This window comes from Micromonospora sp. NBC_01796, assembly GCF_035917455.1.
Classification (GTDB): domain Bacteria; phylum Actinomycetota; class Actinomycetes; order Mycobacteriales; family Micromonosporaceae; genus Micromonospora_G.
Window position 1 is genome coordinate 6,687,610 of sequence record NZ_CP109078.1, and the last position, 922,746, is coordinate 7,610,355.

At 71.0% G+C, this 922,746-nt stretch carries 753 protein-coding genes, 1 tRNA gene, 1 pseudogene and 3 riboswitches (2 of these 758 cut by a window edge); of the genes and pseudogenes, 371 read left to right on the forward strand and 384 right to left on the reverse strand.

The window, feature by feature from the left end; all coding sequences use genetic code 11:
- On the reverse strand, positions 1 to 197 hold the beginning of the coding sequence (eccCa, locus tag OIE47_RS29995) for a type VII secretion protein EccCa (RefSeq protein WP_326563281.1). 3,769 nt of this gene lie to the left of the window's left edge; the window shows 197 of its 3,966 coding nt (coding positions 1–197); its start codon is at positions 195 to 197; its stop codon lies beyond the left edge, outside the window.
- Positions 198 to 421: 224 nt separating this feature from the next.
- Here eccCa (OIE47_RS29995) and eccD (OIE47_RS30000) point away from each other — a divergent pair, with 224 nt between their 5' ends.
- The 14 genes from eccD (OIE47_RS30000) to OIE47_RS30065 all read left to right on the forward strand — a co-directional run bounded on the left by eccD (OIE47_RS30000) (position 422) and on the right by OIE47_RS30065 (position 33,811).
- On the forward strand, positions 422 to 1,819 hold the full coding sequence (gene eccD, locus OIE47_RS30000; protein ID WP_326557879.1) for a type VII secretion integral membrane protein EccD: 1,398 nt from the start codon (positions 422 to 424) through the stop codon (positions 1,817 to 1,819).
- Positions 1,820 to 1,824: 5 nt separating this feature from the next.
- The gene (gene eccB, locus OIE47_RS30005; protein WP_326557880.1) at positions 1,825 to 3,225 is read left to right on the forward strand and encodes a type VII secretion protein EccB; all 1,401 of its coding nucleotides are present in this window, start codon (positions 1,825 to 1,827) and stop codon (positions 3,223 to 3,225) included.
- Between the two features lie 73 nt (positions 3,226 to 3,298).
- Positions 3,299 to 3,595: a hypothetical protein gene (locus OIE47_RS30010; RefSeq protein WP_326557881.1), complete on the forward strand. Its 297-nt coding sequence runs from the start codon at positions 3,299 to 3,301 to the stop codon at positions 3,593 to 3,595.
- A 73-nt stretch (positions 3,596 to 3,668) separates the two neighbouring features.
- Positions 3,669 to 3,965 carry a WXG100 family type VII secretion target gene (locus OIE47_RS30015; RefSeq protein WP_326557882.1) on the forward strand — a complete coding sequence of 99 codons (297 nt, stop codon included), beginning with the start codon at positions 3,669 to 3,671 and terminating at the stop codon, positions 3,963 to 3,965.
- An 80-nt stretch (positions 3,966 to 4,045) separates the two neighbouring features.
- Positions 4,046 to 4,369 carry a hypothetical protein gene (locus OIE47_RS30020; RefSeq protein WP_326557883.1) on the forward strand — a complete coding sequence of 108 codons (324 nt, stop codon included), beginning with the start codon at positions 4,046 to 4,048 and terminating at the stop codon, positions 4,367 to 4,369.
- Positions 4,370 to 4,461: 92 nt separating this feature from the next.
- Complete coding sequence (locus OIE47_RS30025; RefSeq protein ID WP_326557884.1) at positions 4,462 to 6,801, forward strand: hypothetical protein; 2,340 nt, start codon at positions 4,462 to 4,464, stop codon at positions 6,799 to 6,801.
- 20 nt (positions 6,802 to 6,821) lie between these two features.
- Positions 6,822 to 7,259 carry a YbaB/EbfC family nucleoid-associated protein gene (locus tag OIE47_RS30030; protein WP_326557885.1) on the forward strand — a complete coding sequence of 146 codons (438 nt, stop codon included), beginning with the start codon at positions 6,822 to 6,824 and terminating at the stop codon, positions 7,257 to 7,259.
- Positions 7,256 to 7,597, forward strand: a complete 342-nt coding sequence (locus OIE47_RS30035; protein ID WP_326557886.1) for a hypothetical protein — start codon at positions 7,256 to 7,258, stop codon at positions 7,595 to 7,597. Before OIE47_RS30030 ends, OIE47_RS30035 begins: the two co-directional genes overlap by 4 nt.
- Positions 7,598 to 7,648: 51 nt before the next feature.
- Complete coding sequence (locus OIE47_RS30040; RefSeq protein ID WP_326557887.1) at positions 7,649 to 25,114, forward strand: WXG100-like domain-containing protein; 17,466 nt, start codon at positions 7,649 to 7,651, stop codon at positions 25,112 to 25,114.
- A complete protein-coding gene (locus OIE47_RS30045) occupies positions 25,114 to 26,187 on the forward strand; it encodes a hypothetical protein (RefSeq protein ID WP_326557888.1) in 1,074 nt (357 codons plus the stop codon). The genes OIE47_RS30040 and OIE47_RS30045 overlap by 1 nt, the downstream gene beginning before the upstream one ends.
- Positions 26,188 to 26,308: 121 nt before the next feature.
- Positions 26,309 to 29,455, forward strand: a complete 3,147-nt coding sequence (locus OIE47_RS30050; protein ID WP_326557889.1) for a hypothetical protein — start codon at positions 26,309 to 26,311, stop codon at positions 29,453 to 29,455.
- Positions 29,452 to 32,745, forward strand: coding sequence for an AAA family ATPase (locus tag OIE47_RS30055; RefSeq protein ID WP_326557890.1), 3,294 nt, complete (start codon positions 29,452 to 29,454; stop codon positions 32,743 to 32,745). Before OIE47_RS30050 ends, OIE47_RS30055 begins: the two co-directional genes overlap by 4 nt.
- A gap of 179 nt (positions 32,746 to 32,924) precedes the next feature.
- Complete coding sequence (locus OIE47_RS30060; RefSeq protein ID WP_326557891.1) at positions 32,925 to 33,506, forward strand: sigma-70 family RNA polymerase sigma factor; 582 nt, start codon at positions 32,925 to 32,927, stop codon at positions 33,504 to 33,506.
- Between the two features lie 89 nt (positions 33,507 to 33,595).
- Positions 33,596 to 33,811 carry a zf-HC2 domain-containing protein gene (locus OIE47_RS30065; protein ID WP_326557892.1) on the forward strand — a complete coding sequence of 72 codons (216 nt, stop codon included), beginning with the start codon at positions 33,596 to 33,598 and terminating at the stop codon, positions 33,809 to 33,811.
- A 20-nt stretch (positions 33,812 to 33,831) separates the two neighbouring features.
- On the opposite strand, the gene OIE47_RS30070 is transcribed toward OIE47_RS30065, so the two are convergent.
- The 4 genes from OIE47_RS30070 to OIE47_RS30085 form a co-directional block, all read right to left on the reverse strand.
- The gene (locus OIE47_RS30070; protein WP_326557893.1) at positions 33,832 to 35,616 is read right to left on the reverse strand and encodes a ricin-type beta-trefoil lectin domain protein; all 1,785 of its coding nucleotides are present in this window, start codon (positions 35,614 to 35,616) and stop codon (positions 33,832 to 33,834) included.
- 142 nt (positions 35,617 to 35,758) lie between these two features.
- Positions 35,759 to 36,514 carry an ABC transporter permease gene (locus OIE47_RS30075; RefSeq protein ID WP_442792196.1) on the reverse strand — a complete coding sequence of 252 codons (756 nt, stop codon included), beginning with the start codon at positions 36,512 to 36,514 and terminating at the stop codon, positions 35,759 to 35,761.
- Between the two features lie 104 nt (positions 36,515 to 36,618).
- The gene (locus OIE47_RS30080; protein ID WP_326557895.1) at positions 36,619 to 37,638 is read right to left on the reverse strand and encodes an ATP-binding cassette domain-containing protein; all 1,020 of its coding nucleotides are present in this window, start codon (positions 37,636 to 37,638) and stop codon (positions 36,619 to 36,621) included.
- A gap of 92 nt (positions 37,639 to 37,730) precedes the next feature.
- Entirely contained in the window at positions 37,731 to 40,895 is a 3,165-nt protein-coding gene (locus tag OIE47_RS30085) for a BTAD domain-containing putative transcriptional regulator (RefSeq protein WP_326557896.1), read from the reverse strand.
- 158 nt (positions 40,896 to 41,053) lie between these two features.
- Between OIE47_RS30085 and OIE47_RS30090 the strand changes: the two genes are divergently transcribed.
- The gene (locus tag OIE47_RS30090) at positions 41,054 to 41,872 is read left to right on the forward strand and encodes an SAM-dependent methyltransferase (protein ID WP_326557897.1); all 819 of its coding nucleotides are present in this window, start codon (positions 41,054 to 41,056) and stop codon (positions 41,870 to 41,872) included.
- A gap of 222 nt (positions 41,873 to 42,094) precedes the next feature.
- Entirely contained in the window at positions 42,095 to 44,536 is a 2,442-nt protein-coding gene (locus OIE47_RS30095) for a M14 family zinc carboxypeptidase (protein ID WP_326557898.1), read from the forward strand.
- 75 nt (positions 44,537 to 44,611) lie between these two features.
- Here the strand turns inward: OIE47_RS30095 and OIE47_RS30100 are convergent, their stop codons facing one another.
- Together OIE47_RS30100 and OIE47_RS30105 are read right to left on the reverse strand one after the other, a co-directional pair.
- Positions 44,612 to 45,346: an HD domain-containing protein gene (locus OIE47_RS30100; protein ID WP_326557899.1), complete on the reverse strand. Its 735-nt coding sequence runs from the start codon at positions 45,344 to 45,346 to the stop codon at positions 44,612 to 44,614.
- A gap of 29 nt (positions 45,347 to 45,375) precedes the next feature.
- On the reverse strand, positions 45,376 to 46,029 hold the full coding sequence (locus tag OIE47_RS30105; protein ID WP_326557900.1) for a phosphoribosylanthranilate isomerase: 654 nt from the start codon (positions 46,027 to 46,029) through the stop codon (positions 45,376 to 45,378).
- A gap of 262 nt (positions 46,030 to 46,291) precedes the next feature.
- Between OIE47_RS30105 and OIE47_RS30110 the strand changes: the two genes are divergently transcribed.
- A complete protein-coding gene (locus OIE47_RS30110; RefSeq protein WP_326557901.1) occupies positions 46,292 to 47,215 on the forward strand; it encodes a serine hydrolase in 924 nt (307 codons plus the stop codon).
- Here the strand turns inward: OIE47_RS30110 and OIE47_RS30115 are convergent.
- Positions 47,202 to 48,554: a benzoate/H(+) symporter BenE family transporter gene (locus tag OIE47_RS30115; RefSeq protein ID WP_326557902.1), complete on the reverse strand. Its 1,353-nt coding sequence runs from the start codon at positions 48,552 to 48,554 to the stop codon at positions 47,202 to 47,204. The genes OIE47_RS30110 and OIE47_RS30115 overlap by 14 nt on opposite strands.
- A 172-nt stretch (positions 48,555 to 48,726) precedes the next feature.
- On the opposite strand from OIE47_RS30115, the gene OIE47_RS30120 reads away from it, so the two are divergent.
- Together OIE47_RS30120 and OIE47_RS30125 are read left to right on the forward strand one after the other, a co-directional pair.
- Positions 48,727 to 49,296, forward strand: coding sequence for a helix-turn-helix domain-containing protein (locus tag OIE47_RS30120; RefSeq protein ID WP_326557903.1), 570 nt, complete (start codon positions 48,727 to 48,729; stop codon positions 49,294 to 49,296).
- A 70-nt stretch (positions 49,297 to 49,366) separates the two neighbouring features.
- Positions 49,367 to 50,833, forward strand: coding sequence for an SDR family NAD(P)-dependent oxidoreductase (locus tag OIE47_RS30125; RefSeq protein ID WP_326557904.1), 1,467 nt, complete (start codon positions 49,367 to 49,369; stop codon positions 50,831 to 50,833).
- A 106-nt stretch (positions 50,834 to 50,939) separates the two neighbouring features.
- Here OIE47_RS30125 and OIE47_RS30130 read toward each other — a convergent pair whose 3' ends face one another.
- From OIE47_RS30130 to OIE47_RS30165, 8 genes are all read right to left on the reverse strand, one after another.
- A complete protein-coding gene (locus OIE47_RS30130; RefSeq protein ID WP_326557905.1) occupies positions 50,940 to 51,191 on the reverse strand; it encodes a hypothetical protein in 252 nt (83 codons plus the stop codon).
- 207 nt (positions 51,192 to 51,398) lie between these two features.
- A complete protein-coding gene (locus tag OIE47_RS30135) occupies positions 51,399 to 51,698 on the reverse strand; it encodes a hypothetical protein (protein WP_326557906.1) in 300 nt (99 codons plus the stop codon).
- 51 nt (positions 51,699 to 51,749) lie between these two features.
- Complete coding sequence (locus OIE47_RS30140; RefSeq protein WP_326557907.1) at positions 51,750 to 52,520, reverse strand: DUF427 domain-containing protein; 771 nt, start codon at positions 52,518 to 52,520, stop codon at positions 51,750 to 51,752.
- A gap of 141 nt (positions 52,521 to 52,661) precedes the next feature.
- Entirely contained in the window at positions 52,662 to 55,445 is a 2,784-nt protein-coding gene (locus tag OIE47_RS30145) for a discoidin domain-containing protein (protein ID WP_326557908.1), read from the reverse strand.
- Positions 55,446 to 55,525: 80 nt separating this feature from the next.
- Positions 55,526 to 58,225, reverse strand: coding sequence for a laminin G domain-containing protein (locus tag OIE47_RS30150; protein ID WP_326557909.1), 2,700 nt, complete (start codon positions 58,223 to 58,225; stop codon positions 55,526 to 55,528).
- On the reverse strand, positions 58,222 to 59,058 hold the full coding sequence (locus tag OIE47_RS30155) for a carbohydrate ABC transporter permease (RefSeq protein ID WP_326557910.1): 837 nt from the start codon (positions 59,056 to 59,058) through the stop codon (positions 58,222 to 58,224). The genes OIE47_RS30150 and OIE47_RS30155 overlap by 4 nt, the downstream gene beginning before the upstream one ends.
- Positions 59,055 to 59,963 carry a carbohydrate ABC transporter permease gene (locus tag OIE47_RS30160; protein WP_326557911.1) on the reverse strand — a complete coding sequence of 303 codons (909 nt, stop codon included), beginning with the start codon at positions 59,961 to 59,963 and terminating at the stop codon, positions 59,055 to 59,057. The genes OIE47_RS30155 and OIE47_RS30160 overlap by 4 nt, the downstream gene beginning before the upstream one ends.
- Before the next feature lie 87 nt (positions 59,964 to 60,050).
- Positions 60,051 to 61,319, reverse strand: a complete 1,269-nt coding sequence (locus OIE47_RS30165; protein WP_326557912.1) for an ABC transporter substrate-binding protein — start codon at positions 61,317 to 61,319, stop codon at positions 60,051 to 60,053.
- Positions 61,320 to 61,525: 206 nt separating this feature from the next.
- Between OIE47_RS30165 and OIE47_RS30170 the strand changes: the two genes are divergently transcribed.
- Entirely contained in the window at positions 61,526 to 62,554 is a 1,029-nt protein-coding gene (locus OIE47_RS30170; protein ID WP_326557913.1) for a LacI family DNA-binding transcriptional regulator, read from the forward strand.
- Positions 62,555 to 62,800: 246 nt separating this feature from the next.
- The gene (locus tag OIE47_RS30175) at positions 62,801 to 64,474 is read left to right on the forward strand and encodes a CocE/NonD family hydrolase (protein ID WP_326557914.1); all 1,674 of its coding nucleotides are present in this window, start codon (positions 62,801 to 62,803) and stop codon (positions 64,472 to 64,474) included.
- Positions 64,475 to 64,543: 69 nt separating this feature from the next.
- Here OIE47_RS30175 and OIE47_RS30180 read toward each other — a convergent pair whose 3' ends face one another.
- On the reverse strand, positions 64,544 to 65,746 hold the full coding sequence (locus tag OIE47_RS30180) for a monooxygenase (RefSeq protein WP_326557915.1): 1,203 nt from the start codon (positions 65,744 to 65,746) through the stop codon (positions 64,544 to 64,546).
- Between the two features lie 193 nt (positions 65,747 to 65,939).
- Positions 65,940 to 67,250 carry a D-arabinono-1,4-lactone oxidase gene (locus OIE47_RS30185; protein WP_326557916.1) on the reverse strand — a complete coding sequence of 437 codons (1,311 nt, stop codon included), beginning with the start codon at positions 67,248 to 67,250 and terminating at the stop codon, positions 65,940 to 65,942.
- Positions 67,251 to 67,500: 250 nt separating this feature from the next.
- On the opposite strand from OIE47_RS30185, the gene OIE47_RS30190 reads away from it, so the two are divergent.
- The 3 genes from OIE47_RS30190 to OIE47_RS30200 all read left to right on the forward strand — a co-directional run bounded on the left by OIE47_RS30190 (position 67,501) and on the right by OIE47_RS30200 (position 70,416).
- The gene (locus OIE47_RS30190) at positions 67,501 to 68,064 is read left to right on the forward strand and encodes a general stress protein (RefSeq protein WP_326557917.1); all 564 of its coding nucleotides are present in this window, start codon (positions 67,501 to 67,503) and stop codon (positions 68,062 to 68,064) included.
- Between the two features lie 229 nt (positions 68,065 to 68,293).
- Positions 68,294 to 69,484, forward strand: coding sequence for a glycosyltransferase family 4 protein (locus OIE47_RS30195; RefSeq protein ID WP_326557918.1), 1,191 nt, complete (start codon positions 68,294 to 68,296; stop codon positions 69,482 to 69,484).
- Positions 69,485 to 69,552: 68 nt separating this feature from the next.
- On the forward strand, positions 69,553 to 70,416 hold the full coding sequence (locus OIE47_RS30200; protein WP_326557919.1) for a TylF/MycF family methyltransferase: 864 nt from the start codon (positions 69,553 to 69,555) through the stop codon (positions 70,414 to 70,416).
- 77 nt (positions 70,417 to 70,493) lie between these two features.
- On the opposite strand, the gene OIE47_RS30205 is transcribed toward OIE47_RS30200, so the two are convergent.
- Genes OIE47_RS30205 through OIE47_RS30215 form a run of 3 tightly spaced genes read right to left on the reverse strand, consistent with a single transcriptional unit; the run spans position 70,494 to position 75,381 of the window.
- Positions 70,494 to 70,754 (reverse strand): acyl carrier protein, encoded by a 261-nt coding sequence (locus OIE47_RS30205; RefSeq protein WP_326557920.1) that lies wholly within the window; start codon positions 70,752 to 70,754, stop codon positions 70,494 to 70,496.
- A complete protein-coding gene (locus OIE47_RS30210; RefSeq protein WP_326557921.1) occupies positions 70,751 to 73,843 on the reverse strand; it encodes a non-ribosomal peptide synthetase in 3,093 nt (1,030 codons plus the stop codon). The genes OIE47_RS30205 and OIE47_RS30210 overlap by 4 nt, the downstream gene beginning before the upstream one ends.
- Positions 73,840 to 75,381: a class I adenylate-forming enzyme family protein gene (locus OIE47_RS30215; RefSeq protein ID WP_326557922.1), complete on the reverse strand. Its 1,542-nt coding sequence runs from the start codon at positions 75,379 to 75,381 to the stop codon at positions 73,840 to 73,842. Before OIE47_RS30215 ends, OIE47_RS30210 begins: the two co-directional genes overlap by 4 nt.
- Before the next feature lie 387 nt (positions 75,382 to 75,768).
- On the opposite strand from OIE47_RS30215, the gene OIE47_RS30220 reads away from it, so the two are divergent.
- The 4 genes from OIE47_RS30220 to OIE47_RS30235 all read left to right on the forward strand — a co-directional run bounded on the left by OIE47_RS30220 (position 75,769) and on the right by OIE47_RS30235 (position 80,392).
- Positions 75,769 to 77,208 (forward strand): condensation domain-containing protein, encoded by a 1,440-nt coding sequence (locus tag OIE47_RS30220; RefSeq protein ID WP_326557923.1) that lies wholly within the window; start codon positions 75,769 to 75,771, stop codon positions 77,206 to 77,208.
- A gap of 216 nt (positions 77,209 to 77,424) precedes the next feature.
- Positions 77,425 to 78,591 (forward strand): MFS transporter, encoded by a 1,167-nt coding sequence (locus tag OIE47_RS30225; RefSeq protein ID WP_326557924.1) that lies wholly within the window; start codon positions 77,425 to 77,427, stop codon positions 78,589 to 78,591.
- Positions 78,592 to 78,679: 88 nt separating this feature from the next.
- Complete coding sequence (locus OIE47_RS30230; protein WP_326557925.1) at positions 78,680 to 79,288, forward strand: hypothetical protein; 609 nt, start codon at positions 78,680 to 78,682, stop codon at positions 79,286 to 79,288.
- A gap of 57 nt (positions 79,289 to 79,345) precedes the next feature.
- Positions 79,346 to 80,392: a zinc-dependent alcohol dehydrogenase family protein gene (locus OIE47_RS30235; protein ID WP_326557926.1), complete on the forward strand. Its 1,047-nt coding sequence runs from the start codon at positions 79,346 to 79,348 to the stop codon at positions 80,390 to 80,392.
- Positions 80,393 to 80,485: 93 nt separating this feature from the next.
- Here OIE47_RS30235 and OIE47_RS30240 read toward each other — a convergent pair whose 3' ends face one another.
- A complete protein-coding gene (locus OIE47_RS30240) occupies positions 80,486 to 81,073 on the reverse strand; it encodes a TetR/AcrR family transcriptional regulator (RefSeq protein WP_326557927.1) in 588 nt (195 codons plus the stop codon).
- Between the two features lie 54 nt (positions 81,074 to 81,127).
- On the opposite strand from OIE47_RS30240, the gene OIE47_RS30245 reads away from it, so the two are divergent.
- Together OIE47_RS30245 and OIE47_RS30250 are read left to right on the forward strand one after the other, a co-directional pair.
- Positions 81,128 to 81,655 carry a GNAT family N-acetyltransferase gene (locus OIE47_RS30245; protein WP_326557928.1) on the forward strand — a complete coding sequence of 176 codons (528 nt, stop codon included), beginning with the start codon at positions 81,128 to 81,130 and terminating at the stop codon, positions 81,653 to 81,655.
- A 199-nt stretch (positions 81,656 to 81,854) separates the two neighbouring features.
- Positions 81,855 to 83,477 (forward strand): amidase family protein, encoded by a 1,623-nt coding sequence (locus OIE47_RS30250; protein WP_326557929.1) that lies wholly within the window; start codon positions 81,855 to 81,857, stop codon positions 83,475 to 83,477.
- Positions 83,478 to 84,000: 523 nt separating this feature from the next.
- On the opposite strand, the gene OIE47_RS30255 is transcribed toward OIE47_RS30250, so the two are convergent.
- Positions 84,001 to 85,002, reverse strand: a complete 1,002-nt coding sequence (locus OIE47_RS30255) for a phosphotransferase (protein WP_326557930.1) — start codon at positions 85,000 to 85,002, stop codon at positions 84,001 to 84,003.
- Between the two features lie 32 nt (positions 85,003 to 85,034).
- Positions 85,035 to 85,679: a hypothetical protein gene (locus tag OIE47_RS30260; RefSeq protein WP_326557931.1), complete on the reverse strand. Its 645-nt coding sequence runs from the start codon at positions 85,677 to 85,679 to the stop codon at positions 85,035 to 85,037.
- Between the two features lie 262 nt (positions 85,680 to 85,941).
- Here OIE47_RS30260 and OIE47_RS30265 point away from each other — a divergent pair, with 262 nt between their 5' ends.
- Positions 85,942 to 87,795 (forward strand): discoidin domain-containing protein, encoded by a 1,854-nt coding sequence (locus OIE47_RS30265; RefSeq protein ID WP_326557932.1) that lies wholly within the window; start codon positions 85,942 to 85,944, stop codon positions 87,793 to 87,795.
- 65 nt (positions 87,796 to 87,860) lie between these two features.
- On the opposite strand, the gene OIE47_RS30270 is transcribed toward OIE47_RS30265, so the two are convergent.
- Positions 87,861 to 88,850, reverse strand: a complete 990-nt coding sequence (locus tag OIE47_RS30270) for an acetylxylan esterase (RefSeq protein ID WP_326557933.1) — start codon at positions 88,848 to 88,850, stop codon at positions 87,861 to 87,863.
- 231 nt (positions 88,851 to 89,081) lie between these two features.
- On the opposite strand from OIE47_RS30270, the gene OIE47_RS30275 reads away from it, so the two are divergent.
- Positions 89,082 to 89,873 carry a putative protein N(5)-glutamine methyltransferase gene (locus OIE47_RS30275; RefSeq protein ID WP_326557934.1) on the forward strand — a complete coding sequence of 264 codons (792 nt, stop codon included), beginning with the start codon at positions 89,082 to 89,084 and terminating at the stop codon, positions 89,871 to 89,873.
- Here OIE47_RS30275 and OIE47_RS30280 read toward each other — a convergent pair.
- A complete protein-coding gene (locus OIE47_RS30280; protein ID WP_326557935.1) occupies positions 89,857 to 90,765 on the reverse strand; it encodes an FAD:protein FMN transferase in 909 nt (302 codons plus the stop codon). The genes OIE47_RS30275 and OIE47_RS30280 overlap by 17 nt on opposite strands.
- Before the next feature lie 220 nt (positions 90,766 to 90,985).
- Here OIE47_RS30280 and OIE47_RS30285 point away from each other — a divergent pair, with 220 nt between their 5' ends.
- From OIE47_RS30285 to OIE47_RS30300, 4 genes are read left to right on the forward strand one after another with little or no spacing between them, the layout of a single operon-like run.
- Entirely contained in the window at positions 90,986 to 91,732 is a 747-nt protein-coding gene (locus tag OIE47_RS30285) for a response regulator transcription factor (protein WP_326557936.1), read from the forward strand.
- A 22-nt stretch (positions 91,733 to 91,754) separates the two neighbouring features.
- Positions 91,755 to 93,233 (forward strand): HAMP domain-containing sensor histidine kinase, encoded by a 1,479-nt coding sequence (locus tag OIE47_RS30290; protein WP_442792197.1) that lies wholly within the window; start codon positions 91,755 to 91,757, stop codon positions 93,231 to 93,233.
- 45 nt (positions 93,234 to 93,278) lie between these two features.
- Complete coding sequence (locus tag OIE47_RS30295) at positions 93,279 to 95,492, forward strand: glycosyltransferase family 39 protein (RefSeq protein ID WP_326557938.1); 2,214 nt, start codon at positions 93,279 to 93,281, stop codon at positions 95,490 to 95,492.
- 15 nt (positions 95,493 to 95,507) lie between these two features.
- Positions 95,508 to 96,731, forward strand: coding sequence for a bifunctional glycosyltransferase family 2/GtrA family protein (locus tag OIE47_RS30300; protein WP_326563282.1), 1,224 nt, complete (start codon positions 95,508 to 95,510; stop codon positions 96,729 to 96,731).
- A gap of 286 nt (positions 96,732 to 97,017) precedes the next feature.
- Here OIE47_RS30300 and OIE47_RS30305 read toward each other — a convergent pair whose 3' ends face one another.
- Positions 97,018 to 97,965, reverse strand: coding sequence for a helix-turn-helix domain-containing protein (locus OIE47_RS30305; protein WP_326557939.1), 948 nt, complete (start codon positions 97,963 to 97,965; stop codon positions 97,018 to 97,020).
- Positions 97,966 to 98,066: 101 nt separating this feature from the next.
- Between OIE47_RS30305 and OIE47_RS30310 the strand changes: the two genes are divergently transcribed.
- Positions 98,067 to 99,110 (forward strand): saccharopine dehydrogenase family protein, encoded by a 1,044-nt coding sequence (locus OIE47_RS30310; protein WP_326557940.1) that lies wholly within the window; start codon positions 98,067 to 98,069, stop codon positions 99,108 to 99,110.
- 316 nt (positions 99,111 to 99,426) lie between these two features.
- Here the strand turns inward: OIE47_RS30310 and OIE47_RS30315 are convergent, their stop codons facing one another.
- A complete protein-coding gene (locus OIE47_RS30315) occupies positions 99,427 to 100,446 on the reverse strand; it encodes an ABC transporter ATP-binding protein (RefSeq protein WP_326557941.1) in 1,020 nt (339 codons plus the stop codon).
- Entirely contained in the window at positions 100,427 to 101,428 is a 1,002-nt protein-coding gene (locus tag OIE47_RS30320) for an ABC transporter ATP-binding protein (protein WP_326557942.1), read from the reverse strand. Before OIE47_RS30320 ends, OIE47_RS30315 begins: the two co-directional genes overlap by 20 nt.
- Positions 101,429 to 101,675: 247 nt before the next feature.
- Between OIE47_RS30320 and OIE47_RS30325 the strand changes: the two genes are divergently transcribed.
- The 8 genes from OIE47_RS30325 (at position 101,676) to OIE47_RS30360 (ending at position 111,958) form a co-directional block, all read left to right on the forward strand.
- Positions 101,676 to 102,884 (forward strand): dipeptidase, encoded by a 1,209-nt coding sequence (locus OIE47_RS30325; RefSeq protein WP_326557943.1) that lies wholly within the window; start codon positions 101,676 to 101,678, stop codon positions 102,882 to 102,884.
- Complete coding sequence (locus OIE47_RS30330) at positions 102,885 to 104,471, forward strand: ABC transporter substrate-binding protein (RefSeq protein ID WP_326557944.1); 1,587 nt, start codon at positions 102,885 to 102,887, stop codon at positions 104,469 to 104,471. It begins immediately after the preceding gene.
- Positions 104,472 to 104,476: 5 nt separating this feature from the next.
- The gene (locus tag OIE47_RS30335; RefSeq protein WP_326557945.1) at positions 104,477 to 105,442 is read left to right on the forward strand and encodes an ABC transporter permease; all 966 of its coding nucleotides are present in this window, start codon (positions 104,477 to 104,479) and stop codon (positions 105,440 to 105,442) included.
- The gene (locus tag OIE47_RS30340; RefSeq protein WP_326557946.1) at positions 105,439 to 106,332 is read left to right on the forward strand and encodes an ABC transporter permease; all 894 of its coding nucleotides are present in this window, start codon (positions 105,439 to 105,441) and stop codon (positions 106,330 to 106,332) included. Before OIE47_RS30335 ends, OIE47_RS30340 begins: the two co-directional genes overlap by 4 nt.
- Positions 106,333 to 106,337: 5 nt before the next feature.
- Complete coding sequence (locus OIE47_RS30345) at positions 106,338 to 107,504, forward strand: M24 family metallopeptidase (protein WP_326557947.1); 1,167 nt, start codon at positions 106,338 to 106,340, stop codon at positions 107,502 to 107,504.
- A gap of 42 nt (positions 107,505 to 107,546) precedes the next feature.
- Complete coding sequence (locus tag OIE47_RS30350; protein ID WP_326557948.1) at positions 107,547 to 108,392, forward strand: alpha/beta fold hydrolase; 846 nt, start codon at positions 107,547 to 107,549, stop codon at positions 108,390 to 108,392.
- A complete protein-coding gene (locus tag OIE47_RS30355) occupies positions 108,382 to 109,377 on the forward strand; it encodes an Lrp/AsnC family transcriptional regulator (protein ID WP_326557949.1) in 996 nt (331 codons plus the stop codon). Before OIE47_RS30350 ends, OIE47_RS30355 begins: the two co-directional genes overlap by 11 nt.
- A gap of 358 nt (positions 109,378 to 109,735) precedes the next feature.
- Positions 109,736 to 111,958, forward strand: coding sequence for a hypothetical protein (locus tag OIE47_RS30360; protein WP_326557950.1), 2,223 nt, complete (start codon positions 109,736 to 109,738; stop codon positions 111,956 to 111,958).
- 57 nt (positions 111,959 to 112,015) lie between these two features.
- Here the strand turns inward: OIE47_RS30360 and OIE47_RS30365 are convergent, their stop codons facing one another.
- Positions 112,016 to 112,456, reverse strand: coding sequence for an ATP-binding protein (locus tag OIE47_RS30365; RefSeq protein ID WP_326557951.1), 441 nt, complete (start codon positions 112,454 to 112,456; stop codon positions 112,016 to 112,018).
- A 281-nt stretch (positions 112,457 to 112,737) separates the two neighbouring features.
- Here OIE47_RS30365 and OIE47_RS30370 point away from each other — a divergent pair, with 281 nt between their 5' ends.
- The 3 genes from OIE47_RS30370 (at position 112,738) to OIE47_RS30380 (ending at position 116,241) form a co-directional block, all read left to right on the forward strand.
- Positions 112,738 to 113,955 carry a PP2C family protein-serine/threonine phosphatase gene (locus tag OIE47_RS30370; RefSeq protein ID WP_326557952.1) on the forward strand — a complete coding sequence of 406 codons (1,218 nt, stop codon included), beginning with the start codon at positions 112,738 to 112,740 and terminating at the stop codon, positions 113,953 to 113,955.
- Between the two features lie 157 nt (positions 113,956 to 114,112).
- Positions 114,113 to 114,997 (forward strand): 2-hydroxy-3-oxopropionate reductase, encoded by an 885-nt coding sequence (locus OIE47_RS30375; protein ID WP_326557953.1) that lies wholly within the window; start codon positions 114,113 to 114,115, stop codon positions 114,995 to 114,997.
- Between the two features lie 11 nt (positions 114,998 to 115,008).
- Positions 115,009 to 116,241, forward strand: coding sequence for a pyruvate kinase (locus OIE47_RS30380; protein WP_326557954.1), 1,233 nt, complete (start codon positions 115,009 to 115,011; stop codon positions 116,239 to 116,241).
- A 25-nt stretch (positions 116,242 to 116,266) separates the two neighbouring features.
- Here the strand turns inward: OIE47_RS30380 and OIE47_RS30385 are convergent, their stop codons facing one another.
- Entirely contained in the window at positions 116,267 to 117,562 is a 1,296-nt protein-coding gene (locus OIE47_RS30385; RefSeq protein ID WP_326557955.1) for a molybdopterin molybdotransferase MoeA, read from the reverse strand.
- Between the two features lie 229 nt (positions 117,563 to 117,791).
- Here OIE47_RS30385 and OIE47_RS30390 point away from each other — a divergent pair, with 229 nt between their 5' ends.
- Both OIE47_RS30390 and fdhD read left to right on the forward strand, forming a co-directional pair.
- Positions 117,792 to 119,162, forward strand: a complete 1,371-nt coding sequence (locus tag OIE47_RS30390; protein WP_326557956.1) for an MFS transporter — start codon at positions 117,792 to 117,794, stop codon at positions 119,160 to 119,162.
- Between the two features lie 61 nt (positions 119,163 to 119,223).
- Complete coding sequence (fdhD, locus tag OIE47_RS30395) at positions 119,224 to 120,081, forward strand: formate dehydrogenase accessory sulfurtransferase FdhD (RefSeq protein ID WP_326557957.1); 858 nt, start codon at positions 119,224 to 119,226, stop codon at positions 120,079 to 120,081.
- 68 nt (positions 120,082 to 120,149) lie between these two features.
- Here fdhD and sucD read toward each other — a convergent pair whose 3' ends face one another.
- Entirely contained in the window at positions 120,150 to 121,037 is an 888-nt protein-coding gene (gene sucD / locus OIE47_RS30400; RefSeq protein WP_326563283.1) for a succinate--CoA ligase subunit alpha, read from the reverse strand.
- Positions 121,038 to 121,042: 5 nt separating this feature from the next.
- The gene (gene sucC, locus OIE47_RS30405) at positions 121,043 to 122,221 is read right to left on the reverse strand and encodes an ADP-forming succinate--CoA ligase subunit beta (RefSeq protein ID WP_326557958.1); all 1,179 of its coding nucleotides are present in this window, start codon (positions 122,219 to 122,221) and stop codon (positions 121,043 to 121,045) included.
- 264 nt (positions 122,222 to 122,485) lie between these two features.
- On the opposite strand from sucC, the gene frc reads away from it, so the two are divergent.
- From frc to OIE47_RS30430, 5 genes are all read left to right on the forward strand, one after another.
- A complete protein-coding gene (gene frc, locus OIE47_RS30410) occupies positions 122,486 to 123,715 on the forward strand; it encodes a formyl-CoA transferase (protein ID WP_326557959.1) in 1,230 nt (409 codons plus the stop codon).
- 67 nt (positions 123,716 to 123,782) lie between these two features.
- The gene (locus OIE47_RS30415) at positions 123,783 to 125,951 is read left to right on the forward strand and encodes an acetate--CoA ligase family protein (protein ID WP_326557960.1); all 2,169 of its coding nucleotides are present in this window, start codon (positions 123,783 to 123,785) and stop codon (positions 125,949 to 125,951) included.
- Positions 125,952 to 126,228: 277 nt separating this feature from the next.
- Positions 126,229 to 127,635 (forward strand): Nramp family divalent metal transporter, encoded by a 1,407-nt coding sequence (locus OIE47_RS30420; protein ID WP_326557961.1) that lies wholly within the window; start codon positions 126,229 to 126,231, stop codon positions 127,633 to 127,635.
- Position 127,636: 1 nt separating this feature from the next.
- Positions 127,637 to 128,215: a hypothetical protein gene (locus OIE47_RS30425; protein ID WP_326557962.1), complete on the forward strand. Its 579-nt coding sequence runs from the start codon at positions 127,637 to 127,639 to the stop codon at positions 128,213 to 128,215.
- Positions 128,212 to 129,249 carry a TerC family protein gene (locus tag OIE47_RS30430; protein WP_326557963.1) on the forward strand — a complete coding sequence of 346 codons (1,038 nt, stop codon included), beginning with the start codon at positions 128,212 to 128,214 and terminating at the stop codon, positions 129,247 to 129,249. The genes OIE47_RS30425 and OIE47_RS30430 overlap by 4 nt, the downstream gene beginning before the upstream one ends.
- A 7-nt stretch (positions 129,250 to 129,256) precedes the next feature.
- Here OIE47_RS30430 and OIE47_RS30435 read toward each other — a convergent pair whose 3' ends face one another.
- The gene (locus OIE47_RS30435; protein WP_326557964.1) at positions 129,257 to 129,463 is read right to left on the reverse strand and encodes a hypothetical protein; all 207 of its coding nucleotides are present in this window, start codon (positions 129,461 to 129,463) and stop codon (positions 129,257 to 129,259) included.
- A gap of 1,186 nt (positions 129,464 to 130,649) precedes the next feature.
- Here OIE47_RS30435 and OIE47_RS30440 point away from each other — a divergent pair.
- Positions 130,650 to 132,377 (forward strand): thiamine pyrophosphate-binding protein, encoded by a 1,728-nt coding sequence (locus OIE47_RS30440; RefSeq protein WP_326557965.1) that lies wholly within the window; start codon positions 130,650 to 130,652, stop codon positions 132,375 to 132,377.
- A gap of 195 nt (positions 132,378 to 132,572) precedes the next feature.
- Here OIE47_RS30440 and OIE47_RS30445 read toward each other — a convergent pair whose 3' ends face one another.
- The 5 genes from OIE47_RS30445 to OIE47_RS30465 all read right to left on the reverse strand — a co-directional run bounded on the left by OIE47_RS30445 (position 132,573) and on the right by OIE47_RS30465 (position 139,250).
- A complete protein-coding gene (locus OIE47_RS30445; protein ID WP_326557966.1) occupies positions 132,573 to 133,328 on the reverse strand; it encodes a GntR family transcriptional regulator in 756 nt (251 codons plus the stop codon).
- 335 nt (positions 133,329 to 133,663) lie between these two features.
- Entirely contained in the window at positions 133,664 to 135,397 is a 1,734-nt protein-coding gene (gene gcl, locus OIE47_RS30450; RefSeq protein WP_326557967.1) for a glyoxylate carboligase, read from the reverse strand.
- A 50-nt stretch (positions 135,398 to 135,447) separates the two neighbouring features.
- Entirely contained in the window at positions 135,448 to 136,284 is an 837-nt protein-coding gene (locus tag OIE47_RS30455) for a hydroxypyruvate isomerase family protein (protein ID WP_326557968.1), read from the reverse strand.
- Between the two features lie 108 nt (positions 136,285 to 136,392).
- Complete coding sequence (locus OIE47_RS30460; protein WP_442792003.1) at positions 136,393 to 137,934, reverse strand: aldehyde dehydrogenase family protein; 1,542 nt, start codon at positions 137,932 to 137,934, stop codon at positions 136,393 to 136,395.
- Between the two features lie 320 nt (positions 137,935 to 138,254).
- The gene (locus OIE47_RS30465) at positions 138,255 to 139,250 is read right to left on the reverse strand and encodes a 2-dehydropantoate 2-reductase (RefSeq protein ID WP_326557969.1); all 996 of its coding nucleotides are present in this window, start codon (positions 139,248 to 139,250) and stop codon (positions 138,255 to 138,257) included.
- Positions 139,251 to 139,489: 239 nt separating this feature from the next.
- Here OIE47_RS30465 and OIE47_RS30470 point away from each other — a divergent pair, with 239 nt between their 5' ends.
- Positions 139,490 to 140,311, forward strand: coding sequence for a TrmH family RNA methyltransferase (locus tag OIE47_RS30470; protein WP_326557970.1), 822 nt, complete (start codon positions 139,490 to 139,492; stop codon positions 140,309 to 140,311).
- Between the two features lie 110 nt (positions 140,312 to 140,421).
- Here the strand turns inward: OIE47_RS30470 and OIE47_RS30475 are convergent, their stop codons facing one another.
- The 3 genes from OIE47_RS30475 to OIE47_RS30485 form a co-directional block, all read right to left on the reverse strand.
- Positions 140,422 to 141,579: an NAD-dependent formate dehydrogenase gene (locus OIE47_RS30475; RefSeq protein WP_326557971.1), complete on the reverse strand. Its 1,158-nt coding sequence runs from the start codon at positions 141,577 to 141,579 to the stop codon at positions 140,422 to 140,424.
- Positions 141,580 to 141,756: 177 nt separating this feature from the next.
- Positions 141,757 to 142,734: a LysR family transcriptional regulator gene (locus OIE47_RS30480; RefSeq protein WP_326557972.1), complete on the reverse strand. Its 978-nt coding sequence runs from the start codon at positions 142,732 to 142,734 to the stop codon at positions 141,757 to 141,759.
- A 112-nt stretch (positions 142,735 to 142,846) separates the two neighbouring features.
- On the reverse strand, positions 142,847 to 143,713 hold the full coding sequence (locus OIE47_RS30485; protein WP_326557973.1) for an NmrA family transcriptional regulator: 867 nt from the start codon (positions 143,711 to 143,713) through the stop codon (positions 142,847 to 142,849).
- An 80-nt stretch (positions 143,714 to 143,793) separates the two neighbouring features.
- On the opposite strand from OIE47_RS30485, the gene OIE47_RS30490 reads away from it, so the two are divergent.
- Complete coding sequence (locus OIE47_RS30490) at positions 143,794 to 144,738, forward strand: AraC family transcriptional regulator (protein ID WP_326557974.1); 945 nt, start codon at positions 143,794 to 143,796, stop codon at positions 144,736 to 144,738.
- 180 nt (positions 144,739 to 144,918) lie between these two features.
- On the forward strand, positions 144,919 to 146,322 hold the full coding sequence (sthA, locus tag OIE47_RS30495) for a Si-specific NAD(P)(+) transhydrogenase (RefSeq protein WP_326557975.1): 1,404 nt from the start codon (positions 144,919 to 144,921) through the stop codon (positions 146,320 to 146,322).
- An 8-nt stretch (positions 146,323 to 146,330) separates the two neighbouring features.
- On the opposite strand, the gene meaB is transcribed toward sthA, so the two are convergent.
- Genes meaB through OIE47_RS30510 form a run of 3 tightly spaced genes read right to left on the reverse strand, consistent with a single transcriptional unit; the run spans position 146,331 to position 151,383 of the window.
- Entirely contained in the window at positions 146,331 to 147,311 is a 981-nt protein-coding gene (meaB, locus tag OIE47_RS30500; RefSeq protein WP_326557976.1) for a methylmalonyl Co-A mutase-associated GTPase MeaB, read from the reverse strand.
- An 8-nt stretch (positions 147,312 to 147,319) separates the two neighbouring features.
- On the reverse strand, positions 147,320 to 149,527 hold the full coding sequence (gene scpA / locus OIE47_RS30505; protein ID WP_326557977.1) for a methylmalonyl-CoA mutase: 2,208 nt from the start codon (positions 149,525 to 149,527) through the stop codon (positions 147,320 to 147,322).
- The gene (locus OIE47_RS30510; protein ID WP_326557978.1) at positions 149,527 to 151,383 is read right to left on the reverse strand and encodes a methylmalonyl-CoA mutase family protein; all 1,857 of its coding nucleotides are present in this window, start codon (positions 151,381 to 151,383) and stop codon (positions 149,527 to 149,529) included. Before OIE47_RS30510 ends, scpA begins: the two co-directional genes overlap by 1 nt.
- A gap of 224 nt (positions 151,384 to 151,607) precedes the next feature.
- On the opposite strand from OIE47_RS30510, the gene OIE47_RS30515 reads away from it, so the two are divergent.
- The 6 genes from OIE47_RS30515 (at position 151,608) to OIE47_RS30540 (ending at position 158,023) form a co-directional block, all read left to right on the forward strand.
- Positions 151,608 to 152,474 (forward strand): alpha/beta hydrolase, encoded by an 867-nt coding sequence (locus OIE47_RS30515; RefSeq protein WP_326557979.1) that lies wholly within the window; start codon positions 151,608 to 151,610, stop codon positions 152,472 to 152,474.
- 179 nt (positions 152,475 to 152,653) lie between these two features.
- Positions 152,654 to 153,688 carry an extracellular catalytic domain type 2 short-chain-length polyhydroxyalkanoate depolymerase gene (locus OIE47_RS30520; RefSeq protein WP_326557980.1) on the forward strand — a complete coding sequence of 345 codons (1,035 nt, stop codon included), beginning with the start codon at positions 152,654 to 152,656 and terminating at the stop codon, positions 153,686 to 153,688.
- Between the two features lie 174 nt (positions 153,689 to 153,862).
- Complete coding sequence (locus OIE47_RS30525; RefSeq protein WP_326557981.1) at positions 153,863 to 154,735, forward strand: ABC transporter ATP-binding protein; 873 nt, start codon at positions 153,863 to 153,865, stop codon at positions 154,733 to 154,735.
- A gap of 82 nt (positions 154,736 to 154,817) precedes the next feature.
- Complete coding sequence (locus OIE47_RS30530) at positions 154,818 to 155,834, forward strand: aliphatic sulfonate ABC transporter substrate-binding protein (RefSeq protein ID WP_326557982.1); 1,017 nt, start codon at positions 154,818 to 154,820, stop codon at positions 155,832 to 155,834.
- Positions 155,831 to 156,661, forward strand: coding sequence for an ABC transporter permease (locus OIE47_RS30535; protein ID WP_326557983.1), 831 nt, complete (start codon positions 155,831 to 155,833; stop codon positions 156,659 to 156,661). Before OIE47_RS30530 ends, OIE47_RS30535 begins: the two co-directional genes overlap by 4 nt.
- A 114-nt stretch (positions 156,662 to 156,775) precedes the next feature.
- Positions 156,776 to 158,023 (forward strand): esterase-like activity of phytase family protein, encoded by a 1,248-nt coding sequence (locus OIE47_RS30540; protein ID WP_326557984.1) that lies wholly within the window; start codon positions 156,776 to 156,778, stop codon positions 158,021 to 158,023.
- A 104-nt stretch (positions 158,024 to 158,127) separates the two neighbouring features.
- On the opposite strand, the gene OIE47_RS30545 is transcribed toward OIE47_RS30540, so the two are convergent.
- Both OIE47_RS30545 and OIE47_RS30550 read right to left on the reverse strand, forming a co-directional pair.
- A complete protein-coding gene (locus OIE47_RS30545; protein ID WP_326557985.1) occupies positions 158,128 to 158,838 on the reverse strand; it encodes a carbonic anhydrase in 711 nt (236 codons plus the stop codon).
- A gap of 245 nt (positions 158,839 to 159,083) precedes the next feature.
- Positions 159,084 to 159,614: a TrmH family RNA methyltransferase gene (locus tag OIE47_RS30550; protein WP_326557986.1), complete on the reverse strand. Its 531-nt coding sequence runs from the start codon at positions 159,612 to 159,614 to the stop codon at positions 159,084 to 159,086.
- 189 nt (positions 159,615 to 159,803) lie between these two features.
- Between OIE47_RS30550 and OIE47_RS30555 the strand changes: the two genes are divergently transcribed.
- A complete protein-coding gene (locus OIE47_RS30555; RefSeq protein WP_326557987.1) occupies positions 159,804 to 160,793 on the forward strand; it encodes an endonuclease/exonuclease/phosphatase family protein in 990 nt (329 codons plus the stop codon).
- A 27-nt stretch (positions 160,794 to 160,820) separates the two neighbouring features.
- Here the strand turns inward: OIE47_RS30555 and OIE47_RS30560 are convergent, their stop codons facing one another.
- The 9 genes from OIE47_RS30560 to OIE47_RS30600 form a co-directional block, all read right to left on the reverse strand.
- A complete protein-coding gene (locus tag OIE47_RS30560) occupies positions 160,821 to 161,999 on the reverse strand; it encodes a low temperature requirement protein A (RefSeq protein WP_326557988.1) in 1,179 nt (392 codons plus the stop codon).
- 92 nt (positions 162,000 to 162,091) lie between these two features.
- Complete coding sequence (locus OIE47_RS30565; protein ID WP_326557989.1) at positions 162,092 to 163,366, reverse strand: enolase C-terminal domain-like protein; 1,275 nt, start codon at positions 163,364 to 163,366, stop codon at positions 162,092 to 162,094.
- 60 nt (positions 163,367 to 163,426) lie between these two features.
- The gene (locus OIE47_RS30570; protein ID WP_326557990.1) at positions 163,427 to 164,302 is read right to left on the reverse strand and encodes an NAD-dependent epimerase/dehydratase family protein; all 876 of its coding nucleotides are present in this window, start codon (positions 164,300 to 164,302) and stop codon (positions 163,427 to 163,429) included.
- A 79-nt stretch (positions 164,303 to 164,381) separates the two neighbouring features.
- Entirely contained in the window at positions 164,382 to 164,693 is a 312-nt protein-coding gene (locus tag OIE47_RS30575) for a DUF2470 domain-containing protein (RefSeq protein WP_326557991.1), read from the reverse strand.
- The gene (locus tag OIE47_RS30580; RefSeq protein ID WP_326557992.1) at positions 164,690 to 165,895 is read right to left on the reverse strand and encodes a M20 metallopeptidase family protein; all 1,206 of its coding nucleotides are present in this window, start codon (positions 165,893 to 165,895) and stop codon (positions 164,690 to 164,692) included. Before OIE47_RS30580 ends, OIE47_RS30575 begins: the two co-directional genes overlap by 4 nt.
- A 136-nt stretch (positions 165,896 to 166,031) precedes the next feature.
- Complete coding sequence (locus OIE47_RS30585) at positions 166,032 to 167,330, reverse strand: low temperature requirement protein A (RefSeq protein WP_326557993.1); 1,299 nt, start codon at positions 167,328 to 167,330, stop codon at positions 166,032 to 166,034.
- Between the two features lie 119 nt (positions 167,331 to 167,449).
- Complete coding sequence (locus OIE47_RS30590; protein ID WP_326557994.1) at positions 167,450 to 169,057, reverse strand: MFS transporter; 1,608 nt, start codon at positions 169,055 to 169,057, stop codon at positions 167,450 to 167,452.
- Positions 169,051 to 169,746: an SDR family oxidoreductase gene (locus OIE47_RS30595; RefSeq protein WP_326557995.1), complete on the reverse strand. Its 696-nt coding sequence runs from the start codon at positions 169,744 to 169,746 to the stop codon at positions 169,051 to 169,053. Before OIE47_RS30595 ends, OIE47_RS30590 begins: the two co-directional genes overlap by 7 nt.
- A gap of 107 nt (positions 169,747 to 169,853) precedes the next feature.
- Entirely contained in the window at positions 169,854 to 171,104 is a 1,251-nt protein-coding gene (locus OIE47_RS30600; protein WP_326557996.1) for a glycosyltransferase, read from the reverse strand.
- A 231-nt stretch (positions 171,105 to 171,335) separates the two neighbouring features.
- Here OIE47_RS30600 and OIE47_RS30605 point away from each other — a divergent pair, with 231 nt between their 5' ends.
- The 3 genes from OIE47_RS30605 to OIE47_RS30615 all read left to right on the forward strand — a co-directional run bounded on the left by OIE47_RS30605 (position 171,336) and on the right by OIE47_RS30615 (position 174,810).
- Positions 171,336 to 172,994: an FAD-dependent oxidoreductase gene (locus OIE47_RS30605; protein WP_326557997.1), complete on the forward strand. Its 1,659-nt coding sequence runs from the start codon at positions 171,336 to 171,338 to the stop codon at positions 172,992 to 172,994.
- Positions 172,991 to 174,457, forward strand: coding sequence for an ATP-binding protein (locus tag OIE47_RS30610; RefSeq protein ID WP_326557998.1), 1,467 nt, complete (start codon positions 172,991 to 172,993; stop codon positions 174,455 to 174,457). Before OIE47_RS30605 ends, OIE47_RS30610 begins: the two co-directional genes overlap by 4 nt.
- Before the next feature lie 77 nt (positions 174,458 to 174,534).
- Positions 174,535 to 174,810, forward strand: a complete 276-nt coding sequence (locus tag OIE47_RS30615; protein ID WP_326557999.1) for a DUF2087 domain-containing protein — start codon at positions 174,535 to 174,537, stop codon at positions 174,808 to 174,810.
- Positions 174,811 to 174,834: 24 nt separating this feature from the next.
- Here the strand turns inward: OIE47_RS30615 and OIE47_RS30620 are convergent, their stop codons facing one another.
- Positions 174,835 to 175,761: an LLM class F420-dependent oxidoreductase gene (locus tag OIE47_RS30620; protein ID WP_326558000.1), complete on the reverse strand. Its 927-nt coding sequence runs from the start codon at positions 175,759 to 175,761 to the stop codon at positions 174,835 to 174,837.
- Positions 175,762 to 175,936: 175 nt separating this feature from the next.
- On the opposite strand from OIE47_RS30620, the gene OIE47_RS30625 reads away from it, so the two are divergent.
- The 5 genes from OIE47_RS30625 (at position 175,937) to OIE47_RS30645 (ending at position 180,518) form a co-directional block, all read left to right on the forward strand.
- On the forward strand, positions 175,937 to 177,448 hold the full coding sequence (locus OIE47_RS30625) for an MFS transporter (RefSeq protein WP_326558001.1): 1,512 nt from the start codon (positions 175,937 to 175,939) through the stop codon (positions 177,446 to 177,448).
- Positions 177,438 to 178,058, forward strand: a complete 621-nt coding sequence (locus tag OIE47_RS30630; RefSeq protein ID WP_326558002.1) for a TetR/AcrR family transcriptional regulator — start codon at positions 177,438 to 177,440, stop codon at positions 178,056 to 178,058. Before OIE47_RS30625 ends, OIE47_RS30630 begins: the two co-directional genes overlap by 11 nt.
- A 110-nt stretch (positions 178,059 to 178,168) precedes the next feature.
- Positions 178,169 to 178,789: a cyclodeaminase/cyclohydrolase family protein gene (locus OIE47_RS30635; RefSeq protein WP_326558003.1), complete on the forward strand. Its 621-nt coding sequence runs from the start codon at positions 178,169 to 178,171 to the stop codon at positions 178,787 to 178,789.
- Positions 178,786 to 179,643 carry a bifunctional 5,10-methylenetetrahydrofolate dehydrogenase/5,10-methenyltetrahydrofolate cyclohydrolase gene (locus OIE47_RS30640; RefSeq protein ID WP_326558004.1) on the forward strand — a complete coding sequence of 286 codons (858 nt, stop codon included), beginning with the start codon at positions 178,786 to 178,788 and terminating at the stop codon, positions 179,641 to 179,643. The genes OIE47_RS30635 and OIE47_RS30640 overlap by 4 nt, the downstream gene beginning before the upstream one ends.
- Before the next feature lie 281 nt (positions 179,644 to 179,924).
- Positions 179,925 to 180,518 (forward strand): hypothetical protein, encoded by a 594-nt coding sequence (locus OIE47_RS30645; RefSeq protein WP_326558005.1) that lies wholly within the window; start codon positions 179,925 to 179,927, stop codon positions 180,516 to 180,518.
- A gap of 354 nt (positions 180,519 to 180,872) precedes the next feature.
- On the opposite strand, the gene OIE47_RS30650 is transcribed toward OIE47_RS30645, so the two are convergent.
- Positions 180,873 to 181,256: a hypothetical protein gene (locus OIE47_RS30650; RefSeq protein ID WP_326558006.1), complete on the reverse strand. Its 384-nt coding sequence runs from the start codon at positions 181,254 to 181,256 to the stop codon at positions 180,873 to 180,875.
- A gap of 124 nt (positions 181,257 to 181,380) precedes the next feature.
- On the reverse strand, positions 181,381 to 182,589 hold the full coding sequence (locus OIE47_RS30655; RefSeq protein ID WP_326558007.1) for an aminotransferase-like domain-containing protein: 1,209 nt from the start codon (positions 182,587 to 182,589) through the stop codon (positions 181,381 to 181,383).
- Between the two features lie 204 nt (positions 182,590 to 182,793).
- Here OIE47_RS30655 and OIE47_RS30660 point away from each other — a divergent pair, with 204 nt between their 5' ends.
- Positions 182,794 to 183,399, forward strand: coding sequence for a response regulator transcription factor (locus OIE47_RS30660; RefSeq protein ID WP_326558008.1), 606 nt, complete (start codon positions 182,794 to 182,796; stop codon positions 183,397 to 183,399).
- 123 nt (positions 183,400 to 183,522) lie between these two features.
- Positions 183,523 to 184,125: a response regulator transcription factor gene (locus tag OIE47_RS30665; RefSeq protein WP_326558009.1), complete on the forward strand. Its 603-nt coding sequence runs from the start codon at positions 183,523 to 183,525 to the stop codon at positions 184,123 to 184,125.
- Positions 184,126 to 184,208: 83 nt separating this feature from the next.
- Here the strand turns inward: OIE47_RS30665 and OIE47_RS30670 are convergent, their stop codons facing one another.
- Both OIE47_RS30670 and lanKC read right to left on the reverse strand, forming a co-directional pair.
- The gene (locus OIE47_RS30670) at positions 184,209 to 184,337 is read right to left on the reverse strand and encodes a SapB/AmfS family lanthipeptide (protein ID WP_326558010.1); all 129 of its coding nucleotides are present in this window, start codon (positions 184,335 to 184,337) and stop codon (positions 184,209 to 184,211) included.
- Between the two features lie 16 nt (positions 184,338 to 184,353).
- Complete coding sequence (gene lanKC, locus OIE47_RS30675; protein ID WP_326558011.1) at positions 184,354 to 187,026, reverse strand: class III lanthionine synthetase LanKC; 2,673 nt, start codon at positions 187,024 to 187,026, stop codon at positions 184,354 to 184,356.
- 158 nt (positions 187,027 to 187,184) lie between these two features.
- Between lanKC and OIE47_RS30680 the strand changes: the two are divergent.
- Together OIE47_RS30680 and OIE47_RS30685 are read left to right on the forward strand one after the other, a co-directional pair.
- A pseudogene (locus OIE47_RS30680) lies at positions 187,185 to 187,277 on the forward strand (integrase); the annotation flags it as partial.
- 103 nt (positions 187,278 to 187,380) lie between these two features.
- Entirely contained in the window at positions 187,381 to 188,430 is a 1,050-nt protein-coding gene (locus tag OIE47_RS30685; RefSeq protein ID WP_326558012.1) for an NAD(P)/FAD-dependent oxidoreductase, read from the forward strand.
- Between the two features lie 130 nt (positions 188,431 to 188,560).
- Here OIE47_RS30685 and OIE47_RS30690 read toward each other — a convergent pair whose 3' ends face one another.
- Positions 188,561 to 188,767 (reverse strand): hypothetical protein, encoded by a 207-nt coding sequence (locus OIE47_RS30690; RefSeq protein ID WP_326558013.1) that lies wholly within the window; start codon positions 188,765 to 188,767, stop codon positions 188,561 to 188,563.
- 114 nt (positions 188,768 to 188,881) lie between these two features.
- Between OIE47_RS30690 and OIE47_RS30695 the strand changes: the two genes are divergently transcribed.
- Entirely contained in the window at positions 188,882 to 189,775 is an 894-nt protein-coding gene (locus tag OIE47_RS30695) for a 1-aminocyclopropane-1-carboxylate deaminase/D-cysteine desulfhydrase (RefSeq protein WP_326558014.1), read from the forward strand.
- A gap of 50 nt (positions 189,776 to 189,825) precedes the next feature.
- Here OIE47_RS30695 and OIE47_RS30700 read toward each other — a convergent pair whose 3' ends face one another.
- Genes OIE47_RS30700 through OIE47_RS30710 form a run of 3 tightly spaced genes read right to left on the reverse strand, consistent with a single transcriptional unit; the run spans position 189,826 to position 193,191 of the window.
- Positions 189,826 to 191,058 (reverse strand): LCP family protein, encoded by a 1,233-nt coding sequence (locus OIE47_RS30700; protein WP_326558015.1) that lies wholly within the window; start codon positions 191,056 to 191,058, stop codon positions 189,826 to 189,828.
- Between the two features lie 55 nt (positions 191,059 to 191,113).
- Positions 191,114 to 192,193, reverse strand: coding sequence for an MraY family glycosyltransferase (locus tag OIE47_RS30705; protein WP_326558016.1), 1,080 nt, complete (start codon positions 192,191 to 192,193; stop codon positions 191,114 to 191,116).
- Positions 192,190 to 193,191 (reverse strand): NAD-dependent epimerase/dehydratase family protein, encoded by a 1,002-nt coding sequence (locus OIE47_RS30710; RefSeq protein WP_326558017.1) that lies wholly within the window; start codon positions 193,189 to 193,191, stop codon positions 192,190 to 192,192. Before OIE47_RS30710 ends, OIE47_RS30705 begins: the two co-directional genes overlap by 4 nt.
- 220 nt (positions 193,192 to 193,411) lie before the next feature.
- Here OIE47_RS30710 and OIE47_RS30715 point away from each other — a divergent pair, with 220 nt between their 5' ends.
- Both OIE47_RS30715 and OIE47_RS30720 read left to right on the forward strand, forming a co-directional pair.
- A complete protein-coding gene (locus OIE47_RS30715; protein WP_326558018.1) occupies positions 193,412 to 194,374 on the forward strand; it encodes an NAD-dependent epimerase/dehydratase family protein in 963 nt (320 codons plus the stop codon).
- A 79-nt stretch (positions 194,375 to 194,453) separates the two neighbouring features.
- Positions 194,454 to 195,047 (forward strand): pentapeptide repeat-containing protein, encoded by a 594-nt coding sequence (locus OIE47_RS30720; protein ID WP_326558019.1) that lies wholly within the window; start codon positions 194,454 to 194,456, stop codon positions 195,045 to 195,047.
- A 43-nt stretch (positions 195,048 to 195,090) separates the two neighbouring features.
- Here OIE47_RS30720 and OIE47_RS30725 read toward each other — a convergent pair whose 3' ends face one another.
- Complete coding sequence (locus OIE47_RS30725; protein ID WP_326558020.1) at positions 195,091 to 196,353, reverse strand: nucleotide sugar dehydrogenase; 1,263 nt, start codon at positions 196,351 to 196,353, stop codon at positions 195,091 to 195,093.
- Between the two features lie 199 nt (positions 196,354 to 196,552).
- Positions 196,553 to 198,049, reverse strand: a complete 1,497-nt coding sequence (locus OIE47_RS30730; protein WP_326558021.1) for a protein kinase domain-containing protein — start codon at positions 198,047 to 198,049, stop codon at positions 196,553 to 196,555.
- A 275-nt stretch (positions 198,050 to 198,324) separates the two neighbouring features.
- On the opposite strand from OIE47_RS30730, the gene egtA reads away from it, so the two are divergent.
- From egtA to OIE47_RS30775, 9 genes are all read left to right on the forward strand, one after another.
- Complete coding sequence (egtA, locus tag OIE47_RS30735; protein WP_326558022.1) at positions 198,325 to 199,557, forward strand: ergothioneine biosynthesis glutamate--cysteine ligase EgtA; 1,233 nt, start codon at positions 198,325 to 198,327, stop codon at positions 199,555 to 199,557.
- A complete protein-coding gene (egtB, locus tag OIE47_RS30740; protein WP_326558023.1) occupies positions 199,554 to 200,879 on the forward strand; it encodes an ergothioneine biosynthesis protein EgtB in 1,326 nt (441 codons plus the stop codon). Before egtA ends, egtB begins: the two co-directional genes overlap by 4 nt.
- A gap of 49 nt (positions 200,880 to 200,928) precedes the next feature.
- Positions 200,929 to 201,678, forward strand: a complete 750-nt coding sequence (gene egtC / locus OIE47_RS30745) for an ergothioneine biosynthesis protein EgtC (RefSeq protein WP_326558024.1) — start codon at positions 200,929 to 200,931, stop codon at positions 201,676 to 201,678.
- Positions 201,675 to 202,640, forward strand: coding sequence for an L-histidine N(alpha)-methyltransferase (gene egtD, locus OIE47_RS30750; RefSeq protein ID WP_326558025.1), 966 nt, complete (start codon positions 201,675 to 201,677; stop codon positions 202,638 to 202,640). The genes egtC and egtD overlap by 4 nt, the downstream gene beginning before the upstream one ends.
- 252 nt (positions 202,641 to 202,892) lie before the next feature.
- On the forward strand, positions 202,893 to 203,480 hold the full coding sequence (locus OIE47_RS30755; RefSeq protein ID WP_326558026.1) for a TMEM165/GDT1 family protein: 588 nt from the start codon (positions 202,893 to 202,895) through the stop codon (positions 203,478 to 203,480).
- A gap of 79 nt (positions 203,481 to 203,559) precedes the next feature.
- Complete coding sequence (locus tag OIE47_RS30760; protein WP_326558027.1) at positions 203,560 to 203,943, forward strand: DUF1622 domain-containing protein; 384 nt, start codon at positions 203,560 to 203,562, stop codon at positions 203,941 to 203,943.
- Positions 203,944 to 203,951: 8 nt separating this feature from the next.
- Positions 203,952 to 204,251 (forward strand): hypothetical protein, encoded by a 300-nt coding sequence (locus OIE47_RS30765; protein ID WP_326558028.1) that lies wholly within the window; start codon positions 203,952 to 203,954, stop codon positions 204,249 to 204,251.
- A gap of 136 nt (positions 204,252 to 204,387) precedes the next feature.
- Positions 204,388 to 204,612: a hypothetical protein gene (locus OIE47_RS30770; RefSeq protein WP_326558029.1), complete on the forward strand. Its 225-nt coding sequence runs from the start codon at positions 204,388 to 204,390 to the stop codon at positions 204,610 to 204,612.
- A 177-nt stretch (positions 204,613 to 204,789) separates the two neighbouring features.
- Positions 204,790 to 206,322: a polysaccharide biosynthesis tyrosine autokinase gene (locus tag OIE47_RS30775; RefSeq protein WP_326558030.1), complete on the forward strand. Its 1,533-nt coding sequence runs from the start codon at positions 204,790 to 204,792 to the stop codon at positions 206,320 to 206,322.
- Here the strand turns inward: OIE47_RS30775 and OIE47_RS30780 are convergent.
- Positions 206,303 to 206,917 carry an arsenate reductase/protein-tyrosine-phosphatase family protein gene (locus OIE47_RS30780; protein ID WP_326558031.1) on the reverse strand — a complete coding sequence of 205 codons (615 nt, stop codon included), beginning with the start codon at positions 206,915 to 206,917 and terminating at the stop codon, positions 206,303 to 206,305. The genes OIE47_RS30775 and OIE47_RS30780 overlap by 20 nt on opposite strands.
- A 278-nt stretch (positions 206,918 to 207,195) precedes the next feature.
- Between OIE47_RS30780 and OIE47_RS30785 the strand changes: the two genes are divergently transcribed.
- The 6 genes from OIE47_RS30785 (at position 207,196) to OIE47_RS30810 (ending at position 212,878) form a co-directional block, all read left to right on the forward strand.
- A complete protein-coding gene (locus OIE47_RS30785) occupies positions 207,196 to 208,971 on the forward strand; it encodes a DUF4012 domain-containing protein (RefSeq protein WP_326558032.1) in 1,776 nt (591 codons plus the stop codon).
- Positions 208,972 to 208,985: 14 nt separating this feature from the next.
- Positions 208,986 to 209,585 (forward strand): hypothetical protein, encoded by a 600-nt coding sequence (locus OIE47_RS30790; protein WP_326558033.1) that lies wholly within the window; start codon positions 208,986 to 208,988, stop codon positions 209,583 to 209,585.
- 178 nt (positions 209,586 to 209,763) lie between these two features.
- Entirely contained in the window at positions 209,764 to 210,231 is a 468-nt protein-coding gene (locus tag OIE47_RS30795; protein WP_326558034.1) for an HAD domain-containing protein, read from the forward strand.
- Between the two features lie 144 nt (positions 210,232 to 210,375).
- On the forward strand, positions 210,376 to 212,007 hold the full coding sequence (locus OIE47_RS30800) for a sodium:solute symporter family protein (protein ID WP_326563285.1): 1,632 nt from the start codon (positions 210,376 to 210,378) through the stop codon (positions 212,005 to 212,007).
- A gap of 14 nt (positions 212,008 to 212,021) precedes the next feature.
- Positions 212,022 to 212,348, forward strand: a complete 327-nt coding sequence (locus OIE47_RS30805; protein WP_326558035.1) for a hypothetical protein — start codon at positions 212,022 to 212,024, stop codon at positions 212,346 to 212,348.
- A gap of 98 nt (positions 212,349 to 212,446) precedes the next feature.
- Positions 212,447 to 212,878 (forward strand): PPOX class F420-dependent oxidoreductase, encoded by a 432-nt coding sequence (locus OIE47_RS30810; protein WP_326558036.1) that lies wholly within the window; start codon positions 212,447 to 212,449, stop codon positions 212,876 to 212,878.
- 50 nt (positions 212,879 to 212,928) lie between these two features.
- On the opposite strand, the gene OIE47_RS30815 is transcribed toward OIE47_RS30810, so the two are convergent.
- The gene (locus OIE47_RS30815; protein ID WP_326558037.1) at positions 212,929 to 214,224 is read right to left on the reverse strand and encodes a cytochrome P450; all 1,296 of its coding nucleotides are present in this window, start codon (positions 214,222 to 214,224) and stop codon (positions 212,929 to 212,931) included.
- A gap of 629 nt (positions 214,225 to 214,853) precedes the next feature.
- On the opposite strand from OIE47_RS30815, the gene OIE47_RS30820 reads away from it, so the two are divergent.
- The 7 genes from OIE47_RS30820 to OIE47_RS30850 all read left to right on the forward strand — a co-directional run bounded on the left by OIE47_RS30820 (position 214,854) and on the right by OIE47_RS30850 (position 222,484).
- Positions 214,854 to 215,651, forward strand: coding sequence for an inositol monophosphatase family protein (locus tag OIE47_RS30820; RefSeq protein WP_326558038.1), 798 nt, complete (start codon positions 214,854 to 214,856; stop codon positions 215,649 to 215,651).
- A 148-nt stretch (positions 215,652 to 215,799) separates the two neighbouring features.
- Complete coding sequence (locus tag OIE47_RS30825) at positions 215,800 to 218,172, forward strand: glycoside hydrolase family 95 protein (protein WP_326558039.1); 2,373 nt, start codon at positions 215,800 to 215,802, stop codon at positions 218,170 to 218,172.
- A gap of 129 nt (positions 218,173 to 218,301) precedes the next feature.
- On the forward strand, positions 218,302 to 218,508 hold the full coding sequence (locus tag OIE47_RS30830; RefSeq protein ID WP_326558040.1) for a hypothetical protein: 207 nt from the start codon (positions 218,302 to 218,304) through the stop codon (positions 218,506 to 218,508).
- A gap of 85 nt (positions 218,509 to 218,593) precedes the next feature.
- Positions 218,594 to 218,899 (forward strand): hypothetical protein, encoded by a 306-nt coding sequence (locus tag OIE47_RS30835; protein ID WP_326558041.1) that lies wholly within the window; start codon positions 218,594 to 218,596, stop codon positions 218,897 to 218,899.
- Positions 218,900 to 219,177: 278 nt separating this feature from the next.
- Positions 219,178 to 219,747, forward strand: a complete 570-nt coding sequence (locus OIE47_RS30840) for a MerR family transcriptional regulator (protein ID WP_326558042.1) — start codon at positions 219,178 to 219,180, stop codon at positions 219,745 to 219,747.
- A gap of 218 nt (positions 219,748 to 219,965) precedes the next feature.
- The gene (locus OIE47_RS30845; protein WP_326558043.1) at positions 219,966 to 221,600 is read left to right on the forward strand and encodes a P-loop ATPase, Sll1717 family; all 1,635 of its coding nucleotides are present in this window, start codon (positions 219,966 to 219,968) and stop codon (positions 221,598 to 221,600) included.
- Between the two features lie 320 nt (positions 221,601 to 221,920).
- Positions 221,921 to 222,484 (forward strand): NUDIX hydrolase, encoded by a 564-nt coding sequence (locus tag OIE47_RS30850; RefSeq protein ID WP_326558044.1) that lies wholly within the window; start codon positions 221,921 to 221,923, stop codon positions 222,482 to 222,484.
- Here the strand turns inward: OIE47_RS30850 and OIE47_RS30855 are convergent.
- The gene (locus OIE47_RS30855; RefSeq protein ID WP_326558045.1) at positions 222,481 to 223,674 is read right to left on the reverse strand and encodes an XRE family transcriptional regulator; all 1,194 of its coding nucleotides are present in this window, start codon (positions 223,672 to 223,674) and stop codon (positions 222,481 to 222,483) included. The two genes, OIE47_RS30850 and OIE47_RS30855, sit on opposite strands and share 4 nt — an antisense overlap.
- A 228-nt stretch (positions 223,675 to 223,902) precedes the next feature.
- On the opposite strand from OIE47_RS30855, the gene OIE47_RS30860 reads away from it, so the two are divergent.
- From OIE47_RS30860 to OIE47_RS30870, 3 genes are all read left to right on the forward strand, one after another.
- Entirely contained in the window at positions 223,903 to 224,199 is a 297-nt protein-coding gene (locus tag OIE47_RS30860) for a hypothetical protein (RefSeq protein WP_326558046.1), read from the forward strand.
- 53 nt (positions 224,200 to 224,252) lie between these two features.
- Positions 224,253 to 224,549, forward strand: coding sequence for a DivIVA domain-containing protein (locus OIE47_RS30865; protein ID WP_326558047.1), 297 nt, complete (start codon positions 224,253 to 224,255; stop codon positions 224,547 to 224,549).
- 151 nt (positions 224,550 to 224,700) lie between these two features.
- Complete coding sequence (locus tag OIE47_RS30870; RefSeq protein ID WP_326558048.1) at positions 224,701 to 224,940, forward strand: hypothetical protein; 240 nt, start codon at positions 224,701 to 224,703, stop codon at positions 224,938 to 224,940.
- 89 nt (positions 224,941 to 225,029) lie between these two features.
- On the opposite strand, the gene OIE47_RS30875 is transcribed toward OIE47_RS30870, so the two are convergent.
- The gene (locus OIE47_RS30875) at positions 225,030 to 225,431 is read right to left on the reverse strand and encodes a YciI family protein (protein ID WP_326558049.1); all 402 of its coding nucleotides are present in this window, start codon (positions 225,429 to 225,431) and stop codon (positions 225,030 to 225,032) included.
- A 236-nt stretch (positions 225,432 to 225,667) separates the two neighbouring features.
- On the opposite strand from OIE47_RS30875, the gene OIE47_RS30880 reads away from it, so the two are divergent.
- The 15 genes from OIE47_RS30880 to OIE47_RS30950 all read left to right on the forward strand — a co-directional run bounded on the left by OIE47_RS30880 (position 225,668) and on the right by OIE47_RS30950 (position 243,175).
- Positions 225,668 to 227,671 (forward strand): beta-galactosidase, encoded by a 2,004-nt coding sequence (locus tag OIE47_RS30880; protein ID WP_326558050.1) that lies wholly within the window; start codon positions 225,668 to 225,670, stop codon positions 227,669 to 227,671.
- A 35-nt stretch (positions 227,672 to 227,706) separates the two neighbouring features.
- A complete protein-coding gene (locus OIE47_RS30885) occupies positions 227,707 to 228,483 on the forward strand; it encodes a DeoR/GlpR family DNA-binding transcription regulator (protein ID WP_326558051.1) in 777 nt (258 codons plus the stop codon).
- A gap of 80 nt (positions 228,484 to 228,563) precedes the next feature.
- Positions 228,564 to 229,499 carry an alpha/beta hydrolase family protein gene (locus OIE47_RS30890; RefSeq protein WP_326558052.1) on the forward strand — a complete coding sequence of 312 codons (936 nt, stop codon included), beginning with the start codon at positions 228,564 to 228,566 and terminating at the stop codon, positions 229,497 to 229,499.
- Between the two features lie 131 nt (positions 229,500 to 229,630).
- On the forward strand, positions 229,631 to 230,797 hold the full coding sequence (locus tag OIE47_RS30895) for an acyl-CoA dehydrogenase family protein (RefSeq protein ID WP_326558053.1): 1,167 nt from the start codon (positions 229,631 to 229,633) through the stop codon (positions 230,795 to 230,797).
- Positions 230,794 to 231,873, forward strand: a complete 1,080-nt coding sequence (locus OIE47_RS30900) for an acyl-CoA dehydrogenase family protein (protein WP_326558054.1) — start codon at positions 230,794 to 230,796, stop codon at positions 231,871 to 231,873. The genes OIE47_RS30895 and OIE47_RS30900 overlap by 4 nt, the downstream gene beginning before the upstream one ends.
- Before the next feature lie 120 nt (positions 231,874 to 231,993).
- Positions 231,994 to 232,848, forward strand: coding sequence for an ABC transporter ATP-binding protein (locus OIE47_RS30905; RefSeq protein WP_326558055.1), 855 nt, complete (start codon positions 231,994 to 231,996; stop codon positions 232,846 to 232,848).
- A complete protein-coding gene (locus tag OIE47_RS30910; RefSeq protein WP_326558056.1) occupies positions 232,845 to 233,570 on the forward strand; it encodes an ABC transporter ATP-binding protein in 726 nt (241 codons plus the stop codon). The genes OIE47_RS30905 and OIE47_RS30910 overlap by 4 nt, the downstream gene beginning before the upstream one ends.
- Positions 233,571 to 233,618: 48 nt before the next feature.
- The gene (locus tag OIE47_RS30915) at positions 233,619 to 234,497 is read left to right on the forward strand and encodes a branched-chain amino acid ABC transporter permease (protein WP_326558057.1); all 879 of its coding nucleotides are present in this window, start codon (positions 233,619 to 233,621) and stop codon (positions 234,495 to 234,497) included.
- Entirely contained in the window at positions 234,494 to 235,576 is a 1,083-nt protein-coding gene (locus OIE47_RS30920; protein ID WP_326558058.1) for a branched-chain amino acid ABC transporter permease, read from the forward strand. The genes OIE47_RS30915 and OIE47_RS30920 overlap by 4 nt, the downstream gene beginning before the upstream one ends.
- 83 nt (positions 235,577 to 235,659) lie before the next feature.
- Positions 235,660 to 236,952, forward strand: a complete 1,293-nt coding sequence (locus tag OIE47_RS30925) for an ABC transporter substrate-binding protein (RefSeq protein WP_442792004.1) — start codon at positions 235,660 to 235,662, stop codon at positions 236,950 to 236,952.
- A gap of 582 nt (positions 236,953 to 237,534) precedes the next feature.
- A complete protein-coding gene (locus tag OIE47_RS30930; protein ID WP_326563287.1) occupies positions 237,535 to 239,394 on the forward strand; it encodes an ABC transporter ATP-binding protein in 1,860 nt (619 codons plus the stop codon).
- Between the two features lie 89 nt (positions 239,395 to 239,483).
- Entirely contained in the window at positions 239,484 to 240,266 is a 783-nt protein-coding gene (locus tag OIE47_RS30935; protein ID WP_442792198.1) for an SDR family oxidoreductase, read from the forward strand.
- On the forward strand, positions 240,263 to 241,282 hold the full coding sequence (locus OIE47_RS30940; RefSeq protein ID WP_326558060.1) for a phosphotransferase family protein: 1,020 nt from the start codon (positions 240,263 to 240,265) through the stop codon (positions 241,280 to 241,282). The genes OIE47_RS30935 and OIE47_RS30940 overlap by 4 nt, the downstream gene beginning before the upstream one ends.
- A complete protein-coding gene (locus OIE47_RS30945) occupies positions 241,282 to 242,499 on the forward strand; it encodes an acyl-CoA dehydrogenase family protein (RefSeq protein ID WP_326558061.1) in 1,218 nt (405 codons plus the stop codon). Before OIE47_RS30940 ends, OIE47_RS30945 begins: the two co-directional genes overlap by 1 nt.
- A gap of 64 nt (positions 242,500 to 242,563) precedes the next feature.
- A complete protein-coding gene (locus OIE47_RS30950) occupies positions 242,564 to 243,175 on the forward strand; it encodes a TetR/AcrR family transcriptional regulator (RefSeq protein ID WP_326558062.1) in 612 nt (203 codons plus the stop codon).
- Positions 243,176 to 243,193: 18 nt separating this feature from the next.
- Here the strand turns inward: OIE47_RS30950 and OIE47_RS30955 are convergent, their stop codons facing one another.
- From OIE47_RS30955 to OIE47_RS30965, 3 genes are all read right to left on the reverse strand, one after another.
- Entirely contained in the window at positions 243,194 to 244,174 is a 981-nt protein-coding gene (locus tag OIE47_RS30955; protein WP_326558063.1) for a LysR family transcriptional regulator, read from the reverse strand.
- A 28-nt stretch (positions 244,175 to 244,202) separates the two neighbouring features.
- A complete protein-coding gene (locus OIE47_RS30960) occupies positions 244,203 to 244,937 on the reverse strand; it encodes an SDR family oxidoreductase (protein WP_326558064.1) in 735 nt (244 codons plus the stop codon).
- 222 nt (positions 244,938 to 245,159) lie between these two features.
- The gene (locus OIE47_RS30965; RefSeq protein ID WP_326558065.1) at positions 245,160 to 245,927 is read right to left on the reverse strand and encodes an alpha/beta fold hydrolase; all 768 of its coding nucleotides are present in this window, start codon (positions 245,925 to 245,927) and stop codon (positions 245,160 to 245,162) included.
- A gap of 68 nt (positions 245,928 to 245,995) precedes the next feature.
- Here OIE47_RS30965 and OIE47_RS30970 point away from each other — a divergent pair, with 68 nt between their 5' ends.
- A complete protein-coding gene (locus OIE47_RS30970; RefSeq protein ID WP_326558066.1) occupies positions 245,996 to 248,788 on the forward strand; it encodes a helix-turn-helix transcriptional regulator in 2,793 nt (930 codons plus the stop codon).
- A gap of 114 nt (positions 248,789 to 248,902) precedes the next feature.
- On the opposite strand, the gene OIE47_RS30975 is transcribed toward OIE47_RS30970, so the two are convergent.
- From OIE47_RS30975 to OIE47_RS30990, 4 genes are all read right to left on the reverse strand, one after another.
- Entirely contained in the window at positions 248,903 to 249,694 is a 792-nt protein-coding gene (locus OIE47_RS30975) for an ABC transporter permease (protein ID WP_326558067.1), read from the reverse strand.
- The gene (locus OIE47_RS30980; protein ID WP_326558068.1) at positions 249,691 to 250,644 is read right to left on the reverse strand and encodes an ATP-binding cassette domain-containing protein; all 954 of its coding nucleotides are present in this window, start codon (positions 250,642 to 250,644) and stop codon (positions 249,691 to 249,693) included. Before OIE47_RS30980 ends, OIE47_RS30975 begins: the two co-directional genes overlap by 4 nt.
- 302 nt (positions 250,645 to 250,946) lie before the next feature.
- On the reverse strand, positions 250,947 to 251,807 hold the full coding sequence (locus OIE47_RS30985; RefSeq protein ID WP_326558069.1) for a DUF4097 family beta strand repeat-containing protein: 861 nt from the start codon (positions 251,805 to 251,807) through the stop codon (positions 250,947 to 250,949).
- A gap of 84 nt (positions 251,808 to 251,891) precedes the next feature.
- Positions 251,892 to 252,443 carry a hypothetical protein gene (locus OIE47_RS30990; protein WP_326558070.1) on the reverse strand — a complete coding sequence of 184 codons (552 nt, stop codon included), beginning with the start codon at positions 252,441 to 252,443 and terminating at the stop codon, positions 251,892 to 251,894.
- Between the two features lie 370 nt (positions 252,444 to 252,813).
- Here OIE47_RS30990 and ahcY point away from each other — a divergent pair, with 370 nt between their 5' ends.
- Entirely contained in the window at positions 252,814 to 254,274 is a 1,461-nt protein-coding gene (gene ahcY / locus OIE47_RS30995) for an adenosylhomocysteinase (RefSeq protein ID WP_326558071.1), read from the forward strand.
- A gap of 46 nt (positions 254,275 to 254,320) precedes the next feature.
- On the opposite strand, the gene OIE47_RS31000 is transcribed toward ahcY, so the two are convergent.
- On the reverse strand, positions 254,321 to 255,070 hold the full coding sequence (locus OIE47_RS31000) for an MBL fold metallo-hydrolase (protein WP_326558072.1): 750 nt from the start codon (positions 255,068 to 255,070) through the stop codon (positions 254,321 to 254,323).
- A gap of 150 nt (positions 255,071 to 255,220) precedes the next feature.
- On the opposite strand from OIE47_RS31000, the gene OIE47_RS31005 reads away from it, so the two are divergent.
- The 4 genes from OIE47_RS31005 (at position 255,221) to OIE47_RS31020 (ending at position 260,186) form a co-directional block, all read left to right on the forward strand.
- A complete protein-coding gene (locus OIE47_RS31005; RefSeq protein ID WP_326558073.1) occupies positions 255,221 to 255,694 on the forward strand; it encodes a VOC family protein in 474 nt (157 codons plus the stop codon).
- A gap of 479 nt (positions 255,695 to 256,173) precedes the next feature.
- Positions 256,174 to 257,610, forward strand: a complete 1,437-nt coding sequence (locus OIE47_RS31010; RefSeq protein ID WP_326558074.1) for an endo-1,4-beta-xylanase — start codon at positions 256,174 to 256,176, stop codon at positions 257,608 to 257,610.
- Positions 257,611 to 257,708: 98 nt separating this feature from the next.
- A complete protein-coding gene (locus OIE47_RS31015) occupies positions 257,709 to 259,028 on the forward strand; it encodes an SGNH/GDSL hydrolase family protein (RefSeq protein WP_326558075.1) in 1,320 nt (439 codons plus the stop codon).
- Positions 259,029 to 259,037: 9 nt separating this feature from the next.
- Positions 259,038 to 260,186: a hypothetical protein gene (locus OIE47_RS31020; protein WP_326558076.1), complete on the forward strand. Its 1,149-nt coding sequence runs from the start codon at positions 259,038 to 259,040 to the stop codon at positions 260,184 to 260,186.
- Between the two features lie 72 nt (positions 260,187 to 260,258).
- On the opposite strand, the gene OIE47_RS31025 is transcribed toward OIE47_RS31020, so the two are convergent.
- Complete coding sequence (locus OIE47_RS31025) at positions 260,259 to 262,319, reverse strand: glycosyl hydrolase family 28-related protein (RefSeq protein WP_326558077.1); 2,061 nt, start codon at positions 262,317 to 262,319, stop codon at positions 260,259 to 260,261.
- Between the two features lie 312 nt (positions 262,320 to 262,631).
- Between OIE47_RS31025 and OIE47_RS31030 the strand changes: the two genes are divergently transcribed.
- From OIE47_RS31030 to OIE47_RS31040, 3 genes are all read left to right on the forward strand, one after another.
- Positions 262,632 to 263,906: a M48 family metalloprotease gene (locus OIE47_RS31030; RefSeq protein WP_326563288.1), complete on the forward strand. Its 1,275-nt coding sequence runs from the start codon at positions 262,632 to 262,634 to the stop codon at positions 263,904 to 263,906.
- A 184-nt stretch (positions 263,907 to 264,090) separates the two neighbouring features.
- Positions 264,091 to 264,879 carry a hypothetical protein gene (locus tag OIE47_RS31035; protein ID WP_326558078.1) on the forward strand — a complete coding sequence of 263 codons (789 nt, stop codon included), beginning with the start codon at positions 264,091 to 264,093 and terminating at the stop codon, positions 264,877 to 264,879.
- A 155-nt stretch (positions 264,880 to 265,034) separates the two neighbouring features.
- Positions 265,035 to 268,133 (forward strand): GH92 family glycosyl hydrolase, encoded by a 3,099-nt coding sequence (locus OIE47_RS31040; RefSeq protein WP_326558079.1) that lies wholly within the window; start codon positions 265,035 to 265,037, stop codon positions 268,131 to 268,133.
- Positions 268,134 to 268,184: 51 nt separating this feature from the next.
- Here OIE47_RS31040 and OIE47_RS31045 read toward each other — a convergent pair whose 3' ends face one another.
- From OIE47_RS31045 to OIE47_RS31055, 3 genes are read right to left on the reverse strand one after another with little or no spacing between them, the layout of a single operon-like run.
- Positions 268,185 to 269,081 (reverse strand): ADP-ribosylglycohydrolase family protein, encoded by an 897-nt coding sequence (locus OIE47_RS31045; protein WP_442792005.1) that lies wholly within the window; start codon positions 269,079 to 269,081, stop codon positions 268,185 to 268,187.
- Positions 269,082 to 269,112: 31 nt separating this feature from the next.
- Complete coding sequence (locus OIE47_RS31050; protein ID WP_326558081.1) at positions 269,113 to 269,463, reverse strand: transcriptional regulator; 351 nt, start codon at positions 269,461 to 269,463, stop codon at positions 269,113 to 269,115.
- The gene (locus OIE47_RS31055; RefSeq protein ID WP_326558082.1) at positions 269,460 to 270,161 is read right to left on the reverse strand and encodes a hypothetical protein; all 702 of its coding nucleotides are present in this window, start codon (positions 270,159 to 270,161) and stop codon (positions 269,460 to 269,462) included. Before OIE47_RS31055 ends, OIE47_RS31050 begins: the two co-directional genes overlap by 4 nt.
- A gap of 243 nt (positions 270,162 to 270,404) precedes the next feature.
- Here OIE47_RS31055 and OIE47_RS31060 point away from each other — a divergent pair, with 243 nt between their 5' ends.
- Genes OIE47_RS31060 through OIE47_RS31070 form a run of 3 tightly spaced genes read left to right on the forward strand, consistent with a single transcriptional unit; the run spans position 270,405 to position 272,221 of the window.
- A complete protein-coding gene (locus tag OIE47_RS31060) occupies positions 270,405 to 271,046 on the forward strand; it encodes a hypothetical protein (protein ID WP_326558083.1) in 642 nt (213 codons plus the stop codon).
- Positions 271,047 to 271,076: 30 nt separating this feature from the next.
- Positions 271,077 to 271,769 carry a RibD family protein gene (locus tag OIE47_RS31065; protein ID WP_326558084.1) on the forward strand — a complete coding sequence of 231 codons (693 nt, stop codon included), beginning with the start codon at positions 271,077 to 271,079 and terminating at the stop codon, positions 271,767 to 271,769.
- Complete coding sequence (locus OIE47_RS31070) at positions 271,766 to 272,221, forward strand: dCMP deaminase (protein ID WP_326558085.1); 456 nt, start codon at positions 271,766 to 271,768, stop codon at positions 272,219 to 272,221. Before OIE47_RS31065 ends, OIE47_RS31070 begins: the two co-directional genes overlap by 4 nt.
- A 29-nt stretch (positions 272,222 to 272,250) precedes the next feature.
- Here OIE47_RS31070 and OIE47_RS31075 read toward each other — a convergent pair whose 3' ends face one another.
- From OIE47_RS31075 to OIE47_RS31100, 6 genes are read right to left on the reverse strand one after another with little or no spacing between them, the layout of a single operon-like run.
- Positions 272,251 to 272,904, reverse strand: a complete 654-nt coding sequence (locus OIE47_RS31075; RefSeq protein WP_326558086.1) for a GTP cyclohydrolase II — start codon at positions 272,902 to 272,904, stop codon at positions 272,251 to 272,253.
- A 38-nt stretch (positions 272,905 to 272,942) separates the two neighbouring features.
- Positions 272,943 to 273,977, reverse strand: coding sequence for a lysylphosphatidylglycerol synthase transmembrane domain-containing protein (locus OIE47_RS31080; protein ID WP_442792006.1), 1,035 nt, complete (start codon positions 273,975 to 273,977; stop codon positions 272,943 to 272,945).
- Between the two features lie 34 nt (positions 273,978 to 274,011).
- Positions 274,012 to 274,836 (reverse strand): class I SAM-dependent methyltransferase, encoded by an 825-nt coding sequence (locus tag OIE47_RS31085; protein ID WP_326558088.1) that lies wholly within the window; start codon positions 274,834 to 274,836, stop codon positions 274,012 to 274,014.
- Positions 274,833 to 275,924: a glycosyltransferase family 4 protein gene (locus tag OIE47_RS31090; RefSeq protein WP_326558089.1), complete on the reverse strand. Its 1,092-nt coding sequence runs from the start codon at positions 275,922 to 275,924 to the stop codon at positions 274,833 to 274,835. Before OIE47_RS31090 ends, OIE47_RS31085 begins: the two co-directional genes overlap by 4 nt.
- Entirely contained in the window at positions 275,921 to 276,319 is a 399-nt protein-coding gene (locus OIE47_RS31095) for a 6-pyruvoyl trahydropterin synthase family protein (protein ID WP_326563289.1), read from the reverse strand. Before OIE47_RS31095 ends, OIE47_RS31090 begins: the two co-directional genes overlap by 4 nt.
- Positions 276,320 to 276,324: 5 nt before the next feature.
- Entirely contained in the window at positions 276,325 to 277,302 is a 978-nt protein-coding gene (locus OIE47_RS31100) for a zinc-dependent alcohol dehydrogenase (RefSeq protein ID WP_326558090.1), read from the reverse strand.
- 93 nt (positions 277,303 to 277,395) lie between these two features.
- Between OIE47_RS31100 and OIE47_RS31105 the strand changes: the two genes are divergently transcribed.
- The 4 genes from OIE47_RS31105 to OIE47_RS31120 all read left to right on the forward strand — a co-directional run bounded on the left by OIE47_RS31105 (position 277,396) and on the right by OIE47_RS31120 (position 281,760).
- A complete protein-coding gene (locus tag OIE47_RS31105) occupies positions 277,396 to 278,265 on the forward strand; it encodes a CDP-alcohol phosphatidyltransferase family protein (protein ID WP_326558091.1) in 870 nt (289 codons plus the stop codon).
- A gap of 136 nt (positions 278,266 to 278,401) precedes the next feature.
- The gene (locus OIE47_RS31110) at positions 278,402 to 279,070 is read left to right on the forward strand and encodes an HAD family hydrolase (RefSeq protein ID WP_326558092.1); all 669 of its coding nucleotides are present in this window, start codon (positions 278,402 to 278,404) and stop codon (positions 279,068 to 279,070) included.
- 21 nt (positions 279,071 to 279,091) lie between these two features.
- On the forward strand, positions 279,092 to 280,858 hold the full coding sequence (locus OIE47_RS31115) for a sulfatase (protein ID WP_326558093.1): 1,767 nt from the start codon (positions 279,092 to 279,094) through the stop codon (positions 280,856 to 280,858).
- A gap of 95 nt (positions 280,859 to 280,953) precedes the next feature.
- On the forward strand, positions 280,954 to 281,760 hold the full coding sequence (locus OIE47_RS31120) for an alpha/beta fold hydrolase (protein ID WP_326558094.1): 807 nt from the start codon (positions 280,954 to 280,956) through the stop codon (positions 281,758 to 281,760).
- 28 nt (positions 281,761 to 281,788) lie between these two features.
- Here the strand turns inward: OIE47_RS31120 and OIE47_RS31125 are convergent, their stop codons facing one another.
- On the reverse strand, positions 281,789 to 283,228 hold the full coding sequence (locus tag OIE47_RS31125; protein WP_326558095.1) for a family 43 glycosylhydrolase: 1,440 nt from the start codon (positions 283,226 to 283,228) through the stop codon (positions 281,789 to 281,791).
- 105 nt (positions 283,229 to 283,333) lie between these two features.
- Between OIE47_RS31125 and OIE47_RS31130 the strand changes: the two genes are divergently transcribed.
- Complete coding sequence (locus OIE47_RS31130; RefSeq protein ID WP_326558096.1) at positions 283,334 to 283,483, forward strand: hypothetical protein; 150 nt, start codon at positions 283,334 to 283,336, stop codon at positions 283,481 to 283,483.
- 87 nt (positions 283,484 to 283,570) lie between these two features.
- Here OIE47_RS31130 and OIE47_RS31135 read toward each other — a convergent pair whose 3' ends face one another.
- The 4 genes from OIE47_RS31135 to OIE47_RS31150 all read right to left on the reverse strand — a co-directional run bounded on the left by OIE47_RS31135 (position 283,571) and on the right by OIE47_RS31150 (position 287,888).
- Complete coding sequence (locus OIE47_RS31135; RefSeq protein WP_326558097.1) at positions 283,571 to 284,584, reverse strand: LacI family DNA-binding transcriptional regulator; 1,014 nt, start codon at positions 284,582 to 284,584, stop codon at positions 283,571 to 283,573.
- A gap of 104 nt (positions 284,585 to 284,688) precedes the next feature.
- Positions 284,689 to 285,534, reverse strand: coding sequence for a carbohydrate ABC transporter permease (locus OIE47_RS31140; protein ID WP_326558098.1), 846 nt, complete (start codon positions 285,532 to 285,534; stop codon positions 284,689 to 284,691).
- On the reverse strand, positions 285,531 to 286,538 hold the full coding sequence (locus tag OIE47_RS31145; RefSeq protein WP_326558099.1) for a carbohydrate ABC transporter permease: 1,008 nt from the start codon (positions 286,536 to 286,538) through the stop codon (positions 285,531 to 285,533). The genes OIE47_RS31140 and OIE47_RS31145 overlap by 4 nt, the downstream gene beginning before the upstream one ends.
- A 57-nt stretch (positions 286,539 to 286,595) precedes the next feature.
- On the reverse strand, positions 286,596 to 287,888 hold the full coding sequence (locus tag OIE47_RS31150) for an extracellular solute-binding protein (RefSeq protein WP_326558100.1): 1,293 nt from the start codon (positions 287,886 to 287,888) through the stop codon (positions 286,596 to 286,598).
- A 252-nt stretch (positions 287,889 to 288,140) separates the two neighbouring features.
- Here OIE47_RS31150 and OIE47_RS31155 point away from each other — a divergent pair, with 252 nt between their 5' ends.
- From OIE47_RS31155 to OIE47_RS31175, 5 genes are all read left to right on the forward strand, one after another.
- Complete coding sequence (locus tag OIE47_RS31155) at positions 288,141 to 289,772, forward strand: glycoside hydrolase family 43 protein (RefSeq protein WP_326558101.1); 1,632 nt, start codon at positions 288,141 to 288,143, stop codon at positions 289,770 to 289,772.
- Between the two features lie 338 nt (positions 289,773 to 290,110).
- Entirely contained in the window at positions 290,111 to 291,304 is a 1,194-nt protein-coding gene (locus tag OIE47_RS31160) for an endo-1,4-beta-xylanase (RefSeq protein ID WP_326558102.1), read from the forward strand.
- A 79-nt stretch (positions 291,305 to 291,383) separates the two neighbouring features.
- Complete coding sequence (locus OIE47_RS31165; protein ID WP_326558103.1) at positions 291,384 to 292,433, forward strand: polysaccharide deacetylase family protein; 1,050 nt, start codon at positions 291,384 to 291,386, stop codon at positions 292,431 to 292,433.
- 109 nt (positions 292,434 to 292,542) lie between these two features.
- Entirely contained in the window at positions 292,543 to 293,250 is a 708-nt protein-coding gene (locus tag OIE47_RS31170) for a polysaccharide deacetylase family protein (RefSeq protein WP_326558104.1), read from the forward strand.
- 61 nt (positions 293,251 to 293,311) lie between these two features.
- Complete coding sequence (locus tag OIE47_RS31175) at positions 293,312 to 294,751, forward strand: hypothetical protein (protein WP_326558105.1); 1,440 nt, start codon at positions 293,312 to 293,314, stop codon at positions 294,749 to 294,751.
- A gap of 26 nt (positions 294,752 to 294,777) precedes the next feature.
- Here OIE47_RS31175 and OIE47_RS31180 read toward each other — a convergent pair whose 3' ends face one another.
- Complete coding sequence (locus OIE47_RS31180; protein ID WP_326558106.1) at positions 294,778 to 295,434, reverse strand: response regulator transcription factor; 657 nt, start codon at positions 295,432 to 295,434, stop codon at positions 294,778 to 294,780.
- Positions 295,431 to 296,597 (reverse strand): histidine kinase, encoded by a 1,167-nt coding sequence (locus tag OIE47_RS31185; protein WP_326558107.1) that lies wholly within the window; start codon positions 296,595 to 296,597, stop codon positions 295,431 to 295,433. Before OIE47_RS31185 ends, OIE47_RS31180 begins: the two co-directional genes overlap by 4 nt.
- Before the next feature lie 117 nt (positions 296,598 to 296,714).
- On the opposite strand from OIE47_RS31185, the gene OIE47_RS31190 reads away from it, so the two are divergent.
- A complete protein-coding gene (locus OIE47_RS31190; RefSeq protein WP_326558108.1) occupies positions 296,715 to 297,635 on the forward strand; it encodes an ABC transporter ATP-binding protein in 921 nt (306 codons plus the stop codon).
- A complete protein-coding gene (locus OIE47_RS31195) occupies positions 297,632 to 298,618 on the forward strand; it encodes an ABC transporter permease subunit (RefSeq protein WP_326558109.1) in 987 nt (328 codons plus the stop codon). Before OIE47_RS31190 ends, OIE47_RS31195 begins: the two co-directional genes overlap by 4 nt.
- 46 nt (positions 298,619 to 298,664) lie before the next feature.
- On the opposite strand, the gene metE is transcribed toward OIE47_RS31195, so the two are convergent.
- The 4 genes from metE to OIE47_RS31215 all read right to left on the reverse strand — a co-directional run bounded on the left by metE (position 298,665) and on the right by OIE47_RS31215 (position 306,280).
- Entirely contained in the window at positions 298,665 to 300,929 is a 2,265-nt protein-coding gene (gene metE, locus OIE47_RS31200) for a 5-methyltetrahydropteroyltriglutamate--homocysteine S-methyltransferase (RefSeq protein WP_326558110.1), read from the reverse strand.
- Positions 300,930 to 301,047: 118 nt separating this feature from the next.
- Positions 301,048 to 301,265: riboswitch (cobalamin riboswitch) on the reverse strand.
- Positions 301,266 to 301,364: 99 nt separating this feature from the next.
- Positions 301,365 to 302,384: a ribonucleotide-diphosphate reductase subunit beta gene (locus tag OIE47_RS31205; protein ID WP_326558111.1), complete on the reverse strand. Its 1,020-nt coding sequence runs from the start codon at positions 302,382 to 302,384 to the stop codon at positions 301,365 to 301,367.
- Between the two features lie 32 nt (positions 302,385 to 302,416).
- Positions 302,417 to 304,795, reverse strand: coding sequence for a ribonucleoside-diphosphate reductase subunit alpha (locus OIE47_RS31210; RefSeq protein WP_326563290.1), 2,379 nt, complete (start codon positions 304,793 to 304,795; stop codon positions 302,417 to 302,419).
- A gap of 143 nt (positions 304,796 to 304,938) precedes the next feature.
- Positions 304,939 to 305,174: riboswitch (cobalamin riboswitch) on the reverse strand.
- Between the two features lie 188 nt (positions 305,175 to 305,362).
- Positions 305,363 to 306,280 (reverse strand): oxidoreductase, encoded by a 918-nt coding sequence (locus OIE47_RS31215; RefSeq protein WP_326558112.1) that lies wholly within the window; start codon positions 306,278 to 306,280, stop codon positions 305,363 to 305,365.
- Between the two features lie 98 nt (positions 306,281 to 306,378).
- Here OIE47_RS31215 and OIE47_RS31220 point away from each other — a divergent pair, with 98 nt between their 5' ends.
- Both OIE47_RS31220 and OIE47_RS31225 read left to right on the forward strand, forming a co-directional pair.
- Entirely contained in the window at positions 306,379 to 306,945 is a 567-nt protein-coding gene (locus tag OIE47_RS31220) for a TetR family transcriptional regulator (RefSeq protein ID WP_326558113.1), read from the forward strand.
- A gap of 158 nt (positions 306,946 to 307,103) precedes the next feature.
- Complete coding sequence (locus tag OIE47_RS31225; protein ID WP_326558114.1) at positions 307,104 to 308,264, forward strand: low temperature requirement protein A; 1,161 nt, start codon at positions 307,104 to 307,106, stop codon at positions 308,262 to 308,264.
- Positions 308,265 to 308,320: 56 nt separating this feature from the next.
- Here the strand turns inward: OIE47_RS31225 and OIE47_RS31230 are convergent, their stop codons facing one another.
- From OIE47_RS31230 to OIE47_RS31240, 3 genes are all read right to left on the reverse strand, one after another.
- Positions 308,321 to 309,535 (reverse strand): FUSC family protein, encoded by a 1,215-nt coding sequence (locus OIE47_RS31230; RefSeq protein WP_326558115.1) that lies wholly within the window; start codon positions 309,533 to 309,535, stop codon positions 308,321 to 308,323.
- An 81-nt stretch (positions 309,536 to 309,616) separates the two neighbouring features.
- On the reverse strand, positions 309,617 to 311,008 hold the full coding sequence (locus tag OIE47_RS31235) for a glycosyl hydrolase family 18 protein (protein ID WP_326558116.1): 1,392 nt from the start codon (positions 311,006 to 311,008) through the stop codon (positions 309,617 to 309,619).
- A gap of 161 nt (positions 311,009 to 311,169) precedes the next feature.
- The gene (locus tag OIE47_RS31240) at positions 311,170 to 312,228 is read right to left on the reverse strand and encodes a hypothetical protein (RefSeq protein ID WP_326558117.1); all 1,059 of its coding nucleotides are present in this window, start codon (positions 312,226 to 312,228) and stop codon (positions 311,170 to 311,172) included.
- A 266-nt stretch (positions 312,229 to 312,494) separates the two neighbouring features.
- Between OIE47_RS31240 and OIE47_RS31245 the strand changes: the two genes are divergently transcribed.
- From OIE47_RS31245 to OIE47_RS31255, 3 genes are all read left to right on the forward strand, one after another.
- Positions 312,495 to 313,409, forward strand: a complete 915-nt coding sequence (locus tag OIE47_RS31245) for an EamA family transporter (RefSeq protein WP_326558118.1) — start codon at positions 312,495 to 312,497, stop codon at positions 313,407 to 313,409.
- A gap of 135 nt (positions 313,410 to 313,544) precedes the next feature.
- Complete coding sequence (locus tag OIE47_RS31250) at positions 313,545 to 314,522, forward strand: NAD(+)/NADH kinase (protein WP_326558119.1); 978 nt, start codon at positions 313,545 to 313,547, stop codon at positions 314,520 to 314,522.
- Between the two features lie 68 nt (positions 314,523 to 314,590).
- On the forward strand, positions 314,591 to 316,969 hold the full coding sequence (locus tag OIE47_RS31255) for an ATP-binding protein (protein WP_326558120.1): 2,379 nt from the start codon (positions 314,591 to 314,593) through the stop codon (positions 316,967 to 316,969).
- 155 nt (positions 316,970 to 317,124) lie between these two features.
- Here OIE47_RS31255 and OIE47_RS31260 read toward each other — a convergent pair whose 3' ends face one another.
- Complete coding sequence (locus OIE47_RS31260) at positions 317,125 to 318,003, reverse strand: alpha/beta hydrolase (protein ID WP_326558121.1); 879 nt, start codon at positions 318,001 to 318,003, stop codon at positions 317,125 to 317,127.
- Positions 318,000 to 318,653 (reverse strand): GNAT family N-acetyltransferase, encoded by a 654-nt coding sequence (locus tag OIE47_RS31265; RefSeq protein ID WP_326558122.1) that lies wholly within the window; start codon positions 318,651 to 318,653, stop codon positions 318,000 to 318,002. The genes OIE47_RS31260 and OIE47_RS31265 overlap by 4 nt, the downstream gene beginning before the upstream one ends.
- A 149-nt stretch (positions 318,654 to 318,802) precedes the next feature.
- Between OIE47_RS31265 and OIE47_RS31270 the strand changes: the two genes are divergently transcribed.
- Both OIE47_RS31270 and OIE47_RS31275 read left to right on the forward strand, forming a co-directional pair.
- A complete protein-coding gene (locus OIE47_RS31270) occupies positions 318,803 to 319,756 on the forward strand; it encodes a GntR family transcriptional regulator (protein WP_326563291.1) in 954 nt (317 codons plus the stop codon).
- Positions 319,757 to 319,925: 169 nt separating this feature from the next.
- Entirely contained in the window at positions 319,926 to 320,714 is a 789-nt protein-coding gene (locus tag OIE47_RS31275; RefSeq protein ID WP_326558123.1) for an alpha/beta fold hydrolase, read from the forward strand.
- On the opposite strand, the gene OIE47_RS31280 is transcribed toward OIE47_RS31275, so the two are convergent.
- Together OIE47_RS31280 and OIE47_RS31285 are read right to left on the reverse strand one after the other, a co-directional pair.
- Positions 320,701 to 321,354, reverse strand: a complete 654-nt coding sequence (locus OIE47_RS31280; RefSeq protein WP_326558124.1) for a response regulator transcription factor — start codon at positions 321,352 to 321,354, stop codon at positions 320,701 to 320,703. The genes OIE47_RS31275 and OIE47_RS31280 overlap by 14 nt on opposite strands.
- Positions 321,351 to 322,571, reverse strand: coding sequence for a sensor histidine kinase (locus OIE47_RS31285; protein WP_326558125.1), 1,221 nt, complete (start codon positions 322,569 to 322,571; stop codon positions 321,351 to 321,353). Before OIE47_RS31285 ends, OIE47_RS31280 begins: the two co-directional genes overlap by 4 nt.
- Before the next feature lie 223 nt (positions 322,572 to 322,794).
- Between OIE47_RS31285 and OIE47_RS31290 the strand changes: the two genes are divergently transcribed.
- On the forward strand, positions 322,795 to 323,733 hold the full coding sequence (locus OIE47_RS31290; protein WP_326558126.1) for an ABC transporter ATP-binding protein: 939 nt from the start codon (positions 322,795 to 322,797) through the stop codon (positions 323,731 to 323,733).
- Complete coding sequence (locus OIE47_RS31295) at positions 323,730 to 324,602, forward strand: ABC transporter permease subunit (protein ID WP_326558127.1); 873 nt, start codon at positions 323,730 to 323,732, stop codon at positions 324,600 to 324,602. Before OIE47_RS31290 ends, OIE47_RS31295 begins: the two co-directional genes overlap by 4 nt.
- 94 nt (positions 324,603 to 324,696) lie before the next feature.
- Here OIE47_RS31295 and OIE47_RS31300 read toward each other — a convergent pair whose 3' ends face one another.
- From OIE47_RS31300 to OIE47_RS31325, 6 genes are all read right to left on the reverse strand, one after another.
- A complete protein-coding gene (locus OIE47_RS31300) occupies positions 324,697 to 325,353 on the reverse strand; it encodes an amino acid ABC transporter permease (protein ID WP_326558128.1) in 657 nt (218 codons plus the stop codon).
- Positions 325,353 to 326,033 (reverse strand): amino acid ABC transporter permease, encoded by a 681-nt coding sequence (locus OIE47_RS31305; protein ID WP_326558129.1) that lies wholly within the window; start codon positions 326,031 to 326,033, stop codon positions 325,353 to 325,355. The genes OIE47_RS31300 and OIE47_RS31305 overlap by 1 nt, the downstream gene beginning before the upstream one ends.
- Before the next feature lie 4 nt (positions 326,034 to 326,037).
- A complete protein-coding gene (locus OIE47_RS31310) occupies positions 326,038 to 326,943 on the reverse strand; it encodes a transporter substrate-binding domain-containing protein (protein WP_326558130.1) in 906 nt (301 codons plus the stop codon).
- A gap of 28 nt (positions 326,944 to 326,971) precedes the next feature.
- Positions 326,972 to 327,697, reverse strand: a complete 726-nt coding sequence (locus OIE47_RS31315; protein WP_326563292.1) for an amino acid ABC transporter ATP-binding protein — start codon at positions 327,695 to 327,697, stop codon at positions 326,972 to 326,974.
- A 102-nt stretch (positions 327,698 to 327,799) separates the two neighbouring features.
- Positions 327,800 to 330,466 (reverse strand): M14 family metallopeptidase, encoded by a 2,667-nt coding sequence (locus OIE47_RS31320; protein ID WP_326558131.1) that lies wholly within the window; start codon positions 330,464 to 330,466, stop codon positions 327,800 to 327,802.
- 463 nt (positions 330,467 to 330,929) lie between these two features.
- Positions 330,930 to 332,075 (reverse strand): MalY/PatB family protein, encoded by a 1,146-nt coding sequence (locus tag OIE47_RS31325; RefSeq protein ID WP_326558132.1) that lies wholly within the window; start codon positions 332,073 to 332,075, stop codon positions 330,930 to 330,932.
- A 132-nt stretch (positions 332,076 to 332,207) separates the two neighbouring features.
- On the opposite strand from OIE47_RS31325, the gene OIE47_RS31330 reads away from it, so the two are divergent.
- Both OIE47_RS31330 and OIE47_RS31335 read left to right on the forward strand, forming a co-directional pair.
- Positions 332,208 to 332,771 (forward strand): SigE family RNA polymerase sigma factor, encoded by a 564-nt coding sequence (locus OIE47_RS31330; RefSeq protein ID WP_326558133.1) that lies wholly within the window; start codon positions 332,208 to 332,210, stop codon positions 332,769 to 332,771.
- Positions 332,764 to 333,966, forward strand: coding sequence for a hypothetical protein (locus OIE47_RS31335; protein ID WP_326558134.1), 1,203 nt, complete (start codon positions 332,764 to 332,766; stop codon positions 333,964 to 333,966). The genes OIE47_RS31330 and OIE47_RS31335 overlap by 8 nt, the downstream gene beginning before the upstream one ends.
- 75 nt (positions 333,967 to 334,041) lie before the next feature.
- Here the strand turns inward: OIE47_RS31335 and OIE47_RS31340 are convergent, their stop codons facing one another.
- From OIE47_RS31340 to OIE47_RS31350, 3 genes are all read right to left on the reverse strand, one after another.
- Positions 334,042 to 335,160, reverse strand: coding sequence for a hypothetical protein (locus OIE47_RS31340; protein ID WP_326558135.1), 1,119 nt, complete (start codon positions 335,158 to 335,160; stop codon positions 334,042 to 334,044).
- Positions 335,161 to 335,361: 201 nt separating this feature from the next.
- The gene (locus tag OIE47_RS31345; RefSeq protein WP_326558136.1) at positions 335,362 to 336,153 is read right to left on the reverse strand and encodes an MBL fold metallo-hydrolase; all 792 of its coding nucleotides are present in this window, start codon (positions 336,151 to 336,153) and stop codon (positions 335,362 to 335,364) included.
- The gene (locus tag OIE47_RS31350; protein ID WP_326558137.1) at positions 336,150 to 336,965 is read right to left on the reverse strand and encodes an alpha/beta hydrolase; all 816 of its coding nucleotides are present in this window, start codon (positions 336,963 to 336,965) and stop codon (positions 336,150 to 336,152) included. Before OIE47_RS31350 ends, OIE47_RS31345 begins: the two co-directional genes overlap by 4 nt.
- 182 nt (positions 336,966 to 337,147) lie before the next feature.
- Here OIE47_RS31350 and OIE47_RS31355 point away from each other — a divergent pair, with 182 nt between their 5' ends.
- Positions 337,148 to 339,943, forward strand: a complete 2,796-nt coding sequence (locus OIE47_RS31355; RefSeq protein WP_326558138.1) for an ATP-binding protein — start codon at positions 337,148 to 337,150, stop codon at positions 339,941 to 339,943.
- Here the strand turns inward: OIE47_RS31355 and OIE47_RS31360 are convergent.
- Positions 339,929 to 340,360: a YchJ family protein gene (locus tag OIE47_RS31360; RefSeq protein ID WP_326563293.1), complete on the reverse strand. Its 432-nt coding sequence runs from the start codon at positions 340,358 to 340,360 to the stop codon at positions 339,929 to 339,931. The two genes, OIE47_RS31355 and OIE47_RS31360, sit on opposite strands and share 15 nt — an antisense overlap.
- A gap of 114 nt (positions 340,361 to 340,474) precedes the next feature.
- Positions 340,475 to 341,734, reverse strand: coding sequence for a glutamate-cysteine ligase family protein (locus tag OIE47_RS31365; protein WP_326558139.1), 1,260 nt, complete (start codon positions 341,732 to 341,734; stop codon positions 340,475 to 340,477).
- Positions 341,735 to 342,335: 601 nt separating this feature from the next.
- On the opposite strand from OIE47_RS31365, the gene OIE47_RS31370 reads away from it, so the two are divergent.
- The gene (locus tag OIE47_RS31370) at positions 342,336 to 345,497 is read left to right on the forward strand and encodes a non-ribosomal peptide synthetase (protein WP_326558140.1); all 3,162 of its coding nucleotides are present in this window, start codon (positions 342,336 to 342,338) and stop codon (positions 345,495 to 345,497) included.
- The gene (locus OIE47_RS31375) at positions 345,494 to 351,049 is read left to right on the forward strand and encodes a non-ribosomal peptide synthetase/MFS transporter (protein ID WP_326558141.1); all 5,556 of its coding nucleotides are present in this window, start codon (positions 345,494 to 345,496) and stop codon (positions 351,047 to 351,049) included. The genes OIE47_RS31370 and OIE47_RS31375 overlap by 4 nt, the downstream gene beginning before the upstream one ends.
- Before the next feature lie 4 nt (positions 351,050 to 351,053).
- Here the strand turns inward: OIE47_RS31375 and OIE47_RS31380 are convergent, their stop codons facing one another.
- Positions 351,054 to 351,998: an aldo/keto reductase gene (locus OIE47_RS31380; RefSeq protein WP_326558142.1), complete on the reverse strand. Its 945-nt coding sequence runs from the start codon at positions 351,996 to 351,998 to the stop codon at positions 351,054 to 351,056.
- Between the two features lie 159 nt (positions 351,999 to 352,157).
- Here OIE47_RS31380 and OIE47_RS38085 point away from each other — a divergent pair, with 159 nt between their 5' ends.
- Positions 352,158 to 352,238 (forward strand): putative leader peptide, encoded by an 81-nt coding sequence (locus OIE47_RS38085; protein ID WP_357012022.1) that lies wholly within the window; start codon positions 352,158 to 352,160, stop codon positions 352,236 to 352,238.
- Between the two features lie 119 nt (positions 352,239 to 352,357).
- A complete protein-coding gene (locus tag OIE47_RS31385) occupies positions 352,358 to 354,811 on the forward strand; it encodes a M14 family zinc carboxypeptidase (RefSeq protein WP_326558143.1) in 2,454 nt (817 codons plus the stop codon).
- Between the two features lie 100 nt (positions 354,812 to 354,911).
- On the opposite strand, the gene OIE47_RS31390 is transcribed toward OIE47_RS31385, so the two are convergent.
- The 11 genes from OIE47_RS31390 to OIE47_RS31440 all read right to left on the reverse strand — a co-directional run bounded on the left by OIE47_RS31390 (position 354,912) and on the right by OIE47_RS31440 (position 367,538).
- The gene (locus tag OIE47_RS31390) at positions 354,912 to 355,832 is read right to left on the reverse strand and encodes a glutathione S-transferase C-terminal domain-containing protein (protein WP_326558144.1); all 921 of its coding nucleotides are present in this window, start codon (positions 355,830 to 355,832) and stop codon (positions 354,912 to 354,914) included.
- Between the two features lie 96 nt (positions 355,833 to 355,928).
- Positions 355,929 to 356,441, reverse strand: coding sequence for a GNAT family N-acetyltransferase (locus tag OIE47_RS31395; RefSeq protein ID WP_326558145.1), 513 nt, complete (start codon positions 356,439 to 356,441; stop codon positions 355,929 to 355,931).
- A 75-nt stretch (positions 356,442 to 356,516) separates the two neighbouring features.
- Positions 356,517 to 357,497, reverse strand: coding sequence for an ABC transporter substrate-binding protein (locus tag OIE47_RS31400; RefSeq protein WP_326558146.1), 981 nt, complete (start codon positions 357,495 to 357,497; stop codon positions 356,517 to 356,519).
- A 58-nt stretch (positions 357,498 to 357,555) separates the two neighbouring features.
- Entirely contained in the window at positions 357,556 to 358,329 is a 774-nt protein-coding gene (locus OIE47_RS31405; RefSeq protein ID WP_326558147.1) for an amino acid ABC transporter ATP-binding protein, read from the reverse strand.
- Entirely contained in the window at positions 358,326 to 359,336 is a 1,011-nt protein-coding gene (locus OIE47_RS31410; protein WP_326558148.1) for an amino acid ABC transporter permease, read from the reverse strand. Before OIE47_RS31410 ends, OIE47_RS31405 begins: the two co-directional genes overlap by 4 nt.
- Positions 359,337 to 359,710: 374 nt before the next feature.
- Entirely contained in the window at positions 359,711 to 361,396 is a 1,686-nt protein-coding gene (locus tag OIE47_RS31415) for an ABC transporter ATP-binding protein (protein ID WP_326558149.1), read from the reverse strand.
- A complete protein-coding gene (locus OIE47_RS31420; protein ID WP_326558150.1) occupies positions 361,393 to 362,322 on the reverse strand; it encodes an ABC transporter permease in 930 nt (309 codons plus the stop codon). The genes OIE47_RS31415 and OIE47_RS31420 overlap by 4 nt, the downstream gene beginning before the upstream one ends.
- A complete protein-coding gene (locus OIE47_RS31425; protein WP_326558151.1) occupies positions 362,319 to 363,281 on the reverse strand; it encodes an ABC transporter permease in 963 nt (320 codons plus the stop codon). Before OIE47_RS31425 ends, OIE47_RS31420 begins: the two co-directional genes overlap by 4 nt.
- A gap of 37 nt (positions 363,282 to 363,318) precedes the next feature.
- Positions 363,319 to 364,950: an ABC transporter substrate-binding protein gene (locus tag OIE47_RS31430; protein WP_326558152.1), complete on the reverse strand. Its 1,632-nt coding sequence runs from the start codon at positions 364,948 to 364,950 to the stop codon at positions 363,319 to 363,321.
- Positions 364,947 to 366,392 carry an NtaA/DmoA family FMN-dependent monooxygenase gene (locus tag OIE47_RS31435; protein ID WP_326558153.1) on the reverse strand — a complete coding sequence of 482 codons (1,446 nt, stop codon included), beginning with the start codon at positions 366,390 to 366,392 and terminating at the stop codon, positions 364,947 to 364,949. The genes OIE47_RS31430 and OIE47_RS31435 overlap by 4 nt, the downstream gene beginning before the upstream one ends.
- Positions 366,393 to 366,431: 39 nt before the next feature.
- On the reverse strand, positions 366,432 to 367,538 hold the full coding sequence (locus OIE47_RS31440) for an LLM class flavin-dependent oxidoreductase (protein ID WP_326558154.1): 1,107 nt from the start codon (positions 367,536 to 367,538) through the stop codon (positions 366,432 to 366,434).
- A 261-nt stretch (positions 367,539 to 367,799) separates the two neighbouring features.
- Here OIE47_RS31440 and OIE47_RS31445 point away from each other — a divergent pair, with 261 nt between their 5' ends.
- The gene (locus OIE47_RS31445; RefSeq protein ID WP_326558155.1) at positions 367,800 to 369,131 is read left to right on the forward strand and encodes a M20/M25/M40 family metallo-hydrolase; all 1,332 of its coding nucleotides are present in this window, start codon (positions 367,800 to 367,802) and stop codon (positions 369,129 to 369,131) included.
- 4 nt (positions 369,132 to 369,135) lie between these two features.
- On the opposite strand, the gene OIE47_RS31450 is transcribed toward OIE47_RS31445, so the two are convergent.
- Complete coding sequence (locus OIE47_RS31450) at positions 369,136 to 370,257, reverse strand: LLM class flavin-dependent oxidoreductase (RefSeq protein WP_326558156.1); 1,122 nt, start codon at positions 370,255 to 370,257, stop codon at positions 369,136 to 369,138.
- Positions 370,258 to 370,443: 186 nt separating this feature from the next.
- On the opposite strand from OIE47_RS31450, the gene OIE47_RS38090 reads away from it, so the two are divergent.
- The 13 genes from OIE47_RS38090 to OIE47_RS31510 all read left to right on the forward strand — a co-directional run bounded on the left by OIE47_RS38090 (position 370,444) and on the right by OIE47_RS31510 (position 382,153).
- Entirely contained in the window at positions 370,444 to 370,566 is a 123-nt protein-coding gene (locus tag OIE47_RS38090; protein WP_442792007.1) for a putative leader peptide, read from the forward strand.
- A gap of 111 nt (positions 370,567 to 370,677) precedes the next feature.
- A complete protein-coding gene (locus tag OIE47_RS31455; RefSeq protein WP_326558157.1) occupies positions 370,678 to 371,883 on the forward strand; it encodes an LLM class flavin-dependent oxidoreductase in 1,206 nt (401 codons plus the stop codon).
- A gap of 38 nt (positions 371,884 to 371,921) precedes the next feature.
- On the forward strand, positions 371,922 to 373,298 hold the full coding sequence (locus OIE47_RS31460) for an NtaA/DmoA family FMN-dependent monooxygenase (protein ID WP_326558158.1): 1,377 nt from the start codon (positions 371,922 to 371,924) through the stop codon (positions 373,296 to 373,298).
- On the forward strand, positions 373,295 to 374,380 hold the full coding sequence (locus tag OIE47_RS31465) for an LLM class flavin-dependent oxidoreductase (protein WP_326558159.1): 1,086 nt from the start codon (positions 373,295 to 373,297) through the stop codon (positions 374,378 to 374,380). Before OIE47_RS31460 ends, OIE47_RS31465 begins: the two co-directional genes overlap by 4 nt.
- Before the next feature lie 5 nt (positions 374,381 to 374,385).
- Positions 374,386 to 375,522, forward strand: a complete 1,137-nt coding sequence (locus tag OIE47_RS31470; RefSeq protein WP_326558160.1) for an LLM class flavin-dependent oxidoreductase — start codon at positions 374,386 to 374,388, stop codon at positions 375,520 to 375,522.
- Between the two features lie 97 nt (positions 375,523 to 375,619).
- Positions 375,620 to 376,108, forward strand: a complete 489-nt coding sequence (locus OIE47_RS31475; RefSeq protein WP_326558161.1) for a flavin reductase family protein — start codon at positions 375,620 to 375,622, stop codon at positions 376,106 to 376,108.
- Positions 376,109 to 376,236: 128 nt separating this feature from the next.
- Positions 376,237 to 377,307 (forward strand): ABC transporter substrate-binding protein, encoded by a 1,071-nt coding sequence (locus OIE47_RS31480; RefSeq protein WP_326563294.1) that lies wholly within the window; start codon positions 376,237 to 376,239, stop codon positions 377,305 to 377,307.
- Positions 377,304 to 378,137 carry an ABC transporter ATP-binding protein gene (locus tag OIE47_RS31485; RefSeq protein ID WP_326558162.1) on the forward strand — a complete coding sequence of 278 codons (834 nt, stop codon included), beginning with the start codon at positions 377,304 to 377,306 and terminating at the stop codon, positions 378,135 to 378,137. The genes OIE47_RS31480 and OIE47_RS31485 overlap by 4 nt, the downstream gene beginning before the upstream one ends.
- A complete protein-coding gene (locus OIE47_RS31490) occupies positions 378,127 to 379,011 on the forward strand; it encodes an ABC transporter permease (RefSeq protein ID WP_326558163.1) in 885 nt (294 codons plus the stop codon). Before OIE47_RS31485 ends, OIE47_RS31490 begins: the two co-directional genes overlap by 11 nt.
- Before the next feature lie 28 nt (positions 379,012 to 379,039).
- Positions 379,040 to 379,543 carry an RrF2 family transcriptional regulator gene (locus tag OIE47_RS31495; protein ID WP_326558164.1) on the forward strand — a complete coding sequence of 168 codons (504 nt, stop codon included), beginning with the start codon at positions 379,040 to 379,042 and terminating at the stop codon, positions 379,541 to 379,543.
- 11 nt (positions 379,544 to 379,554) lie between these two features.
- Entirely contained in the window at positions 379,555 to 380,325 is a 771-nt protein-coding gene (locus OIE47_RS31500) for a sulfite exporter TauE/SafE family protein (protein ID WP_326558165.1), read from the forward strand.
- Between the two features lie 422 nt (positions 380,326 to 380,747).
- Positions 380,748 to 380,909, forward strand: a complete 162-nt coding sequence (locus OIE47_RS31505; RefSeq protein WP_326558166.1) for a hypothetical protein — start codon at positions 380,748 to 380,750, stop codon at positions 380,907 to 380,909.
- Positions 380,909 to 382,153 (forward strand): YeiH family protein, encoded by a 1,245-nt coding sequence (locus OIE47_RS31510; protein WP_326558167.1) that lies wholly within the window; start codon positions 380,909 to 380,911, stop codon positions 382,151 to 382,153. Before OIE47_RS31505 ends, OIE47_RS31510 begins: the two co-directional genes overlap by 1 nt.
- Positions 382,154 to 382,258: 105 nt before the next feature.
- Here the strand turns inward: OIE47_RS31510 and OIE47_RS31515 are convergent, their stop codons facing one another.
- The 5 genes from OIE47_RS31515 to OIE47_RS31535 all read right to left on the reverse strand — a co-directional run bounded on the left by OIE47_RS31515 (position 382,259) and on the right by OIE47_RS31535 (position 387,753).
- On the reverse strand, positions 382,259 to 383,644 hold the full coding sequence (locus OIE47_RS31515) for an MFS transporter (RefSeq protein ID WP_326558168.1): 1,386 nt from the start codon (positions 383,642 to 383,644) through the stop codon (positions 382,259 to 382,261).
- A gap of 145 nt (positions 383,645 to 383,789) precedes the next feature.
- A complete protein-coding gene (locus tag OIE47_RS31520) occupies positions 383,790 to 385,982 on the reverse strand; it encodes a xanthine dehydrogenase family protein molybdopterin-binding subunit (RefSeq protein WP_326558169.1) in 2,193 nt (730 codons plus the stop codon).
- Positions 385,979 to 386,974 carry an FAD binding domain-containing protein gene (locus OIE47_RS31525; RefSeq protein WP_326558170.1) on the reverse strand — a complete coding sequence of 332 codons (996 nt, stop codon included), beginning with the start codon at positions 386,972 to 386,974 and terminating at the stop codon, positions 385,979 to 385,981. Before OIE47_RS31525 ends, OIE47_RS31520 begins: the two co-directional genes overlap by 4 nt.
- A gap of 4 nt (positions 386,975 to 386,978) precedes the next feature.
- Positions 386,979 to 387,470 carry a (2Fe-2S)-binding protein gene (locus OIE47_RS31530; protein WP_326558171.1) on the reverse strand — a complete coding sequence of 164 codons (492 nt, stop codon included), beginning with the start codon at positions 387,468 to 387,470 and terminating at the stop codon, positions 386,979 to 386,981.
- Between the two features lie 160 nt (positions 387,471 to 387,630).
- Positions 387,631 to 387,753 carry a 50S ribosomal protein L36 gene (locus tag OIE47_RS31535; RefSeq protein WP_326558172.1) on the reverse strand — a complete coding sequence of 41 codons (123 nt, stop codon included), beginning with the start codon at positions 387,751 to 387,753 and terminating at the stop codon, positions 387,631 to 387,633.
- A 180-nt stretch (positions 387,754 to 387,933) separates the two neighbouring features.
- On the opposite strand from OIE47_RS31535, the gene nhaA reads away from it, so the two are divergent.
- Complete coding sequence (gene nhaA, locus OIE47_RS31540; RefSeq protein ID WP_326558173.1) at positions 387,934 to 389,823, forward strand: Na+/H+ antiporter NhaA; 1,890 nt, start codon at positions 387,934 to 387,936, stop codon at positions 389,821 to 389,823.
- Between the two features lie 57 nt (positions 389,824 to 389,880).
- Here nhaA and OIE47_RS31545 read toward each other — a convergent pair whose 3' ends face one another.
- Complete coding sequence (locus tag OIE47_RS31545; RefSeq protein ID WP_326558174.1) at positions 389,881 to 392,820, reverse strand: CHAT domain-containing protein; 2,940 nt, start codon at positions 392,818 to 392,820, stop codon at positions 389,881 to 389,883.
- Positions 392,821 to 392,882: 62 nt separating this feature from the next.
- On the opposite strand from OIE47_RS31545, the gene OIE47_RS31550 reads away from it, so the two are divergent.
- Positions 392,883 to 393,281 (forward strand): hypothetical protein, encoded by a 399-nt coding sequence (locus OIE47_RS31550; RefSeq protein ID WP_326558175.1) that lies wholly within the window; start codon positions 392,883 to 392,885, stop codon positions 393,279 to 393,281.
- An 832-nt stretch (positions 393,282 to 394,113) separates the two neighbouring features.
- Here OIE47_RS31550 and OIE47_RS31555 read toward each other — a convergent pair.
- The 4 genes from OIE47_RS31555 to OIE47_RS31570 form a co-directional block, all read right to left on the reverse strand.
- Positions 394,114 to 395,976, reverse strand: a complete 1,863-nt coding sequence (locus OIE47_RS31555; RefSeq protein ID WP_326558176.1) for a hypothetical protein — start codon at positions 395,974 to 395,976, stop codon at positions 394,114 to 394,116.
- Between the two features lie 12 nt (positions 395,977 to 395,988).
- Entirely contained in the window at positions 395,989 to 396,849 is an 861-nt protein-coding gene (locus tag OIE47_RS31560) for a protein phosphatase 2C domain-containing protein (protein ID WP_326558177.1), read from the reverse strand.
- 150 nt (positions 396,850 to 396,999) lie between these two features.
- A complete protein-coding gene (locus OIE47_RS31565) occupies positions 397,000 to 397,677 on the reverse strand; it encodes a vWA domain-containing protein (protein WP_326558178.1) in 678 nt (225 codons plus the stop codon).
- Between the two features lie 104 nt (positions 397,678 to 397,781).
- Complete coding sequence (locus OIE47_RS31570) at positions 397,782 to 398,789, reverse strand: Acg family FMN-binding oxidoreductase (protein WP_326558179.1); 1,008 nt, start codon at positions 398,787 to 398,789, stop codon at positions 397,782 to 397,784.
- A gap of 255 nt (positions 398,790 to 399,044) precedes the next feature.
- Here OIE47_RS31570 and OIE47_RS31575 point away from each other — a divergent pair, with 255 nt between their 5' ends.
- The gene (locus OIE47_RS31575; protein WP_326558180.1) at positions 399,045 to 399,683 is read left to right on the forward strand and encodes a response regulator transcription factor; all 639 of its coding nucleotides are present in this window, start codon (positions 399,045 to 399,047) and stop codon (positions 399,681 to 399,683) included.
- 22 nt (positions 399,684 to 399,705) lie between these two features.
- Here OIE47_RS31575 and OIE47_RS31580 read toward each other — a convergent pair whose 3' ends face one another.
- The 3 genes from OIE47_RS31580 to OIE47_RS31590 all read right to left on the reverse strand — a co-directional run bounded on the left by OIE47_RS31580 (position 399,706) and on the right by OIE47_RS31590 (position 403,162).
- Positions 399,706 to 401,436: a GAF domain-containing sensor histidine kinase gene (locus tag OIE47_RS31580; protein ID WP_326558181.1), complete on the reverse strand. Its 1,731-nt coding sequence runs from the start codon at positions 401,434 to 401,436 to the stop codon at positions 399,706 to 399,708.
- 67 nt (positions 401,437 to 401,503) lie between these two features.
- Positions 401,504 to 402,499, reverse strand: a complete 996-nt coding sequence (locus tag OIE47_RS31585) for an Acg family FMN-binding oxidoreductase (protein WP_326558182.1) — start codon at positions 402,497 to 402,499, stop codon at positions 401,504 to 401,506.
- 90 nt (positions 402,500 to 402,589) lie between these two features.
- Entirely contained in the window at positions 402,590 to 403,162 is a 573-nt protein-coding gene (locus tag OIE47_RS31590) for a hypothetical protein (RefSeq protein ID WP_442792008.1), read from the reverse strand.
- 167 nt (positions 403,163 to 403,329) lie between these two features.
- On the opposite strand from OIE47_RS31590, the gene OIE47_RS31595 reads away from it, so the two are divergent.
- Positions 403,330 to 403,764 carry an MmpS family transport accessory protein gene (locus OIE47_RS31595; protein WP_326558183.1) on the forward strand — a complete coding sequence of 145 codons (435 nt, stop codon included), beginning with the start codon at positions 403,330 to 403,332 and terminating at the stop codon, positions 403,762 to 403,764.
- A 35-nt stretch (positions 403,765 to 403,799) separates the two neighbouring features.
- Here OIE47_RS31595 and OIE47_RS31600 read toward each other — a convergent pair whose 3' ends face one another.
- The 5 genes from OIE47_RS31600 to OIE47_RS31620 all read right to left on the reverse strand — a co-directional run bounded on the left by OIE47_RS31600 (position 403,800) and on the right by OIE47_RS31620 (position 410,275).
- On the reverse strand, positions 403,800 to 405,551 hold the full coding sequence (locus OIE47_RS31600; RefSeq protein ID WP_326558184.1) for an ABC transporter ATP-binding protein: 1,752 nt from the start codon (positions 405,549 to 405,551) through the stop codon (positions 403,800 to 403,802).
- An 85-nt stretch (positions 405,552 to 405,636) separates the two neighbouring features.
- Positions 405,637 to 407,370, reverse strand: coding sequence for an ABC transporter ATP-binding protein (locus OIE47_RS31605; protein ID WP_326558185.1), 1,734 nt, complete (start codon positions 407,368 to 407,370; stop codon positions 405,637 to 405,639).
- Between the two features lie 5 nt (positions 407,371 to 407,375).
- A complete protein-coding gene (locus tag OIE47_RS31610; protein ID WP_442792009.1) occupies positions 407,376 to 408,239 on the reverse strand; it encodes an ABC transporter ATP-binding protein in 864 nt (287 codons plus the stop codon).
- Between the two features lie 3 nt (positions 408,240 to 408,242).
- Entirely contained in the window at positions 408,243 to 409,310 is a 1,068-nt protein-coding gene (locus OIE47_RS31615) for a FecCD family ABC transporter permease (protein WP_326558186.1), read from the reverse strand.
- Entirely contained in the window at positions 409,310 to 410,275 is a 966-nt protein-coding gene (locus OIE47_RS31620) for a FecCD family ABC transporter permease (RefSeq protein WP_442792199.1), read from the reverse strand. The genes OIE47_RS31615 and OIE47_RS31620 overlap by 1 nt, the downstream gene beginning before the upstream one ends.
- A 234-nt stretch (positions 410,276 to 410,509) precedes the next feature.
- Here OIE47_RS31620 and OIE47_RS31625 point away from each other — a divergent pair, with 234 nt between their 5' ends.
- Positions 410,510 to 411,541 (forward strand): iron-siderophore ABC transporter substrate-binding protein, encoded by a 1,032-nt coding sequence (locus tag OIE47_RS31625; protein ID WP_326558188.1) that lies wholly within the window; start codon positions 410,510 to 410,512, stop codon positions 411,539 to 411,541.
- A 2-nt stretch (positions 411,542 to 411,543) separates the two neighbouring features.
- Positions 411,544 to 412,473, forward strand: a complete 930-nt coding sequence (locus OIE47_RS31630; protein WP_326558189.1) for a siderophore-interacting protein — start codon at positions 411,544 to 411,546, stop codon at positions 412,471 to 412,473.
- Between the two features lie 63 nt (positions 412,474 to 412,536).
- Here OIE47_RS31630 and OIE47_RS31635 read toward each other — a convergent pair whose 3' ends face one another.
- Positions 412,537 to 413,481 carry a methionyl-tRNA formyltransferase gene (locus tag OIE47_RS31635; protein WP_326558190.1) on the reverse strand — a complete coding sequence of 315 codons (945 nt, stop codon included), beginning with the start codon at positions 413,479 to 413,481 and terminating at the stop codon, positions 412,537 to 412,539.
- Between the two features lie 139 nt (positions 413,482 to 413,620).
- Between OIE47_RS31635 and OIE47_RS31640 the strand changes: the two genes are divergently transcribed.
- From OIE47_RS31640 to OIE47_RS31650, 3 genes are all read left to right on the forward strand, one after another.
- Positions 413,621 to 414,973: a lysine N(6)-hydroxylase/L-ornithine N(5)-oxygenase family protein gene (locus OIE47_RS31640; RefSeq protein WP_326558191.1), complete on the forward strand. Its 1,353-nt coding sequence runs from the start codon at positions 413,621 to 413,623 to the stop codon at positions 414,971 to 414,973.
- 141 nt (positions 414,974 to 415,114) lie between these two features.
- Complete coding sequence (locus OIE47_RS31645) at positions 415,115 to 435,607, forward strand: non-ribosomal peptide synthetase (RefSeq protein WP_326558192.1); 20,493 nt, start codon at positions 415,115 to 415,117, stop codon at positions 435,605 to 435,607.
- Positions 435,604 to 435,819 (forward strand): MbtH family protein, encoded by a 216-nt coding sequence (locus OIE47_RS31650; protein ID WP_326558193.1) that lies wholly within the window; start codon positions 435,604 to 435,606, stop codon positions 435,817 to 435,819. Before OIE47_RS31645 ends, OIE47_RS31650 begins: the two co-directional genes overlap by 4 nt.
- A gap of 86 nt (positions 435,820 to 435,905) precedes the next feature.
- Here OIE47_RS31650 and OIE47_RS31655 read toward each other — a convergent pair whose 3' ends face one another.
- Positions 435,906 to 439,733: an nSTAND1 domain-containing NTPase gene (locus OIE47_RS31655; protein WP_326558194.1), complete on the reverse strand. Its 3,828-nt coding sequence runs from the start codon at positions 439,731 to 439,733 to the stop codon at positions 435,906 to 435,908.
- A 151-nt stretch (positions 439,734 to 439,884) separates the two neighbouring features.
- On the opposite strand from OIE47_RS31655, the gene OIE47_RS31660 reads away from it, so the two are divergent.
- The gene (locus OIE47_RS31660) at positions 439,885 to 440,631 is read left to right on the forward strand and encodes a hypothetical protein (RefSeq protein ID WP_326558195.1); all 747 of its coding nucleotides are present in this window, start codon (positions 439,885 to 439,887) and stop codon (positions 440,629 to 440,631) included.
- A 159-nt stretch (positions 440,632 to 440,790) separates the two neighbouring features.
- Positions 440,791 to 441,987 carry a low temperature requirement protein A gene (locus tag OIE47_RS31665; RefSeq protein WP_326558196.1) on the forward strand — a complete coding sequence of 399 codons (1,197 nt, stop codon included), beginning with the start codon at positions 440,791 to 440,793 and terminating at the stop codon, positions 441,985 to 441,987.
- Positions 441,988 to 442,006: 19 nt separating this feature from the next.
- On the opposite strand, the gene OIE47_RS31670 is transcribed toward OIE47_RS31665, so the two are convergent.
- Both OIE47_RS31670 and OIE47_RS31675 read right to left on the reverse strand, forming a co-directional pair.
- On the reverse strand, positions 442,007 to 442,486 hold the full coding sequence (locus tag OIE47_RS31670; protein WP_326558197.1) for a hypothetical protein: 480 nt from the start codon (positions 442,484 to 442,486) through the stop codon (positions 442,007 to 442,009).
- Between the two features lie 106 nt (positions 442,487 to 442,592).
- Positions 442,593 to 443,006 (reverse strand): ribosomal maturation YjgA family protein, encoded by a 414-nt coding sequence (locus OIE47_RS31675; RefSeq protein WP_326558198.1) that lies wholly within the window; start codon positions 443,004 to 443,006, stop codon positions 442,593 to 442,595.
- 288 nt (positions 443,007 to 443,294) lie between these two features.
- On the opposite strand from OIE47_RS31675, the gene OIE47_RS31680 reads away from it, so the two are divergent.
- Positions 443,295 to 444,467, forward strand: coding sequence for an alanine--tRNA ligase-related protein (locus OIE47_RS31680; RefSeq protein ID WP_326558199.1), 1,173 nt, complete (start codon positions 443,295 to 443,297; stop codon positions 444,465 to 444,467).
- Between the two features lie 130 nt (positions 444,468 to 444,597).
- Positions 444,598 to 446,289 (forward strand): NB-ARC domain-containing protein, encoded by a 1,692-nt coding sequence (locus OIE47_RS31685; RefSeq protein ID WP_326558200.1) that lies wholly within the window; start codon positions 444,598 to 444,600, stop codon positions 446,287 to 446,289.
- A gap of 15 nt (positions 446,290 to 446,304) precedes the next feature.
- Here OIE47_RS31685 and OIE47_RS31690 read toward each other — a convergent pair whose 3' ends face one another.
- From OIE47_RS31690 to OIE47_RS31705, 4 genes are all read right to left on the reverse strand, one after another.
- Complete coding sequence (locus OIE47_RS31690) at positions 446,305 to 446,790, reverse strand: winged helix-turn-helix transcriptional regulator (protein ID WP_326558201.1); 486 nt, start codon at positions 446,788 to 446,790, stop codon at positions 446,305 to 446,307.
- 83 nt (positions 446,791 to 446,873) lie between these two features.
- Positions 446,874 to 447,389: a 2'-5' RNA ligase family protein gene (locus OIE47_RS31695; protein ID WP_326558202.1), complete on the reverse strand. Its 516-nt coding sequence runs from the start codon at positions 447,387 to 447,389 to the stop codon at positions 446,874 to 446,876.
- Between the two features lie 36 nt (positions 447,390 to 447,425).
- Positions 447,426 to 448,379, reverse strand: a complete 954-nt coding sequence (locus OIE47_RS31700) for an ion transporter (protein ID WP_326558203.1) — start codon at positions 448,377 to 448,379, stop codon at positions 447,426 to 447,428.
- A gap of 116 nt (positions 448,380 to 448,495) precedes the next feature.
- On the reverse strand, positions 448,496 to 451,402 hold the full coding sequence (locus OIE47_RS31705) for an AfsR/SARP family transcriptional regulator (protein WP_326558204.1): 2,907 nt from the start codon (positions 451,400 to 451,402) through the stop codon (positions 448,496 to 448,498).
- Positions 451,403 to 451,625: 223 nt separating this feature from the next.
- On the opposite strand from OIE47_RS31705, the gene OIE47_RS31710 reads away from it, so the two are divergent.
- Positions 451,626 to 452,096: a PLAT/LH2 domain-containing protein gene (locus OIE47_RS31710; RefSeq protein ID WP_326558205.1), complete on the forward strand. Its 471-nt coding sequence runs from the start codon at positions 451,626 to 451,628 to the stop codon at positions 452,094 to 452,096.
- A gap of 168 nt (positions 452,097 to 452,264) precedes the next feature.
- Positions 452,265 to 453,233: an FAD-dependent oxidoreductase gene (locus tag OIE47_RS31715; protein WP_326558206.1), complete on the forward strand. Its 969-nt coding sequence runs from the start codon at positions 452,265 to 452,267 to the stop codon at positions 453,231 to 453,233.
- Here the strand turns inward: OIE47_RS31715 and OIE47_RS31720 are convergent.
- Positions 453,146 to 454,117 carry a hypothetical protein gene (locus OIE47_RS31720; RefSeq protein ID WP_326558207.1) on the reverse strand — a complete coding sequence of 324 codons (972 nt, stop codon included), beginning with the start codon at positions 454,115 to 454,117 and terminating at the stop codon, positions 453,146 to 453,148. The two genes, OIE47_RS31715 and OIE47_RS31720, sit on opposite strands and share 88 nt — an antisense overlap.
- 342 nt (positions 454,118 to 454,459) lie before the next feature.
- On the opposite strand from OIE47_RS31720, the gene mmsA reads away from it, so the two are divergent.
- From mmsA to OIE47_RS31740, 4 genes are all read left to right on the forward strand, one after another.
- Positions 454,460 to 456,007, forward strand: coding sequence for a multiple monosaccharide ABC transporter ATP-binding protein (mmsA, locus tag OIE47_RS31725; protein WP_326558208.1), 1,548 nt, complete (start codon positions 454,460 to 454,462; stop codon positions 456,005 to 456,007).
- Positions 456,004 to 457,302, forward strand: a complete 1,299-nt coding sequence (gene mmsB / locus OIE47_RS31730) for a multiple monosaccharide ABC transporter permease (RefSeq protein WP_326558209.1) — start codon at positions 456,004 to 456,006, stop codon at positions 457,300 to 457,302. Before mmsA ends, mmsB begins: the two co-directional genes overlap by 4 nt.
- Before the next feature lie 63 nt (positions 457,303 to 457,365).
- Entirely contained in the window at positions 457,366 to 458,463 is a 1,098-nt protein-coding gene (locus OIE47_RS31735) for a sugar-binding protein (RefSeq protein WP_326558210.1), read from the forward strand.
- Between the two features lie 172 nt (positions 458,464 to 458,635).
- Positions 458,636 to 459,427 carry a maleylpyruvate isomerase family mycothiol-dependent enzyme gene (locus tag OIE47_RS31740; protein ID WP_326558211.1) on the forward strand — a complete coding sequence of 264 codons (792 nt, stop codon included), beginning with the start codon at positions 458,636 to 458,638 and terminating at the stop codon, positions 459,425 to 459,427.
- A gap of 159 nt (positions 459,428 to 459,586) precedes the next feature.
- On the opposite strand, the gene OIE47_RS31745 is transcribed toward OIE47_RS31740, so the two are convergent.
- Both OIE47_RS31745 and OIE47_RS31750 read right to left on the reverse strand, forming a co-directional pair.
- Positions 459,587 to 459,964: a DUF3037 domain-containing protein gene (locus OIE47_RS31745; protein WP_326558212.1), complete on the reverse strand. Its 378-nt coding sequence runs from the start codon at positions 459,962 to 459,964 to the stop codon at positions 459,587 to 459,589.
- Positions 459,961 to 460,719: a HipA family kinase gene (locus OIE47_RS31750; protein ID WP_326558213.1), complete on the reverse strand. Its 759-nt coding sequence runs from the start codon at positions 460,717 to 460,719 to the stop codon at positions 459,961 to 459,963. Before OIE47_RS31750 ends, OIE47_RS31745 begins: the two co-directional genes overlap by 4 nt.
- A gap of 95 nt (positions 460,720 to 460,814) precedes the next feature.
- Here OIE47_RS31750 and OIE47_RS31755 point away from each other — a divergent pair, with 95 nt between their 5' ends.
- On the forward strand, positions 460,815 to 461,303 hold the full coding sequence (locus OIE47_RS31755; RefSeq protein WP_326558214.1) for a GNAT family N-acetyltransferase: 489 nt from the start codon (positions 460,815 to 460,817) through the stop codon (positions 461,301 to 461,303).
- 50 nt (positions 461,304 to 461,353) lie between these two features.
- Here OIE47_RS31755 and OIE47_RS31760 read toward each other — a convergent pair whose 3' ends face one another.
- The 5 genes from OIE47_RS31760 to OIE47_RS31780 all read right to left on the reverse strand — a co-directional run bounded on the left by OIE47_RS31760 (position 461,354) and on the right by OIE47_RS31780 (position 466,897).
- Complete coding sequence (locus OIE47_RS31760; protein WP_326558215.1) at positions 461,354 to 462,406, reverse strand: LLM class flavin-dependent oxidoreductase; 1,053 nt, start codon at positions 462,404 to 462,406, stop codon at positions 461,354 to 461,356.
- 153 nt (positions 462,407 to 462,559) lie between these two features.
- Complete coding sequence (locus tag OIE47_RS31765) at positions 462,560 to 463,579, reverse strand: SEC-C metal-binding domain-containing protein (protein WP_326558216.1); 1,020 nt, start codon at positions 463,577 to 463,579, stop codon at positions 462,560 to 462,562.
- 114 nt (positions 463,580 to 463,693) lie between these two features.
- Positions 463,694 to 464,770 (reverse strand): alcohol dehydrogenase catalytic domain-containing protein, encoded by a 1,077-nt coding sequence (locus OIE47_RS31770; RefSeq protein WP_326558217.1) that lies wholly within the window; start codon positions 464,768 to 464,770, stop codon positions 463,694 to 463,696.
- Positions 464,767 to 466,185, reverse strand: a complete 1,419-nt coding sequence (locus tag OIE47_RS31775; RefSeq protein WP_326558218.1) for an aldehyde dehydrogenase family protein — start codon at positions 466,183 to 466,185, stop codon at positions 464,767 to 464,769. Before OIE47_RS31775 ends, OIE47_RS31770 begins: the two co-directional genes overlap by 4 nt.
- Before the next feature lie 46 nt (positions 466,186 to 466,231).
- Positions 466,232 to 466,897, reverse strand: a complete 666-nt coding sequence (locus OIE47_RS31780) for a TetR/AcrR family transcriptional regulator (protein WP_326558219.1) — start codon at positions 466,895 to 466,897, stop codon at positions 466,232 to 466,234.
- 104 nt (positions 466,898 to 467,001) lie between these two features.
- Here OIE47_RS31780 and OIE47_RS31785 point away from each other — a divergent pair, with 104 nt between their 5' ends.
- From OIE47_RS31785 to OIE47_RS31805, 5 genes are read left to right on the forward strand one after another with little or no spacing between them, the layout of a single operon-like run.
- Positions 467,002 to 468,150 carry an acyl-CoA dehydrogenase family protein gene (locus OIE47_RS31785; RefSeq protein ID WP_326558220.1) on the forward strand — a complete coding sequence of 383 codons (1,149 nt, stop codon included), beginning with the start codon at positions 467,002 to 467,004 and terminating at the stop codon, positions 468,148 to 468,150.
- Positions 468,151 to 468,183: 33 nt separating this feature from the next.
- The gene (fabG, locus tag OIE47_RS31790) at positions 468,184 to 468,942 is read left to right on the forward strand and encodes a 3-oxoacyl-ACP reductase FabG (protein ID WP_326558221.1); all 759 of its coding nucleotides are present in this window, start codon (positions 468,184 to 468,186) and stop codon (positions 468,940 to 468,942) included.
- A gap of 28 nt (positions 468,943 to 468,970) precedes the next feature.
- Positions 468,971 to 470,143 carry an acyl-CoA dehydrogenase family protein gene (locus OIE47_RS31795; RefSeq protein WP_326558222.1) on the forward strand — a complete coding sequence of 391 codons (1,173 nt, stop codon included), beginning with the start codon at positions 468,971 to 468,973 and terminating at the stop codon, positions 470,141 to 470,143.
- A complete protein-coding gene (locus OIE47_RS31800) occupies positions 470,140 to 470,604 on the forward strand; it encodes a MaoC family dehydratase (protein WP_326558223.1) in 465 nt (154 codons plus the stop codon). The genes OIE47_RS31795 and OIE47_RS31800 overlap by 4 nt, the downstream gene beginning before the upstream one ends.
- Positions 470,601 to 472,154, forward strand: a complete 1,554-nt coding sequence (locus OIE47_RS31805; RefSeq protein ID WP_326558224.1) for a long-chain-fatty-acid--CoA ligase — start codon at positions 470,601 to 470,603, stop codon at positions 472,152 to 472,154. Before OIE47_RS31800 ends, OIE47_RS31805 begins: the two co-directional genes overlap by 4 nt.
- Positions 472,155 to 472,175: 21 nt before the next feature.
- Here OIE47_RS31805 and OIE47_RS31810 read toward each other — a convergent pair whose 3' ends face one another.
- Positions 472,176 to 472,583: a VOC family protein gene (locus OIE47_RS31810; protein WP_326558225.1), complete on the reverse strand. Its 408-nt coding sequence runs from the start codon at positions 472,581 to 472,583 to the stop codon at positions 472,176 to 472,178.
- 119 nt (positions 472,584 to 472,702) lie between these two features.
- On the opposite strand from OIE47_RS31810, the gene OIE47_RS31815 reads away from it, so the two are divergent.
- On the forward strand, positions 472,703 to 473,359 hold the full coding sequence (locus tag OIE47_RS31815; protein WP_326558226.1) for a hypothetical protein: 657 nt from the start codon (positions 472,703 to 472,705) through the stop codon (positions 473,357 to 473,359).
- Positions 473,360 to 473,620: 261 nt separating this feature from the next.
- Here the strand turns inward: OIE47_RS31815 and OIE47_RS31820 are convergent, their stop codons facing one another.
- Positions 473,621 to 474,274: a DUF1345 domain-containing protein gene (locus OIE47_RS31820; protein WP_326558227.1), complete on the reverse strand. Its 654-nt coding sequence runs from the start codon at positions 474,272 to 474,274 to the stop codon at positions 473,621 to 473,623.
- A gap of 35 nt (positions 474,275 to 474,309) precedes the next feature.
- Entirely contained in the window at positions 474,310 to 474,582 is a 273-nt protein-coding gene (locus OIE47_RS31825) for a DUF2795 domain-containing protein (protein WP_326558228.1), read from the reverse strand.
- Between the two features lie 171 nt (positions 474,583 to 474,753).
- On the opposite strand from OIE47_RS31825, the gene OIE47_RS31830 reads away from it, so the two are divergent.
- The 5 genes from OIE47_RS31830 to OIE47_RS31850 all read left to right on the forward strand — a co-directional run bounded on the left by OIE47_RS31830 (position 474,754) and on the right by OIE47_RS31850 (position 477,681).
- The gene (locus tag OIE47_RS31830; RefSeq protein ID WP_326558229.1) at positions 474,754 to 475,158 is read left to right on the forward strand and encodes a DUF2267 domain-containing protein; all 405 of its coding nucleotides are present in this window, start codon (positions 474,754 to 474,756) and stop codon (positions 475,156 to 475,158) included.
- A gap of 139 nt (positions 475,159 to 475,297) precedes the next feature.
- The gene (locus OIE47_RS31835; RefSeq protein WP_326558230.1) at positions 475,298 to 475,972 is read left to right on the forward strand and encodes a hypothetical protein; all 675 of its coding nucleotides are present in this window, start codon (positions 475,298 to 475,300) and stop codon (positions 475,970 to 475,972) included.
- Positions 475,973 to 476,058: 86 nt separating this feature from the next.
- The gene (locus OIE47_RS31840; RefSeq protein ID WP_326557045.1) at positions 476,059 to 476,658 is read left to right on the forward strand and encodes a sulfite oxidase-like oxidoreductase; all 600 of its coding nucleotides are present in this window, start codon (positions 476,059 to 476,061) and stop codon (positions 476,656 to 476,658) included.
- On the forward strand, positions 476,628 to 477,392 hold the full coding sequence (locus OIE47_RS31845) for a ferredoxin reductase (RefSeq protein WP_326558231.1): 765 nt from the start codon (positions 476,628 to 476,630) through the stop codon (positions 477,390 to 477,392). The genes OIE47_RS31840 and OIE47_RS31845 overlap by 31 nt, the downstream gene beginning before the upstream one ends.
- Before the next feature lies 1 nt (position 477,393).
- Positions 477,394 to 477,681, forward strand: coding sequence for a DUF6510 family protein (locus OIE47_RS31850; RefSeq protein ID WP_326558232.1), 288 nt, complete (start codon positions 477,394 to 477,396; stop codon positions 477,679 to 477,681).
- Positions 477,682 to 477,714: 33 nt separating this feature from the next.
- Here OIE47_RS31850 and OIE47_RS31855 read toward each other — a convergent pair whose 3' ends face one another.
- Positions 477,715 to 478,452 carry a hypothetical protein gene (locus OIE47_RS31855; protein WP_326558233.1) on the reverse strand — a complete coding sequence of 246 codons (738 nt, stop codon included), beginning with the start codon at positions 478,450 to 478,452 and terminating at the stop codon, positions 477,715 to 477,717.
- A 610-nt stretch (positions 478,453 to 479,062) separates the two neighbouring features.
- On the opposite strand from OIE47_RS31855, the gene OIE47_RS31860 reads away from it, so the two are divergent.
- Positions 479,063 to 479,779, forward strand: coding sequence for a hypothetical protein (locus OIE47_RS31860; RefSeq protein WP_326558234.1), 717 nt, complete (start codon positions 479,063 to 479,065; stop codon positions 479,777 to 479,779).
- Complete coding sequence (locus OIE47_RS31865; protein WP_326558235.1) at positions 479,776 to 480,966, forward strand: 4-hydroxybenzoate 3-monooxygenase; 1,191 nt, start codon at positions 479,776 to 479,778, stop codon at positions 480,964 to 480,966. The genes OIE47_RS31860 and OIE47_RS31865 overlap by 4 nt, the downstream gene beginning before the upstream one ends.
- Here OIE47_RS31865 and OIE47_RS31870 read toward each other — a convergent pair.
- Positions 480,948 to 481,940: a methyltransferase domain-containing protein gene (locus tag OIE47_RS31870; RefSeq protein ID WP_326558236.1), complete on the reverse strand. Its 993-nt coding sequence runs from the start codon at positions 481,938 to 481,940 to the stop codon at positions 480,948 to 480,950. The genes OIE47_RS31865 and OIE47_RS31870 overlap by 19 nt on opposite strands.
- A 190-nt stretch (positions 481,941 to 482,130) precedes the next feature.
- Here OIE47_RS31870 and OIE47_RS31875 point away from each other — a divergent pair, with 190 nt between their 5' ends.
- The 3 genes from OIE47_RS31875 to OIE47_RS31885 all read left to right on the forward strand — a co-directional run bounded on the left by OIE47_RS31875 (position 482,131) and on the right by OIE47_RS31885 (position 485,728).
- Positions 482,131 to 483,285 (forward strand): nucleotide disphospho-sugar-binding domain-containing protein, encoded by a 1,155-nt coding sequence (locus OIE47_RS31875; protein WP_326558237.1) that lies wholly within the window; start codon positions 482,131 to 482,133, stop codon positions 483,283 to 483,285.
- Positions 483,286 to 483,474: 189 nt separating this feature from the next.
- Entirely contained in the window at positions 483,475 to 484,719 is a 1,245-nt protein-coding gene (locus OIE47_RS31880) for a phosphatase PAP2 family protein (RefSeq protein ID WP_326558238.1), read from the forward strand.
- Between the two features lie 46 nt (positions 484,720 to 484,765).
- Positions 484,766 to 485,728, forward strand: coding sequence for an alpha/beta hydrolase (locus OIE47_RS31885; protein WP_326558239.1), 963 nt, complete (start codon positions 484,766 to 484,768; stop codon positions 485,726 to 485,728).
- A gap of 23 nt (positions 485,729 to 485,751) precedes the next feature.
- Here OIE47_RS31885 and OIE47_RS31890 read toward each other — a convergent pair whose 3' ends face one another.
- Both OIE47_RS31890 and OIE47_RS31895 read right to left on the reverse strand, forming a co-directional pair.
- Positions 485,752 to 487,479, reverse strand: coding sequence for a DEAD/DEAH box helicase (locus tag OIE47_RS31890; protein WP_326558240.1), 1,728 nt, complete (start codon positions 487,477 to 487,479; stop codon positions 485,752 to 485,754).
- Positions 487,480 to 487,680: 201 nt separating this feature from the next.
- A complete protein-coding gene (locus tag OIE47_RS31895) occupies positions 487,681 to 489,129 on the reverse strand; it encodes a M20/M25/M40 family metallo-hydrolase (RefSeq protein ID WP_326558241.1) in 1,449 nt (482 codons plus the stop codon).
- Between the two features lie 119 nt (positions 489,130 to 489,248).
- On the opposite strand from OIE47_RS31895, the gene OIE47_RS31900 reads away from it, so the two are divergent.
- The gene (locus OIE47_RS31900; RefSeq protein ID WP_326558242.1) at positions 489,249 to 490,556 is read left to right on the forward strand and encodes an NAD(P)/FAD-dependent oxidoreductase; all 1,308 of its coding nucleotides are present in this window, start codon (positions 489,249 to 489,251) and stop codon (positions 490,554 to 490,556) included.
- A gap of 4 nt (positions 490,557 to 490,560) precedes the next feature.
- Here OIE47_RS31900 and OIE47_RS31905 read toward each other — a convergent pair whose 3' ends face one another.
- Positions 490,561 to 491,385: a spermidine synthase gene (locus OIE47_RS31905; RefSeq protein WP_326558243.1), complete on the reverse strand. Its 825-nt coding sequence runs from the start codon at positions 491,383 to 491,385 to the stop codon at positions 490,561 to 490,563.
- Between the two features lie 174 nt (positions 491,386 to 491,559).
- Between OIE47_RS31905 and OIE47_RS31910 the strand changes: the two genes are divergently transcribed.
- Positions 491,560 to 492,855 carry an ROK family transcriptional regulator gene (locus tag OIE47_RS31910; RefSeq protein WP_326558244.1) on the forward strand — a complete coding sequence of 432 codons (1,296 nt, stop codon included), beginning with the start codon at positions 491,560 to 491,562 and terminating at the stop codon, positions 492,853 to 492,855.
- Between the two features lie 168 nt (positions 492,856 to 493,023).
- Entirely contained in the window at positions 493,024 to 494,205 is a 1,182-nt protein-coding gene (locus OIE47_RS31915) for a ThuA domain-containing protein (protein WP_326558245.1), read from the forward strand.
- An 82-nt stretch (positions 494,206 to 494,287) separates the two neighbouring features.
- On the opposite strand, the gene OIE47_RS31920 is transcribed toward OIE47_RS31915, so the two are convergent.
- Positions 494,288 to 495,268: a DUF2267 domain-containing protein gene (locus tag OIE47_RS31920; protein WP_326558246.1), complete on the reverse strand. Its 981-nt coding sequence runs from the start codon at positions 495,266 to 495,268 to the stop codon at positions 494,288 to 494,290.
- A gap of 166 nt (positions 495,269 to 495,434) precedes the next feature.
- Here OIE47_RS31920 and OIE47_RS31925 point away from each other — a divergent pair, with 166 nt between their 5' ends.
- Positions 495,435 to 495,755 (forward strand): hypothetical protein, encoded by a 321-nt coding sequence (locus tag OIE47_RS31925; RefSeq protein ID WP_326558247.1) that lies wholly within the window; start codon positions 495,435 to 495,437, stop codon positions 495,753 to 495,755.
- 102 nt (positions 495,756 to 495,857) lie between these two features.
- On the opposite strand, the gene OIE47_RS31930 is transcribed toward OIE47_RS31925, so the two are convergent.
- Positions 495,858 to 496,694 (reverse strand): aldo/keto reductase, encoded by an 837-nt coding sequence (locus tag OIE47_RS31930; protein ID WP_326558248.1) that lies wholly within the window; start codon positions 496,692 to 496,694, stop codon positions 495,858 to 495,860.
- Positions 496,695 to 496,901: 207 nt separating this feature from the next.
- Between OIE47_RS31930 and OIE47_RS31935 the strand changes: the two genes are divergently transcribed.
- The gene (locus tag OIE47_RS31935) at positions 496,902 to 497,348 is read left to right on the forward strand and encodes a response regulator (RefSeq protein ID WP_326558249.1); all 447 of its coding nucleotides are present in this window, start codon (positions 496,902 to 496,904) and stop codon (positions 497,346 to 497,348) included.
- Positions 497,349 to 497,535: 187 nt separating this feature from the next.
- Entirely contained in the window at positions 497,536 to 498,081 is a 546-nt protein-coding gene (locus OIE47_RS31940; RefSeq protein ID WP_326558250.1) for an ATPase, read from the forward strand.
- A gap of 24 nt (positions 498,082 to 498,105) precedes the next feature.
- Here the strand turns inward: OIE47_RS31940 and OIE47_RS31945 are convergent, their stop codons facing one another.
- The 3 genes from OIE47_RS31945 to OIE47_RS31955 all read right to left on the reverse strand — a co-directional run bounded on the left by OIE47_RS31945 (position 498,106) and on the right by OIE47_RS31955 (position 501,363).
- On the reverse strand, positions 498,106 to 499,017 hold the full coding sequence (locus tag OIE47_RS31945; protein ID WP_326558251.1) for a hypothetical protein: 912 nt from the start codon (positions 499,015 to 499,017) through the stop codon (positions 498,106 to 498,108).
- 322 nt (positions 499,018 to 499,339) lie between these two features.
- Positions 499,340 to 500,632 (reverse strand): MFS transporter, encoded by a 1,293-nt coding sequence (locus OIE47_RS31950; protein WP_326558252.1) that lies wholly within the window; start codon positions 500,630 to 500,632, stop codon positions 499,340 to 499,342.
- The gene (locus OIE47_RS31955; protein WP_326558253.1) at positions 500,629 to 501,363 is read right to left on the reverse strand and encodes a Clp protease N-terminal domain-containing protein; all 735 of its coding nucleotides are present in this window, start codon (positions 501,361 to 501,363) and stop codon (positions 500,629 to 500,631) included. Before OIE47_RS31955 ends, OIE47_RS31950 begins: the two co-directional genes overlap by 4 nt.
- A gap of 109 nt (positions 501,364 to 501,472) precedes the next feature.
- Between OIE47_RS31955 and OIE47_RS31960 the strand changes: the two genes are divergently transcribed.
- Entirely contained in the window at positions 501,473 to 502,423 is a 951-nt protein-coding gene (locus OIE47_RS31960; RefSeq protein WP_326558254.1) for an endonuclease/exonuclease/phosphatase family protein, read from the forward strand.
- Between the two features lie 112 nt (positions 502,424 to 502,535).
- Here OIE47_RS31960 and OIE47_RS31965 read toward each other — a convergent pair whose 3' ends face one another.
- Positions 502,536 to 502,955 (reverse strand): OsmC family protein, encoded by a 420-nt coding sequence (locus tag OIE47_RS31965; protein WP_326558255.1) that lies wholly within the window; start codon positions 502,953 to 502,955, stop codon positions 502,536 to 502,538.
- A gap of 151 nt (positions 502,956 to 503,106) precedes the next feature.
- Here OIE47_RS31965 and OIE47_RS31970 point away from each other — a divergent pair, with 151 nt between their 5' ends.
- The 7 genes from OIE47_RS31970 (at position 503,107) to OIE47_RS32000 (ending at position 512,482) form a co-directional block, all read left to right on the forward strand.
- Positions 503,107 to 503,775 (forward strand): copper resistance protein CopC, encoded by a 669-nt coding sequence (locus OIE47_RS31970; RefSeq protein ID WP_326558256.1) that lies wholly within the window; start codon positions 503,107 to 503,109, stop codon positions 503,773 to 503,775.
- A 574-nt stretch (positions 503,776 to 504,349) separates the two neighbouring features.
- Positions 504,350 to 504,439: a K(+)-transporting ATPase subunit F gene (kdpF, locus tag OIE47_RS31975; protein WP_326558257.1), complete on the forward strand. Its 90-nt coding sequence runs from the start codon at positions 504,350 to 504,352 to the stop codon at positions 504,437 to 504,439.
- Positions 504,440 to 506,095 (forward strand): potassium-transporting ATPase subunit KdpA, encoded by a 1,656-nt coding sequence (kdpA, locus tag OIE47_RS31980; protein WP_326558258.1) that lies wholly within the window; start codon positions 504,440 to 504,442, stop codon positions 506,093 to 506,095.
- A 23-nt stretch (positions 506,096 to 506,118) separates the two neighbouring features.
- Positions 506,119 to 508,305 (forward strand): potassium-transporting ATPase subunit KdpB, encoded by a 2,187-nt coding sequence (gene kdpB / locus OIE47_RS31985; protein ID WP_326558259.1) that lies wholly within the window; start codon positions 506,119 to 506,121, stop codon positions 508,303 to 508,305.
- On the forward strand, positions 508,305 to 509,186 hold the full coding sequence (locus OIE47_RS31990) for a potassium-transporting ATPase subunit C (RefSeq protein ID WP_326558260.1): 882 nt from the start codon (positions 508,305 to 508,307) through the stop codon (positions 509,184 to 509,186). Before kdpB ends, OIE47_RS31990 begins: the two co-directional genes overlap by 1 nt.
- A 46-nt stretch (positions 509,187 to 509,232) precedes the next feature.
- Positions 509,233 to 511,776, forward strand: a complete 2,544-nt coding sequence (locus OIE47_RS31995) for a sensor histidine kinase (protein ID WP_326558261.1) — start codon at positions 509,233 to 509,235, stop codon at positions 511,774 to 511,776.
- Between the two features lie 22 nt (positions 511,777 to 511,798).
- Positions 511,799 to 512,482 carry a response regulator gene (locus OIE47_RS32000; RefSeq protein ID WP_326558262.1) on the forward strand — a complete coding sequence of 228 codons (684 nt, stop codon included), beginning with the start codon at positions 511,799 to 511,801 and terminating at the stop codon, positions 512,480 to 512,482.
- Positions 512,483 to 512,509: 27 nt separating this feature from the next.
- Here the strand turns inward: OIE47_RS32000 and OIE47_RS32005 are convergent, their stop codons facing one another.
- From OIE47_RS32005 to OIE47_RS32040, 8 genes are all read right to left on the reverse strand, one after another.
- Positions 512,510 to 513,112, reverse strand: coding sequence for a hypothetical protein (locus OIE47_RS32005; RefSeq protein WP_326558263.1), 603 nt, complete (start codon positions 513,110 to 513,112; stop codon positions 512,510 to 512,512).
- Positions 513,109 to 513,633, reverse strand: coding sequence for a hypothetical protein (locus OIE47_RS32010; protein WP_326558264.1), 525 nt, complete (start codon positions 513,631 to 513,633; stop codon positions 513,109 to 513,111). Before OIE47_RS32010 ends, OIE47_RS32005 begins: the two co-directional genes overlap by 4 nt.
- 2 nt (positions 513,634 to 513,635) lie before the next feature.
- On the reverse strand, positions 513,636 to 513,968 hold the full coding sequence (locus tag OIE47_RS32015; RefSeq protein ID WP_326558265.1) for a hypothetical protein: 333 nt from the start codon (positions 513,966 to 513,968) through the stop codon (positions 513,636 to 513,638).
- Positions 513,965 to 514,459, reverse strand: coding sequence for an Asp23/Gls24 family envelope stress response protein (locus OIE47_RS32020; RefSeq protein WP_326558266.1), 495 nt, complete (start codon positions 514,457 to 514,459; stop codon positions 513,965 to 513,967). The genes OIE47_RS32015 and OIE47_RS32020 overlap by 4 nt, the downstream gene beginning before the upstream one ends.
- Positions 514,460 to 514,522: 63 nt before the next feature.
- Positions 514,523 to 514,723: a hypothetical protein gene (locus OIE47_RS32025; RefSeq protein WP_326558267.1), complete on the reverse strand. Its 201-nt coding sequence runs from the start codon at positions 514,721 to 514,723 to the stop codon at positions 514,523 to 514,525.
- Between the two features lie 131 nt (positions 514,724 to 514,854).
- Positions 514,855 to 516,315, reverse strand: coding sequence for an MFS transporter (locus OIE47_RS32030; protein ID WP_326558268.1), 1,461 nt, complete (start codon positions 516,313 to 516,315; stop codon positions 514,855 to 514,857).
- Positions 516,296 to 516,532 carry a hypothetical protein gene (locus tag OIE47_RS32035; RefSeq protein WP_326558269.1) on the reverse strand — a complete coding sequence of 79 codons (237 nt, stop codon included), beginning with the start codon at positions 516,530 to 516,532 and terminating at the stop codon, positions 516,296 to 516,298. The genes OIE47_RS32030 and OIE47_RS32035 overlap by 20 nt, the downstream gene beginning before the upstream one ends.
- 213 nt (positions 516,533 to 516,745) lie before the next feature.
- The gene (locus OIE47_RS32040; protein WP_326558270.1) at positions 516,746 to 518,620 is read right to left on the reverse strand and encodes a S8 family peptidase; all 1,875 of its coding nucleotides are present in this window, start codon (positions 518,618 to 518,620) and stop codon (positions 516,746 to 516,748) included.
- 484 nt (positions 518,621 to 519,104) lie between these two features.
- Here OIE47_RS32040 and OIE47_RS32045 point away from each other — a divergent pair, with 484 nt between their 5' ends.
- Positions 519,105 to 520,220, forward strand: coding sequence for a geranylgeranyl reductase family protein (locus tag OIE47_RS32045; RefSeq protein WP_326558271.1), 1,116 nt, complete (start codon positions 519,105 to 519,107; stop codon positions 520,218 to 520,220).
- A 34-nt stretch (positions 520,221 to 520,254) separates the two neighbouring features.
- Here the strand turns inward: OIE47_RS32045 and OIE47_RS32050 are convergent, their stop codons facing one another.
- From OIE47_RS32050 to OIE47_RS32070, 5 genes are all read right to left on the reverse strand, one after another.
- Positions 520,255 to 520,968, reverse strand: a complete 714-nt coding sequence (locus tag OIE47_RS32050) for a hypothetical protein (RefSeq protein ID WP_326558272.1) — start codon at positions 520,966 to 520,968, stop codon at positions 520,255 to 520,257.
- A complete protein-coding gene (locus tag OIE47_RS32055; protein WP_326558273.1) occupies positions 520,965 to 521,384 on the reverse strand; it encodes a hypothetical protein in 420 nt (139 codons plus the stop codon). Before OIE47_RS32055 ends, OIE47_RS32050 begins: the two co-directional genes overlap by 4 nt.
- Positions 521,381 to 522,184: a hypothetical protein gene (locus OIE47_RS32060; RefSeq protein WP_326558274.1), complete on the reverse strand. Its 804-nt coding sequence runs from the start codon at positions 522,182 to 522,184 to the stop codon at positions 521,381 to 521,383. Before OIE47_RS32060 ends, OIE47_RS32055 begins: the two co-directional genes overlap by 4 nt.
- 46 nt (positions 522,185 to 522,230) lie before the next feature.
- Positions 522,231 to 522,551, reverse strand: a complete 321-nt coding sequence (locus OIE47_RS32065; RefSeq protein ID WP_326558275.1) for a hypothetical protein — start codon at positions 522,549 to 522,551, stop codon at positions 522,231 to 522,233.
- 72 nt (positions 522,552 to 522,623) lie between these two features.
- On the reverse strand, positions 522,624 to 523,400 hold the full coding sequence (locus OIE47_RS32070; RefSeq protein ID WP_326558276.1) for a hypothetical protein: 777 nt from the start codon (positions 523,398 to 523,400) through the stop codon (positions 522,624 to 522,626).
- A gap of 178 nt (positions 523,401 to 523,578) precedes the next feature.
- Between OIE47_RS32070 and OIE47_RS32075 the strand changes: the two genes are divergently transcribed.
- Positions 523,579 to 523,776, forward strand: coding sequence for a hypothetical protein (locus tag OIE47_RS32075; RefSeq protein ID WP_326558277.1), 198 nt, complete (start codon positions 523,579 to 523,581; stop codon positions 523,774 to 523,776).
- Positions 523,777 to 523,880: 104 nt separating this feature from the next.
- Here the strand turns inward: OIE47_RS32075 and OIE47_RS32080 are convergent, their stop codons facing one another.
- Positions 523,881 to 525,683 carry a bifunctional metallophosphatase/5'-nucleotidase gene (locus tag OIE47_RS32080; protein WP_326558278.1) on the reverse strand — a complete coding sequence of 601 codons (1,803 nt, stop codon included), beginning with the start codon at positions 525,681 to 525,683 and terminating at the stop codon, positions 523,881 to 523,883.
- A gap of 173 nt (positions 525,684 to 525,856) precedes the next feature.
- Here OIE47_RS32080 and OIE47_RS32085 point away from each other — a divergent pair, with 173 nt between their 5' ends.
- Together OIE47_RS32085 and OIE47_RS32090 are read left to right on the forward strand one after the other, a co-directional pair.
- Positions 525,857 to 526,417 (forward strand): lipoyl domain-containing protein, encoded by a 561-nt coding sequence (locus tag OIE47_RS32085; protein WP_326558279.1) that lies wholly within the window; start codon positions 525,857 to 525,859, stop codon positions 526,415 to 526,417.
- Positions 526,418 to 526,695: 278 nt separating this feature from the next.
- On the forward strand, positions 526,696 to 527,322 hold the full coding sequence (locus tag OIE47_RS32090) for a hypothetical protein (protein ID WP_326558280.1): 627 nt from the start codon (positions 526,696 to 526,698) through the stop codon (positions 527,320 to 527,322).
- Positions 527,323 to 527,434: 112 nt separating this feature from the next.
- Here OIE47_RS32090 and OIE47_RS32095 read toward each other — a convergent pair whose 3' ends face one another.
- Both OIE47_RS32095 and OIE47_RS32100 read right to left on the reverse strand, forming a co-directional pair.
- Positions 527,435 to 527,962: an LURP-one-related/scramblase family protein gene (locus tag OIE47_RS32095; RefSeq protein ID WP_326558281.1), complete on the reverse strand. Its 528-nt coding sequence runs from the start codon at positions 527,960 to 527,962 to the stop codon at positions 527,435 to 527,437.
- A 71-nt stretch (positions 527,963 to 528,033) separates the two neighbouring features.
- Entirely contained in the window at positions 528,034 to 529,218 is a 1,185-nt protein-coding gene (locus OIE47_RS32100; protein ID WP_326558282.1) for an erythromycin esterase family protein, read from the reverse strand.
- A gap of 77 nt (positions 529,219 to 529,295) precedes the next feature.
- Here OIE47_RS32100 and OIE47_RS32105 point away from each other — a divergent pair, with 77 nt between their 5' ends.
- The 3 genes from OIE47_RS32105 (at position 529,296) to OIE47_RS32115 (ending at position 531,530) form a co-directional block, all read left to right on the forward strand.
- Positions 529,296 to 529,982: a MerR family transcriptional regulator gene (locus tag OIE47_RS32105; RefSeq protein ID WP_326558283.1), complete on the forward strand. Its 687-nt coding sequence runs from the start codon at positions 529,296 to 529,298 to the stop codon at positions 529,980 to 529,982.
- A 143-nt stretch (positions 529,983 to 530,125) separates the two neighbouring features.
- Positions 530,126 to 530,554 carry a hypothetical protein gene (locus OIE47_RS32110; RefSeq protein WP_326558284.1) on the forward strand — a complete coding sequence of 143 codons (429 nt, stop codon included), beginning with the start codon at positions 530,126 to 530,128 and terminating at the stop codon, positions 530,552 to 530,554.
- Positions 530,555 to 530,903: 349 nt separating this feature from the next.
- Positions 530,904 to 531,530: a hypothetical protein gene (locus tag OIE47_RS32115; RefSeq protein ID WP_326558280.1), complete on the forward strand. Its 627-nt coding sequence runs from the start codon at positions 530,904 to 530,906 to the stop codon at positions 531,528 to 531,530.
- Positions 531,531 to 531,595: 65 nt separating this feature from the next.
- Here the strand turns inward: OIE47_RS32115 and OIE47_RS32120 are convergent, their stop codons facing one another.
- Together OIE47_RS32120 and OIE47_RS32125 are read right to left on the reverse strand one after the other, a co-directional pair.
- Positions 531,596 to 532,255 (reverse strand): nucleotidyl transferase AbiEii/AbiGii toxin family protein, encoded by a 660-nt coding sequence (locus OIE47_RS32120; protein ID WP_326558285.1) that lies wholly within the window; start codon positions 532,253 to 532,255, stop codon positions 531,596 to 531,598.
- Positions 532,252 to 532,596 carry a hypothetical protein gene (locus tag OIE47_RS32125; RefSeq protein WP_326558286.1) on the reverse strand — a complete coding sequence of 115 codons (345 nt, stop codon included), beginning with the start codon at positions 532,594 to 532,596 and terminating at the stop codon, positions 532,252 to 532,254. Before OIE47_RS32125 ends, OIE47_RS32120 begins: the two co-directional genes overlap by 4 nt.
- 448 nt (positions 532,597 to 533,044) lie before the next feature.
- Here OIE47_RS32125 and OIE47_RS32130 point away from each other — a divergent pair, with 448 nt between their 5' ends.
- On the forward strand, positions 533,045 to 533,857 hold the full coding sequence (locus OIE47_RS32130) for a hypothetical protein (protein ID WP_442792200.1): 813 nt from the start codon (positions 533,045 to 533,047) through the stop codon (positions 533,855 to 533,857).
- A 93-nt stretch (positions 533,858 to 533,950) separates the two neighbouring features.
- Here the strand turns inward: OIE47_RS32130 and OIE47_RS32135 are convergent, their stop codons facing one another.
- The 6 genes from OIE47_RS32135 to OIE47_RS32160 all read right to left on the reverse strand — a co-directional run bounded on the left by OIE47_RS32135 (position 533,951) and on the right by OIE47_RS32160 (position 539,158).
- The gene (locus OIE47_RS32135) at positions 533,951 to 535,117 is read right to left on the reverse strand and encodes a S1 family peptidase (protein ID WP_326558288.1); all 1,167 of its coding nucleotides are present in this window, start codon (positions 535,115 to 535,117) and stop codon (positions 533,951 to 533,953) included.
- A 104-nt stretch (positions 535,118 to 535,221) separates the two neighbouring features.
- The gene (locus OIE47_RS32140) at positions 535,222 to 536,199 is read right to left on the reverse strand and encodes a magnesium transporter CorA family protein (protein WP_326558289.1); all 978 of its coding nucleotides are present in this window, start codon (positions 536,197 to 536,199) and stop codon (positions 535,222 to 535,224) included.
- Entirely contained in the window at positions 536,196 to 536,642 is a 447-nt protein-coding gene (locus OIE47_RS32145) for a hypothetical protein (RefSeq protein WP_326558290.1), read from the reverse strand. The genes OIE47_RS32140 and OIE47_RS32145 overlap by 4 nt, the downstream gene beginning before the upstream one ends.
- 8 nt (positions 536,643 to 536,650) lie before the next feature.
- The gene (locus OIE47_RS32150; protein ID WP_326558291.1) at positions 536,651 to 537,751 is read right to left on the reverse strand and encodes a molybdopterin-dependent oxidoreductase; all 1,101 of its coding nucleotides are present in this window, start codon (positions 537,749 to 537,751) and stop codon (positions 536,651 to 536,653) included.
- Between the two features lie 46 nt (positions 537,752 to 537,797).
- Positions 537,798 to 538,499, reverse strand: a complete 702-nt coding sequence (locus OIE47_RS32155) for a TIGR04282 family arsenosugar biosynthesis glycosyltransferase (protein ID WP_326558292.1) — start codon at positions 538,497 to 538,499, stop codon at positions 537,798 to 537,800.
- A complete protein-coding gene (locus OIE47_RS32160; protein WP_326558293.1) occupies positions 538,496 to 539,158 on the reverse strand; it encodes a glycosyltransferase in 663 nt (220 codons plus the stop codon). The genes OIE47_RS32155 and OIE47_RS32160 overlap by 4 nt, the downstream gene beginning before the upstream one ends.
- Before the next feature lie 163 nt (positions 539,159 to 539,321).
- Between OIE47_RS32160 and OIE47_RS32165 the strand changes: the two genes are divergently transcribed.
- From OIE47_RS32165 to OIE47_RS32175, 3 genes are all read left to right on the forward strand, one after another.
- Positions 539,322 to 540,710 carry a hypothetical protein gene (locus OIE47_RS32165; protein WP_442792010.1) on the forward strand — a complete coding sequence of 463 codons (1,389 nt, stop codon included), beginning with the start codon at positions 539,322 to 539,324 and terminating at the stop codon, positions 540,708 to 540,710.
- Positions 540,711 to 540,928: 218 nt separating this feature from the next.
- Positions 540,929 to 541,555 (forward strand): carbonic anhydrase, encoded by a 627-nt coding sequence (locus OIE47_RS32170; RefSeq protein WP_326558294.1) that lies wholly within the window; start codon positions 540,929 to 540,931, stop codon positions 541,553 to 541,555.
- Between the two features lie 7 nt (positions 541,556 to 541,562).
- Positions 541,563 to 541,760, forward strand: coding sequence for a hypothetical protein (locus OIE47_RS32175; RefSeq protein ID WP_326558295.1), 198 nt, complete (start codon positions 541,563 to 541,565; stop codon positions 541,758 to 541,760).
- A gap of 42 nt (positions 541,761 to 541,802) precedes the next feature.
- On the opposite strand, the gene OIE47_RS32180 is transcribed toward OIE47_RS32175, so the two are convergent.
- A complete protein-coding gene (locus OIE47_RS32180) occupies positions 541,803 to 542,954 on the reverse strand; it encodes an SRPBCC domain-containing protein (protein ID WP_326558296.1) in 1,152 nt (383 codons plus the stop codon).
- A gap of 98 nt (positions 542,955 to 543,052) precedes the next feature.
- Between OIE47_RS32180 and OIE47_RS32185 the strand changes: the two genes are divergently transcribed.
- Positions 543,053 to 544,354: a hemolysin family protein gene (locus OIE47_RS32185; RefSeq protein WP_326558297.1), complete on the forward strand. Its 1,302-nt coding sequence runs from the start codon at positions 543,053 to 543,055 to the stop codon at positions 544,352 to 544,354.
- A gap of 146 nt (positions 544,355 to 544,500) precedes the next feature.
- Positions 544,501 to 544,644 carry an amidophosphoribosyltransferase gene (locus OIE47_RS32190; RefSeq protein WP_326563298.1) on the forward strand — a complete coding sequence of 48 codons (144 nt, stop codon included), beginning with the start codon at positions 544,501 to 544,503 and terminating at the stop codon, positions 544,642 to 544,644.
- A gap of 3 nt (positions 544,645 to 544,647) precedes the next feature.
- Here the strand turns inward: OIE47_RS32190 and OIE47_RS32195 are convergent, their stop codons facing one another.
- Positions 544,648 to 545,319 (reverse strand): hypothetical protein, encoded by a 672-nt coding sequence (locus OIE47_RS32195; RefSeq protein WP_326558298.1) that lies wholly within the window; start codon positions 545,317 to 545,319, stop codon positions 544,648 to 544,650.
- Between the two features lie 133 nt (positions 545,320 to 545,452).
- Here OIE47_RS32195 and OIE47_RS32200 point away from each other — a divergent pair, with 133 nt between their 5' ends.
- Entirely contained in the window at positions 545,453 to 545,653 is a 201-nt protein-coding gene (locus OIE47_RS32200) for a hypothetical protein (protein WP_326558299.1), read from the forward strand.
- Between the two features lie 39 nt (positions 545,654 to 545,692).
- Here OIE47_RS32200 and OIE47_RS32205 read toward each other — a convergent pair whose 3' ends face one another.
- The 4 genes from OIE47_RS32205 to OIE47_RS32220 all read right to left on the reverse strand — a co-directional run bounded on the left by OIE47_RS32205 (position 545,693) and on the right by OIE47_RS32220 (position 548,424).
- Entirely contained in the window at positions 545,693 to 546,193 is a 501-nt protein-coding gene (locus tag OIE47_RS32205) for a hypothetical protein (protein WP_326558300.1), read from the reverse strand.
- Between the two features lie 2 nt (positions 546,194 to 546,195).
- A complete protein-coding gene (locus OIE47_RS32210) occupies positions 546,196 to 546,405 on the reverse strand; it encodes a phosphatidylethanolamine-binding protein (protein ID WP_326558301.1) in 210 nt (69 codons plus the stop codon).
- A gap of 81 nt (positions 546,406 to 546,486) precedes the next feature.
- The gene (locus tag OIE47_RS32215) at positions 546,487 to 547,428 is read right to left on the reverse strand and encodes a universal stress protein (RefSeq protein WP_326558302.1); all 942 of its coding nucleotides are present in this window, start codon (positions 547,426 to 547,428) and stop codon (positions 546,487 to 546,489) included.
- Between the two features lie 108 nt (positions 547,429 to 547,536).
- Positions 547,537 to 548,424, reverse strand: a complete 888-nt coding sequence (locus OIE47_RS32220; protein ID WP_326558303.1) for an alpha/beta hydrolase family esterase — start codon at positions 548,422 to 548,424, stop codon at positions 547,537 to 547,539.
- Between the two features lie 159 nt (positions 548,425 to 548,583).
- Here OIE47_RS32220 and OIE47_RS32225 point away from each other — a divergent pair, with 159 nt between their 5' ends.
- On the forward strand, positions 548,584 to 548,880 hold the full coding sequence (locus OIE47_RS32225; protein WP_326558304.1) for a hypothetical protein: 297 nt from the start codon (positions 548,584 to 548,586) through the stop codon (positions 548,878 to 548,880).
- 24 nt (positions 548,881 to 548,904) lie between these two features.
- On the opposite strand, the gene OIE47_RS32230 is transcribed toward OIE47_RS32225, so the two are convergent.
- The gene (locus OIE47_RS32230; protein WP_326558305.1) at positions 548,905 to 549,600 is read right to left on the reverse strand and encodes a GNAT family N-acetyltransferase; all 696 of its coding nucleotides are present in this window, start codon (positions 549,598 to 549,600) and stop codon (positions 548,905 to 548,907) included.
- Here OIE47_RS32230 and OIE47_RS32235 point away from each other — a divergent pair.
- The 9 genes from OIE47_RS32235 to OIE47_RS32275 all read left to right on the forward strand — a co-directional run bounded on the left by OIE47_RS32235 (position 549,563) and on the right by OIE47_RS32275 (position 562,557).
- On the forward strand, positions 549,563 to 550,303 hold the full coding sequence (locus tag OIE47_RS32235) for an SAM-dependent methyltransferase (protein ID WP_326558306.1): 741 nt from the start codon (positions 549,563 to 549,565) through the stop codon (positions 550,301 to 550,303). The two genes, OIE47_RS32230 and OIE47_RS32235, sit on opposite strands and share 38 nt — an antisense overlap.
- Before the next feature lie 502 nt (positions 550,304 to 550,805).
- The gene (locus OIE47_RS32240; RefSeq protein WP_326558307.1) at positions 550,806 to 552,053 is read left to right on the forward strand and encodes an acyl-CoA dehydrogenase family protein; all 1,248 of its coding nucleotides are present in this window, start codon (positions 550,806 to 550,808) and stop codon (positions 552,051 to 552,053) included.
- A gap of 35 nt (positions 552,054 to 552,088) precedes the next feature.
- Positions 552,089 to 553,762: an ABC transporter substrate-binding protein gene (locus OIE47_RS32245; protein WP_326558308.1), complete on the forward strand. Its 1,674-nt coding sequence runs from the start codon at positions 552,089 to 552,091 to the stop codon at positions 553,760 to 553,762.
- Positions 553,762 to 554,718: an ABC transporter permease gene (locus OIE47_RS32250; protein WP_326558309.1), complete on the forward strand. Its 957-nt coding sequence runs from the start codon at positions 553,762 to 553,764 to the stop codon at positions 554,716 to 554,718. The genes OIE47_RS32245 and OIE47_RS32250 overlap by 1 nt, the downstream gene beginning before the upstream one ends.
- The gene (locus tag OIE47_RS32255; RefSeq protein WP_326558310.1) at positions 554,715 to 555,599 is read left to right on the forward strand and encodes an ABC transporter permease; all 885 of its coding nucleotides are present in this window, start codon (positions 554,715 to 554,717) and stop codon (positions 555,597 to 555,599) included. Before OIE47_RS32250 ends, OIE47_RS32255 begins: the two co-directional genes overlap by 4 nt.
- The gene (locus OIE47_RS32260; RefSeq protein ID WP_326558311.1) at positions 555,599 to 557,263 is read left to right on the forward strand and encodes an ABC transporter ATP-binding protein; all 1,665 of its coding nucleotides are present in this window, start codon (positions 555,599 to 555,601) and stop codon (positions 557,261 to 557,263) included. The genes OIE47_RS32255 and OIE47_RS32260 overlap by 1 nt, the downstream gene beginning before the upstream one ends.
- Before the next feature lie 70 nt (positions 557,264 to 557,333).
- Positions 557,334 to 558,767: an LLM class flavin-dependent oxidoreductase gene (locus tag OIE47_RS32265; RefSeq protein ID WP_326558312.1), complete on the forward strand. Its 1,434-nt coding sequence runs from the start codon at positions 557,334 to 557,336 to the stop codon at positions 558,765 to 558,767.
- Positions 558,764 to 560,593: an ABC transporter ATP-binding protein gene (locus OIE47_RS32270; protein ID WP_326558313.1), complete on the forward strand. Its 1,830-nt coding sequence runs from the start codon at positions 558,764 to 558,766 to the stop codon at positions 560,591 to 560,593. The genes OIE47_RS32265 and OIE47_RS32270 overlap by 4 nt, the downstream gene beginning before the upstream one ends.
- Complete coding sequence (locus OIE47_RS32275) at positions 560,590 to 562,557, forward strand: ABC transporter ATP-binding protein (protein WP_326558314.1); 1,968 nt, start codon at positions 560,590 to 560,592, stop codon at positions 562,555 to 562,557. Before OIE47_RS32270 ends, OIE47_RS32275 begins: the two co-directional genes overlap by 4 nt.
- Positions 562,558 to 562,569: 12 nt before the next feature.
- On the opposite strand, the gene OIE47_RS32280 is transcribed toward OIE47_RS32275, so the two are convergent.
- The 3 genes from OIE47_RS32280 to OIE47_RS32290 are packed head-to-tail and all read right to left on the reverse strand — an operon-like array spanning position 562,570 to position 565,126.
- Positions 562,570 to 563,316, reverse strand: coding sequence for an ABC transporter ATP-binding protein (locus OIE47_RS32280; protein ID WP_326558315.1), 747 nt, complete (start codon positions 563,314 to 563,316; stop codon positions 562,570 to 562,572).
- Entirely contained in the window at positions 563,283 to 564,149 is an 867-nt protein-coding gene (locus OIE47_RS32285) for an ABC transporter permease subunit (RefSeq protein WP_326558316.1), read from the reverse strand. Before OIE47_RS32285 ends, OIE47_RS32280 begins: the two co-directional genes overlap by 34 nt.
- Positions 564,146 to 565,126, reverse strand: a complete 981-nt coding sequence (locus tag OIE47_RS32290; RefSeq protein WP_326558317.1) for an aliphatic sulfonate ABC transporter substrate-binding protein — start codon at positions 565,124 to 565,126, stop codon at positions 564,146 to 564,148. The genes OIE47_RS32285 and OIE47_RS32290 overlap by 4 nt, the downstream gene beginning before the upstream one ends.
- Positions 565,127 to 565,582: 456 nt before the next feature.
- Between OIE47_RS32290 and ssuE the strand changes: the two genes are divergently transcribed.
- Together ssuE and OIE47_RS32300 are read left to right on the forward strand one after the other, a co-directional pair.
- The gene (gene ssuE, locus OIE47_RS32295; RefSeq protein ID WP_326558318.1) at positions 565,583 to 566,134 is read left to right on the forward strand and encodes an NADPH-dependent FMN reductase; all 552 of its coding nucleotides are present in this window, start codon (positions 565,583 to 565,585) and stop codon (positions 566,132 to 566,134) included.
- A gap of 50 nt (positions 566,135 to 566,184) precedes the next feature.
- Complete coding sequence (locus tag OIE47_RS32300) at positions 566,185 to 567,354, forward strand: LLM class flavin-dependent oxidoreductase (protein WP_326558319.1); 1,170 nt, start codon at positions 566,185 to 566,187, stop codon at positions 567,352 to 567,354.
- Positions 567,355 to 567,433: 79 nt separating this feature from the next.
- Here OIE47_RS32300 and OIE47_RS32305 read toward each other — a convergent pair whose 3' ends face one another.
- Complete coding sequence (locus tag OIE47_RS32305; RefSeq protein WP_326558320.1) at positions 567,434 to 568,204, reverse strand: GNAT family N-acetyltransferase; 771 nt, start codon at positions 568,202 to 568,204, stop codon at positions 567,434 to 567,436.
- Positions 568,205 to 568,554: 350 nt separating this feature from the next.
- Here OIE47_RS32305 and OIE47_RS32310 point away from each other — a divergent pair, with 350 nt between their 5' ends.
- The 11 genes from OIE47_RS32310 to OIE47_RS32360 all read left to right on the forward strand — a co-directional run bounded on the left by OIE47_RS32310 (position 568,555) and on the right by OIE47_RS32360 (position 576,221).
- Positions 568,555 to 569,196 carry a CDP-alcohol phosphatidyltransferase family protein gene (locus tag OIE47_RS32310; RefSeq protein WP_442792011.1) on the forward strand — a complete coding sequence of 214 codons (642 nt, stop codon included), beginning with the start codon at positions 568,555 to 568,557 and terminating at the stop codon, positions 569,194 to 569,196.
- Complete coding sequence (locus tag OIE47_RS32315) at positions 569,193 to 570,122, forward strand: DUF881 domain-containing protein (RefSeq protein WP_326558321.1); 930 nt, start codon at positions 569,193 to 569,195, stop codon at positions 570,120 to 570,122. Before OIE47_RS32310 ends, OIE47_RS32315 begins: the two co-directional genes overlap by 4 nt.
- The gene (locus OIE47_RS32320; protein ID WP_121161327.1) at positions 570,119 to 570,451 is read left to right on the forward strand and encodes a small basic family protein; all 333 of its coding nucleotides are present in this window, start codon (positions 570,119 to 570,121) and stop codon (positions 570,449 to 570,451) included. Before OIE47_RS32315 ends, OIE47_RS32320 begins: the two co-directional genes overlap by 4 nt.
- Before the next feature lie 10 nt (positions 570,452 to 570,461).
- Entirely contained in the window at positions 570,462 to 571,472 is a 1,011-nt protein-coding gene (locus OIE47_RS32325) for a DUF881 domain-containing protein (protein WP_326558322.1), read from the forward strand.
- Positions 571,473 to 571,535: 63 nt separating this feature from the next.
- On the forward strand, positions 571,536 to 571,916 hold the full coding sequence (gcvH, locus tag OIE47_RS32330) for a glycine cleavage system protein GcvH (protein WP_326558323.1): 381 nt from the start codon (positions 571,536 to 571,538) through the stop codon (positions 571,914 to 571,916).
- 210 nt (positions 571,917 to 572,126) lie between these two features.
- The gene (odhI, locus tag OIE47_RS32335; protein ID WP_121161321.1) at positions 572,127 to 572,579 is read left to right on the forward strand and encodes an oxoglutarate dehydrogenase inhibitor Odhl; all 453 of its coding nucleotides are present in this window, start codon (positions 572,127 to 572,129) and stop codon (positions 572,577 to 572,579) included.
- Positions 572,580 to 572,635: 56 nt separating this feature from the next.
- Positions 572,636 to 573,343: a transcriptional regulator FtsR gene (ftsR, locus tag OIE47_RS32340; protein ID WP_326563300.1), complete on the forward strand. Its 708-nt coding sequence runs from the start codon at positions 572,636 to 572,638 to the stop codon at positions 573,341 to 573,343.
- 212 nt (positions 573,344 to 573,555) lie between these two features.
- Positions 573,556 to 574,020, forward strand: a complete 465-nt coding sequence (locus tag OIE47_RS32345) for a bifunctional nuclease family protein (RefSeq protein ID WP_326558324.1) — start codon at positions 573,556 to 573,558, stop codon at positions 574,018 to 574,020.
- A gap of 186 nt (positions 574,021 to 574,206) precedes the next feature.
- Positions 574,207 to 574,806, forward strand: a complete 600-nt coding sequence (locus OIE47_RS32350) for a MerR family transcriptional regulator (RefSeq protein ID WP_326558325.1) — start codon at positions 574,207 to 574,209, stop codon at positions 574,804 to 574,806.
- Positions 574,807 to 574,890: 84 nt separating this feature from the next.
- Entirely contained in the window at positions 574,891 to 575,565 is a 675-nt protein-coding gene (locus OIE47_RS32355; RefSeq protein ID WP_326558326.1) for a SanA/YdcF family protein, read from the forward strand.
- Between the two features lie 179 nt (positions 575,566 to 575,744).
- Positions 575,745 to 576,221, forward strand: coding sequence for a group I truncated hemoglobin (locus tag OIE47_RS32360; RefSeq protein ID WP_326558327.1), 477 nt, complete (start codon positions 575,745 to 575,747; stop codon positions 576,219 to 576,221).
- 55 nt (positions 576,222 to 576,276) lie between these two features.
- On the opposite strand, the gene mgrA is transcribed toward OIE47_RS32360, so the two are convergent.
- Both mgrA and OIE47_RS32370 read right to left on the reverse strand, forming a co-directional pair.
- Positions 576,277 to 577,278: an L-glyceraldehyde 3-phosphate reductase gene (gene mgrA / locus OIE47_RS32365; RefSeq protein WP_326558328.1), complete on the reverse strand. Its 1,002-nt coding sequence runs from the start codon at positions 577,276 to 577,278 to the stop codon at positions 576,277 to 576,279.
- Between the two features lie 51 nt (positions 577,279 to 577,329).
- The gene (locus OIE47_RS32370; RefSeq protein WP_442792012.1) at positions 577,330 to 577,776 is read right to left on the reverse strand and encodes a winged helix-turn-helix transcriptional regulator; all 447 of its coding nucleotides are present in this window, start codon (positions 577,774 to 577,776) and stop codon (positions 577,330 to 577,332) included.
- A gap of 246 nt (positions 577,777 to 578,022) precedes the next feature.
- A riboswitch (glycine riboswitch) is annotated at positions 578,023 to 578,119 on the forward strand.
- A gap of 76 nt (positions 578,120 to 578,195) precedes the next feature.
- Between OIE47_RS32370 and gcvP the strand changes: the two genes are divergently transcribed.
- Positions 578,196 to 581,018, forward strand: coding sequence for an aminomethyl-transferring glycine dehydrogenase (gene gcvP, locus OIE47_RS32375; protein WP_326558330.1), 2,823 nt, complete (start codon positions 578,196 to 578,198; stop codon positions 581,016 to 581,018).
- Positions 581,019 to 581,172: 154 nt separating this feature from the next.
- On the opposite strand, the gene OIE47_RS32380 is transcribed toward gcvP, so the two are convergent.
- Entirely contained in the window at positions 581,173 to 581,373 is a 201-nt protein-coding gene (locus OIE47_RS32380) for a DUF5999 family protein (RefSeq protein WP_326563301.1), read from the reverse strand.
- Between the two features lie 123 nt (positions 581,374 to 581,496).
- Here OIE47_RS32380 and OIE47_RS32385 point away from each other — a divergent pair, with 123 nt between their 5' ends.
- Positions 581,497 to 582,735 (forward strand): chorismate-binding protein, encoded by a 1,239-nt coding sequence (locus OIE47_RS32385; RefSeq protein ID WP_442792013.1) that lies wholly within the window; start codon positions 581,497 to 581,499, stop codon positions 582,733 to 582,735.
- 28 nt (positions 582,736 to 582,763) lie between these two features.
- Here the strand turns inward: OIE47_RS32385 and OIE47_RS32390 are convergent, their stop codons facing one another.
- The 9 genes from OIE47_RS32390 to OIE47_RS32430 form a co-directional block, all read right to left on the reverse strand.
- The gene (locus OIE47_RS32390) at positions 582,764 to 583,648 is read right to left on the reverse strand and encodes a nitroreductase/quinone reductase family protein (RefSeq protein WP_326558332.1); all 885 of its coding nucleotides are present in this window, start codon (positions 583,646 to 583,648) and stop codon (positions 582,764 to 582,766) included.
- A 346-nt stretch (positions 583,649 to 583,994) separates the two neighbouring features.
- On the reverse strand, positions 583,995 to 585,020 hold the full coding sequence (locus OIE47_RS32395) for a cation diffusion facilitator family transporter (RefSeq protein WP_326558333.1): 1,026 nt from the start codon (positions 585,018 to 585,020) through the stop codon (positions 583,995 to 583,997).
- A gap of 142 nt (positions 585,021 to 585,162) precedes the next feature.
- Positions 585,163 to 586,200 (reverse strand): aldo/keto reductase, encoded by a 1,038-nt coding sequence (locus tag OIE47_RS32400; RefSeq protein ID WP_326558334.1) that lies wholly within the window; start codon positions 586,198 to 586,200, stop codon positions 585,163 to 585,165.
- Positions 586,201 to 586,223: 23 nt separating this feature from the next.
- Positions 586,224 to 587,573, reverse strand: coding sequence for an LLM class flavin-dependent oxidoreductase (locus OIE47_RS32405; protein ID WP_326558335.1), 1,350 nt, complete (start codon positions 587,571 to 587,573; stop codon positions 586,224 to 586,226).
- A 22-nt stretch (positions 587,574 to 587,595) separates the two neighbouring features.
- Positions 587,596 to 588,333 carry an ABC transporter ATP-binding protein gene (locus OIE47_RS32410; RefSeq protein ID WP_442792014.1) on the reverse strand — a complete coding sequence of 246 codons (738 nt, stop codon included), beginning with the start codon at positions 588,331 to 588,333 and terminating at the stop codon, positions 587,596 to 587,598.
- Positions 588,309 to 589,175: an ABC transporter permease gene (locus tag OIE47_RS32415; RefSeq protein ID WP_326558336.1), complete on the reverse strand. Its 867-nt coding sequence runs from the start codon at positions 589,173 to 589,175 to the stop codon at positions 588,309 to 588,311. Before OIE47_RS32415 ends, OIE47_RS32410 begins: the two co-directional genes overlap by 25 nt.
- Before the next feature lie 4 nt (positions 589,176 to 589,179).
- Complete coding sequence (locus tag OIE47_RS32420; protein ID WP_326558337.1) at positions 589,180 to 590,247, reverse strand: ABC transporter substrate-binding protein; 1,068 nt, start codon at positions 590,245 to 590,247, stop codon at positions 589,180 to 589,182.
- Complete coding sequence (locus tag OIE47_RS32425; RefSeq protein ID WP_326558338.1) at positions 590,244 to 590,759, reverse strand: flavin reductase family protein; 516 nt, start codon at positions 590,757 to 590,759, stop codon at positions 590,244 to 590,246. Before OIE47_RS32425 ends, OIE47_RS32420 begins: the two co-directional genes overlap by 4 nt.
- A gap of 250 nt (positions 590,760 to 591,009) precedes the next feature.
- Complete coding sequence (locus OIE47_RS32430; protein ID WP_326558339.1) at positions 591,010 to 591,129, reverse strand: putative leader peptide; 120 nt, start codon at positions 591,127 to 591,129, stop codon at positions 591,010 to 591,012.
- A 238-nt stretch (positions 591,130 to 591,367) separates the two neighbouring features.
- Between OIE47_RS32430 and def the strand changes: the two genes are divergently transcribed.
- The gene (def, locus tag OIE47_RS32435) at positions 591,368 to 591,877 is read left to right on the forward strand and encodes a peptide deformylase (RefSeq protein WP_326558340.1); all 510 of its coding nucleotides are present in this window, start codon (positions 591,368 to 591,370) and stop codon (positions 591,875 to 591,877) included.
- A 20-nt stretch (positions 591,878 to 591,897) separates the two neighbouring features.
- Here the strand turns inward: def and OIE47_RS32440 are convergent, their stop codons facing one another.
- On the reverse strand, positions 591,898 to 592,668 hold the full coding sequence (locus OIE47_RS32440) for a sulfite exporter TauE/SafE family protein (protein ID WP_326558341.1): 771 nt from the start codon (positions 592,666 to 592,668) through the stop codon (positions 591,898 to 591,900).
- A gap of 195 nt (positions 592,669 to 592,863) precedes the next feature.
- Between OIE47_RS32440 and OIE47_RS32445 the strand changes: the two genes are divergently transcribed.
- Positions 592,864 to 593,643 carry an endonuclease/exonuclease/phosphatase family protein gene (locus tag OIE47_RS32445; protein ID WP_326558342.1) on the forward strand — a complete coding sequence of 260 codons (780 nt, stop codon included), beginning with the start codon at positions 592,864 to 592,866 and terminating at the stop codon, positions 593,641 to 593,643.
- Positions 593,644 to 593,772: 129 nt separating this feature from the next.
- On the forward strand, positions 593,773 to 596,409 hold the full coding sequence (locus OIE47_RS32450; RefSeq protein WP_326558343.1) for an Hsp70 family protein: 2,637 nt from the start codon (positions 593,773 to 593,775) through the stop codon (positions 596,407 to 596,409).
- Positions 596,410 to 596,430: 21 nt separating this feature from the next.
- On the opposite strand, the gene OIE47_RS32455 is transcribed toward OIE47_RS32450, so the two are convergent.
- From OIE47_RS32455 to OIE47_RS32480, 6 genes are all read right to left on the reverse strand, one after another.
- Entirely contained in the window at positions 596,431 to 597,429 is a 999-nt protein-coding gene (locus OIE47_RS32455; protein ID WP_326558344.1) for a tyrosine-type recombinase/integrase, read from the reverse strand.
- A 643-nt stretch (positions 597,430 to 598,072) separates the two neighbouring features.
- Positions 598,073 to 598,654 (reverse strand): dihydrofolate reductase family protein, encoded by a 582-nt coding sequence (locus OIE47_RS32460; RefSeq protein ID WP_326558345.1) that lies wholly within the window; start codon positions 598,652 to 598,654, stop codon positions 598,073 to 598,075.
- Positions 598,655 to 598,846: 192 nt separating this feature from the next.
- Complete coding sequence (locus tag OIE47_RS32465; protein WP_442792015.1) at positions 598,847 to 601,231, reverse strand: ATP-binding cassette domain-containing protein; 2,385 nt, start codon at positions 601,229 to 601,231, stop codon at positions 598,847 to 598,849.
- Between the two features lie 487 nt (positions 601,232 to 601,718).
- Positions 601,719 to 602,129 carry a VOC family protein gene (locus OIE47_RS32470; protein WP_326558347.1) on the reverse strand — a complete coding sequence of 137 codons (411 nt, stop codon included), beginning with the start codon at positions 602,127 to 602,129 and terminating at the stop codon, positions 601,719 to 601,721.
- Between the two features lie 5 nt (positions 602,130 to 602,134).
- On the reverse strand, positions 602,135 to 602,584 hold the full coding sequence (locus OIE47_RS32475; RefSeq protein WP_326558348.1) for a helix-turn-helix transcriptional regulator: 450 nt from the start codon (positions 602,582 to 602,584) through the stop codon (positions 602,135 to 602,137).
- A gap of 245 nt (positions 602,585 to 602,829) precedes the next feature.
- Positions 602,830 to 603,828, reverse strand: a complete 999-nt coding sequence (locus OIE47_RS32480) for an ArsR/SmtB family transcription factor (protein ID WP_326558349.1) — start codon at positions 603,826 to 603,828, stop codon at positions 602,830 to 602,832.
- 59 nt (positions 603,829 to 603,887) lie between these two features.
- Here OIE47_RS32480 and OIE47_RS32485 point away from each other — a divergent pair, with 59 nt between their 5' ends.
- Entirely contained in the window at positions 603,888 to 605,096 is a 1,209-nt protein-coding gene (locus OIE47_RS32485; protein ID WP_326558350.1) for an MFS transporter, read from the forward strand.
- Positions 605,097 to 605,151: 55 nt separating this feature from the next.
- Here OIE47_RS32485 and OIE47_RS32490 read toward each other — a convergent pair whose 3' ends face one another.
- Positions 605,152 to 605,880 carry an SDR family oxidoreductase gene (locus tag OIE47_RS32490; protein ID WP_326558351.1) on the reverse strand — a complete coding sequence of 243 codons (729 nt, stop codon included), beginning with the start codon at positions 605,878 to 605,880 and terminating at the stop codon, positions 605,152 to 605,154.
- A gap of 132 nt (positions 605,881 to 606,012) precedes the next feature.
- Between OIE47_RS32490 and OIE47_RS32495 the strand changes: the two genes are divergently transcribed.
- Together OIE47_RS32495 and OIE47_RS32500 are read left to right on the forward strand one after the other, a co-directional pair.
- Positions 606,013 to 606,489 (forward strand): peroxiredoxin, encoded by a 477-nt coding sequence (locus OIE47_RS32495; RefSeq protein WP_326558352.1) that lies wholly within the window; start codon positions 606,013 to 606,015, stop codon positions 606,487 to 606,489.
- An 88-nt stretch (positions 606,490 to 606,577) separates the two neighbouring features.
- A complete protein-coding gene (locus tag OIE47_RS32500) occupies positions 606,578 to 607,303 on the forward strand; it encodes a hypothetical protein (protein ID WP_326558353.1) in 726 nt (241 codons plus the stop codon).
- Between the two features lie 68 nt (positions 607,304 to 607,371).
- On the opposite strand, the gene cydB is transcribed toward OIE47_RS32500, so the two are convergent.
- A complete protein-coding gene (gene cydB, locus OIE47_RS32505; RefSeq protein WP_326558354.1) occupies positions 607,372 to 608,367 on the reverse strand; it encodes a cytochrome d ubiquinol oxidase subunit II in 996 nt (331 codons plus the stop codon).
- A 14-nt stretch (positions 608,368 to 608,381) separates the two neighbouring features.
- A complete protein-coding gene (locus OIE47_RS38095) occupies positions 608,382 to 609,917 on the reverse strand; it encodes a cytochrome ubiquinol oxidase subunit I (RefSeq protein WP_442792016.1) in 1,536 nt (511 codons plus the stop codon).
- A 159-nt stretch (positions 609,918 to 610,076) separates the two neighbouring features.
- Between OIE47_RS38095 and OIE47_RS32520 the strand changes: the two genes are divergently transcribed.
- On the forward strand, positions 610,077 to 610,862 hold the full coding sequence (locus tag OIE47_RS32520; protein ID WP_326558355.1) for a lysophospholipid acyltransferase family protein: 786 nt from the start codon (positions 610,077 to 610,079) through the stop codon (positions 610,860 to 610,862).
- 12 nt (positions 610,863 to 610,874) lie between these two features.
- On the opposite strand, the gene OIE47_RS32525 is transcribed toward OIE47_RS32520, so the two are convergent.
- Both OIE47_RS32525 and OIE47_RS32530 read right to left on the reverse strand, forming a co-directional pair.
- Positions 610,875 to 611,411, reverse strand: coding sequence for a LuxR family transcriptional regulator (locus tag OIE47_RS32525; RefSeq protein WP_326558356.1), 537 nt, complete (start codon positions 611,409 to 611,411; stop codon positions 610,875 to 610,877).
- Positions 611,408 to 613,966 carry a helix-turn-helix transcriptional regulator gene (locus OIE47_RS32530; protein ID WP_326558357.1) on the reverse strand — a complete coding sequence of 853 codons (2,559 nt, stop codon included), beginning with the start codon at positions 613,964 to 613,966 and terminating at the stop codon, positions 611,408 to 611,410. Before OIE47_RS32530 ends, OIE47_RS32525 begins: the two co-directional genes overlap by 4 nt.
- 205 nt (positions 613,967 to 614,171) lie before the next feature.
- On the opposite strand from OIE47_RS32530, the gene OIE47_RS32535 reads away from it, so the two are divergent.
- From OIE47_RS32535 to OIE47_RS32545, 3 genes are read left to right on the forward strand one after another with little or no spacing between them, the layout of a single operon-like run.
- The gene (locus tag OIE47_RS32535; protein ID WP_326558358.1) at positions 614,172 to 615,725 is read left to right on the forward strand and encodes a dynamin family protein; all 1,554 of its coding nucleotides are present in this window, start codon (positions 614,172 to 614,174) and stop codon (positions 615,723 to 615,725) included.
- Positions 615,722 to 617,590 carry a dynamin family protein gene (locus tag OIE47_RS32540; protein ID WP_326558359.1) on the forward strand — a complete coding sequence of 623 codons (1,869 nt, stop codon included), beginning with the start codon at positions 615,722 to 615,724 and terminating at the stop codon, positions 617,588 to 617,590. Before OIE47_RS32535 ends, OIE47_RS32540 begins: the two co-directional genes overlap by 4 nt.
- 5 nt (positions 617,591 to 617,595) lie before the next feature.
- Positions 617,596 to 618,348 (forward strand): hypothetical protein, encoded by a 753-nt coding sequence (locus OIE47_RS32545; RefSeq protein WP_326558360.1) that lies wholly within the window; start codon positions 617,596 to 617,598, stop codon positions 618,346 to 618,348.
- Positions 618,349 to 618,370: 22 nt separating this feature from the next.
- Here OIE47_RS32545 and OIE47_RS32550 read toward each other — a convergent pair whose 3' ends face one another.
- Together OIE47_RS32550 and OIE47_RS32555 are read right to left on the reverse strand one after the other, a co-directional pair.
- Positions 618,371 to 618,910, reverse strand: coding sequence for a hypothetical protein (locus OIE47_RS32550; RefSeq protein WP_326558361.1), 540 nt, complete (start codon positions 618,908 to 618,910; stop codon positions 618,371 to 618,373).
- Between the two features lie 103 nt (positions 618,911 to 619,013).
- Positions 619,014 to 619,772 (reverse strand): class I SAM-dependent methyltransferase, encoded by a 759-nt coding sequence (locus tag OIE47_RS32555; RefSeq protein WP_326558362.1) that lies wholly within the window; start codon positions 619,770 to 619,772, stop codon positions 619,014 to 619,016.
- A 120-nt stretch (positions 619,773 to 619,892) separates the two neighbouring features.
- Here OIE47_RS32555 and OIE47_RS32560 point away from each other — a divergent pair, with 120 nt between their 5' ends.
- The 3 genes from OIE47_RS32560 to OIE47_RS32570 all read left to right on the forward strand — a co-directional run bounded on the left by OIE47_RS32560 (position 619,893) and on the right by OIE47_RS32570 (position 622,882).
- On the forward strand, positions 619,893 to 620,672 hold the full coding sequence (locus OIE47_RS32560) for a glycerophosphodiester phosphodiesterase (protein ID WP_326558363.1): 780 nt from the start codon (positions 619,893 to 619,895) through the stop codon (positions 620,670 to 620,672).
- 43 nt (positions 620,673 to 620,715) lie between these two features.
- Entirely contained in the window at positions 620,716 to 622,101 is a 1,386-nt protein-coding gene (locus tag OIE47_RS32565; RefSeq protein WP_326558364.1) for an MFS transporter, read from the forward strand.
- A 64-nt stretch (positions 622,102 to 622,165) separates the two neighbouring features.
- A complete protein-coding gene (locus OIE47_RS32570; protein ID WP_442792017.1) occupies positions 622,166 to 622,882 on the forward strand; it encodes a thymidine kinase in 717 nt (238 codons plus the stop codon).
- Positions 622,883 to 622,897: 15 nt separating this feature from the next.
- On the opposite strand, the gene OIE47_RS32575 is transcribed toward OIE47_RS32570, so the two are convergent.
- Positions 622,898 to 623,353, reverse strand: coding sequence for an Rv0361 family membrane protein (locus OIE47_RS32575; protein WP_326558365.1), 456 nt, complete (start codon positions 623,351 to 623,353; stop codon positions 622,898 to 622,900).
- Between the two features lie 64 nt (positions 623,354 to 623,417).
- On the opposite strand from OIE47_RS32575, the gene OIE47_RS32580 reads away from it, so the two are divergent.
- Positions 623,418 to 623,786: a GntR family transcriptional regulator gene (locus tag OIE47_RS32580; protein ID WP_326558366.1), complete on the forward strand. Its 369-nt coding sequence runs from the start codon at positions 623,418 to 623,420 to the stop codon at positions 623,784 to 623,786.
- Here the strand turns inward: OIE47_RS32580 and OIE47_RS32585 are convergent.
- A complete protein-coding gene (locus OIE47_RS32585) occupies positions 623,776 to 624,603 on the reverse strand; it encodes a hypothetical protein (protein WP_326558367.1) in 828 nt (275 codons plus the stop codon). The two genes, OIE47_RS32580 and OIE47_RS32585, sit on opposite strands and share 11 nt — an antisense overlap.
- 225 nt (positions 624,604 to 624,828) lie before the next feature.
- On the opposite strand from OIE47_RS32585, the gene OIE47_RS32590 reads away from it, so the two are divergent.
- Both OIE47_RS32590 and OIE47_RS32595 read left to right on the forward strand, forming a co-directional pair.
- Entirely contained in the window at positions 624,829 to 626,535 is a 1,707-nt protein-coding gene (locus tag OIE47_RS32590; RefSeq protein ID WP_326558368.1) for an acyl-CoA dehydrogenase family protein, read from the forward strand.
- A gap of 163 nt (positions 626,536 to 626,698) precedes the next feature.
- Positions 626,699 to 627,901 (forward strand): outer membrane protein assembly factor BamB family protein, encoded by a 1,203-nt coding sequence (locus tag OIE47_RS32595; protein WP_326558369.1) that lies wholly within the window; start codon positions 626,699 to 626,701, stop codon positions 627,899 to 627,901.
- 5 nt (positions 627,902 to 627,906) lie between these two features.
- Here OIE47_RS32595 and OIE47_RS32600 read toward each other — a convergent pair whose 3' ends face one another.
- The gene (locus tag OIE47_RS32600; protein ID WP_326558370.1) at positions 627,907 to 628,914 is read right to left on the reverse strand and encodes a tyrosine-type recombinase/integrase; all 1,008 of its coding nucleotides are present in this window, start codon (positions 628,912 to 628,914) and stop codon (positions 627,907 to 627,909) included.
- Between the two features lie 78 nt (positions 628,915 to 628,992).
- On the reverse strand, positions 628,993 to 629,529 hold the full coding sequence (gene soxR, locus OIE47_RS32605; protein WP_326558371.1) for a redox-sensitive transcriptional activator SoxR: 537 nt from the start codon (positions 629,527 to 629,529) through the stop codon (positions 628,993 to 628,995).
- A 107-nt stretch (positions 629,530 to 629,636) separates the two neighbouring features.
- Here soxR and OIE47_RS32610 point away from each other — a divergent pair, with 107 nt between their 5' ends.
- The 3 genes from OIE47_RS32610 to OIE47_RS32620 all read left to right on the forward strand — a co-directional run bounded on the left by OIE47_RS32610 (position 629,637) and on the right by OIE47_RS32620 (position 631,649).
- Positions 629,637 to 630,245: an NADPH-dependent FMN reductase gene (locus OIE47_RS32610; protein ID WP_326558372.1), complete on the forward strand. Its 609-nt coding sequence runs from the start codon at positions 629,637 to 629,639 to the stop codon at positions 630,243 to 630,245.
- A gap of 79 nt (positions 630,246 to 630,324) precedes the next feature.
- Positions 630,325 to 630,825: an ArsR/SmtB family transcription factor gene (locus tag OIE47_RS32615; RefSeq protein WP_326558373.1), complete on the forward strand. Its 501-nt coding sequence runs from the start codon at positions 630,325 to 630,327 to the stop codon at positions 630,823 to 630,825.
- Between the two features lie 26 nt (positions 630,826 to 630,851).
- Positions 630,852 to 631,649 (forward strand): M23 family metallopeptidase, encoded by a 798-nt coding sequence (locus tag OIE47_RS32620; protein WP_326558374.1) that lies wholly within the window; start codon positions 630,852 to 630,854, stop codon positions 631,647 to 631,649.
- A gap of 54 nt (positions 631,650 to 631,703) precedes the next feature.
- Here the strand turns inward: OIE47_RS32620 and OIE47_RS32625 are convergent, their stop codons facing one another.
- The 4 genes from OIE47_RS32625 to OIE47_RS32640 all read right to left on the reverse strand — a co-directional run bounded on the left by OIE47_RS32625 (position 631,704) and on the right by OIE47_RS32640 (position 634,166).
- Positions 631,704 to 632,165 (reverse strand): SRPBCC family protein, encoded by a 462-nt coding sequence (locus tag OIE47_RS32625; RefSeq protein ID WP_326558375.1) that lies wholly within the window; start codon positions 632,163 to 632,165, stop codon positions 631,704 to 631,706.
- The gene (locus OIE47_RS32630) at positions 632,162 to 632,533 is read right to left on the reverse strand and encodes an ArsR/SmtB family transcription factor (protein ID WP_326558376.1); all 372 of its coding nucleotides are present in this window, start codon (positions 632,531 to 632,533) and stop codon (positions 632,162 to 632,164) included. The genes OIE47_RS32625 and OIE47_RS32630 overlap by 4 nt, the downstream gene beginning before the upstream one ends.
- Positions 632,534 to 632,611: 78 nt before the next feature.
- On the reverse strand, positions 632,612 to 633,673 hold the full coding sequence (locus OIE47_RS32635) for a hypothetical protein (protein ID WP_326558377.1): 1,062 nt from the start codon (positions 633,671 to 633,673) through the stop codon (positions 632,612 to 632,614).
- A 28-nt stretch (positions 633,674 to 633,701) separates the two neighbouring features.
- A complete protein-coding gene (locus OIE47_RS32640) occupies positions 633,702 to 634,166 on the reverse strand; it encodes a MarR family winged helix-turn-helix transcriptional regulator (RefSeq protein ID WP_326558378.1) in 465 nt (154 codons plus the stop codon).
- A gap of 155 nt (positions 634,167 to 634,321) precedes the next feature.
- Between OIE47_RS32640 and OIE47_RS32645 the strand changes: the two genes are divergently transcribed.
- The 10 genes from OIE47_RS32645 (at position 634,322) to OIE47_RS32690 (ending at position 647,145) form a co-directional block, all read left to right on the forward strand.
- The gene (locus tag OIE47_RS32645) at positions 634,322 to 635,407 is read left to right on the forward strand and encodes an epoxide hydrolase (RefSeq protein WP_326558379.1); all 1,086 of its coding nucleotides are present in this window, start codon (positions 634,322 to 634,324) and stop codon (positions 635,405 to 635,407) included.
- A 282-nt stretch (positions 635,408 to 635,689) separates the two neighbouring features.
- Positions 635,690 to 637,282, forward strand: coding sequence for a hypothetical protein (locus tag OIE47_RS32650; RefSeq protein ID WP_326558380.1), 1,593 nt, complete (start codon positions 635,690 to 635,692; stop codon positions 637,280 to 637,282).
- A gap of 158 nt (positions 637,283 to 637,440) precedes the next feature.
- The gene (locus OIE47_RS32655) at positions 637,441 to 638,757 is read left to right on the forward strand and encodes an O-antigen ligase family protein (protein ID WP_326558381.1); all 1,317 of its coding nucleotides are present in this window, start codon (positions 637,441 to 637,443) and stop codon (positions 638,755 to 638,757) included.
- A complete protein-coding gene (locus OIE47_RS32660) occupies positions 638,729 to 640,228 on the forward strand; it encodes a polysaccharide biosynthesis C-terminal domain-containing protein (protein ID WP_326558382.1) in 1,500 nt (499 codons plus the stop codon). Before OIE47_RS32655 ends, OIE47_RS32660 begins: the two co-directional genes overlap by 29 nt.
- Positions 640,225 to 641,364: a polysaccharide pyruvyl transferase family protein gene (locus OIE47_RS32665; RefSeq protein WP_326558383.1), complete on the forward strand. Its 1,140-nt coding sequence runs from the start codon at positions 640,225 to 640,227 to the stop codon at positions 641,362 to 641,364. The genes OIE47_RS32660 and OIE47_RS32665 overlap by 4 nt, the downstream gene beginning before the upstream one ends.
- The gene (locus tag OIE47_RS32670; RefSeq protein ID WP_326558384.1) at positions 641,364 to 642,527 is read left to right on the forward strand and encodes a glycosyltransferase family 4 protein; all 1,164 of its coding nucleotides are present in this window, start codon (positions 641,364 to 641,366) and stop codon (positions 642,525 to 642,527) included. The genes OIE47_RS32665 and OIE47_RS32670 overlap by 1 nt, the downstream gene beginning before the upstream one ends.
- Positions 642,524 to 643,354 carry a glycosyltransferase family 2 protein gene (locus tag OIE47_RS32675; RefSeq protein ID WP_326558385.1) on the forward strand — a complete coding sequence of 277 codons (831 nt, stop codon included), beginning with the start codon at positions 642,524 to 642,526 and terminating at the stop codon, positions 643,352 to 643,354. The genes OIE47_RS32670 and OIE47_RS32675 overlap by 4 nt, the downstream gene beginning before the upstream one ends.
- Positions 643,351 to 644,547 (forward strand): glycosyltransferase, encoded by a 1,197-nt coding sequence (locus tag OIE47_RS32680; RefSeq protein WP_326558386.1) that lies wholly within the window; start codon positions 643,351 to 643,353, stop codon positions 644,545 to 644,547. The genes OIE47_RS32675 and OIE47_RS32680 overlap by 4 nt, the downstream gene beginning before the upstream one ends.
- A 74-nt stretch (positions 644,548 to 644,621) precedes the next feature.
- Positions 644,622 to 645,890 carry a DUF1800 domain-containing protein gene (locus OIE47_RS32685; RefSeq protein ID WP_326558387.1) on the forward strand — a complete coding sequence of 423 codons (1,269 nt, stop codon included), beginning with the start codon at positions 644,622 to 644,624 and terminating at the stop codon, positions 645,888 to 645,890.
- Position 645,891: 1 nt separating this feature from the next.
- Positions 645,892 to 647,145, forward strand: coding sequence for a DUF1501 domain-containing protein (locus OIE47_RS32690; RefSeq protein WP_326558388.1), 1,254 nt, complete (start codon positions 645,892 to 645,894; stop codon positions 647,143 to 647,145).
- Between the two features lie 35 nt (positions 647,146 to 647,180).
- Here OIE47_RS32690 and OIE47_RS32695 read toward each other — a convergent pair whose 3' ends face one another.
- Positions 647,181 to 648,860, reverse strand: coding sequence for a right-handed parallel beta-helix repeat-containing protein (locus OIE47_RS32695; RefSeq protein WP_326558389.1), 1,680 nt, complete (start codon positions 648,858 to 648,860; stop codon positions 647,181 to 647,183).
- A 286-nt stretch (positions 648,861 to 649,146) separates the two neighbouring features.
- Between OIE47_RS32695 and OIE47_RS32700 the strand changes: the two genes are divergently transcribed.
- Together OIE47_RS32700 and OIE47_RS32705 are read left to right on the forward strand one after the other, a co-directional pair.
- The gene (locus OIE47_RS32700) at positions 649,147 to 650,457 is read left to right on the forward strand and encodes a type VII secretion protein EccE (RefSeq protein WP_326558390.1); all 1,311 of its coding nucleotides are present in this window, start codon (positions 649,147 to 649,149) and stop codon (positions 650,455 to 650,457) included.
- Positions 650,454 to 651,887: a hypothetical protein gene (locus tag OIE47_RS32705; RefSeq protein WP_326558391.1), complete on the forward strand. Its 1,434-nt coding sequence runs from the start codon at positions 650,454 to 650,456 to the stop codon at positions 651,885 to 651,887. The genes OIE47_RS32700 and OIE47_RS32705 overlap by 4 nt, the downstream gene beginning before the upstream one ends.
- Before the next feature lie 74 nt (positions 651,888 to 651,961).
- Here OIE47_RS32705 and eccCa (OIE47_RS32710) read toward each other — a convergent pair whose 3' ends face one another.
- On the reverse strand, positions 651,962 to 655,933 hold the full coding sequence (eccCa, locus tag OIE47_RS32710; RefSeq protein ID WP_326558392.1) for a type VII secretion protein EccCa: 3,972 nt from the start codon (positions 655,931 to 655,933) through the stop codon (positions 651,962 to 651,964).
- A gap of 159 nt (positions 655,934 to 656,092) precedes the next feature.
- Here eccCa (OIE47_RS32710) and eccD (OIE47_RS32715) point away from each other — a divergent pair, with 159 nt between their 5' ends.
- Positions 656,093 to 657,499: a type VII secretion integral membrane protein EccD gene (gene eccD / locus OIE47_RS32715; protein ID WP_326558393.1), complete on the forward strand. Its 1,407-nt coding sequence runs from the start codon at positions 656,093 to 656,095 to the stop codon at positions 657,497 to 657,499.
- Positions 657,500 to 657,506: 7 nt separating this feature from the next.
- Positions 657,507 to 658,910 (forward strand): type VII secretion protein EccB, encoded by a 1,404-nt coding sequence (eccB, locus tag OIE47_RS32720; RefSeq protein ID WP_326558394.1) that lies wholly within the window; start codon positions 657,507 to 657,509, stop codon positions 658,908 to 658,910.
- An 85-nt stretch (positions 658,911 to 658,995) separates the two neighbouring features.
- On the opposite strand, the gene OIE47_RS32725 is transcribed toward eccB (OIE47_RS32720), so the two are convergent.
- Together OIE47_RS32725 and OIE47_RS32730 are read right to left on the reverse strand one after the other, a co-directional pair.
- Positions 658,996 to 660,240: a S8 family serine peptidase gene (locus tag OIE47_RS32725; RefSeq protein WP_326558395.1), complete on the reverse strand. Its 1,245-nt coding sequence runs from the start codon at positions 660,238 to 660,240 to the stop codon at positions 658,996 to 658,998.
- A gap of 24 nt (positions 660,241 to 660,264) precedes the next feature.
- A complete protein-coding gene (locus OIE47_RS32730) occupies positions 660,265 to 660,816 on the reverse strand; it encodes a hypothetical protein (RefSeq protein WP_326558396.1) in 552 nt (183 codons plus the stop codon).
- 151 nt (positions 660,817 to 660,967) lie between these two features.
- Here OIE47_RS32730 and OIE47_RS32735 point away from each other — a divergent pair, with 151 nt between their 5' ends.
- Positions 660,968 to 661,471: a hypothetical protein gene (locus OIE47_RS32735; RefSeq protein ID WP_326558397.1), complete on the forward strand. Its 504-nt coding sequence runs from the start codon at positions 660,968 to 660,970 to the stop codon at positions 661,469 to 661,471.
- Here the strand turns inward: OIE47_RS32735 and OIE47_RS32740 are convergent.
- The 16 genes from OIE47_RS32740 to OIE47_RS32815 form a co-directional block, all read right to left on the reverse strand.
- On the reverse strand, positions 661,443 to 662,216 hold the full coding sequence (locus OIE47_RS32740; protein WP_326558398.1) for a hypothetical protein: 774 nt from the start codon (positions 662,214 to 662,216) through the stop codon (positions 661,443 to 661,445). The genes OIE47_RS32735 and OIE47_RS32740 overlap by 29 nt on opposite strands.
- Before the next feature lie 19 nt (positions 662,217 to 662,235).
- The gene (locus tag OIE47_RS32745; protein WP_326558399.1) at positions 662,236 to 662,994 is read right to left on the reverse strand and encodes a hypothetical protein; all 759 of its coding nucleotides are present in this window, start codon (positions 662,992 to 662,994) and stop codon (positions 662,236 to 662,238) included.
- 1 nt (position 662,995) lies between these two features.
- Positions 662,996 to 663,772 carry a hypothetical protein gene (locus OIE47_RS32750; protein ID WP_326558400.1) on the reverse strand — a complete coding sequence of 259 codons (777 nt, stop codon included), beginning with the start codon at positions 663,770 to 663,772 and terminating at the stop codon, positions 662,996 to 662,998.
- A 1-nt stretch (position 663,773) separates the two neighbouring features.
- Entirely contained in the window at positions 663,774 to 674,444 is a 10,671-nt protein-coding gene (locus tag OIE47_RS32755; protein ID WP_326558401.1) for a toxin glutamine deamidase domain-containing protein, read from the reverse strand.
- A 55-nt stretch (positions 674,445 to 674,499) separates the two neighbouring features.
- Entirely contained in the window at positions 674,500 to 675,159 is a 660-nt protein-coding gene (locus OIE47_RS32760) for a hypothetical protein (protein ID WP_326558402.1), read from the reverse strand.
- Positions 675,160 to 675,244: 85 nt separating this feature from the next.
- On the reverse strand, positions 675,245 to 676,213 hold the full coding sequence (locus tag OIE47_RS32765; RefSeq protein ID WP_326558403.1) for a hypothetical protein: 969 nt from the start codon (positions 676,211 to 676,213) through the stop codon (positions 675,245 to 675,247).
- 10 nt (positions 676,214 to 676,223) lie between these two features.
- Positions 676,224 to 676,577 (reverse strand): hypothetical protein, encoded by a 354-nt coding sequence (locus OIE47_RS32770; RefSeq protein WP_326558404.1) that lies wholly within the window; start codon positions 676,575 to 676,577, stop codon positions 676,224 to 676,226.
- Complete coding sequence (locus OIE47_RS32775) at positions 676,561 to 676,983, reverse strand: YbaB/EbfC family nucleoid-associated protein (RefSeq protein ID WP_326558405.1); 423 nt, start codon at positions 676,981 to 676,983, stop codon at positions 676,561 to 676,563. The genes OIE47_RS32770 and OIE47_RS32775 overlap by 17 nt, the downstream gene beginning before the upstream one ends.
- 88 nt (positions 676,984 to 677,071) lie before the next feature.
- Positions 677,072 to 677,944 (reverse strand): SseB family protein, encoded by an 873-nt coding sequence (locus OIE47_RS32780; RefSeq protein ID WP_326558406.1) that lies wholly within the window; start codon positions 677,942 to 677,944, stop codon positions 677,072 to 677,074.
- 48 nt (positions 677,945 to 677,992) lie between these two features.
- Positions 677,993 to 679,069: an SMI1/KNR4 family protein gene (locus OIE47_RS32785; protein WP_326558407.1), complete on the reverse strand. Its 1,077-nt coding sequence runs from the start codon at positions 679,067 to 679,069 to the stop codon at positions 677,993 to 677,995.
- Positions 679,066 to 679,674 (reverse strand): hypothetical protein, encoded by a 609-nt coding sequence (locus OIE47_RS32790; RefSeq protein ID WP_326558408.1) that lies wholly within the window; start codon positions 679,672 to 679,674, stop codon positions 679,066 to 679,068. The genes OIE47_RS32785 and OIE47_RS32790 overlap by 4 nt, the downstream gene beginning before the upstream one ends.
- Complete coding sequence (locus OIE47_RS32795) at positions 679,671 to 681,701, reverse strand: hypothetical protein (protein ID WP_326558409.1); 2,031 nt, start codon at positions 681,699 to 681,701, stop codon at positions 679,671 to 679,673. The genes OIE47_RS32790 and OIE47_RS32795 overlap by 4 nt, the downstream gene beginning before the upstream one ends.
- Positions 681,702 to 681,710: 9 nt before the next feature.
- Positions 681,711 to 682,706 carry a hypothetical protein gene (locus tag OIE47_RS32800; protein WP_326558410.1) on the reverse strand — a complete coding sequence of 332 codons (996 nt, stop codon included), beginning with the start codon at positions 682,704 to 682,706 and terminating at the stop codon, positions 681,711 to 681,713.
- 168 nt (positions 682,707 to 682,874) lie between these two features.
- On the reverse strand, positions 682,875 to 683,159 hold the full coding sequence (locus tag OIE47_RS32805; protein WP_326558411.1) for a WXG100 family type VII secretion target: 285 nt from the start codon (positions 683,157 to 683,159) through the stop codon (positions 682,875 to 682,877).
- A gap of 56 nt (positions 683,160 to 683,215) precedes the next feature.
- Positions 683,216 to 683,548, reverse strand: coding sequence for a WXG100 family type VII secretion target (locus OIE47_RS32810; RefSeq protein WP_326558412.1), 333 nt, complete (start codon positions 683,546 to 683,548; stop codon positions 683,216 to 683,218).
- A 399-nt stretch (positions 683,549 to 683,947) separates the two neighbouring features.
- A complete protein-coding gene (locus OIE47_RS32815; RefSeq protein ID WP_326558413.1) occupies positions 683,948 to 684,820 on the reverse strand; it encodes a class I SAM-dependent methyltransferase in 873 nt (290 codons plus the stop codon).
- Between the two features lie 911 nt (positions 684,821 to 685,731).
- Between OIE47_RS32815 and rox the strand changes: the two genes are divergently transcribed.
- Positions 685,732 to 687,159, forward strand: coding sequence for a rifampin monooxygenase (gene rox / locus OIE47_RS32820; RefSeq protein WP_326558414.1), 1,428 nt, complete (start codon positions 685,732 to 685,734; stop codon positions 687,157 to 687,159).
- A gap of 13 nt (positions 687,160 to 687,172) precedes the next feature.
- On the opposite strand, the gene OIE47_RS32825 is transcribed toward rox, so the two are convergent.
- The 3 genes from OIE47_RS32825 to OIE47_RS32835 form a co-directional block, all read right to left on the reverse strand.
- Positions 687,173 to 687,622, reverse strand: a complete 450-nt coding sequence (locus OIE47_RS32825; RefSeq protein ID WP_326558415.1) for a hypothetical protein — start codon at positions 687,620 to 687,622, stop codon at positions 687,173 to 687,175.
- Positions 687,592 to 687,879, reverse strand: coding sequence for a hypothetical protein (locus OIE47_RS32830; protein WP_326558416.1), 288 nt, complete (start codon positions 687,877 to 687,879; stop codon positions 687,592 to 687,594). The genes OIE47_RS32825 and OIE47_RS32830 overlap by 31 nt, the downstream gene beginning before the upstream one ends.
- 98 nt (positions 687,880 to 687,977) lie before the next feature.
- Positions 687,978 to 688,640, reverse strand: coding sequence for an HAD family hydrolase (locus OIE47_RS32835; protein ID WP_326558417.1), 663 nt, complete (start codon positions 688,638 to 688,640; stop codon positions 687,978 to 687,980).
- A gap of 244 nt (positions 688,641 to 688,884) precedes the next feature.
- On the opposite strand from OIE47_RS32835, the gene OIE47_RS32840 reads away from it, so the two are divergent.
- Positions 688,885 to 689,817 (forward strand): SDR family oxidoreductase, encoded by a 933-nt coding sequence (locus OIE47_RS32840; protein WP_326558418.1) that lies wholly within the window; start codon positions 688,885 to 688,887, stop codon positions 689,815 to 689,817.
- 106 nt (positions 689,818 to 689,923) lie between these two features.
- Here OIE47_RS32840 and OIE47_RS32845 read toward each other — a convergent pair whose 3' ends face one another.
- Together OIE47_RS32845 and OIE47_RS32850 are read right to left on the reverse strand one after the other, a co-directional pair.
- Entirely contained in the window at positions 689,924 to 690,829 is a 906-nt protein-coding gene (locus OIE47_RS32845; protein WP_326558419.1) for an aldo/keto reductase, read from the reverse strand.
- A 144-nt stretch (positions 690,830 to 690,973) separates the two neighbouring features.
- Entirely contained in the window at positions 690,974 to 692,149 is a 1,176-nt protein-coding gene (locus OIE47_RS32850) for a macrolide family glycosyltransferase (RefSeq protein WP_326558420.1), read from the reverse strand.
- A gap of 205 nt (positions 692,150 to 692,354) precedes the next feature.
- Between OIE47_RS32850 and OIE47_RS32855 the strand changes: the two genes are divergently transcribed.
- The 3 genes from OIE47_RS32855 to OIE47_RS32865 all read left to right on the forward strand — a co-directional run bounded on the left by OIE47_RS32855 (position 692,355) and on the right by OIE47_RS32865 (position 694,596).
- Positions 692,355 to 692,897, forward strand: a complete 543-nt coding sequence (locus OIE47_RS32855; RefSeq protein ID WP_326558421.1) for a pyridoxamine 5'-phosphate oxidase family protein — start codon at positions 692,355 to 692,357, stop codon at positions 692,895 to 692,897.
- 21 nt (positions 692,898 to 692,918) lie between these two features.
- Positions 692,919 to 694,049 carry a hypothetical protein gene (locus OIE47_RS32860; protein ID WP_326558422.1) on the forward strand — a complete coding sequence of 377 codons (1,131 nt, stop codon included), beginning with the start codon at positions 692,919 to 692,921 and terminating at the stop codon, positions 694,047 to 694,049.
- Between the two features lie 205 nt (positions 694,050 to 694,254).
- Positions 694,255 to 694,596: an RNA polymerase-binding protein RbpA gene (locus tag OIE47_RS32865; protein ID WP_326558423.1), complete on the forward strand. Its 342-nt coding sequence runs from the start codon at positions 694,255 to 694,257 to the stop codon at positions 694,594 to 694,596.
- 82 nt (positions 694,597 to 694,678) lie between these two features.
- Here the strand turns inward: OIE47_RS32865 and OIE47_RS32870 are convergent, their stop codons facing one another.
- The 9 genes from OIE47_RS32870 to OIE47_RS32910 form a co-directional block, all read right to left on the reverse strand.
- On the reverse strand, positions 694,679 to 695,200 hold the full coding sequence (locus OIE47_RS32870) for an FxsA family protein (RefSeq protein WP_326558424.1): 522 nt from the start codon (positions 695,198 to 695,200) through the stop codon (positions 694,679 to 694,681).
- A gap of 64 nt (positions 695,201 to 695,264) precedes the next feature.
- A complete protein-coding gene (locus tag OIE47_RS32875) occupies positions 695,265 to 696,044 on the reverse strand; it encodes a polyprenol monophosphomannose synthase (RefSeq protein ID WP_326563304.1) in 780 nt (259 codons plus the stop codon).
- Positions 696,045 to 696,070: 26 nt separating this feature from the next.
- Positions 696,071 to 697,783, reverse strand: a complete 1,713-nt coding sequence (lnt, locus tag OIE47_RS32880; protein WP_326563305.1) for an apolipoprotein N-acyltransferase — start codon at positions 697,781 to 697,783, stop codon at positions 696,071 to 696,073.
- 542 nt (positions 697,784 to 698,325) lie between these two features.
- On the reverse strand, positions 698,326 to 699,666 hold the full coding sequence (locus OIE47_RS32885; RefSeq protein ID WP_326558425.1) for a glutamate mutase L: 1,341 nt from the start codon (positions 699,664 to 699,666) through the stop codon (positions 698,326 to 698,328).
- Positions 699,663 to 700,091, reverse strand: coding sequence for a hotdog domain-containing protein (locus OIE47_RS32890; RefSeq protein WP_326558426.1), 429 nt, complete (start codon positions 700,089 to 700,091; stop codon positions 699,663 to 699,665). The genes OIE47_RS32885 and OIE47_RS32890 overlap by 4 nt, the downstream gene beginning before the upstream one ends.
- Entirely contained in the window at positions 700,091 to 700,861 is a 771-nt protein-coding gene (locus OIE47_RS32895; RefSeq protein ID WP_326558427.1) for an OAM dimerization domain-containing protein, read from the reverse strand. Before OIE47_RS32895 ends, OIE47_RS32890 begins: the two co-directional genes overlap by 1 nt.
- Positions 700,858 to 702,465, reverse strand: a complete 1,608-nt coding sequence (locus OIE47_RS32900) for a lysine 5,6-aminomutase subunit alpha (protein WP_326558428.1) — start codon at positions 702,463 to 702,465, stop codon at positions 700,858 to 700,860. The genes OIE47_RS32895 and OIE47_RS32900 overlap by 4 nt, the downstream gene beginning before the upstream one ends.
- A gap of 32 nt (positions 702,466 to 702,497) precedes the next feature.
- Positions 702,498 to 704,066, reverse strand: a complete 1,569-nt coding sequence (locus tag OIE47_RS32905) for an amidohydrolase (RefSeq protein ID WP_326558429.1) — start codon at positions 704,064 to 704,066, stop codon at positions 702,498 to 702,500.
- Positions 704,067 to 704,070: 4 nt separating this feature from the next.
- Positions 704,071 to 705,102 carry a zinc-binding alcohol dehydrogenase gene (locus OIE47_RS32910; RefSeq protein WP_326558430.1) on the reverse strand — a complete coding sequence of 344 codons (1,032 nt, stop codon included), beginning with the start codon at positions 705,100 to 705,102 and terminating at the stop codon, positions 704,071 to 704,073.
- 138 nt (positions 705,103 to 705,240) lie between these two features.
- Here OIE47_RS32910 and OIE47_RS32915 point away from each other — a divergent pair, with 138 nt between their 5' ends.
- Complete coding sequence (locus OIE47_RS32915; RefSeq protein ID WP_442792018.1) at positions 705,241 to 706,656, forward strand: KamA family radical SAM protein; 1,416 nt, start codon at positions 705,241 to 705,243, stop codon at positions 706,654 to 706,656.
- A gap of 63 nt (positions 706,657 to 706,719) precedes the next feature.
- On the opposite strand, the gene OIE47_RS32920 is transcribed toward OIE47_RS32915, so the two are convergent.
- Entirely contained in the window at positions 706,720 to 706,914 is a 195-nt protein-coding gene (locus OIE47_RS32920) for a CsbD family protein (RefSeq protein WP_326558431.1), read from the reverse strand.
- Positions 706,915 to 707,063: 149 nt separating this feature from the next.
- Here OIE47_RS32920 and OIE47_RS32925 point away from each other — a divergent pair, with 149 nt between their 5' ends.
- Positions 707,064 to 707,639 (forward strand): histidine phosphatase family protein, encoded by a 576-nt coding sequence (locus tag OIE47_RS32925; protein ID WP_326558432.1) that lies wholly within the window; start codon positions 707,064 to 707,066, stop codon positions 707,637 to 707,639.
- A 7-nt stretch (positions 707,640 to 707,646) separates the two neighbouring features.
- Here OIE47_RS32925 and OIE47_RS32930 read toward each other — a convergent pair whose 3' ends face one another.
- The 3 genes from OIE47_RS32930 to OIE47_RS32940 all read right to left on the reverse strand — a co-directional run bounded on the left by OIE47_RS32930 (position 707,647) and on the right by OIE47_RS32940 (position 709,885).
- On the reverse strand, positions 707,647 to 708,102 hold the full coding sequence (locus tag OIE47_RS32930; RefSeq protein ID WP_326558433.1) for an Lrp/AsnC family transcriptional regulator: 456 nt from the start codon (positions 708,100 to 708,102) through the stop codon (positions 707,647 to 707,649).
- 167 nt (positions 708,103 to 708,269) lie between these two features.
- Positions 708,270 to 709,325 (reverse strand): methyltransferase, encoded by a 1,056-nt coding sequence (locus tag OIE47_RS32935; protein WP_326558434.1) that lies wholly within the window; start codon positions 709,323 to 709,325, stop codon positions 708,270 to 708,272.
- Between the two features lie 173 nt (positions 709,326 to 709,498).
- A complete protein-coding gene (locus tag OIE47_RS32940) occupies positions 709,499 to 709,885 on the reverse strand; it encodes a MerR family transcriptional regulator (RefSeq protein ID WP_326558435.1) in 387 nt (128 codons plus the stop codon).
- A 138-nt stretch (positions 709,886 to 710,023) separates the two neighbouring features.
- Between OIE47_RS32940 and OIE47_RS32945 the strand changes: the two genes are divergently transcribed.
- Positions 710,024 to 710,971, forward strand: a complete 948-nt coding sequence (locus OIE47_RS32945; RefSeq protein WP_326558436.1) for an alpha/beta hydrolase family protein — start codon at positions 710,024 to 710,026, stop codon at positions 710,969 to 710,971.
- 8 nt (positions 710,972 to 710,979) lie between these two features.
- On the opposite strand, the gene ptsP is transcribed toward OIE47_RS32945, so the two are convergent.
- The 13 genes from ptsP to OIE47_RS33010 all read right to left on the reverse strand — a co-directional run bounded on the left by ptsP (position 710,980) and on the right by OIE47_RS33010 (position 722,329).
- The gene (ptsP, locus tag OIE47_RS32950; protein WP_326558437.1) at positions 710,980 to 712,635 is read right to left on the reverse strand and encodes a phosphoenolpyruvate--protein phosphotransferase; all 1,656 of its coding nucleotides are present in this window, start codon (positions 712,633 to 712,635) and stop codon (positions 710,980 to 710,982) included.
- On the reverse strand, positions 712,628 to 712,912 hold the full coding sequence (locus OIE47_RS32955; RefSeq protein ID WP_326558438.1) for an HPr family phosphocarrier protein: 285 nt from the start codon (positions 712,910 to 712,912) through the stop codon (positions 712,628 to 712,630). Before OIE47_RS32955 ends, ptsP begins: the two co-directional genes overlap by 8 nt.
- Before the next feature lie 36 nt (positions 712,913 to 712,948).
- Positions 712,949 to 713,989 carry a zinc-dependent dehydrogenase gene (locus OIE47_RS32960; protein ID WP_326558439.1) on the reverse strand — a complete coding sequence of 347 codons (1,041 nt, stop codon included), beginning with the start codon at positions 713,987 to 713,989 and terminating at the stop codon, positions 712,949 to 712,951.
- Complete coding sequence (locus OIE47_RS32965) at positions 713,986 to 714,444, reverse strand: PTS sugar transporter subunit IIA (protein WP_326558440.1); 459 nt, start codon at positions 714,442 to 714,444, stop codon at positions 713,986 to 713,988. Before OIE47_RS32965 ends, OIE47_RS32960 begins: the two co-directional genes overlap by 4 nt.
- Complete coding sequence (locus tag OIE47_RS32970; protein WP_326558441.1) at positions 714,437 to 714,745, reverse strand: PTS lactose transporter subunit IIB; 309 nt, start codon at positions 714,743 to 714,745, stop codon at positions 714,437 to 714,439. The genes OIE47_RS32965 and OIE47_RS32970 overlap by 8 nt, the downstream gene beginning before the upstream one ends.
- Before the next feature lie 36 nt (positions 714,746 to 714,781).
- On the reverse strand, positions 714,782 to 715,951 hold the full coding sequence (locus OIE47_RS32975; RefSeq protein ID WP_326558442.1) for a PTS mannitol transporter subunit IICB: 1,170 nt from the start codon (positions 715,949 to 715,951) through the stop codon (positions 714,782 to 714,784).
- A 130-nt stretch (positions 715,952 to 716,081) separates the two neighbouring features.
- The gene (gene pfkB / locus OIE47_RS32980) at positions 716,082 to 717,026 is read right to left on the reverse strand and encodes a 1-phosphofructokinase (RefSeq protein ID WP_326558443.1); all 945 of its coding nucleotides are present in this window, start codon (positions 717,024 to 717,026) and stop codon (positions 716,082 to 716,084) included.
- Positions 717,023 to 717,784: a DeoR/GlpR family DNA-binding transcription regulator gene (locus OIE47_RS32985; protein ID WP_326558444.1), complete on the reverse strand. Its 762-nt coding sequence runs from the start codon at positions 717,782 to 717,784 to the stop codon at positions 717,023 to 717,025. The genes pfkB and OIE47_RS32985 overlap by 4 nt, the downstream gene beginning before the upstream one ends.
- Positions 717,785 to 718,083: 299 nt before the next feature.
- Complete coding sequence (locus OIE47_RS32990) at positions 718,084 to 718,881, reverse strand: class I SAM-dependent methyltransferase (RefSeq protein WP_326558445.1); 798 nt, start codon at positions 718,879 to 718,881, stop codon at positions 718,084 to 718,086.
- A gap of 79 nt (positions 718,882 to 718,960) precedes the next feature.
- Positions 718,961 to 720,082, reverse strand: coding sequence for an AI-2E family transporter (locus tag OIE47_RS32995; RefSeq protein ID WP_326558446.1), 1,122 nt, complete (start codon positions 720,080 to 720,082; stop codon positions 718,961 to 718,963).
- Between the two features lie 89 nt (positions 720,083 to 720,171).
- Entirely contained in the window at positions 720,172 to 721,392 is a 1,221-nt protein-coding gene (locus OIE47_RS33000) for an RNA polymerase sigma factor (protein ID WP_326558447.1), read from the reverse strand.
- On the reverse strand, positions 721,389 to 721,727 hold the full coding sequence (locus tag OIE47_RS33005; RefSeq protein ID WP_326558448.1) for a YciI family protein: 339 nt from the start codon (positions 721,725 to 721,727) through the stop codon (positions 721,389 to 721,391). Before OIE47_RS33005 ends, OIE47_RS33000 begins: the two co-directional genes overlap by 4 nt.
- 17 nt (positions 721,728 to 721,744) lie before the next feature.
- The gene (locus tag OIE47_RS33010) at positions 721,745 to 722,329 is read right to left on the reverse strand and encodes a dihydrofolate reductase family protein (RefSeq protein WP_326558449.1); all 585 of its coding nucleotides are present in this window, start codon (positions 722,327 to 722,329) and stop codon (positions 721,745 to 721,747) included.
- A gap of 250 nt (positions 722,330 to 722,579) precedes the next feature.
- Between OIE47_RS33010 and OIE47_RS33015 the strand changes: the two genes are divergently transcribed.
- A complete protein-coding gene (locus OIE47_RS33015) occupies positions 722,580 to 723,050 on the forward strand; it encodes a hypothetical protein (protein WP_326558450.1) in 471 nt (156 codons plus the stop codon).
- A 42-nt stretch (positions 723,051 to 723,092) separates the two neighbouring features.
- On the opposite strand, the gene OIE47_RS33020 is transcribed toward OIE47_RS33015, so the two are convergent.
- Positions 723,093 to 723,803, reverse strand: a complete 711-nt coding sequence (locus OIE47_RS33020) for a hypothetical protein (protein WP_326558451.1) — start codon at positions 723,801 to 723,803, stop codon at positions 723,093 to 723,095.
- Positions 723,804 to 724,309: 506 nt separating this feature from the next.
- Here OIE47_RS33020 and OIE47_RS33025 point away from each other — a divergent pair.
- The 3 genes from OIE47_RS33025 to OIE47_RS33035 are packed head-to-tail and all read left to right on the forward strand — an operon-like array spanning position 724,310 to position 728,804.
- A complete protein-coding gene (locus OIE47_RS33025) occupies positions 724,310 to 725,254 on the forward strand; it encodes a 3-oxoacyl-ACP synthase III (RefSeq protein ID WP_326558452.1) in 945 nt (314 codons plus the stop codon).
- Complete coding sequence (locus OIE47_RS33030; RefSeq protein ID WP_326558453.1) at positions 725,251 to 727,824, forward strand: alpha/beta fold hydrolase; 2,574 nt, start codon at positions 725,251 to 725,253, stop codon at positions 727,822 to 727,824. The genes OIE47_RS33025 and OIE47_RS33030 overlap by 4 nt, the downstream gene beginning before the upstream one ends.
- Complete coding sequence (locus OIE47_RS33035) at positions 727,821 to 728,804, forward strand: NAD-dependent epimerase/dehydratase family protein (protein ID WP_326558454.1); 984 nt, start codon at positions 727,821 to 727,823, stop codon at positions 728,802 to 728,804. Before OIE47_RS33030 ends, OIE47_RS33035 begins: the two co-directional genes overlap by 4 nt.
- Positions 728,805 to 728,842: 38 nt before the next feature.
- On the opposite strand, the gene OIE47_RS33040 is transcribed toward OIE47_RS33035, so the two are convergent.
- A complete protein-coding gene (locus OIE47_RS33040; protein WP_326558455.1) occupies positions 728,843 to 729,172 on the reverse strand; it encodes a hypothetical protein in 330 nt (109 codons plus the stop codon).
- Positions 729,173 to 729,243: 71 nt separating this feature from the next.
- Positions 729,244 to 729,387, reverse strand: a complete 144-nt coding sequence (locus OIE47_RS33045) for a hypothetical protein (RefSeq protein ID WP_326558456.1) — start codon at positions 729,385 to 729,387, stop codon at positions 729,244 to 729,246.
- A 33-nt stretch (positions 729,388 to 729,420) separates the two neighbouring features.
- On the opposite strand from OIE47_RS33045, the gene OIE47_RS33050 reads away from it, so the two are divergent.
- Positions 729,421 to 732,753, forward strand: a complete 3,333-nt coding sequence (locus OIE47_RS33050) for a BTAD domain-containing putative transcriptional regulator (RefSeq protein ID WP_326558457.1) — start codon at positions 729,421 to 729,423, stop codon at positions 732,751 to 732,753.
- A 24-nt stretch (positions 732,754 to 732,777) separates the two neighbouring features.
- Here OIE47_RS33050 and OIE47_RS33055 read toward each other — a convergent pair whose 3' ends face one another.
- The 6 genes from OIE47_RS33055 to OIE47_RS33080 all read right to left on the reverse strand — a co-directional run bounded on the left by OIE47_RS33055 (position 732,778) and on the right by OIE47_RS33080 (position 741,283).
- Positions 732,778 to 734,898, reverse strand: coding sequence for an alpha-glucuronidase (locus OIE47_RS33055; RefSeq protein ID WP_326558458.1), 2,121 nt, complete (start codon positions 734,896 to 734,898; stop codon positions 732,778 to 732,780).
- Entirely contained in the window at positions 734,895 to 736,928 is a 2,034-nt protein-coding gene (locus OIE47_RS33060) for a beta-galactosidase (protein ID WP_326558459.1), read from the reverse strand. The genes OIE47_RS33055 and OIE47_RS33060 overlap by 4 nt, the downstream gene beginning before the upstream one ends.
- Positions 736,925 to 737,614: a DUF624 domain-containing protein gene (locus OIE47_RS33065; protein WP_326558460.1), complete on the reverse strand. Its 690-nt coding sequence runs from the start codon at positions 737,612 to 737,614 to the stop codon at positions 736,925 to 736,927. Before OIE47_RS33065 ends, OIE47_RS33060 begins: the two co-directional genes overlap by 4 nt.
- A gap of 59 nt (positions 737,615 to 737,673) precedes the next feature.
- Positions 737,674 to 739,308 carry an ABC transporter substrate-binding protein gene (locus tag OIE47_RS33070; protein ID WP_326558461.1) on the reverse strand — a complete coding sequence of 545 codons (1,635 nt, stop codon included), beginning with the start codon at positions 739,306 to 739,308 and terminating at the stop codon, positions 737,674 to 737,676.
- A gap of 74 nt (positions 739,309 to 739,382) precedes the next feature.
- Positions 739,383 to 740,306 carry a carbohydrate ABC transporter permease gene (locus OIE47_RS33075; protein WP_326558462.1) on the reverse strand — a complete coding sequence of 308 codons (924 nt, stop codon included), beginning with the start codon at positions 740,304 to 740,306 and terminating at the stop codon, positions 739,383 to 739,385.
- Entirely contained in the window at positions 740,303 to 741,283 is a 981-nt protein-coding gene (locus tag OIE47_RS33080; RefSeq protein WP_326558463.1) for an ABC transporter permease, read from the reverse strand. Before OIE47_RS33080 ends, OIE47_RS33075 begins: the two co-directional genes overlap by 4 nt.
- 805 nt (positions 741,284 to 742,088) lie before the next feature.
- On the opposite strand from OIE47_RS33080, the gene OIE47_RS33085 reads away from it, so the two are divergent.
- The 6 genes from OIE47_RS33085 (at position 742,089) to OIE47_RS33110 (ending at position 762,990) form a co-directional block, all read left to right on the forward strand.
- A complete protein-coding gene (locus OIE47_RS33085) occupies positions 742,089 to 755,231 on the forward strand; it encodes a hemopexin repeat-containing protein (RefSeq protein WP_326558464.1) in 13,143 nt (4,380 codons plus the stop codon).
- Positions 755,232 to 755,259: 28 nt separating this feature from the next.
- Positions 755,260 to 757,719, forward strand: a complete 2,460-nt coding sequence (locus OIE47_RS33090) for a hypothetical protein (protein WP_326558465.1) — start codon at positions 755,260 to 755,262, stop codon at positions 757,717 to 757,719.
- A 349-nt stretch (positions 757,720 to 758,068) separates the two neighbouring features.
- Complete coding sequence (locus tag OIE47_RS33095; protein WP_326558466.1) at positions 758,069 to 758,800, forward strand: NPP1 family protein; 732 nt, start codon at positions 758,069 to 758,071, stop codon at positions 758,798 to 758,800.
- 206 nt (positions 758,801 to 759,006) lie between these two features.
- The gene (locus tag OIE47_RS33100) at positions 759,007 to 760,392 is read left to right on the forward strand and encodes a hypothetical protein (RefSeq protein WP_326558467.1); all 1,386 of its coding nucleotides are present in this window, start codon (positions 759,007 to 759,009) and stop codon (positions 760,390 to 760,392) included.
- A gap of 85 nt (positions 760,393 to 760,477) precedes the next feature.
- Positions 760,478 to 761,731: an AAA family ATPase gene (locus tag OIE47_RS33105; protein ID WP_326558468.1), complete on the forward strand. Its 1,254-nt coding sequence runs from the start codon at positions 760,478 to 760,480 to the stop codon at positions 761,729 to 761,731.
- Complete coding sequence (locus OIE47_RS33110; protein ID WP_326558469.1) at positions 761,728 to 762,990, forward strand: vWA domain-containing protein; 1,263 nt, start codon at positions 761,728 to 761,730, stop codon at positions 762,988 to 762,990. The genes OIE47_RS33105 and OIE47_RS33110 overlap by 4 nt, the downstream gene beginning before the upstream one ends.
- Positions 762,991 to 763,188: 198 nt before the next feature.
- Here OIE47_RS33110 and OIE47_RS33115 read toward each other — a convergent pair whose 3' ends face one another.
- From OIE47_RS33115 to OIE47_RS33125, 3 genes are all read right to left on the reverse strand, one after another.
- Positions 763,189 to 764,766: a pectate lyase family protein gene (locus tag OIE47_RS33115; RefSeq protein WP_326558470.1), complete on the reverse strand. Its 1,578-nt coding sequence runs from the start codon at positions 764,764 to 764,766 to the stop codon at positions 763,189 to 763,191.
- A gap of 113 nt (positions 764,767 to 764,879) precedes the next feature.
- Positions 764,880 to 766,700 carry a right-handed parallel beta-helix repeat-containing protein gene (locus tag OIE47_RS33120; protein ID WP_326558471.1) on the reverse strand — a complete coding sequence of 607 codons (1,821 nt, stop codon included), beginning with the start codon at positions 766,698 to 766,700 and terminating at the stop codon, positions 764,880 to 764,882.
- 30 nt (positions 766,701 to 766,730) lie between these two features.
- The gene (locus OIE47_RS33125) at positions 766,731 to 768,095 is read right to left on the reverse strand and encodes a pectate lyase (RefSeq protein ID WP_326558472.1); all 1,365 of its coding nucleotides are present in this window, start codon (positions 768,093 to 768,095) and stop codon (positions 766,731 to 766,733) included.
- Positions 768,096 to 768,426: 331 nt separating this feature from the next.
- On the opposite strand from OIE47_RS33125, the gene OIE47_RS33130 reads away from it, so the two are divergent.
- On the forward strand, positions 768,427 to 770,598 hold the full coding sequence (locus OIE47_RS33130; protein ID WP_326558473.1) for a sigma-70 family RNA polymerase sigma factor: 2,172 nt from the start codon (positions 768,427 to 768,429) through the stop codon (positions 770,596 to 770,598).
- 57 nt (positions 770,599 to 770,655) lie between these two features.
- Here OIE47_RS33130 and OIE47_RS33135 read toward each other — a convergent pair whose 3' ends face one another.
- The 3 genes from OIE47_RS33135 to OIE47_RS33145 form a co-directional block, all read right to left on the reverse strand.
- A complete protein-coding gene (locus OIE47_RS33135) occupies positions 770,656 to 771,951 on the reverse strand; it encodes a M1 family metallopeptidase (RefSeq protein ID WP_326558474.1) in 1,296 nt (431 codons plus the stop codon).
- Between the two features lie 26 nt (positions 771,952 to 771,977).
- Entirely contained in the window at positions 771,978 to 776,003 is a 4,026-nt protein-coding gene (locus tag OIE47_RS33140) for a Pls/PosA family non-ribosomal peptide synthetase (RefSeq protein WP_326558475.1), read from the reverse strand.
- 340 nt (positions 776,004 to 776,343) lie between these two features.
- A complete protein-coding gene (locus OIE47_RS33145) occupies positions 776,344 to 781,332 on the reverse strand; it encodes a carbohydrate-binding protein (protein WP_326558476.1) in 4,989 nt (1,662 codons plus the stop codon).
- A 238-nt stretch (positions 781,333 to 781,570) separates the two neighbouring features.
- On the opposite strand from OIE47_RS33145, the gene OIE47_RS33150 reads away from it, so the two are divergent.
- Both OIE47_RS33150 and OIE47_RS33155 read left to right on the forward strand, forming a co-directional pair.
- Positions 781,571 to 782,791 (forward strand): MFS transporter, encoded by a 1,221-nt coding sequence (locus OIE47_RS33150; protein ID WP_326558477.1) that lies wholly within the window; start codon positions 781,571 to 781,573, stop codon positions 782,789 to 782,791.
- Between the two features lie 142 nt (positions 782,792 to 782,933).
- Positions 782,934 to 784,442, forward strand: a complete 1,509-nt coding sequence (locus tag OIE47_RS33155) for a phosphoesterase (RefSeq protein WP_326558478.1) — start codon at positions 782,934 to 782,936, stop codon at positions 784,440 to 784,442.
- A 302-nt stretch (positions 784,443 to 784,744) separates the two neighbouring features.
- Here the strand turns inward: OIE47_RS33155 and OIE47_RS33160 are convergent, their stop codons facing one another.
- From OIE47_RS33160 to OIE47_RS33175, 4 genes are all read right to left on the reverse strand, one after another.
- Positions 784,745 to 785,143, reverse strand: a complete 399-nt coding sequence (locus OIE47_RS33160; RefSeq protein ID WP_326558479.1) for a hypothetical protein — start codon at positions 785,141 to 785,143, stop codon at positions 784,745 to 784,747.
- Between the two features lie 281 nt (positions 785,144 to 785,424).
- A complete protein-coding gene (locus OIE47_RS33165; protein ID WP_326558480.1) occupies positions 785,425 to 786,798 on the reverse strand; it encodes an SDR family NAD(P)-dependent oxidoreductase in 1,374 nt (457 codons plus the stop codon).
- 154 nt (positions 786,799 to 786,952) lie between these two features.
- Positions 786,953 to 787,025: transfer RNA gene (locus OIE47_RS33170), tRNA-Glu, on the reverse strand.
- 65 nt (positions 787,026 to 787,090) lie between these two features.
- Positions 787,091 to 788,269 carry an epoxide hydrolase family protein gene (locus tag OIE47_RS33175; protein WP_326563307.1) on the reverse strand — a complete coding sequence of 393 codons (1,179 nt, stop codon included), beginning with the start codon at positions 788,267 to 788,269 and terminating at the stop codon, positions 787,091 to 787,093.
- A gap of 82 nt (positions 788,270 to 788,351) precedes the next feature.
- Here OIE47_RS33175 and OIE47_RS33180 point away from each other — a divergent pair, with 82 nt between their 5' ends.
- Positions 788,352 to 789,329, forward strand: a complete 978-nt coding sequence (locus OIE47_RS33180) for a helix-turn-helix transcriptional regulator (protein WP_326558481.1) — start codon at positions 788,352 to 788,354, stop codon at positions 789,327 to 789,329.
- 121 nt (positions 789,330 to 789,450) lie between these two features.
- On the opposite strand, the gene OIE47_RS33185 is transcribed toward OIE47_RS33180, so the two are convergent.
- On the reverse strand, positions 789,451 to 790,116 hold the full coding sequence (locus OIE47_RS33185; protein ID WP_326558482.1) for a response regulator transcription factor: 666 nt from the start codon (positions 790,114 to 790,116) through the stop codon (positions 789,451 to 789,453).
- Positions 790,113 to 791,237 (reverse strand): sensor histidine kinase, encoded by a 1,125-nt coding sequence (locus OIE47_RS33190; protein ID WP_326558483.1) that lies wholly within the window; start codon positions 791,235 to 791,237, stop codon positions 790,113 to 790,115. The genes OIE47_RS33185 and OIE47_RS33190 overlap by 4 nt, the downstream gene beginning before the upstream one ends.
- 222 nt (positions 791,238 to 791,459) lie before the next feature.
- Here OIE47_RS33190 and OIE47_RS33195 point away from each other — a divergent pair, with 222 nt between their 5' ends.
- On the forward strand, positions 791,460 to 792,455 hold the full coding sequence (locus tag OIE47_RS33195; RefSeq protein WP_326558484.1) for an NAD(P)-dependent alcohol dehydrogenase: 996 nt from the start codon (positions 791,460 to 791,462) through the stop codon (positions 792,453 to 792,455).
- 27 nt (positions 792,456 to 792,482) lie between these two features.
- Here the strand turns inward: OIE47_RS33195 and OIE47_RS33200 are convergent, their stop codons facing one another.
- A complete protein-coding gene (locus tag OIE47_RS33200; RefSeq protein ID WP_326558485.1) occupies positions 792,483 to 793,571 on the reverse strand; it encodes a hypothetical protein in 1,089 nt (362 codons plus the stop codon).
- A 445-nt stretch (positions 793,572 to 794,016) separates the two neighbouring features.
- On the opposite strand from OIE47_RS33200, the gene OIE47_RS33205 reads away from it, so the two are divergent.
- Complete coding sequence (locus OIE47_RS33205; RefSeq protein ID WP_326558486.1) at positions 794,017 to 796,608, forward strand: M64 family metallopeptidase; 2,592 nt, start codon at positions 794,017 to 794,019, stop codon at positions 796,606 to 796,608.
- Positions 796,609 to 796,700: 92 nt separating this feature from the next.
- Here the strand turns inward: OIE47_RS33205 and OIE47_RS33210 are convergent, their stop codons facing one another.
- On the reverse strand, positions 796,701 to 797,282 hold the full coding sequence (locus OIE47_RS33210; protein ID WP_326558487.1) for a hypothetical protein: 582 nt from the start codon (positions 797,280 to 797,282) through the stop codon (positions 796,701 to 796,703).
- On the opposite strand from OIE47_RS33210, the gene OIE47_RS33215 reads away from it, so the two are divergent.
- Positions 797,246 to 798,442 carry a hypothetical protein gene (locus OIE47_RS33215; RefSeq protein ID WP_326558488.1) on the forward strand — a complete coding sequence of 399 codons (1,197 nt, stop codon included), beginning with the start codon at positions 797,246 to 797,248 and terminating at the stop codon, positions 798,440 to 798,442. The genes OIE47_RS33210 and OIE47_RS33215 overlap by 37 nt on opposite strands.
- Positions 798,443 to 798,491: 49 nt before the next feature.
- The gene (locus tag OIE47_RS33220) at positions 798,492 to 799,190 is read left to right on the forward strand and encodes a DUF6193 family natural product biosynthesis protein (protein WP_326558489.1); all 699 of its coding nucleotides are present in this window, start codon (positions 798,492 to 798,494) and stop codon (positions 799,188 to 799,190) included.
- Between the two features lie 85 nt (positions 799,191 to 799,275).
- On the opposite strand, the gene OIE47_RS33225 is transcribed toward OIE47_RS33220, so the two are convergent.
- Positions 799,276 to 799,827: a hypothetical protein gene (locus OIE47_RS33225; protein WP_326558490.1), complete on the reverse strand. Its 552-nt coding sequence runs from the start codon at positions 799,825 to 799,827 to the stop codon at positions 799,276 to 799,278.
- A 69-nt stretch (positions 799,828 to 799,896) separates the two neighbouring features.
- On the opposite strand from OIE47_RS33225, the gene OIE47_RS33230 reads away from it, so the two are divergent.
- On the forward strand, positions 799,897 to 800,760 hold the full coding sequence (locus OIE47_RS33230) for a LysR family transcriptional regulator (RefSeq protein ID WP_326558491.1): 864 nt from the start codon (positions 799,897 to 799,899) through the stop codon (positions 800,758 to 800,760).
- A 54-nt stretch (positions 800,761 to 800,814) separates the two neighbouring features.
- Here OIE47_RS33230 and OIE47_RS33235 read toward each other — a convergent pair whose 3' ends face one another.
- From OIE47_RS33235 to OIE47_RS33255, 5 genes are all read right to left on the reverse strand, one after another.
- On the reverse strand, positions 800,815 to 801,708 hold the full coding sequence (locus OIE47_RS33235; RefSeq protein WP_326558492.1) for a hypothetical protein: 894 nt from the start codon (positions 801,706 to 801,708) through the stop codon (positions 800,815 to 800,817).
- The gene (locus tag OIE47_RS33240; protein ID WP_326558493.1) at positions 801,705 to 802,796 is read right to left on the reverse strand and encodes a hypothetical protein; all 1,092 of its coding nucleotides are present in this window, start codon (positions 802,794 to 802,796) and stop codon (positions 801,705 to 801,707) included. The genes OIE47_RS33235 and OIE47_RS33240 overlap by 4 nt, the downstream gene beginning before the upstream one ends.
- On the reverse strand, positions 802,793 to 803,239 hold the full coding sequence (locus OIE47_RS33245; RefSeq protein ID WP_326558494.1) for a DUF4188 domain-containing protein: 447 nt from the start codon (positions 803,237 to 803,239) through the stop codon (positions 802,793 to 802,795). Before OIE47_RS33245 ends, OIE47_RS33240 begins: the two co-directional genes overlap by 4 nt.
- A complete protein-coding gene (locus OIE47_RS33250) occupies positions 803,236 to 804,774 on the reverse strand; it encodes a phenylacetate--CoA ligase family protein (protein WP_326563308.1) in 1,539 nt (512 codons plus the stop codon). Before OIE47_RS33250 ends, OIE47_RS33245 begins: the two co-directional genes overlap by 4 nt.
- A 215-nt stretch (positions 804,775 to 804,989) precedes the next feature.
- The gene (locus OIE47_RS33255) at positions 804,990 to 806,951 is read right to left on the reverse strand and encodes a sigma-70 family RNA polymerase sigma factor (protein ID WP_326558495.1); all 1,962 of its coding nucleotides are present in this window, start codon (positions 806,949 to 806,951) and stop codon (positions 804,990 to 804,992) included.
- A gap of 130 nt (positions 806,952 to 807,081) precedes the next feature.
- Here OIE47_RS33255 and OIE47_RS33260 point away from each other — a divergent pair, with 130 nt between their 5' ends.
- Positions 807,082 to 809,595 (forward strand): S8 family peptidase, encoded by a 2,514-nt coding sequence (locus OIE47_RS33260; protein ID WP_326558496.1) that lies wholly within the window; start codon positions 807,082 to 807,084, stop codon positions 809,593 to 809,595.
- Positions 809,596 to 809,666: 71 nt separating this feature from the next.
- The gene (locus OIE47_RS33265) at positions 809,667 to 810,545 is read left to right on the forward strand and encodes a hypothetical protein (protein WP_326558497.1); all 879 of its coding nucleotides are present in this window, start codon (positions 809,667 to 809,669) and stop codon (positions 810,543 to 810,545) included.
- Between the two features lie 118 nt (positions 810,546 to 810,663).
- Here the strand turns inward: OIE47_RS33265 and OIE47_RS33270 are convergent, their stop codons facing one another.
- Positions 810,664 to 811,125 (reverse strand): ATP-binding protein, encoded by a 462-nt coding sequence (locus tag OIE47_RS33270; RefSeq protein ID WP_326558498.1) that lies wholly within the window; start codon positions 811,123 to 811,125, stop codon positions 810,664 to 810,666.
- A 201-nt stretch (positions 811,126 to 811,326) separates the two neighbouring features.
- Between OIE47_RS33270 and OIE47_RS33275 the strand changes: the two genes are divergently transcribed.
- Together OIE47_RS33275 and OIE47_RS33280 are read left to right on the forward strand one after the other, a co-directional pair.
- The gene (locus OIE47_RS33275) at positions 811,327 to 811,755 is read left to right on the forward strand and encodes a hypothetical protein (RefSeq protein WP_326558499.1); all 429 of its coding nucleotides are present in this window, start codon (positions 811,327 to 811,329) and stop codon (positions 811,753 to 811,755) included.
- 215 nt (positions 811,756 to 811,970) lie between these two features.
- Positions 811,971 to 815,324, forward strand: a complete 3,354-nt coding sequence (locus tag OIE47_RS33280) for a CHAT domain-containing protein (RefSeq protein ID WP_326558500.1) — start codon at positions 811,971 to 811,973, stop codon at positions 815,322 to 815,324.
- 63 nt (positions 815,325 to 815,387) lie between these two features.
- Here OIE47_RS33280 and OIE47_RS33285 read toward each other — a convergent pair whose 3' ends face one another.
- Together OIE47_RS33285 and OIE47_RS33290 are read right to left on the reverse strand one after the other, a co-directional pair.
- Entirely contained in the window at positions 815,388 to 815,888 is a 501-nt protein-coding gene (locus OIE47_RS33285) for a hypothetical protein (protein WP_326558501.1), read from the reverse strand.
- The gene (locus tag OIE47_RS33290; protein WP_326558502.1) at positions 815,881 to 816,027 is read right to left on the reverse strand and encodes a hypothetical protein; all 147 of its coding nucleotides are present in this window, start codon (positions 816,025 to 816,027) and stop codon (positions 815,881 to 815,883) included. Before OIE47_RS33290 ends, OIE47_RS33285 begins: the two co-directional genes overlap by 8 nt.
- Positions 816,028 to 816,320: 293 nt before the next feature.
- Between OIE47_RS33290 and OIE47_RS33295 the strand changes: the two genes are divergently transcribed.
- On the forward strand, positions 816,321 to 817,505 hold the full coding sequence (locus tag OIE47_RS33295) for a lactonase family protein (RefSeq protein WP_326558503.1): 1,185 nt from the start codon (positions 816,321 to 816,323) through the stop codon (positions 817,503 to 817,505).
- A 126-nt stretch (positions 817,506 to 817,631) separates the two neighbouring features.
- On the opposite strand, the gene OIE47_RS33300 is transcribed toward OIE47_RS33295, so the two are convergent.
- Positions 817,632 to 818,174, reverse strand: coding sequence for a hypothetical protein (locus OIE47_RS33300; protein ID WP_326558504.1), 543 nt, complete (start codon positions 818,172 to 818,174; stop codon positions 817,632 to 817,634).
- A gap of 84 nt (positions 818,175 to 818,258) precedes the next feature.
- Here OIE47_RS33300 and OIE47_RS33305 point away from each other — a divergent pair, with 84 nt between their 5' ends.
- Positions 818,259 to 818,861, forward strand: a complete 603-nt coding sequence (locus tag OIE47_RS33305; protein WP_326558505.1) for a CGNR zinc finger domain-containing protein — start codon at positions 818,259 to 818,261, stop codon at positions 818,859 to 818,861.
- A 32-nt stretch (positions 818,862 to 818,893) separates the two neighbouring features.
- Here OIE47_RS33305 and OIE47_RS33310 read toward each other — a convergent pair whose 3' ends face one another.
- From OIE47_RS33310 to OIE47_RS33320, 3 genes are all read right to left on the reverse strand, one after another.
- Positions 818,894 to 821,200: a low temperature requirement protein A gene (locus OIE47_RS33310; RefSeq protein WP_326558506.1), complete on the reverse strand. Its 2,307-nt coding sequence runs from the start codon at positions 821,198 to 821,200 to the stop codon at positions 818,894 to 818,896.
- A gap of 142 nt (positions 821,201 to 821,342) precedes the next feature.
- On the reverse strand, positions 821,343 to 821,882 hold the full coding sequence (locus OIE47_RS33315; RefSeq protein WP_326558507.1) for a cupin domain-containing protein: 540 nt from the start codon (positions 821,880 to 821,882) through the stop codon (positions 821,343 to 821,345).
- A 33-nt stretch (positions 821,883 to 821,915) separates the two neighbouring features.
- Positions 821,916 to 824,222, reverse strand: coding sequence for an LLM class flavin-dependent oxidoreductase (locus OIE47_RS33320; RefSeq protein ID WP_326558508.1), 2,307 nt, complete (start codon positions 824,220 to 824,222; stop codon positions 821,916 to 821,918).
- 103 nt (positions 824,223 to 824,325) lie between these two features.
- Between OIE47_RS33320 and OIE47_RS33325 the strand changes: the two genes are divergently transcribed.
- Together OIE47_RS33325 and ligD are read left to right on the forward strand one after the other, a co-directional pair.
- On the forward strand, positions 824,326 to 824,862 hold the full coding sequence (locus tag OIE47_RS33325; protein ID WP_326558509.1) for a MarR family winged helix-turn-helix transcriptional regulator: 537 nt from the start codon (positions 824,326 to 824,328) through the stop codon (positions 824,860 to 824,862).
- Between the two features lie 116 nt (positions 824,863 to 824,978).
- Positions 824,979 to 825,956: a non-homologous end-joining DNA ligase gene (gene ligD / locus OIE47_RS33330; RefSeq protein WP_326558510.1), complete on the forward strand. Its 978-nt coding sequence runs from the start codon at positions 824,979 to 824,981 to the stop codon at positions 825,954 to 825,956.
- A gap of 34 nt (positions 825,957 to 825,990) precedes the next feature.
- On the opposite strand, the gene OIE47_RS33335 is transcribed toward ligD, so the two are convergent.
- Together OIE47_RS33335 and OIE47_RS33340 are read right to left on the reverse strand one after the other, a co-directional pair.
- Positions 825,991 to 826,719, reverse strand: coding sequence for a class I SAM-dependent methyltransferase (locus tag OIE47_RS33335; protein ID WP_326558511.1), 729 nt, complete (start codon positions 826,717 to 826,719; stop codon positions 825,991 to 825,993).
- 87 nt (positions 826,720 to 826,806) lie between these two features.
- Positions 826,807 to 827,637 carry a sigma-70 family RNA polymerase sigma factor gene (locus tag OIE47_RS33340; protein WP_326558512.1) on the reverse strand — a complete coding sequence of 277 codons (831 nt, stop codon included), beginning with the start codon at positions 827,635 to 827,637 and terminating at the stop codon, positions 826,807 to 826,809.
- Positions 827,638 to 827,715: 78 nt separating this feature from the next.
- On the opposite strand from OIE47_RS33340, the gene OIE47_RS33345 reads away from it, so the two are divergent.
- Both OIE47_RS33345 and OIE47_RS33350 read left to right on the forward strand, forming a co-directional pair.
- Positions 827,716 to 828,171, forward strand: a complete 456-nt coding sequence (locus OIE47_RS33345; RefSeq protein WP_326558513.1) for a carboxymuconolactone decarboxylase family protein — start codon at positions 827,716 to 827,718, stop codon at positions 828,169 to 828,171.
- Between the two features lie 110 nt (positions 828,172 to 828,281).
- Positions 828,282 to 829,448, forward strand: coding sequence for an FG-GAP repeat domain-containing protein (locus OIE47_RS33350; protein WP_326558514.1), 1,167 nt, complete (start codon positions 828,282 to 828,284; stop codon positions 829,446 to 829,448).
- Between the two features lie 224 nt (positions 829,449 to 829,672).
- On the opposite strand, the gene OIE47_RS33355 is transcribed toward OIE47_RS33350, so the two are convergent.
- The 6 genes from OIE47_RS33355 to OIE47_RS33380 all read right to left on the reverse strand — a co-directional run bounded on the left by OIE47_RS33355 (position 829,673) and on the right by OIE47_RS33380 (position 840,171).
- On the reverse strand, positions 829,673 to 831,031 hold the full coding sequence (locus OIE47_RS33355; RefSeq protein WP_326558515.1) for an extracellular solute-binding protein: 1,359 nt from the start codon (positions 831,029 to 831,031) through the stop codon (positions 829,673 to 829,675).
- Between the two features lie 25 nt (positions 831,032 to 831,056).
- The gene (locus tag OIE47_RS33360) at positions 831,057 to 833,900 is read right to left on the reverse strand and encodes a caspase, EACC1-associated type (protein ID WP_326558516.1); all 2,844 of its coding nucleotides are present in this window, start codon (positions 833,898 to 833,900) and stop codon (positions 831,057 to 831,059) included.
- Between the two features lie 53 nt (positions 833,901 to 833,953).
- A complete protein-coding gene (locus OIE47_RS33365) occupies positions 833,954 to 834,385 on the reverse strand; it encodes an effector-associated constant component EACC1 (RefSeq protein ID WP_326558517.1) in 432 nt (143 codons plus the stop codon).
- 96 nt (positions 834,386 to 834,481) lie between these two features.
- Positions 834,482 to 835,378, reverse strand: coding sequence for a hypothetical protein (locus OIE47_RS33370; RefSeq protein WP_326558518.1), 897 nt, complete (start codon positions 835,376 to 835,378; stop codon positions 834,482 to 834,484).
- Between the two features lie 172 nt (positions 835,379 to 835,550).
- Positions 835,551 to 839,423, reverse strand: coding sequence for a phosphodiester glycosidase family protein (locus tag OIE47_RS33375; RefSeq protein ID WP_326558519.1), 3,873 nt, complete (start codon positions 839,421 to 839,423; stop codon positions 835,551 to 835,553).
- Positions 839,424 to 839,640: 217 nt separating this feature from the next.
- Entirely contained in the window at positions 839,641 to 840,171 is a 531-nt protein-coding gene (locus OIE47_RS33380) for a F0F1 ATP synthase subunit B (RefSeq protein ID WP_326558520.1), read from the reverse strand.
- Positions 840,172 to 840,494: 323 nt separating this feature from the next.
- Between OIE47_RS33380 and OIE47_RS33385 the strand changes: the two genes are divergently transcribed.
- Positions 840,495 to 840,845, forward strand: a complete 351-nt coding sequence (locus tag OIE47_RS33385) for a DoxX family protein (RefSeq protein WP_326558521.1) — start codon at positions 840,495 to 840,497, stop codon at positions 840,843 to 840,845.
- Between the two features lie 25 nt (positions 840,846 to 840,870).
- Here OIE47_RS33385 and OIE47_RS33390 read toward each other — a convergent pair whose 3' ends face one another.
- Positions 840,871 to 841,686: an SAM-dependent methyltransferase gene (locus OIE47_RS33390; RefSeq protein ID WP_326558522.1), complete on the reverse strand. Its 816-nt coding sequence runs from the start codon at positions 841,684 to 841,686 to the stop codon at positions 840,871 to 840,873.
- Positions 841,687 to 841,975: 289 nt separating this feature from the next.
- Here OIE47_RS33390 and OIE47_RS33395 point away from each other — a divergent pair, with 289 nt between their 5' ends.
- Positions 841,976 to 846,154 carry a CHAT domain-containing protein gene (locus tag OIE47_RS33395; protein ID WP_326558523.1) on the forward strand — a complete coding sequence of 1,393 codons (4,179 nt, stop codon included), beginning with the start codon at positions 841,976 to 841,978 and terminating at the stop codon, positions 846,152 to 846,154.
- A 90-nt stretch (positions 846,155 to 846,244) separates the two neighbouring features.
- Here OIE47_RS33395 and OIE47_RS33400 read toward each other — a convergent pair whose 3' ends face one another.
- Positions 846,245 to 846,454, reverse strand: a complete 210-nt coding sequence (locus OIE47_RS33400) for a hypothetical protein (protein ID WP_326558524.1) — start codon at positions 846,452 to 846,454, stop codon at positions 846,245 to 846,247.
- Between OIE47_RS33400 and OIE47_RS33405 the strand changes: the two genes are divergently transcribed.
- The 8 genes from OIE47_RS33405 (at position 846,447) to OIE47_RS33440 (ending at position 857,030) form a co-directional block, all read left to right on the forward strand.
- Positions 846,447 to 846,638, forward strand: coding sequence for a hypothetical protein (locus OIE47_RS33405; RefSeq protein WP_326558525.1), 192 nt, complete (start codon positions 846,447 to 846,449; stop codon positions 846,636 to 846,638). The two genes, OIE47_RS33400 and OIE47_RS33405, sit on opposite strands and share 8 nt — an antisense overlap.
- Before the next feature lie 108 nt (positions 846,639 to 846,746).
- The gene (locus OIE47_RS33410; RefSeq protein ID WP_326558526.1) at positions 846,747 to 847,991 is read left to right on the forward strand and encodes a sugar efflux transporter; all 1,245 of its coding nucleotides are present in this window, start codon (positions 846,747 to 846,749) and stop codon (positions 847,989 to 847,991) included.
- A 480-nt stretch (positions 847,992 to 848,471) separates the two neighbouring features.
- On the forward strand, positions 848,472 to 852,866 hold the full coding sequence (locus OIE47_RS33415; protein WP_442792019.1) for a S8 family serine peptidase: 4,395 nt from the start codon (positions 848,472 to 848,474) through the stop codon (positions 852,864 to 852,866).
- A gap of 284 nt (positions 852,867 to 853,150) precedes the next feature.
- Entirely contained in the window at positions 853,151 to 853,291 is a 141-nt protein-coding gene (locus tag OIE47_RS33420; protein ID WP_326558527.1) for a hypothetical protein, read from the forward strand.
- A gap of 77 nt (positions 853,292 to 853,368) precedes the next feature.
- Positions 853,369 to 854,064, forward strand: a complete 696-nt coding sequence (locus OIE47_RS33425; RefSeq protein ID WP_326558528.1) for a hypothetical protein — start codon at positions 853,369 to 853,371, stop codon at positions 854,062 to 854,064.
- A gap of 136 nt (positions 854,065 to 854,200) precedes the next feature.
- Positions 854,201 to 855,490, forward strand: a complete 1,290-nt coding sequence (locus OIE47_RS33430) for a sensor histidine kinase (protein WP_326558529.1) — start codon at positions 854,201 to 854,203, stop codon at positions 855,488 to 855,490.
- The gene (locus tag OIE47_RS33435) at positions 855,478 to 856,137 is read left to right on the forward strand and encodes a response regulator transcription factor (RefSeq protein WP_326558530.1); all 660 of its coding nucleotides are present in this window, start codon (positions 855,478 to 855,480) and stop codon (positions 856,135 to 856,137) included. Before OIE47_RS33430 ends, OIE47_RS33435 begins: the two co-directional genes overlap by 13 nt.
- Before the next feature lie 188 nt (positions 856,138 to 856,325).
- Positions 856,326 to 857,030 (forward strand): hypothetical protein, encoded by a 705-nt coding sequence (locus tag OIE47_RS33440; protein ID WP_326558531.1) that lies wholly within the window; start codon positions 856,326 to 856,328, stop codon positions 857,028 to 857,030.
- Between the two features lie 173 nt (positions 857,031 to 857,203).
- On the opposite strand, the gene OIE47_RS33445 is transcribed toward OIE47_RS33440, so the two are convergent.
- The 3 genes from OIE47_RS33445 to OIE47_RS33455 form a co-directional block, all read right to left on the reverse strand.
- On the reverse strand, positions 857,204 to 858,337 hold the full coding sequence (locus tag OIE47_RS33445) for a right-handed parallel beta-helix repeat-containing protein (RefSeq protein ID WP_326558532.1): 1,134 nt from the start codon (positions 858,335 to 858,337) through the stop codon (positions 857,204 to 857,206).
- 469 nt (positions 858,338 to 858,806) lie between these two features.
- Positions 858,807 to 860,048, reverse strand: coding sequence for an RNA polymerase sigma factor (locus tag OIE47_RS33450; RefSeq protein WP_326558533.1), 1,242 nt, complete (start codon positions 860,046 to 860,048; stop codon positions 858,807 to 858,809).
- A complete protein-coding gene (locus tag OIE47_RS33455; RefSeq protein ID WP_326558534.1) occupies positions 860,045 to 860,407 on the reverse strand; it encodes a YciI family protein in 363 nt (120 codons plus the stop codon). Before OIE47_RS33455 ends, OIE47_RS33450 begins: the two co-directional genes overlap by 4 nt.
- Before the next feature lie 179 nt (positions 860,408 to 860,586).
- On the opposite strand from OIE47_RS33455, the gene OIE47_RS33460 reads away from it, so the two are divergent.
- Positions 860,587 to 861,042: a DUF6069 family protein gene (locus OIE47_RS33460; protein ID WP_326558535.1), complete on the forward strand. Its 456-nt coding sequence runs from the start codon at positions 860,587 to 860,589 to the stop codon at positions 861,040 to 861,042.
- 43 nt (positions 861,043 to 861,085) lie between these two features.
- Here OIE47_RS33460 and OIE47_RS33465 read toward each other — a convergent pair whose 3' ends face one another.
- The 3 genes from OIE47_RS33465 to OIE47_RS33475 form a co-directional block, all read right to left on the reverse strand.
- Entirely contained in the window at positions 861,086 to 862,021 is a 936-nt protein-coding gene (locus OIE47_RS33465) for a hypothetical protein (protein ID WP_326558536.1), read from the reverse strand.
- 2 nt (positions 862,022 to 862,023) lie between these two features.
- Positions 862,024 to 863,100, reverse strand: coding sequence for a WxL protein peptidoglycan domain-containing protein (locus OIE47_RS33470; RefSeq protein ID WP_326558537.1), 1,077 nt, complete (start codon positions 863,098 to 863,100; stop codon positions 862,024 to 862,026).
- 70 nt (positions 863,101 to 863,170) lie between these two features.
- Positions 863,171 to 864,691: an HtaA domain-containing protein gene (locus OIE47_RS33475; RefSeq protein WP_326558538.1), complete on the reverse strand. Its 1,521-nt coding sequence runs from the start codon at positions 864,689 to 864,691 to the stop codon at positions 863,171 to 863,173.
- Between the two features lie 215 nt (positions 864,692 to 864,906).
- On the opposite strand from OIE47_RS33475, the gene OIE47_RS33480 reads away from it, so the two are divergent.
- Genes OIE47_RS33480 through OIE47_RS33500 form a run of 5 tightly spaced genes read left to right on the forward strand, consistent with a single transcriptional unit; the run spans position 864,907 to position 869,366 of the window.
- On the forward strand, positions 864,907 to 865,743 hold the full coding sequence (locus tag OIE47_RS33480) for a hypothetical protein (RefSeq protein ID WP_326558539.1): 837 nt from the start codon (positions 864,907 to 864,909) through the stop codon (positions 865,741 to 865,743).
- Positions 865,740 to 866,774: a heme/hemin ABC transporter substrate-binding protein gene (locus OIE47_RS33485; protein ID WP_326558540.1), complete on the forward strand. Its 1,035-nt coding sequence runs from the start codon at positions 865,740 to 865,742 to the stop codon at positions 866,772 to 866,774. The genes OIE47_RS33480 and OIE47_RS33485 overlap by 4 nt, the downstream gene beginning before the upstream one ends.
- Entirely contained in the window at positions 866,771 to 867,880 is a 1,110-nt protein-coding gene (locus OIE47_RS33490; RefSeq protein WP_326558541.1) for a FecCD family ABC transporter permease, read from the forward strand. Before OIE47_RS33485 ends, OIE47_RS33490 begins: the two co-directional genes overlap by 4 nt.
- Positions 867,877 to 868,695 carry a heme ABC transporter ATP-binding protein gene (locus OIE47_RS33495; RefSeq protein WP_326558542.1) on the forward strand — a complete coding sequence of 273 codons (819 nt, stop codon included), beginning with the start codon at positions 867,877 to 867,879 and terminating at the stop codon, positions 868,693 to 868,695. Before OIE47_RS33490 ends, OIE47_RS33495 begins: the two co-directional genes overlap by 4 nt.
- Entirely contained in the window at positions 868,695 to 869,366 is a 672-nt protein-coding gene (locus OIE47_RS33500; protein ID WP_326558543.1) for a biliverdin-producing heme oxygenase, read from the forward strand. The genes OIE47_RS33495 and OIE47_RS33500 overlap by 1 nt, the downstream gene beginning before the upstream one ends.
- Positions 869,367 to 869,397: 31 nt before the next feature.
- On the opposite strand, the gene OIE47_RS33505 is transcribed toward OIE47_RS33500, so the two are convergent.
- The gene (locus OIE47_RS33505; RefSeq protein WP_326558544.1) at positions 869,398 to 870,087 is read right to left on the reverse strand and encodes an alpha/beta fold hydrolase; all 690 of its coding nucleotides are present in this window, start codon (positions 870,085 to 870,087) and stop codon (positions 869,398 to 869,400) included.
- Positions 870,088 to 870,267: 180 nt separating this feature from the next.
- Here OIE47_RS33505 and OIE47_RS33510 point away from each other — a divergent pair, with 180 nt between their 5' ends.
- Entirely contained in the window at positions 870,268 to 870,993 is a 726-nt protein-coding gene (locus OIE47_RS33510) for a hypothetical protein (RefSeq protein WP_326558545.1), read from the forward strand.
- Positions 870,994 to 871,154: 161 nt separating this feature from the next.
- Here the strand turns inward: OIE47_RS33510 and zwf are convergent, their stop codons facing one another.
- Positions 871,155 to 872,657: a glucose-6-phosphate dehydrogenase gene (gene zwf, locus OIE47_RS33515; protein ID WP_326558546.1), complete on the reverse strand. Its 1,503-nt coding sequence runs from the start codon at positions 872,655 to 872,657 to the stop codon at positions 871,155 to 871,157.
- A 436-nt stretch (positions 872,658 to 873,093) separates the two neighbouring features.
- On the opposite strand from zwf, the gene OIE47_RS33520 reads away from it, so the two are divergent.
- Positions 873,094 to 873,648 (forward strand): GNAT family N-acetyltransferase, encoded by a 555-nt coding sequence (locus tag OIE47_RS33520; RefSeq protein WP_326558547.1) that lies wholly within the window; start codon positions 873,094 to 873,096, stop codon positions 873,646 to 873,648.
- On the opposite strand, the gene OIE47_RS33525 is transcribed toward OIE47_RS33520, so the two are convergent.
- Positions 873,630 to 874,889: an MFS transporter gene (locus OIE47_RS33525; protein WP_326558548.1), complete on the reverse strand. Its 1,260-nt coding sequence runs from the start codon at positions 874,887 to 874,889 to the stop codon at positions 873,630 to 873,632. The two genes, OIE47_RS33520 and OIE47_RS33525, sit on opposite strands and share 19 nt — an antisense overlap.
- A gap of 129 nt (positions 874,890 to 875,018) precedes the next feature.
- On the opposite strand from OIE47_RS33525, the gene OIE47_RS33530 reads away from it, so the two are divergent.
- The 3 genes from OIE47_RS33530 (at position 875,019) to OIE47_RS33540 (ending at position 878,753) form a co-directional block, all read left to right on the forward strand.
- Positions 875,019 to 875,969 (forward strand): LysR family transcriptional regulator, encoded by a 951-nt coding sequence (locus OIE47_RS33530; RefSeq protein WP_326558549.1) that lies wholly within the window; start codon positions 875,019 to 875,021, stop codon positions 875,967 to 875,969.
- A 370-nt stretch (positions 875,970 to 876,339) separates the two neighbouring features.
- Positions 876,340 to 878,100: a M28 family peptidase gene (locus tag OIE47_RS33535; protein ID WP_326558550.1), complete on the forward strand. Its 1,761-nt coding sequence runs from the start codon at positions 876,340 to 876,342 to the stop codon at positions 878,098 to 878,100.
- A gap of 95 nt (positions 878,101 to 878,195) precedes the next feature.
- On the forward strand, positions 878,196 to 878,753 hold the full coding sequence (locus tag OIE47_RS33540; RefSeq protein WP_442792020.1) for a GNAT family N-acetyltransferase: 558 nt from the start codon (positions 878,196 to 878,198) through the stop codon (positions 878,751 to 878,753).
- 86 nt (positions 878,754 to 878,839) lie between these two features.
- On the opposite strand, the gene OIE47_RS33545 is transcribed toward OIE47_RS33540, so the two are convergent.
- The gene (locus OIE47_RS33545) at positions 878,840 to 879,544 is read right to left on the reverse strand and encodes a hemerythrin domain-containing protein (RefSeq protein WP_326558551.1); all 705 of its coding nucleotides are present in this window, start codon (positions 879,542 to 879,544) and stop codon (positions 878,840 to 878,842) included.
- A gap of 159 nt (positions 879,545 to 879,703) precedes the next feature.
- On the opposite strand from OIE47_RS33545, the gene OIE47_RS33550 reads away from it, so the two are divergent.
- Complete coding sequence (locus OIE47_RS33550) at positions 879,704 to 880,369, forward strand: TetR/AcrR family transcriptional regulator (protein WP_326558552.1); 666 nt, start codon at positions 879,704 to 879,706, stop codon at positions 880,367 to 880,369.
- Positions 880,370 to 880,378: 9 nt separating this feature from the next.
- On the opposite strand, the gene OIE47_RS33555 is transcribed toward OIE47_RS33550, so the two are convergent.
- The 6 genes from OIE47_RS33555 to OIE47_RS33580 all read right to left on the reverse strand — a co-directional run bounded on the left by OIE47_RS33555 (position 880,379) and on the right by OIE47_RS33580 (position 886,539).
- Positions 880,379 to 881,290 (reverse strand): MerR family transcriptional regulator, encoded by a 912-nt coding sequence (locus tag OIE47_RS33555; protein WP_326558553.1) that lies wholly within the window; start codon positions 881,288 to 881,290, stop codon positions 880,379 to 880,381.
- Between the two features lie 248 nt (positions 881,291 to 881,538).
- Positions 881,539 to 882,474 (reverse strand): oxidoreductase, encoded by a 936-nt coding sequence (locus OIE47_RS33560; protein ID WP_326558554.1) that lies wholly within the window; start codon positions 882,472 to 882,474, stop codon positions 881,539 to 881,541.
- Between the two features lie 131 nt (positions 882,475 to 882,605).
- Complete coding sequence (locus tag OIE47_RS33565; protein WP_326558555.1) at positions 882,606 to 883,085, reverse strand: GNAT family N-acetyltransferase; 480 nt, start codon at positions 883,083 to 883,085, stop codon at positions 882,606 to 882,608.
- A 53-nt stretch (positions 883,086 to 883,138) separates the two neighbouring features.
- Positions 883,139 to 884,278: an acyl-CoA dehydrogenase family protein gene (locus OIE47_RS33570; protein ID WP_326558556.1), complete on the reverse strand. Its 1,140-nt coding sequence runs from the start codon at positions 884,276 to 884,278 to the stop codon at positions 883,139 to 883,141.
- The gene (locus OIE47_RS33575; protein ID WP_326558557.1) at positions 884,275 to 885,387 is read right to left on the reverse strand and encodes a M24 family metallopeptidase; all 1,113 of its coding nucleotides are present in this window, start codon (positions 885,385 to 885,387) and stop codon (positions 884,275 to 884,277) included. Before OIE47_RS33575 ends, OIE47_RS33570 begins: the two co-directional genes overlap by 4 nt.
- 45 nt (positions 885,388 to 885,432) lie before the next feature.
- Positions 885,433 to 886,539: a DUF4037 domain-containing protein gene (locus tag OIE47_RS33580; RefSeq protein ID WP_326558558.1), complete on the reverse strand. Its 1,107-nt coding sequence runs from the start codon at positions 886,537 to 886,539 to the stop codon at positions 885,433 to 885,435.
- A 36-nt stretch (positions 886,540 to 886,575) separates the two neighbouring features.
- On the opposite strand from OIE47_RS33580, the gene OIE47_RS33585 reads away from it, so the two are divergent.
- Both OIE47_RS33585 and OIE47_RS33590 read left to right on the forward strand, forming a co-directional pair.
- Positions 886,576 to 887,556, forward strand: a complete 981-nt coding sequence (locus OIE47_RS33585; RefSeq protein WP_326563311.1) for an aldo/keto reductase — start codon at positions 886,576 to 886,578, stop codon at positions 887,554 to 887,556.
- Between the two features lie 73 nt (positions 887,557 to 887,629).
- Complete coding sequence (locus tag OIE47_RS33590) at positions 887,630 to 888,550, forward strand: 5'-3' exonuclease (protein ID WP_326558559.1); 921 nt, start codon at positions 887,630 to 887,632, stop codon at positions 888,548 to 888,550.
- Positions 888,551 to 888,563: 13 nt separating this feature from the next.
- Here OIE47_RS33590 and OIE47_RS33595 read toward each other — a convergent pair whose 3' ends face one another.
- Both OIE47_RS33595 and OIE47_RS33600 read right to left on the reverse strand, forming a co-directional pair.
- Positions 888,564 to 889,343, reverse strand: a complete 780-nt coding sequence (locus OIE47_RS33595; RefSeq protein ID WP_326558560.1) for an MHYT domain-containing protein — start codon at positions 889,341 to 889,343, stop codon at positions 888,564 to 888,566.
- 181 nt (positions 889,344 to 889,524) lie between these two features.
- A complete protein-coding gene (locus tag OIE47_RS33600) occupies positions 889,525 to 892,326 on the reverse strand; it encodes a DEAD/DEAH box helicase (RefSeq protein WP_326558561.1) in 2,802 nt (933 codons plus the stop codon).
- 86 nt (positions 892,327 to 892,412) lie between these two features.
- Here OIE47_RS33600 and OIE47_RS33605 point away from each other — a divergent pair, with 86 nt between their 5' ends.
- Complete coding sequence (locus OIE47_RS33605) at positions 892,413 to 893,189, forward strand: HAD family hydrolase (protein ID WP_326558562.1); 777 nt, start codon at positions 892,413 to 892,415, stop codon at positions 893,187 to 893,189.
- A gap of 75 nt (positions 893,190 to 893,264) precedes the next feature.
- On the opposite strand, the gene OIE47_RS33610 is transcribed toward OIE47_RS33605, so the two are convergent.
- The 6 genes from OIE47_RS33610 to OIE47_RS33635 all read right to left on the reverse strand — a co-directional run bounded on the left by OIE47_RS33610 (position 893,265) and on the right by OIE47_RS33635 (position 898,014).
- Positions 893,265 to 894,188 carry a YegS/Rv2252/BmrU family lipid kinase gene (locus OIE47_RS33610; RefSeq protein ID WP_326563312.1) on the reverse strand — a complete coding sequence of 308 codons (924 nt, stop codon included), beginning with the start codon at positions 894,186 to 894,188 and terminating at the stop codon, positions 893,265 to 893,267.
- 116 nt (positions 894,189 to 894,304) lie between these two features.
- Complete coding sequence (gene tatC, locus OIE47_RS33615) at positions 894,305 to 895,237, reverse strand: twin-arginine translocase subunit TatC (protein ID WP_326558563.1); 933 nt, start codon at positions 895,235 to 895,237, stop codon at positions 894,305 to 894,307.
- An 18-nt stretch (positions 895,238 to 895,255) separates the two neighbouring features.
- The gene (gene tatA, locus OIE47_RS33620; protein ID WP_326558564.1) at positions 895,256 to 895,555 is read right to left on the reverse strand and encodes a Sec-independent protein translocase subunit TatA; all 300 of its coding nucleotides are present in this window, start codon (positions 895,553 to 895,555) and stop codon (positions 895,256 to 895,258) included.
- Positions 895,556 to 895,758: 203 nt separating this feature from the next.
- Entirely contained in the window at positions 895,759 to 896,007 is a 249-nt protein-coding gene (locus OIE47_RS33625) for a hypothetical protein (protein WP_326558565.1), read from the reverse strand.
- A gap of 10 nt (positions 896,008 to 896,017) precedes the next feature.
- Entirely contained in the window at positions 896,018 to 896,998 is a 981-nt protein-coding gene (locus OIE47_RS33630) for a helix-turn-helix transcriptional regulator (protein ID WP_326558566.1), read from the reverse strand.
- Between the two features lie 20 nt (positions 896,999 to 897,018).
- Complete coding sequence (locus OIE47_RS33635; protein WP_326558567.1) at positions 897,019 to 898,014, reverse strand: helix-turn-helix transcriptional regulator; 996 nt, start codon at positions 898,012 to 898,014, stop codon at positions 897,019 to 897,021.
- A 106-nt stretch (positions 898,015 to 898,120) separates the two neighbouring features.
- Between OIE47_RS33635 and OIE47_RS33640 the strand changes: the two genes are divergently transcribed.
- Together OIE47_RS33640 and OIE47_RS33645 are read left to right on the forward strand one after the other, a co-directional pair.
- Positions 898,121 to 899,077 (forward strand): cation diffusion facilitator family transporter, encoded by a 957-nt coding sequence (locus OIE47_RS33640; RefSeq protein ID WP_326558568.1) that lies wholly within the window; start codon positions 898,121 to 898,123, stop codon positions 899,075 to 899,077.
- A 51-nt stretch (positions 899,078 to 899,128) separates the two neighbouring features.
- Complete coding sequence (locus tag OIE47_RS33645) at positions 899,129 to 900,214, forward strand: DUF3866 family protein (RefSeq protein WP_326558569.1); 1,086 nt, start codon at positions 899,129 to 899,131, stop codon at positions 900,212 to 900,214.
- 15 nt (positions 900,215 to 900,229) lie between these two features.
- Here OIE47_RS33645 and OIE47_RS33650 read toward each other — a convergent pair whose 3' ends face one another.
- From OIE47_RS33650 to rfbA, 3 genes are all read right to left on the reverse strand, one after another.
- A complete protein-coding gene (locus OIE47_RS33650; protein ID WP_326558570.1) occupies positions 900,230 to 900,436 on the reverse strand; it encodes a hypothetical protein in 207 nt (68 codons plus the stop codon).
- Between the two features lie 56 nt (positions 900,437 to 900,492).
- Positions 900,493 to 901,851, reverse strand: coding sequence for a Pup--protein ligase (gene pafA / locus OIE47_RS33655; protein ID WP_326558571.1), 1,359 nt, complete (start codon positions 901,849 to 901,851; stop codon positions 900,493 to 900,495).
- Between the two features lie 102 nt (positions 901,852 to 901,953).
- A complete protein-coding gene (gene rfbA / locus OIE47_RS33660; protein WP_326558572.1) occupies positions 901,954 to 902,814 on the reverse strand; it encodes a glucose-1-phosphate thymidylyltransferase RfbA in 861 nt (286 codons plus the stop codon).
- A gap of 147 nt (positions 902,815 to 902,961) precedes the next feature.
- Between rfbA and rfbD the strand changes: the two genes are divergently transcribed.
- The gene (rfbD, locus tag OIE47_RS33665; RefSeq protein WP_326558573.1) at positions 902,962 to 903,852 is read left to right on the forward strand and encodes a dTDP-4-dehydrorhamnose reductase; all 891 of its coding nucleotides are present in this window, start codon (positions 902,962 to 902,964) and stop codon (positions 903,850 to 903,852) included.
- A 107-nt stretch (positions 903,853 to 903,959) separates the two neighbouring features.
- Complete coding sequence (locus OIE47_RS33670) at positions 903,960 to 905,009, forward strand: glycosyltransferase family 2 protein (RefSeq protein WP_326558574.1); 1,050 nt, start codon at positions 903,960 to 903,962, stop codon at positions 905,007 to 905,009.
- Between the two features lie 26 nt (positions 905,010 to 905,035).
- Here OIE47_RS33670 and prcA read toward each other — a convergent pair whose 3' ends face one another.
- From prcA to OIE47_RS33710, 8 genes are all read right to left on the reverse strand, one after another.
- Complete coding sequence (gene prcA / locus OIE47_RS33675; RefSeq protein ID WP_326558575.1) at positions 905,036 to 905,872, reverse strand: proteasome subunit alpha; 837 nt, start codon at positions 905,870 to 905,872, stop codon at positions 905,036 to 905,038.
- 73 nt (positions 905,873 to 905,945) lie between these two features.
- Positions 905,946 to 906,785 (reverse strand): proteasome subunit beta, encoded by an 840-nt coding sequence (gene prcB, locus OIE47_RS33680; protein WP_326558576.1) that lies wholly within the window; start codon positions 906,783 to 906,785, stop codon positions 905,946 to 905,948.
- Between the two features lie 172 nt (positions 906,786 to 906,957).
- Positions 906,958 to 907,173: a ubiquitin-like protein Pup gene (locus OIE47_RS33685; protein ID WP_326558577.1), complete on the reverse strand. Its 216-nt coding sequence runs from the start codon at positions 907,171 to 907,173 to the stop codon at positions 906,958 to 906,960.
- 172 nt (positions 907,174 to 907,345) lie between these two features.
- On the reverse strand, positions 907,346 to 908,638 hold the full coding sequence (locus tag OIE47_RS33690) for an acyltransferase family protein (RefSeq protein ID WP_326558578.1): 1,293 nt from the start codon (positions 908,636 to 908,638) through the stop codon (positions 907,346 to 907,348).
- A gap of 91 nt (positions 908,639 to 908,729) precedes the next feature.
- On the reverse strand, positions 908,730 to 910,247 hold the full coding sequence (gene dop / locus OIE47_RS33695; RefSeq protein ID WP_442792021.1) for a depupylase/deamidase Dop: 1,518 nt from the start codon (positions 910,245 to 910,247) through the stop codon (positions 908,730 to 908,732).
- A 167-nt stretch (positions 910,248 to 910,414) separates the two neighbouring features.
- Positions 910,415 to 911,212 carry a glycosyltransferase family 2 protein gene (locus OIE47_RS33700; protein WP_326558579.1) on the reverse strand — a complete coding sequence of 266 codons (798 nt, stop codon included), beginning with the start codon at positions 911,210 to 911,212 and terminating at the stop codon, positions 910,415 to 910,417.
- On the reverse strand, positions 911,209 to 911,556 hold the full coding sequence (locus OIE47_RS33705) for a DUF2304 domain-containing protein (RefSeq protein ID WP_326558580.1): 348 nt from the start codon (positions 911,554 to 911,556) through the stop codon (positions 911,209 to 911,211). Before OIE47_RS33705 ends, OIE47_RS33700 begins: the two co-directional genes overlap by 4 nt.
- Positions 911,556 to 913,190, reverse strand: coding sequence for a DUF2142 domain-containing protein (locus OIE47_RS33710; protein WP_326558581.1), 1,635 nt, complete (start codon positions 913,188 to 913,190; stop codon positions 911,556 to 911,558). The genes OIE47_RS33705 and OIE47_RS33710 overlap by 1 nt, the downstream gene beginning before the upstream one ends.
- An 85-nt stretch (positions 913,191 to 913,275) precedes the next feature.
- Between OIE47_RS33710 and OIE47_RS33715 the strand changes: the two genes are divergently transcribed.
- Positions 913,276 to 913,761, forward strand: a complete 486-nt coding sequence (locus tag OIE47_RS33715) for a GtrA family protein (protein ID WP_326558582.1) — start codon at positions 913,276 to 913,278, stop codon at positions 913,759 to 913,761.
- A 73-nt stretch (positions 913,762 to 913,834) separates the two neighbouring features.
- On the opposite strand, the gene arc is transcribed toward OIE47_RS33715, so the two are convergent.
- Positions 913,835 to 915,616: a proteasome ATPase gene (gene arc, locus OIE47_RS33720; protein ID WP_326558583.1), complete on the reverse strand. Its 1,782-nt coding sequence runs from the start codon at positions 915,614 to 915,616 to the stop codon at positions 913,835 to 913,837.
- Positions 915,617 to 915,797: 181 nt separating this feature from the next.
- Here arc and OIE47_RS33725 point away from each other — a divergent pair, with 181 nt between their 5' ends.
- Positions 915,798 to 916,094 carry a ferredoxin gene (locus OIE47_RS33725; RefSeq protein WP_326558584.1) on the forward strand — a complete coding sequence of 99 codons (297 nt, stop codon included), beginning with the start codon at positions 915,798 to 915,800 and terminating at the stop codon, positions 916,092 to 916,094.
- Positions 916,095 to 916,156: 62 nt separating this feature from the next.
- On the opposite strand, the gene OIE47_RS33730 is transcribed toward OIE47_RS33725, so the two are convergent.
- From OIE47_RS33730 to OIE47_RS33740, 3 genes are read right to left on the reverse strand one after another with little or no spacing between them, the layout of a single operon-like run.
- Complete coding sequence (locus OIE47_RS33730; protein ID WP_326558585.1) at positions 916,157 to 916,729, reverse strand: hypothetical protein; 573 nt, start codon at positions 916,727 to 916,729, stop codon at positions 916,157 to 916,159.
- Positions 916,730 to 916,766: 37 nt separating this feature from the next.
- Positions 916,767 to 917,750: a tRNA (adenine-N1)-methyltransferase gene (locus OIE47_RS33735; protein WP_326558586.1), complete on the reverse strand. Its 984-nt coding sequence runs from the start codon at positions 917,748 to 917,750 to the stop codon at positions 916,767 to 916,769.
- The gene (locus OIE47_RS33740) at positions 917,747 to 918,838 is read right to left on the reverse strand and encodes a site-2 protease family protein (protein WP_326563314.1); all 1,092 of its coding nucleotides are present in this window, start codon (positions 918,836 to 918,838) and stop codon (positions 917,747 to 917,749) included. The genes OIE47_RS33735 and OIE47_RS33740 overlap by 4 nt, the downstream gene beginning before the upstream one ends.
- A 165-nt stretch (positions 918,839 to 919,003) precedes the next feature.
- On the opposite strand from OIE47_RS33740, the gene OIE47_RS33745 reads away from it, so the two are divergent.
- From OIE47_RS33745 to OIE47_RS33760, 4 genes are all read left to right on the forward strand, one after another.
- On the forward strand, positions 919,004 to 919,915 hold the full coding sequence (locus OIE47_RS33745; RefSeq protein WP_442792022.1) for a RecB family exonuclease: 912 nt from the start codon (positions 919,004 to 919,006) through the stop codon (positions 919,913 to 919,915).
- A gap of 99 nt (positions 919,916 to 920,014) precedes the next feature.
- Complete coding sequence (locus OIE47_RS33750) at positions 920,015 to 921,313, forward strand: sensor histidine kinase (RefSeq protein ID WP_326558587.1); 1,299 nt, start codon at positions 920,015 to 920,017, stop codon at positions 921,311 to 921,313.
- Between the two features lie 73 nt (positions 921,314 to 921,386).
- A complete protein-coding gene (locus OIE47_RS33755) occupies positions 921,387 to 922,094 on the forward strand; it encodes a response regulator transcription factor (protein ID WP_326558588.1) in 708 nt (235 codons plus the stop codon).
- A 177-nt stretch (positions 922,095 to 922,271) separates the two neighbouring features.
- Positions 922,272 to 922,746, forward strand: the 5' portion of a protein-coding gene (locus OIE47_RS33760) for an ABC transporter ATP-binding protein (protein WP_326558589.1). 302 nt of this gene lie beyond the right edge of the window; the window shows 475 of its 777 coding nt (coding positions 1–475); it begins with the start codon at positions 922,272 to 922,274; the stop codon falls past the right edge of the window.

A 922,746-nucleotide genomic window follows, 5' to 3' on the forward strand; every position in this document is an offset into this window, starting at 1 on the left:
ATGCCGCCCATGGCGACGACCAGCAGTCCGGCCATCATCCAGGTCATCGGCCCGCCCCGGGACGGGCCGACGAACATCAGCATCATCACCCCGGACATCAGCATCATCGGCAGGAACGTCATCGCGCCGCGCAACCCGCCCGCCTGGATCTCGGGCAGCTCGGGCGGCTCCTGGAGGCTGATCTCGCCGGAGGGCATCTCCGGCCCGTTGCGTCGGGCCGGACGCCGGAACACGACCGTGGTCACCGCTGGATCACCTGTCCGTGGGGTCGGGCCCCGCGCGTGGGGCCGGCGCGCCCTACAACGTCCCGACACCGGTGTCGGGTCAACCGGTCGGGGAAAAACCTCGGCCGTCGGTCAACCGGTCGGGAAAAAACCTTGATCGGTGGTGAACCGACGCGCGGGCGGTCCGTAGTGAGGGCGTGACCATCGTCGCCAGTGGAGAGATGTGTCGGTTGGTCGTGTGTGGACCGGACCGGCAGGTCGAGGTTGCCGTACCGGCCCAGGTGCTGGTCGCCGACCTACTGCCGGCGCTGCTGCACCACCTCGGCGAGAACCTGGCGGACACCGGCCTGCTGCACGGCGGCTGGGTGTTGCAGCGGCTCGGGGCGCCGCCGTTCGACGAGGACGGCACGGTCGCCTCGCTCGGCCTGCGCGACGGCGAGGTGGTCCACCTCCGGCCCCGGTCGGAGCAGATCCCCCCGGTCGACTTCGACGACCTGATCGACGGGATCGCCACCGGGGTGCAGTCCCGCGCCGGCCGGTGGCGTCCGGAGATGATCCGCTGGGCCGCGCTCGGCCTGCTCGCAGTCCTGTTCGGGGTCGGGTGGGCGGTGCTGGCGCTGACCGGTCCGCCGACCCCTCGGGCACTGACCGCCGGTGGTCTCGCGCTGGCCTGCCTGGTGACCGCGTTCGCGGTCACCAGGGCCGGCGGGGACCGGGTGTTCGGCCTGGTCTGTGCGTTCGCCGCGATCGGGTACGCCGGGCTCGCCGGCTGCCTGGTGCCGGACCTCGACCACACCGGGATCGGCGTACGGCTGGCCGGGCCGGAGCTGTTCGCCGGCTCGGTGGCGGCGCTCGCGGCGGCCAGCATCGGACTGGCCCTCGTCGGGTGGGCCGGTCCGCTCTTCGCCGGGATCCTCACCACCGGGCTGTTCGCCGCCGGTGGGGCCGCGCTGGCCGCGTTCGTACCGCTGGCCGCCGACCGGGCCGCGGCGGTGGTCGCGGTCGCCGCGACCGTCGCCGGCACCGCCGCCCCGATGCTCGCGTTCCGCCTCGCCGGTCTCCGGCTGGCACCGCTGCCGACCGAGCCGGAACACCTCCAGGAGGAGATCGATCCGGAACCGAGCGAACCGCTGCTCGCCCGGACCGCTGCCGCCGACCGCTACATGACCGGGCTGTACGCCGGCCTGGCCTTCGTGGTCGGGATCGCCCTGGTCCTGGTGGGTGCGGCGGGCGGCTGGGCGTCGATCACGTTGGTGCTGCTCGTCACCCTGGTCCGGGTGCTGGCCGCCCGGCCGATGAACAGCGGATGGCACCGGTTGGCGATGGCCGCCCCGGCGGTCGCCGGACTGGTCGCGGTCACCCTGGAGGCGGCGGTCACCGCGCAACCCTGGCCCCGGCTGCTGGTGCCGGTCGCGCTGGTGCCGCTCGGCACCGTACTGCTGATGGTGGTGGCCCGGATCATGCCGGGGCGCCGGATGATGCCGTACTGGGGTCGGATCGGTGACCTGAGCCAGACCGTGGCCACGGTGGCGATGTTCCCCGTCCTGCTGGCCGTGCTCGACGTGTACCGCTACGCCCGGTCGTTGGGGGGCTGAGCCGGATGCAGTCGCGTCGGGACCAGGTGCAGGCCCAGTCGTACGTGTTGGGGCGGTTGACCTCCGCGTTGGTGGCGGCGGAGCCGGAGGCGGCGGAGAACCCGCACCGCCGGCTCCTGATCGGCACCGTCGCCGGTACGTTGATCGCCGCACTGGTGGTCGCCGGCTTCGCCGTGTACGGCTTCCTGCGGCCGGGCGGCGCGACCAGTTGGCGCAAGCCGGGCACGGTGGTGGTCGAGAAGGAGACCGGCAGCCGGTACGTCCTCGTCGACGGTCGGCTGCGCCCGGTGCTCAACTACAGCTCCGCCCTGCTCCTGTTCGGCAAGAAGCCGGCGATGACCACGGTCTCCGCGACCTCGCTCCGGTCGGTCCCGAGGGGACAGTCGGTCGGCATCGTCGGCGCGCCCGACACACTGCCCGCACCGACCGCTCTTGCCGGCACGACCTGGACCGTCTGCGCGGTGGCCGGACGTGATGCCGCCGGCACCCTGGCCACGGCCACCACCCTGACGGTCGACCGGACCCCGTCCGGCCCGGTGCTCGGCCCGGACCAGGGCGTGGTCGCCCAGGCGCCCGGCGGGGAGACCTTCCTGGTGTGGCGGGGCCGCCGGTACGCGCTGACCCAGACCTGGCTGAGCCGGGTCTTCGGCTACGACGGGTCACCGGCCCCGGTCGAGCCGGGCTGGCTGGACCAGCTCCCGGTCGGTTCGGACATCGGGCCGGTGGTGGTGCCCGGCCGGGGCGAGCCGGGACCGGTCGTCGACGGCACGCAGACCCAGATCGGTCAGCTCTTCGTGGCCCGGATCGCCGGCACCGCCGAGCGGCACTACCTGCTCCAACGGGACGGGTTGAGCCAGCTCACCCCGACCGGGGTCGCGGTGGTGTCGAGCGACCCCGAAACCGCACGGGCGTACGGGTCGCGTCCGGTCGTACCGACCGAGCTGACCGCCGCGGCGCTGGCCGGACTGCCGGCGTCGAAGGAGCCGGTGCTCCCCGGTGACCTGCCGGAAACGCCACCGGCGGTGGCACCCGCCGGACCGGGCCGGGTCTGGTGCGTACGCCACGGCGATCCGAGCGGCGTGGTCCGGCTGACCGCCGAGTCACCGCTGCCCCCCGGCGCGGTCGCGGCCGGCGACGGAGCGGGGGTGACCCGTACCGCCGGGACCGCCACCGCGGTGGCGTTCGCGGCCGGCGTCGGCGGCCTGGTCCGGCTGGGCCGGCCCGGTCAGGCGCCCGGCACGACCTACTTCGTGGTGACCGACGCGGGGATCAAGTATCCGCTCGCCGATCCCTCGGTGGCCCAGGCCCTGGGTTACCCCACCTCGCTCGCGGCGACGGTGTCGCCGGCGCTGCTGGAGCTGCTGCCGACCGGGCCGCTGCTCGACCCCCAGCGGGCGCGGGGGTGACCGACACGGCCAACCGGTCCGGCAGCACCGAGTCCAGCAACAGCCAACCGAACGGTACGAGAGGACGTGTGTGATGACCCAGCCGAACGAGGTAGACGAGGAAAGCATCCGGCAGCTGCTGGCGGCGTTCGAGGTCGCGATGGCCGACTGCAACGCGGCCGACCGGAGCGTCGACGCGGTCTCCGGCTCGACGCCGTGGCACGGCGAGGCGGCCGTCCGCTACATGCAGGAGCTGCAGAACTGGCGCGGCGGCCTGGCCCAGGTACGCAACGGCCTGGAGCAGCTGCGTGCCTCGATGACCCAGCACCTGCAGGTCTCCAGCAACGCGGAAATGGAATCGGCGTCGCACGCCAAGTGGTACCAGCCCTGATCCGTCCCGCCGGCGCCCCCGCCGGCATCCCTGTCGACGACGAGCATTTGTGACGAGCAGCGAGGAGTGACGCATGGCGACCTACGGCCTCAACCCGGACGGCCTGCTGGCCAGCGGTGAGGAACTGCGCGGGGTGACCCGGTCGATCGAGCAGGCGCTGGCCGACCTCGACCAGGTGGTCAACAGGTTCATCACGGCGAACGTGGGTAACACCGCGAGTTCGTACCAGACGGCGCAGAACACCTGGCACCTGGGCATGGGCCAGATGAACGCCGCCCTCAACTCGGGTGCCTCCGCGATCGACCAGATCCGGGACACGTACCAGGTCGCGGACACCCAGGGCGCGGCCCTGTTCGACGGCTCGATCTAAGCCCTCAACGGCCGGGTGGACACGAGCGGGCCGTCCGCCCGGCCGGATGTCGACGTTGAACTTCCCCCAGGAGGTGGATCATGGCGATCAGTGTTGACGAGGCGTTCCTGCGCCGGGTAGCGGCGGAGAACACACTGCTCGGGGGCGAGGCTCCCGGCGCGGCGAACGGGCCGATCGACGCGTTGGTCATCAAGCCCGGACACCAGAACTTCGTGGTGGGACAGGCACTCTCCACCGCGATCAAGCAGCAGGGCGGTGTGGTCAAGCAGCGGCTCAACCAGCTCGGTCTGCTCTTCACCACCCGTGGTCAGCAACTGCGCGGATTCGTCGACACGACCGACGACGTCGAGTCGCTCAACGACATGACGGTCGCCGAGTTCCGCGCCCGGATCCCCAACTTCTAGCCCGTACGAACCCGCCGGCACCGGGCCGGTCGAACCGGCCGACGTGGCCGGGCCGGCCGTCCCGGCACCGGTGACCTCCGAGAGGATGACCCATGACCCAGCCATCACCGGGAATGAACTGGGTGCCGGCGCTGAAGGACATCCTGGGCGCGGACGACGACGTCGACCCGACCCGGATCACCAGCCCCGCATGGGTCCAACTGGACACCTCGTACTGGATCTCGGCGGACATCCGGTACAACACCGAGGGGTCCCATCAGCGGCCCTGGGACCACTGGATGCCCGGCGACCCGGCCCACGCCGGGTGGAACCGGATCACCCTCTACCGCAAGCGCAACACCGACACGCTCGAGAACTTCCAGCTCATCCGTGGCTGGATCTCGTTCTACGAGGGTGGGGAGACCGGCCCGGCCCGGCAGGCCCAGATGTTCGTCGCGATGAGCGACGAGACGACCTCGGGGATCATGAGCAACGCGTTCCTGGACCCGCAGAGTCTCTACGACGCCGCGCACCTGTTCTACGAGGTGACGAACTGGCTGATGAACACGGGCCAGCCGAAGGTGCAGGCGTTGGTCGGGGAGATCGACCAGGAGGCGAACGGGTTCGAGGGCTCGGCCGCGGACGCGTTCATGTTCGCCATGGAAGACATCAACCGGACGATGCTCTACCTCAAGGAGAACATCACCGAGCCGGACGACTGGATCGAGTTCATCAACGGCAGCGGTGACGCGGTCGGCACCTTCAAGACCGCGATGGTCGACGCCTGGGCAGCCTTCAAGGAGTACCGGTTCTACGACCCCAACTGGCTGATCGGGCAGCTCGTGAAGTCGATGGAGCAGCAGGTCGACGCGTACGACGCCTCGGTCAAGTTCCCCGGGTTCTTCACCGGCGGCGACACCACCGGCGGGTACGACGAGGTGTGGAACTTCGCCTTCCCCGACCAGGGCATGCCCGGACCGTACGACCTGATGCAGCCGGCCGCGTGGGAGCAGCTCAACACGGACACCAAAACCCAGTGGATCAACGAGCTGAACACGTTGAACGCGGCGTCGCTGGCCGCGACCAAGGCGTTGATGGACAACTTCGCCACCACCACCGACAAGCTGCAACGGGTGATCCCGGACCTGTACCGGGGCACCTTCTACGTGCCGCCGCCGGATCCGACGCAGATCCCGCCACCGGGCGGTGGTGACGGGAACTTCGGCATCAACACCGGCGGCAACAACGGCGGCGGTGGGGGCGGCGGCGAGGGCGGTATCGACACCTCGGGTCTCGGCAGTGGCGGCGGTGGGGGAGGCGGCGAGGGCGGTATCGACACCTCCGGTCTCCGCAGTGGCGGCAACACCGGTGGCGGCGGCTCGGAGTTCGACCCGTCGTCGGTCGGCGGCAACCAGTTCGCGTCCGGGTCCAACTCCGGCGGCAGCTCGGGTGGGATCGACACCTCCGGCCTCGGCGCCGGTCCCGGCGGAATCGACCCGTCGGGTGTCGGCGGGGGGACCTCGATCGGTGGGATCAGCGGCGGCTCGAACTCCGGTGGCCTGAACCCCGGTGGCGGTGGAACGTCGATCGGTGGGATCGGCGGCGGCTCGTCCGGCGGTACGGGCGCCGGTGCCGGCGGCGGCGGGATCACCATTCCCGGTCTGGGCAGCGGCGGCTCGTTCACCGGTGGCGGCAGCAGCGGTTCGGTCGGCGGTGGCGCCGGACAGAAACCGCCCGGCTCGGGCCTGGGCCTGGGTTCCGGTTCCAACTCCGGCTCCGGCTCGGGTGGCTCCGGCTCCGGTTCCGGCTCCGGTTCCGGGTCCGGCTCCGAGGAGGGCGCCGATGGCGGACTCGGCAGCGGCGGCTGGTCGGGCATCCCCGGCCTCGACGATCCGAGCCTCGGCGGCGGCTCGTACCCCGGCAGCCAGTTCCCCTCCCAGATCGACCCGGGCAATCTCGGCTCCGGCAACTTCCCCTCGGCGGGCTCGGTGGTCGGACCGCTCGGCACCCCACCTCCCGGATACGCCGGCGCCGGAGCGCTCAACGGTCTCGCGACGAGCGGCGGCGGACTACCCGGCGGAGGTGGCTTCAACGCCGGTGGTTACGGCCTGGAGAACCTCCCCGGTGCGATCCTCCCGCCCGCTGCCGGTGCGAACGGTGCCAACGGCGCGATGGGCGGCATGGGCGGGATGCCGTTCATGCCACCGATGGGCGGCATGGGTGGCATGGGCAGTCCCGGCAACGGTGACAACAAGGAACGCGAGCGGACCACCTGGCTGGCCGAGGAGGAGGAGGTCTGGGGCACCGACCCGGACTGTGCACCGGCCGTCGTCGGGCGTGACGACGGCTCCGAGTACGACCAGTCCGAGACCCAGACCCGGCAACCGGCCCCGACCCGCGGCCCCCGGTCGCCGTACGGGCCCTCGCGGGGCACCACCCGCGGACGTTCCTGAGCGAGAGGAGTACCGCAACCATGTCCAGCCCGTTGCACAACCAGATCGAGCAGGCGTACGCCGAACTCGAACGCAGCCAGGCCGCGCTCGCCGGGGTGCAGGAGGAACTCGCGGGCGCCCAGACCACGGTCACGTCCAAGAACCGGGCGATCACCGTCACCGTGGACAGCCGTGGCGACCTGGTCGACATCAAGTTCCTCACCCGGTCGTACCGGACGATGCCGTCGGCCGAACTGGCCACCCTGCTGATCGAGACGATCGCCGAGGCGCGGACGAAGGCGCAGGCGGCGGTGGCGGCGACGTTCCAGTCCGTACTGCCGACCGGCATGTCCGCACTGGACATGATCAACGGCACGGTCGACTTCGAGGAGATGATGCGGGAGGCGATCCGGATCGCGAACGAGCCGTTCCCCGGTGACGAGCCGACCGAGCAGCCGAAGCCGGGAGGCGGCAGGTGACCGAGCCGATCATCTCCGCCGACACCGCCCGGCTGCGGGCCGAGGCGTTCGCCAGCTACCTGGAGCACATGAAGGGGGTGGTGGACGAGTTCGACGCGGAGCGGGCCGCGAACGCCCCGGTGGTGCTCAGCGTCCGGGGCGAGGTGGACGAGGCGATCGTCAAGGACCTCGACCGGGACCTGCCCGAGACGCTCTACGTCCTCACCGGGCTACGGGACCTGTCCCTGGGTGACGGTTCGCGGGTGGAGGAGCTGCGGGTGCTGCTGGAGTCGTACGAGGCGGGCAACGTCGACACCGCCGGTAGCTGGGGCGGCGACGGACCGAACCTGTCGCTCTGACGGGTGGGTGACGGACGGACCCGGCACAACGGACGGAGGTGAGCTGGCCGGATGGCGATCGAGGCGTCGGACCAGCTTGCCGGCTTCCTCAAGTGGGTCTCGGGGGAGGACTTCCCGGGGGCCAACGAGGATCGGCTGTTCGGGATGTCCCGTGCCTACTACGGGGCGGCCGACGGGGTGGAGGCCGCGATCCCGTTGCTCGTCAGTGCCGTGGAGTCGATCCGCGAGGGGGTGTCCGGCCAGGCCGACGAGGCGTTCGTCGAGTCGATGCGGGCGTACGTCGACGAGGAACCCGGCTTCCTCGCCGCCGCCGGCCTGCACATGCGCAAGCTCGGGGCGAAGAGCCAGACCAGCGGCACCCAGGTGCAGTACGTCAAGATGACCCTGATCGGCGCGATCATCCTGCTGCTGATCGAGTTCGCGGTCGCGCTCGCCTTCTCGTTCTTCAATCCCGGTGCGGCGCTGAACTGGCTGGCCGCGCGGGTGGCCATCTTCCGCTTCCTGGTCCGTACGCTGCTCGGGCGCCTGCTCATGCACGTGGTGATGAACCAGATCATCGGTATCGGTCTGCAGGTGCTGCTGGACCTGATCGTGCAGCGGTTGCAGATGGCGATGGGCACCCGCGACCACATCGACACGTCGCTGACCCGGCAGGCGGCGATCGCGGGCGCGGTGGGCGGTGCCATCGCGACGGTCCTCGGCCCGGCCGCGAACCGGATCTTCCGCCGGTTCGGTGGCGAGGTCGCCGACGCGGTGGTGGACAACATTCCCACCCCGAAGCCGCCACCGAAGTCCTTCCTCGACGCCCTCATGACCCCGGCGCCCAAACCGACGGCCCGGCAGGCGGTGGTCGAGGCGGCCGAGGAGCTGGTGGTCGAGGCCGGCACCGAGGTTCTCGCCGAGGGCACGGTCAACGCCATCAACGGCGAGGGCTTCAAGGTGACCGGCGCCGCGGCCACCTCCGGGATCCTGTCTGCCGGCGCCAGCATCGCCGGCACGAACGTCGGCAACGCGATCCGGCCGGGTCCGGACGACGGACCGAACGCCGACGGCACCGACCAGCCGACCAAGTCCACCCCGACGGACGTGCCGACCCCGGTGGTCACCCCCGGCGGTCCGCCGCCGGGCAGCCCCGGTGGGGGTCCGCCGGGTGGTCCCAAGGGCGGGTCCAACGATCCGGGTACGCCAACCGACGGCGGTTCCGAGGGTCTGACCGACTCCGACCCGGTCACCTCGACGCCGACTCCCGTCGGTGCCGTTCCGGGTCCCGCGCCGACCAACGGCCCCGCGCCCAGCTCCCCGGCGCCGACAACGGGTTCGGGTACGCCGTCGAGCGGCCCCGACGCACAGGACAGCCCGACCCCGAACGGCCCGACCCCCGTCGGCCCTCTGTCGGACGGCTCGATTTCCAACGGCGCACTGCCCAACGCGCCGACCCCCAGCACTCCGCTGTCGAGTGCGCCGACGTTCGACGGCCCGCTGTCGAACGGTCCGGCACCCTCCCTTGCGGCCGCGTCCGCCGACGGGTTCGGCCCGACGGTCGGTGGCGGCGACTCCCAGGGTCCGGTCACCACCGGCTCGTTCACCTCGTCCGCCTCGACCCCGCCTGCCGTGTCGTCGGGTTCCCCGGTGACCGGGGCGCCCACCCCGACCAGCGTCACCACCGGCGCCTCCTCGACGGCCGCCACCAACGGGGTCGGCGGCTCCACCGGCCCGACACCGGTCACGTCGAGCGCCGTGTCGAGCAGCACGACAGCCGCCGGTATGAACAGCACCCCGGCGGTGAACCCCACGAGCACCACCCCGACCAACACCAACACTCCGACCACCTCGACCGGCGCCACGCAGACCGGCGCGACGCAGACCAGCACCATGCAGACCAGCCCCACGCAGACCAGCACCACCTCCACGAGCACCGCGGCCACGCCCAGCGGCACCGCGTCCAGCACCACGCCCAACGGGTCCGCCGCCCGGACCGGTCCGGCGCCGATCAGCTCCAGTGCACTCAGCTCCAGCACCACCGTGCCCGGTGCGGTCGGCTCCAGTACGGCCGGTGTCGATTCGGCGGCCCCGCGCCCCGCGACCACCAAATCGACATCCACCGGCCCGACATCCACCGGCCCGTCGGCCACCACCCCGACACCCACCGGCCCCACCCGGGTCAGTTCCGCGGTTGTCAACCAGAACCCCGACCCCGACCCGACCTCGGTGAGCAACCCGGCTGACCGGATCCCCGTCCCACGGACCGAAGAATCGTCGACCCCGGTCGAGATCCCACCGTCTGTAACCGACCAACCGACGCTGACACCTCCCGCGCCGCCGACCACCCCTTCCACTCCCGGCGTGACGGGCGCGGACGGCCGTCGGGGACCCGTGCGGCATCGGCCCGGGAACGCCCGCGAGCGTCGGGCATGGAACCGGCTGCACCGGCGTTTCCGGCCGGGGACCGTCGGTCCCGTCCTGCCCACTGTCCTTCGCGGACCCGTGCCGGTCACCCTCGCGGGTAAGGCCCGGCCGGCCGGGCCGGCACGGGCGGTTGACCTGACCCGGGGCGCGGACGGCACCTGGTACGCCGACGGCGTACCCCTGATCGTGCGGCCGGTGCCCGGCGGACGTGCCGGTGTCGGGCTGCTCTCCGACGCCGACTTCGAACTGGTCCGGGGCAGGCCGCTGCCGGACGGCGACGGTGCGGCGGTGCTGGTGCACGGCGCGGGTGACCTGGTCCGGGCTGCCGTGCGGCAGGCCGACGGTACGACCGGAGCGGTGCTGCTCGACCCCGACCAGGTGGCCCGGATCGTGGCCGAGGTGACCCCGCCGGACGTGCCGCTGGTCCTGGTCGCCTGCGAGCAGGGAGCACTCGCCGGCGGGTTCGCCCAGCGCCTCGCCTCGGCCCGGGGTACGGACGTGCTCGCCGCCTCGGGCGACGTGATCGCCGGCAGCGACGATTCCTCGGACAATCTGGTCACGGTCGGTGGCGATCCCTGGTTGCTGTTCGTCCCCGAGGGGCTCGGCGGCGAGGGCTGGGACGTGCTCAACGACGACGTCGACGAGCTGGCGCGGCCCTTCGACGGGATCACCGCGATCGACGGCGACGGCCGTGGGCCGGGTCTACGGCTCGGCCGCGGTCCGTCGACCAACCAGGAGGCGTCGACGTCGAACTCCGGGACGGCGGCGAAGGCGAAACCGCCGCCCTGGACCAGATTCAAGGCCCCGACCAGTGCCGAGAGGACGCCCGGAATCCCGGCGAAGACGCCGGTCCTCGCGGCCGGTCCGGCGACCGAGGCAACGCCGGCCGCCCCGCTGCCGGACATCTCCGCCGAACTCGGTGTCTACCACCGACGTCCGGAACTGCTCTCCGAGGTCGACGGTCCGGCCGACGTCGACCGGCTGGTCAACGACCTGCGGCGGGCGGTACAAGGGCAGGTACGGGCGCGGGTGTCCAACCATCTGGCCCGGATCACCTACGGCGGCCGGCAGGCGATCTCCGTCGACACGACCGCGATCGAAGAGGCGCTGCGTACGGATCTCCAGTCGTTCTTCACCACCGGCGGACGGACGTTCGACGTCCGGGACGGCTGGCGACGGTGGCACTCCGTCACCATCGCACCGACCCGGTTCACCGACACCCAGCAGTGGGTGGACCAGAGCGCGGACAAGGCCAAGTACGACACCCGCAACGACGCGAATGTGGCACTCAAGGACACCGCGACGGCCGGGGACAGCCTCGCCCTCGGACTGGGCGCCTCGATCGGCGGCAGGTTCGGGCCCGGTGGCGCCCTCTCCGGCGATCTCGCGTTCGCCCGTGCGGCCGAGACCGCCGAGTCGAGCGGCACCCTCTCCGACTCCCGCAACGTCCGCAGCGGCGCCGGTTCCCACCTGGTGCTGGCCTCGGTCCAGTTCACGGTGACGGTGGACCGGGCCGGCCGACCACCGGCGACCTCACCCCCGCTGCACGAGAACGGTGCCGACCACCGGCGGCGGATGGCCACCCACCCGCCACCGCCGGGCGGGCCGGTGGCGACGGTCGCCTTCCGGGCGCTGGACGACATCGCCCGGGCCACCCACACCGCCCGCCCCGTCAGCTCCCGGCAGGGCCGGTTCGACGTGTCCACCCTGGTGGAGAGCCTCTATCCGGTACGGATCGAGGACGCCCGGTTGGATCGGCGGGATCCGCACGGCAACCGGGTCGACACCCCGACCAGGACCTGGAACGTCACGGCCGAGGACATCCTGCAACAGCTCAGACCGACCGGTACGGTCGGCGAGGGCAGCATCGGCCGGGAACAGGTACGGGCGCTGCTGACCGAGTCCAGCGTGCTGGGACAGGTGCCGCTGGCGCTCGAAGGCTCGGTGCACTCGCCGCTGGTGCTCAGCTCGTCGCGCCGGCAGGCGGTGGCCCTGGAGCTGAGTTCCGAGGTCACCGAGATGGAGGTGCTCGAGGACGTCGCGAAGTCGTCGTTCCGGTGGCAGCCGGGGGTCACGTCAGTCGGCCGGCAACAGCACGTCAGTTCCGTCGGCGGGGGTGGCAGCGGGGCGTTCCGATGGGGATTCGGGTTCGCGTACATCCAGGCCCGGTTGAGCGCGGGGTTCCGGCGCAACACCACCACCAGCGTCAAGCAGAGCAGCACCGCCCGGACCGGGACCGAGTTCAAGGACGTGAAGAACGTCCTCGCCCGGGTGCAGGTCCGGCTCACCATCGACGCGTCGACCCGGGTCAACGCGTTCCAGCGGCCGTTCCGCCGGTCTCCGCACCCGGTCGTGGTCGAGCTGACCATCCTGGCACGACTGCCGCGCGACAAGGCCGAGCAACTGCTCGCCGGACCGCCGCCGGCCGACGACAGCGCCACGCCCGGGGGTGACCGTAAGGGCAAGGGCAGGAGGTTACCGGAGGAGACCGCCGGCAGGGCGGTGCTGGACGCCGTACCCGAGGCGCTGTCCGAGGCCGAGGGCAGCGACGAGGTGATGAACTCGGACTCCGAGGCAGAGACCGCCCCCGATCCACTGCCGCCGCCGTGGGCCAAGACCGGTGGCAACTCCGTGCCGTACGGGATGAGCAGGTTCCGGGAGCTGCACGGCCGTACGTCGACGCTGGTCAGGGGCCTCGGCGGCGGTTTCCTGCCCCGGTTCCGGACCGGTGGGGCGGTCAAGGCGATGGGGTTCGTGAGCTCCGCGAGCGAGCGGCAGAAGAACCAGTCCGAGCTGGACCGGGTGCTTTCCGTACCGGCGCTGCGGCAGAACTACACCGCCCTGCTCAACGGCGGGGTGGCGGCGGTGCTGACCCGGACGAAGTTCTGGCACTCGCGGCACGTGGTGGTGCACGTCACCGCACGGCACACCCAGGATCTCACCTACTCCGGGGTGGAGAAGGGCGTCGCGGTACGGAACTTCCAGTCCAACAGCGAGCAGGACGGTGCGGCGGCGGGCGCACAGTGGCGGGCGGCGTTGGCGGTCGAGGGCGGGTTCATCGGGCGGTTCCCGGGGCCGAAGGCGAGCGCGGCGGTGATGCCCGGCGGGGCGGTGGAGGGACAGCGGCGCTGGGCGCAGCAGGGCGGGGTGAAGACGACCGGCCAGGAAACCGCCCTGCACGGCGGTACGCCCGACTCCCAGCGCTTCGACGGTGAGCTGGAACTGGTCGTCACGGTCTACACGTACAAGAAGCGAATCGGACGCAACCCGCGGGCCCGGCTGGGGATCGGGCACCGGGCCGGACCGTTGACCCCGGCCACCGCACCCGCCGAGGAGTGGGACCTCGACCGGATACAGGTCGGCGACCGGCAGCTCAACCAGTACCGGCTCACCACCACCAAGCCGGTGAGTGTGCTGTTCGCGAAGAGTGCGATCCCCCGTCAGGATCTCGGCGACCTCCAGGTGAACCGGGTGGATGCCGTCGACGGGGACCGGCTCCCGCTGCGTCGGCGTGCCAAGGCCGACCTGTCGACCCTGCGCGACTTCGTGGACCGGCCGGCACCGGCACCGCCGCCCCAGCCGCAGGCCCAAGCCCAAGCCCAGCCTCAGCCGCCTCAGCCGCCGCCGCTCGCGGTGTCGGACTGGCGGTTCGTCGAGGCGATGCCGGGCAGCAGGGAACTGATGGAGCTTGCCCAGGAGACGGTCCTGGAGACCCAGCAGTACGAGGAGGGTGTGTCGCGACGTCAGCTCGGCGGGCTGCGGGGCGACGTGACGCTGGTCGAGGGGATGCCGGTCTGGGCCGAGATGGTGGATCGGTTCTCCACCACCCAGCAGGTCGCGAACCTGGGACCGATGACCGAGCAGCAGTGGGACCTGGAGCCGATCACCACCGAGGCCGACGGTGGGCGGCTGAACGTGTCGGTCGCGGCCCGGCTGGTCCGGCCCCGGCTGGCGCCGAACCTGTCCGAGGTCACCACCGAGAACGCCCCCGGTGGCGGGGTCCAGGTGTGGGGAACCCGGACCACGGAGAACCAGATCCAGGGCCGGGTCCAGTTCGGCGTGTCGGGCCGGGAGACGAGCAAACCGGAGGACAAGTTCGGCGGCGGTGGCACCGCGTCCGGGGGTTACCAGCGGATTCTCTACTCGAAGATGACCCGGCACCGGAAGAAGGTGAGCGGGTTCATCGAGCGGAACGTCAACAACCGGAAGGCCAGGACCCGGTCGTACCTGGTGGTGGCCGACCTGCGGGCCAGCGTGGTCGCGGAGGTGACGAATCCGGCGGACATGCCGAAGTCGCTGCTGCCGGAGCCGTTCCAGCCGGCGAGTTGGGAGCACCACAAGACGGTGACCCGCAGCGCGGTGATCGAGAACGCCGTCTACCTCTGGGTCAGCGAGGACGAGGCGATCCGGCTCGGTCTGATCACCCAACCGGGACATCCGGCGGTGCCGGAGACCATCGCGGAGGAGGTGGCCGACCAGGACTTCGTGCTGCCGCCCGGGCGCTCACCCGGCCTGGGACTGCAGACGTTCCACCAGGTGCCCTCACTGGTCCGACCGGCGATCGACGCCCTCCGGGCGATGGTCGCCCGACCGAACCCGCATCCGGTCTTCAACCGGATTCTGGCGACGCTGACCGGGATGGGGCTGGCCGATCCGATGCTCAACCGGCGCCGGCTGCTCAACGTACTGTCCCGGACCGGGTTCCCGAGGCACTGGGCGGCGCTGTTCGACGGTGGGGTGTCGCTGCTCTACCCGGAGACCGGGAAGGTCAGCCAGCGGCTGTTCGACATCCGCCTGGTCGCCGTCGCCGACCAGCCGCCCGAACTGGTCCGCTTCGTGGCCGACCACAACGACATCGACGTACGGACGGTCGGCGTCGGCGGCCAGGGCAGGACGGTCCGCAGCGGCCGTGGCGACGCGCTCTTCACGAACGTGGCCGGCTCGGCGATCCTGAACCCGGACGGCAAGCCGGTGGCGTTCGGGGCCGGACACCAGTACGGCTACGGCTCGCTCGTGCTCAGCTCGAACACCTCGGAGTCGGAGAACCGGACCACCGACATCAGTTCCGGCCGCGGGGTCAAGGCCAGGACCCGGCTCCGGCCCCGGTTCGAGATCCGGATCTACTACCGGGGTCGACCGGTACGCGGTGGAGTCGTCTCCTTCCAGGCGCCCGTCACGGTCGACCGTTGGGCCACCAACCTCCGGATCCGACCGACCGGGACAGCCGCCAGACCGCCCGCGGAGCCCGGCGATCCGGGCGCGTACCAGTTGCCGAGCGACCAGTTGCCCGCCCCGCAACTGCGGACCGGTCGGCTCCGGGCGCCGGGGTGGCGGCAGCGCAACGGGATCCTGGTGCCACCCCGGTTCGCGCCGGAGGACCTCGACGGCGCCCAGGTGCTCCAGGACGCGGTGAACGGCCTGCTCCAGGGGGTGTCGAACCGGCTGGCCGAGGCCGGCTTCGCCGGAGCCCACCAGGTGCACCAGGGGCTGACGCCGGAGCTCCTGCTGCCGAACGCGAGTGACCTGCTCGCCGAGCTCGGGCTGGAGCTGCCCGAGGTGCCGAGCACCGACCTGTCGATGAAGGGGGCGGTGGTCCGGGTCCGGCTGGTGCCGGTGGCGGTCCGGCTCGCCGGGGTCGACGCCGGGGTGTACCGGGAACACGTACAGCAGGCGACCGGTTCCTCGGGCAGCGGCTCGAACGCGTTGACCCAGTCCACCCAGGCGCCACGGATCCTGCTCGGCCGGGGTTACCTGGGCGACCCGTACCAGGCGTTGGAGACCGGTGGTGCGGGTCCGTCCACCGGCGAGACCGCGGCGGTCGCCTCCGGCGAGGAGGGCGGGTCGACCGGGTTCGGCAACGTCAAGCCCGAGGGTCCGTCGGCGGCGGTCGCGTACGTCTGCCAGCCGGTGGTGGAGGTGATCCTGCCGGAGCGGGTACGGGTCCTGCTGCCCGCCCGGCAGCGCATCGGCCGTCCGGTGGATCCGGTGACCGTTGTGCTCCGGATGGGCCTGGACGATGCCCGCCAGGTGCTCGCCATCGACGACAGTGATGCCGTACGGCCGGGAATGCGGGCCGCCTTCGACCAGATCGTGGCCCACGACGGGCTGCTGCACGCTGCCGGTGAACGTTTCGTCGCGGCGACCGACGCCGAGGAGGCGGCCAGGTACCGGCTGCAGAGTGTCCAGGAGCCCCGTCTGCGCGACCGGCCCATGGAACGGGAGGAGGTGGTCGACGCACGCGCCGAGGCCACCACCGAGTGGGAGGCGGCGGTCGAGAAGCGGGAGCGGGCCGAGGCCGTCTGGTGGGACCTGCTCCGGACCCACTCGCAGCTGCTCGACGACTTCGAGGCGACGTACGTCGGGGTACCGCACCGGATCGCGGACCCCGTGGTGGAGACCGACGGCGACAGTGACAGCGATGGTGGTGACGACCCGCCACCGGCCACCCGCAACACGCCCGCGATCCTGCCCGCCGTGCCGGAGGATGACGGTGCCGCCGCCGACACGGTCGAGGTCCGCCGGCCGCCGAGCAAACTGTCACCGTTCCAACGGCGGCGCACCGAGCGGCTGACGGACGCCGTCGTGCGGCCGAACGCCGGCCCGCTCCCGGTCGACACCGGCCGCCTGGCCCGGCTCAGGCAGGAGGCCGAGGCGGCGCTCCGGCAGGACGCGCCCGCGAAGGCCGTCGAGCCCGACGTCGCCGAACCGAAGGTAGAGCCGAAGGCCGAGCCGAAGGTTGAGCCGAAGGCCGAGCCGAAAGCCGTCGAGACCGGCGTTGCCGCGGCGAAGGTCGAGCCGAAGGCCGCCGAGACCAGGGTTGCCAAGCCCAGGAAGGGCCGGCCGAAGGCGGGCGTCGAGCGGGTGCGGACGTTGTGGCGGCCGGACCGCAAGCCCGGTCCCTCGACCGTCACCCCCCTGGCGGCGGCCGTCCCGACCCCGCTCGGCCCCGTGTCCGGCAGCGGCACGACGGTGACCAGCCCGACGGTGACCAGCCCGACGACGGTGACCAGCACGACGATGGGCGATCAGGGTTCCGCGATCGTGTCACCGACGGACCTTGCACCGGCCGCGCCGGTGCGGGTGACGGAGTTGGTCCGGGACAAGGCCGGGACCTGGTACGCCGACGGCAAACCCCTGGTCGTACGGCGACCGCCGGGTGAACGGGCCGGAGTGGCGCTGCTCTCCGACGCCGACTGGGAGCTGGTACGCAACCGGTCGCTACCGTACGGGTCCGGGGGTGCCCTGCTGGTCCACGGCGCGGGTGGTTTCGTCGCGGCGCCGGTGCGGCTGGGCGACGGCACCACCGGCGAGGTACTGCTCACCCCGGAGCAGGTGTCCCGGATCGTCACCCCGCTGGTGCCGCCGGAGGTGCTGCTGGTCCTGGTCGCCTGCCGATCGGACGAACTGAGCGGCGAGTTCACCCAGGGCCTGGCGTCGGCGCGCGACGGGGACGTGCTCGCCGCGTCGGGGGACGTGGTCGTCGGGTCCGACTTCCATCCCGGCAAGGTGCTCAGCATCGGGGGCAGTTCCTGGTCGCTGTTCACCCCGACGGTCCTGGGCGAGCAGGGGTGGGACACCCTCAACGACTTCGACGGACAACCGATCCCGTTCGACGGCATCGTCGCCGAGGACGGCGACTCCCGCGGCACCGGGCTGCGCCTCGGACGCAAGCCGAAGGCGTCCACCTCCGCCACCGTCCCGTCGGCGTCGACCTCGGCTCCGGCGGGTACCCCGGCAACCGCCGCCCAACTCGGCCGCTACCACTCCAATCCGGAGCTGCTGTACGAGGTGGACGGGGCGTCGGACCTCGACCGGCTGGTGACGGACGTGACCGAGGCCGTACGGCAACGGGTACGGGACCGGGTCCGCCCCCGGTACGCCCGTGCCACCTGGGGCGGCCGGCAGGGGATCTCGGTCGACACCACCGCGATCGAGGCGGCCCTGCTGCAGGACCTCCAGTCCTTCTTCACCACCGGCGGCCGGACCTTCGACGTCCGGGACGGCTGGCGCAACTGGCACAGCGTCACCATCACCCCGAGCCGGAACACGACCGGCCAGCGCTGGGTGGACCAGAGCGCGGACAAGGCGAAGTTCGACACCCGCAACGACTTCACCTCCGTGCAGCGGGACACCGCGACCTCCGCGGACAGCCTCGCCGTCGGCGGCGGCTTCACCATGGCGAGCCGGTTCGGGCCCGGTGGCGGGTTCTCCGCCGAGGCGGCACTCGCCCAGGCCGCGGAGTCGAGCGAGAACACCTCCTCGCTGTTCGACTCGCACAACGTACGCAGCGGCGGCGGGTCGAACCTGGTCCTGTCGTCGGTCGAGTTCACCGTCACGGCCGGGCGGGTGGGGACCGTACCGCAGACGGCACCGCCATTCCACCGGGCCGCCCCGGCGTTACCGGTGCCGGCGGTGTACCCGCCGGCACCACCGGTGGTGACCGCGCAGATCGGGTTCCGGGCGGTCGAGGACATCGCCAGGGCCGACGCGCCGGTCGGCGTCAGCCGGGCCGGTGGCGACTTCGACGTCCCCACCCTGGTGGAGAACCTCACCCCGGTACGGGTGCTGGACGCGGCGGTCCGGCAACCCGACGGCCAGTGGGGTGTGCGTCGCACCTGGAACCAGGTGGCCGAGCAGGTCCTGCAACGCATCAGGCGGACCGGCACCGTCGACCCGGGCAGCACCAGCCGGGACCAACTGCGCTCGCTGCTCACCGAACCGAGCCTGCTGGGACAGCTACCGCTCGCCCTGGAGAGCCCGGCGAACTCGCCGCTGCTGCTCAGCCCGTCCCGACGGCAGGCGGTCTCGGTCCAGATGCAGTCCCGGGTGACCGACTTCGAGGTGCTCGCCGACGTCAAGAAGTCGTCGTTCCGCTGGCAGCCGGGAGTCACCGACAACGGGCGGCAACAGCACGTGAGCATGGTCGGCAGCGGCGGGAGCGTGGTGCCGATCCGATGGGGATTCGGCCTGGCCTACATCCAGCTCCGGCTGTCGGCCGCGTTCCGCCGCAACACCACCACGACGGTCAGGCAGAGCACCACGACCCGTACCGGCACCGAGTTCAAGGACATCGAGAACGTCCTGGCCAGGGTGACGTTCCGGGTCACCATCGATCCGAGCACCCGGGTCAACACGTTCCAGCACTGGTTCCGGCGCCGGACCGGCGTCCGTCCGGTCGAGCTGGAACTGACCGTGCTCGCCCGCCTGCCCAAGGACAAGGCGGCCCTGCTGATCAGCACGGTCCAGCCGGCCGGCACCGCGGCCACCAGCGGCAGCGGGCCGGGGCAGCCGACCGGCACGGCCGCCACCGGGAACCGCAACGGCAAGGCGCGGGCGGTACGGCAGGACCCCGACCCCGATCCGGACCAGCTCCGGCGCCCACCGCCGTACGCGCTCTTCGGCGGGCACGCGATGCCGTACGGGATGAGCAGGTTCGCCGCGGCTCAACGGCGTACGACGGCTCTGATCGGGCAGATCGGCGGCGGGTTCCTGCCGCGTTACCAGGGTGACGGTGTCGTACGCCGGATGGGTTTCTCCACCTCGGCGAGCGAGCGGCAGAACAACCAGACCGAACTGGACGGCGTGCTGTCCATGCCGGCCCTGCGGCAGAACTACACCGCGATGCTCAACGGTGGGGTGACCGCGACCCTGACCAGGACCAAGCAGACGTACTCCCGGCACATAGTGGTCCACGTCGCCGCCCGGCACCCGCGACAACCGACGTACGCGGGGGAGGAGCCCAACGTCGCGGTCCGTAACTTCCAGTCGAGCAGCGAACAGGACGGTTCGGCGGCCGGGGCGCAGTGGCGTGCCGCGGTCGCGGTGGAGGGTGGGTTCATCGGGCGGTTGCCCGGCCCGAAGGTGAACACCTCGCTCTCCCCCGGTGGCGCGCTCGAGTTCCAGCAGCGCTGGGCCCGGCAGAGCGGCATCGAGGTGACCGGCCAGGAAACGTCCCTGCACGGCGGTACGCCCGACTCGCAGCGCTTCGAAGGTGACCTGGAACTGGTCGTGACGGTCTACTCGTACACCGTCGGGTTGGGCCGGGACCGGCGGGCGCTGCTCGGGCTCGGCCGGCGGGCCCGGCGGATCGAACACAACCTGGTGCCCGGCTTCACCCGGCTGGCGCAGACGGTACCTGTCGGCGACGAGCAGATCCCGCAGTACCGCCTCACCGACACGCACCCGGTGAAGGTCCTGCACTCGCGCAGCGCGCTACCGAGCCGTGACGTCGACTATCCCGTCTCCGTGGCCGAGCGGGAGAGTCGACCGCTGGCCCGGCAGACCCGCACCGACATCTCCGCGTTGCGGCAGTTCGTCGACCGGCCGACGGGGACCGCCCCGGCGCCGGCGCAGGCGACCTCGGCGCCTCCGCGTCCTGAGCCGGCGTGGGACTGGCGGTTCGTGGAGGCGATGCCGGGCAGCGCCGAGGTGTTCAACCTGGCCGAGCAGGCGGTGCTCGACACCCAGCGGTACGCGCCGGACCTGGCCTCCAAACGCAAGGTCGGCGGGCTGCGCGGCGACGCCGCGTTGGCTCGCGGGATGCCGGTCTGGGCGGACCTGGTCAACCGGCTGTCGAACTCCCGGCAGATGGCGAACCTGGGCACGATGACCGAACGGCAGTGGGACCTGGAGCCGTTGACCACGGACACCGACGACGGTCGGCTGGACGTGTCGATCGTGGCCCGGATGACCCGCCCCCGACTCGTGCCGGTGGGCGGCGAGATCAGCACGGAGAACGCCCCCGGCGGCGGGGTGCAGGTGTGGGGCAGCCGGACCCGCGAGCGGCAGTGGCTGGGCCGGATCCAGTTCGCGCTCGGGCTGCGCAAGCCCGGCAAGGTGGAGGACAAGGCCGGTGGTGGCGGCACCGGCACCGCCGGCTACCAGCACGTCTTCCGTTACCGGATGAGGCGCTGGCGGGAGAAGGTGAGCGGCTTCATCGAGCGCAACATCAACAACCGCAAGGGGCAGGCCCGTACCTTCCTGGTGGTGGCCGACCTACGGGTGTCGGCGGTGGCCGAGGTGACCCACTCGGCCGACTTCCCGGCCGCGCTGGTGCCGAGCGCGATCCAGCCGGACCGCTGGCAGAACCACAAGACAGCCGAGCGCAGCGCGGTGATCGAGAACGCGGTCTACCTGCGGGTCACCGAGGAGCAGGCCGCGGCCATGGGCCTGCTCGACGGACCCGAAGGGCCACTGAAGCCGCCGCCACCCGGCCCGTCCAGCATCCGCCACGACGCCGATCCGGCGCTCGCCCTGCCGGCCGCCCGGTCTGCGGGGCTGGGTCTGCAGACCTTCTACCAGGTCCCGTCCCTGGTCCGCCCGGCGATCGACGCCCTGCGGGAGGCGGAGGCGGACCCGAACGCGGCGCCCCTGGCAGCGCCGATCCTGGCCGCACTCAACGGCACCGCACTGGCGGACCCGATGCTCAACCGTCGCCGGATGCTCAACCTGCTCTCGCCCAAGGGCGTACGGCGCAACTGGGCGGCCCTGTTCGACGGCGGAGTCTCCCTCATCCACGCCGACACCGGCGCTTTCAGTCAACAGCTCTACGACGTCCGGCTGCACGCGACGCTCAACGACCCGATCGAGTTCGACCGTTTCGTGGCCAACCACGACGACATCGACGTACGCATGGTCGGCGCGCGGGGTGCGGGCAAGCTGATGCGGCGCGCCCGTGGCTGGGCGGTGTACTTCAGCGCCCTCGCGTCGGGCGTCATGAATCCGGGCGCGAAGCCGCCGGATCCGAAGGCGCCGGATGATCCGAATGCCGGCGGGGCCGGCGCGCTCGGCGGCGGCTACCAGTACAACACCGGGAACCTGACCGCCAGCACGAACTTCAACGAGTCCGAGCGACGCACCGTCGACATCAGCTCCGGGCGCGGGGTGAAGGCACGGATCCGCCTCAACCCCCACTTCGAGATCCGGATCTACCACCGGGGTCGGGCGGTGCCGGCGAACACGATCACCTTCCGGGAGCAGGTGACGGTCGACCGGTGGGCCGGGGACCTGCGCAGTGCCGCCCGGAACCGGCCGCCGGCCGCCATCGAGGGGCCGGGCGCGTACCCGCCGCAGGCCCGTCCGGGGGTCGAGCCGGGCTGGCAGGAACGGGACGGACTGCTGCTCCCACCCCGGTTCACCCCGGAGGACCTGAGCGGCGCGGCCGAGGTGCAGCAGGCCGCGGCGGAGCTGATGGCCGACGCCGCGCGCCGGCTCCGGACGGCCGGTTATCCCGGCGCCCAGCAGGTGCAGCAGGCGCTCACCCCGGAGATCCTGCTCCCGAACGCGCGGGCGCTGCTCTCGACCGAGGGGCTGGTGCTGCCGGAGCTGTCGAGCGCGGAAGCCTCGATGCAGAAGGCGAAGATCACCGTACGGCTCGAACCGGTGGCGGCCCGGCTGGCCGGGGTGGACTCCGGTGTGTACCGGGAACACGTCGAGCAGTCCGGCGACGGCATGGGCAGCGGCTCGAACGTACAACACCAGTCGATGCACGCTCCCCGGATCGTCGGCGGGCGCGGGTACATCAACGACCCGTACCAGCCGATGGAGACCGGTGGCGCGGGTCCGTCCAGTGGTGAGACGGTGGCGAACGCGGCGGGGGAGGAGAACTCGGCGACCGGGTTCGGCAACGTCAAACCCGAAGGCCCGTCGGCCGCCGTCGCGTACGTCTGCCGCCCGGTGGTGGAGGTGACGCTGCCCGGCAAGTGGTCCCGGCCACTGCGGATCCGGCACCGCAGCAACGAGGACACGGCGGATCCGGTGGTGACCGTCGTGCTGCGGATGGGGCGCGACGACGCACGCCGGGTACTCGGCATCGACAACGGGGCACCGGTCAGGGTGCACGACGACTTCGACGAGATCGTGGCGAACGAGCAGCAGCTCAAGACTGAGGCGGACGACTTCGTGGAGGCGGGTGAGGCCGAGGCCGCCGCCCGGTTCGCGGTACTGGAGCGTCGGCTGCACGACGGGCAACCCGACGACGATCTGGACCAGGCGTGGGTTGCGGCGGTCCGGAGACGGGAGGTGGCCGAGGCGACCTGGTGGGAGACCGCCCAGCGGCACTACCGATTGCTGGACGCCTTCCAGGCCGGTTCCGTCGCCGTACCGTCCGCCCCGGCGCCCACCGCGCCACCGCTTCCCTCGAAGCCCGATTCGTCGACCCCGACCATCTCCAAGCCCGCGTTTGTCGTCCCGCCACTGCTCCCGTTCTCCGACGAACACGGGGGACCACTGGGGACGCTGTCGCTACCTCCGATTCAGGAGGACGACCCGGAGGTGCCCGTCCCGGCGCCGAAGCCGACGTTCAACCTCGACCTGGAACCCCCCGCCCCTAAGTTCCCCGACCCCGAGCCCTTCGACCCTGCGCTTCTCGACCCCGAGCCCTTCAAGCCTGCGCTTCTCGACCCCGAGCCCTTCGAAGCTGAGCCGGAGACGTCGGCGCCCGCCCCGCCGGTGGTGTTCTCCGGACCCTCCACGTTGCCGCTCCACTCGGTCCTGCCATTCCCCGCCGTCCTGCCGCTTCCGTTGCTCGGAGCCGAGTTCGCCCCGGTGGCCGAGGAGCCGGTTGTCGCTCCCGAGGTCGGCCCCACTCCCGCCCTCGCCGACACGGATCTCGACCATGAGTACGGGGTGGTGGTTGATCCGAAGCGGGTGAAGCCGTCGGAGCTGGCTGATGGTGTGGTTCGGTTGAATCCGATGTGGTATCGGTTGGAGGATTTCAAGCCGGCGTTGTTGGAGCGTTTGGGTGCGCGGTGGCATTACGTGGTGGATGTGGATGGTGGTATTCGGGTGGGGTCGGAGGAGATTTTGACGGTTGTGGAGGATGGGGAGTGGGAGCGGTTGGTTGAGGGGATGCGTTCGGTTGGTTCGGAGTTGACGGTTGATGAGGTGAAGGGTTTGTTGGATGGTCAGGGTCATCCGACGATTGCTGCGGGTTTTGCTGGTGGTGGTGGGGCTAGGGTGGCGCGGGCTCGGATCAGTGGTGAGTTCGGGTGGAATGCGGTGTTGGGTCGTTGGGAGGTGAATGACAAGTCGGGTCGGTATATGAGTGACAAGGTTCGGCCGGATCTGGATCCGGTGGAGATTGCTCGTTGGTTGGACAATGTTGCCCGTCGGTTGAGTGAGAGGTTCGGCGTCGAGGTTCATCCGGTGCTGCTGAAGCATGCGGAACCGGCGGCGCCGCCGGTGGCGAAGGTGGCCCCGCCGGTCGAGGTCGAGGTCGTGGATTTGGACCATGAGTACGGGGTGGTGGTTGATCCGAAGCGGGTGAAGCCGTCGGAGCTGGCTGATGGTGTGGTTCGGTTGAATCCGATGTGGTATCGGTTGGAGGATTTCAAGCCGGCGTTGTTGGAGCGTTTGGGTGCGCGGTGGCATTACGTGGTGGATGTGGATGGTGGTATTCGGGTGGGGTCGGAGGAGATTTTGACGGTTGTGGAGGATGGGGAGTGGGAGCGGTTGGTTGAGGGGATGCGTTCGGTTGGTTCGGAGTTGACGGTTGATGAGGTGAAGGGTTTGTTGGATGGTCAGGGTCATCCGACGATTGCTGCGGGTTTTGCTGGTGGTGGTGGGGCTGAGGTGGCGCGGGCTCGGATCAGTGGTGAGTTCGGGTGGAATGCGGTGTTGGGTCGTTGGGAGGTGAATGACAAGTCGGGTCGGTATATGAGTGACAAGGTTCGGCCGGATCTGGATCCGGTGGAGATTGCTCGTTGGTTGGACAATGTTGCCCGTCGGTTGAGTGAGAGGTTCGGCGTCGAGGTTCATCCCGTACTGCTCAAGCACGCCGAACCGGCCGCCCCGCCGGCGCTGGAGCCTGTTCCGGCGATCGTGCCCGAGGACCCCGCCCCGGTTCCCCAGGTTCCCGAAACGGCTCCGGCCCCGCAACTGCCGGTGACCGGGGGGACCGCGGTCGGGGTCGGCCGACTCACCGATGCGATCATCCGTCCCTACGCCGGCCCGCTCCCCGGGCGGCCGGTGCTCATGGCCGAACTGCGCGACCGGGTCACCGCCGCCCTCAACAGCGGCCTGGGCGAGGAGTACGCCGCCCAGTTGGCAGTCAGGATCGCGGCGGCCCACGGCGTCACCCACCAACCCACCGAACTTCATGGAGATCAGTGATGAGTCAGAGCAGCCGGTCGGCGGCCTTCCACCACCTGTTACTGCGGGTCGACAGCACCCTGCCCGACGAACTCGTCGCCGAGGCCCGTACCTGGCTGGCCGACGGGATGCTGGTCGACGTCGCCCAGGCGGTCGTCTTCACCGCCATGACCAGTCGCGTCGCGCTCAGCCCGGCCGACATCGCCCTGCTCCGGGAGACGCTCGGCGAGACCGGTGGCGACACCGACCCGCTGGCGGAGATCGAGACCGCCACGGCCGAGGTCATGCCGCTGTACGGACTCGCACCGGTCGGCCCGGAGGTGCTGGCCGAACACGGCGAGCTGATCCCGTACAACGTCGATCTGACCCGGTCGGACGGCGGCCCGGCGGGTCCCGACGAACTGGATGCGGCACTGACCGGCGCCGTCGGTGACGCGGCCGGGCCGGTCGCCCTGTGGCGCTGCTGGCGTTACCCGGCGCTGGACACCCAGTGGCCGCCGGCGAAGCGGATGTACCTCGTGTACGCGGCCGACGGCGACAACCTGCCCGGCATCACCGCCCGCCTCCAGCGCGTCCTGTCCGACGCGGGTGAGATCGATCCCCTGGTCACGGTGTTTGCCGACGCGGACACGCTGCCCATGTTCCAGCGCACCGCGCTCGGCTTCGCCGCGCTGCTCTGGACCGCCCAACCACAGCCCGAGATCCGTATCGCCCGGCTGCTCGAGCCGGACACGGCCGACCGTGCCGAGGAGTCGCTCGATCCCGACGAGCGGGACGGGGTCCTGCGTTACCTGGCACAGGGCGTGCCGCTCGTGATCACCACGACCCTGTTCGACGACGCGGTGGACCCGGCACGCGGCGCGTCCGTGCCGATGAGCTTCCGCACCGACGGGACGTGGGTCTGGAGCGACGCCGTCGCGTACTACCTGGACCAGCACGGGTTGGCGCCGACGGCGGACTTCACCGCGCACATCCGGAGCGGGCGGTACACCGTGCCCGAGGTCGACGTGCTGAGCCTGCACCGGGCACTGGCCGCCGTACAGGCACCGTTCGGCGCACACGTGGCGGACCCGGTCGGACTGGTGACCGGATGACCCCCGGATCACCGTGAACCGGACCGGCGTGGCGTGCGTAGTGCAGGCGACCGGGCAGTGAACAGCGCCGTCCGCCCTGAACGGCCGGTCGGACCAGGGCCATGCGGGAAGGGGCGGTCCGGTGATCTCAGAGCGCGCCACGGCCCCGGCCGTCGGGTCGGTGATCGCCGCGCTTACCGGTGACGCGCTCCTGCTGCGTACCGCCGCCGACGACCCGGCGCCGATGATCCGGCTCACCGCCGCCCTGCCGGTCGAGCCCGACCGGGTCACCGTGCTCAGCACCCCTGCGGTGACCGCCCTCCCGGATCTGTCCACGCTGCTGCCCGAACTCCTCGCCGAGCACCTCGGCGGGAGCGCAGCCGGGATCCGCCTGCTCTGCCTCGGCACGTACGCCGAGCCGGTGGCAGTGGATCTCCTGGTCCGCGACCTCGCGGACCGGATCGGGCAGGAGGTCGTCCTGCCGTTGGATCCGTGCAGCGTTGACGACGGCGGGCAGCCCGGAACGCTCACCGGTGGGCGGGAGTGGCTCAGCTGCGCGCCGGGCGGGACACCGGTTCCGGAACCGGAATGGCCGCCACGACCACCGGCACCGATGCCCACCCCGGCGACGAGCGGGGACGCCACCACGGCCCCCGTCGTGAGCGCGGACCTGACAACAGCCCCCGTCGTGAGTGCTGAGCCCACGACAGCTTCCACTGCTGACACCGGCGTGGACATGGGCGCGACCACGATCCCGACCGCGAGGGTGAACGCGGATCGACGGGCTGAGCCGCCCGCCGACGCCTCGGTGTTCCGGCGTCCCGGCATCGGGCAGCTGGCCGGCCCATCCATCCCTCGCTACCTGCCCTATGGCGGCAACCGGCGCCGACCCGGCACGACAGCGGCACCGCAGGTCAATCTGACGGCAGCACCGCCGAACGGTGCGGCGGCACCGCCGGTCAACGTGACGGTAGCACCGCCGAACGGTACGACAGCGGCGCCGCTGCCGGGCAGGGCCGCAGTGGTACCCGCCGTCGACAGCCCTGTCCCGGTGGCGGTGGCCGCATCGGAGCCGCAGGTTGCCGGACGGTCCACACCGGCCGGCTGGTCGTTCCTGGCCGAGGACGCGCCTACGGTCGGGATGCCGCTGGCGGCGGGCTTCCTGGTGGAGGTCGAGATCGGGGCGACCGGGTTCCGGGTGGCCGGCCGGCCCGTTCCGCCCACCGGCCTGGCGAAGCTGATCGTGGCAGCCAAGCGTGGGTCGACCCGGCCGGTGGTCCTGCTCAGTTCGGGCACGTTCCCCGGCGGTCCGGCCGCTGACCTGCTCTTCGGTGGACTCGCGGACGCACTCGGCGGGACCGTGTACGTCGCCGACGCGGCCGTGTCGGTGACCGCGCACGGGTTGCTCGTCACGGAGGGGCAGTTCCGGCGGTGGGCGCCGAGAACCGCCACCCCACCAGCGGGTCCACGTCACCGGACGGTCGGACGTGTTCTTCCCGTGCCGGCCGGAACGCGACGTCGTCCGGGCAGCCCGACGGCGGCCGTGCCCGTACCACCGGGAGCGGCCGTGCCCGAGGCGGCTGCGCCCGGGGCGGCCGAACCCGAGCCGGACGGTTCCGGGGCGGTTGTGCCCGAAGCGGACGGTCATGAGACGGCCGTACCCGAGGCGGGCGAGATCGGGTCGGCGGTCGAAGTCCCGGCGGCAGCGGCGGCGTCGGGCGAGGGTCGCGCCGGGCCGGACCGGGCGGAATCGGGACAGCACCCGTCGAGGCTGCCCGAGCCGGTCAACGTGGACACGAGCCCGGTGCTCGCGGCAGGCCCGGCCATGGCCGAGCCGGTGCCGGTCGAATCCGTGGCTCTGCTGGACTCCGCCCGTTGGCGCGACACCCCACCCGCACTGGAGGTGCCGCGGATGATGCACCCGGCGGGACCTCTTCCGGTTGTCCCCGTGCCCGATGCCGCAGCACCGCCGCAGGCATCACCTCCGACCGTCCCGCTGCCGGCCGCGCCGGTTGCGTACACCGGTGCTGCCCGGACCGAGACGCAGGCGGCGGCGCGCAGTCAACCCCCGCCGGACCGGGACACTCCCGCGACACCGTTTCCCGGTGGCGTCGGTTTCGGCGATCCGGGAAGCCCGGCCCTTGTCGAGTCGGTAAGCCCGGCCCTTGTCGAGTCGGGGAGTCCGGGGCTTGTCGACGGGCGGACCGGCCACCAGGCGCCCTCTCCATACGGTGTCGACCAGCGGCAGCCGGCCGGCGCGGGCAGTCCGGCGGGCGCGGTCACCGGGGCCGAGGCCGTGGGTGGGCCGCCCGCACCCGCGGAGCCGGAAGTCGAGGCCACCGACGACCGGGCCAGCATCGGTCACGCGCAGCACATGATCACGGCGACGCCGGTGGGGTTGGGGCAGCCCGGCCACGAAACCCGGCCGGCGGCGGTGGTGCCGGCGCCGTTCTGGCTCACCGAGGAGGCCTGGGACCCTGCCGACCGCGGACGCCTGCGGGACGCCCTCAACGGACGGTACGACGCACACGTGCGGGTCATCACCCGGACCCTGGCCGAGGAGCCGGGCATGCGTGCCGCCGGTGCGTCGGCCGAGATGATCGCCGGGCTGGTCGCGTTGCGGGCGTACCACGACGGTGAGCGGGAGGCGGTGAACCGGGAGCTGCGGACCGGGGGTCAGGTCGAAGATGGTCCGGCCGGCAACGGCGGACCGGGGGAGCGGGCCCGGCTGCTGGCCCGTGGCGCCGTGCACGGGCTACGCCGGCTACCCACCGTGCTCGGGCCCGTCTACGCGTCGGCCCAGCTACCGCCGCCGGCACTCGCCGGCTACCGGCCGGGTATCGAGGTGGTCGAACCGGCCTTCGTCGACGTCGACCTCGCCGCCGCCCCGGCGTCCGAGGCGACCGTCCAGTTCGTCATCTGGTCCGCCAGCGCCCGCCGGCTCGACCGGATCAGTCCCGGTGACACGGCCGCCGCCCTCTTCCCGCCCGGTAGCCGGTTCGCGGTTCTCGCGGTCGACCGTCCGGACGACGACCAGGAGCCGATCCGGGTGCTGCTGCGGGACCTGGCCGGGCAGGGCGTACGCGGCGACCGGGGAGTGGACCGGCTGCTCGACCGGCTGCGCGCCGCCCGTACGCAGGCCACGGCGGTCAACCGGCCCCGAATCCTGGAGTTCGCCCCCGGGCTCGACCCGTCGGGTCAGGTTTTTGCCATCCCGTCGCAGCTCGTCCCGTCCGGCGCAGCCGACGGGCGGTCACCGACCGGGCACAGTGGAGGTACGCGATCGTGAGCCAGGACATGCTGTCGGTCTCCCAGCACGATCCCACCTGCCCGTCCAGGATCTCGGACGCGCTGGCGGCGGCCGCGCCGGGCGCCACCATCGTGGTGCAGCCGGGGACCTACCGGGAGCAGTTGCGGCTCACCGGCGACGTGACCCTGGTCGCCGAGGACGGTCGGGGCACCGTCACCGTCCAGGCCGACGGCGGTGTGGCGGTGTTCGTGGGAGGCGGTTCGGCCACAATGCGCGGACTGGCGGTCACCGGCGGCAGTGACCGGTTCCCGGCGGTGCAACTCGGTGGTGGCACGTTACGGATGACCGGCTGTGACGTACGCGCCGACGGGATCGTGGCCGTACATGCCGTGGCCGGGCGGCTGGAGATGGACGATTGCGCGGTGACCAATCCGACCGGCGCCGGGTTCCTGGTCGAGCAGCAGGGCGCCGGAACGATCGGCAACACCGCGATCACCGACATCGGCGGCGCCGCGATCGTCATCGCCGCCGGCGCCGATCCGGAGTTCCTGGGCTGCACCGTGTCCGGGGTCCGTGGCGCCGGGGTGCTCTCCACCCGTGGCGGCCGGGGCACCGTACGCGGGTGCGAGATCAGCGCGGTCGACGGCCCGGCGGTCGCGGTCGAGGAGGAGGGTGCGATCCGGGTCGTGGACACCGTCGTCCGGGACACCCCCGGCTCCGGGCTGGTCGCCATCGACGGCAGTCCGATCCTGGAGGACTGCGAGTTCCGTGGCATCGGCGGACACGGACTGGTCTGGTCCGGTCGGGCCGCCCCGGAACTGCACCGCTGTCGGGTGACCGGCACCGGGGGCCACGGTGCCTTCCTGCTCGACGCCGCGGCCGGTCTGCTCGACGGGTGCGAGTTCGCGGAGACGGGCGCGGCGGCGGTAGCGCTCACCGGCACCGCCTCGCCCCGGGTCGAGGGGGGCCGGATCGTCGGCGGTGACGGGGTGGCACTGCTCCTCGACGGGTCGGTGACCGGCGAGGTCACCGGCACCGAGGTGCGGGGCGGCACCACCGGGGTCCTGCTCCGGTCCGGAGCCGACCCGCAGCTCACCGGTCTGACCATCGAGGGCGCCACCGAGTACGGCTTACAGTCCGTCGACGGCGGCCGGGGAACCGTACACCGACTCAGCGTGACCGACTGCGCCGAGGCGGCGATCCGGGTCGGCGCCGAGGCAACGCTCGTCATCGACGACGCGAACCTGCGGGGTGGCCGGGTCGGGCTGCTCGTCGCGGCCGGCGGCACCGCCACCGTGACCTCCTCCGACCTCGGCGAGGCGCACGACGCGGGGGTGACCGTCGAGGGGACCGGCGAGGTCACCCTCCGGGACACCCGGGTGCACCATCACGGCGGTCCCGGCGTCCGGTTCGCCGCCCGGTCGCGGGGACGGCTGGACCGTTGCGAGGTCTTCGACAACGCCGGTGACGGCGTGTGGGTGGACACGGCCGAACCGGTGTCGATGACCGGGACGACCGTTCGGGGCAACGGCGGCCAGCAGGTGCGCCACGGCGTACCGAACGGGTCACCGGAGCCCGTCCGGGCCGACGCGGACGAACCGCAGCGACCGGAGCCGGGCGAGCCGGCCGCGGACCCGGTGCCGGCCGAGCGTGCCGCCGAGGACCCGGTCACACCGTTGCTGGCCCAGTTGCACGCGCTGGTCGGGCTGGCCGGGGTCAAGCAGGAGGTCGCGACCCTGGTCGGCCTGCACCGGATCAGCGCCCGCCGCAGCGCCGCCGGACTGCCGATGCCACCGATGTCGCGGCACCTGGTCTTCGCCGGAGCACCCGGCACGGGCAAGACCACGGTGGCCCGGCTCTACGGGCAGATCCTGGCCGCGCTGGGTGTCCTGCCGGGCGGGCCGCTCGTCGAGGTCGCGCGGGCCGACCTGGTGGCCGAGCACATCGGTGGGACCGCGGTGAAGACGACGCAGAAGTTCACCGAGGCGATCGGCGGGGTGCTCTTCCTGGACGAGGCGTACGCGCTCGCCCCGGTCGAGGGCGGGTCCGGCCACGACTTCGGTCGGGAGGCGATCGACACCCTGGTCAAGCTGATGGAGGACCACCGGGACGAGGTCGTGGTCGTGGTGGCCGGCTACTCGCCGCAGATGCGTACGTTCCTGGCGTCGAACCCCGGCCTGGCGTCCCGGTTCTCCCGGACGGTGGAGTTCGACAGCTACACCACCGACGAGCTGGTGACGATCGTCGAGCGGCTGTGCAGCACCCACCACTACGCCCTGGAGTACGACACCCGGCTGGCCCTGGCCCAGCTCTTCGACACGATGCCCCGGACCGAGTCGTTCGGCAACGCCCGGGTGGCCCGGCGGGTGTTCGAGGAGATGATCGGGCGCCAGGCGTACCGGCTGTCGGAGGCGGGGGCGTCCTCCGGGGTCGAGCTGGCCCAACTGCTGCCCCAGGACCTGGGTGCCGCGGCCGCCTCGGCGGTGAGCGCCGGTGCGCCCCGCGCGGCCGAGGTGGACGCCCTGCTGTCCCAGCTCAACAACATGATCGGCCTGGCCGGGGTGAAGCGTGAGGTGTCCGACCTGATCGACCTGCTGGCGAACGTACGGGCCCGGGTACGGGCGGGTCTGCCGGTCCCGCCGGTCTCCCGGCACCTCGTCTTCTCCGGCCCGCCCGGTACGGGCAAGACCACCGTGGCCCGCCTCTACGGGCGGCTGCTGACCGCACTGGGTGTGCTCAGCGGTGGGCAGTTGGTCGAGGTGGCCCGCGCCGACCTGGTCGGCGAGTACGTCGGCCACACCGCGCACCGTACGCGGGAGGCGTTCGACCGGGCGCGTGGCGGAGTGCTGTTCATCGACGAGGCGTACACCCTCGCCCCGGCCGACAGTCGCAACGACTTCGGTCGGGAGGCGATCGACACGCTGGTCAAGTTGATGGAGGACCACCGGGACGAGGTGGTGGTGATCGCGGCCGGTTACGACCAGGAGATGGCCGCGTTCCTGGCCGCGAACGCCGGTCTCCAGTCGCGCTTCACCCGACACATCCACTTCGTCCACTACCAGGCCGACGAGCTGGTGGCGATCTTCGAGGGGCTGGCGCGGGCGAGCGGCTACGAGTGCCCGGGTGACACCCTGGTGGCGCTGCGGGCCCACTTCGAGCGGGTGCCGACCGGCCGCTCGTTCGGCAACGGCCGGTACGCCCGACAGTTGCTCGACGAGGCGGTGACCCGGCAGGCCGGACGGCTCCGGTCGGTCGCCTCGCCCAGTGTGGACGACCTGCGGATCCTGCGCGTTTCGGACGTCTCGCCAACGGTGGGCGCCAATGTCTGAGGACTGATCGGACACATCGGACGGCCCGAAAAGCCTTGCCACACACCAACATTCATCTTCAAGACATTCATGTGTTTCCTTTCCTCCACCGTCGGTCAGACCGGGCAACGCAACGTGGCGGCAGTCGTCGGGCGCTCCGCTCGACGGCGGTGGCGTGGGGAGGCAACTCGGTGGTTGCGGTGTGCAATGAGACGGGCGCGGCGGTGTCGTCCTCGACCGGTCGGGACATCGCCGATCCGTCCCGGCCGGACCGGCGTCTCACCGATGCCCGGATGGCGGTCCTGTACGAGACGCACTCAGACCCGCTCTTCCGTTTCCTGCTGCGGCTGACGCTGGGCGCCCGGCACCTGGCCGAGGACCTGCTCCAGGAGACCATGGTGCGCGCCTGGCGGAGCATCGACGTGCTCGCCGCGGATCAGGAGTCCCAGCGCCGGTGGCTGTTCACCGTGGCCCGGCGGATCGCCATCGACGCCGCCCGCGCCCGGCAGGCCCGGCCGACCGAGGTGGGGGTCGTCGACATGTCTCGGCTGCCGGCGACCAACGACGCGATGGAGGGCGTGGTCGCCGCGCACACCGTACGCGAGGCACTGCCGAAGCTGAAGCCGGAGCACCGTACGGTCCTGATCGACCTGTACTTCCGTGGCCTGTCGACCGGCGAGGTCGCCGCCCGGCTCGGTATTCCGGAGGGCACGGTGAAGTCGCGCGCCCACTACGGCCTGCGGGCGCTGCGGGCGGCCGTCGGGTCGACCAACGCCGACTGACCGTGCCCCGGCGGCCCGCCGGGTCGGGTCCTAATCTTGGGGTGACAGCACCGCGTGGTGCCCTCCATCCGAGCAGATCCGGCGGATCCATGACCGACCTCGACCCCGCGCACCCGGACCCGAACCACCCGGCCGGGCTCTACCTCCTCGGCGCCCTCGACGCCGACGCCGAGGCCGCCTTCGAACGGCACCTCGCCGGGTGCGTCTCCTGCCAGGACGAGTGTGACCGGCTCGGGCCGATGGTCACCGCGTTCGGGCGGCTCGACGCCGACGAGGTCATCAACGGGGAGCCGCCGACCGGGTGACCAGACCCGGCTTCCGGGCGTCAGCCGCGCCACCACTTCTGGTTGGCGTCACCGCTGCACTCCCAGAGCTGCAACCGGGCACCGTTGCCGGTGTTCCAGTCCTGTACGTCGACGCACTTGTCGGCCAGCTTGTTGACCAGGTCGTGGGCGCCGTTGAGGGTGAACCGCTGCGCCGGGCCCCCGTTGCAGACCGCGAGCTGGACGGTGGTGCCGTTGGCGGTCGACGCCCAGGCCGCGTCCATGCACTTGCCGAACGCCCGCACACTGCCGTCGGCCGCGAACGTCCACCGCTGGTTCGCCGACCCGTTGCAGGACCAGAGCCGCAGCGGTGATCCGTCGGCCGAGCCGGACGCGTCGATGCACTTGTCGACGTACCCGTGGATCGTGACCCCGGACGGCGCCGGCTTGGTTGTCGTCGGCGCGGGTTTGGGCGGGTTCACCGGCGGATTCGGCGCCGCCGGGGGTGGCGGTGCGGCCGGCGGTGGCGCGGCCGCGACCGGTGGCGCCGCCGGGGGTACGGCCGGTGGTGCCCCGGGCGGTGCGGCCCCGGCCGGCGGTGGTGCCGGTGGCGGCGCGGATCCGGCCGGTGGTGGCACCGCCGGGCTGCCGGGACGGGGCAACTGCGCCCCGGCCGGTGGGCCACCCAACCGCGGGTCGTTGGCGTAGTGGTCGGCGTAGGCGAGCACCATCGCGGTGTGTTCGCGCAGGCCCGGCGAGTCGGGCAGGCCGCCGGCCTGCTGGACCACGGCGCTACCCCAGTGGTACGCGGCCAGCGCCATCGGGTACGGGTCCGTCCCGATCCCGGACAGCTCGCGGGTGAGCACGCACATGGCCTGACCGAGCGCGGGGATCGCGGCGTCGGGGTCCCACGGGGAGGCGGTCGGGGGCGCGTACCGGGCCCAGGTCTGCGGCAGGAACTGGGCGACCCCCTGGCCGCCACCGGCGCTGAGCAGGTTCGGGTTGAAACCGGAGGACGCCATCAGCTGGGCCGCGACCCGGGCCGGGGTGACCGTGGCGCAGACCTGCCCGGCGGCCAGCACCAGGGGCAGGTAGCCGTCCGGCACCGGGATCGGGGCGGTGCCCGCGGTGGGCACCACCCCGACGGCGCGGGGAGTGGGACCCGGGCTGCCGGCGGTGAGGTCGGGCTGCCGCTCGTACCAGGTCGCGTACGCGGCCACGGTGTCGACGTACCCGCGCGCCGCCGCCGGCACCCCGCCCGCCGCCCGTACGGCCGGCAGCCCCGACCGGTACGCGGCCAGCGCCAGCCGCCACGGGTCCCCGTCGACGCCGGCCCGGCGTACCTGTCCGACCAGGTCGCACATCTGATGGGCGAGGGCGAAGATGTTGGCGTCGGTGTCCAGCCGGGGCGCCCTGGGCCACGGGGCCCAGTCCTGCCATGCGCTGTCGGTCAGCGCGGCGATGCCGGCCCCGCCCGAGGAGTCCGCCCGCAGGTTCACCTCGAACCCCGACGCTGCCATCAACTGTGCCGCCACCCTCGCCGGGGTCAACGCCGGGCAGGACAGTGCGGCGGCCGCGATCGTCGACACCTGCGCCACCGGAACCGGGCTGGCCGCGCGGCCGGACTCCTGCGCGGTCGCGTCACCGAAACCGGAGCCGGCCGCCACCGCACACACCCCGACCAGTCCCGGTACGGCGGTGACCGCGACCGCCCGGCGCAGCCGCAGACCGAGCCGCAGGTGCCGTACGGGCAGCCGACCCGCCCCGGCCCTGGCCCACCGGGCGACGGCGGCCACGCCCCGCCCGCCGAGGCGTCGTACGGCTCCGCCGCCAGCCGTTGCCCGCACGGGCACCTCCCTCACTCACCCGGACCCGAACCCCACAACGGCCCGCACCCGCCACCGGTTCACCGCCACCGCCACCGGCCCCGGACTCGGGGCGTCGGTGGCGGTGGATGCTGGCGACCCAGGCGCCAGTAGCGGCCGACCCCTAGCGGCTCAGGCGCCGGTAGCGGCGGACCGCCAGCGGAGCGAAGACCGCGATGAGCAACAGCGGCCAGCAGACGGCCAGCAGCACCGGGTGCTGGGCGACGAACGAGTCCCCACCGAGGCCGGGGTTGCCGAACAGGTCGCGGGCCGCCGCGACGGTGGACGAGAGCGGGTTCCAGATCGAGATCGCGCCGAGCCAGTCCGGCATCAGCTCCGGTGCCACGAAGACGTTGGAGAGCGCGGTGAGCGGGAAGGCGAGCGGGAACACGATCACGGAGACCGTCTCCGGGTTGGGCACCACCAGCCCGAGGTAGATCCCCAGCCAGGTGAGCGCGACCCGGAGCAGCAGGATGAGCGCGACCGCGAGCAGCGCGTCGGCCCACCCGTTGCGCCACTGCCAACCCACCAGCAGGCCGCAGACGACCAGGGTGGACATCTCCAGCAGGGCGCGCAGCAGGTCCGCCACGCTCCGGCCGGTGAGCAGCGCGGACCGGCTCACCGGCATCGACCGGAACCGGTCGACCACACCCTTGTTGACGTCGGTGGCGATGCCGGTGGCGGTCGCGCCGAGGCCGTACAGCATGGTCATCACGAAGACGCCCGGCAGCAGGAACTCCCGGTACCCGCCACCGCCCGGCACCGCCATGCCGCTGCCGAAGACGTACCCGAAGACCAGCACGAACATGATCGGGAGGGAGAAGTAGAGGATGAGTTCCTCCGGTGCCCGGACCACGTGCGTCATGTAGCGCCCGGTCATGGCGCGGGCGTCGGAGACCGCCCAGCGCAGCCGGGTCGACGCGGTCGGTGCCGGCTCCGCGCCGGTCAGTACCGGTGCACCGGTACGGGTGTCCACCATCGTGTTCATCGCCGATCAGCCCCGTTTCCGCTGGTGGAAGCACTGGTCGCGGTGCCCGTGGAGCCACCGGTGGGTGGGCTCGTGGAACCGCCGGTGAGATGCAGGAACGCCTCGTCGAGGGTGGGTCGCCGCAGGCCGATGTCCTCGACCGAGACGCCCGCGTCGACCAGTGCCCGCATCACCTCGGCGAGCGCGGCGACCCGATCGGTCACCGGGGCGCTGAGCCGCCGGGTCTCCGGGTCGCGGTCCGGGGTCGTGGCGCAGACCCGCCCGACGATCCCGGCGGCGATGTCCAGCTCGGCCACGTCGTGCACGACCACCTCCACCCGGTCGCCGCCGATCTTCGACTTCAGCTCGTTCGGGGTGCCCTCGGCGACCACCCGACCGGAGTCGACCACCGAGATCCGGTCGGCCAACTGGTCCGCCTCCTCCAGGTACTGGGTGGTCAGCAGCACTGTGGTCCCGTCCCGGACCAGGTCCCGTACGGCGTCCCAGAGGCGGTTGCGGCTGCGCGGGTCCAGGCCGGTGGTCGGCTCGTCGAGGAACAGCACCTCCGGGGTCCGGATCAGGCTGGCGGCGAGGTCGAGCCGGCGGCGCATCCCGCCGGAGTACTCACCCGCCGATCGGCCGGCCGCGTCGGCGAGCCCGAACTGCTCCAGCAACTCGTCAGCCCGGCGCCGGGCCTGGCGTGGGCCGAGGTGGTGCAGCCGGCCGAACAGGGTCAGGTTCTGCCGGCCGCTGAGGATCTCGTCGATGGCGGCGTACTGGCCGGTGAGTCCGATCCGGCCGCGTACCCGGGCGGCCTGGCGGGTGATGTCGAGTCCGGCCACCTCCGCCCGGCCGGCGTCGAAGCTGAGCAGGGTGGCGAGGATCCGTACCGCCGTGGTCTTGCCGGCGCCGTTCGGCCCCAGCAGGCCGTACACCGTGCCGGCGGGCACGGCCAGGTCGAAGCCGTCGAGCGCCCAGTTGGGGCCGTACCGTTTGCGCAGCCCCTCGGTCAGGACCGCTGGTCGTGTTGTTGTCATGACCCCGAGCCTGGAGCCCCGCGCTGACCGGTCACGCACCGGCGACTGACGGTCACGCACCGGTGACTGACGGGGCCCGCCGGGGCGGTGCGTCAGTGGCCGGCGAGGACCCGGAGCGCCTGGTCGCGGCCGAGTGCCGTGCCCCGGACGAAGGCCGGTTCGTACGCCGCGTCCCCGAGGACGGCTCTCGTACGGTCGGCGATCCGGGTGAGTTCGGCGGCTCCGGCGACCGTGACGTCGCGCAGCACCCGGTCGACCGCGCCGAGCAGCAGCGCGGCCCGGGTCGGGTCGGTCCCGCCCAGGTCGAGCCGGACCAGGCCCTCGACCGCCTCGCCCAGCGGCGGCAGGCTGTCGAGCACGAGCGTGCCGGTCAACGCCCGCGCGTAGAAGTCGCGTGCGACGCCGACACCGTCGGTCACCTCGGCTATCCGCCCGAGCATCACCAGCAGGTCCAGCCGGGTGCCGGCGGCGGCGAACCACCCCTGCGGACACTCCGTCAGCGCGGCCTCGCACAGCTCGCGGGCCTCGTCGAGGTCACCGCGTCGGCGGGCGATCTCGCCGAGACCGAGCCGGGACGCGGCGGCGAGTTCGAGCGCTCCCGCCTGCCGGGCGAGCTGTCCGGCCCGGACGAAGTCGGCGTACGCACCATCCAGGTCGTCGGCCTGGATCCGTACGTTGCCTCGGGTACGCAGCAGATCCGAGATGTCCACGGTCGAACCGAGCTGTTCGGCCAGCGGCAGCGCCTCGGCCAGCGACGTCAGGGACGACGCGTGGTCGCCGCGCGCGGCGGTCAGTTCGGCCGTGGTGGCGAGCGCCAGCACGGTGCCCCACCGGTCACCGATCGCGCGCAGGCCCTCCAACCCTCGGGCCATTGCGGCCTCGGCCGGCTCGGCCTGCCCGGAGAACAGCCAGGTCAGGCCCAGACCGATCGAGGTCAGCGCGCGTGCCCACGGGTCCGAGCCGAGCAGCCCGCCCTCGTCGATCATCGCGAGCATCGCCTCGGTGCTGTCCGCCGGTGGCCCGGACGCCATCGCGGACAGGAAGAGCAGGAAGGGCTGACGGGGTGGCCGACCCAGGGCACGCAGCACCCACTCGGCCGCGTTCGACCCGGTCGGCGGCTGATGCCGGGTGAACCCGCCCAGCGCGGCGTTCAGCAGGCAGAGGGTGTGCTCCTCCTCGAGTCCTCGCGGTGGCTCGGTGCCGACCGTCCGGAGCACCTGTTCGGCCAGGACCGTGGCCTCGCCGCGCAGTCCGCGTACCCACCAGTAGAAGGACAGGGCCGCGACCAGCCGGAGCGCGGGGGCGGGGTCGGTGCCACCGGTGCTACGGCGCAGGGCGGCGTGCAGGTTGTCCCGTTCGGCGTCCAGCCGCCGGAGCCAGTCCAACTGCTCCGACCGGCGCAGGTGCGGGTCGGCGGTTTCCGCGAGGTCCAGGAAGTAGGCCGTGTGCGCCCGGTGCAGCAGGTCGACCTCACCGGCCTCGGCGAGCCGCTCGGCCCCGTACGCGCGCACGGTGTCCAGCATCCGGTAGCGCCCGTCGTGCGCCTCGACCAGGGACTTGTCGACCAGTTCCGCGAGGACCTCGACCACGTCGTGGCCGGGCATCCCGCAGACAACCTCGGCGGACTCCACGGTGGCGCCGCCGGTGAAGACGGTCAGCCGGCGGGCCAGCATCCGTTCGGTCGGGTCGAGCAGGTCCCAGCTCCACTCGACCGCCGCCCGCAGCGTCCGGTGGCGCGGCAGGGCGGTCCGGCTGCCCCGCGACAGCAGCCGGAACCGGTCGTCGAGCCGGGCCGCGATGTCCGCGACCGGCAGGGTCCGCAGCCGGGCGGCGGCCAGCTCGATCGCCAGCGGCAGCCCGTCGAGGGTACGGCAGATGCGCAGTACGGCGTCGAGGTCGGCGGCGCCGAGATCGAAGTCCGGTGCCACGTCGACGGCCCGTTCAGCGAAGAGTCGTACGGCCGGGTAGTCGCGGGCGTCGGCCGGTGTGGTCCGCTCCGGTGGCAGCGCGAGCCCGGTGACCGGGCACAGTGCCTCCCCGGTGAGTCGCAGTGGTTCCCGGCTGGTGGTGAGGATCCGCAACCGGGGGCAGGCGTGCAGCAGTCGGGCGGCGAGCCGGGCGGCCTCGGCGACGACATGTTCGCAGTTGTCCAGCACCAGCAGCACCGGGCGGTCGGTGAGCGCCGCCACCAGCCGTTCGGTGGTGACCTGCCGGTGCTCGGCCGGGGTCCGCAGTCCCGCGTCCCGCAGTCCGAGTGCGGTGAGTACGGCCTGGGCCATGTTGGTGCCGGGGCTCACCACGGCCAGTTCGACGAAGCAGACCTCACCCTCCTGCCGGCCGGCGGCCTCGATCGCCAGCCGGGTCTTGCCGGCGCCACCCGGACCGGTGAGCGTGACCAGTCGGGCCTCGCCGAGCAGCTTGCCGACCCGACGCAGTTCCTCGTCCCGGCCGACGAAGCTGGTGAGCTGGCCGGGCAGCCCCGGCCGGGCGGTCGGTGCCGGTGTCGGCGGCTGATCCGCCCGGAGGACCGAGAGGTGTACGGCGACCAGGTCGGCCGAGGGGTCGGCACCGAGTTCGTCGGCGAGCGTACGGCGGGCGTCCTCGTACGCGGCCAGTGCCTCGGCGGGTCGGCCGGCGGCGTACAGCGCCCGCATCAGCAGCCCGCGCAACCGTTCCCGCAGCGGGTACGCGGTGACCAGTTCGCGCAGTTCCCCGATCGGCGGCGCCCGGTCGGGGAGCCCGAGTTCGGCGTCGACCCGGTCCTCGACGGCATCGAGTCGCAGTTCGTCCAGGCGTGCCGCGTGCGCCCGACCGGCCGGGGTGTCGGCGATGTCCGCGAGCGGTTCGCCCCGCCAGAGGGCGAGTGCCTCCCGGAGCAGGGCGGCGGCCTCGGTCCGGTCGCCCGCGGTGAGTGCCCGGCGGCCGGCGGTGGCGAGCCGGTCGAACCGGTGCGCGTCGACCTGTTCGGGGTCGACCGCGAGCCGGTAGCCGGTCTGGTGGAACTCGACCAGCGGGTGCGCCGGGTCCGGGCCGGGCAGTGCCTGGCGCAACCGGGAGACCTGTGACTGGAGGGCGTTCGCGGCGCCGTGCGGCGGGTTCTCGCCGTAGAGACCGTCGATGAGCCTCGGTACGGGCACCACCCGGCCGGCGTCCACCAGCAGGAGGGTGAGCAGGGCGCGCAGGCGGGTGCCGCCGACGGTGACCTCTTCCCCGTCGGTCCGCAGTACCCGGGTCGGGCCCAGGATGCCGTACCGCATGGCACCCATTGTCGCCCACCGGGACGCGGCGGTTGCGCTGGCCGTGGTCGCGACGGCGCAGGTCAGGCTCGGCCGGTCGATCGGAGTTGCCGGCAAACCTCCATCACGTCTACTTTGCAGCGATCTTCCGTCGGCCCCTGTGTGAGGAGTGCGGCCCCATGACCGAGACCTCTGGTTCCACCGTCGAACCGCCCAAGATCGACCCGAGCGTCTCCCATTCGGCCCGGATCTGGAACTTCTGGCTGGGCGGCAAGGACAATTTCGCGGTGGACCGGCAGATCGGGGAACAGTTCCGGGATCTGTTCCCCGACATCGTGCCGATCGCCCGGGGGTCGCGGGAGTTCCTGTCCCGGGCGGTGACCTATCTGGCCGGCGAGGTGGGCATCCGGCAGTTTCTGGATGTCGGGACCGGGTTGCCGACGGTCGACAACACGCACGACGTTGCCCAGCGGGTGGCGCCGGAGTCGCGGATCGTCTACGTCGACAACGATCCGATGGTCCTGTCGCACGCCCGTGCGCTGCTCGCCGGCACTCCCCAGGGGGTGACCGAGTACGTCGACGCCAGCCTGCACGACCCGGACCGGATCCTGGCCGCGGCGAGGCGCGCGACCCTGGACTTCGACCAGCCGGTGGGGCTGATCCTGATGAACATCCTGGGCCACGTCCCCGACCTCGACGAGGCCCGGTCGATCGTGCGCCGGCTGATGGCGGCGCTGCCCGCCGGCAGTCATCTCGTGGTCGCCGACGGCACCAACGTGGTCGACGGTGCGGCATTCGAGTCCGCCATTGCGGTGTGGAACGCGAGTGGTTCGTTGCCCTACCACCTGCGTACGCCGGCCGAGATCGGGACGTATTTCGACGGATTGGAGTTGGTCGAACCGGGCGTGGTGTCGTGCCCGCTGTGGCGGCCCGATCCGACCGATCCGACACCCCGGCGTCCGGTCGATGAGTTCGGTGCGGTGGGTCGCAAGCCGTAGCCCGCCGGGCACGCCGGTGCAGGTGGGCGGCTGGTCGGGCCGGTGCGTACGCGATCTTGGGCAGATGCCGCTGAATCGGGGACAAGTATGTCAATATCTGACGTTCCTCGGCCGGTATTGACGAAGATCCGTAAGGGGCAAAGACTGGCGCCCGCACTTACGTGTGGCGCCGGGTCGAAGCCCGTACCCGGCCCGAACACGCTCGCTTCTGGAGGACCTCGGATGAGGAGTTCCCACCTGGGCAGGGTCGGCCGGATGGCGGCCCTGCTCGCCCTGCCGGTCGCCCTCGCGCTCAGCGCCGGCCCGGTCGGCGCACAACAGTCCCAGCCGGACGGGCAGGTCGTACCCGACCGACAGTCCAGCACCGAGCAGAACGGGGTCGCGCTGATGCGCGTCGTCGTGCCCGGCCAGGCGGACCTGGACCGGCTCAACGACCTCGGCGTCGACCTCGCCGAATACAAGAAGCCGGTCGACGACGGCCTCGAGGTGCACGCCGTACTCAGTCCGGAGGAGACCCAGCAGCTTCGTGAGCTGGGCTTCGACGTACGCGACGCGATCTCGGACCAGACCGACTTCGCGGAGAACAAGGCCGAGCGGCAGGCAGCCATCGCCGCGGCGGCGGTCGACGCGGACGAGATCGACAAGCTCACCCCGCTGCGCGCGGAGTGGTTCACCAGCATCGACGACCAGCGTTTCATCTCGGTCGAGGTGAAGTCGAGCGCGATCGACGCCCAGACGAGCCTCACCGTCACCTGGGACAAGGGCAAGGGGACCCCGGCCGGCTCCGGCGGTACGGCGACCATGTCCCGGTTCACCGACGCCGGCCAGTACATGTACCACCGGTTCAACAGCCCGATCCCGGTCACCGACGCGCCGGCCACGGCGACCATCACCAGCAACCGGGGCGGCACCGTCACGGTGCCGGTGAAGAAGTGGCTGGGTGCGAAGGTCAAGGCGCCGAGCAAGCACTACCTCTCGGACTTCGTCGACCACTACATGGACCCGACCGAGATCACCAACCGGATCACCACGCTGGGCCGGGAGTTCCCGAAGATCGCCGAGGTGATCGACCTGCCGAACCTGACCAACGGCTACCGCCGTGCGGCGCAGGCGCAGTTCGGCACCGATGCGGCGAGCACGCTCTACGTCAGCTCGAAGGCGTACGGCTCCGAGGGCGGCAACGGTCTGACCGTCGCACTGGTGAAGCCGGAGGCTGCCTCGGCGCCGCTCGGTGTCGTGGTGACCGGCCGCAACGTCGTGGTCAACCTGGCCACCGACGGCTCGGCCGCGGTCAGCAGCACCGCCAAGCAGGTGGTCGACGCGCTGAACGCCGACACCGGGGTGTCCGCCCTGCTCACCGCCGCGACCTACCGGGGCAACGCCGGGGCCGGGCTGGTCTCGGCCGCGCCGGCCGCGACGCTCACCGACGGACTCAAGGCGCCGGCGTACGTCTCGCGTGACCCGTTCCAGATGAAGGCGCTGCGGATCGGCAAGAAGCGGGACGGCTCGAAGGTGGGTGTCTTCCTCTACTGCCAGGAGCACGCCCGCGAGTGGGTCACCCCGATCACCTGTGTGGAGACCGCCGAGCGGCTGCTGCGCAACTACGCCACCAACGAGCAGACCCGCAAGCTGGTCGACGGCCTGGACATCTTCATCCTGCCGGTGGCCAACCCGGACGGCGCGCACTACAGCTTCTACGATTTCAACTCGCAGCGCCGGAACATGACCAACCACTGTACGGAGACCAACTCCGACCCGGGCCGGCGCAACTCCTGGGGCGTGGACCTGAACCGGAACTTCTCCGTCGGTTCGGTGTTCGACGGCTACTCGGGTGCCTCGACCACCTGCACCGGCGACACGTTCGCCGGACCGGCCGAGCTGTCCGAGCCGGAGGCGCGCAACGAGGTCTGGCTGACCAACCAGTTCCCGAACATCAAGTTCGCCATGAACACCCACTCGTACGGTGGGTACTTCATGTGGCCGCCGGGGGCGTACAAGACCGCCGGGCGGGAGCTGCTGCCGTCGCCGGACTTCGGCACCGAGAACTACTTCTGGGACGCCTCCACGCACGTGCTCAAGGCGGTCCAGTCCTACCGGGGCACGGCGGTGTGGCCGGGTCGTACCGGCCCGGTGCCGGACGTGCTGTACTCGGCGGCCGGTAACAGCGCCGACGAGCACTGGTTCAACCGGGGCATCATCGGCTGGGACTTCGAGGTCGGGTCCGACATGTACGACCCGGCGACCGGCCGGTTCAACGCGGTCGGTTTCCAGCCGCCGTTCGCCGAGGGGCACGAGGAGGCGATGGAGTTCGCCGCCGGGCAGATCGCCATCCTCGAGGTCGCCCAGGCGTACGCCGCGGACAAGACCGACCCGGTCTCGACGCTGACCGTACGGGACAAGGGCGTCGGCTCGAAGGTGTTCAGCTTCAAGATCGACGAGCCGGCGAACATCTACTACACCCTGGACGGCAGCCGGCCGACCCTGAACTCGACCCGGCTCACCTCGGCCGGGATGCGTGAGGGCGCGCAGGAGATCACCATCAACGCGAAGACCACGGTGAACTGGTTCGCCGTCGACATCGCGGGCAACATCGAGAACAACTACCAGCCCACCGGCACCCGCAACAACTACAAGACCCAGACGCTCTACGTACCCAAGCAGTAGCCCCACCGGGGATGTACGCGGTGGCCGCCGACCCTCGGGTCGGCGGCCACGTCGCGTTCGGGGCGGAACCGGGCGTCAGGCGCTGGGTGCCGGTTGGTCGAGGATCGCGCTGAAGCGTTCCTCGGCCAGGTCGAGCTGTTGGAAGATGTGCTGCTTCACCCGGTGCGACAGTGGCGTGTCCGGGCGGCCGATCAGCTCCCGGAACACCGGCACCAGCGGCCGGTACTTGGTGGCGGACGAGGTCACCTTCGGTCCCACCGTGTGGATCACGCCGACGCCGTTGTCGGTGAAGTCCGACACCTTGATCACCCGTGCCCAGGGCTCCCGGTCGAGGCTGGCCGCGACGTGCTCGCGGTACTGGACGTACCGGTCCCGGTCGGGGGTGAACGTCGGGTTGGTGACGGCGGCGACCAGGCAGGCGACCCGGTCACCGAACCGCCGGGCCAACTCGGCCAGGGCGGCCGGAGTCGGGTCGGCGGCCCCGTCGGCCGAGCCGCCGGCCAGTTCCGCCGGGTGGTCCTCGACCGAGTCGTGCAGCATCCCGGAGACGACCACGTCCACGTCGTCCACGTCGTAGTGGTGCAGCAGCCGGATGCTCACCCGCAGCAGGTGGTTCAGGTACGGCTCGCGAACCCGTCGGTCGTCCCGGTGCAGTTCGCTGGCGAGGTCGAGGGCGGCGGTCAGCCGATCCCGGTCGGCCGGGTCGAACCGTTGGATCTCCAGCCGGAACCTCTCCCGGAGTCCGGCCTCACCGTGGATCTCGGTGATCGCGTGCATCGGCATGCTGGCGAGGTACGCGGGAAACTCCATGCCGCTACTTATATCGGATCCCAGCAAGATCAGCTTTGTTCGGCACGCGCCCGGGTGGCCGCCAGGAACTCCCGGATCAGCGCCGGGTCCTTCACGCCCCGGCTCACCTCGACGCCGCTGGAGACGTCGACGCCCCACGGCCGCAGCGTGTCGATCGCGGCGGCGACGTTGCCGGGGTGCAGGCCACCGGCGAGCAACCAGTGCCCGTCCGGTACGTCGCGGTCGAGGGTGTCCCAGTCCCAGGCGGCCCCGGAACCGGGCTGCGGCGAGTCCACGATCAGCAGGTCCTCGCCGAGCGCGCCGCACCGTAGACCGGCCGGGCCGCCGGGGGAGGTGCCCCGGATCAGCGGCAGGCCCAGGTCCCGCAGCGCCGCGTAGTGGCTGGCCGGCTCGTCGCCGTGCAGTTGGATCGCCCGTACGCCGGACTCGGCCACCGCGGCCCGGACCGCCTCGACCGGCTCGCCCCGGAACACCCCGACGGTCAGTACGCCCGCCGGAACCGACCGCGCCAGTTGGGCCGCCTGCGCCGGGGTCACCTGCCGGGGGCTGGCGGTGAGGACGAACCCCACCGCGTCCGCGCCGGCCCCGACCGCGGCCTCGACGTCCCGCTCGGTCCGTAGCCCGCAGACCTTGACGAACATCCGATCCCGCCCCTCCGCGTCCGGCCAGTGCTGCGGCGCCATTCTCGCGGGCGGGGCCGGAGCGCCTCGCCCCGGGATCGCCGTCCGGCGCGTCGTGGCCTCCCACGCGGTGGGGCGTACGCCGTAGGGGTGAGGTGAAAGTCGTACATCTTCTGTTTTATCCGAATAATGCTCAACTGTAGCGGCGAGTGCCTTCGGGCTGTGTCCATCGCGATATCCGAGCCTGCCATGCAACTTCCCACCGCCTCGGTCACGTCATCGTCCTGCGCTGACCGAGGGGTCAGCGGCGCGATAGGGGAGATCGATGGAAGCTGGAACAAACCGGTCACGGCGCGGCGGCCTGTCGCGCCGACAGGCGATCACTTCGGCCGCGCTCGCCGCCGCCGGTCTGGGAGTGCTCGGCACCGGGTTGGTCCTGCGCCTCCCACAGGCCGCCGGTGAGGCCGGGCCGGGCGCGAACACCCCCAGCCCGACCCCGAGCCCCACCCCGGACCTGCTGGCCGAGGCGCAGACCCGGATCGAGGCGTACGTCGCCGCGCTGGGTGAACGGATCACCCTGGCCGTACGCGACCAGGTGACCGGCACCGAGTTGACCGTCGGGACCCGTGCCTTCCAGACCGCCAGCATCGTCAAGGTCGACATCCTCGCCGCCCTGCTCCTGCGCGCCCAGGAGAAGGGCGAGCAGCTCACCGCCACCGACCGGCAGCGGGCCCGCCCGATGATCGTGATCAGCGACAACAACGCCGCCTCCGCGCTCTACCAGAAGATCGGCAAGGTCGCCGGCCTCACCGCCGCCAACCGGACGCTCGGCCTGGTCGAGACCAAGCCCAACGTGCACTGGGGCATGACCACCACCACCGCCGCCGACCAGGTACGCCTGCTCGCCGCGATCACCGCCACCGACAGCCCGCTGGCACCGGCCAGCCGCGCGATGATCCTCGACCTGATGGGCCAGGTCGACAAGACGCAGCGGTGGGGTGTTCCCGCCGCGGCGACCGCGCAGACCACCGGGGTCTACGTGAAGAACGGCTGGGTGCCGGACGACGCGAACGGCAACCGCTGGGAGGTCAACAGCATCGGCCGGCTGGTCGAGCCCGGACACGACTGGCTGGTCGCCGTACTCTCCGACAACCACGTGAAGCTCCAGGACGGGACCGCGATGGTGGAGAAGGCGGTCACGTACGCCCTCGGCGAGCTGCGCGAACTGCCGGCCGTCACGATTCCCTGACCCCCTGCCGGGGCAGCGCGGTCGCCGTCCCGTCACCCCCGCCCGGTGACGGGTCGGCGCTCGGACCGACCGGGTTCGCCGCCGGTGGGTCGGCCGGGTCTTTCGCCCTCGGGTCGGCCGGTTGGTCGGCCGGGTCCGTCGCGCTCGGGTCGGCTGGTTGATCGGCCGGGTCTCGCGCCGGTGGCTTGGCGGGCCGGCGGTGCAGTAGGACGAACAGGCCGCCGGCCAGTAGTCCCCAGAAGGCGGCGCCCAGGCCGAGCACGGTGATCCCGGACGCGGTCACCAGGAAGGTCACGACGGCGGCCGGTCGTCCCTCGGGTTCGGCGACCGCCGCCGCGATCGCCGCGCCGAGGGCGCCGAGCAGGGCCAGCCCGGCGACCGCCTCGACCAGCACCGGCGGCGAGAGCAGCACCACGGCCGTGGCCAGTCCGGACCCGAGCCCGAGTACGAGCTGGCTGCCCCCGGCGGTGACCGAGGCGATCCACCGTCGGCGCGGGTCGGGGTCCGCGTCCGGTCCGGCGGCGAGGGCGGCGGTGATCGCCGCGAGATTGACCGCGTGCCCGCCGAGCGGTGCGGCGAGGGTGCTGGCCAGCCCGGTGCCGACCAGGACCGTACGCAGGGGTGGCCGGTAACCGAACCCGGCCAGCACCGCCATGCCGGGCACGTTCTGGCTGGCCATGGTGACCAGGAACAGCGGCAGGGCCAGGCTGACCGTCGCCGCCCAGGTCCACGTGGGGGCGGTGAACGCGATGGTGGGGCGCAGGTCCGCGCCGGCCAGCCCGCCGGGCGGTGCGGTCCACACGATCGCCACCACGGCGACCGCGAGTGCCGCCGGTACGGCCCACTGCCGGGCGTAGCGGCTGAGCACGGCCCAGGTGACGACGATCGGCGCGGCCATCAGCGGCACCTCGACCAGGGCGCGTACCGGGGCGACGCAGAGATCGAAGAGCACCCCGGCCAGCATCGCGCTGGCCACCGGCACGGGGATCGCCGCGACCGCCCGGCCCAGCACCGGGATCAGGCCCGCCGCGATGACGAGCAGGCCGCAGAGGGCAAACGCGCCGACCGCGGCGGCGAATCCGCCCGGTACGGAACCGGTGGAGATCAGCAGGGCGGCTCCCGGTGTGGACCAGGCGATGCTGATCGGCATCCGGTGACGTACCCCGAGCCAGATCGCGACCAGGCCCATGGCCAGGCAGAGGGCGAGCAGGCCGGAGGCGGCCTGGCGTTCGTCGGCGCCGACCGCACGGAGGGCGGCGAGGACCACCGCGAAGGTGCTGGCGAAGCCCACCAGTGCGGTCAGCACACCGGCCAGGACCGGTTGGAGCAGGCGGTTCATCGGTGCCTCCCACCGTCGATCTCGATGCCACCGGCGCGGTCGGTCCGGCGTTCGGAGTCGCGTCGTCCGCGGCCATCCCGACCGTTCCGTAACCCGACCGTTCCGTAACCCGACCGTTCCGTAACCCGACCGTTCCGTAAACGGAACGCATCGGGATCTGGAGAATAGCGGCATGGACTCAACCGTGGTCGAGCCGGGCGGCGCCGGGGTGGGGCACCGGCTGCGCGAACTCCGCGAGGCACAGGGCCTGTCGCTGTCCGCCCTGGCCCGCCGGGCCGGCATCGGCAAGGCGACGCTCTCCGGGCTGGAGGCGGGCACTCGCAACCCGACCCTGGAGACGCTCTACGCGGTGACCGCGCAGCTCGGCGTACCCCTGGCGGCGGTGCTCGCAGGCAGGGCCGACCCCGAGGGCGGGACACCCCCGGTCGTACGCGGTCGGGCGGTGGTCGCCACCCTGCTCGAGGTGTTCGAGGAGGCGTCGGTCACGTACGAGCTGTTCCGGCTGCGGGTCCTGCCCGGACCGGCGCAGACCTCACCCGCGCACCACGACGGGGTGACCGAGCACATCACCGTCTTCGCCGGGGTGCTGCGCGCCGGACCGCTGGACGCCCCGCTGGTCGCCGGCCCCGGCCAACACGTCTCGTGGCGGTCCGACGTACCGCACGGCTACGCCGCCGCCGGTCCGGACGAGGTGCAGGCCAGCCTGCTGATCCGCTACCCGCGCCGACCCGGACCGTCCTGACTGCGGCCGGGTCCGCGTAGAGTTCCGGGATCATCGGTGAAACATCCAAGGTACGGAGCGGTAGCGCGGCATGACGGTAAGTGAGCAGAGTGGGGCCGGTGTGGCACCGGCGGGGATCGATCCGACGGATCTGGAGACCTGCCTGCGTGTGCTCGCCGAGGTGGACACCCTGCCGGTGGACCATCCGGACGCGCTGCGGGTACGGCTGGCCACCGCGAAGATCTTCAAGAGCGTGAAGGAACGCCGCCGCAAGGAACGCCAGCAAGCGGTCACCGAGGCCGACCGGGCGGTCACGGCCGCCACCGCCACCGGGGCGCCCGGACGCATCGACGACGAGACCAAGGGTCTGCCGCTGGTGTCGGCGACCACGGACGCGCCGTTGGCCGGAACCCTGCAACGGCCCAGGGCCTGCTACATCTGCAAGGAGCGCTACCGCGAGGTGGACGCGTTCTACCACCAGCTCTGCCCATCCTGCGCGGCGATGAACCGCAGTCGGCGCGACGCGCGTACCGACCTGACCGGGCGGCGGGCGCTGCTCACCGGCGGCCGGGCCAAGATCGGCATGTACATCGCGCTGCGGCTGCTCCGCGACGGTGCCCACACCACCATCACCACCCGGTTCCCGAACGACGCGGTCCGCCGGTTCTCCGCCATGCCGGACAGCGACCAGTGGCTGCACCGGCTCCGGATCGTCGGGATCGACCTGCGTGACCCCGCGCAGGTGGTGGCGCTGGCCGACTCCGTCGCCGCCCAGGGCACGCTGGACATCCTGATCAACAACGCCGCGCAGACCGTACGTCGCTCACCCGGCTCGTACGCGCACCTGGTCGCCGCCGAGTCGGCACCGCTGCCGTCCGGGCCGCTGCCGGAACTGGTCACCTTTGGCCACCACGGTATCGGCGCGGCCGCGCTGACCGCCGCGCTGCCCCAGCAGCGCCATGCGCTCGCCCCGCACGAGCTGACCGCACTCGCGCTGACCAGCGGTTCCGCCTCGCTGGACCGGGTCGCCGCCTCGACCGCGATCGACGCGGGCGGTCTCGCACCCGACCTTGACGCGGAGAACAGCTGGTCCCGGCGGGTGCACGAGGTCGACGCGGTCGAGCTGCTCGAGGTGCAACTCTGCAACGTCACGGCGCCGTTCGTGCTGGTCAGCCGGCTGCGCCCGGTGATGGCCGCGGCCCCCGCCCGCCGCAAGTACGTGGTGAACGTGTCGGCGATGGAGGGCCAGTTCGGTCGCGGCTACAAGGGTGCCGGCCACCCGCACACCAACATGGCGAAGGCCGCGTTGAACATGTTGACCCGTACCAGCGCGGCCGACATGCTCACCGAGGGCATCCTGATGACCAGCGTGGACACCGGCTGGATCACCGACGAACGCCCCCACCCGGTCAAGGCCCGCCTGCACGACGAAGGCTTCCACGCACCGCTCGACCTGGTCGACGGCGCCGCCCGAGTCTACGACCCCATCGTCCGCGGCGAACTAGGCGAAGACCTCCACGGCTGCTTCCTCAAGGACTACACCCCCTCAGCCTGGTAACCCCGCCCCCGACCATCGCACTGATGTAGAGAAAGAGTGGCTACCCGTCGTGGGATAGCCACTCTTTCTCTACAAGAGGGGTTTTGCTACGAGCGAGGGGTGGGGGTCAGGGGAGGGGGCGCTTGAGGTGGTAGCGGTGCACCTCGAACGTGCTCTCCTGGTTGTTGATGTCCTCGGCCGCCGAGACCAGCTCCCACCCCTGCGCGCCGACCCGGTTCAGGTGTGAGATCGCGGTGTCGCCGAAGGCGGACACGTCCTGTCTGGAGCCGTCCGGGCCGTACCAGATGTAGGTCAGATCCAACCTCCGGCCCTCGCCCACCCGACGCCGGACCAGCAACGCGTACTCCCATTTGACCATCCGTCCATTATGGCCGGTATCCGGCGGGTGATCGCCAGCCCCATGGCGGTAGGGTCGGGCCTCCGACAATCCTTGCCGGATGTGTCGGTCTTTATCGGTATGAACCACCAGGTCGATCGGGGTGCAGCCAGGGACGGAGGCGCGATGCCCCGGCCACCAGGGCAAGCGCGAGTACGGTGATCACGGCCTGGCCGATCCGCCCCGGCGTCACTCCCGGCGCCGGATCGAGCACGTAGTTGGCGTACCCGTTCGCGGCGGCGTCGCGGCACTACCCAGCACCAGTCCGGCGGCCCGGCGGGCGGCCAGCAGGGCGGCGGCCAGCGGGTCGAGCACGGTCAACGAGACGAAGTAGACGGTCAGCCACACCGGCAGCCCCGGATACGGGTCGGTGCCCCCGGTAGCGAGCTGGAACAGGTGCGCCATCGTGCCGTACGCGAAGACCACGACGGTGGCTCCGACCGCGACCCGGATCCGACCCGGCACCCCCGACCACCGACGACCTCGCATCCCGACCAGTCTGCGTCACCGGGTCCAGAGGCCGGGTGGTGAGGTGAGCGGTCAGGAGAAGTGGGTCTTCGGGCGGGGGAGCCGCTCGCCGTCGACGACCACGTCCACCTTCTCGTTGTAGAAGGCGATCAGCCCGGCGATCGGGATCAGTTGCCGGGTCGGGAAATCGTACGCCCAGGCCAGGTCGGGGTGGACCGTGTCGCCCATCCGCACCGACCAGTAACCGCTGGTCCTGCCCTTGTACGGGCACTGGGTGACGGTGTCCGTGGGCACCAGGTGGTCGAAGTCCACCTCGGTCCGGTTGAGGTAGTAGCGGGTCGGCAGGCCGGTCTCGAAGACCAGTACCGGCGACGACGACTCGGCCAGGACCAGGCCGTCGAGTTCGATCCGTACGGTTCGGGTCGACCGGAGCGCGTCGACCCGGACGTACGGGTTGCGCGGGTGGACGAAGATCTCCTCGTCCTCCTCGAACCAGGAGTCGAGGGCATCCCAGTCGAACCGGACGGTCCCGTCCAGCCCGGCGAGTACGTCACCGGCGTAGACCCAGGCCGAGTCCGGGCGGGAGATCGAGCCGGCGCGCAGCCCGTGCCGGTGCGCGGTCCCCCGGCGCAGCCGCTCGGACCGCTGCTTGTCGACCAGCAGCCCGTCCTGCACGTCGGCTCGCGGCAGGTAGAACTGCGGATAGAACGGCCACTCCCAGACGTACAGGGCGTGGGTGGTGTCCAGGACGACCCGGCCGCCGAGCATCGCGCGTACCCGACGGGGCACCGGCTCGATGTGGTCGACCGGGACGATCATCTGCGGGAAGTCAGGCACGGGCACGGCCAGCCGATCTCGGGGCGCCGACGAATGTCCTGCTCACGATACCCGCGCGGGCGGGGTGTGGGCGGACGCTTGGGCGTACCCGGGGATGGGCCGGACCGCACCGGTACGCCCGACGACGGGGCGTACCGGTGCCGCCGGTCAGGGCGCGGTGATCCGGTACGTGGCGCCCGCCTGGGTGGCGAACGTGATCACGTTTCCGCTGACCGTGTGGCTCACCGTGCCGCCACCGACCTGGTTGACCACGATCGTCTGTCCCGGCCAGGGGTGTTGCAGCCGTACGGTCCGGCCGGCCTCACTGGTGATGTCGACGTAGGTGACCCGACCGCCCTGGAACGCGCTCGACACCACCAGCGCGTCCTTCTCCCGCAGCTTCACGAAGCTGGCGTCCCGGTTCGTCGGCCAGACCGGGAACAGCCGCAGCACCCCGCCGTCGCTCTGCAACAGCAGGTTGTTCACCGCCTCGGTCGCGCCCGCCTTCTCCAGGCCGTGCACCCCGTCCCGGATCCGCAGGTTCGCCACCATCTTGGTGCTGATCTGGTTCCTGAGCTGGTCGACCAGGCTCTGCGCCGGGTAACCGACCCGGGCCGCCTGGGTGAAGACCTTCGGGAAGCTGTTGTCCTGGCCCCACGAGTTCATCGCGTTCAACGTGTTGATCGCGATCTGCCGGTCGGCGGCCGGCGAGTTGATGCCCAGGACCTCGCCGGGGTGGATGAACTCCAGGTTCACCGTGTTGTCGCCCGGCCGGATGTTGCGGGTGTCCGGCCCGGTGATCGTCCCCGGATCGGCGAGCGCGAAAACCGTCTGGCCGTTGTACGTCGTCGTCGGGGTGGCCGGCAGACGGTCCCGGATCTGGGTCCAGGTGGCCCGGTCACCGGCGTCCACCCCGAGCGTCACGCTCGCCTCGACCAGGGAAGAGAACAGGTACTTCAGCAGCCCGATGTCCGGACTCGGGTTACGCGACCAGGTGCCCTCGTGCGGCCCGGCGTACAACCGGTACCGCTGGGTGGCCGCGTCGTACTCGAGGTAGTGGGTGAAGAACGCGGCGACCTCCTTCAGGAACGGGTACGCCTTACCGGACAGGAAGTTCCGGTCCTGGGTGTAGTCGTAGTACGCGATGAACTGCGACGCGGCGAACAGCGAGTTCGCCACCTGCTGGTGGTAGTTGTCGTCGGCGGTCGCCCCGAACGGTGCGATCCCGACCGGGAAGAGCAGCCCGCTGGGTACTCCACCGCTCGGGAACCGGCTGTTGACGTACGTCGGGTTGACCCGGCGCAGGTCCTGCTGGGCGCGGCGCCGAGCCTCCGGCACGTACGCGAGCAGCAGGTCCGTGTACGGCAGCGCGAGGTCGGCCCGGTTGCTCGAATAGGTGCCGTAGAAGTTCGCCATGAAGTTGTAGTTGAGGTGCATGTCGCCGTTGAACATCGGATAGTCCGTGGTGGCCCAGATCCCGTACAGGCCCGGCGCGGTCTTGCCGGCCCGGCTGGACGAGCCGAGCAGGTACTGCGAGCCGTAGTAGAACCGTTCGAGCACCTCGTCGTTGAGGTCGACGTACGACCGCAGCCAGTACTGCTTCCACCAGTCGAGGTGCTGGTTGTAGAGGGTGCCGAGGCTGGCGGCGCTCTGCCCGTCGACGAGTCCACGGGCGGCCGGGGCCGGGTCGGCCGGGTTCTGCCCGCCACCGGCGACCCCGGTAACGAGCTGGATCGTCTGGCCCGGTTGCAGGTTGAAGACCTGGGTCGCGGTGGCGCCGCTCACCGTGGGTGCGCCGACCGGGCCGGTGCCGACCAGGCGGGTGGCCAGCGCGGCCCGGGACACCCAGCGGGAACCGCTCGGGGTGGTCCGGTTGGCCCAGGTGGTGCTGCCGGTGACGCCGGCGGTGTTGGTGAAGCCGGGCTTGGCGTCCTGCGAACCGGCCCAGGTCTGGGCCCGCAGCTGGGTGGCGGTCGAGCCGAGCGACTGGATCTGGGTCACCATGATGTTGTCGTTCGCGGCGGTCCAGGTTCTCATCGACACCGGTACCCCGCCGATGGTCATCGACGTGGTGATCTCCCCGGTGAGGGTGTTCTGCTCCTCCAGGAACGGCCCGGACGGTACGGGCGGCGCCGAGCCGGGGGCGTACAGCTCGAACTGACCGATCCGGGCGCGCGGGTTGTTGGTCGAGTCGGGCGTCGTACCCTGGGTCGGCTCGCTCAGGGTGACCCGGACGTAGCGGGCGCTGACCGAGGAGATGGTCCGGTCGGTGAGGCTCGCCGTGTTGTTGGTGACGGTGTCCACCGTGGTCCAGGTCGAGCCGTTGCCGACCTGGACGACGAAGTTCTTCGAGTTGTTGGCGGTCTCGTTCGGCCGGGCCGCCCCGTCGTGCCGGATCACCCAGCGGCCGATGGTCCTGGCCGAGCCGAGGTCGAGGGTGAGCGTCTGCGGCTTGCCGACGTCGGAGACCCAGCCCTCGTAGCCGGCGGCCCACTGGCCGTTCACCGCCCGGCTCGGCGGGAAGCTCGGGTGGCTGGTGGTCGCCGTGGCGGTGGCGCCGAGGGCGAGGTTGCCCGACGGCGTGGCGGTGACCGGCGCGATCGTCACCCCGCCCAGCGCCACCAGCGACGGGTTCGGGTTACCGGCCCAGAAGTTGCCCTTGGACAGGTAGAAGGTCTTGTAGCCGTCGCCGCCGCCGGAGGTGACGCCGATGTCGCCGTTGCCGAGCAGTGCGGTGTTCGGCATCGTCCGCGACACCGACTCGCTGTACGCCTGGTTGGTCCAGCGTCCCTTGACGCCGCCGAGCAACTGCTGGATCTCGGCCCACTGCTGCTCGGGGGTGGGTGGTGCCGCCTGGGCCGGGGCGGGTGCCACCACGAGCGTGCCGACGACGGTGACGAGCAGGGCTGTGGAGAGGGCCCTGCGGCACCGCTGTTGTCGTTTGCTGGTCACGGAATGTCCTTTCTGGGACGGGCGGGGGTCTTCCGTGTCCACCGGTGGCCGAATGCGGAACAGCGCCGGACCGCTGGGGTCTAGGGCTGCGCGTCCGCGGGCGATCGGACCGGCGCGACGTTGAGGTTGGACAGGACGCCGACACCCGGACGGTGGCGGGTGGTGGGTTCGGCGTCGGTGCCGAGGTCGGCGAAGGTGGGCTCGAAGTCGAACAGGGCGGCCAGGACCGCCTCGGCGGTGGCGGCACCGGCGATCGAGTCGCGGTTGGAGACCCCGCGTTCGGCCACCCGTACCCGGATGTCGGTCGGATCCCGGTCGAGGATCTCCATCGCCTGCCCCCACAGCGCCCCGGACGCCGACTCCGGGGTCAGCCGGAGCAGTCCGATGGCGAGGTCGGGGCGGCCGAGCCGGGCGAGCCCGTGCGCGGTCACCCCCGGCCAGGCGCCGAACGCCCCGCCGGCCCCGTGGTCCGGCCGGTCGGAACTCTCCGCGACCGGATCGTCCTTGGCCAGCGCCCGCATCCAGGTCCCGGTGAGCAGGTGCCCGGTGACGAAGTCGACCATCTCCCGGCGCCGGGTCGGGCCGAGTTCGGCGTGCAGCGCCGAGGCGACCAGCCCGAAGTCGAGGCTGTGGCCGATGGTCTCGGTCCGGTCCGGATGCCGGACCGACCACCGGCCCCCGTCGACGTACAGGTCGAGGACGGCGGCGGCGAGCGTCTCCGCCTCGCCCTGCGCCCGTGCCGCGTCGTCGGGTCGACCGCGCAACCGGTACAGGCCGGCGAGGGAACGCATCATCGTCACGTAGCCGGCGTTGAGGGAGGCGATCACGTTGATGTAGTTCGGTACGCACTCCAGCACCCGCCAGGCGTCGTCGCCGAAGTCGGCCAGCACGCCGCCGGTGGCCGTACGACGCCGGTCCCGCCAGCCGTACGCGAGCCGCTCCACGTGGTCTGCGACGGTCGCCGAACCCGCCCTCTCGTCGAGGAATCCCAGGTCACCGGTGACGCAGACGTAGTGTTCGACCAGCCGGAACAGGGACAGGTCGGTGGACGCGTACTCGTTGCCCAGCGGGCCGCCCCGCCGGGTGTCGAAACCGAACGAGTCCCGGTACGGCCCGCCCAGCGCCCGCAGCAGCCACGCCCTGAGCCCGACCGGTTCGAGCAGCGCGTACATCCGGCTCCACTCGCTGTGGTCCCAGTAGAACGTGGTGGTCGGGCCGAGCCGGGGTCCGCCGGTCAGGAAGACCGGTTCGGTCGGGCTGGCGTTCAGGTTGCGCATGTAGAGCACGAGCAGGGCGCCCATGTAGTAGGCGCGGCCGAGCTGCGGGTCGTCCGCCCGGAAGGTGGGCAGGTGCCCGCTGAAGTCGCCGTTGTCGGGGGTGAACATGTTGCGCCAGTGCCGGCGTATCCCGTACTCGGTCTCGGCCATCGTCTCGTCGAAGGTCGCCGCGGCACCGCGGGCCGCCCCGGTCACCTCGGCCGGGTCGGTGCCGTAGGCGCAGACCACCCCGAGGGTGCGGGTCTCGCCGGGTGCGAGCGCCAGGGACCAGGTCGCCCGCGCACCCGCGCCGGTGACGCTCAGGTCGCCGGGCGCGGTCGAGAAGGCGTACGCCGCCCGCGCGGCCGAGTGGGTGTCGGCGGTGACCGCGACCCCGTCGGTGATGGTGGTGCCCCAGCGCCGGGACCGCGACCAGTGTTCGGTGGTGGTCGCGACCGGGGTGCCGTCGAGCAGCAGGGTGACCCGGTGGTTGGTGAGCAGGACGGCGATCCGGTGCCAGGCGCCGGTCACCAGCGGGGTGTCGGCGTGCTCGACCTCGCCGGAGATGCCGAACCAGAGCCCGTCGGCGTCGATGCCGAGTTGGAGCGAGTCCGGGTGGTTGCCGTGGGTGAGGATGACACCCGGCTCGGTCAGCGTGTCCGGCCGGAACTCGAAGCTCAGTACCAGGCCGTCGCGCAGTTCGAAGCCGTCCAGGTCGACCCGGGTGGTCGGCTCCAGCTCGACCGGGTCGGCGAACTCGAAGACCGTACCGCCGTCGGCCGGGCCGCAGTGCAGGTTCCGGATCCCACCACGGGCCGCGTCCCGGTGCGGGTAGACGGTGTCCTCGCTGACGTGCCGGGGCAGCTCGTACTGCATCAGCATCGGCGCCCGGTCCTCGTCGCGCTGGATGCCGGGCAGGCGGGGGCGGCCGAGACGGACCCGCCGGGGGCCGGGGCCGAGCAGGTACGGCGCCCCGTCCCGGGCCGGGCGGGTGGCGTCCCGGATCCGTTCCAGGGTGATGAAGTCGTGGTGGTCGCCGTTGGTCCAGGGCACGTCGTAGAGCCAGCCCCAGCCCACCTCGGTCGCCGTGAGCAGCGCGAACAGGTCCTGGGTGACCGTGTACGTGGCCGCCGAGTCCTGCTCGTTGGTGACCTGCACCCGCCAGAGCAGCAGGTTTCGCGACAGCGCCATCCGGGTGTCGGTGCGTACGGACACCCGCTCGCCCCGGTGCTCCCGCTGAACGCCCCACGGCTTCCACCGGAAGCGCTGGGCGTCCGGCACGACGCCGTCCACCCGCAGTACCCCCGTGTGGTAGCCGAACGAGTACGGCGGCGCGGCCAGCCAGGACAGTGAGGTCAGGTCGTGGTTGACGTGCCCCTGCCCCTGTTGGTTGCGCAGCGAGGGCAGGTGGGCGAGTTCGGCGGCGTCGACCCACTCGCCGGCCACCTCGTCCAGGTCCGGTACGCCCACCGGCAGCGTGCCGTCGTCCCGTACGCGACGGGTGGGTTGCGCGGTCGTGGTCACTTGGTCGACCCCGCGGTCAGGCCGGCGATGAACTGCTTCTGCACGGCCAGGTAACCCAGCACTGGGACGATCGCGGCGAGGAACATGATGCCGAACAACTGCCCGTAGTCCACGGAATACTGTCCAATCGTCAGGTACAGGCCGGTGGTGATGGTCTGACCCTGCAACGGGCCGAGAATGAAGAGCGGGTTCAGGAAGTCGTTCCAGATCCAGAGCGACGAGAAGATCGCCACCGTCGCGGTCGCCGGCCGGACCAGCGGCATCACGATCTGCCACCAGATCCGTACCCCGCCGGCCCCGTCCAGGCGGGCCGCCTGGATGACCTCCTCCGGCACGGAGCGCATGAATCCGACGTAGACGAAGACGGCGAAGGAGAGGTAACCGCTGCCCAGGTTGGACAGGATCAGGCCGGGGTAGCTGTGGTCGAGACCGACCCAGGTGAGGATCTTGATGGTGGGTAGCAGGATCACCTGCGGCGGAACCATCAGGCCCGCGGCGAGTGCGGTAAGCACCAGCGCCCGCGCCCTGGTCCGGCGTCGGGACAGGTAGAAGCTGAAGGCGGCGGCCAGCGGGATCAGCAGCACCACCGAGCAGACGACGGTGATCAGTGAGTTGCGCAGGCCGAGCTGGATCAGGTTGTCCGGCCGGCCGAGCGCGGTGCTCAGGTTGTCGATGGTCGGCGGGATCGGCAGCGACGCCGGGCTGCGCAGGATGTCCGGCTGGGCCTTGAACGCGTTGACGATCATCAGGTAGATCGGCGCGACGAAGACCAGGATGACGGCGGCGGCGACGAGCACGCGTATCCGGGGTCGGAGCCGGCGGATGGCGGTCACAGGTTCACCTCTCGGCGGCGCAGCACGTTGGTCACCGACAGCGCGATCACCGCGGAGAGCAGGAGCAGCACCATCGCGACCGAGGAGGCGTACCCGAACCGGTCGGAGGTGAAGGCGAGCTGCACGATGTAGAGCGCGGTGGACTGGGTGGAGTTGGCCGGACCGCCGCCGGTCAGTACGGCGATCACGTCGTAGAGCTTCAGCACGGTGATCAGCGAGATGGTGACGCTGATGGTGGTTCCTGGGGCGATCATGGGCCAGATGACCCGGGTGAACCGCTGCCGGCGGTTCACCCCGTCCAGGGCGGCCATGTCGTGCAGTTCCAGCGGGATGTTCTGCAACGCGGCGAGGTAGACCACGGTGGTGAAGCCGGTGAGGATCCAGGCGACGACGACCCCGATGGAGAACAGAGCCGCGTTCGGGCTGCCCAGCCAGGCGAACGGTTCGTCGATCAGCCCGAGTCGTTGCAGGACGTGGTTGAGCAGCCCGTCCTGGGTCAGGATGGTCTGCCACACGAAGCCGACGATCACGCCGGAGAGGACCTGGGGCAGGAAGGCGACCGTACGCATCACCCGGTAGCTGAGCGTGGTCCGGTTGAGCATCATGGCGAACAGCACGCCGACGGCGTTCGCCGCGACGGTCACGCCGACGGCCAGGATGAGGGTGAAGACGAGGCTCGCCCGGAGCTGGGTGTCCCCGACCGCCTCGCGGTAGTTGTCCAGGCCCACGAAGCTGCTCGTGGCCCGCAGCGGGTTCTCGTTGGTGAAACTGCTGCGCAGGCTGAGCAGAAGCGGCAGTACGAGAAAGCACACGTACAGTCCGAACGCGACCGCGGCTATGGCGAACAGCCCGCGGTTCTCCCGGCGTACTCCGCCGCGCCTGCGTGCTCGACTCGTCCGAGTCAAGATGTCACTTCCTTAGCCCGGGTCGGGGTCCGGCGAGGAACCCCGACCCGGTTGGTCCGGTTGCCGGTGAGGGATGGTCGGGGGCGACTACTTGGTCGCGGTGTCCCAGGCCTTGTCGAGCTTGGTGAGTTCGCCCTTGACGTCGGAGCTGGTGAACAGCGCCTGGCTGGCGGCGTAGAAGTCGTTGTTGACCCCCGGCGGCAGCGCGTCGTCGTTGGTGGCCCAACTGATCGAGCTAACCTTGGTGTTCTCGTCGGTGACGTACCTGTACGAGTCCTTGAACACCTGGGTCACGGTCACCCCGTAGTCGTCCAGGGTCTTGTCCTTGAGCATCGGGAAGGCGCCGTCACCCTCGATCAGGGCCTTGAGGTTCTTCGGGTCCAGCGACCAGGCCTGGGCGAACTTGGTGGCGCCGGGGATGTCCCTGCTCTTGGCGCTGATCGCCATCGAGCCGCCGACGGTGAACGGGATGACCAGTGAGCCGTCGTCGGTCGGCCACGGGAAGACGCCGAAGTTGTCCGCCGTCTCCTTCGGCACCGAGCCGAGGAACCAGCTACCCATCGGGTACATGGCGGACTTGCCGCCGGTGAACCGGGTGATCGAGTCGGCGTACTTCACGCCGAGGGCGCCCTTGTCGAAGTACCCGTTGCCGACCAGGGTGCGGTACTTGTCGACCGCGGTGACGACGTTGTCGTCGGTGAACTTGACCTTGCCGGCGTACCGGTCCTGGAGCCAGTTGGGGTTCTTGCCCAGCACGTCGGCGCTGATGATGCCGACCAGCGGCATGCCGGCCGCGAACGGGTCGGCGCCGCCCAGCTCGATCGGGTTGACCCCGGCGGCCTTGAGCTTGTCGCAGACGGCCAGGAACTCGGCCCAGGTCTTCGGCGGCTGCACCCCGGCCCTGGTGAAGAGTTCCTTGTTGTAGAAGACCTGGGGGATGACCTGGGAGTTGGTCGGTGGGATGTAGACCTTGCCCTTGAGCGCGTTGCCCTCGGGCAGCAGGAAGTTGGCGTTCACCCAGGTCTGGTCGTACGGCTGGAGCAGGCCGGCGCCGACGAAGTTCGCCGGGGTGATCGACTGGAGCAGGTCGGGGAACTGGCCGGAGGCCTGGAGCTGCTTGGCGTACGCGTCCCGGTCGGTGTTCGGCGAGGTGATCCGATTGATCTTCACGCCGGGTGCCTGCTGCTGGGCGGAGGCGATCGAGTCGTTCCAGAAGGTGGACGTGAGGCTGGGCGTCTCGAACGTCAGGTAGGTCAACGTGCTCTCGCCGCCGCCGCTGCTGTCGCTGCTGGAGCAGGCGGTGGTGAGGGCGAGCGCGCCGATGAGGCACGCCGCCAACAGGGGCTTGCGTATCAAGGAGGTCCTCCTGGCGATCATGGTGGGGGGTGCTGGAGTACCAGGCTGGCTCGCGGGGCAGACCCCGGGAGGGTTCCAGGGTGGCGGGTTGAGATAACGTTATCCCGAGGATAGGAAGTTTCCGGGGCGTGTCAAGACTGTTGCTCTGATCGAAACTGAGCAGGTGCGGCACCGCAGTCCGCAGGGCGAGAGGGAGAATCACGGCGATGACTGAGCGTATGGCACAGGACACCGCCGGGCACCGCCGCCGCAAGCGGCCGACCATGCGGGACGTGGCCCGGGAGGCCGGGGTGGCACTGCGTACCGTCTCGCGGGTGGTCAACGGTGACCCGACCGTCGGTCCGCACCTGGTCAGCCGGATCCGGGCGGCCATCACCGCGCTCGACTACGAGCCCGACGAGCGGGCCCAGCAGTTGCGCCGGGGGGTCAGCGGGACCATCGGGGCGGCGGTCCGCAACCTCGCCGACGCCCACCCGGTGCTCAGCGCCGTCGACCAGGCGGCGCGGGCCGCCCAGCTCACCGTCCTGGCGATGTCGACCGAGGACGAGGAGCAGCGCGAGCGCGAGGCGGTGATGTCCATGTGCCGCCGCCGGGTGGACGGCATCATCCTGGAGCCGATCAGCGTCACCCACCAGTACCTGGCCGCGGAGGTCGCGGCCGGAATGCCGCTGGTCGCGGTGGACCGGCCGACCGGTGGGCTGGCCGCCGACACCGTGCTCTCGGACAACGCCGGCGGCATCGGCCTGGCCTTCCGCCACCTGGTCCAGCACGGTCACCAGCGGATCGCCTACATCGGCGACCACGAACGGATCTTCACCGGCCGGGAACGGGCCGCCGCCTTCCGGGCCTGTGTCACGGCGCACGGCGGCCCGCTGGACGGCATGGTGCACCCCGGCGCACTCGAACCGGCCCGGATCGCCGCCGCGCTGGAGACCGCCCTCGGTGGCCCGGCGCCGGCGACCGCGCTGATCACCGGCAACGCCACCGCCACGGTGGAGGTGCTCCGGCGGCTCGGCGCCGACGCCGGCCGGCTCGCCCTGGTCGGCTTCGACGACTTCCTCCTCGCGGACCTGCTCCGCCCGGCACTCACCGTGGTGGCGCAGGACAGCGCCGCGATCGGGCGGACCGCGATAGAGCTGCTCCTGGCCCGGTCCGCCGACCCCTCCCGGCCGGTACAGAGCGTGACCGTGCCGGTGGAGTTGATCCCGCGCGGTTCCGGCGAGCTGCGCCCGTAGCCGCAACGGGGTCCCTGTCCGGGTCCGGGACCGGGTCGTAGGCTGGCCCCCGTGCCCCCGCCCCGAACGCCGCAGTGCAACCTCCGCGCAACCGGCCGGAGCCGGACGGGAGGACCGTCGGACGACCGGCGGGCGATCCGATCGTGCAGGCACCTCGGAACGGGTTCTAGATAACGTTATTCCCACGGTCCGGACTCGCGCGGTCGCCGCCCGCCCCGGACCCGTACCTCCGGAAGGGACGGATCCATGGAAGACGTCCGGATCGAGTTCGACGTAACCGCCGGGATGCGCGACGGCACCGTCCTGCGCGCCGACGTCTTCCGGCCCGCGCAGGGCGGCCCGTGGCCGGTGCTGCTCGTCCGGACGCCGTACAACAAGCAGGATCCGGGCATCTTCGCCGGACTCAACCCGCTCGCCGCCGTCCGTCGCGGTTACCTGGTGGTCATCCAGGACACCCGTGGGCGGTACCGGTCCGAGGGGGAGTGGGAGCCGCTGCGCCACGAGCAGACCGACGGGTACGACTCCGTACGCTGGGCCGCGACCCTGCCCGGCGCGAACGGCCTCGTCGGCATGTACGGCCCCAGCTACCTGGGCAACGCCCAGTGGATGGCGGCGGCCGGAAAGCCACCGGAGCTGACCGCCATCGCACCCGCCTTCACCTGGTCGGAGCCCTTCGACGGGCTGTTCGGCCGGGGCGGGGCGATCGAACTCGGTCTCGGCGGCAACTGGTCGCTGCAACAGGGCGCGAACCAGCTCGGCCGCCGGTTCCGCGACGCTCCCGGTGAACGTGACCGACGACTGGTCGCCCTGGTGGCCGAGCTCGACTCGCTGGCCGACGGCGGATACTGGGAACTGCCCGCCGACGCGTTCCCGGCCTTCGCCCGGCACGAGGTCCCCGACCTGGGCTACCAGCGGGCGCTGTCCGACCCGGAAGCGGTGGCCTCCTGCCGGGTGTCCGACAAGTACGACCAGATCGACCTGCCCACCCTCAACATCGGTGGCTGGTACGACGTCTTCCTCCAGGGCACCCTGGACAACTACGCCGCGATGGCCGCCGCCGGTAGGCCCGCCCGGTTGGTCGTCGGACCGTGGTCGCACCGCAGTCAGGGCGGCCACCAGCAGGGCGAGGTCAACTTCGGGCTGGCCGCCAACGAGCGCAGCCTCGACCTGCGGACCACCCTGACCGACCTGCAGCTCGACTGGTTCGACCGGTGGCTGCAGCCGGACCGCCCGGTCGGACCGGAACAGCCGGTGCGGCTGTTCATCACCGGCGTCAACCGGTGGCGGGACGAGCCGCAGTGGCCGTTGGCCCGAGCGGTGGACACGCCCCTGTACCTCGGCCCGGACGGGACCCTCCGCGACGAACCGTCCGGACCCGAGACCGCGCCGGACACGTTCCGGTACGACCCCGCCGACCCGGTCCGTACGCACGGCGGTCAGATCCTGATGGCCGGCGAGTATCCGCCCGGCCCGTTCGACCAGGACCGGATCGAGCGCCGGGCGGACGTGCTGGTCTACACCGGCGCTCCGCTCACCGACGACCTGGAGGTGACCGGGCGGATCCGGGTGGCGCTGGTCGCCGGGTCGACCGCTCCGGGGACCGACTGGGTGGCCCGGCTCTGCGACGTCGACCCGGACGGCGTCTCCCGCAACCTCACCGACGGGATAGTCCGGGTTCGCGCCGAGCCGGGGGAGCCGGGGGAGCACGAGATCGACCTGTGGTCGATCGGGCACGTCTTCCGCCGTGGGCACCGGGTGCGGGTCCAGGTGACGTCGAGCAACTTCCCGCGCTGGGACCGCAACCTGAACAACGGCGGGACCGGAACGGCGATGATGGTCGCGGACCAGACCGTCTACCACGACGCGACCCGACCGTCCCGGATCATCCTGCCGGTGGTACCGCCGGCGGACCCGAGCTGAGTGCCGAGCCCGTGCCCGAGCCGGGTGCAGCCGACTCGGGCACGGTGATCTACGGGGTGGACGGGATGACTAGACGGGCCGGGACGTGACGATGATGCCGATGCACATCTCGTCGCTGGTGCCCTCGCCCCAGACCACGTAACGCGGCGGCAGGGGCTGCAACTGGGGTATCTGGCGCCGGAGGTTCGCGTCGTGGGTACAGGTCACCCGGTACCTGTCGCCCGCCTTGACGGCCACCGGGGCGACCAGGGGCTGGATCGCCTGCGAGTCGAAGTCGTACGCGGGAATGTCGAGCAACGTACGCGCCTGCGGGGTGTCCGGGTTCAGCTCCACCTTGATCGACCGTCCGAGCAGGTGCATGTGCCCGGCGAGGGCGTACAGCGTGGCGGGTTTGCGGATCTCCTGGTCGCAGTGCTGGGTGGCCCCGGCGACCGGAGCCCGCCCCCCGTTGCAGTACGTGTTGAGCTCGTCGACCGCCGCCCCGGCGGCGTCACCGAACCGGGACCTGACGTCGGCTACGGCGGCCTGCCGTTCGCAGAGCGGCCCGGACTCGCCGTCGGCGCACGGCAGCTCGACCGGTGCCGAGATCACGTCGGTGGTCAGCGACACGAAGTTGGCTCCGCCGTCGGTGAGCCGCAGCCGGATCCCGGACCGGTCGGAGCCGACCGCACCGGCCTGCGCACCGAGCAGGTTGTAGTGGACCTGCATGACGAGCTGGCTGCCGGGTGTCATCGGATAACCGAGGTCGGGCGCGAGCAGCGTCTCGTTCGCGCCGGGCGCCCAGTGGGCCACCCAGGCCAGGTCGTCTCCGATGCCGCTGTTGCCGAAGCAGGTCCAGCCCTCGCCCGGCGTACTGTCGTCCAGTTCCCGGGCCTCCTTCGCGCTCTGCGGGCCGACCCGGAAGAAGATCGCGTGGTGGACGAGTTCGGTGTTCTGGGGCAGGAACTGGCTGCCGGTCAGGAAGGCCGGGTTGGTCAGCCCCGGATCGACCAGGAAGCACCGGTACTCGTCGGTGCCGCCGTTGGGGGCCGCGGGCGTGTACGGCCGGGGCATGGACAGGTTGACGAAGCGCTCCCCGTCGCGCAGCGGGGCCGCCGCCGGTGGGTCGAAGCGGCTGTCGTGCCCACCGTGTCCGGCACCGCTGGGCGAGGGCTTTCCGGCGCCGGATTCGCCGGGCCCGGGACTCAGCGAACAGGACGTGATCAGCAGGAGTACGGCACCGAGTAGGGCGGCTGTGCCGAGGGAGCGCTGGACAGGTCGGACGATTTCCATGGCTGCCTCCGGTCGGGCTGGGGAATCCGTTCAAACGGATCAGGCACCACCCGCTGTGAGCGGGCTATGTCGCTCTGTGACCGGGCGCCAGCGTACCGGGCGGACATTAAGGGAATCTCCGGCGACACTTTCGATGTCGTACATCGGACAAAGCGGGGGATAAAAGCGAGTTTTTCCCATGTATTGATCGGCGTTACAGGTCCGAGGGGAAGTACCGGTCCGTCAGTGCGTTGTGGAACGTGCCGGTGGGGTCGTAACGATCGCGCAGCCGGCGGAAGTCATCCCAGCGCTCGTAGAGGTCCCGCACCACCTCCGGCTCGGTGCCGAAGAGCTTGCCCCAGTGCGGTCGCGCCCCGTACGGCGCCAGCACCTCCTCGATCGCGGCCAGCACCGGGGTCACCGCCGGGGTGTCCTTGACCCAGGTGAAGTGGACGGCCACACTCTCCCGCCGGTAGCTCGGGCTCAGCCACAGGTCGTCGGCGGCGATCGTACGGATCTCCGAGATCTGCAGCACCGGTGCGATCAGGTGCCGGATCGTGGCCAGGGCGTCCAGTGCGGACCGGGCCTCGGACCGGGGCACCAGGTACTCCGACTGCAACTCCTCGCCGCTGCTCGGGGTGAACTCCAACCGGAAGTGCGGCAGCCTCGCGTGCCACGGACCCGGTACGCCGAGTTGCTCGGTGCAGTTCACCGCGGACACGCCCGGCACCGGGTGCAGGGGCTCGTCGGCCAGGGTCGCCCCGTACCAGACCGGCGGTACGGCCGCCGCGTCGAACCCGTCGACCCGGAGCTTGCGCCAGACCTGGTTGATCCGGTCACCGGTCCAGTCGGTGAACAGGCTGACGCTGTACCCGCCGCCGAGGATCTCGTCGAAGTGCTCGCGCAGCAGTTCGCCGGGCAGGTCTCGGTAGACGTACTGGCGCAGGTCGTAGGTCGGCTCGATGGCCAGGGTCAACGCGGTGACGACGCCGAGCGAGCCCAGCCCCACCACCATGCCGGGGAAGTCGGCACCGTCGGCGTTCCGGCTGACCGTGACCAGCTCACCGTCGGCGGTGACCAGTTCCATCGCGGAGACGGCGGTGGCCAGACCACCGTTGTGCTCACCCGAACCGTGGGTCCCGGTGGCGCACGCCCCGGCGACCGAGATGTGCGGCAGCGAACCGAGGTTGTGCAGGGCGTAGCCCTCGGCGTACAGGCGGGCGGCCAGCTCGCCGTAACGCATCCCGGCGCTGACCGTGACGGTCCGGCGCTCCGGATCGATCTCCGCCCGCTCCGGCAGACCGGCGACCGAGACGAGATCCCCCGGGGTGTCCGCGATCCGGTTGAACGAGTGGGCGGTGCCGAGGGCGCGTACCCGCTCGCTGCCGGCGACGATCCGCCGCAGTTCGGTCACCGAGGAGGGGCGGTGGAACCGCCGGGCGCCGAACGTTATGTTGCCGGCCCAGTTGGTCCGGGGTCCGCTCGCCGGGTCTGGCGTCGGGGCGGCTGTCGGTGCGGGCGTCATCGGCGGTCCTGTCTGCGCGCGGTGGACCGGCCCCGCCGAGGTGGAGCCGGCGTGTGCCGCCAGGGGGCGCGGCGGCACACCGTACCAAGATTGCCCCGTGCACAGGTGCGCGCCAACCTGGTCGGTGACACGATCACCGGGCGGATCGGATGGCCGGGGCGAGACCGGCACATCCGGGGGCGCCGGCTACACCGCCGGTGCCGGGAAACCGTGTACGACCCTGATCGACATCCCTCGAAAGAAGGCAATGATGACCACACCCTCGACTCCCGGAGCCGGCGACCTGCCACCCGGACCCACCGGCAAGCCGGTGCTCCCCGCGGCCGGCGGTGCCGTACCCGAGTTGGCGCCACCCACGGTGACCGTGGCGACGTACCCCGACTACGCCTCGGCCCAGCGCGCCGTCGACTACCTGTCCGACAGCGGGTTCCCGGTCCAGCACACCGCGATCGTCGGCACCGGCCTGCGGCTGGTGGAGAACGTCATCGGCCGGCTGACCACCGGCCGCGCGGCGTCGGCCGGTGCGGCCAGCGGCGCCTGGTTCGGTCTGTTCATCGGGCTGCTGTTCGGCATCTTCAGCAGTTCGGGCTGGCTCGGTGTGCTGATCGCCTCGGTGGTCATCGGCGCGGTCTGGGGCGCGATCTTCGGCGCGAGCGCGCACGCCATGACCCGTGGCCGGCGTGACTTCACCTCGCGCAGTTCACTCCAGGCCGAGCAGTACGGGATCGCGGTCGACGCGGAGCACGCCGAGGAGGCCCGTCAGCTCATCGTCCGGCTGAACTGGCGTTCCAGCGAGTCCGGCTCGGCCGGTTAGCCCGCTCCGCCCGTACGCCCGACACACCGGGGCCGCGCGACCGGAACGGTCGCGCGGCCCCTTCGTGTCCCGGCCCCGGTCTGCCCGGCCGGACCGCTCCCCGGCTCGGATCCGCGAGCCCAATTGTCGTGTTGCGTGGTTTTGTGCGTGTCAGGTGGTTCATAGTGATTTGGGAAATATCGGGAGCGCCCTGACCGCCACCTCCGAGCATTTCGAAAGGCAACCCACCATGCACGTCCTGATGACGGCGGCGGGCAGACGTACCGAGCACTGGACCGAACTGTTCGCCGCGCTCTGTGACCGGCCCGAGGTCACGCTCACGGTGCTCGCGGCCGACGTCTCGGCGTCGACCCACCGGCGCCTGGACCGGTTGGCCCGGTTACGACCGAACCTGCGCTACCACCTGGTGTCGCACCTGCTGGGCGAGCACCGGACCGGGCACCTGGCATCGGGGCTGTTCCGACCGGGAACCGGCCGGCGGCTCGGCGGCCGGCACCCGGACGTCGTACACGTCATCGGGGAGGCCACGTACCTGACCAGCTGGCAGGCCATCCGGATGCGGCAGCGACACTGGCCCACCGCACCGCTCACCCTGTACGCGGCGCAGAACGTCGTGACGCGGTTCCCGGTGCCGTTCCCGCGACTCGAACGGCAGGCGTACGACAGCATCGACCACGCCTTCCCGATCACTCCGGCGGCGCTCGGGGTGCTGCGCGCCAGGGGATACCGGGGGCCGGCGACGATCGTCCCGCTCGGGGTCGACACCGCCCTGTTCCGGCCCCGTCCGGCGACCCGACCGCAGGCGCGACGGTTCACCGTGGGTTTTGTCGGCCGGCTGGAGCCGTACAAGGGCGTGCACGACCTGCTCCGGGCCGTGGATCTGCTCGACTGCGACCTGCTGGCGGTCGGCGGCGGCAGCCTGTATCCGGAGATCGAGCGGACCGCCGCCCGTCGACCGGGCCGGATCAGCCTCGCCGGCTGGACCGACCACGCCGACCTGCCGGAACTGTTGTCCCGGATGGACGTGCTGGTCCTGCCCTCGATCGAGGTGATCCGGCGCGGCCCGCTGCGGTGGACCGGTGTCCCGCAGCGGGAGCAGTTCGGCCGGGTGCTGCTGGAGGCGATGGCGTGCGGCGTACCGGTCGTCGGCAGCGAGGTGGGCGAGATCCCGTACGTGATCGGCCCTGCCGGTCTGACCTATCCCGCCGGTGACGTGGTGGCCCTGGCCGACCGGCTCGCCGCGCTGCGTGACCATCCCGACCTCGCCCGACAGTTGGCCGGCCGGGGGTTACGCCGGGCCACCGACGAGTTCAGCTGGGCGGGAACCGCCGATGGCATGTACCACGTCTGGCAGGAGTTGACCGGCGCCGGGCGGCAGTTGGCCACCGCCCGAGGACCCGATCGGCCCACCGGGCCGTGACCACCCGGCGGTGGCGACCGCCGCGCGACAACCAGTACCGCAGAAGACATCTCAGCGAAGGAACGACGATGACCGATTTCCTGTCCCCGGCGCAGGTCGCCGAGCCGACCACCGACGATCCCCGTCAGCTCTACCTCGACCTGCTCAAGAAGACCCTGACCCGGTACGCCTTCGGGGAGACCTGGACCCCGTTCCAGCCCCGCCGCCGGTCGTTGCGGGGGGCGGTGTACCGCCGGGGCCAGCGGTTGCTGCACCAGCGGGGGATGGAGTTGGTGCTCCGCTTCCCGTTCGACGCGCAGGCGCGCGAGGTCGGCCGGGACTGCCCGCCGGACGCGGAGACCATGATCGGCCTGCACCGACTGGACAACCTGGAGCACTGCGTACGGGACGTGCTCGAACGCGGCGTGCCCGGTGACCTGATCGAGACCGGGGTGTGGCGTGGCGGCGCCTGCATCTTCATGCGCGCCATGCTCAAGGCGTACGGGGACCACGACCGTACGGTCTGGGTCGCGGACTCGTTCCGTGGCCTGCCCAAACCCGACCCGCGCCGGGTCGAGGACGTCGAGGACGCACTGTGGAGCGTGCCCGTCCTGGCGGTGTCGATGGACCAGGTCAAGGGCAACTTCAGCCGGTACGGACTGCTCGACGACCAGGTCGGCTTCCTGCCCGGATGGTTCAAGGACACCCTGCCGACGGCACCCCTCGACCGGATCTCCGTGATGCGCCTCGACGGCGACCTCTACGAGTCCACCGAGGTGGCGTTGCGGTCGCTCTACCCGAAGCTCTCCGTCGGCGGGTACGTCATCATCGACGACTACCACGCCGTACGCGGCTGCCGCCAGGCCGTCGACGACTTCCGCGCCGAGTTCGGCATCACCGACGAACTCCGCCAGGTCGACTGGACCTGCCGCTACTGGCAACGCACCCGCTGACCAGCGCCGACGGCGCCGCCGCCCCGTCGATCTAGGGCAAATACGTGTGGTCGGAGATCAACAAGCGCGTATTTGCCCTAGGTCGACGAGCGCTGCGGGGTGAGTTGGGCGGCGAGGTCGTCGAGGGTGTTGAGGCCACGGCCGGTGCCGGAGAGGTCCAGCTCGACGTCGTACTCGTTCTCGATCGCGTCGATGAGCCGGAGCAGGCCCAGCGAGTCCACGCCCAGCGCGACCAGGGAGGCGCCGCTGACCAGCACGTCCTCGGTCCCGACCGCCCCGTCCGTGACCTCGTGGATCAGCTCGGCCAGCCGTCGGCGCAACCCGTCGTCCCCGGTCATCGTGGCGCCCCCGAACGTCGTACGAACTCGGCGATCTCCCCGATCGTCGGGGTGTCGAAAAATACGTCCAGCGGCACCTCCACGCCCAGGTGCTGGTGGATCCGGCCGCTGATCCGGGTGATCGTGAGCGAGTGACCGCCGAGGTCGAACAGGTCCTCGTCCAGACCGATCTCACCGATCTGGAGCACGTCCTGCCAGATCACCCGGATCCGCGCCACGACCTCGTCGGTGTCGCCGTCGGCCTCGGCCTCGGCGTCGGTCGGCGCGATCTGCGGGGTGGTGGCGCGTTCACGGGCCGGCTCGGGCAGCGCGGCCCGGTCCAGTTTCCCGTTCGGGGTGAGCGGCAACCGGTCCAGGAACACCCACGCGTTGGGCAGCATGGCGGCGGGCAGCGTCCGCGCCAGGTGCGTACGCAGTGTCGCCGGTTCGGGTGGGGCGCCCCTGGGCACCACGTACCCGACCAGCCGCGCCTCGGTCCCGTCGGCTCCGTCACCACGCAGCAGTACGGCCGCCGCGACGACGTCCGGATGTGCCGACAGTCCCGCCTCGATCTCGCCCAGCTCGACCCGGTGCCCACGGATCTTCACCTGCTGGTCGGCCCGTCCGACGAAGTCGAGCCGACCGTCCGGCAGCCGGGTGACCAGGTCACCGGTGCGGTAGAGCCGCGCCGACCCGGCCCCGAACGGGTCGGGCAGGAAACGTTCGTCGGTGAGGTCGGGTTGGCGCAGGTAGCCGTCGGCCACGCCCCGACCACCGAGGTACAGCTCGCCCGGCACGCCCACCGGCAGCGGACGCAGGTGGTTGTCGAGCACGTACGCGCGGACGTTGGGCAGCGGTCGGCCGATCGTCACCCGGTCCGGGTGCTCGGGCAGTTCGGCGACGGTGGCGTAGATCGTCGCCTCGGTCGGCCCGTACCCGTTGAACAGGCGGGTGGTCCGACGCCGCAGCTCACGGGCGAGCGGCAGCGGCAGCGCCTCGCCTCCGGCGAGTGCCACGACCGGGAACCCCGGTTCCCGGCCGAGGCCCGCCTCGAGCAGGACCCGCCACCCGGACGGGGTCGCCTGGACGTGGGTGATCTCCTGGTCGCGGATCAGCCGGCAGACGGCCGCGCCGTCCGCGGCGTGGGTGTTCGACGCGACCACCACCCGGGCGCCGGTCACCAGCGGCAGGAACACCTCGACGGCGGAGATGTCGAACGACAGCGAGGTCAGCCCGAGCCAGCGGTCGGCGGGTTCACCGCCGAGCAGGTCCCGCAGGCCGAGCAGCAGGTTCGCCAGGGCGTCGTGGCGGACCGCGACGCCCTTCGGTCGACCGGTCGAGCCGGAGGTGTAGAGCACGTAGGCGACGTCGCCCGGACCGGGCCGGGGTCCGGTCTCGGGGACCGTCGGGTCGGCGGGGTCGAGGTCGTCGACGGTGAGCACCGGTAGGTGCGGATCGAGCGCGGCGGCGGCCGACGCGGTGGCGATGACCAGCGCAGGGTCCGCGTCGGCGAGGATCATCGCCTGCCGGGTGGGCGGGTAGACCGGGTCGACCGGCACGTATCCGGCGCCGCAGCGGAGCACCGCGAGCAGCGCCGCGACCGCCTGCCACGACCGGTCCAGGCAGACCGCGACCAGCCGGCCGGCACCGATTCCCCGCCCGCGCAACACCGCGGCGAGCCGGCCGCTGGTCGCGTCGAGTTCGGCGTACGTCAGCCGCCGGTCCCCGTCGACCACCGCGACCACGTCCGGGCGTTGCCGAACCTGGGCGGCGAAGAGCGCGGGGACAACCGCGTCGGCGGGGTAGTGGCGCTCGGTGCTGTTCCACCCGTGCACCAGATCCGACAGCTCACCGGGCGGGAGCAGGGGCACGGTCGGCATCGGCCGGTCCGGGTCGTCGACCACCGCCGACAGTACGGTCCGCAGGTGCGCCCCGATCCGGTTGACCGACTCCCGGTCGATCGCGGTCGGGCTGTGCTGGAGGCTGACGGTGACCGCGTCCGGACCGTCGACGATCTGTACGTGCAGCGCGTTGCGGGCCGTGTCGTTGAACATCGTCCACTCGACCGTGGTGTCCGGAACGGCGAAGTCCGGGGCGGGGCCGCGCCGCCGGTAACCGACCGACACCGGGGTCAACGCCGGAGCCGGGCGCAGCCCCCCGACCGCCTGCGCGAGCGGTACGTGGCGGAACCGGTACAGGTCGCGTACGCCGGTCCGGACCGCCCGCGCGTAGGCCCGGAACGTGGCCTCCGGTGCCGGCGGGTGCACCGGCAGTTCGTTGACGAAGAGCCCGACCTGCCCGGCGGTCGCGGCGGTACGGGTGGACAGCGCCACGCCGACCGGGAGGTTCGGGTTGCCGTACCGGTCCAGCAGGGTGTGCACCGCGGCGAGCAGCAGCTCGAAGCGGGTCACGCCGATGTCGTTGGCGGCACCGTCGACCCGGGCGACGAGGTCCGGGTCGAGTACGAATTCGACACTGGCACCGGGCTCGGCGGCGGTCGGCACCCGGTGCAGGCCGGGCAGCAGGACATCGCCGGGTGCCGACCACCGGGCGGCCCAGTGTTCCCGGGCACCGGCGAGATCGGCGGTGACCCGGTGCTGCTCGGCCGCCGCGTGCCCCGCGTACGGGTCGGGGGCGGGGCCGAAGTCGACCGGCTGGCCATCGACCGCCGCGCGGTACGCCGACGCCAGTTCGCCGAGCAGCACGTCCTTGGACATCCCGTCGAAGACCAGGTGGTGGGCGGTGACCAGGAGGAGGTGCTCGTCCGGTGCACCGGACAGCAGGGTGAACCGGGCCAGGGGTCCCCGGCGCAGGTCGAACGGTCGAGTGAGTTCCGCGCGGATCCGCCCGTCGGAAAGCTCGCCGGTGGTCAGCGCGAGTTTCTCCACGGCGGGGACGAGCCGGGGTACGCCCTCGGGGTCGGGTTCGACCGCCGTGCTCAGCACCTCGTGCCGGCCGATGACGGCGGTGCACGCCTCGGTCAGCGCGTGGCGGTCGAGCCCCGCCCCGAACCGGACGCCGAGCGCCAGGTGGTACGCCGTGCCGGCCACTCCGGCCTGCTCGGTGAACCAGACGGCGTGTTGGGCGTACGTCGTCGCAGCGGTGTTCACGGGCCCTCCGAGGGGTGGCGGTGCGGGGTCGTCCGGGTCTGTTCGAGTTGGCCGACCAGTTGGCGTTTGAGCACCTTGCCGGCCTCGTTGCGGGGTAGCTGGTCGAGCACCAGTAGGCGGGTCGGAAGCTGGTAGTCGGCGAGTCGCGTGGTGAGGAAGGCGCGCAGCGCGGGCAGGGAGAGGTCGGCGGCCGGGGTCTGCGGGTGGGGGACCACCACGGCGGCCACGGTGCTGCCGAGCACCGGGTGCGGGATTCCGACGACGGCGGTCTCCGCGATCCCGGTGTGCTCGTACAGAGCGGCTTCGATCTCCAGGGTGGAGATCTTGAACGCGCCGGACTTCACCACGTCCTCGTGCCGGTCGGCGAGGTAGAGGTAGCCCTCGGCGTCCATCCGTCCGACGTCGCCCATCCGTACCCACTCGCCGTGGAAGGTCGCCCGGCTGGCCTGCTCGTCCCGGTAGTACGCGCGCGGGTGCCGGCACCGCAGCCAGACCTGCCCGGTGGCGCCCTCGGGCAGGGGGCGCCCCTGCTCGTCGGCGATCATCAGGGCGCCCGCGGCGGCCCGGCCGACGGCGTCCGGGCGGGCCGGGTTGAAGATCATCGTGGTCTGTGCGGGCGCCGCCTCGGTCGAGGTGTAGTAGTTGACGATCACCGCGTTCGGGAACGCGGTGGCGAGCCGGGCGGCGACCGCCGGGGCCAGCGGCGCGGCCGTCGACCCGATCAACTGCACCCCGGAGGTGTCCCGTCCGCCCAGCGCACCGGAGTTGAGCAGCTCGATCGCCATCGACGGGACGACAAAAACCGTTCCGGTGCCGGGGGATCCGATCAGCCGGGCGAACCGGGCCGGGGTGAACTGCGGCAGGGTCAACGCGGTCGGCTTGGCGGTGAGCGCGTTGAACAGCATCGTCTGGGCGGCGTTGGTGCCGATCGCGAACGCGTGCAGGAACCGCTCGGAGTGCGCCAACGCCAGCCGTCGGGGATGGCTGGGTGCGGCCACGGTCAGGTTCGCGTGGGTCGCCCCGACACCCTTCGGCCGGCCGGTCGTCCCGGAGGTGTAGAGGATCTGGGCCAGGTCCCCGGGACGTACGACGGGGCCGGGGTGCGGTTGTGGTGCCGCCGTACCGGCCGCGACCAGTTCGGCGACGGTGGCGACCCGTACCGGCGCTGCTGCCGGCGTCGTACCGGGGCCGTGGATCAGGGTGGTGGCCGCGCAGTGCTCCAACGCCTGCCGTACCTGGGTGGCGGCGAGCCGGTCGGAGAGGGGAACGGCGACCCCGCCGGCACGCTGCACCCCGCAGTACGCGACCGCGAAGTCCACCCAGTCCGGTGCACCGAAGAGCAGCCCGACCCGGTCACCGGCACCCAGTCCGCGTTGCCGGAGTGCGGTGGCCACCGCACTCGCGCCCGCGTCCCATTCGGCGAAGGTGAGCGTCGCGACCTGGTGCACCTCGATCGCCACCCGGTCCGGATGCACGGCCGCCCGCCAACTCAACACCTCGGGTACGGTCCGGCCGGCGGATGCGCCGTCGTTTGTCACGCGGTGTGCCTCAATTCGACGAAGACGCCAGAGGGCCTCCCCGTGTCACGGCCGCATCGTTGGTCTGTTGGTCGGTCAGCGGTTCGCCGTACCGTCGCTCAGTGTTAGGTCGGCGTTCCGATTCGCAGTGTGCCCGCTGCGGCCGGTGGCGGGGATCGGCCGAACGGGGCAGCGGATTGGAACCGAAACACTGATGCCCTCCACATAGGACGAATTCGCCGGGAACGCGCTTTCCTTTGTCTGCGCGCACGAGCAGGGGAGCGGCACCCGGCGGCGGAACCGGCCGCTGGCGATAACATCTGGCACCGGACGATCCCGTGCCGCAGCCACCCGTGGCCGTCACGCACCGACCGTCCGGGCCGTACGGAAACGTCGTTGGAGGAGCGCATGAGGCGGGTGGCGGAACCGGTCGGCTCCGAGTCGGAGCACCTGGTCCACGCCGACTTCACCGGCGGTCGTGCCGGAACCGCGCCGGTGACCTGGGGCCAGCGTTCCATGTGGTGGACCATGGACGACTTCCGGTCACGCAACAGTTTCCTCAACCTCTGCCGGGTGGTGACCGTGCCCCGGCGCTCTCCGGCGGACGTACCGCACGTGGCCGAGGTGATCGGCACTCTGGTCACCCGGCACGAGTCACTGCGGACGCGGGTACGCCCCGTCGACGGCGAGCTGCGGCAGGAGGCGTACGCCTCCGGGCGGCTACCGCTGCTCGTGGTCGACGCCGACGCCCGGCGTACCGATGACCCGGACGGGCCCGACGACGACGGCGCCGGGCTCGCCGCCCAGGTGTGCGAACGGCTGGGCCGCGTTCCGTTCGACCACACCGAGGAGTGGCCCCTGCGGGTGGCCCTGGTGGTGGTCGGCGGCCGGGTACGCCGGATCGTGCTCGTGCTCAGCCACTCCACGGTGGACTTTCACGCCACCGAGACCGTGCTGCGCGACCTGCGCCTCCTGCTGGTACGCGGCAGGATCGACACCCCGCCGGGCCTCCAGTCGATCGACCTGGCCCGCCGGGAGGCCGGGGCGCAGCGCCGTCGCTCGGACCGGGCGATCTCCTACTGGACCAAGCAGTTCGGGAGCCTGCCGGAGGGTGGGTTCGCGGCGACCGGCCCGGCGCACACCCCTCGGTACCGGGGACTGACGATGGTCTCCGAGGCGGTCGACCTGGCCAGCCGGATGATCGCCGCCCGGCACCGGGTCAGCACCTCCACCGTGCTGCTCGCCGCGACCGCCGCGCTGACCGTCGGCGGGGACGAAGCCCTCCGCTGCGGGCTGGTCAGCATGGCGAACAACCGTTTCCAGCCCGGACACGACGACGCGGTGGCCAAGCTCAACCAACTCGCCCTCATCGCCGTCGACCTCGCCGACCGGCCGTCCTTCGCCGGGCTGTTGCCCCGGGCCGGGCAGGCCGCGATGGACGGTTACCGGCACGCGTACTACGACCCGCCCGCGATGCGGCGCGCCTTCGGCGAACTGGGGCTCGACTACCTCACCATGCTCGGCCCGTACTGCCTGGTCAACGACATCCGGCTGCCCGGCGATCCCGGTGCCGCCGGCCCGGATCTCGACGAGCGGGCGCTGCGGGCGACCCTGACCCGGACCACGCTCACCTGGTCCGAGCCGGCGAACAAGTTCGTCTGGCGGTGCCGCCTCCAGATGGTCGACGCGCCCCGCGCGGTCGGCCTCGTCCTCACCATCGACACCTGTTACCTGCCGCCGGACCGGGCCGTGGCGCTGCTGCACGACATGGAGGAGCTGCTGGTCCGGGCGGCGGTCGATGAGGTCCCGTGGCCCTGGCGGCCGGGTGGGGGAGTGGCCACGCCCTGACCCCGTCGGGCGGGGCACCGTTCACAATCCCGGCCACCGGTTCGCCACGACCGGCGGCTAGGTTGAGCTGATGCATGATCGTCTCGGGCCGGAGATCCCGGCCGGTCCGGCGGGCCGGCGGTCGCGGGGCCCGAACCGGTGGCGGGGCCCGAACCGGTGCCGTTGGCCGAAGCGAGGGCGCGGCCCGAAGCGGTGGCGCCGTCGACCCGGCCGCCGGTGACGATCCGCTCCCTCGGGCCGACCGTCTACCTGCCGACCGTCATCTACAGCCTCGGACAGGGCGCGGTCGCCCCGGTGGTCGTACTCTCCGGCACCGCCCTCGGCGCCTCGGCCAGCGCCGCCAGCGTCCTGGTCGGCCTGATCGGCGTCGGGCAGATCGTCGGCGCCGTACCGGCGGGAGCGTTGATCGCCCGGATCGGCGAGCGGCCGGCGATGGTCTGGTCCACCGCCCTGGTGGTGCCGGCACTGCTCGCCTGTGTCTTCGCCACCTCCGTCTGGACGCTCGGTGTCGCGGTGGCCGGGATCGGGCTGGTCGGCGCCGTCTGGGGAGTGGCCCGGCAGGCGTACGTCACCGAGGTGGTGCCGTACGAGCTGCGCGCCCGTGCCCTGTCCACCCTCGGCGGGGCGGGCCGGATCGGCGCCTTCATCGGCCCCTTCGTCGGGGCGGCGACGATGACGGTGGTCGGCACCGACGGCGCGTACTGGGTGCACGTGGTCGCCGCCACCGTGGCGGTGACAGTGCTGCTCGTCCTGCCCGCCCTCCCGGTCGACCGGGCACCCGGTACGGCACCGGCGAAGGTCCGTACGCTCGCCGTCGTCCGCGACAACCTCGCGGTGCTGCGGACCCTGGGCCTCGGGGTCCTCCTGGTCGGGGCCCTGCGCGCGTCGCGCCAGACGGTGATTCCGCTGTGGGGAGCCCACCTCGACCTGGACCCGGCGACGCTCAGTCTCGTCTTCGGGGTCTCCGGCGCGGTCGACATGCTGCTGTTCTATCCGGCAGGGCGGGCGATGGACCGGTGGGGGAGGCGGGTCGTCGCGATCCCGTCGATGTTCCTGCTCGGGCTGGCGCACGCGCTGCTGCCGCTGGCCACGACCGTTGTCGGCCTCGCGGCGGTGGCGATGCTGATGGGGCTGGGCAACGGCCTGAGCAGCGGACTGATCATGACCCTCGGCGCGGACGTGTCACCGGTGGTCGGCCGGGCTCAGTTCATCGGTGCGTGGCGGCTCTGCGCGGACCTCGGCAACGGCGGCGGGCCGCTGCTGATCGCCGCGGTACTGACGATCGGGCCGCTGACCGCCGCCGTGTTGACCATGGCCGGGGTGGGTGCGGCGGCGGTCGCCGTGCTGCACAGGTGGACCCCGAGACCGGCGGTGGTCGACTAGGTTGCCCCGTAGTGGTCGACGAATCCGCCTCGCGGCCGGGCGGTCGGTACAGGCATGCTGAGCCGACCACCGACGGGGGAGGCGTGGCGTGCAGCGTGACCATGTGGTGTTACGAGCCCGATCAGCGATGGCCGTACTCCTGGCCACCGTCCTGGTCGGGGCCGGCTGCGCCGACCGGGACGAGCCGGGTCCGGACCGGCAGACGCGCGTCGACCAGGCGTTGCAGCGGTACGCGGACGGGGCGCTCGGGAAGGATGGCGTCTCGACGACGCCGACCCGGCACCTGCTCGCCGGCACCGACGAACTCGCCGGCGGCACCGAGGTCACCCTCTGGGTGACCGACCCCGTGGCGAGTTCCGAAACCACCCCTCGCTGTTACTACCTCGACCTGGAGGAGCAAAGTGGCTGGGTCAGCGGGTTCGGTGGCTGCGGCGGCACCGACGACCAGGTCACGCTCAACCGGAGCAACGAGATCGTGTTCGGCACGGTCGGCCGGTGGCCCGCCGCCACCGTCCGGATCAGCAGGGGCGGCCCGTCGACCGACATCACCGTGACCGGCGGCTGGTTCCTGGTGCCGAGCGGGCTGACCGGCGTCAGCGACAGCAGCTACTCGATCGAGCTGGTCGACGCCGACGGCCGGACCATCTGCACCGTACGGAACCTGACCCCACCGGCGAGCGTCACGCCGGTGACCTGAACCATCCCGCCCAGGTCACCGCCCCGGCAGGGAAGGGGCCTGTGCGAGGATGCGGCCGTGCGAGCGGTGGTGTTCGAGGAGTTCGGTGGCCGGCCCGAGGTCCGTACGGTGGCGGATCCGTCCCCGCCGGTCGACGGCGTCGTGGTACGGGTCGAGGCGACGGGGTTGTGCCGCAGTGACTGGCACGGCTGGCAGGGCCACGATCCGGACATCCGCCTGCCGCACGTGCCGGGTCACGAGTTCGCCGGCGTGGTCGCCGAGGTCGGTGCCGGGGTGTCGGGAGTACGGGTCGGCGACCGGGTCACCGCCCCGTTCGTCTACGGCTGTGGCCGGTGCGTCGAGTGTCTTGCCGGACAGCAGCAGGTGTGCGCGTTCCAGACCCAGCCCGGCTTCACCCAGTGGGGCTCGTACGCCGACTACGTCGTGGTGGACCACGCGGCGGTCAACCTGGTTCCCCTGCCCGACGAGGTGGACTACCGGGTCGCGGCGGCGCTCGGCTGCCGGTTCGCCACCGCCTTCCGGGCCGTGGTGAGCCAGGGCCGGGTGGCGGCCGGCGAGTGGGTGGCGGTCTTCGGCTGCGGTGGTGTGGGGCTGTCCGCTGTCATGATCGCCGCCGCGAGCGGAGCCCGGGTGGTGGCCGTGGACCTGGCCGAACCGGCCCTGGCACTGGCTCGCGAGTGCGGTGCCACGGCCACCGTGAACGTCGCCGGACTGGCCGGACCGGCGCAGGTCGCCGAGGCCGTACGCGACCTCACCGGTGGGGGCGCGCACCTGTCGGTGGACGCGCTCGGCAGCCACGACACCTGCGTGGCCGGCATCCGGAGCCTGCGCCGTCGGGGGCGGCACATCCAGGTCGGGCTGCTGCCGGCCGTACTCGGTGCCCCGGCCCTGCCGATGGACCTGGTGATCGGCGCCGAGCTGGAGGTACGCGGCAGCCACGGGATGGCCGCGCACGCGTACCCGGCGCTGCTCGGTCTGATCACCGGCGGGGTGCTGGACCCGGCCCGCCTGGTCACCGGTGCGATCGGCCTGGACCAGGCTCCCGAGGCACTGTCCACGATGGACCGTCCCGGTGCCGCAGGCATCCGCCTGATCGAGCCCTGACCATCCGCATTGTCGGGCTCCAGAGGTGAGATTATCGGCGGCCCGACCCGGTAAAAGGCGGTCACCGGGTGACGGGCCAGGCTGAGGGGCGGCTCAGGCCAGGCCGAGGAAGAGCAGGGTGTCGTCGAGCATGGACCGCTGGGTCGAGGGCGGGTAGCGGTCCGGGTCGGCGGAGGCGAGCGCGGCGGCCCCTTCGAGCATGGCGACGAGCGTGGCCGCCGTGTTTCCCACCCGCCGCTCGGGCCACTCCGGCGCGGCGGCCCGGACCAGTCGCTCCACCCGCCCCAGCCAGGCCCGGTTGTTGGTCCGGTGCAGGGCGATGAGTTCCTCGTCCCCGACGGCGGCGGCGAGGAAACCCACCCAGACGATGCTCTCGGTCCGGGTCTGGTCGTCCAGGGCGAGCCCCTGCTGGAGGACGGCCCGCAGCGCCTCCACCGGACCGGTGGCGTTCGCCTCCAGTGACTCGACCCGCGCGCGAGTCCGTTCGTGTAGCAGGTGACGGGCGTGCAGCAGCAGCGCCCGGCGGTTCGGAAAGCGGTGCATCACCAGGCCGGTGGTACAGCCGGCCGCGGCGGCGACGGCGCGGATGGTCAGGCGTTCGAGCCCCTGGAGGGCCAGTACGTCCCAGACGGCGCGCGACAGCAGGGCTTCCTGCGCCGGCTTGTCCGCAGTACGTGACATTCGTGGGCTCCCATCGTCCATCCGTAACGGCTGTTACCGTAACATCTGTTCTGCATGGGAACGCTTGTTGGTATCGAACAGGGGGCGCGGGTGTCGGCGGGATGGACCATCGAGGTGCGGCCGTGGGACGACCCGGTTGGTGTGGCCCTGCGGGCGCGGCAACGGGCGGAACTCGACGCCCGTTACGGCACCGACGACCATGAACCGGGGCAGGCGCCGTCGGCCGACGACATCGCGCTTTTTGTCGTCGCCCTCGACGCGACGGACGGCCCGGCGATCGGCTGCGGTGCGTTGCGGCAGCTGGACCACGGCTCGGCAGAGATCAAACGGATGTACGTCGATCCGTCCGCGCGCGGCACCGGCGTCGCCACGGCTCTGTTGCGCGCCCTGGAGGCGGCTGCCGTGCAGCGGGGATGGCTGACGCTCCGGCTGGAGACGGGCACCGCCCAGCCGGACGCCCGGCGCTTCTACGAGCGCGAGGGTTACCGGCAGATCGAGGCGTTCGGCAGCTACGTGGGTGCGGACCTGTCGGTCTGCTACGAGCGTCAACTCGTCGCCACGGGTCGCTCCTCCCACCGGTAGCCCGGACGGCGTTCTCCACAGTGGAGCGAGCGGGAACCCGTACGGGTAGGCGAAATCGTTTACCGCGTGGCAATCTGTCCGACGCGAGCCCAAAACAGCGGGGCCGTGTCCTTCTTCTAGATCCACAACGTCTCGAGATCCACTCCGCGCCCGGCCTCCCCCACACGGCCGGGCGCGGCCTCATCGAAGGGTCGTACTGGTGCATCAACCCCTTGCGCTACCCCGGCGGCGACGCCTGTCCCGGCTCGCCCTGCTCACCGCGGCCCTCGCCGCGGTCGCCGCGCTCGTCGCCACCTCGGTCGGTGCGCCCACCGAGGCGACCAACCGCGACCGCCCGTTCCCGATCGACCTGGAGCGGGCCAGCATCCCGCAGTTGCGCGACGCCCTGAACGCCCGCCGGGTCACCTCCGAGGAACTGGTCCAGGCGTACCTGGAGCGGATCCGGGCGCTGAACAGCAACGGTCCCGGCCTCAACGCGGTCCGGGTGCTCACCCGCGACTCGGTCGAGCAGGCCCGCCAGGCCGACTCCGACCGGCGCAAGGGCCGGGCCCGGGGACCGATGCACGGCATCCCGGTGCTGGTGAAGGACAACATCGACGTCAAGGGGCTGCCGACCACCGCCGGGGCGTTGGCCCTGGCCGACTCGTACCCGTCGAAGGACGCCTTCCTGGTCACCCGGTTGCGGGCGGCCGGGGCGATCATCCTGGGCAAGACCAACCTGACCGAGTTCGCGAACTTCACCACCAACGGCATGCCGTCCGGCTACAGCGGGCTCGGCGGCCAGGTGCTGAACCCGTACGACGTGAGCCAGACGCCGAGCGGTTCCAGTTCCGGTTCGGGCTCCGCCGCCGCGGCGGCGCTCGCCGCCGTCACCATCGGCACCGAGACCTCCGGCTCGATCCTCAGCCCGTCGGCGGCGAACTCGCTGGTCGGGGTGAAGCCGACGGTCGGCCTGGTGAGCCGGACCGGGGTCGTCCCGATCGCGGCCAGCCAGGACACCGCCGGACCGATGACCCGTTCGGTGTACGACGCAGCCGCGCTGCTCACCGCGCTGACCGGCATCGACCCGGAGGACCCGATCACCTCCACCAGCAGCGGGGTGGTCGGCACCGACTACACCCGCGCGCTGTCCACGACCGCGTTGCAGGGTAAGCGGATCGGTGTGGCCAGCACCCCGACCGGCAACCAGGGCGTGCTGTTCAACGAGGCGCTGGACGTGATCCGGGCCCAGGGTGCCGAGGTCGTGCCGGTCACGGTTGCCACCGGTGGCCTGCCGCCGGGCATCCTGGACTACGAGTTCAAGCGGGACCTGAACGCGTACCTGGCCCGGCTGCCGCGCAGCGCGCCGATGAACACCCTGGACGACGTGGTCCGGTACAACCTGGCGCACGCCGCCGAGGGGACGATCAAGTTCGGTCAGACCCAGCTCGTCACGTCGAACAACATCGACCTGACCGACCCGGTGGCCAAGGCGGCGTACGAGACCAACCGCGACACCGGCATCGCCGGCGCGCGGGACCGGATCGACTCGGTCCTGCGGGCGCAGACCCTCGACGCGATCGTCTTCGTCGGCAGCGGTTCGGCCGGCATCGGCGCCCGCGCCCAGTACCCGTCGGTCGCCGTTCCGATCGGGTACGACCCGGCGAACGGCCGCCCGGTCGGCCTGTCCTTCCTGGGTACCGCCTACACCGAGGCGTCCCTGCTCGCCCTCGCCTACGACTACGAGCAGGCCTCGAAGAAGTGGCTCCCGCCGTCCGAGGTGAACCCGTCACTGTTCCGGTGCAGCTCCCTGGAGCGCCGCGCCTCGAACTGCGCCCCGTGACCTGACCGGCGGTCGCCCTACCCCGGCCCCGTCGACACCCACCCGGTGTCGGCGGGGCCGAGCCCTGCCCGCCTCGGCACCAGCCCTGCCCGCCGACGGCGGTCACCTGTTTATGACGTACATCAAAGACGATGTAAATACATCGTCTTTGATGTAGAGAAAAACCGCGCATTGTCGATTCCGCCCGGCCGCGTGGGACTCCCGCGCCCGCCACAAGGGAGGATCCGAGCGCGGACAGCAGTCCGTTTCGGTGTACTTACAGGCGGGGTGAGTAGATGAACGTCGAGATGTGGATCCGCGCGCTGAAAGCCGCTCGGGCGCATCGGCGGCGCCATCGGTTCCGCCGCCGCTGCCACCCTCTGGTCCGTCGGCGGGTGGACTGCCGTGACGATCGCCGGCATGGTGTTGAGCTGTTTCGCGCTCACCGTGTGGGTGGCCGGACGCCGCGGCGCGCTCGTCGTGGCGGAGCGGGGATGAGCGCATGCGAGATCCGCACTCCCCGGTCTCTTCACGTCTCCCCGCGTCAGGCGCCGAGGTGGGTGACCAGGCGGTGCAGAAGTTCCCACGACTGGTCGTCGTCGGCGGTCCCGGTGTGCGGCCGGCGGAAGCGGTCGACGTCGACCGCGAGGTCGGACAGGTCCCAGCGGATCCGGTACAGCTCCAGCAGTTCGGGCAGCGGCGTGACACCGGTGATGTCGGCGTACGCGTCCAGGATCGAACCGTCGCCGGGGTCGAGGTTCCAGAGGTCCCGTTCCGGCGGTGCGACGAGGGTCGTCTCCCAGTCGATGAGCCGCCAGCCGTCGGGGGTCAGCATGGTGTTGCCGGGATGCGGCTCCCCGTGGGTCAGCACCGCACGGTCCGGCTGCGCGCGGCAGGCCAGCACGAGTTCGTCGTACCGCGCGAGGAGGTGCCGGATCGGCGCCGCGTTCTCGGTCAGCAAGACCGAGGTGCGGTGGGCATAGGGACCGTGGGTGTCCAGGTCGCCGTCCGCGCGGAGACCCGATTCCAGGGCGTCCCGATGCGGTACGGCGAAGTCGTCGGCCATGGCGCGACGGCGGATCGAGTCCGGAGCGGAGTGCACCGCGACGACGAGATCGAGCAGGGCTCTGCGGTGGTCGGGTGCGGAGAACTCGCCCCAGGAGAAGCTCTGTCCATTCACATACGTGTAGAGCGCGAGCCCGAACCGGTCGGAGAGCCGGGCCAGTGGCTCGCCGCTGCGGGTCGGCTCCGGTGCCACGACGATCGGGGTGCCATGGTCACGCAGGGCACGTGCGGCGCCGAGTGCGGCCCGGAGCCGGTCGAACGCGACCTCCGGTGACTCGTCGTGCGTGTGCCGCTTGGTCTCCAGTTCGTCCACGTTGACGAACCAGCGGGCGCCCTCGGTGTCCTCGACCTCCCAGTGATGGCTGCCCCAGCCGACCGGCCGGTAGGCGACCGAGGTGGCGGCCAGGCCCCAGGCGTCGCCCAGCGTTGCCATCAGGGCATCTTCGGTCAGGTCGACCGGCGGGGTGAGCACGGTCCCCACCCTAGGATCGTCCGCCGACGTCCGACATCGAATTACCCGACGTCGCCGCCCAGGTAGGTCAGCTCGACCAGGCGGAAGGTGTGCGGCCCGGTCGCGTCGGCGGCGAACTCGTGCTGCCCGCCCGGCGCGAGGTAGTGGACGCCGTCGGTGTCCGGGTGGGAAAGGCCGATCACCACGACCGGAACGTCGCCCGCCTGCCACCGGTGGCGGGTGCCGGGCTCGACCTCGACGCCCCGGACGCGTACCTCGTCGTCGGCGAAGACCTCGGTCGGGATGAGACCGCCTGTCGCGGGCCGCGCGGGGGAAACGACCGGATCGGGTACGCCGGACGCCTCCTCGCCGAGGTCGAGCAGCTCGACGATCCGGTTGCGGTAGTTCGCCTCCCCGTGGTTGGTGAGCATGTGCACGGGCGAGACCGGCCGGTGCACCACCCCGCCCACCTGCTCGGACAGGAACCGGGCCGGGCTGCCGTCGAGCCAGTCCATCCGGCAGGGTGAGGTCTCCAGGTTCAGCACCACGTACGGGTTGTAGTGCAGGTGCCAGGGCTGTGACTCGCCCGGCGCGAGCCGGACCTCCCAGACCCGTACGCGGGGGTTGACCAGCAGTACCCGCTGGCCGATCTCGCCCAGCACGACCGGCTGGCCGTCCGGGGCCTGCACGATGCTTCCTGCGCTCACGTCGAGGTCCTCACTGCCGGGGTACGGGCGCGCCCATCATCGCCCACGCCCCGCTCGAAGATCCAAACAGGTACGGCCGCACCCGTTCGGATTGACGGACATCGCTTCTGGTGTAACGATTCCTGATACCGGCCGGAAATGGTCGCGTAATTCGAGTTACTCGAATTACAGAAGTGGCAATCGGATGGCGATCGGCGCGTCGTCCACATTCACCGCACCATGAAAGCTCCTTTACCCGTCGAGTGAAGGGTCGTACGCAATCATGCACAGGAACATCGGCGGTCTGCGCCGCCGGACGGTCGTGGCCGCGCTGACCGCGGGCGTCGTGGCGCTCACCTCGTTCGTACCCGGTGTGGCCGTCGCCGCCCCGGCCGACGGTCCGGCCCCGGCCGGCGACGTCGGCGCCCAGGTGGCCTGGAACCTGCTCTACTCCGAGGACTTCTCCACCCCGGTCAACCCGGGCAACGCGCCCTGGGTCCGGGAGACCTACGCCAACCCGTTCGACACGATCATGGACGACTCCGGGCAGTGGTACCGCAACGACTACGGGCCGGACTGGAACACCGCGTTCAATTCCTTCAACACGTACCGCAAGGAGTTCCCGGTCGGGCAGAACGGCTGGCTGACCGCGTCGCTGTCGGCCCGCGACTGGGACAAGAACGGGGTCATCGAGGCCCCGCCGTCGATCACCACCCAGGCCCAGGGTGGCGGCAACGTAGCCGTCCTGAACGTGCCCGACCATACCGGTGGGGCGATCTTCCGGCCGACCAACAAGCTCCCGTCGCAGTACCGCATCGAGTACAAGCTGAAGACCATCGACTTCGGCGGCAAGCGCAACGGCTCGATCGAGTACGGCGGCCGGGTCAACGGCTACAGCACCTCCGGCTGCAAGACCCAGCACCCGTGGGGAGAAGGGTCGAACAGCCCCGGCTGGTCCGGTGACGCCTCCGCACCGTACTGCGAGTGGCAGGACGTCCGCTCCGGCCCGTACGGCTACAACGGCTTCCATTTCCTGTCCATCGTGGACTTCGCCAACCCGGCCCCCCGGAACAACCACTTCTGGCACTACCGCCGCAAGGTCCTGATGGACTCCTTCTCCCAGCACCCCGACCGGGTCGGCAGCGGCACCGGTGGCCGGGTCTGCAACTCCAACACCAACCAGTACTACAACTACCGGGACGGCAACTTCAACACCGTCAACATGTGGATCAGCGGCCTGCCGAACTGGAACCCCGGACCGGGGGGACTCGCCGGCAACTCGCAGTGGTTCATGACCAACTGCTCCGGCGGGGTCGCCGAGCAGCAGCTCTCCTCGGCCGCCGAGTTGCAGCCCGAGCTGATGCCGAACGAGTTCTACACCTTCGCCATCGAGCGCGACGCCACCGGTTACGTCCTGGAGGCCAGCGGCAACTTCGCCCGGGTCGGGCAGAAGACGATCCGGTTCCACCGCCCGTTCATCGTCAACAACGCCCCGATCTGGCACTACAACACCGAGCCCGGCGAGTACGACGGGCGGTTCAACAACAACCTGGTGCAGAACGACAACAACGGCAGTACGACCTGGGCGAACCAGTGGCCGGCCGGCTCGGCGTACCCGGACTACTTCGTCATCGGCGACCTCTACACCAACGTGTACGAGGGCAGCGCCAGCCTGACCGACATCCGCCTCTACACCCCGGCGCCGCCGACCACCACCAACCTGGCGCTGAGCAAGCCGGCCACCGCCGACAGCCAGTGCGCGACCGCCGAGGCACCGGCCAAGGCGGTCAACGGAAGCTGGACCGGCGGCAACTCCGACAAGTGGTGCTCGCTCGGTACGTCCAAGTGGCTCCGGGTGGACCTCCAGTCCAACCAGCAGGTGGGTCGGTTCGTGGTCCGGCACTCCGGTGCCGGCGGTGAGAAACCGGCCTGGAACACCCGTGACTTCGACCTCCAGACCAGTACGAACGGCACCACCTGGAGCACGGTCGCGTCCGTACGCGGCAACACCGCCGACGTCACCACGCACACCTTCACCCCGGTCACGGCCCGGTACGTCCGGGTGAACGTGCTGACGCCGACCAGCGACAGTGACCGGGCGGCTCGGATCTTCGAGCTGGAGGCGTACGCGAGCTGACCGGCCGTTGCCGCCGGGAGCGACCGTCCCCGGGTGCGGTCGAGCAGACCGCACCCGGGCCCCGGTCAGCTCGCCGGGGCCGCGTCGCCGAGCAGGTCACGCAGCCAGCGGAGCTGGACCTGCTGCTGGAAGGCGGCGCCGCCCTCGTGCCCGTTGTACGGCCACACGCTGATCTCCTTGGCCGCCCCCGCGTGGTGGTTGAACGCGGCGAAGACCGTCGACGGCGGGCAGACGGCGTCCATCAGCGCCACCGAGTAGAGCGCCGGGGCGTCCGCCCGCGCGGCGAGGTTCACCCCGTCGAAGTAGCTCAGCGTGGCGAACACCTGTTCCACCCGGTGCCGGTGCGTCTTCAGGTAGGTCACCAGCTCGCCGTACGGCTGGGCGTCGGTGATCTCGGTGGCCCGCCGGTGGTGGCAGAGGAACGGCACGTCCGGCATGACCCCGGCGAGCCCCTCGGCCAATCCGCTGACCGCGATCGCGATCCCGCCACCCTGGCTGACCCCGGCGACCACCACCCGGTCCGGGTCGACCAGGGGGTGTGACCGGGCCGCGTCGACCGCCCGGACCGCGTCGGTGAAGACCCGCCGGTAGTAGTAGGTCTGCGGGTCGGCGATGCCCCGGGTCATGAATCCGGGGGTCTGCGGACCGCCGGCCGGGTCGGGGTCGGCGGTGTCGCCCACCATCGAGCCGGCGCTGCCCTGCCCACGGGTGTCCATCACCAGGTGCGCGTAACCGGCGGCGCTCCAGTTCAGCCACTCGTGCGGCAGCCCGCGTCCCCGGCCGTAACCGAGGTACTCGACCACGCACGGCAGTGGGCCGGTGGCGTGCCGGGGGACCAGGAACCAACCGCGTACGGGCTGTCCGGCGAAACCGGGGAGGGTCACGTCGTACACCCGCACGGTGGCCAGCCCGGCGTCGTACGGCTCGAACCGGGCCGGGGTCTGTGTCGTCCTGGCCTCGGCCAGCGTCCCGGCCCAGAAGGCGTCGAAGTCCTCCGGCTCGGTACGGGTGGGCAGGTAGTCGCGCAGTTGCTCCAGGGGCCAGTCGACCAGCATGAGGGGCGGTCCTTTCGCGTACGCGCCGTCGCCGGTGACCACCCCCGCCGTCGGCCGAGGAGGAACGGAGGGTAACGTTGCCGTCCTCAGTTCGCTGCTGCCCCGAGGAGGTGGGACCGATTCTCGTCACGAACGGCGGGTGCTCCCACCGGGCGGCGCCATGGGCTTTCTTGATCTAGGTCGAGCCATGGTAACCGCGGGAGCGCCCACAGGCGTCCCGAAGGGTCAGACATGTCGACTTCCCCATCCACCCCGGCGCTGAGCCGGACCGCCATCATCCGTACGCTGCGCGCCGCCGGTTGTGTGTTCGCCGAGGACGAGGCGCAACTGCTCATCGACGCCGCTCCCGAGCCGGCCACCCTCCGGTCGATGGTGCAACGGCGGGTCGCCGGACTACCGCTGGAACACATCGTCGGCTGGGCCGACTTCTGCGGACTGCGGATCGCCGTCGACGCGGGGGTCTTCGTGCCGCGCCGACGTACCGAACTGCTCGTACGCCGGGCCGTGGCGCTCTCCCCACCGGCGGCGACCATTGTGGATCTGGCCTGCGGAACGGGTGCGGTGGGGCGGGTGATCGCCGACCGTGTCGACGGCGTCTCCCTGCACGCGGCGGACATCGAGCCGGCCGCCGTACGGTGCGCCCGGCGCAACCTCGAGCCCGTCGGTGGCCGGGTGTACGCCGGTGACCTCTACGACCCGCTGCCGGTCGCGCTGCGCGGTCGGGTCGACGTGCTGGTGGCCAACGTCCCCTACGTGCCCAGTGCGGCGGTCGACCTGCTGCCGCCGGAGGCACGTATCCACGAGCCGCTGGTGGCGCTCGACGGTGGGGCCGACGGACTCGACGTGCTGCGCCGGGTCGCCGCCGGCGCCCCGGAGTGGCTCGCCCCGGGTGGGCACCTGCTGCTGGAGACCAGCGTGGACCAGGTCGACGCGGCCCTCGCCGCGCTCGCCGGGGCCGGGCTCACCCCGGGGATGGCCGGCGACGACGAACTACACGCCACGGTGGTCATCGGCCGCTGCTGACCACCCGCACCCCGGCCGGAGCATCCATGCTGCCGACCGCCGGCACGCCGACGAGGGCGCCGGTCGTCTCGACGGTGCCGTCCAGCGCGACCAGGCGGGCGGGTGCACCGAGCCCGGCCAGCCACGCTCCGGCGCCCGCGCCACGGACCAGCGCGGCGAGGCTCAACGCCTTCGCCGTGACCGGGTCGGCCGCCGCCACCGTGACGTCCCGCCAGACGGGTGCCGGTGGCAGCCCGGTGCGCGGATCGACGATCGGCCGGGCCGGGCCGCGGCCGGTGGTACGCGTGTTCGCCAGTGCACCACCGGCCAGCCCGAGGGTGGTCCCGCCGATCGGCACCCGCCAGCCGTCCGGCGGTGTCGGGCCGGCGGTGGCCACACAGCCGCCGAGCGCGACCAGTACGCCGTCACCGGTGCGTGCCGCGAGCAGGTTCGCGCACCGGCGCGCGGTCACCGCCCGTGCGGTCGCGGTCAGGTCCAGCAGCACCGGCGCCGGTACGGTCAGCGAACCGTCGCCCAGTGCCACCCGGCGCCAACCGTCCCGTACCGGGGCCGGGCGCAGCGAGGATCCGCACACCGGGAGCCACGGGCCGCGGTCCGAGCGGGACAACCGCAGCAGGGCGGCGCCCACCGTCGGGTCCACGTCACCGTCGGTCAGCTCGGCGGCGGCGAGGGCGGCGGCGACCAGCTCGGCGAGGCGTGCGCTGATCCGTACCGGCGTGCCGGCGGCGCGGTGCACCCGGGACAGCTCACTGCCACCCCACCGGTGCCCGTGGGTCCGGTTCAGGGCGGCGAGTTCCGCCGTGACCAGCCGACGGGCGATCCGGGACGCTTCCGTCCCGGTCACCACCACCCGTACCTCGGTGCCGCGATCCGACCAGCGTGCTTCCGCCATGGTGCCCTCCCGGTTGTCGCCCGAACCACCCCGTCACCGTCGCCGGGCCTGCTGAACTGCTCGTATGTCGCACCTGTGGGTCCGCTGTGTAAGCCCCGCGTCGTCCGGGTGGTGAGCCGGCCCCGTCGGCGTCACCGGGGTACGCCCCGACGGTGGCTTACACAGCCGGCACACAGGTTCCGCCGAGGTGGGGCACAGCGGCCGACGGCAGCATGGACGGATGACGACGGACGCGCGACCCTCCGGCCGGCAGATCGAGCTGCGGCGTCCCGACGGCGAGCCGGTCCGGGTGCTGGTCGTGGACGACGAGACCGTGCTCACCGACCTGCTCTGCATGGCGCTGCGCTACGAGGGCTGGGACGTACGCAGCGCGGAGACCGGCGTGGCCGCGGTCCGGCAGGCGAAGCGGTTCCAACCGGACGCGGTCGTGCTCGACGTCATGCTGCCCGACCTGGACGGACTCGAGGTGCTCCGGCGGTTGCGCGGGCACGCCCCGGCCATGCCGGTGCTCTTCCTCACCGCGCGGGACTCGGTCGAGGACCGGATCGCCGGGCTCACCGCCGGCGGCGACGACTACGTGACCAAGCCGTTCAGCCTGGAGGAGGTGGTGGCCCGGTTGCGGGGGCTGATGCGGCGCGCCGGGGTCGGTGTCGCCACCCAACCCGACGCGGTGCTGGTGGTCGGTGACCTGACCCTGGACGAGGAGAGCCACGAGGTACGCCGCGCCGGGCAGCTCATCCCGCTCACCACGACCGAGTACGACCTGCTGCGTTATCTGATGCGCAACCCGCGCCGGGTGCTGAGCAAGGCGCAGATCCTGGACCGGGTCTGGAACTACGACTTCGGTGGCCAGGCCAACATCGTCGAGCTGTACATCTCGTACCTGCGCAAGAAGATCGACGCCGGTCGGGAGCCGATGATCCACACCCTCCGGGGAGCGGGTTATGTCCTCAAGCCCGCCGGTTGAGTCGTCCGCGCTGCGCCGACGGCTGACTGGCTGGTCGTTACGGGCCCGGCTGGTCGCCGCCGTGGTCGCGTTGCTCGCGGTGGTCTGTGTGCTGATCGGCGCCGCCACCACCATCGCGTTGCGCCACTCGCTGATCAAGCAGCTCGACCAGCAGCTCGCCACCGTCGCCGGACGCGCGGGCGGCTCGTTGAACGGCCCGCCGAACGGCCGTCCGCCCGGTGTCCCGTCCGGCTCGGGGAACCCGTTCGGGCCGGGGGACCCGTTTCCGCGCGGACAGCCGATCGGCACCCTGACCGCCGTGGTCGAGGACGGTGAGGTCGACTGGGCCGTCACGCTGCCGGCGGACACCAGCACCGAACGGGAGCCGGTCCCGGCCGCGCAGGAGCCGACGCTCGCGGGTCTGCCGGCCGACGGCGAGCCGCGTACCCGTGCCCTCGGTGACCTGGGCGACTACCGCCTGGTCGCCCGGGAGATGCCGGGCGGCGAGGTGATCGTCACCGGTCTCCCGCTGACCGAACTGGAGCAGACCGTCTGGCAGATGATCGGCATGGAGGCGGGTATCGCAGCCGGCGGACTGCTGCTCGCCGGCACCGCCGGGGCGCTGATCGTGCGGGTCTCGCTGCGCCCGCTGCGCCGGGTCGCGGCCACCGCCGGCCGGGTCGCCGAACTGCCGCTGGACCGGGGCGAGGTGGCGCTCGCCGTACGGGTGCCGGCGGGTGACACGGATCAACGTACCGAGGTGGGCCAGGTCGGGGCGGCGCTCAACCGGATGCTCGGTCACGTCGCCGCCGCGCTCGCCGCCCGCCAGGCCAGCGAGACCCGGGTACGGCAGTTCGTCGCCGACGCCAGCCACGAGCTGCGTACGCCGCTCGCCGCGATCCGGGGTTACGCCGAACTGACCCGCCGGGGCCGGGACCCGGTGCCACCCGACATCGCGCACGCGCTGCGCCGGATCGAGTCGGAGGGGACGAGGATGACCGCCCTCGTCGACGACCTGCTGCTGCTCGCCCGGCTCGACGCGGGGCGTCCGCTGGCCGTCGAACCGGTCGACCTCAGCGCGCTCGCGGTCGACGCGGTCAGCGACGCGCACGTGGCCGGACCGGACCACCGCTGGCGGCTCGACCTGCCCGACCGGGCGGTCTGCGTGGACGGCGACCCGGCCAGGCTGCACCAGATCCTGGCGAACCTGCTGACCAACGCCCGTACGCACACCCCGCCGGGGACCACGGTCACCACGAGCCTGACCGAGGTCGGCCCGGACGGGGTCGCGCTCACCGTGCTCGACGACGGTCCGGGCATCCCGCAGGCGTTGCAGGGCGAGGTCTTCGAGCGGTTCGCCCGTGGGGACGGGTCGCGCTCCCGGGCCGTCGGCGGGACCGGGCTGGGGCTGGCGATCGTGTCCGCCGTGGTCGAGGCCCACCGGGGTACGGTCACCCTGACCAGCCGTCCGGGGCACACCGCGTTGACCGTACGGCTGCCGCGACTCACAGCGGACACATAGGCCACTCACCGGATCGACCTAGCCGGCCCGTCGAATCTAACCGGCATGACCCGATCAGAGACCCTGCCGACGACCGCGGCGCCCGACGTACCCGAAACCGCGCCGGGTGAAGCGGACCGGGCCGTGACCGAGCCCGCCGTACCCCGGTCGCAGGCCTGGGTACGGCTCGCGCTGGCCGCCCTGCTGCTCGCCACCGCCCTGCTCTACCTCTGGGGACTGGGCGCCTCCGGCTGGGCGAACTCGTTCTACTCGGCCGCCGCCCAGGCCGGCTCGGCGAGCTGGAAGGCACTCTTCTACGGCTCCTCGGACGCGGCCAACTCGATCACCGTGGACAAACCACCGGCGGCGATGTGGCTGATGGCCCTGTCCGTACGGATCTTCGGCCTGAACTCCTGGGCGATCCTCGTCCCGCAGGCGCTCGCCGGGGTCGCCTCGGTCGGTGTCCTCTTCGCGACCGTCCGACGCTGGTACGGCCCGGCCGCCGGCCTGCTCGCCGGTACGGTCCTCGCGCTCACCCCGGTCGCCACCCTGATGTTCCGGTTCAACAACCCCGACGCCCTGCTCGTCCTGCTCCTGGTGCTCGCCGCCTACACCTGCGTACGGGCGATCGAGACGGCGGCGACCCGGTGGATCGTGCTGGCCGGGGTGCTGGTCGGCTTCGGTTTCCTGACCAAGATGCTCCAGGCGTTCCTGGTGGTCCCGGTCTTCGCCGGGGTGTACCTGCTCGCCGCGCCGACCGGGGTGTGGCGTCGGATCGGGCAGCTCCTGCTCGCCGGGCTCGGCCTGGTGGTGGCCGCCGGGTGGTGGGTGGCGGTCGTCGAACTCGTACCGCCGAGCGCCCGGCCGTACGTCGGCGGGTCGCAGGGCAACAGCATCCTCGAACTGACCCTCGGCTACAACGGGTTGGGTCGGATCACCGGAGAACAGCCGGGCAGTGTCGGTGGCGGCGCCGGTGGTCCGGGCGGTCCGGGCGGCGGGGGCGGCATCTGGGGCAGCACCGGATGGCTGCGGCTGTTCGGTAACGACATCGCCGGACAGGTCGGCTGGCTGCTGCCGGCCGCGCTGCTGTTGCTGGTGGTCGGGCTGGTGGTCGCCGGACGGGCGCCGCGTACGGACCGGGGCCGGGCCGGGTTCCTGATCTGGGGTGGCTGGCTGCTGGTCACCGGGGTCACCTTCAGCCTGATGCAGGGCATCTTCCACGCGTACTACACGGTCGCGCTGGCGCCAGCGGTGGCCGCCCTGGTCGGCATGGGCGCCACCGTGCTGTGGCGACTGCGCCGGCATCGGGCGGCGCTGCCGGTGCTCGCCCTGGTGCTGGCGGTCACCGCCGGCTGGTCCTGGGTCCTGCTCGGCCGGAGCCCGCAGTGGCAGTCGTGGCTGCGGCCCACCGTGCTGGTCGCCGGACTCGTCGCGGCGGTGCTGCTCGCCCTGCTGGGCTGGCTGACCGCGCGGGTGACGGCGGGCCGGGCCTCCCGCTGGGCCGCTGCCGGAGTGCTGGCCCTCGGCCTGCTCGCCGCGCTCGCCGGACCGCTCGGTTACTCGCTCGACACCGCGGCGACCGCGCACGCCGGGGCGATCCCGTCGGCCGGGCCCTTCGTCGCGGCTGGCGGGTTCGGCGGCCGGGGTGGTCCTCCGGGCGGCGGGCGGATGCCCGGCGGCCCGTTCCCGGATGGCGCGAACCAGGGTGCCTTCCCCGGTGGCGGTGGTCCGGTCGGGGGCAACCAGGGTGGTTTTCCGGGTGGCAACCAGGGCGGCTTCCCCGGCGGTGGGAACCCGGGCGGTGCCGTTCCCGGTGGTGGGAACCAGGCGATACCCGGTGGTGGCAACCAGGCGTTTCCCGATATGCCGGGCGGCGCCGGACCGCGCGGCGGTGGACCCGGTGGCGGCATGGGTGGGCTGCTCGACGCCCGTACGCCGAGCGCCGAGATGGTCGCGTTGCTGAAGCAGGATCGGGACCGGTACACCTGGGTCGCGGCGACGGTCGGCTCGAACAACGCCGCCGGTTACCAACTCGCCACCGGTGACCCGGTGATGCCGATCGGCGGCTTCAACGGCAGCGACCCGTCGCCGACGCTCGCCCGGTTCCAGGAGTACGTACGGGCGGGGGAGATCCACTACTTCCTGGGTGGCTCGGGCTTCCGGGCCAACGGCGGCAGCCAGGACGCCCAGGAGATCGCCACCTGGGTCTCGGAGAACTTCACCGCCACCACCGTTGACGGAACCACCGTCTACGACCTGAGCACCGGCCGGGAGGACTGAGCCGTGACGCCCTCCATCGCCCCGTCATCGCTGCGCGAGCACCGGACACCCGAACGGCCCGTCGCCGTACTGGACGTGGTCATCCCGGTCTACAACGAGGAGACCGACCTCGCCCCGTGCGTACGGCGCCTGCACGCGTACCTGAGCGAGTCGTTTCCGTACCCGTTCCGGATCACGATCGCGGACAACGCCAGTGTGGACGGCACCCTCGTGGTGGCCCGTGAGCTGGCGGAGGTGTTGCCGGGTGTCGACGTACTCCATCTCGACCGCAAGGGTCGCGGCCTGGCGCTGCGGTCGGCCTGGTCCGGGTCGGACGCCCCGGTCCTGGCCTACATGGACGTCGACCTCTCCACCGACCTGGCCGCACTGCTGCCCCTGGTGGCACCGCTGATTTCGGGCCACTCGGACCTCGCCATCGGGACCCGGCTCGGGCGTGGGTCCCGAGTGGTCCGGGGCGCCAAGCGGGAGATCATCTCGCGGGGATACAACCTGCTGCTGCGCGGAACCCTCGCCGCCCGGTTCTCCGACGCCCAGTGCGGCTTCAAGGCGATCCGTCGCGACGTCGCCGACCGGCTGCTGCCGCTGGTACGCGACACCGGCTGGTTCTTCGACACCGAACTCCTGGTGCTGGCCCAGCGGGCCGGGCTGCGCATCCACGAGGTCCCGGTCGACTGGGTCGACGACCCGGACAGCCGGGTCGACATCGTGCCCACCGCCCTGGCCGACCTGCGCGGCATCTGGCGCCTGGCCACCGGGGCGATACCCCTGACCGAAATACGCGCCCAGCTCGGCCGAGCCCCGCTTACCGCCCCGACCGGGGCGATACCGGCCGGTCTGCCCCGGCAACTGCTCCGGTTCGCCGCCGTCGGGATCGCCAGCACCCTCGCCTACATCGCGCTGTACGCGTTGCTCCGTACCGGAATCGGCGCCCAGCGGGCGAACCTGCTGGCGCTGCTCGTCACCGCCGTGGCGAACACCGCCGCGAACCGGCGGCTCACCTTCGGTATCAGCGGCCGACGCCACGTCGCCCGGCACCACCTGCAAGGGTTGCTGGTGTTCGCCGTCGGTGTCGGTCTGACCAGCGGCACGCTCGCCCTGCTGCCCCGCCTGGTCGCCCATCCACCGCGCTCGGTGGAGCTGTTGGTGCTGGTCGGTGCGAACCTGGTCGCGACGGTCGTGCGGTTCCTGCTGCTGCGGATCTGGCTGTTCCACCACCGACCGACGAGTGTCAGCCCCTGAGGCTGGGGCCCGCCCGGCAACGCGGACAGCGAACTCCGTTGACCGGCGACGGCCCTGGACGATCTCGACAGCGACCCGGTCGATTCCTCGCGCTACCGTGCCGTCAGGACGCGCTGTGATGGGGCTACTTTTCGGAATCGAATGATCTTGCGGTTCAGGGCGGATGGACGGCGGCGCGGGTGACCGCGGCTGCTCTCTTGTTGCCGGTCAGCCGGGCGCTCCCGCAAAGGCTGGTGGCCCTCTGGCTGCGGAGGCGGCCGAGAGCCGTCAAGGCGAGGACGCAGCCTCACGCCCGGAACGTGCGGCGGTAGGCGTCCGGCGGTACGCCGATCGTGCGGTGGAAGTGGCGGCGCAGTGTCGTCGCCGTGCCCATGCCTGCGGCCGAGGCGACGGTGTCGACGCTGTCGTCCGTGGCCTCCAGCAGCTCCTGCGCGCGGCGGATCCGCTGCGTCAGCAGCCACTGCAGCGGGGTGGTGCCGGTTACCGAGTGGAAGTGGCGGGCCAGGTGGCGCGAGCTCATGTTCGCCTGGCGGGCCAGGTCCTCCACGGTGAGCGGCTGGTCCAGCCGCCGCATCACCCAGGGGAGCAGCTCGGCCAGGGGATGGCCGTCCTGGGCGGGCACCGGTGTGGTGACGAACTGGGCCTGGCCACCGGCCCGGTGGGGCGGCACGACCAGGCGGCGGGCGACCACGTTGGCGATCGCCGGGCCGTGGTCGCGGCGGATCAGATGCAGGCACAGGTCCATCGCTGCGGCCTTGCCCGCAGACGTGAGCACGCTGCCGTTGTCGACGTAGAGCACGTCCGGGTCGACCTCCACCCGGGGATAGCGCGCGGCCAGTTCGTCGGTGTGGGCCCAGTGCGTGGTCGCGCGCAGCCCGTCCAGCAGACCGGCGGCGGCGAGCACGAACACGCCCGTGCACAGGGAGACGACCCGCGCGCCCGAGTCGTGGGCCGCGCGCACCGCCTCGACCAGGTCGGCCGGCGGGTCCTCGTCGACGTCGGCCAAGGCGGGGACGATCACGGTGTCGGCGTGCGCCAGCCGGTCGAGCCCGCAGTCCGGCTCGAGCAGGAACCGGCCGACCCGGACGGCGTGCGTGCCACACACCCTGACGTCGTACCAGGGGCCTGGCAGGGCCGCCGGGGCGGAGCCGAAGACCTCGTAGGCCAGGGCCAGCTCGAAGTGCAGCATCCCGTCGGTAGCGGCGACCGCGACGGAGCGCGGGACAGAACTCATGTCGGGAATTGTACGGGTCGTGTCGTTCCGGACACTGGCACCGATGGGCCAACGAGGACAGGATTCCCGTAGTGGATCACTTCGAGCACACGGGAGCAGACATGGGATCAGGTCGGAACGTGGCGGTGTTCGGCGCCTACGGGCACACCGGACGGTTCGTGGTCGCGGAGTTGCGCGAGCGCGGATACGTCCCGCTGCTCCTCGGTCGCGACCCGGGCAAGCTGCTGGCACTGGCACAGGCCCAACCGGGGCTCGATGCGCGGCAGGCGTCGGTCGACGATCCGACCTCGCTCGACCGCGCGCTGATCGGCGCGGCCGCCGTGATCAACTGCGCCGGGCCCTTCGCCACGACCGCCGCCCCGCTGGTCGAGGCGGCGCTGCGCGCCGGCATCCCGTACGTCGACGTGGCGGCCGAGATCGAGGCGAACCTTGACACGTTCGCGCACTTCGCGGAGCGCGCCCACGCCGCGGGCACCGTGGTGGTCCCGGCGATGGCCTTCTACGGCGGCCTCGGCGACCTGTTGGTCACCACCGCGATGGGCGACTGGACGGCGGCGGACGAGGCGCACATCGCCTATGGCCTGAGCAGTTGGCACCCCACCGCCGGGACGCGTGTTGCGGGCGCGGTCTCGGGGCAGCGACGGGGTGGCCGCCGTGTCCGCTACACCGGCGGACGGCTGGAGTACCACGACGACGCTCTGCCGACCCTGGAGTGGCCCTTCCCGGCTCCGCTCGGCCCCCAGAGCGTCATCGGAGAGTTCACCATGGCCGATGTCGTCACCATTCCCAGCCACCTGGCGATCCCGGAGGTGCGCACCTACATGACCGCCAAGGCGGCCGCGGACCTGTCCGCTCCTGACACCTCGGCACCGACCGCCGTCGACGAGCGCGGCCGCTCCGGGCAGACCTTCGTCGTCGACGTCCTCGTCCGCTCCGGCGGCACGGAGCGCCGCGTGGTCGCCGCCGGTCAGGACATCTACGCCATCAGTGCGCCGCTCGCGGTGGAGGCCGTCGACCGCATCCTCAGCGGCCGGACCAGGACCACCGGCGTCGCCTCCGCGGGCGCGGTCTTCGACGCCCCGGACTTCCTCCGCGCCCTGTCCTCGCACCTCTCGCTGCACGTCCCGCTCGACACGCGCGCCTGACCGGCGACCCGTGCCGGGATCCGGGCCGTGGTCAGGGCGGCCACTCCGCCAACTCGGCCGCGAACGGACAGCGCCCACGACGCACCCGAAAGGTAGGTCCGAGCTCCGCAAGATCATCTGAGAAGTGGTCCGGACTCCGAAACGTTCGAGCGGACAGGACAGTGCCCAACCGCCGCATTGTTGATCTTGGCCCGGTTGGGGCAGCAAGATATGCCGTGAACGCGGCAAGGAACCCACGGTAGAACTCGCGGTGGTGGTGCACCGCCGACCGGCCGCTGAGGAGGACCGGCCGGCCGGCGGCGAGTGGGGCGCCCGGTCAGCCGACGGTTGTCGCCGCGGCCTGGGCCTCCTCGGCGAAGTGGCAGGACACGGTCCGGTCCGAGGCGTCCTCGAGCCGCCGGGCGACCGGCTGCTCGGCGGAGCACCGGTCCTGGGCGAACCGGCAGCGGGTGTGGAACCGGCAGCCGGTGGGCGGGTTGGCCGGGCTGGGCGGATCGCCGATCAGCATGATCCGGTCGCCGAGCTTGCGCCGGTTGCGGTCCACCACCGGGGCCGCCGACAGCAGCGCCTGGGTGTACGGATGGGCCGGGTCGTCGTACACGGTGGTGGTGTCGCCGAGTTCGGCGAGCCGACCCAGGTACATCACCGCGGTCCGGTCCGCCACGTGCCGGACCACCGAGAGGTCGTGCGCGATGAACAGCAGGGCGATGTTCATCCGCCGTTGCAGGTCTCGCAGCAGGTTGACGACCTGTGCCTGGACCGACATGTCGAGCGCGGAGACCGGCTCGTCGCAGACCAGCACCTCGGGGTCGAGGGCGAGCGCGCGGGCGATGCCGATGCGCTGGCGCTGTCCGCCGGAGAACTGGTGCGGGTAGCGGTGCATCAGCTCGGGTGCGAGGTTGACCAGGCTGAGCAGTTCGGCGACCCGGTCGCGGCGGGCCGCGTCGTTGGTCACCTGCTTGTGTACGACCAGCGGTTCGCCGATCAGCTCGAGCACGCTCATCCTGGGGTCCAACGAGGTGTACGGGTCCTGGAAGACCATCTGCACCTGCCGGCGCAGCAGCCGCCGGTCGCGTCCCCGTACCCGGGCGACGTCCCGGCCGTGGATCTCGATGCTGCCGGAGTCCGGCCGTTCCAGTCCGACCAGCATCCGGGCCAGCGTCGACTTGCCGCACCCGGATTCGCCGACGATGCCGAGGGACTCGCCCGCGTGCAGCCGCAGGCTCACCCCGTCGACCGCGCTGACCCGTGACTTGCGCATCCCGGACCGACCGGTGGCGAAGGTCTTGTGCAGGTCCCGGGCGTCGAGCACCAGGTCACCCGGAGACGGTGGCATGGAGCACCTCCTCGCTGCGGTGGCAGGCCGCGGTACGGCCGGCGGAGACGACGGTGAGCGCGGGGCGCTCGGTACGGCAGCGGTCGACCACCCGCGCGCAGCGGGGGTGGAACGGGCAGCCGTCGGGCTGGTGGGCCGGGCTGGGCGGGCTGCCGGGAATGGCGTACAGCTCCTGGCCCCGGTGTTCGGCCTGGGGGACCGAGCGCAGCAGCGCCTCGGTGTAGGGGTGTGACGGCCGGTTGAGCAGGTCGTCGGCGCTGCCGGCCTCGACCACCCGGCCGGCGTACATGACCATCACCCGGTCGGCGACCTCGGAGACCACACCGAGGTCGTGGGTGATCAGCAGGACCGCCATGTTCAGGTCGCGGCGCAGCTCGTCGAGGAGTTCGAGGATCTGCGCCTGCACGGTCACGTCCAGCGCGGTTGTCGGCTCGTCGGCGATGACCAGTTCGGGGCGGAGCGCGATCGCCATCGCGATCAGGATGCGCTGGCGCATGCCGCCGGAGAACTGGTGTGGGTAGTCGTCGACCCGGCTGGACGGGGCCGGGATGCCGACCTGGCCGAGCAGCTCGATCGCCGACGCCCGCGCCTGCTTGCGGGACACCTGCCGGTGGGTGCGGAACAGTTCGCCGAGCTGGTCGCCGATGGACAGCACCGGGTTCAGCGCGGAGAGCGCGTCCTGGAAGACCATGCTCATCCGGTTGCCCAGGACTTCCCGGCGTTGCCGCTGGGGCAGCGTGAGCAGGTCGGTGTCGCCGAGCCGGAGCCGGTCGGCGGTGACGGTCGCGTTGGGAGCGGAGAGCCCCATCATGGCGCGGGCGGCGGCCGACTTGCCGGACCCGGATTCGCCGAGCAGTGCCACCAGTTCGCCGGGTGCCACGTCGAGGTCGACGTCGACGACGGCGGGGACGGGTCCACGGCGGGTGCCGAACGTTACCGAGAGGCCGCGTACGTGCAACGCGGCGTCGGGCGGGTGACGCATGTGTTTCCTCCCGGTAAATCAAGTGGACGCTTCTGCCCGTAGATAGCTCAATGGCTAGCTGTTCTGCCCGTTCTTCTTTTGCATCTTGACTTCCGTGCCGGATTATTGCAAGCCTTGCATGGGTCGCCCCGGCCGCGGATTTTCCGGCCGGAGCGGCGACCGCATCGCGACATCACCAATCGGCAGTGCAACGACACGGAGTGTCACCGAAAGGCGGCATTCCGGGGTCACGAAGAAAGGGGCTTTGATGCTTGACAGCGCAAAGCGATACACCGGTTACACCGCGTATGACTACCTTGAGCCGGGCAAGGACTACAAGATCTTCAAGTACGCCGAGCAGATCAGCCGCGTACCCGCCTACCAGGGGCTGGAGCTGTCGGACAGCCAGCGGGAACGGACCGTTCGGCTACTCACCGACGAGATCGTGATCTCGCTGCACGACCACGTCCAGGTCTTCCCCGAGGACATGGGCCAGCTCCGCGAACACATCCGGCAGGGCCGCGAACCCACCGGCTACCAGGGTCTGGCGCGCTCCGGCATGACCGCGGTCTTCGACAACGGCATGGACGGCACCTGTTGCATCTCCAGCGACGCCGGCTGGAAGTACCAGGACGTTCTGTTCGACCTCGGCGTACGCATGGCCGACCTGGCCCACCAGGACTACGTCATCAAGGCCGAGTCGCTGCGCGACATCCACCGGGCCCACGAGACCGGGCGGCTGGCCCACGTCTTCGCGCTCGAGGCGGCCACCCCGATCGAGAACGAGGTCGACCGGCTCGACGTGCTGTACGGCTTCGGCGTACGGCAGATCGGGATCGCCTACTCCGAGGCCAACTACCTCGGCAGCGGGCTCAAGGAGCGGGGCGACGGCGGGCTGACGTACTTCGGCGAGCGGGCCGTGGAACGGATGAACAAGCTCGGTTTCGCCATCGACATCTCGCACTCCGGTGACCGCACCGCGCTGGACGTCATCAACTACTCCAAGAAGCCGGTCCTGATCACCCACTGCGGTTCGCGCGAGGTCTGGCCGACCAACCGGATGAAGCCGGACGCCCTGATCAAGGCGTGTGCCGAGCGCGGCGGCGTGATCGGGATCGAGGCGGCCCCGCACACCACCCTGTCCGAGGCGCACCCGAACCACTCGCTCGAGTCGGTGATGGACCACTTCACCCACCTGGTCGACAAGATCGGAATCGACCACGTGACGTTCGGCCCGGACACCCTCTTCGGTGACCACGTCGGCCTGCACACGGCCTTCTCGGGCAACCTGTCCATCTCCCAGGCGCACGGCCATGTCGAGCACCCGAAGGTGGAGTACGTCGACGGCCTGGAGAACCCGGCCGAGTGCTTCTACAACATCATCGGATGGCTGGTCAGCCACGACTACTCGGACGACGAGATCCGCAAGGTCGTGGGCGGCAACACCATCCGCGTACTCGAGGAGGTCTGGGTCTAGATGCGTGTTCGTACACCCCTCATCGCGGTCTCCGCCCTTGCGCTGGCGGCCACGGTTGCCGCCTGCGGACCGTCCGCACCGTCGAAGACGGCCGACGGCGGCACCGACGCGACACTCACCATCGCCACCACCACCGACGTGGTCAACTTCAACCCCCTGGTCGGCAACAGCCGTACCGACAACTGGATCACCAGCCTGATGTACCCCCGGCTGCTGACCATCGATGCCAACGGCGCCAAGCAGCCCTACCTGGCCAAGTCGTTCGGTTACACCAACCCGACCACCGGCTTCTACGAGCTGCGTGACGACATGAAGTGGAGCGACGGCAAGCCGGTCACCGCCAGCGACGTCGCGTACACGATCAACGCGATCCTGAAGGACAAGCCGGCCGGCAACACCACCTACGGCCAGCTCGTCAACGTCGACTCCGCCTCGGCACCGTCGCCGACGCGGGTCGAGCTGAAGCTCAAGACCCCGGACTCCACCGTGGTCAGCGAGGCCGGGTTCTGGATGAACGTGGTCCCGCAGCACGTCTTCGAGCCGGCCGGCAGCGTGGCGAACTTCCCCAACAACAGCAACTGGGTCAGCGCGGGACCGTACAAGCTGACCAGCTTCGCCAAGGGGCAGAACTACACCCTGGAGCGGGTCACCCCGTACCCGTTCGCGCCGAACGGCACCCCGACCGTGGCGAAGATCGTCTACCGGGTCTACCCGGACGTCAACACCGAGATCCTCGCGCTGAAGAACGGCGACGTGGACCTGATCGCCAACGCCCTGCCGCCGGCCCAGGTGAAGAACCTCCAGGGCGCCAGCGGGATCAAGGTCGAGGAGGTGCCCGGCCTCGGCTACGCGCACATGACGTACAACATGAAGCGCAAGCCGCTGGACAACGTCAAGGTCCGCCAGGCGTTGGCGCACACCGTCGACTACAACGCGATCCGTTCGGTGGTGCTCCAGGGCCAGGCGGTCAGCACCGGCTCCAGCCCGATCCCGCCGGTGCTCAAGGAGTTCGTCGACCCGTCGCTGGAGGAGTACAACTTCGACCCGAACCTGTCGAAGCAGCTCCTCGCCGAGGCCGGTTACGGACCCGGTAAGACCCTCACGCTGTCGATGATCTACTCCCTGCAGGACGCGGTCACCTCCCAGTGGGCGACGATCGTCAAGGACGACGCGGCCAAGGCCGGCATCACCATCAACCTGCAGGGCATGGACCGCAACACGTACCTGGCCAAGACGGCCGCCGGTGAGTACGACATCTACGCGGGCAACTTCGCCATCATGGACGACCCGACCACCAACATGGCGCTGACCTACCTGCCCGGCGGTGCGATCAACTACTCGCTGGTCGACGACCCGGCGTTGAACGAGCTGATCACCAAGGCGCAGGCCAGCACCGACAAGGCCGAGCAGAAGTCGCTTGCGCAGCAGGCCGCCAAGCTGGTCCACGCCAACGTGTACGACAACGTGATGTACATGCAGAACCTCTACTTCGCCCACAGCGACAAGTGGAGTGGTTTCGTGATCAAGCCCAGTGAGCTGCTCTCCGTGGTGGATCCGCAGTCCCTGGCCAACGTGACGAAGAGCTGACGCCGATGCCTCAGGTTGTCCGATTCGCGGTGCGCAGACTGGGCAGGGGAGTGCTGACCCTGTGGTTCGCTGCCACGGTCACCTTCCTTCTGCTCCGGCTGCTGCCGGGTGACCCCGCGCTGGCGGTGGCCAGCCCGAACATGACTCCGGAAGCGCGCCAGATCCTGCTGCACCAGTACGGTCTGGACCAGCCGCTGCTCGCCCAGTACGGCAAGTACCTGTGGCAGCTGCTGCACGGCAACCTGGGGATCTCGTTCACCCAGCAGATCTCGGTCACGGACGTGCTCCTGGAGCGCCTGCCGTGGACCCTGCTGCTGACCATCTCGTCACTCGTGGTGACGGTCGCCGTCGGCATCCCCCTGGGGGTGCTGGCGGCGACCCGCCCACGCGGCCTGCTGGACCGTCTGGTCCAGGTGGGCGGCGTGACCGGGCAGTCGCTGTTCGTCCCGAGCGTGGGCATCTTCCTGCTCTTCGTCTTCGGGCTGCAACTGCACTGGCTGCCCATCGGCGGCGCGTACAGCCCCGGGATCTACGGCGCCGCCTGGTACGGCGACGTCGCCCTGCACCTGATCCTGCCCTGCTTCAGCCTGGTCCTGGTGCAACTCGGCTCGTACGTGCTCACCCTGCGCTCCACCCTGATCGAGTCCCTGGGCGAGGACTACTGCGTGCTCGCCCGAGCCAAGGGACTGCCCAACCGGAAGGTGGTCTGGAAACACGGGCTGCGCAACGCGCTGCTGCCCACCACCACCCTGGTCGGCCTGCAACTCGGCTTCCTGGTCGGCGGGGCGGTGTTGACCGAGACGGTCTTCGCCTACCCGGGCATCGGCCGGGGTATCTACGAGGCGGTGACCCAGCTCGACTTCCCGGTCCTCCAGGGTGCGTTCGTACTGCTGGCCGCCACCGTCGTGGTCGCCAACGTGCTGACCGACCTGGCCTACGGACTGCTCGACCCGAGAGTGAGGACGGCATGACCACCGCGGCCACCGCACCCGTCGGCCCACTGGAGACCGTCGTCACCGACCAGGTCACCGCGGCCCGAGCCACCTGGTCGGCGTTCCGTCGCAACCCGCTCGGCCTGGCCTCGGTCGCCATCCTGGCCGTACTCGTGATCGTCGGGATCTGCGCGCCGCTGATCACCGACTCCCCGTCCGGGTACGGCGACCAGGTGCTCCAGGCCCCGTCCGGGGCGCACTGGTTCGGCACCGACAACCTCGGCCGGGACATCTTCGCCGAGGTGGTCTGGGGAGCCCGACTCAGCATCGTGATCGCCGCGCTCTCCTCCGCGCTCGCGATCGTGATCGGCGTGCTCGTCGCGGTCCTCGGTGCCTACTTCCCCCGGGCGGACACGATCATCGGCACCATCGTCGACCTCTGCCTGTCCCTGCCGGTGCTGCCGCTGATGATCCTGGTCGCGGCGCTGGCCGGGCCGAGCCTGGTCACCCTGGTCCTGGTCATCGCGTTCTTCTCCTGGCCCGAGGTGACCCGGGTGGTCCGGTCCCAGGCACTGTCGGTGGTCCGGTTGCCGTACATGGACGCGGCCCGGCTGACCGGCGGGTCACATGTCTGGATCATCCGCAAGCACCTGCTGCCCGCGGTCGCCCCGGTGATCGTGGTGTCGGTGGTGCTGACCGCGTCGCGGGCCGTACTGTCCGCGGCGGGCCTGGCCTTCCTCGGCCTCGGCGACCCGAACAGCTGGTCCTGGGGTCGGATCCTCTACGAGGCCCAGCAGTCCGGTGCGATGTCCAGCGCCTGGTGGACCACCCTCTTCCCGTCGCTGGCCATGCTCGCCCTGGTGGTATCGGCCACCCTCATCTCCATCGCCTACAACGACGCTCGCAACCCCCGTACCCGGGAGGACTAGCAACGATGCTGGAAACCCAACGGTTGTCGCCCACCTTCTACACCGCCCTCCAGGACGACCTGCGTGCCGAACTGGCCAGTGCGGGTCTCGACGCGATGCTCGCCGACGACCCGGAGGACGTCGCCTACCTGACCGGCTTCTTCCACCACCCCGGCGAGCGGCCGGTCGCGGTCCTGCTCCCGACCGACGGAACCACCCGGCTGCTCCTGCCCGAACTGGAACGCGAGCACGCGCAGGCCCAGCACAGCGCGGCCGAACTGGTCGCCTATCCGGAGTTCCCCGGACTCCGTCCCCAGTTCAGCTACCTCGCCCCGGTCACCGGCCGGATCGGGTACGCGGGCAGCATGAGCGTGGACCGGCTGGCCCAGATCACCGCCGCCTTCCCGGGCGCCACGATGATCCGTACCGATCTGGTCACCCGGGCCCGTTACCGCAAGCGGCCGGAGGAGATCGCCCTGCACGCGGAGGCGGCCCGGATCACCGACCTGATGCTGGCCGCCGGCCGTACCCTGATCGAGGATGCCGTCGCGGGCGGCGGTGAGCTGCCCAGCGAGGCCGAGTTGGCCGACCACATCACCACCGTCGGCACCCGCACCATGTACGCCGAGCACGCCGACGTGGTGGTGGTCTCGCCACTGGCCGGCGGGCTCGTCTACGCGGGTCCGAACAGCGCCCGCCCGCACGCCCTGCCCTCGGGTTACCGGCTGCGTCCCGGTGACACGTTCATGCTCTCCCTCGGCTGCGCGGTCGGCGGCCGGTTCGTCGAGGGGGAGCGGACGTTCATCCTCGGTGAACCCACCGCCGACCAGCGTCGTTACTACGAGGCGGTACGGCAGGCGCAGCAGACCGGCGGCGAGGCGCTGCGCCCCGGCGTGCTCTGTTCGCAGGCGAACACCGAGTGCCTGGACGTGATCCGGGCCGCCGGACTGGGCGAGTACCTGCGGCACCGGCAGGGCCACGGCATCGGGCTCGGTATGCACGAGCCACCCTGGCTCGCCGACGGCGACGACACCCCGCTCGAGGTCGGCATGGTGGTCTCCAACGAGCCCGGCATCTACATCCCCGGCCACGCCGGCTACCGCATCTCCGACTCGATGCTGATCACGCAGGACGGCGCCCGGCCGTTCACCTCGTACCCGCGTTCCCTCGACGACGTGGTCGTCGCGCTCTGAGCGTGACGCCCCGGCGGATGCTCCAGTAGGAAAGGAAAGACAGTGCGGCTGAACATCAACGGCAATGAACTAGAGGTCGAGGTCTTCGGCGCGGACGACGCGCCGGTCCTGATCGCCCACCACGGCGCCCCCGGTCTCGGCTCGCGGTCCGAGCCCAGAGCGACCTTCAGCCCGTTCGCGGACACCTTCCGCGTGATCGTCTTCGACGCCCGCGGTTCCGGCGTCAGCGAGGGCAACGGCCCGTTCAGCCACGAGCAGTGGGTGGCCGATGTGGACGGCCTGCGCGAGTGGGCCGGTGTGGAGCGGTTCGTGATGGCCGGCGGCTCGTACGGCGGTTTCATCTCGATGGAGTACGCCATCCGCCACCCCGAGCGGGTACGCGCGCTGGTGCTGCGGGACACCTCGGCCGACCACGAGAACGACAAGGCGGCCCGGCACAACGCCGAAACCTCCACCCGGGTCACCATCGACCTGGAGAAACTCGACCGGATCAACACCGGCCAGACCCGTGACGACGCGGACCTGCGCGACTGCTGGCAGGAGATCCTCCCGCTGTACGACCACGTGTACGACCCCGCGAAGGTGGCCGAGCGGGTCGAGGCCACCCCCTATCGCTACGAGACGCACAACTACGCGTTCTCGGTCAACATGCCGAACTACGACATCAAGTCGCAGTTGCACCGGATCACCTGCCCGACCCTGGTCACCGTCGGCCGGGACGACTGGATCACGCCGGTGGCGAGCAGTGAGGTAATTGCATCCCTGATTCCGGACGCTAGGCTCGTCGTGTTCGAAAAGTCGGGCCACTCGCCGCAGATCGAAGAGGCGCAGCGGTGGCGGCAGGTGGTACGGGACTTCCTCCACGAGATTGGCGCCGATGAGCAGTAGTACCGACCATCTCGACGATCTCGACCGGCGGATCATCGCCGCGTTGCAGAGCGACGGTCGGGCCAGCTGGACGGAGATCGCGGAACTCTCCGGCAGTTCGGTCGCGACCGTCGCCCGGCGCGGCCAGCAACTGCTGCGCGAGGGAGTCGTCCGGGTCGCGGCGATCCCCGGCAACAACCACGCCGGGGCGGCGGACCTGTTCGTCCTGCGCATCACCTGCGAACCCGGTACGCAGATGGAGGTGCTCGCCGAACTGGTCCGCCACACCGACCTGCGCTTCCTCAGCCTGGTGACCGGCCCGTACGACATCCTGGCCGAGCTGAACCTGCGCCGGGAGGAGTCGTTGCAGGCCCGGATCGTCGAGCGGATCCTCGCCATCGAAGGCGTACAGCGCTGCGACACCGACCTGACCCTGCACGTCTACAAGGTGTCGCACGACTGGAGCCGGCAGTTGCTCAGCGACGCACCGCCGGAGGAGGTCGCCGAGGCACACCAGTGCGACCCGAGCCACTTCGACGCGGTCGACCGCCAGATCATCGACCTGATGCGCGAGGACGGCCGGTCCAGCTTCCGGACCGTCGCCGCCGAGGTGGGGCTGAACGAGAGCACCGTACGGCGGCGGTTCGAGACCCTGCTCGGTCGTGGCTGCATCCTGGTCACGACCCTGGTCCCGGCCCCGGCCCTGGGCTTCGAGTCGGAGATCGTCCTCAACATCACCGTCGCCCCGCCGTTCCTCGACTCGGTGGCGCGGACCCTGTCCCGCTACCGCGGCGTCCGGTACGTGGCGGCGATGCTCAGCAACAACGCGCTGATGTGCGAGCTGATCCTGCCGACCACCCAGGACCTGTTCCAGTTCACCACGAACACCCTCGGCCGGATGGAGGGCGTACAGGGGTGGACCGCGAGCGTGGTGCTGCTCGTGTTGCGTCGCGGCTTCGTCGAGACGCCCTGGTGGCGGGGGAGCATCGAGACCGCGCAGCAGTGAGCACCACCCGCTCCGGGGCCACGACGCGCTGAGCCCTGGTGCGGGAGCCGTCCCCCGAAACCGCCACCCAGGCCCGCTGTCTCGACCGATCGAGGTAGCGGGCCGGTTGCGCTCCGGGGTCTTTTCCGTGTTCGGGCTGGTCATGCCGGGCGCCGCCGCCGAGGCCGATCCGGCGATGGTCACCGCGGGCCTTACCCGGTCGATCGGGGCAGGGGACGGGGTCTATGTTGTGGGGGCGTTTCGGGTGGTTCGGCGCGCTTGCGGCGCCCGACGTCGCGCCCACCGGACCGGTGCCGGCACGACCCGACCATCGCCCGGCCGGCAGCGGTCGAGCCCCGATGAAAGGAAGCGCAACCCCATGTCTGGAGTCCAGGGCCGGCACTGGCAGGGCGAGTCGGCGAACGCGTCACCGACCGGGCGGGGCGGCGAGACCGGCCTTCGGGAGGTTGACGGCCCGCCACCGGAGGAGGACGCCGACCTGGCCGCCGCCGTACGCTCCACCACCAGGATGCGTACCGCCTTCTACGTGGTGGTGCTGCTCATCGCGCTCGGTGGTCAGGTGTCCGGTGCGATGGAGGCGCTGGCCATGCCCTGGTACGTGGCCCTCCCGGCGGTCGGCGCGCTGGAACTGGGCGGCATGGTGGTGCTGGCCAACGCGGACGTACGTCGGCGGTTGGGCGAGCACGCCACGCTCTCGAGGTTGCTCTCCGCCGCCATCGCCGGGGGAGCGGTGGCGTTCAACTGGTTGGCCCACGACAACCACCTCGAAGGCGGCTTCTACGGCGGCATGTCGCTGCTGGGCTACCTGGTGTGGTTGATGAACACGGAGAACAAGCGCCGCGACCGGTTGCGGGCCAAGCGCCAGTTGCCGCCGACGCCGCCGGCGTACGAGGTGGTCGGGCACTGGCTCCGGCACCCGATGCTGACCCGGCGGGCCCGGTCGCTGGCGAAGGCGGCGCCGGGGCTGGGCCTGTACGGTTCGCTCGACGCGGCCCGCGTGCAGGTACGGACCGAGCGCCGACAGGCCGCCCTGTCCAAGGTGCTGCGCCGCAAGATCAGGCGGGCGCTGGACGGCACCACCGCGGACATCGCGGTGGCCGTCTACGACCTCGACGAGATCGCCCGCCGGTTGGCCGAGCGCGCCGACTACGACGGGTTGACCGCGCTCATCGCGGCGGACCTCGCACCCGCCCGCGTGCTCGCCGGGAACCTGCCGGCCAACCGCCGCCGGTGGCGACGCCGCCGGTCGACGACGGTCGACGCCGCCGCGCTCGCCTCGGCCGGCCAACTGCTCACCGACGCCCTCTCGGCGCCGGTCCCGATGAGGTCCGCCCCGGACGCCCGGTCGATTCCGGGTACGCCGCACGGCGACGCCGACACCCGCTCGATCACCGGTACGCCGTCCGGGGAGCTTGCCACCCGCCCGATGCCGGTCCTGTCCGGCGACGATGCCGACACCCGTCCGATCACGGGTAAGCCGTCCGACCCCGACGCGCCGGACGCGTCCCGGGACGACGAGGGGTACCGACCCGGCGATCCGGAGTCGATCACGGTGGCCGGGCGGGTGGCCCGGACCGGTGAGCGGATCGAGCCCGTGGCCGAGCCGATCCACCACGTTGATCCGGTGCCCGCGCGAGTTGCCCGGGCGGCCGTGCCCCGGCAGCGGTCGGGGTCGCACGACGACCTGCCGGACGAGCGCCCCACCCCGGTGTCCGACCAGCCCGTCCCGGCGGCCACCGCGTTCGCGGACGAGGGCGTGACCCGGTCCGATCCGGAGCGCAACGGGGCGGTCGACCAGGGGGACCGGACGGAGTCGGGTCGCCCGCGATGGGACGCGCTGACCGCCGAGGTGAGCGCCATCTTCTCGACGGCCCAGGCCCAGCGCCGGACCGCCCGGACGGCACCCGACCGCGAGACGGCCGCCGGTCGGACGGCAACCGATCGGGAGATGGCGTCCGGTCGGACGGCAGCGGATCGCGAAACGGCAGCGGACCGGGAGACGGTGGCGTCCCGGGCCGCCGCCGAGCGGGAGGCCACGCCCTCGCGTACGGTGGCGGCGCGGGAGGCGTCCGGGCGTACCGGGTCCGAGCGGCGGTCGGTCTCGGCGCGCATCGGCACCGAACGGGAGACGGTATCCGCCCGGGTGGTGGAGGCGGGGGAACGGGCACCGGAGCCGGCGACGCAGGTCGAGCCGGAGCAGGGGCCGGCGGCCGTACCGCTGCTGGAGCGTCCGCTGCCGGACCTGGTTGCCGCGGCGGCGACCCGTACCCTTCCTCCGTCGCAGGTCAGCTCGTTGCCGACGGCCGGGCCGGTACGACCGGCGCGGGGTGTGGCGGCGGTGCCGTCCGGCTCGGAGGGCTCACTCCGGGCCCGGGTCTACGGTCTGCTGGACGAGGAGGTGGCGGCGGACGACGATCGGGAGAACTCCGCCCTGACCGATCTGGTGGTGAACCAACTGGGGTTGACCCCGGCCGAACGCGCCACCGCCGGGAAGTACGTCAGCCGCTGGCGCGGTGACGTGGGCGCCGGACGCCGTACCCGGACCGCCGAGCGGCGTCTCGGATCGGTGCCGGGCCAGTAACCCCGCACCGGTACGGAGACAGCCGGTCCCGCACCGCCGCAGGAGGTGGACCGGGGTCTAGGACGTACGCGGCGCGAGGGCGGCACCGATCCGGACCGTGGTGCCGCCGATGGTGCTGTCGATCGAGAGCGTGTCGGTCGTCTGCTGGACGATCCACAGACCCATGCCACCGTCGGGCGAGGGGGTCGGCCGTTCGCTGCGGTTGAGGTATCTGGCCGCGGGGAAGCCCGGACCGTGGTCGCGGACCTCGCAGACCAGGTCGGCGGTCTCCCACAGGCGCAACTCACCGCTGCCGCCGCCGTGACGGACAGCGTTGATCATCACCTCGTTGACGGCCGTGACAAAATCCGCGGCCTTCTCGGCGCTCAGTCGGCAGCGGCGGATCACGGCGTCGACCGCGTGGCGCACCTCGGTGAACCGCTTCGCGTCGAATGTGGATACGAGGAGTAGTTGCCTGATGCCGTAAAGTGGCGTGTCGGGTGGGGGATGCCCGGTCACGGGAGTCCCTTTCTGAACCTGGTTCGACCGCTGGCACGCGCCTGGTTCCGAGCCGTCGGGGCAGGCCGGGATACCCGGAGGCCGGGCGGAATGCTGAGCTGGTGTGCCATTCGTGTGCGGCAACGTTCGGGTCTGGAAGCGCGGCCGGCCCTGACCTCACCGGAACTGCTGTGGATTCCTCCGATCGTGGCGGCGAAGGCTGGGTAGATGGATGCTACCGCCGCCCGCGCTTCGGCGTCGGGGGCGGCCGGCGACCGGTCGGGTGCGACTAGGCTCATCCCGTGATCGAGGCAGGTGACACCGGTAACGCCGAACGGTTGCGTCGCATTGAGGCGGTGACCGACGCGGCGCTGTCCCGGCTCGACGTGGAGCAGTTGCTGGAGGAACTGCTGAGTCGGGTACAGGAGCTCCTGGAGGCCGACACCGCGGCGATCATGCTGGTCGACCCGCATGCCCGGGAGTTGGTGGCGACCGCGGCGAGGGGCCTCGAGGACGAGATTCGTCAGGGTTTCCGGCTCCCGATCGGTCAGGGCTTCGCCGGACGGGTCGCGCGGGACCGGCAGCCCGTCGTGATCGAGCGCGTCGAGCGGGCCGACGTGGTCAGTCCGGTGCTGCGGGACAAGGGCGTCCGCTCGTTGCTCGGCGTGCCGATGCTCGCGGGCAAGGACCTCGTCGGGGTTCTGCACGTCGGTACCCGTACGGTGCGCCACTTCACCCAGGATGACATCCACCTGCTGCAACTCGTGGCCGACCGGGCCGCGTTGGCGTGCCAGGCGCGCCTGGGCAACATCGACCGCGCCGCCGCACTGGCCCTGCAGCGAAGCCTGCTTCCCGCGCGCCTGCCGAACGTGCCCGGTGTCGACACCGCCGCCCGGTACGTGCCGGGCCACCAGGCCGGCATCGGCGGCGACTGGTACGACGTGTTCACCCTTCCGTCGGGGTGGCTCGGCATGGTCGTGGGCGACGTCTCCGGACACGGGCTGGCCGCGGCCGTGGTGATGGGACGGCTGCGCAGTGCGCTGCGCGCGTACACCCTGGAGTGCGACGATCCGGCCGACGCGCTGACCCGCCTCGACCGCAAGGTCCACCATTTCGAGACCGGCAACCTCGCCACCGTCCTGTACGCCATGATCAGCCCGGAGCGGGATCGGATCCACATCTCGCTCGCCGGTCACCTGCCACCCATGGTGGTGAGCCCGGGACATCCGGCCAACCTCCTGACCCTGCCCGTCGACCCGCCGTTGGGCATCGGGCGACCGCAGCACCGCCGTACCACCGTGGTCGACTTTCCGCCGGACGCGGTCCTCGTCTGCTACACGGACGGCCTGGTCGAGCGCCGTGACGAGCCCATCGACGTCGGACTCGACCGGCTCCGTGCCGCCGTCGTGCCCGGTTCCGCCGAGGATGTCTGCGTCGCCGTCATGTCGACGCTCGGTGTCGACCAGCCCGCCGACGACATCGCCCTGCTGACCATCCGCCGTCACCCGTCCCTCGGGTAGCCACCCCGCACCGTCGCAGCCAGCGGTCCACCCATGACCGTACGTCCAACGCGTCCTTGACGGGCCTCCATACTGCATACAGAATCCTATGGGGTGCCCGGATGGCGTCCCGTCGCGGCGGCAGTGAGACCTGGAGCAACGTGAGGAGATCGCTGATATGACACGCGTGGGTTTCATCGGCCTCGGCATCATGGGCGGCCCGATGGCCACCAACCTGGTCAAGGCCGGTTTCGACGTGATCGGCTACGACTTCAGTCCGGCGCGTACCGACGCGCTCGCGACCAGCGGCGGACGGGCCGGCGGTGGCATCGTCGAGGTGGTCCGGGAGTCCGACGTGGTCATCACGATGGTGCCCGACTCGCCGGACGTCGAGGCGGTGGCCCTCGGCGCGGACGGCCTCCTCGCCAACGCCCGTCCGGGTCAGCTCTGGATCGACATGAGCAGCGTCTCGCCGAAGACCGCCCAGGGGGTCGCCGAGGCGGCCAAACCCTACGGCGTACGGGTGCTCGACGCCCCGGTCAGCGGCGGTGAACAGGGGGCGGTCGAGGGAACCCTGTCGATCATGGTTGGTGGGGACGCGGCCGACTTCGAGGCCGCCCGCCCGGTCCTCGAGGTGGTCGGTGCCACCATCGTCCACGTCGGGCCGCACGGCTCCGGCCAGACCGTCAAGGCGGCGAACCAACTGATCGTCGCCGGCACGATCGAACTCGTCGCGGAGGCGATCGTCTTCCTCGAGGCGTACGGGGTGGACACCGAGGCGGCGGTCCGCGTACTCGCCGGGGGTCTGGCCGGCAACCGGATCCTGGACCGGAAGGCGGCCGGCATGCTGGCCCGGCAGTTCCAGCCCGGATTCCGGATCGACCTGCACCACAAGGACATGGGCATCGTCACCTCCGCGGCGCGCGAGGCCGGGGTGGTTATCCCGCTCGGTGCGGCGGTCGCCCAGCTCCTCGCCGCGCTGAAGGCACAGGGGCACGGGGGTCTCGACCACTCCGCGCTGCTGAAGGTGGTCGAGCAGCTCTCCGGTCGTACGTCGGGCTGAGGCCGCCCCCGATGGCCCGCCGCGCGAAGATCGTCTGCACCCTGGGGCCCGCGTGCGCCGCACCGGACCGGCTGCGGGACCTGGTCGAGGCCGGGATGGACGTGGCCCGGATCGACCTCGACCACGGCACCCCGGCCGGGCACGCCGCGGCCTACCGGCTGCTCCGGGAGACCGCCGCCCGGGCCGGCCGCACCGTCGGTGTCCTCGCGGACCTGCGCGGTCCCCGGCTCACCTTCGGGCGTCCCGCGACCGGGAGCGCGTTCACCGAGCAGCTCACCGCGGACCTGCGGTTCGTCCTCGGACTCGGGGTGGACCTGGTGGCGCTCTCCGCCGTCGGCTCACCCGAGGACGTCAAGGTCGTCCGCGACCTGATGGACGGGTACGGGGTGCGCCGGCCGGTGTTGGCCAAGCTCGACACCCCGTCGGCGGTACGCCACCTCGACGACCTCGTCGCCGCCTTCGACGGGCTGGTGGTGGCCCGTGACGACCTCGGGGTGGAACTGCCGCTGGACGAGATACCCCTGATCCAGAAGCGGGCCATCCGCCGCTGCCGGGAGCTGGCGAAACCGGTGATCGTGGCCGGACAGCTCCTCGACTCGATGGTGGAGCAGCCCCGGCCGACCCGGGCCGAGGCCTCCGACGTGGCCAACGCCGTGCTCGACGGCGCGGACGCGCTGCTGCTCGGCGCCGAGACCGGCATCGGGGCGTTCCCGGTGCCGGCGGTGCGGATGATGGCGCAGATCCTCGGTACGGCCGAGGCGAGCGCCCCGGCCCGCCGCCCGCCCTTGCGGGTCGGGGCGGCCACCAACGTCGACGCGATCGCCGAGGCCTCGGTCGAGGTGGCCGAGTCGCTCGGGGTGAAGGCGATCTGCTGCTTCACCCGCAGCGGTGCCACCGCCCGGCAGTTGGCCCGGCACCGGCCGGCCGTACCGTTGCTCGCCTTCACCCCGGACCCGGACCTGCCCGCGCGGCTGGCGCTGACCTGGGGCGTGGAGACGTTCGGTGTGCCGGTGGTCGTGCACACCGACGAGATGGTGCACCACGTACAGGACGTGCTGCTGTCGCTGCCCCGCTTCGAGGTGGGCGACCTGGTGCTGATCGTGGCGGGCAGCCCGCCGGGACTGCCCGGGTCGACGAACACCATGCGCCTGCTCCGCCTCGGTGACCGGGTCCTCGCCCGGCCACCGCTTCCCGCCTCGGTACCCCTCCGACGCCCGGCCCCGCGCCCCGAACCCGTCCCCTGACCATCCCGTCGCCGGGCTCCGGCCGCTACGCCTCCGCGCCAGCGGCGGCGGGCAGCCGGTCCCCGCTCCGGCCGGTCCCACCGGCAGCGACACCGGCAGCGGCAGCGTCGGAAGGCAGCGCCACCGGCTGGGACGGATCGGGGGCGGCGAGCACCGGTACGGTGACCGCCTCGGCGCCGGGCAGGGCGAGCAGTTCCACCTCGGCGCCCTGCCAGCCCGGCGGTACGACCGCCAGGGCGTGCGCCTCGGCCGCGCCCCAGAGCAGTCCGGGGCGGTCGTGACCGACCGGAACCACCACCGAGCCGACCCGCGCGACCGGTACCAGCCGGGTGTCCCGGTCGAGCACCTTCACCGGTCCGGTCAGCCGGGCCGTCACCGGGGGCCGGTCTGCGCGGCCGGCGAGCCGACCGAGCAGCGGGGCGAGCAGGGTGAGCCCGGCGACGAGCGCCGCGTACGGGTTTCCGGGCAGTCCGATCACCGCCCGCCCGTCCGTCAGCGTGGCGAGCAGTTGCGGGTGGCCGGGCCGGCACGCCACCCCGTGCACCCGGACCAGCGCCGACACCGCCTCCAGGGCGGTGCGGAGATGGTCGGCGGCACCGACAGAGGTGGCCCCGCACACCACCGTCACGTCGGCACCGGGCCGGCGGATCGCCTCGACCAGGGCGGCCCGGTCGTCGGTCACCCGTACGGTCCAGGCGATCTCGCCCCCGGCCGCGTGCACCAGGCCGGGCAGCAGCGGGCCGATCGCGTCCCGGACCCGTCCCGGTGACGGCAGCCCGGCGGAGAGCAGTTCGGCGCCGGTGACCACCACCCCGACCCGGGGCCGGCGGAACACGGCGAGCCGGTCGTGCCCGAGGCTCGCGGCGAGACCGAGCAGTGCGGGGGTGACCAGGCTGCCGGCCGGCAGTACCTGCTCACCGAGGGGACAGTCGTCGCCTCGGCGGCGGATGTGCCGGCCGGTCTCGATCTCGCCGTGCATCCGGTCGGCCCGGCACCGGGCCCGCTCGTACGGCAGGACCGCCTCGGCCCCGGCGGGGACCAGGGCGCCGGTGGCGATCTCCACCGCGGTGCCGGGGCGCAGCGGGTCGACCGGGGTGGGGTCCCCGGCGAGCACCCGCCCGACCACCCGCCACGGGCCGGTGCCGGCCACGGCGTACCCGTCCATCGCGGCGGCGTCGTACGCCGGCAGCGGGGAGAGGGCCACCAGTGGTGCGGCGAGGGTGGCGCCGAGCGCGTCGGTCAGTGCGACGTCGATCCGGTCCAGCGGGCTGCCGGCCGCCCGGGCGATCCGTCGGGCCTCGGGCCAGCCGATGGTGCTCACGACCGGGTCTCCCGGTCCTGCAACTGGCTCATCAGCGTCCCTCGCAGTCTTCCGGTCGGTTGCCGGGCCGGCCAGTCCATCGTGCCCGACCCGAGGGGCGGAAATCGATTGATCCTGGACAGCCGTGCGTCGCTGGTAGACACTAGTGCACGTAACATACAGTATACAATGGCCGACGACCGGGGGTTCCTGACGCGCGGCCGCACGGTGACAGGTGGAGGTGCCAGTGATGCCGGACGCCAGGAACGCCGTTCCCACGCGGGAGGTACGCGACGTGTACGGGCGCCGCTACCGCGTCGGGGAGACCGACTTCGACCTGATGGGACGCTCACGCGCCTGGATGCTCCGGCTGTCCTGGGCCTCGATGCTGGCGATCAGCCTGTTCCAGTACGGCTTCGGCGCCGCGATCCCGGCCCTCGTCCGGGCCAACGGGTGGACCCTGTGGGAGGCGTTCACCGTACTGGCGGTGTGGATCGTCTGCCAGGCGGGCACCGCGCTCCCGGCGGTCTGGCTCTACCGGCGGGTCCGGGTCCGGCTCGCCGTACCGATGCTGACCGGTGCGACCCTGGGCCTGGTCGCCCTCGTCACGCTCGGGCACAGCCGGGACCTGACCACGGTGCTGCTGGGCTACTCGGTGCTCGGCGGGATCGGCACCGGGCTGGTCTACCTGACCTGCATCGCCACCGTCAGCGAATGGTTCCCCGAGCGGAGCGCGACCATGGTCGGCGTGGTCAGCGGAGCCTTCGGTTACGGGGCGATCCCGTTTGTCGTCGTCGCCGCGTACGCGCTGGGACCGGTGAACCTTCCGGTGGTCCTGGACACCACGGCGGTCGCCGTTTTTGCCGTGGTCGCGGTCAGCGGACTGCTGCTGCGCAAGCCGCCCCGGCACTGGTGGCCGGCGCACCTCGACCCGCAGCGGTGGGCGGTCGACCGACGGCTCAACCGCAGCATCCCGAACAACATGCCCGCCATGCGTCCCTACTCGCCCCGGGCGGCGGTCCGCAGTGGGATGCTGCCGGTGATGTTCCTCCTCGTCGTGCTGACCGCCGCGATGGCCCTGTTCGACATCGCGTACCTGGTCGGGTTCGCCCACCACCGGGCAGACCAGCCGTTCCTGGTCGTCGCCTCGATCGGCGTACTGGCCGCCGCCACCGGGGTCGGCCGGGCGGTCACCAGTTCGCTCTCCGACCGGCTGGGTCGCCGCCGTACGCTCGGGCTCGCCCTGGCGATCGGGGGAGTGGCCCAGTTCGGCCTGCTCGCCGCCGTACAGGCGGAGCAGGTGGTGGCGGTGGTGGCGTTCGCCGGACTCGCCGGCGCGGGCACCGGCGCCGGATACTCTCTGCTGGTCAGCCTGGTACGCGACTGGTTCGGCGGCGAGGCGACCCTGCTGAACTACGGCATCGTCTACACCGGCAAGGTCGTCGGCGGGCTGGTGGGCATCGGGTTCGCCGGACTGGTGATCGGCACACCCGGCGCCATCGCGGCGTTTGTCGTGGCTGGCTGTCTGGGGCTGGTCGGCGCACTGTTGACGAGCGGGATGCGGCAACCGGGCCGGCCGACGCTGTCGGTCCTGCCCCGACTGCGTCCCGACGAGTACTGATCGGGCGGGCCGCCGTCGCGCCCCGCCGGAGTGGATACGAAGCGATGATGGGTGGTGGCAGATGGGACGCGTGACAAGCCGACGTCGTGTGGTGCGGGTGGTCGACGGAACGGTCACCGAGCCGGTGGACACGCTGGTGGCCGAGGAGCCGCTGGAGATCCGGGTCAACGGGCGGGCGCTCACCATCACCATGCGTACGCCGGGCGACGACTTCGACCTGGCCGCGGGGTTCCTGGTGAGCGAGGGCGTGGTGCAGCGCTCCGAGCACGTCGCCGGGATCCGCTACTGCGCCGGGGCGACCGACGACGGGGTCAACACGTACAACGTGGTCGACGTGGTGCTCGGCGCCGGGGTGCCGGCGCCGGACCCGTCCCTGGAGCGCAACTTCTACACCACGTCCTCGTGCGGGCTCTGCGGCAAGGCCAGCCTGGACGCCGTGCGTACCACCGCGGCCTGGTCGGTCGCGGAGGATCCGCTCCGCGTCACCCCGGAACTGGTCGCCGAACTGCCCGACCGGCTGCGCGCCGCGCAGCGGGTGTTCGACCGTACCGGCGGGTTGCACGCCGCCGGGCTGTTCGACACCGCCGGCCAGCTTCTCTGTCTGCGCGAGGACGTCGGCCGGCACAACGCCGTCGACAAGGTGGTGGGCTGGGCGTTGCGCTCCGGTCGGGTGCCGCTGCGCGGCACGCTGCTGCTGGTCAGCGGCCGGGCCTCGTTCGAACTGGTGCAGAAGGCGGTGATGGCCGGCGTACCGGCGCTCGCCGCGGTGTCGGCGCCGTCCTCGCTCGCGGTCGATCTCGCCGAGGACTCGGGCCTCACCCTGGTCGGTTTCCTGCGCGGTTCGTCGATGAACGTCTACACCGGCGCGCACCGGCTGGGGCTCGTCGACCGGGCGCCGGCCGCCGGCGCACTGTCCTGACCACGGGTACGACCACAGCCTCCCGTCCTCCCCCGCGCATCAACCGGGGGAGGACGGGAGTTCGCGTCTTAGCGGGTGGCCATCCGGGACAGCAGCGTCTCGCGCATCAGCCGGGCGGTCTCCGACGGTGTCCTGCCCACCCGTACCCCGACCGCCTCCAGTGCCTCCTGCTTCGCCGCGGCGGTGCCGGACGAGCCGGAGACGATGGCGCCGGCGTGTCCCATGGTCTTGCCCTCCGGTGCGGTGAAGCCGGCCACGTAACCCACCACGGGCTTGGTGATGTGGGCCGCGATGTACTCCGCGGCCCGTTCCTCGGCGTCGCCGCCGATCTCCCCGATCATCACGATCGCGTCGGTCTCCGGGTCGTCCTGGAACGCCTGGAGGCAGTCGATGTGGGTGGTCCCGACGATCGGGTCGCCGCCGATCCCGACGCAGGTGGAGAACCCGAAGTCGCGCAGCTCGTGCATGAGCTGGTAGGTCAGCGTGCCACTCTTGCTGACCAGTCCGATCCGCCCCCGTTCGGTGATGTCGGGCGGGATGATGCCGGCGTTGGACTGTCCCGGGCTGATCAGGCCGGGACAGTTCGGGCCGATGATCCGGGTCCGGTTGCCGGCCGCGCACGCGTACGCCCAGAACGTGGCGGTGTCGTGCACCGGGATGCCCTCGGTGAGCACGACGACCAGGGCCAGTTCGGCGTCGATCGCCTCGATCACCGCGGCCTTGGCGAACCGGGGCGGGACGAAGACGACCGAGGTGTCGGCCCCGGTGGCCGCGACCGCCTCGGCGGTGCTGTTGAAGACCGGAATCCCGTCGACCTGCTGGCCGCCCTTGCCCGGGGTGACCCCGGCGACGATGTTGGTGCCGGCGGCGACCATCCGCCGGGTGTGCTTCGTGCCCTCGGTGCCGGTGATGCCCTGGACCAGTACGCGGCTGGATTCGGTCAGGAAGATTGCCATCGCTGTCATGCCCCCTTGGTGGCGAGTTGGGCGGCGAGGCGAGCCGCACCGTCCATCGTGTCCACGGTCCGTACGCAGTCGAGTGCGGCGGCGGTGAGGATCCGTCGACCCTCCTCGGCGTTGTTGCCGTCCAGGCGCACCACCAGCGGCTTGGTGATCTGCGCACCGTCGCGGGTGAGCAGCTCGATCGCCTGCAGGATGCCGTTGGCCACCGCGTCGCAGGCGGTGATGCCGCCGAAGACGTTGACGAAGACGCTGCGCACCGCCGGGTCGCCGAGGATGATCTCCAGTCCGTTCGCCATCACCTCGGCCGAGGCGCCACCGCCGATGTCGAGGAAGTTGGCCGGCTTCACCCCGCCGAACTCCTCGCCGGCGTACGCGACCACGTCGAGGGTGCTCATCACCAGGCCGGCGCCGTTGCCGATGACCCCGACCTCGCCGTCGAGCTTGACGTAGTTGAGGTGCTTCTCGGCCGCCAGTGCCTCCAGCGGGTCGGCCGCGGCGGTGTCGACGAACTCCGCGTGCCCGGGGTGGCGGAAGCGGGCGTTGTCGTCCACGGTGACCTTGCCGTCGAGGGCGCGTACGGACCCGTCGGCCAGCTTCGCCAGCGGATTGATCTCCACCAGGGTCGCGTCCTCCGCCTGGAACACCGTCCAGAGCCGGACCAGCACGTCCCGTACGCCGTCGTGCACGTCGGACGGCAGGTTGGCGTCGACGCAGAGTCGGGTGGCGGTCTCGGCGGTGACCCCCTCGGCGGGGTCGATCGGCAGCCGGATCAACGCGTCCGGGTTCTCCACCGCCACCTGCTCGATCTCCATCCCGCCCTCGCGGGACACCATGGCGAGAAACGATCGGTTGGACCGGTCGAGCAGCAGCGAGACGTAGTACTCGTCGGCGATGTCGCTGGCCTCGGTGACCAGCACCCGGCCGACGGTGTGTCCCTTGATGTCCATGCCGAGGATCGCGCTCGCCGTGTCGTACGCCGAGTCCGGGCCGTCGGCCAGCTTGACCCCGCCGGCCTTGCCCCTGCCCCCGGTTTTCACCTGGGCCTTCACCACGACCCGGCCGCCGATCTCGGCGGCGGCCTCGCGGGCCTGTTCGGCGGTGTCGGCCACGCGGTACCTACCCACAGGTACGCCGTGTTTGGCGAACAGATCCTGTGCCTGGTGCTCCAACAGATCCACAGAGGGCCTCCCTCTCCTTGACCTTCGTGGTGGTGGCGTCCGAGTCGAGGTCCGCGGAGGGTCAACCGGAATTCGTTTTGCTACCCCCTAGACACCCCGCTGTTACATGCGCCACGATATTGCCTACCCCATACGGTATGCAATCCCCGAGGGCGCGGAGGGTGCCGATGATCCGACGGTCGGCCCGGACCCGCGCGGAGCACACCTCGGGTCTGAATCCCCTGATCAGCAACACGTGGCGTGTCACGTACAGGAGGTTGGCTCATGGGTAAGGCACTGGAGGGCATCCGCGTCCTCGACATGACACACGTGCAGTCCGGTCCCTCGTCCACACAGATCCTGGCGTGGCTGGGCGCCGACGTCATCAAGCTGGAGGCACCGGGAACGGGTGACATCACCCGCGCCCAGCTGCGCGACCTGCCCGGTGTGGACAGCCTCTACTTCACGATGCTCAACGCCAACAAGCGGAGCATCACGCTGAACATGAAGAGCGAGCAGGGCAAGGAGATCTTCACCTCGCTGGTGTCCGGCGTGGACATCCTGGTGGAAAACTTCGGGCCCGGTGTGGTGGAGCGCTTCGGCTTTCCCTGGGAACGGCTGCAGGAAATCAACCCCGGCCTGGTCTACGCCTCGATCAAGGGCTTCGGACCGGGCCGCTACGCCAACTTCAAGGCGTACGAGGTGATCGCCCAGGCGATGGCCGGCTCGATGAGCACCACCGGCTTCGAGGGTGGCCCGCCGACCGCCACCGGCGCCCAGATCGGCGACTCCGGCACCGGCATCCACCTGGTCGCCGGCATCCTCGCCGCGCTCTACCAGCGCACCAACACCGGCCGGGGTCAGCGGGTCCAGGTCGCCATGCAGGACGCGGTGCTCAACCTGTGCCGGGTGAAGCTGCGCGACCAGCAGCGGCTGGCGCACGGACCGCTGGGGGAGTACCCCAACGAGAACTTCGGCGACGAGGTGCCGCGTTCGGGGAACGCCTCCGGCGGCGGACAACCCGGCTGGGCCGTGCGCTGCGCACCGGGCGGACCGAACGACTACATCTATGTGATCATCCAGCCGGTCGGCTGGAAGCCGATCACGGAACTGATCGGCAAGCCGGAGCTGGCCGACGACCCGGCCTGGAACACCCCGGCGGTACGGCTCGCCAAACTCGACAAGGCCTTCGCGCTGATCGAGGAGTGGACCGAGAAGCACACCAAGTGGGAGGTCATGGAGAAGCTCAACGCCCACAACATCCCGTGCGGGCCGATCCTGTCGACCAAGGAACTGATCGAGGACACCACCCTGGCCGAGCTCGGCTCGGTGGTCGAGGTCGAGCACCCCGAGCGGGGTGCCTACAAGACCGTCGGCAACCCGATCAAGCTGTCCGACTCGACCGTCGAGATCGAGCGGTCCCCGCTGCTCGGTGAGCACACCGTGCAGGTCCTCGGCGAGCTCGGTTACGACGAGAGCCAGGTCGCCGAACTGCGTACCGCCGGTGTGATCTGACCATCCCGCTGTTCACAGGCGTCCGCCGCGACCGGCGGTGCGTTCGGTCCGAAGGAGAGACGAGGAAATGTCAGATAACGCAACCAGCTACGACCGCGAGGCGGTACGCCGGGTTCTCGACCAGGTCCGGGCCGAGGGCCGCGACTCGCTGACCGCGCCCGAGGGTCGGCTGGTCGTCGAGGCGTACGGCATCGCGACGCCCCGGGAGGGGCTGGCCGAAAGCGCCGACGAGGCGGTGACCCTGGCCGGGCAGATCGGCCTCCCGGTGGTGCTGAAGATCGTCTCGCCGGACATCCTGCACAAGACCGAGGCCGGCGGCGTCCTGGTCGGGCTGAAGACGCCGGCCGAGGTCGCCGACGGCTTCCGGACCATCGTGGACAACGCCAAGGCGTACCGGGCCGACGCCCGGATCGTCGGGGTGCAGGTGCAGCAACTGCTCACCTCCGGCCACGAGGTGATCGTCGGCACGGTGACCGACAAGACCTTCGGCAAGGTGGTCGCGTTCGGGCTCGGCGGCGTGCTGGTCGAGGTGCTCAAGGACGTGACCTTCCGGCTCGCCCCGGCCGACCACGAGACCGCGCTGTCGATGATCGACGGGATCGCCGCGGCCGAGATCCTGCGCGGCGTACGCGGCGCCGAGCCGGCCAACCGCGAGGTCCTGGCCGGGCTCATCCAGCGGCTGTCCGACCTGGTCACCGACTTCCCCGAGCTGGCCGAGGTCGACCTCAACCCGGTCCTGGCGACCGCCTCCGGCGCGACCGCGGTCGACGTGCGGATCCTGGTCGACGACGAGGCCGCGAAGACGCCGGAACGGTTCTCCGAGGAGGAGATCCTGGCCAGCATGAACCGGATCATGCGGCCCGCGGCGGTCGCCGTGATCGGTGCCTCCGCCGAAACCGGCAAGATCGGCAACTCGGTGATGAAGAACCTGGTGAACGGCGGCTACCAGGGCGAGATCTACCCGATCAACCCTAAGGCCGACGAGATCCTGGACCGCAAGGCGTTCAAGAGCATCGCCGACGTACCCGGCCCGGTGGACGTCGCGGTCTTCGCCATCCCGGCGAAGTTCGTCCCGCAGGCACTCGAGGAGGTCGGCGCCAAGGGTGTCGCCGGGGCGATCCTGATCCCGTCCGGCTTCGGCGAGACCGGCAACCACGAGCTGCAGGACGAGGTCGTGGCCATCGCCCGCCGGCACGGCGTACGCATCCTCGGGCCGAACATCTACGGGTACTACTACACCCCGGAGAACCTCTCCGCGACCTTCTGCACGCCGTACGACGTCAAGGGTGGCGTCGCCCTCTCCTCGCAGAGCGGCGGGATCGGCATGGCGATCCTCGGCTTCAGCCGGTCCGCGAAGATGGGCGTCTCCTCGATCGTCGGCGTAGGGAACAAGGCCGACATCGACGAGGACGACCTGCTGACCTTCTTCGAGACCGACCCCAACACCCAGTTGATCGCGATGCACCTGGAGGACCTCAAGGACGGCCGGGCCTTCGCCGAGACCGCCAAGCGGGTGTCGAAGACCAAGCCGGTGCTGGTTCTCAAGGCCGGCCGGACCGACCAGGGTGCCAAGGCCGCCAGCTCGCACACCGGCGCACTCGCCGGCAACGACAAGGTGTACGACGACATCCTGCGGCAGAGCGGCGTGATCCGCGCCCCCGGCCTCAACGACCTGCTCGAGTACGCCCGCGGCATCCCGCTCCTGCCGACCCCGCAGGGCGAGAACGTCGTCATCATCACCGGCGCGGGCGGTTCCGGCGTACTGCTCTCCGACGCGTGCGTCGACAACAGCCTGCGTTTGATGGAGATCCCCCCGGATCTCGACGAGGCGTTCCGCAAGTTCATCCCGCCCTTCGGCGCGGCCGGCAACCCGGTGGACATCACCGGCGGCGAACCGCCGTCGACCTACCGGAACACCATCGCGCTCGGCCTGTCCGACCCCCGGATCCACTCGCTGATCCTCGGTTACTGGCACACCATCGTCACCCCGCCGATGGTCTTCGCCGAACTGGTGGTCGACGTGGTCGAGGAGTTCCGGGCCAAGGGCATCCACAAGCCCGTCGTCGCCTCGCTCGCCGGCGACGTGGAGGTCGAGCAGGCAAGCGAGCACCTGTACCGGCACGGGATCGTGGCCTACCCGTACACCACGGAGAAGCCGGTCGCCGTACTCGGTGCGAAGTACCGCTGGGCCCGGGCCGCAGGCCTCGTCGGGGCCGACCCGAGCACCGGCGGCTGATCCGAGAAGACCCGCGGCACCGGTCTTGCCGAGGGGAAACCTGCGACAGCGACCGCTGCGCGGCCAGGAGGCGAACAGGACATGACGTCGGGGTCTGGTTCCGTCCCCCAGACCCCCCAGCCACTAGGTCCCGAGGAGGTCCAACGTGGACGCTTCAAACGATCCTGCCCCCCGTCCCCAGGGGGGAAGTGCCACGGCCCCACCCAGCACCACCACGTCCATCCCCACACCCCGGTCCGGCGAACAACGCGTCTGGCGGGCCGGCAAGCTCGAACCGATGCCGATCCGGGAACTGCCGGACGCACCCCCCTCCGTCCACCTGCTCGGCCCCACCGTGTTCCTCGTCGCGCTCGGCGTGGGCATGGGCGAGGCGTACATGTGGCCCCGACTGGTCCTGGTCTTCGGCCCGGAGATCCGGTGGCTGTTCCTCATCGGTGTGACCCTCCAGGCGTTCGTGATGCTCGAGATGGCCCGGTACGCCATGGCCACCGGCGAGAGCATCTTCTTCGGCGCCGCCCGGGTGTTCAAACCACTGATGTGGTTCTTCTTCGGGGTCGCGATCCTGGTCTACATCTGGCCGGGCCATCTGTCCACCGGCGCCGCCGCCTTCGAGGAGGTGAGCGGCGTACCCTGGGTCGTCACCGCGTGTATCGGCCTGATCCTGGTCGGCATCCTGTTCAGCCTCGCCTCGGTGATCTACCCCCTGCTGGAGAGCCTGCTCGGCATCCTGATCGGGGTACTGGTGGTCGGCACCTCGGTGGCGGCCTCGCTGGTCGGTCAGTGGAGCGACGTCACCGCCACCCTCGGCGGCATGTTCCGGTTCGGCTACCTGCCGGACGAGGCGATGTCGGCGGCCTGGTTCCCGGTCCTGGTCGGCGCGATCGCGTTCGCCGGACCGTCCGGCATGCAGCAGATGTGGTACACGCTGCACCTGCGTGACTCGGGTGCCGGCATGGGCGCGCACATTCCGAAGATCCGTGGACTCCGGTCGGCGGGTGCGGAGGACGAGATGCCGTCGCGCGGGTTCATGTTCGACACCGACAACCCGGCCGAGATGCGCAAGTGGAAGGGCTGGCGCAAGTGGGTGACCTTCGACGCGGTGCTGCTCTTCTGGGGCATCACGATGCTGGTCACCATCTCGTTCACCGTGTTGGCCCAGACCGCGGCGCGGGAGAGTCCCAACGTCGCCGGCCTGATCCGCGACGGTGACCGGGAGGTCGCCCTGACCGCGATGGCGGACGCCTTCGCCTCGGCCGGCGCGCCGGTGCTGCGCGGCATCTTCCTCGGCTTCATCGCGCTGATCGGTCTGAACGCCACGCTGGGTCTGTTCGACTCGTTCTCCCGTGGCCAGGCGGACATGAGCTACCACTTCATCCGTGGGGCGAAGAAGTTCGGCATGTCGAAGCTCTACGCCGGCTTCCTCTGGGGCGTGATCACGTTCGGGATCCTGATCCTGCTGTTCGGCCCCGCCGACGGTCCGGGCGCGATCCTCGACGTACTGGCCTTCCTGTCCACGTTCGCCATGGGCACCTACTGCGTGGTGCTGCTCCTGGTGAACAACCGGATGCTGCCCAAACCGATCCGCCCGGGGATCGTGCAGAACCTGGTCATCGGGTTCGGTGCGGTGTTCTACCTGGGCATGTTGGTCTACAGCCTGGTCCGGTTCGGCGTGGTGGTGGGTTGAGATGACCACCAAGCGGATGAGAGATCTCGGTCAGATCGCGATCCCCGGCGCCGGTATCGGGGCCAGCGCCGGACTGGCGGCACTGGGACTCGCCCTGATCGTGGGCCAGCCGATCGGCTGGGCGGTGGCCACCGGTGTCGCCCTCGGCCTACCGCTGGCGCTGCTCGGCGGCGGGTTCGGCGCACTGCTCGGGGCGAGGATCATCACGCCCGGGGTGTTCGCGCCGGCCGGGCTCTACTGGTTCGTCGGCTTCCCGGTGGCCAGACTCGTCCACGAGGTGCTGGCCGGTCTGCTGATCGCGGGCCGGCCGGCGCTGCCGCCGGACGTGCTCGGTTTCCTCGCCTACCAGGCGATGATCAGTCTCGGGTTCGCCATCGGGTTCAGTTGGCTGCACGAGCGGTTCGCACCGGGCTGGCTGCGCCGGATCGCGCCGGACAACCCGCCCGCCGACCGGCTGTACGGCTTCTACGTCCAACACGCGCAGGCGCAGTGGCAGGCGCGGGAGAACCGGCGGCGCGACCGCGGCGCCGGGCAGGGGTTGGGCCGGCTGATCCGGCCCCGGACCGGAGGTAGGGCATGAATCTGCCCGGCTGGGTGTGGGCGGTGACGATCATCGCCTTCATCGTGATGATCGCGATCGACTTCTACCTGGTGGCCCGCAATCCACGCGACCCGTCCTTCCGGGAGTGCGTGACGTGGGTGAGCTTCTACATCCTGGCGGCGGTCGCCTTCGGCCTGGTCCTGACCGGGACGGCCGGCGCCACGTACGGCGGGCAGTTCTTCGCGGGTTGGCTCACCGAGTACTCGCTCAGTGTCGACAACCTGTTCGTGTTCGTCATCATCATGAGCCGGTTCGCGGTGCCGGTGCAGTACCGGCAGAAGGTGCTGCTCATCGGCATCGTGATCGCGCTGCTGCTCCGGGGCGTCTTCATCGCCGCGGGGGCCCAGGCGATCACCCGGTTCGACTGGCTCTTCTACCTGTTCGGCGCGTTCCTGGTCTACACCGCGATCAAACTGGTCGGGCCGCAGCAGGAGGACGAGTTCTCGGAGAACGTCGCGCTGCGTACGGTCCGCCGGGTGCTCCCGACGACCGAGTCCTACCACGGCGCGTCGGTGTTCGCCCGGATCGACGGTCGGCGGATGGTGACCCCGATGCTGATCGTCATGGTCGCCATCGGTACCACCGACCTGCTGTTCGCGCTCGACTCCATTCCGGCGATCTTCGGCCTGACCCAGGAGCCGTACCTGGTCTTCACCGCGAACACGTTCGCGTTGATGGGCCTGCGGCAGCTCTACTTCCTGATCGGTGCCCTCCTGGACCGGCTGGTGTACCTCAGCAAGGGGCTGGCGCTCATCCTCGCCTTCATCGGCGTGAAGCTGGTCCTGGAGGCACTGCACCACGACGGTGTCGGGTGGGCGCCCGAGGTGCCGATCCTCGTCTCACTCGGCGTCATCCTCGGTACGCTGCTGGTCACCACGGTGGCCAGCCTGTTGAAGACCCGGCGGGACGGACGACGGGCGGCAGAACCCGCCGCCGTCCCGGCCGGTGGTGCTACGGACGACGATCAGCCACGGGCTCCGGAAGTCGCCATGGCGGAACGTGATGCGTCCTGATCGGTTGTCACAACTTTACGAGGTCGTCCTCGGTGTGCTCGTTGAGCAGCCGTGCGATCTCCTCGTCGGTCGGCCGGGTGGCTCGCCGCTGGGATTCCAGGGCGAGCGCCAGGCCGAGCCCGAGAGTACGACCGTCGGCGTTGAATCCACGCGGGAGGTTGAGCCCGCGCTGGATCCGGTTGAGGAAACGTTGGAACTCTCCTTGGGTTGCCATGACCTCTTCACCTCGTCGGTTATAGGCGTTCCCGTGGGACGACGCCCCGCGGGAGGGTGCGTACCGGCTGCGCGTCCAGGGCTGGGTGCCGCGTTGCTCCCAGCGGGACGGGCGCGTCTGCTCGATGTGGTCGCCGAGGGTCCGAGCTGGCAGGCTCGGGCCCTCCGGCGTCCCGGTGATGGCCGGGGTGTGCCGCCCGGTACCGGATTCGGCCCGGCGGCTGGTTGCGGTCACCTCGGAGGTGGGGGCTCCCAGGTGCGGTCCGGGGCGCGACGCGCCGGACCGGGGTCGGCCCGTCCTCGGCGCTGATTCACCGGTGCGGGCCGTCCATGGTGGTGCGGGGGTTCGAGGACGGTGCGTGGTCGTCGGTTGGTACGGCTCCCCGTGTCGGTGCCGGGTGTTGGTGTCCCGGCCCGTCGTGGGGGAGAGGATTCCGTTCACCGCAGACCTGCTTCGTTGGCTCGATTCCCGTGGGCCTGGCTCCAGCATACAGGCTTTTGTATGCAAAGTTTGATCCAGTGACCAAGGCCACGACCCCGCCGACCGGGCACCGCCGGGTTCCCGGGTGGACCGGCGACGCCCGCGCGCTTCCTCCGGGACGGCCGCCGGTGGCCGAGCTGCTCCGCTACTCGCGGTGAGGTCCATGCCGGACACCTCGGCGGTCGTTCGGTTGTAGATCCAGCTCCGTGCCGTCAGGGCTGGTGCTTCGGGGTCGAGGGAAGGGGGAGCGTGCGAGCTGAGCGTGATCCGCTTCCGGTAGCCGCCGTCGAGGCGTACGGGGAGGGGCGGGTGCCGCTCCGGCGGAAAACCTGCCGCTACCCCCTAGACACCCCGCTGTTACATGAGCCACGATATTGCCTACCCCATACGGTATGCAATCCTCAGGGTGGCGGAGGAAGCCCATGACTCGTCAGCGACATCGAGCCCGTGCCGCGACCACCGCCGGCGCCACATTTCACCCGCGATCCGTGCCGCCCGGCCCGTCCCGGCCGTCGGCGCGCGACCGTGCCCACCCGTGGACAGGGGAGGTTGCCCTGGTCGAGCAGCCGATGTGGAGCCGTGCGCCGAGCGCGCCCGCCGCGCCGCGCCCGCACGCGTCCCGGAGCAGTTTTCCAGCCCAACACCGCCGGACCCGCCGCATCCGTGCACGCAGGTCTCCGGTGGCGACTCAAGGGAGTTGAGAAACATGGTTCAGACCGCGAGGGAATCCGCCGTGGACCCGATCCTGGCCGAGCCGAGTCGCGACCCGGAGCGGATCTCCGGTGGACACCTGGTGGCCAAGGCGCTCAAGGCCGAGGGCGTCGACGTCATCTTCACGCTCTGCGGTGGCCACATCATCGACATCTACGACGGTTGTGTCGACGAGGGCATCGCGGTGGTCGACGTACGGCACGAGCAGGTCGCCGCGCACGCGGCCGACGGTTACGCGCGGGCCACCGGCAAGCCGGGGTGCGCGGTCGTCACCGCGGGACCCGGCACCACCGACGCCGTCACCGGTGTGGCGAACGCGTTCCGGGCGGAGAGCCCGATGCTCCTGATCGGCGGTCAGGGCGCGCTCAACCAGCACAAGATGGGGTCACTGCAGGACCTGCCGCACGTCGACATGATGACGCCGATCACCAAGTTCGCCGCCACGGTGCCGCACACCGCCCGCGCGGCCGACATGGTCTCGATGGCGTTCCGCGAGGCGTACAACGGTGCTCCGGGCCCGTCCTTCCTGGAGATCCCGCGCGACGTGCTCGACGCCGAGGTGCGCCTGTCCGACTGCACCATCCCGCAGCCCGGTCGCTACCGCGCCTCGACCAAGAGCATCGGTGACCCGGCGGCCATCCAGCAGCTCGCCGACATCCTGGTCAAGGCCAAGAAGCCGACCGTGCTGCTGGGCACCCAGGTCTGGACCGCGCGGGGCAGTGACGCCGCGATCGACTTCGTCCGGACGCTCAACATCCCCGCGTACATGAACGGCTCGGCGCGCGGCACGCTGCCGCCCGGCGACCCGCACCACTTCCACCTGTCGCGGCGGTACGCGTTCAACAACGCCGACGTCATCATCATCGTCGGCACCCCGTTCGACTTCCGGATGGGCTACGGCCGGCGGCTGCCGAAGAACGCGACCGTGGTGCAGATCGACCTGGACTACCGCACCGTCGGCAAGAACCGCGACATCGACCTCGGCCTGGTCGGCGACCCGGGTGCGATCCTCGCCGCGGTGGCCCAGGCCGCGTCCGGCCGGATCGACAACGGCGCCGCGGGCCGCAAGCCCTGGTTCGCCGAGCTGCGGGCCGAGGAGACCGCGGCGTACGAGAAGCGGCTCCCGCGCCAGCTCTCCGACGCCAGCCCCATCCACCCGCTGCGGCTGGCCCACGAGATCAACGAGTTCCTCACCGAGGACTCGATCTACATCGGCGACGGCGGCGACATCGTGACCTTCTCCGGTGGCGTGGTGCAGCCGAAGTCGCCGGGACACTGGATGGACCCCGGTCCCCTGGGCACCCTCGGCGTCGGCATCCCGTTCGTGCTCGCCGCGAAGTACGGCCGGCCGGACAAGGAGGTCGTCGCGCTCTTCGGCGATGGTGCCTTCAGCCTCACCGGGTGGGACTTCGAGACGCTGGTCCGGTTCAACCTCCCGTTCGTCGGCGTGGTCGGCAACAACTCGTCGATGAACCAGATCCGCTACGGCCAGGCGCAGAAGTACGGCGCCGCCCGTGCCCGCGTCGGCAACACCCTGGGCGACGTCCGCTACGACGAGTTCGCCCGGATGCTCGGCGGGTACGGCGAGGAGGTGCGCAACCCGGAGGACATCGGCCCGGCCATGCAGCGGGCCCGGGAGTCCGGGCTCCCCTCGCTGATCAACGTCTGGGTCGACCCCGACGCGTACGCCCCGGGCACCATGAACCAGACCATGTACAAGTAAGGGCCGTTCCGGCCCGGAATCGGAATAGTGGTCCGGGTGGGATTGGCCGGACCGGCGTCGACCGGCGCGGCGGGAGCCGTACCGGTCGACGCCGGCGTGTGTGCGGGATGGACTCCGATCCTCCGGCCGAAGCGTCCAACGCAGATACCCGCCACCACCCGACGAGGGGTGGTGACGGGTACCGGTCGTTGTCGGTCAGGCCAGAGCCTCCCGCTCAGCGGCCTCCTTGCGCCGCTTGTGGTAGCTCTCCCGGGTCCGTTCGGTGTGCCGGCGCATCATGTCGCCCGCGCGCTTGCCGTTGCGGCTGGCGATGACCTCGATCAGGGCCGCGTGCTCGTCCCAGGCCTCCCGGCCGCGTGACCGCGCGATCGGCAGGTAGTACCAGCGCACCCGGCGGTCCACCAGCGCGATCAGCTCGGCCAGCACGTTGTTGCCCGACATCGACACCACGTACGCGTGCAGGGCGGCGTTCGCGGCGACCATGCCCTCCTGGTCGTCGTCGCTGAGCGCCTTCTCACCGGCGCGCTGCAGGCCCCAGAGATGCTCGATGTGCTCCGGGGTGGCCCCACGCGCGGCCAACCGGGCAGACTCGGTCTCGAGCAGCGTACGGGCGGCCAGGAGCTGGTCCGCCTCGGCCTCGGTCGGCACGTGGACGAACGCGCCGAGAGCGGGGCGCAGGTCGACCCAGCCCTCGCTGTGCAGCCGTTGCAGCGCCTCGCGTACCGGTTGCCGGCTCACTCCGAGCTGGGCGGCCAGCTCGTTCTCGACCAGGTGCTCACCCGGTTGCAGCTCCCGGTTGATGATCATCTCGGCGATCACGTCGTAGACCGCCTGGCGCAGGGGTGCGGGACGCTCCAACGGCTGGCGTACGGCCCGAGCCTCGGCTCGTGCGGCGGCGAGCCGTCGTCCACCGCTGGCGGCGGCTGGCGGGCTCGAGTCCCAGTCCGTCATGGAAACCTCCGGCTCTGTTGGATCGATCGGACGCTACGCCGCCCGAATGTGTTCATAGCATACAGTCGCCGAGATGCAATGGTTCTTCGCGCTTGCGGCGAGCCTGGGCTGCGTCGATGCGCTGGCAGCGCCGACGGCTGTGCCCGTACGTGTTCGGGTAACCGCCGGCGCACGTCCACGGGGGTGGACGTGCGCCGGGTGCCGGCGGCCGACCGGGGCGGGTCGGCGGTCCGGCGGGCAGCGCGGTCCCCGCTCGGGTGCCGCGGGCCGCGACGCCCGCGGGTGCCGGGACCGGCCGCCGGATGGGATCGGGCAACCGGTTGGGAGCGGACCGGTCAGTCGGCGCTCGCCTGCGCCGGCACGCTCTCGGGCACCGGCTCGTACTCGTTGACCTTTGCGATGGAGAGGCCGTGTGCGGTGTTCGCCTCACGTTCGACCATCACCTCGACCAGCACCGGTCGGCTGGTCCGCCTGGCCTCCTTGCTGGCCCAGGCGAGCGCGTCGCCGATCTCGCCCGGCTCGGTGACCCGGCGACCGGAGCAGCCGTACGCTTCCATGATCTTGACGTTGTCGGTGCCGTACTCGTCGTAGTGGATGTCCACCTCGAAGTTCATGCCGTAGCCGATCTCGGCCTGCCGGATCAGGCCGAGATACTCGTTGTTGAGCATCACCAGCACGAACGGCACGTTGTACTGGGCGGCGACGGCGAGCTCCTCGACCAGGAACTGGAACGAGTAGTCGCCCACCACGCCGACCACCTCGGCGTCGGGTCTGGCCGACTTGACCCCGATCGCGGCCGGGATCTCCCAACCGAGCGGCCCGGCCTGGCCGCAGACCTGGTAGTGCCGGGGCTTGAAGACGTTCTGGAACTGCCCGGACCAGATCTGGTAGAGCCCGATCGCGGTGACGAAGTACGTCTCCGGACCGAAGAACTCGTTGATCTCCCGGAAGACCCGGGGTGCCTTGATCGGCACCGAGTCGAAGTCGTCCCGACGGGTCAGTGTCCGGCGCAGCGTACGCACCCGCGACACCCACTGCCCACGGTCGACCTCGGCGCCGCGGCGCCGGACCGCGTCGAGCAGTGCCGCCAGGAACGCGCCGGTGTCCGACACGACACCGAGGTCCGGGCCGAACACCTTGCCGATCTGGGTGGGCTCGATGTCGACGTGGATGAACTTCCGGTCGCCCCGGTAGGTCTCCAGGTCACCGGTGTGCCGGTCACCGAACCGGGCGCCGAGCGCGAGCACCAGGTCGGACTCCAGGAAGGACGCGTTGCCGTAGCGCTGCGTGGTCTGGATCCCGGTCATCCCGGCGAACAGGTCGTGGTCCTCCGGCAGCGAACCCTTGCCCATCAGGGTGACCTGGACCGGGATGTTCAGCGTCTCGGCGACCTCGCGCAACAGGTCGGTGGCCTCGCCGAGGATGACCCCGCCACCGGCCAGGATGAGCGGGCGCTCGGCGGCCAGCAGCAGGTCCAGGGCGCGTTCCACCCGTGGCGGGTGCGGTTCGACCCGGGTGACCGGCAGCGGGGCGTCGATGGTGGCGTCCCACTCGATCTCCTGGCGTTGCACGTCCAACGGCAGGTCGATCAGGACCGGGCCGGGGCGCCCGGACCGGGCGATCCGGAACGCCTCCCGGAAGATCCAGGGTGCCTGCGCGGCCTCCTTCACCTGCACCGCCCACTTGGTCACCGGCTTGGCGATCTCGACGATGTCCACCGCCTGGAACGCCTCCTGGTGCAGCTTCGTGGTGGGCGCCTGCCCGGTGATGCAGATCATCGGGATGGAGTCCGCCTGCGCGGTGTAGAGCCCCGTGATCATGTTGGTCCCGGCCGGGCCGGAGGTGCCGATGGCGACACCGACCCGCCCGTTGGTACGGGCCCAGCCGTCCGCCATGTGGGTGGCGCCCTCCTCGTGCCGGACGATGAGGTGCCTGATGTCGCTGTTCTTCAACGCGGCGTACAGCGGCAGGATGGCGGCGCCGGGACAGCCGAACGCGATGTCCACGCCCTCCGATCTGAGCACGGTGACCACCGCTTCCATGCAGGGGATCTTGGCCATAGTTTCCATACCTCTCGAATGGGCGGGGGAGACGCTCGGCTGTGGACGGACGGTGGCGGTCAGAGCCGGGCCGACGAACGGCGTTCCCGGGGAAGCCACCCGAAGCTGTCCGCGCTCGGCCCGAGCGGCTTGTACTCACAGCCCACGTAGCCGCGGTAGCCGGCCCGTTCGAGCTGGGCGAGCAACCCGTCGAGGTCGAGCTCACCGGTGCCGGGCTGGTTGCGTCCCGGCGCGTCGGCGATCTGTACGTGACCGATGTGGCCGGTGTGGGTGGTGATCACCTTTTCCAGGTCCTCACCGTTGCTGGCCAGGTGGTACAGATCGCAGAGCAGCCGTACGTTGTGCTGCCCGGAGCCGACCCGTACCCGGTCGATCACCGCGCGCACGTCGGTGGCGGTGGCCAGCGGGTAGGCCGGGTTCTGCGCGCTGTTCAGCGGTTCGAGCAGCACGATCGCGCCGGCACCGGCGGCTGCCTCGGCGGCCAGCGCCAGGTTCTCCGCCGCCAGGTCGTCCTGCTCGGCCGGATCGACCCCGTCGACCCGGTTGCCGTACAGCGCGTTCAGGGCCCGGCAGCCGGTCGCCTCGGCGATCCCGACCGCCGAGGCGATGTTGGCCCGGAACCGGGCCGAGTTCGCCGGCTGGGAAAGCAGACCGCGGTCGCCGGCGGGCATGTCACCGGCGTCGAAGTTCAGCCCGACGAGCCGTACCCCGGCGTGGTCGAGCGCGTTGAGGAAGGCCGTGACGTCGCGGTCGGCCGGGACCGGCTCGGCGAACGGCCACCAGAACTCGACCGCGTCGAAACCGGCCGCGGCGGCCGCCGCCGGCCGTTGGAGCAGCGGAAGTTCGGTGAACAGGATGGAGAGGTTCACGTCGAACCGGAGGTCGTGTGCCGTCATGCGCGGGAACTCCTTGCGGACCGGGCCGGTGGGCCGGCAGATGGGGGTGGACCGGTGCCGCCGCCCGCGCCGGTCGCGACGGCACGGGCGGCGGCTGGCGGTGGGGACTCACACCGCCGGATACCGGGCGTGCGAGGGGAAGTTGCCATACAACCGCTCGTCGGCGGGTCCCTCGGTGACCGCGTGGACGAGCAGCGCGCCGCCGACGAAGGCGCCCCGCCAGGACGCGCCCTTGCCGCCGAAGACCTCCTGCCGGTCCCCGCGCGAACGGGGCCGGTTGACGCCGACCTTGAACGCCTGGAGTTCGGCGCCGAGCCGGTACGCGGTCGCCTCGTCGTCACAGGCGATCGAGGCGACCAGCGCCCCGTTGCTGGCGTTCATCGCGGCCAGCAGTTCCGCCTCGGTGTCGACCAGCACGATGGTGTCGACCGGCCCGAACGGCTCGGCGTGGAACAGCGGCGAGGACGGCGGTGGGGCCAGGATCGCCGTCGGCGGGAGGTACGCCGAGGTGTCCTGACCCGGCAGGAAGCTCCCGCTGTCCAACGAGCCCCGGTAGATCGGTACGCCGCCCTTGTCGATCGCCTCGTTCACCGCGTCGTTGAGCTCCTTGACCTTGGCGTCCTTGATCAGCGGGCCGAAGTCGAGCTCGGGGAAGTCCTCCTGACCGGGCTCGATCGCCAGCGGGTGCCCGAACCGCACCCCCCGCACCGCGGGCAGGTACGCGTTGAGGAACCTGTCGAACAGCGACCGCTGCACCACGTACCGGGGGTAGGCGGTGCAGCGCTGCTTGGCGTACTCGAAGGACTTGCGGACGTTGGCGGTGAGCAGGTCCCAGTCGGTGAACTCCCACACCCCCCAGCAGTTGAGTCCCTCCTGTTCGAGGACGTGCCGCTTGTCCGAGTCGACCAGTCCGGCGGCCACCTGGCCACCGACGTCGCGACCGCCGACGAAGAAGACGCAGCCGATCTCCGGCGCGGCGACCAGGACCGAGGAGAGTTCCGCGCCGCCGCCGCTGATCAGGGTGAACGGCAGTCCGTGCCGGGCGGCGATGGCCACGGCCAGGGTCAGGCAGCTCACCCCGCCGTCGGAGGGTGCCTTGGCGATCACCGCGTTTCCGGCGAGCGCCTGGACCAGCATCGCGTGCACGATGACGCTCATCGGGTAGTTCCAGCTCGCGATGTTGCTGATCGGCCCGGCCAACGGGGTCCGCCCGTCGAGCATGTCGTCGATCTCGTCGACGTACCAGCGGACCCCCTCGATGCACCGGTCGACGTCGGCCCGGGCCAGCCGCCAGGGCTTGCCGATCTCCCAGACCAGGAGCAGGGCGAGCAGGTCACGGTGCTCCGCCAGAGCGTCCAGGGTGGTGCCGACCCGCGCCTTGCGTTCGGCCAGCGGCAGGGCGGACCAGGTTCGGTGGGTGTCGAGTGAGGCCCGGACCGCGGCGGTCGCGGTTTCCCCGGTGACCCGGGGCGGGCCGGCGATGGGCGTCCCGTCCACGGGGGAGGTGGCCAGGGCGGGCACACCGTCGGGTTGCCACCGGCCATCCCAGTAGTTGCAGAGGCGGCCGTCGAGGAACGCCTCGGGCGCCACCGTCCGGCAGCGGGCATAGACGTCTGGCCAGGCGGTGCCAGGCTTGAGGATCAGGGGCACGGGAGCCTCCAGGGCGTCGGGTGTCCTGCGAAGGTGCTGGCGGGCCGGGTCGCGTCAGGCGTCTGGTACGCCGAGGACGCCGGCGTCGCGCCGCTGGCTGGCCGGCACCGGATCCCGGTGTGCACGGCTGGAGCCAATCGGCGTACTGCATACAGTATGCTGTTCGTGGATCCAGTGCAAGCTTCCCGTGCCGGACAACAGCTTCTGGCGTGCGGTTTTGTACCCGTCCCGGTGGCGGATCGACCGCACCGGTCCATGTGGAGCGATGATGCGGGGTTCGCCGGGGGCGAGGCCGGGTCCCGCGACAGGCGGCCGGTGGATCAGGCCGCGGTGGGTACCGCCGCCCGCCGGGCCACGGACCGGGCCAGCAGATCGGTGGCGGCGTACACGGTACGGAGGGTGGGTGCCGGGGCACTGGTGATGTCGGCCATCTCCACCACCGCCGCGACGATGGCGTCCAGTTCCAGTTCCTTGCCCGCCTCCAGGTCCTGCAACATGGAGGTCTTGTGGTGGCCGACCCGCTGCGCACCGTCGATCCGCTTGGCGATGGAGATCTCCGGATTGCTGCCCACCCGGGCGGCGATGTCCAGCGTCTCCTCCATCATCTGCGCGACCACCTGACGGGTGCCGGGGTTCTCGCAGATCTCGATCATCGTGGCCCGGGTCAGGGCGCTGATCGGGTTCAGTGAGACGTTGCCCATCAACTTGATCCAGATGTCGTCCCGCAGCCGGGGTTCGACCGGGCACTTCAGGCCACCGGCGATCATCGCGGCGCTGAACTCCGTACAGCGTCGCGAGATGGTGCCGTCCGGTTCCCCGATCGAGAACCGGGTGCCCTCCAGGTGGCGGATCACCCCGGGTGACTCGATCACGGTGGCCGGATAGACCACGCAGCCGATCGCCCGCTCCGGTTCCATCACCGCCGAGGTCTGGCCGTCCGGATCCACCGCCTGGATGCGCTGGTTCTCGTACGGCCCGTCGAGCTTGTGGAAGTACCACCACGGGATGCCGTTCTGGGCCGCGATGAGCGCGGTCTGCGGCCCGAGCAGGGGAGCGAGCAGCGGCCCCGCCGAGGCGTAGGAGTGTGCCTTGAGCCCCAGGAACACGTAGTCCACCGGGCCGACCGCGGCGGGATCGTCGGTGGCGTGCGGATGTGCCGAGAAGTCCCCTCGGGGACTGAGGATCCGGACTCCGTTCTGTTGCAGGGCGGCCAGGTGCGCACCGCGGGCGATCAGGTGAACGTCCACTCCGGCGCGGCAGAGGGCCGCGCCAACGTAGGCGCCGATGGCGCCTGCTCCGAGCACTGCGACTCGCACGGGCTGCTCCCTTCGAGCGCACACAAAAAGACCAGGCTTCTGTATGCGTTATGGGGAGTACAGTATGCAATAGGGGTTCGTCACTGACAAGCCTCGACGACCAGCGCCCGGAACGGGCGCCGGTGACGCCTTGCCGCGTACGGCCCGCTGTAGGGTCTGCCTCTGACGACATGCCGCCACCCGACGCACCCAGCAGGGACGCGGCCGGGGGCGGGTGGCGAGGAGGGTTGTTCCACAGCGTGGCGAAGACGTTGAAGATCACCAGCAGGAACGCGAGCTACCAGCAGTGGCAGGCGTTGCTGACCAACCGCACCAAGCGCCAACGGGCGGGCGAGTTCCTGGTCCAGGGCGTACGACCGATCACCCTCGCGGTGCAGTACGGGTGGACCATCCGCGCCCTGCTCCACCCGTACGGCCAGGGGTTGTCGAGGTGGGGGCGGGACCTGCTCGACCAGGTCGACGCCACCCGCGTCCTGCTCGCCCCGGAGCTGATGCGCGAACTCGGCGGCAAGGACGACGAGTCACCCGAGATGCTCGCCGTGGTGGAACTGCCCGAGGACCGGCTCGATCGGCTGCCCGAGCGGGCCGACCTGCTGGTGGTGGTCTTCGACCGGCCGACCACGCCCGGCAACATAGGCACGCTGGTCCGGTCGGCGGACGCGTTCGGGGCCACCGGAGTGGTGATCACCGGACACGCGGCCGATCCCTACGACCCGAAGGCGGTCCGGGCCAGCACCGGTTCGCTGTTCGCCACCCCGGTGGTCCGGGTCGCCACCCACCGCGAAGTGGTCGACTGGGTGAGCGACCTACGCGTCCGGGACCTCCCGGTGGAGATCGTCGGCACCGACGAGCACGGTGAGGTCGACGTCGCCGACTACGACCTCACCGGGCCGAGGGTGGTGCTCGTCGGCAACGAGACCCACGGGCTCAGCGCCGCCTGGCGGGACGCGGCCGACCGGACCGTCCGGATCCCCATCACCGGTGCCGCCAGCTCCCTGAACGCGGCGGCGGCCGGGACGGTCGTCCTCTACGAGGCCGCCCGCCAGCGGGCACGGAGGTAACCGGGCTCGGCGCGACGGGCGGCGGCACGGTGCAGTGAACGCCCTCGACGGCGCAGGCCGGCGGGGGGACCACCGGACTACGCCGTCACGGGGCGGTACGGCGCGGGGGACTACGCCGCGCTGTACGAGTGCTGGCCCGTCCCGGCCAGACTCCCGCCGTCCACGATCAGGTACTCGTCCCGGATCGGCCGACCCTGGAAATAGGACTCCAGGATCTCCCGGGTGCCGGCGGCGTAACGTGCCTGCGCCGACAGGGTGGTGCCGGAGGTGTGCGGCGTCATGCCGTGGTGCGGCATCGTCCGCCACGGGTGGTCGGCCGGCGCTGGCTGCGGGTACCAGACGTCGCCCGCGTAGCCGGCGAGCTGGCCGGACTCCAGGGCACGTACCACCGCGTCCCGGTCGACGATCTTCCCACGGGCGGTGTTGATCAGGTACGACCCGCGCCGCATCTTGCCCAGCAGCGCCTCGTCGAACATGTTCTCGGTCTCCGGGTGCAACGGGCAGTTGATCGTCACCACGTCGCAGACCCGGACCATCGACTCCGCGTCCGGGTGCCAGGTGAGGTTCAGTTCCGCCTCGATCTCCGGGGCGAGCCGGTGCCGGTCGGTGTAGTGCAGCGCGACGTCGAACGGCTTGAGCCGGCGCAGCACCGCCAGACCGATCCGGCCGGCGGCGACCGTACCGACGGACATCGCCTCCAGGTCGTACGCACGGGCCGAGCAGTCGGCGATGTTCCAGCCGCCGTCGCGTACCCACTGGTGCGAGGGGAGGTAGTTGCGGACCAGCGCCAGGGTCATCATGACCACGTGTTCGGCCACGCTGATGCTGTTGGAGTAGGTCACCTCGGCGACCGTGATGCCCCGGTTGATCGCGGCGGTCAGGTCGACGTGGTCCGAGCCGATGCCGGCGGTCACGGCCAGCTTCAGGTTCGGCGCCTTCGCGATCCGCTCCGCCGTCAGGTACGCCGGCCAGAACGGCTGGGAGATGACGATCTCGGCGTCGGCGAGCTCCCGCTCGAAGGTTGAGTCGGGGCCCTCCTTGTCCGAGGTGACAACGAGGGTGTGGCCCAGCGATTCGAGATAGGACCGCAGTCCGAGCTCACCGGAGACACTGCCGAGCAGCTCACCCGGCGTGAAGTCGATCTTCTCCGGGCTCGGTACGGTCTGACCGCCGGGGTAGTGGTTGATCTGCGGCACGCTGTCCCGGGCGTAGGAACTCGGGTATCCGGTGACCGGGTCGTCGTAGAGCACGCACAGCACTTTCGCCATGAGCGGTTCCTCTTCTCATTGCGATTGGGACGGACGGCGGTCCGGAAATGGAGAGGGCAGTAGGAATGTCGCCCCGTGGTGGGTGGATTTCCGTGGCCGCTTCCTGAACACTTCCCAGCCTGCGCCGCGTACGCGCCGGTCACAATGAGCAGTTCCCGAACGGCCGATCGGCGGAACCTATCGAGACAGGTCGGTGCCGTCGTCGGCGACGAAGGTCGATCCGGTGGCCGCGAAGGTCCCGGCGGGGACCAGGTCGTCCAGGCTGCGTTGCAGGTCGAGGCCCTCCGCGACGTGCAGCAGCGCGCTGGCCACCAGCGGGGGAGGGTCGCGGTCGAGCACGACCAGCCCGACGGTGCTGGTCGCGGTCGGTCCGGTCAGCGGCAGCACCCGGGTCCCCGGTGGCACCCCGAGCAGGCAGAGCCAGGCCTGCGGGATCACGCTCGCCCAGCGCCCACCGCGTACGTGCGAGCAGAGGGTGGAGATCGAGTTGGTCTCCATCCGTGGAGTCACCGTCACCCCGGCCCGGTGGAACAGTCCGTCGAGGATGCGTCGGTTCTGCATGTCCGGGGTGAGCAGGCACAGCGGTAGCCGGGCCACCTCGGCCCAACCGACCTCGGATCGGCCGGCGAAGTCGCCGTTCTCGCTGGTGAGCAGGAGGTAACGCTCGTCGTAGAGGGGTACGGTCCGGAAGCCGGTCAGCGGTTCGTCGGTCAGATAGGTGAGTCCGGCGTCGAGTTCGAAGTCGGTCAACCGGCGCAGGATCTCGTCCGAGGTGAGCGACAGCACGGTGAGGCTGGTCCCCGGATGGCGGTCGCAGAACGGGCCGGTGAGCAGGGAGACCGGTGGCAGCGAGGCCGGTACGGCGCCCAGGCGCAACTGTCCGGTCAGGCCCTCGTGACTGGTCCGGCCGAACTGGGCCAGTAGCTGTTCCCGGTCGGCGAGCACCCGCCGGGACCAGGCGAGCAGTTGCTCGCCCTCCGGGGTGAAGCCCTCGAAGCGGTTTCCCCGTCGTACCACCGCCACGCCGAACTCGGCCTCCAGCTTGCGGATGCCGTCGGACAGGGTGGGCTGGCTGACCCAGCACGCTGCCGCCGCCCGTCCGAAGTGACCTTCCCGGGCGAGCGCGGTGAGGTATTCCAGGTGCCGCAGAAACACCGTGTACCAACCCCTCGGTGTGCCGGTGGTGCGCCGCAGTAAGCATGGCACCACCGGCGCCCCCGATCCGTCATCAGTTCAAGCAGGGGTGCGATCGCCCCGAGAGCACGGCTCAGTCTCCGGTCCCGGCGTCCCAGACGCCGGTGTGGGCGGTGTCGCGGACGTAGTCGCGGAAGTCCCTCGGTGCCCGCCCGAGCGCCCTTTGGACGCCGTCGGTGGTGGCGGCGTTGCGGCCGTCGAAGAGGGCGGTGAACAGGTCGGCGACGAATCCGGCCTCCTCGACCGGCACACCGGCCCGCACCATGCTGGCGGCGAACTCTTCGGTCGTGACGGGCTCGTACCGCACGGATCGACCGGAGGCGGCCGCGACCTCGGTGACCGCCTCGGCGAAGGTCAGGGAGTGTGGTCCCGAGACCTCGTAGACCTGCCCGGCATGGCCCTGCTCGGTGAGGGCGGCGGCTGCGACGTCGGCGACGTCCTCGGCGTCGACGAACGGCTCGGCCACGTCGCCGGCGGGGACGGCGACCAGGCCGCTGCGGACCGGCCCGAGCCAGAACGCCTCGCTGAAGTCCTGGTTGAACACCGAGGAGCGCACCACGGTCCACTCCCACGGAAAGCTCCGCACCACCTCCTCGCAGCGCTGCGCCATCGGCTCGTTCCGCCCCGACAGCAGCACCACCCGTCGGACTCCCAGCCCGGTCGCGAGGTCACCGAAGGCGGTGATGTCGTCGGCGGCCTGGGGTGCGCCGATGTCCGGGAGGTAGGCCAGATAGACGGCGTCGACGTCTGCGAGGGCGGCGGCCCAGGTCTCGCGGTTGGACCAGTCGAACGGCGGGTCGCCGGCCCGCGAGCCGACCCGAACGGGACGGCCTCGATCGGTCAGCCGCTGCACCACGCGGCGACCGGTCTTACCGGTTCCGCAGGTGACGAGGGTCAGTCGCGGGTGCGGTGTGCTCTGTTGCTGTGAGTGGAGGTTCATGCATCCAGTGAAGTCTCACCACGCTGGAGTCTCCATGGTCAAGGGCCTCGAATACATGCGTACGCGTCTAGGCTCGGTGAATGGATGCGTTGACGCGCCTGCTCGATGGGCCACGGGGCGGTGGGGCGTACCTGGTGCGGGCACGGATGGAGCCCCCGTGGGGTGTGCGGATTCAGGATCGGGCGCCGGTCGGTCTGATGGCGGTGCTCCAGGGCACGGCGTGGGTCTCGGACCACACGGGGGAGTCGGTGGCCCTGCGGCAGGGCGACGTCGCGGTGCTCCGCGGACCGGACGAGTTCACGGTCGGCGACGACCCCTCGACCCGGCCCCAGGTCATCCTCCACCCGGGACTGCGTTGCACCAGTCACGACGGGGAGGAGATCACCGACCGGTTCACCCTCGGCCCGCGTCTGTGGGGGAACAGCGCGGGTGGCTCGACCACCCTGTTGCTGGGCTGCCAGCAGCTGCGCGGCGAGGTCAGCAAGAGGCTCCTCGCCGCGCTGCCGACGATGCTCACCCTCCCCGAGGCAGAACTCGACCCTCCGTTGATTCCGCTCCTGGCCGACGAGATGACCAAGGACGGCCCCGGCCAGGGTGCCGTGCTCGATCGGCTCTTCGATCTGGTCTTCGCCGCCGTCCTGAGGACGTGGTTCTCCCGGGACGTGGCGCAGGGACCTGCCTGGTACCGGGCGTACGGCGATCCCGTCGTCGCCCGCGCGCTGCGGCTGCTGCACGACGAACCCGCCCGCCCGTGGACCGTCGCCCGCCTCGCCGCGTGCGTCGGTGTCTCCCGGGCGGCCCTGGCGAAGCGGTTCACCGAGACCGTCGGCGAGGCGCCGATGGCCTACCTGACCGGGTGGCGCCTTGCCCTGGCGGCGGACCGCGTGCGCGACCGGGACGCCACCCTGGAGGCGGTGGCCCGTGAGGTTGGTTACGGCAGCGGCTTCGCCCTCAGTGCCGCGTTCAAACGGGAACGCGGCATCAGTCCCAGGGAGCACCGCGCTCGGATGACCAGGACAACCTGAACGTCGCGGGCGACTCGAACGGGCGCTGCCGCCTTCGTTCCGTAAAATCTAGCCTCCTAGGACGCTTTAGGGGTGGTGCGTCCGGCCACCCGAGGCAGAAGTGCGCCGGTCGGGGCGACAGGCGAGAGTCGTTCGCGTACGGCATAGGCAATAGAAACCTGATCTTGAAAGACTGTAGCGGTGTATGACTTCGATCTCCTCGTAATCGGCTCCGGTCCGGGTGGACAGAAGGCGGCGGTCGCGGCGGCGAAGCTCGGCCGGCGGGTCGCCGTCGTCGAGCGCGTCGACATGGTCGGCGGCGTCTGCATCAACACCGGAACCATCCCGTCGAAGACGCTGCGTGAAGCCGTCCTCTACCTGACCGGCCTCAGTCAGCGCGAGACCTACGGCCAGAGCTACCGGCTCAAGGACGACATCACGGTCGCCGACCTCGCCGCCCGTACCCAGCATGTGATCCGGCGCGAGATCGACGTCATCCGCAACCAGCTCTCCCGCAACCGGATCCGGCTGATCGGGGGGACCGGTCGGTTCGCCGACCCGCACACCATCACGGTCACCGACCACAACGGACGCGAGTCGTCGGTCACCGCCGCGAAGATCGTGATCGCGGTGGGCACCCGTCCGGCGAGACCGGCCGGGGTCGCGTTCGACGAGCGTACGGTGGTCGACTCCGACGGCATCCTCAACCTCGAACAGGTCCCCAACTCGATGGTGGTGGTCGGCGCGGGCGTGATCGGGATCGAGTACGCCTCGATGTTCGCCGCGCTCGGCACCAAGGTCACCGTGGTCGAGCGACGCGACCGGATGCTCGACTTCTGCGACCTGGAGATCGTCGAGGCGTTGAAGTACCACCTGCGCGACCTCGCCGTCACGTTCCGGTTCGGGGAGGCGGTGGCGTCGGTGGAGCGGCACCCGCGCGGCGCGATCGCCGTACTGGAGAGCGGCAAGCGGATCGCGGCGGACACGGTGATGTACTCCGCCGGGCGGCAGGGCACCGCCGACGCCCTGTCACTGGAGAAGGCCGGACTGAGCGCGGACTCGCGGGGGCGGATCAAGGTCGACGAGTGGTTCCGCAGCGACGTACCGCACATCTACGCGGTCGGTGACGTGATCGGCTTTCCCGCGCTCGCCTCGACCTCGATGGAGCAGGGCCGGCTGGCCGGACACCACGCCTGCGACGAGCCGGTACGGGAGCTGTCCCAGCAGCAGCCGATCGGGATCTACTCGATCCCGGAGATCAGTTTCATCGGACGGACCGAGGACGAGCTCACCGCAGCCCGGGTGCCGTTCGAGGTGGGCGTCGCCCGCTACCGGGAACTCGCCCGGGGACAGATCATCGGTGACTCGTACGGCATGCTCAAGCTGCTGGTGTCCCCGTCGGACCGGAGCCTGCTCGGGGTGCACATCTTCGGCACCGACGCCACCGAGCTCGTACACATCGGACAGGCGGTGATGGGCTGCAACGGCAGCGTCGACTACCTGGTCGACGCCGTGTTCAACTACCCGACGCTGGCCGAGGCGTACAAGGTCGCCGCGCTCGACGCGATGAACAAACTGCGGCACATCGCCCAGCTACCGCAGTGAGCGGTGGTTCAGGCGCGGCCGGTGAAGGCGGCCAGCAGGCGCTCGGCGGCGAGGGTCGGGGTCAGGCTGCCGTCGAGGACCCGGCGTTCGAGTTCCGGGGCGAGCGCGGTGACCGCCGGGTGTTCCCGCAGCTCGTCGAGCAGGCCCGTCCGGACCATCGCCCAGAGCCAGCCGACCTGTTGGCGACGACGTCGGGCGGCGAACTCACCCGAGGCGTGCAGGGTCTCCTGGTGCCGGACCAGTTGCTGCCACACCTCGGTCAGGCCGGTGCCCTCCAGCGCGCTGCAGGTCAGTACGGGTGGTTGCCAGCCGGCTTCGCCCGTACGCAGCAACCTCAGCGCCCCGCCGAGTTCCCGGGCGGCGGCACGGGCGTCGTTGGCATGCGGGCCGTCCGCCTTGTTGACCGCGATCACGTCGGCGAGTTCGAGGACACCCTTCTTGATGCCCTGGAGCTGGTCGCCGGTCCGGGCCAGGGCGAGGAGCAGGAACGAGTCGACCATCTCGGCGACCGTGGTCTCGGACTGCCCGACCCCGACGGTCTCGACCAGGACCACGTCGTAACCGGCGGCCTCCACCACGACCATCGCCTCACGGGTCGCCTTGGCGACGCCGCCGAGGGTGCCGGCGGTGGGGGAGGGACGGACGAAGGCGGCCGGATCGGTGGCGAGCCGGGTCATCCGGGTCTTGTCGCCGAGGATGCTGCCGCCGGTACGGGTGGAGGACGGGTCGACCGCCAGCACCGCAACCCGGTGTCCCGCCCCGGTGAGATGGCTGCCCAGCGCGTCGATGAAGGTCGACTTGCCGACCCCCGGTACCCCGGTGATCCCGACCCGGCGGGTGTTGCCCGCGTGCGGGGTCAGCGCGACCAGGAGTTGCTGGGCCAGCGCCCGGTGGTCCGGGCGTCGCGACTCCACCAGGGTGATCGCCCGCGCGATCCAGGCGGGCGCACCGGCGAGCACCCCGGCGGTGTAGTCCTCGACGTCCGGCATCGATCGCGTCATGCGACGGTCGGGTGGCCGAGTCGCTTGGAGAGTTCGGTGAGCAGGTCGAGCGCAGCGTCGGGGATGACGGTTCCGGGCGGGAAGATCGCGGTGGCACCTGCGGCCCGGAGGGTGTCGAAGTCCTGTTCGGGGATGACTCCACCGACGATGATCATGATGTCGGAGCGGCCGAGCGCGGCGAGTTCGTCGCGCAGCGCCGGTACGAGCGTGAGGTGTCCGGCGGCGAGGGAGTTCACGCCGACGATGTGGACGTCGGCCTCGACCGCCTGCCGGGCGACCTCGGCCGGGGTCTGGAACAGCGGGCCCACGTCGACGTCGAAGCCGAGGTCGGCGAAGGCGGTGGCGATGACCTTCTGCCCCCGGTCGTGCCCGTCCTGGCCCATCTTCGCCACCAGGATGCGGGGCTGGCGACCCTCGGCGTCGGCGAACGCGGCCGTGGCGGCCCTGGTCTGCTCGACGGCGGTGCTGTCGCCGGCCTCGTTCCGGTACACACCGGTGATCGTACGGATCTGCGCGGTGTGCCGGCCGTAGACGTCCTCCAGCGCGTCGGAGATTTCCCCGACGGTGGCCTTCGCGCGGGCGGCGTCGACGGCGAGGGCGAGCAGGTTGCGGCTCAGGTCCCCCTGCCCGGCGGGGCCGGCGGCAGCGGCCCTGCGCAGGTTGTCGAGGGCGGCGGCCCACGCCTGCGGGTCACGTTCGGCGCGCAACCGGCGGAGCTTGTCGACCTGCTCGGTCCGTACGGCGGTGTTGTCGACGCGGAGGACGTCGATGGGTTCGTCGGTGGCCGGCCGGTAGGTGTTGACGCCGATGACGGGCTGCCGCCCGGAGTCGATCCGCGCCTGGGTACGGGCCGCCGCCTCCTCGATCCGCAGCTTGGGGATGCCGGCGTCGATCGCGGCGGCCATCCCACCGGCGGCCTCGACCTCCCGGATGTGCTCCCAGGCGCGGGTGGCGAGGTCGTGGGTGAGGCGTTCGACGTAGGCGCTGCCACCCCAGGGGTCGATGACGCCGGTGGTCCCGGATTCCTGGGCGATGACGAGCTGGGTGTTGCGGGCGATCCGGGCGGAGAAGTCGGTGGGCAGGGCCAGTGCCTCGTCCAGGGCGTTGGTGTGCAGGGACTGGGTGTGGCCCTGGGTGGCGGCCATCGCCTCGACGCAGGTACGGATGACGTTGTTGAACACGTCCTGGGCGGTCAGCGACCACCCCGAGGTCTGGCAGTGCGTCCGCAGCGACAACGACTTCGGGTTCTTCGGCTCGAACTCGCGGACCAGTTTGGCCCAGAGGAGCCGGGCGGCGCGGAGCTTCGCGACCTCCATGAAGAAGTTCATGCCGACGGCCCAGAAGAACGACAGTCGCGGGGCGAAGGCGTCGATGTCCAGCCCGGCGGCCCGACCGGCGCGCAGGTATTCGATGCCGTCGGCGAGGGTGTACGCGAGTTCGAGGTCGGCGGTCGCCCCGGCTTCCTGGATGTGGTAGCCGGAGATGGAGATCGAGTTGAACCGGGGCATCCGGGTCGAGGTGTAGGCGAAGATGTCGGAGATGATCCGCATCGACGGTCCGGGCGGGTAGATGTAGGTGTTGCGGACCATGAACTCCTTGAGGATGTCGTTCTGGATCGTCCCCGAGAGTTGTTCCGGTGCCACACCCTGTTCCTCGGCGGCCACGATGTACAGCGCGAGGATCGGCAGGACCGCGCCGTTCATGGTCATCGACACGCTCATCCGGTCCAACGGGATCCCGTCGAACAGCTCCCGCATGTCGTAGATGGAGTCGATCGCCACCCCGGCCATGCCGACGTCACCGACGACCCTGGGGTGGTCGGAGTCGTAACCCCGGTGCGTCGGCAGGTCGAACGCGACCGACAGCCCCTTCTGCCCGGCGGCCAGGTTCCGCCGGTAGAAGGCGTTCGACTGCTGGGCGGTGGAAAAGCCGGCGTACTGGCGGATCGTCCACGGCTGGGTGGTGTACATCGTCGGGTACGGCCCGCGCAGGAACGGGGCGATGCCCGGGTACGTGCCCAGGAAGTCCAGTCCCTCGAGGTCGGCGGCGGTGTACAGCGGGGGGACGGTGATCCCCTCCGGGGTCTCCCAGGCCAGCGCCTCGGCTTCGGTGCCGGTCTGGTCGCGTACGGCGTCGTGCCACCGGTCCGGGTCCACGGTGGGATCCGGTGTGCCGAGTTCCAGGTTGGAGAAGTCCGGGATCATCACGCCACCCCCAGGTCACGTAGCGTCGTTTCGATTACCCGTACGGCGTCGCAGCCCGTGTACAGGTAGGAGTCCACCCCGTCGTGTTCGCCGGGTGGGCCGGCCAGCCAGATCCGTTGTGCACCCGCGGCGGTCAGCGCCGCCGCGACCGGTGCGGCCAGTGTCGCGTACGCCTTGTCGGTGCCGCAGAGGCAGGCGACGGTGGCTCCGCTGGCGGTGAAGGCGGCGGCGATCTCGTCCGCGTCGGTTGCCGGGCCGCTGCGTGTCGTGGTGATCCCACCGGCGGCGAAGAGGTTCGCCGCGAACGACGCCCGACCGGTGTGCGCGGCGATCGGGCCGAGGGTGGCCAGGAACACGGTCGGCCGGGTGCCGGTGTCCGTGGTGTGGGTGTCGGCCCGGTCGCGTAGGTCCTCGAACAGTTCGGCGTACCGGTGCCGGGGCAGGCCGCCCCCGACCGGTGCCGGTGCCGGGGAACGGACCGGACGGCGCTCCTCCAGGTTGGGGAACTCGCTGACACCGGTGATCGGATCCCGCCGGTGGGCGAGGTTGTCCGTACGCCGGTCCCAGGTCGTGGCGAGCCGGTCGGCGACCAGCCCGCTGGCCAGGGCGGCGGAAAGTCCACCGGCGCGCTCGATCTCGGTGAACCACGCCCAGGCGGCGTGGGCGAGGTCCTCGGTCAGGCGTTCGACGTACCAGGAACCCCCGGCGGGGTCGACGACCCGGCCGACGTTGGCCTCGGCCAGCAGCAACGACTGGGTGTTGCGGGCGATCCGGCGGCTGAATCCGTCCGGAAGCCCGAGTCGGGAGTCGAACGGTGCGACGGTGACCGCGTCCGCACCGCCGACCCCGGCGGCGAAGCAGGCGAGGGTGGTCCGGAGCATGTTCACCCAGGGGTCGCGGGCGGTCATCATCGCCGCCGAGGTGACCGCGTGCTGGCGCTGGGCGCCGGCGGCCGGAACACCGCACACCTCGGCGACGCGGGCCCAGAGCCGCCGGGCGGCGCGCAGCTTCGCGATGGTGAGGAACTGGTCGGCGGTGGCCGCGTAGCGGAACTCCACCTGGCCGAGGGCGGTGGCGGGGTCGAGACCGGCGTCGGTCGACGCCCGCAGGTAGGCCACGCCCGCCGCGATCGAGCACCCGAGTTCCTCGGCGTCGCTGCCACCGGCGTCGTGGAAGACGGTCGCGTCGACGGTCATCGCCCGCAGGCCGGGGTGGTCCGCCGCGCACCGGGCGGCGAGGGCGGCGGCGGGTCGCAGGTCGGCGACGTCACCGGTACGGGCCTGCCAGCCGAGCGGGTCGGCGCCCAGGTTGCCGCTCAGTTGCGCCGGTGCGAGGCCTGCGTCGGAGGCGAGCGCGAACAGTGCGGTCGCCGCCTGTTCGGTCGCGGGGCCGGCGTCCAGCACCAGCCCGACCAGGTCGAGGTAGACCCCGTCGAGTGCCGCCGGCAGCGCTGCCGGGTCCAGGCCGCCCGGTCCGAGGGCCAGCCAGATCGAGGTGCCGCCGTTTTCCAGGTCGGCCAGGATCGCCTCGTTGGTGGCGGCCGGATCCGGATCGGTGTGCCGTTGCCGGATGTCCCAGCCCGACCGGACCGGTCCGGTCGGTTGTCCACCGCGGGTGAACGGCCACAGTCCGGGCAGGCCGGCGGGTGCCGGGGCGTCGGTGGCGGTGTGCAGGGGCGCCACGCGGATGCCGTCGTACGTGGTCCGGCCCAGTAGCTCGTCGACTGCCTCGGGGGCGGTGTTCTCGTCGGCCGCGCCACTCTTGCGCAGTACGGCGAGCGCCAGTTCCTGCCACTGGGCCAGCGTCGCGGGTGCGAAATCAGCGGCCAGGCTCGGCTCTCCTGGTGACCGGGTCATGAACGGAGACTAAGGGTGGTGCCCGGCGGGCCGCTCACCGGTGGGCCTCCCGGCGGTCTCGGATCGTGCCAGTCCGGTGCTGTTCATCCGGATTGTCCTGTTCCTGGCGTCGTTCCCTGCTCGGGAAGGCATGGATCGCGGTACGGGATTGGCGGGTCCGGCGGCGGGTAAGCGGCCCGCGGCGTTCGTCCACGCGTACGCACGCGACCTGCCAGGAGGGGAACATGAGCAGCAGTCCCGCCGATCGCAGCTCGGCCGACACCATCGTGCTGATCCACGGGCTGTGGATGACACCACGCAGTTGGGAGCAGTGGGTCGACCACTACTCCGCCGCCGGCTTCCGTGTGCTCGCGCCGGCCTGGCCGGGAATGGAGGGGGAGGTCGAGCAACTGCGCCGGGACCCGTCGCCGATCGCGAAACTCAACGTCACCAGGATCGTCGACCACTACGACCGGATCATCCGGGACCTGGACCGGCCGCCGATCATCATGGGTCACTCCTTCGGCGGGTCGTTCACCCAGATGCTGGCCGACCGGGGCCTCGGTGCCGCCGCCGTGGCGATCGACTCCGCGCCGGTCAAGGGCGTGCTGCGGGTGCCGTTCTCGTCGCTGCGGGTCGCGCTCCCGATCCTGCGCAGTTTCGGCAACCGGCGCCGGGCGGTGCCGCTGAGCCCCGAACAGTTCCACTACGCCTTCACCAACACGATGAGCCGGGAGGAGTCCGATCGGGTCTACGGGCGCTATCACGTACCCGGCGCCGGGGGAGTGCTCTGGGAGAGCGCGCTGGCGAACCTGAACCCGAGGTCGGCGATCCGGGTCAACTTCGCCAACAGCGACCGGGCCCCGCTGCTGTTCATCGCCGGTGGCGCCGACCACGTCGCGCCGCCGGTACAGAACAAGTCGAACGCCGGCCGTTACCGCCGGTCCAGGGCGATCACCGGCTACCACGAGTTCCCCGGCCGAGCCCACTTCACCCTCGGGCAACCGGGCTGGCAGGCGGTCGCCGACTACGCGCTCGAGTGGGCGGTCGAGGCCACCGCCTCGCACAAGCCGGAGTACCAGCGCCAGCCGGCACCGGTGGCGGGTCAGTAGCGGCCACGGCTCTCACACCACGCGCGTCCCGATGTCCGTCGGGGCGCGCACTGGCGTGCGACCACACTCGTACGCGGTGAGACATGTCACGTACGACGGTGTCGGGGCGACCGATGCGCTCCTAGCCTCGGTGCACGCCGCGCCCCACCGCCGGCGTCTTCCCATCAGGAGGGCGTCCCATGAGGTTCCTCGTACGCACCGTCACGGCCGCTGCCGTGGCCCTGTCCCTGCTCGTCCCCGGCCCCGCCCCGGCCCTGGCCGCCGCCGACCCGTACACGAAGACGCCGGTCGCCGGCTCGCTCGGCACGTACCAGGTGTCCGGGGTGTACGTCGCCGGGGTCTCGTCCGGCGGATACCTGGCGACCCAGTTGCAGGTCGCCTACTCCGGCCGGATCAAGGGGGCGGCGATCTTCGCCGCCGGGCCGTACTACTGCGCCCAGAACAACGTCAGCCAGGCCCTGTACGCCTGCGCCGACAACACCCTGCCGACGTACCTGACCAATCTGGAGGCGTACACCCGGACCTGGGCGGCGTACGGCTGGGTCGACCCGGTCAGCCGGCTGTCCGGGCAGCCCGTCTACGTCTACCACGGCAACAACGACACGGCGATCAGGAAGTCCGTCACCGACGACCTGGTCCGCTACTACCAGCACTTCGGCGCCAGTGTCCAGTACGACAGCGGCTCGTCCGCCGGTCACGCCTGGGTCACCCCGTACGGCACCGGGGCCTGCACCGCGACGGTGTCACCGTTCCTCAACGACTGCGGTACGGACCCGCAGAACACCTTCCTGCGCAAGCTGCTCGGCTCGGTCAGCGCACCGAACACCGGCCCGCTCGGCGGCACCCTGACCAGCTTCAACCAGAGCACGTTCGCGGTGAACGGGAACGCGGCCGGGTTGAGCATGGGCGGGACCGGGTTCGCGTACGTGCCGTCGAGTTGTGCGTCCGGGCAGTCCTGCAGGCTGCTGGTCGCGCTGCACGGCTGCCAGCAGGGCTACAACAGCGTCGGTACGGCCTTCGTGGACCGCGCCAACCTCAACCAGTACGCCGACACCAACCGGCTGATCGTGCTCTACCCGCAGGCCACCGCCTCGGCGGTGAACCCGAACGGCTGCTGGGACTGGTGGGGTTACCTCGGCAGCACCGCCTATCCGATCAAGGGCGGGCCGCAGTTGGAGACCGTGATGAACATGGTGCGCCGGCTCGGCGGCTGAGTCGCCGGACAGCCCGTGGAACCGTACGTCGATGCGGAACCCGGCCCTAGCCTACTCAACCGATAGGAATTATCGGTAAGGTGTGCGGGTCAGGTTCCGCATCGGGCGCAGCAGGGCTGCCCCCGGTGCCGCCGGGGCGTCGTCGGCGCCAGGGGAGGGGTCACGGTGTCGATCGTGGAGCGTCCGGTACCGGCGTCGGCCTCCACCAGCCGACCGCCGCTCACCCGACCCGCGCCCGTACGGCTGGCCCGGATCGGACGCGCGTTCGGACGCGGCACCGGCCGCCGCGTTGTGTTGCGGGACGTCACCCTCGACGTCGCGGCCGGCGAGGTGGTGGCCCTGCTGGGCCCGTCCGGCTGCGGGAAGTCGACCCTGCTGCGGCTCGTCGCCGGACTCGACCGGGCCACCGAGGGCCTGGTCGAGGTGGACGGGCGGGAGGTGCACGGGGTCGAGTCACGCACCGCCGTGGTGTTCCAGGAACCCCGCCTGCTGCCCTGGCGGACGCTGACCCGCAACGTCGCCTTCGGACTGCCGAGCGGTACCGGCCGGGCCGAGGGGCGGGCCGAGGTGAGCCGCCTGCTTGCCGTCATGGGCCTGTCCGAGTTCGCCGGGCACCGCCCCCGGCAGATCTCCGGTGGCATGGCCCAACGCACCGCCCTGGCCCGCGCCCTGGCCCGTCGCCCGGGGGTGCTGCTGCTCGACGAGCCGTTCGCCGCCCTGGACGCGCTCACCCGGCTGCGCATGCAGGACCTGGTCGACGACGTGCAGCGGGCTGCCGGTACCACCGTGCTCCTGGTCACCCACGACGTCGACGAGGCGCTGCAACTCGCCGACCGGATCGTCCTGCTCGGCCCGTCGGAGCCCGGTACGGCGGACGCGGCCGAATCCGGCTCGACCATCCAACTGGTGATCGACGTGCCGGTCGTCCGCCCACGCGACCGCGCGGACCCCGTCCTGACCTCGCTACGCGCCGAGTTGCTGGACCGCCTCGGCGTGCCCCGGCGTACCGGTGCCGCCGTCGGCGGCGAAGCGATCCCGTCGAGCTAGCGACCACCGGCGTCACCGACCGCCGTAGAACGTCACCCGGCCGGCACCGGCCGGGTGGTCCCCCTCACCGAAGGAATCCCCTGTGCGAAAAGTTACCGGCGTCCCGGTCCGGGTCGCGCTCGCGATGACCGCCGTGGTGGCCCTGTTGACCGGCTGCGTGGCCGGCGAGGACTCCGGGTCCGACACCCCGGACGGCACCGGGGTCGCGCTGCGGCTCGACTACGCGTACTGGAACCCGGAGAGCCTCGTGCTGCGGGACCAGAAGTGGCTGGAGACCGAGCTGGCCGACAAGCGCGTCTCGGTGACCTGGCAACTCTCCGCCGGCAGCAACAAGGCCAACGAGAACCTGCGCGCGGCGGTGATCGACATCGGTTCCACCGCCGGGGTGGCCGCGCTCGTCGCCCGGGCCAACGGCTCGCCGATCAAGACGGTCGAGGTCTTCAGCCAGCCGGAGTGGGCCGCGATCGTGGTGGCGAAGAACTCGCCGATCGCCTCGGTGGCCCAGCTCAAGGGCCGCAAGATCGCCGCGACCAAGGGCACCGACCCGTACTTCTTCCTGCTCCAGGCGCTCGACCAGGCGGGCCTGAAGCCGTCGGACGTCACGGTGGTCAACCTTCAGCACGCCGACGGCAAGACCGCCCTCGAACGCGGTGACGTCGACGCCTGGGCCGGGCTCGACCCGCACATGGCACAGAGCCAGGTCGACGCGGGCTCCAAGCTGATCTACCGCAACCTCGACTTCAACACCTACGGGGTGCTCAACGCCCGCGAGGACTTCATCGCCGCGCACCCCGAACTGGTGCAGGCGGTGGTCAACGCCTACGAGCGGGCCCGTGCCTGGCTCACCGAGCACCCCGACCAGGCGGTCGAACTGCTCGCCCGGGAATCCAAGGTCTCCGCCGAGGTGGCCCGGGTCGTCCTCGCCGAACGGACCCGGCTCGCGGTGGACCCGGTGCCCGGGGCGGCGCAGCGGCAGGTCTTCGAACGGGTACTGCCGATCCTGGTCGCCGACGGCAACGTACGCAGCGCCGACGAGGCCCGTACCGCGCTGGACTCGCTGCTCGAACCGAGGTTCGCCCAGGACCGGGCCAAGCCGTGAGCGTGGCGCCGGTCCGGTCCGCCCCGGCGTCACCGCCGGCACCGGCCACGTCCCGCCCGGCCCGGTCCGGCATCCGCCGGCGGCTGCTGCACGCCGGGGCCGGCCTGCTGGTGCCGCTCGCGCTGCTCGCGACGTGGCAGGCGGTGGTCGCCGCGCACGTGTACGCGCCGGCCCAACTGCCCCCGCCGTACGACGTGGTGCTGGCGCTGCGTGAACTGCTCGGCCGGGGCGAGCTGTGGCACCACGTCGCGATCAGCACCCAGCGGGTCCTGATCGGGTTCGTCCTCGGCAGCGGGGCCGGTCTGGCGCTGGGCGGCCTGGTCGGGCTCTCCGCGCCGGTGCGGGTCCTGCTCAGCCCGACGGTGCAGGCACTGCGGGCGATCCCGTCCCTGGCCTGGGTGCCGCTGCTGCTGCTCTGGCTGGGCATCGGCGAGACCCCCAAGGTCGTGCTGGTGGCGATCGGGGCGTTCTTCCCGGTCTACACCACCGTCGCGTCCGCGCTGGCGCATGTGGATCCGCACTTCATCGAGGTCGGCCGGGCCTACGGTCGCACCGGCGTACGGCTGCTCGGCACCGTGCTGCTGCCGGCCGCGACCCCGCCGGTGCTCGCCGGCCTGCGGCTGGCGATGGCCCAGTCGTGGCTGTTCCTGGTCGCGGCCGAGCTGATCGCCTCCTCGATGGGCCTGGGTTTCCTGCTCATCGACAGCCAGAACACCGGCCGTACCGACGTGATCCTGCTGGCGATCCTGATGCTCGCCCTGCTCGGCAAGCTCAGTGACACCCTGCTGGCCCTCGCCGAGCGGCGGCTGCTCGCCGGGCGGAGCTGACCGGGACCGACGGGTGGTCCGGGGGCACGGGTCGCTGCCCGTGCCCCCGGATCATTGATTGATCGACAATTCCTGGTCAACCGTGGTTCAACCGGGACGCCTACCGTGCCGCCCATGACAGCTACCGCTCGACGGCTCGGGCTCGGCCTCGGTATCGGCGCGTTGACGCTCGCCGTACTCGCCGTGCCCACCGCCGCGGCCAACCTCATCGGGGCCGACCGCACCGAGGTCAACCTCACCGGGCAGGGTGGATCGGCGAAGCCGTTCCACCAGGCCACGCTCACCAACTTCGCCGCACTGCCGGCCATGTCCTTCGTACCGGCCAGCGAGCCGTCCGGGTCGCTGCTCGGCACCGCCCCGGTCAACGGGGTCGTCGCGCCCTTCGCCGACCAGCCGGTGCAGGGCTTCAGCGGCGTGCAGCGCAACGCCGACGGCACCTTCGACGTACTCACCGACAACGGCTTCGGCAACAAGGCCAACAGCGCCGACTTCGTCCTGCGGATCCAGCGGATCGCGCCGAGCTTCGGCACCGGATCCGTCGACGTCCTCGGCGGTCTGAACCTGACCGACCCGAACGGGCTGGTGCCGTTCGCGCTGACCCGTCCGGACCGGGTGCTCACCGGCTCCGACTTCGACATCGAGTCGATGGTCAAGGCCAAGGACGGGTCGTACTGGCTCGGTGACGAGTTCGGCCCGTATCTGCTGCACTTCGACCGGGCCGGTCGCCTGGTGCAGGCACCGGTGCCACTGCCCGGCGTACGGGCCCCGGAGAACCCGGCGGGCCAGCCGAACCTGCCGAGCAGCAAGGGCTTCGAGGGCATGGCGCTCGCCCCGGACGGTCGTTCGCTCTACCCGCTGCTGGAGGGAACCGTCGCCGGTGACCCGGCGGGTGCGCTGCGGCTGTACCAGTACGACCTGACCGCCGGCCGGTACACCGACAACTGGTGGACCTACCAGCTCGACTCGCCCGGCAACGCCATCGGCGACGCGATCAGCGTCGACAACAACCGGATGCTGATCATCGAGCGGGACAACGGCGAGGGTGCCTCCGCCCTGTTCAAGAAGATCTACCTGATCGACCGGCGGGACCGGGACCGGGACGGCAAGGTCGACAAGACCCTCGTCGCGGACCTGCTCAACATCAACAACCCGCACAACATCGGCGGCTTCGGGTCGGTGTTCCGGTTCCCGTTCACCACCATCGAGGGCCTGGTCATCCTGGACGACCGGACGCTCGGTGTGCTCAACGACAACAACTTCCCGTCGTCGAACGGGCGTACGCCGGGCAAGCCGGACAACAACGAGTTCATCACCATCCGGTTGAGCGCGAACCTCGACGCGGACAAGCGCGTACTGCCGTAACCACCGGACGATCCAAAGGTGCCCCGGCCCGAGAGTTGCGGACCGGGGCACCTTGCCGTCGGCGGTCGGGGGGAGCCGGGCCGACGGTGGTCGTACCGGAAGGATCAGCCGAGCAGGGTGACCTTGCCGTTGTCGAGGTCGTAGCGGGCACCGACGACGCCGAGGGCGCCCTCGTGGACCTTCTCCCGGACGATCTCGCTCTGGTCGAACAGGGCCTGCACCTGGGCGAGGACGTTGGCCTTCACCGCGGCCTCGACCACGTCACCGGGGCCGCCCACCAGGGGCTCGACCACCGGGCGCAGCGCCTCGACGATCGTGCCGATGTGGCCGGGGGCCTCACCGCCGTTCTCGATCGCGTCGACGGTGGCGGAGATGGCGCCGCACCGCTCGTGGCCGACGACCACGATCAGCGGGACGCCGAACTCCTCGATCGCGAACTCGATGCTGCCGAGCAGCAGGTCGTCCACGATGTTGCCGGCGACCCGGTTGTCGAACAGGTCACCCAGGCCCTGGTCGAACAGGATCTCCGGGGAGACGCGGGAGTCGGCGCAGCCGAGGGTGATCGCGAACGGGTGCTGTCCGCTGGCCAGTTCGTGCAGGTCCTTCAGGGACTGGTGCGGGTGCCGGGCCTCGCCCTTGTAGAAGCGCTTGTTGCCGGCGATGAGCCGGTTCAGGGCGGTGGTGGGGGTGGGTGCGGGCGGCTCGGTCGGGTGGGCCGAAGCCGGGGTGGCGAGTCCGAGGACGCCGGCCACGCCGGCGGCGGTGAGACCACCGGCGGCGAGCACCGAGCGGCGGGACACGGTCTGCGAAGACAAGGGGTGTCTCCTCGTGGTGGGAACGAACGGGGAAGAGGAAGGGCTCTCGCCGGCGGGTGACCCGTGACCCGGTGAGGACCCCGCAGATATTGCGCCCACCGGCCGACCTCGCGAAACCCCGATTTCGTACGGCCGAGCAAGTCGATCGAGGCGACCTGCGCAAAGACGCCCAGTCAGAAACCTGACAGTGATCTGGACGACGACCGGGCGGCACCGGCGAGTGCCGTCGTCGATGCCGTCGGTGATCAGATCAGGCCGGCGAGCTTGTAGAGGACCAGCGAACCGGCCACCGCCACGTTGAGGCTCAGCCCGCTGCCGACCATCGGGATCTCGACAACCGCGTCGAGGGCGTCCAGGGCTTCGGCCGGGATTCCGGTCGACTCGTGACCGAGGAGCATCACCGTACGGCGACGGGCGGTGGGCAGGTCCGCGAGCCGGACCGCCTCCTCGGCCAACTCCACGCCGAGGATGTGCGAGCCGCGGGCCCGTTCGGTGGCCAACCAGCGCAGCGGGTCGCCGACCCGGTGCACACAGGTCGGGCGGCGCAGGGTGTTGCCCCTGTCCATCGCCCGGTCCACCCAGCCGAACGGCGGTACGGCCAGGCACGCGCCGACCGCGTCGCAGGTGCGCAACAGGGTGCCGAGGTTCGCCTCGTGCATCGGCCAGAGCGGGGCCGCGATCAGATGTCCCCAGCAGCGGTGGGATCGGGGACGGCGGACGGCACGCAGGTCGGTACGGGAGCGGATCCGGACGCTCGGCCGGTTCTCCGGCCTCATCCGACGGTGGCGGACCCGCCACTTCGGTTGTCGTTCACATGGGACGTGCTTCGCGGCGCACGCGGGCCATCGACGGGGATACCGAGTCGAGCATAGCGGGCCGCGAGCCGGCACGACCCTCCCGGCCGCTGCCGGTGCCGGTGCCGGACGGGTCGCGGGCAGCGGCCGGGCATCGGTTACCCTCGTCCGGTGTCCGGGGCGGATCGTCGGTCGGCCGGCGTCCGCGCGGTTGCCGTACTCGGTGTGCTGCTACTGCTGGTGGCGGCGGTCGCCGGACAGGCGCTCGTCCGGCCCGGCCCGCCTCGGGCGGAGGTCGAGCCGGCGCCGGGGGTGCGGGCGTTCTGCCCGGAGGCGGGCCGGGGGCCATGCGCCGAGCTGGGCGGGTTGGATGGCGCCGTCGACCGCCGCGATCCGGACCTGCCCTCGGCGCCGCCCGAGCAGGTTCCGTTCGGGGTGCTGCAACTCAACCTCTGCAACAGCGGTTTCGCCGGCTGTTACGCGGCGCTCAACAACGGTAGAGCGGTCGAGGAGGCGTACGCGACGATCACGGCGCTGCGCCCGCAGGTCGTGACCCTCAACGAGATCTGCCGCGACGACGTGGCAACCGCACTGCACCCGGCGATGGTCCGCAACTTCCCGGACGACCAGGTCTTCTGGGCGTTCCAGCCGGCGGGTGACCTGCCCGACGGTGCGCGGCCCTACCGGTGCCGCAACGGCGACGAGTACGGCATCGGGATCCTCGGCCGGGTGCCGTCGGCGCACACCGACGCCGTGTCGGTGTTCAACGGCCTCTACCCCGACCAGGGCGGCTACCCGGACGAGATGCGGGTATGGCTCTGCGTCGCCGCTCCCGGCGCCTACTACGCCTGCACGACGCACCTGACGTACATCTCGCCGTCGATCGCGATGCGGCAGTGCCGACGACTGCTGGACGTCGAGCTGCCCGCGATGCGGGCGACGGTCGGATCGGCCGCCCCGGTGGTGGTGGCGGGTGACTTCAACCTCGCCTCCGGCGGCTCCCCGGACGTCCGGGACTGTGTCCCCGCCGGCTACCACCACACCGGCGACGGCGGCGTCCAACAGCTCATGACCAGCACCGATCTCGGCGTGCCGGAACCGCGTTCGCACCCGATGCAGCACACCGACCACCCCGGCTGGTTCGTCGGCTTCCAGCCCTGACCACTCAGGCGTCCGTCACCGGGCCTGTCAGGCGTCCGCCACCGGGCCCCGGTCCAGGTCCTCCGGGGTGCCGCGGTCGGGTCCCTCGGCGGCACTCGCGTCGGGACCCTGGTCGTCCCCGGAGTCACCCCGCAGGAGGCGCCGGTTCATCTCCTCCGCCGCGCCGAGCCCGGCCACCACCAGGGTCAGCAGCCCGAGCGCGGCCAGCGCCGGCAGCAGGGCGGTCAGCGGCAGCAGGGCCAGGCAGCCGACGCTCGCCCCGACCCGCCGCCAGGTGATCCTCCGGTGGATCCGCCAGTCGGTGTAGGCGAAGGTGGCGAGGAAGAGGGCGCAGCCGCCGAAAAGCAGCCCCGCCTCGCCCCCGTGCAGCGGCTCGACCGGTCCCATCACCACGTGGCCCAGGCCGTCGGCGATCGCGATGATCGCCAGGCTGAACGGCACGTGCCCGTACACCAGGATCGCCCGCCGCAGGGTTGCCTGGTCGTCGGCCCGCTCCAGCGCCGACCGGAAGGCCCGTACGCCGTAGCCGAAGTAACACCACCACAGCGCGCAGACCAGGGCGTACGCGGCGGCGATGGCGGTCAGCCGGATGTTGGTGAGTGATTCGTTGACGGCCACCGCCCCGAGCTGGATCACGGACTCGCCGATCACCAGCATGATCAGTAGTCCGTAGCGGTGCGCGTAGTGCCGGGACTGCACCCGGATCTTCCCCACCGTCATCCGGGCCAACCAGGGACTCGACACGTCGATGACGGCGGCGACCGCCCAGAGCACGATCCGGGCCGCCCCCTCCAGCGCGGCGCCGGTCAGCAGCAGCGGGGCGGTCACCAGGACCACCCCGTGCGGACCGAGGACGAAGGCCCGCCACCGCGGTCGGCTGCGCAGCGTCACGATGCCGAGCAGGATGCGGCCGGACAGGGCGAGGCAGACGAAGGACAGACCGCGTTCGCCGTACGCCTCGGGGATGGTCATGGCCAGCAGCAGACTGTCGAAGCCGAGGGCGAGGATCACCGCCCGGCCCCGGGCCATGCCGACGTCCTGCTGGTCGGTGTAGAGGACGACCCCGCCCCAGACCCAGTAGACGGTGATGAAGAGGATCAGGACCTTGCCGATCCCCGCCCAGCTGTGCTCGTCGTGCAGCAGGTGGGAGAACTGGGTGAGGGCGAAGACGAAGGCCAGGTCGAAGAAGAGCTCCTCCCAGGTCACCCACTTATCCGCCGGCCGGCGCTCCACCGCCACACCATACCGAGCGCCTGACCAGGGCAGACCCGCTTCGGGCCCGGTCGATCCTCATTCGCTCAGGGCGCCTCGATGCCGCCATCGGGGCGGCGCACCCGCGCCGACCAGCGTTCGTGCTGGAGGGTGACCGGCGGGTACTTCGCCGCGGCCCGCTCGTCCAGCTCGATTCCCCAGCCCGGCGCGTCGTTCGGGTAGAGGTAGCCGTCGCGGGTGACCAGGGTGCCGGGAAAGACCTCCCGGGCGGCGTCGTTGTACTCGTGCCCCTCCTGGATACCGAACGCGGGCGTGGTGACGTCGAGCGCCACGTTCGCCGCCGCACCGATCGGGGAGACGTCGGCCGGTGCGTGCCAGGCGGTCTTCACCCCGGTCAGCTCGCAGAGCGCCACCAGCTTCCGGGTGGGGGTCAGCCCGCCGACCGCGGTGATGTGCAACCGGAGCAGGTCCACCCCGCCGCCGAGGACCAGCCGGGTGGCGTCCGCGACCGAACTGACCTGCTCACCGACCGCGATCGGCACCGGTGAGTCTGCGCGGACCTGCGGCAGCCGGTCGTACTCCTCGGGTGCGACGACGTCCTCCAGGAAGAACAACCGGTACGGCTCCAGCGCGCGGGCCAGCAGCACCACCTGCTTCGGCGTGAGTCGGCTGTGTACGTCGTGCAGCAGCTCGACCTCCTCGCCCAGCTCGGCACGGGCGGCGGCGAACAGGGCCGGGGTGGTCCGCAGGTACTGCTGGACGTCCCAGCCGTCCGGGTACGGCTGCCCCGGATACCCACCGCCGACCGCCGGAGCGCCGTACGCGCCCAGGCCCGGCTGACCCACCTGGAGGCGGATGTGCCGGTAGCCGGCCGCCATGAACTCCCGCGCCTGGTCCAGGGTTTCCGCCACGGTGGCCCCGCCCGCGTGGATGTAACACTGGGCGGCGGTGCGTACCCGCCCGCCGAGCAGTTCGTAGACCGGCATCCCGGCCCGTTTGCCGGCGATGTCCCACAGGGCCAGGTCCACCCCGGCGAGCGCGTTGTTCGTCACCGGACCGTTTCGCCAGTACGACGAGAAGTGGACCATCCGGAAGATGTCCTCGATGTCGGCCGGGTGCCGGCCGATCAGCATCGGGGCCACGTGCTGCTCGATGGTGGCGACGACGGCGGTGAAGCGTTGGGTGAAGGTGGCGCAACCGAGTCCGTACAGGCCGGGTTCGTTGGTGTCGATCCGGACCACCACCAGCGGCGGGCCCTCGGGTGCGGTGACGATCGCCCGTACCCGGGTGATCCGCAGGCCGCCCCGGGCCGGCCAGGGCGCCTGGGTCTCGGGCAGTACGGGCAGTTCGGCCTCGGTCATCGATCCTCTTCGGCTCGTACGGGCACGCCGATCAGCCGGCGGTGCGGTGGGGGTGCCCGGTCAGGGCAGGAGTGCCGGATCGGCGACGAAGCGGTGTTCCGCCTCGAAGCCCAGGACGTCGCGGGCGGCCTGGACGTCGATCGCCGAGGTCCGTCCGGGCAGTTTCGCCCGCCGGGGCACGTCGGGGTGGTACCGGTCGAGCAGCTCCTCGGTCGGGAACGGGGCGAGGATGTCGTCGGCGGCGACGAAGAGCACGTGCGCTCCCGGCCCCGGCCGGGTCAGCCCGAGCCAGCAGGCCCGCGCGGCGTCGCGTACGTCGAGGTAGCTCCAGAGATCCTTTGCGCCGGAGCCCGGGTCCTGGGCGAACTCGGCGGCCCGGCGGGCCAGCCGGTCGTCGTGCTGGCCGACGAAAGGCAGCCGGAGCGCGACGACGCTGCCACCGTGGCGGTGGGCCATCATCTCGGCGGTCGCCTCGTCGGTCTGCTTGCTCAGCGCGTACGCGTCGGTCACCTGCAACGGCAGCCGCTCGTCGACCGGCACGTACGCGGGATGCAGGTCGACGTCGGCCCAGGGCAGGCCGGTGACGGAGAAGCTGGACGCGATCACCGCGCGCCGTACCCCGGCCCGGCCGGCCTCCTCCAGCACGGCGAAGGTCGCCCGGGTGTTGCGGGTGAAGACCGCCTGCGCGGTGTCCAGGTGCGGCGCCGGGATCGCGGCCAGGTGCACCACGGCGTCCACTCCCGCCAGCGCGGCGCGGACGATCTCCGGATCCCCGGCGTCGCCGACCACCACCCGGTTCGCGGCCAGGTCGTCGGCGGCCTCCAGGACGAGTGCGGTCGCAGGTACTCCCCGGTCGGCGAGGTCGGCCAGGACCGCGCGGCCGATCAGTCCGGCGGCGCCGGTCACCAGGACCCGTTGCGGAACTGCACTGGTCACGTCTGTGGTGCCTTTCGCTGGGCGGTGCGGTCCCGGTTCCACCGTGGAGCGGGCCGAGCGGTCGGGATCGGGGCGGGGACTATTCTCCGCCCCTCGGCTCGATGCCGAGCGCGTGGCACGCTTCCCGGTACATCCGGACCACCTCCCGGCGTACCTCGGCGCGTTCGGTCAGCCGGCCCCGGAACGGGATCCGGACCGGCACGATGATGCCGTCGACGGCGGCGTCGAACTCGATGCCGTCGGCGTCCAGGCCGCTGACCCGGGCACCGGTCGCGGCCGGTTGGCCGCCGAGGGTACGGCAGATGAGCAGCGAGTCGTCGGCGTGGTCGTCGTTCATGTGCCGCCCGATCGCGGCGACCACCTCCGGGCCGAAGACGTCCGTGTCGCTCATGCCGCCGTCCCGTCGGTCGCGGCCAGCCGGCGGGCGGCGAGTTCGGCGAGCAGGGCGGCCCCGTCGGCGAGGACGCTGTCGTCGAACGCGGCCCGGGGGGAGTGGTTGCTCGGTGCGGTCTTCGGGTCGTCGCCGGCGCAGGCGCCGAGGAAGACGTACGCCCCCGGCACCAGGTCCAGTACGCGGGAGAAGTCCTCGGAGCCGGTCATCGGGTTGGTCAGATCCTCGAACCGATCCGGGCCGAACACGTCCCGTACGGTCGCCGCCGCGAACTCGTGCTCGGTGACGTCGTTGACCGTCGCCGGGTACTCCTGCTCGAACCGGACCTCGACCCGCATCCCGTGCGCGGCGGCGATGTGCTCACAGAGCGCGACCGCGTACTCGCCCGCCTGCGCGTTCGTGGCGGAGGAGAAGCTCCGTACGGTCGCCTCGAAGTTCGCGTCGTCCGGGATGATGTTGCGCCGGGTGCCGGCCTGGAACACCCCGACGGTCAGCACCACCGGGTCGAACACGTCGAACCGTCGGGTGACCATGGCCTGCAACGCGGTGACCATCTCGGCGGCGACCGGGATCGGGTCGAGCGTGTGGTGCGGGGTGGAGCCGTGCCCACCGGCGCCGACGACCCGGACGAACAGTCCGGCGGAGGCGGCCATCAGCGGACCGGGCCGGGAGGAGAAGACACCCCGGTCGAGGGTGCCGGAGAGCACGTGCAGCCCGTACGCGGCGGTGACCGGCCGGCCGGCGGCGCTCAGCACCCCCTCGGAGATCATGTGGCTGGCGCCGTCGAACCCCTCCTCGCCGGGCTGGAACATGAACACCACGTCGCCGGCCAGTTCGTCGCGCCGGGCGCTGAGCAGCCGGGCGGCCCCGACCAGTCCGGCGGTGTGCAGGTCGTGGCCGCAGGCGTGCATGACCCCGTCGTGCCGGGAGGTGTAGGGCAGGCCGGTGTTCTCGGCGACCGGTAGGGCGTCCATGTCACCCCGGAGCAGCACCGCCGGGCCGGGGCGACCGCCGCGCAGCACCGCGGTGATCGAGGTCAGGTCGGTCCCGGTGCTGATCTCCAGCGGCAGCGGGGCGAGCGCGGCGAGCACCCGTTCCTGGGTCCGCGGCAGGTGCAGACCGATCTCCGGGATCTGGTGCAGCTCCCGGCGCAGTGCCGCCAACTCGTCCTGCAGTGTCGCGGCGTCCTCGCGCAGGCCCATCTTCTCCCCATCTCCGCCGCCGACGGGCACCGGTCCGACAGATGCGCCGGTGCCGGGCAGCTCACCGGTCGAATCCTAACGACCTTGGAGCGCGATGCGCCCGTACCGATCACGGGAGCCTGCACACGGGCCGTCGTCACCGGTGCTGGCGGCGCCACGCGGTCTCCCGGGCCTCGCTCGCCAGACGTTCCTCCAGCACGGCTTCCCGGATGCTGCGCCGGGAGCCGGCGAGCAGGACGAGTTCGCTGCCGACCAGCGCGACGCTGACCGCGGCCAGCAGCCCCAACGCCACCAGTCCGGGCACGTTGATGGCGAGCGGGATCAGCGCGGCGGTCAGGATGACCGCACCGACCCGGGTCCAGGTCACCGTGCCGAGCATGCGCAACTGGAAACCGAGGTGGCCCAGCAGGTAGAGGACCATGCCGCCGTACAGCAGGGTGACGGCGATCGGATGCATCGGGCCGTGGGCGATCTTCGGGTCGCCGATGTGCTTGAGTGCCTCCTTGCCGCCGAGCGACAGCAGCATCAGCCCGGCGATCATCGGCAGGTGCAGGTAGATGTAGGCGTCCCGGGCGAGCATCACCCGTTGGAGCCCGTGCGCGGCGTGCAGCGCCTGCTCGGCGGCGAGCGCCACGATGTCGAAGTACGCCCACCAGAGGGCGGCGGTCACCACGATGCCGAGGACCGCGGCGATGACCAGCGGCCAGGTGATCGGATGGGGGAGTTGGGTGCCGCCCACCCCGACCGAGATGATCAGCTCGCCGAACGCGACCAGCAGGATCAGGGAGAACCGTTCGGCCCAGTGGTCGGCCGAGGCGATCCGCCAGCCGCGCGGGGCGCCCAGGTATCCGGACCCGTACTCGACCACGATGGCGAGCATCCAGAAGCCGATCTGGGTCCAGGTACGGGCCGACCCTTCCGGCAGGTGCGGCGGCACCAGGGCGGCGAGCAGCAGGAACGCGGTGGAGACCACGATCGTCAGGCTCACCCGGGGGAGCTGTGCACGCAGCAGCGGCTGATCGACGGCGACGTGCCACTGCAACACCACGAACAGGATCCGGATCACGAAGTAACAGCAGGCGAAGACGAGTGGCCCGGACAGGCCGCCGGGGATGTCGACGAAGGCCTCCGAGATGGTCAGCGCCACCACGAAGATCGCGGCCATGACCGTGAACAGCACCGCCGGCACCATTCCCTCGCTGGCCCGGATCGAGTTGCCGGCCCAGGCGTAGGCGATCCAGCACCACCAGAGCAGCGAGATGATCAGCAGGGCGTGCAGCAGTCCGATGCCGGTGAGGTTGTCGGTGGTCGCCCGGGCGATGTTGAAGAAGGCGTAGACGAAGACCAGGTCGAAGAAGAGTTCCAGGCGGTTGACCCGGGTGCCCTCCCCGGCGGCCCGGATCCGCAGCGGTCGCCGCGCCTCTCTCTTGCCCACCCCGCGAGTCTGGCAGCCTGTACGCCGCGAATATGGCGTCTTGCCCGACTCGCTCCGAGCCGACCTCGCTTACGGCGCGTCCGCGTTCCCAGGCTCACCGCGCTCCGGGCCGGTCCCGCTTACGAGCCGGCCTCGGTGGGGAGCAGGTGGCGTACCTGCGGGGGGCCGTCGGCGAGCGCCACCGCCCGCCGCTCCGCCTCCCGGTCCGTACCGGTCAACCGGCCGCCGTGCTGACGCAGGTGCTCGTCCCAGGAGGGGAGCTGGTAGACCTCGACGAAACACGCCGGGGACTCGCCCTCGCGGTACAGACCCCACCGGGTCGCACCGGTACGCTGCCGCGAGCCCCGTACCAGTTCCATCGCGTCGACGAACTCCGTCTCGTGCTCGGCCCGCACCACGTACGTCACCAGGATCACCACCGGTCCGATCCGCGGATCGGGTTCGTGGGTCAGCCGCAGGGCCGGCCAGTACGCCTCCGGGTCCTGGTTGTTGCCGCGCAGGTCCGGCAGGGGCCACAGCCGTACCGTCACCGCGCCGAGCACCATCAGCACCGCCGCGGCGAGGTGCGCGACGACCAGTCCGGCCATGTCGCCGACCACACCCCAGGCCAGGGCGCCGACCGCCTGCCCACCGGCGAAGACCACCTGGTAGACCGCGAGCCCTCGGGCGCGTACCCAGCCGGGCAGGTAGAGCTGGATCTCCGCGTTCAGGTTCGACAGCACGGTCACCCAGGCCAGCCCGGCCGGGACCAGCGCGATCAGCACCACCGGGAGGCTCGACACGAGCGCCACCACGACCAGCGCCAGGCCGTAGAGCAGGCCGGCGGTGAGCAGGAACTGGCCGGCGGTCAGGTGCACCCGTACCCAGGGCAGGATCACGCCACCGGCGATCGCGCCGACACCGAGGGCGGCGAGGAGCACTCCGTACCCGCTGGAGTTCAGGTGCAGTTGCCGGTTGGCCACCAGCGGCAGCAGCGCCCACAACGCGCTGCCGGGTACGAGGAACAGCAGCGCCCGCAACAGCAGTCGGCGGACCACGGGGGAGTGGCGGACGAACCGGCCACCGGCGCGCAGGGCGGCGGTGAACCGCTCCGGCACCTCGACCGCGCGTGCGTGGTCCGTACGCCAGCGCAGCAGCGCGAACCCGAAGACGAGTACGGTGATCGCGTTGATCGCGAAGACCGGCGCCACACCCGCTCGGGCGATCAGCAGTCCGGCGATGGCCGGGCCGATCGACCGGGCCGCGTTGACGCTGATCGAGCCGAGTGCCGAGGCGGACTGCAACTGGTTGCGGGGCACCAGTTCGGGGATGATCGCCGCCCAGCACGGCAGCGTCAGCGCCTGCCCGACCCCGATCGCGAAGGTGAGGGTGAGCAGCAGTGCCGGCGGCATCCGGCCGGTCGCGGTCAGGACGGTCAGCAGCAGGCCGACCGCGGCGAGGTAGACCTGCACCGCGATCAGCAGGTGGCGCCGGTCGAACGCGTCGGCCAGCGCCCCCGCCGGCAGCGCCAGCAGCAGGATCGGCAGCATGCTCGCCGTCTGTACGAGCGAGACCAGGGTCGAGGCATTGCGTTCGTCGATCAGCAGCCACTGCGCGCCGACGGTCTGCATCCAGGTGCCGATGTTCGCGGCGAGCAGCGCCAGCCACAGGTTGCGGTACGCGGCACCGCGCAGCGGTGCCCAGGCCGAGGTGGACGGCTCGGCGGTCGCGGGTCCGGCGCTTACCACCTGCCGTCGGCGCGGAGGACTTCCTGGCCCGAGAGGTACAGCTCGTCGGGTTCCAGGAGCAACAGCCGTACGACCTCCCGGGCCACCTGCTCCGGCTCGGCGTAGATCTCGTCGAGGAACTCGGCGCCGACGCGTTCCTGGAGCCTGGTGTGCATCGGGCCGGGGTGGATCTGCATCACCTTGATGCCGTCGCTTCCCTCGGCCTGGGCGAGCGACTCCACCAGGCTCTTGCCGAAGTTCTTGCCGGCCCGGTAGACGGGGATGCCGGGGCGGGGTTTGTCGACCGCCATCGCGCCGATGTAGACGATGTTGCCCCGCCCCCGCTCGCGCATCCGGATCAGCGCCTCGCGCAGCAGGTACGCCGTGCCCAGCACGTTCACGTCGATGACCGTGCGCAGCGCTTCCGGTGACATCTCCTCCAGCGACCCGCCGGCCCACATGCTCGCGCAGTGCGCCAACCCGTCGAGCGCCCCGTACCGCCGGGTCACCTCGTCGAGCGCGTGCGCCACCTGGTCGTACGAGGAGACGTCGCAGGTCGCGCCGGCACACTCGAGCTCGCTGGTGGTGGCGGCGACCTCGTCGGCGACGTTGCCGAGCACGAACACCCGGTGGTCGGTGGTGAGCTTGCGGGCGACCTCCAACCCGAGACCGCTGGTGCCGCCGGCCACGACGAACGTCCTGGCGCCCATGCACCCTCCAGCCCTGGTCACGGTGGTGCCCCGTCCTCCAGACCCTGTCATCGGAGTGCCCGGTCGTAGGCATCCGATCGGATATGTCGCCCGATCGGGGCGCTGAGCTATCCGGCGAGGCGGTCGACCGCCCGTACCACCGCACCCGCGCCGTCCTCGGCGGCCAGGCGGGCCGCGACCGCGCGGGCCCGGTCGGCGAAGGCCGGGTCGGTGACCGCGGCGCGGATCGCGGTGGCGAGCCGGGCCTGGTCGAGTCGCCCGGCCGGCACGGTGTCCGGGCTGACCCCGAGTACGGCGAGCCGAGCCGCCCAGAACGGCTGGTCGGCCATCATCGGGATCGGGATCGCCGGCACCCCGGCCCGGAGACCGGCTGCGGTGGTCCCGCAGCCGGCGTGGTGCACGAGGGCGGCCATCCGGGGAAAGAGCCAGCTGTGCGGCGCCTCCCCGATGGTGATCACGTCGTCGGTCACCGCCCGGACGACTTGCGCCCCACCGTCGACCTGGATCACCCCGCGTACGCCGGCCCGGCGCAGCGCGGCCGTGATCAGCGTACGGAACCGCTCGTCGCCGCCGACCATGCTGCCGAAGCCGACGTAGACCGGGGGCGGCCCGGCGTCGAGGAAGTCGACCAGGATCGGCGGTGGCCGCCAGCCGGGTGACTCCGCCGGCCACCAGTAGCCGACGACCTCCAGGCCGGGCCGCCAGTCCGCCGGTCGGGGCAGCACGCTCGGGCTGAAGCCGTGCTGGATCGGCCATCCGCGCGCCGTCGCGGCCTCGAGCAGGGTGTGCAGCCTGGTCGGGGGGAGGCCCAACCGGGTCCGCAGCCGCCGGGAGGCGTTCGCGTAGACCCGTCGGGCGATCACCTGTGCCAGCCGTGCGGCGTTCCGGTTGCCCCACCCACCCAGCGACCGTGCGCCGAGCAGCATCGGCGGGAACTCCCGGGTCGGGTGGAGCGGTTGCAGGAACGCCCCCATGCTCGGCACCCCGTGCCGCTCGGCCACCGAGTAACCCAGCGGGGCCGTGGTGGTCGAGCAGAGCAGGAGGTCCACCCCGGGTTCGGCGGCGACCTGGATGCCGTCGCCGAGTTCGTCGACGAACCGGGTGCCCAGCCGGACGAACCCGGCCAGGCTCCGGGTTTCGGCGCCGAAGCGGTGCCGCCGCCGGCCGCCGGCCGCCCGCAGCGCCGCCAGATCGCCGGGAAGCGGCGCGAAGTCCAGGCCGCAGCCGGTCACCAGGGCGGCGAACGAGGGCTGCGCGGCGACCGTGACCCGGTGCCCGGCCGCTTGCAGCCGGGCACCCAGCCCGGTGTACGGCGCCACGTCACCGCGTGATCCGGCGGTGACGATCAGCACCCGCATCGGTGCGCCGCGACCCTGTGCAGCATGTCGCGAGCCTCGCACGCGGGCGCCGGTGCGTCCGCCGGGTACGGAAATTGCGGCATTCGACGGTGTGACCGTCCGGTCGGCCGGCGCCCGACCGGCCCGTGGGGCCTCGGCCGCTGACCACGTGGTCGGCACGACGGCCGACGTCATCTAGGGTTGCCGGAGACTTGGCAGACAGGCTCTACCTCTCCTTCAGGATGAAACTTCATGGTGAACCCCGCGATCCTGACCGTCGACGACGATCCCGCGGTGTCGCGCGCTGTGGCTCGTGACATCCGGCGGCGCTACGGCGACCGGTACCGGGTGGTGCGGGCCGACTCCGGCGACGCGGCACTGGACGCGCTCCGGGAGCTCAAGCTCCGGGGCGAGCAGGTTGCCGTGCTCCTCGCGGACTACCGGATGCCGCAGATGAACGGCATCCAGTTCCTCGAAGCGGCGATGGACCTCTTTCCGCAGGCCCGCCGGGTGCTGCTGACCGCGTACGCGGACACCGACGCGGCCATCGACGCGATCAACGTGGTCGACCTCGACCACTACCTGCTCAAGCCCTGGGACCCGCCGGAGGAGAAGCTCTACCCGGTGCTCGACAACCTGATCGAGGCTTGGTTGGCGACGCCGGACGCCACGACCACCGAGACCCGGGTGATCGGGCACCGCTGGTCCGCGCCGTCGTTCGCGATGCGGGACTTCCTGGCCCGCAACCTGGTGCCGTTCCGGTGGCTGCTCGCCGACGAGCCGGAGGGCGAGCGGTTGCTGGCCGCCGCCCACCTCACCGCCGCCGACGTGCCCGTGGTGATCACCCCGGACGGCAAGGTGCTCGCCTCGCCGACCGAGGCCGACCTGGCCGGCCACGTCGGCCTGAGCACCACACCGGCATCCGACTTCTACGACGTGATCGTGGTCGGCGCCGGCCCGGCCGGACTGGGCGCCGCGGTCTACGCCGCCTCCGAGGGCCTGCGTACGGTCCTGGTCGAGCAGCGGGCCACCGGCGGGCAGGCGGGGCAGAGCAGCCGGATCGAGAACTACCTCGGCTTCCCGGAGGGGGTGTCCGGGGCGCAGTTGACCGACCGGGCCCGCCGGCAGGCGCTGAAGTTCGGCGCGGAGATTCTCAGCACCCGTGAGGTCGTCGGCCTGGAGGCGGCCGGCACCGCCCGCCTGCTCCGGTTCGGCGACGGGACCTCGCTCGCCGCGCACTCCGCGGTGCTGGCCACGGGCGTCTCCTACCGGATGCTCGACGCCCCCGGACTGGCCGAGTTGACCGGTCGGGGCGTCTTCTACGGCTCCGCCGCGACCGAGGCGCCCAGTTGCAGCGGCGAGGAGGTCTACATCGTCGGCGGCGCGAACTCGGCCGGCCAGGCGGCGCTGCACTTCGCCCGGTACGCCCACCGGGTCAACATCGTCATCCGTGGCGACAGCCTGGCGGCGTCGATGTCCCGGTACCTGATCGAGCAGGTCGAACGGACGCCCAACATCACCGTGCACCCGAACACCGAGGTGGTCGGCGGTTCGGGCGAGGAGCACCTGGAGCGGCTGACGCTCTGCCAGCGGCGTACCGGCAGCACGCGTACGGTCGACACCTCCTGGTTGTTCATCTTCATCGGGGCCGAGCCCCGGACGAACTGGCTCGACGGGGTGGTCTCCCGCGACGAGCGGGGCTTCATCGTGACCGGCCCGGCGTTGTTGCGTGACGGGCAGCGCCCGGCCGGCTGGTCGTTGCCCCGGGACCCGTACCACCTCGAGTCGAGCCTGCCGGGGGTGTTCGCCGCCGGTGACGTACGGGCCGACTCGGTGAAGCGGGTCGCCTCGGCGGTCGGCGAGGGCGCGATGGCGGTCACCGTGGTACACCGGTATCTGGAGGCGCAATGAGTGACCAGGGGACCGACCGGCTGGACCGGGAGCAGTTACGCACCCTGTTCCTGTTCGAGGCGCTGACCGACGAGCAGCTCGACTGGCTCGCCGAGCAGGGCCGGGTGGAGCGGCGGGAGGCGGAGACCTGCATCTTCGCCGAGGGCGAGCTGGCGACCTGCTTCTACGTCCTGCTCAGCGGCACCGTGATGCAGTCCGGCCGGGTGCGCGGCGAGGAGGTCGAGGTCATCCGGACCAGCCAGCGGGGCGTCTACGGCGGGGCGATCCGGGCGTACATGCCCGACGACCCCGACCAGCGGTACGCCAACACGCTGCGGGCGATCTCCGACTGCGAGCTGTTCGTGCTGCCGGCGGAGGTGTTCGCCAAGGCGATGCGGAAGTGGTTCCCGATGGCGGTGCACCTGCTGGAGGGGCTGTTCTACGGCATGCGGCGGACCCAGTCGCTGCTCGGTGAGCGGGAGCGGTTGCTGGCCCTGGGCGCGCTCTCCGCCGGGCTGACCCACGAGCTGAACAATCCCGCCGCGGCGGCCGTACGGGCCACGTCGACGCTTCGTGGCCACGTCACCGGGATGCGGCACAAGCTCGCCATGATCGCCGACGGTCGGCTCGACGGCACCCGGCTGCACGACCTGGTCGAGTTGCAGGACGACGCGGTGAAGCGGGCCGCGACCGCCCCCGAACTCTCCGCGCTGGATGCCAGCGACGCCGAGGACACGTTGACCGACTGGCTCGACGAGCACCACTTCGCCGACGGCTGGCGGCTGGCGCCGACCCTGGTCGCCGGCGGCATCGACACCGACTGGCTGGACCAGGTCGCGCTCGCCGTCGGCGAGGAGAACCTCGACCCGGCGGTCCGGTGGCTGACGTACACGGTCGAGACCGAGCAGCTCATGCGGGAGATCGACGACGCGGTCGGGCGGATTTCCGGCCTGGTCGGCGCGGCGAAGCAGTACACCCAGTTGGACCGGGCGCCGTACCAGACGGTGGACGTGCGCGACCTGCTCAACGCGACGCTCACCATCATGAAGGCGAAGATCCCGGCGGGGGTCCGCAAGGAGAAGCACTACGACCCGAACCTGCCCGCCATCCCCGCGTACGCGGCGGAGCTGAACCAGGTCTGGACCAACCTGATCGACAACGCGCTCGGCGCGATGGGCGACAGCGGCACCCTTTCGGTGCGCACCAGCCGCGAGGGCGACATGTTGGTGGTCGAGATCGGTGACACCGGGCCGGGTATCCCGGACGCGATCCGGGACCGGATCTTCGAGCCGTTCTTCACCACCAAGCCGGTGGGTGAGGGGACCGGTCTGGGGCTGGACATCTCGTACCGGATCGTGGTCACCAAGCACCGGGGGGACATCCGGGTCTCCTCGACGCCGGGCGACACCCGGTTCCGGGTCTACCTGCCGATCACCCCGCCGCCGGTGGTGCTCGCCGACGCGGAGGCGCCCGCCACGGCGTAACCACCCGGTTGTCGGTCTCACGGGATCGGGCCGGTCGGTCGGGAAAACGGGTTGTCCGGCCGACTACGGTGCGAAGGGTGGGTAGTGACCGGGAAAAGGTGTTGCGGACGTTTCTCAGGGACGACCGGCTGGTGATGATCCCGGCGAAGGCCGGCAAGCGTCGTGTCCTGCTGGAACACATCGTCACCGCGTTCGAGCCCGGGGTGCGGTTTCCCGAGCGGGAGGTCGACGCGGTGCTCCGGGCGTTCTACGAGACGGACTGGGTCTCGTTGCGGCGTTACCTGATCGCCGAGGGGCTGATGGCCCGCGAGGACGGCTGGTACTGGCGTACCGGCGGCCCGGTCGAGGTGTGACGACCGGGCCGGACGTGGGGAGCCTCAGCTTCCGGTCAGTACCGGCGCCAGCGTCCTGAGCTGGGCCAGTTGCTCACCGACGGTGCCGCCGAGCGGCTGTACGCAGACGTGGTCGGCTCCGGCGTCGTGGTGTGCCCGGATCCGTTCGGCGATCTGTTCCGGTTCGCCCCAGGCCACGATCGCATCGACCAGCTTGTCGCTGCCCCCGTCGGCCAGATCCCGTTCGTCCCAGCCGAGAGCGCGCAGGTGGTTGGCGTAGTTCGGCATTGCCAGGTAGCCGGTGGTGAAGACCCGGCCGATCGCCCTGGCCCGGTCCGGGTCGGTGGTGAGCACGACGGTCTGTTCCGGTGCGAGCACCGGGTCGGGGCCGAGGAGCGTGCGGGCCCGGGCGGTGTGCTCGGGGGTGACGAAGTAGGGGTGGGCGCCCTCGGTGCGGGTGCCGGCCAGTTCGAGCATGCCCGACCGCAGCGCGGCCAGCATCCGGGGCGCGGGAGCGGACACCGGACCCTCGTACGGGGTGGCGTCCATGGCGTCGAGGTAGGCGCGCATCGCCGCCAGCGGTTTGCGGTAGTCGTGCCCGCGGCTGGAGACGAGCGGAGCGTGACTCACGCCGAGCCCGAGGATGAAGCGGTCGCCGGACGCCTCGGCCAGGGCCTTCGCGCCGTTCGACGCGGCGGTGGCGTCGCGACCCCAGATGTTGACGATGCCGGTGGCGATCATGATCTGTGAGGTGGCGTTGAGCAGGATGCCGGAGTGGACCAGCGCTTCCTTGCTGGCCGGGGTCTCGCCCACCCAGACGGTGCCGTAGCCCAGGTCTTCGAGTTCGCTGACCGCCGCACCGGCGGTAGCCGCCGACTCCAGGCTGAGCCGACTGCTCCAGACCCCGACCCGGCCCATCCGCTGTTTCAACCGGGCGAGATCCACTCCGCCGGGGCGTTCCTGCTGCTGCATCCGACCCTCACCGCCTCACGTCTCCGGTCGTCGACCCCTGCGCGACCGCGAAATTGATCTTAGGGTCCGCGGTCCGTGCCGAGCCGTCGGCGCGACCGGAGGAGCGAATTGACAGTCACTCGATTTTGAGAGCTACTATCATTTCAGTTCGTCTCCTACTTTCCCTGGAGTTGGCATGAAGACCCCATCCAGCCGGTGGTGGGCGCTGGCCGCCCTCGCCCTGGCCATGCTCACCATCGGGCTCGACACCACCGTGCTGACCGTGGCGATGCCCACCCTGGCCACCGACCTCGGTGCCACCACGGCCCAACTGCAGTGGTTCAGCAGCGCGTACACGCTGGTGCTGGCGGCGACGCTGCTCCCGGCCGGGGCACTCGGCGACCGGTACGGCCGGCGCCGGCTCCTGCTCGGCGCCCTGGTCCTGTTCGGCGCCGCCTCCGTGCTCTGCGCCTACGCCGGATCCGCCGACGGACTGATCGCCGCCCGCGCGGTGCTGGGACTCGGGGCGGCGATCATGATGCCGCTCTCCATGGCGGTGCTACCGGTGATCTTCACCGACGCCGCCGAACGGGCCCGCGCCCTCACCGTCTGGGTCACCGCGACCGCCATCGGCCTGCCGCTCGGCCCGATCCTCGGCGGCTGGCTGCTCACCCACTTCTGGTGGGGCTCCATCTTCCTGATCAACGTGCCGCTGGTGGTTCTCGGCGTGATCGCGGTCGCGCTGTTCGTACCCGAATCGCGCAGCGACCGGCCCACCCCGCTCGACCTGGTCGGCGTGGCGCTCTCCTCGCTCGGCCTGCTCGGGCTGACCTACGGCTTCATCCGCGCCGGACAGGACGGCTGGGGCGACCCGGGTACGCCGCTCACCATCGCCGTCGGACTGCTCCTGCTGGTCGGGTTCGTGGCCTGGCAGCGCCGTACGCCCCACCCGCTGATCGACCTCGCCCTGTTCCGGAGTCGCGGCTTCACCTGGGGCAGCATCCTCGCCACCGGGGTCAACTTCGCCCTGTTCGGACTCCTGTTCGCGGTGCCGCAGTTCCTCCAGTCGGTCACCGGAGCCACCGCCCTCGGCACCGGCGTCCGGCTCCTCCCACTCATCGCCGGCCTGCTCGTCGGCACCCGACTCGCCGACCGGCTGGTCCGGACCTTCGCCCCCGGCCCGGTGCTCGCGGTCGGATTCGTGCTGCTCACCATCGGCCTCGCCCTCGGCGCCAACACCGGCACCGACACCGCCTACTGGTACACCGGCACCTGGATCGCCCTCGTCGGCGCGGGCATGGGGGTGGCCCTGCCCACCGCCATGAACGCCGCCCTCGGCGCGCTGTCCACCGAACGGTCCGGATCGGGTTCGGCGCTGATCCAGGCCCTGCGACAGGCCGGGGGCACCATCGGCGTCGCCATCCTCGGCACGATCCTGAGCTCCGGATACCGCTCCGGGCTCGGCGACGAGGTACGGCTGCCGGTCACCGACAGCGTCACCACCGGTGTGGCGGTGGCCCGGCAACTGGGCCGGCCCGACCTGCTCGACACGGTCCGGTCCGCGTACGTGCACGGTATGGACCTGATGCTCTGGACCTGCGCCGGCATCTGCATCGTCGCCGCCATAACAGCGGTGATCGTGCTCCCTCGACGGCGGCCAGCGGTGCGACCCGTGGTGGATGAGCCAGAATCTATGCATGTCGGCTGAACCAGAGACGCTCGGGCTGCGCGAACGCAAGAAGATCCGGACCCGCGCGACGATCCGCGAGCACGCCATGCGGCTCTTCGCCGAGCAGGGCTACGCGGAGACGACGGTCGAGCAGATAGCCGAGGCGGCCGAGGTCTCACCCAGCACCCTGTTCCGGTACTTCCCGTCCAAGGAACGCCTGGTCCTGACCGACGACCTCGACCCCGTCCTGCTGACCTCGTTCGTCGACCAGCCGGCCGACCTTCCGCTACTGACCGCGTTCCGGCGGTCCATCGAGTCGGTGTTCCTCCGCCTGTCGCCGGAGGAGCGCGAGCAGGAGGAGCGGCGGCAACGCCTGATCTATTCGGTGCCGGAGCTGCGGGCGGCCCAGATGGACGAGCTCCTCCGTACCATCGACCTGCTGGGCCAGGCGGTCACCGATCGGCTGGGCGGGGACGCCGACCCGTTCGAGGTACGGGTCTTCGCGGGCGCGCTGGCCGGTGCGGTGCTCGGCACCGTACGCGGCGAGCCGCCCCGGATCTCCGAACTGCTCCGCGCCATCGAAGTGCTGGAATCGGGATTTCCGCTGGTACGGGCGATCGAGGCCGCCCGTACCAGCGGGTCGGCCTGACCGCCGCGTCGGACCACCCGGCCGGCGGTGGGCTGGCCACGGGGGCAACCGTCGATCCTGGCAGGATCTGACCGGGCAGCACCGGCGACCGACACGGAGGACGAGCGCGGATGCGCGACGAGACGATCGGGGACTTCCTGGACCGGCTCGCCGACCGGGTCCCGGCACCCGGCGGCGGCGCGACCGCCGCGTTGCACGCCGCCCAGGCGGCCGCGCTGCTCGGCATGGTCGCCCGGTACAGCACGGGGGAGAGGTACGCCGAGCACCGGGACGTCATCGACCGGATCCGGGAGAGCGCCGACGAGCTGCGCGGCACCGCACTCCGGCTCGCCGCCGACGACGCTTCCGCCTTCACCGCGGTCACCGACGCCTACCGGCTGCCCAAGGAGTCCGAGGCGCAGCGGACCGCCCGTTCGCAGGCCATCGCATCCGCCCTGGTCGGTGCGGCACAGCCACCGGCCCGGGTGATCGCGGCCGCCACGACCCTCATCACGCTGGCGGAGGAGCTGCTGCCGGTCGGCAACCCGAACGTCAGCTCCGACGTGGCCGCCGCCGTCGAGGCCGCCCGCGCCGCCGCCACCACCGCGCGGGTCAACGTCGAGATCAACCTCAGCGGCGTACGCGACGACGCCGCCCGCGCGGAACTCGTCGCCGCCACGGACCGGGTCGACGAGCTGGCCGACCGGGCGGACCGGGTCACCGCCGCCGTTCGGGCGGGAATCGCCGGATGAGCGGGCTCCTGCTCGGCGGCCGTGAACTGGCCGCCGCCATCCGCGCCGAGACCGCGCAACGGGCCGCCCTGCTCACCGCCGCCGGCACACCGCCCCAGCTCACCGTCGTGGTCGCCACCGACGACGAGGCGAGCGCCTGGTACGTACGGTCGATCAGCACCGCGGCGGTGAAGATCGGAATCAGCTGTACGGTGATCGAGCTGGGCGCCGACGCCGACGCCGCGACGATCCGCGCCACCCTGGCCCGGCTCAGCGCCGACGAGCTGGTGCACGGCATCATCCTGCAGACCCCGCTGCCCGCCGGGGCGAGACTGGAGGACCTGGCCGGGGCGATCGCCGTGGAGAAGGACGTCGACGGGGCGAACCCGCTCAGCCTCGGCCGGCTCGCGGCCGGACTGCCCGCGTACCCGCCCGCGACGGCTGCGGCGGTGCTGGCGATCCTCGACCACCACGGGGTCGAGCTGGCCGGGCGGCGGGCTGCCGTGATCGGGCGCTCCACCGTGGTCGGCAAGCCCGTCGCGCATCTGCTGCTGGACCGGCACGCCACGGTGACCGTCTGCCATTCCCGTACGCCCGACCTGGCTGCTGCCACCTCGACGGCCGACATCCTGGTGGCCGCCGTGGGCCGGGCCGGACTGGTCACCGCCGAGCACGTCAAGCGGGGCGCGGTGGTGGTCGACGTCGGCACCAACCCGACGCCGGCCGGCGGCCTGGTCGGAGACGTGGACGCGGATTCGGTCGCGGAGCATGCCGGCGGGCTCACCCCGGTACCCGGCGGCGTCGGTCCGGTGACCACGGCACTGCTGCTGAACCACACCGTACGGGCCGCGGCGGCGCAGGTCGGTTCGGCGTAACCGGGGCCCCGTCCCGCCGGTACGCCGAACGGATCGACGGGAACCCATTGACCGGGTGCTGCCGGGCATGCTCCGATGGTCGGTATCGCCACGGTGTCGGGGGCAACCACGCCGGTCGGCGGAGCCGGATCAGGCACAGGCGGTGGTCGTCGCGTTGAGCGGCGCCCCCGGACCGGGTTTGTGACCAGAGCTCAGCCAACGCCCCGGCACCGCAGGAACACCACCACGCGACACGACCGTGCTGGCGTTCCCCGCCGGGGTCCGACCGGTGATGGGAAGACATGCGAGTTTCTCCGGAAGATGTCGAGCCGGCCACGGCGTCGGCCTGGTGGCGCAACCGCTTCGTCTGGGTTAGCGTCATCCTGTTGGCGGTGTCGGCCACGGTCGTACTCCTGGTCAACACCGCCGGTTCGCAGCCGGCGCCGGCCGACGACCTCAACAGTCAACTCGGCCGCCGCCTGGTCGGGGTGCTCGAACAGCTCGAACCGGAGCAGCACCAGGGCCACGGCGAGCACGCCCGGGACGTGGCGGCGGAGACGAAGGTCGTCTGCGGGGCACGCGTCTTCGGCTTCGAGCCGGCCGAGGCGACCACCGTCTCCGAGGTACGGACGGCGTACGGTTTCCACCTCTGCGGGGTCGCCGAGCCGAATCGGCCCTGGGACTGGGCGGTCAAGCTCGTCGGGCCGATCGTGGTGGCGATGGGCACCGAGCCGCCGACCGTGCAGGTGGCCGAGGCGACCAACGAGATCTCGTTCAGTGATCGCGTCGGGCAGCTTTTCCCCGAGCAGTACCAGCAGCAGGCGCGCCAGGAGTCGCTGGGTGAACAGGGAATGCGCGAACTGCGCCAGCGCTACGACCGGGCGGCCGGCCTGTAAGCGAGCCGCCGACCGTCGGCGTTCCCGACTACTGGGGTGAGTCCGGCATATCCGTCTGATGACTGGATTAGCGGGTTGATGCTGACTGGTTATGACATAGCCCACACGGGGCCGGCGCCTCGTTGCGTACCGGCGTCGACACCGGGCAGGGTACGAGCCTTACCGCGCTGACCTCGGCGTTTCCGTCTCACCCGCACCGGGAGCTGCCGTGCCCGCCCACCGCCGCCCGCTACCGCCCCCACCCCGGCCCGCGATCGGGGTGCTCGCCGCGATCCTCGTCGGCAGCGTCGGGCTCGGCGTCGCGCTCACCGCCGTCGGTACGGCAAATCCCGATCGGGGACCGCGGACGAACGGTCAGCCCACCCAGGGGCTCGGTCGCGCCGCAACGGCCGGCCTGGCGGTCACGCCGTACGACCCGGTGTCGGCGAGCCCGACCGACATCATCGTGCCGATGAGCCCGGCCTCGGCCGAGACCAGCGTGCCGACGCCGACGGTGACGGGCTCCGGCGGCACCGGAGCAGCCGGTCCGGTTACGAGCACCGGCGCCGCCTCCCACCCCCGGCCGTACGCCGCCCCGTCGAAGACGCCCAGGTCGACCCCGCGCCCCTCGACGTCGGGCCACCCCACCTCGACACCGAGCAGTCCGACCCCGACGCCGCCGGTGACCTCCGTACCGGCCACGCCGACGCCCACGCCGAGCGAGACACCGTCGCCCTCGCCGTCCACCACCCCGGACACCGAGCCGACTCCCACCCCGACCGTCACCGCGACCCAGGACCCGACGTCGACCCAGGTCCCGACACCATCCGCCAGCGCCGACCCGACGGCATCGCCCCTCGGCTGAGCCGCGTCCAGCGTCGGCTCAGGAATCGTCGGCGCTGCTGCCGCCCGGCTCGCCGGACGCGGTCAGGTGCGTCATCGCCCGCGCCAGTCGCCTGACGCCCTCCTCCAGGAGGTCGGGTGCGAACAGGGAGAACGACAGACGCAGGTGGTCGTCCCCGCCGTCCGTGACGAAGAAGTGGGTTCCGGGCAGGTACGACACCCCGCTCGCCTCGGCGTACGGCAGCAGCGCGGTCGCGCTGACCGGCGCGGGCAGGCGCAGCCAGAGGAACCAGCCCCCGGCGGGAGTGTCGAAGGCGACCTCCGGCAGGTGGTGCCGGACGGCCGGGACCAGGGCGTCACGCTGCCCCCGGTAGCGGTCCCGTATCCGTTCGAGGTGGTGCTCGTACGCACCGGCGCGGGCGAATTCCGCCATCGACAGGGCGTTGGCGTGGTTCACCCCGCCGCCGCTGTCGATGTAGCCCCGCCTCGCCAGGGCGGTGATCACCGGCGGTGCGGCGGTGAGCCAACCGAGCCGCAGCCCCGGCGCGACGGTCTTGGCGAACGAGCCGAGCCGGATCACCGCACCGTCCTCGGCCGCGCTGTAGAGCGACGGTGGTGCGGTGCCGTCGTACGCGAGTTCCCGGTAGGTGTCGTCCTCGACCAGGACGAGCCCGGTCTGCTCGGCCACCGCGACCAACTCCGCCCGGCGGGTTGACCCCAGACTCCATCCGGTCGGATTGCCGAACGTCGGTACGAGGTAGAGCAGCGGTACCCGTCGCCCGTCCCGCCGCAGGTGTGCGACCAGGTCACGGGTTGCCGCCGGGTCGATCCCGTCCCGGTCGGACGGGGTCGGCACGAGGGTCACCCCGTGATCGGCGAGGACCCGGAACGCCAGGTGGTACGTGGGCGCGTCCACCAGGACCGTGTCGCCCCGCCGGCAGAGCAGCCCGGCCACCAGGTCGAGCGCGTGCGAGGCACCGGCGGTGACGAAGATCCGTGACGGGTCGGGCGCCCGGCCGTCGGTGTGACCGAGCCGCTCCGCCAGCCACTCGACCAGCGGAGCCGGTCCGTTCGCGTAGCCGTACGTCAGCGCGGAGCCGCCGTACCGGCGTAGCGCGCCGACGCACGCCTCGGCCCACTCCCGCACCGGGAGGGTGGTCGGATCGGGATGGCCCCAGGAGAGATCCACGGTTTCCGGTCGGCTGTGGAACTGCACGATCGGCAGCGCGTTCGACGCGGTGGGGGACATCTGCCCAAGATAGTCATCGGATCGAACCGCGCGAACCCTCGCGGACGGTCGGGGTCGAAGGTCCTCCATGCCGGACTGCGTGTCCGTTCCCGTCACCGGGTCCGTTTGCGTACCGTGCGGGCTTTGTAACCTGACGTTACGATGTCGTTCGGTCCAGTCGACACGAAGGGTCACCGTCGGCCGATGCCGGGATCGGGAGGCTCCGTGATCCGTGTGCTGATCGTCGAGGAGACGGGCCTGCTCCGAGGTGCCCTGCGGATGCTGCTGTCCAGCGAGGACGACCTGGAGGTGGTGGCCGACCTCGCTCCGTCGGCCGACGTGGTCTCGGTGGTACGGCGGGAACGCCCCGACGTCGTACTGATCGACATCGGGCCGGCCCGTCACGATCCGCTCGTGGTGCTACGGCAACTCGACGTGACCGCGCGGGGGACCAATGTGCTGGCGATGAGCGCCCACCGCTGTCCGGTGACCCTGCAGGCCGCGCTCCGCGCGGGCGTACGAGGATTCGTCGACAAGAACCTGCCGCCGGCCGAGCTGGTCCGGTTGCTCCGGTTGGTCGCACTGGGGGAGCGGGTGATCGATCCGGTCGCCGCTGTCGCCGCGCTGAGTCCGCCGGTCGGGCCGCTCACCGTACGGGAGCGGGAGGTGTTGCGGGCGGCGGCGGAGGGCCTGCCGTTGAAGGAGATCGCCTGTCGGCTGTATCTGGCGTACGGAACGGTGCGCAACCACCTCACCGTGATCCTGCGCAAGACCGGCGCCCGCAACCGGCTGGAGGCGGTACGGCGAGCCCAGCGGGACGGTTGGCTGTGACCGGTGACCGTCGTGCCGACGAGCGGGACACCAGCCTTCATGCTTAAATCCCTACATATGCTGACTCTGTCGACCTGAACTGTCTTTCGGCGCCACCTCGAACGCGAGAGAGGTAACGGTAGATTGATCCGGACGCTGCTGGCTCTCGACGGTGCGCTGATCCGTGGCGCGCTGGCCTTCGTACTGACCACTGAGGACGACATCGACGTGGTGGCCGAACTCGATCGGATCGAGCAGGTCGAGCCCGCGATCCGGTCGAGCCGGGCGGACGTCGTCGTGGTCGACTCCGGGCTGCTCGGCACCGGCAGACCGGCCGAGGCGGCGCCCCGGTACGAACACCCCTGTCCGGTGCTCGTGCTGGTCGACGCCCGGCGACCCGGATCACTCGGCGGGGCGCTGCGCGCCCGGAGCCGGACCGTCGGTTTTCTCGGCAACGACGTCACCCCGCAACGGGTGGTGGACGGGGTGCGCCGGCTCGCCCGGGGCGAACCGGTGGTCGACGCCGATCTGGTCGTCGCGGCGTTGAACACGGAGAGCCCGCTGACCGTCCGGGAGACCGAGGTGCTCGAGATCGCTGCCGACGGGGCACCGGTGGTCGAGATAGCGGCACGGGTGGGGTTGTCGCCGGGAACCGTACGCAATCACCTCTCCCGGATCGCGACCAAGGCCGGCGCGCGGACCCGGATCGAGGCGGTGCGGATCGCCCGCGACGGCGGCTGGATCTGACCGGCCGAGAGCCGGGGCCCGAACCGGGGAGGACGCCCTGGGTGGGCGCGTACACACCCACCCAGGGCTCGGTGTCGAACCGATCAGTTGCAGGTCGTCAGGGACAGCGAGCTGTCGCCGCAGAGCAGCAGGCTGGCCCGGCTTCCACCGGTGTCACCGCCCTTGAGCTCCTCCGCGGTCAGTTCCAGGCCCTGCAGGTCGAGAAGCGCCATGTCGTGCCACCTCATCTCATTCGTTCGATCGGTTGTCCACCCTCGCGGGCGCGAGGGAGTCTCGGGTGGGGTCGCCCGGTGACCGCCGCGCGGTCGGGGCCCAGGGCGTGAGGAAGGGCAGCGTCACCGGTCGGTCGGACCGGGCCGACGTGATCGCGAGCAGGACGCCCGCGCTGCCGGTGGCGAGGTCCATGGAGAGCCGCAGCAACTGTTCGCCGGGAAACGCGAGACCGTCCCGGTAGGGCATCGCGTGCCAGCTCAACCGCCGGAGCTGACCATCCAACTCCCGCCGGTCCTCGTCCGACCCGTCCGGCACGGGCGCACCGGCCCGGCTCGACCCGGCGGTCGCGATGCGGGCGGCGAGGTAGACGATGATGCCGGCCCGGCCCGCGAACAGACCGGACTGGACGTAGAGCGGCGACCGGGCGGCCCGCCGGATCGCCAGGGCCGCCTCGGTGAACTGCTCGTCCGGGCGGTGCCGGAGATACTGGTCGAGGACCAGCCCGATGCCGACGCTGCCGTGCGCCAGGTAGGGCATCGTCCGCCAGCCCTCGTCGACCTCCATCGCACCGTCCGCGCGGACCACACAGCGCCGCAGGTCCTGGCGGAGCGCGGTCGCGGCAAGGTCGAGCAGGGCGGGGTCGCCGGAGACCTCATGGAGCCGCAGGAACATCAGCGCCGGGCCCGACCGGCCCCGGGTCAGCCCGGCGTACGGATGCTGCCCGCCACTGGTCCGGCTCCCGGTGTCGTCGGCCTCGCGTACCCGGTCGGTGACCAGGTCGGCGGCCCGCCAGGCGGCTTCCCACAGTCCCGGCTCACCGGTGCGGTGGGCCAGTTCGGCCAGGTTCAGCGCCATTCCCGACAGGCCACCGGCCAGGTCGTGTCCGAGTCGGGTCCACGGCTCGCGCAGGCAGATGTCGAGTACGTCGAGGGCCCGTTGCCGGTGGCCGAGATGCTCCAGCGCGTACGCCACCCCGTGGAGTCCGTCGTAGAAGCCGCACCGGCTGCCCGAGGGCGGATCGAGTGCCCGTTCGACCAGCCAGTCCTCGTGTTCGGGGAACCGGCCGGCGTCACCGGCCGCGAGGGCGTACAGGACACCGGCGGCGCCGTGGGCCAGGTTCAGTCCGCCCGCCCGGAACTGTTCGATGTCGCCGGGAAAGAGCCGGTCCGTACGGTCCGGGGTGGCGCTGGCCAGGATCGCCCCGGCGAGGCGGGTACGCGACCTCTGCCAGTCGGCCGGTCCGGTCGGGAACTCCAGTGTCCCGGTGTCGGCCGTCTCCCGACCGCCGGTGATCTCCTCGACCGCCTCGTCCAGGAACGACCGGGGGACCGGGAAGTTGGCGGCGATGATGTCGGCGAAGTGCCGCGCCTTGGCCGGTGCGAGTCGGACGAGTTGGGTCAGCGGCAGGAACAGCGCCAGCCGTAGGCAGGCCAGCGCGTACCGGTCGAGGGCGAAGCCGGTCCGTTCGCGCGGGGCGGCGAAGCCCTGGTTGCGCAGCCCAGGTCGGCCGGTCTCGGTGACCGGTGCGGCGACCTCGAAGTCGACCAGGGTGACCCGGTCGTCCGGGCCGATCATGATGTTGAACAGGTGCAGGTCGCCGTAGACCACACCCCGCTCGTGGATCGCCTCGATGGTCGCCTCGACCTGCCGGTACACCTCCAGGGCCCAGGTCGCGTACGCGCCCAGCCGGTCGGTGTCCGCGTCGGCGTCGATCAGCGGGTAACGCTCGACCAGGACCCGGTTCAGCGGCTGCCCGACGACGAACTCCAGGGCCAGGAAACGGTGCTCGCCCAGCCCGAACTCGTCGTGCACCCTCGGCAGTCGCGGCACGTCCGCCAGCCGGCGCAGCATGTCGCCCTCTCGGGCCAACCGGGTCACCGCGTCGGCACCGGTGGCGTCCAGTCCGGCGTACGGGCGGGCCTCCTTGAGCACCACCTGGGTGTCGTTGCGCAGGTCCCGGCCGACGTAGAGACCGCCACCGTTGGAGAAGTGGATGACCCGTTCGATCCGGTAGGGCAGGTCGGTGGTGCTGGTGGCGTTGCGGGCGGCGAGGTGAGGGGCGAGGAAGTCCGGCAACGTCACCCAGTCCGGCAGGTGCAGCACCGGGTCCCGCCGGTCCGGCACCAGCGTTCCGGAGGGGTCGGCGATCGCCGGTACGACCTGCCCGTGCGGGGAGAGGCAGTAGCGGGCGGCGAACCCGCCGTAGCGTACGAACACCGGGCCGGTGCCGTACCGCAGGTCACTGAGGATGTACGGCCCCGCCTCGCCGGCCAGCCGCTCGTCGAGTTCCTTGCACGCCAGCTCCAGCTCGTCCGGGTCCCGTGGGTAGATGGTGACGAACTTGCCGCTGGAGCCGCGCGGCGCGTACTTGGCGTTGCGCAGCAGCAACAGGCGCGGCCCGCGAAGGAACTTGAACGACAGTCCACGGGGAACGCAGTAGTCCCAGACGCCGGCCAGCACCCGGTCGGCGTTGTCCAGGGTCGCCGAGAGGTGGATCTTCCAACCCTGGGTTGGCAGGGCGCCACCGACCGGCCCGTAGACGTACCAGTCGTCCTTGGGTTCCCGCTGCCAGCCGTCCGGTACCGCGCGGGCGGCGACGGCGAACTCGGCCGTCGTCGTGCCGGTGGTCGCCAACGAGTCGTAGAAGAGCGGGTCGGCAGCGCAGTACGCGTCGTAGCGTTCGTCCATCGTCGCGGCTCCTCCGGCGGACCCCGAGAGGATCCACTGACTCGATCGATGGTTCGAGTCTCGTGCACGGGACGGTCGGCCTCTAGTGTGCTAAGTCATCGTCCCGCGTGCGGGACGCACAGTCATCGGTGACAAATGTCAGTGCGGGTCGCGCCGGCGCCGGCGCCCGCCACCCGGCCGCCCAGCACCGCGAAAGCGCTTGCGTCCGCAGTGAACGCCGACAACGCTGGGGCCGGCCACGAACCAAGGCCGACCAACGCGCAACCCGGCAACCGTGCACGGTCGGCCGACGAGCAGCATTGCCCTGTTCCCGCGGGTCGAGTCGGTTGCCGCTGCTCAGGAAGGGATGACGTCATGTCTCACTCCCGGCTCGCTCGGTCCGGTGGCGGCTCCACTTCAGCGGAAACGGTCATCGTGGTGGGCGCGGGCATCGTCGGCGCCTCGGTGGCGTACCACGCCGCCCGGGCCGGTGCCGTGGTGACCCTCGTCGACGCCGGGCGGCCGGGCGCCGGCGTGACGGCGAACTCGTTCGCCTGGATCGGTGCGTCCGGCGTACGCACCGGTCCGGCCGCCGCGCTGCGGGCGACCGCGACGCAGGAGTACCGCCGGATCGAGGCCGAACTGCCGGGCCTCCCGGTGACCTGGTCCGGCTCCCTCTCCTGGGGTGCGGCGGACACCGCGCCGGAGGCGGGGCCCGGGCAGGAGATTCTGGACGCGGCCACCGTGGCGACGATCGAGCCCACCCTGCGGCAGCCCCCGGAGTGGGCCGTCTGGGCGCCCGATGACGGTTCCGTCGACCCGGTGGGCGTGACCGAGCGGCTGGTCGCCGGCGCCCGCGCCCACGGTGCCCGGATCCATCCGGACACCCCGGTCACCGCGATCCGCCGGGACGCCGCAGGTCGGGTCGCCGGGGTCGAGACGGCTGGGGGACCCCTTCCCGGTACGACCGTGGTGCTCGCGGCAGGGGTGGCCACGGCCGCGCTGAGCGCGCCGCTCGGCGTACGCGTCCCGGTCGAACCGTCCCCGGCGACGCTCTTCCGGTTCCGCGCTCCGGCCGGTCTGGTCCGCACCGTGGTCAACAACCCGGACTTCGATCTCCGGCAGGTCACCGCGGAGCAGCTGGTCGCCGCCGCGGACTCGCCCGACCGGACCCTCGCCGCCGTCCGGTCCACCTTCCGCGGCGCCACGAACGTCGAGTTGCTCAGCTCCCGGGTCGGCGTACGCCCCATGCCGGTCGACGGCGAGCCGATCATCGGCCCGGTCGCCGAGGTGCCCGGCCTCTACGTGGCGGTGCTGCACTCCGCCGTCACGCTCGCCCCGGCCGTCGGCCGCCTGGTCGCACGGGAGCTGGTCGACGGCGCCGCCGAGCCGATGCTGGCGGGCTGCCGCCTCGACCGCTTCTGAGCGGGGCCGACAGGGTTCGCGTTCGCGGCTCGGCGACCGCTGAGCCGCTCACCGAAACGGCCAGCGGGCCGGTACGCGGAGGGGGGCCGCGTACCGGCCCGCTGGCCGGAGTTGACGCTATGAGGAAGGGTTACTTCGAGGGCTGCGGTACCTCGCAGCTGACCTTGGGGTTCAGCCCGACATAGTTGAGCGGGCCGGCGATGACCGTCACGACCGTGGTACCGGCCTCCGCACAGTTGTCGTTGGAGCTGTCGAAGTAGCCGCGTTGACCGGCTGCTATCGCTCCGATGATCAACCAGATGACAAGGATGGCCGCTCCTGCTGATCCGATGCGCACTGTTGCCTCCTCGTCCGAGAGCCTGGATCTGCGTGCTCCTGATACCCACTACGGCGGGTCACGCAAACGCGTACCGCGAGGCTTCGATCGATGACGGTCGGTTACCGTGACCGGGTGGCGGACGGGACATGGTGGAGCGAACGGGTACGGCTGCGCCTGCCGTCGCCGGTGGTCGAACTGGACGACGACCGGCTCGCCCGGCACGGCGTACGGCTGCTGCTGAAGCGGGACGACCTGATCCATCCCGACCTGCCCGGCAACAAGTGGCGCAAGCTGAAGTACAACCTAATGGCGGCGCGGGAACGGGACCTCCGGACGCTGGTGACCTTCGGCGGTGCGTACTCCAACCACATCCGGGCGGTGGCGGCGGCGGGTGCCCACTTCGGGTTCGCCACGGTCGGGGTGATCCGGGGCGAGCAGCACCTCCCGCTGAACCCGTCCCTGGCGTACGCGGTGGAGCGCGGGATGCGGCTGACGTACCTGGACCGGGCCGGCTACCGGGACAAGGACAACCCGGAGCTGCTGGCCCGGCTCCGGTCGGAGTTCGGCGAGCACTACCTGTTGCCCGAGGGCGGCAGCAACGAGCTTGCCGTACGGGGCTGCGCCGAACTTCCGGCCGAGATCACCGAACCGTTCGACGTGATCTGCGTACCGGTCGGCACCGGGGGCACGCTCGCCGGTGTCGCCGCCGGTCTGGCACCGGGCCGGTCCGCGATCGGCTTCTCGGTGCTGCGGGGCGGGCAGTTCCTGGACGCCGAGGTGGAACGGTTACAGACCCGTGCCGGTGGATCGGTCACCGACAACTGGCGGATCGAGTACAACTTCCACTTCGGCGGGTACGCCAAGCGCCGCCCCGAGCTGGACACCTTTGTCGTCGACTTCGCCGACCGGCACGGCCTGACCCTCGATCCCGTCTACCCCGCGAAAATGATGTACGGCATCTTCGCGCTCGTCGCGGCGGGCGGATTCGCGCCCGGCACCACCATCGTCGCCGTGCTGACCGGCTGAGCCGTCCGTCCCCGGCGCTGACCGGGGCGTTCGAGGCCGACGCGGCCGGTTCAGGCGGGGTTGGGAGGGAGCAGGTCCTCCGGGTGCTGCGTGACGTACTCGCCGACGGTGCCGGTCTTGAACGCCTCCCAGAGCCGCTCCCGCCGATCCGGTACGAGGTCCGGGTCCGGTGCGCCCCTCTCGGCGCTGCTGGTCGTGCTCCCGGTCGGCGCGGTGAGGAACCAGATGCTGTCCGTCCCGACCGCGCCGGCGGCCTGCGCCACCTCGCGCAACTCGTCGCGGCCGAAGTGGTCGTCGACCGAGACCGCGCGGGTGAGCGCGTCCAGCAGCCGGTAGCTCGTCAACGCGTTGGCGTCCGGTGGGGGCGAGGCGACCTTGACCAGCAACGCCCGGAGCAGGTTCTGCTGGCGCTGGATCCGGTCGACCGTCCCGTCCGGCAGGTTCGCCGGCTGCCGCAGGTACGCCCGAGCCCGAGCGCCGTCCAGTTGGTTGACGCCGCCGTGGAACCGTACGCCGCTGCGGTCGGTGACCTCGGCGGCGACCGTCACGTCGACCCCGCCGAGGACGTCCACCACGGGGGCGAGTTCCTCGAAGTCGACCACCATGAAGTGGTCGACCCGTGCGTCGGTGAGCTGTTCGACCGTGCGTACCAGCAGTGTCGGACCGCCCAGCGCGTACGCCCCGGCGATTGTCGACCGGCCGTGACCGGGCACGTCGACCCTGGTCAGGTACGGGATCGAGATCACCGAGGCCGAGTCGTCGCGGGGATCGAAGCGGATCAGCATGATCGCACCCGCCGGGGGCTGCCCGATCCGGGCCAGTGCCTCGTCGTCGGCGGGAGCGGGGGCGGGAACCAGGTCGGGGGGCGGGTCGTCGGCGTACCGGTCGGCGGCCGACCCGTCGGGGCCGCCACCCTGTCCCTGGCCGGCCGGGTCGTCCTGCGGTCCGTTCGACGCCTCGCCGTCCCGGTCGGGTCCGCGCAGCTCGGCGCCGATGGCCAGGATGCTCCGGCCGTCCTGCACCGCGGCGCTGGTCACCGGCCGTTCGGCGCTCTCGACGGGGCCGAACACCTCACCGACCCGGGAGACCTGGCCGGTCAGATCGGAGCTGGTGAGGTAGCCGATGGCGAGCACGCCCACAGTGCCGGCCGACACCAGGATGGTGGTGCTCAGCGCGAGTCGGCGCAGCCGTCGGCCCCAGCGATGTCCCTCCGGTTCCTCCGGAGGCCGTCGCGGTGGTCGCGGGGTGATGCCGTCGAAGAGGAAATCGAGCCCGTCGTTCACCCCACGTCACCACCGAGCCGTCGGCGGGCCGGGATCCGTACCACGTCCACGTCGGTCAGCCTCGCACCGTGTCGGGGGCGCGGCTCGCCGTCGTCGCGGACGTCGGCTGTTCGCGCCGGGTCGGTTGTCCGTAACCGGCTGGCACCTGCAACAGCAGCACGATCAACACGGCCACCGCACCCAGCGCCCCGAGCAGGGCGGTGCTGCCGGGCACCACACCGGCCGAGACCAGGACCGCGATCAGGCCGGCGGTCGACGTGCCCAGGAAGAGGGCGCCGAGCAGCGCGTGCGGTCCGACACCGGTACGCAGCAGCCGGTGCGCGACATGGTCGGTGCCGCCCTGGAGCCACGACCTGCCGGCCCGTTGCCGGGACACCAGGACGAGCCCGGTGTCGACGGCGGCGACGAAAATGATCAGCAGGAGAATGGCCGACCGGTCCACCGTCGCCCGTCCGGGAGCGACCATCGCCGCGCCGGTCGCGATCAGGAAACCGATGAACAGCGATCCACTGTCGCCCATGAAGATCCGGGCCGGTGCGGCGTTGTGCAGCAGGAATCCGGTGCAGGCGGCGGCCAGGCAGAGCAGCAACAGGGCCAGGTCGGGCTGGCCGGCGACAACGGCGAAGACCGACAGCGGTACGGCGGTCGCGCAGGCCACCGTGGCCAGTGCCCCGTCGGTGTTGTCCAGCAGGTTGAACGAGTTGGTCACCACGATGATCCAGCCGACCGTGAGCACTAGATCGAGCTGGTCCTGACCGATAAGGTTCAGCCGTACGCCGCCCAGTGCCACGGCGGTGGCGAGCAGCGCCTCGATCGCCATCCGGGTGCTCGGCCTGAGCGCACGGGCGTCGTCGACCAGGCCGAGCACGGCGATCCCGAGCGCGGCGGCGAGCACCAGCCAGATCCGGGACCGCTCGAGGTCCACGAGCGCGGCGGTCGGTATCAGCGTGGCGACGACGAGGGCCGCCCCGCCGAGGTACGGGGTGACCCGCCGGTGTGCCTTGTGCGGGGCGGGTCGGTCGGTGAGGCCGCAGCGCAGCGCCACCCGCCGCGCCGGCTCGACGAGTACGGCCACCAGCAGGAGCGCGGCGAGTGCACCGATCGCCGTCTCGGTGGCCGGTAGTGGCACGTTCACGCCGGCAGCATCTGGATCCGGCCGGCCTCTTCGGCCCGCGCCTCGGCGACGGTTTCGCGCAGGATGTCCTCGAGGGTGCGCGTCGGCGTCCAACCGATCATCCGGTTGATCTTGGTGATGTCGGGCACCCGCCGGACCATGTCCTCGAACCCGAGACCGTACGCCGTCTCGTAGGGCACCAGCCGCACCTCGGAGGTGCTCTGGGTCTGCTTCACGATCCGCCAGGCGAGGTCGAGGATGCTGATCTCGGCGGGGGAGCCGACGTTGACCGTCTCGCCGATCGCCGCCTCGCAGTCGAGCAGGTCCATCAGCGCGCCGACCACGTCGGTCACGTGCGCGAAGCAGCGGGTCTGCGACCCGTCGCCGTAGACGGTCAGCGGCTGGGACCGGACCGCCTGGCGGACCAGGCGCGGGATGACCATGCCGTACGCCGGGCTCTGTCGGGGTCCGACCACGTTGAACAGCCGGACGACCATGCTGGGCAGGGACCGTTCCTTGTGGTACGCGTTCGCGAGGATCTCGTCCACCGCCTTGGCCGTGCTGTACGCCCAGCGCACCACGGCCGGGCTGCCCAGGATCCGGTCGGCGTCCTCGGTCAGCGGGCCGCGCGAGTTCTTGCCGTACACCTCGGAGGTGCTGGCGATGAGGATCTTGCGCCGGTAGCGGTGCGCCGCCTCGATCACGATCTCCGAACCGCGGATGTTCGTGGTGAGCGACTTCAGCGGCTGCTCCACGATCAGTTTGACGCCGACCGCGGCGGCGAGGTGGACCACGGTGTCGCAACGGTGCACCAGTTCGTCGACGACCAGTTCGTCGAGCACCGAACCTTGGACGAAGTGCAGGTCAGGGTGGGTCGATGCCTGATCCAGGTTGGCGATCCGACCGGTGGACAGGTTGTCCAGGACGACCACCCGGTCGCCTCGGGCCAGTAGCGCGTCCACCAGATGCGAGCCGATGAAACCGGCGCCGCCGGTGACCAGAATCGTGCCGCGTGGCATGGAACGTCCCCTCTGTTTCGCTCGCTGACGTGCCGCGAGTCCCGTTGGAATTCGGCCCCGTTGAGCACGATAGGCCATATACCATCGCCAGGGCGACAAATAGTGATTTCGTACAACATGATCGTTTATCGTGTGGTCCAGGGCGGGAAGGTGCCTCAGTGCTGGGGTGTCGCCCGACGTCCAGGTTGTCTAACTCGTTCCGTGCAGAGAGGGATATCGGGTGAGAGTCCTCGTTACCGGCGGAGCCGGCTTTATCGGTGCCAACACCTGTCGAGAGTTGGTTGATAGGCCGGAAATCGGGCAAGTTGTCGCGCTGGACGACCTCAGCACCGGCTTCGAGGGGAACCTCGCCGACCTCCCGGTCCGGCTCGTGACCGGGTCGATCCTCGACCGCGACCTGCTCGACGAACTGGTGGACGGCATGGACGCCGTCATCCACCTCGCCGCACGCCCGTCGGTGCCACGCTCACTGGCCGACCCGGTGGCCAGCCACGAGGCGAACGCGACCGGCACCCTCTACCTGCTGGAGGCGTGCCGCCGCGCCGGGACCTACCTGGTCGCGGCCTCGTCCTCCTCGGTCTACGGATCCGTGGCCGAGCTGCCCAAGCACGAGGACCTCGCCACCCGACCGATGAGCCCCTACGCGGCCAGCAAGCTCGCCGCCGAGGCCCAGGTGCTGGCGTACCACTCGGCCTTCGGGGTGCCGACCCTGGCGCTGCGGTTCTTCAACGTCTACGGACCGTTGCAGTCGGTCGGGCACGCCTACGCCGCCGTGATCCCGGCCTTCGTGGACGCCGCGCTGCGCGGTGAGCCGCTGACCGTGCACGGCGACGGGGCCCAGAGCCGGGACTTCACGTACGTCGGCACGGTCGCCCAGGTGCTCGCCGACGCGGTCGTACGCCGGGTCACCTCGACCGTCCCGGTCAACCTCGCGTACGGCAACCGGGTCTCCCTGCTCGCCCTGATCGGCAAGCTCGCCTCGCTGGTCGGCCGTCCGGTCGAGGTCGCACACGGTCCCGCCCGGGTCGGTGACGTACGCGAGTCGCAGGCGGACTCGACCCGCCTCACCAACCTGTTTCCGGCGATCCGTCCGGTGCCGCTGGACGACGGCCTGGCCCAGACCGTCGACTGGTACCGGAGTCAGTCCCGGCACGCCCCGGAGCCGGTGCCGGCCGCCGGTTGACCCCACCCGTACACCCGAACTCACCTGCCGGCGTCGGCTGCGGACATCTCCTGTCGTACCACGGCACTAGGCTGCCCTGGTGGTGAAGACGATCGAGGGTGAGACGTTCCGGAACGAGGACTGGTACGGGGACGAGTTCACCGACAGCACCTACGTCGGATGCACCTTCCTGCACGTCGACCTGATGGAGGCCTCGACGCGGGGCACGGTGTTCCAGGACTGCACCTTCGGCAACGTCCAGTTCAACGCCTCCCGGCACACCGACTCGGCCTTCCTGCGCTGCACCTTCAAGCGCTGCAACCTCTTCGAGGCCGAGTTCACCGGCTGCAAGTTCGTCGGCAGCACCTTCACCGAGTCCGACCTGCGTCCACTGCGGGTGTTCGGGGGTGACTGGTCGTTCGTCGGCCTGTCCGGCGCCGACCTGCGCGGGGTGAGGTTCGAGGGCGTACGGATGCGCGAGATCGACCTCACCGCCGCAAACTGCGCCGAGGCGGCCATCGTCAACGTGGACCTCTCCGGCGCCCAACTGCACCACGCCAACCTCGTCCGGTGCGACCTTCGCGGCAGCGACCTGAGCGCGCTCGATCCGAGCACCACCCAACTGACCGGCGCGATCATCGACCCGGCCCAGGCGGTGGTCATCGCCCAGACCCTCGGCCTGGAGATCCGCTGAGCCCGGTCAGCCCTCGAGTTCCCGCCCCCGACGCGTCACCGGGTCAGAGCCGTTCGACCGCCCGACCGACGCACCGGTTGCGGCTGTCGAAGACGTACGTCGCGGACGAGCCGATCATCTCGTAGTCCAGCCCGTCGTGGTCGGTCACGATCAGCACCGCGTCGGCGGCGTCGACCTCGTCCTCGGTCAGGTCCACCACGGTCACCCCGACCGGGATGTGGTGCGGTTCGGCGTACGGCTCGACCGCCCTGACCTCGGCGCCGAGCGCGCGGAGCCGGGCCGCCACCTCGATGGCGGGGGAGTCCCGCATGTCCCCGGTGTTCTTCTTGTACGCCAGCCCGATCAGCAGCAGCCGGGCTCCGTTGATCGTCCGCCCCTGCTTGTTCAGACCCACCATGAGCCGCTGGACCACGTGCTGCGGCATCTCGTGGTTGATGTCGTTGGCCAGCTCGACGAACCGGAACTGCCGACCGAGCGTCCGTTTGACCTGCCAGGACAGGTAGCACGGGTCGATCGGCAGGCAGTGGCCGCCGACCCCCGGGCCGGGCCGGAACGGCATGAAGCCGAACGGCTTGGTGGAGGCGGCGTCGATCGCCTGCCACACGTCGACGCCCAGCTCGCTGGCGCACATCGTCAGCTCGTTGATCAGGGCGATGTTGACCTGGCGGAACGTGTTCTCGATCAACTTGGTCAGCTCGGCCACCCGGGTCGAGTCGACCGCGACGGTCTGCTCGACGATCCGCCGGTAGAAGCCGTCCACCCGGGCGAGGGCGTTGGCGTCCACCCCGGAGACGACCTTGGGGGTGTTCTCCAGCCGCCAGGTCGGGTTGCCGGGATCGATCCGCTCCGGGCTGTAGCCGAGGTGGAAGTCGCCGGGGCTCTGCAGGCCGGTGGCCTCCTCCAGCAGGGGCCGGAGCAGTTCCTCGGTGGTGCCGGGGTAGGTGGTCGACTCCAGGATGACCGTGCAGCCGGGCCGGACGTACGGGGCGATGGCCGTACCGGCGTGCTCGACGTAGCTCAGGTCCGGTGCGCCGTCGCGCAGCGGGGTCGGCACGCTGATCACGCAGACGTCGAAGTCGCGGGCGTCGGTGTAGTCGCTGCTCGGTCGGTAGCGTCCGGTGGCCAGCGCGGCGTTGAGGCGGTTGGTGGAGATGTCCTCGATGAACGACTCCCCGGCGCTGAGCCGCTTGACCCGGCTGTCGTCCAGGTCCAGGCCGACGACGTCGAGGCCGGCCTCGACCGCGCGGATCGCCAACGGCAAGCCGACATATCCCTGACCGATGACGACCAGCTTTTCAACGCTCATACGGGGCTCCTAGGGCTGTAACCAGGTAACCCGCACTTTATGGCGACTTATGCGCGCAGGAGCGTGAAACAGGATTAATGGCGTTCTCGCGTTCCGAAGGTGGCACGACCCCGCGCCGGCCTCCCGCGAACCGGCGTCACACGGCCGACGCCCCGCCGGGTGCAGGGCTGCCCGTGCAGGTCAGGAGCGCCCGTCCGAGTCAGGGGTTGCCCGGCGACGCTACCGGGACCTGCGGTTCGGCCGGCGCATCCGGCGTAGCGGGCGCGTCGGTCTCGGGTGGTGGGGTCTGCTCCGACGAGGTCTGGCTCGCCGTGGGGCGGGCGGAGGTCGGCGCCGGGCTCGGCGTGGCACTCGGCACCGTGCTCGCCGACGCCACCGGAGACCCGGTCGCCGCCGGACCGGACGGTGCGCCGGGGGCCGGCGCGTTCGAGGTACGCCCCGACGGTGCGGCATCGTCCTGGCCGGCGCCAGCGCTCGGGCCGGCACCCGGTACCGCCCCGGTGGCGCTCGGGTTGACCGGCGGCGTCTGCCCCCTGCCGCCGTCGTCGCGCACGAAGGCGAGCACGCCCAGCAGCGCCCCACCGGCGAGCAGGGTGGCGGCCCCGGCCATCACCACCGCACGGCGGCCCGATGCCCGATTCGGGCGGGCACCGGCTGGAACGGGCGCACCGGTCCCGTCGCCGGGTCCGCCCCGGAAGTCACGGACGACCGGCATTTCGGGCAGGGTCCCCGTGCCCACGCCGCCATCCGTTCCGGTCGACCGGGAAGCGATGGCGGCGCCGGCCAGCGCGCCCCCGACCGGGGCGAGGCCGGCAACCGGCGCGGTGGCGGCACCGACTGATCCGTCGGTGCCGGCCAGAGCGGCGTCGGCCGCCTCGGCGAACGCCGCCGCACTCGGGTACCGATCCTCGGGCGCCTTCGCCAGTGCCCGGCTGACCAGCGCGGCGACCGGTGCCGGCAGGTCCGCCGGCGGGGTCGGCGGTGGGTCGTGCAGGTGCCGGACGGCAACCTCCAGCGCGGTCTTGCCCGAGTACGGCGGCTCCCCGGCGAGGCAGTGGTACGCCACCGCGCCGAGTGCGTAGATGTCGGTGGCTGCCGACACCGGTCGGCCCGCCGCCTGCTCCGGTGCCATGTAGAGGGCGGTGCCCGGAACCGCGTTGGTGCTGGTGATCCGGGTCATGGTGGCGGAGCGGGCGACTCCGAAGTCGACCAGGACCACCGTGCCGTCCGGCTGGATCAGGAGGTTTCCCGGCTTCACGTCACGGTGCACGATGCCGCTGCGGTGCGCGGCGTCCAGGGCCCGTGCCGCCTGTGCCACCACCGACAGGGTCTGCTCGATACCCATCCGGCCGGCCGCCTCGATCCGCCGGGAGAGCGGTTCACCGGCCACGTACTCCATGACCATGTAGTCGGCGGTGGTGCCCCCGCTCAGCACCTGTTCCCCGCAGTCGTACACCTGTACTATGCCGGGGTGGTGCAGGGTGGCCATCATCCGGGCCTCGGCCCGGAACCGGGTGATGAAGTCCGGCTCGGCCACCAGTGCCGGCAGCAGCACCTTGAGCGCGACCTGTCGGCCGAGCAGGAGGTCTGTCCCGCGCCACACGTCACCCATCCCGCCGGTGGCGAGCCGTGCGTCGAGTTGGTAGCGATCGTTGAGGAGAACTCCCGGAGCCAGCACGACTGCATCCCTACCCACCTCGCGTCTCCGTCACGCCTTGCTCCACAGCCGAGTACGGCACCGCGCCAGGGGCTTGCGTTGATCGGCATGAATTTGTTGTGCTGCTCCGGTGCGGATGCGACTACACCGCGTCCGACGCCGGGTACGGATCGTGAATCCGTTTCGCGCTCTGGACGGAGTTCGTCTGGTAGACACGAGGAGGTGGCACTCCCGACAGCCCGGCCGGTCAAGGTCGGATTGGAAAACGACGGCAAGGGTAGTTCCAGTCGGTCGAACGAAGGGAGATCGATGCCGTGATACCGGCCGACCTCGACACGCCACCCGTCCTGCGCGAGTTGTCCGACGCGGAGGGCTACCTGGCGAAGATCTGTTTCAAGACCGGACCACCGATGCTCAGCGGCGTAGAACTGGAATGGACCGTTCACGACCGTACAGACCCGGCCCGACCGGTCGACCCGGACCGATTACGGGCCGCGCTCGGATCGCACGCACCACAGACACTCGACCCGGCCGGCGCATCCTCGCCGCTGCCGGGACACGGCACGGTCAGCGTCGAGCCCGGCGGGCAGGTCGAGATCTCCTCCGCCCCGCACCGCTCCCTACGCGCCCTGCACCTGCACACCAGCGCCGACATCGACCGCCTCACCGAACTGCTGGCCAGCGCCGGCCTGAGGCTCGGTCGCAGCGGTATCGACCCGTACCGCACACCCACCCCGGTGGTGGACACCCCCCGCTACCGCGCGATGCGCACCGCCTTCGACCGTCGCGGCCCAGCCGGGCGGACGATGATGTACAGCACCGCCGGCCTGCAGGTCTGCCTCGACGCCGGCACCCCGGAGGGGTTCCGGGACCGCTGGGACGCACTCCACTGGCTCGGACCACCGCTGCTCGCCGCGTTCGCGACCGCGCGGCACCACGCCGGTCGTGACACCGGCTGGGCCTCGGCCCGGATGGCGGCCTGGTTCGCCATCGATCCGCCCCGCACCCGGCCGGCCTGGACGGCGGCCCGCGCGGGCGCGGATCCGGTCGCCACCTGGTCGGCCTACGCACTCGGCGCGCCACTGCTCTGCGTACGGCGACCCGACGGGGACTGGAGGGTGCCGGACGGGATCACGTTCCGCGACTGGATCGGCGGCGCACTGCCGCAGCCGCCGACCCAGGAGGACCTCGACTACCACATCAGCACCCTGTTCCCCCCGGTACGGGCCCGCGGCTACCTCGAGGTCCGTTACCTCGACGCACAGCCGCCCGGCGAGTGGATCGCACCCGTCGGGGTGCTCGCCGCGCTGCTCGACGACACCGCCGCCTTGAGCCTGGCCAGGGAGGCGTGCGAGCCGGTGCTCGACCGTTGGGACGAGGCGGCCCGGCACGGCCTGGCCGACCCGGCCCTGGCGCGGGCGGCCGCCACCGTACTGCGGGTCGCGCTGGCGGCGGTGGACCGTACCGACCTGGCGCCGGCGACCCGAGATCAGATCAGCCACATCGTGCAGCGGCGACTGGGCGCCGCGGACAGGAGACGACCATGACCTCCGCGGGATCGGACCGGGATCTCCGGGTACGGATCGCAGACGAATTGGAACGGGCCCGTACCCGGAGCGCGCTGCTCACCGAGGCGGTGGACGAGACCGAGCTGATGCGTCAGCACTCGCCGATCATGTCGCCGCTGGTCTGGGACCTCGCCCACGTCGGCAACCAGGAGGAACTCTGGCTCGTCCGCGACGTCGGTGGCCGCGAGCCGGTACGCCGCGACATCGACGACCTGTACGACGCGTTCAAACAGCCCCGCCGGGACCGGCCGGCGCTGCCCCTGCTCCGGCCCGACGAGGCCCGGTCCTACCTGGTCACCGTCCGGGACAAGGTGCTCGACCTGCTCGACGGGATCCGGTTCGACAGCCGTCGGTTGGTGAGCGACGGGTTCGCGTTCGGGATGATCGTCCAGCACGAGCAGCAGCACGACGAGACGATGCTCGCCACCCACCAGTTGCGGATCGGTCCACCGGCACTCGCCGCACCCCCGCCACCGCCCGCGGTCGTGCCGGTCTCCGGGGAGGTACGGGTGCCCGGCAGCCGTTTCACCATGGGCACCTCGACCGACCCCTGGGCGCTCGACAACGAGCGCCCGGCACACGTGGTGGACGTACCGGAGTTCTTCATCGACGCGGCGCCGGTGACCAACGGGGAGTACCTGGCCTTCCTGACCGGAGGCGGTTACGACAACGAGCGCTGGTGGAGCGGGCCCGGCTGGCAGCACCGGCAGGAGGCGGGACTGACCGCGCCCCTGCACTGGCGGCACGACGGGACCGAGTGGGGTTACGTCCGTTTCGGTCGGTACTCCCGCCTGATCATGGACGAGCCGGTGGTGCACGTCTGCTTCTACGAGGCCGAGGCGTACGCCGCCTGGGCCGGCAAGCGGCTGCCAACCGAGGTGGAGTGGGAGAAGGCGGCCCGCTGGGACCCGGCCACCGGACGCTCCCGCCGCTACCCGTGGGGGGACGCCGATCCGGGTCCGGAGCAGGCGAATCTCGGCCAGCGGCACCTGGCGCCGGCACCGGTCGGCGCGTACCCGGCCGGTGCGTCGCCGCTGGGGGTGCACCAGTTGATCGGGGACGTCTGGGAGTGGACGTCGAGCGGGTTCGAGGGTTACCCCGGTTTCACCGCGTTCCCGTACCGGGAGTATTCGGAGGTCTTCTTCGGCAACTCGTACCGGATGTTGCGGGGTGGGTCGTTCGGCACCGACCGGTCGGCCTGCCGGGGCACCTTCCGCAACTGGGACCTGCCGATCCGGCGGCAGATCTTCAGCGGCTTCCGCTGTGCCCGGGATCCCCGCCCGGAGGAGACCGGCGCGTGAGCCACCGGCACCCGTACGGTCGTCCCCGGCCGCGTCCGGTGGTCGGCTGATGTGCCGGCACCTGGTCTACCTCGGACCGCCGGTATCCCTGGCCGCCCTGCTGTTCGACCCGCCGCACGGGCTGGTCCGGCAGTCCTGGGCGCCCCTGGACATGCGCGGCGGCGGGACCGTCAACGCCGACGGCTTCGGTGTCGCCTGGTACGCCGACGCCCCCGACCCGGTCCGCTACCGCCGGTCGACCCCGATCTGGGCGGACGCGGCCCTGCCGGCGCTGGCCGCCTCGACCCGTTCCGGGGCGGTCCTGGCGGCGGTCCGTTCGGCCACCGTCGGCATGCCGGTGGTGGAGACGGCGGCGGCGCCCTTCGCGGAGGGGCGCTGGCTGTTCAGCCACAACGGGGCGGTTCCCGGCTGGCCGGAGACGCTGGTGCCGCTGGCCGAGGGGCTGCCGGTCCGGGACCTGCTCACCCTCGACGCCCCCACCGACGCGGCACTGCTCTGGGCCCTGGTACGGCACCAGCTCCGGACCGGCGTCCCACCGGACCTGGCGATCGCCGCCACCGTACGGATGGTCGCCGCCGCCGTACCCGGATCCCGGCTGAACCTGATGCTCACCGACGGCGTGACCGCGGTCGCCTCCACCGCCGGACACGCCCTGTCGGTACGCACCGGCCCCGGTTCGGTGCTGATCAGCTCCGAACCGCTCGACGACGACCCGGCCTGGGCCGGGGTACCGGACGGCCGACTGGTCGTCGCCACCACCGACGAGCTGCACCTGCGACCGATAGGAGAGTTGGCGTGACCGCGGATCCGTTGGAGATCTACCTGGAAGAGCGGGACCTGGCCCGAGCGCTGCGCGAGGACGTCCGGACCGGGCTGACCGCGTCACCGAAGTGGCTGCCGCCGAAGTGGTTCTACGACGCGCGGGGCAGCGAACTGTTCGAGGAGATCACCCGGCTGCCGGAGTACTACCCGACGCGGACCGAGCGGGCGATCCTGGCCGAGCACGCCGCCGAGATCGCCCGGGTCACCGACGCGAAGACGCTGATCGAGCTGGGGTCGGGGTCGTCGGAGAAGACCCGGCTGCTGCTCGACGCGTTCACCCGGCACGGTGGGCTGGGCACCTTCGTACCGCTGGACGTCTCGATCAGCGCGCTGCGGCAGTCCACGGCCGAGATCGCCGAGGCGTACCCGGGTCTGCGCGTCCGTGGCCTGGTCGGCGACTTCACCCACCAGCTCGACCGGCTGCCCACCGGTGGCAGCCGGTTGGTGGCCTTCCTCGGCGGGACGATCGGCAACCTGGTGCCGGCCGAGCGGGCGGAGTTCCTCCGGTCGATGCGGGACGCGCTGGAGTCCGACGACTGGTTGCTGCTCGGGGTCGATCTGGTCAAGGACCCGGCGGTGCTGGTGCCCGCGTACGACGACGCGGCCGGGGTGACCGCCGAGTTCAACCGCAACGTGCTGTCGGTGATCAACCGGGAGTTGGGGGCGGACTTCGATTCGGCCGCGTTCGAGCATGTGGCGATCTGGGACCCGGAGCACGAGTGGATCGAGATGCGGCTGCGGGCGCGCCGGGCGAGCCGGGTCCGGGTGCTCGACCTCGACGTGGACTTCGCCGAGGGCGAGGAGATGCGGACCGAGGTGTCCGCCAAGTTCCGACCCGAGGGCGTCACCGCGGAGCTGGACTCGGCCGGTTTCCTCGTCCGCCACTGCTGGACCGACGAGCGCGACCTTTTCGCGGTGGTTCTCGCCCAGGTCGCCTGACCTGCACCGACTCCTCCTCCGGCCGGCTCGCCGGTCCGCTCGGCGGGCCGGCGGGCCGACTGGGCGGGAGATCGGTTAGGCTCGGTGACGCGAAGGGGAGTAGCTCCCAATGTCGTGGTCGACATACTGGTGCGCAAGCATCCGGCCACGCGGCCTCACCACGGTGAGGCGGGCGAGACCTTCGACCAGGCTGTTCAAGCCGGGTCGAGGTCGATCGCGCCCTGGACCCGGTCCCGACCGGGAAGGGTTTTCATGGAGGGCTTTTTTGTTGCCCTGGTGGTCAGCTTCGGCGTGATCTTCGTTGCCGAACTCGGCGACAAGTCACAGCTCATAGCGCTGACCTTCGCCACCAGGTTCAAACCGGTGCCGGTGCTGATCGGTATCACGATCGCCACCGCGCTGGTCCACCTCGCCTCGGTGGCGATCGGCTACGGGCTCGGTGCGACGTTGCCCACCGGCTGGATCGCGCTCGGCGCAGGTGTGGCGTTCCTCGGCTTCGGCGCGTGGACGTTGCGCGGCGACAGGCTGACCGAGGAGGAACGGGCCAAGGCCGAGCAGACGAAACGGTCGGCGATCATCGCCGTCTCGGTCGCGTTCTTCATCGCCGAGTTGGGCGACAAGACGATGCTGGCGACGATCACCCTGGCCACCCAGTACGGCTGGTTCGGCACCTGGGTCGGCTCGACGGTGGGCATGGTCGCGGCGGACGCGTTGGCCATCCTGGTCGGCCGGATGCTCGGCCGTCGGCTGCCGGAAAAGGTCATCAAGTACGGCGCCGCCGCCCTGTTCGCGATCTCCGGCCTCTGGCTGCTGCTCGACGGGCTGAAGGAACTGCTCTGACCCGTTCCGGCCTACTCGGCCCGGCGTGGGGTAACCGCCCTCGGGTGTGCCCCACGCCGGGTGGGCCGAGGGAGCCGGGTTGGCCGAGGAACTGCTGCGCGATGTCTCCGGTGTGCTGGTCACCGTGGTGGAGGCGGTCGGCGCGTGTGTCATCTTCGCCGGGGCGATCTGGGCGGCGGTACGGTTCGTCGTGCTGGCGGTGCGCCACCGTACCGCTGCGGTCTTCACCCCCGTCCGGCTCTCGCTGGGCCGGTTCCTCACCCTCGGCCTCGAATTCCAGCTCGCCGCGGACGTGCTCCGTACGGCGGTCGCTCCGAGCTTCAACCAGATCGGGCAGTTGGCGGCCATCGCCACCATCCGGACCGCGCTGAACTACTTCCTGCGCCGCGAGATCGAACAGGAACAGCGCCAGATCGCCGGCCGTACCTCACCCGCTGATTCTCCGCACCGGGACACGCAGTGATCCGGTCGATGGCGATCAGTCTGATCACCGCGGCCGCCCTGTTCTCCGGACTGGTGACCCTGCTGACGGTCCGGTCCTGGCGTACCGCCCTGCGGTTGCTGCTGGACCTGCTGACCGCGGCCAGCCTGATCCGGCTCGCCTCGGCCGAGCACTGGGCCGACATCGCCACGGCGGGAACGATCGTGCTGTTGCGTACGGTGATCGGCGCGGTGCTCGCGACCCCCGCCACCGGCTCGGGCCCGGCCCGCCCGGTGCCCGCCACCCCTCCCGACCGGCCTGATCCGGCGCCGACGGGCCCGACCGGGTGACCCGGGCAATGCCCGGCGTTTGCCATCCCACCGTCTCCGCCATGCCTACCGTGAGTGGTGCTCGGGCCGGTCCGGCCCGTGCATACGCGGCCGTGACCGACTGCTCGGGGCGGCCCGACGAACAGGGGGTCGAGCGATGACCACACCACCCGATGGCGGGGCTCGCCACGACGAGCCGAACGAGTACGGCTTCGCCGGTGACCCGACGGTGCCGGAGCCGGAGCGCACGAACCGCCCGGACGAGCTCGACGAGGCGGAGGAGGTGGCGGTGCCCGGGGACGACTTCACCGAAGGCCTCAGCGAGTCCCTCGACAACGAGGAATCCCACGACCCCCACCGCGGCGACGCCAAACCTCGGTAGCAATATCGGCCGTGTTGGGCCGAATACGGGCACAAGGGCGGTTCGGTCCTCTACATTCGGTTCGGCGCTGAATACAGGCGGTATGGATCTTTTTCATACTGTCTGAGTTTCCGGGCGTACCGAATAGCCCGCACGCCGGATCAACCGTTAACGCCGCAGATAGGGAGGTCTGGCCTGATGGATCTGCGCACCCACCTTGCCGTCGTGCGCCAACGCTGGTGGCTCGTACTGGCGACGGTCATGGTCGGGCTCGGCGCCGCCGGTCTCGTGACCGTACGCACCGAGCCGCTGTACACCTCGTCGGTGACGTTCTTCGTCACCACGCAGAGCCAGGGCGTGACCGACGCGTACCAGGGTGGCCTCTTCCTCCAGCAGCGGGTGAAGTCGTACGCCGACCTGCTCACCAGCGACCGGCTCGCCCAGAGCATCGTCGCCGACGGGCCGGTGGGGCTCACCGCCGACGAGGTGCAGGCCCGGATCACCGCGCGGGTGGAGGCGAACACCGTACTGCTCCGGGCCACCGTCACCGACAGCGATCAGGCGCGGTCGCTGCGGCTCACCGAGTCGGTCGCGTCGCACTTCGTCTCGCTGGTCCAGCGGTTGGAGACACCGCCCGGCGCGCAGGAACCGCCGGTGAAGATCGAGACGGTGAGCGGCCCCCGGGTCAGCGCCGATCCGGTCTCGCCCCGACCGGCCCGCAATCTCGCCGTCGGTGGGGTGCTCGGCCTGCTGCTCGGCATCGCGCTCTGCGTGCTCCGCGGACTGATCGACAACACCGTCCGCGACGGCGCCACCCTCCAGCAACTGACCGGCAGCCCGCTGCTGGGGCAGATCCCCTGGGACGTGGAGGCGCTCACCGCGCCACTGATCGTCGGCACCGCGTCACATTCGTCGCGGGCGGAGGCGATGCGCAAGCTCCGTACCAACCTGCGGTTCGTGGACGTGCACGAGTCGGCGCGGGTGATCGCGGTGACCAGTTCGGTCCAGGGTGAGGGCAAGACGACCCTCTCCTGCAACCTGGCCATCTCACTGGCCGAGGCCGGCTGGCAGGTGCTGCTGGTCGACGCCGACCTGCGCCGCCCGAAGATCGCCCAGTACCTGGGGTTGGAGGCCGGCATCGGCCTGACCGACGTGCTGATCGGCGAGGTCGAGGTCGCGGACGTGGTGCAGCCCTGGGGCGACAAGTCGCTGCTGGTCCTGCCCGGCGGCTCGATGCCCCCGAACCCGAGCGAGTTGCTGGGCTCCAAGGGCATGGCCGACCTGCTGCGGGCGCTGCGCGACTCGGCCGACATCGTCATCGTCGACACCGCTCCGCTGCTGGCCGTCACCGATGCCGCGGTGGTCGCGGTGCAGACCGACGGGGTACTGCTCGCCACCCGGCACGGCAAGACGACCCGGGCGCAGGTGGCAACGGCCACCGAGGCGCTGGAGGCGGTCTCCGCGCGGGTCCTCGGCTGCGTACTCAACATGGCCAAGGTGGCCAGGTCGGACAACTACCAGTACGAGATGTACCGGACCCTCGTCGCCGACCCGCCACCGGCGGAGCCGATCCCGGCGGCGCCGGCGGCCGAGCAGGTCGACTGGCCCGTCGCCACCGGCGCCGGGACGGCACCGGCGGGGGGACACGAGGACGAGTTGGGACCGCTGCGGGAGGATCCGCGGACGGTCGGGGCGACACCGACCCAGGAACTCAGCCGGATACCGCGATGAGTCCCACGGTCGGTCGGAGCGCACGCTCGATCTCGCGTACGCAGTGACGGAACTCCGCGATCGGCAGCCCCACCGGGTCGGTCAGGTCGTCGTCGTCGGGCCGGGCCGGAGGCTGCAACCCGGCCCGGGCCCGGCTGGCCGCCGCCACCGCCGCGTCGAGTCGGCGCACCGGGTCCCGTGGCCCGTCCGGCGTCGTCGCGCCCTGCTCGCCCGTTCCGCCCTGCTGGACCGCGGCGGCGGCGAGCCGGGCGAACTGGCGCAGGGTGAACGTACGGCGCAGCGCGGACGGCGCCAGCGAGACGCAGGTGGTCCGCTGGGCCCTGGTCGCGGTGAGGATCAGCCCGGCCCCGCGGAGCTGCTCGGCGTGCAGCGGCCGGCTGCGGAACGCCTCGGGGTCGGTGCCGCGTTCGGCGGTGACCCGGGCGGCGTGCGGGTGCATCGGGTAGCCGGGCACCGCGTGGGTGCCGGCGCTGCCGACCGGTACGCCCGCCGCCTCGCCGCCGAGCCGCTGCGCCAGCAGTTCCCGGGCGAGGTACTCCGCCATGGGGGACCGGCACAGATTCGCGTGGCAGACGATCAGCACCCCGCCGAGCATGTCTCCTCCTCGCTGCTCCGGCGTCACGGTCGGCCGGTAGCCCACCGGGTGCAACGAGCGGCCGGTCGGTGCGATCCGCGACGAACGGCTCCGGATCGGCGAGCGCCGCGCTGAGTGCGAGCTTTACTCACAAGCCGCCACGTATGGGCTGTAAAAAGCCTGTACGACGGCGAAGAAACGAATAACCGTGCTATAGAGATCTGTAGCAATTACATCCTTATGGTCGTTTTGCCCAAACTATGGAGTGTGTTGGTGTGACGCAGGGCGAATCTGCCCCGATGCAACACTCACGACGCCGGTCCAGCCGGCCCCGGTCGCGAGTGGGGCTGCGCCGTACCCTGATCACCGTTCTGGTGGTCGCCTGCCTGCTGTTCCTCGGCGTCGGCTGGCTCGGGTTGCGCGGCTGGCAGGCTCGGGGTCACCTGCTCAGCGCCGCCGGACTCGCGGGCGAGCTGAGCGAACAGGTGCTCGCCGGCGACACGGAACAGGCCGCCCGCACCCTGTCCGCACTCCAGTCGCAGGCCGGGGCGGCCCGCTCCGCCACCGGCGACCCGACCTGGCGGCTGGCCGGTCACGCGCCGTACGCCGGTGACGACCTGACCGCCGTACGGGACATCGCCGTTGCCGTCGACGACCTCGCCCGCCACGCCTTCCCGTCGCTGCTCAGGTTGGACCTGGCCACGCTGGTGCCGAAGGGCGGTCGACTCGACCTGACCCGGTTGCAGGCCGCCGCCCCCGAACTGAGCACCGCCGACACCGCCGTCCGGCAGGCCCGCGAACGGGTCGACGGGATCCGCTCCGCCGGACTCCAGGCACCGGTCCGGGACGCGGTCGAGCAACTGCGCGCCGAGTTGGACCGGCTGGCCGATCTCACCTCCACCGCCCGCCACGGCGCGGTCCTGCTCCCGCCGCTGCTGGGCGCGGGCGGCCCGCGTACCTATCTCGTCGCCTTCCAGAACCTGGCCGAACCGCGCTCGACCGGCGGCATCTTCGGCGCGTACGCGGTGATCCGGGCCGAGGGCGGCAAGGTGCAGATCCTCAAGCAGGGCGCCGCCGCCGAACTGGGTGGCTTCGACAAGCCGGTCAGCGTCCTCGACAAGGACATGCGCGGGCTCTACACCGACCTGCTCGGCATCTACCCGGCCGACGTGAACCTGACCCCGCACTTCCCGACCGCCGCCGCCCTGTTCCGTGAGATGTACCGGCGCCGGACCGGCACCGTCGTCGACGGCGTGCTCGCCACCGACCCGGTGACCCTGTCCTACCTGCTCGAGGCGATCGGGCCGGTGCCGGTGCCCAAGCACCCGACGCTGACCTCGGCCACCGCCGTGAAGACCCTGCTCTCCGACGCCTACGAGCGGATCGACGCGCCCAAGGACCAGGACAAGTACTTCGCCAACGCGGCGATGTCGGTCTTCGACGCCCTGCTGACCCGCACGGTCGACCCGCGCAAGCTGCTCGACGCACTGGACCGGGCGGTCGACGAACGGCGGATCCTGTTCTGGAGCGCCCACCAGCAGGAGCAGGACGACCTGGTCGACACCCGTGTCGCCGGGGTCCTCCCGGAGCAGGAGGCGGTGCCGACGGTCGGGGCCTTCCTCAACGACGGCACCGGGTCGAAGCTCGGTTACTACCTGACCCGTTCCGCCGAGCTGACCGTGGGCGGCTGCCGCCCCGACGGCCGGCGTGAACTCAAACTCCGGCTCGCGATCGGCTCGACCGCGCCGAGCAAGGGCCTCAGCGATTCCGTACTCGGCCTGCAGCTTCCCGGGGACCCGTACCGCAACCGAGTCGTGGCCTACGTCTTCAGCCCGGTCGGCGGCGCCCCGGTACGCGCCCGGCTCGACGGCGCGGCCACCCCGATCGGTGCCGGAATGGAACGAGGGCGGCGGGTCGCCGTCCTCAGCGTCGACATCCCACCGGGCAAGACCCGGGAACTGGAGGTCGACCTGTTGACCCCGGTGACCCGGACCGGCACCGCAGATCTGTGGCTGACGCCCGGCGCCACACCCTGGACCACCCGTGTCAATCCTGCAACCACGTGTGAACAGTAGAGAGAGGATCCATCATGCGGCTCACCCGCATCGTCGCCTCGGCCATGGCGGCATTCGTCATGGCCGGCGCGCTTGCCACCATGACATCCAGCCCGGCGGCCGCCCAACCACAACCGCCCTATCCGCCGCAGCCGCCGGTGCTGACTCTGAGCGAGTCGGCCGTGGCGATCGGCGAGGAAGTGACGTTGTTCGGCCGGTTCTACGGCCCGACCGAGACCGTCGACATCGTCTTCACGCCACAGGCGGCGGCGGCCGGTGCCGTCGAGCGGACCACCGTCCGTCAGGACAACGGCACGACCGTCGCGATGGTGCCGGTCGCGTACCCGTCGGGACCGCCGCCGGCGCTGGTCGCGGTGACCAACGCCCAGGGCGAGTTCCAGATCACGTTCGACGCGGACTGGAAAGGCACCTGGCTGATCACGGCGACCGGTCGCGAGTCGGGCCTGAGCGCGAGCGTCGTGCTGACCGTGGTGCACCGCCAGTTGCCGGTCACCGGTAGCTCGCTCGGTCGCCAGCTCGGCGTCGGTGCCGGGCTGCTGCTCCTCGGTGTGGTCCTGGTCCTGTTGACCGTGGTCCGTCGCCGTCGCGGCGGTATGCGCGCCGGTACGGCCTGATCCGAACCGCGGGGAGGATGGCCGATCTCCCGTGGTGGCGTTTCGCGCCTGAGCGCCGGTCGGACGAGCGAGAGCTTGTCCGACCGGCGCTCGCCCATGTCCGAACGCGTACGCAGTTGGTCCTGATGGCGGCCGTCGTGGCACCACTTCCGTCGCCGGTCCGGCCACAATTGATCAGATGAACCGTCCCCTGCTGTTCCTCGACATCGATGGGGTGCTGAACCCGTTCGACGGCCCCTGCCCCGCCGGTTTCTCCGAACACGACCTGTTTCCGGGCGAGGAGTCCATCCGGATCAACCCCGGTCACGGTGCCTGGATCACCGAGCTGACCGCCACCTTCGACGTCACCTGGGCGACCAGCTGGAACGACGACGCGAACCGCCTCCTCGTACCGTTGCTGGGCATTTCCCCGCTGCCCGTGCTCACCATGCCGCCGGTGCCGTTCCATCCGAACGCCAAGGTGCCGCTGATCGCCGCACTGGCCCAGGACCGGCCGACCGCGTGGATCGACGACGCGCACACCCACGAGGCCCGGACCTGGCGCGACAACCGGAGCGCACCGACCATCCTGGTCGCCGCCGACCCCGCCGTCGGCCTCACCCGCGCGCACGTCGACCAGATCCTCACCTGGTCCGCCGGCCTGTGACCGCCTGAACTCTCGCCACCGCACCGTGATCCGCCAGACAGGAGTGAAAACTTCTCACCTCGGGTAGTAGCCGCCCCGCGCCGCCGGTCTGTGCGGTGCCGGTGAAGGAGGGGTGGCGGCGTGGATGGCGGCCTGAGACTGAACATGAACGCGCTGGACTACGTGATCCTGGCGCTCTACTTCGTCACGGTGCTCGGGGTGGGCTTCATGGCCCGCCGGGCGATCCGGAACAGCACCGACTTCTTCCTCTCCGGCCGGTCGCTGCCGGCCTGGGTGACCGGGCTGGCCTTCGTGGCGGCGAACCTCGGTGCGCTGGAGATCATCGGGATGGCCGCCAACGGCGCCCAGTACGGCATGATGACCCTGCACTACTACTGGATCGGTGCCGTACCGGCGATGGTCTTCCTGGGCATCGTGATGATGCCCTTCTACTACGGCTCCAAGGTCCGCAGCGTTCCGGAGTACCTCCGGCTGCGGTTCAACCGGCCGACTCACCTGTTCAACGCGCTGAGTTTCGCGCTGGCCCAGGTGCTGATCGCCGGGGTGAACCTCTACGCCCTCGCGCTGGTGATGCAGGCACTGCTCGGTTGGCCGCTCTGGCTGTCCATCGTGGTTGGTGCGGCGATCGTGCTGGCGTACATCACCATCGGTGGGCTGACCTCGGCGATCTACAACGAGGTGCTCCAGTTCTTCGTCATCCTCGCCGGGCTGATCCCGATCACCGTGATCGGTCTGGTGAAGGTCGGCGGCGTCGACGGGCTCTTCGACGCGGTGCGCTCCTCGGAACTCGGTGAGGCCGGGCTGCACACCTGGGCCGACACCGGCAGTTCCGCCAACCCGCTCGGCGCGAACTGGATCGGGCTCGTCTTCGGCCTCGGTTTCGTGCTGTCGTTCGGTTACTGGACCACGAACTTCGCCGAGGTCCAGCGGGCACTGTCCGCGCGGAACATGAGCGCCGCCCGGCGTACGCCGATCATCGCCGCGTACCCGAAGCTGCTGATCCCGGTCGTGACGGTCATCCCCGGCCTGATCGCCCTGATCACGGTGCAGGGGCTCGGGGCGGAGAGCGGTGCGTTGCAGTACAACAACGCGATCCCGCTGCTGATGCGCGACCTGCTGCCCAACGGGGTGCTGGGGGTTGCGGTGACCGGCCTGCTCGCCTCCTTCATGGCCGGGATGGCGGCGAACGTCAGCGGCTTCAACACCGTCTTCACGTACGACATCTGGCAGTCCTACGTCCGACGCGACCGTGACGACGACTACTACCTGCGGGTGGGCCGGATCGCCACCATCGGCGGTGTTGTCGTCGGCATCGGTACGGCCTTCATCGCGGCCGGCTTCAGCAACATCATGAACTACATCCAGACGCTGTTCTCCCTGTTCAACGCCCCGCTGTTCGCCACCTTCATCTTCGGCATGTTCTGGAAGCGGATGACCGCCTGGGCCGGCTTCTGGTCCCTGCTCGCCGGCACCGTCGGCTCGCTCGCCACCTACCTGCTCTACCTGGCCGACGTGCTCAAGTTCGACTCCGACCTGGAGGAGAGCTTCTGGGGCGCCGGGGTGGCGTTTGTCCTGGTCGCGATCGTGGCGGCGGTGCTGACACCGTTCGGCGTGCCCAAGCGCGACGACGACCTGCGGGGCCTGGTCTACGGCCTGGGCGGGGTCGACCTCAAGGGCGACGTGCTCGCCGGTGACGCCGCCTGGTACCGCTCGCCGCTGCTGCTCGGCGGCATTGCCCTTGCCCTGTCCGGTCTGCTCTACCTGCTGGTCCTCTGAGAGAGGTGGACACGATGCCCGAGAACACCGAGCCGAGCACCGACACGCTCGACCCGACCGACGCCGAGCGCCGCTCGGCCGCCGCCCGCCGGTTCGACCTGCGCCGGGTGATCGGTGGGCTGTTCCTGGTGTACGGAGTGATCGTCACCGGGATGGGTCTGTTCGACTCCGACGCCGAGATCGCCAAGGCCCAGGGCGTACGGATCAACCTCTGGGCCGGGCTGGCCATGCTGCTCTTCGGCCTCGCGTTCCTGCTCTGGCAGTGGCTGCGCCCGGTCGAGGCCCCTGAGCCGTCGCCCACCGATCGGGATGCCGGCAGCCCCGACGACCCGGCCCGCTGACCGGCCCCGGCCGTCGCACGCTCGTTCCCCTTGACCTTCACACCGGTCTGAGCGTTGATGATTCTGTCAGGACCATCACGACCCTCGGGGGTACGCGCATGACCGCCACACCATTCGACCCACGTACGCTGCTGGCCGCAAGCCGGCTGGGAGTGCTCGCGACGATCAAGGCTGACGGCCGTCCCCAGCTTTCCCCCGTGATGCCCTTCTACGACCGGCAGGCCGGTGTCCTCTACGTGTCGATGACCGAGGGGCGGGCCAAGACGGCGAATCTGCGTCGTGATCCTCGGGCCACACTGGAGGTCACCAGCCCGGATGGCCGCGAGTGGGCCACCGCCGAGGGCGTCGCGACCCTGACCGGTCCGGGATCCGACCCGCACGGTCCCGAGGTCGAGGCGCTGGTGGACTACTACCGCCTCGCCGCGGGGGAGCACCCGGACTGGGACGAGTACCGGTCGGTGATGGTGTCCGACCGCAGGGTGCTCATGGTGATGACCGTCGACCACGTCTACGGCGCCAGCATCCGCTGACCGCCACCGGTCCTGCGCGTCGCCGCCCGAACGGCGAGCGCGGTCCGGCGTCAACCGGTGACCGGTAGGAACCGTGCCCGGAGCCCCACCGGTGCGAGCCGGCCGAGGAACTCCGGGTCGGCCGTCTGCGCGTTCGGCGACTCGATGGTGAAGCGTTGGGCCAGGCGTGAGGTGGCGAGCGTGAGCTGCCGCATGGTCAGTGCCGACCCCACGCAGACCCGTGGACCGGCACCGAACGGAAGGTACGCCACACCGGGCGCCGGTCGTCCGGTCAACCAGCGGGTGGGGTCGAACTCGTCCGGTCGTTGCCACCACCGTGGGTCCCGGTGGATCAGGTACGGATTGAGCAGCACGTCGTCCCCGGGGCGCAGCGACCACCGGCCCAGAGTCGTGGCCGTACTGGCAGTGCGAGTCATCAGCCACACCGGCGGGTAGAGCCGGAGGACCTCCTTGACCACGGCCTCGGCCAGCGGAAGCCGCGCAGCCGGCCGGGCGTCACCGCCGCTCGACCCGTTCGCCTCCGCGCGCAGGTCGGCGGTGAGTCGAGGTTGGCGGGCCAGTTCCCGGACGATGGAGGCGAGCGCGGCGGCGGGGACACCGTGGCCGCCCATCAGGATGCCGCGAAGGGTCGACATCACCGCCCGGTCGGGCATCCCCGGATCGGCGGCGAGCAGCAGGGAGAGCAGGTCGCCGTGGGTCGCCCCGGTACCGGAGGCACGCCGCCGCGCGACGATCCCGGTCAGGGTGTCGATGGTGTGCCGGTGGGAACGGAAGAAGCGGCGGTTGCGGCGCAGCGGCAGCCAGGCGGGCAACTGGTACGACGTGCCGGAGAACGGCCGGGTGACGTCCAGGCTCTCGGCGAGCAGGTCGGGGATCTCGGTGGAGTCGGGACCGAAGCAGTACTCGGAGATCGACCGGGCGGTGAACGTACGCATCAGGGGGAGCACGTCACACTCGGCACCGGTCACCGAGTCCGTCACCTCGTCCAGGATCTCGACGGTCCGGTTGTCCGCCGTGACAGAGGCGGAGTGGTTGAGCCCCGGCCACACCGTACGGCGCGCGGACATCCAGGAGCTGCCCTGCCGGGCGGCCTGCTCGACGTCCCGTCGGGTGTCGAACGGTGCCAGTTCCGTGACGAAGTCCTGGTTCGTCCGGGCGAGTACGTCGTGGGTCAGGTCCGGGTCGATCACGAACACGGTCCGCTCGTCGTACGAGAAGACGTCGCCGTACTCCGTGTGGCAGCGCCGGAGGAACCCGATCCGGTCGTTGTCGTACGCCGGGATGTTGCCCATCAGCCAGTGCCCGCGCGGACCCGGCGGTCGACTGGTCTCCTTGACGTGTGCCATCCGGGCCCCCCAAGAGAGAATCACAGGATCCCCGTCCGGGGATCCTGTGATCGCTGTGTGTTCCGTCGTCGTGGTGGGAGTCGTTCCTGGCAGTGGCAGGGCGCCGGACTAGTTCTCGTCGTAGCCGTAGAACCAGTACGGGTAACGTCCGCTGACCTGGGGCTTGCCCACCAGGCGAGCCGCCACGTGCCGCAGCATCCGGGTCATGAGCACCTCCTACATCGATAGGGGACGATCATCTGAGCGGATCGTGTCACAGGGGATTGCGCCCCGGCAACGGGTCCCGACGCGGGCCACTACGGTGTGGGAACCGGGAAAATCGCCTCCCGAGACGACCCCGGAAACGTGGGGGTGGAGTGGCCACGACCGCTTCGCGTCGGGGGAGAGTGCCCTGACCGGCGGGTACCCGGGTGTTGTCGTCACCCGGTGGCCACCTGTACCGCCGCCGACAGTCGATCACCAGAGCGGTCGTCGACAGCACATGGCTCCAAAAAGGACTATCCCGCTGACGCCGGCATCACCGTACGCATCAGCACAAGATCGCATCGGCCCGTCCTGGACCGCGAATACGGCGGCCCGGTCGCTCGTGCGGCCGGAGTGCAGCGGCTTTGCCCCGATATGCTGCACAAATGATCAACTCGTTCACGGGAACCGATGATGCAGGGGTGGCGATAGCCGCGGCAGGTGCCGGCGCCGAGGTGGTGCGCGGCATGTACGGCCAGCGGCTCACCCGGATCGACAAGGGCGCCGGGGACTTCGCCACCGCCGCCGACGTGGCGGCCGAGCGGTCGATCCTCGACGTCATCCGGGCGGCGCGGCCCGACGACGCGGTGCTCGGCGAGGAGGGCGGGCAGCAGGGCGCGGCCGACTCCGTACGTCAGTGGTTGGTGGATCCCCTCTGCGGCACCCTGAACTACGCCGTCGGGAACATGCTGGTGGCGGTCAACGTGGCACTGCGTGACGGTGCGGCAGCGGTGGCCGACCCGTTCAGCGGCGAGATCTTCTTCACCGACGGTGAGACGGCACGGGTACGCCACAACGGACTCGACGCACCCCTGACCCCCACACCCGCCACCCAGTTGGTCGACGTCAACCTGGATCCGCCGTTCCCGAACGCGCCCGGATTCCGGGCCGTGGAGCTGATGGCCCACCCCGACTTCGTGGCACGGTTCCGGCCCCGGGTCGTCTCCACGACGCTGGCGTTGACCTGGGTCGCCGCCGGCAAGCGTGCCGCGTACGTCACCGACGGTGGTGACCTCTCCGGGAGCGTGCACTTCGCGGCGGGGATCGCGATCTGCCGGGCCGCAGGTTGCGTGGTCACCGGCATCGACGGCGCCCCGATCGGACCCGGAGGCCGGGGACTCGTGGTGGCCGCCGACGCGGAGACCCACAGCCAGCTCCTGTCTCTGGTCCGCACCAGGCGCTGAGGGCCGGCAGCGGCTGTTGACATCCCCGGACGCCCGACATAATTTATGAAAACATCGGATCGATGATGGCCCACGTCGTCCGCCGGATCCCGCAAAGTCCCGATCCAGCCGGTAGAGATCCGATGAATGCGTCGGAAGGGAAACCACCGTGCTCGAATCGTCCCGTCGTGACTTCCTCCGCCTCACCGGTGCGGCCGGGGCCGGTCTCGCGATCGCCGGCGCCCGCCCGTTCGCCGCGAACGCCGCCCCGGCCCGTCCCACCGAAGCCACGCTCGTCCCGGACGCCCAGGCCACCACGCTCTGGTACCGCACACCGGCGAAAGAGGACCAGATCATCCGGGAGGGCCTGCCGATCGGGAACGGTCGACTCGGTGCTCTGACCGGCGGCAACCCCGCCGATGACGTCGTCTACCTCACCGACGGCTCGTTCTGGACCGGTGGGCGCAACGACACCCTCCAGAGCGACGGACAGCTCCCGTACGACGGGAACGGCTTCGGCAGTTTCGGTCTGCTCGCCCAGGTACGCGTCGCGCTCACCGGCCACAACCCGCAGACGTACACGGACTACCGCCGCACCCTCGACCTCAGCAACGGGATCGTGTCGGTCAGTTACCGGATCGGGAAGGCGCACTACCGGCGGGAGATCTACGCCAGCCATCCCGACGACGTGATCGTCCTGCGGCTCACCCAGTCCGGCGGCGGCACCCACACCGGCGCCGTGTCCCTGGTCGGCACCCACGGCGAGACCACCACGGCCGCCGGCAGCCAGGCCAGCTTCGACGGCACCCTGCCCAACGGCCTGCGGTACGCGGCGGCGGTCACCGCGGTCGGCACCGGCGGCCGGATCGGGACCGACGGTTCCAAGGTCACCTTCGAGGGCTGCCGGGAACTGCTGGTGGTGATCTGCGGGGGCACCGACTACTCCCGTGACGCGGCGAAGAACTTCCGCGATCCCGCGGTCGACCCGCTCGCGCTCGCCCGTACGAAGATCGCCTCGGCCGCCCGGATCCCCGGAGCCGGCCTGCTCGCCACGCACGTCGCCGACTACCGGCGGCTCTACGACCGGATGCGGTTGCGCCTGGGCGAGTCGAGCCAGGTGCAGCGGGCACTGGACACCTGGTCACGGGTTGCCGTCCGCTACACCGACCCGACCACCCCCGACCCGGAACTGGAAGCAATGTACGTCCAGTTCGGCCGGTACCTGAACATCACCGGCTCCCGTGACCGCCTGCCGATGAACCTCCAGGGCATCTGGGTGCACAACAACAACCCGGACTGGTACGGGGACTACCACACCGACATCAACATCCAGATGAACTACTGGCTGGCAGACCCGGCCGGGCTCGGCGAGACCGGGCACGCCCTGGCCGACTACTGCGTGTCCCAGTTGCCGGTCTGGACCGACGTGACCCGGCGGCTGTACAACGACCCCCGCAACCGGTTCCGCAACAGCAGCGGAAAACTGGCCGGCTGGGCGGTCGCGTTCTCCACCAACATCCACGGCGGCAGCGGCTGGGTCTGGCACCCGTCCGGCAACGCCTGGCTGTGCAACTCGCTGTGGCGGCACTACGAGTACAGCCTGGACCGGGCGTACCTGGAGAAGATCTATCCGGTGCTCAAGGGAGCGGCCGAGTTCTGGCAGGCCCGGCTCATCCCGACCACCGTCACCGAGCCGGACGGTACGACCCGCGAGGTGCTGATCGACGACAACGCCTGGTCTCCCGAGCACGGCCCGGACGCGAAGGGCATCACGTACGCCCAGGAACTCGCCTGGGACCTGTTCCAGCAGATCAAGGTCGCCTCCGAGGTGCTCGGCCGGGACGAGGACTTCGCCGCCGAGGTCACCGACCTCCAGGCCCGGCTCTACCTGCCCAGGGTCAGCCCGAAGAGCGGCTGGCTGGAGGAGTGGATGACCCCGGAGAACCTCGGCGAGACCACGCACCGGCACCTCTCCCCGCTGATCGGTTTCTACCCCGGCGACCGGATCAACACCGACACCAGCCCGAAGGAACTGATCGACGGCGTACGGGCGTTGCTCACCGCCCGGGGCATGGACAGTTACGGCTGGGCCTGCGCGTGGCGGTCGCTGTGCTGGTCCCGGCTCAAGGACGCCGAGAACGCCTACCAGCTCTACCTGACCGTGCTGCGGCCCTCGATGAACAACGGAAACGGCACCTCGGCCAACCTGTTCGACATGTACAGCCAGGGCAGCTACACCATCTTCCAGATCGACGCGAACCTCGGCGGTGCCGCCGCGGCGCTGGAGATGCTGCTCTACTCCCGCCCCGGCGTGATCGAGCTGCTGCCCGCGCTCCCGGACGCCTGGGCACCCAACGGCGAGGTGACCGGCGTCGGCGCCCGAGGCGGCTTCGAGGTCGATCTCGCCTGGCGCAACGGCAAGGTGACCAGCGCAACGATCCGCAGCGTCGGCGGCACCGAGACCGAGGTACGTGCGGGGACCTGGCGGCGCCGGATCGCGCTCAAGCCGGGCCGGTCCGTCACCGTGACCCCCGGCCGCTGAAAGTCTCCGCTACCGGTACGCACGTCACGATCGTGAGGAGTTCGGCTTCGCTCCCGTAGGCCGAACTCCTCACGATCCCGAAACCACTCAGGGGCGGCGAGCAGGCCGCGAGTTCGGTACCGTCCCGCCGTGAACCTTGGATCTCAGCGGACCACTCACAAACGGGCCCTTGGCACCATAGCGATCCTCGCCGGCCTCTTCGTATCGGTAGTGTCCATGATGGACGACAACGCCGTTTCGGTGGCAGCGCTCGTCCTCTCGATAGTCCTGGTCCTGACCGGGGTCGGACTGCGTATCGAGGTGGCGATCAACGAGTCCCGGAGCTACAGAGGTTGAATAGTCTGGGTTACGGCGACTGGCTTGTCGAGTGGGGCTGACGATGGTGGACGGCGCGCCTGTGCGTAATTCACGGATTCTTGGTGTGTTCGCCGAGATCGTGCTCGCTCCGCTGGGAACCCTGCGGGCTGTGGAGATCGCCGGACGGGGCATCGCCGCCGAGGCACGTTGCACACTCGCCGTGCTTGCGGACAAGACGCCCTCGGGTTCGGATGCTGCGCTTCAGGCTGGCCTTGCATACGCTGACCGGCTGATGGAACTCGGCACGATCGAGGACGGTCTTGTCGAGTTGTGGCGCAGTCGGCGCGCGGAGGACCTCGACGATGGGGCCTTTGAGAAAGCGCTGCGTCACCTCGTCGTGCGCTTGGAGGCGTGGCCGGGCAGGAAGTAGACCGCTTGAGGTTGGATCGGCCGATGCAGCGGTTTATCTCTGGCGACGGCGGTGGCTGCTCGGCGGTGAGCCCGAGCTGGCCTCCAAGGGCCGGTCGGGTGGCGGCTGCCGGCTGCCTGACGCCCAACTCGATGCCCTCGTGGCCGCGCTCGAGGAGGGTCCTGCCACGCACGGCTGGGTCGAGGACCAGTGCTGGACGTTGGCCCGGGTGGAGGAGCTGATCATGAATGGGGGTGGTGGGTTGACTCTCGGGTGGGTTGAGACCTGATGCTTGCGGGGTGGATGACAAGGAGCTTCTCAACATCGGTGCGTTTGCGCTGCTCAGCGGCTTGTCGATTGCGGCGCTGCGGCACTACGACGAGATCGGGCTGTTCAAGCCGGCTCGTGTCGACCCCGACAGCGGCTACCGCCAGTACGCGCACGACCAGGTGGAGCAGGCCCGGCTGATCTGTGGCCTGCGTGCGGTCGACCTGCCCATCGAGGAGATCCGGGTGCTGCTGGCGGGGAGCAGGGAGCTTGTCCCGCCGGCTCTCGACGCCCACCGGGAGCGCCTCGTCGCCCAGGTGCGTGAGCTGTCGCAGCGGGTCGTGGCGGTGGACGAGTTCATCGAGAAGGGGGAGCTGATGCCCGAGTTGCAGACTGTTCGTCCGGCGCAGATCAGGATCGGGGTGACGGACGTACGGGCTGCGGCAAGCTTCTACACGAAGGCGTTCGATGTCGTCTTCAACGAGGCGATCGACTCGATAATAGTCGGCAACGACCACAGTGCGTGGTTTTGTTCATTATCCTGGGTAAATCAACCCCCGACTTGGCCAGCCGTGGCGACACCCACTTCCGACTGCCGGTAGGCGACGGGGCTGCGTTGGTCCGGCGACATCGTGTTGATCACAACCCGTCTGCCTGGCTCGCCGCCATCAATGCTGAAACGTCTCGGGCTGACCTGCGCAAGAGCTTTGTCGACAATGCGACGAGGGGTTATCGGACATCAGTGCCATTACATAGGGTGGTGACTTCGTTGCGTTTGCCAGAATACTTGGAGTGTCGGCGACATTAAGGACGGTATGTAGTGGCCAGATCCGCCGCAAAACCAAACGTGCGTCGACGAATTCAGAGCGACTTCAATCTCGGTGGCGGTGCTGCGGAAGCAGATGGCCTACTTCAGGAAGCGTTTTTCGAATCAGGCCATTACCGTGCCATAGCTAGTCGCACGGAACGAAAGTGTTTCCTTGTTGGGCGCACGGGTAGTGGGAAGTCGGCCGCGCTGCGGAAGGTGGAAGAAGAACACCCGTCGCATGTCATCCGCATCAACCCTGAAGATTTGTCCCTGCCTTACATAACTGATCTCGGAGTGATTCGGTATCTCTCTTCACTTGATGTGCACATGGATCCGTTGTTTATAGCGCTTTGGAAGCATGTGCTCCTCATAGAGGTTATCAAGCATCGCTATAACGTGGATTCCCCGGGTGCCATGCAGCGCTTCATGTCCACTCTGATGGATCGCATAAGGCGCGATCGGAGCAAGCAAGCCGCACTGGAGTATCTCGAAGAGTTCGAAGGCCGCTTCTGGTGTGAAACCGACGAAAGAGTAAAAGAGATTACGAAGCGCTTCGAGAATCAAGTCGAGGCGGAAGCCGGGGGGAAACTCCCGGGCGCGTTTAGTATCAAGTCGGGCGGTAGCTCAAATTCGGCGATTGAAGAGCGAGCTGAGCTAGCCCAACGGTTCCAGCGGATAGTCAACGAGACTCAACTTCCTCGTCTCAACAAAATGATGACAGTGCTCGATGACGACATCCTTGACTCCCCTCAGCACTATACGTACGTGGTGATCGATGACTTGGATCGCGACTGGGTTGACGAGAAGGTGAAGAACGACCTAATACGCTGCCTCTTCCGTACTGTCGCTGAGCTGGTAAGGGTTGACAATCTAAAGATTCTTGTGGCCCTACGTACCAACATCCTTGAATCTCTAGATTTTGGGCAGGCGGGGGGACAGGAGGAGAAGTTTCGAGACTTGAGTTTGCGTGTGCGGTGGACCAGGGGGGATCTCCAAGAGTTATTGGACGGAAGAACGCGGGTGGCGGCAGAAATGCATGGCCTCGCGCATATCCACTCGCTGGCCGATTTGCTTCCCGTGCCAACAAAGACGCAGAAAGACCCGCTCGATGTCATATTGAATCGGACGCTCATGCGACCACGCGACGCGATCGCGTTTCTTAATCAATGCTTGGAAAACTCTAGCGGGGACGAAAGAATAACGTGGGAAGCGATTTACGCGGCGGAGCAGGCCTACTCCGAAGACGGGCTTCTCGCGTTGCGCGATGAGTGGAAGCCAACCTATGCGGGCATCGATCGCGTCTTGCGAATCTTCACTGGTGCATCTCGAACGATAAGCAAAAATGACTTGATAGTGCGTATGGACGATTGCATCCTTCTGACGACGGAGCATGATTTCGCCGGTAATCGATGGATGGTCGAGGCTGGCAGTGTTGCTCTGTTCGGCCATGGGGATTGGGCCGATATGTATCATCCGCTCGTGAAGCTTCTCTATAATATCGGCTTCTTGGGGTGTTCGCTGGGTAAGAAAAATCCTCTGATTTACAGTCATGACGACAGTGACTTTATGAATAAAGTCGCCAACCTGCGCGAAGTTGCATTCTTTTCGGTACACCCAGCTTTTCAACCGGCTCTCGATATTAGCTAGCGACGTTGATGCTTTGGGTGTTGGCCATGCGTCACTCTCGGCCCCCCGGGGCCTGGCGCGGCCCAACCCCAGTTCAAGATGGTCCGACGGCGGATGAGCCGTGCCGACGTAGAGGTCGTGCGACCCGTTGAAGAGGGGAATGACGATTCTCCTTGGACGACGTCGGTTCGGAGTGGATGAGGACGCTCAGCATCGTCACGGGCGGTTTCAGGAGTCGTAGGCGTTAGCGTCTCGGAGAGCAACTTGTACTCGGGCTCGGTCGGCTCAGCGGGCTCAGTACGCGAGCTGAGGAGATGTTGACGAGGCGGTAGCGTCGGACCATGACCGATGACAGCCCGGACTCGATGCGTTGGCGGGTGTACGGCGAGCGTGCCATCTACGATCACCGTTGGGTACGTCTGACGTTGGCAGACGTCCAGCCGCCGGGAGGTGGTGACCGGTTCGAGCACCATGTGGTCAGGCTGTTCCGAGCTGTCGTCGCTGTGGTCATGGACGACCAGGACCGGGTGCTGATGCTGTGGCGGCATCGGTTCGTCTCTGATCAATGGGGCTGGGAGCTGCCTGGTGGTGTCGTGGATGAGGCTGAGGACGAGGCGGTTGCGGCCGCACGGGAGGTCGAGGAGGAGACCGGTTGGCGCCCGGGTCCGATGCGCCGCCTGGTGTCCTACCAGCCAATGACCGGGATGGTCGACTCGCCGCACGCAGTTTTATTCGCACGGAATGCCGAGCTCGTCGGTCCGCCGAGTGATCCACAGGAGGTCGGCCGGGTCGAGTGGGTGCCGCTTGCTGCGGTACGCGACCTAGCGGCAAAGCAGGAGCTCCTAGGCTCCGGGACCTTGATTGGCCTCCTGCATGTGCTCGCCTTCGGCCCGCCGGCAGACTAAACGACGTTTGCGAGGGACAGCATCAGCCGGTCGAGCCGTCGTCGGTGTCGGAGGGATCCGGTGCGGTTTACGAGCATCCGGGCTTGTCCCGCTTGACGTCGTGCTTCGCCAAGCTCGCCGCTGGCGTAGTAGGCCTGCCCGAGATCGATGCGGAGACCGGCCTGTGCTCTCGCGAACGTGGGGTCGAGACGGTCCAGCGCACGATGCAGGTCGGCCAGGGCGCCTGCGTCCCCGAGCTGCGCCAGCGCGTTGCCTCGCCATCTGGCGAGGTGGCTCTCGTTGAGGAAGACGCCGGGTACGTCCGCGTCGCGGGATTCCGCGCCGGATGGCAGCGCGGCGGAGGCCTCGTCCAACGCCGCCCGGCACGCTAAGTCGTCTCCGCTGATGGCGGTCATCTCGGCTTCCGCCGCCGCCAACCACGCCAGCAGTCTTGCGGGGGATCTACCTAGCGCCGATCTCCGGGCTTCCCGGATGAGTTGCACCGCAAGGTTTGTGCGGCCCGCGTCGACCAGCACGTAAGCCTGCTCGCCCATGGCATGGGCGAGCAATGCGGGATTCTCTGCCTCAACAGCAGCACGGCGTGCGGTCTCGTAGTGCCGCCAGGCTCGATCTACAGCACCAACGTCCAGCGCTTGCCAGCCGGCGAGGGTTGAGGCGCTGGCCAGCACTTTTGCTACGGGCCGCCTGGCAGTGGGTAGTACCGCGTAGGCAAGCGCGTTTTCAAGTGTTGCGAGATGCGCGTTCATTCGGTCAACGAGAATGGCCGCGCCGAGCTGGCGGTCCATCGTCCGGAAGAGTTCGGTCTGTTGGACGAGAGTGTCGATCATCAGGGGGTCGATGGCGGTTGCTGTCTCGATTTTGTCGGCCAGCTCGGTGTATGCCTCGTCGAGCGAGGGAAGCTCACGCTCGGGGTCCACAGCGAACAGCTCGCCATCGGTTTGCCCGAACACCTCCCGCAGCACTGCGCGGTATTCCGGTCCAATCGCCCGGCGGCTGTTCTCCCACTCCGAGATATAGACCTTCAAGCTTGCGGTCGTGACAGTCGGCTGTCCCGCTGCGGCCAGGCGGCGTTCGATCTCATGCACCAGCCGGCTTTGTGACCAGCCGCGGGACAGCCGTGCGTCCCTGATTCGGCTCGACAACCCATGCTCCTCAGCGTGCAACTCGGTCGGCTTCTCACGGATAAGCATGCCCTGTTGGTTCGATGAATCACAGGGGTTAACACCCGGCTGTTAATAGCCATGACCTATCGCGACAGTGTCGGGCGGAGTTTGCTCGATACGACAGCTACTCACGATGGCGTGGCTGGTCAACGATGACGGATCGGGATCCTGGGCTGTCGAAGCTGCGGAGATTGTTTAGGCGCTGGCCGCTCTGGTCGGTGCCCGTCTGACGATCGAACAGGGGTTCTTGTGGGCATGCCCGAACCGGGTGACGTGCTCGGCGTAGGAGCGCCCGCTTCGGTCCAGTTCGGTGGCGCGAGTGCGATCACCTTCCGGGTCACGGTCGTCTCGAAGCAGCCCACGTACGACGGCTGGGTCTGGCTGACGGGATACGTGCTCAACCGGAAGGGCGAGGCGACGGAGAAACGCGAGATCTTCGTGCAGCTCGACGGCCTGCGCCTGCTCGCCCGCCCCCATAGGACGACTCAACTGGCCAGCCAGCCCGCAACCCCGACCGCGACCACCAGCAGACCAACCGGCACCCGCCGCTGACCCCGTCCGGCGCCGCTACCTAGCGACGAAGGAACCCCGAGCAAGAAGGAGAGATGAGAATCGTGACCTCGGCCGTAGGAGTCTCCCGAGTGGTCCAGCGACTCACCCGGTTGCGACCCGAGCAGGTTCGACTCACCCGCTTTCGGCGTACGCGGATCGGTCGTCGCGGGTTGGCCGAGGAGCAGGTGTACGCCTTCGTGCGGCGGGTGACGGACGAGCTGGTGGCGCGGGACGCGACCGAGGCGGCGTTGCGCGAGGAGAACCTTCGGCTCAAGGAGGCGCTGCGCGCCTGGCACACCGAGCAGGCGCGACTCCGGCCGGTGAACGCGGGTCGCTGGACCGACCGGTAGCGGAAGGCGGTGCGATCGGTGGCGAAGATCCTGAAGCACGGGCGCGTACGCCGGTGGTGGCGTCCGTGGCGGGTGGCGTGCGCGTGCGGCTGGCCGTACTACCCCTGTTATTACGTACGCCAGCGGCAGGCCAACCGCGGAACCGGCGGCGATGGCTGACCAGCCCGCGCTGCACGGCCCCTCGCGTCCCGACTGGGCGTGCATCGCCTGCGGCACGCCCTGGCCTTGCCTGATGCGGCGGCGCCAGTTGAAGGAGCTGTGCCAGTGCGACCCCGACGTTTTGCGCCGCTACCTGACGCCCTACCTCCAGGTCGCCCGGACCGAGTTGACCGAGCTGACCGCCGAGCAGCTCGATGACCGCTTCCTGGGATGGTTCGGCGAAAGATCTTAAGGCCCTAGGGAATCCGGGGCCAGCACGCCGAGGACCTGCGGCGCCAACTCGCGCAGCAGGTCCTCGATGCGGAGATCGCTAGTCAGCCCTCACAGGTCCTGCGGCGGGGCGGACAGCACCGGGTGCACCTCGATCGGCATGTTGAGCGGACGTCCGCCGGGGCCGGGCGCGGTGGAGATGTACGCGGCCAGGTCCACCGCCCGCTGCGGGCTGTCGCAGTCGACGATCCAGAAGCCGGCGAGGAACTCCTTCGTCTCGGCGAACGGCCCCTCGGTGACCACGGGCGTCCCGCCCTCACCGGCGCGGACGATCCGGGCCTGCTGCGGGCCACCGAGGCCCTGCCCGTCGACCCACTCGCCCGCGGCGGTGAGCTTGCCGTTGACCTCGCCCATGAACGCGATGTGCGCCTGGACCTCTTCCTGCGTCCAGTTCTCGATGCCGGGGAAGTCCGTTCCGGCGGCGCTGAACTGCATCAGCAGCATGTACTTCATGTTTTGCTCCTCATGGCTGTGCACCCTCTTCGGTGCTCTCACCCTGAGGTAGAAGCAGCCGGCACCGTTCTCGACATCCCGACGAAGAAATTTTCAGGCGATTCCGGTGACCTCCAGCAGCCAGACGTCGGGATCCACCGGGAATCCACATGGATAAACACGAACAGCCACTGGCGCCCGCTTCGATGTTGGAACCTGTTGACTTCGGTGTCCTGTGGGGTGCACCCTCAGCTCTCATGCGGCAATGGCAGGGTGACGGCATCCTTTTCGGCGGCGACTACAACCCCGAGCAGTGGCCCGAGCAGACCTGGTCGGAGGACATCGACCTGATGCGCCGGGCCGGGGTCAACCTGGTCTCGGTCGGCATCTTCTCCTGGGCCCTGCTGGAGCCCGCCCCGGGCCGGTTCGAGTTCGGCTGGCTGGACCGGGTGCTGGACCTCCTGCACGCCGGCGGCATCCGGGTCGACCTGGCGACCGCCACCGCCAGCCCGCCACCGTGGCTGGCCCGGTTGCACCCGGAGACGCTGCCCCGCCGAGCCGACGGCACGATCCTCTGGCCGGGCGGACGGCAGGCGTACTGCCCCAGCTCACCGGTGTTCCGCGAGCGGTCGCTGGAGCTGGTGCGGGCGGTCGCCGGCCGCTACGCCGAGCACCCCGCCGTGGTGATGTGGCACGTCTCCAACGAGCTGGGCTGCCACAACGTGCACTGCTACTGCGACGTCAGCGCCGAGGCGTTCCGGGGCTGGCTGCGGGAACGCTACGGCGACCTGGACCGCCTCAACGCCGCCTGGGGCACCACGTTCTGGAGCCAGCGCTACGGCGACTGGGCCGAGATCAACCCTCCGCGTACCGCACCGACCTTCGCCAACCCCACGCAGCAGCTCGACTTCCTGCGCTTCTCCTCCGACGAACAGCGCGCCCAGTTGCGCGCCGAACGCGGCGTGCTCGCCACCCTGGTCCGTCAGCCGGTCACCACCAACTTCATGATCGGCACGGGCGTCAAGCACCTGGACTACCGGTCCTGGGCCGACGATGTGGACCTGGTGTCCAACGACCACTACCTGACCGCGGCCGACCCGCAGGCGCATCTCGGACTGGCGCTCGCCGCCGACCACACCCGGGGCGTGGCCGGCGGTGACCCGTGGTTGCTGATGGAGCACTCCACCAGCGCGGTCAACTGGCAGCCGCGCAACGTGGCCAAGCTCCCCGGGCAGCTACGCCGCAACAGCCTGGCGCACGTCGCCCGTGGCGCCGACGGGGTGTTGTTCTTCCAGTGGCGCGCCTCCCGGGCCGGCGCGGAGAAGTTCCACTCCGCGATGGTGCCGCACTCGGGACCGGACACCAAGATCTTCCGCGAGGTCTGCCAGCTCGGCGCCGACCTCAGGGCGCTGGCCGAGGTACGCGGCAGCCGGGTGGATGCCGACGTGGCGATCCTGTTCGACTGGGAGGCGTGGTGGGGTGTCGAGTTGGATTCGCACCCCAGCATCGACGTCCAGTACGCCGACCGGCTGACCGCCCTGCACCGAGCGCTCTGGCGTGCCGGCGTGACCGCCGACATCATCCACCCGTCGGCGGACCTCGGCGGCTACCGGCTGGTCCTGGCACCGACCCTCTACCTGGTCCGGGACGCCGACGTCGCGGCACTGCACCAGTACGTCGAGGGCGGTGGGACCGTGGCGGTCACCTACTTCAGCGGCATCGTCGACGAGAACGACCACATCCGGCTCGGCGGCTATCCGGGCGCGTTCCGGGAGCTGCTCGGCGTACGCACCGAGGAGTTCTTCCCGCTGCGCGAGGGCGAGCAGGTCCGGCTCGACGACGGCAGCACCGCCGACGTGTGGACCGAGTGGCTGCACGCCGACGGTGCCGAGGTGCTCGCGTCGTACACGGATGGGCCCTTGCCGGGTGTGCCGGCGTTGACCCGGCACCGGGTCGGCGACGGCGCGGCCTGGTACGTCGGCACCCGACTGGACGAGCCGGCCACGGACCGGCTGGTCGCCCGACTCGTGGACGAGACCGGCGTGCGCCCGGCGGCGTCGGCGCCGTCCGGAGTGGAGGTGGTACGCCGCCGCGACGACGACCGGACCTGGCTGTTCGCGATCAACCACACCGACGCCGAGGTACGGCTCCCGGTGACCGGCACCGACCTGTTGACCGGGGCACGATGCGCCGGTGAGCTGACGTTGCCAGCCGGTGACGTGGCGGTCGTCCGCGAGGATCGGACCGGCGATCCGACCTGATCCCGACGACAGTCACCGCGCGAAGGAGTTCCCGGATGCTCGCCCAGCAGCGGCAGATCGCCATCCTCAACCTGATCCGCCAACACGGCGGCGTACGGGTGAGCCACCTGGTCAGCCGGTTCGGCGTCTCCGACATGACGATCCGGCGCGACCTGGAGGCGCTGGCCGAGCGTGGCCTGGTGGACAAGGTGCACGGCGGTGCGACGCTCGCCGGGCCGGGTTCGGCCGAGGAACCCGGCTTCGCCGCGAAGTCGGTCCGCCAGCAGGCGGAGAAGCGGGCCATCGCCGAGCGGGCCGCGAGGATGGTGGAGCCGGGGATGGCCATCGCGCTCTCCGCCGGCACCACCACCGCCGCGCTGGCCACCCTGCTCTCCGACGTACCGGGGCTGACCGTGGTGACCAACTCGATTCCGGTGGCCGACGCGCTCTACCAGAACCCGCGCGCCGACCAGACGGTCGTGTTGACCGGCGGGATCCGTACCCCGTCGGACGCGCTGACCGGGCCGGTCGCCGAGGCGGCGATCAGCGCGCTCAACGTCGACCTGCTTTTCCTCGGCGTGCACGGGCTCAGCCCGCGGACCGGGTTCACCACGCCGAACCTGCTGGAGGCGGGGGTCAACCGGTGCCTGATCAGTGCGGCCCGTCGGCTCGTCGTGCTCGCCGACCACACCAAATGGGAAACCATCGGCATCGCCACCATCGCCCCGCTGGAGGCCGCCGACGTGCTGATCACCGACGTCGGGCTGCCCGGGGACGCCCGCACCACGATCGGCGAGCAGGTCGGCGAGCTGGTGGTCGTCGAGCCCGTCTGACGAAACCCCTACCGGCAACAGACTGGTGATTTTGCCGATGCGTGGCCGGTCCGGCACGTCAAACACTGGTGGACGTCGATATGACCCCGACGAACAGGGAGTACACCGACGTGCAACCACACACCTCCGCCCCCGCCCCCACCCGTACGAGATCCGCTCTTCTCGGGCTTGCCCGGTTCGCCGCGGCGGCGACCCTGGTCGCGACCGGCCTCGTCGCGGTGCCGGGTGCCGCCCAGGCCGCCGGCCCGTACGAGCGTGGTCCGAACCCGACCAGCGCGATCCTCGAAGCCAGCCGTGGCCCGTTCGCCACCTCCTCGCAGAACGTCTCCTCGCTGGTCAGCGGGTTCGGCGGCGGGGTCATCTACTACCCGACCAGCACCAGTGAGGGCACCTTCGGTGCCGTCGCGATCTCGCCCGGCTTCACCGCGAGCTGGTCGAGTATCAGTTGGCTCGGTCCCCGGATCGCCTCGCACGGCTTCGTGGTGATCGGCATCGAGACGAACACGATCTACGACCAGCCGGCGAGCCGGGGTCAGCAGCTTCTCGCCGCCCTCGACTACCTGGTCGAGGACAGCTCGGTGCGGACCCGGATCGACCCGAGCCGGCTCGCCGTCGCCGGTCACTCGATGGGTGGTGGCGGTTCGCTGGAGGCGGCCCGGAGCCGTCCGTCGCTCCAGGCGGCGGTGCCGCTGGCCCCGTGGAACGCGACCAAGAGCTGGTCGACGCTGCGGGTGCCGACGCTGATCATCGGTGGCGAGAACGACTCCGTCGCGGCGGTGTCGTCGCACTCGATTCCGTTCTACAACAGCATCCCCGCGTCGGCGGAGAAGGCGTACCTGGAGCTGAACGGGGCCAGCCACTTCTTCCCGCAGACCACCAACACCCCGACCGCGAAGCAGGCGGCGGCCTGGCTGAAGCGGTTCGTCGACGACGACACCCGGTACGAGCAGTTCCTCTGCCCGGGACCGTCCGGCACGGCGATCGAGGAGTACCGCAACACCTGCCCCAGCTCCTGATCTCCACCACCGGAGCGGTCGGCCCACGGCCGCCTCCGGTGGCGATCGTTCTCGCGACCGCGCCGGGCTTCCGTCCGGCGCGGTCGTGCGTTTATATTGCACCCACGATGCAAATACATGAGGAGAGAAGCGTGGCCGACGACGACGACGCTGCGGCCGACCGGCTCCGCGACCGGGTCGCCGCGTTTCTCGGGCAGCACGACCCGCACGGCGACCGGATCGAGTTCCTCCGTGCCCGGTTCGACGCCGGCCTGGCCTGGGTGCACTACCCGGTCGGACTCGGCGGGCTGGGCGCGCCCCGGCACCTGCAACCGGTGGTCGACGCCGCGTTCGTGCTGGCCGGGGCGCCGGACAACCAGCCCCGCCGCAACAGCATCGGCATCGGCATGGCCGCGCCGACCCTGCTCCGGCACGGCACCCCGGACCAGCACCACCGCTTTCTGCGCCCACTCTGGACCGGCGAGGAGATCTGGTGCCAGCTGTTCAGCGAGCCGGGCGCCGGGTCCGACCTGGCCGGCGTCACCACCCGGGCGGTACGCGACGGCGACGACTGGGTGGTCACCGGGCAGAAGGTGTGGACCTCGATGGCACACCGGGCGCGCTGGGCGATCCTGCTCGCCCGTACCGATCCTGAGCTGCCGAAACACCGGGGGATGACGTACTTCGTCTGCGACCTTTCCGGACCGGGAGTGGAGGTGCGACCGCTGCGGCAGCTCACCGGGGAGGCCGAGTTCAACGAGGTGTTCCTGACCGACGTGCGGCTGCCCGACTCGCTTCGGCTCGGTGCGGTGGGGGAGGGCTGGCAGGTGGCCAGGACCACGCTGATGAACGAGCGGGTCTCGATCGGCGGCGCCCCGATGCCCCGCGAGGGCGGCATGATCGGGCTGCTCACCCGTACCTGGCGGGACCGGGCCGATCTGCGTACGCCGGGCCGGCACGACGAGATCCTGCGCCTCTGGGTACGCGCCGAGGCCGCCCGGCTCACCGCACTGCGACTGCGCCAGCAACTGGTGGCCGGCGAGCCCGGCCCGGAAGGTTCGGCGGTCAAGCTCTCCTTCGCCGGGCTGGCCCAGGCGATCAGCGGCACCGAGGTCGAACTGCTCGGCGCCGACGGGCTGCGACACGACGACTGGTCGCTGCGCCGCTCGACCGAACCGGACCTGCTCGGCCGGGGCGCCACCTATCGCTACCTGCGGGCACGCGGGAACTCGATCGAGGGTGGCACCTCCGAGATCCTGCGCAACATCATCGCCGAGCGGGTCCTCGGGCTGCCGGCCGAACCTCGGGTGGACCGATGACCAACCTGCGCTACGACGAGACCGAAGAGGCGCTGCGCGAGAGCGTACGGGCCCTGCTCCGGGCACACAGCCCGTGGTCGGCGGTGCTGGCCCGGGTCGACGGGGTCGAGTCGTACGACCCGGGGCTGTGGCGGCGGCTCGGCACCGACCTGGGGCTCGCCGGGTTGGCCGTACCGGAGGCGCTGGGCGGGGCGGGTGCGGGCTTCCGGGAGGTGGCGGTGGTGCTTGAGGAACTCGGGCGGGCGGTCGCGCCGGTGCCGTACCTGGGTCACGCGGTTGCCGTACGCGCGCTGCTGACCTGTGTCGAGACCGATCTGCTCGGCGAAGTGGCGACCGGTGAGCGGATCGCCGTGCTGGCGGTTCCGTTCGCGACCCCACCAGGACCGCCGGAGCCCACGGTCGTCGGGGGCGGGGACCTCACCGGGACCATCGTCGGGGTCGCGGACGCGTTGCCGGCGGACCTGCTGCTGGTGCCGGCCACCGACGGTCTGTACCTGGTCGAGGCGGACGGGCCGGGGGTCTCCAGGGTGCCGGTGGTTTCGCTCGACGCCACCCGGCAGCTCTGCGACATCGTGCTCGACGGTGCCCCGGGCCGGCGGATCGCGGCAGGTCACGCCGCTGTCGGGGCGGTCACCGACGCCCTCACCGCGGGTGCGGCACTGCTCGCCGCCGAGCAGGTCGGGGTGGCTCAGTGGTGCCTGGACACCACGGTCGAGTACGTGAAGCAGCGGCACCAGTTCGGTCGGCCGGTCGGCTCGTTCCAGGCGGTCAAGCACCGGCTCGCCGACGTGTGGGTGAGTGTGACCGAGGCCCGGGCGGTCGCCCGGTACGCGGCCGACTGCCTGGCCAACGACTCCGTCGACACCCCGGTCGCGGCGGCGCTGGCGCAGGCGTACTGCGGGGACGTGGCGGTGACGGCGGCGCAGGAGTGCGTCCAGTTGCACGGCGGGATCGGCTTCACCTGGGAGCACCCGGCGCACCTGTATCTGAAGCGGGCCAAGAGCGCCGCGATCGGGTTCGGCACCGCCGACCGGCACCGGGCGAAGCTCGCCATTCTGGCTGACCTGCCCGGATGACCGATGTGTAAACGGCTTAGCTACTGCTAAGTAACAAGTACGCATCGAAGGTATTGACGCCAGGTTTCGGAAACGTACACTCCGAGTGTAATTAGTTCGGAGACCGAACGAGGGATGTTGATGACGGAGCACGGGCTCGCGTTGCACGGCATCGGGGTGCGCTTCGGTGGGCTCACCGCCCTCGACGACGTCTCGCTCCGGGTGCCCGCCGATCGGGTCGTCGGCGTGATCGGGCCCAACGGTGCTGGCAAGACCACCCTGTTCAACGTGGTCTGCGGCCTGGTCCAACCGTCGACCGGCACACTGACCCTCGACGGGCGACCGCTGCGCCCCCGCCCGCACCGGCTCACCCGCCTCGGCATCGCCCGTACCCTGCAGGGCGTCGGACTCTTCGCCGGGCTCACCGTGCTGGAGAACGTGATGGCGGGCGCCACCAACTCGGCCAGGGCCGGGTTCGCCGCCGCCCTGTTCGGGCTGCCGCGCAGCGATCGGGACGAACGCCGGCTGCGCGAACACGCACTGACCATCCTGGAAGGTCTCGGCGTGGCCGATCGGGCCGGCGCCGCCCCGGGCACGCTTCCCTTCGCCGTACGCAAAAGGGTCGCCCTGGCCCGCGCGCTCGCCGCCCGACCCCGGCTCCTGCTGCTCGACGAGCCCGCCGGTGGCCTCGGCGCCGAGGACATCGACGAACTCGGCGCCCTGATCCGCGACCTGCCCCGACGCACCGATCATCCGTGCGCGGTCCTGCTGGTCGAACACCACATGGACCTGGTGATGGCGGTCTGCGACGAGATCGTGGTGCTCGACTTCGGTCGGGTGATCGCCGCCGGTCCGCCCAACGTGATCCGGGACGACCCGGCGGTCACCGAGGCCTACCTCGGCGCCGAAGTCGACCAGACCACCGACGCCGCTGCGACCGACGCCACCGCCACCGCCGATGCCGGCGTCGAGGCGGAGAAGGGGGCGGTCGCGTGAGCGCCGACAACGCGCTGCTGAGCGTACGTGGACTCGTCGCCGGGTACGGAGCCGCGCCGGTGCTGCGGTCGGTGGACCTGACCGTCTCGCCCGGCACCATCGCCGCCGTACTCGGTGCCAACGGTGCCGGCAAGACCACGCTGCTGCGTACGCTCTCCGGCCTGGTTCGGCCGACCGGCGGACAGATCGTCTTCGACGGCGACGACCTGCGCGGCGTCCCGGTCGAACAACTCGTCCGACGGGGCCTGGCGCACGTGCCCGAGGGGCGCGGGGTGGTCGCCGAACTGACCGTGGACGAGAACCTGCGCCTCGGCGGACTCTGGCGACGCGACCGGGCCGACGCCCGGGTGGCCCTCGACGAGGTTTATGACCTGTTCGAACCGCTCACCCGACGGCGACGCCACGCCGGCCACCAGCTCTCCGGCGGCGAACGGCAGATGCTCGCCCTCGGCCGAGCCCTGGTCGGCCGACCCCGGCTGCTGCTGCTCGACGAGCCGTCGCTCGGGCTCGCGCCACGGGTCACCGCCCAGATCATGGCGCTGCTGCGGCAGTTGCGCGACCGTACCGGGCTCACCGTGCTCCTGGTCGAGCAGAACGTACGCAGCGCGCTGTCCGTCGCCGACCAGGGCGTGGTGATGTCCCTCGGGAAGATCGTCATCGCCACCAGCGCGGCCGGACTGCGCGACGACGCCGACCTGCGGCACGCGTACCTCGGGTTCTGACCGGACCCCGCGTCACCCCCACATCGGACAGCTCGGAGGGAGGAATCTTTGGACCGCTTCGTTTTTCTCACGTTCGACGGCCTGGCCAGGGGAGCGGTGTACGCCGCCTTCGCCCTGGCGCTGGTACTCATCTGGCGTGCCGCCCGCATCGTCAACTTCGCCCAGGGGGCGATGGCGGTCGCGACCGCGTACGTCGCCCACAGCGTGTCGGTCGCAACCGGCTCCTACTGGCTCGGCTTCGTCGCCGCGCTCGCCGCCGGACTGGTGCTCGGTGCCGTGGTGGACCTGACGGTCATGCGCTTCGTCAGCCACACGTCACCACTCAACGCGGTCATCGTCGCCCTCGGGCTGGTCCTGGTCATCCAGGCCGTCCTCGGCATCGTGTACGGCAACGAGTTCCTGCCCGCACCGGCGCCGTTCGACCGTACCGCGCTCACCGTCGGGGGGCTGGTCCTGCTCGCCCCGTACGACCTGTTCGTCTTCGCCGCGGTCGGCGCGGTAGTGCTCGGCCTGGCCTGGATGTTCGGCCGGACCCCGGTCGGCCTCCGGATGCGGTCGGCGGCCTTCGCCCCCGAGGTGTCCCGGCTGCTCGGGGTCAACGTCGGCGGCATGCTCACCCTCGGCTGGGCGCTCGCCGCCGGGGTCGGCGCACTCGCCGGCATGCTGGTCATCCCGACCGAGCTCGGGCTGCACCCGCACGCCATGGACCTGGTCTTCGTCTCCGCGTTCACAGCCGCGGTCGTCGGCGGGCTCGACAGTCCACCCGGCGCGGTCATCGGCGGGCTGGTGGTCGGGTTGCTGCTTTCCTACGTCAGCGGGTACGTCGGCGGCGACGTCACCCCGCTCGCCGTCCTCGCCCTGCTGCTGGTTGTCCTGCTGACCCGACCGGGCGGCCTCTTCTCCGGTGTCGCGGCGAGGCACGTGTGAGCGCCCCCACGCAGGTCGCCGCGCCCCCGGCGGTACGCAGGTCCGCGGCGCTGGGACGGTCGACGCTGCTGCGTCACCTCGGCATCACCCTCGTCGCGGCGCTGCTGCTGCTGGCCGCCACGTACGGGCTGGAGCCGTTCCGCAACTTCCAGCTCGCCACGGTGGCCGCGTACCTCTGCGCCACCGCCGGGCTGACCGTACTCACCGGACTCAACGGGCAGCTCTCCCTGGGGCACGGCGCGCTGATGGCCACCGGTGCGTACACGGTCGCGCTGACCCAGACCCGGATCGCCGACAGCGGTGCCACCTCCGGCTGGCTGCTCGCGGTGTCGCTGCTGACGGCGGTGGTGATCACGGTCGCCGTCGGCGCGGTGATCGGGCTCGCCGCCGCCCGGCTGCGCGGCCCGTACCTGGCCGGTCTGACCCTGGCGGTCGCGGTGGTCGTGCCGGCGGTGGCGATCACCTTCGACGAGGTGTTCGGTGGTGAACAGGGACTGTCGGTGCCGGTCGCGCCACCACCGCTCGGGCTCGGCACCTACTTCCCCTACGAACGCTGGCAGGCCTGGCTGGCCGGTGCGGTCACCCTGCTCACCATGCTCCTGCTGGCGAACCTGGTCCGCAGCCGGTTCGGCCGTTCCCTGCGCGCCGTGCGCGACGACGAGATCGCCGCCCGCCTCGCCGGGATCCACGTCGCCCGGACCCAGGTGCTGGCGTTCGTGGTCAGTGCCGGCTGCGCCGGCCTCGGCGGCGGGCTGCTCGCGGTGCTGGCGCAGAGCGTGTCACCGGGGGCGTTCTCGCTGACCCTGTCGCTGTTCCTGCTGATGGCGATCGTCATCGGTGGACTCGGCAGTCTCGCCGGTGCGGTCTGGGGCGCGGTGCTGCTGGTCGCGCTTCCCGACCTGACCCACTCGCTGACCGAACTGTTCACGCTGTCGCCCGCCGTGGCGCAGCGGTGGGAGGGAAACCTCCCGCTGGCGATCTTCGGAGTCACGTTGATCGTCGTCATGATCGCCGCTCCGGGCGGCATCCAAGGGCTGCTGACCCGGATCGGGCGTGCGCTGCCCCGTCGGCGGCGCTGACCGGCACCGCCCGTACCACTCACCGCACCAGCACACACACCACCGTCAGACAGAACCGGACCGAGAAAGGTCGGTGCCTCCCCATGATGCAACGCAGCATCGTACGACGCGGTCTCGTGATCGCCACCTCGCTCAGCCTGCTCGTCACCACCGCCGCGTGCAGCGACGACGGTGATTCGGGCGGCGGCGGGGCACCCGTGCCCGGCGTCACCGACACCGAGATCGTGCTCGGTACGCACATGCCGCTGACCGGGCCCGCCGCGGCCGGCTACTCGAGCATCGCGCCGGCGACCAAGGCCTACTTCGACTATGTCAACGCCAACGGCGGGGTACACGGTCGGAAGATCACCTACAAGATCATGGACGACGGGTACAACCCCGCCAACACCCAGCAGGTGGTCCGGCAACTCGTGTTGCAGGACAAGGTGTTCGCCGTGGTCAACGGCCTCGGCACCCCGACGCACACCGGGGTGCTCGACTTCCTCAAGACCAACCGGGTGCCGGACCTCTTCGTCGCCTCCGGCAGCCGGAGCTGGGACCAGCCGGAGAAGTACCCATCGACGTTCGGGTACAACACCGACTACACCGTCGAGGGCAAGATCCTGGCGAACTACATCAAGACCAACCTCGCCGGGCAGAAGGTCTGCTTCCTCGGCCAGGACGACGACTTCGGCCGGGACAGCCTCGCCGGGGTGGAGAAGATCCTCGGGGCCGGTACGGTCGCCGCCAAGCAGACGTACGTCACCAGCAACACCAACGTCGCCCCGCAGATCGGTGCGTTCAAGGCGGCCGGCTGCCAGGTTGTCGTGCTGGCGACCGTACCGGGCTTCACCGCGCTGTCGATCGGCACCGCGGCCCGGCTCGCCTTCAAGCCCCAGTGGATCGTGTCCAACGTCGGCGCCGACTACGACACGCTCGCCAAGTCGCTCGGGGCGGCCGCACCGCTGCTCGAAGGCGTGGTGGGGTCGAACTACATGCCGATGGACAACGACGCGGCGAACCCGTGGATCCAGCTCTTCACGAAGGTCAACAAGGAACACAACGGTGACGCCCCGTTCGACGGCAACACCGTCTACGGCATGTCGGTCGGTTACCTGACCGTGCAGGCCCTGCTCGCGGCCGGCAAGGACCTGACCCGCGAGTCGCTTCTCGCAGCCGTGGAGAAGGGTGGCTTCCAGGGCCCCGGCCTGGCACCGCTGCGGTTCTCCAAGACCGACCACTCCGGGTACGGCGGAGCGCGGCTGAGCAAGGTCACCGGCGGGGTGCAGAGCTACTTCGGTGCGACGTACGAGACGGACGAGGCGGACGGCCCGGTCAACGAGTACACCGTGGCACCGGCCGCACCACCGGCGAACGGCATCCCCACCGCTTCCTGACCTACCCCGCGCTTCCGTCGTCGGGAGCGCAGACAGTCGGCAACTGGCCTCATCCCCGTGGAGGGGAGGAGGCCAGTTTGCTGTTCGCAGAGTGTGTAGGAATAGGTGCGGGCAACGGCGGTGGAGGCGACTCTTCCCGTACGTTCGGGTCCTCGGCAACGGCGTCGGGGAAGTCTGTCGAAAATGGTATTGGCGATACCACAAAAGCGAGTACGCGTCACCGTCGCCCCGCGGGGCACGGACCGGACGGGACCGAGAATCCTCAGGCCACGATGGTTGCTGCCGGATCAAGTGGCTGATGCTGCCCGGACGTGAATGAACGCGAGAGAACTCGACCGGTGGGGGTGTCGCGACGGTAGGGATGACGATGTCCCGCTCGGAATACCCCCGCTCCACTCGCCGCGACACAGAGGAATAGGAACCGATCTCAGATGTCGACGGAGATCGGACCGTCAGGTCATTGCCGCTGATTCTCATGTCCGGAGGTCCCACGTGACAGCATCCGCCACCGACGACACCACCCGCGACAACGGTGACCGAGCCGAGCCTCGACCGGCGGGCGGGGGACCGGCGGAATCGGTACTGCCGGAACTGCGCACCATGTGGTGGGAGACCGGTCTGCGGGCCCGGGTCGACGCGGGACTGCTCGCCGTCTTCGCCGAGTTGCCCCGACTGGTGGCCAGGGCGGTCATGATCAGTTGGCGGGCCGACCGGACCCGTACCACGGTTGTGGGTGTCGCGACGGTTGGCGCCGGGGTGATGGCGGCGTTCGGGCTGCTGGCCACCCAGCGGGTGCTGGTGGAACTGTTCGCGGGCGGCCCGACACCGGACAAGGTCGCCGCCGCCCTGCCCGCGCTGGTGCTGCTGGCGGCGGCGACCGCGATCCGCGCCGGGCTGGGCATCGCCACCGGGTACGCCCAGAACGGTCTCACCCCACGGGTCAGCCGGGAGGTCGAGCGCGGTCTGTTCGAGGTCACCACCCTCGTACGGCTGGACGCCTTCGACGAGGACGCGTTCGCCGACGACATGGAACGCGCCTCCCGTGGCACGGACTCCGCCATCGCCCTCGTCCAGGGCGCGATGAACCTGCTGGCCGGACTGGTCAGCCTGCTCGCCGTGACCGTCGCGGTGATCGTGATCCACCCGCTCCTGCTCATCGCCCTGCTGGTCGCGACCGTCCCGAACGCCTGGGGCGCCCTGCGCGCGGGACACCAGCGTTACCAGACCTACATCGCCGGCTCCGTACGCCGACGCCGGTTGTGGATCCTGCACCGGCTGATGGCGGAGCGTGCCTCGGCACCGGAACTGCGCTCGTACGGGCTGCGCCGTTTCCTGCTCGACCAGTACGACCGGGTCATGGGGGTGGAGACCGACATCCAGATCGCGCTGGCCCGGAAGGTCACGACCACCACCAGCATCGGTTCGGTGATCGGCGGGGTCGCCACCGGTGTGGTGTACGTGCTGCTCGGTGTCCTGCTCCTGGACGGACAGATCCCACTGGCGGCGGCGGCCACGTGTGTGCTCGCGGTGCAGGCCGCGCAGCGGTCACTGACCACGGTCACCTTCCACATCGACCACATCTACAGCGACGGCCAGCACTTCAGCGACTACACCGGGTTCATGACCCGGGCGACGAACTACCTGCCCGCCGCCGGTGGCGGTGAGCCGGTCACCCGGTTGGAGGAACTCGCCGTACGCGGGGTGAGTCTGCGTTATCCGGAGCGGGTCGACGCGGCGGTGGACGACGTGACGCTCACCATCCGGGCCGGTGAGACGGTGGCGTTCGTCGGCGAGAACGGGTCGGGCAAGACGACCCTGGCCGCGATGATCGCGGCCCTGCGGGTGCCGAGCCACGGCACCATCGAGTGGAACGGGCGGCCGCTGCGCGAGTGGGATCCCGGCGGGTTGCGGGCCCGGGTCGCCGTGGTGACCCAGGAGTACCACAAGTGGCCGTTCACGGCGGCGACCAACATCGCCATCGGTGACACCGAGACCGAGCCGAGGCAGGACCGGATCGAGGTCGCCGCCGAGCGCGCGGTCGCCCACGAGATGATCCGGGACCTGCCGTACGGGTACGAGACGCTGCTCGACCGTACGTTCGCCAACGGGCAGGACCTCTCCGGTGGGCAGTGGCAGCGGATCACGGCGGCACGCGGGTTCCTCCGCGAGGCCGAGCTGCTGATCATGGATGAGCCGTCCTCGGCGCTGGACCCGCGTGCCGAGGACGCGCTCTTCCAGGCGATCCGGGACCGTCAGGGCCGGGCGACCACGATCCTGATCACCCACCGGCTGGCCAACGTACGGCATGCCGATCGGATCTTCGTGCTGCACAACGGCGCACTGGTCGAGTCGGGCCGGCATGACGAGCTGGTCTCCGCCGGCGGCCGGTACGCCGAGCTGTTCGCGTTGCAGGCCGCCGGCTACCGGGCGACCGAGCGTTGACGGGTCCGTCGCGGGGCTCGTAGTATTAGCACTGTGAATGCATATTTTGTCGTCCGGTCAGTCAGCCGGTCCCGGTGACCTCCGCCGGACTGGACCTGGCCGGTGCAGGGGTGGTCGTGACCGGAGGCGGTTCCGGTATCGGTGCCGCGCTCGCCACCCGGTTCGCCGCCGCCGGTGCCCGGGTGATCGTCAACGACCTGGACGCCGACGCCGCCCGCGCGGTCGCCGACCGGATCGGTGGACACGCCGTGCCGGGCGACGCCTCGGACCGGGCCGAGGTGGGCCGGCTGGTCGACACCGCGTACGAGCTGCTCGGTCGGGTCGACCTGTTCTGTGCCAACGCCGGAGTGGCACCCGGCGGCGGGGTGGACGCCGACCTCGACGACTGGGATTCCGCCTGGCGGGTGAACGTACTCGCCCACGTGCACGCCGCCCGCGCGCTGCTGCCGTACTGGCTGCCGGCGGGGCGGGGACGGCTGGTGGTGACCGTGTCCGCAGCCGGTCTGCTCACCCTGCTCGGGAAGGCGCCGTACTCGGTCACCAAACACGCGGCACTCGGCTTCGCCGAATGGCTGCGCGCCACGTACGCCCACCGGGGCATCACCGTCCAGGCGCTCTGTCCGCAGGGTGTGCGTACGCCCATGCTCGCCAGCGGCGACGGCCCCGGCGCCACCCTGCTCGACGCCGACGCGCTCGAACCCGAACAGGTGGCGGAATGCGTGCTGGCGGCGCTCGACGGGGACGGTTTCCTGATCCTGCCGCACCCGGAGGTCGCCACCTTCTACGCCCGACGGGCCGCCGACCCGGACCGCTGGCTGCGCGGGATGAACCGCGTACAGCAGGGTCTCGACGCGGCGGCCGACGGACGGTGAGCGGCCCACGGTCGGCGGCCGACCCGCAACCCGGCCGGGCGCTACCCGGTCTCGACCTGGGCCGGTTGCGCGGCTACCTCGACCGGGAGGCGCCCGACCTGGTCGACGGCCCGCTGCGCGGCGGGGTGCTCCCCGGCGGCAAGTCCAACCTCACCTACGCGGTGACCGATGGCCGGACCCGGTTCGTGGTACGCCGACCGCCGCTGGGCCACGTGCTCGCCACCGCCCACGACATGGGTCGCGAGTACCGGGTGCAGCGGGCCCTCGCGCCAACCCCGGTACCGGTGCCGCGGGTGCTCCTGCACTGCCCCGACGCGAAGGTCATCGGCGCACCGTTCTATCTCATGAGCCACGTCGACGGACGGGTCTACCGGGTGCCGGCCGAGCTGACCCCGCTCGGTCCGGCCGCCGTCGCCGGGCTCGCCCGGTCCCTGGTGCACACCCTCGCCGACCTGCACGCCGTTGCGCCCGACAGCGTCGGGCTGGCTGACTTCGGCCGCCCGGACGGGTTCGCCGCCCGGCAGGTTCGCCGGTGGAAGACCCAACTCGACGCCTCCCGCAGCCGGGACCTGCCCGGCATCGAGGAACTGCACGACCGGCTCGCCGCCGCCGTACCGGTGGCCGGTGCCGCCACCGTCGTGCACGGCGACTTCCGGTTGGACAACGCGGTCGTCGGACCGGACGGCGACATCCGCGCGGTGCTCGACTGGGAGATGTCCACCCTGGGCGACCCGCTCACCGACCTCGGCCTGCTGCTGGTCTACTCGGCCCGGCTGCACGCCCCCGGCTGGCCCGCCCCCGACGAACTCGCCGTGGCCTACGCCGACCGGACCGGCCGGGACGTACGCGACCTGGGCTGGTACGTCGCCTTCGCCTCGTTCAAGCTCGCCGTGATCCTCGAGGGCGTGCACTACCGCTACGTACGCGGACAGACCGTCGGCGCCGGATTCGACCGGGTCGGCGAACGGGTCCCGCCGCTGATCGCACAGGGCCTGAGCACACTGGGGGAGAGCTGATGGACTTCGGCCTGGACGACACCACGGTCCGGATGCGCGAGCGGCTGCTCGATTTCATGACCGAGCAGATCTACCCGGCGGAAATGGAGTTCGCCCAGCAGGCGCGCACCGGTGACCCGTGGACCGCCCCGCCGGTGGTGGACCGGCTCGCCGCCGAGGCCCGTCGGCGCGGGCTGTGGAACCTGTTCCTCCCCGGTGAGCACGGCGCCGGCCTGACCAACCTCCAGTACGCCCCACTGGCCGAGATCACCGGCCGTAGCCCCGGCCTGGCCCCGGCCGCCCTCAACTGCGCCGCCCCCGACACCGGAAACATGGAACTGCTCGCCGAGTTCGGCACCGCCGAGCAGCGCGAACGCTGGCTGACCCCGCTGCTCGACGGCCGGATCCGGTCCGCGTTCGCGATGACCGAGCCCGACGTCGCCTCCTCCGACGCCACCAACATCGCCACCCGGATCGAGCGGGACGGCGACGACTACGTGATCGACGGCCGGAAGTGGTTCATCACCGGGGCGATGAACCCGCGCTGCGAGATCCTCATCGTGCTCGGACGTACCGACCCGGACGGGCCGAGGCACCGCCAGCACAGTCAGATCCTGGTACCCCGCGACACGCCCGGGGTGAACATCCGCCGGGGCATGTCCACGTTCGGCTACGACGACGGCGACCACGGCGGACACGCCGAGATCGACTTCGTCGACGTACGGGTACCGGCCGGCAACCTGATCGGGGCGCCCGGTGACGGTTTCGCCATCTCGCAGGCCCGGCTCGGACCCGGCCGGGTGCACCACTGCATGCGCCTGATCGGCATGGCCGAACGGGCGCTGGAACTGCTGTGCCGGCGGGCCGGTGCAAGGCAGGCGTTCGGCGGGCCGCTCGCCGGCCAGGGGGTGATCCAGGACTGGATCGCCGAGTCGCGGGTGCGGATCGAACAGGCCCGGCTGCTGGTACTCAAGACCGCCTGGCTGATGGACACCGTCGGTAACCGGGACGCGCACACCGAGATCCAGGCGATCAAGATCGTGGTCCCGCAGGCGGTCGAGTGGATCCTCGACAAGGCCATCCAGGCCCACGGCGCGGCCGGGGTCAGTCAGGACTCCCCACTGGCCCAGATGTGGGCCCGGGCCCGGACGATCCGGCTCGCCGACGGCCCCGACGAGGTACACCGCCGTTCGCTCGCCCGGCGGGAACTGCGCCGCCACCTGCCGGCGGGTTCATGACCGCTGGCTACACTCTGCGTGCATGATCTTGCCCCGGGTGTCGGGGCGGAGGAGGAGTGGCGAGATGGGCCAGGCCGACGTACCGGCTCGGGTCGACGGGCGGACCGCACGCGCGGAACGTACCCGGGCGGCGATCGTCGAGGCGCACCTCGCGCTCATCTCCGAAGGGGACCTCCGGCCGACCGGTGAACGGATCGCCGACCGGGCCGGGGTGTCCCTGCGTACGCTCTGGACGAACTTCAAGGACATGGAGACCCTCTTCGAGGCCAGCGGGGAGCGCCTGCTCCAGGAGCAGGACGCCGCGTACCGGCGGATCTCACCCGACCTGCCGCTGGCCAAGCGCGTCGACGCGTACTGCCGCCAGCGCGCCCGGCTGCTCCAACTGATCACCCCGTCGGCGCGGGCCGCGCAGATGCGCGAACCGGTCTCCGCCCAGCTCCACCTCAACCGGCTCAAACACATCGACCGGGTACGCGACGAGGTGCTCGACCTGTTCGCCGCCGAACTCGACCGGGCCGGCGCCGGACGGGACGAACTCGTCAACGCCCTGGTGGCGGCGAGCATGTGGCCGGCCTGGTCGATGCTGCGCGACGGTCTCGGGCTCGGTGTCGACAAGGCCCGCGCGGTGATGACCCGTACGGTGCGAGCGCTGCTGACCGAGTCGAAGGTCTCCTGACCCCCGGCGAGGCGGTGCTCAGCCAGGAAGGGTCAGGTGGTCGTCCACCATCGCCATCAGCGCGGCGGTGGCCGAGCTGACCCGGCGTTGCTCCGCCGTCGCCAGGTGCAGCGACCACTCCAGGGACTGGTCCGTCACCGGCAGCGCCCTGCACAGCGGTGTCCGGGGGACGGTGTGCGTCGGCAGGATGGTCACGCCGAGGCCGTGGCTGGCGAAGTCGGCCGCCACCCCCACGTCGGTCACCTCCATGCCGATCACCCGTTCCAGCCCGGCCGCCCGGAACGCGGCGTCGTTGGCGGTCCGGTTGGCGTACCCGAGCGGGTAGTCGATGAACGGCTCGTCGGCCACCTCGGCCAGGGTCACCGAGTCCTGCCGGGCCAGCGGATGGTCGGCCGGTACGACCACCACCTGCGGGATCCGTACCAGCAGGCGGGTCCGCAGGTGCGGGAACGGGCGGCCGCCGATGCCGAGGAACGCGACGTCGACCTCGCCGTCGACCAGGGAGCGGGCCAGTCCGGCCGAACCGTCCCAGGTGGCCGCCCGCAACCGCAGGCGTACGCGCGGGTGGGTCCGGTGGAACTCGCCCAGCAGACCGGCGAAGTCGATGCCGCCGACACCGGTCAGGCAGCCGACGGCAACCGAGCCGTGCAGTTCCCGGCCCACCTCGTTGACGGCGTCCCGGGCCGACTGGGCCGCGTCGAGGGTCGCCCGCGCCCTGGGCAGCAGCGCCTCTCCGGCGTCGGTCAGCGAGAACCGCTGCGCGCCGCGCTCGAACAGCACCGCGCCGAGTTCACGTTCCAAGGCGGAGATCGCGGACGAGACGGCGGACTGCACCACGTGCAGCCGACCCGCCGCGCGGGTGAAACTGCGCTCCGCCGCGACCGCGACGAAATACTCCAGATGCCTGAGCTCCACTCCGCCAAGGATCACATACTCCGACGGGCGGGCGGCCCGTACCCGGGGCGACCGGCGCCCGCCCCGCCCCGTTACCTCGCTCATCGTGGACTCCTGTCGACCCGTTCGTGGGTCAGATGGCGCCGCCGTTGGCGTACAGCACCTGGCCGTTGATCCAGCGGGCCGGACCGGCGAGGAAGACGATGATCTCGGCGATGTCCTGCGAGGTGCCGATCCGCTCCAGCGGCGGCTCGGCCGCCATCCGGGTCAGGGTCGCCTCGTCCTTGCCGTCGAAGAAGAGCTGGGTCGCGGTCGGGCCGGGCGCCACCACGTTCACGGTGATGTCCCGACCGCGCAGTTCGCGGGCCAGGATCAGGGTGATCGCCTCCACCCCGCCCTTGCTCGCGGCGTAGGCGGTGTAGCCGGGCCGGGCGAACCGGCTGATCGAGCTGGAGATGTTGATGATCGCGCCACCGGAGCGCATCCGGCGGGCGGCCTGCTGGTCGACCACGAAGGTGCCCCGGAGGTTGGTCCGGATGATCCGGTCCAGCAGATCGAGGTCGAGGTCGACCAGCGGACTGACCGGCATGATGCCGGCCGCGTGGACCACCACGTCAACGCCGCCGTACTCGCGCTCGGCCGCGTCGAAGACCGCGGCGACCGCGGTTTCGTCGGCGACGTCACCCTGTACGGCGATCGCGTTGCCGCCCCTGGCGGTGATCGCGGCGACCGTGCTGTCCGCGTCGACCTTGTTGCCGGCGTAGTTCACGACGACGGCGTACCCGTCGGCGGCCAGCCGTTCCGCGCTCTCGCGGCCGATGCCACGGGAGCCACCGGTGATGATCGCTACGCGGTGGGGGGTGTTCATGGTTGACGCTCCTTCAGCCGGGGATCTTGCCGTCGAGCCAAGCGTGACCCCCGGGTGGCATCAAATCCAACGAATCATTCCGATGATCAACATCTCTGTGGGAGATGGTGGACGTGAGCCGTCCAGGTTCCGAACCCGGATACAGTATCCGACGCGGATGCCGGGCGAGGTGCGGCAATGAGACAACCCACCGGCCTGGCGGCCCTCTCGGGGACCGGGGGATCAGGCCCCCAGGAAGTCGACGATGGCCAGGGCGAAACCCGGATCGCGTACGACACCGAGGTGGTCGCCCGGCAGCACGAGCAGCTTTCCGTCGGTGATCGCGTCGGCGAGCACCTCCGGTCGGCTGGCGAGGTGGTCCTCGACGCCGCAGAGGACCAGCGTCGGCGCGGTGATCCGGTCCAGCGGAATCCGCCCGGTCCGTACGGCGGCGACCTGGGCCGCCAGCGCCAGCCGGTCGGCGCCCACCGCGTCGGCCAGGATCCGGAACGGTGCCCCCGGCAGGGCGGCGATGTCGGCCGGATCCTCGGCGAGCAGAGCCCTGGTCACCTCACCCGGAGGCATCGCCCGGGTGTCGAGGCCGCCCAGTTCGACGACCGCGGACCCGACGCCGCCCAGGACGAGCCGGCGGACCCGTCTGTCGGTGCTGGCCAGCAGTGCCGACACCACCGCGCCCATCGAGTAGCCGACGAGGTCGATCCGGTCCACGTCGAGCAGGTCGACCAGCGCGGCGAGGTCACGGGCCATGGCGACTTCGCCGTACCGGGCGGGTTCGTGGGGCTTGCCCGACGCGCCGTGCCCGCGCGCGTCCGGGGCGACCACCCAGCGCCCGGCGTCGGTGAGCGCGGCGACCACTCCGGGCCCGACGAAGTTGGTGGTGGCGTCGACCACGAAGCCGTGGTGCAGCACCACGGGCGGGGTGTCGTCCGGGGTGCCCCACCGCTGGTAGGCGATCTCCACGCCGTCGAACGACCGGAATCGATGGGCCATTGAGTCACCAGCCTCTTTCCAACTCGTTACTCATAGGTAACACTGAGTCTATGGTTACTGCATCGACAGTGCAAATAACCACCCTCCGTGGCCGGATCGCGGAGCGACACGCGGTCGCGGGCCTGCTCGACCGGGCGGCCCGGGGCAACGGCGGAGCGCTGCTCTTCCACGGTCCACCGGGAATGGGCAAGACCACCCTGCTCGGGTATGCCAGGACCATCGCCACCGAGGCCACCGTGCTGGCCGCCACCGGCCTGGCCGAGGAGAGCGCACTCGCGTACGCCGGGCTCCAGCGCCTGGTCGAGCCGGTGCTCGACCACACCGCCACCCTGCCCACCTCGCTCGCCCGCGTCCTCGCCCGAGCCCTCGCCGGTGGGGGCTGCCCCGCGTCGGACCGGTTCGCCCTCGCCATGGCGGTACGCGGCCTGCTCGTCGCCGCCGGCCGGGACCGGCCCGTGCTCTGCACCGTGGACGACGTCGAACTGCTCGACCCACCGTCGACCGACGCGCTGACCTTCGCCGCCCGACGACTGCGGGACCAGCCGGTCGCCGTCTTCTTCGGTGCCGGACCGGACACCGCGCTCGGCGGCATCCCGGCCCGGCACCTCGACGGCCTGGACGACACCACCAGCGTCGAACTCCTCGCCGACCTGCTACCCGAGCCGCTGCCCGCCCGGGTTGCCGCCGCCCTCGTCGCGCTCGCCGCCGGCAACCCGCAGGCGCTCGCCGACCTCGCCGCCGCGCTCACCCCGGCGCAGCGCCGGGGCGACGAACCGCCACCCGCCACCCTCGCCCCGGACAGCGTCCTGCGCAGGCGCTACCGCCAGCGGCTGGCCGGTCTGCCGCCGGACACCCGGTGGCTGCTGCTGCTCGCCGCCCTCGACGACGAACTGGACGCGTCCACCCTGGTCCGGGCCGCCCAGGCATCCGGGATGGTGATCGACGCCCTCACCCCGGCCGAGCTGTCCGGCCTGGTCCGGGTCGACACCCACCGGGTCCACTTCGCCCACCCCCTGGTACGGGCCATCGTGCACGACGAGGCGCCGCTGGCCCGGCGACGTACCGGGCACCTGCGACTGGCCGGGGTCCTCGACGGTGAACGGGAACGGCTGCGCCGGGCGGTCCACCTCGCGGCGGCGGCGGTGGGCCCGGACCCGGACCTCGCCGCCGAACTCGAACGGGCAGCCGCCAGCGGCGGAGGAGGTTACGCCACCGCGTCGGCGGCGTTGGAGCGGGCCGCGCAGCTCACCCCCGAACCGGCCGCGGCGGCGACCCGGTTGGTGACCGCCGCCCGCTACGCCTGGCTCGCCGGGCGCCCCCGCCGCGCCCGGGAACTCCTCGGTGGACTGGTCGGCGGGCCGCTCGGGCAGGCGGGCGTACCGTCTCCCGACTCGCTCATCCCGGAGGTGCCCGGAGCCGTCCCGGTCGGGCCGGAACTGCTCGGCACGGTTCAACTCCTGCGCGGGGAGATGGAACTGCGCGCGGGCTCCGCCGCGGTGGCGATCGAGATCCTGCTCGCCGCCGGGGACCTGCTCGCCGACCACCGACCCGACCTCGCGCTCACCGCCCTGGTCCGGGCCGGTGAGGCGGCCAGCTTCGTCGGCGACGACCGCCGTTTCGACGAACTGGCCCGCCGCGCCGCCGCGCTGCGCCACCCGGTGGAGTCACCGGCCACCGAGCTGATGTCCGACCACGTTGTCGGGTTCGGTGCGATGCTTCGCGGCGACCACGGGTTGGCCGTACCGGCGTTGCGGCGGGTGGTCGCACTCGCGACCCGACTCGACGACGCGGCCGCGCTGGCGGTGGCGAGCGCGGACAGCCTGTTGCTGGCCGACGACCGGGGCGCCCACCGGTCGGCCAGCCGCGCCGCCGAACTGGCCCGCACCACCGGGCAGGTCGCGCTGCTGCCCAGGGTGCTGGAACTGAGGGCGTGCGCGGAGTACTGGCTCGGCCCGGACGAGGTGGCAATCGAGACCGCCCGGGAGGGACTGCGTACGGCACGGGACACCGGGCAGGACAACTGCGCCGCCACCCACCTGGGCCTGCTCGCGGTCTTCGCCGCCATCGCGGGCGACCACCGGGCCTGCGGCCGTTGGCTGGGAGAGCTGGGGGAGGGACCGGACGGTGAGAGTCGACCCCGGGCCCTGGGCCAGTGGGCGCTGGGCGTACTCGACCTGACCGCCGGCAGGTGCGACGACGCGGTCACCAGGCTGGCCGGGCTGGCCGACCCGGTCACCGGGCACGGCCAGATCCTCATCCAGATGATGGCCCTGCCGTACCTGGTCGAGGCCGCCGCCAGGTGTGCCGACCCCGGACCGGCGCTCGTCGCCCTCGCGGTCTTCGACCAGTGGGCGAACAACACCGGGGATCCGGCCCGTCGTGCCATCTCGGCCCGGTGCCACGCCCTGCTGGCGCCGCGCGGCAGCGACGAGGCCGAGGCGGCGTTCCGTACGGCGTTGCTGCTGCACCCCGCCGCCGGCTCGGAGTTCGAGCGGGCGCGTACGGAGCTGCTCTTCGGCAAGGAACTGCGGCGCAGCCGGCGGCCCCGCGACGCACGGGAGTACCTGCACAGCGCGTGGGAGTCGTTCGTGCACCTCGGTACGCAGGTGTGGGCCGCGCAGGCGATTGCCGAGTTGCGGGCGGCGGGGGAGGCGGTCGAGGCGTCGGCGGTGCCGGTGACCGGGGCGCTGACCGCCCAGCAGTTGCAGATCGCCCGGCTGGTGGCCGAGGGTGCGACCAACCGGGAGGTGGCGGCCCGGCTGTTCCTGTCCACCCGAACCGTCGACCACCACATGCGCAACATCTTCAGCCGGCTCGGCATCCGGTCCCGGACCGACCTGGTACGGGTCATGTCGTCCTAGCCGCAGGCTCGCGCCACGGGGACGGCACGATGGCCCGTGCCGGGTCACCGGACGGGCCACCGTGCTAATCGGATACCTGCGACAACATCTCCGACCCGCCGGGTCGCGGCGCGGTCACCTGGCCGGGTCCCGGTTGTACGACCGCAGCGCCCACAGGTAGCCGAGCACGGTGATGGCGAGGCACCAGGCGGCGGCGATGATGGCGTTGTTGCCGATCGGACCCCCGGTCAGCAGTCCGCGCAGGGTCTCGATGACCGCCGTGAACGGCTGGTACTCGGCGAACCAGCGCAGCCCCACCGGAAGGGAGTCGGTGGGCACGAATCCGCTGCCGAAGAAGGGGAGGAGCAACAGAATGGAGGGGGAGTTGCTGGCGCTCTCGACACTCTTGGCCGCCATCCCCAGACCAACCGCCAACCAGGTGACCGCGAGAGTGATCATCGTGAGCACGCCGAACGCCGCGACCCACTCGACCGGGCCGGCCGAGGGCCGGAAGCCGAGGAGCAGCGCCACCCCGATCACCACCACGATGGCGAGCAGTGTCTGGAGCATGGCCCCGACGACATGCCCGGTCAGTACGGCCGCCCGGGAGATCGCCATCGTACGGAACCGGGCGACGATGCCCTCGGTCATGTCCATGGCGATCGAGATCGCCGTGCCCTGCGCCGTACCGGCCACGGTCATCATGAGGATGCCGGGGACGACGTATCTCAGGTACTCCGCCCGCCCACCCGAGGTGCCGCCGAGTCCCGCCCCCAGGGTGCCGCCGAAGACGAAGACGAACAGCAGGAGGAACACCAGCGGCCCACCGATCACGAACATCGTCAGGGACGGGTAGCGCACCATGCGCTTGAGGTTGCGCCGGAGCATGGTCGCCGAGTCGTGCGCGGCGTAGGAGAGGGTGGTCATCGTACGAACTCCGTCTTCTGGTCGGCCTGTCCGGTGAGCGAGAGGAACACGTCGTCGAGATCGGGGGTGTGCAGCGAGAGGCCGTCGACCTCCACCGAGTCACGGTCGAGCTGGTCGAGTACGGCCCGCAGGGCCCGGAAGCTGCCGTCGGTCGGCACCCGCAGGGTGAGGCCGGTGTCGTCCCGGGTGGACTCGACGAGCCCACGGGCCGCGGTGTCGAGCCCGTTCGCGTCGGCGAAGCGCAGCTCCACGTGGCCACCGGGGATCAGGGCCTTGAGCTGGCTCGGCGTCCCCTCGGCGACCAGCCTGCCGTGGTCGAGTACGGCGATCCGGTCGGCGAGCTGGTCCGCCTCCTCCAGGTACTGGGTGGTGAGGAAGATCGTCACCCCGCGGGCGACCAGATCGCGGATGATCTCCCACATGGTGCGCCGGCTGCGCGGGTCGAGGCCCGTCGTCGGCTCGTCGAGGAAGATGACCCGAGGGCTGCCGACCAGGGTCATCGCGAGATCGAGCCGACGACGCATCCCGCCGGAGTAGGTGGATGCGGGCTTCCTGGCGGCCTCGGCCAGGTCGAACCGGTCGAGCAGGTCGGTGGCGAGGCGGCGTCCCGCCGGGCGGCCCAGGTGACGCAGGTCCGCCATCAGCAGCAGGTTCTCCTCGCCGGTGAGCAGGTTGTCGACCGCCGAGAACTGGCCGGTCACCCCGATCACACCGCGTACGCCGTCCGGGTTCCGGGCGAGGTCGTGGCCGGCGATCCGTACGTCCCCGCCGTCGGCGCTGATCAACGTGGACAGGATCTGCACCATGGTGGTCTTGCCGGCGCCGTTCGGGCCGAGCAACGAGAAGATCGTCCCCTCGGGTACGTCCAGGTCGATGCCGTCGAGCACGACCTGCTTACCGAACGACTTACGCAGTCCGGCGACCGCGATCGCCGATCCGGGTGTGGTCATCTCATCTCCTTGTGTTGGTGCGAGGTGTACTGGCCGGGTCAGGGCAGCCGACATCGCCCGGCGTAGGGCCGGGTGTGGTTCGACTGCGGTGGGAGGCTCGGGCAACGAGCGGGAAGCGGACGGCGGTGGCACGGGCTCACCGGTGCCGGCGTTCGCCCCTGATCGGGCGGGAGGCCGGCGGGACGCGGCGCGGAACCGTCCTCGCGAGCGCGGTTGTGCGTGTGGGGGCCGACGGTTGTTCGGGTGGCAGGGTGGCTGGGGAGTCAGCGCTGCCGGCGGTGGCCGTCAGGGCTGGGCTGGGGTCACCCGGCGGGGGCGATGGTGGAACGGCGGATCAGGATGCCGCCGGCGTAGGTGCGGGCGCGTACCTCGACGGTCTCGTCCGATCCGCCGGGCCCCTCGGAGGTGTCCAGGTCGTTGCGGACCCGGCCGGACACGGACCTCACGTCGAGCCAGGCTGCCGTACCCCTGCGGATGCCGACCTCCAGGTCACCGGCGGCGGACTCGATCACCACCGAGCCCCGGACGACCTCTCCGATGCGGACGTTGCCGTTCGCGGTCTTCGCCGTCACCGCGCCGAGTGCCCGGTCGACGGAGATGTCCCCGTTGGCCGCGTTCGACCGCAGGTCCCCGGTAACCTCGCCGATGCTGATGTCACCGTTGGAATTCTTGATCACCGCTTGACCGTCGACTACGCGGATCTCCACGTCACCGGAGTGGGTGGTGACCTCGGTGTTGCCGGTGATGTGGCCCACCGTGACCCGACCGCTGCTGGTGTGCGCGTGCAGCGCGCCGGTACGGTCCAGCCCGATGTTGCCGAGGCTGGTCTTGAACCGGCACTCGCCGAGCCGACCCTCGGTGTCGAAGTCGGCCAGCGAGGCGTAGGCGCGTACGTCCGAGCCGGCGGGCAACTCGACGGTCACCTCGACCGACCCGACCTTGTTGCTGAAGAGCGTGCGCAGCTTGGGCGCCTTGACCAGCAGCTTGCCGTCGGTGAACTCGACCCGTGTCTGCTCGGCCGCCTTCACGTCGAGTTCGTTGGCGTGGTCGTTCGGCTGGACCTCGACCACCGTCTGGCCGCGGTCGGTGGCGGTGATCCGGGCGCGGCCGACAACGAGGTCGATCGTCGCGGAGATGGGGCCGGGGGTGTCGAAATTAGGCATGGCGGTGCCCTCCTGATGGGTCTGGTGGATGTCTTGCGGGAGTGGGCGCTGGTTGGTGCAGCGATGTGGCGGGTGGATCGGCGGCTAGCGGACCCAGCCGGTGTAGTGCTGTCCGGCCCAGCTCTTCTGCCGCTCGGGCTGGCGGTCGCGTTCCTCCTGCGCGAGCGCGGTGGCGGCGACCCGGACCAGCCAGGCGTTGACCGAAAGGCGTTCCCGGCCCGCGGCCTCCTCGATCCGGGCCTTGAGCTGCTCGGGCAGGCGGAAGTTGATCCGTGAGACGGCGCCGTCGTCGGTGTCCGGCACGGGGGTCGGCGCGGCGGCCGTCCGGGGCTCGGTCGGGCTCTCGTACGCGTCGAAGCTGTCCCCGGCGGCGTGTCCCGGCGCCAGTGTGGCCGGGGGTGGCGCCACGACGAACTCCGGCTCGCCGGCCCGGAGGCGGAGATCCACGGAGCCCGGTGCGAGGTCGCGGGTGATCTCGTCCGCCGCCGCCGACAGCGCGTCGAGCAGGGTGAGCCGGACGGCCGACTCCAGCGGTGCGGTCAGGCGCTCGGCGAGGGCGCGGGCGTCGTCGCCCCCGGCCTCGGCGGCGACCGCGAGCTGCCGCCGCAGGTTGTCGACGTACTGCGTGATGTCCATGGCACCATCATGGCACCGCGATGGCGCCATGGCAAGGCGAATTTGGGACTGATGGCGCCAGGGGGTGCCTCGTTGGCGCCACGATGGCATCATCGGGTGCCATCCGTTGTCGAGATGGCATCGGTGGCGCCCGGCTCGGACCGGGTTATGATTTCTGTGCGCCCCACGGGGCGCGGCTCGGGTCGAGAGGCGCTGCGACGGATTCCATCCGCCACGCTCGATCTATGGCCAGACACAAGGGCGCCTCCGAGCAGGAGGTGCCCTTTTTGGCATCTTCTGCCGCGCTGCGGGCTACCACCGTCGCGGCGCCGTACCGGTGCGGACCCCGTCCCACCGACCTCCAGCATCACGGAGTACGGAAGAGGAATCCATGAACGCACGACTGCAAGAGATCAACGGCGTCGAATTCGCGGTGGCGGACCTGTCGCTCGCCGCCGCGGGACGGCACCAGATGCGGCTGGCCGAACACGAGATGCCCGGCCTGATGGCGATCCGGCGGGAGTTCGCCGACGCCCAACCACTGCGCGGAGCACGGGTCGCGGGCTCACTGCACATGACCATCCAGACCGCCGTGCTCATCGAGACCCTCGTCGCCCTCGGCGCCCAGGTCCGCTGGGTCTCGTGCAACATCTTCTCCACCCAGGACGAGGCCGCCGCCGCGGTTGTCGTCGGCCCCGGCGGCTCGGTCGAGGCGCCCGGCGGTACCCCCGTGTTCGCCTGGAAGGGCGAAACCCTGGAGGAGTACTGGTGGTGCACCATGCAACTGTTCGACTTCGGCGACGGGCAGGGCCCGAACATGATCGTCGACGACGGTGGCGACGCGACGCTGCTCGTACACAAGGGTTTCGAGTACGAGAAGACCGGTGCCGTACCGCTGCCGGACGACGACGACCACGTCGAGTACAAGCTGATCCTGCAGACCCTGGCCGACAGCCTCGCCACCGACAACCAGCGCTTCACCCGGGTCGTCGGCGAGATGCGCGGCGTCACCGAGGAGACCACCAACGGCGTCGGCCGGCTCTACCGGCTCGCCCGCAGCGGCCAACTGCTGTTCCCGGCCATCAACGTCAACGACTCGGTGACCAAGTCGAAGTTCGACAACAAGTACGGCATTCGCCACTCCCTCGCCGACGGCCTCAACCGGGCCACCGACGTGATGCTCGGCGGCAAGCTCGCCGTCGTCTGCGGCTACGGCGACGTGGGCAAGGGTGCGGCCGAGTCGCTGCGCGGCCAGGGTGCCCGGGTCGTGGTCACCGAGATCGACCCGATCTGCGCACTACAGGCCGCGATGGAGGGGCTCCAGGTCGTCGAACTCGAAGACGTGGTGTCGACCGGGGACATCTTCATCACCACCACCGGCGGCACCGACATCATCATGGCCGAGCACATGGCCGCGATGAAGCACAACGCGATCGTCGGCAACGTCGGCCACTTCGACCTCGAGGTGGACATGGCCGGCCTGGCCCGGACTCCGGGCATCGAACGGGTGGAGATCAAGCCGCAGGTGCACGAGTGGCGCTTCCCGGACGGACACTCGATCATCGTCCTGTCCGAGGGCCGGCTGATGAACCTCGGTAACGCCACCGGCCACCCGAGTTTCGTCATGTCGAACTCGTTCACCAACCAGGCGATGGCGCAGATCGAGCTGTTCACCAAGCCCGGCCAGTACGCCAAGGACGTCTACGTGCTGCCCAAGCACCTGGACGAGAAGGTGGCCCGGCTCCACCTGGACGCGCTCGGCGTACGCCTGACGACCCTCACGAAGAAGCAGGCCGAGTACCTGAGCGTCGACGTCGAAGGCCCGTACAAGGCGGACCACTACCGCTACTGATCCCGGCGGGAACCGCTCCGGAAGCCGTCAACGGCTTCCGGAGCGGTCAGGTCGCCCGGAGGGTGAGCGCGGTCCCGACCGTGTTCGGGACGAACGCGTCCCCGAAACGCGCCGCCATCGCCTGCTGCGCCCGCCACCCGGTGCAGTGGGCGGGGAGGAGCACCGAGGGCGTCAGTTCGGCGAGGTCCGTCAGGACCCTCGGGATCAGCGGCTCGAACACCGGTCCGTTGAGATGGAAACCGCCGATCACCGCGTGCAGCGGCCGGTCGTGGGTGAGTCGTCGCGCGTACCGGCTGATGTTCACCACGCCCGCGTGCCCGCAGCCGGTCATGACCAGCAGGCCCTTGCCGCGGACGTCGATGATCAGTGCCTGGTCGTCGAGGACCAGCGGGTCCGGCTCCCATTTCCCGTCGCGCCATGCCTGCTGCGGTGGGAAACCCGGCTCGTATCCGGTGGTACGCGGCACCTCCCCGGTGATCAGGACCGATCCGTCGAACAGGAAACCGGGCTGACGCTCCTCGACCACGGTGAACCCGGCACCTTCGAGCGCCCGCCGGCTGGTGGTCGGAAGCTCCCTGGGTTCGACACCGGGCAGGGTCATCCGTCGGCGGTGCCAGAAGTGCGGGTGGATCAGCACCGGCAGGTTGACCCGGCCACCCAGCGCGCGGATCAGCCCGTCGAGCCCGGTGGTGTGGTCGAAATGCCCGTGGCTGCAGACGATCGCCTCGATGGAGCCCGGGTCGATGTCGAGCCGGCGCATGTTCTCCAGTGATCGCCGGGCGCTCCGCCTGTGCACATCCATCGAGTATCACGGCCGCGGTGCCCGTCACCGGGTGAAACCGTGCCGATCCACGCCCCGGCGATTTAGGGCTGGGGCTGACCTAGATCGGTTCTAGCCTGTGCCGTGTCGAACCCGAGCGCTACAGCGGAACGAGGAAATCGAACGATGATGGTTGTTCCTTCCGGATACCACACCGTTACCCCGTGGATCATCTCGCGCGGGAGTACCGGTGCACTGATCGACTTCGTCGTGGCGGTGTTCGACGCCACCGAGCTGGCCCGGTTGGGGCCGGACGGGGCGATCGGCCACGCCGAGGTCCGCATCGGGGACTCCGTGGTGATGATGTTCGACCAGCCCCGGTGGCCGAACACGCCGAGCTTCCTGCGCCTCTACGTCGCCGACGACGTAGAGGTGCTGAGCCGGGCCGTCGAGCGTGGCGCGACCGTTGTCACCGAGCCGACCGAGTTGTTCTGGGGAGACCGGGTCAGCCGGTTCCGCGATCCGTTCGGCAACCTCTGGTGGATCCACCAGCGGGTGGCCGAGCCGACCGAGGAGGAGATGGGCCGCAGGCTCCGGGACCCCGAGTTCGTCAAGGCGATGGAGTACGTGCAGAGCGCGGAGTTCTTCCCCGGCAGTTGACCCCGGCGGGCCGATGTGTCGTCGTCAGCACCGCAAGTTACCGGTAATGTCCTGAAAACACGGTCGGGGTTTGCGGTGCTGCTTTCGCGCTCCGGTCCGTCGTCGCCGATGGTGTCGTGCCTGCTCACGTTCAGTCCCCACGAGCGCGCCACGACGGGCCGGATGGGCGCCGGCCGGACGGCGGGCGCCGAGCGACCATTGATAGTTTCTGAAACTTTCCGCTAACATCGATCCACGCAACTGTTTCTGCAAGATCCAGAAGATGACGTGCCAGGCATGTTGGCGCTGCCTGCCCACGTCGACTGATGGATGGTCAGAAGACGCCAGGTCGATGCTGTAGCGGTATGCCCCTCCGGGCGGTGGGCGCCGTTATGAGCCGGGCGAGGCCGACGACTTCGCATCCGTGCACTCCGACCTGCGGGCTGGTCCTCCATGCCTGTCGGGTCCATCCCTTCCCGAACCGTCCGGAGGCAACAGAGATGAGCGACAAAAAGGATCGTCGTGGCCGACAGGTCGGACTGAGGTCGGGGCCGCGGCTGGCCCTGGTGCTCGGCACGGCGGCAACCCTCGCCGTCGGCGCGACCATGGTCTTCGCCCCGACCGCCAGCGCCGGCACCACCCTCGGCGCCTCGGCCGCCGAGAAGGGCCGCTACTTCGGCACCGCGGTCGCGGCCAACAAGCTCTCCGACTCCACCTACGTCGGAATCCTGAACCGCGAGTTCAACAGCGTCACCGCCGAGAACGAGATGAAGTGGGACGCGACCGAGCCGTCGCAGGGCAACTTCAGCTACGCCAACGCGGACCGCATCGTCAACCACGCCCGGTCCAACGGCCAGCAGGTACGCGGCCACGCGCTGGCCTGGCACTCGCAGCAGCCGGGCTGGGCCCAGAACATGTCCGGCACCGCCCTGCGCAACGCGATGCTCAACCACGTCACCCAGGTGGCAACCTACTACCGGGGCAAGATTGTCGCCTGGGACGTGGTGAACGAGGCGTTCGCCGACGGCGGTGGCGGTAACCGGCGCGACTCCAACCTCCAGCGCACCGGCAACGACTGGATCGAGGCCGCGTTCCGCGCCGCGCGGGCCGCCGACCCCGGCGCGAAGCTCTGCTACAACGACTACAACACCGACGGGCAGAACGCGAAGTCCAACGCCGTGTACGCCATGGTGCAGGACTTCAAGGCGCGCGGCGTACCGATCGACTGCGTCGGTTTCCAGTCCCACTTCAACGCCCAGAGCCCGGTGCCCAGCGACTACCAGGCCAACCTCCAGCGCTTCGCCAACCTCGGTGTCGACGTGCAGATCACCGAGCTGGACATCGAGGGTTCCGGCACCACCCAGGCCAACAACTTCGCCCGGGTGGTCCAGGCGTGCCTGGCGATCACCCGGTGCACCGGGATCACGGTCTGGGGCATCCGCGACACCGACTCGTGGCGGGCCAGCGGCACCCCGTTGCTCTTCGACGGCAGCGGCAACAAGAAGGCCGCGTACACCTCCACGCTGAACGCGCTCAACAGCGGCGGCAACCCGATCACCACTCCGCCGACGCAGCCGACCACCAACCCGCCCACCACTCCGCCGACCACGACCCCGCCGCCGACGACCACCCCGCCGCCCGGTGGCGCCGGCTGCTCCGCCACGCTGTCGAACAACGCCTGGAACGGCGGTTACGTGACCACGATCCGGGTCACGGCCGGGTCCTCGGGGACAAACGGCTGGACGATCGGCGTGACCCTCCCGTCCGGCTCCACGATCACCAACGCGTGGAACACGAACCGGAGCGGCAACACCGGCAGCGTCCAGTTCAGCAACGTCGCCTACAACGGCCGGCTGACCGCAGGTCAGGTGACCGAGTTCGGCTTCCAGGGCACCGGTAATGCCCCGAGCGGCACACCCACCTGCGCCGCGAGCTAACCACGAGCCGGTTCCGGTGCGCGGGGGCGGCGCCCTGCGCACCGGGACCCAGCTCGACAACGGCCGGAGCCCGACGGCTGCGGTGGGAGGGTGGCTGCATGGACCGGCGATCGTCGGTTACGGGACCGTTCGGGTCCGACAACCGCGCCGCCACCGGCCGCTGGGTGCACACCTGGGTATCGATGCCGCAGCTCACCGAGCCCGACAACCTGCCGCCGCCACCGTTCACCCGCGACAACCTGGTGTTCGCCGATACCACCCTGCGGCAGACCGTCCAGGTGTCGGTCGGGGCCCGGCAGGTGCGGCTGCGCTTCTCCAACGCCTTCGGGGGCGCCGCACTGCCGATCACGGCCGTCACGCTCGCGCAGCCGGTCGACGGGCGGGCGGGTGTCAGCGGCATCCGCTCCGGGGCCGCCCGTACGGTGACCTTCTCCGGGCGGCCGTCGGTGTGCGTACCGGTCGGGGCGCAGGCCGTCTCCGATCCGCTGGACTTCGAGATCGCGCCCCGGTCGAACCTCACCGTCTCCGTCTACCTGGCGCAGGGGCAGGCGTCGGACCACGTCACCTCGCATCCCGGCTCCCGGACCACCTCGTACCTGGTGGCCGGCAACCAGGTTGTGGCGGCCGACCTGCCGACGGCGACGCCGATCGAGCACTGGTACCTGCTGAGCGGGGTCGAGGCGTGGTGCGATCGCAGGGCGGCGGCGGTGGTGATGCTGGGCGACTCGCTCACCGACGGCCGGGGTTCCACCACGAACTCGAACAACCGCTGGCCGGACCGACTGCTCGACCGTCTCCAGTCCGACCCGGCCACGGCGCGGGTCGCCATCCTCAACCAGGCGGCCGGCGGCAACCGGGTCCTGAACGACGGGCTCGGCCCGAGCGCACTGGCCCGGCTCGACCGTGACGTGCTGTCCCAGAGCGGTGTCGAGTGGCTGGTCGTGTTCGAGGGTGTGAACGACATCGGCACCGCCGAGCCCACCGAAGCCGCACAGAGGCGGATCGCCGAGGACCTGATTTTCGCGTACGAGCAGATCGTCACCCGGTCGCACGCGCACGGCATCCGGGTGTACGGCGCGACACTGCCGCCGTTCGGCGGCCACACCGGGTACGACGACCCGAGCGGCCTGCGTGCCTCGGCCCGGCGGCAGGTCAACGACTGGATCCGTACCGGCAACGGGTTCGACGGTGTGCTCGACTTCGACCGGGCGGTGCGTGACCCGGCGAACCCGAGGCGACTCCTGCCGGCGTACGACAGCGGGGATCACCTGCACCTGAACCCGACCGGTTACCGCGCACTGGCCGATGCCGTACCGCTCCGGCTGTTCCACCGGGAACCACTCCCGCCCGGTTCCGGTTCCGCCCGGTGGCACGCGGACGACGCGCGGGATCGTCTGCCCGGGCGGCGGAGGCGATAGGGTCGAGTCGTGAGCGACCTCGAAGTGGACCGTGCCCAGCAGGTCTTTGCTCAGGCCTCGCGGTGGCTGTTCAGCGAACCGATGGCCGCGTTGCTCGCGGCGTTCGGCGAGCGGATGCCGGCCGACGGCTCGGCCTGGCGGGACAGCGCCGGCGACACCGCCGAATGGCTGCATCTCAACGAGGCACTGCCCACCGCGTTCGACCACGGTGTGGACCCGGCCCGTCTCGACGTGCTGCACCGGGTGTTGCTGGTGGAGCGGATGGCCGCCCGGCACTTCAACTTCCGGGACGACCCGGCGGGCAAGTACCGGGAGCGGTCGCAGGCGACGAGGGGCGACTTCACCACCGAGTTCCGGGAACGGGTGCTGGCACTCGCCGGCCAACTCGACCTGGTCGAGTCACGTCCACCGAGGTACCCGCGCTACGACCACACGCTGGTGCTCGGCGGCGGCTACCGTTCGCCGCTGCTGCGGTCCCGGTTCGCCGCGCAGGTTCGTGCGTCCGGAGTGGACCTCGGGCAGATCGCCCTGCTCGGCAGCCCACGCTTCCTGATCACGGAAGATCCGCCGGAACGGCCGGTCGTGGAGAGCTACGCGCCCGGTGCCACCGACGAGTTCGACCTGCTGATCGCCGCCGCCCAGCAGGAGTTCGGGGTGTCGCCGACGGTTGCCGAGTTCGTCTGCGGCTGTGCGTCGGCCGAGCGGCAGTGCCCACGTTGGCAGTCGGGGGACGTGCAGGGGACGCCTTCGGCGTACACGCACGAGCGCCGGACCAGCCTGGCCGATCCGGCGGGGCACCCGGTCGCGTCGGCGCTGTCGGCGAGTACGGGTCGGCCACCGTACCGGCCCCAGACCTCGGACACGTTCGCGCTGTGGGCGCGACTCAACGATCCGCGGCCGGACCAGCGGCTGCTGGTCGTCACCACGCAGGTGTTCGTGCCGTTCCAGTCGTTCGACGCGATGCGGCTGCTCTACCTGCCCTATGGCCTGGACATCGACACCGTCGGCCTGCCCACCCAGTGGGGTGACCGGCCACTGAGCGCCGAGTACCTGTTGCAGGAGACGCTGTCGGGGATCCGATCCGCGCGCCGGTTGCTGGTCGACGCCGCCGAGGCCTTCGTCCGGGCGGACGAGCCCCTGCTGACACCCGACCGCTAGGCGACGAGCATCGGGCGGGCACCCGGGTCTGGTCCTGACCCGAGTGCCCGCCCGCGGTGTGCTTCCGACGTCCTACCAGGCGGACGGTGCCGGCGGTACGACGACCGGCGGGCGGTCGTCGCAGGTGATGGTGTTCGGCAGCTCCCAGGCGGCGAGCCAGGGGCCGGTGGTGCCACCCCCGTCGTTGCCGCCGAGGTCGGTCACGGAGAACTCCGAGCCGGTGGGCGGGAAGTTGAACGACCCGCAGTTGTTGATGCCGACCGCACCGACGTTGCGGGCGTCGACGTTCTCGAACGAGGCGGATCCGGAGACGCGGGCGCTGAGTACGGAGGTGCCCGTACCGTCGACCCTGATGTCCTTGAAGTGGACGTTCCTGATGGAGTAGAGGTCCTTCACCGACCACTCGCTGACCATCATGATCGCGTTGTAGGTACTGTCGAGGTAGTGGTCCCCGACGACCTGGATGTCCGCGTCGATGGTCTTCTCGAGGGCGTAGATCCAGATGGCGCCCAGGCCGATGTTCCAGTTCAGCTCGAAGGTGCCGGCCCGGACCACGGTGTTGTTCGTGATCCACAGGTGCCCGGCGAACGGCTGTGCGCCGAACCGGGAACCGATCTGGATGCCGCTGCCCTCCCGGATCGGGTCGGCGACGAGGTTGTTCGAGACGGTGTTGTCCGTGCCGCCGTAGATCGCGATCCCGTTGGCGAGCGTCGGGGTCTGCACGGTGTTGTGGTCGAAGGTGTTGTTGGCGTTCGCGGTCGTCTCGGACCACATGGCCAGGCCGTCGTCACCGGTGTTGCGGATGAAGTTGTTCGCCACCACCGAGTCCGTCACACCGATATGGAAGTTGAGCGCGTCGGCGATCTGGTCGACGATGACGTTGTTGGTGACCCGTACGTTGGTCATCGGACCGTCGAACCAGAGGCCGACCTTGGTGTGCCGGATGTGCAGGCCGTCGATGGTCGAGTTGCTCATCGCACCGCCGATGCCGTTCACCTGGTCGGTGTCGATGCGCTCGCGTACGTCGCCCTCGATCGCGAACCCGGACAGGTGGACGTTGTTGCTCCCGCCGACCGCGGCGTCCTTGCCGTAGAAGCCCACGCCGGTGTGCACGGAGCCGTCCGGGGCCGGGGGATCGAGCGCGACCTCGCGGCCCTTGATGATCGTGTACCAGCTTCCGGCGCCCTCGATCGTCACGTCGTCCACGATGATGTGCCGGTTCACCTGGTACGTGCCCGGCGGCACGTAGACCTTGAGGCGGGTGAGCTTGGCGAAGGCGATCGCCCGGTCGAACGCGCCGGCGGAGTCGCGCCGGCCGGTCGGGTCCGCGCCGAAGGCCAGCACGTTCGCCGCGATCAGCCGGACCTGCGGCGGGGCGACGAGCTGCGAGTCGAGCAGGTCGATGACCGTCCAGGCGGCGTTGCTGCCGGCTGGCGCCGTGAGTCGTACCTTGTCACCGGCGCGGTAGGTCTGGCCGAGCAGCAGGCGCTGCTCGTCGTAGAAGTGCATCGGGCGGAACGGCTTGGTGATCGTCGGGGTCGGGGTGGTGGCCGCCGGTACGCAGGCGCACTCGGTGATCCACCAGTCCGGGTGCAGCAGGTCGGCGTTCGGGTCGTTGGTGAACGAGTACTGGTTGTAGAGCCAGGCGTACTGCGAGGTGAGCGTCATGGTCTTCTTCGACCCGCCGTTCACCGTGACGTTGAGCGGCGCGGTGATCCCGCCGCCGTTGGGCGCGTCCGGGAGGCTGTAGCGCACCGTGATGGCGTTCGCGGCCTTCGGCAGGGTGAACTCGACGTACTGTCCGGGGGTCAGCTTGACCGCCCTGCGCCCGGACGCCTCCGACGGCAGCGTGTACGGCGTGCGGTCGGGACCGATCACCACGCCGTTGGTCCGGGCGTTCTCCGCCTCCTGTTCGAGGAAGTCGACGTTGGCGCCCCGGCCGGCGACGAGTGACGGGTCGAGTCCCGCGCGCGTCACCACCGGGGCCGGGCCGGATGGGGTCTTCCCACCGGCGTACGCCGTGCCGGCGCCGCCCCCGACGACCAGGCTGAGACCTATGACAGCCGCCGCCGCTACCCAGCGCGGTGGCCGGGTGGACCGCCTCGCCGTAACTCCGATGATGCTCCGTGACATCGAATGACTCGTTTCTCTCGGGACGGTGACGGTGAGCCGACGCTCAACGGCGGAGCGTCCTCCGTGGTGGCCGCAGGGTCGTCACGCTACGTTCACAGACTTGAAACAGAGCTGGAGCCGTCATGTTATTGCAGAAATCTGTCAATATTCAAGCGCAACTTTGTCGTATATTTTGGGACCATTGTCGACATTCAAAGCGGATGTCGGCGACGAGCAGTCCGTGGGGGGAGCGGACCACCGGCACCGCCCGAGTCGAGCCGAACGGGCGGTAGCCCGGCCGGTGACCGTACGGAATGATCTCCGCGCGTGATCATGAGTACGACCGCCGCCGCTCCCACCGACCTCTCCCGCTGCGCCAGGTGCGCGACGGCGACCGTGACCGTGAACGGGGCGACCCCCTGGTGTCCCGCCTGCGAGTGGAACCTCGACCTCTTCGAACCGGCCCGACGGACCCCCGAGCTCGGTTGGCGCTGGGCCGACCGACGGATACACCGGATCGCGTACCGGCTGACCGGACGGCAGTTCGCCGAGCTGGTCGGGCGCAGCCTCGACCGCCCCCGGATCTCGGCGGCGCGGATCGTCACCGTCACCGCGTCGGTGCTCCTGCTCGTCGGCATCGTCGCGCTGGCCGTCCTCGGGGTCTGGCTGGTGACGTACAGCTTTCCGGCACCGGCGATCGTGCCCGGCGTCGCCGCACTCGGGCTGGCCGTCGCACTGCGCCCCCGCTTCGGCCGGCCCGACCCGCACGCCGACATCCTGACCCCGGAGCAGGCGCCCGCACTGCACCGGCTGATCGAACAGGTGGCGGCGGCGGTCGGTGCGCCGGCTCCGCACATCGTGCAGGTCGAGGACACGTTCAACGCGTACGCGACCTCGGTGGGACTGCGGCACCGTCGGGTGCTCTGCCTGGGTCTGCCGTTGTGGGGCGTCCTGCGCCCGCAGGAGCGGGTGGCGTTGCTCGGCCACGAGCTGGGTCACTTCGTCAACGGCGACGTACGACGCAGCCTGCTCACCCAACCCGCCTTCACCACGCTCGCCTCCGCCGCCGACCTCGTCCGACCCCACCACGGCTCCACCGACGGAGTGAGCCCATTCGTCATGATGGCCGTCCGGGTCGTCCAGGCGATGGCGGTGCGGGTCCTGCTCGCCGCCCATGTCCTGCTCGTCTGGGTCGGCCTGCGGGACACCCAACGCGCCGAATACCTGGCCGACGAACTGGCGGCGACCGCGGCCGGCTCGACCGCGGCGGTGGACCTGCACGAGGTGATCCTGCTGACCGACAGCATCGAGCTCGTCGTACGCCGGGAGGCCCGTGCCGGGCGCGGCGTCGCCCACTGGCGCGCGGCGGCCGACGAGGCGCGGACCGCGTTGCGTCCGGGCATCGGCGTCCGGGGCCAGCTTTCCATCCGGGACGAGGTTTCCCTGTTCGCGAGCCACCCGCCGGTCGGAATGCGCCTGCGGATGCTGCGCGGACGGACCTGGCGCACCTCGGCGGTGGGCCTGACCGAGACCGAATCGGCGGGGATCGACGCCGAACTCGTCAAGGAGTACGAACGCGTCCGCCGCGTCCTCGCCTGGTCGCACTGAGCGTCCCGCTCCCACCATTCTGCCAGGGGCGGCGAATCGGTCACGGCCCGTCGCCGTTGCGAGCCGGACGGCGACCCGAACGGCCCGACGGTGAACCGGTCGTGCCGTACGTCTCGGCTGGCCGCCCCTGGCCCCGGACTCTTCCGTCGATGCCACCCGAGCCGTTGCGGGCTATACAAAGGTGGTGAGTATCGGTGGAGCGGAGCTCGTCATCGCCATGGTCGGCTGGCTGTACGAGCACAGCCGTGAGCTGCTTTCGAATCGGGCGAGCAACGTACGTGCGGCGGCGACCCTCGACTTCGCCCAGACGCCCCCGACCACCCCGTTCAAGATCCGCTTTCGGACGCCGCGTCGATCGGGTGACGCGTGGGCTCTGGTCGCGTTCGGCCATGAGGACGGACGAACGCCGTACATAGCCCCGGTCGGAGTCAACTGCGGCATTGCCTGCTCGTTGCCGCCCGGCCACTACGAGATCCGGGCGCTGTATCTGTCGCCGAAGACAAGCCACACGCACGTGCCGCTACTGCTCGGGATCGGCTCGGCCTATCACCCGATCATGCCGGGGCGGCTACGCCCCTACCAGATCGTCGGCCGCGTTCCGACCGGCGAGGACCTCGCACACCTGCGGGAAACGCACCCCAAGGGACTGCCGTTCAAGCTGCCGACACACCTGCCGGCCGCGCGCCGACAGGTCGAGGACCTCTGGTCGCCGGACCCCGACGAATGGGCGGGTGGCGGGCGGGCGAGCCTGGGTCGGGCAAGCCCGGGTCGGGCGCGGGTGGATCCGTACGAGATCCTGGCGTCGCCAACACCGCCGGATCCGCCCAGGTCGGCGGCGGGTCCGCCGAGGCACGTGCTCTCGGATGATCCGTTCGACGCCGCCCAGTGCTACAAGTGCAGTCGGTCCGGCCTCCGGTGTACCCGATGCGGAAAATTCCGGTGCGTCCTGCATCGCGACGAGAGTTGCCCGTAGGCACCGGCGGTCACCGCGGTTGGTTGCCGAGGTCGGTCACCCGGACGGCTTCACACCCCATTCACCAGGGCGACGATCCTTTGTCGATCTTCAGTACGGCGTCCGCCGTAGCTTCGGGTCGACCATCGACAGCCCTGGGAGGGTGACTTGTGTCCATGACCCGGATCAGTGCCACGGCCGGTCTGGTGCTCGCGATCGTCGCGGGCACCGCGGGTGCCGTACCAGCCAGCGCCACCACCGGCGCGGACCTGGTGACGGACCCGGCCAGCTACGTGGATCCCTTCATCGGCAGCGCCCGCGACGGCAACACCTGGCCCGGCGCGGTGCGTCCGTTCGGGATGATCTCGTGGAGCCCGACCAGCACACGCGGCGACCAGACCAGCACCGGTGCGGCCAACGGGTACCAGTACGACACCACGCGGGTGCGCGGGTTCAGCCTCACCCACGTCAACGGCGCCGGGTGCAACCCCGGCGCGGCCGGCGACGTGCCGATCATGCCGTACGTCGGCGCCGTCGACTCCTCGCCGACCGCCGACACCACCGACGCCAAGTACGCCAGCAACTTCTCCCACGCCACCGAGTCGGCCGACCCGGGCCGGTACACGGTCACCCTCGACTCCGGGGTGAAGACCGACCTCGCGGTGAGCACCCGCGCCGGGGTGGGCGAGTTCGGCTTCCCCGCCGGCAAGCCCGCCAACCTGCTCTTCCGCACCTCGAACTCGCTCAACGGCAGCGAGGACGCGGAGATTGACATCGACGTCGCACACCAGCGGGTCACCGGTTCGGTGCTGACCGGGGCGTTCTGCGGCCGGCGGGCAAACGGCGGGGTGAACAACCGCAAGACGTACTACCGCCTCTACTTCAGCGCCACCTTCGACCGGCCGTTCGTCGGCAACGGTGTCTGGACCGACGCCACCCTCACCCCCGGTGGTGTCCACGCCACCGGCGGCGAGGGGTACGCCACCGGCGCGGACCGGGCAGGGCGCGGCTCCGGCGGGTACGTCACCTTCGCCACCGGTGCCGACACCGGCACCCGGGTACGGATGCGGGTCGGCATCTCCTACGTCAGCCTCGCCGGTGCCGAACTGAACCGGGACACCGAACTGCGGCCCGGCGCCACCGTGCAGACGGTCGCCGACCAGGGCTACCGCGAGTGGAACGAGCAACTGCGCGGAGTCCGGATCGGCGGCGGCTCGCCCGACCAGCGCACCACGTTCTACACCGCGCTGTACCACGCGATGCTCCAGCCGAACATCTTCAACGACGTCGACGGCCGGTATCTCGGCAGCGACATGGCCGTGCACAGCCTCGCCCCGGGACAGAAGGCCCAGTACGGCACCTTCTCCGGCTGGGACCAGTACCGGGCCCACATCCAGTTGCTCGCCCTGCTCAAGCCGCAGGTCGCCGGCGACTTCGCGCAGTCGCTCTACCAGTTCGCCCAGCAGAACAACGGCATCTGGGACCGCTGGATCCACAACAACGGCTCCACCCACGTGATGACCGGCGACCCGGCCGCGCCGACCCTGGCCACCTTCGCCGCGATGGGCGTACGCAACTTCGACAGCGTCGGGGCGTACGAGTCGCTGCTGCGGCAGGCGACCGTACAGAACCCGGACGCGGAGAACGACGGCGGCTGCCCCGGCCAGTGCACCGGCCAACGGCCGGCCCTGGACCGGTACCTCGCCCTGCACTACGCACCCCAAAATGCCTGCCACTGCTGGGGCGGGGCGGCCGAGACCCTGGAGAACTCGCTCGCCGACTTCTCCCTGGCCATGTGGGCGCAGCGGCTCGACCGGGACACCGAGTACCAGACGCTGGCGGAGCGGGGCAACTGGTGGCGCAACACGTACAACTCGGCCGCCACCCCGACCGACGGCTACCAGCAGGCCCGTAACTCCGACGGGAGTTGGGCCGGCGGCTTCAGCCCGTCCACCGACGTCGGCTTCGCCCAGGGGTCCAGCGCCACCTACACCTGGATGGTGCCGCAGAACGTGGCGGGACTCGCCGCCGCGATGGGCGGTACGGCGGACGCGATCCGTCGGCTCGACGGATTCTTCCACGACGAGGCCGGCAACTGGGCGGTCCGGGGCGGCAGTGCCCTGCGGTACGACCCGACGAACGAGCCGGGCCTGCACGCACCGTGGCTCTACAACGGGCTCGGTCAGCCGTGGAAGACCCAGGCGACCGTACGCGAGATCGTCGACACCGTGTACGGCACCGGACCGTCCGGACTGCCCGGCAACGACGACCTCGGCACCATGTCGGCCTGGTACGTCTTCGCCGCGATAGGCGTCTTCCCGCAGGTGACCGGGCGGGCGGAACTGCTCCTGGGCAGCCCGCTCTTCCCGACCGTGCGGATCGAGCGGGACAACGGGGTGAAGCTCGTTGTCAACGCCCCGAACACCTCCGACGCCAACCAGTACGTCCAGTCCGTACGCCTCGACGGTGCGCCGTACGCGAAGTCGTGGCTGCCCGAGTCGTTCATCCGCAGCGGCGGCACCGTGAACGTGACGCTCGGCGCCGACGCGAACCGGAGCTGGGGCACCGGCGCCAACCAGGTTCCCCGCGACCGGGTGCCCGTACCCGGCGCCTGTGACGGGGTCGAGCTGCCGCAGCCGGCACCGGGCACGCCGGGGCTGACCGGGGTCGGCTACTGGCCGCTGGACGAGAACACCGGCAGCACCACCGTCGACCGGGTCGCCGGCAACAACGGCACCCTGGTCAACGGACCGACCTGGACCGCCGGCCGCAACGGGTCCGGGCTGCAGTTCAGCAACGGCAACCAGTACGTCGACACCGGTCGTACCATCCTCGACACCAAGGGTGGTTACACCGCCGCGGCCTGGGTACGGCTGGACAGCGCCAGCGGCGCGTTCCAGACGGTGGTGAGCCAGGACGCGGACCGCAACAGCGCGTTCTTCCTCCAGTACTCCGGCGGTGACCGCAGGTTCGCGATGAGTTTCGCGGGCGTACGGGCGGTCGCTCCGACGGTGCCGGTCGCCGGTCAGTGGTACCACCTGGTGGGTGTCCGGGACGCCGCCGCCGGACGGCTCAGCGTCTACGTCGACGGGCAGCTCGGCCGGCAGGTCGACGCCTGCGCCGGCGAGGCGTCGACCGGACCACTGGTGATCGGTCGGGGCAGGTTCGGCGGTGGCCCGGTCGACTACTGGGGTGGCGCGATCGACCAGGTGCACGTCTACGACCGCCCGCTCGGTGCGGCCGAGGTCAAGGCGCTCTACGACTCGGGCCGGTAGGTCCGGTCCCGCGTGGGGTGGGCGAGCCGTCCGGCTCGCCCACCCCACGCTTCACTGTCTTACGAGACTCGGCAGTGGTTCCCGGTGTGCCAGCCAGGCCGCCGGGATCCCGCCGTAACCACGGCCGGTGTACGCGGCGACGATCCCGCCGACGATCGCCGAGGTGGTGTCGACGTCTCCGCCCGCCCGCAGACAGGCGACGATCGCCGACGGGTAGTCGTCCAGGTGGGTGGCCGCGGCCCAGAGCGCGAACGGCACCGTGTCCTGCGCCAGCACCCGGCTGCCGTTGCCCAGCTCGTACGCCGCCTCGCGGACGCTGGCCCCGAGCAGGGTCCGCGCCCGTTCGATCCCGGTCTTCACCCGGCTTTCGACCAGATAGGCGAGTACGGCGTCGAGCAGGTCCGGGGGGTCGGGTCGACTCTGGACCAACCGAGCCCATCCCGTCTCGGCGGCGGCGACCGCCACGGCGACCGCGCCGAGGATGGCCTCGCTGTGTGCGTGGGTGACCTCCGCCGACCGCATCGCCTCGAGTGCCGCGGTACGCGAGTCTCCGGCGTGAAAGGCGCCCAGTGGCGCGACCCGCATAGCGGCCCCGTTGCCCATCGAGCCCTGCCCGCCGAACGCGGCCGGGTCGACCTCCCGCCAGGAGGCGCCTTCCCGGAGCTGTCGCAGGATGACCACGGCACCCCCGCCGTAGCCCCGGTACGGCTCGAAGTGTTCACCGAACGTGGCGGCCAGGCGGTCCTGGTCGATGCGTCCGCGCTGGTGTAGTTCGCTCACCACCGAGCAGGCCATCTCGGTGTCGTCGGTCCACGGCCAGGGCGCTGCGGGCACTACCCCGGCGACGAGATCACCGACGGCGGTGCCGGGTACGAAGAACTGGGCGCCGAGCGCGTCGCCCACCGACAACCCCTCCAGGCTGTCCATACAGAGTTCGAATGACGTCATATTGCTCTTGATCCTGCCACGGCCGTTGCCCCTACTGGCCGTTGGTCGTCTCGACGCGGGCGATGAGCTGCTTGAGTCGCGCGATCTCCTCGGCGAGTGCGGTGTTGCCGGCTGCGGTGAGGGTGATCCAGGTCCGGCCCCGCCGCCCGGCGTAGCCCTTCTCGACCTGGACCAGCCCGGCCGTCTCCAGTACGCCCAGGTGCTGGGAGAGGTTCCCGGCGGTCAGCGCCAACTGGGTACGCAGGAATCCGAACTCCACCCGTCGGGCCTCGTGCGCGATGGTGAGGATCCCGAGCCGGACCCGCTGGTGCACCACGTCGTCGAGCCCGGTGACCGGGTGCGGGGATTCGGTCTCGTCCGGGGTGTCGGCGGGGTCGGTCACCGGGGCTGTCGCAGCCGTTGCGCCAGCGCGAAACCGGCACTGCCCGCCAGCAGCACGCCGCCGCTGATGACGTGCATCGGTGCGAACTCCCACTGGTTGCCCCAGTGGTTTCCCCAGCCGAAGTTGATCGGCACCGCTATCACCGTCAGGTATCCGAGGGCGAACAGCAGCAGCGCCCGGTGGCGTTCCAACCAGGCCAGCACCAGCAGCGCCAGCCCGATCGAGCCGGTGAAGTCGGTCAGTCGGAACAGGGCGAGGACGACCCAGGGCAGGGGGTCCGAGCGGTCCGGCGGCGGGAGGTAGTTCCCCACCACCAGGTGCCCGACGGTGAACAGGGCGACCAGCACGATGCCCACGATGACGTACGGCACCACCCGGGTGCCCAGTCCCCGGGCGCGGGCGACCCGCAGGTATCCGGCGGCGATCACCACGTACGCCAGGACCAGCGCCGTCCACCAGTAGATGGACGCGGACTGGAACCAGACCTTGCACACCTCGCCGTCGTCCACCGGACGGCACTCGCTGAGAACCTGGTGACCGTACCGGTACGCGGGGATCGCACCGAAGGTCACCAGGGCCAGCACCAGCAACGGCAGCCACGTCACCCGTTGGGCGAGACGGACCCGGTGCGCGAGGTCGCGCGCGTCAGCCAGCAGCCGGCGGGGGTCGCCGCCGGCGGGAACCGCATCTGAAGTCATGCCAATAGGTTTCCATAACAAACCAATTGGCGCTAGTAACAATCTCGACCGAAGTCATGATCGTCCGCGGTCCTCGACCGGAGCCGACAACAGGGCATGATCGAAAGCCGGTCGGCGGCCCCCGACCCGGCACGCGGTATCGTCACGGCAGGTCGGCCGGGTCTGGTGCGTGCCCGGCCAAGCCGCCACGGCAATCGGGAGCCCGTTGCGGGTCTCGGGCGAGCTGGCTGAAGGGCGGGACGGATGATCATCCCTGGGCGGTTCAACGGACCACCCGGCTCGGGCAACGGTGGCTACAGCGCCGGAATCTTCGCCGACGGCGCCCCGCGCGAGGTCACGCTGCGTATGCCGCCGCCGCTGGACACGCCGCTGTCGCTGGTCGAGGGCCGGGTCCGGGACCCGGACGGCGCCGTCGTGGCCGAGGTCGCGCCGACCGGAGCCGTCGACACCGTGGTCCCACCGATCGGGTACGCCGACGCGCAGCGCGCCTCCGCCGCGTACGTCGGGTTCACCGGTCATCCGTTCCCCACCTGCTACGTCTGCGGACCCGACCGCGCCGACGGCCTCGGTATCTTCCCCGGCCCGGTGTCGGACGGCCGCACCGCCGCCCCCTGGACGGTCCCGGCCGACGTGTCGCCGGCGATGGTCTGGGCCGCGCTCGACTGCCCCGGCGGCTGGGCGATCATCGGCCCCGCCCGGCCGTACGTGCTCGGCCGGATCGCCGTCCAACCGGTTCGGATGCCGGCGCCGGGTGACCTGTGCGTGGTGGTGGGCGAGCTGGCCGCCGCCGAGGGTCGTAAGGCTCTCGTGCACAGCACCCTGTACGGCCCCGACGGTGCCGAACTGGCCCGGGCCCGCGCCACCTGGATCGCGGTCGCCGGTTGATGCCACGGGAAACAAGCAGGGAGTCGGCCGGTGAGTGAGCGACCCTACGTACTGCTCAGTTGCGCCACCTCGATCGACGGTTACCTCGACGACGCGACCGACCAGCGGTTGCTGCTCTCCAACGACGCTGACTTCGACCGGGTCGACGCGGTACGCGCCGACTGCGACGCGATCCTGGTCGGCGCCAACACCATCCGGCTGGACAACCCGCGGCTGCTGGTGCGCTCGCAGCAGCGCCGGGACGGGCGGGTCGCGCGGGGTCTGCCCGCGTCGCCGACGAAGGTCACCGTCGTCGGTCGGGGTGACCTCGACCCGGACGCGCTCTTCTTCACCGCCGGGGAGACCGACAAGATCGTCTACTGTGCGACGGCGGCGGTCGACAAGACCCGCGCCCGACTCGGTGACTCGGCGACGGTCGTGGACGCGGGCGACCCGGTGACCCCGGAGCGGACGCTGGCCGACCTCGCCGCCCGTGGCGTACGCCGGCTGGTGGTCGAGGGCGGCGGCACCATGCACACCCAGTTCCTCACCGCCGGACTGGCCGACGAACTGCACCTGGTGATCGCCCCGTTTTTTGTCGGCGACTGCCGCGCCCCACGTTTCGTCAACGACGGCCGGTACCCGTGGCATCCGGGACGCCGCGCCCACCTGGCCGAGGTCCGCCAGATCGAGGATGTCGTGCTGCTGCGCTACGCCCTGTCCGACCGGTTCGGTGCGGCGTGACCCAGGACGACCGGCGCTGGCTTACCGCCGCGATCGAACTCTCCCACCACAGCCCGCCGGTCAGCTTCGCCTACGCGGTCGGCGCGATCGTGGTCGACGCCGACGGGGTGCGGTTGGCCGACGGGTTCTCCCGGGAGACCGACACGCACGTCCACGCGGAGGAGTCGGCGCTGGCCAAGCTGGCCGGCGTGGACCTCACGGGTGCCACGATCTACAGCTCGCTGGAGCCGTGCAGTGTCCGCAGGTCCCGCCCACGGACCTGCACCCAGCTCATCATCGCCGCAGGGCTCCGGCGGGTCGCCTTCGCACTGCGGGAACCGCCGTTGCTGGCCGACTGCCACGCCGTGGAACTGCTCGAGGAAGCCGGTGTCGAGGTGGTCGAGATCCCCGACCTCGCCGACGAGGTCCGTACGGTCAACGCCCACCTCCTGCTACCCGGCCAGGCACGGTGACTCCCACCCGGCCGGGCGCGGTGACCGGGTCACCGGACGAACGGTAGATCCGAGGCACGGGCCGCCCGGCTGGCCTTCGCCGCCAGGTAGCCGGCGTTGGCGGGGGAGAGGAACACCCCGGTCGGTACGCACTCCGTCACCACCAACCCCAGCTCGCCGAGCTGCTCGGCCTTGTCCGGATTGTTGGTCAGCAGGGCGACCCGCTCCACCCCCAGGGTGGCCAGCATCTGGGCGGCGGCGGTGTAGTCACGCTCGTCCTCGCCGTGACCGAGCGCCACGTTCGCCTCGTACGTGTCCAGGCCGGCGTCCTGGAGCGCGTACGCGTCGAGCTTGGCGTACAGGCCGATGCCCCGCCCCTCCTGCCGCAGGTAGAGCAGGAAACCACCGGCCGCCGCGATCCGTTCGACACCCTCACGAAGCTGCGGGCCGCAGTCGCACCGCTGGCTGCCGAACACGTCTCCGGTCAGGCACTCGCTGTGCGGGCGGACCAGCGGTACGGGTCCCTCGCCGTGCTGCCGGTCGAGCGATCCCGCCCAGTCACCGAGGCCGAACGCGAGATGTTCCCGGCCGTCCACCAGGCCGTCGAAGGTGAACACCCTTGCGGTGGTGGCGAATCCGTCGGGGAACTCCAGCGGTACCGTGACCTGCGTCCGAACCGTCGCGACAGGCAGTGCGTCGTACATTCTTCTCCTCTGTTGGACCGTGCCGAACCGGGACGCGCTCAACCGTGCACAGCGCTTCGTCGGGGCACGACCGCCGGCACGACCGCAGGCACCCGGACCCGCCGGATCAGCAGCACCGCGGCGCCGGGCAGGCTCGCGACCAGCACCAGCGCCCCGTACACCATGGCGGTGGAGATGCCCTGGGAGGCGGTGAGCCCGGCCGCCCCGAACGCCCAGGCGGCCACCCCCTCGCGGGGTCCGAAGCCGGCGACGTTGGCCGGTACGCTCATGGCCAGCAGAGCCAGGAACGTCAGCGGCACCAGTTGGGACAGCGGGGCGGTGACACCGGCCGTCCGGGCCGCGACCAGGAACGTCGCCAGGTGCCCCGCGACGACGACGGTGGAGGCGACCAGCACGCCGACCCACTTGCCGTGGGCGATCAGGCCGTCGCGGACATCCGCCTCCGTGGTGCGCAGTGCCCGCGCCCACCGCGACGGCCCGCGCCGGGGCAGCACCCGGGCCAGCAGTACGGCACCGAGCACACCGGCCACCACCAGCGCGGTCGCGGCCGGCAGGTACGGCCGTACGGGCGACGGGAGGGCGAGCAGGACGGCCACCGCGAGGACGGCCTGGACGACCTGACCGGCGGTGCGTTCCCACACCACCGCCCGGATACCGCGCCCGACGTCGCCGGTGTCCCGCCCGTGGCGTACCGCCCGGTGCACGTCACCGAGCACACCGCCGGGCAGGGTCGAGTTCAGGAACACCGCCCGGTAGCAGGCGGCAACGGCCGTACCCAGCGGCAGCCGGACGCCGAGACCGCCGGCGATCAGGCTCCACCGCCAGGCGCAGCACAGGGTGGTCAGCGCGCCGATGCCGAGCGCCGCCGCGAGGGCCCACCCGTCGATCAGGCGCAGCCCGTCGAGGAACGGGCCGGTACCCAGCCACCACAGCAGGACGGCGAGGATCCCGATCCCGCTGACCGTCCGTACCAGGGCCCAGTTCGGGCGGATCACCGGGACGCCCCGAGCGGGCGGCGCGACGGTGGGCGTGGTGTGGGTACCTTTCGCAAACCGGCCTCCCTCGAAGAACATCTTCTCGGGTACACGTGCTGCGGCGGTCAAAGGTTCATTCACAGTTGGCGAGAAGGTCGTTGTGCTCGACCACCACCCCGAGCCGTCCGGCGGCGGCTTCCGCGAGACGGCGTGCCGCGTAGGCGGCTGCCGGGCCGGTCAACTCCGGTCGTTGCTCGCACGCCGCGCCCACCCAGCCGTCGAACCACTCGGCCGTCAGGTCGGCCTGCTCCGGGCCGAGTCGCCAGTGGCTGGACCGTACGGTCACGTCCACTCCGCGCCGGCCGAACGCCTCCACGGTGGCCCGTACGGCGTCCGGTCCGAGCAGCGTCCGGCCGTCGACCGTACGCCGCTGGTGGGCGTTGAACGCCTCGGTCAGCTCCGCGTCGAGCGGGTCGGCCGGGGTGAGTGCCACCCGTCCGATCACCGAGAGCGTCAGCAGGGTCGGGCAACCGGTGTCGGCGCAGACCGCCACGATCCGTTCGATCTCCTCGACGGTCAGCATGTCCAGCAGCGCCGAGGCGGTGATCAGGGAGGCGCCGGCGAGGTCCTCGGCGGTCAGTCGGGTGATGTCCCGCTGCCGGGTCTCGACGGTGACCGGAGCCCCGCCGGCGGCCGTGTCGGTCATCTCGGCCTTGGCGTGTTCCAGCAGGTCGGGGTCGCGGTCGTACATCACCCAGTGCTGCGGGCCGGAAAGCCGCGGGGCCAGCCAACGGCCCATCGATCCGGTGCCGGTGCCGAGGTCGTGGACCACCGTGAGCGGGTTGCCGGCCAGGTGACGGCGGACCGGTTCGACGAGTTCCGGCGCGCGGGCGGCCGCGTCGGCGGGCTCCCGCAGCCCGAGCCAGGCCGCGGTGACGCGACCGACCTCCTCGCTCATGCCGACCTCCCCACGGTCACCAGCGCGGAACCGAGCACGTTCGCCACCAGCGCGGAGGTGACCGCCCAGCCGGTGAGGGTGCCCCGGCGGCCCCGGGCGGAGCGCCGGAGCTGGTCGCGCAGGCCGGCGTCGTCGAGCCAGTGGCGCAGTGCACCGGCGAGGGTCGCCGGGTCGTCGGGCGGCACCAGGATGCCGGGCAGGCTGCCGTCCGGGGCGTGCCCCAGGGCCTCGGGCAACCCGTTCGTCGCCGTGGCCAGGACGGGGATTCCCCGTGCCAGCGCCTCGGTGACCACCATGCCGTACGTCTCGCCACGCGACGCCAGTACCAGCAGGTCGGCACCGGCGTACGCGGCGTCGAGTTCGTCACCGGTACGCGCGCCGACCAGGCGTACCCGGTCCCGCAGGCCGTGCGCGGTCGCCTGTTGCCGTACCCGGTCGACGAAGGCCGGGTCCCGGTCGAGGGCGCCGACGCAGAGGCAGTTCCACCGCAGGTCCGCGACCGCCGCCAGGGCGGACGTCAGCACGTCGTGGCCCTTGTGCGGGGTGACGGCGGCGACGCAGAGCAGCTCCGAACCGGCGGCCGATCCGGGCGCCACCGGTGCCTCGGCCACGCCCGGGGTGGCCACGTGGATCCGGTCGCCCGGCAGCCCGTACAGGTCGATCAGCCGGAGCCGGGTCCACGCGCTGGTGGTGATGACCGCGACCGCGGCGGCCAGGGCCTCGTCCTCGGCCGCACGCGACTCCACGGCCCCCTCACCGAGCGGCAGGTGGACCAGGACAACCAGGCGCAGCCGGTGCGACTGCGGTACCAGCACCTCCGGTACGGCCGACGCGACCAGCCCGTCGAGCAGCACCACCGCGTCGTCCGGCAGCCCGGCGAGTACGCGCCCCACCTCGTCCCGCGCCGTCCCGTCGGGCTGCGGCCAGGCCCCGCGTACGGCATGTTCGTGCACCGCCCACCCGGACCCGGCGAGGCCCGCGCAGATTCGGCGGTCGTAGCTGTTGCCGCCGCTCGGGGTGCTCGGATCGTCGATGTCGTTCGGCAGCACCACGTGGACCACGGTGGCGGAGCCACCTGCTGCGGTCACAGTGGCCGCTCGTAGCTCGCCCACCCGATGTGCGACTCGTGCAGGGTGACCGCGATGCCCTCCAGCCCCCGCGCGCCCTCGCCGAGGGCACCGGCGTGCACCCGTTCGGCGAGACGGTCGGCGATCACCTGGGCGAGTGCCTCGGTCGAGGTGTTGATCCCGGCGAACGCGGACTCGTCGTCGAGGTTGCGGTAGTTGAGCTTGCTGAGTACGGCGTTCAGTTCCTGGGCGGCGAGCCCGATGTCGACCACGATGTTGTCGGAGTCGAGAGCGGTCCGGCGGAACGTCGCGTCGACGACGAACGTCGCCCCGTGCAGCCGTTGGGCGGGTCCGAAGACCTCGCCACGGAAACTGTGGGCGATCATGATGTGGTCACGGACGGTCACGCTGAACAAGGTTTTCACTCTCCGTAGGTGATGAGGTGGCACAGCGCGGGCAGGGTGCCCGCGGTCAGTCGGGGAAGCACGTCGGGCAGCGCGTCGAACCGGGACGAGCCGGTGATCAGCGTGTCGAACGCGGGGTCGCGGAGCAGGTCCAGGGCGAGCGCCAGCCGGTCGGCGTAGGTCCGGCTCGACCTGCGGGCCGGGGAGACCATGCCCACCTGGCTGCTGCGGATGGTCAGCCGGCCGGAGTGGAACGCCCCGCCCAACGACAGGTTCACCGTGCGGTCGCCGTACCAGCTCAGGTCGACGACCGTGCCCTCCGGGGCGAGCAGGTCGAGCGACCGCTGGAGCCCGGCGGACGATGCGCTCGCATGCACCACCAGGTCGCGTCCCTGCGCGGCGTCGGCCGGCAGCGCGAATTCGACGCCCAGCGCCTTGGCGACGTCGGCCCGCTCCGGATCGGCGTCGACCAACTGGACCCGGACCCCGGGGAACCGGGCGAGCAGGGCCGCGACGCTGCAACCGACCATGCCGGCACCGACCACCGTGATCCGGTCACCGACCAGCGGCGCGGCGTCCCACAGGGCGTTCACCGCGGTTTCCACGGTTCCGGCCAGCACCGCCCGTGCCGGCGGAACCCCATCGGGTACGGCAACCACGGCGGAGGCCGGCACCACGTACGCGCTCTGGTGCGGGTAGAGGCAGAACACGGTACGCCCGAGCAGGTCCTCCGGACCCTCCTCGACGACGCCCACGTTCAGGTAGCCGTACTTGAGCGGACCGGGGAAGTCGCCCTCCTGGAACGGTGCGCGCATCGCCGCGTACTGGCTCACCGGCACACCGCCGGAGAACACCAGCGTCTCCGTGCCCCGGCTGATGCCGGAGTACCGGCTGCGGACGAGGACCTCGCCGGGGCCGGGGTCGGGCAGCGTCACCGACCGGATCTCGCCCTCGCCGGGCGACCGTAGCCAGAAGGCGTGTGCCTCGCGCGTCACCGGTTCCTCCTTCCTCAAGATCGATCGAACCGAACGGCCGCATTTTACGTGTTTCCCTATCAAGGGCGTACACACGATAGACACGGAGGCAGGGTGCGCACGGTTCAAAGCGGTCCCATAATTGGGCTGATAGTCCAGGTTGTCCTGCTCGCCGGCCTTGCCGGAACAGTCGGCCTCGGTCCCGCCGGCTGGCTCGCGGGAGTCACGTACGGGGCCGTCATGTGCGTCCTGCTCACCCGGGGCCTACGGGACTCGGGCACGGGCCGGCTGAGTCCGGCCGACCGGGTGACCCTGAGCCGGGCGACGCTCGTCGGCGGTGTGACCGCGTTGACGGTCGACTCCTTCGACCGGCCCACCCCGGTGGGGCTGCTGGTCACCCTCACCGCCGTGGCGCTCGTACTGGACGCGGTGGACGGTCACGTCGCCCGGCGTACCGGCACGACCACCGCGCTCGGGGCGCGGTTCGACATGGAGGTCGACGCCTTCCTCCTGCTCGTGCTCAGCGTCTACGTGGTGGAACCGGTCGGCGTCTGGGCGCTGGCGATCGGCGGCATGCGTTACGTCTTCGTGGTGGCGATCTGGGTGCTGCCGTGGATGCGGGGAACCCTGCCACCGCGCTACTGGCGAAAGGTCGTCGCGGCCACCCAGGGCATCGTCCTGGTGCTCGCGGCGGCGGACGTGCTGCCCCGGCCGCTGACGGTGACCGCGGTGGCGGTGGCGTTGGCCCTGCTCGTCGAGTCGTTCGGCCGCGACGTCGGGTGGCTCTGGCAGCACCGCCCGGCCCGGCTGGCCCGGCGTCGTCGGCCCGAGCCCTCGGTCCGGGTGGCACCGGCGGCGCGTACGGGGAGCAGACTGCTGGTGAACATGTCTGCGCACGCGGTCGTGGCCCGGGGGACCGGCCCGGCCGGAATCGTCCGCACGGCGGCGGGTCGGGGCCACCGTTTCCACGACCCGGTGCCGTGACCCGGCCACCACCGTTGTTCGAGCATCACCGCACCGCCCGCGACCCCGGCCCGCGGCGACCCCCACCGATCCGGGACGACACTGCCCGCCTGCTGTTCACGCAGTTGCGGGCCGGAGCACACGAGGAGACGCGGACGTGAGTCAGTTCGAGGCGGTCCTGTTCGACGCGGGCGACACCCTGATCCGGCTCTCCGGTAGCGGTGAGAAGCTGCTGCACCGGGCGGCGGCCAGGCTCGGCGCCGAAGCGCTCGACCCGGACGAGGTGGCATCGGTGTGGCGCCGGGTCCTCGGCCGCAGCAGTACGGCCGAGGAACTGGCCAAGGGTCGTGACCTGTCGAACGACCGGCACCGCGAGGTGTGGACCGCCCTGTACACCTCGGCCGGCTGCGAGCGGCTCGCTCCCGGGCTGAGCGAGGAGTTGTACGCACTCACCGTCAGCGCCGAGTCCTGGGAGGCCTTCCCGGACACCCTGCCCACCCTGAAGGCCCTGCACGACCGGGGCCTGCCGGTCGGCATCGTCAGCGACACCGGTTTCGACCTGCGTCCCGCGATGGACCTGCTGGGTCTGTCGCCCTTCCTGGACACCGTCGTGATGTCGTTCGAGCAGGGCGTCTGCAAACCCGCCGCCGAGGTGTTCCTCACCGCCTGCGACCGGATGCGGGTACGTCCGGAACGGACCCTGATGGTCGGCGACAACCCGCTGACCGACTCCGGTGCGGTGGCCGCCGGCATGCACGTGTTCCTGTTGCCGCCGCCGGTCGACACCGGACCACGGGGACTCGGCCACATCCTGTCCCTGATCTGAACGAAGGACGCACCGACCACCATGGACGACCTCTCCACCACGCACGACTCGGCGACGGACAACCGCGCGGAGATCGTGCCGGCCGACGACGCCACCAGCCCCTCGACGAAGGCCGACGCCGACGCCGGCCCGCCGGCCGAGGCCACTGTCGCGGCCGACAACACCGTCGCCGTACGCCGAAAGCGCCGGATCCTGGCGGGGGTGACCACGACCCTGGCTGTCCTGCTCGTGCTGTTCGCCCTCGTCGCACCGAACCAGATCGGTCGGCTCAGCCCGGCGGCGTTCCTGCGCATCCCGCTCGAGGGGCTCGTCGGCGTCGCCCTCCTGCTCGTCCTGCCCGGTCGCACGAGACGGGTGGTGGCCGCGATCGTCGGGGTGGCCCTCGGGCTGCTCACCATCGTGAAGATCATCGACATGGGTTTCTTCGAGGTCCTCGACCGGCCGTTCGACCTGGTTCTCGACTGGGTCCTGCTGGACGACGCGCTGTCCTTCCTCACCGACTCGATCGGCCGCTTCGGTGCGATCGCCGCCGCGATCGGGCTCGCCCTGCTCGTCGTCGCCGTCCTGGTCCTGATGACCCTGTCGGTCCTGCGCCTGACCCGACCCCTGGTACGCCACCGCACCACCGCGGCCCGTTCCGTCGCGGCACTCGGGGCGGTCTGGGTCACCTGCGCCGTACTCGGCGCGCAGATCGTTCCGGGGGTGCCGGTCGCCGCCAACAGTGCGGCCGACCTCGCGTACGACCGTACGCTCCAGGTCCGGGCGGGACTGCGCGACCAGAGCGCCTTCGCCGAGGAGGTCACCGTTGACGCCTTCCGTGACACCCCCGGCGACAGGTTGCTCACCGGTCTGCGGGGCAAGGACGTGATCTTCGCCTTCGTCGAGAGCTACGGGCGCGACGCGGTCGAGGACCCGGAGATGGCACCCCAGGTCGGTGCGCTCCTGGACGCGGGCAACCAGCGGCTGAACGCGGCCGGGTTCGCCTCCCGCAGCGCCTTCCTCACCTCACCGACCGCGGGCGGCGGTAGCTGGCTGGCCCACGCGACGTTGCTGTCCGGCCTCTGGATCGACAACCAGCAGCGCCACAACAACCTGCTCGCCAGTGACCGGCTGACCCTCAACGGCGCCTTCCGCCGGGCCGACTGGCGTACCGTCGCCGTCATGCCGGCCCTGACCCAGCCCTGGCCGGAGGGAAAGTTCTTCGGCAACGACCAGGTGTACGGCGTCGACGACCTCGGCTATCACGGGCCGAAGTTCAGCTACGCCCCGGTGCCCGACCAGTTCACCCTGTCGGCCTTCGAACGTTTCGAGCGGGCCAACCCCGACCACGCGCCGGTGATGGCGGAGATCCCGCTGGTGTCGAGCCACGGTCCGTGGGCGCCGATTCCCCGGATGGTCGGCTGGAACGAACTCGGTGACGGTTCGGTCTACAACTCGATCGCCAAGGAGGGCGAGTCGCCGGACGACGTCTGGCGGGACCCCTCCCGGGTACGCACCGAGTACCGGCGATCCATCGAATACTCGCTGAGCAGCCTCATCTCCTACGTGGAGAACTACGGCGACGACAACCTCGTCCTCGTTTTCCTCGGCGACCACCAGCCCGCCCCGATCGTCACCGGTGAGAACGCCAGCCGGGACGTGCCGATCACCATCGTCGCCCACGATCCGGCCGTACTGGACCGGGTCTCCGGCTGGGGCTGGCAGGACGGTCTGCGGCCGGGCCCGCAGGCACCGGTCTGGCGGATGGACGCCTTCCGGGACCGGTTCCTCACCGCCTTCGGCTCCTAGTTTTCCGACTGCGTGATCGTGCAACCGTCCGGACACGTCTTCTCCCAGCCGCGACAAGATGATTTGATCTCCTGAGCCGAAGCCGGAGACCGCCCATGCCCAAGGTGCCACTGCAGGACGGAACCGCCATCGAGGTGGCGATCCATGGCTCGGGTCCGGCCGTCCTGCTGCCGGTCGGCCCGCAACCGTCGGCGGAGACACCGGACGGGCGTACCGACCCGGCCGAGGGCAATCCGCTGGTCGAGGGTCTTCGCGACGAATTCCGGGTGGTCGTGTTCGACTACGAGGGCCACCTCGGGCGGCACCCGAGGCCGGACACCCTGACTCCCGGCAACATCACCGCCGACCTGCTCGCCATCGCCAACGCGGCGCGGGCCGACCGGTTCGCCTACTACGGGTACTCCTGGCTGGGCATGAGCGGGTTACAGCTCGCGATCCGTACCCGCCGCCTCTCGGCGCTGGTCATCGGCGGCTTCCCGCCGATCGACGGCCCGTACGCGCAGGCGCTGCGGGCCACCGAGCGGGCGTACGAGGCGACGGTCTCGGGGGAGCCCGAGGAGGGGACGGGTGAGCCGCGGGCCCGGCAGTTCGTCACGCTGTACGAGTCGTTGCAGGGATTCGACGACCGGGCGATCCAGGCCCAGGTCACCTGCCCCCGGCTCTGCTTCGTCGGCGCCACCGACGAGGTCCCGTACGGCCAGCGCGCCGGTGTGCCGCTGGACGTCGGCGCCGTGGTGCGGAGCCGGCGGTCGGAGCTGGAGGCGTTCGGCTGGGACGTGCGGATCCTGGACGGGCTGGACCCGACCGAGGCCGCGCAGCCAGCACATGTGCTGCGCTTGTTGCGCCCCTGGCTCACCGCCGCGCTGGCCGACGACTCTTCGCCGCCGGCCAACGATCGGTAGGTGCCCGGTTACTCGGACCGGGTGTTGGTCACTCCAGGTGGAACGTGGCGGTCGCCTGGTTCGCCGCCCCGCTCACCGCTTCCAGGTAGAGCAGTCCGGCGCGGTGACGGACGTACCGGCCCGGGGCGTTCTGCGACTCCAGCGAGACTCCGGCGCTGCTGGCCAGGCCCGGCCGGCGCAGGAAACTGGCGTCGGCCCGGAACTGCGCCGAGCCGTCGTCGCGTTCGACGTAGACCTCGTAGTTGCGGTGCCGAAGGTAGTAACCGGGGAAGTTGGTGGACTCCAGCGACACCGATCCGGAGCCGGCCAGGCCGGTGACGAACCGGTACTGCGAGTCGGCCAGGTTCGTCACGTTGGCCTCGACCCGTCCCCGGTAGTCGTAGTGCCGGATGTAGCTGCCGGTGAGGTCGTGCGAACGCAGCCGTACGGGTGACGCGCCGTCCGGCACCGGAATGCCGAAGTTGGGTGTGCCGTCGGCGTTCCAGTACAGCTTCTGGATCCTGGTACGCCGGTTCGGATCGTTGAGTGGATCACCGGTGATGTCCCGGTAGTTGCGGTCGTGGTAGACGAGGATGTCGCTCTGCCCGTCGTCGGACACCGTGAACGAGTTGTGCCCCGGCCCGTACTGGCCGGTGGCGGTGTTGGTGGTGAACACGGGTGTCGGGCTCTTGGTCCAGGACGAGGCGTCCAGCAGGTTCGCCGTGGCGGAGGCGGTCAGCAGGCCGAGGCAGTAGTTGGCGTCCGTCGCACTCGCCGAGTACGTGAGGAAGACCCGTCCGTTGCGCTGGATCACCGCCGGTCCCTCGGCGACCCGGTAGCCGCGGGTCTCCCAGTCGTAGGACGGCACCGTCAACCGGGTCACCGTGCCGGTGATCGTCCACGGGTTGGTGCCCATCCGGGCGAGGTAGAGGTTCGAGTTGGTCGACACCCCCGGCTCCTGCTGCGCCCAGGTCAGGTAGCGCACCCCGTTCACCACGAAGGTCGAGGCGTCCAGGGCGAACGTGTCCCACGGGGTGGTGATCCGTCCGCGTTCGGTCCAGCCGCCGGTGAGCGGGTTGGCGCCGGTGCTCTCCAGGACGTACATCCGGATCCGCCAGATGTCGTCGGTGCGCCCGGCGGCGAAGTAGACGTACCACCTGTTGTTGATGAAGTGGATCTCGGGAGCCCAGATGTGAGCGCCCATCTCCCCGCTGGTGTGTCGACGCCAGATGGTCGTCTCCGGGGCGGTGGAGAGCCCCTGCAACGTGGTCGCGCGGCGCAGCACGATCCGGTCGTACTCGGGGACGGTGGCGGTGAGGTAGTAGTAACCGTCGCTGTGTTTGAAGATGTGCGGATCGGCGCGCTGGTTGACCAGGGGATTGCTGTGGTTCACCGGTGGTGCCGCGTTTGCCGGCGGCGCCGGCGACAGCCCGACCAGTACGGCGAGCGCCGTCGCCGCCGCGACCAGCGTCCTCCTGCGCATCGACATCGTGGACAACCTTCCCTGGGGCGGATCGACATTGACAGTCGTCGAATCGTTTCAAGGCCAGTGTTATCGCTAACAGGTTGGCGGGTCAAGACGCACATCGATGCCTTGACAGTCGGCAACGACTCGGTCGGCGGCGGCTGTGACATGAACCGCTCCACCCGTGCCCAGCGGTTCACCTGGAACGCCGACGTAACACCCAACTTCGGCGTTCCGGCGAGGCTCGGCACCCCGCTCGCCGTACCCTCCGGCGAGTAGCCCGTACCGCAGCGCCGGCGTCGTCCGGAAGTCGGAGGCGGTCGAGGCCGCGACCGGCTTCCGGGCGAGCGCCGTACGAGCGGTGGCTCAGCCGCGCGGAGGTGCGGTGCTGTCCCGGACGACCAGCTCGGTGGCGAGTTCGACCCGAGGGCTCTCGATCTTCTCGCGCTGGGCGAGGCGCAACACCGTACGGGCGGCGAGCATGCCCATCTCCGCCAGGGGCTGACGCACGGTGGTCAGCGGGGGCGAGCACCAACGTACTTCGGGCAGGTCGTCGAAGCCGACCACGCTGACGTCGTCGGCGACCCGCAGGCCCCGGCGGCGGATGGCCTCGTACACCCCGAGGGCCATCTGGTCGCTGGAGGCGAAGATCGCGGTGGGCGGGTCGGGCAGTTCCAGCAGCAGGCTGCCGCCGGTGTAGCCGGCCTCGTGGTAGAAGTTGCCGGGTCGGATGAGCTTGCCGTCGACGGGCAGCCCGGCGGCCTCCATCGCGGTCCGGTAGCCGTCGAGCCGGGTGCGGCTGCACAGCAGTTGCGGGGGTCCGGCGATGAACCCGATCCGGCGGTGGCCGAGGCCGATCAGGTACTCGGTCGCCCGCAGACTGCCGGTCCAGTTGGCCGCGCCGATCGTGGGCGCCCCCTGGGTGGGTACGCCCCCAGGGTCGACGATGACCACGGGGATGTTGAGCCGACGCAGTTCGGCCTGCAGCGGCGGCTCCAGGGCGGAGGTCACGAAGATGACCCCCTCGGTGGTACGGGCGCGCATGTTGTCGAGCCACTGCTTGGCCGACGACGTCTTGCGGTGGATCGCCGAGACGACGGTCCCCACGTCGGCGGCGTGCGCGACATCCTCCACCCCACGGATGATCTCGACCGCCCAGGGACTGTCGAGATCGTTGAAGACCAGGTCGATCAGACCGGCGGTGCTCCGTACGGCGGTGGGCCTGCGCTGGTAACCGTGGCGGTTGAGGACCTGCTCGACGCGTTCGCGCGTTTCCGCCGAGACGTCGGAGCGGCCGTTGATGACCCGCGAAACCGTCGGTACGGAGACGCCGACCTCGCGGGCGATGGCCGCGATGGTGACCTTGCGGTTGTCGCCCACGCCAGGTTGCTCCTTCTCTGTTGCGCCATCGGATGGATCTCGGGGTCACGGGCTCGGTGCCGGCGCGGTACGGGCCGGGCCCGCAACGGGGCGGGCCCGGCCGTTCAGCCTTTCACGCTGCCGGCGAGCCCACCGATGAGCTGACGTTCGGCGACCGCGTAGAAGGCCAGGGCGGGAACCATGGAGAGCACGACGTAGGCCAGGACGCGGGCGGTGTCGTCGGCGTACTGGCCCTGGAAGGCCTGCACCCCGACCGGGAGGGTCCACCAGCTCTGGTCGGTGAAGACGACCAGCGGCAGCATGAAGTTGTTCCAGCTCGCGACGATCGCGAGCACGGAGACGGTGGCCAGGGCGGGCCTGGCCATGGGCAGCAGGATCCGCCAGAAGAAGGCGAACGGCCCGCATCCGTCCAGCGTGGCCGCCTCCTCCACCTCGCCGGGAATGGTACGGAAGAACGACCGCAGGATGATGATCGTGACGGGTAGCCCGAACGCGGCCTGGGGCAGGATGACCCCCAGCGGGTTGTCCAGCAGACCCATGCTGCGCAGCAGGATGAACAGCGGCAGGATCGCCACCGTGAACGGGAACATCAGCCCGACGGCGAACAGGGTGAACAGGAACTCCCTGCCCCGGAAGGTGAACCGGGCGAACACGAACGCCGCCATCGCCGAGGCGCCGACCACGATCAGTACGGTGGCCAGGGCGATCAGGGTGCTGTTGCCGAGCTGCCGCCAGAACACCCCGGAGGCGAGGATGGCGGTGTAGTTGCCCGGCACCCACGGGTGCGGCAGCCCGAGCGGGTTGGTGGAGAGCTGACCGTTGTCCTTGAACCCGCCGAGCACCCCGAACGCGATCGGTACGACGATGGACGCCCCGATGACTATCGACACGACGTGCAGGGTCAACCGGCGCACGCGGGCGGAGGTGCTGGCCTGCTGGCTCGTGGTCATCGTTGGACCCCCCGGGTGGTCAGCGCGCCCTCGATGTCCCGCCGCAGCACGAAGCGCTGGTAGAGCAGGGCGAAGACGAGGCTGAGCAGGAACATGATGATGCTGATGGCGCTGGCGTAACCGACTTCGAAGCGGCGGAAGCCGTACTGGAACATCGTCACGGCCAGGGTTTCGGAGGAGCGGATCGGCCCGCCGCCGGTGAGCACCCAGACCATGTCGAAGAGCTGGATGGTGCCGATCACGGAGAGGAACACGCTGATCCGGATGGTCGGGCCGAGCAGCGGCAGGGTGACGTGCCGGAAGACCTGCCAGGCGGTGGCGCCGTCGGTGGTGGCGGCCTCGGTCAGCTCCTTGGGGATGCCCTGCCGGCCGGCCAGGTAGAGGATCATGTAGAAGCCGAAGTACTTCCACGAGATCACGAAGAACAGGGCGTAGAGCACGGTGGCGGGGTCGGCGAAGAGCGATCCGCCGAGGTCGGCGGCGCCGAACCAGCCGAAGACGGTGGTGCTCAGGCCCCGGTTGGGCGAGAAGACGAGGGTGAACAGCACCGCCGTCGTCACCTCGGACAACACGTACGGGGCGAAGAACACCAGCCGGTAGACCGCCCGCCCGCGCAGTGGCTGGTTGAGCAGCATCGCCAGGGCCAGCGACACGGGAAGCTGGACGAGCACCGAGAGCGCGATGAGGATCAGACCGCGCCGCAGGTCGCCCAGGAACACCGGATCGTCGATGGCACGGGTGAAGTTGTCCAGGCCGACGAAGTTCTCCGGCAGGTTGAACCCGTTCCACTTGAACAGGCTGGTGTAGGCGGCGACCAGGATCGGCACGATCACCAGGAGGAGGAACAGCACCAGCGCCGGGGCAAGGAAGATGGCGATGGTACCCAGCCGGCCGAGCCTGGGCCGGGCCCGGCGGCCACGCTGTCGCGTGGCCGCCGGCGGTACGGGTGGGAGCTCGGTCGGCGCGTTGGCGGTGCGCAGGCCGGTGCCGGCCGGTGGGTTCATCCTGCCTGCTCCACTCGCTGGTCGTACCGGGGTGCGGGATTCTGGGGGCGGGGCATGCTACTGGCTCTTCGCCACCGTGGTGATGTCCTTGACGATCTGTTCGGGCGTCTTGGACCCGGCGACCAGCTCGGCGATGCTGTCGTTGACCTGCTGGCCGACCGCGGGTGGGTAGGCCTGGTCCAGGTAGAGCTGGAACCCGGTCGCCGCGGCGAGGGTCGAGGCGACCACCTTGTTGTTGGCGTCGGCGATCGCGTCCGCCGCGTCCTTGACGGTCGGCAGCACCGCGCCGGTGGTCGCGGACTTGCGCTGGTTGGCCACCTCGAGCAGGGTCTTGAGGAAGTCGAGGGTCGCGGGCGGGGCGTCCTTGCCGACCGCGAACCCGTTGCCGCCGCCGAACACCTCGCTCGAGGTGCCCTTGCCGCCGTCGACCGACGGGAACGGGAAGAAGCCCAGCTTGTCGCCGAGCCCCTTCTTGCTGGTGGACGAGGAGGCCTGGACGGCCGGCGCCCACTGGCCCATCAGTTCCATGGCGGCACCGCCGTTGCCCATGGTCGCTGCCTGGCCGTCCGGCGAACCGTACTCGGCGGCGAGGAAGTCCTTCTGGAACGGCGAGAGCGCGACCAGTTCCTTGAGTCGCGCTCCTGCGGCGATGAAGTCGGGGGTGTCGAAGTTGTGGTCGGTGCCGGCCTTCTTCAGCGCGTCCAGAGCGCCGATCCGCATCACCAGGTAGGACCAGTAGAAGTGGGCGGGCCACTTCTCCTTGCCGGCCAGGGCGATCGGGGTGATCCCGGCACTCTTGATCTTGCCGACGGTGGTGAGCAGTTCGCTCCAGGTCGCCGGTGGGGCGGTGATGCCGGCCCTGGTGAAGAGTTCCTTGTTGTACCAGAACCCGACCATTCCGACGTCGAACGGGACGCCGTAGATCTTTCCGTCGACGGTGTACGGCTCCACCGACACCGGCAGCAGCGAACCGATCCACGGCTTCACGTCGTCGGTGATGTCCTTGACCAGCCCGGCCTCGATCTGCTGCTTCAGCACGCCGCCGCCCCACGACTGGAACAGGTCCGGCGGTGACCCGGCCTGGGTGGCGGTGGTGAGCTTGGTCTTGAACGCCTCGTTCTCCAGCGGCTGGATGGCCACCTTCACGTTGGTGTGCGCGGTCTCGTACTCCTTGGCCATCGCGGCCCAGACGGGCAGCATCGGTTCGGTGTTCTGGATGTGCCACCAGTTGATGGTCTGGGGGCCTTCCGGGTCGGCGGATTCGTCGTTGCCGCAGCCGGCCAGCAGGAACGCGCCGGCGCTGGCACCGGCGAGGCCCAGCAGGGATCTGCGGGAGAGGTGCGCCGTCATGAGCCATCCCTTCGAGGTACGTACGAGGTACTCGGATGCCGATCAGTCAGCGGGAGGTGTTAAACGGCCCCGGAAGTTTCGGCAAGAGACCGGTATTTTCGATTGATGACGGGCACGTTACGACGCGACGAAGGTGCCGGTCAAGGTCTGTCGTGTCTCGACTTTGCCGGTTATCGTGAGCGAGAATTTCGACATCTTGACGCGAAACTTCCGGACAACCGCCGGAAGCACGATCGTCAGAGGGGACGAACTATGTCGACCGACATCGCGAGCGTCACGACGGCCGCCGGATCGATCCGCAATCCCATCCTCAGCGGCTTCCACCCGGACCCGTCGATCCTGCGGGTGGGCGACGACTACTACCTGGCCACCTCGACGTTCGAGTGGTACCCGGGCGTACGGGTGCACCACTCGCGTGACCTGGTGCACTGGCAGGCCCTGGGTGGGGTGATCACCGAGCGACGCCTGCTGGACCTGCGCGGTGCCGGCGACTCCAACGGGGTGTGGGCCCCCGACCTGTCCTACGCCGACGGCCTGTTCCACCTCGTCTACAGCGACGTGGCCAGCTTCGCCAGCGGCTACTGGGACCCGCAGAACTACCTCATCACCGCACCGGCGATCGACGGCCCCTGGTCGGACCCGATCCCGCTGCACGCGCACGGCTTCGACGCCTCGCTCTTCCACGACGACGACGGCAGTAGTTGGCTGTTGGCCATGAGCGCCGACTGGCGGCCGGGTCGTGACCGCTTCGGTGGCATCGAGATCCAGCGCTACGACCGGGCCGAGCGCAAACTCGTCGGGAACGCCCGGCTCATCTTCGAGGGCACCGAGGTCGGTCTGACCGAGGGCCCGCACATCTACCGGCACGACGGGTGGTACTACCTGCTCACCGCAGAGGGCGGTACGAGCTGGGAGCACCAGGTCAGCATCGCCCGGTCCCGGTCCCTGTTCGGCCCGTACCTGACCGACCCGGCCGGGCCGCTGCTCACCTCCGTCGGCCGTCCCGAACTGCGGTTGCAGAAGGCAGGTCACGGCAGTCTCGTACGCACCCAGACCGGGCAGTGGTACCTGGCGCACCTGGTCGGGCGGCCGTACACGCCGTTGGGCAACTGCGTCCTGGGTCGGGAGACCGCCCTGCAACGTGTCGAGTGGCCGGCGGACGGGTGGCCCTCGATCCCCGGCGGTGTACCCGCCGACGAGATCGCGGCACCCGACCTGCCCGCGCACCCGTGGCCGGCGGAACCGGCGACCGACGACTTCGACGACGACTCGCTGGGCGTGTCCTGGTCCACCCTGCGTCGCCCGGCCGGGCCGGACTGGGTCGACCTGAGCAGTCGCGCCTCCCACCTGCGGATCTTCGGCGGCCAGTCGCCGGTCGGTCGGCAGAAGCCGAGCCTGGTCGCCCGCCGGGTCGGCGCGACGCGCTGCTCCCTGGAGACGGTGGTGGAGTTCGACCCGGCCGACCATCGGCAGCTCGCCGGCATCACCGGTTACTACAACACCGCGAACTGGTACTACGCCTACCTCACCCGGGCCGACGACGGCCGGCGGGTGCTGGAGGTGCTGAGCTGCGACAGCGGCCGGCTCACCGCGCACCCGGACCTGAGCGTCGACGTCAGTGCCGCCGACCGGGTCGGACTCCGGGTGACCTTCGACGGACCCGTACTGCGCCTGGCGTACCGCGTCGGCGACGGCGACGGCTGGCACGACCTGCCGGCGGAGTTCGACGCCACCATCCTCTCCGACGAGCACGCCGCCACCGTCATCGACGGCGAGCCCGCAGCCTGGGGCTTCACCGGCGCATTCCTCGGCCTCTGGGTGCAGGACCTCGGTGCCGACGGCGTCCACGCGGACTACGACTACGCCACCTACCTCGAACACTGACCCGCCGGCCGCCCGACCCTCGCCCGTGAGATCACGGGCGAGGGTACAGGTCTGTGTACGGGCAGAACCGAAACTTTCGGGCCGATCCGGAAGTTTTCAGTCCAGCTCACAAGGGATATCGAGCCGCGAATCTGTTGACGACCATCGATTGTCGTCGTAAAGTTTCGGCCAAGTTACGGAAGACCCGTAACGCACGAGAGCAGGCGCGGCGCTCGTCCGCGCAGGTACAGACACCGCAGTGACGCTTCCGCGACGGGGGCAGCTTCCGCCTGCCCGGATGTCCCGTCCGCGCGACCGATCCGCCCGTCATTCCCGTCCCAGTCCTGAGAGGACGCTCGATGAAGCTGCGACGATGGATAGTCGTCGGCGCCGTCGCCCTGGCGACCGCCGGCACCCTGAACAGCCTGCCCGCCTCGGCGGGACGCACGGTCCAACCCGGCGACCAGAGCCTTCGTGCACTCGGCATGCGGCACGACCTCTACATCGGCACCGCGGTCGACATGGCCGCCCTGAACGACCCGGCCGACCCGCAGTACCGGCAGCTCGCCGCCTCGCAGTTCTCCTCGGTGACCGCCGAGAACGCGATGAAGTGGGAAAGCCTCGAACCCACCCGGGGCACCTACAACTGGGCGCCGGCCGACGAGCTGATCGCCTTCGCGAAGCAGAACAACCAGCGGGTACGCGGCCACGTACTGGTGTGGCACAACCAGTTGCCGGGCTGGCTCACCGCCGGTGTCGCCGACGGCTCGATCGACCGGGAGGAACTGCGCGGCATCCTGCGCAACCACATCACCACCGTGGTCAAGCACTTCAAGGGCAAGATCTGGCAGTGGGACGTGGTCAACGAGGCGGTCAGCGACCCCTGGGACAACCCGCCGGCCCTGCACTACAAGGGCTTCTGGGCTCAGCACCTCGGTCCCGACTACGTCGCCGACGCGTTCCGCTGGGCCCGGGCCGCCGATCCCAACGCCCTGCTGTTCTACAACGACTACAACATCGAGGCGTTCGGCTCGGGTGACCCGACCAACGACAAGACCCAGTTCGTGTACGACATGGTCAAGCGACTCCGTACGTCCGGGGTGCCGATCGACGGTGTGGGCAGCCAGGGCCACCTCGGCACCCAGTACGGCAACTACGACACCCTCCAGGTCGCCGACGCACTCAAGCGTTTCACCGACCTCGGCCTGGCCACCGCGTTCACCGAGGTCGACGTACGCAGCCAGATGACACCCGGGGTCCAGGCCGGCGACTCCAACGAGATCAACCCCCGGCTCCAGGCGTCGGCGGCCAACTACAGCGTCCTGTTGCAGGCCTGCCTGTCCAACCGGCGGTGCCTGTCGTTCACCGTCTGGGGCTTCACCGACCGGCACTCCTGGATCCCCGGTTGGTTCGAGAACCCGCCGGAGGGCCTGGCCACCCTGTACGACGAGAACTACCAGCCGAAGCGGGCGTACAACACGGTCAAGGCAGATCTGATCTACGCCGGAGCGCCGTACGTGCTGCCGCGCATCCCGCAGAAGCCGCGCCGGTAGACGCGTACCGATCCGACCCGCTCGGCCGTCGTCGCACCGCCCGTACCCATGAACCTCCTTCGTTCCGAGGAGCCGGCCCATGTCACCCACCCACCGCCTGTCCCGACCCGCCCTCGCGCTCACCGCCCTCGTCACCGTCGTGGCCGCGACCGCCGTCGCGCTCACCGCCGGACCGTCGGCCGCGGCCGCCAACTGCAGCAACGGGTACGTCGCCCTGACCTATGACGACGGCCCCAACCCCGGCACCACCAGTACGCTGATCAACACCCTCACCGCCAACGGGGTACGCGCCACCTTCTTCAACATCGGGCAGAAGGCGCAGCAGAACCAGTCGCTCGTCCGGGCCCAGCAGCAGGCCGGCATGTGGATCGGCAACCACAGCTGGACCCACCCGCACCTGACCCAGATGAGCGCCGCGCAGATCACCTCGGAACTCAGCCAGACCCAGCAGGCCATCCAGCAGGCGACCGGCACCGCACCACGGCTGTTCCGACCCCCCTATGGCGAGACGAACGCCACCCTCAGGTCGGTCGAGTCCCAGCTCGGGCTCACCGAGGTGTTGTGGAGTGTGGACTCGCAGGACTGGAACGGTGCCAGCACCGCGCAGATCGTGCAGGCCGCCGGGACCCTGCAGAACGGCGGGGTGATCCTCATGCACGACGGTTACCAGACCACGATCAACGCCATCCCGCAGATCGTCGCGAACCTCACCAGCCGCAACCTCTGCGCGGGCATGATCTCCACCAGCACCGGCCGGGCGGTCGCCCCGGACGGCGGCGGCAACCCCGGCCCGACGGCCACCCCGACGACACCCCCGGCCGGCGGCGGCAGTTGCACGGCCAGCTACCGCGAGACGCAGCGGTGGGGCGACCGGTTCAACGGCGAGGTCACCATCCGCGCCGGTGGCACCGCCCTGACCAGTTGGACCGGCACCGTGACCCTGCGCAGCCCGCAGCGGGTCTCCACGGTCTGGAACGGCAGCCCCAGCTGGGACAGCAGCGGTGTGGTGATGACCGTCCGGCCCAACGGGAACGGCAACGTACCGGCGGGCGGCAGCACCACCTTCGGCTTCACCGTCATGGCCAACGGCAACTGGACCGCCCCGACGGTCTCCTGCCGTACGCCCTGACCGACGGGATCCGCTCGGCCGGCGTACCCGCCGGGTCGCCGGCCGAGCGGATATTCCCACCCATCCGGTACCGATCCCGCCGGCTGCGGCGGAGGAAGGCGGACCTGCCATGCCACCACCGTTCACCCGCCCGCTCATCCGAGCCGGCATCGCCCTGGGCGCACTCGGACTCGTGCTCGCCGCGGGCGGTCCAGCCCAGGCGCACCGGCCCGGCCCGAGCACCGAAATCGTCGACACCGCACGGGGGAGCGGGTCCGTGGTCAGCTTCACCTTCGACGACGGACCCAACCCCGCCGACACCCGCCGGCTGCTCTCGGTCCTGCACAGAAACCGGATCCAGGCCGTCTTCTGCCTCTGGGGCGATCACGTCAACGAACACCCCGATCTGGTACGCCGGATCGCCGCAGCCGGTCACACGCTGTGCAACCACGGCATGCGCCACGACGACATGAGCACCTGGACCCCGGAACAGATCAGGGCGGACCTCCGCGAGACCAACGCCGCCATCCGCCGGGCGGTTCCCGGCGCCGCCATCCCGTACTTCCGTGCTCCCTACGGGAGCTGGGGACAGACCCCGGTCGTCGCCGCCCGACTCGGCATGCAGCCACTGGGTTGGCGTCTCGCCATCGCCGACTGGGAGACACCCGGCACGGACGTGCTGCTGGGGCGCCTGCTGGAAGGTGTCACGCCCGGCGCGGTCGTGCTCATGCACGACGGAGGCGGTGACCGCAGCCAGACCGTCGACGCCGTCGAGCACGCCATTCCCGTCCTCCGGTCGCAGGGATGGCGGTTCACCCTGCCGGCCCGTACCCGCTGACGACGCCCGTGCGGCCCCGGCGTCCCCGGCACCGCGTCGACGATCCTGGCAGGATGGTCGGGTGGATCTGGAATCGGGTGCCGGGCTGCTGCACCGGCTGACGTCGTACGGGCTGGATCGGGCGTGGGACGTCCCGGTCGACGACCCCAGGGTGCGCCAGGATCTCGTGCCGAACGATCCGGGGACCCGACCGCCGCCCATGAAAACCTACGGTGGCCTGCCCAGGCTGCCGCTGCCGCGGGACCTGCCGGACCCGGAGATGCCCGCGACCACGGCACTCGCCGGGAACCCGGCCACCCGGCAGCCGCTGGACGCCGCGCAACTGGGGCGGGTGCTCTTCCTCGGCGCCGGCATCGTCCGCGTCGCCGACCGCGACGGGCTCCGGATCCCGTTCCGCGCCTCCGGCTCCGCCGGCGCACGCTTCCCCCTGGAGGTGTACGCCAGCACGCGGGGCGTGACCGGAGTCCCGGACGGCGTCCACTGGTACGACCCGCAGGAGCACGCGTTGGTCCAGGTCGGGCCCGCCGCCGACGGCAGCACGACAACCCTGGTGGTGACGGGCGTGCCGTGGCGGACCGGTTGGCGTTACGCCGAGCGCGGTTGGCGGCACCTCTACTGGGACGCCGGAACGCTGCTGTCACAACTGTCGACCGCGGCCACGAGCGCGGGCCTACCACCCCGGCTGCGGACGCTGTTCCCGGACGCGCGGCTGCGGACCCTGGTCGGGGCCGACGGTGTGCACGAACACCCCCTGGCGCTACTCAGCCTCGGTGAGGGCGAGCCGGCGGTGCACCCGACCGGGACGGCGGTGGTGGGGGAGTTGCCGCCGGTCGAACTACCGCTGTGCACCGCCGCGCAGCGCGCGGGCGAGCGAGACGAACTCGGGGACCCCTGGCCGGACGGTCCCGCCCTGCCGGATGTGCCCACGTCCGAGTCGGTGGACGAGGTGGTGCTGCGCCGGGGCTCGCAGCGCCGGATGGACCGGAGCCGTACCCTTCCGCGCGCTCTGCTGGAGTGGCCGGTACGGGCCGCGCTGCGCGGGATCGACGTTCCGCACTGGGTGGTTGTCCACGGGGTCGACGGCAACTCGCCGGGCGTCTACCGGTGGCCCGACCTCGGCCGTCCGGTGCGTTCCGGGGACCTGCGCGACGAACTCCTGCGGGTCTGCCTCGACCAGGGCCTGGCCGGCGACGCGGCGTACGTTGTCGTCGCGGCGGTCCCGCTCGCCGGCCTCGACGACCGTGGCTACCGCGACGCCCAGCTCGCCGCGGGCCTGGTGGAGGGGCGGCTGCACCTCGCCGCGTACGCCCTCGGCGCCAGCGCCTCCGGGATGACCTTCGTCGACACGGAGGTCCCCGCCCTGCTCGGCGAGGACGAGGACCTGGCAGCACTGCTCTTCACCTGTGTGGGCGTCCCCGAGTACACCGGCCGGCGCGGCGGCACACCCGGTGCGCCGACCACGTTCCGGCCGGTCCAACCCCGGCACGTCCCGCAGTCCTGATTCCGGTGGGACTCACCCCGGTCCCGTCAGGCCGTGACCGCTATGCGGTTCTCCCAGGCCCAGGCGGCGATCTCGACCCGGTTGCGTAGGCTGAGCTTGGCCTGGATGCCGGACAGGTGACTCTTCACCGTGCTCAGCGAGATGAACAGCTCGGCGGCGATCTCCCGGTTCGTCAGGCCCCGCGCGATCGCCCGGACGACCTCGGTCTCCCGATCGGACAGCGGAGAGGGGCGCTTCGCCGTGACCGGTGCCCCCACCGCCGCGAGGTGGCGCAGCAGCCGGAGGGTGACCGCCGGCGAGATCAGCGCGTCCCCGGCGTGTGCCGCCCGGACGGCCTCGACGAGCAGCGCGGGGCCGGCGTCCTTGAGGAGGAAGCCGACCGCGCCGCCGCGCAGCGCGCCGTAGACGTAGTCGTCGAGGTCGAAGGTCGTCACCACGATCACCCGGAGCGGATGGGCGACGCCCGGACCGGCCAGGGCGCGGGTCACCTCGAGCCCGTCCAGCCGGGGCATCCGGATGTCCACCAGGCACACGTCCGGACGCAGCCGTCGCGCCAGGTCGATCGCCTCGACCCCGTCGGAGGCCTCGCCGACCACGCTGATGTCGGGCTGGTCCTCGAGGATCAGCCGGAGGCCGCCGCGGATCATCGCCTGGTCGTCGGCGATCAGGACGCTGATGCTCATCGGGGCTCCCGTACGGCGACGGGAAGGGTGGCGATGACGGACCAGCCTTGCCGGGGACGCGGCCCGGCGCACAGGGTCCCGCCGAGGGCCTCGACCCGTTCGCGCATCCCGACCAGGCCGTATCCACTGCGCAGCGGGGACCCTGCGGGTGCCGGCGGGGCATCGTCGAGCACCTCGACCCTGACGGCCTGCCGGTCCTGGGCGACGCTGACCTCGACCGACCGGGCATGCGGGGCGTGACGGGAGACGTTCGTCAGGGACTCCTGGACGACCCGGTAGACGGTGGTGGTCACCTCGGGCGGCCACGCCGACGGGCCGTCGGGCAGCCGCAGACGTACCGCTGGGCCGTGATTGTCGAACCGCCTGACCAGCTCGCTGAGATGTTCGGGTCCGGGCATCGCGGGGGCCGCGTCGTCGGTGTCGCGCAGGACACCGACGACCCGGCGCATCGCCGTCAGCGCCTCGGAACCCGCCGTCTCGATGCCCGCCAGCGCCGTTTCGATGCCGGCCAGCGAGTTCTCCTGATTCTCCGGGCGTCTGCGGGCGAGGATCTGGGTGGCCTGGGCCTGGAGCACGATGCCGGTGATGTGGTGCGCGACCACGTCGTGCATCTCCCTGGCCAGTTCGAGGCGCTCGTCCCGGCGCACCCTGTCGATGGTCGCTCGGCGGCCGGTGTCGAACAGCCGTAGGCACAGTCCGACGGTGAGCGCGGCGACCCATCCGATCCCGTTCAACGCCGCGACCGCTCCCGACGAGGAGGGCGCCGTGGCGAGGTGGCTGAGGATGACCACGGCGAGCCCCGCCACCGAGGCGGCACCGGCCCACGCAACGGCGAGGGTCCGTACGGCCGAGCCCATCAGCACGGCCAGGCCCAGCGCCATGGCCGGGCCGGGCTCGGCCGGCAGCTCGGCGGCCCTGGCGACCAGGATGGTTCCCGCCGCGACGGCCAGGCCCGCGACCGTCGCCCGGACCCGGTGGCGTCGGCGCGTGAGGGCGATCGTGCACACCACCACCCCGGCGGCGAGATCGAACAACCAGTACCGACCGCCCCAGCTCACCGCGAGCGCGATCGCCTGGAAGACGATCGCCACGGCGAACGCCGTACCGAGTCCGATGTCGGCCACCGCCGTGCCCCGCCCGGACCGCCGTCCCCCGATATCCACGCTGTTCAGGCTACGAAATCTCGATCCGCGACGGACCGGTCAAAAGTACGGCCGTGGTCGCCGCGAACCGTGCTTCGGACCGATGTCGGCACCGTGCCTGCTCCGCAGGATGAGCCCATGCCACCAGAACACTCCGGCCCGGTGTTGATCGCCGAGGGTCTGACGAAACGTTATGGCCGCCGTCCGGCGCTGACCGATTGTGATCTCCGTATCCCGCAGGGGAGGGTGATCGGTCTGGTCGGCCCCAACGGGGCGGGTAAATCGACGCTGCTGCAATTGGCCTGCGGACTGATCGCGCCGACCTCGGGAAAGCTGCGGGTCCTCGGCTCCCGTCCCGCCGCGGACGGTGCCCACCTGGCGAAGGTCGGCTATGTCGCCCAGGACACCCCCGTCTACCCCGCGCTGACCGTAGCCGATCATCTGCGCATGGGTGTGCGGCTCAACCCCGCCTGGGATCCTGCGCTGGCCAACCGGCGCATCGCGCAACTCGGGTTGAACCCTCGACAGCAGGCGGGCCGGCTCTCCGGCGGCCAACGGGCCCAGCTTGCCCTGACCATCGCGGCCGCCAAGCGGCCGGAACTGCTGATTCTCGACGAGCCGGCGGCCGCCCTCGATCCACTGGCACGCAGCGGGTTCCTGCGTCACCTGATGGAGTTCGTCACGGAACTCGGAGCCAGCGCGGTGTTGTCGTCGCATCTGCTCGCCGACGTCGAGCGGGTCTGCGACTACCTGATCGTGCTGTCCGACTCCCGCGTCCAGGTTGCCGGCGACGTACGCGACCTGCTGTCGACCCATCACCGGTTGATCGCGCCCCGCGACGTACTCGACCGGCCGCCGGCCGGGATCGAGGTGATCCGGATCGAACACACCGATCGGCACAGCAGCGCCATCGTGCGTACCGACGGTGCACTTCCCGGTCCGCCGTGGACCGTGACCGGAGATCTCCGTCTCGAGGAACTGGTCCTGGCTTACCTGACCCGTGCGGCCGACGGGCCCACCGTTTCCGCCACCGCGATGGCGGGGGAGGTCCTGCGATGACCTGGATGACCTGGCGACAGTTCCGGGCCCAGGCGGTGGTGGGCGGGGTCGCCCTGGCAGCGACGGCGATCTACCTGGTGACCCTGGGCGTGCAGATCCGGCACGGCTACGATGCCGACCTCGTGCGGTGCCACGGCCGGGCCGGCGGGTGCGGGTCGCTGACGGCCGAGTTCGTGGACCGGTACCGAGGACGGTTGCAGGTCCTCGGCGCCCTGCTCGTCGTCGTTCCCGGGTTTCTCGGAATGTTCTGGGGCGCGCCGCTGATCGCCCGGGAACTGGAGACCGGTACGCACCGGCTGGTGTGGAACCAGAGCGTGACCCGGCGCCGGTGGCTCGCCACCAAACTGCTGCTCGTGGGTCTGGCCAGCATGGCTGCGGCCGGACTGTCCAGCCTCCTGCTGACCTGGGCGGCCAGTCCGTACGACCTGGTGGCCGGGGACCGGTTCACCGCGTTGCAGTTCGGGGCGCGCAACATCGCACCCGTCGCGTACGCGGCCTTCGCCTTCGTGCTCGGGGCGATTGTCGGCCTGACGGCCCGCCGGACCGTGCCGGCCATGGCGCTCACCGCCGTGCTCTTCGCCCTGGTCCAGGTCGCCGTGCCCACCCTGATCCGCCCGCACCTGATCCCACCGGTCACCGGCTCGCACCAGGTGACCGCGGAGACGGTCCGGAACCTGAGCTTCCTGGGCAGCGAGGCCGACATCGGGGGACTACGGATTTCCGACGCCTGGGTCGTGTCCACCAGCAAACTGCTCACCGCGGATGGGCAGCCGGTCGAGTTGGACCGTTACCGGGCCTGCGTCACCGGCGTGTTCGACGCGGTCGCGGAGTGCATGGGCAACCTGGACCTGCGGGTCGACGTGGCGTACCAGCCGGGTGAGCGCTACTGGGACTTCCAGTGGCTGGAGTCGGCCATCTTCCTCGGGTTGGCCGTGATGCTGGCGGGCCTCGGCCTCTGGCGTATCCAGGGCCGCCTGCCCTGAGTGGTGGGGCGGTGCCGGAAGGTCCCGGCACCGCCCCACCGTGTGCTCAGGCGAGGGTGGTGCGCACCTCGGCGGCTGCGGCGACGAGCCGGGCGAGGGCCTGTTCGACCTCCGCGTAGCCACGGGTCTTCAGCCCGCAGTCCGGGTTGACCCAGAGCCGGTCGGCGGGCACCGCCCGGACCGCCCGGCGCAGGGCCTCGGTGACCTCGGCCTGATCCGGTACGCGGGGCGAGTGGATGTCGTACACACCGGGCCCGACGCCCCGGCCGTATCCGGCGGTGTGCAGGTCGTCGAGGATCTCCATCCTCGACCGGGACGCCTCGATGCTGGTGACATCGGCGTCCAGGGCGTCGATCGCCGGCAGGACCTCCCCGAACTCCGAGTAGCACAGGTGGGTGTGGATCTGCGTGCTGTCGGCGACCCCGCTGGTGGCCAGCCGGAACGCCCCGACCGCCCAGTCGAGGTACGCCTTCTGCTCCGACCGGCGCAGCGGCAGGGTCTCCCGCAGCGCCGGCTCGTCGACCTGGACGATGCGGATGCCGGCGGCCTCCAGGTCCCGTGCCTCGTCCCGCAGCGCCAGGGCGACCTGGTTGGCGGTCTGGGAGAGCGGCTGGTCGGCCCGGACGAACGACCACGCCAGGATCGTCACCGGACCGGTGAGCATGCCCTTGACCGGCCGGTTCGTCAGCGACTGCGCGTAGGTGGACCAGGCCACGGTCATCGGCGCCGGCCGGGCGACGTCGCCGTAGATGATCGGCGGGCGTACGCACCTGGAGCCGTACGACTGCACCCACCCGTACTCGGTGGCGGCGAACCCGTCGAGCTGCTCGCCGAAATACTGCACCATGTCGTTGCGTTCCGGCTCGCCGTGCACCAGTACGTCCAGACCCAGGCGTTCCTGCAGGTCGATCACCTGGGCGACCTCGGCGCGCATCCGCTCGGCGTAGCCCGCGTCGTCGAGCGAGCCCGCCCGGTGCTCGGCCCGGGACCGGCGCAGCTCGTCGGTCTGCGGGAACGACCCGATCGTGGTCGTCGGCAGCGGCGGCAGGCCGAGCCGGGCCTGCTGGGCGGTCGCCCGCTGCGCGTACGGACCGCGCCGGAGGTGTTCGGGGCGCAGCGAGTCCAGCCGGGCCCGGACCGCGTCGTCCCGCCACGCGGCCGGCGCGGCGGGTGCGGGAGCGGGTAGGGCGGCCACGCCGTCGCGCAACGCCCGCCCCAGCGCCACCACCTCGTCGATCTTCTGCCGGGCGAACGCCAGCCGATCCCGTAGCTGCGGGTCGAGGTTCGATTCGGCGGCCAGGTCGACCGGCACGTGCAGCAGCGAGCACGACGTCGACACCGCGACGTGGTCGGCCAGACCGGTCAGGGTCGCCCCGGTCCCGGCGACGGCACGCAGGTCGGTACGCCACACGTTGCGCCCGTCGACCAGACCGGCGACGATCGTGCGGCCGGGCAGTGGACCGTACGCGGCCAGCCGGTCCAGGTTTCCGGGTCCGGCGACCAGGTCGAGCCCGACCGCCTCGACCGGGGTGTCCAGCAGCGCCGGCAACGCGTCGCCGAGTTCCCCGAAGTAGGACGCGACGAACAGTTGCGGCCGGTGATCGAGGGCACCGAGCCGGGTGTAGGCGGCCCGGAGCGCGTCGATCTCGTCCGAGCCGCGGTCGGCGACGTAGCCGGGCTCGTCGAGCTGGACCCAGGCCACGCCCGCGTCGGCGAACGCGCCGAGGATCCCGGCGTAGACGTCGACCAGATCGGCGAGCCGGTCGAACGGCCGGAAGCCCCCGGGTGCCCCGGCGGCGGACTTGGCCAGCAGCAGGAACGTGGCCGGGCCGACGAGCACCGGTCGGGTGGTGATGCCGAGCGCCTTCGCCTCGGCGTACTCCCGCAGTGCCTTGTCCGGACGGGCGGCGAAGGCCGTCTCCGGGCCGACCTCCGGGACCAGGTAGTGGTAGTTGGTGTCGAACCACTTCGTCAGCTCCAGCGCCGGCTCCGCGGCCGTGCCCCGCGCCATCGCGAAGTAGGTGTCCAGGTCGCCGAGGTCGAGGCGGCGGAACCGGTCCGGCAACGCGTCGACCATGACCGTGGTGTCGAGCACCTGGTCGTAGAGCGAGAACGTGTTGGACGGGATCTGGTCCAGGCCGGCGTCACGCAGCGTGCGCCACACGTCCGTACGCAGGCCGGCGGCGGTGTCCTCCAGCGCGGCGGCATCGATGCGGCCGGCCCAGTAGGACTCGACGGCGTGCTTGAGTTCGCGGTGGGGACCGATGCGGGGATAGCCGAGCACGGTGCTCAGCCCGAATGGTGTCGTCACGAGACGGGTGTCCTTCCCTCGAGGTCGACCGACGACCACACGGGAGACACGCGGCAGGGCACGGTACGACGACCGGCCTCGCCCTGACCCTCCCGAGAGGCCGACGGCGGCGTACGCGGACGCGTACGCGGTGCGGGCAGGTCTTCGGACTCGCGGGCACGACCGGGGTGACCCGGTCTCCTACTGACCGTCGCTTCCCAGGCGCTCACGCGCCCAGTGCGTATGACGGCGGTCGTTCCCACTCACCGCTGCGGGGCAGTCCCGGTCTTGCACCGGGTTCCCTCTTACGACGCCCCACCCGCAGGAGTGGGGCGAACCAGCACTGCCGCCCATCGTACGGTCGCGACCGACCCGCGTCGATCACCGGGCGGGCCACCGCCGCGTGTCACCTTGCGGTGGTGGGTGGGCCGTCGACCCACCCACCACCGGAGACGCTCAGAAGTCGTCGTCGAAGCTGACCGTGCCGCTCACCCCGACCTGGTACGCCGACACCCGGCGCTCGAAGAAGTTCGACAGCTCCTGGACGTCCTGCAGCTCCATGAACGCGAACGGGTTCTTCGACCCGTACATCGGGGCGAGGTCGAGTTGCGCGAGCCGCCGGTCGGCGACGTGCTGGAGGTACTCGCGCATGTCCGGCAGGGACATTCCGGAAACACCCTGTTCGAGCAGGTCCTCGGCGAACTGGACCTCACACTCGACCGCCTCGGCGAGCATGTCGCGTACCTGCTGGCGCATCTCGTCGTCGAACAGGTCCGGTTCCTCCCGGCGGACCGTGTCGACGACGTCGAAGGCGAACGCCATGTGCATCGACTCGTCGCGGAACACCCAGTTGGTCCCGGAGGCCAGCCCGTGCAGCAGTCCCCGGGAGCGGAGGAAGTAGACGTAGGCGAAGGCGCCGTAGAAGAACAATCCCTCGATGCAGGCGGCGAAGCAGATCAGGTTCAGCAGGAACGCCCGCCGGTCCTCGCGGCTGCGCAGCTCCCGCAGCTCGAAGATCGAGTCGATCCAGCGGAAGCAGAACTCGGCCTTGCGCCGGATCGACGGGATGTTCTCGATCGCGTCGAAGGCGGCGAACCGCTCCTGTTCGTCCGGCACGTACGTGTCGAGCAGGTTCAGGTAGAACTGGACGTGCACCGCCTCCTCGAAAAGCTGCCGGGACAGGTAGAGCCGGCCCTCCGGGGAGTTGACGTGCTGGTAGAGGTTGAGGACCAGGTTGTTGGCGACGATGGTGTCACCGGTGGCGAAGAACGCGACCAGCCGGCTGACCAGGTGCCGTTCGGCCGGGGTCAGCCGGCCGAGGTCGGCCAGGTCGGAGTGCAGGTCGACCTCCTCGACGGTCCAGGTGTTCTTGATCGCGTCGCGGTACCGGTCGAAGAAGTGCGGGTAGCGCATCGGCCGCAGGGTCAGGTCCATCCCCGGGTCGAGCAACATGGAGGTCCTGTCGGTGCTCGTCATCGTGTTGCCTCACGTGTGGGTGCGGGTGGGGGCTACTGGCAGGCGTCGCAGGACTCGGGGTTCTCCAGCGAGCAGGCGACCGCGTCGGTGTCGACGGCGACCGGGCGGTTGATGGCGACGGTGGCCTGCTGGATCCGGGTCGCGGGTCGGGACCGCAGGTAGTAGGTGGTCTTCAGCCCCGACTTCCAGGCGTACAGGTACATCGAGGAGAGCTTGCCGATGTTCGGTGCGCTCATGAACAGGTTCAGCGACTGGCTCTGGTCGATGTACGGGGAACGGGCGGCGGCGAGGTCGATCAACGCCCGCTGGGGCAGCTCCCACGCGGTCCGGAACAGCTCCCGTACGTCCGCCGGTAGCGACTCGATGCCCTGGACCGAACCTTCCGCCCGCCGGATCTCGGTACGGACCTGCTCGGTCCACCGGCCGAGCGCCTTGAGCTCCCGGACCAGGGCGGTGTTGATCTGGAGGAACTCCCCGGACAGGGTCTCCCGCTTGAACAGGTTGGACACCTGCGGCTCGATGCACTCGTAACAGCCGGCGATGGAGGCGATGGTCGCCGTCGGGGCGATCGCGACCAGCAGCGAGTTGCGCAGACCGTGTGCCGCGATCCGCTGCCGTACCGCGTCCCAGCGCTGCGCCTGCGTCGGGGTCACGCCCCACAGGTCGGGCTGGAGCTGACCACGGGCCGCCCGGGTCTGCGCGTACGCAGGATGCGGGCCGAACCGTTCGGCCAGGTCGGCGGAGGTTTCCAGGGCGGTCAGGTAGATCTCTTCGGAGATCCTGGTGGACAGCTCCAGCGCCGGCGCCGAGTCGAACGGCATCCGGAGCGCGAAGAAGGCGTCCTGCAGGCCCATCAGGCCGAGCCCGACCGGGCGCCAGCGGGGGTTGCTCGCCGCCGCCTCGACGCTCGGGTAGTAGTTGATGTCGATCACCCGGTCGAGGAAGAGCACGGCCGTACGCACCGTTTCGCGCAGTCGCTCCCAGTCGATGTCGTCGCCCGCGACGTGCGCGGCCAGGTTGATCGAGCCGAGGTTGCAGACCGCCGTCTCGCCGTCGCTGGAGACCTCGACGATCTCGGTGCAGAGGTTCGACAGGTGCACCACGTTGCCGGGCTCGGCGGTCTGGTTGCACAGCCGGTTCGACGGGTCCTTGAACGTCATCCACCCGTTGCCGGTCTGGGCCAGGGTCCGCATCATCCGCCCGTACAGGTCACGGGCCTTGACCTGGCGGACGAACCGGCCGGCGGCCTCGGCGGACCGGTAGGCGGCGTCGAACTCGTCCCCCCACAGGTCGGGCAGCTCGGGCACCTCGGCCGGGTCGAACAGCGACCACGTCTCGTCGGCCTCGACCCGGCGCATGAACTCGTCCGGGATCCAGTTGGCCAGGTTGAGGTTGTGCGTACGCCGGGCGTCCTCACCGGTGTTGTCCCGCAGCTCGAGGAACTCCTCGATGTCCGGGTGCCACGGTTCCAGGTAGACACAGGCCGCGCCCTTGCGCCTGCCTCCCTGGTTGACCGCCGCCACGCTCGCGTCCAGCGTCCGCAGCCACGGCACGATCCCGTTCGACAGCCCGTTCGTGCCACGGATCAGCGCACCCCGGGAACGCACCCGCGACCAGGCGATCCCGATCCCGCCGGCGAACTTCGACAGCTTCGCCACCTGGGCGTACCGGTCGTAGATCGAGTCGAGTTCGTCGCGGGGCGAGTCGACCAGGAAGCAGGACGACATCTGGGTGTGCGCGGTGCCGGAGTTGAACAGCGTCGGGGAACTCGGCAGGTAGGCGAGAGACGACATCAGCCGGTAGAACCCGATCGCCTCACCCGGCGTACGGGACAGGCCGCAGGCGACCCGCAGCAGCCAGTACTGCGGTGTCTCCAGCACCAGCCGGCCGGTCGGGTGCCGCAGCAGATAGCGGTCGTGGACCGTACGCAGTCCGAAGTACTCGAACCGCAGGTCGGCGGTGGGGTCGATGGCGTCGTCGAGCTTGCGGGCGTTGACCGCGACGAACTGCGCCGTGTCGTCGCCGATCAGCCCGAGTTCGTGGCCGAGGCGGATCGCCTGGCTGAACGACGCGATGCCCTGGCCGCGTACCTCCTTGTCGACGTATCCGGCCAGGAGTCGGGCCGCGAGCCGGGAGTACTGGGGTTCCTCGCCGATCATCTCGGCGGCGGTCTGGATCGACAACCGGTCCAGTTCGGCCGTGGTCGCCCCGTCGTAGAGTCCGCTGATCGTCCGGGTCGCCACCCGCAGCGGGTCGATGTCGTCGAGGTCGTCCGCCCAGCGCTCCACCGCCCGGACGATCTTGTTCACGTCGACCGGCTCGAGCGCGCCGTTGCGCTTGCGCACCTGCATCTGCGTACGCCGCTGTCCCGGCGCGGGCGGATCGCCGTCCGCCGTCGTGCCGTCCGGCATCAACTCTGTGACCGTCACCTGTCGCTCCTCGTACTCGTCGCCGACGAGGTCCGGAGTGCGCGCAGGCAGGCAGGGACGCACGCGAGGGCGCGCGTCTGTGCCGTCGGCCGTCCCGCGCGGCCTCGGACCGCCGCGCACGGATGGCCGGCGCGGCGCGGCTGGCAGGTCTTCGGACTCATGGGCGCGGCCCCGGGAAATCCCGTGACCCCCTACTGACCGTCGCTTCCCAGGCCACCCGGCAGAGGCCGGTTGTCTCCCAGTGCTGTGTGACGGCTGTCGTTCCCACTCACCGCTGCGGGGCAGTCCCGGACTTCCACCGGGTTCCCTCTTGCCTCAGCCGGGTTGGATGCCCGGCTGAACCAGTCGCGGCCCAGACTATATATGGGGGAGGGCTGGATACCGAACACCAGATGTCGTGTCGGTGTGTTGGTAAGTGCGGACCCGGCACCCTCCATCGAGGTTGGTCGTCCGGGGTCGGCGTACACCCGCCGCACCGTCCGTAATGGTCCCTGCCGGCACGCCGCGGCCCGGGCAGGGACCCCGGCGTACGTCACTGAGCGCTACCGGTCAGAGCGGGAAGGAGACGCCGGTGAGGCGTTCGCTGTCGGCCCACAGTCGCCTGCCCTCGGCGGGGTCGTCGGCGCCGCGCGGCAGGGCCACCGGTTTCGGCGTGCCGGCGGTCTGGTTGCGGGAGGCGGGGCCGATGAACGCGCCGGCGTGGACGTCGGGGCTGGTCGCGGCGTAGAGGCTGGGCCACGCGGCGCCCTCCGGCGAGCCCATCAGGAACCTCTCCATCACCCCGCTGAGTGCCCGGAGGAGCGCACCTCGGGTGTGCTGTTGGAGGTTGGTCATGGCGGCGCCGGGGTGGATCACGACGGGGGTGATGGTCGTCCCGGTGAGGCGGCGGGCGAGTTCCCGGGTGAAGACGACGTTGGCGCGTTTGGACTTCGCGTACGCGGCCATCGGGCGGTAGCGTTCCTCGCTCATCAGGTCGGTCAGTGCCCCGCTGCGCCAGGTCGCGGCGATCGCGCTGACCGTCACGATCCGGGCCGCGGGGGAGCGCCGTAGGGCGGGCAGCACCTGGGCGGTGAGCGCGAAGTGGCCGAGGTGGTTGGTGCCGAAGGTCAGCTCGAACCCGTCCGTGGTGGTCCGGCGTTCCGGGATGTTCATCACCCCGGCGTTGTTGACCAGCAGGTCGAGGGTCTCGGTCGCGGCGATCCGCTCGGCCGCCTCCCTGACCGAGGCCAGGTCACCCAGGTCCAGGACCAGGGTTTCCAGGTCCGCCTGCGGCACCTCGGCGCGCAGCGTACGGACCGCCTCGTCGAGCCGTGCCCGGCTCCGCCCGGCCAGGATCACCCGGGTTCCGTGCCGGGCGAGGACCCGTGCCGTTTCCAGCCCGATTCCGCTGTTCGCGCCCGTGATGAGGGCGGTACGCCCGGTCTGGTCGGGGATCGCCTCGGGTGTCCAGTGAGCGTGGTTCGGCATCACACCACTCCTTCGTAGTGAACATTCATTCAGTAAGGCGACGATATCCACGGTCGAGGCGGCTTGTCAAATGAATGTTCAGTAGGCAAGCTGGGAGCATGAGTACCCGTGACCCGGAGACCAAACGTCAGCGCCTGCTGGAGGCGGCCCTGTCGGAGTTCGCCGCGTACGGCCTGGCCGGGGCGCGGGTCGACCGGCTCGCCAAGCGGGCGGGGATCAGCGCCGGCCTCGTCTACTCGTTCTACGAGAACAAGGAGGGCCTGTTCGAGGCGGTTTTCGACGCGATCGTCGAGCAGGTGGTCGCGGGGGTCCCGATGGACGCCGACGACCTGGGCGAGTACGCCGCACGCCTCTACGACGGCGGGCTGGCCCACCCCGAGGTGATGCGGTTCGTGGCCTGGTACGAGCTGGAGCGCGGCGACTCGGCCGGCCGGCGCGCGTCCACCTCCACCGCGATGAAGCAGAAGGTCGACGCGGTGGCGGAGGCCCAGCGTCGGGGCGTCGTCACCGACCGGTTCACCGCCGGGCAGATCCTGGCCCTGGTGCAGAACCTCGCCAACATGTGGCAGATGCAGGGCGCCGACTTCCTGGAACTCGTACCCGAGCAGACCCGGCGTACGACGATCGTGGACGCCGTACGCCGTTTGGTCGCTCCCGCCCGCTGACGGCTCCCGGCGGGCTCGCAGGACCGTTCGTCACCGGATTCCGGGATCGGTGCCGTCGCCCTGTGGTACGACTGGCTGCGACGACGGATCGGTACGGGGCCGGTTGTCGCCCGAACCGGCAGCCCGGAGGCGGGCGGGAGCGTGGGAACGGGCGGCGCATGACAACGGGTAGAGGCTCCACGCTGATCCGCGACCCGAGCCAACCGCAGCGGGCCACGTACGTGGAGCTCTTCTACGACCTGGTTTTCGTGTTCACCCTCGCCCGGCTCGCCGAGGCGCTGATCGAGGACCTGCACCCGCTCGGTGCGTACGAGGCGCTGATCCTCCTGCTCGCGACCTGGTGGGTGTGGTCGTACACCAACCTGGCCACGGACACGCTGGACTCGCAGCGGCCCGCCGTCCAGTTGCTGGTCATCGCGATCATGTTCGGCAGCCTGGTGATGTCGACCGCGATACCCGACGCGTTCGACGGTCGGGGACCGCTCTTCGCCTCCGCGTACGTCGGAATCCACCTCGGCCGCAGCGTGGTGCTCGCGTTCATCCTGCGCCACCACCGGCTGCGCAACCGGCCGCTGCGCGGCATCTTCTGGTTCGGCGTCTCCGGCGTGCTCTGGTTCGTCGGCGCCTTCGTCACCGGCGGGCTGCGGGTGCTGTTCTGGACGGTGGCGCTCGCCGTGGACTACCTCGTGCCGGTGTTGCGCTGGCCCACGCCGAAGCTGGGCCGGTCACCGGCCTGGGAGTGGAACATGGCCGGGGAGCACCTCGCCGAGCGGTACCGGCAGTTCATGATCATCGCGCTCGGCGAGACCATCGTGATCACCGCCCGGACCTTCCGGAGCAGCGACTACGGGTCCCAGCGCGTCTTCGCCTTCGTGACCGCGTTCGCCACCACGGTCCTGCTCTGGTGGATCTACTTCTACCGGACGAGGGAGAAGCTCGGCAGTGCCATCACCGGCTCGGCCGACCCGGGCCGGGAGACCAAGTGGGCCGGGTACGCACACCTGGTCATGGTGGCCGGCGTCGTACTCACCACGGTCGGCGACGAGCTGATCATCAGGCACCCGTACGGCCCGATGGAGGGGAGCTGGGTCGCGGTCATCATCGGCGGCCCGGTGCTGTTCCTCGTCGGTCGCACCATGCTGGGGCACGAGGTCTTCGTGCACGTGGCCCATCCCTGGCTGGTCGGGCTCGTGGTCCTGGTCGCCATGGCACCGGCGATGATCTTCCTGGCGCCGGTCGCCGTTGCCGGCACCGTGGTGGCGGTCCTGTTCGGGATCGTGCTCACCGACGCCCTCAGCGTCCGGGAGCGGCGGAGCTGACGGACGAGCGGGACGGCCGGCTGCCGAGCGGGGTACGGCCCGGTCCCGGCCCATCCTCAGCCGGGCCCCGGTCGGACCGGTACGGGTTCCTGACCGTTCGACGCGTCGCGTACGAGGTTCCGTGCGTCGCTGCGGCTGATGCTGGTGGCCCGGAGCAGGTCGACGACGGCACTGCGGATCTGCCCGATCACCACCGTGCCCGACAGGTCGACCCCCTCGGCCCTGGCCCGGCCCGCGTCGCTGACCGCCCGCAGGGCCGCCCGACGCGCCTCCCGTGGCTCCCAGCCCCGGGTGAACTCGTAGTTCAGCAGGCGGATGGCCTCGCTGAGGTTCTTCACCGCCGGTGGCAGGCTGGCCGGAACCGGCTCGTTGTCCTCGATCAGGACCACGGCTCGCCGGATCAGTCCTCGGCTGTTCCACACGGCGCGGTCCATCTGCTCGACCCCGACCTGGAACTGCATCAGGGCACGGCGTCGATGCCATCGCGCGGGTGCCAGGTTGACCACCTCCTTCGCGCCCGCCAGGGCGTCGCGCAGCCGCTCCAGGTCGGTCCCGATCTCGCGCAGCCGGTCCAGTGCCGCCTCGGCGCGACCGGCGTCCCGTTCCGCCAGCGCCCGGGCGGTGCGGGACAACTGCTCGGCGAGCTCGTCCAGGGCCGGATTGGCGGCCCGTTCGACCAAACGCAGGGGACTGATCGGCAGGAGCACCACCACGACGATCAGCCCGACCGCGCCACCGATGACCGCGTCGAGGAACCGGGGCCCCTCCAGGTCCGGCGACGACGGGGTCAGGGCGGCGATGAAAACGGCCGTACCACCGGCCTGGCTGACCAGGGTCCCGTGTCCGCTGATCACGATCGCCGTGATGATCGCGAGGGTCACCGTAAGCCCGATCTGCCACGGCCCGGTGCCGATCGCGGCGATCAGTCCGTCGCCGATGGCAATGCCCACCGCCACCCCGAGGATCAGCTCGACGGATCGCCCCAGGCGCTGCCCGATGGAGGAGGCGATGGTGCCGACCGCCGCGGCCGGGGCGAAGATCGGCGCCGGGTCACCCGCCAGTTCGTGGGCCACCAACCACGACAGGGCTGCCGCGACGCCGGCCTGGACGGCAAGGATCAGCTTGGTCTGGAGCTGACGGTAGCGGTCCCGTCCGGTCGACTCGCCCCGCCGTCGTACCTCGTCGAGCGCCCGATCGAGCCGCTGCCCCTCGGCGTCGAGGGGCAGCGTCAGCTTCCGCCCGAGGCTCCGCCTCCACCAGGTGGCGACCATCGGCCTGCCTAACCCGCTGCGGGGCGGCGAACCGTCGACCAACCGATACCACGCGTTCGCGTGGGGTGGTGGGCGTCGCCGTCAGCGGCCCTGGAGGGCCTTCACGTTGTCGCCGAACGTCCAGTTCTTCGCGCCGTCCCAGTTGATGGACCAGGTCATCAGCCCCTTGAGGCTGCCCTGGTAGCTGTTCCAGGCCTGCGACACCAGCGCGGGGGACATGTGGCCACCGCCGGCGCCCGGTTGGGCGGGCAGTCCGGGCACCTGCTTGTCGTACGGCACCCTGATGGTGGTGCCCTGGATGACCAGTCCGGTGTTCAGGCAGTTGGTCTGAGCGGTGAAGCCCTGGACCGTACCGGCGGCGTAGGAGTCACCGGAGCAGCCGTACATGCTGCCGTTGTAGTACTGCATGTTCAGCCACCACAGCCGGCCGTTGTCGGCGTACTTCTTCACGATCGGCAGGTAGGAACCCCAGATCGACCCGTACGTGACGCTGCCACCGGTGACGTACGCCGTCTCGGGCGCCATCGTGAGACCGAAGTTGGACGGCATCTGGGCGAGCACCCCGTCGATGATGCGGATGAGGTTCGCCTGCGAGGTGGAGAGCTGGTTGATGTTGCCGCTGCCGGTGAGCCCGGTCTCGATGTCGATGTCGATCCCGTCGAAGTTGTACCTCTTCAGGAGCGGTACCACGGTCGCGACGAACCGGTCGGCGACGGCGGTCGAGCTGAGGTCGATGCCGGCGGTGGCGCCACCGATCGACATCAGGATGGTCAGGCCCGCCGCCTTGGCCTGGCACATCTCGGCCGGGGTCGCGACCTTCACGGTGGCGTCCATGCCGTCTTCCCAGAGGACCGTGCCGTCGGAGCGGATCACCGGGAACGCCGCGTTGATCACGTTGTAGCCGTGCGCCCGGATGCGGGAGTCGGTGATCGGGATCCAGCCGAGCGGCGGGTGCACCCCGTTCGAGGCACCGTCCCAGTTCTCCCAGTACCCGTGCAGCACCTTGCCCGCCGGCCTCGACTTGACCGCACACGTTCCCGGTCCCGACGTCACCGACGGCGTCGGCGTCGGGGTGGCCGTACGGGTCGGCGTCGGCGTCGGCGTGGTGGTGCGGGTCGGCGTCGGTGAGGGAGTCGGCGTACGGGTGGGTGTCGGCGAGGGTGTCGGGGTGCCGCCGTCGCAGGCGCCGAGATCGTGCCACAACGAGGCAGCGGCGACGGGATTCCACCCCGCACCCGCCGGTGGGGTGTGGGTCACCAGGGACTCGTACAGGCGGCCGTTGTAGGTGACCCGGCTACCTGCCGGATAGGTGACGCCCTCCGCCCATGCCGGCGCGGAGCAGACCACGAGCACCACGTTCGCGGGACTGCCGTCCACCTCTGCGGCGAGGCCGTTCGGCGCCGGCGCGAACCCGGTCACGATGGCTACCGCTGCGCCCGCTACCAGGGCGGTTACCTCACGTCGGAGTCTCATGGCACCCCACCTCGTCGATGGGCAGGAAGCCTATCAGTTAAGTTTCTTCAATGTAACTGTCTCGATGTCGTGGTGGGGTCGTACGCGTCGGTGCGGCGGTCGGGCGCCGAGCTGCCGGTGGACAGCGCGGGCCCGACCGCCGCCGGCCGGCTCCGGTTCTGTCAGTCGACGACGGCCGGCGCCGTCTTCGCCGCGGCGGCCAGGGCCGCGGCCTCGCTCGCGTACGGGTTGTAGGTGTACGCACGCGACAGGCTGCCCGGCACCGTGAAGTACTCGACGGAAAGCTTCGCCGGGTCGGTGGCGATCTGGCCCCTGCCCGGCAGGTCGTCGCCGTCGTCCCAGCCCCACGGCGCGTTCGCCGAGTTGGTCGAGCAGCCGAAGGTGCCCGAGCCGCAGTTGTCGGAGGTGTCACCGGCAAAGGTGCCGAGGTTCGCGAAGAGACTGGCGTTCGCCCGCTGCGCCCACAGACCACCGGCGGCGAACATGTCGACGAGCTGGTAGCGCACGTCCCGGTCGTTGCCGTCGCTCGGCGTCTCCGCGACCGTGGAGGGGTAGTACACGATCCCGTCGCCGTTGATGTTGTACTGCGGATACGCCTTCAGGCCGTGGCCCTGGGCCTCCTGCGCCGTCACCGGGTGCTGGAACGAGTCGTGCGGCGAGGACTGGAGCTGCAGCGTCCCGTCGACGTTCTCCCGCCCGCCGGACCAGGTGCTACCGGCCGGCGTGTACGAGTAGAAGCTGCTGTGCGCCACGGTCACCGCCGAGCGCAGCACCCCGTACGTGGACCCGTCCCGCTCGATCGCGAACAGCACACCCTCGCCGTCGTTCTCGTGCTCGGTCTCGAAGAACGGGTGGTCCGTCCAGTCCCGTGGGTGGAAGAAGAGGTAGGTGATGTACCAGTGCGTGGTGGTCTCGACCACGGAGTAGTAGCCGTGCGCGGCGAACGAGACCCCGGCCTGGCCCGCGCGGTCCCAGTTGTTGCGCCCGTTGAGGTCGCCGTCGAAGTCGACCTTCGTGATGTAGTCGGACCGGCCGCCGAGCGCGTGGCTCCCGGTGGCGTCGACGTCCTGGTAGTGGATCGGCGCCCAGCGCAGCGCCAGTTCCGCCCGGCTGACCGCCGCGCTCGCCGGGGCGGGTGCCGTGAACCCGATGGTCGCGAGCGTCGCCGCCAGGGTGGCCGCCACCAGGGATCTCCCGGCGATCCTGCTTCTGTTGAGCATGTGTGCTCTCCCACGTCCGGTATGGATAGACCGATGGGAATCTATGTGATCCATGGCGGCCGGGGCGTGTCCGGTGGGCGAATGCTGAGTTGATGACGGTCGACGGTTGTCGTCCGGGCTCGGTGGCCACCCTCGGGGAGCCGGGCGGGGACAGGGCCGGCGGAATCGGGCGGCCGTGCGTGGCGGCGGTGGGGAGGACACGTGGAGCCCGTCGCCCCCGTCCGGTGCATTTCCGGTTTTGGATCGTGGCACCGACACTGGCTGCCATGAGCGTGAGGACAGCCGGCGTTGCGGCGGACCCGGCCGGTGCCCCGGATCGGGATGCCGGCCGTGGTCCGGTGCTCGGCGGGCTGGCCATCATGACCGCCAGCGCCGCCAGCAACCAGGTCGGCGCTGCCGTCGGCGCCCATGCCTTCACCACGATCGGGCCGGTCGGCGTGGTGGCGGTACGTCAGTTGGTCGCCGCCGCTGTCCTCCTGCCGGTGGCCCGGCCGAACGTACGCCGTTTCACCTGGGGGCAGTGGTGGCCGACGCTCCTGCTCGGGCTGGTCTTCGCCACCATGAACCTGAGCCTGTACACCGCCATCGACCGGATCGGGCTCGGCCTGGCCGTCACCCTGGAGGTGCTCGGCCCGCTCGGGGTCGCGCTGGCCGGCTCCCGTACCCGTCGGGACATCCTCTGCGTCGCCGCCGCCGCACTCGGTGTCTACGTCCTCGTGCTGCCCGGCCCGAGCAGCGACTACCTCGGCGTCGGCCTCGGCCTGCTGGCCGCCGCCTGCTGGGCGGCCTACATCCTGCTCAACCGATTGCTCGGCGGCCGGCTGCCCGGTCTGCAGGCACCGGCGACCGCCACCGCGGTCTCGGCCCTGCTCTACCTGCCGGTCGCGGCGTTTCTGGTCGCCCAGGGACGGCTGCACGGCACCGCCCTGCTCTACGCCGTCGTCGCCGGTGTGCTCAGCTCGGTGGTGCCCTACGCCGCCGACCTGATCGCACTGCGCCGGGTACCGGCCCGCTTCTTCGGCGTTGTCATGAGCGTCCACCCGGTGCTGGCCGCCCTCGCCGGCCTCCTCATCCTCCGGCAGGCGCTGGACCTCCACGTTTGGGCCGGCATCCTGCTCGTCGTCACCGCCAACGTGCTCGCCGTCGCCACGACCCGGACCCGGTCGCGGGCCACCGGCTGACCCCCGCCCCCGACCTCCCGGCGCGGGCCGGGACGGCGGGTGCGGCGCCGACCGGGTACGCGTCCCGCGCGCCGGCCCGACGGGACCCGTCAATCAGCCCGCGCGACCGCCGGGGCCGTGGCTAGGCTGGCCGGAGTGAGCACCGAGGCGGCAACGGCGGACGACAGCGGGGTCCCCGTGCTGGGCCTGGTGGTCCATCCCACCCGGGCGGTGGACGAATCCGTGTCCACGATCCTGAGCTGGGCCCGGACCCACGCGGTCCGGGTCGTCGCCCGGGACCGGGACCGCGACCGGATCACCGGGAAGATCGACACGCTGCCCGATCCGCGGTTCGTCGCCCAGCTCAAAGGGCTGGTCGCGCTCGGCGGCGACGGGACCATGCTCGGGGCGATGCGGCTGGTCGCCGAACGGCCCGTACCGGTGCTCGGCGTCAACCACGGCAGCCTGGGCTTCCTCGTCGAAGTCACGCCCGACACCCTGGAAACGGCGCTTGCCCGACTCGTGGACGGCGACTTCACGATCGAGTGCCACGGCTGCCTGGTCGTCGCCTGCGGCAGTGGCCGGCCGTTCCGGACCGACACCGGCTTCAACGACATCGTGCTGGCCCGGCGCAGCCGGACGGGCGCCATCTCGCTCGATCTCACCGTCAACGACCAGCAGTACGGCTACTACCGGTGCGACGCGCTCGTACTCGCCACGCCCAGCGGCTCCACCGCGTACAACTACGCCGCGGGCGGACCCATCGTGTCGCCGTCGGCGGCGGCGATCGTGATCACGCCGGTGGCGGCGATGTCGGGCATCGGCCGGGCCATCGTGCTCGGCGCCGGAGACCGGGTGTCGCTGCACATCGACCCCGACAGTGCGCCGGTGTACCTCGACGTGGACGGCACCCCGTCGGCCGAACTCGAACCCGGCGACGTGCTCACCGCGCACCTGCGCGAGGACGCCGGCCAGGTCGTACGCCTGTCCGCCGGCACGCACGCCCGGCGGAGCCGGATCAAGCTGAGCCTGCTCGACCTCCCGTTGCGCCGCGACCAACTCCTCGAACTCATCCCCGAGAAGCTCCGCATGCACGGCGAGGCGATCCAGGATCCGGAACTGGGGGATGGCTGATCGCCACCAGGCCGCGGATGGGGTCATAGCCGACACATCGACGTGATCAGCGGCCGTACGCTGAGCGGGTGGCCCTGATCGGACGCCGCCGCGAGCTCGCCGCGGTGGCACAGTTGCTCGACCGGGCCGTAACGGGAACGGGCGGGCACCTCGTTGTCACCGGGCCGACCGGAGCGGGCAGGACGGCGCTGGTCGACGCTGCCGCGACCCTGGCCCGTACCCGTGGTCTGCCGGTGTTCCGGGTGAGCGGGACCGGCCTCGACGCCGGCCTGCTGATCTGGGACCAACTGCTCCGCGATCTCGGAGCGGGTGAACTGCCGTCCGACGCCAGGCTCGGAGACCTCGACCGGATCGCCCGCGCGGCGGCCGACGGTGGACCGCGCCTGCTCCTGGTCGACAACATCGGCCGGGCCGGTACGCCGGCCGTGGAGTTCCTGACCCTGCTCGCGTCCCGGCTCGGCTCGGGCGCGACGGCGTTGCTCGCGACGGCGGAGGAACCCCTCGGCCTGACGCCGGAGCTACGCCTGCCCGGCCTGACCGAACCGGAACTGGCCGACCTGACCGACGGCCTGCCCACCGGGCCGCTTCCCGACGGGACGCTGCACGCCGTGTGGCTGGCCTCGGCCGGGCGACCCGGAGCCGCCATCCGCCTCGCCGGTGAACTGGCCGGTCTCGACATCACCGCCGACGCCGTCATCCACCTGGCACTCACGACGCCGTCGAGGGCGGAGTTCCTCGATCTCGACGCGGGCCTGATCCGCCTCTTGGAGGTCGCGGCCGCCCGGCCGTTGCCCGCGCCGGTCCGGGCCCGGGTGCTGACCCGGCTGGCCCGCGAGCTGCTGGGTGACCCGTCGGCCGGAGCCCGCCGGCGTGAGCTGGTCGAGGAGGCGGTTGCCCTGGCCCGGAGCACCGGCGATCCCGGCATCGTCGCCGAGGTCCTCGACGGCCGGCTGCACGCCCTGTGGGACCCGGCCGCCGCCCGGGAACGCCTGGCCACCGCGACGGAGATCGTGGAGCAGGCGCGCCGGGCCGGGGATGCGACGGTCGAGCGACGCGGACTGTTCTGGCGCTTCACCGCATGGGCGGAACTGGGAGACCTGGTGGCGGCCGAGGCGGCGCTGACGGCGTACGCCCGCGCCGCCGACCTGGCCGGCGACGCCGAGGCGGCGGTGATGGTGCTGGCCCGCCAGGCGATGCTGGCGACGATCCGGGGCCGATTCGAGGAGGCCGTGGCGCTCGCCGGCGACGTGGCGGAACAGGGCCGTCGGGCCGGACTCGTCGACACGGACCGCCTGGTCGCCTCGCTGTACGGCCGCCTCGCCCTGATGCGCGGCGAGGCCGAGCCGCAGGTGGAGACCCTGCATGGGCTCGCCCGGCGGTTGCCCGGTCACTTCTTCGAGGCGACCGCGGCCCGGACACTCGCCGAATGCGGCCGAGACACCGAGGCGCTCCTCGAACTCGAACGGGTCCTGCCGGCCGTGCTCGCCGGATCCGGGCCGCGCTGGGTGGGAGCCCTCGCCGACCTGGCGATCGTGGCCGCGCGCGGCGGTGAACCCACCTCCGCGCAGGCCCTGTACGACGCCCTGCTTCCGTACGGTGGGCGGCTGGTCGTCTGGGGTGGCGCCAACACGATCACCGGACCGGTGGACGACTACCTGGGCCGGCTCGCCACCCGGCTGGGTCGACCCGACCAGGCGCTGCAGCACCTGGACAGCGCGGTCGAGTTGGAACAGCGGATCGGCGCTCTGCCGTGGCTGGCGTACACGCTGGCCGCGCGGGCCGGCGCGCTGTCCGTACGCGGCGCCGAGGGGGACCGGGGTCGGGCCGGTGACGACCTCGGGCGGGCCCGGTCGCTGGCGCAGCGGCTCGGCATGGGTGGGCTGCTCGGCACCCTCGCCCCACCGGCGGACGAGTGGCGGCTGAGCCGCGACGGGGACGGCTGGCGGCTCGACGCCGGTGCCGAGACGGTCCGGCTGCGCGACGGTCGCGGGATGGGGTACCTGCGGGCGCTGTTGGCCGCACCCGGTCAGGAGATCGCCGCACTGGATCTCGTCGCCGGGGGCGCCGGCCTGCGGGTCCCCGAGGGCGCCCCGATCCTCGACGACGTCGGCCGTGCCGCCTACCGGAGCCGGTTGCGGGCGCTGGACGAGCAACTCGACGTGGCGGACCGGGCGGGGGACGTCGAGCGTGCGGCGGCGGCCCAGGTCGAACGTACCGCGCTGCTGGCGGAGCTGAGGCGGGCCAGCGGGCTGGGCGGGCGGCCGAGGGCCCAGGCGGGCGAGACCGAACGGGCGAGGGTCAACGCGACCCGGGCGTTGTGGGCGGCCGTCGAACGGGTCGAGTCGGCCGCGCCGCTGGCCGGGGCGCACCTGCGGGCATCACTGCACACCGGCCGGGTGCTCCGGTACCAGCCGGCGCCGGGCGGCCCGACCCGCTGGCGGGTGTGACCCCTGTTTCCGCAGGTAAAAGGCTCACGGGAGCCCCTTTTGCATCGTTCCGCACGGATGTCGGGTCAAGCGCGCCGCCCCCGCTGGCACCTCGCCACCGAGCCAGAAAGCGCGGGGAGTTGGCTCGGTGGCGAGGTTTGCCGTTGTGCGTCTCGTCAGCGGCCGGCGAGTTCGGCGAAGATCTCCACCAGTTCGGGTCGGTCAAACGGTCCGACGTGGGGTGCCGCGACGCTTCGTACGTCGGTCGGGTTGTCCGGGGTGAGGCGGTCGGCCTCGGCGATGAACCGATCCTGTAGCGCGGGTGGGATCAGCCGGTCGTGGGTGAAGCGCACGTACGTCCGGGGAATCCGGCCCCAGGTTCCCGCTTCGCCGCGCGCGTCGGCCAGGGGGATGCTGACGGGCTCGTCAGGTTCGAGCATGTTGAGCAGCCGACTCACCGCCTCGTCGGTGAAATCGCCGGCGAGGCACTGCCTGATGCCGTCGAATACCGACGGGTCGGCCGAGCGCCAGTTGATCCGGGCCACGCCGAGGATCGCCGGATCGGCGACCACTGCCTGGGTCACCAGGGGAAGCAGGCTGTCGCTGTTCTCGGGTGTGGCGAGATATGCGGCCACGTTCGGGAGGTCGACGCAGCAGTACGCCGCCATGTAGACGACCCGATCGAGCAGTTCGGGGATCGCGTTGCCGACCCTGCTCACGGTGACGCCGCCCTGGCTGGCGCCGGCCAGGATCACAGGCCCGTGGCGACGAGCGCGGCGCACCACGTCCACGACACGCTCGACATAGTCGTCGATGGTGATCTTGGCAAGCGGAGACGGCTCGGTTGCCAGCCCGTCGAGGTCCTGCGGGGCCTGGTACGAGCGGGGAAAGAAGCCTTCAGCGCCGTGTCCCGGAAGGTCGACGGCCACGCACCGGTGCCCCCGCAGGGTGAGTTCGGTGATCAGTCCCGAGCAGAAATGCGACGAGGAGTTGGTGCCGTGCACAAAGACCAGGGTCGGCGGTCGGCGGTCGGTGGTGATGTCTTTTGTCGTCATCGAGGTTCTCCCTTGTGGTGGTGCAATTGGTGGGATGGTCGACGGCGCGGTTGGCGCCACATCGGCCACAGGAGTGGGCTGTCCGCCACGCGAACCGGTTCGCCGAGATCCTCGAAGCCGTACCGCAGGTAGAGGGCTCGGCTCCGGGGTGAACTCGCCTCCAGGTAGGCGGCGATTCCGTCGGCGTCCGCTCGTTCCAACCGGTGGCGCAACATGGCCGAGCCGAGTCCGGCGCCCTGCCGCCCGCCCACCACCCCCATGCACGAGAGGTAGAGGTGCGGTTCACGACGGGGATGCCGCTCGGCCAGCGCCTGCCCGAGGGTCCGCAACCGTGCGCCGTTCTCGCCGAAGATCGATTTCTGGTCCACGTCGGGCGCGTCCGGAGGTTCCTCCTCGGGTGCCTGGCCCGCAGCCAACGCCAGCCACACCGAGGCGCCCTCACCGCGACCGACCAGGTATGCCTCGGCGGTGCCTCGATCCAGCAGGTGGCCGTAGAAGTGCGACTGGAGACGGCGGCGCTCACCCGACGCGGGGAAGAGCCAACAGGCGACCGGATCGTCCATGAACGCCTCGGTGAGGATGCCCGACACCGCCTGCCGGTCTGCGACATCCGCCCGCCACACCGGTGCGTACGGTGTATCGTTTGTCATGCGTACAACGTATCGGCGCGCCTGGCGAAATCGACCCAGTGCAGGTCGGCGACCTCGATAAGTGTGCTAATCAGAGGAAAAGTGTCCTAGTACAATCCGGTCGGACGACAACCTCACCAGAAGATCGGAGGGCGGCCATGTCCGCGCCGATGCCCCGCCCGGATCCGCCGTATCGGCGCATCGTCGAGGAGATCCGCGGCCGAATTCTGGCCGGCGACCTACGGCCGGGGGACCGGGTACCCTCGGTCCGGCAAATCGCCCAGCGATGGGGCGTCGCGGTCGCGACCGCGACCAGAGCGATGGCGACTCTCCGCGACGACGGGCTGGTCGAGGCGACGGTCGGTTCCGGCACGGTGGTCAGCAACCACACCCGCCGCAGGTACCCGGTCAGCCCGGCCGCGTCGCAACGGCCGCGGCAGGCCGGCACGCTCAAGCAGCCCCTGGGCCGGATGCATGTTCTTCGCGCCGCCATCGCGATCGCTGACGTCGAGGGACTCGACGCAGTGTCCATGCGGCGTCTCGCGGTCGACCTCGGCGTCGGCCCGATGTCGCTCTACCGGCACGTGGCGAACAAGGACGAACTGGTGACGCAGATGGCCGACGAGGTCTTCGGCGAAGCCGAACTGCCCGACCCGGGACCGCCCGGGTGGCGGGCGAAGCTCGAACTGGTCGCCCGCCGGCAGTGGGAGCTGTGCCAGCGACACCTCTGGCTGCCCAGAGCCGTCTCGTTCACCCGTCCGGCGCTTACGCCCAACATGATGGCGCACACGGAGTGGATCCTGCACGCGCTCGACGGACTCGGGCTGTCCATGACGACCCGGATCCGCGAGGCGCTCACGCTTCACGGACTGGTCGCCACCGTCGCGCTGTCCATGGCGGCCGAGTTCGAATCGGAGCAGGAAGCCGGAATCACGCTCGACGGGTGGTGGTCGGCACAGCAGAAGCGAGCCGATCAGACGCTCGACAGTGGACGATTTCCACTGCTGGCGACGATCCCGACGGAGACGGTGTCGGACCTCAACGGACTGTTCGAGTACGGCCTCGAGCGCCATCTCGACGGGTTCGCCGCCCTGGTGGAGGATCCTGCCCGAATGTGGTCATGAGGGCGCGACGGACCGTCCGGGACAGCACCGTACGTAGCATCTGGGTGGTTTGTCGCCTTGACGACTTCGAAGGAACACTCTCAGCTCACGGTGTGAGCCACGCCACGTACGGGTTGTGCGCAGCCGAGTTACGCCTTGTCGGTGAAGGTAGAGCGACGGGAGAGACGACATGGACGACGCACCTCGGCGGTACTTCGGTGATCTTGCGGCGGGCAGCTACGGCACCGGAGACGACCGGCCACCGCTGGTCCTGCTGCACGGCATGAGCTACGACCGGCGCCAGTGGGGGCCGGTACTGCGCGAGTTGGCGGTCGTCGACCCGGGGCGGCGGGTGGTGGCGTTCGACCTGCCCGGCCACGGGGACTCGCCCCGGCGGAACTCCTACCACTCCGACGAGGTCGCAGCGGTCATCCACCGGGCCGTGACCGACGCCGGACTCGAGGCTCCGGTGCTGGTGGGGCACTCCCTCGGCGGGGTGCTGGCGACGATCTACGCGGCGACGTACCCGGCGCGCGGGGTGGTCAACGTGGACCAGCCGCTGCTGGTCGGCAACTTCGGGAAGGCACTGCGCCGGGCCGAACCGGTGCTGCGCAGCGCGGCCCACGGCGAGGTCTGGGACTCCATGCTCGCCCGGATGCACATCGATCTGCTGCCACCGGACGCGCGGGAACTGGTCCGTACGGCCACGACTCCCCGGCAGGACCTCCTCCTCGGATACTGGAACGAGATCCTGGTGACGCCCGCCGACGAGCTCGGCGAGCGCCGGATGCGGGACCTGGACACCATCCGGTCGAGCGGCATCCCGTACCACTACGTGACCGGGGCGGAGCCGGATCCGGCGTACCGGCGGTGGTTGGAGGCCGCACTGCCCGACGCCGTGGTCGACGTCCTGCCGGGCAGCGGCCACTTCCCGCACCTGGCGCACCCGGACCGACTCGCCCGGATCATGGCAGGGTGAGGCCGGACTGGACGGCGAAGACGACCAGTTGGGCGCGGTCGCGGGCGTGCAGCTTCACCATCGCCCGGCCCACATGGGTACGTATCGTCGCCGGGCTGACCACCAGTTCGGCGGCGATCTCGTCGTTGGAACGGCCGGTTGCCACCCAGGCCACGATCTCCCGTTCCCGGTCGGTGAGCCGTTCCAGCTCGGGCCGGGGAGCGCCGGACGGTGTGCCGGCGCTGAACCGCTGGATGACCCGACGGGTCACCGACGGTGAGAGCAGCGACGCGCCGTCGGCGACCACCCGTACCGCGCGGAGCAGCTCGTCCGGCGGGGAGTCCTTGAGGACAAAGCCGCTGGCGCCGTCGCGCAACGCGCCGAAGACGTACTCGTCCAGCTCGAACGTCGTGAGCATCACGATCCGGACCCCGGTCAGCGCCGGATCCGAGGTGATCTCACGCAGTGCGGCCAGCCCGTCCATCAGTGGCATCCGGATGTCCATCAGCACCACGTCGGGGCGGGTCCGGCGGACGAGTTCCACCCCGGCCCGACCGTCGGCGGCCTCGCCCACCAGTTCGGTGTCGTCCTCGCTGTCCAGCAAAGTGCGGAGCCCCATCCGGACCAGGGCCTGGTCGTCGACGACCGCGACGCGAATCATGCCGCCGATCCTGACACGTCGGGAGGGTTCGGCCGACCCGTCAGCGGCAGCCGCGCCCGGACCACGAATCCCCGTCCGGGCGCCGGGCCGGCCTCGAGTTCGCCGCCGAGGGCCTCCGCCCGCGCCCGCATACCGGCTATCCCGCTCCCGATGCGTCCGCCGGCATCCCGGTGCGTGGAGGCGCCGCCCGCCGGGCCGTCGTCGCTGACCTCCAGCGTCAGGTCGTCGCCCACCCGCGCGGCCCGTACCCGGGCGACCGTCGTTCCGGCGTGACGCAGGACGTTGGTCAGTGACTCCTGCAGGATGCGGTACGCGACGAGGTCGACCTCCGGTGGCAGGTCGCCGGCCCGGAACTCGGCCGTGATGCCGAGTCCACCCGCGCGGATCCGATCGAGCAGCACACCGGCCTCGGCCAGACCGGGCGCCGGCCGCCGGGGGGCGTCGTTGTTGGCGGGGGTACGCAACACGTCGAGCTGGACCCGCATCTCACGCAGCGACTCCCGACTCGTGGCCTGGATCGCCTCCAACGACTCCCGCACCTTGTCCGGGTTGCGCGCTAGGACGTGCAGCGCGACCCCGGCCTGCATGGCGATCACCGCGAGCCCGTGTCCCACGGAGTCGTGCAGTTCCTGGGCCATCCGCAGCCGCTCCTCCGAGACCGCGTGCCGGGCCTGCGCCGTACGCACCCTGGCCTCGGACTCCCGTCGGATCCGGACCGCCGCGCCGATGGCGGTGGGCACGGCAACCGCCGCGAACGCGAGCGCCAGCCACTCCAGGAGGAGCATGCCGTCGCCCGCCGCCGGTCCGTCCGTCCCGAACCGGACAGCCCCTGCCACCTGCACCGCCAGACCCAGACCGACGTTGCCGAGCAACGCCCGGCGCAGCGGCCACGCCACTGCCACACCGCCGGCCGCGACGGGTACGGCGATCAGGATCGGTCCGACCGGGTAACCGACCGCCAGATAGGTCACCACCGCAACCCCGCAGCCGGCGAACGTCACGCCCGGCTGCCGGCGCAGTACGCCCGCGGTGAGCGCCGCGCACACCACCAGCGCGTACGCGACCAGGTCCGGTTCCCGGCTCCAGCCGAGCTCGCCCTCGCCGGCCCCGGGCGTACCGAGCAGCCCCGGGATCAGGATCAGCGCGACCGGCCAGGTGTCCTCCCAGTAGCGCCTCAGGGCTCCGGCCCGGCGACGTGCCCGGTCGGGGGAACGCATCCTCGCCCACCCCCTGTCCCCGACAAACCGTTGACCGGATCCCGCTTCGCCACCGCATCCGCTCCGGCGACCAGGCGCGACCCTGCGCGTCGTCCCGAGGATAGGCGCCCCTGCTGCCGCCCCGCATCGACGCGCCCGCGTAGCTCGCGTACGTCAATCTGCGTACCCGGAAGCTGTTTGCCGGCTGATGTGGCGTGGCCCCGCTGGCTGCGACGCTGCCGGTGTGAACGAGACAGTCGTGACCACCAGTGGACTGACCAAACGGTACGGCAGGCACACCGCCGTCGACAGCGTCGACCTCACCGTCCGGAGGGGAGAGGTGTACGGCTTCCTCGGGGCCAACGGTGCGGGCAAGACCACCACTTTGCGGATGCTCCTCGGACTGGTGCGGCCGACCAGCGGGGGAGCGCGGGTGCTGGGTCACCGGCCCGGTGACCCGGCGGCGATGGCCCGTACCGGTGCGCTGATCGAGGGTCCGGGGTTCTACCCGTACCTCTGCGGGCGGGACAACCTGCGGGTGATGGCCCGCTACCGGGGGCTCGGGGACGCACAGGTCGACGCGGTCCTCGACCGGGTGGGCCTGAGCGGACCCGGCCGGGAGGCGTTCCGCTCCTACTCGCTGGGCATGAAACAGCGCCTGGGCGTGGCGGCCGCGCTGCTGGGCGATCCGGATCTGCTCGTGCTCGACGAGCCGACCAACGGGCTGGACCCCTCGGGCATGGCGGACATGCGGCAACTGCTGGGCGAGCTGGCCCGGCAGGGCAGGACCGTGGTGCTCTCCAGTCACCTGCTCGGCGAGGTGCAGGAGGTCTGCGACCGGGTCGGGGTGATCTCCGCCGGTCGGTTGATCACGGAGAGCACGGTCGCCGAGCTACGGGGCGTCAGCTCGCTGTACGTCCGGGCCGACCCGATCGAGCGTGCCCTGGCCGTCGCGGTGCGGATCGCCGGTCACCAGGCGGTCGAACGGAGCGGGGAAGGCATCCGGCTCGCCGTGGACGCCGCACTCGCTCCCGAGATCGCGCGGGCCCTGGTCGAGTCGGGTGTTCTCCTCCACGAACTCCGTGTCTCCGAACGTTCGCTGGAGGAGGTCTTCTTCCAGCTCACCACCGCGGCGGAAACCCTCGTGTCCGACCGGGCACAGCAGAGATTGGCGAAATCGTGAGCTCTTTCCGTGGACCGGCGTCGGTACTGTCCAGCACCCGCGCGGAACTGCTCCGGCTGGGCAGGTGGCCGGCGCTGTGGGTGATGTTGGGGGCGGGACTGCTGCTCAACATCCTGTTCGGCTACGTCTTCGACTACGTCGGCTACCGCACCGGCGGCGGTTCGGAGGTCAGCGAGGGCCTACCGCCCGAGCTGCTGCTGGGCCGTCTGCTGCCGGGCGGCGTACCGGAGATCACCCTGCAGGGGACGCCCATGTTCGGCGGGGCGATCCTGCTGATCCTGGGCGCGCTCGTGATCGGTGGCGGCTACGGCTGGGGGACGTGGAAGACCGTACTGACCCAGGGACCGACCCGGGCGGCGGCCTACGGCGGTACGCTGACCGCCCTCGCCGTGGTGGTCCTCGCCCTCGTCACGGCGACGATCCTGGTCAACTTCGGTATCGCCGCGCTGATCTCCGGTGTCGAGTCCCGGCCGGCGGGGTGGCCACCGGTGTCCGAGGTCGTGCGGGCGTTCGGCGGCGCGGCACTGATCTACGCGATGTGGACCGCCGCGGGCGTGCTGGTCGGCACCCTGGCCCGCAGCCCGGCGCTCGCCGTGGGCCTGGGCCTGGTGTGGGCGCTGGTGGTGGAGAACCTGATGCGGGCGGTGGCGAACGCGCTCGACGGACTGGCGGCGGTGACCGACCTGCTGCCCGGTACGGCGGCCGGCTCCCTTGCCGGCGCGCTCGGCGCGACCACCTTCGGCGACGAGGGCACGCCCGGGGTGCTCGACATCCTCGACGGTGGACCGGCCGTGTTGCTGCTCGTCGCCTACACGGCCGTGTTCGCGGTGGCCGCCGGGCTGCTGATCACCCGGCGGGACGTCTTCTGACCGGCCCCGGCCGTGCCCGACGGCGGGCCGTGCCCGATAACGGGCCGACCCGGCCGGCCGTACCCGACGGCCGGCCGGGGTGGGGCCCGCTCGGCTAACGGAGCCGCCGCTCCAGCCACCGCGACAGCATGGTGAGCGGCAGGCAGATGACGAAGAAGACGACGAGGACGGCCCCGAGGATGGGCACCGCATGGGTGTCGCCCCCGGTGAGGGTGAGCCGCTCGATCGATCGTTGGGACGCCTCCAGGATGTCGAGCAGGCCGATCACGGCGGCCAGCGAGGTCTGCTGGGTGAGGTTGACGACCAGGCCGACGAGTGGCGGCAGGGCACGTCGGGTGGCCTGCGGCAGGATGACGTACCGCATCCGGCTGGGCCACGGAAAACCCAGCGCGGCCCCGGCTTCGGCCTGTCCGCGCGGCACCGACTGCACCGCCCCGCGGACGACCTCCGCCATGTTGGCGCTGCCCCACAGGCTCAGCCCGATCGCCGCGGCGGTGAAGGTGTCGACGGTCAGACCGACGACCGGCAGGACGAAGAAGATGAAGAACAGGATGATGATGATCGGCAGCCCCCGCCAGATCTCGACGTAGGCCCGGATCACGGCCCGTACGAGCCGACTCGGCAGGGTCAGCAGGGTGCCGAGCACCACCCCCACCGCGATGCTCGCCAGGACGCTGGTCAAGGCGAGCAACGCGGTGGTACGGAGTCCGGTGGCCAGGTAACTCGCGACCGGCCCGACCCATACGGGCATCAGTGTCCTCCTGGGATCGCGAAACGACGCTCGACGGCCCGGGTACCGATCGACATGAGCCACACCAGTCCCAGATAGATGACACCGATCGCGAGGAACATCTCGAACACCCGGAAGGAGACGGCGACGATGTTCACCGCCGTCTCGGTCAGTTCCGGATAGCTGATCGCGATCATGAACGACGAGTTCTTGAACACCGATATCTGGGTGTTGGTGACCGACGGCAGCGCGATCCGCCAGCCGAGTGGGAACCCGACCTGGCCGAAGGCGGCCAGCCGGGAGAATCCCAGGGCCCGGCAGGCTTCGACGTAACCGGCCTCCACCGCCTCGAATCCGGCCCGGAAGTTCTCCACGTTGTACGCCCCGCCCCAGAGCAGCAGGGACAACCAGCCGACCGTGAAGGCGTCGAGCCGCAGCCCGACCTCCGGCAGGGCGAAGTAGAGGAAGAAGATCTGCACCAGCAACGGGGTGTTGCGGAACACCTCCACGTACACCCGGACGAGCTGGCGTGCCACCGGGACCCGGAAGGCCGAGACCGCGCCGAGCAGGGCGCCGACCACGAGCGCCCCGGCCATGCCGATGGCGCTGATCTCGACCGTACGGACCAGACCGCCGCCCAACTCGCCGAGGTGGTCGACGAGAAAGCCCGGATCGAATCGGTAACCATCGGCGTTGATCATGTTGTCAGCAGACCAGCGTGGGTCCGGTGGGGTAGCTCAGGTCGTTCCCCGGCCTCGGCACGAACTTGGCGAACTGCTCCTGGAGGCTGGTGTCGGTCACCGTCTTCTGGAACTCGGTCCAGAAGAACTCCTCGGCCTGCATCTTCTTCAGCGCGGCGTTGACCCAGTCCAGCATCGCGGTGTCGCCCTTGCGGACGCCCATTCCCCACGGGCTGCCCGCCTTGCTGTCGCCGACCACCTTCAGGTCGGGGTTCTTCGAGGCGAGGTCGAGCAGCAGGGTGTCGTCCTGGGCCAGGGCGTCGCCCCGGTCCTGCTTCAGCGCGGTCAGCGCCTCGCTCGTCTGGCCGAAGAGCACCTGCTTGACGTCCTTCATGCACTGGGTCAGCCAGAGGCTCGCGGTGGCGCCGTTCGTGCTGATCACCGACTTGCCGGCGACGTCCGCGAACGAGGCGATCGGCGAGTCCTTCGGCACCAGCAGCTTCACCCCGCTGGAGAAGTACGGCGTGGTGAAGTCGATGGTCTTGGCGCGTTCCTCGGTGTAGTTCATCGTCGCGATGATGAGGTCGATGCGGTTGGTGGTCAGGAACGAGACGCGGTTCGCCCCGGTGACGCAGGTCAGCTCGACGTCGTTGCCGTCGCCGAAGGCGTACGACGCCAGCTTGCGGGCGACGTCGATCTCGAAGCCGGCGTTCTTGGCCGCCTCGTCGATGTAACCGAACGGCGGGTAGTCGCACTTGACGCCGATCGCGAGCTTGCCCTTGTCCTGGACGTTGCCCGGCAGCGGCGCGCCCACGTCGACCGGGGCGCCGGCCGGACCGCTGTCCGTCCCACCGTCACCGCCGCTGTCCGAGCAACCGGCGGTGAGGGCCAGCGCCACGGCGAGCACTACCAGGCCGATTCGCGATTTCATCCGAATTCCTCTCGTCCACGTACGTGGGTCATCTCAGTACCTTGCGGAGAAACTGCTGGGTACGGTCGTGTTGCGGGTGGTCCAGCACGTCCGCCGGCGGTCCCTGCTCGGCGATGACGCCGCCGTCCACGAACACCAGACGGTCGCCGAGTTCGCGGGCGAAGCCCATTTCGTGGGTGACGCACAGCATCGTCATGCCGGATCGGGCGAGGTCGCGCATCACGTCGAGGACCTCGCTGACCAGTTCCGGGTCCAGGGCGGAGGTCACCTCGTCGAAGAGCATCACGTGCGGGTCCATCATCAGGGCCCGGGCGATGGCGACCCGTTGCTGCTGACCGCCGGAGAGCTGCCTCGGGTACGCCTTCGCCTTGTCCGACAGCCCGACCCGGTGCAGGAGCGTACGGGCGCGTTCCTCGGCCTCGGCCCGTGGCGTCCGGAGCAGTTTCCGGGGCGCCAGGGTGAGGTTGTCGAGCGCGTTCAGGTGCGGGAAGAGGTTGAACTGTTGGAAGACCATGCCGATGCGGCGACGTACCCGGTTGAGGTCGACGCCGGCTGCGGTCAGGTCCTCGCCTTCCAGGAGGACCTGACCGGCGGTGACCGGTTCGAGCAGGTTGACGCAGCGCAGCAGGGTGCTCTTGCCGCCGCCCGAGGGGCCGACGATGGCCACCACCTCACCGGGGGCCACGGTGAGGTCGACTCCCCTGAGGACCTCGAGGTCGCCGAACGACTTTCGTACGCCGCGCAGCTCGACCATGACAGCGGCCACCAAAGCCTCCTCTACAGATTGGTCTAGCGGGTTTTTGGCGGGCAGGGCGGGGCCGGTGTAACGGCCCCGCCCCACCCGGTCGGAGAGGTGTTACCGACCCAGGCGTTCGAACTGGTCCGGCGTGAGCTTCTGCGCCGGCCCGTGGTACATCGCGTTGAAGATCATCTTCTCTTCGGCCCGGTTCCAGGTCCGGAACGCGATCTCGCTGGCGAACGTCACCACGGAGCCGCTGCCGACGCTCCAGGACAGGCCGTTCACCGCGCCGTTGAGGTACTCGCCGCCGATCAACCAACCGCTCTGCAACTGCTCCCCGCTGGCCGGGTACTTCGACACCACCTGCACCGGGTACTTGTTCGGGTCGGTGAGCTCGTACGCCCGGTCCCCGTCGAACCAGGTCGGGTTGCGCGGGTCCATGCCCCAGGCGACCGGGTTGTTGGTGTCGATCTCCTGGCTGAGCAGGGCGCCGGGGCAGTAGAAGACCGACTCGTCACCGGGCAGGATCGACCGCAGCGGCAGCTCGAACAGTTGCTGGGCCGTGTTCGCCCCGCTGCCGAAGGCGACCAGGGTTCCGCCGCCGGTCACGAAGTCACGCAGCTTCGCCCAGCCGTCCTCGCCGACACCGAAGGCCCAGCTCCACTCCTCCGGGTAGTTGTTCCGGTTCAGCCCGTTGGTGATGGAACTCTTGCTCACCCCCTGCGGCATGACGATGGCGTCGAACTTCCCGGCCAGGTTCTTGTAGTCCTGGGCCTTCACGACCGAGTAGTTCACCCCGTACTGGTCGAAGATCCACATCAGCCAGCCGGACTGCAGGTTGTTCGCCGGCTTCAGCATCCCGATCCGGGTGCCGGGCTTGAGCTGCACACCCTCGATCCGGGGAACGGCCGAGATGGCGGAGACCGGGATGCCGGTGTTGCGGGACTGGTTCTGCAGGATCTGCCGGGCCGCGTCGGTCGGCGGCACGACGAAGGTGCCCGGCGGGAAGGTGCGGCCACCGTCGACGAACTGCGCGGCGGCGCGGAAGGTCGGGATGCCCTGGCGCTGCAACCGGGACACGATCTGGAAGACGCCGTACGACTCGGGACCGATGACGTACGCGCCGGTGCTGGGCGGCGCCGCCGGCATGGTCACCGCCGGCGGCTTGATCTCGGTGAGCCGCTTGGTGGTGACCGAGAACGAGCCCGTGACGAGGTTGGCCTTGAAACCGAGCAGCATCGGCAGGGTCTGCGCGGTCACGTCGTACGGTCGCTGCGGCGGCCCGCCGGGGTACTCCAGCAGGTGCGGGTACTCCTGCACCTCGAGCAGGGTCTTGGCGAACCCGCCGTAGGGCTGGTTCAGGTAGACGACGTACGACCCGGCCGGGTACTGCTGACCGCCGGCGGAGAACGCCGCCTGCGCCTGGTGGACCTCGACCGCGCCCTTGAACAGGATGTCCAGAGTGTCCCGGACCGCCTGCGGGTCGCGCTGACCGGCCGGGATGACGTACGCGCGGGGGCTGGTCCGGGTGACCGCCTTCACCCCTACCCGGTAGAAGTTGAACAGCCAGTTGTACCGGTCGTAGGCCACCGCCTCGATGCCGGAGTAGAAGGCCTGGGAGACGTAGTCGACGATCTGCCGCAGCGTCCAGGTGTTCTGGTCGTACGGCTCGATGAAGCTGATCGTCGACTCCTGGCTGCCGATCGGCCCGGAGCTGACCTGCGGGTACGCCAGGTTCGAGCAGCTCGCCGCCTCGGTGAGGATGCGTACCGAGTTGTGGTAGACGCAGTACTGCCGCGACGGCGTCCAGTAGTCGTACGTCATGCCCCAACCGACGCCCTTCATGCCGGCGGCGGTCATGCCCCGCTGCATCGCCAGGCCGAGCGCGTCGGTCTGCTGCACCGTGATCGCGTCGATGTTCGGGTCGTACGGCGACAGGTACGGCGGGGTGAACATCCGGGGGGCGCCCGACCCGGCCTGGTGCGAGTCCTGGAGCACCTGCGGGTGGTACTTGTTCTGGATCTGGGTGGCGAAGTTGCTCTCGATCTGGGTCAGCATGAACCAGTCGCGGTTGTCGTCGTGCCCGGTGTACTTCTGGTACAGGTCCGGGTAGGTACGCGAGTAGTTGGTCCCCGACGTCGCGACGAAGTAGTCGTTGACCTTGACCAGTCCGTCCGGGTTCTGGCAGGGCACGAGCAGGATCACCAGGTCGTCGAGGATCCGGTCGATGTACTCGGACTGCTCGGAGGCGAGGCGGTACGCCCACTCGATGGTGGCCTGGGAGTTGCCGACCTCGGTCGAGTGGATGCCGGCGTACACGAAGTAGAACGGCTTGCCGGTGCGGGCCAGTTCCTCGGCCTCGGTCGGCGACAACCCGCGCGGATCGGCCAGCCGGTTGTTGATCTCGATCAGCCTGTCCAGGTTGTTCAGGTTGTTCGGCGAGCTGATCGTGAGCAGCGCGTACGGGTTGCCCTCGGTGGTCCTGCCGACCTCCTCGTACGTCACCCGGTCGCTCTGCTCGGCGATGAGCTGGAAGTACGGGACCATCTTGTCCCAGGTCGCGAGCTTGCCGTCGGATCCGATCCGGAAGCCGAAGTACTGCTCCGGGGTGGGGATGGCGGCGGCCCTCGCGGCGGCAAGCGCGTCGTAGGGCCGGGTCGCGACCGGTTGGGCCGAGGCCGCGTCGGGGTGGATCACGGTCGCCGCGGCGGCTGCGGCACCGGCCGCGGCCGTGGACCGGAGCAGCATGCGGCGGGACAGTCCCGGGGTCTCACTGATCGTCATCTGGTTTCGCCTTCCGTGGCCGGTCTGCCGGCCGGCCGTCATCTGGCACGGAGACAGCGTCTTCCGCGCCGCTAGCGGTAGGTCCTTCCTGGTGGACCCGTGGCGTGGTCCCCCGTTTGGCGGGAGGACCGGGTCGTGACGCCCCGGATTCCGGATGCTCCCGTGCCCGCCGGACAGCGACAGGTGAGCACAGCCATCAGCCCCGATGCAGCAGGCCGCGGTCCGGGGGAGCGCGACCACGCTCCTCGGTGGAGGGACCGACCTCCGGTCCCGTATGGATGATCGGCGTTTGGAGCTGGCGTGTCGGCCAAGGGGCAGCAACGATCATCGCGACCTCCCCGGCCGTTTGTTGATCAGCTTCCCCCATTGAGTACCAGTCCGGGGGACGCGGTAGCAATAGAGATCAACAGATTTAACGGCTGGGCAACGGTTGTGATGATCTTGACTTGGGGCGCCGGGCCGGTCAGCGTACGGCGGCGGCCATCCGGCGTACGGCCTCGGCGAGCAGGTCCGGGGAGGTCGCGAGGTTGAGCCGGACGTGGCCCTCGCCGCCGGGACCGAAATCGGGGCCGGGCAGCAACGCGACCCGCCCCCGCTCCAGGAACACCCGGGCCGGATCGTCCGGCAGACCCAGTGCCCGGCAGTCCAGCCAGGCCAGGTAGGTGCCCTCCGGCAGCCGGTAACGGACCTGCGGAAGCTGGTCGGCGAGCAGTTCCCCGAGGAGTCGACGGTTGCCGTCCAGGCCCGCCAGGAGGCTGTCCAGCCACGGACCACCGGCGCGCAACGCGGCACTGTGCCCGATCACCCCGAGGTGGCTCGGCCCGTCGCCGACCTCCGGCGGCATCCGGTCCAGGTCCGCGACCGCGTCCGCCCCGGCCACCGCCACCGCAGCCTTCACCCCGGCCAGGTTCCACGCCTTCGACGCGGAGAGCAGCGAGAAGCCGCGGCCGGTGCCGGGCAGCGACAGGTACGGCAGGAAGGTCTTGCCGGCGTACACGAGCGGGGCGTGGATCTCGTCCACGACGACCCGTACACCGTGCCGTTCGGTCAGGTCGGCGACCGCGGACAGTTCCTCGCGGGTGTGCACCGTCCCGGTGGGATTGTGTGGACTGCACAGCAGGTAGGCGACCCGCCGCCCGCCCGCGACGGCGCGCTCGAACGCCCGGTCGAGGGCGTCGGGATCGAGCCGGTGCCGGTCGTCCAGCGGCACCTCCACCACCCGGCGGCCCATGCTGGTGAGGAACTGGTAGAACGGCGGATAGACCGGCGGATTGATGACCACGGCGTCACCGTGGCCGGTGACCAGCCTGAGCACCTCGACGATGCCCATCATCACGTCGGGCACGAGCCGCGTCTGCGCCGACTCCAGCGTCCAACCCCACCGGTCGCGAGCGAACCCGGCGAGCGCGTCGGCATAGGTGGTGCCCGTCGGATAACCGGTGTCGCCCAGCGCGATCGCCTCGGTCAGGGCCCGGACAACCGGCTCCGCGAGCGGTACGTCCATCTCGGCGACCCAGAGCGGAAGGACGTCCGACGGGTACCGCCGCCACTTCTCGCTCGTCCGGCGACGGAGATCGTCCAGCGACAGTCTCTGTAAGGGGCTGGTCACGGCCGCCTACGTTACCGCAGGTGTGATCGACCGGCCCGCTGTCGGGCTTCGATCAAGACCGAACGCAACCGGTGCCGTGGCCGGCACGTGTTACCGACGTCCTCGGGCAGGGGCCCGGACGGGGAGGAACGAGTGACGGTGACGACAGAACCGGGCGTCGACGCTTCACCACCGGGCTCGGTGGCCGGTGACACACGGCCGAACAAGCCCGGGAAGGTGGAGTTCGATGCGTTCTACCACGCGCATTTCCGGTCGATGACCGTGCATCTGTGCGCGTACACGGGGGATCTGGGGCAGGCGCAGGACCTGGTCCAGGAGGCGTTCTGCCGGGCCTTCGCCCGCTGGGACAAGGTCGTCCGGTACGACGACCCGGTCGCCTGGGTCCGCCGGGTCGCCTGGAACCTCGCCACCAGCCGGTGGCGACGACTCCGCACCGCGCAGGCGTACCTGCGCCGGCAACGCGAGGAGTACGTCGCCGGCCCGACCCCGGACCGGGTCGCGTTGACCGCCGCCCTGGCCCTGTTACCACCGAACCACCGACGTGCGGTGGTCCTGCACCACCTCGGTGACATGTCGATCGCCGAGATCGCCCGGCAGGAAGGGGTGGCGGAAGGGACCGTGAAGTCCTGGCTGCACCGCGCCCGCGCCGCTCTCGCCGCCGAGCTGACCGACCGCAAGGAGCAGAACAATGGCTGACACCGACGACCTCGCGTACGACGACTTCGCGCTGGACGCCGAGTTCGCCGCCTTCCGTACCGGACTGCTCGACCAGATCACCCCACCCGGCCCGGACGCCGTACGCACCACCGTCCGGCACCGCCGACGGGTCGCCACCACCACCGGCCTCGCCCTCGCCCTGGTCCTCGTCATCGGCCCGGTCGCCGCCGTCGCCTCCCTCAACAACACGCCGAACCCGTCCCCGACGACGGGGACGACGGCGGATCCGACCCCGTCACCGACGGTGACCCCCACGCCGAGTCCGTCCACGGCACCGACCACACCAGCAGCGACGGACGGCCGGATCTCCCGCACCGACCTGCTCGGCGCCACGGTCGATCTGCCCGCCTGGCGGCCCGGTCCGGGCTGCCCCGACAGTGGCGCGAAGCTGACCGCGAAGGCGGTCGACGACGGGGACAACGTCCTGGTGACGACCGCCTACGGCGACGTCGACAACGACGGGGCGACCGAGACCGTCGCGCTGGTCCGCTGCATGGTCGGCCAGGCCGGCCCGTCGCAGGTGGTCGCCTTCGACCGAGACCCCGCAGGGAAGATCATCACCCTCGGTCAGGTCGTCCGGAGCGACCTGAAAACCCCGCAGTGGCTGCTGGACGTCGAGGTGCGCGCCAACGGCGTGGTACGGGTCCAGGTCGCCGACTACGCACCCGGCGGTGGTTGGGACCTGGACTGGTCGCAGCGACAGTGGCGCGGCTACACCTGGAACGGGGAGAGGTTCACCCAGTCGGAAGGGGAGCGCGCCTTCCCCGACAACCCGTACAACGTGAACCTCACCGTCACCGCGACGGACCTGGTCTACGGCGCGCCCTACGAGGGCGGAACCCGTACCGGCGAGATCACCATCACCATGAACAACGTCGGTACGGTCGCCGCCCCCAGGCCCCGACTCGACTTCAAGCTGAGCCCCGGCGGTGGCGGGTCCAGCGCCAGCCCCGGCTGGTACGCCTGCCAGGAGCACACGATGGAGGGTGAGCACCTCTACTGCGTACTGCCGCCACTCGGGCCGGGTCAGGAACGCAAGCTCACCTTCCACATCGTCACCATGGGTCAGACGCCGACCAGCGGCACACTCGCCCTGCGTACCCTCGACACCAAGGGCAAGATCGCGCCCGACTTCGGCGACTGGGACAACCAGATCGACATCAGGATCAGGTGATCGTGCGGGATGCGCCCGGGTGGATCGCCATCCGGGTGGGCACGGCACACCGGGCGGGACGGTCGCCGCCCGCGTTCACCCCATGGGCGCGGGCGGCGGCGGGTCGGTCGGGTCGCCGCCCGAGGGGACCAGGCGTACCAACATGCCTTCGTCGGGACGGTCCGGGGACGCGCCGTACTTGTCCTGGAATCGTCGGCGGACCAGGCTCAGCGGCGTCGGATCCTCCTCGCGGACCTCGACCAGGGTGAACTCGCCCGGCCCCGACCCGTTGGCCCGGGGCGGCAGAGGCGTCCTGACCGTGAGCGTGCCGATCGAGTCCCGGGTCAGGTGGAACGTCCGGCAGTCGACGTAGACCTGCCCGTCCACCAGGGCGTACGGGACCCGGTTCTTGGCCATGTCCGAGTCGGCGTGCCGCAGCGTCATCGGCGCCGCCCAGTACCTCTCCAGGTTCAGGGTCGCCTGGTGGTGCCCCCACAACTCCTCGAACCGGGCGTGCACGAACTCCCCCCACGGGCTGGCCATGTCCACTTCCAACTGCGGCACGTTGAACGACAGCTTGCCGATCGGGAAGAAGGAGATGAGGGCCTGTCCGTCCCACTGGTAGAGCTGGATGGACGGTGACGCGTCGTAGATGTGGATCTGTAGCCGGGACCGGAGGTGGCCTTCGAGGGAGGCCCAGAAGGAGTACAGGTGGCGCAGGTTCTCCTTGATCCGTCGGGGGACGTTGACGTGCTGCTTCTCCAACTCCTCGGTACGCTGCTGGGCCGCCGCGCAGTCCGGGTCGAGCAGTAGCACCTGGATCAGGGCACCCTGTTCCAGCGCCGCGCGTACGGCTCGCAACGTCTGCTCGCGGTGGCCCAGTTCGAGCAGGATCGTCCAGGTGTCGAGGATGCGTACCCGCCGGCCGGTGCGGGCGAGCACGTCGATGAACGCCTTCTGGTCGAAGCTGACATGCTCCTGCACCCGCGCCTTGCGGGCCTCCTCGAACAGCGGGTCGAAGATGACGTACGAGATGGCGGCCAACACGACGCTCGCGCCGAGGTTGAGCAGCAGATCGCTGGCGAATCCCCGGGTACGCCAGGCCCCGAGGAGCATCGCCGCCGAGACGAGCAGGAGCAGGCCGCCACGGGTGTAGGCCCGCCGCTGCCGCCGTACCCGATCGCCGACCCGCCACCACACACGCGCCCGGTCCACCCCGTCTCCCTCCACCGGAAGGAGCAGGATATCCGCCGATCACGAGCACGTAGTACCTGTTCCGGCCGCGCCGACGGGGCACGACGCGGTGACCACCACCGGCGGCGTCCGCCCGGCACTCGGGCCGACGCCGCCAGTGGTCCGCCCGCCGCCGTGGCAACGTACCCGGCTCAACTCAGGTGAACCGGGAGTGCACCCCGGTCAGGCGTCGACGTCGCCGGGTACGCCGATCGGCAACCACCGGACGCTGCGCCGGACGTCGTCGGGTGCCGCCGCGAACTCGGCCTCCATCGCGTCGCGGCCCTGTTGGAAGTGTTTCCACCCCTCGTAGTGCACCGGGATCGCCGTGTGCGGGCGGACTTCCCGGCACAGGTCGACGGCCTTGCGCGCGGTCATCGAGTACCGCACCGGGCCGGTCACCGGGAACTTCACGCCACCGAGATGCAGCAGCGCCGTACCGACGGTGAACCGCTCGGCGACCTGACGCACCCCGCCGTAGAGCACGGTGTCACCGGAGACCCAGAACACCCCGTGCCGCTGGCCCTCCCAGGCCAGGGCGAAGCCGATGACGTCACCGACGATCGGCCCGCTCAGTGGCGGGCCGTGCCGGCACGGCGTCGCGGTGACCTCGATCGTCGGTTTGCCCGGAGCGCTGAGCGTGGTGGCGGCCCAGGGCCGTAGCCCCTGGGCGTTGCCGCCCAGCCGCCCCGCACCGGACTCCGTCGTGATCACGGTGCCGACCGCCGGCAGCAGGGCGCGGCCGGCGTCGTCGAGGTTGTCCCCGTGGTGGTCGTGCGTGAGCAGTACCGCGTCGACCGGACCGAGGTCCGCCACGGCGATCGCCGGCCCGGCCGTCTTGCGTGACGACGTGCCCCAGCCGAAGGCGTACCGGCGGCCGGGGGCGTCGAACGTCGGGTCGGTCAGCAGCCGCCAACCACCGACCTCGACGAGGGTGGTCGGCCCGCCGATGTGCGTGATCCGTACGTCGGTCATCCGGCGCTCGGTGCGGCCTTGGCGTGACGCAGCGCCCAGTCCAGCACGTAGTCGGCGATCTCCTCCCAGCCCTCCTGGGCGGGCAGGAGGTGCGCGTAGCCCTCGTACTCCTTGACTTCGGTGACCGTGTCGGACTTGTAGTGCTTGGCGTTCGACTGCTGGATCGCCGGCGGCATGATGTGGTCCTCGGAACCGGAGACGAACAGCAGCGGCGCCCGGTTGTCGTTGCTGTAGTCGACCCAGGTGTCCTGGTGCCCCGGCTGGAAGTTGGCCAGCACGCTGCCCCACAGGATCCCGCCGTTGGCCGGGATGTGGTAACGCTCGTACAGCGCCCGGGAGTCTTCCTCGCTGAAGGTGTTGGTGAAGGCGTACTTCCACTCGTCGAAGCTGAGTCCCACCGTCTTGTGCCGGTTGGCGGGGCTCTTGAGCACCGGGAACGTCGACTTCACCTGGGACAGCGGTACGACCCGGACACCCTCGGTCGGGGCCGAGTTCAGCGCGACACCGGCGGCACCGTACCCGTGGTCGAGCAGGATCTGGGTGAACGCCCCACCGGCGGAGTGCCCCATGATGATCGGCGGGGTCGGCAGCTCCCGGACGATCGACTCGATGTGCTCGATGATCTGCGGCACCGTCACCGCCAGGATCGGCGCGGGGTCGGCGTTGAGCGCCTCGACCTCCACCTCGAAGCCCGGGTATCCGGGCGCGATGACCCGGTAACCCTTCTGCTCGTAGTGCGCGATCCAGTTCTCCCAGCTTCTGGGGGTCACCCAGAAACCGTGAACCAGCACGATCGTGTCCGGAGTACTCATGTCAGGTCCCTATCGGTCGAGAGCGCGGGAAGCCGGAACCCGGCTGTTCCTGTGACCCTCCGGGGACCGACATCGCCCTCGAATCACGAGACTACGTAGTCATGGGCTTCGAATGACGTGAACCACGTAGTCGTGTCCACCGGGGGTCGGCGCAAACCCGCGTTTCGCGTACCCTCTGTGCGATGTCGAGCACCACGTACGGCGGCGCGTCGGTGGAGGGCGCCCGAGGCCGTGACCCCGCCGTATTGGTGGGACGCGATGTCGAGCGGGCCCGTCTGGACGAACTCGTCGAGGCAGCCAAGGCCGGCCTGAGCGGCGTACTGGTGCTGCGCGGCGAGGCCGGTGTGGGCAAGACGACACTGCTCGACCGGGTCGCCGCGACGGAGGACCTCACGGTCGTACGGGTCGTCGGGGTGGAGGCCGAGTCGGAGTTCCCGTTCGCCGGCCTGCACCGGCTGCTGGTGCCGTTCCTGCGTACGGACCATCCGTTGCCCGCGTCGCAGCGAAGGGCGCTGCATGTCGCCTGCGGCCTGGCCGACGGACCACCCGCCGACCGGTTCCTGGTGAGCCTGGCAGCCCTGTCACTGCTCTCCGAGGTCGCCGCGCAGAGCCCGCTGCTGTGCTGCGTCGACGACACCCAGTGGCTGGACCAGGAGTCGCTGCACGCGTTGGCCTTCGTCGCCCGCCGGATCCACGCCGACGGCATCGGTCTGGTCTTCACCGTCCGTACCGGTACCGAGATGGCCGCGCTGGACGGGTTGCCCACCATCGACCTGGCCGGTTTGGCCGGGAACGACGCGATCGAACTCCTGCACACGGTCATCGGCGCACCGCTCGACGCCCAGGTCGCCGAACACATCGTGACGCAGACCGGTGGGAACCCGCTCGCACTGACCGACCTCGCCACCGAACTGGCGAGCGACCCGCTGATCGGCGGCACGCTCCTGCTCGAGCCGCTGCCGCTCGGCGCCCGGCTGGAGGCCCACTACCTGCAACGGGTGCGGTCGCTGCCGGACGCGACCCAACGGTGGATGCTGCTCGCCGCGGTCGAGCAGGCCGGCGATCTGCACTACGTGACGAACGCCGCCGCGATGTTGGGGATCACGCCGGACGCCGCCGACCCGGCCGAGTCCGCGCGCCTGATCGAAATGCGGCCCGACATCAGGTTCCGGCACCCCCTGGTCCGATCCGCGGTCTACGGCGGGGCGCTCGGCGTACAGCGGCGGGCTGCCCACGGCGCGCTCGCCGCCGCGACGACCCGGTCCGGTGACGCCGACCGGCGGGCCTGGCACCTTGCCGCCGCGTCGACCGGCCCGGACGAGACCGTCGCCGCCGAACTGGAGCGGGCGGCCGAACGCGCCGGTGCCCGCGGCGGTTATGCGGCCCGCGCCACGTTCCTCGCCCGTGCTGCGGAGCTGACCCCCGACGAGTCGATCCGGGCCGGCCGCCTCCTCGCGGCCGCCGAGGCCGCGCTGAACGCCGGAGCGGCGGTACGCGCCCAGTCCCTGCTCGACGGGATAGACGTCGCTCTGATCGACCACCTGGCCCGGGGTCGGATGCTCATGGTGCGCAGCGAGGCGGTCGCCCACGCGGGGGCCCAGGCAAGGGTGGCCGCCATCTTCCTCACCGCCTCGGCCGAGTTCCGCCAGGACGCGCCGGAACTCTCCCGCCACGCGCTCCTGCGCGCGTTCGACCACGCCATGGCGGCGGCGGGTTGCATCGTCGACACCACCATCGCCGAGATCGCCGCCTTCGCGCACGACCAGATCGACGCCTCGAAGGCGGTCACGCTCGGCGACTACCAACTCCTCGCGCTCACCACCCTGGTGGCCGGTGACTACGCGGCGGCGGTGCCCCTGCTGCGCCAGGCGAACGCCCTGCTGCTGGCGCCCGAGACCTCCGACGAGGAGGTGCTGTCCCGATATCTCGTCGGTGTTTCCTTCTGCACCATCATCTGGGACGACGAGACCCGGATCGGCATTCTCCGGCGGGCGGCCGACGTCGCCCGGAGGGCCGGGGCGCTGCACGAACTCGACATCGTACTGTTCGCCTGGTCACTGCACGAGGTCGTGGTCGGTAACCTCGCCGAGGCTGACGCGCTGCTGGTCGACGTACACCAGCTGCGCTCGGCGCTGGGGGTGACACCGGAGCAGTGGCAGGTCTACCGGATGCCCGAGATCGTCGCCTGGCGGGCCGAAGGCGACGATTCGCAGATCCGGGACCAGATCCAGCGCACCCTGGATGTATCACTTCAGATCGGGATGGGTGCCAGCGCCGACACCGCCCGGATCGCGCACATGATCTACGCGATCGCGCGGGGCAGCTATGCCGAGGCGGCCTCGATCGCCCGGGAACTCGTCGACGCCGATCCGACCCACCTACACGGCCGGGTACTGCCCGACCTGGTCGAGGCGGCCGTCCGCGCCGACGACCGGGCGTTGGCCGAGCGGACCCTGGCCGAGCTGGAGACGCGGGCCACGGTCAGCGGCACCCCTTCGGCGAACGGTATCCTGGCCCGGTCGCAGGCGTTGCTCGCGTCGCCCGCCGAGGCGGACGGCCTCTACCGGGAGGCCATCAACCGGCTGGAGTCGACCCAGTTGCGGTCCGACCTGGCCAGGGCCCACCTGCTGTACGGCGAGTGGCTCCGCCGGCAGAAACGTCGCCGCGACGCCCGCCACGAGCTCCGTACGGCGCTCGGCATGTTCGAGGAGATGGGTGCGAACGCGTTCGCCGACCGGGCCCGGCAGGAACTGGTCGCCACCGGTGAACGTGCCCGGCAGCGGTCGGTGGAGCTCGCGAACGAACTCACCCCGCAGGAGCTGACCATCGCGAGGCTGGCCAGGGCCGGAGCCACCAACCCGGAGATCGCCACCCATCTCTTCCTGAGCGCCAACACCGTCGACTACCACCTGCGGAAGGTCTTCCGCAAGCTCGGCATCACCTCGCGCCGCCACCTCGGTCAGTCACTGCCCGACTGACCGGGGCGTCTCGCCGTCGAGGTAGACCCACTGCCCGTCGTCGCGGACAAAACGACTGCGCTCGTGCATCGTGTCGGGCTGTCCCGACTCCTGGTAGTGGGCGCGGAACTCGACCGTACCCGCAGTGTCGAACAGGCCGCCCCGATCGGTGTCGACGACATCGAGGCGCGTCCACCGCTGCCGAGGGTCGAGGGTCAGTCGAGCAGGGCGGGTGGTGGGGTGCCAGGTCCGTAGCAGGTAGGCGGTGTCGCCGACGGAGAAGGCGCTGAACCGGGACCGCATGAGCTGCTCGGCGGTCGCCGCGGTCGTCTCTCCCCGGTGCAGCGGGCGGCAGCAGTCACCGTACGTCCGGGTCGAGCCGCAGGGGCAGGGTCGGGTCGAGTTGTCGACCGCCTTCCGGGCAGCACCGCGTTTCACCACCGGCTCATTGTGACGGACAGTACCGGCTGGTCGTGACCGGACCCGGACGGGCGGTCGCCGGGGAGTCGAGCCGGACGCTTTCGGAAGGCGGGTTCGGGGGCGGTCCCGTGCTCAAGCCCGGGCGCTCACGGACCGGGGAAGGTGGATCCGGTTGCCGGTCGCCGCGATGTCGTCGGCGGGACAGCGGCCCGGCGCGACGTACCGGTCGACGAAGTCGCTCACGGCTGCCTGGACCCGAGCCGAGACGCCGAGCCGGGGCAGGGCGTCGGCCGCGGCGGTGAAGCAGGTGAGGGCGGCGGAGCGCAGCGCCGGGTTGCCCAGGCCCTCGCGTGCCGACGTCAGCCAGGCCCGCTGCGGGCGTAGGTAGCCGAGCTGTGCGGTCGCCTCGGCCGCGGCGTGTGCGGCGGTCGGGTCGTCCAGCAGCGCGGTGGTCACGGCCGCCGGCACGACCCAGCCGTCACCCGGCTGCTGGTCGATCATGCGGAATTCGAGGTACCCCCGGGGGCGTACCGGCGGTACCAGGGTGGCGAGGTGCCGCTCCAGGTCGTCGAGGGTGACCGGTCGGGGGCCGTGACCGGCCAGCCAGTCCCGCATGGTCAGGCCGCCCGCCGGTACGAGCCACGGCAGCGGGTCGGGTCGGGCGATCACCGCCACCCGCGCGTCGAGGGCGTAACGAGCCCAGGCGGTACGGGGATCGGCGGCGGCACGGGGTGCCCGGGTACGGCTCGCGTCGGTGCCGAACCGCAGCGCCTGCCGGTACGACACCCAGCGGGTGCCCGAGGCGCCGACGTACGGCGAGTTGGCGAACGCGGCGAGCAGCACCGGACCGATCGCGTTGGCGAGCCGCCACCGGCGGCGGTACCCGCGCCACCCTGCGGACTCGTCCCCCGCGTCGAGACACACCTGCACCGACGCGGTGTTGCACATCACGGTCCGGCCGGCCGCACCCGTACGGTCGTGGTACGCCGCCAGGGCGAGGTAACGGGGGTGTTCGGTGACGAGCCGGGGCTTCCGTCCGGTGTCCAGCCCGGTCGGGTCGAGCCGGAGCCCGTCCGCGCCCAGAGCGGCCCGGACCAGGGCGAGGTCGTCGGCGACTGCGTCGACGCAGTCCTGCAGCCCCGCGCCGACGGCCGAGGACAGCTCGAGCTGGCCACCGGGCTCGACGCTGATCCGGCAGCCGCCGGGCAGCGGGTCACCGAGGTGGGCGAGTGCGGCGTACAGGCGGGCCGTCGGTGGGCGGTCGAGCGGGTACGCAGGGTCCCGCACGACGTACTCCAGTTCGACGCCGACGCGACCGACGGGGCCGACCCGGTAGCCGGCGGCGGCGACGTAGGCGGTGGCTGTCGCCTCCGTGAGGACAGCAGCGTCCACGGCGGACTCCGATGGGTGCAGGGTCCCGGTGTCCGGCCGCGCGCAGCCGCAGGACACGAAGGTACGGGTGGAGGGGAGGTTGCCCCTCGCCGGGCCGGGCACCCGGTGGCTGGAGGCGATCTCCATTAGCGGGCTGCGCCGCTCGGGTGTCCAGGCTGCCGCGGACCAACTGCCGGTGAACAGTCGGTTCGCGCGGGTGAACGGCGGAACCCGGCGTGCCGCCTGGCCCGTTCGGGCACGAGGCACCCACTTCGGAGGTCGCCCCGTCGGCGACGAGACTCATCCTGGTCCATCGACCGGCGCTCGGGATCGGCCAAATGGTCATCGGAATGCGCTTTCTCGAAGGATGGTCCGAGCCGGTACCGGCAAACAGATACTTGTCGAAGTGCGCCGGGTTCCTTGGCAGTAGCCAGAACGGCCACCGTCGACAATGGAATGGAGAGGCCTGTGCCGGTATGCGCCCGTATGGCACCGGCGCCCACTCCGTCGACTGCGCTCATCACGCTCGAACACCCTCCGACCGGGGCGGCTCGTGGAGCCCGCCCCGGCCGTGGTGTGCCGGGCGTGTGTCTGACGGATCGAATGGGGAGTGTGGCGAACCATGATTGAGCTACCGCTGTCGCCTGCGCAGGAACGGCTGTGGTTCCTCGACCGGTTCGATCCGGGACAGCCGAACAACGTCACCTACGCCAGCCGGCTGCGGGGAAAGGTCGACGCCGACCTGCTGGCCCGGGCCTTCGCCGCCGTGACCGTCCGGCACGAGGCGCTGCGCGCCACCATCCTCGACCGCGCCGGTGTCCCGGTGCAGGTGATCGCCGATCCCGGCCCGTTCGACCTCGAACGCGTCGACCTGACCGCGGAGCCGGAGTCGCTGCGGGAGAACCGGGCCCGCGAGATCGGGCGGCAGGTCTTCGACACCAGCTTCGACCTGGCCCGTGGACCGCTGATCCGGGCGGTGCTGCTGACCCTCGGCCAGGACGACCACGTGTTGCTGGTGGTCGTCCACCACGTGATCTTCGATGGCAGCTCGGTGACGATCCTCATGGCCGACCTGCGTACGGCCTACGGCGCCCTGGTCGACGGTGGCGTACCGGACCTGCCGGCGCTGGCGGTCGGTTGGGCGGACTACGTACGTGAGCAGGCGGACCAGCCGGCGGGGAAGGTGGAGCAGGATCTCGCGTACTGGCGGGAACGGCTCGCCGGCGCACCCACCCTGGCACTGCCGACCGACCTGCCCCGCCCGCTGTTCAAGACCTCGCGCACGGCGCAGGTACGACACCAGTTCGACGGTGACCTCACCGCCCGGCTGCAACGGCTGGCGCAGAGCCAGCGGTGCACCCTGTTCATGGTGATGCTCGCCGGCTACCAGGCGCTGCTGGGCCGGCACGCCGGTCAGGACGACGTCTGTGTCGGTACGGCCAGCGCCGGGCGCTCCCGCGCCGAGCTGGAGTCCCTCGTCGGCTGCCTGATCCAGACCCTGGTGTTGCGCGGTGACCTCTCCGGCGACCCCACCGTACGGGAGCTGCTCCGGCGAACCCGTGACACCGCCCTGGACGCGTACGGACACCAGGAGGTGTTGTTCGAGCGGTTGGTCAGCGAGCTGGACGTGACCCGCGACGTGAGTCGTACGCCGTTGTTCGAGACCATGTTCGTCCTGCACACCCAGGGCCAGCCGGGACTGGACGTGCTACCCGGAGTGCAGGGCGCACCGTTCACCGTCGGCGTGGTGCAGACCCTGTTCGACCTGGTGGTGGACGCCTGGATGACCCCTAACGGGCTGGCCATGACGGCCAGGTACGACACCGCGCTGTTCACCCCGGAGACGGTCAGCGCGATGTTGCGTCGGTTCGAGGTGTTGTTGCGGGCGTGTACGGAGGATGTGGATCGGCGGGTGTCGGAGCTGCCGATGGATGACGCGGTCGGATTGCGGTCGGTGCTGGCGCGGGGTCAGGGTCCGCGTCGGCCGTACTCGGGGACGGTTGGGTCGTTGTTCGGGACGCGGGTCGCGGCTGCGCCGGACGCGCTCGCGGTGGGTTCCCTCAGCTATCGGGGGCTGGACGAGCGGGCGAATCGGATCGCCCGGTATCTGCGGCGGTCGGGGGTGGCGCCGGGTTCGGTGGTGGGGGTGTGTCTGGACCGGACGCCCGACCTGGTGGCGACGTTGCTGGCGGTGTGGCGGTGTGGCGCGGCGTACCTGCCGTTGGATCCGGGGTTGCCGCCGGCCAGGATGTCGTGGCTGCGTTCGGACTCCGGCGCGGGGCATCTCGTGACACAGGAGAGCCTGGCGACGACAACCGGTGACGGCGGGTCGCAGCGGATTCTCTGGTTGGACCGGGATGCGGTGGAGATCGAGGCGGAGTCCGCCGAGCCCTTTGCGGAGTCGGTTGATCCGGGTGCGTTGGCGTATTTGTTGTATACGTCGGGGTCGACGGGGTGGCCGAAGGGTGTGGGGGTGCCGCATTCGGCGTTGACGAACCTGTTGTTGTCGATGCGGGACGCGTTGGGTTCTGGTTCGTCGGATGTGTGGTTGGGGTTGACGTCGTTGTCGTTTGACATCAGTGGGTTGGAGTTGTTCCTTCCGTTGGTGGTCGGTGCCCGTCTGGTGTTGGTCCCGGAGGAGCGGGTGAAGGATGGTGCGGCGATTGTGCGGTTGGTGCGGGCGGAGGGGGTGTCGTTTGTGCAGGCGACGCCGTCGGGGTGGCGGATGTTGCTCGATGCGGGGTTCGATTTCCCGTCGGTGGTGGGGTTGACCGGTGGTGAGGAGTTGCCGGTGGGGTTGGGTCGGGAGTTGCGGTCGCGGGTGTCGCGGTTGGTGAATGTGTACGGGCCGACGGAGACGACGATCTGGTCCACCCTTGCCGAGGTGCCGGTGGGTGTGGGGTCGGTGTCGTTGGGTGCGCCGATCGGTAACACGCAGGTGTATGTGGTGGATCGGGGGTTGCGGCCGGTGCCGGTCGGGGTGCCGGGTGAGTTGGTCATTGGTGGGGCGGGTGTGGCGTGGGGGTACGTGGGGCGGGCGGGTTTGACCGCTGGTCGGTTCGTTCCTGATCCGTACGGGGCGCCGGGTGGGCGGTTGTATCGGACGGGGGACCGGGTCCGGTGGTTGCGGGGTGGGGGGTTGGAGTTCCTGGGTCGGGTGGACCATCAGGTGAAGGTGCGGGGGTACCGGATCGAGTTGGGTGAGGTCGAGGCCCGTCTCGTGGAGCATCCCCTCGTCGGTCAGGCGGCGGTGGTGGTGGCGGGCAAGGGAGAGGATGCCCGTCTGGTGGGTTACGTGTCACCTGCGGGGTCGGGTGAGGTGCCGTCGGGGCGGCAGTTGCGGTCGTATCTGGCGGAGGCATTGCCGGGGTACATGGTTCCGGGGCAGGTGATGGTGTTGGACGCGTTGCCGTTGAACACCGCCGGCAAAATCGACCGACGCAACCTACCCACCGAACTCCCCGACTCCGACGCCCGCGAGCACGTCCCACCCTCCACCGAAGTCGAGGAACTGGTGGCGGCCACCTGGGGTGAGGTGCTCGGACGGGAACGGGTCGGGGCGCTGGACGACTTCTTCGACCTCGGCGGCCACTCCCTGCTCGCCACCCGAGCCGTCGCCCGACTCGGCGCCGCACTCGAAATGGAAATACCGATCCGGACACTGTTCGTCCACTCCACCGTCGAAGCCTTTGCGGCCGTGCTCGAGGAACTCCTCGTCACCGACCTCGAACAGCTCTCCGACGACGAGGTCGTCCGGCTGCTCGACGGGGATGTGAACCCGTGACCGACCTCGAGAACCAGGTGGACAGCGACTCCGCGCCGGTGCTGGCGCCGGCCGCGCGGGCGCGTACGGAGCGGCTGTCGGAGCAACGTCGGGCCCTGCTCGCCCAGCGGCTACGCAAGGGAGCCGGGGCGGCGGTACGGGCACCGGAGATCCCGCGACTGCCGGACGGTGTGGAGCCGCCCATCTCGTTCGGGCAGGAACGCCTCTGGTTCATGGAACAGCTCGAACCCGGCACGGACGCGTACGTGATGCGCGGCGCGGTACGGCTGCGCGGACGGCTGCACCTCGACGCCCTCCGTAGTGCGCTGGAAGACGTCGTCGGGCGCCACGACACGCTCCGTACCCGGTTCCCGGTGGACGAGAGCGGGCGGGTGTCGGCTGTCGTGGTCGAACGCGTGGAGGTGCCGTTCCGCGTCGTACCGGTGGACCCGGAGGCAGGCGCGGACCCGCTCGACCAGGCGCAGACCCTGACCACCCGCGACTGCGGACCGTTCGACCTGACCGTGGCGCCGCTGCTGCGGGCGATGGTGGTGCAACTCGACCCGGACGACCACGTGGTGCACGTCGCGATGCACCACATCGTCGGCGACGGGTGGTCCTGGCCGGTGTTCTTCGCCGACTGGGCCGCGCTCTACGCCGCCCGGCTCGACCAGGCGCCGGCCCCCGCACCCATGCCGATCCAGTACGGCGACTACGCGGCCTGGCAGCGGGAACGGCTCGCCGGCCCGGCGGCGGAACGCGACCTGGCGTACTGGCGGCAGGCGCTGCACGGAGTGCCGCCGCTGGACCTACCCGTCGACCGTCCCCGCCCGGCGCAGCCGGGGTGGCGCGGCGACGGTCACCAGGTCCGGTTCCCGGACGACCTGGTCGAGGGGCTCAGGTCGCTCGGCCGCGAACACGGGGCGACCCTGTTCATGACGTTGCTCGCCGGACTGCACGTGCTCCTGCACCGGTTGAGCGGGCAGCGGGACTTCGCCGTCGGTTCACCGGTCGCCGGTCGGGTCCGCCCCGAACTGGAGCGGCTGGTCGGGCCGTTCGTCAACATGCTGCCGCTACGGGCCGATCTCCGTACCGAGCTGACGTTCGCGCAGCTCCTGACCCAGACCCGGGACCGGGTCCTGGAGGCGCTGAGCCACCAGGAGCTGCCGTTCGAACGGCTCGTGCAGGACCTGAACGTCGAACGGGACACCAGCCGGTCGCCGATCTTCCAGGTGCTCTTCGGGATGCACAACACCGGCGGGTCGGCGGGGGAGTGGCCCGACGGACTGGAACGGCTCCCGTTCGGTAGCCCGGTCACCACGACCAAGCACGACCTGTCGCTGTACGTGGACGAGCATCCCGACGGCGTACGCGGATCCTTCGGTTACCGCAGTGAACTGTTCGACGCCGACACAGTCGCCCGGTTCGCCGAGCACTACCGCCGGCTGCTCGCCGCGGCGGTCGCCCGGCCGGACACCCCCCTGGCCGACCTGGACCTGATGACGGAGGCGGAACGGTCGGCCGTACTCGGTCTGGGGACCGGAGCGCCCGCACCGCAACCGGCCGACGGCACCCTCGCGGACGTGATCGCCCCGCACGTCCTCGCGACCCCGGACGCACCCGCGATCGTCCACGACGGTGTCGCCACCAGCTACCGCGACCTCGATGCCGGGGCAAACCGGATGGCGGCCTGGCTGCGCGGTCACGGCGTGACCCGAGGATCGCTGGTCGGGGTCTGCCTGGAGCAGTCGGCCGAACTGGCGATGGCGTTGCTGGGCGTGCTGCGGGCCGGCGCCGCGTACGTACCGCTGGATCCGGAACAGCCCCCGGCCCGGCTGGGCACGATCATGGCCGACGCCCGACCGGCGCTGGTGCTGACCACGTCCGACCTGGCGGACCGGTTCGAGTCCGTCGCCACCGTCCGGTTGGACGAGGTACGCGACGAGATCGCCGGGCACAGTCCGCTCGCGCCGGAACCGGTCGCGGCGCCGGACGACCTCGCCTACGTGATCTTCACGTCGGGTTCGACCGGGCGGCCGAAGGGCGTGGCGGTGGCCCACCGGCAGGTGCGCAACTACCTCGACGGGGTCACCGCGCAGATCGGGGTGGTGCCGGCGGCCCGCTGGGCGCTGCTCCAGTCGCTGTCCTTCGACTTCGCGGTCACCGTCTTCTACCTCGGCCTGGCCAGCGGCGGCGCGGTGCACCTGGTGCCCCGTCGGTGCACCGGCGACGAACTCGCCGACTACCTGCGCGAACAGCGCATCGACTACCTCAAGATGACGCCCTCGCACCTCGCCGCGTTGGCGGTCGAGGTCCCGTCCGAGCGGCTGGTGCCGGCGAAGGCGCTGCTCCTCGGCGGGGAGGCGTCCCGGCTGGACTGGGCCGCCGGCCTGGCCGCCGGTCCGGCTGCGGTGATCAACCACTACGGCCCGACCGAAGCGACCGTCGGTGTCACCACCTACCGGGTCGAGGCGTCCGACACCGGCACCGGCACCACACCGATCGGCAAACCGCTGCCGCACGCCCGGGTGTACGTGCTCGACGAACGAATGCGGCCGGTGCCGGTCGGCGTGCCGGGCGAGCTGTACCTCGGCGGGGACCGGCTGGCCCGGGGCTACCTCGGGCAGCCGGGTCTGACCGCGGAGCGGTTCCGGCCCGATCCGTACGCGACCGAGCCCGGTGCGCGGATGTACGGCACCGGCGACCTGGCCCGGTGGCGCCCGGACGGGCAGTTGGAGTTCCTCGGCCGGCGCGACGGGCAGGTCAAGCTGCGCGGCTACCGGGTCGAGTTGGGCGAGGTCGAGGCGGCACTGGTCGACTGCCCGGGGGTGAGCGCGGCGGTCGCGATGCTGCGCGGTGACCGGCTGGTCGGCTACCTGCAACGCGAGGCCGCCGACGACGGGTCGGCCCCGACCGACCCGGATCCGGGTACGCTGCGCCGGCTGCTCGCCGGCACCCTGCCCGAGTACATGATCCCGAACCAGTTCGTCTGGCTGGACCGGCTGCCGTTGCAGGACCACGGCAAGGTCGACCGGCGGGCGCTGCCCGAACCGGTGGCCGCGACCGCCGCCTCCGGGCTCGAACACGTCCCGCCGGACGGGCCGGTCGAGACCGCCATCGCCCAGGTGTGGCAGGAGGTCCTGGAGGTCGAGCGGGTCGGCGCGCTGGACGACTTCTTCGACCTCGGCGGGCACTCGCTGCTCGCCACCCAGGTGGTGGCCCGGCTGCGTCGTACGCTCACCACCGAGCGGCCGATCAGCGTGATGGACCTGTTCCGGTGTCGTACGGTGCGCGAACTCGCCCTGCTCGCCACCGGTGAGTCCGGGCAACCGGCCGACCGGCTGCTGCACGAGCTGAGCCGACCCCCGAGCGGGACCCGGAAACGCTCGTACGTCTGCGTCCCGTACGGCGGCGCGAACGCGGTCGTGTACCAGCCGTTGGCCGACGCCCTCCCGGACGGCCACAGCCTGTACGCGGTCGCCGTACCCGGACACGACATCGGACTGGCCGAGGAGATCGAGCCGATCGAGGTGACCGCACAGCGGCTCACCGAGGAGATCCTGAACACGATCACCGGACCCCTGGTCGTGTACGGACACTGCGGCCCCGGTGGGGCGCTCGCGGTGGAGGTCGCCCGCCGGCTGGAAGAGGCCGGTCGGGAGCTGGACGCGCTCTACCTCGGCGGGATCTTCCCCTTCGCCCGACCGGTCGGTGGGGTGCTCGGCCGGCTCACCCGGCTCCGCCTCGGCGAACGGCTGCGCGGCGACCGGGTCTACGCCAACTGGCTCCAGGGCATGGGGGCCGACCTCGGCGCGCTCGACACCGAGCAGCAGCGGTTCCTGATCCGGGCGATGCGCCACGACGGTGAGGCCGCCGAGAACTACTTCACCGAGCTGCTCCACCAGCACGCCACCCCGCTGCGTACGCCGATCATCAGCATTGTCGGCGACCGCGACCCCGGTACGGAGTACCACCAGGAGCGGTACCGGGAATGGCACTTCCTCAGCGACACCACCGCCCTGGTGGTGTTGCAGGAGGCGGGGCACTACTTCGCCAAGTTCCGCGCCGACGAGGTCGCCGACATCATCACCGCCGTCGACCGGGAACTCGAACAGCCCGTTCCCGCGTACAACCCGGACCTGTCGTGGCAGGTCACCGCGGTCTCCCGGGGGGCCGAGCCGACGGCTGCGGTAACCACGGAACAGCCGGGGATGGGCCGCTTCCTGACCGTCGCCGCCGGGCAGCTCATCTCCGGGATCGGGTCGGCGCTGACCACCTTCGCGGTGCCGCTCTGGACCTACCTCGAGACCGGGTCCCTGATCCGGTTCGCGCTGTTCGCGGTGCTGGGTCAGGTGCCGGGCATCCTGGCCGCCCCGGTCGCCGGTGCGATCATCGACCGCAGTGACCGTCGCCGCGCGATGCTCGCCGGTGACTTCGCCGCGCTGACCGCCATCGCCTCGTTCGCCGCCCTCTACTGGACCGACCAGCTCCAACCGTGGCACATCTACACCTTCGTCGGGTGGCTGTCGGTCGCGTTGACCTTCCAACGACTGGCGTACATGTCCGCGGTGCCGCAGCTCGTACCCAAGCGCTATCTCGGCCACGCCAACGGGATGGTCCAACTCGGCGGCGGTGTCGCCCAGTTCCTCGTACCGCTGGTCGCGGTCGGCCTGATCGCCACCATCGGTCTGGGCGGCATCCTCCTCATCGACCTGGGCAGCTACCTGTTCGCGATCACGGTGCTGGTGCTGGTCAAGTTCCCCCGCGCGATGGCCCGCCGACGCCGGGAGAGCCTGCTCGCCGAGATCACCGGCGGCCTGCGGTACACCGTGCAGCACCGCAGCTTCCGGGCCATGGTGCTCTTCTTCGCCGCGTTCAACCTCTTCCTCGCACCGCTGTTCCTGTTGCTCTCCCCGCTGGTCCTGGCGTTCGCCCCGCTGGAGTCGGTGGCGCAGGTGTCGCTGGCGGGCGGGGTCGGCGCGGTCGTCGGCGGTCTGATCATGACCGCCTGGGGTGGCCCCCGGCACCGGCGGATGCGCGGCATGCTGCTGCTCACGTTCGCGTTCGCCGCCGGTGGCCTGGTAACCGGGCTGCGCCCCAGCGTCGCGGTTGTCGCCGCGGGCGCACTCGGGATGTCGCTGTCGCTGTCGGTCATCAACGGGATCTGGCTGACCATCATCCAGACCAAGGTCCCGCAGCGACTGCACGCCCGGGTCATCGCCCTGAACATGGTCATCGCCCTGTCGACCATGCCGCTCGGTCAGGCGGTCATCGCCCCACTGCTGGTGCCGCGCTTCGAGCCGCTGCTGCTGCCCGGTGGTTCGCTCGCCGACTCCGTCGGACAGGTGATCGGGGTCGGGCCGGGGCGGGGCACCGGGCTGCTCTACATCCTGCTCGCCGTCTGCGTCGCCGTGGTGGTCGCGGTGTCGCTGCGGGTGCGTACCCTGGCCCGGTTCGACGACGACGTACCCGACGCGCCGCCGGACGACCTCGTCGGGCTGAGCAACTGGACCGCCCGCGTGCAGTCCCGTACGGCCGCCGGCTCCCACCAGGGCAGCGGGAGCGGCGGCTGACGGGTCACCAGTCGAGGGGCCTGGTCGCGAGCGTTGCCTCGTACCAGGCCCGGATGGCCTCGAAGGTCTCCGGCGGCAGCGGCGTGCCGGCGGCGGCGATGCTGCTGTGCAACTGGGCCAGGGACTTGGTGCCGGGGATGACGGTCGACACCGCGTCGTAGCCGAGCAGGAACCGCAGCGCGCCGTCGAGCAGGCTCACCCCGTCGGGCAGCAGCGCCCGGAACTCGTCCACCAGCCCCGCGCGCAGCGCCACGTCGGCGCGGGTCCAGCGCTCGCGTACGTCGGTGAAGACGCTCTCCGCGTGGTACCTGCCGGAGAGCCAGCCGGACTCCAGCGGCACCTTGACCAGGGTCCCGACACCCCGGTCGCGGGCCCGCCCCATCGCCTGCCACGGTTCCTGGTAGAGGGCGGACATCCGCACCTCGAGGGCGTCCGAGGCGCTGGTGGTCAACACGGTGTCGACGTCGGCGCCCCAGTCGATCGACGCCCCGTACGCCCGGATCGTGCCCTTGTCCTTGAGCTGTTGCAGGACGCGGTAGTGGTCGCACCGGCTGCCGTCGATGATCTCCTTCGGTGGGCTGTGCAGTACGACGATGTCGACGTGGTCGACGTTCATCCGGCGGGCACTGCCCTCGATCGACGCCTCAATGGCGTCGGGCGCCCAGTTGGGGCTGCCGTCGGGGTGGTAGCCGACCTTGGTGCAGATCAGCACCTCGTCGCGGTGTCGGCCGGTCAGCGCCCGGCCGATGTTCGACTCGCTGCGCCCGTCGGCGTAACCGGGCGCGGTGTCGATGAGGTTGACACCGGCGTCGAGCGCGGCGTGCACGATCCGGACGGCCTCCGCCGGCTCGGGTCCGTCGGGCCACTGGGCCGAGCGCCCGAGCTGCCACGCGCCCAGCCCGATGGCGCTGACCCGCAGGCCGGTGGTGCCGAAATCCCTGATCTGCATGCCGATATCCCCCCTGGTCGACCGCCGGATGGCGGTGCTGCCAGCGTATCGACGGACGCTGTCGCCCGCCGTCCCGGTTGGGTCCGTCCCGTTACAGACTGATCAACAGATGGGCACCTTTGGTTGACAGCGGATCATGACTCAACGAAGATCTACTTCGTGCGGAGCGTCTACCTGACTAAGCGGGGTCACATCGACCTCCTGCGTGTCGCCAGCGCCGCCTGTCGACGCTCAATCTGACGCCGGGCTTCCCCTTCCCCGCCCGCTGCCGACGTTCTCCCCAATCCCCGTGGGTCTCCGGCCCTGCGGTGACGTCTGCCCGCGTGCACTGTCCTCTCTCGACAGGAGATCTGTCTTTCATGGTCAGGAAACTCTCGAGGATCGCCGCGGCAACGGTTGCCGCGTCGCTCGTCGGCACGATCGCCTGGGCCGGGCCGGTGAACGCGTCCGCGTTGCCGTCCGTGCCTCCGTCCGGCATCGACTTCTGGGGCATCACGGGCTTCCCCGTACAGAACGTGCTGCCGGTCTGGGCGGACAACCCGAACGACGCCTCGATCCCGATCGGGGTCACCCCGTACGACGAGATCGCCCCGAAGCTCAACGCCCTGCAGGCCGCCAGCAACCGGGTGTCCGCCCGGGTCGCCGGCAAGTCCTCCGGCGGATACGACCTGTACGCGGTGACGGTGACCGCGCCCGAGACCCAGGACGAGGCACGGCGCCAGGAGAACTGGCGGCGGCTGATCGAGAACGAGCCGGCGACGGCGCAGCACGACCGGCGTCTCATCGAGGGCTACAAGACCCCGCTGTTCGTCAACGCGAACATCCACGGCAACGAGTGGGAGGGCACCGACGCGGCCCTGCGGGTGATCGAGGAGTTCGCGACCAGCACCGATCCCCAGGTCGCGCAGCTTCTGAAGCGCAACCGGCTCGTCTTCAACGTCACCTCCAACCCGGACGGTCGGGTGGCCGGAACCCGGCAAAACGCGGCCGGTTACGACCTGAACCGCGACCTGACCATCGTGTCGCAGCCCGAGACCAACCTGATCCGTGAGCTGATCGTCGACACCAAGCCGATCATCACGCTCGACCTGCACGGATACGTCAACCCGACGCTGCTGCACCCGAGCACCCCGCCGCACAACGTCAACAATGAGTACGACCTCTACATCAAGCACGGTCTGCCGAACGCGCTCGCGATCGAGCAGGGACTGAAGGCGCTGGGCTACCCCGAGACGCAGCAGGCGCGGATCCCGTTCCGGGACGACGAGCCCGGCGTCTGGGACGACTTCCCGCCGATCTACGTACCCTCTTTCGCGATGTTGCAGAGCAGCATCCCGTACACGATCGAGGCACCGCTCAACCCGCGCGGCAACCTCACCCCGGCGGAGAAGCTTCGCCGGTCGGGCATCAACACCGACGTGCACGAGGTGGCGATCAAGACCTCGCTGCAGTACATCCAGGACCACCGGACCGAGGTGCTGTTCGACCAGGCCGAGGTCTACCGCCGTGGTGCGGCCGGTGAGCCGCTGCGGGACATCCCGGACGGGTACGTGCCGGGCTGGGGTCCGGAGGACAACTACAACACCGTCTTCCCGCGCTCGTACGTCATCCCGGCCGGCTCCGGTCAGCACTCCGCGCCGGCCGCGGCCCGTCTCGTCGACCTGCTCATCGGCAGCGGCGGCCGGGTGTGGCGGGCGAAGACCAACTTCACCGCCAACGGCAAGTCCTACCCCGCCGGCTCGTACGTGATCGACATGCACCAGCCCAAACGTGGCCTGGTCAACTCCCTGCTCGAACCCGGTGTCGACATCACCGACCGGGTGGACGACCTCTACGCCGGACCGGCCGCCTGGAGCCAGGGGCTGACCTGGGGCGCGACCGTCGACACCCTGTGGGACCAGTTGCCGGGCGTGGGCCTGGAGCGGGCCTACGACGGCAAGGCCGAGAGTTCGGTGCCGGGCGGTACGCCCGACCTGCGGCTGAACATCCAGGACGCGGCCGACCTGCTCGCGGTCAACGCGTTGCTGGACCAGGGGGTCGCGGTCTACCGGCTCGCCGACGGGTCGGTTGTCATCCCGCACACGACCACCAACCGCCGGCTCGCCGCCGCCGAGTCCCGTAAGCACGACGTCGCCTTCGAAGCCGCTCCGGCGGGTTGGCAGGGGACCCTGCTGGACAAGGTCGTCGTCGGTTACCTGGGTACGGTCGAGGAGCGCGACACCCTGCGCGACATCGGCTTCGAGGCCCGTACGATCACCGCCGCGACCCTGGCCACCACGCTGACCGCCGACGTCGACGTACTGCTCGTCGGTGCCAACCTCAACCTGGCGAACCTGACGGCGGAGAACCGCGCCGCGCTCGACGCCTTCCTTGCCCGGGGCGGTGGTGTCGTCGGTCTGGACACCGCCGGGGCGAGCTTCAGCAACGCCGCCGCGCTGCTGAGCGTCACGGCCACCGCGGGTGCCTCCCTGGCCAGTGGTGTGGTCAACATCGTGAACAGCCAGGGCCCGGTCACCTCCGGTGCGATCCCGCACTCGTTCATCAACCAGCCGGTCTGGTTCACCAACCTCGGTGCCGGCGTCACGGTGGAGCAGTCCTACACCGCCGACCCGCTGCTGTCCGGCTGGTGGGCGGCGAACGCGGCCGGCACCAACGGTCCGGCCGCCGCGGCCAACCAGGCCAGCATCGTCCGGGGCGTGACGGCCGCGGGCAACGGTGTCGTGCTCTTCGGTACGGACCCGACGTACCGCACCCACCCCAAGGGGCTGCAACCGCAGCTCGGCCGGGCCATGCTCTGGGCGGCCCAGCGGTAGTACCGACGGTGCTCCGCTGAGCGGGTGACACAGGAGGGCCCGGATGCCGGTCAGCATCCGGGCCCTCCTCGTCGTACCGACCCCGGCCGGGGCCCCCGCTTCACGCGGCGGCGCGGACGGCCGGTGCGTGCCAGTCGGGGATCTCCGCCCCGGCGGCGGTGAAGGTGGTGAAGTCGGTGGTGTCCCGGAACGCGGGCAGGGCGTAGAGGTCCCGGGCGTACGCCCACAGGTGCGGGTACTCGTGCAGGCCGGGGTTGATGGCACGGGTCGCGTTGGGGCCGACGTCGTAGCGGACCAGGGTCACCCAGAGCCGGATGTCCGCCTCGGTCACCGTCGGTCCGACCAGGTACCGCCGGGTGGCCAACCGTTCGTCGAGTACGGCGAAGGCGTGGAGCAGCGCTGTCCGGGCCCGTGCGCCGTCGGGGCCCGGCCGGGCGGCGGCACCGACGCCGTGGTTGACCACCGGGTTGAGCCACCCGTCGAGTTCCTCGATCTCGTCACGGTGGCGCTCCGGATAGGTGTCGACGAGCGGGGTGGCCAGGTGCCGGAAGCTGGTGGCGAAGTCGATTCCGATGGTCTTGAAGTTGTTGCTGACCACGCCGGCGGTGGCGCGGTCCCAGAGCGTCGGCACCGAGATGTGGCCGTCGAAGCCCTCCTCGGTGGCCTCGTAGGCCTGTCGTAGCAGGGTGAACCCGTTCACCGGGTCGGGTCCGTACCGTTCGCGGAAGGCCCAGCCCCGGCCGTCCCGGTGGTTGTCCACGTAGGAGACGGTGACGATGTCTCCCAGTCCGGCGAGGGCGCGGGTGATGGTCACTCGCTGCGACCACGGGCAGAACCACCCCGCGTAGAGGTGGTACCGGCCGGCGCGCGGAGTGAAGCCGGCGGGGCTGTTGTCGGTGAGGCGGGCCGAGAAGCGGTAGAGGGGTCGTGGGTCGTCGGGCCGGCGGACGATGCGGTACTCGCCGTAGGTGTCGGGATCGACGGGCGTGGCCAGCCGGCTGAAGGGTGACAGTCCGGGCATGGGATACCTCCGAGGAGTCGGAGCGTTACAACCGGATCAAATCCTACTCACCGGATAGGTTTTACGGCCAGGGTCGAGCTGGTCGGCATCGGCGGCTCACGGTCGGCCCTCCGAGCCGAACGGCGCCCACGTGGAGTACGGCAACTGGGTCTCGAACGGCAGGTAGGGCAGGACCGCCCGGTCGGCGTCGAGGTCGTAGCGGGGGTGGTAGCCCAGGTTGAGGTAGAGCGCCTCGGCCTCCGGCTGGCGCGGGCCGGTGGTCAGCCAGATCCGGCGGTATCCCCGCCGAACCGCCTCGGCCTCCAACTCGCGCATCACCCGGCGGGCCAGTCCCTGGCGGCGGTGCCCCGAATGGGTCCACACGCGCTTGATCTCGGCGGTCTCCCGGTCGTACCGGCGGAACGCGCCGCCGGCCACCGCTGACCCGTCGGGCTGGAGCAGCAGCAGGAAGGCGCCGTGCGGAGGCGCGAACTCCGTCGCCGGGTAGCGGGACATCTCCTCGTTCGGGCCGTACCGGCTCCGGTACTCGTGGGTCAGTTCGTCGAGCAGCGGGCGGGCCGCCGGGTCGGTCGGGCTGGTGTAGCGGACGGTCAGTTCCCTTGACGCCATCGATCAGCTCCGGAGGCTGGACGGGACCGGTTCGGGCGCCGGTCCCGGCGGTGACACCGGGACCGGCGCGGTGGATCACTTCCGGGGCAGGCCGGGCGGGTTGATCTGGGCGGCGGGGATCGCCTCGCTGCCGAGCCCCCAACGGGACAGCACCCGGGCGTACGAGCCGTCCTTGATCACCGTGTTGAGTGCGTCGTTGAGCGCCTCGACGAACCCGTTGCCCTTCTTGGTCATCGCCGCGATCTGGGCCGGCACCTCGCCGCCGCCGGGCACGATTCCGACGATCCTGGTCTTGCCGCTGACCGCGACGTGGTACGCCAGCGCCGGGTTCGGCCCGAAGTACGCGTCGATCCGCCCGGAGAGCAGGGCGAGCTGGTAGTCGGCCGGGTTCTGGTAGTAGGTGATGTTGACCGGGGCGAGGCCGGCGGCCTTGTTCTGCGCGTCCCAGCGCAGCAGCACCTGTTCCTGGTTGGTGCCCGAGCCGACCGACACGTTGAGTCCGGCGATGTCGGCCGGCTTCTCGATCTTGCTGACCTTGCCGTCCGCCTTCACCTCCCAGCCGAGCGAGTCGACCCGGTAGGTGGCGAAGTCGTAGATGTCCTTGCGTTCCTCGGTCACGGTGATGTTGGAGAAACCGACATCGTTCTGCCCGGAGCGCACCACCAGGAACAGGTTCTCCCACGAGGTCGGCTGCAGGTCCAGTTCCAGCCCCAGCACGTCCGCCACCAACTGGGCGATGTCCGCCTCGACCCCGATCAGCGTACGGTCGTCGTCGGCGCGGAAGGCCAACGGAGGCGATCCCTCGGCGCTGATACCGACCCTGAGTTTGCCTCCCGCGCCGATCGTCGGCGGCACCTTGGCCGCGACGGCGTCGACCTTCTGCGCGCGGATCCGTTTCTGGTCCGGGCTGGTGTTGATGACCGCCGCCGCCGAGCCGGACGGATCGGCCGCCAGCGCGGCGGGTTCGTCGTCGGGCGAGCCGCAGGCGGCCAGGGTCACCAGGGTGGTCAGGGCGAGCACGCTGGCCAGGTGTCGCGATAGCCGGTAACGCGGCATGCGGAACTCCTTCTCTGGGGTGTTCGGGCTGTCGGGAGTACCTGGGGTGGCGGGCGGTTCAGAGAACCTTCGCCAGAAACGACCGGGTCCGTTCGTGCTGCGGCCGGGTGAGCACCTCGTCCGGTGGGCCCTGCTCGACGATCACGCCGTCGTCCATGAACACGACCCGGTCGGCGACCTCGCGCGCGAAGCCGATCTCGTGCGTGACGACGATCATCGTGGTGCCCGCCCGGGCAAGGTCCTTCATCACCTCGAGCACCTCACCGACCAGTTCCGGGTCCAGTGCCGAGGTCGGTTCGTCGAAGAGCAGCACCTTCGGTTCCAGGGCGAGGGCGCGGGCGATCGCGACCCGTTGCTGCTGGCCGCCGGAGAGACGGCGCGGATAGGCGTCCGCCTTGTCCGCCAGGCCCACCCGGTCGAGCAGCCGGGAGGCGGCCGCCAGCACCTCTCGCCGGGGCCGGCCCTGCGCCGACACCGGTGCCTCGGCCACGTTGTCCAGCACGGTCAGGTGCGGGAAGAGGTTGAAGTTCTGGAACACGAAACCGATGTGCGTACGCTGCCGCAGGATCTCGCGCTCCTTGAGCTCGCGCAGCCGGTTGCCGGTACGGCGGTAGCCGATCAGCTCCCCGTCGATGCGTACCGAGCCACGGTTGACCTTCTCCAGGTGGTTGATGCTGCGCAGCAGGGTCGACTTGCCCGATCCGGACGGGCCGAGGATCACCACCACCTCACCGGTACGCACGCTCAGGTCCACCCCGCGCAGCACCTCCAGCGGCCCGAAGCTCTTGTGGATGCCGCGCAGCTCCACCATCACCGCGCCGTCGGGGCTCATCGGGGCGCCGCCAGGTCGGCCGCGAGCTGGTCCCGTACCGCCTGCCGTTGTCGGCGGGCCGCCACCACCCGCCCGACCAGTCGGCTCACCCGCTGCAGCGGGGTCGGCGGCAGCGCCCGTACGGCACCGCGGGCGTAGTGCCGCTCGACGTAGTACTGGACTATCGACAGGACGGTGGTCAGCAGCAGGTACCAGATGGCGGCCACCAGGAGGAGGGCGATCACCCGTCCATTGCGGGCGTAGATCACCTGGACCTGGTAGAAGAGTTCGGGGATGGCCATGATGTAGACCACCGAAGTCCCCTTGACCAGGCCGATGATCTCGTTTCCGGCGGTCGGGATGATGGTCCGCATCGCCTGCGGCAGCAGGATCCGGCGAATCTGCCGGGTGCGGGGGATACCGAGGGCCGCCGCCGCTTCGAGTTGCCCCTGGTCCACCGAGAGAAAGCCGGAGCGGACGATCTCCGCGCAGTAGGCCGCCTGGTGCAGGGCGAGTCCCAGGGTCGCGGCGGTCATCGGGCCGATCAGGTCCATGGTGCCGACGTCGAAGAACGACGGACCGAACGGAATCCCGAAGGAGATCCGGTCGTAGAGCAGCGCCAGGTTGAACCAGAACAGGAGTTGCAGGATCAGCGGCACCGACCGGAACATCCAGACGTAACCCCAGGCCACCGCCTGGAGCAACGGGCTCGCCGAGAGTCTCATCAGGGCGATCACGGTGCCGAGCAGGAATCCGAGCACGATGCCGAGCACGGTCAGCCGCAGGGTGACGCCGACCGCCCGGAGCACGGTCTCGTAGAACAGGTACTGGCCGACGAAGTGCCACTCCCAGGCCGGGTTCGTGATCAGCGCGTTGGCCGCCATGGCCAGCAGTACCAGCGTCACGGCGGTCGCGGCCCAGCGCCAGGGATGGCGGGCCGGCACCACCTTCAGCGGTTCGTCGACGGGGCCGTCGGGTGCCCGTGTGGTGGTTGCCAGGGCCGCCGGGGCGGGTGGCGGGGCGGTCATGGTGACCTCCAGGGATGGCCTGCGGGCGCGTGACCGGGTGGGTGGTCCACGGGGCGGCGGGCGCCGGATACGGCGGGAGGGAAGACGCGACGGTCCGGTGGATGGCTCAGTCGCGGTGGAGCCGAGCGCGGGAGGCTGTGTCGCCGCCACCGCTCAGCGCGGACACCGCCCGCCCGCGTATCGAACGAGATCGATCACGAGGCGAGCGGTCAGGAGGACCCCGGTGCGCCGCATGTACTGATATTGATCAGTGGAATAAGGCATGTCAACGGCCGTCCACATTGTGGTACGCGTTGTCTGTCTGAGTAGACAGTGAGAGTTGAGCTGGACCAATGCCTGATCATCTCCCACAGACTTAATAGGAAATGATGATGTTACGAGGGGCTCGCTATTGAGCCCGGTACGGCGGCCTGGTGACCCGGAATGGCCGCGAGAAGCTCGCGGGTGTACGCGTGGGTCGGGTGGTCGAAGAGTTCCGTTGTGGTGGCGGTCTCGACGATCCGCCCGGCCCGCATCACCGCGACCCGGTGGGCGATCTGGCGGACCACCGCGAGATCGTGCGAGATGAACAGGTACGCCACCCCGGTGGACGCCTGCAGCTCGGCGAGGAGTTCCAGCACCTGTGCCTGTACGGACACGTCCAGCGCGGACACCGGCTCGTCGCAGACCACGAGTTCGGGGGAGAGGGCGAGTGCGCGGGCGATCGCGACCCGTTGCCGCTGACCGCCGGAGAGCTGCGCGGGTCTGCGGTCGAGCACCGAGACCGGGAGCGCGACCCGTTCGACGAGTTCGCGGGCCCGTGCCCGGCGGGACGCCCGGTCACCGATCCCGAACACCCGCAGCGGCTCGATGATCACCTCCCGGATCGAGAACCGGGGGTCGAGTGACGCGTACGGGTTCTGGTACACGAGTTGGGCACGGCGCCGCAGTCGGCGCAGCGCCGCACCGCGAGCCCCGGTGATGTCGTCACCGTCGAAGAGGATCCGCCCGCCGTCCGGCTCCGCGAGTCGCAGCACCAACCGTGCCGTGGTCGACTTGCCCGAACCGGACTTCCCGACCAGGGCCAGGGTCTCGCCCCGGTTGATCGTGAAGCTCACCCCGTCCACGGCCCGCAAGCTCCGCCGACCGGCGACCGTCCCCGGCAGGGGGAAGTCCTTGACCAGGCCCTCGACCGTGACCAGCGGCGCCGCCTGCACCGGTGCGCCCGGAGGCCCGCTGCGGGCCGGTGGCGCCTGACGTGCGGCAGCCAGACTCGGCGCGCTGCGCAACAGTTGGCGGGTGTACTCGTGGGCGGGGTCCCGCAGGACCTCGCGGGTGGGCCCGGTCTCGACCACGCGTCCCCGTGACATCACCACGAGCCGTTGCGCCCGGTCGGCGGCGATACCCAGGTCGTGGGTGACCAGCAGGACAGCCGTGCCGAGTTCCTCGGTCAGACTCTGGATGTGGTCGAGGATCAGCCGCTGCACGGTGACGTCCAGCGCACTGGTCGGTTCGTCCGCGATGATCAGACGGGGTCGGGCCGCGATCGCGATCGCGATCAGCGCACGTTGGCGCATCCCACCGGAGAGTTCGTGCGGATACTGCCGTGCTCTGGTGGCCGGATCGGACAGGCCCGCCCGGTGCAGCAGTTCGACCGCGTCCAGGGCCGCCGACCGGCGGTTGCCCAGCCCGTGTACGCGCAAAGCCTCCGCGACCTGCTCGCCGATGCGTTTCACCGGGTTGAGCGACACCGCCGGGTCCTGCGGGATGAGGCCGATCTGGGCGCCCCGCAACGTTCGCAGTTCCCGCTCGGACAGGCCGGTGAGGTCACGCCCGGCGAACCGGATGGTGCCGCTGTCGACCTGCCCACCGGCCGGTAGCAGGCCGATGATGGCGTGCGCGGTTGTACTCTTGCCCGAGCCCGACTCGCCGACAACGGCGACCACCTCACCCGGCCGGACGTCGAAGTCGACGCGCTCGACCGCCCGTACCGGTCCCGACCGCGACTGGTACGAGACGCGGAGTTGCCGGACCTCCAGCAGGTTCCCGCCCCCGTCCGAGGCATCGTGTCGTCCCGTCATCGCTGGCTCGCCCACTCCCCGTCGACGGCCCGGGCGATCCGGTTCGTGGCCAGCACCGTCGCCGCGACCGCCAGGCCCGGAAGCGTCGAGAGCCACCACGCGTTCGCCAGGTAGTTGCGCCCGGTCGAGATCAACGTTCCCCATTCCGGTGCGGGTGGCGCGGCCCCGTAGCCGAGGAAACTCAGCGACGACACGGCCAGGATCGCGGTGCCGAAGTCGAGGGTGGCGAGCACCAGCACCGGCCCCATCGCGTTCGGCAGCACGTGCCGCAGCAGGATCGAGTGCCAGCGCGCCCCCGAGGACCGGGCCGCCTCGACGTAGGTGGCGTGCCGTACGCGCAGCACCTCGGCCCGCATCACCCGGGCGAAGCCGGCGACACTGGCGATGCCGACCGCCACGGCGACCTTCACCGTGCCGAACCCGAGCGCGGTGACCAGCGCCAGGGAGAGGAACAGGGCGGGGATGGCGAGCAGGACGTCGACGACCCGCATCAGCACGTCCTCCACCCAGCCGCCGACGAACCCGGCGACCAGGCCGATCGCCCCGCCGACGACAAACGCCACCGCGACCGCGATCAGGGTCGCCTTCAGCGACAGCGCCGCTCCGTGGACGACCCGGGCGTACACGTCGCGGCCGATCTCGTCGGTGCCGAACCAGTGCTGACCGCCGGGGCCCTGGAACCTGTCGGTGGGCACACCCAGCAGTGGATCGCGCGCGGTGAACAGCGTCGGCCAGAAGGCCGCCAGCACCACCAGCGTGACAACCACGAGGGAGAGGACGAGCCCGGGACGTCGCAGCAGGAACCGGCCCAGCCGGCGCAGGTCGAGGCCACGGGCCGCTTCCCGCCCGGTGGGTTCCGACCGGCTCCGGGAGCCCGGCTCCGGCACGATGTTCAACGCCGGGTCGCCGACGACTGTCTGACTCACACGAAGCTCCTTCGCCGGGTGGCCGAGGCCACGACGATCCGTGGGTCGAAGAGCGGGTAGACCAGGTCGACGGCGAGATTCGCCAGAACGAAGACCAGCGCGCCGAACACCACGACGCCCTGGACCACGGGTATGTCCTGAACCGTCACCGCGCTGACGGTCGCCCGGCCGATGCCGTTGCGGGAGAAGACGGTCTCCACCACCACGGAACCGGCCAGCAGATTGCCCACCAGCAGCCCGACGATGGTGAGCGCGGGCAGGGCGGCGTTGCGCAGGGCGTGCCGCAGGTGCACCCGCGCCCGTCCCGCTCCCTTGGCCCGCGCGGTCTGCACGTACGGCTCGTCGAGCGCGGTGAACAGGCTCTTCGCCAGCACCTGGGCCAGCAGCGCGCCGGTCGGCACGGCGAGCGTGACCGCCGGCAGGATCAGGCTGGCGAGGCCGTCGTTGCCGAACGCCGGCAGCAGCCGGAACCGGAAGGAGAAGAGCTGGACGAGCATCAGCCCGACCCAGAACGTCGGCAGTGACACACCGAGCGACGGCAGCGACAGCAGCAGTTGCCGCAATGCCCGCCCGGCGGTGTACGTGGCGGCCAGCGCCAGCCCCGTACCGAACACGACGGCCAGGACCAGGGCGGCACCGGTCAGTACGAGCGTCTGCGGCAGGGCGTCCCCGATCACCGACGTGACCGGTTGACCGGTCGCGACGGAGTTGCCGAAGTCCCCCTGCACCGCCCGACCGAGATAGTCGGCGTACTGGACCAGCACCGGTTTGTCGAAGCCGTACTCCCGTTTCAGCGCCTCGAGTTGGGCCGGGTCGACGGAGACCTGGTCGAGGCCGCCACCGGCCATCGCCGACACCGGGTCACCGGGCAGGAAGTCCAGCACGAGGAAGGACAGGGTGTAGGCCGCCCAGAGCACCACCACGGCCTGTGCGAGTCGGCGGATCACGTAACGACGCACGGTCGGTTCCCTCCGTCCGCTGGTCCTGTTCGGTGCGTCAGCTCTTCCAGGTGTCGTGCAACTGGATCCGGCTCGACGCCTCGAAGTCCAGGTCGTGCACCTTCTTGGACACCCCGAGGGCGGTGGTGAGCTCCACCACCGGGATCACGTGGGCGTTGCGTACGATCAGGTCCTGGGCCTGGTTGACCAGCGCCTGCCGTTTGGCCGGGTCGACCGTCGCGGCCTGCTCGGTCAGCACCGGATCCAGCGCGCCGGCAGCCAACCGGTACGTGTTGGCCAGGGTGGTCGAGTAGGTGCTGCGCAGGATGTCCGGGTCGGCTCGGGTGATGTTTCCCCAGAGCGCGTCGAAGTCGCCGGACTGCTGCACCTGGGTGATCTGGGCGATCTGGAGTTCCTTCAGGGTGATCTCGACACCCACCGCCTTGAGCTGCTGCTGGATCAGCTCGAGTGTCGGCTGGTTGGTCGCCGCGTTGGCGAACCAGCCGACGGAAAGGCTGAGCCGGGTGCCGTTGCGGGTCCGGACACCGTCGCCGCCGACCTGCCAGCCGGCCGCGTCGAGCAGCGACTTCGCCTTCGCCGCATCGAAGGTGAGCTGCCCGCTGACATCGCTGTGGTACGGCGTGGTGTGCGCCAGGATGCTGGTGGCCGGTTTGCTGCCGGTGGGGTAGACGGTGTCGACGATCTGCCGCCGGTCGAGTGCCACCTGGATCGCCTGCCGTACGGCGACGTCCCGCAGCAGGGGCTTCGAGTTGTTCAGGCCGAGGTTGAACACCACGCCCGGATTCGCCCGTGTCTGGAGGTTGACGGCCCCGCCGCCCTTCAGCGCGGCCTCGTCGGCGAGGCTGACGCTGCCGATGGCGTCCACCTGCCCCGACACCAGGCTCCCGGTACGCACACCAGCCTCCGGAACGACGGTGAACAGCACCTTGTCCAGGTACGCCTCACCCGACTTGCGCCACAGCGACGAACCCCAGTTGTATCCCTTGCGCTTGACCAGCGTGATCGACTGGTTGGCCACGTACCCGTCGAGGGCGAAGGGGCCGGAGCCGACGACGCCGTCGGTGCACCGCTGGTCCGGTGTCTTCCGTACGCTCGACCCGGCGACCAGGCCGAGCGAGAAGGTCGAGGTGGCCTGGAGGAACTGGGCGTTGGGCTGTTCGAACGAGACAACCGCGGTGAGGTCGTCCGGCGTTTCGGTGCCGACGTATCCGCTGAGGTAGCCGGTTGCCAGGCTGGCCTTCGCGCCGAGTTTGCGGGCCGCGTCGAAGTTCTCCCTGACCGCCCGGGCGTTGACCGGTGATCCGTCGCTGAAGGTGACACCCGGCCGGAGGTGGAAGGTGAAGGTTCTCGCGTCCGCGCTGACCTCCCAGCGTTCCGCGAGCCAGGGCACGATCTTTCCGGTCGAGGGGTCCTGGTCGGTCAGTGAGTCGACGATCTGGCGCAGGGCGTAGATGGTGTCGTTGCTGGCGACCTGATGGGGGTCGACGCAGCCGGCGTACGAGCCGACGGCGAAGGTCAGGGTGCCCCCGGATCTGGGGGTGCCGTCCCCGGTCCCACCGTTGCCGGTGGTGTCGCCGTCACCCGAACCGCAGGCGGTCAGTGCGAGGGCGGCGACGATGGTCAGCACGAGCGACCCGAGGGCGCGCCCCGATCGCGGCAGTGATCTCACGAGATTCCCTTTTCTGTGGAGGACGGCGTGGAGGTCCGGGCTCGCGTACCTCCGGACGGCGCCGGTGTGACGGTGGGCAGCGGGGGCAGGTCGAGGTGTTCGCGCAGGGTGCTGCCCTCGTACGCGGTCCGGTAGGCGCCACGCTCCTGCAACTCCGGCACGAGTTTGTCGACGATCTCTTCGACCGATCCGGGGATCAACTGCGGGATGATGTTGAACCCGTCGACGGCACGGGTGCGGACGTAGCGGACCCACTCGTCGGCGATCCGCCCCGGCGTCCCGACGAACAGGTCGTGTCCGGGTGCGACCTCGATGACCAGGTCGCGGATGGAGAGTTTGCGCTGCTCGGCCAGCGCACGCCAACGCGCGATGACGGCGAGCTTCCCGGTGCGCAGCTCGATCGGAATCGTGCCGCGGGACGGGTCGAGCTCGTCCGGCGTCGGGTCGATGTCCGGCAGCGGCCCGTCCGGGTCGTAGCCGGAGAGGTCCTTGCCCCAGTACTGCTCCAGGAAAGCGATCGCTCGGGGCCCGCTGGTCTGCTCGCGCCTGATCCAGTCCGCCCGCTCCCGTGCCTGCGCCTCGGTGTCGCCGAGGACGACCGACGTGCCGGGCAGGATCCGCAGCGAGTCGGGCGCGCGTCCGTACCCGGCCAGCCGGGTCCGGAGGTCCCGGGCGTACGCCACTGCCTTGTCGTACGAGGTGTTGGCGGAGAAGACCACGTCGGCGTGGCGTGCCGCCAGGTCCCGCCCACCGGGCGAGTCCCCGGCCTGGAACAGCACCGGCCGGGTCTGGCGGCTGCGCGGCAGCGTGGCGGTTGCCCGCAGCCGGACCAGATCGGTGTCCCGCTCGATGCCGGGAGCGCTGCCCGGCCGCAACCACGATCCGTCGTCGCCGTAGGAGGCGATCGCGTCGTCGTCCCAGGACGCCCAGAGTGCCTCGGCGGCCTCGACGAACTGGCCGGCGCGCTCGTAGCGCCGATCGTGGGCCAGCCACCCGCCGTGCCGGAAGTTCTCGCCGGTCCAGGCGTTGTCGGTGGTGACGATGTTCCAACCGGCCCGACCCGCCGAGACGAGATCGAGGCTGGCCAGCCGTCGGGCCAGGTCTGCCGGGTAGTTGTACGTCGTGTTCTGGGTGGCGACCAGACCGATCCGGGTGGTTGTCGCGGCCAGCGCCGAGAGCTGGGTGATCGCGTCCGGCCGGCCGGCGACGTCGAGGGCGTGCACTCGTCCCCGGTTCTCCCGTACGCGCAGGCCCTCGCCGAGGAAGAACGCGTCGAACAGCCCGCGTTCGAGGGTCTGTACGACCTTGACGAAGGTGTCGATGTGGGTGTGCGGGGCGGCGTCCGGATCGGTCCAGACGATCTGGGGGCCGACCCCGGTGTAGAACAGTCCCAGGTGGACGCGGGCTTTCGGGTCGTACCCGAGGGGGTTCGGTTGGCTCACGGCGCGTACCTCTCAGGCGGTCGTGGCGGTGCTCTCCGGTCAGGCGGTTGTCGCGTCGACGAACCGGTTGCTGGGATGGGGGAGTCCGAGGGTGGTGCGCAGGGTCGCTCCCGTGACGGGGGCGACGTGCATCCGGTCGGCGGCGAGCGCGGGCAGCACCCGATCGGCGAGTACGGGCAGGTCGACGCTCAACACGGCGGGATGCAGGCGGACACCGTCGACCACGGCGGCGAGTTGCCGCAGGAGTGTGGTCAACCCCTCGGCCGAGCCGACGTGACGTAGCCGGTCCCCGGTGCCCCAGGGGGTCGCCCGGTCCAGCGCCGCGAGCCGGTCGGCGGCCGGTTCGGTCGCGTCGAGCAGCACCTCGACCTCGGCGAACACGAGGGGTACGTCGTCCTCCCGTACCCGCCGGGTTCGTTCCGCGACGGCTCCGGGGTCGCCGCCGCCGACCAGGGCGATGTCGACCTGCCCGGTGACGTCGAGGGTGTCGGCGGCGATCACCACGACCTGGCCCTGCGGAGGTCGCGGGGTGATCAGTGGCCCGACCACCGAGAACGATCCGCCGGTGAAGTTCACGTGGTGCACCCGGTCGGGATCCAGGAACCGGCCGGTGGCCCGGTCCCGGATGATCGCGTCGTCCTGCCAGGAGTCCCACAGGCACCGGGCGACCTCGATCACGTCGGAGACCTCGCCGCGCAGCCGGTCCGGCTCGTACGGCCCCGAACCGCCGATGGTGGCCAGGGCCTCGGGGCTGTTCGTGGCGCCGACGACCCAGGCGGCCCGGCCGCGCGAGGCGTGGTCGAGGCTGGCGAGCTGGGTGGCCAGGTGGAACGGTTCGGTGGTGGTGGTGTGCAGGGTGGGCGCGAGCCCGATCCGCTCGGTCACGGTGGACAGGTAGGCGGCCCGTACCCCGGCCTCGATCCGGCCTGCCTTGTTGCGGCCGTTGCCTGCGGGCAGGGGCGAGTCGGCGAAGGTGACCAGGGCGAATCCGGCCGCCTCCGCGTACGCGACGGTGTTCCGGAGGGCGGGGGCGTCCAGCACGGTTGCCGGTGGCCGCCCGCTGAAGCGCCAGGCCGCCGGGTGGGCGCCGTCGCCGTCGGCTTCCACGGCCAGGTGCAGCCGGCTCCCGCTCGGCACCCCGCTCATGCCGCCGGCTCCGTCCATCGGCGGTGTGGTCGCCGGCCCAGGTGCGTCCGTGTCATCGGCTCAAACCTCCAGACCCCGTCGTACGGGCAGCGTCCGGTTGCCCGCTCGGTAGCGTCGCGTCGCCCGGCCCCCGGCGCTATTCCTATTATTCCTATAGTGTTAGCGGGTTTTTGGCAACGAGTCCGGGGGCCGGTCGTGACGGCGAGGGGGACGGTGGAGGATGGGGCTGTTCCGGAAGAGGGCTGCGATCGAGGTGAACCGATGACCACAGGGTGTCCGCCGTACGAGCCCGGACGTGCCGTCGCCGAGGTTGTCACGCTGGCCAGCGAGTTGATCGCGATCGACACCAGCAACACCGGAGACCCGAGCGTACGGAGCAACGAACGGGCCGCCGCCGAGTACGTGGCCGAGAAGCTGGCCGAGGTCGGCTACGAACCCGTCTACGTCGAGTCGGGCGCGCCCGGTCGGGGCAATGTTGTCGTCCGGCTGCCCGGAGCGGATCCGAGCCGGGGAGCGCTGCTGGTGCACGGCCACCTGGACGTCGTACCGGCCGACGCCCGGGAGTGGTCGGTGCACCCGTTCTCCGGCGAGGTGCGCGACGGGTACGTCTGGGGGCGCGGGGCGGTCGACATGAAGGGCATGGTCGCGATGACCCTGGCCGTCGCCCGGTCCTTCAAGCGCGACGGCGTCGTCCCACCCCGCGACATCGTCTTCGCGTTTGTCGCCGACGAGGAGGCGGGCGGTTTCTACGGTGCCCGGTGGCTGGTCGAACACCACCCGGAGCTGTTCGAGGGCGTGACCGAGGCGATCAGCGAGGTGGGCGGCTTCTCGGTGACCCTGCGCGACGGCGTACGCGCCTATCTCGTCGAGACGGCGGAGAAGGGCGTCGTGTGGCTCCGGCTGAGGGTGCAGGGCGCCGCCGGCCACGGGTCGATGCTGCACACCGACAACGCGGTGGCGAAGCTGGCCGCCGCCGTCACCCGCCTGGACCGGCACCGGTTCCCGCTGATCCTCACCGACCCGGTACGCGAACTGCTGACCGGCGTCGCCGAGATCACCGGCGTGCCGTTCGACGAGGACGATCCGGAGACCGCGGTCGCCCGGCTGGGCAACCTCGCCCGGATGATCGGCGCGACCCTGCGGGACACCGCCAACGTCACCATGTTCGACGCCGGTTACAAGGCGAACGTGGTCCCCTCCGAGGCGCGGGCGACGGTCGACGGGCGGGTCCTGCCCGGCCGGGAGCGGGCGTTCGAGGCCGAGATCGCCCGCATCCTCGGCCCGGAGGTCGAGCGGGAGTGGGACAGCCTGCCCCCGGTGCAGACGACCTTCGACGGGACGCTGGTCGACGCCATGGTCTCCGCGATCGGGGTGGAGGATCCCGGTGCCAGGGTGCTGCCGTACATGCTGTCCGCCGGTACGGACGCGAAGTCGTTCCAGCTCCTGGGGATCCGCCACTTCGGGTTCGCGCCCCTGAGGCTGCCGCCGGACCTCGACTTCTCGGCGCTCTTCCACGGTGTGGACGAGCGGGTCCCGGTTGACGCGCTCGAGTTCGGGACCCGCGTGCTGGACCGGTTCCTGCGCGACTGCTGACCGGTCAACCGAGCAGCGGGCGGACCTCCTCGGCGAAGCGGTACGCCTCCTCCAGGTGCGGGTAGCCGGAGAGGACGAACTCGTCGATTCCCGCCGCCCGGTACTCGGCGATCCGCTCCGCGACCTCGTCGTGGGCGCCGACCAGCGCGGTACCGGCTCCGCCCCGTACCAGGCCGATCCCGGCCCAGAGGTTGGGCGCGACGACGAGCCGGTCGCGGGAGCCGCCGTGCAGGTCGAGCATGCGTCGCTGACCGACCGACTCGAGGGCGCGCAGCCGTTGCTGCCCGGCCGCGATGGTGGCGTCGTCGAGGCCGGCGATCAGCGCCTCGGCGTCCTGCCAGGCCCGCGCGGTGCTGTCCCGGCTGATCACGTGGATCCGCAGCCCGAACCGTACGGTCCGACCACGGGCGGCGGCGAGTGCCCGTACCCGGTCCACCTTCTCCGCGACGAGTGGAACCGGCTCGCCCCAGGTCAGGTACGTGTCGGCGTGATCCGCGGCGAGTTGGAGTGCGGGCGGCGACGACCCACCGAGATAGACCCGTGGGATCGGCGCCGGCGGTCGCCGCAACCGCGCGCCGGTCAGTTGGTAGTGGGTGCCGTGGTGGTCGAACCGGGTGCCGGACCAGGAGGCGCGGACGACCTCGAGGAACTCCTCGGCACGCTGGTAGCGCTCGTCGTGCGCCAGCGGGTCGCCGTAGCCGCGCTGCTCGGCGTCGCTGCCTCCGGCGACCACGTTGAGCAGCAGCCGTCCGTCCGACAGTCGTTGGAAGGTCGCCGCCATCTGCGCGGCGAGCGCCGGTGCGACGAGTCCGGGCCGGAACGCGACGAGGAACTTCAGCCGCCGGGTCTGGGCGATGAGCGCCGCGGTGACGATCCAGGCGTCCTCGCAGTGGGCACCGGTCGGAGTGAGGACGCCCTCGTAGCCGAGGGTGTCGGCGGCGCGGGCCAACTGGGTCAGGTAGTCGAGCGACGCGGGACGCCGGCCCTCGTCCCGCGCTCCCGCCCGCGCTTCCGCGTCGCCGATCTCGAGACCGTGCACGGATCCGCCCAGCCGCCGGCCGTCGCCGCCGGTCGGCAGGAACCAGTGGAACACCGGATGCGTCGCGCTGCCCGAAGTTGCTGTCATGCCATCTTTCCTATCACGCTATCCCTAGCGGAATAGTGGGCAATATTATGTCGTTGGACCTGCTGTCGGCAGCCGTCCACCAGCACGTTGGTACAACCAAAGTCCACTAAACCTGTAGGGATAGACAACTTCAGGTTGACCGGGGTAGTCTCCGGAAAGGACCTAGATCCACAGGAGGTGACGACCGTGCACCCGATCACCCGCCGGACCGTCGTCATCGCGTCGACACCGAGATCTGCCGGTGTTGTCCTGGTCTCCCGTCGACACATCGACCTGCAGCGCGTTGCCGGCGCACTCTGTCCCCGCTGACCTGACTCCAGTCCCTCCACGCATCGGCACCCCCGGACCGGTCCCGGCCAACCGTCGGCCGTCACCACGAGTCGGTCCGTGGCCACACCCAGCAGGAAGCGGAGCATCGTCATGTCCGATTCAGGAAGCTCACTGCATCTCGCGGTCGCCCTCGACGGCGCCGGCTGGCACCCCGCGGCGTGGCGCGAACCCGGGGCCCGGCCGACCGAACTGCTCACCCCGCGCTACTGGTCCGACCTGGTGATCGAAGCCGAACGGGGGCTGCTGGACTTCGTGACGATCGACGACTCGCTCGGGTTGCAGTCGTCGAGTCGTACCGAGTCGGACCGGCGGACCGACCAGGTACGCGGACGCCTCGACGCCGTGCTGGTCGCCGCCCGCGTCGCGCCACTGACCAGCCACATCGGACTGGTGCCCACGGTCGTGGTCACCCACACCGAGCCGTTCCACATCGCGAAGGCGATCGCCACCCTGGACTACGTCTCGTCCGGCCGGGCCGGAGTGCAGGTCCGGGTGTCGGCCCGGCCGGACGAGGCGGCCCACTTCGGCCGCCGCACCCTGCCCCGGATCAGCCTCGACGACCTGTCCACCCCGCAGGCGCAGGAGCTGATCGGGGACCTGTTCGCCGAGACCGCCGACTACGTGGAGGCGGTACGGCGACTCTGGGACAGCTGGGAGGACGACGCGGAGATCCGGGACGTCGCCACCGGGCGCTTCGTCGACCGGGACAAGCTGCACTACGTCGACTTCGAGGGACGCTGGTTCAACGTCAAGGGCCCGTCCATCACCCCTCGGCCCCCGCAGGGCCAACCCCTGGTCAGCGCGCTGGCGCACCAGAGCGTGCCGTACCGGCTCGTCGCCGGGTCCGCCGACATCGGCTACGTGACGCCGCACGACGCCACGCAGGTGCGGGAGATCGTCGCCGAGATCCGGGCCGGGCAGGCCGCCGCCGGGCGGGCCGGGGAAACCGTGCACATCCTCGGTGACCTGGTCGTGTTCCTGGACGACTCGGCTCCGGCCGCCGAAGCCCGCAGGGCGCGCCTCGACGACCTCGCCGGCAGCCCGTACGTCAGCGACGCCCCGGTGTTCGTCGGCACCCCGGCGCAACTGGCGGACCTGTTGCAGGAGTGGCACCTGGCCGGGCTGTCCGGGTTTCGCCTGCGCCCCGGCACCATCCCGCACGACCTGGAGCAGATCACCCGGGCACTCGTGCCGGAGCTGCAGCGTCGGCAGGCGTTCCGAACCGGGTACGCCGCCGGCACCCTGCGCGGGCTGCTCGGCCTGACCAGGCCAGCCAATCGTTACGCGGCCGTCTGACCGTCGTCACCGCGAAGCCGGAAGGACCCCTTTCGACCATGAGCAGACCCCTCAAGCAGATCCATCTCGCCGCCCACTTTCCCGGCGTCAACAACACCACGGTGTGGAGTGACCCGCAGGCGGGAAGCCACATCGAGTTCAGCTCGTTCGCGCACCTCGCGCGCACCGCCGAGCGGGCGAAGTTCGACTTCCTGTTCCTGGCCGAGGGACTGCGGCTGCGCGAGCAGAACGGCCTGATCTACGACCTGGACGTGGTCGGGCGCCCGGACACCTTCACTGTGCTCGCCGCCCTCGCGGCGGTCACCGAGCGACTCGGCCTCGCCGGGACCATCAACTCCACCTTCAACGAGCCGTACGAGGTCGCGCGACAGTTCGCCAGCCTCGACCACCTCTCCGGTGGCCGGGCCGCGTGGAACGTGGTCACCTCCTGGGACGCGTTCACCGGTGAGAACTTCCGCCGGGGCGGATTCCTGCCACAGGAGCAGCGCTACCGACGGGCACGCAACTTCCTGCAGACCGCGGGGGAACTGTTCGACTCCTGGCACGGTGACGAGATTGTGGCCAACCAGGCCACCGGTGACTTCCTCGGCGAACCGGACGCGGGCGCGTTCGCCCACCACGATCCGGACTTCGACATCGCCGGTCGGTTCAACGTCCCGCGCAGCCCCCAGGGACGGCCGGTGATCCTCCAGGCCGGTGACTCCGAGGAGGGGCGGGAGTTCGCCGCGTCGTCGGCTGACGCGATCTTCAGCCGGTACGCCACCCTGACCGAGGGGCAGGCCTTCTACGCCGACGTCAAGGGCCGGCTCGCCCGGTACGGGCGTACCCACGACGAGTTGCTCATCCTGCCCGCGGCCACCTTCGTGCTCGGCGACACCGACGCCGAGGCCCGCGACCTCGCCCACCAGGTACGACTCCAGCAGGTCAGCGGCCAGACCGCGATCAAGTTCCTGGAACAGCTCTGGAACCGTGACCTGTCCGGCTACGACCCCGACGGGCCGCTGCCCGAGATCGACCCCGATCCCGGTGAGCACACCATCGCCCGAGGGCGCGCCAGCGTACGGATGTACCGCGACCCCGTAGCCACGGCCAGACAGTGGCGCGAGCGCGCCACCGCGGAGAAGCTCTCCATCCGTGAACTGATCATCGAGGTCACCGGGCGGCAGACGTTCACCGGCGCGCCCGCGACCGTCGCGGACGCCATCAACGACCTGGTCCAGGCCGATGCCAGCGACGGGTTCATCCTCGTACCGCACGTCACCCCGGGCGGACTCGACGGTTTCGCCGACACGGTCGTGCCGCTGCTGCAGGAACGCGGCGTGTTCCGTACCGAGTACGAGGGCGAGACGCTGCGGGACCACCTCGGCCTGGGCGCGCCCCGCCGTACCGGTGAGGCGCTGCGGGTGGCGTCATGAAGTTCCTGGCGATCACCCTGATCGTGCACGCACCGCACCCGGTGACCGGCGAGCAGAAGTCGACCGCCGACCGGTTCCGCGAAGTCGTGGACAACGCGGTGCTCGCCGAGCAGCTCGGATTCGACGGCTTCGGTGTGGGGGAGCGGCACGAACGGCCGTTCATCTCCTCGTCGCCGCCGGTCGTCCTGAGCCACGTCGCCGCGCTCACCTCGACGATCCGCCTGTTCACGGCGGTCACCACGCTGAGCCTGCTCGACCCGGTCCGGGCGTACGAGGACTACGCCACGCTCGACCACCTCTCCGGCGGCCGGTTGGAGCTGATCATCGGCAAGGGCAACGGTGCCGCGCAGCGGGAGCTGTTCCACGTCACGCCCGACGACCAGTGGGACCGCAACGCCGAGGGCTACGAGCTGTTCCGCCGGATCTGGCGGGAGGACAGGGTCACCGCGTCCCCACGGTTCCGACCGGAGTTGGACCGGGCGGAGGTCTGGCCGCGCCCGTTGCAGCAACCGATCCGGGTCTGGCACGGCAGCGCGACCAGCAGGGAATCGGTCGAGCTTGCCGCCCGTTACGGCGACCCGCTCTTCTCGGCGAACGTCACCAACCCGATCGAACCGTACGCCGAACTGGTCCGCCACTACCGGCGGCGGTGGGCCGAGTACGGCCACGACCCGGCCGCTGCCGTGGTCGGGGCCGGCACCGCCGGCTACTACGCGACCCGCAGGTCCCAGGACGCCATCGCCGCCTACCGGCCGGTCTTCGAGGGCCAGCTCGCGTTCCAGCGGCGACTCGGGCTCGAACCGGTGTTCCACACGCTGGAGGACTACGTCGAACGCAGCTCGGCGCTGATCGGCAGCCCGCAGCAGGTCGTCGAGAAGGTCCACCGGTATCACGAGCAGCTCGGCCACACCGTCATGCATCTGCACGCCGACGCGGGCGGGCTGACCGACAGCCAGCACCGCGAGTCGCTGGAACTCTTCCAGTCCGACATCGCCCCCGCGCTGCGTCGGGACATCCCGGACCCGCCGTGGCCGTGGGGGCCGGTCCTCCCCGAGCCCGTTTCCGCCGTTCGAGAAGGGTGACGCCGATGGCCACCACTCCGTTGGCCGTGCTGGACCTGGTCCCGATCTCGTCGGGATCGACCGCCACGACCGCACTGCGCAACAGCATCGACCTCGCCCGGCAGACCGAGCGGTTCGGCTACGCCCGGTACTGGTTCGCGGAGCACCACCTCAATCCCGGGGTGGCCGGAACCTCGCCTGCGGTCCTGCTGGCGCTGACCGCGGCGGCGACCTCGACGATCCGGATCGGGTCCGGCGCGGTGCAGATGGGGCACCGGACCGCGCTGGCGACGGTCGAGGAGTTCGGCCTGGTCGACGCCTTGCACCCCGGACGCCTGGACCTCGGTCTCGGCCGGTCCGGTGGGCGCCCTCCCGAGCCGGCCCGGGAACCGGCACTCGTCGGCGGGACCGGCGTGGTCGACGGCCGGGCACCGAACGGGCTGCTGATCCCACCCAAGTTCTCCTTCGCTCACCTGCTCGGCTCGCCGCGCTTCGCCCTGCAGAAGGCGCTGCTGCAGTTGCCCGGTGCGCAGTCACAGGACTACACCGAGCAGGTCGCGGACATCCTCGACCTGCTGCGCGGCACGTACCGTTCGGCGGAGGGCGAGGAGGCCCACGTCGTACCGGGTGAGGGCGCGCAGGTGCAGGTGTGGATCCTCGGCAGCAGCGGCGGCGAGAGCGCGAACGTGGCCGGTGCGAACGGTCTGCGCTTCGCCGCCAACTACCACGTCAGCCCCGGTACGGTGCTCGAAGCGGCCGAGGGCTACCGGGCCGCTTTCCGCCCGTCCTCCGAACTGGACCGTCCCTACCTCAGCGTCTCCGCCGACGTGGTCGTCGCCGAGGACGAGGCCACGGCCCGCGAGCTGGCCACGGGTTACGGGTTATGGGTACGCAGCATCCGGACCGCCGAGGGAGCGATCCCGTTCCCGACTCCTGCCCAGGCACGCGCCCACGAATGGACCGACGCCGACCGGGAGCTGGTGGCCGACCGGGTCGACACCCAGTTCGTCGGTACGCCGGGACAGGTAGCAGATCGGCTCGAACAGTTGCGGGACGCGACCGGCGCCGATGAACTGGTGCTCACGACCGTCACGCACGACCACGACGACCGGGTGCGCTCGTACCGGTTGATCGGGCAGGAGTGGGAGCGCAGGCAGAACTGACCGGGGACCGGGGCGAGGAGGCAGTCATGGAGGGTTTCTGCGTCGTCAGGGATTCCGCGCCGGGTGCGGGCGCGTACGGGGCGATCGGGAGACTCGGATGAGTCTGGGACACGCGTTGGAAGCGCGCGAGCTGCGCCGGGTCTTCTCGGCCTTCCCGAGCGGGGTGGTGGCGATCGCCGCCCTCGCCGGGGGTGCGCCGGTGGGCATCGTGGCGAGTTCGTTCACGTCGGTGTCGCTCGACCCGCCGATCGTGTCACTCTGCGTGGCGCACACCTCGACCACCTGGCCGGTCCTGGGGGCGGCCCCGCGTTTCGGCATCAGTGTGCTCAGTGCCGCGCAGGAGCAGGCCTGCCGGCAGTTGAGCAGCCGGGGCGTGGACCGGTTCGCCGAGTTGGGGTGGCGGGCGTCGGACCAGGGAGCCGTTTTTCTCGACGGCGCGAGCGCGTGGTTGGAGTGCGCGCTGTTCGCACAGGTCACCGCCGGCGATCACGACATCATCCTGCTGCGCGTGCACGACCTCGACAGCGACCCGGAGATCTCGCCGCTGGTCTTCCACCACAGCCGGTTCCGCCGCCTCGAACTCTGAGCGGACCGGGCGTCGATCGGTCGGGATCGCTCGGCCGATCCCGACCGTACGAACGGGCACTTGACCGATCCGCTCGCGCAGTCCACTCTTCCTATCAAACAAGTAGGAATACTGTGGATTGGATGACGATGAGACGTCCCCCGTACACCCGGACCGGCCGGCTGGCCGCCATTGCGGTCCTCACCGCGGCGATGCTCGGCGCCACCGCCGCCTGCGGCGGTGACGACGGCGGGACCGGAGAGGGTGGTTCCTCCGGCCCGGTGACCCTCCGCCTCGGCTACTTCCCGAACATCACCCACGCTCCCGCCGTCGTCGGTGTGGAGAAGGGGATCTTCGCCGAGAAGCTGGGCAGCAACGTCAAGATCGAGACGTCGACCTTCAACGCCGGACCGGCCGCTATCGAGGCGATCTTCTCCGGCGCCTTGGACGCCACATACATCGGCCCGAACCCGACCGTGAACGCGCACTCCAAGTCCAAGGGCGAGGCCGTACGCGTGATCTCCGGCGCGGCCTCGGGCGGGGTGGCGCTGGTGGTCAAGGCCGGCATCAACTCGGCCGAGGACCTGCGCGGCAAGAAGATCGCCACCCCCCAGCTCGGCAACACCCAGGACGTGGCGATCCGGTTCTGGCTCAAGGAGAAGGGCCTGAGCACCAACAAGGAGGGCGGCGGCGACGTCTCGATCGTGCCGCAGGAGAACGCGCAGACCGTCGAGACCTTCGGCAGCGGCGCGATCGACGGCGCCTGGGTGCCGGAGCCGTTCGTGTCCCGCCTGGTCAACGCGGGTGGCAAGGTCCTGATCGACGAGCGCGACCTGTGGCCGGACAAGAAGTTCGTCATCACCAACCTCATCGTCAGCACCAAGTTCGCCAAGGCCCACCCGGACGTGGTGAAGCGTTTGGTCGAGGGACAGGTCGCGGCCAACGACTTCGTCAACACCAAGCCGGACGAGGCCCAGCAGGCGATCTCCGAGCACATCGGCAAGATCACCGGAAAGCCGCTCGACCTCAAGCTGATCAAGCAGGCCTGGCCGACCCTCGAGTTCCTCAACGACCCGATCGAATCGTCGCTGAAGACCGGACTGGACCACGCGGTCGCGGTCGGCCTCACCGACCCGGTCGACCTGAAGGGCCTCTACGACCTGTCCTACCTCAACGAGGTGCTCAAGGCACAGGGCAAGGCCGAGGTTCCGCTGACATGACGTCCGTATCCACGGCACCGGACAGCGCGACCACCTCGGTCGCGCTGTCCGGCGTCAGCAAGGTGTACGGCCGAGGCGAGAACGCGGTCCTCGCGCTCGACCGGATCTCCCTGGACGTCGCGCCGGGTGAGTTCGTCTGTCTCGTCGGCGCCTCCGGGTGTGGCAAGAGCACACTGCTCAACCTGGTCGCCGGGCTCGACACCCCGAGCGGCGGCACGATCCGGGTCGGCGACGCCGCCGAGCCGGGGCCGGATTCCCCGGGTCGCCGACCGGCGTCGTCCGGTCGGCTCCCGTCGCCCGGACTGATGTTCCAGGAGCCCGCCCTCTTTCCCTGGCTCACCGTGGCGGCCAACGTCGAACTGCCGCTGAAGCTGCGTGGCCTGTCCCGCGCCGAGCGGCGGGATCGGGTCGCCGAGCTGCTGGACACGGTGCACCTGGGCGACTTCGGCCGACGGCGGCCGCACGAACTGTCCGGCGGTATGCGTCAGCGGGTCGCGCTGGCTCGTACGTTGGCGCTCGACACCCCGGTCCTGCTGATGGACGAACCCTTCGGGGCGCTCGACGCGATGACCCGTGACCTGCTGCACGACGAGCTGGAACGGATCTGGACCGAGCGTCGGCTGACGGTCCTGTTCGTCACGCACAACGTACGGGAGGCGGCCCGGCTCGCCGACCGGATCGTGCTGCTCTCCAGCCGACCGGGCCGGATCATCTACGAGACCCGGGTGACCACACCCCGTCCCCGCCGGATCGACTCCGCGGAGGTCGCGGCCGTCGCCGCCGAGGTCACCGACCGACTGCGTACGGAGGTGGGCCGACATGGCCGGTGACACCATCACCACCAGGCGGGAAGAGGCGGAGACCCTCTCCGGCCTCGACGCGCTGGAGATCGCCTCCCGGCAGAAGGTGGCCGGCGGCGCCCGGCTGTTCTGGGCGGCGACCTGGCCCAAGCTCGCCGCCGTCGGTCTCGCCATCGGCATCTGGCAGGTGGTCGTCTGGACCGGTTGGAAGGACCCGTGGGCACTGCCCGGCCCGGGGCCCGTCTTCACCGACCTCGGGCAGTACCTGCTCACCTCCGCGTTCTGGGACGGTCTGGCCACCACCGCCCGGCGAGCCGCGGTGGGCTTCCTCGCGGCCGTCGCGTTCGGACTCGTGCTCGGCCTCGCGGTGGCCCGCAGCCGCATCCTGCGTGCCGCGCTCGGCTCGATGATCACCGCGCTGCAGACCATGCCGTCGATCGCCTGGTTCCCACTGGCGATCCTGCTGTTCCAGCTCAGCGAACAGGCGATCTTCTTCGTGGTGGTGCTCGGCGCCGCGCCGTCGATCGCCAACGGCGTCATCCACGGCGTCGACTACGTCCCGCCGCTGCTGCTGCGGGCCGGCCGCAACATCGGTGCCAGGGGGTTGAACCTCTACTGGTACGTGATCGCGCCGGCCGCGCTGCCGGCGATCGTCGCGGGACTCAAGCAGGGCTGGGCGTTCGCCTGGCGCAGCCTGATGGCCGGCGAGTTGCTGGTGGTGATCGCGACGAAGACCTCCATCGGCGCACAGCTCGTCTACGCCCGGGAACTCTCCGAGGCGGAGCGGCTGATCGCGATCATGATCGTGATCCTGGTGCTGGGTCTCTTCGTCGACGCGGCCTTCGGTGTGGTGGACCGGGCCATCCGGCGCCGCTGGGGCCTGCTGCAGTCACGACGCAGGTAACAACACGCTCCTGGGGAGGCAGCGGTCCATGTACGTCTCAGCCCGCAGCGACTACGCGATCCGCGCCATGCTGGCCATCGCGGCGGGAACCCGCGCCCACCCGACGTCGGGCGGGACGGGTGACGACCCCACCACCACCGTCGGTGAGATTGCCGCCGGTGGTGGTGGGCCGGTCAAGGCGGCCACGCTCGCCACCGCCCAGGAGATTCCGTTGAGTTTCCTGCACGGCATCCTGCACGACCTGCGCCGGGCCGGACTGTTGCTGAGTTACCGCGGGGTCGACGGCGGCTACCTGCTGGCCCGTCCGGCCGCCCAGATCAGCGTCGGTGACGTCCTGCGGGCGCTGAGCGGCTCGCTCACCACCGTACGCGGATTGCCGACCGAAGCCGCCGCCTACCACGGGGTGGCGACCGAACTCGGCAACGTCTGGCTCGCCGTACACAGCGCGATCGAGGACGTGGTGGACCGGACCAGCCTGGCCGACCTGCTCGCACCCCACCTGCACGCGCCCGAACCCGGTGCCGTCCACTGACCGGGTGGGAGGTGAGCGGTTGGGAACTGGCCCTCGCCGTTGTCCTCGGTACGCTCGCCGCCGCCATCGGTACGCCGACGGGAGTCTCCGGCGGCCTGCTCCTGCTACCGCTGCTGCTGACCGTCTTCGGGTTGGGCGGCACGGTCGCAAGCGCCACCAACCTGCTGTTCAACATCGTGTCCACACCGATCGGGATCGCCCGCCAGCGGCGGGTCGACGCCCAGCTCACCCTGCTGCTGGTCGGATCGGCCGCCCCGGCCGCGGTCGTCGGTGCGCTGGTGAACGTCTTCCTGCTCGGTGACTCGGCCGCCTTCCGAGCGCTGGTGGCGGCCCTGCTCGGCGTGGTCGGGGTCAGCATCCTGGTGCCCCGCCCACGGTCGTCCGGCACGGCTCCGCTGACCGGGCGGGGTCGCTCGGTGATGCTGGTCGTGGGCGCCGCCAGCGGGCTGCTCGGCGGGTTCTACGGCCTGGGCGGAGCGGTCCTCGCCGCCCCCGCGACGCTGCTGCTCACCGGCTGGCCGGTGGTCCGGATCTCGGGTGCCGCACTGGTCGCCACGTTTGTCGTCTCGGTCACCGGACTGGCCACGTACGCTGGCCTGAGCCTCGCCGGGCACACGGCGGTACAGACTCCACACTGGCCGCTCGGTCTCGCCCTCGGGGCCGGCGGTGTCATCGGCGGCTACTGGGCGTCCAGGTACGCCACCCGGGTGCCCGACCGGCTGCTCCGGACCGTACTCGCCGCCATGGTCGGGTTGGGTGCGCTCCGCCTCGTTCTGAGCTGAGGTTCCCGTACCGGTGACGTCCGGGACGGGGCGTCCGGCGGTACCGGCGACCGTCGATGGGACGAGGATCGGGCGGATGGTGAATTGGGGCTTGCTATTCCTATCGACCAGATAGGAATATGGGCGCGTGCTCATCGAGCTTCATCTCACCTCCCGCCGGGTGGTCGACCTGATGCGGGTCGCCTCCGGGCTCTGTCGCCGCCGCGACCCGGTCACCTCCTGACCGACGTCCGGCCCCGGGCGCGACGTCGCCCCGAGACCGTCGCAGGTGGTGCATCGCACCACTGATCCGACCAGCCGGCGTCCGATCGAGGTACGCCGGGTCGCGATCCCGCCCGGCAACAGCGCCGGCCAGGCGCGCACTGCCACTCGAACCAACCATTGCGGCTCCGCGGTGGAGCCGCCGTACCCCGAGGAAGACGATGAGCGACGAATCGCCACCCCGTCCGGCCCCGTCAACGTCCCCACCGACCGCACCCGAGAGCAGGCTCGCCCTGAACGAGGACTGGGCCGCGACCATCCTGGGGCTGGTGCTGCTGGTCCTGGTCCTGGTCGGCGTGATCCCCACCGGGCTGGTGCCCTGATGACCGCCGACGCGACCCGGGCCCCGAGCGGGGCCCCCGACACCGACGCCGTGACGGCGACGGAAAACACGAGCACGCCACCCTCCACCTCGGCGGCGCCTGCGCAGCCGAGCGAGCCGACCGAGAAGCCGAGCGAGCCGACCGACGGTGGCACCACCTCGGTCCGGTCCGGCACGTTCTGGGGGTGGACCGCCCTGGGACTGCTCGTGGTCCTCGGGCTGGCCGCGCTGACCCGGTATCTCGAGCAGAACGTGCCGGTCTTCTTCGAGGACACCGCGCTGGAGGACATCGCCGGCGCGATCGAGTACCCGGTGTACGCGATCCTGCTCGGCCTGCTCGGCAACGTACTGGTCACGCTGTTCGGGTTGCGGGACCGGATCGCCGCCGCGTTCCGTACCGAGTTCTTCATCAAGACCGGGCTGGTGCTGCTCGGCGCCTCGATCAACCTCTCCGTCATCGCCAGCGCCGCCGGTCCCGCGATCGTGCAGGCGATCCTGCTGATCAGCGGCGTCTTCCTGTTCACCTGGTGGTTGGCCGGCAGGTTCGGGCTGGACGACAAGCTGCGTGCGCTGCTCGCCGCCGCGGTGTCGATCTGCGGGGTCAGCGCGGCCATCGCCGCCGCCGGCGCGGTCCGGGCCCGGCGGGAACAACTGGCGTACACCGCGAGCCTGGTCATCCTCTTCGCACTGCCGTCGATCTTCATCCTGCCGTGGCTCGCCGACGTGCTCGGACTCGAGGACGCGGTTGCCGGAGCCTGGATCGGTGGCAACATCGACACCACCGCGGCGGTCACCGCCGCCGGTGCGCTCGCCGGTGAGGAGGCGCTGCAGATCGCCTCCATCGTCAAGGTCACCCAGAACGCGCTGATGGGCGTCGTCGCCGTGGCACTCACCGCCTACTTCACCCTCCGGGTCGAGCGTCAACCGGGGGCGTCCCGCCCCGGGCTCGGTGAGCTCTGGCGGCGGTTCCCCAAGTTCGTACTCGGTTTCGTCGCCGCGTCGGTCATCGCCACCTGGTACCTCGACGGTGCCGGCGCGGACGGCAAGGCGGTCATCGGTGTCGTCAACGACCTGCGGGTCTGGTTCCTGATCCTGGCATTCGTCAGCATCGGCCTGGAATTCCGGGTCGCGACGCTGCGGGAGGCCGGTTGGCGGCCGATCGCCGTGTTCGCCAGCGCCACCGTGTTCAACCTGCTGCTGGCGCTGGGACTGGCGTCCCTGCTGTTCCGGGGCTTCAACGGCTGAGTGGGCACGGGGCCCGTCCGGCCCACCTACGGGCCCGGCGATCGGAGTGGGCCGATCGCCGGGCCGCGGCGTACCCGATGGGACGGGTGACCGACGACGGCGGCCTCAGTCGCCGGCGCGGTCCATGGCGAGTTGTTGGTCCCGGTCGGGGATGTCGGCGCCCAGGTTGTCGCCGGGTTGCTGTGGCTGGGCGGCCGGATCCGGGACCAGGTCGAGCGGGTGGGCCAGTTCGTCGCGGGGCATCCTCGCCAGGACGATCGCCAGTACGGCGATCACTGCCGGCAGCAGGCCGGCGATGGCGAAGGTGCTGCGCAGGCCGAGGGCGGCGCTCACCGGCCCGGCGATCGCCATGGAGAGCGGCATGAAGATCAGCGAGACGAAGAAGTCCAGGCTGGAGACCCGACCGAGCATGTGCGGTGGCACCCGACGCTGCAGCAGGGTGCCCCAGATGACCATCGGCGCGGAGAAGCAGATGCCCACCACGAACAGGGCCACCGCGATCAGCCACGCGTCGGTGGCGAAGCCGACCAGGGCGAGCGGCAGGCAGCCCAGCCCCCAGAACAGGTTCATGATGGTCAGGTAGCGCCGGGGCATCCGCAACGCGGCCATCCCCAGCGCTCCGATCGCCCCACCGACCCCGAACGCACCCAGCACCAGGGCGTGCTCGCCGGGGCCGCCACCGGCCCGGTCCTTGATGGCGAACGGGACCAGGACCTCGATCGGACCCATGATCAGCAGGATCAGCACCGACGCGTACAGCAGGGTGGCGAGCAGCCACGGTGTCCGTGCCATGTAGACCAAGCCGTCGCGCAGGTCGACCAGGGTGCCCCGGACCGGATGCTCGGCGGCGGTCCCGCGCTCGCTGCGCAGCGGCACCGGTCGCAGGGCCAGGAGGAACGCGACACCGATCGCCTCCAGCAGGGTCACCACCAGCAGTGCGGCGCCGGGGGACCAGGCGGCGATCAACGTGCTGGCCACCGCCGGTCCGGCCGCCTGCATGATCGTTGGCCGGAGCATGCCCTCGACGCCGTTGGCCGCCATCAGGTCACCGGTCGGCAGGATCGAGGGAAGCAGCGCGGAGTACGCCGGGTAGGTGAAGCCGTTTCCGGCGCCGATCAGCAGCGACACGGCAGCCAGGTGCCACAGGTCCAGAAGTTCGGTGAGGGCCAGCGCGGTGACCAGGGCGACGGCCAGCGTACGGGTGGCGGCCACGGCGAGCAGGATCCGGCGCTGCGGGATCCGGTCGGCCAGTACGCCGCCCAGCAGCGCGGTGACCAGCATGCCACCGGCCATCGCGGCGGAGACGAAGGACAACTCCGAGGGGCCGCCACCCATCGCGATCACCTGCCACACGATGGCGATGATCCAGACCCCGGAGGCGAAGAGCGACATCGTCAGCGAGCCGGCCAGCAGACGGTACTGGCTGCTGCGGAACGGGCGCAGGGGGCCGCGTAGCCAGCCGGGTCCGGTTGCCTCCGTGGTAGCAGTCACTGCCTCTCCATCCTTGAGTGCGGGCGTCTGCGGTCATCGTGCCGGAAGGAACCGACCAAACCGCGCTCATTGCCCACACGGAGAGCCTGCAACCTCAATGGTTGTTGAGGTCAAGGGTTCCCGGTCGCGAATGACGCAGGAGGACTCACCCGCGGAGGATCTTGGCCGGGGTGATCGGCAGGTCACGTACGCGTACCCCGACGGCATCGAAGACCGCGTTGGCGACGGCGGCGGCCACCCCGGTCGCACTGAGTTCCCCGATGCCCTTGGCGCCCAGCGGTCCGGCCCGGTCGTCGTACTCGTCGACGAAGGCAACGTCGATCAGCGGTGGGATGTCCGCGTTGACCGGCAGCGACACCCCGGACAGGTTCTGCGCGTGCCAGCGACCGAGTTTCGGCTCGAAGTGGCTGGCCTCCATGGTGGCCTTGCCCCAGCCCCAGACGATGCCGCCGATCATCTGGGCCCGTGCGGTACGGATGTTGACGATGCGACCGGCGGCGTAGCCCCCGGTCGCCCTGCGCAGCCGGACGAGTCCGAGATCGGGATCCACCCCGACCTCCACCAGGACCACCCCGAACGTACGGACCGCCACGTCGCTCGGTCCGGCGTCGACCTCGGCACCGCCGGGCAGGACGAACGAGCCATCGACCACCAGTGGCGTGCCGTGCCGGGACAGCAGCCGGGTGACCGCGACCGCGTCCGTACCTCGGCGCAGCTCACCGTCGGCGCAGTGGACCTCCGACGGATGCCACCCGGCCAGTTCGGCGAGACAGTCCCGCAGGCGGGTGGCCCCGTCGAGTACGGCGGCACCGACCCCGATGGTGGTGGCCGACCCGTAGCTGGGAGGGGCGGCTGGCAGCGAACTGTCGCCGGTCCGGGTCCGGATCTCGTCCGGTGCGAGCCCGAGCACGCTCCCGGCGATCTGCGGGAACACCGTGTGCGGCCCCTGGCCGATGTCCGCGAAGCCGCCTTCGAGGGTCAACCTCCCGTCGAGGTCCATCCGTAACCGCACCCGAGCGGGGAAGCGGAACTGCCCCTGGGTCGCGTCGGCGAGCCCGCACCCGATCCGCCAGTCCCCGTCCCGGGTGCCGCCCCTCGGTCGGGTACGCCAGCCGAACCGGCGGGCGCCCTCGCCGTACGCCTGGACCAGCTTCTTCGACGACCAGGGCTTGCCGGTGGACGGCTCCCGGTCGGCGTGGTTGATCAGCCGTAGGTCGATGGGATCGATGCCGGTGGCGCGGGCGAGTTCGTCCATGGCCGCGCCGAGCGCCCAGGTTCCGGGACCGTCGATCGGGGATCGCAGGAAGGTCGGCAGGTTGACGTTGCCGCGCCGTACCCGCTGGGACAGCGTGATCGACGGTGCGGCGAACAGGGCCCCGGCGGTGACGGATCCGAACTCGACGTAGTCCTCGGTGAGGGCGGTGGTGTTGACGACGTCGTGCCGGATCCCGGTGAGTGTGCCGTCGCCCCGGGCCGCGAGCGTCACCTCGTGTTCCATCAGCGGCTGGTAACCGACGATCGAGTACATCTGCGCGCGGGTGAGCACCAGCTTGATCGGCCGGCGCAGCACGCGGGCGGTCATCGCGGCGAGGATCTCGTGCGGCCAGACGTACGCCTTCGCGCCGAAACCGCCACCGGTGTAGTGGGAGATGACCCGCACCCGGTCGGCGTCGACACCGAAGACGGCGGCAAGGGTGGCCCGTACGCCGAAGACGTGCTGTACGGAGTCGTACACGGTCAGCCGGTCGCCCGCCCAGACGGCGAGGATCGCCGACGGCTCCATCGGGTTGTTGTGCCGCGCGGGTTGGGTGTAGGTCCCGGTGACGGTGACGGCGGAGGACCGGACGGCGGCGGCGAGATCACCGAGCCCGACGTCGAGCGGGGCGAGTTGGGCGTAGCCCGCGTCGAGCGACGGGGTACGGATCGGGGCCGTGTCGGGAACCGTGAACGGTGCCGGCTCGATCGAGACGGTCACCCGGGTGGCGGCTTCCTCCGCGGCCTCCAGCGAGTCGGCCACCACGATCGCCACGGGTTGGCCGTGGTAGAGGATCCGGTTGTCCTGGACCGGCACGTGCCTGGTCGCCAGCGGCGGGATCGGCGCCTGCGCGAAGCCGGCGGCGGGCGGTGGCAGGTCGCCGGCAACAAGAACGGCGACCACCCCGGGTACGGCCAGTGCCGCCCGACGGTCGATCCCGGTGACCCGTCCGGCCGGCACGGGCGCGCCCACCAGTACGGCGTGCAGTTGCCCGTCGAGGTGGTGGTCGGCGGCGTACCTCGCCGCGCCGGTCACCTTCGCCGGTCCGTCGAGCCGGGCGACCGGGTCCCCGATCCGGGTCATGGTCGCGCCGCCGGTGCCCCGGCCGCTGCCTGCTCGATCGCGCGCAGCACTGCGTTGCGGGCCAGTGGGATCTTGTGCGCGTTGTGCGGGAGCGGGCGGGCGTCGGCGAAGCCGGCGGTGACCGCCGCCTCGGCCTCGGTCGATCCGACCGTGCTGCCGATCAGGAGCTGTTCGGACCGGTCCAGGCGCCAGGGGCGCATCGCGACGGATCCGAGGGCGATCCGGGCGCCGCGGATGGTCGTACCGTCGAATTCCAGCGCGACGGCGGCGGCGACGATGGCGTACTCGTAGCTGGCACGTTCGCGGACCTTGACGTACGCCGACCGACGGGCCGTGCCCGGTATCTCGATCCGGGTGACGATCTCGTCCGGCCGCAGCACATGGTGCGCCGCCGGATCCTGCGACGGCAGGACGTGCAGGTCGCGGGCGGGTATCCGACGGCCGCCCCGAGCCGACTCGGTGACCAGGACCGCGTCCAACGCGGCCAGCGCCGTTGCCGGGTCGGCGGGTTGCACCGCGACGCAGTCGTCCGTCCACCCGAAGATGGCGTGCTGGTCGCTGATGCCGTGCCGGGCGGCGCAGCCGGAACCCGGCCGGCGCTTGTTGCACGGCGTCGGCGTCTCCGAGCGGAAGTACGGGCAGCGGGTGAGTTGCAGCGGGTTCCCGCCGATGGTGGCCAGGTTGCGTAGTTGGGCCGAGGCCGCCTGGTGGATCGCCTGGGTCAGTACGGGAAACCGGTCCCGGACCAGCGGGTGCCCGGCGACGTCGTTGAGTCGGGTGAGCGCGCCGATGTGCACGGTCCCGTCCACCAGGTCGATCGCGGACAGGTCCGGAAGTCGGTTGATGTCCACGACATCCGTGGGACGTGACAGTCCGAGCCGCATCCAGTTGACCAGTTCGGTGCCACCGGCCAGCACCACGGCGCCACCGGCGTCCGCAGCGGTCGTCGCGTCGTGGAGATTGTCGACCCGGTGGTAGGTGAACGGATGCATCCCCTCACCCCACCGAGGCGGCCCGTACCGCGGCGGTGATCTGCGGGTAGGCCGAGCAGCGGCAGATGTTGCCGCTCATCCACTCGCGGATCTCGTCGTCGTCGCGGGTGTGGCCCTCGCTGATGCAGCCCACCGCCGACATGATCTGTCCGGGCGTGCAGAAGCCGCACTGGAAGGCGTCATGGTCGATGAACGACTGCTGGACCGGGTGCAACCGCTCGTCGCGGGCGAGGCCCTCGATCGTGGTCACCCGGCGCTCGTGCAGCGACGCCACCAGGATCATGCACGAGTTGACCCGCCGCTCGTCGACCAGCAGCGTGCAGGTGCCGCACTCGCCCCGGTTGCAGCCCTTCTTTGTGCCCGTCAGATCGAGCTGTTCCCGGAGGAGGTCCAGGAGAGTCGTCCGGCAATCCGACTCCCGGTCGATCTCCACGCCGTTCACCGTGAACCGGGTACGCACCGTGGGCGGTGGGTCTGGCGTGGGCTGCACGGCCAACCTCTGCTCCCTTGCCGGACCGGACGCGGCCCAGAGTCAGATGGGTTGGCGGGCCGCGCCAGTCGACGATATCGGGGCAGAAAGCCGGCTCTGTGCCGTTTAGCGAATTGCGCCGGGTTTGCCCTCTATTGAGGTCGCGCCCGGCGGTTCGACCGCTCCACTAGGCCTGGCGGCTCTTCCACCGCGGGTTGGCCCGGTTGAGCACGATGACCCGGCCACGACGGCGAACCACCACCGAGCCCGGCCGCTGCTTCAGGGACCGTAGCGAACTGCGAACCTTCATGACTGCCTCCATCCGGTTCCGGAACCGACCGGTTCGGCCGGTCCGCTCTCAACAACGCCCCCGGCACTGTCAGGATTCCCTGGTGAGCAAGGGTGGACCGGACGTGGGAGCGATGGGGCGGGTGGGTGTTTTGTCGGATTCTGGCGCACCGGTGCCGGGCCCGGCGGGACGGGACGACCGATGACCGACACCCCGTCGTCACGGATGCGTGGGCGGACCGTACGCACCCGTGAGATCACCGCGCCGCTGCGGATCTTCATCCGTACCGAGGCGGGCAGCGCCGGTGTGCTCGTCGCGGCCATCATCGCGGCACTGGTCTGGGCGAACGTGGGTCCGCACTCGTACGAGGCGGTCTGGGGCACCCAGTTCGAGATCCGGCTCGGCGACTTCGGCACCGTCCACGAACTGCGTACCTGGGTGAACAGCGGACTGATGACGCTGTTCTTCCTGGTCGTGGGGCTGGAGGCACGCCGGGAGTTCGACCTCGGCGACCTGCGCGACCGGCGGCGGTTCGTCCTGCCGTTCACCGCCGGTGTGGCGGGCATGCTGCTCCCGGTGCTGATCTTCCTGCTCGTCAACCGGGGCGGCTCCGGCGCGCACGGCTGGGGAGTGGCGATGTCGACCGACACCGCGCTCGCCCTCGGACTGCTCGCGCTGCTCGGACGGGGCGTACCGGACCAGGCGCGGGTCTTCCTGCTCACCGTCCTGGTGGTGGACGACCTGGTCGCGCTGGTGGTGATCGCGGTCGTGTACAGCGACGACATCAAGCTGATGCCGATCATCATCGCGATCGCGATCTTCGGCGTACTGCTCGGTCTGCGTGCCCTGGGCCTGCGGCGCGGTGTCGTCTACGCGCCCTTCTGCATCGCCCTGTGGGCCGCGCTGCTGGCCAGCGGCGTGGATCCGGTGGTGGCCGGGCTCGCCATCGGCCTGACCGCGACGGCGTACGTGCCGCCACGCGGCGCCCTGGAACGGGCCACCGGGCTGTTCAAGCTCTTCCGGGAACAGCCGACCGCGGAACTCGCCCGCTCCGCCACCCTCGGGCTGACCCAGACGCTCTCCCCGAACGACCGGCTGCAACGCATGTACCACCCGTGGACGAGCTACCTCATCGTCCCGCTGTTCGGGCTGGTGAACGCGGGCATCGCCATCGACGGCGACTTCCTCGCCCGCGCCTTCACCTCCCCGGTGACGCTCGGCATCCTGCTCGGGTACGTCATCGGCAAGCCGGTCGCCATCCTCGGCGTCTCCTGGCTGCTGACCCGGCTGACCGGCGGCCGGGTCCGTCCCACGGTCGGCTGGGCGGCGGTCCTCGGCACCGGCACCATCGCCGGCATCGGCTTCACCGTCTCGCTGCTGATCGCCACCCTGGCCTTCGAAGAACCGCAACTCGCCGAGGCGAAGATCGGCGTACTGGCCACGGCGGTCGTGGGGTCGGTCCTCACCTGGGCCGTGTACCGGGTCACCAACTCGCTGCCGAAGCCCCGCCGGGCCCGTGCGCTGCTGGGCGACACCGAACAACTCGTCGACCTCATCCCGCCCGTCAACCCGGACCGGGACCACGTACGCGGGCCGGCGGACGCCTCGGTCACCCTGGTCGAGTACGGCGACTTCCAGTGCCCGTACTGCGGGCAGGCCGAACCGGTGGTACGCGAACTGCTCTCCGACGCCGATCTCCGTTACGTCTGGCGCCACCTGCCGCTGACCGACGTACACCCGCAGGCGCAACTGGCGGCGGAGGCAGCCGAGGCGGCGGCGGCCCAGGGCGCCTTCTGGCAGATGCACGACCTGCTCCTCGACCATCAGGACAAGCTGCAGATGAACGACCTGCTCGGGTACGCCGACCAACTCGGCCTCGACCGGGAGCGGTTCCGCAGCGACCTGGTGGAGCACGAGCACGCCGGCCGGGTGGCCCGGCACCTCGAGTCGGCCGACCTCAGCGACGTCTCGGGCACGCCCACCTTCTTCATCAACGAACAGCGCCACTACGGGGCGTACGACATCTCGACCCTGACAACGGCGATCAGGACGGCCCGTGCCCGCGCCCGGATCGGTGCCCGCCCGAAGTGAGCCCGCGCGGCGTCCGGGTCTTCTCCCGCGACGGTTGACCTCGTGGAGCGGCCCGCGTCACGGCCCGGTGTGGATCAACGGTGCCCACAGTTCGGGCCGGTCGGGCTGCTCCTCCCGGACCCGCGCCACCGCCCGGTCGAGCGCGTACGCGGCGCCACTCGCGTCCGGTTCACCCCCGGCCGTGAGGTGGCCGTACACCGCCTCGGCGACCTGGGCCGCCACCCGGTCCGAGACCGCCCACTGGCTGCCGATCACATGCCGGTACCCGGCGAGTTGCAGCGCGGCCGTCAGGTGGATCGCCTCGTCGGGCAGGTCCCGGCCGCCGGCGGCGGTCCGGCAGGCCGACAGGTAGGCCAGGTCCGCGCCGGTCGTCGGCCCCGCACCGGAACGCCCGGACAGGGCGGGGCTGGACGACAGGTCCAACACGCTGAGCCGACCGTCGCTCAGGTGCAGCGCGCTGGCACTGGGATGGTCGAAGTCCTGCCGGGCATGACAGGCGAAGTGTGCCCAACTGTGCTGGCCGAGCGCGGCGAGGACCGCCGAGGTGGTCGCACCCGGCCCACTGAGCAGCCGTACGCCGGGCAGGTTCGCGCCGACCGCCCGAAGTTCGTCGGCGACCGCCGGCAGCGGCGCCTGACCCGGCGTCTGGGCCAGGCCGACCGCGAACACCCGGGGTGGTCGGGCCGGGGCGGGCCCGGACCGGGCCCGCAGCAACGCGCCCAGACCCGACGTGTACGAGGAGACCACCCGCGCCGTCACCGTCGGCCGGCGCCGATCGCGCAGTGCCCTGCCCGCGCCGTACCGCCCGGCGGCGTGCAGGGGCAGCATGGTCAACGGTCCGGTCGGGCACCACCACACCCGGCGCCGACCGGTGGACCCGTCCACCCGGGCCGGGCCGATCCCGGTGGACCCCGTCGGCACCGGGCCGAGGATCTCGTCCAGCGCCGCGCAGACCGGCTCGGCCATCGTGTCCCACAGCCACCGCTGGATCGAGATCAGGGTCTGCCGCAGGTGCGTACGCGCCAACGCCCCGCCGCCGGACTCGGCCTCGCGCTGTGCCGCCAGGAGCGCGCCGGCCCGGCTCTGGGCGGTGTCGTGGTCCAGCCACGGCAACGGGACCGGGTACACCTCGGTGGGCGTGACCACCAGCGCGTCGCTGCGCCACCGGCTGGTGCTGACCATGATCACGGGCCCGTGGTCGGCGGCCCGCCGCAGCGACTCGAACCTCGGCGCGGCAAGGAACTCCTCGAAGCCCGGCTGGCCGCGGGCCTCGGCGAGCAACCGCTCCCAGCGTTCGGCCAACCGGCGCACACGGTCGGCCTCGGCGACAGCCGGTGCACCGGCACCGCCACCGGCCGCCATCGTCAGAAACTCGAACCTGGTCGCCGGATCGCCGGCCCCCGGCATGCCGGTCGACCAGTCCGCGCCCTCGCCGTCCAGTGCCCGGCGGGTCTCGTCGAGCCGCGCGGCGAGTTCCGGCGCCGCCGCCGCCAGCGTGGACAGGTCGCTGCGGGTCTGTACCGCCTGGGACCAGAGCACCTGACGCCCGTGTTCGAGCAACTCCACCGCCCGACGCGGCTGACCGGCGGCGAGCGCCCAGGCCGCCGCGTCCGCACCCAGCCCGGCCGTCTTCGCCAGCCGCTGCTCCTGCACGGAGCGGTCCAGCCCGCGCCAGGCGAGCACCGGCAGCAGTCCCACCGCGACCGAGTACGCCTCCAGCGCCAGCTCGGCGTCACCGACCTCGGTGGCGGCGGCCGCCCAGGCGGTCGCGGCGCCCATCTTCACCTCGATCGGCCCGATTCTCGACCCGACCGCCGCCCGCCACAGACCGACCGCGGAGTCCAGGTCCTCCGCGGCCCCGGTGAACATGCTCCGGACCCGGTACGCCGTGGCCAGTACGCCCAGCGCCCGGGCCCGGTCCGGGTTGCCCGGAGACAGTCCGGACAGTGCGACCCGTCCGATCCGGACCGCCTCCTCCACACCGGCCGGGTCCCGGCTGAGCCGGGCCTGGACCAGCACCATGTTGGCCAGGTTGGAACGGTGGATGGCGAGCCTCGGGTCGTCGTCGGAGGACCCCTCGACCGCCTGCCGGGCGGCCTGCACCGCCGCCTCGGCATGGGCTCCGGAGTCACCCTGGAGGAGGTGCCCGAACAGCACCACCGCGTGGTTGGCCAGGAACTGCGACCTCAGCTGCGGGTACGTCGGCAGCATCGTGATCACCTCACGGCTGGTCCGGGTGGCCTCCTCCAGATCGGCCAACGGACCACCCCGCATGTGCCGTTGCCAGAGGGCGTACGAGAGGTTGGCCTTGACGAGCATCCGCTCGACGTGGTCGGCGGGCATCCCGGACAGGACGAGCCGGCACAGGTCGACCGCCTCGTCGACGTCCGCCATCCGCCCCAGTGCGACGAACCGGGCGATCAGGCAGAGCGTCAGCATGCTCTGGCTGACGAACAGACCGATCGGCTCGTCGACGGTGGCGACCGCCTCCCTGATCAGCCGTACCGCCGTGTCCAGGTCGGCGAGCTGGCCGAACCGGCCGTACCGCAGGCGGTGCGCGTACCCGAGGTTCCGCAGTGCTCCCGCCCGGTCCGGGTGGTCCGGCCCGGTGTTGGTGAGGGCCGTCGTCGCGGCAACGATCGCCTCCTCCAGGTCCGTGCGCTGTCCGGTCGCCTCGTACCGCTGGCACAGCGTCCAGCAGAGCTGGGACAGGGTCAGCGGGGCGAGCGGGCTGTCCGGCGACACCAGGTCGACGGCGGCCCGTGCCAGTTCGACTGCCTGGTCCAGGGAGGCCCCGGGGGCGGACTCCCGGACTTGCAGCACGATCACCTCGCAGAGCGTCACCAGTGCGTACGGGCGCTCGGGGGCGTTGCCGGGCACCTGCCGCAGCAGTTCCTCGGCCCGTGCGATGGCGGTGAGGTCTCGCTGCTCCCGGTAGCGGTCGAGCAACTCGATCGCCTGGGTGACGGGATCGTCGCGTTCCTCGGACACGGGCACCCGACCAGTAGATTGAACGGTGCGTGTTACCGTCAAGACCCTTCGTCGAGGGAGTCTCTACAGTGGATCGTTCGCTCGCGTCTTCCGAGCGGCTGGCCCTGGCCTACCTCTGCACCCACCTTCCGGCCATCCGGGACCTCGCCGAGGCGGGCTCGTGGTCCGAAGATCTCGAGTGGTCGATCGACAAGGTGCGCGACGGCGGATCCGCGGTCGCCGCCTGCCGCGAACTCCGTCTGCCCCACGGTGAACCGGACCCCGCCGAGGAAACCCGCCGTTCGGGTGCGGCCGGACCGCCCGGCAGTACGGGTGCCCGGCTCGTCGGGCTCCCCGAGGTGGTCCTGACCGGGCAGTACCGCTGCCCCTCCGGCCGCTGTGCCCGCCGGGGCCAACGCGACGACCGGGGCCGCACACCGGTCTGTGAACTGTCCGGCGTCACCATGCTGTTCCACGCCGACCCGTGATCGAGATCCTGCTGGGCGAGGTCGGCCGCCGCCTGTCCGACCGGTGGCTGATCCGGGCGGTCGGCCCGGGGCTGCTCTGGTGTGCGGTGGCGGCACTCGGCCTGTTCCTCGGCCACCGCCAGCCGTTCGGGTTCGACGACGCGCTCTACCGGGCCGAGTCCGGCATCGACGAGCTGCTCGATCGCCCGACCCTGGCCGTGCTGAGCGCGGTGCTGGCCGTACTCGTCGCGACCGTGGTCGGCCTGGTCGCGCGGGCCGTCGGCGCGCTGGTCCGGGCCGGCTGGCTCGGGCAGTGGCGCGGGCCACTGCGCGGCGGGGCGGCCAGGCTCGCCGCGCGCCGCCGGCAACGCGTCCTGACCCGGCTCGGCGCGGACCGGACCACCCTGCCGGCCGCGTACCTGCCGGAGCGGCCCACCTGGATCGGGGACCGGGTACGGCTGGCCGACGTCCGGGTGGGTGCGCAGTACGGCCTGCGTCTGGGACTGATCTGGCCCCGGCTGTGGGTGCTGCTCGACACCGAGGCCCGTGCCCTGGTCCACGACGCGCGGGACCGGTTCGAGCAGGCCGGCACGCTCGTCGGCTGGGCGGTCCTGTACGCCGCGCTGGCGACCGTGTGGTGGCCCGCGTTCCCGGTCGCCGTCGTGGTCGCCACCTACGGCTGGTGGCGGGGTAGGCAGGGCGCCGGGCTGTTCGCGGACACCGTGGAGTCGATAGTGGATCTGCACCACCGGCGGCTGGCCGAGGCGCTGGGGCACCCCACCGAGCCCGGCCGGCCGCTCGCGTTCGCCACCGCCGATGTCATCAACGACCAGTTGCACAAGGGCGCCAGCCCCTACCCGCAGCGCCAGGACTCCGGTGCGGTGAGCGAGACCACGCCCAACTCGGATTCGACCGGGGCGAGCGTCAGCCGGGAACGCCAGCAGGTCGCCCGACCGCCGCTTTCCGGGACGGTGTGAAACACGACGTTCGCCTCCGGCCTGCCGCCCGCGCCGGTCCGGAGCCCGATGAGGGTCGCCCTGGGGTAGGGACCGCGTCGTACCAGCTCGGCGAACCTGTTCCGCTGCGTCGCGTCGGGCGCAGCCCCGGCCCGCCCGGCGAAGGCCTGCTCCTGGTCGTCGGCGCTGATCGCGCAGAGGAGATCGGAGACGGCGAGGGCGGCCGCACCCACCCGTGGGCTGTCCTTGGACAGGCCGGGTCCGATCTCCGTCTCGAATATGCAGATCAGCGGCAGCGGCAACCTGAAGGGCGTCGGTCCCAGTCTCGACAGATCCGGTATCCCCGGCAGGCCCGGTGCGGTCGGCAGCCAGCGGGGGAGTCCGGTCCCCTCCGGCGCCCCGGCCGGGTTCTGCAGCAAAGACCGGTACGGTGCCCCGGTCGGCAGCCGGCTCACCGAGGTGCCGCCGTCACCGCCGTCACCGCTGTTCACCACTCCGGCGATCACCGCGACGAGGATCGCGAAGAGCGGGACGATCCACTCCCAGGCCGGTCGTCCGACGGCGATGGTGGACGCCCGCCTGGCGGTTGCCGCGCCGACCCCCTGACCCGGTCGGTAGCCGGTCGCCCCCGGTGTCCGGCCCGCCGGCCCGGCGCCCGCCCTGCCTGCGGCTCGGGCCGTTCCCGCTCGGGCCGCACCCGGCCGGTCTCCGGCCGGATTCCGCCGCAGTCCCGTCAGCCGGATCCGGCGCCGCAACGGCGGTCGCCGAGGTCCGTCGGGGATGCGGTTGATGACCGAGTCCAGCTCGGCGATCCACTGCGCGGGCGGTACCCGCCGGTCCGGATCGGGGTCCAGGCTGCGCGCGGCCAGTACGCGCAGCGTACGGGGCAGGTACGGTGCCGCGGCGGCCGGATCCCGCAGGTGCTGGTGCCCGGCGAACAGGCGGACGGCAAACAGGCCGAGCTTGTACGCGTCACTGGCCGCAGTGGCCAACTCCTCCGCCGGCACCGCCGGCCGTAGTGCGGGCCCGTCCGAACCACCGCCGGTGTCCCCGCTGCGGCGGCTCGGGCCGGGGTCCCCGGTCCCGTCCGTGGCCGGTCGGTCCGCCGAGCGGCCGACCGGATCGTCGCCCGTACGGCTCGGCACCTGCCACTCCGGCGTCTCCGCCTGCGCCAGGACGGAGTCGCCGTCCAGTCGCATGGCGTCGCAGTCGATGAAGTAGCACCGGGGCCGGACGGTCGCACTGAACAGAAGGTTGTTCGGGGAGAAGTCGCCGACGGCGATCCCGAACCGGTGGAACAGGGCCAGCGCCTCGGCGGTGTCCCGGAGCAGTTCCATCCGGAACCGGTCGCCGATGTCGAGCCCCCGGGCGTGCAGGTATTCCTCGCTGTTGAGCAGATACTGCGCCTGTGCGAGCACGGTCGCCGGCCCGCTCGGCAGGTCCAGCGTGATCCGGTAGTCGTCCGGCACCCGGGGCATCAGGAAGCCCCGGACCACCCCACCCTTGCGTACGATCGCCACCGGCCAGGCGGCGAGTCGCCGCAGGACATCGGCGTCCGACTCGTCGACCCGGTCGGCCAGTTGGACGAACCGGACCAGGGAGGCGACGTCGACGTCGTCGACGAACTGTGGTGCGTACTCCTTGAAGACCAGGTCCGGGGTCTGCGCCGGGGCGTAGACGGTGCCCTGACCGCCGACGCCGATCCTGGTCAGCGGGCCGAGCCGGGCCAGGTCAACCTCGGGCACGGATGGTTCCGCCATGACCGCCCCTCGCTACGGCTCGATGGTCGGGGAGTCGGCGGTCGCCGGCCAGACCGCGAGCACGGTCCGGTCGTCGTCGTGTGCCTCCCAGGTGAAGTCGAGCAACCAGGCGAGTCCCGGCAGCGCCGGTGGGTGGGCGAGGTGCGTGGCGAACAGCTCGCCGACCGTACCGGTTCCGTCCCCCAACGGGTCCGCGAAGCCGTCGGTGCCCAGCACCAGCACGTCGCCGACGGTCAGCTCGACCTCCACCGGCACGATCGCCGTCGGCACCCGGGGCAACGCGGACACGCCGTCCGGCAGCAGTTCGGCAGGGGGGCCGACCGTCGGGAACAGCGGCGTCCACCGCGCCCCGCGCACCGTCCAGGCGGTGGAGTCGCCGACCCGGGCGAGCCAGCCTCTCGCGCGACCCGGCCCGTCCGGTCGGACGTACGCGACCACCACCGTGGTGGCGAGCAGGCGTTCGGCCGCCTGCGGATCCGGCTCGCCGGTGCCGAGTTGGCGGGCCGCGTACTCCACCAGGGACCAGCCGGCGCAGCGCATCAGGTCCGGCCAGTCGAACTCGGTCACGCCGTCGTCCAGCGCCCGCGACAGGTAGTCGACCACCGTCCGGCAGACCATCGTCGCACCGAGGTGGGACAGGGGAGCCCCGGAGACACCATCGGCGACGACGGCGATCACCGCACCACCGGGATGCGGCACGACGGCGCACTCGTCCTGCCGGGGTTCGCCCAGGTAACGGTGACTCGCACCGCGCACCGAGGCGCAGCGTACGTCGAAGTGGTCCGACGACCAGCCGTCGGCAACCAGGTCGGGCCGGTACGGCCCGGCCGACGGGCCACGGGCGGGAAAGGGCTCGGTGGGTCGTCCGATCACCAGCGGTGCCCAGGGCGCTCCGGTGTCCACGTAGGTCGCACGCGGATCGTCGGCGTCGCTTCCGTAGGTCCTGCGTGCATCGTCGGCGTCATTTCCGCCGGAAGGTACCGACCGCACATCCGTACCGCCCATGATCTCCCCCGCACCCGCCTATACGACGTCCAGCGCCATCCGGAAGTTGTCGGGTCGTTCGACCACGAGTTCGGCGTCGGCGCCACCGAGCGCCTGTCCGGACTTGATCACGCTCTTGGTGAGGGCGGCGCAGAACTCGGCGATCGCCAGACCCACCTCGACGCCGGGGGTGGCGACGAACGCGAACTCCGGTCGGGTGGCCACCCGGAGGATGGTCGCCGCCCGGGCGTCGCCGATGCCGCAGGCGATGATGTTCGGCGCCGTCGGCGTCCGTTCCCGGTCGACCAGCGTGCGGTACGGCTCCTCCCACTGCCCGGGATCGGTGGGCTGCCCGTCGCTGAGGAAGAACACCGCGGGGCGGTGCACCGAGAACCCCTCCCGCTTGAGTGCCCGGACGTCGGCGGGGATCCGGTCCAGCAGGACCGAGAAGGCCGCGCCGTAGCTCGTACCGTCCCTCACGGAGAGTCGCGGCAGTGGACCCTCCGCGCGTAGGTCGGCGAGGGCGACGTGCACGATCACGTCGTTGGAGAAGCCCAGTACGGAAAAGCGCACCTTCGCCGCCGCCATCGGCTCGCGCAGCAGGGCGTCGTGCAGCGAGGTGAGCCCCGCGTTCAGCTCGTCCACCACCGGCGACATCGATCGCGACTCGTCGGCCACAAGGTAGACCGGCAGCACCCGCCCGGACGTCTCGGACATCAACCCTCACCGATTGCTCGTAGGGAACCCGACGCACGTGGCGATCGTCCACCAACGGGGCCGGCCGGAGGAGTCACCGACTGTATCATGACGATCACAACGGTCTATGCTCCGCGCGCGGCGGCTGTCGGGACCCCGATCGACCCCCGTACCGCGTCGATCACCTCCTCCACCTCGCGGCGCGGAGTCGGCCAGCCGGGCTGGCCGTAACCGATCCGCAGGACCATCTGCGCCACCCCCGCCCGGCCCAGCGCCAGCCGCAGTTGCTCCCGAGCGGCGGGCACCTCGATCGGTTGGGACAACATCGATACGGCCAGACCGTCGGCGGCGGCGGTGAGCAGCACCCGTTGCAGGGCCTGCCCGGCGGCCACCTGGTCACGGGGATGGTCACCGGCGCAGCCGAGCACCGCGACCAGTGGCTCGGGCTCGAAGTCCCGGCCGGGAGCCCGGGTCCGTACGCCGAACGCCCGTTGCGGCAGCAGGTCCTGAGGTTCACCGGCCGGCCCGCCCGCGGTCGCCGGCACGCCGTCCAACGCGGCGTCGAGGCGGATCCACCGCGCCAGTTCCGCCTGGTAGTCGCGGTCGCGTTCGAGCACCCGGTGCGCACCGCGGACGACCTCGGCCAGCGCCTGCACGGGTGCCGAACCGATGACCAGGTCGAGCCAGCCGTCCTCCGCCCGCGCGGCCTCGACCAGCCGCCACCGCGCGTCCGGCGGCACCGGCGTCGGCCAGAACGGCATCCGGTTGCTGTGCCGTCGGGTGATGACGGCATGCAGTTCCCGCTCGCTCGGGGTCGCGGGCCGGGGGCGGTCGGGGACCAGCCGCGCCACCACGTCCGGATCCTCCGGGTACGGACGCAGCCGTACCCGCGCCGGGGTGCCGGCCGAGGCCAGGGCCAGGCGGAGGTTGAACACGGCCGCCCCGCAGCCGATCCGGGCGGCCCAGCCGGAAGGGTCGCAGGCCGGAAGCAGCCGGTCCGGGTCGACCCGGACCTCGATGCCGCCGTGCCGTAGTTGGAAGCGCCACGGCTGGCTGTTGTGCAGGGACGGGGCCCGGATCGCCGCGGCCACCGCCGGGCGCAGGTCGCTGAGGGTGTACGGGGCGAGCGTCATCGCATCCTCCCGGTGGTGGGTCCCGGTGTGCCGACCGGTGTGTCGGGTGTCCGTGCCCCCACCCTCCGTCCGGGGACCCGGTCGCGGGCAGGGGCGTCGGTCCCGACCCACCGGGCCGAGTGGCCCGACCCGTACCGGCCGCACTCTCCCCCCGCCGACCTGCACCGTCTGCCCGCCCGCCCCGGCGACCCCCGTGACCGATGGCGGGACCTTCGGCCCTGTGCACGAGCCGTCCGGGGCGGGTAGAAACGAGGGATGATCCGAGTTTTCCTGCTCGACGACCACGAGGTCGTCCGCCGTGGCCTGGCCGACCTGTTGCAGACCGCCGGTGACATCGAGGTGGTCGGCGAGTCCGGGTCGGCGCGGGAGGCGACGGTGCGGATCCCCGCGCTCCGGCCGGACGTGGCGATCCTCGACGCCCGGCTGCCGGACGGCAACGGTATCGACGTGTGTCGGGACGTGCGCTCGGTCGACTCGTCGATCCGGGGCCTGATCCTCACCTCGTACGAGGACGACGAGGCGCTCTTCGCCGCGATCATGGCCGGCGCCGCCGGTTACGTGCTGAAGCAGATCCGCGGGACCGACCTGGTCGACGGGGTGCGCCGGGTGGCGGCGGGGCAGTCGCTGCTCGATCCGGCGGTGACCCAGCGGGTGCTGGAACGGGTCCGCAACGGGGTCGAGGCACCGCGCGAGCTGAAGGCCCTCACCGAGCAGGAGCGTCGGATCCTGGAGTACGTCGCCGAGGGGATGACCAACCGGGAGATCGCGGCGAAGATGTTCCTCGCCGAGAAGACGATCAAGAATTACGTGTCGAGCCTGCTGGCCAAGCTCGGACTGGAGCGCCGTACGCAGGCGGCGGTGCTCGCCACCCGGCTACTGGGCCAGCGCCCCTGACCGGTCCATCGGACCAGGGCGGTCAGTCCAGCGGGACCCGCCAGCGCACGCTCGTGCCGTACGGCTCCGCCGGTCCGATGGTGAACTCGCCGCCCAGCCGCTCCGCCCGCTCCCGCATGTTGACCAGGCCGCCCCGCGCCCGGTTCGGGTCCGGGGGGCCGCCGCCGCCGTTGTCGTCGACGGTCAGCGTCAGCCACCCCGCGTCGACCTTCACCCGCACCGTGAGTCGGGACGCGGCGGCGTGCCGTACCGCGTTCGACAGCGCCTCGCGCAGGACCGCGAGCAACTCGGGACGGGTCGCGTCGGGTACCGCGCTGTCGACCGGCCCGACGATCTCCAGGGCCGGCCGGAATCCGATCGCCCCGGCCGCGGAGTCGACCTCGGCCCGGATGTCCGTACGCAGCGTCGCGCTCATCGGCGTACGCAGCTCGAAGATCGCCCGACGGATGTCCCGGATGGTGGAGTCGAGTTCGTCGACCGCCGCGTTGATCCGCTGCCCGATCTCCGGCCGGGCGGCCAGCGGCACGGTGCTCTGCAACTGCAGCCCGGTGGCGAACAGTCGCTGGATCACCACGTCGTGCAGGTCGCGGGCGATCCGTTCCCGGTCCTCCAGCACCACGAGCAGTTCGCGCTCCTCCTGCGCCCTGGCCCGTTCCATCGCCAGGGCCGCCTGGGCGGCGAAACTGGCCAGCAGCGGCACCTCGTCGTCGCCGCGCTGTGCCGAACCCACCGGATACGCCACCACCAGTACGCCGTGCAGCGTGCCGGCCGCGGAGAGCGGGGAGACCATGGCGGGGCCGTCGGTGACGCGTACCGGCCAGGTCGCGGCCTTGGCCAGGCTCTCGACCACGGTGTGCCGGTGGTCGGTGACCGAGGTGGCGAACGTCGCGTCGGCGGCCGGCAGGATCATGCCGACCGGTGGCGCCTCGTCGGCCTCGGCCGCGTCGACCACCTCGACCACGAACTGTTCCGCCTCCTCGTCGTAGAGCAGCACGAGGACCAGTTCGGCCTCGGCGAGTTCCCGGGCCCGGCGGGCGACCAGGGCCAGCGCGTCGGTCCGCCGCACCTCGCCCAGGAGCACCGAGGTGATTTCGGCGGTGGCGGCCAGCCACCGTTCCCGGCGGTGGGCAACCGCGTAGAGGCGCGCGTTCTCGATCGCCACACCCGCGGCGGCCGCCAGCGCGACCGCGATCTCCTCGTCGTCCTGCGTGAACTCGCGCGCGGACCGCTTCTCCGCCAGGTAGAGGTTGCCGTAGACCTGGTCCCGGATCCGCACCGGTACGCCGAGGAAACTGTGCATCGGCGGGTGGTTCGGCGGGAAGCCGTACGACTGGGCGTGCTCGGTGATGTCCGGCATCCGTACCGAGCGGGGGTCGGCGATCAGCAGCCCGAGCACACCCCGACCGCTCGGCAGGTCGCCGATGCGCGCGTGCAGCTCGGGGTCGATGCCGTGGGTGATGAACTCGGTCAGCAACCGGTCGGGGCCGATCACACCCAGTGCGCCGTACCGGGCGCCGAGCAGTTCGCACGCCGCCTCGACGATCCGTCGCAGGGTGCTGCGCAGGTCGAGGTCCGACCCGATCGCCACCACCGCGTCCAGCAGCGCCCGCAACCGTTCCCGGCTGGTGACGACCTCACCGACCCGGTCGAGCATCTCCTGGAGCAACTCGTCCAGCCGGACCCGGGACAGCGGACTCAGCCCGAGCGAGGGAGTGTCGCGCCGGTCAGCGTCCGGAGGTTCTGACGGGTGCATCCGCCGATGCTATCGGTGCGGCCGACGATCTTACGATTCTCCGACGTACAGGTTCGGTCGGTGGTGGTCACAGCGTCGCGATCTCGACCAGGCCGGCCGGGGAGATCCGTGGCGTCTGCGGCGGTCCGGGCTGGTCCGGGTCGGCGATGCCCAGGCGGAGGACCAGGTAGGGGTGGCCGAGGCCGGACAGCAACCGGCGCAGGATCTGTCGGGTGCCGGCCACCTCGATCGCCGCGCTCAGCGGCAGCACCGACACCCCGAGCGCCTCCGCGGTCAGCCAGGCAGAGGAGAGGGCCTCGCCGGCCCGCAACCAGCCGGCAGGCTCGTCGTCGTCGCCGTACAGCAGCAGGTAGGTCGCCGCCCGGTCGTGGCCGGGGCCGACCAGGAGCGTCCCGGCCCGGCCGAAGTCGCGGTCCGGCACCGTCGTCTGCGGCGCCCGTGCCGGCAGTACGCCGACCGGCAGGCCGACGCCGGCCCGTTCCGAACGGCCGGTCCAGTACGCCATCTCGGCGCGGATGGCGGGATCGGTCGACTCGACGGTGGCCGCGGCATCCGCCGCCGCGGCCAGGTCGAGGACCTGCTCGCGGGTGAGCACCTGAAGGCGGGCCCGGCCGGTGACCGCCTCCTGGATGGCGGCCAGGGCCGGGGCGGGCACCGGCTGGTCGCTGACCGGCCGGCGGTCGGTACGCCGGGTGGACGAGGCGTCGAAGAGTTGCTTCGCGCGGGGCGTCACCGGAGTCCGGGTCTCCGCCGTCAGCGTGGCGAGCAGGTCCGGTCGGGCCGGGTCGGCGGTCCGGTCCACCTCGGCGGCCCAGCCCTGGGCCCGCAGCGCCACCAGCGCGTGGTGCAGCGCCGCACCGCAGCTGATCGCCAGCAGCCGCCCCTGCGGGTCGGTGGCGAACAGTTGCCGGTCGCGTTCGGCGAACAGTTCCAGCCGGTCGGGGTGGGCCGACCACCGCCACGGCTGGGTGTTGTGGATCGAGGGCGCGTATCCCGCAGCCACCGCCGCCCGGGCGAGCACTGCCGCGGGTGCACGGTCCGGTACCGAAGCCGGGTCGACCATAGCGATTTCTCCTGTCGTCACATGTACGTGTCGGGTGTCCGGTGGTGGCCCGGCCCCGCCAGGTCGGCGGGGCGGGCCGGGCGTGCGTGGCTACCTGAGCCAGGGCAGCCGTTGCACGATCGGTAGCCGGGCCCAGGGCCGGCCGAGTCCGGCGGTGTCGCCGGCGGCGGTCAGCGCGAGTCCGGCCAGGACGGCGGCGTTGATGAGGTGGTCGTCCATGAAGACGTTGCTCTCCGGTGGCAGGACAACGGTCCACATCATCACGAGGAGCAGGCCACCGGCGACCGCGGCGACCCGCAGGCCGATGCCGAGCAGGAGCGCCACCGCGAGACCGGCGAGACCGATCATGAACAGCCAGTCGGCCCATTCGCTGCCGGCGATCGAGTTGTAGAAGCCCTTGAACGGTCCGGCGGCGCCGAAGTTCAGGAAGCCCTCGGTCGGGCTGCCGCCGTTGATCCAGGCCGACTTCGACTCGGTCTCGTGGCCGAGCCCGAAGGTCTTGTCGAGGAAGGCCCACAGGAAGGTCCAGCCCAGGGCGATCCGGACGCCGGCCCAGACGTAGCGGGCCGCCCGCTGCCGGCCGCTCTCCGCGCGCTGCTGGGTCGGGATCGCAGTGGTTCCGGGCCCCGTGTGCCGCTCGGCCATCGCGGTCATCGTCGCCACGTCCCTTCTCCGTATCCGGCCAGGCGCTCTGGCTACCTCCATTCGACGCCGGCGCGGGGTTGAAGATCAGAGGCCGTGGTCCCGTTCCGGGACGGGACTTTCGGCCCCTCCTGACGGGACTCCGGCGGGCCGTCAGGCCGTCATCTCGATCCGTTAACCTGCGCCCCGTGACCGATCATGTCGACATCACCGGTGTCCGCCGTCCCTGGTTCCGCAGTCCGAAGGTGATCGGGGCGGTGGCGGCCGTCGTCGTCATCGGAGTCAGTGCCTGGGTGGGCATCGCGGTGTTCGGCGGGGATCGTGAGATCCGGATGGAGGTCACGTCCAACTCGGGCGAGGTGGCCGGCATCAACTGGCGCGGCCCGGACGACGGCAACAAGATCCACCAGGTGGGCGGGCCGTTGGACACGGTCGAAACACCGTGGAACGAGAGCATCGAGGTGAACTCGGCGACGGGCGTGGTCGTGCTCAACGGGCTGGCGGAGCCGGGCAGTACGGCGACCTGTCGGCTGCTCGTCGGTGACAAGGTCGTTCACGAGAAGACCGGTACTCCGTTCGCCAACTGCATGGTCACCGCGCAGCGGGCCTTCCCCGCCTCCTGAAACGGGTTCTGCCGCCGGAGGACCGGCGCGGCGGGTCAGCGCTGTTGTGACCAGGCCTGCCAGAGCGTGGCGTAGTGGCCGGACTCCCGAGCGACCAGTTCCTCGTGCGTGCCGGAGTCGAGCACCCGACCGGCCTCCAGCACCACGATCCGGTCCGCGGTGACCGCCTGGGTCAGGCGGTGGGCGACCACCAGCGCCGTACGCCCGTGCAGCGCGCGTTCGGCCGCCCGTTCCAGCACCCGTGCCCCGGCGCTGCCGGCGTCGGCGGTGGCCTCGTCGAGGATCACCACCCGAGGGTCGGCCAGGATCACCCGGGCCAGCGCCAACTGCTGCGCCTGCGTCACGGAGAGCTGGTGCCCGCCGTCGCCGACCACCGTGTCCAGGCCCTCGGGCAGCGCCAGCGCCCAGTCCAGCGCCTCGACCTCGGCCAGGGCGGTGCGCAGCTGCTCGTCGGTCGCGTCCGGCCGGGCCAGCCGCAGGTCGTCGGCGAGGGGCCCGGCGAACACGTGCACCTCCTGGGTGACCACCGCGACCATCCGGCGTCGCTGCTCCGGCGGCAACTCGCCGAGCTCCACCCCGCCGAGCATGATCGTGCCCGCCGTCGGCCGGTGTACGCCCGCGACGAGCTGGGCCAGCGTGGTCTTGCCCGCGCCACTCGCACCGACCAGCGCCACCCGCTGACCCGGTGCGATGTCGAGGCTCACCCCCGACAGCACCCGTTGGCCGGGCAGGTAGGCGTACTCGACGTCGACCGCCTTCACCGAGGTGTCCACCGCGGTGGGGTGGTCCGGTGGGGTGGCCGGGGTGTCGAGTTGGGTCACCCCGACCAGCCGGGCCAGGCTCGCCGTCGCCACCTGGGCGTCGTCCACCAGCCGCAGCGCCGAGTTGATCGGGCCGAAGAGGTTGTGGAAGTAGAGCGTGGCGGCGGCGGTCGTACCGATGGTGACCACACCTGCGTCGGTGAGCAGGAAACCGACCACGAGTACGGCGGAGAGCCCCACGAACTCGGCCAGGTTGAGCCGGCCGTAGAACCGCGTGATCAGGCGTACGGCGCGCAGGGCGAGGTCGACCGCACCCCGGGACCGGTCGGTCACCTGCGCCAGGTGGCGTTCGTCGAGCCGCAGTGCCCGTACGGTCGGGGCGCCGCCGATGCTCTCCAGCAACTGCTGCTGCTGGGCGCCGACGGCCACCCGGTGCGCGGCGTACAGGGCGGGGCTGCGGCGCAGGTACCAGCGGACGGTGTGCCACTGGATCGGGACGGCGAGCAGGGCGGCCAGGAGGAAGCGGTAGTCGAGCACGGCGAGGCCGACCAGGGTCAACCCGATGACCAGCACCGAGCGGGCCAGTTCGGGCAGCGCACCGCGTACCGCCTCGGCGATGGCGGTGACGTCGTTGGTGACCCGCGAGGTGAGGTCGCCGGAGCCGGCCTGTTCCAGCCGCCCCAGCGGCAGGTGCAGTGCCCGGTCGACGAACTGTTCCCGCAGGTCGGCGAGCATTCCCTCGCCCAGCCGGGCGATCATGCCGATGCCGATCGCGGTGGCCACCGCCTGGGTGAGCGCGATGGCGATCAGCAGCACCGCCGGTACGGTGAGCGCGCCGACCGTGCCGCCGTCGGTGACCAGGTCGACGATGTGTCCCAGCAGCGGCGGGGTGAGCAGCCCGATCGCGGTGGCGGCGGCGAGTACGCCGAGCGACCCCACGGCCAGCGCCCGGCGGCCACGCAGCAGGTGCCGTACCGCCGCGGTGGTCTGGGCCGGGCTGGCGATCGGTAGCACGTGCGGGGTCACTGGTCTCCCTTGTCAGGCGTTCGACATCGATCGGGTGCTGGCGCCGGCCGGGGGCGGTGGACATCGGACGGCGGCGGCCGGCGGGTCAGGCGAGGACCGTCGTGCGGTAGCGCTCGTGGTCGCGTACCAGGTCGGCGTGGCGCCCGACGACCGGTTCGCGGTCACCGTCGAGCAGGACCACCCGGTCGGTGACGGCGAGCAGGGCGGGGCTGCCGGTGACCAGGATCGTCGTACGTCCGGCCCGTAGCTGCCGCAGTCGTACGGCGATCCGGGCCTCGGTCGCGGCGTCGACGGCGGTGGTGGGCTCGTGTACGACGAGCACCGCCGCCCCGGCGTTCAGCGCGCGGGCCAGGGCGACCCGCTGACGCTGCCCACCGGAGAGCGACCGCCCGCGTTCGCCGACCATCGTGTGCATCCCCTCGGGAAGCACCCCGGCGACCTGGTCGACGGCGGTGGCGGCGAGCACCCGGTCGAGTGCGTCCGTCGGGCCGCCGGCCGCGGTGACGTTGTCCAGGACACTGCCCTCGAAGAGCACCGCGTCGTGGGTGGCGGTGAGCATCGCCGCGCGGACCAGCGCCGGATCCAGGTCGGTCAGCGCGATCCCGTCGAGGGTCACCGTCCCTCGTTCGGGGTCCGCCTCGCGGGCCAGGTAACGGACCAGCGCGGCGGCAGCCGCCGGGTCCGGGGCGACCACGCCGAGCATCTCTCCGGGCGCCACCCGGAGGTCGTCGACGTGCAGCGGACCGTCCGCGATCCCGTGCACCCGCAGTTCGCCCCGGACCGGGGTGGCCGGGCCGGTACCGCCGGGCCGGACCGCCGGGGTGGCCGCGTGCACCTCGGCGACCCGGGCGGCCGACGCCCGCGCCTGGGCGAGTTCGGCGTTGACCCAACTGACCAACGACAGCGGGTTGAGCAGGAACAGCGCCAGTCCGACCGCGGCGATCAGCTCACCGATGGTGATGTCGCCGTGGATCGCGAGGCGGGCGCCCCAGAGGGCGACCGCGGTGATGAACACACCGGTGACGGCGATCAGCGCGCCGTCATGCCAGGCCTGTGCCTGCGCCGCGCGCAGGGTGGCGGCCAGCGACCGGCGGTTGATCAGGCGGTAGCGGGCCCAGGCGGCCTGTTCGGCGCCGATTCCCTTGAGGATCCGCAGGCCGGCGACGAGGTCGGCGGCGACCCCGGAGGCGTGCGCGGCGTTCTCCTGCTCGGCCGCGCTGCGCCGCTGGAGCAGACCGCCGAGCAGGTGCGCGACCCAGAGCACCGGGGGCGCGCCGAGCAGGATCAGCAGCCCCAGTGACACCGACATGCTCAACAGCGCGACGGCGGTGGTGGCCAGCGCCGCCAACGCCGCCGCCCCGGCGGTCAGGGCCATGTTCACCGCGCCGACCCGGCTCGCGTCGCTGGTGGCGATGTTGACCAGCGCCCCGGACAGGTGCCCGCGCTCCACCCCGCCGTACGGGGCGAGGACCCGCCCGGTCAGCTCGCGTCGGATCTGGTGGGCCGCCTGTTCGGCTGCCCGTTCACCGGCCCGTGCGGCGAACCGGTAGCACGTCGACAGGGCCGCGAAGACCACCGCCAGTACGGCGAGCCACTGCACCAGCGCCGACGTGGACCCGGTGGCCACCGCTCGGTCCACGACCACGCCGATGATCACGGGCACCAGTGCCTCGCCGGCCTGGTGCCCGATCGCGAGCAGGGCGCCGAGGGTGACGTACCGGCCCTGTCCGGTGACCGCCCGGCGCAGGATCCGGCGTGCGGTCAGTTCCCCCGCCGTCGGCGTTACAGACGGCTCGGTCGCTGCGGGCGGCTCGGCCACCCGGCTCACGCCACGGCCAGGGGAGTGGTGTCGGCCCGGTGGTGCCGACCGATCGGGATGATCATCGGGGTGCCGGTGACCGGGTCGACGGTGATCCGGCAGTCGAGGTCGAAAACCTGCTCCACCAGCTCCGTGGTGATCACCTCGGCGGGGGCACCCTGCGCGACGATCCGTCCCGCCTTCATCGCGATCAGGTGGTCGGCGTACCGGCTGGCCTGGTTGAGGTCGTGCAGCACCATCACGATCGTGCGGTTCTCCTGCCGGTTGAGGTCGACGACCAGGTCGAGTACGTCGATCTGGTGGGCCAGGTCGAGGAACGTGGTCGGCTCGTCGAGCAGCAGCACCGGTGTGCCCTGCGCGATGGACATCGCGATCCAGGCCCGTTGTCGTTGGCCGCCGGAGAGTTCGTCGACCGGACGGTGCGCGAGGTCGAGCATGTCGGTGGCGGTCAGCGCGTCGTGCACCGCCCGCTCGTCCGTTGTGGACCACTGCCGCCACCAGGTCTGGTGCGGCGCGCGTCCCCGGGTGACCAGGTCGATCACGGTGAGTCCGGCCGGTGCGACCGGTGACTGCGGCAGGATCCCGATCCGGCGGGCAACCTGCCGGGTCGGCATGGACTGGATCGACCTGCCGTCCAGTTCGACCGCGCCGGCGCGCGGCGGGAGCAGCCGGGCGAGCGCCTGGAGCAGGGTCGACTTGCCGCAGGCGTTGGCGCCGACGATCACCGTGATCCGGCCGGGCGGGATGGCGACCTCGAGGTCGTCGACGACGATCATCTTGTCGTAGCCCAGACGCAGGCCGGTCGCGCGCAGGTCGGGGGGTTCGACCGTCGGGTCTGGCGTGGCTCGGCCGAGGGGTTCAGCGGTCACGGGTCATCCTCCGGAGCCGGTTCGGTTGGCGCGGGCGAGGAGCCAGAGCAGGACCGGGGCGCCGAGCACACCGGTCACCACCCCGACGGGCAGGTGGTCGTCCGGCAGCACGTGCCGGGCGATCAGGTCACCGGTCAGCACGATCAGGGCACCGGTCAGCGCGGAGACCAGCAGCGGAGGCGCGGCCACGGCGGCCAGCCGCTGGGCGATCTGCGGTGCGATCAGCGCGACGAACAGGATCGGTCCGGCGGCAGCGGTGCCGAAGGCGGCCAGGCCGACGGCGGTCACCAGGAGCGCCAACTGGGCGCGGGCGACGTGCGTACCGAGGCCGGTGGCGACCGCCTCGCCGAGTTGCAGCGTACGCAGCCAGCGGCTGAGCAGCAGGGTGGCGGGTACGAGCACCGCCAGCGCCAGCCCGATCGGGCGTACGTGGTGCCAGCCGCGCTCGTTGAGGCTGCCGACCAGCCAGCCGACCGCCTTCTGCGCCTCGAACGGCAACGCCTTGGCGATCAGGTAGTCGGTGGCGCTGGTGCACATCCAGGCCACCCCGATGCCGACCAGGACGATCCGGTATCCGGTCGCCCCGCGCCCCCACGCGAGCACGTACACCGCGAGGGCGGCGACCAGGGCCCCGAGCAGGCCGAGGGCCTGCGTGCCGAGCCCGGCGCCGAAGCCGAGCACGATGCCGGCGACCACCGCGGTCTGCGCCCCGGCGATCACCCCGATCATGTCCGGGCTGGCCAGCGGGTTGCGGGTCATGGTCTGGAACACCGCACCGGAGATGCCGAAGGCGGCTCCGACGAGCAGGCCGACCAGCACCCGGGGCAGGCGGAGCTCGTTCACCACGAGCAGGGTGCCGGGGTCGCCGACGCCGAACAGGGCGGGGACCACGTCGGTCACCGTGATCGGGTAGTCGCCGGTGGCGACGCCGAGGCAGAACACCCCGAAGGTGGCGACCGCGAGCACGGTCGTGACCACCAGGACGCGTACGGACACGACGCCGGACACGGCGCCCCGGCCCAGCCGGAACGTGGCCCGTCCGGCCTCGGTGGTCAGTTCGAGCAGGGCCATCAGAGTTCCGCCAGCCGACGCCGACGGACCAGGGCGATGAAGAACGGCGCACCGAGGAAGGCGACGATGACGCCGACCTGGATCTCCCCGGGCCGGGCCACCACCCGGCCGGCGATGTCCGCCGTCAGCAACAGGATCGGTGCCAGAACCAGGGTGTACGGCAGCAGCCAGCGATAGTCCGGCCCGGTGATCATCCGCACCAGGTGCGGTACGACGAGCCCGACGAAGACGATCGGTCCGGTGACCGCGACCGTGGCGGCGGCCAGCACGGTGACGGCGGCGGCTCCGCCCAGCCGGATCAGGCCGACCCGACGGCCGAGCGCCGTGGCCACCTGGTCGCCGAGGGCGAGGCTGTTCAGCGCGGGCGCGAGGGCGAGCGCGGCGAGGATGCCGACGGCGAGGAACGGCAGCACCCGCAGCAGGGTGCCGCTGGTCTGCCCGGCGATCGAGCCCGCGGTCCAGAACCGGTAGCGATCCAGGGCCAGCGGGCTGGCCAGCACGATGGCGCTGGTCAGGGAGCCGAGCAGCAGGGTCACCCCGACTCCGGCCAGGGCGAGTTTCACCGGTGTCGCCCCACCCCGTCCCACCCCACCGAGCAGGTAGACGACGGCGCTGGCGAGCAGTGCACCGAGGATGGCGAACCAGATGTAGCCGTACAGGCCGGTGAGATGCAGCACAGCGCTCGCGGTGACGATGCCGAAGGCCGCACCGGCGCTGACCCCGAGCAGTCCGGGGTCGGCCAGCGGGTTGCGGGTCAGTCCCTGCATGACGGCACCGGCCAGGCCGATCGCGGCACCGGCCAGCAGGCCGAGCGCGGTACGCGGCAGCCGCAGACCCCGTACGATCGCGAGGATGTCCTCGGGTGCCTGGCCGGGGTCCACCAGGGACCGTACGACCTGGGTGAGCGGGATCTGCCGGGCTCCGATCGCGATGGAGAGCAGACAGACCAGACCGAGTACGAGCATCCCGGCGGTGAGCGCGACCACGTGGTGTCGGGTCCGCCCGCGCACCGTGGGTGGCCTGATCGGTGCGCTCACATGGTCTCCCCTCACAGGTTGTGCCTCGGCGGCGCTGATCGTCGCTCGACACGGGTGTGAGCATCCTACGGCTTGAGGTTAGGTAAGCCGACCCTTACTATATGGCAACCTCTCCTCGGCGGGTGCCGAGGCTCAGTGCGACGCGATTCCCGAAGGGGACCCATGCTTAGCCCGTCGAAGATAGTCAATCGCCGGTCCGGCCTGCTGGCGCGGACGCTGCTGGCGGTGGCACTGACCGCCACGGTGGCCGCCTGCGGTGGCGACTCCGCCGAGCCCGACGCCGCCGCGCCATCGGCGACCTCCGGGGCGTTCCCGGTCACGATCGAGCACAAGTACGGTTCCACCACCGTCACCAAGGCGGCCACCCGCGTGGTCACCCTCGGGCTCAGTGACCAGGACACGGTGCTGGCGTTGGGCATCAAGCCGGTCGGTGCGGTCGACTGGTTCGGCGAGCGCCCGTTCGGCAACTGGGCCTGGGTGAAGGACAAGTGGGGGACCACCCCGCCGGAGATCGTCGGCGAGCGGGACGAGTACCAGGTCGAGAAGATCGTCGCGCTGAAGCCGGACCTGATCATCGCGCAGTACTCGGGCATGACGCAGGAGCAGTACACCACCCTGTCGAAGATCGCCCCGGTGGTTGCCCAGTCCAAGAAGTACGACGACTACTCCACCCCGTGGGACGAGATGGCCCAGGTGATCGGGCAGGCCCTCGGCCAGCAGCCGAAGGTCGACGAGCTGCTCGCCGCGATCGACCAGCGCCTCGCCGACATCCGCAAGCAGCACCCGGAGTTCGCGACCCAGACCGCCGTGGTGGCGGACCCGAGCGAGCCGGGCACGTACGCCGCGTTCGCCAAGAGCGACCCCAAGGCGCAGCTGCTGGGCGAGATGGGCTTCAAGCTCTCCGACCAGGTCGAACAGGTCGCCGGCAAGGACACCGCCGCGGTGATCAGCTCGGAGCGGCTGGACCTGCTCGACGTGGACCGGCTGGTGCTGCTGACCACCGACGAGTCGGTGGAGCCGCGGGTCAAGGCCGATCCGGTCTACGCGGCGCTGAAGGTGGCCAAGGAGCAGCGGGCCGTGTTCGTGCCCTACATGGAGCCGCCGGTCGGTGCGGCACTGTCCTTCGTCACCGTCCTCAGCGTCCCGTACGCGATCGACCAGCTCCTGCCGATGCTCGTCGCGCCCGGTCGGTAAACGTGGCGGCCTACCTGCCGTTCGCCGTACGGGTGCTCCGGGTCCAGCGCCTGAGCCCGACCTTCGTACGCGTGACCGTGGCCGGCGAATCCCTCGCGGGGTTCGCCGGTCACGGCTTCGACCAGCGGATCAACCTGCTGTTCCCGCGCAACGGCGATCCTGACGAACTGCCCACCGGCCCGGACTGGGTGCAGCAGTGGCAGTCGGTGCCGGTCGACCGGCGCCCGCCGCTGCGGACGTATACGGTGCGGGCGTTCCGGCCGGAGCGCCGCGAACTCGACCTGGACTTCGTGCTGCACGGTGACGTCGGCCCGGCGTCCCGCTGGGCGGGCGCCGCCCGCCCCGGTGACCCGATCACCATCATCGGCCCGGTCGCCGGACATCCCGGCCCGGTCGGCGACGTGGCCTGGGCACCGCCGCCGCACCCGAGGCGGCTGCTGCTGGCCGCGGATGAGGCCGCCCTCCCGGCGGCGTCGGCCATCGCCGAGACACTCGGGCCCGAGGACCGGGCGACGGTCGTGCTGGAGGTGGCGGAACCCGCCGACGCCGTCGAGTTCGACGCGCCGGCCGGCGTGACGGTGATCTGGCTGTCCCGCAGCCGGGGCGAACGCCTCGGTCCGGTGGTACGCGACCTGCTCACGGACCTGGTCCCGGTGCCGGTGGGCGCGACCTCGTCCGTCCGATCAGGACAGCCGGGGCTTGTCGTGGCGGCTGGGGGTGGCGAATCCGACCTGGCGGACGACGTCGAGGACCCGTGGGACGTACCCGAACAGGGCGAGACGGACGGCTCGGCCGGCTTCTACGCCTGGCTCGCCGGGGAGGCGGGCGCGGTGGTGGCGATGCGTCGCCACCTGGTGGGGGAGCGGGGTGTCGACCGGCGTTCGGTGGCGTTCATGGGGTACTGGCGCCGGGGCAGGTCCCAGGAGAACTGACAGCTCGGGCGGGTCCGGACCCGGCGCGTCGTGCTCCGGGGCGGGACCCGCCCGAGTTCGCGGTCAGGGCTGGTTGGTGAGGTAGCCGCCCATCGTGTGGAAGTACTCGGTCGCCGGGTACTCGGTGCCGTCGTCGGTGCGTACCCGTTTGATCACCAGGCCGTGGCTGCGGCCGTGCCGGGCCTCGCTGCCCGCGACGATGACGATCCCGTCGCCTTCCTTGATGAAGACCCGGCCGGGGGTACCGCCGTAGTAGCCGCGCGACACCCCGGCCTCGATGATCCGGACCCGCTCGCCCTTGTGGTGGGTGAACGCGTTCGGGTACGGATCCGCCAGGGCCCGGACCAGCCGCTCCAGATCCTCCGCCGGCCAGGTCCAGTCGATCAGGCTGTCCTGGATGGACCGCTTGTGGAAGAAGCTGCCCTGACTCGGGTCCTGCTTGGCCCAGTCGGTCCGACCGGATTCGATCAGTGCCAGGCCGTCCAGGGTGATCGGCCCGAACAGGGCCAGGGTGCGGTGGAACAGGTCCGCCGTGGTGTCGGTGGGCCCGACCGGCACCGCGCGCTGCAGCACGATGTCGCCGCCGTCCAGGGTGTCGTCCATCAGGTGCGCGGTGACCCCGACCTCCGGCTCGCCGTTGATCAGCGCCCAGATCAGCGGGGAGAACCCGGCGTACTTGGGCAGCAGTGAGTCGTGCACGTTGAGGGTGCCGTGACGAGGGATGTTGAAGATCGCCGGGGGCAGCCAGGTGCGCCAGTTGGTGGCCACGATCACGTCCGCGTCGGCCTGCTTGACCTGGTCGGCCAGCTCGTCGTCCGGGCGCTGGCGCAACAGCACCGGTACGTTGTGCTCGCGGGCCAGGTCCGCCACCGAGTCGTCCCACATCTGCTCGTACGCGTGGTCGCTCTTGGGATGCGTCACCACCATGACGACCTCATGTTCCGAGTCCAGCAGCGCCTGCAGGGTCCGATGACCCCAGGTCTGGTAACCGAACATGATCACTCGCATGTGGAGGCCTCCTGGCGATGGGGGATACTAGTCAGGCAAGGCTTACCTAGCTAGCGTGTGGGGTGTTGCTGTCGACTCATTGACCGAGATTTGAAGCAAGGGTAGCCTACCCTAAATCGACGATCTAGGGGTGTGGTCCATGGCGCACGTACCGCCGCATGACGAGGTGCCTGTTCACGACATCGTCGGAGTGGGGTTCGGGCCGTCCAACCTGGCCCTGGCCATCGCCCTGACCGAACAGGCCGGAACAACCGGACCGGACGAGGCGAAACGGCCGGTGAGCGCGGTCTTCCTCGAACGACAACAGAGCTTCGGCTGGCACCGGGGCATGCTGTTGGACGACGCGACAATGCAGGTCTCGTTCCTCAAGGACCTGGTGACGCTGCGCAACCCCACCAGCCGGTTCAGTTTCCTGGCCTACCTGCACGCCAAGGGCCGGCTGGTCGACTTCATCAACCACAAGACGCTCTACCCGCTGCGGATCGAGTACCACGACTACCTCGAATGGGCCGCTGCCCAGGTGGACGACCTGGTCCGGTACGGCCACGAGGTGATCGGCGTACGCCCGGTGACCACCGAGGACGGCATCGAGCTGGTCGACGTGCTGGTCGACACCGGCGAGGGCACCACCGTGCATCGGGCCCGCAACCTCGTACTCGCCACCGGTCTCACGCCCCGGCTGCCGGCCGGTGTCATCGCCGACGACCGGATCTGGCACAGCCGCGACCTGCTGTTCAACCTCGCCCGTCGTACCGGCCCGGCACCGTCGCGGTTCGTGGTCGTCGGCGCCGGACAGAGCGCCGCCGAGGTCACCGCGCACCTGCACGAGCGGTTCCCCGACGCCGAGGTCTGCGCGGTCTTCTCCCGCTACGGCTACAGCCCGGCCGACGACAGCTCGTTCGCCAACCGGATCTTCGACCCGGGCGCCGTCGACGACTACTTCGACGCGCCCGCCGACGTGAAGACCCAGCTCATGGACTACCACGGCAACACCAACTACTCCGTGGTGGACGGCGACCTGATCGCCGAGTTGTACCGGCGCAGCTACCGGGAACAGGTGCTCGGCCAGTCCCGGCTGCGGCTGCTCAACACCTCCCGGCTGCGTTCCGCCGTGTCGCACGCGGACGGCGTACAGGTCACCATCGAGACGCTGATCACCGGGCAGCCCGCCGTACTCGACGCGGACGTGCTGATCTGCGCCACCGGCTACGACCCGGTCGACCCGGCAACCATGCTCGGCGAGCTGAGCCGCTACTGCCACCGCGACGAACTCGGCCGGCTGCGGCTGGACCGCGACTACCGGGTGTCCACCGGCGACCAGCTCCGCTGCGGCATCTACCTGCAGGGCGGCACCGAGCACAGCCACGGGATCAGCTCCTCCCTGCTGTCCAACGGCTCCGTACGCGCCGCCGAGATCCTGGAGTCGATCGTGGCCCACCGCGACCTGCCCAGCTCGGTGCCGGCGTACCCGGCCGGGGCACTGCGGGCCTGACCGTCACCGGTGCTCCGCCCGGCCGCCCCCACGGCCGGTCGGACACCGTGCCCCGCCCCGCCTGCCCGACGCGGGACCGGCCCCGCCCGTCGCCGTCCCGCGCACTTCCCGCGCAACCCTGTCGAAGAGGTGTGAGTCTTCTTGTCCGCCAGCGAACTGACCACCGTGGACGACGCGCTCCGGTATTGGCGCGACCGGCTGACCCCGGCCGCGCCGGAGATCGCACTACCCTCCGACGGGCCGGAACGGGAACTCACCGAGGACATCGACGAGAACCTCGGCGGACACCGGCGGGCGCTGCCCGCCACCCTGGCCGAGTTGGTGACCGAACACGCGCGGCGGGCCGGCGCGAGCGTGGACGACGTGGTACTCGCCGGGTTCGCGGCCCTGCTCGCCCGCTACGGCAACGGCACCGACCTGGTGCTGACCGCCGGAGACCTGCCGCTGCGGCTCGACCTGCACGGCGACCCCGGCCTCGGGGACCTGGTCGCCCGGGTCACCGCCGCGCGGGTCGAGGCGTCGGCGTACGCGCTGCCGCTGCCGGCGATCGCCGCGCACCTGGACCCGGAGCGGAACACCCCGCTCACCAACGTCGGGTACGCAGGCACCCCGGACCCCGGTCTCGACCTGTGGCTCGGTCTCACCGAGTCAGCGGGCACGTTCACGCTGGACCTGCGGCACTCCGGCCGGGCGCTGACCGGGGCGGGTGCCGAACGGCTGCTCGGCCACCTGGAGCGGCTGCTCACCGACGGGCTGAGCCGGCCGGGCCACCCGTTCGGCCGCCTCGACCTGCTCGACCGGGACGAACGTGACCTGATGGTCGAGCAGTGGAACGACACCGCCATCTCCAACCCGTCGACACCGCTGCCGGAGCTGTTCGAGGCGTGGGTCCGGCGCACCCCGGACGCGGTGGCGCTGGTGCTGGACCGGACCGAGCTGACGTACCGGGAACTGAACGTTGCGGCCAACCGGCTCGCCCACCGGCTGATCGCCGCCGGGGTCGGTCCGGAGCGCCTGGTCGCGTTGGCGCTGCCCCGTTCGGTCGACCTGTTCGTGGCCGAACTTGCCGTACTCAAGGCCGGCGGGGCGTACCTGCCGCTGGACGTCGACTACCCGGCCGAGCGGATCGGGTACATGCTCGCCGACGCCGCGCCGATCTGCCTGCTGACCACGGTCGAGCTGGCCGGGGACGTACCCGAGCGCCCCGGCACCGCCCGGCTGCTGGTCGACGAGCCGGATCTCGCCGACCAGATCGCCGCCTGCCCCGACACCGACCCGACCGACCGGGACCGGACCGCGCCGCTGAGCGTGCTGAACACCGCGTACGTCATCTACACCTCCGGGTCCACCGGTCGTCCGAAGGGCGTGGTCCTCTCCCACACCGGCGTGGCGAAGCTGCTCGCCACCCAGACGCAACGCTTCGGCATCGGCCCGCACAGCCGGATCCTCCAGTTCGCGTCGCCCAGCTTCGACGTGGCGTTCTGGGACCTGTGCCTGGCCCTGCTCTCCGGTGGCCGGCTGGTGGTCGTCCCCACCGAACTGCGGCTGCCCACCGCCGAACTCGCCGACTACGCCCACCAGCACGGCGTCACCTTCATGATCCTGCCGCCGGCCCTGCTGGCCGCGCTGCCGCCGCAGGTCGAACTGCCCGAGGGCGCGACCCTGCTCGCCGGCACCGAACGTGTCTCCGCCGAACTCGTCGCCCGGTACGCCGGACGGCAGCGGATGTTCAACGCGTACGGGCCGACCGAGGCGACCGTCAACTCCACCCTGGGCCACTGCACCCCGACCACCCGCCCCGGTTCCTCGGTCCCGATCGGCCGACCCGACCCCGGCACCCGCGCGTACGTCCTCGACCCGTTCCTGCGCCCGGCTCCGGTCGGGGTGATCGGTGAGCTGTACCTCGGCGGTTCCGGACTCGCCCGGGGTTACCTCGGCCGGCCGGCGCTGACCGCCCAGCGGTTCGTCGCCGACCCGTACGGCGAGCCGGGGCAGCGGCTCTACCGGACCGGTGACCTGGTCCGGTGGCGCGCCGACGGTCAACTGGACTTCGTCGGCCGCGCCGACGACCAGGTGAAGATCAGGGGTTACCGGATCGAGCTCGGCGAGGTCGAGTCGGCGCTGGCCCGCGATCCCGACGTGACCCAGGTGGTCGCCACCGTCCGCGAGGACCAACCGGGCGAGCGCCGCCTGGTCGCGTACGTCGTGCCGGCCAGCGGTGACCAGCCCGCGCAGGGCAGCGGTGAACACCAGGTCGCCCAGTGGAAGGACCTGCACGAACTGCTCTACACCGCCGGTACGACCGAACCGGCGGCGGAGAACTTCACCGGCTGGAACAGCAGCTACGACGGCCAGCCCATCCCGCTGCCGCAGATGCGGGCCTGGCGGGACGCCACCGTCGCCCGGATCGCCGCGCTGCGACCGGAGCGGATCCTCGAGATCGGGGTCGGCAGCGGGCTGCTCCTGTCCGGTCTCGCCCCCGGCTGCGCCGACTACTGGGGCACCGACCTGTCCGAGCAGGCGATCGACTCGCTGCGCCGGCAGGTCGACCGGGACCCCGACCTCGCCGCCCGGGTCACCCTCCGGGCACAGCCGGCGCACCGCTTCGACGGGCTGCCGACCGGCTACTTCGACACCGTCGTCGTCAACTCGGTGGCGCAGTACTTCCCCGACGCCGACTACCTCGCCGACGTACTGCGTCGCGCGGTGGACCTCGTCGTACCCGGCGGCCGGGTCTTCGTCGGCGACGTCCGCAACCTGCGCCTGCTGCCCTGCTTCCGGGCCGCGATCCAGGTCGGGCGCCGACCCGCCGGGCTCGACACCACCGGTCTCGACGAGGCCCGGACCGCGATGGAGCAGGACCTCGCCTGGGAGGGCGAACTCCTGCTCGACCCGGAGTTCTTCCCCGCACTCGCCCGCGAGCTGCCCGAGGTCGACGGCACCGACCTGTGGGTCAAGCGCGGCGACGACCACAACGAACTGACCCGCTACCGGTACGACGTCGTGCTCCGCCGCCGTGCTGACGGCCCCGCCGCACCGGCGTCCGGCGGAGGCGAGCCACCGGCGTACCCGTGGGGGACCGGGATCGCGGACCTCGACGCGCTCGCGGACCTGCTCGCGGGCGGGCGTCCGGCGTCGCTGCGGCTCACCGCCGTGCCGAACGCGCGACTGACCGTGGACCTCGCCGCCGCCCACGCCCTGGCTGGCGACCCGGCACCGGCGCCCGATCCGGTGGACCCGGAGGCCCTGCACCGCCTCGGCGACCGGCTCGGGTACGCGGTCGCGATCACCTGGGCCCCGGACGCCACCGACGGCAGCCTCGACGTCCTGTTCACCGCCGACTCCGGGTCCACCGACCCCGTCGTGGCCTACCGCGCCACCTCGTCCGGTCCCCGAAGCCCCGAGCACGGCAACCACCCGGTCCGCTTCCGTGACATCCCGACCCTGCTGCGGCGGCTGCGCGAACAGGCCCGCGCCTGGCTGCCGGAGTACATGGTGCCGGCCGCCATCGTGCCGCTGCACCGGCTTCCGGTCACCGGCAGCGGCAAGCTCGACCGGGCCGCGCTGCCCGTCCCCGACCGGGGCGCGCTCAGCACCGGCGTGCGCCCGCGCAGCGCCCGCGAGGAACTGCTCTGCACCCTCTACGCCGAGGTCCTCGACCTGCCCACGGTCGGCATCGACGACGACTTCTTCGCCCTCGGCGGGGACAGCATCGTCGCCATCCAACTGGTCATCCGCGCCCGGCAGGCCGGTCTGGCGGTCACCCTCCGGCAGGTGTTCGTCAGCCGTACGGTCGCCGAACTCGCCCCGCTCGCCGTGCCCGCCACCGACGCACCCGCGACCGCACCGCTCCCGCCGGTGCTCGACCCGGACGCCACCGCCCAACTCGCCGCCGACCTGCCCGGGCTGGTCGAGGCGCTGCCGGTCACCCCGATGCAGGAGGGCTTCTACTTCCACGCCCTCGCCGACGGCACCGGCACCGACGCGTACCTCGTGCAGCTCATCGTCGACCTCGACGGACCGCTCGACCCGGTCGCGCTGCGCCGCGCCGGACAGCGGATGCTCGACCGGCACGCGCCCCTGCGGGCCGGGTTCCGGCTCGCCCCCGACGGCCGGCTGATCCAGGCCGTGGTGATCGGTGTCGACCTCCCCTGGCGGACCGTCGACCTGTCCGGGCTCGACGAGTCCGGGCAGCGCGACCGGCTCGCCGCCGAAACCGACAGCGAGCGGGCCCGCCCGTTCGACCTGGGCCGACCGCCGCTGCTGCGGGCGTTGCTGCTGCGTCGCGACGACAATCGGCACTGGCTGGTGCTCCAGTTCCCGCACATCGTCGCCGACGGCTGGTCGGTGCCGGTCCTCCTGCGCGACCTGCTCGCCCTCTACGGGCCCGCCGACACCGCACCGCAACTGCCGGCGGTCACGCCGTACCGGGACCATCTCGCCTGGCTCGCCCGGCAGGACCGGAACGCCGCCCGCACCGCCTGGGCACAGGCACTGTCCGGGGTGGACGAGCCGACCCGGCTGGTCCCGGCGGCCGGCAGCGACGAGCCGGCCCGCCCCGGCGAGGTACGCATCGCGCTGCCCGAGCCGACCACCGCCGGCCTCGGCGCCCGCGCCCGGGAGCAGGGCATCACCCTCGGGGTCCTGCTCCAGGGCGCCTGGGGCATCCTGCTCGGCCACCTCACCGGACGCCGTGACGTGCTGTTCGGCACCACCGTCAGCGGCCGGGCGGCCGACCTCGACGGCATCGGCGACCTGGTCGGGCTGCTCATCAACACCCTGCCGATCCGGGCCCGTTGGCGGCCGGAGGAGCCGCTGGCCGACGTGTTCGCCCGGCTGCACGGCGAGCAGTCGGACCTGCTCGACCACCAGCACCTCGGGCTGGCCGAACTGCACCGGATCGCCGGCCTGAACGAACTGTTCGACACCCTGGTGGTGCTGGAGAACTACCCCGACCCGGCGGACCTGCGCGACCCGAGCGGCAACCTCGCCGTCGCCGGGACCGACTACCGGGACGCGGGGCACTATCCGCTCGCCCTGATCGTCGTCCCCGGCGACCGGCTGGAACTGCGGTTCAAGCACGACGCGGCACGGCTGGACCGGGCCGCCGTACACCGGATCGCGGGCTGGTTGACCCGGCTGCTGGAACAGGTCGTCGACGATCCGTACCGTCCCGTCGGACGGGTCGACCTGCTCTCCGCCACCGAGCGGCAGGATCTCCTGGCCCGCCTCGCCGGCCCCGACCACGTCGGTGCGCTGCCCGGCCCCGACCACGTAGGTGCTGCCACCACGCTTGTCGACGCGATCGAGGCGCAGGTGGCGCGGACGCCGTACGCGCCCGCCCTGGTGTCCGACGACGGCACCCTGAGCTACACCGAACTCGACGCCCGTGCCGCGGCGCTCGCCGCCCAACTGGTGGCCCGGGGGGCCGGACCGGAGCAGGTCGTCGCCGTCGCCGTGCCCCGCTCGGCCGAACTGGTGGTGGCCCTGCTCGGTGTGCTCAAGGCCGGTGCCGCGTACCTGCCGTTGGACGTGGACCACCCGGCGGACCGGTTGGCGTACCTGCTCGCCGACTCCGGCGTACGGACGGTGGTCACCACCGCCTCCGCCGCACCCCTGCTGCCCGCCGCCGGCCTCGACCTCCTCGTCCTGGGCGAAGCCGCCGGCAGTGGCCTCGCGGCAGACGACAACAAGGCGTCCTTCGTCGACCCGCGGCATCCGGCCTACCTGCTCTACACCTCCGGGTCCACCGGGCAGCCGAAGGGTGTGCTGGTACCGCACTCGGCGATCGCCAGCCAGCTCGCCTGGGTCCAGGAGCGGTTCCGGCTCACCGCCGACGATCGCGTGCTGCACCACCTGTCGGCGAGCTTCGACCCGGCGGCGCTGGAGATCTTCTGGCCGTTGACCGCCGGCGCCGCCGTGGTGCTCACCGCACCGGACGCCACCGGCGACCCGGCCCGGCTGGCCGAGGCGGTCCGCCGGCACCAGGTCAGCACGCTGGTTGTCGTCTCCTCGATGCTGGCCGCGTTCGCCGACGCGGTCGAGGTCGGCGGCGACGACCGGGCGGTCGGCACGCTGCGCCGCGTACTTGCCGGCGGCGACGCGCTCGGCGACACCGTCGCACGCCGCTGGCAGGACCTGACCGGGGTGCCGGTGCACAACGTGTACGGTCCGACCGAGGCGACGATCCAGGTCACCTGCGCCGACCCGGTCGACGGGCACACCGGTCCGGGTACCGGGGGAACCGTGCCGATCGGCCGCGCGGTGGCCGGCACCCGGCTCTACGTACTCGACGAGGGACTGCGTCCGGTGCCGTCGGGTGTGCCCGGTGAGCTCTACGTCGCCGGGGTGCAACTCGCCCGTGGTTACCTCGGCCGGGCGGCCCTGACCGCACACCGGTTCGTCGCCGACCCGTACGGGCCGGCGGGGGAGCGGATGTACCGCACCGGCGACCTGGTCCGGTCCGCCGCCGACGGCACCCTCGAGTACCTCGGGCGGACCGACCGGCAGGTGAAGATCCGGGGCCACCGGGTGGAACTGGGCGAGATCGAGGCACGGCTCGCCGGGCTGCCCGAGGTGGCGGCGTCGGCGGTGGTCGCCCGGACCGGAGCCGCCGGGACGACCCGACTGCTCGGTTACGTGATGGCCCGGCCGGGCACCACGATCGACCCGGACCTTCTGTTGGCCGGGCTCGCCGCGACCCTGCCCGCACCGCTGGTGCCGGCCTCGGTGCTGGTGCTGGACACCCTGCCGCGTACGCCGAGCGGCAAGCTCGATCTCGACGCGCTGCCGGAACCGCAACCCGTACGGGTCGCCGGCCGGGCGCCGCGTACCGCACGGGAGCGGCTGTTCTGCGAGATTTTCGCGTCCGTACTCGGGCTGCCCGAGGTTGGCCCAGACGACGACTTCTTCGTGCTCGGCGGGGACAGCATCCAGTCCATCGGGGTGTCGAACCGGGCCCACGTGCATGACATCCCGATCAGCCCCCGCGACGTGTTCACCCACCGCACCCCGGCCCACCTGGCGGAACTGGCCGGACCGGAACCCGTCGCCCCGGCCCCGGCTCCAGCGCCGGCTAGCCCGGAGCCGGAGCAGGTCTCGGACCGGTACGGGGACCTGCCGCCCACCCCGGCGGTACACCGCCTGCGGGAGAGCGGACTGCCCGTCAGCGGGGCGGGAACGGCGGTGCTCGCCCGTACCCCCGCCGGAACGACCACGACGCAGGTCCGCGCCGTCCTCGCGGCCCTGCTGGACCGGCACGACGGGCTGCGCCAGCGGCTGACCCGGATCGGCTCGCTGCTCTGGACGCTGCAGATCGCCCCGACCGGCGTGCCCACGACGGACGACATCGCGCTGACCGTCGTCACCGCAACGCCGACCCCCGACCCGGCACAGTCGAACGAACAGGTGCACGCGGCGGTACGGGCGGCGCTCGGGCGACTCGACCCGGAGGCCGGCGCCGTGTTCGACGCCGTCTGGTTCGACGACGGTCCGGACCGGCCGGGCCGGCTCCTGCTGGCCGCGCACCGGTTGGCGGTGGACGAGGCGTCCTGGCCGATCCTCCTGGCCGACCTTTCCGACCTGCTGGACGCGGCCCGGCTCGACCCCGCGACGGCGGCCCGCGCGCTCGACGCGGCTCCGGTGCACACCCCCCTGCGCGGACACGTCCGTTCCCTCGGCGAGCAGGCCCAGCACCCGGACCGGCTGACCGAGCTGACACACTGGGCGCAGACCCTCGCACCCGGCGCGGACCCGCTGACCCGGCCACTGCCGGCGGGCGCGGACCCGGCGGCCCGGTCCACCACCGACCTCGACCTCGACGTCATCGCCGACGACAACCCGGTCGACGTGCTCCTCGCCGCCCTGCGGGTCGCGGTGACCCGGTGGCGGCAGCGCCACGGTCGGGACACGGGTGACCTGCTGGTCGACGTCGTGGCCCCCGGCCGTACCGCGACCGGTCACGACCTGTCCCGTACGGTCGGACCCCTCGGCCGGGTGCATCCCGTACGCCTGCCCGCCTCGACCGATCCCGCCGACGCGCTCGCCGAGGTGGCCCGCCGACGCGACGCCGTACCGGACCACGGCTCCGGGTACGACCTGCTGCGTCACCTCAACCCGCAGGCCGCCCCGATCCTCGCGCAGGTGGCCCGCCCGTCGGTGCTCGTGGACTACGCGGACGCCCTGTCCGGCGCGGAGTGGCTGACCACCCCGACCGCCCACCCGCACCCGTTGCAGATCACCGTCCGGGGCGGGGCCACCACCCCGACCGCCACCTGGACCTGGGCCACGGCCGCCTGGGACGAGTCGGACGTACGCGAACTCACCGACGACTGGCTCGCCGCGCTGGCCGAACTGACCGCACCCACCCCCGACCCGGACTCCCTGCCCACCATCGAACCGGCGGAGCTGGACCTGGTCCGGGAGCGGAGCCCGTGGCCGGTTTCCGAGGTGTGGCCGCTGTCGCCGTTGCAGGAGGGGTTGTTCTTCCACGCCAGCTACGACCAGGGTGAGATCGACGTCTACACCGCGCAGGTCGCGTTCGACGTGGCGTACCGGATGGACGCCGACCGGCTGCGCGCCGCCTGCGTGACCCTGCTGTCCCGCAACCCCGGCCTGCGGGCCGGTTTCACCGGCGACGGGCTGACCGCCCCGGTCCAGTTCGTCACCACCGACCCGCCACCGCCACTGACCGTGGTCGACCTCTCCACGGTGTCCGGCCCCGACCGGGCGGCGCGGATCGAGGCACTGCTCGCCGACGACCGGACCCGACGGTTCGACCTGGCCCGGCCGCCGCTGTTCCGGCTGCTCCTGCTCCGCCTCGCCGACGGCACCGACCGGCTGGTCATCACCCACCACGTGCTGCTCTGGGACGGCTGGTCGGCCGCGATCGTGCTCGACCAGCTCCTCGCCCTGTACGCCACCGGCGGCGACGACACCGACCTGCCGCCGGCCGGCTCGTACCGGGACTACCTGGTCTGGTTGACCGAACAGGACCGGGACGCGGGCCTGGCCGCGTGGCAGGCCGAGTTCGCCGACCTGGCCGAGCCGACCCTGGTCGCGCCGGTCGACCGGGCCCGCCGGCCGGTTCTGCCGCAGCGTCGCCGGGCCGAGCTGTCCGAGGTGGTGACCGACCGGATCCGCGTCGCCGCCAGGGAGCAGGGGGTCACCCTCAACACGGTCCTCAACGCCGCGTGGGCGCTGGCGCTATCGAACGCGGTCGGGCGTACCGACGTCGTGTTCGGCGCCACCGTCGCCGGGCGGCCGGCGGAGATCCCGCACGTCGGGAACGCGGTCGGCCTGTTCCTCAACACCGTGCCGGTACGGGTCGCCCTCGACCCGACCGAGCGGGTCGGTGACCTGCTGCGCCGGATCCAGGCGTCCCGGACCGCGCTGATGGCCCACGAGTACCTGGGTCTCGGCGAGGTGCAGCGCGGCAGCGGGCACGCCCAGCTCTTCGACACCCTCTTCGCGCTGCAACAGGTCGGCGGTGGGGAGGAGAGCGCACACCGGCACGGGTTGACCGAGGTCGGCAGCGTGGACGCCACCCACTACCCGCTGACCCTGGTGGTCGCACCGGGCCGGACCGTACGGGCGACGCTGGCGTACCGGGACGACGCGATCGCCGCCTCCACCGCGGCGACCCTGCTGGACCGGTTCACCACCGCGCTGGAGCGGCTCGCCGGTGACCCGGACCGACCGGTCGGCCGGCTGGACGTTCTTCCGGCGGCGCAACGGGCGGCGGTGGCGGTCCGGGCCCGGGCGACGGCGCGACCGTTGCCGAACGAGACGGTCGCCGACCTGCTCGGGGCGCAGGCCCGGCGTACGCCGGACGAGACCGCACTGGTCTTCGGCGAGTCCCGGCTGACCTACGCCGAACTGGACGCGCGGGTGAACCGGCTGGCCCGGCTGCTGCTGGCCCGGGGCGCAGGCCCGGAGCGGGTGGTGGCGCTCGCCCTGCCCCGCTCGGCGGACATGGTGGCGGCACTGTTCGCGGTGCTCCGTACGGGGGCGGCGTACCTGCCGCTGGAACTGGACCACCCGGCCGAGCGGCTGGCGCACATGGTCACCGACGCGTCCCCGGTCTGCGTGCTCACCACGACCGCCGTGGCGACCCGACTGCCGGTCCCCGGCATCGTCGCCCTCGACGATCCGGCGGTCGCCGCCGAACTCGACGCGCTGCCGCCGACTTCGATCACCGACGCGGAGCACCCCGAGTTCGCCAGCACCCGTGCCGACCGGCTCGAACACCCCGCGTACGTCATCTACACCTCCGGCTCCACCGGGCGCCCCAAGGGTGTTGTCACGCCCTACCGGGGGCTGACCAACATGCAGCTCAACCACCAGGAGGCCATCTTCGGCCCGACGGTGGCATCGGCCGGCGGGCGGCGACTGCGGATCGCACACACCGTCTCGTTCGCCTTCGACATGTCCTGGGAGGAACTGCTCTGGCTGGTCGAGGGGCACGAGGTGCACGTCTGCGACGAGGACCTGCGCCGCGACGCGGAGGCCCTGGTGGCGTACTGCGACCGGCACCGGATCGACGTGGTCAACGTGACCCCGACGTACGCCGACCACCTGATCTCCGAGGGGCTGCTCCGGCACGACCCGGCGGCCGGACGGCACCGCCCGGTGCTGGTCCTGCTCGGCGGTGAGGCCGTCTCCGAGCAGGTGTGGAGCAGTCTGCGCGACACCGAGGGCACCCTCGGCTACAACCTGTACGGCCCGACCGAGTACACCATCAACACCCTCGGCGGCGGCACCGAGGACAGTGCCACCCCGACGGTCGGGCGGGAGATCTGGAACACCCACGCCCACCTGCTCGACCCCTGGCTGCGTCCGGTGCCCGACGGCTGCCCCGGTGAGCTGTACATCGGCGGCGCCGGGCTGGCCCGGGGTTACCTCGGCGCGCCGGGGCTGACCGCGTCGCGGTTCGTCGCGGACCCGTTCGGTGCCCCCGGTGACCGCCTCTACCGGACCGGTGACCTGGCCCGCCGCCGCCCCGACGGCAACCTCGACTTCCTCGGCCGGACCGACGACCAGGTCAAGATCCGGGGCTACCGGGTGGAACTCGGCGAGATCGAGTCGGTGCTGGCCGAGCATCCCGAGGTGGCCCGCGCCGCGGTGATCGCCAGGGAGGGCGCGTCCGGCGCCGGCCGGCGCCTGATCGGGTACGTCGTACCGGTCGCCGGTGTCGATGCCGGCAACGAGCGCGAGCACCTGGCCGAGTGGCAGCAGATCTACCACGACGAGTACAACACGATCGGCACCGCCGTGGCCGAAGAGGACTTCGCCGGCTGGGACAGCAGCTACGACGGCCAGCCGATCCCGCTCGACGACATGCGGGAGTGGCGGGAGGCGACGGTCGCCCGGATCCGGGAGCTGCGTCCCCGCCGGGTGCTGGAGATCGGGGTCGGCACCGGGCTGCTGCTGTCCCGGCTCGCCCCGGAGTGCGAGACGTACTGGGGTACCGACTTCGCCGGTCCGGTGATCGAGAAACTGCGGGCCGACATCGCCGACCTGCCGGATCTCGCCGGCCGGGTCGAGTTGCGCCACCAGCCCGCGGACGTGCTCGACGGGCTTCCCCGCGACTATTTCGACACCATCGTGATCAACTCGGTGGTGCAGTACTTCCCCAGCGTCGAGTACCTGGTCGAGGTGCTGGCCGGAGCGGTCGACCTGCTGGTACCCGGCGGTTCGCTGTTCGTCGGCGACGTACGCAACCTGCGCCTGGCCCGGACGTTCCACGCGGCCGTGCAGGCGACCCGCTCCGGGGCGGGGGCCGACCCGGACCGGCTGCGCCGGGCGGTCGAGCGCAGCGTCCTGCTGGAGAAGGAACTGCTGGTCGACCCGGACCTGTTCACGTCCCTGCCGGCGACCTGGGCGCAGACCACCCCGGTCGCGGTGACCGTACGGACGAAGCGGGGCCACCGGCACAACGAGCTGACCCGGCACCGGTACGACGCCGTCCTGCGCCGCCTCGACACCCCGTCCACCGCCGACCTGCTCTCCCTGGCGGAGGTGCCCACCATCCGCTGGGGCGATGACACCGCCGACCTGGGCGCACTGGGCGACCACCTGACGCGGCGCCGACCGGACCGGTTGCGGGTGGAGCGCGTACCCAATGCCCGGCTCGCCGCCGAACAGGCGGTGCTGCGGGGGCTCGACCCGGACCGGGCCGACGCCGCCGGCACACCGACGGCGGCCCCGGTGGAACCGGAGGACCTGCACGAACTGGGGGAGCGGCTCGGTTACCTGGTCTTCACCACCTGGTCGCCGGTCTCCGACGGCAGCCTCGACGCGCTGTTCGTGGCGCCGGACCTGCTCACCACCGGTGAGCTGCCGGTCGACCTGTGCCGGCCGCTGCGGGCGGCGGCGACACCGGCCGACTGCGCCAACCGGCCGGCCGTCGCCCGGGGCGTGGCCGCGCTCACCGCCCGGTTGCGCGAGCACCTCAAGCTCCGGTTGCCCGACTACATGGTGCCGGCCGCCCTGGTCACCCTCTCCGCGCTGCCGCTGACCGTGAACGGCAAGCTCAACGTACGGGCGCTGCCGGACGCCGAGCCGACCGGTTCCGTCGGTGGCGACCAGGCCCCGACCACCGAGCAGGAGAAGCAGCTCTGCCAGCTCTTCGCCGACGTGCTGGGCCTGCCCGCCGTCGGGGTCCGGGACAGCTTCTTCGACCTCGGCGGGCACTCCCTGCTCGCCACCCGGCTGATCGGCCGGGCCCGTAGCGTGCTCGGCGCGGAACTGTCCATCCGGGACCTGTTCGAGGCACCCACCGTCGCCGAGCTGACCGCCCGGCTCGCCCCGGAGACCGCTGTCGCCGCCCGCCCGGCCCTGGTGCCGGTGGACCGGCCGGACCCGCTGCCGGCCGCGTACGCGCAGCAGCGGCTCTGGGTCATCCAGCAGCTCGACCCGGACTCCCCGGCGTACAACTTCCCGCTGGTGGCGAGGTTGCGCGGGGCACTGGACGAGGTCGCCTTCACCGCCGCGATCCGCGACGTCATGCTCCGCCACGAGGCCCTGCGTACGCTCATCGTCGAGCACGACGGGCTGCCGACGCAGCGGGTCGTCGCCCCCGCCGACGCCCACCCCGTTGTGCGTACGGTGGCCGTCGACCGGGCCGACCTCGCCGAGGTCATCCGCACCGCCGCGTCCCGCCCGTTCGACCTCGCCACCGAGCTGCCGTTGCGGGTCACCCTCGCCCGGCTCACCCCGGACGAGCACGTCGTGGTGTTCCTGCTGCACCACATCACCACCGACGAGTGGTCCGACGGTCCGTTCCTGCGTGACCTCGGCGTCGCGTACGCGGCCCGCACCGGCGGCACCGCACCGAACTGGGCGCCGCTGCCGGTGCAGTACGCCGACTACACGCTCTGGCAGCGGGAACTGCTCGGCGACCCGGACGCGCCGGACAGTCTCGCCGCCCGCCAGCTCGACTTCTGGCGGGAGACCCTGCGCGACGTACCGCAGCGGATCGAGTTGCCGACCGACCGGGCACCCCGACCGGGGCAGCCGCGCCGGGCCGGCGGTGAGACGACCGTCGAGCTGGACCCGGCGGCCGTACGCGCCCTGCGCCGGCTCGCCCAGGCCAGCGGTGCCAGCATGTTCATGGTCGGACAGGCCGCGGTGGCGGCGCTCCTGCACCGGCTCGGGGCGGGTACCGACATCCCGCTCGGCGCCCCGATCGCCGGCCGCACCGACGAGGCGCTCGACGACCTGATCGGGTTCTTCGTCAACACGCTGGTGCTGCGTACCGACGTGGCCGGTGACCCGAGCTTCACCGAGTTGCTGGGCCGGGTCCGGACCGCCGACCTGGCCGCGTTCTCGAACCAGGACGTGCCGTTCGAGGCCGTGGTCCGGGCGTTGAACCCGGATCGGTCGGTCACCGACAACCCGCTGTTCCAGGTGATGGTGGTCTACCGCAACCGGACCTCCGACCGGCTGGAACTCGGCGGGCTGGAGGCCACACCGGAGCCGTACGCGGCCGGCGCCGCCCGGTTCGACCTGGTGTTCGCCTTCGGCGAGCGGGCCGACGAGGACTCGATCGAGGTGCTGCTCGAATACCGGGCCGACCTGTTCGACGCCGACACGGTCCGGGCCATCGGCCGGCGGCTGAGCCGGTTGATCGAGGCTGTCGCCGCCGACCCGGAGGCTCCGGTGAGCCGGGTCGACCTGCTCGACGACACCGAGCGGCGCCGGGTGCTGCACGAGTTCAACAGCACCGACCGGCAGGTGGACGAGGGCACGGTGCCGGAACTGTTCGCCGCCCGGGTGGCGCAGCGGCCGGAGGCGGTCGCCGTCGTCGACACGGCCGGCGAGCTGACGTACGCCCAACTCGACGCCCGGTCGAACCGGATCGCCCGGCTGCTGGCCGCACGCGGGGTCCGGGCCGGTGACGTGGTCGGACTGGCCGTGCCCCGGTCGCGGGAGATGGTCGCGGCGATCCTCGGGGTGCTCAAGCTCGGCGCGGCGTACCTGCCGCTGGAGCTGACCCTGCCGGCCGACCGGCTCGACTACCTGCTCACCGACAGCGGCACCCGGCTGGTGCTGGTCACCGCCGAGGCGGGGGACCGATTGCCGGAACGCGCCGGGGTGGACCGGATCGGCCTGGACGCCCCGGAAACCCTCGCGGAGCTGGCCGGACTGGCCGACGACGCGTGGGATCCCGGACAGACCCGGATCCCACCGGGGCTGGACCACGCCGCGTACGTCATCTACACGTCGGGTTCGACCGGCCGGCCGAAGGGCGTGGTGGTCAGCCACGAGGGCATCGGCAGCCTGATCGCCACCGCAGTGGACCGGATGGGTGTCACCGCCGACAGCAGGGTGTCGCAGTTCGCCTCCGTCGGCTTCGACGTGGCCGTGTTCGACCTGGTCATGTCGTTGTGCGTGGGTGGGCGACTGGTGCTCATCCCGGACGAGGCGCGGGTCGCCGACCACCCGCTGACCGACTTCCTGCACCACCACGGCGTCACCCACATGATCCTGCCGCCGTCGCTGCTGTCGGCACTGCCCGCCGACTGCGCGCTGCCCGACGGCGGCACCGTCCTGGTCGGTACGGAGACCGTGCCACCGGACCTGATCCGGCGGCTCGCCAGGCGGCAACGCGTCTTCGGCGCGTACGGGCTGACCGAGGCGACCGTCAACTCCACCCTCTGGGCGGCGCAGCCGGACTGGGACGCGGCCGTACCGATCGGCCGCCCCGACCCGAACACCCGGACGTACGTGCTGGACGCGAACCTGCGCCCGGTTCCGCCCGGCGTCGTCGGCGAGCTGTACGTCGCCGGCCGTGGCCTGGCCCGCGGTTACCTGGGCCGGTCCGCGCTCACCGCCGAGCGGTTCGTCGCCTCTCCGTTCGGCCCGCCCGGGGCCAGGATGTACCGCACCGGCGACCGGGCCCGCTGGCGCGCCGACGGCAACCTCGACTTCCTCGGTCGGGTCGACGACCAGGTGAAGATCCGGGGCTTCCGGATCGAGCTGGGCGAGATCGAGGCGGCATTGGCGGGTCACCCGGACCTGACCCAGGCGGCGGTGGTCGCCGACCGGGCCGGCAGTGTGGTGCGGCTGGTCGCGTACGTGGTGCCCGACCCGGCACGCGCGACCGTCCCGGACCCGGCGGTGCTCCGGGCGTACGTGGGAGACCTGCTGCCGGAGTACATGGTGCCGGCGGCGGTGGTGGTGCTCGACGGCCCGTTGCCGCTGACCGCGAACGGCAAGCTCGACCGGCGGGCCCTGCCCGCACCGGACTTCGCCGCGACCGGCGGCGGACGCGCGCCGGCCACCGCCCGCGAGGAGGTGTTCTGCCGGCTCGTCGCCGACCTGCTGCACCTGCCCCGGGTCGGCGCCGACGACGACTTCTTCGCCCTCGGCGGGGACAGCATCGTCGCGATCCAACTCGTCAGCCGGGCCCGCCGCGAGGGTTTCGGCATCCGTCCGGCGGCGGTGTTCCAGGCCCGTACCCCGGCGGGTCTGGCCCGGGCCGCCCACGACCTGGCCCCGGCCGCGGTGCTGGCACCCAGCGCGCTGCTCGACCTGGATCCGGCCGAGCGGGCCGAGGTCGCCGCCCTCGACCCGGCCCCGGTGGAGCTGCTGCCGCTGACCCCGTTGCAGGCGGGGCTGCTCTTCCACGCCTCGCTGGACGCCGACGGGCCGGACGTCTACACCGTCCAGACCTGGTTCGAGCTGGACGGCCCGGTGGACCCGGACCGGCTGCGCCGCGCCGGGCAGGCCCTGCTGGACCGGCACCCGAACCTGCGCGCCGGCTTCCGCTACCTGGGGTCGGGCCGACCGGTGGCCGTCGTGCCGGCGAACGCCCCGGTCCCGTGGACCGAACATGACCTGACCGGCTCGGACGAGCTGGCCGCCGAGGACGCCTGGCAGCAACTGCTCGGCGAGCAGGCGGCCAGGTTCGACCCGGCCCGCCCGCCGCTGCTGCGGCTGCTGCTGGCCCGGTTCGGCGCCGACCGGCACCGGCTCCTCCTCACCCACCAGCACCTGCTCCTGGACGGGTGGTCCGGGCCGCCGCTGGTCGAGGAACTGTCCACCCTGTACGCCGCCGACGCCGACCCGAGCGCCCTCGCCCCGGCGGTACCGTTCCGGGACTACCTGGGCTGGCTCGCCGGCCAGGACCGGGACGCCGCCCGTACGGCCTGGGCGGCGGAACTCGCCGGGCTGACCGAGCCGACCCTGCTCGCCCCGGCGGAGCCGACCCGGCTGCCGATCGCCCCCCGCCTGCACGAGGCGGTCCTGCCGGAACCGGTGACCACGGCGCTGACCGTGCTCGCCCGGCGCCGGGGCCTGACCCTCGGTGCCGTGGTGCACGCCGCCTGGGGCGTCGCCCTCGGCCAACTCACCGGTCGGCACGACGTCGTCTTCGGCGCCACCGTGTCCGGACGCCCGGCCGACCTGCCCGGCATGGAGGCGATGATCGGACTGTTCATCACCACCGTCCCGGTACGGGTGCACTGCGCCCCGGCCGACCCGCTCGGTACGGTGCTGGACCGGGTCTGGACGGCCCAGTCCCGGCTGGTCGAACACGAACACCTGGGGCTGGCCGAGATCCAGCGGTCGGCCGGCATCGGTGAACTCTTCGACACCCTGGTGGTGTTCGAGAACTTCCCCGCCGTACCGGACCTGCCGGAGGCTTCCGGGGACGGGCTGGTGATCAGGCCGACCGGTGGACGGGACGCCACCCACTACCCGCTGACCTGGGCGGTCGCGCCCGGCGCGGAACTGTCCCTGGTCGCCGAGTACCGCCCCGACCTCTTCGACGAGCAGGCGGTACGCCGGTTCGCCGACGCGTTCGTCCGGGTGCTCACCGCGCTCGCCGACGCACCGGACGCTCCGGTCGGCACCATCGACCTGCTGTCCGGTTCCGTACGGGACCGGGTGCTGACCGAGTGGAACGACACGACCCTGCCCGTGCCGGCGGTCACCATGCCGGCCCTGCTCGCCGCGCAGGTGACCGGGTCACCGGACGCGGTGGCGGTGGTCGCGGACGACACCGGTGCCGGCGGGTGGACCTTCGCCGAACTCGACAACCGGGTCAACCGGCTCGCCCGGCTGCTGGTGAGCCGGGGCGCCGGCCCGGAGCGGGTGGTCGCGCTGGCGCTGCCCCGGGGCGCCCGGATGATCACGGCGATCCTCGCCACCCAGCAGGCCGGTGCCGCCTACCTGCCGATCGACGCGGACCTGCCCGCCGACCGGGTCACCATGATGGTCGACGACGCCGACCCCGTGCTGCTGCTCACCACGACCGCGCTCGCCGGGGACCTGCCCCCGACCGGCCGCCCCCACCTGCTGCTCGACACCGACGAGACGGCCGACCTGCTCGCCGGGCAGGCGGGGCACGGGCTCGACGACACCGACCGGCTCGCGCCGCTGCGTCCGGACCACCCGGCGTACGTCATCTACACCTCCGGTTCGACCGGTCGGCCCAAGGGCGTGGTGGTCACCCACCGCAACCTGGTCAACCTGTTCCACAGTCACCGGAGCACGCTGCACCGGCCGGCGGTCGCCGCCACCGGACGGCGGCACCTGCGGGTCGGCCACGCCTGGTCGTTCTCCTTCGACGCCTCCTGGCAGCCGCAGCTCTGGCTCTTCGACGGGCACGCCCTGCACGTCGTGGACGACGAGACCCGGCGCGACCCCGGACGGCTCGCCGCCCGGGTGCGTACGGACGCGCTCGACTTCATCGAGGTCACCCCGGCGCACTTCGCCGCGATGGCGGACGCCGGACTGGTCACCGACGGCCGGTGCGGGCTCGCGGTGGTCGGCGTCGGCGGGGAGGCGGTGCCGCCGGCCCTGTGGCAGACGCTGCGGGAACTGACCGGCACCGAGAGCTACAACCTGTACGGGCCGACCGAGTGCACGGTGGACGCGCTGGTCGGCCGGATCCGGGACAGCGACGTACCGGTGGTGGGTCGTCCGGTGCACAACACCCGCGCGTACGTGCTCGACACGGCGTTGCGGCCGGTCGCGCCCGGGGTGACCGGGGAGCTGTACCTGGCCGGTGCCGGCCTGGCCCGGGGTTACCTGGGCCGCCCCGGACTGACCGCGGAACGGTTCGTCGCCGACCCGTTCGGGGCGCCCGGCAGCCGGATGTACCGGACCGGGGACCTGGCCCGGTGGACCCCGGACGGTCAGCTCGACTACGCCGGGCGGGCCGACGACCAGGTGAAGATCCGGGGGTTCCGGGTCGAGCCGGGTGAGGTCGAGGCCGCCCTGGCCCAACACCCCGCGATCGCCCAGGCAACCGTCGTCGTACGCGAGGACCGGGCCCGGGGCCGGCACCTGGTCGCGTACCTGGTCACCGTGGCCGGTGGGGCGGTGGACCGGGCCGAGATGCGCGGCCACCTCACCGGGCTCCTGCCCGAGTACATGACCCCGGCCGCGTTTGTCGCGCTGCCGCGACTGCCGGTGCTGCCGAACGGGAAACTCGACCGCTCCGCCCTGCCGGTGCCGGAATACCCGGCGACCGAGGGCAGGGCGCCCCGTACGCCGGTGGAGGAGGCACTGCTCGCGGTCGCCGTACGGGCGTTGGCCCGCCCCGAACTCGGGGTCGAGGACGACTTCTTCGCCCTGGGCGGGGACAGCGCCGCCTCGATCCAGTTGGTGGTCCTGGCCCGGCGGGCCGGGCTGGAGGTGCGTCCCCGCGACGTGTTCCGGCTGCGGACCGTCGCGGCGCTGGCCGAGGTCGCGGTCCCGGTGGAGACCGTGGTGCCGCTGACCCCGGTCATGCACTGGCTGCGCGAGCTGACCGGCCCGATCGCCGGGTTCAACCAGTCGGTCGTGCTCCGGGTGCCGGCCAATCTCGGCACCGACCGGCTCGGCCGGGCGCTGGGTACCCTGCTGGACCGGCACGACCTGCTCCGGGCCCGGCTCGACCGGGGGGAGTCCGACGGCGACGAGTGGACCCTGCGGATCCCGTCACCGGGTACGGTCGACGCCCGACCACTGATCTCGCGGGTCGACGTGGCGACGTTGGACGACAACGGTCTTCGGGACGCGGTGGACGAGCAGGCCGGGTTGGCCCGGCAGCGGCTCGACCCGGACCGGGGGGTGCTGGTCCAGGCGGTCTGGTTCGACGCGGGGGACCGGCCGGGCCGGTTGCTGCTGATGATCCACCACCTCGCGGTCGACGGTGTCTCCTGGCGGATCCTGGTGCCCGAACTCGCCACCGCCTGCACCGTCGAACCTCCGGTGTCCGCCGTCGCCGACGAACCGGAGCCGACGACCACACCGTTCGCCCGGTGGGCGGACGTGCTCGCCCAGGCGGCGGTCGACCCCGAGCGGGAGGCGGAGCTGGCGTACTGGGTCGAGGTGATGACCGGCGCCGCGCCGCTGCTGGCACCGGTCGACCCGGCCCGGGACACCGCGACGACCACCCGCGAGGTACGGGTCACGCTCGAACCGGCGGAGGTGTCGCCGCTGCTGACCCGGTTGCCGACCGCCCTCGACGTCACCGTCAACGAGGTGCTGATGACCGGGCTCGCCCTGGCCGTCAACGAGACCTGGCCCGGTGCCGGCGACGGAGGCACCGCCGTCCGGTTCTCGCTCGAGGGACACGGGCGGGAGGAGTCGGCCGTCGACGGCGGGCTGGACCTGTCCCGGACCGTCGGCTGGTTCACCACCGTCTACCCGGTACGCCTGGACCCCGGACCGGTACGCCTGACCGACCCGGCCGCTACGGACGAGAGCCCCCCGCTGGCCGCCGCCGTCACCCGGGTACGGGACCAGTTGCGGGCCCTGCCCGACAACGGGCTCGGGTACGGCCTGCTGCGTTACCTCAACCCGAGGACCGCTCCGACGCTCGCCGCGCTCGGCCTGCCCGACATCCAGGTGAACTACCTGGGCCGGTTCGGGCTGCCGGAGGCGACGGACTGGTCCTTCGCCCCGGAGATGGCGGCCGCGGCGGCCCACTCCTCGGATCCGGGCATGCCGCAGGCGTACGGTCTCAGTGTCACCGTGCACATCGAGGACCGCACCGATGGGCCGTACCTGATCGCTAGCTGGACCTGGCCCGACGCGGTGCTGACCGGACACGCGGTCCGGGACCTGGCCGATACCTGGATCCGGGCGCTGCGGGTGCTCGTCGCGTCCACCGACCCCAACCCGAGGAGAGATCGATGACCAACCCCTTCGAAGACCCGGACGGCACCTACCTGGTGCTGGTCAACGCCGAGAACCAGCACAGCCTCTGGCCGTCGTTCGTGGACGTACCGGCCGGGTGGACCACGGTGCACGGGCCCGGACCCCGGCAGGAGTGCCTGGACTACGTGGAGGCGCACTGGACGGACCTGCGTCCGCAGAGCCTGATCGACGCCATGGGCGCCGACCGGTAGCTCGCGGTCGCCGAAGGGTTGCCCGATCGCGCCGGACGCGTCGGGCAACCCTTTCCCGTCCGGGCGGGCTTCCGGATCGCCACGGTTCAGCGGTCGAGCAGGAAGGCCTGTCGTTCGTCCGGGGTGAAGGCCCGCGCCTGCCTGGTCGCGGCGGCGGCGAGGACCCGGTCGACCGGACCGCAGACGTCGCAGTCCCAGGTGCGGACCGATCCGTCCGAGTGGACCGTCGCCGCACGCCCACCGTCGGGGCTGAACGCGAAACCGAGCGGTCCCGGTCCGAGCGGGTGCAGGGTGACCGGCTCGGTGGCGCCGGCATCCGCGGCCCAGAGCTGGATTCCGGTCAGTTCACCGCCGCCGAGCAGTGCCAGGTGGCGACCGTCCGGGGTGTAGGTCAGCCGGGTGGTGGCCGCACCCTGCCCGGCGGCGGCCAGCAGGGTCGCCGCGCCGCCGTCCACCGGCCAGATCCGGATGGTGCTGTCCAGGCCGAGACTGGCGGCACTGCCACCGCCCGGGCGGTACGACACCGAGGTCACCGCCCCGTCATGCCGGCCGAGGGCCACCGCCCCGGTGGTGCCGGCGCTCGCCGGTCGGATCGACACGGTCCCGTCCTCGGCCCCGGTCACCACGTGCCGTCCGTCCGGGGCGAACGCGCCAACGGAGCCGGCGGGACCCAGCGGTACCGCGTGCGGCGTACCGCTCTCGATCCCGTCCCAGACCCGTACGCCGCCCGGTCCGCTGGTCAGCAGCCGGTGGCTGTCCGGGCCGAAGACCAGCCGGCTCGATCCGGCGGCGTCGAAGGTGGCGGTCGGCGTACCGGTCGGCCAGGCCCAGATCCGTACGGTCCCGGCCGAGTCGAGGGTGGCCAGGTGGGTGCCGTCGGGGGCGAACGCCACCTCCAGCACCATCCCGGAGTGTCCGGGCAGGGTTGTCGTCGAGGTGGGCTCGGCCGCGACCGTGGTGTCGCCGGTCAGGGGCGACGCGACGGTGGTGATCCGGACCAGTCCGTCGTCGATGCCGCCGGTGGCGAGGTGGCGGCCGTCGGGGCTGAACCGGGCCACGTGCACCAGGTCCCCGTGCGGGTGGGTGACGTCCGGGTGGAACGGCCCGTCGATGTCCCAGGACCGGACCGTGCCGTCCTCGCCGACGCTGACCAGGTGTCCGTCCGACCCGACGGTGGCGGCCCGGACCGCGCCGGCGTGGCCGCGCAGCGGGAGCGGGTCACCGGGCACGGTGGTGTCCCAGAACCCGAGCACGCCGTACCCGTTGGTGGTGATCAGCCGCTGCCCGTCCGGGCTGAACGTCGCCGGGGTCACCCCGCGCAGCCGCCCCAGCACGGTCGGCTCCCCGTCGCCGGATGCCGCCCAGATCCGCAGCGTGCCGGCCTGGCCACCGGCCACCCGGGTCCCGTCCGGGCTGAACAGCAACTCGTCGGTGTCGACGGAGTCGACCAACTCGACCGGGGGCCGGCCGGGCTCGGTGAGGTCCCAGATCCGGGCGGGTGACAACCCGGTGCCGGCGGCCAGCCGTCGCCCGTCGGCGGACCAGGCCAGCGTGAAGACGCCACCACGACCGCCGTACGGCATCACCCGGGGTGCGGCGGGAGTGCCGGACAGGTCCCACAGCCGTACGGTCCCGTCCGCGTCCCCGCTGGCCAGGTACCGGGCGTCGGGGCTGAACCGGACGTCGCGTACCGGGCCGGTGTGGCCGGGCAGCAGGACCGGTCCCCGGTCGGGCGCCGAGCTGTCCCAGATCCGGACCACCGGTTCGTTGTACGAGGCGGCCACCCACCGGCCGTCGCCGCTGATCGCCACCGTGCGCAGGTCCGTGCCGGGATCGGGCAGCGCCGGGGCGAGACCGGGGGAGGAGTCGGTGGCGTGCCAGACCCGTACGGTGCCGTCGGGGGTGCCGGCGACCGCGTGGCGGCCGTCCGGGGTCAGCGCCGCGGCCCGGTTGCGCGGCCCGAACACCGACCGGACCGACAGCTCCCGCCAGTTCAGGGTGGCCTGCCGGAGTACGGTCTCGGCCCGGACGTCCGGCCGGAACCGGTACGCCTCCCGCGCCAGCAGGAAGGCCAGTTGCGGGTCGCGTTCCATCTGCGCCCTGGCTCCGGCGACCAGTTGTCCGTGCAGGGCGTTGTCCCGCTGGTCGGCGGCGCGTCCGGCCTGGACGACCGCCAGCGACGCGAGCACGGTGACCACCGTGGCCACCCCGGCGAGGGTGCCGAGCGCCACCCGTGACCGCCGACGCCTCCTGGTGAGTCGTAACTCGTCGGCCCGCTGGCTGCCGGCGAGGAACTCCCGTTCGGCGCGGGTCAGGCTGCCCGGCTGGGCGTCCGCCCAGATCCGGGTCCGGGACAGGGCCAGCCCGCGTAGCAGCGCCCCAGGATCGTGTTCCAGCGACTGCCACACCGCTGCGGCCTGGGTGAGCTGGCGGTGGGTGCGTACGCCCTCGCGGTCCTCGTCGAGCCAGTCCCGCAGCCGGGGCCACGCGTCGAGCAGCGCCTCGTGGGCCACCCGGACCGACTGCCCGTCCACGGTGACCAGCCGGGCGCCCGCGAGTCGCTCCAGTACGGACGCGGTGACCGGGTCGGCGTCGTCGAGTTCGTCGCGCGCCAACCGGCGGCTGGTCACCGGCTCGTCCCCGGTGCCGACCTCCACCATCCGCAGCAGCACCTGCCGGGCCGCCCGACGCTGGTCGGTGTCGAACTCCTGCCAGACCCGCTCGGCGGTCTGTGCGACGGCGCCGTCCATCCCGCCCGCCGCCTCGTACCCTGCCAGGGTCACGGCGTTGCCCCGGCGTCGCCACCACGCCTCCAGCAGGGCGTGCGACGCCATCGGCAGGGCACCGGCCCGCCCGGCCACCTGCGCGACGATGGTCGAGACCAGGGCGCCCTCGACCATCGCGCCGGCCCGCTCGGCCGGTCGGACCACCGCGTCGCGGACCTGCGGCGGCGTCATCGGCCCGAGCAGGACCTGTGCCTGTGTCAGCGCCGCCGGCAGGTCCGGCAACTCGGCGCACCGGCCGTAGAAGTCGGCCCGGACGCCGAGGACCACCCGCAGCCGGCTGTCCGGTGCCCGTGTCGCGGCCAGCAGTGCGGCCACGAAGTGCTCCCGCGCCGCGCCGTCCCGGCACAACGTGAAGACCTCTTCGAACTGGTCCACGACCAGCCACAACTCCGGGTCGGCCGGCTCCCCGCCGACGGCCTGCCGGATCGCCAGGTGCAGGTGCGCCGGGTCGGTGGCCAGGTCCGTACGCAACGCACCCGCCGGCACGCCGGTCATCCGGGCCAGCCGGACCGCCAACTCGCCCACCGGGTCCGCCCCGGGCGTCAGGACCAGCACCACCACCGGCGGGGTCGGTCCCGTGGCCGGTTCCGGACCCGCCGACGGTTCCGGCTTCGGCGTACGTCCAGCGAGGGCCGCCGGTACCAGTCCCGCCCGCAGCAGGGACGACTTGCCGCTGCCGGAGGCCCCGAACACCGCCACCAGCCGCGCCCGGGTCAACCGCCGAAGCAGGTCGTCGACCAGGTCCTCGCGCCCGAAGAACCACTCGGCGCGCTCCGGCCCGTACGCCGCCAGTCCCTGGTACGGCACCTCCTGCTCGATCCCGTCCGGGTCGGGTGACACGCCACCGGCGACGGTTCCGGGTGCTGCCGACCGGGCGGCGCGGCGCCACCGCTCCTCCCACTCCGGACCGTTCCCGCCGCACCCCGCGACGTACGCGAGGGTGACCGCGAGCGTCGGCAGCCGCCTGCCCCCGGCGGCCTCGGACAGGGTGGTGGCGGAGAAGTGCGCCCGCCGGGCCAGTTCCCGGTAGCCCGGCCGGCCGGCCTTCTCCCGCAGCAGGCGCAGCCCGGCCGCGAACTCCATGATCTCCGGGTCGCCCGGACCCAGCTCACCCTCAGGCCGTGGCACCCAGCCCTCCAAGGTCCATTTCGGTCCGTCTTGTCCGCAGTTGATTGTCCGGCCCGCCGACCCGAAGCCGGACAACGAGTCGGCGACTAGACATCGATGCAGCGGGTTCCGAACGGTGCCCGCCGTAACAATCAACGAGGGGGAACCCGGGATGTCCAAGATCTTTACCAGGGGCAGGCGCCGCGCCCTGACCAGCACGATCGGCGTACTCATGGGCCTGACCGCCGTTGTCGCGGGCCCGGCGGCGGCCCGACCGGCACCGGCGGACCGGGCGGCGGTCGCCGCGTCCGTGGTGCGATTCAACGCCATCTGGGAACCGGGCGGCGACGGCCGGCCCACGGCACACACCCACACCGCAGGCCAGCTTCTCCAGCGCAACTGGGCGCAGGGACTGCGGGCCTGGCGGATCAACCGCTACCCGCACAACGGCACGTTCCTCTACGACGCGATCTGGAAGCCGGGCACCGACGGCCGCCGGTTCGTGGTGGACTGGACGCCGGCGGCGTTCCGGGCCGAGGACACCCGGATGCGGGCCCAGGGCTACCGGTTGATCCAGGCGAGCGGCGTGAAGCAACCCAACGCGTTCTCCGACGACGTCCGCTACGTCGGCATCTGGATGCCGGGTACGGACATCCGGCCGACGATCCTCGGCGCGACCTGGGACGAGATGATCCAGGCGAACTCCAACAGCTGGGCGATCGGCTACCGGATCAAGTACCTGAACGTCTACCGGACCATCGGCGGCGGCCTGCGCTACGACGCGATCTGGGAGCCGGGCAGCGACGGGCGGCCGTCCGTGACCGCCTGGACCTTCCCGGAGCTGATGGCGAAGAACGCGGAGCTGTGGGCGGCCGGCTACCGGATGACGGTGGTCCAGCCGTACCTGAACTTCAACTGAGTCGACCGGTGCGGCGGGCGTCGACGCCCGCCGCACCGGCGCCGCGGCCGGGTCACCACCGGCCGCGGCGCAACGTCCGGGTCACGTGCTGGCTCGTTGGGACCTGGAGATCGCCGATCACCGAGGGGGAGCCGTGTACGTCTTCGGCATGGCCGCCCGATGACCGGTGCCGGGGAGTCCGGTGTGCTGCGCAGCGCGGAGAGTTCGCAGCGGGCCACGTTTCTGGAACTCTTCTTCGACCTGGTCTTCGTGTTCGCGCTGACCCGGATCTCGCAACGGCTGATCACCGACTTCACCGACGAGCGGCGGATCCTGCTCGGCGAGGCCGGTCAGACGCTGCTGCTCTTCCTGGCCCTCTGGCTGGTCTGGTCGTTCACCGCGCTGGTCACCAGCCGGCTGGAGCCCGACCAGCCGCTGATCCAGCTCATGGTGGTCGGGACCATGTTCGGCGCGCTGGTGATGGCGGTCGCGGTGCCGGAGGGCTTCGGCGAGCGGGCCGCCGTCTTCGCCGGTGCCTACGTTGCGATCCAGGTCGGCCGTACCCTCTTCCTCCTGGCGATCAACCGGAGCGAGTGGGAGGTCGGCGCCCGGCTGCTCTTCTGGCTCGGGCTCAGCATGGTGCCGTGGCTGCTCGGTGCCGCGGTCGGGCAGCCCTGGTTGCGTGGCCTGCTGTGGACCGTGGCGGTGCTGCTCGACTACGGCGGGGTGATACTGGACTGGCCCACCCCGAAGCTGGGCCGGGTGCGTACTGCGGAGGTGCCGATCGCCGGCGAGCACCTGGCCGAGCGCTACCAGCAGTTCCTCCTGGTCACCCTGGGCGAGTCGATCCTGGTGATCGGCCTGACCTTCAGTGGTTCGAGCTTCGCCCCGGACCGGACCACCGCGTTCCTGGTGTCCCTCCTGACCACCGTGCTGCTCTGGCGGGTCTACTTCCACCAGGCCGGACACTTGCTGCCGTTGGCCATAACCGTCGCCGGCCGGCAGCTCCGGTTCGGGGTGTCGATGTCCTTCTCACACCTGTTCATGGTGGCCGGCATCGTGCTCACCGCGGTCGGCTACGAGCTGTCCATCGCCCACCCGCTCGGGCACGCCACGCCGGTCTGGCTGTACGCGATCCTGGGCGGACCGGCGCTGTTCCTGGTCGGCCGGGCACTGTTCGAGTATCAGGTGTTCGCCCGGGTGTCCCGGTCCCGGACCGCCGGATTCGTGCTGCTGGGCCTGCTGGCGTTGGCGCTGGTGCACACCCCACCGCTGGTCGCCGGCGCCGCCGCGGCGGCCGTACTGGCCGGGGTGGCGGTCGCCGACGCGCTCCGAGCCCGCAGAACCGGTCCCGAACGACCGAGGCCCCCCACCTGAACACCCCCGTGCACCGGGTTCACGCCCGGTCCAGCCGGTACAGCGTCGCGACGGCGGTCAGGCTGTAGGCGACGTACGGCAGGGCGTCCTCGAACCAGCCCTGTGCCCCCCACCGCCGGGGGTTCGTCACACCCATCGCCGCCATCGGGCCGTCGGCCACCAGCATTCCGCCGAGTCCGATCAGTCCCGCCGCCACCGCCGGCGGCGGACGCCGTCCCCCGGTGAGGGTGGCGAAGAGGGCCACCGTCAGCACCCCGTTGGCGAATCCGAGCAGCGGACCCAGGCCGGCGCGCCGCTTCGCGGCCGGTTCCTCCGGGCCGAGACTGAGGTGGGCCCTGGCCACGAGCCGATGCACCATCCGTTCGTGGCTGTTGCTCATCGGGCGCGCCCGGATCACCACGTCCAGGTTGCTGACCAGCTCACGGGCCAGGGTGGCGGCCGCGCCGGCCAGGATGCCGTTCGCCAGGTCGGTCAGCGGGTGCCCCGGGTGGCGCGACATGAGATCCCCTCAGCTCCGGTCTCTGCTCGGCTCGCCGCGAGTCGCGGCTCCGGCCGCTTACCCGTCCTGTTCGGCCGCATTCCTCGCGGAGGTGAGGGACGGGGCGTCACACCGGTGCGGTGGCGGGTGTCCGGTTCCGTGCCCGTACGCGGATCAGCCAGTGCAGGGCGACCAGGGGTACGACGCCGACCGGGTACCAGGCCAGATCGGTCGGGTCGAACTGCACACCCAGCACGAACCGGGCCAGCAGGCTGCGCGCCGAGAGCGCCGCCGGTACGGGAGTCAACTGTGCGACCTCGACCAGCCAGCAGAATCCGGTGGTGATCCCACCGGCCACGAGCGGGGTGACGGGCGGCCACAGGAACACCACCGTCGCGTAGACGATCGACGCGTACAGGGCGGTGCCGGAGTACTGCTCCAGGGCACCGCCGGAGAACGCGCGGATGGCGAGGGCGACGACCAGGAAGACAACCGCCGACGCGGAGGTCACCAGCCGGACCCACCACGGGTTGAGCGACACCGGCAGATCGTAGCGGGGCGACCGTCCGACCCCGCCCCGTCGGGGGGATGACCAGCGGGGCGTAAAGCGCTGGGCGGGTGGCCCCGCCCGGCGGTACAGTCGGGGCGTGGAGATCACCCGTGGGTATACCGCCGCAACCGCGCGAGCTACCAGCTCGTCGGTTGCCGCCGCCTGATCTTCCCATTCCCCGCCGGCGACCGGAAACGGTCCGCCGGCGCATCGGTTCATCGCAGGACATCCCGCGTCGGTAGTCCCTTTCCGGTCGTCATGACCCGAAAGGCCACTGCCATGACACCGGACCGGATCGTCCGCACCTTCGTCGACTACTACCGGGAGCGGGGACACCTGTTGGTCCCCGACACCTCGCTGATCCCGCCGCCGGGTGATCCGGTGCTCTTCACCACCTCCGGCATGCATCCGCTGACCCCGTACCTGGAGGGACGCCCGCATCCGCTCGGGCGGCGTCTGGTGAACCGCCAGCGCTGCCTGCGTACCACCGACCTGGACGAGGTCGGGGATCACACCCACCTGACCGTGTTCGAGATGCTGGGGTCGTGGTCACTCGGCGACTACGGCGGCTCGCAGAGCCTGCGCTGGGGCTACGACCTGCTGCGGGAGGGATTCGGCGTCGACCGGGACCGGCTGCACGTGACCGTGTTCGGCGGCGACGACCTCGTCGGGCCGGACACCACCTCGCTGGAGACCTGGGGCGACCTCGGCGTACCGGTCGAGTTGACCAGGGAGGAGAACTGGTGGTCGAACGGGCCGACCGGACCCTGCGGGCCCGACTCGGAGATATTCGTCTGGACCGGACAGACCCCACCGGAGGGCACGCCGGGCACCGACGACCGCTGGATGGAGGTCTGGAACCACGTCGGGATGCGCTACCACCGTCACGACGACGGCCGCCTCGAACCGCTGCGGCAGCCCAACATCGACACCGGGATGGGACTGGAGCGGATGGAGATGGTGCTGACCGGCGGACGTTCGGTGTTCGAGGGCGACGGCTTCGAGCCGTGGGTGCGTACCGTCTCCGGGCTGTGGGGGCAGGAGGGGGAGTCGCTGCGTCGGGTCTGCGACCACCTGCGGTCCTGCGTCGTGGTCGTCGGTGACGGCGTACGACCGTCGAACACCGGCCGGGGGTACGTCCTGCGCCGGCTGGTCCGCCGGGTGCTCACCACACTCTGGCGGGACGACCCCTCGCGGAGCCTGTCCGACCTGCCCCCGGATCCGTTCCTGCACACCGTGGACCGGTTCCGGCAACCGGTGGACGTTCATGACCTGCGCGACCTGCTCTCCGAGGAGGAGCGTCGGTTCCGGGACCTGCTCCTGCGGGGACGTCCGCTGGTGTCCCGTACCAGGTCCCGTGGCCCGTTGACCGAGGAGGACTACCACTACCTGCACGACACCCACGGGTTGCCGCGCGAGCTGGTCGACGGCCTGCTGGGCGAGGCGGTCTGACGGATCCCGGACCGGAACACGTGTACGCAACGCAGCGGGTCGGGGCACGTTGCGTTGCGTCCCGAACTGATTGCCGACGGAGTCTGGACACTGTGGATTCCCCACGCCCGGCGTCGCCTAGCGTCGGGGCATGGCACATGAAGAGCCGCTGGCACAGTTCGCGGCCCGGTTGCGCGACCTGCGCGCGGAATGCGGCGGACCGTCGGTGCGGGACCTGGCGGAGTACATGAAGGAGGCCGGCCGGCCGTTTCCCCGGTCGACGATCAGTGACAAGCTCGCCGGTGTCTCCAAGCCGTCGTGGGAGTTCGTCGAGGCGTACGTGCGCACCTGTGCCCGCCTCGGCGGTCGCCCCGCCGACCTCGACGACTGGCGGTCGTCGTACCGCAGGCTCTTGCAGGAGCTGGCGCGGCGACGCTCCGGGCACCGGCAGGCGGTCGCCGCCCACCTGGAACTGACCGCGACCGGCCCGGCGGCGCGTGCGGTGCCGGGCCTGGTCCCGGCGGCGGACCCGCCGCGTCAGCTGCCCGGCGACATCCCGGCCTTCACCGGCCGGGAGGCCGAGTCCGCCGCCCTGGACGACCTGCTGACCACGGCGGCCTCCGCCGGAGCGGTCGCGGTCGTCTCGGGTACGGCGGGAGTCGGCAAGACCGCGCTCGCGGTGCACTGGGCGCACCGGGTGGCCGCCGCGTTCCCCGACGGGCAGCTCTACCTCGACCTGCGCGGGTACGACGTGGACGCGCCGGTCACCCCGGTCCGCGCGCTGGAGGGTTTCCTGCACGCGCTCGACGGCAACCGGGCCCAGCCGTGGGGTGGGGTGGACGAGCTCGCGGCCCGGTTCCGGTCCCTGGTGGCAGGCCGGCGGATGCTGCTGGTGCTGGACAACGCGAACTCGGTCGACCAGGTACGCCCGTTGCTGCCCGGCACGGCGTCCTGCTTCGTGCTGGTGACCAGCCGCGACCGGTTGACCGCCCTGGCCGTCCGGCACGGCGCGCGGCGGGTGGCACTGGACCGGTTGCCGCTGGACGAGTCGCTGCGCCTGCTGGGGGCGCTCGTCGGACCGCGGGTCACGACCGACCCGGAGTCGGCCGCCGTACTCGCCCGAAGGTGCGCCCAGCTCCCGCTGGCCCTGCGGATCGCCGGTGACCTGGCCGCCGCCCGCCCGACCGCACCGCTGGCGGTCCTTGCCGCGGACCTTGCCGACGAGCAGCACCGGCTCGACCTGCTCGACGCGGGCGGCGACGAACGTACCGACGTCCGGGCGGTCTTCTCCTGGTCGTACCGGCGGCTGGATCCGTCGGCGATGCGCCTGTTCCGTCTGCTCGCCCTGCATCCTGGTGACTTCGACCGCTACGCCGCCGCGGCGCTCGCCGGACTGCACCCGGCACAGTTGCACCGGCCACTGGAGACACTGCTGCGCACCCACCTGGTCCAGCGGGTGGACGGGGACCGGATGGAGTTGCACGACCTGCTCCGCGCCTACGCCAACGAACTGCTCCGCGACGACGAGCGCCGGCGGGTCGACGTCCTGGTCGACTACTACCGGCACGCCGCCGTCGCCGCGCTGGACGTGGCGTCACCCGACGACCGGTACGACTGGCTCACCCGTGGCGGATATCCCGGCACGCTGCCACCGTTCGCCGATCCGGACGCCGCCCGGCGCTGGCTGGACGCGGAACGGCCGAACCTGATGGCGGTGACGGACTACGCCCACCGGCACGACCGGTGGGACGAGACCAAGCAACTGTCGGCGATGCTCTGGCGCTACCTCGACCTCGAACCGGCGACCGACGGCGAGCACCTGCTGCTGTCCTATTCGACGTAGGCAGCGAACGGGTTGTCAGAGCGCGGCGGCGTAGGCGGCGGCGAGGCGTTCCGTGGCGCTGGGACCGTCCCGTTCCGGTGCCGGTTCGGCGAGGTGGGTGGTCCGCAGCTCGGCCATGAAGTCGCGCCACAGCTCCGGCCCACCCGCCGCGAGCAGTTCCGTCCGTACCCGCAGTCGTGGTGTGGTCGGGCGGTGGTGCAGACCCCACTCGCCGAGCTGGGCGAAGACGGGCACCAACTGGATCGACGCCTCGGTCAGGCTGTACGCCGCCCGCCGCCCCGGCCCCGCGTCCGCACGGGTCAACAGGCCGGCGTTCACCAGCCGTTTCAGTCGGTCGGCCAGGATGTTGGAGGCGATTCCCTCCTCGGACCCGGCCAGCAGCTCCCGGAAGTAGCGCCGGTTGCCGAACATCACGTCCCGCAGTACCAGCAGGCTCCAGCCGTCGCCGAACGCCTCGACGGCGGCATTGATCGGGCAACCCGAACGCGGCGGCTTCGCCAATTCGTACTCACCTCCGAACCGGTTGCAACCTACCACCGGATGGTTCGACGTCCGGCTGCCGATCGCGAAGCGGATGTTCGGCGTCAGGCGAGCGGACGGACGATGTCCCGGGCATGGTCGACCACGGCCGCACCCACCACGGTCGCCTCCAGCGGCAGCACCTCCAGGCATCGCCGCACGGCCGCGGCCATCAGCGAGTTCGGTACGCGCATCGACAGGGTGCAGTGCGGCACCCACCGGCCCGGCTGGTAGTGGTCGGCCAGGTCCACCCCGGCCCCGGTCAGCCGGGCGTGCACCTCGGCGTGGTGAGCCAGCATCTCCGGGGTCGGTGTCGGCCCGAGCCACAGCACCCGTCCCAGGAACTGCCCGGAGTGCTGGAAGGACATCCGCAGCGGTGCCGCCACGACCATCCCGGTCAGGGCTTCGGCCACCCGTACCGGGTCGAGACGCGGCGCCACCGCGAGCGAGACGTGCGGGCGGTGCCGCTGGCCGAGCAGCGACCGCATGCTCTGCACACCCTCGGACTCCAGCGCGTCCCACAGCACCCGGATCCGCCGGGTGGCGTCCGGATCCAGATACAGTTCGAGCGCCGCGACCACCTGATCACGATAGTGGTCCACGATCGCCCCCGAGGATCAGGTGCGGTTGCCGGCCGTACGCCGGGCCTTCGACCGCCTGCCTCGCGGCCGACGGGGACTGCCTGCGGGTTGCCGCTGCCGGGCCAGTTCGGCCTCCAGGGCGTTCAACGCGGTCCGCAGCTCGCGTAGCCGTTCGCCGACGAGTTGCGCACTCTCCGGTGGATCCGGAACCGGTGGGGGAGGGGGAGGCGCCTGCTGCTCGGGGACCGTCCGGGCGGCCGGCTGCTCGGCCTGGTGGGCCTCCTCCAGCGCCTTGAGCACGATGCCGATCAGCAGGTTCGTGAGCAGGTACGACGCCACGATGATGTACGAGGTGTAGTAGGGGATGCTCCACTCGGAGACGAGCCGTCCGGTCTCCAGTGCGTCGGTGATCCCGTCCAGCGACAGCAGCAGGAACAGGGTGAGCATCGCCCGCCCGACGGTGCCGTACCGGTCCGGGTAGGCGTCCCCGAAGGTCATCCAGCCGACCATCGCGTAGAGGTAGACGGTCAGCGTCGCGATCAGCAGGAAGCTCCCCAGGCCGGGCAGGCTGCGCAGGACGCCACCGATGATCATTCGTAGGCTGGGGAAGAGGCGTACCGCCCGGACGACCCGGGCCAGCCGGAACAGCCGCAGCAGGGTGACGTTCTCCCGTACGCCGGGCAGCAGCGGGGCGCAGACGACCAGGAGGTCGAAGACGTTCCACCCGTCGCGGAAGAAGGTGCGCGGGGTGGCGAGATGCGCGCCGAACCGCAGACCCAGTTCGATCGTGAAGCAGGCGAGGCAGGCGTACTCGACCGCGAGCAGGGCGCCGCCGGCCCGGTCCAGGGCCTTGTCGTACGTCTCGACACCGAGCACGACCGCGTTGACGATGATCACGCCGAAGGCGACGGCGTTGAACCAGTCCGCGCCCACCACCCGCCCACACCAGCTCGTCACTCGTGATCTGACGGCCGCCGGTACCTCGTTCACGCCGAGCACACTCCCCTGTGGATCAACCTGTCGCGGGGCAGCCTACGGGCGTACGATCCGACGCCGCGCACGCCGTCCGGCCGTAGGGCGATCCTCGGGTGGACCGGTGCTCCCGGTCACGGCCCCGCGGTGGACGCGGCCCTGTCGGACCTCTGCAGGGCGTGCACCGGCGGTACCGGTGGCCTGGACGGCGGCGGTTGTTGCACCGTTCGGGCCACCTTCGCCCGCACCTGCTCGGCGTCGGGATGGCCGAGCGCGTCGAGGATGTCGAGGGCCGCGAGCCAACTGGTCCGGGCGGCTTCCGGATCGCCCGCGGCCCGGTGGCTGTCGCCGATGTGGGTGAGGGTGTCGGCCTCGTAGTAGCGGTCCCCGACGTCGCGGAACAGGTCGACCGCCCGGCGGTAACACGCGATGGCCTGCCGGTGGTTGCCGAGATGGTGGTGGGCGTAACCGAGGCTGTCCCAGGTGTTCGCCTCACCGAACCGGTCGCCGACCCGGCGCAGCAGGACGAGCGCGCGTTCGCAGTGGTGCAGGGCCTGCCCGTGGTCGTGCAGTTGGGCGTACTGCCACCCGACCGAGTTGAGCGCGCGGGCCAGCATGGCGAGGTCCCCGAGGGTTTCGAACCGGGCGAGCGCCCGCTGGGCGTGGGCGAGTCCCCGCCGGTGGCTGCCCTGCCGGGACAGGACCCAGGCGATGCTCCGGTCGGTGTGCGCCTGCCCGGCCAGGTCACCGAGTTCGTCGTACAGGCCCGCCGCGAGGCGCAGATGGGCATGTGCGTCGGCGAACCGGCCCAGTTGTGCGCGGGCCCGCCCGAGACCGCAGTGCACGCTCGCGGCCGCCCGGTGGTCGGCCAGCCGCTGGGTGGCGGCGAGCGCGGTCTCCTGGGTGGCCGCCCAGTCCCGCCAGTGCCCCTTGCGGTCCAGGAAGTCGGCCATCGTCCAGGCCAGCCGCCACACGTGGCCGTGCAGGCCCTCGTCGGCGGCCCGCGCGACCGTGTTGAGCAGCACCAGGTGTTCGGCGGTGAACCAGACCATCGCGGAGTCGGCGTCCGGGCTCGTCACCGCCGTGACGCCGGGGCGGGCGGGTTCCAGGTCGATCAGGTCCCGGAACGGCTGCAACAGCCGGGCATGGGCGTACGCCGAGTGCAGGTAGTGGTCGAGCAGCCGGTGCGTCGCCGCCCGCCGCTCGGCCTCGCTGTCGACCTCGCTGGCCAGCTCGGTGGCGTACGAGCGCAGCAGGTCGTGGAAGCCGAACCGGCCGGCCGTGTGCTCCATCAGCAGATGGGCACGGGCCAGCGTGGCCAGCAGGGCCCGTGCCTGCCGTGACGGCACACCGGCGAGGCTGGCTGCGGCAGGGGCCGAGACGTCCGGACCGGGATGCAGCCCGAGCAGCCGGAACAGTCGCCCGGCGTCCGGACTCAGCGCGCGGTAGGACCAGGAGAAGACACCGCGCACGTCGGTGGCCGGGTCGCCGCCGTCGAAGGCGTCCAGCGCCCCCGCCGCGTCACGCAGTTCGTCGGCGAGCGCGGACAGGGGGAAGCCGGGGCGGGTCGCGGCCCGGGAACTGGCGATCGCGAGGGTGAGCGGCAGCCCCGCGCAGCTCGCGATGATCTGGTCGACGGCGCCGGGCTCCTCGGCCACCCGTTCCGTCCCGAGCCGGCGGACGAGCAGGTCGCGGGCCTCGACCGTCGGTAGCGGATCGAGCGCGAGCGGGTACGCACCCTCGGTGGCGATCAGCGGCGTGAGCTGGTTCCGGCTGGTCACCAGCACGAGGCAGCCGGCGGAGCCGGGCAGCAGCGGGCGTACCTGGTCCGGGTCACGGGCGTTGTCCAGCACCACCAGGATCCGTCTGCCGGCCAGCAGGCTCCGGTACAGGGCGGCCTGCGGTGCCAGCCCGACGGGGATCCGTTCCACCGGCACCCCGAGCGCGTCGAGGAAGCCCCGGACCGCCTCGGCCGGGTCCATCACGGATCCGCCGGCGTCGAACCCGCGCAGGTTGACGTAGAGCTGGCCGTCCTCGAAGTGGCCGGCGACCCGGTGCGCCCAGTGCACGGCCAGGGTTGTCTTGCCCACGCCCGGAGTCCCCGACACGGCGGCGATGACCGGCGTCGGGGGACCGGTGGCGTCGAACCCGCCGAGCAGGCGGTCGAGCCGGCCGAGTTCGGCGGTACGGCCGGCGAAGGCGCGTACCGCGGGTGGAAGCTGGGCCGGGACCGATCCCCGCCCGACGCCGGACCCGGTCCGACCAACCGCGGTCGACCCGGCGCCCACCTCGATCGCGGCCGGCACCGGGTCGAGCGCCGGATCCTGGAGCAGGATCGCGTTCTCGAGGTCCCGCAGTGCCGGCCCCGGCTCGATGCCCAGGTCCTCGTCCAGCCGGTGCCGCAGCCGGCGGTACGTCGCCAGCGCGTCGGACTGCCGCCCGGCCCGGTAGAGGGCGAGCATGAGCTGCTCGTGGATGTGCTCGTCGAGATCGTGTTCCTGGCTCAGGACCTCCAGCTCCGGCACGAGCCGGGCGTGTTCGCCGAGCGCCAACCGGACGTCGGTGAGGGCCCGTACGGCCACCAGGCGGACCCGCTCCAACCGCTCGGCCTGCTCGTCCAGCCAAACCGGGCCGGTGACGTCCACCAGCGCCCGCCCGCGCCACAGGTCGAGGGCGGCCCGCAGGCAGGTGTCGGCGTGCGCATGGTCGGCGGACCTCGTGCCCTCGCGGATCAGGTGCTCGGCCGCGCCGACGTCGACCGCCTCGACCGGCAGGTCCAGCAGGTAACCCGGCCGCCGGGCCACGATCGGAGCCGGCGCGCCGATCGTACGGCGCAGGTACGACACGTGACTCTGCAGGCTGTTCAGCGCGGTCGCTGGTGCCCGGTCGCCCCAGACGACGTCGATGAGCCGGTCGGTGCTGACGATCTCGCCCGGATGCAGGGCGAGTACGGCGAGCACCGCCTTCCGTCGCAACCCGGAGAACGTACGCGGTGCACCGCCGACGGTCACGTCCACCGGCCCGAGCAGCCTGACGCGCATCTGGTCCCGCCCCCACCCCACCGGAAATATGGGCCCAGGCTATCGGCGGCGCAACCGGACCCGGGCGGCTCAGTCGGACACCGGACCATCGGCGGTTTCAGTGTCGCGTCAGCACCGTTGTGGAGCCCCCTGCGAGATTCGTGTCCAGCGTCGGCGACCCGCCGGCACGCGCCATTCCGGATCTCCACCCGATTTTCGGATCTCTTTCGCAGGGAAGGTCGTCATGCGTTTCCGTATCCCGATCGTGCTCGCCACCGCCCTCGTCGTACTGACGGGCGCGCTGGGCGCCGGCAGCGCCGCCGTCGCGGCCCCGGCCACCAAGCAGGGCGACGTCGGCACCAACGCCGTCACCAGGTACTGGATCTTCGTACACACCGCCAACATCCAGGACGCCGGCACCGACGCCACCGTCCGGATGAAGGTCTACGGCACGCTCGCCGATTCGCCCGGATATGTCAACCTCGACAACTCCGCCGACAACTTCGAGCGCAACAGCAACGACACCTTCGGGCCATTCTCATGGTTCGACATCGGGCGGCCCGACTTCATCGGCGTATACAAGGGCAGTAACGGATCCGAGTGGTACCCCGAATACGCGATGGTCTATTCGGAGGCCACCCGGATCTGGTACCAGTGCCCGATGAACGCGTACTACGGCGACGGCGAGGAAACCCGGTGGTTCGACTGCCCGTAGTGCGGGTTCCGAGCATCTGATCCTCATTCCGCACAGTCGATCGTGCCCCGGTCACCGGAACGGATTCGCCCGCTCCGGTGACCGGGGCGCCGTTGTGTCCGGCGCCAGGGGAGGCTCCCCGCCGGTTCACCCTGGACGTCGACGGCACCGGTGGAGTTCGCTGGACGGATGGTTGACGTGGTGGTTGTCGGCGCCGGGGTGGTCGGACTCACCTGCGCGGCGAGGTTGCAGCGTGACGGCATGCGGGTGGCCGTGGTGACGGCGGACGAGCCGGCGCGGACGGTGTCGCGGATCGCCGCGGCGGTGTGGTACCCGACCCACACCGAGGGCGACCCGCGGGTGCTGGACTGGTCCCGGCGCACCTTCGCCGAACTCGTCCAGCAGGCAGGACGGGGTGTGCCGGGGGTGGTGATGCGGCCGACCCGGATGCTGCGGCGCACGGTGGACGGGGAGTTCCCCTGGTGGGCGCCGGCCGTACCGGATTTCCGGGTGACCGCGCCGGCCGCCGTACCGGACGGCTACACCGGTGAGTGGCGGTTCACCGTTCCCTCGGTGGAGATGAGCCCCTATCTCGACTGGCTGGTCCAGCAGGTCACCGGGGCCGGTGGGGTGCTGGTCCGGCGCCGGTTGACGCGGCTCGCCGACGTCGCCGAACTGGCCCCGGTGGTGGTCAACGCCACCGGTCTGGCGGCGGGGGTACTGGCCGGCGACGAGGCGGTCCACCCGGCCCGTGGTCAGATCGTCCTGGTCGGCAACCCCGGACTGCACATCTCCGTACGCGACGAGGAGAACCCGGCCGGGATGACGTACGTGCATCCGCGCAGCGGGGACGTGGTGCTCGGCGGGACCTTCGACCGGGACGTGTGGGACACCACACCGGACGAGGCCACCGGGCGGGCCATCCTCGACCGGTGCGTCGCCCTGGTGCCGGAACTGGCCGGTGCCCCGGTGCTGGCACACCTGGTCGGGCTGCGGCCGGCGCGGGACGGTGGGGCACGGGTGGCGGTCGACCCCGTCGGACTGCCGGGCGGATCCCGGCTGGTCCACACCTACGGGCACGGTGGAGCCGGCGTCACGCTGTCCTGGGGATGCGCGGACGAGGTGGTCGAGTTGTGCCGGGCATCGGAGACCGGCTGAGCGGACCGCAGCGGTGCGGCGAGCGCGGCGAACCGGTCGGCGGTGTGCGCCTCACCCGGCAGGTCGAGGATCGGACCGAGTGCCGCGGCCCAACCGTGGCAGAACAGCTCCCACCCGTCGTGTACGGCCACCCCGTCCGTACGCCGGGCCTGGCGCAGTACGGACAGGTCACCGCGGTAGTTCAGCTCCCACACCACGGCACCGGGCGGAAACGCGGCGACCGGTGACAGCGGGCTGCCCGGCCGGTCCTTGCCCAGCCCGGTGGCGTTGACCACCAACGTCCCGGCCGGGCTCCGCTCGACCGGGCCGTCCCAGGGTCCGGCTCCGACGTGCGCCTCGAGGCGGACCCGTCGGTCGGCGGCCCACGGACCGAGGACCGACCGTAGGTGGTCAACCGCACCGCCGTGCCGGTCGGTGAACACCAACCGGGTGGGCGGGACCGGTCGGGCCAGCAGGTGCCGGCCGAGGGCGATCGCGGTGCCGCCCGCACCCAAACACACCACCTGTTCGCCGTCGGGCCAGATCCGGTCGACCACCCGGCCGACCGAGACCGGGTCGCGGGCGAAGCCGGCCAAGCCCTCTGACCTGCGGCTCAGCGCGTTGACCTCACCACACTCGGCCGCCAACGGGTCGAGTCGGCCGATCAGGTCACCGGCCCCGGCCAGCAGGGCAACCTTGTGTGAGGTGATGACAGCGCCGAGCGACCCGCTGTCGGCGGCCAACTCCTCGACCAGTGTGCGGTACAGCACGGCCGGCGCGCCCAGCGGCAGGTCACGGCCCACCAGGCGTACGTCGAGACCGAGGTCGGCCATCCAGATCGGAAACGCGTGGTTGACTGTCGACTCAGCGGTCGACACCCCCACGAACCACACTGTGGACGTCACCGGGCAAGTATGACCTTGACCTGGTCGGCCCGCTTTGTCCGACCCGGCGGCATTAGCGCGGCCGTGGAGCGCTATCCGGGCTGTGACCTCTGTAAGTGTCCCCGCGAGGGAGCGCGATCAAATGTTGCGAAACATCCTCGTCTCCCATAGGTTGCTTGCCGCTACACGACTGAACGGCTGATCTCGAACTACCACGGAGGCAACGATGACGTTGGTGACGTGGCGCGACCCCCTCCCGGCGGGTGCGCGCGGGTGCCTCCGGCTACCGGGGCGTGCCCACCTGGCGGCTCCGGCCGCGGCACACGCGTGCGCGTGTGCGAAACCGATCGGGGAGCCGCGGCCATGAGTGACGGTCCCATCCTGCTGGAAATGCGTTCGATCACCAAGGAGTTCCCCGGCGTCAAGGCGCTCGCCGACGTGAACCTGGTGGTCCGGGCCGGTGAGATCCACGCCATCTGCGGTGAGAACGGCGCCGGCAAGTCGACCCTGATGAAGGTGCTGAGCGGGGTGTACCCGTACGGCAGCTACTCCGGCGACATCGTCTACCGCAACGCCGAGTCCCGGTTCTCCGACATCCGGGCCAGCGAGCATGCCGGCATCGTGATCATCCACCAGGAACTCGCGCTGGTCCCCGGCATGTCCATCACCGAGAACCTCTTCCTGGGCAACGAGCCCCGTCGCGCGGGGGCGATCGACTGGAAGGCCGCGAACCGCCGGGCGTTGGAGTTGATGGCGAGGGTCGGCCTGCGGGAGGACCCGGACACCCTCATCAAGGACATCGGGGTCGGCAAGCAGCAGCTCATCGAGATCGCGAAGGCGTTCGCGAAGGACGTCAAGCTGCTCATCCTCGACGAGCCGACCGCGGCCCTGAACGAGGCCGACTCGCAGCACCTGCTCGACCTGCTGCGCGGGTTCAAGGAGCGGGGCATCACCTCGATCATCATCTCGCACAAGCTGAACGAGATCGAGCAGATCGCCGACTCGATCACGATCCTGCGGGACGGCCGGAGCATCGAGACGCTCGACGTCAAGGCGGAGGGCGTCAACGAGGACCGGATCGTACGCGGCATGGTCGGCCGGGAGCTGAGCAGCCGCTTCCCGGACCACACCCCCTCGATCGGGGAGGTGTTCTTCGAGGTACGCGACTGGACGGTCCGCCATCCGATCTCGACCGAGCGCCTGGTCTGCAAGGGCTCCAGTTTCAACGTCCGGCGTGGCGAGATCGTCGGCTTCGCCGGGCTGATGGGCGCCGGGCGGACCGAGTTGGCGATGAGCGTCTTCGGTCGGTCCTACGGGACGTACCTGTCCGGGCGGATCTTCAAGGACGGTCGGGAGGTCGTGCTGAAGTCCGTGTCGGACGCGATCGACCACGGGCTGGCGTACGTCAGCGAGGACCGCAAGTCGATCGGCCTGAACCTGCTCGACGACATCAAGACCTCGATGGTCTCGGCCAAGCTCTCCAAGGTCTCCAGCTACGGGGTGCTCGACCAGGTGAAGGAGTACCGCGCGGCCGAGGGGTACCGGACCAGCCTGCGGGTCAAGGCCCCGACCGTCGACGAGGGTGTCACCAAACTGTCGGGTGGCAACCAGCAGAAGGTGGTCCTGGCGAAGTGGATGTTCACCGACCCGGACCTGCTGATCCTCGACGAACCGACCCGCGGCATCGACGTGGGCGCCAAGTACGAGATCTACGGCATCATCCAGCGGCTCGCCGACCAGGGCAAGGGCGTTGTCATCATCTCCTCGGAGCTGCCCGAGCTGATCGGCCTGTGTGACCGCATCTACACGGTGTTCGAAGGAACCATCACCGGCAACATCGACAAGCGGGACGCGGACCCGGAGACCCTGTTGAAGCAGATGACCTCAGCGAAGAAGACGCAGACGCCATGAGTCGTATGAAAGACCTCCAGAAGTCCCTGTTCGGCGGGACGACCTCGAACGCCCGACAGTTCGGGATGATCTTCACGCTGGTGGCGATCGTCCTGCTGTTCCAGTTCCTGACCAACGGGCTCACCCTGAACTCGGGGAACCTCATCTCGCTGGTGAGTCAGTACTCCTACATCCTCATCCTGGCCATCGGGATGCTGATGGTGATCGTCGCCGGCCACATCGACCTGTCCGTCGGCTCGATCGCCGCGTTCGTTGGCATCGTGGTCGCGAAGGTCATGCAGGAGTACTCCGTACCGTGGTTCCTCGCGATCCTGATCGGCCTGGCCGTCGGTGCCCTGATCGGCGCCTGGCAGGGGTTCTGGGTCGCGTACGTCGGCGTGCCGGCGTTCATCGTCACCCTCGCCGGCATGATGCTGTTCCGGGGCGGTAACCAGTACATCGGCAACGCCGACACCATCCCCGTACCCCAGGGTTTCAAGGTGATCGGTGCGGGCTTCCTGCCCGAGGTGGGGCCGGGTACCGGATACAACAACCTCACCCTGCTGCTCGGGCTCGCGGCCTGCGCGGCGGTGGTGATCCGGGAGTGGCGGCTGCGCCGGACCCGGCGGGAGATGGACGCCGAGGTCGCACCGATGTGGATCTCGGTGCTCCGGGTCGCCGTCGCGCTCGGTGTGATCGTGTACGTGACCCTGCGGTTCGCCGGTGGCCGAGTCGGCACCAGCTTCCCGGTCTCCGGCATCATCCTCGCCGTCCTGGTGCTCGCGTACTCCTTCATCACCCGCAACACCGCCGGTGGTCGGCACATCTACGCGGTCGGCGGCAACGCACGGGCCGCGGAGCTGTCCGGTGTCAAACTCCGGCGGGTCAACTTCTTCGTGATGATGAACATGTCGGTCCTCGCCGCTCTCGCCGGCATGATCTTCGTCGCCCGATCCGCCGCTTCCGGCCCGCAGGACGGGCTGGGTTGGGAACTCGACGCGATCGCCGCCGTCTTCATCGGTGGCGCGGCGGTCTCCGGCGGACTCGGCACCATCAGCGGTTCGATCGTCGGCGGCCTGGTGATGGCCGTGCTCAACAACGGCCTGCAGCTCATGGGTGTCGGCTCGGACCGGGTCCAGATCATCAAGGGCCTGGTGCTGCTGCTGGCGGTCGCGCTCGACGTCTACAACAAGAACCAGGGACGGACCTCGATCACGGGGGCGTTCATGCGCCAGTTCCGCCGGCAGGCAGCCGCGGGACCGGCCTCCACCTCCGCGACGGGCACCGAGCCCGCGAAGACTCCGGTGGCCAGCTGACGGTCACCGCCGACGGGGCGGAACACATCTGCCTCGCCACCTCGAAGAAGGGCCACCACCACCATGCGTAAGTTCCTCGCCAGGAGCGTCGCGCTCAGCGCCGTCGCCCTGCTGGCACTCACCGCCTGCTCCGAACGTGAGGGCTCCGACTCCGGCTCGACCGGGTCGGAGAAGGGCTTCGCCGCCGACTCGCTGATCGGCGTGGCGCTGCCGTCGAAGACCTCGGAGAACTGGGTCCTCGCCGGTGACCTGTTCACCAACGGCCTGAAGGAGGCCGGCTTCCAGTCCGACGTCCAGTACGCCGGCGCCTCCACCATCGTCGCCGACCAGCAGGCGCAGATCTCCGCGATGGTCACCAAGGGTGCCAAGGTCATCATCATCGGCGCGACCGACGCCGCCCAGCTCTCGACCCAGGTCGAGGCGGCCAAGGCGGCCGGCATCACCGTGATCGCGTACGACCGGCTGATCACCAACACCGCGGGCGTCGACTACTACGTCGCCTACGACAACTTCAAGGTCGGCCAGCTCCAGGGCGAGGCGCTGCTCAAGGGCATGAAGGAGAAGAAGCCGACCGGCCCGTACACCATCGAGCTGTTCGCCGGCTCGTCGGACGACAACAACTCCGGGGTCTTCTTCAACGGCGCGATGGACGTCCTGAAGAAGGAGATCGACGCCGGTAACGTCGTCGTCGGCTCCGGCCAGACCGACATCAAGCAGGTCGCCACCGACGGCTGGAAGGCCGAGAACGCCCAGCGGCGGATGGACTCGCTGCTGACCGCCAGCTACGGCACCAAGACCCTGGACGGCGTGCTCTCGCCGAACGACACCCTGGCCCGCGCGATCATCACCTCGGTCAAGGGCGCCAACAAGCCGCTGCCGGTGGTGACCGGGCAGGACTCCGAGGTCGAGTCGGTCAAGTCGATCATGGCTGGTGAGCAGTACTCGACCATCAACAAGGACACCCGGAACCTGGTCAAGCAGGCCATCCAGATGGCCAAGGACCTGCAGGCCGGCAAGGACCCGCAGACCAACGACACCGAGTCGTACAACAACGGTGTCAAGGTCGTCCCGGCGTACCTGCTGCCGCCGCTGATCGTCACCAAGACCAACGCGGTCGAGGCCTACGCCAACGACCCGAAGCTCGCCCCGCTCACCAAGTAACATCGGCTCGGCCGCTGACGAGGCGGCAGCAACGGGTCCTCGGAGTTCCGACTCCGGGGACCCGTTCCCGTGTCGCCGACGGCTCGCGGCATGATGGGTCGGCGCCGCTTCCCGCCCTCCCGGGCGGGTGGTGACGCCAGCTCAGCAGCACCGACCAGGTGACAGGAGAACCATGACCACGCTCGCCGACCAACCCATCGCCGCCCTGCGCTCGGGCCACGACGAACTTTCCGGTTTCGTCCGGGACCTCGGCCCGGAGGACCTGGTCCGCCCCTCCGGCGCCAGCGAGTGGCAGGTGTCCCAGGTGCTCAGCCACCTCGGCAGCGGCGCTGAGATCGGCCTGGCCCAGCTGACCGCCGCCCGCGACGGCGGGCCCGCACCGGACGGGGACTTCAACCGCAGGGTATGGGCCCGGTGGGACGCCATGCCACCCGCCGAACACGCCAGCGGGTTCCTCGAGGCCAACCAGCGGCTGGTCGAGGCGTACGAGTCGCTGGACCCGACCACCCGCGAGGAACTGCGGGTCGACGTCGGTTTCCTGCCCGAGCCGGTCGACGTCGCCACCGCCACCCGGTTCCGGCTCAGCGAGTTCGCCCTGCACCAGTGGGACGTCGAGGTGGGCTTCAACCCGTACGCGACGGTGACGCCTACAGCGGTGGCGGCACTGCTCGACCACACCGGTGGCATGCTCGCCTGGAACGGCCGCCCCGACGCGCTCGGTGGACGGCAGGCCACGCTGGTGCTGCGGCTGACCGGGCCCGACCAGGTGCACGGGCTGCGGCTGGGCGAGCGGATCGAACTGACCGAGGTGCCGGAGCACCCGGACGGTGAACTGGTCATCCCGGCCGAGGCATGGCTGCGGCTCGTCGTCGGGCGGCTGGGGGAGCGGTACACACCGGACACCGTGCGGGTGACCGGCCCGATCAGCCTGGACGACCTGCGCAAGGTCTTCCCCGGCTTCTGATCGCAGGCGGGCACCGGCCGCCCGTGGCGGGTACCCGTCCCGGCGGATCGTGTGAGCGGTCAGATGCTCGCGCGATCCGCCCGGTCCCCGGGTATCACGCCGGCGGTGGTCATCCTGCTGGCCGCCTTCCACCCGGACGAGCGGGCTTACCGGGTCCGGTCAGCGGACCAGCAGGTCGAGCAGACGGTCCAACTCGCCGGCCGGGTCCTCGGTCAGTCCGGTGTGCACCGGTCCCGACTGGATCACCGTGCTTCGCGGCGCGGTGAGCCAGCGGAACCGTTCGCCGAGCCGCATCCCGGCCGCCGGCCCTCCGGTCGGCCCACCCGTGCAGGTGGTGTCCCAACCGCGCAGTGCGGTGGCGACCGCGTCGACGTCGACGCCGGGATCGAGGCTCCGCAGACGGTCGGCGTCGAGATGGAGTCGGGCCGCGAGGAAGTCGTGCGCCTGGCAGTAGAGGACCACCCCGACGTTGATCTGCTCGCCCCGCTGGATCCGCGGAACGGCGCGGATGGCCGCGTACTCGAAGGGCTTCCTCATGCCGCCGCCACCTGGGGCAACCAGGCGCCGCTGTCGGCGACCCGGGCGGACAGGTGGGCGACGTACGCCGCCCGCGCCTCGTCCGGCGACTCGAAGTCCGGGCCGGTGAGCCAGTCGTCGGGAACCAGCGTCAGCACCTCGGTGAGCAGGTCACCCGTGACCTGCGGGGCGAACTCCGCGTCCGCCTCGGACAGGCGGGTCGCGTACGGAGCCAGGACGTGGTCGTCGGCCCGGAACGGCCGCCCGATCGCCGCCGCCGCGCGTGGCCAGTTGTGGTGGAAGTAGATCGCCGCCCCGTGGTCGATCAGCCAGAGTTTGCGGTGCCAGACCAGCAGGTTCGGGTTGCGCCAGCTCCGGTCCACGTTCTCCAGGTACGCGTCGAGCCAGAGCACCCGCGAGGCGAGTTCCGGGTCCACCGGGTGGGCGACCGGGTCGTAGCCGAGCGCACCGGGCAGGAAGTCCAGGCCGAGGTTGGCGCCGCCACTGGCCGCGAGCAGCTCCTGGACCTCCTGGTCGGGCTCGGCCCGGGCGATGATCGGGTCGATGTCGATCACCACCAGCCGAGGTACGGGCAAACCCAGGCGCCGAGCGAGTTCACCGGCCACCACCTCGGCCACCAACGTCTTCGGCCCCTGCCCGGCCCCCCGGAACTTCACCACGTACGTGCCGAGGTCGTCCGCCTCGACCAGGCCGGGTAGCGAACCGCCCTCACGTAACGGGGTCACGTAGCGGGTCCCGGTGACGTGGCGCAGCATGCGGCCCACCCTAGTGCCGGCCCGGACGAGGCCGACAACAGGCCGCCCCGCCCGGCCGCGACCGCGATGGTGCCCCGGCGACTAGCCTCTGTCCGATGGGTGAGGTGGTACGCAGGGCGACCGTCGCCGACGCCGGGGAACTGGTCCGGCTGCGTGCGGTGATGCTGGCGGCGATGGCCGGTCACGAGCCGGTGGGCGACGACTGGCGGCGGGCGGCGGCGCGGACGCTCCGGACCCGGTTGGCCGGGCCCGACCCGACGTTGGTCGCGTTCGTGGTGGAGCGATCCGACCGGCCGGGTTCCCTGGCCGCCTGCGCGGTCGGCGCGGTCGAATTCCGCCTCGGCGGACCGGACAACCCCTCCGGCGCGACCGGGTACGTCTTCAACGTCGCCACCGACCCGGCCCACCGCCGACGGGGCTACTCCCGCGCCTGCGTGACGGCGGTGCTCGACTGGTACCGGGACCGGGGGATCAGGACGGTCGACCTGCGCGCCTCCCGGCAGGGGGAACCGCTGTACGAGTCGCTGGGCTTCGTGCGTACGGCCGATCCCGCGATGCGGTTGCGGCTACCGCCACCGGAGTAGGCCCGGCCCACGCCCCCGCGGGGTGGACCGGGCTCGCCGCGCAGGTGGGGTCAGGCGCCGGTGGGGGCGTCGGCCGCGAGGAGTTCACGGACCCGGGGGACCACCTCGGTGCCGTACAACTCGATCGTGGTCATCAGCCGGTCGTGCGGCAGGGTGCCGCTGGAGTACTTCAGGTCGAAGCGTTGGACGCCGAGAGTGCGTACGGTGCTGGCGATCTTCCGGGCGACCGTCTCCGGCGAGCCGACGTGCCAGGCGCCCTCGGCGATGTCGGCGTCGAAGCGTGCCCGCGTCATGGGCGGCCAGCCCCGCTCGGCGCCGATGCGGTTGAACAGCACCCGCACGTGCGGCCACAGCACGTCGGCCGCCTCCTCGTCGGTGCTCGCGATGAAGCCGGGGGAGTGCACCGCGACCGGCAGCGGCTCCTTGCCGAACTCCCCGAGAGCGCGGTGGTACAGGTCGACGTAGGGCGCGAACCGCGCCGGGGCACCGCCGATGATGGCCAGCGCCAGCGGGAAGCCGTACTGGGCGGCGCGGACGACCGACTCGGGGCTGCCACCGACACCGATCCAGGTACGGATGTGTCCCGACTCGGTCTTCGGGTAGACGTGCTGCTTCTCCAGCGAGGCGCGTACGGTGCCCTGCCAGGTCACCGCGTCCTCGGTCAGCAGGTGCGACATCAGGTCGGCCTTCTCCGCGAAGAGTCGGTCGTAGTCTGTGAGGTCGTACCCGAATAGCGGGAACGACTCGGTGAACGATCCCCGGCCCAGGGTTATCTCCGCACGTCCCTGCGAGATCGCGTCGAGGGTGGCGAACCGCTCGAAGACGCGTACCGGGTCGTCGGAGCTGAGCACGGTGACCGCGGTGCCGAGGCGGATGCGTTCGGTCCGGCTCGCGATCGCGGCGAGCACGATCTCGGGCGCGGAGACCGCGTAGTCGTCGCGGTGGTGCTCGCCGATGCCGAAGCTGTCGATGCCCAGCCGGTCGGCGAGGACACCCTGCTCGATGACGTTCCGGATCACCTGGCCGTACGGGATGCGGTTGCCCTCGGCGTCGGCCGTGACGTCCCCGAAGGTGTCCAGGCCGAACTCCACACCGGTCGCCATGATGTCTCTCCTTCATCGGTACGCCCCGGGCGTACCCGCTTCGGTTACTCCCGGCGGGATAACGACGGTGCCGATGATCTCATTCCCGGCCAGTGACGGCTCATGCCCGATCGTGCGCGGCGGACCGGTCGGTCCGCCGCGCGAGGTGTCCGGTCAGCCGCGTGAGCGCGGCAGGCAGCACTTCTTGTACTTGGTCCCCGAGCCGCACCAGCAGGCGTCGTTGCGCTCCGGCGGCCAGGGGATCTGGCTGGTGCCGCTCGACAGCTCCTGCGCGTACGCCGCGCGGATCTTCGGATCGGTCGGATCCCCGCCCCGCTGCGGGGCGAAACCGGCCAGCCCGACGGTCGAGCCCTTGAGCACGGTCAGTCCGGTACGGCCGCCGCCGGCCAGCCGGACCAGTTCCCGCTCCAGGCCCGCCCGGTGCTCGTCCCAGTCCCGGCCGTAGGTCTCGGCCAGGGCGGGCCAGTCCGACCGCAGCCGCTCGAAGTCGTCCTTCGGCCAGAACAGCAGATCGTTCGCCGTCGGTTCGGTGCCCGCCCGCCCGGCGGTGCCGCTCAGGCCGCTCTCCAGCCGGTCGGCCAGGTTGTCGTTCTGGTCGTGCGAAAGGGCGAGGTCCCGACGTACCCGGTGGCGCTGTTGCAGCAGGAAGAACAGGATGCCCGCGGACTCGCGGTCCCTCGGCTCGGTCGGCTGGTCGGCGGACGCGGCGCGGTCCGCCATGACCGTCTCCACCGCGGCCGTCAGCCACTGCTCGGCGGTGGCGGTCCGACCGCCCGCGTCCAGCGCGGCGCTGATGTACGCCGGGGCGTCGGCCTGCTCGGTGAGCAGCGGGCGCAGGGCGGTGAGTTCCTCGACCGCCTCGTCGGCGCGGCCGACGCGGAACAGGATCCGGGCGTGCAGGGCGCGGGAGAAAGCGGCCCGGTTGTCATCGCGTGTCCGGTACGCCTCGACGGCCCGATCCGCGTAGCGGAGCGCGGCGTCGAGCTTCGACCGGCTCTCGGCGATCTCGGCGGCCAGGGTCAGCGCGTAACCGGTGTCGGTCGGGTCGGCGAGCCGGCCCTGGTCCGCCGCGTCGGCGAGTTCGGCGGCAACGCCGAGCGGGTTGGCCGCGCCGAGCGCGGACTGGCGCAGTTCGGTCAGATCTGCGCTGCTGAGAACGTTTGTCGTTGGCACGATCTCACGTTACTGCGCGAGCCGGGTCCGGCGCCGCCGCGACGCTGTTGCCCCCGTCTCACCCCGTCTCGACGTCGTCCCGCCCGGGCCGGACCCCCTGTCCCGGCGCCGGGTTCAGAACAGGATCACCGAGCGGGCGCCCTCGCCCCGGGCCATCCGGTCGAGCGCCGCCGGGGCCTCGTCGAGCGTGGTCCGGTCGCTGATCAGCGGCCCGAGGGCGATCGACCCGTCGAGCACGGCCCGGGCCAGTTCGGGCAGGTCCCGGTCGGGGTCGGAGGAGCCGTAGACCGAGGAGCGCAGGATCCGGGCCGAGTGGAAGATGTCGAGCGCGCCCAGTTCCACCACATCGTCCTTGCCGCCCATGCCGACCACGGTGACCTGGCCGCCCCGGCGGGTGGCCCGCCAGGCCAGCCGGATCGTCGCGGCCCGTCCGACGCACTCGAACGAGTGGTCGACGCCCCGGCCACCGGTGCGGGTCCGTACCGACCGGTTGAGGGTGTCGTCGGAGAGCAGGAAGTCCGTGGCCCCGGCGGCGATCGCCAGGTCGCGTTTCGCCTCGGACAGGTCGACGGCGATCACCGGGTCGGCGCCGGCCGCGCGGGCGGCGGCGACCACGGACAGACCCACCCCGCCGAGGCCGATCACCGCGACCGCCTCGCCGGGAACAACCCCGGCGGTACGGCGTACCGCGCCGATGCCGGTGAGTACGGCGCAGCCGAGCAGGGCGGCGGCCTCGAACGGCAGTTCGGCCGGGACCGGGATGACCGCGTTCGCCGCGACCACCACCTCCTCGGCCAGCGCGCCGAGCCCGAGCGTGACGTGCAACGGTGTCCCGTCGGCGTCGGTGCTGCCGCTCGGTAGGGACGGGGCGCCGGTCGCGGCGCAGAGCCACGGCTCGCCCCGCGCGCAGAACCAGCACTGCCGGCACGGGGGCGCCCAGTTCAGCACCACGTGGTCGCCGACGCGTACCCGGTCGACCTCGGCGCCGACCGCGAGCACCACCCCGGCCGCCTCGTGCCCCAGCACCAGCGGGTACGTCGGCGCCAGGGTCCCGTTGACCATCGACAGGTCGGAGTGGCACACCCCGGCGGCCCGGATCGCCACCCGTACCTGCGCCGGGCCCGGTGCCGGCAGCACGATCTCCTCGACCCGTGGTGGGGCGCCGGCCGCCCGGGCCACCAGTGCCCTCACCGCTGGATGGCCTTGGTCTGGAGGAACTCGTCGAGGCCGAACGTGCCCAGCTCACGACCGAGGCCGGACTGCTTGTAGCCGCCGAACGGGGCGAGCGGGTTGAACGCGCCGCCGTTGATGTCGACCGCGCCGGTACGCATCCGCCGGGCGACCGCGAGCGCCCGGTTGTCGTCGCCGGACCAGACCGCGCCGGCCAGCCCGTACCGGGAGTTGTTGGCCACGGAGACGGCGTGGTCGTCGTCCTGGACCGGAATCACCACCAGCACCGGGCCGAAGATCTCCTCCTGGGCCAGGGCACCGTCCGGGTCGACGTCGGCGAAGATCGTCGGTGCGACGAAGTGGCCGCGTTCGGGCACCTTGGCGTCGGGTCCACCGGCGATCAGCCGGGCGCCGTCGGCGAGGCCCCGTTCGATGTGGTCGCGTACCCGGCCGCGCTGCGCGGCGCAGACCAGCGGGCCGAGCCGGGTGGCGGCGTCGAACGGGTCGCCGAGCTGGTAGTTCTCGGCGGCCCGGGCGGCGAGGGCGAGGGCTTCGTCGTAGCGGCTGCGGTGCACCAGCATCCGGGTCCAGGCCGTACAGGTCTGGCCGGAGTTGAGGAAGGCGTTGCCGACGCCGGTCTTCACGGCCGCGCCGAGGTCGGCGTCGTCCAGGATCACGTTGGCCGACTTGCCGCCCAGTTCCAGGGCGACCCGGGCGATCCGGTCGGCGGCGAGGTGCGAGATGCGCCGGCCGGTCGCGGTCGACCCGGTGAACGAGACCATGTCGACGTCCTCGTGGGCGGCGATCGCCTCGCCGACCACCGGGCCGGTTCCGGTGACCAGGTTGACCACGCCGGGCGGGAGCCCGGCCTCGTGGATCGCGTCGAAGAGCAGGTACGCGACCAGCGGGGTCAGCTCACTGGGTTTGAGGACAACCGTGCAGCCGGCCGCCAGTGCCGGGGCGACCTTGGCGACCACCTGGTGCAGGGGATAGTTCCACGGTGTGATCGCCCCGACCACGCCGACCGGTTCCCGGACCACCAGCGAGTTGCCGACCAGTTGGCTGGCCGGTGGTTCGGCGGCCAGGTCGACATAGCTGCGCAGTACGGCCAGCGGCAGCCCGGCCTGTACCCGGGTCGCCACCCGCAGCGGGGTGCCGAGTTCGAGCGCGACGGTACGGGCGATTTCGTCGGTACGGGCGGCGAGCGCGCCGTGCAGCCGGTCGAGTGCGGCGGCCCGGTCGGCGGGATCGGTGGCGGCCCAACTGTCGAAGGCGGTACGGGCGGCGGCCACCGCCCGGTCGACGTCGGCGGCTGTGCCGGCCGGCACGGTGCCGATGACCTGCTCGGTGCTGGGGTTCTCGACCGGGATGGTGTCGGTGGCGGCGGGGGTGACCCACTGCCCGTCGAGGTAGAGGTCGGTACGGGTGAGGTCCATCGGGGGCCCCTCGGGTCGACGGAAACTAGCGGTGCAAGTTTTTACTCTAGTACGCCCCGGCGCCGGACGGGAGGGGTGGCAGCGGTCCGACCATCCGCTCGTAGGTGTGGGCGAGCCCGTCGATCAGGGCATCCAGGCCCAGCGTGAACGCGCCCTCGTCGACGCTCTGCTGGTGCTCGGCGAGTCGGTGCGCCTGGGTCAGGTGGGGATACTGCTCGGCGTAGAAGCCGGGATCCTCGACGAAACCTCGGGCGAACGACCCCAGTGCCGACCCGGTCACGAAGTAACGCATCAGCGCACCGATGTGGGTGGCCCGCGCCGGTGGCCAGCCCGCGTCGACCAGTCCGCCGTAGACGGCGTCGGCCATGGCCAGGGCGGCGGGACGACGCCCCGGCCCCTGGGCGAGGTGCGGGACGATGTGCGGGTGGGCGGCGAGGGCGGCCCGGTAGGACAGTCCCCACAGGCGCAGCGCCTCCCGCCAGTCGGCCGTGCCGAAGGACGAGACGTCGATCTGGGCGGTGATGCTGTCCGCCACCGCGTCCAGGATCTCGTCCTTGGTGGCGAAGTGGTTGTACAGCGAGGGTCCGCGTACGCCCAGTTCGGCGGCGAGTCGCCGGGTGGAGAAGGCGCCGAGCCCGTCGGCGTCGATCAGGGCGGCGGCGGTCTCGATGATCCGCTGCCGGCTCAGCAGGGCCTGCCGTGGCCGGGGCATGGCGTACCTCCTTCTCCGTCTTACCGGTGTCACCGGGGCTCGTTGCGGAAACTCTGCCACACGGGGTCTGGACGAGATAAAACTTCCAGCGCTAGTTTAGATGGATGGACCTCCAGCTCTCCGAGGAGCAGGCGGCCGTCCGCCGGCTCGCGGCCGAGTTCGTCGACCGCGAGGTACGGCCGCACGCCGCCGAATGGGACCGTCGCGAGGCGGTCGACCCGGCGATCGTCGGCCGACTCGGCGACGTCGGTTTCCTCGGACTGACCATTGCCGAGCGGGACGGCGGGTCCGCCGGCGACCACCTCTCGTACTGCCTGGTGCTGGAGGAGTTGGGGCGCGGCGACTCGTCCGTACGCGGCATCGTCAGCGTCTCGCTCGGACTCGTGGCCAAGGCGATCGCCGTACACGGCAGTCCGGCGCAACGGGCGCAGTGGCTGCCCCGACTCTGCGCCGGTGAGGCCCTGGGGTGCTTCGCGCTGACCGAGCCCGGCAGCGGCTCCGACGCGGGTTCGCTGCGCACCCGGGCGGTCCGTGACGGCGGGGACTGGCTCATCACCGGTTCGAAGGTCTTCATCACCAACGGCACCACCGCCGACGTCGCGCTGGTCTTCGCCCGTACCGGTGAACCGGGACCGCGCGGCGTCACCGCCTTCCTCGTACCGACCGGCGCCCCCGGTCTGGACCGGCGCGAGATCCACGGCAAGCTCGGGCTGCGCGGGCAGGCGACCGCCGAACTCGTTTTCGACGCCGTACGCGTGCCGGCCGACGCCCGGCTGGGCGCCGAGGGTGCCGGCCTCCGGCTCGCCCTGTCCACCCTGGCCAAGGGAAGGATGTCGGTGGCCGCCGGTTGCGTCGGCATTGCCCAGGGCTGTCTGGACGCGGCGGTGGGTTACGCGACCGGGCGGGAGCAGTTCGGCAAGCAGATCGCCGGCCACCAGCTCGTCCAGCACCTGCTCGCCGAGATCGCGGTGGACACCGCCGCCGCCCGGCTGCTGGTCTGGCAGGTCGCCGACCTGATCGACCGCGACCGTCCGTACGCGACCGAGTCCTCGATGGCCAAGCTGTTCGCCAGCGAGGCGGCGGTACGGGCGGCGAACAACGCCGTCCAGGTCTTCGGCGGCTACGGCTACATCGACGAGTTCCCGGTCGGCAAGTACCTGCGCGACGCCCGCGTGGCCACCCTCTACGAGGGCACCAGCCAGATCCAGCAACTGCTCATCGGACGCGCCCTCACCGGTGTCTCCGCGTTCTGACCCCCGACCGATCCACCACCCACGAGGAGAACAGTGACCAGATATGCCGGCAAGGTAGCCGTCGTCACCGGCGCGGGACAGGGCATCGGCGCGGCCACCGCCCGCCGGCTGGCCGCCGAGGGGGCGGCGGTCGCCGTCGTGGACCTGAACACCGACTCCGCCACCTCGGTCGCCGACGAGCTGACCGCCGCCGGTGGGCGGGCCGTCGGGATCGGGTGCGACGTCACCGACGCCACCGCGGTGGCGGACATGACGGCCCGGGTCGTCGACGCGTACGGCCGGCTTGACGTGCTGGTCAACAATGCCGGCATCACCCGCGACGACCTACTGTTCAAGATGCCGGTCGATGCCTGGGAGGCGGTTCTGACCACGAACCTCACCAGCATGTTCCTCTGCTGCCAGGCCGCCCAGGCGCAGATGGTCGGCCAGCGCTACGGCCGCATCGTCAACCTGAGCAGCCGCTCCGCGCTGGGCAACCGGGGCCAGGTGAACTACGCCGCAGCCAAGGCCGGGGTGCAGGGGCTGACCGCCACGCTGGCGATCGAACTCGGCCCGTTCGGGGTCACCGTCAACGCGGTCGCACCGGGTTATGTCGCGACCGCGATGACCGCCGCCACCGCCGAGCGGGTCGGCAGCACCCCGGAGGACCACCAGCGGTGGGCCGCCGAGCACACGCCGCTGCGCCGGGTCGCCCAACCCGAGGAGATCGCCTCGGTGATCGCCTTCCTGGGCAGCGACGACGCCTCCTACGTCAGCGGTCAGACCCTGTACGTCAACGGCGGGGCCCGCTGAACCCCGATCGACACCCTCGGAGGACAACATGGACTTCTCGCTCAGCGACGAAGAGCGCGCGATACGCGACACCGCCCGGGACTTCATCACCCGTGAGGTCGTTCCGCTCGAGGCCGAGGTGCTGCGCCGGGAGCGGGCGCACCGGCCCGGAATCGATCGCGGCGAGCTGCGCGAGTTGCAGCTCAAGGCGAAGAAGTTCGGGTTCTGGGGGCTGGCCACCCCCGAGGAGTACGGCGGGATGGATCTGCCGGCGGTCACCCAGTCGCTGATCTGGACCGAGATCGGCCGCTCCTTCGTGCCGTTCCGGTTCGGCGGCGAGGCGGACAACATCCTGTTCCACGCCAACGACGAGCAGAAGCACGAGTACCTGGTGCCGACGATCGAGGGTGAGCGGCTCTCCTGCTTCGCCATCACCGAACCGGGTGCCGGCTCGGACGCGGCGAACATCAAGCTCAGTGCCCGCCGCGACGGCGACGACTGGATCCTCAACGGCGAGAAGACCTTCATCACCGGCGGCAACGACGCCGACTTCGCGATCGTGGTCGCGGTCACCGACCGGGACAAGGGTGTACGCGACGGCGGCAGCACGGCCTTCCTGGTGGACCGGTCGATGGGGTGGCGTTCGGAGTTCATCCAGACGATGGGGGAGGGTGGCCCGGCCGCGCTGGTCTTCGACGACGTACGGGTGCCCGGCCGCAACATCCTCGGTGAACTGGGCCAGGGGTTCGCCCTCGGCATGCAGTGGATCGGCAAGGGCCGCTACACGATTCCGTCGCACGCGGTCGGGATCGCCGAACGGGCCCTGCGGATGGCGATCGAGCACGCCAACACCCGGGAGACCTTCGGTACGCCGATCGGCACGAACCAGGCGATCCAGTGGATGATCGCCGACTCGGAGACCGAGCTGGAGGCGGCCCGCTGGCTGATCCTGCGTGCCGCGTGGACGGTCGACCAGGGGCTCGACCCCCGGCACGCGTCGTCGATGGCGAAGCTCTACGGCGCCGGCATGGTCAACCGGGTGGTCGACCGGGTCCTGCAGATCCACGGCGGCATGGGTTACACCCGGGAGCTGCCGATCGAGCGCTGGTACCGGCAGGTGCGGCTGTACCGCATCTTCGAGGGCACCGACGAGATGCAACGCCTGATCATCGCCCGCGACCTGCTGCGCGGCTACACCAAGCTGGGAGGGCACCTCGGATGAGGACCTTCGCCTCGCCCGCCGAACTCCTGGGCGCGGTCGGTGAGCCGCTGGGTCCGGGCCGGTGGTACCCGGTCGACCAGGACCGGGTGAACCTGTTCGCCGACGCCACCGACGACCATCAGTGGATCCACGTCGATCCGCAGCGGGCCGCGGCGGGACCGTTCGGGGGGACGGTCGCGCACGGGTACCTCACCCTGTCCCTGCTGCCCGTGCTGGTGACCGAGCTGTACCGGGTCGACGGGGTACGGATGGGCGTCAACTACGGCCTCAACCGGGTACGGTTCCCCGCCCCGCTGCGCGTCGGTACGCGGATCCGGGCCACCGCACTGATCGTCGGAGCGGAACCCGTGACGGGTGGTTTACAGGTAGTCACATCGGTCACAGTGGAGAGTGCGGGCGGCGTCAAGCCGGTCTGCGTCGCCGAAACGGTGTCCCGGCTCTACTTCGAGGAGGGGAAATGACCGCGTTGTCATTGGCGATGGTGCTCGCCGAGGCGGCCCGGCGGCACTCCGACACGGTTGCCGTGGTGGACGGCGAGGTCCGGGTGACCTACGCCGAGCTGTGGCTGGAGGCCCGGTCCGCCGCGGCCGGGCTGCGTGAGCTGGGCATCGGCGCGGGTGACACGGTGGCGCTGCTCGCGCCGAACGTGCTCGACTTTCCCCGGGCCTACTACGGGGCGCTGGTCGCCGGTGCGGTGGTGGTGCCGGTGCACCTGCTGCTCACCGCCGAGGAGATGGCCTACGTGCTCCGGGACAGTGGCGCCGACCTGCTCGTCTGTCACACGAGCCAGTTGGCGATCGGTGCCGAGGCGGCGTACCGCGCCGGGGTTGCGTTGGTCACCGTCGGCCCGGTGCCCGCCGGGATCGAGGTCCGCCGGCTGGAGCAGGTCAGCGACCAGGTGACGCCACTGCCGTCGTACGTGACCCGCGAGGCCGAGGACACCGCGGTGGTCTTCTACACCAGCGGCACCACGGGGGAGCCCAAGGGGGCGCTGCTCACCCACCTGAACCTGGTCATGAACGCGACGGTGAACGTGTTCGACGCCAACGACGCGCGCAGCGCCGACGTGGTGCTCGGCTGCCTGCCGCTGTTCCACACCTTCGGTCAGACGGTGGCGATGAACGGCACCTTCCGGGTGGGCGGGACGTTGGTGCTGCTGAGCCGGTTCACCGGTGCCGCCGCGATCGAGGTGATGCTGCGCGAGGCGGTCACCGTGTTCCACGGCGTACCGACGATGTACATCGGGCTGCTCGCCGCCGCCGCCGAGGCGCCGACCCTGCCCCGGCTGCGGCTCTGCATCTCCGGCGGGGCCTCGCTGCCGCTCGCGGTGCTGGAGCGGTTCAACGCCGCCTTCGCCACCACGATCTTCGAGGGGTACGGCCTCTCCGAGACCTCGCCGACCGCGACCACCAACCAGCCGCACTTCGGTACCCGCGCCGGTACGGTCGGTCATCCGGTCTGGGGTGTCGAGGTGGAGATCGCCCGGCCCGAGCTGGACGACCGGATCGAGTTGCTTCCCACGGGGGAGATCGGCGAGATCGTCATCCGGGGCCACAACGTCTTCGCCGGTTATCTGGGTCGGCCGGCGGCGACCGCCGAGGCGTTGGTCGACGGCTGGTTCCGCAGCGGCGACCTGGGTACGAAGGACGAGTCCGGCTTCGTCACCATCGTGGACCGGAAGAAGGACCTGGTGATCAGGGGCGGGTTCAACGTCTACCCGCGCGAGATCGAGGAGATTGTCGCCCGGCACCCGGCGGTGGCCCAGGTGGCCGTCATCGGGGTACCCGATCCGGTGCACGGCGAGGAGATCTGCGCGGTGGTGGTGCTGGATCCGGCCGGGCCGCCCGCTCCGACCGAATCCGAGCTGATCGACTGGGCGCGCGAGCGGCTCGGCCGGCACAAGTACCCGCGCCAGGTCCGGTTTCTCGACGAGCTGCCCTTGGGGCCGAGCCACAAGGTGCTCAAGCGGGAGCTGCGCCGGATGATCGTCCCCAGAGCCGCCCTCGACTGATCGGCCCACCGACGTCGGTGCTCAGCCGCGCGACGAGATCTGCTGTACGGCCCACTCGTTGCCGTCGGGGTCGCTGAAGAAGACGAAGCCGACGTTGTCCAGCGGGTCGGGCGTCGGCGTCGGGTTCTGGCCGAGGATCTGGACCTCGCTGACCTGCACGCCGCGTTCGACCAGCTCGGCATGGGCCTTGTGGATGTCCGGGACCACCAGTTGCAGGCCCTTCAGCGAGCCCGGTGGCATCTGCGGTACGGCTCCGTAACCGATCACGACGGAGCAGCCCGATCCGGGCGGGGTGAGCTGGACCAGGCGGACCTGTTCGCCCATCCGGGTGTCGTGGTCGACGGTGAAACCGAGTTGTTCGGCGTAGAACGCCTTGGCGCGGTCCACGTCCGACACCGGAACCACCACCACCTCGAGCGTCCAGTTCACGATCTGTCTCCCGTTCCATCCGGTGCGTCATCGGCGTTCCGGGCAGCGTACCGGCCGGGGGAGTACCGAAGGGGGCATCGGATCGGCGTGGCCGGCGCGGTTTCGGGTAGTCGCACGGCATGGCGACCACGATGAGCGTGGAGGACAAGAAACGGTTCGTCCGGCGACTGACCGGCAGCGGGCGGGGCTTCGCCGATCAGCTCGGTTTCCGGGTCACCAACAACCCGGCCGCGCTGTTCCAGCTGCTCTACCTCTCCATTCTGCTCGGTCGCCCCGGCGACCCCCGGCAGGCGGCGCAGACCGCCGGGGCGTTGCGCGACCGGGGTTGGGACAGTGCGGCCCGGATGGGCCGGTCGCTGCACGAGACCCGGGCCACGGTGCTGCGCGGTTGCGGGCGCCGGGACGCGGACGAGCTGGCCACCGAGCTCGGCGACCTGGCCGTGCTGGTCACCGAGCGGTATCGCGGTGACCTGCGGCGGATGCGGGCGATGGCCGGGTACAACGCCGTCCGGGAGCGCGATCGGCTCCGGCGGTTGCCCGGAGTGGACGATCTGGTGGTCGACCTCTTCTTCCGCGAGGTCCAGGCGCTCTGGCAGGAGGTGCCGCCGTCGGCGGACCGCCGGTCGCTCACCGCCGCTCGCAAGCTGGGTCTCGGCCGTACGGCGGATGATCTGGCCGCGCTCGCCGGCAGCCGGGAGTCGGAGAAGCTCGCCTGGCTGGTCGGGGCGCTGGCGATGGTGGATCTGGACGACAGGTACCACCAAATCGCAGCATAAACACCCAATCGTACGTGGGCTCCCCCACAATTATGGTGTTCGCCGCCTTTCAGGTGATCCCACCTCGTAGGATAGGTCTGGCAGGGCTGTCCAACCGGTTCGGCTGGACCTCCGCCATCCGGTGATCGCGTTCGGTTCGGACGCCGCTTGTCGCCGGAGTTTCGTCGGGCGTGGTGTCCCGGTCATGCCTGTCGTGACCGGCACCTCGTCCGGTGTCCGTTTCGAGCAGGTTCCTCGCGCCGGTCCGCGCCCGCCGTCGGCTCACCGCACCAGGCCCGCGATCAGGTTCACCGTGGACGCGATGATCACGGCGCCGAACAGGTACGACAGCAGCGCGTGGCGCAGTGCCGTACGCCTGATCTCCGGGCTGCTCAGCGGGGTGTCGGAAACCTGGAACGTCATCCCGATGGTGAAGGCCAGGTACGCGAAGTCGGTGTACCGCGGAGGTGACTGCTGGTTGAACCGCACACCGCCGTCGGTACCGGTGTAGTACAGCCGGGCGTAGCGGCTGCCGAAGACGGTGTGGATGACCGCCCAGGAGAAGATGACGCTGACGATGCCGAGAGCGATGTGCAACTGCTCCGAGAAGCCGTCCAGCGGCTTGGCCCGGATCAGCACGACCCCGATCGCCAGCAGGCTGGCCAGGCAGGCGAAGAGGAGCAGCGAGTCGCGTAACCCTCGGTTGGTGTCCTCCCGCAGCGCGAACCGGGCGGTCTCGGTCGGGTCCAGCGGCCAGAGCCTGGAGCGCGCCCAGATCAGGTAGAACAGCGCGGCGGCGTCCCAACCGACGAGCGGTCCGAGCACCGCCGCGTCGTACAGTCCGACCGGGACGGCGGCCGTGGCCGCCACCACCGCCATGATGATCAGCAGCAGCGAGGACCGGAGCGGCTCCCGGCGCGGGCGGGTCGCGGTCAACGCCGGCACTCCGCTTCGGCGACGGGCTGCACCGGTCAGCTCTGGCGCAGGTGCCGAGCGACCCGCTGGTGCTTGCGGTCCCGGGCCCGCGCCGCCAGATCGGCAGGGGTCACCTCGGGATTGGAGTTGGTGCGCGCCGACCGGGCCACCTCGTTGATGTTGCCGTAGTCGGCCGGCGGCATCGCCCGCAGGGCGCGGAGCACGTCGTCCGATGCCCCTTCCCGTTCGGCCTCGGCGACGATGTCGTCCTTGGTGGCGGGAAAGTCGAGTGCGGTGAGGTAGCGCAGCACCTCGGCGTTGGTCACCATGTGAATCCCGCTCCTCGCCGGTCGTCTGGTTCTCCCCGCGCAGCACTTACCCCGCTTTGCCGGCTTCACGCACCGCTGTGGCCCGCAGGTCGACGTCGTTTAACCCGACCCGGCGGGGGTACGCGCCCGGCACGCGACGCCGGACCGCGGCGACGCCGGGGAGGAGCCGTCATGAACTACGACACGTTCGTCGACATGGTCGCGCAACGCGCGGAGGTTGACTCGGACACGGCCGTCGACCTCAGCCGGGGCACCCTGCAGACGCTGGCCGACAGGTTGACCGGCGGCGAGGCGATCGACCTGGCCGCCCAGCTGCCACAGCCGTTGCAGGCGGTGATGCGCAGTCCGCAGGACGCGGCCGAACCGTTCGGGGCGCAGGAGTTCATCGGGCGGGTTGCCGAGCGTGCGACCGTCGACGAGACCGCGGCGCGTACCGGGGTCCGGGCCGTCCTGACCACCGTACGGGAGGCGGTCACCGGCGGTGAGTTCGACGACGTGATGAGTCAGTTGCCGCGCGAGTTCCGCGACCTGGTCGAACCGGTGTTGATGCCCGGTGGTCGAGCCCGGCGGCGCTAGACCGGTTGTGGGGGCATCGACTTTCGTCGGGAGTGACGAAAGTTCGGTCGATTCCAACCGGGCAATAGACTGCCCCGCATCAAAGCCGTAACCTCTACGCAACGTGCGTGCGGTGGTTGATGCCCCGGGAGGAACGGACATGTCCCGCAGGACCGGCAAGCCCTCCTACACGAAGGCCCCGACGAGCAGGCGGCCGAGTGTGGGCACCCTGGTCTTCGCCATGCTGTTGCCGGTGGTGCTGGCCGGTTTCATCGGCGCCGGCATCGGCTACGCCGTCGCCGGGCCGAGCGAGACCGAGACCGCCGTCAACAAGCTGCGCGAGGAGGAAGCGCAGCGGGACACCGAGCAGATCGGCAGCCTGACCACGGCCGCCCGGACCACGCGGGACGAACTCGGCCCACTGCTGTCCGAACTGGACGCCGCGGTCAAGACCGGCCAGCCGGCACCCGCCGACAAGCTGACGACCTGGCAGCAGACCATGCGCCGGGCGGTCGAGCGGCATGCGGAGAGCCCGTCCGGCAGCACCGCCACCAACGTGGCGCGCGGCGGTCTCCGGGCCGCGGTCGACGGCCTGGCCACCGCACTGGACACGTACGCCCTGGTCGGCACGTTGCCGGCCACCGCCCAGCGGCCGGTGATCGACCTGGCGGCCCGCCAACGTACGGCGGCCGGCACGGCCTGGTCCATCGCGGCAGCCCAGCTCGACCAGATCAACATCGACGCGGGACACGGGCACCAGCACGTCTACCTGACCACCGAACCCGGCACGGGCGCGTTCACCTCCGACGGGGCGCCGGAGGGGCCGACCAAGTAGCCGTCGACCTGCCGGCGGTCGGCCGCTCTATGATCACCTGCCGGGATCATGATCCGGCACACCCGGAAAGGTGATAGGAGTAGCGGATGGGTATCGTCTCGCCGGGCTTTCAGGGTCGGCCTCGGTCGTCGGAGCCGGCGTTGCCGCCGGGGCAGTATCTGACCGAGGATTTTCCGGTGTTGTCGGCGGGTCCGACGCCGAGGGTGTCGTTGGATGCGTGGGAGTTCGCGGTGACGACGGAGGCGGGTGCGGAGCGTCGGTGGTCGTGGGCGGAGTTGTTGGCGTTGCCGCAGGAGTCGCCGACGGTGGATATCCACTGTGTGACGCGGTGGTCGAAGTTGGGGACGAGTTGGCGTGGGGTGTCGTTGGACACCTTGTTGGCGGAGGTGGAGACGGCGGCGGATTTCGCGTTGGTTCATTCGTACGGGGGTTATACGACGAATCTGCCGTTGGAGGATCTGCTGGATGGTCGGGCGTGGGTGGTTCATGAGTTCGAGGGTGGTGGGTTGGCGGCGGAGCATGGTGGTCCGGCGCGGTTGTTGGTGCCGCATCTGTATTTCTGGAAGTCGGCGAAGTGGGTGCGGGGTATTCAGTTGTTGTTGACCGACGAGCCGGGTTTCTGGGAGACGGCCGGATATCACGACTACGGTGACCCGTGGCGCGAGCAGCGGTACCAGGGCGACTGAACCGGGCGGCCAGCTGGCGGGTAGCCGAGCTGGTCGAGACCCGGAACGAGACGGAAACCTCGCGCACGCTGGTGTTGGAGGTGCCGGACTGGCCCGGCCACCTGCCCGGTCAACACGTCGACGTGCGCCTCACCGCACCGGACGGCTACCGCGCCGAGCGTTCCTACTCGATCGCCTCGGCGTCCGACGCGAACCGGGTGGAGCTGACCGTACAGCGGGTGCCGGACGGTGAGGTTTCGCCGTACCTGGTCGAGGTGCTGTCGGTCGGCGACCCGGTGGAGATCCGCGGACCGGTTGGTGGTTGGTTCGTCTGGCGTGCCACGGACACCGCGCCGGTCCTGCTGGTCGCCGGTGGCTCGGGCATCGTGCCGCTGATGGCGATGGTACGGGCGCGACGTGCCGCCGGCAGCCGGGTCCCGTTCCGGCTGATCTACTCGGTACGGACCGACCGGGACGTCTACTTCGCCGACGAGCTGCGCCGACGGGCACGCGACGACGGCGGACTGGACGTGGCGTACGTCTACACCAGGCAGACGCCGGACGGCTGGCCGGCGCTGGCCGGCCGGATCGGGGTGGCCGAGGTGAACAGCCACGGTTGGCCGGCGGAGCTCGAACCGCAGTGTTTCGTCTGCGGCCCGACCGGGTTCGTGGAGACGGTCGCCGACATCCTCGTCGCCCTCGGTCACGACCCCCGCCGGGTCAAGACCGAGCGATTCGGACCCACCGGAGGTTGAGATGACCGATCAGCAGTACGCCGACGGCAACATGCTCGCCGGTCCGATGCGTGAACTCTTCGCCGTGGACCTCACCGCGGCCACCGGCCGCTGTGCGAACTGCGGACTGACCGGTCCCCTCGCCGAGATGCGGGTGTACCGGCACGCGCCGGGCCTGGTGGCCCGCTGTCCGGGCTGCGAGGAGGTCGTCATGCGGCTGGTGCGCACCCCGACCAGCGCCTGGCTGGATCTGCGCGGAGCGGTCTTCGTGCAGGTCCCGATGCCACCGGAGTCGCCGGCCACCTGGTGACCATGCCAGTGGCGCCGTTCTCCCGCACCGCCGTCACGCCGTCGCGGTTGCCGGCTCGGCGGTGACCGAGTCGTAGTAGGCGAGCACGCCGTGTGCGCCGGCCAGCGCGGTGGCCGCCGCCGGTGTGGTCGGTACGCCGACCCGCGCGACCGTACGCAGGTGGACGTCGACCGTCTCGGCCAGGTGCCGCCAGCGCAGCGGACGCCCGGTCCCGGGGTCGACGACCGAGCCGGAGTCACGGTCCCGGAGGGTTCTCGCCAGTGCGTCCCGCAGGGCCGGCACCGCCCGGTCGAGCGTTTCGCCCTGGCCGTCGGCGGCGGTCAGTTCGCCGCCGTGATCGAGCACCTGCTCGATCACGGTGACCAGATCCGCGTGGTGACCGGCGACCCAACGTCGGGTCCGGTAGATCAGCCCGAGGTCGGGCCAGCGCTTGCGCGCGGCCTGCCGGCTGTTGCCGGTGACCGAGCCGAGGTCGGCCAGGCTCGCGCCGAGCCACACCGCGTCCGCCGCGTCCTCGGCGGCGCACTCGTCGATCAACTCGTTGACCAGGGCATCGGTGAGCTGCCCGGCACCGACCCGACGCAGGTACGTGGTCCGGTGGAGCTGTTCGTCGTCGACGTCACCCGGTTTCGGCCCGGATTCCGGCCCACCGGCTGTCGGGTGGTCGGCGACCCGATCGGTGATCCGGCGTACCAGCTCCCGGGCCGGGCCCCGCAGCTCGTCGTACTCGGACGCCGCGAGCCGGTCGAGCGGTCGAGTCTCTCGGGTCATGGGATGTCCCTCCACGTTCGGGTGTCCGGTGTTGCCGCCACGACCGTAGCACTGTGAACCACAGGTTTACACCTGACGGGCAGGTCCGGTCCCGGTCGTCCCGTCGCCGGCAACACGAACGCAAAATGCACGTCATATGGCGTGGGCCTCGTCCGAGATCTTCAGGGATTGACACCCGTCATCGAAGACGTGAGAATTCCTATGCGCTTCACCAATCCACCGATGGCGCGAAATGGCGGGGGAACTTGTCGTGACGCTGCCGGTGTGGTGCTACCCGACCGGGCTGGGCTGCCAGAAGGGCGATACGTCTGTGCCTGAAGGTTTCTTGTGCTTACCGTATCCGGCGCTGCTTCCGAGTAGCCGGTCCGAGATACGGGCCGCGGTGGCCGACCACGCGCTGGCCGACGCATTGTCCCGCGTATTCGCAGTCGATTCCGCGCCCGATCCGGGTGACCCGTGGAACGGCGTGGAGGACTTTCCCCAGGATAGCGACCCGTCGGCCGACCCCAATTCCGAGTACGCCGAGCACGACCGCTATTTCCAGGTACGTCGGGTACGCAGGCAACCCGCGGAAGCGTTTCTCCGTGGCCTTGTCCGTACCTATTCGCTGGTGCGACAGAACGCCTGTGAGATGGGTGTGTCGAATCTCGACGGCGCCCAGTGGCGGAACCTCTTCGCCGGCCTGCAGAGCATCCTGCGGTACGCCCGCGTGCCCCTGTCCGACGGTGTGCCGCCGATGCCGACCCGACTGGTCGACGAATCCCCGCCCCACCAGCGCTGGCTGGTCGGACACCAGCTGTTCTTCGCCGTGGTGCAGGGCGTGATCGTCGGACTCAACTGTTTCGTGGGCGCCGCCGAACGGGGCGACGAGACCGAGGCCCGAGCGGCGGTCGGGGTGGCCAGCGACTTCATGCGCAGTTCGGCCGCGGCGATCAGGTTCACCGCGGACTTCGGGCCGGTCGACTACGACAAGCTGGTCCGCCCGGCGATGGCGCCGCCCGCCGTACGGGCCGGATTCAGCGGTTTGCAGACCCGGGACCACGCCTTCCTGACCGGCCTCTTCACCGAACTGCGGGCCCTTCTCGCCCGGCTCGGACCGGGGCGCACCGGCGAGGACTTCGAGGAGTTCGTGGACGCGACGATAGACGCGTACGACGCACACCGGTTCATCTGCGCCCGGTTCGGCGGGGACGTGCTGCCCAGCCTGCGGATGGCGGCCAACTCGCAGGGCCGTACCACCCAGTCCGGCACCGACGCGCTGCGGCAGATCATGCGGGCACGGCTCTTCACCCTCACCGGGGTCGACGGCCGGAGCGCGACGGCATGACCGGACGTACCCGGGTGGGCATCGTCGGCGCGGGTCCGGCCGGCATGCTGGTGGCGGTCCTGCTGCAACGGGCCGGGATCGACTGTGTGGTGGTCGAGCGGCGCGACCGGGCCTACGTCGAACAACGTGCCCGCGGTGCCACGGTCGAACACCGGGTGGTGGAGCTGCTGCGCAGCCACGACCTCGCCGCGGGCCTCCTGGCCGCCGGTGCGGTCGAGGACCGGATCGAGTTCCGGATGGGCGGCCAGCGGTACCCGCTGGCCTACGACCCCGTCGCGGGTGGCCGGACGCACTACATCTACCCGCAGCAGTTCCTGGTCCGGGACCTGATCGACGCCTTCCTCGCCGCCGGTGGCGACCTGCGGTTCGAGACCTCCGCGGTGGCCATCGCCGACCTCGGCGGCGACCGGCCCCGGATCCTGCTCGAGCCGGACACCGGCACCGGCCCGACCGAGTTGCGCTGCGAGGTCGTGGTCGGGGCCGACGGCGAGTACGGCGTCGCCCGCCGAGCCGTTCCCCGGTCCGCGCTGAACGCGTACGAGTACCAGTACGACTACGCCTGGCTGGCCGTACTCGCCGAGGCCGCCCCGTCCAACGACTGTGTGATCAACGCGATCCACGAGTCGGGCTCCTGCGTACACGTGCGGCGAACACCGACGGTGAGCCGGTTCTACCTGCAGTGTCCCCGGGAGGACAGCCGGGCGGACTGGCCGGACGAGCGGATCTGGAAGGAGATCCGGATCCGGTTGACCCTGGACGGCCCGTGGACCCTGAACGAGGGCCCGATCCTGTCCACCAGCAGCGTACGGATGCGCAGCCTGGTCTGCGCACCACTGCGGTACGGCCCGCTCTTCCTGGCCGGCGACGCCGCCCACATCGTCCCGCCGGTCGGTGGCAAGGGCTTCAACATCGCGCTCGCCGACGCGGAGGAACTCGCCCTCGCCCTGGTGGAGCGGTTCACCGGTGGCACTCCTGCCCGGCTGGACGCCTACTCGGACACCAGGCTGGCCCGGATCTGGCGGGCCCAGGAGTTCGTCGGCTGGATGATGGACCTGGTCAACACGCCCGGTCTGGGCACGCGGGAGGCGCCGTTCCTGCACCGGGTGCAACGGGCCCGGTTGGAACGGATCTTCGCCTCCCCGTCGTACGCCGCCGCCTTTCTCGAGGACTACATCGGGTGGGAGTGATCCTCGACCGTCTCGCCGGTCGGCCGGCTGTGCAGGATGTTCGTCGCCCGCCACTCGTCGCCGGTGGCGATCGTCAGCTCGTCCCCGGTGACCACCGCGACCGGGCTGGCCAGCGGGCTGTAGGACTCCGTCGTCCACACCGGCACCCCGGCGTAGAGCAGTTCCTGGGTCCAGATCACCCCGGTCAGCCGCCCCGGCACCGCGGCCCGCAGCCGTACCTGCGGGGGGAAACCGGTGAAGGCTGGTGCGGAGTAGTCGAACGTGGCGAAGTCGTGTGCCTCGGTGAGCAGCCGCACGTCGGTACGCGGGAACCGGATGGCGCCCATGGTGGTGGGGGAGCGCCAGGTGTGCGCCACCGCGTCGACGGGCCGCATCCGACGCATCGCCAGCCCCTCCCGTACCGCGTCGGTCACCGGCTGGAAGTCCAGGCCGTACGCGCCGCGCAGCACCGCGGCGGTCTCCTCCAGGTCGGTGAGTTCGGTGTGCAGGTCCCAGTCCCGCCGGTCACATCCGGTCGCCCGGTAGCGGACCGCGCCCGGCACGACCGTGGCACCGTCGGCGCAGAGCCGGTCCCGCAGCTCGAACACCAGTCGTGACCGACCCTCGTCGATCAGCGGATTGTTCGTGTGGATGAACGCCAGCAGCAGGTCGAACCCTTTCGGCGGGTCGAACGAGGACAACTCCAGGTCCGCCAGGTCGGCCTCGACGAACGAAAGCCGGTCACCCAGTCCGTTGTGCTCCGCTATTGCCCGGGCCAGGTCCACGTGGTGTCGGTCGACGCCGACGGCAGTGGCGGCACCGGCCGCCAACGCGATGAAGGAGAGGAGTCCGCTGCCGGTCCCGGCGTCGAGGACGCGCATTCCGGGGCGGACCGCGTCGGTGACCGCGCGCTGTACGTTCTGGCCCCGGTCGAGGCTCAACAACAGGCGTAGGTGCAGGTCCGGTGTAAAGGGGATGTCGACCGGTTCGGGCACGCCGAGTCTCCATTTCGGTGAGGGTGCGGTCATTCCGGCTGGGAAGGGGGAAAATCGCCGGGGTAATGGCTGAGAAATTAGCAATCATGGATACCCGTGTCAACCATCGAAAGCGCCGCCGGACAGTCCGGTCAGGTGCTGATTCCGGCTATCGGAAATACGTTTGACCAGCCAGTGGGGAGAAATTCGGATGCGCGTTCTGTTCACCGTTTCGCCGGGGCTCGGCCACCTGTTCCCGACCATCTCGCTGGCCTGGGCGCTGCGTGCGGCCGGCCACGAGGTGCTGGTCGCCACCGCGGCCGAGGGGGTGGGTGCCGCGATCCGGGCCGGTCTGGCGGCGGTGGCCACCGCGCCGGACACGGCGATCGACGGGATCTTCGCCGGGACGGTGGGCGAACCGGCCGGGCGGGTACGCCGGATGCGGGAACGGGGCCGGCAGATCGCCCGCGCGGGTGGGCGTACCCACGATCTGCTGTTGCGGACCTTCGGGCAGGTGTCGGCGGTGATGGCCGACCGGACCGTACAACTGGCCCGGTGGTGGCGTCCGGACCTGGTGGTGCACTCCCGACTCCAGGGGACGGGCCTGCTGGTGGCGCGGATGCTCGACGTACCGGCGGTGGAGCACGGGTTCAACCTGCTGCGCGAGGACGACTTCGCCGCCCGCTTCCTGCCGTACCTGGCGGAGAGTTTCGAGCGCCACGGGGTGCCGCTCGAACTGCCCCGCCGCGCGGTGATCCACGTCGCCCCGCCGGAGCTGATGTCCGGCAGCGGCACCGGCTGGTCCATGCGGTACGTGCCGTACAACGCCGGTGGCCTGTTGCCGGACTGGCTGTGGGAGCCGCCGACCCGGCCCCGGGTGCTGGTCACCCTCGGCACGGTGGTGCCCCGGCTGGCCGGGGTCGGCGGGCTGGCCGGGCTGCTGGCGTCGGCCGCACGGGTGGACGCCGAGTTCGTCCTGGCGCTGGGCGAGGACGCCGACCTGGCCACGCTGGGCCGGTTGCCGGGCAACGTACGTCCGGTGGGTTGGACCCCGCTGCACCCGATGCTGGCCAGTTGCGCCGCGGTGGTGCACCACGGCGGATCGGGCACCACCATGACCGCGCTCAGTGCCGGCGTCCCCCAACTGGTCCTGCCCCACGGTGCCGACCAGTTCGTCAACGCCGACCTGGTGGCCCGGCACGGCGTCGGTCGGCAGGTGGAGCCCGAGGAGGTCGACTCCGAGGTGCTGACCGCGGTGCTGCGCGACCGGTCGGTACGCGGGGCGGCCGAGGCGACTGCGCGGCGGATGAGCGAGCTTCCGGCCCCGGTCGACCTGGTCGACCGGCTGGTGGGCCTGGCGGGTTGAGACGAGACCTTACCGCCGCCGGCCGGGGACGGGTACGCGGCTCGGGCGAGTGTGTCGTGCGGAACTTTCGGGCATCAGACCCGCTTCCAGCAGCGTTTCAGGTTGTAGCTTAGCTAGCCCAAGGATAGGTGCTCGGACTTTAGAAGCTACTAGCTGGTAAAAAGCAGATCAACCGTGGGGACAACCACCATGCCCGTACCCCTCGCAGAGTTCGGCCCGGCGCCCGCGCGGCACCCCGTCGATGTCGCGCCCCCACCGACCGCCGTCGGCCCCGCCATCGAGGTACGGCATCCCGTCCCCGTCCCGGCCCGGCGGCAGCGCGCCCTCCCGTACGCGCTCGGGGCGCTCCGGGAACTGCTCCTGGTCGCCGCGCTCTGGGCCGCGTACAGCCTGGGCCGGCTCATCGCCGACGGTCACGTACCCGCGGCGATGGCCAACGCCCACCGGGTCTGGGACCTCGAGCGGGCCCTGGGCCTGCCCGACGAGGGGAGCCTGCAACACCTGCTCGCGCAGAGCGAGACACTCCTGCGCACCGCGAACAGCTACTACGCGTACGTGCACTTCCCGGCGACCGTCGCCTTCCTGGTCTGGCTGTACCTGCGCCGGCCCGGTTACTACCGCCGGGCCCGGAACACCCTCGCCACCCTGACCGGCGTGGCCCTGGTGGTCCACCTGATCTTCCCGCTCGCCCCGCCCCGCATGCTCGCCGAAACCGGCATGATCGACACCGCCGCCCGGTACGGGCCGTCGGTCTACGGCTCACCGACGGCCGACGACCTCACCAACCAGTACGCCGCCATGCCCTCGCTGCACGTCGGCTGGGCGCTGCTGGTCGCCGCCGGACTCATCGCCGTGACCCGGAGCCGGTGGCGCTGGCTGTGGCTGATCCACCCGGCCATCACCCTGGTCGTGGTGGTCGCCACCGCCAACCACTACTGGCTCGACGGCATCGTCGCCGCCACCATCCTCGCGCTCATCCCGCTCCTGCTCCCCGCACTGCGCCCCACCCCGGCGATCGCCGGGCACCGCGCCGGTGGCCGCGCCGTCCGGGAGCACACCGGCAACCTCGTCCGGCAGCGTGGTGCGACGGGGCACCGCCTCGTCTGGCACCGGGGCGCAACGGGTCGCGGCACCGTACGGCACCGTGCCGCCCGGACCGCGAAGGCGGTGGTCCGGCATCGCGGCCGACCCGGACGGAACCGGACCCTGCGCCGGATCGGTGTCGCGGTCGCCGGCGGGGCGGTCATCCTGGCCGGACTCGCCATGCTGGTGCTGCCCGGACCCGGTTGGCTGACCATCTTCGCCGGCCTGTCCCTGCTCGGTCGGGAGTTCCCCTGGGCGAAACGACTGGCCGACCGGCCCCGGCGCGGGCTCGTCCGGGTGCGCGACCGGGTACGCGGATCGCGCGTCTGGCAGCGGGTACGGGCGCGGTGAGTCCCGCCCGCCCCGCCGGAGCCCGCCCGGCGTCCCAGGAAAACTCGTGAAGACGAAGGAAGCGCAGACCGTGAACAGCATCAGCAGTCGCATCCTCACCGTTTCGCTGACCCTGGCCGGCGTGAAGCGGTGGCAGTTCGCGCCCAAGCGATTCATCGGTGCCTCGGCCCCGCCGAGAGACCCGAACGGACACCGTCCACCGATCCTGCGGCACGTCACGGTGGAGCGGCAGGACTTCGAGAACTGGCCGACGTACGTGGTCACGCCGGTCTCCGGTGGCGACGCCGGGCAGATCCTCTACCTGCACGGCGGCGCGTACGCGACCGAGATCGGCGCCGGGCACTGGAACCTCGTCGCCCGGCTCGCCGAGCGGACCAACCGCACCGTCACCGTGCCGATCTACCCACTGACCCCCGAGTACGGTCACCGGGACGTGTTCCCGACCCTCCAACGCCTCTACCGGCGGGTCGCGGCGCTCGGGGCGGCGGACCGGCTCGCGGTGGTCGGCGACTCGGCCGGCGCCGGCATGGCGCTCGCGCTGGTGCAGTCGCTGCCGGTGGGCGAAGCCCGACCCGGCGACCTGGTCCTGCTCTCGCCCTGGCTCGACGCGACCATGACCAACCCGGACATCCCCGCGATCGCGCCCCGCGACCCGCTCCTGAAACCCGCCCACCTCAGGTCCCTGGGGCACCTGTACGCCCTGCCGGACCTGCCCTCGGTGGCCGAGGTCAGCCCGATCAACGGTCCGCTGCGCGACCTCGGCCGGGTGACCCTGTTCACCGGCACCAGGGACGTGCTCAACCCGGACGCCCGGCGGCTGCGGCAACTCGCCGCCGACCAGGGCACCGACATCGTCCTGCGCGAGTACCCGGGCATGCTGCACGACTGGGTGCTCACCCCGATACCCGAGGCCAGGCGGGTCATCGCGGAGATCGCCGAGGTGCTGGGGCAGCCCCAGCCCGCCGGGACCCCGGCCATTCCGGCGGCCCCGGTCGAACTCCGGTCCTGATCCCGTACGGGCGGCCGTGGGTCCTACTCGCGGCTGCCCTCCCGGTCCCGGCGTACGGTCGCCTTGCGGCCCTTGATGGTGGTACCGCGCAGCCGGGTGATCACCTCGTCGGCTGCCGCCTGCGGCACCTCGACCAGCGAGAACCGGTCGGCGATCTCGATCGAGCCGATCTCCCGCCCGCTCACCCGGGTCTCGCCGGTGATCGCACCGACCAGGTCCTGCGGCCGGATGCCGGACCGCCGCCCCACCCCGATGAACAGGCAGGTCATGTTGCCCTGGCGGGGTCGCGCGGCACGCTGGCCGTCCCGCCCGCGACTGTCCCGCGACGTCCGGCCGTCCCGTTCGCCCCGGAGCGTGACCTGCGGGATCTCCTCGTCGTCGACCGGCACTCCGGACGCCTCGTGGGCCAGCTTCACCGCCGCCAGCGCCACCTCCATCACGTCGAACTCGTCGGTCAGCGTCTCCACGATCACCCGGAACTGCTCCAGGTCGTCCTCCAGCAGACTCTCCTGCAGGGCCGCCCGGGTCAGCTCCAACCGTCGGGTACGCATGTCCGCGACCGTCGGTACCCGGTCGATCGAGATCCGCTGGCCGGTGACCCGCTCGATGGTCTTGAGCATCCGGTGCTCACGCGGCTCCGCGAGGGTGATCGCCACACCTTGCCGGCCGGCCCGACCGACCCGCCCGATCCGGTGCACGTACGACTCCGGCGCAGACGGGACGTCGTAGTTGAACACGTGCGTGAGCTGCTCGATGTCCAGCCCACGGGCGGCCACGTCGGTGGCGACCAGAAGATCCGCGGTCCCGGTACGCAGCCGCCCCATCACCCGGTCGCGCTGCTCCTGGCTCATCCCGCCGTGCAGCGCCTCGGCGCGGTAACCCCGCCCGTTCATCGTCTCGGTGAGCCGGTCCACCTCTTCCCGGCTGCGGCAGAAGACGATCGCGGCGGTGGGCGACTCGGCGTCCAGCACCCGTCCCAGCGCCGCCGGCTTGTGCGCCCGCGCCACCACGTACGCGGTCTGCCGGACCAGCGGCGCGGTGCCGGTCGGCGTCGACGCCCGGCCGATCTCGATCCGTACCGGGGTCCGCAGGTGCTGGCGGGCCATGCCGTCGATCCGGGCCGGCATGGTGGCCGAGAACAGCACCGTCTGCCGTTGCTCCGGAGTCTGCGCCAGGATCGCCTCGATGTCCTCGGCGAAGCCCATGTCGAGCATCTCGTCCGCCTCGTCCAGCACCACCGTGGCGAGCTCTCCGAGCCGCAGCGTGCCCCGGGCGATGTGGTCCAGCGCCCGGCCCGGAGTGGCGACGACCACGTCCACCCCGCCGTCGAGGACCCGAAGCTGCCGGCCGATCGGCTGGCCACCGTAGATGGGCAGCACCCGGACGCCGAGTTCCCGGCCGTAGCGGTGCACCGCCTCGGAGACCTGCACGGCCAGTTCGCGGGTCGGCACCAGGACCAGCGCCACCGGGTCACCGGAGCGGCGGTCCGCCGGCATCCGGTGCAGCAGCGGGAGCGCGAAGGCGGCCGTCTTCCCGGTACCGGTGGCCGCCTGGCCGAGCAGGTCCTGCCCGGCCAGCAGCGGCGGGATCGTCTCCCGCTGGATCGCGGTCGGTTCCTCGTAGCCGAGGGCGCTCAGCGCGCCCAGCAGCTCGGCCCGCAACCCGAGGTCGGCGAAGGTGCCGGACCCGTCGTCGTCGCCAACGCCATCGACGGGGGTTGCTGGATCGGGCTGTACGGTCTCGGAACTCATACCCCCAAGCTTTTCATTACCCCTGTTGGCGTGTTTCGACTACCGGTGTACCTGGCCGGCAGGGGCCTGTGCTTACCGGCCGGGACTGAGCCCCGCGACTCAGGCGGCGGGGGCCGGACCCGGTGAGAATGACCGGCATGAGACCTGTCCCGCGGCGCCCCACCACCGACGTCACGATGGTGAGGCGCCGGACGGCCGGTGTCAGCTTCCGGGCTGGGGGAAGGCGACCGGGCTGCGGTGTCCGGCCCGGTCCACCGCCCGGATGCCGAAGAAGACGTTGTCCTTGGACAGGTCGACGGTCACCGTGGTGACGTCGCCGACCTCGATCGCGTGCGTCCACTCCGGCTCGGTCGTCTCCCGCCAGAGCACCTCGTAACCGGCCAGGTCCGGCTCCGTACCGCGCTCCCAGCGCAGTTCGGTGTCGTTGGTCAGGTTGGTGGTCACGATCGTCGCCCGCTTCGGCGTACCGGGGGCCTGGGCCAGTGACCACAGCACCGCGCCGTTCACCCGGGCCACCCGGGTGATGTAACCGAAGTCGCAGAACTCCGGCAGGTCACCGAACTGCTTGCCGTCCACCACCCGTACGTCCTGGTGCTGGTGGGCGAAGTCCTCGTTCGGCTCGGTGAACCGGCCCGCCGGCCAGCCCTCCCGCAGGAACGCGATGTGGTCGCTGCCGCGCAGGTAGCGGTCCCGCCGGTAGATCACCCGTACGTTCATCCCGGTGGCGCTGTTGTCCGCCACGTCGCTGACGAACCGGGCGAGCTGCCGCGACGGCGAGTCGTTCTCCCCGCCGACCGACTGCCGGGTGCTCGCCTGCCCCGGGGTTTCCGAGGTCGGCACCCCCTCCGCGAACAGGCGTACCGACTTCGGGTCGCGGGTGCCGTCGTCGGCCCGGCTGCTGCCGACGATGTCGTTGCTGAACATGCCCTGGATGTCGGTGGCGGCGGCCTTGTACTGCTGGGCGAGGTAGGTCGACCCGTACAGGTTCTGCTCCTCGCCGGCGACGGCGGCGAAGACGACGGTCGCCTCCAGCGGCCGGGTGGACATCACCCGGGCCAGTTCCATCAGTACCGCCACCCCGGAGGCGTCGTCGTCCGCGCCCGGGGCGTCACTGGTGAAGTCCATGACGTCGGTGCACCGGGAGTCGTAGTGACCCGTGATCACGTACACCCGGTCCGGGGAGGTGGTGCCGCGCAGGGTCGCGACCACGTTGGTGATCCGGGTCGGCACCGGGATCCGGGACGCCGGCTGCTGGATGTACGACTGCAACTCGACCGTCAGCCGGCCCCCGGAGCCCGCCACGTAGCTCTGCAACTGCTGGTGGATCCAGTCCCGGGCGGCACCGATCCCACGCTGCGGATCATCCTGGCTCGACAGGGTGTGCCGGGTGCCGAACGCGGCCAGCCGACGCACGATCGCCTCGATCCGCCGCTGGTCGACCTCCTCCAGCAGCCGCCGCAACTCCCGGTCGGGGGACTGCGGCCGGACCGGTCGGCCGGGGCCGTCCTCCCCGCCGTGACCGCCAGCGGCGGCGGGGTCGGCGACCAGTGGCACCGTCACCGCCGCGGCGGCGGTGACGGTGGCGGCGGAGAGGAAGGTACGGCGGGTCGGCTTCGTGGGCTGTGGGCCGTGTGACTCGTCAGATGCCATGAGATCATCGTCATCAATCGACGTGATGGGTGTCAATGCCCGTGATCGTCCCGGACCGGCCGTCCGAACCGGCCCACGGGCCGAGGTTTGTCCCGCTTGTGCCAGGGAACGGCAGCGGCATGACCACACCGCGTGTCGTGATCGTCGGGGCCGGTTTCGCCGGGTACCACGCGGCGAAACGGCTGTCCCGGCTCGCCCGGGGACGGGCCGACATCACCCTGATCAACTCGACCGACTACTTCCTCTACCTGCCCCTGCTGCCGGAGGTCGCGGCCGGTGTGCTGGAGCCGACCCGGATCACCGTCCCGCTGACCGGCACGCTGCCGGGCGTACGGGTGATCGTCGGCGAGGTGGACCGGGTGGACCTGCGCGGCCGGCGGGTGGGTTTCACCCCGCCCGAGGGGGACCACCAGGAGCTGGGCTACGACCGTCTGGTGCTGTCCGTCGGAAGCGTCAACAAGCTGCTGCCCATACCCGGCGTGACCGAGCACGCGCACGGCTTCCGGGGCATGCCCGAGGCGGTCTTCCTGCACGACCACGTGGTCCGCCAGATCGAGCTGGCGGATGCCACGGACGACGCACGGGAGCGGGTCGCGCGCAGTACGTTCGTGGTCGTCGGTGCCGGCTACACCGGGACCGAGGTGGCCGCGCACGGGCAGCTCTTCACCGACCGGCTGACCGCCCAGCGTCCCGGATTCGACGTCCGGCCCCGGTGGATGCTGCTCGACGTCGCCGACCGGGTGCTGCCCGAACTGGCCGAGCGGATGTCGGTGACCGCGCAGCGGGTCCTCGACAACCGTGGGATAGACGTACGGATGGGCACCTCGGTCAAGGAGGCGACCGCGGACGGGGTACGGCTCAGCGACGGCGAGTACGTACCGACCCGGTCGCTGATCTGGTGCGTCGGCGTACGCCCGGATCCGCTCGTCGCCGACCTGGGGCTCTCCACCGAGCGGGGCCGGCTGACCGTGGACGAGTTCCTCGGCGTACCCGGCTTCCCCGAGGTGTACGCCTGCGGCGACGCCGCCGCGGTGCCCGACCTGACCCGCCCCGGCCAGGTCACCCCGATGACCGCCCAGCATGCCGAGCGGCAGGGCAAGCTCGTGGCGCACAACATCGCGGCCTCGTACGGGCGTGGTCGACGGCGCGCGTACAAGCACCATGACCTCGGCTTCGTGGTGGACCTCGGCGGTAAGGACGCCGCTGCGAACCCGTTGCAGGTGCCGCTGTCCGGGCTGGTGGCGAAGGCGGTCACCCGTGGCTACCACCTGCTGGCCCTGCCGAGCAACCGGGCACGGGTGGGGGTGGACTGGCTGCTCGACGCGATCCTGTCCCGGCCATCGGTGCAACTCGGCCTGGTCGCCCCGAACGCCGTACCGCTGGAGAGTTCCTCACCGGAGATGCCCACCCGGGTCGGTTCCCGCTGACCGCTCAGGTCACGGCACGGTTGCCGGTCGCGTCGGTGGCGGGGCGGGTGCCGGCGACGAACCGGTCCAGCGACGCGCCGTGCAGGACACCGCCCGGCACCCGGTCCCGCGCCGCCAGGCTCACCAGCCGGGCCACCGGCAGCCGGTCCGGCTCGCGGGCGGCGGCCAGCACCACGTTGCCGTAGCGGCGTCCGCGCAGCATCGCCCGGCTGGCGATGACGGCGACGTCGGCGAAGGCGACCCGCAGGGTGGACGCCTGGACCCGGGAGAACGCCAGCAGCGGCAGGTCGGTCAGGTTCACCAGGTAGATGCCGTCCGGGCGGAGCACCCGCGCGGCCTGTGCCGCGAACTCGGCGCTCGCCACGTGTTCGGGCATCTGCGCCGCCTGGTAGACGTCGGCGAGGACGAGGTCGAACCGGCCGTCGTCCTCGGCCTCCAGGGCGGCACGTGCGTCGGCAACCCGTACCCGTAGGTCACCGGCGGGCAGCGGCAGCTCGCGCCGGACCAGGTCGACCAGGGCGGCGTCGCGTTCCACCACCACCTGGACCGAGTCCGGGCGGGTCGCCGCGACGTAACGCGGCAGAGTGAGGCCACCGCCACCGAGGTGGAGCACCCGCAGGGCGGCACCCCTGGCCGCTGCCGCGTCCACCACCGAGGCCATCCGCCGGACGTAGTCGAAGTGCAGGTACGTCGGATCGACCAGGTCGACGTACGACTGGGGTACGCCGTCGACGAGCAGAATCCGCCCGTTCGGGCGCACCCGGTCGATCAGGAGTTCCGTCGTCGCGGTCCGGGCCCCGGCGGCCGGTGTCCGCGGTTCGGTCGTCACGGCGCCACGCTAACCGCCGCCGGTCCACCCCTCGACGGCGATGTCGACCTTTCCCCCGGACGATGGGTTATCGGCAGGTTTCGAAATAGTTAGGAATCCATGACGGTCACCCCTTGATATCGATACGCATCGCATGGTTGGTTAGTCGGACCAACAGACGAATCAGGGGTCGCGATGTCCACTGCACCGCGCTTCGGTCAGGTCCGACCGGCGTACGCGCCCAGCGACCAGCTCTCGCTACGCCGCGCCAACCTGTCCCGGACGCTCGGTCATCTCCGGATCCACGGCCCCCGCTCGCGCGCCGCCATCGCGGCCGGCACCGGTCTGCACAAGGCGACCGTGTCCAGCCTGGTCGACGAGCTGCTGGCCCGCCGGCTGGTACGGGAAACCGGGCTGGAGTACTCCGGCGCCGCCGGTCGACCCGGTCGGGCGGTCGCCCTCGACGGGGCCGGCGTCGGTGCCCTCGGAGTCGCGATCAACGTCGACTACCTCGGCGTACACGGCACCGACCTGGCCGGTCGGCCGCTGGTCGAGCGCCGGATCCCGTTCGACGCCACCCGGGGCGGACCGGACCGGTGCGTGGCCGCACTCACCGAGGTCACCCGGGACGCGCTGCGCGACCTCGAACACCTCGGTGCCACACCGGTCGGCGTCACCGTGGCGGTACCGGGGCTGGTCGACGTCGGCCGGGGCACGGTCGTCCTCGCGCCCAACCTCGACTGGCACGACCTACCGCTGGCGGCGCGGCTGACCGCGGCCCTCCCGACCGGCCTGCGGGTGGTGGTCGACAACGACGCCAACCTCGCCGCGCTGGCCGAACACACCTACGGAGTGGCCGCCGGCAGCCGTGACCTGGTCTACCTGACCGGCGAGGTCGGCGTGGGCGGTGGCGTGATCTCCGACGGCCGGCTGCTGCGCGGCAACGACGGCTTTTCGGGGGAGGTGGGTCACCTGCCCGTGGATCCCGGCGGGCGTCGCTGTGGCTGCGGCCGGACCGGCTGTTGGGAGACCAAGGTCGGACTCGCCGAACTCGTCCGTGCGATCACCCCGGACCGGGCGTACGGGCTGGACCCGGGACCGCTGCGGGTGCCCGAGGAGCGGGTCGCCGAACTGCACCGGCGACTCGTCGCCGACGACCCGGTGGCGCTGTCCGCGGTGGCCGAGGTCGGCCGCTGGCTCGGGCTCGGCGGCGCGATCCTGGTCAACCTGGTCAACCCGCGGGTGCTCGTGCTCGGCGGATACTTCGCCACGCTGGCCGACTGGCTGATCCCCGCCGCCCGCGCCGAACTCGACCGACTCGCCGTCGCCGGCCCGGCCGCGCACTGCCGGTTCGTCGCCTCCGACCTCGGCTTCACCGCCGCCGCGAGAGGCGCGGCCGGTGTGGTCGTCGACCGGGTGATTGCCGACCCGACCTCGGTGGGTAATCCCCGAAGCGGCGTGCCCCGTGGCACACCGGCCCGTACCCCCTAGTCCTTTCCCGACCCTCCACCGAGCCACCCGACCACCAACGCCGGCGGCCCATCGGCAGCCGACCGGCCCGACCCCACCACCCACGACCGGCAGACAGCGCGGCGGCGCGCGCCCGGCCCGGTCGTTTCCCCCACCCGGCTACCAACGTCCCGATCAGAAAGGCCGACCATGAAACTCCCGATCCGTCGCGCGCTGGCGGTCGCCGCATCCGGCGTGCTGCTCGCCGGCACGGCCGTCGCCGCCACCGCCGGCCCGGCCCAGGCCGCCGACCCGGCGTACCAGGTCCTCGTCTTCTCCAAGACGGCCGGGTTCCGCCACGACGCCATCCCCGTCGGTATCCAGGCCATCCGTGACCTCGGTGCGGCGAACAACTTCACCGTCACCGCCACCGAGGACGCCGCCCAGTTCACCACGTCGAGCCTGGCCCGGTTCCGTACCGTGGTCTTCCTCAACACCACCGGGGACGTACTCAACGCCACCCAGCAGACCGCCTTCGAGTCGTACGTCAACGGCGGCGGTGGCTTCGTCGGTGTGCACTCGGCCGCCGACACCGAGTACGACTGGCCGTACTACGGCCAACTCGTCGGCGCCTGGTTCGCCTCCCACCCGGCGATCCAGCAGGCGAACGTGAACGTGGAGGACCGCACCCACGCCGCCACCGCCCACCTGCCGCAGACCTGGACCCGCACCGACGAGTGGTACAACTACCGCACCAACCCCCGCGCCCAGGTGCGGGTGCTGGCCAGCCTGACGGAGTCCAGCTACTCCGGCGGGTCGATGGGCGACCACCCGATCGCCTGGTGCCACCCGCAGTCGAGCGGACGGGCGTTCTACACCGGCTTCGGGCACACCCAGGCCTCGTACGCCGACAGCGCGTTCCGCGCGCACCTGCTCGGCGGCATCCGGTACGCGGCGGGCTGGGCCCCGGCCGCCTGTACGCCCGGCGGTGGCGGTGGCGGCGGTTCGGTCACCGTGGAGGCCGAGGCGTTCAGCTCGCAGTCCGGTGTCCAGGTGGTCGGCAAGGGCGGGGCCAGTGGCGGCGCGACCGTCGGCTACATCGAGAACGGCGACTGGACCGGGTACGCGTCGGTGAGCACCGCCGGACGTACCGGTTTCTCGGCCCGGATCTCCTCGGCCGGCGCCGGTGGCACGCTCCAGGTCCGTTCCGGTTCGTCCACCGGCACCCTGCTCGGCTCGGTGGCGGTGCCGAACACCGGTGGTTGGGAGACCTTCCGTACGGTCACCACCACCCTGACCGCGACGGCCAGCGGCCCGCTGTTCCTGCGTTTCACCGGCGGTTCCGGTTCCCTGTTCGACGTCGACTCGGTGACCCTCACCGGCGGTAGCTGATCGACCCGGTACCGGTCGGCGGGCTCCCGCCGACCGGTACCGACCGAATCGGAGACGAGCCCGGCCAGGGTCTGCGTCGGGATCAACTCAGCCCGGCGCCGGCCTCGTCGATGGCGTCGTCCACCTGCCGGGCGAGGTCGATGTCGAGCGCGGTCACCGCGTCGACCCGCGCGGTACGGACCACGATGACCGCCGTGGACGGGCTCTCCCGGCCGATCCGCGGCCCCCGGCCGTTCTCCGGGCGCAGGGCGGCCAGCCGCCCCAGTACCCGATCGAGGTTCTCCGGCGGCAGCTCGATGGTCCGGGTCAGCGACCGCCGGTCACCCGACCAGTACGGCAGGGCGGCGAGGGCGGCGCGTAGCTCGTCGTCGGTGAGCGGGGCGGTCTGGCCGTGCGGGCTGACCACACCACCACCGGCCGGTGGCGGGCCGAGCAGGTCCCGCAGGTCGATCGGCAGGTCCAGGGACTCGACCAGCTCCCGGTCCCGGTCGGCCAACGCGCTCAACGTCGCCTGGGCCTGGTAGCGAGCCTGTTCCGGGGTCCGCTGGCTGAGCCGGGCCACCTCGGCCAGGAAGCCGCCCAGGTCGTGCCGGCGTGCGGCGGTGCCCGACAGTCCGTTGTGCAACTCGTTCGGCACCGCGGCCAGCAGCCGTTCCCGGTCCGCGTCACCCAGGGCCTCGGCCAACGCCAGCACGGTCGCCTCCGCGGCGCTGCGGGCCTGGTCGAAGTCGACCCCCGCCCGACGGCCGACGTCGGTCACCAGGTCCCGGTACTGGATCACCGTGACCTCGGCGCCGCCGGTGGGGCTGTCCGGGTCCGGCAGCGGCCACGCAGGTGGGGCGGTCGACGGCACCGAGGCGGGTTCGAGACCGGCCCGGTCCGCGGCCGGCTTACGGGAGCCGGCCTCCGGCGGACCGTCGCGGCGGGCCTGGTCCAGGCTCTCGAGCTGCTTCGACGAGCCGAGCGTGAATCCCGCGCCGCTCGGCCGCTGCCCGCGCTGACGTGCCTGTCGAGCGAGCGCGCGGCGCCGTTGGTTGTCGCCCTCCATCTGCTTTCCGCTCATGTCCTGCGCCTTCCCGCCGTACGGACGGCCGAAACGGCGGGGCGTGGCGGGCCGGGCGGTGGTCGGGTTCGGGTCATGCCGGCGGGGTGAGGGGACATCACCCGGCACGGGCCCATGATCGAGCTGGACCGGCAGACTTCCGAATGCTCGCGGAAGGAAGGTCGTCATGAAGCGGATCATCGAGATCGTCCCCGCTCGTCCGGGATGGTATTCGCGCTGGCGTCTCGCACCGGATGCCACCCGTTCCTATCCCGTCACGGTCTGGGCACTGGTGGAGGATGCGGACGGAGCGAGCCGAGAGGTGATCGGTGTCGACTCGGTGGGCCAGTGGCCGGGTGCGGACGACAACGAGCCCGGTGCCGACTTCGTCCGTTACCTCTTCCAACCACCGGACACCGGCCATCCCGACGACGCCGACCAGGCCCGTGTCACCTCCGGCAGCGGGGTCCCCACCACGCTCCTCCAACCCGCTCCCTCCACCACCTGACCCCGTCCCGCTCCATCTGTTCGCGTACCGGGGCGGACACGGGTCAGCCACCCGTGTCCGCCCTGCCGGCGCCGGGGTGGCGGGCGTGGCAGCGGGGCTGGATCAGGGGATCCGGAGGGGTTCGGGGCCGGTCGGCGGCGGGAAGGCCAGGTCCAGCTCGAGCAGGTCGTCGTCGGTGAGGAGCAGGTCCGCGGCGGCCCGGTTCTCGCGTACGTGATCCGGGGTGCTCGCCCTCGGGATCGTGCACAGCATGTCCTGGCGCAACAGCCAGGCCAGTCCCACCTGTGCAGCGGTGGCGCCGTGGCGCGCGGCCACCAGCGCCAGCGCCGGATGGTCGAGCATCCCGTCCGGCCCGAACGGTGCGTACGCCATCACCGGCACACCCGCCTCCCGGCAGAGGGGAAGCAGGTCCGCCTCGATCCCGCGCCGGCCCAGGTTGTACGGCACCTGGTTGGTCTCGATCGCCGTCCCACCGGCGATCGAGGTCAGTTCGACCAGATCCGGCAGGTCGAAGTTGCTGACCCCCCAGTGTCGGATCAGCCCCTGGGTCATCAGCGAGGTGAAGGCCTGGACCGTCTCGTCCAGGGGCCCCGAGTCCCGCCAGTGCAGCAGGTACAGGTCGATCCGGTCGGTACCGAGCCGGTTGAGGCTCTGCTCGCAGGCGGCGAGGGTGTCGTTGCGGTCGTCGGACGCAGCCACCTTGCTGATCAGGAAGACGCTGTCGCGCCGGTCCGCGATGGCCTCGGCGACCAGTTCCTCGGTGCCGCCGTCGCGGTAGGTGTCGGCGGTGTCGATCACGGTCAGGCCGAGGTCGATGCCGACCCGGAGCGCCTCGATCTCCTCGTCGCGCCGGCTCGGGTCGCCGGCCAGTCCCCGGGTGCCCTGCCCGAGTGCCGAGATCACCTCGCCGGACGGAAGGGTGAGTGTCGGGATTCCCATGTCGGGCACTGTGTTCCTCCTCCCGGTCGGAGCCGGATCCGCCATCCTGGGCGCGTTCCCGCGCACCGGGGGCTAAAACCGGTACGGGGGACACGGGCATTCACGTGCTCGGCGCGTACGCTGTGGGCAAGGCATTCGTCCGGCGCTTCACTGGCGACCCGTGCGCACCTGTCAGGTCCCCTCCCCGCCAACCCGAGGCAGGTACGCATGCACGCGGACACGTCGGTTCCGGTTCGGATCCTCGTCGTCGACGACGATCCCGGTGATGTTCTGATGATCGAGGAAGCGCTCGGCGACTCCGATGTGCACAAGGCGATCGACGTGGTCAGCGACGGCCAGGAGGCGATGGAGTTCCTGCGCCGGCAGGGGCGGCATCTCACGGCGGTGCGTCCGGACGTGATCCTGTTGGACCTGAACATGCCCCGGATGGACGGCCGCCAGGTGCTCAGCGCGGTCAAGGGTGACGAGGACCTGCGGACGATCCCGGTGGTGGTGTTGACCACCTCGAACGCGGACACCGACATCATCGGCAGCTACACGTTGCAGGCCAACGCGTACGTCGCCAAGCCGATCGACCTGGACGAGTTCAACGACGCGGTGCGCCGGATCGACCAGTTCTTCGGCCGGGTCGCGGTCCTGCCCCGCCGGCACTGACCCGCCGCCCGCGCCCCGGTCGGCCCCGGTGCGGCATTGTGCCAGTTCATCGCGGTCTCTGAGTCGGTGACGGCATCTTGCCGGCGGCGCCGGTCGAATGATGAATAATTTTGCGATTTTGCCCCGACGGTCCGCGCCGCTGGCGAGGATTCAGGTGAAGGAAGACACGCTGCCTGGGGGGCAAAGCATGGATTTCTCCATCGCGAAGATGGGCTATGACCAGGATCAGGTTGACTCGTGCCTGGCTGACCTGAGTGAGCGGTTGGCCAGGTTGGCGGCACCGGCGGACGTCGTCGCCGGACCCGGTGACGAGCTGATCCGGGTACGGCAGGAAGCGGCCCGGCTGCACGGCATGCTCACCGGGGGCTCGGCGGGGGATCGTGGCCCGGCGCGGATGCGCGAGCTGCTCGCCGTGGCCGAGCAGGAGGCCGCCCAGCTCCTGGCGCGAGCCCGGGGCGAGTTGACCGCGGCGCAGGAGGAGGCCCGCCAGCTCCGCGACCAGGTGTACGCGGAGGCGGTGCAGGCTCGCCGGGAGTTCGAGGCCGCGTTGCACGCCCGACGCCTGCGCGAGGAGCAGGTGGATCACATCCTCCGGGACGTGACCGTGGTCAGCGCCCCGGCGGACGACCCGGAGACCGCGCCGTCGGCCGTACCGGCCACCAGGGCGATGGCGGGGGAGGACCGGCCGGACACCGCACCGCAGGCGGAGACCCTGAACCGGGCCCAGGTGTGAGTCACCGCGTGGCGGCGCCGGTGCTCAGGCGAGTGCGGCGACGATCGTGGTCGCCCGGCTCTCGTGCTGGGCGTACGCGTCGGGGAAGGCGGAGACCTGGACCGCCTGGGCCGCGCCGCTGACACTCATCTGCTGCCAACCGGGGATCTGCAACAGGGCCTCGAAGAACGCCTGGGCCGCGTACGCCGGACGCATCAGGTCGGCGACGGCGCCCCAGCCGCTGCTGGTGCGCTGCTGGAACAGGCCCACCGAGTCGTAGTCGTACCCGGTGCCCTGGTTGGGGTAGTCCAGCGACTCCGGTAGCGCCGGGTTGGCCAGGTTGTAGAGGTTGCTCTCCTGCATCGCGGTGGCGATCGCGACGATCAGGCCCTGGCGGGGGATGCCGAGCTTGATTCCGACCTTGACGATGGCCGCGGCGTTGTCCATCTGTGCCTGGTCCAGACCGGCGACCGGCTTCGGCTTGGCCGGCTTGGTCGGCTTGCGGACCGGTGGTTTGGTCGGCGCCTTGCTCTTGGCCGGAGGGGTGGGTGTCGGTGTGGTCGCGGTCGGGCTCGGCGATAGGGGAGCCCGCTCGGCCCGGCTCGCCGCCTGCTTCTCGGCCGCCGCGGCGCGGTCGGCCAGTGCGGCGGTGTCGACCAGTGCCGCGTGCAGCGGTTGCGTCGGCGTGGTGGCCGCGCGCGACTCGGTGAACGCGACGAATCCGAGGCAGCAGGTGATCCCGGTGACCAGGGTCAGCCGTACCGGGGTGGAGGCGACGGCGGACCTGATCCGGGACGAGGACTTTTCCCCATCGCGAGCGGTGGAGCGCCGAAGCGGATTCCGTCGGGCGGGGGTGCGGTGCCGGCCAGTTAGCCGGTCGTCCGATGGCGGCTCGGCCGAACGGATGGGTTGGGCTTTGCTGGTCGACTCACGCTTCACCTCGTCGTTGGGATGCACCCGCCGAGGCTAGGTAATGCCGTAGGCCCGTGGGAAGCCCGGTGCGGTGGCGTGCGCCACAGTTTTGCCTGGTCAGCCGGTCATCGGACGGCAGCCCAGGGCGGCCGGGCGCGAATGCCTCAAGACCGGCATATCCGTCGTGTCCGTTCTGGTGGGGTCACCCGACGCAATCGCCCACCGTGTCGTCGTGATCCACGCCGGGTTGGCGTACTCGCACGTTCGGCTGATGTCGAGATAGACCGAACGGGGTTGCCGTACCGATCCGGACGGCCGATCGAAGGCTGCCGACCCCCTGACCGGTCGCCCGCGCGCGGGCGACCGGTCAGGGGGTCGCCGCGAGCGGCTCGTCCACCCGCGCACGCTCCGGACGCGTCCGGCGGATCGGCGTACGCAGTGCGCTCGCGACGACCGCGAGGCTGGCGCCCCCGGCGAGCAGGAACACCCAGGCCGTGCCCCAGCGGGCCGCCGCGACCGTCAGCAGTGCCGCGCCGAGCGGGCCGGGGGCGGTGTGGATGGTCCAGAAGGCCGAGGTGACCCGGCCGAGCAGCGGGTCCGGGGTGACCTCCTGCCGCAGCGACATCGAGCAGATGCCGGCCACGCTCGTACCGAACACCACCACGGTGACGAGGGCCGCCACCGTACGGGCGTCGCCGGGAAGCCCGAGCGCGGCGGCGCCCAGCCCCACGATCCCGAGCGCGGCGAGTGTGTACGAGCCGATCCAGCAGACCCCGAAGCCGAGCCGGCGCCGGGCCGGGGCAACCAGGAGCGCGGCGGCGATGGTGCCGAGCGCGGCCACCGCGAGCACGTAGCCCACCGTCCGGTCGGACCGGGCGAGGTCGTGTTTGAGGTGGTAGATGTACAGGTCGGTGAGGCCGAAGGTCAGGAAGGTGAGCAGCGCCAGCCGTCCGGTCAACGCCCGCAGCACCGGCTGGCGCCGGAGGAACCGGGCGCCGACCAGCAGGTCGTCCCAGCCCGGTCGGCTCCGGGTGCGGGTCGATCCGCCCTCGTCCGGCGTCGGTCCGGCGCGCCGGAAACGGACCAGGCACAGGCCGAGGGCGTTGACGGCGAAGGTGGCGGCGTCCACCCCGATCGCGGCGGTCGGCCCGAGCAGGGCGGAGAGGCCACCGGCGAGCATCGGGCCGACCACTCCGGCGGCGGCGTAGCTGGCGAAGAGCCGGCCGTTCGCCTCGGTGATCCGGGACGCCGGCACCAGGTTCGGCACCGCGCTGGCGTACCCGACCTGGAAGACCATCGCCACCGCACTGCCCAGCGGCATCACCACGTACAGCAGCCACAGTTGCGGGGAGAACAACCACACCAGCGGGATCAGCGCGTAGAGCAGCGCGCGTACGGCGTCGCACCAGATCAGCAACGTACGGCGGTCGACCCGGTCGACCAGCACCCCGGCGCCGATCCCGGCGACGATCGCCGCCGCCCCGGCCACCCCGGTGAGCAGCCCCATCTGGGTGACCGATCCGGTGGCGTCGAGTACCAGCAGCGGGATGGCGACGTACGAGAACGAGGCGCCGCCCACCGAGAGGGTCTGTACCACCCAGAAGATGGTGAAGTTGTGGTCGCGCCACAGTGGCCGGTCGTCCGGATCCGCCGCCGTCACCCGCCCGACCCCCCGGCCTGCTCCCGGGCGTACGCCTCGATGACCCAGTTCTCCACCCGGTCGCGGGTGACGCCCAGTGCGACCAGGACCCGCGCACCCGGCTCGTCCGGGTCCCGGAGGAGCCCGAGCAGCAGGTGTTCCGTTCCGACATAGTTGTGTCCCAGGCGCAGCGCCTCCTGGAAGGTCAGGTCCCGTACCCGCCGGGCGCCGGGGGAGAGCACGGGTGGGGTGCGTCGGGGTGCGGTGGCCGGCTCCAGGGTCGCCCTGGTCGCCGCCCCGACGGTCTCCACCGGTACGCCCAACCCCACCAGCGCCCGTACGGCCAGGCCGTCCGGCTCGTGCAGCAGGCCGAGGAGCAGGTGCGCGCCGGTGATCTCCTCGTGGCCGATCCGGTGGGCCTCCGCCTCCGCCTGCCGCACCACGTGTTGCGCCCGATCGGTGAAACGGGCGTAGACGCCGGGTGGCAGGAGTTCCCCGCTGTCCGCCCGTTTGACCACGAACCTCTTCTGCGCCGCCTGTTTGCTCACCCCCATCCGTTCACCGATCTCGCTCCAGGACGCCCCGGACCGACGCGCCTCGTCGACGAAGTGGCCGATCAGGTGGTCCGCCACCTCGGCGAGATACTCGGCGACCAGGGTGGAGTCCGACAGGTGAACGAGTGCGGACGCGTCGGGACGCCGGCTGACCACGTACGCGATCAGTTCGTCGAGTCGCGCGGGCGGTTGGTTCATCGGTCAACCATAGGTTGACGCGGACCTCAGGGTCAACCACTGGTTGACGATTTACCCGGCGGGCGCGGGTGCCGGCTCGCGGACGGCGACCTCCGATACGATGCCGGTGGTGACCGCGAGCGAGACGAACCCGGCCGATCCGGCCCCGGCCCCACCTCCGCCACGGCGGCGTGGGCTGCTCCTCGCCCTGGCGGCGGTCGCCTTGGCCGCGCTCATCGCCGGTCATCGCCTGATCCCCAACATCGCCGGAGTCGGCAGTCTGGTCGACAGCGGCCTGCCCTTCCTCGGCCTCGGCATCCCGGTCCTGGCGCTCGCCGCCCTGCTGCGGCGATCCCGCACCGCCCTGCTGGCGGTGCTGGTGCCGCTGGTGGTCTGGGCGGTCATGTTCGGTACGGCCTGGTTGCCCGCAGGTGCCGGCGGGACGGTCGCGCTCCGGGTGGCCAGCCAGAACCTGAGGATCGGCAATCCCGACCCGGTGGCGACGGTGACCGCGCTCGCCGAAACCGAACCCGACCTGATCGGGCTTCAGGAGGTGGGCGGGGAGGTCCAGGGCTCGGCCGCCGGGGCACTGCGGGACCGCTATCCGTACCGGGCCGCCGAATCCACCGTCGCTCTCTGGAGCCGGTTCCCGATCCGGGACAATGCGGGCGTGGACACCGGAATGGGATGGAACAGGGCGCTGCGTGCCGTGGTGGAGGCCCCCCAGGGCGACGTCACCGTCTACGTCGTCCACCTCGGGTCCGCCCGCGCGGGGGACACCGCGACCCGTGACCACACCGTCGACATGCTGGCCACCGCGCTGCGACAGGACCCCGCGCAGCGGCTGATCGTGCTGGGTGACTTCAACACGGCGAGCACGGACAGGGCCATCTCGCCCCTGACCGACCTGCTCGCCGACGCCCAGGCCGACGCCGGGCGCGGTCTGGGGTTCACCTGGCCGGCGGCGCTCCCGCTCACCCGACCCGACCATGTCCTCTACCGGGGCCTCACCGCCGCGTCGGCCGGCGTGGTCCGGACCCCGGCCAGCGACCACCGCGCGGTCACCGCCGGTTTCCGCTGACCGCCGGCCCCGCACGCGGAGCGGTCACGGTGCCAGTGACGTCCGCCGCTGCGCCGCTCAGCGCTGGTGGTGTCCGGTCGCGGCGGTCGGCGGTGGTGTCCGGTCGCGGCGGTCAGCGGTCGGCGGAGGTCGCCGGGGTCACGGTGAGGGTGTGCCGGCCGCCGCCGTTGCCGGAGAAGGGCCAAAGCCGGTCGGCGCGGTCGGCGAGCTTCGCCAACTGCTGCCGGGTCAGCCCCACCGCGGCGATGCTCGCCCGTACGTCGGCGTGGTAACAGCCGTCCGGGTCGCGGCCGAGTCGGGCCTGCGCCCGTACCTGGACCGTGTGCGCCTCGTCCGTGACCGACGTCGCCGCCTCGACGGCGGCGTGATGCAGACAGGCGGCAAACGCCGCGGCGAGTAGTTCTTCCGGCGCCAGCCCGTTGCAGTGCGGGGCGAGCGGGGAGGCGAGCGCGGTCGACAGCTTCCCGTCGCCGGTACGCAACTGCCCGCCCGCCGCGGTCGCCGTGGCCTCGCGAACCCACGAATCCGACATCGCGTACCCCCTGTCGCTCCCCGCCGGGCTACCCGGCCGACACGCCGTAAAACACGCTCCGGCGCACGGGCCGGTCGGCGTCGAGCTATCGGCGGTCCCGGGCGGATGCCGGCGCTGGCCCCGACATCGGTCGGTGACTATGGTGTGGCGCATGCGTACCACCGCGGGCCGTGTACTCGCCGCCCTCGCCGTGATCCTGTTCGGGCTGACCCTGCCCCTGCTCTCGGCGCAGTCCGCCGGGGCCGCGCAGGCGACCCTGCGGCAGAGCGATCCGTCGGCGGACCAGACCATCGCGCGGCTGCCCGAGGTGATCACGCTGGTGTTCGACGAGTCCCCGTCCGAGGTGAAGATCACCGTCGTCGGACCGGACGGGGTGGACGTGGTGTCGTCGCCGCCGAACATCCGGGGTGTCGGCGTACGTCAACCGGTCCGGGCGGGCGCCGCCGGGCGTTACACCGTGAGCTACGAGATGTCACCGGTCACCGGGCCGCCCGCCGTCGGCAGCTTCAGCTTCACCGTGACCGAGGGCGGTACCGCGCCCGCGCCCAGCGGTGCCGCCCCGCCGCCGCCCGCCGCGAACCCGCCGGCTCCCACCGCCACGGCCACTACCGGACCGGTGCCCACCGTCACCGGCACCGCCCCGGCCGCCGAGCCTGCGGCCACCATCACCGGTACGCCACCGTCTGCCACCGCGATCCGCGACTCCGACGGGACCTCCTCGCGTCCCCTGGTCTTCGTGCTCGGCCTGCTGGGCGTGGCCATCGTCGTCACCGCGGTCGTGCTGGGCCTGCGGATCCGGGCCCGCCGCAGCGCCGGCTGACCCGGGCGACCGCCCCGCGGTCCGTACCCGGTCCGGCGTGAGCGGGCGGGTGCCGGATCCGGGGCGAGGCACGACTGGCGGTGTTCGCCGCCGCCCTGCGATCGCCCCGCCCAGCGGCTGTCCACCCAGCGGTCACCCCGCCCTGCGGTTGCCCGCCCCGCGGTGTCGCGCCGCCGCACCCGTGGCTGCCGTAGTCGCTCGCGCCGCGCTCCCGTCCACCGAGGCGACCGGTGCCACCGGTGTCGAACCCCCGCCGGATACGTCCCGGCCCCGGTGCCGGCCGCGCACCGCCGTGCCCTCTCGATCCACTACCCGCATGTCCCGACCCGCCACTCCCGTTCGCCGGATTCGCCGGTACGTCAAGGGAGCGTCAAGAAGGGGCGGCCCGGCGTAGCGGGATCGTCAGAACCGCCTCCCGCTTCGGTTGATCGCGCTTCCATGGTTCTGTGCGGTCACTCACGGCCGCGATGAACCCGCGATTGAGGAGACGTTCGGTGATCGACGTCGTGTTCGTGCTGCTGACAGTGGGACTGTTCGCGGCCCTTGCCCTGGTGGTCCGGGCGGTGGAGCGGCTGTGAACGTGATCAACCTCGTCGGTCTGATCGTATCGGCCGCGCTGGCTGTCTTCCTGGTGGTAGCCCTCCTGTTCCCGGAGCGTTTCTAGATGAGTACGACAACCGCGGGCGTGATCTTCATCGTCGTGCTCGCCGCCGCACTGGTCGCGGCCTACCGCCCGTTCGGCGACTACATGTACAACGTGGTTGCCGGCACCCGGCACTCGCGGGTGGAGCGGGGCATCTACCGCCTCATCGGGGTGGACAAGAGGGGCGAGCAGTCCTGGGGCGTGTACGCCCGCAGCGTGCTCGCCTTCTCGCTGGTCTCGATCCTGTTCCTGTACGCGTTCCTGCGCCTGCAGGACAAGCTCTGGCTCTCCCTCGGCCTCGACCCGGTCACCAACCACATCGCGTGGAACACCGCCGTCTCGTTCGTCACGAACACCAACTGGCAGGCGTACTCCGGTGAGTCGACCATGGGGCACCTGGTGCAGATGGCCGGGCTCGCGGTGCAGAACTTCGTCTCCGCCTCGGTGGGCATCGCGGTGGCGGTCGCGCTGGTACGCGGCTTCGCCCGCAGCCGGACCGACAAGCTGGGCAACTTCTGGGTCGACCTGACCCGGATCACCCTGCGGATCCTGCTCCCGATCGCGGTGGTCGGCACCGTCGTGTTCATCGCCGCGGGCATGGTGCAGAACCTGCACGGCGGCACCGACGTGACCACCCTGACCGGCGGCACCCAGACGATCACCGGTGGACCGGTGGCCAGCCAAGAGGTGATCAAGGAACTCGGTACCAACGGTGGCGGCTTCTACAACACCAACAGCGCCCACCCGTTCGAGAACCCGACCACCTGGACGAACTGGCTCCAGCTCTTCCTGATCTTCCTGATTCCGTTCAGCCTGCCCCGGGTCTTCGGTCGCCTGGTCGGGCAGAACCGGCAGGGTTACGCGATCGTCGCCGTGATGGCGATCCTGGCCATCGCCAGCATCGCCCTGACCAACGCGTTCGAACTGGGCGGTGGCGGCACGGTCCCGCACGCGGTCGGGGCCGCGATGGAGGGCAAGGACGTCCGATTCGGGGTGTCGAACTCGGCCACCTTCGCGGCGGCGACCACGCTCACCTCGACCGGCGCGGTGAACTCCTTCCACGACTCGTTCACCCCGCTGGGCGGCATGATGCCGATGGTCAACATGATGCTCGGCGAGGTGGCACCGGGCGGTGTCGGCGCGGGCCTCTACGGTCTGCTGATCCTCGCCGTGATCACGGTGTTCGTGGCCGGTCTGATGGTCGGCCGGACCCCGGAGTACCTGGGCAAGAAGATCGGTGCCCGGGAGATCAAGTTCGCCTCGCTCTACTTCCTGATCACACCGACCCTGGTGCTGGTCGGCACGGCGTTGGCGTTCGGCACCGGTAACAACGCCACCGCACTCAACGTCGGCCCGCACGGCCTCTCCGAAGTCCTGTACGCGTTCACCTCGGCCAGCAACAACAACGGGTCGGCGTTCGGCGGGATCACCGTCAACACCGGCTGGTGGGACACCGCGCTGGGGTTGGCGATGCTGCTCGGCCGCTTCCTGCCGATCATCTTCGTGCTCGGCCTGGCCGGGTCGCTCGCCCGGCAGAAACCCGTACCCGCGTCCGAGGGCACGCTGCCGACCCACCGCCCGCTCTTCGTCGGCATGGTCGTCGGCGTGACGGTGATCCTCGTGGCGCTGACCTTCCTGCCCGCGCTCGCCCTCGGCCCGCTGGCCGAAGGCCTGTGACCGACATGCTGAGGAAAGAGAACATGACTAGCACTCCGCTGGCTCCCGCCTCGTCGGGCGGGCGCCCCTCGTCGGGCGGATCCGGCGATCCGAGCAGTCGGATCGGCGGTGGCCTGCTGGACCCGAAGCAGATGCTCCGCTCCCTGCCGGATGCGACGCGCAAGCTCGACCCGCGCACCCTCTGGCGCAACCCGGTGATGCTGATCGTCGAGGTCGGTGCCGTGTTCACCACGGTGCTCGCGATCGCCGACCCGACCGTCTTCGCCTGGCTGATCACGGTGTGGCTCTGGCTGACCGTGCTCTTCGCCAACCTGGCCGAGGCGGTCGCCGAGGGGCGGGGCAAGGCACAGGCCGCGACCCTGCGGCAGGCCAAGAAGGACACCATCGCGACCCGGCTCACCGGCTGGTCGCCGAACACCCCGGCCAGCCGCTACCGGGAGGAGGCGGTCGCCGCCACCGAACTGCGTCTCGGCGACGTCGTGCTGGTCGATGCCGGGCAGATCATTCCCGGCGACGGCGACGTGGTCGAGGGGATCGCCAGCGTCGACGAGTCGGCCATCACCGGCGAGTCCGCCCCCGTGATCCGCGAGTCCGGCGGCGACCGCAGCGCGGTCACCGGCGGCACCAAGGTCCTCTCCGACCGGATCATCGTGAGGATCACCCAGAAGCCGGGGGAGAGCTTCATCGACCGGATGATCGCCCTGGTCGAGGGTGCCAACCGGCAGAAGACGCCGAACGAGATCGCGCTCAACATCCTGCTCGCCTCGCTGACCATCATCTTCCTGCTCTCGGTGGTCACCCTGCAGCCGCTGGCGATCTTCTCCAAGGCGTTCCAGGCCGCCGCGCCGGACACCGCCGCGGTCGACGCCAACGGGGTCACCGGCATCGTGCTGGCATCGCTGCTGGTCTGTCTCATCCCGACCACCATCGGTGCGCTCCTGTCGGCGATCGGCATCGCCGGCATGGACCGGCTCGTCCAGCGCAACGTGCTGGCGATGAGCGGCCGCGCGGTCGAGGCGGCCGGCGACGTCGACACCCTGCTGCTCGACAAGACCGGCACCATCACCCTCGGCAACCGGCAGGCGTCCGAGTTCCTGCCCGTCGAGGGGGTGTCCCCGGAGGAGGTCGCGGACGCCGCTCAGTTGTCCAGCCTGGCCGACGAGACCCCGGAGGGGCGCTCGGTGGTCGTCCTGGCGAAAAACGAGTACGGCCTGCGGGAGCGGGAGGCGGGCGTCGTACCGCACGCCACCTTCGTACCGTTCACCGCGCAGACCCGGATGAGCGGCGTCGACCTCGGCGCCGAGGGTGGCGTACGGCAGATCCGCAAGGGCGCCGCGGCGGCCGTCATGAAGTGGGTACGCGACAACGGCGGTCACCCGACCGAGCAGGTCGGCGGGATCGTCGACGGGATCAGCGGCAGTGGCGGTACGCCGCTCGTGGTCGCCGAGCACGTCGACGGTGAGCCGGCTCGTGCCCTCGGGGTGATCCACCTGAAGGACGTGGTCAAGAGCGGGATGCGGGAGCGGTTCGACGAGATGCGTCGGATGGGCATCCGTACGGTGATGATCACCGGCGACAACCCGCGTACGGCCAAGGCCATCGCGGACGAGGCCGGGGTGGACGACTTCCTGGCCGAGGCGACGCCCGAGGACAAGCTCGCGCTGATCAAGCGGGAGCAGGAGGGTGGTCGCCTGGTCGCGATGACCGGTGACGGCACCAACGACGCCCCGGCGCTCGCCCAGGCCGACGTCGGCGTGGCGATGAACACCGGTACGTCGGCCGCGAAGGAGGCCGGCAACATGGTCGACCTCGACTCGGACCCGACCAAGCTGATCGAGATCGTGGAGATCGGCAAGCAGTTGCTGATCACCCGTGGCGCCCTCACCACGTTCTCCATCGCCAACGACATCGCGAAGTACTTCGCGATCATCCCGGCCATGTTCGCCGGGATCTACCCCAGCCTGGACACCCTGAACATCATGCGGCTGTCCAGTCCGACCTCGGCGATCCTGTCCGCGGTCATCTTCAACGCGATCGTCATCATCGCCCTGGTGCCGCTGGCCCTGCGCGGCGTGCGGTACCGGCCGAGCAGCGCCTCGGCCCTGCTCGGTCGCAACCTGTTGCTGTACGGGCTCGGCGGGATCGTGGCCCCGTTCGTCGGTATCAAGATCATCGACCTCATCATCCAGTTCATCCCGGGGATTTCGTGATGCGTCTACCTTCCTGGCTCGCCCAGCACCTCGCCGCGTTCCGCGCGGTGCTGGTCTTCACCGCCCTGCTCGGTCTGGCCTATCCACTGGCCATGGTCGCGGTCGCGCAGATTCCCGGACTGCACAGCCGGGCCGAGGGCTCCCTGGTGCAGACCGCCGACGGTCGCACGGTCGGCAGCCGGCTGATCGGCCAGCTCTTCACCGACGCGGACGGGAACGCCGTACCGCGCTACTTCCAGAGCCGTCCGTCGGCCGCCGGTGACGGTTACGACCCGACCTCGACCAGTGCCAGCAACCTCGGCCCGGAGAGTGTGGTCGACACCCTCGCCGCCAACCCGGACGACGCCTCGCAGAGCCTGCTCACCCAGGTCTGCGAGCGCAGCCGGGCGATCGGTGAGCTGGAGGGGGTCAGCGGCGCCCGACCGTACTGCACCCCCGACGGGATCGGCGCCGTGCTGTCGGTGTTCCACCGCGACGGACTGACCGGACCGGTGACCCGGGCGGTCAGCATCAACCAGGCCTGCCCGGCCACCCCGTTCGTCACCACCTACCAGGGGGTGACCGTGGAGTGCGCCGAGATCGGGCAGGACTACAGCCACGGGATCGTCACCCCGATCCGGGGCGACGCCCCGGCGGAGCCGGAGGTGCCCGCCGACGCGGTCACCGCCAGCGGCAGCGGCCTCGACCCGAACATCAGCCAGGCGTACGCCCGGTTGCAGGCGCCGAGGGTGGCCCGGGAGCGGGGCACCGACGTGGCGACCGTACGGGGGCTGGTCGACCGGTACACCACCGAGCGCGCACTGGGCTTCATGGGCGAGCCCGCGGTGAACGTACTGGAGCTCAACCTCGCCCTGGACCGACAGTTCCCCGGCAACAGCTGACCCCTACCGGGGGTGGCTCCGAGTGCAGATGCGGCAGGATCGACTGGTGGCACGTGGACAACTGCGCATCCATCTCGGGGCCGCCCCCGGTGTGGGCAAGACGTACGCGATGTTGGAGGAGGCGCACCGCCGCGCCGAGCGGGGCACCGACGTGGTGGTGGGATTCGCCGAGACCCACGGCCGCAAGCACACCGCGGCGATGCTCGGTGACCTGGAGATCGTGCCGCGCGCGACAATGAGCTACCGGGGCGCAGAGTTCACCGAGATGGATCTCGACGCGGTGCTCGCCCGGCGGCCCGAGATCGCCGTGGTGGACGAACTCGCCCACACCAACGTCCCCGGCTCCCGCAACGCCAAGCGCTGGCAGGACGTGCAGGAGCTGCTCGACGCCGGCATCGACGTGCTCTCCACGGTCAACATCCAGCACCTGGAGTCCCTCAACGACGTGGTCGAGCAGATCACCGGGGTCACCCAGCGGGAGACCCTGCCCGACGACGTCGTCCGCTCCGCGGAACAGGTCGAACTGGTCGACATGACCCCGGAGGCGCTGCGCCGGCGGATGGCGCACGGCAACATCTACCGGGCCGACAAGATCGACGCCGCCCTCGGCAACTACTTCCGGGTCGGCAACCTCACCGCGTTGCGCGAACTGGCCCTGCTCTGGCTCGCCGACAAGGTCGACGACCAGCTCGACCGCTACCGGGCCGAACACCACATCGGGGCCAAGTGGGAGGCACGGGAGCGGGTCGTGGTGGCCCTCACCGGTGGACCGGAGGGCGAGACCCTGATCCGCCGGGCGGCCCGGGTCGCGGCCCGTACGCCCACCGGTGCCGACCTGCTCGCCGTGCACGTCAGTCGCAGCGACGGGCTGACCGGTGTCGACCCCACCCAGCTCGCCCGGCAACGGGTTCTGGTGGAGAGCCTCGGCGGGACCTACCACCAGGTGGTGGGCGGTGACATCGCGACCGCGTTGCTCGACTTCGCCCGTGGCGTGAACGCCAGCCAGATCGTGCTCGGCGCCAGTCGTCGTGGCCGGTTGGCCCAGATCTTCTCCCGCGGTGTCGGGGTCACCACGGTGGCGCTGTCCGGGTCGATCGACGTACACCTGGTGACCCACGACCAGATGGGACACGGCCGGCGACCGCCGTCGGTGACCAGCGCGCTGTCCCGGCGCCGCCGGCTGAGCGGATTCGGTCTGGCCGCGATCGGCCTGCCGGTGCTGACCGTGCTGCTCCGGCTGCTGGCCGACGACCTCTCACTGGCCAGCGACATCCTGCTCTTCCTCGGGGTGGTGATCGCGGTGGCCCTGGTCGGTGGGCTCTGGCCGGCGCTGTTGGCCGCGCTCGCCGCCTCCTTTGTGATCAACTTCTTCTTCACCCCGCCGCTGCACGCGTTCACCATCTCCCAGCGCGAGAACCTGCTCGCCCTGGTGGTGTTCCTGCTCGTCGCGGCGGCGGTCAGCATGGTCGTGGACCTCGCCGCCCGGCGTACCCGGGAGGCGGCACGGGCCAGCGCGGACGCCCAGACCCTGGCGATGGTCGCCGGGAGCGTGCTGCGCGGCGCCCGCCCGCTGACCGCACTGCTGGAACGACTCCGGGAGACCTTCGGCCTGACCTCGGTCACCCTGCTGGAACGGGTCCCGGAGGTGGCCGCCGGCCCGGACCGGCAGCGCGACCCCAGGGCGTGGCAGGTGGCCGGCACCGTCGGGCCCGCGCCGTGCCTCACCCCGGCCGGCGGGGACGTGGAGGTACGGGCCGCCGAGAACCTTTCCCTGGTGCTCTGCGGCCGGGTGCTCGACGCCGCCGACCGGCGGGTGGTGGAGGCGTTCGCCGCCCAGGCCGCGCTCGCCCTGCGCCAGGAGCGGCTGGCCGAGGAAGCGGCGACCGCCCGGCCGCTGGCCGAGGCCGACCGGATGCGTACGGCGCTGCTCGCCGCGGTCAGCCACGACCTGCGTACGCCACTGGCGTCGGCCAAGGCGGCGGTGACCAGCCTGCGCAGTGACGAGGTCGACTTCGACGAGTCCGATCGGGAGGAACTCCTGGCCACCGCGGACGAGTCGCTCGACCGGTTGACCCGGTTGGTGACGAACCTGCTTGACATGAGCCGGTTGCAGGCCGGCGTACTCGGGCTGTCGCTGGCCCCGATCGGTCTCGAGGACGCGGTCCCGCCGGTGCTCGACGAGATGGGGGAGCCGGCCCGGCGGGTACGGGTGAGCCTGCCGGCGCACCTGCGGGCGGTGCTGGCCGACCCCGGCCTGCTGGAACGGGTGCTGGTGAACCTGGTCGCCAACGCCCTGCGGTTCAGCCCGCCGGACCGGCCGCCGTCCATCTCGGCCAGCGAGCACGGCGGGCTGGTCGAGCTCCGGGTGACCGACTACGGTCCTGGGCTGCCGCACGACCAGTGGGAACGGGCCTTCCTGCCGTTCCAGCGGCACGGCGACCGGGACAACCACGCCGGGGTCGGCCTCGGGTTGGCGCTGTCCCGTGGCCTCGCCGAGGCGATGGGCGGCACACTGGTGCCCGAGGACACCCCCGGTGGAGGGCTGACCATGGTGCTCAGCCTGCCTGCGGCCGAAGGAGACAACGCATGAGCGGACCAGCCGGAGGGCCGGCGTGACCCGGGTGCTCGTGGTCGACGACGAGCCGCAGATCCTCCGGGCGCTGCGGATCAACCTGCGGGCCCGGCGCTACGAGGTGGCGGTCGCCGCCGACGGTGCCGACGCGCTGCGGCTGGCCGCCAGCCAGCCCCCGGACCTGGTGGTGCTGGACCTGGGTCTGCCGGACATGGACGGGGTGGACGTGATCCGGGGCCTGCGCGGCTGGACCAACATCCCGATCATCGTCCTCTCCGGCCGGGCCGGCAGCCAGGACAAGGTCCTCGCCCTCGACGCCGGTGCCGACGACTACGTCACCAAGCCGTTCGGGGTGGACGAACTCCTGGCCCGCGTGCGGGCGGTGACCCGGCGTACCGCCGGTGCCGGGGAGACCGTCGCCACCGTCACCGTCGGCCGCTTCACCGTCGACCTGGCGGCCCGTACGGTCCGGGCGGACGCCGGGCGGGAGGTGCGGCTCACCCCGACCGAGTGGCACCTGCTGGAGATCCTGATCCGCAATCCGGGCCGGTTGGTCAGCCAGCGGCAGCTGCTGCACGACGTGTGGGGACCGCAGTACCAGTCCGAGACCAACTACCTGCGCCAGTACATGGCCCAGCTGCGCCGCAAGCTGGAGGACGACCCGGCCCGGCCGCGCCACCTGCTGACCGAACCGGGCATGGGCTACCGGTTCCAACCCGAGTAGCCGGTCGCGGGCAGGGCCGGCGCCGGCTCAGAGCACCCGGGCGGTGCCGCCGGCGTCGACCCGGGCGGTGATGTCCAGGTGCCGGGGGCGTAGCCCGGAGGTGGCGGCGAACCGGTCCACCGCCGCCTGCACGTACTCGCGCAGGGCGCTCAACGGGGCCTGTGGGCTCACGTAGAGCTTGATCCTGACCTCCGGGCTCGGCGGGTCCCCGGTCAGCCAGACCGAGGCCCGACGGATCTGCGGGTCGCGGGTGAGGTCGCGTTCGAGGCCGTCGGCCAGGGACGAACCCTGGACGACGGTGATCCCCGGCCCGCTACCGTCCGCCGCCGCCCGGTCGCCGGTGACCGCCCGCAGGTCGTACTCGTCCATGGCGGGGTCGGACGCCGGACGCAGTTGCCGGCGCAGCAGCGTCCAGCCGAGGTACGCCAGGATCAACCCCAGGGCGATGGTGACGATCGGACCCCACGGGGAGATGTCCCGGAACACGCCCCGGAACGCCGTCCAGATCAGCGGTGCGCGTTCGTCGATTCCGGGCAGGTGGCCCAGGTTCGCCACCGCGGCCGCCGCGCCCAGGGCGGTCAGCAGCAGGCCGATCACGGTCCAGAGGACCCGGTTGCCGGCGTGGCTCATACCGTCCTCCGTTCCCGGGCCAGCTCGACGTCGAGCCGGTCGGCCGGTGGCGCGGCCAGCCGGTCGAGTTCCTGCCGGACGGCGTGCTCGACCTGCGGGCGGGCGGAGGGGTCACCCACCGCCCGGATCCGGGACGACCAGGAGTCGCCGTGCCGGCGTACGCGGGCCCGCGCGTCCCGTACGCCGGTGACCCGTTCGGCGGCGGCGGCGAGCCGGTGCTCGACCGACCTGCGATGCAGGTGCCAGCCGTCGGCCAGCGGTACGGCGAGCCGGTTCGGCGTCCACCGGCGCAGTTGGGTGAGCAGGATCAGCAGGCCCAGGACGCCGACCGCGATCGCGACCGCGAAGAACACCGGGTCGTCGACCCGGGTGGTGGTCAACGTGTCGAACCAGCTCGTCCGGTCGACCACCAGCGAGGGCAGGTCCAGTGCGACCGCCGCCGCCTCGGCCGCGAGCAGGAGACCGCCGCCGAGCAGGATGATGGCCAGCAGTAGGGACGCCAGCCGGTTGACCACCCGCATGCTCACCTCCGGGGTTCGGCGGTCAGCGCCGCCAGGTCGACGTCGTCGACGACAACCTCCACCGGCCGGTCCGCGCCGGCCCGTTCGAGTACGGCCCGTACGGCGGTGTGGATCCGCTCGCCCAACGGCCCGATCGGCACCGCCTCGACGGTGACGTGCACCTCGACCCCCGCGTCGCCCAGCCGTACGCCGGCGATCCTGCCCCCGGCGTACAGGGTGGCCACCTCGACCGGTCCGCCGGTACTCAGCCCGCTCACCCCGTCCACCCCGAGTACGGCGTCGCGTACGGCGGTGGCCAGGGCGACCGGGTCGGTGCGGGTCCGTTGGTCGGTCATTGGGTACGCGTCCCCGGGCCGCCGCCGGTGCCGTTCTGCTCGCCGTCCACGACCACGTCGTCGACGTTGATGTTCACCTCGATCACGTTCAGTCCGGTCATCGCCTGCACCCGGTCGATGACGTTGCGCCGTACCGCGCTGGTGACGTCGACGATGCTCTGGCCGTACCAGGTCACGATGTCCAGGTCGATCGCGGCCTCGCGCTCGCCGACCTCGACCGAGACGCCCTGGTTCGACGCCTCCGACCCACCCGGTACGAGGTTGCGCAACTGCCCCACCCGCCGGGCCATGCCGGAGCCCATCGACTGCACGCCGGGAATCTCCCGGGCGGCGAATCCGGCGATCTTCGCGACCACGCCCTCGGCGATCCGGGTCTTGCCGGAATCGGTGGTGATCTGGGCACGGGCGGGTTGCCCGCCACCGGGCTGGATGAGCTGGCTCGGAGACTTGATCTTCTCTCGGCCATCGGTCCGGGTGTCGGTGTCAGCCATTGCTGCCTCCTGAACTCGTTCCTGGTCCGGTCCTGGCTCGGCGCCCCGCCCGGACGCGGACGCTTACGAGGTGGGCGAGCGGCGCCGGTTTGCGCCGGCCCGGTCGGCGAGTCCGGCCACCGACAGGTCACCGTCGATCACCCGTACGGCGATCCAGCCGACGAGGCCGGCCAGGACGGCGCCGGCTGCCGCGCCGAAACCGGCAACGGCCCAGACCGCCGCGATGAGGAAGCCGATCACGAAACCGAACTGCTGGCGGGACATTGGTTACCTCCCCGGTGGCGGACGCACGGTTCGCCCGTTGCATACACCGGTGGCGCCGATCCGAACCCGATCGCCTCCGACAATCGAGTGAGCCAGATCACACCGGGGCCCGCCCCGGACGGGTTTGGCCGTCAACCGGCGCCGCCGGTCGCCGCCGCATCCGAACGATGGGCGGCACGCCGACCGGCGACGATGTCGACCAGGGCGGCGATGAGGGCGATGACGACAAAACCGAGCGCGATGAGCAGCGCGTCCCGAAACGCCCTCGACCAGCCGTTGTGGGTGGCCGCGAGGGCGTTGAAGAACACCGTACCGACACCGGCGATCCCGGCCGCAGAACCGATCCGCTGCCCGGTCTGCAGCATGCCGGCCGCGGCGCCGCCCCGTTCCACCGGCACCTCGGCGAGGGTGAGGGTCTGGTTCGGGGTGATCACGAACCCGCTGCCGAGGCCAGCGATGAGCAGCGGCACGGCGGTCGCGTACGGGGCACCGCGTCCCGGTACGAAGTGCAGCGCCACCATCGTCCCGGCGAGCCCGATCGCGACCAGGGTCAGCCCGATCGCCACCAGCGGTCGGCCGTACCGGTTGACCAGCCGTCCGCCGAGGATCGCCGTACCGGCGGAGCCCAACGCGAACGGGGTCACCGCCAGGCCGGCGGCCAGCGCGCTGTAGCGCAGTCCGTTCTGCAGGAACAGGGTGAAGATGAAAAAGAGCGCGGTGAACCCGGCGAAGTAGAGCAGGGCGATCAGACTGCCCAGGGTGTAGGAGCGGTGTCGGAACAGGGCGAGGTCGAACAGCGGCTCGCCCCGGCGCTCGTAGCGGCGCTCCCAGTAGACGAACCCCGCCAGCACCAGCGCGGCCGCGGGTACCAGCAGCCACTTGAGGAAGCCCTGCCACTGCCGTTCCTCGATCAACGGAAGCAGCAGCAGGGTCACGCCGAGGCCGAGCAGCAGCACCGCGACCGGATCGAGGCTCTTGCGTGGGCCGGGGTGGTGCGGCGGCAGCACCCGCCAGCCGAAGATGATGGCGGCGATGCCGACCGGTACGTTGACGAAGAAGACCAGCCGCCAGCCCTCGTGCGTACCGACGAGTGCGATCAGCAGCCCACCCAGCAGCGGCCCGATCGCGGTCGAGAGGCCGATGACCGAGCCGAGCAGACCGAATGGCCGGCCTCGCTCCGACCCCTGGAACATCTGCTGGATCATGCCGACGACCTGCGGGTTCACGACCCCGGCAGCGGCGCCCTGGATCAGGCGCGCGATGATCAGCCACTCCGGTGAGGTGGCCAGGCCCGCAGCCGCACTGGACACGGTGAACAGGGCCAGTCCGGCGATGAACACGTTGCGCCGGCCCCGGATGTCGCCGAACCGGCCGGCCGCGACGAGGACCAGGCCGAAGGTGAGCGCGTAGCCGGAGAGAACCCACTGCAGTTCACTCGGGGACGCCTTCAGCGCCCGCTCGATCGACGGCACCGCCACGTTGACGATGCTCACGTCGAGCAGCGTCATGAACGTCGCGATCAGGCCCACCGCCAGCGCGAGGTTGCGCTGGCGGTTCGACCCGCCCTGGCTGCTATGCGGCTTGATGCGCACACCACCGGGGACCGAAGTCGAGGCCGGCCAGCGGAGAGTCCTCCCGGTGCAGCAGGTTCTTCACCGAGAGGTTGTGCAGCGGCGCGGTCAACTGCTCCTCGGCCAACCCGGATTCAGTCGCGATGGCGGCCGGATAGGGCACCTGCCCCTTCGCCTCGAGCGCGGTCACCGCCGCGTACACCCGCTCCTCGACGTCGGATAGTTGTACTTGTCGCATGGAAAGCTCCTCCGCTCGACCACACTGTCGGGCACCTCACGACCGGGCGGATACCCCGCCCCCAGCCGATGATTCCCGACCGGCGGGACGTACATGCGAGGTTTGCCGTCCTTGCCCCTCGCCGGCCCCGTGCCGCCGTGGTCGACGGGCCGGAGCCCCGGCGTGGCGCCGGGGCTCCGGTGGTTTCCGATCCGATGCGACCGGACGGTGGCGTCAGAGCGCCAGGGTCCAGGTGTTGATGTAGCCGGTGTCGATGGTCGCCGCGTCCTGGACGCGGAGCCTCCAGGTGCCGTTGGCGGGTTCGCTGGAGAGGTTGACGGTGTAGGTCGTGTTGATGTTGTCGGTGCTGCCGCCGGTGCGGTTGTGCAGTACGTAGGCGCTGCCGTCCGGGGCGACCAGGCTGACCACAAGGTCACCCTGGTACGTGTGCACGATGTTCACCGCGACCGTGGCGTTGGTACGGCCGTTGCGCGCACAGCCGGAGACGGTGATCGTGCTCTCCACCGTGGTGTTGTCCGGGATCGCCACGTCGTTGCCGTTGGTCTGGGTGCAACCGGGTGCCCCGTTGACCGTCAGCGAGTACGAGGTCGCCTGGGTGGTGACCGGGCCGGTGCCGGTGATGCTCACCGTGTAGGTGCCCGACGGGGTGGCCGAGGTGGTGCTGATGGTGAGGGTGGACGAGCCGCCCGAGGTGATCGAGGCCGGGCTGAACGTCGCCGTCGCCCCGCTGGGCAGGCCGCTCGCGGTCAGCGCGACCGACTGCGGACTGCCGACCGTGGTGGCGGTGCTGACCGTGGCGGTCACCGACTGCCCCGGGTTGACCGTGCCGGCACCGGGCGCCACCGAGATCGAGAAGTCCTGGGTCGGCGGGACCACGTTTCCGATGTAGAGCAGCTTGTTCGGCGAACCGGTGCCCGCACCGGTCACCACGCCGTTGGTGGCGTCGTTGACGAGCTTGTCGCGTACCTGCTGCGGGGTGTAGCTGGGGCTGGCCGACAGCACCAGGGCAGCCGCGCCGACCACGTGCGGGGTGGCCATCGAGGTGCCGCTGATGGTGTTGGTCGCGGTGTTGCTGGTGCTCCAGGCCGAGGTGATCGCGCTGCCGGGGGCGAAGATGTCCAGGCAGGTGCCGATGTTGGAGTAGGACGCCTTGGCGTCGTTCGACTCCGTCGCCCCGACCGTGATCCCGTTCGGGGTGCTGGCGGGGGAGACGTTGCAGGCGTTGGAGCTGTACTCGTTACCGGCCGCGAGACCGTACACCACGCCGTCCGCGATCGACCGGGTCACGGCGTCGTTCACGCCCTGGTCGAAACCGCCGCCGAGGCTCATGTTGGCGACCGCCCGCTCACCCGGGTCGTGGTCGCCGGTGACCCAGTCGATGCCGGCGATGACGCCGGCGTACGAGCCACTGCCGCCGTTGTCGAGGACCCGTACGCCGACCAGGGTGACGCCCTTGGCCACGCCGTACGCGGTGCCGCCGACGGTGCCGGCGACGTGCGTACCGTGCCCGTTGCCGTCGTCGGCGCTACCGCCGTCGACCGCGTCGAACCCGGTGACCGCCCGCCCGCCGAAGTCGTTGTGGGCGAACCGGATCCCGGTGTCGATGATGTACGCCCGCACACCCGCACCGTTGTTCGGGTAGGTGTAGGAGTTGTTCAACGGCAGGTTGCGCTGGTCGATCCGGTCCAGTCCCCAGGAGGGGGTCGGGGACTGGGTGGCGGCGAGGCGCACGGTGTGGTTCTGCTGGACGTACTTCACCGACGGGTCGGCGGCGAGCCGCTTGGCCGCCGCCTCGGACAGCCGTACCTCGAAGCCGCGCAGGGCGTGCTGGTAGGTGCGGGCGACGCTGCCGCCGTGCCGTTTGGCCAGGCTCGCCGCGGTGTCGGTGACGTTGGTCTGGGCGACCGAGGCGTCCTTGAACACCACGACGTACGAGCCGGCCACCGCCGTGACGCCGCCGGCCTGCAGGATCTGCCCTTCGGCGGGTGCGGCGGCGACTGGACTGGCGAACGCGACCGCGGCGGTGGCCGCGGCCGTGACGGCTGCTCCGATGCGCCAGCGGCGCCCCGGTGACCCTGAGAGTGTCATCCCTCGTGCTCCCCTTCCGATGCTCGACCGGTGGACTCGTGGTCCACCGATCGATGGTTCCCGGTAACTGATTGGGGGAAATGCTAGGGGCAATTCATTGAAATGTAGAGATGTATGATTTGGTTGGCGAGTCGCGTATCCTGTGGTGTTCCGGCCACGCCCGTTCGTGGCGCGTCCGACGACGTCCGAGGTCGGACCGCATCTCCTCCCTTCTGGAATAAACCTGAGTGGACTCGGTTTGCGATTCATGTTTTGGTGTACGAATGCAGCGCCGAGCGGCACATCGGGCACAGGATCCGAAACAGGGATCGGCGCAAACAAATGGAACCGGCAATCGCGCCGAAACATAAACGTGCTTACGCCGGCCATCCGTCGCCGTTGCTACAAGAAAGAAGTGGGCGGGATTCGGGCCGGACATGGGCGGGGTCGGGGCGTACGGTCAGCACGATCGAGCGCCCGACGGCCGTTCCTCTAGGCTGCTCCCGTGACCGCATGTGACGTCGCCGTCGTCGGCGCCGGGCCGGCCGGCCTCTCCGCCGCCTACGCCGCCGCCCGGACCGGAGCCCGTACGATCGTGCTGGAGCGGGCCGAACATCCCCGCTACAAGACCTGTGGGGGCGGGTTGATCGGCACCTCCCTGGCCGCCCTCGACGGGCGGATCGAGGTGCCCGCCGACGACCGGGTGCACAACGTCACGTTCACCCACGACGGCCGGCGCGAGTTCAGCCGCGACCACGGCTCACCGCTGGTCCTCATGGTCCGCCGCCCCGAGTTCGACGACCGGCTGCGCCGGGCCGCCGCCGACGCCGGAGCCGAGATCCGCGAGCGGGTCGCGGTACGCGCGATCGACCAGGACACCACCGGCGTACGCATCCGCCTCGCCGACGGCACCGAGCTGACCGCGGGTGTGGTGATCGGCGCGGACGGCTCCTCCGGGATCACCGCCCGTCACGTCGGCGTCGAGTACGACCAGGTGGACCTCGGGCTCGAGGTGGAGCTGCCGGTCGCGGGTCCGATCCGGGAGCACTGGCAGGGCCGGCTCCTGCTCGACTGGGGCCCGATTCCCGGCTCGTACGCCTGGGTCTTCCCGAAGGGCGACGTGCTCACCGTCGGTGTCATCGCCGAGCGGGGCCAGGGTGAGGCGACCCGGCGTTACCTGCGCGACTTCGTCGACCGGCTCGGGCTCGCCGGGATCGAGCCGATCCACGACTCCGGACACCTGACCCGCTGCCGCAGCGAATCCTCGCCGCTGCGCCGGGACCGGGTCCTGGTCGCCGGTGACGCCGCCGGTCTGCTGGAGCCGTGGACCCGGGAGGGGATCAGCTTCGCCCTGCGCTCCGGAGCACTCGCCGGAGCCGCCGCGGCCTCCGGTGACCTCGACGGTTACGTCACCGCCGTACACCGGGAGTTGGTGCCGCCGATGGCCGCCGGGCGCCGGCTGCTGGGCGCGTTCACCCGGCACCCCGGCGTCTTCCACGCCGTGGTCGCCACCCGGCCCGGCTGGCGGATGTTCGCCCGGTTCTGCCAGGGGGAGGCGTCGTTCCAGCGCACCCTGACCCGGATGCCGGTCCGCGCGGCGCTCGCCCTGCTCCGGTCCTGACCGGCGGTCGAACCCGGCCGGCAACCCGCCGGTGTCAGTTCAGCCGGGGCAGCATCGCCGCCACCCGGGTCAGCGGCTCGGCCAGCGCCGGAATCCGGTCCACCTGGTCCAGCCGGCCCGGCAGGTAGGTCATCAGCTCGCCCTGGTGCAGGATCCACGGCGGCACCGACCCGGCCACATGCGCGGCGACGAGAGCGGGGGAGAGCACCCACCGCACCGCCACCGGGTCGCCCTCGACCCGGAACGCCCGGTCGAAGTCCCGGTCACCGGTGACCGCGCCCCCACCGCCGGCCAGGGCGCGCCCGACCTGCGCCGCCGGGCCGCGCGGCGACACCTCCACCGAGGGGTACGCGTGCCCCAGGTGCACCACCACGACCACGTACGGATGGCTGTGGCTGGACGTCGTGCTGGTGGTGCCACCCATGCCGTCGGAACCCGTGCCGGTGTACGTCTCGGTGTGGTTGTACTCGGCAACACTGACCCGTTGACCGGCGACCACCCCGGACACGACAACCGCGACACCGGCCCGGTTGCCGCCCGGCAGCCTCGTTCCCCAGTCCACGGTGGGCAGTGGCACGTACACCCAACCGTTGCGGCCGGCCCACCGCCGTAGCGTGTCCCGGCGTTGCCCGTTGCGCCGCCGGCCGAGCAGGACGAGGACGACCAGCAGCGCCAGCACCGCGACCGCGGCCAGACAACCGAAACCGAGCAGACCCGCCAGCAGCCCGTCGGACTCGGCCGGTGTCATCGGCGGTCCGTCGCGGAGAACGACAGGGCCGCCGGCACCAGCGGGCCGAGCACCAGCACGATCGCCCCGCTCGCGATCCCCCCGACCGCCGCATCCCCGGCGATCAGTTCGAACGCGCCCAGCACGAACAGCCCGCCGACGGCGAGCCCGGTCAACAGGAACGTGCTCCAGAGCAGCCACCGACCACCGATCGCCCCCGCCGCCAGGCGGAGGTTCGCGACGAGCACCGGCACGCACCCCAGTACGCCCACACCGAGCGCCACCGCGACCGGGATCAGCACCCCGACCGCGTCGATGCCGAGCAGGTAGCCGACAAAGGCCAGCAGCACCGCGTACCCGATGAGCAGCGCGCCCGCGACGGCGGCCCGCTGCCGGGCGGCGCGCCGACGGCCGTCCGCGCCGGTCTGCCCGGTCATGGCTCCAGGCGCCAGTCCGTGCCGTCCGCGACCGCCGGAGCCTTGTCCCGCAGAGTGCCGTCGGAGATCTTGTCGGCAGCGGAGACCGGCCACCGGTGCCCGTCGAAGGCCAACCACTCGTTGATCCGGTCCCGGAGATTGCCCTCCTGCACCGCGGTCACCCCGTAGAGGGTGCCGGTTCCCGCGGTCAGGGCGGTCAGGAACACCAGACACGCCGCGATCGCGATGAACGGTCCGGCCGGCGCACCGAACACCGAGGCGGTGGACGCGGCGGCCCCGATCAGGCCGCCCACCAGGGCCGTGATCGCGACGAGGATCGAACCCCACCAGACCACGATCGCCGCCGCGGTGGCGGTCAGCGCACCGTGGATGGCGTCGGTGAAGTCCTTCTTGATCGAGGTGATGGCCTTGAGCTGCGCGCCCAGCATCCGCTTGTACGCGTCCGCCGCCGGTCCCTTCCACTCGTCCAGGATCGCCGACTTGTCCGGGTCCGCCGCCCCGGCGAGCGCGCTGACCGGAGACCCGACGTCGTCCGCCCACGCGTTGCCAACCCGCAGCAGCGTCGGGGGCCACCCCGGCTTGAGCATGTACCTGTTCAGCTCCGCGTAGATCTTGTTGATCAGGGAGACGAAGCGTTCGGTCGACTCGCGGATCCCGTCGCCGACGAAGCCGGGCACCTTCGACAGCACCCGGTTGACGTTGTCGACGATCTCCTCGGTCTTCTGCTGTACGCGTTTCAGCGCGGTTTCGAACTCCTCGATCAGTTCGCGGAACTCCTGCTCACCAGGGCTCGGAGCCATCACACACCGTCCTTTTCCGCAGCTGGGTCGCCCATGGCGCGGTCCACTAGTAGATGCCGCGCATCCGGTGCACCGCGTCCCGCTCGTCGGCCTCGTACCCGTCGGCTGCCGTACGCAACGCCGAACCGATCGCGTCGAAGTTGGCCGCGCCCTCGCGCAGCAGCCGCGCCAGCTTCTCCTGCAACTCGCCGTACGTCTCCACCAGACCGGTGAGCGACGCCAGGCTGGACAGCTCGAACGGGCCCAGGCTCTGCGCCGAGGCAGACTTCGACGCGGCGTCCATGGTGTCGGCGTGCCGGCCCCAGGACCGGGCACCCTCGTGCAGGGCCGCGATCGACGCCTCGATCTGCTCTTTGCTCGGTGGCACGCTCTTTCCTCACAATCGCTGGCTGGCCGGGTGACCCCGGCCGGACCCGGGCGGACGTTCGGTCGGCGCCGGTCACGGTCGGCGGTACAGTCCCAACTGGCGGGCGAGTTCCAGTGGGTCGCCGGCCAGCCGGCCCAACGCACCGACCCGGCTGTCGGCGACCAGCCCCTGCACGGTCTCCCGACCGGCCACCAGGTACGCCTCCTCGAACGCCTCCAGGGTCGCCCGGCCGATGTTGACCTCGTGGGTGTCGTAGAGCCACTGCGAGTGGTACTCGACGCCGACCGGAGCGCCGTCCCCGGTGATCCGTACGGTCACGTGCCGGCCCGCGTCCCGCCCGTCGTACGACCGGGTCTGCCGGTCGGCGACCTGCCGCGACAACACGTCGAGATCGGCGTCGAGGTCGTGCAGCATCCGCACCATCTCCCGCATCGCCTCGACCGTCGCCGCCGCATCCGGCCGCTCCGACAACGCCGCGACCAGCTCGTCCACCGACCGGTCCCGGGAAGCGGACGCCGACGGCGGAGTTGGTGCCGGCTGCGGCGGGTCCGGTGTCACGAGCCCCTCGGAGAGCCTGGCGTCCAGCTCACGCAGCCGGTCCAGCGCCGCCGACTCGATCGCGGCCCGTACGGCCGAGCCGAGCCCGACCGCGCCACCGACCCGGCGCCAGCCCTGGTCCACCCGTACGTGACGGAGCCGGCCGTCGCCGTCCACCTGAACGGTCACCACGTCGTCCGGATCGCTGCCCCGGTAGCGGGCCGCCGGATCGCTCGCCGCGCCCACCCGCCGGGCGAGGTCGTCGGCCTCGGCCCACAGTCGTCCGAAATCCGGATCGGTGTCCCCGCTCAACCCGTGCACCTTCCGTTTCCGCCCCCTGGCACCTGATGCACCCTAACGGCACACCCGGTTCGCGCACTGCCCGTGACCGGTGGCGTTTTCGACTCCTCCACCCGGTGACGCGAATCAGTCACCGGATGGTCGCCGACGGTCGTTGCGGTGGACACTGGACAGGAGCGAGGAGGCCGTTATGGCGACCGAACAGGAACCCGAGGGACGCTCCACCGACGAGGAACTGGCCCACCTGCGGCAGGTGCGGTTCGGCCGGCTACCCGCCCGGGTACGGCCCGAGGACCACGTCCAACTGGTCGAGACCGGCCAGCGCCCGGACCGGGCGGCACCAGCCGGCGGCGAAGACGACTGGATGCTGCGCAACGCCGCAGGGTAGGGGAAGTCACCTGGTCGGGACGCATCGATGATGCCCCGGATACCGCGACGGCGGTGGTTCTCATCCGACCGGGCGAGGACCACCGCCGTGCACGTCGAAGCAGGTCAGCTCGGGAACTCGACCGGGACGCCCTCGCGTACCAGGCGCCAGTTCGGTACGAAGAAGTCGGCCGGGTCGATGGTCCCCTTCTCCTGCGCCCAGTCGATCAGCAGCTGGCGGATCTCCTGCTGCTGGTTGTAGATCTGGGTCTTCACGATGCCGGGGAAGTTGCCGCCGCCGCTGCGCCGGTAGTTGTTCACCGCGATCACGAACTGGTCACCGTCGGCGACCGGGGTGCCCGTACCGGGATGGGCCAGGCGGGTGATCCGCTGCCCGACCGGGCGGCTGATGTCGATGTCGTAGTCGACGCCGGAGATGGTGTCGTAGTTGTAGTCCGGCACCGACGGATCGTTGATCGTCGCCGGGTCCACCGGGGCACCCGGGCCGAGCGTCCGGAAGTACTTCGCCGAGTACTCCAGGTACGCCTTCACCTCCGCGCCGCTGATCAGTACGGCCTCGAGGGTGTTGTCGTAGATGTAGAGCCCGGCCACGTCCTTGATCTTCACGTCACCGGCCGGGAAGACCGCCGTACGGCTGAACGGTGCGGCGATCGACAGCACCGGCAGGCTCGCGTACGCGGTACCCACCAGGGCGGCGCCGACGACGTCGGTCTGCACCTTGTTGATGTAGTCGAGGATCGGGGTGTCCTTGTAGCGGGACTCCGTCGCGGGCAGTTCGACCGCGGAGGTGGCCACCACCTGGTTCACGTACGCGACCGTCTTGTTGTGCTGCGCGCGTACGGCCGCGAGGACCTTCGGGTCCTCGACCACCGTGTTCGTGTTCAGCATGGTGGCGTGCTTGCTGGTGATCTTCCAGCAGTTGTGCTCCCGGGTGAGGGTGAAGTCCATCCGGGTCAGTCGCTGGCCCCACCGCGACGGCTCCGACGTCAGCACCTGCACACCGGTGGCGGTGTTGGTGACGAACCGCTCGACCACCTCGTTGTGCGCGTGGCCGAAGAGGATCGCGTCGATGCCGGGAACCTGCTGGGCGATCAGCGCGACCGGGTTCTCGTTCGGCAGTTCCGGACCGTAGCTCGACGTACCGTTGTCGCCACCGTGCGCGGAGATCAGCACGATGTCGGCGCCGCGCTGGCGCATCACCGGCACCCACTTCGCGGCGGTCGCGATCATGTCCTCGAACCTGAGCTTGCCCTCGACGTTGCCCTTGTCCCAGATGGCCACGCCGGGGTTCGTCAGACCGAGGATGCCGACCCGCAGGGTCGGTGCGCCCGCGCCGAGGTCGACCTTCTTGATGATGTACGGCGTGTACGCCGGCTTCCCGGTGCGCGCGTTGACCGCGTTCGCGGCCAGGGCGGGGAAACCGAGCTGCCGGATCCAGAGGTCGAGCAGAGGCAGGCCGTAGTTGAACTCGTGGTTGCCCAGCGTCACCGCGTCGTAGTCGAGTACGTTCATCGCCCGCGCCATCGGGTGCTTCTCACCCGTCGACGTGATCGGCTCCTGCTTGGCGTAGTACGTCGCCAGCGACGTGCCCTGGATCGTGTCGCCGGCGTCCAGCACCAGGGTCGCCTTGCCCCGCCGCTCCTTGCGGATCTGCTTGACCAGGGTGGTCAGCTTCGCCACGCCGATATCGTTGTGGGCGCTGTCGTCGTACTCGGCGTCCTTGTAGTAGTCCCAGTTGTAGACGTTACCGTGAGTGTCCGAAGTGCCCAGGACGGTGAGGTCCCAGCTTTTCGGCTTCGTGGGCCGGTGCGCCTGGGCCGGAGCGGCGGCGACCAGCGGTGCTGCCGCGGCGGCAGCCGCCGCGGTGACCAGAAGCTGGCGTCGGGACGGGCCGGAGGGAGAGGTCATTACGCGCCTTCCAATGACGGTGGGTGGGGCCTCGTGGGCGTCGTCGGCACGATAACCATCCGCTCGGGACGGCGCCAGTGCAGACCGAAGACGACACGTCCCGGCCACTCACCGCATACCCGGCCGAAACCCGGTGCGGTGGAGCATTGACGTCACGTCCTACGTTGCTGATCGTGTCGGATGTCGTCGCTCTCGTCGTGACCGCCGTACTCGCGGCGAACCTCACCCTCCGCCGGCCGCTCCGGCCTCGACGACCGACCCTTCCGGTGAGCTGGTCCGAGGGCGTCAGGCGATGGTGGTTCTGGCTGGTGATGCCGTGCGTGGTGGTTGACGTTGTCGCGCACGAACACCTGCGTCTCCGGACCCTGCTCGTCATGTGCGGGTTGCTGTCCGCTGCGGCGGCAGTCTCCCTCCTGCGTGGCGCGCTCGGCCGACCTCCCGCGCCCGCACGACCGGCCGTCCCCGCGGTTCAGCCCGCCTCCGGCAGCGAGTCCGAAACCGTGGCCGTTGTGATGCCGTGGCTCGGGGAGTCGATGGGAACCGCTACCGTCACGTCGGTGCACAAATCAACCGGTGAAGCCGTACGCGCCGGTGAGGCGGTGTGCGAGGTGTCCACCGACAAGGTCGATACCGAGGTCCCCGCCGAGATCTCCGGCACGGTCGTCGCCGTGCTCGTCCAACCACCGGTCGACATCGCCGTGGGTGCGCCGATAATGCTCATCCGACCCGCCTGACCGCAATGACGCCGGGTCCGACAACGGCTGTCAGGTGACCGGTGTCCCGGGCCCGCGAAATGTGCGAGGTTTTTGGGCTTGATCAACTCTCGTCGGGGGGTGGGTTCGCGGAATGCCTGCGGGCCCGGGGCGGTTATACATCTCGTACGACCGGAGCAGCGCCGGGGCAATGATCGCCTCGCCTCGTGTGTGCTGTGGCCTCGTACTTCTTTCCCCGAGCGCCAGCGCCTCCCCCTGTAGGCGCGCGTCGGGTACCCCCGATTGGAAGGTGAACCATCGTGAAGACGACTTTCACCGCTGTTACTGAGACTTCGTTTGTTCGTAGGACCGCTCTGGGTGTTGCCAGTCTGGCGTTTGTTGGTGGCGCTGTCGCGGGTCCTGTGGGTCACGCGTTTGCGTCCCCGGCCGAGCACGCGGCTCCGGCGATGACCACGGTCGCGCAGGTCACGGCTGACAAGCCGGCCATGGATAAGCTGGTCCCGCACGGTACTCAGGGTGCGCAGTCGAGCATCAAGCTCGACAAGGACCAGCTTGCTAACGCCAGGGCCATTACGGAGACGGCGAAGAAGTTGGGTATGGGTGAGCGTGGTGCCGTGATCGCGGTTGCTACCTCGATGCAGGAGTCGAAGCTGGAGAACCTGGGTCATCTGGGTGACATGAACGACCACGACTCGCTGGGTCTGTTCCAGCAGCGCCCGTCGTCGGGTTGGGGTTCTCCTGAGCAGATCACGGACCCGACCTACGCTTCGACCGCCTTCCTGAAGAACTTGAAGCAGGTTGGTGGTTGGCAGGACATGCCGTTGACGGATGCGGCGCAGAAGGTTCAGGTGTCGGCGTTCCCGGATGCGTACGCGCAGTGGGAGAACCAGGCCGCGCACATCGTGCAGGACGTCTGGACCAAGTAAGCAACAAGCTTGAAGAATCTCGGCCCTGTCCGGGTCCCCAGCGGGACCCGGACAGGGCCTTTTTCTGTGCCTCGGTACGGGCCCGCTGACAGAGCTCGTACCCGTGGCGTGTTCAGTTGTCCTTCTGGGCCTTCTCCTTGCGCTCTTTCTCCTCGCGCTCCTTCTCGGCGCGGGACTGCGCGAGATCCAGTGCGAGGACGCCGGCCAGGATGAGCAGGTGGTTCTCGTCCCCGGGGATCTTCACCGCGTACGTGTCACGGATCGTGAACCACTTCTTCGACACCGAGGCGACCTCATGCCCGTCCTGCTCGACCGTGTACTCATGGTCGAGCAGGTCACCACGCATCTCGAGGTCGTGCGGCCCCGGTATGTCGATCGTGTACTTGTCGCGGAACGGGGTGAAGAGTTTCTTGCGTACCTCGGCGGCCTTCTCCCCGCCGATCTTGATCGTGTACGTGCGACGCAGCGCGACGAGCTGCCGATGCACCGAGGCGACCTCTTCACCGGTCGCGTCTTCGATGACGAGCTTGTCGCGCAGGGTCAGCACCTTGCCGTCGACGTGGAAGACCTTCCGGCCGGAGTCGTCGGTGATGTCGAAGTCGTCGCCGATGTCGAAAAGGCGCTCACGGATGAGGTACATGGCTGCATCCTCGCACCAGGCCGGGGCGGTGGCATCCCGAGGACCCGCTCGCCGTCGCCACCACGGAGGGCTCAGATCTCCTTGACGAAGACGATGGCGTCGACCTGGTCGACGGTGGTCGGATCGAGCGCGAAGTACGTGTGGTCGGCCGGGACCCGGGGCGTCAGCTTCCGGTCCAGAGCCGAGACGAGCCGGCCGGGGTCGACGACGGCGCGGGCGTGCGGAAGAGTCGACAGGAGCCCTTCGAGGGTGTCGGGGTGCGGGACGTCGGAGCCGCGAGCGCCGAAGGTGGTCGCGGCGAAGCTGTACTGGTCGCCCAGGTGGGTGCCGATGATGGCGCCCGTGCTCCACCATTCGAGCGGGTGGTCGCCGAGCTGCATCTGACTCTTGTCACGCTGCAGGTGGCGGTTGTGGGCGAAGGCGAGGGTCGGGCCGCGGCGGGCCTCGCGGCGGAGGATGGCGTCGAGGTTGTCGGCCATCATCACCCCGCGCAGGCAGATGAGTGCCCGGAGACGGGTGGGCGCGGTGTCGGCCATGGCGGCGTGGTAACGCAGGAGCCCGGCGGCGGTGCGGCCGTACAGGTCGGCGCGCCACCAGTCCTCGGGGGTGGTCATGGCCGTCAGGTGGGGGACGTACGCGGTGAGCAGCGCGCGCAGGTCGTCGGTGATCAGGCGCAGTTCCCTGGCCTCGGCAGTACGGCCGACGGACTGGGTGGGATCCATCATGGTGGCCTGGTTGGTCCAGCGGTCGTCGGTTCCGAGCAGTTCGTCGAGGGTGTCGCGACTCCAGGCCAGGTCCAGGTGGGCGGCGAGGTAGTCGTGCAGTGCGATCAGGGCCGGACGGGGGCTGGCGGCTCCGGTGATCTCCAGGGGGCCGTCGAAGCCGTAGAAGCGGAGCCGTTCGTGCGGGGCGCGCTGCTCGTTGTGGGCGCGCATCCAGCGCAGGAGCTCCCGGTTGGCGGTCGAGGCGCCGAAGCCGTGGCTGAAACCGTGGGTCATCACGTCGTCGAGCTCCCCGACCCCGTCCGTGACGTACGCGTCCGCGGCCAGGGCCGACAGGCAGTCGCTCTCGATGGTGATCGAGCGGTAGCCCTCGTGGTCGACGAGGTGGCGGAACAACTCGTTGCGCAGTTCGAGGAAGGCTTCGACGCCGTGGGTGGGCTCGCCGAGGCCGAGCAGGCGGGTGGCGGGGGACAGGAGCGGGGTGAGATCGCCGCCGGTGAAGGGACGGACGGCGTCCCCGATCAGGTTCGTCATTCCCTCAACCCTATCGTTGAACCCTCGGTGTAAACTTTGCTGCTGTTTCCGGCTGGCGACAAGGACATACCTTCAAAATGTGGTTGCGGCCCATCGACCTGGCGCGCGAGCACGGCCTGTCCACGCAGGCGGTGCGCAACTATGAGGAGGCGGGGATCCTGCCGCCGGCCGAACGCTCGCCGCACGGCTACCGCGCCTACGCTGCGCGCCACGCGGCGGCGTTGCGGACGTTCCTGGCGCTGATACCCGCGCACGGCCACTCGACCGCGGGGGCGATCATGCGGTCGGTGAACGGCGGCGAGGTCGAGGAGGCGCTGCGGTTGGTCGACGAGAGCCATGCGCAGTTGGCCGTCGACCGGGGCACGCTCGAGGCCGTGCAGCGGGCGCTCCGGGACCTGGTACCGCCGTCCGAGGTGGAACCCGGTGTGACCTTCATCGGACCGTTGGCCCGCAGGCTCGGCATCCGACCGGCGACCTTGCGCAAATGGCAGCGAGCCGGGCTGCTCGTGCCCAGCCGCGATCCGCGTACCGGCTACCGCGTCTACACCGAGGCCGACGTACGCGACGTGCTCCTGGCCCACCAGTTGCGACGTGGCGGGCACGGGCTGGAGCAGATCGCGCAGGTGCTGGAGCAGGTACGGGCTGCCGGCGGACCGGAGCCGTTGCAGGCGACCATGCGGGAGTGGCGGGACCGGCTGACGGCGCGCGGTCTGGCGATGCTGGCGGGCGCGGCCGCGCTCGACACCTATCTCCGGGTTCCGTGACACAAACGGAATCGGTGGCAGGACCTCCGCCACAAGCCATCAAACGATGGGCATCGCGCTGTTGCGGGTTGGCACACTGTGTTTCCTGTCAATGGTCGGCTTGGGTCACGGGTGGGTGACCCTCGTCAGAATGGGGAGCGGCAATGGATCCCGTGTCGATCGGCATCGCCACCTACAAGGCAACCGTCGCAGTCGGCGGCTTCCTGCTGTACCGGGACGCTGTCCTCACGGTCATCAACGATTCCAAGCACGCGGTGAGCGCCGCAGTTTGTCTCGGTAACCGGGGAAGTTCGTACGCGTTCGGTTGGATCAACATCGACGCCGGGCACAGATTCGGCATGGAGTTCCCCGTGCTGCGATCGGGTCAGGACCTCGTGATCCATGCCCGAGCCCAGAACGGCAGGTACACGTGGCAAGGTGACACGTACTTCTACGTGCTGCATCCGGCCAAGTTCGGGGTCAAGAACGCTCGATTGGAGAGTGCGCAGTTGGTCTCCGGCGTCGGCCGGATGACAACCGTCGGAGGCGACCTCCATCGCATGTCGGACGACTTCACCTATCGCTTGACCTAACAGCTTCAAATGCGACGATCCTCGCGGCGGCCGGATTCGGCGCAGGGCACCCCTGGCCCATCAATCCGCCTGTCAGGGCTCAGACGGTCGCGGGTTCCCGGGACTCGGTTCGAGCCTGCGACGTGTGTCGCGTTCGCGAGGTTTTTGGGCTTGATCAACTCTCGTCGGGGGGCCGTTCGCGGAATGCCGGCGGGCCCGGGGTGGTTATACATCGCGTACGACCGGAGCAGCGCCGGGGCAATGATCGCCTCGCCTCGTGTGTGCTGTGGCCTCGTACTTCTTCCCGAGTGCAGCGCCGTTTCCCCCTGTGTGCGCGTGCTCGGAACCCCCGATTGGAAGGTGAACCATCGTGAAGACGACTTTCACCGCTGTTACTGAGACTTCGTTTGTTCGTAGGACCGCTCTGGGTGTTGCCAGTCTGGCGTTTGTTGGTGGCGCTGTCGCGGGTCCTGTGGGTCACGCGTTTGCGTCCCCGGCCGAGCACGCGGCTCCGGCGATGACCACGGTCGCGCAGGTCACGGCTGACAAGCCGGCCATGGATAAGCTGGTCCCGCACGGTACTCAGGGTGCGCAGTCGAGCATCAAGCTCGACAAGGACCAGCTTGCTAACGCCAGGGCCATTACGGAGACGGCGAAGAAGTTGGGTATGGGTGAGCGTGGTGCCGTGATCGCGGTTGCTACCTCGATGCAGGAGTCGAAGCTGGAGAACCTGGGTCATCTGGGTGACATGAACGACCACGACTCGCTGGGTCTGTTCCAGCAGCGCCCGTCGTCGGGTTGGGGTTCTCCTGAGCAGATCACGGACCCGACCTACGCTTCGACCGCCTTCCTGAAGAACTTGAAGCAGGTTGGTGGTTGGCAGGACATGCCGTTGACGGATGCGGCGCAGAAGGTTCAGGTGTCGGCGTTCCCGGATGCGTACGCGCAGTGGGAGAACCAGGCCGCGCACATCGTGCAGGACGTCTGGACCAAGTAAGCAACAAGCCAGTGGCCGGGTTCCCACCACGGGGACCCGGCCAACGGCGTACGGTCCCCACCGGGTCAGCGTGGCCAGTCGGCCAGGCGCTGGTGGACGATCCGTACCTCGTCCGGGGTGAGGCCGTAGCGGGCGAACCGCCGGTCGGGTAGCCGGTCCAGGTAGTGACCGGCTGCCCGGATGTCCTCGGGGTCGAGTGCCGGGTCGTAGTCGTGTGCCAACGCCAACAGCTCGTCGAGGCGGTAGACGTCCAACGCGGCGGCGATGTCGATGTAGTCGCGCACCTCGCGGCGGGTGATCAGAGCTACGGTCTTGCTCGCGACCAGATCCTGGACGTGCATGACCGGACCCAGGTCCATCACCACCGGGCTGCGGTGCCGGTCGAGCCGACCCAGGGTCAACCGGAGCTGGCGCCCACCGCGGCTCACGACAAAGTCCTTCATGTCCTGGTCGAACCCGTCGAAGAGGCTGGCCAGGTCACCGGCCGGGTCCTCGTCGCGTACGTCGAAACCGGCCGCTTGCAGCACGGTGCGGACCTCGGTGGCGGCCGCGCCCGCGGCTCCGTCCACGTCCGCGAACAGGTCGAGATCCTCGGTCGGACGGTTGACCAGGCCATGGGCGGCCCAGGCCACGCCACCGCCGAGGACGAACCCGTAGCGGTCGGCAACGGACAGCGCGACCCGGGCCACCTCCCGATAGAAGTCGCCCAGGTGGGCGGTGCTCACCCGATGCGGTGGAGCGTACGGTGCCGGGCCTCCCACGCCCGCCGGACACCGTGCGGCAGGTTGAGGTCCGGCCACACCCGCCGCAGCAGGGTTCCGTTGACCAGTCGACGCAGGTCGTCGGCGCGGGTGGCCTCGCGCAGGACGTTCTCGTACATCCAGAGCAGTTGATCCGGGTCGGCCAGCTCGAAGGTCCGGTCGCTGCACCACATGAGCCGCAGTGGCAGCTCCACCGCTCCGCGAACCGGCCCGGTCAGCTCGGTGAGCGTACGGGTCACCACGGCGGGACGCCCCGGACGAGCCAGGAAGGCGACGCCGGACGGAGTCGATTGGGTGCCGAGCATGGGGAGAGCGTAGCCCGTACTCGGCTTGATCCGAGCCAGGCGTGTCCTTCGTGTCCGTTTTGCCGGAAGCAGTGGATCGGTCGGCCATCGAGGCGTTCGCTCCACCGACCCCGAGCCGACCCGGTACCGCCCGCCCAATCAATCGCCATGAGCCGGGCATTTCTGGAATGTCGGATGGGTCGGGCTCGTTACACCTTGCGTACGCCCGAGCAGCATCTGCCGGGCGTGTTGTTTTGCCCCGGACTGCTCCTCCCGGAGTGCGTCATCCTCCCGGATCGCTCCTGCCGGAGCGTCAACCCCCAACGGAAGGGCTCCCATCGTGAAGGACCGCTTCACTCGATGGCTCCCGGCCATCGCGCAGACCGACTTCCGCCAGTACGCCCAGACCAAGATCGAGCAGGCTGACCTCGGTCGGCGACTCGAGCAGGCCAAGGCGCTCCAAGCCGACCTGCGTGGTCTGACGCAGTACCAGATCCGCCGGCTCGACCTGGGTCGGCTGGCAGAGGGCAACCGCCGCAAGGCCGTGCTCACCCTCGCCGGTGTCGCGGTCGTGGGCGGACTGGCCGCCGGCCCCGCGCTGGCCGCCGACAACTCGACCTCGCCGAACGTGAACCCGGCCGCCGCGGCACAACTGCGTCAGGCCGCGGAGGCGAGCAAGACCGAGCCGAAGCCGCTCGTCGTCGCCCAGCCCGGCCCGGACGGCCAGGCGAGCCAGCAGCCGGCCGAGGCGTCCTCGGCGGCCCCACAGGTTGTCGACCGCTCGGCCGACTCGTCGGCGCACAAGCGCGTCGAGCGCAAGCAGGCCGACAAGCCGAACCTGTCCGACCTGATGCCGTTCGGCACCCAGGGACAGCAGGTCTCCACGCCGCTTTCCGACGAACAGCTCGACAACGCGAAGGCGATCGTGCAGACCGCCAAGCGCGAAGGCGTCGGCGAGCGGGGTGCCGTGATCGGTGTGGCTACCTCGCTGCAGGAGTCGAAGCTCAACAACTTCGGTCACCTCGGCTACCTCAACGACCACGACTCGCTGGGCCTGTTCCAGCAGCGTCCGTCGTCGGGCTGGGGCACCCCGGCACAGGTCACCGACCCCGACTACGCCGCCTCGGCCTTCTTCAACGGGCTCAAGCGGGTGGACGGGTGGCAGCACATGCCGCTGACCGACGCCGCGCAGACCGTGCAGGTCTCGGCCTTCCCGTTCGCGTACGCGCAGTGGGAGAACCAGGCCGCGCACATCGTGCAGGATCTGTGGAACAACCGGTAAGTCGTCAACGAACCACAGCACAGCACGCTGGCCGGGCCCCGGAGGGAGGGGACCCGGCCAGCGGTGTCTGTGCCGGTGCGAGCGGGCCGCCGGTCAGGGCGAGGTGAGCAGGGTGAGGCCGAGCGCGGCGAGCGGTTCGTTCACCGGCTGGAAGTACGTGGTGCCGCCGGCGGTGCAGTTGCCCGTACCGGCGACGAGCATGCCCTGTGCCTGGTCGCCGGAGACGAACGGGCCGGCGGAATCGCCCGCCTCGGCGCATACGGTCGTCCGGGTCAGGCCGGAGATGACCTCACCCGAGGCGAAGTTCAGCGTCTGGTTGCGGCCCTGGACCACACCGCACCGCCAGCCGGTGGTGGAGCCGTACCGGCAGACCGGTGCGCCGATCGGTGCCTCCACCGAACCCCGGATCGGTGCCGCCGTCGACCGGCCGGTCCGGATCTCGCCGCGCGGCGTCCAGCCAGGGTTCAGGCGTACCCAGGCGTAGTCGTTGCCCGGGAACGACGAACTCGCGAACACCCCCATCACCTGCCCGTTCGGCGCGTACGCGGAATCACCGGTCCGGCCGCAGTGCCCGGCGGTGAGGAACCCGCCCCGTACGGTGAAGCCGACCGAGCAGCGCATGCTCTGCGACGTCAGGAAGGGGTCACCGCCGCGTACGTCCGCCAGGGTGCGGGGCCGCTCGGTGCCCTCGACGACCCGGACGACACCGGGCGACGCACCGGCCTCGCTGACGAACGCGTTGGCAGCGGCAGCCCCGCCCGGTGCGGTCCGTACGACGACGGCGTTGCCCACGACGTCGACGTACCAGCCCGAGACCGCACCGGGCGCGTGACCGGCCGCGCGGTCGAGTAGGGCCGCTGTCGCGGCGAGGGTGGTCTCGGCGTGCGGCACCAGACGCACCCGCGTACCGGTGCGTCGGGCGGTGTGCACCGCGGCCGGGTCGGTCACCGCGACCACCGGGTTTCCGTGCCCGTCGAGCCAGACGCCGCCGAACGCGGCGCCGAGGGTCGCGCGCAGGTCCCGCTCCGTCGCGGCGGCGGCGGTCGCGACGGCCAGTCGGGCCGCGGCCCGGTCGGGGGTGAGTCCGAGGTCGCGCCGCAACGCGGCGACGACCTCCGCGGGGTCCGGACGCGGGTCCACCGCCGCGGCGCCCGGCTGTGCGCCGGTGACGGTCGGCGCGGCGCCGGCCGGGGTGGCTGCTGCGGTGATGAGCGCGGTCGTCAGCAGGATCGCGACCGGGACGGCAAGTCTGCGCGACATACGCTCAGGGTACGACCGGGACATCGGCAACCGTGCATACGTTTGGTGTCATACCGACGTGGCGAACCATGCCTACGGATGTTCCGGCCCACCCCCGGCGACGGTCAGATCCACTGCCGGCGCTTGAACTCGATGAACAGCCCGACCGCGATCCCGATGGTCACGATGGTCGACACAATGAACTCGGTCAGCGTGTGCTCCCACGGAAACGCCACGTTCTGCCCGAAGAACCCGGTGATCGCGGTCGGCACCGCGATGATCGCGGCCCAGCTCGTCACCTGCTTGACGATCTGGTTCATCGTGTTGTTCTGCAGCATCAGGTTCGTCTCGAGCATGGCGTTGTTCAGGTCCCGCAGCGACTCGGTCCACTCGACCACCCGCAGCACATGGTCGTAGACGTCCTGGAAGTACGGCAGCATCGGCGCGCTGACCAGGTGCATGGTCGGGCGCATCATCGAGTTGACCACCTCCCGCATCGGCAGTGCCACCTGGCGCAGCCGGACCAGGTTGCGACGGGCCAGGAAGGTCCTCTCCTGCAACTGGGCGTACGACTCGGGGTGCGGGCGGAACATCGTGTTCTGCAGCTCCACCAGGGACTGGTCGAGCTGCTGGACCGCCTCGAAGTGACCGTCCACCAGCGCGTCCACCAGGCCGTAGATCAGGAAGGACACGCCGTACTTCGCCATCTCGATGTTCTCGTCCCAGCGGATCAGCAACTGGCTGATGTCGAACCGCTCGTCGTAGCGGACCGTGATCAGCACCCGCTGGTTGATGAACGCGGCCACCTCGGCCGTGTTCAACGACCCGTCCGGATGCAACTCGGCCATGTACGTGTTCAGGAACAGGTGCGAGTCGTACCGGTCCAGCTTGGCCCGCTGCGCCTGCTGGACCGCGTCCTCGACGGCGAGCGGATGCATCCCGAACTCCTCGGTCAGCAGGGCGATCTGCTGCGCCGTCGGGCCGCACAGGTCCAGCCAGGCGAAGGACCGTTCGGTGTCGTTGAGCCGGCCGGCGACCTCGGTCGCGGGGAAGTTCTCCGCGATCAGCTCGCCGTCTCGGTAGAGCCGGCTGCGTACGCTCATCGCCCACCCGCCTCGGAGGCGTCCGGTCGCCGCCGACGTTGGGCCACCGCAGCGACGTACCCGGCGGTCGCACCGAGCAACAACACCCAGAACACCGCGAGGTACAGCAGGAGGCCGGGTAGGTAGTCCCGGTCGTCCAGCCCCGGATTCGGGGCCGCCGGCATCGGCCGGGTCAGCAGCGGGATCCCGACCAGCAGCAGCACCCCGGTCGTGACCAGACCGGCGACCACCGTCGTACGCCAGGGTCGGGGCAGCGTACGGGCGAGCAGCAGGCCGCCGAGCGTCGTCAACGGGGTCAGCACCCAGTCGTGCAGGATCGGTCCGGCGACCAGCCAGCCGCCGAGCGGGAGCACGAAGTCCGCCTCCCAGGTGACCTGGGCCCAGAGCAGCCAGGCGCCGTACCCGAGCACGCCCGCGCCGACCGCACCGAGCAGTACCCGCACCGGGAGCATCATGGCCGTACCCGAAGCGCGGTGACCCACTTGGTCTGCAGCACACCCGGTCGGGTCGGCGCGATGATCCGGCACGGGTAACCGTGGTCCAGGGTCAGTTCCTCGCCGTTGATCCGCAGCGCCAGCAGGGTGAGCGGATCCCGGACGTGGTCCGGCAGCAGCACGCTCGTCCGGTACGGCCCGGAGCGTTCGAGGGACTCGACCTCGACCCGTCCGGTCGGGGCGCCTACCGCGCCGAGCAGGTCGACGATCGTCACCCCGGTCCAGGTCGCGCTGGCGCTCCAGCCCTCGACGCAGGCGATCGGGAGCCGGGCGGTGTGTTGCGGCAGGTTGGCGAGTTCGACCCGGTCCAGGGCCCGTGACCCGCCCGGCCAGCGGACCGTCAACCGCCAGTCCGCGCCGACCCGGCTCACCCGCGCGGCGTTCGCGGTCCGGTTGATCGGCACACCCTGTGGCCCCTTCGCCGCCCGCCAGCTCAGCGGGGAGACCCGGTAGAGCCACGGCACCGTCGCGCCCGCGGTGGCCACCAGGGCCGCCACGGCGGCGAGCCCGGTGGTGGTGAGGAAACCACGCCGGCTCATCCCGGACCGGCCCGGTTGCGTCGGTCCGACCGGCCGGCTCAGCCCGTCGTGGATCAGCGGCAGCTTGGTGGCGATGTGGATGCCGATCGCGCCGATCGCCACCCACGCCACCGCGTAGTGGGTGGGTACGAACTGGAACGGCCACGGGTACGACTGGGCGCTGTTGAACAGGCCGGTGGCGAGTTGGAAGAACGCGGCGGCGAGCAGTACGAGCAGCGCCACGCGTTCCAGCGCGTGCGGAAGCGACCGGATCACCGGCCGGGCGAACAGCCGGGGGTAGACGCTCCACAGCTTGGCCAACAGGAGGGGCACCGCGACGATCCCGGAGAGCACGTGCACGCCCTGCGTGATCCGGTAGAAGTCGACCGGTCGGGTCGGCCACCACGACCCGTGCTGGCCGATGTGGGAGAGCAGACCCGTGGCGAAACAGAGCCCGAACGTCACACCGAGGGCCAGCCCCAGGCGGGCGGCGACCCGTACGTCGTGTGCGGGGGCGGTGAAGTCCGACTCGCGTGGCACCCGGAGTTTCACGGTCGACCCGGCCCGGAGGCCACCACGGCCACGGTCATCGCTGCTCCCGTACCGGCACCAGCCAGGAGTCGCGCAAGTCGAACACGGCCGCGGCGAACCGCCCGCCGGGCACCGTGGCGGCGACCGTGACCGCGTCGGCCATGGTGTCGACGTCGGACATCGACGGCAGTGCGTCGACCAGCAGACCCCACTCGCCCAGCGCCCTGCGCGTACGGGCACCGGTGTCCGGACGCGACGTCGGCACCGTACGCAGTGCCTGGGCGTCGACCGGGTCGTGCAGTCCCAGCGCCCACCAGCCGCCGTCCAGGGCGGCACCGAGCAACGCCTGCGTGCCGCCGTCGAGCCGGCGTGCGGCGGCGTCCAGCAGGGTCCAGTGCAGGTGCGGGGTGTCCATCCCGATCTGGAGCACCGGCTGTCCCGGGAACCGGGCGGCGACGTCCAGGTGGGCGTTGCACAACCGGTCGGCGAAGGTCGCCCCGTGCTGGTCCAGCACCGTCCAGCCGGACAGGGCCTGCCGGATCTGCCCGCCCCTGGTCGCCCGGGACAGGTCGCCGGCCAGGGCGATCACCGGGGTCACCGCAGGGGTCGCCGCCACCGCGTCGAGCGTGTCCAGCAGGGCGCAGGCGGCGATCTCCGCTGCCTGCGCGGGGCTGGCCGGGGGAGTCAGCCGGGTCTTCACCGCCCCGGCAACCGGCGCCTTCGCGAGCACCAGCAGCACCGGGTGCGGGGGCGTCATGCCAGCACCCGGGCCATGTCACGGGCCGCCCGCAGGCTGCCGCGTACGGAACCGGAGACCTTGGAGGAGGTGCCGGCGGCACGCGGGCGGTAGACCACCGGGCGTTCGACGATCCGCCACCCGTCCGCCGCCGCCCGGGCCAGCAACTCCAACGGGTAGCCGAACGCCCGGTCGCGTACGTCCAGGCGGAGCAGGTCTTCGCGGCGTACCGCCCGGACCGGGGCGATGTCGTGCACCGGTGCACCGCGTCGCCTGATCATGGCCGCCAGGGCCAGGTTCCCGGCCCGCGCGTGCCACGGCCAGGCGCCCCGCCCGACCGGGACCCGCCGGCCCACGGCGAGATCCGCCGCGCCCCGCTCGACCAGGGCGACCAGCGCCGGCAGGTCGGCCGGATCGAGTGAACCGTCCGCGTCGAGCACACACACGATCTCGGCGGTGGCGGCGCGCAGCCCGGTGTCGACGGCCGCGCCGTACCCACGGCGGGCCTCGGCCACCACCAGCGCGCCGTGCCGGGCGGCCACCTCCGGCGACCCGTCCCGGGAGCCGTTGTCGACCACGATCGCCCGGTAGCCGGCCGGCAACCGGCGCAGCAGACCGGGCAGGGCCGCCGCCTCGTCGAGGCATGGCAGCACCACGTCCACCCGGGGTGATTCGGTCACGGACACTCCTCGCGCTGCGTAGGTCGAGCCGCAGTTAGCCATTGTGCGGAGGTTTAAACGCCGTCCCGATGGGTTCACCGGACCGGGCCGGCGCGCCGTCGGCGCGTACGACCCGCTCCTGCGTTCCGGCCCGGCCGCCGGCGGCCGCCGGTAGCGTGACCGCGTGCAGCAGGCGCCGGCCCGGGCCCGCGCCGGGCGCCGGCGCGGCGCCGACGCCGCGGCGGCCGGGGTCGCGCTGGCCCTGGTCGGACTCGCCGTGGTCGTCGGGTGGTGGCTCGACCGGTCCGGGGCGCCGGTGCACGCCGGCACCGCGCCGCTGTTCGCCACCTGGGGCCCGCACGTCGGGCCCGGCACGCCGCCGGCCCTGCTGGTCGCGGCGGCCACCATCGGGTACGGGCCCCGGCTCGCCGCCCGGCTGCGGTGGCCGGCACTGCTGGCCGCCGGGTACGCGACCGCCGTCGCCTGGATCGTCTCGCTGGCCCTGGTCGACGGCTGGCGAACCGGACTCGCGACCCGGCTCACCCTCGACGCCGAGTACCTCACCGAGGTCCCCGGCGTGACCGACATCCCCGCGATGGTGCGCGGTTTCGCCGACCGGATCCTCGACCTCCAGCCGGACTCCTGGACCACCCACGTGTCCGGGCACCCACCCGGAGCCCTGCTGGTCTTCGTCGGGCTCGACCGGGTCGGCCTGTCCGGCGGCGGCTGGGCGGCGCTGGTCTGCGTCGCGGCCGGGGCGGCCACCGCGGTCGCGGTGCCGGTGACCGTCCGCGCCCTCGGCGACGAGGGAGCCGCCCGCCGGGTGCTGCCGTTCGTGGTGCTGTTCCCGGGCGCGGTGTGGTGGGGGGCCTCCGCCGACGCGATCTTCGCCGGGGTGACCGCCTCCGGGCTGGCGCTGCTCGCGATCGCCGCCCGGCGACCAGCCGGGCCCGGTCGCCTTCGGGGTGGCCCCGGCACGGCGACCCTGGCCGCGTTCGCCGGCGGGGTGCTGCTCGGCTTCGGCGTCTACCTCTCCTACGGGCTGGTGCTGATCGCCCCGCTGGTGCTGGCGGTGGTACTGGTCAGCCGCCGAGGCTGGCCGCTGCTGCCGGCGGCGATCGGGGCGGCGGCCGTGGTCGCCGGCTTCACCGTCGCCGGGTTCCGGTGGTACGACGGTTACCACCTCGTGGTCGAGCGCTACTACCAGGGCATCGCCCGGGAACGCCCGTACGCGTACTGGGTCTGGGCGAACCTGGCCAGCCTGGTGCTCGCCGCCGGGCCGGCCTGCGTTCCGGCGCTGCGCCGGGCGGTGCTCGTACTCCGGCCGCTCGGCGGGGTGGCCCGCCGGGCGTCGACCGGCCCGGTCGCCCTGTCCCTCGCCGCCGCGTTCGCGATCGTCGTCGCGGACCTGTCGGGGATGAGCAAGGCTGAGGTGGAGCGGATCTGGCTGCCGTTCGCGGTCTGGCTGACCGCCGCCACCGCGCTACTGCCGCAGTCGCACCCGCGCCGGTGGCTCGCCGTCCAGGCGGTGACCGCGCTCGCGGTCAACCACCTGGTCTGGACCGTCTGGTAGGCGGCGAGCCGGCGGTGCCGCCGCGCGAACCGTTCGACACGCGGGGAACCACCCTGCCGGCTGCCCGACGACACGCGGATGGTGTTGCGCCCGCCACCATGAACCCTCACCTACGCCGGTTTCGCCCTGCTCACGAGTACGGTGTGCGGGGCGACTCCGGCCGGTCATCCACGGCACGTGTTGGTCCCCAGTAACCCGGCCGGCGGTGGGAGTGACGGATGTTGGAGACGGGTCTGCAGTGGCCGGCGAGCCCGGCGGCGGCGTTGGAGTTGCTCCTGGAGGGCAACAAGCGTTTCATCAGCGGGAATCGCCTTCATCCGCACCAGGACGCCGACCGTCGGACGGCCCTGGCGCCGGCTCAGCGGCCGTTCGCGGTGCTGTTCGGCTGTTCCGACTCCCGGCTGGCCGCCGAGATCATCTTCGATCGTGGCCTGGGTGACCTGTTCGTGGTCCGTACGGCGGGACACGTGGTCGGGGCGGAGGTGCTGGGCAGCATCGAGTACGCCGTCGCGGCACTGGACACGCCGCTGATCGCGGTGCTCGGGCACGACTCCTGCGGCGCCATCGCCGCCACCCTGGCCGCCATCGAACGGGGCATCACCCCGGCCGGGTTCATGCGGGACGTGGTCGAGCGGGTGATGCTGAGCGTGCTCCCGGTACGCGAACAGGCGATCACCAACCCGGACATCGCGGTCGAGGAACACGTCCGATACACCGTGGACATGCTGGCGCACCGGTCGGCTGTGATCGCCGAGCGGTTGGCCGACGGCAGGGTCGGGGTGGTCGGTCTGTCGTACCGGCTGGCCGAGGGCAGCGTGCGCCGAGTGGGCGCCTTCGGGGTGTAACGGCCTCATGGACCCGGTGACGACCTGGCGGGACCGCAACCACCGGTGGCGGATCGAGGCGATCCGTGCACCGGACCTGAGGTTCGCCATCTACGCCACCAACGGCACCACCGAGTCGGCGCCGCTCTGGCTGTTCGGCCTGGCGGGACTCGCCCGCTGGTTGATGATCCAGGGTCTCGAACTCGACGACCTGGAGGAGTTGTGACCGTCGGTGGCACCGCGCCACCGACTCCCGGCCCGACCGGTGTCACACCCCGGCGCAGGCGCGATCACCCACCCGGCAGCTCTCCGGCTGACGTTCGCTGAGTGCCGCGTTCACCTGGAAGGTGAACCGGGCCGAGCCGCCCGCGGGTACGGCCGAACCGGTGAACGTGACGGTGCGCCCCTTCTGGTCGTGGTTCGCACCGGAGGCGTCGACCACCGTGGCGCCGCCGTGCAGGACAACGGTGACCGACCACTGGGCCGCCTCGGCCGTACCGGAGTTGGTCAGCACGATCTCGCCGGTGTAGCCGAGCAGTTCGTTGGAGGCGCGGTTGTACCGCGCGTCGAGGTTGGGTTGGCCGGGTGGCGGGGCGTTGCCGGCGGCCGGCGCACCGGCGGTGGGCGGGGCCGGGGTTGTCGCGGGGGTCGGCGTCGCGGAGGGGCTCGCTGGTGCCGATCCCGTCGGGGTCGCCCGGGGTGCGCCGGCCATGGACGCGACGGCGCCCGGCTCGGATGGGGGTGCCGGGCTGGCGCCGGGGGAGCCGGACGCGGTCCCGGTCGACGCCTGCGGGGCGGCGGTGGTGGTCGAGGCGTTCGGCCGCAGGACCGCGAACACCACCATCACGCCGCCGAGCAGGATCGCGGCGGCGATCAGCCCGGCGGTCAGCCGCCGTCGGCGTCGCTCCGGGTCGGCACCGGTGGGCGTGCCGGCCCACCGGTCAGCGTCGTCCGCCGTGTCGTCCGGTACGTCGGTCATGTCGGTCTCGGAGGTGAAGTCGACCTCGCGGAACGCGAGCCAGTCGAGTACGGCCGGCAGCGGGCCGGCGAGCAGTTGCTGGAAGCCCTGCTGGCGCTGCTCGTCCTGCTCGGCGGTCCAGTGCCCGTCCGTGCCGGACTGCCGTACGGTCAGCCGGGACCCCTGTTCGGTCTCGGCCAACTCGAACGTGACCAGCACCCGTACGCCGTTCTCCCGCCAGCGCAGGACCAGCCGGCGGGGCTCGTCGACCTCGACCACCGCGCCGTTGACCTCCCCGTCGAGTCCGGGTAGCCCGATCGGTCGCAGTTCGAACGGGGCGCCGTTCTCGGGCAGCAGGTCGGTGGCGCCGAGCCACTTCTCGAGGAACTGTTGGTCGGTCAGCGAGCGCCAGACCCGGTCCACCGGGTGGCGCAGTTCGACCTCTGTCCGGATATCGGTCACCGCGTGACTGTACCGACCCACTTGTCCGGGCAAAGCGCCCCGCCGGTCGTACCGCTGCGGTTAGGTGACCTCAGGGGCGGAGGGGGGCGACGGGGGTCGTGGGCGGACACGCCACGGAGTTGGCACTGGTGCTGCTGCTGGTCCTGATCAACGCGGCCTTCGCCGGCAGTGAGATGGCGCTGGTGTCGTTGCGGGAGGGCCAGTTGCGTACGTTGGCACGGGGTTCGCGCGGTGGGCGGATCCTGGCCCGGCTGGCCCGCGATCCGAACCGGTTCCTGGCCACCACCCAGATCGGCATCACCCTGGCCGGGTTCCTCGCCTCCGCGGCGGCGGCGGTCTCGCTCGCCCAGCCGTTGATCGGCCCGTTGGGCTTTCTCGGCGGCGCCGCCCGACCGGTCGCGGTGGTGCTGGTGACCGCCATCCTGACCTTCGTCACGCTGGTGCTCGGCGAACTGGCCCCCAAGCGGATCGCGATGCAGCGGGCCGAGCGGTGGGGTCTGCTGGTCGCCCGGCCGCTGGACCTGTTCGCGACCCTGGTACGGCCGGTGGTCTGGCTGCTCAGCGTCACCACGAACCTGGTGGTCCGGGTCTTCGGCGCCGACCCGCACGCGACCCGGGAGGACATCAACCCCGAGGAACTGCGTGAGCTGGTGGTCAGCCAGCGGGGGGTGTCGCCGCAGCAGCGGGAGATTCTCACCGGGGCGTTCGAGATCGCCGATCGGACCCTGCGGGAGATCCTGGTACCCCGGGGCGAGGTCACCAGCCTGCCCGCGACGATGCCGATCGAGCAGGCCCTGCACCGGATGGCGGAGACGGGCAGGTCCCGGGCGCCGGTGACCGGCCCGTCCGGGCTGGACGACGTGATCGGGGTGGTGCACATCCGCGACCTGGTCGGTGGTCCCTGCCGGGTCGACGAGCGGGCCCGGACGGCGGTGTTCCTGCCCGAGACGCTGCGGGTCGCCGACGCGATGCGTCAGCTGCGCCAGCAACGCCACCAGCTCGCCCTGGTGGTGGACGAACGGGGTGCCATCGACGGGCTGGTCACGATGGAGGACCTGCTCGCGGAGGTGGTCGGCGAGTTGTACGACGAAACCGACCGGGACGTCGAGGCGGTGGTTCGGGAGGCGGACGGGGCGCTGCTGGTGCCGGGAACCTTCCCCCTGCACGATCTGCCCGATCTCGGCATCACCCTGCGGGTTCCGCTCACCGGGGAGTACACCACCCTGGCCGGTCTGATGCTGGCCCGGCTGGGGCACCTGCCCACGGCCCCCGGCGAGACGTTGCGGCTACCGGGACTGACCGCGCAGGTGGTCGAGGTCGGCGGTCACGCCATCCGCACCGTACGGCTGCGTACCGGCGACGATCGTGGGCCGGCTGACGGGTCGGACGACAAGCGGTGACCGCGACGTCCGGACGTCCGGGAACGGGCGCGGCGGGTCGGCGGCGACCCGCCGACCCGTACGGGGATGGTCCGCCCGACCGCCGGACGCCCCACATTCTCGTCGTTACGGTGAATCCCGTGAAAAATAACGGATTGCGGACTTTCCTGTCGGTCCTGGCGGGACTGGCGGTGATCTTCTTCGGCACCAGCGAGGGTCAGGGCGTGTCCACCGCCATCCTGGTGCTGGCGGCGGTCGCCGGGCTGATCGTCTGGCACCTCACCAAACCGGGCAACACCTCGACGAGCTGACCCTCAGCGGGCCGCCACCGCGCGGGCCAGGTCCCCGGAAAGCTCACGGTCGTCGATCGGCTGCTCGCCGAGGGAGACCCGGACCAGGGCCGACGCCAGCCGGGCGAAGTCCGCGCCACCGGTCAGGTCGCCGAGCTTGTCCGCCGAGGCGGGCAGGCCGAGCCGCTGTGCCCCGGTGCCCACCCGACGGTCGGTGTACGGGCGCAGTTCCGGCCAGACCGCCTGAACCTCGCGCAGGAAGATCTCCGACCCGGTCGGTCCGATACCGGGGAACTCGACGATCAGGCGACGCAGCGCCGGCGGATCGTCGCCCGCCTCGGCATGCAGCTTGCGCAGGTCACCGTGCCAGCGCTCCTGGCAGAGACGGGCACCGTCGGCCAGCATGGTGGCGGTCCGTTCGTCGTAGCGCCGGTAGTGCCCCCGGCCGAGCGCGGCCAGCAGGCTGCGCCGGTTCGCCTCCGCCATCTGCTGCGGTGAGCGGTAGCCGGCGGCGAAAAGCTCCCGGGCGGCAGCGATCGCCACGCTTGCCCGGATCCGGGTGCTCAACAGCGTGGTGAGCACCAGTAGCTGGTACAGCGGGGCAGGCCGGTCGGCCAGCTCGATCCCGGCCTGCTGGGCGTACGTCTGCCCGTACCGGTCGAGCAGGGCCCTGACCACCTCACGATCGTTGCTCATGCTCCCTGCCTACCCGCTGGCGCCGCCGCTAGCCCGACCGGAGCACCCGCATGGCCGACCGGCGGCCGGGTAACCGACGGGGTGCGGGTCGGTGCGACCAGGCACCGGCGCCGAGCACGGAAGGAGACAGAAAATGACGAACGTGCAGCAACCGGAGATGCGACGCAACGAGAACAACCCGACCGTGCAGGACAGCAAGGGTCCCCGACCCGGAGACCGGCGCCAGTCCTCCGGTGGCGCCGCCAGACCTGTCCCGCCGGACCAGGTCTCCCCGTACGGACCGTCGTCCCGACCGGTCGCGCAGGCCGGCGAGCACGACCACCGGTCCGAGTAACCCCGTCGGCACCGGCGGCTGGAACGTCGGCGTGCACGGTCATCGGGACCGGCGCGACCGACCCAGCCGGTACCAGGTGGCCGCCGCCGCGAGGCCGTACACCAGGTGCGGGACGGCGTCGGACACCCAGTCGGAGCGACTCCACCGGCGCGGATCACTGACGCCGAAAACGGCGAACGTCGTGTCAGTCGCGAACATCGCGGCCGCACCCATCGCGATCCCGGTGACCGGCAGCGGCAACCGTCGTCCCGCCGTGAGCAGGGTGACCAGCACCGCGGTACCGACTCCGGTGCCGTAGCCGAGCAGGGGCCCGAGGCCCGAGCGGCGGTTCGCCGCCCGATCCTCGGGTCCCAGATCCAGGTGTACGGTCCGGGCGAACCGTCCTGCGGTCTCCTCCGGCGTACTGCTCGCCGGTCGAGCCCGGATGATCATGTCCAGGTAGGTGACCGCGTTCAGTGCCAGCGTGCCCACCGTGCCGGCGATCGCACCGTCGATGGCGGCACCGCCCCGGTCGACACCCGATTCCCCGTACGCCCGCATGCTCAGCTCCGCTCGCCGCGTCCGCGTTCGCCCTTGGGACCGCGCCCGCGTTCACTGCGCAGCACACCCCGTTGGCCCCGGTCGTCCTGTAGGACCTGGTTCGCGACGGTGTTGGCGCCCTTGTCGACGGCGCGTCCGGAATCCTCGATCAGTTTGCGCAGCCGCGCCCGTTCAACGTCGTACGCGTTGCTGCCCGGTCGTGGTCCTGGCATTGGTTTGTCCCCGTTCCGTTGTGTCCGACGGCGTACCCGGGGTGTCTACCCGCCCAGGTGGGGGCCATTCGCGCCGCCCGGTCAGAGGTCGGCGTCGCGCCTGGCGTCGGTGACCGTCTGGGCGTGCGGCTCCGGTTGCGCCGGCTCGGTCTCGCGTACGACCATCACCGGGCTGTCCGCGTGGTGCAGGACGTGCTGGCTGACCGAACCGAGCAGCAGGGCACCGAGCGGACCCCGACCGTGGCCGCCGACCACCACCAGTTGGGCGTACCGCGAGAGTTCCACCAGGGCGGGCGCCGCCCGTCCCGGTATCAGTTGCCGGTTGATCTCCACCTGGGGATAGCGCTCACGCCACCCGGCGACCGACTCGGCGAGTACCCGGCCCTCGTCGTCGCGCAGCGCGTCCCGGTCGTGCACGGTCGGCAGGACGTCCCCGGCCTGGGTGGAGACCGGGTGGCGGTAGGCGTGCACCGCCACCACATGGGTTCCCCGCATCGCGGCCTCGTCGACGGCGAAGGCCAGCGCGGCGGTCGACCGGTGGGAGCCGTCGATCCCGACCACGACCGGACCGCTCGGGTCGGGCCGGCCCCGGGCGACCAGGACCGGGCTGGCCGCGTGGGCGGTGACCTGGACCGCGACCGAGCCGATGATCAGGCTGGTGAGGCCACCGAGGCCGTGGTCGCCGATGACCACCAGGGCGGCGGCGGTCGACTCACCGACCAGCACGGCGGTGGCGAAACCGGCCACCACCTCGCCGGTGACCCGGAGATCCGGCGCGGCGGCACGGGCCTCGTCGACCGCCTCGGCCACCACCCGCTCGGCCTGTCGGCGCAGCCCGCCCTCGGCCGGTCCGGCCGGTGACGGCTTGCCGGAGACCTTGAGTTTCGGCCAGACGAAGGCGTGCACCACCCGCAGCGGGCAGGATCGGCGCAGCGCCTCGTCCACGCCCAGCCGGACCGCGTTCAGACCGGTCGGCGAGCCGTCCACGCCGACCACCACCGGCGCTCCGCTCGGTACGTCCACGGGCCGCCCCTCCTCCGGTCTACGTGGGGGTACGGGGTCACCCTCAGTATGGGCAGGTCGACGGGCCGGGGGAGCCGATAGCCGGGTACCGCCCCACCCGGCGCCCGGTCACGACAGCCGGGGATGGGCGGCGAAGAACTCCCAGAGGAGGTCGGTCGCGACCAGTCCCGCCTCCGGTGCCGCGATCGAGCCGGTCTTCGCACCGGGCCAGGAGTGGCCCATCCGGTCGAGCACGTACACGTCGACGTCGCTGCCGTCGGCGCACCGGGTGCGGGTCAGGGTGATCGCCTCGGCCACCGGTGCGGGCGGGGGTGTCGCCGGTACGCAGCGCAGCCGCTCCCGCCACGCGGCGACCCCGGTCCGGAACCGTTCGGCGTAGCGGTCCTGGCCACCGATGAAGGTGATCACCGAGACCGGGCTGCGCGGGACGTAGTCGGTCTTCGCGGCGGACGCCCCGATGTACCCGCCGCTGACCGCGCCGATCGCGGCGAACACGCCGGTCGCCTCGACCGCGGCCCGGAAGCTCAGGTCGCCGCCGTTGGAGATGCCGGTGAGGTACACCCGGTCCGGATCCACCCCCCAGGCATCGACGAGGTGTTCGGTGAGGGCCCTGAGGAAACCCACGTCGTCGGCGCTGCCGCAGCAGACCAGGGCGTTGAACCCGCCGTTGACCCCGTCCGGGTACGCGACCAGGAAGTTCTCCCGTTCGGCCTTGTCGTCCAGGCCGATCATCTGACTCAGGCCCAGCCCCTCCCCGGGATACGGGTGCAGAGCGATCACCAGCGGGACGGGGGTTGCCCGGTCGTAACCCGTGGGCGCGTGCACCCGGTACCTGCGGGTGACCCCGTCGTGGTCGAGCGTCAACCGGTGTTTGCCGGGTGCGGGTTGTACGGCGGGGGAGGAGGCGACCGGGGGTGCCGACGGCTCCCCGGTGTCGCAGGACGCGAGGCCGAACAGGAGGCACAACGCCGTCACCCAGAGCATGATCCGTCGCACGACAGTTCCCCTCCCCGTCCCCGTTGGCCCATACCCTGGGTTCGCGGGTCGGTGGGGGTCAACCCTTTCGGCGTACGCCGAAACCCGGTTCCACCGGGAAGCTGCCGATAATCTGCCTTTGTTCGCGGCCCGACCACCGCGATCACCATGGGGGCGACGATGGTTACCGTAGAACTCACCCGGTTCCGGGTGGCATCGCGGCGAGCCGAGGAGCTGCTTGCCGCGCGGCCGGCGATGTTGCGCGACTTCGAGGCCGACCGGGTGGGGTTTCTCGACGCCCGGCTGGTGCAGTTGCCCGACGACGAGTGGGTCGACATCGTGTTCTGGCGGTCGCCCGAGGATCTTGCCGCGTCCCGCGCCAAGGGCGGGAACCTGCCCTACATCCAGGCGTTCTTCGAGCTGATCGACGAACTCGTCAGCTCCGAGGAGGGCAAGATGCTCGACGGCCAGCTCTAGGGTGCGCCGTGCCGGCCGTTCCGCTCAGGCCAGGTCGGTGGCGGGGTCGATCACCCAGTGGTGGGACCGGAGGATCCGGCCGGCGAAGGAAACCTCCTCCTCCCCGGCCAGGGTGAAGCCGAGGGAGCGGCAGATGCCGTTCGACGGTCCGTTGGTGACCGCGGGGTAGGCGTGCACGAGCCCCCAGCGCCGATCGTCGCGGGCGCGCTCGAGCACCTCGCGGGTGGCCCACTTGGCGAGCCCTCGGCCCTGGAACTCGGGCAGCACCATCCAGCCGATCTCGGACGCGACCTCGCCGTCGGTCTCGTGCGACCACAGCGTCACCGTGCCGGCGACCTGGTCCGGGTTGGTCTCGTCGGGCACGATCATCTTGATCCAGTCGCTGTCCGCCGCGGCCCGCTCGACGTCGCGCGCGACCTTCGCCTCGATGCCCGTACGCGGCAGCGGGCCGCCGAGCTCGTCCATCATCACCGGATCGCAGCGCATCCGGACGTAGGCCTCGACGTCGCCCAACCGCACATTCCGCAACAGCACCGTTGCCCCCGTCCACCCGCCGTTTCGTTTCCCGTCCGCAGTCCACCACACCGGTACGACAACCGGCGCCGCGCCACCCGGCGACCCCGTGGTCCACTCTGTACGCTGAGCCGTCGACCGATCGAGAGCAGCAGCAGAGGACTCCGCGATGACCGAGACACCCGTCGCCCCGAGTACCGCCCGCATGATCGACTACTGGCTCGGCGGCCGGCACCACTATCCGATCGACGTTGCCGCCGCGTCCGCGTTCGAGGGCGCGTACGGCCCCTGCGCGGAGATCTTCCGCTCGCTGCGGGCCTTCCTCGGCCGCTCCGTGGCGTACGTGGCCGGCCAGGGGATCGAGAACTTCCTGGTCTTCGGCGCCGGTGTGCCCACCCGGGGCAACGTGCACGAGGTGGCCGCCGACGCACACGTCCTCTACACCGACATCGATCCGGTCACCATCGCCCTCGGGCAGGAGGTCCTGGCCGGGCACGACCGCGCCGGTTACGCCTTCGGCGACGCGACCGATCCCGCCGGCATCGATCCGGAGGCGCTGGCGCGGTTCCTGCCGGGCTGGGGGCGGGAGCCGATCGGGGTGGTCTTCCTCGGGCTGGCCGCCTTCCTCGACGACCCGACCCTGGCCCGTACGCTCGACCAGCTTCACCGTGCCGTCGCGCCGGGCAGCATGCTGGCGTTCGACTTCGACGGGGAGGAACTGACCGGCTATCCGGAGGCGTTGGCGATGATGGGGGAGGGCTTCCACATGCGCGACCCCGCCACCCTCCCGGCCCTGCTCGGGAAGTGGCAGCCCACCTCCGACGGGATCGTCCCGGTGGCTCGGTGGCGTCCCGAGGGCGGACCGGTCGAGGTGCCGGACGCCTTCCACGGCGGCATCGCGCTGCACTGACCGACCACCCCGTCGCGGCGACATCGAGGGCGGGCCCAATTCCTATTAATCCCGTAGAACATACTGGGAAAATAGGTGAGCCAGGTCACAATGATCTAGACCTTGTGCTCGTCGGCCGGCTACCTTCGGCGCCATGAATCGGAGCATCCGCCTGGTCCGGCGCCGCTTCGTCGACTACCAGCGGGTCTGCAGCAGCAGCTGTTGACGCCGCTGGCGACGTGGCCGACACCCCGGCCCCCGTCCCATCCCGGTTGATCGGCCCGCCCGGCCGTCCCGTTCGGACGGCGTCGCGGTCACCCTCGCTCCCGAACCTTCCCCGCCTGGCGGTGCCGGCGTGCCGCAGCGTCGCGCACGCGCACCACCGCCGCCGTATCCGGTGCACCGCGACGACGCGGGCCACCGTGTCCGGGATTCCCGATCGAACCGCCGGGTGCCACCGGCGGTTGCCGCCCGCGCGGAAGCCGTACCGCCCCGCCGCGATCGATCCTCGAAAGGACCGACCGTGCCAAGTCTGCTGCCCATCGCCCCACCCTCCGGCGCCGGCCCGCTCGCCGGCCCCCGACCGTCCGACGACGACCCGGCGCGACACTGGCTCCGGATCACCCGTCGCGTCGCCACCGAACTCGCCACCGACGCCAACGCCCGCGACCACGCCAACCAGCCACCGTTCACCGAGGTCAAGCTGCTGCGCGAGGCCGGACTGCTGACCCTGCTGATCGCCGCCGACCGGGGCGGCGGCGGGCAGGGCTGGCCGACGGCGTACGCGGTGGTCCGGGAACTTGCCCGCGCGGACGGCTCGATCGCCCAGTTGCTCGGCTACCACTACTGGAAGTTCGGTCGGCGCCCGCTCGCCGACGATCCGGAGGTGACCGAGCGGCTGGAGCGCGAAACCGTCACGCACGGCTGGTTCTGGGGCGGCACCGGGACTCCGCTCGACGCCGACCTGGAGGTCCGCCCGGACGGGTCCGGCTACTGGCTCAACGGTCGCAAGACCTTCGCCACCGGAGCCCGGGTGGCGGACCGGATCGCCGCCTTCGCCACGCACGCCGAAACCGGCGAGCGGCTGCGGATCGTGGTGGATCCACGGTGGCCGGGGGTGGTCCGGCCGGACGACTGGGATAGCCTGGGTCAGCGCCTCTCGGCCAGCGGCAGCGTCGAGTTCCGGGACGTGCCGATCACCGCCCGGGACGTGGTGGGCACCCTGCCGCCCACGGGCGTCGAACTGCCCCCGCACCAGACCCTGACCATCCCGTCCAACCAGGTGCTGTTCCAGAACCTCTACCTCGGGGTGGCCGAGGGCGCCCTGCTGGCGGCCCGCGACTACACCCGTACCCGGAGTCGGGCCTGGACCAACAGCGGGCTGGACAGCGCCACCGAGGACCCCTACGTGCTGGCCACCTACGGCGAACTGGTGGCCCGGCTGCAGGCCGCATCGGCCCTGGTGGACCAGGCGGTGACGGCGATCGAGTGGGCCCACGCCAGGGGCGGGGACCTGACCGCGCGGGAACGCGGCGAGGTGGCCGCCCTGATCTCCGCCGGCAAGATCGTCTCGACCCGGGTGGCACTGGACGCCACCGCGCGGGTCTTCGACCTCACCGGCGCCCGATCCACCGCCCGGTCGGTCGGGCTGGACCGGTTCTGGCGCGACGTGCGCACGCACACCCTGCACGACCCGGTCGCCTACAAGCAGCGCGAACTCGGCGACTTCTTCCTCAACGACACCGTCGTCACGCCGACGGCGTACTCCTGATCGGACAACCCCCAGTGAACAGCCAAGGAGCCTCCGTGCGCGTACGACGCAAGATGCAAAGCCTGGCCGGTGTGGCCGTACTCGCCCTGCTCGCCGGGTGCGGGGCGGGCGGTGGTGCGACCGCCGGGCCGGGCACGGCCAACGAGCCGGCCAGAGGTGCCGCGCTCAACGCCGAGGGGACCCCGGTCTCCGGCGGGACGCTGCGACTGTCGATGAACACCGACCCGCTCTGCCTGGACCCGCACGCCATCTCCTCCGACGTGGAGCAGATCTTCGGCCACATCCTCACCGACAACCTGATCTACCTGGACGAGCAGGGGCAGCCCGGCCCGTACCTGGCCGAGTCGTGGCAGATCTCGCCGGACGGCCGGACCTACACCTTCAAGCTGCGCCAGGGTGTGACGTTCAGCGACGGGACCCCGTTCGACGCCGAGGCGGTCCGGGTGAACTTCGAGCACATGCTCGACCCGACCACCCGCTCACCGCTGGCCGGACCGTACATCGCCCCGTACAAGGACAGTAGGATCATCGATCCTTACACCATCGAGGTGCACCTGAGCGTTCCGTACAGCCCGTTCCTGGACGTCCTCGCCCAGGGCTGGCTCGGCCTGCTCTCGCCGAAGGCGATCAACGAGACCACCCCGGCGCAGCTCTGCGAGAAGCCGATCGGCTCCGGCCCGTTCGTGCTCACCGGCTACACCAAGAACCAGGGCGTGACGTTCGTCAGGCGCCCCGGCTACAACTGGGCGCCGCCGCAGCTCAAGCAGACCGGCGAGGCGAAGCTCGACGGCATCGAGGTGTCCTGGGTCGGCCAGGACGCGGTCCGGTTCAACTCCCTCACCGGCGGGCAGTACGAGGCCACCGGCTACGTCCCGGCGCAGAACGCCGCCGCACTGAAGAACAACCCCAACTTCGTGTACGCCAACGTCAACCGGATCGGGCTGCCGTACACGGTGGAGTTCAACACCTCCCGCGCCCCGTTCGACAACCTCGACGTACGCCGGGCGTTCGCGGCGGCGGTCAACGTGCCGGCGATCGTGCAGACCCTCGGCTTCGGCGAACGGCAGCAGTCGACCAGCTACGTCGACCGGGTCACCAAGTACTACGACCCGGCCGTCAAGCTGCCCGGCTTCGACCCGAAGCTGGCCAACCAGTTGCTCGACCAGGCCGGGTGGACCTCCCGCAACGGCGACGGCTACCGGACCAGGGACGGCAGGGAACTCGTCGTGCAGTGGCCGGTCAGCCAGGCCGGTACGGTCAGCCCGATCTTCGACCTGATCCAGGCCCAGGTGAAGTCCGTCGGCATCCGGGTGAACATCCAACTCCTGCCGTCGACCCAGGTCACCACCCTGCGCTACGCCGGTGACTACGACCTCACGTACGGCGTCTGGCACACCAACACCCCGGACGTGCTCTACATCAAGTACGCCAGCTTCAGCATCCCGAACTCCAAGCGCCTGGGCCAGAACACCTCGCACCTGTCCGACCCGCAGGTCGACCAGTGGCTGGACCAGGCCCGGCAGACCACCGACCAGGCCACCCAGCAGAAGCTCTACAGCCAGGTCCAGGGTCGCCTCGCGCAACTCGTACCCGGTATCCCGGTCTACGACAACTCGGTCCTCTGGGCGTTCAGCCGGAAACTGCACAACGTCTCGGTCGACACCTCGCACGGCACCCCCCTGTTCACCTACGCCTGGCTGGAGAAGTAGTGGCGGCCCGGGCGGAACGGGCCCGCGCGCAGGTCAGACGGATCGGCGCCCGGGTGCTCGCCGGGGTCGGGGTGCTCTGGGGGGCGGCGACGCTGTCCTTCCTCGCCCTGCACGCGACCGCCGGCGACGCCGCGCTGGCGACCGTCGCCGGTGACGGCGCCAACCCCACCCAGGCCGTCCTGGAACGGGTACGCCAGGACTACGGGCTGGACCTGCCGCTGCACCGGCAGTACCTGAACTACCTCGGCAACCTGCTCACCGGTGATCTCGGTGAGTCGTACCAGCAGCGGATCTCGGTCACCCGGGCGATCGGGGAGCAACTCGGCCCCACCGTCGCCCTGGCGCTCAGCGCCGCGCTGCTGGCCCTGGTCCTGGCGGTCACCGTGGCGGTCCTCACCGCCGGCCGCCGTCGCTGGGTACGGTCGACCGCCTCCGGTGTCGAGGTGGTGATCGCCTCCTTCCCGACGTTCGTCCTCGGCCTGCTGCTCCTGATCGTCTTCTCGTTCCGGACCGGGTGGTTCCCGGTCTCCGGCAACGACGGCTTCTCCGCCCTGGTCCTGCCCGCGGTCACCCTGGCCCTGCCGATCGCCGCGGTGCTCGGCCAGGTGCTGCGCGCCGAACTCGAGGACGTCCTGGAGCAGCCGTTCATCCTCACCGCCCGCACCCGCGGCATGCGCGACACGGCGGTACGCGTACGGCACGCCCTGCGGCACGCGCTGATCCAGATCGTCACCATGTCCGGCTACATGATCGGCACCCTGCTCGGCGGCGCGGTGATCACCGAGACCCTGTTCGTCCGCCGGGGCGTCGGGCAGCTCATGCTGACCGCCGTCACCACCAAGGACATTCCGCTGGTGCTCGGGGTGGTGCTCTTCGCCGCCGCCGTCTACGTGGTGGTGAACCTGGTCGTCGACATCGTCTACGGCCTGGTCGACCCGAGGGTGGTGACGGCGTGACGGCGCTCGACGTACCCGTGGCGGCGCTGCCGTCGGCGACCACCCCGACCGCCCGGCGGCGGCGGTCCCGGCGCCGGTCGGTCCGTCCCGGTGTCGCCCTCGCGGCGGTCTTCCTCGTCCTGCTGGTGGTCGCGGCGCTGGTGCCGGACTGGCTGGCGCCGCAGGATCCGCTGGTGCTCAGCCCGGACGGCGCGTTCCTGCCGCCCGGTCCGGGGCACCTGCTCGGCACCGACCAGACCGGTCGCGACGTGCTCAGCCGGATCATCCACGGCGCCCGCCCCACCCTCATCCTCGGGCTCGGGGCGACCGCGCTCGCGGTCACCGGCGGCACCCTGCTCGGCCTGCTCGCCGGCATCGGCGGCCGGTTCGTCGAGGGCACCCTGATGCGGCTGGTCGACGTCGCGTTGGCGGTGCCGGACCTGCTGCTGGCCCTGGTCGTGATCACCCTGGTCGGTACCGGCACCACCAACGTGCTGTTCGCGGTGGCCTTCGCCAGCGTTCCGTACTACGCCCGGATCGTCCGCGCCCAGGTACACGTCGTCCGCCGGGCCACGTACGTCGAGGCGGCCACCACCCTCGGCCTGAGCCGCTCGGCGGTGATCGCCCGGCACGTGCTGCCGAACGCGCTCAAGCCGCTGGTGGTGCTGGCCACGATCCGGATCGGCGACGCGATCGCCAACGGGGCGTCGCTGAGCTTCCTCGGCCTCGGCACCCCGCCACCGGCGGCCGAGTGGGGCAGCATGCTCTCCACCGGCATCCAGTACATCTCCAACGACTGGTTCATGCTCGCCGTACCCGGTCTGGCCATCACCCTGACCGTGCTCTCGGTGACGGTGGTCGGCCGGGACCTGCGGCGCCGCTCCGAGGGGAGGGCCTCCTGATGGCCGACCCACTGCTCACCGTGGAGAACCTCCGGGTCGACTTCGACGGGGTGACCGTGGTCGACGGGATCTCCTTCACCATCGGCCGGGGCGAGTGCCTGGCCCTGGTGGGGGAGTCCGGTTCCGGCAAGAGCGTCACCTCGCGCAGCCTGGTCGGCCTGACCGGCACCGGCGCCCGGGTACGCGTCGACCGGCTCGACTTCGAGGGTGAGGACCTGACCCGGCTCTCCCAGCGGCGATGGCGTCGGATCCGGGGAGCGCGGATCGGGTTCGTGCTCCAGGACGCGCTCTCCTCGCTGGACGGGCTCCGCCCGATCGGGCGGGAGGTCGCCGAACCGCTGGCCCTGCACACCCGGCTCACCCGTACGGCTCGGCAGCGGCGGGTGGTCGAACTGCTCGCCTCGGTCGGCGTACCGGAGCCGGAGGTGCGGGCCCGGCAGTATCCGTACCAGCTCTCCGGCGGGCTGCGGCAGCGGGCGTTGATCGCCTCCGCGATTGCCTGCGCGCCGCGGCTGCTGATCGCCGACGAGCCGACCACCGCCCTGGACGCCACCGTGCAGGCTCAGGTGCTGGCCCTGCTGGAGACGTTGAAGACGAGCGAGGGCGGCATGCTGGTGGTCAGCCACGACCTGGCGGTGGTGGCCCGGCTCGCCGACCGGATCGCGGTGATGCGCGACGGTGTGATCGTCGAGCAGGGGCCGACCGCGCAGGTCCTCGGCGATCCCCGCCACGACTACACCCGGGCGCTGCTGGCCGCCGTGCCCGGCACCCGTCCGAAGGGCACCCGGCTCTCCGCCGGACGGGTCGCCCCCGAGCCCGCCGCGGGCCAGACCGTCACCGGTGCGTCGGCGCCCGGCGGGTCGCCCGGCCGGTCGCCCGGCGGGGACGTGGTCGAGGCGCGCGGGCTGAGCAAGTCGTTCCTCGGGCCGGACGGGGTCCGCCGCACCGTGGTCTCCGACGTCTCCTTCACCCTCGGCCAGGGCCGGACCCTCGGCATCGTCGGCGAGTCCGGTTCCGGCAAGACCACCACGGCCCGGATGGTGCTCGGGGTGGAGCAGCCCGACGCGGGGGAGGTACGCCTGCACGGCCGCGACTGGGTTGGCCTCGGTCACGCCGAGCGGCGCCGGGAACGGCGCCGGCTACAGGTCATCTACCAGGATCCGCTCAGCTCGTTCGACCCGCGCTACACCGTCGAGCGGGTGATCGGTGAGGCACTCGGGGTGATCGGCCATCCGCGGGGCGCCGGGCGCCGGGACCGGACCGTCGAACTGCTCGAACAGGTCGGCCTGGACGCCGGTTACCTCGGCCGGCGACCGCTGGAGATGTCCGGCGGGCAACGGCAGCGGGTGGCGATCGCGCGGGCGCTCGCCCCCGAGCCCGAGGTGATCGTCTGCGACGAGCCGGTCTCCGCGCTGGACGTCTCGGTCCAGGCGCAGGTGCTCGACCTCCTCGCCGACCTGCAACAACGGCTCGGGGTGTCGTACCTGTTCATCTCGCACGACCTGGGCGTCATCCACCACGTCAGCGACCGGGTGCTGGTGATGAAAGACGGCCGGGTGGTCGAGGCCGGTGACACCGCGCAGATCTTCGCGCACCCGCAGCACGAGTACACCCGTGCCCTCCTCGCCGCCGTGCCCCGACTGCACCCGACCAGATCCGCCTAGCCATATCACCTAGCCTCCTAGGATGCGCTACGGGGCGAGGGGTTCGCCACACTCACGAAGGACACCGAAGATGACCGCTGACCCCGCCAAGAAGAAGATCCACGTCAACCTGTTCGAGATGAACTGCGTCGGACACATCTCGCACGGCCTCTGGGTGCACGAGGACAACAACCGGCACCGCTTCAACGACATCGAGTTCTGGACCGAGCTGGCCGAACTGCTCGAGTACGGCACCTTCGACGCGGTCTTCCTTGCCGACGTGATCGGCGCGTACGACGGGTTCCGGTCCGGTCCGGAGACGGCGCTGCGCGAGGCGGTGCAGATCCCGAACAACGATCCGCTGCTGGTCATCCCGGCGATGGCGGCGGTCACCCGCAACCTCGGGTTCGCGGCCACCTTCTCCACCACCTACGAACCGCCGTTCGCGTTCGCCCGCCGGATGAGCACCCTGGACCACCTGACGAAGGGGAGGGTGGCGTGGAACGTGGTCACCTCGTACCTGCCGAACGCGGCCCGTAACTTCGGCCTGCCCGACGAGGTGGAGCACGACCGCCGGTACGCGATCGCCGACGAGTACCTCGACGTCCTCTACAAGCTGTGGGAGGGCTCGTGGGACGATGATGCGGTGATCACGGACCGCGCCGACCGGGTGTACACCGACCCAGCGAAGGTCCGCTATATCAACCACGTCGGGGAGCACTACCGGGTCGCCGGCCCGCACCTGTCGCAGCCGTCCCGGCAGCGGACCCCGGTGATCTACCAGGCGGGCGCCTCCGATGCCGGCAAGGAGTTCGCCGCCCGGCACGCGGAGGCGGTCTTCACCGGTGGCAGCACCCTGGACGAGGTGCGGGCGAACGTCGAGGACACCCGCAGCCGGGCCAAGGCGTACGGGCGTGACCCGGAGCACATCAAGTTCCTCGCCGGTGCGGCGGTGATCGTCGGGCGTACCGACGCCGAGGTGGACCGGAAGGTGGCGGAGTTCCGGCGGTTGCGCAGCGTCGACGGTCATCTCGCGCACGCCGGCGCCGGACTGGACTGGACCCGCTACCCGCGAGCCGAGCGGATCGGCGACATCATCGCCCGGCAGGACCCCGGCTACCAGCGGCTCGGTCGCCGCTACCGGCCGGAGCAGACCGTCGGTGAGGTGCTCGACCAGATCGGCTCGTTCAACCGGGGCCCGTTCTTCGTCGCCGGCACCCCGAAGGTGGTCGCCGACGAGTTGGAGCGGTGGGTCGACACCGGCGGCATCGACGGGATCAACCTGCGCCAGTTCCTCACCCCGGGTACCGCCGAGGACTTCATCGAGCTGGTCGTACCGGAGCTGCGGCGCCGGGGTCGCTACCGCGAGTCGTACGACGACGGTGAGACGCTGCGCGAGCGCCTGTTCGGGGCCGGGCAGGCCCGCCTGTACGACGTGCACCCGGGCGCCCGCTACCGGGACCCGGCGCAGTTGTCGGTGCCGGCGACCCCGCTGCGGGTGAGTACGGCGGGCAGCCCGGCGTGACCTACCGCGCACCACGGGCGGCGATCGACCCGGATCCGGCCAAGTCCTGGCTACGTCGGGCGTTCCCGCTGGTGGCGGCGCACAAGCGGCTGCTGCTGACCTCGCTGGTGCTGTCGTTCGTCGGCCTGGTCGTGCAGGTGCAGATCCCCAACGTGATGCGGCTCGGCATCGACCACGCGATCATCGCGCGCGGCGGTGACCTGGGCCGGTACGTCTGGTGGGTGGTCGGGTTGGCGCTGGGTCAGACGGTGGTCACCTACCTGGCCCGGCGCTACCTGCTGCGCACCGCGTACGAGATCGAGTACGACCTGCGCAACATCATGTTCGCCCACCTGATCCGGATGCCGTTCGGCTTCTACGACCGGGTGCAGACCGGTGAGCTGATGTCGAGGTCGAGCTCGGACATCCGGGCGGTGCAGATGTACCTCGCCTTCGGGCCGTCGATCCTGGTGCAGTGCACGATCGCCGGGATCGCGTTCGTGCTGATGCTCACGATCAACGTGCCGCTGGCCCTGGTCGCGATGGTGACCATGCCGATCATCGGGCTGCTCGGGGTTGCCATGCGCAAGGCGATCTTCCCGGTCTCCTGGCTGATCCAGGCGCGGCTGGCCGGGCTCGCGACGGTGGTCGACGAGAACATCAACGGGGTCCGGATCGTGAAGGCGTTCGCGGCCGAGGGGCGGCAGCTCGACACCCTGGCCACGGCGGCGGACCGGGTGCGGTGGGCGTACCTGACCGATGCCCGGATCCGTTCCCGCTGGTCGCCGGTGATCGAGAACCTGCCCCGGCTGGGGCTGGCGCTGGTCCTGCTGGCCGGTGGTTGGCTGGTGTTCGACGGGCGGACCACGGTCGGCACGATCGTCGCCTTCAACACCTACGTCCTGATGCTCCAGCCGCCGTTCCGGATGCTCGGGATGATGATCATGATGGGTCAGCGGGCAGCCGCCTCCGCCCAACGGATCTACGAGATTCTGGACACCCGCTCCGACGTGGTGTCGCCCCCGCACCCGGTACGCGCCGACCTCCGCGGCGACCTGCACCTGGATAACGTGCGGTTCACGTACGCGAACGGGACGCTCGCCCTCGACGGCCTGGACCTGCGGGTCCGCGCCGGTGAGACGGTGGCGGTGGTGGGGCGCACCGGGTCGGGCAAGTCGACCCTCGGCCGGCTCCTGGCCCGCTACTACGACGCCGACAGCGGCGCCGTCCGCATCGACGGGCACGACGTCCGCGACCTCGACCTCGACCTGCTGCGCGAGCAGGTCGGCATCGTGCCGGACGAGCCGTTCCTGTTCTCGGTGTCGATCCGGGACAACATCGCCTACGGCCGCCCGGACGCCAGCCTCGAGGAGGTTGTCGCGGCGGCGGTCGCGGCCGGGGCGGACGGTTTCGTCCGGGCCCTGCCGGAGGGCTACGACACGGTGGTCGGGGAGCGCGGCTACACCCTGTCCGGTGGCCAGCGTCAGCGCCTCGCCATCGCCCGCGCACTGCTGGTCAACCCGCCGGTGCTGGTCCTCGACGACGCGACCAGCGCCATCGACGTGACCGTCGAGCACCGCATCCACGCCGCCCTGCGCGACCTCATGCGGGGCCGGACCACCGTGATCGTCGCGCACCGGCTCTCCACCATCGGGCTCGCCGACCGGGTGGTCCTGATGGAGGCCGGCCGGGTGGTGGCCGAGGGCAGCCACGCCCACCTGCTCGCCACCGAACCCCGCTATCGGGCGGTGCTCGCCGAACGGAACCCGACCGCACCCGTGGACGGGCCCGGCACCGGTACAGCGCCGCGCCAGGGGCTGGGACCGGCGATCGAGGTGTCGCGATGAGCATGTTCGGTGGCGGCTTCGGCGGACCCGGTGGCGGCTCGGCCGGCGGCCCGATGGGTGGCCTCGGCGGGATCGGCGCCGGCCGGGGCAGCGGCAAGTCGGCCAACCACGGCAACGGGCTGCCCTTCGCCGGGATCCCGGACGAGCTGCTCGCCGGTGTCGCCCGGCTGGAGGCGAGCGAGCCCGAGCCCGAACCGCAGTCCAACACCTTCACCGCCCGGCCGCCGGACGAGCCACCGCTGACCCTGTCCACCATCGTCGCCCGCTACCGGGGCACCCTGCTCGTCGCCTGCCTGCTGGTGGTCCTGGAGACGCTGCTGTTGCAGGCCGGCCCGTACCTGGTGCAGGTCGGCATCGACCACGGCATCGTGGCCCGGGACCCGTCGGTGCTGCTGCTGGCCACCGGCGCGTTCGCGGCCACCGTCCTGCTCGGCGGGCTCGCCGCGGCTGCCCGGACCCGGCAGACCGGCCGGCTGGCCGCGTACGCCATGCGCGACCTGCGGGTACGCGTCTTCGCCCAGCTCCAGCGGCTGTCCATGGACTACTTCACCCGGGAGAAGGCCGGGGTCACGATGACCCGGATGACCTCGGACATCGAGTCGCTGCAACAGCTCCTCCAGGACGGCCTGGCCCAGTTCGCCGGGCACGCGCTCACCATGCTGGTGATCGTCGCGGTGCTGGTCGGCTACGACCCGGAACTCGCCCTGATCATGCTGGTGCTGGTCCTGCCGCCACTGGCCGCCGCCTCGATCTGGTTCCGGGTCGCCTCCGACCGCGGTTACCGGCGGCAGCGTGACGCGGTCGCGGCAATGTTCTCCGACCTCGCCGAGGGCCTGCACGGCGTACGGGTGGTGACCGCGCACAACCGGCAGGAGCGCAACGTCCTGGCCCACCGGGAGGTGGTCGGCCGTTACCGCGACGCCAACGACTTCACCGGGCACATCAGCGCCGTCTACGGTCCGGGCAGTTCGGCGATCGGCCTGCTCGGCCTGGCCGCGCTGCTGTTCATCGGTGGCCGGATGGTGCTGCGCGGGGAGCTGAGCATCGGTGAGCTGACGGCGTTCGTGCTCTACCTCAACGCCTTCTTCCAGCCGGTGCAGCAGCTCGTCCAGCTCTACACCAGCTACCAGCAGGGCCGGGCGGCGGTGAGCAAGCTGCGGGAGCTGCTGCAGACCCCGCCGAGCGTGGTCGAGGCGCCGGACGCGGCGGCGTTGCCCCCGGTCGGCGGTGAGATCGAGTTCGACGACGTGACGTTCGGCTACGATCCGACCCGGCCGGTGCTGCGCGGGATCAGCCTGCGGATCGCCGCGGGGGAGACCGTGGCGTGCGTGGGGCCGACCGGTGCCGGCAAGTCGACCCTGGCGAAGCTGGTCACCCGGCTGTACGACCCGGACGCCGGCCGGGTGCTGATCGACGGGCACGACCTGCGTGACGTCACCCTCGCCTCGCTGCGCCGGCAGATCGGCGTGGTGCCGCAGGAGCCGTTCCTGTTCGCCGGCTCGATCCGGGACAACGTGGCGTTCGCCCGGCCCGAGGCGACCGACGACGAGGTCTGGGCGGCGGTGGACGCGGTCGGCCTGCGGGACCTGGTCGAACGTTCGCCGCAGGGGCTGGCGACCCCGCTGCACGAACGTGGTCAGTCGGTTTCCTCCGGTGAGCGGCAACTGCTCGCGTTGGCCCGTGCGTTCCTGGCCCAGCCCCGGGTGGTCCTGCTCGACGAGGCGACCGCGAACCTGGATCTCCAGTCCGAGCTGCGGGTGGAGGCGGCGCTGGACGTACTGCTGGAGGGGCGTACGGCGATCCTGGTCGCGCACCGGCTCTCCACGGCCGCGCGGGCGGACCGGATCATCGTGATCGACGACCACGGCATCGCCGAGTCCGGCTCCCACCGGGAGCTGCTCACCCGCGACGGCCCGTACGCCCGGATGTTCGCCACCTGGGCGGCCGGCGCCGGCCACTCCTGACCGGTGCCGGTCTCAGGCGACCGGCACCCCGAGCCGGTCGAGCAGGTGCCGGCGCAGCCCGCCGAAGCCGGGTGCGTCGTGCGTGCGCGGACGGGGCAGGGGTACGGCCGCGTCCTCGACGATCCGGCCGTGTTCCAGGACCAGCGTCCGGTCGGCGAGCAGCAGTGCCTCGTCGACGTCGTGGGTGACCAGCAGGGCGGCGAAGCCGTGTTCGGCCCGGAGCCGGCCGAGCAGGCCCTGCATCCGCAGTCGGGTGAGTGCGTCGAGGGCACCGAACGGCTCGTCGAGCAGCAGCACCTCGGGTTCCCGGACCAGGGCGCGGGCGACCGCGACCCGCTGCGCCTGGCCCCCGGACAGCTGAGCCGGCCAGGCCCGGTCCCGGTCGGCGAGGCCGACCTCGGTCAGTGCCGCCCGGACCCGGTCGCGTACGTCGGGACCGGTGAGGCCGAGCGCGACGTTGTCGCCGACGCGTTTCCAGGGCAGCAGCCGGTGTTCCTGGAACACGACCGCCGGCCGGCCCCGGACCTCGATGGTGCCGCCGGCCTCGGGGTCGAGTCCGGCGAGTGCTCGCAGCAGGGTGCTCTTGCCGGAGCCGGAGCCGCCGAGCAGCGCCACCACCTCGCCCGGCCGGATCCGCAGGTCCACGCCGTCGAGCACCACCGTGCCGTCGAAGTCCCGCCGGACCCCGGTCGCGGTGACCACCGGTGCCCGGTCATCGGTGCCGTTCAGCTCGCCTGGACGTGTACGCCGGTCCGCCATGTCAACGCCCTCCTCTCCAGGATTCGCAGCGCGACGTCCGACAGCAGGCCGAGCAGGGCGTAGATGAGCAGGCCGAGCACCACCACGTCGGTCTGGCTGAACTCCCGCGCCTCCATCATGAGGAAGCCGATACCGGTCTGGGCGTTGACCTGTTCGCCGACGACCAGGCTCAGCCAGGCGGCGCCGATGGCCAGCCGGAGGCCGAGGAACAGGGCGGGCAGCGCGCCGGGCAGGATCACGTGCCGGATCCGCTGCAACGCGTTCAACCCGCAGGTCCGGGCCGCCTCGACCAGGCGTACGTCGATGTCGCGGATGCCGGCGTACATGTTGAAGTAGATCGGGAAGAACGCACCGAGGCAGACCAGGGTGATCTTCAGCGACTCGCCGATGCCGACCCAGATGATGAGCAGCGGGACCAGGCCGAGGTGGGGGAGCATCCGGGCCATCTGCACCGGCGGGTCGACCAGGTCGTCCCCGATCCGGAGCAGTCCGGCCAGGGCACCCAGCACCACCCCGAGGGTGCCGCCGATGGCCAGCCCGATCGCCGCTCGGGTGAGCGAGTCGGTCAGGTGGGTCCAGAGGATCCCGTCGACGGCCAGCCGCCACCCGGCACGGAGCACCTCGCTGGGGGCGGAGAGCTTCTCCGGTGCCAGCAGGCCCGTGCGGGACGCCAGTTCCCAGGCCAGTACGAGCACCAACGGACTGATAACCCGTCGCCACCGGGCGCCGGTGCGGCGGCGGCGCCTCGGCCCGGACGGTACCGACGCGGCTGGTACGCCCGCCGCGCTGGGACCGTCCGGGCCTTGGGTCGGCACCAGCGTTGGTCGGGTCACCCGAGTACCTCGGCGAACCGGGTGTCGACCCGGTCCCGCATGTCGATCGAGGTCGGGATGAGTTCGAGCTTGGTGAAGCCGTCCGCGATGGCCTGGAGTTCGTCACCGATCGCCGGGGTGACCGGGGCCAGGGGGCGGGCGCTGCGGGCGAGTGCGCGGGTGGTGACGTCCTCGGGGATCTTCAGCTCGGGGGCCAGGATCTTTGCCCGGTCGGCGGGGTTGGCGATGCCCCAGTCGGTGACCTCGCGGTAGGTCTCGAGGAAGGCCCGGATCTGCTCGGGCTTGTTCTTCAACGCGTCGGGGGAGACCAGCAGGTACTCCCGGTTGCCGGCCAGGCCGGTCGCGTTGGCCAGGATTTTCACCCCCGGCTGTTCGGCGAGGGCGAAGTACGGGTCCCAGATGATCCATGCGTCGACCTGCCCGGCGTCGAAGGCGGGCCGGCCCTCGGCGGGCTTGAGGTACTTGACCTGGATGTCGTCGAGCGTCATCTGGTTGGCTTCGAGTAGTCGTACCAGCAGCCAGTGCACGTTCGAGCCCTTGTTCAGGGCGACCGTCCGGCCCTTGAGGTCGGCGAAGCTGTTGATCCCGCTGCCCTCCTTGACCAGTACCGCCTCGCCCTCGGGGATCTCGGCCGAGGTGCCGATGATCTTGAAGGGGATCTTCCCCGCGGCGGCGAAGATCGGCGGGGCCTCGCCCACCTGGCCGATGTCGATCGCGTCGGCCTTGAACGCCTCGGTCAGTGCCGGGCCGCTTTCGAACAGCGACCAGGTGGTGCCGGCCGCCGCGTTGCGCGCCTTGACCAGGCTCAGGCCCCCGAATCGCTGGTAACCCACGCGAAGTGGCGCCTCGGCGCCCGAGGCGTCGTCGCCGTCCCCGCAGCCGGCGACCAGGCCGACCGTGGCCAGCAGGCCCGCGCTGAGCGCGATCGCCAGGATTCTTCGCCAGCCTCGGCTGCCGGTACGCGTGCCGATCGACATGAGTGACTCCCGAGCATCGAGGACGGTGAACGCTCCACAGTGGGTGGAGTCGCGGCGGTGGCTGCCGGCGACCATGCTTTGGGCGGTCGCCCAACGCCGTCAATGTCCTGTGACGCAGGTCACTCTTTGCCTCTGCCTGCTCCTGCTTCCGCTCGCGTGGCCCACCGGTGGCCCCGGCTGAAGGCATCGTGAGCTGCGGATATGGGCGCCCGTTGGGAGTGGTGGCGGAGGTCGCTCGGGGTGGCTTGTCCTATTCGACCGATAGAAAAAATCGGTATTCACGACGGGGGTGCCGACCGGGTGTCGCGTCTCACCCGACCCAACTTGATCAACTTGGCGGAAAGGTCTACTCAACCGATAGGAATTATAGATAAGCTGCGGAAGATCCACCCTCCGGCGCCGCCACCCGGCGTCCCGCTACCGGCACGGTGTGCTGTCACGACCCGAGGAGAGCGCATGCCCACCATCCTCGCCATCTCCGGTTCGCCGTCGGCCACCTCGCGTACCGAGCGGCTGGTCGAACTGCTCGCCGGGCGCCTCGCCGGCGGCGGGCACCAGGTCCGCGCCCTGTCGATCCGGGACGTGCCGCCGGACGCGCTGCTCGGCGCCGACCCGGCCCACCCGGCGATCGTCGCGGTGGCGGACGCACTCGCCGCCGCCGACGGCCTGCTGGTCGCCACCCCGGTCTACAAGGCGTCCTACAGCGGCGCCCTGAAGGCACTGCTCGACCTGCTGCCGCAGTACGCCCTCGCCGGCAAGGTGGTGCTGCCGCTGGCCACCGGCGGGACCCTCGCCCACGTACTGGCGATCGACTACGCGATGCGACCGGTGCTCAACGCCATGGGCGCGGCGCACATCGTGCCCGGTTACTTCCTGCTGGACCAGCTGATCCTGACCGGGGCCGACGGCGCGACGGTGGTCGAGGCGACGGCCGCCCCGGCGCTGCACGCGGTGGTGGACACCTTCGCCGCCGCCCTGGCGCCCCGCGCGCTGCCGATCGCGGCCTGAGCCCGGACCTTCCGTACCGAGACGCCCCACCCGGATCGAAAGAGAGCACCATGGCCCTGACCTTCCACTGGTTCCTACCCACCTACGGCGACAGCCGCGACATCGTCGGCGGCGGGCACGGGCTGGCCGCGGGTACGGCCGGCGGCGCCCGGCCGGCGACGGTCGCCTACCTCGGGCAGATCGCCCGCACCGCGGAACAACTCGGCTTCGAGGGCGCCCTCACCCCGACCGGTGCCTGGTGCGAGGACGCCTGGCTGGCCACCGCGATGCTGTCGGAGGTCACCGAGCGGCTCAAGTTCCTGGTCGCGTTCCGCCCCGGCATGCTCTCGCCCACGCTCGCCGCCCAGATGGCCTCCACCTTCCAGCGCCTGTCCAACGGGCGGCTGCTGCTCAACGTGGTCACCGGCGGCGAGAGCCACGAGCAGCGGGCGTACGGCGACTTCCTCGACAAGGACGCCCGCTACGCCCGTACGGACGAGTTCCTGCACGTGGTGCGGGCGCTGTGGCGCGGTGAGACGGTGACCCACGACGGCCCGCACGTACGCGTCGAGCAGGCGAAGCTCGGCCGTCTGCCGGACCCGGTCCCACCGATCTACTTCGGTGGGTCGTCGAAGGCGGCCGGCCCGGTCGCGGTGGCACACTCCGATGTCTACCTCACCTGGGGCGAGCCGCCGGCACAGGTGGCCGAGAAGCTGGCCTGGATCCGTGGCCTCGCCGCCGAGGCCGGGCGGGAACTCCGCTTCGGTATCCGGTTGCACGTGATCGCCCGGGACACCTCCGAGCAGGCCTGGGCGCAGGCCCAGCGGCTGCTCGACGGCATTCCGGAGGCGGACATCAAGGCGGTCCAGGCCGGGTTGGCGCGCAGCGAGTCCGAGGGGCAGCGCCGGATGATCGCCCTGCACGGCGGCTCGCGGGACGGGCTGGAGATCGCCCCCAACCTCTGGGCCGGTGTGGGTCTGGTCCGGGGCGGCGCCGGTACGGCGCTGGTCGGCAGCCACACCGAGATCGCCGACCGGATCGCGGAGTACCACGCCCTCGGCATCACCGAGTTCATCCTCTCCGGGCATCCGCACGTGGAGGAGGCGTACTGGTTCGGTGAGGGTGTGCTGCCGATCCTGCGTCAGCGCGGCCTGTGGCGGCACCCGGTGGGGGAGCCGGAGCCGGTCGCCGCGGCGGTGCCGTTCGCCGCCCCCGAGCCGGCTACCAGCTCGCCGAGATGACCGTCGTGCACGGTGGTGACCCGTCGGCGCGGGTCACCACCGTGGCACCACCCTGCCGACGCCGAGCGGGGGAGCGGGGTCACGAGGTGAGGATCGTCCAGTTCTCCGCCACCCGGAAGCCCATGTCCCGGTACAGTCCGACGCCCATCGGGCTGGCGTGCAGGAATGCTGTCCGTGCTCCCGCCGAGTACGCCTCCCGCAGCACCTCGGCGGTCGCCGCCCGGCCGTAGCCGCGTCGCCGGTGCTCCGGCGGTACGGCGATGTTGAACACCCCCACGTGGTCGTCCACCACGACGCCGAACGCCGAGGCGACCGGTACGCCGTCCACCTCGGCGACGTACCCACGCATCGCGGAGTGGTCGAGCACGGCGGGCGAGCTGAGGACCGCGAAGATCTCCGGTGGACCTTCGTAGCCGGCCGCCATCACCGTCTGATAGAGCTCGCTGTCGGTGCCTGTCAGCCCGCGTACCCGTGGTGCGTCGGTCTTCGGGAGCTGCGCGTCGACGGTGGTGAGGGCTTTGGTCATGAAGGGCAACGTCGTCCGCTTGGTCAGCCCGTGTTCGGTGGCGGTCCGTTCGATCCCCGGGATGGGCTCGTCGCCGCGGGTCTGGATGCTCCAGGCGACCGGCGTCAACTTCGGGGAGGTGGCGAAGGCCGCGATCTCCTCGACGTCGGGCTCCCGGTTGATGCTGATCACGCCGTTCAGCAGGGACATCGGTGCACCGGTGATGAGTTCGGAGGTGCCGTGGGCGCCCATCCGGTAGAAGCCGTTCGGCTGGGTGACCGAGAACATGGCAAGGGACGCCATCCACGCCTCGACGGCGATGTCCACCGGATCGGTTGTTTCCACCCCCGAATCCTACAAATGGACCGCCCACCCCGGCCCGGGCCCGCTGTCAGGTGAAGGGCGGTCCGATCCGGTCATTCCACTAGCGTCCTAGGATGCGTTACAGGTTGTGTCACTCGTCACCCGACAACGACCCGCCTCGGCACCCGCAGCCCGCCAGCAGGGGGCGGATATAGTGACACCGCAAATCAGCAGCCCCGGACGTCCGCTCATCGGCGGGCCACGGCGACTGTGCCAGGAGCCGGCATGATCACGAGGCCACCGCGAGGGGCCCGTGAGCACCGGCCGGAGCGCGCACGGTCCCGGAACGACCCGCCTCAGCGGGCGCCGGACCAGCCGCAGAGGGAGGTTCGGTGTCGCGTCGGCCGGCGCGGGCAGACGACGCCCAGCCAACCGGGGGCACCGCCGCCCAGTCCGAGGACGCGGCGACCCGGGTGCTCACCATTCCCAACCTGATCAGCTTCGCCCGCCTGCTCGGCGTACCCCTCTTCCTCTATCTGTTGCTGGGACCGCACGCGGACGTCGCCGCCCTGGTGGTCCTCGCCGTCGGTGGAACCACCGACTGGGTCGACGGGTACGTCGCCCGCCGGCTGCGCCAGGTCAGCCGGCTGGGGGAGTTGCTCGACCCGACCGCCGACCGGCTCTACATCCTGGCCACCCTGGCCGGGTTCACCGCCCGCGAGATCGTGCCGTGGGAGTTCACCGCCGCGCTGCTCGCCCGTGAGCTGCTGCTCTTCGGTTCCCTGCTGGTCCTGCGCCGGTACGGGTACGGTCCACCGCCGGTGCACTACCTCGGCAAGACCGCCACGTTCATCCTGCTGGCCGCGTTCCCGACGCTGCTGCTCGCCGACGCGGTGCCGGGCGCGGCGACGGCGGCCGGCGCGATCGGGTGGGGCCTGGCCTGGTGGGGTCTGGTGCTCTACTGGGCCGCCGGGGTGTTCTACCTGATCCAGGCTGCCCGGCTGATCCGTACGGCTCGCCGGGAGGCCGGATGAGCGCCGGGCGCGGACCGGAACGCACCTACGCCCCCGACTTCCTGACCGAGCTGTTCCAGAATCCGCTCGATCCCGGTTACTCGGATGCGGCGTTGAGTCGGCGTGCGGGTCGCGGGCCGACCGGATGGCGGCGGTCCACGATCCGGGTGGTGACGGTGATCACCCTGGCCGCGCTCGGCTTCCTGCTGGCGATCGCGTACCGGCAGACGATCGAGGGGGAGCCGGGGCGGGCCCAGGCGCGGGCGGGGCTGGTGGCGCAGATCAAGCAGCGGGAGAGCGAGGCTGACCAGCTGACCCGTCGGGCGGACGAGTTGCGCGAGGACGTGAACCGGCAGCGGGACGCGGCGCTGTCGGGGAGTGACGCGGCCCGGTTGCGTGATCTGGAGGCGGCGACGGGTCTGGGTCGGGTCAAGGGTGATGGTGTCGTGGTTCGGGTCGCCGACGGGCCGTCGGAGGCGGATGCGGTGACCGGGGCTGGCGGTACTAACCTCGGCAAGGTGTTGGACCGGGATCTTCAGGACATCGCGAATGCCCTGTGGAGCGCTGGCGCGGAAGCGGTTTCGATCAATGGTCAGCGGCTTACCGCGACGTCGACGATCCGGGCTGCCGGTGGTGCGATCCTGGTCGACTTCCGGCCGGTGACCGGGCCGTACGAGGTGTCGGCGATCGGCCCGGGTCAGTTGGAGCGCCGGTTCCGGGACAGCGACGCGGCGAACCTGTTGCGTCAGGTCGCGGCGGAGCATGGCATGTCGTTCGGTGTGCGTGGGGCCGATGATCTGACCCTGCCGGCGGCCAGTGAACCCCAACTGCGGTACGCGGTTCCCTCCGTGTCGCCGTCGCCGTCGCCTTCCGGGGCGGCGCGTTCCACCAGTCCGGCGTCGCCTGGCGCCGGGTCATCCCTCAGCCCCTCCGGAGGCGGCCGATGATCCCCGTACTCGCGTTGCTCGCCGGCGTGGTGCTCGGCGTGGTGCTGGACCCGACGGTGCCGGCGGCGTTGCTGCCGTATCTGCCGATCGCGGTGGTCGCGGCGCTGGACGCGGTGTTCGGTGGGGTACGGGCGAAGCTCGACGGGATCTTCGACGACAAGCAGTTCGTGATCTCGTTCATCTCGAACGTGCTGGTCGCGGGTGTGATCGTTTACCTGGGTGACCAGCTCGGTGTGGGTGGTCAGTTGTCCACGGGTGTCGTGGTGGTGCTCGGTGTCCGGATCTTCGGCAATGTGGCGGCGATTCGTCGGCACCTGTTCCGGGCGTAGGTTTGCGGCGATGAGCGACGAGCAGCGGCAGTCCGGGTCCGAGCCCGACGCGTCCCCGGGCGGGTCGGGGCCGGTGGAGAGGCCGTCGACGGGCGGCGTGGATCCGGGAGCGTCGGCGGTGTCCGATGCGGTGGGCCGGTCGGAGTCGTTGCCGGATGTGGGCGACGGGGTCGGTGACGGGCCGACGGTGGACCTGGGCGCGGCGCGCCGGTCGGTGGTCGGCGGGGATGATTCGGCCGGGGTCGACGAGCCGGGTGCCGTGGCTGAGGCGCCGGAGGGTCGTCAGGAGCCGGTCGCCGGGGGTGCTCCGGTGCGGGGTCTGTCGTTGCGGTCCCGCTGGAGCGGTGCGAGTGTGATCATCGCGGTGTTGTTGGCTCTGCTCGGGTTCACCCTGGTGGTGCAGTTGAAGACGAATTCGGCGGATCCGGAGCTGGCGGCGACGCGGCAGGAGGACCTGGTGCGGATCCTGTCGGATCTGGAGTCCCAGGAGGAGCGACTGCGTCAGGACATCGCTGGTCTGGAGGACAGTCAGCGGCAGCTTGCCTCGGGTGCGCAGGGGCGGCAGGCGGCGTTGGACGAGGCGACGCGGCGGGCTGACGAGTTGGGCATCCTGGCGGGGACGTTGCCGGCGCGGGGGCCGGGGTTGACTGTGACGTTCTCGGCGGGGTCGGAGTCGATCGAGGCGGCGACGGTGCTGGACGCGGTGCAGGAGTTGCGGGGTGCGGGCGCGGAGGCGATGCAGATCTCCGGTGGTGGTGCGACGGTACGGATCGTGGCCAGCACTTTCTTCCTGGACGATGATGGCGGTATCGCGGTCAGTGGGCGGAGGTTGGTGGGGCCGTACACGATCACGGTGATCGGTGATCCATCGACGATGCGGACCGCGTTGAACATTCCGGGCGGGGTGGTGGCGTCGGTGAGTGGGGACGGCGGTAACGTGACCGTCCAAGAGCGGGAGGTGGTCGACGTGACGACCCTGAGCGCTCCGCTGGACCTGAAGCACGCGCGCCCGGTCTCCTGACCGGGCGCGGCCGTACCATCCGTGGTGCGGTACCGATCAGAGCGACGACGAAGGACGCGGCTGGTGATTCCTGAGGACCTGCGTTACACGGCCGAGCACGAGTGGGTGGCGGGCGACGGTAGCGGCTCGGTGCGGGTGGGCATTACCCACTTCGCGCAGGACGCTCTTGGTGACATCGTCTATGTTCAGCTTCCGGACGAGGGCGCCACGGTCGAGGCGGGTGAGTCGCTGGGTGAGATCGAGTCGACGAAGAGTGTTTCGGAGATCTACGCCCCGGTGAGTGGCACGGTGGTGGCGCGTAACGCCGATCTCGGCGATACGCCGGAGTTGATCAACAGTGATCCGTACGGTGCGGGTTGGTTGCTGGAGATCGCTCCGGGTGGGCCGGCGGCGGTCGAGGGTCTGTTGACCGCGGCGGCGTACCGGGAATTGACCGAAAGCTGAGTTGGGCGCGCTCGGGCCGGGTTGTGCCCGCGCGTCTGGTTGCCCTGTATTTCGGCGCTGGCTAGGCTCGCTCAGTCGACCGAGAATCCAATAGTTGCGCGTTGTGGAATTGCCTTCCCAGGCACGGGTGAGCCAGCCGCTGGGCTTTACAGCCCGGCGGCCAGACCCGCCACCCCCGACGCCGACCGAACAGATCCGTGAGGTGGTCCCATGACGCGCCCAGACGACGAGTTCCCCCCACTCGACGTCACATCGACGCTCAACCTCGGTGCACTGGACGAAGTGCTGGAGGGACCGGATGCCGATGTTGTGCCGAGCCGGATGTCGGGTTCGTTGCCTCCGGGCATGGCGTTGCTCGTCGTTCGGCGTGGTCCGAATGCCGGGGCCCGGTTCCTCCTGGACCACGACGTGACCACCAGTGGTCGGCATCCTGACAGTGACATCTTCCTCGACGACGTGACGGTGTCGCGTCGGCACGCCGAGTTCCACCGGGACGGGGGTACGTTCACCGTCCGCGATGTGGGGAGTTTGAACGGCACCTACGTCAATCGGGAGCGGGTCGAGGCGGCCACTCTGAGCAATGGCGACGAGGTGCAGATCGGCAAGTTCCGGTTGGTCTTTATCGCCGGTCCGCGCCCGGAGGAGGAGGCCGGCCGGGGGTGAATGAGCGTGCGGCAGCGGCTGCGCCCACGGCTTCGGCCGGCCGGGCCCAGCCGCTGATGAGCATCGGTGAGGTGCTGGCTCAGCTGCGGGTGGAGTTTCCCGACACCACGATTTCCAAGTTGCGGTTCTTGGAGGCGGAGGGTCTGGTTGAGCCGCAACGTACGCCGGCCGGCTACCGGAAGTACAGCTGGGAGGATGTGGCCCGGCTGCGGTTCGTGCTGACCGCGCAGCGGGATCAGTATCTGCCGTTGCGGGTGATCCGGGAGCAGTTGGAGGATCTGGGGCGGGAGCCGGAGACTCCGGGGCGGCAGCGGCCGGCGTTGGTCGCGGTTGGTCCGGCTGGTGAGGTTCCGGGCCGGGACGGTGCTGCCTCGGGGCCGGTGGAGTCGGCGGATGCGCGGGTGACCCGGTCGGATCTGGTGGCGCGTACGGGGATCGATGATGTGACGTTGACCGAGTTGGAGCGGCTGGGGTTGATCGTGTCCCGGCCGCCGGGGTGGTACGACTCGGATGCGTTGGCGATCGCGCAGGCGGTGGCGGGGTTGGCCGCGTACGGGTTGGAGCCGCGTCATCTGCGGGCGTTTCGGACGGCTGCGGACCGCGAGGTGGGTTTGTTCGAGCAGTTGATTGCGCCGTTGGCCCGGCAGAACGATCCGGCGGCGCGGGCTCGGGCGGCGGAGGCGGCGCGGGAGTTGGTCGGGTTGTCGCAGCAGTTGCACGCGGCTCTGGTGCGGGTGGGGTTGCGGTCGATGCTGGGCCGTTGATTCGTGCTCGTGTGGTGGGAAAGATCTGCGGTCGCGGGCGTGCCGTAGGCTTCGCGGGGTAACCCTGTGGGGCGTGCAACGGTGCGGCGGCGCGCGTGGGACGACCGTCTCGCGGCCCGTGTACCGTGCAGGTGAAGGGGCCGGTTGCGGTGGCTGAGGGTTTGGTCGCCGGGTCACGGTGCTGGGGAAGACACAACGACACGGAGGCGGCGGTGCGCGAGCTGAGCGTGGTCGGGGTTCGGGTGGAGCTGCCCAGCAACCAGCCGATCGTCCTGCTCAGGGAGGTCGAGGGTGACCGTTACCTGCCGATCTGGATCGGTGCGGTGGAGGCGACCGCGATCGCGTACGAGCAGCAGGGGGTCAAACCGGCTCGGCCGTTGACCCATGATCTGTTGCGGGACATCCTGGCGGCGCTTGAGGCGCCGTTGCGTGCGGTGGAGATCACCGAGCTGAAGGAGAACGTCTTCTACGCCGACCTGCTGATCGGGGACGGGTTGCGGGTTTCGGCCCGGCCGAGTGACTCGATCGCGTTGGCGTTGCGGGTGGGTGCGCCGATCAGGTGCGCGGAGCAGGTGCTGACCGAGGCCGGGATCGTTATTCCTGATGAGCAGGAGGACGAGGTCGAGAAGTTCCGGGAGTTCCTGGAGCAGGTTCAGCCGGAGGATTTCGCGGGTTGATCGTGCCGGGCCTGTTGGGGTCCGGTCGTACGGTGACGTGCTGGGTGCGGCGTGTGTCGCCTTGTGCGCGGCGTGTCGCGCTGAATCCTGCGGCTGTTCGGTTCGTGGTCGCTATAGGGTTGGCCTTGTCGAGGGGTGCACGTCCCGGAAACGACGTGTCACCGCACTGGCGGGGAGGTTGTCCGGATGCACGAGCCACAGGACCCTGATCCGGGGACATCAGATCATCGCCACACCGACGGCGGCGTGCCTGTCGATCCCTTCGTGGAGGGTGACGGTGCGGTCGGGTACCGCGGGGTGACTGCTTGTTCCGCGGTGGGTATCAGTTACCGGCAGTTGGACTATTGGGCGCGTACCACGTTGGTGGTGCCGAGTATCCGGGACGCGTCCGGGTCCGGTACGCAGCGGCTTTACTCGTTCCGGGATCTGGTGGTGCTCAAGGTGGTCAAGCGGTTGCTTGATGCCGGGGTGTCGTTGCAGAACATCCGGAAGGCGATCGAGGCGTTGCGTTCGCGTGGCGTCGGGGATCTTGCCGGCATCACGTTGATCTCGGATGGCACGACGGTCTACGAGTGCCGTTCCCCGGAGGAGGTCGTCGACCTGCTTCAGGGTGGCCAGGGGGTCTTCGGGATCGCGATCGGTGGTGCGTTCAAGGAGATCCAGGGGTCGTTGTCGCATCTGCCGGCGGAGCCGGCCGGTGGTGTGCAGCCGATCGGTGTGTCGACGGAGCCGGAGGTGTCCGGTGACGAGTTGGCTGCCCGGCGGGCGCGGCGGCGGGCCGGCTGACGGTTTGTTGTTGGTGCCGGCCACACTGTGGTGATGTCGGCTGTCGCGGGTTTCTCCCGTCGGGTTGTTCTTCTTCTGGTTTGGGTGGTCACTCGGCTTCGCCGGTGGTGGCGCCCGTTGTTGGTGTCCGCCGTGGTGCTGGTGTTGCTGGGGGCGTCGGCGGTGGTCGGCAGCGCGATCTGGGTGGACCGGTCGGCGCGGGAGTTCGTGTTCGACGCGGCCGGGGTGCCGGCTGCGCCGGTGGTGTTGGTGCTCGGTGCGCAGGTGGACGCCGATGGGGCCCCGTCGCCGTTCCTGGCGGCCCGGCTGGGGTTGGCGAAGGAGTTGTACGACGCGGGCAAGGCCCGGGTGGTGTTGGTGTCGGGCGATCACCGCGAGTGGGAGTACGACGAGCCGGGGGCGATGCGTCGGTGGCTGGTTGACCGGGGTGTGCCGGCGTCGCGGGTGGTGCAGGACCATGCGGGTTTCGACACCTATGACTCGTGTCTGCGGGCGTCGCGGATTTTCGGGGTGCGGCAGGTGATCGTGGTGACGCAGAGTTTCCATGTGGAGCGGGCGGTGGCGGTGTGCCGGCAGGTGGGGTTGGACGCGGTGGGGGTGGGGGACGATTCGGTGAGCCGGTTCGGGCGGGCGTGGCGGTGGGGGAGTTTCCGGGAACGGTTCGCGGCGGTGAAGGCGGTGGTGGATGTGGTGAGTCGTCGGGATCCGGTGTTCCTGGGGCCGCGTGAGTCCGGTGTGGACGACGCGTTGCGTGCTTGACCGGTGGGTCAGCGACAGATTCGCTCACCGTTCGGTGATGGGTGCGTGACACTGTGTGTGTTGTGCGCTATCGTCCGACTGCGGTTGTCCTGATGTGACGGTTCCGTGTCGGCGTGTGTTCGTCGGTGCCGGTTGCCGGGTCGGAGTGGCCGCTCAGTCTGCCGCCGGAAGGACATGCCGTGACGGAAACGGAAGCCAACGCGTCGTCGACAAGGGACGCCTCGATCGAGGACACGGTCGAGCTGCCGGAGCAGGCCGTACCGGGTGGTGACGGTGACGGTGACGGGTCGGCGTACGAGCGGATCGGTGGGGCGGTCGCGGTCCAGGCGGCGGTACGGATCTTCTACGAGCGGGTGTTGGCCGAGCCGGACCTCGCCGGTTATTTCGAGACGGTGGACATGGCTGCCCAGCGGCGTCATCTGGGGGCGATGCTGACCGTGCTGCTCGGCGGGCCGGACGCGTACGCCGGTCGTGGTCTGGCGCAGGCGCACCAGGGGCTCGGCATCCCGTCGGCGCACTATGCGCGGGTTGGTGCGCACCTGCTGGCGACGTTGATGTGGTTGGACGTGCCGGCGGATGTCGTGGACCACATCCGGGAGACGTTGGCCCAGGTGGAGTCGCAGGTGGTGCAGTCACGGAGTCGGCCGGCGGGGTGAGTGGGCCGGGGCTGGTGCTGCGTCCGCCGCAGTGGACGCAGCACCAGCGGGCCGGCTACTCCTCCGTGGCGTACGGTTCGATCTCGGCGAGTTCGGCGTCGCTGAGTTCGACGTTGTCGAGGGCGGCGATGTTGTCCTCGAGTTGGGTGACGCTGCTGGCGCCGATGATCAGGCTGGTCATCCGCTTGTCCCGCAGCGCCCAGGCGAGGGCGAGTTGGGCGAGGGTCTGACCGCGGCGGGCGGCGATCTCGTTGAGGGCCCGGACCTTGGTCATGGTGGTGTCGCTGAGGTGGCTCTCGTTGAGGAAGACGCTGGTCGCGACGCGGGAGTCGGCGGGGACCCCGTGCAGGTACCGGTCGGTGAGCAGGCCCTGGGCGAGGGGGCTGAAGGCGATGCACCCGGCGCCGGCCTCCTCCAGGGTGTCGAGCAGGTTGTCCCGCTCGATCCACCGGTTCACCATCGAGTACGACGGTTGGTGCAGGACCAGTGGGGTGCCGAGGTCACGCAGGATCGCGGCGGCTTTCGCGGTCTGCTCGGAGTTGTAGTTGGAGATGCCGACGTACTGGGCCTTGCCGGCGCGTACGACGGCGTCGAGGGCGCCCATCGTCTCCTCGAGCGGGGTGTCCGGGTCGGGCCGGTGGTGGTAGAAGATGTCGACGTAGTCCAGGCCCATCCGGCGCAGCGACTGGTCCAGGGACGCGACGAGGTACTTGCGGGAGCCCCATTCGCCGTACGGGCCGGGCCACATGTCGTAGCCGGCCTTGGTGGAGATGACGAGTTCGTCGCGGTAGGGCGCGAAGTCGGTGGCCAGGATCCGGCCGAAGTTCTCCTCGGCGGAGCCGGGCGGTGGGCCGTAGTTGTTGGCCAGGTCGAAGTGGATGACGCCGAGGTCGAAGGCGCGCCGGACGATGTCGCGTTGGCGCTGCCAGGGGCGTTCGTGGCCGAAGTTGTGCCACAGGCCCAGGGAGATCGGGGGTAGGCGCAGGCCGCTTCGGCCGGCGCGGTTGTAGGTCATCGAGTCGTAGCGGCCGGGGGCTGCGGTGTAGGTGACGGTCACGGGCTCCACCCTATTGATCGGCTGCCGTCCGGGGGCGGGGTGGGGCGCGGATCAGCAGCCGGTGGGGTCGTCGAGGGTGCCGGCAGGGTGGTGGGTCCGGTCGTAGGTGGTCCGGGCGGCGGCGATGGTGGCGCGGTGGCGTTCCGCCCACCGGGTGAGGGTGAGCAGGGTGTCGTGCAGTTCGTGGGCGATCTCGGTGGCGGTGTATTCGACCCTGGGTGGCACGGTGGCGTGGACGGTCCGGACAAGCAGCCCGTCGCGTTCGAGGTTGCGCAGGGTGAGGGTGAGCATGCGGCGGCTGATGCCTTCGATGCCGCGTTCGAGTTCGGTGAACCGGACGGGGCCGTGGGCGGCGGCGACGATGATCGCGATGCTCCATTTGCCGCCGACCCGGTCCAGGACGTGACGCACGGTGCAGTCCTCGCCGCGAGCGGGAGCTGACCGTCCGGAAGCGCCGGGGGTGGGTGGTGCCGACCCGTCGGGGGTTCCGGGTGACATGCGACGTCCTCCGTCTGCGGTGATCATGGTCACGTGGGGCGCCGGTAACAGGGCTTGTCCGCTGTGACGAACACTATCGCCGTCGACCCGCACGGCCGGTCCGGCCGTCGAGGTGGTGCCCGATCACGACCCGGACGGGCGTTTTGACCATGTTTCGGGGTCACTGGCGGATGGGGCCGGTGGTGCGCGGGATGTTGCCCGATACCCGCCTGAAACAGACCCGCTGGTAGCGTTGACCATGCCGGTAACACCCACGTGGGAGAGACCGCCCGGCTTGTCGGGGCGGCGCCGAAGGGGCAAATCCTCCCCGGAACCTCTCAGGCAAAAGGACCTCGTGGGCAGGCGACTGTGGAGCGCCCGCCACGCGTGGGTGTGACAGAGGGGGAGGCCGCATCGTCGACCTCGCCCCGGGAGCCGCCATGACCGCAGAGCAGTTCGCCGTACGCCACATCGGCCCGGACGCCGATGGTGAGCGCCGGATGTTGGACACCGTCGGCTACGGCTCGATCGACGAGCTGATGGACGCCGCGATTCCCGAGGTGATCCGCTGGCACGGCACCCTCGACCTGCCGGCCCCGGCGACCGAGGCCGAGGTGATCGCCGAGCTGCGGGAGATCGCGTCCCGCAACACCGTCGCGGTGTCGATGATCGGGCTCGGGTACCACGGCACCCACACCCCGGCGGTGATCCGCCGCAATGTCCTGGAGAGCCCGGCCTGGTACACCGCGTACACGCCGTACCAGCCGGAGATCAGCCAGGGTCGGCTGGAGGCGCTGCTGAACTTCCAGACCATGGTCACCGATCTGACCGGGTTGGCGACCGCGAACGCCTCGATGCTCGACGAGGGGACCGCGGCGGCGGAGGCGATGACGCTCGCCCGCCGCGCGTCCAAGAGCAAGAGCCCGGTGTACGTCGTCGACGCCGACACCCTGCCGCAGACGATCTCGGTGATCGTGACCCGGGCGGAGCCGCTCGGCATCGACGTCCGCATCGTCGACCTGGACGCCGAGGAGTTGCCGGCGGAGTTCTTCGGTCTGCACCTGCAGTACCCGGGTGCGTCCGGTCTGGTCCGTGACCATGCCGCGCTGGTCGAGGCGGCGCACGGTGCCGGGGCGCTGGTCGCGGTCGCCGCGGACCTGCTCGCCCTGACGCTGCTGCGGCCGCCGGGGGAGATCGGCGCCGACATCGCCGCCGGGACGACCCAGCGGTTCGGCGTACCGATGGGCTTCGGTGGGCCGCACGCCGGTTACCTGGCGGTCCGCACCGGCCTGGAGCGGATGCTGCCCGGCCGGTTGGTCGGGGTGTCGCGCGACACCGACGGCAACCCGGCGTACCGGTTGGCGTTGCAGACCCGTGAGCAGCACATCCGGCGGGAGAAGGCGACCAGCAACATCTGCACCGCGCAGGTCCTGCTCGCGGTGATGGCCAGCATGTACGCCGTCTACCACGGTCCGGACGGGTTGCGGGAGATCGCGTCGCGTACGCACCGGTCGGCGGCCCGGCTCGCGGCCGGGCTGCGGGCCGGCGGGGTGTCGACCGAGGGTCCGGCGTTCTTCGACACCGTCACCGCGGTGGTCCCGGGTCGGGCGGCGCAGGTGGTCGCCGACGCCGCGGCGCGTGGGGTGAACCTGCGGCTGGTCGACGCCGACCGGGTCGGGGTGGCGTGCGACGAGACGACCACGGCGGCGCACCTGGGCGCGGTCTGGGCGGCGTTCGGGGTGGTGGAGTTCACCGGTGAGGTCACCGAGGCCCTGCCGGCGGCGTTGCTGCGGACCAGCGACTACCTGACCCACCCGGTGTTCCACCGGCACCGTTCCGAGACCGCGATGCTGCGTTACCTGCGCCGGCTGTCGGACTCCGACTACGCCCTGGACCGGGGCATGATCCCGCTCGGTTCGTGCACGATGAAGCTGAACGCGACCACCGAGATGGAGCCGGTGAGCTGGCCGGAGTTCGCGAACATGCACCCGTTCGCGCCGGCGGAGCAGACCGCCGGGTACCGGGAACTGGTCACCTCCCTGGAGGGGTGGCTGGCCGAGGTGACCGGGTACGACGCGGTCAGCGTGCAGCCGAACGCCGGGTCCCAGGGGGAACTGGCCGGGCTGCTGGCGATCCGGGGTTACCACCGCGAACGCGGGCAGGCGCACCGGGACGTGTGCCTGATCCCGTCGTCGGCGCACGGGACGAACGCGGCCAGCGCGGTGATGGCCGGTATGCGGGTCGTCGTGGTGGCCTGCGACGACAACGGTGACGTGGACCTGGTCGACCTCGACCGGAAGATCGACACGCACCGGGACGCGCTCGCCGCGATCATGGTGACGTACCCGTCGACGCACGGGGTGTACGAGACCGGGATCGCGTCGCTGTGCGCGAAGGTCCACGACGCCGGTGGCCAGGTGTACGTCGACGGGGCGAACCTCAACGCCCTGGTCGGGTTCGCCCGCCCGGGCAAGTTCGGTGCCGACGTGTCGCACCTGAACCTGCACAAGACGTTCTGCATCCCGCACGGCGGCGGTGGCCCGGGTGTCGGCCCGGTCGCGGTCCGCGCGCACCTGTCCCCGTTCCTGCCCGGTGACCCCCTCGACGCTTCGGTCACCGGTACGCCGGTGATCTCGGCGGCCCGGCACGGGTCGGCGGGGATCCTGCCGATTCCGTGGGCGTACCTGCGGATGATGGGTGCCGAGGGGCTGACCCGGGCGACCGGGACGGCGGTCCTCGCGGCGAACTACGTCGCGGCCCGGCTCCGTGCGCACTACCCGGTGCTGTACAGCGGCAACAAGGGCCTGGTGGCGCACGAGTGCATCCTCGACCTGCGGCCGCTGACGAAGGCGACCGGGGTGAGTGTCGACGACGTCGCGAAGCGGCTGATCGACTACGGGTTCCACGCGCCGACGATGTCGTTCCCGGTCGCCGGGACGCTGATGGTGGAGCCGACCGAGAGTGAGGACCTGGCCGAACTCGACCGGTTCTGCGCGGCGATGATCGCGATCCGGGAGGAGATCGACCTGGTCGGTTCGGGGCAGTGGCCGGCGGGCGACAATCCGCTGTCCAACGCCCCGCACACGGCGGCGATGGTCACCGGGGACGAGTGGACGCACCCGTACCCGCGGTCGGTGGCGGCGTACCCGGCCGGGGTGGACCGGGCGGGGAAGTACTGGCCGCCGGTGCGTCGCATCGACGGCGCGTACGGGGACCGGAACCTGGTCTGCGCCTGCCCGCCGCCGGACGCGTTCGAGGACTGAACACGTCCGGGTCGATCAAGGAAATCCGCGCCGATCAAGGACGGAACATCCGGGCCCCGGTCACCTGACCGGGGCGGGGTGGTCGTTGATCGGCGGGGATAGCCTTGATCGGCGGGCTGCACCGCCCACCGGGTTGGTCAAGGCGCGGGTCGACTCAGGCGACCAGTACGTGCCGGGCGGGTCCGCGGTGCGGTGCGATCGTGCTGCCGTCGGGGAGCAGTTCACCGGTGTCCTCGAAGACGATCACACCGTTGCAGAGCAGGCTCCAGCCCTGCTCACGGAAACAGGCGACGACCCGGGCGGCATCCCGGTCGGTTGCCTCGGCGGAGGGACAGGTGGGTTGGTGCTGGCACATCGGGTTCTCCGGACTGTGGGGGTGCTGTGTCATGGTTCACATGACCAGTGACGCACGGTACCAAGCGGAACGGTGCTACATCGAGCAGGGATCGGCACCAACCGGGGAGAATCCACCCAACGGATGATGGAGATTGGGCCACTCGTCGTGGAAACGCTCCCATACGGGGCCGGGGTCACCCCGGCGATGCCATCGGCATACCTCGATTCATTGACTGAGCTCGACCGATTTGAATGGTACGTCGGCCAGCCCGGCGACCCGGCCGAGTTGATCGACGGGTTCCTGACCGGTCACGGGCTCGGCACCGGCGCGCTGCGCCCGTCGACCGGCACCGGTTCCGGGGCCCGCCCCAGACCCGAACCCGGACACCCCGCCGGGGCGGCCCTGTTCGTCTCCGCCGCCGCCGGGGCCGCCATGATCGGCGCCCCGACCGGGCGGCCCAGCCCGGCGGCGGGCGTACCCGACGTGGTCGCGGTCGTCTACACCCGCACCACCCGACGCGCCCCCGAGCCCCCGCCGCCCACGGCGCCGTGGTGGCTCGGGCCGTGGCTGCCGAGCTGGTCCCCGGCCGCCCACGCGGCCGCCGTCGCCGCCGCCCGTGACGCCATCGGCCGCGGTGACATCTACCAGGTCAACGTCGTCGGCCACGCCAGCGCCCGGTACACCGGCGACCCGATCCCCGCCCTGGCCCGACTCGGCCGGCTGCCCGGCGCCCGCTACGGCGGGGTCCTCACCGGCGACACCTGGGCGATCGGCTGCGCCTCCCCGGAGACCCTGATCGAGGTCACCGGGGGACGCCTGGTCACCCGCCCGATCAAGGGCACCCGCCCGGCCACCGGCCCCGGCCGGGTCGAGCTGCTCACCTCGGCCAAGGAACGGGCCGAACACATCATGATCGTCGACCTGGAACGCAACGACCTGGCCCGGGTCGCCGCCACCGGATCGGTCCGGGTCGACGAGCTCTACGCCATCCGCCGGTGGTGCGACCTGTGGCAGGCCGAGTCGACGATCTCCGCCCGCGCCGCCTACGGTCTGCGCCTGGCCGACCTGCTGCGCGCGGTCTGCCCCGGCGGTTCGGTCACCGGCACCCCGAAGGTCTCCGCGCTGGGCCGCATCGCCGACCTCGAACCCGTCGGCCGCGGCGCCGGCATGGGCGGGCTCGGCTGGGTCGGCCCGGACCACATCGACCTCGGGCTGACCATCCGTACCGCGGCCGCCGACGGTGAACGGCTGCACGTCTGGGCCGGCGGCGGGATCACCTGGGACAGCGACCCGGACGCCGAGGTCGCCGAGGCGGCGGCGAAAGCCGGACCGGTCCGCACCGCGCTCACCGGACCGGACCGACCTTCGGGCGGGGCCTGACAACCGACCGGACCCCGCCCGCCGGTCGTCAGCCGCGTTCGGCCGGTACCGCCGCCGGCGCGTCGAGGATCGGGATCAACTGCTCCTCCTCGTACGCCAGGTGCCGTTCCAGTTCGTCGACGAGTCGGTCGACCTCGGCGAGCACCACCGGGGCGGCGACCCCGTCGGCGGAGACCCCGTCGGCGGAGACGACCTGACGCAGGTCCTCGACGAGGGCGGCGATCGTCTCGTGTTCGCGGCGCAGCCGGGCCATCGTCGGGGCGAGCGCCGGGTGGTGCTCGGCGAGGGCGGGGAACATGGCGGTGTCCTCACCGACGTGGTGCAGCCCCAGGCCCTGGCAGACGGTCAGGCAGTTCACCCGCAACTGGGCGCCGAGCCCGGCCCCCGACCCGGCGACCTCGGCACGGATCAGGGCGAGTTCCCGCCGGAACGCGTCGTGGACCAGCCGCAGCGCCGTACCCCAGGACGGTTGCCCGTCGGCGGTGCCGAACCGGGGCGGGCCCGGCACCTGCCGCAGGGCGACCACCGGCAGAACCCGCCCGGTCTGGGCCTGGTAGTCGGCCCACCCGTGGTCGGCCTCGACCGCCCGGGCGAACACCCGGTCCCGTTCGTCGCCGACCAAAACGGTGGCGGTCGCGTCGTAGACGAAAACACCGTCCTCGACCGTGACCCGCGGATCGGCGACCAGGTTGTGGAACCAGGCGGGGTGCTTCGGGCCGCCGCCCGCCGAGCCGATGACCAGGATCCGCTCACCGCCGTCGGGCAGGTAGCCCAGCGGGGTCGTGTGAGCGGCCCCGGACCGGGCGCCGGTAGTAGTCAACAGGATCAGCCGGGCCCCCTCGAAGTAGCCACCGACCCGCCCGCCGTTGGCCCGGAACTCGTCGATGACCTGCTGGTTGAAATCATGTGCCATACGTTGTTGTCTCTCCCGTCCGATGGTGCCCGCGTACGGTGGCGCGGGCACGGTGAGGAACCCGCCACGGTGGGCGGGGCGAAAATGGGCACGGTGCAACCCCGACAGTGGGGGGTGGGAAGTCGCCCGGACAGCCAACGGGGTCGGTGTGGTCACCGACCGGGTCGGGTCACGGGAAATGCGTACGGCAGCGGCCGTTGTCGGTGGCCGTACGGGGGTGATCGGTCGCGCGGAACGCGGGGGTGGCGGGCCTCTCGGCCGCCCGGCGGTCACGCCTGCGCCGGGTGCCCCACTCGGTTGTGGCCCAAGGCCGACCCGGCAGTCATGGCGGGAATCCTAACGGGTGCTACCGGTGGTGGGCCAGTGGTGCGTGCGGGTCACCGGTCCCACGGTGGTCGGGGTCGGCGTGGACCAGCGCGGCACTGAGCCGGGGTACGGCGTGGATCAGGCGGTGCTCGGCCGCCACCGCGATCACGTGCCCCTGCGCCACGGTGAGGTCCCCGTCGATCGTGATCGCACACTCGGCGTGCAGGTGGTGACCGATCCACCGCAGCCGCAGCGTACCGACGTCGGTGACACCGGGAGTGGCGCGCAGGGCCTCCTCGGCGGTGTCGACCAGGGTCGGGTCGACGGCGTCCATCAGCCGCCGGTACACCGCCCGTCCGGCGTCGACGAGCACCACCAGGATCGCGACCGTGATCAGCAACCCGACCGCGGGGTCCGCCCACCACCACCCCATCGCCACACCACCGGCGCCGAGCAGCACCGCGAGCGAGGTGAACCCGTCGGTACGGGCGTGCAGCCCGTCGGCGACCAGGGCGGCCGAACCGATCCGCCGCCCGACCCTGATCCGGTACCGGGCGACGAGTTCGTTGCCGGCGAACCCGATCAGTCCGGCGGCGGCGACGTACGGCAGGTGGTCGATGTGCCGCGGGTCGAGCAGCCGGGCGACGGCCTGGTATCCGGCGAAGACCGCCGACGCGGCGATCGTCGCGACGATCGCGACCCCGGCGAGGTCCTCGGCCCTGCCGTATCCGTAGGTGTAGCGGCGGTTCGCCGCCCGCCGGCCGAGCAGGAACGCCACCCCGAGCGGTACGGCGGTGAGGGCGTCGGCGACGTTGTGCAGGGTGTCGCCGAGCAGGGCCACCGAACCGGACCAGAACACCACCGCGGCCTGCCCGGCGGCGGTCACCCCGAGGACCACCAGGGAGATCCACAGTGCCCGGATGCCGTCGCGGGAGGTGGCCAGCGCCCGGTCGACCTTGTCTGCGGTGTCGTGCGAGTGCGGGGTCAGCAGGTGCCGGACCCGGTGCAGGCGCGTCGGCCCCCGACTGTGGCCGTGATCGTGGCCGTGTGCGTGGTCGTGGCTCATCGTTTCCTCCCGGCCGGCGGGTCACGACGGTGCTCGCCGGTCGGCAGGTTAAGCGCCGCTACCGGTATGCGACAACGCGGTAACCGCGAGTGTTGGGCAACAACCACCGGGTGGCGCGGCCCGGTGGTTGTCGCCACGGCGGTCAGGACACGGGCCGGCGGCGCCGGGTCGGGTCGGCCAGCTCCGGCGGCTGGTAACCGGCGTCGGCCGGATTCAGGGTCGTACCCGGTGCGACGATCTCGTCGATCCGGTCCAACACGTCGTCGGTCAGGGTCACCTTCGCCGCGCCGAGCTGGCTGTCGAGGTGTTCCAGGGTGCGGGGGCCGATGATGGCCGAGGTCACCGCCGGGTGCCGCAGCACGAAACCGATCGCCAGGTGGATCAACGACAGCCCGGCCTGTTCGGCGAGGTCGGCGAGCTGCTCGACCGCGACGAGCTTCGCGGCGTTCGCCGGCAGGGCCGGGTCGAACCGGCCGGGTTGCCGCCCCGCCCGCAACGAGATCGGCTCGGTCAGCCCCCGGTGGTAGCGCCCGGACAACCAGCCCCCGGCCAGCGGACTCCACGGGATCACCGCCAGGCCGTACCGCTGGGCGACCGGCAGCACCTCCCGTTCGACACCACGGGCCAGGATCGAGTACGGCGGCTGTTCGCTGACCACCCGCTCCCGGCCCCGGCGCTGCGCGATCCACTGTCCCTCGACGATCGCCGGCGCCGGGAACGTCGACGTCCCGATGTAGCGGATCTTGCCCTGGTGGACCAGGTCGCTGAGTGCGCCGAGGGTCTCGTCGAAGTCGGTGTCGGGTTCCGGGCGGTGCACCTGGTACAGGTCGATCCAGTCGGTCCGCAGCCGGCGCAGGCTCCGCTCCACCTCCTGGAAGATCCAACGCCGGGAGTTGCCGAAGTGGTTGACGTCCTCACCGACCTGGCCGTGGAACTTCGTCGCCAGGAACACGTCGTCGCGGCGGCCACCGTCGAGGGCCTTGCCGACGATCTCCTCCGATTCGCCCTGGGAGTAGACGTCGGCGGTGTCGACGACGTTGATGCCCTCGTCCAACGCCCGGTGGATGATCCGTACGCCCTCGTCGTGGTCGGGGTTGCCGCGCCGGCCGAAGTTCATCGCACCGAGGGTCAGCGGGCTGACCCGTACCCCGGTGGTGCCGAAGAGGCGGTACTGCGTCATGGTGCTTCTCCTCCTGTTGCGGATCAGGCCGGTACGGCCGCCCGGTCGTCGGCGCGTACGCCCGCGGGGCGGGGCAGTCCGTAGTTGTCCCGCAGCGTCGTCCCGGTGTACTCGGTCCGGAACAGACCACGGTGTTGCAGGATCGGCACCACGTGGTCGACGAACGCGACCAGCCCCGACGGCAGCACCGCCGGCATGATGTTGAACCCGTCCGCGGCACCGTTGTCCCACCAGTGCTCGATCGCGTCGGCGACCTGCTCCGGGGTGCCGGCGAACGTACGGTGTCCGCGCCCCCCACCGAGGCGCCCGATGAGCTGACGGACGGTCAACCGTTCCCGGCGGGCGAGGTTCACCACCAGCGTGTACCGGCTCTTCGCGCCCTCGATCTCGTCCTCGTTGGGCAGGTCGGCGGGAAGTTCGGCGTCCAGGTGCAGGTCCTCCGGCGCCACCCGCAGCCGTTCGGCGAGCTGACGCAGCGCGTACTCGGGTCGGATCAGCTCGTCGAGGTCGGCGTCGAGGCGCCGCGCCTCGGCTTCGGTGGCCCCGATCACCGGCACGATCCCGGGCAGGATCTTCACCGTGTCCGGGTCCCGCTCCAGCGCCCGGGCCCGGGCCTTCAGGTCGGTGTAGAACGCCTGCGCGTCGGCGAGGGTCTGCTGCGCGGTGAAGACCGCCTCGGCGTACCGGGCGGCGAGGGCCTTGCCGTCGTCGGACGAACCGGCCTGGACCAGCAACGGGTGCCCCTGCGGCGACCGGGGCAGGTTCAGCGCCCCGGCGACCCGGAAGTACCGGCCCCGGTGCGCCGGCGGATGCACCCGGGCATCGTCACCCCAGATCCCGGTGGCCTTGTCACCGAGGGGGGCGTCGTCCTGCCAGCTGTCCCACAGTTTGCGGGCCACGTCGATGAACTCGGCGGCGCGGGCGTACCGGTCGGCGTGGGCCGGCAGGTCGTCGAGGTTGAAGTTGCGGGCGGCGTCGGCGCCGGCGGTCGTGACGATGTTCCAGCCGGCCCGGCCGCCGCTGATGTGGTCGACCGAGGCGAACCGGCGGGCCAGGTTGTACGGCTCGTTGTACGTCGTCGACGCGGTCGCGATCAGCCCGATGTGGGTGGTGACCCCGGCCAGGGCGGTGAGCAGCACCGTCGGTTCCAACGCGCCCGCCGGACGGCGGCCGATGCTGTTCCACAGCACCGGGGAGTCGGCGAGGAACAACGAGTCGAGTTTGCCGCGTTCGGCGGTCCGGGCCAGGTGCTGGTAGTGGGCGACGTCGGTGTGCGCGAACGGGTCGCTCTCCGGCAGCCGCCAGGCGGCCTCGTGGTGCCCGACGCTCATCAGGAACGCGTTCAGGTGCAGCTTCCCGGGTCGACCGGTCATGGGACGGCTCCTCCGTGGGGGATCAGATGGCGGCGTCGGGGACGCCGAGGGCGGCGAGCAGCAGTTCCCGGTACTCCTGGAACCGCGGGTCGCGTGACGTACGCGGGGTCGGCAGGTCCAGGTCGACGTCGACGGTGAAGACCCCGTCGTCGATCACCACCACCCGGTCGGCGAGCAGGACCGCCTCGTCGACGTCGTGGGTGACCAGCAGCACCGCCGGCCGGTGCCGGGCACACAGGTCACGCAGCAGACCGTGCATCCGGATCCGGGTGAGTGCGTCGAGGGCGCCGAACGGTTCGTCGGCCAGCAGCAGTTCCGGCTCGGTGACCAGGGACCGGGCCAACGCCACCCGCTGCTGTTCGCCACCGGAGAGCTGGTTGGGCCAGGCTCGTTCCCGGCCGGCGAGCCCGACCTCGGCCAACGCGGCGCGGGCCCGGGCGTGCCGGTCCGGGCCACGCAACCCGAGTACGACGTTGTCGATCACCCGACGCCACGGCAGCAGCCGGGAGTCCTGGAACACCACCGACACCTGCCGGGGGATCCGCAGGTCACCGTCACCGGCGACGTCGTGGTCGAGCCCGGCCAGAGCCCGCAGCAGGGTGCTCTTCCCGGAGCCGCTGCGCCCGAGCAGGGCCACGAACTGTCCGGGGGCGATGTCCAGGTCGAGGCCGTCCAGTACGGTCCGGGTCCCGAACCGGCGGACCAGCCCGGTGACCCGTACGGCCGGGTCGGTGGTCAGCTCGTCAGCGTACGGCGCCACGACAGCACCCTCCGTTCGGTGAGCCGCAGGGCGGCGTCGGAGAAGAACCCGAACAGCCCGTACACCGCCAACCCGACGACGATGATCTCCGTCTGGGCGTAGTTCTGGGCCTGGTACATCAGGTAGCCGATGCCGCTGGTGGCGTTGATCTGTTCCAGCACGATCAGGGACAGCCACGACCCGGTCACACCGAGCCGCAGACCGATGAAGAACCCGGGCAGGGCACCGGGGACGACCACGTGCCGCAGGAACTGCCACCGGCTGTAGCCCTGCACCTGCGCCAGCTCGACGAACCGGCTGTCGATGCCGGTGAGCGCGGCGTGGGTCTGGACGTACATGGTGACCGCGACCCCGAGCGCGATCACGACGATCTTGAACGTTTCGCCGATGCCGAGCCAGAGGATCAGCAGCGGGATCAGGCCGAGCGACGGGATCGCCCGTTTGATCTGGACCGGCCCGTCGATGACCGCCTCCCCGATCCGGCTGAGTCCGGCGGCGACCGCCAGGGTCACCCCGGCGACCGCCCCGAACAGGAACCCGAGGGCGGCACGCTGCAACGACGTCGCGACACTGTCCTGCAGCTTCCCGCTCTCGATCAGATCGGCGGCGGTGGCGACCACGGTCCACGGCGCGGACAGGATCCGCGGGTCGAGGACCGCGGTGGCGGAGGCGAGCACCCAGACCGCGAGCAGCAGCACCGGGCCGATCGCCCGCCCGTACGGAATGGGTCGGCCCGGACCCAGACGCCGGCGGCGCACCGGCGGCGCCGCGACGGTCACGGTCGTGGGGGAGTGCGGCGAGGAAACGGTACGGGCAACCGTCGCCGGGTACGTGTCGGTCATGGCCTCACTCCCGGTAGGCGGCGGCGACGGACCGCGCCGCGATCGGTTCGAACCGGCGGTCGAACAACTCCGCGGCGGACGCGGTCGGCACGAAACCGCCCTGCGCCATCAGGTCGATCGTCTCCTGCTCCCATCCGATGGCCTTGTCCCAGTTGGTGGGGAAGACGGGACGGTCGTCGACGGCGACGATCCGCCGGCCGTCCTCGGCGGTGACGCCCTGGTCCTTGACGTAGAAGTGGTCGATCCAGGCGTCGGGGTTCTCGTACGCCCACGTCTTCGCCCTGGCCCAGAGGGGAATGAAGGCGGCGACGGCGGCGGCCCTGGCCGGGTCGGTCAGCACCGACGTCGGCGCCCACAGGATCGTCAGGTAGTCCAGTGCGGTGATCTCGACCGCCCGGGCCCCGTCGGTGCCGTACTGGCGCAGGTACTTCGTCAGGGTCGGTTCACCCAGCGGTGCCGCGTCGACCTGCCGGGCCTGCAGGGCGGTGAGGAACTGCGGGCTGTTGAGCGGGACCAGGGTGACGTCGTCGGTGCCCAGGCCGAGTTGCTTGAGCGTACGCAGCACCACCACACCCTGCGCCTGCCCCTGGGAGAATCCGATCTTCTTCCCACGCAGGTCGGACAGCCCGCCGATCGCCGCACCCGGTGCGGTGGCGAGCTGGTAGTTCGGTTTCGTCCGCGCCTGCACCGCGACGATCTTCGCGTCGAACCCGATCGCCCGCGCCTGGATCGGTGGGATGCCCGCGTTCGAGGCCAGGTCGATCGAGTTGGCCCGGAAACCCTGGATGACGTCCGGACCGGCGCTGATGTTCGGCCAGTCCCGGACGACGAACGGCAGGTCGTCGAGGAGCCCGGCGGCCTGCAGTTGCAGGTGCGAGGTGTGGATGGCGATCGTCAACGCGGTGTCGGGCGGCACGGTGCTCGGCAGCGGGTCACCGAGCCCGAGCGCGCCCCGAGCCGGTGCGTCGGCAACGCACCCGGTCAGCCCCAGGGCAGCCGCGCCGACGATCGAGGACAGCACCGTACGCCGCCGCAACGGGGTGCCGTACGCGTCGAACGGAAGCCCGGTCATCGGGTTTCCCGCAGACCGGCGTACGCGCCCTGGTGGTACAGCAGGGGTGCCCCGTCGTCACCGTGGCTGCCGGTGAGCGGCTGGGCGAGTACGATGCTGTGGTCACCGGCGGTGAGCCGGTCGACGACCCGGCAGACCAGCCAGGTGAGCACCCCGTGCAGCAGCGGCACACCGTGCGGGCCGGGCTGCCAGCCGGGGTGGGCGGCGAACCGGTCGATGCCGCTGACGGCGAAGGTCCGCGCCACGTCCTGCTGCGTCTCGGCGAGCAGGTGCACGGCGACGTACCCGGCCCGGGACACCGTCGGCCAGGACGACGAGCCCCGGTCGAGGCAGAACGACACCAGCGGCGGTTCCAGGGACACGGACGTGAACGAGGTGGCGGTGAAACCGGCGGCGGGCAGGCCGGCGTCCGGGTCCGCCGGCGCGGTCACCACGGTGACCGTCGCCGCCTGCCGGCGCAGCAACGCCCGGAACTGGCCGGTGCCGACCGGGTCGAGCTCGGTGATCGTCATCTTCTCCTCCTCGGGGGTGGAGCACGCGGGGTCGTCCCGCCGCGGCGGGCGCGGTGGATCACGCGGACGGCGGTCGTACAGTGGCGCGCCGCGGGGCCACACCCGCGCCTGGCGACATCGGTGTCGGGCGCGTGGCGTGGTGGAAGGGGTCCCGTTGTTCGTGGGCGGGTCGGCGCTGATCCCGACGCCCGAACCGGGGTGATGGGGGAGGGGCGGGGCTGGGCCGTCGTGGGGCCGCGCCGCGCGAGGGTCAGCGCGGACAGAGGGCGCTGGCGTGCCGGACCAGGTCGACGTGCACGCGAGCGACGAGCAGGAGTACGTGTCGCTGTCGCATGCAGACCATGCTCCAGCTCCCACCGAAAATGGTCAACGCACCGACCAGATGTTGAGAACCGAAGAGATGAAGAGTCGTAAAACATGCTGTGGCCTGCGGTAATATGACCCGCAAAACCCACCTGGCTTATAGAATATTAAATCGACGTCCACCAGTTGGTAGGAATCGTCGGCGCGCCACCGAGGCAACCGCCCCCGACCCACCACACCCCACCCGCCGCCACACCCCGACAGCCCCCGCACGACCGGCCGACCCACGGCGATAACCTCACCCCATGACGATGCGGCCCATCAGGATCATCGGCGACGCCGTACTCCGCACCCCCTGCGAACCGGTCACCACCTTCGACACCGAACTACGCGCCCTGGTCACCGACCTGATGGACACCCTCCTCGGCGCCCCCGGCCGAGCCGGCGTCGCCGCACCACAGATCGGCGTCAGCGCCCGCGTCTTCGTCTACGACGCCGACGGACACCGCGGCCACCTGATCAACCCCACCCTCGAACTGTCGACCGAACTCCAGGACGACGACGAAGGCTGCCTGTCCATCCCCGAGCTGTACTTCCCGACCCCCCGCGCCATGCACGCCACCGCCCACGGCGTCGACCAGTACGGCGAACCCAGCACCATCACCGGCAGCGGCTTCCTCGCCCGCGCCCTCCAACACGAAACCGACCACCTCAACGGCCGCCTCTACGTCGACACCCTGCGCGGCGACACCCGCCGCCGGGCGCTGCGCGAAATCCGCGACGGCCGATTCGCCGCCCCCGGCCGCAACACCTGACCAACACCCCGCCCCGGCGCTCAGGCGACCCACTGGTCAAAACCGAGCTTCGCCACCAGGGCCAGCACCACCACCAGCAACACCACCCGAACAAAACCCGAACCACGGCGCAACGCCATCCGCGCGCCCACCAACGCACCCACCACGTTGCAGGCCGCCATCGCCGCCCCCAGCGACCACCACACATGCCCGGCGGAACCGAAAACCACCAACGCACCCAGATTCGTCCCCGCGTTGACCAACTTCGCCATCGCCGACCCATGCACAAAATCGGCGCCCACCACCGCAGTGAACGTCAACACCAGAAACGTGCCCGTACCCGGACCGATCAGACCGTCGTACAACGCGATCACCCCACCGGCCACCGCGACCGCCACCACCACCCGGCCCCGCGTACGTTTCCCCGGCTCCGCGACCACCCCCAACCGCGGACGCAACGTCACGAACAGCGCCACCCCCACCAACACCGCCAACACCACCGGCCGGTACGCCGCCGCCGGCACCACCCCCGCCAACGCCGCACCCACCCCCGCGGTCACCACCGCCAACACCGCCGCCGGCCCCGCCAACCGCCAATCAACCTTCGTACGCCGCGCATACGTCACCGCCGCCGTCGCCGTACCCGCGATCGCCGCGAACTTGTTCGTCCCCAACGCCACCGGCAACGCCAACCCCGGCGCCGCGATCAACAACGCCGGCAACAACAGCAACCCACCACCACCGACCACGGCATCAACCCACCCCGCCGCCGCCGCAGCCACCAACAAACCCACCAACGCGCCATGATCCACGACGCGGCATTATTCCGCCGCCACCACCCAACCCGACCAACCCTGTGGGCAGCCTCACCCAGGCCCCGTCACCGCCCCCGCCGCCGACGCAACCCGATCCCCGCCACACCCAACGCCACGAAGACCAACACCGAACAGAGCAACACCTTGATGATCACCCAGAAACTCTCCCACACCACCCCGTAAGGTGCAGAGGTGCGACTGGTCACCTTCAACCTGCTCCACGGCCGATCCCTCCACGACGGCATGGTGGACCAGACCCGACTGCACGACACCGTCACCGCCCTCGACGCCGACATCCTCGCCCTCCAGGAAGTCGACCGCGACCAAAGCCGCAGCGGCAACCTCGACCTCACCGCCATCGCCGCCCAAGCCCTCGACGCACCCACCCACCGCTTCGCCGCAGCCGTCGTCGGCACCCCCGGCGAAGGATTCCGCCCCCTCAACCACGACGACGACGGCCACGGCGAACCCCTCTACGGAGTCGGCCTCATCAGCCGCTACCCAGCCCACTCCTGGCAAGTCACCCGACTCACCCCCGCACCCATCCGCGCACCCATCTACATCCCCGGCCCCAGCGGCGGACTCACCCTCCTACACGACGAACCCCGCGTACTGCTCGCCGCCGTACTCGACACCCCCTACGGCCCCATCACCGCAGCCGCCACCCACCTCTCCTTCGTCCCCGGCTGGAACCTCCGCCAACTCCGCCAGGTCATCCGCGCCCTCCGCACCCTCCCCGCCCCACGACTCCTCCTCGGCGACCTCAACCTCCCCGCCCGACTCGCCACCCTCACCTCCCGCTGGCACACCCTCGGCCGCGAACCCACCTACCCCTCCACCGAACCCCGAGTCCAACTCGACCACATCCTCGCCGACCCCCGAGGCCGCCAACGCCTACCCGACGTCACCGCCGTCACCACCCCCGCCGCCACCATCTCCGACCACCGCCCCCTCGTCGTCGACCTCGGCTGACCCACCCACCACCACCGGCAAAAACCGGCAGCCGGGACCGAACCACCCACCCCCGACGACACGTCGTACCCGGGCAGTAACATCGCCCCCCGGCGGCAACCCCCGCGACCGCCGGAAGGCGGACACACGGTGAACACAACGGCCCGGCTCGCCGTCGACCTCGGCACCACCCACACCGTCGCGGTCATCCACCGCCCCGGCCAACCACCCCGCCCACTCCTGTTCGACGGCACCCCACTACTGCCCAGCGGCGTCTACCTCGACCCCACCGGCACCACCCACACCGGCCGCGACGCACACCGCCTCGCCAGCAACCAACCCGACCGCTTCGAACCACACCCCAAACGCCGCATCGACGACGGCACCATCCTGCTCGGCGACAACGACATCCCCATCGAACAACTCCTCGCCGCCGGCCTCCGACGAGTAGCCGACGAAGCCCACCTCACCGGCATCAATCCCACCACCGCCACCGTCCTCACCTGCCCCGCCGACTGGGCCCAACCCCGCCGCAACCTCCTACGCACCGCCGCCCGCCAAGCCGGCCTCGGCGAAGTCACCCTCATCGACGAACCCGTCGCCGCCGCCCACTACTGCCTCGACCTCCTCGGCCCCCAACTCCCACCCGGCGCCACCCTCGCCATCTTCGACTTCGGCGGCGGCACCCTCGACGTCACCGTCATCCGCCGCGAACCCACCGGCTCACGCGTACTCGCCACCGGCGGACTCGACGACCTCGGCGGCGTCGACATCGACGACGCCCTCGTCGCCCACCTCGGCCAACTCATCGCCCTACGCGACCCCGACCTGTGGCAACGACTCCACCAACCCACCACACCCGTCGACCGCCGCGACCGCCAAACCCTCTGGACCGAAGTACGCGCCGCCAAAGAAATGCTCTCCCGCACCGCCACCGCACCCGTCACCGTCCCCGGCCGCACCGAACCCCTGCACCTCACCCGCGAAGAACTCGACCGCATCGCCGCCCCACTCATCGCCCGAGCCGTCGACGAAACCCGCCGCGTCCTGCAACGCGCCGGCACCGAACCCACCACCCTCGCTGCACTCCTGCTCGTCGGCGGATCCAGCCGCATGCCCCTGGTCGCCAGCCGCCTCCACGCCCGCCTCGGCATCGCCCCCGCCGTACCCGAACAACCCGAACTACCCGTCGCCTACGGCGCCCTGCGCCACCCCACCACCCCACACCCCGCACCAACCCACACCCCGCCGCCACCACCCGCGCCGCCCCGCCCGGTCGCACACCCCGCCCCCACACCACCACCGACACCGACCCCCGCACGCCGCCGCACCCGCCGCACCGTCATCACCGCCACCGCACTCACCGCCGTCGCCGCCTGCATCGGCACCACCATCACCAGCGGCAACTGGCTCGCCGACCGCGTCAACGGCGCACTGAACCAGGCCAACCGCATCCCCGGCCTGACGGACAACAACCAACCCACCGACGGCACCCTCAAACCCGGCCAGACCCGACCCGCCGCCACCAGCGGCGCCGCCGCCGTCACCATCGCCGACCAGAACGTCATCTCCGCCGTCACCACCGCCGGCAACACCGAAATCACCGCCCTACCCGGCAACGGGGGAGCAGCACACTGGACCGTCAAGGTGCCGATCGAACCCGCCGACCTCACCCTCACCACCATCGACGCACCCCACCCCGCCGACGACCTCATCATCATCGACGGCGCAGACTCCGCCACCGACGACGGCAAACCCGTACGCGCCGTCCTCGACGCCACCACCGGCAAACTCCTCTGGCGCGACACCTGGACCAACCGCTACGACGTCGCCTACTACGGCACCAACGCCATCGTCGAAGCCCGCGGCTCCATCGACGGCAACGCCGTACTCAGCATCGACCTGCGTACCGGCAAACAACGCTGGAACCGCGCCGGCAACACCGGCCTACTCATCCTCGAACGCCACCGGATCGAAGCCATGCGCCAATGGCCCACCGCGCCCGACCCCACCGCCGGCACCCTCCCCGCCACCGCGGGCGCACTACGCGACACCACCACCACCAGCCCGACCGTCGTCGAACTCAACACCAGCACCGGCAAGGGCTACACCCTCGACGTCACCACCGGCAAGGTCAAGAGCAGCGGAAACCTACCCCTCGACGAGGAACGCTGGGTCGCCTACGACAACCTCGTCATCGGCAAACTCAGCACCAAGGCATCACCGGCCCGCGACGTACTCGCCGCCTACAACGCCGCCGACCTCAAACAGAAGTGGAAACAGGAACTCCCCGCCGGCGTCGACATCGAGAACGTCAAACCCTGCGGCCCGCACCTCATCTGCGCCGCCATCGACGAAGCCCGCAACAACCGGGTCATCGCCCTCGACACCCGGACCGGCAAACAAGCCTGGTCCACCCCCACCGAATCAGCCGACGACGAAAACTGGTACGCCGGCGCCACCGTCATCGTCAGCGGCGACAGCACCTTCGACCGGATAGCCGAAGCCCGGATCCTCAACCACACCGACGGCAGACAACTGCGCCAGCTTCCCCAGTTCACCAACACCACCGCCACCGACGGCACCAACCTCGTCCTCCAGGAGTACAACGGCGCCACGAAACAGTGGCAGATCGCCGTCCAGGAGATCACCACCGGCCGTACCACCGGCGGCGCGGACGTCGGCGCCGAACCACCCGAACACGTCACCATCAACAAGGACCTCGTCGCCGTACTCACCGCCGACCGCCGCGCCCTCAGCTTCGCCGTCACCGACCTCGCCAAATGACCCGCACCAGGCAACAGGCAGTCACGGCCGCTCGCCAGCCAACCCGGTCAGCGCCCGGTTCGTACGATTCGCCCGTACCGCCGCCCGCTGTTGGCCCGCCGTCACGTCGATGTAGTTCTGACTCGTCGTCAAACTCGCATGCCCCAACAACCACATGATCTCCGAAGCGGTGGCACCGTCCTCCGCCAACCGGGTCGCGAACGTGTGCCGCAACGCGTGCAACTGGGCGCCACGGGGCACCCGGTCGGTGATACCCGCGCGCCGGTAACACGACTCGACCAGGTACTGCAGCCCACCACGACGCAGCGGCTCACCGTGCCGATCCACCAGCAGCACCGACTCCCGCCGCACCGTACGGGCCCCGAACCGCCGCCGCCGGCTGTCGAGATAGCCCGACACCACCGCGTTGAGCTCCGGCTCGATCGGAATCACCCGAGGCCGCCCGCCCTTGCCGCTCACCTCGACCCGCCGCTCACCGGGGCGCCCGGCCAACGAACCCACCTGCAGAGCGAGCAACTCGGACAGACGCAGCCCGGCGCAGAGCGCCAGGGCGATAACCACCAGGTCCCGCTCGGGCCACGGGTGACGCTGCCGGTGATCCTCGCGGGCGACGGCCTGCAGCAGCTGCTCCGGGGTGTCCTCGCCACGTAGCGGCTTGGGTAGGGGGAGTGGTGCCGCCGGTTTGTCCACCGCGGACATCGGGTTCCCGGCCACCACCTGGTCGGTGACCAGGAAGGTGAAAAAGCTGTTCCAGGTCGACCAGGCACGATAGATGGACGCCACTGCCCTGGGGGTGGCGAACCGGGCGAATGCCGCTCGGAGGGTGCGGGCGCTGAGGGCGGACAGCGGAAGTTCGGCCAGGGGCAGGGGAGGGGTGGTGTCCTCGGCGATCAGATGCCCGATGGCGAGCAGGTCCCGGCGGTACGCCTGCAGGGTGTGAGGGGATGGCTTACGGGTGCCCCGCGCGGTCAGGAACTCCTCCACCAACTCAAGTAGCGGTACGTCACTTTTGTCCTGCATAAGGAATATTATGCATGTTTTACCGGTACAGCGGAACCGGGTGCCGGTAATTGATCTTCAGGAGTGCGGAGACCGACCATCACGCGGGGCAGGGGTAGCCGGAGGCTCGTCGCTGACGTTGGTGACTGCACTGACCGACCCGGTCGCAGCCTTGCCCGTGCGCGCACACGCGACAGATGAACCGCGCCGATCGACCCTGACATACCCGGGCTCCGGGCCGCCGGGCAAGGCTGGCGGATCTTGGGGTGGCGTGAGTGTGTCGCGTGGTCACTCGGGGGGCGTGGCCGGACCCCTTCCGTACGGGAGGACCGACGTACATCTGTGCTAGTTGACATAATGTACATTATCGAACTTCTACTCCGACTCATCGGAGCAGAAGTGATCCATACCCCAGCAAGGGTTGTGCGGTCTGTCGTGCCGTGCCGGCAGGATCCGACGAGGTCTGTTGATGGGCGTGTACGCCGGCATACCGGCTGTCGTCCTCAATAGTTGAGCGATTCGTTCGTCGTGGAGGGATCGCCGTGGCTGGCGGCGCGCAACGTGGCGGCAGTCGCTACCCACCACCTGTTACGTCTCCCCTGCTGCGGCCTGACGAACAGATAAGCGCAGCCGGAAGACCTCTTGGCGTACGCGCTCGGATCGGTCAGTGGCGCACCCGATAGCGCAGGTGAAGCACCCGGTTGCTCCGAATCGCCACGTCAGGATCCTCCAACAGGTGCTGCGCGTCGACCGACCCGAAGTAGCGCTTGCCGGACCCGAACACGACGGGTACGACGTCCATGCGTACCTCGTCGACCAGGCCCGCGGCGAGCACCTGGCCACCGACCTCGCCGGCGGCGACCTCGACCATGCGGTCACCCGCAAGCTCCTGTGCCTTGGCTACGGCTGCCTTGACGCCGTCGACGAAGTGAAACGGTGCCTCGGGGTCCCAGCCCTCGGGCGCGGGCCGGTGCGTCACGACGACCACGTGGTCGATCCCGCCCGGAGGCTTCCCGTCCCAGCCGTCCGTCATGTCGAAGACGTGGCGGCCGACGATTGTCACTCCGATCTGGTCCCAGTACGGCCGGGTGTAGTCGTAGGACGTCTGCGACACCTTCACCGCGCCGCTCTCGTCCAACGGGACGTCACCGCCGGACAACCAGTCGAACAATGGTCCGGGCTGGTCGTTCATGTCCGCGACGAAGCCGTCCACCGACACCGAGCTGTACATGACCACCTTGCCCACGGGGCTCTCCTCTGCTTCGGGGTGCCCCACAAATTAGCGTGTCGTGGGCTGTCGCTCTTGTAAGAACACGCCCTGGTTGCCGGGCTCCGGCGAATGGTCGTCGAGTGGGAAATCGTCCTGCCGGGTTCTTGATCATCGTGGGGAAGCACACCCGGTGCTCCCCCGCGATGATCAGGAACCGATGGTGCTCTGTCAGACGCCGACGTAGGCCGCGAGGTGTTCGCCGGTGAGGGTGGAGCGAGCGGCGACGAGGTCGGCGGGTGTGCCCTCGAAGACGATCCGGCCGCCGTCGTGACCTGCGCCGGGGCCCAGGTCGATGATCCAGTCGGCGTGTGCCATGACCGCCTGGTGGTGCTCGACGACGATGATCGATTTGCCGGAGTCGACGAGCCGGTCGAGCAGACCGAGCAGCTGTTCGACGTCGGCGAGGTGCAGGCCGGTGGTCGGCTCGTCGAGGACGTAGACGCCGCCCTTGCCTGCCATGTGGGTGGCGAGCTTGAGTCGCTGCCGCTCGCCGCCGGACAGCGTGGTGAGCGGCTGGCCGAGGCTGAGGTAGCCGAGCCCGACGTCGGCGAGCCGGTCGAGGATGGCGTGGGCGGTCGGCGTACGGGCCTCGCCGGTGCCGAAGAACTTCTCTGCCTCGTTGACCGACATCGCGAGTACTTCGCTGATGTTCCGGCCGCCGAGGTGGTATTCGAGGACGGATGCCTGGAACCGCTTCCCCTCGCACACCTCGCAGGTGGTGGCGACTCCGGCCATCATTCCCAGGTCGGTGTAGATGACGCCGGCGCCGTTGCAGTTGGGGCAGGCGCCCTCGGAGTTGGCGCTGAACAGGGCCGGCTTGACGCCGTTGGCCTTCGCGAACGCCTTGCGGATCGGGTCGAGCAGTCCGGTGTACGTGGCGGGGTTGCTTCGTCGTGAGCCGCGGATCGCGCCCTGGCCGATCGAGATCACGTCCTCGCCGGCGGGGATCGAACCGTGTACGAGTGAGCTCTTGCCGGAGCCGGCCACGCCGGTGACGACGCAGAGGACTCCGAGTGGGATGTCGACGTCGACGTCGCGGAGGTTGTGGGCGGTGGCGCCCCGGATCTCCAGGGTGCCGGTGGGTTTGCGTACCGTTTCCTTGAGGGTGGCGCGGTCGTCGAGGTGCCGGCCGGTGAGGGTGCCGCTGGTCCGTAGTCCCTCGATGGTTCCCTCGTAGCAGATGGTGCCGCCGGCCGTACCGGCGCCGGGGCCGAGGTCGACGACGTGGTCGGCGATCGTGATCGCCTCCGGCTTGTGTTCGACGACGAGGACGGTGTTGCCCTTGTCCCGTAGTTGGAGCAGCAGGTTGTTCATGCGCTGGATGTCGTGGGGGTGCAGGCCGATGGTGGGTTCGTCGAAGACGTAGGTGACGTCGGTGAGCGAGGAGCCGAGGTGGCGGATCATCTTGGTGCGTTGTGCCTCGCCGCCGGACAGGGTGCCGGCGGGTCGGTCGAGTGACAGGTAGCCCAGCCCGATCTCCACGAACGAGTTGAGGGTGTGCCGCAGGGTCGTGAGCAGCGGGGCGACGGAGGGTTCGTCGAGGTCGCGTACCCAGGTGGCGAGGTCGCTGATCTGCATCGCGCAGGCGTCGGCGATGTTGATGCCGTTGATTTTCGATGATCGGGCGGCTTCGCTGAGCCGGGTGCCGCCGCATTCGGGGCAGGTGGTGAAGGTTACGGCCCGTTCGACGAAGGTGCGGATGTGCGATTGCAGTGAGTCGATGTCCTTGGACAGCATCGACTTCTGGATTTTCGGGATGAGGCCCTCGTACGTCAGGTTGATGCCGTCGACTTTGATCTTGGTTGGTTCCTTGTGGAGCAGGTCGTGGAGCTCGCGTTTGGTGAACTTCTTGATTGGCTTGTCCGGGTCGAAGAAGCCGCAGCCGCCGAAGATGCGGCCGTACCAGCCCTCCATGCTGTAGCCGGGGATCGTGAGCGCGCCCTCGTTGAGTGACTTGCTGTCGTCGTAGAGGGCGGACAGGTCGATGTCGTTGACCGATCCCCTGCCCTCGCAGCGGGGGCACATGCCGCCGGTGATGGTGAAGCTGCGGCGTTCCTTCACGGTTGTTCCGCCGCGTTCCAGGGTGACCGCGCCCGCCCCGCTGATGGAGGCGACGTTGAAGGAGAACGCCTGGGGTGAGCCGATGTGTGGTTGCCCGAGTCGGCTGAAGAGGATGCGGAGCATGGCGTTGGCGTCGGTGGCGGTGCCGACGGTGGAGCGCGGGTCGGTTCCCATCCGCTGCTGGTCGACGATGATCGCGGTGGTGAGCCCGTCGAGTACGTCGACCTCGGGGCGGGCCAGCGTTGGCATGAAGCCCTGCAGGAAGGCGCTGTAGGTCTCGTTGATCATCCGCTGTGATTCCGCGGCGATCGTGCCGAACACCAGGGAGCTCTTGCCCGAGCCGGAGACGCCGGTGAACACCGTCAGTCGGCGTTTCGGGATCTCGATGCTGACGTCCTTGAGGTTGTTCACGCGCGCGCCGTGTACGCGGATCAGGTCGTGGCTGTCGGCGGCGTGTGGCGCGGGCGGCTGCGTGCCCGTCCTCGTGGCCATGCTCATGTGTCTCCATCTGTTGGGCGGGCCGCTCTGGCGGGCTCCGTCGACGTCGCCTGTTGGATGATCCGATCCGGGTGGTATGTCCGGTTATCCGTGGTGGTCGCGAGTACCGAGCCATCCCCCGCGCCGCTCGGCAGGTGGCGCCTCCGGTCCCCGGCCACGCGCGGCCTGACCAGCCGGGCGTCAGAGCGGGTGTCGCGCGTCAACTCGCCGTCGACATCCCGTCCACCCGCGCAAGCCTAGATGCGATGCGGGGAGATGCCGAACCAGTGGTACGGCGTGGCCGGCCGCGGGCGCCACGTCGGAGCCGCTGTCCGCGACGAATCGGTCGGACCGGCTGTACGGCAGCGTCACACGGGTGTGATTCGACAGGCCGGCGGGCGTCCCTGGTGCCGCCCGCCGGCCGGGCCATCAGGCAGCGCCGGTCGGCACCGCGCCGGTTGCGCGTTCCTGCCCGGCTTGTCGCTGCGGGTTCCGGAGGCCCTCAGCGCAGTTGCTGGATGCGGATCAGGTTGCCCGCGTGATCGCGTACGGCGCAGTCCCGTACGCCGTACGGCTGCTCGGTCGGCTCCTGGACGACGTCGGCGTCGCTGGCCTGGAGCCGCTCGAAGGTGGCGTCGAGGTCCTTGGTGGCCAGGAGGATCCCGCCGTAGGTGCCCTTGGCCATCATCTCGGTGATCGTGCGGCGCTCGTCGTCGGTGATGCCGGGGTCGGCGGCCGGCGGGTGCAGGACGATGGAGGTGCCGGGCTGGTCGACGGGGCCGACCGTGATCCATCGCATTCCGCCGTAGCCGACGTCGTTGCGGACCTCGAAGCCGAGGGTGTCGCGGTAGAAGGCCAGGGAGGCGTCCGGGTCGGTGTGCGGGAGGAAGCTCGCGTGAATGGTGACGTCCATGGCAGTCACGCTAGCTGTGGGTGCGTGACCTGGGCTTCTCGATTCCTGATCGGTCTGGTCACCTGTTTCGCCACGCACGACGGCATCCCCGCCGTCGCGCGTGCCGCCTGGCTGCGATAGGTGCTCGGCGGCACGCCGACCAGCTCGGTGAAGCGGGTGCTGAAGGTGCCCAGCGACGCGCAGCCGACCGCGAAACAGACCTCGGTGACGCTGAGGTCGCCGCGGCGCAGGAGCGCCATCGCGCGCTCGATGCGCCGGGTCATGAGATAGGCGTACGGAGACTCGCCGTAGGCGCGCCGGAATTCGCGGCTGAGGTGTCCGGCCGACATGTTCACGCCGCGGGCGAGGGCCTCGACGTCCAGCGGCTGGGCGTACTCCCGGTCGATCCGGTCGCGGACGCGACGGAGCCGGGCGAGGTCGAGCAGGTGCTGCGCCGGGGCGGATCTGCTGGTCACCTGCGTGATGGTGCCACGTCGGACCGGGGTTGCCCAACGCCATCCGGGTGCCGCCGCAGTCCGCGTGTCGGCTCCGGACCGGGTCGTGTCGTACGGCTGGGTGTCGTCGTTCCGGTCAGCGGGGCACGAAGCGGACGTGGTGACGGCGGGTCGGGAGATCGGGTCGGTGGCGACGGTCCAGGGGTGTTCGGCGTTGCCGGGTCGGGGCGAGCGGTGCGACTGCGGGGGCGAAATGGTGGGCGCGTTCAGTCGCCGGCCAGGGTTCCGCCCAGCGGGGTGCGCTCGTAGCGTACGGATCGGCCGGTCCGGGTCCGCGTCACCAGGCCGGATTCGCGCAGGACGGCCAGGTGGCCGCCGACTGCGCCCAGGCTGAGACCCAGCTGGCGGACCAGCTGCGTGGTCGTCGCCGGCACCGCGAGCGCCCGCAGCACCTGCGCGCGGTGCGGGCCGACCAGCCGTGCCAGCGCCACCGCACCGCCCTGCGGAGGCGGCGGCCCGAGGAGGTTCGCGACGCCACGCGCCGGATACACCAGGGCGTAGGGCCAGGGCGGCTCGACGTAGCTGATGAGGGTGCCGAAGACCGTCGGCATCAGCAGCAGTCCCTTGCCGTCGAGTCGGTGCCGTTCCCAGTCGTTGCGGGGGCCGGTGCGCACCTCGATCACACCGTCGGCTCCCTCGGAGCGCCAGCGCACCCGGGGATCCAGGTCGGACAGCGCCGAGGCCCAGCCGTACATGGCGAGGTGCCCGGCGCGGTGCACCAGGTCGCGCTCGAGGACGGTACGCAGCCGTGGCCAGTCGGGCTCGACCAGGGCGTGCCAGGTCGCCTCGATCGCGTCCGCGAGCCGGGTGAGTACGTCCGGGGCGGACAGGATCTGCTGGACGTGGCGCGGCGGCGTACGCATCCCGACGAGGTTGCGGGCGATCTCCGTGCGAACCTGGCGCAGCGGGGTCGCCCGGACGGTGGCGAGTTCGTCGGCGAAGTCGTCGCCGGTACCCGAGGGCGGGGGGTGGATGAAGTCGGCGTTGTAGGCGCCGCGGCGGAACAGTGTTGTCAGTGCCCCGACCGCGGGCGTCTCGGCGAGCAGCCGTTCGTACCGGGGTGCGATGCGCTCCGCCCAGGGGCGCAGGGGCCCGGCCGGCTGCTTGCCCGCCGCGAGCCGCAGGGCGTTCATCGCCTCACCCAGCGGGGAGATCGCGTAGCGGGTGTGCGCGACGTCGACCGGCCCGATTTCGATGGCAAGCATCTTTCGCCTCCACGCGAAAGCCTAACGTCTGTGCCCGGGTCGCCCCGAGACTGACCCGCATGCCGACACCCCGGGTCGCGCCGGTGCGGGCCACCTACCGTGAGGTGTTCGCGGTAGGTCAGTTCCGCGTGCTGTTCGCCGGTTACACGCTCTTCCTCGGCGGCGAGACGGTGAAGATGCTCGCCCTCTCGGTGACCGTGTACGCCGGGACCGGCTCGTCGCTGCTGGCGGCGCTGGCGTACGTCGCCGGTTTCCTGCCGTACGCCCTGGGTGGCACGTTGCTGCTGGCGTACGCCGACCGGTGGCCGCCGCGGGCCGTGATGGTCGGCTACGACGTGGTTCGCGCCGTGGTCGCCGCTGTGCTCGCCGCCGGGCTGCTCTCCCCCACCGCGATGCTGGTGCTGGTGTTCGTGACCGGCATCCCCGGCGCGGTCGCGTCGGCGGCGCGCAGCGCGTTGCTGCCGGAACTGCTCGACGGCGACCGGTACGTGCTCGGCCGGGCCGTGTTCTCCATGGCTGCCGGTGGCACGCAGGTGCTCGGCTTCGCCGTGGGCGGGATGCTGATCGCGGGGCTCGGCCCGTACGGCGCGCTCTGGATGACCGTGGCGAGCTGTCTGCTGTCCGCCGTGCTGCTGCGCCTGCGGCTGGCCGGGCGGCCGGGTCGTGGCACGGCCGGGGGTTACGCGGTACGGCAGACCTGGCGGGTCAATCGCGAGCTGTTGCGCCGGCCGGCGATCCGTTCGTTGCTGCTGGCGCAGTGGCTGCCGCCGGCGATCGTGGTGGGCGCCGAGGGTGTGCTGGTTCCGTACGCCGTCGAGATCGGTGTGCCGGCCTCGGCCGGGCTGCTGTTCACCGCCGTGGCGCTCGGCATGCTCGCCGGTGACCTCGTGATCGGCCGGCTGGTCACTCCGGAGCGAAGGGAACGGCTCGCCGGGCCGCTGGCTCTGCTGCTCGGCGCGCCGCTGCTCGGGTTCGTGGTCTCGCCCGGGCCGGTGGCCGCGGCGTTGCTGCTGGCCGTGTCCGGGTTCGGGGTCGCGTACCAGTTGGGGTTGGCTCGGCGTTTTCTGGAGGTGGTGCCGGAGGCGTACCGGGGTCAGGCTTTCGGGTTGGCGGTGACCGGGACGATGACCTTGCAGGGGTTGTTCGCGGCCGCCGGCGGGGCGTTGGGTGAGGTGTCGGCGCCCGGCCTGGTCGTCGGTGCGGCGGGTGCGGCGTCGCTGCTGGCCGTGTCGGGTCTGTGGCGGGTGCTCGTCTCGCCGGGGGCATAGCAGCGTGTGAGGAGCGCAGACACGCCCGCGTCACAAGGCGCGGGTTGTCGGTGGTTCAGAGGCCGCCGGCGACTCTGAGGGTCGCCCCGGTGGTGTAGGAGGCGGCGTCGCTGAGCAGCCAGACGATGGCGGCGGCGATTTCGTCGGCCTGGCCGGCGCGGCCGAGTGGGACCCGTTCGGCGATCCGGGCGGGTCGGTCGGGTACGCCGGAGATGGTGTGCAGGTCGGTCCAGATGGTGCCGGGTGCGACGGTGTTGACTCGGATCTGGCGGGGGCCGAGTTCCTTGGCCAGTCCGATGGTGAGGGTGTCGGTGGCGGCTTTCACGGCGGCGTAGTGGATGTATTCGCCGGGGCTGCCGAGGGTCGCCGCGGCGGAGGAGACGTTGACGATCGCCGCTCCGGCGTTCATCCGGCGGGCGGCCTGCTGGGCGCAGAGGATGTAGCCGATCAGGTTGACGTCGACGACGCGGCGCAGGTCGGTCAGGGTGAGGTCGACGAACGGGCCGACCTGGCTGGTGACGCCGGCGTTGTTGACCAGGCCGGTGATGTCGCCGAGTGCGGTGGCGGCGTCGAAGAGGTGGGCGACCTGTTCGGGTTCGGTGGTGTCGGCCTGGACGGCGATGCCGCGTACGCCGGCTTCGTGGACGTCGCGCAGGACGGCGGCTGCGGCGTCGGCGTCGGCGCGGTAGCAGAGGGCGATGTGGTGTCCGGCGCGGGCGAGTTGTCGTACGGTGGCGGCGCCGATCCCGCGTCCGCCGCCGGTGACCACTGTTACCGGGTTCATCGTGACCTCCCTGCGTGTGGGGTGAGGTTAGCGCGCCGGTGCGGGGTGATCGTGGTGACGTGGCGCACGGCGTACGCTTCGCGCACTGTCGGGTGTTCCGCCGGGCGGTGCGGTGTCGCGGGAGGTGGACGGGTGGCCGAGGGTCTGCGTGTGGGTGATCTGGTCGATGATTTCGTGTTGCCGGACGAGACGGGTACACCCCGGCGGTTGTCCGACTTCCTGGCCACCGGTCCGGTGGTGCTGTTCTTCTATCCGGCGGCGTTGAGTCGGGGTTGTACGGCGCAGAGTTGCCATTTCCGGGATCTGGGTGCGGAGTTCACGCGCCTGGGTGCGCACCGGGTGGGGATCAGTCGGGATTCGGTGGATCGGCAGCGGGAGTTCGCGGACCTGCACGGGTTCGACTATCCGTTGTTGTCGGACGTCGACGGGGTGGTGGCGGCGCGGTTCGGGGTGCGTCGGCGGTTGGCTCCGGGGTCGTTGGCGACCCGGCGGATGACGTTCGTGATCGGCACGGATCGTCGGGTGGTCGAGGTGATCCGGGGTGAGTTGGACATGAACGGGCACGCGGATCGGGCGCTGCGGGTGTTGGCGTCGCGGGTGGACCGGTGAGTGTCCGTGGGGTGGGGTCGGTTCGACGTTGTCGGATCGGGCTGGTAGGAAAGCAGGAAATCAAACAGGTGTACGGAAGAAGGATCTGATGGCTGCCGCGCATACCGCTGTCCGAGGGTTGTCCACCGAGGAGTTGCAGAGCATCCGGGACACGTTGGCCGGTGGTCGTAAGCCGAAGGTGATGTTCACCGAGGCGGCGGGGCAGATCGCCGGGCAGATCGGTCAGGTGGTGGAGTTGACCGATCCGGCGACGTCGGACGAGTGGGTGGTGGTGCGGTTCGGTCGCGACGAGCTGCCCTTCTCCCCCACCGACCTGAGCATTCCGCCGCGCGGGGCGACGGGTCGCCGGGCCGAGCCGAAGGCGGGGGCGGCGGAACCGGTGGAGAGTGTTCCGGAGCCGGAGTTCATGGTTGTCAGGTCGCCGGTGCCGGCGCCACGCGAGGAGGTTGTTGTGACCGCGGTGGACAGTTCTGTGGCGGCGCCGGTGGAGGCGGACGCGAAGCCGGCGCGGCGGGCGGTGGCGAAGCCGGCCCGGCCGAAGGGCCCGGCGGGGTTGACGGTGACGCTCGCGTACGCCGACGGGGAGTGGACGTTGGCGGCGACGCAGGGCACGAAGGCGCTGGCGAAGCCGTACGTGATCAAGCCGGTCGAGGCGTTGAAGATGGTGTCGTTGATCGACGTGCCGGGGGTCCACGAGGCGGTCGAGCAGATCATGTCGGTGGAGCGCAGTGAGGCCGAGCAGCAGGCGGAGAAGCTGCGGGCGGAGTTGGCCGAGATCGAGGCCCGGTTGGCGGAGTTGCGCGACGTCGGCTGAGTGGGACGCGTACGGTGCGCCCCCGGAATCGGAGCCGATTCCGGGGGCGTTTTGTTGGTGTCGGGTGGTCAGTGCGGGATGTTGGCGACGCTGATCCGGCGACGGAACACCCAGTACGTCCAGCCCTGGTAGGCGAGGACGACCGGGGTGAAGATGACCGCCACCCAGGTCATGATCTTGAGGGTGTAGGGGTTCGATGCGGCGTTGAGCACGGTGAGGGTGCCGGCGGGGTCGGTGGTGGAGGGCAGCACGTTCGGGTGGAGGGCGGCGAACAGGGTCGCCACGGCCAGGCCGATCGCGGTGGCGGTGCCGGCGAAGGCCCAGCCTTCACGGCGTACGAGGGTGGCGGCGAACGCGCCGGTGAGGGCGAGGGCCGCCGCGACGGCGAGGGCGACGGCGGTGGGGTTGTGTCGTTGGACCAGGGTCCAGGTGAGGAAGGCGGCGGTGAGGGCGAGCGCCGCCGGGGTCATCCGGGCGGCGAGGTCACCGGCGCGGGTGCGGATGTCGCCGTTGGTCTTGAGGGCGAGGAAGACGGCGCCGTGGGTGAGGAACAGGGCCGCGGTGGTCGCGCCGCCGAGCAGGGCGTACGGGTTGAGCAGGTCGGTGAGGCCGCCGGTGTAGTCGTGGTTGGCGTCCAGGGGTACGCCTCGGACGATGTTGGCGAAGATGATGCCCCAGCCGACGGCGGGGATGACGGACCCGGCGGTGATGACGGCGTCCCAGCGTTGTTTCCAGGGGGCGTCGGGGCGCTTGTGGCGGTACTCGAACGCGACGCCTCGGCCGATGAGGGCGACGAGGATGAGCAGGAACGGCAGGTAGAACCCGGACAGGAGGGTGGCGTACCACTCGGGGAAGGCGGCGAAGAGCGCGCCGGCGGCGGTGATCAGCCAGACCTCGTTGCCGTCCCAGACGGGTCCGATGGTGTTGATCAGTACGCGGCGTTCGCGGTCGTCGCGGCCGAGTACGGGTAGCAGTGCGCCGACGCCGAAGTCGAAGCCTTCGAGGATGAAGTACCCGGTGAACAGGACGGCGATGAGCAGAAACCAGACGGTGGTGAGGTCCACTGTGGGCTCCGGGTTCAGTAGGCGAAGGCGAGGGGCCGGTCTTCGTCGGCGGTGTCGTCGTCGGGTTCGGGTGGTGGGGTGAGATCGGGTAGTCCGGCCCGGGCGTAGCGCAGCAGGAGCCGGACCTCGATCACGGCGAGGGTGGCGTAGATCAGGGTGAAGGTGGTGAACGAGGTGACGACCTCGGTCATCGAGACGCTGCGGGAGACGCCGTCACGGGTGAGCATCTCCCCGAAGACGACCCAGGGTTGGCGGCCCATCTCGGTGAAGATCCAGCCGAAGCAGTTCGCGGCCAGGGGCAGGATCGGCATGATGATCGCGGCCCGCAGCAGCCACCGGGAGGTGGGGGTACGGCCGCGGCGGGTGGCCCAGAGCGCCCACAGGGCGATGGCGGCGGCCGCCATCCCGAAGGCGATCATGAACCGGAAGCTCCAGTAGGTGATCGGGATGACCGGGGTGTAGCTGCCGGGGCCGTACTCGGAGACGTACTGGGCCTGCAGGTCGTTGATGCCCTGGACCTGCCCGTGGGGGTCGCCGGTGCCGAGGAAGCTGAGCAGGTACGGGATCTTGAGGGCGTACAGCTCGCGGGTGCCGTCGAGGCTGCCGATGGTCAGTACGGAGAACGCGGCGGGTTGTTCGGTGTGGTAGAGCCCTTCCGCGGCGGCCATCTTCATCGGCTGCACATCGGTCATGATCTTGCCTTGGAAGTCGCCGCTGATCAGGACACCGACGGCGGCGACCAGGGTGACGATGGCACCGAACTTGGCGGCGAACCGGAACGCGCTGGTGTCGGTCGCGGGGTGTGCCGGGAGGGCGGGGGCGACTGCCCGGTTGCGCCACCGGCGGATCCGGTGCACGGGAGCTTCCGGGGTGTCGGCGGGGTCGGCGGTCGTGGCTTCGTCGTCGGGTGCCCCGGTGTCCCGGTGGCGCATGAGGTGCCAGAGGGCGACCGAGACCATCAGGGCGCCGGCGACGAGGAAGCACCCGGCGAGGGTGTGCGGGAACGTGGCCAGGGTGACCTTGTTGGTCAGTACGGCCCAGATGTCGGTGAGTTCGGCGCGCCCGGTGTCGGGATTGATCCGGTAGCCGACCGGGTGCTGCATCCAGGAGTTCGCGGCGAGGATGAAGTAGGCGCTGAGGGTGGAGCCGATCGCGGCGGCCCAGATGGTGGCGAGGTGGATCTGCCGGGGCAGCCGGTCCCACCCGAAGATCCACAGGCCGAGGAAGGTGGATTCGAGGAAGAAGGCGAGCAGTGCCTCGATTGCCAGGGGGGCGCCGAAGACGTCGCCGACGAAGCGGGAGTAGTCGCTCCAGTTCATGCCGAACTGGAACTCCTGCACGATGCCGGTGACGACCCCCATCGCGAAGTTGATCAGGAAGAGCTTGCCGTAGAACTTGGTGAGTTTGAGGTAGCGCTCGTTGCCGGTGCGGTACCAGAGGGTCTGCAGGATCGCGACGAGCAGCGACAGCCCGATGGTCAGCGGCACGAACAGGAAGTGGTAGACGGTGGTGACACCGAACTGCCAGCGGGCGACGTCCAACGCGTCCACGGGAACCCCCCAGGTTCTACGACGGCCTGTAGTAAATACTACCGACCGTCGTAGATAAGGGCGGGGGATGCCGGCGTGCGCTCGACCACACTCCCCCGCACCGCCCGCAACCGGTAGCCGCAACCCCGCGCGCCCCGACTGTGCGAGGATCGGCGGCTGATGGACACCGCGACCGATCCCCGCTGGCGGGCCCCCCGACTCTGGCGATTCCTGCAGATGGTGGCCCGGGCGCTGGTCGCCGTGGTCGCCCGGCTGCGGGTCACCGGCGACGTACCCGAGCAGCTACGGCACGGGCCACTGATCCTCGCCGCCAACCACATCAGCCCGTTCGACCCGGTGGTGCTCACCGCCGCCTGCCAGGTCCGCCGGATCGCACCCCGGATCATGGCCACCGGCGGGCTGTTCCGCACCCCGGTCGTCGGCGCCGTCATGCGCCGCAGCGGCCACATCCGGGTCGACCGGCGCACCGCCGAGGTCGGCCAGGCCCTGCACGCCGCCACCGGCGCCGTCACCGACGGATCCGTGGTGCTGCTCTACCCGGAGGGACGCATGGGGCTCGACCCCGGCATGTGGCCCGAACGGGGCAAGACCGGAGCCGCCCGGCTCGCCTTCGCCAGCGGCTCGGTTGTCGTACCGGTCGCGCAGTGGGGCGCCCACGAGGTGCTGCCGTACGGGACCCCGAAGGGGCTGCTGCGCGCGGTCGGCCGGGCCCTCGTACGCCGCCCGGTGATCCGGGTGCACTTCGGCGAACCCGTCGACCTGGACGGGCTCGACCCGACCGTACCCGGAGCGGCCAGGCGGGCCACGGACCGGATCATCGACGCGCTCACCACCACCCTGGTGCCGCTGCGCCCCGACGAACCCGACGGCCCCCGCCACCGCGACCCGACCCGCCCCACCGAGACCACCCGAGTACACCGACGCTCCGACCCACCCCCGGTGTAGGAGCGCGCCCGGCTACTCGGGGCGGCGTTGGCGCAGGTACGCCAGCACCGCCTCACGGGTGCTCCGTACGCCGAGCACCTCCCGGGCCTGCGCGATGCGCCGGTTCGCCGTACGCAGCGACAGGAACTCCGCCGCCGCCGCGGCCGCGATCGTCTCCCCGTTCGCCAGACGCTCCAGCAGGGCCCGCTGCTCCGGAATGAGCTGCACCGCCGCCGCCGGGGAGTCGGGCTCCGGGCCACCGTCCGGGGTCCGGTACACCTCGCCGAGCCGGTCCAGGTCGGCCAGCAGGGCCCGGCCGACGTCACCGCCCGCCTCGACGATCGCCACCACACCCGCGCCCCGGGCGGCGGCGAGCACCACCAGACGGGCCGTCTCCAGATCCGGCACCCGCCCGAACAACAGCACCCGTGCCGCCGTCAGGTCCCACCCGCCCTCCGGCAGCGCGAAACCCTCCCGGGTCGACCAACCCGCGCGGGCGAGCCGGCGCAGCACCGCCGTGGCGTCGACCGCCGAGGACACCACGTAGCGCGGCGAATCGGTCCCGCTCACCGGCCCACCTCCGACACCGGACGGGCCGCACCACCGGCACGCGGGGCCGGCACCTCGACCGCCCCGGTCAGCGCCAACGCCGCCGCCTCCGTACGCGTACGCGCCCCGAGCTTGCGCATACCGGACCGGATGTGCGTCTCCACCGTCTCCGCCGACACCCCCAACTGGCCCGCGACCCGACGCGTCGGCTCACCCGCGGCGACCAGACGCAGCACCTCACGTTCCCGGTCGGTGAGCGCGTTGCCCGCACGCGGTCCCCGGCTGTCGCGGCGCACCGAGTGCCGCCGCAACGCCCGCCGGGTACGTCCCAGCAGGACCACCAGGCCCGCGTCGGTCGCCAACCGCTCGGCCTCCAGCAACGCCGGCACCGCCCGCCCCGGATCCGGATCATGCAGACCGTGCGCCAACAGGCAGCGCACCTCCTCCCGGACCACCACGTCGTGCCAGCCGGCGGCGGCCCGGGTGAACCCGGTTGGATCGTGCGTCGCCCGGTCCCAGGCGGTCAGGGTCTGGTCCACCACCGGCAGCGTCGCCGGTGGCACCGGAACCGGGGTGCGGTCGACGGCGGCGTCGTGCGCCGCCCAGCGGCCGGTGATCCGGCGCAGCCCGTCGAGCAACGGCGAACCGGACACGGCGGCATCCGCGACCGCGCGTTCCGGTTGCCCGTCGAGCCAGGCCGCCTCCCGGCCGACCCAGTCCAGCAGACCGCCCGTCGGTACCGCCATCGCGGCCAGCCGTGCCCGGGCCGGAGCCAGCAGGCCACCGTCGGCCTCGACCAGGCTCGCCGCCGCCACCGCGTAAACCCGGGCCAGGGTCGGCAGGGTCCGGTCGGTCAGGTCACCGGCGCGGCGCAGCACCTCGTCCGGGTCCGTCCCGGTCCGGCGCAACGCCGCGGACCACAGCGACGCGGTCAGGAACCGGGTCTGCCAGCTGTAGGCGAGGTCGGACGCGCACCCGGCAGCCGCCCCCTCGGCGGCCCGCTCGGCCTCGACCAACCGGGCGTCGGCGAGCAGCGTCTCCACCAGCAACCAGGCACTCCACCTCGCGGCGAGCACGTCACCGGCGGCCGACGCCACGTCGACCGCGTCGCGCAGCGACTCCTCCCACCCGGGGGTCCGGGACGCGGCCAGCACCGCCGCGCACGCCGCCCGCAGACCGGGATGCGCCGGCCGAGCCCCGTGCCGGGCGAGGACCCCGGACAGCGCCTCGACCGCCGAGGCGGGGTCGTCACCGAGCCGGGCCAGGAGCAGGACCCGGTCCCGGGCGGCGACGAGATCCGGGGCGGCCGAGTCGGGCACCGGTGCCGCCGCCGCCCGCGCCCCCGGCAGGTCACCGACCTGCACCAGCGACTCGGCCCGCAACACCGACGCGGCCACACCCAGCGGGGCGGCGGTGGTCAGGACCCGGATGGCGGCCCGGGGACGGCCGCAGGCCAGCGCGGCACGGGCGGCGTCCATCCGTACGGCCGGGTCCGGGTGGACGTCCGGCAGGGCACACGCGAACAACAGCAGGTCCGCCCGCTCCCCGGCGGTGGCCGCGTCCCCGGCCGCGGTGACCGCCCTGGCGTACGCGGCGGCGCCGTGCCCCGCCGCGGCCAGGTGCCGGGCCGACTCACCGGCCGGAACCAGGTCCGCCAGCCGCCGGTGCAACGCCGCCCGCCCGTCGGGGTCGAGCATCCCGGCCGCGATCTCCGCCAGGTACGCCGACACCGGGGCGACGGTCCCGTCCCCGAGGTCGGTGACCAGGGCGGCGGTGAGGAGTTCGTCGACACCCGCGCCGAGCAGCGTGACGGACGCCGGGCGGCCCAGCAGGCCGAGCGCGGCCAACGCCGTACGGGCCGGACGGGTCAGGTCGGCCAACGCGGTCGCCACGACGTACCCGATCTGGTCGACCTCGGCGGCCGGACCGGCACCGGGCCGGGTGCCGGCCGCCTGCCGGGCCAGTACCGTCACCGCCAGCGGTGCCCCACCGGCCCGGCGGACCACGTCGGTGACCGTCACCGGATCCAGACCGGGTGCGGTGGACCGGACCAGGTCCGCCGCCGTGACCGCGTCCATCGGTGGTACGGCCAACCACCCGGCTGCCGTCTCACGCAACGCGGTCACCGCCGTCGCCGGCAACCGGTGCGGGGTACGCAACGCCACCACCACCCGGCAGTGCACCGCCAGCGGCACCACGGCGGCGAGCGTCGCCGGGTCGGCCCACTGCAGATCGTCGAGGAGCAGCAACCCGCCGCGTACCCGGGACCGGACCGCCTCGGCCAGCAGCGCCGGGTCCCCGGTCGGCAGCCGCACCCGCAGTGCGTGACTGAGCGCGAACGCCGGCACCGACCCCAGGGTGGCCAGGCCGCCGCCGCGCCACACCGGTCCGTGGAACGCATCACCGAGGCGGGACAGCACGGTGCTGCGACCACTGCCGGGGCCACCGTGGACCACCACCAGGCCCGGTGCGGTCAGCAACGCCGCCGCCCGGTCGAGCAGGGCGCGCGCGGATGGGTCGACCGGCTCGTGTCCGTGGACACGGCCGTCGGGTACGCCGCCGAGTGCGTGCCGCACTGGGTCCTCCCGCCAGGGCTCGCGGCCACCACCGCAGGGGGCGGTGGCACGAACATGGGATCCTGCGCCGGCAGGATATTCGTAGTGTGGGTCCGGCAGGGGCGCCCCGCCCTGTCGCCGCGTCGGAGGGACGTCCAACGATATGAGCGAGCAAGACCGCCGTGACCATGCCATTGTCGCCGACCGTACCGCCGGCTGACGAGTCATGGGGTCAGGTCCGCTCGGTGCCCGCGTCGCCGCGCTCTGCGACGAGGTGGGGCCCCGGCTCGGTGTTTCCCTGCAGGGACAGGTGTTCGGCGTACGGCGGCGGCTCGACGAACCGTTGCGGGTGGCGATCGCCGGCCGGCTCAAAGCCGGAAAGTCGACACTTGTCAACGCGCTCATCGGCCGCCGGGTCGCGCCGACCGAGGTCGGTGAGTGCACCAGGGTCGTCACCCAGTTCCGCTACGGCACCGCCGACCGGGTCGACGTGGTCCGCCGCGACGGCTCCCGTACCAGCCTGCCGTTGGACGAAGCCGGCATGATCCCGTCCCGGCTCGGGGTGCCGCGCGCCGAGATCGGTTACGTCGACGTGACGCTGACCAGCGACCACCTGCGGGACCTGACCGTGGTCGACACCCCCGGCCTGGCCTCGACGAACACCTCCGTCAGCGACGGGGCCAACCGGTTCCTGCACACCGACGCCGCCCCCTTCGACGACGACATCGACGACGACTCGACCGGGGCGATCTCCGGCGCCGAGGCGATCGTCTACGTGTTCACCCAGGCCGTACGCGACGACGACGTGCGGGCCCTGGCCGCGTTCCGTTCGGTCTCGGCCCGGCTGGCCAGCAACCCGATCAACTCCCTCGGCCTGTTCAACAAGGTGGACAAACTCGTCGGCGGGACCGGTGACCCGTGGCCGGTCGCCGGGCCGCTCGCCGCCGACCAGGCCCGGGTGCTGCGCCGGGTGGTGTCCGACGTGGTCCCGGTGGTGGGACTGCTGGCCGAGACCACCGAAGCCGGGCGGCTGACCGCCGCCGACTGCGAGGCCCTGCGTACGCTGTCGCGGCTGCCCGCGACCGAACGGCTCATCCTGCTCGCCTCGGTCGACCTGTTCACCACCCGCGACTGCGCCGTGCCACCGGCGCAACGGGAGCGGCTGCTGCGGCTGCTGGACCTGTACGGCATCGGGTTCGCCCTCGCCCAGCTCGCCGCCGTACCGGACCTGGCCAGCGGTGACCTAGTCCGGGCCCTGTTCCGGGCGTCCGGCCTGCCGCGCCTGCGTTACACCCTCGACCAGGCGTTCCGGTGGCGTACCGACGCGATCAAGGCCGGCTGGGCACTGTCCGCGCTGGAGAAGATCGCCAGCCACGCCACCTCGGCCGCCGACCGGGAACTGCTCCGCGACGGCATCGAACGGGTCCTGCAACAGCCCGACTACCACCGGCTGCGGCTGCTGGAGGTCGCCCAGCTCGTCGGGACCGGCACGGTCGAGCTGCCCGAACCGATGGAGCGGGAGCTGAACCGGCTGGCGCTGTCCACCGATCCGGAGTGGATCCTCGACCGCCCCGGCGCCGGGGCACCGGAGTTGGCCGAGGCGGCGCTCGCGGCCGCGAGCCGGTGGCGGGTGTACGCGGTCGCCGGATCCGGCCCGGCCCAGTCCCGGGTGGCGCTGGTCGTACACCGGGGTTTCTATCTACTCTCGCAACGGATCCGCGCCGGTACGCCACCACAGCCCGTACCTCCCGCGGTCGGCTACGAAGGGCGGGCACGGTGACGGCGGCGGCGGAGGCAAAACCCGAGGCGCTGGGCAAACTGCTGGCCGGGGCGGTGCAGACGTCGCTCGCGTACCTGCGCAAAGCCGACCCGGACGCGGCCGCCGAGGTGGACACCGCCCTGCGCCGGGAGGTGACCCGGCCGGCGATCGTTGTCGTCGGTGAAACGAAACGCGGCAAGAGTTCACTGGTCAACGCGCTCATCGGGGCGACCGGTCTGTCGCCGGTCGACGTGGCCGTGGCGACCAGCACCTACCTGGAGTTCGTGCCGGCGGCCGACGCGGGTGCCCGAGCCTTCCTGCCCGGCCGCACGGAACCGGTCGAACTCGGCCTGGCCGACCTGCGCAACTGGGGCACCGCCGGCGGGATCCTGCCGGACGGGACACGCCCGCCCCGGCGGATCGAGGTACGGCACCCGGCGCCGCTGCTGGAGCACCTGAGTCTGGTCGACACCCCGGGCACCGGGGGGCTGGACCCGGTCCACGCCGAGATCGCCCTGGACGCGGTCGAACGGGCCACCGCGCTGCTGTTCGTCGTGGACGCCTCCGCCCCGTTCGGCAAACCCGAACTCGACTTCCTCATCGAGGCCAGCAAACGGGTCAACCTGGTGGTGTTCGCGTTGACGAAAACCGACGCGTACCCGGGTTGGCGGACCATCTGGGCGGACAACCGGGCCCAGTTGCAGGCACACGCCGCCCGGTTCGGTGCCGCCGCCTGGTTTCCCGTCTCCGCCCGGCTGGCCGAACTCGCCCTGACCCTGCCACCGGAGGCGGCCACCGAACTGCTGCGCGAATCCCGGATCGGCGAACTGCAACACGCCCTGGTCGACCTGGCCGGCAAGAGACACCTGCTGGACCGGGCGAACGCACTCCGTACGGTCCGCAGTGAACTGGTCCGGCTGGACCTCGGCATCGGCGCCCGGCTCAGCGCCACCGACCCCGAACCGGCGGACGTGACCCGGGCCAAGGACGAACGAGCCGCCCTGGCCGCCCGCAAACGCACCGAGTCACGGCAGTGGTCGCTGGCGCTGAGCACCGAAACCCAGCGGGCCCGGGTCGAGGTGACCGGCCTGCTGCGCGGCTACCTGGCTGCGTTGCAGGAGGAACTGCTCAACACCATAGACAACGGTCGGGGTGAGGAGATCAAAAACCTGCCGGGGAAGGTCGACGAGTCCCTCCAGGCGCTGTCCGTACGCCTGTCACGGGACCTGGAGTCCCGGTTCGCCAAGGTCGCGCAGCGGGCCCTGGCGCAGGTGTTCGCGCCGCACGAGTTGCAGTTCGTGCTGCGCCGGCTCAACGCCACCCTGCGGCACGCGCTGGCCAGCAAGCCCCGGCGCGACGGCGGCGGCGCAGACAACGTCATGATCGCGATGTCGGCCGGTGGGATGGCGTTCATGGCCGGGCGGGGGGCGATGGCCGGTGCCTCGGCCCTGGGCGCCGGGACCCTCATCGGCGGCGGCCTGCTGGTGCCGTTCGCCGGTCTCGGGCTCGGCCTGGCCGCGGGGGCGTTCATCCTCTACCGGCGGCGGGTGCAGTCCGACCGGCAGCAGGCCCGGGTGTGGCTGCGGGAGGTGCTCGCCGAGGCCCGCGCCGCACTCTCCGACGAGGTCACCCACCGGTTCACCGACCTGCAGTACGCGCTGACCCTCGCCCTCGACGACGCGATCGAACGGCGGCTGCGGGAACTCGACGCGCACATCGCGGAGATCGACAAGGCGATGGCCGAGGACAAGTCGACCCGGGCCAGGCGTCGTACCGTGTTGCAGGCAGAACGGGAGACGCTGCGGGCCCGGATCAAGCAGGTTGACGAGGTACTTTCCCGGACCCGGATGTTGTCGCCGGTGCCGGCCACCGACGGGCGGGGGTGACCAGGATGGGCGACCACTGGGAAGGGTGGATCGACGACGGGCCGGACTTCGGGGCCGAGCCCGGCGGGGACCCGGCCGGGGCGACGGACTTCGCCGCCGACGACGGCTACCCGATCGAGGGGTTGGGCCCGGCCGACGACCACACCGGCGGCGGCGGGGCCGGTGAGGAGGACCTCGACGGCACCGCGTCGGACACCGGGCCGATCGGGTACGGCGACGAGCCCTTCACCGCCGACACCGACTACCCGGCCGAGACCCGATTCGGCCCCGCCGACCCCGACACCGGATCCGGTTCCCCCGACTACGACACCGGGTTCGGTTCCGCCGACCCCGCACCGGACGCCGACGCGGGGCTGGGGCCGGCGGATGACGCCGACACTAGAGCGCAGGCGCCGGTCGACGATGACGCCCGGGTCGGCTTCGGAGCCGCCGGGGCGCCGGTGGGCGCCGACCCCGACCTCGACCCGTACGGCGACACCGACTCCTGGCCGCAGCCGGTGTTCCCGGAGGCGTTCGACGCCGGAGCCGTACCGGAACCGGTCGACGGCTTCCCCTGGGCCGACCCGACCGCCCTGGGCGACGCCGACACGGCACCGGACCCGGCAACCGCGTGGACCGGCGCACCGGAGCCCACGGAACTGGCCGGTTACACGGCCGAGGAGGTGGCGCCGGGGGAAGACCCGTGGACCGCGCTCGCCGCCTCCGACGATCCGGCGACCAGCGCCCTGGCCCGCTTCTGGGGGACGCAGGCGGGCTGACCCGGGCGTCACCCGGCCGCGCTCACCGTTGCTTCTCCCGGACCGTCCGCCACGGCAGGCCGGAGATCGCCTCGACCACCCCGACCTGCGGCTGACCGCACCCGTCCAGGGGCAGCGCCGGGCGGATCGCGGTGCCGTCGGCGGCGACGAGAGCAACGTACGGGGACACCCGCAACGCCAGCAGGCACACGTCGGCCCGCTGCGTCGCCCAGGGAGTGGCCAGGGCGGTGAGGAGCCCGTCGAGTCCGGGGCCGTCGACGCGCTCCTCCCGTACCACGGTCGGGCCCGCAGGTTCCGGGGTGACGACGGTGCAGCGCAGTGCGGCGACCGCGACGAAGTCCGCCGGGACGTTGCCCGCCGGACCCGGCTCGAACGTCAGCCCCGGCAACGCGGACCCGTTCACCGGCGCCGGGCAGTTCGCCGGGACGACAACCGGTGCCGTCGGGGTCGGGTACGGCGACACACCCGCACCGCCCGAGCCGCACCCGGCGAGCACCGCCACGAGCACGAGCGACGCGGTGACGGCGGGCGCCGGGCGCGGGCCGACTCGAACGATCCTCACGAACCGTTCGACGGCGTGAACCGACGCCCGGTTCCCGTCGGCGCGTTGACCGCACCCGTGCGGGCCACCGGCAGCGGCACGCGGGTCCGTGGACTCAGCGGACTCAGCGGACCCCGGCCACGGCCGCGTCCCTGGCACCCCGCCAGACCAGGCCGGTCTGGGTGAACCCGGCCGCGCGCAGCGCGTCGAGGTGCCACGACATCGGCGGGGTCCACTCCGTGGCATGCCGGTCGGCGAACACCTCGCGCCGCTGTTCGAGCAACGGCCCCAGCACCGGATCCTTCGCCACGTGCTCCCACCACGCCTCCCACGACAGCACCGCGCCGGCCGCGTAGCGCGCCTGACGGCGGGCCCGGGCCAGGTCACCGAGCCTGATCGTCAGGTCCGCCAGGCCGTCGTCGGGCATCGTGTCGACGTTGACGAAGACTCCGCCGGGGCGCAGCACCTGCCGGATCTCGGCGTAGAGCGCGCCGAGACGCTCCCGGGGCAGCCAGTGCAGCGCGGTCGCGGTCAGCACGGCGTCGTACTCCTGGCGGGGCAGGCCGGTCGCCCAGTCCGGGGAACGCAGGTCGGCGGCGACCACGGTGGACCGCTGGTCCAGGGACTCCCGGGCGATCGTCATCAGGACCGGGTCCACGTCGAGCAGCGTGGTGGTCGCGTACGGGAACCGGCGCAGCACCCGCAGCGAGATGCTGCCGGTGCCGCCGGCCAGGTCGAGTACCGCCGGTGCGGGCCCGTCCGCGGTCGCGGCAACGGTGTCGAGCAGCGCGGCGAAGCGTTCCTCCCGGTCGGGCAGGTACGCCTCCTGCTGACGGTCCCAACTCTCCTGCCAGGCCACCGGATCCAGTGCGTAAGGAGTCATAGGCAGTAGGGTAGTTACCGGTCCGGAGGTTGTCGAGCACGCCCCACCCCGGGACCCCGGCCAGCTTCCTCTCGTCCACCGGACACCCGACGGTCACCTCCGGCCGGCATACTGCGCTGCGTGAGAGCGCACTTCGCCTACCTGGACGCACCGACGCCGCTGGCCTTCGCGCACCGGGGCGGCGCGGCCGAGGGCGACGAGAACACCGCCGAGGCGTTCAGCCGCGCGATCGAACTCGGCTACCGGTACGTCGAGACGGACGTACACGGCACCTCGGACGGGGTGGCCGTCGTCTTCCACGACTCGACCCTGGAGCGGCTCACCGGTGAACGCGGCCGCATCTCCACCCTGACCTGGGCCGACCTGACCAGCGTACGGATCGGCGGGGCGGCTGCCGTACCGCGACTGGACGACGTGCTCGGCAGCTGGCCGCAGGTCCGGTTCAACATCGACGTGAAGGCCGACGGAGGCATCGAGCCGACGATCGCCTCCGTACGCCGTACCGCCGCGCAGGACCGGGTGCTGCTCGCCTCGTTCAGCGACGCCCGACTCACCCGACTGCGGGCCCTGGCCGGGCCGACGGTGGCGACCTCGCTCGGCATGCGCGGGGTGGCCCGGCTGCGGCTGGCCTCGTTGACCGGCAGACGGCTGGTACTGCCCCCGTCGGTGGTCGCCGCCCAGGTGCCGGTCCGCTACGGGCGGATCCCGGTGGTCGACCGACGGTTCGTCCGCTACGCCCACAGCCTGGGACTTCAGGTACATGTCTGGACGATCGACGAATCCACCGAGATGCACGAGTTACTCGACCTCGGTGTGGATGGCATCATGACCGATCGCGTGGACGTGCTGCGCGACACGTACCTCAGCCGCGGTCACTGGCCCGCCGACCGAACCCCCTAGGTCGGACCGGACCCGCCGCCCGAGCACCGTCGAAGGACCACCGATGGCCGAAACCGTCTCCGTCCCCGTGACCAGCGCGCCGCCGCCCAGCACCCGCCGGGAACGGACCGGCTGGTACTTCTACGACTGGGCGATGTCGGCGTTCTCCACCACGGTCATCACCGTGTTCCTCGGCCCCTTCCTGACCACGGTCACCGAACTGGCCGCCGGCTGCGAACTCGGCGCGGACGCCTGCGACGGCGACGTGCACCCGTTCGGGATCACGATCGCGGCCGGGTCGTACTTCCCGTACCTGGTGTCGCTGTCGGTGTTCCTGACCGTGTTCGTGCTCCCGGTGATGGGCGCGGTGGCGGACCGGTCGGCGCACAAGAAACGGCTCCTGGCCGGGGCGGCGTTCATCGGCGCGCTCGCCACCATCGGGATGGTCTTCGTCACCGGCGACCGATACCTGCTCGGCGGCGCCCTGTTCCTGGTCGCGAACATCGCCTTCGGCGCCAGCGTGGTGGTCTACAACTCGTTCCTGCCGCAGCTCGGCGGCCCCGACGACCGGGACGGGATCTCCAGCCGGGGCTGGGCGCTGGGCTACCTCGGCGGTGGACTCCTGCTGGCCCTGAACCTGGTCGTGGTGACGATGTTCAGCGTGGAGGGTGACCACCAGCGCACCCTGGACCTGGCCCGGTGGTCGATCGTCTCGGCCGGCGTGTGGTGGGCCCTGTTCACCCTGGTGCCGCTGCGCTGGCTGCGGGAACGCCCGGCGGCCGAGGCCAGCACCGGCGGCAACCTGCTCACCGACGGGTTCCGGCAGCTCGTCCGGACCGTACGCGGACTCAAGGCGTACCCGTTGACATTGTTCTTCCTGCTCGCGTTCCTGGTCTTCAACGACGGCATCCAGACCGTGATCGCCCTGGCCAGCCAGTACGGCACCGAGGAACTGCGGCTGGAGCAGACCACCCTGATCGTGACCATCCTGCTGGTGCAGTTCCTCGCGTTCGGCGGGGCGCTGCTGCTCGGCGCGCTGGCCAAGCGGATCGGCGCCTGGAAGACGGTGCTGCTCAGCCTGGTGCTGTGGACCGTGGTGATCCTGGCCGCGTTCCGGCTCCCCGCCGAGGCGCCGGTGCCGTTCATGATCCTCGGTGCCGGCATCGGTCTGGTGCTCGGCGGCAGCCAGGCACTGAGCCGGTCCCTGTTCAGCCAGCTCATCCCGGCCGGCAAGGAGGGCGAGTACTACGGCTTCTACGAAATCAGCGACAAGGGCACCAGTTGGCTCGGGCCGCTCGCGTTCGGTGTGGTGTTCCAACTCACCAACAGCTACCGGGTGGGGTTGGTCTCGCTACTGATCTTCTTCGTGGTCGGCTTCGTGCTCCTGCTCGCGGTGCCGATCCGGCGCGCCATCGTGGCGGCGGGAAACACGCCGCCACGGGTGCTGTGAGGCACGCGGGTCGCGGCTCGGACGGGCGGGGCCCGGGGTTGACCATGCGTTAGGCTGCCCGACCGTGACCGACGACGCCGCGACCTCCTCCGCCCCCCTGGTGTACTCGCCATCCGGCGGACCCGACGCCCCGCAGCACCACACGGCGCGGCCGGCCCGCGACGGTCGGCCGCTGCACGCCGCCGCGCTGAAGTTCTTCTGGGGACCGATGGACTGTGGCAAGTCGACCATGGCCCTGCAGATGAACTACAACCACGCCCGGCAGGGACGGCGGGGCCTGGTCACCACCCGGATCGACCGCTCGCTCGGCCCGCAGGTCACCACCCGGATCGGGCTCGCCCACGAGGCGATCGAGGTCACCGAGGACCTGGACCTGCGCGCCCTGGTCCGGGGCCGGCGCGCCGAGGGCCTCAAGGTCGACTACCTGATCTGCGACGAGGCCTGCTTCTACACCGTCGAGCACGTCGAACAGATGGCCGAACTCGTCGACGACTACGACGTGGACGTGTTCGCCTTCGGTCTGGCCTCCGACTTCCGCTCCTGTCTGTTCCCGGCGGCGCAGCGGCTGTTCGAACTCGCCGACGAGGTGGCCCGCATCCAGGTCGAGGTGCTCTGCTGGTGCGGGCGGGAGGGGCTGCTCAACGCGCGGATCGTCAACGGCGCGGTGGCCCGGGAGGGACAGCAGGTGGTGATCGGCGACACCGTGGTCAGCGCCGAGGTGCGTTACCAGGTGCTCTGCCGCCGGCACCACCGTACCGGCGACCTCGGCCCGCGCGGCTGACCTCGGCGTACGGGCTCAGAACGGGTCACCGCAGACCTGCCAACCGTCGTCGGAGTCGACCACCGGCAGTTGGTGGTTGTCCACCGCCCCGCTCGTGCGGGTCAGCGCGACCGTCACCGTGGCGCTCTGCCGTCCGTCCTTGCTGGCGATCTTGACGTCCTCGATCGCGTACCGGCTGATCGTCGGCGGGGTCTCGATCCGCGACGCGAACCTCGGCAGGCTCCACTGCTTGCGGGTTGCCGCGCAGAGCCGGTCGTACGCACCCGCGTGGTCACCGGCGGTGACCTTGTCGAGGAAGGTGCCGGCCGCTCGTTTCGCCGGACCGGTCGCCTGCCGGACTGCCTGGAAGTTCCAGGCGGCCAGTCCGGCCGCGCCGACGCAGCACACGAAGAGCGTCAGCCCGACCACGACCAGCGCCCCGCGCAACCCCCGCCGGGGCCGGATCCGGGACCGCGCGATCTCGTACGCCATGCCTAGGACGGTAGATACCCTCCGGCGCCGCCGCAGGAACTCCCGTTGCTACCCTCGGCGAATCGTGTTCATCGAACTGGACCCGCACTCGCCGGTCCCACCGTACGAGCAGGTCCGGGCGCGGATCGCCGCCCTGGCCAGCGACGGTGAGCTGACCGCGGGCACCCGGCTACCGGCCGTACGGCAGCTCGCCGAGGAACTCGGCCTGGCCGCCAACACCGTCGCCCGCGCCTACCGGGAACTGGAGCAGGCCGGGCTGGTCCAGACCCGTGGCCGGCACGGCACGGTGATCACCGCCAGGGCGGCTCGGGTGCCGGCCGAGGCGCAACTGCTCGCCCAGCGCTACGCCGAACAGAGCCGCCGGCTCGGCGTACCGCCCGCGCAGGCGTTGGCGCTGGTCCGGGCGGCCCTGGACCTGCCGGTCAACGACTGAGCAGGTCCCGGATCGACGCGCGCATGCTCGCCACGAAGGCGGTACGGGTTTCCTCGTCGACCAGGTCCAACGACAGGTACGGGTTGAGGTCCTCCAGTTCGACCAGCAGCAGTCCCCCGTCGGCGGTACGGCACCCGTCGACGCGCTGGATGCCGTGGCTGAGGCCGTTCCAGTCGACGAACCGGTGGGCGAAGTCCCGGTCGGCGGGGGTCGGGTCGTAGCGCCGGAGCAGCCAGCGCTGGTCCGGGTCGGGGGCGTGCAGGGCGTACTGCAACTCGTGGTCGACGAAGTAGAACGACACCTCGTACCAGAAATCGATCTTCGGTTGGGCCAGCAAACCGTCGAACTCGACCCGGTCGAGCTGCTCGCGCGACACCGTCCGCAGCCCGATCGAGTCCGCACCGGCGGCGGGCTTGACCACGTACTCGGCCGCTTCCGGCAGCCGGTGCAGGTCGGCGTACCGGTCGACGGTCGGGATCACCGGATACCCCGCGAGCGTCAGGTCGACCAGGTACTGCTTGCCGACCATGTCGGCCCGGCCGGTCAGCGGGTTGTAGACCCTGGTGCCCCGGGACAGGGCGGCGGACCGGAACGCGGCGTACTCGGCCTGGTACTGCATCACCGGGCCGCTGTTGCGGACCACCACCGCGTCGAAGTCGTCCATCAGCGCGGTCGCCTGCAACGGGTGGCACAGGGCGACGGTGAAGTCCGCGCGCAGCCGCCCCGACAGGAAGATGTCCTCGTCGCAGTACCTGCGCCCGCGTGCCTGGTAGCCGAGGTCGGTGACGTACAGGATGGCGGGTGCTGGGGACGGCATCGGGCTCCTCGGGCCGGGCGGGGGGTCGCGGGCGGGATTCTGCCGTACGCCCGAGGGCGCGCCGGCGCCACCGTCACCGCGATGATCACGACAGCCCGTACGGGAGGGCGCCGCTCCACCGGGTGGTAATAGATTGTTGACATTCGGTGGCCTGTTGCCGCCGTTCGGTGTGGTCTACGGTCAGCGCATCCCGCCAACCACCCCCGATCGGCGGAGGAGCAGACGATGGGCCGCTACGTGCAACCGGTGACCGCGCCGGGTGATCCCTACACCGAAGACCGCCTGCTGCGCTCCTGGTTGGACCGGCAACTGGGGCTCGCCGGACACGCCGCCGCCAAGGGCCGACTCACCGCGCTCGCGGCCGACGTCACCGGGCCGCTGCGGGCCGCGCACGCCGACGCCGAAGCCCACCCACCCACACTGGTGCGCTACGACCCGTGGGGAGCCAGGATCGACCGGATCGACACCTCCGCCGGCTGGCAGACCCAGCGGGCCGCCGCCGCCCGGCACGCCGTGGTCGCCCTGCCCTACCTGGCGCAGGCCCGTGGCGAATGGGGCGCGGCGGCGCGGGTGGTCCAGCACGCCCTGCTGCACCTGTACGGTCCCGAGTCGGCCACGTTCTCCTGCCCGGTCGCGATGAGCGACGGCGCGGCGGCCCTGCTGAACCGACCCGAGGTCGACCCGGCGGTACGCGACGCCTGGCTGCCCCGGTTGACCTCGACCGACCCCGCGCACGCGATCACCAGCGGGCAGTGGATGACCGAGTCGCAGGGCGGTTCCGACCTGGCCCGCTCCTCCACCACGGGCCGGCCCGCCAGCGACGGCTCCTGGCGGCTGACCGGCGAGAAGTGGTTCTGTTCCGCCGCCGACTCGGCGATGGCGGTGGCACTGGCCCGCCCCGACGGGAAGGTACGCGGCAGCCGGGTCCTGGCCCCGTTCCTGGTGCCCCGCTACGCCGTCGACTCACCGCTGGCCGGCGTCGGCGCCGACCCGGGATACCCGGCACCCGGCGTGACCGTGCACCGGCTCAAGGACAAGCTCGGCACCCGGGCACTGCCCACGGCCGAGATCGGGTTGCACAACGCGTACGCGCTCCCGCTGGGCGACCCGGAACAACCGGGCCTGACCCGGGCGATGACCCTGGTCGTGGTGACCCGGCTGCACAACGCCGCCGCGGCGGCCGGCGGTATGCGCCGTGGCCTGGCCTACGCCCGCGCGTACGCCGACACCCGGCAGGTGGCCGGCGGGCTGCTCGCCACCTCCCCGCTGCACCGGGCCACCCTGGGCACCCTCGCGGTCGACGCCGCCGGTGCGTTCGCCCTGGCCGGACACGCGTTCTTCCTGCTCGGCCGGGTGGAGGTGGGTTCCGACCCGGCAGCCGCCGCCGAACTGCGGATCGTGGCCCCGCTGGCCAAGCTCGCCACCGGCCGGCTCGCGGTCGCCTCGGCCGCCGAGTACGTGGAGAGCTTCGGCGGCGCCGGCTACGTCGAGGACACCGGGGTGCCCCGCCTGCTGCGCGACGCCCAGGTGCTGCCGATCTGGGAGGGCACCACCAACGTCTTGGCGCTCGACGTGCTGCGCGCCACCGTACGGGAGGACGCCGCCCTGCCGCTGTTGCGCCGCCTCGACCTGGCCACGGACATCGCCCGCAGGCTGAACCCGGCCCTCGCCGACGCGCTCGCCACGTCGGCCCGGCGTCTGCGTACCACCGTCGCGGAGGTGACCGCCGACCCTGACGCGGTGGCCGTCGTCGCCGGCGCACGCGGGTTCGCCCTGCGGCTGGCGTACGCGTTGGCCGCCGCCGTACTGGTCGAGCAGGCCGCCGGCGGCGACGAACTCGCCGAGGTCGCCGCCCGACTCTGGGCGCGGCGTTGGCTGCGCGGGGAGGAGATCGCCGCCGACGCCCACCACTACCTGGACGTGCTCTGCTAGCACAACCGGCGGGCGGGACGCCAGGCGACACGCGGGTGGTGCCGGTGCGTCGACCGTCGATCGGGCCGGACCGGCAGCCGGGGGCCGTGGTGGTGGCTACGCTCGACCGGTAACCGGACGACTCTCCGGGTAGGGGCGGCAACGCCGGCAAGCGGGAGATGTGATGGACACGCACCCGGCGGTGCTGATCGAACTCGGCACCGAACGCGGGATCCCGGAGCAGGACCGGCCGACGTCCGTACGTGCCCGCCGGGTCGCGGTCCGGTGGCCGGTGCTCTGCCTGACCGCGCTGCTGGTCCTGCTGTCGGTGACCGCGGCGCAGCCGCTCGCGCGGGACCTGCGCCGCACCGGCGAGTTGCCGATCGCCGCCCGGGCCTCGTTCTTCCTCGCCGGGGACCTGCTCCTGGTCGCCGACCCGACCAGCACGCCGATGACACTGTCCGGATACGACCTGCCCGGCGGGCGGCGGCTCTGGCAGGTCCCGGCCGCCACTGCGGCGTCCTTCGCCGCGGACCTCGTCGGTGACCTGGTGCTGGTCGCCGAGGTGGACAGCCTGGGCCGCCGGATCTCCACCACCGCCCGGTCGGCACGCACCGGCCAGGTCCGGTGGCAGCGCCCCGGCCTGCTGCTGGTGGGCGCCGACTCCGCCACCGGGGTCGCGATCTCCGAGGTACGCAGCGCGTCCGGCGCCGGCCGCCGGATCGAGGGGACGATCGAAGCCGTCGACCTGGCAACCGGGCGGATCCGGTGGACGGTGCCGGTGCCGTCGACGGCGGTCGGCGAACTGGTGCCCGGCGGCCCGGACCGGCTGCTCGTGGTGCACGACAGCGGCGCGGTGAACCTGCACGACCTGCGCACGGGCGCGGTGGTCGGTGAGGGACGCCTGCCACCGGCGGACTACGCGCCGGACAACCCGGTGATCGTCGGTGACCGGCTGATCCTGCGGCATCCGACCAGCGGCGGCGAGTCCGCGATCAGCGGTTACGACCTGTCCGACCTCGGTCTGCGGTGGAGCCGACCGGTCCAGCGGGTCAGCGGCGGCCTGCGCGAGTGCGCGGGACTGGTCTGCCTGGAGGACTGGCGGCAGGTGGTCGCGCTCGACCCGGTCACCGGCGCCCCGCTCTGGACCGGCGGCACGCACCGGGGGTGGGGGCGGCTGCCGTGGGGCATCGGCACCGGCGCCCGGGTGCTGCTGCGTCCCTCCCCCGATCGGCCGCTGGTCGCGGTGGAGGAAGGCGCGGCTCTGCGCATCCTCGGCGCCCTACCCGAACGGGTGTCGGACTGCCGGGCCGGCGACGTGGACCTGGTGTGCCGTACCGACAGCACCCGGCTGGGGTTGTGGCGGATGTCCGTACCCGACCGGTGACCCTCTCAGGCCGGGTCCGCCGGTTGGCGTCGGGCGCGGGCGGCCCAGATCGCGTACGCCGGATCCCGGTCGAGGTTGTGCCGGTCACGGTCGTAGCGGCGAGTGGTACGCGGATCCGCATGCCCCATCGCGTCCTGGACGTCCTCCAGCGGCACCCCCTCGGAGCGTGCCGTGGTGGCGAACGCGTGCCGCAGCGAGTGCGGGGAGAGCTTCGCCCAGGCCGGGATGCCCGCGAGTCGGGCCAGCCGGCGTACCAGGCGGAACACGGCGTGCCGGTCGAGTCGCCCACCGGTTCCGGTCACCAGCAGCGGCCCGGCGAGTTGCTCGACCGGAACCCGCTCGGCCGCCGCCCGGGTCCGCAGGTACGCGTCGACCGCGAACGCCGTACCCGGGGTGAGAGCCCGTCGCCGGGCCCGGCCTCCCTTGCCGATGAACCGGATGCTTCGGTGTCCGCGCTCGTACCCGAGGTCGCTGAGGTCCAGCGACACCAGTTCACCGACCCGTAGCCCGAGGTCGGCCAGGAACGCCAGCGCGACCCGGTTGCGGGCAGCGGTCGGGCCGGTGTCGGTCTCCGCCGCGGCGAGCAGCGCGTCCACCTCGTCCGGGGTCATGCCGACGGTGGCGGAGTGGTCCCGGCTGACCCGGGGGCGGTCGGCGCCGGAGACCGGGTTCGCCTCGACCGCCCGCAACCGAACCAGGAAGTCGTACCAGCTCGACAGTGCCGACAGCTTGCGGGCCACGGTCGCCGGGGTGAGCGGGCGACCGCTTCGGGGGTCCACGGTCGACTCCAGGTCGCGCGCGTAGGAGTTGACGTCGAGGAAGGTCACCCGCAGCGGGTCGAGGTCCCGTCCGGTGCACCAGCCGAGCCAACCGGTGATGTCCCGCCGGTACGCCGCCCGGGTGTGCTCGGAGAGCCGGCGGTTGCGCAACCACGCCTCGGTGAAGTCGAGCGGGCCGGTGGCCAGGGCGGCGCGGGCCGACGGACGCTGAGCGGGTGCGGCGGTGCGAGGCATGTGAAAAAGTTTCTCAGCCGGGTGGGTGTCCTCGTCCGAGGCGCGCCCTACCCAATCCAGATCGCCGTCCTGTCCGCGTCAGGGTCGGTCGGTCGCGCCGGCCGGGGCCAGGCAGGCGGACGATCCGTCGACGGGCGATTCGCACCCGGTGCCGGCCACCGCACCACCTGCTCCGAGCAGCCGTCGTGGCCCCGGCCCCTCCGCACCCATCCGGTCGTACGGGTTGACCAGCGGGCAGCGGTCCAGGGAGAGGCAGCCGCACCCGATGCAGTCGGTGAACTCGTTGCGCAACTGCTGGAGGTGACGCATCCGTCGGTCCAGTTCGTCCTGCCAGCACAGGGCCAGCCGCGCCCAGTCCTCCCGGGTGGGCGTACGGCTGCCGGGCAGCACGGCCAGCACCTCGGCGACCTTCGCCAGCGGGATGCCGACGCGCTGGGCGATCCGGATCAGCGCGACCCGACGCAGCGTGTCCCGCCGGTACCGACGCTGGTTTCCGGCCGTACGGCGACTGGTGATGAGGTTCTGCCGCTCGAAGAAGTGCAGTGCCGACACGCTCACACCGCTGCGGGCGGCGAGTTCGCCGACGGTGAGTTCACCGGCGATGGATTCACCCATGGTCGTGCCCCTTCCTTCCGTCGGCCTTGACCTTAACAAATGTTGAGGTCCTACCGTCCATCTTGTCGTCGACCGACGGCAGGACAGCGATCGAGGGAATGACACAGATGAACGTTGACGCGGCAATCACCTCCTCCCGGCCGCCGCTGCGGGTGGCGGTCATCATCGGCAGCAACCGGGAAGGCCGGTTCGGGCCGACCGCGGCCCGGTGGTTCGCCTCCCACGCGGAGCTTCGCGACGACCTGACCGTCGACCTCGTCGACCTGGCGGAAACTCCGCTGCCGACCGCGCTCACCAACAACCCGACGGCCGAACTGGCAGAGGTGCTGGGTGGCCTGACCAAGCGTCTCGACCTGGCCGACGCGTTTGTGGTGGTCACACCGGAGTACAACCACAGCTACCCGGCCTCGCTCAAGGCCGCGATCGACTGGCACTTCACCCAGTGGCAGGCCAAACCGGTCGGATTCGTCTCCTACGGCGGACTGTCCGGGGGACTGCGCGCGGTGGAGCACCTGCGGCAGGTCTTCGCCGAACTGCACGCCGTCACGGTGCGCGAGACGGTCAGTTTCCACGGCGCGTGGGCGCGGTTCGGCCCCGACGGTCAACCGAAGGATCCGGAAGCCTGCACCGCGGCGGCCACCGCCATGCTCGACCAGCTCCTCTGGTGGGGCGAGGCGCTGCGCGACGCCCGTACCCGTTCCCCCTACGCCGGTTGACCACTTCGGATGGGTCGGGGCCCGTATCGGGACCCGACCCATCTACCGATCTTTTACGTAAGTACGTAAACTCGAACCCATGGAGATCGAGGAGCGTGTCGCGGAGCTGGAACGTCGACTCGCCGCGCTCGAACGGACCGACCACCCCGCCACCCGTGTGGTGGAGGGCGACCTCTGGGCCCTCGACGGGCTCACCGCGATGCTCGCCGAGCACGACATCGCGCACGGCGGGGTGCTGTTCACCGGCAAGGTCCAGCTACCCACCGACGAGCACTACGCGTGGCAGTACGCCCGCCCGACCGACGCGCTGCTCGACGAGGACTGGTCGCAGGCCGCCGAGTCGTTTGCCGCGCTCGGCCATCCCGTGCGGATGCGCCTGCTGCACGAGATCCTCGGCGGCCGCCGCACAGCCGCCGAACTGGCCGCCCTCGAAGACCTCGGCACCACCGGCCAGATCTACCACCACCTGCGACAACTGACCGCCACCGGCTGGCTGCACACCGCCGCCCGGGGCCGCTACGAAGTGCCGCCCGGTCGGGTCGTGCCACTGCTGGTGATGCTGGCCGCCGCCCGACCGTGACCTCACACCGGGACAGGAGACGTACCGTGCGCAAGCTGTCGATGATCCTCTACCGCTGCTGCTGGGTGGCGTTCCTCGCGTTGCTCGTGGCCGGGTACTACCTCGACTTCTCCTGGCTCTGGGGCTGGCTACCGCTGGGCCTGGCCTTCGCGCTGCAACTCGCCGCGAACCGGCAACCCGCCGTCGCCGACGCCCGGCCCGTGGTCGAGGTCGACCCACCGGTCACCGGCCGCTGGTCCGCGCTCAACAGTCCCGCCGACCGGGTGCCCAGCCACGGCACCCGCGGCTACGGGCAGGCGTACGCGATCGACATCGTGGCCGAACCGGAGGACACCGCCCGACCCCGCTTCGGTTGGTGGCCGTTCGTACGCGGAAACCGGCACTTCCCGGCCTTCGGCACCCCGATCCTGGCCGTCGCGGACGCCACCGTCCTGTCCGCGGTCGACCACCACCGCGACCACCTCAGTCGCAACTCGTACCCGGCGCTGCTCTACCTGTTGGTCGAGTCGATCCTGCGGGACCTCTCCGGCCCGGGGCGGGTGTTCGGCAACCACGTCATCCTCGACCTCGGCGACGGCACCTACGCCGCGTACGCCCACCTGCGGCGTGACTCGCTCACGGTGCGCGCCGGGGACCGGGTCCACAGCGGTCATCTCCTGGCGCGGTGCGGGAACTCGGGCAACACCACCGAACCGCATCTGCACTTCCAGCTCATGGACGACCCGGATCTGGACGTCGCCCGTGGAGTGCCGTTCACCTGGCGCGGGATCGGCGTACCGGGCAACGGCGAGGTCTTCACCGTGGCGCAGACCGCGAACACGTGACCCGAACGCCCCCGCACCGCCTCCCCCGAAGAGGCGGTACGGGGGTGGACCGGATCAGGACCCGAGCAGGTTGTCGAGCTTGGTGAACGAGCTGTTCCAACCCTCGCGGGCCATGCCCTCGACCTCCTCGGTGTACGGACCCTGCCGCAACACGATCCGGGTCTTGTCGCCCTCGTCGTGAAACTCGAGCCGCATGTACATCGCGACGGGCTCCGCCTCGCCCGGTGTGGGGTCCCATTCCTCGGCACCGACCAGCAACTCGTTCTCGATCACCTCGGTGAACCGGGCGTCGACCGGCGAGGTCATGTTCGGGTCGTCGTCGCTGACCATCACCATCCGCTGGTGTCCACCCGTGCGGGCGTCGATGTCGATGGTGTCGCGCGGCACCGAGAAGCCCACCGGGCCGAACCACTGCGCGATCTGGTCGGGGTCGACGAACGCCTGGTAGACCAGTTCGCGGGGCGCGTCGAAGATCCGGGTGATGACCAGTTCCTTGTTGGCGACGGTGTTCGTCATGGTGCTTCCCCCTCGGGTGCGCGGTCGGTCTGCTGTGCCGACCGCTCTTGTTGGATGCGGCGCAGGTGCGCGTCGAGTCGATTGAAGTTGGCGTCCCAGAACTGCCGGTAGCGCTCCATCCATGCCGTCGCCTCCTGCAGGGGTTCGGCGTTCAGGCTGCTGGACCGCCATTGCGCCGCACGGCTGCGGGAGATGAGTCCGGCGTGCTCGAGCACCTTCAGGTGTCGCGAGATCGCCGGAAGGCTGATGGAGAACGGCTCGGCAAGCTCCGAGACGGTGGCGTCGCCCTCCGCGAGGCGGGTCAGGATCGCCCGCCGAGTGGGGTCCGCCAGCGCCGCGAAGATCACGCTGAGCCGGTCACTCGCCATGTTATTTAACCTCATTGATAATTAACTGATGTGTTAAACGTAGAGCGTGAGCCGTTGCCCGTCAAGCGACTCGCCCCGCTACCGGGACCGGATGCCGGGGATCGTGGCCAGGATCGACTCGGTCGTGCGCCAGAGTTCCGGCAGGAAACCGAGGACCTCCGCGGTTCGGCGGCGCAGGTCCGCACCCGTGGTCAGGCCGAGATCGGCGACCAGCTCCTCGAACGCCGGGGCGAGCGCGTCCCGCAGCCCCGGAGGTGCGTCGACGGCGAGGATCCGGTGGCAGCGGGCGAAGGTCACGGCAATCCAGAAGACCGCCTCCCGGTGGTCGCCACGCTCGACAAGCGCCCGACTGCCGTCGATGGCGACCGGTCGGGCCGCGGTCGTGATGTCGGCACTGAAGAAGAACGGTGTACGGGACACCTCGGCGGTCGCGTCGAAGGTGTGGGCGAGCCGGCGCAGGTGGTACGCCACCCGGCCACCGGTCATCCGGGCGCACCCGAGCAGTTCCAGCAGGTCGGGATAACGATCGAGGTGGCCGTGGTCGGCGAGCACACCCCGGGCCGCCAGGTAACGCAGCCGTACGGTCGGATTGCGCAACGCCGCGACGAGCAGCACCTGCGTGGTCACGCTGGCGGGGAACATCCAGGCCAGCACCCGTTCGTGCAGCGGCGCCGACACGTCGACGGCAGCCAGTCCGGTCTCGATCCTGCGGCTGGCGTGCTCGCATCGGGCGCGTACCCAGGTGGGCTCGGCGAAGCTCGCCGACACCAGTGACCGCAGCCGGCCCAGAATCCCGGTGGGGTCGGCGATGATCGTGTCGGTACGGAAGCTGCTGGCCAGGTAGAACGTCGCCAGTACCCGCTCGGGCGGGTCGAACTCGTCCCGGGACAGGTGGGTGACCTCCAGCAGCACGCCACGATGACGAAACTTGCCCAGCTTGAGCGCGGGCGGTTCCCCCTCCATGACCACGACGACGTCGACGTCGGAGGTCGGCGGCAACTCGGCGTCGGCCGGCAGCCAGGTCGTCGAGCCGCTGAAGAAGGCCCCGACGAACCCGGCCTCGTCGCGAGCGTGCAGCGACACCCAGTCCGTGGCTACCGCCCGCGCCCACCCGACCCGCACACCACCATCGTCGGGCATCCACCCGAAGCCCGCGAGCGGGGCCGGATCAGCCGTCCGACCGCCGGTTGTGGTGGTCGAGGACCCGGGCCAACAGCCGGGCCAGTTGCGCACGCTCGTCCGGCGAGAGGGGAGCGAGCAGGTCGTCCTGGATCCGGGTCACCTGCTTGTCCAACAGCCGGAGCTGCCGTCGTCCGTCCGGGGTGATGGTGATGACGTTGCGTCGCCGATCGGTCGGGTCCGGTGCGCGCTCGACCAGGTGCCGTTCGGCGAGTTCGTTGATTGTGGCCACCATGTCGCTGAGATGAATGCCGCTGCGGCGGCCCAGCGCGGCCTGGCTCGCCGGGCCGTACTCGTCGAGCGTCGCGAGCAGGCGGTAGTGGTAGCCGCGGGCGTGTACGGCGGTGAAGCCCTCACTGACCAGACGGTGGGCGTGTGTGGCGGTCTGGGTCATCAGCCAGCTCGGCAGGGTGGTGAGCCGGGCCGGCGGCGCGTCGTCGGACGGCGTCTCCATGTGGGCAGCCTAACAAATTTCATTGGTGCGACTAACGGTACGACGCCGACCCGCCCGATTATCGTTAGTTACACCAACGTTAGTCCGCCGAACGATTCTCGCCGTGCCGATGGACGTAGGCCGGCGACGCAGAGCAGCAGGAGAGGAAAACGACCATGATCGAGCCCTTCCGCCTCGACATCCCACAGGCCGACCTGGACGACCTCGGCGCCCGGCTGACCCGTACCCGATGGCCCGACGAACTCCCCGACGTCGGCTGGGACTACGGCATTCCACTGCACCGGGTACGGGAGCTGGCCGAGCACTGGCGCACCGGGTACGACTGGCGCCGGCACGAGGCCGAACTGAACCGGTACCCGCAGTTCACCACCGAGATCGACGGGCAGAACATCCACTTCCTGCACGTACGCTCCACGGACCCGAAGGCGCTTCCGCTGATCCTGACCCACGGCTGGCCCGGTTCCATCGTGGAGTTTCTCGACGTGATCGGTCCGCTCTCCGAACAGTTCCACCTGGTCATCCCGTCGATTCCCGGCTTCGGCCTATCCGGTCCGACCCGGGAAACCGGCTGGGACGTACACCGGGTCGCCCGCGCGTGGGCGACCCTGATGCACCGACTCGGTTACCACCGGTACGGCGCCCAGGGCGGGGACTGGGGATCGGCTGTCTCCCGCGCCCTCGGTGCGATCGCCCCCGACCGGGTCGTCGGGGTGCACCTCAACTACCTGCCCACACCGCCACCCCCGGACGGCACGGGAGAGCAGCACCTGACCGATCGGGACCGCGACCGGCTGGCCCGGATCAAGCAGTTCGTGGCCCAACGCCCCGGCTACATGGTGCTGCAGGCCACCCGGCCGCAGACCCTGGCGTACGCGCTGACCGACTCCCCGGTCGGGCAACTCGCCTGGATCGCCGAGAAGTTCACCGAGTGGATCGACCCACGCTCCACGATCACCGACGATCGCATCCTCACCAACGTCATGCTCTACTGGCTCACCGGCACCGCCGGGTCCTCGGCGCGACTGACCCGGGAGAGCGCGTTCGGCGGCCCCCTGCCCTGCCCGCCGCCGGTGGGGGTGGCCGTCTTCGCCCACGACATCACCCTGTCCGTACGCCCTCTCGCGGAGCGGACGTACACCGTGACGCACTGGAGCGAGTTCGACCGGGGCGGACACTTCGCCGCACTCGAGGTGCCGGACCTGTTCGCCGCCGACGTACGCCTGTTCTTCGAAGGCAGGTGAGCCGACTCCCTAGTGGAGCCGACCCTGTGGGCGCAGTGATCGTCAGCATCCGTCGAGCCCCGCTGGAGCCGTCCCGACCCGTTCGAGAGCTTGTCGGCGCTGCCAGGTCGACAAGCTCTCGAACGGCGTCCATTGCGGACAGGCTCGGCGACGACGACGCGGTATGTGCGGGCGCCTCCGCTCGACGAGCCAGACCTCGCTAGGATCCGCACGGAAGAGCGGGAGGGTCGGATGCAACCGGACAGTCCATACCAGTTGATCGAGGCACTGGGGTCGTCTGAGGTGGGCACTGTCTGGTCGGCCCTCGACCAGGTGGGCAGACCCGTCACCGTGGTGATTCTCGATGCCCGGGTCGCGACCGACCAGCGGTGGCGGGAAGCCTTCGCCACCGCGGTGAACGCGTTGGCGAGTTCGCAGGCGGGCGGGGCCCGGGTCTTCTCCGCTGATTTCGCGGCTTCCGCCCCATGGGCTGCTTTCGCCGCGGACGACGGCCCCGGTGCGGAGCGGGTCTTGCTGGCACTCGGTGTGGAGTACCACCCCGTACCACCTGACCTGCACGATGACGTCCCGTCGCGGACCGGGAAGTCGGAGGTGGGACACCCGCAACCGGCGGCCACCGACGGCACCCCGACCGTTCCCCTCGGGCTGCCCGGTGCCGGCGGGAACCCGCGTCCCGATGTCGCTGTCGAGCAAACCTCCCCGGCCGAGTCCCCGCCGAGCGTCGAGGACGAGCCGCCGACAGAGGTCATGCCGCGGATCGACCCGTGGTCCACCCCGCCGCAGCAGGTGTCGCCACCACCGGCGGCACCCGCGCCCCCGCAGACGTACACCCCGCCAGCACAACCAGTGCCGCAGCCGATCTCGGTGCCGCCGCAGCCGACGTCGGGGCAACCGTACCCGGTATCGGGGCCGCCGCAGCCGACGTCCGGGCAGCCATATCCGGTGTCAGGACCACCACAGCCGACGTCCGCACAGCCATATCCGGTGTCGGGGCCACCGCAGCCGACGTCCGGGCAGCCGTACCCGGTGTCGGGACCGCCGCAGCCGACGTCGGGACAGCCGTACCCGGTGTCGGGACCGCCGCAGCCGACGTCGCCCGGGCCCATGCCACCGGCCGGCCCACTGCCGCCGGCCGGTCCCTATTCCTACGGGCCCGTTCACGCGGACGGGCGCCGCATCGCGGCGTCCGACGCTCCCCCGCCGACGCGTCGCCGCAACTCCCGGCTGCTCGCGATCGTCGCCGTCACCGTCGCCGTCCTTGCCGGCACCTTCATCGCCGTGCAGACCTGGCCGGAGAGCAAAGCACCGCTCAGCCAGCCGACCAGTGCTCCCCCGTCGACGCCGGTGCTGGCATCACCGCCCATCCGGCCGGGTCTGGAACCACCGAGACCGGGAAACTGGCCTGCGGGATGGCCGCAGTTCGACCAGACGAGCCGGGTCCAGACGCTCAAGCTCGACGGGCTCGGCTTCGACCTGACCGTGCCGTCGACCTGGGACTGCGTCCCGGACAGCAGCGCTCAGGGATTCGTCAGGTACAACTGCGGCACCACCCACGTCGACGGCGGACAGATCGGCGGCGAGCTGATCGTGCGCGACTGCCCCAAGCCCTGCGACGAGGCACGTCGGACCACGATGCGTCAGGCCGAGGAGGCGTGGGGCCAGCAGTGGCGCTACGGCGGCGAATACACCACGCTGGCCGAGACACTGAATCTCAACAACGAGCAGCGTTATGGCCTCGCCGTGATCGGCTACTGGCGGAGCGCGCCGGGTGGGACCGTCGACCGGCAGCTCGTACTTCGGATGGCCGCGCCGAAGGACTGGGTGGACGAGGTGCGCCGGGTTGCAAACGGCGTACGGACGGCTGCGGCCATCTAAACCCGACTGATCGCCGCACAGCCGACCGTGAATGCCTATGATGGGCGCCGCCCCCGCCACCGCTCCGGTGTGGTGCGACGGCGTCCCCAACCGTAACCGTCGTCAGCCGTCCCGGACCAACATCCGGTCAGCCCCTGATCCAACGCATGGAGTCCGTGATGTCGAACGACACGGTGGCCGACCCGGTCGACACCGGGCGTCCTCAAAGGTCCCGGCTTGCGGCAGGCCGGGCTCTGCTCGCCCTGGCGTTGTCCGACCCGAGGCAGAACGTCACCACCGCCCTGCTGGTGGTCACGCTCGGCCTGGTGCCGGTCGCGCTGCTTCCGGCCGAGAGCCCGATCTACTCCGGAATCGCGAACGCGACGCCGACCGTGTACACCTTCACGCTCACGATCGCCCTGTCCTGCCTGCTGATGGCCCTGCTGGCAGGCCGCTCTCTGCGTACCGGTCTGCTGCCCTGGGCACCCTTCCTGCTCTGGCTGCTCACGCTCACTCTCACCACCTGGGACTGGTCGCCCCGGACCGGGTCCGGGCTGCTGCACCTGTGCCTGGGGGCGGTCGTGTTCGCCATCGGCGTCGCAGCCCAACGCCAGGACCGGGGCGGATCCGCACTGTCCTGGGTGTTCGCCGGCGTCGCCTGGGTCCAGCTCGGCGCGATCCTGGCCGCCATCCTCGGCTTTCCGCTCCGGGAGGTCACCGGAGCCCAGGCACTGGACGTGCTCGGTCGTGCGACCGGCCTGACCAGCCACCCGGGCGAACTGTCGAAGCTGCTCTTCTTCTGCGGGCTCTGCGTGCTCACGCTGCCCCAACGAACCGCCCGGGAACGGTGGGCGGTGTGGCTCACGCTGGGTGCCGTACTCATCGGGGTCTCCCTCACCCAGAGCCGCTCCGTTCTCGTCGCCATCATGGCGATGATCCTCATCTCCGTACTCCTGGAACTCGCCGCCGGAAAGTGGCAGCGGAAGCACTTCGTGATCATCGGGATCACCCTCGCCCTCGGCCTGGCGTCACTGCCATGGCTGATCGACCGCTTCATGGCGGACCCGACCGGCGGAGCCCGGCCACAGATCACCCAGATTGCCCTGTCGACCATCCGGGACCACCCATGGGCGGGCGTCGGTCCCAACGGGTACGTCGCCGTGGTCGGCGCCACCGACCGGCTCACCGAGACCGGCGTACCGGTGCACAACATCTTCCTGTTGAGTACCGCCGAACTCGGCATCCTGGGTGCTCTTCTGCTCTGGCTGCCGTTCGCGGCAGTGTCCGTCCGGGCGATCCGGCACGTCCGGCGCAGCCGGGGATCGGACCAGACCGCCCGTGTCCTCGTCAGCGCGCTCCCCGGCATCGTGCTCATGGGCATGACCGGCTGGGGCCTGCTCCAGGGTCCCTACTTCCTGACCTTCGCACTGGTCATGGGGTATTTCGGTGCCCGCATCGGTGACCCGCATGCCAACGGTGCCGATGGCCGCGGCTGAGGTCGACGCGCCGCAGCGGCGGCGTACATCCCTGACGGTGGCCTCCGGTCTGCTCGGCGTCTCCACCATCGCCAGCCGGTTGACCACCCTGGTGGCAATGGCGCTGCTGGCCAGGGGCGCCGGCACCGAGGCAGTGGGCTACTACGGACTCGCGACCCTGATCGCCTCGTTCACCGCCGCCGGGCTCTCCGTCGGGCTCCCGACGTACCTGACCCGGGACTTCGCGGCCGGACTGGTCTCGGCGCCGCAGGTCGCCCGGATCCACTGCGGTCGACTCGTCACCCTGCTGCTGGCCGCCGTCGTGGCCTATCCCGTCGCCGGTGGTCTCCTGCCCGGTCTGATCCAGCTCGGCTTCTTCCTCTTCTTTGCCGCCAGCCTCCTGGAGCAGTGGAACGAAACGGCCTGGGTCCTGGTCCGGGGCACCCGTTCCGCCTGGCTGGAACCACTCACGAACTCCGCCACCGGCGTGCTGCTCATCGTCGCCTGCTCGGCCGAGACGTGGTTGGGCGACGGCCTCGCATTCGGCGAGGCGGCCGGCTATTTCGTCGCGGCCTCCGTGCTCCGGTCCGCGATGGCGTTCATCGTCGTCGGTATGTGGCGCCAGGTCCGGTCGCCCGGCCGGGTCGACCCGATGACCCAACTCCGGCGGTCGCTGCCCTACTTCGCATCCGACCTGCTCGGTCTTCTCTACTTCCGCGGTGACGTGTTCATCCTGGCGATGTTCGTCGCAGCGAGCGAGGTCGGCGAGTACGTCTCGGCGGCGGCCATCATCGGCCCCGCCGTGCAGGTCGCAGCATCGATGGGGCTCGGCGCGGTCGCGTACGCGGCGCCGCGCCTGCTGTCCGATCGTTCGCCGTCGGACGACCCGGTCACCATCTTCCGGTTCTTCCGGATCTCCGGGCAGGCCGCAGCCGGCCTGATCTGCCTTGCCCTGCCGGTCGGGGTGGTGGTGCTGTTCGGCGGGGAAGGTGACGACATCCTCGCGCTCGCGACGATCCTCACCCTGTTCCTGGCGCTACGGTTCGCCAACTTCGGGCTCTCCGCCATGCTGCTCGCGCACGGTCGGGCCACCAGTCGCCTGCTGGTGCTGGTGGTGAGCCTCGGCGGCAACGTCGTGCTGAACCTCGCCCTGGACGGCAGGTACGGCGCACACGGTGCGGCCTGGGCGACGGTGTTGACCGAGTTGATCGTGGCGGGATCGCTGCTCTGGTTCCTCCGGATCCGGGCCCTGGTACGGCCAGTCCTGGTCTCGGCCGCCGGTGTGGCGGTTGCCGCGGCGGCGCTGATCGGCGCCCGGGCCGCGGTGGAGCCGGCGCTGGCCACGATGGTCCCCGGCGGTTGCCTGCTGGCCCTGGCCGCGCTGGGGCTTCTCCGTCAGCGACGGGCCGCCCGACGGACAGTGGATCCGGCCGGTGCGGAGAACGACGAACAGCACACTGCGGACCCGCAACGAAGGGCGACAGCCAGGTGAGAATTGGAATCGCGGGATGGTTCGGCTCCGACAACCTCGGCGACGAGATTCTCCTGCACACGCTCGTATCCTGTGTGCGCTCGGTGGACGAGAGCGCGTCGTTCGTGGTCTTCTCCCCCAACCCGGACCGGGTAGCCGCACTGCACCGCGTCGACGCAGAAAGGATGCCGACGCTGCGCGCCCGTGGTGCCGTGGGACGCCAGGGCACGGCGCAGCGGGCGATCCGGGACTGCGACATTCTCTTCCTCGGCCCGGGGACGGTGTTCCAGGAGCGGTCGCCCAACCTGCCGTGGCCAGGCACTCTGCCGCTGTTCGCCCGGATCGTGGGAATGGCCCGGCTGGCCCGCACGCCGGTGGCCCCGGTCGGGGTGGGTGTTCGGGAGGGAGGCACGCCAGCCGGCCGGCGGTTGCTGCGGGTGATCGGTGCCGCGTCCGTGGCGATAGGCGTACGTGACCAGCGCAGCGGATCCTACTTCGGCGCCAGGGCGCAGGTGATCGGTGACGTGGCCTACGCGCTGCCGATACCCGACACGCAGCCAGCGGCAGCCGTTGAGGAGGCGGCCGGTTCCGCGCGACCCACCTTCGCGCTGTCGATGCGGCCGCTCGCCCCGGACACCGAGGCCGGGCTGCTGCTGTCCATCGGCGGCTGCCTGGATCGGCTCCAAGCCGACGGCTGGACCGGCGACTTCCTACCGATGGCGTTCGGCCAGGACGCCCAGGGAGAGGACGACCGGGACATCTACCGCCGCGCCTTCGGCAACGTACTCGGCCTGGCCGGCAACCCGCTGAACGACCGGGAAGGGACCACGCTCGCCGGGGCGCTCGACGGGTGGCTGACCGCGCTCGCCGGATATCGGCTCGTCATCGGCACCCGGCTGCACGCCGCGGTGATGGCCGTGGCGCTCGGGGTGCCCACGGTGGCGATCGCCTACGAACGGAAGGTGCACGACGCGTTCGTCGATCTCGGGCTCGGGCGGTTCGTGGTCGGGCCGGACGTCGATGCCGAAACCCTGCACCGAACGGCGACGGCGGCCGCCGGTTCACCCGCCGAGTTCCGGGAGGCGGCCGGCCGGGTCGCACGCCAGGGCAGGATCGCACGGGAGTTCGTCACCGCCACCCTGAAAGGGCTGGGTTGATGCGGGTCCTGCTGCTGACCCCGTACGCACCGGACCTGAGCCAGCCGCACGCGGCGGCGGACACGATCGCGAGGCTGGTCCCCCGACTGGCCGAGAAGACCGACCTTTTCGTGTACTCACCGCAGCACCGGTCCGCGACAGCGGCGGCGTCGGCCGGGGAACGCAACTACACGCTGGTGGAGTCGACGGTCCAGGCCGGACCGGGTCGGCTGGACCGATTCGGTCGGCGGCCGGGTTGGCTGCGGCAGGCCTGGCCGCTGCGGGCGACCCGGGAGGCCGTGGAGCTGATCAGCCGGCTGCGGCCCGACGTCGTGCACGCGGAGTACCTGCAGAGCGCGGAGGCGCTCGCCGACCGGCGGAACTCGGTACTCGGACTGCACGACATCACGGAGAACGTGATGCGGGAGTCCTACCGGGCCGCCGCCGGCGGGGTCGAACGCGCGTACCGGCTGGCGGAGCTGCGTCGTACCAGCCTGTTCGAACGGGCGGCGATTCGCCGCGCCGGCGCGGTCCTGACCCTCGCCGACGCCGACTTCGCGGTCGCGTCCCGGTACAACCCGAACGTGGTCCTCGCCCGTCCCGGTGTCGACCTCGGCTCGGTGTGCTGGGCGCCGCCGACGGACCTCCGGCGGCCGCGGCTGGTCTTCGCGGGGGCGATGTGGCGACGGGCGAACGTGCTCGTGGCGCAGCACCTGGCACGGGAGGTGATGCCGATCGTCTGGCAGACCCTGCCCGCCGCCGAGCTCAGGATCGTCGGGGCGCAGCCGCCACCGGACGTGCTCGCCCTCGCCGACCGGGACAGCCGGTTCGTCGTCACCGGCACCGTGCCGGACCTCCGCACGGAAATGTTGGCCGCGCACGCGGTTGTCGTGCCGTCGATCGTCGGCGGCGGGGTGTTGATGAAGGTGGTGCACGCGATGGCCCTGGGCTGCCCGGTGATCACGTCACCCGGACCGGCGGCGTCGGTCCGGGGGGACGCGACCAACCTGTTCGTCGCCTCTACCCCCGAGCAGATCGCCGCCGCCGTCGCCACAGCCGTCGGATCACCGGACGAGGCGGTGGCGCGCGGGCACCGGGCGCGGGCGCACATCGCCCGGCTCTTCCGGTGGGACGATACGGTTCTCCGCTACCTGGACGCGTACGAGATCGCGAGCGCCCGGTGAGGGTCGCCGCGATTGTCGTCGCGTACAACTCGGCCCGTGAGCTGCCGGAAAGCCTCGGTTGCCTGGCTGCGCTCCCGCTCGCACGGATCGTGGTGGCGGACAACTCGTCCACGGACGACAGCGCGGAGGTCGCCGCGCGGTACACCCCGCACGTCCAGGCGATGCCGAACGCGGGGTTCGGCGCGTCGATCAACGTTGCCGCCGGTACCGCGCCGGATGTCGACGCGTACTTTCTACTCAATCCGGACTGCCGCCTGTCCGGGCCGGACTTCGCGGCCCTGGTCGACGCGCTCGACGACGACCAACGGCTCGGCGCGGTCGCGCCGCAGATGCGTTATCCGAACGGGCGGTACGGCATCTCCTCCGGACCGGAGCCGAGCATCGCCAAGGAGTGGCTCGCGGCGCTGCGGGCCGACCACCTGGTGCCCGGCCGGCTCAAGAGTTTCCTGGCCCGCTCGGCACTGCTCCGGTCGAAGGTGCCGATGCTCGGCTACCTGGCCGTCGGGCCGACACCGGAAACCCGCCCCGCCGCCTGGGTGTCGGGATTCTGCATGCTCGTACGGGCCGAGGCGTTCCGGGACGTCGGAGGCTTCGACCCCGACTTCTTCCTCTACTTCGAGGATGTCGATATCTGCCGGCGCCTGCGCGGGCGCGGTTGGCAGGTCGCCTCGGTGGGGACGAGCGTGGCCGACCACAAGGAGAGCACCAGTACGGCCGCGGTCGGTAAACGACGACTGTACCGGTCGGGCATGAACGTCTATTTTTCCAAGCACGGCACATGGCGCCAGCGGTTGCTTGCGCGAGCCCTGGGGAGGCTTCCAATATGAAGATCCTGTTCGTGGCGCCCTGGGTGCCGTCGCAACTGCGACCGCGTAGCCTCGCCCTGCTGCAGATGCTCGCGGCGGACCACGAGGTGCGCTTCCTGTCCCTGGTGCACGACGAGGCGGAGGCCCGGCTCGCGGACGACCTACCGGTCCTCGATCGAACCCTCGTCCCCAACCCCCGGCAGGGTGCCATTGGCCGGAGCCTGCACGCCCTGGCCACCGGGCGGTCGCTGCAACACGGATATGCGAGCCCTCGCGCCCTGACCGTCGCACTCGAGGAGATCATCGCCGACTGGCGGCCCGACGTGGTCCACCTCAACGTCTTCCGGACCGTCCACCTTGTCGAGGCGTGTGGCCGTACGCCGGTCATCGTCGACCTGGACGAGTTCCGCAGCGAATACTACGAACAACTCGCCTCCCACGGCCCGAACATCCCCTGGCGGACGCTCGGTCTGGTGGAGTCCCGGCGAATGCGGGCTCGCGAGGACGACCTGGTGCGGATGGGCGTACCGATGATGCTCTCGGCCCCACCGGAGTACGGGGAGCAGCGGCCCAACACCTACCTCGTCCGCAGTCCGTACGACTATCCGGCTGACGTGTCACCTTCGGGAACCGCGGCCCAGCCTGCGTCGACGAGCGACGCGCGGAAGGCGCCGGTCGTGCTGTTCGTCGGGCGGCTCAGCTACGAGGCCAACGTGTCCGGCCTGCTGTGGTTCGTGCACGAGTGCTGGGACGGTATCCGGCAGCAGGTCCCGGACGTCCGACTCAGGATCGTCGGTTCGGAGCCGCCCCGAGTGGTGCGCTCACTGGTCGGGGACGGGATCGAGCTCTACCCGGATGCCCCCGAGATCGAGCCGCACTACGCGGCGGCCTCGGTGGCGATCGCGCCGATCTTCCGGGGAACCGGGGTCCAGATGAAACTGATCCAGTCCCTGGCGGCGGGTGTGCCGACGGTCACGACCGTAACGGTGGCCGACCGGGCCGGAGTACGCGACGGCGTACACGTCCGGGTCGCGGACGACCGGCAGGGCTGGGTGGACGCGACGACCAGCCTGCTGAACCGGGAGCCCGGTACGGAACAGTTGGCCGCCGAGGGTCGGGAGTGGGCGGTGGCGCACCACAGTTGGGCGGCCGTACGGCGGCAGCTCGACGTCGCGTACGCCGCGGTGGCGGGCGACCGGTTCACCAGACGCTGAGACACGTCGGCGGCCGGCTCCGCCCACCACGACCGCCTCGATGGCGGCGCCGGCCGTCGCATATATTGGCAGCCATGCCCGACGACGTCGCGTTGCTGCTGCGACGGGCCGGTTTCGGTCCGTCGGCGGCGGAACTGGATGCGGCGCGCAAGGCCGGCTACCAGGCCACTGTCAACGCGCTGACGTCGCCGACCGGACCGGACCTCGGTGCGACCAGTGCGCCGATTCCCGACCTGGGCCCGGACCCGTACGCCAACCTGACCGACCCGACGTCGGCGCAGCGGGTTACCGCCGACGAGCGACGCCGGCAGCAGACGCTGGCGATCACACAGTGGTGGCTGGACCGGCTCGCCGTCGCCGATCACCAGGCGACAGAGAAGCTGATTTTCTTCTGGCACGGCCACTGGGCCACGTCCGTCAAAAAGGTCATCCGTGCCCAGTTGATGCTGACGCAGCACCGGACGCTGCGCACCTCTCTCGACTTCTCACTGATGGCGCACCGGATGGTGACCGACCCGGCGCTGATCTACTGGCTTGACGGCCAGCTCAACACGAGGTCGGCGCCGAACGAGAACCTCGGTCGCGAGCTGATGGAGCTCTTCACCCTCGGCATCGGGAACTACAGCGAGCGGGACGTGAAGGAGGCCGGCCGTGCGCTGACCGGCTGGAAAATCGACTACGACGCCGCCCGGACGTACTTCAACCCACCGTCGCACGACGCCGGAGAGAAGACCATCCTCGGCGTCGCCAGGAACTTCGACGCGCACTCCCTGGTGGACTTCCTGCTGTCGCACCCGCAGTGCCGCCGCTTCGTCGCCGCCCGGCTCTGGCACCGGTACGCCTCCTCGACCGAGCCGATTCCGGGCCCGACGCTGGACCGCATGGCCGCAGCCTTCCCCGACTCGGTGGCCATGCTCCGGACACTCCTGACGGACGAGGCCTTCCCCGGCACCCGTGGCAACCTGGTGAAGCAGCCGGTGGAGTGGCTCGTCGGTGCGACCCGACAACTGGGGCTGCGGCCGGGGAGCCTCCCGCCGGCGATCGTGGAGCAGGTCATCTACGGGATGGAGCGACTGGGCCAGGTGCCGTTCGCACCGCCGAGCGTCGCCGGCTGGCCCGCCGGATCGTCCTGGCTGACGGCCGGCGCCGCGCACGTACGGCTCAGCCTCGCCGGCAAACTCGCCCAGTTGGCCGAGGCCGGACCGATCACCGTGGAGGGGTTGGCGCAGCTGCTCGCCATCGACACCTGGACCAACCGGACCTACTCGGCACTGACGGAGACGTCCGACCCGCGCCACCTGCTGACCCTCGGGTTGGCCAGCCCGGAGTACCTGGTGACCTGACATGGACCCGGTGACTCGACGAAAATTCCTGCTCGCCTCCGGAGTGGTCGGCGCGGGCGCGATCGCCGCCGGCGCGACCGGTCTCGGCCTCGCGGAACTGCTCGCCACGGCCCCGGACGCCGCCCCGCAGGACGACGCCGCCGGCACACTGGTCATGGTCACGCTGTACGGCGGCAACGACGGCCTGAACACGGTCGTCCCGTACGCGGACCCGGCGTACCACTCGCTGCGACCCGAGCTGGCGTATCCGGCGGACAAGGTGCTCCACCTCGACGACGCGCTGGGGCTCAATCCCATGCTGGCGGGGCTGCGTGGACTCTGGGACGAGAGGCGGCTCGCCGTCGTCCTCGGCGTCGGCTACCCGAACCCGGACCGCAGCCACTTCCAGTCGATGGACATCTGGCAGACCGCCGCCCCGGCCGGACCGGTCGAGACCGGTTGGATCGGTCGCTGGCTGGACAGCGTGAACGCCGCGCCGGAGACCGCCGTCAGCTTCGAGTCCGTACTCCCACCCCTGCTCGTCGGCAAGACCCGGGCGGGCTCGTGTGTGAGCACCGGCGGGCTGCGGCTGCCGGCCGGGATCACTCCCGAGATGGTCGCCGCGCTGGGGCGCGGTGCGCCGGGCGAGTCCGTGGCGCAGGCGCGGGTCGCCGGCGCGTACGCCGATCTGCTCAAGATCGATCAACTGACCCGGGAGGCCGAGCGAGCGGCGAACACGGCTGGCGCGGATCCCGGACCGGGTGTCACCGCCACCGGCACCGGCGGCGACAACTCGCTCGACGCGCAACTCTCCCTGGTCGCCACGTGCGTCGAGGCCCGGGTACCCACCCGGGTCTACTCGGTCAGTCTCGGCGGTTTCGACACCCACGCAGAGGAACGGGCCGGGCACGAGAGGCTGCTGCGCCAACTCGACGCCGCGCTCACCACGTTCGTGACCCGGATGTCGAGGACCGAGGCTGGTCAGCGGGTGACGGTGGTCGTCTACAGCGAGTTCGGGCGTCGGGTCCGGGCGAACGCCTCCGACGGCACCGACCACGGCACCGCCGGTCCGGTCTTCGTACTGGGCCCACGGGTGGCGGGCGGGTTCTACGGTGAGCAGCCGCCGCTGACCGACCTCGACGACGGCGACCTCAAGGCGACCGTCGACTTCCGGGACGTCTTCGGTACGGTCATCGCCTCGGTGCTGCGAGCTGATCCGGGCCGCTACCTCGACCACTACGAGGCACGCCCCCTCCCGCTGTTACCGGCCGAGTAGGGCCCCGGCCGGGGTCCGTTCCGCACCGCGGCGCGCTACCTCGTCGCCACCAGGAGGTCGTCGAGGACCAGCGTGCGCAGGTCGTCGCGGGACGGCATCCGACCGAGCGCCCGCAACCGCCCCGACTGTGCCTTCCGCATGCCCTCCAGCAGTTTGCGTGCCTCCCGGGCGTTGCCGAAGTTCCGATCGCGTTCGATCTGTCCGAACCACTCCAGCAGGGCGTCGCTGAGCCCCGGCCCCAGCACGTAGTCGTCGTTGCGGGTGATCCGGTTGACGATCAGCACCAGCTCGTCGGGATCGTAGTTCTCGAACTCCAGGGTCTTGGCGAACCGGGAGCCGAGGCCGGCGTTGGCGTTCAGGAAGTCCCGCATCTCGTCGGTGTAGCCGGCCACGATGACCGCGACCTCGTCGCGGCGGTCCTCCATCAACTTCACGATCGTGTCGATGGCCTCCTGGCCGAAGTCCGCGCTCGCACCCGCGGACCGGGAGAGGGTGTACGCCTCGTCGATGAAGAGCACCCCACCGAGCGCCTCCTCGAACACCGAGGTCGTCTTCTCCGCGGTGTGTCCGATGTACTGACCCACCAGGTCACGCCGGGAAACCTCTCTGAACTGGCCGTTCGGCAGCACCCCGAGCGCCTTCAGCAGTTGCCCGTAGAGCCGGGCAATGGTGGTCTTCCCGGTCCCGGGGGCGCCGGTGAAGACCAGGTGGTGGCTTGCCGCGCCGACCGCCAGCCCGGCGCTGCGCCGCCATTCGTTCACCTGGATCTCGTCGATGAGGGCACGAACCTCACCCTTGACGCCGGCCAGCCCGATCATCGAGTCGAGTTCGGCGAGGAGCTTGTCGACCTCCGCGGTGTCCTGCTGGGTGGCGCCCTCGATCGCCCCGATCCCGACCTTCGGCCGGTGCAGGCCATCGTCGACCGGCCGGATCGTCGGCGTGGCGCCCTCCTCGACCTGGATGCCGGGGGCCGCGGTGTTCTCCACCCGGGTGCCCTCGACCACGCCGCCGCAGCCCCGGTCGAACCTGATTCCGACGCCCTGTGTGTCGTGCACCCAACTGTCCATGATGCTGGGTGAACTCTGGTGCGCCACCGAGATACCGACATCCCCTGCCCCGGAGATGTCGCACCGCTCGATCGTCGGCCGACCGGCCTGGTAGACGTAGACGCCGCGGAAGCCGCAGCCGGCCACGGTCGAGTTACGGATCGTCGGGTTCGCTCCCAGTCGGACGATGATTGCGTCGTCGGCGATGTCCCGGATCTCGCACTTGTCGAGAACCCCGCCGGCATCCTCGATCACGAAGCCGTACTGGCCGCCGGAGACCTTCACGTCGGTGGCCGTCAGATCGACGCCGTCGCCGGCGCTGACGGCGGCCGCGTAGCCGGCACTGACCTCGCACCTCTCCACCGTCAGCCGGCCGCCCGACGCCCGCACCGTCGGATAGTCGGCGGACTTCAGGACCAGGCCGCGCAGGGTCACCTCGCCGCCCTGACAGTCGACCGCAGATCCGTCGGCGCCGGTGGCGTCGATGGTCACCGAGCCGGTCTCCTTCGCCACCACCAGACTCAACCGCCGTCCGGCCAGCCGGACGCTTTCCGGATAGACGCCCGGTTCGATGGAGATCACCGTGCCGTCGGTCGCGACCTCGAGGGCGTCCTGGATGGTCGGATAGGCCCCCGATCGCTGTGACGAAACGGTCAGTATCCGGGCCATGGCTCCCCTACACCTCGATCAGGGTGGACGTGCTGGTCCTGGCCTGCCGGCCTCCCCGTCCGCCTCGATGGATCGTACCGACCCGAGCGTCGATTCCCGCAACGGGCCGTGGTCCCGGGCCCTGGCGGGATCACGTGCACCGGCACGCGCCGGACGCGACGTGGTAGGAACATCCACACCGGGCACCGGTACGGGACCAACGGCGGGGATGGCGGCACGCACGTCGATCCTATGATGGTGGGACGCCCTACGCGGGCGGCGAACCAGTCAGGGGGAGCTGAATCGCATGAGCGCGTCGCCGCAGACCCAGCCGCCGGGCACCCGCGAGCCGCGGGCCGGATTTCCGCAACGGACGGCTACCGGCGTCCCGGTCGGCGGCGGCACACCATCGAGCCCGGACACGCCGGAGCGATCCGAACCGGCTTTCCTGCTGCCCCGCCGTCGTCCCGGCCGGCTGGGGCCCCTCCACGTCTCCCAGCTTCTGATCGCCGAGGCGGTGGTCATCGCGATCCTCGCCGCGTTCACCGGCGGGGTGCTGCCGGCGGTCGTGGGTGGGGTGGTCGGGGCAGGACTGCTCCTGCTGGCGCTGGGTCGCGATCGCGGCCGGTGGTGGCTGGAGAAACGGCTGATGATGTGGCGGTACCGGCGTCGGCAGCGGGACACCGCCGGCGTACCGGCGGCCGACGATCCCCGCCTGGCGGCGCTGCGCGTACTGGCACCGGGGCTGACGGTGGAGAACGTGACGGTGGCCGGCGGCACCCCGGTCGGTGTCGCCCGTGACGACGCGGGTTGGTACGCGGTAGCCGAGGTCACTCCGAAGGCGCCGGCACGCGGTGAGCCGGGTGGCCTTCCGGTGGAGTTGCTCGTGTCGGCCCTCGCCGATACCGAACAGCCTGGCGCGGTGCTGCAGGTGGTGACCCAGACGGTGCCCGCGCCCACCGTCGCCCTGTCTCCCGCGTCCAAGGCCCGCCAGTCGTACCAGGAGCTGCTGGGTCGCTTCGGCGACGTACCGGCGAACCAGGAGACCTGGATCGCCGTTCGTTTGGACGCACGCGCGGTGGCCGAGGCCGGCGCGTCCGGCGGCTCCGAGCTCGACGCCGCTCCCGCCGTGGTGGCCACGCTCGTGCACCGGGTTGCCAAGTCACTGCGGTGGGTCGGCATTCCGCATCGACTACTCGACGCCGAGGAACTGCTGGTTGTGCTCACGCACGCCTGCGACCTCGAGCCCGGGCACAGCGCGGAGCCGGTGCAGCCGCGCGAGGACTGGGCGCAGTGGCACTCGTCGCGGCTGGCCCACCGATCGTTCTGGATTCGTGGCTGGCCCGCTCTGGGGGAGGCGGCCGCGCTGCTCACCCAGGTGTCCACCGCCGCGGCGGCGATGACCAGCGTGTCCCTGATCCTGGCGCCGGACGACAACGCCCGTACGGTGGACCTCAGAGCGCTGATCCGGATCGCGGCGCCCGCCAACGAACTGGCATCGGTCTCCCAGGCACTCATCCGAGGCGCGGAGAGGGCGGGCGCCGACCTCTTCCCACTCGACGGCGAACAAGGACCGGCGGTGTACGCGTCGGCACCGACGGGAGGTGGTGCCCGATGACCAGGCCGGGAGACGACGAGGCCGCGCGGGAGACCCCGGTGCAGCCGCCCCCGCCACGAGCCACCGGCCGGGCCGTTGTCGGACCGCCGAGGGCGCGCCCGCCGGCAACCGACCCGCTGGCCGGGGACGAGGCGGCGCCGTCCCGCCCCCTACCACCGCCCCCACCGCTCTCGCAGGTCGCCGCGGTCGCCGGCGGCACGGTCATCGGCCGGCCCGGCAGCCAGTCGGGGGCGTGGCCGGCAATCCCCCCACCGTCACCGGAAGCCGGCCCGCCGTCGAACCCGACGACATATCCGCGCCAGCCGGCGCCGCCGACGGCATGGGCGCAGCCGACCCAGCCGGCGGCTCCGGCACAGTGGGCACCACCGCCGCCTCCGGCGCCGAGCCAGGTCCAGGCGGCAGCCCAGGGACAGGCTGCTGCCCAGGCTTGGCGCCCGGCGGAAGCCATCCCCGAGCCGCCGTCGAACCCGTGGGCACCGGCCCAGGCGGTGCCCACACCACAGGCCGGGCCGGTGGCGTCAGCACCGTCCGAAAGTACGGCCCCACCGGCGGTCGCCGCGCTCCCCGGCGGCACCACCCTGGCCCGCGCCGACAGCCAGGCGGCCGCAGCCGCCGATACGTCCAGCAGGGCCACGGGCGCCCAGCTGTCGGCGCACGGGATTGCCATCCCCGACGCCGGCCACTCTGGTCCTCCGGACCTTGACGATGACCGCCGGCCCCCGGATCACCGTCGACGGGCCACGCTGTCCGGTCGGTTGACGCGACTGCGCATCGGTTCCCACACGGCGTCCCGCGCCGCGCTCACCCAACTGAGGATCACCGCTGCCGGCTCCGGGATGATCCTTGGCGCCGACCGGCAGCAACTGCCGGTCTCGGTGCGGATGTTCCGGCCCGATCCGACTCGGGTCGCCCTGGTCGGCGGGGTTTGGGCCGGACAGCTCGTCACCTTCCGGGCGCTCGCGCTCGGCGCCCGGGTGGCCGTGGTGACCACCGACCCGTACGCCTGGCACGGCTTCGGGGAGCGGGCGACCGGGCACGGCGACCGGGTCGCTGTGCTCAACGCCGAGCAGCCGCTGGCACTGACCGGATCCGCGCACCAACCCATCCTGGTCATCTACGATCTGGGCTTTGCCGGGGGCGCCGCGCCGCCACCGCTCGGCCCGTGGCAGACCCAGCTCACCGTCCTGCGCCAGCTCGGTCAATCCGGCGTGCCCTCCATCCAGGAGTGCGACCTGGTGATCCTGCAGCGGCTGTCGAGTGTCGAGGCGCCGCTGGCTGCCGAGGCGCTACGGCTGCCCCGTTCCAGCGCCCAGTTCCTCCAGGTGATGGCCGACGACATGATCGCGTTGGTCGGCGGCGGAACCGAGCGCTACGTCTGGTTCGCGCAGACCGAGGTCGAGCGGGAGCAGGCGGGTGGCCCCCGCCGCTGATCCGCCCTGCGGGTGGTGTCGTTCCCGGCCAGGCGGTGCGGCCCCTCCACCATGGCCACCGTCCGGCCGCCTGGTCAGTGCGCCGGTGGCGACCAGGCGAGCTGGACCAGGCGCGCGCCGTGCCGTCGGGTGAAGAGCCAGGCGCGGCCGGGCGGAAGGAACTGCGGCTTGACGTTGCCGAACAGCGCGCCTTCCTCCCGTGGTCCGGACATCATCAGGCCCGGCGAGGCCAGCTCCCGGATCCGGCCGATCACCGGATCGAACATGGCCCGGGAGGCGCCGCCTATCCGCCGGGTTATCACCACGTGCAGGCCGATGTCCCGGGCCTGGGGCAGGAATTCCAGCAGTGGCGCCAACGGGTTGACCGTCCCGCTGGCCACCAGGTCGTAGTCGTCGACCAGCAGGAAGAGGTCGGGGCCCTTCCACCAGCTACGGTTGCGAAGCTGCTCCGCCGTCACATCGGGCCCGGGTAGCCGCTCCCGCATCACGGTCGTGACCTGCTTGATGAGGTCGGTCGTCGACTGCTGGGCCGTGCCGAAGCCGATCAGGTGCGCGCTGTCGACGCAGCCGAGCAGACTGCGGCGGTAGTCGACCAGGATCATCCGGGCCTGGCTCGGCTCGTAGCTGGTCGTGATCATCTTCGCCAGGCTGCGCAGGAACGAGCTCTTGCCACTCTCGATGTCGCCGAAGAGCAGGGCGTGCGGTTCGGCGTCGAAGTCGAGGTGGACCGGTTGCAGGTCGGCCTCGGCTATGCCGATGGGCAGCTGACCGGCCCGCGGGGCGGGCAGCGCCGCGTACGGAAGCTCGGCGGGCAGCAGACGGACCGATGGTGCCCGGCCTCCGGTCCATTGTGCCTGGGCGAGCTTGACGAACTCGGCCACCGCGTCGGCCAGGTCGTCCACCCGCGGTTCGGCATCCAGTTGGGGCAGCCCGGCCAGGAAGTGGAAACCGTCCGGGGTGAGGCCACGTCCCGGCGTACGCTCCGGCACGTTGACCGCCGCCCGCCGGTTGATCACCGAATCGCTCGGCTCCCCGAGTCGCAGCTCGATCTTCGTCCCGAACATGTCCCGGACCGCCGCCCGCACGTCCATCCACCGGTTCGTGGCGGCCAGGATGTGTACGCCGTAGCCCAGGCCCCGGCTGGCCAGTTCGTTGATGACTGGTTCCAGGTCGTCGAACTCGGCACGCAGGGTCGCCCAGCCGTCCACGACCAGGAAGATGTCGCCGAAACGGTCGTCGCCGAACCGGCCCTGCCGCTTGGCGCGCCGGTACGCGGCGATCCCCTCCACGCCGTGCGTGGCGAACATCGCCTCCCGCTCCTGCATGAGGCCGTACATCTCGGCGATCGTCCGGCGGACCTTGTCCACGTCGCGGCGGTTGGCCACGCCGCCGACATGAGGCAGACCCGCCATCGCGGTCAGCCCGCCGCCGCCGAAGTCGAGACCGTAGAACTGGACCTCCCGCGGCGTGTGCCGCAGGACCAGGCTGCCGATCAGCGTACGCAGGAAGGTGCTCTTGCCGGTTTGGGGCCCGCCGACCACGATCACGTTGCCGGCACTGCCGGACATGTCGAGCCACATCGGCTCGCGGAGCTGCTCGAACGGTTTGTCGATGATCCCGACCAGGCCGTGCACCGCGCGTTCCGGGTCCAGCGACTGGGTGGTCAGCCCGCGCTCGGGCGAGTGTACGACCGGCGCGAGCATCTGGCCGAGAGTCGGCGGTGCATCGAGCGGGTCCAACCAGACCGGGTGGGCCGGTGGACCCTGCCCCTCCATTCGCTGGACCAGCACGTCGAGCAGCGTGTCGCCCACCGCGGTGTCTTCGGGCTCCTCGGGACTCGCTGCCGGCTCGCCGGGCTGGTCCGCGCGCGGCGGCGCCACGTAGTAGGTGGTGAAGTCGCGAACGGCATCGACCGGCCGACCGTCAACCGTCGCCCGGTAGCCGTCCTGACGGACCATGCCGGACACGTAGGCGGCCTTGAACCGGATCAGCCCCTCGGTGCCGGTGCGCAGGTAACCGTGACCGGGTGCGCGAGGCAGCTCGTAGGCGTCCGAGACACCGAGCACCGCCCGGCTGTCCATCGAGGAGAAGGTCCGCAACCCGACCCGGTACGACAGGTGGGTCTCGAGCCCGCGCAGCCGGCCCTCCTCCAACCGCTGGGAGGCGAGGAGCAGGTGGATGCCGAGTGACCGGCCGAGCCGGCCGATCTGGACGAACATGTCGATGAAGTCGGGCCGCGCGGTCAGCAGCTCGCTGAACTCGTCGACGATGACCAGCAGGCTCGGCAGCGGCGCCAGCGGTACGCCGGCGGCCCGGGCCCGCTCGTAGTCACGCTGGGACGCGTAGTTGCCGGCCTGCCGTAGCAGTTCCTGGCGGCGGACCAGCTCACCCTGCATCGCGCCGAGCATCCGGTCGACCAGGGAGAGTTCGTTGGCCAGGTTGGTGATCACCGCGCTGGTGTGCGGAAGCCGGTCCAGCGCGGTGAACGTCGCGCCACCCTTGAAGTCGACGAGCACGAAGTTGAGGATCTCGGAGCTGTGCGTGACGGCGAGCGCCAGGACGAGTGTGCGCAGCAGTTCGCTCTTGCCGGAGCCGGTCGCGCCGACCAGGAGCCCGTGCGGGCCCATGCCGTCCTGCGCGGACTCTTTCAGATCGAGCTCGATGGGTCGCCCGTCCTGCCCCACCCCGATCGGCACCCGCAGCCGGTCACGGTTGGGTCGGCCGGCCCAGGCGCGGGTCAGGTCGAGGTCGTGCGGCGGGCCGAGTTCGAGCAGCTCGGCGAGGCCGAGGTCGATGGTCACCGGAGACGACTGGTCCGCGTACGAGGTGGCGGAGAGCCGCAGCGGCGCCAGCTCGCGGGCCAGCACCTCGGCCTCGGCGGGGGCCAGGGCGTCCGCGACTCCGACCTCGGTGGCGCCGTCCATGGTCGTGCCGGAGATCCTGCCGTCGTCGGCGAGGTCGAGTATGACGGAGGTGTCGTCGAGCAGCCGGGGCGGTGGATTGGACAGGTCGAGGATGGTCACCCCGGCCACCCCGCCGTCGGTCATCAGGTGGTCGGAACCGGCCGTCGACCCCCCGTCGATGACGGCCACGACGTGCGGCCCCCCGACGGTCTGCGCGACGGTCGGATCGAACCGGGGCCGGTTGGCCAGCACGTCGTCGAGCATCGCCTCCAGTGCGGCCACCGACGGTGCGAACAGCCGGATCGGACCGACGGCGTCGAGCTTGGCCGGGTGCTGCGCGTGCGGCAGCCACTTCGCCCACTCCCATTGCGACCGCTGGTCGTTCGCGACGCACAGGCCGATCAGCAGGTCGTCGGGGGCGTGGAAGGTGGCCACCTGGGCCAGCAGTGCGCGCGCCAGGTCGCGGGTGGGCCCCTGCGGGCCACGCAGGTACACGTGCGAGAAGTCGCGCAACGCGATGGCCACCGGGAGGTCGGGCACCACCGCGTAGGTGGCGACGAACTTCCGCAGCGCCACGGCGCAGAGTGGTTCGAGTTCGTCGACCGGCCGCGTCTGCGGCGGGATCAGCGGGGTGGCGACCTCCTGCGAACCGAGCCCGATCCGTACGACGCTGAAGTCGGCGTCGGCACGTCGGCGCTCCCAGAGCCGGCCCCCGGTCGCGGTGGACCACAACGCCGCCGGCTCGGGGTGCCGATAGTGGATAGCCTCGCGCTGCTGGCGAATGGTGACCCGCAGTTGGGACCGCAGTTGCGCCAGCCGGCGCATGTACTGCCGACGAGCCTCGATCATTTCCTTTTTGCCCGGCCCGGACTGATTCATCATCATCATCCCCATCATGCCGAGGATGGAGATGCCGAACATTCCACCGGCCACATAGGTCAGTGGCCCGCCACCGCCCCGCTGACCGGCCATCATCAGGCCCATAGCCGCCCCACCCGCCACCATCGGCAGGATCGTCAGCATGCGGGTCCAGCCCTTGCCCGCCGGTGGCGGCACCTCCGGCGGCGGATCGAGTACGACCTCGCCCGACGGCAGCGCCGGCGCGACCCGGCGCGGTAGGCGTTTGACAATGACCGACGTCACCGTTCGACCTCCCCGTTCGACCGGACCCGGCGGGCCAATCCTATAGACAGTGGAGCTTCGTCGCGGATCGCCCCGTGGAGCGCAACGAGATGCGAACGGGCCGGAACCGACATGCTAGGTTGGGCGCTGCTATCGCATGGGGGCGGGGAGGTGACCAGCATGGCGGTCCCCGGGAGCCTGAGTCTGGCCAGGGTCACGGTCGCGGCGCCAAAGCGACGGATGGATGTCGCGTTGCCCGACAATCTCATCGTCGCCGAACTGCTTCCGCACCTGCTGCGGCACGCTGGCGACGATCTCGGAGACACCGGCGAGCGACACGGTGGGTGGGTGCTGCGCCGCGCCACCGGTGCGGTGCTCGAGCCGAATCGCAACCTATCGGTGCAGGGCGTTCGCGACGGCGAACTGCTGCACCTCGCGCCACGCCGCGACGACTGGCCGGAGTTGGCCTACGACGACGTGGTCGAGGTGATCGCCGGCGGTGCCCGACGGGCCGGGCGGTCCTGGGGCAACGAGGCGACCCGCCGCTGTGGACTGGTGGTCACCGCCGCCGTCCTCGGTCTGGGCCTGATCGTGCTGCTCTCCGCCGGACCACCGTGGCCGCTGCCCACCGCCGCCGCGCTCGGTCTGGCCGCCGTACTGGCGGTGCTCGGCGTCCTGCTGTCCCGGGCGTTCGGGGACGCGTCGGTGGGCGCCGTGGTCGCCGCCTCCGGCCTGCCGTACGCCTTCGTCGGCGGTGCCCTGCTCGCCGCGCCCGGTGACGTGGCGCTGACCGACCTCGGTGCGTCCAGTCTGTTGCTCGGATCCGCGCTGCTGCTGGTGTTCAGCGTCATCGGGTACACGGGCGTCGCCGCCGTCCAGCGACTCTTCATGGCCGGTCTCGCCGCGAGCCTGACCGGTCTGCTCGCCGCACTGCTCTGCCTCGCCGGTGCCACACCGGTCGGTGCCGCGGCGGTGGCCCTGACCACCGTCATCGGCCTACTGCCCGGCTATCCGCTGATCGCGAGCTCCCTCGGCCGGCTGCCGGTGCCGGAACTACCGGACCGGCCGGAGGACATCCTGGAGGACCGTCCGGTGCCCCGGCGGTCCGATGTCTTCGCGGCCGTGGCGCGCGCCACGGAACTGCTCTCCGGCATGCTGCTCGCCGCCGCGGTGACCGGAGCCATCGCCATCGCGTTCCTGATCTTCGTCGACGGAACGCTCGCCGGTGAGCTGCTCTCGATGGCCGCCGCAGCGGCGCTGCTGCTGCGGGCGCGGCTGTTCGCCATGCCCCAGCAGCGGGTTCCCCTGCTGACAAGCGGGGTCGCCGGTCTCGCGCTACTGCTGTTCGGGTACGTGTTCGGCGCCGACCAGGGCGGCCGACTGCTGTTGCTGATCCTGTTCGTCGTGGTGGCCGGCGTGGTGCTCGCCGCAGGGCTGGTCTACAGCCGGCGTAGCCCGTCGCCGTACATCGGCCGCACCGCCGACATCCTCGACGTCCTCGCCATCATGGCGTTGATCCCGCTGGCCTGCGCGGTACTGGGTGTCTTCGGCGCGATCCAGGGGCTCTTCGCGTCGATCGGCGGGTGAGGATCTGATGGCGACCCGACGGGACCAACTGCACTCGTACCAGTTCATGACCCAGCGGGTCATCTCCGCCTTCGTCATGCGCGAGACCGACCCGCAGCAGTCACCGCTGCGACGGGGTATCGGTGCGCTGTTCGGTGGGCTGATGGTCGCGATCCTGGTGGCGGCCGGGTTCGGCATCTACGGCCTGATCACCAAGGTCGGCGCCGACCGTTGGCAGGCCGACGGCGCGGTCGTCATCGAGAAGGAGACCGGGGCCAGCTTCGTCTACTTCGCGGGCACCCTGCACCCGACGCTGAACTACGCGTCGGCGGTGCTTGCCGCCGGTCGGCCCAGCCCACCCGTGTTCCGGGTGGCGGCCAACTCGCTGAGCGCGGCGCCGCGTGGCACCACGGTCGGCATTGCCGGCGCCCCCAACTCGCTTCCCTCCGTCAAACGGCACGTCGGTCTGCCCTGGACGATGTGCGCCATCCCCGGCACGAACGAGGCAGGGAAGGGCGTCAGCGGGGTTGCGGTGGCGATCGCCACCGCGCCGCAAGGCGGCCAGACGCTGGCCGACGACGCGGTCCTGGTCCGGGACGCCCGACTGGGCTCCCAGTTCCTGATCTGGCACGGCCGTCGCCACCAGGTACACGCTCCGGAAGCCCTGGTGCCCGCACTGTTCGGTGCGGCCACCCAGGTGCCCGTCGGTACCGCGTGGCTCAATGCCCTGCCTGCCGGCGGCGACATCCAGCCCATCAACGTCGGCGGCCGGGGCGAGCCGTCACCGGCGATGCCGGGTCGTTCGATCGGCGACGTCCTGAGCACGGAGACCGGTTCGGGAAAGCAGTACCACCTCGTCTTCGGCGACGGGCTGGCTCCGATCACCGCCCTGCAGCGGGACATCCTGCGCGCCGCGTCGTCGGCCGAGGCGATCCCGGTGAGCGTCGCCGAGGCCAACGCGGCGCCCCGCAGCGGCCAACTGCAGGCGCCGGCCGGCGAGGTGCAGCCACCTGCGGCGACTCCGACGCTGACCCGGCCCGGCGGTAGTGACTCCCTCTGCGCTGTCACCACGGACGCTGCCACCCCGCCGACCCTTCGGGTGGGCGGCAATCTGCCCGGGATCGAAGCCGCGGTGCCCACCTCCGCGGTCTCGGCCGACGGCGTACCGTTCGCCGACCTGGTGCTCGTGCCCGCCGGCCGGGTCACCACCGTACGGGTGCTGGGCTCACCGACCGCCCAGGCCGGGCCGTACTACGTCATCACCGACCTGGGCATCAAGTACCCCGTGCCGCAGGCGGCGGTCCTGCCGATGCTCGGTTACCAGCCGGCCCAGGCCGTCGACGTGCCGGCGAGCCTGGTGAGCCGGATCCCGACCGGCCCGACTCTCGACCCGGCCGCCGCGCTTCAACCGGCAGCTGTCAACGGCAGTTAGTCGCTCGGCCGCCCTGCCGCCCGCGTCGGTCAGCCCGCCCGGAGCACCGGGAACCGGGCGTCGGCCGGGACGGTGCGGTGGTGGGTCACCCAGCAGGGAAGAGCGGCACCGGCGGCCCCGGTTCCTCCGGCTCGGCCCGGCCGACCGGAGCGGCCGCCGAAGCGGAACGCCAGAGTCGCCGCCGCCCGCGCGGCAGCGCGACTGCGGTCACCAACACCGTCAGCACCACCAGCAACGCCACGACGCTGCCGGCAATCGCCAGGTTCCGGCTGCGTGCCAAGGCAGGGGACGTCTCCGTCGGCGGCCGGACCATAGCGGGCAACGGGACCGGGCCGGCCCCGGCCACGCGGTCGGTTACCGCGCCGTACGGATTCACGATGCCGTGGCCGTAGGCGTCGCCGCCGGCCGCCGGAATCGTGGTCGCCAGCAACTGCCCCACCACCTCATCCACCGTGGGGTTCCCGCGTCGGGCGTGCACGAGCGCGACCGAAGCGGCGACGAAGGCACAGGCCACCCCCGTTCCGTCCACCTGGATCATCCCGGCGCCACGTTGCAGTGTCGGGACGGCAGCACCCGGTGCGACCAGGTCGACGAAAGTACCCTGCTGCGAGCCTCGCCAGCGTTCACCGGCCTGGTCGATCGCGCCCACCCCGACCACCCCCGGGTAGGCCGCGGGGTACGGGATGACGCTCGCCCCGTTCTCGTCGCCCCGGTCGCCGACCGCCGCCACGACGACGATCCCTCGCGCCACGGCGCGGGCCACCGCGTCCCGCAGCGACGGGCTGTCGGTGTAACTGACCGCGGAGACCGCCAACACGTCGGCCTCCCGGTTCGCCGCCGCGTCGATACCCCGCGCGAGTACGTCGGGTTCGGCGATTCCACGGCCGCCACCGCGGTCATCGAGGACGCGGATGGGCAGAATCCGTACCCCGGGCGCCAGCCCGACGAACCCGACCGACGGCGCCTGCCCCGCGGCGATCACGCCCGCCACCTGGGTGCCGGTGCCCACACAGTCATCGTTGGCGGAGCCGCCGCCGGCCACCGCGTCGAACCCTGCGGCGACCCGACCCGCGAGCTGCGGGTGGCTGCCGTCGACGCCGGAGTCCAGGACCGCGACCGTCACGCCACCGCCCTGGCTGAAAGACCAGGCGCGCTCCGGGCCGAGCATCTGCTGCGGCCACGGCATCGGGTTGATCGGCTGGCCGGGGTCCGCGCATTCCTGGGCGGACCGGACGGCGGCGTGCCCCGTCGCACCCGGACCCACCGCACCGGCCAGCAGCGCCCCCAGACAGGCCACGGCCATGGTCACCGTACGGACGGGCCGGCGCATGTGTGACTCCCTCCCCCGCACCGCTCAGTCGCGGAAACGTGCTTCCAACTCCTCCTGGAAGCCGTCCAGCCACCGTTCCAGGTATTCACGGGTGAACCGGTCGGGTTTCTGGTCGTACGCCGCACGGCCGTGCGGCGTCCAGAACGCGGTCTCCGGCACGGCGTCGGCGCCGTCCGGGATGAACTTGAGAACCTCGGCCAAGGCGGCCACGCCCAGTGCGAAGGCGTGCTTGCGCTCCGCGTACGAACCGGTGTCCGGCGGCGCTCCGCCTTCGTGGATGCCGGCGTCGGAGATCAGTCGCCACTCACCGGCGTCGAAGAGTTGTGAGGGCTCCGGGCCACCGAAGAAGACAAGATCGTCGGGACCGGGCGGCGTCGGCCGCCCCGGCAGCCGGAAGGCGAACTCGCGGCTCGCTTGGCATCGCCGGCAGACGCCGTAGTACCGACGCGAGGGAGCCCCTTCGTCCTGGCCGGGCGCGGTCCGCCAGTCGACGTCGGCGACCTGGCAGCGCTCGCACGGGTGCAGGTCGAGGTACAGCTGCGCTTCGTCCTCGCTACGGGCGACCGGCAACGCCATGCGTACCTCCCCGTCGGCCCGACCGATGTCCGTTCGACAATGTAGCAGCGCCGTCCGACCCAAGAGGGACGGCGTCCACGCCGGACAGCACGCTGTGAGCGATGGGTGCTGCCCGGCTCACTATGACCGACCGGCGAAGGCGAGAGGTGGCATGGAACTCCACCGCGACGATCGTGGTAGTCGCAAGCTGGCGCTGATCGCCATGGGATACGCGATGGTCGCCCTGCTCGTCGGCGGGCTCTTCGCCCTGGTCGGCGGGCGGCCCGGCTTCATCTCGGTGCTCGTCTGGGCATCGGGCGCGTTCATTTTCCTGGCGGGCATGGTGCTACTCCTCGCCCCGCTGCGCCGGTTCCAGATTGTCCTGACCGAGTCCGGACTGGTCGTCCACGCGGGTGGATGTGACTTCGAAGGTTCGTGGGACCAGGTGGACGCGATCAGTATCGAAGCGGTCGTGCTGCCCAACGGGACCCTGAACCAGCTCGTGCTCTGGGTACCCGACCGGGTGGCGATGCGACGCCGGCCGCGCTTCCCCGGTAGCGACCGAAAGGGGTACGTCGTGGTCGAGCTGGGTGAGCTGGTGGAAACGCCGGAGCAGGTCATCGCCGCGTTGCAGCGGTACGCCGGTCCTAGGTTCCGTTCCCCGGCTCGGGCCTGACCCAGAGTCGTGCCGCACCCGCCAAGGCAGCCCGATGGTACGGCGTCAGCTCGTCCCCGGTCCAGAACACCTCCACCTGCGGATTCTTCTCCCCATCCTCCAAGAGTCCGTCCTGCAACTCATGGGTGATACGTGATGACTGGGTGTCCGGGTCTACCTCTACGAGATAGACCCGTTGCCCGTCGACGGGCGGACCGTCGGGTCCAAACCGCCAAGCCCGCCAGAGGGCAATCGTCTCGTCCTCGCCAGCGATGCTGACGGCCACGACCCCGTCGTCTTTCAGGTCCGTCAGGTCACGGGCGAGGTCGTCCAGGTGGGCCAGGTCAGCCGGCAGCTCAGCAAGAGCCAGCGGATCCCCTCCGGTCAGGTCCAGACTCGGCGGGATACGGTCTCCCGCTGAGACCAGCACCTCTGGTGGGGCCGGATAGAAGCGGTGGTCGGTCGGGGGCGTGGGTTCCTCCGAGATCCGTACCAGATGCAGCCCTGCCGGAGGGTCCCCCTCGATTCCCAACGCCACCAGCGTGTAGCGCAGTAACTCCGCCTCGGCGACCCGCAACGGCAGCCCGAGCTCCAACATCGAACCCGACACCGTATCCGGCAAGTAATTCAAATCACCACTGCCCAGCATGCGGCGGGTATGAGTCAACCACTCATCAGGAACCCGACCAGCAAACCGAAACAACAACCGATGCAAACCCCCGAAGACCCGCCGAGCCGCATCGTCCAACTCAGACCAATCGCTCATGCCGGGACCTGGGTCCCGTTCACCGGCTCGGCCTGATCCAGAGTCGCGCCGCACCCGCCAGGGCAGCCCGGTGGTACGGCGTCAACTCGTCCCCGGTCCAGAACACCTCCACCTGCGGCGCCTCCTCCCCTTTCCATTTGAGCTCACGCTGCGCCTCGTGGGCGAGTTCCCACGCACTCATGCCAGGAGCAACCTCGGCGAGGTAAACCCGCTGACCGGCTCCCGGCGGGCCCTCGGCCCCGAATCGCCAGGCACGCCAGACAGACACGGCGCCGACGTGCCGCGAGATATTCCCTACCACCCTGTCGTCCTTGGAATCTGTAAGGTCGTCAGCAAGGTCGTCCAGGTGCGCCAGGTCAGCCGGCAAGGCGACGAGGTCTTCCGGATCTCCGCCGGTCAGATCCAGGCTCGCCGGTATACGCTCCCCCGCCAAGACCAGTACCTCGGGTGGAGCCGGATAAAAGCGGTGGTCGGTGGGGGGTGTGGGTTCCTCCGAGATCCGTACCAGATGCAGCCCCGCCGGCTCCTCTTCCTCGATCCCGAGCGCCACCATCGTGTGACGCAGCAACTCCGCCTCGGCAGCTCGCAACGGCGAACCAAGGTCCAGCATCGAACCCGAAATCGTATCTGGGAGATAATTCACGTCGCCGCCGCCCAGCATGTCGCGGGTGTGGGTCAGCCACTCGTCGGGGACCCGACCAGCAAACCGAAACAACAACCGGTGCAACCCCCCGAAGACCGTCCGAACCACATCGGGAGACACCGACAAACGACGCACGCTAGACCTCCGCTCCGCGCACCGAGTCAGGCCTGACCCAGAGCCGTGCCGCACCCGCCAAGGCAGCCCGGTGGTACGGCGCCAACTCCTCCCCCGTCCAAAACACCTCCACCTGCGGATTCTCCTCCCCGCGGCGTACGAGCGCCCGCTGTAACTCGTAGGTGACACGTGATGACTGTGTGTCCGGAGCGACCTCTGCGAGGTAGATTCGATGGCCGCCGCCGGGCGGACCATCAGGCCCGAATCGCCAAGCCCGCCATAGGGCGATGACGTCTTGTCGTCCATAGACGTTGCCGAGAGCTGCGTCGTCCTGCCGATCCGTCAGGTCGAGAGCGAGATCGTCCAGGTGGGCCAGGTCAGCCGGCAGGTCAGAGAGGGCGAGTGGATCTCCGCCGGTCAGGTCCAGACTGGGCGGGATACGCTCCCCCGCTGAGACCAGCACCTCCGGCGGAGCCGGATAGAAGCGGTGGTCGGTCGGGGGCGTGGGTTCCTCCGAGATCCGTACCAGATGCAGCCCTGCCGGAGGGTCCCCCTCGACTCCCAGCGCCACCAGTGTGTAGCGCAGCAACTCCGCCTCGGCAGCCCGCAACGGCAGCCCGAGCTCCAACATCGAGCCCGAAATCGTATCTGGCAGGTAATTCAAATCACCACCACCCAGCATACCGCGGGTGTGAGTCAACCATTCATCAGGAACCCGACCAGCAAACCGAAACAACAACTGATGCAAACCACCGTAGACCCGCCGAGCCGCGTCATCCAGCTCCAGCCAATCAGACACGTTATTTCTCCTCCATGACGATGACTTCATAGCCCTGCGGCGCCTCCGGGATTACTCCGTTGGCAACCATCTCGTCGACAGTTTCGTCAAGTTCGGCCCGGATCCGATCAGCCAGTTCCGGTGCATCAACCCGATGGGTCCGCGACCACGGCGGAAGAACCGCTTCCTGGTCTTCCGCGAAGGACGAGAAGACCGAGATATCCCGAGCCTGCATGCCGCTGAGCCGGTAGACGACGAATACCCTTCGGTCACTGGCCGGATTTTCTGCCATGAACCGAACCGCCACGTCCAGCCGACGGCTGACGCTCAGAAACTCACGTGCCGTTCCGTTCCGCCAAAGCCGCGACCCATAGATGGGCGAGTGTACCGGCGTTATCCAGTCACCTCGATAGGCGAGCGCCGGAGCATGCATCGAACCGAGTGTCGGCAGGCGTGACGTGGCGTCGTGCACCATGTCAGCATGCCAGCGCATCTCGTCGAAGAGGCGGGCAGCCGGTGCGTTGAGAGACGCGTGGATATGGCTCCACGCAGTCTCCATCTCATGTTCCGCCCGCACGCGTGCGGCTCGAGCTCGGTCTACCTCCGGTGTGCGGCGAGTGGCCGGATGCTCGGTCAGCAGCAGATCCGCAGCGTCGTATCGGCGGGCGGCGTCGACCCAAGCTCTGGCATGCGGGCTGAGTGGGGAGTGGGAATCCAAGTGGCCCTCGCCAAGATGCAGGACGGGGCGGAGCGCCAAGGGCAATGGCAGTGCCTTCTGCCCCGTACGGAGATTCTCCAGGTAATTTGAGACCAGTTCGAGGACCTTGTCCTTCATCCTCCCCCGGACTATCGGCTCGGATACGCCGGCGGTCCAGAGTTGGGTCCGGATGACGTTGTTGATCAGGTAGTGGCTGTGCCGGGTGTACACGGTCAGCGCCATCACGTGCGGTTCCGAGAGTCGTTCCCCCAACGAGCGGACCGCCGCCACGTCGCCCGGGTCGATTCCGTTACGGCTCAGCCAGTCGGCGAGGTCCGGATCGGTGACGTGACCGTCACGTAGTTGCGGCCAGAGCCGGGCAGCCGTGTCCCGCACCTTGGGGTGCTGGGTCTCGGTGAACCCGTCCGGGTCGGTGGCATGTCGGAGGTAGAGGGATTCGTGCGGGAACAGACCGTCCGGCAGGATCCGGGTCCGCAGCGTGTGCAGGTCGAGACCGGTCAGGTTCCGGTAGAAGTTCACTGCGTTGGTACGGGCGCTCGGCTCGAGCGCCTGGCGTCCGACGCCGGCGATCTGGGCACCCCTGGCGATCTCAAACAGCGAATGGTCACGGCAGGGCAGCATCCAGCCCATCAGTGCGCCGAGGAACCCCTGCAGCTTCGCCGGGTCGAGACCGAGGAATTTCGCCGCGGTCAGCATGCGGGTGGTGGAGGCGGAGATGCCGTCGATCACAGGAAACCCGTCACCGGCGACCTGTCTGGCCCACCGGCTCCCGGTCGTATCGTGCGCGGTCACCCCCTCCCGCCACGGCAGCGGGGTGTCCGGGGTCAGCGGCCCATCCACCACCGATTCCACGTACGCCCGCTCGAACCGGCCGAGCGGCGCTCCCACGGCGTCGTAGGAGTCGGGGGTCCTGATGAGGCCAAGCCGTTCCAGATCCGTATCTTTGCGGTTGTCCCGCGTCCACTGGCTCTGGAACAACTCTGCGAGATCCCACACGCCGCGCTCGGAGACCATGACGACGTTGCCGGTGCCGAACGGGTCACGGGCAAACCGGAAATTGTGGGGGTCGAACCGCGCCTCGATCCGGCCCAGGATCGCCCGGTGCAGTCGCTCGTCAAGTTGCCGCCTCATGGTGGCGAGCTGGTCGACGTCCAGTCCCAGCTCCCGAGCGACGCTCCACCGCCCGTTGTCGATCACGTGGAGCACGGCGCTCGCCAGCGTGGGCGAAGCCCGGTTGTAATAGGCGGCGTTGTAGAACGCCGTCACGGTCTCCCGGACGTTGCCTTCCGCGAGCAGCTCGTCAAGGGTGACACCGGTGCCGACCTGGCCGGCGCTTCCCTCATCGTCATCGCGGAAGAACGCACCCTCCACCCGCTGTGCATGCGCGGACGCGCTCTCGTCGGCCCGCCGCGGGGTGAGTTCCAGAAGTACGTCCCGCAACCTCCCGACCGCCTCGCGAGCGATGTCGAGGGTGGCGGGGTCGTTGAAGTAGTACTCCCCCACCCGATGCTCGAAGCGGGCCGCCTCATCCGCCCAGCGGGGATCGTTGAAGAACCGCTCGAAGTCGAACGGAACCCGGACCGTCTGATCCCGAACGTTCGTCGGATCACTCGCGGTATCGGTCAATCCATCGCGCTGCTCCGGCAGGGGTGCGGTCGGTGTCCCCCCGGCCTCCTCCGTTACGCCGCGTATCCGCCCTTCGTCGGCCACGTCCCGTCGGCCAGCCGGGTCCGCACTATCTTCTGGTACGCCTTCCGGTAGAGGAGGTTCTCCACTCCGTCCAGCGGTCTGCCCAGCTGCGTCGCCTTCTCGATCACCATCAGGCGATCCATCTCCGGAAAGCCAAAGGCGTATTCGACCTCCTGACTGTCCTCCCCGACCTTCTGGAAGTCCACGAGAATCGCCATCCGGACGTCCTTCCCCCCACGACCTGTCTAGATCCTCGCCGGCCCGTCCCGGCGCCACGTTCGCCCAGTCATGCGACCGGTTGGCGTGAGTATGCGCCTCACGGTACGTGGCCCCCGGATGGGCCTGCAGGTAGTTGGACTCGGCGAGTTCGTGCTCCAGCAACACGAGATCGGCGTCCACGTGCCGTCCCTCGCGCAACCGGATCCATGCCTCGGCGATGTCCTCGTCCGGCGCGAACCGCTGGCTGACATGCCCGCCCTCGTAGTCGTCCAGGAGGTGTTCCTCGACCATCAGATGTTGCTTGATCTGGTCGATCTCCGCGCGGGTGAACCCGACCTGGCCGTCCGACCGTTGAACGTCGGCCAGGTGACGGGCGATGTCGGGGACGTCGGAGTTGTCGGCGCGGAACCGGTCGTAGGCCTCTGCTGCCCACTCCATCGCCCGGATGTCGTCTCGTGGCCTGACTCGCGCCCCGGTCGATTCGTCCGGCGCGGGCTGGGCATCGGTCGGCTCGCCGCGCGTGGGGTGGGTGGTGTCCACCGTCCTTCCCGGCGCGGCCGGGGCACGCGAGTCGGGAGCAGGTTCACCGACGGCGCGGCGCGTCTGGTGCCGGTCGGTGGCGGCGGGCGGTGTCGGCGCGGGTGTGCTGTGGGCACTGCGCGGATGGAAGGGCCCGCCGTCGCTGACCCGTTGGTACGCCCGCCAGTCGGCACCGAGCAGCGCCCGCTTGCCGAGCCAGCTCGCCTCCGGCCCACGCTCCCCGTTCCAGCCAGCCCGGCTGACCTCGTACGGGCTGGGGTAGCCGGGGGTGCCGAACTCGTGCCGGGCGGCCCGGTCGAGAATGTCCCGGGCGCCTGCCTGCTGTCGGCGGATCTCCGCCACGATCGCGTCCGGGTCGGTCGCACGGTAGAGGGCGCGCAGGGCGTCGATGTCGACCGTGGTGTCACCGGCCGCCCACCGGGCCACCGCGGTCGCGTCCGTGTTCGCGCTGCGGACCTGCATCCCGAGGCGCTGCATGACATTCCGGGCGTGGTGTCCGGTCTCCGGCTGCCAGTCGAATCCGGCCCTCGCCCAGGCATAGCCGCCGACCGTGGATGCGGCCCGAAGGCTGATGTGGTCAACTCCGGAATAGCTGTACCAGTCCCGCATCGCCCGGTTGAACTCTTCGGCGACTCCCTTGCCGTGAACCGTCGAGGAAACCTTCAACGAGGCGTGCTCGGCGATCAGCTTTCCGTCATGATCACGACGGAACTCGCGGACCGCCCGGCCGACATTGCCACGCTTCGGGTCGATGATCTCGGCACGAACGATCACGCTGTTGCGGTAGACGCTGAAGGTGTGCGGTTCGGTCAGATCGAGCCGTAGCCGCATGCCGGCGAACTCCAGGCTGCCGAGGTGGCGTGCGAACTCCTCCCGGATCGCGTCTCCCCAGCGGGCGATCTCGGCGTCGGTGGACGGGATGAGCTCATCCAGTGACGGCGGGCGCCCCTCCCGGTGCCACGGCGGGTCACTCCAGATCTCGTCGTGGGAACTCTCCGGCGGCGGCGCCGGCTCCGCGGTGGGCTGGCTCGCATCCGGTACGGGGGCCAGGTCGGGCGCTGGCTGTTCCGGCCAGAGCACATTGGTCGACGTACTGTCGGGCCATCCCTGATCGTGCCGGAGCACGCCCGAGTCCGTCGCGTACGGCTCCGGGCGGGGCGCCGACCACGGATTCGCGGCTGTGTCCGGTACGGCGATGCGGGCCGGCGGGTCGCCGAATCCGAAGAGCTGGCGGAGACCGTCGAGCATCCGCCGCAGCACGCCCGGCTGCTCGGCCCGTGCGACCGGGTCCGGTGCGACACGCTGGTCGGCCCGGACCGGATCGGGGTCGTGGCGCCAACTGTCCCAGGCGGGCGCGCCACGGTCATCCGGCCAGCCCCGGGTGGCGTCCCTCGACGACTCCGGAGTCGCGTCGGGCGTCTGGTCCGGCCACCCTTCGGGTCCGGAGTACGCCGTCCGGGTGCCGTCGGATGCGGTTACCGGTGCGGAGGTGTCCCATCCGTCTCTGGCCAGATCTGCTGGCCAGTCGGCTGCCCTCGCCTCCGGGCCTCGACGTACTGCTCGATCACCACCGGTATCGGCAGACTCGGATGGACTGTGATCACGCCCGTCCGGTCGATGATGTAGTTCCCCTGGCCGATGTGCATCCCCCGGCCACGCTCCTGTTCCGACAGGATCTCCTGTGCCAGCCAACCGAGCTCGAACGGGTGAAGCGCTATCTGCGTGCCGGCCCCGACCAGTCGGGTCATCAACTCCCTCGCCTGATCCTCGGTTATCTCCGGACGCTGATCCATGATCTGTTCCCTCGCTGTTGTTGACACCGCCGTCGGGTTGCCCGACCACGCCTGACGTATCGGGCAGTGAACTGCTGCCCAGGCCATCGCCGCGGATCGACCACAGGGTGTGGGTGGCGGCGACGTAACTGGGCGGCGGCTCGATCCACGTGCGGCCGTTCTGCGGGTCCCACCAGACCGGGCCGTCCGCGCCGTCCGGGTAGACCAGAACCATGGCGTGCCCGCCCCGACTCTGCACGGCCCCGTCCGCGTCCGTGGCGGGTTGGCCGGTGGAGGAGTCGACGTGCAACCAGTCCATGACGACCACGGCCGACGCTCCCGGACCGGCGTCGGCGACCTGTTGGTGCAGGACCCGGTACTGGTCGGCGATGGCGACGGCTCGGCCGGCGGGGTCGACGGGCATGGTGCTGTCCGGGCCGGTCCAGTTCGCGCCCAGCCAGTCGACAGCACGTCTGGGCCCGTCCGCCTCGCCGGTGATCCGGTCGATCGAACCGTCCGCGAGTCGGTCGGGCCAGCGGGGCGCGGAGACCTCGGGATGTCCGTAGAAGCTGGACAGCGCCGACAGCGAGCAGTCGAGACAGTTGTTGCTCCGGCCGGGCACCTCCGGTCCACCGTCGTTGACCAGCTGCCCGTACGGATGGTTCGACGGGTTCGCGAGCACGGTGTAGCCGTTCTCGGTCCGGAGGCTGTCGGCCACGTCCCGCTGGTGCTGAACGTCCTCGATCTGTCCGAGATTCGCCGGACCGACCGTCCGGGTCGATGCCAACGGTGGCCTGCCGCCCCCGAGCGGGGAATTGCCCGGACGGTGGCCGGGGTCGACGGGCGCCGTGGGATCTGAAGGGGGGTCCGTGGTCGGGTCCGGCGGCGGTGCGGCGTGGTCCGGTACCCGATCTGTCGGACCTCCGCCTTGCTCGGTGGTCCCGTCCCCGGGGGCTCCGGAGTCCTCGCGTTCTATTGCCGGGTCCGGGTCGTTGCCGCCCTCCGGCATCCGTCCCGGCGGTTCCACGAATCTCCGGGCGTCGGCGTCCCACTCGCCGATCACCCGCTCGCCCTCGTCGGTGTGGTGGGTGATCCGACCGTCGGCATGGCTGACGCGGCTGCCGTCACCGAGGTAGACGTCGATCCGACCGACCTGCCCGAGCCGTTGGTCGCCATCGGCGAGCATCCGGCCCAGTCGGGAACGGAGAGAGTTCACCGCGTTGTCCCGGCCGAGGCCGGCTGCGCGTCCGTCAACGACGACGTCACCGGCGAGACGGGTGCCGTCGGGCTGCGGTTTGAACTTGTCCAACCCGCGCCGGACCTGGTCGTCGACGGCGGACCTGGTGTCCCGGCCGACGTCCTTGTACTCCACCCCCCGGCCCGGGTCGTCGGGTCCGGTTCGCTCCAACGCCTCCAGCGATCGGTACCCGGCGTGGTTGAGCGAGTGTACGGGCAGCCTGGTGACGAGCCTTCCCTCTTCGGCCCGGAGCGCGGCCGTCTCGCGTTCGCGGGCATCGAACCCCTGCGCAGTGCCGTCGTGTCGGTCGTGAACCCCAGGGGTGTAGGACTCGCCCATGGGTCCGGGCTGCTGCGGATCCAGTGGTCCGAACCGTTCGGGTGGGAGATGCAGGCGCCGTGAGGTTTCCGGGCCGTTCTCGCCCTCGACCCTGCCGTCGCCACCGACCGGGTTCTCCTGGTCGGGCCGGTTGTCACCGCCGGATCGGTGTTCTCCGTCAGGGCCGTTGTCCCCGGTGGGCGACTGGGTGGGATCCGGGTGGCCGACTCCGGTGGTTCCGTCGGCGAGCGGCGCGAGTGCCATCTCTCCCTGGCGGCTCTGGATTCGCTCCAGGTCCCAGCCCTGCGAATCGAAGACGTGGGCGGTGATCGGGCCGTGCAGACCTCCCTGCCGGCGCTGGTCGGGCTGGGGGTGGGTGGATTCGGCGATGGCCGTACGGGCCTGCTCGGTCACCTGTTCCGGAGTGAGCTCCCGCAGCTGCGAGACCAGACTCTCCGGCACCGCGCTCGGGTCGATCCGGTAGCGGACAATGAGGTCGTCCACCAGTTGCCGAGGGGTGAGAGCGGCCGTGTCCCGGTACCCGTCCGTACTCGGGATACGGGGATCGACCTGCGGATCCGAGGACCGGAAACCGGTCAGCCCGTGCATGAACCGTTGCTGCACCGAGAACGCCTGGAACTCCCGCTCCAACCTGAGCTGCTGCACCAGCCGACGTGCCTCGGCTCCCGACATACTGTCCCTGACCAGGTCGGAGACCAGGGCCATGTTGGGCTGCATCGCATGCATACCCTCGTGCACGACAGTCGCAGCGATGGCGCTGATCGGCCGAGGTACGGTGATCGACTCACCGGTTATCGGATGTCTTGCCGCACCCGTCGGGTTGACGAAGGTGATGCCGAGGCGTGAGTCGTAGAAACCGCGACTGTTGCCGTTGATGCTCTCCGCGAGATGCGACGCGTCTGCGGGGGACAGGACCTCCGCGGCGTGACGCATGTCCATCGGTACGGTCCGCTCGAAGGTACGCCTGGCGTGGACCTCGAACTCCGGACCCAGCACATCACCGATCTTCGCGATCGCGATGGCCTGGTCGATAACGTGGAACCGGTGGGTCTCGGGGTCGATGGACGCGGCCCGGTTGGCCATCTCCACCGAGTTGAGGGGGTCGACGCCGTCGAGGTCCCGCCAACCCGGATCAGCCGGCAGGTCCGGTCGGGTGGGGTGGTGCCAGTTCCGGTATCGGTCGGAGTACTGGTTGACCGAAGAACTGAGTTCGCGCACCTGACGAACCAGGTCGCGGGTGTCGCCGGTGACCCGGGCCCGGGCGGCGCTGTCCTGCAGGCGATCGGCGACCCTCGCGATGTCGTCGAGATCGCGGAGACGGCCGGCGACCGCATGCTCCGGATAGTTGTCGAGCAACCGCTGCCGGGCCTGGTCGACCAGGTCGCGGACCTGCCGGGGCAGGTCCGCGCCGGTCCGTCCGTCCGGCGACGGGAAGTTGGGGCCGAGGTTGTCGGTCGGACGCAGCTCGGATTCGGCGGTGTGCGTCGCGTCGGGTCGCGGTCCCGTCTCGGCCTCGGGCCGAGCTGCTTCGTCGGGCCGGGTATCGGCTTCGGGCCGCGATGCCGTCTCGGCTTCGGCCCGGGCCGCTCCGTCCGGCCGGGTATCGGATTCGGGCTGCGGTCCCGTCTCAGCTTCGGGCCGCGCCGCTCCGTCTGGTTGAGGCGCTGGCTCGGACCTGCTTCCACCCTCGGGAACGGGGCCGGCCTCGACCTCGGGTCGGGGCGTACCGTTCGGTTGCTGGCCTGCGGTCTCGCGATCGGGCCGAGCCGCGCCCTCGGAAGGATCCGTCCGGTCGACACCCTCCGCAGGATCGGTCCGGGTGGCGCTGTCGGGCTCGGGTGTGTCGGTGGGGGTAGCCGGAGGGTTGGGACTGTGTCCCTCGCCGCGCATCTGTTCGAGCCGGGCGTCGATCTCGGTCGCGTTGAGCGGGCGACGGGTGCCGGTTTCGTCGACTCGGGTGAAGTTCTGCTCGATGAAGCCACGCAGGCGTTCGCCGTACCGGTTGAGGTTTTCCGGGCGGGTGTTCAGTGCCTGCTGTACCAGGTCGGGTGTCAGCGGTGGCGCCGACCCGGTCGTCGGGTCCGCGCCGTCGGGCGACCGGCCGAAGTGCTCGGCGACGCCGTGCGCGTACTGCGTTTCGATCCGCGTTTCGATCCGCTGTTTCCACTCCTGCCAACGCGATTCCGCGCGTCCCGTACCCCCGTCTCCACTGGGTTGGGACGTCGAGGCCGGCGGCTCGCTGCGGGCCGAGTCGGTTCGGGCGCTGTCGGGGGCCGACGGTGTGGTCGAACCGGGTGGTTGCCCGTCGACGCTGCGCTGGTCGGATCCATCCGTGCGGTGGCCGCCGTCCACCGAGTCCGGTGGCGGTGCCCCGGCCGACCTCTCCGAAGTGGAGACGACGCCGTCGGTGGTGGAATCCGATTGGGGTGGTGGCGGGCCATCGGCTGTCGTCACCGGGCCGGTCTGCGCCGGCACGTCCGGGTCGCGGGTGCGGTCGCCGTCCGCGACCGTGTGGTCCGCTGTCGGGGACGTGGTCGAGTCAGGGGTCGCGGGTGCGTCGGTGCCGGGGGGCGTCTGGACGGAGTCGCCGGTGCCGGTGGTCGGGCCTGCGACGGTCGGGTCCGGCCGGCTGCCCGCCTCGGGTGAGACCGGAGGGTTGGCGTCCGGCGTCGGCGTGGTAGGCGCGCTGGGGGTCGGCGTGGCCGGGGTCGGCGTCACGACGGATCGTTCGCCAGGCGGTGGACTCGCCGGCCCGGGATCGGTGCCGGTAGCCGGCGGGGTGGGTGTGGCTGTGGAGTTGACCGTGGAGTCGCGGCCGGTCGAGGTCGATCCGCTGGTCGTCGAGGTTGTCGAAGTGCTCGAACCGGACGATGTCGTTGTGGTGCTACCCGAGGGGGCGGGTGCTCCAGTCGACACGGGTGCTCCGGCGGGTACGGCGGGCGTCGTCCGTGCCCCGGTCGTGCCAGTCGCCGCGCCCGCGCCGGTGTTGGAGACGCCCGTCGCTGCCGAGGCGGGTGTGTTCGTCGCCGATCCCGACGGGATGCCCGCCGGAGTGGGCAGGACCGCTTGAGTGGGCAGAACCGCCGGCGGAGCGAGATTGCTCGGCGCCGGCGTGGGCGCGTTCGTGTTGCCGAACAGGTTCCGGGCGCCCTGCCCGACCGTGGGGGTGATATCCGGCCGAGCACCGGGGCGCCGGCCCTCACTGACGATCTCACCGATCAACGCCGCCGGGGTGACGGCACTGAGCAGGTTGTCCAGCGTCATCCCACTGTAGAGGTGGTTGCGCTGCGCCCAGTCGGCCAGGCCGGCCGCGTCCAGCATGCGGTCCCGGCCGTACTGCAGGACGTTGTCGACGGTCTGGCCGAGGCCGAACGCAACCGCCTCCATGACCCGGCTGTGGATCCCGAGGGTCAGCGGACCCCCGATCGCGCCGGCGATGAAGCTGTCGACCAGCTCGACGCCGAACCTGGTCGCCCAGCCCTCGGTGAACGGATCGTGGCCCTCGGCGGCCTGTATGAGCAGGATCCCGCCCTTGATCCCGCCCATCACACCGGCGTACATGATCCCGCCACGCAGCGCGGCCCGCCCGGCGTTCCTCGCGAGATTCTGGGTGAACTGCCGTACGCCGGCCTTCACCGTCTCCTGCCAGAGCTTCGTGACCAACTGACGGGCCAGTTGCACGATGGACTGCCTGGCGGTGACGATCGCGACCAACCCGGCCACGCCGCCGATGCCCGTCCAGATCGTGAGGATGGCCTGGATCAGCGCAACCGCCATCATCACCAGCGTGACGACGGCCATCCACTTCATGGTCTCGATCTCGAGCGCCTTGGCGTGCACCGTCTGCTGCACCGCACCGAGCAACTCGGCCATGCCTGCGGTCTCGGCGAAGTACGCCTGGAACTGCTCGCGGGCGACCTGGGCCGCCCCGTCGCCCTGCCACGCGTCGAAGTCGCCCAGGTAGTCCTGCAACTCCTCGAGGTGGGCGCCGTAGAGCTCAGCGGCCTGCAGGTAGGAGTCGGCGAGGTCGAACAGGCGGCTGTGCCGCGCCTCCGGCCACTGCGTGATCATGTCGAGGAAGTCACCGAGTACGGGGATCCACTCGTTGATCTGGATCATGCACTGGCGTACGGCCTCCAGGGCGGCGTCTGCTCCGTCCTCCGCGACGTTGTCGCCCAAGTGAACCTCCCCTCGATGTCCCGGGTCCCCCAGTGCGTGACCGCCCTGCTGTCACTTACGGACGGCTGACGTCTCTCGCGACGTACTCCCGCAGCCAACCGACTTCCTGGCCGGGTCCACCGGCCACGTTCCAGCGCAGGACGTCAACCTCGCCCTTGACGTCCAGGTGGTAATGACAGGAGTGGAAGGTGATTTCGACCCGTCCTGCGACCTGGCGCACCCTCGGCGGGCTCACCACCTCCGGGTCCAGGAACGGAAACTCCGCCAGGATCTGGTCGACGCTGTGGACCAACCAACCGGCCTTCGTGAACGCGCTCGCGGCCTGGGCGGCGACCACGGGGCGGTCGATGTCGGGGCCGGAGTAGAACTCGGCGAGCAGTTCCGCGTAGGCGAGCGGGTCCAGGTCGTCGCCCAACCGGCCCCCCAACCCGCGCATGGTGGCCTGGTCGTTGACGTGCAGCACCCCGCCGTCGCGCTGCAGGATCAGACCGAAGGTACGCGACGCGGCGTCCTCGACGGCATCGTCCAGGACCAGACGGAATGCCTGGTCGACCCAGGGCTCCCGGGCAATGAGCCAGTCGGCGGGCTGGGCGTCGTACCAGCCCCGGTTGGTCTTGATGGCCACGCTGTCCGGCCAGTCCCGCCGGTTGACGACATTCTCGTGCGGGGTCAGGATGTAGCGCTCCACGGCAGCGGTCAGCCGGTCCCCATCCACCAGACACCTCCCTGTCACTGCGGCCACCTGACAATGGCGCTCATCGTCACACGCGTTCACCGACGATTCACCGGCGGACCGGGTCCTAGGATCGGCCCGTCGCACCGAGCCGGGCAGCCAGCTGGTCGAGCAGGTCACGCACCAGGCCGCCGAGCGCCTCCGGCGGTGCGTCGGCGGAGTGACCTCCGACCAAGCCGTCGATCACCGGGCCGGGCGCGTCGCCGACAACCGGACTCGGCCCGCACGCGACCGCGACCCATTCCCCGGACTCGACCCGGACTTCGATCGATCCCCGGCCCCGGAGCAGGTCCTCGACGGACAGTCGGCTGGTCAACGCGGCCGACTCGATGACCTCCCGCCCCACGTGCCCCGAGCCGACCCGCGGATGTAGCGCGGCGTCCAGGACGACACCGAGATCGTCGTCCCCGAGCGTACGGAGGACCGAGGCGACCGGCCCGGACCAACGCCACCGCCCGTCGTCAGCCACCATCGGGACAATCTGGAGCAGCGTGCCGGTGTCGAAGACGGCGACCCGGCCACCGGTCGTGGGGCCGCCGGACACCAGCGGATCGCCGCTCGGCGCGGCGGCCGGCGTCAGGTCCGACCAGACCCGTTGGCCCGTCCCGTCGGCCGGGGTGTCGGGTGGGAACTCCCTGGTACCCCGCTGTGGCCGGAAGTCGGCGAGAATCCGCAGGTAGTCGCCGTAGGCCATCGACAGATCCAGGCCGGTCAGCCGATCGAAGATCGCCCGGCCGAGCTGCTCCTGCGGCCCCCGGAAGTCGAGCGACAACTCGAAGCCGTACGGCGCGTACGCCGTCACTTCCTCGTCGGACCCGGCGCCGTCACCGAACCCGGCATCCGGGTCCCGGTCAACCGCGTCGAGGGTCAACTGCCCCCAACCGTCGACCCCGATCAGCGGCCGGGCGTCGACCGGGAACACGTAGCCCTCGCCGGAGTGGAAGTAACCGGTCAGGTCCAGGGTCTCGGCCACCCGGTGAGCCAGGCGCGGCCCGGGACCCGAATAGCTCAGGTAGATCTCGACGGTGTCGCCCATCAGCAGCCCACTACACGTTCGTCTCGTCGATCCGGGTGGCGTTGTCGGTGTCGGTGCCCTGGTATTCCGTCATGGCGAGGATCGTGCCGTCGCCGACGCGGGACAGGCCCTCCCCCGCTCGCGACAGGCCGGTCTGCACCATGTCCGGCAACGGCTCCTCGGCGCCCGCGGGGACGGCGTAGTACGTCGTCTCGAAGGCGTTACCGTATTCGTCCGAACCCCACGGGCGCTCGGCGTGCACGGCGTTGATGTCGCCGAGTATCGCCTGGGTCTCGGTCTTGAAGGACTCGGCGATCGACCTGAGCACCGCGCCGGTGCCGGCCACCTCGTTGGGATCCCCGTCGACGTTAAGAAACGTACCCATGCCCCTCCTCCTCCCGTTTGCGCATCGCCTGTGGCAGGTCGGCGTCGTGGTTGTCCAGCATCACGTCGAAGTCCGTCTTGGGGAGAAACCCGTCGGTTTTCGGCATCACCCGGTCCATGACCTCGCGGGTCTTCCGATTGGCTTCCTCGACGGCTGCGCGGACGGTGGAGAGGATCGACGCGGACAGTGCCTTGGAATTGGGGGTGCGGTAGATCCGGGGATCGATCTCGAGCTCGATGAGCTGGCCACGCGGGCCGACCACGGCCTTGATCATGCGATCGTCGGACCATGCGGTTCCCGTGATCTCCATGACCTGCTGGCGGGTCTGCGTCGCGTCTTCGAGTGTGCGCTGAAGGCCGTCGATGACGCCGCGTATCGCCGACCACTGCGGACGTTCTCGTTCCACGCGCGCACCTCCCCGTATCGGTCGCACCGATTCCCTCCACCGACGACGACCTGTTTCGACAATAGATGACGTCCGCCCGATCCGGTGCTCAGCCGTCCCCGCCTCGCAGCAGGTCGGCGACACCACCGACCCGCTGCTGAGGAATCGGCGGCTCGGGCGCCCCGGTCTCGGTGGCCGGCGGTGCCGGTGGCGGGTTGCCGGTACGACGGTGGGCCAGCTCGGCCGCGTACGTCAGCAGTCCCCGGACCCGGTCGCCGCCCAGCGAGAAGGCGATCGGCGAGCCCGGGTTGACGGCGAGCCGGAAGTCCCCTTCGGGCCACTGCCGCACCACCGCCACCAGGTCGAGATCGACCGTCGCTAGGTCCAAGCCGTGTCCGGCAAAGAAATCGTGATACCGCTCCGAGCTGGTGAACACCGGAATCGTCGGTAGGCCGTCCACGTCCACGGCCTGGGTCGGCACGGTCACCCGCGCGATGACCAGCAGATCGAGCAGTACCTCACCGTCGAGGGCGGCGAGCGCGTCGCGCAGCAACCCTTCCAGTTCCGTGGCCGGGACGAAGGCGGCCAGCGCCGCCGCGTCCGGCACCAACGTCGGTACGTCCTCCGGCGCGACCAGGACGCCGATCGGGCTGACCGGGTTGACCGCCAGCCCCCAACCCGACGGCATGGTCCGGGCCAGCTCCGAGAGGCTGGTCGGGCGCCACCCGTCGGCGGTGACCGTACGGTGCAGTGCCTCGGGTGAGGTGAAGACCGGCAGGTAGGGAACCCCGTCGCGGTCCCGGGTCAGCAGGCGCTGCCGTACCCCGTCCGCCGGCCCACCGTCGTCGCGGAACCCGGGCAGGTACAGCGGCGCACCGGCGAGGATGCCCATCAGCTCGGGTATGTCGCCCGCGTCGGCGGCATCGCGTAACCGGCGTTCCACCTCGTTCGCCGGCGCCCAGGGGGCCGTCGGCCGGTCCATGCCGGGCTCCACTGTCACCCAGTTCCCATCGTCATCGACTTTCCGTGGTCATCGGGCCTCGAACAGCGCAACCAACGTGTCACGCCCCGTTTCCACCGGCGGCTGCCACGGCGCCTTCATCCGCGATGGTAACCCCGCTCCGACCGGGTCGGCGCGGACCTCGATCACCTGATCGGCGTCAACCCAGGACTCGGCGATCGCGAGCAGGGCCCGGGACGGCTGGACGAGCCGCGCCCAGAAGTCGTCGATGCTGTCGGCGCACCGCCGCAGGAGGTTCGCGCAGATGTATTCCGCGTCGTAGCCGTCACGGTCGCGCGGGTCGTCGTCGTCCAGGTACCAGACCGAGTCGAGGTCGCCGCCGGACACCCGGACCGCGAGCAGTCCGCCCTGCACGTACCCGATGGGTAGGAAGTCGACGGTCAACCGGTCACGCAGCCACTGCACCAGGTAGGACAGGTCCTGATGCCGGTCCTCGCGGGCGATGCCGAACAGCGGCTGGTCGGCGACGAAACCATGGCCGGGCAGCACCCCGGGGCCCGCCGGTCCGGCGCCGTTGGTCGCGGCCAGGAACCGCCGGTACGCCTCCGGCAGCGGCCAACCCAACGCCGTTTCCAACAGGGCGACCATCTCCTCGGGAACGGGCTCGGACGCACCGGCGGCCACGGGCACCGGCCGCTCGTCGAGTCGTAGCCCGCGCCCGGCGACCGGTAACGTGCTCAGCCCGCCCCCGTGCCGGAACGAGCCGTGCAGTTCGATCGGCACCAGCGCGAGCTGCCGGGTCAGTGCGACGTGTGCCCAACACCAACCGACCGGGGTCGGTACGGTCCGATGCCGCTCCCGTGATATCACCCAGAGCGGGTCGCCGTCAGGTTCCGCCGCCCAGCGGGCCATTGCCGCGTTCGCCGCGAGTACGTCCACCACCCGTACCTCGTCGCGGCTCAGCCCGGGCACGGGAGGCGGCAGTTCCACCACCGCCCGGGCGCAGAGCGCCCAGTCCGGGTAGCCGTACGGCGTGACCAGCACACCCTGCCGGTAACGGACTCGTAGGACCGGTGACCCGGGGTGGATGACACTCATCGCGAACCGGGCGCCCGGCGGCTGACTGCCCGAGTCGGTGTCGGTCACGGAGCCAGACGGGCGAACGTGCCGGCGGCGACGCGGGCGACCCGGTCGACGGCGTCCGCCGGTAGCCGATCCTGGTCGCGCACGACGCGCAGGCGGATCTGCAGCACGAGATTGCCGTGGTAGCTGAACAGCTCGACGCCCCGTTCGTCGCCGGTCCAGAACGCGCCCGCGCCGGCCGCGGGCACGTCCGTGGTCGAGGTCTTCGCCAACCGACGCGCGGTCTCGAAGTACTCCTTCGCCCAACGCCCGTCCTTGAGTAGCTCCGCGTCGACCGAGAGGGTCACGACCGAGGTGTCCGACGACCGGGACGTGTCGCAGAGCCGCGCGGTGGCGGCGAGCGGGGTCTCGGCCTTCGGATAGACCTCTGCCAGCGCTGCCAGGTCAGCCCGTTCACAGAGGTTACCGCTCGGCACGTAGACCGGCCCCTGGTCTGCGGGCGCGGCGGGCGCGGCCGTGGTCTGCGACGGCCTCGGCGGCAGGGTCAGCGCCCTGCCTGGCTCACTCTCGGTCGACGGATCCGCGTCCCCGCAACCACCGGCCGCGACCAGCACCGCCGCCGCCAGCGCAACCACCGTCGTCCAGGAGCGGACTCTCCGGGCGGTCACGTGCCGAGGGTCGGTTTGGGTTCCACGGACGCAGTGGTCGGCCGGACGCCGTCCAGCACGCCACCGCCCGGGGTCTCGACGGTCCACACGCCCTCCTGGTCAAGAATCTTGCGGATCTTGTCGATCTCGCGCTCCGCCGGGTCGACCGGCGGCTGCTCGGTCGACATCTTGCGCGACGTTATCTCACCGGACTGGCCGGAGAACGCGGCCCGCCGTTGGCCGCGCACCACACCCGAGCTCGGGTCGGACGGCTGCCGCTGGCCCGGGGTGGGACGGGTGGCTCGACCGACGACCGGGGTCGTGCGCGGCGGTGGCGGGGCCAGGGGATTGGCGGGGGCGTCCGACCCGGCGGAGGGAACCGGGGGAAGGACGGGCTCGGCTCCCTGCGGGCGTTTCGGCCGGGACCGGGCCAACACCGGTGGTGCCGCATCGGACCGACGCGCGGCGGCGCCGGGAACCTGCGGAGTCGGTGGCATCCCCGGTACGGCGGCGCCGCCGCGACGGGGACCGCCGGCCCGTACGCCGGGCGGTGGCGGTGTGGCACGCGGATTGCGCAGCACCGGGGAGGACGGCGCCGCCGGAGGGGCACCGAACTGGTTCGTGGGGTTCGGGCCGCCCGGAACGGCCGGGGTCGGCGCCTCAGGACCCCGCTTGTTCCCCTGCGGGTTGGCCGGCGAGGCCGGACCTCCCTCGGCTGGCCCACGCCCCCTGACCTGTGGCGGCGGTGGCTGGCCGGCGCGTGACTGCGGCATCGACGGCGGCAGACCCTCGCCGGAAACGGGTGTCGGGCCGCCGGATCCGCGCAGCACGCTCGACACTCCGCCGCCGGGCAGGTTGCTCAGCAGGCCCCGACCGATGGCCGGCGGCAGACCGCCCGGCCGCAACGCCGGTGCACCAGCGGCTGTCGGGCCCGACGGCAGCGTCCGCGGGACGGCGGGCGGCACGGGCGCCACCACAGGCGGTGGCACGGGCAGACCGGCCACCGGCGCCGTCATGTTCGGGGCGGTGAGGTCCGGGCGGGTCACGTTCGGAGCGGTGAGATCCGGGACGACGTTCGGGGCCGTGATGTTCGGTCCGGTCAGTTTCGGCGGCGTCACCTGCGGCGGCGTCACGTCCGGACGGACGACCTTCGTCCCGGTGATGTTCGGGCCGGTGATGTTCGGATTCACGCGCGGCGGGTTGATGTTCGGCAGGCCCAACTCGCCCAGCTTGTGGCGGGCGATGAAGTCCGGGTTGAACCGAACAGCGTCGGTGGGTCCCTCGTAGACGGTGGCCCTGCCGCCGGCCAGGTCCTCGTTCATCACCGACCAGTAGTCCCGGGCCATCCCGTACTGGACCCGTTGCGCCTCCCAGTTCCAGCGGAGCTGGTTGTCGCGCATGAAGGTGACGTACTGGTCCGCGTACGGCGTGCCCGGGATGAGGTCGTCCACCGAGTCGTACCCCTTGGACTGCAGCCACCGTGAGCTCATGTCCTCCATGCCCTGCTCGTACCGCTGCCAGAGCTGGGTCATCTCCGCCTGGCGGCTGACGATCACACCGGCGAGGGCGAGCGTGCCGAGCCAGTTGGTGACGGCCGCGTCCTCCCACGCGTCGAGGGACATCAGGGTCGCGCCCGGTCCACGGGCCAGAAAGGCGTCGGCGCCCTGGCCGGTCCAGCCGTTCTTGCCGTTGCTGCCGTCCTTGAGCTTCGTGGACGCGTGCAACACCCGGGTCCGCAGGTCGTCGAGGACCCGGCTGACCTCGTACCACTGGTCGGCCAGTTGGCGGACCACCGTGGCGTCCTGCGCCATGATCCTTTTGCGGATCTTCTCGATGCTGTCCGCGTAGAAGGCCTGCTTCTCCTCGTTCGAGGAGAGGACCCTGCCCTCCTCCGTGTCCCAGTTGCGTGTGGGCTCGATGTACTCGCCGCTGGCCGGGGGCGGGTAGTGCCGGATGTCCTCGCCCATCCGGCGGGCCATCTGCCGGTTGAGCTGCAGCTGCTCGTTCTGCGCCGACGTGTAGCCGAAGTACTCCTCTTCGCCCGCCACGGTTCCTCCTCAGTACCCGGCGCCGTACTCGCGGACGGTGTGGTCCATGCCGTGGGAATCGAGCTGCTCGGAGACGTTTTCCACCGGTCCCTGCGTGCCGCCCTCGCGGTGCTGGTCCCGTTCGACAGTCGTCGTGGTGGGCTCCGATTCGCGCCGCTGGCCCTCGACCGTGCTGCTGCTCTCGTTGGTCACCGTGATGCTGCCGTCGGGGTTGTTGGTCGTCGTCGTGGTCGACGTGCTGCCGTTCTGGTCGTTCCCGCGGCTGGTGGTGACGCTGTTCACCGGGGTGCCGCGTACGGCGTAGCTCTGCTCGGTGACGGTCGAGATGACCTGCCGGTCGGCCCCGTAGACGGTGGTCGTCAACACCTGCGACTCGCTCGTCCAGGCCGAGGTACCGGGTTCGGTCCGATACTGCACGACCCGGTAGGAGCCGTCCGAGTAGTAGTAATAGGTGAGGCCGGCCGCGACGGTCTGCGTGAAGCTGACGGGAACACCGTCGCCCATCGACGCCATCGGCACCGGGCCGGCTTCGTCGGCCAGCCGCTGCTCGTACTCCGACCAGCTCTCGACCTTGCGGAAGCCGCGTGGCGGGTTCGCTCCCGGTTCGGAGAAGACAAAGCCGATGTCGGCGACGTTCGCCGCGTTCTCGCTGTCGGAGTTCTCGTACAGTTCGGCCACGACGGCCGCCGCCGAGCCGATGTTGCGGACTCCCTCGGTCACGTCGGCGCTGAAGTGTTGGAAGTCGCTGAGCCGGTGGTTCATGAAACGGGCCGCCTGCAGTCCCTCGGGGAACGCCTCGCCGTCGTCCGAGGTCGCCAACCCGGTCATGATCAGCATGTTCATCTGGGACATCGCCGTAGCGGCCGCCCCGCTGGCCTGCCCGGAGAGCGAACTCAGCTCCTCGAAGTAGCTGACCAGATCGGTGACCTCGACGTTGACCTTGTCACCGAACGACCTGTAGTCCGAAGGCGTCCCACCGACCTGGTCTTCCCTTGGAACCCCCATCGTGCCTCCCCCGAGAACCGCGATGTGCCCGACCGCCCTACGTCACGACTGCGGGGGCACGGAACAGCGTATTACCCGTCGGCCAGCCGCCGCAGCCGACGATCCCGGCGAGGAGGCGTACCACCTCGCCGGGACATCTCTTCGTGAGTCGTCCGGTCAGCGGGCGCCTCAGAAGTTGGCCGAGATCCTGCTGTCCACCTCCTGCATGCGCTCGGCGGACGCGCCGAGCTTCATGCCGAGGCGGGCCAACGCCTCTTTGATTTCGGTGGCGCCCTGGTTCCACTGTGCCTGCGCCTGGTCGCACGCCTGGCCGGCGGAGCCCGACCAGTCGTTGGCGAAGAGTTGCTGGAAGGCGTTGTAGAGCTCCCCCAGCTCGACGTCCAGGTTGCCTTGGTAGGTGCCGATCGCGGTCGCCACATCGCCGATCGCGCCGAAGTTGTAGGTAATGCTCATTGGTGTGTCACCTTTCGACTGTTCTCGACCACCAGTAGGGACCTCAGTCGCCGAGGTCAGCCGCGCAGCGCGCTGATGACGGCGCTGTTTCCGGTCCCCTCGGCGGCGGCCCGGATCTCCGTCGCCGCATCCTCGTCCTGAACCCCGAACTGCGTCGAGGCGTCGCTGATCTTGCCGGACAGGCCGTCCAGCGCGTTCAGGATCTTCGTCAGGCCTTCGTTGAGGTCACCCGAGACCAGTTGCAGTGCGTTGTTGGCCGAACCGGCCATGCCGGTACCACTCAGCGACGTGATGCGGTCGAGCAACTGCGCCATTCCCGTGGCAAGCCGCTCCCCGGTGTCCTGGCACCGCTGCGCCATCGCGTTGAGCTGGTCCTGCGTAGCGTGCACTTGGCCAACGCCTGGAGTATCCGTCAAGGTGGATTCACCCCGCTCCTCTGTAACGCCCCCCGCCCAGGGGAGCCTCCCCTTGGGTCGCATGAAAGCTCATGCGCCGTGTCTCGCGACCCGAAGGTAGCGCCATTCGTCCACTCAGGCCACCCGGATCTGCGCCGATGCCCAGATCCGTCGGGAAATGACACATCCGGGGTCGTGCATTGGACAGGCTGATCAGACGTACGGGTCACGCTCTCCCGGGAGTCGGGTCGTCCCCGGCTGCCGGTGGGTGGTGGTCCGCGCTGCGCCAGTTCCTGGTGGCCGGCGCCTCTCCGTCGAGGTGCCCGCCCACTGGGCCGCTCCGCTGTCGCATCGGGTCGCCCTCAACAGGGTGGAGCTGGCGTCCTGCGCAGCTCAGGGACGCAGCGCGCGCAAGAACGCGATGGCCACCGTGCGTCGGGTGGGCGTGCCGAGCGCTGCCCGGGCGGTCATGTGCGCGTCGAGACGCTTGCGTTCCGCACCGGTCAGTGCCGTGGCAATCGCTTCGCCGTACGTGGGGACCAAGGGGTTGGGTGCCACCTGCTTGAGCGCTTCCCAGTCGACAATCGGCTCGCCAGGCACATCTACCTGGGCGCGATAGTCCAGCTCCACTGCCTCGAAGCCCGCCGCTACCGCCCACTCCACGAGGTCACGCTCGTCGAAGTCGATCATCGGCCGCTCGCCTTCCGCCGTGACGCTCCGGTAGACGTCGCGAACCTTGGCGAGCAGGTCGTCCACCGATGAGGCGCCCAGGCCGAACAGGTCGTCGGGACGGCGCTGACGCGCGAAGCGATTGATGGGCTCGAAGAGGGACACCCGCCCGCCCGGCCTCAGCACCCGGAAGAACTCCACGAACGCGGCCGCCTTGCGAGCGGAGTAGATGAGCACCGACCGGGTGGTGACGACATCCACGGACGCGTCCGGGATGCCGGTCAGGTCCTCGGCCGCCGCGAGAACGAAGCTGCACCGTTCGTCGCCGCCGGCAGTCCGCCGACACTCGTCGAGAAGATCCCGTGAGACGTCGCTGAAGATGACGTGTCCCTGGGGGCCGAGCCGGTCGAGTGCGCCGAAGCCGATCAGTCCGGTTCCACAGCCAACATCAAGGACGACGTCCTCGGGCAGCAGACCTGCTCCGTCAAGGACGCCGTCGCGTACCACCGCGAGGTCCCGGTCGCTGCGGGCCCGCAGGGCCGCACTGTTGCCATCTCGTCTGGTCAGCAACCACTGCGCCCACTTGTCCTCCGCCACCAAGCCACCGTATCCGCCCGTATCCACCGCCACGCATGTGAACCCTTGCCGGTCAGGACCATGAGCCTCCGACGGCGCCGGCCCAGAGGTCCAGGCCCACGCACGGGTACGCGCCACCCGCCTCGGCCGCGAAACGACAACGAGGACCCGAGACGTACGGACGGACCGGCGCCGACCTCTCCAATTATCGAATTACCTGCTAATGCAATCCGATAATTGACCCAAGAGGAACCCGTCGACAAAACGGGACGAAACGCGCTGCACCATAATGACAGTTATGGTGTGCTGCTCGATCGGACCAGACGGGCGCGTCGACAGTGGTACGTCCTCCGGACGCGCCCAGGCGCCGGGTGCGCTCACGGCGTTGGCGCGTACGTGGGGCGTCGGGTCGGTGACGGCGCCCCGCAGCAGTGCCTCGATCTGTCGGACGCCGCCAGCGGGTACGCGGTCGCGGAACGGGCCGAGACGGCCGGCCGAGGACGGACACCACGGCCCGACGAACGTACGGGCTGCCTGCGCGCAGACCTTGCCTCATCGGCCAAGCGATCCCCGGCAATGGATGAGGTCTCAGGTGTGTTCGGCGCGTCGCCGTCGCGAGAGGAGTCTGTCCGTCCGCAGCGGACGACAAAAATTAAGGCAAGGGAAACGCTTACTCCCTCGCCACTCTTAACGTATACCGCACCGGGGGGCTTGCGGCAAGACCCGGGTCGTGCCCCACAATCTCCAGCCGGGGCCAGGACCTGCGGAAACTGGGGCTTCGCGAATCACCTGTGCTCGCCTCGGGGCGCGGGGCACGCGGAAGGTTGCTCCACCGGTGGGGTCGAGGTGCCGTTGCGGGGCACTCGGTGGGCAGATGCGGTTTGCGTCGGGCCGCTGGCCGAAAGTTCACCTTGTTTCGAACGGGGAGTCTCATGATCGATGTGATTGTTGCCGGGGGCGGGCCGACCGGTCTGATGCTGGCCTGCGAGTTGCGCCTGCACGGCGTACACGTGGTCGTGCTGGAGCGGGATACGGAACCGACCAGGGTTGTCCGCTCCCTCGGCCTGCACGCCCGCAGTATCGAAGTGCTGGACCAGCGCGGTCTGTTGGAACGATTCCTTGAGCTGGGCAAGCAGTACAAGATCGGCGGTTACTTCGCCGGCATCACCAAGCCGTGGCCCGACCGGTTGGATACCGCGCACGGGTACGTCCTCGGCATCCCGCAGCCCGTCACCGACCGGCTGCTGACCGAGCGCGCCATCGAGGTCGGCGTCGAGATTCGGCGTGGTCGTGAACTGGTCGGGCTGAGTCAGGACGACCACGGGGTGACCGCCGAACTCGCCGACGGCACGCAACTGCGCTCGCGCTACCTCGTCGGCTGCGACGGTGGCCGCAGCACGGTGCGCCGGCTACTGGGCGTCGGCTTTCCCGGCGAGCCCGCCACGGTCGACACGCTGCTGGGCGAGATGGAGCTGACCGCGCCGCCGGAAGAAGTGGCCGACGTGATGACCGAGGTCCGCAAGACCCAGCTCCGGTTCGGGGTCGGACCGATCGGGGACGGGCTGTACCGCGTTGTCGTACCTGCCGACGGGGTGTCCGAGAGCCGTACGGTCCCGCCGACCCTGGAGGACTTCAAGCAGCAGTTGCGTACGACGGCCGGGACCGACTTCGGCGTCCACTCACCGCGCTGGCTGTCCCGCTTCAGCGACGCCACCCGGCTGGCCGAGCGCTACCGGGTCGGCCGGGTGCTGCTGGCCGGTGACGCCGCGCACGTCCATCCGCCGCTGGGCGGGCAGGGGCTCAACCTCGGCATCCAGGACGCGTTCAACCTGGGCTGGAAGCTGGCCGCCGAGGTCGACGGCTGGGCACCGAATGGGCTGCTGGACAGTTACCAGGCCGAGCGGCACCCGGTGGCCGCCGCGGTGTTGGACAACACTCGGGCGCAGACGGAGCTGATGTCCCTCGATCCGGGTCCCCAGGCGGTGCGTCGGCTGCTGTCGGAGCTGATGGAATTCGAGGACGTGAACCGGTACCTGATCGAAAAGATCATCGCGATCGGGATCCGCTACGACTTCGGCGAGGGGCACGAGCTGCTTGGCCGGCGGCTGCGGGATGTGAAGCTGAAGCGGGGGCACCTGTACGACCTGATGCACGGCGGCCGCGGGCTGCTGCTCGACCAGACCGGCCGCCTCTCGGTGACGGGCTGGGCAGATCGGGTCGACCACGTCGTGGACATCAGCGAGGAACTGGACGTACCCGCGGTGCTGCTGCGGCCGGACGGCCACGTGGCCTGGGTCGGTGACGATCAGCAGGATCTGCTCGGCCGGCTACCGAAGTGGTTCGGGGCCGCCGTCCACTGAGCCCGCACGCATGTCAGGCGTCGTCGGCCGGGATGTGGTGCACCTGGTCGGCGGGGATGGCCGACGGGGTCAGGTAGGGCTCGCTGGTGAGGTAGTAGGCGTCGTGTTGCAGGGCTGCCCACACCGCGTGGGCGCGGGCGAGGTCGCCCTTGACCAGGCGAACGAAGGCGGCCGCGTCGGCCGCCTCGCCGGATCCGAGGGGAAGGACCGCGACGCTCGGCAGGGCGGCCAGGACGCCGAGGCGGGCTCGGGCGGGTGCGTCATCAACCCGGGTGTACGCGTCAAGCAACGCCACCGCCGGCAGGCCCGCGTACGCGCCCTCGTCGGCGATGTCGACGAGCAGTTCGCCGACGTGGACGTGTCCACGGGCGTAGGACAGCATCGCGGAGGTGTCCAGTACGGCGCGGATCTCGATCTCGTCGTCGTACGGCATCAGGCGGGAGCGGTGTCGTCCGCCGGCCACGTTCCCGCGCGTACCATGTCGCGTCGTCGTTTGTTCTCGGCCCGCTGACCGGCGGTCAGCCGGGGCAGAGAACCCCGTACCCGGTTCCGGCCTTCCTCGGTGACCTCGATGCCGACCGCCCGGAGCATCTCGACGGTCGCGGCCGCCCGGTCCATCCGCGCGCGGAGCGCGTCTGCCACGGCGGCGGAGGCGTTCTCCTCACGATCGAGGTAGGCCGCGACGTCGTCCGGGAGACTCACCGTCACGCGCTTTGTCATACCCGGATCATACCCACGGGGCCGGTCCCTCGGGCCGATCCACGCGACCAGGCCCGAACGTCGTAGATCTTCCGATTCCGGGCAATGACGATCCCGGGTCACCCCGACCGGAGGAGCACCTCGACAGCCTCGGCGACCGAGTCGACCACGAAGTCGGGCGCCGGGCCGACGAACGACCACGATTCGGGCCGACGTCGAGGCTGCAACCAGATCGTCCGCATCCCGGCCGCATGACCACCCGCCACGTCATGGACCAGGTTGTCGCCGATCATCCATCCGCCCTGGTCGAGGCTGGTACCGCACCGGTCCGCGGCAAGCCGGAAGATCGCGGGATCGGGCTTTCGTACGCCGACCTCGTCGGAGACGCACCACCCGTCGACCAGGCTGTCGAGCCCGGTGTTGCGGATCTTCCCGAGCTGGTTGTCGGTCATGCCGTTGGTGACGATCCCGATCCGCCACCCGGCCCGGCGCAGGCGACGGAGGGCGTCGACGTCCCGTGCTTCGCAGGACGCCAGCTCGGGCATGCGTCGGCGGTACTGCGCCCACAGTCGCTCGGGTGCCTCGCCCAGGTCGAACGTCTCACTGACGGTGGCGAAGAAGCTGCCCATCGGCCCGGAGTGGTGCGCGTCGGCCATGAGGAGGAAGGTGAGCGCCTCGTCGTCGAGCCGGTGGGTGACGACAAACTCCTCGGCCCAGGCGTTGAACGCCGAGGCCCGGTCAACGAGGGTGTCGTCCAGGTCGAACAACGCGAGCTGTCGCACCCCGGCACGATAGCCGGACACCGACATCGCCCGGTGCCGCAGCGGGCCGGTCGGTGTGTTCGTGGCCGGCGCGATCATGAGCCTGGCCCGGATGTCCGGGCACGAACGGGACACGCGCTCCGTGACCGGCCGCCGGTTATCCAGGCACTGTCGATCCCTGGATAGGCGCGCCATGGATCTCCCCCGTGGTCGGTGCGACCGTTGACGCAAGTCCGAGAAAGCAATCACTCACCAGGGAGTTGTCGTGAAAGACGTGTCCGTACCCGACCTGAGCGGAAAGCTTGCCGTGGTGACCGGCGGCAGCGACGGCATCGGTCTCGGCCTGGCCGTACGCCTGGCCGGTGCGGGCGCCGAGGTGGTGCTGCCGGTCCGGAACCCGGCGAAGGGAGCGGCGGCGGTCGAGCGGATCCAGGCGGCTGTGCCGGGGGCAACGGTCTCCACCCGAGAACTCGACCTGGCCTCGCTGGACTCGGTCACGGCGCTCGCGGAGACCCTGAACCGCGAGGGCCGGCCGGTCAACATCCTGGTCAACAACGCCGGGTTGATGATGCCGGCGGTCCGGCACAGCACCGCCGAGGGGCTGGAGCTGCAGTTCGGTACGAACCACATCGGTCACGTCGCGCTCACCGGGCGGCTGCTGCCGTTGCTGCGCGCCGGCCGGGCGCGGGTCACCACGATGTCGAGCAGCGCCGCTCGCTCGGGCAGGATCGAGTGGGCGGACCTGCAGGCCGAGCAGGGGTATTCGGCGCTGCGCGCGTACGGGATGTCGAAGCTCGCGAACCTGATGTTCGGGCTGGAGTTGGACCGGCGCAGCAGGGCGGCGGGGTGGGGCATCGTCAGCAACGTCGCACATCCGGGCACCACCCTGACCAACCTGTACGCCTCCGGCCCGAACCTCGGCCGCAAACGTCCCTCACCCTACGAGTGGATCATGAGGCGGTTGGCGGGCCTGGGCGTCATGGTGCAGACCGTGGACGCCGGGCTGCTCCCCGCGCTGTACGCCGCCACCAGTCCACAGGCGCACGGCGGCCGCTTCTACGGGCCGGACGGATTCGGCCAGTTCACCGGGGGACCGACCGAGTTGGCCGTCTACAAACCGGCCCGCGACGTCGCCGACGCGGCGCGACTCTGGGACGTCTCGGAGCGGCTGGCCGGGGTGCACTACGCGACGGTCTGACGGTGCCTGCGCATTAGGGCATCCCGACGTACACCTGCGGGCCCGGCTATCGGCGGACGCCGTGCCCCGGCGGTCACGGTGGGGTGAGCGGCGGTTGCGCCGTCGGTCAGACGTGTCGGTGTACGGCGTCGAGGCGGGCGAGTTCGTCCGGGGTGAGCCGCAGCGCGCCGGCGGCGACGTTGGCGACCAGGTGGTCCGGGTCGCCGGTGCCCGGAATGGCCAGCACGTGCGGCCCCCGGTGCAGTGTCCACGCCAGCCGGACCTGGGCCGCCGACGCACCGTGCGCGTCCGCCACGGCCTGGACCTCGTCGTGGTCGGTGTGGCCGGCGCCCGCTTCCCGGCCGGCACCGGCGATCGCGAAGAACGGCACGAACGCGACGCCCCGTTCACCGCAGGTACGCAGGAACTCGTCGGCGTCGGGCGGGGCGCCGATCCCGTACCGGTTCTGCACGCAGACGACCGGTGCGATGGCCTCGGCCTCGGCCAGGTGTTCGGGGCGGACGTTGGAGATGCCGAGGTGGCGGATCAGGCCCGCGTCGCGCAACTGCGCCAGCGCACCGAACCGTTCGGCGATCGAGTCGGTGCCGTGAACCCGCAGGTTGACCACGTCGAGATGGTCCCGACCGAGCTGACGCAGGTTCTCCTCCACCTGCCCGCGCAGCTGTTCCGGACGCGCCAGCGGCAACCACTCCCCCGACGGGTCCCGTCCCGGTCCGACCTTCGTGGTGATGACCAGGTCGTCCGGGTACGGAGCCAGCGCGCGGTTGATCAGTTCGTTGGCGGAACGCAGCGCCGAGAAGTAGAACGCTGCGGTGTCGATGTGGTTCACGCCGAGTTCGACCGCGCGTCGCAGTACGCGTACCGCCCGATCTCGGTCGCTCGCGACGGCGTCGGTGGTGAGCGCCGCGCCGTTCTGGGTCAGGCGCATCGCACCGAAACCGATCCGGTTGACGGTGAGGTCACCGAGTTGCCAGGTACCCGCCGCCGCCGCGGTGATCTCCTCCGAAGTCATGATCGAAGTTTGCCACCCGGATCCGGAGAGCGGCTACCACGGCAGGTGGGGTGCGCCGTTTCCCCGTACCGAACTCGAAGTCCTCCGGCGGGCCTGGCGTGACCGGCGCCCGGCACGGGTCTGCCGGTCACGGATGCCGGTGCGTCAGCCGAGCAGGCTCTCGATGATGTCGGCGGCCCGGGTGGTGCCGCCCTCGGCCCGGGCGTCGGCGCGCAGCGCTGCGCTGCGCCGAGCGACATCCGGATCGGTGGTCAGGTCGAGCAGGGCGGTTCGCAGGGACTCGGCGGTGGCGTCGGCGGTGTCGATGCGCCGCGCCACACCGAGTTCGACCAGCCGGTCGGCGTTGGTGAACTGGTCGACCGCCTGCGGTACGGCGATCATCGGAGTGCCGGTGAACAGCCCCTCGCTGCTGCCGCCCATGCCGGCGTGGGTGACGAACGCGTCGGCCTGTTCGAGGATCGCCAGTTGTGGCACCCACGGGTGGATCTCGACGTTGTCGGGGATGTCGCCGAGTTCGGCCGGGTCGGTGTGTTTCCCGACCTGGAGCACCATGTGCCAGCCGGGCAGGTTGCCGTACGCGGCCAGGCATCGGCGGTAGAACTCCGGCTGCCGGGTGAAGGCCGTACCGAGCGAGATCAGCAGGATTTTCGCGGCGCCGGCCGGTCGGGTCCAGGTGCCCTGGTCGGTGCGCTGACCGAGGCAGGGGCCGACGAACGTGACGACGTCGGTGTCGACCCGGTCGGCGTACGGCTGCATCGCCCGGGGGATCAGTGCCAGGGCACGCGTCGGCCGGCCGCTGAACGTGTCGACGTCGGTGGTGGTGGCACCGTTGCCGGCGAGCCAGGCGGCGAACTTCGCCCGGTACGCGTCCGCGCCCGGCAGCGCCCACAGGTGTGCGCCGACCTCCTGCTCGTACCCGGCCCAGGCGACGTACGTCGGTGAGAGCTGCACGATGGGCCGCTGGTGTGCCTCGGCGATGGCGCGGGCGGCGAAGGTGCCGATGTCGTACAGGTACAGGTCGGCCGGGTCGTGGTCGTAGTGGGCGCGCAGTTGCGGGAGCGCCTGGATGGAGTCGTCGAGGAAGACTTCCATCGCGGCGATCGGGTCGTCGGGCCAGTCGTGGTCGCCGACCGGGAGGGTGGAGGTGTAGCGGACGAGTTCGGCGCCGGTGCCGGTGACCAGGTCCGCGACCGCGGGATCGTTGGCGTACGTGACCCGGTGGCCTCGGTCCACCAGCTCACGGATGATCTCGACGCTGGGCAGGGTGTGGCTGACGGCGGGGATGCCGACCATCGCGATGTGGGCACGGCGACGAGACATGGAGGGTTCCTCGTTTCAGGTCTACGACGGAGATGGGACACGACTGGGCCGGTGCGCCGGGTCGCCGCGACGGCGGGGCCGTTGGCGGGACGCGCACTCGGGCGAGGACATCGTCCTCGCGTCGGGTCAGCCGTAGAGCTGGGTTTGCATCCGCCGACCATATCCCCACAGCGGGTTGCTGTCGACCGCCGGGGTAGGGTCCGCCATGATCACCAATTCCTGGTTGGCCGGCCCGCCACCGACCGTCGAGCTGCCCCGCGAACGGCTGCGGGAACGGATCCTGAACCTGCTCTCGTCGCAGAACATGTGCGTGCTGGCCACCACTGGCCCGGACGGCCCGCTGGCCACCCCGGTCCGCTACTACCACCACGAGCTGACGTTGTACGTGACCGCCCAGGCCGGTACGCCGAAGCTGCGCAACATCGCCGCTGATCCGCGGGTGTCGGTGGGGGTGTTCGCCCCGCTGGTGGGTCAGGCGAGTTCGCGGGGTGCGCAGCTGTTCGGGACCGCCCGGGTGCTGCTGCCCGGCGACGACGGTTTCGACGACGGGATGGCGGTGTACCGGTGGCAGTCCGACGCCGTCGAGCGCGGTCGTTCGGTGCTGCAGGCGCCCCGGGGTCCGCTGCTGCGGATCGAGGCGCGGCGGGTCGTCTACACCGAGCACTGGCTGCGTCGCGACGGGTTCGCCCCGCGTCAGTTCTGGTCCGCTTCCGCTGCGCCGACCACGACCGACGTCCGGGAGCGGTGATCCGCCTAGACTTGCCCGGCGATGAGCGAGCATGAGACCGCCGGGGATGCCCTGGCCGACACCCGCCCCTGTGCCCACTGTGGCCGGCCGGTCCCCCAGCGCACCGCCGCGGGTCGACCGTTCCGCTACTGCCGGGACAACGACGGCGCCTGCCAGCGGGCCTCCCGTAACAGCAGGATGCGCCACCGTAACGCGCCCGGGCTGGCCGGTCAGGTGGCCAGGACCTGGGAGGCGGTCGACCGGTTGGACCAGGTGGTGGAGACCCTGACCGAGGCGCTGCACGCCGAGTTGTCGCCGGTCGGGGTGGAACGCCAGTTGGCCCAGGCACGCGCGGACGCCGCGACCGAGGTCGCGGCGGCGCAGACCGAACGCGACGACGCCCGCCGGGAGGCGGAGGCGGCCACGGCGGCGTTGACGGTCGCGCAACAGGCGACGGCGACGGCGGTCGCGGACCGGGCCACCGCGGTCGACCGGGCCCGGCAGGCCGAGGAGTTGGCCGAGGCGGCCGGGCGGCGGGCGACCGGTGCGGCCACCGAACGCGACGAGGCGCAGCGGGCGGCGAGCGCCGCGCAGGCGCTGCGGGAGCAGGCGGAGTCCGACCGGGACACGGCCCGCGCCGACCTGCGGTCGCTGCGGACGCAGGCGGAGTCGGACCGGCGCTCGATCACCGATCTGACCCGTGAGCGGGACGCGGCCCGCGCCGACGCGGCCCGCGCCGAGGCTTCCGCTGCCGACGCGACGCGGGCGGCCGACGAGTTCCGGGTGGCGGCACAGCAGGCGCAGTCCCTGGCCGACCGGGCCCGGGCGCAGGCGACGCAGGCAACGCGTGACGCCGCGCTGGCCGGGGAGCAGGCGCAGCGCGACGCCGCCGCGGCGGGGCAGGCGCGGGCGACCGCGGAGCGCGCCGAGCAGGACCGGGAACGCATGGGTGAGCAGGTCCGCACGGCCCGGGAGGCGACCGCGCAGGCGCAGGCGCGGATCGGGGACCTGGTCGCCCGGCTCGACGCCGCGCAGGCCGAACGGGACGCCGCGGCCGACCGGGTGGCCCGGTTGTCGGTACAGGTCAGCGACCTGGCCGCGGCGCTGGCGAGCCTGAGCAGCCGGGCGCTCGCGCCGGCACCCGCACCGCCGGCCCCGCTTCCCCCCACCTGACCCAGACCGGAACCAAACGGCGAAACCGCACAAACAACCCAGAATCCATCGGGTACGGTGGTGGGCCGGATCACGGCTTGCGGTGTCCGGCTACGCTCGGAATGTTTGATCAGAAGTACGTTTGCCGAAGGTGTCGGGAATCGCCGACCCGGTACCCATCGTTACACCGATAAGACCAGCACCACGACCGAGGGGAATGCCGATCATGGGCGAGCGCATGCTGCGCGGAAGCCGTCTGGGAGCAGTCAGCTACGAGTCCGACCGGAACACGGAGCTCGCGCCGCGCCAGACCCGCGAGTACCTCTGCGCCAAGGGCCACCAGTTCGAGGTGCCCTTCGCCGTTGACGCCGAGGTTCCGATCACCTGGGAGTGCAAGTTCGACGGCAGCGTCGCGCGGCTGGTGGATGGCACCGAGCCCGAGCAGAAGAAGGCGAAGCCGCCGCGTACCCACTGGGACATGCTGCTGGAGCGCCGTTCGATCGCCGAGCTCGAGGACATCCTCGCCGAACGACTCGAAGAGGTACGGACCCGACGCGGTCGCGTCTGACCACCACCAGCACAACAACCACCACCGCCCCACGGCTGTCGGCCGTGGGGCGGTTTTGCGTACGCGGTGCGGGTTGCCGGGGTCAGTTCGGGCGGTGGTCGACGATCTCGCCCTCGATCGCCGGCCCGGCGGCGGTCGGCGGCCGTGGCTCGGCGGGCTGCGGTGTCGGCTGCGGCGCCCCACGACGGACCCGTACCCGACGGGGTCCGAACAGGTCACCGGCGACCATCGCCGACACCCGGCGCTCCGTTGCCACCTGGACACCACGGCGGGCAAGCACGCGCACCGGCGGTATCACCAGCAGCAGGCCGATGACCCCGCTGACCAGGCCCGGTATTGCCAGCAGCAGACCCGCACCGAGCCCGACGAGCCCGTCGACGACCTGCTTGCCCGGTGGGCTGCCGGCCTCGGCGGCGCTGCGGAAGCCACGCCAGGCCCGCATCCCCTCCCGGCGCAGCAGGACCAGGCCCAGCATCGAGGCGGCGAGCACGAGCAGAATCGCCCAACCGAACCCGATCGCGTGGCCGACCAGGACAAAAACCACGATCTCGATGACCACGGCGAGCAGTAGTGCCAACGGCACCAGTCTCAGCCCTCGGCGCATGTCACCCCATCCGGATGATGAACGGCAGCGGAATCCCGCCCCTCAAGCATGACACGGGTCGGTTCTACGGCCACCGCGACGTACTGTCACCGAAAAGGGCACGTCGGCGCCCCAACCCGACCCGGCGTTCCTGCAGGCACCACAGCGTCACCCGCCACAGCGCCTCGGCGATGATCAGCGGGCTCATCTTGCTCGCCCCGTGCTCCCGCTCGGCGAAGGTGATCGGGACCTCCACGGTCCGCAATCCGGCCCGGTGCGCCCGCCAGGACAGTTCCACCTGGAACGAGTACCCCTGGGAGGCGACCGACTCGAAGTCCATCTTGTCCAACGCCGGCAGCCGGTAGATCCGGTACCCGCCGGTGGCGTCGGACATCGGCATACCCAACGCCAGCCGGGTGTACAGGTTCCCGCCCCGGGAGAGCAGTTGCCGGCGCCACGGCCAGTTGACCACCTCACCGCCGGAGGTCCACCGGGAACCGATGACGACGTCGGCGTCACGGGCCGCGTCGAGCAGCCGGGGCAGTTCCTCCGGGGCGTGGGAGCCGTCGGCGTCCATCTCCGCGACCGCGTCGTACCCGTGGTCGCGTGCCCAGCCGAACCCGGCCACGTACGCCGCCCCCAGGCCCTGTTTACCGGGCCGGTGCAGCACGTGGACGAACTCGTCCGCGGCCGCCAGTCGGTCGGCGACCGCCCCGGTCCCGTCCGGGCTGTTGTCGTCGGCGATCAGGACCTCCACCGACGGAACCGCCTGACGCAGCCGCTCGGTGATGACAACAACGTTGTCCGCCTCGTTGTACGTGGGAATGACGACCAGGACGCGTCCCACGCCCGGATATCCCGTCATGCGCTCGACCGCACCGGTTGTCTCACTCACCGCTCCTCCGCATCTGCCGCGGTCGCGGGGTCGACATCACCCCCCGCCACCGACGGACCGTCTGCGGGGACCACCCGGCGCCGGCGGGTCACCACGGCCGTCACGAGCGCCGCGACGGCCAGACCCACCAGCACCACCTCGGGCCAGAAACCGACCCGGGTGGCGACCGTACGGGCGTCCCCGAGGTGCACTTCCCGGACCACCACCGCTGGGGTGTTGAACCCGGTCGCACCGGTTACCCGCCCATCGGCCCCGACGAACCCGGACACCCCGACCGTGGAGGCCATCAGCGCCTCACGGCCGTGCTCGACCGCCCGTAACTGCACCATCGCCATCTGCTGGCGGGCCTCGGCCACGTCGAACGTGGCGTTGTTCGTCTGCACCACCAGCAGCTGCGCCCCACCGGTGACGGTGTCCCGGACCACCTCGTCGTACGCGACCTCGAAGCAGATGACGTCGCCGAGGGTCACCCCACCGGTGGTGATGACACCGGGCCGGGTGCCGGCGACGAAATCCGACCGGACCCGGTCGACCTCGGAGCTGACCTTGCGGGCGATGCTGCGCAGCGGGATGTACTCCGCGAACGGCACCGGATGCCGTTTGAAGTACATCTGGTCCAGATCCGGGCCGGTTCCCGGCAGCCACAGCAGTCCCGTGTTGCGGACCTGCCCCTGGCCGGGGCCGAGTAGTACCGCGCCGACCAGGATCGGCGCCTTGATCGCGTCCGCCGCGGCGGTGATCTCGTTCGCCGCCGTCCGGTCGCGCAGCGGGTCGACGTCGCTGGCGTTCTCCGGCCAGACGACCAGGTCCGGTTGGGTCGCCGTACCGGCGGCAACCCGGGCGGCGAGGTCGATGGTGGCGTTCGCGTGGTTCTCCAGCACCGCCCGCCGCTGGGCGTTGAAGTCCAACCCGAGCCGGGGCACGTTGCCCTGGACGATCGCCACGGTGGCGGCACCGGAGCCGGCGCCGGAACCCAACGGCACCAGCAGCCCGACCAGGACCACCGCCACCGCCGCCACGGCGGCACCGAGCGCCGGCAGACCGGCCCGTACTCGGCCGGAGTCGGAGGAGGGGTCCACGGCGGCGGGGCGACGCCACCCGGTGGCCGCCCACCAGCCGGCGGCGACCAGGAACCCGCCGGCGAGCGCGGTCACGAACGTCACCAGCGGTGCCCCGCCGAGGACCGCCCACCGCACCAGCGGCGAATCCGCCTGGCTGAACGCCAGCCGCCCCCACGGGAACCCACCGAACGGGGTCCGGTCCCGCAGCGCCTCCTGCGCCACCCACAGGACCCCGGTCACCGCCGGCCACGACCAGCGCCACCGGTCCACCACCGGGCTCACCAGGGCGGTGGCCAACCCCAGCAGAGCCAGGTAGCCGGCCTGCAACCCGGACAGCAGCAGCCACGGCAGGTAACCGGTGTGCAGGTTCGTCCAGGCCAACATCGGCACAAACAGGGCCAAGCCGGTCAACGCGCCCAGTCCGACGCCGGCCCGTAACCGGCGCCGGTGCGTCGCGGCGGCGAGCAACGCCACCCCGACCGGCGCCAGCCACCACAGCCCGTACGGCGGGAAGGCGAGCAGCAGCGCCCCACCGCCCGCCAGGGCCGCCAGGACCGCGACCCACAACGGCAGCGGCCGGGGCCGTTCACCGGCCGACACCACCGGTTCGTGACCCGTCCCGAGCCGCGTGTCCGCCGAGTCCACCATCGCCACCTGCGCCTCACCACCAGTCCGGCCACCACCGCACCGATCGGCGGCGGATCTTCCCCGGCGAAGGCTACCGGCCCACCCCGTTCCCACCACCACGTCCGGCCCCGACAGCACCGGCCCGCCGGAAAACGGGTGCCGTCCGGGCAGACAAAATCGGGGCGCGGCCAATGGCCGCGCCCCGATGCTCCCAGGCCCTTCCCGGCCGGTGTGGCAGAGATGACCCGTCACGACCTTCGGACCGACCGGAGGAGGACTGGCTGTCCCCGTCAGGCCGTTGTCTACTGGCCGTGCACGTCATCCTGCCCTTACACCGGTAACCGCGGCCGGTTCGCGCCGCCCCGCCGACCCCCGCCCGCTGGACCTGGCCGCTGCGACATCGAAAACAGTCACTCGGCCAGCGGACGAAGGGACGAAGCGAACAACAGCCGCTTCCCGTGGTAGGACTCAAAGACGGTACGTGGTGGACCCCCGGCCCTGTCAACCGCCAGCGGCCAAGTCGGCCCGATCAATTCGGCGTGTCGGACCCCGCGAGTCGCCGATCAATCCCCGACGAGCAGATACCGGCGCAACAGGGCGACCGCCGTAACCGGATGTTCCGCAGCCAACAACCCCGCGGCGGCCAGCACATACTGATCATCAACGACCGGTGTCGCCGCCCTCGGCAACGCCCACCCACCGCCGTGGTCGGCCAACACCGCATCGAGGACCGCCACCGCCTCCTGCGCCCCGGCGTGGCGAAGGACACCCCCCGAACCGATGATCAACCGGACGTCCCGCAGATCACGGCCCCCGCCATCGCCGACCGAAGCGCCCCGCGCATGCCGCCGCAACGCCACCGTCGCCGCCAACCCGGCGATCCGCCGGTCGACCGCCCGCGCCCCCGCATCAACCGCCAGGAACCCCGGATCCGCCGCCCGGTCGGCGGCCGCGGCCGTCAACAACTCCACCTCACCCGCGACCAGCATCCGCTCCGCCTGCGCCGCCGCCACCACCCCCGGCGCGCTCCACCGCATCCCCAGGTCACCCTCGACCGTCCGGGCCCGCCACAACGTCCCTGCGGCCGCCCGCGCCGGCCCCTTCGCCCGCTCGTCCGGCGTCAGCACCGAATACACGTCCGTGGTCGCACCACCGACGTCGACGACCACCAGGTCACCGGAGAGCTGGTCGGCGAGCACCTCCACCCCGGTCAGGACAGCCTCCGGGGTCGCCGCCCGAACCAACCCGGCGAACCGGGTACCACGCGACAGCCGCTTCCCACCGATCACATGCCGCAGGAACACGTCCCGGATCGCCGCCCGCGCCGACAACGGCGCCAACACCCCGATCCGCGGCAACACGTTCCCGGCCACCGTCACCGGCACCCCCCGGTCGGCCAACACCCCGGCGACCTCCGAACGGACCTCCACGTTCCCGGCCACCACCACCGGCACCCGCCACCGGGCCGCCGCCAACCGGGCCGCGTTGTGCAACAGCACCTCACCATCACCGCCGTCGGTCCCCCCGACCAGCAGCACCACGTCCGGTCGCGCCGCCCGCAGACCGGTCACACCCGCCCGGTCCAACCGGCCCGCGCCGACGTGCACCACCCGCGCCCCGGCCGACAGCCCGACCTGCTGCCCCGCCCGCGCCGTCACCAACTCCTCGTAACCGACCACCGCCAGGCGCAACCCGCCACCGGCCGACGAGCACACGTACCACGGCATCGCCGCGGCATCCGGGCCCGCCGCCTGCGTGACCGCGGCATCCAGGCCGCGCAGCACATCGGAACCGACCGTCGTCGGTCGAGCCGCCGACGCCACCAACGCCCCGGTGGCCAACTCCACCACCGCTACCTTCGTGAACGTCGAACCGACGTCGGCGCAGACCGCATACCCGCTCACAGCAGCCGCGGCACCGCGCCCGGCGCCCCACCCGGTGGTGGTGCCGGCACCACCACCGTCCCGGTCGCCGTCACCGCCACCAACGGCGGATCCAACACCTCCGCCGCCGAAGCCCCCCGCTCCGGCCTCCCCCGACACACCACCCGGCACTCGAAGTCGATCGTCCGGCTCCGGGTACCGACCCGGGTCACCGTCGCCACCACCTCCAGCACGTCACCGGCCCGCACCGGCGCCCGGAACTGCACCTCGCCGTACGAGGCGAACAACCCCTCGTCCCCGTCGGTACGGATACACACCTCCGTCGCCACGTCCCCGAACAACCCCAACGCGTACGCCCCGTCGACCAGATCCCCCGCATAGTGCGCGTGCCCGTACGGCACATACCGCCGGTGGACCACCGTCAACCCGACCCGCTCGTCACCCATCACCGCGTCCCCTTCGCCGCACCGACCCGGGCCTCCCGGTTGACCACCAACTCGTGCACCAGATAACTGGCCACCTCCCGAGGCGTCGTCCCCCGACCGAAGATCCGATCCACACCCAGTTCACCGGTCATCAACTCGTCGAACCGGGGCCCACCGACGATCAGCAACGGCCGCCGACCCGCCGGCATCGCCTCCCGGAACGCCGCCGACATCTCCCGGGTGTTGTGCAGATGCGCATCCCGCTGCGTCACCACCTGCGACACCAGCACCGCGTCCGCCTTCTCCACCCGGGCCGCCTCGACCAACTCCGGCACGCTCACCTGCGCGCCCAGGTTCGTCACCTTCAACTCCCGGTAGTACTCCAGACCCTTCTCACCCGCCACACCCTTCACGTTCAGGATCGCGTCGATCCCGACCGTGTGCGCATCCGACCCGATACACGCCCCCACCACCGACAACTTGCGCCGCAGCCGGGACTTCACCAACGCGTTGACGTCCTTCGCCGACAACAACGGGAAATCCCGCTCCACCACCCGTACGGCATCGGTGTCGACCAGGTGGCCCACCCGCCCGTAGACGACGAAGAAGGTGAACCCGTCACCCATCTGCTTCGCGTGCACCAGCATCGCCGGCTCCAGGCCCATCTTCCCGGCCAACTGCAACGCCGCACCCTCGGCCCGCTTGTCGTGCGCGAGCGGCAACGTGAACGACACCTGCACCATGCCGTCACCGGTCGTGTCCCCGTACGGCCGCACCACCGACCCGGTCACGCCGCCACCCCCCGCCCGGCCGCCGCCACCTGATCGCGCTCCAGCAACTCCGTCGCCGGGTTGTAGTAACCCTCCGCGTGCGCCGCCACCCCGGACAGGCCCTTACCCCGATCCGCCGGACGCTTCATGATCCCGAACGTGCCCTCCGCGATCGCGTTCAACAACGTGTCGTCGGCGATCCGGGACAACAACCCCACCGCCTCGTCCAACACCCGCGACGCCCGCTGCTGGATGAACCCACCCGGCGCCGGCACGAAATCCTCGTGCAACCCACCGGCCGCACCCAACACGTACCGCACGTTCTGCAGGGCGATGTCCCGATCGGACAACCACGGCGTCACCACCGCCTCGGTCATCATCCCGACCAGCAGAATCCCCTGCCCGGTCATCGCCCCCGCCAGGTTGAAGAACCCGTCCAACAGGTTCCCCCGGAACACGTCCCCGGTCATGTGCTTCGTCGGCGGCATCCACTTCAACGGCGCCTCCGGGAACAACTCCCGGGCCAGCAACGCATGCGCCAACTCCAACCGGAACGACTCCGGCACATCCGGATTGATCTCGAACGCGTGCCCCAGCCCCAACTGCCAGTCCGCCAACCCCGCCTCGTGCGCGAAGAACTCGTTCAGCAACTGCGACACCGTCACCGTGTGCGCCTCGTCCACGGCATCCGCAGTGGTCAGGTAGTTGTCCTCACCGGTGTTGATGATGATCCCCGCCCGGGCGTGGACCTGCCGCGAAAACCGCTGGTCGACGAACGTACGGATCGGGTTGATGTCACGGAACAGGATCCCGTACATCGAATCGTTCAACATCATGTCCAGCCGCTCCAGGCCGGCCAACGCCGCCATCTCCGGCATGCACAACCCCGACGCGTAATTCGTCAACCGCACATACCGGCCCAGCTCCCGCGACGACTCGTCCAACGCCGCCCGCATCAACCGGAAATTCTCCTGCGTCGCGTACGTCCCCGCGAAACCCTCCCGGGTCGCCCCCTCCGGCACATAATCCAACAGGGACTGACCCGTCGACCGGATCACCGCGATCACATCCGCACCCGCCCGCGCCGCCGCCTGCGCCTGCGGAATGTCCTCGTAGATATCCCCCGTCGCCACGATCAGGTAGATCCACGGCCGCCGCACCGGATCCCCGTACCGCCGCACCAGCCGCTCCCGCTCGGCCCGCCGCCGGTCGACCAACCGCAACCCCGCACCCGTCGCCCGCCGCGCCGCCGACCGCGCCGCCGTCGCCGCCCTACCCGACGGCACCGCGAAACCCACCGACCCGGCCGCCGCCTTCTGCGCCAACAACGTCAACGCAGGCCCCACCTCACCACCGGCCAGACCCTCCCGCGCCAACGCGTCGAACACCGGCAACGACACCCCGTGCGCCAACCCGACCTCGTCGACCACCGCATCGACCAACCGGTTCACCCACGGAATCCCGTCCGGATCCGCCCCCGTCACCCCGGCCAGCCGCAACACGGCCCGCTCCACCGACACCGTCGTATGACCACGGGCCAGATCCACCACCGGCTGCCCGGCCCGGCGCGCCAACTCCCGCGCCCGGGCCACCACCGCCGCGTCCAACGCGAGCTTGCTCGTCACGACGTTCCCTTCTCGAAACCCGCCGGGGCCGCTCAGTCGAGCGCCTCGTAGATCACCTGACCGCGCCGCACCGTACGCCGACACACCGGCAACGGCGTCGGATCCTCCGGCCCCCGCAACTCCACATCCGAGGCCACCAGCACCGGCAACCCCCGCTCCACCCCCGCCGGCGCCGACCACACCGCGAACGTCGCCGGCGCACCCGGCGCCAACACACCCTCGTCGTCCCGGAACACCGCCCGCCACCCACCACGGGTGTGCGCCGCGAACGCCGCCCGCGCACTCATCCGCTGCGCCGGATTGAAATGCGCCACCGCCGCCCGCACCGAACCCCACGGATCCAACGGCGTCACCGGCGAATCCGACCCGAACGCCAACGTCACACCCACCCCGTGCATCGCACCCATCGGATTCGACTCCAACGACCGCGCCACCCCCAGACGCTGCGCGTACATCCGATCCTCGCCACCCCACAACCGGTCGAACGCCGGCTGCATGCTCGCCACGATCCCGTACTCGACAAAACCGGCGATCAACCGCTTGCTCATGATCTCCGCGTGCTCCACCCGGTGCCGGGCCGCCCGCAGCCGATCCACCCCCAACGTCCCCGCCGCCAGCGCGAACCCGTCCAGCACCGTCCCGATCGCCGCGTCCCCGATCGCGTGGAACCCACCCTGCATCCCGTGCCGCGCACAATCCAACAGATGGTCACGGACCTGCTCCGCCGACACGTACCCGTGCCCGCACGCACCCTCGTCACCATCGAGGTACGCCGACGACAGATGCGCCGTACGCGAACCCAACGCCCCGTCGGCGAACAGGTCCCCACCGGCACCCACCGCACCCAACTCCCGCGCCCGCGCCGCCCCCATCAACTCACCCCAGTAGCCGAACACCTCCGGCCCACCGTCACCGGACAACGCCAACACACCCGCGAAATCCACCTCATCGGAGATGTCCGGACCACCGCACTCGTGCACCGCCGCGATCCCCAACGACGCCGCCCGCGCCAACGCCACCCGCTGCGCCGCCACCCGCTGCTCCCGGGTCACCGACCCGAACGCCAACGCCCGCACCACATGGTGCGCGTCGCGCCGCAACCAACCCGACGCGTCGTACCCGGCCGCCGACACCACCTCCGGCGCCGCCGCCAGCAACGCCGACGAACACAACGCCGAATGGATCGACGCCTGCGACAGGTACACCCGCCGCCCACCCGCCGCCCGGTCCAACTCCGCCGCCGACGGCGGCCGCTGATCCGACCAGTACGACTCGTCCCAACCGTGCCCCAACACCACCGCGTCCGCCGGCAGAGCCGCCGCGAACGCCGCCACCGCCGCGCTCACCTCCGCCCCCGACCGGGCCGACGACAGATCCAGCCCGGACAACGCCAGCCCGGTGTCGGTCGCGTGCACGTGCGAATCCACGAACGCCGGCGTCACCAGCGCACCCGCGAGATCCACCACCACATCGGCGGGCGGCGCGTCCGCGTCCGCGCCAATCCAGGCAATCCGGTCGTCCCGGACCAACAACGCGGTCGCCGTCGGATCACCGGGGCAGTAGAGGTGGCCACCGCGGTACAGAGTCGAGGGGGAAGTCATGTGATCAGTCTGCCGCGATCCGGGCCTCGAACAACGCACGCACCCCGGGCTCGGACCGCACCAGCTCCAACGCCAACTCGGCGTGCCCCGGCACGTACCCGTTCCCGACCAGCATCGTCACGTCCGCGGCCAACCCCTCCGCACCCAACGCCGCCGCCGCGAAACTCGTCGCCATCGAGAAGAAGATCACCGTACCGCCGTCCGCGGTCGCCAGGATCGCCCCGTGCTCGCACCCCGGCACGTCCACGCAGACCACTGTCACGTCCGCCGGACCACCCAACGCCCCGGACACCGCCGCCGCCAACGCCACCGGATCACGGGCGTCGGCCAACGCGACCTCCGTGGCCAGCCCGGCCGCGAGGAGCCGGTCCCGCTCCGCCGACACCGGCACCACCCCCACCGTACGACCGGCACCCGCCCGCCGCGCGGCGGCCAACGCCAACGCCCCGCTCTTACCGCCCCCGCCCAGCACCGCCACCGACGGGGACGCGTACCCCGACACCACCCGGGCGGTCAGCGCCGGGGCCCCGCACACGTCCAGGACCGCCAGACTCAACCGCGGATCGAGGTCGTCCGGCAGCACCGCGACCACCGACCGGGCGAACAACACCGCGAACCCGGCGCACGGCACCTGCTCGCCGAGCCCGTCCCAGCCGGCCAGAGCGTCGGTGACGACCAGCGGGGTCAGCGTCAGCGACACCAGGGTCGCCACCCGATCGCCCGGCACCACCTTCAGCGGCGAGGACGGCCCGACCTCGTCCACCACCCCGATCAGCATGCCGCCCGAGCCTGTGACCGGATTATGCATCTTCCCCCGAGATGTGATGATCTCCAGGACCTCGGCCCGCACCGCCGCCCCGTCGCCACCGTGCTTCTCCGACAACTGCCGGAAACTCGCCGCGTCCAGGTTCAGCCGCTCCACGCGGATCCGCACCTCGTCCGCGCCGACCGGACCACCCGGATCGAGCCGCCACGCCGCCTGAGGCAACACGCCGACCGGTTCGAGCACACGGTGCAGCCCCACGGGTGAGGTCATCGAAGCGCCCCTTCCAAAGTCAGTCACGTTGCCAACAGATCGCGTTGCGGGAAAACTTACGGCAGAATAATTCCTGCACAGGATATTTTCCAGTAGCCTTCGGACCGTCACCGGTACCGCGCAGCCCGAGGAGGGTCCGTGACGCAGACACACCCAGTTGAGGCCATCCCGGAGCCGCGGCCGACCGACACCACCACACCACTCGCCGGCCAACCGTACGAATACCGCCGCCGACCGCTGGTCGAACCCGACTGGACCCGGTTCCCCGGCTGGCGCCACGTCACCCGCGAACAGTGGGAATCGGCCCAGTGGCAACGCACCAACTGCGTCAAGAACGCCAAACAGCTCCGCGCCGTACTCGGCGACCTCGTCGACGACAGCTTCTACACCGACCTCGCCGCCGACCAGGCCGCGCTGGCCACCATGTCGATGCTGGTCCCACCACAGATGATCAACACGATGGTGCCGGACGCGCCGATGACCACGGAGGCGTTCCTCGCCGACCCGGTCCGCCGCTACATGATCCCGGTCGCCTCGGACCGGCGCACCGACTGGCCGTCACACCCGTACGCGACCCGCGACTCGCTCCACGAACACGACATGTGGGTCGCCGAGGGCCTCACCCACCGCTACCCCACCAAGGTCCTCGCCGAACTGCTCTCCACCTGCCCCCAGTACTGCGGGCACTGCACCCGGATGGACCTCGTCGGCAACTCCACCCCCACCGTCGACAAGCTCAAACTCAGCCTCAAGCCGGTCGACCGCTACGACGGCCACATCAACTACCTCCGCGCCCACCCGGGCGTACGCGACGTGGTCGTCTCGGGCGGCGACGTCGCCAACGTCCCCTGGCGCAACCTCGAGTCGTACCTGATGCGCCTGCTCGAAATCGAGACCATCCGCGACATCCGGCTCGCCACCAAGGCCCTGATGGGACTCCCCCAGCACTGGCTGCAGCCCGACGTCGTCGAAGGCCTCGAACGCGTCGCCCGCACCGCCGCCCGCCGGGGCGTCAACCTGGCCATCCACACCCACGTCAACCATGCCCAGTCACTCACCCCACTGGTCGCCCGAGCCGCGCAGACCGCACTCGAGGTCGGCGTACGCGACGTACGCAACCAGGGCGTACTGATGCGCGGCGTGAACGCCACCGCACCGGACCTGCTCGACCTCTGCTTCGCGCTCCAGGGCGAGGCCGGCATCCTGCCGTACTACTTCTACATGTGCGACATGATCCCCAACGCCGAGCACTGGCGGGTGCCGGTCTGGCACGCCCAGCAACTCCAGCACGACATGATGGGCTACCTGCCGGGTTACGCCACCCCACGGATCGTCTGCGACGTGCCGTTCGTCGGCAAGCGCTGGGTGCACATGCTCACCGAGTACGACCGCGAGCGCGGCATCTCCTACTGGACCAAGAACTACCGCACCTCCATCGAATCGGCCGACCTGGCCGCGGTCGGCCGGCGATACGCCTACTACGACCCGATCGACACCTTGCCGGAGTCCGGGCAGGCCTGGTGGGCGACCCACGAGCCGAGCACCCTGACCTGATCTGTCCCGTACGACCAGTGGGGCCACCGGTGAACACCGGTGGCCCCACTGCCGTCCACACGCTTACTTGTTGAAGGCGTCCTTCATGTTCTTGCCGGCGTCCTTGGCGTTCTCGCCGGCCTGCTTGGCCTTGGAACCGGCCTGCTGCCGGGACCCCTCGGCGCGCATCTGCTCGTTGTCGGTCGCGTCGCCGTACTTCTCCTTGGCGGCGCCCGTCATCTGTTCGGCCTTCTGCTTGGCCTTATCGGTGAGGCTCATTTCGACTCCTCGTGACTAGTCCGGTTTCCGGCCTTCTTGTGAGTCCCCGGTCCCGGGTCGGTGAAAACCTTGGTGGCTTCGGTGGGTGGGTGCACAACCCGTAGAGCATCCTAGGAAGCTAGTACTAGGGGGCGTGCTTAACTAACCGGGTGGCAGAGATCGTTCTCATCCGGCACGGCGAAACCGAGTGGAGTGCCGCACACCGGCACACCTCGTACACCGATCTGGCCCTCAACCCCGCCGGGGAGCGCCAGGCCCGCGCGGTTCGCGACCAGCTCGCTGGTCGGCGCTTCGCCGCGGTCATCTCCAGCCCCCGCACCCGGGCGCTGCGCACGGCCGAGTTGGCGGGCCTGACCGTCACCACGGTCGACGACAACCTCGCCGAATGGAACTACGGCGACTACGAGGGACGCACCACCAAGGAGATCCAACAGGAACGGCCGGGTTGGAACCTCTGGACCGACGGTTGTCCGGACGGTGAGTCCCCCGAGCAGGTCGGGGGACGGCTCGACCGGATCCTGAACCGGGCCACCGAACTGCTCGCCGACGGTGACGTCGCCCTGGTCGCGCACGGGCACAGCCTCCGGGTCGCCGGCGCCCGCTGGATCGGGCTACCCGCCAGCGGCGGCGGCCTGCTCCGGCTGGACACGGCCACCGTCTCCGCGCTCGGCTACGAGCACGATCGCCGGGTGATCCTGCGCTGGAACACCGGCGGTGCCGCCTGACCGCCGGTCACTGCGGGGTGCGACTGACCCTCGGCGGCCGGCTCTCGTACGGGGTGGAGAGCACCACCGTGGTCCGGGTGGTCACGTTCGCCGAGGTACGGATCTCCTGCAGCACCCGCTCCAGGTCGACCGGACCGGCGACCCGCACCAGCAGCAGGTAGAAGTCCTCCCCCGCCACCGAGTAGCACGACTCGATCTCCGGCAGGTGGGCCAGCCGCTCGGGCGCGTCGTCCGGCTGCGACGGGTCGAACGGCCGGACCGCCACGAAGGCCGTCAGCGGCAACTCCAACGCGTCGAACGACACCTTCGCGGTGTAACCGGTGATGACACCCCGCTGCTCCAGCCGGCGTACCCGCTGGTGCACCGCGGACACCGACAGCCCCACCTTCTCGGCCAGGTCGGTGTACGACAAACGGCCGTCGGCGGTCAGCGCGGCGATGATGGCACGGTCGACTTCCTCCACGGCGAAGAACCTACCGGCAAAGCCCCTCGTCCGGCGAAGTCGATCCCGGGGACGCGCCGCCGCACCACCGGACGCGGTCGCCGCGCCATGCCGGTCACCGGCCGGCGTCGGGGCCGACCGCCCGCCGGGCCGTGGCGCGGGGACGGGCCACCCGCCCCCGCTCCCACTCACCGGTCCGGCTCCGCGACGATCAGTCCGGACGGTGGTGGCAGCGGCAGGTGGGTGACGAACCGCCAGCCGCTCACCTCGAGCCACCGGGCCACGTCCGCCACCTCGTACGTGTCGCCACCGCTGATCATGAGGAACTCCCCCGCCCCGAGCCGGGTCGCCGGATGCGGCGCCACCGGGTCGCGCCACCAGTCGACCAGCAGCAGCCGCCCCTGCGGCGCCAACGCCGCGCGCAGCCGGGTCAGCAACTCGACGTTGCGCTCCGGGGAGAACAGGTGCAGGAAGTTCGCCACGATCACCGCGTCGTGCCCCTCCGGCAGCGGGTCGACGAACACGTCGGCACCGCGTAGCTCCATCCGGTCCGCCAGGGGGTCACCGGAGACCTCCGCGCGGGCCACCTCCACCACCTCGGGCAGGTCGAGCAGGGTCGCGGTCAACTGCGGGAAGGCACGCAGGATCGGTCTGGCGAAGGTCCCGATCCCACCACCGACGTCGAGCACCCGCCGGTGCGGGCCGAAGTCGTACGCCGCGGCGACGTCCGCGGCCGTCTCCGCCGTCACCAGGGCCACCGCCGACTCGTACGCCTGGGTCTGCGCCCCGTCGAGTTCGGCGCGTACGCCCTGGCGGGTCCGGAAGGCGGTGGATGCCCTGGTCCAGGTGGGATAGCTGACCGTGTCCCAGTAACGAAGCATCGCCCGCAGGTCCAGCGGCCCACGGCCGGCGAGGAACGCCTCGGCGTCGGGCGCGTTGCGGTAGTGCCGCCCGTCGTGTTCGAGCAGGCCCGCCGCCACCATCAGGTCGGCCAGGGCACGGGCGCTGCGCTCCGGCAGTTCGCACCGCTCGGCAATCGTGCGGGCGGACGCGCCCTCAGCGGGGACTGCGGCGAAGAGGCCGACCTCGGCGGCGACGAAGAGCGCCTTCGCCGTCATGAAGCCGGACGCGACCCCGGTGATGCGTACCGGGTCCGGTGGTGGTGTCGCGGCCGAACCGTCCGATCCGGACGGGCTGGGCTGCGGCGGTGGGGTGAAGACACGACGTACCGGCTGATCGACCACTGAATCCCCCGAAGATCGTCAGACATCTATCTCAAGAGGCAATCGTACGACCACGAGCGGCGATGCGGCGCCCGTCGTCCCGCCCGAGAGAGGCTGAGGCACGCGCAGCTCAGGTCCGCTGCTCGTCGATCGGTGTCCGCCGGGTGTGCCCGTTCAGTGCGCTGTTCGAGACGTCAGTCGTGTCCGGTGACCCCGTTGCGGCACGATCGGCCGGTGAGCAGGTTGGTGCTGGCTCCTGCGATGACGGAGTCGAGCCGGTCACGGGCGCTGACCTGACGGGCGATCTGGCGCTCGATGCGGTCCCGTTCCGCCGACAGGCGGTCAAGCAGTTCCGGTGTGGCATTGCCGTCCACGACGCACGGCATGAGCTCCACGATCGCTCTGCTCGTCAGTCCGGCTGCGTACAGCTGCTGAATCAGCTCGACACGGTCGAGGGCGCTCTCCGGGTAGTGGCGTTGGCCGCCGGGGCTGCGCTCCGCGGTGAGCAGTTCCTGTTCCTCGTAGTAGCGCAGAGCTCGGACGCTGACCCCTGTCCTGCTGGCGAGTTCACCGATGCGCATCGCACCCCCTTGTCATACGGGTCACACCGACTTGTCTCTGACGTCAGCGTCAGGTTTTAGCGTAACCCGTGAGGCAGATCCGGCCCATCTCGCAGCCGAACAGCTCGTCAACCTCCCAGTCAGGAAGAAGCGCCAGTCATGACCATCACGTCAGACACGGTGACGACGGGCGTCGTCGCCACGGCTCCCGCCCCGGTCGTATCCGTCAAGCCGATCGTGTTGCCGGCGCCGGGTCGTGGCGCGGACCTGCGCGTACGCGTGTCCGCGCCGGTGACCGGACGTGACCTGCCGATCGTCCTGCTCGCCCACGGCTTCGGCTCGTCGCTGGACGGCTACGGCCCGCTCGCGGACCACTGGGCCGCGCACGGGTTCGCGGTGATCCAACCCACCCATCTCGACTCGAAGACGCTGGGCGTGCCCGCCGACGATCACCGCAGGCCGCGGTTGTGGCGTTTCCGCGTCGAGGACATGAAGCGGGTCCTCGACAACCTCGACGTGCTCGAGGCGGCCGTTCCCGGCCTGAGCGGACGCCTCGACCCGAGCCGGATCGCCGCCGCCGGGCACTCCTTCGGCGGCCAGACGGCAGGCATCCTGCTGGGGCTGCGCGTTCGCGACCCGCAGACCGGGCAGTCGGAGGACCTGTCCGACCCGCGCGTCAAGGCGGGCGTGCTGCTGGCCACGGCCGGCAGGGGTGGCGACGACCTGACACCCTTCGCAGCCGAGAACCTGCCGTGGCTCAGGCACCCGGACTTCGGGCACATGACCACCCCGGCCCTCGTGATCGCGGGGGACCGGGACATCCTCCCGCTGACCGTCCGGGGCGCGGACTGGACGACCGATCCGTACGTTCTGGCTCCCCCCGGCAAGAGCCTGCTCACCCTGTTCGGAGCCGAACACTTCCTCGGCGGGATCTCCGGGTACCAGGCTGCGGAGACCACCGACGAGAACCCCGAGCGTGTTGCCCTGATCCAGCAGGTCACCGTGGCCTACCTGCGCCACAGCCTCGGCGTCGACAGCTCCGGCTGGGCGGCGACCCGGAAGGTCTTCGCCAACCCCCACCCCCTGGGGCATCTGGAATCCACGTGAGGACAGTGTCAGGCGACGCCGACGAGTGCCCGGGCGTGGCGGGCGTCGTCGGCGTCGAGGGCCAGCTTCGCCAACCGCTCGCAGTCGGCGAAGGTGTGTTCGGCCAGTGCCGCCCGTACCCACGGCAGGGCGGGTCCGGACATGGAGAGGCTGGTGACGCCGAGCCCGGCCAGGACGGGGGCGAGCAGGGGGTCGGCGGCCGCCTCCCCGCAGACCCCGACCGGTTTGCCCGCTGCCCGTCCGGCGGTCGCGACAACCGCGATGAGCTGTAGCAGCGCGGGCTGCCACGGGTCGAGCAGTTCGGCCAGGTCGCCGCACTGCCGGTCGGCGGCGAACGTGTACTGGCTCAGGTCGTTGGTGCCGATGCTGAGGAAGTCGACAACGTCGAGGAGCTGACCGGCGCGTAGCGCCGCGGCCGGCACCTCGATCATCACCCCGGCCTTCGGCAGGCCGGCGGCGTGTACCGCCTCGGCGAAACCGGCCGCCTCGGCGCGGGTGGCGACCATCGGGGCCATCACCCACACGTCCGCGCCCGTGTCGGCCGCCGCGCGGGCGATCGCCTCGAGCTGCGTACGCAGGACCGCCGGTTGTCGCCGGGCCACCCGCAACCCGCGGACCCCGAGCGCCGGGTTCGGCTCCTCCGCCTGACGCAGGAACGGCAACGGCTTGTCCGCGCCGGCGTCGAGGGTACGGATCACCACCCGGCGTCCGTCCATCCGGTCGAACACCTCCCGGTACGCCGCCGCCTGCTCGTCCGAACCGGGTTCGCGGGTCCGGTCGAGGAAGAGCAGTTCGGTCCGGAACAGGCCGACGCCCTCCGCGTCGTCGACGGGCGGCACCTCCCGCGCGGCCCCGACGTTGGCCAGCAGGGCAATCGGGTGCCCGTCGGAGGTACGCCCCGGACCGGAGACGGCTGCCGTGCCGGCCGTGGCCGTCGCGACGGACAGGCGGGCTGCCAGGGCGGCGTCGTCGAGACCGGCCTCGACCAGACCGGTGGTGCCGTCCACCAGCACCACGGTTCCGTCGTCCAGGTCCCCGAGCCCGGTGACGCCGACGACCGCGGGCAGCCCCAGTGCGCGGGCGAGGATCGCGGTGTGGCTGGTCGGGCCGCCGACCTCGGTGACGAGTGCGACGACCTGCTCCGGGTCCAGGTCGACCGTGTCGGCCGGGGCGAGGTCGCGGGCGGCGAGCACGTACCGGTGACCGGGTGCGGGCACCCCCGGCATCGGCAGTCCCAGGCACACCGCGACCGCCCGGTCGCGCAGGTCGTCGAGGTCGGCGACCCGTTCGGCGAGGTAACCCCCGGCCGCCTCGAATGCCGCCCGGTGGGTGGCGAAGGCGGCGTCGATGGCGTGCGGCGCGTCCCGACCGGCGGCCACCTCCTCGCGTACGCCGTCGGCCAGGACCGGGTCGTCGGCCATCATCGCCTGGGCCCGGAGCACGTCGGCGACGGTCTGCTCGCGGGCCCGGTCGGCGCGCCGGCCGAGTTCGGCGACCACCTCGGCGAGCGCGGCGATCGCCCGATCTGCCTCTCCCGCCGGATCGTCCACCGGGGCCGGTGCGGGCAGGGTGGGCACCGCACCGACCCGGAGCAACGGGCCACCGGCCACACCCCGGCTGACCCCGATGCCGCGCAGCGGCTGCGGAGCCGACGACTCAGGCATCGGCGGCCTCTTCGGCGTCGAGGTCCCGGACCAGCAGGTCGGCGAGGGTGTCCAGGGCGGCCTCGGCCCCCTCCCCCTCGGCCTCGATGACCACCTCGGTGCCGCGTTTGGCGCCGAGGGAGAGCACCGAGAGCATGCTGTTGGCCGGTACCGGCCGCTTGTCACCGACCCGGATCGTGACCCGGACCGGCTGTGCCGCGGCGGCGGCGACGAACAGCGCCGCCGGGCGGGCGTGCAGACCGCTGGCGGATCCAACGGCGACGGTACGCGTGGGCATGGGTGGCCCTCCCTCTTCAGCTCGGCCCGCTACAGCTCAGGGCTCGATGGTGACCTTGATGGCCTCGCCACGGGCGACGATGCCGAACGCGTCGATCGCCCGGTCCAGCGGGAGCCGATGGGTGATCAGGTCGGCGACCGGCACCGCCCCGGTGGCGATCAGCCGCAGTGCCTCGGCGTTGTGGGCCGGGCTGGAACCGTTGGCGCCGACGATGGTCAGCTCCCGGTAGTGCACCAGGTTGGAGTCGCAGGCGATGATCGGGTTGTCCTTCGGCAGGCCGCCGAAGAAGCTGATCCGACCCTGCCGGGCGGCCATCTGGATCGCCTGCTCCTGGGCGGCGCCCGAGGCGGCGGCGGTGATGATGACGTCGGCGCCCCGGCCGTCGGTGAGTTTCAGGATCTCGTCCACCGGGTCGACCTCCGCGCCGCAGATCGCCGCGTCCGGGGCGACCAGGTCGGCGGCCAGGTCCAGCCGGGCCCGGTTGAGGTCGACCAGGAACACCCGGGCGGCACCGCGGGCGCGGGCCAACCGTACGTGCAGGCAGCCGATCGGGCCGGAGCCGATGACCACCACGTCGTCGCCGGTGCCGACGCGGGCGAGTTCCTGTCCGTTGAGGACGCAGGCGAGTGGCTCGGCGACCGACGCCTCGGCGAAGTCCACCCCGTCCGGGATCCGGTTGAGCCCGTCGACCGCGAGCACCTTGGCCGGCACGACCAGGTACTGGGCGAACCCGCCCTCGTAGTGGTAGCCCATCGACTCCTGGTTCGGGCAGACGGTCATCCGGCCCCGCCGGCACTCGGCGCACTGCCCACACGGGATCGCCGCGATGACCTGGACCCGGTCGCCGGGGGCCCAGCCGGTGACGTCCGCCCCGGTCTCGACCACCTCACCGGCGATCTCGTGCCCCATCACCCGTGGCGGGTGGATGTGGTGGTGCCCGAACTTGGAGATCTTGACGTCGGTGCCGCAGGTGGAACAGTTGCGTACCCGGATCTTGACGTCGCCGGGGCCCGGGGTGGGCTCCGGTACGTCCTCGATCCGTACGTCACCGGGGGCGTGGAAACGAACGACCTTCATGAGTTGCTGTCCTCCCGTGCCGCCGCGAACAGGCGCAGCACGTCGTCGGGTTGGGAGGCCTCGCGCAGTTCGCGGGCCTGGTCGGGGTCGAGCAGGATGTCGGCGAGGCGGGCCAGGATCTCGACGTGCCCGTCGCCTCGGGCGGCGATCGCCACGCAGACGGTGACCGGCTGGCCGTCCCAGTCCACCGGGTCGGGGAACCGGAGCACGGCCAGCGCGTCGCGGTGGACGAGGTCCTTGCCGGCGAGGGTGCCGTGCGGGATGGCGACCCCCTCGCCGATGTAGGTGGGGACGGAGCGTTCGCGGGCGAGCATGGTCTCCACGTACGCGGGGTCGGCCGCGCCGATGTCGACCAGGACCTGCCCGCAGCGGCGGATCGCGTCGTCGCGGTCGACCGCGCTCTCGTGCAGGCGCAGGGCCGCGGGGTCGAGGAGCTCGGCCAGGTTGTCAGCCACTGATCTCGTCGCCCTTCTCGATCGCCTTGACCACCTTGGTCACGGCCGGGTCGCCGATGAACACCTGGAACGGCACGACGATCTTGTCCGGGGCGCTGGCCCGGGCCCGGGCGGCCAGCCCGCTGTGGGTGACCACCACGTCGGCGTCGGCCGGGATGGAGTTGACCGGCGTGTGTTCGACCGTGACCTCGAACTTCTTCAGCTGCTTGCGGAGCTGGCTGGCGAGCATCACGCTGCTGCCCATGCCGGCGTCGCAGGCCACCACGATCTTGCGGACGTCCTTGCCGTTGATGCTGCCCATGGCGGGCACCCCTCTCGTTCGTACGGTGGTGGTGGGTCAGCCTTCGGCGTTCGCCGTACGGGTCCCGGCCGGGCTGCCGTCGGTGGCCGGCTGTCGTGGTTCGGGCAGTTGGCCCTCGGCGGCGGCCTCGTCGACTTCCTCCGCCGCTTCCTGGTCACTCTTGAGCCGGCCGAAGCCGAGCAGTGCGGAGGCGACCAGGAAGGAGACGGCGGCGGCGAGCACAACGCCGAGGAAGACGCCGAACCAGCCGCCCTTGGGGGTGACCGCCGCGTAGGCGAAGATGCTGCCCGGTGACGGGGTGGCGACCAGACCGGCTCCGGTGATCATGAAGGTCCCGACGCCGGTCGCACCGCCGGCGATGGCGGCGAGGATCAGCCGCGGCTTCATCAGCACGTACGGGAAGTAGATCTCGTGGATCCCGCCGAGGAACTGGATGATCATGGCGGCCGGCACGCTCGGCCGCAGGCTGCGGGGTCCGAAGAGCAGGAACGCCGTGAGCAGGCCGATACCGGGGCCGGGGTTCGACTCGATCATGAACAGGATGGACTTGCCGGTCTCCTGGGCCTCGGCCACCGCAAGGGGGCTGAGCACGCCGTGGTTGATGGCGTTGTTGAGGAAGAGCACCTTGGCCGGCTCGACCAGGACCGAGGCGAGCGGCAGGAGGTTGTTGCTGATCAGCCAGTCGACGGCGTCACCGGCCCAGGTGGTGAGCTGCTCGACCACCGGGCCGATCACCCAGACCCCGATCAGCGCGAGGCCGCCGCCGATGATGCCGGCGGAGAAGTTGTCGACCAGCATCTCGAAACCGGGACGGATCCGGTCCTGCACCAGCCCGTCGAAGAGCTTGAGCACGTACGCGGCGAGCGGACCGATGATCATCGCGCCGAGGAACATCGGCACGTCAGCGCCGACGACAACACCCATCGTGGCGACCGCGCCGACCACCGCGCCCCGCTGACCGTGCACGAGCCGGCCGCCGGTGTATCCGATCAGGACCGGCAGCAGCACCCCGATCATCGGGTCGACGAGCTGGGCCAGGTGCTCGTTGGGCAGCCACCCGGTGGGGATGAACAGTGCCGTGATCAGACCCCACGCGATGAACGCGCCGATGTTGGGCATGACCATGCCGGCCAGATGGCCACCGATCCGTTGGACCTGGGCCTTGAACCCCGCTCCCTGGACCTCGGGGGTGTATGAGACGGCCATGAGGGGACTCCTTCGCAGAGGATGGCTCGCGCCTGCGCGCAGGTGGATTCGTCTGTCATCCCGGAGGTTCCGGGTCTGTCGCCGTACCCCGTGGTCTTTGCCTCGGGTGGTGACTGCGCCGCCATGGCCGTCATCCCCCCGCGATCAGCGGCCGGACCGGGTCCGGCCGGGCATGCAGCCGTACGGTGTGCCGGTTCAGGTCGTCCGGGCCGGGCATCCGGCTACCGGGCAGGCTGACCGCCGCCGCCCCCCAGGCCAGCCCCTCGGCCAGCGCCTCCGGTCCGTGCGCCCCGGCGGCGAGGAAGCCGGCCAGCAGCGCGTCGCCGGCGCCGACGGTGCTGCGCGGGAACTCGACCGGCGACTCGCCGGTGAACACCCCGTTGTCGTCGACCAGGACCGCGCCGTCGGCACCGAGGCTCGCCAGCACCGCGCCGGCCCCCCAGCCGCGCAACCGCTCGGCGGCGTCGACCACGTCGCCGAGCGAACGCAGCGGCGTGCCGACCGCCTCGGCCAACTCCTCCCGGTTCGGCTTGACCAGGGCGGCGCCGGCCTGCGCCGCGGCCCGTAGCGCCGGCCCGCTGGTGTCGACGGCGAGCCGTACCCCGGCGGCGACCAGCCGGGCGCAGAGCTCACCGAAAGCCCGTGCCGGCAGGCCGGGCGGCACGCTGCCGCAGGCCACCACCCAGCGCGCGGTGTCGGCCGCGGCCAGCACCGCCTCGGTCACCGCGGCGAACTCGTCCGCGGCGAGCACCGGCCCGGACTCGTTGATCTTCGTCACGGTGCCGTCCGGCTCCGCGAGCGTGATGTTGGACCGGGTACGCCCCGCGATCGGCACCGCGACCAGGTCGACCCCCTCGGCCCGCAGCAGCGAGACGAGCTGGGCGCCCTCCTCCCCGCCACAGGGCACCACGGCCCGTGACGCCACCCCGTTCGCCAGCAGGGCTCGGGAGACGTTGACCCCCTTGCCACCGGGATCGAGGTGCGCGGATGCGGCCCGGATCACCTCGCCGCGGACCAGGGCGCCGATCTCCATCGCCCGGTCGAGGCTGGGGTTGAGGGTGACCGTGACGATCATGCCCGGACCACCCGTACGCCCACGGCCTCGACGTCGTCGGCCAGTTCCTCGTCGAGTCTGCTGTCGGTGATCAGCAGGTCCAGGTCGGCGAGTGTGCCGAACCGGGCCAGGTAGTCGTTGCCGATCTTCGTGTGGTCGGCGAGCAGCACCACCCGGCGGGCCGCGGCGATCATGGCCCGCTTCACCGCCGCCTCCGCCGGGTCCGGAGTGGTCATCCCCCGCTCGGCCGAACAGCCGTTGGTGCCCATGAAGGCCACGTCGACGTACATCTCGGCGAGCGGGCGCAGCGCCCAGTCGTCCACCGTGGCCAGCGTCTTGCCCCGAACCCGGCCGCCGAGCAGCAACACACTGAGGTTGCTCCGGGTGCCGAGGGTCGCGGCGAGCACCGGCGAGTTGACCACCACCGTCAGCTCGCGGTCGGTGGGGAGCAACTGGGCCAGCCGGGCGGTGGTGGTGCCGGCGTCGAGGATGATCGCCCCCTCCTCCGGCACCTCGGCCAGGGCGGCCTTGGCGATCCGTTCCTTCTCCGCGATCAGTACGGCGTCCCGGGCGGCGAGCGCGGGTTCGAACCCGATCCGTTCCACCGGGATCGCCCCGCCGTGCACCCGGCGGAGCATGCCGGCCCGCTCCAGCACGGTGAGGTCCCGGCGGATCGTCTCGGCCGTCACGTTCATGCCCTCGGCCAGCGCCATCACGTCCACGCGCCCGTCCGCCCTGGCGGTACGCAGGATCTCCTGCTGGCGTTCCTCGGCGTACATGTCTGTTCACCCGCTTGCTCGTTTTGGCTTTGCTTTTGTTTACGCCCGTTTCTGTGGGCAGTCAACACATGGTCGTAACTTTCTTGTCATCTCCGTGACTCGATCCAGGGTGATCCAGGACATATCGACCAACGAGTAGGTGGATCCGACCTGCGGAAGACCGGCTCCGGCGGCCGACCGGGCAGCGTCGGGCGGGGTTGCCGTACAGATCTTTGGTTGTGTGGTTTTGCCGCCGAGGTGGCGTACGCCAAGGGCCCGCCGTCGTGGACGGCGGGCCCCGGGCGTACCTGCGACAGTGGCTACCGGTGGCGGGCCACCGCGAGGAAGTGGCTGCTGGCGCCGAGCAGGGTCGGCTCCTCCTCGACCCGCCGCAGCATGTCCAGCATCAACTCCGTCCGGTCGGGATCGGCCAGGATCCCGGCCAGTCGGGGGCCGGTCTGCCAGAGCGGGCCTTCGACCGCGACCACCCGCTCGACCGCCAGGCCCGAGCCCGTCACCTCGCCGGCGACCTCCGCCGGATCGTGGAAGTACGCGCTGGTGAAGAAGCTCTTCTCCGGATCGACGTTGCGGTGCACCCCATCGACGAGGACACCCTCGACCAACGCCCGGAACGACGGATCGTCGTAGTAGCCGTGCACGAAACCGTCGAACATCGACGCCCACCGGCAGATCATCGCCGCCACCACCACACCACCCGGCCGGACCACCCGCCTGGCCTCCCGCCACGCCGAGACCCGCTGCTCCCGTTCGAGCAGGTGATAGAGCGGCCCGAGCAGCAACACCGCGTCGACGCTGGCATCGGGCACGGGCAACTCCCGCGCGTCCCCGACCTCGGCGGTCACACCGGGACGGGACGCCGCCGCGACGACGTGCTCCGGCACGGGATCCACGACGTGCACCCGGTAACCCGCCTCGGCCAACGGCCCGGCGTACACCCCGGTCGCGCCACCGACGTCCAGCACCTCCGCCGGCGCCCCCGGCAGCACCCGGGTCAGCACGTCCCAGGTACGCAGGTACTCCAGCCGGCCCTGCCCGTCGGCGAGCCGGTCCCGTTCGCCGCCACGCCGGTAGTAGTCCATCACCTCTGATCGGAGCATGGCACCGATCGTGGAATCCGTGACGACGATCGGCAAGCCATTAACCCCGTGGCCGAAGCCTCCCCGGTCCGACCTCGGATCAGGTCGGCTCCGCCACGGGCACCGACCCGTCGGGATCCGGTTCAGCGGTCTCCGGCTCCGGGTCGCTGAGCTGCTCCCGTACGTAGTTCCACACCACCGAGATCAGGGCGGCGACCGGCACCGCGAGCAGGCTTCCCACGATCCCCGCGAGGCTGCCGCCCAGCGTCACCGCCAGCAGGACCACCGCCGCGTGCAGGCCCAGGCCACGGCTCTGGATGATGGGTTGGAACACGTTCCCCTCGAGCTGCTGGACCGCGATGATGATGGCCAGCACGATCAGCGCGTCCGTCGGACCGTTCGACACCAGCGCGATGAGGACCGCAACAAAGCCCGCGAACAGGGCGCCGACGATCGGCACGAACGCCGACACGAAGGTCAGCACCGCCAACGGCAGCACCAGCGGCACGCCCACGATCCACAGGCCGAGGCCGATGAAGACCGCGTCCAGCAGCCCGACGAACGCCTGGGACCGTACGAACGCGCCCAGTGCGTCCCACGACCGCTCGGCCACCACCGGGACGTCGGTGGCGAGCCGGCCGGGCAACTGCCGGGTCAGCCAGGGCAGGAACCTCGGACCGTCCTTGAGGAAGAAGAACATCAGGAAGATCGCCAGGACGGTGGTGACCACTCCGTTGACCAGGGTGCCCACTCCGGAGAGGGTGACGGTGATGATGCTGCCGACGCTGTCCTGGACGCGGGCGATCGCGGCGTCGAACGCCTGGGTGACCTGGTCGTCGCCGATGTTCAGCGGCGGGCCGGCCGCCCACTCCCGCACCTGCTGGATGCCGTCCTCCACACCGCTGACCAGGTCACCGGACTGCGACGCCACCGGCACCGCGATCAGCACCACGGTCCCCGCGGCGACCAGCAGGAACAGCACGGTCACCGCCGACGCGGCCAGGGCGGGACGCCACCCGTGCCGCCGCAGGAAACGGGCCATCGGCCAGGTCAGGGTCGTGAGGAGCAGGGCGACCACCAGCGGCCAGACCACCGACCAGGTGCGACCCAGCACCCACAACGCCACCCACGTCATCACCAGGACCAGCAGAATCTCCACCGAGATGCGCGCCGACGTACGCAGCGCCGCTCGGGTCTTCGTGGAACTGACTGTGGCAGGCATGGGATCACCTTAGGGATGTACCCACCGGTCCCGCATCACCGGAGGACGCGTACGGCTCACCGGAACAGTCCCCCACCCGGCCGGTGCGGTCAGCGGGGCAGGGCGGCGCGGCGGGCGTCGAGGAAGCGGCGTTCGGCGTTGTTGTCGGTCAGGGCGGCGGCACGCCGGTAGGCCGCCTCGGCCTGCCCGGTACGTCCGAGACGGCGGAGCAGGTCGGCGCGTACGGCGTGGAAGACATGGTGGCGGTCGAGGCCGGTCAGGGCGTCGACCAGCGGCAGGGCGACGGCCGGCCCCCGCACCTCGGCCAACGCCACCGCGCGGTGCAGCGCGACGACCGGGCCGGGCGTCAGCGCCGTCAGGTGGTCGTACAGCGCGAGGATCTGCACCCAGTCGGTGTCCATGGCCACCGTGGCGTCGCTGTGCACCGCGTTGATCGCGGCCTGCACCTGGTAGGGGCCGGGCCGGGCGCGACGCAGGCACCGCCTGACCAGCTCCTGACCCTCCGCGATCAGCGCCCGGTCCCAGAGCGCCCGGTCCTGGTCGGCGAGCCGGACGAGGTCGCCGCCAGGCCCGGTGCGCGCCGATCGCCGCGACTCGATCAGCAACATCAGCGCGAGCAGGCCGAGCACCTCCGGCTCGTCGGGCATCAGCGCCGCGAGCATGCGGCCGAGGCGAACCGCCTCTGCGCTCAGGCCGTCGCGGGCGAGGTCGTCGCCGGAACTCGCGGTGTAGCCCTCGCTGAAAACCAGGTAGACGACGGCGAGGACCGCACCGAGACGCTCGGGAAGATCGGCGTCGCGGGGCACCCGGTACGGAATGCCGGCGTCACGAATCTTGCCCTTGGCCCGGACGAGCCGCTGGGCCATCGTCGACTCGGGCACCAGGAACGCCCGCGCGATCTCGGCGGTGGTGAGGCCACCGAGCAGCCGGAGGGTGAGCGCGACGCGGGCGGTGGGCGCGAGCGCCGGGTGGCAGCAGGTGAAGATCAGGCGGAGCCGGTCGTCGTGCACGGGACCCTCCCGTCCAGGATCGGGTGCCTCGCCGGGCGCCCACAGCAACTGCGCCTCGGCGTGCCGGTCGGCCCGCGTCGACTCACGGCGCAGCCGGTCGATCGCCCGGTTCCGGGCGGTCGTGATGATCCATCCGGCCGGTCCGGGTGGGACCCCGTCGACCGGCCAACGCTGCACGGCCGTGGCGAACGCGTCCTGGACCGCCTCCTCGGCGATGTCGATGTCGCCGAAGACCCGGACCAGGACCGCGACCGCGCGGCCGTACTCGGTGCGAAAGATCCGCTCGATCTCGTCGCTCATGCGACGGGCCGCACCTCCACCGGCAGGGTCGAGGCGCGGGCCAGCCTGGCACCCCACGCCAGGGCGGCGTCGAGGTCGGGCGCGTTGATGATCGTGAAACCGCCGAGATGCTCCTTGCCCTCGGTGAACGGACCGTCGGTGAGCAGTGCCTCCCCGTCGCGGTCGCGGACAACCGTCGCGGTGCTCGCCGGGTGGAGCCCGACGGAGAAGACCCAGACGCCGGCGGCCCGCATCTCCTCGTCCAGGGCACCGAGGTCGGCCATGATCGGGGCGAGGAACTCGGGCGACGGCGGTTCGCCGTCGGGCTGGTAGAGGCTGAGAAGGTACTGACGCATCTGAACCTGGTCCTCTCTCAGGCGGTCGGCCGGTAACTGGCGATGATCACGCCGGTTGTCGTCGGCACGGCCTCGACCAGCTCCATCGTGCCGTAGGCGCCCTCGCCGAACAGCTTCGTCCCGATGCCGAGGGTGAGCGGGTGGATGGACAGTGTGTAGACGTCGACCAGGCCGGCCCCGGCGAGTGACCGCACCAGCTCACCGCTGCCGAGCACCACGAGGTCGCCTGCCACGTCCCGTTTCAGCCCGGCCACGGCGTCCACCGCCTCCCCCACCAACAGCGACGAGTTCTGCCAGAGCAGCGGCCCGGACAGGGTGCGGGAGGCGACGTACTTGGGTTTGCGGTTGAGCACCTCGGTGTACGGGTTGCCGTCGGTCCGGTTCGACCAGAAGCCGTGGAACTGTTCGTAGGTGCGGCGGCCGAACAGCATCCCGCCGTCCCTACCCATGCCCCTGCCCATCGTCTCGGCCATCACCCGGTCGGCGTACGGACGCGCCCAGCCGCCGTACGGGAAGTCCGCCCGCAGGTCCTCCTCGGCGCCGCCCGGCGCCTGCATGACCCCGTCGAGCGTCACGTTCTCCACCACCACAACCCTGCCCATGCCGGCCTCCTCGCCGATGCGGCCGGCCCGTCGCCGACCTCTCGACAACTACACGAAGGCACAGCCCTCAAATCGACAACGCACGGAGGAGAATGTCGACTCTCTCTTCGGCGCCCTTCGCGTCTCTCGTCCGCGGGCGCGGAAAGTGTCGACTTCGCGCAGAGACGCTGTCGCGGCCGATGATCGCTCGACCGGACGGCAGGCTAGCGTGTGCGGTGTCCACAGCCCTCCGACGATCGGCAGCCCCCGCATGAGCCAGCTCGAAGACATTGCAGACCGGGACGGCTGGCGCTGCTGGGTCTGTGACGAACCGGTCGACCGGGCCACGTCGGTGAACGACCCGCGCGGCCCGAGTGTCGACAGCAGGACGACCAACCAACGGGCGGCGGCCAAGAAGGCCGGTACGGACTTCGCCGGTGGGGAGCGCCTGGCCCACCGGGGCTGCAACACGAAAAAGGGCGCGGTCACTCCGGTGATTCCCTGGCCGGCGGAGATCGTCCTGATGGAGCCGGCGGTGCTGCTCACGGTTGCCGACCGGCTGGACCGCAAGGGCGGCCGGGAGATCGTGGTCCGGTGCGCGGACCGAGCCGATGCCGAGCAGACGGCGGACTGGTTGGTGGACCGCTTCTCCCGACTCGCCCCCGCACTTCCCGTCACGGCGAGCATCGAGCCCGGCGGTGGCCAGTTCGTGGTGGCGCTGACCGCGGCCCGACGCCGCTGACCCGCGCTGACCCGCCCGGTTCCGGAGATCCCGGGCCGGGTCTCAGACCAGCAGGGAAGGTCTCAACTCCCCGCCCAGATTGATCCCGCCGACGACCCTGGTGCCGGTGGGGTCGTACACGTCGATGGTGTTGTTGCGTCGCATCAGTTCCCGGACCGGCGGCGGCAGCGGAGGTGGGTCGTCCATCGCGCCCCGGAGATCCCGGGCGGTGTAGATCAGCCCGTTGGCCAGGGCGGCGCCGTCGACGTCCACCTGGACCCGGCCGTACTCCCAGCCGGCGGCGGTGAGGTCGAACACCTCGAACACGTGGGCCAGCAACGGGTACGGGTCGGTCACCCGTACGATCCGGGAGGCCTGCGCGCCGACGACGGTGACGGCCGCGGCCACCTGCACGTACGGGTGCAGGCCGCCGGGTAGGGCGAACAGTGGCCAGCGCAACTCCGGCCCGGCGGCCTGCCACAGCGGTCGGTAGTTCCGTCGGTCGACCACGAGGCGGTAACCACGCCGCCGGTTGAGGTCGGCTGCCTGGGCGTGGAGTTCCGCGTGGGCCTCGTCGGCGAAATCGCGCATGATCCGGGCCGCCACCGACAACCCGTCGTCACCGTCGAGCAACCGCGCCACCGCGTCGGCCTGCTCGGGAAACCGGACGTCCGCCCGGGCGCCGAACCGCCGGACATCGTGGAGCAGTGCCTCCTGCCGGGTCGGATCCTGCTGGACCTTCTTCCTGCCCAGCAAAGACCGGAACCACCCCATGTCGCCTCGTTTCAGCCGCCGCCTAGGAACCGGGCCATGCTAGCCCGCATCCTCCGCCCGGTTCTCTGGCGGATGTCCCTTTTCCGGTGCTCGACAGCTCGGCCCGTACCGACATCTCCGTTGCCCGAGGCACAACGCCTAACCATCCTAGGAACCTGACCCACTGGTCGGATACGTCGACGGGTAGCCGCGATCCACGACCACGTCGACAATCCGACCGACGCTCGTGGAGACGGCACGGGAAACCGGTGGTAGGGAGTCGATTTCAGCTACTCATGGTCGCCAAACAAACACCCAAAGTCGACGCGAGCCGCGCGTGACGCCGGTACGCGGGGTGATGTTCACCGCCAAGACAATTGATCATTGGTGAACGGAGGCCGGAGTGGATAACTTCGAGCCCCGAGGTACGGGCTACGGACGGAGGCTGGATGACCGACGGCAATGCTGAGTATCGCTACACGAACACGGCGGTACTGTCAGTGGCGGCCTTGGAGGCGCCGGTCATCGTGACCTCTGACCAAATCGACGACGAACTGGGCGACACCCTTCAACGGTTACGCATGCGCCGGGGAATGCTCCAGCGGATCGCCGGCATCCGGGAACGACGGTGGTGGCCGGAGGGCTTCTCCTTTGCCGACGGAGCGGCGATGGCCGGAGCGAAGGCACTCTCGGAAGCCGGCGTCGACGCCCGCGACGTCGGCCTGATGATCAACACGTCGGTGTCCCGGGCACATCTCGAGCCATCGACGGCAGTCGCCATCCATCACACGCTGGAACTACCCCACTCGGCGTTGAACTTCGACATCGCGAACGCGTGCCTCGGGTTCGTCAACGGGATCCAGGTCGCCGCCAACATGATCGACGCCGGGCAGATCCGGTACGCGCTGATCGTCGCGGGAGAGAGCTCCCGGCAGGCCCAACAGGCGACCATCGACCGGCTGCGCCGCCCCGACGCCACCCGCGAGGAGGTCCGGGAGCAGTTCGCCACGTTGACCCTCGGTTCGGGCGCTGCGGCGATGGTCCTGGGACCGGCGGACACGCACCCGGCCGGGCACCGGCTGGTCGGTGGTGTGGGCCGGGCCGCGACCCAGCACCACGAGCTGTGCGTCGGGGACAACACCATGATGAGTACGGACGCGAAGGGTCTGCTCGACGCCGGCCTGGGACTGGCCGAGGCGACCTGGGCGCACGTCGGACCGTGGGACTGGCAGAACATGGACCTGTACGTGATGCACCAGGTCTCGGCCGCCCACACGCGCGGAGTCGTCAACCGGCTCGGCCTCGACCCGCGCCGGGTCCCGACGACGTTCCCCCTGTTGGGCAACGTCGGACCGGCATCGCTGCCGTTGACCCTCGCGCACCACGCCGACTCACTCAGCTCCGGCGACCGGGTGCTGTGCATGGGAGTCGGCTCCGGCCTGAACACCTGCGCCCTGGAAATCGTGTGGTGAACGGCCATCAAGGGCTGCCGCCGGTTGTCCTGCCCGGTCTGGACCCCGCCTGGTCCCGGTCGGTCACCGCAGTGGACAGCCAGGGCGTGGAGCGGACCTGGCACGTCCTGGACACCGGCGCAGCGGACCCCGACGACACCCGGTACGTCGGCACCCTGCTGTGCGTGCACGGCAACCCGACCTGGTCGTACCTGTGGCGGCATATGCTGGCCCGGTTCAGCCGGCCCGACGCCCCGCCGTGGCGGGTGGTCGCGGTCGACCACCTCGACATGGGGTTCTCGGAACGCACCGGCACGGTACGCCGGCTCGCCCAACGGATCGACGACCTCGGTACGGTCACCGACGCGTTGGGCCTCACCGGACCGGTCGTCACGGTCGGCCACGACTGGGGCGGATCCATCTCCCTGGGCTGGGCCCTGCGCCACCGCGACCAGCTCCGCGGGGTGGTGCTCACCAACACGGCCGTCCACCAACCGAGCGGATCACCCGCACCGTCGCTGATCCGGCTGGCCGGACTGCCCGGCATCCTGCCGACGGTCACCGTGTGGACTCCCACGTTCCTGCAGGCCACTCTCGCACTGGCGAATCCGTGGCTGCCGACCCCGGTCCGGGACGGCTACCTCGCCCCGTACCGGACGCCGGGGCGGCGATCGGCGATCGGCGATTTTGTGGCGGACATCCCGCTGCGCCCCGAACATCCGAGCTGGTCGGCGTTGCAGGAGGTCGCGCAGCACCTGGACGGGCTCGCGGACGTACCGGCACTGCTGCTGTGGGGGCCACGGGACCCGGTCTTCGGTGCCGCACACCTGCGGGACCTGCGCACCCGACTGCCGCACGCGCAACTGCACCGGTTCGAAGGAGCGGGTCACCTGCTCGCCGAGGACGCCGACGTCGCCGGTGCGGTCGCGCAGTGGGTGGCCGACCTGGACCGGTCGACCCCGGCCCCGACCGCCACGCCCGAAGCCGTACCGCCGTGGCGTCCGCTCTGGGCGACGCTGGCCGAGCGCGCCGACGACCGGTCCGTCGCGCTGGTCGAGATGGCCCGGAACGGCCGGCAGGTCAGCTGGTCGCTGCTGTGGCGGCGGATCCGGGAGATCGCGGCGGGACTGTCCGCCTCCGGAGTACGCCGGGGCGACCGGGTGGCGCTGCTCGTACCGCCCGGCGCGGACCTGACCGCAGCCGTCTACGCGTGCCTGCGCATCGGCGCGGTGATCGTGGTGGCCGACCCGGGGCTCGGACTGGCCGGCATGAACCGGGCACTGCGGGGTGCCGCCCCCGCGCACATCATCGCCGTCGGTCAGGGACTGGCCGTCGCCCGCGCGTTGCGTTGGCCGGGACGACGGTTCGGGGCCGGACCGGGTGCCGCCGCACTCGGCGCGTTGACCCTGGGCCGGCTCGCCCGTCTCGGTGCGGGTGGCCGGGAACTGCCCGCCGCGCCCGAACCGGACGACGACGCGGCGGTCCTGTTCACCTCCGGCTCGACCGGGCCGGCGAAGGGCGCGGTCTACACCCACCGTCAGCTCGCCGCGATGCGCGACGCACTGTCCGACCTCGGTATCGACGCCGAAACCGGGATCGTGGCGGCGTTCGCGCCGTTCGCACTGTTCGGACCGGCCCTCGGTGCCGCCTCGGCGATCCCGGACATGCGGGTGACCGCTCCCCGTACGTTGACCGCCACCGCCCTTGCCGAGGCAACGGCCGCGGTCGACGCCTCGGCGGTGTTCGCCTCACCGGCGGCGCTACGCAACGTGGTCGACACCGGGAACGCGTTGGACGCCCGGCATCGTGCCGCACTGGAGGGGGTCACGCTGCTGCTCAGTGCGGGCGCACCGGTGCCCGCCGTACTGCTCGCCCGGGCGCGGGCGCTGATGCCGAAGGCGCAGCCGCACACCCCGTACGGGATGACCGAGGTCCTCCCGGTCACGGACATCACCCTCGACGAGATCGTCGACGCCGGACCGGGTGACGGCGTCTGCGTCGGCCGGCCACTGCCCGGCGTGCAGGTGGCGATCGCCGCCCTGGACCCGACCGGCACACCCGCCGAGCAGCCCGGCGACGTGCCCGGGGTGACCGGCGAGATCATGGTCCGCGCCGCGCATGCCAAGGACCGGTACGACGTTCTGTGGTTCACCGAACGGGCCAGCTCGCGCAACCCGGGTTGGCACCGGACCGGCGACGTCGGCTATGTGGACCCGGACGGCCGGCTGTGGGTACAGGGCCGGCTGACCCATGTGTTGATCACGTCGGAGGGCGTCCTCACCCCGGTCGGGATCGAGCAACAGGTGGAGTCGTTGCCGCAGATCGCCCGGGCCGCCGTGGTCGGCGTCGGGCCGCGCGGTGCGGCGCAGGTCGTGGTCATCGCCGAGACCCTGCCCCCGGTACGCCGGGCCGGGCTGGCCGGCCGGGAACTGACCGACGCGGTACGAGCGGTGGTCGCACCCACGGTCGCGGCCGTACTCGTCGTCCCGAACCTGCCCACGGACATCCGGCACAACTCGAAGATCGACCGTTCCCGACTGCGCCGATGGGCGGAACGGGTACTCGCCGGCGGGAGGTTCAGCGGACTGTGAAGGTCCTCGTCACCGGCGCCAGCGGCATGCTCGGCGGTGCCGTCGCCACCGCCCTGGTGCTGCGCGGCGACCGAGTCCGCGTCCTGCAGCGCCGGCCCAGCGGCCTGACCGGGGTCGACGAGCAGCGCGGCGACATCACCGATCCGGCGGCCGTACGCGCGGCCGTCGACGGCGTGGACGCGGTGGTCCACCTGGCCGCGAAGGTGTCGATGACCGGCGCATGGCCACAGTTCCAGGAGATCAACATCGGCGGCACGACCACCCTGCTCGACGCCGCCCGGGCCGCCGGCGTGACGCGGTTCGTGCAGGTCTCCTCGCCGTCGGTCGCCCACCACGGGACCGACCTGGTGGGCGTCGGTGCCGACCGGGCCGATCCGGACCGGGCCAGGGGGAACTACGCCCGCAGCAAAGCCTCGGCCGAGCTGCTCGCCCTGGCCGCCGACGCCACCGACTTCGCCGTCGTGGCGGTCCGCCCGCACCTGGTCTGGGGACCGGGTGACACCCAGTTGGTGGCCAGGATCGTCGAACGGGCGCGGTCCGGCCGGCTGGCCCTGGTCGGCCGGGGCACCGCCCTGATCGACACGACGTACGTCAGCAACGCCGCCGAGGCCATGGTCGCCGCGCTCGACCGGGCTCCCGACGACGCCGTACACGGGCGGGCTTTTGTGGTGACCAACGGTGAGCCGCGCACGGTGGCCGAGCTGGTCGACCGGATCTGCGTCGCCGCCGGGGCGACACCACCGAGGCTCCGGGTGCCGGTGGCCGCGGCGAAGATCGGTGGCGCCGCGGTGGAGCGGGTCTGGTCGGCGCTGCGGCGGACCGAGGAACCGCCGATGACCCGGTTCCTGGCCGAGCAGTTGTCCACGGCGCACTGGTTCGACCAACGCCGCACCAGGGCGGCACTTCGCTGGTCACCGCAGGTCACCCTGGAGGAGGGATTCGCCCGGCTGGCCGCGGCGTACGGGCGCGACCCCCGGTAACTCCGGCAAACCGCCACGGTGTCCTCCACCGTGGACGGTCAGGATCCGTGGACGGGCGTCCCGAGGTCGCGTACCTCGATCACACGCGTGGTCGGCGCGGCCTCGCCGAGACCGGCGCGACAGGTGAGCCGATCCGGGTCGACCATGAAGGACTCGTATCCGGCTCGGGACCGGAACCGGATCACGTGCACCTCGGTTGCCGAATCCGTACCGCGCAGGCGGCGCTCGACCACACCACCGTGCCGGTCCAGCAGTCCCAGCACCGCGTCCTCGTACCGCTGTCCGGCTTCGGCGTGCCCGGGCGCCATCTCGACGACGGCGACCAGGATCAGCCCGGCGGACGGACTCTTCTCGCTCGGCAGGGTCACAGCCGGCAGTATTCCGTACGTCCTACCGGCGGGGGTGGCTAGCGCGGGTCGCTCAGCCGCGGCTATGTCGATCACGTGGTCGGTCGACCCCAGGACGCGGCGGCGATCGCGGTGTCCAACAGGACGATCGGGATGACCCTGGACCACGAACCGGGGAACCGGCAGAATCGGCGCCGGCAGATATCACGCCGGGCGGCGAGAGCTGCGGGACTCATCGACGCAGGAGTGATTTCGGTATGGACGCTTCCGTGTCCCCGGTACGAATCGGCGAGCTGGTCCAGCGTCACCGCCGCAGCGCCGGGCTCACCCAGGACGCGCTCGCGGCACGCAGCGGTGTCAGCATCCGGGCCCTGCGCGACATCGAGCATGACCGCGTACGGCAGCCACACGCCGACTCCCTCCAGCGCCTGGTCGTGGCACTCGACCTGTCCGCCGCCGACCGGGACGAGCTCCTGTCCGCGGCCCGGGTCGAGAGCCGGCCCGGCGGTGACCAGCTCCGGGTCGACGTGCTGGGCCCGCTCACGGTCAGCCGTGGCGGCCGTGCGGTCGCCTTCGCCACCTCGGCCCAGCGCGGGCTGCTCGGGCTGCTGGCGTTGCGGCTCAACCGGTCGGTCACCCGCGACGAGATCGTCGAGATGCTCTGGGGCGCGCAGCCGCCCAAGACGGCGGTCACCCAGATCCACATGGCGGTCGGGCAGCTTCGTACCATGCTGGAACCGGCCCGTGCCCAGCGGACGCCCGGTGGGGTGATCCAGCTCGAGCACGCCGGCTACCTGCTGCGCCTCGACGACGAGCAGGTCGACCTCGCCAGGTTCGCCGCCATGCTCACCCGGGCCCGGTCCCTGCGGGACCGGCGTCCCGCCGAGGCGCTGGACCTGCTCGAACAGGCACTGCGCTGGTGGCGTGGCCCGGTACTGGCCGATGCCAACCCACGGCTGCGCGACCATCCGGTGGCCGCCGAGGCGGGCCAGCAGCGCCTGGTCGCGGCCCTGCTCCTGGCCGACGTGGCCATCGAACTGCGTCGCTACGAACGGGCCGTGACGGCGCTTCGCCACCTCGCGCAGGACGAGCCCTACCACGAGGGAGTGCACGCCCGGCTCATGCTGTCGCTCGCCGGAGGCGGTGAGCGGGCCGCGGCACTGCGCCTGTTCGCCGAGGTCCGCGACCGCCTGATCGAGGAACTCGGCGTGGAGCCGGCGCAGGAGATGCAGGCCGCGCACCTGCGGGTCCTGCGCAACGAGCTGCCCGAACAGGAGGGTTCGGACGCCGGGGGCGACCTGCCGGACCCAGCCGGCGGCCAGCGACGCGAGCCGTGGGTGGTGGTTCCCTCGCTGCTGCCCCCGGACATCGCCGACTTCACCGGCCGAGAGGAGCCGGTCGACGAGGTGCGGAGGCTGCTGACCGGCGGCTCGCCGGCCCTCCTGATCGCCGCGATCGCCGGCATGGGCGGGATCGGCAAGACCGCACTCGCCGTCCACGTGGCACACCTGGTCTCCGGCGCCTACCCCGACGGCCAGCTGTACGTGAACCTGCGCGGCTCGGAGCCGCGCCCGCCGGAACCCGGCGAGGTCCTTGCCCGGTTCCTGCGCTCGCTGGGCGTCGACAACCGGGCGGTGCCCGACGACGTGGTGGAGCGTGCCGCCCTGTACCGCAGCCGGCTGGCCGACCGTCGGGTGCTGGTCGTACTGGACAACGCGGCCTCCGAGGAGCAGGTCCGGCCACTGCTGCCCGGCGCGGCCACCTGCGCGGTACTGGTCACCAGCCGAGCGCGACTGACCGGTGTCGAGGGCGCGCGCTGGATCGACCTGGACGTGTTCGACCCGGACAACGCCCTGCGCCTGCTGGGCCGGATCGCGGGCGAGCAACGGGTCGGGGCGGAGCACGACGACGCGGCCGAGATCCTGCGGCTGTGCGGCGGCCTGCCCCTGGCCGTACGGGTCGCCGGTGCCCGGCTCACCGCCCGGCCGGGGTGGCGGCTGGCCCACTTCGCGACGCTGCTCGCCGACGAGCGGCGCCGGCTCGACCGGCTGGCCACCGGCGACCTGGAGGTCCGGGCGTCCCTGGCGTTGAGCTACCAGGGGCTGCCCGAGACGGCTGCGCGGCTGTTCCGGATGCTCGGTCTGTTCACCACCCAGGACTTTCCGCACTGGCTGGCGGCCAGCCTGCTGGGCATCTCCCTCGACGACGCCACCGAGCACGTCGACGCGCTGGTCGACGCCCAACTCCTGGCGATGGCGGCGCCCGACCAGATCGGGCAGATCCGCTACCGCTACCACGACCTGGTACGGCTCTACGCGCGGGAACGCGCCGAGGCGGAGGACGGGGCGGACGGCTGCGCGGCGGTGCTGGCACGCGGCCTCGGCGCATGGCTGGCGTTCGCCGAACGGATGGCCGCCGACGTGCCCGGTCCCTGCTACGCGCCGATCCACGGGTCGGCGCCCCGTACGCCGATCGGGTTCGTCACCGACGGGTCGATGCCCCGGTTCGACGCGTTGGACTGGTTCGACGCCGAACAGTTGGCGTTGCGGGCCTCGATCCGGCAGGCGTGCGACCTCGGCCTGGACGAGCTCGCCTTCGGCCTGGCCGGGTGCCTGGAGAAGTACTTCGACATCCGCGCCATGTACGTCGAATGGCAGGTCACCAACGAACTGGTGATCGAGACCTGCCGGCGCAACGGCAACCTGCTCGGCGAGGCGGTCATGCTGCGCGGCCTCGTCGACGTACGCACCTGGAACGGTGGGCAACAGGCCGGGGAGGCGATGGCGGTACTGCGCTCGGAAGGTGCCCGGCTGCTGGAGATGTTCACGGAGTTGGGCGAACGGCGGGGTATGGCGGACGCCGCCGTCGTCTGCTCGTGGGGGCTGACCGCGCAGGGCGCCGTCGAAGAGGCGGTCGCGATGGGGGAACGGTCGCTGCACCTCGCCGAGGAAACCGGGCACGTCGGCGGCCAGGCCCGCGCGCACGTGGCGCTCGCGCTCGCGTACGGCGAGCGTGCCCGGCTGGACCGGTCGCTCGCCCACCTCAACACGGCGTTGGGGTTGGCCCGTGCCCTGGGCACCCCGCGCTACGAGTCGACCGTGCTGCAGTTCCTCGGCATCGCCTACCGGGAGGCGGGTGACCTCGACTCCAGCCGCCGGGCCCTCGCCGAGTCGCTCGTGATCTCCGGCCGCTACCGCGACCACTACGCCGAGGTCCTGACGATGCTGGCACTGGCCCGGGTGCACCTGCTCAGCGGTGACCCGAGGGCCCGGGACGCCGCCGCGACGTCCCTCGCGGTGGGGCGGGAGTACACGATGACCCACCACGTCGCGGAAGCGCTCCAGGTGCTCGGCGAGATCGAGCTGGCCGAGGGTCGGCCGGTCAAGGCGGTCGAGCACCTGGAGGAGTCGGTACGACTGTGGCGGACCCGTGGTTGGCCGTCGTTCCTCGCCGCCGCCCTGGCGATCATCGGCAGGGCGTACCGGGAGACCGACCGGCCCGCCGCCCGCCGTGCCTGGGCCGAGTCGCTCGACCTCTACACCGGCCTGGGGGATCACCTCCGGGTCGGCGAGCTGACCACCCTGATCGAGGACCTGGACTAGCAGCGGCCCGGCGAGCCGGTCGGTTCAGTGGATCCGGCGTCCCCGCGCGTCGGGCACCCCGGACTTCCGGAAGAAGTAGGTGTTGACCTGGTCCCGCCACTCCGTGGCGCTACGCAACTGCTCGTCGAGGCGCTCGCCCACCCGGCGGTGCACGGCCGGGTCGATCACCCCGTCGAGCAGCCGCCACCGCTGGCGCATCGCCTCCACCTCCTCGACGCCGGCGAAGTGGGTGTCGTAGATGTGCTGGATGACGGTGGTTCCGCCGTGCAGGACGTGCCCGTAGGGCACGTGGTGGAAGAAGAGCAGCAGTTCGTCGGGGCACTGCTCGCGTGACTCGTACACCGCGTTCCAGGGCGGTGGGTACTGGCCGGTGAAGCCCGTCCCCGTCGCGCGGGTACGGTCCACGCCGACGCCGTCCCGGTCGGCGAAATGGTAGGTACCCCACGGGGTGTACTCGTACCCGTCCACGTCGGGGCCGTAGTGGTGCCCGGGCCGCACCATGAAGCCGACCCCGAGTGGCGCGGTGTAACGCTCGTAGGTGCGCCACGAGTCGTCCATCACCGCGTGCAGTGTCTGCCGTACCAGGTCCGGGTCGCCCGTCGTCGACGGTGGGAAGGTCAGCTCGATCCACTCGTCGAGGACGGCCAGCGGGTCCAGCCGGGGATCCCAGGCGAGCCGGCCGAAGGCGTACAGGTTGGCCTGCGCCAGGGGATGTCCGGTCCAGAACGGGTCGTCGCCCACGTTCGAGACCGCGACCAGTCCGCCTCCCGCTGCCGACCCGCCCGCGGCGACGTCGGCGACCGTCCGTCCCCCCTGCTCCCCCGGCTTCCCCGGCTCCCCTGGCGTGAACCGCAACACCTCGCTCCACCACGGACCGAGGTAGCAGACGTGCCGCTGCTGGCCGGTGTATTCCTGGGTCGCCTGTAGCTCCACCGCCAGCCGGGTCGCCGGCATGGCCGCGATCACCGGTGAGACCGGCTCGCGCACCTGGAAGTCCACCGGGCCGAACTTCACCTGGAGAATCACGTTGTCCCGGAACCGCCCGTCGAGCGGGGCGAAGTGGTCGTACGCGGCTCGGGCCCGGTCGGTTGCCCGGTCCCGCCAGTCCTGCCGATGGTTGTAGACGAACGCCCGCCAGTGCACCACTCCCCCGTGCGGGGCGAGCGCCTCCGCGAGCAGGTTCGCGCCCTCGGCGTGATCGCGACCGTACGTGAACGGGCCGGGCTGCCCCTCGGAGTCGGCCTTCACCACGTAACCGCCGAAGTCGGGGATGCGCTCGTACACCTTCGTGGTGGTGGTCGCCCACCAGACGCGTACCCGCTCGTCCGACGGGTCGGCGGTCGGCAGGCCGCCGAGGACCACCGGGGCGGCGAAGGTGACCGACAGGTGCACCCGGATGCCGTACGGACGCATGATCTCCGCGATCGCGGCCACGTCACCGAGCCGCTCGGTCAGCAGCTCCGCCTCGGTGGCGTGGACGTTGACGTTGTTCACCGAGATGGCGTTGATCCCGCAGGCGGCGAGCAGCCGGGCGTACTCCCGGACCCGGCTCGGGTCGCGGCGGGCGGCGCCGTCGTGCCAGAAGATCGAGCCGCCGGCGTACCCCCGCTCGACCTGCCCCATCACCGGATGCACGGACACGTTGTCCCAGTGGTCGAGCATCCGCAGACGCATCGCGGGCCGGTGCCGTTGCGGGACCGGGAGGGCGTCGAAGGCCGCCGCGCCGAGCCGGACCAGGTGGAACAGCCCGTACAGCAGGCCGGCCGGGGCGTCGGCCAGCGCCACCGTCACCCCAGCGTCGCGGGCCAGCAGGAACCCCTCGTCACCGAGGGCGGCGTCCGGCCCGGCCCGGTCCGCCGCCACGACCCGTGCCGCCGGTGCGGGCAGGGGCTCGCCGCCACGCAGCGCGAGCACCAGGTCGGCGGCCTCGTCGACACCGGCGTTCGCCGGGTCACGTGGCGTGGACGGGTTGCCGCCCGTGCGCCGCGCCCGGCCGCCGTGCCCGGCACAAGCGGCGGCGACCTCGGCGAACACGGTGTCGACGAGCAGACCGTCCCCGTGCACCAGGACGCGGCGGGAGCCGAGCGCACCGAACGCCTCCGGGGGCAGCCAGGCGGCGTGCACCGCCTGCTGGCCGGTGGTCACCGGTCCTCCCGCAGGACGACAACCCCGAGCCGTGGCAGCCGGAGCGGGCGGCCGGCCTCGACCCGGTCACCGGTGATCAGATCGACGCCACCGGTACGGGCGGTCAGCTCGACCGGCTCGTCCCGGTGGTTGAGCAGGAACAGCAGCCGGATCCCGTCGGGGGTGACCCGCACAGCCGACTCCAGGTCCGGCACCTCCGGGTACGGGCCGAGCAGGTCGTGCCGTACCAGCACCTGCCGGACCACCCAGGCGACCCCCGCCTGGTCCAGCCCGGCGGCAATGTACCAACCGTGACCGAGGCCGAAGGAGTTCCGGGTGACCGCCGGAGTGCCGGCGTAGAAGTCGGCCCGGTACCTGCCGACCACCTCCGCCCCCTGCGGGATCACCAACTCGAACAGCAGCCTCGACTCGACGTCGAGCGGGCCGGCGCCGGTGTCGAGTCGTACCGGGTTGACCACCTCCGGATCCCGGGCGTCCCACTCGTCGACGCGGACTCCCATCAGTGGGCCCAGCGGACCGGGCACGTCCATCAGGAAGGCGTTGTCGTGCTCGTCCACCCGGCCCGACAGGTACGTGGTCAGCACCGATCCGCCGCGCGCGGCCACCGCCTCCAGGCGTTTCGCCAGGTCACCCTTGAGCATGTGCAGGGCGGGCGCCACGACGACGTCGTAGCGGGACAGGTCCGCCGTCACCGCGACCACGTCCAGGTCGACGCCCGCGTCCCAGAGCGCCCGGTGGTACGCCTGGACGACCTGCTGGTAGCGGACCAGCCGGGACGGGCCGTCGGAGATCTCCAACGCCCACCAGCTGTCCCAGTCGAAGAGCAGCGCGACCCGGGCCGGGGTCCGCGCGCCCAGCGCCACCGAGCCGAGCCGGTCCAGTTCGACGCCCAGCTCCGCGACCTCGCGGAACACCCGGGTGTCGGAGCGGCCGGCATGGCCGATGACCGCGCCGTGGTACTTCTCGCAGGCCCCCCGGGAGGCCCGCAGTTGGAAGAAGAGCACGGCGTCGGCGCCGTGCGCCACCGCCTGCCAGCTCCACAGCCGCATCAGTCCGGGCCGCTTCAGCGGGTTGACGTCCCGGGACGCGGTCACGCTCGGGGTCTGCTCCATCAGCCAGAACGGTTGGCCGTCCTTGAGACCGCGCATCAGGTCGTGGGTGAGCGCCATCCGGGCGGCCGAGCGGTCGTCCGGCGGGTAGTTGTCCCAGGAGGCGAAGTCCAGGTGCGGCGCCCAGCGGTGGTAGTCGAGAGGCCGGTACATGCCCATGAAGTTGGTGGTGACCGGCACGTCGGGGCTGGACTCCCGGATCGCCGCCCGCTCGTCGAGGAAGTTGCCCAGCATGGCGTCCGACATGAACCGCTGGTAGTCCAGGGTGATGCCCTGGAAGGCGGTGTGGTCGGGACCGCGCCAGTGTTCGGTCAACGCCGACGGCGGCTCGATCTCGTCCCAGTCGGTGAAGGTGTGCGACCAGAAGGTCGTGTACCAGGCGGTGTTGAGGGCGTCGAGGCTGCCGTACCGGCGTCGTAGCCAGTCGCGGAAACCGGCGGCGCACCGCTCGCAGTAGCAGGCGCCGCCGTACTCGTTGCCGATGTGCCAGGCGACAACCGCCGGGTTTCCCGCGTACCGCCGGGCGACCCGGCGGGCCAGTTCGGTGGAGAACCTGCGGAACACCGGGGAGCTGGGGCAGGAGTTGTGCCGCTGCCCGTACCGGTGCCGGCGGCCCTCGAAGTCGGTCCGGGTCACCTCCGGGTACGCCCGCGCCAGCCACGCCGGATGCGCGCCGGTCCCGGTCGCCAGGCAGATCCGGCGTCCCTGTGCGCCGGCCCGCTCGACGATCCGGTCCAGCGGAGAGAAGTCGTAGACGTCCTCGGCGGGTTGGGTGAGGGCCCAGTCGAACACGCCCAGCGTCACGGTGTCGATCCGGGCGGCGTCGAAGAGCCGGTAGTCCTCCTTCCACACGTCCTCGGGCCACTGCTCGGGGTTGTAGTCGCCGCCGAACGCGACCTTCGAGGTGACGGGCAGGGTCATGCGGTGAACTCCTTCCGGATGCCGCGGATCATCGGTTCGCCGACCCGCAGGAACGCCAGGACGAGGACCGCGCCGAGCAGCGCGAGGACCGCCTCCGAGAAGACCGCGGTGAGCCCTGCCGCCGCGGCCAGCAGGGCAAGGTTGCCGAACGTGACGCTCGGCGTTCGCACGAGGAAGTACAGGGCCAGCCGGAGCACGTCGCGGGTGCGGAAGGTGAACAGGGAGGCGACCAGCAGGGCGTTGGCCCCGACGAGGGCCACCCCGACCCCGACGAGCACCAGCAGCACCCCCCACCAGGCCGGGACGGCGGCCGCGGTGAGGTTCGCGAGGTTCATCGCGATGATGGCCAGCCAGAGCACCGTCGGGACCCAGAACCGGAGCACGCCCGGGAGGTTGTTCCGGTAGGCCCGCCAGAACCTGCCGGCGGGGCGCAGGTCGGTCAGGTCGGGGCGCTGGTGACGCAGCGTGTACAGGGCGGCGGAGACCGCTGGGCCGACCGGGAGCAGGCAGGTCGCGACCAGCGGCAGGTTGCTGGCGTCGCGGTCGAGCAGGACCAGCGGGACCAGGCCCGGCAGGGTGGTGACCAGGACCAGCAGTTCGACGGCCAGCAGGGTGTAGACGAACGCGGCGGCCCGGGAGAGGGGCCCCTCCCCGACCTGTCGCCCGGCCCGCGCGGTGTCGCTCACGGTTGTTCCTTCCTCCCGGCCCGGCCGGGCCCGGTGGTGGACCCGACCGGACCGCGCGGTCAGCCGTTTTCCTTCTGGTAGCGCTCGTAGGCCTTGTTGACCAGCGTGATGTACTGCTCCGAGTTCTTCGCCTTCAGCTCACCCACATAGGCGTCCCACTCGGTGAGGGGCCGCTGCCCGAGGATGAAACGCAACCCGTTCTGGGTGACGAAGTCCTTCAGCGGCGTCTCCCACAGCGACACCTGCTCACGCTCTTCGTCGGTGAACGGGTACGGCGGCGGCACCACCACCGGCTTGCGCGCGTTCATCACCTTCTGGAACTCCTGCTCCTCCGGGGAGAAGAAGGACTGGACCAGTTCGGGGTTGCCGCCGTACGTGAACACCCCGTTGTAGAACCCGAACTCCTTCTGCAGGTGCTTGCTCCCCTGGGGGTTGAGCCCGAGTACGTTGACGTCGGCGGTGAGGATGCGCTTACCGGAGGCGTCCTTGGTGTACGTGGTCCCCTCGACGCCCCACTTGGCGAACTCCTGGCCGGCGTCGGAATACCACAGCCAGTCGACGAACTGCATCATGGCCACGAAGTTCTTGCTCTCCTTGGCCTTCGTGGAGATCATGATGCCGTTCTCCAGGCGGGAGGTGGGGTTGATCTCCCCGGCCGGGCCCACCAACAGCGGAATCTTGACCAGCTTCGCGTTCGGCTGGGTCTTGGCCAGGTCCGGCCGGTTCTCGTTGACCAGGGTCTGCGCGTTGGCGCCGATGACAAACGACTTGCCGTTGGCCAGCTTCTGACGTGCCTGGTCATCGGTCTGGGTGAAGCTCTCCGGATCGAGCAGCCCCTCGGCCACGAGCTTGTTGACGTACTGGAGCATCTGCTTGTACTGCTCGGTGGCGCCGGTGTAGACGAACTTCTTGGCGCCGGGGTCCCAGGTGGTGTGCTGGTAGTTCCAGCCGGCCTGGGTGCCGCAGGAGGCACCGATGATGTTCAACAGGTTGCCGCCCGGAGTGGGCTTGCCCCACCGCTCGGAGAACGGGTACGTGTCCGGGTACCTCGCCTTCAACGCCTTCAGCACCGTGTACAACTCGTCCCAGGTCTTCGGGACCTGAAGGCCGAGCTGGTCGAGGATGTCGACCCGTACGGCGACCGAGTAGTCGTGCAGCGGCTTCTCGTGCACCCCGGGGAGCAGGTAGTACTTGCCGTCCGACTGGCGCAGCGTGTTGATCTCGGGCTCGAGCTTCCACCTGGCGATCTTGTCCTTGAAGTTCGGCATCAGGTCGATGTAGTCGCTCACCGGAAGGATCGCCCCTGAGGAGACGAAGGCGTTCTCCTGCGGGTGGTAGGTCTTCGGAATGATCAGCGGGGCGTCGCCGGCACCGATCAGCAGGCTGCGCTTCTGCTCGTAGTCGCTCAACGGCACCGCGACCGGATCGATCTTCACGTTGGTGCGCTTGGTGAGCTCCGACCAGAACAACCACTCGTTCTTCAACGGGTAGAACGAGTGGTTGTTGTAGAGGGTGGAGAAGGAAAGCGGCTCGGTGGCCTTGAACTGGTCCCCGACGCCGTAGTCGGCCATGGCACCGGCCCGGTTGGCGGACAGGTCCGTTGTCTGCGGGGATTCCTCGGAGCACGCGACGAGGCTGAGGGTGAGCAGACCGGCAGCGGCTATCGCTACGCGGCGCCACGTTCTGTCGAGCATGGCCCGTCCTTTCGGGGCGGTGGTGGTGGGTGGGTCGAGGTCGGTGCGGGTGGAACGGTGATGGGACGTACGGGCTAGCCCTTGACCGCGCCGAGCATCACGCCGGACACGAAGAACCGCTGGATGAACGGGTAGACCGCCAGGATGGGCAGGGTGGTGAGCACGATCGTCACGGCCTGGAGGGTGGCCGCGGCCTGGACCGCGTCCCCCTCGGCCACGCCGCCGGCCGACTGCGCGCCGGTGGCTCCCGAGATGAGGTTGCGCAGGTAGACCGTCACCGGGAAGAGATCCAGCCGGTCCATGTAGAGGAACGCGCTGAACCACGAGTTCCAGAAGGACACCGCGTAGAACAGCACCATCGTGGCGATGATGGCCTTCGACAACGGCAGTACGATCCGCAGCAGCGTGCCGTACGTGTTCAGCCCGTCGACGGCCGCCGCCTCCTCCAACTCGACCGGCAGGCTCTCGAAGAACGCCTTCATCACCAGCAGGTTGAACACGTTGATGGCGTTGGGCAGGACGACCGCCCAGAGGGTGTTCTTCATCCCCAGGCTGGTGATCAGCACATAGTTGGGTATCAGGCCACCGGAGAAGAACATGGTGAACACCGCAATGCCGACCAGGGCCCCGCGCCCCTTGAGTTGCGGCTTCGACAGCACGTACGCGTAACAGGTGGTCAGCACGAGGGCGATGAGCGTCCCGACGACGGTGTACACGAGGGTGTTGCGGTAGTTCGTCCAGAACATCGAGTCGGACATCACGAGCCGGTACGCGGTCAGGTCGAACCCGCGCGGGACGAGGTTGACCTTCCCGGCGATGAGGTACGCCTCTTCGCTGAGGGAACGGGCGACGATGTTGACGAAGGGGTACAGGGTCACGATCACGACGCCCGTCAGGATCACCGCGTTGAGCGCCTGGAACAACCGGTAGCCCCGGGTCGGGCGTACGCCCCGTCGCCGACCGGTCTTCGCGGTGGCGGTGTCGGTCCCGACGGTCACCACAGGCTCGTTCCCACCGTGCGACGCGAGATCGTGTTCGCCGACAGGACCAGGATCAGCCCGATCAGGGCCTCGAAGAGCCCGATGGCGGCGGCGTAACTGAAGTTGCTGGACTCGAAGCCCATCCGGTACAGGTAGGTGGAGATCACGTCCGCGGTCGGGTAGGTCAGCGGGTTGTAGAGCAGCAGGACCTTCTCGAACCCGACCGCCATGAACGTGCCGATGTTGAGGATCAGGAGCGTCACCATCGTCGGCCGGATGCCGGGCAGGGTGACGTGCCAGGTCTGCCGCCACCGGTTGGCCCCGTCGATCCGGGCCGCCTCGTACAGGTTGTCGTCGATGGTGGTGAGCGCGGCGAGGTAGAGGATCGTGCCCCAGCCGACGGTCTGCCAGACCTCGGACGAGACGTAGATGGCCCGGAACCACTCCGGTTGCTGGAGGAACGGCACCGCGTCGCCGCCGAGACCGCGTACGAGCTGGTTCACCGCCCCGTCCATCGCGAGCAACTGCATGACCATGGCGGCCACGATCACGATCGACAGGAAGTGCGGCAGGTAGGACACGGACTGGACAAAGCGCTTGAGCCTGCGGGTACGGACCTCGTTGAGCAGCAACGCCAGCACGATCGGGAGGGGGAAGCAGAACAGCAGGGTCAGCGTGCCCAGCACCAGGGTGTTGGTGAACACCTCCCAGAACGTCGGGTCGTTGAGGAACATCCGGAAGTACCGCAGGCCGACCCAGTACTCGCCGAACAGGTTGCCGCCGGGTTGGAACCGGCGGAACGCGATCACGTTGCCGATCATCGGCAGGTAGCGGAACACCAGGAAGAACAACAGCGGGAACAGTGCCAGCGAGTAGAGCTGCCAGTCCCGGCGCAGGGCCCGCCGCCAGCTTCGGCGACGGCGGCGTGGGCGCGCTGCGCGGATGTCCGGCGTGGCGGCGGTGTGCGTACGCGGTGACGGTTGAAGGGTGTCCACGGGCAACTGGCTTTTCATCCAACCCCTCAGATCCGACCACGTCCTCAGCCCGATCGGGGACAGGCCGATCGGGTCCCGCTCCGAAACTTTCGGTAAACTCGGTAACCTTTTTCGGCAACTTAAAGGCACCGCCAAGGTGTGTCAAGGGTCTCAAATTGCCGTCCACTGTGACCGCACGCTCGCCACGAACCCGAGACAACCGTCCTGATCGGCGCATTCACCGTCACAACTGCCTCGTTCGACCCGCCGGAAGGTGTCGAAGTCCCCGGAAGTTTCGGAAGCCCTCGGAACTTTTTCGTGACCTGGGCGCGGCTTCGGCAACGCGGACCCGTCGTCCGGTCGTACATCGCGGTCACCGGGACAGCCGTACGAAAGCACCGCGCCCCGCCCACCACCGCCGAGCCGGGACCGCGACCGCGCGGTTGTTAGCGTCGTCACGCCGCACGCCATGGCACCGATGTGATGCGAACCGATTGTGGGAGTTTGCCGCGTCGAAAATCGCCGTGATTGGCGGGACGCGCGGATTTCCCTCGCCGTCCGTCCGGTCGGCCCTTCCGCAGATATACGACTCTCCATTGACGACGGTGAAGCGCCGTCGGCATGCTTTCCCTGCCGGTCCTACCGGCCACCCCACGGTCCATTAGCGCAGGTGAGCTGCTTGAGCGCAGCCCATCGGCGCCCCATCGGCATGAGCACAGCAGGGTGGTAAACGGCGGCACAGTTCCGCCCCGAGGCACATTTTCCTGTTATCGCGCGGGCTGCCCCGCGCCCCGGGACGGCTGGCGCCGTGGACGAGAGGTACGTCATGTCGAGGGATGGTTCCCTGCCGAACTACGAACTGCTCTTCGGCGAGTTGGATCTGCGGCCGGCGGACGAGTCGCGGGCGGTCTACTCCCCCGCCGCCTACCTGGCCGACCTGCTCCGGCTCCTGGAGGAGAACGTCGAGGGAGCCTCGCTGCTCGCTCGCCGGCCGGACATCAAGGACATCCTTCTCGACGCCGAGAACACCCTCACCGAGAAGCCGTACCTGGACATCGTCAACGAGATCCTGGAGAGCCTCGTCGGCGCGGAGCCGTACGAGCGGCTGCGGACCATGCGCTTCCCCTTCGACAAGCCGTTCTCCCTCGCCGACGAGCGGCTCCGCCGGTACCTGACCCGGCTCGGCGTCGCCCCGGCCGAGCTCTACCGGCGGTTCGCCGTGCCGGCCGACCCGGACATCGTGGCCCGCGAGTACCTGGGCCTGACGCCGGAGGAGGTCGAGGTGATGACCGTCGCGCGGCCCACCGAGGCCGACGTGCGCGCGTTCTACGGACTCACCGAGCAGGAGTCGCTCGGCGACCTGGAGACGCTCGACCGCTTCCGGCGGGCCACCGGCCTCAGCTCGGCCGAGGTACGGGAGCTGCTGTTCGGGCACCTGGCACCGGGCCGGGCCGAAGCGTCGGTCTTCTTCGTCCACCACGGCGGCACGCCGGTGGGGTTGGACGCCGACGAGACGAGGCTGGTCGGCGACGGTGCCGTACCGGTCGAGTGGTTCGAACGGGTGAGCCGGTTCGTCCGGCTGGCGCGGCGTACCGGCCTGACCCCGACCGAGCTCGACCTGGTGCTGCGCGGCTGCTGCGGCAACCGGTTGGACGGCGACGCGCTGCGGGTACTCGCCGTCGTGCTGCGGCTGCGCGACCAGTTGAGCCTGCCGGTCGAGGTGGTGTGCAGTCTGGCGGCGCCGATGGACACCATCGGGATCGGCCCCGACGGGAACTCACCGGACCTGTTCGGTCGTACGTTCGACACCGGCCCCGAGGGAATCGAGCGGAGCCTGATCTGGCCCTGGCCCGGTGCCGCGCCGGCCGGACGGACGGAGCTGATCTGCACCGGCGACCTGCTGGCACCCGCCAACCGGGAGTACCGCCGCCGGCTGGCCGGCGCGCTGGCGATGGCCGAGGCGGACCTCGTCGCCACCGTCGACGCCCTGCGCGAGCACTACGCGCTGACCCCGCAGGAGCCGAGCCCGTTCGACCGGGGTGAGATCGGGCTCGGCGCGCTCTCCCTGCTGCACCGGGTGAGCCGGCTGACCACGGCGCTCGGGATCTCGGTGGACGAGCTGTTCGAGCTGCTGTCGGTCCTGGACCGGGACCCGTCCCTGTGGCGGCACACCACGTTCCCGATCCTGCTCGACAGCGGCCCGACCGTACGCGACAGCCACCGCATCCTGGACGCGCCGGATCCGGCGTCGAGCCTGTGGCTGGCGCAGACCCTGACCGCGGTGGTCGGCTGGCTGCGGGACAGTGGCCTCACCACGGCGGACCTCGCCGACTTCCTCCCCGGCGGGTCCACCGGCGCCCAGGATTCGGAGCGGCGGTCGGTGCTGGCCGCGCTGCGGGCCCGGCTGGACGAGGTCGCGCTCACCCCGGAGCTGTTCGTCTCGGCCCGGTTCGGCGACCGGGCCGCGCGGGTCGTGCACGAGGTGCTCACGTCGTACGAGGGTGTGGTCTCCGATCGGGACGCGCGGCTGCTGCGGCTGGACGCCGAGGCCGTCGAGGTCGCGGCCTACGACGCGGTCACCGAGTTCGGCGCGGTCACCGCGGAGGACTTTCTCGGCCTCGGCCTGGACGAGCGGCTGGCCACGAAGATCTTCACGAATCTGGTGCTGGCCGGGTACCTGCGGGCCGACGGCACGCTGACGGAGACCGCCCTGGCCGGGGACCCGCCGCCGCTGGCCCGCGACTTCGAGCCGCAGCGCGAGCCCCTGTTCGCCCTGATCCGTGACCTGGGCCTGGCCGGCTCCGATCCGTCCGACGGCGACGACGGCGCCGCCTTCCTCTACCCGTCGGACCTCCAGCAGCTACCCGACCTCGACCAGACCGCGCGGGACGAGTTGTACGACAACCTCGTCCACCACGGCTATCTGGAGCCGGGCGGCGAGATCGTCAACCGGGACCTCTTCGCCGACGAGGAAGGGTTCACGGACTTCGCGGTCAACGCCGACCTCGACGACGTCGCACCGGCAGTGCTCGACGCGCTGCGCGAACGGGTCGACCGGTTCCGGACCGTTGCGGTGGACCTGGGCCCGGACACCTTCGTCGGGCTGCCGCTCGACGAGGGACGGGTCGCCGATCTGCTGGCCAGTCTGCGGTTCAACGGCTACCTCGACGAGCTCGGACACTACCGCGACAAGCAGGCCCTGGCCGGGCTGCGCCGGGACGAGCTGGACCTCTCCCTGGACTTCTACGCCTACCGCGAGGACATCCTGGCCGCGATGCAGGCGCAGATCGCCGCGGTGCGGGCCGAGCTGTGCACGTTCACCGTCGACGACTTCCGGCCGCTCGCCGACACCGCGATCGCCGCCCGCGTCGTCCACGCGCTCGACGGTGTCTTCCTCGACCAGGCCATGATCAGGCCGGAGATCAAGCCCCTGCTCGGTACGCCGGAACAGCTTCCGCCGGTGCCCGGCCCGTTCCCGGCGGCCGAACAGACGATGATCGCGGACCGGCTGGTGGCGATCCAGCGCGACGAGCGGCCGTACGTGCTCGACCCCGAGGCGCTGACCGGGCTCGGACTGGATGCCGACGAACGCGACGGGCTGATCCGGCTCCTGGTGCAAGCCGGTGACCTGGAGCCGTGGCTGACCCTCCCGCGCGGACGCATCGCCTGGTTCGGGACCGCCAGCAACGCCCTGGACTTCGCCCTGACCGGCCTGGAGGACTACGGCAAGGACGTGTTCCACCTGCTGCACGGGGTCGCGCTCGAACTCGCCGCCGGCATCGGGGAGATCACCGCCACGCTCGACGGGCACGCGCAGAGCCAGTCCGCCGACCTGCTCGCCGTACTGCGGGACGCGTTCGGCGTACCCGTCGAGACCGTCGACGGCATCGCCCGGGCGGTGGCGGGCGACTCCGTGGACGCCCTGGAGACGCTGCTCGGGCAGCCGGCGGAACAGAACCCGACGGGTACGGTGGCCGACGATCCCCGCGCCCGACTGACCTATCGTCGCATCCGCGGCTTCGCCCGGCTCGCGGCAAAACTGGACCTCGACCCGACCGAGGTCGAGGTCGTGTTCCGGGACCAGGACCTGGCGGGCAAGTTCCCGGAGCCGGTGGCGCTGCCGACCGGGGTCGACCGGTTCGACGCCCTGCTGCAGAGCGCCGACGGCACCATCTACCTCTTTGTCGACACCGGCTACTACCGGTACGCCGCGTCCACCCGGGCCCTGCTCGACGACCTGCCGGCCGCGCTCACCGAACTCTCCCCCGCCCTGGGCGCGCTGCGCCGGGTCGACGCCGCGCTCACCCGCCCGGACGGCACCGAATGGATCATCGGCCGGGACACCGCCGGAGCCGCCCGCGCCTTCGTACGGCAGCCGGGCAGCACCCGGTGGGTGGCGACCGAACAGACCTGGGGCACGGTACGGAACACCTTCGCCGCCCCGGAGCGGATCGACGCCGCGTACGTCGACGCGGACGGCCGGACGTACCTGTTCTCCGGCGACCAGTACGTCCGCTACTCGGGCGCCGACCACTCGGTTGTCGACGAGGGCTTTCCCCGCCCCGTCACCGAGTGGTGGGCGGGCGAGGCCGACCTGCCGGCACCGTTCACGAGCGCGATCGACGCCGCGTTCCACGACCGGGACGGCCGGGTGCACCTCTTCTCCGGCGACCGCACCCTGACGATCGGCACCTCGGGCGGAAACCAGATCGAGGCCCGCCCTATCGCCGAGGTCTGGGGCCGCACCCCGCCGCCGTTCGCCGACCGGGTCGACGCCGCCTACACCGACGGCGCAGCCACCTACCTGCTCGCCGGTGACCTGGTGGTCCGGCACCACGACGGCCTGGAGAACAACGGCCTACGCACCGACGACGGCTACCCCCGGCGGATCGCCTCGCACTTCCCCGGCGTACCGGCGGGCTTCGAGAGCGGTCTGGACGCGGCATTCGTCGACGCGGCCGGCGTGACGAACCTGTTCAAGGGCGACCGGACCGTGGCACTCGGGCGGGACCCGCAACCGGTGCCGACCGCCCAGCGCTGGGGTGTGCTCGGGCCGGTGCTGGTGGGCGGGACCGTCGATGCCGCCTTCACCGGCCTGGACGGGCATACCTACGTGTTCAGCGGCGGGCGTTACCTGCGCTACTCGGGCGCCGACTACGCCATGGCGGACCTCGGCTACCCGCGCGGCATCGCCGGGGACTGGGGCGGTCTGCGCGAGGTGGGGACCTCGTTCGTCCTGGACGGGCGAACCTACCTCTTCGGGGTGGCGGGCGACCTGTTCGACGTACCCGCCGACTGGCGGTCGGGGCTGGGCAGCGGTCGGCTGTCGCCGCTGCTGCGCCGCCGGTTCGCCGACCACGGTGTGTCGTTCACGGCCGACGCCCGGGTCGAGGCGGCCGGCACACCGCTGGTGTGGCGGCTGACGGACGAGCGCGGCGCCCGGTTCACCGTACGGTCCAGGCCGGACCGGCTCACCGTCGCCAGCGACGACAACACCCCGTACTACGTGCGCTACTCGACCCGGGACTACGCGACACCCGACGCCGGCTATCCCCGTCCGCTCAGCGACGGGTGGTGGAACCTGCCGGTGGCGCTCGGCGCCGGGCTCGCAGACGTGGACGCCGTACTGACCGGGCGGGACGGGCTGACGTACCTGTTCGTCGGCGACCGGTTCGTGGTCTTCGACGCCCGGCGGCGCTGGTGGTCGGAACCCCGGACGCTGCGGGAGCACTGGGACAGCCTTCCGTTCGACCGGGTCGACGCCGCGTTCCTGGGCCGGGACGGCCGGACGTACGTCTTCTCCGGCGACCGTTACGTCCGGTACTCCACCGCCGACTACACCCGGATCGACGACCGCTACCCGGCGATGGTCGCGACGGCCTGGGGACGGGTGCCGAACAACCTGGCCAGGACCGGGCGGGTGGACGCCACGCTGGTCATGGACGTGGTCGAGACCGTCGACGGCGTCGAGGTCACCCGCACCCACACCTACCTCTTCTCCGGCGAGCAGTATCTCCGGTACGAGGGCAGCACCTATGCGACGGTGCAGGACGGCTACCCCCGGCCGCTGTCCGCGCTCGCCGGGGAGCCACGGCTCGGCAAGCTGCCGGTGGCTCTCACCCGGGTCGACGCGGCCTTCGCCGACCGGGGCAACGTGTACCTGTTCGAGGGTTCCCGCTGCCACGTCGTCTCCGACGTCCTCTACCGCCAGTACGCCGGACCGACGGGTGTGGGCTGCGCTTTCGTCGAGGACGGCGCGCTACTTGTCGGCGAGGGCGACCACTGGCACCGGCTCGGTGCGATCGAGGCGAAGGTTCCGACAGCGGTCCCCGTCCGGCCCCGGGTCCTGCGCGGGGTGCCGGAGACCTTCGCGACCGGCCTGGACGCCGTACTCGCCGCACCGGGCGGCGCCACCTACCTGTTCAAGGGCACCGGGTGCTACGACGTACGGCTGCGTCGCGACTATCCGATCGCCGAGACGTGGGGGTTGCCGCGCGACAACATCACCCGCGACGGTGTGGTCGACGCGGTCCTCGTCGGCCGGGACGGCAGGACCTACGTGTTCAGCGGCGACCAGTTCGTGACGTACGCCGGGGAAGGTTACCCGACGCGGGAGCCGGACGGCGGACCGCGACCGGTCGCGGACCACTGGGGCGGCCTGAGCGCGGTGGCACTCGCCTACGTGTACAACGGGACGACCTACCTGTTCGAACCGGCCGACCACACCGGCCGGATGCGTTACCTGACCTACTCCGGCGCCGACTACACGACACCCGACGGGGAACCGGGCACCGCCGACGCCGGGTTCTGGGCGGCCGGGCCGGGGTTCGGCCCGCCCGCCGCCGTCATCGTCGAGGGCGACACCATGCTGCTGCTGCGCGGCGAGCGGTACGTGCAGCGCACCGGCCCGACCGGGGCCTGGTCCGCCCCGCAGCCGATCGGTCTGCTGTGGCGCGGGTACGGCCGTGACCCGGAGCCGGACGAGACCCTGCGGACCGTGTTCGTCGGCCGTGACGGCACCACCCACTTCTTCTTCGGCGAGCGGTACACCCGGTACACCGACCGTTCCTTCACCACCCCGGTCGAGGTGCGTACGGCCTGGGGCCTGCCCGCCTTCGAGCGGGTCGACGCCGCCGTGGTGGACCCGGTCGGCGGGGCCACGTTCCTGTTCAGCGGCGACCGGTACGCCCGCTACACCGGCACCGACTACCGGGACGCCGATCCGGGCTACCCCCGGCCGATCGCCGGGAACCTGCGTACCGAGGAGGCGTTCCGCAACCTGCCGGAGTCGTTCGAGGACACACCGGCGGTACGCGGTGTCGACGCGGTGGTGGCGAACGGTCGCCACGTCTACCTGTTCGCCGGTGGCGGATGCCAGGTGGTCTCCCGGTCCGCGTACGCGACGTACGACCTGGCCACCCTCGGCCGGGTCCGCAACACCGTGGTCGACACCGGCAAGGTGGACGCGGCGATGGTGGTCGGGACGCGGACGTACCTGTTCTCCGGCGACCAGTACGTGCGGTACAGCGGGACCGACCACACCTTCGTCGACGAGGGCTACCCGCGGACCATCGAGTCCTCGCTCGCCGGGGAGTTCAGCCAGGCCGGTACGCCGGAGCTGGCGGAGCTGCCGGTGCAGTTCCGCGACGGTGTCGACGCCGCGTTCCGGGACGCCGACGGCGGCGTGCACCTCTTCCGGGGCGCGAACTACCTGCGCGCCGACGCCGCCACCCCGGTCGTGCGACCGGCCGCCGAGCTGTGGGGACGGGTACGCAACGAGTTCGAGACGCCCGGAGCACCGGTCGACGCGGCCTTCGTCGCCCCTGACGGAGCCCTGTACGCCTTCCGTGGTGGCCAGTTCGTCCGCTACAGCGGCACCGACCTGCGGTACGTCGACCCGGGGCACCCGCGCACGATCAGGGACGACTGGGGTGACCTGCCCGCCGCGTTCGAGGCCGGCATCGACGGTGCGTTCAGCCTCGACGACGCCACCTACCTGCTCCGGGGCGACGAGTACGTCCGCTACTCGACGGGCTGGTACGAGACGGTCGACCGGACCTTCCCCCAGGAGATCCGGCACCGGTTCTCGGAGGCGGCCGACTACCGGCTCAGCGACGTACACACGATCGCCCGGTTCGCGCGGTTGGCGCACGGGAGCGGTGACGGCAGCCTGGCCGGTGTTCTCGCGGCCGGTCCGGCGGTGGAGGATCCGTACCAGCGGTTGGCGGAGTTGCTGGGCTGGGACGTCGACGAGATCCGGTGGGTGAAACGCCACGGTGGTTTCCTGCCCACCGCGCCCGGCGAGGAGGACCGCTTCGAACTGGAGTTCGTGCTGAAGCTGGGCGAGTTGTTCGCGCTCGCCCGCCGGTTGGGCACCGGTCCGTCCCGCCTGCACTCCGACATCTGGTCGCAGATCCACGGCCCGGCCGGTGCCGTTGGCGGACCGGAACGTGCCGCCGCGCTGGACCGGGCGGTCGTCGCGCTGCACGGCCTGCTCGCCGAGACGCTGCCCGCGACCGACCTCGCGGTGCTCACCGACCGGCTGCACGACGAGTTGGCGGCGGTACGCCGGGACGCGCTCGCCTCGGCGGTGCTCGCCCCGGTCGCGGCGCCGACCCCCGGCACGCTGTTCGAACGGCTGCTCGTCGACGTCGACATGGGCGCACCGGGCACCACCTCCCGGGTACGGGAGGCGATCGCCGCCGCGCAGCTCTACCTGCACCGCTACCTGCTCGACCTGGAGCCGGTGGGTGCACCGACCCGCCGCGACGAGGACGAGGCCCGGCTGCGGATCAAGCGGTGGTGGGCCTGGATGAAGAACTACCGGACCTGGGAGGCGAACCGGAAGGTCTTCCTCTACCCGGAGAACTACCTCCGGCCCGAGCTGCGCGACACCAAGACACCCGCGTTCCTGCAACTGGAGAGCGACCTGCTCCAGGCGGGCGTCACCACCGGCGCTGCGCAGGCGGCGTACAAGCGCTACCTCGACGAGTACACCGAGGTGTCCCGGCTCGCGATCGCGGGTGGTTACGTCTACGCGGCGCGGGAGGCGGCGGAGGGAAGCCGGTCACTGGTCCTGTTCGGACGGACCCGGACCAGTCCCCGGCGGTACTACTACCGGGGCGCGACGTTCCGCGACGGGGACCGGCTCTCCGCCACCTGGGGGCCGTGGCTCAAGGTCGACGTGCAGATCGACGCCGAGAAGGTGTACCCGGTGCACGCGTTCGACCGGGTCTTCGTCTTCTGGACGACGATCGAGACGGTCACGCCGGAGGGAACCGGTTCCACCACCATCATCGCGAAGAAGACCGGCGACACCCAGCAGGTCAGTGCCCCGGACGTGCAGCAGAGCGTCAAGATCTACTTCTCGTTCCGGAACCTGAACCAGGAGTGGGTGCCGGCCCAGGTCCTCGCCACCGGCGCGCCGCGCCCGGACGGCCTGGGCAACGTCGCCCTGTCCGTACGCTCCGGCCCGCTGCCCGGCCAGTCGGGGTCCGGCGACCACCAGGCGATCGTGGTGACCTACACCGCGACCACCGGTGCCGGGGAGATCACCGGGGCGGCCTTCGCGCTCACCCCCGAGCTGTACACCGTTCCGGTCGAGGGGATCCCGAGCGAGCCACCCCGTACCGGTGACCTCGGCCTGATCCTCGACGAGCCCGGCGGCATCGACCCGTTCGGGGTGGTCTGGTTCAGCTCGCCCGCGTCGTTCACCGAGGGCGCCTGGTTCAGTGTCGACCACAAGGGCGGCAGCTTCCTCTGCCGGCCGGTCGTGCCGGCACCGGCCGATCCGCCGACACCGGCGCCGATCCGGGGCAGCGCCGAGATCCTGCCCGCCTGGGACCGGATCGACGCGGCCGTGGAGCTACCGGACGGGTCGCGGTACTTCTTCGACAACACCGCCCAGAGGTACGTCCTGATCCGCCCCGGCCGCAGCCGGTCCGGACCCAGCTCGCCGATCTCGGGCCGGTGGGGCCGGACCGGACGGTCGATCACCCGCAGTGGCGTGGTCGACGCCGGGCTCACCCGGGGTGAGCAGGTTTTCGTCTTCTCCGGCAACCAGTACCTGCGGTACTCCAGCGGTCTCACCGCCCCGGCCGACGCCGGATACCCGAAGGACCTGCAGACCAACACCGAGCGACTGCCGCGCTGGAACAAGGTGGACTACGCGTACACCGGGACCAACGGGGTCGAGTACTTCTTCTCCGCCGACCTGAAGGGCTGGGTGAGTTCGACCGACCTCAACACCCTGCGTCCCGTCGACCGGGGCTGGGAGGCCGGCGCGCTGCCGGAGGCCGACCGGATCTCGCTGCTCAACCGGTTCGCCGGTGGACTGCTCGGCAGGCTGGGCGCGTCCTTCCTGGAGGCTGCGGTCAAGGCCGGCCACAAGCCCGGCAAGGGCACGCTGGAACCGCCGCCGCAGGTCGACCTGCTGGCCCGCTGGTGGTCGGTCGACGCCGGCTACGTCGACGGCGGCCGGCTCCACCTCACCAACGGCACCGAGTACGTCCGCTACACGCTCGGCGCCGACGGCACGATTCCCGACCTGGTCGACGACGGCTACCCGCGTACGCTGGCCCGGCCGCTCGACGCGGTCTTCCAGCAGGGCGACCGCCGGTACGCCCTCAGCGGTGACGTCTACGCCGCGGTACCCGCCGGTGGGGAACTCGGCTCGCTCGGTGCCTTCACCCGGATCGCCGGCCACTGGGGCGACCTGCCGACCGGGATCACCGGTGCCCTCGACGCTGCGACCGATCTCTTCCTGTTCCTCGACACCACCTACGTCACGTATCCGCGCTCGGCGACCGTGCCCCGGCCGTACGAGTTCGCCTCGCTCCAGCACGAGATCGTCCGGCTCACCACGAGCACCGCGTACAAGCTGAACCAGCGGCTGCTGGCCGGTGGGGTGGCGGGACTGTTGGACACCGCCACCCAGGAGACCGACGAACTGCCCGCGTTCCGTACCGACCTCTCGGACGCGACGACGGTGCGGGTCCGGCCGGGCAGGGTCAATCCGGCCTGGCTGCCCGGCAGCGCCCACCTGGACTTCCAGAGCGCCAACGGCATCTACTACTGGGAGATCTTCTTCCACGCTCCGCTGCTCATCGCGCAGGCGCTGAACGGCGCCCAGCGGTTCGAGGACGCGCGGGTCTGGTACGAGTACGTCTTCGACCCGACCCGGCCGGACCGGTACTGGCGGTTCCTGCCCTTCCTCGCCGTCGACCCGGCCGCCCTCGCCGACGACATCACCGGCGCCGTGGCCGAACTGGAGCGGATCGGCGCCGACACCGAGGCGCTGGAGCGGCGGCTCGGCCCGACGCTGGAGACGCTCCGGTCGGTGGCGCCGGTGTTCCACGGCGTACGCGAGCTGACCACCGCCGACCGGCGGGCGCTGGCCGAGGTCGCGGCCGTGACGGTGACGCCGCCGCCCGGCCTGCCCTCCCCCGACGACCTCATCCCGCTGAACGAGGCGCTGGCCGTCGCGAAGGAACTCCAACGCCAGTACGACCTGATGGGCGACCGGGGTCGGATGCTCGACGCCTACCGCGACGACCCCTTCGACCCGCACGCCATCGCCGAGCTACGCCCGATCGCCTACCGGCGGGCCACCGTCATGGGCTACATCGACAACCTGCTCGACTGGGCGGACCTGCTGTTCCGCCAGTACACACCGGAGAGCATCGACGAGGCGCGGATGCTCTACATCCTCGCCCATGACCTGCTCGGCGTACGCCCGGACGTGGCCGGTCCCCGGCCGCTGACGGACGCACGCAGCTACGGGACGCTCGACGGCCACTGGTCACCGGAGGGCCCGCTGGCCGCGCTGACCGCCGGCGGGGCGATGCTCGACGGCGCCGGGGCGGTACACGCCAGCGTCGCCGACACCTACTTCCACGTGCCCGGCAACACCGCGCTCGGCGACTACTGGGACCTGGTGGCGGACCGGCTCCGCAAGATCCGGATGTCGCTGGACATCATGGGGATCAGCCGTCCGGTGCCGCTGTTCGCGCCGCCGATCGACCCCGCCGACCTGGTCCGCAGCGTCGCCTCCGGCGTCGGGGTGGAGGCGGCGTTGCAGGGCACGGCCGTGCCCGTACCGCACCAGCGGTTCGCGGTCGTGTTCCGCCGGGCGCAGGAGCTGGCCGACCGGCTGCGCCAGTTCGGGCAGGACCTGCTGGGCGCTCTGGACCGACGCGACGCCGAGCAGCTCAACCTGCTCCAGACCCGGCAGGAGGGGGAGATCCTCGCCCTCACCCGTGGCGCCCGTCAGGCGCAGGTCGGTGCCGCCGAGGCGGGACTGCGCTCCGCCCGGGCCGCGCGCGACTCCGCCCTGGCGCGGATCGCCCACTACGAGAAGGTGCTCGACGACGGGCTGTCCGCCCTCCAGATCGCCCAGCTCACCGCGATGGCGGCGGCCTCCACCGCGCACCTGGTCGCCAGCGGACTCAAGATCTACGCCTCGGTCGCCCACGCCACCCCGCAGGTCCTCGTCGGCCCGTTCATCCTCGGCACCGAGTACGGCGGCAAGCAGGTCGGCGACTCGCTGGAGAACGCCGCCGAGATCGCCGAGTCGCTGGGCGAGGGACTCAGTGTCGTCGGTGAGCTGCTGGGCGTACGTTCCGACCAGGAGCAGGCCCAGCAGGACTGGCAGTTCCAGCTCGACATGGCCCGCAACGACCTGGCCCAACTGGAGCCGGAGGTCGCCGCCGCCGAGTACCAGCTCGTCATGATCCAGCGCGAACTGGAGATCCTCGGTCGGCAGACCGCCCACCAGGAGGAGGTCGCCGCGTTCCTGCGCGACAAGTTCACCGGTGCCGAGCTGTTCCAGTGGACCGCGACCCGGCTCGGCGCCCTGTACTTCCAGGCGTACGGGCTGGCCGAGGAGACCGCCCGGTCGGCCGAACGCGCCTTCCAGTTCGAGCGTGGCGTGCCGGAGAGCGCGGTGGCGTACGTCAAGGCGGCGTACTGGGAGAGCCGGCGCAACGGCCTGCTCGCCGGGGAGAGCCTCACCCTCGACCTGGACCGGCTGGGCAAGGCGTACGCGGACAGCCACAGCCGGGGTATGGAGATCACCAAACGGGTGTCGTTGCGGGATCTCGACGCGGTGGCGCTGCTGCGCCTGCGTACCGAGGGGGTGTGCGAGTTCGCGCTCACCGAGGAGCTGTTCGACCGCGACTTCCCCGGGCACTACCGGCGGCAGATCCGTACCGTCGCCGTCACCTTCACCGACGCCGAGGGGGCGGTCACCCGGTTGAACGCAGTGCTCACCCAGACCGGCCACAAGACCGTCCTCGAACCCGATCCGCGAGCGGTCAAGCACCTGCTCGACCCGCAGGGCACCCCACCGGCGTCGCTGCGCTTCGACTGGCGCGCCGACCAGCAGATCGCGCTGTCTGACGTACCGGAGGGTTACGACAACAACGGTCTGTTCGAGCTGCGCTACGACGACGACAGGTACCTGCCGTTCGAGGGTACGGGCGCCGTCTCCACCTGGCGGCTGGCGCTGACCGGCGGTCGGCCGCCGCAGGAGCCGGGCGACGTGGAACTCACCCTGCGGTACACGGCCGACAACGGGGGCGAGGTCTTCACCAGCGCGGTACGGGGTCTGCTCAAGCCCTACCCGGCGTCGCGTTACCTCGACGTGGCCGCGGAGTTCCCGCAGGAGTGGGAACGGTTCCTCGGTGGCGAGGACCGGTGGGTGATCCTCCCGCTGACCCCGGACTGGTTCCCGGGGATGTCCGGTCGGCAGGTCACCGGCATCTACGCCGCCTACGCGTACGAGGAGGGCGGCAGCGCCCGGTTCCTGCTCAACGACAACCGCAACCTGCCGCTGGCCGACGGCCGCCTGCTGCCCACTCCCGGTCTCACCCTGCCCGCCGACGGGTCGGGGCTGAGCCTCGCTCTGGACGGCGACCCGGCGGAACTGGCCAACCTCGTTCTGATCGTCAACTACCGAGCCACCGCCTGAGTGCGGACCGATCCGAGAGGAGACGGCGGTGCCCCCGAAACGGAAGACGAACACCACCGGCAAGCGGAAGACCCCCAGCCGTACCCCCCTGAAGGACAGCGACTCGGGCTCCGCCCGTAAGCCCGACCTGATGGACACCGGGGACTCGCTCCGCCGGACGACCACCCCGACCCGGCTGGACCGATCGCTCACCTCCGACCTGTCGCTGTCCCTGTCGGGCGTGGACCTCTCCGACCGCGACACGGACACCGACACCGGTCGGGATCTGTCGTTACCGCCGACCAAACGATCGAAGACCCTGACGCTCACCCGGGCACCGTCCGGACTCGACCGGTCCGGGGACGAATCGGACGAGGAGAACCTGCCGGATGCGTCCCTGACCCCGCAACCGCACGACAACCTGCCCGCGATGGCGACGGTACGGATGAAGCCGCTGGTCGTACTCGACGACGAGGGCAACATCAAGAACCTGTTGATCAGCTCCCAGCAGCGCACCCCCTCCCCGTTCGGCGGCCCGATGGGAGACCACACGGTCGCCTGGTCGGCCCTGGTCGACGCCGTCCGGGCCAGTGTCCACGGGCTCCCGGTCGACGAGGCGGTCGGCGTGCTCCGGACAGCGCAGGAGCACGCCGAGGCGTGGATGGCCGACCCCGACTCGACCGGCATGCGGCTGCTCGACATGCTGCCGGACAAGGAGCGGCGCGTCGGCCCGCTCGAACACTGGGCCTGGCAGGTGACGGCCCAGCTCGACACGGCGGCGTCGGCGGCCGAGAGCGGCGACAACCGGGCGGCGGCCACCGCGCTCCAGCAGGCGATCGCCCACCACCTCGCCTACCTCAACTACCTTCCGTTCGCCACGGTCCCCGCGGCGTCGGAGCGGGGATCAAAGGGGTCGGCGGAATCGGCGAAACGCCGTCGGATCCTCGCCGCCGAGGGCGCCGGGCCGCTGGCGGACGCCGAGTTGGCGACGGACCCGGACCAGGCGGGAAACCTGCGGGACGACCTGTGGGGCATGTTCGCGTTCGACGCCGCGCTGCGCGAGTCGGACGCCTGGCTGGTGCTCAACCCCGGCCTGGTCGACAGCGTGAAGGCCGACCACGCCAAGCTCAAGGCGCTGTGGACGCGCCTCGACGCGGAGATGACCCGCCATTCCACGGGCTCCCAGCCGCAGGACGAGGCTCGGGCGATCGAGAAGCTGGCGGACGAACTCCGGCGCTCCACCCCGGAACCGTCGATCATGCGCGCGGCGTTGAAGATCAGGGACAGCGCCAACCTGCTCTGGAGCGACAGCCAGGCCCGGCTGAGCACCCGGCAGAAGAGCATCGTCAACGGGCGGATCGCGCTCAAACCGGCGATGGACGAGGCCGCCACCGCGGTTGACGACTTCGTCGAACGGGCCCGCGACGCGATACCCCACGCCTCCGTCATCCTCGCCAACCTCCTGCACGAACACCAACGGACGGTGGCGACCTCGTACCCCCGGGCGGTGACGGTCTCGGGCTTCCTCGGCCCGACCGCCGACACGGACGCCGAGGCCGCCGCAAATGCCAGAAAGGCCGCACTCGACCGGCTCACCGCGGAGATGGCCAGAGCGTTCCCGCCGCCGCTGCCCAAGGACGGGGAGCCGAAGGCGACCGGCACCCCACCCATGATCGCGCTGACCCAGGCCGTCGCCGACCGGTACGCCGAGATCGGCTCCGTGCCGACGCCGGCAACGCGGAACAGTTGGATCACCGACTCCTCGAACGAGGAGTTGGTCGTCACGTACGACAGCGGCGCCCCCGATCCGCTCTCGGTCAACGGACGGGCGGCCGCGCCGACGGGCGTCGCGGGCATGGGCTCGCACACCACGGCGTGGACCGTGGAGGTCGACGCCCTCAAGGCCATGGTCGCCGGCGCGAAGGGAGAGGCGGCGGCGCTCGCGGCGCTGTCCAAGGAGACGCTGCGGGACCTCGGCTCGGAGGTGATGAAGCTGGACCGGCTGCTGCCCGCCGAGCAACTGGAGGGTGGTCAACTGCTGGACATCTTCACCCAGGCGGCGGCGGTGATCAGCGCCACCGACGTGGCCGCGGCCGCCACCGCTTTCCTCAGCTTCCGCAACCTGCTGCCGTTCGCCACCCTCGACGCGGGCGACCGCAGCGGTCACGGCGAGCGTTCCGGCGGACCCAAGAGCAAGAACTTCGACGGCGACTCCCTCAACGACGCCGCCGGGCTCATCCAGGATGCTCTCGCCGACCCCGACGCACGGGCCAAAGCCGTACAGGCACTGGAGGACGCGGCGAGCGCGCTCGCGAACGAGGACTGGGGAACGAAGGAGAACCTCCGCAAGAGGGCCGAGGACACCATCCGCCGGCTACGGGGGCAGGCGATCACGCTGCGCAAGGGAGCACCGCGCGACGTCGTGACCACCATCTACGACGTCAGATCGGCCGAACACAGCCGGGTCACCAAGCAGGCCGCCAAGCTCGCCAAGACAACCGCCAGGTGATGACGGGCCGACCGGAGACGCGGAAGGAGACGACGGAGACGCATTGGTCGCGGTTGTCGGCCGGTCGGCGTACGATGCCCGGCCGGCCGACCCCGTGGCCACAGAAAGGCCTACGCTCGCAGTTCATGCTTTCTTCTCTTATCTGGACATTGACCCCAGGTCAACTCTGTGAAATACAGGTGATCACGCGTCGGCGGGTGAACCGGCCGGAGCGCGTCGATTCCAGGAGAGGCGAGGAATGGAACCCGTGTCACCCCCGTCACCTGCCGCACCGAGGTCCTCCGCGGCCCGGTCCCCCGGCACGTTCGTCAGCCGTCATCGTCGTCCCCTGCAACGGATCCTGGCCGTAGTGGCCGCCCTCGGGATCCTGATCCCCGCGGCGCCGGCCTTCGCCGATCCGCTGCAGAACCTGCCGGCGAACGCCGGAGGGTACGAGGCGTCGTTCTCGCCCGCCTACGACTACGACGGCGACGGGTGTTACGCCGTCGCGGCCATCAGTCCGGACGGCACGACCAACCCCGGTCTGAACACCACCGGGGCCATCAACGGCAGTTGCCGGGACCAGTCCGATCTGGACAACTCGCAGACGTACGCCCGGTCGAAGTGCAACAACGGCTGGTGCGCGATCGTCTACGCCAGCTACTTCGAGAAGGACCAGGCCGTGCACGGCAGCGGCCTCGGCGGCCACCGGCACGACTGGGAGCACGTCATCTCCTGGGTCAACCAGGCATCCAACCAGGTCGAGTACGTGACCACCACGCAGCACAGCAGCCAGCGCACCTACCCCCGCTCGCAGGTACGTTTCGACGGGTCGCACCCGAAGGCCGTCTACCACAAGGACGGCGCGTCGACACACTTCTTCCGGCTCGCCAACGCCAGCGACGACCCGCCGGAGAACCACTACCACAACTGGCGCTATCCGCCCGTCGTGGATTGGAACGGGTGGCCCAGCACCCAACTGCGGGACAGGTTGATGAACGCCAACTTCGGCTCCGCGACCATCAAGATCAAGGACGGCTCGTTCGAGTACCTGCTGAACGTGTCCATGCCCGCCGGGATCCCGTTCAACCCGCAGGGCTGAACGGGTCCGTCGCCGGAGGACCCGTCTTTCAGACGGTGGTCCTCCGGCGGCGGCAACCCCGGGCGGGGACAGGCGAGCTGGTCGGCCCCGATGTCCGGGGCGTATCCGCCACGGGCCGTGCACGTCCGGCACCGGGGCGGTATGCTGCCTCCGATGAAGACCTCTCGTGAAAGATTGGGGGTCCCGTCCAGCCAAGGTGAGTGCTGATGCACCCTTGGACTGCGAACGAGGATTCCCGCCTCTCCCTCTGGCTGCACGTGCGCGAGTTCGCCGTGCCAGCGTCCATGATCGAGGCCGCCACAGCCCGCCGCACCGTCGGCGACTGGGCGGGTGCCTGCGCCGCCGCGCGCGTCGATGTCGATCTGAATCCGCGCGCCGCGGCTCGCACCCACGGCCAAGAGATCGCGGCCCGGCTCCGCGCCGATCTCCGCCATCTTGCCCCTGACCTGCTGCGCTGGCACATGCCGAGAATCGCCCCGGATGGTCTGCTGCGTCCGGGGCTGACCATCTCCCTAGCCCGCTACCAGCAGACGGGCGGCGACGGGGTGCATCTCGTCGCCCGGACACCACCGGCCTGGGCGGATGCGGGTCAGCGGATCAGCCTCGCGCTCTGGGACCCGGCACGGTCCAGCGCCGGGCACGGCCCGCATCCGCACCCCCGTCCCGACCGGCGATTCCGTCTCGACCTGCACCGCCACCTCTGGGACGCCCGCAGGACCGGCGAGTTGCGGGTCCGGGCCGGGACGGACGGGCCGCCCGCCGACGGCCATCCCGGCCCGGACCCGGAGGTGCCACTGGCGCGCGACTGCGCCGTCAACCGGTGGGCGGCCGAGGCGGGGATACTCCTGCGCGCGCAGGGGCGGGCCGTCGGCACTGTCGCCGTACGGCTCGGGGCCCGAAAGCGGCTGTTGATCGAGCTGTCCACGGACCCGGTTGCCCTCGGCCACTCCACATCACGGATCACGGCGGCGTCGGGCAGCACCGGCCACGACTCCACGCTGCCGGTGCTGCCCGACGCCGCGACGTGGGTGCTGCCCGACCTGGCGTTGCTCCGCGCCGGGCTGGTCGAGGCCGACCGGCTGCATCCGCTCGTGGCGTCGGCGCTCGTACCGGGCCGTCCGCAGGCCGACGAGCGGCGAGCCCGTGATGGTGGGGCCGATCCTCGCCTGATCGAGTGCGGCGGTTCCCAGCACCGGATCGGCCTCGTGGACGGTCAGCTCGTACCACTGGACCATGATCCGGCCGAGATCCGCCGCGAGGAGTTGCTGGCCGCGCTGGGCGGCACGCCCATGCCGTGCTTGCGGGCGATCGACGAGGCGCACCGGCACCCGGAGGATCTCGTCGACATCCGTGCCCGCCTGGACCACGGCGACATCGACGGTGCGTTGGGAGCCGTCGAGGGCCTCCTCGGACCCGGCGCGCTGCTGCGCGGTGGCGCCCTGCGCGACGCGCTGGAGATGGCCGCGCGGGGGCGGATCGCGCACGGGCTGTTCCGGGCCGGACTGGCCGGGGACGGAAAGGGACCGGCCACCCGGACCGGCCCTCGCCCCCGCGATCGTCGGGCACACCCCCGTCACGCGACATCCCGCTGACCCGCCTTCCGCAGCTCCGCTCCCCCGCCTCATCCCGGCACGGATGTCCGTGCCGGCCCCAACTCGAACCCAAAGGTGATCGCCCATGCTCGCAACCGTTCCGCCCGCCACCAGCGACGCGCCCTCCGGCCCGGCCCATGCGCCCCGGCTCGACATCGCCGCCGATCTGCTCGCACTCCTGCGCGACACCACCACCGAACCACGCCCCGACACGCAATTGGAGGCGCTGACCCTGGCCGTGGCAGCCGACCTGCCGGTGCTGCTCTGGGGGGAGCCGGGAATCGGCAAGACGGCTGCCATGACGCAGCTCGCCGCTGCCCTCGACCTGCCGTTGACCACGGTGATCGCGAGCGTGCACGAACCCTCCGACTTCTCCGGCCTGCCCGTTGTCGGCGACGACCCCGCCCTGCAGGGTGTCCCGATGGCGCCGCCGGACTGGGCCGTACGTCTGGTCCGGGCCGGCCGAGGACTACTGTTCCTGGACGAGCTGTCCACCGCACCACCGGCGGTCCAGGCCGCCCTCCTCCGGCTCGTTCTCGAACGGCGGGTCGGTGCCCTGCGGCTACCTCCCGAAGTCCGGATCGTGGCTGCCGCCAATCCACGGTCCTCCGCGGCCGACGGCTGGGAACTGAGCCCGCCGCTGGCCAACCGGTTCGTGCATCTGCAGTGGACCTACGATCACGAGGTCGTGGTACGCGGCCTGGGCGGCACCTGGCCGAGGGCATCGCTGCCGGGGCTCGATCCGGCGTGCCTGTCCGACGCCGTGGCGTTCGCCCGGCGCGCGGTCTGCGGATTCCTCGTCGCCCGTCCCGGGCTCGTACACCGTCTGCCGAACACCGAGGCCCGGCGTGGTGGGCCCTGGCCCTCACCCCGCAGTTGGGAAATGGCGCTGTGCCTGATCGCCTTCGCCACCGCCGCAGGCACCTCACGGGAGGTGCTGTCCATGCTGGTCAGGGGAACGGTGGGGGACGGTCCGGGGCTGGAGCTGCTGGCGAGTCTGGACCGGATGGACCTCCCGGACCCGGAGGTGCTGCTTGCCGACCCGGCGGCGGCCGAGTTGCCCGAGCGGGGCGACCTGCGCCAGGCCGTACTTGACGGTGTGGTGGACGCGGTGCGGACACGTCCGGAGAAGTCCCGCTGGGATGCCGCGTGGGCCGTGCTGGTCCGGGCACTGGACACCGGCGCCCCGGACCTGGTGGTCGTCCCCGCGACCACGCTCGCCGCGCAACGCCAGGCCGGATGGGACGTGCCGGACTCGATCGAAAGGCTCGCCGGGGTGGTGTCCCTGACCCGCAGGGCAGACAGTGCCGGGACACGGGTCGCGGCGAGCCGCCGATGACAAACACCACCGAGGAGGCGCTGGACCTCGAGAAACTCTTCGCCGCCCGGCTGCTCGCCGCCCGGGTACGGCCCTATCTGGCAGCGGCGTTGTTCGCACTGCACCCGGTCCGGTCGCGGCTGGTGCCGACGATGGCGGTGGACAGACACTGGCGGTGCTACGTCTCGTCGGCGTTCGTGGATCGGACGCCAGTCGAGGAGTTGGCAGGGGTATGGGTGCACGAGGTCTCCCACCTGCTGCGCGACCATCACGGCCGCGGCGACCGGGTCGCGCTGGAACGCGGGCTGACCGGGCCGGGTGAACGGCTGCGGATGAACATCGCCGCGGACTGCGAGATCAACGACGACGTGTACGGGGATGGGCTGACCCGCCCCGTGGGCTCCGTCGACCCGAAGCTCCTGGGACTGTCCGACGGGGAGTTGATGGAGGACTACCTGCGCCAGTTCCGGCTCGGACCGTACACGCAGGGCCTGGTGTGGCTGGACTGCGGCAGTGGGGCCGACGGGCTGGAGCGGGAGTGGGACCTCGGCCCGGACGGCGCGCACGGCCTCAGTGCGCAGGAACGCGACGCGGTCCGGTTCCGGGTGGCACAGGGCATCGTCGGACGTCCCGGAGACACCCCGAAGGGGTGGCGGCGGTGGGCCGAGGAGGCGTTCCACCCCCCGCAGCCGTGGCGGGACCTGCTGGGGGCGGCGATCCGCTCGGCGGCCTCCGGCCCCGGTACGGGTCAGGATTACACGTACGGTCGCCCGTCGCGACGGTCCGCGAGCCTGCCCGGCGTCATCCTGCCGAGCCTGCGACGCAGGCCGCCGCGGGTCTCCGTGGTCATCGACACCTCCGGTTCGGTGAGTGACGCCGAACTGGGCAGCGCACTGCTCGAGGTCGCCGCGATCGCCCGCGCCGTGGGTGGCCGGCGCGACCTGGTCACCGTGCTGTCGTGCGACGCGGCGGCCCGGACCGTGCACCCGCTGTGCCGTGCCGAGGGAATCCCCCTGTTGGGAGGCGGGGGGACGGACCTGCGTACGGGATTCGCCACAGCGCTCCGATCGAGGCCCTGGCCGGATGTCATGGTGATCCTGACCGACGGGCAGACGCCCTGGCCCGATACACGACCACCGTGCCGGACGGTGGTGGGACTGTTCCCCCGGAGCAGGGGCGCCGGATCGTGGAGCGAGGACAATCCCGACTACGTGCCGGACGCACCGCCCGAGTGGGCGCGGGTGGTCGTCATCGGGTCCGTCCCCGCTGCTCACGGGTAGCGAACGGACGCCGGCGTCGACCCGCCCACGGGAGAGCAGCCAGGGCAACACGCGGCCGAGCGGCGGGGTCGTCGAATTCGACGACCCCGCCGCGTTCGCTGGATCGGTGGTACACGGCGGGCGATGCCCGATGACTGCCGCCGCCGGGCAGGGTCCCCGGCGGATGCCGCTTCCCCGGAAGGTGTGCGGGAGGTACCGCTATCCGGCGTACGTCTCGAACTCGGCGACCCTCGGCGTGCCGGTCGAGCTGGTGATCCTGAAGGTGATCTTGCTGAGAGAGGTCGAGGGGAAGGTGATGACGCCCGCCCCGCTGCCGGAGGTCAGGACGGCACCGGTGCCGTGGTTGATGACCTGCCATGACCCGATGTAACCCACGGCGCCCGACGCCTCCCGGATGTTGATCCGGGACACCGTGGTGGCGGAACCCCACTTGATCGAGATGTCGCCGGTCGAGCCGGCCGGTGACCAGTAGGTGCTCAGGTTGCCGTCGCGTACGTCGCCGTAGCCGGTGCCACTGGCCTTGCTGGAGCCGTCGGAGCCCGCCCCGATGCTGAGGTTCGTCCCGCTGGGCGGCGTCGGAGTCGGCGCGGTCGGAGTCGGAGTCGGCGGCGTCGTGGTGGGAGTGTTCGGCGTGGGTGTGGGGCGGGTTGGTGTCGGCGACGGTGTCTGCGGTGAGCAGTTGCCGTTCGACTCCTGCAGTCCCGTGTTGGCACCCGCCGTCTGGCGGACGATGTCCGGCACGCAGCTCGCCCCGTCGAGGCTGTAGGAGTACGGGATGCTGACGGTGGTGTTCGACTGCGGGTTGGGGCCGGCGGGGTTGTTGTCGCTGCCGGGGCTGGACCAGGTCACGTTGTCGAAGATGTTGCCGGCGACCTGCCAGTAGCCCGCCTCGTCGGTGTAGAAGGTACCCAGGACGTCCTTGGAGTTCCTGAAATGGTTGTTCTCCACCTTGGCCCGCGCCCCGGCCCGGGAGTTGATGCCGGACTCGTGCAGGCTCACGTACGAGTTGTTGTAGATGTGCGCGATGCCGCCACGCAACAACGGCGTACGGGAGTCGATGTTCTCGTACAGGTTGTGGTGGAAGGTGATGAAACCGTTCCCGCGGTCGCTCTCACTGGACCCGATCAGCCCACCACGGCCGGAGTTGCGCAGGATGCTGTAGGACAGGGTCACGTACTGGGTGTCGTCCTTCATGTCGAACAGGCCGTCGAAACCCTCCGACTCCCCGCCCGAGGCCTCCAGGGTGGCGTGGTCGACCCAGACGTTGCGGACGGTGCTCTCCATCCCGATCGCGTCACCACCGTTGGACGTGGGCGAGCCCGACTTCTTGACGTTCCGTACGGTCACGTTCCGGATGATGATGTTGCTGGAGTCGCGGATGTGGATGCCCAACTGGTCGAAGACGGCTCCGCTGCCCACCCCGATGATCGTGACGTTGCTGATCTGCTTGAGTTCGATCACGCCGGCGGCGGTGTTGCAGCTGTCGCCCGACACCTTGGTGGTGTTGCCGTGGTTGATCGTCCCGGTCACCTCGATGATGATCGGGGTGCTGCTACTGGCCCGACCGCACAGGGCCGCATGGATCGCGGTCCCCGTGGTGGCCCGCACCGTCTGTCCGCCCGCGCCGCCGGTGGTCCCACCGTTCTGCGTGGCGTAGCCGGTGGCGCTGCCGGCCGCTGCCGACGCCTGGGGTGTCGGCAGGGCAACCACGATCGCGGCCCCGACGGCCGCCGTGGCCAGCGCCGCCTGGAGTCGCAGTGCGACTGGTCGTCTCATCTTGTCTCACCTTCGTTTTCGAGGCTGGGTGGTGGTTCGAGAAGCTGGGTGGTGGTTCGAGAAGCCGGGTGGCCCGCCGGGCGGTGGACGCCTGCACCGACGGGCACCCGGGTTCAGATCTGTGCGCCCAGGTTGGGGTAGGCGGTCGGGCGGAGGAAGGAGGACGTGCGGATGCTGCCGTCGGGGTTGCGTGGTCCGGTGATGGTGGCGGGATCGGTACTGGCGAGGTCGGCCGCGCTCCAGGTGCTCTTGATGTCCCAGGAGTTGCCGCTGCCGGTCGACGAGCCGAGGGAGACACCGGCCCCGTTGGCGACGGCCAGGTTGGCGGTGAGGACCGAGGTGGAGTTCGCGAACTTGAAGCCACCGTCGCCGTTGCGCCAGGCGGTGTTGCGTTCGACCCGGATGGAACCGGGGTTGCCGTTGTCGATGAAGCCGCCCTGGGCGTTGTCGAACGCAATGCTGTTGCGGATGGTGTGGTTGGCCGGCGGATCGGGGTCGCCGCCGCCCATCTTGAAGCCGTTGCCGTCGCCGGCGAAGTCGGGGAATCCCCACCGGTCCACACCGTTGCCCCAGGCGACGGAGTTCTCGATCAGGATGGGTGAGGTGAACAGCCAGGCGTCGAAGCCGTCGTCGACGTTGTTCCACAGCCGGGCACCGCGTACGACGTTGCCGCTGCCGCCGCCTTCCTTGATCGCCAGGCCGTCGGCGCTCTCCCCGTTCTTGCGCGGATCACGGTTGCCGTAGCTGTCGAGGTTGAGCACCTGGTTGTTGCTCGCGGCGCCCTGGATCTGCAGACCCGACTCGTAGTTGTCCCGGGTGACCAGGCGATCGAAGACGTTGTTGTTGCAGTCGCGGCAGAAGATGGCGTACGGGCCGTGGATGATCTCCAGGTCGCGGATCCGCCAGTAGTCGGCTTCCATGTGCAGCACGCCGCGTTCGGCGTTCGGGATGCTGCCGTTGAGTGGCGCGGGGGTGTGCGGGAGGTTCTCCCCGTCCAGGATGACCTTCTCACCGTTGTAGCTGGTGATGGTGTACGGGTTGGCGGCGGTTCCGTCCTTCATGATCTGGACGTTGGTGCTGAACTGGTAGGTGCCGCCGCGCAGCGCGATCGTGGTGCCCGGGGTGGCCAGGCTGACCGCCCGGCCCAGGGTCGCCAGTGGCGCGGCGACGGTGCCGGGATTGGCATCGCTGCCGTTCGGAGCCACGATCAGGGAGTTCGTTGGCGGCTGACTCGTCGGCGGTGCCGAGGTCGGGGTACTGGTGGGAGTCGAGCCGGCCGTGGTGGGGGTCGGATTTGTCGTACCGGTGTCCCCGACCGTCACGTCGTCGAAGGACGCGGTCGCGTAGAGGGTCTGCACCCCTATCCGACCGGTGGCCGCGACCCCGCTGGTGCCCGAGCCGACCACCGCACCGTCCACGGTGGCGGTGATGTTGCTGCCGGACACCGTCAACCCGAGGGTGTACCAGGTTCCGGTCGAGACGGTGCGGTTGGCGTCGGCGAGGACGGTCACCGTACCGCTGTTGACCACCTGGAGCTGGACCCGGTTGCCGGGCAGCAACGCCAGCCGGTAGAAGGTGGTCGAGCTCTTGGCCCGGGCCAGCAGGCCGACCAGGCCGCCCGATCCGAACGCGGTGGGCTTGACCCGAGCGGTGACGGTGTACGCCGCCCAGCTCGTCGATCCGCTGAACTCGCGGGCGTTCGCGCTGCCGACGTTGCTCTGCTGCAACGCCCGGGACCCGTCGGCCACCACCGCCCAGGTCCCGCCGGACTTCGACCATCCGTCGGCGTTGCCGTCCTCGAAGTTGTCGCTGAACAACGTGGCGGCGAAGGCCAGTTGGCCGAACATCGCCGCCGCCACGCTGAAGAGAGCCACCGCGCCGGCAACCCACTGCCAGCGCCGGCGTCGTGATCGCGGAACGTCCTGTCGATCCATTCCAAAACCTCCGAACGGTACGGCCATCGGCTAGCGGTAGGTGATGTCGGAACTGCTGTAGATGCAGTTGACGCCGTCCGCGCCCTCGCCGATCAGGACGGGTTCGTTGCCGCTGGACACGCCGCGGTACTTCTGGCAGACGGTGGCGTCGCCGTAGATGGTGATCCGGGTGAAGCGCGCCGTGTCACCCCAGTTGGTGTTGATACCGGCGACGGCGTCGGCGTTGCGCACCGTCACGTTGTCCATGACCACGTGACGCTGGTACGACGTGGAGCAGTTGCCGCAGCCGCGGTAGAGCTTGCCGATGTTCTCGGCGTAGAAGCCGGTGATGTGCACCGTTCCGGAGCCGTTGTGCTGGAACACCTTGTCCGACGCCGCTCGGGCGCCGCCACCGATGACGTTGTACGTGGTGCCGCCGCGGAAGGTGGCGGCGTCCTCGCCCACGTCCTCCCACCAGACGTTGCGGATGGTGCAGTTGCCCTCGCAGTGGATGCCGTCACCGGCGGGCGCGCCGAGGATGACGTTCTGGATGGTGGCACCGGCGGCGAGTTTGAAGACCGGATCCTGACTCTCGCCCTGGCCCCCGTCACCGATGCAGCAGTAGCGACGCATCCCGCCGTCGAAGGTGCCGGTCACCTGGATGGTGCCGTTGTTGACCGGCGCGTTGCCGGTCGGCGTCGGCCAGGTCGTCGTGGGCGGCGGTGCCGAGGTGGTGGGCGGGTTGTTCGGTGTCGTCGTCGGGTTCGCCGTCGGCGGGGTGGTCCCCGAGGTGGTGACGGAGACGTCGTCGTACGTGGCGGTGGCGTACACCGTCTGCAGGCCGATCCGGCCGGTGGCGGAGACCGAACTGGATCCCTGCGCGATCTGGGTCCCGTCCACGGTCGCCCGTACGGTGGTGCCGTTGACCTCGATCGCGAGGGTGTACCAGGTGCCGGTGGCGACCGTACGGGAGACGCCGCCGATGACGGTCACCGTGCTGCCCTTCACCGCCTGCAGTTGCACCTGGTTGCCGGGCAGCAGCGCCAGCCGGTAGAACGTCGTGGACCCGCTGGCCCGGGCGAGCAGCCCGACGTGGCCGCCCGAGGCGAGGCTCAGCGGCTTGACCCGGGCCTGCACGGTGTATGCCGTCCAACTGGTCGAGCCGTTGAACAGCCGGGCGTTCTCACTGCCGGCGTTGGACTGCCGCACCGCCTGGGAACCGTCTGCGACGACCGCCCAGGTACCGCCCGACTTGGACCAGTCGCTGGTGTTGCCGTCCTCGAAGTTGTCGCCGAAGACGGTGGCGGCCTGCGCCGTGTGGCTGAAGCCGATGGTGCCGGCGATCAGCGCCGCGACCGCGCCGGTGACCAGCGACCACCGACCCCATCGTCGGCGGACCGAGGGACGAGGGAACATGACGAACCTCCAGGGTTGGGACGGGTGGCGTGGAGTGGGGTGGGGTCCACACACGTGTGGCGCACGGCGCTGCGCACCCGAGGGCAGTCGCCACCGGATCGGTGACGTCGGGAACTCCCTCAGGAAAGCGCGTTCCTGGAGTCCTTGCTAGATCACGTCGGAAATCTTCGCGCCCTGCGCGGCCAACCCCCGATTGCTGTTATCCGGGGGTCGGGTCGCGCGTCAACGAAGGCAGGCCACGCTCAGCCGTGATCCACGTGCCGGCAGCCGCACCGACTCAGAGCACGATCCATGTAAATATTGCGATCAGGTACGAAGGGAGGTGGTCGGCATGCGGACGGCGGTCGATCCCGCCCTCGTCAGCGCGGCGCGCACCGGCGACGAAGACGCCCTGGCAGCCCTGGTGGCCGAGGCCATGCCGCTCGTCTACAACGTGGTGGGCAAGGCACTGCACGGCAGTTCCGACGTCGACGACGTGGTCCAGGAGACCATGCTGCGCGTCGTACGGGGGATCGCCGGACTCAAGGATCCGGAGTGCTTCCGGGCCTGGGTCATCTCGATCGCCTACCGCCAGATGCAGGACCGGGGCCGTTCGATCCGGGTAGCGACCGCGCTGGGGCCGCTGGTCGGCGACGTTTCGCAGTGGCCGGACCCGGCCGGCGACTTCGTCGACTCGACCATGTTCCGGCTCCACCTGTCCGTTGAGCGCCGGGAGACCCACGAGGCCGCCCGTTGGCTGACCACCGAGGACCAGCGCGTCCTGCGGCTGTGGTGGCGGGAGGCGGCCGGCATGCTCACCCGGGCCGACCTCGCCGACGAACTCGGCCTCACCACCGGCCACGCCGCGGTACGCGTACAGCGGGTGAAGGCGCAGCTCGTCCTCGCCCGTACGCTCCTGCGGGCCTGGCACGCGATCCCGCGATGCGCCGCGCTGACCGTGGCTGCGGCGAAGCTGGGCGGACCGTCCGACCCGCGCTGGTTGAAGCACCTCGGCCGGCACGTGCGGCGGTGCGAGGTCTGCCTCGCCCACGAGCGGGAGCTCATCCCGGCCGAACACCTGCTCGCGGGCGCGAACCTGGCACCCATGCTCGCCGGGCTGGCCGGATCCGCCGGCGTCTCCGCCACCGTCGGCGGGGCGGTCGCGCCCGTCTGGGGCACCGCCTGGGACCTGGTCCAGCGGGCCGTCCGGTACCTGATGGCGCACCTCCTGCCGGTCGGCGGCGTCGTGGCGGTCGCGACCACCACGGTTTTTGTCTACGCCGTGTCCTACCCGCCCTATCAGGACGGCGGTCCCGACCTCGCGATTCCGTCGGCGGAAGCGACCGGCGGCGGGTCGGTGGGCGCGCCGACTCCGGGTCCGGCCACCCCGGCGGCTCCGAACCCACCGCCGGTGGGCGGCTTCGACGGCGTCACGACCGCCTCGTACTACGTCGCCCCGGACGGCAGCGACGCGAACCCGGGCGATCTGGACCGACCCTTCGCCACGCTCGGTAAGGCGACGGCGGTGGTCCGGCCGGGCCAGACCATCGCGCTGCGCGGCGGGACCTACCGCCCGACCCGATCGGTCGAGATCACCACGAGTGGTACGGCGGACCAGCGGATCGTGCTGAGCAACTACCGGGACGAGATCCCGGTCATCGACGCCTCCGGCATCCCGGCCGGCGCCTCGTACGTCACCCAGCGGGCGAGCTACTGGACCGTGCAGGGTCTGGCGGTACGGGGCGCGCCGGAGCACGCGTACGTGTGCCGGTCGTGCTCGTACAACGTCTTCCGGGCGGTGTCGCTGCACGACAACGGCCAGACCGGACTGTTGCTGCGTGACCGGGACACCATCGGCAACCTGGTCGTCGACAGCGACTTCTTCGGCAACCACGACAACCCGACGAACGGCGAGTACGCCGACGGCCTGGGCATCGAGTACGGCTCCGGCACCGGCAACGTGGTGCGCAACTGCCGGCTGTACGAGAACGCCGACGACGGCCTGGGGCTGCACGAGTTCACCAGCCCGGTCACGATCGAGCACACCTGGTCGTTCGGCAACGGCCTGAACCGGTGGGGCATCGCACCGTTCGACGGCGACGGCTACGGGTTCAAACTCGGCGGAGGCACCCGGCCCGGTCCGGTCGACCATGTCATCACCGGCAGCGCGGCATGGGACAACGCCGGGTACGGGTTCACCGAGAGCGGCAACACCGGCGCCCTGACGGTGCGCGGCAACACGGCCTTCCGGAACGGGAAGACCGGCTTCGCCTTCGAGCGATCGACCTCGTTCCTGCGCCAGAACCTGGCCGTCGGGAACGGCCGCGAATCCACCCTCGGCGACGGGGTGGACGCGGCGGACAACTCCTGGGACCAGGACGGGTGGAGCGACGCCGCGCTGCTCACCACCGACCCGGCATCGGCGGTGGCGCCGAGGTCACCGGACGGCCGGCTGCCGGCGACCACCTTCCTGACCAACACCAGGGACAAACGTGTCGGCGCCGCCATGACCCCCGTCGGGTAGGCGTTCCCCGTGAACCGGAACACCGACGCTGCCGGGGAACGCACCGGGGACGCGCGGTCAGGACGGCGGCAGGGCCGGTTCGTACAGCCAGGCGGCGAACAGCCCGTCGAGTGGCCGGGACGTGTGGCGCTGGGCCAACGCGGTGAACGCCTCCGTGGTCACCGTGCCGTGCCGGTGGACCTGCGTCCACTCCCGCAACAGGGTGAAGAACGGCCCGTCACCGACGACCTCGCGCAGGGCGTGCAGGGCGAGCGCACCGCGCTGGTACACCCGGTCGTCGAAGATCCGCCGCGCCCCCGGGTCGGCCAGCCGCAGGTCCTGGCGCAGTGCCGACACCATGGCCCGGGACCGGACGGCGTGCGCGCGGGCCGGTTCGCCGCCGGACAGCTCCGACCACAACCACTCGGCGTACTTCGCGAACCCCTCGTTGAGCCAGATGTGGCGCCAGTCGGCCACGGTCAGGCTGTTACCGAACCACTGGTGCGCCAACTCGTGGGCGACGAGCCGCTCGGATCCCCGCCGCCCGTCCACGTGGTTCGAGCCGAACATGGACAGCCCGTGCGCCTCGACCGGCACCTCCAGTGCCTCGTCGACCACGACAACGGCGTACTCGGCGAACGGGTACGGGCCGAAGACGCACTCGAACGCCGTCATCATCTCCGGCTGCCGGCCCAGGTCGTGCTGCGCCGCCGCGAACAGCCGTGGCGGCACGGCGGCCCGCTGGGGCACCGGACCGACCGCCAGGTCGATCGGGCGGTAACGTCCGATCTGGACGGTGGCGAGGTAGCTGGACATCGGCGCGAGCTGCTCGTACACCCAGGTGGTGGTGTTGGCGCCGGCCTCGTGCGAGACGAGGGTGCCGTTGGCGATCACCGCGTACCGCGACTGGGTGGTGACCGCGATCCGGTAGGTGGCCTTGTCGGCCGGGTGGTCGTTGCACGGAAACCAGGACGGCGCCCCCGTCGGTTGGCTCGCGACCAGCGCACCGTCGTTCAGCCGTTCCCAGCCGAGGTCACCCCACCGGCTCGGGATGGGTCGGGGGACCCCGGCGTACCGCACCGTGACGGTGAAGGGCGTCCCGGCGGGCAGCGGCGTCGTCGGGCGGACCCGCAGTTTGCCGGCCCGATGGCTGTAGCTCGCCGCCGCGCCGTCGACCAGGACCCGGTCCACCCGGAACATGCCCAGGTCGAGGCTGAACTCCGTGAGGGTCCGGTCGGCGGTCGCGGAGATCTTCGCCCGGCCGGAGAGCCGACCGGAACCGGTCCGGTACTCCAGGTCGAGGTCGTAGTGCGTGGTCCGGTAGCCGGCGTTCCCGTGCCCGGGAAGGTACGGGTCCGCCGGCGTACCGCCCACGGAGCCCGACGGGACCCCCTTCGTGTTCACCCTCGGCGTGCCCTTTCCGACGGCCAGGCGGCGATCGGGTTGCCCAGCCAGCGGCCCCCACCGGGCAGGGTCTCGCCGCGCATGACAAGTGACGCCGGCCCGATGGTGGCGTGCTCCCCCACCGTCACGCCGGGCAGCACGATCCCGTGCGGGCCGAGCGTCGAACCCGCACTGAGGATCACCCGGTCCATGCGCATTATCCGATCATGGAACAGGTGGGTCTGCACGACACAGCCGCGGTTGACGGTGGCGCCGTCGCCGATCCGGATCAGGTCGGTCTCCGGCAGCCAGTAGGTCTCGCACCACACACCGCGCCCGATCCGCGCGCCGAGGCCGCGCAGCCACAGGTTCATCAGCGGGGTGCCGCCGATCGCACCGGCGAGCCACGGTACGGCGAGAACCTCGACGAACGTGTCGGCGAGCTCGTTGCGCCACACGAAGGAACTCCACAGCGGGCGCTCCCGGACCCGGAACGCGCCGACCAGCAACCACTTCGCCAGGGCGGCGACGACACAGGCGACGATGCCGGCGGCGAGCAGCAGCACACCACCCGCGGCCAGCGCGGCGACGTACCCGTACCCGGCGGTGAGCGCCTCGAACGCGGCGAGGGTGACAACGGCGAGCCCGGCCGCGACCATGACCGGTACGACACGGCACAGCTCGACGGCGGCCCGCGCGACCTTCAGCCGCGCCGGTGGATCGAACGTCCGGCTCTGGTCGCCCTGCTCCGCCGCCCGCGGCAGTTTCATCGGCGGCATGCCGAGGTACGAGCTGCCCGCCTTGGCCCGCTTCGGCGTCGCGGACAGCACCCCGACCAGCCCGCGCTTCGGTACGGCACGGCCCGGCGCGGTCATGCCGGAGTTGCCGAGGAAGGCCCGCTTGCCGACCCGGGCGGCCCCGATGCGCAACCAACCACCGCCGAGCTCGTACGAGGCGACCAGGGTGTCGTCGGCGAGGAACGCACCGTCGCCGACCGTGGTCATCGCGGGCAACGCGAGCACGGTCGACGCCTCCACCCCGCGCCCGACCCGCATCCCCAGGGCGCGCAGCCAGACCGGTGTGAACAGGCTCGCGTACAGCGGGAACAGGCCGACCCGGGCCAGGTCCATCAGTCGCTCGGTCGCCCACGCCTGCCACGCCACCCGCCCGTGCACGGGGTGGTGGCCGGCGCGCAGGCCGATGCTCAGCGCGCGTACGAGGATCAGGATGAGCAGCGCGTACGCGGTCATCGCCGCCACCGTGGCGAGCGGCACGCCGGTGAGTGTCCGGACGAGGGCGGTCTGCAGGGTGGTGCTGCCGTGCAGGAACCAGCCGAGGACGAGCAGCCCCGGTACCGCCGCGATCGCGGGGAGGAAGTTGAGGGCGAGTGAACTCAGCCCGTACGCCATGGCCCACCCGCGGACCCGGCCGGGACGCTGCTGCGGCCAGCGGCGGGCAGCCTTGCCCGACCGGCTCGCCGGAACCCCGGCCCACCGCTGCGCGGCGGGCACCGAACCCGTCACGCACGACCCGGGTGCGACCTCGGCCCGTTTGCCGATCCGGGCGCCGGGCATCAGCGTGCTGCGGGCGCCGACCGTCGCACCGGCATCGATCCGGATCCGGCCGACGTGGACGACGTCACCGTCGACCCAGTGACCGGAGAGGTCCACCTCCGGCTCGACCGCGGCGCCCTGCCCGAGTTGGAGCATGCCGGTCACCGGCGGCAGGGAGTGCAGGTCGACCTCGTTGGCGATCCGGGCGCCGAGCGCGCGTCCGTAGTAGGTGATCCAGACACCGGCGAGGCTGGTCGCACCGCTCGATGCCGCCAGCCGCTCGGCCGCCCACAAACGCAGGTGGACCCCACCACCACGCGGGTAACTCCCCGGCCGCAGACCGCGCAACAGGAGGCGGGCGCCGCCGGCCGCGATCGCGATCCGGCCGGGCGGACTGATCACCAGCAGCCAGCCGAGCAGCACCCACCACCAGGACACGGTGGGTGCCCACGGGTACGAGCCGAACAGGGCCAGCACGTTGTTGATCGCGGCGAGGGCGACGACCCAGCGCAGCCCGACAACACCGAGGAACGGCAGCATCAGGGCGGTCTGCGCGAGACCGGTACGCCGTGGGGTCGGGCGCACGACCCGGGTCGTGGTCTCCTTCACCGTCTCGAACCCGTCGAGCGTGCGCGCCAGCGCGCTCAGCACCGGGTGCTGGTACACGTCGTTGACCGATGCGCCCGGGTACCGGTCGCGCAGCAGGGTGAGTAGCTGTGCGGCGCCGAGGCTGGAGCCGCCGGAGGCGAAGAAGTTGTCGTCCGGGCCGGCCGGCGCGACGCCGAGGATCTCCTCCCAGCACTCGGCCAGCCACGCTTCGGTCCCGTCCATCCGGTGGACGACGTCGGCGGTGTCCAGTCCGGGCAACGGCCACGGCAGAGCCGCCCGGTCGACCTTGCCCGACGTGCGGGTGGGCAGGCCGTCGACCACGGCGATCAGCGGAACCAGCGCGGCCGGCAGAGCCGTCTGCAGCCGCTGCACCGCCGCCGCCCGGTCGAACCCGTCATCCGCGTTCGGGACGACGTACCCGACCAGGAGCTGGTTGCCGTGCCGGGCGGTGCGTACCGCGGCCGCCGCGGCGGCGACCCCGGGCAGCGCCTGGAGCGCCGCGTCTACCTCGCCCAGCTCGATCCGGCGCCCGCCCAGCTTGACCTGCTCGTCGGCCCGGCCGACGAACAGCAGCCCCTCGGGCTCGGCGCGGACCAGGTCGCCGCTGCGGTACGCCCGCGACCAGTCCAGTGCGGGCAGCGGCGGGAACTTCGCCGCGTCCTTGGCCGCGTCCAGGTAGCGGGCCAGCCCGACCCCGCCGATGACCAGCTCGCCGACCTCGCCCATCGGGACCACGTCGCCCCGGACGTCCACGACCGCCAGGTCCCAGCCGTCGAGCGGCAACCCGATGCGTACCGGGCCGTCGCCGGTCAGCCGGGCGGCGCAGGCCACGACCGTGGCCTCGGTCGGGCCGTACGTGTTCCACACCTCGCGGCCGTCGACGGCCAGCCTCGCGGCGAGCTCGGGCGGGCATGCCTCACCGCCGAAGATGAGCAGCCGCACCTCGTCGAGGGCCTCGGCCGGCCACAGGGTGGCGAGCGTCGGGACCGTGGACACGATGGTGATCCGCTGCTCGACCAACCAGGGTCCGAGATCAATTCCGGTACGGACCAGCGAGCGGGGGGCGGGCACGAGGCAGGCGCCGTACCGCCAGGCCAGCCACATCTCCTCGCAGGACGCGTCGAACGCCACCGACAGGCCGGCGAGTACCCGGTCGCCGGGCCCGATCGGCTCGTCGACCAGGAAGAGTCTCGCCTCGGCGTCGACAAACGCGGCGGCGGAGCGGTGGGTGACCGCGACACCCTTGGGCCGGCCGGTGGAGCCGGAGGTGAAGATGATCCACGCGTCGTCGTCGGGACCGGGGCGGCCCGGGGTTCCGTGCGGCGTGTGGCGCGGCACCAGCGTCCGGTCCGGTCCGAGTACGGCACAGACCTCCGCCTCGGCGAACACCAGTTCGGCCCGCTCGTCCGGGTCGTCGGCGTCCACCGGCACGTACGCGGCACCGGCGGCCAGTACGGCGAGGATCGAGACGTACAGGTCGACGGTGCCGGACGGTACGCGCACACCGACCCGGTCCCCCACCCCGATGCCCGCCGCGACGAGCTGTCGGCGCACCTCGTCGACCCGGGATTCGAGAGCCCGGTAGCTGAGCAGCGTGGCCCCGTCGTCGAGGGCCGGCGCGGCCGGGTGCCGGTGCGCGGTCCGGGCGAGGATGTCCAGCAGGGTACGGACGGGCGGGGCAGCCTGTGCGGGGTACACCGCCGGCGGCCCGCCGTGCGTGTCGGAGGGGCCGTGCGTGTCGGCGGGTACGGGAGGTACGAAGCCCAGCTCTTCGAGCGGGTCGACGGCGTTGACCTCGGCCTGGGGCTGGTCGACGGGAGTGAGCGGCGGCAACTCGCCGGGTGCCTCGATCCGATCGGTGCCTGCCAGGTACGCGCGCATGCTCCACACCCTCCGACGAACGTGAACTGCACCGCGTGGGGGGAGGGCCGTTCCAGCCCGTCGGCTACCCGGTTCACGGTCAGCGTGGCGATCCGCACGATGTCCACGCTTGTGGCGGGTCAGGAACTCGGCGTATCGGTTCTTCGGGTGGCGCGGGAACATCTCGGCCACCGGTCGACCAGCTTAACGTGGAACGAACCATTGCTGCCCAAACGAAGCCAATCCGGTGGTTGGCATCACAGAGTTCATCTGCGGAGCCGGCAGACCTGCGGCGATCGGTTGGCGGCCGGTAGCCGGCCCGGGACCACGTTCGGGTCCCGGGCCGGCGTACGCCGTTGCGCTAGCTGACCAACTTCCACGGGCCGTTGGCGTCACCCGGTGTCTGGTTGCGGGTGTACCACTTCGCCTCGTACACGTGGCCCTGGTACGAGACCCGGTTACCGGTGTTGTAGACGGTCGTGGGCGTCCAGGCCGCCGGTTTGTTGTCCGGCGACGGCGGTGCGATCTCCTCCCACGGGCCGTTCGGGTCACCGGGCGCCTGGTTGCGGGTGTACCAGCGGGCACGGAACTTCTTGCCGTTGTGCATCACGGTGTCGCCGGTGTTGAAGATCCGTGACGCGGTCCAGACCGTGGCGCCGTCCTCGGTCATGCCCAGTTCCTGCCACGGCCCGTTCGGGTCGCCCGGCTGCTGGTTCCGGGAGTACCAGGAGGCCAGGTAGACCCTGCCCTGGTAACCGACCCGGTCCCCGTTGTTGTAGACCGTCGACGCGTTCCACGCCGCCGGCAGGTTCACCGTCACGGTGACGGTGCCCTGGGCCGGGTTGAGGTACTCGTTGCCGGAGTAGGACGCGGTGAGGGTGTGGTTGCCGTCCGCGAGGCCCGCCGGGAGGGTGAACGTCGCGGTGTTTCCGGACAGTGTGGCCGAGCCGCGCATCGTGGTGCCCTCGCGCAGTTCCACCGTGCCGGAGACCGGCGCGGTGCCGGCCGTGACCTTGACCGTCACCGTCGCCGCCGTGCCCCAGGCCGTCGCGGACGAGGTCGCGGTCACCGTCGGCTCCCCCTTGACGGTACGGAACACGGCCGGCTGGGCCACGGCAACGCCGCCGTCCGCGCTCTGTGCGGAGACGATCCAGGCGTACGACGTGGCCGGCACGAGGCCCGCCCAGGTCACCGTCGCGGTGCCGTTCGCGGTCACCCCGGCGGTCCCGATCAGACCGGACGGTACGTACACCGCCAGCGAGTCGGTGGAGAACGACGTCTTCCGGGTGGTGAGGTCGACCGGCAGGGTCAGGTTGTCCTCGGCGCCGTTGTACCGGGGCTTGGTCTGGCTGCCGTCCTGGCGGATGTCGTACTCGGTCGCCCCGAAGTTGTTGAGGAACGGCGAGTACGTGTCGATGCGCATCTCGGCGCGGTCGACGTCGAACTGGAGCAGACGCAGGAAGCTCGCACCGAACTGCAGGCGGTCGGTGGACTTGTGGTCCGGGGTGCCGTCGCCGTTGATGTCGATGTTGCCGGCCGCGTCGACCAGCTTGGGCCAGAGTTCACCGGCGGGCACCGTGTAGAACTGGTAGTCCGCCAGCAGCTCGACCACGTCGTGCGCCACGGTCACCCCGACGTTGGTCTTCAGGTTGGTGCCGACGCCGTGCTCGTGTCCGGCGAGGACCAGGAAGACGTTCGGGTTGTTCTCGACCACCTGCTTGTAGAGCGGCGAGCCGTCCGGCGCGGAGAAGTCCGCTCCCCGGCCGTCGGGGTTGGTCGACGGCTTCAGGTAGTCGTGGGACAGCAGGATCCCGTTGCGGTCCTTGTACCGCTTGAAGACCGAGTCGGCCCACTTGGCCTCCTGCGGCGTCACCCCGTACGACAGACCAACGGCGACGAAGTCCAGGCCACCGGAGGAGAACAGCGTGTAGTTGTTCTGGTTGTCGCGGCCGGGCGTGACGGTGCCGTCGGGGTTGGTCACCTCGTCCCACGCGTGGTATTCGGTGCCGGCCGGCCAGGACTTCGCGACCTGGTAGTAACGGTCGGCGCCGAAGGTCTTGCTGAACCGGGAGTCGGGTCCCGTCTCGGCACCCAGCTGGTTGTCGTGGTTGCCCGCGATGACCTGGTTCACGACCCCGTTGTCGTCGAGGATCTTCTGGTAGCTCGACGCGAGCGCGAGTTCCTTGTCGACCTCGGCGTTCAGGCCGGGCCGCTGGAGCGAGCCGTCCGGCTTGGTGGCCAGCGGGTCGTAGTAGTCGTTCTCGATGACGTCGCCGGTGTGCGCGGCGTACGCGATCTTCCGCTCGTCCGCGTTGTCGGCGATCCACTGCATCTCGTCGCGGTACGTCGCCGCCCAGAGCGCCTGCTCCTCCGCCGTCGCGACGTCCGAAGGCTCGGCCTTGCCGTCCCAGTCGTCGTACGTGCCACCCGCCGCACCCTCGGTGAGGTACTGGGTGTCGGTGAAGTGCGTGATCGAGAAGTCGTACGAGTTCGGGTCCTCGAAGCGGTCCTTGTCGTTCTGCGCGGACGAGTCGCGCGGGGACAGATCGTCGGCGAACGGGTCCTCGCCGGTGACCAGTACATGGACGGTGGCGCCGTCGCGGTACTCCTTGCCCAGCGGGGCGGTGAGGACCGTGCTGTGTTCGGCCTCGCCACGGGAACTGGTCAGGACGACCCACTTCTTGGCCGCCGGGTCCCAGGCGCGCAGCGCCACCACCCGCTGCGGGTCGATGGTGCCCTCCCAGCGCAGCGTCGGTACCTCCTTCGAGGCCCCGAGCGGCACGTCGTAGCGCTGGAACACCACGTCACGACCGGAAGGGGTGTCGATCGTCCGCCCGTCGAGCGGACGCAGGGAGCCGACGTCGACGAGCTTGTCGTGCTGGACGTCGAGTGTGGTCGGTACCCCGGCGGCCTCGCCCTGGTAGCCCGTGGACGGGGTCGCGACGTCCGCCTTGGTGAACGTGGCGGTGAGCGAGATGCCCTCCTGGCCCGGGATCCTGGCCGAGAGCGCGGCCGACGGCGAGGCGGAGCCGGTGACGGCAGCGTTGAGCTCGGTCGGTACGTCCGGGATGCTCGCGCTGGTGAAGTGCACCTCGCGGACGGCAGTGTTGCCGAGCGTGTCGGTCGCCGTCACCGCGATGGTGTGGTTGCCGGCGGGCAGACCGTGACCGATCTGGTCACCCTGCTGCACCGCCGTGCCGTCCAGGGTCATCGTGGGCGTGCCGGCAACACCGGTCGCGTCGGCGATGGCGAGGTTGAGCGCGACGGTGGAGGTCAGCCGCTGCCCCTCGGCCGGCACGCTGTTCTCGATCACCGGTGCGGTGTTGTCGATGGTGAACTGCCGGGTCGAGGTCTTGTCGCCGACGACCGCCTTGATCGTGTGCGCGCCGTCCGCGATCGCGGTCGTGTCGACGTCCGCCCGCTTGCCCAGCGCCCGGAGCGCGGCGCCGTCCGGCGCGGTGACGTCGAACAGGATCGTCTTGTCCAGGGCCGGGTTGTAGCTGCTGCCGCAGGTACCGTCGCCGATGAACACGGTCACCGGTGAACCGGCCGGGTAGCTGGCCGAGCCGATCGTGACGGTGGTCCCCGCGATCTGCCTGGTCAGCTGGGTCGCCTTCGCGTCGACCGGGGTGAGCTGGAAGTCGCCCAGGGTGAAGTCGTCGTAGTTGTCGCAGCCGCCCGGCTTGGCGCTGCCGTGGTCGCTGCCGGCGACGAACTCCAGTACGTTGACGCCGGGCACCAGCCACTCGTTCGGGAAGGTAAGGTCGGCGGCCTCCTTCTCCCAGACCCCGAGGTCCAGCGGGATGCCGTTGATCAGCACCTTGTTGTCGTAACCGTTGTCGGTGCCGTTGCCGCCGATGAAGACCTTCAGCCGCGCGTTGCCGCCGCTGCCGAGGGTGTCGATGGTCCGCGCGGTCGGCGCGCCCGCGATCGTGAAGTGGAACTCGGCGTCCCTGCTGGCGCCGCAGGTCCCGTCGCCCAGCGAGAGCGAGGCGTCCGTCGTCGCAGTCTTCGTCACGGTCCCGCCGCTGGTGGTGACGATGTACGTGGTGCCGGTCGTGACCGTGCCCGCCGTACTCAACCGCAGACTCGCCGTACCCCGGGTGATTTTGAAGTCGTCGTGGTTCGCGCAGGTCGCGCCGTTGGCGGTGCCGTTGTAGTCGCCGGTCCTGACCTCGATCACGTTGTCACCGGGGTGCAGGAACCGGGTGGGGAAGCCGAGGCTGACGTTCTCCGCGCCGCCGACGCCGTAGTCACCGCCGAGGTCGACCCGGTTGCCGTTGACGAGTACGAAGTTGTGGTACCGCGCCTCGACCGAGTTGCCGGCCTCGACGGTGAGGCCGAGGGTCGCGGTCCCCGCGGCGAGGGTCTCGGGGTTCTGGGCCGCCCGGTCGTCGATGGCCAACGACTCGACGCTGTCCTTGCTGCCGTTCGGCAACGCGGCGATCACCGGCCGCGTACCGCGGACGAGGGCACCGTCGGCGGGGGTCAGTTTCGCCGCGCCGGGCGACGCGTTGTTGACCTCGACGGCGACGCTCGCCGTCGCGCCCGACCGGGTGGTCGCGCTGACGGTGTGCCTGCCGTTGCCGAGGGTGGCGGTGTCGAGGTCGGCACTCAGACCGGCCGTGCTACCGGGGTCGCCGGAGACGACGAACGTCAGGTCCTGCGTCAGCGGGCGACTCGAACTGCCACAGGTGCCGTCGCCGAGGGTGTAGCTGAACAGGTTCTGCTCGCCGTCGGCGACAACGCCGAGCAGGCTGAGGCTGAGGCTGCTCAGCGGGAAGTCGTCGTAGTTGGGGCAGCGGCCCCCTTCGCCGTACGGCAGCACCTCGTAGCCGACCGCGGCGGTGTTGGTCGAGTCGACCCAGTTCCAGCCCGCGTGGACGGTGAGGGTGTTCACCCCGGAATGCAGCCACTCGCCGGGGAAGTCCAGGCCGCTGGCCCGTCCGCCGGGGATGTCGGGGAAGTAGATCCGGTCCGCCTCGGCCGTGTGGTCGTTCACCGTGAGGTAGTTGTGGTAGCGGGCCTCGGTGCCGTTGCCGCCCATGTCGAAGCCGAAGTGGGCGGTGCCTGCGGTCTGCTCGGCGTCGATCCGGGTGCCGTCGACCGCGATGCTGGCCACCGAGTCGTTCTCGGTGGTGGGTTGGGCGGTGACGGTGACCGTGCCTTCGAGCGTCTGCCCGTTGTTCAGGTTGAGCGTCGGTGCGCTACCGACCGCCGGCGCCGGGGTTTCCTCCGCACCCGCGAACGACTGACCGAACGCCGTTGCCGACCCGGCGACGAGTACGACGGCCATCACGGACCAGAGCACGCGCACGCGTCTCCGACCCACGCCCAGTTGGAGCGTCATGGCGAGGTTTCTCCTTGTTCATGGGGTGCTCCGCGCCGGAGACGCGAGCGGCCGAGACTCTGCCGCGCTTGTGAGAACCCCCGGGCCTGGCCCAGTGATCAGAAGGGAATGTCGACGTGAACAGTTCGTTGATCAAGGGCCCGCCCGGCTCCGGTAGCGTCACGGTCACGCCCACGTGGCACGGAAGCCGGTGCCCCGGTAGCCGTGGGACTCCTGACAGGACGGGAGATCGCCTATCATGCGAACCGACACCTCGCGCAGGGTGCTGGTCCTCCTGGCACTCGCCCTGTCCGCCTTCGCCTTCAACACCACCGAGAACCTGCCGATCGGGCTGCTCCGCCTGATCGCCGCGGATCTCGACGTGTCGCTGCCGTCGGTCGGATACCTGGTCACCGGGTACGGCCTGACCGTGGCGGTGGTTTCGCTGCCGCTCGCCCAGGTGACCCGTCGGATGCCACGGCGGCACGTCCTCTCCGGCCTGCTCGCCGTGCTGGTCCTGTCGACCCTGGTGTCGGTGCTGGCCCCGTCCTACGGGGTCCTGCTGGCCGCCCGGGTGGTGACCGCCCTGGCCCAGGCCCTCTTCTGGGCGGTGATGGCACCCGTGGCGGTGGGCCTGTTCTCACCCGCGGTACGGGGACGGGTGATCGCCGTGATGTCGGTCGGGGGCTCGCTGGCCACCGTGCTCGGCGTACCGGCCGGGACCTGGCTGGCCCAACAGAGCCGGTGGCAGATCCCGTTCCTGGTGGTGAGCGCGTTCGCGCTCGTCGCGCTGGTGGTGATCGCCCTGCTACTGCCGACGACCCGTCCCGAGGAGAGCCACGGCGCGTACGGTTCCGCGCCGGACGCCCGACTGTTCGCGCTGGTGCTGGTCACCACCGTCCTGTCGGTGACCGGCGTGTTCCTCGGGTTCACGTACGTGGTGGAGTTCCTCACCCGGGTCACCGGCTTCACCGACCCGGAGGTGACCACCATCTTGTTCGTCTTCGGCCTGGCGGGCGTCGTCGGCGTGACCGCCGCCGGTCCCCTGCTCGACCGGCTCCCCCGGGGCGTGCTCGTGCTGACCGTCGCAGGGCAGGCGGCGGCGCTGCTCGGGCTGTACCTCTTCGCGGCGAGCCAGGCGGCGGTCGTTGCGCTGGTGGCAGTGCTGGGCTGTACCACCGCCCCGGTCTTCATGGCCACCCAGTCGCGGATCCTGCACGTGGCCCCGGGCCGGACCGAGATCGGGTTCGCGGCGAACTCCGCCGCGTTCAACGTCGGTATCGCGGCCGGTGCGCTGCTCGGCGGTGTCATCCTGTCCACCGCCGGTGTACGGGCGACCTTCCTGGTCGGTGCGGTGCTGACCGTCGTCGCGCTGATCGCCCTGCTCGCCGAGCCGCTGCTGCTCCGGCGGAAGAGCGTGCACGACCCGGCCGAGGTACCGCGATCCGGGGCGAGCCGGGCCGCGTCCTCGATCGGATAGCAGGCGCTCACCGAGGTTGATCTTCAGCGTGCCGGGGTTTGTTGTTCGTGCTCGGCCCAGCCTGCGTTCACCGGATCTTCAGCCCATCCTCCGATGCTCGGCGGTTGACACGGCCACCGCAGTATCGAGGAGAGGTTCCGCCTTGAACGGCAAGGATATCGAAGACACCGAACGTTCGCAGCTGTCCCGGCGTCGACTGGTCAAGTACGCCGGCGTCGGCGCGACGCTGGCCGCGGCAAGCCCCCTGATCGGGAACAGTGCGGCGTTCGCCAACAACGACGCCGAGGGCAAGGACGACAAGCAGGGCGGCGGAGAGGCCGGTGGCCGGGCCTGGCGTGCCGGTGACCACCACATCCACTCGGAGTACAGCGGCTCGTTCGACACGTCGGTCAACCCGCCGAAGTTCACCAAGGGCGGTGACGCGGTCTACCCGATCGTCACCAACGCGATCATGGCGAAGAACTTCGGCCTGACCTGGGCGATGTGCACCGACCATGGTGGACCGACGCACTCGAAGGTGAACCTGGAGCAGGCGTACCCCGACCTGCTGCTCTCCCGCAAACTGGTGCCCGAGGTGCTGCAGTTCTGGGGCATGGAGTTCGACGCACCGGCCCTGGACCACCACACCCTGATGATCCCGCGTCACGACGACGAGGCGAAGCTGCTGTTCGAACTGGAGAGCCGGTTCGCCAAGAACGACCCCTTCCCCGCCGACCCGAGCCGGGACACCGAGCCGAAGATGGTCGAGTTCCTCAAGTACGCCCGCGGCCTGGAGCAGCGCCCGCTGGTGATCGCCCACCACGCGTCCCGCTCGGCGACCGGCCTCGGTGTCTACGGGCAGGACACCCCCCGGGAGTTCCGTAACGGCAACAACGCCGCGCCGGAGATCTACGTCGGCTTCGAGGGTGCCCCCGGTCACCAGGCCGGTCCGCTCAACGGCGGCGCCCGGGGTGGCTACGGCAACTACCCGACCCACGGCGGCTTCGACCAGATGACCGCCCGTCTCGGCGGCCTGTGGGACTCGCTGCTCGGCGAGGGCCGGCGCTGGTGGATCACCGCGACCTCCGACTCGCACGTGCACTGGACCCGTGGCGGCTCCGACTTCTGGCCGGGCGAGTACAGCAAGACCTACGTGCACGCCCGGCAGGGCTACGCCGACATCATGGACGGCCTGCGCAACGGCCGGATCTTCGTCACCACCGGTGACCTGATCACCAGCCTCGACCTCACCGCGTCCGGCCAGGGCCGCAACGCCACGTCGGGCGAGACCGTCACGCTGAACCGCCGCAACCGGACCGACGTCGAAATCGAGATCAAGTTCCGGCCGCTGGAGGGCAAGAACGCCCACGGTGACCGCCCGCAGGTCCGGCGTGTCGACCTGATCGTCGGCCAGATCACCGGCCCGAACGCCAACCTCGACGCCGACACCAACCCGACCACCAGGGTCGCGGCCCGGTTCGGCCCCCGCGACTGGCGCCAGCAGGGCCGCGACCACGTCATCCGGTACACCCTGCGCAACGTCGAGGGTGACATGTACGCCCGCGTCCGCGGCACCAACACCGACGAGGCCGAGCCCCTCGCCGACGGCAAGGAGAACCCCTGGGACGACCTGTGGTTCTACTCGAACCCCGTGTTCGTACAGGTGCGCTGAGGAATCAGCAGGGAACCACATCCGAAATAATCCCACCTAAAGACCAAACAAGGCTTCTACCAGGCAAGATGTAAGATTATGAATCAACGATCTTGAGTTGAAAGCCTGAAAGTTCCATGGGACTCCCGAGAGTCCCAGGACAGCTTGAATGGCCCCACAGAAGCTCTCCGTGGGGCCATTCCTTATGCCCTACGTTCAGAGCCTTTCGCAATGCCCTACGTTCAGAGCCTTTTGCGATGAGGCTGCCCAGTCAACAAGGTCAGGTTCCACACAGGATCGATCTTTTCAGATGAAGTCAAGGACTACGTCATTCGTCGTTTGATGGCCTCAAGGATCTCTACATACAGGTCATCCTTAGTCTTCAAATACTCCAGGAGCGCTGACGGTGATCGATCACCAGCCCTCTCGATCATTTGCCACCACAGAGGGAACTCGCCCTCTGGAAGCATCAGAAGAATTCGCCGCGCCGCCGGCACCGTCTCCTCCCGCAGCTGACCGGAATGGAAGATTACGGAAAGCTCACGCAAGAGCTGCAGCTCAAACTGCCGCCGACTCTGGTCCAGGGCAACCTCTCTTGCAACCTTCTCTTGCCTCCGCGTAGCCCGAATAGCCGCGTAAGCAAAAGCCAAAGCAACGATCGCAGCAAACGCCGACAGGACCGTTGCATAGAAGTTGAAAATAGTCATTTGTTCATCAGTCACGGCTTTGATGTTCTCAGATAAACACAACATCCAGGATCCCGGCGCCCCTCCCCTACATCCTGGCGATCTGCGCAAACCCTCTAACGAGCACTCCCGGGGGGACCCTCTTTAGTCTTCCCTGCCTGGCTCTGCCTTCTCCTGGGAAGGCTTCCCCGAATCAGATGAGGGACACCGGATGGCCCCACAGAGCTCTCTGTGGGGCCGTTCAGAGTTTGCCTGGCGTGCCGTTGCAGTACCAGACGGCGTAGTGGAGCCGGGGCCGGCGCCGCCGACCCGGTCGGCTACCACGGCACGACGGCGTAGTTCTTGAGCAGCACCCCGTGCAGCGGCGCTCCGGCCTCGCCACTGATGATCGGGTGGTAGATCCGGGCCGCCGCGTCAACCACGTCCAGTGGGGGTCGCCATCCGCCGGCCGCCCGGCGCGCTCTGATCACGGTCGGGTTCTCGTCGGTGATCCAGCCGGTGTCGACACCGCACATGTAGACCCGGTGCCGGGCCAGGTCGGTCGCGCCGACCCGGGTCAGCATGTTCAGGGCCGCCTTGCTGACCGAGGTGTGCGGGTGGCGGTCGGGGCCGGGGCCGTCCTCGCCGAACCAGCCCTCCCGGCCGGTCACGTTCACCACGTACCGGGGGCTGGTGCCGGGTGCGGTCAGCGCCGGACGGAGCCGGTCGACCAGGAGGAACGGGGCGACCACGTTGACCAACTGCACCTCCAGCAGTTCCACCGGGTCGACCTCGCCGATCCTGGTGTTCCACGAGTTCACGACGCCGGGGACGACCAGCGCCCCCGTGGCGTCGGTGACGGATACCAGCTCCCGCCCACCGGGTACGTCGGCGACCGTGGCCAGGGCCCCGGTCCAGCCGGGAGGTGGGGCACCGGGGCGGTAACCGGCCACGGTCTCGACCGCCGATCCCGTACGGTCGGCCGCCAGTTCCGCCGCCACCAGCGGCTGGTACGCCCACGTCGGGCGGCGTACCGTCTGGGCGGCGTTGTTCACCAGGATGTCCAGCCGGCGTCCGTCCTCGGCCAGCCGCTCGGCCAGGTCCAGCACCTGGCGGGGGTCCCGGAGGTCCGCGCCGATCACCCGCAACGACGTCAGCCAGGCGGCCGCATCCGGCTCCTGCGCGTAGCGACGGGCGGCATCCGCCGGGAACCGGGTCACCACCGTGACCGCGGCACCGTCGCGCAGCAGTTTCAGCGCCACCTGGTAGCCGATCTTCACCCGACCGCCGGTCACCACCGCACGCCGGCCGGTCAGGTCGGTGCCGGCGTCCCGGAACCGTCGGTGCAGATCGGCGCAGGCGGGACAGAGCGCGTGGTAGAAGACATCGACGGTACGGAATCGGTCGCGGCAGGCGTAGCAGCGCCGTTCCCGTCGGGTCCGGCCGACACCGTCCAGCTCTGGCTCGACACCGGGCGGGGTGGCGACCGGGACGGCATCGGGCCGGTCCACCGCGCCGGTCGCGGCGGCAGCGACAACCGCCCGGTCGGCGGCGGCGGTCTGTCGGCGACGGTTGGCGCGCCGCTGCCGCTGGGCGTCCTTGAGCAGCCCGTCCACCGCACGCTGCACCCGCTGGCGACGCGGGTCGTCGACGGGGAGCGCCCGGATCTCGCCGAGCACCCGCAGCGCGGCCTCGACCTCGTCGCCGTTCACCGTCTCCCCGTTTCTGCCTGGACCACCTTCCGCGGCGACCGGGGCAAGCTCGGCCCGATGGCCGGCCCGGGGAACGAGCCGGAACCAACCGGCGTCCTCCGGATGTGCGGCGCGTCGCGTCGACCTCCGCGCGACCGACCACCGCGGCGGTGGTGGGACCCGACCGGACTCGAACCGGCATCCTCCGCCTTGAGAGGGCGGCGCGACTACCCCTGCGCTACAGGTCCCACCGCGTGGCAGCCTAGCGATTCCGGCCGGCGCACCGCGACCGGGTAACGGACCCCCGGGTGCCTCAGCGCAGCTGTCGGAAGAAGTCCCGAACGTCCGCGACCAGGAGGTCCGGTGCCTCCATGGCGAGGAAGTGGCCGCCCCGGTCGAGTTCCGTCCAGCGCACCACATGGTGATCCCGCTCGGCCCAACGGCGGATGGTGACGTCGTGGCCGGATACCAGTACGGCGGTGGGCACGGTCGCGGGTTGACCCGCCGCCCAGGCGTCGTCGCTTCCGTCCCGGGTGGCGTCCCCGTCAGTGGTGTCGCTCCAGTCGTTGCCGGACATCTCCTCGTAGTAGACCTGCGCTGCCGACCCGGCCGTGCCGGTGAACCAGTACAACGACACGTCGGTCAGCATCCTGTCCCGGTCGATGCTCTCCTCGGGCAGTCCGTCCTCCGGATCGGTGAGCTCCTTGAACTTCTCCACGATCCAGGCGAGCTGACCCACCGGCGAGTCGTGCAGTCCGTACGCCACCGTCTGCGGACGCTTGGAGTTGCACTGGAGGTAGCCGTCGTTGAAGTTCTGCATCGCCTGCCAGCGTCTCTGCTCGACCTCGGAGAGTCCGTCCAACTCACCGTCGGTTCCGATCGGAAAGGTGACCAGCGCGTTGACGTGTACGCCGATGATGTGCTCCGGTGCCTGCCTACCCATCGCGGGGCCGACCCACGAACCGGTGTCGTACCCGTGTACGCCGTAGCGTTCGTAGCCGAGCCGGGACATGAGGCGTACCAGCACCTCGGCCATCCTGGTCGAGCCCATGCCCGGCCCGGCGAGGGGCGTGGAGAACCCGAAGCCGGGTAGTGAGGGAATCACCAGGTGGAAGGCGTCGACCGGGTCGCCGCCGTGGGCACGTGGGTCCGACAGCGGCCCGATGACGTCGAGGAAGTCCACGAATCCCCCGGGCCAGCCGTGCAGCAGCACCAGAGGCGTGGCGTCGGGCTCGGGTGACCGTACGTGCACGAAGTGGATGTTCTGTCCGTCCACGGTGGTGACGTACTGCGGAAGATGGTTGAGCGCTGCCTCCTGCGCCCGCCAGTCGTACCGGGTACGCCAGTACTCGGCGAGATCCTTCAGGTAGTCCAGCGGCACTCCCCGGCTCCAGCCGACCCCGGGCACCTCGTCCGGCCAGCGGGTGTTGGCCAGCCGGGCCGTGAGGTCGTCGAGCCGGGCCTGCGGGATGTCGACACGGAAGGAGCGGATGTCCTGTTCGGTGATGGTCACCGGCACAAGCTAGGGCGCGGTTAGGACTGTTCCGGTCCTAACGATCGGGCAATCTGAACCCATGCGCGACACATCCGTCCGACTGCTCAAACTTCTCTCGTTGTTGCAGGCGCGTCGCGACTGGTCCGGCACCGATCTCGCCGACCGGCTCAACGTCTCCACGCGTACGGTCCGGCGTGACGTGGAGCGGCTGCGTGAGCTCGGATATCCGGTACGGGCAACCCAGGGCACCGCCGGCTACCAGCTCGGGGCGGGTGCGTCGCTGCCGCCGCTGCTCCTCGACGACAACGAGGCGGTGGCGGTGGTGGTCGGACTGCGTACAGCGGCCGGCGGTTCGGTCGCCGGGGTCGAGGAGAGCTCCCTGCGTGCCCTGGCCAAGCTGGAGCAGGTGCTGCCATCCCGGTTGCGGCACCGGGTGAACACGCTGCACACCGCGACCGTCCGGGTGGCTGGCACCGGCCCGGTGGTCAGCCCGGAAACGCTGATGGTCATCGCGGACGCGTGTCGCCGCAACGAACGGTTGCGGTTCGCGTACCGCAGTCCCCGGGGCGGTGAGACGGTCCGTACGGTCGAGCCGCACCGTCTGGTCAGCTTCGGCCGGCACTGGTACCTCGTCGCCTGGGACACCGAGCGCGACGACTGGCGCAGCTTCCGGGTGGACCGACTGACCCCGCGTACGCCGACCGGCCCGAGGTTCCCGCCCCGGCAACCGCCCGACGGCGACGTCGCGGCGTACCTCTCCCGCCGGCTGTCGGCACTGGCCTGGCCCTACCGGGCAACGGTCACGTTGCACGAACCCGCCGGGGCCGTCGCCGAGCGGATCTGGCCGGGAATGGGCGTCGTCGAGGCCGTCGACGAGCACACCTGCCGGCTGCACGTGGGCGCCGCCAGCCCCTCGGACCTGGTCTGGATGATCACCTCGGTCAACGCCGACTTCACCCTCACCAGCGGGCCGGCCGAGCTGGCCGACGCCTTCCGCGCCCAGGCCGACCGCTGCCTCAACGCGGTCGCGGCGGCAACGTCGCCGGGCCGGCGGTAGCCGCCACCAGGTCGACGACCATCGGCGATGACCATCGGCGCTGCGGTGGTGGCTTCGCGGCGAGCAGGGCGGCCTGCCACTGGGTGAAGTGCCAGTCGATCGCGGCGTACTGGCGGAGCGGTCAGCGGAGCCAGTTGGGCCGGACCAGCCCGGCCTCGTAGGCAAAGACAACAAGCTGCGCGCGGTCACGGGCGCCGAGCTTGACCATCGCCCTGGAGACGTGTGTCTTGGCGGTGGCCGGGCTCACCACCAGCCGGGCGGCGATCTCATCGTTGGAGAGGCCGGTGCCGACCAGCGCCACCACCTCGCGTTCCCGGTCGGTGAGCTCGGCCAGCTTCCGGGACGGGGCCGGGCTGGCGGTCCGGGCCGCGAACTGTTCGATCACCCGACGGGTGACGCTCGGCGAGAGCAGACCGTCGCCGGCCGCCACCACCCGAACGCCTCGGATGAGTTCGGCCGGCACGGTGCTCTTCACCAGGAAGCCGGCCGCGCCCGCTCGCAGCGCCTCCCCCACGTACTCGTCCAGCTCGAACGTGGTGAGGACGACGATCCGAACCCCGGCGAGCAACGGGTCACCGGCGATCTGCCGGGTCGCGGTCAGGCCGTCGACACCGGGCATCCGGATGTCCATCAGCACCAGATCCGGCCGTACCTGCCGGGCCAGCCGGACCGCGTGCGCACCGTCACTCGCCTCGCCGACCACCTCGATGTCCGGCTCGGCGTCGAGCAGCGCCCGGAAGCCGGCCCGGACGAGCGCCTGGTCGTCGGCGAGAACCACCCGAATCATGGCGCGGGTTCCGGGTCGAGGGGCAGGTGGGCGTGCACCCGCCAACCGCCGGGTACGGGTCCGGCGGTCAGCACACCGCCGAGCGCCGCCGCCCGCTCGCGCATGCCGGTGATCCCGTTGCCGGCCGGGGCGTCGCGCGGCTCCCCCGCCCCACCGTCGTCGTCGATCTGAACCATGAGTGCCTCCGGCCGGTACTCGATGGTGATGGTGGCGACGGCACCCGTACCCGCGTGTCGGCGTACGTTGGTCAGCGCTTCCTGGACGACCCGGTACGCGGCCCGGTCCACTCCGGCCGGCAGTGGACGGGGTTCGCCGCCGACCACGGTTCGGACCGGTAGACCGGCGTCGACGGTCAGGTGGGCGAGCCGGTCGAGTCCCGGCGCCGGGGAGCGCGGCGCGGCCCCGCCGGTCGGGTAGAGCGTGTTGAGCACCGACTGGACCTCGCGTAGCGCCTCGGCGCTGGTCCGCTGGATGGTGTCGAGCGCGACCCGGGCCTGGTCGGGTTCGCGGGCCATCAGGTGCAGGGCGACGCCGGCCCGGATGTTGATCAGGGATAGGTGGTGGCCGAGTACGTCGTGCAGCTCGGCGGCAATGCGCAGCCGCTCCTCGCTGGCCTGCCGGCGTTGCCGCTCCTCGTTCAGTCGCCACTGCTCCCGCGCCGCCTGCTGGACCAGCCGGACCGCCGGGGTGACCAGCTCGGTGAACAGTCCCAGCCCGACGACGATCGCCGCCCCGGTCAGCGCCCGGTCGATCGTGGCGGCGCCGGATCCGAGCCAGACGGCGTACCCGCCGAACGCGACCGACCAGACCAGCCAGCGGTGCCCGGCGGTGATCGCGGCCGACACGGCAATCGCCGGTGCGACGAACGCCAAGTGGGGCGGATGGTCCAGGACGAGGTACACCGTGGTCGCCACGGCCACGATGACGAAGTTGCGTCGGGGGAACCGGTGCCGGTCGGCCAGCGCCAGTCCACCGAGGACAAGCAGGGTGTATCCGACGACGCCCACGTCGGCTTGCTGGCCGCGTACCAGTGTCGCCGTGCCCGCGGCCTGGACCAACGCGGTCAGCAGCGCCAGGCCGGGCGCGGACCGCGGCGGCGGGCGCTGCCCGGACGGGGTCATGCAGGCACTGTAGCGACCGGCGCCCCGGTCGTCGCCACCCGAAGGAGGCGACCGGACTACTCCACCCGGAGTACACCGGGCACGGCGGTACCGCCACGGGAGCAGGGGCGGCGCCTCCCCCGGCCGGAGGTGGGGCCACCGCCGGTGCCGGCACCCTGTGGAGACATGACGGGCGCCACGGCCCGGCCCGTCCCACGTCGACGACGCGTACGAGGAGATCTGATGAAGGCAATCGTCCAGGACCGGTACGGCTCTTCCGACGTCCTGCGGCTCCGGGAGGTCGACCGGCCGATCGCCGCCGACAACGAGGTGCTGGTCCGGGTGCATGCCGCCGCGGTCAACGCCTACGACTGGCACATCATGCGGGGTGATCCGTACGTGGCGCGGCTCATGACGCCCGCGGTGTTCGGCTTCGCCGGGCCCAGGGCGAGGATCCGGGGCAGGGACTTCGCGGGTCGGGTGGAAGCGGTGGGCGGGACGGTGACCCGGTTCCGCCCCGGTGACGAGGTGTACGGCGACCTCGGTCAGGCCGACGGTGCGTTCGCCGAGTACGCGTGCGTACGGGACGACCTGGTGGAACGGAAACCGGCCAACCTGACGTTCGCACAGGCCGCCGCCGTGCCACTGGCCGGCAACACCGCCCTGGTCTGCCTGCGCGACGCGGCACGGGTGCGGCCGGGACAGCAGGTGCTGGTCAACGGGGCCTCGGGTGGTGTGGGCACGTTCGCCGTACAGATCGCCAGGGCGCTCGGCGCCGACGTGACCGGCGTCTGCGGCACCAGGAACGTCGAGCTGGTCAGGAGGCTCGGTGCCGATCACGTCGTCGACTACACCCGCGACGACTTCGCCGACGGTACCCGCCGCTACGACGTCGTCCTCGACCTCGTCGGCAACCGGTCGCTCACCGACTGCCGGCGGGCACTGACCCCCACCGGCACCCTCGTTCTCTCCGGGGGCGGGGTGTCCCGGGGCGGCAGCCTGGTCGGTCCGATGGGCCTGTTCATCCGGGCGCACCTGCTGTCCCGCTTCGTTGCGCACCGGCTCCTCGTGCCCACCGCGTCTCCCAGCCGGGAGAACCTGGTCGCGCTCCGGGAACTCGCCGAATCCGGAAAGGTCACCCCGGCCATCGACCGGACCTATCCGATCGGCGAGACCGCCGAGGCCATCCGCTACCTCGAGGTGGAGCACGCACGCGCGAAGGTCGTCATCAGCGTCTGAAGTACCGGGTGTTTCAGGGAAGCATCGTCAGTGCGGGTACGGCAGGTTCGGCTGCCACCCGTACAGCAGGGCGTCGAGGTCGACGGGAACCGTCCAGTGTGCGTACGGCAGCACCGCACTGCTGCCGGTGTGGATCAGGCACAGCAGTGGAGCGTCACCGGTGTGGTCGAGGGCGAGCTTCGGTTTGCGGGCCGCGCCGACTCCCCCGAGCCCGAACAGGACAACCGGGTCCCGGACCGGCAGACCCTGCGCCAGTCGGCCGTCACGCCAACCCCGGTACGCCGCATCCAGCCGCCAGGGCGCGAGGTCGGCGAGACCCCGGTACAGGTTCGCCACCCAGGTCGGGGTCAGTTCCGCGTCGGAGAGCCGGTACGGCACCCCGGTCAGCAACGCGTCGAGTTCCTCGTCCGTCTGCACCCCGGCGCTGGTCAGCGCCTCGGGCAACGCGCCACGGCGGACGGCCGCGACCGCTGCGGCGGCCTGCTCGGCCCCATCAACCTGCCAGCGCAGCGTCGCCGGGGTGTTCGCCTGCCGGCGGTCCCACAACCAGCGGGCGCTGTCCCACCGGTGCCGTTGGTTGGCCGGGATCAGCTCGTCGGTGCCGACGAGCAATTCGTCACCCTCGACCCGAGCGGTGAGCCACCGGCCGCGCAGGTGCGGCCGCTGGTCGCCGTAGCCGGCCAGCGCGACGACCGCAGACCGCTGGTAGGCACCGGTGTTCCCGCGCGGGAAGTGCCAGCACAACGCGGACCGGTCGAGCGTGTCGAGGTCGGCGGCGGCCTCGTCCGACACGACGCCGATCCGTACCCGGGGCGATGCGGCGCTGGTCTGACGGTGGTCGAACCGGCGACGCTCCCGGCGCTGGCGGACCTCGGCCCGCTCGACCGGTGGGCTGAGCGAGTCGCCCGGCGGCTGGCGGTAGCCACGGACCACGGTGACCAGGACGGCCCAGGAGTTGTCCGGGTCCGTGCACCGCAACGTCCGGACCGGCGTGTCACGCCACTTCGAGGGGAGGTCCTCGAAGCTCGCGGTCAGGCCGGCGGGCCCGCACTGCCGTGCGACCGGGGTGAGCAGTTCCGTTCGCCACGTCTCGTGGCGATCCTTCACGGTGGGCATGCGCGACATTCTGTCGGCAGCCACCGACAACCCTTCAGCCGTGCCGGGTCAACCTGCGGCGGCGACGACCAGGGCCGCGCCGACCGCCAGGTCGACCACCCCGCAAAACTCCGACCACGGCCGGTACCACCCTGTCCACGATGAAGTGGTAGGCGTCCCAGACACGATCACTGTCGACGTACGCGAACAGCGTCATCGTGCCGTTGCGACGTTGGACGGATCATGTCCGCCGATCTTCCGTCAGGTGTCCGGTGCTGCCGATCGAGGCCGGCGGATACCGTCGATCGACCTTGGATCGATGTCGGGGAATCGCAGCGCGGATCGGGCCCTGAGCGGACGGGCCGGCCACCCCCGGCACCCTTTCCTGGTCTGAACACCCATGATCCGCGCCCGACGCGGTCGAGTGCCGGACGCGTACCGGCACCTGAGAGGTGAGGTGGAGCTTGTGAGACGGTGGAGAGCAACTCTCGCGGTGGTGGGTCTGGCGGCCGGTCTGCTGGTCGCCGGCCCCGTCCCGGCGTCGCTGGCGGCGCAGGCGCCGGGACCGCTGCCGGAACCGAAGGTCCATCCGATCCAGGTCACCGGCCCGACCAGCGAGCGCCTCAACCTGATCATCATGGGTGACGGCTACCAGGCGGACCAGCAGAGCCTGTTCTTCGCGGACGTGGACCGCAACCTGGCCGTCATGTGGGCCACCGAGCCGTTCCGGACCTACCGCGACTACATCAACGTCTACGCGGTCGAACTCGCCTCCATCGACTACGGCGTGAGGTGCGACCCGGACGGACGGGTCCGCAATTCGGACGGAACGATCCGGGACACCGGCGAGCGCGAGGGTCCCATCGACGCGAAGAACACCGCGCTGCGCATGATCTACCAGGACGGCTGCCGGGACCCGCTGTCGCGGGGCACCGTGTACGGTGGAGCGCCGGTGGACTGCCAGAACTTCGCCGCCTACTACCCGCCGGGGGTGAACCCCTGCGAGACCGGCAACCAGGCTTACAACCGGATCATGGACACGTACGTGGCTCCGGTGCTCGGCATCCCGCGTACCTCGCAGAACGTGCAGTCGCTGGCCATCTTCAACACCTTCACGTACGGCGGCATCGGCGGGACGAACGCGACGACCTCCGGTGGTTCGCCGCAGGGACCGCTGATCTCGCTGCACGAGCTGGGTCACTCGCTCGGCACGCTGGCCGACGAGTACCCGTACAGCTCCCGGGACGTGGTCCGCAACTGCTACACCGGCAACGAGCCGGGCAGCTTCCACCACACCACGTACACCGACGAGCAGAAGATGATCGCCGACCAGCACAAGTGGTTCCGCTGGCTCGGTGAGGAGAGCCTCTCCGGCGGGACGATCGGGCTGCACGAGGGCGGTGGCTCGTACCCCTGCGGTCAGCGCCGCCCGAGCGAGCACTCGATGATGCGGTGGATCGGGTTCGACCTGGACCAGATCGGCCGGGAGAACATGGTCGCCCGGATCACCGGCATGCGTAACGCCGGCCAGATGAACGTCCGGCAGACCCCGCTCGGTACCGTCGCCCGCGACGGGGTGCTGTGGGTCGAGACCGGACAGCCGCGCTACCACGAGCTTCAGGTGACCTGGCGCGTCGGCGGCCCGAACGGCACCGTGCTCGACACCCACAACAGCCGCAGCCTCGACCTGGGCAACCTGAACCTGCCCACGGGCACGGTCGTGCACGTCGAGGTACGCGACCCGGTGGGACCGGACGGAACCGACTGGGTACGCAACCCGTCGACCAACAACACCGCCTCCGACTCGGGCTACAACGGGCCTCGGTTCGTGCAGACCCGTCAGTGGGTGCTGGGCGAGGAGACGGTGACCCCGTCCGCCCCCGCTGCCGAGATCACCTCCGCGACGATCGCCACCCAGCCGGTCGCCGGTGACGAGGTCGTCTTCGTGGAGACGAACCACCCGACCGACCGGGTACTCGACGTGGCCTGGTCGGTCGACGGGAAGGCGGTACCGAACCCGTACAACAGCCGGACCGTCGACCTCGGTGCGCTGAGGCTGGCGCCCGGTACGCACAAGCTGGTCGCGACGGTGACCGACCCGGCCGCCCCGGGCGTCTCCGACCGGGCCGAGTGGACCGTCGACAACGCGTTGCCGACCGCGCCGCGTACGCTGTCGACCCCGCTGACCACGCTGCCCGGTGCGATCGAACACCCGGTGTACTTCGACGGCTGGGACATGCGGCTGGACCCGCGCGACGACCAGACCGGCTACGACGAGAAGCGGTACGTCGTCGGTCAGCTCCGCCTGGACAACGACGGCTGGTTCAACTACTTCGGTTTCCCGGAGCAGCCGATGCCGGAGTCGCCGTTCCAGTTCCGCCACTCCGGTACGAGCGTGAAGGCGCTGACGTACGGCAACCTCGGTACGGGTGGCCTGTCCCGGGCCACGTTCGAGCAGACCCTGCCGGACGACCACCCGAGCGGCGGGTTCGTGCCGGGCTTCGGTACGCACCTGGTGGAGCACCGGGCGATCGACCCGGCCGGCAACATCGGCGCGGCCCAGAGCTACCGGGCCACCGTGCTGCCGGGATCCTCGCCGACGTGCACCACGACGCTGACCGGCCGCCAGACGCGGGTGGTGGTCGAGCAGGGCGTGACCTGCCTGACCAACGCCCAGGTGAACGGCTCGGTGACCGTACGCGCCGGGGCTTCGCTGGTCGTCCGGGACAGTTCGATCAACGGAAATCTGGTGTCTGCGGGCGCCCAGGCGGTGCAGATGTTCGGCTCCAGCCTGAACGGCGCGGCCCAGATCACGGGGACCACCCGTGACGTGACCATCGCCGGCACCACGTTCAACGGCGCGCTCGCGTTCTCCGGCAACACGCAGGTCTCGGCGAACGAGCGGTACAGCCGGCTCGCCGGCGCCTACGGTCCGCTGTTCGTCGGCAACCGCTTCAACGGTTCGGTGAGCTGCTCGGGCAACAGCGCCCCGGTGACGGACTTCGGTGCGCCGAACAAGGTGAACGGTTCGAAGAGCGGCGACTGCGCGAAGCTGTGACCGGCGCCGTCGTGTGACGGGTGGTGGGTCGGCCCCGGCGCCGACCCACCACCCGCTTTTTCCGGGTACGCCGGGCGGCGCGCACGGTGACGCTACGAGTCCTCGACGAGTAGGCGGCCCGCACGACCGTCGGTCGAGAGGAAGGCGAGCAGCACCGGCGCGGCGCCGAGATTGAGGTGGAACGGCGTCCAGTTCGTCGCCAGGCGCAGCAGAAGCCGCCAGGAACCACCCCCGGGCAGGTCAAGCCGGTCGAGCGGCAGCGCCGTACCGCCGATCTTGTCGTGGTCGACGGCGTGGAAGTGGCGGTCCCGTTGTTCGGCCGGCAGCTTCAGGTACTCGTCGGACGAGACGGGTTCGGGATCCTCGTCGCGGACCAGGTCGACCGTGTACTCCGCCGGCGACCCGTCCTCGTGGTAGAGCGTCGGGCCACTGGTCAGCGGGATGGTTGGCCCGACGAAGGCACCGGGCTGGACAACCACCGCGTTCTCGCCTCCGTCGGCGAGGATGACGTCCGGGCCGTACTCCTCACCGTCGCTTCCGTGGTCGCCATGGGTGAGGAAGACGTAGGCGACCCGTCCCGGACGTGTCGGCGATCGGGCGTCGAGCCCACAGCGGCGCTGGTCGGTAGGTTGTTCGTGTGGATCGGGATCTGTTCGCCGCGCGGTTGGCCGCATCGGCCGAGTCGGCGTATGCGTTCGCGCGCCCGATGATCTCCGAAGACCTGCCGGCCCCGTTGGTGTTCCGCATACGGCTCGACCAGTCCTACGACGGGGACGGTCCGCTGTCCGGCGACCTGAGATTTCCGGCGGACAGTGCCGCAGGTCGCGCGGCCGCGCTGCGCAGGTGCGACGCAGCGGGCGCCGTGGCGGAGCTGTGGCGTGACGGCTGGGTGCCCGAGTGGATCAACGTCGCGTTGGTTGGTGAGACGGGCACCGACACGGTTGTCGAACTCGTCTGTTGCGGACGATTCACAGACGACGACACAAAGCTCTACCACGCCGGGGAGGGGGTGCCGCCGTTCCATGTCGTGGGTCCGGCGCTTCCGCCCTCGTACGACGAGACCCCGTTCAGCATTCACACGCGTACGGGGTGCTGGGACAGCACCGATCTCGCGCATCTGGCAGATGTCTCCGGCAACGTGTGGTCGTTCGAGCTGAACACCGATGCGTTCGACGACGATGAACTGCGTGCCCTACCGGACCTGCCGCATGTCGAGGTCTTCGAACATCGGGCGTGCGCACTCGGCACCATGTCGGCGCTCGCCCGGTTCCCGGCGCTTCGGGTACTGCGCCTGGCCCTGACAGCCCCCGGCAGGTTCCACATCAGCGCCGCCGACGATCACCTGGACACGCTCAAGGATCTGACGATCACGAACCTGGCGCCACGTCCATGGGGTCACGACGCGATCGCCGAGGTGGCTCCGGCCGTGACCTCCATCAGCCTCACCGCGCACGAAACACTGTGGTTGGACGGCACCTTCGGCCCGTACGCACGGGACATAAGCCTCGTTGCTCCAACCATCGCCGGCCCCACACGGATGCCCACTTATCTCGATCGCCTAGGCATCCATCTCACCCAAGGTGATGACCAGCAAGTTGTGGAGTTGCTCGACGGCGTTGCCGGGCTCAGGTCACTGAGCCTGCGCGGGACACCCGTCACCGACGCCGTGCTCCCCGTCCTCGACCGGTACGACCTCGGTCATCTCGACCTGGTCGACACCGACGTCAGCACGTCGGCGCTGTTCAAGTTCCGCACCGACCACCCCGGGACCGGCCTGCTGCCACGAACGCCACCCCTCCGTGCCAGCGATCGGAGAATCCTTGGACGCTGCTGATGGCTCGGTGACGGTGGCTGGCGCGATCGTGTGTATGCATCATGGAGCGATGGCTGACGCACGGGTTGTCTGGGGCGATGCGGCGCGCTGGTATCCGGAGGTTGTCGCGATGGGTGACACGATCGTCGCCTGGCAGGCCGAGTTCGAAGGGAAGCACATACCGTTGCGGGTGGGTCCGAGGGAGAGCCCAAACCCCCATCGCACCGCGACGGTGAAGAACGGCGAGTTGCACGCGGACCTGCTACTGAGCCCCTGGGAGCGACGGTTTCGCCTCGCGCTCCGCAGCAGCGGGTTCACCCTTCTGCAGGGCTACGCCGCAGATCTGGGGACAGCGGCCGACGCGGCAGCGCTGTGGCTGTCCGGGGCGCGGCCGGGGCAGGTCGCAGCAGCGTGGCCGTTCCTGGGCTCGGTGGCCCTCGCCGAGGCACGGGAACGCGGCGACCACCGGGAGTCGAGCTGGCTGTGGCTCTACGAAAACCATTGTGCGAACCCCGTCGGAACCCGGCTGCGGGCATTTCTCGCACTGGCATTCCACGAGCCGCGGCTGCGCGTGCTGCGGCCGTACACCAGCCATTGGACCCTGCGCTTCAGCAGAAGCCCGGAGTGGCCCTTCGACCACGACCTTCCCGCGGTCGATCCGGCAATCACCCCCGATCGGTACGTGGTGCGGATGCGCGACCGCCGAGCCCACGACGAAACCGACGCCTCCGGCGCACTCCGACTCCTGCTGGCCGAGCTGCCGGACTGAGCGGCAGGTCGATCTCTCCGGTCGATGCACGGCGGCGCCGAGCGCGATCAACGCGGGATGGGCGGTGTCGCTCGGCCAGCCGCCGTCACACCAACTCACGCCGAGGAGCGGGTGGTTGTCCCGGTTGGAGTGAGCGGTCGACAAGTCGTTCGACATCGGCCCAGGTGGGCGTGGGCTGCCCGTAGCCGGGCACCGGCCGACGCTGGGGCCCGAAGAAGTACTGATGGACGACGGCACCGTGGATCGCGGCGTGTACCTCGGGATGGTCGTCGACAAAATGGGTGAGGGCGAGTTCGAGACAGTGGACCCGTTTGTCCGTACGCCTGCGGCAGAATCGCACCCGGTCGGGTGCCAACCCGGTGCGCCGGTAGAAGTCGTGGCCGGCGAGCCACCGCAGGGTACGGTCCTGAACACGTGGGCCACACTTGGAGACCAGCCACACCCGGCCGTGGAACCGGATGACGAGGCGGGCGATGACCTCGATCGCGTCGGGCATCTCCGGTGTTGCCAACATGGTCGCCTCGTCGCCGCTGAAGAAGGCGGTGTCCCCGCCGCCCGGGTGGGCGGTTCCGTCGATGATGACGCGGCCGATGTCGATGCCGAGCCGGGGTTCGGCTCGTGTCCTGATCTCATTCATACTGCCAGGGTGCGGGCCCGGCGGTCTGCGGGGAACTATTGTTCGGACACCGTTCTATAGTCCTGCACTATGACCGGACGGGACCTGCTCGAACCCGACGCGCTGCGCTCGTTCGCGGTCTTCGCCGAGCACCGCAACTTCACGGTCGCCGCGGCGGCGCTGCACATCAGCCAGCCCTCCCTGCACGTGAAGATCAGGAAGCTGGCCGTCGCGCTCGGCGTCGAACTCTACGAGCGGGACGGTCGCCGTCTGGTGCTCACCGCAGCCGGTGAAAGGCTCGCCGCCTTCGCGCTGGACTCGCGTCGGCGGGCCGACGAGTTCCTGCGTGAACTCCACCAGGATTCCCCGGCCACACTGACCATCGCGGCCGGGCGGGGGGCGCTGCGCTGGGTGGTCGCCGAGCCGATCCGGTGCACCGCGCGGCAGGGTCGACGCGTGCAGGTCATCACCGCCGACCGGGAAACCGCCCTCGCGGCCGTCTCCTCCGGCCGGGCCGACCTGGCCGTCGTCGGACACGACGCCCCTCCGCGCCGGCTCGAAGCGACCCAGATCGCCGCGTACCCGCAGGTGCTCGTGGTCGACGAACGGCATCCGCTCGCCGCCCGGAGCCAGGTCGGGCTCACCGACCTCGACGGACTGGACCTCGTCGTCCCCCCGGACGGTCGCCCACACCGGCGGGCCCTGGACCGCGCCCTGCTCGACGCCGGCGTCTCCTGGCAGGTCGCCGCCGAGGTCGACGGCTGGGACCTGCTGGTGCACATGTCGGACCTCGGCATCGGCGCCACGATCGTCAACGGGTGCGTGCAGCTACCCGCCGGCCTGCGCGCGGTGCCGATCCGCGGCCTGCCGAAGATCCGGTACTGGGCGACCTGGCGTCCCCAGCGGCAGGCCCTGGTGCGGGACTTCCTGGATCTGGTCCGGCAACAGCGGTGACCGCGAAGGCCCGCGACCGCGGGCCCGACCCGGCACGGGGAATCGGTGCGGTGGCTAACGTCGGGCCGAACGGACCGGCTCGGCCAGGGGTCGGCCGACTCGGAACACCGCGAGCGGCTTGCCGCCCACCCGTTCGGCGAGCCTGCCCGCGGTCGCCGGACAATCGATGAGTTGGCTGAGTGGGTGGACCGCCAGACCGTGCCGGGCGAGCGCCAACCAGGTACGCAGGAGACGCCGACCTGCGGTGATGTGATCGTCGTCGTCCGCGAGGAGGACCAAGAGGCTGCCCTCGTACCGCAGCAGGCCGCGGCCGGTGGCGGCGAGCAGCGCCGGGAGACCCAGACGCCGGGTGACCGGGTACGCGCGCAGCGCCGCGCCCAGGAACCGCGCTTCGTACCGGGACAGGACGAGGGCCTGGTCGGTGAGCCCGTCAAGGTGGTACCGAGGGTGGTGTGGGTCGAGGCGCAGCCAGTCGCGCAGCTCGACCGCGACGGCGGGGGTACCGAACAGCCACCGGTCGGCAACCGCCAGGTCGGACGCGAGATCCCCGGTGGGAACGTGGACGATGCCGGGTCCGAGGTCGGCGACCACGACCGGGTCGAGGTAACCGGGCGCGTACGGACCACGGGCCACCCGGCGGCCCTCGATGTCGGCGATCGTGAACGGGGTCGCGTACACGTGTGCGTCGGGGACCAGTCGCGGACCGGCGGCCGCCGCGACGGGCAGGTCGAGTGCGGCGGAGACGATGAGGCATGTCTCGACGAACGCGCCCAGGGCGAGGGCGAGGTCCCGCCCGGTCGGGTCGGAGTCGGGCAGCGAGCGGGCAGGGTCGAACCCGATGACGATCTCGTCGGCGTGGTATTCCGGCCGCCACGGCTGGGTGTTGTGGGCGCTCGGCGCCCGGCGACAGATCGCTTCGTGTGTCCGCAACCGCTCGACCCACGTCATGTCGCGACCCCCCTCTCGTAGAACGTGTACCCGTGCAGCGGCCGACCGCCGGCCCGCCGGTACTGGGCGGCCGAGGCGAGGTTCTCCCGTTCGACGAAGGTGCTGCGCAGCGTCCGGTACCCGCCTCGGGCGAGGTTGCGGTGCAGTTCCCGGGACAGCAGCGTCAGGTATCCCCTCCCCTGCTCGTCGGGGACGGTGCCCTTGATGATGAGCACCGCGTCGCGCCGGTACCGGGTGCGGGTACACAGCAGGCGAAGCTGGTTGAGTACGCCGAGCCGACCGCCGACCGCCATGACGAACTCGGAGATGTCCGGGACCGTCACGACAAACGCGACCGGCCGGCCGGCCTTCTCCAGCCAGAGCAGCAGACCCTCGTCGAGCAGGTACGCGAGACCGTCGGTCTGCTGTGCCAGCTGTTCGGCGGAAATGTCGGTGTAGTAGCCGAGCCGCGCGAAGCTGCTGTTGAGCAACTGCCGCAGGATCGGCAGTTGGCTGCGGAGGTGCCGCCGCGAGCCGTACCGGATGACCAGCTTCTCGGTGGCGATCCGGTCGTCGTCGAAGGCGAACCCGTGGTCATGGCCGGCTGTTCCGGCGCCCGGATGGTCGAGGTCGACGAGCCAGGTGTCGGCCTCGAACCGGCGTTGGAACCCGTGCCGCTCGTACGTGGCGGGGTAGTAGGCGGGGTTCCACGCGGAGTCCACGAATCCTCGGTCGGCGAAGCCGGACGTGATCACTCCTCCGGTCTGGTTCGGCAGCAGCGCCACCGGCCCGAACAGCGGCCGGCCATCGGCCCTGGCCTCGACCGCGTCGACGATGGCGGTGAAGACCGAGTCGTCGTCGACGAACTCGGTGTGACCGAACAGTTGGCGTGGACCCACCTTGGCGTCGAAGGTCGCGCTGCGGTGCATGCTGGTTCGTCCGACCACCGTGCCGTGTCGGTCGCGGACCAGGAACAGTTCGGCGGTTCGGCCGTGTGTCGCGATCACCGACGAGAGCAGGGGCACGTACCGGTCGACCGGGTGGAGCCGGAGTGGGAAGTCCACGAACGCCGTCAGGTCCGCCCGCGACCGGACGGGGACCAATCTCATGCGCGGTGCACCGGCGGACCGGTGTTCTCGGTCGACAGCGGGGTGAAGGTCGGGATGTGTGCCATTCCGTCGGCCTCGGCCCGCCAGACGCCGTTGGTGTAGCCCTCGGGCTCGGCGGTGTACAGGCGGATGTAGCCGCCGGTCGCGTTTGTCGTGCCGTGGTCGGTCACCCAGCACATCAGCTCGCGGTGGTGGCGGCTGCGGGCGAATTTCAACAGCGCGTCCCGGTCGCTGAAGAATGCGACGGTCCCGAGCGTGAACGGGAACCGGTAGTACACGGTGTGCCACCGGTACCCGTCCATCCGTCTCATCTGCCGCACCATCTTGAACCAGGTACGGGTGAGCGTGACGATCGAGCGCGGCCCCCGGTAGCGGGTGGCGCCGACGAACATGGCGGTGGCCTGGCCGACCGGGGGCGCGGCGGAGAAGTCGGAGGTCCTCACGCGGTCCCGCCCTTCACCAGATAGACATTCTTGATCTTGGAATCGGTGCCGGCGAACGGGCCGCTGCCGTAGTCGTGGACCTCCACCCGCAGGTCCGCGGCGGACGGGTCCTCGGCCAGGGATTCCGCGAAGTCCCGGCTGACCTCGGCGAGGTGGCGCAGGACCCCGTGGCGGCAGGTGTCGACCAGCGCCCGCCGCTCGTCGGGGCCGAGCGTCAGGTGCTCGCGCAGTTGCAGGTTGATGACCGGCCGGCTCTCCAGGCTCACCTGCTCGGTCAACTGCAGGCAGAAGCTCTGCAGCAGGTGCGCCCGGGAGTTGCCACGGTAGAGGCCGTACTCGACGTCCTGCGGATAGATGTTGGCGCCCATGTACGAAATCGTGCTGTCCCTGCGGCCGAACAGGAACAGCAACGGCAACCGCATCCGGTCGACCTGCCAGGCACGCCCGGCGTCGGCCCGCGCGTCCGGGTCCGCGATCGCGGCGAGCACGTCCGGATACGAAACCAGCCGGCCTTCGTCGCCGATGTTGTAGCGGACCCGGGGATTCAGCACGGCCGTGGAGTTGATCGTGCAGAGCACCTCGTGTTCGGGTGTGGTCTCCAGGTACGTCTCGAGCGGGTTGTACTGGAAAACCATCGGCAGGCGGTACTCGTCGGCACCGAGCAGGCTGGTCCGCAGGGCAGGGTCGGTACGCAGCCGCCGACGGACCCAGACGCTGAAGTCGGTCTCCCCGGCGATGCCAATGGTCAGGTCACTGGCTCCGTAACCGGAACGCACCTTGAGGAAGCGCTCCTCCAGGTAGTCGCGCAGCGCCTCGGTCATCCCCTCACCGCCGACCAGTCCGCTGATCCGGTATTCGATCCAGGGGAAGTCCTCGGCGTCGAGCTTGTCGCGCAGATGCTTCAGAAACGGCGGGTACGCGGTGACGATGTAGTCGAAGCCGGACCCGAAGTACAGTAGCGTGTCCACGATCTTCTGCAGGTCCGGCCCGGTGTTCTTCACCATCGCGATCCTGGACATGGCGATGCCGGTGTTGGTGCCGGTGGCCCACGCCCCCATCGAATACGCGTTGATGACAAAGCGCCGTTTCGAGGGAAACACCATCGTCGCGTAGCCGGCCAGGTTCTTGTGGACCGAGCGCAACTCACGACGGCTGCGAATCCAGTTGAACGGCTGACCGGACGAGCCCGACGACTCGTCCACCACACTGCCGGCAATCTCGATCTCACCGTTCCGGCAGCGCCGCGCCTCCGGGTACGCCTTCACGTAAGACTCCTTGTCGGTCGGTGGGTACGACGACAGGTCGAACCACCGGAACCGCCACTGGTTACGGCGCAGGAAGTCGCCGTACGCGGGCACGTCGATCGCGGCGAACTGGCAGGTCATCCACGCGTGCAGTCGAGCAAAACGACCCATGTACGGGCGGTACCGACGCGCCGTGAGCCGCCACACCGCCGGATGGATCCGGTACAGCGTGTAGAGCCAGGTCAGCGCGAAGCTCACGAACCGCAACGTCCAACGACGCAGGAATGTCATCACCACGCAGCCACGATAGGGAGCCCGCGAGTCCGGTACGTGATGACGAATACTCAACCGTCCTAAGTACCCCGGCGACGCCGCTGCCAAGATCGCACAAATCCCTGGCAACCACTCGCCGCGGTTCGCGCCGTACTCGGTCGGCGCCCTACGCCATTCCGCCCGTAACCTGAGGCCCGGCACGTCTCCGTACGGGCTTGTGGGCGCCGACCCGTTCAGCCCGGCCGGACGCAAGGGTCGGTGACCGGGTACGACGGACTCTGTGCCGTACGGCCGTCGGCGGCGGTCACCCGCACCGACCAGGTCAGCGCCGACGCGCGCAGGCTCCCCACGGTCACCTGCGCGGACGATCCGTCCACTGACATGTCCCGGCTCGACGTGGCACCTCCGGCGGGCGTCCAACGCACCTTCGCCTCGACGATCGCGGCGCTGCCGGTGGCCCGCACGGCCAGGCTGTAGGTGTCCGAACCGCAGCGCACACGCGCGCTCGCCGTCACCGTGAACGGCATGGCCAACTGCGGTGCGGCGGTCGGCCGGGGCGCGGTTGGCGGCGGAGCGGTCGGCGACGCGGCCGGTGCGCCGGGTGCGCCCGCCGGGGGCGGGCCGGCTGCCGAGCCCGGGTTGGCAGCAGAGCCCGGGGTGGCCGCAGCGCCCGGGTCAGTGGCCGGACCAGCCTGGTCCGCATCACCGGGAGTAACCGGGCCGGCGGACACGCCGCCGGCGTCGACCGGTCCGGTCGTCGGTACCAGCCGGCCCACGGGGCCGGTGGTGGTGGCGGTGGGAGCTGGCGCCGCCGGCCCGCCGGCCGATGCGCCGGATGTCGCCGCCACTCCTTCGGGGGCCGGTTGACCGGGCGCCAGGGCCCAGACGCCGGTCACGACGAGGAGCAAAAGCAGCCCGGCGGTCCCGGCCAACCGCCGGCGGCGCCGGTCACGGGTCGCCGCCGCCGATGTCGGACGGACGGGATGCGCCGCCGCACGCGGCACCGCCCCGCTGCTGCCTGCAGCGGGCCCGTCACCCACCTCTGCGGTGGATTCGTCCCCCGACCCTGCGATCGACCCGTCCCCCGACGCTGCGCCCGGCCCGGAAGCCGCCCCGTCGTCCGCCGGGCCGGCGGGCTCCGGTGACGCCGACGACGCTGGCGCCGGATCGGCAGACGGCTCGACCTCGGCCGGGCCGCCGGTCGCCTCGTCGCGGGGCACATCAGGTCGGCCGTCAGTCGCACCGTCGCGGGCCACCTCGGCTCGGGCGTCGGTCGCGTCGACCGAGCCGCCGGCCGCATCGTCGCCGGGCCCGTCGGCCCGGCCGTCGGTCGCCTCGACCTCGACCTCGACCTCGACCTCGACCTCGACCTCGACCTCGACCTCGACCTCGACCTCGACCTCGACCTCGACCTCGACCTCGACCTCGACCAGTCTTGCCCACACCGTGTCGGCGGCGACGAGGAACACCGGTGCCGTGTACGCGGACAGCAACACCGCCGGGTTGAGTTGCTCGCTCCGGAGCACCCCGCACACGGTGCAGCCGTCGACATGGCGGGAGACCCGCTTGCGCAGGGTCGGGGTGAGCCGGCCCTGCCACCCGTCCAGTACGTCGGCCAACTCCGGGCAGTCACGCCCCCCGCTGCGCGCGACGAGCAGCGCGCCGAGTGCCCGTTCGAGCTGAGATCGTGCCCGGGACAGCCGGGCGTGCGCGTGGTTGACGGGTACCCCGAGTGCCGCACCGATCTCGACGGCGGACAGGTCGTGACGGATCGCCAGGTGGACCACCTCGCGGTCGCCGGGGTTGAGGGCGGCGGCCGCGGTGTGTACGAGGTCGCGTACCTGCTCGGCGTTGACGCCGGTGCCCGGGTCAAGGGTGTCGGCCACCGGCTCGCCCGCCTCCTCCAGCGGTGAGGAGCGGGACCGCTCCCGCAACTGCCGGAGGCATTCGGTGCGGACGATCGCGTACAGCCAGGGGCGCAGCCGGTCGGGGTCGCGGAGTTGCCCGATGCGTTGGCTGGCTTTGAGGAACGCGTCGTGGACAACGTCGGAGGCGGTTTCCGGCTCACGCACCATCACCCGGGCGTACGTGTAGAGCCGGTCGGCGTACCGCCGGTACATGCCTTCCAGGCCGGCCCGGTCGCCTCGGCTCATCGCCTCGACGAGCGTCCTGTCGTCCGGTATGGCCGTGTCCATCCTGTCCCCCACTGCTCGTCAACGGGTCCAGTAGAACGAAGAAAAAGTTTTCCGGGGTCTTTCTGTTGGCATGCCGACCCGCCCGCGCTCCTACCGGTGTCACCGCACCACCGACACCGAGGAGACACTCATGACTTTGACCCGTTCCACCCGCCGACCGGTCACCGGCCCGCGCCGGTTCCTGGTCACCGCCGCGGTGGCGGTACTCGCCAGCGGGCTCATCACAGGCACCGGGGTGGACGCCGCCGCGGCACCGGCTCCCGACGGCCCGGCCGCCACGACCACCACCCGTGCGGAACCACTGGCATTCCGGGTCGACCAGGGATTGTCCGCACCACGGCTCTCGATCGACCCGGTCGGCCGGCTCGGCACCGACCGGGAGATCGGGATGGTCGCCGGACCGGACGGTTCCCCGGCGGGCGTGGTGCTCGACGAGGTGATGGTGCGGGTGGCCGACCAGGCCGAACTGGACGCCTTCCTCACCCGCTGGGGTGGCCAGGTGCTCGACTCGTTCGCGCCGGACGGGCAGGGGCAGGACCATCTGGTACGGGTGGACGCCGATCGTGCCGACCCGGCGGGACTGGTCGGCGACCTGCTCGCCGCCGAGCCGCGTCAGGCCGGGACGTACCGGGTTGGCGACGAGCGGGCGCTGCGGCTGCTCGCCCTGGCCGCGGCCGAGTGGCGGGCGGGCACCGAGTTGGTTCTCGACTGGCTGGTGGAGCCGTCCGGGATCGTCGACGGCGAGGTGTTCGAGGCTCCCGGCATCGGGAAGAACGTCTTCGACTGGTCGTTCATGCGTGCCGGCGGTGCGATGGACACCGGGGTCGCGCCGGCCTGGCAACTGCTCGAGTCCAAGGGCAAGCTAGCCAAGCAGGTGAAGTACCTGGTGCTCGACGGTGGGTTCCAGTCGAACGCGGACTTCCCGAGCAAGGTGTCCCTGCACAAGGCGGAGTGGGGCGCGACCAACACCAACGACTGCACGAACGGCACACCCTGCCCGTGGCACGGCACCGAGGTGACGCTCGCCGGAATGGGCCGGGTCGACAACGACTACGGCACCGCCGGACCGGCCGGGCCGGTGGTCGAGGAGCTGGTCGCCGTCCGCAACGGCATCGACTACTGGACGGTCCTGCGCCGGTTGGAGAAGGCCGCCGAGGCCACCCACCCGGACGTGGTCAACCTCAGCTTCACCCGCGATGTGCACCTCGGCAAGGCGTGGGCCCGTACCTGGACCGACCGGCGGATGGAGCACGTCCGGGACACCGGGGCGCTGATCGTCGCCGCCGCCGGTAACAACGGTACGAACATCGACGCCGACACGCTCTTCGTGCCGTGCGAGAGCACCCATGTCCTCTGTGTGGGCGGTATGAACTCGGACGCGACGGTGTCGGGCGGATCGAATTTCGGCACCAGTGACCTCACCACCTCGGTGGAGATCTACGGCCCGATGTGCGTCCAGGGCCTCGTCGATCCGGGCAAGCCGGCCATCAATGCGACGAAGTCCACCTGCGGCACCAGCGTCGCGGCGCCGTTCGTGGGTGGTGTCGCCGCCCTGGTGATGGCGGCCGACCCGGGCCTGACCGCCGCGGAGGTGCGCGACATTCTCAACAGCACCGCCCACGTCGGCGGGCTCGGTGCGAAGGTGACCGGGAGCCAGCGCCGGATCGACGCCCTGGCCGCTGTCGCGAAGGCGCTGGATGTCACGGTCGGTAAGCCCTCGGTGAGCATCAGCACGCCGAAGACCAAGCAGCAGTTCGGCGTGAACCAGACGGTGGACCTGTGGGGTACGGCCACCGACTTCCTCGGCAAGGAGATCCCGCTCACCTGGACCAGCAGCATCGACGGTGAGCTGGGCGACGACTCGATCACGGTCGTGCCGTCGCTGTCGGCGGGTACCCACGTCATCACGGCGAGCGCCACCGACAGCCTGGGGCGTACCGGGTCGGCGGCGGTCACCATCACGGTGGTGGACAGCCCCACGACGGTGGCCATCATCTCGCCGCCAGCGGGGCTGACGCTCGCCGCTGGTCAGTCGGTCAGCCTGGTCGGCACCTCCGTCGACCCCGACGCCTTCGGGCCGGTCCCCGACGGGGAGGCGTCCTGGACGGTCCGCCGGGGCAACACGGTGGTGCTCCAGAAAACCGGACACCAGAATCTGCTGCCGGCGGGCACGGTCACTCCGGGGGCCTACACCGTGACGTTCACGGCGGGCGGCGCCAGCGCGCAGCGTGCCTTCACGGTCACGGCCGTGCCGGCCGGGCTGTCCCGGCCGACCGCCACGGTCGTCCAGCCGGCCTCGGCGCTGAAGCTGACCACGATCGACGGCGGGCCGAAGTCGGTCGCCCTCGTCGGAGCCGGTACGGACGCCGAGGACGGTGCGGTCGCCGGGACCCGCTACCGGTGGACCGCGTACGGCGACGGCGGTGCCAAGAAGGTGCTGTGCCAGGGCAGTGCGGTGCCCACCGGCGCCCCGCTCGACGACAAGGTCGTGCCGAAGAGCTGCGCGGGCCTCACCGCGGAGCTGGGCCTGCTGAACAGCGGGAGCAGCACCACCACGTGGTCGGTGTGGCTGGAGGTCTTCGACTCGACCGGGCTGGTCGGCGTGGATTCCGTACCGGTCGAGATCCAACAGGTCACGCCCTGACCGCAGGGCCGTTCACCCGCGAACACCAACAACCAGTCAGTTCCAGGAATCTACGAACCGAGGAGAGAACCATGCGAGAAGGATCGAACCGCAGCCGGTGGGCACGTCGGATGGTCGTCGTGGGCGCGACCGCGCTGAGCGCCGTCACGCTCGGGCAGGTGGCCCTCGTCGGGCCGGTGGCCGCAGTCCCGGGCCTGGTGGTCAGGACAACCTTCGGGCCGAGCAACAGCGTCGCCAAGACGCAGAACGCGGTCTGCCCGGCGGGCACCAGTGTCATCGGCGGCGGCGGCGCGATCACCGGATCGGGCCTCGGCCAGGTCGGCATGGACATCATGCTGCCGCTGGTCGACGCCAACCTCTACTCGGTGACCGGCCGCGAGGACGCGAACGGCGTCCCCGGTAACTGGGCGGTCACCGCCAGCGCGCTCTGCGCCCCGACGCCCAAGGGCCTTCAGGTGGTCACCGGGCACTCCGTGATCGACTCCGTCAACCCGAAGTTCCGGGAGTTGTCCTGCCCGGCGGGCAAGCGCGCGATCGGTGGCGGTGGCGCGGCCCTCGCGCTCGGCTCCGGGGCGAGCGACGTACTCCTGGAGGACGTGCGCATCAACCAGACCAGCGTTACGGTGGCGGGCGTCGAGGCCGGCAACAACTTCGCCGGCAACTGGTCGCTGGACGTCGCCGTCTTCTGCGCCGACCCGTTGGCCGGTGAGCAGCGCATGATCGTCGACAGCGTCCTCAGCTCGGCCGTCAGCCGGTCGGTCACCGCCACCTGCCCGGCGGGCAAGCAGGTGCACGGGGTCGGCGGTGAGATCGTCGGCGGCGAGGGCCAGGTACGCCTGACCGAGATGCGGCCCACCTCGTCGACGACGGTGACCGTACGCGCCGTCGAGGACGAGAACGGCTTCAGCGGCAACTGGAAGGTACGCGCGTACGCCGTCTGCGCGAGCTGACCGTTCATCCGTACACGTGGTCCCGCGCCGGCTCGTCGGCGCGGGACCACGGCTGCTCCTCCACCCGGACGCAACGGCGCGGGCGACCCGCCGACCACCTCGGCATCCGCGCGACGGCTCAGGTTTGATCCGGCTTCCTGACGATGCGCTTGACCATGCGGAGCACCACCCAGCCGGATCGTTCGTGCACGGTCCGGACGGCGTCGGCCAGGGCGGTGATGATGGGCAGGCCGCGTCCTCCCTCGGCGCTCGCGTCGGGAAGGTCGGCGTGCAGTTGGGCATCGTCGAAGCTGCCGTCGCTGTTGCCGACGTCGATGACGCACTCATCGTGCCCGACGGAGATGTGCACCTCGATGTTGCCGGGCTGACGGGCGTGCGAGACGGCGTTGGTGCACGCCTCGCTGACCATGAGGCTGAGGTCGGCGCGGGACTGTCCGGTCACGCCGAGCCTGCTCAGCAGAAGGTCGGTGAGGCTACGGGCGTGCGAGGCGGCGTGGATGTCGCCGGAGAGCGTCAGCGCCATGGTCGCCGCCATCTTCCTCGCCGTCCCTTCCAGTCGGTGAAAGCCGGTGGTGATCACCGTGCCCCGAGACGCTGATCCGGCCCCTGGTCATGTTGGTACCCGGCTCGGTGACCAGGGAAACCGACCGGCTGAGTCCGCCTGTGGTTGGCCCGTGTCTCGGATGACGCCCGCGCTTTCGGTCGCAGGTTGCGCATAGGATCTGACGCGCGTCCATGGTGGACACGGGGCAGGCGACAGTTGGGGGAATCGGTGCGGTGGATGGTCGGGTTCACGGCGCTTGCGCTGGTTGTCCTTGTCGCCTCGGGTTGTGGCGGGGAGTCGGCGAGTAACAGGGAGGCATCGGACATCTCGGCACAGATCTGCACCGAGTTCACCGCGACCAACGATCGCCACCTTGCCAACGAGACGCCCGAGGGGAAGGCGTACTCCGACGCGATGGAGGCGGCCTACGTCGGTGACCGCGTCGCGTACGCCGATCTGCCCCGGCTGCGACGTCTTCACTTCGAGAGCTGGCACCGGGAGATCACGCTCCTGGCGGAGCAGGCAGAGGGTGGTGGGGTCCGCCAGGCGATCGAGGCGTACGCCGACTCGCTGCAGAGCCTGGCCGCGCAGGAGGGCACGAGCGGGGGCGCGAACGCGCTTGTCGACACCAAGGTCGCGGTGGACAAGGCCTGCGGCAGGGGCTGACCAGCACTTCGTGCCCGGATCGACCCGGAGCAATTCGCTGCTGCTCGGGCGCCTCACTGCGGGTACTCTTGCCGGTCCCACCCGAGTCCCTTCTTCAAGGCGACGGAGGAATCATGCCCTCTCCGCAAAAGTTGATCAGTTCACTCGGTCGGCGGGTGAGGGCATTTGAAGGCGGTGAGCGGACCGCGGTTCTCGGTGCCGAAGTCGTGGACGAGATGGACGCTCTGCAAAGCGCCGTCTCGGGGGCGGATGGCGGCCTGCCGATGGACGCGGCACAGGTGATCGCGCTCGTCTGCCACTACCGTTCCCTGGCGCTGCCCCCGGGCCAGGGAACGGCCGAGCATGAGCTGGCGATGAGCATCTTCGCGCAACTGTTCGACATTCACCCGTCCCTGGTGCCGATCGGGCTGCGGCCGCAGCTCGTACTGGGCGACCTTTCGAAGTACATGAGCATGGCGACCACCCTGCTGCAGCGGGGCATGCGGAGTGAGGTGAGACCGGAGGTGGACGGCGCGGTCGCCCTCTTCGAGGCGATGGTCGCGGCATTGCCGGAAGGCGAGCCGATCCATGCCCTCTGCCTCAACTACCTCGGCGTCGCGTTGCGCACTCTGGCCGAGATGACCGGTGACCGCGATGCCCTCGACCGTTCGATCGACGTCGGACGGGACGCGCTGGACGTACCTGCCGAGGCACTGTCGTCGGCGATGTTCAACCTCAGCGTGAGCCTGCGTACCAGACACGACTGGACCGGGCGGTTCCAGGACTGCGGCGAGGCCATCCTGCTCGCGGAGGGTGCGATCAGGGAACGACGGGACGACAGCGACCTGTCCCGGCTCCTCTCCAACCACAGCGCCCTACTCTGTGCCCGGTTCGAGAAGGAACACTCGGCCCGGGACCTGACGAAGGCCGTCGACCTCGGCGAGCAAGCGGTGGCCGCCGTCAACCCCGGTGATGTTTCGCGGCATGTCGTCTTCTCCAACCTCGGATACGTCCTCTGGACGCGGTTCAGTCACGAGGGCCGGGTCGCAGACCTGGAGAGGGCGATCAGCCTGGGCGACGACGCGCTGGCCGCCGAGCCTCTCGGCAACTCGTCGCGGGCGATGTACTCATCCCATCTGGGCAACCGCCTGCGCACCCGGTTCGAGATCCGGGGCACGCCCGACGACCTCCACGGGGCGGTCACGCTGGGTCGTGCCGCGGTCGAAGGTGTGGGTCCGGAACATTCCCGGCGCCCCATGTACCTGTCGAATCTGAGCCTCGCGTTGCGCGAACGCTTCGACCGCCACGGCGCGAGAGAGGACATCGACGACGCGGTCCGGACGGCTGCGCGAGCGGTGGCTCTGACCGCCGCCGACAGCCCCGACATGGGCAGACGGCTCAGCAACCTCGCGCTCGCGCATCGTGCCCGGGCCGATCTCCACGCGGAGAATCGCGGGGCGGCGTTCGGTACCGTCGACGGCCCCGCAGAGTCCGACGACCTGAGCGCGGCGCTGACGGCCGCACGTCGGGCGGTGTCCTCGTCAGCAGGCCCGGAGTTGGGCAGGCACGGTGCGAACCTGGCCAACATCGCTCTGGTCAGGTTCGGCCGAACCGGGAGCGACGTCGACCTCGAAACCGCCGTGGAGGGCGGGCGGACCGCCCTCGGCGCAACCCCCGAAGACCACCCTGATCACGGGAACCACCAGTCCGATCTCGGCGTGATCCTGCGGACCCGTTTCGATCGCCACGGTGACGACGAGGATCTCCGCGAGGCTCTGCGGCTCGGCCTGGCGGCTGTCGGCACCACCACCGGGGACCACCCCGACCACGCAGTCCACCAGGCCAATCTCGCGCAGACGAAATGGGTCGGCTTCGGCCGTACCCGGAATCGGTCGGATTTCGTGGACGCGGTCGGTGCCTGGTCCGCCGCCGCCGACTCACCCAACGCGGACTCGCTGGTCAAACTCTCGGCCGCCCGCCAGTGGGCGCGGGCGGTGGCCCAGGTCGACGGGGTTGCGGCCGCCCTCGACGCCTACACGAAGGCGATCGCGATCCTTCCGTTGCTCGCGTGGCCGGGCCTCGGGCGGCGCGACCAGCTGAAGATGGTGCGGGCACACGGCTCGGCCCTCGGCCGGGAGGCGTGTGCGAGTGCCATCGCGGCGGGTCGCCTGGACGAGGCGGTCACCCTGCTCGAAGCGGGACGCGGCATCTACTGGTCGCGGCTGCTCGAGCTGCGAGGTGACCTCGACGAACTCCGGGCCGCCGCACCCGACCTCGCCGACGAACTCATCGAGTGCCGTGCGGTCCTCGACCGTCCCGCGGCCGCCGAGCGTACGGAATCCCCGCCGGCGGGCAGCGAGTCAACGGCCCGGAGCCGGGACCGCGACGAGCGGATGCGGGCCGCTCTGCGCTTCGAAGACCTGACCTCGCGGGTACGGGGCCTGGCTTCGCTTCCCGGGGCGAGCACCTTCCTGCGTCGACCAACGCTCGCGTCCCTACTGCCGCCCGGCGCGACCGACCGAATAGTGATCGTGAACGTCTGCGAGTGGCGCTGTGACGCGCTGGTTGTCTCCCGACATGGCGTCGAGCTGGTCGCGCTCGCGTCATTGACCTCGGCGGAGGTCACCCGGTCGGCCGACGACTACCTCACCGCGCTGCAACGGTACGCGGCGGACCGCGACCAGCAGGCGCTGGATGCCGCGATCACCGGGACCCTGGCCTGGCTCTGGGACACGATCGCAAAGCCGGTGTTGGATGCCTGCGTCGGCGACCCGCCCGTGCCAACGGTGGAACGTGGCAGGGGAACCGGCGATACCTCGTCCGATGTCGGACTGCCCCGGGTGTGGTGGTCCCCCACCGGCGCGCTCACCCTGTTGCCGTTACACGCCGCAGGCCACCACCGCAGTGGCGACGACAGCGTGCTGGACCGGGTCGTCTCCTCCTATGCGCCCACCCTGCGGGCGTCGCACCGTACGCCACGGGCGAGGGGTGCCGACCGCCAGCTACTGGCGGTCTCGCTTCCCCGCACCCCGGGCCGCGGGGAGTTGTCGAGTGCCGAGACCGAGGCGGACTTCCTGCGTGACCTGTTCGACGCCGACGACCTCACCGTCCTCTCGGGCGGGGCAGCGACGCGGGCGGCGATCCTGGCCGGTCTAGAGGAGCATCGGTGGTTCCACGCCAGTTGCCACGGCACCCAGGATCTGCGCGAACCGCTGGCCGGCGGGCTGGTGCCGTACGACTGGCAGGAGAACGGTCGGGTGTCGGTCCCGGACATGAGTACGGGAGGTCACGCCGGGGATCTTGCCTTTCTTGCCGCCTGCAAGACGGCCACCGGCGGTGTCGGCCACCTGGACGAGGCGATCACACTGGCGTCGGCCATGCACCACAACGGGTGGCGTCATGTCATCGGGGCCCTCTGGTCGGTCGGTGATGCCGCTTCCGGCGAACTGACCCGTCGTTTCTATCCCTCGCTGGGCGACGGCAACGCCGACGATGCGCCCCGGGCGCTGCACCGGGCGGTTCGCTCCATGCGCGACGACGCGCCCGGGTATCCCAGCAGCTGGATGCCGTTCATCCACGTGGGCGGGTAGGGCCCCTGCTCCGGCGGGGCGCCTCGTCATGACCGGGCGCGCCGGCCGATCCGGCGGCCTGGTCTACATCGTGCCGATGAGCATCTGGCACACCACGATGCCCAGCCCCAGCAGGGCGATCGTCTGCCCGACGAGTCCCCGCCTGATCCATCCCGCCTTCGACGCGTTGCTGCGCCGCAGACTCGAGATGATCTCGATCTGCATCTGTGCCACGTAGTTGCGGGCGTCGGTCTCCTCGTCGGTCGCCCATCGGTCCTTCACCGCGGCGCCGAGACTGCCGACGCTCGGCGCGTGGTAGGTGTGGTTCCAACTCGCGATGATGCCGGAGGCGGCGACGAGCGCCAGCGCGGCGATCGCGACGATCAGGGTGGGCAGCGCCGAGTTCGGAAAGGTCAGGTTGGTGCCGACCCGGAAGAACGCGACAACCGCGGCGAGCAGCGCGACCAGGCTCGACGAGGTGGTGACGAGCGCCGCTCCCCGGTTGTCGAGGTGGACCCGCCGGTCACGCTCGCACTTGAGCTCGCTCTCCACGAACGCGGCGTACGCCTTGCCCTGATCACTCATCGCGTTCCCGGGTCATCACCCACCACCTGTCGTCGGGCGCGGGCTTCCGCTCGTCCTCCTTCTCCGACTTGGTGGTCTTGGTGGCCTTGGCGGGAGTCTTCTCGGCGTCGGACTTTTCCTGTGCGTCGTCACGTGGCATCCGGAACCCCGATGAGAGGAGGCGACGCTGCGCGTCGGGTGTGGTTCCAGTATGGCCGCCGTCTGCCAGGAGACTCAGGCGGCGGAACGACGGACCACCGCCGCGCCGAACCCTCGGGCGGGAACGTGGACGAGCCCGCCCGAGACGCGGAAGCAGTACTCCAGGCACAAGGCGCCGATACAACGCGTTCTTCACCCTTTCGGGGAAGCCGCACTGAGGGGCTCATAACCCGCTATAGCCTCTAAACGGGAAAAACCTTCCTATTCACGTTTCGAGCGTTAGAGGGATGACTCATGCTCCGAAAGCGGATTCTTGCTGCGGTCGTACTCAGCGCGCTGGCCGGTGGTCTCGCCGCTTCCGCGCCCGCGTACTCCGCCCGCGACGACGGCCCGGCCTGGGACGGCTCGCACTGGGACGGCGCCGGCCACCACGGGAAAGACGGCGAGGACGGCGCGGTCTTCGTCCAGACGAACAAGCCCCTCGGCAACACGATCCAGGTGTACGACCGTGGGGACGACGGCGTGCTCACCATGGCCGGCGAGTACCAGACCGGTGGCCTCGGTGGCGCCACCATCGGCCCGCCGGTCGACGCACTCGCCTCGCAGGGATCGCTGATCTACGCCGACGGCCTGCTGTTCGCCGTGAACGCCGGCAGCAACACCGTCAGCGTCTTCCGTGTCGACGGCGACAAACTCGAACTTCTCGACGTGACCTGGTCGGGTGGCCTCCTGCCGGTCAGCATCGCCGTACACGAGGACCTGGTCTACGTCCTCAACGCCGCCGGCGCCGGCGCCGTCCAGGGGTTCCGGGTGGAGAACGACAAGCTTCACCGCATCGAGGACTCGAGCCGGTCGCTGGACCTGGTCAACGCCAACCCGCCCGCGTTCGCCACCGCGCCCGCCCAGGTCGGCGTCGACCCCGAGGGCCGGTTCGTGCTCGTCACCACCAAGGGCAACAACACGATCGAGGCCTACCGGATCGGGGACAAGGGCAGCCTGTCGAAGGAACCCACCAGCAACCCCGACCCCGGCACACCCTTCGGGTTCACCTTCGACGACGAAGGCAAACTCCTCGTTGCCGAGTCGGGCACCAACGCGGTCACCCGCTACCAGGTCAGCGGTGACGGTACGGTCACGCCGAACGGCCCGTCGGTCCCGAACGGGCAGACCGCCACCTGCTGGATCCAGCAGGTCGGCGAGTACTTCTACGCCGCCAACGCCGGCAGTTCCACCATCAGCTCCTACACCGTCGACGACGAAGGCAACCTCATCCTGGTCGCCGCGATCGCCGTCGACACCGGGGGCGGCTCGATCGACATGACCACCGCGGACGGGATCCTCTACGTCCAGAACGCGGCCGCCGGCAACGTCCAGGGCTACAGGGTCAACGACGACGGATCCCTCACCCTGATCACCACCGTCGACGGACTACCCCAGTTCGCCAACGGCACCGGCATGGAGGGCATCGCCGCCTCCTGACCCACGCACCGAACACCGCGGGCCCCGGTCCACGACCGGGGCCCGCGACGGCCGCCCGAATCGTCCGACAGCACTCGGGACCCCGGGTGGTCGGCGTCGAATTCCAGCCCCTTGGCAGCGCCTCGATCAGGACGGGTCGCCCAGGGCGTGGCAGACGTTGTCCTGCCGACCGATCGCGATCGCCATCCGACGGGTGCCATCCGGGTCGAAGGTGATGGTGTGCAGGCCGTCGAGGATGTAGTAGCCACGCGGGTAGTGGTCCCCGGGCCGGAACCCGAAGCCGGCCGGGCCGAGGATGGTGTAGCGGATCCAGCTTCCGTCCGGCCGGTACTCGGCCGCCCCGGAACCGCCCGCGTCCCGGCGTACCGACTGTCCGGTGTCGACGTTGACGAAGTCGACGAGGAGCGGGCCGGTGAACTCCTCCCGCCGTACGGCGCCTTTCGGGTAGCGGGCGGCGACCCGGACCCGTACGTCCTGGGCGACCACCCGGACACCGAGCGGGAAGGAGCAGTAGCGGCCCGGCTCGCTGGTCCACTCCTCCTGAATCCAGGTGCGCCACGGCTCCGGGTGGTAGCCACCGGCACCGGCAGAAGCAGGCACCCCGGGCGCCACCACCGCGGCAACGGCGAGGAACCCGACCAGAAGCCGCTTGACCGTACGCGAACCCATGACATCCCCTAACCGGTACTCGGCGACTAACCGGTGTGGAGAGGATTACTGGTTAACGGCGGGGAGTCAAGGCATACTGAGCCCGTGCACTGGATCGAGGTCGAGGGCTACCGGTTGCCCGCCCTGCTCGCCGGGCATCCGGCGCTGGAACTCTGCAACACCTGGGCCGGCTGGGACGAGCCCACGGACCCACGACGGGAGTGGCTGCACGACTTCGACCACCTCGCGGTCTGGGCCGGGCACGCCGGACTGCTCGACCCGACGGTGGTGCCCCGACTGCGCGCGGTCGCCCGGGAACAGCACGTCGCGGCACACGAGGTGCTGACCGAGGTCCGGTCGCTGCGCACCGCGCTGCACGACGTACTGCTCGATCCGGCCGACGGCGCGGCGTTCGACGTGGTCGCCGCCCAGGCCCAGCGGGCGGCCGGGGCCGCCGTACTCGAGGCCGACCCGGACGGGGTGGCCCGGTGGGCACCGCCGCCCGGCATCGGCCCCGCGCTCCCCCTGCTCGCCTGTGCCACCGCCGCCGCCGACCTGTTGACGTCACCGGCCCGCACCCAGGTCCGCGCCTGCCCCGGCGAAGAATGCGGCTGGCTGTTCGTGGACCCCCGCGGGCGACGGCGATGGTGCACGATGGCCGTCTGCGGCAACCGCGCCAAGGTACGCACCTACGCCAGCCGCCGCTAGGTTCCACGCGGCCGAGCGCGCGGCCCGGTCCGTCAGGCGGGCGCGGATGGGGCCGGACGGCTGAGACGTCGGTAGGCGAGGACGACGAGAACCAGCACGACGTTGACCGCGCTCGCCACGACGAGGGGCGGCGCGACGAGCAGACCGGGTGCCATGGCCGCCACCGCGAGCAGCGCGGCGAACGCGCGCCACGGTCGGCGGGCGTTGAACACCAGGGTGAGCAGAATCCGCCCGATGAGGTGCAGCGCCACCCCGCCGACGATGACAACCGACCACGCCGTACGGGTCTCGCCGAGTGGTTGCCGGATGAGTAGTGCGTTGCCGACCGCTATGACGACCACTCCCGCGATCATGATCCCCTGGGAGTAGGAGGCGGCAATGGCGGCCCGTGGGGCGTTGGTGTCGACCACGGTCTCGAGATTCCGCCCGAGCGGAAGGACATAGATCCACAACAGCAGAACAGCGCCCGCGAAGGCGATCGCGAAGGCCAACGTACGCACGTAGTCGAAGCCCGAGGCGCTGTAGCTCAGGCCGCTCACGAGGATCGGGACGCCCAGGGCGACGATGTAGATCTGGCGGTAGCGCTCGGCGATGTGCTCGCCGACCACCCGCAGATGCTTCTCCGGTATGCGGCTGAGTCTGGGTACCGGCCAGCCGAACCAGGCACTGGCGCCGTCCAGGGTGACGGCGACCGTCCACAGGACCAATCGGGGCCCGGCGGGCAGGAAGGCGCCCACCAGCCACGGCACGGCCGAGACGCTGAACCAGATGAGGACCCGGCCCGAACGTTTCTGGAGCGGGTTGCCCCGCAGGACGGGAAGGATCGTCAGGCCTCGGCCGACGTTGATCGCGACGTACGCACCGGCGAACAGGAGACCGTTCTCGGCGAAGGCACGGGGGACGGCAACCGCCATGAGCAGTCCGGCGAACATCACACCGATGATGAGGCGTTGCAGGTAGGGCTCGTCCGGGTTGAACCAGTCGGTGGACCAGGCGGTCGCGACCCAGATCCACCAGATCGCGGCGAAGAGGACCGTGGTCTGCGCGGCATTGGTCAGGCTGAGGTCGTCCAGCAGTCGCCGCGTTATCTGGATCAGGGCGAAGATCAGGGCCAGATCGAAGAAGAGTTCGTGGAAGGAAGCCATCCGGGGGCGGCCACGCCTGTGGAGAAGCCGTTCCTGCAAACTGCCCAGGCGACGTCGTGCGGGTTCCCCGATCCGGGCGCTGAGGACAACGCCGAGCAGCACCGCGTTGACCGCGGCTGCCGCACCCAGTAACGGCAGGGTGACCAGGATCGGTGACATGGCCGCCAGGATCAGCATTCCGGCCGGCGCCCGCCAGACAGGGCGTTGGAACACCACCGAGACGAGCATTGTCCGTCCGGCGAGGTACAGAAACGGCCCGGCTATGAGGGCGGCCGACCACTCGTCCGGGGTGTTTCCCAGCGGCTGTCTGATCAGCACGTCGTCGGCCATCGCGGTGACGACGATTCCGGCGATCATCAGCCCGTGCGCGAAGGAACAGAGCACCGAGACATAGGGCGGGCGCCGGTTGAGCACCTCCGCGAGGTCGAGTCCGCGCGGCACGAGATAGCTCCACAGCATCAGCGCCGCGTTCACGAAGGCAAGGGCGAAGGCCACCGTACGGACGCCGTCGGGTCGCTGTTGGGCGAGGGTCGTGCCGCCGGCGAGGATGAGTTCCCCGAGCCCGACGATGAAGACCTGCCGGTGGCGCTCGGCGATGTGGTCACCAAGTATCCTCAGGTGCGCGCCGGGGACCCGATCCAGGCCCGGCACCGGCCAGCCGAGCACCACACCCACGTAGTCCACGATCACCGCCGCCGACCACAGAATCAGTCGCGGTGTGGTGGGCAGCAGTGCTCCCGTCACCCAGAGGATCCCGCCCGCACCGAACCAGATGGCGGCCCGTACCGAGCGGATCTGCAGCGGATGGTTGTGCAGGGCCCGGATGATCGCCAGGTGCCGGCCGAGGAGGATCACCACGTACGCACCGGCGAAGACGATGCCGTGGTCGCCGAAGGCCCCGGGGACGGCGGCGGCCACCACCAGCCCGGCGAACATCACCGTTGTGATGATCCACTGCACGTACGGCTCGCCCGGGTCGAACCAGTCCGCCGTCCGGACCGCCGCCACCCAGATCCACCAGACCGCCGCCACGAGGATCAGCGTCCGTACGCTGTTCTCCCAGCCGAATCCGTGCAGCAGTCGCTGCGAGAGCTGCATGAGCGCGAAGATGATGGCCAGATCGAAGAAGAGTTCGAGGAAGGAGACCTCTCGCGGCCCTGGTTTTCGAATGAGCCGCTCTACCCCTGTCTCCACCACAGCTCATCCGTCTCGCCGGTCCTTCCATATTCGTACCATGTGGAAAGACCGGCGCGGACCGTTACCAATCGATGGGCAGACACGGGAACTCAGCGCGAAGGATATTCACCATTTCCCGCCGGAGCCCCCGATGCCCGCGCTACTTCCAGTCATCGCTGTCGGGAAGCAGGATCATGTTGTGGGCCGTAAGCGCCTCCGCGAGTGCGGAGAACTTCTCCTCGGTCCAGTGCGGCGGCAGCTTGCCCGAGGGGTCCGGGTCCTCCCCGTACTTCAGGAAGAACTCCTCCGCACCGGCCGGGGTGTAGAAAACCAGCAGCTTGGACGGCCCCGTACTCAGGTTCTTGAAACCGTGACGCGTGCCGCGCGGGATGTAGACGAAGTCACCGGGCCCGGCGTCGATGGTCTGATTGCCGTTGATGAACCTGAACTCGCCCGACACAACCAGGAAAGCCTCGTCTTCGGCGCCGTGGGCATGGGGAAGGTTACCGAATCCGGGCGAGACCTCACCCTCCATCAAGCTGAGCCTACCGTCGGTCTCCTTCCCACTGACCTTGACGCTGAACGTCTCGTGTCCACCGTTGACCAGTTTGGTTGTTCCCTCGGAGCTGCGTACGACAAAACCGTTGGCGGCGGTCCAGATCGGGTCACTCTTGTCCGGGAGTGGAAGATCCAGGTTCATGACATTGCCTGCCTTCTCTATGGGGCGGTTTTGTTACTTCCTCTGCGGTGCTGAACTCGACCCTTCCGACGATGTCGCCGGTGGGATCGGAAAGTTGCGGTTGAACACGTTGTCGGGGTCGTAGGTCGCCTTGATGGCGCGCAGCCGGCCGAGGGTCGGCTCGGGGAATGCGTCCAGCAGCCGTTCCGGACCGGTGTCCGACTCGAAGCTCAGGTACATGCCGTCGAGGTGCTCGTACAGGCCGGCCCAGAGCTTGTCGAGCCGGGACCGCCGTTCCGCGACGGTGGCGGCGAGCACCGAGAAGTTCTGACTCCGGTGCGGATAGGCGGTGGCGTCGCGGGCGACATCGTTGACCGCCCCGCCTACGGAGCGGAACTGCACGATCATCACGTCACCGGAGCGGATCATGGATGCCATGACCTCCGCCGCCTGTGGTGTGATGTGGTGCAGGAGGCCGCTGTGGGTGTCGGCCAATCCCTGACCGCGATGTTGATTTCCCGGCGGTGCGACGATCGCCGGATACGGCACGAGCTGGGCCTGCTGGTCGAGGATCGGCCCGATCTCCAGGAACGGGCTCAGGGCGGGTTGCGCCGCCTCGACGTCGTCTCCCGCGTAGACGAGCGTGACCTGGGCCATCGGCGGACTACCGCGGCGACCGGGGAACAGGGAGAGGAAGCTGGTGATCTCCCGTGGTGCGTCCTCGACGAGCCGACCCCACCGGTGGAGCAGGTCAGCGGTATCGGTCGCGTCGACGACCAGTTGGGCGTAGACGACGTCGCCGACCTCGTACGCCTCGAGTTCGAGGGCTGTGACCACGCCGAAGTTGCCGCCGGCACCGCGGATCGCCCAGAACAGGTCCGGGTGTTGGTGTTCGTCGACGCGGAGCAGGCTGCCGTCCGCGGTGACGATCTCCGCCGCGACGACGTGGTCGATGGTCAGGCCGTACCGGCGCGCCAGGTACCCGATGCCGGCGGTGGTGGCGAGGCCACCGACGCCCACGTCGCCGTAGTCACCCGAGCTCATCGCCAAGCCGTACGGAGCAAGCGCCGAAGCGACGTGTCCCCACCGGGCGCCCGGCTCCAGCCGGACCCGGCGGGCCGCCCGGTCGAGCACCTCCACCCTGTCCATCCCGGACATGTCAACGACGATTCCGCCGTCGTTCGTCGACCGGCCGCTGATGCCGTGCCCCCCGCTGCGTACGGCGAGCGGTACGTCCTGCGTCCGCGCGTAGGCCAGGGCCTCGATCACGTCGCCGGTACCCTCTGGGCGGATCACCAGTGCCGGCGATCCCTGCCGGCTGTAGCTGTGACGGACCCGCTCGTACCCGGGGTCACCGGGTTCGATGGACTTGCCGGCCAGCGAAGCGGGCAGCGCGTCGTAGTCGATGCCGGCCCGACGTTTGGCCAGGACGACCGCCGTACGGACCGGCCCCGTCGCGGTCCCACTCCCCTTGCGCTCCTTGGCGACGGCCTCCCGCAGCGCGGGCGCGACCTCCTCGCCGAACGTCCGGATGATCCGCGGGTCGTCGCGGCCGACGAGGAACGCACTGAATCCCTCCTCGATCACCAGCGGAAGGAGTTGCTCGACCCACTGCTCGGGTGACCCCTGCAGGAAGCCGGGATCGCCCGGGGCGAAGCCCACCTGGAAGAGGTTGAGCAGCCGGCGGATCTGTCGCGGGTCGCGCCCGGCCTCGACAGCCGCGTCGTCGATGATGCGGTTGGCCGTGATCCGGTCAGGGGACTGCAGGTACTCCAGTGTCGGCAGCCAGCCGTCGGCCTTCGATCCGGTCAGGGCGAGCATCCGTGGCTTGTACGCGCCCAGCCAGATGGCGATGTCGTGGGCAGGAGCGGGGCCCCGGCGCATACCCGGCACGGAGTAGTGGTCCCCCCGGAGACGCAGCGGTCCCGGTGTCGAGACGTCCCACGCGCCGCGTAGTACGTCAATGGCCTCGCTCAACGCTTCCACGCTGTGGCCGGCGGTCAGCCGCCGGCCGCCCATCCCCTCGATCGCGTCCCAGAACGCCCCGGCGCCCAACCCGAGTTCGAACCGGCCGCTCGACAGCAGGTCCAGGCTGGCCGCCGCTCGGGCCAGCATCGCCGGCGGGCGCAGCGGCAGGTTCAGCACGTTCGCCGACACATGCAGCCGCTCGGTCCGGGCGGCGACCCAGCTCAGCAGGGTCCAGGTGTCGAGAAAGGCCGGGTTGTACGGGTGGTCCTGGAAGGTGGCCAGGTCCAGTCCGGCCGACTCCGCCAGTTCGGCGAGCGCCACCGCCTCCTCCGGCGCCTGTGCACCGGGCGTGATGAACGCCCCGAAGAGGAGTTCGTGGCCGTAGTCGGGCATCGTGCACCTCCGCACCAATCGTTTGCCTGACATCAAGTCTAGACACAAGATGTTCTGCTCGACAACACATAGAGACCACAACACATCCTGTACGCTCGGACACATGGCCGCCGAGCCGAACCAGGCCGAACCGTCGAACACCCACCAGCGGGGGACGAACCTCGGCTGGTCTCTCGGCATGGTGCTGCGGCGATGGCACGAGCACGTCGAGGAGTCGCTACAGGACCTCCCCCACGGCAGCCGTGGCTACCACATCCTCGGCGTGGTCGTACACGAGGATGTGCCCACGCAGAGCGCCCTCGCGGCCCGCCTCGCGATCGACCGCAGCGTCCTGACGTACGTCATCGACGATCTGGAGAACGCCGCTCTCATCGAACGACAACTCGATCCCCGTGACCGGCGCGCCCGCCGGATCGTCGCGACCGCGAAGGGCCGCAGGGCGCTGGCGGATGCCGAACGTCGTGTGGCGCAGGCCGAGGAAGTTGTCCTCGGCGGGCTCCCCGATGAGCAACGTGACGCGTTTCGCGACGCCGCCGAACGAGCCGCGGACGCCATCCACACCGCGGCACCCGAGACAGACCCGTGCATTGCCGTGGAAGACGCGCTCGGGCAGGAAGGCGTACGGCGCCGTCGGCAGTGAGCCGCCCCCGTTCTTCCCCGACCGCGCAGCGCCGGCCGTCCTGGATCGGAGCCGGAGGAATCCTCACTTGCCCCAAAGTCACCGCCCCCGGGCGCCGACTGGACCATGCTCGGCTGGTGGGCGTGACGGGGCAGCCGACACTGATCCGGCCGATGCTGGCCACCGCCGGTGACCTGCCGGAAGAGGCGGGCTGGGCGTACGAGTTCAAGTGGGACGGGGTGCGCGCCGTCGCGTACGCCGAGCGCGGTGGACGACTGCGGCTGTTCTCCCGCAACGACCGGGACATCACCTCGGCGTACCCGGAGATCGCGGTGCTGCCGTCCCTGCTCGGCGGGCGGACCGGGGTGCTGGACGGCGAGTTGGTCACCCTGGACCGGCACGGTGCGCCGAGCTTCTCGGCACTGCAGCGCCGGATGCACGTACAGGCGCCGAGCGCATCCCTGATCGCGTCGGCTCCGGTCCGGTACGTGGTCTTCGACCTGCTGCGGCTGGGCCGGACCCGGCTGGTGGACCAGTCGTGGTCACGGCGCCGGGCCGCGTTGGAGGAACTCGGCCTGGACGATCAGCGGGTCACGGTCCCCCCGGTGTTCGACGGCGACCCGGACCCGGTGATGGCGACGGCGCGGGAGCGCGGGCTCGAAGGGGTCGTCTCGAAACGGGTCGACTCCGCGTACCAGCCCGGCAGGCGGTCGCCGGCCTGGCGCAAGACCGCACTGATCCAGACGACCGAGGTGGTCGTCGCCGGGTACAAACCGGGTGCCGGACGACGTGCCGGCCTCGTCGGCTCACTGCTGCTCGGGATCAACGAGCCCACCGGTCTGGTCTACGTCGGCGGTGTCGGTACGGGTTTCACCGATGCGATGTTGGAGGACCTCGGCAAGCGTCTACGACCGCTGGAGCGGGACCGGGCGCCGTTCGCCGCGCCGGTGCCGTCGGCGGACGCGAAGAACGCCCGCTGGATCGAGCCGAGCCTGGTCGGTGAGGTGGTCTACCGGACCGTCACCCCGGACGGGCGGCTCCGGCACGCGTCCTGGCGAGGGCTACGGCCCGATCGGGAACCGGACGAGGTCAGACGGCCACGGACCGACACCTGAGCCGAGACGGATGCGGCAGAGTGATGGCCCGTGGTCATTCGGGGCGCTGTGCGACGAAGACCATCTCGCGGCCCGGCCGGTCCGGTGCCTGTCGTACCTCGCCGACGAGGAAGCCGGCAGCGGTCAGGGATGCGGTCACCTGGTCGCGGTGACGGAACCGCAGGGTGGAGTCCGAGGTCAGCGTCGCGCCGTCGGAGGTGAAGACGAAGGTCCAGCGGAACGAGACCAGGTCGCCGCTGACGTCGACCACGTCGACCCACGTCTCGACCGCGCCGACACCCGCGATGATCGTCTCCTGGTGCGACCGATCGCGGTTCCACTCCAACCACGCCTTCGCGGTCGGGTCGCGGGTCTCGAACACCAGCCGTCCCCCCGGACGCAGCGCCGCGTACGCCGCCAGCAGCGCCGCGCCCCAGTCGTCGTCGGTCAGGAAAACCTGGGCGACGTTCGCGGTCATCGTCACGAGATCCACCTGCAACGGGGGCAGATCCGTCGCGTACCCGTGCACCCAACGCACCCGATCGGCGCCGGTTTTGGTCCGGGCGACCTCCAGCGACGCCGCCGCCGGATCCACCGCGGTCACGTCCACGCCCTGATGGACGAGCAGACAGGCAAAGGTCCCGGTACCGCAGCCGATGTCCAGGACACTGCGCGCGCCGAACTCCCGGACCATGGTCGCGTACGCCTCCAGGTCACCGCGGTCGGGATCCAGGGGGTCGTAGATCCGCGCCAGACGGCGCTCGGCGAAGATCGGATCAGCCACGCGCCCACCGTAGGTGGAGCCCGAACGTCGCGCAGCACGATTACCCGCGACTGGCGTCGAGGCGTCCGACCCGTCGCGATCCACGGTTCACGGAAGCACGATCCTCCGCAGCCGTTCGGCGGACGTCTCCACGTCGATCTCCGTGATCCGGCCGTCGACGACCGTGAACCGCATGACGGAGGACGGCTTCCCGTGCCGTACGACGACAACCCCGGCGCCGCCGTTGACCACGGCGGGTCTCAGCTGGGCCGACGCATCCGCGAACATGATGGCGTTGCGGGCCACCTCGGTCGCGCCGTGCACCACGACGGAGACGCTCGGCCGCAGCACGATGTCGGGATCGAGGACGGCCACCAGCCGATCGAAGTCCCCATCCCGGGCCGCGGCGAAGAACGCGTCGACCGCGACCCGCTGCACCGCCAGGTCGGGGATCGGCACCGGGGTCTGCTGCACCCGCCGTCGTGCCCGGCTGGCCAACTGCCGGGTGGCGGCGGGCGTTCGACCGACGATCCCCGCGATGTCCTCGAACGGCACCGCGAACATGTCGTGCAACACGAACGCGAGCCGCTCGGCCGGCGTCAGCGCCTCCAGCACCACCAGCATCGCCGACCCGACCTCGTCCGCGAGCACGGCCTCCTGCTCGGGATCGTCGGGAGCGACCAGTTCGACGTCGAACGGCTCGTGGCGCCGGGACCGCAGCATGTTCAGGCAGATCCGCGCCACAACCGTGGTCAGCCAACCGCCGAGATTCCCGATCTCCGCGGCGGACGACCGGGACAGCCGCAGCCACGTTTCCTGCACCGCGTCCTCGGCCTCGCTACCCGACCCGAGCATCCGATGCGCCATGGCGAGCAGCCGGGGCCGGTGCTGCTCGAAAACCTGCCCGGAACCTGCCTCGGGAACTTCCTCCGGAACCATGTCACATTCCTCCGTCGTGTCGGGTCATACCCATGACCCACGAGAACCCGCCGATGTGACAGCACGAGGAGAACAGTCATGCAGGCACGGATCAACCACCCGGTCATGGTCTTCCCCGCGGCGATGAAGGCTCTGATCGCCCTGTCGAGCTCTACCGGGGACACCCTGCCGGAGTCCACCCGCAACCTCATCCACCTGCGCGCCAGCCAGATCAACGGCTGCGCCGTCTGCCTCGAGATGCATGCGGCGGACATGCGCAAGGCCGGCGAGCCCGACGAACGACTCTTCACGGTCGCGGGCTGGCGAGACGCGGCCTACTTCAGCGACGCCGAGCGGGCCGCACTCGCGCTGACCGAGGCCACGACCCGGCTCGCCGACCGCGCCGATGCCGTGCCGGACGAAGTCTGGGACGAGGCCGCGAAGCACTACGACGAGCAACAACTCGCGGCCCTGGTGATCACGATTGCGTCGATCAACACCTGGAACCGGCTCAACGCCGCAACCCGGGCCGTGGCGGGGTCGCTGGGAGGCTGACGGGGACAGGATTTCGAAGAGCAGACTGTCGGGCCACGCACGGGGTCGTTTCCCCGCCCCGGCGGTGGGGCAATCGGTCCTGACGTTTACGGCTATCAATGGGGGACGACGTGAATCGTAACGGGGTACGGCAGGCGTCAACGGTGCTCGCGGCGGTGGTGGCCGTGACCGCGGCATCGCCGACACTGACGGCGACAGCGAGCACCGGTGACTTCCTGCCGGCGCAGTACATCTCCACCGGTTTCACCACGACCAACACCCTGGCCGTCGCGGACGTGACCGGTGACGGACGCCCCGACATCGTGGTCGGGGTCGGAGCAGCGGACAACACCGAGACCAGCTCGCTGCTGGTCTACGCCCAGCAGCCCGACCACCGGTACGGCACGCCCCGGCGGATCGTCGGGCACGGCGATGACCGGGACGTTCGGCTGGCGGTGGGCGACATCGACGGCGACGGACGTATCGACGCCGCGCTCGCCACCTCGGCCGGGGTGGACGTCTTCTATCAAAGGTCGGGCCAGCTCACCGGGCCCACCCTTGTCGGCACGGGCGCGGAGGATGTCGCGCTCTCGGACGTGACCGGTGACGAGCGCCTCGACCTCATCGCGTCGGCGTACCAGGGGACGGTGTTGATCTACCGGCAGACGCCGGCCGGTACGTTCGGCACCGCCACCTCCGTCACGGGTCCGTTCGAGTCGGGAGCGCCGTGGGGACAAGTGTTCGCGGCGGACCTCAACGGTGACTCCCGCCCCGACATCGCCCAGTTCTACGGCAAGGGAACCTGGGTGCGGCTGCAGCAACCGGACGGGACGTTCGGTCCGGCGACGACCCACCTCGTCGCTCCGGACTCCGACGGCTACCGCTGGGCCGGCGGTGGAGCCGCGGTCGGCGATCTCACCGGTGACGGACGTACCGACCTGGTCATGACCACTGCGGCCAACCGCCCGAACAGTGCCGTGAACGTCTTCGCCCAGCAGGCCGGCGGGCTGACGACAACACCGGTGGCGTACCCGGCGTACGACCTGGCGTCCGGCATGGCGATCGGTGATCTGACCGGCGATGGCCGATCCGACCTGGTCGTGGCACACAACAGTTGGCTGGCCCTGACCATCGCCGTGCAACAGGCAGGTGGCGCGCTGGGCGGCTACCGGATCAACGACGCCGACGGCATCGGATCGGCGCTGGACGGCCTGGCGATCGCCGACCTGAACGCTGACGGCAAGCTCGACGTCGTGAGCGTCGCGTACACCAAGTTGGTGCTCCTGCTCCAACGTTGAGGGGTTGCACCTGCCTGCCACCGGTCCGCTGCCACATAAGCACCGCAATGTAACCATTCTCTCGACCGGGTGGCCCGCGTACCGACCAACAGTCGGGCGTCCGGTGCGACGGCAGTCACCGTCGCACCGGACGCCCGCTGTACGGACGCCGCAATCGCCGCCAGGGTCATAACCTGCGCCTGGTGCATCTGTCCCATCAGCTCGTGCCCGGCAGCTGACCCCCGTCAGGTCTGTTTGCCGTGCAGGGCGTCGGTCAACCGGCGTACGTGGTCCTCGGTGAACTTGCCGTCACCGTCGAGCGCCTGGTGCACCACGTCCCGGAAGACCTTGCTGAACAGGATGTAGTGCGGCGTGACCGGCCGGGAACCGGCCCGTTCGATCGCCCGCAGGAGATCATCCGCGTAGCCGTACCGTTCGGCGATGTTCGGATCCAGGTAGACGATCCGGCGGGTCGCGGCGAACCCGCCGTGTTCGAAGAGAATCTGCTGGCTGCGTTCGCCGGTGAGAAACTCGATCAGGTCTCGGGCGGCGTTCGGCATCCGGGTGCCGCTGGCGACGGCGAGATTCTGGCCACCGAGTACGCTGCGCCCGGGCACCGCGGCGACCTCGAAATCCACCCGCTGCGCGGCCTCGACCGAGGTCAGGTCCCGGTACGCCACCGGCCAGTTCCGCATCGCCAAGAGCCGACCCTCGGCGAACGCGTTGGTGGTCGCCTTCTCGTCGAAGTCGACCGAATCCGGATGCACCAGCGGTTTGCCGCCGACCGCCAGCCCGTCCTTCAACCGGCGCAGCCCCTCCTCGGCGGCGGTGGAATCGAGCACCACCTGGTTGTCAGCGTTCACCACCTCGCCCCCGGTGGACCAGATCGCCTCCAACGCGTTCACCGTCAGGATCTCGTCGTCGACCAGTTGCCAGGCGTAGCCCGCCTCCAGCTTCGGGTCGTACTGCGGATCCTGCGGGTTCAGCGCCTCCTCACCCCGGTTCTGGATGTCCGCCCATGATTCCGGCGGATCGGGCCACCGCTGCCCCGGCGTCTCCGGGTTCTTCCGGTCATAGGTGCGGTAGTAGAGCAGCCCGGCATCGGTGTTGAACGGCAGGGCCCAGAGCCGGCCGTCGTACTCGGCGGTCTTCCGGGGCTCCGCCAGGAATCCCTGAAGCAGCCCGCGTCGCTCCAGGCTCTCCGGGTCGAGCGACTGGATCCGCCCGGTGGCCGCGAACTCGGCGGTCCAGGTGACGTCCAGGTTGTAGACGTCCACCTGCTCGATCGGGTTCAGCATCTCGCTGTGTGCCTTGTCCGGCGAGCGGGAGACGGTCACCAGCTTGACCTCCTGATCCGGGTGGGCATCGTCCCACTGCTTGATCAGCTTGCCGCGCTGGCCGCCCTCGCTCTCGTCCTCGCTGGTCAGCAGCCGCAGGATCCCGCGCTCCAGGTCCTGGTCCGGCTCGAACAGCGGCGGCACCGCGATGCCGAGCACGAGACCGACCGTGAGGCCCAGTGCCGCGAAAGCCAGTCCGGACAGACCGGGATGGGCCCGGGCCCAACTCCGGGTGGCATCGGCGGCGGTGCGCGTACGCGAACTCATCTGTCCTCCGCTCCTGAGCCGGCCGTCACCGGGTTTCCCACAATGCTTCGAAGATCGTGGCGAGCTCCTCGCGGATGGTGCCGGGCGTAGCCTCCCGGCAGGACCCACCGGTGGTCCCGGTGATCCGCTGCAGTTCCCTGGCCCGGCAACTGGTCGTGCCGACGGCGAGGGCAAACACGCGTACCCCCGAGTCCCTGACCGCCGCCTCGAACTGGCCGGCGCTGATCGGGCTGGCATTGTCGTCCTGGCCGTCGGTCACGATCACCAGCGCGGTCACCTGATCCTCGGTGGTCCGCCCGACCGTCTTGATGCCTTCGACGATGGTGCTGTACAGCGGCGCCGGCCCACCGGGGGTGACGGTGGCCAGCCCCGCGCTCGTCGCCGTCCGGGTCTTCTCCCCGGCCGTACCGTCCGGCCGGGCGATCGGCACCAGCCGACGGATCCCACCGGTCCCCTCGCCCTGGAAGGACCAGACCCCGAAGGAGTCACGTGGGCCCATCAGGCTCACCGAATCGGTCACTCCCCCGACGGCCGAGTCCCACAACCGGCGGTCGTCGGGCCCACGGGCGGTCATCGAGCCGGAGGCGTCCAGCGCGACCAGCACCCGACCGGGGCGGTGCACCTCGGCGTAGGTGTCGCGGGTCGACCGGAGTTGTTCCGGTGCGACGGCCATGGCGGTGATCCCGGCCCCGGGCTGTACGCCGTACTCGGTGGAGATCGGCGCCAGTGGCTCGGCCTCCGAGCCGGTCTCGGCCTCCGGTGGACGCAATCCGATGGCGGTCAACGCGCTCCGTCCGGCCGCCGTGTCGAGCCAGGCGCCGAAACGTCTCGCCGCGCCGGTCTGCTGGGCACTCAGGTTGTCCCAGGCCAGCCGGACGAACGGATGGTCGAGCACCGGAGTGCTGGCCGGGTACAACGCCTTGAGCTGGTCGGAGCCGGGCAGCTTCTGCGGCGAGCCGGCGCACGTCGTACCGAGCGCGGCACCCTGGTTGAACCGGGCCAGGGACTGTTCGGTGAGGACGAACGCGACGTTCTCCCGGGCGCTCCGTTCCGGTACGCAGAGCAGCCGAGCGATGTCCGCCTCGGGTGGGTACCCCGCACGGTCGTAGGAGTTGCCGACGTACCGCTCCACCCTCAGCGGTGTCTTCGGCGCGACCCCGCGCTCGGGATCCCCGGCCGCGGCGGCGTAGAGAGCCAGCCGGGCCAGTTCGCCGACCGTCGCCGCCGGGTCCGGCGCGATCACACCCCAGCCGAGCGACTCCAGGCTGTCGAGGAGCTTCGGCCAACTCGCACCGGTGAGCGGGAGGCCCTCGACCGACCCGGCCGGCACCACCTGACGGTCGGCGACCCCGAGGACCAGCGGGGTGGACGCCACCGACCGGACCTCGGCGGTGACGACGGGCAGCGCGGTGCCGGTCGTCTCGGCCTCCTCCTCCGCCAGTCGCAGCTCGACCGTCGAATCCGGTAACCACACGTCCGGCCGGGGGCCGATCCGTTGCCGGTCGTCGTCGCTCCAGCCACGACCGAGCGCCGTCACGGTCTGCCCGCGCGGTTCGGCGTACACCAGCACCCGGATCTCCGGGCAGTCGAAGTTGTCCCGGGCGGTGTCCAGTTCGAACGCCTCGGCGAGTTGCCGGGTGGGCACGTACCCCTCGGGCGTGGTGAGCACCCGCAACTGGCTCGCGGGCGGACAGGTCGCCAACCAGACCTGACCGGCCGCGGCCGCGTCCAGGGCGGGAACTCCCAGGGCAACGGCGAGCAGGAACGCCAGCGCCGCGACCAGCGCCACCCGTAGCCGGGTCAGCCGTCGCCAGCCGAAGTGGATTCCGAGCCGGCCGATCAGGCGGGCGATCGGGCGACCCGCGGCGAGCGCGGCGAACAGGCACACCAGGATCAGTAACAGGGTCCCCCAAACGCTGCGCAACAACTCGCCGCGTACGCCCGGCGGGAGCTCGAACCAGCCGCCGCCGTGCCGGCCCGACACCAGGAAAGGCACCGTCGCGGCGCCGGCCGCCGCCGCGATCAGGACCGAGGGCCACCGGGCCCGCCGGGGGGCCACCGGCGGGCGTCGCCGTTGCGGTGGCTGGTTCCCGGTACGCGCCGGATTGGTGGCGAGCACCAGGTCGCCGGCCCGGCCGGTGACACTCCGCCGTGGCTTGGGGTACTCGGCGGCCGGCAACGACCAGCTCAGATACTGGTACGCGGACTCGATGGTGATCTCGGCCGCACCACTCGGGTCGCCTTCGGTGAGGAGTTTGATCAGCGCGCCGGTGAACGCGGTGTGCCTGGCTCCGTGGGGTGCGAGGGCGACCTCCTCGCGCCCGGCGGAGGCGAGCACGAAAGCTCCCTCGATCGCGGTCAGGTTCATGATCTGTGTCGAGGCACCGAGGGTGCCGATCGCCCGTCCGGAGAAGCAACAGTCCAGGATGACGATCTTCGATCGCGCCCGGCTCTCCATCGCGTACTGGCGCAGGACGCGGTACGGGAAAGCGGTGTGTGCCAGTCGATGCGGGCGGGAGTTGGTCTGTCGGGCCGCCAGGAACAGGTCGCCGGACGCGCTGACCAGGCCGTGGCCCACGTAGTAGATGACCAGGATGTCCTCGGCCCGGCGGGCGGCGTCGCTGATCGCCTCGCCCAGGTCCATCGGAGTGGCCAGGTCCAGCTTCACGGTGATCTTCCGGGCCCCGCAGCGCATCGCGAGGACCTGGCTGAGATCCGCCAGGGTCGCCGCGATCGCCGGTACGTCCGGCAGGTTGGAGCCGGGCTCGTGCCGGCCGGTGCCGCAGAGCAGGACGACGGCGTCCGCGAGTCCACCGTGTCTGTCGTCGCGGCGGCTCTTCGTCGGCCCCCCGGGGTCCACCATCATCATGCCTTCCAGACACCCTCGGATCGGCGCGGGGTACGGCGTCCGACCCAACGGGCCTAGCGTGTCGTCCGGTCCGGCTCGCGCGTCGGTTCGACGGCGGACGGGGCGGCGGCATCGGTCGGGGTCAGCCGGTGGGTCAGCCGGTCGATCTCCGCGCCGAGTTGGGTGATGTCGGTTCCGCGCAGGCGGTCGGCGGTCAGCTCGATGCTGGTTCCGTCCGAGTGATCGATCTTGATGGTGAGGTCCGTGGTCCGGTGCCGGATCCACGAGACAACGGCACTGAGCAGGGCTCCGGCGCCGCCTGAGCCAAGGGCGACCACGACCGCGTCGGTGACCCCGCCCAACTCGCCGGGGGCCGGCTCCTGCTGCCGCAGCTCCACCGGACCCGGTAGTTCGTCGGCATCCAGCAACCACAGCCGCAGTGAACGGAAGTCGTCGGCCGATACGTTGTCGATGCCGGAAATGGTCACCAGTGCCGGGGTGGACATCAATAGAAATTAACACGCCGAAACAATTCATCGGCAGCCCCGACGGCATAACTGTCGTCTTCATCGGATATCGGACCAAAGCCGCGAGCGCTGAGGTCAGGTGATCGGCTTGGCGCCGTACCCGTGGCGCATCCGGAACTTCATCGGATCGGTTCCGGTCGCGGCCACGTGCTCGACGAGCAGAGATCTCAGCGCCTCCGGAATGTCGGCCCGCTGCGGGCTGGTCCATTCGAGGGAGGTGAACAGTTCCGCGGCGCCGTCGAGTTGGTTCGGGTTCAGCGTCGCCGACGTCAACCCGTCGAAGATCGCCTCGGTTGGCTCGGCCAGCAGGATGCGCTGCGGCGTGAGCTCGTACCAGGGGGTGCCGTTCGTTCCGTCCGCGCTCGTCCGGCGAGGTGGGAAGCCGGCCCAGGCGACGAGGTTTCGGATGCGTTCGCCGGCATCGGGGTACACCCGGGCCGCCAGGTCGGCGAGTCTTTCCTCCGCGCCGGCTTCTCGCAGCGACACCGCCTCGGCCGCCTCGGCGAGGGGCTGCGGCGCGGCGTGCACCCAGGCGGTGCGACGCTCCTCGTCGTCAGCCGCTCGACGGGCCAACAACTGCTGAACCTCCCGCGACCGGCGCAAACCGTGGTCGGCCAGCCAGTCGGTCAGGCCGGGACCGTCACGTAGCTCGGCGTCGCAATTACCGAGGCCCCTCAGGCCGGTCTGGTGGTGCAGGGTCCACCGGGCGAGTTCGCGGCCGGACGGGTCCGACACGAGGATCGTCGGCCATCCCCTGCACCGGCAGTGGTCGCCGGTGCCGCCGTCCACGATGGCCAGCAGCCGGGCCAGATCGGCGATCTCGCTTCCGGAAACCACGATCCGGGCGGCGTCGGTGCGCCGCAGTTCGTCCGGGGACGACTCGATGATCAGCACTTCGGCTGCCTCGGCCAGCACACGTTCCAGCAACGCGGTGGTAGGAGCTTCGCCGTCGGTTGTCGGTGTGTCGGCCACGGCGGGGAGCGTACCGTCCGTTCCGCGACCGGAACGAGCCGAGCGTCGACGCGTTCCGGTCCGGTTGACGACCTCGATCATGGCTGTGCCGGGTGGAGCAGCACCAGGGTCGGGGCATTCAGCGCCCGACCCCGGTGCTGGTCCGCGAGCCGATGACGGCCCGTGTCCGGAACTAATCGTCCAGCGGCGAGCCGGTTGGGCTCAGGTACCGGGCCGGACCGTCTCCACCGAAGCTCCACCACCGGAACTTGGTGCTCGTTCCGCTCAGCGCGACCGAGTCGCGGCGCTCGACGGTGTTCGTGCGGAAGACGAGCGACGCCGTCGAGGTCACGTCCGGCCGCGTCGGGGTGAAGCGCACCGACACGGTGCAGGTGTGGCCCGGAGCGATCGTGCGGCCCGAGCACTGGTCACGGTCGACCCGGAACACGTCCCGGTCACGATCGGCACGGGACACGTCCCGCGCTTCCGGACTCGTCCCCTCGACGTCGGTCGAGAAGATCTGCAGCGCCTTGTCGCCGGTGTTGGTGACGGTGACGCTCCGCACCTGACCGATCGGACCCACCGGCTGTGCGGTGAACACCGGGGTCTCGGCGGAGAACTTCGGTCCGGCGGCGGCCGGCGGCCCGACCTGGATGGTTTTCGAGGTGGTGACCGGCGCGAGCGAGGCGCCGTCGGTGTACTGCCGCATCGAATCGTTCGTCACGGAGACCGTCACCGAACCGCGGCGCAGTGCGGTCAGCGTCCGGGTCTGCGGGTCGAGGATCGCGACCTTGCCGGCGCGGCCGGCATCGGCGACAGCCTCGGCGCCGGTGCCGATCGCCAGGCTCGACGATCCGCTCCAGTGCACGGACATCGGGTACCGCAGAGGTACGACGCGCGAGCCGGTGGAGACTCCCTGGGGCTGGACGATGCTGCCGCTGAGCTGCGCCGCCTTGCCGAGGTCGAGCGTCTCCGGCGCGTTCAGCGTGATCGACTGCGCGAAGGCCCGTACGTCGGCCTCCAGCCACTGCTGGTCCGCGTTGCGCCGGCTGTCCACCGACCAGTCCACCCAACCGGTGAAACCGCCCCGGTCCGGCGTGCCGTACGGGTCCTTGCCCGACGACGGCAGCACGACGTACGGGACACCCTCGACGCGGTGGACGTCGGCGATCTGGGCGTGGGAGCCGAACATGACCGCCCCCTTGCCGGTCTGGTCGCGGAAGTCCGTGAGCAGCTTCTCGACGAGTGCCGCCTCGTCACGGTCACCGAGCTGGCTGGACTTCGTCTCGGCCGGGTCGTCCACCGGGTGGTGGGCGGCCACCACGACGTTGCGTACCGACGGGTCACGCTTGGCGTCGTCGAGCGCCTTCTTCATCATCGGCAGTTGCTCCCAGGCCGTGCCGCGCAGCGTGCCCAGGGAACTGGCCAGCAGGATGAACCGGGTGCCCTTGTGATCGAACGTCCGGTACGGCTGCCCGAACTCGGCCTTGAACGCCGACAGGTCCGACTGGGTGTTGTTCAGCCCGTAGGACTCGTGGTTGCCCGGGACGTAGTAGCAGGGCACCTTGCCGGTACGCGGGTCAGGCGTGCTGTGCTCGGCCGGCTCCTGTCCGACCGGGATCAGATCGCACCCCGCGTCGGTCAGCACCTGCCGCGCCAACGCGAGATCCTGCGGCAGGCCGCGGTCGGTGATGTCGCCGTTGAGGATCACCAGGTCCGGCCCGGTCTGGCGAATCCGCTGCAGAGCGGCACGGGCGACCTCGGCCAGGCCCGGGTTGTCCGCGGTGAACTGCACGTCCGACAACGAGGCGAAGGTCCAGGTGCCCGCGCCCCGGGGCAGCGAACCGTCGGTCGACACGAGTGGGTCCGACAGCAGGTCGGCCTGCGCCGGAAGCTCGATCGACGTGGGGACGTCGGCCTCGATGCGGTCGAGGACGAACGTACCGGCGTGCTGCTGGGGCACGCTGGTGTTGATTCCCTGGAAGCTCGAGATCGAGATCGGGAACACCGTGTTGGCGGGCAGCGTGAACGTGGCGTTCTGCCAGTCGTCGCTGGCCACCAGCGCCGTACCGTAGATTCCCGAACCCTTGCCGTTGGCGTCGCTGTAGCCCAGGTAGGTCAGCCCGCTCGGCACGGCGATGCTCGACTTGATCCGTACGCGTACGCGCAGCGGCTGACCCGGCACCGTCACCCGGTTGTCCGCGGAGGTCGCGGCGATGCCGACATTGCGCATCGCACCGAAGTCGATCTTGAGACCGTCGGGGTCCTTGGCGAACGTGGTCGCCGCGGTGCTGTTGTTGCGCCACCGTGCGAGTACGTCGTCGTCGAAGTCGTACACCGACAGGTTCTGCACGCCGATCGTGATCGGCAACTGCACCGATCTGCCCGCGACGGAGATGGTCAGGACCGTGCCGGCGGCCTTCAGCGGCGTGATCTGCAGCTTGCCGGCGGACGGCTGGACGTCGACGACACTGTGGTCGTAGTCGAGCGTGAGGTCGGCCGGGTCGATCGGAGCGGTGTACCCCTGGTCGTCCCGGCCGGTGACGCTCACCGTGGCCGCGGCGTCGGGCGTGACGTCGGCGATGGAGAGGCGACCGGTCGAGAGTTCCACCCTGTCGAGCTTGCCGAGCACGTCGACCTTGGTCGAGGCGACCGTACGGCCGACGGTGGCGGTGACCGAGATCGAGCCGGAAGCGCGCGACGGGGCCTGCAGCACGCCGGACTTCACGGTCGTGCCGACGGCGTGCCAACCGACCGACTTCGGATTCACCGCGACGGGGGTCTCGTGGTTGTCGAGCCCCTGGGCGAGCAGGGTGCGGTGCAGCCCGGGGAAGACCTTCACATCCCCGTCGCCGGACAGCCCTGCTGCGGCCGGCTTGATCAGGAGCTGGTGGAGCCTGCCGTCGCCCGGTGCGACGAACACCCCGACGCCGTTCGGGTCGTTGCGCTCCTGGCCGTCGGACGGCACGTTGCGTACGGTCGCGTCGGTGCCGCCCAGCGCACGGGCGACCATCGTCGTGGAGCCACCGCCGTCGAGGTTGACCGCCGTCTCCACCCCCAGAGCGGCGAGGTCGCGCGCCTCCTTGTCGATGCCGACCCCGCCCTTGCCGGTGCCACCCGGACCATCCCAGGTGGCGAGTACGAGGGTGCGACCACCGTCCTTGAACCCGAGTGCCGTACGCGGCGCGATCGAGGTGTCCAGACCGGGGACGACCTTGCCGCCGGACACGATCGTCCCGCCGTCACCGAGGGCGAACTTCATCGTTTTCGCCACGTCGTTCGACAGCGAGTACGTCAGCGCGACCGGGTCGCCCGGCTGCAGCGCGCGCAGCGCGGTCGCCGCGGCGTCCCGACCGACGAGCACAAAACTGTCGTCCGGGATCGCGCCCGAGCCTGCCGGTCCGGTCGGCGCGACGGAGACGACCTTGCCGCCGGAGACGAGGACCTCGGCGATCCGGCTGGCGTCGACCCCGGTGAACCCGCGGTTGCGGCTGTAGGTTCCCCAAACCGGGGTGAAGGCGACCAGCCCGTCAACGGGTACCCCGGCACCGTTGGCGGCATTGAGCGAAAGGATCTGGTGATCCGTACCGGCGAAGTTCGCGCTCGAGTCGACCGCGAGGTCAACGAGCTGAGCGATTCCGTCCCGGCTGACCCCGACGTGTTGCCGTCCGCCGATGTCGGCCGTCTTCAGCAACTCGCCGTTCTGGATCTCGCCACCGAGCGCCGCGTTGCTGTTGCCGATGTCGAAGAACTCGCCGTTGACGCCGGCCACGGCGCCCGCCTTGTTGGCCGCGACGCTCAACGGGCCGCCCGACGCGACCGGGCCCGCGGTCAGCAGATCCGTGCTGACCGCACTGTTCGACAGGTCCACCGTCAGGAACTGGCTGTCGTACCAACCGCTCTGATCCAGCGCCTTGATGTGCTGGAGACCGATTCCCGGACCGATCTTCTCGTTCGTGTTGACCAGCGGAAGCCCGCCGGTGACGGGTGCGTCCGACTGGCTCGGATGGGCCTCCGCAACCGCTGGCGCCGCCAGCAGGGTGACCGCCGTGGCGAGCACGCCCACCAACGGCGTGACACGCCTGAGGGTTAAGACCTTCGATCTCACTTGGATCCTCGACTCGATAGACAGCGGGCGACGAGGCCGCTTTGTGCCCCGCTCGGCGCGGGGATCGAGTCGACGCTAATGATCTTGATGGAATCCGAGATGAATCAGCTTTGACCAGCCAATGAATGTCCGAGGAGAGACGGTTCGACCCGTACGCCACGGACTCGCGGCCAGGTCAGCGGCTCCCGGTGCTCTCAAGCTCGGCGAGGAACCTTCCCACCGTGCCCCTGCGGTGCGCCTCGTCGGCGACGGACTCACCGACGATCCGGCCGGCCAGGTCCACCGCGAGCGAGCCGATCTCGGTCCGCAGCGCCCGCACGGTCGTCTGGCGGTCGGCGGCAAGCTGCTCCCTGCCGGCCGCCATGGTCCGGTCCGACTCCTGCCGCGCCTCGGCCAGGACGGTCTGCCGGATGCTTTCGACCTCGGCACGCGCCTCGTTCCGGATCCGAGCAGCGTCGGTACGCGCCTCGGCCAGCTCGGCCCGATACCGGTCCAGCAACTGCTCCGCCTCCGCCCGCGTCGCCTCGGCCCGTCTGACGCCACCCTCGATGGCCTCGACCCGGGCATCGAAGGTCTGCTCCATCCGCGGGAAGACGTACTTCATCAGGACAAAGCACACGATCCCGAACGCGACCGCCCCGACCACAACCTCCTGCCAGATCGGGATCATAGGTTTGCGCTCGACTACCGCAAGGACGGTGTACATCGGATGCCCCCCGATCGAAACAGCCGCTGACGCGGCGAGATCAAGTTCAATACGATACGCAACAACCGGTCGATTCGCGTTCCCGTAATCCGGCGCAGGATCGTGCGCGTGGTTCAGGACCGGGGCGGTTGCGCGAGCATGCGCTCCACCTGGTCGAACTGCTGCCAGGCGAACGACTCGTGCCCGTCCTCGTCGCTCATGTCACTGGGCCTGAGTTGGGTCATCCTGCCGCTTGCCGCCCGGCAGATCCACGACCGTGCCGGGACCGCACGTCACACTTCGCGGCGCCGGCTCGTCCTCAACGAAACAACGAGGGAGAGCTGATGTTCGCCGCTTACGTTACGGTCACCATCCTCACGTCGGTCTTCAACGGCATCGCCGCCGTCACCTACCTGATCGGCCACGACTATCCGAAGGCCCAGGCGGACATGAAGCGGGTGCCACGGTCCTGGGTACCGGTGTTGGGCATGTTGCTGGCGGCGGGTTCGCTGGGGCTGTTGGCCGGGTTCGCCGTGCCACTGCTGGGAACCCTCGCCGCCGCTGGTCTCGTGCTGTACTTCGTCGGCGCGCTCCTCGCGCACCTGCGAGTGGGTTCCCGCCAGCTCGTGGGCGGGGCCGTGTTCTTCGCCGCCGCGGTGGCCGCACTCACCCTGAACGTGACCTACCACTGGTGAGACGCGGTCACGCCGCGGGTGCCGGTCAGGGGATCCGGGCGACCGCCCCGTACATGCAGATGTCGAGGGGGTCCGGAACGCGGTCGCCGGGGGCGGGCCGCCACTCGCCGACCGGGACGACGCCCGGGTCGACCAGTTCCAGGTCGGTGAAGAACCGGGCGAACTCGTCCCGGCTGCGGGGCCGGCTCTGCCCGCCGCTGGCGGCGTTGGCGTGCTCCAGCGCCGCGACGGTCGCCGCCGGTACGCCGTCGTAGGTGCCGTGGGACATGACGACGTAGCTGCCCGACGGCAACGCGTCGACCACCCGGGCGACGACCCCGTACGGGTCCTCGAAGTCGCGTACGAAGTGCAGGATCGCCACCAGCATCAGCCCGACCGGCTCACGCAGGTCCAGGGTGTCGTGCAGCTCCGGGGCGTCGAGGATCGAGGCGGGGTCACGCAGGTCCCGTTCGATGTACGCGCCCTTGCCCTCCGGCGAGGAGGTCAGCAGTGCCCGGGCGTGGGCCATGACGAGCGGGTCGTTGTCGACGTAGACGATCCGCGACTGCGGTGCGATCCGCTGTGCGACCTCGTGGGTGTTGTCGGCCGTGGGCAGGCCGGTGCCGATGTCGAGGAACTGGCGGATGCCGACCTCACCGGCCAGGAACCCCACCGCCCGCTGCAGGAACCTGCGGTTCTCCCGGGCGGCCTGCATGGCCGTCGGGAACACGGCCGCCACCTGGTCGCCCGACTCACGATCGACGGCGAAGTTGTCCTTGCCGCCGAGCCAGTAGTTGTACCGGCGGGCGGGATGCACCACACTGGTGTCGATCTTGTTGACCGGACTGGTCGTGTCGCTCACGGCACCTCCAACGGAGTCGGTTCCCGGTCGGGCCGGGCGGCGGCGGACCGGTTCGGACGGCAAGCCGACGCGCGACCGACCGACCACAGTGGGACGAGCCACCCGCCCGATTATGGGCCACGGCGAGTGACGCGTCGGCAGGCAGGGCAACGGTTTCCGTCCGTGACGGCGTACTGCCAGGTCGGTACGGGAACCACCCGACGGGTTCCGGATCCCGGCCGCCATATTCGGGTCGACCGACGGCCACCGAGTGGCTGCCGACATCCGTACGGCTGTCATGATGCTGCGCATGACTGGCGGGCTCGGCCGAATCCTCATCTCCCACGCCCCCGACGATCCGACGCACACCGATGCCGTACGGGATCTCTGGATCCTGCTGCGGGCCGGGGGTCTCGACGCGGGGCTGCTCTCGGGGCCGGCGGAGCTGGCCGCCGCCGAGCTGGACTCGGCCGATGTGGTGCTGCTGATCGGCTCGCCGCTCTACCGTCGGGTCGCCGCCGGGGACGATCCGGCGGGCGGCGCCCACCCGGAGCTGTGGCGGGCGGCCCGGGCGATCAGGGACCTGGTCGAGGGGGACGAGAAGTCCGCCGCCGCCGTGCTGCCGGTGGTGCTGCCGGGCGGTACGGTGCGCGACCTGCCGGCCTTCCTGTCCGCGCACGGCGGTCCGCTGCACCGGCTGCGGGCGCTGAGCAGACGCGGGGTCGCCGCCCTGGTCGCGGAACTGCACCGACGGTGCGGGACGGTGGATCCCACCTCCCACCACGAGCTGCGGCTGGAGGTGAGCGTGGCGCAGGGACGGCTGCGCGGCACCGCGACCCTCGCCGGGACCCCGTTGTGTCAACGAGACGAGCCGCTGCCCTTCGGCCGCGACGAGGTCTGGTCGCTGTTGGACCTGCCGGACGCGGAGTCCCGGCTGGCGCGGCTGGGACAGCGGCTGTCGGCGGCACTGTTCGACGCCGACTCCCTCGACCAGCTCACCACCCTCGTCACCAACGCCGACGACGGCACGGTGATCGATGTCGTGATCGACGCCGACGGTCCGGCCCACGAGCTGCCGTTCGAGCTGATCCGCCTCACCGACCAGCGGGTGCTCGCCACCGTCGAGGGCGTGCGCCTCATCCGGACCGTCGCGGGCGTACCGGCGGCACCCCAGCCGCCGACCCCCGGACCGTTGAAGATCCTCGTCGCGGTCGGCGCACCCGAACACACCGAGAACCCACCGCTGGACATCGAGGCCGAGATGCAGGCCATCGTCGGCGTCATCGGTGGGCTCGGCCGGGTGGAGGTGACGATCCTCGAGGTGGCCGGACCGCAGGAGATCGCCGACGCACTGCGGCGGGACGCGTACCACGTCCTGCACCTGTCGGCGCACGGGTCTCCGTACGGGGTCGAGTTGGAGGACCGGGACGGCAACGCCGTCGAGGTCCAGGCGGAGGATCTCGTACGCGCGCTGCGCCGCGCCGGCCGGCCGGTCCCCCTGATCGTGCTGTCCAGCTGCGACGGGGCGGCCGACGCCGACACCGGGCTCGCGACGACGCTGCTGCGACACGGCGCGAACCGTGTCATCGCGATGCAGACCTCGGTCAGCGACGCGTACGCCACCCGGCTGCTCACGCGCGTCTACGGGGCGCTCGCCGAGGAGAACGTCCCGGTCGCGGCGGCACTCGCGCAGGCCCGGTCGGAGTTGTTCGACGAGGTGGTGGAGGCCGACTCGTCCGGGCGACCCGAGTACGCCGTACCGACCCTGTTCGCCACCACCGACGGCCCGCTCTGGGACGCCACGGTGTTGCCCGTGCCGCTGAGCAATCCGACCGAACTTCCCACCGGTGCCGGCGTACGGGAACTGCTCCTCGGCGAACTGGTCGGCCGGCGGGCGCAACTGCGGACCGTCACCGGGACACTGCGCGACGAGGTCCCGGCCACCGGGCAGTCCTCACTGGTCAACGGGGTGCTGCTGACCGGTGTCGCGGGAATCGGGAAGACCGCTCTCGCCGGCCGGGCCATCAACCGGCTGCGCGACGACATCGAGGACCCGTGGTCCGTCGTCGTGCACACCGGCTCCTGGAACCCGCCGCAGCTCATCGAGGACACGGCGGCCACGACGGCCGGGGCTGGCATCGGGGACCGCGTCGACCAGTCGGCCGCGCTGGCGGCGATCACCGACGCGTTGCGTACCCATCGTCTGTTGATCGTCTTCGACGACTTCGAGCAGAACCTGACCCTCGGCGGCGACGCCTTCCTCGACCCGGGTTTCGCGGAGGTCTTCGGCGAGCTGTGCCGGGCGGCGGAACGCGGAAAGCTCCTGGTGACCAGCCGGTATCCGATCCCGGCCCCGGTGCCGCTGCTGCGCGTCGAGATGCCGCCGCTGAGCGACGCCGAACTGCGCCGGTTGCTGCTGAGGCTGCCGGCACTGCGGGAACTCCCCTACTCCGACCGCGAGACGGTGGTACGGACCGTCGGCGGACACCCCCGGCTGGTCGAGTTCGTCGACGCCCTCCTGCGCGGCAGGGCCGGCAAGGCGCGGCTGCCCGAGGTGACCGAGCGTCTGCGCAGACTCGCCAGGCAGGAAAGCGTCACGCTCGCCCGATCGGCCGCGGACGCACCCGACGCGACCGAGGCGACCCGGCAGGCGGTCGCGCTCGCGGCCCGCGACATGCTGCTCGGGGAGCTGCTGGACCTGTTGACCCCGGCGGAACACGAGACGCTGCTGCAGGCCGCGGTGATCCGCGTACGGGTGTCCGGGGACGACCTCGCGTTCGCCGTACACGATCGGGAGCCCTCCGACGACGACCGCGCCGAGGTGACCGCGCAGCTCGACCGGCTCCTCGGCCTCACGCTGGTCATCTCCAGCGACGACGAGGTGGTCATGGAGTCCTGGGTGGCGGAGGCCCTGACCCATCTGCAGGGCCCGGAGCACCTGCACCGGCACGACCGGGCCACCAGGATGTACCAGCGGATCATGCAGGCCGGTCGGGCCGACTTCCAGACCCTCACCGAGGTCGTCCACCACCTCCGGACCGCCGGCCGGTTCGACGGGCTGGCCACGTTCACCGAGGCGCTGCTGCCGGGCCTCGGCGGGGAACTGACCGTCGCGGCCTTCCTCGGCGACGTCACCCCCGGCTTCCCCACCGACCACCCCGCCTACCTCGACCTGCTCGGCCGGGAACGGGACGCCCTCGAGGCCAGCGGCAGCACCGCCGCGGCGGCGGTCAAGGGAGAAGAGGTGCTCACCCTCGTCGCCGGCATCGCCGACGCCGAGCCAGACAACACGCAGGCGCAGGTGGCGCTCAGCTCCGCGCTGGACGGTCAGGGGCGGCTGATGCGTCGCCTCGGCCGCACCGCCGAGGCGCGCGACCACTACGAGAACGCCCTGGCCGTCGACCTGCGTCTCTGCGAGGCTGACCCGGACGACCCGCAGTACCAGCGCAACCTCGGCCTGAGCTATCAGAAGATCGCGCAACTGGCACTGGACCGCGCCGAGGTCCGATCCGCGCGCGAGGCGGCGGACCGGTCGCTGCAGATCCGGCGGCGACTGGTCGACGCCGACCCCGACAACGAGGTGCTGCACTACGACCTGGCCGTCTGCCTCGGCGTACTCGCCGCCGTGTGCCGCGCCGACGGCGACACCGGGCAGGCCCGGGAACTGGGCGCACAGGCGCTGGTGGTGTGGCGCCGACTGACGCTGGCCGACGCCGACAACCAGGATCTGCTGGGCAACCTGCTCGACGGTGTGAGCGCCCTGGCCGACACCATCGGCTTCCTCGGCGACGACGCCGAACAGGCCCGGGAACTCACCGCCGAGGCGGCGACGATCGCCGACCGGCTGGCGACGGCGGACCCCGGCAACATCGCCTACCAGCGCGGGCTGCTCACCTCCCACTGGCGGCTCGGCGACATGGACCTCAGCGTCGACGACCTCGCCTGCGCCCGGGAACACTTCGAGAGCGCACTGTCGCTGGCCGAGCGGCTGGCCGACACCGACCCCGACAGCGTCGACGGGCAGTGCGACCTGGCCACGGCCTTCCGCCGGATGGCCGACTACACCGCCGCGAACGGACAGCCGGAGGAGGTGCGCGGGAATCTCGAACGGTCGCTGGAGATCACGCAGGGCCTCGTGCACCGGTTCCCGCGCAACGGCGGGTTCCACCGCGACCTGGCACGATCCTGCGAACGCCTCGCCGACTGGGTACGCGACGCCGGAGACCCCGATCTCGCGGGCACCCTTTTCCGGCAGGCGCTGGCACACTGGCGACGGCGGGCCACCCTCGATCCGGAGGACCTCGGCGCCCGGCTGGCGCAGGCCGACCTGAATCACCGCATCGCCGAGTTGGAGCAGGCCGCGGGCCACCCGGGGCGGGCGCGCAGGCGGTGGCAGGCGGCGCTTGTGCTCGCCCGGGAGGTTCACGCCGAAGCCCCGACCGAGGAGCACCGAACCAGGGTCGCGCTCTACCAGGCGAGACTGGACTGACCGTACCGTCCGGTGTCTCGGGCGTATCGCCGGCTCGGGGCGTCGCCGGGACGTTGCCCCGAGCCGGCCGTCAGCCGTTCGGTTCGGTCCTCAGAGATGCGGAATCTCGTGGTTGGCCTGGAAAAGACCGCCGGGGTCCACCGTCCTGCGAATCTCGATCAACCTCTGCCAGGTCGAGGCGTCGTAACCGGTCGACGGGTCCACCGGCTCCTCCTGGAAGTTCAGGTACTCCCGCCCGCGCGAGTACGGCGCCATCGCCTCGATCACCCGCTCGCAGTCGGCGATGGTCTGCTTGGCCAATTGTCAGATCCTGCGGGCCGAGGGACCCGGCCAACTGCTCGTTGCCTTCACCGCCGCCGCCGGCAGCCGCGCCGCCGCACAGTTGCGCGGGCTCGGGACCGTACGCGCCGATCCGCCGGTCCGGCGGCACCCGCACGCCCCCGTGCGGGTGGGACGGATGTCCGGCCGCACCCGAACCTCGTGAACACCGAGCCCGGCTGGACGGTGGCGGGTTACCCGGCAACGGTTCGGGACCGCGCGCAGGGCTGATCGGCTGTTCGCCCACCCGGTGCGGGACCGTACAGTGCCGTCCGTGATCGCAGATCTTGCCCGACGTGGGCGACGCCGTCCCCCCGCGCTGCTCGCTCTCGGGCTGGTCACGCTCGGCGTCGGCAGCTCCACGGCGGTGGCGGTGCCGTTCCTCTCGCTGTTCCTGAGCACGGCCGTGCACGCCGGTCCGGTCCGGATCACGGTGTTCCTGATCGTCACCCCGATCGCGGGTGTGGTCGCGTCGACCCTCGTCGGGCGGTTGTCCGACCGGCGGCCCGTCCGGCGGGCACTGCTGATCGCGACGGCGGTGGCGGGCGTGGTCGGCATGGGACTGGCCGCCTTCGTACGCGACTACTGGATCCTGCTCGCGCAGGCGGTGACCGCGACGGCACTGGCCGGGGCGCTGTTCCCGCAGACGTTCGCGTACGCCCGCGAACTGTTGATCCGCGACGGCGCCGGCCGGGCCGCGATGGGAACCAACGCCCTGCGTACGGTGTTCTCCCTGGCCTGGGTGGCCGGCCCTCCGCTGGCCGCGTTCCTGCTTGACGCCGGCGGTTTCACCTACCTGTACGGGATAGCCGCGCTCATGTACGCGGTCGTGGCACTGGTCGCGGTCTTCTGGCTCGACGAACTCGACCCGCCCGCCGCACCAACCATGCCGACCACGCCGACCGCTCCCGACGGCGAACCCGCCCCCGCCGTTCCCGGCACGGTCGAGGCATCGCGGAGGACCGTGCTGCTGACAGCGGTCGCGTTCACGATGCTGCAGTGTCCGTTGACCCTGAGCCTGCAGACCCTGCCGTTGTTCGTCGGCGGCAACCTCAACGGCGACCTCGACGACGCCGGCCTCATCCTCGGGCTCTGCGCCGCGCTGGAGATCCCGCTGATGCTCGGCCTCGGCGTGCTGACCACCCGGTTCCCCCTGCGACTGCTGGTGCTCGTCGGGGCAGGGTCCGGTGTGGCGTACCACGTCTGCGCGGCGGTCTCGGGGAGCGTGTCGACGCTGGCGGTCGCCCAGATCCTCAACGCGGCCTTCATCGCGGCGGTTTCCGGGCTGGGCATCTCCTACATGCAGGACCTGCTGCCCCGGCAGCCGGGGCGGGCCACGACCCTGTTCACGAACACGTTCCCGATCGGAGCGATCCTGGCCGGTCCGCTGTTCGGGCTGGCCCAGCACTTCGGCCTGCGGCTCGCGTACGGGATCGGGACGGGCCTGTGCGCCGCCGGCCTGCTGATCCTGTTGATCATCCGACCCCCGGCCCTCCGGACGGGGCAACCCGCGTCCTGACAGTTGGCGGCTCGCCCGAAACACGCCTCATTCCGGGTATCGCTCTGCGTCCACATCGGTCATTCGCGTACGCACCACCCGTGCTTCCCGCGTTTCGGTGGCAGCGGGGCCATACCGGTCCAGTGCGGGAACGGATTTGTGCTGGCCAATGGGCTGAATCGACCGCGCCCACTCCCCCTCGACCGAACCCGTTGGACCTTCGGCAGAGGTCACCGAGACGGTCGTACGACCGGGGTGGCCGTCCGTACGACCCGTCACCCACCGTGTGGATGACCATAATCCGCCCAATATCTGCCCGAATGCTGCCCGTGAACGTGTCTTGATCAGCAACAGAGATCCACCGAACATGATCGAAGTCGTCGTGGGGACGTCCATCGATCGTTGGGTTCGCTCCCACACGACCGGTGGCACCGGACATCCCGGAGCTGCCTCTGTCGGTGCTCCGATTTGTTCGGGTCACCGAAAAGTGGGGAGGAAAGAGTGTCAGTACGACAAACACGCCGAGGCGGGGGTCGATTCAGACTCCGGTCATCGGTCGCCATCCTGGCGGCCGTTGTCCTCGGTGTCACGGCCCAACCGGCGTACGCGGCGCCCGCCGCGCCCAGCGCCACCGTCGACGCCCAGGTGCTCAAGGAGATCAGCACCAAGGGCAGCACCAGCTTCATGGTGTTCCTGCGCGAGCAGGCCAAACTGGACGGTGCCGCCAAGCTGCGCGACAGCGACGCCAAGGCCGTCGAGGTGCACCGGCAGCTCACCGGCACCGCCGCGCGAACCCAGAGCGGGCTGCGCGCCGACCTCGACGCGAGGAAGGCGGAGTACACGGCGTACTGGATCGCCAACGCGCTCCAGGTGCGCGGCGACAAGGCCCTGGTCGACTCGATCGCCGCCCGTGACGAGGTGGCCCGGATCGAGCCGGTCCACATCTACCCGCTGATCAAGCCGACGCCGAGCAAGACGACCGCCAAGGCCGAACCGAACGCGGTCGAGTGGGGCCTGAGCAACATCGAGGCGCCCCGGGTCTGGTCCGAGTACGGCGACCGCGGCGAGGGCATCGTCGTGGCCAACATCGACACCGGCGTCCAGTACGACCACCCGGCCGTCGTCGGTCAGTACCGCGGCAACCTCGGCAACGGCAGCTTCGACCACAACTACAACTGGTTCGACCCGGCCAGCGTCTGCGCCAACGACACCCCGTGCGACAACATCGACCACGGTACGCACACCATGGGCACGATGGTCGGTGACGACGGTGCCGGCAACCAGATCGGTGTCGCGCCCGGCGCCAAGTGGATCGCCGCGAAGGGCTGCGAGAACCAGCTCGGTTGCTCCGAGACCTCGCTGCTCGCCGCCGGTCAGTGGGTGCTCGCCCCGACCGACCTCAACGGCCAGAACCCCCGGCCCGACCTGCACCCGGACGTGGTCAACAACTCCTGGGGCGGTGGCCAGGGCGACCCCTGGTACGAGCAGACGATCGTGGCCTGGCGGGCCGCCGGCATCTTCCCCAGCTTCAGCGCCGGCAACAGCGGCGAGGCGGGCTGCGGGTCGGCCAACTCCCCCGGTGACAGCCCGACCGCGTACGCGGTCGGCTCGTACGACGTGAACAACGCGATCTCGTACTTCTCCAGCCGCGGGCCCAGTGTCAGCGGTCTGACCAAGCCGAACGTCTCGGCGCCCGGCTCCAACGTGCGCTCCAGCGTTCCTGGCAACGGGTACGCGAACTTCAACGGCACCTCGATGGCCGCCCCGCACGTCTCCGGCGCCGTCGCGCTGATCTGGTCGGCGGCACCGACCCTGCGCGGCGACGTACCCGCCACCGAGGCGCTGCTCGACGACACCGCCACCGACGTGAACGCGCTCGAGTGCGGTGGCACGGTCGACGACAACAACGTCTTCGGCGAGGGTCGGCTCAACGCGTACCAGGCGGTCACCGCCGCACCGCGTGGCCCGGTCGGTCAGGCCACCGGCACCGTCACCAACAGTGCCACCGGGGCGGTCCTGGCCGGTGCGACCGTCACCGCCGGTCCGCGCCGCGCCACCACCGGCGCGGACGGCACCTACTCGCTGACCGTCGCGGCCGGCGAGCAGAGCGTCACCGCGAGCGCCTACGGCTACGCCGACCAGACCGTCACCCTGACGGTTCCCGAGGGCGGCGCGGTCACGAAGAACTTCGCGCTGGTCGAGACCCCGCCGGTGACCGTCACCGGCAAGGTCACCGACGGTTCCGGTCACGGCTGGCCGCTGTACGCCTCGATCGAGGTACCAGGGCGGCCGGGCGGGCCGGTGTTCACCGACCCGAGCACCGGCACGTACTCGTTCACCGTGCCGGGCAACACCGCCTACAAGGTCAAGACGACCGCCCGCTACCCCGGCTACCGGCAGGTGGAGACCACGCTGGAACTCGGCGTCGGAGCCACCACGGCGAACATCTCGGTGCCGGTCGACCCGGGCTGCACCGTCGCCGGCTACTCCCCCTCGGTCGGCGACCCGCTGCTGACCCAGTCCTTCGACGGCACCTCCGCCCCCGAGGGTTGGTCGGTGGTCAACCGGACCGACGGCGGCGGCTGGACGTTCGTCGACGAGGGGAGCCGGGGCAACCTGACCGGCGGCACCGGCGGCTTCGCCATCGTCGACAGCGACCACCTCGGCAACGGCCCGACGCAGGACACCGACCTGCGCAGTCCGGTGCTGGACCTGACCGGGGTGAGCGCGCCGTACCTGAAGTTCAACAGCGACATGTGGTTGACCGGTGGCACCAACACCGCCGACATCGACGTCTCGACCGACGGCGGCGAGAACTGGACCAACGTCTGGCACCAGAGTGCCAGCCGGCGCGGTCCGGTCGTGGAGGAGGTACCGCTCACCCCGGCCGCCGGCAGCGCGAACGCGGTGATCCGGTTCCGGTACGCCGGCAGCTTCTCCTGGTGGTGGCAACTGGACAACCTCCAGCTGATCAACCGGATCTGCACCCCGATCCCGGGTGGCCTGGTCACCGGTTTCACCACCGACGCCAACACCGGCGCCGCGCTCAACGGTGCGACGGTGAGCAGCGTGGACCAGCCGCTGGACAAGGGCGTCTCGGTCGCGACGCCGGACGACCCGAACATCGGTGACGGGTTCTACTGGTTCTTCTCCAGCCTGACCGGCGCCCACTCGGTGAGTGCCGCGAAGGCGCCGTACCAGCCGTTGGCGAAGAGCGTCACGGTGGTCGCGAACGGAACCCGCAAGGCCGACTTCGCCCTGAAGTCGGGTCGGCTGACGATCGGGCCGGCCACGGTCGAGTCGCACCAGCCGTACGGCAGCACCCGTACCACCACGGTGACCGTCAAGAACACCGGTAGCGCCCCGGCCAACGTCGAGGTGCTCGAGCGGTCCGGTCAGTTCGAGCTGCTCTCCAAGCCGGGAGCGGCACTGACCGAGCGGTTGATGAAGGGGTTGACCCCGGCCCAGAACGGGGCCAGGTACCCCGGCGTCACCGGTGGGCCGGCCGCGGCCGGTCCGACCGCCGAGGGCGCGTGGAGCCGGATCGCCGACATGCCGTCGGCGATCTTCGACAACGCCGGTGCGACCGTGGGCGGCAAGGTCTACTCCTTCGGCGGTGCGAACGGCACCGGCACCGAGAAGAAGGCCTGGGTGTACGACCCGGAGAGCAACGCGTGGAGCAACCTGCCGGACCTGCCCACCGGGCGGGGGAAGTCGGCGGCCGCCGTGGCCGACGACAAGATCTACCTCCTCGGTGGTTGGAGCGAGAGCGGCGCGCCGGTCACCACGGTCGACGTGTTCGACCCGGCGACCGGTGCCTGGAGCACTCTCGACGCCACCAACCCGGCGGCCCGCGCGGCTGCCGGCACGGCGGTGATCGACGGCAAGGTCTACCTGGTCGGCGGCTGCGCCGACGGTGGTTGCACGCCGTCGGACAACGTGGTCGTCTTCGACCCCGCGTCGGGCAGCTTCACCACCGGTGCGAAGTACCCGCACAGCGTGGCGTGGATGTCCTGTGGCGGTATCGGCAGCAGCGCGTACTGCGCCGGTGGCGTGGCCGGTGGGACGTCGTACAAGGACGGGTTCTCCTACGACCCGGCCGCCGACGCCTGGACCGCGCTGCCCGAGTTGCCGATCGACCTGTGGGGCTCGCAGTACGCCGCCGCGGGTGGCCTCCTGGTGATCGCGGGTGGAGTGACCGGGAACTCGTCCGGGCTCACCAACCGGACCGTGGCCTACGACCCGGCCACGAACGCCTGGCAGGCACTGCCGAACGTCGGCTTCCCGGTCTACCGGGGTGCGCTGGCGTGCGGGGCGTACAAGCTGGGTGGTGCTCCGGCACCGGGAACTCCCGGCAAGGAGTCCGAGCGTCTCGGTGACCTCGGTGACTGCGACGGTGCGGGCGACGCGCCGTGGCTGGCCACCACGCCGGCGGACTTCACCCTGGCACCGGGTGCCTCGAAGAAGATCACGTTGACCCTGACCGCCACCGCGGAGAAGGGGATCGCCCAGCCCGGCACCTACCACTCGGACCTGGCCCTGCGTTCGGACACCCCGTACGCGGTACCGGCGGTCGACGTGGAACTGAACGTCTCGGCGCCGAACAACTGGGGCAAGGTCCAGGGCACGGTCACCGGCCAGACCTGCGACGGGGAACGCGTACCGGTCAAGGCGACCGTACGGCTGAACCTCGCCGACGGCGGCTACACCCTGAGCGCGGACGGCCAGGGGCACTATGCCTACTGGCTGCCGAAGGGCAAGTACCAGGTGATCGTGGCCAAGGACGGCTGGATCCCCGAGGTGCACCAGCAACAGATCCAGGCCGGCTTCGTGTCGACCCTGGACGTCACCCTCGATCCGGTCACGGCCTGCGACTCGCGTGTGGGCGGGATCTGATCACCTCTGATACCGGTGGCCGTCGACCCCTGCGGGTCGGCGGCCACCGCCGTGTCGGCATCAGCGGAGTCGACCGGGTGGTACAGCCTGCTGTACCACAACTGACTCGTTGGCTGGATCGCTCCCGGTGACGGCGGCTCCTAGCGTTGAGGCGCCCAATACGCCGATTCCACAGGGAGTGCGCCGTGCCCGATCCGTATCAATCCCCCGAAGCGCCCGTGACGCGTGAGCCCGTACCGGTGCCGAGCACACGGTACACAGTCATTCGACCCCTGCTCTGGCTGTTGCTCGCAATCAGCGTCGCCGCCAATGTGGTGGCCTCCGCCGCCGGCGCCAACCTGTTCGTCGGTTCCGGGTTCGGTCTGGCGGCGCTGGCCTGCGCCGCCGCGCTGATCGTCCACCACTACCGGAACCGGCGTCGATGACCACCAGTCCTCCGGTGGTACCCCAGGCTGTACCTCGTTTCGGGTGTCCACGGTAGAGACTCGACGAGAAGCGACTGATGGACTTCCTCATGAAGGTCGACAGCCCTTTCGAGGAGGACAACATGGTCGCGACAGAGAGTCCGGTGGCTATCGGTACGGGTCCCGGCGACAGCGGAATTCGCAATTGCATCCGCCGCCGTCCACTGCTCAGCTTCTTCGCGCTGGCGAATCTGTTGAGCTGGGTCGCCTGGATCCCGTACGTCCTATCGACCACCGGGCTGGGAGTGCTCGACTTCCGTTTCCCGACGATTCTCGGCACCACGCAGACCCTCGGCGTTCTACCCGGCGCCTACCTCGGCCCGATCACGGCGGCGTTCATCGTGACCGCGGTCGCCGACGGTAGGGCCGGGCTCCGCCGTTGGGTCGGGCGGATGTTGCGGTGGCGGATCGGCTGGCGGTGGTACCTGTCGGTCCTGATCGGCGTCCCCGCCGCCCTGACCATCACCTCCGTCGCACTGTCCGGCGGCTCCATCCAGGCGCCTCCCGCCACGGCACTCCTGGTCTACCTGCCGGTCCTCGTCCTACAGATGATCAGCACCGGCATCGCGGAGGAGCCCGGCTGGCGCGACTTCGCCACCATCGCCACCGCCCAGAACTCGACCCACGTTCTGTTGCTCACCTCCGCCGCCGGGGCGCTGGTACTGCTGATCGCGACCCGGGGACGGCTCGGCTACCGACCGGCCGTCGAATCCCCGACACGGGTCGTCGAATGAGCTGAGCGAGACGGCGCTACCCGCACGCCACCCCTGTTCGGTTCACGACCGGCGCGGGCGCACCGGCGGTGTCGTATGGTCTCCGGATCATCGAAATCTCCGATCCCCGCGAACCCTTCCGACCACGGAGGTACCGATGCCGAGTTCCGGCGCGTACGACATCCGCGACGGCACGCCCCCGGCCAGAGGGCAGCGCTGGCGAAAGGCGGTGAGCGTCCGCTCCCGAGCCGCCCTGGACGCCCTCGAACATCTCGTCGGCGGGCTGGGCACCGGGTTGCTGGCCCTGGTGACACTGATCTGTCTGGCTGTCGTCGCACTGTTGTGCCTGCTCGGCATCGGCCTGCTCCTGATACCGGTCGCGCTACGGGTGCTACGGGTCGTCGCCGACCGGGAACGCGCCCGGCTCTCCCGCTGGGGTCCGGAGATCATCGGCCCCGAACCGGTGCCGAACCGGCTGGGCGCCGTCGTGCGGGACCGCGCGGTCCGCAGGGAGCTGGGTTGGGTGGTGTGCCACGCGACCCTCGGGTTCATTCTCGGCCTGTCCGGGGCGACGCTGCCCCTGTACGTGGTGACCGACGGCACCCTCCCGTTGTGGTGGTACCTCGTACCACCATCGGAAGCCTCCGACACGCTGGCGCTCGTGCACGTGCACAACCTGCCCGGCGCGCTCGTGGTGAGCCTGATGGGCCTGGGATGGCTCGTCGTGCTGGTGACTCTCACCCCGTACATGGCCCGGCTGCAGGCGTGGCCCGGTCGACGCCTGCTGTCACCCGATCCCGGCACCGACCTGACCATCCGGGTCGCGCAACTGACCGCGACGCGGGCCGCCGCCCTGGACGCGCACGCCGCCGAGCTGCGGCGGATCGAGCGGTCGTTGCACGACGGCACCCAGAACCGGCTGGTCGCGGTCAACGTCCTGCTCGGCGCGGCGCGTCGTGCGCTGGCGCGTAACCCGTCCGACGCCGAGGCGATCATCGACCGCGCCCAGGACGCCGCCGAGCAGGCGCTCGCCGAGCTGCGCGCCGTCGTACGCACCATCCTGCCGCCGGTGCTGACCGATCGCAGCCTCGCCGACGCCCTCACCGCCCTGGCCGCGGACTGCCCGGTGACCTGCCGGGTGGACGCCGACGTGTCGGACCGGTGCGCCGCGACCGTCGAGGCGACGGCGTACTTCGTGGTCGCCGAGGCGCTCACCAACATCGCTCGGCACAGCGAGGCCAGGTACGCCACCGTTAAGCTTCGTCGCCGTGAGGACCAACTCGTTGTGCGGATCACCGACGACGGACGGGGTGGGGCCGACGAGCACGGCGGTTCGGGACTCGTCGGGATCCGCCGCCGGGTCGAAGCGCACGACGGGACGTTCGAGCTGGTCAGCCCGGTCGACGGTCCCACCGACCTGATGGTGAGGCTGCCATGCGGATTGTGATCGCCGAAGACGACCCGCTGCTGCGCGAGGGCCTCGCCCTGCTGCTGCGGGCGGAGTCCCTGGACGTGGTGGCCGCCACCGCAACGCCCGACGAGTTCCTGACCGCCATCGACGCACACGTTCCCGACGTGGCCATCGTCGACGTCCGGATGCCGCCGACACACACCGACGAGGGCATCGTGGCGGCCGTCGAGGCCCGGCGTCGGCAACCGGGGCTGGCCGTGCTGGTGCTGTCGGCGTACGTCGAGCAGGCTTTCGCCACCGACCTGCTCGCCCAGGGCAGCGCCCGCCTCGGCTACCTGCTCAAGGAGCGCGTCGGTCGGGTGCAGGAGTTCCTGGACGCGCTGCACCGGGTGGTGGACGGGGGAACCGCCATCGACCCGGACGTGGTCGCCCAACTGCTGGCCCGGACCCGACCGGCCACGCCGTTGGAACGGCTCAGCCCCCGGGAACATGACGTACTGGCGCTGATGGCCCAGGGGCTGGGGAACGGTGCCATCGCCGAACGGCTCGTCGTCACCGACGGCGCCGTACACAAGAACATCCGGAGCATCTTCGCCAAGCTCGACCTGGCGCCCACCGACCGCGCGGACCGCCGGGTCGCCGCGGTGCTGCGCTACCTCGAGGACGCCCGCCGCCGAGGCTGACGGCCGGCATCCAACAAACGTCCAGGAGACTCCCCGGGTTCTCCCACCCGGACCGCGCATCGTTGGACCTGCCGCGCCACCGCCCACCAGGTCGGGTGCGGTCTGACACCCCTGCCGGGTGATCCGCCGGCCCGTCGGCCGAGGAGCCCGGCTGATTCTTCATGCGCACATTGCGAGGGATGACGACCATGCCGAGTGAGAGTCGGAAGGAACGCGCCGCCGCGGCCCGCAGGGCAACCCAGCGCGCGAGGCACCGGGAGCGCCGGGTACGGCGACTGCTGACCGGCGCGGCGATCGGCCTGGTCGCGGCGGTCCTGGTGGCCGTCGGCCTGGTGGTCACGCTCGACCGACCGGACAACGGGGCAGCCGCGCAGACGATCCCGGCCACACCTCTCGCCACCGCCCAGGGACGCACTGACCAGCCGCCGTGGTCGGCACCCTCCGACGCCAGCACCCAGGTACGCGCCGCCGGGCTGCCCATGCTCGGCGCGGAGGGCACCGTCGAGCACATCCACGCCCACCTCGACGTCTTCGTCGACGGGCAGCCGGTCGTGGTGCCGGCGAACCTCGGCATAGACCAGTCCGCCGGGCAGATCAGCCCGTTGCACACCCACGACACCACCGGGGTGCTGCACATCGAGTCGCCGGTGCAGGCCGACTTCAGCCTGGGGCAGCTGTTCACCGAGTGGCAGGTGTCGCTGTCGGCCGACCAGATCGGCGGGCTCCACGCGGGTGACGGCAAGGTGCTCCAGGCGTACGTCAACGGCAAGCCCGCCACCGGAAACCCGGCGGGGATCATCCTGCACGCGCACGACGAGATCGCCGTTGTCTACGGCACCCCCGCGCAGCAGGCGGACCCGCCGTCGAGCTACGCCTTCCCGGCCGGGGAATAGCCCGAGGGCGTACCGGGGCCGCACCTGCCCCGCCCCCACGACCGGTCGGGCAGGTAGCGGGCCGCACCCGGCCTTCCGGGGAAACGATCCGACGGATCGTGTGCCGGGATGGCCGGGTGCGCCCCGGAGTGCTTGGCGGTTCCGCTTTCGGCCGAGGATTCGCCTGGCGGTGATCAGCCCAGGCAGGTGCCAACTTCCTGCCGAGCGTTCCCGCACGGCTGGTTTCCGCTGATGACGGTCTGGTCGTCGACCTTGACCGCGACATCCTTCGCGAACACACCGCCCGGTTTCTCGGCGGCACTGTTCTCGGTCACCTTGCTTCTGAACAGGGACACCTGTCCCCCTGCTACGGAGACGCCGCCGCCCTTCGACTCCGGGCCGAGCGCCTTGTTACGGCTGCTCTCGCTGTGCCGTACGAGTACCGTCGACCGCTCGGCGGAGATGCCGCCGCCGTCCCCGGCCGTGCTGTTCTCCACGACGGTGCTGTCGTCGACGGTGAGCAGACCCTGGACGGTCGAAATTCCGCCGCCGGCAACGTCCGAGGTGTTGTGGTCGATCGTGAGGTCGCGAAGGGTGATCGTGGCGTCCTTGTTGGCGACGCCGCCGCCAACCCTGGCGGTGTTGGCGGTGACCCTGGTTTGCCAGACCTTGGTCCGGGCGGCGTAGCTGGCGATACCGCCGCCCTCGCCCGCGGCGTTGTGGACGAAGGTGCTCTCGCTGATGTCGGCCGCGCCCTGGTAGTTCGCGAACCCGCCACCGAACCCGCCGGCACGGTTGTTGGTGAACTCCGTCCACTTCACCGTAAGGACACCCCCGTTGAGCAGGCCCCCACCCCTGCCCGCCCAACCTGCGGCGTTGTTGTCACGGAATGTGCCTTCGACGAGGGTCAGGTGGCCATCGTTGAAGATCCCACCGCCACCTCCCTCGGGGGCGAGCGCGGCGCTCTCGGTGATCGTGGTGCGCTCGACGACCGCGGTGCCGCCATGGTCGATCCGGATGCTGCCGCCGTCGGCGGCACGTCCGTTCGACAGGGTGAGATCGCTCAGCTTCAGCTCGCCACCATCCCGGACGGTGAAGAACCGGAATTCTTCGGACTTCGCGTCCCGCACGATGGTGGCGCCCTCACCCACGATGCTGATCGGTTGATATATCACCGGCAGGCCGGACCTGTCGCTGATCTTCTCGTCACCTCGGTCCACGACGGCGGCGAGGGTGTAGGTGCACTTCGACGCGAGTTTGAGATCGCCTCCGCCTGCGGCGTTGGCGAGCGCGATCGCGGCGACGAGCTCCCCCGCGTCACAGGGCACGGGCTTCACCTCGTGGGGCCCGTCGGGCGACGCACCCTCCGAATTCATGCCGGGGGCGGGTTCTGGGGCGCCGGTCGCGGCGAGCCACTCCAGGCTCGGACCGGTGGGGGCGCTGTCCCCGACCGGGGTGAGGGCGGCAAGGCCCGCCAGACCCGCCGCCACACCCCCGGCTACGAGGCCCGTGGCCAGAAGCCATCGCCGCCCCGTCGGCCGCGGTGCGGACTGTTCGGGATCTCCGTAGCCCCCGTGACAACCGGACATAACACTTCCCTGCCCTTCATATCGGACACCGCCGCACCGACCTGTCGCGCGGAGGCTGCGCATCGTCGCAACCATGGAAATTCACGGTACGGCGATCATGGGGACAAGCACGGCTTATGCGAATAAAGCACATGTTCGGATGAAAACGCCGGCAGCATCGTCGACGATCAGGTCCACCGACCTTCCGGAGCCCACACGTCGTGACCCGTCAGCCGAGGCGGGCGGCGCGGGCGGTGAGGTGGCGGCGCTCCGGGAGGCTGGTCGCACGGCGGGCGGCCTCCCGGAAGTCGGCTGCGGCGGCATCCCGTTCGCCGGCCATCTCGCGCAGGTGGCCGCGGGTCGCAAGGAAACGGTGGTGGCGTGCCATCCGGTTGTCGGCGCCCAGCGCTTCCAGCAGGAGCAGCCCCGCCGACGGTCCGTGGACCATGGCAACCGCGACCGTGCGGTTGAGCGTGACCATCGGGCCCGGTGCGAGCTGCTCCAGCAGGTCGTACAGGCCGAGTACCTGGGGCCAGTCGGTGGCCTCCAGGTGCTCGGCCTCGTCGTGGACGGCGGCGATGGCGGCCTGCACCTGGTACGGGCCGACCGGGCCCCGGTCGAGTGCCTCCGTGACGAGGTTGAGCCCCTCGGTGATAAGTTTCCGGTCCCAGGTACGGCGGTCCTGTTCGTCGAGCGGCACCAGGGAGCCGTCGGGCGCCGTACGGGCGGGCCGGCGGGCCTCGGTGAGCAGCATCAGGGCCAGCAGCCCGGTCACCTCACCGTCGTGCGGCAGCAGTCGTCGCAGCCAGGTGGTGAGCCGGATCGCCTCGTCGGACAACCGGGGCGCGGTGAGCTCCGGCCCGGTCGTGGCGGTGTACCCCTCGTTGAAGAGCAGGTACAGCACGTGCAGTACGGCACGCAGTCGCTCGGCCCGCTCCGCTCCCTCGGGCAGTGCGAAGGTCGTACCGCTGCTCCTGATGGTCTGCTTGGCCCGGCTGATGCGTTGTGCCATGGTCGCCTCGGGGACCAGGAACGCCGCAGCGATCTGGGCGGTGGTGAGACCGCCGACCGCGCGCAGGGTCAGCGCGATCTGGCTGGGCGGCGACAGCGCCGGATGGCAGCAGAGAAAGAGCAGGGCGAGTGAGTCGTCTCGGTCGGCGTCCGGCTCGACATCCGCGGGCCGGCCGAGCAGCTCCGACTGCGGGGTGGCGGCGAATATCGTCTCCTCGCGCCGCCGCCGCGCCTGCTCGCTGCGCACCTCGTCGAGGAGGCGATGGGTGGCGACGGTGATCAGCCACGCGCGGGGGTTGTCCGGTACGCCCTCGGTGGGCCAGCGCACCGCAGCCCGGAGCAGGGCCTCCTGGGTCGCGTCCTCGCAGGTGTCGAACTGCCCGTACCGGCGGACCAGCGCGCCGAGGACCTGCGGCGCCAGCTCGCGCAGCAGGTCCTCGACCCCCCGATCGACCTTCACAGGCTGGCGGGCGCCTCGTGCAGGATCGGCCACACCTCGACCGGCTCGATGTGCGCCCACGGCATCTCGGCGGCGATCTCGTACGCCCGCTGCTCGTTCTCGCAGTCGAACAGGTAGAAGCTGGCGATGTACTCCTTCGTCTCCAGGTACGGCCCGTCGGTGACCGCCGGGGCGCCGTCCGTACGCCGAACCAGCCGGCTCGCCGCCGCGTCGGCCAGCCCGTACGCGCCGAGCAGCTCGCCGTTCGCCTGGTACTTCCGGTTGAACGCGTCCTGCTTGGCGATCTCCTCGGGCCAGTTCTCGGCCAGGATCGAATCCCACTTCTCCTGATTGCCGTAGATCATCAGCAGGTACTTCATCAGGGTCGTTCCTTCCGGTTCGTGCACCGTGCCGGCGCTGTCACCTGGTAAACGGAGCCGCCGCACCGTCCTCGACATGCTTACCGGAAAAGTTTCCTCGGCCGGATCTGTCGAACCGGACAGCACTGCTTCGTCTTTCCCACAGAAGCACCAAACAGCCGGACAACGGGAGAGACACCATGAACACGATCACGATCCGGGCCGACAACATGCTCACCACCCGGCCGGTGTGGCAGGTCAGCGCGCTGGCCGGACTGGCTGCGGCCGTCGCGACGGAGATCTTCGGCCTGGCCGCCCGCGCCGTGGGGGTGCCGATGATGGCGGGAGGCACGGGCGCCACGGTCGCCGAGCCGGTCAACGTCGGCATGTTCGCCATGGGCACGGTGATCTCCGTGTTCTGGGGCACGATCCTCGCGGTCCTGCTCGCCCGGTACGCCCGCCGCCCCGCCCGTACCTACCTGTGGACGACGATCGCGCTGACCGTGGTGTCGATGGCGGGGCCGTACCTCGCCGGTGCCACCGCGACCTCGACCAAGGTGATGCTCGCCCTGTCGCACGTCGTCGCCGCGCTGATCGTCATCCCGATCGTCACCCGCCGGCTCGACCGCCTCCCCGACCGGCCCGGCACCCGCTGACCGACCGGCACCCGGCCTGCCTCGGGTAGGCCGCCCGGGTGGATCAGTGCCGACCGTCCACGGCGCCCGGCCCGGGCGGCGTGGGCGGAGCGGATGCTGGTCGTGGGTGGGCCGGAGTAGCCGGCCGGCGGGCGGGTCGGCGCGAGCGGCGCAGCTCGGCCAGGGCGAACGCGGCGACGAGAACGGCGGCGACACCGACCAGTCCCCACGGGTAGCTGACGATGGTGGCACTGAACCGGGCCGGCCCGTCCGGCCCGCCCAGCTCACCCCGGACGGTGTAGCTGCCGACGGCGGGCGCACCGATGGTCACCGGTAGACGTACGGTCCGCTGCTCGCCCGGTTGCAGGGTGTCGAGCAGGGGCGGGGGCACGAACCCGGTCGGGTTGGCACCCCGGCCGAGCGTCACCGTGATCGCGGGTTCGACCACCGGTGCGGTGCCGTTGTTGCGTACGTCGACGAGCAGGATGCGTCGCGCCGGGCCGCCGAGCAGGGCCGGCCAGGACCAGTCCCCCGTCACGGCGACCCGGGTGACCTCGATCGCGGCGACGCCCGGCGGCGCCGCCATGGTTTCCGGTGGCACCGGCGGGGCGGTGACCCCGGCGACGACCACCGGCACCGTGCCGCCGAGGCTGCCGCTCAGGCTGGTCACCCGGACCACGCACGGGCAGCCGACGGGCGGCGCGGTCACGGTCAGGGTGGTGGTCGCGGTCCCGGCCGTCGAGACGTAGGTCTGCACCGAGTCGTGCACGGCGCAGTCCGCCGACCCGCGCCGGCCGTTGTTGCCGCAGATCTCGACAGCGGCGGTGCCGGCCGGCCAGCCACCGAGCCGGACCATGATCCGGTCGCCGGGCGCCGTCCGGTCCCGGTCGATGGTGATCACGGGCGCCGACCCGGTCGGGGATGCGGTGGGGGTGGCCGGAGCCAGAACGGCGGTGGCCAGCACCGTGGTCACGAACATCAGGGCGGGGACGCCGGCCACCGTCACACCCGCCCGTCGGTGGCCGCCACAGCCTCGCTGCCGGGCCCCCCGGAACCGGTCTTCGCGGCCTCGGGGGCGGTCCGACCGGCCTCGGGGGCGGGTACTGGGGCGTCGGCGGCGCGGCGGGCCGGGCGGCGTCGGATGCGCCGGACCACCGCGACCACGCCGAGCAGCGCCAGCGCCGCGACCAGGAGCCACGGCGGAGCCCAGACACCACTGGTACGGGTGACCCGAGGCAGCGGTACGTCCATCGTGGACGGCTCCACCAGGACCGCGACGGTCAGCCGGCCGGCTGCCGGTAGCCCGGTGACCCGCTCGCGTACCTCGATGGCCGATCCGGGTAGCAGCTCGGGCAGTTCGAGGTTGCCGGTACGGGCCAGGGACCAGCCGAGCGGGCCGGTGACGGCGACCTGACCGGTGCCACCGATCCGTACGTTGCCGGTGTTGCGCAGTTGGTAGCGGATCGTCATGGTGCCGCCGCCGAACGGGTTCAGCGGGTTGTGGTGCGTCACCCGTAGCGTCTCGACCTGGAGCGACGGGTGCAGCGGCCCGGCCACGCGAAGGTAGATGCGGGCGGCGGCCCGCCGGTCCAGGTTGACCCGCTGCCCGCCGGCGTCGGTGCCCACCGCGGTCACGGAGGCGACCAGGCCACCGCTGTGGTCGCCCGGTGTGGCATTGGCGGGTACGTCGAGGTGGAACGGGACGACCACCCGCTGCCCGGCGGGGACCGTCCGGGTACGCGACCCGACGCTCGTCCAGGCACCGGGCCCGGTCGGAGGTTGGCTCGCCGGCAGCAGCCCGAATCCGCCGTCGATGGTGGTGAACGCGTCGGTGGCGTACACGGTGAGCGTCAACGGCGTGCTGCCGAGGTTGGTGATCGCGACATGGTCGTCGATGCGCTGTCCGGGGCTGGCGTCGTAGGCGAAGTAGCTGCGCCCGGTGGGTCCGGAGGCGCTGGAGGGTTGCACCGCCCAGGTGATGTCGGCAGCGCGTGACGCCGCGGGCGCGGCATGGCCGGGCGACGAGGACAGGACGGCGATCAGGGCCACGGCCAGCGCCGGCAGCGATCGGTGGATCATGTGCAGCTCCGCGGAAGGGGCGGCGGCAGCGGCGTCCGGTCCAGAGATCGGACGCCGCTGCCGTAAGGGGTCAGGACAGGGTGACGGTCAGGGTCGCGGTGTAGTCACCCGGCGAGGTTGACGCCGGTACACCGAGGTCGAGCCGTGCCCCGCACTCGAACTGTCCGGCGCTCGCGCCGGCCGCCGAGGTGCACAGTGCCCGGGCGGTGCCCAGACCCGTGCCCGCACCGGGGTTGGCCACCGCACCCGGCGTGACCAATCCCGGTGTGCCGACCAGCCCGTCGTTCACCACCGACGCGTTCGGCGTCCAGCCGAGGTTGTCGGCGGCGATCACACCACCGGCGGCACTGGTGAAGTTCTCCACCTGGCCGACCAGGCTCCAGCCGGCGTTGGTGCCCCGCTGGTCGGAGACGGTGACCTTGTTGAGGTTGCCGGTCGCCGTACCGCCGGGGTCGACCGCGCCGAGGGCGACGGTCGATCCGGCCGAGGTCAGGATCAGCGCGCCGGTCTGGCGGACCTGCGCGGTGATCTCCTGTTCGGCGCTGCCGCCGGACCCTGGGGTGCCGGCGAAGCTGACCGGAGTGAACGTGTCCTGGCTCCGGTCGGCCGAGCCGTGCGCGGCGAAGGTCAGGATGTAGCACTGCACCGTGGTGCAGTCGACGGCGTTACCGCTGCCGTCGGTGTACTTCGCGGCGACCGACAGCGTGGTGCTGAAGGTTCCGTCGCCGTTCAGCGTGTCCTGCCCCGCGCTCGGGGTGGTGACGTTCTTGTTCACCCACTTCACCGACTTGTAGCGCCGGGCGTTGACCCAGTAGTCGGTGTCGTTCTTCGGTCCGAAGGCGACGTAGACGCCGTTGCCGCCGGCACCGTCGGGGTTGAAGCCCGAGCCGGTGACGGTGACGGTCGCCTGTTCCGGGTCGATGCCGGTCGACGGGGTGACCGAGACGGCCGGCGCCGCCGGTGCTCCGGCGGAGGTGAAACTGAACGTCGCCGGGTCCAGGACCGTGCCCGCACCGTAGAAGCCGGCGAACGCCGACGCCCCGATCTCGGTCATGGTCGCGGCCAGGTTGGTCCAGGTCACCGTGGTGCCGGAGGACTGCGGGCCGGCGGACGCGTCCAGGGTCGCGATCGCGGCCTGGTCGACCGACACCGGCTCGAAACCGCCGCCGCTGACCTCGAGGTCGACGTCGGCGAGCAGCGATCCCGTTTCCCCTGCCAGGACCACCGTGGGGTTGGCCATGGTGATCTTGAAGAAGTGAGCCGGGTACGACAGCACCACCGTGCCGCCGTAGTGGACGGTCGCCGCCCCGGTCGCCGGGTCGTACGAGCCGTCGAGGGCGGCGAATCTGAAGGTGCCGTCCGCGTTGCGGGTGGCACCGTCGGTGACCGCGATCGGCGGATTGCCGTTACCGGTGGACACGTAGTTACGGAACGAGGCCTTGAATCCCCAGTCGAGGTCACCTGCGGTGACGTCCACCGGGGCCGCCGCCACGGGTGCCACCGCGACGATCGAGGCGGCGGCACCGAGGACAACCGCGGCCGTCCATCGCAGCGACGTACGCCGGGCGTTGCCGGCGTTCAGTCTGCCCATCCTGCTTCCTTTCCGAGAAGACCGGGGGAACACGTTCCCCTAAGACCAACTTAGGTTAGCCTAAGCTAAGTTGCGGTCAACCCGGCACCCGGACAACAGGTCGACGCTGTTGATCCACAAGAAACGAGCCGGTCAGACGCTTGTCCTTCGACTGCATCCAGTCTTAGGTTAGGCAACCCTTACTGTCCAGTCGTCAACCAACCGGAGTAATCCCGATGTCCACTCGTCCAGGGCTGCGCCGTCGCCTCACCGGCACGGTCCTCCTGCTCAGCGCGGTCGCGACCGGCGTGCTGCCCCCCTCAACAGCCTCCGCCGACACGGTCGGCCAGGGCCCGAACGGACAACGCCTCACGGTCGGCAAGACGGCCGGCGTCAACCGGGCCGGGGAGACGATCACCGTCTCCGGCTCCGGCTACGACACCAACAAGGGGATCTACGTCGCGTACTGCGTCGACAACGGCAAGGGCGTGCTCCCCTCACCGTGCGGTGGCGGCGCGGACACCAGCGGCAGCTCGGGCGCTTCCCAGTGGATCTCGTCCAACCCACCCTCGTACGGCGAGGGACTGGCCATCCCGTACGGCCCGAACGGCACGTTCCGGGTCCAGATCAAGGTCAGCGCGAAGATCGGCGACGTCGACTGCACCGTACGCAGGTGCGTGGTGGCCACCCGCAGCGACCACACCCGCACCAGTGACCGTACGCAGGACGTACTCGTCCCGGTGAGCTTCGCGACACCACCCGCCCCGACCACCGGGCCGACGCCGGCGCGTACCGGTGCCGCCACCACCCGCCCCGACACCCGGCCCACCACCACCGCACCGGGACCGGCCGGCACGTCGAGCGCCGCCGGTACGCCGGCCACCGGCACAGCGGTGACCGGCCCGGTCAGCGGACCGGGTGGCGGGACCGCCGCGGCCGGCCCGATCGAGGTGACCCGGGTCAGCGAGAGCAGTTCCACCGGTCGCCTGTGGACCGGCGCGCTGGCCCTCGTCGTGGCCGCGCTGGTCGGCGTACTCCTGCTCCGGCGCCGCAACCGGCGCGGTGCCGCATGATCCGCCGGCCCCGACCCACCCACGGCGCCGCCCTTGCCCTGCTCGCCGTCCTCGGCCTCGCCGGCTGCGCCGGTGCCACCGCCGAGGCCGACCGCGACCCGGCCGCCGGCTGCGGCCCGTCGACCGCACGGGTCGAGTCCACCGACGTGGTTCCGGTGGCGACCAACCCGCCGGCCGGACTGCCGGTCACCGTGACCTCCGCGGACGGTACGAGCGTGACGGTGACCGACACCAGCCGCATCCTGCCGGTCAACCTGTACGGCTCGATCGCCGAGATCGTCTTCAGCCTCGGCCTCGGCGACCGGGTCGTGGGGCGGGACACCGCCACCACCTTCCCCGCCGCAGCCCACCTGCCACGGGTCACCCCGGCCGGACACGACCTCTCCGGTGAGGCGATTCTCCGCCTCAACCCCACCGTCGTGATCGCCGACGACAGCATCGGGCCACCGGAGGTGCTCAACCAGCTCCGCCGGTCCGGCATCCCGGTGGTGCTGATCGACGACGAACAGACCCTGACCGCGGTGTCCCGGCACATTCGGGCGATCGCGGCGGCGCTGGGCGTCCCGGCTGCCGGAGAGGCGCTGGTCGGCCGGGTCGACGCCGACATCGCGGCCGCCCGTCGCACCGCACCGGAGGGTCGCCCACCCCGCATCGCCTTCCTCTACCTGCGCGGCACCGCCGGGGTGTACCTGATGGCCGGCAAGGGCGCCGGCTCGGACGAGATGATCCGGGCGATCGGCGCGGTCGACGCCGGCACCGAGATCGGACTGGAGAAGTTCCGCCCGCTGACCAGCGAAGGTCTGATCAATGCGGCTCCGGACGTGATCCTGGTGATGACCGAGGGACTCGAATCGGTCAAGGGCGTCGACGGGCTGCTCGCGATGCCGGGCGTGGCGCAGACCCCGGCCGGGCGCGACCGGCGCATCGTCGACATGGACGACGGGATCCTGCTCAACTTCGGCGCCCGAACCGGCCTCGCCATCAGCGCCCTGGCCAAGGCGGTGTACGAGTGCGGGGGCAACCGACCGTGAGCGCAGAACCCGTCACCGCGTCACCGACGCGGTCCCGCACCCCCGGACCAGGACCGGTCGGCCCACCGAGCACCCGGCGCCGCAACGGGATACTCCTCGCCGGACTGACCGCCGGGCTGGTGCTGATCTGCCTGGTCGCGGCCGGCACCGGGCAGGTGCACGTGTCACCGGCCGAGGTGCTCGGCTCCGTCCTGCACCGGCTCGGCCTGCCCGTCGGTCCGCTGCCCGGTGCCGCGCAGGGCGAGAACGCGTTGTGGGTGGTCCGGTTTCCCAGGGTCAGCCTGGCCGTCGTCGTCGGCGCGTCCCTCGGCTGCGCCGGAGCGCTCATGCAGGGCGTCTTCGGCAACCCGCTCGCCGAGCCCGGCATCATCGGGGTCTCCTCCGGTGCGGCCGTCGGCGCCGCCGCCACCATCGTCACCGGAATCTCCACCCTCGGCGGCTGGACCGTCGCCGCGGCGGCGTTCGTTACCGGCCTGCTGACCACCCTGCTGGTCTACGCGATGTCCCGCGCCGACGGCCGTACCGAGGTGGTGACCCTGGTCCTGACCGGTATCGCGGTCAACGCGGTCGCCGGTGCCGTACTCGGCCTGCTGATGTTCTTCGGGGACGCGGACGCGGTCCGGGCGATCGCGTTCTGGCAACTGGGCAGCCTCGCCCAGGCCACCTGGGCCAGCGTCGCGGTCACCCTGCCCTGCGCCGTGGTCGGGATCGGCGCCGCGCTGGCCGCCGCCGGCCGGCTGGACCTGCTCGCGCTCGGCGAGCGACCGGCCCAGCACCTCGGTGTACCGGTCGAACGACTGCGGATCGTGATGATCACGGTAACCGCCCTGCTCGCGGCCTCCGCGGTCGCGTTCACCGGAATCATCAGCTTCGTCGGCCTGGTGGTGCCGCACCTGATCCGGCTCGTCACCGGACCCGGGCACCGGGTGCTGATCCCCGCGAGCGCCCTCGGCGGGGCGATCATCGTGGTCGCCGCGGACCTGGCCGCCCGGACCCTCGTCGACTACCAGGAACTACCGCTGGGCGTACTGACCGCGGTCGTCGGCGGCCCCTGCTTCTTCTGGCTGCTCCGCCGAACCCGCAGCCGCGCCGGAGGCTGGGCGTGAACCCACCACCGCGCCCCGCGCCCGTCACCATGACGGTCCCGATCGAGGTACGAGACCTACGGGTCCGGCTCGGTGATCGGCTCGTCCTGCGGGACGTGAGCGTGGACGTCCGAGCCGGCGAACTGCTCACCCTGGTCGGCCCGAACGGCGCCGGCAAGTCAACCCTGCTTGCCGCGCTCTGCGGTGACCTCCGGGTGGCCGGCGGACAGATCCGGGTCCAGGGTTCGGCGCTGTCCGCGTGGACACCCGGCCAGCTCGCGCGCCGACGGGCGATGCTGCCGCAGCGTACGACGCTGGCGTTCCCGTTCACCGCGGGCGAGGTGGTGGCCATGGGCCGGGCTCCCTGGGTCGGGCGCCCCGAGCAGGCGCAGGACGACGAGGCGATCGCCGAGGCGATGCGGCTCACCGAGATCGGGGACCTTGCCGGCCGCCCCTTCCCCGCCCTGTCCGGCGGCGAACAGGCACGGGTGGCGCTGGCCCGGGTGCTGGCCCAGCGCACCCCGATCCTGCTGCTCGACGAGCCGACCGCTGCACTCGACCTGCACCACCAGGAGCTGGTCCTGAGGGTCGCCAGAGCTCGGGCCCGAGCCGGGGACACGGTGGTGGCCGTGCTGCACGACCTGGGGCTGGCGGCCGCGTACGCCGATCGCATCGCGCTGCTCTCCGACGGCCGGCTGGTCACCGACGGTCCCCCGGAACAGGTGCTGACCGCGGACCGGCTCAGCGCGGCGTACCGGCACGAGATCGAGATACTCCCCCATCCCCGCACCGGAACCCCGCTGGTGCTGCCAATTCGATCCACAGAGGACAAATGATGAACGACACACCGGTCCTGACCGAGGCGAACGGTCTCGCCGCCCGGCTCCGTACGGCAACCGACGCGGCCCACCGTGCGGCCGAGTCGACCCCGTACATCACCGCGCTGATCGCCGGGCAGATCCCCCTCGTGGGATACGCCGCTCTGGTCGCCCAGCACTACTTTCTCTACGAGACCCTCGAACAGGCCGCCGAGGCGATGCGCGACGACCCGGTGGCTGGTCCGTTCGTGGCCGACGAGTTGACCCGGCTCCCCCGGCTGGCCGAGGACCTCGCGTTCCTGCTCGGGCCGGGGTGGCGGGAGCAGATCGCGCCCGGTGCCGCGACCGAGGCGTACCGTGACCGGTTGCGTGAGGTCTGCTTCACCTGGCCGGCCGGCTTCATTGCCCACCACTACACCCGTTACCTGGGCGACCTTTCCGGCGGCGCGTTCGTCGCCGCCGCGGTACGCCGCACCTACGGCTTCACCACGGACGACGGCACCCGGTTCTACCAGTTCGATCGCATCCCGAGCCGGGGCAGGTTCAAGCGGGAGTACCGCGACCGGCTGGACGCCCTGGCACTGGACGCGGCCGAGTCCGAACGGACGGCCTCCGAAGCGGTGATCGCCTTCGACCTCAACCGGGAGATGTTCCACCAGCTCGGCGCCGCCCACCCCGCGACCCCGTAGGCCCACGGCACCGCACGGCTGGCTGGGTACGTCAGTCGCGGGTCAGCTCTTCACGCAGCAGTTCCGCCAATTTGGCGGGCTGGGAGAGGAATGGCGAGTGCCCGCTGTCGAGGCGCAGGACCGATTCGCACCGCTGGGCCAGCGTCTCCTGCCCGGCCAGTGGAAACGCCGCGTCTTGCGCACAGATGATGTAGGTGCTGGCGATCTCCCGCCAACCCGCCCGGCTCACCGGCTGGGTCGCCGAAGCCAGCGCCTGATGCCCGAGCCGTGGCACCATCTCGTCCGCGATGCCGGATTCCACGTCCTGGTAGAGAGTGGTCCGGGGATCGCGTACGTCGAAGTATCCCGCGTCCTCGTGCACGTCCCAGAATGAAGGGAATTCGTGGTTGGTGAAGTCCAAGAGGGACTGACCCGCGTCGAGCGGGAGACTGGACAGGTAGACGAGCCGCCGTACGTTGTCCAGCCCGGCCGCGGCTTCGGTGACCGGGATTCCGCCGTACGAGTGTCCGCAGACAACCACCGGCCCGGTGATGTCCGTCAACGTCGTGCGAACCGCCGCCACGTCGTCCCTCAGGTCACCCAACCTGGCCGGGTCCTGTCCGGTGCTCGGCAACACACCGACACGAACGTCGAGGTCCGTCAGTTCGACCAACAGGCGTTCCCAGCACCAGGACCCGTGCCAGGCACCGTGGATCAGGACAAGTGTCGGCATTTCCGCCATTTCATCACCCTATCCAGCGAGTCCGGTCCCCTCACCGATTCTCGAAAAGCGGGGGCGGTCGACTGCTACCGCCTGCCCGCTCGACGACATTCGAGCGGGCCCCTCTCGGGGCGGTCGCGGTTGACTGGCTCGTTACCCTCCACTGGGCACCGATGGTGAGGGTCGAGAGGATCAGCGAGCGTGGCGGACACAACCGATCGGGTCGGCACCTCCGAGACGGGCGGACCGGAGCACGGCGTGGGGCTGGTCGAACGGGTCATCGCGTCGGTCGCGGCGAAGCCCGACCATCTGATCCTGGACTACGCACCGTGGGCGGGCGCCTGGCTGGACGGCCCACCCACCCCGGTGCCGACCGATGTCCTGGCCACGTTGAGGTTTCCCAGCGGTCGCCCGCTGCCGCCGAGCCTGCGTCGATGGCTGGCGTACGACACAAGCCTGCTCACCCGGTTCGGCTGGTTCCCGCCCGACGGCAGCCACCGGCTGACGCCGCGTCCACTCGGCGAGCTGGCCGCGGTCGAGTACGGCGAGCCCTGGGCCACGCTCTACCGTCCGGTCTCGGCTCGGTTCACCGAGTGTTTCCTGCTGCCCGGCGGCTCGGACTCCCGCCGGGTGTTCGCCGTGACCGAACCCGACGAGACCGGCGAGTACCCGGTGCTTTCCCTGGACGTCGACGACCTGCCCTGCATCGAACTGATGTACCCGGGCTTCGACGTCTACCTGGCCGACACCGCCGGGCTCATCACCATGCCCGAAGGCGGCTACACCGCACTGGCAACCGACCCCACGTACGGGCCACGGATGCGCACCCACGCCCGTCATGCCTTCGACGGCAGGTACGGCTCGACCTTCCCCGAGCCGCCGTTCGACGACACCGTCTTCGACGACACCGGCACCGGACCGGCCTGACCGTCACCTGGCTCGCCGGCTACCGTCTCCCCCGTTTCAGGGAGCCGGCGGTGCGCACGGGGCGAGGACTCGATGAGGAAGGGCTGGCCCTCGACGGACCAGCCCTTCCGACAGCAGCAACGCGGTCGGCACCGGGCTTCGCTACGGATCGAGCACCGGGATCAGAAGTCGCCGACGTCGTTGCGCCACCTACGGCCACTGCGGCCGATCAGGCGTTCGGCGTCGGTGGGACCCCAGGAGGCGGCCTCGTACGTGGGGATCGGGGACGAGTCCTTGGCCCAGTGTTCGATGATCGGGTCGACGATCCGCCAGCACTGCTCGACCTCGTCGGTACGGATGAACAGCGTCGGGTCGCCCAGCAGCGCGTCGAGCAGCAGCCGCTCGTACGCCTCCGGGGACTCCTCCCGGAACGTCTTGTCGTACGAGAAGTCCATGCTCGCCGTGCGTACCCGGAACGAGTGGCCGGGCACCTTCGCGCCGAAGCGCAGCGAGATGCCCTCGTTGGGCTGGATCCGCAGGATCAGCGCGTCGGCGTCCAGTTCGGTGAGCTGGTCGGTCGGGATCGGCAGGTGCGGGGGCCGCTGGAACTGCAACGCCACCTCGGTGACCCGGGCCGGCAGCCGCTTGCCGGTGCGCACGTAGAACGGCACCCCGGCCCAGCGCCAGTTGTCGACGTTGAGTCGCATCGCCGCGTACGTCTCCGTACGCGACAGCGGGTCGACGCCGGGCTCGTCGCGGTAGCCGGCCATCAGGTCGTCCCGGGTGCCGCCCCGGGTGTACTGACCGCGAACGGCCAGGTCGGCGATGTCCCGGTCGGTGGGCAGCCGGATCGCCTGGAGCAGCTTCACCTTCTCGTTGCGCAGCCCTTCCGCGTCGAACGAGGCCGGCGGCTCCATCAGGGAGAGCGCGAGCACCTGGAGCACGTGGTTCTGCACGATGTCGCGCATCGCCCCGGCGCTCTCGTAGAAGCCCCCACGGGTGCCGACGCCGAGCGTCTCGGCCACGGTGATCTGCACGTGGTCGACCCAGCTACGGTCCCAGATCGGCTGGAAGATCGAGTTTGCGAAACGCAGCGCGATCACGTTCTGGACGGTGTCCTTGCCCAGGTAGTGGTCGATCCGGAAGACCTGCGGCTCGTCGAAGCTGGAGTGCACGATCGCGTCCAGCTCGCGGGCGGTGGCGAGGTCGCGACCGTAGGGCTTCTCGATCACCAGCCGGGCGAACGACCCCTCCCGGGCACGGTTGAGCCCGGCACCGGCGAGGCCGTTGATGACGGGCTCGAACGCCTCGGCCGGAGTCGACAGGTAGAACAGGCGGTTTCCGGCGGTTCCGCGCTCGGCGTCGAGCTGGTCGAGGGTCTCGGCGAGGCGCTTGTACGTGTCCGGATCGTCGTAGCCGCCGGAGACGTACCTGATGCCGCCCTCGAGTTGCGGATGGTCGCGCAGGCCGTGACCGTTGAGGGCGGAGTCGGCGAACTGCTCATCACTCATCGCCGTACGCGCGACACCGACCAGGGCAAACTCACGGGGCAGCCGGTGGTGGCGGGCGAGGCTGGCCACCGCGGGGATCAGCTTGCGGCGGGTCAGGTCACCCGAGGCGCCGAAGATCACCAGGGTTGCTGGTGGTGCGTTGCGCTCAGACGTGATCTGAGGGGCGTTGTCCATGGTCCTGAGTCCTCCAATCGCGCGGAGCCGGTCGACCCGCGCGAGTGTCTGAGTGTCGCTGAGAGGCGTTACCGAACACGCCGTCGACGGCTGTGGCGACGGTCATCGGCGTAGGGGCGATGCCAGTCGTACCACTCTCGCCGTCCCCCATACAGCAAGCTTGCCAGCCTGTCCGGGCTGTCCGCCGGACAGGGTCGGTCGTGCGTCGGGAACACCCTGGCCGAGCCACACTCCGCTGAACGTGGCGGCCGAAGCACTCCTTCCCCCAGTGTCGGAGGTCACTCCCAACAACGTCCGGATCCCGCCGTACGGGGCGCAGGCGGTGCACGGCCACGCGGACGTAGTAGCGTTGCCGGTCGCTGTTCGGGCCGCTGACGTCGGGTCACACCGACGGAACCTGGCCCGGACCACAGACGGGGAGACGGGAAGAGTGGCGATGCGAGAAACCGACACGGCGCCAAGGTTGGTCGTCTCGATCGCACTCCCGGCCGAGGCCGACGACGGCGACTTCGTCGCGTCGGTCGTCGACCTGATCAACCGGGTGTACGCCGACGCCGAGAAGGGGCTGTGGCTCGACGGCGCCGATCGAACCAACCCGGCCGAGGTGACGGCCCTGATCCGCGCCGGCGAGCTCGCCGTGGCCCGGATGGGCGGCCTCCTCGTCGGCACCGCCCGGATCCATCGTCTCGCCACCGGCGAGGGCGAGTTCGGCATGCTGACCGCGAGTCCGCTCCATCGCAACCTCGGCATCGGCCGCGAACTGGTCGCCTTCGCCGAGCGGTGGGCGCGGGAGCGCGAACTCCCCCGGATGCAGCTCGAACTGCTCGTCCCGCAGACCTGGACGCATCCGGACAAGGAGTTCCTGCACGGCTGGTACACCCGCATGGGCTACCGCGAGGTACGCCGGAGCCGCCTCGACGAGGCCTACCCTGCGCTGCTGCCGTTCCTCGCCACACCGTGCGACTTCGTCGTCTACCACAAGCCCCTCTGACGCGCGCCTTCCTGGTCGTCGACGAGGTCACGGGGCGCCGGCCCTGGACGGCGGGGTAGCAGCAGCGGACTGGTGAGGATGAGCAGTCCCGCGACCGCGATGGCCGTACGTGGGCTGGTGGCTTGCGCGAGCAGTCCGCCGAGCGCGCTGAGGATGGCGATGGCCGCGCCGCTGCTGATCGACCAGGCCGACAGGGTGCGGGCGACCCGGTCGTCGGGGGTGTGTTCCAGCCGATAGGCAGCGAGCACCGGGTTGTACAGGCTCATGCTGACGATGATCGCGAGTTCGACGGCGATCACCGTCGCGAGACCGGCGACGCCTGGCTGGACGAGGGCGAGGCCGATGAGCCAGACCGCGCGCAGCGTGCCGACGACACGAAGGACGCGGTGTTGGCCGTACCGGGCCACGACACGTGGGGCCAGGCGTGATCCGAGGAGTCCGCCGACGCAGGGGGCGGCGAAGGCGAGGCCGTACTGCCAGGGTGGGAAGCCGAGCTCGCCGAGCAGCAGCACGGCCAGCAGCGGCTCGGTGGCCATGATCAGTCCGGCGACGAGCAGCTGGTTGAGGTACAGCGCCCGCAAACCGGGATGGGCCAGGAGGTACCGCCACCCGCCGAGCAGATCACCGGCCCGGACCCGACGCCTGTCGGTTCGCCGCGGGTGCTCTTCTCGACCGCGGATCGCCGTGATGCCCAGCGCGGAGAGCAGGTAGCTGAGCGCGTCGGCCACGACGGTGACCACCGGCCCGAGCAGGCCGACCGCCGCCCCGCCCAGCGGTGGCCCGATCGCGATGGAGCTCCAGGTCGTCGACTCGAACCTCGCGTTGGCCACGACGAGGTCGTCCGTCCGGACGAGGAACTTGAGGTAGGCGCCGCCGGCCGCGCCGAAGGCGATCTTGGCCGCGGCGAGGACGACCGAGACGACCAGCAACTGCACGAACCCGAGCCGGCCGAGGGCGTACGCGACGGGGATCGTCATCATCGCCGCGAACCGGACCAGGTCCATCGCGATCATCACCGGCCGCTTGCGGCGGAACTCCACCCACGGCCCGAGCGGCAACGCGATCAGCGCACCCACTGCCGGCCCCACCGCGGCCAACGCGGAGACCTGGGCCGGGCTGGCGTCCAGCACCAGTACGGCGATCAGCGGCAACGCGCCGAACCCCAGCCCGGAGCCGTAGGCGCTGACCGCGTACGCCGCCCACAACCAGCCGAACTGCCGACCCAGGGATCGTCTCGCCAATATCCGCACCTCCCGCTCGAAACAACTCGCCGTTGATCGGGGTGATCAAAGCAAGGGCGAGATGAGCGGATCAAACAACTGCATCGGCGGCGAGCCACAACCAACAGTTGTGACGCTAGGGTGTGGCCCGTGGATCTCGATGCCGTCCGTACCTTCGTCGCCGCCGCGGATGCCGGCCAGTTCCAGGACGCGGCCGCCGTGCTGTCGATCACCCAGCAGGCCGTGTCCAAGCGCATCGCCGCGCTGGAGAAGGATCTGGAGGTACGGCTGTTCACCCGCACGGCTCGCGGCGCCCAGCTCACGATCGACGGCCAGGCGTTCCTGCCCCATGCCCGGGAACTGCTCCGGGTGGAGGCGCGGGCCGACGCATCCGTACGCCCCGGACGGCGCGCCCTCCGCGTCGACGTCCACAGTCGACGGACCGCACCGGCGGTGCTGCTGCAGGACTTCCACCGTACGCATCCGCAGATCGAGCTGGACGTCGTGACCCTCGACGCCGACGTCCATGCCGCGACCGCCGCCGTCGAGGCGGGGACGATCGACGCCACCTTTCACGCCGTCACCGTTCCCGCGCGCCAACTGCCGGACGCGATCAGGACCGTCCGCGTGATCGACGAACACCACGAGTTACTCGTCGGGCCACGCCACGCTCTCGCCAACGCCCGCGCCGTCACGCCCGCGCAGCTCGCCGCACACCGGATCTGGATGCCCGGCATGGCCCCCGGCACCGAATGGGCCGGCTACTACGACGAACTGGCCGCCGCGTTCGGCCTCACCATCGACGTGGTCGGGCCGGTCTTCGGAAACGAGGCACTGCTGGCCGAGATCGCCGACTCCTCGGAACTGGCTACGTTGGCCGGCGAACGCACGCGCTACCTGTGGCCGGACAGCTACGACCTGCGGCGCATCCCGGTACGCGATCCGGCACCCATCTACCCGATGTCACTGATCTGGCGCGACGACAACCCGCATCCCGCGCTCGGCAAACTTCGCGACCACCTGGGTTCCCGTCGAGTGGACACATCCGACGAGAAGGTGTGGATGCCGAGGTGGGCGCACCACCCGGCCCCGACGTCGTAGTTGCTCCGCCCCATACCTCATTCCTCCTCTGTTCGGCGGGATGAGGGCCCGGGAGGTGTTCGCCCCGAGGCGGGTCGCAGGGGCACCATCGGGGCTGCGACCAGCGGTGTTGGCCCGCCGGTCGATGGGGCCGGGCGCTGCCCCGTACACGTGTCCCGACCGCGACGGCACCCGTCCCGACCGTGCCGCCGCTGTCGCGGCGCGGATCGCGCCGGATGGCCGTTGACCTAATACATCGACGCATGCAAGTGTCTCCTCCGGTGGCCGCCGCGACCCCCACCGGAGCCGCGGCACCCCCTGCCCCCGCCCGAACCGACGGAGTCCGGCCCCACCGGGTGGACCGCCCGCCGACCCCCACCGAGGAGTCTTCATGAGACGCAAAACGCTGATAACGGGCGTCGCGCTCGCTGTCTTCACCGGGATGACGGTGACGCTCACCGCCCAGCCGGTGTCCGCGTCCCCACCCCCGTCCGTGGCCGGTACGCCCGCGATCGCTCCGCCCGCCGCCTCGCTCGCCGCGGCACCGGACATCTCGGTGACCAACGTCCAGGCGCACCTGACACAGTTCAACAGCATCGCCACCTCGAACGGCGGCAACCGGCGGGCCGGGTCTGCCGGGTACACCGCGTCGGTCGCCTACGTGAAGAGCAGGCTCCAGTCCGCCGGCTACACGGTCACCGAGCAGCGCTGCACGGACTGCACCTACCCGTCGAACAACCTGATCGCCGAGTGGCCGGGCGGACCGGCCGACCAGGTGGTCATGTTCGGTTCCCACCTCGACGGTGTCTCGGCCGGCCCGGGCATCAACGACAACGCCACCGGCTCGGCGTCGCTGCTGGAAAACGCACTGGTACTGGCCCAGCAGAACCCGACCATGACCAAGCGGGTCCGGTTCGCCTGGTGGACCGACGAGGAGCAGGGCCTCAACGGCTCCGACTTCTACGTCCGCTCGCTCACCACGACCCAGCGGGGCTACATCAAGGGGTACTACAACTTCGACATGGTCGGCTCGACCAACGGTGGGTACTTCATCAACCGCATCACCTCGACCACCGCGGCTCCGCTGAAGGCGTACTGGGACTCGCTCGGGCTCCAGCCGGAGGAGAACGTGGAGGGGCAGGGCCGCTCCGACGACTACTCGTTCCAGCAGGGCGGCATCCCCACCTCGGGATACGCGGCCGGCGCCAGCGCCCGCAAGACCGCCGCGCAGGCCAGCAAGTGGGGCGGCACGTCCGGATCGGCGTACGACCCCTGCTACCACCGCGCCTGCGACACCACCAGCAACGTCAGCGCCACCGTCCTCAACCGCAGCGCGGACGGCGTCGCGTACGCGATCTGGCAGCTCGCCACCGGCACCGGCACCCCGACCAACGACTTCTCGGTCGCGGTGAGCCCGACCTCCGGCAGCGTCGCCCGGGGCGGCTCGACCACCGCCACCGTTTCGACGGCCACCACCGCCGGTAGCGCGCAGACGGTCAGCCTGTCCGCCACCGGCGCGCCCTCCGGCGTGACGGTGTCGTTCAGCCCGTCCTCGCTCACCTCCGGCGCGTCCGCCACCCTGACCGTCGCCGCCTCCGCCAGTGCGACCACGGGTACGCACACCATCACGGTCACCGGAACCGGCTCGGTCACCCGCACCGCCACGTACACCGTCACCGTGACCGGTGGCGGCAGTTGCAGCGGCGGGCAGGTCATCGGGAACAGCGGCTTCGAGAGCGGCACCACCCCGTGGACCGCCACCACCGGGGTGATCACCAACTCGGCCAGCCAGCCGGCGCACGGCGGCTCGTACAAGGCGTGGCTCGGTGGCAACGGCACTACCCGTACCGAGACGCTGACCCAGTCGGTGACCGTGCCGGCCGGGTGCTCGACGTACACCCTCTCGTTCTACCTGCACATCGACACCGCCGAGACCACCACGTCCACCGCGTACGACCGGCTCACGGTCCAGGTGGGCAGTACGACCCTGGCCACCTACTCCAACCTGAACAAGGCGGCCGGTTACCAGCTCAGGACGTTCAACGCGGGCGCGTACGCCGGCCAGACCGTCACCCTGAGGTTCACCGGCACCGAGGACTCCTCCCTCCAGACCAGCTTCGTCGTCGACGACGTGACGTTGCAGGCGAGCTGACCTGCCGGGGTGGGACGGGCGTCGCCCGTCCCACCCCGACGCTCCACTCCACCAGCCCCACCGCCGCCGACGGGCCCGCCTGGCATGCTTACCGGGTGCAACCCGAGGATCAGGTCGACCGGCCCGAACAGGGTCCACCGCAGCAGGTGCGCATCGTCCATCTGACGGCGCCGGTGTTCCGTGCGCTGGCCGACGGCGACCTGGCGGCCGCGAACGCGGCGAGCCCGGTGCCCCTCTCGGCGTACTTCGCCGGCCCCGAGTGGCGGGGGACGTGGCGTCGGCGCAGCAGGCAGGTCGAGGAGGATCCGGCCAGCGCGGCGTGGGTCACGGGTGTCGTGTGGGACGAGCGGCAGCGGGTGGCGGTCGGCCGGGCCGGCTACCACGGACCTCCGGACCCGTCGGGAATGGTCGAGATCGGCTACGCGGTCGACCCGGCGTACCGACGACGCGGTTACGCCCGCGCCGCCCTGGAGTTCCTGCTCGAGCGGGCCGCCCACGAACCTCGGGTGCGCACGGTCCGGGTGACGATCAGCCCCGACAACGTCGCCTCTCGGACCCTGGCACTGCAGTACGGCTTCGCCGAGGTCGGCGAGCAGTGGGACGACGAGGACGGCCTGGAGGTCATCTACGAGGTGGACGCCGGGAGCCGCTAGGCCGGCATGTCCGTGCGGAACGACGCGCCGCACAGTCTACGGCCGGGCTTACTGTTTCCGCCGGCTCGCGCAGGTCAAGCGGCGAATCATCGTTGGGTGGAGCTCAGCGGCCCGCTGCGGCGCGGGGTGGGGGTGCCGTGGACTCGCTGGGAATGGGCCGCGAAATCCCTGGTGCCCTGCTTCTCCAGCATGGTACGCACCGCTGGCGGCAGCCCTGAGAGAATGTGCTCGATCACGTCCTGGTCCCCTTCGTACAACACCATCCCGAAGACCAGCGGCATGCTCTCGGCCGGCAACCTCGCGCCCGATCCGCCGGCCATCTCCTGCCACTCCGCCGCCGTGACGCACTTCTCCGCGATCGGCAGGATGTGCGTCTCCTCCAGGCTCATGTGCTCGTAGAGAACTTCACACAGCCGGCTCAGCAGATCGGCCAGAGCCTCGGTTCGCCCGACGGTCGCGCGGTCACGCCACTCGCCCAGTGCCGCCATGGCCTCGCTGTTCAAGCGCTCTATGCGGCTGTGGTGCCCTTCCATCAGCTCGACAACCGGAGCGACTGCTTCGGAGCCGCGCTCCAGCAGCTTGGGCCACAGGTGCACGTCCTCGCTGCGGTGATGCGCCTCCAGCACAGCGCTCACGAGCTCTATGTGGTCGGCGACAACACGCAACCGCTCGTCATCTCCCGCTTCGACGCCTCGGACAAGCGCCGGAAGCGCCGCGAACTCACGTCGAAACGCTGTGTGAACCGCGTACATGTCGCGGGTGTCGGCGTACGGGCCTTCGGGAATCGTCACCTAATTTCCTTCCACGGCCGGGGAGTGGGCGGGTTCGTCGTGGCGGGCCGTGGTGATCACGACCACGGCCGCGCTTGAATTCAAGCATCCGATTGAATCTCTCGCTTGAACGTAGCTCGAATTGGACGAGACCGTCAAGCGCGTGCTTGAATCAAGTGCATGAGGAAGGTCACAGTGCCGGTATCACACCAGAACCAGCGGGCCCAGAGCACTCCTGATCGGCTCATCAGCGCGGTCGAAGAGCTACTCGGCCAGCGCGGCGACCTCGACCCTTCGCTGCGCGAGATCACGGCCGCCGCCGGGGCCAACGTCGCCGCGGTCAACTACCACTTCGGTTCCAAGGACGCGCTCGTGACGGCCGTGATCGAACGCGCCCTCGCCGAACACGCCCGTCAGCAACTGATCGCACTACGAGCTGTCGACGCCAACCCGAACGGCGACGTGGAGGATGTTGTCCGGGCATGGATCAGCCCGTCCGTCCTCGCGGCCGACGGCGGCACCACCCTGATCCCCCGAATCGCCGCACGCGTGGTCAGCGGCAGTTCGCCCGAGCTGCGCGAACTCGCAACGAGCACCCATGCCGACACCTACACCCTCTTCTTTACGCTGCTTGCACATCGATTGCCGGCACTCTCGACCGAAGAACTGGTCTTTCGGATCACCCTGGCCGCCACCGCCGTGGCAGGCATGATCGTCGGTACGTTCGATCGCTCCGCCATCGCCGGCAACCCACCGGTCCCTCGGGGCGAGAACACGCTCGACCGATCAGTCGGCTTCATCGTTGCCGGACTCGGCGCCCCGCCCACTCCGCCTCCGCGCGGCTAGGCCGTGGTTTTAGGTAGCGGGTGAGTCCTGGGCGGAGAGTTCTTCGGCCAGTTCCATACAGCGCAGGCGGGCTGGGGAGAAGTCGTAGGGCATCTTGCCGGTGGCTTCGAACGCGCTCATGGCGTCAGCCTCCCGCCTGTCAGAGCGGAGGTCGGCCGCGTCCTCGCCGTCATCGGCGGTAGCGGGGTGCAAAGTTTCCCAGGTGTCGAAGATGGCATCGTCGTCCTTCCCCAGGCCGGACGCCTCAATGACGGCCTGCAGGGCCCTTTCGAAGGCGTGCCGCTCGACGGCCACTTGAACCACCCGTGGATCATCGACGGCGACGTTGTCATCGAGTGCCTCCTCGGCGTCATCGATGCGGTCGGAATCCTCCCGCAGCGCGGGATGCGTGGCCAGGACGACGAAGCGGGTGGCCTGGACGGCCGCGCCGAGCGGGCCGAAGATCCGCTCAGTGACCAGCAGACTGTCCAGGTCCGCCCGGCGCAGGGAGCCCTCGGGCAGGCTCTTGAGGCGTACGGTGACGAAGTTGGAGAGCAGGCCCATCCGGCTGCCCTCGGTGCGCATCCGCTGCACGGCGGTCCGCTGCCGCCGCGATTCCGCCTCCTGCTCGGCGAGGGTTTCCTCCAACCGCTCCAGGATGCCCGCGATACCGTCTCCGCTGTCCGCACCGGCGGAAGCCGTGCCGGTGGTAAAGGCGTCACGGATGTCGTCCAGGGCGATCCCGGCGTCGGCCATTTTGCGAATCCACAGCAGGCGGATCATGTCCTCGTACCCGTAGCGGCGGCGGTCATCGGCGCCCCGCTCAGGCTCGGGGAGCAGGCCGATCTCGTGGTAATGGCGAATCGCCCGTGGCGTGCTGCCGGCGAAGGCCGCCGCGTCACCGATCTTGACCTGGCGGGGTGGCATGAAAGACGGATGCATGACCAAGGACCTTTCCTCAAGGGATCGGGGCGTAAGTCCACTGGAGCACATGCCGCTACGGAAGGTGCAACCCCATGTTCGTCGAACCGGGTTGCCACGGCCCGGTGCTGCTTGAGACGGCTGATCCCGCATTCGACCGCGTGCCGGGCCTTGTAGTCCTCGCGGTCGAAGAAGGGCGGACGGCCACCGCCACGTCCGCGGCGCCTGCGGTTGCGGACCTGATCGACCGGCGCAGCAACACCTCTGCGTCAGACGGCGGCGGGCAGGTCATAACGGACGTCGGTCAACTCCTCGGAGAGCGCCCACAGTCGCGCGGCCGTGGCCGGGTCTTCGGCGGACGCGACCGGACGGACCGTCGTCGGATATCCCTTGTACTCACCCTGACCGTCGGGACCGATGAACTGGCCGCCTTCGGCGAGCGGATCGGTGGCCGCGTACAACTGCGGTAGCGCCCCCATCTCGGCGTCCTGGGCGAGTAGCCGGTTGCCCAGCCTGAGCAGCAGCAGCTTCATCAGGCCCGTCGGCCCGCTGCTCTGCAGGTTGGTGACGGCGTAACCGGGGTGGGCCAGCAGGCTGCGTACGGGACTGGCGGCTGCCCGCAGGCGCCGGTCGAGCTCCAGCCCGAACAGGACGTTGGCGAACTTGGACTGGCAGTAGAACGCGGTCGGCGAGTACCTGCGGGCGCCGGTCAGGTCGTCGAAGTGGATGTGACCACGGCGGTGCATGCCCGAGCTGACGGTGACCACCCGCGGGTCGTTTCCACGCTGGAGGATGTCCAGCAGCAGGCCGGTGAGTGCGAAGTGGCCGAGGTGGTTGCCGGCGAACTGGATCTCGTGGCCCTGCGGGCTGAGCGTGCGCGGCGGCATCATCACCCCGGCGTTGTTGACCAGGACGTCGACCGTTATGCCGTCGGCGTGGATCCGGTCGGCGAACGCCCGCACCGAGTCGAGATCGGCGAGGTCGAGGTGACGCAGTTCCAGGCTGGCGTCCGGCTGCGCGGCGGTGAGATCGGCGATGGCCTGCCGGCCCTTGGTCTCGTTGCGCACCGCCATGATGACGTGGGCCCCGCGTCGGGCAAGCTGTCTGGACGTGGCCAGACCGAGACCACTGTTGGCCCCGGTGACGATGAAGGTCCGCCCGGTCTGATCGGGAATACGACCAACAGTCCATTTACTCTCATCCATGCGCTCCAGCATGACGTTCTCGGCGACAGGTGTCCACCGGCCGGTGAGCGCGCCCGCTGGCGCCAACCCTCGACGGAGCCGGAGCTACCGCGACACCACGCTCAGGTCGCCCGTGCTCGGTGTGGGCGGGTTCAGAGTGTCTTGACGTAACGGCGAACCGGCACCGCGATCGTGCCGCCCGACACCTCGGCCGCATAGTCGAGCGGGCCGTCGTCGACCCACCCGCACCGCTCGTAGAACCGCCGGGCCCGTGTGTTGCCGTCGACCACGGCCAGCCAGGCCCGACCCGCACCGGAGCCGGCAACAAGTCGCTCGGCCTCGGCAAGCAGCAACGTGGCCACACCTGACCCGCGGTGGCCCGCCGACACGAACACCTGCTCGACCTCGTCGCCGAGCACCATTACAAAACCGGCAAGCTGGCCGGCCACCTCGGCCACCACCGTGTCCGCGACGCGCCCGGCTGCCCGTACGCGGAACGACTCCGCCGTACGGACGGCGACGAGCGCCTCAGGCACGTGTCCGAGGTGGCCGTCGCGCCACCCGTCCCACCACACCCTCGCGACCACCTCGGCATCGGCGGGCGTGGCGGACCGGAGGCTGACGGCTGACACCGGTCGATCCTACAAGCGCCCTCGACGCCGCAGCGGTGCCGCTCCGCCCGCGGCTAACGGGAGAACGAGCGGGCGATCACCATCCGCTGGATCTGGTTGGTGCCCTCGACGATCTGCAGCACCTTCGCCTCCCGGAAGTAGCGCTCGACCGGGTGGTCGGCGACGTAGCCGGCGCCGCCGAGCACCTGCACCGCGTCGGTGGTCACCCGCATCGCGGTGTCGGTGGCGAAGAGCTTGGCCTTGGCCGCCTCGATCCGGTACGGCCGCCCCGCGTCACGCAGCCGGGCCGCCGCCAGTGTCAACGCCCGCGCCGCGGCGACCTGGGTGGCCATGTCGGCGAGCATGAATCCGAGCCCCTGGAAGTCGATGATGGAGCGGCCGAACTGCTGCCGCTCGCGGGCGTACGCGACGGCGTAGTCCAGGGCGCCCTGAGCCAGCCCGACCGCGCAGGCGGCGATGCCGAGGCGCCCCGAGTCGAGCGCGGCCATGGCGATCCGGAAACCGTCGCCCTCCTCCCCGATCAGCCGGTCGGCCGGCACCCGGGCGTCGTCGAAGACGATCTGGGCGACCGGGGAGGACCGCAGTCCCATCGTCCGTTCCGCGCGCTGCGGTTCGATCCCGGTGGTGCGGGCGGGTGCCAGCAGGCAGGAGATGCCGCCGGCGCCCGGCCCGCCGGTCCGGCAGAAGACGTTGTAGAAGTCGGCGGTCGCGGCGTGGGTGATCCATGCCTTGGTGCCGGTGACCCGGTAGCACTCGCCGTCGCGGACCGCCCGGGTGGTCAGCGAGGCGGCGTCCGAACCGCCCTGCGGCTCGGAGAGGCAGTACGCACCGAGCAGTTCCCCGCCGAGCAGGTCCGGCAGGAGTTTGCGCTGCTGTTCGGTGCCGTACGCGGCGGTCGGGTAGCAGGAGAGGGTGTGCACGCTGACCGCCTCGGCGACCGCGAGCCAGCGGCTGGCGAGGATCTCCAGCGCCTGCAGGTAGACCTCGTACGGCTGCTCGGACCCGCCGTACTCCTGCGGGTAGGGCAGGCCGAGCAGGCCACTGCGCCCGAGGGTGCGCAACACCTCGCGGGGGAACTCGCCGCGGGCCTCGAAGTCGGCGGCGCGGGGGGCGAGTTCGCGGTCGGCCATCTCGGTGACGAGCTCGAGCAGCTCGTACGCCTCTTCGGTCGGGAGGATGCGGTCGACCGTCATAGCTGCACCAGCTCCGTCGGGATGGTGTTGAGTCGTTCGACGCCGTCCACGGTGCAGACGACGATGTCCTCGATCCGGGCGCCGTGCCGCCCGGCCCGGTAGATGCCCGGTTCGATGGAGAAGGCCATGCCCGGTTCCAGTGCCCGGCCGTTGCCGGTGACCAGGTAGGGGTCCTCGTGCCCGTCCAGACCGATGCCGTGGCCGGTACGGTGCAGGAACTCCGGGCCGTACCCGGCCTCGGTGATCAGGTCGCGGGCGGCGGCGTCGACCGCCTCGGCCGGTACGCCGGGACGGACGGCGGCGACGGCGGCACGCTGGGCGGCGTACAGGACCCGGTAGTAGTCGGCGAAGTCGGCCGGCGCGTGCCCGACGACGTAGGTGCGGGTCGCGTCGGAGCAGTAGCCGGTGGGCATCGTGCCGCCGATGTCGACCACCACCGGGTCACCGGGGGCGATCCGGCGCTCCGAGGTGGCGTGGTGCGGGCTGGCGCCGTTCTCCCCGGCGGCGACGATGACGAAGTCCACGGTCGCGTGACCGGCCGCCCGGATCGCGCCGGCGATGTCGGCGCCGACCTCGGCCTCGGTCCGCCCCGGCCGCAGCCACTCCCCCATCCGGGCGTGTACCGAGTCGATCGCCGCGCCGGCCTCGCGCAGCGCGGCCACCTCGGCCGGCGACTTGCGCAACCGCAGCTCGCGCAGCACCTCGCCGGCCAGGCGCTGGGTGGCGCCGGGCAGCGCGTCCCGCAGGGCCAGGACCTGCTCGGCCCACATCCGGTTACCCAGGCCCACGTTGCCGACGGGCCCGCCGAGCGCGGCCACGACCAGCGGGTACGGGTCGGTGCCGTCGGTGTGGTCGACGATCCGTACGCCGGTGCCGGGTGCCGGGGACGCCTCCGCCGCCGGCCGCTCCAGGGCCGGTACGACCAGCGTCGGTTCGCCCTGGGCGGGCAGCACCAGGCAGGTGAGCCGCTCCTGCGCGTGCGCGTGGTAGCCGGTGAGGTACCGCAGGTCGGAGCCGGGGGTGATCAGCAGCGCGTCCAGGCCGGCCCGGGCGGTGGCCCGTTGGGCGGCGGCCAGCCGCTGCGGTGGGTAGAGGTCGTCTATGCGCACACCGCTAGCTTAACGGTCGTTCGGGTGAGAGGGGTCACCCTAGGGTCACATCCGGTGGAGGGCTCCGGACACCGCCGCCGAGCGGTCGGCGTGCGCGAGGACGTCGGTGCTGTCGACGAACTGGTCCACCGCGCCGACCGGCGGACGGGCACGCAACCCGGGATCGGTCAGCGCCGCCCGCAGGCTGTCGGCGAACCGCCCGGCGTCCAGCACGAGGAACGGCCGGCTGTGGAACGGCCGTACGGTCGGGTCCATCGCCTCGGCCAGCCCCGTCTCGTTGCTCCAGAGCGCCGCCGCCGTCAGGGCACGGGCCAGCCCCGCCTCCCGTGCCGCCGCGCCGGTGATCCCGGCCGGGACGCCGAGGCCGAGTGCCGTACCCAGGTCCGCGGCGATCGGTGCCGCGCCGGGCAACCGGGCGAACTGGCTGCCGAGCCACTTGCCGTACGGCGGGTAGCGACGCCGCAGGAGCAGGCAGAGCCGCATCAGGTCGCGGGCGATCCGTCCGGTCACCACCAGCGAACCCAGTTCGTCGCCCACCTCCGCGCAGCGGCCGACGAAGTGCTCCTCCTGCGCGATCCGGGTCCACTGGGCCGCCAGCACGTACCGCCAGACGTCGTCGGGGTACCAGTCCAGGGCCGTACGGACCCGGGCGAGGGCACCGTCGAGGTCGTCGTGGAACACCGCTCCACCGGTGACCTCGGCCAGGCGCTGGGTCGGCACGGCCAACCAGTCCGCGACGGTGACCCCGGAGCGGGGGTCGAAGCCGAGCGCGGCCGACAGCCAGTCGGACAGCCCCAGCACCCGGACACCGTGCCGGTCACCGTCGGCCGCGAGCACCCCGAGCCCGCCGAGTCCGGGGTCGGGGTGGCCGGCGAACCGGGTCGGATAACCGAGGAAGGAGGCGGGCAGGTGCGCGTCCACAGTCGCGATGATCTCCGCCGTCCGGTGGGTGTCGTCGGGTCCGACGAAGACCTGTAGGCGCGGCCCCCAGTCGTGGTCGACCGAACGTGCGGTGTCCAGCCCGAGCAGCTCCGAACCGGTGTCCAGGCGCCCCGCCGCGTACGGCAGGCCGGGGAGGTGGCGCCGCATGATCGGGCCGACGACCTCGTCGTGGAAACGCCGGCACAGCACCAGTCCGGGCACGAAGTCCATGACCACAGCCTGCCGCATAGGCTCGCCGTCATGACAATGGAATACGTACGGCTCGGTGGCACCGGCCTGCGGGTGTCGCGGGTCTGTCTGGGGATGATGAGCTACGGTTCGCCGACCTGGCGGGACTGGGTGCTCGACGAGAACAACGCCGAACCGCTGGTCCGCCGCGCGGTCGAACTCGGCGTCACCTTCTTCGACACCGCCGACGTCTACTCCCTCGGCGCCAGCGAGGAGGTCACCGGCAAGCTGCTGCGTACGCTCTTCGACCGCCGCGACGACTACGTGCTGGCGACCAAGGTCTACAACCAGATGGGTGACGGGCCCAACGACCGGGGCCTGTCCCGCAAGCACATCCTCGCCTCGATCGACGACTCGCTGCGCCGGCTCGGCACCGACCACGTCGACCTCTACCAGACCCACCGGTGGGACTACGACACCCCGATCGAGGAGACCATGTCGGCGTTGCACGACGTGGTCCGGGCCGGCAAGGCCCGTTACCTCGGCGCCTCGAGCATGTACGCCTGGCAGTTCGCCAAGGCCCAGCACGTCGCCCGGGTCAACGGCTGGACCCCGTTCAGCTCGATGCAGCCGCACTACAACCTGGTCTACCGGGAGGAGGAGCGGGAGATGCTGCCGCTCTGCCTCGACCAGGGGATCGGGGTCATCCCGTGGAGCCCGCTGGCCCGAGGGGTGCTCGCCGGCACCCGTAGCCGGGGCGGCGAACGGCGTACCACCCGGGCCCATTCGGACACCTTCGCCGACTCGCTCTACGACGAGTCGGACTTCGCCGTGGTCGAAGCGGTCGGCCGGGTCGCCGACCGGCGCGGTCTGCCACCGGCGCAGGTGGCCCTCGCCTGGCTGCTGCACCAGCCGGCGGTCACCGCCCCGATCGTCGGCGCGACCAAGCCCGGCCACATCGAGGACGCGGTCGCGGCGGTCGGGGTCGGGCTCGACGACGACGAGCGGGCGGCGCTGGAGGCGCCGTACCGGCCACACCCGGTCCGGGGACATTCCTGAGCGTACGGCCCCTCGTGGCCCGTGCCGGGGCGTCGGCTCCGGCGCGGGCCGCGACTGTGCCAGGCTGTCGGGTGTGACCGACCGACGCCCCCTGCTCCTCGTCGACGCTCCCAGCCTCTACTTCCGGGCCTACTTCGGCATCCCGGAGTCCGCCGCGCGGGCTCCGGACGGCAGCCCGGTCAACGCCGTCCGGGGCTTCCTGGACATGATCGCCTCGCTGATCCGCAGCCGCCGGCCGGACCGGCTGGTCTGCGCGCTGGACTACGACTGGCGACCGGCTTTCCGGGTGGCGCTGCTGCCGTCGTACAAGGCGCACCGGGTCGCACCGGCCGGCGGCGAAGTGGTGCCGGACACCCTGGCTCCGCAGGTGCCGCTGCTGCTCGAGGTGCTGGCGGCGATCGGGATCCCGGCGATCGGCGCGGACGGGTACGAGGCGGACGACGTGCTCGGCACCCTGTCCGCCACCCAGCCCGGCCCGGTCGAGGTGGCCTCCGGTGACCGGGACCTGTTCCAGCTCATTGACGACGACCGAGGCGTACGGCTGCTCTACTGCGGGCGGGGCGTGGCCAAGCTGGAGGACTGCGACGACGCGGCGGTGCGCGCCAAGTACGGCGTCCCGGCCGCCGGGTACGCGGACTTCGCGGCGCTGCGCGGTGACCCGAGTGACGGCCTGCCCGGGGTCGCCGGGGTGGGCGAGAAGACCGCCGCCCGCCTGATCGACCGGTACGGCAGCCTGGACGGCATCCTCGCCGCGCTCGACGAGCCCGGATCCGGTTTCGCGCCCGGGCTGCGTACGAAGCTCGTCGCCGCCCACGACTACCTCGCGGTCGCCCCGCAGGTCGTGCGCGTGGCACTGGACGTGCCGCTGCCCGCCCTCGACACCCGGCTGCGGACGGACCCGGCGGACCCGGAGCGGTTGTTCGCGCTGGCCGAGAAGTGGAACCTGGCCGGGTCCTGCCGCCGCCTGGTCGACGCCATGGCGGCGGATCGCTGAGCCCGGACCGGGATCAGGGCCGCTCGGCCATCCGGGCGTTCAGGTACGCCACCGCGGCCCGGTCCTCCTCGTTGGGGGCGGCGAGCACCGCGTAGACCAGTGCGACCACGCCGAAGATGACGGTGAGCACGATCGGCAGCAGCAGGGTCGACACGGTCGCACCGGGCAGGGCGGCGGTGGCGTTGTCGTGCAGGTGCACCGACATCGCGGACATGCCGGTGTAGTGCATGCCGCTGACCGCGATGCCCATCACCAGCGCGGAGCCGACGATGGCCAGCGGGCTGCGTACGGTCACGGCGAGCCAGAGCGCCACGGTCGCGGCGACCACGGCGATGACCACCGAGGCGATGACCGGGCCGGTGGCGTAGTCGACCTGTCCGTTGAGGTGCATCGCGGTCATGCCGACGTAGTGCATCGCCGCCACGCCCAGGCCGGTGAGCAGACCACCGGCGAGGATCTTCGGGACGGTCCCCCGGCCCATGCCGACGATGAACAGTCCGATCCCGACGGTCACGATGGCGAGCGCCGCGCTGGCCACGGTGATGCCGATGTCGTAGCGGATCCGGGTGCCGACCACGGCGAAGCCGAGCATCGCCATGAAGTGCATGGTCCAGATCGCCGTTCCACCGATCGCCCAGGCGGCCAGGATCAGCCACCAGGCGCGTTGCCGTGCGTTCGGCGCCTGGCGCACCCGTACGGTGCAGGTCAGGCCGAGGGCGGAACCGAGCACCGCCAGCAGGTAGCTCGCCGAGGGGGTCAACCACCCGTACTCAAAGTGATGAATCTCGGCCATGATCGCCCCTAAGCCACGTTGTTTCCAGCTCGTTAAGGTCCCCCTGAGGCAGGATGATCAACGAGGTGGCCAGGCGCAACTTCAAGATCGCACAGATCGGGCAGAGATCGAGAATATGCCGAGCCGTGCAGGCAGGACCGGCCAAAGGTCGCCGAGCGTGACCGGGAAGCTGATCGCCGATTCAGGCCGTCGCGTGATACGCGAGAACTCCTCGGTTTATCGCCACCATCGCCTGCCGGGCCGTGGCCCGCAGGTCGGTGCTCGCGCCGTTGGCGTTGGAGAGCTGGCCGAGCAGGTCGACCACCTGCCGGGTCCACCGGACGAAGTCGCCGGCCGGCATGTCCCCGTCGAGATTGTGCCCGCTGCCCAGCACCTTGGTCAGCGCCTCACCCCGGGCCCACCGGTAGATCGGCCAGACGAACCCCAGATCCGGCTCCCGCGTCGACTCCAGCCCCTGGGCGGCCTCGTCGGCCTCCAACTCGGCCCAGATCTGCAGGGTCGCCTCCACCGCGTCGGAGACGCCGCCACGGGGCACCGAGGCCCGCTCCTCGGCGTCCCGCCGTGCCTCGAACACCACCACCGAGACCGCGGCCGCCAACTCGGCCGGGGCCAGCCCGTCCCAGAGCCCCCGGCGCAGGCACTCGGCGACCAGCAGGTCCGCCTCGGTCCAGATCCGACCCAGCATTCGGCCGGCGTCGGTCACCTCACCCCCGGGGGTGAGATATCCGCGCGAGGCCAGCAGCCCGCAGATCCGGTCGAACGTACGCGCCAGCGAACCGGTACGGCCCGACACCCGCTCCCGCAGCTCGTCGGTGTCCCGCTCCAGCCGGCGGCGCCGTTCCGCCCAGCGGGCGTGCTCCTCCCGGTCGGCGCAGGCGTGGCACGGGTGCCGGCGCAGCTCGGCGCGCAACTGGGTGAGCCGGTCGTCCTCGCCGCTGCCTCGGCCCCGGCTGCCCCGCCGGGAGTGCCGGTCCAGGCCCAGCCCGTTGAGTGCCGCCCCCAGGTCCCGGCGGGCGGCCTGCGAGCGGTGGTTGAAGTTCTTCGGCACCCTGATCCGGGCCAGCACCTCGGCCGGGGTGGTGAAGTCGGCCGGTGTGATCCGCCCGGCCCAACGGTCCTGGGTGAGCACCAGGGGTCGGGGCTCGCCGAACCCCGGTGCGCCCGGTTCGAGCACCACCGCGAGCCCGGCCCGGCGCCCGGACGGAACCCGGATCACGTCACCGACCCGCAACCGCTCCAGGGCGGTGATCGCGGCGTTGCGCCGCTGGGTCTGGCCCTGCCGGTTGAGCGCCCGTTCCCGCTCCCCGATCATCGACCGGAGCGCGAAGTACTCGTCGAAGTTCCCGTGGTGGCACTCCGCCTCCGCGCCGTACGCCTCGATCGTCTCGACGTTGCGCTGCACCTGCCGGGCCAGGCCGACCACCGACCGGTCCGCCTGGAACTGCGCGAACGAGGACTCCAGCAGCACCCGGGCGGATTCCGCGCCCACGGAGCCGACCAGGTTGACCGCCATGTTGTACGACGGACGGAAGCTCGACCGCAGCGGGTAGGTCCGGGTGGACGCCAACCCGGCCACGTGCCGGGGATCCACCTCCGGCGACCAGACCACGACGGCGTGCCCCTCGACGTCGATGCCCCGCCGCCCGGCCCGCCCGGTGAGCTGGGTGTACTCCCCCGGCGTCAGGTCCACGTGGGCCTCGCCGTTGAACTTCACCAGCCGCTCCAGGACCACGCACCGGGCCGGCATGTTGATGCCCAGCGCCAGGGTCTCGGTGGCGAAGACCGCCTTGACCAGGCCACGGACGAACAACTCCTCGACCACCTCCTTGAAGGCGGGGAGCATGCCGGCATGGTGGCTGGCCAGACCGCGCTCCAGCCCGTCGAGCCACTCCCAGTAGCCGAGCACCGCGAGATCCTCGGCGGCGAGGGTGGTGATCCGCGACTCCACCACCCGGCGGATCTCGGTCCGCTCCTCCGGCGTGGTCAGGCGCAGTCCGGCGGCCAGACACTGCTGCACGGCCGCGTCGCAACCGGCCCGGCTGAAGATGAACAGGATCGCCGGGAGCAGGTCCTCGCGTTCCAGCCGCTCGACGATCTCGTGCCGCAGCGGGCCGCGCCACCGTGGCCCCCGGCCACCGCTGCGCCCCCACCCCGGCCCGTGCGTACGCCCGTCGCCGAGTTCCAGCCGGCGCAGCATCTCGCGGGTGTACCGCAGCAGTTCCGGGTGTACGTCGTGCTTGCGGGCGGCGTCGGCGTCGTGGAACAGGTCGAAGTTGCGTCGACCGACCAGCATGTGCTGCCAGAGCGGTACGGGTCGGTGCTCGCTGACCACCACCTCGGTCTCGCCCCGTACGGTGACCAGCCAGTCCGCGAACTCCTCGGCGTTGGAGACGGTGGCCGACAGCGACACCAGGGTCACCGACTCCGGGAGGTGGATGATCACCTCTTCCCACACCCCGCCCCGGAACCGGTCGGCGAGGTAGTGGACCTCGTCCATCACCACGTACGCCAGCCCGGCCAGGGTGGCGGAGCCGGCGTAGAGCATGTTGCGCAGGACCTCGGTGGTCATCACCACCACCGGGGCGTCGCCGTTGATCGCGTTGTCGCCGGTGAGCAGGCCGACCTGGTCGGCGCCGTACCGGTCGACCAGGTCGTGGTACTTCTGGTTCGACAGCGCCTTGATCGGGGTGGTGTAGAAGCACTTGCGCACCGGCGCCGGCTCGACCGCCACCGGCGCCCCGTCGACCGCCGGCCGACCCCGCAGCGCCAGATGTACGGCGAACTCACCGACGACCGTCTTGCCCGCACCGGTCGGGGCGCAGACCAGCACCCCGCTGCCGCGCTCCAGCGCCTGACACGCCTCACGCTGGAAGTCGTCGAGGTCGAACCCCAGATCGAGGGCGAACTCGTCCAACGCGGGAAACATGGTGACCTGCGCGGCCCGGCGGCGCGCCGCTGCGTACCGCTCGGCGGGGCTCGACATAGGGTCAAGATTAATGCGTGCCGGCACCACCCATGCGGTGAGGCCGTCGAGCAGACGGGTCCGACCCGGTCGGTAGGGTGCACGACGTGCCGGACCATGCCGAACCGCCCAACCCCCGTACGCCGAGCGGAGCCGCCAACACGCTCCCGGCACCGCCACGTCGGCCGGTCGACGCGGTGCTGTTCGACTTCCACGGCACACTCGCGCAGGTGGAGGACCCGGTGAGCTGGGTCGTCGCCGGCGCGGCCGAGTGCGGAACAGCGCTGGACCGGGGCCGGGCGACGGTGCTCGCCGACCGGTTGATCACCGCCGGTCGGGCCGGTGGGCCCCTGCCGAACCGGGTGCCGCCGCAACTGGCCGAGGTGTGGGCCAACCGTGATCTCTACGAGTACGCCCACCGGGCCGCGTACACGGGGCTCGCCGGGACCGTGAACACCGGTGTCGAGGGCCTGGCCGAGGCGCTCTACGAGCGGCTGCTGCGGCCGGAGGGGTGGGTGCCGTACACCGACACCGCCGCCACGCTCCAGGCCCTGCGGACGGCCAAGGTGCCGGTGGCGGTGGTCAGCAACATCGGCTTCGACATCCGTCCGTTCTTCACCGCCTGGGGGTTCGCCGACCTGATCGACGCCTACGTGCTGTCGTACGAGGTGGGCCGCTGCAAGCCCGACCCGGACATCTTCCTGCGCGCCTGCGGTGCCTTGCGGGTCGACCCGGAGCGTGCGCTGATGGTCGGCGACAGCCCGGCGGACGCGGGAGCGGTCCGCGCCGGATGCGCCGCGCTGCTGCTGCCAGCGGCGGAGGCCGGCCGACCGAACGGTCTGGGCGCGGTCCTCGACCTGGCGATCCACGACGACAGGGGCTGAGCAGCCGGGCCGGCGGAACGTGGCGACCAGGACCTCTGCTGTGCGCCGTAGCGTTACACCGCCGGTGCGGGCCGCTCAGCGCAGCAGGCGGACCGCGCCGGGCACCGCGTCCACCGTCACCGGCAGCGGGCCGATCCGCTCCCCGTCGGCGTAGCAGACGATGCCCTCGGCGGCGGAGATCTCGACCGTCCGGGCCCGGTAGGCGTGCACCAGCGGATGATCGACGTGCGTGCCCCGGTAGACCTGCGGCTTGATCCTCATCAGGGTGCCCCGACCGACCGCCCCGGCGACCACCACGTCGAGCAGCCCGTCGGTCGGGTCGGCGGCCGGGCAGATCCGCATGCCACCGCCGTAACTCGCGCAGTTGCCGACCGCCACCAGCACGGCCTCGATCTCGTGTGCCACCCCGTCCAGGCGCACGGTGTAGGCCCTCGGCCGGAGCCGGGCCAGTTCGACCAGGATGGCCAGGTCGTAGCGGAGTGGCCCGCGCGGCCAGCGCATCCGGTTGGCCCGCTCGTTCACGATCGCGTCGAATCCGGCGCCGAGCACCGCGCCGTACCAGCGGGGCGGTGCGTCCGGGCCGGTCATCCGGGCCAGGTCGACCGGGCGGGCCCGGCCGGCGCGCAGCGCGTCGGTGATCACGTCGGTGGCGGCGATCGGGTCGGCCGGGAAGCCGGTCTCCAGGGCGAAGTCGTTACCGGTTCCGACCGGCACCGGCCCGAATCCGACCGGTGTGCCGGCCACCGCCTGCAGGGCCAGGTGCACCGTGCCGTCGCCCCCCACCGCCACGAGCGCGGCGACGCCGTCGGCCACCGCCGCGTGGCAACCGGCCTGGGCCTGTGCGGCCGTACGGGCCTCGAGTACGCGTACCGGCCGCCCGGCCGCCCCCAGCCGTTCCAGTACGGCGGGCAGGAGGTCGGCGTACCGGCCCCGGCCGGCGGTGGGATTGGCGAGCACGGCCACCGGCCCGTCCCCGACCGGGACGGCGGCGGAACCGATCGGGTCACGATGCTCGGGTGCGGTCACGGCGAGCACGGTACCGCCCGGCGCCGAGGATGCCGATACCTCGTTCGCCGGGCGGTGATCGACCGTCGGGTCGTCCGTCCTGTGACCGGTCAGGTCATGTCGTCGTAGCGGCTGTCGATCGGCTTCGGCGGCGCCACCGGTGCCACCGTCTCGACCCGTGCCCCGGCCTCGACCGGCTCCGGCTCGTGCGTCAACGGGGAGACCTCGTCGTCGTCGAGCCCGGCGTAGACCTCCTTGCCCCGTCCACGCCGCTTGTCGTTGATGAACGCGACCCCGACCGCGGCGAAGTAGAGCGCGGAGAGGCAGATCGCCAACGCGGTCATGCCGAACGGGTCCGGGGTCGGGGTGACCACCGCGGAGAAGGCGAAGAACAGGAAGATGACGACCCGCCACCAGCTCAGCAACCGCCTGGCGCTGGCGATGCCCACGAAGTTGAGCATGAGGATCACCAGCGGGAACTCGAACGCCACCCCGAACATCAGGATCATGCTGGTGACGAACGAGATGTAGCGGGTGACCTCCAGTTGGGTGTCGAGGCCGGTGACCCCGGACTCGAGCAGGAACTGGAGTCCCTTGTGCACCACGAAGTAGGCCAGGAACGCGCCACCGGCGAACAGCGGCGCGGCCAGACCGGTGAAGGCGTACGCGTAGCGGCGCTCGTGCCGGTGCAGACCGGGCGCGATGAACGCCCAGAGCTGGTAGAGCCAGACCGGCGCGGCGACGACCAGACCCACCCACAGGGCGATCTTGAGGCGGAGCAGGAAGCCGTCGGCCGGACCGAGCTGGGTCATCTGACAACTGCCGTCGGGCTTCGTCATCCCCGGCAGGTCGCAGTAGGGCGCCTTGAGTAGTTCGAAGACCGCGTCGGCCAACCACATACCGACGGCGAACCCGATCACGATCGCCAGCGACGCCCGGAACAGCCTCGTGCGCAGGTCGCGGACGTGCTCGATCAGGGTCATCGAGCCGTCGGCGGCCCGCTCGAACTGACTCGGTCCGCGCTTACGAAGTGCGAAGGCCACGATGCTCGGGCCTCCGGGTCAGTTGTCGCGGACGCGCTGCACCGGGTCGGTGACCGGCGGCGCGGGCGGCTGGTAACCCGGTTGGTGCACGCTGCTCGGCTGGATCACCGGATCCGGCGTGTACGGCTGCCGGCTGTGCTGCGCGTCGGCCTTCTCCGCGAGGTCCTTGTCATCGTCGGTGAGGCTCTTCGTCTCGGCCTTGATGATGCGCAGCGAACGGCCCAGCGAGCGGGCCGCGTCCGGGAGCCGCTTCGCGCCGAAGAGCAGGATCAGCACGACCACAAGTACGGCGATATGCCACGGCTTGAGGGCACCCATGGGAAGCTCCAGTCGGTCTTCGTGGAATTGCGAGTGTCGGGGCCTATCGTACGTGTGTTACCGGCCCGTGCCACCCGACGGGATGATGCCAGTTGCATCCGGTCGGTGAAGTCTTGACCAACGCGAGCGCCCCGTCAACCCGTGCAACGGGCTCTTCCTGCCCGAACGCCCCGGTCGGGGACCGCAGCGGGGCACGAGGGCGATCACTCCCCGTGTTTGGCCTTGATCAAAATGAGACGTTGCTGGGTGACCTCGGCCTGCCGTTGCAGGACCACCAGGCGCTCCTGGAGCGTCTCGGCGCGTACGGCGAGCGCCTCCACCTGCCCCTGCCGGCGCAGCAGGGCGAGCGCCGCCCGCTCCAGGCCGGGCAGCCGCGCCAGCACCGGCCGGGCGGCCAGCACGAGCACGAGCAGAGCGAACAGCACCACCGCGAGGACGATCCAGGTCACCACGTCGGTCAGCCTAGTGCCCGGCGACAGCCGGCGCCGGCACGGCGTACGCGTCGAGCGCGGCGGCGGCCGAGTCGCGTACCTGTTCGACCAGGTCGACCGGGGACACCACGGTCACCTCCGGACCGAGGCCGAGGACGAAGCGACGGGCCCACTCCAGGTCGGTCACCCGCAACGAGACCAGCCACTGCTCACCGTCGCCCGGTTCGACCTGCTCGCACGGGTAGTACTCGGTGATCCACCGGCCACCGCGGCCCACCCGCAGGGTGACCAGGGGCAGATCGGGCGAGGGCTGGAAGACCCCGGCGCTGAAGTCGTGCAACCGGGTGGCCTGCGGCGGCACCACGGCGGGTTCGTCGAGCTCGGTCTGCGCGTCGATCCGGTCGGCCCGGAACAGCCGTACCGCCTCGGCCCGCCGGCACCACGCCTCGAGGTAGGCCCGGCCGCCGACCATCAGCACCCGGATCGGGTCGATGGTCCGCTCGGTGGTCTCGTCGCGGGCGGCGGTGTAGTAGGTGATCCGCAGCGCCCGGCCCCGCCGGACCGCACCGTGCAGTGCCTCGGCCTGATCGCCGTCACCGGCCATCCGGACCTCCACCGGCGCGTCGGCGAGGTCCCCGGCGGCATCCTCGATCTTCGCCAGGGCGCGCTCGATCGCGTCCCGGTTCGCGATCCCCGGCGTCTCGACCAGCATCCGCAGCGCCACCACCAGCGCCAGTGCCTCGTCGGGGGTGAGGCGCAACGGACGGTCGATGCCGGCGTCGTAGGTGATGGTGACCCGGTCACCGTCGAAGGCCATGTCGATCAGGTCACCGGGACCGTAACCCGGCAGGCCGCAGACCCAGAGCAGTTCCAGGTCCTCGCGCAGTTGCCGCTCGCTGACGCCGAGGTCACCGGCCGCCTCGGCCAGCTCGATCCCCGGCCGCGCCAGCAGGTACGGCACCAGGTTGAGCAGCCGGGCGAGCCGGTCGGCCGAGGCCCGCGATCCACTCATTGCGTCACTCCGTCGCGTGCTCATGCGGTGCTCCCGCCCACCATCACGTCGTGCTGGGCGGCGATCTCCTTGAGGCGCTGGATGACCGCGTCCCGGACCTCCGGCGGGTCGAGCACCCGGATGTCCGGCCCGTAGCCCACCAGGGTGCCGGCGAGGGCCTCGGGATCCGCGTACGGCAGGACCAGCCGGTCCCCGTCCGGACCGGAGATGATCTCGCCCGCCCAGCGGCGCAGACCGGCGGCCCGACCGGGACGGGCCAGTACGGTCGCCCGGCCGGTCCGCTCGACCGGGCCGAACCAGCGGGCCACGTGGCTGATCAGGTCGACGCCCTCGGGCGGGGCGTAGCCGCCCGGCCGACCCACCATCCGGACCGTCCCGACGACCCGGGAGAGCCGGAAGCACCGGGTCGCCGCCCGGTCGAGGTCGTGCCCGACGACGTACCAGCGGCCCCGCCAGCACACCACGCCCCACGGTTGCAGCCGCCGGCTGGTCGGCACGTCGTCGTCGGGCACCCGGTAGTCGAAGGTGACCGCCCGACGATCCCGGGCGGCGGCGGTCAGCGGTGCGAAGGCCGGGTCGACGGTGACCACCGGTTCCATGCCCAGGGTCGCCTGCGGGTCGACGTCGATGCCGGCCGCCCGGAGCTTGGCCAGGCCGGACGAGGCGGCGGCGGCCAGGCCGGCGTGCTGCCAGAGCCGGGCGGCGATCCCCACGGCGGCGGCCTCGTCCGGTTCGAGCGGGATCTCGGGCAGGGCGTACTCGCGGTGCGCGATCCGGTAGCCGGGCTCAGTGTCGAACACACTGGCCGTGCCGGTCTCCAGCGGTACGCCGAGTTCGCGCAGCTCCGCCTTGTCGCGTTCGAACTTGCGTTGGAACGCCTCATGATCGCGCGGATCGTCCGGATCGTGCTCGTAACCGGGCACGGTCGCGGCGATCTGCGCGGCGGTCAGGAACCGCCGCGTGGACAGCAGACATATCACCAGGTTGACCAGGCGTTCGGTGCGGCTCCGCGACACGCCTGAGACGCTAGCAGTGTTGGCCCGCCGCGTACGCACCCACACGGGGGTGGGCAGCAATCCGATCCATCGGTTATGTCGTCCACGGGGACCATAGGCTGCCCTCATGGCGAGATCGCCGGAGGGTGCGCAGAGTGTCGGCACGGTGATCATCGCCGGCGTGGCGAACCTGACGATTGCCGCGGCGAAGGTGCTGGCGGGCCTGCTCAGCGGCTCGGCGGCGGTGCTGTCGGAGGCCGCCCACTCGTTCGCGGACACCACCACCGAGGTCCTGCTCTTCGTCGCGCTGCGCCGCGGTGCCCGGCCCGCCGACGACGAACGGCCGTTCGGACACGGGCGGGAGAGCTACGCCTGGGCGTTCCTGGCCGCGGTCTTCACCTTCGTCGGCGGGGGCATCTTCTCCATCACCCAGGGCGTGCACGCCATCCAGATCGACCAGCGCCAGGACGACAACCTCATCTCGTACGTGGTGCTGGCCATCTCGGCCGTCGCCGAGGGGATCTCGTGGCGACGGGCGAGCCGGCAGATCAAGGGCCGGGCGCGGAGGTTCTCGGTCAGCCCCTGGCTGGTGGTGCGGCGTACCCCGGACACCACGGTGAAGGCGGTCTTCTTCGAGGACAGCGCGGCGCTGATCGGGCTGGTGCTGGCGGCGGCCGGCGTCGGGCTCTCCCAGATCACCGACAACGGGTTCTGGGACGGTCTGGCCTCGATCATGATCGGCCTGCTGCTCCTGGTGGTGGCCGTGACGCTGGCCCGCAGCAATCTCTCCCTGCTGCTCGGCCGGGCGGCCGGACCCTCCACCCGACAGGAGATCTACGACGAACTGGTCGGGGTGCCGACGGTCGTACGGATCCACACCCTGCTGACCCTGCAACTGGGCCCGGACGAGATCCTCGTCGCCGCGAAGGTCGACTTCGCCGACGACGCCACCGGTGCCGCGATCGAGGCCGCCGCGGACGAGGCCGAGCGGCGGTTGATCGCCCGCAACCCCGCCGTACGGTTCGTCTTCCTCGACCCGACCGGCTCCAAGTCGCCGGACCTCCCGGACACCCGGCCGGACTGACCCGACGCCCCCGCCGCCCCGGCGGCCACCGGCCCGGCTACCGTGCCGGACATGGTGCGATGGCGGTCCGGCACGGTGACGGCGGTACGGCGGCAGTGGCGCGGCGCGATCGAGCTGGATGTGGCGCTGCCCGACGGCTCGGCCGTCCGGGCGCTGGCCTATCCCGCCCTGGTCGGCACCCCGGAACCCGGCGACCGGGTGCTGCTCAACGTCGGCGCGTTGCTGATGGGGCTGGGCACCGGCGGGTACGCCCTCGTGGTCGCACTCCCCGACCGGCTGCCGGCCGACCCCCCGGACGCGCTGGACAACCGCGACGGCGGACACCTGGTGAAGGCGCGGTACACCCCGCTGCAACCGATCCTGCTCGGCGCCGACGAGGAGGCCTCACCGCACCGGGCCGCCCTGGTCGACGCCGACGACCTCGATGGCCTGCCGGTGGTCACCGCCGACCTGCACTCGGCGCTGCCGGCAATCGTGGCCGGCATCCGGGCCGACGGGCCACGGGTGCGGATCGCCTACCTGATGACCGACGGCGGGGCGCTACCGGCGTGGTTCTCCCGCACCCTGGCCGCCCTCGACGGTGAACTCGCCGGCACGGTGACGGTCGGGCAGGCGTTCGGCGGTGACCTGGAGGCCACCAACCTGCACGGTGGGCTGCTCGCCGCCCGACACGTGTTCCACGCGGACATCGCGATCGTGGCCCAGGGGCCGGGCAACCTGGGCACCGGAACCCGCTGGGGTTTCTCCGGAGTCGCGGTCGGTGAGGCCGTCAACGCGGTCACCGCGCTGGGCGGTCGGCCGGTCGGCTCGCTGCGCATCTCCGGCGCCGACGCCCGGGACCGTCACCGTGGCCTATCCCACCACAGCCTCACCGCGTACGGAAGGGTGGCTCTCACGCCGGCGGACCTGGTGGTGCCGAACGGCCTGGAGCCGGCGCTGGCCGCCGAGGTGGAGGAGTCACTGACACTGCTGACGGGTCGGCACCGGGTGATCCGGGTCGACACCGACGGGCTGGACGCCGCGCTACGGGCGGCCCCGGTCACGCTGTCGACCATGGGCCGGGGACTGGACGCCGACCACGCCTACTTCCTCGCCGCGGCAGCGGCCGGCCGGCACGCGGTCACCCTCCTGGGGTGATCCGGACCGGCCGACCTAGCTGAACACCACGACCGAGATCCAACCGGCGACGAGCAGCACCAGTGCCGTCACCAGCACCCAGGTCGGCACGGTGTACTCGCCCCGCCGGTTGCGCGCGATCTCTTCGACGATCTTCTCGCGGCGCCGGTTGACCCACCCCTGGCGCACCTGATCGGTGTTGCGCTCGGGCGGCTCTTCGGCGGAATGGTCAGGAGGTGTCATAACGCCCCCGAGACTACCCGGAACCGGCGTCGCCGCGTACGCCGGCCCGGCACCGCTCACATGCTCGCGATCAGCCGCTCCACCCGCTCGTCGTACGCCCGGAACGGGTCCTTGCACAGCACGGTGCGCTGCGCCTGGTCGTTGAGCTTCAGGTGCACCCAGTCGACGGTGAAGTCCCGGCGCTTCTCCTGCGCGTGCCGGATGAACTCGCCGCGCAGCCGCGCCCGGGTGGTCTGCGGAGGCGTCTCCTTGGCCTCGAAGATCTCCGGGTCGGTGGCGATCCGGTCCACCTGACCGCGCCGCTCCAGCAGCCCGTAGAGGCCGCGTCCCCGGCGGACGTCGTGGTAGGCCAGGTCCATCTGGGCGATCCGGGGGTGGGACAGCGGCAGGTCGTGCTTGGCCTGGTAGCGCTCGATCAGCTTCAGCTTGCTGACCCAGTCGATCTCCCGGGAGACCGGTTCGAGGTCACCGCTCTCCACCGCGTTCAGCACCCGGCCCCAGAGTTCCACCACCCGCTTCGCGGTCTGGTCACCGCCGCGACGCTCGACGAACTCGGTCGCCTTGGCCAGGTACTCCTGCTGGATCTCCAGCGCGCTGACCTCCTTGTTGGAGGCCAACCTGACCTTGCGCCGGCCGGTGATGTCGTGGGACACCTCCCGGATCGCCCGGATCGGGTTCTCCAGCGACAGGTCCCGCATCACCACCCCGGCCTCGATCATCCGCAGCACGATGTCCGCGGTGCCGACCTTGAGCAGGGTGGTGACCTCGTTCATGTTGGAGTCGCCGACGATGACGTGCAGCCGGCGGTAGCGTTCGGCGTCGGCGTGCGGCTCGTCGCGGGTGTTGATGATCGGTCGGCTCCGGGTGGTCGCCGACGACACGCCCTCCCAGATGTGCTCGGCCCGCTGGGAGAGGCAGTACACCGCACCGCGCGGGGTCTGCAGCACCTTGCCCGCGCCACAGATCAACTGTCGGGTCACCAGGAACGGGATCAGGACGTCGGCCAGGCGGCCGAACTCCCCGTGCCGGGAGACCAGGTAGTTCTCGTGGCAGCCGTACGAGTTGCCGGCCGAGTCGGTGTTGTTCTTGAACAGGTAGATCTCACCGGCGATGCCCTCGTCGTGCAGCCGTTTCTCGGCGTCGACGAGCAAACCCTCGAGGATCCGCTCACCGGCCCGGTCGTGCGCGACCAGGTCGGTGACCGAGTCGCACTCCGGTGTCGCGTACTCCGGATGGGACCCGACGTCGAGATAGAGCCGGGCTCCGTTGCGCAGGAAGACATTGCTGGATCGTCCCCAGGACACCACCCGACGGAAGAGGTAGCGCGCGACCTCGTCCGGGGAGAGTCGCCGCTGACCGCGGTAGGTGCAGGTGACGCCGTACTCGGTCTCAAGACCGAAGATTCGCCGCTCCATGAACAGACACTAGCCGCCCGGAGCCGCCGAATGGTCGCCCTCGGGTCGCACATTCCGCGCGTCGGCGCCGAAACTCCCCGCGGAACGGCCGATGCGGGTACGTCAGCGGAGCAGATTGAGCAGGTATTCGCCGTACCCGCTCTTGAGCAGTGGCAGGGCCAGGGTGCGGAGCTGATCGTCGTCGATCAGGCCGGCCCGCCAGGCGACCTCCTCCACGCAACCGATCTTCAGCCCCTGACGCTCCTCGATCACCCGGACGAACTCGGCCGCCTGCATCATCGAGGTGAAGGTGCCGGTGTCGAGCCAGGCGGTACCCCGGTCGAGCACCGTCACGTTCAGCTCACCGAGTTCGCGGTACGCCTCGTTGACCGCGGTGATCTCCAGCTCGCCCCGGTCGCTCGGACGCAGGTCGCGGGCGATCTTGACCACCCGGTTGTCGTAGAAGTACAGGCCGGGCACCGCGTAACGGGACTTCGGCGTGGTCGGCTTCTCCTCGATCGAGAGCACCTGCCCACGCTCGTCGAAGTCGACCACGCCGTACTCCTCGGGGTTGGCCACCTGGTAGGCGAAGACCCGCCCGCCGACCAGATGGTCCTGCCCGGCGAGCTGGGTACCGAGGCCGACGCCGTGGAAGATGTTGTCGCCCAGGACCAGCGCCACCGAGTCGTCGCCGATGAAGTCGGCCCCGAGGACGAACGCCTGCGCGATGCCCTCCGGTCGCGGTTGGGCGCAGTACTCCAGACGCAGGCCGAACTGACTCCCGTCACCCAGCAGACGACGGAACTGGTCCTGGTCGTCGGGGGTGGTGATGACCAGGATCTCCCGGATGCCGGACATCACCAGCGTGGAGAGCGGGTAGTAGATCATCGGCTTGTCGAAGACCGGCATCAGCTGCTTCGATACCGCCTTGGTCAGCGGCCAGAGTCGGGAGCCGGTGCCACCGGCGAGCAGGATTCCACGCACCTGGGGAGAGTACCGACTCTCGGTGATGTCGGCGCGCCCCACGTGCCGGCTGGTTCCGCCCACTCGTCGCGTAGACTCACCAACCCGTACGGATCCCCCGTCGACGGGCCGGATCCCAGGGGCTCGGCCGGCGAAGCGAGGCGGGGAATGACCGAACGGATCGACAACTGGCTGGTCACCGGTGCCGGCGGCATGCTCGGCCGGGACCTGGTGGCGGTACTCGGCGCCGACCCCGCCCGCAGGTTCACCGCCGCCACCAGGGCGGAACTCGACCTCACCGACCCGGCGGCGCTGCTGGCCGCGGTGACCGGGCACGACGTCGTGATCAACGCCGCCGCCTGGACCAACGTCGACGGGGCCGAGACGCACGAGGACGAGGCCACCGCCGTCAACGGGACGGGCGTCGAGAACCTGGCCCGGGCATGCGCGCAGGCCAGTGCGCGCCTGGTGCACGTCTCCACCGACTACGTCTTCCCCGGCAACGCCGACCGGCCCTACCCGGAGGACGCCCCCACCGCGCCGATCAACGCGTACGGGCGCAGCAAGCTCGTCGGTGAGCAGGCCGTGACCCGGCTACTGCCGGAGACCGGTTACGTGGTCCGTACCGCCTGGCTCTACGGGACCCACGGCCGGAACTTCGTCAACACCATGTTGCGGCTCGCCGCCGAACGCGAACACCTCACCGTGGTCGACGACCAGCTCGGCCAGCCCACCTGGTCCCACGCGCTGGCGTCCCGGCTGGTCGAGTTGGGTGACGCCGCACGCTCCGGTGCGGCCCCGGCCGGGATCTACCACGGCACCGCGTCCGGACAGACCACCTGGTTCGGCCTGGCCCGCGCGGTGTTCGAGCTGAGCGGCCTCGATCCGTCCCGGGTCCGGCCCACCACCAGCGAGAACTATCCCCTGCCGGCGCCCCGCCCGGCGTACAGCGTGCTGGGCCACGATCGGTGGCGGTCGGCGGGACTCGCACCCATGCCAGACTGGCACGAGATGCTCGGCGGCGCGCTCGCCGGCCGGGGCCTCGTCCCGGCCACCTGATCGATCCCCCACAGCCTGGTCCAACCCGCGCGACCCGATCCATCCCGCGCAGCCCGATCCCATCCCGCACCGCCGAGCGATATCCGACCCCGGGAGAACACGCCGACATGCACGACCCGAACGCCGGTTCCTTCGTCGAACACAGCCGCCTCCCACGGGTCAGCGCGATCGTGCTCGCATGGAAGGCCGAGCCACTGCTTCGCCGCTCCGTGGAGACGTTGCTGGCCTCGGCGAAGGTGGAGGTCGAGGTGGTTCTCGTCGACAACGGCTGCACCACCGACGACGTCGAGGTGCTGGCGAAGCTGCCCGGCGTGGTGGTGGTCGGCGAGGGCGAGAACATCGGCTTCTCCGCCGGCTGCAACCTCGGCGTGACGGCCGCAAGCGGGGACTACGTGGCACTGGTCAACGGGGACGCGATCGTCGAGCCGAACACCCTGGCCCGGCTGGTCGAGGTGGTGGACCAGTCGGACGTGGGCATCGCCGCCGGGGCGGTACGCCTGGCCGACGAACCCGACCTGCTCAACTCCTCGGGCAACGAGGTGCACGTGCTCGGGGTGAGCTGGATCGGCGGTTTCCGGGAACGGGAGACCCGGTCCGAGCCGACCGAGACGGCCGGGGCGATGGGCGCCTGCCTGGTGACCTCACGCAGCCACTGGGACCGGCTGGGCGGCTTCGACCCGCACTACTTCGCCTACCACGAGGACGCCGACCTCTCCATCCGTACCTGGCGGGTCGGTCTGCGGGTGCTCAACGTGCCGGACGCGGTCGCCCTGCACCGGTACGAGTTCAGCCGCAACAGCTTCAAGTACTACCTGGTCGAACGGAACCGGCTGATGTTCGTGGCCACCCTCTGGGGTCGCCGGCCGCTGCTGCTGCTCGCACCGCCGCTGCTCGCGCTGGAGCTGGTGATGCTGCTGCTCGCGATCAAGGAGGGCTGGTTCCGGGACAAGCTGCGCGGCTACGGCTGGCTCTGGCGGCACCGGCGGCACCTGGGCGAGCGCCGTCGGCAGTTGCACGCCGAGCGGACCGTCCCGGACCGGGTCTGGATGCGTGTCCTGACCGACCGGTTCAACACCCCGCTGATCAGCCCGCCGGGAGTGGGCCTGCTGAACGTGTTGATGTCGGCGTACTGGCGGGTGGTTCGACGCTGGGTCTGACACCACCCGCCCCGCCGGACACCGGGTCAGCCCTCGGGCTGCTCGGTGTCCTTCGTTTCCAGGTCGGCCGAGGCGGCCGAGACCGCTGGCTTGTCCGGGCCGGTGGCCGGAGTCGCCGGGCCGGCCGGCGTCGGCTCGGGGGCCTCGGCGCCCTTCGGCTCCGCCTCCCCGTCGAGCAGGCTGGTCAGGGCGGCACCGGTGATCCGGCGGAAGGTACGCCCGATCCGGCCCCGGTCCAGCACCGCGACCTCGAGCTGGTTCGCCGCGATCGTCCTGGCGGCACCGTTCTCGCCACCCACGCTGCGCAGGGCCTGCACCGCGAGCCGTACGGCCTCGCTGAGCGACATGTCGTTGCGGTGGTTGTCGCGCAGCGCGACGGTGATCGCCTCGCTCTGCCCGCCCATCGCCATCCGACCCGGCTCGTCGTTGACCGAGCCGTCGTAGGTCAGCCGGTAGATCTCGTCGTCGTCCGGGGTGACGCCGACCTCGGCGACACAGATCTCCACCTCGAACGGCTTGGACTGCTCGGTGAAGATCGCACCCAGGGTCTGCGCGTACGCGTTGGCCAGTGCCCGGCCGGTCACGTCCCGCCGGTCGTAGCTGAGCCCGTTCAGGTCGGCCATCCGTACCCCGGCGCGGCGGAGGTTCTCGAACTCGTTGTAGCGGCCGACGGCGGCGAAGCCGATCCGGTCGTAGATCTCACTGACCTTGTGCAGGGCGCTGGAGAGATTCTCCGCGACGAAGAGAATCCCGCCCTCGTAGCTGAGTACCACCGCGCTACGACCCCGGGCGATGCCCTTGCGGGCCAGCTCGGAGCGGTCGCGCATGATCTGCTCTGGCGAGGCGTAGAACTGCATGGCCACGGCGGCGGTTCTCCTTACAAGCTGGTCTGGCGACTAACGAGCTGACGGCGTACGGCAGGGATGGTGGTCGACCTCAGCCGCCCGGGTTCTCCATCCGGGCCGCGACGACGGCTTCGGCGACCGACGCGGTCTCGGCCTCGGTGAGCCGGTTGGTCCCCTCCGCCGTGGCTGTCATCACCACCGGGTAGATCCGGCGGGTGAGGTCGGGGCCGCCGGTGGCGGTGTCGTCGTCGGCCGCGTCGTAGAGCGCCTCGACGGCCAGCCGGACCACCTCGTCGGTGCTCAGGCCGGGCCGGTAGCGCTTCTTCAGCGCCGAGCGGGCGAACAGGGACCCGGAGCCGATGGCGTCGTAGCCGGTCTCCTCGTAGGGGCCACCGGCGACGTCGAAGCTGAAGATTCGGCCGGCCTTGGCCGGGTCCGCGACGGCGAGGTCGAAGCCGGCGAAGAGCGGGATCACGGCCAGGCCCTGCATCGCGGCGCCGAGGTTGCCCCGGATCATCGAGGCGAGCCGGTTGGCCTTTCCGTCGAGGGAGAGAACCGCGCCCTCGATCTTCTCGTAGTGTTCGAGCTCGACCTGGAACAGTCGCATCATCTCGATACCGATGCCGGCGGTGCCGGCGATACCGACCAGCGAGTGCCGGTCCGCCGGGTGGACCTTCTGGATGTCCCGGCTGGAGATCATGTTGCCCATGGTGGCCCGGCGGTCGCCGGCCATCACCACGCCGGTGGCGCTGGTGATGGCGACGATGGTGGTCGCGTGCGGCGCTATGTCGGCGGCCAGGCCCGGCGGTAGCGGTCGGCGGCCGGGCAGCAGCTCGGGCGCCACCCTGCTCAGGAACTGTGTGAAGGAGGACGTCCCCGCGTTGGTGAACACATCTGGTAGCCGCCCGGATGGATCAAAACCCGCTGCCACGTGGTTCCTCTCAGTACGTGATCGCCAATGCCCAACGCCCTGCGCCGTCGCCTGACCGGCCACGACCACCGTTGCGGTTGAAGCAGACTATCGTCTGCCTCCGCCCCGCGCGATGATCTCGGTGCCGGCGTGGTGTGACGACGCGGGCGGCTTACCGGAGCCCGACCGGAGGCTACTCGCCACCCTTTTGGACATAACCCCGGACGAACTCTTCCGCGTTCTCCTCGAGCACGGAGTCGATCTCGTCGAGCAGGTCGTCGACATCCTCGGTGATCTCGGCATGCCGCTCCGCGACCTCGGGATTCGCCTCGGTGGTGACGTCCTCGACCTCTTCGTCGCGGCGTGCCTTGCCGGACTGGGACTGACCGCCGGTGTCACGGGTAGCCATCTGGTGCCTCCTCCACGATCGCTTGCAAGAAACTTACCTCGGAAGAGCGACAGAACGGGGCGACGACCGCGACCTTTACCGCTCGCCTGCCCGATTCGCGTGCCGTGCCACGGGAGCGACGGGACCGGTCCCGTGCCGAGGGCACGGGACCGGCGGACGATCGGTACCGGGTCTAGCCGGCGGCGGGTACGGCGACCGGTGGGCGACCACGGTCCGACGGGTCGGTGGCACCGGTCGGAGCACCTCCCGGTACTGGCTCCCTCGCCTCGGGATCGCCACCGTCGTCGGGGCCCGACCTGCCGCCCCGCCAGGGCAGGCGGGGGTTCCAGTCCTTGAGACGCAGGGCCTGCTTCTCCACCAGGTGCCAGGAGAACGCGGCGATGACCAGGCTGATCAGGGCGCTGGCCACGAAGTAGCCGGCCAGACCTATCTTCTGTACGCCGTACCTGGCCAGCACCTGTTCCACCACGAACGAGTAGATGTAGACGCCGTACGAGTAGTCGTTGGTCTGTCCGACCCGGTGCAGGGCCTTCGGTAGCCGCACGGCGAGCCAGAGGATGACGTACTCGTAGGCGAGCAGGCCGGGACCGAACAGCTCGCCCCGGAACGCGAACCAACCGATCACCGCGAGCGCGGCCACGCCGAGCAGGTCGTTGATCGGGAGCCGGTCGCTGTAGAGCTCGGCCACCCCACCGGCAAGGAACATGAAGCCGTACCAGAGGAACCACTGCTTGCCGAGCGGGCCGAGCAACGGCAGCGGCCCGAAATCCCCGGAACTGAACACCGGAGGGTGACCGAAGCGCAACTGCTGGTAGTGGTTGTAAACGAGCACCCCGAAGACGAAGACCGCGAAGAGCAGCACCAGCCAGCGGGCCCGACGCAGGACCGCGAGCACCGCCAGCCCGGCGACCAGGAGATAACAGAAGATCTCGTACGCGAGCGTCCAGAGCGATCCGTTGGGCAGGGACCGCTTGTGCCCGATCCCGTACGGCGTGTCGAACCGGAACACGTCGACGATCCCGCCCTGGCGGAGGCCACCCCACCAGTTCTGCTGCAGATAGTTGATCACGCCGACCCGGTGCCGCCACAGCCCGTCGAGGGTGCCGTGCCGCAGGTAGTAGAAGGTCGGCGCGACGACAAAGGCGACGAACAGCAGGCAGACCCACAGGCCGGGCCAGATCCGCAGGGCGCGGTGCCAGAGGAAACGCGGCAGCGAGGTGCGCCGGGCGCTGCGGGTGATCAGGAATCCGGAGACCCCGAAGAAACCGGCCACGGCCAGCCCGGGAATGTCGACCCGGGTGGTGAGCGCGCGGTCGTAACCGAGCACCGCGGCGTGCGCCAGCACGACGGCGAAGGCGAACCCGAGCCGGAGGAAGCCGAAGCTGTTGGCCCGTCCGGTGTACGCCTTGCTCAGCGGTACGGACACGGTCGAGCGACGCGCCGTGCGCAGCAGGAGAGGAAACAAGAGAAACCGCCCGGGGTGGGAACGGAGCACGTGACACGGAAGCATGCCACAGCACCGATCTTCGACGAAAATCCCGGAGCGGCTCCCCCGATCAGTTGCCCGTGATGGTCTCCAGCAGGTCCTTGGCACTCGGGCAGCGGTCGAACAACGCCCCCACGTGCTTGCGCGTGCCGCGCTCCGGTTCCATCATCGGCACCCGGACCAGGGACTCCCGGCCGACGTCGAAGATGACCGAATCCCAGCTCGCCGCGACCACCTCGGAGGCGTACTGGGCCAGGCAGCGACCCCGGAAGTAGGCGCGGGTGTCCTCGGGCGGCTCGACCATCGCCCGCCGGGTCTCCTCGTCGGGCAGCAGCGTGGCCATCGACCCCCGAGCCACCAGCCGGTGGTAGAGACCCTTCTCCGGGCGTACGTCGGAGTACTGCAGGTCGACCAGTTGCAGCTTGTGCGAGGCCCAGCCGAGCTTCTCCCGCTCCCGGTAGCCCTCCAGCAGCCGCAGCTTCGCCACCCAGTCCAGCTCGCCGGCGCAGAGCATCGCGTCGCGGCCGAGCCGGTCCAGGACACCCTCCCACCGCTCCAGCACGTCCAGGGTCTGCTCGTCGGCGTCGGCGCCGTACCGCTCCTCGACGAAGGCCCGCGCCCGCTCGTAGTACGCCCACTGCAGGTCGAGCGCGGTGAGCCGGCGGCCGTCACGCAGCCGCATCAGATGCGACAGCGACGGGTCGTGGCTGACCGAGCGCAACTCCGCCACCGGATCGGCGATGCCGAGGTCGGGGCTGAGGGCCTTCTCCTCGATCATCGTCAGGATCAGGGCGGTGGTGCCGACCTTGAGGTAGGTCGAGATCTCGGAGAGGTTCGCGTCGCCGATGATCACGTGCAGCCGGCGGTACTTGTCGGCGTCCGAGTGCGGCTCGTCGCGGGTGTTGATGATCGGCCGCTTCAGGGTGGTCTCCAGGCCGACCTCGACCTCGAAGAAGTCCGCACGTTGGGAGATCTGGAAGCCCGGTTGCGAACCGTCCTGGCCGATACCGACCCGACCCGCCCCGCAGAAGATCTGCCGGGTCACGAAAAACGGGGTGAGGTAGTTGACGATGTCGGCGAACGGGGTCTGCCGGCGCATCAGGTAGTTCTCGTGCGCGCCGTAGCTGGCGCCCTTGTTGTCGGTGTTGTTCTTGTAGAGGTGGATCGGGTGGGTACCGGGAATCGTCTCGGCCCGCCGGGCCGCCTCGGCCATCACCCGCTCCCCCGCCTTGTCCCAACGGACCAGGTCCATCGGGTTGGTCACCTCGGGAGTCGAGTACTCCGGGTGGGCGTGGTCGACGTAGAGCCGGGCACCGTTGGTCAGTATCACGTTCGCCAGGCCCAGATCCTCGTCGGCGAGCGCCTCAGCCGGGTCGTAGGCCGCACCGGAGTAGGTGAAACCGCGCGCGTCGCGCAGCGGTGACTCCTCCTCGTAGTCCCACCGAGCACGACCGCCACGGGTCAACTCGGGACGTGCGCCGTAGGCGTTGACCACCTGTGACGAGGTGACCATCGGATTGGCCCCGGCCTGCCCGGGAACCGAGATACCGTATTCGACCTCGGCGCCCATGATCCGCCGTACGCTCATGCCGCTGCCCCACTTTCCTCTTCCATGAGGCGAGCGTAGTCCGCTTTCAGGCTCATCCGTTCGCCCGATGTGACGACACGGCCGCGGAATGCACCTATTGGCCGGTGTCACCCCGTTGCGCGCGGTTGTGCGCCCTTGCGGACCGCCCGGCGGGAGCCGGGTCCGCGCTACTCGCCCTGAACGGGCACCGGGTACGCCTCCGTGTCGACCGGTTGCCGTTGGCTCGGCACCAGCGGGCGGGGCGTGGGCTTCGGGACCGGCTCGTAGCGGCGTACCAGCGCCAGGCCGAGCACCACCATCGCCCGTCCGAGGTAGAACGAGGCCTTGGCGACGGACTGGCTGGGCGTACCGGCCATCCGGGCCCGCATGGCGACCGGGACCTGCACCACCCGCAGGCCGACCCGGGCCACGTGCACCACGGTCTCGACCGTGTCGCCGAGGTACTCCACCGGGTAGGCACGAGCGAACAGCTCGATCACCTGCCGGTTGGCGGCCCGGAACCCGGAGGTGGTGTCGGTCAGCCGCGATCCGGTGATCCGGCTGAGTACGCCCGCGAGCAACGACATCGCGTACTTGCGCGGCCCGCGTACGGCGTAGTCGCCGACGCCCGCGAACCGGGCGCCGATCACCAGGTCGGCGTGGTCCAGGGCGCTCACCAGTTCGGGCACGAACAGCGGGTCGTGCTGGCCGTCCGCGTCGACCTGGATGGCCACGTCGTAGCCGTGGTCGCGGGCGTACCGGTAGCCGAGCCGCATCGCCCCGCCGACCCCGAGGTTGTACGGGAGCTGCAGCACCGCCGCACCGGCGGACCGGGCCTGCGCCGAGGTCCGGTCCCGCGAGCCGTCGTCGACCACGAGCACGTCGACGGTGGGCAGTGCGGTACCGACCTCGCGTACCACGTCGGCGATGGAACCGGCCTCGTTCCAGGCCGGGATGACGATCAGGATCCGCTTGTCGGCGATCACCGTTCCACCTCTTCCCGGCGGACCTCGGCCCGCAGCAGTGCCACGTCTTCGGCGAGCACCCGGGTCTCCTCCTCCAGGCGGCTGAGTTCCCAGCTCAGATGAATGCTGATCAGAAGCAGGAAGACCACGCCACCGAAGAGCACCAGGCTGACGCCGCTGACCACGCCGAGCGCGCCGGCGATCTCGTCCGGCAGCCGGGGGAAGAAGGCGAGCGGCAGCGCCACCAGGGCGACGCCGATCCAGAGTGCGGCGTACTTCTCCCGCAGTTGGCGGCGGCGCATCAGCTCGACCACGACCACCAGCAGGACCAGGCCGGTGATTCCGGTCAGCAGAGTCAGTCGCATCAGGAGGTCGGTTCCTCTCGCGAGCGCGGGCCGGCGACGACGTCGACGAGTTCCCGTTGCGTGGGTTGCGGGTCGGGGACGAGCCCGTCCGGGTCGGGGGCGGTACCCGCGGGCAGCACCCGCTCCGGCGCGGTGAGCCGCCAGTGGTACGCGACCAGGATGGCGCCGGCCACGACGGCGAGCAGGATCGGGGTGATCGACCCGAGCGCGGGTTGCCACTCACCGCCCAGGACGTTGAACGAGATCACCCCGCGCCGGGGCGGCAGCCCCTGCTGGAAGCGCACCATCGTGTAGGCCAGGGCGGCGAGATGCGCGGGAACCAGCAGGAGGACAAAGAGCCGGATCAGCTTGCGCAGCGGGTCGACCAGACCGCTCTCGGCCACCGTGTACGCGGCCAGGATCGGCACCCCGACCAGCAGCGGCAGGAAGTACCGCCCCTGGCCGATGAACGCGTACTCGTTGACGTTGATCGCCTCGATCACGCTCGGCACCAGCATGCCCAGTACGCCGAGCCCGGCGACCCGCCAGCGCGCGGCGTTCCCACCCAGGGCGAGCGCCAGCAGGACCAGGGTGCCGACCGAGAAGTACCAGGCAAGGTTGATCACCATGGGCAGCGGGGTGTCCAGCCAGCCGAGCACCCCCACCAGTTCCTGGATGTAGCTGTTCCACCGGTCGAGAATCTCGATCTTCATCGCGCCGACCAGCCCCAGGTGCCGACTGCCCACGCCGTTCGGGGTGATCTCGGCGGTCTTCTTCCAGAGGGTCCAGCCGACCGAGGCGATCCCGGTCGCCGCGAGCGCACCGGACAGGATCCAGAACCGCCGGGAACGCAGCAGGGCGCGGTACGCCGGCAGGGTCAGCCCGATGAGCAGGACCGCGGCGATGACCGCGAACCAGGCCGGGCCACCCGACCGTACGGTGAGCAGCACCGCGCCACCCACCCCGGCGAGCCACCAGGCGGACCGCCGCCGGCCGGCGCCCTCCGGTTCGAGCAGGATGGCGATCAGTCCCACGACCATGGCGGCACCGGCCGCGATCTCGACCGCGTTCGGGTTGATCGCCCCGGCGAGGTGCGCGGTGATGGGGGTGACCGCGACCAGGATCCCGCCGAAGGCGAGGCGGTGTCGCAGGGTCAGGGCCACCGAGGTCGCCCAGGCGAACAGGGCGGCGACCAGGGCGGCACTGAGCAGCCGGGCGAGCAGTACGCCGGCCATGTTCGGGGAGAGCACCAGCGGCCAGCCCACGGTCAGGTAGTACGCGGGGTTGTAACGACCGGCCGGGGTGAGCACCTTGACCAGGGTCTCGTCACCACCGGGCTCCCTGGCACAGCCGGCGTCCTGGTCCGGGTGGTGCGCGAAGCAGTTGCTGCGGATCAGGCTCTTCGGCACCTCGTGGTACGCGCCGGGAAATTTGCCCTCTTTTGCCGGTGCGGGAGCGATGTCGCCGGAGGCCACCCCGTACGCGTGCTGGATGTGCCGCATCTCGTCCGGCGTGCCGTCGTAGGGCGTGGCGATGGCCCAGGCCGCGAACAGCAGGAAGAAGCCGGCGAACGGCAACATCACTCGCAGTAGCAGACCTGTGGCGGGCCGAGCCGACGGGTGGGGCCGGGCGGGTGCGGCCATGGGGGTGGTCACGGGTGCCGAGGGTACTCGATGTCGGGCTTCGAGCGGGTTCGGGTCCGAACGCACTCCGGCGCGTACGCCGCTATGCTCACCGGTCGTGACGACGACTGCCGATCAGAGCGCTCCCGACACCCGGGAGCCCGCGTCCGGATCCGCCCGGCCGAGCGGCCTGGTGCGCCGACTCCTCAACACCGGTTTCGTCCGGTACCTGGTGGTGGGTGGTGGGAGCGCGGCGCTCGACACCGGCCTGCTCTGGCTCCTGCACGGAGCGTTCGACGTCTGGCTGCCGCTCGCGACGTTCCTCGGGGTGGTGACCTCGACCGGGCTGAACTTCCTGCTCAACCGGAGCTGGGTCTTCTCCTCCACCGGCGGGGCCGGTGGGCAGCTCGTCCGCTACCTCATCCTGGTCGGCGTCAACTGGGTGCTCACCGTACTGATGGTCGCGGCCCTCGCCGGCCTCGGGCTGAACTACCTCGTGGCCAAGTGCGTCGCGCTGGTGGTGCTGACCACGCTCAACTTCGTGGTCTACCGGGCCTGGGTCTTCCGCGACCCGACCCCGGCGGCGGAGGCGAAGCTCGGCTGACCGGGTAGCACCGGGGAGATCGACAACGGGGGGCGACGCGTACTGCGTCGCCCCCCGTTCATCGCTGATCAGGTCAGAGGTACTGACCGGTGTTGCTCGCGGTTTCGATGGAACGGCCGGCCTCGGCGCCCTTGCCCCCGGAGACGAGCGTACGGATGTAGACGATCCGCTCGCCCTTCTTGCCGGAGATCCGGGCCCAGTCGTCCGGGTTGGTGGTGTTCGGCAGGTCCTCGTTCTCCCGGAACTCGTCGACGCAGGCGTCGAGCAGGTGCTGCAGGCGCAGCCCCTTGCGTCCGGAGGAGAGGAACTCCTTGATCGCCATCTTCTTGCCCCGGTCGACGATGTTCTGGATCATCGCGCCGGAGTTGAAATCCTTGAAGTAGAGCACCTCTTTGTCACCGTTGGCATAGGTGACCTCGAGGAACCGGTTCTCCTCGGTTTCGGAGTACATCCGCAGGACCACGGCCTCGATCATGGCCGCCACCGTCGCCTGGGCATCCTGCCCGTGCTCGGTGAGGTCGTCCGAGTTCAGTGGCAGCCCGGTGAGGATGTACTTGGAGAAGATGTCCCGGGCCGCCTCGGCGTCCGGCCGCTCGATCTTGATCTTCACATCGAGTCGGCCCGGACGCAGGATGGCCGGGTCGATCATGTCCTCCCGGTTGGAGGCGCCGATCACGATGACGTTCTCCAGCCCCTCCACGCCGTCGATCTCGCTGAGTAGCTGCGGAACGATCGTGTTCTCCACGTCCGAGGAGACACCGGAGCCCCGGGTACGGAACACCGAGTCCATCTCGTCGAAGAACACGATGACCGGAGTGCCCTCGCCGGCCTTCTCCCGAGCACGCTGGAAGATCAGCCGGATGTGCCGCTCGGTCTCGCCGACGTACTTGTTGAGCAGCTCCGGACCCTTGATGTTCAGGAAGTAGCTGGTGTGCTTCTGCTCACCACGTCGCTCGGCGATCTTCTTCGCCAGCGAGTTTGCCACCGCCTTGGCGATCAAGGTCTTCCCGCAGCCCGGCGGACCGTAGAGCAGGATGCCCTTCGGCGGGCGCAACTGGTGCTCCCGGAACAGCTCGGCGTGCAGGAACGGCAACTCGACCGCATCCCGGATCTGCTCGATCTGGGACTGGAGGCCACCGATGTCGCTGTAGTCGACGTCGGGCACCTCCTCGAGGACGAGTTCCTCCACCTCGCTCTTGGGAATCCGCTCGTACGCGTACGCCGAGCGCGGTTCGATCATGAGCGAGTCGCCGGCTCGAATCGACGAGCCGATCAGTGTCTCGGCGAGATGCACGATCCGCTCCTCGTCGGAGTGGGAGATCACCAAGGCCCGGTCACCCGGACCGCCGGTGGGATTCTCCAACACCTCCTTGAGCATCACGACCTCTCCGACCCGCTCGAATCCGAACGCGTCAACAATGTTGAGCGCGTCGTTGAGCAGGACCTCCTGACCACGTCGTAGCTCGTCGACCTCCAGTGACGGAGATACCGCCACGCGCAGCTTCCGACCGCCGGTGAAGACATCCACCGTGCCGTCGTCGTGCCGCGCGAGGAAGACGCCGTACCCGCTGGGTGGTTGAGCCAGCCGGTCGATCTCTTCCTTGAGCGTGACGATCTGGGCCCGTGCCTCTTTGAGGGTGCTCACGAGCCGGTCGTTGTTCTCGGTCAGTCGAGCTAGCTGCGCCTGGGTAGCCGCCAGTCGCTCCTCGAGCTGCCGGACGTGTCGGGGGCTTTCGGTCAGCTTGCGCCGCACCAAGGCCAGTTCCTCCTGAAGGAACGCGACCTGGGTGGAGAGATCGTGGGCCTCCTTCTCCCACCGTGCGGCGCGCGAGTCCGCGTCGTCGCTGCGTGCCACGTCCCACCTCCCCGGGGGGCTTGAACGTTCTGCCCTAACACTAGCCGCTATGACGCCGATTCGGTCCCATGCAACACCCTCGTCACCGAACCTTGATCGTCACGGGGGACGCCGCTGGGGTCGTACGGGGGCGTTCGGGTACCGTCGGGTACGTGCCGGACGAACGGATGGAGGGGTCATCGTGGTAACCCAGACCGAGACCGATGAGCTGCGTGTTTGGGTGGACCAGGACCTCTGCACCGGCGACGGCCTCTGCGTGCAGTACGCCCCGGAGGTCTTCGAGTTCGACATCGACGGCCTGGCGTACGTCAAGGACGGCTCGGGCGAGATGCTGCTCGCCCCGGGCAGCCGGGTCGACGTACCCGCCCACCTGCGGCTCGACGTGATCGACGCGGCCAAGGAGTGCCCGGGCGACTGCATCCACGTGCTGCGCAGCCGGGACGACGTCGAGGTCGCCGGTCCGGACGCCGAGGACTGATCCGGGCGCGGACGACCCGAGCTTCCCGGCTCGGCCGGGGAGACGAAGCCGGCGGGACCGGCTCACAGCATGGGACGGCCGAGTACCGAGGCGACCAGTCGGGCAAACTCCTCGAGCCGGGCGATCTGCCCCGCCCCGCCGTCGTCGAAGGTCTTGCCGAAGCGCAGCGCGTCGTGCCGGGGTGAACCCACCACCTCGTCCGCCGGGACCCCCTCGTCCAACGAGCTGAGCAGCAGGTAGACGTCGATGCTGTCGACCCGTACGCCGCCGCTCGGGGTCCGGGTCAGCCGTCGGCGGCACCCCACCTCGGTGACCGTCGAGACCGGGACGACCCGCAGCGAAGAGGTCATCGACCCGGCCGGCCCGTCGTCCGGCGGGATGTCCTCACCGTGCCAGAGGATCAACCGGCTGCCGTCGCAGACCGCCACCTCCTGCCAGACCCCGTTCACCTCGTTGACGAACCGTTCCAGGGTGAACCCCAGCACGGAGGCGCCGCGCAGCACGCCGCCCAGCGCCTCCAGCGCCACCTCGGGGTCGCGGAGGTACGCCCGCGCAGCCGACTCCAGGTCCTGGTACGGCGACCAGTCCGGGAAGACGGCGGGGAGGTCCCCGCCGCCGAAGGTGGGCCTGCTCATGCGGACCTCCCGAGGTTGATGATCACTGCACGTCCCTCTACCCCGCCTCGTCCACGCCACCCGCCGGGGCGAGCGGTGCCGACTCCGCGTCCCGAACGGCCTGCTCCGCCGCCCGCAGTCCCGCCTTGCGCGCCGCGTACGCCTCGACGCCCTTGCTCGGCTTGCGACGCCGCGGCGGCGCGATCACGCCGGGTGCCAGCTTGCGGGCGGAGACCAGGAACGCGGTGTGCGCGATCATCCGGTGGTCGGGGCGCACCGCCAGCCCCTCCAGGTGCCAGTCCCGCACCAGCGACTCCCAGGCACGTGGCTCGGTGAAGCCGCCGCGCTCGCGCAACGCCTCGACCAGGTCGGAGAGCTGGGTCGTGGTGGCCACGTAGCCGATGAACACCCCGCCGGGCACCAGCGTGCGCGCCACCAGGTCGAGTACGTCCCACGGGGCGAGCAGGTCCAGGATGATCCGGTCGAACTCCGGCTCCTGGCAGGTCGCCACGTCGCCCACGGTCAGGTGCCAGGACGGGTGCGGACCGCCGAAGAAGGCTTCCACGTTGCGCCGGGCGATCTGGGCGAAGTCGTCGCGCAGCTCGTACGAGTGCAGCTCACCGGTCGGGCCGACCGCGCGCAGCAGGGAGCAGGCCAGCGCACCGGAGCCGGCACCCGCCTCGAGCACCTTCGCACCGGGGAAGATGTCGCCCATGGCGACGATCTGGGCGGCGTCCTTCGGGTAGATCACCTGGGCGCCACGGGGCATGGAGAGCACGTAGTCGGAGAGCAGGGGGCGCAACGCGAGGTACGCGGTCCCGCCCGCGGAGGTGACCACACTGCCGTCGGGCAGGCCGATCAGGTCGTCGTGCTCGAGCGCACCCCGGTGGGTGTGGAACGACTTGCCCCCCTCCAACGTGATCGTGTGCATCCGACCCTTCGGATCGGTCAACTGCACCCGGTCACCCGGCCGGAACGGGCCACGGTGGGCCGGTACCGGCTCGGCGTCGGTGGGGTGGGCGGTGGTGGGCTGTGCGGTCACTGAGTCATCTTTCGTTTCGGCTCCAGGAGCTGCGCCAGATCGGCGATGTGCAGAACGCCGACGACATCTTCGCCTGACGTCACGAGATACTGCGCGCCCGGGTCGGTCTGCACGGCCTGGATGACCTCCTCGCCGTCCAGATCCACCGGGAGGGTCGGAAGTCCGTCCAGGCCACGGGCCACCGTGTCGACCGCGACCCATGGCCGCCGGTCCACCGGCACCGCGTCGGCGGCGGCCCGGTCGACCAGGGCGACCAGCCGGCCCGACGAGTCGTCGACGCCCAGCGCCACCGGTGCCGGCCCGGTCGCCGATCCCCGCCGCTGCGCCTCGGCCAGCGGGGTCCCGGTGGGCACCCGGAACACCGGGCGGGCGAGCTGGTGCAGGTCGATGAGGGGGAACCGGCGGCTGATCCGGGCCATCCGGATGGACTGGCCGGCCCCCTGCCAGAGAGTGAAGGCGACCAGCACCATCAGGGCCAGACCCAGTGGCGCGATCAGCCCGACCCAGGTCAGCACCCCGACCAGTACGGCGGTGACCACCGCGACGGCCCGGCCGGCCCAACCGGCGACCTCGGTGCCGAGGTGCCGATCCCGACTGGCCGCCCAGACCAGGGCACGCAGCGCACGGCCGCCGTCGAGCGGCAGACCGGGCAGGATGTTGAAAACCGCCACGATGAGGTTGCTCACCGCCAGTTGCAGGGCGAACTGGTCGGGCAGGGTGCGATCGGGCAGCAGCACGGCGGCCACCACCGCGGCCAGGCCGAGCACCAGGGACACGGCCGGGCCGGCGAGCGAGACCAGCAGGTCCACCCGGGGTGTCGGCGCGTCACGGTCCATCTCGGTGTAGCCGCCGAGCAGTTCGAGCGTGATCCCGCGTACGCCGATGCCGTGCCGGCGGGCGGTCACCGCGTGACCGAGTTCGTGCAGGAGCACCGAACCGAGCAGGCAGACCACGAATCCGAAGCCGACCAGATAGCCGGTGACCTGCGACAGCTCCAGCTCACGACGGACGAACTCGCCGTACACCACGGTCACCAGGACGGCCAGCAGCACCATCGAGGCGTTGACGTAGACCGGTACCCCGAGCACCCGCCCGACGGCGAGGCCGGGACGGCGGTCCGGCCGGGTTTGCCGCCTTGAACTCTGCTGCACCGTGTCGATGCTACGTAACCGCGCGGAGCAAGCTCGCCCGCGGCTTGCTTCCGGGGGCCCGTGCCCGCGTAACCGTCGTACCGGTGGCCTAGCCTTCCGGTCATGGTGGCGGAGATGGTGACGAAGCAGACGGCCGGGCGATCCCCGGTGGCCGAGCGGCCCCCCGGGCCCTCCCTCTCGCCGTCGCGGGCGGCGGATTTCAAGACCTGCCCGCTGCTCTACCGGTTCCGCAGCATCGACCGGTTGCCCGAGCGGACCAGCCTGGACCAGATTCGCGGCACCCTGGTGCACGCGGTGCTGGAAAGGCTCTTCGACCTGCCCGCGGCGGACCGCACACCGGCGGCCGCGGACGACCTGGTGACACCGCAGTGGGACCAGTTGGTGGCCCGGGAGCCGGAGCTGACCGACCTGTTCCCCGAGGACGCGGCGATCGACGTGACCGAGTTCCTCGGCTCGGCGCGCCGGCTGCTCGAGGGTTACTTCACGGTGGAGGACCCCCGCCGGCTCGAGCCCGCCGAGCGGGAGACGCTGATCTCCACGGTCGTCGACGACGAGTTGCTGATCCGCGGTTACATCGACCGGCTCGACGTCGCCCCGGACGGGGCGTTGCGGGTGGTCGACTACAAGACCGGAGGAGCACCCAGGGAGGCGTTCGAGGCACGTGCGCTGTTCCAGCTCAAGTTCTACGCGCTGGTGCTCTGGCGTACCCGTGGGGTGGTGCCGAAGGTGCTCCGGCTGCTCTACCTCAAGGACGCCGAGATCTGCGACTACGCGCCGGACGCCGACGAACTCGCCCGGTTCGAGCGCACCCTGGTCGCCCTCTGGCGGGCGATCGAGCAGGCCACCGCCAAGCAGGACTTCCGGCCGAAGCCGAGCCGGCTCTGCGACTGGTGCAGCCACCAGGCGCTCTGCCCCGCCTACGGCGGCACGCCGCCGCCGTTCCCGGAGTTGACGGTCACCGCGGTCGTGCCGGAGCAACCCAGCCGGTCCGCCGGGCCCGCCGTGGACGAGTAGCCCTCCTCCCGAGGCCGGTGGCCCTCCTCCTCAAGGAGGAGGCGCATTCCACCCCTGGGTGCGGACGTCGGCACCCCGGCAGCGGCTACCGTGCGGAACATGACCCGCATCGACGTCCCGGCCGTCCTCGACCGGCCGCCGGGTGGGACCGGACCGGACGCCGGGCCGCGCCCGCCCACCGGGTGGCGGCGGGGCCTGCTTCCCACCGGGTACGTCCCGGCCACGTTCGGCCGGGACGTTCTCCTGGCGGCTCTGGTCGTACTGACCGAGGTGCTGCTGGTGGCGACCGGACCACCCGAGGCCACCATCGACGGATGGCCGAGAACGATCACCTGGAGTCTGGTCTGCGCGGTGCCGATCGCGCTGCACCGGGCCTGGCTGCCGGCTGCGGTGGCACTGGCGCTGACCGGTTTTGCCGCCGCGGTGGTCGACGGGCACCAGCCGCTGACCGCGGTGGTGGCGTTCATCCTGCTGACCTACACCACCGCCGCGGGCTTCACCCTGCGCCGGGCGATCCTCGTGGCCACCGCGCTCTGGGTGCCGATCCTGGTCACCGCCCTGGCACTGCCGGCGGCCCGGGACCAGATCGGGGTCTCCGGGGGATATCTGCTGTTCACCAACGTACTGATCGCGTTGGTCTGCTTTTTTGTCGGACGTACGGTGCACGCTCGGCGGGCGACGATCCGGGCGCTGGAGGAGCGTGCCCGGGTGGCGGAGGAGAACCAGCGCTCCATGGCCGACCAGGCGGTCGCCGACGAGCGGCGGCGGATCGCCCGCGAGCTGCATGACGTGGTCGCGCACCACGTCAGCGTGATGAGCGTGCTGGCGACCGGTGCCCGACGGGTGCTGCCCCGCGACCCCGCCGCCGCGGACGAGGCGCTGGACAGCATCGCGGAAACCGGCCGGACCACGCTGCGGGAGCTGCGCCGGCTGCTCGACGTGCTGCGTACCGACGACGCCGAACCGGCCGCCGACCTCACCCCGCAGCCCGGACTCGCCGGACTGGAGTCGCTGGTCGACCAGGTTCGCGAGGCGGGTCTGCCGGTCACCCTGCGGGTCGACGGCGTACCGGCGCCGCTGGAGCCCAGCCTCGCCCTGACCGTCTTCCGGATCGTGCAGGAGGCGCTGACCAACGCGCTCAAGCACGCCGGTACGGCCACCGCACAGGTCCGGCTCACCTTCGGCGTCTACTGGCTGGTGGTCGAGATCCTGGACACCGGGCGCGGCCCCTCGCTCGACCCCAACCTCGCCGGACACGGCCTGGTCGGGATGCGGGAACGGGTCGCCCTCTACGGTGGAACCCTGCGTACCGGCCCCCGTCCGGGCGGCGGCTTCCGGGTCTACGCGAAGGTCCCGATGGAACGCCTCGGCGTACCGAGCAACGAGGAGACGGCGTGACCGAGCACCGCGAGGTCACCGGCCAACTCTGGTCAGTCAGTCACGGCGACGACGAGCGAAGCGAGGAGACGGCGTGACCGAGCAGGGCGAAGCCAGTACCTATACGCGGGGTGGGGCGCGGCCGGTACGGATCCTGCTCGCCGACGACCAGCCGTTGCTGCGTACCGGGTTCCGGATGGTGCTCAGCGCCGAGAGTGACCTCGACATCGTGGGCGAGGCGGGTGACGGTGCCGAGGCGGTCGACCTGTCCCGCCGGCTGCTGCCCGACGTGGTGCTGATGGACATCCGGATGCCCCGGATGGACGGGGTGGCGGCGACCCGGGCGATCGTCGAGTCCCGCCTGCCGGTACGGGTGCTCATCCTGACCACGTTCGACCTGGACGAATACGTGGTGGGGGCGTTGCGGGCCGGTGCGAGCGGCTTCCTGGCCAAGGACGTACCGGCGGACGACCTGGTGACCGCTATCCGTACGGTGGCCGCTGGTGAGGCGGTGGTCGCCCCGCGCATCCTCAAGCGGCTGCTGGACCAGTTCGCCGGTGTGCTGCCCGACCCGTCGGCGACCCCGCCGAGGGCGCTCGACGTGCTCACCGAGCGCGAGCGTGAAGTGCTGGTGCACATCGCCCGTGGACTGTCCAACGCGGAAATCGCACGCACGTTGTCGATCAGTGAAACCACGATCAAGACGCATGTCGGACACGTACTCACCAAACTCGGTCTGCGCGATCGGGTGCAGGCGGTCGTGTTGGCGTACGAGTCGGGACTGATCCGTCCGGGGGCATGACGCACCGATAACGGTCGTGCGACGCAGCGTGGTGAGCCCGTACCCTCCTTTGGTCGGAGCCGGGAGGGTACGACGGTCGTACCGGAAAACCCTCCGCCGGCAGGATGGCCGGATTGCCTCGGCCACCTAGCGTGACCCAGGGACGGCAACCGTCGTCAATCGAACGAGGGAGAGATCGTGACGGGGACAACATCCGCGGCCGGCGGTACGGCGGCGGCGCGCGCGAGTGACGTGTGGAAGGTGTACGGCAGCGGTGAAGCGCAGGTCATCGCCCTACGCGGAGTCACCGCCGAATTCGAACAAGCCCGCTACACCGCCATCATGGGACCCAGCGGCTCCGGCAAATCCACCCTCATGCACTGCCTCGCCGGACTCGACTCCGTCACCCGCGGCACCATCCACATCGGCGACACCACCGTCACCGGACTCAACGACAACGGACTCACCAAACTCCGCCGCGACAAAGTCGGCTTCATCTTCCAACAATTCAACCTCCTCCCCACCCTCACCGCCGAAGAAAACATCCTCCTCCCCCTCTCCATCGCCGGCCGCAAACCAAACCCCGACTGGTACAACACCGTCATCAAAACCGTCGGACTAGCCGACCGACTCCACCACCGACCCAACCAACTCTCCGGCGGCCAACAACAAC

Coding starts and splice junctions, on each gene's coding strand:
- eccB (WP_326557880.1), top strand. CDS start 1,825: ATGCAGTCGCGTCGGGACCAGGTGCAGGCCCAGTCGTACGTGTTGGGG.
- OIE47_RS30010 (WP_326557881.1), top strand. CDS start 3,299: ATGACCCAGCCGAACGAGGTAGACGAGGAAAGCATCCGGCAGCTGCTG.
- OIE47_RS30015 (WP_326557882.1), top strand. CDS start 3,669: ATGGCGACCTACGGCCTCAACCCGGACGGCCTGCTGGCCAGCGGTGAG.
- OIE47_RS30020 (WP_326557883.1), top strand. CDS start 4,046: ATGGCGATCAGTGTTGACGAGGCGTTCCTGCGCCGGGTAGCGGCGGAG.
- OIE47_RS30025 (WP_326557884.1), top strand. CDS start 4,462: ATGACCCAGCCATCACCGGGAATGAACTGGGTGCCGGCGCTGAAGGAC.
- OIE47_RS30030 (WP_326557885.1), top strand. CDS start 6,822: ATGTCCAGCCCGTTGCACAACCAGATCGAGCAGGCGTACGCCGAACTC.
- OIE47_RS30040 (WP_326557887.1), top strand. CDS start 7,649: ATGGCGATCGAGGCGTCGGACCAGCTTGCCGGCTTCCTCAAGTGGGTC.
- OIE47_RS30045 (WP_326557888.1), top strand. CDS start 25,114: ATGAGTCAGAGCAGCCGGTCGGCGGCCTTCCACCACCTGTTACTGCGG.
- OIE47_RS30065 (WP_326557892.1), top strand. CDS start 33,596: ATGACCGACCTCGACCCCGCGCACCCGGACCCGAACCACCCGGCCGGG.
- OIE47_RS30075 (WP_442792196.1), bottom strand. CDS start 36,514: ATGACCGGGCGCTACATGACGCACGTGGTCCGGGCACCGGAGGAACTC.
- OIE47_RS30080 (WP_326557895.1), bottom strand. CDS start 37,638: ATGACAACAACACGACCAGCGGTCCTGACCGAGGGGCTGCGCAAACGG.
- OIE47_RS30085 (WP_326557896.1), bottom strand. CDS start 40,895: ATGCGGTACGGCATCCTGGGCCCGACCCGGGTACTGCGGACCGACGGG.
- OIE47_RS30090 (WP_326557897.1), top strand. CDS start 41,054: ATGACCGAGACCTCTGGTTCCACCGTCGAACCGCCCAAGATCGACCCG.
- OIE47_RS30095 (WP_326557898.1), top strand. CDS start 42,095: ATGAGGAGTTCCCACCTGGGCAGGGTCGGCCGGATGGCGGCCCTGCTC.
- OIE47_RS30100 (WP_326557899.1), bottom strand. CDS start 45,346: ATGGAGTTTCCCGCGTACCTCGCCAGCATGCCGATGCACGCGATCACC.
- OIE47_RS30105 (WP_326557900.1), bottom strand. CDS start 46,029: ATGGCGCCGCAGCACTGGCCGGACGCGGAGGGGCGGGATCGGATGTTC.
- OIE47_RS30110 (WP_326557901.1), top strand. CDS start 46,292: ATGGAAGCTGGAACAAACCGGTCACGGCGCGGCGGCCTGTCGCGCCGA.
- OIE47_RS30115 (WP_326557902.1), bottom strand. CDS start 48,554: ATGAACCGCCTGCTCCAACCGGTCCTGGCCGGTGTGCTGACCGCACTG.
- OIE47_RS30120 (WP_326557903.1), top strand. CDS start 48,727: ATGGACTCAACCGTGGTCGAGCCGGGCGGCGCCGGGGTGGGGCACCGG.
- OIE47_RS30125 (WP_326557904.1), top strand. CDS start 49,367: ATGACGGTAAGTGAGCAGAGTGGGGCCGGTGTGGCACCGGCGGGGATC.
- OIE47_RS30130 (WP_326557905.1), bottom strand. CDS start 51,191: ATGGTCAAATGGGAGTACGCGTTGCTGGTCCGGCGTCGGGTGGGCGAG.
- OIE47_RS30135 (WP_326557906.1), bottom strand. CDS start 51,698: ATGCGAGGTCGTCGGTGGTCGGGGGTGCCGGGTCGGATCCGGGTCGCG.
- OIE47_RS30170 (WP_326557913.1), top strand. CDS start 61,526: ATGACTGAGCGTATGGCACAGGACACCGCCGGGCACCGCCGCCGCAAG.
- OIE47_RS30175 (WP_326557914.1), top strand. CDS start 62,801: ATGGAAGACGTCCGGATCGAGTTCGACGTAACCGCCGGGATGCGCGAC.
- OIE47_RS30180 (WP_326557915.1), bottom strand. CDS start 65,746: ATGGAAATCGTCCGACCTGTCCAGCGCTCCCTCGGCACAGCCGCCCTA.
- OIE47_RS30185 (WP_326557916.1), bottom strand. CDS start 67,250: ATGACGCCCGCACCGACAGCCGCCCCGACGCCAGACCCGGCGAGCGGA.
- OIE47_RS30190 (WP_326557917.1), top strand. CDS start 67,501: ATGACCACACCCTCGACTCCCGGAGCCGGCGACCTGCCACCCGGACCC.
- OIE47_RS30195 (WP_326557918.1), top strand. CDS start 68,294: ATGCACGTCCTGATGACGGCGGCGGGCAGACGTACCGAGCACTGGACC.
- OIE47_RS30200 (WP_326557919.1), top strand. CDS start 69,553: ATGACCGATTTCCTGTCCCCGGCGCAGGTCGCCGAGCCGACCACCGAC.
- OIE47_RS30205 (WP_326557920.1), bottom strand. CDS start 70,754: ATGACCGGGGACGACGGGTTGCGCCGACGGCTGGCCGAGCTGATCCAC.
- OIE47_RS30220 (WP_326557923.1), top strand. CDS start 75,769: ATGAGGCGGGTGGCGGAACCGGTCGGCTCCGAGTCGGAGCACCTGGTC.
- OIE47_RS30240 (WP_326557927.1), bottom strand. CDS start 81,073: ATGTCACGTACTGCGGACAAGCCGGCGCAGGAAGCCCTGCTGTCGCGC.
- OIE47_RS30245 (WP_326557928.1), top strand. CDS start 81,128: ATGGGAACGCTTGTTGGTATCGAACAGGGGGCGCGGGTGTCGGCGGGA.
- OIE47_RS30265 (WP_326557932.1), top strand. CDS start 85,942: ATGCACAGGAACATCGGCGGTCTGCGCCGCCGGACGGTCGTGGCCGCG.
- OIE47_RS30270 (WP_326557933.1), bottom strand. CDS start 88,850: ATGCTGGTCGACTGGCCCCTGGAGCAACTGCGCGACTACCTGCCCACC.
- OIE47_RS30275 (WP_326557934.1), top strand. CDS start 89,082: ATGTCGACTTCCCCATCCACCCCGGCGCTGAGCCGGACCGCCATCATC.
- OIE47_RS30280 (WP_326557935.1), bottom strand. CDS start 90,765: ATGGCGGAAGCACGCTGGTCGGATCGCGGCACCGAGGTACGGGTGGTG.
- OIE47_RS30285 (WP_326557936.1), top strand. CDS start 90,986: ATGACGACGGACGCGCGACCCTCCGGCCGGCAGATCGAGCTGCGGCGT.
- OIE47_RS30295 (WP_326557938.1), top strand. CDS start 93,279: ATGACCCGATCAGAGACCCTGCCGACGACCGCGGCGCCCGACGTACCC.
- OIE47_RS30305 (WP_326557939.1), bottom strand. CDS start 97,965: ATGAGTTCTGTCCCGCGCTCCGTCGCGGTCGCCGCTACCGACGGGATG.
- OIE47_RS30310 (WP_326557940.1), top strand. CDS start 98,067: ATGGGATCAGGTCGGAACGTGGCGGTGTTCGGCGCCTACGGGCACACC.
- OIE47_RS30315 (WP_326557941.1), bottom strand. CDS start 100,446: ATGCCACCGTCTCCGGGTGACCTGGTGCTCGACGCCCGGGACCTGCAC.
- OIE47_RS30320 (WP_326557942.1), bottom strand. CDS start 101,428: ATGCGTCACCCGCCCGACGCCGCGTTGCACGTACGCGGCCTCTCGGTA.
- OIE47_RS30325 (WP_326557943.1), top strand. CDS start 101,676: ATGCTTGACAGCGCAAAGCGATACACCGGTTACACCGCGTATGACTAC.
- OIE47_RS30330 (WP_326557944.1), top strand. CDS start 102,885: ATGCGTGTTCGTACACCCCTCATCGCGGTCTCCGCCCTTGCGCTGGCG.
- OIE47_RS30335 (WP_326557945.1), top strand. CDS start 104,477: ATGCCTCAGGTTGTCCGATTCGCGGTGCGCAGACTGGGCAGGGGAGTG.
- OIE47_RS30340 (WP_326557946.1), top strand. CDS start 105,439: ATGACCACCGCGGCCACCGCACCCGTCGGCCCACTGGAGACCGTCGTC.
- OIE47_RS30345 (WP_326557947.1), top strand. CDS start 106,338: ATGCTGGAAACCCAACGGTTGTCGCCCACCTTCTACACCGCCCTCCAG.
- OIE47_RS30355 (WP_326557949.1), top strand. CDS start 108,382: ATGAGCAGTAGTACCGACCATCTCGACGATCTCGACCGGCGGATCATC.
- OIE47_RS30360 (WP_326557950.1), top strand. CDS start 109,736: ATGTCTGGAGTCCAGGGCCGGCACTGGCAGGGCGAGTCGGCGAACGCG.
- OIE47_RS30375 (WP_326557953.1), top strand. CDS start 114,113: ATGACACGCGTGGGTTTCATCGGCCTCGGCATCATGGGCGGCCCGATG.
- OIE47_RS30380 (WP_326557954.1), top strand. CDS start 115,009: ATGGCCCGCCGCGCGAAGATCGTCTGCACCCTGGGGCCCGCGTGCGCC.
- OIE47_RS30390 (WP_326557956.1), top strand. CDS start 117,792: ATGCCGGACGCCAGGAACGCCGTTCCCACGCGGGAGGTACGCGACGTG.
- fdhD (WP_326557957.1), top strand. CDS start 119,224: ATGGGACGCGTGACAAGCCGACGTCGTGTGGTGCGGGTGGTCGACGGA.
- sucD (WP_326563283.1), bottom strand. CDS start 121,037: ATGGCAATCTTCCTGACCGAATCCAGCCGCGTACTGGTCCAGGGCATC.
- frc (WP_326557959.1), top strand. CDS start 122,486: ATGGGTAAGGCACTGGAGGGCATCCGCGTCCTCGACATGACACACGTG.
- OIE47_RS30415 (WP_326557960.1), top strand. CDS start 123,783: ATGTCAGATAACGCAACCAGCTACGACCGCGAGGCGGTACGCCGGGTT.
- OIE47_RS30420 (WP_326557961.1), top strand. CDS start 126,229: ATGCCGATCCGGGAACTGCCGGACGCACCCCCCTCCGTCCACCTGCTC.
- OIE47_RS30425 (WP_326557962.1), top strand. CDS start 127,637: ATGACCACCAAGCGGATGAGAGATCTCGGTCAGATCGCGATCCCCGGC.
- OIE47_RS30430 (WP_326557963.1), top strand. CDS start 128,212: ATGAATCTGCCCGGCTGGGTGTGGGCGGTGACGATCATCGCCTTCATC.
- OIE47_RS30435 (WP_326557964.1), bottom strand. CDS start 129,463: ATGGCAACCCAAGGAGAGTTCCAACGTTTCCTCAACCGGATCCAGCGC.
- OIE47_RS30440 (WP_326557965.1), top strand. CDS start 130,650: ATGGTTCAGACCGCGAGGGAATCCGCCGTGGACCCGATCCTGGCCGAG.
- OIE47_RS30445 (WP_326557966.1), bottom strand. CDS start 133,328: ATGACGGACTGGGACTCGAGCCCGCCAGCCGCCGCCAGCGGTGGACGA.
- gcl (WP_326557967.1), bottom strand. CDS start 135,397: ATGGAAACTATGGCCAAGATCCCCTGCATGGAAGCGGTGGTCACCGTG.
- OIE47_RS30455 (WP_326557968.1), bottom strand. CDS start 136,284: ATGACGGCACACGACCTCCGGTTCGACGTGAACCTCTCCATCCTGTTC.
- OIE47_RS30475 (WP_326557971.1), bottom strand. CDS start 141,579: ATGGCGAAAGTGCTGTGCGTGCTCTACGACGACCCGGTCACCGGATAC.
- OIE47_RS30485 (WP_326557973.1), bottom strand. CDS start 143,713: ATGAACCTCCACTCACAGCAACAGAGCACACCGCACCCGCGACTGACC.
- OIE47_RS30490 (WP_326557974.1), top strand. CDS start 143,794: ATGGATGCGTTGACGCGCCTGCTCGATGGGCCACGGGGCGGTGGGGCG.
- meaB (WP_326557976.1), bottom strand. CDS start 147,311: ATGCCGGACGTCGAGGACTACACCGCCGGGGTGCTCGCCGGTGCGCCC.
- scpA (WP_326557977.1), bottom strand. CDS start 149,527: ATGATCCCGGACTTCTCCAACCTGGAACTCGGCACACCGGATCCCACC.
- OIE47_RS30510 (WP_326557978.1), bottom strand. CDS start 151,383: ATGACCCGGTCACCAGGAGAGCCGAGCCTGGCCGCTGATTTCGCACCC.
- OIE47_RS30515 (WP_326557979.1), top strand. CDS start 151,608: ATGAGCAGCAGTCCCGCCGATCGCAGCTCGGCCGACACCATCGTGCTG.
- OIE47_RS30520 (WP_326557980.1), top strand. CDS start 152,654: ATGAGGTTCCTCGTACGCACCGTCACGGCCGCTGCCGTGGCCCTGTCC.
- OIE47_RS30540 (WP_326557984.1), top strand. CDS start 156,776: ATGACAGCTACCGCTCGACGGCTCGGGCTCGGCCTCGGTATCGGCGCG.
- OIE47_RS30550 (WP_326557986.1), bottom strand. CDS start 159,614: ATGAGGCCGGAGAACCGGCCGAGCGTCCGGATCCGCTCCCGTACCGAC.
- OIE47_RS30565 (WP_326557989.1), bottom strand. CDS start 163,366: ATGACCGAGGCCGAACTGCCCGTACTGCCCGAGACCCAGGCGCCCTGG.
- OIE47_RS30575 (WP_326557991.1), bottom strand. CDS start 164,693: ATGAGCGACACGGACGTCTTCGGCCCGGAGGTGGTCGCCGCGATCGGG.
- OIE47_RS30580 (WP_326557992.1), bottom strand. CDS start 165,895: ATGGGCCTGCGCGAGGACGCCGCGACACTGCAGGACGAGTTGGCGGCA.
- OIE47_RS30595 (WP_326557995.1), bottom strand. CDS start 169,746: ATGGGCGCCAGGACGTTCGTCGTGGCCGGCGGCACCAGCGGTCTCGGG.
- OIE47_RS30600 (WP_326557996.1), bottom strand. CDS start 171,104: ATGCGGGTGCTGATCGTCACCGCCGGATCACGCGGTGACGTGGCGCCG.
- OIE47_RS30605 (WP_326557997.1), top strand. CDS start 171,336: ATGGTGAACCCCGCGATCCTGACCGTCGACGACGATCCCGCGGTGTCG.
- OIE47_RS30610 (WP_326557998.1), top strand. CDS start 172,991: ATGAGTGACCAGGGGACCGACCGGCTGGACCGGGAGCAGTTACGCACC.
- OIE47_RS30620 (WP_326558000.1), bottom strand. CDS start 175,761: ATGCAGCAGCAGGAACGCCCCGGCGGAGTGGATCTCGCCCGGTTGAAA.
- OIE47_RS30625 (WP_326558001.1), top strand. CDS start 175,937: ATGAAGACCCCATCCAGCCGGTGGTGGGCGCTGGCCGCCCTCGCCCTG.
- OIE47_RS30630 (WP_326558002.1), top strand. CDS start 177,438: ATGTCGGCTGAACCAGAGACGCTCGGGCTGCGCGAACGCAAGAAGATC.
- OIE47_RS30635 (WP_326558003.1), top strand. CDS start 178,169: ATGCGCGACGAGACGATCGGGGACTTCCTGGACCGGCTCGCCGACCGG.
- OIE47_RS30640 (WP_326558004.1), top strand. CDS start 178,786: ATGAGCGGGCTCCTGCTCGGCGGCCGTGAACTGGCCGCCGCCATCCGC.
- OIE47_RS30645 (WP_326558005.1), top strand. CDS start 179,925: ATGCGAGTTTCTCCGGAAGATGTCGAGCCGGCCACGGCGTCGGCCTGG.
- OIE47_RS30655 (WP_326558007.1), bottom strand. CDS start 182,589: ATGTCCCCCACCGCGTCGAACGCGCTGCCGATCGTGCAGTTCCACAGC.
- OIE47_RS30670 (WP_326558010.1), bottom strand. CDS start 184,337: ATGGCGCTTCTCGACCTGCAGGGCCTGGAACTGACCGCGGAGGAGCTC.
- lanKC (WP_326558011.1), bottom strand. CDS start 187,026: ATGGACGAACGCTACGACGCGTACTGCGCTGCCGACCCGCTCTTCTAC.
- OIE47_RS30685 (WP_326558012.1), top strand. CDS start 187,381: ATGTCTCACTCCCGGCTCGCTCGGTCCGGTGGCGGCTCCACTTCAGCG.
- OIE47_RS30710 (WP_326558017.1), bottom strand. CDS start 193,191: ATGCCACGCGGCACGATTCTGGTCACCGGCGGCGCCGGTTTCATCGGC.
- OIE47_RS30725 (WP_326558020.1), bottom strand. CDS start 196,353: ATGAGCGTTGAAAAGCTGGTCGTCATCGGTCAGGGATATGTCGGCTTG.
- egtB (WP_326558023.1), top strand. CDS start 199,554: ATGACCTCCGCGGGATCGGACCGGGATCTCCGGGTACGGATCGCAGAC.
- egtC (WP_326558024.1), top strand. CDS start 200,929: ATGTGCCGGCACCTGGTCTACCTCGGACCGCCGGTATCCCTGGCCGCC.
- OIE47_RS30755 (WP_326558026.1), top strand. CDS start 202,893: ATGGAGGGCTTTTTTGTTGCCCTGGTGGTCAGCTTCGGCGTGATCTTC.
- OIE47_RS30765 (WP_326558028.1), top strand. CDS start 203,952: ATGGCGATCAGTCTGATCACCGCGGCCGCCCTGTTCTCCGGACTGGTG.
- OIE47_RS30770 (WP_326558029.1), top strand. CDS start 204,388: ATGACCACACCACCCGATGGCGGGGCTCGCCACGACGAGCCGAACGAG.
- OIE47_RS30775 (WP_326558030.1), top strand. CDS start 204,790: ATGGATCTGCGCACCCACCTTGCCGTCGTGCGCCAACGCTGGTGGCTC.
- OIE47_RS30780 (WP_326558031.1), bottom strand. CDS start 206,917: ATGCTCGGCGGGGTGCTGATCGTCTGCCACGCGAATCTGTGCCGGTCC.
- OIE47_RS30785 (WP_326558032.1), top strand. CDS start 207,196: ATGCAACACTCACGACGCCGGTCCAGCCGGCCCCGGTCGCGAGTGGGG.
- OIE47_RS30790 (WP_326558033.1), top strand. CDS start 208,986: ATGCGGCTCACCCGCATCGTCGCCTCGGCCATGGCGGCATTCGTCATG.
- OIE47_RS30795 (WP_326558034.1), top strand. CDS start 209,764: ATGAACCGTCCCCTGCTGTTCCTCGACATCGATGGGGTGCTGAACCCG.
- OIE47_RS30800 (WP_326563285.1), top strand. CDS start 210,376: ATGAACGCGCTGGACTACGTGATCCTGGCGCTCTACTTCGTCACGGTG.
- OIE47_RS30805 (WP_326558035.1), top strand. CDS start 212,022: ATGCCCGAGAACACCGAGCCGAGCACCGACACGCTCGACCCGACCGAC.
- OIE47_RS30810 (WP_326558036.1), top strand. CDS start 212,447: ATGACCGCCACACCATTCGACCCACGTACGCTGCTGGCCGCAAGCCGG.
- OIE47_RS30815 (WP_326558037.1), bottom strand. CDS start 214,224: ATGGCACACGTCAAGGAGACCAGTCGACCGCCGGGTCCGCGCGGGCAC.
- OIE47_RS30820 (WP_326558038.1), top strand. CDS start 214,854: ATGATCAACTCGTTCACGGGAACCGATGATGCAGGGGTGGCGATAGCC.
- OIE47_RS30850 (WP_326558044.1), top strand. CDS start 221,921: ATGACCGATGACAGCCCGGACTCGATGCGTTGGCGGGTGTACGGCGAG.
- OIE47_RS30855 (WP_326558045.1), bottom strand. CDS start 223,674: ATGCTTATCCGTGAGAAGCCGACCGAGTTGCACGCTGAGGAGCATGGG.
- OIE47_RS30860 (WP_326558046.1), top strand. CDS start 223,903: ATGCCCGAACCGGGTGACGTGCTCGGCGTAGGAGCGCCCGCTTCGGTC.
- OIE47_RS30865 (WP_326558047.1), top strand. CDS start 224,253: ATGAGAATCGTGACCTCGGCCGTAGGAGTCTCCCGAGTGGTCCAGCGA.
- OIE47_RS30870 (WP_326558048.1), top strand. CDS start 224,701: ATGGCTGACCAGCCCGCGCTGCACGGCCCCTCGCGTCCCGACTGGGCG.
- OIE47_RS30875 (WP_326558049.1), bottom strand. CDS start 225,431: ATGAAGTACATGCTGCTGATGCAGTTCAGCGCCGCCGGAACGGACTTC.
- OIE47_RS30880 (WP_326558050.1), top strand. CDS start 225,668: ATGCGGCAATGGCAGGGTGACGGCATCCTTTTCGGCGGCGACTACAAC.
- OIE47_RS30885 (WP_326558051.1), top strand. CDS start 227,707: ATGCTCGCCCAGCAGCGGCAGATCGCCATCCTCAACCTGATCCGCCAA.
- OIE47_RS30890 (WP_326558052.1), top strand. CDS start 228,564: ATGACCCCGACGAACAGGGAGTACACCGACGTGCAACCACACACCTCC.
- OIE47_RS30900 (WP_326558054.1), top strand. CDS start 230,794: ATGACCAACCTGCGCTACGACGAGACCGAAGAGGCGCTGCGCGAGAGC.
- OIE47_RS30905 (WP_326558055.1), top strand. CDS start 231,994: ATGACGGAGCACGGGCTCGCGTTGCACGGCATCGGGGTGCGCTTCGGT.
- OIE47_RS30925 (WP_442792004.1), top strand. CDS start 235,660: ATGATGCAACGCAGCATCGTACGACGCGGTCTCGTGATCGCCACCTCG.
- OIE47_RS30945 (WP_326558061.1), top strand. CDS start 241,282: ATGGACTTCGGCCTGGACGACACCACGGTCCGGATGCGCGAGCGGCTG.
- OIE47_RS30950 (WP_326558062.1), top strand. CDS start 242,564: ATGGGCCAGGCCGACGTACCGGCTCGGGTCGACGGGCGGACCGCACGC.
- OIE47_RS30955 (WP_326558063.1), bottom strand. CDS start 244,174: ATGAGCGAGGTAACGGGGCGGGGCGGGCGCCGGTCGCCCCGGGTACGG.
- OIE47_RS30960 (WP_326558064.1), bottom strand. CDS start 244,937: ATGAACACCCCCCACCGCGTAGCGATCATCACCGGTGGCTCCCGTGGC.
- OIE47_RS30965 (WP_326558065.1), bottom strand. CDS start 245,927: ATGGCCCATCGATTCCGGTCGTTCGACGGCGTGGAGATCGCCTACCAG.
- OIE47_RS30975 (WP_326558067.1), bottom strand. CDS start 249,694: ATGACCACCCTCTCCTACGCCGCGCACGACTCGGCGACCATGCTCCGG.
- OIE47_RS30980 (WP_326558068.1), bottom strand. CDS start 250,644: ATGACCACACCCGGATCGGCGATCGCGGTCGCCGGACTGCGTAAGTCG.
- OIE47_RS30985 (WP_326558069.1), bottom strand. CDS start 251,807: ATGCCTAATTTCGACACCCCCGGCCCCATCTCCGCGACGATCGACCTC.
- OIE47_RS30990 (WP_326558070.1), bottom strand. CDS start 252,443: ATGGACATCACGCAGTACGTCGACAACCTGCGGCGGCAGCTCGCGGTC.
- ahcY (WP_326558071.1), top strand. CDS start 252,814: ATGAACGCACGACTGCAAGAGATCAACGGCGTCGAATTCGCGGTGGCG.
- OIE47_RS31005 (WP_326558073.1), top strand. CDS start 255,221: ATGATGGTTGTTCCTTCCGGATACCACACCGTTACCCCGTGGATCATC.
- OIE47_RS31010 (WP_326558074.1), top strand. CDS start 256,174: ATGAGCGACAAAAAGGATCGTCGTGGCCGACAGGTCGGACTGAGGTCG.
- OIE47_RS31015 (WP_326558075.1), top strand. CDS start 257,709: ATGGACCGGCGATCGTCGGTTACGGGACCGTTCGGGTCCGACAACCGC.
- OIE47_RS31025 (WP_326558077.1), bottom strand. CDS start 262,319: ATGTCACGGAGCATCATCGGAGTTACGGCGAGGCGGTCCACCCGGCCA.
- OIE47_RS31030 (WP_326563288.1), top strand. CDS start 262,632: ATGAGTACGACCGCCGCCGCTCCCACCGACCTCTCCCGCTGCGCCAGG.
- OIE47_RS31040 (WP_326558079.1), top strand. CDS start 265,035: ATGACCCGGATCAGTGCCACGGCCGGTCTGGTGCTCGCGATCGTCGCG.
- OIE47_RS31045 (WP_442792005.1), bottom strand. CDS start 269,081: ATGACGTCATTCGAACTCTGTATGGACAGCCTGGAGGGGTTGTCGGTG.
- OIE47_RS31055 (WP_326558082.1), bottom strand. CDS start 270,161: ATGACTTCAGATGCGGTTCCCGCCGGCGGCGACCCCCGCCGGCTGCTG.
- OIE47_RS31060 (WP_326558083.1), top strand. CDS start 270,405: ATGATCATCCCTGGGCGGTTCAACGGACCACCCGGCTCGGGCAACGGT.
- OIE47_RS31075 (WP_326558086.1), bottom strand. CDS start 272,904: ATGTACGACGCACTGCCTGTCGCGACGGTTCGGACGCAGGTCACGGTA.
- OIE47_RS31080 (WP_442792006.1), bottom strand. CDS start 273,977: ATGTTCTTCGAGGGAGGCCGGTTTGCGAAAGGTACCCACACCACGCCC.
- OIE47_RS31085 (WP_326558088.1), bottom strand. CDS start 274,836: ATGAGCGAGGAGGTCGGTCGCGTCACCGCGGCCTGGCTCGGGCTGCGG.
- OIE47_RS31115 (WP_326558093.1), top strand. CDS start 279,092: ATGGACGACCTCTCCACCACGCACGACTCGGCGACGGACAACCGCGCG.
- OIE47_RS31120 (WP_326558094.1), top strand. CDS start 280,954: ATGCCCAAGGTGCCACTGCAGGACGGAACCGCCATCGAGGTGGCGATC.
- OIE47_RS31125 (WP_326558095.1), bottom strand. CDS start 283,228: ATGTCGATGCGCAGGAGGACGCTGGTCGCGGCGGCGACGGCGCTCGCC.
- OIE47_RS31140 (WP_326558098.1), bottom strand. CDS start 285,534: ATGACCACGAGCCAGCAGGCCAGCACCTCCGCCCGCGTGCGCCGGTTG.
- OIE47_RS31145 (WP_326558099.1), bottom strand. CDS start 286,538: ATGAACCCACCGGCCGGCACCGGCCTGCGCACCGCCAACGCGCCGACC.
- OIE47_RS31150 (WP_326558100.1), bottom strand. CDS start 287,888: ATGACGGCGCACCTCTCCCGCAGATCCCTGCTGGGCCTCGCCGGTGCC.
- OIE47_RS31155 (WP_326558101.1), top strand. CDS start 288,141: ATGTCGACCGACATCGCGAGCGTCACGACGGCCGCCGGATCGATCCGC.
- OIE47_RS31160 (WP_326558102.1), top strand. CDS start 290,111: ATGAAGCTGCGACGATGGATAGTCGTCGGCGCCGTCGCCCTGGCGACC.
- OIE47_RS31165 (WP_326558103.1), top strand. CDS start 291,384: ATGTCACCCACCCACCGCCTGTCCCGACCCGCCCTCGCGCTCACCGCC.
- OIE47_RS31170 (WP_326558104.1), top strand. CDS start 292,543: ATGCCACCACCGTTCACCCGCCCGCTCATCCGAGCCGGCATCGCCCTG.
- OIE47_RS31180 (WP_326558106.1), bottom strand. CDS start 295,434: ATGAGCATCAGCGTCCTGATCGCCGACGACCAGGCGATGATCCGCGGC.
- OIE47_RS31190 (WP_326558108.1), top strand. CDS start 296,715: ATGCCACCAGAACACTCCGGCCCGGTGTTGATCGCCGAGGGTCTGACG.
- OIE47_RS31195 (WP_326558109.1), top strand. CDS start 297,632: ATGACCTGGATGACCTGGCGACAGTTCCGGGCCCAGGCGGTGGTGGGC.
- OIE47_RS31205 (WP_326558111.1), bottom strand. CDS start 302,384: ATGACGAGCACCGACAGGACCTCCATGTTGCTCGACCCGGGGATGGAC.
- OIE47_RS31210 (WP_326563290.1), bottom strand. CDS start 304,795: ATGCCGGACGGCACGACGGCGGACGGCGATCCGCCCGCGCCGGGACAG.
- OIE47_RS31215 (WP_326558112.1), bottom strand. CDS start 306,280: ATGCCGAACCACGCTCACTGGACACCCGAGGCGATCCCCGACCAGACC.
- OIE47_RS31220 (WP_326558113.1), top strand. CDS start 306,379: ATGAGTACCCGTGACCCGGAGACCAAACGTCAGCGCCTGCTGGAGGCG.
- OIE47_RS31225 (WP_326558114.1), top strand. CDS start 307,104: ATGACAACGGGTAGAGGCTCCACGCTGATCCGCGACCCGAGCCAACCG.
- OIE47_RS31230 (WP_326558115.1), bottom strand. CDS start 309,535: ATGGTCGCCACCTGGTGGAGGCGGAGCCTCGGGCGGAAGCTGACGCTG.
- OIE47_RS31235 (WP_326558116.1), bottom strand. CDS start 311,008: ATGAGACTCCGACGTGAGGTAACCGCCCTGGTAGCGGGCGCAGCGGTA.
- OIE47_RS31240 (WP_326558117.1), bottom strand. CDS start 312,228: ATGCTCAACAGAAGCAGGATCGCCGGGAGATCCCTGGTGGCGGCCACC.
- OIE47_RS31245 (WP_326558118.1), top strand. CDS start 312,495: ATGAGCGTGAGGACAGCCGGCGTTGCGGCGGACCCGGCCGGTGCCCCG.
- OIE47_RS31260 (WP_326558121.1), bottom strand. CDS start 318,003: ATGACGACAAAAGACATCACCACCGACCGCCGACCGCCGACCCTGGTC.
- OIE47_RS31265 (WP_326558122.1), bottom strand. CDS start 318,653: ATGACAAACGATACACCGTACGCACCGGTGTGGCGGGCGGATGTCGCA.
- OIE47_RS31270 (WP_326563291.1), top strand. CDS start 318,803: ATGCCCCGCCCGGATCCGCCGTATCGGCGCATCGTCGAGGAGATCCGC.
- OIE47_RS31275 (WP_326558123.1), top strand. CDS start 319,926: ATGGACGACGCACCTCGGCGGTACTTCGGTGATCTTGCGGCGGGCAGC.
- OIE47_RS31280 (WP_326558124.1), bottom strand. CDS start 321,354: ATGATTCGCGTCGCGGTCGTCGACGACCAGGCCCTGGTCCGGATGGGG.
- OIE47_RS31285 (WP_326558125.1), bottom strand. CDS start 322,571: ATGCGTTCCCCCGACCGGGCACGTCGCCGGGCCGGAGCCCTGAGGCGC.
- OIE47_RS31300 (WP_326558128.1), bottom strand. CDS start 325,353: ATGCCCGTATGGGTCGGGCCGGTCGCGAGTTACCTGGCCACCGGACTC.
- OIE47_RS31305 (WP_326558129.1), bottom strand. CDS start 326,033: ATGATCAACGCCGATGGTTACCGATTCGATCCGGGCTTTCTCGTCGAC.
- OIE47_RS31310 (WP_326558130.1), bottom strand. CDS start 326,943: ATGAAATCGCGAATCGGCCTGGTAGTGCTCGCCGTGGCGCTGGCCCTC.
- OIE47_RS31315 (WP_326563292.1), bottom strand. CDS start 327,697: ATGGTCGAGCTGCGCGGCGTACGAAAGTCGTTCGGCGACCTCGAGGTC.
- OIE47_RS31320 (WP_326558131.1), bottom strand. CDS start 330,466: ATGACGATCAGTGAGACCCCGGGACTGTCCCGCCGCATGCTGCTCCGG.
- OIE47_RS31335 (WP_326558134.1), top strand. CDS start 332,764: ATGGCTGACACCGACGACCTCGCGTACGACGACTTCGCGCTGGACGCC.
- OIE47_RS31345 (WP_326558136.1), bottom strand. CDS start 336,153: ATGACCGACGTACGGATCACGCACATCGGCGGGCCGACCACCCTCGTC.
- OIE47_RS31350 (WP_326558137.1), bottom strand. CDS start 336,965: ATGAGTACTCCGGACACGATCGTGCTGGTTCACGGTTTCTGGGTGACC.
- OIE47_RS31355 (WP_326558138.1), top strand. CDS start 337,148: ATGTCGAGCACCACGTACGGCGGCGCGTCGGTGGAGGGCGCCCGAGGC.
- OIE47_RS31370 (WP_326558140.1), top strand. CDS start 342,336: ATGATTGAGCTACCGCTGTCGCCTGCGCAGGAACGGCTGTGGTTCCTC.
- OIE47_RS31380 (WP_326558142.1), bottom strand. CDS start 351,998: ATGCAGATCAGGGATTTCGGCACCACCGGCCTGCGGGTCAGCGCCATC.
- OIE47_RS31385 (WP_326558143.1), top strand. CDS start 352,358: ATGGTCAGGAAACTCTCGAGGATCGCCGCGGCAACGGTTGCCGCGTCG.
- OIE47_RS31390 (WP_326558144.1), bottom strand. CDS start 355,832: ATGCCCGGACTGTCACCCTTCAGCCGGCTGGCCACGCCCGTCGATCCC.
- OIE47_RS31395 (WP_326558145.1), bottom strand. CDS start 356,441: ATGGCGTCAAGGGAACTGACCGTCCGCTACACCAGCCCGACCGACCCG.
- OIE47_RS31400 (WP_326558146.1), bottom strand. CDS start 357,497: ATGCCGCGTTACCGGCTATCGCGACACCTGGCCAGCGTGCTCGCCCTG.
- OIE47_RS31405 (WP_326558147.1), bottom strand. CDS start 358,329: ATGAGCCCCGACGGCGCGGTGATGGTGGAGCTGCGCGGCATCCACAAG.
- OIE47_RS31410 (WP_326558148.1), bottom strand. CDS start 359,336: ATGACCGCCCCGCCACCCGCCCCGGCGGCCCTGGCAACCACCACACGG.
- OIE47_RS31415 (WP_326558149.1), bottom strand. CDS start 361,396: ATGACGGGACGACACGATGCCTCGGACGGGGGCGGGAACCTGCTGGAG.
- OIE47_RS31440 (WP_326558154.1), bottom strand. CDS start 367,538: ATGAGCGGGGTGCCGAGCGGGAGCCGGCTGCACCTGGCCGTGGAAGCC.
- OIE47_RS31445 (WP_326558155.1), top strand. CDS start 367,800: ATGACCACAGGGTGTCCGCCGTACGAGCCCGGACGTGCCGTCGCCGAG.
- OIE47_RS31450 (WP_326558156.1), bottom strand. CDS start 370,257: ATGACAGCAACTTCGGGCAGCGCGACGCATCCGGTGTTCCACTGGTTC.
- OIE47_RS31455 (WP_326558157.1), top strand. CDS start 370,678: ATGTCCGATTCAGGAAGCTCACTGCATCTCGCGGTCGCCCTCGACGGC.
- OIE47_RS31460 (WP_326558158.1), top strand. CDS start 371,922: ATGAGCAGACCCCTCAAGCAGATCCATCTCGCCGCCCACTTTCCCGGC.
- OIE47_RS31465 (WP_326558159.1), top strand. CDS start 373,295: ATGAAGTTCCTGGCGATCACCCTGATCGTGCACGCACCGCACCCGGTG.
- OIE47_RS31470 (WP_326558160.1), top strand. CDS start 374,386: ATGGCCACCACTCCGTTGGCCGTGCTGGACCTGGTCCCGATCTCGTCG.
- OIE47_RS31475 (WP_326558161.1), top strand. CDS start 375,620: ATGAGTCTGGGACACGCGTTGGAAGCGCGCGAGCTGCGCCGGGTCTTC.
- OIE47_RS31480 (WP_326563294.1), top strand. CDS start 376,237: ATGAGACGTCCCCCGTACACCCGGACCGGCCGGCTGGCCGCCATTGCG.
- OIE47_RS31485 (WP_326558162.1), top strand. CDS start 377,304: ATGACGTCCGTATCCACGGCACCGGACAGCGCGACCACCTCGGTCGCG.
- OIE47_RS31490 (WP_326558163.1), top strand. CDS start 378,127: ATGGCCGGTGACACCATCACCACCAGGCGGGAAGAGGCGGAGACCCTC.
- OIE47_RS31495 (WP_326558164.1), top strand. CDS start 379,040: ATGTACGTCTCAGCCCGCAGCGACTACGCGATCCGCGCCATGCTGGCC.
- OIE47_RS31505 (WP_326558166.1), top strand. CDS start 380,748: ATGAGCGACGAATCGCCACCCCGTCCGGCCCCGTCAACGTCCCCACCG.
- OIE47_RS31510 (WP_326558167.1), top strand. CDS start 380,909: ATGACCGCCGACGCGACCCGGGCCCCGAGCGGGGCCCCCGACACCGAC.
- OIE47_RS31520 (WP_326558169.1), bottom strand. CDS start 385,982: ATGACCCGGATCGGGGACCCGGTCGCCCGGCTCGACGGACCGGCGAAG.
- OIE47_RS31525 (WP_326558170.1), bottom strand. CDS start 386,974: ATGCATCCGTTCACCTACCACCGGGTCGACAATCTCCACGACGCGACG.
- OIE47_RS31535 (WP_326558172.1), bottom strand. CDS start 387,753: ATGAAGGTTCGCAGTTCGCTACGGTCCCTGAAGCAGCGGCCGGGCTCG.
- nhaA (WP_326558173.1), top strand. CDS start 387,934: ATGACCGACACCCCGTCGTCACGGATGCGTGGGCGGACCGTACGCACC.
- OIE47_RS31555 (WP_326558176.1), bottom strand. CDS start 395,976: ATGGCGGAACCATCCGTGCCCGAGGTTGACCTGGCCCGGCTCGGCCCG.
- OIE47_RS31565 (WP_326558178.1), bottom strand. CDS start 397,677: ATGTCCGAGACGTCCGGGCGGGTGCTGCCGGTCTACCTTGTGGCCGAC.
- OIE47_RS31570 (WP_326558179.1), bottom strand. CDS start 398,789: ATGACGCTCGCCCCGTACACCCTCAGCGACCTGCGCCCGGCGGTGGCC.
- OIE47_RS31575 (WP_326558180.1), top strand. CDS start 399,045: ATGATCCGAGTTTTCCTGCTCGACGACCACGAGGTCGTCCGCCGTGGC.
- OIE47_RS31580 (WP_326558181.1), bottom strand. CDS start 401,436: ATGCACCCGTCAGAACCTCCGGACGCTGACCGGCGCGACACTCCCTCG.
- OIE47_RS31585 (WP_326558182.1), bottom strand. CDS start 402,499: ATGGTCGACCCGGCTTCGGTACCGGACCGTGCACCCGCGGCAGTGCTC.
- OIE47_RS31615 (WP_326558186.1), bottom strand. CDS start 409,310: ATGGCCCTGCTCGAACTGACCACCGAGGCCGGACGGGCCACGTTCCGG.
- OIE47_RS31620 (WP_442792199.1), bottom strand. CDS start 410,275: ATGCTCGTACTCGGTCTGGTCTGTCTGCTCTCCATCGCGATCGGAGCC.
- OIE47_RS31625 (WP_326558188.1), top strand. CDS start 410,510: ATGCTTAGCCCGTCGAAGATAGTCAATCGCCGGTCCGGCCTGCTGGCG.
- OIE47_RS31635 (WP_326558190.1), bottom strand. CDS start 413,481: ATGCGAGTGATCATGTTCGGTTACCAGACCTGGGGTCATCGGACCCTG.
- OIE47_RS31640 (WP_326558191.1), top strand. CDS start 413,621: ATGGCGCACGTACCGCCGCATGACGAGGTGCCTGTTCACGACATCGTC.
- OIE47_RS31650 (WP_326558193.1), top strand. CDS start 435,604: ATGACCAACCCCTTCGAAGACCCGGACGGCACCTACCTGGTGCTGGTC.
- OIE47_RS31660 (WP_326558195.1), top strand. CDS start 439,885: ATGTCCAAGATCTTTACCAGGGGCAGGCGCCGCGCCCTGACCAGCACG.
- OIE47_RS31665 (WP_326558196.1), top strand. CDS start 440,791: ATGACCGGTGCCGGGGAGTCCGGTGTGCTGCGCAGCGCGGAGAGTTCG.
- OIE47_RS31670 (WP_326558197.1), bottom strand. CDS start 442,486: ATGTCGCGCCACCCGGGGCACCCGCTGACCGACCTGGCGAACGGCATC.
- OIE47_RS31680 (WP_326558199.1), top strand. CDS start 443,295: ATGACACCGGACCGGATCGTCCGCACCTTCGTCGACTACTACCGGGAG.
- OIE47_RS31685 (WP_326558200.1), top strand. CDS start 444,598: ATGGCACATGAAGAGCCGCTGGCACAGTTCGCGGCCCGGTTGCGCGAC.
- OIE47_RS31705 (WP_326558204.1), bottom strand. CDS start 451,402: ATGCGCGTCAGGCTGCTCGGGCCGGTGGACGTGACCGTCGGCGGTGCA.
- OIE47_RS31710 (WP_326558205.1), top strand. CDS start 451,626: ATGCGTTTCCGTATCCCGATCGTGCTCGCCACCGCCCTCGTCGTACTG.
- OIE47_RS31715 (WP_326558206.1), top strand. CDS start 452,265: ATGGTTGACGTGGTGGTTGTCGGCGCCGGGGTGGTCGGACTCACCTGC.
- mmsA (WP_326558208.1), top strand. CDS start 454,460: ATGAGTGACGGTCCCATCCTGCTGGAAATGCGTTCGATCACCAAGGAG.
- mmsB (WP_326558209.1), top strand. CDS start 456,004: ATGAGTCGTATGAAAGACCTCCAGAAGTCCCTGTTCGGCGGGACGACC.
- OIE47_RS31735 (WP_326558210.1), top strand. CDS start 457,366: ATGCGTAAGTTCCTCGCCAGGAGCGTCGCGCTCAGCGCCGTCGCCCTG.
- OIE47_RS31740 (WP_326558211.1), top strand. CDS start 458,636: ATGACCACGCTCGCCGACCAACCCATCGCCGCCCTGCGCTCGGGCCAC.
- OIE47_RS31745 (WP_326558212.1), bottom strand. CDS start 459,964: ATGAGGAAGCCCTTCGAGTACGCGGCCATCCGCGCCGTTCCGCGGATC.
- OIE47_RS31750 (WP_326558213.1), bottom strand. CDS start 460,719: ATGCTGCGCCACGTCACCGGGACCCGCTACGTGACCCCGTTACGTGAG.
- OIE47_RS31755 (WP_326558214.1), top strand. CDS start 460,815: ATGGGTGAGGTGGTACGCAGGGCGACCGTCGCCGACGCCGGGGAACTG.
- OIE47_RS31760 (WP_326558215.1), bottom strand. CDS start 462,406: ATGGCGACCGGTGTGGAGTTCGGCCTGGACACCTTCGGGGACGTCACG.
- OIE47_RS31775 (WP_326558218.1), bottom strand. CDS start 466,185: ATGGACCTCACCCGTACCGACCTCTACCTCGACGGGCAGTGGGTCACC.
- OIE47_RS31780 (WP_326558219.1), bottom strand. CDS start 466,897: ATGCCCCGGCCACGGCAGGCCCTGCTGAGCCGGCAGCGGATCATCGAG.
- OIE47_RS31785 (WP_326558220.1), top strand. CDS start 467,002: ATGGACCTCCAGCTCTCCGAGGAGCAGGCGGCCGTCCGCCGGCTCGCG.
- OIE47_RS31795 (WP_326558222.1), top strand. CDS start 468,971: ATGGACTTCTCGCTCAGCGACGAAGAGCGCGCGATACGCGACACCGCC.
- OIE47_RS31800 (WP_326558223.1), top strand. CDS start 470,140: ATGAGGACCTTCGCCTCGCCCGCCGAACTCCTGGGCGCGGTCGGTGAG.
- OIE47_RS31805 (WP_326558224.1), top strand. CDS start 470,601: ATGACCGCGTTGTCATTGGCGATGGTGCTCGCCGAGGCGGCCCGGCGG.
- OIE47_RS31815 (WP_326558226.1), top strand. CDS start 472,703: ATGGCGACCACGATGAGCGTGGAGGACAAGAAACGGTTCGTCCGGCGA.
- OIE47_RS31825 (WP_326558228.1), bottom strand. CDS start 474,582: ATGGTGACCAACGCCGAGGTGCTGCGCTACCTCACCGCACTCGACTTT.
- OIE47_RS31830 (WP_326558229.1), top strand. CDS start 474,754: ATGAACTACGACACGTTCGTCGACATGGTCGCGCAACGCGCGGAGGTT.
- OIE47_RS31835 (WP_326558230.1), top strand. CDS start 475,298: ATGTCCCGCAGGACCGGCAAGCCCTCCTACACGAAGGCCCCGACGAGC.
- OIE47_RS31840 (WP_326557045.1), top strand. CDS start 476,059: ATGGGTATCGTCTCGCCGGGCTTTCAGGGTCGGCCTCGGTCGTCGGAG.
- OIE47_RS31850 (WP_326558232.1), top strand. CDS start 477,394: ATGACCGATCAGCAGTACGCCGACGGCAACATGCTCGCCGGTCCGATG.
- OIE47_RS31855 (WP_326558233.1), bottom strand. CDS start 478,452: ATGACCCGAGAGACTCGACCGCTCGACCGGCTCGCGGCGTCCGAGTAC.
- OIE47_RS31865 (WP_326558235.1), top strand. CDS start 479,776: ATGACCGGACGTACCCGGGTGGGCATCGTCGGCGCGGGTCCGGCCGGC.
- OIE47_RS31875 (WP_326558237.1), top strand. CDS start 482,131: ATGCGCGTTCTGTTCACCGTTTCGCCGGGGCTCGGCCACCTGTTCCCG.
- OIE47_RS31880 (WP_326558238.1), top strand. CDS start 483,475: ATGCCCGTACCCCTCGCAGAGTTCGGCCCGGCGCCCGCGCGGCACCCC.
- OIE47_RS31890 (WP_326558240.1), bottom strand. CDS start 487,479: ATGAGTTCCGAGACCGTACAGCCCGATCCAGCAACCCCCGTCGATGGC.
- OIE47_RS31895 (WP_326558241.1), bottom strand. CDS start 489,129: ATGGCATCTGACGAGTCACACGGCCCACAGCCCACGAAGCCGACCCGC.
- OIE47_RS31900 (WP_326558242.1), top strand. CDS start 489,249: ATGACCACACCGCGTGTCGTGATCGTCGGGGCCGGTTTCGCCGGGTAC.
- OIE47_RS31910 (WP_326558244.1), top strand. CDS start 491,560: ATGTCCACTGCACCGCGCTTCGGTCAGGTCCGACCGGCGTACGCGCCC.
- OIE47_RS31915 (WP_326558245.1), top strand. CDS start 493,024: ATGAAACTCCCGATCCGTCGCGCGCTGGCGGTCGCCGCATCCGGCGTG.
- OIE47_RS31920 (WP_326558246.1), bottom strand. CDS start 495,268: ATGAGCGGAAAGCAGATGGAGGGCGACAACCAACGGCGCCGCGCGCTC.
- OIE47_RS31925 (WP_326558247.1), top strand. CDS start 495,435: ATGAAGCGGATCATCGAGATCGTCCCCGCTCGTCCGGGATGGTATTCG.
- OIE47_RS31930 (WP_326558248.1), bottom strand. CDS start 496,694: ATGGGAATCCCGACACTCACCCTTCCGTCCGGCGAGGTGATCTCGGCA.
- OIE47_RS31935 (WP_326558249.1), top strand. CDS start 496,902: ATGCACGCGGACACGTCGGTTCCGGTTCGGATCCTCGTCGTCGACGAC.
- OIE47_RS31940 (WP_326558250.1), top strand. CDS start 497,536: ATGGATTTCTCCATCGCGAAGATGGGCTATGACCAGGATCAGGTTGAC.
- OIE47_RS31955 (WP_326558253.1), bottom strand. CDS start 501,363: ATGAACCAACCGCCCGCGCGACTCGACGAACTGATCGCGTACGTGGTC.
- OIE47_RS31965 (WP_326558255.1), bottom strand. CDS start 502,955: ATGTCGGATTCGTGGGTTCGCGAGGCCACGGCGACCGCGGCGGGCGGG.
- OIE47_RS31970 (WP_326558256.1), top strand. CDS start 503,107: ATGCGTACCACCGCGGGCCGTGTACTCGCCGCCCTCGCCGTGATCCTG.
- kdpA (WP_326558258.1), top strand. CDS start 504,440: ATGAGTACGACAACCGCGGGCGTGATCTTCATCGTCGTGCTCGCCGCC.
- kdpB (WP_326558259.1), top strand. CDS start 506,119: ATGACTAGCACTCCGCTGGCTCCCGCCTCGTCGGGCGGGCGCCCCTCG.
- OIE47_RS31990 (WP_326558260.1), top strand. CDS start 508,305: ATGCGTCTACCTTCCTGGCTCGCCCAGCACCTCGCCGCGTTCCGCGCG.
- OIE47_RS32005 (WP_326558263.1), bottom strand. CDS start 513,112: ATGAGCCACGCCGGCAACCGGGTCCTCTGGACCGTGATCGGCCTGCTG.
- OIE47_RS32010 (WP_326558264.1), bottom strand. CDS start 513,633: ATGCGGGTGGTCAACCGGCTGGCGTCCCTACTGCTGGCCATCATCCTG.
- OIE47_RS32015 (WP_326558265.1), bottom strand. CDS start 513,968: ATGACCGACCAACGGACCCGCACCGACCCGGTCGCCCTGGCCACCGCC.
- OIE47_RS32020 (WP_326558266.1), bottom strand. CDS start 514,459: ATGGCTGACACCGACACCCGGACCGATGGCCGAGAGAAGATCAAGTCT.
- OIE47_RS32025 (WP_326558267.1), bottom strand. CDS start 514,723: ATGTCCCGCCAGCAGTTCGGTTTCGTGATCGGCTTCCTCATCGCGGCG.
- OIE47_RS32035 (WP_326558269.1), bottom strand. CDS start 516,532: ATGCGACAAGTACAACTATCCGACGTCGAGGAGCGGGTGTACGCGGCG.
- OIE47_RS32040 (WP_326558270.1), bottom strand. CDS start 518,620: ATGACACTCTCAGGGTCACCGGGGCGCCGCTGGCGCATCGGAGCAGCC.
- OIE47_RS32050 (WP_326558272.1), bottom strand. CDS start 520,968: ATGACACCGGCCGAGTCCGACGGGCTGCTGGCGGGTCTGCTCGGTTTC.
- OIE47_RS32055 (WP_326558273.1), bottom strand. CDS start 521,384: ATGACCGGGCAGACCGGCGCGGACGGCCGTCGGCGCGCCGCCCGGCAG.
- OIE47_RS32060 (WP_326558274.1), bottom strand. CDS start 522,184: ATGGCTCCGAGCCCTGGTGAGCAGGAGTTCCGCGAACTGATCGAGGAG.
- OIE47_RS32075 (WP_326558277.1), top strand. CDS start 523,579: ATGGCGACCGAACAGGAACCCGAGGGACGCTCCACCGACGAGGAACTG.
- OIE47_RS32080 (WP_326558278.1), bottom strand. CDS start 525,683: ATGACCTCTCCCTCCGGCCCGTCCCGACGCCAGCTTCTGGTCACCGCG.
- OIE47_RS32095 (WP_326558281.1), bottom strand. CDS start 527,962: ATGTACCTCATCCGTGAGCGCCTTTTCGACATCGGCGACGACTTCGAC.
- OIE47_RS32100 (WP_326558282.1), bottom strand. CDS start 529,218: ATGACGAACCTGATCGGGGACGCCGTCCGTCCCTTCACCGGCGGCGAT.
- OIE47_RS32105 (WP_326558283.1), top strand. CDS start 529,296: ATGTGGTTGCGGCCCATCGACCTGGCGCGCGAGCACGGCCTGTCCACG.
- OIE47_RS32110 (WP_326558284.1), top strand. CDS start 530,126: ATGGATCCCGTGTCGATCGGCATCGCCACCTACAAGGCAACCGTCGCA.
- OIE47_RS32125 (WP_326558286.1), bottom strand. CDS start 532,596: ATGCTCGGCACCCAATCGACTCCGTCCGGCGTCGCCTTCCTGGCTCGT.
- OIE47_RS32135 (WP_326558288.1), bottom strand. CDS start 535,117: ATGTCGCGCAGACTTGCCGTCCCGGTCGCGATCCTGCTGACGACCGCG.
- OIE47_RS32140 (WP_326558289.1), bottom strand. CDS start 536,199: ATGAGCGTACGCAGCCGGCTCTACCGAGACGGCGAGCTGATCGCGGAG.
- OIE47_RS32155 (WP_326558292.1), bottom strand. CDS start 538,499: ATGACGCCCCCGCACCCGGTGCTGCTGGTGCTCGCGAAGGCGCCGGTT.
- OIE47_RS32170 (WP_326558294.1), top strand. CDS start 540,929: ATGTTGGAGACGGGTCTGCAGTGGCCGGCGAGCCCGGCGGCGGCGTTG.
- OIE47_RS32175 (WP_326558295.1), top strand. CDS start 541,563: ATGGACCCGGTGACGACCTGGCGGGACCGCAACCACCGGTGGCGGATC.
- OIE47_RS32195 (WP_326558298.1), bottom strand. CDS start 545,319: ATGAGCAACGATCGTGAGGTGGTCAGGGCCCTGCTCGACCGGTACGGG.
- OIE47_RS32200 (WP_326558299.1), top strand. CDS start 545,453: ATGACGAACGTGCAGCAACCGGAGATGCGACGCAACGAGAACAACCCG.
- OIE47_RS32205 (WP_326558300.1), bottom strand. CDS start 546,193: ATGCGGGCGTACGGGGAATCGGGTGTCGACCGGGGCGGTGCCGCCATC.
- OIE47_RS32210 (WP_326558301.1), bottom strand. CDS start 546,405: ATGCCAGGACCACGACCGGGCAGCAACGCGTACGACGTTGAACGGGCG.
- OIE47_RS32225 (WP_326558304.1), top strand. CDS start 548,584: ATGGTTACCGTAGAACTCACCCGGTTCCGGGTGGCATCGCGGCGAGCC.
- OIE47_RS32235 (WP_326558306.1), top strand. CDS start 549,563: ATGACCGAGACACCCGTCGCCCCGAGTACCGCCCGCATGATCGACTAC.
- OIE47_RS32230 (WP_326558305.1), bottom strand. CDS start 549,600: ATGCGGGCGGTACTCGGGGCGACGGGTGTCTCGGTCATCGCGGAGTCC.
- OIE47_RS32260 (WP_326558311.1), top strand. CDS start 555,599: ATGGCCGACCCACTGCTCACCGTGGAGAACCTCCGGGTCGACTTCGAC.
- OIE47_RS32265 (WP_326558312.1), top strand. CDS start 557,334: ATGACCGCTGACCCCGCCAAGAAGAAGATCCACGTCAACCTGTTCGAG.
- OIE47_RS32275 (WP_326558314.1), top strand. CDS start 560,590: ATGAGCATGTTCGGTGGCGGCTTCGGCGGACCCGGTGGCGGCTCGGCC.
- OIE47_RS32280 (WP_326558315.1), bottom strand. CDS start 563,316: ATGGCGGACCGGCGTACACGTCCAGGCGAGCTGAACGGCACCGATGAC.
- OIE47_RS32290 (WP_326558317.1), bottom strand. CDS start 565,126: ATGTCGATCGGCACGCGTACCGGCAGCCGAGGCTGGCGAAGAATCCTG.
- ssuE (WP_326558318.1), top strand. CDS start 565,583: ATGCCCACCATCCTCGCCATCTCCGGTTCGCCGTCGGCCACCTCGCGT.
- OIE47_RS32300 (WP_326558319.1), top strand. CDS start 566,185: ATGGCCCTGACCTTCCACTGGTTCCTACCCACCTACGGCGACAGCCGC.
- OIE47_RS32315 (WP_326558321.1), top strand. CDS start 569,193: ATGAGCGCCGGGCGCGGACCGGAACGCACCTACGCCCCCGACTTCCTG.
- OIE47_RS32320 (WP_121161327.1), top strand. CDS start 570,119: ATGATCCCCGTACTCGCGTTGCTCGCCGGCGTGGTGCTCGGCGTGGTG.
- OIE47_RS32325 (WP_326558322.1), top strand. CDS start 570,462: ATGAGCGACGAGCAGCGGCAGTCCGGGTCCGAGCCCGACGCGTCCCCG.
- odhI (WP_121161321.1), top strand. CDS start 572,127: ATGACGCGCCCAGACGACGAGTTCCCCCCACTCGACGTCACATCGACG.
- ftsR (WP_326563300.1), top strand. CDS start 572,636: ATGAGCATCGGTGAGGTGCTGGCTCAGCTGCGGGTGGAGTTTCCCGAC.
- OIE47_RS32350 (WP_326558325.1), top strand. CDS start 574,207: ATGCACGAGCCACAGGACCCTGATCCGGGGACATCAGATCATCGCCAC.
- OIE47_RS32370 (WP_442792012.1), bottom strand. CDS start 577,776: ATGTCACCCGGAACCCCCGACGGGTCGGCACCACCCACCCCCGGCGCT.
- gcvP (WP_326558330.1), top strand. CDS start 578,196: ATGACCGCAGAGCAGTTCGCCGTACGCCACATCGGCCCGGACGCCGAT.
- OIE47_RS32380 (WP_326563301.1), bottom strand. CDS start 581,373: ATGTGCCAGCACCAACCCACCTGTCCCTCCGCCGAGGCAACCGACCGG.
- OIE47_RS32385 (WP_442792013.1), top strand. CDS start 581,497: ATGATGGAGATTGGGCCACTCGTCGTGGAAACGCTCCCATACGGGGCC.
- OIE47_RS32390 (WP_326558332.1), bottom strand. CDS start 583,648: ATGGCACATGATTTCAACCAGCAGGTCATCGACGAGTTCCGGGCCAAC.
- OIE47_RS32395 (WP_326558333.1), bottom strand. CDS start 585,020: ATGAGCCACGACCACGCACACGGCCACGATCACGGCCACAGTCGGGGG.
- OIE47_RS32400 (WP_326558334.1), bottom strand. CDS start 586,200: ATGACGCAGTACCGCCTCTTCGGCACCACCGGGGTACGGGTCAGCCCG.
- OIE47_RS32405 (WP_326558335.1), bottom strand. CDS start 587,573: ATGACCGGTCGACCCGGGAAGCTGCACCTGAACGCGTTCCTGATGAGC.
- OIE47_RS32415 (WP_326558336.1), bottom strand. CDS start 589,175: ATGACCGACACGTACCCGGCGACGGTTGCCCGTACCGTTTCCTCGCCG.
- OIE47_RS32420 (WP_326558337.1), bottom strand. CDS start 590,247: ATGACCGGGCTTCCGTTCGACGCGTACGGCACCCCGTTGCGGCGGCGT.
- OIE47_RS32425 (WP_326558338.1), bottom strand. CDS start 590,759: ATGACGATCACCGAGCTCGACCCGGTCGGCACCGGCCAGTTCCGGGCG.
- def (WP_326558340.1), top strand. CDS start 591,368: ATGACGATGCGGCCCATCAGGATCATCGGCGACGCCGTACTCCGCACC.
- OIE47_RS32455 (WP_326558344.1), bottom strand. CDS start 597,429: ATGCAGGACAAAAGTGACGTACCGCTACTTGAGTTGGTGGAGGAGTTC.
- OIE47_RS32465 (WP_442792015.1), bottom strand. CDS start 601,231: ATGGCCACGAGGACGGGCACGCAGCCGCCCGCGCCACACGCCGCCGAC.
- OIE47_RS32470 (WP_326558347.1), bottom strand. CDS start 602,129: ATGGACGTCACCATTCACGCGAGCTTCCTCCCGCACACCGACCCGGAC.
- OIE47_RS32480 (WP_326558349.1), bottom strand. CDS start 603,828: ATGCTTGCCATCGAAATCGGGCCGGTCGACGTCGCGCACACCCGCTAC.
- OIE47_RS32485 (WP_326558350.1), top strand. CDS start 603,888: ATGCCGACACCCCGGGTCGCGCCGGTGCGGGCCACCTACCGTGAGGTG.
- OIE47_RS32490 (WP_326558351.1), bottom strand. CDS start 605,880: ATGAACCCGGTAACAGTGGTCACCGGCGGCGGACGCGGGATCGGCGCC.
- OIE47_RS32500 (WP_326558353.1), top strand. CDS start 606,578: ATGGCTGCCGCGCATACCGCTGTCCGAGGGTTGTCCACCGAGGAGTTG.
- OIE47_RS32520 (WP_326558355.1), top strand. CDS start 610,077: ATGGACACCGCGACCGATCCCCGCTGGCGGGCCCCCCGACTCTGGCGA.
- OIE47_RS32535 (WP_326558358.1), top strand. CDS start 614,172: ATGGGGTCAGGTCCGCTCGGTGCCCGCGTCGCCGCGCTCTGCGACGAG.
- OIE47_RS32545 (WP_326558360.1), top strand. CDS start 617,596: ATGGGCGACCACTGGGAAGGGTGGATCGACGACGGGCCGGACTTCGGG.
- OIE47_RS32555 (WP_326558362.1), bottom strand. CDS start 619,772: ATGACTCCTTACGCACTGGATCCGGTGGCCTGGCAGGAGAGTTGGGAC.
- OIE47_RS32565 (WP_326558364.1), top strand. CDS start 620,716: ATGGCCGAAACCGTCTCCGTCCCCGTGACCAGCGCGCCGCCGCCCAGC.
- OIE47_RS32575 (WP_326558365.1), bottom strand. CDS start 623,353: ATGGCGTACGAGATCGCGCGGTCCCGGATCCGGCCCCGGCGGGGGTTG.
- OIE47_RS32585 (WP_326558367.1), bottom strand. CDS start 624,603: ATGCCGTCCCCAGCACCCGCCATCCTGTACGTCACCGACCTCGGCTAC.
- OIE47_RS32590 (WP_326558368.1), top strand. CDS start 624,829: ATGGGCCGCTACGTGCAACCGGTGACCGCGCCGGGTGATCCCTACACC.
- OIE47_RS32595 (WP_326558369.1), top strand. CDS start 626,699: ATGGACACGCACCCGGCGGTGCTGATCGAACTCGGCACCGAACGCGGG.
- OIE47_RS32600 (WP_326558370.1), bottom strand. CDS start 628,914: ATGCCTCGCACCGCCGCACCCGCTCAGCGTCCGTCGGCCCGCGCCGCC.
- soxR (WP_326558371.1), bottom strand. CDS start 629,529: ATGGGTGAATCCATCGCCGGTGAACTCACCGTCGGCGAACTCGCCGCC.
- OIE47_RS32610 (WP_326558372.1), top strand. CDS start 629,637: ATGAACGTTGACGCGGCAATCACCTCCTCCCGGCCGCCGCTGCGGGTG.
- OIE47_RS32615 (WP_326558373.1), top strand. CDS start 630,325: ATGGAGATCGAGGAGCGTGTCGCGGAGCTGGAACGTCGACTCGCCGCG.
- OIE47_RS32625 (WP_326558375.1), bottom strand. CDS start 632,165: ATGACGAACACCGTCGCCAACAAGGAACTGGTCATCACCCGGATCTTC.
- OIE47_RS32630 (WP_326558376.1), bottom strand. CDS start 632,533: ATGGCGAGTGACCGGCTCAGCGTGATCTTCGCGGCGCTGGCGGACCCC.
- OIE47_RS32635 (WP_326558377.1), bottom strand. CDS start 633,673: ATGCCCGACGATGGTGGTGTGCGGGTCGGGTGGGCGCGGGCGGTAGCC.
- OIE47_RS32640 (WP_326558378.1), bottom strand. CDS start 634,166: ATGGAGACGCCGTCCGACGACGCGCCGCCGGCCCGGCTCACCACCCTG.
- OIE47_RS32645 (WP_326558379.1), top strand. CDS start 634,322: ATGATCGAGCCCTTCCGCCTCGACATCCCACAGGCCGACCTGGACGAC.
- OIE47_RS32655 (WP_326558381.1), top strand. CDS start 637,441: ATGTCGAACGACACGGTGGCCGACCCGGTCGACACCGGGCGTCCTCAA.
- OIE47_RS32660 (WP_326558382.1), top strand. CDS start 638,729: ATGCCAACGGTGCCGATGGCCGCGGCTGAGGTCGACGCGCCGCAGCGG.
- OIE47_RS32670 (WP_326558384.1), top strand. CDS start 641,364: ATGCGGGTCCTGCTGCTGACCCCGTACGCACCGGACCTGAGCCAGCCG.
- OIE47_RS32680 (WP_326558386.1), top strand. CDS start 643,351: ATGAAGATCCTGTTCGTGGCGCCCTGGGTGCCGTCGCAACTGCGACCG.
- OIE47_RS32685 (WP_326558387.1), top strand. CDS start 644,622: ATGCCCGACGACGTCGCGTTGCTGCTGCGACGGGCCGGTTTCGGTCCG.
- OIE47_RS32690 (WP_326558388.1), top strand. CDS start 645,892: ATGGACCCGGTGACTCGACGAAAATTCCTGCTCGCCTCCGGAGTGGTC.
- OIE47_RS32695 (WP_326558389.1), bottom strand. CDS start 648,860: ATGGCCCGGATACTGACCGTTTCGTCACAGCGATCGGGGGCCTATCCG.
- OIE47_RS32700 (WP_326558390.1), top strand. CDS start 649,147: ATGAGCGCGTCGCCGCAGACCCAGCCGCCGGGCACCCGCGAGCCGCGG.
- OIE47_RS32705 (WP_326558391.1), top strand. CDS start 650,454: ATGACCAGGCCGGGAGACGACGAGGCCGCGCGGGAGACCCCGGTGCAG.
- eccD (WP_326558393.1), top strand. CDS start 656,093: ATGGCGGTCCCCGGGAGCCTGAGTCTGGCCAGGGTCACGGTCGCGGCG.
- eccB (WP_326558394.1), top strand. CDS start 657,507: ATGGCGACCCGACGGGACCAACTGCACTCGTACCAGTTCATGACCCAG.
- OIE47_RS32725 (WP_326558395.1), bottom strand. CDS start 660,240: ATGCGCCGGCCCGTCCGTACGGTGACCATGGCCGTGGCCTGTCTGGGG.
- OIE47_RS32730 (WP_326558396.1), bottom strand. CDS start 660,816: ATGGCGTTGCCGGTCGCCCGTAGCGAGGACGAAGCGCAGCTGTACCTC.
- OIE47_RS32735 (WP_326558397.1), top strand. CDS start 660,968: ATGGAACTCCACCGCGACGATCGTGGTAGTCGCAAGCTGGCGCTGATC.
- OIE47_RS32740 (WP_326558398.1), bottom strand. CDS start 662,216: ATGAGCGATTGGTCTGAGTTGGACGATGCGGCTCGGCGGGTCTTCGGG.
- OIE47_RS32765 (WP_326558403.1), bottom strand. CDS start 676,213: ATGGGCGACACCGTCGAGATCTACCTGAGCTATTCGGGTCCCGGGCCG.
- OIE47_RS32770 (WP_326558404.1), bottom strand. CDS start 676,577: ATGGGTACGTTTCTTAACGTCGACGGGGATCCCAACGAGGTGGCCGGC.
- OIE47_RS32780 (WP_326558406.1), bottom strand. CDS start 677,944: ATGGACCGGCCGACGGCCCCCTGGGCGCCGGCGAACGAGGTGGAACGC.
- OIE47_RS32800 (WP_326558410.1), bottom strand. CDS start 682,706: ATGGGGGTTCCAAGGGAAGACCAGGTCGGTGGGACGCCTTCGGACTAC.
- OIE47_RS32805 (WP_326558411.1), bottom strand. CDS start 683,159: ATGAGCATTACCTACAACTTCGGCGCGATCGGCGATGTGGCGACCGCG.
- rox (WP_326558414.1), top strand. CDS start 685,732: ATGATCGATGTGATTGTTGCCGGGGGCGGGCCGACCGGTCTGATGCTG.
- OIE47_RS32830 (WP_326558416.1), bottom strand. CDS start 687,879: ATGACAAAGCGCGTGACGGTGAGTCTCCCGGACGACGTCGCGGCCTAC.
- OIE47_RS32845 (WP_326558419.1), bottom strand. CDS start 690,829: ATGACTTCGGAGGAGATCACCGCGGCGGCGGCGGGTACCTGGCAACTC.
- OIE47_RS32850 (WP_326558420.1), bottom strand. CDS start 692,149: ATGTCTCGTCGCCGTGCCCACATCGCGATGGTCGGCATCCCCGCCGTC.
- OIE47_RS32855 (WP_326558421.1), top strand. CDS start 692,355: ATGATCACCAATTCCTGGTTGGCCGGCCCGCCACCGACCGTCGAGCTG.
- OIE47_RS32860 (WP_326558422.1), top strand. CDS start 692,919: ATGAGCGAGCATGAGACCGCCGGGGATGCCCTGGCCGACACCCGCCCC.
- OIE47_RS32865 (WP_326558423.1), top strand. CDS start 694,255: ATGGGCGAGCGCATGCTGCGCGGAAGCCGTCTGGGAGCAGTCAGCTAC.
- OIE47_RS32870 (WP_326558424.1), bottom strand. CDS start 695,200: ATGCGCCGAGGGCTGAGACTGGTGCCGTTGGCACTACTGCTCGCCGTG.
- OIE47_RS32875 (WP_326563304.1), bottom strand. CDS start 696,044: ATGACGGGATATCCGGGCGTGGGACGCGTCCTGGTCGTCATTCCCACG.
- lnt (WP_326563305.1), bottom strand. CDS start 697,783: ATGGTGGACTCGGCGGACACGCGGCTCGGGACGGGTCACGAACCGGTG.
- OIE47_RS32890 (WP_326558426.1), bottom strand. CDS start 700,091: ATGGGTGACGAGCGGGTCGGGTTGACGGTGGTCCACCGGCGGTATGTG.
- OIE47_RS32905 (WP_326558429.1), bottom strand. CDS start 704,066: ATGACTTCCCCCTCGACTCTGTACCGCGGTGGCCACCTCTACTGCCCC.
- OIE47_RS32910 (WP_326558430.1), bottom strand. CDS start 705,102: ATGACCTCACCCGTGGGGCTGCACCGTGTGCTCGAACCGGTCGGCGTG.
- OIE47_RS32920 (WP_326558431.1), bottom strand. CDS start 706,914: ATGAGCCTCACCGATAAGGCCAAGCAGAAGGCCGAACAGATGACGGGC.
- OIE47_RS32940 (WP_326558435.1), bottom strand. CDS start 709,885: ATGCGCATCGGTGAACTCGCCAGCAGGACAGGGGTCAGCGTCCGAGCT.
- OIE47_RS32945 (WP_326558436.1), top strand. CDS start 710,024: ATGACCATCACGTCAGACACGGTGACGACGGGCGTCGTCGCCACGGCT.
- ptsP (WP_326558437.1), bottom strand. CDS start 712,635: ATGCCTGAGTCGTCGGCTCCGCAGCCGCTGCGCGGCATCGGGGTCAGC.
- OIE47_RS32955 (WP_326558438.1), bottom strand. CDS start 712,912: ATGCCCACGCGTACCGTCGCCGTTGGATCCGCCAGCGGTCTGCACGCC.
- OIE47_RS32960 (WP_326558439.1), bottom strand. CDS start 713,989: ATGAAGGTCGTTCGTTTCCACGCCCCCGGTGACGTACGGATCGAGGAC.
- OIE47_RS32970 (WP_326558441.1), bottom strand. CDS start 714,745: ATGGGCAGCATCAACGGCAAGGACGTCCGCAAGATCGTGGTGGCCTGC.
- OIE47_RS32975 (WP_326558442.1), bottom strand. CDS start 715,951: ATGGCCGTCTCATACACCCCCGAGGTCCAGGGAGCGGGGTTCAAGGCC.
- pfkB (WP_326558443.1), bottom strand. CDS start 717,026: ATGATCGTCACGGTCACCCTCAACCCCAGCCTCGACCGGGCGATGGAG.
- OIE47_RS32985 (WP_326558444.1), bottom strand. CDS start 717,784: ATGTACGCCGAGGAACGCCAGCAGGAGATCCTGCGTACCGCCAGGGCG.
- OIE47_RS32990 (WP_326558445.1), bottom strand. CDS start 718,881: ATGCTCCGATCAGAGGTGATGGACTACTACCGGCGTGGCGGCGAACGG.
- OIE47_RS32995 (WP_326558446.1), bottom strand. CDS start 720,082: ATGCCTGCCACAGTCAGTTCCACGAAGACCCGAGCGGCGCTGCGTACG.
- OIE47_RS33000 (WP_326558447.1), bottom strand. CDS start 721,392: ATGAGCGACGAGATCGAGCGGATCTTTCGCACCGAGTACGGCCGCGCG.
- OIE47_RS33005 (WP_326558448.1), bottom strand. CDS start 721,727: ATGCGTCAGTACCTTCTCAGCCTCTACCAGCCCGACGGCGAACCGCCG.
- OIE47_RS33010 (WP_326558449.1), bottom strand. CDS start 722,329: ATGGGCAGGGTTGTGGTGGTGGAGAACGTGACGCTCGACGGGGTCATG.
- OIE47_RS33015 (WP_326558450.1), top strand. CDS start 722,580: ATGAGCCAGCTCGAAGACATTGCAGACCGGGACGGCTGGCGCTGCTGG.
- OIE47_RS33020 (WP_326558451.1), bottom strand. CDS start 723,803: ATGGGGTGGTTCCGGTCTTTGCTGGGCAGGAAGAAGGTCCAGCAGGAT.
- OIE47_RS33045 (WP_326558456.1), bottom strand. CDS start 729,387: ATGAGTCCCGCAGCTCTCGCCGCCCGGCGTGATATCTGCCGGCGCCGA.
- OIE47_RS33060 (WP_326558459.1), bottom strand. CDS start 736,928: ATGACCCTGCCCGTCACCTCGAAGGTCGCGTTCGGCGGCGACTACAAC.
- OIE47_RS33070 (WP_326558461.1), bottom strand. CDS start 739,308: ATGCTCGACAGAACGTGGCGCCGCGTAGCGATAGCCGCTGCCGGTCTG.
- OIE47_RS33085 (WP_326558464.1), top strand. CDS start 742,089: ATGTCGAGGGATGGTTCCCTGCCGAACTACGAACTGCTCTTCGGCGAG.
- OIE47_RS33100 (WP_326558467.1), top strand. CDS start 759,007: ATGCACCCTTGGACTGCGAACGAGGATTCCCGCCTCTCCCTCTGGCTG.
- OIE47_RS33105 (WP_326558468.1), top strand. CDS start 760,478: ATGCTCGCAACCGTTCCGCCCGCCACCAGCGACGCGCCCTCCGGCCCG.
- OIE47_RS33110 (WP_326558469.1), top strand. CDS start 761,728: ATGACAAACACCACCGAGGAGGCGCTGGACCTCGAGAAACTCTTCGCC.
- OIE47_RS33115 (WP_326558470.1), bottom strand. CDS start 764,766: ATGAGACGACCAGTCGCACTGCGACTCCAGGCGGCGCTGGCCACGGCG.
- OIE47_RS33120 (WP_326558471.1), bottom strand. CDS start 766,700: ATGGATCGACAGGACGTTCCGCGATCACGACGCCGGCGCTGGCAGTGG.
- OIE47_RS33125 (WP_326558472.1), bottom strand. CDS start 768,095: ATGTTCCCTCGTCCCTCGGTCCGCCGACGATGGGGTCGGTGGTCGCTG.
- OIE47_RS33130 (WP_326558473.1), top strand. CDS start 768,427: ATGCGGACGGCGGTCGATCCCGCCCTCGTCAGCGCGGCGCGCACCGGC.
- OIE47_RS33140 (WP_326558475.1), bottom strand. CDS start 776,003: ATGCGCGCGTACCTGGCAGGCACCGATCGGATCGAGGCACCCGGCGAG.
- OIE47_RS33145 (WP_326558476.1), bottom strand. CDS start 781,332: ATGACGCTCCAACTGGGCGTGGGTCGGAGACGCGTGCGCGTGCTCTGG.
- OIE47_RS33150 (WP_326558477.1), top strand. CDS start 781,571: ATGCGAACCGACACCTCGCGCAGGGTGCTGGTCCTCCTGGCACTCGCC.
- OIE47_RS33180 (WP_326558481.1), top strand. CDS start 788,352: ATGCGCGACACATCCGTCCGACTGCTCAAACTTCTCTCGTTGTTGCAG.
- OIE47_RS33185 (WP_326558482.1), bottom strand. CDS start 790,116: ATGATTCGGGTGGTTCTCGCCGACGACCAGGCGCTCGTCCGGGCCGGC.
- OIE47_RS33190 (WP_326558483.1), bottom strand. CDS start 791,237: ATGACCCCGTCCGGGCAGCGCCCGCCGCCGCGGTCCGCGCCCGGCCTG.
- OIE47_RS33195 (WP_326558484.1), top strand. CDS start 791,460: ATGAAGGCAATCGTCCAGGACCGGTACGGCTCTTCCGACGTCCTGCGG.
- OIE47_RS33200 (WP_326558485.1), bottom strand. CDS start 793,571: ATGCCCACCGTGAAGGATCGCCACGAGACGTGGCGAACGGAACTGCTC.
- OIE47_RS33210 (WP_326558487.1), bottom strand. CDS start 797,282: ATGCGGCCAACCGCGCGGCGAACAGATCCCGATCCACACGAACAACCT.
- OIE47_RS33220 (WP_326558489.1), top strand. CDS start 798,492: ATGGCTGACGCACGGGTTGTCTGGGGCGATGCGGCGCGCTGGTATCCG.
- OIE47_RS33225 (WP_326558490.1), bottom strand. CDS start 799,827: ATGAATGAGATCAGGACACGAGCCGAACCCCGGCTCGGCATCGACATC.
- OIE47_RS33230 (WP_326558491.1), top strand. CDS start 799,897: ATGACCGGACGGGACCTGCTCGAACCCGACGCGCTGCGCTCGTTCGCG.
- OIE47_RS33235 (WP_326558492.1), bottom strand. CDS start 801,708: ATGACGTGGGTCGAGCGGTTGCGGACACACGAAGCGATCTGTCGCCGG.
- OIE47_RS33240 (WP_326558493.1), bottom strand. CDS start 802,796: ATGAGATTGGTCCCCGTCCGGTCGCGGGCGGACCTGACGGCGTTCGTG.
- OIE47_RS33250 (WP_326563308.1), bottom strand. CDS start 804,774: ATGACATTCCTGCGTCGTTGGACGTTGCGGTTCGTGAGCTTCGCGCTG.
- OIE47_RS33255 (WP_326558495.1), bottom strand. CDS start 806,951: ATGGACACGGCCATACCGGACGACAGGACGCTCGTCGAGGCGATGAGC.
- OIE47_RS33260 (WP_326558496.1), top strand. CDS start 807,082: ATGACTTTGACCCGTTCCACCCGCCGACCGGTCACCGGCCCGCGCCGG.
- OIE47_RS33265 (WP_326558497.1), top strand. CDS start 809,667: ATGCGAGAAGGATCGAACCGCAGCCGGTGGGCACGTCGGATGGTCGTC.
- OIE47_RS33275 (WP_326558499.1), top strand. CDS start 811,327: ATGGTCGGGTTCACGGCGCTTGCGCTGGTTGTCCTTGTCGCCTCGGGT.
- OIE47_RS33280 (WP_326558500.1), top strand. CDS start 811,971: ATGGACGCTCTGCAAAGCGCCGTCTCGGGGGCGGATGGCGGCCTGCCG.
- OIE47_RS33285 (WP_326558501.1), bottom strand. CDS start 815,888: ATGAGTGATCAGGGCAAGGCGTACGCCGCGTTCGTGGAGAGCGAGCTC.
- OIE47_RS33290 (WP_326558502.1), bottom strand. CDS start 816,027: ATGCCACGTGACGACGCACAGGAAAAGTCCGACGCCGAGAAGACTCCC.
- OIE47_RS33295 (WP_326558503.1), top strand. CDS start 816,321: ATGCTCCGAAAGCGGATTCTTGCTGCGGTCGTACTCAGCGCGCTGGCC.
- OIE47_RS33300 (WP_326558504.1), bottom strand. CDS start 818,174: ATGGGTTCGCGTACGGTCAAGCGGCTTCTGGTCGGGTTCCTCGCCGTT.
- OIE47_RS33315 (WP_326558507.1), bottom strand. CDS start 821,882: ATGAACCTGGATCTTCCACTCCCGGACAAGAGTGACCCGATCTGGACC.
- OIE47_RS33320 (WP_326558508.1), bottom strand. CDS start 824,222: ATGCCCGACTACGGCCACGAACTCCTCTTCGGGGCGTTCATCACGCCC.
- OIE47_RS33325 (WP_326558509.1), top strand. CDS start 824,326: ATGGCCGCCGAGCCGAACCAGGCCGAACCGTCGAACACCCACCAGCGG.
- OIE47_RS33340 (WP_326558512.1), bottom strand. CDS start 827,637: ATGGTTCCGGAGGAAGTTCCCGAGGCAGGTTCCGGGCAGGTTTTCGAG.
- OIE47_RS33345 (WP_326558513.1), top strand. CDS start 827,716: ATGCAGGCACGGATCAACCACCCGGTCATGGTCTTCCCCGCGGCGATG.
- OIE47_RS33355 (WP_326558515.1), bottom strand. CDS start 831,031: ATGAGTTCGCGTACGCGCACCGCCGCCGATGCCACCCGGAGTTGGGCC.
- OIE47_RS33360 (WP_326558516.1), bottom strand. CDS start 833,900: ATGATGATGGTGGACCCCGGGGGGCCGACGAAGAGCCGCCGCGACGAC.
- OIE47_RS33365 (WP_326558517.1), bottom strand. CDS start 834,385: ATGTCCACCCCGGCACTGGTGACCATTTCCGGCATCGACAACGTATCG.
- OIE47_RS33380 (WP_326558520.1), bottom strand. CDS start 840,171: ATGTACACCGTCCTTGCGGTAGTCGAGCGCAAACCTATGATCCCGATC.
- OIE47_RS33385 (WP_326558521.1), top strand. CDS start 840,495: ATGTTCGCCGCTTACGTTACGGTCACCATCCTCACGTCGGTCTTCAAC.
- OIE47_RS33395 (WP_326558523.1), top strand. CDS start 841,976: ATGACTGGCGGGCTCGGCCGAATCCTCATCTCCCACGCCCCCGACGAT.
- OIE47_RS33425 (WP_326558528.1), top strand. CDS start 853,369: ATGGACTTCCTCATGAAGGTCGACAGCCCTTTCGAGGAGGACAACATG.
- OIE47_RS33430 (WP_326558529.1), top strand. CDS start 854,201: ATGCCGAGTTCCGGCGCGTACGACATCCGCGACGGCACGCCCCCGGCC.
- OIE47_RS33435 (WP_326558530.1), top strand. CDS start 855,478: ATGCGGATTGTGATCGCCGAAGACGACCCGCTGCTGCGCGAGGGCCTC.
- OIE47_RS33440 (WP_326558531.1), top strand. CDS start 856,326: ATGCCGAGTGAGAGTCGGAAGGAACGCGCCGCCGCGGCCCGCAGGGCA.
- OIE47_RS33455 (WP_326558534.1), bottom strand. CDS start 860,407: ATGAAGTACCTGCTGATGATCTACGGCAATCAGGAGAAGTGGGATTCG.
- OIE47_RS33460 (WP_326558535.1), top strand. CDS start 860,587: ATGAACACGATCACGATCCGGGCCGACAACATGCTCACCACCCGGCCG.
- OIE47_RS33470 (WP_326558537.1), bottom strand. CDS start 863,100: ATGATCCACCGATCGCTGCCGGCGCTGGCCGTGGCCCTGATCGCCGTC.
- OIE47_RS33475 (WP_326558538.1), bottom strand. CDS start 864,691: ATGGGCAGACTGAACGCCGGCAACGCCCGGCGTACGTCGCTGCGATGG.
- OIE47_RS33480 (WP_326558539.1), top strand. CDS start 864,907: ATGTCCACTCGTCCAGGGCTGCGCCGTCGCCTCACCGGCACGGTCCTC.
- OIE47_RS33485 (WP_326558540.1), top strand. CDS start 865,740: ATGATCCGCCGGCCCCGACCCACCCACGGCGCCGCCCTTGCCCTGCTC.
- OIE47_RS33500 (WP_326558543.1), top strand. CDS start 868,695: ATGAACGACACACCGGTCCTGACCGAGGCGAACGGTCTCGCCGCCCGG.
- OIE47_RS33505 (WP_326558544.1), bottom strand. CDS start 870,087: ATGGCGGAAATGCCGACACTTGTCCTGATCCACGGTGCCTGGCACGGG.
- zwf (WP_326558546.1), bottom strand. CDS start 872,657: ATGGACAACGCCCCTCAGATCACGTCTGAGCGCAACGCACCACCAGCA.
- OIE47_RS33520 (WP_326558547.1), top strand. CDS start 873,094: ATGCGAGAAACCGACACGGCGCCAAGGTTGGTCGTCTCGATCGCACTC.
- OIE47_RS33535 (WP_326558550.1), top strand. CDS start 876,340: ATGAGACGCAAAACGCTGATAACGGGCGTCGCGCTCGCTGTCTTCACC.
- OIE47_RS33550 (WP_326558552.1), top strand. CDS start 879,704: ATGAGGAAGGTCACAGTGCCGGTATCACACCAGAACCAGCGGGCCCAG.
- OIE47_RS33555 (WP_326558553.1), bottom strand. CDS start 881,290: ATGCATCCGTCTTTCATGCCACCCCGCCAGGTCAAGATCGGTGACGCG.
- OIE47_RS33560 (WP_326558554.1), bottom strand. CDS start 882,474: ATGGATGAGAGTAAATGGACTGTTGGTCGTATTCCCGATCAGACCGGG.
- OIE47_RS33570 (WP_326558556.1), bottom strand. CDS start 884,278: ATGACGGTCGACCGCATCCTCCCGACCGAAGAGGCGTACGAGCTGCTC.
- OIE47_RS33580 (WP_326558558.1), bottom strand. CDS start 886,539: ATGGACTTCGTGCCCGGACTGGTGCTGTGCCGGCGTTTCCACGACGAG.
- OIE47_RS33585 (WP_326563311.1), top strand. CDS start 886,576: ATGGAATACGTACGGCTCGGTGGCACCGGCCTGCGGGTGTCGCGGGTC.
- OIE47_RS33595 (WP_326558560.1), bottom strand. CDS start 889,343: ATGGCCGAGATTCATCACTTTGAGTACGGGTGGTTGACCCCCTCGGCG.
- OIE47_RS33600 (WP_326558561.1), bottom strand. CDS start 892,326: ATGTCGAGCCCCGCCGAGCGGTACGCAGCGGCGCGCCGCCGGGCCGCG.
- tatA (WP_326558564.1), bottom strand. CDS start 895,555: ATGGGTGCCCTCAAGCCGTGGCATATCGCCGTACTTGTGGTCGTGCTG.
- OIE47_RS33630 (WP_326558566.1), bottom strand. CDS start 896,998: ATGAGTGGATCGCGGGCCTCGGCCGACCGGCTCGCCCGGCTGCTCAAC.
- OIE47_RS33640 (WP_326558568.1), top strand. CDS start 898,121: ATGGCGAGATCGCCGGAGGGTGCGCAGAGTGTCGGCACGGTGATCATC.
- OIE47_RS33645 (WP_326558569.1), top strand. CDS start 899,129: ATGGTGCGATGGCGGTCCGGCACGGTGACGGCGGTACGGCGGCAGTGG.
- OIE47_RS33650 (WP_326558570.1), bottom strand. CDS start 900,436: ATGACACCTCCTGACCATTCCGCCGAAGAGCCGCCCGAGCGCAACACC.
- pafA (WP_326558571.1), bottom strand. CDS start 901,851: ATGGAGCGGCGAATCTTCGGTCTTGAGACCGAGTACGGCGTCACCTGC.
- rfbD (WP_326558573.1), top strand. CDS start 902,962: ATGACCGAACGGATCGACAACTGGCTGGTCACCGGTGCCGGCGGCATG.
- OIE47_RS33670 (WP_326558574.1), top strand. CDS start 903,960: ATGCACGACCCGAACGCCGGTTCCTTCGTCGAACACAGCCGCCTCCCA.
- OIE47_RS33685 (WP_326558577.1), bottom strand. CDS start 907,173: ATGGCTACCCGTGACACCGGCGGTCAGTCCCAGTCCGGCAAGGCACGC.
- dop (WP_442792021.1), bottom strand. CDS start 910,247: ATGAGCGTACGGCGGATCATGGGCGCCGAGGTCGAATACGGTATCTCG.
- OIE47_RS33705 (WP_326558580.1), bottom strand. CDS start 911,556: ATGCGACTGACTCTGCTGACCGGAATCACCGGCCTGGTCCTGCTGGTG.
- OIE47_RS33730 (WP_326558585.1), bottom strand. CDS start 916,729: ATGAGCAGGCCCACCTTCGGCGGCGGGGACCTCCCCGCCGTCTTCCCG.
- OIE47_RS33745 (WP_442792022.1), top strand. CDS start 919,004: ATGGTGGCGGAGATGGTGACGAAGCAGACGGCCGGGCGATCCCCGGTG.
- OIE47_RS33750 (WP_326558587.1), top strand. CDS start 920,015: ATGACCCGCATCGACGTCCCGGCCGTCCTCGACCGGCCGCCGGGTGGG.